Annotated in this window: 723 protein-coding genes, 8 tRNA genes, 2 other RNA genes, 5 pseudogenes and 1 riboswitch (1 of these 739 cut by a window edge); of the genes and pseudogenes, 375 read left to right on the top strand and 363 right to left on the bottom strand. The window is 71.2% G+C overall.

From position 1 onward, the window contains the following. Positions 1–13: 13 nt before the first annotated feature. From WMF46_RS30150 to WMF46_RS30190, 9 genes are all read right to left on the bottom strand, one after another. Positions 14–85, bottom strand: a tRNA-Arg gene (locus tag WMF46_RS30150). A 184-nt stretch (positions 86–269) separates the two neighbouring features. Continuing rightward, positions 270–1,949 carry a TROVE domain-containing protein gene (locus WMF46_RS30155; protein WP_437980371.1) on the bottom strand — a complete coding sequence of 560 codons (1,680 nt, stop codon included), beginning with the start codon at positions 1,947–1,949 and terminating at the stop codon, positions 270–272. 99 nt (positions 1,950–2,048) lie between these two features. Next, positions 2,049–2,123 (bottom strand) — tRNA-His (locus tag WMF46_RS30160). Between the two features lie 12 nt (positions 2,124–2,135). Continuing rightward, positions 2,136–2,208: transfer RNA gene (locus WMF46_RS30165), tRNA-Pro, on the bottom strand. 99 nt (positions 2,209–2,307) lie between these two features. Beyond that, a tRNA-Asn gene (locus WMF46_RS30170) sits at positions 2,308–2,379 on the bottom strand. Between the two features lie 93 nt (positions 2,380–2,472). After that, positions 2,473–2,546 (bottom strand) — tRNA-Lys (locus WMF46_RS30175). 441 nt (positions 2,547–2,987) lie between these two features. Next, the gene (locus tag WMF46_RS30180; RefSeq protein WP_437980372.1) at positions 2,988–3,164 is read right to left on the bottom strand and encodes a hypothetical protein; all 177 of its coding nucleotides are present in this window, start codon (positions 3,162–3,164) and stop codon (positions 2,988–2,990) included. Positions 3,165–3,468: 304 nt separating this feature from the next. Then, entirely contained in the window at positions 3,469–4,701 is a 1,233-nt protein-coding gene (locus WMF46_RS30185) for a tetratricopeptide repeat protein (protein WP_437980373.1), read from the bottom strand. Positions 4,702–4,849: 148 nt separating this feature from the next. Further along, positions 4,850–5,917, bottom strand: a complete 1,068-nt coding sequence (locus WMF46_RS30190; RefSeq protein WP_437980374.1) for a protoporphyrinogen/coproporphyrinogen oxidase — start codon at positions 5,915–5,917, stop codon at positions 4,850–4,852. 196 nt (positions 5,918–6,113) lie between these two features. Here WMF46_RS30190 and WMF46_RS30195 point away from each other — a divergent pair, with 196 nt between their 5' ends. Then, the gene (locus WMF46_RS30195) at positions 6,114–7,832 is read left to right on the top strand and encodes an NAD-dependent malic enzyme (RefSeq protein ID WP_437987951.1); all 1,719 of its coding nucleotides are present in this window, start codon (positions 6,114–6,116) and stop codon (positions 7,830–7,832) included. A gap of 49 nt (positions 7,833–7,881) precedes the next feature. Here WMF46_RS30195 and WMF46_RS30200 read toward each other — a convergent pair whose 3' ends face one another. The 3 genes from WMF46_RS30200 to WMF46_RS30210 form a co-directional block, all read right to left on the bottom strand. After that, a complete protein-coding gene (locus WMF46_RS30200) occupies positions 7,882–8,295 on the bottom strand; it encodes a hypothetical protein (protein WP_437293542.1) in 414 nt (137 codons plus the stop codon). Between the two features lie 153 nt (positions 8,296–8,448). Continuing rightward, positions 8,449–9,927 (bottom strand): hypothetical protein, encoded by a 1,479-nt coding sequence (locus WMF46_RS30205; RefSeq protein ID WP_437980375.1) that lies wholly within the window; start codon positions 9,925–9,927, stop codon positions 8,449–8,451. Positions 9,928–10,141: 214 nt separating this feature from the next. Further along, positions 10,142–11,803: a Ppx/GppA phosphatase family protein gene (locus WMF46_RS30210; RefSeq protein WP_437542516.1), complete on the bottom strand. Its 1,662-nt coding sequence runs from the start codon at positions 11,801–11,803 to the stop codon at positions 10,142–10,144. 50 nt (positions 11,804–11,853) lie between these two features. On the opposite strand from WMF46_RS30210, the gene WMF46_RS30215 reads away from it, so the two are divergent. The 8 genes from WMF46_RS30215 to WMF46_RS30250 all read left to right on the top strand — a co-directional run bounded on the left by WMF46_RS30215 (position 11,854) and on the right by WMF46_RS30250 (position 20,698). Beyond that, complete coding sequence (locus WMF46_RS30215; RefSeq protein WP_437980376.1) at positions 11,854–12,468, top strand: hypothetical protein; 615 nt, start codon at positions 11,854–11,856, stop codon at positions 12,466–12,468. Then, positions 12,465–12,731 carry a hypothetical protein gene (locus tag WMF46_RS30220; protein WP_437542520.1) on the top strand — a complete coding sequence of 89 codons (267 nt, stop codon included), beginning with the start codon at positions 12,465–12,467 and terminating at the stop codon, positions 12,729–12,731. Before WMF46_RS30215 ends, WMF46_RS30220 begins: the two co-directional genes overlap by 4 nt. A 40-nt stretch (positions 12,732–12,771) precedes the next feature. Beyond that, the gene (locus WMF46_RS30225) at positions 12,772–12,948 is read left to right on the top strand and encodes a hypothetical protein (protein ID WP_437542522.1); all 177 of its coding nucleotides are present in this window, start codon (positions 12,772–12,774) and stop codon (positions 12,946–12,948) included. Between the two features lie 421 nt (positions 12,949–13,369). Further along, positions 13,370–15,739 (top strand): hypothetical protein, encoded by a 2,370-nt coding sequence (locus WMF46_RS30230; protein ID WP_437980377.1) that lies wholly within the window; start codon positions 13,370–13,372, stop codon positions 15,737–15,739. A gap of 177 nt (positions 15,740–15,916) precedes the next feature. Then, a complete protein-coding gene (locus WMF46_RS30235) occupies positions 15,917–17,983 on the top strand; it encodes a toxin-antitoxin system YwqK family antitoxin (protein ID WP_437980378.1) in 2,067 nt (688 codons plus the stop codon). A gap of 245 nt (positions 17,984–18,228) precedes the next feature. Beyond that, on the top strand, positions 18,229–19,638 hold the full coding sequence (locus tag WMF46_RS30240; RefSeq protein ID WP_437980379.1) for a rhodanese-like domain-containing protein: 1,410 nt from the start codon (positions 18,229–18,231) through the stop codon (positions 19,636–19,638). Then, a complete protein-coding gene (locus WMF46_RS30245) occupies positions 19,635–20,159 on the top strand; it encodes a YeeE/YedE thiosulfate transporter family protein (RefSeq protein ID WP_437980380.1) in 525 nt (174 codons plus the stop codon). The genes WMF46_RS30240 and WMF46_RS30245 overlap by 4 nt, the downstream gene beginning before the upstream one ends. After that, complete coding sequence (locus WMF46_RS30250) at positions 20,156–20,698, top strand: DUF6691 family protein (protein ID WP_437542530.1); 543 nt, start codon at positions 20,156–20,158, stop codon at positions 20,696–20,698. The genes WMF46_RS30245 and WMF46_RS30250 overlap by 4 nt, the downstream gene beginning before the upstream one ends. A 22-nt stretch (positions 20,699–20,720) precedes the next feature. Here the strand turns inward: WMF46_RS30250 and WMF46_RS30255 are convergent, their stop codons facing one another. Next, the gene (locus tag WMF46_RS30255) at positions 20,721–21,665 is read right to left on the bottom strand and encodes a hypothetical protein (protein ID WP_437980381.1); all 945 of its coding nucleotides are present in this window, start codon (positions 21,663–21,665) and stop codon (positions 20,721–20,723) included. 342 nt (positions 21,666–22,007) lie between these two features. After that, complete coding sequence (locus tag WMF46_RS30260) at positions 22,008–23,063, bottom strand: class I SAM-dependent methyltransferase (RefSeq protein WP_437980382.1); 1,056 nt, start codon at positions 23,061–23,063, stop codon at positions 22,008–22,010. 38 nt (positions 23,064–23,101) lie between these two features. Here WMF46_RS30260 and WMF46_RS30265 point away from each other — a divergent pair, with 38 nt between their 5' ends. The 3 genes from WMF46_RS30265 (at position 23,102) to WMF46_RS30275 (ending at position 25,900) form a co-directional block, all read left to right on the top strand. After that, positions 23,102–23,632, top strand: a complete 531-nt coding sequence (locus tag WMF46_RS30265; RefSeq protein ID WP_437980383.1) for an Lrp/AsnC family transcriptional regulator — start codon at positions 23,102–23,104, stop codon at positions 23,630–23,632. Next, on the top strand, positions 23,629–24,630 hold the full coding sequence (locus WMF46_RS30270; RefSeq protein ID WP_437980384.1) for an N-acetyltransferase family protein: 1,002 nt from the start codon (positions 23,629–23,631) through the stop codon (positions 24,628–24,630). The genes WMF46_RS30265 and WMF46_RS30270 overlap by 4 nt, the downstream gene beginning before the upstream one ends. A gap of 202 nt (positions 24,631–24,832) precedes the next feature. Continuing rightward, positions 24,833–25,900, top strand: coding sequence for a lipase family protein (locus WMF46_RS30275; protein WP_437980385.1), 1,068 nt, complete (start codon positions 24,833–24,835; stop codon positions 25,898–25,900). Here the strand turns inward: WMF46_RS30275 and WMF46_RS30280 are convergent. The 3 genes and pseudogenes from WMF46_RS30280 to WMF46_RS30290 form a co-directional block, all read right to left on the bottom strand. Further along, positions 25,875–26,039, bottom strand: a pseudogene (locus tag WMF46_RS30280) (GMC oxidoreductase); the annotation flags it as partial. The gene WMF46_RS30275 and the pseudogene WMF46_RS30280 sit on opposite strands and share 26 nt — an antisense overlap. A gap of 107 nt (positions 26,040–26,146) precedes the next feature. After that, positions 26,147–27,526, bottom strand: coding sequence for a hypothetical protein (locus WMF46_RS30285; protein WP_437980386.1), 1,380 nt, complete (start codon positions 27,524–27,526; stop codon positions 26,147–26,149). Positions 27,527–27,627: 101 nt separating this feature from the next. Next, complete coding sequence (locus WMF46_RS30290; RefSeq protein ID WP_437980387.1) at positions 27,628–28,212, bottom strand: GMC oxidoreductase; 585 nt, start codon at positions 28,210–28,212, stop codon at positions 27,628–27,630. 193 nt (positions 28,213–28,405) lie between these two features. Between WMF46_RS30290 and WMF46_RS30295 the strand changes: the two genes are divergently transcribed. The 3 genes from WMF46_RS30295 to WMF46_RS30305 all read left to right on the top strand — a co-directional run bounded on the left by WMF46_RS30295 (position 28,406) and on the right by WMF46_RS30305 (position 31,715). Beyond that, positions 28,406–28,906, top strand: coding sequence for an SRPBCC family protein (locus WMF46_RS30295; protein WP_437980388.1), 501 nt, complete (start codon positions 28,406–28,408; stop codon positions 28,904–28,906). A gap of 2 nt (positions 28,907–28,908) precedes the next feature. Continuing rightward, a complete protein-coding gene (locus WMF46_RS30300; RefSeq protein ID WP_437980389.1) occupies positions 28,909–29,997 on the top strand; it encodes a hypothetical protein in 1,089 nt (362 codons plus the stop codon). Between the two features lie 110 nt (positions 29,998–30,107). Next, positions 30,108–31,715: a GMC oxidoreductase gene (locus WMF46_RS30305; RefSeq protein WP_437980390.1), complete on the top strand. Its 1,608-nt coding sequence runs from the start codon at positions 30,108–30,110 to the stop codon at positions 31,713–31,715. A 141-nt stretch (positions 31,716–31,856) separates the two neighbouring features. On the opposite strand, the gene WMF46_RS30310 is transcribed toward WMF46_RS30305, so the two are convergent. Then, the gene (locus WMF46_RS30310) at positions 31,857–33,344 is read right to left on the bottom strand and encodes an NADH:flavin oxidoreductase (protein WP_437980391.1); all 1,488 of its coding nucleotides are present in this window, start codon (positions 33,342–33,344) and stop codon (positions 31,857–31,859) included. Positions 33,345–33,503: 159 nt separating this feature from the next. Between WMF46_RS30310 and WMF46_RS30315 the strand changes: the two genes are divergently transcribed. From WMF46_RS30315 to WMF46_RS30335, 5 genes are all read left to right on the top strand, one after another. Further along, entirely contained in the window at positions 33,504–34,820 is a 1,317-nt protein-coding gene (locus WMF46_RS30315; RefSeq protein ID WP_437980392.1) for a cytochrome P450, read from the top strand. A 19-nt stretch (positions 34,821–34,839) separates the two neighbouring features. Next, the gene (locus WMF46_RS30320) at positions 34,840–36,708 is read left to right on the top strand and encodes a peroxidase family protein (protein WP_437980393.1); all 1,869 of its coding nucleotides are present in this window, start codon (positions 34,840–34,842) and stop codon (positions 36,706–36,708) included. Between the two features lie 31 nt (positions 36,709–36,739). Next, complete coding sequence (locus WMF46_RS30325; protein ID WP_437980394.1) at positions 36,740–38,239, top strand: cytochrome c; 1,500 nt, start codon at positions 36,740–36,742, stop codon at positions 38,237–38,239. A gap of 28 nt (positions 38,240–38,267) precedes the next feature. Beyond that, positions 38,268–38,714: a hypothetical protein gene (locus WMF46_RS30330; protein ID WP_437980395.1), complete on the top strand. Its 447-nt coding sequence runs from the start codon at positions 38,268–38,270 to the stop codon at positions 38,712–38,714. 70 nt (positions 38,715–38,784) lie between these two features. After that, positions 38,785–40,035, top strand: a complete 1,251-nt coding sequence (locus tag WMF46_RS30335; RefSeq protein ID WP_437980396.1) for a lipase family protein — start codon at positions 38,785–38,787, stop codon at positions 40,033–40,035. A 48-nt stretch (positions 40,036–40,083) separates the two neighbouring features. Here WMF46_RS30335 and WMF46_RS30340 read toward each other — a convergent pair whose 3' ends face one another. Together WMF46_RS30340 and WMF46_RS30345 are read right to left on the bottom strand one after the other, a co-directional pair. Continuing rightward, positions 40,084–41,703 (bottom strand): ABC-F family ATP-binding cassette domain-containing protein, encoded by a 1,620-nt coding sequence (locus tag WMF46_RS30340; protein ID WP_437903035.1) that lies wholly within the window; start codon positions 41,701–41,703, stop codon positions 40,084–40,086. Positions 41,704–41,784: 81 nt separating this feature from the next. Beyond that, positions 41,785–42,432, bottom strand: coding sequence for an FmdE family protein (locus WMF46_RS30345; RefSeq protein WP_437980397.1), 648 nt, complete (start codon positions 42,430–42,432; stop codon positions 41,785–41,787). A 333-nt stretch (positions 42,433–42,765) separates the two neighbouring features. Here WMF46_RS30345 and WMF46_RS30350 point away from each other — a divergent pair, with 333 nt between their 5' ends. The 9 genes from WMF46_RS30350 (at position 42,766) to WMF46_RS30390 (ending at position 56,055) form a co-directional block, all read left to right on the top strand. After that, the gene (locus tag WMF46_RS30350; RefSeq protein ID WP_437980398.1) at positions 42,766–44,379 is read left to right on the top strand and encodes a protein kinase domain-containing protein; all 1,614 of its coding nucleotides are present in this window, start codon (positions 42,766–42,768) and stop codon (positions 44,377–44,379) included. Positions 44,380–44,389: 10 nt separating this feature from the next. Continuing rightward, a complete protein-coding gene (locus WMF46_RS30355) occupies positions 44,390–45,373 on the top strand; it encodes a tetratricopeptide repeat protein (RefSeq protein ID WP_437980399.1) in 984 nt (327 codons plus the stop codon). Positions 45,374–45,414: 41 nt separating this feature from the next. Then, on the top strand, positions 45,415–47,049 hold the full coding sequence (locus tag WMF46_RS30360) for a hypothetical protein (protein ID WP_437980400.1): 1,635 nt from the start codon (positions 45,415–45,417) through the stop codon (positions 47,047–47,049). A gap of 241 nt (positions 47,050–47,290) precedes the next feature. Continuing rightward, positions 47,291–48,955, top strand: a complete 1,665-nt coding sequence (locus WMF46_RS30365; protein WP_437980401.1) for a hypothetical protein — start codon at positions 47,291–47,293, stop codon at positions 48,953–48,955. Between the two features lie 140 nt (positions 48,956–49,095). Then, complete coding sequence (locus WMF46_RS30370; RefSeq protein WP_437980402.1) at positions 49,096–49,872, top strand: hypothetical protein; 777 nt, start codon at positions 49,096–49,098, stop codon at positions 49,870–49,872. 88 nt (positions 49,873–49,960) lie between these two features. Beyond that, complete coding sequence (locus WMF46_RS30375; protein WP_437980403.1) at positions 49,961–51,631, top strand: hypothetical protein; 1,671 nt, start codon at positions 49,961–49,963, stop codon at positions 51,629–51,631. Between the two features lie 73 nt (positions 51,632–51,704). Beyond that, positions 51,705–52,319 (top strand): TetR/AcrR family transcriptional regulator, encoded by a 615-nt coding sequence (locus tag WMF46_RS30380; RefSeq protein ID WP_437980404.1) that lies wholly within the window; start codon positions 51,705–51,707, stop codon positions 52,317–52,319. Continuing rightward, complete coding sequence (locus tag WMF46_RS30385) at positions 52,313–54,046, top strand: ABC transporter ATP-binding protein (protein ID WP_437980405.1); 1,734 nt, start codon at positions 52,313–52,315, stop codon at positions 54,044–54,046. Before WMF46_RS30380 ends, WMF46_RS30385 begins: the two co-directional genes overlap by 7 nt. After that, a complete protein-coding gene (locus WMF46_RS30390; RefSeq protein ID WP_437980406.1) occupies positions 54,043–56,055 on the top strand; it encodes an ABC transporter ATP-binding protein in 2,013 nt (670 codons plus the stop codon). Before WMF46_RS30385 ends, WMF46_RS30390 begins: the two co-directional genes overlap by 4 nt. On the opposite strand, the gene WMF46_RS30395 is transcribed toward WMF46_RS30390, so the two are convergent. Then, the gene (locus WMF46_RS30395; protein WP_012238274.1) at positions 56,045–56,452 is read right to left on the bottom strand and encodes a RidA family protein; all 408 of its coding nucleotides are present in this window, start codon (positions 56,450–56,452) and stop codon (positions 56,045–56,047) included. The two genes, WMF46_RS30390 and WMF46_RS30395, sit on opposite strands and share 11 nt — an antisense overlap. 134 nt (positions 56,453–56,586) lie before the next feature. Between WMF46_RS30395 and WMF46_RS30400 the strand changes: the two genes are divergently transcribed. Beyond that, positions 56,587–57,528, top strand: coding sequence for a LysR family transcriptional regulator (locus tag WMF46_RS30400; RefSeq protein WP_437980407.1), 942 nt, complete (start codon positions 56,587–56,589; stop codon positions 57,526–57,528). Positions 57,529–57,561: 33 nt separating this feature from the next. On the opposite strand, the gene WMF46_RS30405 is transcribed toward WMF46_RS30400, so the two are convergent. The 3 genes from WMF46_RS30405 to WMF46_RS30415 form a co-directional block, all read right to left on the bottom strand. Then, positions 57,562–58,731, bottom strand: coding sequence for a pyridoxal phosphate-dependent aminotransferase (locus WMF46_RS30405; protein WP_437980408.1), 1,170 nt, complete (start codon positions 58,729–58,731; stop codon positions 57,562–57,564). Between the two features lie 177 nt (positions 58,732–58,908). Beyond that, on the bottom strand, positions 58,909–60,963 hold the full coding sequence (locus tag WMF46_RS30410) for a sodium-translocating pyrophosphatase (protein WP_437980409.1): 2,055 nt from the start codon (positions 60,961–60,963) through the stop codon (positions 58,909–58,911). Between the two features lie 299 nt (positions 60,964–61,262). After that, entirely contained in the window at positions 61,263–61,685 is a 423-nt protein-coding gene (locus WMF46_RS30415) for a DUF1810 domain-containing protein (RefSeq protein ID WP_437980410.1), read from the bottom strand. Positions 61,686–61,940: 255 nt separating this feature from the next. Here WMF46_RS30415 and WMF46_RS30420 point away from each other — a divergent pair, with 255 nt between their 5' ends. After that, entirely contained in the window at positions 61,941–63,530 is a 1,590-nt protein-coding gene (locus WMF46_RS30420) for a DUF1552 domain-containing protein (protein WP_437980411.1), read from the top strand. 14 nt (positions 63,531–63,544) lie between these two features. On the opposite strand, the gene WMF46_RS30425 is transcribed toward WMF46_RS30420, so the two are convergent. Further along, positions 63,545–64,225, bottom strand: coding sequence for a hypothetical protein (locus WMF46_RS30425; protein WP_437980412.1), 681 nt, complete (start codon positions 64,223–64,225; stop codon positions 63,545–63,547). 492 nt (positions 64,226–64,717) lie between these two features. Between WMF46_RS30425 and WMF46_RS30430 the strand changes: the two genes are divergently transcribed. Together WMF46_RS30430 and WMF46_RS30435 are read left to right on the top strand one after the other, a co-directional pair. Beyond that, positions 64,718–65,827, top strand: a complete 1,110-nt coding sequence (locus WMF46_RS30430; protein WP_437980413.1) for a hypothetical protein — start codon at positions 64,718–64,720, stop codon at positions 65,825–65,827. Between the two features lie 681 nt (positions 65,828–66,508). Continuing rightward, on the top strand, positions 66,509–67,819 hold the full coding sequence (locus WMF46_RS30435; RefSeq protein ID WP_437980414.1) for a hypothetical protein: 1,311 nt from the start codon (positions 66,509–66,511) through the stop codon (positions 67,817–67,819). Positions 67,820–67,885: 66 nt separating this feature from the next. On the opposite strand, the gene WMF46_RS30440 is transcribed toward WMF46_RS30435, so the two are convergent. Continuing rightward, positions 67,886–69,385 (bottom strand): DUF5050 domain-containing protein, encoded by a 1,500-nt coding sequence (locus WMF46_RS30440; protein ID WP_437980415.1) that lies wholly within the window; start codon positions 69,383–69,385, stop codon positions 67,886–67,888. Between the two features lie 686 nt (positions 69,386–70,071). Here WMF46_RS30440 and WMF46_RS30445 point away from each other — a divergent pair. The 5 genes from WMF46_RS30445 to WMF46_RS30465 all read left to right on the top strand — a co-directional run bounded on the left by WMF46_RS30445 (position 70,072) and on the right by WMF46_RS30465 (position 74,407). Next, positions 70,072–70,929 (top strand): hypothetical protein, encoded by an 858-nt coding sequence (locus WMF46_RS30445; protein ID WP_437980416.1) that lies wholly within the window; start codon positions 70,072–70,074, stop codon positions 70,927–70,929. Between the two features lie 46 nt (positions 70,930–70,975). Next, positions 70,976–71,734 (top strand): hypothetical protein, encoded by a 759-nt coding sequence (locus tag WMF46_RS30450; RefSeq protein ID WP_437980417.1) that lies wholly within the window; start codon positions 70,976–70,978, stop codon positions 71,732–71,734. Positions 71,735–72,427: 693 nt separating this feature from the next. Then, complete coding sequence (locus WMF46_RS30455) at positions 72,428–73,180, top strand: DNA/RNA non-specific endonuclease (RefSeq protein WP_437980418.1); 753 nt, start codon at positions 72,428–72,430, stop codon at positions 73,178–73,180. A 409-nt stretch (positions 73,181–73,589) separates the two neighbouring features. Beyond that, positions 73,590–74,096, top strand: coding sequence for a phosphatase domain-containing putative toxin (locus WMF46_RS30460; protein ID WP_437980419.1), 507 nt, complete (start codon positions 73,590–73,592; stop codon positions 74,094–74,096). Between the two features lie 17 nt (positions 74,097–74,113). Next, positions 74,114–74,407 carry a hypothetical protein gene (locus tag WMF46_RS30465; RefSeq protein ID WP_437980420.1) on the top strand — a complete coding sequence of 98 codons (294 nt, stop codon included), beginning with the start codon at positions 74,114–74,116 and terminating at the stop codon, positions 74,405–74,407. Positions 74,408–74,458: 51 nt separating this feature from the next. Here the strand turns inward: WMF46_RS30465 and WMF46_RS30470 are convergent, their stop codons facing one another. The 4 genes from WMF46_RS30470 to WMF46_RS30485 form a co-directional block, all read right to left on the bottom strand. After that, complete coding sequence (locus tag WMF46_RS30470; RefSeq protein ID WP_437980421.1) at positions 74,459–75,451, bottom strand: DUF6414 family protein; 993 nt, start codon at positions 75,449–75,451, stop codon at positions 74,459–74,461. After that, on the bottom strand, positions 75,452–75,742 hold the full coding sequence (locus WMF46_RS30475) for a hypothetical protein (RefSeq protein ID WP_437980422.1): 291 nt from the start codon (positions 75,740–75,742) through the stop codon (positions 75,452–75,454). Next, positions 75,732–76,439, bottom strand: coding sequence for a hypothetical protein (locus tag WMF46_RS30480; protein WP_437980423.1), 708 nt, complete (start codon positions 76,437–76,439; stop codon positions 75,732–75,734). The genes WMF46_RS30475 and WMF46_RS30480 overlap by 11 nt, the downstream gene beginning before the upstream one ends. A 197-nt stretch (positions 76,440–76,636) precedes the next feature. Then, complete coding sequence (locus tag WMF46_RS30485; protein ID WP_437980424.1) at positions 76,637–76,897, bottom strand: hypothetical protein; 261 nt, start codon at positions 76,895–76,897, stop codon at positions 76,637–76,639. Between the two features lie 1,053 nt (positions 76,898–77,950). Between WMF46_RS30485 and WMF46_RS30490 the strand changes: the two genes are divergently transcribed. Continuing rightward, positions 77,951–79,081 carry an IS1 family transposase gene (locus WMF46_RS30490; RefSeq protein WP_437980425.1) on the top strand — a complete coding sequence of 377 codons (1,131 nt, stop codon included), beginning with the start codon at positions 77,951–77,953 and terminating at the stop codon, positions 79,079–79,081. Between the two features lie 1,002 nt (positions 79,082–80,083). Beyond that, positions 80,084–80,632: an RNA polymerase sigma factor gene (locus WMF46_RS30495; RefSeq protein WP_437980426.1), complete on the top strand. Its 549-nt coding sequence runs from the start codon at positions 80,084–80,086 to the stop codon at positions 80,630–80,632. Between the two features lie 135 nt (positions 80,633–80,767). Here WMF46_RS30495 and WMF46_RS30500 read toward each other — a convergent pair whose 3' ends face one another. From WMF46_RS30500 to WMF46_RS30510, 3 genes are all read right to left on the bottom strand, one after another. Then, positions 80,768–81,001, bottom strand: a complete 234-nt coding sequence (locus WMF46_RS30500) for a hypothetical protein (RefSeq protein WP_437980427.1) — start codon at positions 80,999–81,001, stop codon at positions 80,768–80,770. Positions 81,002–81,310: 309 nt separating this feature from the next. After that, complete coding sequence (locus tag WMF46_RS30505) at positions 81,311–81,934, bottom strand: hypothetical protein (protein WP_437980428.1); 624 nt, start codon at positions 81,932–81,934, stop codon at positions 81,311–81,313. A gap of 36 nt (positions 81,935–81,970) precedes the next feature. Next, positions 81,971–82,129 (bottom strand): hypothetical protein, encoded by a 159-nt coding sequence (locus WMF46_RS30510; protein WP_437980429.1) that lies wholly within the window; start codon positions 82,127–82,129, stop codon positions 81,971–81,973. A gap of 68 nt (positions 82,130–82,197) precedes the next feature. Between WMF46_RS30510 and WMF46_RS30515 the strand changes: the two genes are divergently transcribed. Together WMF46_RS30515 and WMF46_RS30520 are read left to right on the top strand one after the other, a co-directional pair. Continuing rightward, positions 82,198–82,377 carry a hypothetical protein gene (locus WMF46_RS30515; RefSeq protein WP_437980430.1) on the top strand — a complete coding sequence of 60 codons (180 nt, stop codon included), beginning with the start codon at positions 82,198–82,200 and terminating at the stop codon, positions 82,375–82,377. Between the two features lie 487 nt (positions 82,378–82,864). Continuing rightward, on the top strand, positions 82,865–83,338 hold the full coding sequence (locus tag WMF46_RS30520; RefSeq protein WP_437980431.1) for a hypothetical protein: 474 nt from the start codon (positions 82,865–82,867) through the stop codon (positions 83,336–83,338). Positions 83,339–83,734: 396 nt separating this feature from the next. Here the strand turns inward: WMF46_RS30520 and WMF46_RS30525 are convergent, their stop codons facing one another. Continuing rightward, the gene (locus tag WMF46_RS30525; protein ID WP_437980432.1) at positions 83,735–85,372 is read right to left on the bottom strand and encodes a glucose-6-phosphate isomerase; all 1,638 of its coding nucleotides are present in this window, start codon (positions 85,370–85,372) and stop codon (positions 83,735–83,737) included. A gap of 144 nt (positions 85,373–85,516) precedes the next feature. Between WMF46_RS30525 and WMF46_RS30530 the strand changes: the two genes are divergently transcribed. From WMF46_RS30530 to WMF46_RS30540, 3 genes are all read left to right on the top strand, one after another. Beyond that, positions 85,517–88,456: a 2-oxoglutarate dehydrogenase E1 component gene (locus WMF46_RS30530; protein WP_437980433.1), complete on the top strand. Its 2,940-nt coding sequence runs from the start codon at positions 85,517–85,519 to the stop codon at positions 88,454–88,456. Beyond that, positions 88,453–88,923, top strand: coding sequence for a PaaI family thioesterase (locus WMF46_RS30535; protein ID WP_437980434.1), 471 nt, complete (start codon positions 88,453–88,455; stop codon positions 88,921–88,923). The genes WMF46_RS30530 and WMF46_RS30535 overlap by 4 nt, the downstream gene beginning before the upstream one ends. A gap of 94 nt (positions 88,924–89,017) precedes the next feature. Continuing rightward, the gene (locus WMF46_RS30540; protein WP_437708801.1) at positions 89,018–89,377 is read left to right on the top strand and encodes an S-adenosylmethionine decarboxylase family protein; all 360 of its coding nucleotides are present in this window, start codon (positions 89,018–89,020) and stop codon (positions 89,375–89,377) included. A gap of 95 nt (positions 89,378–89,472) precedes the next feature. On the opposite strand, the gene WMF46_RS30545 is transcribed toward WMF46_RS30540, so the two are convergent. Beyond that, positions 89,473–90,897, bottom strand: coding sequence for a peptide MFS transporter (locus WMF46_RS30545; protein ID WP_437980435.1), 1,425 nt, complete (start codon positions 90,895–90,897; stop codon positions 89,473–89,475). A gap of 481 nt (positions 90,898–91,378) precedes the next feature. Here WMF46_RS30545 and WMF46_RS30550 point away from each other — a divergent pair, with 481 nt between their 5' ends. Together WMF46_RS30550 and WMF46_RS30555 are read left to right on the top strand one after the other, a co-directional pair. Further along, entirely contained in the window at positions 91,379–92,512 is a 1,134-nt protein-coding gene (locus tag WMF46_RS30550; protein ID WP_437980436.1) for a hypothetical protein, read from the top strand. Between the two features lie 245 nt (positions 92,513–92,757). Next, complete coding sequence (locus tag WMF46_RS30555; RefSeq protein ID WP_437980437.1) at positions 92,758–94,194, top strand: proteinase inhibitor; 1,437 nt, start codon at positions 92,758–92,760, stop codon at positions 94,192–94,194. A gap of 46 nt (positions 94,195–94,240) precedes the next feature. On the opposite strand, the gene WMF46_RS30560 is transcribed toward WMF46_RS30555, so the two are convergent. The 3 genes from WMF46_RS30560 to WMF46_RS30570 all read right to left on the bottom strand — a co-directional run bounded on the left by WMF46_RS30560 (position 94,241) and on the right by WMF46_RS30570 (position 99,005). Then, positions 94,241–96,001 carry a CotH kinase family protein gene (locus tag WMF46_RS30560; RefSeq protein WP_437980438.1) on the bottom strand — a complete coding sequence of 587 codons (1,761 nt, stop codon included), beginning with the start codon at positions 95,999–96,001 and terminating at the stop codon, positions 94,241–94,243. Positions 96,002–96,354: 353 nt separating this feature from the next. Further along, positions 96,355–97,851 (bottom strand): hypothetical protein, encoded by a 1,497-nt coding sequence (locus WMF46_RS30565; RefSeq protein WP_437980439.1) that lies wholly within the window; start codon positions 97,849–97,851, stop codon positions 96,355–96,357. 8 nt (positions 97,852–97,859) lie between these two features. Beyond that, complete coding sequence (locus WMF46_RS30570; RefSeq protein WP_437980440.1) at positions 97,860–99,005, bottom strand: multiheme c-type cytochrome; 1,146 nt, start codon at positions 99,003–99,005, stop codon at positions 97,860–97,862. 116 nt (positions 99,006–99,121) lie between these two features. On the opposite strand from WMF46_RS30570, the gene WMF46_RS30575 reads away from it, so the two are divergent. Next, a complete protein-coding gene (locus WMF46_RS30575) occupies positions 99,122–99,613 on the top strand; it encodes a DUF6368 family protein (protein WP_437980441.1) in 492 nt (163 codons plus the stop codon). A 42-nt stretch (positions 99,614–99,655) separates the two neighbouring features. Here the strand turns inward: WMF46_RS30575 and WMF46_RS30580 are convergent, their stop codons facing one another. The 7 genes from WMF46_RS30580 to WMF46_RS30610 form a co-directional block, all read right to left on the bottom strand. Continuing rightward, positions 99,656–100,513 (bottom strand): class I SAM-dependent methyltransferase, encoded by an 858-nt coding sequence (locus tag WMF46_RS30580; RefSeq protein WP_437987952.1) that lies wholly within the window; start codon positions 100,511–100,513, stop codon positions 99,656–99,658. A 197-nt stretch (positions 100,514–100,710) separates the two neighbouring features. Beyond that, positions 100,711–101,022, bottom strand: coding sequence for a hypothetical protein (locus WMF46_RS30585; protein WP_437980442.1), 312 nt, complete (start codon positions 101,020–101,022; stop codon positions 100,711–100,713). Positions 101,023–101,154: 132 nt separating this feature from the next. Then, positions 101,155–101,970 (bottom strand): hypothetical protein, encoded by an 816-nt coding sequence (locus WMF46_RS30590; protein ID WP_437980443.1) that lies wholly within the window; start codon positions 101,968–101,970, stop codon positions 101,155–101,157. Positions 101,971–102,109: 139 nt separating this feature from the next. Next, entirely contained in the window at positions 102,110–102,751 is a 642-nt protein-coding gene (locus WMF46_RS30595; RefSeq protein WP_437980444.1) for a hypothetical protein, read from the bottom strand. Positions 102,752–102,793: 42 nt separating this feature from the next. After that, the gene (locus WMF46_RS30600) at positions 102,794–103,318 is read right to left on the bottom strand and encodes an alpha-ketoglutarate-dependent dioxygenase AlkB (RefSeq protein WP_437980445.1); all 525 of its coding nucleotides are present in this window, start codon (positions 103,316–103,318) and stop codon (positions 102,794–102,796) included. A gap of 558 nt (positions 103,319–103,876) precedes the next feature. Then, the gene (locus tag WMF46_RS30605) at positions 103,877–104,377 is read right to left on the bottom strand and encodes a hypothetical protein (RefSeq protein ID WP_437980446.1); all 501 of its coding nucleotides are present in this window, start codon (positions 104,375–104,377) and stop codon (positions 103,877–103,879) included. 155 nt (positions 104,378–104,532) lie between these two features. Continuing rightward, positions 104,533–105,690, bottom strand: coding sequence for a toll/interleukin-1 receptor domain-containing protein (locus WMF46_RS30610; protein ID WP_437980447.1), 1,158 nt, complete (start codon positions 105,688–105,690; stop codon positions 104,533–104,535). 844 nt (positions 105,691–106,534) lie between these two features. On the opposite strand from WMF46_RS30610, the gene WMF46_RS30615 reads away from it, so the two are divergent. Continuing rightward, positions 106,535–106,855 (top strand): ArsR/SmtB family transcription factor, encoded by a 321-nt coding sequence (locus WMF46_RS30615; RefSeq protein ID WP_437275476.1) that lies wholly within the window; start codon positions 106,535–106,537, stop codon positions 106,853–106,855. Next, a complete protein-coding gene (locus tag WMF46_RS30620) occupies positions 106,852–107,625 on the top strand; it encodes an SRPBCC domain-containing protein (protein ID WP_437980448.1) in 774 nt (257 codons plus the stop codon). The genes WMF46_RS30615 and WMF46_RS30620 overlap by 4 nt, the downstream gene beginning before the upstream one ends. Positions 107,626–107,727: 102 nt before the next feature. Here the strand turns inward: WMF46_RS30620 and WMF46_RS30625 are convergent, their stop codons facing one another. The 4 genes from WMF46_RS30625 to WMF46_RS30640 all read right to left on the bottom strand — a co-directional run bounded on the left by WMF46_RS30625 (position 107,728) and on the right by WMF46_RS30640 (position 111,427). After that, the gene (locus tag WMF46_RS30625) at positions 107,728–108,258 is read right to left on the bottom strand and encodes a hypothetical protein (protein WP_437980449.1); all 531 of its coding nucleotides are present in this window, start codon (positions 108,256–108,258) and stop codon (positions 107,728–107,730) included. Positions 108,259–108,301: 43 nt separating this feature from the next. After that, the gene (locus WMF46_RS30630) at positions 108,302–108,880 is read right to left on the bottom strand and encodes a DUF6000 family protein (protein WP_437980450.1); all 579 of its coding nucleotides are present in this window, start codon (positions 108,878–108,880) and stop codon (positions 108,302–108,304) included. Between the two features lie 169 nt (positions 108,881–109,049). Further along, entirely contained in the window at positions 109,050–110,906 is a 1,857-nt protein-coding gene (locus WMF46_RS30635) for a hypothetical protein (RefSeq protein ID WP_437980451.1), read from the bottom strand. 182 nt (positions 110,907–111,088) lie between these two features. Next, positions 111,089–111,427 carry a phage integrase N-terminal SAM-like domain-containing protein gene (locus WMF46_RS30640; protein WP_437980452.1) on the bottom strand — a complete coding sequence of 113 codons (339 nt, stop codon included), beginning with the start codon at positions 111,425–111,427 and terminating at the stop codon, positions 111,089–111,091. Positions 111,428–111,497: 70 nt separating this feature from the next. Between WMF46_RS30640 and WMF46_RS30645 the strand changes: the two genes are divergently transcribed. The 6 genes from WMF46_RS30645 to tpx all read left to right on the top strand — a co-directional run bounded on the left by WMF46_RS30645 (position 111,498) and on the right by tpx (position 117,928). Further along, complete coding sequence (locus WMF46_RS30645; RefSeq protein ID WP_437980453.1) at positions 111,498–112,037, top strand: tetratricopeptide repeat protein; 540 nt, start codon at positions 111,498–111,500, stop codon at positions 112,035–112,037. A gap of 156 nt (positions 112,038–112,193) precedes the next feature. Further along, the gene (locus tag WMF46_RS30650) at positions 112,194–113,558 is read left to right on the top strand and encodes an endo-1,4-beta-glucanase (RefSeq protein WP_437980454.1); all 1,365 of its coding nucleotides are present in this window, start codon (positions 112,194–112,196) and stop codon (positions 113,556–113,558) included. 353 nt (positions 113,559–113,911) lie between these two features. Then, the gene (locus tag WMF46_RS30655) at positions 113,912–115,201 is read left to right on the top strand and encodes a hypothetical protein (RefSeq protein ID WP_437980455.1); all 1,290 of its coding nucleotides are present in this window, start codon (positions 113,912–113,914) and stop codon (positions 115,199–115,201) included. Positions 115,202–115,307: 106 nt separating this feature from the next. Next, positions 115,308–116,603: an SGNH/GDSL hydrolase family protein gene (locus WMF46_RS30660; RefSeq protein ID WP_437980456.1), complete on the top strand. Its 1,296-nt coding sequence runs from the start codon at positions 115,308–115,310 to the stop codon at positions 116,601–116,603. A gap of 263 nt (positions 116,604–116,866) precedes the next feature. Then, positions 116,867–117,238: a hypothetical protein gene (locus WMF46_RS30665; protein ID WP_437980457.1), complete on the top strand. Its 372-nt coding sequence runs from the start codon at positions 116,867–116,869 to the stop codon at positions 117,236–117,238. Positions 117,239–117,433: 195 nt separating this feature from the next. Next, the gene (tpx, locus tag WMF46_RS30670) at positions 117,434–117,928 is read left to right on the top strand and encodes a thiol peroxidase (protein WP_437323736.1); all 495 of its coding nucleotides are present in this window, start codon (positions 117,434–117,436) and stop codon (positions 117,926–117,928) included. 73 nt (positions 117,929–118,001) lie between these two features. On the opposite strand, the gene WMF46_RS30675 is transcribed toward tpx, so the two are convergent. Next, on the bottom strand, positions 118,002–119,471 hold the full coding sequence (locus WMF46_RS30675) for a cytochrome P450 (RefSeq protein WP_437980458.1): 1,470 nt from the start codon (positions 119,469–119,471) through the stop codon (positions 118,002–118,004). 139 nt (positions 119,472–119,610) lie between these two features. Between WMF46_RS30675 and WMF46_RS30680 the strand changes: the two genes are divergently transcribed. Then, the gene (locus tag WMF46_RS30680) at positions 119,611–120,489 is read left to right on the top strand and encodes a 1-acyl-sn-glycerol-3-phosphate acyltransferase (protein ID WP_437980459.1); all 879 of its coding nucleotides are present in this window, start codon (positions 119,611–119,613) and stop codon (positions 120,487–120,489) included. Positions 120,490–120,540: 51 nt separating this feature from the next. Here WMF46_RS30680 and WMF46_RS30685 read toward each other — a convergent pair whose 3' ends face one another. The 4 genes from WMF46_RS30685 to WMF46_RS30700 form a co-directional block, all read right to left on the bottom strand. Beyond that, positions 120,541–121,584 carry a glycosyltransferase family 4 protein gene (locus WMF46_RS30685; protein ID WP_437980460.1) on the bottom strand — a complete coding sequence of 348 codons (1,044 nt, stop codon included), beginning with the start codon at positions 121,582–121,584 and terminating at the stop codon, positions 120,541–120,543. Positions 121,585–121,658: 74 nt separating this feature from the next. Further along, a complete protein-coding gene (locus WMF46_RS30690; RefSeq protein ID WP_437293635.1) occupies positions 121,659–122,057 on the bottom strand; it encodes a 6-pyruvoyl trahydropterin synthase family protein in 399 nt (132 codons plus the stop codon). A 22-nt stretch (positions 122,058–122,079) separates the two neighbouring features. Further along, a complete protein-coding gene (locus tag WMF46_RS30695) occupies positions 122,080–123,048 on the bottom strand; it encodes a zinc-binding dehydrogenase (RefSeq protein ID WP_437980461.1) in 969 nt (322 codons plus the stop codon). Between the two features lie 91 nt (positions 123,049–123,139). Then, positions 123,140–123,829, bottom strand: a complete 690-nt coding sequence (locus WMF46_RS30700) for a RibD family protein (protein ID WP_437980462.1) — start codon at positions 123,827–123,829, stop codon at positions 123,140–123,142. A 513-nt stretch (positions 123,830–124,342) separates the two neighbouring features. Here WMF46_RS30700 and WMF46_RS30705 point away from each other — a divergent pair. Both WMF46_RS30705 and WMF46_RS30710 read left to right on the top strand, forming a co-directional pair. Next, positions 124,343–125,419, top strand: coding sequence for a GH12 family glycosyl hydrolase domain-containing protein (locus WMF46_RS30705; protein WP_437980463.1), 1,077 nt, complete (start codon positions 124,343–124,345; stop codon positions 125,417–125,419). A 58-nt stretch (positions 125,420–125,477) separates the two neighbouring features. Next, positions 125,478–126,167 (top strand): hypothetical protein, encoded by a 690-nt coding sequence (locus tag WMF46_RS30710; RefSeq protein ID WP_437980464.1) that lies wholly within the window; start codon positions 125,478–125,480, stop codon positions 126,165–126,167. Positions 126,168–126,217: 50 nt separating this feature from the next. Here the strand turns inward: WMF46_RS30710 and WMF46_RS30715 are convergent, their stop codons facing one another. Beyond that, positions 126,218–127,129, bottom strand: coding sequence for a glutathione S-transferase family protein (locus WMF46_RS30715; protein ID WP_437980465.1), 912 nt, complete (start codon positions 127,127–127,129; stop codon positions 126,218–126,220). A gap of 334 nt (positions 127,130–127,463) precedes the next feature. On the opposite strand from WMF46_RS30715, the gene WMF46_RS30720 reads away from it, so the two are divergent. The 4 genes from WMF46_RS30720 to WMF46_RS30735 all read left to right on the top strand — a co-directional run bounded on the left by WMF46_RS30720 (position 127,464) and on the right by WMF46_RS30735 (position 131,970). Continuing rightward, positions 127,464–129,110: a long-chain fatty acid--CoA ligase gene (locus WMF46_RS30720; protein WP_437980466.1), complete on the top strand. Its 1,647-nt coding sequence runs from the start codon at positions 127,464–127,466 to the stop codon at positions 129,108–129,110. Between the two features lie 65 nt (positions 129,111–129,175). Beyond that, complete coding sequence (locus WMF46_RS30725; protein WP_437542618.1) at positions 129,176–129,637, top strand: PaaI family thioesterase; 462 nt, start codon at positions 129,176–129,178, stop codon at positions 129,635–129,637. A gap of 165 nt (positions 129,638–129,802) precedes the next feature. Beyond that, entirely contained in the window at positions 129,803–130,843 is a 1,041-nt protein-coding gene (locus WMF46_RS30730) for a 1-aminocyclopropane-1-carboxylate deaminase/D-cysteine desulfhydrase (protein WP_437980467.1), read from the top strand. 269 nt (positions 130,844–131,112) lie between these two features. After that, the gene (locus WMF46_RS30735; protein WP_437980468.1) at positions 131,113–131,970 is read left to right on the top strand and encodes a fibro-slime domain-containing protein; all 858 of its coding nucleotides are present in this window, start codon (positions 131,113–131,115) and stop codon (positions 131,968–131,970) included. A 113-nt stretch (positions 131,971–132,083) separates the two neighbouring features. Here WMF46_RS30735 and WMF46_RS30740 read toward each other — a convergent pair whose 3' ends face one another. Both WMF46_RS30740 and WMF46_RS30745 read right to left on the bottom strand, forming a co-directional pair. Then, positions 132,084–134,375, bottom strand: a complete 2,292-nt coding sequence (locus tag WMF46_RS30740; protein ID WP_437980469.1) for a M20/M25/M40 family metallo-hydrolase — start codon at positions 134,373–134,375, stop codon at positions 132,084–132,086. Between the two features lie 15 nt (positions 134,376–134,390). Next, complete coding sequence (locus WMF46_RS30745; RefSeq protein ID WP_437980470.1) at positions 134,391–136,658, bottom strand: hypothetical protein; 2,268 nt, start codon at positions 136,656–136,658, stop codon at positions 134,391–134,393. 347 nt (positions 136,659–137,005) lie between these two features. Here WMF46_RS30745 and WMF46_RS30750 point away from each other — a divergent pair, with 347 nt between their 5' ends. Next, positions 137,006–137,287 (top strand): hypothetical protein, encoded by a 282-nt coding sequence (locus WMF46_RS30750; RefSeq protein WP_437980471.1) that lies wholly within the window; start codon positions 137,006–137,008, stop codon positions 137,285–137,287. A 34-nt stretch (positions 137,288–137,321) separates the two neighbouring features. Here the strand turns inward: WMF46_RS30750 and WMF46_RS30755 are convergent, their stop codons facing one another. Both WMF46_RS30755 and yedA read right to left on the bottom strand, forming a co-directional pair. After that, a complete protein-coding gene (locus tag WMF46_RS30755) occupies positions 137,322–138,407 on the bottom strand; it encodes an SMP-30/gluconolactonase/LRE family protein (RefSeq protein ID WP_437980472.1) in 1,086 nt (361 codons plus the stop codon). A 154-nt stretch (positions 138,408–138,561) separates the two neighbouring features. After that, positions 138,562–139,746 carry a drug/metabolite exporter YedA gene (gene yedA / locus WMF46_RS30760; RefSeq protein ID WP_437980473.1) on the bottom strand — a complete coding sequence of 395 codons (1,185 nt, stop codon included), beginning with the start codon at positions 139,744–139,746 and terminating at the stop codon, positions 138,562–138,564. Positions 139,747–139,900: 154 nt separating this feature from the next. Here yedA and WMF46_RS30765 point away from each other — a divergent pair, with 154 nt between their 5' ends. The 5 genes from WMF46_RS30765 to WMF46_RS30785 all read left to right on the top strand — a co-directional run bounded on the left by WMF46_RS30765 (position 139,901) and on the right by WMF46_RS30785 (position 146,752). Next, a complete protein-coding gene (locus tag WMF46_RS30765; protein ID WP_437980474.1) occupies positions 139,901–141,355 on the top strand; it encodes a PLP-dependent aminotransferase family protein in 1,455 nt (484 codons plus the stop codon). A gap of 112 nt (positions 141,356–141,467) precedes the next feature. Beyond that, positions 141,468–143,264 (top strand): hypothetical protein, encoded by a 1,797-nt coding sequence (locus WMF46_RS30770; RefSeq protein ID WP_437980475.1) that lies wholly within the window; start codon positions 141,468–141,470, stop codon positions 143,262–143,264. Between the two features lie 96 nt (positions 143,265–143,360). Continuing rightward, a complete protein-coding gene (locus WMF46_RS30775; protein ID WP_437293652.1) occupies positions 143,361–143,807 on the top strand; it encodes an Rrf2 family transcriptional regulator in 447 nt (148 codons plus the stop codon). Positions 143,808–144,031: 224 nt separating this feature from the next. Beyond that, the gene (gene trxA / locus WMF46_RS30780) at positions 144,032–144,355 is read left to right on the top strand and encodes a thioredoxin (RefSeq protein WP_437542633.1); all 324 of its coding nucleotides are present in this window, start codon (positions 144,032–144,034) and stop codon (positions 144,353–144,355) included. 423 nt (positions 144,356–144,778) lie between these two features. Then, positions 144,779–146,752, top strand: a complete 1,974-nt coding sequence (locus tag WMF46_RS30785; protein WP_437980476.1) for a serine/threonine protein kinase — start codon at positions 144,779–144,781, stop codon at positions 146,750–146,752. Positions 146,753–146,759: 7 nt separating this feature from the next. Here WMF46_RS30785 and WMF46_RS30790 read toward each other — a convergent pair whose 3' ends face one another. The 9 genes from WMF46_RS30790 to WMF46_RS30830 all read right to left on the bottom strand — a co-directional run bounded on the left by WMF46_RS30790 (position 146,760) and on the right by WMF46_RS30830 (position 154,697). After that, complete coding sequence (locus WMF46_RS30790; RefSeq protein WP_437980477.1) at positions 146,760–148,121, bottom strand: hypothetical protein; 1,362 nt, start codon at positions 148,119–148,121, stop codon at positions 146,760–146,762. 52 nt (positions 148,122–148,173) lie between these two features. Beyond that, positions 148,174–149,919: a sulfate adenylyltransferase gene (gene sat, locus WMF46_RS30795; protein ID WP_437980478.1), complete on the bottom strand. Its 1,746-nt coding sequence runs from the start codon at positions 149,917–149,919 to the stop codon at positions 148,174–148,176. Between the two features lie 129 nt (positions 149,920–150,048). Beyond that, positions 150,049–150,621 (bottom strand): Mov34/MPN/PAD-1 family protein, encoded by a 573-nt coding sequence (locus WMF46_RS30800; protein ID WP_437980479.1) that lies wholly within the window; start codon positions 150,619–150,621, stop codon positions 150,049–150,051. Next, on the bottom strand, positions 150,615–151,565 hold the full coding sequence (locus tag WMF46_RS30805; protein ID WP_437980480.1) for a PLP-dependent cysteine synthase family protein: 951 nt from the start codon (positions 151,563–151,565) through the stop codon (positions 150,615–150,617). The genes WMF46_RS30800 and WMF46_RS30805 overlap by 7 nt, the downstream gene beginning before the upstream one ends. Further along, entirely contained in the window at positions 151,562–151,912 is a 351-nt protein-coding gene (locus WMF46_RS30810) for a thiamine biosynthesis protein ThiF (protein ID WP_012238382.1), read from the bottom strand. Before WMF46_RS30810 ends, WMF46_RS30805 begins: the two co-directional genes overlap by 4 nt. Before the next feature lies 1 nt (position 151,913). Further along, positions 151,914–152,192, bottom strand: a complete 279-nt coding sequence (locus WMF46_RS30815) for a MoaD/ThiS family protein (protein ID WP_437303463.1) — start codon at positions 152,190–152,192, stop codon at positions 151,914–151,916. After that, entirely contained in the window at positions 152,185–153,150 is a 966-nt protein-coding gene (locus tag WMF46_RS30820) for a HesA/MoeB/ThiF family protein (protein WP_437980481.1), read from the bottom strand. The genes WMF46_RS30815 and WMF46_RS30820 overlap by 8 nt, the downstream gene beginning before the upstream one ends. Beyond that, a complete protein-coding gene (gene cysK, locus WMF46_RS30825) occupies positions 153,147–154,208 on the bottom strand; it encodes a cysteine synthase A (RefSeq protein WP_437980482.1) in 1,062 nt (353 codons plus the stop codon). The genes WMF46_RS30820 and cysK overlap by 4 nt, the downstream gene beginning before the upstream one ends. A 9-nt stretch (positions 154,209–154,217) precedes the next feature. After that, entirely contained in the window at positions 154,218–154,697 is a 480-nt protein-coding gene (locus WMF46_RS30830) for an RrF2 family transcriptional regulator (RefSeq protein ID WP_437542645.1), read from the bottom strand. A gap of 297 nt (positions 154,698–154,994) precedes the next feature. Between WMF46_RS30830 and WMF46_RS30835 the strand changes: the two genes are divergently transcribed. Both WMF46_RS30835 and WMF46_RS30840 read left to right on the top strand, forming a co-directional pair. Then, entirely contained in the window at positions 154,995–156,683 is a 1,689-nt protein-coding gene (locus tag WMF46_RS30835) for an acyl-CoA dehydrogenase family protein (RefSeq protein ID WP_437980483.1), read from the top strand. A gap of 516 nt (positions 156,684–157,199) precedes the next feature. After that, positions 157,200–158,006, top strand: a complete 807-nt coding sequence (locus WMF46_RS30840) for a helix-turn-helix domain-containing protein (RefSeq protein WP_437980484.1) — start codon at positions 157,200–157,202, stop codon at positions 158,004–158,006. Between the two features lie 66 nt (positions 158,007–158,072). On the opposite strand, the gene WMF46_RS30845 is transcribed toward WMF46_RS30840, so the two are convergent. The 10 genes from WMF46_RS30845 to WMF46_RS30890 all read right to left on the bottom strand — a co-directional run bounded on the left by WMF46_RS30845 (position 158,073) and on the right by WMF46_RS30890 (position 170,127). Continuing rightward, complete coding sequence (locus WMF46_RS30845; protein ID WP_437980485.1) at positions 158,073–159,878, bottom strand: hypothetical protein; 1,806 nt, start codon at positions 159,876–159,878, stop codon at positions 158,073–158,075. Between the two features lie 73 nt (positions 159,879–159,951). Then, on the bottom strand, positions 159,952–161,397 hold the full coding sequence (locus WMF46_RS30850; RefSeq protein ID WP_437980486.1) for a hypothetical protein: 1,446 nt from the start codon (positions 161,395–161,397) through the stop codon (positions 159,952–159,954). Next, on the bottom strand, positions 161,394–163,613 hold the full coding sequence (locus WMF46_RS30855; protein WP_437980487.1) for a bifunctional metallophosphatase/5'-nucleotidase: 2,220 nt from the start codon (positions 163,611–163,613) through the stop codon (positions 161,394–161,396). The genes WMF46_RS30850 and WMF46_RS30855 overlap by 4 nt, the downstream gene beginning before the upstream one ends. After that, positions 163,610–165,580: a phosphoenolpyruvate--protein phosphotransferase gene (gene ptsP, locus WMF46_RS30860; protein ID WP_437980488.1), complete on the bottom strand. Its 1,971-nt coding sequence runs from the start codon at positions 165,578–165,580 to the stop codon at positions 163,610–163,612. Before ptsP ends, WMF46_RS30855 begins: the two co-directional genes overlap by 4 nt. Beyond that, positions 165,577–165,861 (bottom strand): HPr family phosphocarrier protein, encoded by a 285-nt coding sequence (locus WMF46_RS30865; protein ID WP_437542653.1) that lies wholly within the window; start codon positions 165,859–165,861, stop codon positions 165,577–165,579. Before WMF46_RS30865 ends, ptsP begins: the two co-directional genes overlap by 4 nt. Further along, entirely contained in the window at positions 165,858–166,919 is a 1,062-nt protein-coding gene (gene rapZ / locus WMF46_RS30870) for an RNase adapter RapZ (RefSeq protein ID WP_437542654.1), read from the bottom strand. Before rapZ ends, WMF46_RS30865 begins: the two co-directional genes overlap by 4 nt. Continuing rightward, positions 166,916–168,214, bottom strand: coding sequence for an HPr(Ser) kinase/phosphatase (gene hprK / locus WMF46_RS30875; protein WP_437542655.1), 1,299 nt, complete (start codon positions 168,212–168,214; stop codon positions 166,916–166,918). The genes rapZ and hprK overlap by 4 nt, the downstream gene beginning before the upstream one ends. Continuing rightward, positions 168,211–168,690: a PTS sugar transporter subunit IIA gene (locus tag WMF46_RS30880; RefSeq protein ID WP_437980489.1), complete on the bottom strand. Its 480-nt coding sequence runs from the start codon at positions 168,688–168,690 to the stop codon at positions 168,211–168,213. Before WMF46_RS30880 ends, hprK begins: the two co-directional genes overlap by 4 nt. Positions 168,691–169,132: 442 nt before the next feature. Further along, positions 169,133–169,501, bottom strand: coding sequence for a ribosome hibernation-promoting factor, HPF/YfiA family (gene hpf, locus WMF46_RS30885; protein WP_012238397.1), 369 nt, complete (start codon positions 169,499–169,501; stop codon positions 169,133–169,135). 281 nt (positions 169,502–169,782) lie between these two features. Next, positions 169,783–170,127, bottom strand: a complete 345-nt coding sequence (locus WMF46_RS30890) for a sigma-70 domain-containing protein (RefSeq protein WP_437542657.1) — start codon at positions 170,125–170,127, stop codon at positions 169,783–169,785. A 360-nt stretch (positions 170,128–170,487) separates the two neighbouring features. On the opposite strand from WMF46_RS30890, the gene WMF46_RS30895 reads away from it, so the two are divergent. Next, on the top strand, positions 170,488–171,354 hold the full coding sequence (locus tag WMF46_RS30895) for an oxygenase MpaB family protein (protein WP_437542658.1): 867 nt from the start codon (positions 170,488–170,490) through the stop codon (positions 171,352–171,354). Positions 171,355–171,507: 153 nt separating this feature from the next. On the opposite strand, the gene WMF46_RS30900 is transcribed toward WMF46_RS30895, so the two are convergent. Next, positions 171,508–172,566: a serine/threonine-protein kinase gene (locus WMF46_RS30900; protein ID WP_437980490.1), complete on the bottom strand. Its 1,059-nt coding sequence runs from the start codon at positions 172,564–172,566 to the stop codon at positions 171,508–171,510. A 165-nt stretch (positions 172,567–172,731) separates the two neighbouring features. Here WMF46_RS30900 and WMF46_RS30905 point away from each other — a divergent pair, with 165 nt between their 5' ends. After that, positions 172,732–173,763 carry an isocitrate/isopropylmalate dehydrogenase family protein gene (locus WMF46_RS30905; protein ID WP_437980491.1) on the top strand — a complete coding sequence of 344 codons (1,032 nt, stop codon included), beginning with the start codon at positions 172,732–172,734 and terminating at the stop codon, positions 173,761–173,763. A gap of 65 nt (positions 173,764–173,828) precedes the next feature. On the opposite strand, the gene WMF46_RS30910 is transcribed toward WMF46_RS30905, so the two are convergent. From WMF46_RS30910 to WMF46_RS30920, 3 genes are all read right to left on the bottom strand, one after another. Next, entirely contained in the window at positions 173,829–175,589 is a 1,761-nt protein-coding gene (locus WMF46_RS30910) for an ATP-binding protein (RefSeq protein ID WP_437980492.1), read from the bottom strand. 115 nt (positions 175,590–175,704) lie between these two features. Further along, positions 175,705–176,151 carry a gamma-glutamylcyclotransferase family protein gene (locus WMF46_RS30915; protein WP_437980493.1) on the bottom strand — a complete coding sequence of 149 codons (447 nt, stop codon included), beginning with the start codon at positions 176,149–176,151 and terminating at the stop codon, positions 175,705–175,707. 818 nt (positions 176,152–176,969) lie between these two features. Beyond that, positions 176,970–177,707 (bottom strand): DUF2378 family protein, encoded by a 738-nt coding sequence (locus WMF46_RS30920; protein WP_437980494.1) that lies wholly within the window; start codon positions 177,705–177,707, stop codon positions 176,970–176,972. Positions 177,708–178,220: 513 nt separating this feature from the next. Between WMF46_RS30920 and WMF46_RS30925 the strand changes: the two genes are divergently transcribed. The 3 genes from WMF46_RS30925 to WMF46_RS30935 all read left to right on the top strand — a co-directional run bounded on the left by WMF46_RS30925 (position 178,221) and on the right by WMF46_RS30935 (position 179,864). Continuing rightward, positions 178,221–178,475: a hypothetical protein gene (locus WMF46_RS30925; RefSeq protein ID WP_437980495.1), complete on the top strand. Its 255-nt coding sequence runs from the start codon at positions 178,221–178,223 to the stop codon at positions 178,473–178,475. A gap of 67 nt (positions 178,476–178,542) precedes the next feature. Next, positions 178,543–178,938, top strand: a complete 396-nt coding sequence (locus WMF46_RS30930) for a VOC family protein (protein ID WP_437980496.1) — start codon at positions 178,543–178,545, stop codon at positions 178,936–178,938. A gap of 188 nt (positions 178,939–179,126) precedes the next feature. After that, a complete protein-coding gene (locus WMF46_RS30935; protein ID WP_437980497.1) occupies positions 179,127–179,864 on the top strand; it encodes a M15 family metallopeptidase in 738 nt (245 codons plus the stop codon). A 16-nt stretch (positions 179,865–179,880) separates the two neighbouring features. Here WMF46_RS30935 and WMF46_RS30940 read toward each other — a convergent pair whose 3' ends face one another. Both WMF46_RS30940 and WMF46_RS30945 read right to left on the bottom strand, forming a co-directional pair. Then, a complete protein-coding gene (locus tag WMF46_RS30940; RefSeq protein ID WP_012238407.1) occupies positions 179,881–180,369 on the bottom strand; it encodes an acyl-CoA thioesterase in 489 nt (162 codons plus the stop codon). Positions 180,370–180,425: 56 nt separating this feature from the next. After that, a complete protein-coding gene (locus WMF46_RS30945) occupies positions 180,426–183,272 on the bottom strand; it encodes an ATP-binding protein (RefSeq protein WP_437980498.1) in 2,847 nt (948 codons plus the stop codon). 42 nt (positions 183,273–183,314) lie between these two features. On the opposite strand from WMF46_RS30945, the gene WMF46_RS30950 reads away from it, so the two are divergent. Continuing rightward, positions 183,315–184,490 carry a hypothetical protein gene (locus tag WMF46_RS30950; RefSeq protein WP_437980499.1) on the top strand — a complete coding sequence of 392 codons (1,176 nt, stop codon included), beginning with the start codon at positions 183,315–183,317 and terminating at the stop codon, positions 184,488–184,490. Between the two features lie 16 nt (positions 184,491–184,506). Here WMF46_RS30950 and WMF46_RS30955 read toward each other — a convergent pair whose 3' ends face one another. Both WMF46_RS30955 and WMF46_RS30960 read right to left on the bottom strand, forming a co-directional pair. Then, positions 184,507–185,133 (bottom strand): hypothetical protein, encoded by a 627-nt coding sequence (locus WMF46_RS30955; protein WP_437980500.1) that lies wholly within the window; start codon positions 185,131–185,133, stop codon positions 184,507–184,509. Positions 185,134–185,283: 150 nt separating this feature from the next. Further along, positions 185,284–186,606, bottom strand: coding sequence for a penicillin-insensitive murein endopeptidase (locus WMF46_RS30960; RefSeq protein ID WP_437980501.1), 1,323 nt, complete (start codon positions 186,604–186,606; stop codon positions 185,284–185,286). A 351-nt stretch (positions 186,607–186,957) separates the two neighbouring features. Between WMF46_RS30960 and WMF46_RS30965 the strand changes: the two genes are divergently transcribed. The 6 genes from WMF46_RS30965 to glmM all read left to right on the top strand — a co-directional run bounded on the left by WMF46_RS30965 (position 186,958) and on the right by glmM (position 193,421). Next, the gene (locus tag WMF46_RS30965; RefSeq protein WP_437980502.1) at positions 186,958–187,716 is read left to right on the top strand and encodes a CoA transferase subunit A; all 759 of its coding nucleotides are present in this window, start codon (positions 186,958–186,960) and stop codon (positions 187,714–187,716) included. Positions 187,717–187,739: 23 nt separating this feature from the next. Next, a complete protein-coding gene (locus tag WMF46_RS30970; RefSeq protein ID WP_012238413.1) occupies positions 187,740–188,405 on the top strand; it encodes a CoA transferase subunit B in 666 nt (221 codons plus the stop codon). A gap of 10 nt (positions 188,406–188,415) precedes the next feature. Next, complete coding sequence (accD, locus tag WMF46_RS30975) at positions 188,416–189,273, top strand: acetyl-CoA carboxylase, carboxyltransferase subunit beta (protein ID WP_437980503.1); 858 nt, start codon at positions 188,416–188,418, stop codon at positions 189,271–189,273. Beyond that, positions 189,270–190,592: a bifunctional folylpolyglutamate synthase/dihydrofolate synthase gene (locus tag WMF46_RS30980; protein ID WP_437980504.1), complete on the top strand. Its 1,323-nt coding sequence runs from the start codon at positions 189,270–189,272 to the stop codon at positions 190,590–190,592. Before accD ends, WMF46_RS30980 begins: the two co-directional genes overlap by 4 nt. 85 nt (positions 190,593–190,677) lie before the next feature. Then, positions 190,678–191,730, top strand: a complete 1,053-nt coding sequence (locus tag WMF46_RS30985) for an SDR family NAD(P)-dependent oxidoreductase (RefSeq protein WP_437980505.1) — start codon at positions 190,678–190,680, stop codon at positions 191,728–191,730. Between the two features lie 248 nt (positions 191,731–191,978). Next, a complete protein-coding gene (glmM, locus tag WMF46_RS30990; protein WP_437980506.1) occupies positions 191,979–193,421 on the top strand; it encodes a phosphoglucosamine mutase in 1,443 nt (480 codons plus the stop codon). Positions 193,422–193,623: 202 nt separating this feature from the next. Here glmM and WMF46_RS30995 read toward each other — a convergent pair whose 3' ends face one another. Together WMF46_RS30995 and WMF46_RS31000 are read right to left on the bottom strand one after the other, a co-directional pair. Next, positions 193,624–194,631 carry an ABC transporter ATP-binding protein gene (locus WMF46_RS30995; RefSeq protein WP_437980507.1) on the bottom strand — a complete coding sequence of 336 codons (1,008 nt, stop codon included), beginning with the start codon at positions 194,629–194,631 and terminating at the stop codon, positions 193,624–193,626. Continuing rightward, entirely contained in the window at positions 194,628–196,055 is a 1,428-nt protein-coding gene (locus WMF46_RS31000) for a sigma-54-dependent transcriptional regulator (RefSeq protein ID WP_437980508.1), read from the bottom strand. Before WMF46_RS31000 ends, WMF46_RS30995 begins: the two co-directional genes overlap by 4 nt. Before the next feature lie 350 nt (positions 196,056–196,405). Here WMF46_RS31000 and WMF46_RS31005 point away from each other — a divergent pair, with 350 nt between their 5' ends. The 4 genes from WMF46_RS31005 (at position 196,406) to aat (ending at position 202,066) form a co-directional block, all read left to right on the top strand. Then, positions 196,406–199,378: a carboxypeptidase regulatory-like domain-containing protein gene (locus tag WMF46_RS31005; RefSeq protein ID WP_437980509.1), complete on the top strand. Its 2,973-nt coding sequence runs from the start codon at positions 196,406–196,408 to the stop codon at positions 199,376–199,378. An 86-nt stretch (positions 199,379–199,464) separates the two neighbouring features. Beyond that, positions 199,465–200,226 (top strand): hypothetical protein, encoded by a 762-nt coding sequence (locus tag WMF46_RS31010; protein WP_437980510.1) that lies wholly within the window; start codon positions 199,465–199,467, stop codon positions 200,224–200,226. Positions 200,227–200,280: 54 nt separating this feature from the next. Further along, positions 200,281–201,282, top strand: coding sequence for a glycosyltransferase (locus tag WMF46_RS31015; protein ID WP_437980511.1), 1,002 nt, complete (start codon positions 200,281–200,283; stop codon positions 201,280–201,282). Positions 201,283–201,343: 61 nt separating this feature from the next. Further along, on the top strand, positions 201,344–202,066 hold the full coding sequence (aat, locus tag WMF46_RS31020; protein WP_437980512.1) for a leucyl/phenylalanyl-tRNA--protein transferase: 723 nt from the start codon (positions 201,344–201,346) through the stop codon (positions 202,064–202,066). A 39-nt stretch (positions 202,067–202,105) separates the two neighbouring features. Here the strand turns inward: aat and rbfA are convergent, their stop codons facing one another. From rbfA to WMF46_RS31055, 7 genes are all read right to left on the bottom strand, one after another. Then, entirely contained in the window at positions 202,106–202,477 is a 372-nt protein-coding gene (gene rbfA / locus WMF46_RS31025) for a 30S ribosome-binding factor RbfA (RefSeq protein WP_437293698.1), read from the bottom strand. Next, positions 202,474–202,869, bottom strand: a complete 396-nt coding sequence (locus WMF46_RS31030; protein WP_437542711.1) for a DUF503 domain-containing protein — start codon at positions 202,867–202,869, stop codon at positions 202,474–202,476. Before WMF46_RS31030 ends, rbfA begins: the two co-directional genes overlap by 4 nt. A gap of 10 nt (positions 202,870–202,879) precedes the next feature. Continuing rightward, positions 202,880–205,966, bottom strand: a complete 3,087-nt coding sequence (gene infB, locus WMF46_RS31035) for a translation initiation factor IF-2 (protein ID WP_437980513.1) — start codon at positions 205,964–205,966, stop codon at positions 202,880–202,882. A 15-nt stretch (positions 205,967–205,981) separates the two neighbouring features. Further along, positions 205,982–207,121, bottom strand: a complete 1,140-nt coding sequence (locus WMF46_RS31040; RefSeq protein ID WP_437980514.1) for a YlxR family protein — start codon at positions 207,119–207,121, stop codon at positions 205,982–205,984. 39 nt (positions 207,122–207,160) lie between these two features. Then, the gene (gene nusA / locus WMF46_RS31045) at positions 207,161–208,786 is read right to left on the bottom strand and encodes a transcription termination factor NusA (protein ID WP_437980515.1); all 1,626 of its coding nucleotides are present in this window, start codon (positions 208,784–208,786) and stop codon (positions 207,161–207,163) included. A 48-nt stretch (positions 208,787–208,834) separates the two neighbouring features. Further along, complete coding sequence (gene rimP, locus WMF46_RS31050) at positions 208,835–209,461, bottom strand: ribosome maturation factor RimP (protein ID WP_437980516.1); 627 nt, start codon at positions 209,459–209,461, stop codon at positions 208,835–208,837. 334 nt (positions 209,462–209,795) lie between these two features. Beyond that, positions 209,796–210,980: a phosphoglycerate dehydrogenase gene (locus WMF46_RS31055; RefSeq protein WP_437980517.1), complete on the bottom strand. Its 1,185-nt coding sequence runs from the start codon at positions 210,978–210,980 to the stop codon at positions 209,796–209,798. 61 nt (positions 210,981–211,041) lie between these two features. Between WMF46_RS31055 and WMF46_RS31060 the strand changes: the two genes are divergently transcribed. Beyond that, entirely contained in the window at positions 211,042–212,073 is a 1,032-nt protein-coding gene (locus tag WMF46_RS31060; RefSeq protein WP_437980518.1) for an FG-GAP repeat domain-containing protein, read from the top strand. On the opposite strand, the gene WMF46_RS31065 is transcribed toward WMF46_RS31060, so the two are convergent. From WMF46_RS31065 to WMF46_RS31075, 3 genes are read right to left on the bottom strand one after another with little or no spacing between them, the layout of a single operon-like run. Then, complete coding sequence (locus tag WMF46_RS31065; RefSeq protein WP_437980519.1) at positions 212,030–213,877, bottom strand: hypothetical protein; 1,848 nt, start codon at positions 213,875–213,877, stop codon at positions 212,030–212,032. The two genes, WMF46_RS31060 and WMF46_RS31065, sit on opposite strands and share 44 nt — an antisense overlap. Positions 213,878–213,889: 12 nt before the next feature. Next, on the bottom strand, positions 213,890–214,534 hold the full coding sequence (locus WMF46_RS31070) for a hypothetical protein (protein ID WP_437542725.1): 645 nt from the start codon (positions 214,532–214,534) through the stop codon (positions 213,890–213,892). A 15-nt stretch (positions 214,535–214,549) separates the two neighbouring features. Next, the gene (locus WMF46_RS31075) at positions 214,550–216,235 is read right to left on the bottom strand and encodes a protein kinase domain-containing protein (protein ID WP_437542728.1); all 1,686 of its coding nucleotides are present in this window, start codon (positions 216,233–216,235) and stop codon (positions 214,550–214,552) included. A 981-nt stretch (positions 216,236–217,216) separates the two neighbouring features. Here WMF46_RS31075 and WMF46_RS31080 point away from each other — a divergent pair. The 4 genes from WMF46_RS31080 (at position 217,217) to WMF46_RS31095 (ending at position 227,215) form a co-directional block, all read left to right on the top strand. Next, the gene (locus WMF46_RS31080) at positions 217,217–219,004 is read left to right on the top strand and encodes a protein kinase domain-containing protein (RefSeq protein WP_437980520.1); all 1,788 of its coding nucleotides are present in this window, start codon (positions 217,217–217,219) and stop codon (positions 219,002–219,004) included. Between the two features lie 237 nt (positions 219,005–219,241). After that, complete coding sequence (locus WMF46_RS31085) at positions 219,242–221,881, top strand: TonB-dependent receptor domain-containing protein (protein ID WP_437980521.1); 2,640 nt, start codon at positions 219,242–219,244, stop codon at positions 221,879–221,881. Positions 221,882–221,913: 32 nt separating this feature from the next. Continuing rightward, positions 221,914–223,440: a hypothetical protein gene (locus WMF46_RS31090; protein ID WP_437980522.1), complete on the top strand. Its 1,527-nt coding sequence runs from the start codon at positions 221,914–221,916 to the stop codon at positions 223,438–223,440. A gap of 139 nt (positions 223,441–223,579) precedes the next feature. Beyond that, a complete protein-coding gene (locus tag WMF46_RS31095) occupies positions 223,580–227,215 on the top strand; it encodes a S8 family serine peptidase (protein WP_437980523.1) in 3,636 nt (1,211 codons plus the stop codon). Positions 227,216–227,256: 41 nt separating this feature from the next. Here the strand turns inward: WMF46_RS31095 and WMF46_RS31100 are convergent, their stop codons facing one another. Then, positions 227,257–229,650, bottom strand: a complete 2,394-nt coding sequence (locus WMF46_RS31100; RefSeq protein ID WP_437980524.1) for a protein kinase domain-containing protein — start codon at positions 229,648–229,650, stop codon at positions 227,257–227,259. A 227-nt stretch (positions 229,651–229,877) separates the two neighbouring features. On the opposite strand from WMF46_RS31100, the gene WMF46_RS31105 reads away from it, so the two are divergent. After that, the gene (locus tag WMF46_RS31105; RefSeq protein WP_437980525.1) at positions 229,878–232,586 is read left to right on the top strand and encodes a vWA domain-containing protein; all 2,709 of its coding nucleotides are present in this window, start codon (positions 229,878–229,880) and stop codon (positions 232,584–232,586) included. A gap of 76 nt (positions 232,587–232,662) precedes the next feature. Here WMF46_RS31105 and WMF46_RS31110 read toward each other — a convergent pair whose 3' ends face one another. Next, positions 232,663–232,986: a hypothetical protein gene (locus WMF46_RS31110; RefSeq protein ID WP_437980526.1), complete on the bottom strand. Its 324-nt coding sequence runs from the start codon at positions 232,984–232,986 to the stop codon at positions 232,663–232,665. 140 nt (positions 232,987–233,126) lie between these two features. Here WMF46_RS31110 and WMF46_RS31115 point away from each other — a divergent pair, with 140 nt between their 5' ends. Beyond that, positions 233,127–233,915, top strand: a complete 789-nt coding sequence (locus tag WMF46_RS31115) for a high-affinity nickel-transport family protein (RefSeq protein ID WP_437980527.1) — start codon at positions 233,127–233,129, stop codon at positions 233,913–233,915. A gap of 52 nt (positions 233,916–233,967) precedes the next feature. On the opposite strand, the gene WMF46_RS31120 is transcribed toward WMF46_RS31115, so the two are convergent. The 5 genes from WMF46_RS31120 to WMF46_RS31140 are packed head-to-tail and all read right to left on the bottom strand — an operon-like array spanning position 233,968 to position 238,809. Continuing rightward, the gene (locus tag WMF46_RS31120; protein WP_437980528.1) at positions 233,968–234,726 is read right to left on the bottom strand and encodes a response regulator; all 759 of its coding nucleotides are present in this window, start codon (positions 234,724–234,726) and stop codon (positions 233,968–233,970) included. A gap of 4 nt (positions 234,727–234,730) precedes the next feature. After that, on the bottom strand, positions 234,731–235,861 hold the full coding sequence (locus tag WMF46_RS31125; protein WP_437980529.1) for a sensor histidine kinase: 1,131 nt from the start codon (positions 235,859–235,861) through the stop codon (positions 234,731–234,733). Beyond that, entirely contained in the window at positions 235,861–236,382 is a 522-nt protein-coding gene (locus WMF46_RS31130; protein WP_437980530.1) for a Rab family GTPase, read from the bottom strand. Before WMF46_RS31130 ends, WMF46_RS31125 begins: the two co-directional genes overlap by 1 nt. Positions 236,383–236,385: 3 nt before the next feature. Next, positions 236,386–238,164 (bottom strand): OmpA family protein, encoded by a 1,779-nt coding sequence (locus tag WMF46_RS31135; RefSeq protein ID WP_437980531.1) that lies wholly within the window; start codon positions 238,162–238,164, stop codon positions 236,386–236,388. Between the two features lie 54 nt (positions 238,165–238,218). Next, positions 238,219–238,809 carry a hypothetical protein gene (locus WMF46_RS31140; RefSeq protein ID WP_437980532.1) on the bottom strand — a complete coding sequence of 197 codons (591 nt, stop codon included), beginning with the start codon at positions 238,807–238,809 and terminating at the stop codon, positions 238,219–238,221. 312 nt (positions 238,810–239,121) lie between these two features. On the opposite strand from WMF46_RS31140, the gene WMF46_RS31145 reads away from it, so the two are divergent. Then, the gene (locus tag WMF46_RS31145; RefSeq protein WP_437980533.1) at positions 239,122–240,078 is read left to right on the top strand and encodes a hypothetical protein; all 957 of its coding nucleotides are present in this window, start codon (positions 239,122–239,124) and stop codon (positions 240,076–240,078) included. Positions 240,079–240,122: 44 nt separating this feature from the next. On the opposite strand, the gene WMF46_RS31150 is transcribed toward WMF46_RS31145, so the two are convergent. From WMF46_RS31150 to WMF46_RS31160, 3 genes are read right to left on the bottom strand one after another with little or no spacing between them, the layout of a single operon-like run. Further along, positions 240,123–240,818 (bottom strand): hypothetical protein, encoded by a 696-nt coding sequence (locus tag WMF46_RS31150; protein WP_437980534.1) that lies wholly within the window; start codon positions 240,816–240,818, stop codon positions 240,123–240,125. Further along, entirely contained in the window at positions 240,815–242,062 is a 1,248-nt protein-coding gene (locus WMF46_RS31155; protein ID WP_437980535.1) for an MbnH family di-heme enzyme, read from the bottom strand. Before WMF46_RS31155 ends, WMF46_RS31150 begins: the two co-directional genes overlap by 4 nt. 5 nt (positions 242,063–242,067) lie before the next feature. Continuing rightward, positions 242,068–242,988 carry an MbnP family copper-binding protein gene (locus WMF46_RS31160; RefSeq protein WP_437980536.1) on the bottom strand — a complete coding sequence of 307 codons (921 nt, stop codon included), beginning with the start codon at positions 242,986–242,988 and terminating at the stop codon, positions 242,068–242,070. Positions 242,989–243,275: 287 nt separating this feature from the next. Here WMF46_RS31160 and WMF46_RS31165 point away from each other — a divergent pair, with 287 nt between their 5' ends. The 3 genes from WMF46_RS31165 to WMF46_RS31175 are packed head-to-tail and all read left to right on the top strand — an operon-like array spanning position 243,276 to position 247,239. Next, entirely contained in the window at positions 243,276–245,498 is a 2,223-nt protein-coding gene (locus WMF46_RS31165; RefSeq protein ID WP_437980537.1) for a TonB-dependent receptor, read from the top strand. A gap of 8 nt (positions 245,499–245,506) precedes the next feature. Then, complete coding sequence (locus tag WMF46_RS31170) at positions 245,507–246,373, top strand: hypothetical protein (RefSeq protein ID WP_437980538.1); 867 nt, start codon at positions 245,507–245,509, stop codon at positions 246,371–246,373. Between the two features lie 2 nt (positions 246,374–246,375). Beyond that, positions 246,376–247,239, top strand: coding sequence for a hypothetical protein (locus WMF46_RS31175; protein ID WP_437980539.1), 864 nt, complete (start codon positions 246,376–246,378; stop codon positions 247,237–247,239). Positions 247,240–247,269: 30 nt separating this feature from the next. On the opposite strand, the gene WMF46_RS31180 is transcribed toward WMF46_RS31175, so the two are convergent. The 7 genes from WMF46_RS31180 to WMF46_RS31210 all read right to left on the bottom strand — a co-directional run bounded on the left by WMF46_RS31180 (position 247,270) and on the right by WMF46_RS31210 (position 256,627). Continuing rightward, the gene (locus WMF46_RS31180) at positions 247,270–249,039 is read right to left on the bottom strand and encodes a serine/threonine-protein kinase (protein WP_437980540.1); all 1,770 of its coding nucleotides are present in this window, start codon (positions 249,037–249,039) and stop codon (positions 247,270–247,272) included. Positions 249,040–249,123: 84 nt separating this feature from the next. Further along, entirely contained in the window at positions 249,124–250,374 is a 1,251-nt protein-coding gene (locus WMF46_RS31185; RefSeq protein WP_437980541.1) for an NAD(P)/FAD-dependent oxidoreductase, read from the bottom strand. Between the two features lie 49 nt (positions 250,375–250,423). Next, complete coding sequence (locus tag WMF46_RS31190) at positions 250,424–251,188, bottom strand: class I SAM-dependent methyltransferase (RefSeq protein WP_437980542.1); 765 nt, start codon at positions 251,186–251,188, stop codon at positions 250,424–250,426. Positions 251,189–251,268: 80 nt separating this feature from the next. Next, positions 251,269–252,294: a dipeptidase gene (locus tag WMF46_RS31195; RefSeq protein ID WP_437980543.1), complete on the bottom strand. Its 1,026-nt coding sequence runs from the start codon at positions 252,292–252,294 to the stop codon at positions 251,269–251,271. 54 nt (positions 252,295–252,348) lie between these two features. Beyond that, a complete protein-coding gene (gene sugE / locus WMF46_RS31200; RefSeq protein ID WP_012238459.1) occupies positions 252,349–252,666 on the bottom strand; it encodes a quaternary ammonium compound efflux SMR transporter SugE in 318 nt (105 codons plus the stop codon). Positions 252,667–252,687: 21 nt separating this feature from the next. After that, a riboswitch (guanidine-III (ykkC-III) riboswitch) is annotated at positions 252,688–252,756 on the bottom strand. Between the two features lie 171 nt (positions 252,757–252,927). Then, positions 252,928–254,370 carry a pectate lyase family protein gene (locus WMF46_RS31205; RefSeq protein WP_437980544.1) on the bottom strand — a complete coding sequence of 481 codons (1,443 nt, stop codon included), beginning with the start codon at positions 254,368–254,370 and terminating at the stop codon, positions 252,928–252,930. 607 nt (positions 254,371–254,977) lie between these two features. Continuing rightward, positions 254,978–256,627 carry a sigma 54-interacting transcriptional regulator gene (locus WMF46_RS31210; RefSeq protein ID WP_437980545.1) on the bottom strand — a complete coding sequence of 550 codons (1,650 nt, stop codon included), beginning with the start codon at positions 256,625–256,627 and terminating at the stop codon, positions 254,978–254,980. A 197-nt stretch (positions 256,628–256,824) separates the two neighbouring features. Between WMF46_RS31210 and WMF46_RS31215 the strand changes: the two genes are divergently transcribed. The 5 genes from WMF46_RS31215 to WMF46_RS31235 all read left to right on the top strand — a co-directional run bounded on the left by WMF46_RS31215 (position 256,825) and on the right by WMF46_RS31235 (position 268,039). Continuing rightward, positions 256,825–258,765: a protein kinase domain-containing protein gene (locus WMF46_RS31215; RefSeq protein WP_437980546.1), complete on the top strand. Its 1,941-nt coding sequence runs from the start codon at positions 256,825–256,827 to the stop codon at positions 258,763–258,765. A gap of 445 nt (positions 258,766–259,210) precedes the next feature. Next, positions 259,211–259,747 (top strand): hypothetical protein, encoded by a 537-nt coding sequence (locus tag WMF46_RS31220; protein WP_437980547.1) that lies wholly within the window; start codon positions 259,211–259,213, stop codon positions 259,745–259,747. An 89-nt stretch (positions 259,748–259,836) separates the two neighbouring features. Then, a complete protein-coding gene (locus WMF46_RS31225) occupies positions 259,837–260,922 on the top strand; it encodes a hypothetical protein (RefSeq protein ID WP_437980548.1) in 1,086 nt (361 codons plus the stop codon). Positions 260,923–260,959: 37 nt separating this feature from the next. After that, positions 260,960–262,567 carry a hypothetical protein gene (locus tag WMF46_RS31230; RefSeq protein WP_437980549.1) on the top strand — a complete coding sequence of 536 codons (1,608 nt, stop codon included), beginning with the start codon at positions 260,960–260,962 and terminating at the stop codon, positions 262,565–262,567. Between the two features lie 21 nt (positions 262,568–262,588). Beyond that, positions 262,589–268,039, top strand: coding sequence for an AAA family ATPase (locus tag WMF46_RS31235; protein ID WP_437980550.1), 5,451 nt, complete (start codon positions 262,589–262,591; stop codon positions 268,037–268,039). 70 nt (positions 268,040–268,109) lie between these two features. On the opposite strand, the gene WMF46_RS31240 is transcribed toward WMF46_RS31235, so the two are convergent. Next, entirely contained in the window at positions 268,110–268,847 is a 738-nt protein-coding gene (locus WMF46_RS31240) for a pyridoxine 5'-phosphate synthase (protein ID WP_437542805.1), read from the bottom strand. 199 nt (positions 268,848–269,046) lie between these two features. After that, positions 269,047–269,376 (bottom strand): SPW repeat domain-containing protein, encoded by a 330-nt coding sequence (locus WMF46_RS31245; protein WP_437293756.1) that lies wholly within the window; start codon positions 269,374–269,376, stop codon positions 269,047–269,049. A gap of 311 nt (positions 269,377–269,687) precedes the next feature. On the opposite strand from WMF46_RS31245, the gene WMF46_RS31250 reads away from it, so the two are divergent. Further along, positions 269,688–270,797: a THUMP domain-containing class I SAM-dependent RNA methyltransferase gene (locus WMF46_RS31250; protein ID WP_437980551.1), complete on the top strand. Its 1,110-nt coding sequence runs from the start codon at positions 269,688–269,690 to the stop codon at positions 270,795–270,797. Positions 270,798–270,959: 162 nt separating this feature from the next. On the opposite strand, the gene WMF46_RS31255 is transcribed toward WMF46_RS31250, so the two are convergent. Continuing rightward, a complete protein-coding gene (locus tag WMF46_RS31255; RefSeq protein ID WP_437980552.1) occupies positions 270,960–273,047 on the bottom strand; it encodes a serine/threonine-protein kinase in 2,088 nt (695 codons plus the stop codon). 503 nt (positions 273,048–273,550) lie between these two features. On the opposite strand from WMF46_RS31255, the gene WMF46_RS31260 reads away from it, so the two are divergent. The 3 genes from WMF46_RS31260 (at position 273,551) to WMF46_RS31270 (ending at position 280,781) form a co-directional block, all read left to right on the top strand. Beyond that, complete coding sequence (locus tag WMF46_RS31260) at positions 273,551–278,566, top strand: zinc-dependent metalloprotease (RefSeq protein WP_437980553.1); 5,016 nt, start codon at positions 273,551–273,553, stop codon at positions 278,564–278,566. 224 nt (positions 278,567–278,790) lie between these two features. Beyond that, positions 278,791–279,381 (top strand): N-acetyltransferase family protein, encoded by a 591-nt coding sequence (locus WMF46_RS31265; protein WP_437980554.1) that lies wholly within the window; start codon positions 278,791–278,793, stop codon positions 279,379–279,381. Positions 279,382–279,581: 200 nt separating this feature from the next. After that, positions 279,582–280,781 carry an MFS transporter gene (locus WMF46_RS31270; protein WP_437980555.1) on the top strand — a complete coding sequence of 400 codons (1,200 nt, stop codon included), beginning with the start codon at positions 279,582–279,584 and terminating at the stop codon, positions 280,779–280,781. 8 nt (positions 280,782–280,789) lie between these two features. Here the strand turns inward: WMF46_RS31270 and WMF46_RS31275 are convergent, their stop codons facing one another. After that, a complete protein-coding gene (locus WMF46_RS31275) occupies positions 280,790–282,010 on the bottom strand; it encodes a M14 family metallopeptidase (protein ID WP_437980556.1) in 1,221 nt (406 codons plus the stop codon). 108 nt (positions 282,011–282,118) lie between these two features. Between WMF46_RS31275 and WMF46_RS31280 the strand changes: the two genes are divergently transcribed. Beyond that, positions 282,119–282,658, top strand: coding sequence for a hypothetical protein (locus WMF46_RS31280; protein ID WP_437980557.1), 540 nt, complete (start codon positions 282,119–282,121; stop codon positions 282,656–282,658). Positions 282,659–282,761: 103 nt separating this feature from the next. Then, on the top strand, positions 282,762–285,206 hold the full coding sequence (locus WMF46_RS31285; protein WP_437980558.1) for a fused MFS/spermidine synthase: 2,445 nt from the start codon (positions 282,762–282,764) through the stop codon (positions 285,204–285,206). A 6-nt stretch (positions 285,207–285,212) separates the two neighbouring features. Here WMF46_RS31285 and WMF46_RS31290 read toward each other — a convergent pair whose 3' ends face one another. After that, on the bottom strand, positions 285,213–286,037 hold the full coding sequence (locus WMF46_RS31290) for an OmpA family protein (RefSeq protein WP_437980559.1): 825 nt from the start codon (positions 286,035–286,037) through the stop codon (positions 285,213–285,215). Positions 286,038–286,137: 100 nt separating this feature from the next. On the opposite strand from WMF46_RS31290, the gene larE reads away from it, so the two are divergent. Beyond that, positions 286,138–286,998 carry an ATP-dependent sacrificial sulfur transferase LarE gene (gene larE, locus WMF46_RS31295; protein WP_437980560.1) on the top strand — a complete coding sequence of 287 codons (861 nt, stop codon included), beginning with the start codon at positions 286,138–286,140 and terminating at the stop codon, positions 286,996–286,998. Positions 286,999–287,017: 19 nt separating this feature from the next. On the opposite strand, the gene WMF46_RS31300 is transcribed toward larE, so the two are convergent. The 3 genes from WMF46_RS31300 to WMF46_RS31310 all read right to left on the bottom strand — a co-directional run bounded on the left by WMF46_RS31300 (position 287,018) and on the right by WMF46_RS31310 (position 290,875). After that, positions 287,018–287,863 carry a pyruvate, water dikinase regulatory protein gene (locus tag WMF46_RS31300; RefSeq protein ID WP_437980561.1) on the bottom strand — a complete coding sequence of 282 codons (846 nt, stop codon included), beginning with the start codon at positions 287,861–287,863 and terminating at the stop codon, positions 287,018–287,020. Between the two features lie 101 nt (positions 287,864–287,964). Then, positions 287,965–289,065: a molecular chaperone DnaJ gene (gene dnaJ / locus WMF46_RS31305; protein ID WP_437542829.1), complete on the bottom strand. Its 1,101-nt coding sequence runs from the start codon at positions 289,063–289,065 to the stop codon at positions 287,965–287,967. A 40-nt stretch (positions 289,066–289,105) separates the two neighbouring features. After that, entirely contained in the window at positions 289,106–290,875 is a 1,770-nt protein-coding gene (locus WMF46_RS31310; RefSeq protein ID WP_437980562.1) for a class I adenylate-forming enzyme family protein, read from the bottom strand. A gap of 59 nt (positions 290,876–290,934) precedes the next feature. Between WMF46_RS31310 and WMF46_RS31315 the strand changes: the two genes are divergently transcribed. From WMF46_RS31315 to WMF46_RS31325, 3 genes are all read left to right on the top strand, one after another. Then, on the top strand, positions 290,935–291,339 hold the full coding sequence (locus WMF46_RS31315) for a PilZ domain-containing protein (RefSeq protein WP_437980563.1): 405 nt from the start codon (positions 290,935–290,937) through the stop codon (positions 291,337–291,339). Positions 291,340–291,387: 48 nt separating this feature from the next. After that, positions 291,388–293,631 carry a hypothetical protein gene (locus WMF46_RS31320; RefSeq protein ID WP_437980564.1) on the top strand — a complete coding sequence of 748 codons (2,244 nt, stop codon included), beginning with the start codon at positions 291,388–291,390 and terminating at the stop codon, positions 293,629–293,631. Between the two features lie 159 nt (positions 293,632–293,790). After that, a complete protein-coding gene (locus WMF46_RS31325; protein WP_437542838.1) occupies positions 293,791–294,354 on the top strand; it encodes a hemerythrin domain-containing protein in 564 nt (187 codons plus the stop codon). 61 nt (positions 294,355–294,415) lie between these two features. On the opposite strand, the gene WMF46_RS31330 is transcribed toward WMF46_RS31325, so the two are convergent. Next, complete coding sequence (locus WMF46_RS31330; RefSeq protein ID WP_437980565.1) at positions 294,416–295,597, bottom strand: hypothetical protein; 1,182 nt, start codon at positions 295,595–295,597, stop codon at positions 294,416–294,418. Between the two features lie 74 nt (positions 295,598–295,671). Between WMF46_RS31330 and WMF46_RS31335 the strand changes: the two genes are divergently transcribed. After that, positions 295,672–295,977, top strand: coding sequence for a PilZ domain-containing protein (locus tag WMF46_RS31335; RefSeq protein WP_012238486.1), 306 nt, complete (start codon positions 295,672–295,674; stop codon positions 295,975–295,977). An 8-nt stretch (positions 295,978–295,985) separates the two neighbouring features. On the opposite strand, the gene WMF46_RS31340 is transcribed toward WMF46_RS31335, so the two are convergent. The 3 genes from WMF46_RS31340 to WMF46_RS31350 all read right to left on the bottom strand — a co-directional run bounded on the left by WMF46_RS31340 (position 295,986) and on the right by WMF46_RS31350 (position 298,973). Continuing rightward, a complete protein-coding gene (locus tag WMF46_RS31340) occupies positions 295,986–297,260 on the bottom strand; it encodes a FecR domain-containing protein (protein ID WP_437980566.1) in 1,275 nt (424 codons plus the stop codon). Beyond that, positions 297,257–298,231, bottom strand: a complete 975-nt coding sequence (locus WMF46_RS31345) for an RNA polymerase sigma factor (protein ID WP_437980567.1) — start codon at positions 298,229–298,231, stop codon at positions 297,257–297,259. The genes WMF46_RS31340 and WMF46_RS31345 overlap by 4 nt, the downstream gene beginning before the upstream one ends. 304 nt (positions 298,232–298,535) lie before the next feature. Beyond that, the gene (locus tag WMF46_RS31350) at positions 298,536–298,973 is read right to left on the bottom strand and encodes a hypothetical protein (RefSeq protein ID WP_437980568.1); all 438 of its coding nucleotides are present in this window, start codon (positions 298,971–298,973) and stop codon (positions 298,536–298,538) included. Between the two features lie 44 nt (positions 298,974–299,017). Between WMF46_RS31350 and WMF46_RS31355 the strand changes: the two genes are divergently transcribed. Together WMF46_RS31355 and WMF46_RS31360 are read left to right on the top strand one after the other, a co-directional pair. Continuing rightward, positions 299,018–299,869: a purine-nucleoside phosphorylase gene (locus WMF46_RS31355; RefSeq protein ID WP_437980569.1), complete on the top strand. Its 852-nt coding sequence runs from the start codon at positions 299,018–299,020 to the stop codon at positions 299,867–299,869. Beyond that, positions 299,866–300,330 (top strand): cytidine deaminase, encoded by a 465-nt coding sequence (locus WMF46_RS31360; protein ID WP_437980570.1) that lies wholly within the window; start codon positions 299,866–299,868, stop codon positions 300,328–300,330. The genes WMF46_RS31355 and WMF46_RS31360 overlap by 4 nt, the downstream gene beginning before the upstream one ends. Positions 300,331–300,364: 34 nt before the next feature. On the opposite strand, the gene WMF46_RS31365 is transcribed toward WMF46_RS31360, so the two are convergent. Further along, positions 300,365–303,655, bottom strand: a complete 3,291-nt coding sequence (locus WMF46_RS31365) for a response regulator (protein WP_437980571.1) — start codon at positions 303,653–303,655, stop codon at positions 300,365–300,367. Between the two features lie 231 nt (positions 303,656–303,886). Next, positions 303,887–305,011 carry a 6-phosphofructokinase gene (locus WMF46_RS31370; RefSeq protein ID WP_437980572.1) on the bottom strand — a complete coding sequence of 375 codons (1,125 nt, stop codon included), beginning with the start codon at positions 305,009–305,011 and terminating at the stop codon, positions 303,887–303,889. A 330-nt stretch (positions 305,012–305,341) separates the two neighbouring features. On the opposite strand from WMF46_RS31370, the gene WMF46_RS31375 reads away from it, so the two are divergent. Beyond that, complete coding sequence (locus WMF46_RS31375; RefSeq protein WP_437980573.1) at positions 305,342–306,571, top strand: lysylphosphatidylglycerol synthase transmembrane domain-containing protein; 1,230 nt, start codon at positions 305,342–305,344, stop codon at positions 306,569–306,571. Positions 306,572–306,648: 77 nt separating this feature from the next. Here the strand turns inward: WMF46_RS31375 and WMF46_RS31380 are convergent, their stop codons facing one another. Further along, positions 306,649–308,196, bottom strand: a complete 1,548-nt coding sequence (locus WMF46_RS31380; RefSeq protein ID WP_437980574.1) for a Do family serine endopeptidase — start codon at positions 308,194–308,196, stop codon at positions 306,649–306,651. A 197-nt stretch (positions 308,197–308,393) separates the two neighbouring features. On the opposite strand from WMF46_RS31380, the gene proC reads away from it, so the two are divergent. Both proC and rnpB read left to right on the top strand, forming a co-directional pair. Further along, the gene (proC, locus tag WMF46_RS31385) at positions 308,394–309,251 is read left to right on the top strand and encodes a pyrroline-5-carboxylate reductase (RefSeq protein WP_437903252.1); all 858 of its coding nucleotides are present in this window, start codon (positions 308,394–308,396) and stop codon (positions 309,249–309,251) included. Between the two features lie 192 nt (positions 309,252–309,443). Further along, an RNA gene (gene rnpB / locus WMF46_RS31390) (RNase P RNA component class A) lies at positions 309,444–309,908 on the top strand. Between the two features lie 66 nt (positions 309,909–309,974). Here the strand turns inward: rnpB and WMF46_RS31395 are convergent. Next, positions 309,975–310,826: a sigma-70 family RNA polymerase sigma factor gene (locus tag WMF46_RS31395; protein WP_437980575.1), complete on the bottom strand. Its 852-nt coding sequence runs from the start codon at positions 310,824–310,826 to the stop codon at positions 309,975–309,977. A gap of 456 nt (positions 310,827–311,282) precedes the next feature. After that, entirely contained in the window at positions 311,283–311,606 is a 324-nt protein-coding gene (erpA, locus tag WMF46_RS31400; protein ID WP_437980576.1) for an iron-sulfur cluster insertion protein ErpA, read from the bottom strand. A gap of 436 nt (positions 311,607–312,042) precedes the next feature. On the opposite strand from erpA, the gene metH reads away from it, so the two are divergent. Continuing rightward, a complete protein-coding gene (gene metH, locus WMF46_RS31405) occupies positions 312,043–315,831 on the top strand; it encodes a methionine synthase (protein ID WP_437980577.1) in 3,789 nt (1,262 codons plus the stop codon). A 117-nt stretch (positions 315,832–315,948) separates the two neighbouring features. Beyond that, positions 315,949–316,755: a class I SAM-dependent methyltransferase gene (locus WMF46_RS31410; protein WP_437980578.1), complete on the top strand. Its 807-nt coding sequence runs from the start codon at positions 315,949–315,951 to the stop codon at positions 316,753–316,755. A gap of 85 nt (positions 316,756–316,840) precedes the next feature. Here WMF46_RS31410 and WMF46_RS31415 read toward each other — a convergent pair whose 3' ends face one another. Continuing rightward, on the bottom strand, positions 316,841–317,665 hold the full coding sequence (locus WMF46_RS31415) for a DUF3025 domain-containing protein (RefSeq protein WP_437980579.1): 825 nt from the start codon (positions 317,663–317,665) through the stop codon (positions 316,841–316,843). 355 nt (positions 317,666–318,020) lie between these two features. Between WMF46_RS31415 and WMF46_RS31420 the strand changes: the two genes are divergently transcribed. The 3 genes from WMF46_RS31420 (at position 318,021) to WMF46_RS31430 (ending at position 321,884) form a co-directional block, all read left to right on the top strand. Then, positions 318,021–318,902 carry an MBL fold metallo-hydrolase gene (locus tag WMF46_RS31420; RefSeq protein ID WP_437980580.1) on the top strand — a complete coding sequence of 294 codons (882 nt, stop codon included), beginning with the start codon at positions 318,021–318,023 and terminating at the stop codon, positions 318,900–318,902. Positions 318,903–318,996: 94 nt separating this feature from the next. Continuing rightward, the gene (gene allB / locus WMF46_RS31425; protein WP_437542870.1) at positions 318,997–320,352 is read left to right on the top strand and encodes an allantoinase AllB; all 1,356 of its coding nucleotides are present in this window, start codon (positions 318,997–318,999) and stop codon (positions 320,350–320,352) included. Continuing rightward, complete coding sequence (locus WMF46_RS31430; RefSeq protein ID WP_437980581.1) at positions 320,331–321,884, top strand: allantoicase; 1,554 nt, start codon at positions 320,331–320,333, stop codon at positions 321,882–321,884. The genes allB and WMF46_RS31430 overlap by 22 nt, the downstream gene beginning before the upstream one ends. Positions 321,885–321,981: 97 nt before the next feature. Here WMF46_RS31430 and WMF46_RS31435 read toward each other — a convergent pair whose 3' ends face one another. The 4 genes from WMF46_RS31435 to WMF46_RS31450 form a co-directional block, all read right to left on the bottom strand. Beyond that, entirely contained in the window at positions 321,982–322,419 is a 438-nt protein-coding gene (locus WMF46_RS31435) for a CHRD domain-containing protein (RefSeq protein WP_437542875.1), read from the bottom strand. Between the two features lie 594 nt (positions 322,420–323,013). Further along, positions 323,014–324,261: a formylglycine-generating enzyme family protein gene (locus tag WMF46_RS31440; RefSeq protein ID WP_437980582.1), complete on the bottom strand. Its 1,248-nt coding sequence runs from the start codon at positions 324,259–324,261 to the stop codon at positions 323,014–323,016. A gap of 241 nt (positions 324,262–324,502) precedes the next feature. After that, complete coding sequence (uraH, locus tag WMF46_RS31445) at positions 324,503–324,844, bottom strand: hydroxyisourate hydrolase (RefSeq protein ID WP_012238509.1); 342 nt, start codon at positions 324,842–324,844, stop codon at positions 324,503–324,505. Positions 324,845–324,900: 56 nt separating this feature from the next. After that, the gene (locus WMF46_RS31450) at positions 324,901–326,334 is read right to left on the bottom strand and encodes a DUF6986 family protein (RefSeq protein WP_437980583.1); all 1,434 of its coding nucleotides are present in this window, start codon (positions 326,332–326,334) and stop codon (positions 324,901–324,903) included. Positions 326,335–326,554: 220 nt separating this feature from the next. On the opposite strand from WMF46_RS31450, the gene WMF46_RS31455 reads away from it, so the two are divergent. Then, complete coding sequence (locus WMF46_RS31455; protein WP_437980584.1) at positions 326,555–328,807, top strand: alkaline phosphatase D family protein; 2,253 nt, start codon at positions 326,555–326,557, stop codon at positions 328,805–328,807. Between the two features lie 91 nt (positions 328,808–328,898). On the opposite strand, the gene WMF46_RS31460 is transcribed toward WMF46_RS31455, so the two are convergent. Both WMF46_RS31460 and WMF46_RS31465 read right to left on the bottom strand, forming a co-directional pair. Continuing rightward, a complete protein-coding gene (locus tag WMF46_RS31460; RefSeq protein ID WP_437980585.1) occupies positions 328,899–330,164 on the bottom strand; it encodes a hypothetical protein in 1,266 nt (421 codons plus the stop codon). Continuing rightward, positions 330,161–332,143 (bottom strand): hypothetical protein, encoded by a 1,983-nt coding sequence (locus tag WMF46_RS31465; protein ID WP_437980586.1) that lies wholly within the window; start codon positions 332,141–332,143, stop codon positions 330,161–330,163. The genes WMF46_RS31460 and WMF46_RS31465 overlap by 4 nt, the downstream gene beginning before the upstream one ends. A 191-nt stretch (positions 332,144–332,334) precedes the next feature. Here WMF46_RS31465 and hisF point away from each other — a divergent pair, with 191 nt between their 5' ends. The 6 genes from hisF (at position 332,335) to WMF46_RS31495 (ending at position 341,384) form a co-directional block, all read left to right on the top strand. Next, entirely contained in the window at positions 332,335–333,147 is an 813-nt protein-coding gene (hisF, locus tag WMF46_RS31470; RefSeq protein ID WP_437851199.1) for an imidazole glycerol phosphate synthase subunit HisF, read from the top strand. Next, the gene (locus WMF46_RS31475; protein WP_437980587.1) at positions 333,144–335,732 is read left to right on the top strand and encodes a hypothetical protein; all 2,589 of its coding nucleotides are present in this window, start codon (positions 333,144–333,146) and stop codon (positions 335,730–335,732) included. Before hisF ends, WMF46_RS31475 begins: the two co-directional genes overlap by 4 nt. A gap of 33 nt (positions 335,733–335,765) precedes the next feature. Next, positions 335,766–336,149 (top strand): TerB family tellurite resistance protein, encoded by a 384-nt coding sequence (locus WMF46_RS31480; protein ID WP_437980588.1) that lies wholly within the window; start codon positions 335,766–335,768, stop codon positions 336,147–336,149. Between the two features lie 435 nt (positions 336,150–336,584). Beyond that, on the top strand, positions 336,585–338,282 hold the full coding sequence (locus WMF46_RS31485) for a hypothetical protein (RefSeq protein WP_437980589.1): 1,698 nt from the start codon (positions 336,585–336,587) through the stop codon (positions 338,280–338,282). A 179-nt stretch (positions 338,283–338,461) separates the two neighbouring features. After that, a complete protein-coding gene (locus tag WMF46_RS31490) occupies positions 338,462–339,919 on the top strand; it encodes an imelysin family protein (protein WP_437980590.1) in 1,458 nt (485 codons plus the stop codon). After that, a complete protein-coding gene (locus WMF46_RS31495; protein WP_437980591.1) occupies positions 339,906–341,384 on the top strand; it encodes an HTTM domain-containing protein in 1,479 nt (492 codons plus the stop codon). The genes WMF46_RS31490 and WMF46_RS31495 overlap by 14 nt, the downstream gene beginning before the upstream one ends. A 42-nt stretch (positions 341,385–341,426) precedes the next feature. Here the strand turns inward: WMF46_RS31495 and WMF46_RS31500 are convergent, their stop codons facing one another. Further along, positions 341,427–343,562, bottom strand: a complete 2,136-nt coding sequence (locus WMF46_RS31500) for a TonB-dependent receptor family protein (RefSeq protein ID WP_437980592.1) — start codon at positions 343,560–343,562, stop codon at positions 341,427–341,429. Between the two features lie 753 nt (positions 343,563–344,315). On the opposite strand from WMF46_RS31500, the gene WMF46_RS31505 reads away from it, so the two are divergent. Next, positions 344,316–344,519 carry a hypothetical protein gene (locus WMF46_RS31505; RefSeq protein WP_437740285.1) on the top strand — a complete coding sequence of 68 codons (204 nt, stop codon included), beginning with the start codon at positions 344,316–344,318 and terminating at the stop codon, positions 344,517–344,519. Here the strand turns inward: WMF46_RS31505 and WMF46_RS31510 are convergent, their stop codons facing one another. The 5 genes from WMF46_RS31510 to WMF46_RS31530 form a co-directional block, all read right to left on the bottom strand. Then, on the bottom strand, positions 344,520–345,425 hold the full coding sequence (locus tag WMF46_RS31510) for an FAD binding domain-containing protein (RefSeq protein WP_437980593.1): 906 nt from the start codon (positions 345,423–345,425) through the stop codon (positions 344,520–344,522). Continuing rightward, positions 345,422–345,904, bottom strand: coding sequence for a (2Fe-2S)-binding protein (locus WMF46_RS31515; RefSeq protein WP_437980594.1), 483 nt, complete (start codon positions 345,902–345,904; stop codon positions 345,422–345,424). The genes WMF46_RS31510 and WMF46_RS31515 overlap by 4 nt, the downstream gene beginning before the upstream one ends. Beyond that, the gene (locus WMF46_RS31520; protein WP_437980595.1) at positions 345,901–348,195 is read right to left on the bottom strand and encodes a xanthine dehydrogenase family protein molybdopterin-binding subunit; all 2,295 of its coding nucleotides are present in this window, start codon (positions 348,193–348,195) and stop codon (positions 345,901–345,903) included. Before WMF46_RS31520 ends, WMF46_RS31515 begins: the two co-directional genes overlap by 4 nt. Before the next feature lie 101 nt (positions 348,196–348,296). Beyond that, positions 348,297–348,935 carry a nucleotidyltransferase family protein gene (locus WMF46_RS31525; RefSeq protein WP_437980596.1) on the bottom strand — a complete coding sequence of 213 codons (639 nt, stop codon included), beginning with the start codon at positions 348,933–348,935 and terminating at the stop codon, positions 348,297–348,299. After that, positions 348,932–349,876: an XdhC family protein gene (locus tag WMF46_RS31530; RefSeq protein ID WP_437980597.1), complete on the bottom strand. Its 945-nt coding sequence runs from the start codon at positions 349,874–349,876 to the stop codon at positions 348,932–348,934. The genes WMF46_RS31525 and WMF46_RS31530 overlap by 4 nt, the downstream gene beginning before the upstream one ends. A gap of 189 nt (positions 349,877–350,065) precedes the next feature. Here WMF46_RS31530 and WMF46_RS31535 point away from each other — a divergent pair, with 189 nt between their 5' ends. Beyond that, the gene (locus WMF46_RS31535; RefSeq protein WP_437980598.1) at positions 350,066–351,982 is read left to right on the top strand and encodes a HEAT repeat domain-containing protein; all 1,917 of its coding nucleotides are present in this window, start codon (positions 350,066–350,068) and stop codon (positions 351,980–351,982) included. Between the two features lie 1,712 nt (positions 351,983–353,694). On the opposite strand, the gene WMF46_RS31540 is transcribed toward WMF46_RS31535, so the two are convergent. From WMF46_RS31540 to WMF46_RS31590, 11 genes are all read right to left on the bottom strand, one after another. Then, positions 353,695–355,008 carry a hemolysin family protein gene (locus WMF46_RS31540; RefSeq protein WP_437980599.1) on the bottom strand — a complete coding sequence of 438 codons (1,314 nt, stop codon included), beginning with the start codon at positions 355,006–355,008 and terminating at the stop codon, positions 353,695–353,697. A gap of 63 nt (positions 355,009–355,071) precedes the next feature. Continuing rightward, entirely contained in the window at positions 355,072–356,403 is a 1,332-nt protein-coding gene (locus tag WMF46_RS31545; protein WP_437980600.1) for a glutamate--cysteine ligase, read from the bottom strand. Between the two features lie 73 nt (positions 356,404–356,476). Further along, entirely contained in the window at positions 356,477–357,526 is a 1,050-nt protein-coding gene (locus tag WMF46_RS31550; protein ID WP_437980601.1) for a homocysteine S-methyltransferase family protein, read from the bottom strand. Between the two features lie 117 nt (positions 357,527–357,643). Further along, entirely contained in the window at positions 357,644–360,466 is a 2,823-nt protein-coding gene (locus tag WMF46_RS31555; RefSeq protein WP_437980602.1) for a VWA domain-containing protein, read from the bottom strand. Continuing rightward, a complete protein-coding gene (locus tag WMF46_RS31560) occupies positions 360,463–362,370 on the bottom strand; it encodes a vWA domain-containing protein (RefSeq protein WP_437980603.1) in 1,908 nt (635 codons plus the stop codon). The genes WMF46_RS31555 and WMF46_RS31560 overlap by 4 nt, the downstream gene beginning before the upstream one ends. Positions 362,371–362,372: 2 nt before the next feature. Then, the gene (locus WMF46_RS31565; protein WP_437542928.1) at positions 362,373–363,326 is read right to left on the bottom strand and encodes a DUF58 domain-containing protein; all 954 of its coding nucleotides are present in this window, start codon (positions 363,324–363,326) and stop codon (positions 362,373–362,375) included. A gap of 18 nt (positions 363,327–363,344) precedes the next feature. After that, complete coding sequence (locus WMF46_RS31570) at positions 363,345–364,349, bottom strand: AAA family ATPase (RefSeq protein WP_437980604.1); 1,005 nt, start codon at positions 364,347–364,349, stop codon at positions 363,345–363,347. A gap of 72 nt (positions 364,350–364,421) precedes the next feature. Next, positions 364,422–366,362 carry a hypothetical protein gene (locus WMF46_RS31575; RefSeq protein WP_437980605.1) on the bottom strand — a complete coding sequence of 647 codons (1,941 nt, stop codon included), beginning with the start codon at positions 366,360–366,362 and terminating at the stop codon, positions 364,422–364,424. Positions 366,363–366,697: 335 nt separating this feature from the next. Continuing rightward, a complete protein-coding gene (locus WMF46_RS31580) occupies positions 366,698–367,558 on the bottom strand; it encodes a response regulator transcription factor (protein WP_437980606.1) in 861 nt (286 codons plus the stop codon). A gap of 185 nt (positions 367,559–367,743) precedes the next feature. Continuing rightward, the gene (locus tag WMF46_RS31585) at positions 367,744–368,409 is read right to left on the bottom strand and encodes a hypothetical protein (protein WP_437980607.1); all 666 of its coding nucleotides are present in this window, start codon (positions 368,407–368,409) and stop codon (positions 367,744–367,746) included. After that, a complete protein-coding gene (locus WMF46_RS31590; RefSeq protein ID WP_437765560.1) occupies positions 368,409–369,014 on the bottom strand; it encodes a hypothetical protein in 606 nt (201 codons plus the stop codon). Before WMF46_RS31590 ends, WMF46_RS31585 begins: the two co-directional genes overlap by 1 nt. 453 nt (positions 369,015–369,467) lie before the next feature. Here WMF46_RS31590 and groES point away from each other — a divergent pair, with 453 nt between their 5' ends. From groES to WMF46_RS31605, 3 genes are all read left to right on the top strand, one after another. Continuing rightward, on the top strand, positions 369,468–369,758 hold the full coding sequence (gene groES / locus WMF46_RS31595; protein WP_012238539.1) for a co-chaperone GroES: 291 nt from the start codon (positions 369,468–369,470) through the stop codon (positions 369,756–369,758). A gap of 33 nt (positions 369,759–369,791) precedes the next feature. After that, the gene (groL, locus tag WMF46_RS31600; protein ID WP_437980608.1) at positions 369,792–371,420 is read left to right on the top strand and encodes a chaperonin GroEL; all 1,629 of its coding nucleotides are present in this window, start codon (positions 369,792–369,794) and stop codon (positions 371,418–371,420) included. 128 nt (positions 371,421–371,548) lie between these two features. After that, on the top strand, positions 371,549–372,082 hold the full coding sequence (locus WMF46_RS31605) for a GNAT family N-acetyltransferase (protein WP_437542945.1): 534 nt from the start codon (positions 371,549–371,551) through the stop codon (positions 372,080–372,082). Between the two features lie 45 nt (positions 372,083–372,127). Here WMF46_RS31605 and WMF46_RS31610 read toward each other — a convergent pair whose 3' ends face one another. Further along, a complete protein-coding gene (locus WMF46_RS31610; RefSeq protein ID WP_437973597.1) occupies positions 372,128–372,655 on the bottom strand; it encodes a TrmH family RNA methyltransferase in 528 nt (175 codons plus the stop codon). A gap of 15 nt (positions 372,656–372,670) precedes the next feature. Then, positions 372,671–373,510, bottom strand: a complete 840-nt coding sequence (locus WMF46_RS31615; RefSeq protein ID WP_437980609.1) for a PDZ domain-containing protein — start codon at positions 373,508–373,510, stop codon at positions 372,671–372,673. 64 nt (positions 373,511–373,574) lie between these two features. Between WMF46_RS31615 and asnS the strand changes: the two genes are divergently transcribed. From asnS to WMF46_RS31635, 4 genes are all read left to right on the top strand, one after another. Continuing rightward, positions 373,575–374,915 (top strand): asparagine--tRNA ligase, encoded by a 1,341-nt coding sequence (asnS, locus tag WMF46_RS31620; protein ID WP_437973599.1) that lies wholly within the window; start codon positions 373,575–373,577, stop codon positions 374,913–374,915. 563 nt (positions 374,916–375,478) lie between these two features. Continuing rightward, positions 375,479–376,216, top strand: a complete 738-nt coding sequence (locus WMF46_RS31625; RefSeq protein ID WP_437980610.1) for a class II glutamine amidotransferase — start codon at positions 375,479–375,481, stop codon at positions 376,214–376,216. 100 nt (positions 376,217–376,316) lie between these two features. Further along, complete coding sequence (locus tag WMF46_RS31630) at positions 376,317–376,943, top strand: hypothetical protein (protein ID WP_437980611.1); 627 nt, start codon at positions 376,317–376,319, stop codon at positions 376,941–376,943. Positions 376,944–376,984: 41 nt separating this feature from the next. Further along, positions 376,985–377,899 (top strand): patatin-like phospholipase family protein, encoded by a 915-nt coding sequence (locus tag WMF46_RS31635; RefSeq protein WP_437740306.1) that lies wholly within the window; start codon positions 376,985–376,987, stop codon positions 377,897–377,899. Positions 377,900–377,961: 62 nt separating this feature from the next. Here the strand turns inward: WMF46_RS31635 and WMF46_RS31640 are convergent, their stop codons facing one another. From WMF46_RS31640 to WMF46_RS31660, 5 genes are all read right to left on the bottom strand, one after another. After that, complete coding sequence (locus WMF46_RS31640; protein WP_437709102.1) at positions 377,962–378,447, bottom strand: hypothetical protein; 486 nt, start codon at positions 378,445–378,447, stop codon at positions 377,962–377,964. Between the two features lie 121 nt (positions 378,448–378,568). Further along, on the bottom strand, positions 378,569–380,479 hold the full coding sequence (locus WMF46_RS31645) for a beta-ketoacyl synthase N-terminal-like domain-containing protein (protein ID WP_437980612.1): 1,911 nt from the start codon (positions 380,477–380,479) through the stop codon (positions 378,569–378,571). Then, a complete protein-coding gene (locus tag WMF46_RS31650; protein WP_437980613.1) occupies positions 380,476–381,390 on the bottom strand; it encodes a hypothetical protein in 915 nt (304 codons plus the stop codon). Before WMF46_RS31650 ends, WMF46_RS31645 begins: the two co-directional genes overlap by 4 nt. Further along, the gene (locus tag WMF46_RS31655; protein WP_437980614.1) at positions 381,387–383,699 is read right to left on the bottom strand and encodes a beta-ketoacyl synthase N-terminal-like domain-containing protein; all 2,313 of its coding nucleotides are present in this window, start codon (positions 383,697–383,699) and stop codon (positions 381,387–381,389) included. Before WMF46_RS31655 ends, WMF46_RS31650 begins: the two co-directional genes overlap by 4 nt. Positions 383,700–383,724: 25 nt before the next feature. Next, on the bottom strand, positions 383,725–383,991 hold the full coding sequence (locus WMF46_RS31660) for a phosphopantetheine-binding protein (protein WP_044969499.1): 267 nt from the start codon (positions 383,989–383,991) through the stop codon (positions 383,725–383,727). An 84-nt stretch (positions 383,992–384,075) separates the two neighbouring features. Here WMF46_RS31660 and WMF46_RS31665 point away from each other — a divergent pair, with 84 nt between their 5' ends. Both WMF46_RS31665 and WMF46_RS31670 read left to right on the top strand, forming a co-directional pair. Further along, positions 384,076–384,867 (top strand): enoyl-CoA hydratase/isomerase family protein, encoded by a 792-nt coding sequence (locus WMF46_RS31665; RefSeq protein WP_437903292.1) that lies wholly within the window; start codon positions 384,076–384,078, stop codon positions 384,865–384,867. A 239-nt stretch (positions 384,868–385,106) separates the two neighbouring features. Further along, positions 385,107–385,901: an RNA polymerase sigma factor gene (locus WMF46_RS31670; RefSeq protein ID WP_437980615.1), complete on the top strand. Its 795-nt coding sequence runs from the start codon at positions 385,107–385,109 to the stop codon at positions 385,899–385,901. Between the two features lie 60 nt (positions 385,902–385,961). On the opposite strand, the gene WMF46_RS31675 is transcribed toward WMF46_RS31670, so the two are convergent. Further along, a complete protein-coding gene (locus tag WMF46_RS31675) occupies positions 385,962–387,515 on the bottom strand; it encodes a flavohemoglobin expression-modulating QEGLA motif protein (RefSeq protein WP_437980616.1) in 1,554 nt (517 codons plus the stop codon). 130 nt (positions 387,516–387,645) lie between these two features. Between WMF46_RS31675 and WMF46_RS31680 the strand changes: the two genes are divergently transcribed. Continuing rightward, positions 387,646–388,680, top strand: coding sequence for an AAA family ATPase (locus tag WMF46_RS31680; RefSeq protein WP_437980617.1), 1,035 nt, complete (start codon positions 387,646–387,648; stop codon positions 388,678–388,680). A gap of 24 nt (positions 388,681–388,704) precedes the next feature. On the opposite strand, the gene sixA is transcribed toward WMF46_RS31680, so the two are convergent. Both sixA and WMF46_RS31690 read right to left on the bottom strand, forming a co-directional pair. Then, positions 388,705–389,232: a phosphohistidine phosphatase SixA gene (sixA, locus tag WMF46_RS31685; protein WP_437980618.1), complete on the bottom strand. Its 528-nt coding sequence runs from the start codon at positions 389,230–389,232 to the stop codon at positions 388,705–388,707. 80 nt (positions 389,233–389,312) lie between these two features. Continuing rightward, positions 389,313–391,193 (bottom strand): MopE-related protein, encoded by a 1,881-nt coding sequence (locus WMF46_RS31690; RefSeq protein WP_437980619.1) that lies wholly within the window; start codon positions 391,191–391,193, stop codon positions 389,313–389,315. An 804-nt stretch (positions 391,194–391,997) separates the two neighbouring features. Here WMF46_RS31690 and WMF46_RS31695 point away from each other — a divergent pair. Further along, complete coding sequence (locus WMF46_RS31695) at positions 391,998–392,558, top strand: SMI1/KNR4 family protein (RefSeq protein WP_437542978.1); 561 nt, start codon at positions 391,998–392,000, stop codon at positions 392,556–392,558. A gap of 65 nt (positions 392,559–392,623) precedes the next feature. Next, on the top strand, positions 392,624–393,682 hold the full coding sequence (locus WMF46_RS31700) for an RluA family pseudouridine synthase (protein WP_437980620.1): 1,059 nt from the start codon (positions 392,624–392,626) through the stop codon (positions 393,680–393,682). On the opposite strand, the gene WMF46_RS31705 is transcribed toward WMF46_RS31700, so the two are convergent. From WMF46_RS31705 to WMF46_RS31715, 3 genes are all read right to left on the bottom strand, one after another. Further along, on the bottom strand, positions 393,663–393,926 hold the full coding sequence (locus WMF46_RS31705; RefSeq protein ID WP_437542982.1) for a hypothetical protein: 264 nt from the start codon (positions 393,924–393,926) through the stop codon (positions 393,663–393,665). The genes WMF46_RS31700 and WMF46_RS31705 overlap by 20 nt on opposite strands. A gap of 84 nt (positions 393,927–394,010) precedes the next feature. Continuing rightward, positions 394,011–395,552 carry a hypothetical protein gene (locus WMF46_RS31710; protein WP_437980621.1) on the bottom strand — a complete coding sequence of 514 codons (1,542 nt, stop codon included), beginning with the start codon at positions 395,550–395,552 and terminating at the stop codon, positions 394,011–394,013. Next, on the bottom strand, positions 395,549–396,208 hold the full coding sequence (locus tag WMF46_RS31715; protein WP_437980622.1) for a Maf family protein: 660 nt from the start codon (positions 396,206–396,208) through the stop codon (positions 395,549–395,551). Before WMF46_RS31715 ends, WMF46_RS31710 begins: the two co-directional genes overlap by 4 nt. A gap of 186 nt (positions 396,209–396,394) precedes the next feature. On the opposite strand from WMF46_RS31715, the gene WMF46_RS31720 reads away from it, so the two are divergent. Both WMF46_RS31720 and WMF46_RS31725 read left to right on the top strand, forming a co-directional pair. Further along, positions 396,395–398,416, top strand: a complete 2,022-nt coding sequence (locus tag WMF46_RS31720) for an OmpA family protein (RefSeq protein WP_437980623.1) — start codon at positions 396,395–396,397, stop codon at positions 398,414–398,416. Next, positions 398,413–399,312 (top strand): PPC domain-containing DNA-binding protein, encoded by a 900-nt coding sequence (locus WMF46_RS31725; RefSeq protein WP_437980624.1) that lies wholly within the window; start codon positions 398,413–398,415, stop codon positions 399,310–399,312. Before WMF46_RS31720 ends, WMF46_RS31725 begins: the two co-directional genes overlap by 4 nt. A 50-nt stretch (positions 399,313–399,362) precedes the next feature. Here the strand turns inward: WMF46_RS31725 and WMF46_RS31730 are convergent, their stop codons facing one another. The 10 genes from WMF46_RS31730 to WMF46_RS31775 form a co-directional block, all read right to left on the bottom strand. Then, positions 399,363–399,956: a polysaccharide biosynthesis/export family protein gene (locus WMF46_RS31730; RefSeq protein ID WP_437980625.1), complete on the bottom strand. Its 594-nt coding sequence runs from the start codon at positions 399,954–399,956 to the stop codon at positions 399,363–399,365. Continuing rightward, complete coding sequence (locus WMF46_RS31735; RefSeq protein ID WP_437980626.1) at positions 399,956–401,284, bottom strand: hypothetical protein; 1,329 nt, start codon at positions 401,282–401,284, stop codon at positions 399,956–399,958. Before WMF46_RS31735 ends, WMF46_RS31730 begins: the two co-directional genes overlap by 1 nt. A gap of 95 nt (positions 401,285–401,379) precedes the next feature. Beyond that, on the bottom strand, positions 401,380–401,955 hold the full coding sequence (locus WMF46_RS31740) for a hypothetical protein (RefSeq protein WP_012238568.1): 576 nt from the start codon (positions 401,953–401,955) through the stop codon (positions 401,380–401,382). A 212-nt stretch (positions 401,956–402,167) separates the two neighbouring features. Next, positions 402,168–403,616, bottom strand: a complete 1,449-nt coding sequence (locus WMF46_RS31745) for an AgmX/PglI C-terminal domain-containing protein (RefSeq protein ID WP_437980627.1) — start codon at positions 403,614–403,616, stop codon at positions 402,168–402,170. Positions 403,617–403,805: 189 nt separating this feature from the next. Next, on the bottom strand, positions 403,806–404,417 hold the full coding sequence (locus WMF46_RS31750; RefSeq protein WP_437980628.1) for a hypothetical protein: 612 nt from the start codon (positions 404,415–404,417) through the stop codon (positions 403,806–403,808). 9 nt (positions 404,418–404,426) lie between these two features. Next, positions 404,427–404,675 (bottom strand): hypothetical protein, encoded by a 249-nt coding sequence (locus tag WMF46_RS31755; protein WP_012238571.1) that lies wholly within the window; start codon positions 404,673–404,675, stop codon positions 404,427–404,429. 14 nt (positions 404,676–404,689) lie between these two features. Beyond that, positions 404,690–406,042, bottom strand: a complete 1,353-nt coding sequence (locus tag WMF46_RS31760; protein WP_437980629.1) for a tetratricopeptide repeat protein — start codon at positions 406,040–406,042, stop codon at positions 404,690–404,692. Next, on the bottom strand, positions 406,039–410,421 hold the full coding sequence (locus tag WMF46_RS31765) for a tetratricopeptide repeat protein (RefSeq protein ID WP_437980630.1): 4,383 nt from the start codon (positions 410,419–410,421) through the stop codon (positions 406,039–406,041). The genes WMF46_RS31760 and WMF46_RS31765 overlap by 4 nt, the downstream gene beginning before the upstream one ends. Before the next feature lie 17 nt (positions 410,422–410,438). After that, positions 410,439–412,847, bottom strand: a complete 2,409-nt coding sequence (locus WMF46_RS31770; RefSeq protein WP_437980631.1) for a tetratricopeptide repeat protein — start codon at positions 412,845–412,847, stop codon at positions 410,439–410,441. A 26-nt stretch (positions 412,848–412,873) separates the two neighbouring features. Continuing rightward, complete coding sequence (locus WMF46_RS31775; protein WP_272094878.1) at positions 412,874–413,440, bottom strand: hypothetical protein; 567 nt, start codon at positions 413,438–413,440, stop codon at positions 412,874–412,876. Positions 413,441–414,217: 777 nt separating this feature from the next. On the opposite strand from WMF46_RS31775, the gene WMF46_RS31780 reads away from it, so the two are divergent. Continuing rightward, on the top strand, positions 414,218–414,838 hold the full coding sequence (locus WMF46_RS31780) for an RNA polymerase sigma factor (protein ID WP_012238576.1): 621 nt from the start codon (positions 414,218–414,220) through the stop codon (positions 414,836–414,838). Positions 414,839–414,857: 19 nt separating this feature from the next. Further along, the gene (locus WMF46_RS31785; protein ID WP_437980632.1) at positions 414,858–415,856 is read left to right on the top strand and encodes a zf-HC2 domain-containing protein; all 999 of its coding nucleotides are present in this window, start codon (positions 414,858–414,860) and stop codon (positions 415,854–415,856) included. A gap of 88 nt (positions 415,857–415,944) precedes the next feature. Here the strand turns inward: WMF46_RS31785 and WMF46_RS31790 are convergent, their stop codons facing one another. After that, positions 415,945–416,427: a TIGR02266 family protein gene (locus WMF46_RS31790; protein WP_437980633.1), complete on the bottom strand. Its 483-nt coding sequence runs from the start codon at positions 416,425–416,427 to the stop codon at positions 415,945–415,947. A gap of 129 nt (positions 416,428–416,556) precedes the next feature. Further along, the gene (locus WMF46_RS31795) at positions 416,557–419,139 is read right to left on the bottom strand and encodes a glycosyltransferase family 39 protein (protein WP_437980634.1); all 2,583 of its coding nucleotides are present in this window, start codon (positions 419,137–419,139) and stop codon (positions 416,557–416,559) included. Between the two features lie 234 nt (positions 419,140–419,373). Here WMF46_RS31795 and era point away from each other — a divergent pair, with 234 nt between their 5' ends. Together era and der are read left to right on the top strand one after the other, a co-directional pair. Continuing rightward, positions 419,374–420,897, top strand: coding sequence for a GTPase Era (era, locus tag WMF46_RS31800; RefSeq protein WP_437980635.1), 1,524 nt, complete (start codon positions 419,374–419,376; stop codon positions 420,895–420,897). Continuing rightward, the gene (gene der, locus WMF46_RS31805; protein WP_437980636.1) at positions 420,894–422,669 is read left to right on the top strand and encodes a ribosome biogenesis GTPase Der; all 1,776 of its coding nucleotides are present in this window, start codon (positions 420,894–420,896) and stop codon (positions 422,667–422,669) included. Before era ends, der begins: the two co-directional genes overlap by 4 nt. 81 nt (positions 422,670–422,750) lie before the next feature. On the opposite strand, the gene WMF46_RS31810 is transcribed toward der, so the two are convergent. Continuing rightward, complete coding sequence (locus tag WMF46_RS31810; RefSeq protein WP_437980637.1) at positions 422,751–423,977, bottom strand: ArsA family ATPase; 1,227 nt, start codon at positions 423,975–423,977, stop codon at positions 422,751–422,753. 170 nt (positions 423,978–424,147) lie between these two features. Beyond that, positions 424,148–424,675: a hypothetical protein gene (locus tag WMF46_RS31815; protein WP_437980638.1), complete on the bottom strand. Its 528-nt coding sequence runs from the start codon at positions 424,673–424,675 to the stop codon at positions 424,148–424,150. Positions 424,676–424,746: 71 nt separating this feature from the next. On the opposite strand from WMF46_RS31815, the gene WMF46_RS31820 reads away from it, so the two are divergent. The 3 genes from WMF46_RS31820 (at position 424,747) to WMF46_RS31830 (ending at position 428,392) form a co-directional block, all read left to right on the top strand. Continuing rightward, positions 424,747–425,481 (top strand): tyrosine-protein phosphatase, encoded by a 735-nt coding sequence (locus tag WMF46_RS31820; RefSeq protein ID WP_437740336.1) that lies wholly within the window; start codon positions 424,747–424,749, stop codon positions 425,479–425,481. Between the two features lie 73 nt (positions 425,482–425,554). Next, positions 425,555–426,169 carry a TetR/AcrR family transcriptional regulator gene (locus tag WMF46_RS31825; protein ID WP_437980639.1) on the top strand — a complete coding sequence of 205 codons (615 nt, stop codon included), beginning with the start codon at positions 425,555–425,557 and terminating at the stop codon, positions 426,167–426,169. Positions 426,170–426,271: 102 nt separating this feature from the next. Then, positions 426,272–428,392, top strand: coding sequence for an ATP-binding domain-containing protein (locus WMF46_RS31830; RefSeq protein WP_437980640.1), 2,121 nt, complete (start codon positions 426,272–426,274; stop codon positions 428,390–428,392). 16 nt (positions 428,393–428,408) lie between these two features. Here WMF46_RS31830 and WMF46_RS31835 read toward each other — a convergent pair whose 3' ends face one another. Next, on the bottom strand, positions 428,409–429,713 hold the full coding sequence (locus WMF46_RS31835) for a serine/threonine-protein kinase (RefSeq protein WP_437980641.1): 1,305 nt from the start codon (positions 429,711–429,713) through the stop codon (positions 428,409–428,411). Between the two features lie 292 nt (positions 429,714–430,005). On the opposite strand from WMF46_RS31835, the gene recA reads away from it, so the two are divergent. The 4 genes from recA (at position 430,006) to WMF46_RS31855 (ending at position 434,028) form a co-directional block, all read left to right on the top strand. Then, on the top strand, positions 430,006–431,184 hold the full coding sequence (gene recA, locus WMF46_RS31840; RefSeq protein ID WP_437980642.1) for a recombinase RecA: 1,179 nt from the start codon (positions 430,006–430,008) through the stop codon (positions 431,182–431,184). Positions 431,185–431,204: 20 nt separating this feature from the next. Beyond that, positions 431,205–431,714, top strand: a complete 510-nt coding sequence (locus WMF46_RS31845) for a SixA phosphatase family protein (RefSeq protein WP_437980643.1) — start codon at positions 431,205–431,207, stop codon at positions 431,712–431,714. Positions 431,715–432,128: 414 nt separating this feature from the next. Beyond that, on the top strand, positions 432,129–432,869 hold the full coding sequence (locus WMF46_RS31850) for a hypothetical protein (protein WP_437980644.1): 741 nt from the start codon (positions 432,129–432,131) through the stop codon (positions 432,867–432,869). 187 nt (positions 432,870–433,056) lie between these two features. Next, the gene (locus WMF46_RS31855) at positions 433,057–434,028 is read left to right on the top strand and encodes an HDIG domain-containing metalloprotein (RefSeq protein WP_437980645.1); all 972 of its coding nucleotides are present in this window, start codon (positions 433,057–433,059) and stop codon (positions 434,026–434,028) included. 175 nt (positions 434,029–434,203) lie between these two features. On the opposite strand, the gene WMF46_RS31860 is transcribed toward WMF46_RS31855, so the two are convergent. After that, positions 434,204–434,938 carry a hypothetical protein gene (locus WMF46_RS31860; protein WP_437980646.1) on the bottom strand — a complete coding sequence of 245 codons (735 nt, stop codon included), beginning with the start codon at positions 434,936–434,938 and terminating at the stop codon, positions 434,204–434,206. Between the two features lie 140 nt (positions 434,939–435,078). Here WMF46_RS31860 and WMF46_RS31865 point away from each other — a divergent pair, with 140 nt between their 5' ends. The 7 genes from WMF46_RS31865 to WMF46_RS31895 all read left to right on the top strand — a co-directional run bounded on the left by WMF46_RS31865 (position 435,079) and on the right by WMF46_RS31895 (position 441,436). After that, the gene (locus WMF46_RS31865; RefSeq protein WP_437980647.1) at positions 435,079–436,527 is read left to right on the top strand and encodes a hypothetical protein; all 1,449 of its coding nucleotides are present in this window, start codon (positions 435,079–435,081) and stop codon (positions 436,525–436,527) included. Positions 436,528–436,628: 101 nt separating this feature from the next. Then, positions 436,629–437,837 carry a serine/threonine protein kinase gene (locus WMF46_RS31870; protein ID WP_437980648.1) on the top strand — a complete coding sequence of 403 codons (1,209 nt, stop codon included), beginning with the start codon at positions 436,629–436,631 and terminating at the stop codon, positions 437,835–437,837. A 120-nt stretch (positions 437,838–437,957) separates the two neighbouring features. After that, entirely contained in the window at positions 437,958–438,425 is a 468-nt protein-coding gene (locus tag WMF46_RS31875) for a peroxiredoxin (RefSeq protein WP_437980649.1), read from the top strand. Positions 438,426–438,699: 274 nt separating this feature from the next. Continuing rightward, positions 438,700–439,080 carry a hypothetical protein gene (locus WMF46_RS31880; RefSeq protein ID WP_437980650.1) on the top strand — a complete coding sequence of 127 codons (381 nt, stop codon included), beginning with the start codon at positions 438,700–438,702 and terminating at the stop codon, positions 439,078–439,080. Between the two features lie 69 nt (positions 439,081–439,149). Next, positions 439,150–439,521, top strand: coding sequence for a hypothetical protein (locus WMF46_RS31885; RefSeq protein ID WP_437980651.1), 372 nt, complete (start codon positions 439,150–439,152; stop codon positions 439,519–439,521). A gap of 134 nt (positions 439,522–439,655) precedes the next feature. After that, positions 439,656–440,471 carry a metallophosphoesterase family protein gene (locus WMF46_RS31890; RefSeq protein ID WP_437980652.1) on the top strand — a complete coding sequence of 272 codons (816 nt, stop codon included), beginning with the start codon at positions 439,656–439,658 and terminating at the stop codon, positions 440,469–440,471. A 143-nt stretch (positions 440,472–440,614) separates the two neighbouring features. Continuing rightward, positions 440,615–441,436: an alpha/beta hydrolase gene (locus WMF46_RS31895; protein WP_437980653.1), complete on the top strand. Its 822-nt coding sequence runs from the start codon at positions 440,615–440,617 to the stop codon at positions 441,434–441,436. Positions 441,437–441,463: 27 nt separating this feature from the next. Here WMF46_RS31895 and WMF46_RS31900 read toward each other — a convergent pair whose 3' ends face one another. Continuing rightward, entirely contained in the window at positions 441,464–442,213 is a 750-nt protein-coding gene (locus WMF46_RS31900; RefSeq protein ID WP_437903334.1) for a metallophosphoesterase family protein, read from the bottom strand. Next, positions 442,210–443,214, bottom strand: coding sequence for a hypothetical protein (locus tag WMF46_RS31905; RefSeq protein ID WP_437980654.1), 1,005 nt, complete (start codon positions 443,212–443,214; stop codon positions 442,210–442,212). Before WMF46_RS31905 ends, WMF46_RS31900 begins: the two co-directional genes overlap by 4 nt. A gap of 267 nt (positions 443,215–443,481) precedes the next feature. Here WMF46_RS31905 and WMF46_RS31910 point away from each other — a divergent pair, with 267 nt between their 5' ends. The 3 genes from WMF46_RS31910 to WMF46_RS31920 all read left to right on the top strand — a co-directional run bounded on the left by WMF46_RS31910 (position 443,482) and on the right by WMF46_RS31920 (position 446,291). Further along, positions 443,482–444,888, top strand: a complete 1,407-nt coding sequence (locus tag WMF46_RS31910; RefSeq protein WP_437980655.1) for an NAD-dependent succinate-semialdehyde dehydrogenase — start codon at positions 443,482–443,484, stop codon at positions 444,886–444,888. A gap of 134 nt (positions 444,889–445,022) precedes the next feature. Beyond that, entirely contained in the window at positions 445,023–445,805 is a 783-nt protein-coding gene (locus WMF46_RS31915; RefSeq protein WP_437980656.1) for a dienelactone hydrolase family protein, read from the top strand. Positions 445,806–445,937: 132 nt separating this feature from the next. Further along, the gene (locus tag WMF46_RS31920) at positions 445,938–446,291 is read left to right on the top strand and encodes a DUF1801 domain-containing protein (RefSeq protein ID WP_437980657.1); all 354 of its coding nucleotides are present in this window, start codon (positions 445,938–445,940) and stop codon (positions 446,289–446,291) included. A 42-nt stretch (positions 446,292–446,333) separates the two neighbouring features. Here WMF46_RS31920 and WMF46_RS31925 read toward each other — a convergent pair whose 3' ends face one another. Further along, complete coding sequence (locus tag WMF46_RS31925) at positions 446,334–448,799, bottom strand: substrate-binding domain-containing protein (RefSeq protein ID WP_437980658.1); 2,466 nt, start codon at positions 448,797–448,799, stop codon at positions 446,334–446,336. Between the two features lie 140 nt (positions 448,800–448,939). On the opposite strand from WMF46_RS31925, the gene WMF46_RS31930 reads away from it, so the two are divergent. From WMF46_RS31930 to WMF46_RS31945, 4 genes are read left to right on the top strand one after another with little or no spacing between them, the layout of a single operon-like run. Then, positions 448,940–449,917, top strand: coding sequence for a fumarylacetoacetate hydrolase family protein (locus WMF46_RS31930; protein WP_437980659.1), 978 nt, complete (start codon positions 448,940–448,942; stop codon positions 449,915–449,917). Continuing rightward, positions 449,914–450,579, top strand: coding sequence for a maleylacetoacetate isomerase (gene maiA / locus WMF46_RS31935; protein ID WP_437980660.1), 666 nt, complete (start codon positions 449,914–449,916; stop codon positions 450,577–450,579). The genes WMF46_RS31930 and maiA overlap by 4 nt, the downstream gene beginning before the upstream one ends. Positions 450,580–450,617: 38 nt before the next feature. Continuing rightward, positions 450,618–451,766: a 4-hydroxyphenylpyruvate dioxygenase family protein gene (locus WMF46_RS31940; RefSeq protein WP_437980661.1), complete on the top strand. Its 1,149-nt coding sequence runs from the start codon at positions 450,618–450,620 to the stop codon at positions 451,764–451,766. Further along, entirely contained in the window at positions 451,766–452,926 is a 1,161-nt protein-coding gene (locus tag WMF46_RS31945) for a homogentisate 1,2-dioxygenase (protein ID WP_437979725.1), read from the top strand. Before WMF46_RS31940 ends, WMF46_RS31945 begins: the two co-directional genes overlap by 1 nt. A gap of 26 nt (positions 452,927–452,952) precedes the next feature. Here WMF46_RS31945 and WMF46_RS31950 read toward each other — a convergent pair whose 3' ends face one another. From WMF46_RS31950 to WMF46_RS31965, 4 genes are all read right to left on the bottom strand, one after another. Next, the gene (locus WMF46_RS31950) at positions 452,953–453,528 is read right to left on the bottom strand and encodes a hypothetical protein (RefSeq protein WP_437980662.1); all 576 of its coding nucleotides are present in this window, start codon (positions 453,526–453,528) and stop codon (positions 452,953–452,955) included. 25 nt (positions 453,529–453,553) lie between these two features. Further along, positions 453,554–454,657 (bottom strand): deoxyhypusine synthase family protein, encoded by a 1,104-nt coding sequence (locus WMF46_RS31955; RefSeq protein ID WP_437980663.1) that lies wholly within the window; start codon positions 454,655–454,657, stop codon positions 453,554–453,556. 69 nt (positions 454,658–454,726) lie between these two features. Next, positions 454,727–457,909, bottom strand: a complete 3,183-nt coding sequence (locus tag WMF46_RS31960) for a hypothetical protein (protein ID WP_437980664.1) — start codon at positions 457,907–457,909, stop codon at positions 454,727–454,729. 177 nt (positions 457,910–458,086) lie between these two features. Continuing rightward, on the bottom strand, positions 458,087–459,160 hold the full coding sequence (locus tag WMF46_RS31965) for a DUF72 domain-containing protein (protein WP_437980665.1): 1,074 nt from the start codon (positions 459,158–459,160) through the stop codon (positions 458,087–458,089). 337 nt (positions 459,161–459,497) lie between these two features. On the opposite strand from WMF46_RS31965, the gene WMF46_RS31970 reads away from it, so the two are divergent. Continuing rightward, positions 459,498–459,899, top strand: coding sequence for a hypothetical protein (locus WMF46_RS31970; protein ID WP_437543124.1), 402 nt, complete (start codon positions 459,498–459,500; stop codon positions 459,897–459,899). A gap of 74 nt (positions 459,900–459,973) precedes the next feature. Here the strand turns inward: WMF46_RS31970 and WMF46_RS31975 are convergent, their stop codons facing one another. From WMF46_RS31975 to WMF46_RS31985, 3 genes are all read right to left on the bottom strand, one after another. Further along, entirely contained in the window at positions 459,974–460,159 is a 186-nt protein-coding gene (locus WMF46_RS31975) for a hypothetical protein (protein ID WP_437980666.1), read from the bottom strand. Between the two features lie 108 nt (positions 460,160–460,267). Then, positions 460,268–460,678, bottom strand: a complete 411-nt coding sequence (locus tag WMF46_RS31980) for an RNA recognition motif domain-containing protein (RefSeq protein WP_437980667.1) — start codon at positions 460,676–460,678, stop codon at positions 460,268–460,270. A gap of 368 nt (positions 460,679–461,046) precedes the next feature. Next, a complete protein-coding gene (locus WMF46_RS31985) occupies positions 461,047–461,970 on the bottom strand; it encodes an undecaprenyl-diphosphate phosphatase (protein WP_437980668.1) in 924 nt (307 codons plus the stop codon). Between the two features lie 1,205 nt (positions 461,971–463,175). Between WMF46_RS31985 and WMF46_RS31990 the strand changes: the two genes are divergently transcribed. Beyond that, positions 463,176–463,718, top strand: a complete 543-nt coding sequence (locus WMF46_RS31990; RefSeq protein WP_437987953.1) for a response regulator — start codon at positions 463,176–463,178, stop codon at positions 463,716–463,718. 51 nt (positions 463,719–463,769) lie between these two features. Here WMF46_RS31990 and WMF46_RS31995 read toward each other — a convergent pair whose 3' ends face one another. The 7 genes and pseudogenes from WMF46_RS31995 to WMF46_RS32025 form a co-directional block, all read right to left on the bottom strand. Then, positions 463,770–464,264 (bottom strand): VOC family protein, encoded by a 495-nt coding sequence (locus WMF46_RS31995; protein ID WP_437980669.1) that lies wholly within the window; start codon positions 464,262–464,264, stop codon positions 463,770–463,772. A gap of 98 nt (positions 464,265–464,362) precedes the next feature. Next, on the bottom strand, positions 464,363–465,259 hold the full coding sequence (locus WMF46_RS32000; RefSeq protein ID WP_437980670.1) for a helix-turn-helix domain-containing protein: 897 nt from the start codon (positions 465,257–465,259) through the stop codon (positions 464,363–464,365). A 156-nt stretch (positions 465,260–465,415) separates the two neighbouring features. Then, positions 465,416–466,537, bottom strand: coding sequence for an ADP-ribosylglycohydrolase family protein (locus WMF46_RS32005; RefSeq protein WP_437980671.1), 1,122 nt, complete (start codon positions 466,535–466,537; stop codon positions 465,416–465,418). Positions 466,538–466,733: 196 nt separating this feature from the next. Then, a pseudogene (locus WMF46_RS32010) lies at positions 466,734–466,823 on the bottom strand (MYXO-CTERM sorting domain-containing protein); the annotation flags it as partial. Positions 466,824–466,841: 18 nt separating this feature from the next. Continuing rightward, on the bottom strand, positions 466,842–467,357 hold the full coding sequence (locus WMF46_RS32015; protein ID WP_437980672.1) for a hypothetical protein: 516 nt from the start codon (positions 467,355–467,357) through the stop codon (positions 466,842–466,844). A gap of 260 nt (positions 467,358–467,617) precedes the next feature. After that, positions 467,618–468,316 carry a hypothetical protein gene (locus WMF46_RS32020; RefSeq protein WP_437980673.1) on the bottom strand — a complete coding sequence of 233 codons (699 nt, stop codon included), beginning with the start codon at positions 468,314–468,316 and terminating at the stop codon, positions 467,618–467,620. Between the two features lie 249 nt (positions 468,317–468,565). Continuing rightward, entirely contained in the window at positions 468,566–470,164 is a 1,599-nt protein-coding gene (locus WMF46_RS32025) for an amidase (RefSeq protein WP_437980674.1), read from the bottom strand. Between the two features lie 1,364 nt (positions 470,165–471,528). Between WMF46_RS32025 and WMF46_RS32030 the strand changes: the two genes are divergently transcribed. Further along, positions 471,529–475,473 (top strand): serine/threonine-protein kinase, encoded by a 3,945-nt coding sequence (locus WMF46_RS32030; protein WP_437980675.1) that lies wholly within the window; start codon positions 471,529–471,531, stop codon positions 475,471–475,473. 37 nt (positions 475,474–475,510) lie between these two features. Here WMF46_RS32030 and WMF46_RS32035 read toward each other — a convergent pair whose 3' ends face one another. Next, on the bottom strand, positions 475,511–476,629 hold the full coding sequence (locus WMF46_RS32035) for a sterol desaturase family protein (RefSeq protein ID WP_437980676.1): 1,119 nt from the start codon (positions 476,627–476,629) through the stop codon (positions 475,511–475,513). A gap of 677 nt (positions 476,630–477,306) precedes the next feature. Between WMF46_RS32035 and WMF46_RS32040 the strand changes: the two genes are divergently transcribed. The 8 genes from WMF46_RS32040 (at position 477,307) to WMF46_RS32075 (ending at position 487,734) form a co-directional block, all read left to right on the top strand. Then, entirely contained in the window at positions 477,307–478,656 is a 1,350-nt protein-coding gene (locus WMF46_RS32040) for a glycoside hydrolase 5 family protein (protein WP_437980677.1), read from the top strand. A 77-nt stretch (positions 478,657–478,733) separates the two neighbouring features. Continuing rightward, positions 478,734–479,825: a D-xylose ABC transporter substrate-binding protein gene (gene xylF / locus WMF46_RS32045; protein WP_437709243.1), complete on the top strand. Its 1,092-nt coding sequence runs from the start codon at positions 478,734–478,736 to the stop codon at positions 479,823–479,825. 463 nt (positions 479,826–480,288) lie between these two features. Beyond that, positions 480,289–482,166 (top strand): multicopper oxidase family protein, encoded by a 1,878-nt coding sequence (locus WMF46_RS32050; RefSeq protein ID WP_437987954.1) that lies wholly within the window; start codon positions 480,289–480,291, stop codon positions 482,164–482,166. Positions 482,167–482,412: 246 nt separating this feature from the next. Beyond that, positions 482,413–483,528 (top strand): phosphotransferase, encoded by a 1,116-nt coding sequence (locus WMF46_RS32055; RefSeq protein ID WP_437980678.1) that lies wholly within the window; start codon positions 482,413–482,415, stop codon positions 483,526–483,528. Beyond that, positions 483,525–484,055: an adenylyl-sulfate kinase gene (locus WMF46_RS32060; RefSeq protein ID WP_437980679.1), complete on the top strand. Its 531-nt coding sequence runs from the start codon at positions 483,525–483,527 to the stop codon at positions 484,053–484,055. The genes WMF46_RS32055 and WMF46_RS32060 overlap by 4 nt, the downstream gene beginning before the upstream one ends. After that, positions 484,052–485,671 carry a protoglobin domain-containing protein gene (locus WMF46_RS32065; RefSeq protein WP_437980680.1) on the top strand — a complete coding sequence of 540 codons (1,620 nt, stop codon included), beginning with the start codon at positions 484,052–484,054 and terminating at the stop codon, positions 485,669–485,671. The genes WMF46_RS32060 and WMF46_RS32065 overlap by 4 nt, the downstream gene beginning before the upstream one ends. 75 nt (positions 485,672–485,746) lie before the next feature. Further along, positions 485,747–486,187, top strand: a complete 441-nt coding sequence (locus tag WMF46_RS32070; protein ID WP_437973663.1) for a response regulator — start codon at positions 485,747–485,749, stop codon at positions 486,185–486,187. Positions 486,188–486,342: 155 nt separating this feature from the next. Then, a complete protein-coding gene (locus WMF46_RS32075) occupies positions 486,343–487,734 on the top strand; it encodes a sigma-54-dependent transcriptional regulator (RefSeq protein WP_437980681.1) in 1,392 nt (463 codons plus the stop codon). Positions 487,735–487,880: 146 nt separating this feature from the next. Here WMF46_RS32075 and WMF46_RS32080 read toward each other — a convergent pair whose 3' ends face one another. From WMF46_RS32080 to WMF46_RS32090, 3 genes are all read right to left on the bottom strand, one after another. Then, complete coding sequence (locus WMF46_RS32080; RefSeq protein WP_437980682.1) at positions 487,881–488,999, bottom strand: branched-chain amino acid aminotransferase; 1,119 nt, start codon at positions 488,997–488,999, stop codon at positions 487,881–487,883. 175 nt (positions 489,000–489,174) lie between these two features. Beyond that, the gene (locus WMF46_RS32085; RefSeq protein WP_437980683.1) at positions 489,175–489,828 is read right to left on the bottom strand and encodes an MBL fold metallo-hydrolase; all 654 of its coding nucleotides are present in this window, start codon (positions 489,826–489,828) and stop codon (positions 489,175–489,177) included. Positions 489,829–490,004: 176 nt separating this feature from the next. After that, the gene (locus WMF46_RS32090) at positions 490,005–491,294 is read right to left on the bottom strand and encodes a hypothetical protein (protein ID WP_437980684.1); all 1,290 of its coding nucleotides are present in this window, start codon (positions 491,292–491,294) and stop codon (positions 490,005–490,007) included. 849 nt (positions 491,295–492,143) lie between these two features. Here WMF46_RS32090 and WMF46_RS32095 point away from each other — a divergent pair. After that, the gene (locus WMF46_RS32095; RefSeq protein WP_437980685.1) at positions 492,144–493,232 is read left to right on the top strand and encodes a serine/threonine-protein kinase; all 1,089 of its coding nucleotides are present in this window, start codon (positions 492,144–492,146) and stop codon (positions 493,230–493,232) included. Between the two features lie 40 nt (positions 493,233–493,272). Here the strand turns inward: WMF46_RS32095 and WMF46_RS32100 are convergent, their stop codons facing one another. Next, the gene (locus WMF46_RS32100; protein ID WP_437980686.1) at positions 493,273–495,153 is read right to left on the bottom strand and encodes an amidohydrolase family protein; all 1,881 of its coding nucleotides are present in this window, start codon (positions 495,151–495,153) and stop codon (positions 493,273–493,275) included. Positions 495,154–496,308: 1,155 nt separating this feature from the next. On the opposite strand from WMF46_RS32100, the gene WMF46_RS32105 reads away from it, so the two are divergent. The 6 genes from WMF46_RS32105 (at position 496,309) to WMF46_RS32130 (ending at position 504,212) form a co-directional block, all read left to right on the top strand. Next, positions 496,309–498,456: a TOMM precursor leader peptide-binding protein gene (locus WMF46_RS32105; RefSeq protein WP_437980687.1), complete on the top strand. Its 2,148-nt coding sequence runs from the start codon at positions 496,309–496,311 to the stop codon at positions 498,454–498,456. 11 nt (positions 498,457–498,467) lie between these two features. Then, positions 498,468–499,241, top strand: coding sequence for a SagB/ThcOx family dehydrogenase (locus WMF46_RS32110; RefSeq protein WP_437980688.1), 774 nt, complete (start codon positions 498,468–498,470; stop codon positions 499,239–499,241). A gap of 31 nt (positions 499,242–499,272) precedes the next feature. Continuing rightward, positions 499,273–500,310, top strand: coding sequence for a TOMM precursor leader peptide-binding protein (locus WMF46_RS32115; RefSeq protein WP_437980689.1), 1,038 nt, complete (start codon positions 499,273–499,275; stop codon positions 500,308–500,310). A gap of 132 nt (positions 500,311–500,442) precedes the next feature. Then, positions 500,443–500,646 carry a hypothetical protein gene (locus tag WMF46_RS32120; RefSeq protein WP_437980690.1) on the top strand — a complete coding sequence of 68 codons (204 nt, stop codon included), beginning with the start codon at positions 500,443–500,445 and terminating at the stop codon, positions 500,644–500,646. Between the two features lie 1,033 nt (positions 500,647–501,679). Then, positions 501,680–503,194, top strand: a complete 1,515-nt coding sequence (locus tag WMF46_RS32125; RefSeq protein WP_437980691.1) for a protein kinase domain-containing protein — start codon at positions 501,680–501,682, stop codon at positions 503,192–503,194. Beyond that, positions 503,172–504,212 (top strand): hypothetical protein, encoded by a 1,041-nt coding sequence (locus tag WMF46_RS32130; RefSeq protein WP_437980692.1) that lies wholly within the window; start codon positions 503,172–503,174, stop codon positions 504,210–504,212. Before WMF46_RS32125 ends, WMF46_RS32130 begins: the two co-directional genes overlap by 23 nt. 99 nt (positions 504,213–504,311) lie before the next feature. Here the strand turns inward: WMF46_RS32130 and WMF46_RS32135 are convergent, their stop codons facing one another. After that, positions 504,312–505,778, bottom strand: a complete 1,467-nt coding sequence (locus WMF46_RS32135) for an OmpA family protein (protein ID WP_437980693.1) — start codon at positions 505,776–505,778, stop codon at positions 504,312–504,314. A gap of 20 nt (positions 505,779–505,798) precedes the next feature. Beyond that, a complete protein-coding gene (locus WMF46_RS32140) occupies positions 505,799–507,061 on the bottom strand; it encodes a hypothetical protein (RefSeq protein WP_437980694.1) in 1,263 nt (420 codons plus the stop codon). A 530-nt stretch (positions 507,062–507,591) separates the two neighbouring features. On the opposite strand from WMF46_RS32140, the gene WMF46_RS32145 reads away from it, so the two are divergent. Next, the gene (locus WMF46_RS32145; RefSeq protein ID WP_437980695.1) at positions 507,592–510,093 is read left to right on the top strand and encodes a M1 family aminopeptidase; all 2,502 of its coding nucleotides are present in this window, start codon (positions 507,592–507,594) and stop codon (positions 510,091–510,093) included. A gap of 107 nt (positions 510,094–510,200) precedes the next feature. After that, positions 510,201–510,815, top strand: coding sequence for a hypothetical protein (locus WMF46_RS32150; RefSeq protein ID WP_437980696.1), 615 nt, complete (start codon positions 510,201–510,203; stop codon positions 510,813–510,815). Positions 510,816–510,925: 110 nt separating this feature from the next. Here WMF46_RS32150 and WMF46_RS32155 read toward each other — a convergent pair whose 3' ends face one another. Both WMF46_RS32155 and WMF46_RS32160 read right to left on the bottom strand, forming a co-directional pair. Further along, positions 510,926–512,410: an IS4 family transposase gene (locus WMF46_RS32155; RefSeq protein WP_437980697.1), complete on the bottom strand. Its 1,485-nt coding sequence runs from the start codon at positions 512,408–512,410 to the stop codon at positions 510,926–510,928. Positions 512,411–512,555: 145 nt separating this feature from the next. Beyond that, positions 512,556–513,218 carry a hypothetical protein gene (locus WMF46_RS32160; protein ID WP_437980698.1) on the bottom strand — a complete coding sequence of 221 codons (663 nt, stop codon included), beginning with the start codon at positions 513,216–513,218 and terminating at the stop codon, positions 512,556–512,558. 128 nt (positions 513,219–513,346) lie between these two features. On the opposite strand from WMF46_RS32160, the gene WMF46_RS32165 reads away from it, so the two are divergent. The 3 genes from WMF46_RS32165 to WMF46_RS32175 all read left to right on the top strand — a co-directional run bounded on the left by WMF46_RS32165 (position 513,347) and on the right by WMF46_RS32175 (position 516,669). Then, positions 513,347–514,525, top strand: a complete 1,179-nt coding sequence (locus tag WMF46_RS32165) for a hypothetical protein (RefSeq protein ID WP_437980699.1) — start codon at positions 513,347–513,349, stop codon at positions 514,523–514,525. Positions 514,526–514,661: 136 nt separating this feature from the next. Further along, on the top strand, positions 514,662–515,804 hold the full coding sequence (locus WMF46_RS32170; protein ID WP_437980700.1) for a hypothetical protein: 1,143 nt from the start codon (positions 514,662–514,664) through the stop codon (positions 515,802–515,804). A gap of 376 nt (positions 515,805–516,180) precedes the next feature. Further along, the gene (locus WMF46_RS32175) at positions 516,181–516,669 is read left to right on the top strand and encodes a hypothetical protein (RefSeq protein WP_437543209.1); all 489 of its coding nucleotides are present in this window, start codon (positions 516,181–516,183) and stop codon (positions 516,667–516,669) included. A gap of 36 nt (positions 516,670–516,705) precedes the next feature. Here the strand turns inward: WMF46_RS32175 and gndA are convergent, their stop codons facing one another. Beyond that, positions 516,706–518,238, bottom strand: a complete 1,533-nt coding sequence (gndA, locus tag WMF46_RS32180; RefSeq protein WP_437980701.1) for an NADP-dependent phosphogluconate dehydrogenase — start codon at positions 518,236–518,238, stop codon at positions 516,706–516,708. A 218-nt stretch (positions 518,239–518,456) separates the two neighbouring features. On the opposite strand from gndA, the gene WMF46_RS32185 reads away from it, so the two are divergent. The 4 genes from WMF46_RS32185 (at position 518,457) to WMF46_RS32200 (ending at position 524,555) form a co-directional block, all read left to right on the top strand. Further along, positions 518,457–520,508, top strand: a complete 2,052-nt coding sequence (locus WMF46_RS32185; protein WP_437980702.1) for a hypothetical protein — start codon at positions 518,457–518,459, stop codon at positions 520,506–520,508. A gap of 371 nt (positions 520,509–520,879) precedes the next feature. Further along, positions 520,880–522,358 carry a serine/threonine protein kinase gene (locus tag WMF46_RS32190; RefSeq protein ID WP_437980703.1) on the top strand — a complete coding sequence of 493 codons (1,479 nt, stop codon included), beginning with the start codon at positions 520,880–520,882 and terminating at the stop codon, positions 522,356–522,358. Positions 522,359–522,454: 96 nt separating this feature from the next. Continuing rightward, the gene (locus WMF46_RS32195) at positions 522,455–523,534 is read left to right on the top strand and encodes a hypothetical protein (protein WP_437980704.1); all 1,080 of its coding nucleotides are present in this window, start codon (positions 522,455–522,457) and stop codon (positions 523,532–523,534) included. Between the two features lie 301 nt (positions 523,535–523,835). Then, positions 523,836–524,555 (top strand): hypothetical protein, encoded by a 720-nt coding sequence (locus WMF46_RS32200; protein ID WP_437980705.1) that lies wholly within the window; start codon positions 523,836–523,838, stop codon positions 524,553–524,555. A 3-nt stretch (positions 524,556–524,558) separates the two neighbouring features. Here the strand turns inward: WMF46_RS32200 and WMF46_RS32205 are convergent, their stop codons facing one another. Continuing rightward, positions 524,559–524,915 carry a Spx/MgsR family RNA polymerase-binding regulatory protein gene (locus WMF46_RS32205; protein WP_437980706.1) on the bottom strand — a complete coding sequence of 119 codons (357 nt, stop codon included), beginning with the start codon at positions 524,913–524,915 and terminating at the stop codon, positions 524,559–524,561. A 271-nt stretch (positions 524,916–525,186) separates the two neighbouring features. Between WMF46_RS32205 and abc-f the strand changes: the two genes are divergently transcribed. The 4 genes from abc-f to WMF46_RS32225 all read left to right on the top strand — a co-directional run bounded on the left by abc-f (position 525,187) and on the right by WMF46_RS32225 (position 530,318). Continuing rightward, entirely contained in the window at positions 525,187–526,809 is a 1,623-nt protein-coding gene (abc-f, locus tag WMF46_RS32210; protein ID WP_437980707.1) for a ribosomal protection-like ABC-F family protein, read from the top strand. Between the two features lie 147 nt (positions 526,810–526,956). After that, positions 526,957–529,527, top strand: a complete 2,571-nt coding sequence (locus WMF46_RS32215) for an ATP-binding protein (protein ID WP_437980708.1) — start codon at positions 526,957–526,959, stop codon at positions 529,525–529,527. A 91-nt stretch (positions 529,528–529,618) separates the two neighbouring features. Further along, positions 529,619–529,891 (top strand): hypothetical protein, encoded by a 273-nt coding sequence (locus WMF46_RS32220; protein WP_437980709.1) that lies wholly within the window; start codon positions 529,619–529,621, stop codon positions 529,889–529,891. A 205-nt stretch (positions 529,892–530,096) separates the two neighbouring features. Further along, positions 530,097–530,318 (top strand): hypothetical protein, encoded by a 222-nt coding sequence (locus WMF46_RS32225; RefSeq protein WP_437903396.1) that lies wholly within the window; start codon positions 530,097–530,099, stop codon positions 530,316–530,318. Here the strand turns inward: WMF46_RS32225 and WMF46_RS32230 are convergent. Together WMF46_RS32230 and WMF46_RS32235 are read right to left on the bottom strand one after the other, a co-directional pair. Beyond that, entirely contained in the window at positions 530,276–530,659 is a 384-nt protein-coding gene (locus tag WMF46_RS32230) for a hypothetical protein (protein WP_437980710.1), read from the bottom strand. The genes WMF46_RS32225 and WMF46_RS32230 overlap by 43 nt on opposite strands. A 164-nt stretch (positions 530,660–530,823) precedes the next feature. After that, positions 530,824–531,459, bottom strand: a complete 636-nt coding sequence (locus tag WMF46_RS32235; protein ID WP_437903398.1) for a hypothetical protein — start codon at positions 531,457–531,459, stop codon at positions 530,824–530,826. Between the two features lie 329 nt (positions 531,460–531,788). Here WMF46_RS32235 and WMF46_RS32240 point away from each other — a divergent pair, with 329 nt between their 5' ends. The 7 genes from WMF46_RS32240 to WMF46_RS32270 all read left to right on the top strand — a co-directional run bounded on the left by WMF46_RS32240 (position 531,789) and on the right by WMF46_RS32270 (position 537,928). Then, a complete protein-coding gene (locus tag WMF46_RS32240; protein WP_437980711.1) occupies positions 531,789–532,628 on the top strand; it encodes a hypothetical protein in 840 nt (279 codons plus the stop codon). A gap of 175 nt (positions 532,629–532,803) precedes the next feature. After that, positions 532,804–533,223 (top strand): hypothetical protein, encoded by a 420-nt coding sequence (locus WMF46_RS32245; RefSeq protein WP_437980712.1) that lies wholly within the window; start codon positions 532,804–532,806, stop codon positions 533,221–533,223. 31 nt (positions 533,224–533,254) lie between these two features. Next, positions 533,255–534,136, top strand: coding sequence for a DUF692 domain-containing protein (locus tag WMF46_RS32250; RefSeq protein ID WP_437980713.1), 882 nt, complete (start codon positions 533,255–533,257; stop codon positions 534,134–534,136). Next, entirely contained in the window at positions 534,133–535,128 is a 996-nt protein-coding gene (locus WMF46_RS32255) for an HvfC/BufC N-terminal domain-containing protein (protein ID WP_437980714.1), read from the top strand. Before WMF46_RS32250 ends, WMF46_RS32255 begins: the two co-directional genes overlap by 4 nt. A 38-nt stretch (positions 535,129–535,166) precedes the next feature. Further along, positions 535,167–535,808, top strand: a complete 642-nt coding sequence (locus tag WMF46_RS32260) for an RNA polymerase sigma factor (RefSeq protein WP_437980715.1) — start codon at positions 535,167–535,169, stop codon at positions 535,806–535,808. Next, positions 535,798–536,478 carry an NrsF family protein gene (locus WMF46_RS32265; protein ID WP_437980716.1) on the top strand — a complete coding sequence of 227 codons (681 nt, stop codon included), beginning with the start codon at positions 535,798–535,800 and terminating at the stop codon, positions 536,476–536,478. The genes WMF46_RS32260 and WMF46_RS32265 overlap by 11 nt, the downstream gene beginning before the upstream one ends. 160 nt (positions 536,479–536,638) lie before the next feature. Next, positions 536,639–537,928, top strand: a complete 1,290-nt coding sequence (locus WMF46_RS32270; protein WP_437980717.1) for a lactonase family protein — start codon at positions 536,639–536,641, stop codon at positions 537,926–537,928. Positions 537,929–538,050: 122 nt separating this feature from the next. On the opposite strand, the pseudogene WMF46_RS32275 reads toward WMF46_RS32270, so the two are convergent. The 3 genes and pseudogenes from WMF46_RS32275 to WMF46_RS32285 all read right to left on the bottom strand — a co-directional run. Continuing rightward, positions 538,051–538,350: pseudogene (locus WMF46_RS32275) on the bottom strand (STAS domain-containing protein); the annotation flags it as partial. 485 nt (positions 538,351–538,835) lie between these two features. Beyond that, positions 538,836–539,555: a 16S rRNA (guanine(527)-N(7))-methyltransferase RsmG gene (gene rsmG, locus WMF46_RS32280; RefSeq protein ID WP_437980718.1), complete on the bottom strand. Its 720-nt coding sequence runs from the start codon at positions 539,553–539,555 to the stop codon at positions 538,836–538,838. A gap of 98 nt (positions 539,556–539,653) precedes the next feature. Next, positions 539,654–540,112 carry a VOC family protein gene (locus WMF46_RS32285; protein ID WP_437980719.1) on the bottom strand — a complete coding sequence of 153 codons (459 nt, stop codon included), beginning with the start codon at positions 540,110–540,112 and terminating at the stop codon, positions 539,654–539,656. Between the two features lie 259 nt (positions 540,113–540,371). On the opposite strand from WMF46_RS32285, the gene WMF46_RS32290 reads away from it, so the two are divergent. From WMF46_RS32290 to WMF46_RS32300, 3 genes are all read left to right on the top strand, one after another. Next, a complete protein-coding gene (locus tag WMF46_RS32290) occupies positions 540,372–540,749 on the top strand; it encodes an ArsR/SmtB family transcription factor (RefSeq protein ID WP_437980720.1) in 378 nt (125 codons plus the stop codon). Continuing rightward, positions 540,746–541,249: an SRPBCC family protein gene (locus tag WMF46_RS32295; protein ID WP_437293963.1), complete on the top strand. Its 504-nt coding sequence runs from the start codon at positions 540,746–540,748 to the stop codon at positions 541,247–541,249. Before WMF46_RS32290 ends, WMF46_RS32295 begins: the two co-directional genes overlap by 4 nt. A gap of 137 nt (positions 541,250–541,386) precedes the next feature. Further along, positions 541,387–542,337: an epimerase gene (locus tag WMF46_RS32300; protein WP_437980721.1), complete on the top strand. Its 951-nt coding sequence runs from the start codon at positions 541,387–541,389 to the stop codon at positions 542,335–542,337. Between the two features lie 93 nt (positions 542,338–542,430). Here WMF46_RS32300 and WMF46_RS32305 read toward each other — a convergent pair whose 3' ends face one another. Continuing rightward, positions 542,431–543,456 carry an SMP-30/gluconolactonase/LRE family protein gene (locus WMF46_RS32305; RefSeq protein WP_437980722.1) on the bottom strand — a complete coding sequence of 342 codons (1,026 nt, stop codon included), beginning with the start codon at positions 543,454–543,456 and terminating at the stop codon, positions 542,431–542,433. 267 nt (positions 543,457–543,723) lie between these two features. Here WMF46_RS32305 and WMF46_RS32310 point away from each other — a divergent pair, with 267 nt between their 5' ends. Further along, on the top strand, positions 543,724–544,101 hold the full coding sequence (locus WMF46_RS32310) for a hypothetical protein (protein ID WP_437980723.1): 378 nt from the start codon (positions 543,724–543,726) through the stop codon (positions 544,099–544,101). Positions 544,102–544,131: 30 nt separating this feature from the next. On the opposite strand, the gene WMF46_RS32315 is transcribed toward WMF46_RS32310, so the two are convergent. Further along, positions 544,132–545,574, bottom strand: a complete 1,443-nt coding sequence (locus WMF46_RS32315; RefSeq protein ID WP_437980724.1) for a porin — start codon at positions 545,572–545,574, stop codon at positions 544,132–544,134. A 502-nt stretch (positions 545,575–546,076) separates the two neighbouring features. Between WMF46_RS32315 and WMF46_RS32320 the strand changes: the two genes are divergently transcribed. Together WMF46_RS32320 and WMF46_RS32325 are read left to right on the top strand one after the other, a co-directional pair. Beyond that, the gene (locus WMF46_RS32320) at positions 546,077–548,278 is read left to right on the top strand and encodes an SUMF1/EgtB/PvdO family nonheme iron enzyme (protein WP_437980725.1); all 2,202 of its coding nucleotides are present in this window, start codon (positions 546,077–546,079) and stop codon (positions 548,276–548,278) included. A 2-nt stretch (positions 548,279–548,280) separates the two neighbouring features. Then, positions 548,281–549,789: a hypothetical protein gene (locus WMF46_RS32325; protein ID WP_437980726.1), complete on the top strand. Its 1,509-nt coding sequence runs from the start codon at positions 548,281–548,283 to the stop codon at positions 549,787–549,789. Positions 549,790–549,949: 160 nt separating this feature from the next. On the opposite strand, the gene WMF46_RS32330 is transcribed toward WMF46_RS32325, so the two are convergent. Further along, the gene (locus WMF46_RS32330; protein ID WP_437980727.1) at positions 549,950–550,528 is read right to left on the bottom strand and encodes a thioredoxin family protein; all 579 of its coding nucleotides are present in this window, start codon (positions 550,526–550,528) and stop codon (positions 549,950–549,952) included. A gap of 199 nt (positions 550,529–550,727) precedes the next feature. Beyond that, on the bottom strand, positions 550,728–551,954 hold the full coding sequence (locus WMF46_RS32335; RefSeq protein WP_437980728.1) for a glycosyl hydrolase family 18 protein: 1,227 nt from the start codon (positions 551,952–551,954) through the stop codon (positions 550,728–550,730). A gap of 385 nt (positions 551,955–552,339) precedes the next feature. Here WMF46_RS32335 and WMF46_RS32340 point away from each other — a divergent pair, with 385 nt between their 5' ends. Next, complete coding sequence (locus WMF46_RS32340) at positions 552,340–554,196, top strand: HEAT repeat domain-containing protein (RefSeq protein ID WP_437980729.1); 1,857 nt, start codon at positions 552,340–552,342, stop codon at positions 554,194–554,196. 627 nt (positions 554,197–554,823) lie between these two features. Here the strand turns inward: WMF46_RS32340 and WMF46_RS32345 are convergent. Continuing rightward, positions 554,824–555,741 carry a TIGR01777 family oxidoreductase gene (locus WMF46_RS32345; RefSeq protein WP_437980730.1) on the bottom strand — a complete coding sequence of 306 codons (918 nt, stop codon included), beginning with the start codon at positions 555,739–555,741 and terminating at the stop codon, positions 554,824–554,826. A gap of 128 nt (positions 555,742–555,869) precedes the next feature. On the opposite strand from WMF46_RS32345, the gene WMF46_RS32350 reads away from it, so the two are divergent. Continuing rightward, entirely contained in the window at positions 555,870–556,964 is a 1,095-nt protein-coding gene (locus WMF46_RS32350) for a hypothetical protein (RefSeq protein WP_437543288.1), read from the top strand. A gap of 78 nt (positions 556,965–557,042) precedes the next feature. Here the strand turns inward: WMF46_RS32350 and WMF46_RS32355 are convergent, their stop codons facing one another. After that, positions 557,043–557,816, bottom strand: coding sequence for an acyl-CoA desaturase (locus WMF46_RS32355; protein WP_437543291.1), 774 nt, complete (start codon positions 557,814–557,816; stop codon positions 557,043–557,045). A gap of 169 nt (positions 557,817–557,985) precedes the next feature. On the opposite strand from WMF46_RS32355, the gene WMF46_RS32360 reads away from it, so the two are divergent. Next, positions 557,986–558,762, top strand: coding sequence for an NTP transferase domain-containing protein (locus WMF46_RS32360; protein ID WP_437980731.1), 777 nt, complete (start codon positions 557,986–557,988; stop codon positions 558,760–558,762). A 14-nt stretch (positions 558,763–558,776) separates the two neighbouring features. On the opposite strand, the gene WMF46_RS32365 is transcribed toward WMF46_RS32360, so the two are convergent. Further along, positions 558,777–559,766: a D-cysteine desulfhydrase family protein gene (locus WMF46_RS32365; protein ID WP_437980732.1), complete on the bottom strand. Its 990-nt coding sequence runs from the start codon at positions 559,764–559,766 to the stop codon at positions 558,777–558,779. A 142-nt stretch (positions 559,767–559,908) separates the two neighbouring features. Continuing rightward, a complete protein-coding gene (locus WMF46_RS32370) occupies positions 559,909–561,708 on the bottom strand; it encodes a hypothetical protein (RefSeq protein ID WP_437980733.1) in 1,800 nt (599 codons plus the stop codon). 237 nt (positions 561,709–561,945) lie between these two features. Here WMF46_RS32370 and hutH point away from each other — a divergent pair, with 237 nt between their 5' ends. Then, positions 561,946–563,490, top strand: coding sequence for a histidine ammonia-lyase (gene hutH / locus WMF46_RS32375; protein WP_437980734.1), 1,545 nt, complete (start codon positions 561,946–561,948; stop codon positions 563,488–563,490). A 107-nt stretch (positions 563,491–563,597) separates the two neighbouring features. Next, the gene (locus WMF46_RS32380; protein ID WP_231864341.1) at positions 563,598–563,945 is read left to right on the top strand and encodes a hypothetical protein; all 348 of its coding nucleotides are present in this window, start codon (positions 563,598–563,600) and stop codon (positions 563,943–563,945) included. 222 nt (positions 563,946–564,167) lie between these two features. Here WMF46_RS32380 and WMF46_RS32385 read toward each other — a convergent pair whose 3' ends face one another. The 3 genes and pseudogenes from WMF46_RS32385 to WMF46_RS32395 form a co-directional block, all read right to left on the bottom strand. Next, positions 564,168–564,368, bottom strand: coding sequence for a hypothetical protein (locus WMF46_RS32385; protein ID WP_272095040.1), 201 nt, complete (start codon positions 564,366–564,368; stop codon positions 564,168–564,170). 191 nt (positions 564,369–564,559) lie between these two features. Next, positions 564,560–564,642 (bottom strand) — tRNA-Leu (locus WMF46_RS32390). Between the two features lie 205 nt (positions 564,643–564,847). Next, positions 564,848–565,984: pseudogene (locus WMF46_RS32395) on the bottom strand (tyrosine-type recombinase/integrase); the annotation flags it as partial. Positions 565,985–566,595: 611 nt separating this feature from the next. Here WMF46_RS32395 and WMF46_RS32400 point away from each other — a divergent pair. Together WMF46_RS32400 and WMF46_RS32405 are read left to right on the top strand one after the other, a co-directional pair. Beyond that, positions 566,596–567,393, top strand: coding sequence for a phosphorylase family protein (locus WMF46_RS32400; RefSeq protein WP_437980735.1), 798 nt, complete (start codon positions 566,596–566,598; stop codon positions 567,391–567,393). An 89-nt stretch (positions 567,394–567,482) separates the two neighbouring features. Further along, complete coding sequence (locus tag WMF46_RS32405; RefSeq protein WP_437980736.1) at positions 567,483–570,782, top strand: hypothetical protein; 3,300 nt, start codon at positions 567,483–567,485, stop codon at positions 570,780–570,782. A 200-nt stretch (positions 570,783–570,982) separates the two neighbouring features. Here WMF46_RS32405 and WMF46_RS32410 read toward each other — a convergent pair whose 3' ends face one another. Beyond that, positions 570,983–571,246 carry a hypothetical protein gene (locus WMF46_RS32410; RefSeq protein ID WP_437980737.1) on the bottom strand — a complete coding sequence of 88 codons (264 nt, stop codon included), beginning with the start codon at positions 571,244–571,246 and terminating at the stop codon, positions 570,983–570,985. 671 nt (positions 571,247–571,917) lie between these two features. Here WMF46_RS32410 and WMF46_RS32415 point away from each other — a divergent pair. After that, positions 571,918–572,118 carry a hypothetical protein gene (locus WMF46_RS32415; protein ID WP_437980738.1) on the top strand — a complete coding sequence of 67 codons (201 nt, stop codon included), beginning with the start codon at positions 571,918–571,920 and terminating at the stop codon, positions 572,116–572,118. A 201-nt stretch (positions 572,119–572,319) separates the two neighbouring features. On the opposite strand, the gene WMF46_RS32420 is transcribed toward WMF46_RS32415, so the two are convergent. Next, positions 572,320–572,784 carry a hypothetical protein gene (locus WMF46_RS32420; RefSeq protein WP_437980739.1) on the bottom strand — a complete coding sequence of 155 codons (465 nt, stop codon included), beginning with the start codon at positions 572,782–572,784 and terminating at the stop codon, positions 572,320–572,322. A gap of 637 nt (positions 572,785–573,421) precedes the next feature. On the opposite strand from WMF46_RS32420, the gene WMF46_RS32425 reads away from it, so the two are divergent. Further along, a complete protein-coding gene (locus WMF46_RS32425; RefSeq protein WP_437980740.1) occupies positions 573,422–575,533 on the top strand; it encodes a type VI secretion system Vgr family protein in 2,112 nt (703 codons plus the stop codon). Between the two features lie 155 nt (positions 575,534–575,688). Further along, positions 575,689–576,132 (top strand): DcrB-related protein, encoded by a 444-nt coding sequence (locus tag WMF46_RS32430; RefSeq protein ID WP_437980741.1) that lies wholly within the window; start codon positions 575,689–575,691, stop codon positions 576,130–576,132. Between the two features lie 75 nt (positions 576,133–576,207). Here WMF46_RS32430 and WMF46_RS32435 read toward each other — a convergent pair whose 3' ends face one another. After that, positions 576,208–577,521, bottom strand: a complete 1,314-nt coding sequence (locus WMF46_RS32435) for a hypothetical protein (protein WP_437980742.1) — start codon at positions 577,519–577,521, stop codon at positions 576,208–576,210. A gap of 286 nt (positions 577,522–577,807) precedes the next feature. On the opposite strand from WMF46_RS32435, the gene WMF46_RS32440 reads away from it, so the two are divergent. Next, positions 577,808–579,883, top strand: coding sequence for a protein kinase domain-containing protein (locus tag WMF46_RS32440; protein WP_437980743.1), 2,076 nt, complete (start codon positions 577,808–577,810; stop codon positions 579,881–579,883). A gap of 287 nt (positions 579,884–580,170) precedes the next feature. Here the strand turns inward: WMF46_RS32440 and WMF46_RS32445 are convergent, their stop codons facing one another. Further along, on the bottom strand, positions 580,171–580,596 hold the full coding sequence (locus tag WMF46_RS32445; protein ID WP_437980744.1) for a hypothetical protein: 426 nt from the start codon (positions 580,594–580,596) through the stop codon (positions 580,171–580,173). On the opposite strand from WMF46_RS32445, the gene WMF46_RS32450 reads away from it, so the two are divergent. From WMF46_RS32450 to WMF46_RS32465, 4 genes are all read left to right on the top strand, one after another. Beyond that, positions 580,580–581,653: a PEGA domain-containing protein gene (locus tag WMF46_RS32450; RefSeq protein ID WP_437980745.1), complete on the top strand. Its 1,074-nt coding sequence runs from the start codon at positions 580,580–580,582 to the stop codon at positions 581,651–581,653. The genes WMF46_RS32445 and WMF46_RS32450 overlap by 17 nt on opposite strands. Before the next feature lie 49 nt (positions 581,654–581,702). After that, positions 581,703–583,292, top strand: a complete 1,590-nt coding sequence (locus tag WMF46_RS32455; RefSeq protein ID WP_437980746.1) for a PGRS family protein — start codon at positions 581,703–581,705, stop codon at positions 583,290–583,292. A gap of 111 nt (positions 583,293–583,403) precedes the next feature. Beyond that, positions 583,404–584,645: a PAAR domain-containing protein gene (locus WMF46_RS32460; RefSeq protein WP_437980747.1), complete on the top strand. Its 1,242-nt coding sequence runs from the start codon at positions 583,404–583,406 to the stop codon at positions 584,643–584,645. Between the two features lie 37 nt (positions 584,646–584,682). Further along, positions 584,683–585,384: a hypothetical protein gene (locus WMF46_RS32465; protein WP_437980748.1), complete on the top strand. Its 702-nt coding sequence runs from the start codon at positions 584,683–584,685 to the stop codon at positions 585,382–585,384. A gap of 253 nt (positions 585,385–585,637) precedes the next feature. On the opposite strand, the gene WMF46_RS32470 is transcribed toward WMF46_RS32465, so the two are convergent. The 4 genes from WMF46_RS32470 to WMF46_RS32485 all read right to left on the bottom strand — a co-directional run bounded on the left by WMF46_RS32470 (position 585,638) and on the right by WMF46_RS32485 (position 590,962). Then, on the bottom strand, positions 585,638–586,621 hold the full coding sequence (locus WMF46_RS32470; protein WP_437980749.1) for a hypothetical protein: 984 nt from the start codon (positions 586,619–586,621) through the stop codon (positions 585,638–585,640). 109 nt (positions 586,622–586,730) lie between these two features. After that, entirely contained in the window at positions 586,731–588,281 is a 1,551-nt protein-coding gene (locus tag WMF46_RS32475) for a hypothetical protein (protein ID WP_437980750.1), read from the bottom strand. Between the two features lie 36 nt (positions 588,282–588,317). Next, positions 588,318–589,910, bottom strand: a complete 1,593-nt coding sequence (locus WMF46_RS32480; RefSeq protein WP_437980751.1) for a hypothetical protein — start codon at positions 589,908–589,910, stop codon at positions 588,318–588,320. 59 nt (positions 589,911–589,969) lie between these two features. After that, positions 589,970–590,962 carry a hypothetical protein gene (locus WMF46_RS32485; RefSeq protein WP_437980752.1) on the bottom strand — a complete coding sequence of 331 codons (993 nt, stop codon included), beginning with the start codon at positions 590,960–590,962 and terminating at the stop codon, positions 589,970–589,972. Positions 590,963–591,304: 342 nt separating this feature from the next. Between WMF46_RS32485 and WMF46_RS32490 the strand changes: the two genes are divergently transcribed. The 6 genes from WMF46_RS32490 to WMF46_RS32515 all read left to right on the top strand — a co-directional run bounded on the left by WMF46_RS32490 (position 591,305) and on the right by WMF46_RS32515 (position 603,210). Continuing rightward, on the top strand, positions 591,305–592,378 hold the full coding sequence (locus WMF46_RS32490) for an RNA polymerase sigma factor (RefSeq protein WP_437980753.1): 1,074 nt from the start codon (positions 591,305–591,307) through the stop codon (positions 592,376–592,378). A gap of 117 nt (positions 592,379–592,495) precedes the next feature. Next, complete coding sequence (locus WMF46_RS32495) at positions 592,496–593,398, top strand: helix-turn-helix transcriptional regulator (protein WP_437980754.1); 903 nt, start codon at positions 592,496–592,498, stop codon at positions 593,396–593,398. Between the two features lie 157 nt (positions 593,399–593,555). Continuing rightward, positions 593,556–594,119, top strand: coding sequence for a sigma-70 family RNA polymerase sigma factor (locus tag WMF46_RS32500; protein WP_437980755.1), 564 nt, complete (start codon positions 593,556–593,558; stop codon positions 594,117–594,119). A gap of 1,240 nt (positions 594,120–595,359) precedes the next feature. Continuing rightward, the gene (locus WMF46_RS32505; RefSeq protein WP_437980756.1) at positions 595,360–598,023 is read left to right on the top strand and encodes a hypothetical protein; all 2,664 of its coding nucleotides are present in this window, start codon (positions 595,360–595,362) and stop codon (positions 598,021–598,023) included. Next, entirely contained in the window at positions 598,013–601,264 is a 3,252-nt protein-coding gene (locus WMF46_RS32510) for an AAA family ATPase (protein ID WP_437980757.1), read from the top strand. Before WMF46_RS32505 ends, WMF46_RS32510 begins: the two co-directional genes overlap by 11 nt. After that, entirely contained in the window at positions 601,261–603,210 is a 1,950-nt protein-coding gene (locus tag WMF46_RS32515; RefSeq protein ID WP_437980758.1) for a hypothetical protein, read from the top strand. Before WMF46_RS32510 ends, WMF46_RS32515 begins: the two co-directional genes overlap by 4 nt. A 1,029-nt stretch (positions 603,211–604,239) precedes the next feature. Here the strand turns inward: WMF46_RS32515 and WMF46_RS32520 are convergent. The 3 genes from WMF46_RS32520 to WMF46_RS32530 all read right to left on the bottom strand — a co-directional run bounded on the left by WMF46_RS32520 (position 604,240) and on the right by WMF46_RS32530 (position 607,512). Next, positions 604,240–604,389, bottom strand: a complete 150-nt coding sequence (locus WMF46_RS32520) for a hypothetical protein (RefSeq protein ID WP_437980759.1) — start codon at positions 604,387–604,389, stop codon at positions 604,240–604,242. A gap of 96 nt (positions 604,390–604,485) precedes the next feature. Then, positions 604,486–606,243, bottom strand: coding sequence for a tyrosine-type recombinase/integrase (locus WMF46_RS32525; protein WP_437980760.1), 1,758 nt, complete (start codon positions 606,241–606,243; stop codon positions 604,486–604,488). 552 nt (positions 606,244–606,795) lie between these two features. Next, positions 606,796–607,512 (bottom strand): hypothetical protein, encoded by a 717-nt coding sequence (locus WMF46_RS32530; RefSeq protein ID WP_437980761.1) that lies wholly within the window; start codon positions 607,510–607,512, stop codon positions 606,796–606,798. A gap of 330 nt (positions 607,513–607,842) precedes the next feature. Here WMF46_RS32530 and tnpA point away from each other — a divergent pair, with 330 nt between their 5' ends. Then, positions 607,843–608,325 carry an IS66 family insertion sequence element accessory protein TnpA gene (gene tnpA, locus WMF46_RS32535; RefSeq protein WP_437987955.1) on the top strand — a complete coding sequence of 161 codons (483 nt, stop codon included), beginning with the start codon at positions 607,843–607,845 and terminating at the stop codon, positions 608,323–608,325. Positions 608,326–608,393: 68 nt separating this feature from the next. Here tnpA and WMF46_RS32540 read toward each other — a convergent pair whose 3' ends face one another. Next, a complete protein-coding gene (locus WMF46_RS32540; RefSeq protein WP_437980762.1) occupies positions 608,394–608,750 on the bottom strand; it encodes a hypothetical protein in 357 nt (118 codons plus the stop codon). Positions 608,751–609,113: 363 nt separating this feature from the next. Then, positions 609,114–610,028 carry a LysR substrate-binding domain-containing protein gene (locus tag WMF46_RS32545; protein ID WP_437980763.1) on the bottom strand — a complete coding sequence of 305 codons (915 nt, stop codon included), beginning with the start codon at positions 610,026–610,028 and terminating at the stop codon, positions 609,114–609,116. Positions 610,029–610,116: 88 nt separating this feature from the next. Here WMF46_RS32545 and WMF46_RS32550 point away from each other — a divergent pair, with 88 nt between their 5' ends. After that, positions 610,117–611,208 carry a peroxiredoxin-like family protein gene (locus WMF46_RS32550; RefSeq protein WP_437980764.1) on the top strand — a complete coding sequence of 364 codons (1,092 nt, stop codon included), beginning with the start codon at positions 610,117–610,119 and terminating at the stop codon, positions 611,206–611,208. A gap of 333 nt (positions 611,209–611,541) precedes the next feature. On the opposite strand, the gene WMF46_RS32555 is transcribed toward WMF46_RS32550, so the two are convergent. Next, entirely contained in the window at positions 611,542–612,567 is a 1,026-nt protein-coding gene (locus WMF46_RS32555) for a hypothetical protein (RefSeq protein WP_437980765.1), read from the bottom strand. 2,636 nt (positions 612,568–615,203) lie between these two features. On the opposite strand from WMF46_RS32555, the gene WMF46_RS32560 reads away from it, so the two are divergent. Next, complete coding sequence (locus WMF46_RS32560) at positions 615,204–615,563, top strand: DUF1566 domain-containing protein (RefSeq protein ID WP_437980766.1); 360 nt, start codon at positions 615,204–615,206, stop codon at positions 615,561–615,563. A 271-nt stretch (positions 615,564–615,834) separates the two neighbouring features. Here WMF46_RS32560 and WMF46_RS32565 read toward each other — a convergent pair whose 3' ends face one another. The 4 genes from WMF46_RS32565 to WMF46_RS32580 form a co-directional block, all read right to left on the bottom strand. Further along, positions 615,835–616,539 (bottom strand): DUF4230 domain-containing protein, encoded by a 705-nt coding sequence (locus tag WMF46_RS32565; RefSeq protein WP_437709429.1) that lies wholly within the window; start codon positions 616,537–616,539, stop codon positions 615,835–615,837. 203 nt (positions 616,540–616,742) lie between these two features. Beyond that, complete coding sequence (locus WMF46_RS32570) at positions 616,743–618,059, bottom strand: hypothetical protein (protein WP_437980767.1); 1,317 nt, start codon at positions 618,057–618,059, stop codon at positions 616,743–616,745. A gap of 122 nt (positions 618,060–618,181) precedes the next feature. After that, entirely contained in the window at positions 618,182–620,512 is a 2,331-nt protein-coding gene (locus WMF46_RS32575; RefSeq protein WP_437980768.1) for a transglycosylase SLT domain-containing protein, read from the bottom strand. Positions 620,513–620,633: 121 nt separating this feature from the next. Continuing rightward, positions 620,634–621,638 (bottom strand): hypothetical protein, encoded by a 1,005-nt coding sequence (locus WMF46_RS32580; protein WP_437980769.1) that lies wholly within the window; start codon positions 621,636–621,638, stop codon positions 620,634–620,636. A 108-nt stretch (positions 621,639–621,746) separates the two neighbouring features. Here WMF46_RS32580 and WMF46_RS32585 point away from each other — a divergent pair, with 108 nt between their 5' ends. Then, entirely contained in the window at positions 621,747–622,847 is a 1,101-nt protein-coding gene (locus WMF46_RS32585) for a hypothetical protein (RefSeq protein WP_437980770.1), read from the top strand. An 80-nt stretch (positions 622,848–622,927) separates the two neighbouring features. On the opposite strand, the gene WMF46_RS32590 is transcribed toward WMF46_RS32585, so the two are convergent. Then, positions 622,928–624,376 (bottom strand): MXAN_5187 C-terminal domain-containing protein, encoded by a 1,449-nt coding sequence (locus tag WMF46_RS32590; RefSeq protein ID WP_437543327.1) that lies wholly within the window; start codon positions 624,374–624,376, stop codon positions 622,928–622,930. An 81-nt stretch (positions 624,377–624,457) separates the two neighbouring features. Here WMF46_RS32590 and WMF46_RS32595 point away from each other — a divergent pair, with 81 nt between their 5' ends. The 3 genes from WMF46_RS32595 (at position 624,458) to WMF46_RS32605 (ending at position 627,780) form a co-directional block, all read left to right on the top strand. Beyond that, positions 624,458–625,558 (top strand): histone deacetylase family protein, encoded by a 1,101-nt coding sequence (locus WMF46_RS32595; RefSeq protein WP_437980771.1) that lies wholly within the window; start codon positions 624,458–624,460, stop codon positions 625,556–625,558. Positions 625,559–625,813: 255 nt separating this feature from the next. Beyond that, positions 625,814–625,889: transfer RNA gene (locus WMF46_RS32600), tRNA-His, on the top strand. Between the two features lie 508 nt (positions 625,890–626,397). Further along, positions 626,398–627,780, top strand: coding sequence for a hypothetical protein (locus WMF46_RS32605; RefSeq protein WP_437980772.1), 1,383 nt, complete (start codon positions 626,398–626,400; stop codon positions 627,778–627,780). 84 nt (positions 627,781–627,864) lie between these two features. Here the strand turns inward: WMF46_RS32605 and WMF46_RS32610 are convergent, their stop codons facing one another. Beyond that, positions 627,865–628,146 carry a hypothetical protein gene (locus WMF46_RS32610; RefSeq protein ID WP_437709444.1) on the bottom strand — a complete coding sequence of 94 codons (282 nt, stop codon included), beginning with the start codon at positions 628,144–628,146 and terminating at the stop codon, positions 627,865–627,867. Positions 628,147–628,511: 365 nt separating this feature from the next. Here WMF46_RS32610 and WMF46_RS32615 point away from each other — a divergent pair, with 365 nt between their 5' ends. Beyond that, positions 628,512–629,015 carry a response regulator gene (locus WMF46_RS32615; RefSeq protein WP_437294032.1) on the top strand — a complete coding sequence of 168 codons (504 nt, stop codon included), beginning with the start codon at positions 628,512–628,514 and terminating at the stop codon, positions 629,013–629,015. Positions 629,016–629,170: 155 nt separating this feature from the next. Then, positions 629,171–629,605 (top strand): YqaA family protein, encoded by a 435-nt coding sequence (locus WMF46_RS32620; RefSeq protein WP_437294033.1) that lies wholly within the window; start codon positions 629,171–629,173, stop codon positions 629,603–629,605. A 17-nt stretch (positions 629,606–629,622) separates the two neighbouring features. Here the strand turns inward: WMF46_RS32620 and WMF46_RS32625 are convergent, their stop codons facing one another. Next, a complete protein-coding gene (locus tag WMF46_RS32625) occupies positions 629,623–630,288 on the bottom strand; it encodes a hypothetical protein (RefSeq protein ID WP_437980773.1) in 666 nt (221 codons plus the stop codon). A 165-nt stretch (positions 630,289–630,453) separates the two neighbouring features. Between WMF46_RS32625 and WMF46_RS32630 the strand changes: the two genes are divergently transcribed. The 4 genes from WMF46_RS32630 to WMF46_RS32645 all read left to right on the top strand — a co-directional run bounded on the left by WMF46_RS32630 (position 630,454) and on the right by WMF46_RS32645 (position 634,181). Further along, positions 630,454–631,365, top strand: a complete 912-nt coding sequence (locus WMF46_RS32630; protein WP_437980774.1) for a hypothetical protein — start codon at positions 630,454–630,456, stop codon at positions 631,363–631,365. Between the two features lie 19 nt (positions 631,366–631,384). Next, entirely contained in the window at positions 631,385–632,269 is an 885-nt protein-coding gene (locus WMF46_RS32635; RefSeq protein ID WP_437980775.1) for a protein kinase domain-containing protein, read from the top strand. Between the two features lie 62 nt (positions 632,270–632,331). Continuing rightward, positions 632,332–633,522, top strand: coding sequence for a cystathionine gamma-synthase (locus tag WMF46_RS32640; RefSeq protein WP_437980776.1), 1,191 nt, complete (start codon positions 632,332–632,334; stop codon positions 633,520–633,522). 98 nt (positions 633,523–633,620) lie between these two features. Next, entirely contained in the window at positions 633,621–634,181 is a 561-nt protein-coding gene (locus WMF46_RS32645) for a hypothetical protein (protein WP_437980777.1), read from the top strand. 47 nt (positions 634,182–634,228) lie between these two features. On the opposite strand, the gene WMF46_RS32650 is transcribed toward WMF46_RS32645, so the two are convergent. Both WMF46_RS32650 and frr read right to left on the bottom strand, forming a co-directional pair. Further along, positions 634,229–635,092 carry a Stp1/IreP family PP2C-type Ser/Thr phosphatase gene (locus WMF46_RS32650; protein ID WP_437980778.1) on the bottom strand — a complete coding sequence of 288 codons (864 nt, stop codon included), beginning with the start codon at positions 635,090–635,092 and terminating at the stop codon, positions 634,229–634,231. 616 nt (positions 635,093–635,708) lie between these two features. Continuing rightward, entirely contained in the window at positions 635,709–636,266 is a 558-nt protein-coding gene (frr, locus tag WMF46_RS32655) for a ribosome recycling factor (protein WP_437980779.1), read from the bottom strand. A 263-nt stretch (positions 636,267–636,529) separates the two neighbouring features. On the opposite strand from frr, the gene WMF46_RS32660 reads away from it, so the two are divergent. The 5 genes from WMF46_RS32660 (at position 636,530) to WMF46_RS32680 (ending at position 642,392) form a co-directional block, all read left to right on the top strand. Next, positions 636,530–638,014: a sigma-54-dependent transcriptional regulator gene (locus tag WMF46_RS32660; RefSeq protein ID WP_437980780.1), complete on the top strand. Its 1,485-nt coding sequence runs from the start codon at positions 636,530–636,532 to the stop codon at positions 638,012–638,014. 45 nt (positions 638,015–638,059) lie between these two features. Next, positions 638,060–638,533 carry a peroxiredoxin gene (locus WMF46_RS32665; protein ID WP_437543356.1) on the top strand — a complete coding sequence of 158 codons (474 nt, stop codon included), beginning with the start codon at positions 638,060–638,062 and terminating at the stop codon, positions 638,531–638,533. A gap of 5 nt (positions 638,534–638,538) precedes the next feature. Then, positions 638,539–639,198, top strand: a complete 660-nt coding sequence (locus WMF46_RS32670; protein WP_437980781.1) for a DNA-3-methyladenine glycosylase — start codon at positions 638,539–638,541, stop codon at positions 639,196–639,198. A gap of 67 nt (positions 639,199–639,265) precedes the next feature. Next, a complete protein-coding gene (locus tag WMF46_RS32675; protein WP_437980782.1) occupies positions 639,266–640,459 on the top strand; it encodes a hypothetical protein in 1,194 nt (397 codons plus the stop codon). A gap of 58 nt (positions 640,460–640,517) precedes the next feature. After that, positions 640,518–642,392: a DUF885 domain-containing protein gene (locus WMF46_RS32680; RefSeq protein WP_437980783.1), complete on the top strand. Its 1,875-nt coding sequence runs from the start codon at positions 640,518–640,520 to the stop codon at positions 642,390–642,392. Positions 642,393–642,435: 43 nt separating this feature from the next. Here the strand turns inward: WMF46_RS32680 and WMF46_RS32685 are convergent, their stop codons facing one another. From WMF46_RS32685 to WMF46_RS32700, 4 genes are all read right to left on the bottom strand, one after another. Beyond that, a complete protein-coding gene (locus tag WMF46_RS32685) occupies positions 642,436–644,028 on the bottom strand; it encodes a peptide chain release factor 3 (RefSeq protein ID WP_437980784.1) in 1,593 nt (530 codons plus the stop codon). 399 nt (positions 644,029–644,427) lie between these two features. After that, positions 644,428–645,078 (bottom strand): hypothetical protein, encoded by a 651-nt coding sequence (locus WMF46_RS32690; RefSeq protein WP_437980785.1) that lies wholly within the window; start codon positions 645,076–645,078, stop codon positions 644,428–644,430. A 185-nt stretch (positions 645,079–645,263) separates the two neighbouring features. Further along, the gene (locus WMF46_RS32695) at positions 645,264–647,093 is read right to left on the bottom strand and encodes an NAD(P)/FAD-dependent oxidoreductase (RefSeq protein ID WP_437980786.1); all 1,830 of its coding nucleotides are present in this window, start codon (positions 647,091–647,093) and stop codon (positions 645,264–645,266) included. 11 nt (positions 647,094–647,104) lie between these two features. After that, a complete protein-coding gene (locus WMF46_RS32700; protein ID WP_437980787.1) occupies positions 647,105–648,442 on the bottom strand; it encodes a wax ester/triacylglycerol synthase domain-containing protein in 1,338 nt (445 codons plus the stop codon). A gap of 179 nt (positions 648,443–648,621) precedes the next feature. On the opposite strand from WMF46_RS32700, the gene WMF46_RS32705 reads away from it, so the two are divergent. Beyond that, positions 648,622–649,560, top strand: coding sequence for a LysR family transcriptional regulator (locus WMF46_RS32705; protein WP_437980788.1), 939 nt, complete (start codon positions 648,622–648,624; stop codon positions 649,558–649,560). Positions 649,561–649,601: 41 nt separating this feature from the next. On the opposite strand, the gene WMF46_RS32710 is transcribed toward WMF46_RS32705, so the two are convergent. The 5 genes from WMF46_RS32710 to pilM all read right to left on the bottom strand — a co-directional run bounded on the left by WMF46_RS32710 (position 649,602) and on the right by pilM (position 654,999). Then, positions 649,602–651,860: a type IV pilus secretin PilQ gene (locus WMF46_RS32710; protein WP_437987956.1), complete on the bottom strand. Its 2,259-nt coding sequence runs from the start codon at positions 651,858–651,860 to the stop codon at positions 649,602–649,604. A gap of 154 nt (positions 651,861–652,014) precedes the next feature. After that, positions 652,015–652,662 carry a pilus assembly protein PilP gene (locus WMF46_RS32715; RefSeq protein ID WP_437980789.1) on the bottom strand — a complete coding sequence of 216 codons (648 nt, stop codon included), beginning with the start codon at positions 652,660–652,662 and terminating at the stop codon, positions 652,015–652,017. Further along, positions 652,659–653,297 carry a type 4a pilus biogenesis protein PilO gene (locus WMF46_RS32720; RefSeq protein ID WP_437543374.1) on the bottom strand — a complete coding sequence of 213 codons (639 nt, stop codon included), beginning with the start codon at positions 653,295–653,297 and terminating at the stop codon, positions 652,659–652,661. Before WMF46_RS32720 ends, WMF46_RS32715 begins: the two co-directional genes overlap by 4 nt. Then, positions 653,297–653,941: a PilN domain-containing protein gene (locus WMF46_RS32725; protein ID WP_437980790.1), complete on the bottom strand. Its 645-nt coding sequence runs from the start codon at positions 653,939–653,941 to the stop codon at positions 653,297–653,299. Before WMF46_RS32725 ends, WMF46_RS32720 begins: the two co-directional genes overlap by 1 nt. Next, entirely contained in the window at positions 653,938–654,999 is a 1,062-nt protein-coding gene (gene pilM, locus WMF46_RS32730) for a type IV pilus assembly protein PilM (protein WP_012238809.1), read from the bottom strand. Before pilM ends, WMF46_RS32725 begins: the two co-directional genes overlap by 4 nt. 293 nt (positions 655,000–655,292) lie before the next feature. On the opposite strand from pilM, the gene WMF46_RS32735 reads away from it, so the two are divergent. After that, on the top strand, positions 655,293–656,474 hold the full coding sequence (locus WMF46_RS32735) for a DUF882 domain-containing protein (RefSeq protein WP_437980791.1): 1,182 nt from the start codon (positions 655,293–655,295) through the stop codon (positions 656,472–656,474). A gap of 152 nt (positions 656,475–656,626) precedes the next feature. Continuing rightward, a complete protein-coding gene (locus tag WMF46_RS32740) occupies positions 656,627–657,592 on the top strand; it encodes a sigma-70 family RNA polymerase sigma factor (RefSeq protein ID WP_437980792.1) in 966 nt (321 codons plus the stop codon). Positions 657,593–657,605: 13 nt separating this feature from the next. Here the strand turns inward: WMF46_RS32740 and WMF46_RS32745 are convergent, their stop codons facing one another. Together WMF46_RS32745 and WMF46_RS32750 are read right to left on the bottom strand one after the other, a co-directional pair. Continuing rightward, positions 657,606–660,344 carry a hypothetical protein gene (locus WMF46_RS32745; protein ID WP_437980793.1) on the bottom strand — a complete coding sequence of 913 codons (2,739 nt, stop codon included), beginning with the start codon at positions 660,342–660,344 and terminating at the stop codon, positions 657,606–657,608. Next, positions 660,341–661,723, bottom strand: coding sequence for a 3-keto-5-aminohexanoate cleavage protein (locus tag WMF46_RS32750; RefSeq protein WP_437980794.1), 1,383 nt, complete (start codon positions 661,721–661,723; stop codon positions 660,341–660,343). The genes WMF46_RS32745 and WMF46_RS32750 overlap by 4 nt, the downstream gene beginning before the upstream one ends. Before the next feature lie 58 nt (positions 661,724–661,781). Here WMF46_RS32750 and uppS point away from each other — a divergent pair, with 58 nt between their 5' ends. The 3 genes from uppS (at position 661,782) to WMF46_RS32765 (ending at position 665,036) form a co-directional block, all read left to right on the top strand. Continuing rightward, positions 661,782–662,633, top strand: coding sequence for a polyprenyl diphosphate synthase (uppS, locus tag WMF46_RS32755; RefSeq protein ID WP_437980795.1), 852 nt, complete (start codon positions 661,782–661,784; stop codon positions 662,631–662,633). 32 nt (positions 662,634–662,665) lie between these two features. Further along, a complete protein-coding gene (locus tag WMF46_RS32760) occupies positions 662,666–663,457 on the top strand; it encodes a phosphatidate cytidylyltransferase (RefSeq protein WP_437980796.1) in 792 nt (263 codons plus the stop codon). A 253-nt stretch (positions 663,458–663,710) separates the two neighbouring features. Next, entirely contained in the window at positions 663,711–665,036 is a 1,326-nt protein-coding gene (locus WMF46_RS32765; protein ID WP_437903511.1) for a Glu/Leu/Phe/Val family dehydrogenase, read from the top strand. A 52-nt stretch (positions 665,037–665,088) separates the two neighbouring features. Here the strand turns inward: WMF46_RS32765 and ygfZ are convergent, their stop codons facing one another. The 3 genes from ygfZ to WMF46_RS32780 all read right to left on the bottom strand — a co-directional run bounded on the left by ygfZ (position 665,089) and on the right by WMF46_RS32780 (position 667,390). Further along, on the bottom strand, positions 665,089–666,087 hold the full coding sequence (gene ygfZ / locus WMF46_RS32770; RefSeq protein WP_437980797.1) for a CAF17-like 4Fe-4S cluster assembly/insertion protein YgfZ: 999 nt from the start codon (positions 666,085–666,087) through the stop codon (positions 665,089–665,091). 61 nt (positions 666,088–666,148) lie between these two features. After that, complete coding sequence (locus WMF46_RS32775; RefSeq protein WP_437980798.1) at positions 666,149–666,700, bottom strand: hypothetical protein; 552 nt, start codon at positions 666,698–666,700, stop codon at positions 666,149–666,151. Positions 666,701–666,811: 111 nt separating this feature from the next. After that, complete coding sequence (locus WMF46_RS32780) at positions 666,812–667,390, bottom strand: hypothetical protein (RefSeq protein ID WP_437543391.1); 579 nt, start codon at positions 667,388–667,390, stop codon at positions 666,812–666,814. 311 nt (positions 667,391–667,701) lie between these two features. Here WMF46_RS32780 and WMF46_RS32785 point away from each other — a divergent pair, with 311 nt between their 5' ends. From WMF46_RS32785 to WMF46_RS32795, 3 genes are read left to right on the top strand one after another with little or no spacing between them, the layout of a single operon-like run. Continuing rightward, the gene (locus tag WMF46_RS32785; protein ID WP_437980799.1) at positions 667,702–669,048 is read left to right on the top strand and encodes a vitamin K epoxide reductase family protein; all 1,347 of its coding nucleotides are present in this window, start codon (positions 667,702–667,704) and stop codon (positions 669,046–669,048) included. Positions 669,049–669,055: 7 nt separating this feature from the next. Next, positions 669,056–669,754 carry a hypothetical protein gene (locus WMF46_RS32790; protein ID WP_437543395.1) on the top strand — a complete coding sequence of 233 codons (699 nt, stop codon included), beginning with the start codon at positions 669,056–669,058 and terminating at the stop codon, positions 669,752–669,754. Beyond that, positions 669,751–670,464, top strand: a complete 714-nt coding sequence (locus tag WMF46_RS32795) for a thioredoxin-like domain-containing protein (RefSeq protein WP_437980800.1) — start codon at positions 669,751–669,753, stop codon at positions 670,462–670,464. The genes WMF46_RS32790 and WMF46_RS32795 overlap by 4 nt, the downstream gene beginning before the upstream one ends. 99 nt (positions 670,465–670,563) lie before the next feature. On the opposite strand, the gene WMF46_RS32800 is transcribed toward WMF46_RS32795, so the two are convergent. Next, entirely contained in the window at positions 670,564–671,511 is a 948-nt protein-coding gene (locus WMF46_RS32800) for a hypothetical protein (RefSeq protein WP_437980801.1), read from the bottom strand. Between the two features lie 269 nt (positions 671,512–671,780). Next, positions 671,781–672,197, bottom strand: coding sequence for a GNAT family N-acetyltransferase (locus WMF46_RS32805; protein ID WP_437980802.1), 417 nt, complete (start codon positions 672,195–672,197; stop codon positions 671,781–671,783). On the opposite strand from WMF46_RS32805, the gene WMF46_RS32810 reads away from it, so the two are divergent. Continuing rightward, complete coding sequence (locus WMF46_RS32810) at positions 672,092–673,399, top strand: MopE-related protein (RefSeq protein ID WP_437980803.1); 1,308 nt, start codon at positions 672,092–672,094, stop codon at positions 673,397–673,399. The two genes, WMF46_RS32805 and WMF46_RS32810, sit on opposite strands and share 106 nt — an antisense overlap. Here WMF46_RS32810 and WMF46_RS32815 read toward each other — a convergent pair. Together WMF46_RS32815 and WMF46_RS32820 are read right to left on the bottom strand one after the other, a co-directional pair. Next, on the bottom strand, positions 673,364–673,891 hold the full coding sequence (locus WMF46_RS32815) for a methylated-DNA--[protein]-cysteine S-methyltransferase (protein ID WP_437980804.1): 528 nt from the start codon (positions 673,889–673,891) through the stop codon (positions 673,364–673,366). The genes WMF46_RS32810 and WMF46_RS32815 overlap by 36 nt on opposite strands. Beyond that, complete coding sequence (locus tag WMF46_RS32820) at positions 673,872–675,401, bottom strand: AlkA N-terminal domain-containing protein (RefSeq protein ID WP_437980805.1); 1,530 nt, start codon at positions 675,399–675,401, stop codon at positions 673,872–673,874. The genes WMF46_RS32815 and WMF46_RS32820 overlap by 20 nt, the downstream gene beginning before the upstream one ends. Positions 675,402–675,730: 329 nt before the next feature. On the opposite strand from WMF46_RS32820, the gene WMF46_RS32825 reads away from it, so the two are divergent. After that, positions 675,731–676,780: a Glu/Leu/Phe/Val dehydrogenase dimerization domain-containing protein gene (locus tag WMF46_RS32825; protein WP_437980806.1), complete on the top strand. Its 1,050-nt coding sequence runs from the start codon at positions 675,731–675,733 to the stop codon at positions 676,778–676,780. A 3-nt stretch (positions 676,781–676,783) separates the two neighbouring features. On the opposite strand, the gene WMF46_RS32830 is transcribed toward WMF46_RS32825, so the two are convergent. The 3 genes from WMF46_RS32830 to WMF46_RS32840 form a co-directional block, all read right to left on the bottom strand. After that, the gene (locus WMF46_RS32830) at positions 676,784–678,526 is read right to left on the bottom strand and encodes a carbon starvation CstA family protein (RefSeq protein ID WP_437980807.1); all 1,743 of its coding nucleotides are present in this window, start codon (positions 678,524–678,526) and stop codon (positions 676,784–676,786) included. A 157-nt stretch (positions 678,527–678,683) separates the two neighbouring features. Beyond that, the gene (locus WMF46_RS32835; RefSeq protein WP_437543411.1) at positions 678,684–679,487 is read right to left on the bottom strand and encodes an SDR family NAD(P)-dependent oxidoreductase; all 804 of its coding nucleotides are present in this window, start codon (positions 679,485–679,487) and stop codon (positions 678,684–678,686) included. Between the two features lie 82 nt (positions 679,488–679,569). Beyond that, entirely contained in the window at positions 679,570–680,127 is a 558-nt protein-coding gene (locus WMF46_RS32840; protein WP_437709516.1) for a DJ-1 family glyoxalase III, read from the bottom strand. Positions 680,128–680,315: 188 nt separating this feature from the next. Between WMF46_RS32840 and WMF46_RS32845 the strand changes: the two genes are divergently transcribed. Next, the gene (locus WMF46_RS32845; RefSeq protein ID WP_437980808.1) at positions 680,316–682,799 is read left to right on the top strand and encodes an SUMF1/EgtB/PvdO family nonheme iron enzyme; all 2,484 of its coding nucleotides are present in this window, start codon (positions 680,316–680,318) and stop codon (positions 682,797–682,799) included. A gap of 320 nt (positions 682,800–683,119) precedes the next feature. On the opposite strand, the gene WMF46_RS32850 is transcribed toward WMF46_RS32845, so the two are convergent. From WMF46_RS32850 to WMF46_RS32860, 3 genes are all read right to left on the bottom strand, one after another. Beyond that, positions 683,120–684,265: a hypothetical protein gene (locus WMF46_RS32850; protein WP_437980809.1), complete on the bottom strand. Its 1,146-nt coding sequence runs from the start codon at positions 684,263–684,265 to the stop codon at positions 683,120–683,122. Between the two features lie 533 nt (positions 684,266–684,798). After that, positions 684,799–685,092 (bottom strand): hypothetical protein, encoded by a 294-nt coding sequence (locus WMF46_RS32855; protein WP_437980810.1) that lies wholly within the window; start codon positions 685,090–685,092, stop codon positions 684,799–684,801. Positions 685,093–685,377: 285 nt separating this feature from the next. Next, positions 685,378–686,760 carry a thrombospondin type 3 repeat-containing protein gene (locus tag WMF46_RS32860; RefSeq protein ID WP_437980811.1) on the bottom strand — a complete coding sequence of 461 codons (1,383 nt, stop codon included), beginning with the start codon at positions 686,758–686,760 and terminating at the stop codon, positions 685,378–685,380. Positions 686,761–687,268: 508 nt separating this feature from the next. Here WMF46_RS32860 and WMF46_RS32865 point away from each other — a divergent pair. The 5 genes from WMF46_RS32865 to WMF46_RS32885 all read left to right on the top strand — a co-directional run bounded on the left by WMF46_RS32865 (position 687,269) and on the right by WMF46_RS32885 (position 691,562). Beyond that, positions 687,269–688,357 carry a hypothetical protein gene (locus WMF46_RS32865; protein WP_437980812.1) on the top strand — a complete coding sequence of 363 codons (1,089 nt, stop codon included), beginning with the start codon at positions 687,269–687,271 and terminating at the stop codon, positions 688,355–688,357. Positions 688,358–688,528: 171 nt separating this feature from the next. Beyond that, entirely contained in the window at positions 688,529–688,852 is a 324-nt protein-coding gene (locus tag WMF46_RS32870; RefSeq protein WP_437980813.1) for a hypothetical protein, read from the top strand. Between the two features lie 243 nt (positions 688,853–689,095). Continuing rightward, positions 689,096–689,464, top strand: coding sequence for a hypothetical protein (locus tag WMF46_RS32875; RefSeq protein ID WP_437980814.1), 369 nt, complete (start codon positions 689,096–689,098; stop codon positions 689,462–689,464). A gap of 150 nt (positions 689,465–689,614) precedes the next feature. After that, the gene (locus tag WMF46_RS32880; protein WP_437980815.1) at positions 689,615–690,589 is read left to right on the top strand and encodes an NAD(P)-dependent alcohol dehydrogenase; all 975 of its coding nucleotides are present in this window, start codon (positions 689,615–689,617) and stop codon (positions 690,587–690,589) included. 13 nt (positions 690,590–690,602) lie between these two features. Continuing rightward, on the top strand, positions 690,603–691,562 hold the full coding sequence (locus WMF46_RS32885; RefSeq protein WP_437980816.1) for a helix-turn-helix domain-containing protein: 960 nt from the start codon (positions 690,603–690,605) through the stop codon (positions 691,560–691,562). A 43-nt stretch (positions 691,563–691,605) separates the two neighbouring features. Here WMF46_RS32885 and WMF46_RS32890 read toward each other — a convergent pair whose 3' ends face one another. Then, positions 691,606–693,045, bottom strand: coding sequence for a family 43 glycosylhydrolase (locus tag WMF46_RS32890; RefSeq protein WP_437980817.1), 1,440 nt, complete (start codon positions 693,043–693,045; stop codon positions 691,606–691,608). Positions 693,046–693,287: 242 nt separating this feature from the next. Here WMF46_RS32890 and WMF46_RS32895 point away from each other — a divergent pair, with 242 nt between their 5' ends. Both WMF46_RS32895 and WMF46_RS32900 read left to right on the top strand, forming a co-directional pair. Further along, complete coding sequence (locus WMF46_RS32895) at positions 693,288–693,509, top strand: helix-hairpin-helix domain-containing protein (RefSeq protein ID WP_437980818.1); 222 nt, start codon at positions 693,288–693,290, stop codon at positions 693,507–693,509. Between the two features lie 57 nt (positions 693,510–693,566). After that, positions 693,567–694,889: an ADP-ribosylation family protein gene (locus tag WMF46_RS32900; protein ID WP_437980819.1), complete on the top strand. Its 1,323-nt coding sequence runs from the start codon at positions 693,567–693,569 to the stop codon at positions 694,887–694,889. A gap of 127 nt (positions 694,890–695,016) precedes the next feature. Here WMF46_RS32900 and WMF46_RS32905 read toward each other — a convergent pair whose 3' ends face one another. Then, on the bottom strand, positions 695,017–695,682 hold the full coding sequence (locus tag WMF46_RS32905) for a hypothetical protein (protein ID WP_437980820.1): 666 nt from the start codon (positions 695,680–695,682) through the stop codon (positions 695,017–695,019). A 189-nt stretch (positions 695,683–695,871) separates the two neighbouring features. Continuing rightward, a complete protein-coding gene (locus WMF46_RS32910) occupies positions 695,872–696,180 on the bottom strand; it encodes a hypothetical protein (protein ID WP_437987957.1) in 309 nt (102 codons plus the stop codon). 294 nt (positions 696,181–696,474) lie between these two features. On the opposite strand from WMF46_RS32910, the gene WMF46_RS32915 reads away from it, so the two are divergent. Further along, complete coding sequence (locus WMF46_RS32915) at positions 696,475–696,942, top strand: hypothetical protein (RefSeq protein ID WP_437980821.1); 468 nt, start codon at positions 696,475–696,477, stop codon at positions 696,940–696,942. A 128-nt stretch (positions 696,943–697,070) separates the two neighbouring features. Next, positions 697,071–697,436, top strand: coding sequence for a hypothetical protein (locus WMF46_RS32920; protein ID WP_437980822.1), 366 nt, complete (start codon positions 697,071–697,073; stop codon positions 697,434–697,436). Positions 697,437–697,505: 69 nt separating this feature from the next. Here WMF46_RS32920 and WMF46_RS32925 read toward each other — a convergent pair whose 3' ends face one another. Beyond that, positions 697,506–698,153, bottom strand: coding sequence for a YkgJ family cysteine cluster protein (locus WMF46_RS32925; RefSeq protein WP_437543465.1), 648 nt, complete (start codon positions 698,151–698,153; stop codon positions 697,506–697,508). Positions 698,154–698,233: 80 nt separating this feature from the next. Between WMF46_RS32925 and WMF46_RS32930 the strand changes: the two genes are divergently transcribed. Next, on the top strand, positions 698,234–698,962 hold the full coding sequence (locus tag WMF46_RS32930; protein ID WP_437980823.1) for a glutamine amidotransferase: 729 nt from the start codon (positions 698,234–698,236) through the stop codon (positions 698,960–698,962). 53 nt (positions 698,963–699,015) lie between these two features. On the opposite strand, the gene WMF46_RS32935 is transcribed toward WMF46_RS32930, so the two are convergent. Next, positions 699,016–699,723: a TetR/AcrR family transcriptional regulator gene (locus tag WMF46_RS32935; RefSeq protein WP_012238857.1), complete on the bottom strand. Its 708-nt coding sequence runs from the start codon at positions 699,721–699,723 to the stop codon at positions 699,016–699,018. A 344-nt stretch (positions 699,724–700,067) separates the two neighbouring features. On the opposite strand from WMF46_RS32935, the gene WMF46_RS32940 reads away from it, so the two are divergent. The 4 genes from WMF46_RS32940 to WMF46_RS32955 all read left to right on the top strand — a co-directional run bounded on the left by WMF46_RS32940 (position 700,068) and on the right by WMF46_RS32955 (position 708,080). Further along, positions 700,068–703,676, top strand: a complete 3,609-nt coding sequence (locus tag WMF46_RS32940; RefSeq protein WP_437980824.1) for a BadF/BadG/BcrA/BcrD ATPase family protein — start codon at positions 700,068–700,070, stop codon at positions 703,674–703,676. A gap of 71 nt (positions 703,677–703,747) precedes the next feature. Next, the gene (locus WMF46_RS32945) at positions 703,748–705,703 is read left to right on the top strand and encodes a 2-hydroxyglutaryl-CoA dehydratase (protein ID WP_437980825.1); all 1,956 of its coding nucleotides are present in this window, start codon (positions 703,748–703,750) and stop codon (positions 705,701–705,703) included. Between the two features lie 157 nt (positions 705,704–705,860). Next, a complete protein-coding gene (locus tag WMF46_RS32950; protein WP_437973775.1) occupies positions 705,861–707,138 on the top strand; it encodes an aminotransferase class I/II-fold pyridoxal phosphate-dependent enzyme in 1,278 nt (425 codons plus the stop codon). A gap of 99 nt (positions 707,139–707,237) precedes the next feature. Further along, positions 707,238–708,080: an SHOCT domain-containing protein gene (locus WMF46_RS32955; RefSeq protein WP_437980826.1), complete on the top strand. Its 843-nt coding sequence runs from the start codon at positions 707,238–707,240 to the stop codon at positions 708,078–708,080. Between the two features lie 84 nt (positions 708,081–708,164). On the opposite strand, the gene WMF46_RS32960 is transcribed toward WMF46_RS32955, so the two are convergent. From WMF46_RS32960 to WMF46_RS32975, 4 genes are all read right to left on the bottom strand, one after another. Then, positions 708,165–708,551 (bottom strand): VOC family protein, encoded by a 387-nt coding sequence (locus WMF46_RS32960; protein ID WP_437987958.1) that lies wholly within the window; start codon positions 708,549–708,551, stop codon positions 708,165–708,167. Positions 708,552–708,794: 243 nt separating this feature from the next. After that, complete coding sequence (locus WMF46_RS32965) at positions 708,795–709,358, bottom strand: TlpA family protein disulfide reductase (RefSeq protein ID WP_437903549.1); 564 nt, start codon at positions 709,356–709,358, stop codon at positions 708,795–708,797. Continuing rightward, positions 709,355–710,077 (bottom strand): hypothetical protein, encoded by a 723-nt coding sequence (locus tag WMF46_RS32970; RefSeq protein ID WP_437980827.1) that lies wholly within the window; start codon positions 710,075–710,077, stop codon positions 709,355–709,357. Before WMF46_RS32970 ends, WMF46_RS32965 begins: the two co-directional genes overlap by 4 nt. 7 nt (positions 710,078–710,084) lie before the next feature. After that, complete coding sequence (locus tag WMF46_RS32975) at positions 710,085–710,294, bottom strand: DUF4911 domain-containing protein (RefSeq protein WP_437980828.1); 210 nt, start codon at positions 710,292–710,294, stop codon at positions 710,085–710,087. Positions 710,295–710,792: 498 nt separating this feature from the next. Here WMF46_RS32975 and WMF46_RS32980 point away from each other — a divergent pair, with 498 nt between their 5' ends. Continuing rightward, complete coding sequence (locus WMF46_RS32980; protein WP_437980829.1) at positions 710,793–712,493, top strand: hypothetical protein; 1,701 nt, start codon at positions 710,793–710,795, stop codon at positions 712,491–712,493. Between the two features lie 80 nt (positions 712,494–712,573). Here the strand turns inward: WMF46_RS32980 and WMF46_RS32985 are convergent, their stop codons facing one another. From WMF46_RS32985 to WMF46_RS33010, 6 genes are all read right to left on the bottom strand, one after another. After that, the gene (locus WMF46_RS32985) at positions 712,574–713,854 is read right to left on the bottom strand and encodes an aspartate kinase (RefSeq protein WP_437973777.1); all 1,281 of its coding nucleotides are present in this window, start codon (positions 713,852–713,854) and stop codon (positions 712,574–712,576) included. A gap of 110 nt (positions 713,855–713,964) precedes the next feature. After that, positions 713,965–716,505: a tetratricopeptide repeat protein gene (locus tag WMF46_RS32990; RefSeq protein ID WP_437980830.1), complete on the bottom strand. Its 2,541-nt coding sequence runs from the start codon at positions 716,503–716,505 to the stop codon at positions 713,965–713,967. A gap of 78 nt (positions 716,506–716,583) precedes the next feature. After that, the gene (locus WMF46_RS32995; RefSeq protein ID WP_437980831.1) at positions 716,584–717,177 is read right to left on the bottom strand and encodes an MlaC/ttg2D family ABC transporter substrate-binding protein; all 594 of its coding nucleotides are present in this window, start codon (positions 717,175–717,177) and stop codon (positions 716,584–716,586) included. A 365-nt stretch (positions 717,178–717,542) separates the two neighbouring features. Further along, positions 717,543–719,000, bottom strand: coding sequence for a sensor histidine kinase (locus WMF46_RS33000; RefSeq protein WP_437980832.1), 1,458 nt, complete (start codon positions 718,998–719,000; stop codon positions 717,543–717,545). After that, a complete protein-coding gene (locus tag WMF46_RS33005) occupies positions 719,000–720,217 on the bottom strand; it encodes a type II secretion system F family protein (RefSeq protein WP_437980833.1) in 1,218 nt (405 codons plus the stop codon). Before WMF46_RS33005 ends, WMF46_RS33000 begins: the two co-directional genes overlap by 1 nt. A 553-nt stretch (positions 720,218–720,770) precedes the next feature. Beyond that, positions 720,771–721,646: a protein-L-isoaspartate O-methyltransferase family protein gene (locus tag WMF46_RS33010; RefSeq protein WP_437980834.1), complete on the bottom strand. Its 876-nt coding sequence runs from the start codon at positions 721,644–721,646 to the stop codon at positions 720,771–720,773. Positions 721,647–721,786: 140 nt separating this feature from the next. Between WMF46_RS33010 and WMF46_RS33015 the strand changes: the two genes are divergently transcribed. The 3 genes from WMF46_RS33015 (at position 721,787) to WMF46_RS33025 (ending at position 725,381) form a co-directional block, all read left to right on the top strand. After that, on the top strand, positions 721,787–722,929 hold the full coding sequence (locus tag WMF46_RS33015; protein ID WP_437980835.1) for a serine hydrolase domain-containing protein: 1,143 nt from the start codon (positions 721,787–721,789) through the stop codon (positions 722,927–722,929). A 76-nt stretch (positions 722,930–723,005) separates the two neighbouring features. Continuing rightward, on the top strand, positions 723,006–724,850 hold the full coding sequence (locus WMF46_RS33020) for an AarF/UbiB family protein (RefSeq protein WP_437980836.1): 1,845 nt from the start codon (positions 723,006–723,008) through the stop codon (positions 724,848–724,850). A gap of 9 nt (positions 724,851–724,859) precedes the next feature. Next, positions 724,860–725,381: a hypothetical protein gene (locus tag WMF46_RS33025; protein WP_437980837.1), complete on the top strand. Its 522-nt coding sequence runs from the start codon at positions 724,860–724,862 to the stop codon at positions 725,379–725,381. Positions 725,382–725,383: 2 nt separating this feature from the next. Here the strand turns inward: WMF46_RS33025 and WMF46_RS33030 are convergent, their stop codons facing one another. Beyond that, positions 725,384–727,975, bottom strand: coding sequence for a protein kinase domain-containing protein (locus WMF46_RS33030; protein WP_437980838.1), 2,592 nt, complete (start codon positions 727,973–727,975; stop codon positions 725,384–725,386). Positions 727,976–728,134: 159 nt separating this feature from the next. Between WMF46_RS33030 and WMF46_RS33035 the strand changes: the two genes are divergently transcribed. The 5 genes from WMF46_RS33035 (at position 728,135) to WMF46_RS33055 (ending at position 733,660) form a co-directional block, all read left to right on the top strand. Next, positions 728,135–728,830 (top strand): TIGR00266 family protein, encoded by a 696-nt coding sequence (locus WMF46_RS33035; protein ID WP_437980839.1) that lies wholly within the window; start codon positions 728,135–728,137, stop codon positions 728,828–728,830. 20 nt (positions 728,831–728,850) lie between these two features. Beyond that, positions 728,851–729,519 (top strand): TIGR00266 family protein, encoded by a 669-nt coding sequence (locus WMF46_RS33040; protein WP_437543513.1) that lies wholly within the window; start codon positions 728,851–728,853, stop codon positions 729,517–729,519. 15 nt (positions 729,520–729,534) lie between these two features. Then, positions 729,535–730,221 (top strand): TIGR00266 family protein, encoded by a 687-nt coding sequence (locus tag WMF46_RS33045; protein ID WP_437903562.1) that lies wholly within the window; start codon positions 729,535–729,537, stop codon positions 730,219–730,221. 306 nt (positions 730,222–730,527) lie between these two features. Then, the gene (locus tag WMF46_RS33050; RefSeq protein WP_437980840.1) at positions 730,528–732,039 is read left to right on the top strand and encodes an FHA domain-containing protein; all 1,512 of its coding nucleotides are present in this window, start codon (positions 730,528–730,530) and stop codon (positions 732,037–732,039) included. A 172-nt stretch (positions 732,040–732,211) separates the two neighbouring features. After that, positions 732,212–733,660 carry a GDSL-type esterase/lipase family protein gene (locus tag WMF46_RS33055; RefSeq protein ID WP_437980841.1) on the top strand — a complete coding sequence of 483 codons (1,449 nt, stop codon included), beginning with the start codon at positions 732,212–732,214 and terminating at the stop codon, positions 733,658–733,660. 3 nt (positions 733,661–733,663) lie between these two features. On the opposite strand, the gene WMF46_RS33060 is transcribed toward WMF46_RS33055, so the two are convergent. Next, a complete protein-coding gene (locus tag WMF46_RS33060) occupies positions 733,664–735,280 on the bottom strand; it encodes an NTP/NDP exchange transporter (protein WP_437980842.1) in 1,617 nt (538 codons plus the stop codon). Positions 735,281–735,524: 244 nt separating this feature from the next. On the opposite strand from WMF46_RS33060, the gene WMF46_RS33065 reads away from it, so the two are divergent. Further along, positions 735,525–737,051, top strand: a complete 1,527-nt coding sequence (locus WMF46_RS33065; protein ID WP_437980843.1) for a BamA/TamA family outer membrane protein — start codon at positions 735,525–735,527, stop codon at positions 737,049–737,051. Positions 737,052–737,220: 169 nt separating this feature from the next. Here the strand turns inward: WMF46_RS33065 and WMF46_RS33070 are convergent, their stop codons facing one another. Continuing rightward, on the bottom strand, positions 737,221–738,996 hold the full coding sequence (locus WMF46_RS33070; RefSeq protein WP_437980844.1) for a hypothetical protein: 1,776 nt from the start codon (positions 738,994–738,996) through the stop codon (positions 737,221–737,223). A gap of 116 nt (positions 738,997–739,112) precedes the next feature. Then, complete coding sequence (locus WMF46_RS33075) at positions 739,113–740,213, bottom strand: esterase/lipase family protein (protein WP_437980845.1); 1,101 nt, start codon at positions 740,211–740,213, stop codon at positions 739,113–739,115. A gap of 334 nt (positions 740,214–740,547) precedes the next feature. Between WMF46_RS33075 and WMF46_RS33080 the strand changes: the two genes are divergently transcribed. Next, a complete protein-coding gene (locus WMF46_RS33080; protein ID WP_437980846.1) occupies positions 740,548–741,330 on the top strand; it encodes a hypothetical protein in 783 nt (260 codons plus the stop codon). An 89-nt stretch (positions 741,331–741,419) separates the two neighbouring features. Here the strand turns inward: WMF46_RS33080 and WMF46_RS33085 are convergent, their stop codons facing one another. Beyond that, a complete protein-coding gene (locus tag WMF46_RS33085) occupies positions 741,420–741,710 on the bottom strand; it encodes an oxidative damage protection protein (protein ID WP_437793035.1) in 291 nt (96 codons plus the stop codon). Between the two features lie 347 nt (positions 741,711–742,057). Here WMF46_RS33085 and ssrA point away from each other — a divergent pair. Continuing rightward, positions 742,058–742,402: a transfer-messenger RNA gene (ssrA, locus tag WMF46_RS33090) on the top strand. Positions 742,403–742,526: 124 nt separating this feature from the next. On the opposite strand, the pseudogene WMF46_RS33095 reads toward ssrA, so the two are convergent. The 9 genes and pseudogenes from WMF46_RS33095 to WMF46_RS33135 form a co-directional block, all read right to left on the bottom strand. After that, positions 742,527–743,606: pseudogene (locus WMF46_RS33095) on the bottom strand (tyrosine-type recombinase/integrase); the annotation flags it as partial. A gap of 36 nt (positions 743,607–743,642) precedes the next feature. Further along, positions 743,643–744,344: a helix-turn-helix domain-containing protein gene (locus WMF46_RS33100; RefSeq protein WP_437980847.1), complete on the bottom strand. Its 702-nt coding sequence runs from the start codon at positions 744,342–744,344 to the stop codon at positions 743,643–743,645. Continuing rightward, positions 744,341–745,045: a recombinase family protein gene (locus WMF46_RS33105; protein WP_437980848.1), complete on the bottom strand. Its 705-nt coding sequence runs from the start codon at positions 745,043–745,045 to the stop codon at positions 744,341–744,343. The genes WMF46_RS33100 and WMF46_RS33105 overlap by 4 nt, the downstream gene beginning before the upstream one ends. A 31-nt stretch (positions 745,046–745,076) precedes the next feature. Then, a complete protein-coding gene (locus tag WMF46_RS33110) occupies positions 745,077–745,625 on the bottom strand; it encodes a crossover junction endodeoxyribonuclease RuvC (protein ID WP_437980849.1) in 549 nt (182 codons plus the stop codon). Between the two features lie 1,248 nt (positions 745,626–746,873). Next, positions 746,874–747,284 (bottom strand): hypothetical protein, encoded by a 411-nt coding sequence (locus WMF46_RS33115; RefSeq protein ID WP_437980850.1) that lies wholly within the window; start codon positions 747,282–747,284, stop codon positions 746,874–746,876. Continuing rightward, positions 747,281–747,490 carry a ribbon-helix-helix domain-containing protein gene (locus WMF46_RS33120; RefSeq protein ID WP_437980851.1) on the bottom strand — a complete coding sequence of 70 codons (210 nt, stop codon included), beginning with the start codon at positions 747,488–747,490 and terminating at the stop codon, positions 747,281–747,283. Before WMF46_RS33120 ends, WMF46_RS33115 begins: the two co-directional genes overlap by 4 nt. Positions 747,491–747,578: 88 nt before the next feature. Continuing rightward, positions 747,579–748,346, bottom strand: a complete 768-nt coding sequence (locus tag WMF46_RS33125) for a hypothetical protein (RefSeq protein ID WP_437980852.1) — start codon at positions 748,344–748,346, stop codon at positions 747,579–747,581. A gap of 201 nt (positions 748,347–748,547) precedes the next feature. After that, positions 748,548–748,847, bottom strand: coding sequence for a hypothetical protein (locus WMF46_RS33130; RefSeq protein ID WP_437980853.1), 300 nt, complete (start codon positions 748,845–748,847; stop codon positions 748,548–748,550). After that, positions 748,838–749,410, bottom strand: a complete 573-nt coding sequence (locus WMF46_RS33135; protein ID WP_437980854.1) for an RNA polymerase sigma factor — start codon at positions 749,408–749,410, stop codon at positions 748,838–748,840. The genes WMF46_RS33130 and WMF46_RS33135 overlap by 10 nt, the downstream gene beginning before the upstream one ends. Before the next feature lie 508 nt (positions 749,411–749,918). Between WMF46_RS33135 and WMF46_RS33140 the strand changes: the two genes are divergently transcribed. Next, positions 749,919–750,959: a hypothetical protein gene (locus WMF46_RS33140; protein ID WP_437980855.1), complete on the top strand. Its 1,041-nt coding sequence runs from the start codon at positions 749,919–749,921 to the stop codon at positions 750,957–750,959. A gap of 624 nt (positions 750,960–751,583) precedes the next feature. Here the strand turns inward: WMF46_RS33140 and WMF46_RS33145 are convergent. Next, complete coding sequence (locus tag WMF46_RS33145; protein ID WP_437980856.1) at positions 751,584–751,751, bottom strand: hypothetical protein; 168 nt, start codon at positions 751,749–751,751, stop codon at positions 751,584–751,586. A 650-nt stretch (positions 751,752–752,401) separates the two neighbouring features. On the opposite strand from WMF46_RS33145, the gene WMF46_RS33150 reads away from it, so the two are divergent. From WMF46_RS33150 to WMF46_RS33160, 3 genes are all read left to right on the top strand, one after another. Continuing rightward, complete coding sequence (locus WMF46_RS33150) at positions 752,402–752,794, top strand: hypothetical protein (RefSeq protein WP_437980857.1); 393 nt, start codon at positions 752,402–752,404, stop codon at positions 752,792–752,794. A gap of 36 nt (positions 752,795–752,830) precedes the next feature. Further along, the gene (locus tag WMF46_RS33155) at positions 752,831–754,219 is read left to right on the top strand and encodes an IS1380 family transposase (RefSeq protein WP_437980858.1); all 1,389 of its coding nucleotides are present in this window, start codon (positions 752,831–752,833) and stop codon (positions 754,217–754,219) included. A gap of 202 nt (positions 754,220–754,421) precedes the next feature. Further along, positions 754,422–754,763, top strand: coding sequence for a hypothetical protein (locus WMF46_RS33160; RefSeq protein ID WP_437980859.1), 342 nt, complete (start codon positions 754,422–754,424; stop codon positions 754,761–754,763). Positions 754,764–755,464: 701 nt separating this feature from the next. Here the strand turns inward: WMF46_RS33160 and WMF46_RS33165 are convergent. Next, positions 755,465–756,091 carry a hypothetical protein gene (locus WMF46_RS33165; protein ID WP_437980860.1) on the bottom strand — a complete coding sequence of 209 codons (627 nt, stop codon included), beginning with the start codon at positions 756,089–756,091 and terminating at the stop codon, positions 755,465–755,467. Between the two features lie 622 nt (positions 756,092–756,713). Here WMF46_RS33165 and WMF46_RS33170 point away from each other — a divergent pair. Next, positions 756,714–758,072 (top strand): hypothetical protein, encoded by a 1,359-nt coding sequence (locus WMF46_RS33170; protein ID WP_437980861.1) that lies wholly within the window; start codon positions 756,714–756,716, stop codon positions 758,070–758,072. A gap of 550 nt (positions 758,073–758,622) precedes the next feature. Then, positions 758,623–758,754 carry a hypothetical protein gene (locus WMF46_RS33175; RefSeq protein ID WP_437980862.1) on the top strand — a complete coding sequence of 44 codons (132 nt, stop codon included), beginning with the start codon at positions 758,623–758,625 and terminating at the stop codon, positions 758,752–758,754. Positions 758,755–758,790: 36 nt separating this feature from the next. Here WMF46_RS33175 and WMF46_RS33180 read toward each other — a convergent pair whose 3' ends face one another. Beyond that, positions 758,791–759,783, bottom strand: a complete 993-nt coding sequence (locus tag WMF46_RS33180) for a GlxA family transcriptional regulator (protein WP_437980863.1) — start codon at positions 759,781–759,783, stop codon at positions 758,791–758,793. Between the two features lie 302 nt (positions 759,784–760,085). Here WMF46_RS33180 and WMF46_RS33185 point away from each other — a divergent pair, with 302 nt between their 5' ends. The 3 genes from WMF46_RS33185 (at position 760,086) to WMF46_RS33195 (ending at position 761,942) form a co-directional block, all read left to right on the top strand. Further along, a complete protein-coding gene (locus tag WMF46_RS33185) occupies positions 760,086–760,454 on the top strand; it encodes a hypothetical protein (protein ID WP_437980864.1) in 369 nt (122 codons plus the stop codon). After that, the gene (locus tag WMF46_RS33190; protein ID WP_437980865.1) at positions 760,451–760,765 is read left to right on the top strand and encodes a DUF3817 domain-containing protein; all 315 of its coding nucleotides are present in this window, start codon (positions 760,451–760,453) and stop codon (positions 760,763–760,765) included. Before WMF46_RS33185 ends, WMF46_RS33190 begins: the two co-directional genes overlap by 4 nt. A 298-nt stretch (positions 760,766–761,063) precedes the next feature. Continuing rightward, on the top strand, positions 761,064–761,942 hold the full coding sequence (locus tag WMF46_RS33195; RefSeq protein ID WP_437980866.1) for a hypothetical protein: 879 nt from the start codon (positions 761,064–761,066) through the stop codon (positions 761,940–761,942). Positions 761,943–762,007: 65 nt separating this feature from the next. Here the strand turns inward: WMF46_RS33195 and WMF46_RS33200 are convergent, their stop codons facing one another. The 3 genes from WMF46_RS33200 to WMF46_RS33210 all read right to left on the bottom strand — a co-directional run bounded on the left by WMF46_RS33200 (position 762,008) and on the right by WMF46_RS33210 (position 764,492). Further along, positions 762,008–762,412, bottom strand: coding sequence for a RidA family protein (locus tag WMF46_RS33200; RefSeq protein WP_437980867.1), 405 nt, complete (start codon positions 762,410–762,412; stop codon positions 762,008–762,010). A gap of 210 nt (positions 762,413–762,622) precedes the next feature. Beyond that, the gene (locus WMF46_RS33205) at positions 762,623–763,453 is read right to left on the bottom strand and encodes an SDR family oxidoreductase (RefSeq protein WP_437980868.1); all 831 of its coding nucleotides are present in this window, start codon (positions 763,451–763,453) and stop codon (positions 762,623–762,625) included. 412 nt (positions 763,454–763,865) lie between these two features. After that, the gene (locus tag WMF46_RS33210; protein WP_437980869.1) at positions 763,866–764,492 is read right to left on the bottom strand and encodes an acyl-CoA-like ligand-binding transcription factor; all 627 of its coding nucleotides are present in this window, start codon (positions 764,490–764,492) and stop codon (positions 763,866–763,868) included. Between the two features lie 189 nt (positions 764,493–764,681). Here WMF46_RS33210 and WMF46_RS33215 point away from each other — a divergent pair, with 189 nt between their 5' ends. From WMF46_RS33215 to WMF46_RS33250, 8 genes are all read left to right on the top strand, one after another. After that, complete coding sequence (locus WMF46_RS33215) at positions 764,682–765,908, top strand: serine hydrolase domain-containing protein (protein ID WP_437980870.1); 1,227 nt, start codon at positions 764,682–764,684, stop codon at positions 765,906–765,908. Between the two features lie 129 nt (positions 765,909–766,037). Then, positions 766,038–766,439: a VOC family protein gene (locus WMF46_RS33220; protein ID WP_437980871.1), complete on the top strand. Its 402-nt coding sequence runs from the start codon at positions 766,038–766,040 to the stop codon at positions 766,437–766,439. Positions 766,440–766,605: 166 nt separating this feature from the next. Continuing rightward, positions 766,606–766,935: an ArsR/SmtB family transcription factor gene (locus WMF46_RS33225; RefSeq protein WP_437740608.1), complete on the top strand. Its 330-nt coding sequence runs from the start codon at positions 766,606–766,608 to the stop codon at positions 766,933–766,935. Then, positions 766,932–767,372 (top strand): SRPBCC family protein, encoded by a 441-nt coding sequence (locus tag WMF46_RS33230; RefSeq protein WP_437980872.1) that lies wholly within the window; start codon positions 766,932–766,934, stop codon positions 767,370–767,372. The genes WMF46_RS33225 and WMF46_RS33230 overlap by 4 nt, the downstream gene beginning before the upstream one ends. After that, on the top strand, positions 767,369–767,788 hold the full coding sequence (locus WMF46_RS33235) for a DoxX family protein (protein ID WP_437980873.1): 420 nt from the start codon (positions 767,369–767,371) through the stop codon (positions 767,786–767,788). Before WMF46_RS33230 ends, WMF46_RS33235 begins: the two co-directional genes overlap by 4 nt. A gap of 8 nt (positions 767,789–767,796) precedes the next feature. Beyond that, positions 767,797–770,214 (top strand): ATP-binding cassette domain-containing protein, encoded by a 2,418-nt coding sequence (locus WMF46_RS33240; RefSeq protein ID WP_437980874.1) that lies wholly within the window; start codon positions 767,797–767,799, stop codon positions 770,212–770,214. 47 nt (positions 770,215–770,261) lie between these two features. Beyond that, positions 770,262–770,744: a hypothetical protein gene (locus WMF46_RS33245; RefSeq protein WP_437980875.1), complete on the top strand. Its 483-nt coding sequence runs from the start codon at positions 770,262–770,264 to the stop codon at positions 770,742–770,744. Positions 770,745–770,747: 3 nt separating this feature from the next. Beyond that, positions 770,748–771,392 carry a hypothetical protein gene (locus WMF46_RS33250; RefSeq protein ID WP_437980876.1) on the top strand — a complete coding sequence of 215 codons (645 nt, stop codon included), beginning with the start codon at positions 770,748–770,750 and terminating at the stop codon, positions 771,390–771,392. Between the two features lie 99 nt (positions 771,393–771,491). Here the strand turns inward: WMF46_RS33250 and WMF46_RS33255 are convergent, their stop codons facing one another. Continuing rightward, on the bottom strand, positions 771,492–773,801 hold the full coding sequence (locus WMF46_RS33255; RefSeq protein ID WP_437980877.1) for a hypothetical protein: 2,310 nt from the start codon (positions 773,799–773,801) through the stop codon (positions 771,492–771,494). A gap of 167 nt (positions 773,802–773,968) precedes the next feature. Further along, entirely contained in the window at positions 773,969–774,340 is a 372-nt protein-coding gene (locus WMF46_RS33260; RefSeq protein WP_437980878.1) for a 6-pyruvoyl trahydropterin synthase family protein, read from the bottom strand. Positions 774,341–775,036: 696 nt separating this feature from the next. Between WMF46_RS33260 and WMF46_RS33265 the strand changes: the two genes are divergently transcribed. Together WMF46_RS33265 and WMF46_RS33270 are read left to right on the top strand one after the other, a co-directional pair. Beyond that, on the top strand, positions 775,037–775,333 hold the full coding sequence (locus WMF46_RS33265) for a hypothetical protein (RefSeq protein WP_437980879.1): 297 nt from the start codon (positions 775,037–775,039) through the stop codon (positions 775,331–775,333). 30 nt (positions 775,334–775,363) lie between these two features. Next, positions 775,364–776,428 (top strand): peptidase dimerization domain-containing protein, encoded by a 1,065-nt coding sequence (locus WMF46_RS33270; protein WP_437980880.1) that lies wholly within the window; start codon positions 775,364–775,366, stop codon positions 776,426–776,428. Between the two features lie 130 nt (positions 776,429–776,558). Here the strand turns inward: WMF46_RS33270 and WMF46_RS33275 are convergent, their stop codons facing one another. The 4 genes from WMF46_RS33275 to WMF46_RS33290 form a co-directional block, all read right to left on the bottom strand. After that, positions 776,559–777,347: an ATP-grasp domain-containing protein gene (locus WMF46_RS33275; RefSeq protein WP_437980881.1), complete on the bottom strand. Its 789-nt coding sequence runs from the start codon at positions 777,345–777,347 to the stop codon at positions 776,559–776,561. A gap of 75 nt (positions 777,348–777,422) precedes the next feature. Then, positions 777,423–778,442, bottom strand: coding sequence for an STAS domain-containing protein (locus WMF46_RS33280; RefSeq protein ID WP_437980882.1), 1,020 nt, complete (start codon positions 778,440–778,442; stop codon positions 777,423–777,425). 369 nt (positions 778,443–778,811) lie between these two features. Continuing rightward, positions 778,812–780,065, bottom strand: a complete 1,254-nt coding sequence (locus WMF46_RS33285; protein WP_437980883.1) for a hypothetical protein — start codon at positions 780,063–780,065, stop codon at positions 778,812–778,814. A gap of 54 nt (positions 780,066–780,119) precedes the next feature. Beyond that, positions 780,120–781,292: a cytochrome P450 gene (locus WMF46_RS33290; protein ID WP_437980884.1), complete on the bottom strand. Its 1,173-nt coding sequence runs from the start codon at positions 781,290–781,292 to the stop codon at positions 780,120–780,122. Between the two features lie 151 nt (positions 781,293–781,443). Here WMF46_RS33290 and WMF46_RS33295 point away from each other — a divergent pair, with 151 nt between their 5' ends. Together WMF46_RS33295 and WMF46_RS33300 are read left to right on the top strand one after the other, a co-directional pair. Continuing rightward, complete coding sequence (locus WMF46_RS33295; protein ID WP_437980885.1) at positions 781,444–783,069, top strand: sigma 54-interacting transcriptional regulator; 1,626 nt, start codon at positions 781,444–781,446, stop codon at positions 783,067–783,069. 245 nt (positions 783,070–783,314) lie between these two features. Next, positions 783,315–783,389: transfer RNA gene (locus WMF46_RS33300), tRNA-Gly, on the top strand. A gap of 59 nt (positions 783,390–783,448) precedes the next feature. Here the strand turns inward: WMF46_RS33300 and WMF46_RS33305 are convergent. The 6 genes from WMF46_RS33305 to WMF46_RS33330 form a co-directional block, all read right to left on the bottom strand. Then, positions 783,449–784,468 carry a DUF2891 domain-containing protein gene (locus tag WMF46_RS33305; RefSeq protein ID WP_437980886.1) on the bottom strand — a complete coding sequence of 340 codons (1,020 nt, stop codon included), beginning with the start codon at positions 784,466–784,468 and terminating at the stop codon, positions 783,449–783,451. A gap of 12 nt (positions 784,469–784,480) precedes the next feature. Continuing rightward, positions 784,481–785,437 (bottom strand): DUF979 domain-containing protein, encoded by a 957-nt coding sequence (locus tag WMF46_RS33310; protein WP_437980887.1) that lies wholly within the window; start codon positions 785,435–785,437, stop codon positions 784,481–784,483. Next, positions 785,434–786,126: a DUF969 domain-containing protein gene (locus tag WMF46_RS33315; protein WP_437980888.1), complete on the bottom strand. Its 693-nt coding sequence runs from the start codon at positions 786,124–786,126 to the stop codon at positions 785,434–785,436. Before WMF46_RS33315 ends, WMF46_RS33310 begins: the two co-directional genes overlap by 4 nt. Before the next feature lie 175 nt (positions 786,127–786,301). Further along, on the bottom strand, positions 786,302–788,563 hold the full coding sequence (locus tag WMF46_RS33320; RefSeq protein ID WP_437980889.1) for a molybdopterin cofactor-binding domain-containing protein: 2,262 nt from the start codon (positions 788,561–788,563) through the stop codon (positions 786,302–786,304). A gap of 2 nt (positions 788,564–788,565) precedes the next feature. Continuing rightward, positions 788,566–789,024 (bottom strand): (2Fe-2S)-binding protein, encoded by a 459-nt coding sequence (locus WMF46_RS33325; protein WP_437294175.1) that lies wholly within the window; start codon positions 789,022–789,024, stop codon positions 788,566–788,568. Continuing rightward, the gene (locus tag WMF46_RS33330) at positions 789,021–789,671 is read right to left on the bottom strand and encodes an Isoquinoline 1-oxidoreductase subunit (protein ID WP_437709716.1); all 651 of its coding nucleotides are present in this window, start codon (positions 789,669–789,671) and stop codon (positions 789,021–789,023) included. The genes WMF46_RS33325 and WMF46_RS33330 overlap by 4 nt, the downstream gene beginning before the upstream one ends. A 448-nt stretch (positions 789,672–790,119) precedes the next feature. On the opposite strand from WMF46_RS33330, the gene WMF46_RS33335 reads away from it, so the two are divergent. Genes WMF46_RS33335 through WMF46_RS33345 form a run of 3 tightly spaced genes read left to right on the top strand, consistent with a single transcriptional unit; the run spans position 790,120 to position 793,202 of the window. Continuing rightward, positions 790,120–791,577 carry a serine/threonine-protein kinase gene (locus tag WMF46_RS33335; RefSeq protein ID WP_437980890.1) on the top strand — a complete coding sequence of 486 codons (1,458 nt, stop codon included), beginning with the start codon at positions 790,120–790,122 and terminating at the stop codon, positions 791,575–791,577. 15 nt (positions 791,578–791,592) lie between these two features. Next, complete coding sequence (locus tag WMF46_RS33340; RefSeq protein WP_437980891.1) at positions 791,593–792,528, top strand: PEGA domain-containing protein; 936 nt, start codon at positions 791,593–791,595, stop codon at positions 792,526–792,528. Further along, positions 792,525–793,202, top strand: coding sequence for a hypothetical protein (locus tag WMF46_RS33345; RefSeq protein WP_437980892.1), 678 nt, complete (start codon positions 792,525–792,527; stop codon positions 793,200–793,202). The genes WMF46_RS33340 and WMF46_RS33345 overlap by 4 nt, the downstream gene beginning before the upstream one ends. Here the strand turns inward: WMF46_RS33345 and WMF46_RS33350 are convergent. Further along, positions 793,199–793,669: a hypothetical protein gene (locus WMF46_RS33350; protein WP_437980893.1), complete on the bottom strand. Its 471-nt coding sequence runs from the start codon at positions 793,667–793,669 to the stop codon at positions 793,199–793,201. The two genes, WMF46_RS33345 and WMF46_RS33350, sit on opposite strands and share 4 nt — an antisense overlap. Positions 793,670–793,806: 137 nt before the next feature. Here WMF46_RS33350 and WMF46_RS33355 point away from each other — a divergent pair, with 137 nt between their 5' ends. The 3 genes from WMF46_RS33355 to WMF46_RS33365 all read left to right on the top strand — a co-directional run bounded on the left by WMF46_RS33355 (position 793,807) and on the right by WMF46_RS33365 (position 798,367). After that, positions 793,807–794,571 carry a hypothetical protein gene (locus WMF46_RS33355; RefSeq protein ID WP_437980894.1) on the top strand — a complete coding sequence of 255 codons (765 nt, stop codon included), beginning with the start codon at positions 793,807–793,809 and terminating at the stop codon, positions 794,569–794,571. A 341-nt stretch (positions 794,572–794,912) separates the two neighbouring features. Continuing rightward, positions 794,913–796,202 (top strand): TIR domain-containing protein, encoded by a 1,290-nt coding sequence (locus tag WMF46_RS33360; protein ID WP_437980895.1) that lies wholly within the window; start codon positions 794,913–794,915, stop codon positions 796,200–796,202. Next, positions 796,199–798,367, top strand: a complete 2,169-nt coding sequence (locus WMF46_RS33365; RefSeq protein ID WP_437980896.1) for a protein kinase domain-containing protein — start codon at positions 796,199–796,201, stop codon at positions 798,365–798,367. Before WMF46_RS33360 ends, WMF46_RS33365 begins: the two co-directional genes overlap by 4 nt. A 254-nt stretch (positions 798,368–798,621) precedes the next feature. Here WMF46_RS33365 and WMF46_RS33370 read toward each other — a convergent pair whose 3' ends face one another. Further along, entirely contained in the window at positions 798,622–799,848 is a 1,227-nt protein-coding gene (locus WMF46_RS33370; protein ID WP_437980897.1) for a DNRLRE domain-containing protein, read from the bottom strand. Between the two features lie 649 nt (positions 799,849–800,497). Here WMF46_RS33370 and WMF46_RS33375 point away from each other — a divergent pair. Further along, the gene (locus WMF46_RS33375; protein ID WP_437980898.1) at positions 800,498–803,233 is read left to right on the top strand and encodes a kelch repeat-containing protein; all 2,736 of its coding nucleotides are present in this window, start codon (positions 800,498–800,500) and stop codon (positions 803,231–803,233) included. A 467-nt stretch (positions 803,234–803,700) separates the two neighbouring features. Next, positions 803,701–803,859 (top strand): hypothetical protein, encoded by a 159-nt coding sequence (locus tag WMF46_RS33380; protein WP_437980899.1) that lies wholly within the window; start codon positions 803,701–803,703, stop codon positions 803,857–803,859. 260 nt (positions 803,860–804,119) lie between these two features. Here the strand turns inward: WMF46_RS33380 and WMF46_RS33385 are convergent, their stop codons facing one another. Beyond that, on the bottom strand, positions 804,120–804,692 hold the full coding sequence (locus WMF46_RS33385; RefSeq protein ID WP_437980900.1) for a CAP domain-containing protein: 573 nt from the start codon (positions 804,690–804,692) through the stop codon (positions 804,120–804,122). 175 nt (positions 804,693–804,867) lie between these two features. On the opposite strand from WMF46_RS33385, the gene WMF46_RS33390 reads away from it, so the two are divergent. The 11 genes from WMF46_RS33390 to WMF46_RS33440 all read left to right on the top strand — a co-directional run bounded on the left by WMF46_RS33390 (position 804,868) and on the right by WMF46_RS33440 (position 815,309). Next, a complete protein-coding gene (locus WMF46_RS33390) occupies positions 804,868–805,284 on the top strand; it encodes a hypothetical protein (RefSeq protein WP_437980901.1) in 417 nt (138 codons plus the stop codon). 115 nt (positions 805,285–805,399) lie between these two features. Next, positions 805,400–805,546: a hypothetical protein gene (locus tag WMF46_RS33395; RefSeq protein ID WP_437980902.1), complete on the top strand. Its 147-nt coding sequence runs from the start codon at positions 805,400–805,402 to the stop codon at positions 805,544–805,546. Positions 805,547–805,870: 324 nt separating this feature from the next. Then, complete coding sequence (locus WMF46_RS33400) at positions 805,871–807,337, top strand: hypothetical protein (protein ID WP_437980903.1); 1,467 nt, start codon at positions 805,871–805,873, stop codon at positions 807,335–807,337. An 11-nt stretch (positions 807,338–807,348) separates the two neighbouring features. Further along, entirely contained in the window at positions 807,349–808,002 is a 654-nt protein-coding gene (locus tag WMF46_RS33405; protein WP_437980904.1) for a hypothetical protein, read from the top strand. A 39-nt stretch (positions 808,003–808,041) separates the two neighbouring features. Beyond that, positions 808,042–808,275 (top strand): hypothetical protein, encoded by a 234-nt coding sequence (locus tag WMF46_RS33410; protein ID WP_437980905.1) that lies wholly within the window; start codon positions 808,042–808,044, stop codon positions 808,273–808,275. A gap of 428 nt (positions 808,276–808,703) precedes the next feature. Continuing rightward, the gene (locus tag WMF46_RS33415) at positions 808,704–809,720 is read left to right on the top strand and encodes a GlxA family transcriptional regulator (protein ID WP_437980906.1); all 1,017 of its coding nucleotides are present in this window, start codon (positions 808,704–808,706) and stop codon (positions 809,718–809,720) included. Positions 809,721–809,823: 103 nt separating this feature from the next. Next, positions 809,824–811,644, top strand: a complete 1,821-nt coding sequence (locus WMF46_RS33420) for an enoyl-CoA hydratase-related protein (RefSeq protein ID WP_437980907.1) — start codon at positions 809,824–809,826, stop codon at positions 811,642–811,644. A gap of 303 nt (positions 811,645–811,947) precedes the next feature. Next, positions 811,948–812,112, top strand: coding sequence for a hypothetical protein (locus tag WMF46_RS33425; RefSeq protein WP_437980908.1), 165 nt, complete (start codon positions 811,948–811,950; stop codon positions 812,110–812,112). A 97-nt stretch (positions 812,113–812,209) separates the two neighbouring features. Continuing rightward, on the top strand, positions 812,210–813,049 hold the full coding sequence (locus tag WMF46_RS33430) for a HEAT repeat domain-containing protein (protein ID WP_437980909.1): 840 nt from the start codon (positions 812,210–812,212) through the stop codon (positions 813,047–813,049). A 5-nt stretch (positions 813,050–813,054) separates the two neighbouring features. After that, positions 813,055–813,945 (top strand): transposase, encoded by an 891-nt coding sequence (locus tag WMF46_RS33435; RefSeq protein ID WP_437980910.1) that lies wholly within the window; start codon positions 813,055–813,057, stop codon positions 813,943–813,945. Between the two features lie 290 nt (positions 813,946–814,235). Continuing rightward, complete coding sequence (locus tag WMF46_RS33440; RefSeq protein WP_437980911.1) at positions 814,236–815,309, top strand: ferritin-like domain-containing protein; 1,074 nt, start codon at positions 814,236–814,238, stop codon at positions 815,307–815,309. Positions 815,310–815,559: 250 nt separating this feature from the next. On the opposite strand, the gene WMF46_RS33445 is transcribed toward WMF46_RS33440, so the two are convergent. Beyond that, positions 815,560–816,165, bottom strand: coding sequence for a hypothetical protein (locus WMF46_RS33445; RefSeq protein WP_437980912.1), 606 nt, complete (start codon positions 816,163–816,165; stop codon positions 815,560–815,562). A gap of 255 nt (positions 816,166–816,420) precedes the next feature. Then, positions 816,421–817,404: an AraC family transcriptional regulator gene (locus WMF46_RS33450; RefSeq protein WP_437980913.1), complete on the bottom strand. Its 984-nt coding sequence runs from the start codon at positions 817,402–817,404 to the stop codon at positions 816,421–816,423. Positions 817,405–817,542: 138 nt separating this feature from the next. On the opposite strand from WMF46_RS33450, the gene WMF46_RS33455 reads away from it, so the two are divergent. Beyond that, positions 817,543–818,310 carry an SDR family oxidoreductase gene (locus WMF46_RS33455; RefSeq protein ID WP_437980914.1) on the top strand — a complete coding sequence of 256 codons (768 nt, stop codon included), beginning with the start codon at positions 817,543–817,545 and terminating at the stop codon, positions 818,308–818,310. Positions 818,311–818,560: 250 nt separating this feature from the next. Next, positions 818,561–819,766, top strand: a complete 1,206-nt coding sequence (locus WMF46_RS33460; RefSeq protein WP_437980915.1) for a hypothetical protein — start codon at positions 818,561–818,563, stop codon at positions 819,764–819,766. Positions 819,767–820,046: 280 nt separating this feature from the next. On the opposite strand, the gene WMF46_RS33465 is transcribed toward WMF46_RS33460, so the two are convergent. Further along, complete coding sequence (locus WMF46_RS33465; protein ID WP_437980916.1) at positions 820,047–820,778, bottom strand: hypothetical protein; 732 nt, start codon at positions 820,776–820,778, stop codon at positions 820,047–820,049. A gap of 726 nt (positions 820,779–821,504) precedes the next feature. Here WMF46_RS33465 and WMF46_RS33470 point away from each other — a divergent pair. The 4 genes from WMF46_RS33470 to WMF46_RS33485 all read left to right on the top strand — a co-directional run bounded on the left by WMF46_RS33470 (position 821,505) and on the right by WMF46_RS33485 (position 826,125). Next, entirely contained in the window at positions 821,505–822,527 is a 1,023-nt protein-coding gene (locus tag WMF46_RS33470; protein WP_437980917.1) for an alpha/beta hydrolase family protein, read from the top strand. A 652-nt stretch (positions 822,528–823,179) separates the two neighbouring features. After that, complete coding sequence (locus tag WMF46_RS33475; RefSeq protein WP_437903633.1) at positions 823,180–823,437, top strand: hypothetical protein; 258 nt, start codon at positions 823,180–823,182, stop codon at positions 823,435–823,437. After that, positions 823,434–823,676: a type II toxin-antitoxin system RelE family toxin gene (locus WMF46_RS33480; RefSeq protein WP_437793134.1), complete on the top strand. Its 243-nt coding sequence runs from the start codon at positions 823,434–823,436 to the stop codon at positions 823,674–823,676. The genes WMF46_RS33475 and WMF46_RS33480 overlap by 4 nt, the downstream gene beginning before the upstream one ends. Before the next feature lie 247 nt (positions 823,677–823,923). After that, entirely contained in the window at positions 823,924–826,125 is a 2,202-nt protein-coding gene (locus tag WMF46_RS33485; RefSeq protein ID WP_437980918.1) for a hypothetical protein, read from the top strand. A 115-nt stretch (positions 826,126–826,240) separates the two neighbouring features. Here the strand turns inward: WMF46_RS33485 and WMF46_RS33490 are convergent, their stop codons facing one another. Further along, the gene (locus tag WMF46_RS33490) at positions 826,241–828,316 is read right to left on the bottom strand and encodes a CARDB domain-containing protein (protein ID WP_437980919.1); all 2,076 of its coding nucleotides are present in this window, start codon (positions 828,314–828,316) and stop codon (positions 826,241–826,243) included. Between the two features lie 122 nt (positions 828,317–828,438). Between WMF46_RS33490 and WMF46_RS33495 the strand changes: the two genes are divergently transcribed. The 4 genes from WMF46_RS33495 to WMF46_RS33510 all read left to right on the top strand — a co-directional run bounded on the left by WMF46_RS33495 (position 828,439) and on the right by WMF46_RS33510 (position 831,345). After that, positions 828,439–828,786 carry a hypothetical protein gene (locus tag WMF46_RS33495; protein ID WP_437980920.1) on the top strand — a complete coding sequence of 116 codons (348 nt, stop codon included), beginning with the start codon at positions 828,439–828,441 and terminating at the stop codon, positions 828,784–828,786. A gap of 30 nt (positions 828,787–828,816) precedes the next feature. Next, the gene (locus tag WMF46_RS33500; protein ID WP_437980921.1) at positions 828,817–828,942 is read left to right on the top strand and encodes a hypothetical protein; all 126 of its coding nucleotides are present in this window, start codon (positions 828,817–828,819) and stop codon (positions 828,940–828,942) included. 790 nt (positions 828,943–829,732) lie between these two features. Continuing rightward, the gene (locus WMF46_RS33505) at positions 829,733–830,236 is read left to right on the top strand and encodes an SRPBCC family protein (RefSeq protein ID WP_437980922.1); all 504 of its coding nucleotides are present in this window, start codon (positions 829,733–829,735) and stop codon (positions 830,234–830,236) included. Positions 830,237–830,424: 188 nt separating this feature from the next. After that, on the top strand, positions 830,425–831,345 hold the full coding sequence (locus tag WMF46_RS33510) for an alpha/beta hydrolase (RefSeq protein ID WP_437980923.1): 921 nt from the start codon (positions 830,425–830,427) through the stop codon (positions 831,343–831,345). Here the strand turns inward: WMF46_RS33510 and WMF46_RS33515 are convergent. Continuing rightward, on the bottom strand, positions 831,315–832,133 hold the full coding sequence (locus tag WMF46_RS33515) for a hypothetical protein (RefSeq protein ID WP_437980924.1): 819 nt from the start codon (positions 832,131–832,133) through the stop codon (positions 831,315–831,317). The two genes, WMF46_RS33510 and WMF46_RS33515, sit on opposite strands and share 31 nt — an antisense overlap. A gap of 715 nt (positions 832,134–832,848) precedes the next feature. Here WMF46_RS33515 and WMF46_RS33520 point away from each other — a divergent pair. Then, a complete protein-coding gene (locus WMF46_RS33520; RefSeq protein ID WP_437980925.1) occupies positions 832,849–834,675 on the top strand; it encodes a glycoside hydrolase family 28 protein in 1,827 nt (608 codons plus the stop codon). A gap of 215 nt (positions 834,676–834,890) precedes the next feature. Here the strand turns inward: WMF46_RS33520 and WMF46_RS33525 are convergent, their stop codons facing one another. Further along, on the bottom strand, positions 834,891–837,035 hold the full coding sequence (locus WMF46_RS33525; RefSeq protein ID WP_437980926.1) for a choice-of-anchor Q domain-containing protein: 2,145 nt from the start codon (positions 837,033–837,035) through the stop codon (positions 834,891–834,893). A gap of 498 nt (positions 837,036–837,533) precedes the next feature. Between WMF46_RS33525 and WMF46_RS33530 the strand changes: the two genes are divergently transcribed. Then, positions 837,534–838,841, top strand: coding sequence for an LLM class flavin-dependent oxidoreductase (locus tag WMF46_RS33530; RefSeq protein ID WP_437987959.1), 1,308 nt, complete (start codon positions 837,534–837,536; stop codon positions 838,839–838,841). A gap of 146 nt (positions 838,842–838,987) precedes the next feature. On the opposite strand, the gene WMF46_RS33535 is transcribed toward WMF46_RS33530, so the two are convergent. The 4 genes from WMF46_RS33535 to WMF46_RS33550 form a co-directional block, all read right to left on the bottom strand. Continuing rightward, positions 838,988–840,556, bottom strand: coding sequence for a hypothetical protein (locus tag WMF46_RS33535; protein WP_437980927.1), 1,569 nt, complete (start codon positions 840,554–840,556; stop codon positions 838,988–838,990). Between the two features lie 218 nt (positions 840,557–840,774). Beyond that, complete coding sequence (locus WMF46_RS33540; protein WP_437980928.1) at positions 840,775–842,391, bottom strand: hypothetical protein; 1,617 nt, start codon at positions 842,389–842,391, stop codon at positions 840,775–840,777. 73 nt (positions 842,392–842,464) lie between these two features. Continuing rightward, complete coding sequence (locus WMF46_RS33545; RefSeq protein WP_437980929.1) at positions 842,465–843,529, bottom strand: DUF1566 domain-containing protein; 1,065 nt, start codon at positions 843,527–843,529, stop codon at positions 842,465–842,467. A 387-nt stretch (positions 843,530–843,916) separates the two neighbouring features. Continuing rightward, complete coding sequence (locus WMF46_RS33550) at positions 843,917–844,879, bottom strand: NAD(P)H-binding protein (protein ID WP_437980930.1); 963 nt, start codon at positions 844,877–844,879, stop codon at positions 843,917–843,919. A gap of 85 nt (positions 844,880–844,964) precedes the next feature. Between WMF46_RS33550 and WMF46_RS33555 the strand changes: the two genes are divergently transcribed. The 4 genes from WMF46_RS33555 (at position 844,965) to WMF46_RS33570 (ending at position 855,484) form a co-directional block, all read left to right on the top strand. Continuing rightward, entirely contained in the window at positions 844,965–845,882 is a 918-nt protein-coding gene (locus WMF46_RS33555; protein ID WP_437980931.1) for a LysR family transcriptional regulator, read from the top strand. A 57-nt stretch (positions 845,883–845,939) separates the two neighbouring features. Continuing rightward, positions 845,940–849,722, top strand: a complete 3,783-nt coding sequence (gene hrpA / locus WMF46_RS33560) for an ATP-dependent RNA helicase HrpA (protein WP_437980932.1) — start codon at positions 845,940–845,942, stop codon at positions 849,720–849,722. Between the two features lie 114 nt (positions 849,723–849,836). Further along, positions 849,837–853,694, top strand: coding sequence for a serine/threonine-protein kinase (locus WMF46_RS33565; RefSeq protein WP_437980933.1), 3,858 nt, complete (start codon positions 849,837–849,839; stop codon positions 853,692–853,694). A gap of 176 nt (positions 853,695–853,870) precedes the next feature. Then, positions 853,871–855,484, top strand: a complete 1,614-nt coding sequence (locus WMF46_RS33570) for an SUMF1/EgtB/PvdO family nonheme iron enzyme (protein ID WP_437980934.1) — start codon at positions 853,871–853,873, stop codon at positions 855,482–855,484. 138 nt (positions 855,485–855,622) lie between these two features. Here the strand turns inward: WMF46_RS33570 and WMF46_RS33575 are convergent, their stop codons facing one another. Further along, positions 855,623–856,918 carry a hypothetical protein gene (locus WMF46_RS33575; protein WP_437980935.1) on the bottom strand — a complete coding sequence of 432 codons (1,296 nt, stop codon included), beginning with the start codon at positions 856,916–856,918 and terminating at the stop codon, positions 855,623–855,625. Between the two features lie 407 nt (positions 856,919–857,325). Here WMF46_RS33575 and WMF46_RS33580 point away from each other — a divergent pair, with 407 nt between their 5' ends. After that, entirely contained in the window at positions 857,326–858,549 is a 1,224-nt protein-coding gene (locus WMF46_RS33580) for a hydroxymethylglutaryl-CoA synthase family protein (RefSeq protein ID WP_437980936.1), read from the top strand. A gap of 21 nt (positions 858,550–858,570) precedes the next feature. On the opposite strand, the gene WMF46_RS33585 is transcribed toward WMF46_RS33580, so the two are convergent. Next, positions 858,571–859,005, bottom strand: coding sequence for a hypothetical protein (locus WMF46_RS33585; RefSeq protein ID WP_437980937.1), 435 nt, complete (start codon positions 859,003–859,005; stop codon positions 858,571–858,573). A 391-nt stretch (positions 859,006–859,396) separates the two neighbouring features. On the opposite strand from WMF46_RS33585, the gene WMF46_RS33590 reads away from it, so the two are divergent. Beyond that, complete coding sequence (locus tag WMF46_RS33590; protein ID WP_437987960.1) at positions 859,397–863,014, top strand: DNRLRE domain-containing protein; 3,618 nt, start codon at positions 859,397–859,399, stop codon at positions 863,012–863,014. A gap of 67 nt (positions 863,015–863,081) precedes the next feature. Here WMF46_RS33590 and preA read toward each other — a convergent pair whose 3' ends face one another. The 5 genes from preA to WMF46_RS33615 form a co-directional block, all read right to left on the bottom strand. Continuing rightward, positions 863,082–864,470 (bottom strand): NAD-dependent dihydropyrimidine dehydrogenase subunit PreA, encoded by a 1,389-nt coding sequence (gene preA / locus WMF46_RS33595; RefSeq protein WP_437980938.1) that lies wholly within the window; start codon positions 864,468–864,470, stop codon positions 863,082–863,084. A 3-nt stretch (positions 864,471–864,473) separates the two neighbouring features. Then, positions 864,474–865,883 (bottom strand): FAD-dependent oxidoreductase, encoded by a 1,410-nt coding sequence (locus WMF46_RS33600; protein ID WP_437980939.1) that lies wholly within the window; start codon positions 865,881–865,883, stop codon positions 864,474–864,476. A gap of 40 nt (positions 865,884–865,923) precedes the next feature. Next, on the bottom strand, positions 865,924–867,327 hold the full coding sequence (gene hydA / locus WMF46_RS33605) for a dihydropyrimidinase (protein WP_437543740.1): 1,404 nt from the start codon (positions 867,325–867,327) through the stop codon (positions 865,924–865,926). A 76-nt stretch (positions 867,328–867,403) separates the two neighbouring features. Next, the gene (locus WMF46_RS33610) at positions 867,404–868,276 is read right to left on the bottom strand and encodes a nitrilase-related carbon-nitrogen hydrolase (protein ID WP_437709781.1); all 873 of its coding nucleotides are present in this window, start codon (positions 868,274–868,276) and stop codon (positions 867,404–867,406) included. Beyond that, positions 868,276–869,724, bottom strand: coding sequence for a CoA-acylating methylmalonate-semialdehyde dehydrogenase (locus tag WMF46_RS33615; RefSeq protein WP_437980940.1), 1,449 nt, complete (start codon positions 869,722–869,724; stop codon positions 868,276–868,278). The genes WMF46_RS33610 and WMF46_RS33615 overlap by 1 nt, the downstream gene beginning before the upstream one ends. A 627-nt stretch (positions 869,725–870,351) precedes the next feature. Between WMF46_RS33615 and WMF46_RS33620 the strand changes: the two genes are divergently transcribed. Further along, on the top strand, positions 870,352–870,780 hold the full coding sequence (locus WMF46_RS33620; protein WP_437980941.1) for a hypothetical protein: 429 nt from the start codon (positions 870,352–870,354) through the stop codon (positions 870,778–870,780). Between the two features lie 84 nt (positions 870,781–870,864). Next, a complete protein-coding gene (locus WMF46_RS33625) occupies positions 870,865–873,171 on the top strand; it encodes an Rv1355c family protein (protein WP_437980942.1) in 2,307 nt (768 codons plus the stop codon). 55 nt (positions 873,172–873,226) lie between these two features. Here the strand turns inward: WMF46_RS33625 and WMF46_RS33630 are convergent, their stop codons facing one another. Then, a complete protein-coding gene (locus WMF46_RS33630) occupies positions 873,227–873,607 on the bottom strand; it encodes an STAS/SEC14 domain-containing protein (RefSeq protein ID WP_437543750.1) in 381 nt (126 codons plus the stop codon). A gap of 76 nt (positions 873,608–873,683) precedes the next feature. Further along, positions 873,684–875,825, bottom strand: coding sequence for a hypothetical protein (locus tag WMF46_RS33635; RefSeq protein ID WP_437980943.1), 2,142 nt, complete (start codon positions 875,823–875,825; stop codon positions 873,684–873,686). 435 nt (positions 875,826–876,260) lie between these two features. On the opposite strand from WMF46_RS33635, the gene WMF46_RS33640 reads away from it, so the two are divergent. Both WMF46_RS33640 and WMF46_RS33645 read left to right on the top strand, forming a co-directional pair. Continuing rightward, positions 876,261–877,055 carry a TerC family protein gene (locus WMF46_RS33640; protein WP_437980944.1) on the top strand — a complete coding sequence of 265 codons (795 nt, stop codon included), beginning with the start codon at positions 876,261–876,263 and terminating at the stop codon, positions 877,053–877,055. Between the two features lie 170 nt (positions 877,056–877,225). After that, positions 877,226–877,693, top strand: coding sequence for a response regulator (locus WMF46_RS33645; RefSeq protein WP_437980945.1), 468 nt, complete (start codon positions 877,226–877,228; stop codon positions 877,691–877,693). A gap of 121 nt (positions 877,694–877,814) precedes the next feature. Here WMF46_RS33645 and WMF46_RS33650 read toward each other — a convergent pair whose 3' ends face one another. Next, on the bottom strand, positions 877,815–879,953 hold the full coding sequence (locus WMF46_RS33650; RefSeq protein WP_437980946.1) for a S9 family peptidase: 2,139 nt from the start codon (positions 879,951–879,953) through the stop codon (positions 877,815–877,817). 118 nt (positions 879,954–880,071) lie between these two features. Here WMF46_RS33650 and WMF46_RS33655 point away from each other — a divergent pair, with 118 nt between their 5' ends. From WMF46_RS33655 to WMF46_RS33680, 6 genes are all read left to right on the top strand, one after another. Beyond that, positions 880,072–881,598 (top strand): deoxyribodipyrimidine photolyase, encoded by a 1,527-nt coding sequence (locus tag WMF46_RS33655; protein ID WP_437980947.1) that lies wholly within the window; start codon positions 880,072–880,074, stop codon positions 881,596–881,598. A 219-nt stretch (positions 881,599–881,817) separates the two neighbouring features. Next, positions 881,818–882,510 carry a VTT domain-containing protein gene (locus tag WMF46_RS33660; RefSeq protein ID WP_437987961.1) on the top strand — a complete coding sequence of 231 codons (693 nt, stop codon included), beginning with the start codon at positions 881,818–881,820 and terminating at the stop codon, positions 882,508–882,510. Between the two features lie 142 nt (positions 882,511–882,652). Then, entirely contained in the window at positions 882,653–884,242 is a 1,590-nt protein-coding gene (locus WMF46_RS33665; RefSeq protein WP_437980948.1) for a serine/threonine-protein kinase, read from the top strand. Positions 884,243–884,265: 23 nt separating this feature from the next. Continuing rightward, the gene (locus WMF46_RS33670; protein ID WP_437543764.1) at positions 884,266–885,240 is read left to right on the top strand and encodes a tetratricopeptide repeat protein; all 975 of its coding nucleotides are present in this window, start codon (positions 884,266–884,268) and stop codon (positions 885,238–885,240) included. 197 nt (positions 885,241–885,437) lie between these two features. Then, positions 885,438–885,863, top strand: a complete 426-nt coding sequence (locus WMF46_RS33675; protein WP_437980949.1) for a YciI family protein — start codon at positions 885,438–885,440, stop codon at positions 885,861–885,863. A 74-nt stretch (positions 885,864–885,937) separates the two neighbouring features. Next, the gene (locus WMF46_RS33680) at positions 885,938–887,221 is read left to right on the top strand and encodes an RNA polymerase sigma factor (protein WP_437980950.1); all 1,284 of its coding nucleotides are present in this window, start codon (positions 885,938–885,940) and stop codon (positions 887,219–887,221) included. Between the two features lie 108 nt (positions 887,222–887,329). Here the strand turns inward: WMF46_RS33680 and WMF46_RS33685 are convergent, their stop codons facing one another. Continuing rightward, the gene (locus WMF46_RS33685) at positions 887,330–888,145 is read right to left on the bottom strand and encodes a Uma2 family endonuclease (protein WP_437980951.1); all 816 of its coding nucleotides are present in this window, start codon (positions 888,143–888,145) and stop codon (positions 887,330–887,332) included. A 107-nt stretch (positions 888,146–888,252) separates the two neighbouring features. Then, positions 888,253–889,584 carry an aminotransferase family protein gene (locus WMF46_RS33690; RefSeq protein ID WP_012239035.1) on the bottom strand — a complete coding sequence of 444 codons (1,332 nt, stop codon included), beginning with the start codon at positions 889,582–889,584 and terminating at the stop codon, positions 888,253–888,255. 319 nt (positions 889,585–889,903) lie between these two features. On the opposite strand from WMF46_RS33690, the gene WMF46_RS33695 reads away from it, so the two are divergent. Further along, a complete protein-coding gene (locus tag WMF46_RS33695; RefSeq protein ID WP_437980952.1) occupies positions 889,904–890,254 on the top strand; it encodes an ArsR/SmtB family transcription factor in 351 nt (116 codons plus the stop codon). 109 nt (positions 890,255–890,363) lie between these two features. On the opposite strand, the gene WMF46_RS33700 is transcribed toward WMF46_RS33695, so the two are convergent. After that, complete coding sequence (locus WMF46_RS33700; protein ID WP_437980953.1) at positions 890,364–890,840, bottom strand: MarR family winged helix-turn-helix transcriptional regulator; 477 nt, start codon at positions 890,838–890,840, stop codon at positions 890,364–890,366. Between the two features lie 396 nt (positions 890,841–891,236). Here WMF46_RS33700 and WMF46_RS33705 point away from each other — a divergent pair, with 396 nt between their 5' ends. Together WMF46_RS33705 and WMF46_RS33710 are read left to right on the top strand one after the other, a co-directional pair. Then, positions 891,237–891,614, top strand: coding sequence for a Nif11 family protein (locus WMF46_RS33705; RefSeq protein WP_437980954.1), 378 nt, complete (start codon positions 891,237–891,239; stop codon positions 891,612–891,614). Positions 891,615–891,710: 96 nt separating this feature from the next. Continuing rightward, positions 891,711–893,042: a cytochrome P450 gene (locus WMF46_RS33710; RefSeq protein WP_437980955.1), complete on the top strand. Its 1,332-nt coding sequence runs from the start codon at positions 891,711–891,713 to the stop codon at positions 893,040–893,042. 54 nt (positions 893,043–893,096) lie between these two features. Here WMF46_RS33710 and WMF46_RS33715 read toward each other — a convergent pair whose 3' ends face one another. Together WMF46_RS33715 and WMF46_RS33720 are read right to left on the bottom strand one after the other, a co-directional pair. Continuing rightward, the gene (locus WMF46_RS33715) at positions 893,097–894,530 is read right to left on the bottom strand and encodes a cytochrome P450 (RefSeq protein WP_437980956.1); all 1,434 of its coding nucleotides are present in this window, start codon (positions 894,528–894,530) and stop codon (positions 893,097–893,099) included. 164 nt (positions 894,531–894,694) lie between these two features. Next, positions 894,695–895,306, bottom strand: coding sequence for a hypothetical protein (locus WMF46_RS33720; RefSeq protein WP_437980957.1), 612 nt, complete (start codon positions 895,304–895,306; stop codon positions 894,695–894,697). Between the two features lie 334 nt (positions 895,307–895,640). Here WMF46_RS33720 and WMF46_RS33725 point away from each other — a divergent pair, with 334 nt between their 5' ends. Then, positions 895,641–896,639 (top strand): hypothetical protein, encoded by a 999-nt coding sequence (locus WMF46_RS33725; protein ID WP_437980958.1) that lies wholly within the window; start codon positions 895,641–895,643, stop codon positions 896,637–896,639. Positions 896,640–896,664: 25 nt separating this feature from the next. Here the strand turns inward: WMF46_RS33725 and WMF46_RS33730 are convergent, their stop codons facing one another. Next, entirely contained in the window at positions 896,665–896,997 is a 333-nt protein-coding gene (locus tag WMF46_RS33730) for a transcriptional regulator (protein WP_437324296.1), read from the bottom strand. A 233-nt stretch (positions 896,998–897,230) separates the two neighbouring features. On the opposite strand from WMF46_RS33730, the gene WMF46_RS33735 reads away from it, so the two are divergent. Both WMF46_RS33735 and WMF46_RS33740 read left to right on the top strand, forming a co-directional pair. Next, complete coding sequence (locus WMF46_RS33735; RefSeq protein ID WP_437980959.1) at positions 897,231–899,783, top strand: alpha/beta fold hydrolase; 2,553 nt, start codon at positions 897,231–897,233, stop codon at positions 899,781–899,783. 638 nt (positions 899,784–900,421) lie between these two features. After that, positions 900,422–901,882 (top strand): hypothetical protein, encoded by a 1,461-nt coding sequence (locus WMF46_RS33740; protein ID WP_437980960.1) that lies wholly within the window; start codon positions 900,422–900,424, stop codon positions 901,880–901,882. 50 nt (positions 901,883–901,932) lie between these two features. Here WMF46_RS33740 and WMF46_RS33745 read toward each other — a convergent pair whose 3' ends face one another. Then, the gene (locus WMF46_RS33745) at positions 901,933–902,715 is read right to left on the bottom strand and encodes a class I SAM-dependent methyltransferase (protein ID WP_437980961.1); all 783 of its coding nucleotides are present in this window, start codon (positions 902,713–902,715) and stop codon (positions 901,933–901,935) included. 76 nt (positions 902,716–902,791) lie between these two features. On the opposite strand from WMF46_RS33745, the gene WMF46_RS33750 reads away from it, so the two are divergent. Continuing rightward, on the top strand, positions 902,792–903,628 hold the full coding sequence (locus WMF46_RS33750; RefSeq protein ID WP_437980962.1) for an AraC family transcriptional regulator: 837 nt from the start codon (positions 902,792–902,794) through the stop codon (positions 903,626–903,628). A 78-nt stretch (positions 903,629–903,706) separates the two neighbouring features. Here WMF46_RS33750 and WMF46_RS33755 read toward each other — a convergent pair whose 3' ends face one another. Then, entirely contained in the window at positions 903,707–904,588 is an 882-nt protein-coding gene (locus WMF46_RS33755; RefSeq protein WP_437980963.1) for an OmpA family protein, read from the bottom strand. A 302-nt stretch (positions 904,589–904,890) separates the two neighbouring features. On the opposite strand from WMF46_RS33755, the gene WMF46_RS33760 reads away from it, so the two are divergent. Further along, positions 904,891–905,907: an isocitrate/isopropylmalate dehydrogenase family protein gene (locus tag WMF46_RS33760; protein WP_437980964.1), complete on the top strand. Its 1,017-nt coding sequence runs from the start codon at positions 904,891–904,893 to the stop codon at positions 905,905–905,907. 25 nt (positions 905,908–905,932) lie between these two features. Then, positions 905,933–906,769 (top strand): hypothetical protein, encoded by an 837-nt coding sequence (locus WMF46_RS33765; protein ID WP_437980965.1) that lies wholly within the window; start codon positions 905,933–905,935, stop codon positions 906,767–906,769. Between the two features lie 31 nt (positions 906,770–906,800). On the opposite strand, the gene WMF46_RS33770 is transcribed toward WMF46_RS33765, so the two are convergent. The 6 genes from WMF46_RS33770 to WMF46_RS33795 all read right to left on the bottom strand — a co-directional run bounded on the left by WMF46_RS33770 (position 906,801) and on the right by WMF46_RS33795 (position 913,025). Continuing rightward, positions 906,801–907,511, bottom strand: a complete 711-nt coding sequence (locus tag WMF46_RS33770) for a hypothetical protein (protein WP_437980966.1) — start codon at positions 907,509–907,511, stop codon at positions 906,801–906,803. Then, the gene (locus WMF46_RS33775; protein ID WP_437980967.1) at positions 907,508–908,287 is read right to left on the bottom strand and encodes a Smr/MutS family protein; all 780 of its coding nucleotides are present in this window, start codon (positions 908,285–908,287) and stop codon (positions 907,508–907,510) included. The genes WMF46_RS33770 and WMF46_RS33775 overlap by 4 nt, the downstream gene beginning before the upstream one ends. Further along, positions 908,280–908,657, bottom strand: coding sequence for a hypothetical protein (locus WMF46_RS33780; protein ID WP_437912358.1), 378 nt, complete (start codon positions 908,655–908,657; stop codon positions 908,280–908,282). The genes WMF46_RS33775 and WMF46_RS33780 overlap by 8 nt, the downstream gene beginning before the upstream one ends. 922 nt (positions 908,658–909,579) lie before the next feature. After that, positions 909,580–910,788 carry a serine hydrolase domain-containing protein gene (locus WMF46_RS33785; protein WP_437980968.1) on the bottom strand — a complete coding sequence of 403 codons (1,209 nt, stop codon included), beginning with the start codon at positions 910,786–910,788 and terminating at the stop codon, positions 909,580–909,582. A gap of 176 nt (positions 910,789–910,964) precedes the next feature. Then, positions 910,965–911,537, bottom strand: a complete 573-nt coding sequence (locus WMF46_RS33790) for an NUDIX hydrolase (RefSeq protein ID WP_437980969.1) — start codon at positions 911,535–911,537, stop codon at positions 910,965–910,967. Between the two features lie 12 nt (positions 911,538–911,549). After that, positions 911,550–913,025: a DUF882 domain-containing protein gene (locus WMF46_RS33795; RefSeq protein WP_437980970.1), complete on the bottom strand. Its 1,476-nt coding sequence runs from the start codon at positions 913,023–913,025 to the stop codon at positions 911,550–911,552. A gap of 773 nt (positions 913,026–913,798) precedes the next feature. On the opposite strand from WMF46_RS33795, the gene WMF46_RS33800 reads away from it, so the two are divergent. The 4 genes from WMF46_RS33800 (at position 913,799) to WMF46_RS33815 (ending at position 916,468) form a co-directional block, all read left to right on the top strand. Further along, entirely contained in the window at positions 913,799–914,482 is a 684-nt protein-coding gene (locus WMF46_RS33800) for a hypothetical protein (RefSeq protein WP_437980971.1), read from the top strand. Next, positions 914,479–914,952 (top strand): hypothetical protein, encoded by a 474-nt coding sequence (locus tag WMF46_RS33805; RefSeq protein WP_437980972.1) that lies wholly within the window; start codon positions 914,479–914,481, stop codon positions 914,950–914,952. Before WMF46_RS33800 ends, WMF46_RS33805 begins: the two co-directional genes overlap by 4 nt. Before the next feature lie 2 nt (positions 914,953–914,954). After that, positions 914,955–915,407, top strand: coding sequence for a D-aminoacyl-tRNA deacylase (dtd, locus tag WMF46_RS33810; protein WP_437980973.1), 453 nt, complete (start codon positions 914,955–914,957; stop codon positions 915,405–915,407). A gap of 68 nt (positions 915,408–915,475) precedes the next feature. Next, entirely contained in the window at positions 915,476–916,468 is a 993-nt protein-coding gene (locus WMF46_RS33815) for a ketopantoate reductase family protein (RefSeq protein WP_437980974.1), read from the top strand. Positions 916,469–916,523: 55 nt separating this feature from the next. Here the strand turns inward: WMF46_RS33815 and pdxA are convergent, their stop codons facing one another. From pdxA to WMF46_RS33830, 3 genes are all read right to left on the bottom strand, one after another. Further along, positions 916,524–917,627 carry a 4-hydroxythreonine-4-phosphate dehydrogenase PdxA gene (pdxA, locus tag WMF46_RS33820; protein WP_437903686.1) on the bottom strand — a complete coding sequence of 368 codons (1,104 nt, stop codon included), beginning with the start codon at positions 917,625–917,627 and terminating at the stop codon, positions 916,524–916,526. Next, on the bottom strand, positions 917,624–918,472 hold the full coding sequence (locus WMF46_RS33825; RefSeq protein ID WP_437980975.1) for a winged helix-turn-helix domain-containing protein: 849 nt from the start codon (positions 918,470–918,472) through the stop codon (positions 917,624–917,626). The genes pdxA and WMF46_RS33825 overlap by 4 nt, the downstream gene beginning before the upstream one ends. Positions 918,473–918,675: 203 nt before the next feature. Further along, the gene (locus tag WMF46_RS33830) at positions 918,676–920,121 is read right to left on the bottom strand and encodes a TldD/PmbA family protein (RefSeq protein WP_437294273.1); all 1,446 of its coding nucleotides are present in this window, start codon (positions 920,119–920,121) and stop codon (positions 918,676–918,678) included. Positions 920,122–920,748: 627 nt separating this feature from the next. Between WMF46_RS33830 and WMF46_RS33835 the strand changes: the two genes are divergently transcribed. Further along, positions 920,749–922,746: the 5' portion of a tetratricopeptide repeat protein gene (locus tag WMF46_RS33835; protein WP_437980976.1), read on the top strand. It continues 774 nt past the right edge of the window; 1,998 of the gene's 2,772 nt are visible here — the first part of the coding sequence; the start codon lies at positions 920,749–920,751; its stop codon lies off the right edge, out of view.

The raw sequence follows: 922,746 nt of genomic DNA on the forward strand, positions 1-922,746 counted from the left end.
GAGGAGATCCCGGCGCCCCCGGCGGGACTCGAACCCGCATCGACCGGCTTCGTAGGCCGGCCCCTATCCATTCGGGCTCGGGGGCTTTTGCAGAGAGCGGGACGCTGGAGTCGAACCACGAGAACTGTCCCTCCGAGGCCCGGGAGATCCCGGGCAAAGGGTGAAGGACAGGTGCCATCCATCATGGCGGCGCCCCGCAAAAGGAGGGCGCTCGTGAGGCGCCCTCGTCGGACGGACGGGCCGGCGGAGCCCGTCCGTCACGCTGCCTGTCACGAGACACCCCGGGTGAAATCCGCCATCACCTGGGGGGCCGCCCCGTCGAACCCCACGACATCGAGCATGCCGGGGTCCGTGGGATCGGCGATCGAGAAGCCGGTCGACGTCATGCCGACGACGATCAGCCGGGCCGGTCGGCCCATCGCCTGCCTGTATTCCCTGAGCGCCTGGAACGGGTGAACGCCGCCCGCCCAGGTCTCGTTGTCCGTGTAGATGACGAACGCGTCGACCTCTACCCGGTTCCGCTTCGCCCAGACCATCGGCAACGCGCAGTCGGTGCCGCCGAAGGGCAGGCCATTCACCGCGCGCAGCACGTCGTCGAGGCGCTGCTCCGGCGATATCGACAGCGGCATGAAGCCGGAGACGCCTCCGCCCCACTTGCCGCCGTACCCGCCCGACGCCGCCGAGAAGCCGACGACGCCGTACTCGCGCTCGATCCTCGCCGTCGCCATGGCCATGGCTGCGCTCGCCACGCGCGGCGTCAAGCCAGGGACGCCGGCGATGGAGCCGCTGGTCATGGACCCGGAGATGTCGAGCGCCAGGAGGTGCTTCTTCCCCGTCGGCTCGACCGCCCGGAACGCGAGGTAGAACGCCTCGTTCAGCGCGTCGACGACCTCGCGGACCGGGGTCCACGAGAGCGCGTTGGCGCGCCGGCGAGCGCGCTCGCCTTGGCCCTGCTCATAGACCTTGAGGGCCGAGAGCACGGCGATGGGGTGGACCCTGGCCGCGCGCAGGCGCTCGGCGTCGGTGAGCTGTCGCGCCACCCTGCGGGACGCGTCGCTCATCGGCGAGAGCAGGCCGATCGCGGTCATCTTCCCCAGGTTCCGGAGGAGCGCTGTCTGAGGCATGTGCTCGAGCAGCGCCTCCCAGACCGCGGGGTCGTTCTTCCACTCGGTCAGGAGCATCTCGTGCGTGAAGCGATGCTGCCTGATCAGCGCGGTGACCTGCTTGCGGTTCGTCGCCGCGCGGAGCGACTCGAACGCGCGCACCGCGTCCGGCAGATCGGTCATGGGCAGCGCCTTGCCGCGCGCCGACTCCTTGCCGAGCGCCTCGATCCCGCCGACGATCCAGCGGTAAAGGGCGTCGTGCTGCGGGGTCGGCGCGACCGGGTGCGCGAGCCTCAGGAGATCGCGGTGGCTGAAGCCGTCGCGCTGCTGGTACTTCATCGCCTGGTACGCGACCCTGTCGACGGGCTTGCCGTTGTACCAGGCGGCGACGGCGGACCGGAGCCCGCGCCCCCACTTGCGGAACCCCCGCACATCGCGGACGAAGTGGAAGAGATCCGTCCCCGTGCGGCACACCTCGGGCAAGGCCGCGAGGGCGGCCTGCCGGGTCTCGAGCTTCGCGTCGGCGGCGGCGATCGCGAGCGCGAAGATCGCGGGCGCGTTCTTCGGTGCTCGCCCCGAGCCGCTGATGTCGACGATGCGCTGCACGGCGCGGGGCCCGTCCGCGGCGAGGCACGCCTCGACGGCGCGGGCGTTCTCCACCGTGAGCTTCCGCTCGGTCGCGTAGTAGGTCCCCCCCTCGGCGCCGAGGATCAGCCAGCGGTCGAGCCTCGCCCACTCGTCGAGGGCGAAGGCGAAGCCGCCGGCGCTGTTCTTCGCCTGATCGGCGCGGGCCTTCTGCCGCTGCGGGGTGACCAGCGCGGCGAAGTGCTTCAGATAATCGGCCATCACACCACCTCCGGCCCGGGCCCCCGGGCAATAGAGGACGGATAAAAGAGCGTGCTCGGGTTGATCTCCCAAAGATAACCGAGCCCGTTCGACCCGTCCTGGGTGGGCGTACGGGGATCGAACCCGCCTACGCAGGGTCACAACCTGCCCTCTTCACCAGAAGAGAAACACCCACGCAAACCATCGTCGGGATGGCCGGAATCGAACCGGCGGATCTCCTCACCCCAGATGAGGCGCCTTTCCACTAGGCTACATCCCGCAGCGCCCGCTCGAACGAGGCGCCGACGCGCCCCCGGCGGGCGGCGAGCCGGCGCCTCGCGTGAGCGAAACGGGCCTGCCTCCCGCGATGGGGGCGCGGCTCCGGCGGGAGGAATCGAACCTCCAACCACCCGCTTAACAGGCGGGCGCTCTACCATTGAGCTACACCGGAACATGGAGGCGCAATGCGCCTCCACTTCATCATCCTGGATTGTCACAGATCAGGTGTCCCCGACGCCGGCGCGGCTGCGCCGGCGAGGACAGGTGGACCCGAGAGGAATCGAACCTCCAACCGTCCGCTTAAGAGGCGGCTGCTCTATCCAGCTGAGCTACGGGTCCGCGCGGAGGGCACACCTCCGCATGGCCTGCCGTGTCAGCAAGCCAAACCACGTCGACCATTCCGCGTAAGCATTACCCGGCGCCGTGAACGCGCGCCGCGGCGCTCATCCTCGAATCGAATGCTCCCAACGCATTCTATGCCGCGCCTCCTTTCTCCGGGCGCAACTCCCCCACCCCAGCGCGCGACGACGTCGCGCGCCGCGCGCAAGACAACTCATCTCCTCGACTCGCCGGCAGCCGGCGATCCACAGCAGGCCGACAGCCCACAGCAGATCGAAAGCCCACCGGCAGGCCGATAGTCCACGGCAGATCGAAAGCCCACGAGCCGGCCGATAGCCGCAACGAGCCGACAGCCCACAAGCCCCCAGAACGCCGAAGGCCGCCTGGGTTTCCCGAGGCGGCCTTCGCGAACGTCGTCGATCGACGCGTGCTTAGCTGCCTCTAGGCGCTATTCTCCGGGTTACCGAGCTTCCGCGACGGACGGAGGCTGCAAGGGTAGCCTGGATTATGCGCCCAATGTTCACCACCCAGCAGGCGATCCCATGCCATGGCCGCATCGGGCGTTCCCGACTTGGACAGGATGGTGACGATCTGCAGGTTGTCGCGGCGGCTGAACATGGCGAATCCTCGTGTTCGGATTAAGTACTCCCCTTGGACGGGCTGCGCAACAGAAAAGTTCCTCGAGTCGATTCTTTTTTCGGCGCCTTCAACGCCTTCAACGCCTTCAACATTGGCGCGCTCCCTCGGCGCTCGCCGGTCCGAGTGCGGTCGGTGCAATGGAAGAACCGCGCCATCTTCCCTTTGCCGGCGCCCGCCCTGGACCTGATATGCCGAGGGCGTCACGCACGACCCGTGACGACGCTCAGGCACCCTGAGCCAGGGGCGACAGCAGCAGGCGACCGCGCGCAGCGCACCTCGTGGCCTATTTCGTGCTGACGTTGTCGCCGATGCTGGCGCTGGCGCCGAGCCGAACTCGCTCGTCGCAGCCGCCGCCAGAGACGACCAGCTGACCGCCCTGCACTTTCACGACGGCTTCGCCCCCATCCGGCCAGCGCAGCGCCACGATCGCCCGGCCGGTGCGCGCGTCATAGAACGTCCGCTCGCGGTAGCTCGCGCCGTCCCGACAGCGCATCTCGCCATCGACCTCTCCGTCGTAGACCGCGCCAGCGCCGTTGAAGGAGCTCTCCAGCACGAGCAGATCCCCCTCGACCGAGCCGCTCACGCTGCGTGTCCCATGGCAGTGCGCGGGCCAGCCCCCCGAATGACCGCCGTTCACGACCAGGAACCCGTCCGGCTTGCGGGGGAAGACCACATGGTTGCTGTGGTGCACGTACATCATGTAGTCGCGAGGGAAGACCCACGGCGGACCGCCGGTGCACGGGCTGTCTGCCCACCTCGAGTCGGGCCTGCACAGGCGCTCTCGCGCCGCGGCCTCGCTCGTCGCCTCGCCGGGCGCCTGCTCGGCGGTGCCGATCCGCGCGAGGAGCTCGGTCCACCCCTTCACGAACTCGGCGCCCTCGAGGTCGGCCTTGCGGACCTCCACGGTGCACGTCGATCTGCCGGCGAGCTTGCCGCGCGTCGCCGCCGAGGGCTTGAGCAGGTGCGCGTTGGCATAAGCGACCCGGGCCTCCTCGGCGTCGCCCGCCCTGTCGCGCAGGAGCCCGAGGTTGAACCAGATCTGGGAGCGCAGCTCGGGATCGCCCGCCCCCGCGAGCGCCGCGTCGAAATCGTTGTCCGCCGCCTCGCTGTCGCCCGCGGTCAGGTGCGCGAAGCCTCGCTCCGCGAGCGCCCGCGCGTCGCTCGGGTCCGCGGCGATCGCCTCGGAGAACGCCTGGATGGCCGCGTTGAAGTCCCGCTTCTTGGTCGCGAGCCGGCCTCTGGCCAGCGCGGCCTTGTACGTGGCGAGGGCCTGCTTCTCCTTCTCGGTGAGCGGGCGCGCGCTCGGCGCGGGCAACGCCGACGGCGCCGGCGGCGCAGCGCTGCTCGCCGACGCGACGGGGGCAGGTGAGCTCGCCGCGACGGGCGGCGCGCTCTCGGCGGTCGGTCGCGGCGGCTGGTCACGGCAGCCCGCGGCGACGCACGCCGCGATGAAGCCGAGCGCGAGGCGCCTCTCGATTTCGCGCGTGCGGTGACAGCCGGTGATGTCGGTGGTCATGGTGCCCATCCTCGCCCGTCCGGGTCGAGCCTGTCACCGCGGATCGACGCCGGCAGGCCGCGCTCCTCGCGCCCGAGTCGGCGTAGCCTGCGAGCTTTCGGGAGGACGGGTCGCCTCTTGTGCGTGGGCACCGGAGCGCGACGGCGCTCTACAGGGCCCCGACGCGCTCCGCGGCCGCCTCGGCGGAGCGGACGGCGGCGTCGATCCCGGAGCCGTGGAACGCCGATCCGGCGAGGAGCACGCCGCTGCCGGCGAGCGCCTGCTCGACCTCTCTGACCCGCGCCGCGTGCGCAGGAGTGGAGACCGGGAGCGCGCTCGACCAGCGCGAGACCCACGCGCGCTCGGAGGGCCCGTGCACGCGCAGCACGCGCGCGAGCGAGGCCTCGGCGCGCGCCGTCCAGGCGTCGTCGCCCATCTGCTCGAGGTCCGCCGGATCGGGGCGGAAGAAGAGGCGAAGCGTGACGTGGCCGGCGGGGGCGCGCTCGGCGAACTTCGAGGTCGTGAACGTGCACGCGCGGAAGCCGTGCGCCTGGTGCCCCGCGGCGACGACGAAGCCGGTGCCGTCGAGCGGGTGCTCGATCGCGGCGCGCGGGTACGCCAGCGAGACGGTCACGCTGGAGAGCGTCTCGGCGTCGCGGAGCGCCCGCCCCGCCTCACCGAGCAGCGCGGCCGCGCCGGCGGCGTGGGTGGCGAGGACGACCGCGTCGGCGTCGATCTCGGCCCCTCCGGCGAGCGCGAGGCGGAAGCCGCCGACCACCTTCGCGAGCGAGGCGACCGCCGTGGAGGTGCGCACCTCGACGCGCCCGGCGATCGCGAGCGCGAGCGTCTCGGTCAGCTGCGCCATCCCGAGGCGGAAGGTCCGGATCCCCTTGCCGAGCTCGTCGCGCGGCACCTGGAAGCCGAGGAACTCCGCCGCCTCGCCCGGCGCGAGCTCCCGCAGCGCGACGCCGTCGAAGCCGAACGACCGGTGCGTCTCCTGACCGACGAGATCGCCGGCAATACCGAGCGCGCTCGCCAGCCCAGGGACGGCCTCGCTCCGCGCGATGAACCCCTCGGCGCCCAGCTCGACGACGAAGCCCGAGGCCCGCTCCGTCCAGAGCTGTCCGCCGACCCGCGGAGCCGCCTCGACGAGCGTCACCTGATCGCCCGCCATCGCTCGCCGGAACGCAACGATGCACCCGGCCAGACCGCCTCCAATGACGGCAATGCGTCGCATCGCGCCTCTATACCACGGGGCGATAACAATGTGAGAAGCACTGCATCCGGCGAGCAGGATCCGCCCGGGCTCGCCCGCCGGCGATACCCCTGTGAGAAACACTCCATTCACCGACCGGGAACAACCCGAGTTCGCCCGCTTGCGAGCTCAAGGAATGCTCGCCGGCGCGCGCGCGTCGGTCTACGATGCCTCCATGGTGAGGATCTCAAAGTATTTCGACGTCAAGAGAGACGCCTATGGCCGCGAGTACATGGAGGTGTACTTCGACGGAATCGCCCTCCTCAGGCTCGTCATGACCAACAAGGGGACGGCCTTCACGCCGGAAGAGCGCGTGAACCTCGGGCTCGACGGGCTGCTCCCGCCGCAGGTCAACACCATGGAACAGCAGCTCGCCCGCGTCTATGGCGGGTTTCGCCGCGAGCCGACGCCGATCGCCAAGTATCAGTATCTGCGGGCGCTCCAGGAGCGCAACGAGATCCTCTACTATGCGCTGCTCAATCGCCACCTGGGCGAGATGCTGCCCATCGTCTACACACCGACCGTGGGCGAGGCCGTGCAGCAGTTCAACTTCCTCTATCAGAGCGCGCGCGGCGTCTCGTTCTCTCCCGTAAACATCGATCGCGCCCAGCGCGTGCTCGCGAGCTTCCCGTGGGAGGACGTGCGCATGATCGTGGCGACCGACTCCTCCGCGATCCTCGGCATCGGCGACCAGGGTTACGGCGGGCTCGCCATCCCGATCGGCAAGCTCGCGCTCTACACCGCGGGCGGCGGCGTGAGCCCGTTCCACACGATGCCCGTGGTCCTCGACGTGGGGACCGACCGGGCCGATCTCATCGAGGACCCGTTCTACCTCGGTGTTCGCCAGCGCCGCCTGCGCGGCGACGCCTACTTCGACTTCTTCGACAGGTTCGTCGACGCCGTGAAGAGCAGCTGCCCCCGCGCCGTCATCCAGTGGGAGGACCTCTCCAAGGAGGCAGCCTTCTCCGTGCTGGATCGGTACCGGAAGGTGATCCCCTCCTTCAACGACGATATCCAGGGGACAGGGGCGGTCACCCTCGCGGGCGTGGTCGCCGCGTGCAGGCTGCGCGGCGAGCGGCTCAGGGATCAATCGGTGGTCATCCACGGCGCGGGCGCGGGCGGCGTCGGCGTCGCCTGGGCCATCTGCCAGGGGATGCTCCGCGACGGGCTCACCGAGGACGAGGCGCTCGCCCGCATCTTCGTCCTCGACTCCAAGGGCCTCCTCGCGAAGGACCGCCCGATGGAGGAGTACAAGCGCAAGTTCGCGCAGGATCCGGGGAAGATCGCCGCATGGAAGAAGGCCGGGGCCGTGCCGACGCTGCTCGAGACCCTCGAGAACACGCGCGCGACCGTGCTCCTCGGGCTGTCCGGGCAGCCGCGCTCGTTCAGCGAGCCCGTGATCAAGGCGATGGCCGCCAACACCCCGCGGCCGGTCATCTTCGCCCTCTCGAACCCGACGAGCGCCTGCGAGGCGCTCCCCGAGGAGATCCTCGCCCTGACCGAGGGCCGCGCGCTCGTCGCGACCGGCAGCCCGTTCCCGCCCGTGGAGGTCGACGGCAAGACCATCCCCATCGGCCAGGGGAACAACGCCTTCATCTTCCCGGGGCTCGGGTTCGGCTCCATCCTGTCCGACGCGCGCGAGATCACGGACGGCATGGTGCTCGCGGCGGCGTATGCGCTCGTCGACTACACGGCGGAGAAGCACCTCGACAAGGGGCTCATCTACCCGCCCGTGGAGGAGCTCCAGGAGGTCTCCACGCGCGTCGCCATCGCGGTCATCCGGGCGGCGTTCGAGGACGGCGTCGCGAGGAGCAAGAAGGTCGACCCCGGGAACGTCGAGGCCTATGTGAAGGCGCGGTTCTGGCAGCCGAAGTACCTGCCGTTCGTCCGCGGCTAGCGCCTGGCGCGGCGGGGCGCCCGCGGCGCGCGCCGCGGGCGGCGCCACCTCAGCCGAGCTGGGACAGGAACTTCCGGAGCTGCTGCGCCTCCACCATCGTCATCACCGGGACGAGCCACGCCTCGAGCGAGGTGGTGTCGCGAAACGCCTTTCGGCTCGAGTTATGCGCGTCCCGGATGAGGCGCTCGACCTGGAGCCCCAGGATCGCGTTCGACACCGGCAGCAGGTAGGCCGTCCGGTGCACCGTGGCGTTCTGGACCCGCATCATCTCCAGGAACTTCTCCGCGCTCTCGGGCGCGAGCACGTCGACCTGGAGCAGCTCGATGCAGACAACGGCGCCGTGCCGGTTCTGGGTCACGACGCCCTGGATCCGGGCGATGCACGCGTCGACCTCGCCAGTCGGGAGCGGTGATGCGAGCCTCACCTCGATGAGACGACCGGCCCTGTTGTCAACGGAGTACATGAGCGAAATTCACCCTAACGTAGACGTCCAGACCAGAGCGCGTCAATGAACGGCGCTCCCGTGCGGTGCGGCTCCGTACGCGTGCACACGCCATCGACGGTTTTTGTCAGCGCCCTCATCAAGCACCACAGAAAAAACCGTCTGCGACGGCGCTCACGCGTCGGACGAGAAGATCACCTTCCCGGCGCGCGCTTCTTCCTCGGAGGCCGCCTCCCGCTCGGCCTCGAGGGCCTTCGCCTCGGTCTCCAGATCGGGAAAGCGGTACCGGATCCCCTCGCCTGCCTCGAGGTCGACGTCGCCCCCGAGGGCGACCACCTCGCGGGTGATCTCCTCTGAGCGCGGCGGCTCCCCCGCCGCCTCCTGCCACGCCCGCTGGAGCACCGCCTCCGTGATCGGCTCCCGGCCCTGCCGCGCGCCGACGCGGGTAAGGATGGCCCGAAGCACGGCCCGCCGGCCGTTCCGCCGGGCGAGCCTCCGCTGCTTCAGCGGGCGCAGGAGCGCCCGGCCGAGCGGCAGCGCGAAGAGCGCGAGCGAGAAGACGAGCGGCACCACCCCGAGCGCGACCGCCGTCCCCGTGGCGGGCAGCTCCGCCATCGGGACGCCCCGCGCCAGGAGCCCGAGGTTGTCCAGCGTCAGGTGGGCCCCGAGCGCGTAGAGGCTCATCAGCAGGTTGAACCCGTTGAGCGCCACGATGAGCGCGTTCATCCCCGGCCCGTTCCCGGTCAGCGGAGGCAGCTCCTCGCGCTCCGCCCAGACCGGCGCGGGCGCCCGCGCCGGCGCCTCCGCGGCCGTCCGCCGGATCGCCTCGAACCGGTAGACGATGCCCCCCTCCTCCGACACATCGACCGTGCCGTCGTAGTCGAGCATCAGCCGCGCCATCCGCGGATCCGCCTCGTCGCGCGAGAGCCCCGTCACGCGCATCACGTCGGCGAGCCCGATCCGGCCCCGCTGCGCGCGGATCTCGGCCAGGATGAGCTTTTCGGCCTCGAGCGGATCGCGCGGCGCCGGCGTCGGGCCGAAGAAGAACCGGTTCACCTTCTCGTAGAAGGGCGTCTCGTCGCGTCGCTGCCCGAACGCCCCGCGGTGGCCATGCGACGAGGACCACGCCGGCTCGGCCGTCCACACGAACGGCGAGAACGGGTGGAACGTCCAGAAGATCGCGTCGAGGACCAGCCGAAAGAGGAAGTAGCCGGCGAACGATCCGGGGACGCCGTCGTGATTGCGCGAGTCGCTGCTCGATCGGGCGAACAGCTGGGCGATCAGGATCCCGACGAAGATCACCACGTACGCGATCAGCACGATCGCGATCCACGCCCGCACGACGAAGCGGGCCACGCCGGCGGCGGCCCGGAGGACGGCCTGGAGCGCGCGCGTGAGGCGCGTGCGGGTCTCCCACGGCTTGGTGAAGCCGTACGGGAAGCGGAAGAGCAGCTCACCTTCGGACGTCGCCTTGAGGTGCCCCCGGTGCTCGCTGACGAGCAGGTGCAGGCCGCTCTCCGCGTCGCGCAGCGGCAGGCCGCTCTTCGCCGACGCGTCGGCGAGCGTCAGATCGCCCGTGTGCCCGCGCAGGGCGGACCTCAGGACGCCGGCGGCGCGGCGGGCCTCCATCAGCTTCGGAGATTTCAGCGTCAACGGTCGCTCGCCCCTGTTCCACGGCGGCGCAGCCGCGCCCGTCGGTACGGCATCGCCGCGCTCGTCCACGGGGGCAGGACCTCCCCCTTGCCGAGCTTCATGGTGGCCCGCAGGGCTCCACGCAAAGGCCACGGCGCCTTTTTCGGGCGTCGACCCCGCCAGCGCGCGCAGCGGAGCCTCGCGTCAGCCGCCGCGAGCGCGGCGGTGCCTCGCGTCATCCGCCCGCGCTCGCGGCCGGAGGCGGGCGCGATCTCGGCGTGGCGTCGACCATCCGCACCTCCAGGCCGAGCGCGTCGCGCAGCATCCCCGCCTTCGCGACGACCGTCCACTCCTCGAGCGCCCGGTCCTCCGCGCCCTGCACCTCGATCACCAGCGTGTCGCCCTCGATGCGGCCGCTCACCTCCGCGACCTTGGCCCGGTGCTCGCGATCGAGCGCGTCGGCGATGCGGAGGATCGACGCCATGGACTTCACCTTGGCGCGCGCGTCGCGCGAGAGCGCGCGGAAGTTGTCGTGATCCATGCTGGGCGGAGACTTCCTGTGGTAGCGCGCGATGTTCGCCACGATCGCGCGCTCCTCCGGGGTCAGGCCCATGAGGTCGCTGTGGGCGATGACGTAATAGCTGTGCTTGTGGTGCCCCTCGTAGCGGACGAAGTCGCCGATGTCGTGGAGCAGGGCCGCCGCGCGCAGGAGGATCCGGTCGCGCTGGCCGAGGCGATGGCGCGGCGCGAGGTCGTCGAACAGCCGCTCGGCGAAGCGGGCCACGAGCGCGCCGTGCTTCTCGTCGAAGTGGTAGCGGCGGCCGAGCCGGACGCAGGCGTCGCTGACCGCGGCGGCCTCTCCGCGGAAGTCGGGGCCGAGGAAGTGGGCGTGGGCGAGATCGACGAGCACGCCCTCCTTGAGCCCGACCCCGGGAGCGACGATGACCCGCTGCGCGAACGCCCGGGCGATGCGGCCCAGGATCGTCGCCGCGGGGACGATGGTGTCGGCGCGGTCCGGGCGCAGGCCGTAGATCTGCGCGCGCTCCTCGGGCGTCTTCGACGCCATCTCGTCGAGCAGGCGGGACATCGCGCCGACGTCGATCGCCCGCCCCTCCGCGGACCCGGCCGGCGCGGGGCAGAGATCCGCGAGCGTCTCGATGTTGCCGCCCGTGCCGACGAGCAGATCGATCCCCGAGCCCGACCCCTCGCCGAGCAGTTCCACGATCTCGCGCGTGGCCTCGACCATGACGCGATCGACGTACTCCTCGACGAGCCGCCGGTGCCCCGCGTCGACCGGGCGGCGATCCTCGAGGAAGGCCTCGACCATCCGCACCGTCCCCACGGGGAGCGAGCGCGAGAAGACGGCCCCGCGGCCGCGGAGCAGCGTGAGCTCGGTGGAGCCGCCGCCGATGTCGACGAGGAGCGCGGTCCGCTCGCCGAGCGCGACGCGCTCGCGGACGGCGAGCTGGACGAGGCGCGCCTCCTCGATCCCCTCGATGACCTCGATGTGGACGCCGGCCTCCCGCGCGGCGCGCTCGACGAAGAGGTCGCCGTTCTGGGCCTCGCGCGCGGCGCTCGTCGCCACCGCGCGGTAGCGGTCGACCTTGGCCGCATCCATCGCCGTGCGGAAGCGCCGGAGCGCCTCGCAGGCGGCGCCGATGACCCCCGACTCGAGCCGGCCCTTCGTGAACACGTCGTGCCCGAGACGCACCGAGGCGCGATCCGCATGGACATCGCGGAACGGGTGGAAGCGCGGCGCGTCGGGCGCGCCGGTCGCGGCCCCGGCGAGCGCCGGATCCCGGCCGGCCCCGAACGCCCCGAGCGCCGGAGGATCGACGTCGACGATGCGAAGCCGGATGGCGTTGGATCCGATGTCGATCGCAGCGAGCCGCGCCATGTCGGGAGAAGTAGCGAAGCTCCGGGCGGTTGGCTACTCTCATGCCGCTCATGTCGAGGAAGCTTCATCAAGGCTCGGGGGCTCCCCATCTAGGCCCCCTTCCGCATCGGCCTTCAGCGCTCGCGCCCGGGCAGGCTCGGGACGCGCGCCGTCTCCTCGGCGGCGCGCGAGGGGCGGCGCGCCTCGCGCTGGGGATCGCGACCGCGGCGCTCGCGCTGGCGGCGTGCAGCGGCGGCGAGGCGCGCGCGCCGAACCCGCTGCGCGCCCTCGACGAGCGCAGGGCGATCGAGGTGATCCGCCGCGCGATGGCGCACGAGGGCGCGCAGCCGGCGCGCGGGCGCGAGGTCGAGCTGACCAGCGGGCAGAAGGTGCGCGTCGATGTCGGCGTGCAGAGCCGCTCGTACGGCGTCGTCTACGTGACCGAGGAGGACGCCCAGGCGCTCGGCGCCGCGATCCCGCCGCCGAACGGCCGGGACGAGAAGCTGCGCGTCGTCCGCGGCGGGCCGGACGGGGCCATTCGCCTCGTGCTCCTCTACCAGCAGAACTACCTCTACGACGACCTCGTCGGCGAGTCGCACGAGCGCACGACGATCACCGCCGAGCGCGAGCTCACGCGCGACGTGCAGGACTTCATCACCTACGCGCGGACGCAGAAGTTCCAGTGAGCGCGCGCGAGGAGGGCGGGCCGGCGCGCCGCCGGGGGCACAGGAGAGAGCGAGACGCCGAGGAGCGCGCGCGACGCGCGCTCGGCGGCGGGGGGTTGCTCCTCGTCGCCGGGCTCGCGCTGGTCGGCGTCGGGCCGTCGGACGCGGGCATGGGGCTGACGGTGCTCGCGCTCCTGGTGCTCATCTACGGCATCCACAGCTTCGGCCGGCTGGGGACGGAGCGGGACGGACGGAGCGAGCAGGCGCGGGCTCCGTCGCGTTGAGGCTTGCGGAGCGGGGCGCGTTCGAGCAGCATCCGCCGCCATGCAACGCCCTACGCGCCAGCACCAGCACCTCACCCTCAAGGTCACCCAGAAGCAGGAGCGGAGCACCCAGAGCTCCCGGAAGCCCGGCCGCAAGCACAAGCGCTGGAGCAAGTTCCTCGCGCAGTACGCGCCGCTCGTCGCCGGCGCCGAGACGGCCGCCTCCGCCGAGAGCTGAGCTCCCGCCACCGGCCGAGGACGCCCTGGCGCCCGGTCTTCACGATTCCTTTATACACATAATTTTTCAATAACATCGCATGCCGGCGCAGGCCGCTTCCGCTTCCGACGAGGCGGCGGCGCCTCCGCCCGCGATGGCGGCTGTGCCGCCCGTGCCGTGACGGCGGCGCCTCCGCCCGCGATGGCGGCTGTGCCGCCACTGTGCGACGCGGCCGCCGCGCCGCGCTCTCTCCATGGTCCGTGGATTTTCGTGATGGGGTCGCGCTCATCTCGCCACGTAGCCAAGAGAACACCCCCTCTCGGCGTCTGATACGCGATAGCCAGGCGGCCTGTCACCCAGTCCGCGCGAGACGGGCGCGCCGGCTCCGCGCGCGCATGGCGCGCGAAAGGGCCCACTCCATCTCTCGCGCAAGGAAGGATCCATGCTCACTCGTCCTCCGTCCCGCGCTGCCCGCGCGGCAGCGTCGCTTTTGTGCTCCCTCGTCGTCGGCGGCACATCACTCCTTCCGGGGTGCCTGAGCCGCCCGATAGCCCATCAGGACACGCGCACGACTGGCACTGTCGTCGAGCGGCTCCCGCGGCGCGTCGACAAGATCGATCTCCTCCTGACCATCGACAACTCGTCGTCGATGAAGGACAAGCAGGACATCCTCGCGCTGGCCGTTCCCGACCTCGTGAGGCGCCTTGTCGACCCCCGGTGCATCGATCCGCTGAACCCCCTGGATTCGTCCCCGCCGAGGGAGGACGGCCGCTGCCCGAGCGGCAAGGAGCGCGAGTTCGAGCCCGTCGTCGACATCCACATCGGGATCATCAGCACGAGCCTCGGCAGCCACGGCGCGGACTCGTGCCCCACGGGACCGCTCGTCTTCAACAACGACAAGGGACACCTCATCGCCCGGAGCGACAGGGACGACCACAACGACGCAGACAACGACCCGCCGACCTACCAGAACATGGGGTTCCTCGCCTGGGATCCAGAGCAGAAGCTCAGCCCCGCGGGCGAGCCGATCCTCGACGACGGCGCGGGGCGCGGCCTGGTGCCGACGCTGACGAACATGGTCCGAGGGGTGGCCGACAACGGCTGCGGCTTCGAGTCGCAGCTGGAGAGCTGGTACCGCTTCCTCGTGGACCCCGCGCCCTACGAGACCCTCGAGGTGGTGAACGGCAAGGCGGAGCGGCGCGGCGTGGACAAGAAGCTCCTGGATCAGCGTAAGGCGTTCCTGCGGCCGGACTCGCTCCTCGCGATCGTCATGCTGTCGGACGAGAACGACTGTTCCATCAAGGAGGGAGGGAACGCCTTCTGGGTCGCGAGGCAGAAGGACGACGACGGCGACGTTTTTCGGATGTTCGCGCCGCGCAGGGAGTGCGCGGAGAAGGGCATGGACGACCCGTGCTGCAAGTCCTGCGGGTCGGACAGGGGCGAGTGCCCGCTGGACGAGGAGACCTGCGGACCGGATGGACAGCCCAAGACGCTCTCCCCGAACGAGGACCCGCACAACCTGCGCTGCTTCGACCAGAAGCGCCGGTTCGGCATCGATCTGCTCTACCCGATCGACCGCTACACGGACGCGCTCACGCTGGCGCGGATCCAGGATCACCAGGGCAATCTCGTCGACAACCCGCTCTTCTCGGATCTCGACCCGGAGGACGAGAACAGCGCGGTCCGTCCGCCGGAGTACGTGTTCTTCGCGGGCCTCGTGGGCGTCCCGTGGCAGGACATCGCGCGCCAGGACGAGGCCGGTCAGCCCGATCTCCGGGAAGGCAGGGACCAGGACGGCAACCGCGTCGGCGGCTTCAAGAGCGCCAAGGAGCTGAGCGCTCCGAACGCGAGCTTCGCGAGCACCTGGGACATCATCCTCGGAGATCCCAAGTCGCGCCGGAGCCCCGGCGATCCCCACATGATCGAGTCGCCGCTCCCCCGCGATGGCGAGAACCCGATCACCGGGACGCGCATCGCCGGCCCGGACTCGCCGGACGACGCCAACACAATCAACGGCCATGAATGGAACCCCAACCCGGGTTTCGGCGACCTCCAGTACGCTTGCACGTTTCGGTTGCTCGAGCCCGTGACGGGCGATGACTGCAAGAGCACTGAAGACCGAAACAGCCCCCTGTGCAAGGACAACCCCGACGGCACCGACAGCAACCTCCAGGTCAGCGCGAAGGCCTATCCGGGCCTGCGGCAGCTCGAGCTCATCCGGAACCTCGGGGAGCAGGGAATCGTCGGCTCCGTGTGCCCGGCGCAGCTCGAGTTCCCGGAAGAGGCTCGGCTCGACTTCGGCTATCGGCCGGCGATCGGCGCGATCGTCGATCGCCTGAAGACGAAGCTCGGCGGGCAGTGCCTGCCCCGCGCGCTCCAGCCGAACGAGAGCGGACAGGTCAGCTGCCTCGTCCTCGAGGCGCGGAGCACAGCCGAGGGGAAGTGCGGCTGCGACGGGCTCCCGGCGCGGCGGGAGGTGCTCCAGGAGAACCTCGCCGCGAAGCGCATGGTGCTCGACGATCCGGTGGCGGCGGTGAACGGCTGGAACTGCGTCTGCGAGGTCGAGCAGCTGAAAACGCCGGACGAGCTCGCGGCGTGCCAGAACACGGTGCCTCCTGCGCCTGTCGAGGTCGGCGGCGAGAAGGTGCACGGGTGGTGTTATGTCGACCCGCGGCTCGGCCTCGGCCGAGACGAAGTCGTCGCCAAGTGCCCGTCCACAGAGCGCCGCCAGGTCCGGTTCACCGGCGACGGCGCAGCCCTGGACGGCGCGACGCAGTTCGTCATCTGCACCGGCGACACCGCCAACCAGTAGCGCGGCGCAAACTGCAGCGATCCGCCGCGCTGGCCGCGGTAGTGGAGAGGAGCGAGCTTCCGTGGTTCGGAGCGGCGCTCAGGCAGGCGCCGCTCGCCCCGAACCCGCGCTTCGTGGATCTTTGCAATCAGCGCGAAGGGCCGCCTTCTCGGCGCGAAAGCCGATAGACTGCGATGCGTGGACTCCACGGCACACCACGGCGCGGAGCGGCCTCCGTCGATTCCTCCTTCAGCCAGGTACGACCCCGAGCACGGCACGTTCGAGCTCGTGGAGACCGACGCCGAAGGCCGTCGCTCGGGCGAGTGCCACGTCTACCGCGCGAGCGACGGCTCGTTGCTCTCGCGCTGCTCCTACGCGGGCGGGGTGAAGGACGGACCGTTCACCTCGTTCCACCCGAACGGTCAACCCGCGCAGCGCGGGCGCTACCGGGGCGGCGAGCTCGACGGCGAGGTGGTTGTGTACGGCAGCGACGCCCCGACGGAGCTCAGGTTACGACCGTGCTGTGTGCCGCCCGGCGCCTGGGAGCTGCGAACGCGCTATCGACACGGGAGCATCCTGCGCCAGGTGTTTCACGACCGCGACGGGTACCCGATCTCCTCGGACGGCTCCCGCTGGCCCGACCAGCCCGCCGGCGTCGCCGGAGAGGCCGACTACGACCACGGCGCGCAACGATGGCTGGTCCGCGAGGAGGACGAAGCCTCGGCCTCGCTCATCGACCGTTACTTCACGCGCGACGGCAAGCCCTCTCAGGAAATCGAGGTTCGCGCTGGCGCGCGTGTTCGCGAGCTCCGGTACGACGCGCTGGGCCGCCCTTCCGAGGAGCGGCACTTCGATCCCCAGGGACGCTTCCACGGCCCGTCCGTCCGCTGGTTTCCCGATCCGGACACGAGCCCTTACCTCGACCGGCGCGTGCGCGAGGAGCGCGGCCAGTATGCGCACGGTCACCCGGTCGGAGCGTTCACGGGGCTCGACGCGGACGGGGCGCCGGTGGTTCGACGCGAGCTCGGCGCGGCCCTCGACGAGGCGAGCCTCGGCGCGTCGCCCGCGCTCGCCGAAGACCTCGCGGCGTGGGACGCCGAGCGCGTCTGGGCCCTCGCGCGAGAGCTCTTGCAGGACGGCCGCGCGCGCGAGGCCTGCTGCGCCGCGGCCCGCGCGGCGGCCCGCGGGGGCGAGCGCGAGAGGCTCGCCGAGTTCCTGCGCGGCGCGACGCTGCAGGCGAGACCCGAGGTCGTGGAGCAACGCGGGCGAGCGCTGCTCGAGGCGTCCGACGCGACCGCGCTCGGCGTCCTGGACGAGCTCTTGCTCGGCGCCGAGCCGAGCGCGGCGTACCGCACGCTCGCCGCCGTCTTCCGGGGCTCGCGCCGCGTTGCGCTCTCGCTCGTCGAGGCGGCGCTGCTGCTCGTGCCCGAGCGCCGCTCGACCTGCATCACGCGCGCGCTCCTGCGGCTCGAGCTCGGCGACACGCGCGGGGTGCTCGAGGACGCCGACCGCGTCGAGGCCGAGGCCCCCGCCGTGGCCGAGCACCTCAGGACCTTCGTGCGGCTGCTGTACCCGGAGTTTGCTTTCTGGCCGGCGCGCCAGGCCATCGATCCGGTGCCCGGCGACGCATCGGCCACGGTCGAGCTCGATCAGCCGATCGAGCAGGTTCGGCAGAAGATCCAGCTCTACGCCACCCGCCTCCTGCGCCTGCGCGAGGCCGTGCAGCGCGGCCTGCCGGGCACGGAGCCCTGTCCGTGGCTCCCGCCCGACCTGTCGCACCTCCTGCCGGACGGGCCGGTGGAGCTCACGCGGACAGAGGCGACCTTGACCGAGGAGACCGAGAATGGCGTCGAGACCGTCGAGCTCACCGTGGACGAGGCGCTCGACCCAGGAGCCCTGCCGGTCTCTCTCCTGATGCGGAGGGCCCGAGCCGAGTGGGCCGCCCTCTGCTGGCTTTGCTGGTCGGCCGGCCTCGACAAGGTCGCGTTGCCGGAGCGCATCGCGCACCGGCCCGACTTCACGGCGGCGGTCAACATGTCGCTCACCCGCTGGTTCCGCGCGCGCGACCAGCTGCAGACCGGCGGGCTCGTCAGCCGGGCGCGCGGCGTGCCGGGCTTCCTCTGGGAAGGGCACGACATCGGCGAGCTCGACCCCACGCTCGCGGGCATCGCGGCCGACGAGTACTTCGAGATGCGCTGCCTCTTCGTGTGGCTCATGTTCCGGGAGAACCTCTCCCCGTTCCAGAGCGATATCCGCGCGGCGTGAGCGCCGCTTCAGGACGGCTCCGGCTTCTTCCGGCGATGGGAGGCAGCCGTCGCGGACGAGGCGGGCAGACGCCCGCGCTGTCGCTCGCCCCTCGTGACGCACCATCTCGCCACAGCCGACAGGTCGAGGCGTGGCGGTCCTGCGCGCGACGGGTGATCCCTTGAGCTCGCGCGTCGCGCCGATCGCTCGCAGCGGTCGGTCTGGCGCCTCGCTTGCATCCGCTCCCGCGCATGCATCTACACCGGATGAAGACTCCAGGTCTCGCTCACATCGCCTACCTGCTCGGCAACGAGGGCGAGGCGATCGTGGTGGACCCGCGGAGGGACATCGACGAGGTCCTCGCGGCGGCCCGAGAGAGGGACCTCGTGATCAAGTTCATCCTCGAGACGCACCGCCACGAGGACTTCGTCATGGGATCTGCCGCTCTCGCGAAGGCGACGGGCGCGAAGATCGTGAGCGGAGATCATCCGCTCTTCGGACAGAGCGACATCCGTATGCGGGACGGCGAGGAGCTCGACCTGATCGGGCTGCGCGTCCGCGCGCTCCATACGCCGGGACACACGCCGGAGAGCACCTGCTATGCCGTGTTCCTCGCGGACGCGCCCGGGCGCGCCTTTGGCATCTTCACCGGCGACACGCTGTTCATCGGGGAGACGGGCCGGACCGACCTGCCCGACCGCGAGAAGACCAGCGACAACGCGCGCCTCCTCTTCGCCTCGGTGCACGAGAAGCTCCTCCCGCTCGGGGATCAGGCGCTCGTCTGGCCCGCCCACGGCTCCGGCTCGGTCTGCGGAGGCAACATCGCGGAGCGCGATGATTCCACGCTCGGCCTCGAGCGCGCCTACAATCCCGTCTTCATGAGGTCGGCCGACGACTTCGTCCGCGCCAAGGTCGAGGAGCGCATCCCGCGCCCACCCTATTTCAGCTTGATGGAGAGGCTGAACCTCGAAGGGGGCAAGCCGCTCTCCGTGAAGCCCGGCGAAGTGCCGTTCCTGCCGCCAAACAAGTTCGCGTCGGAATCCAGGCAGGGGCTGGTGCTCGACGCGCGCGACCCCGAGGCGTTCGCGTCGGGCCACCTGCCCGGCTCGCTGAACCTCTGGTTCGCTGGGCTCCCGGTGTTCGGCGGGTGGGTCGCGGACGAGACGACCCGGGTGTACCTGGTCGTCTCGCGCGTCGCGGACGTGGAGGCGGCGGTCCTGCACCTCGCGCGCGTCGGCGTCGATCACGTCTCCGGCGTGCTCGCCGGAGGGTTCGACGCATGGCGGGACGCGGGCATGCCCATCGAGAAGACGGGCACGATGACCCCGCGCGAGCTCCACGACGCGGGCGATGCCGTCGCCGTGCTCGACGTCCGCGATGATCAGGAGTTCGAGGCGGAGGGGCACATCGAAGGCGCGCGGCACATGTACGTGGGATATCTCGACGAGCACTTCGAGAAGATCCAGCCCGCGCTGCCGCGTCATCGCCGCATCGCGCTCGTCTGCAGCGTCGGGCATCGCGCTGGGCTCGCGACGAGCATCCTCCGTCGCCGCGGCTTCACGGAGGTCGCCAATGTCCTCGGCGGGATGACGGCGTGGGAGAAGCTCGGTTTGCCGAAGAAGCAGGGCCCCGAGCGCACGATCACCACCCTGGATATCGAAGGAGCGCGACGATGAGCTCGCAGGGAAGCGCGCGCTGGGCACCGGAGATCGCCGGGCTCGCGATCGGAGCGCTGGAGGCGTTCGCGATGGGGACCGCGAAGCGGCCTCTCGGCGTGACGTCCGCGTTCGAGACGGGGGCGAGCGCGCTGGCGCGCCGGCTCGCGCCGCAGGCCAGCCGGGTGAACGAGTTCGTGGCCAAGCGGGAGACGACGCCGAAGATCGACTGGGAGGTGCTGCTCGCCCCGGGCATCGTCCTTGGCGCGTTCCTGGCCTCGCGCGCCTCGGGCACGCGAGGATCCACGCTGCCGGACGCCTGGCGGGCGCGGTTCGGGGAGAGCCGCGGAAAGCGCTACGCCGCCGCGTTTTGCGGTGGCGCCCTGATGATGTTCGGCGCGCGGCTCGGCAAAGGATGCACCAGCGGGCACGGCATCAGCGGCACGATGCAGCTCGCCGCGGCGAGCCTCGCGTTCGACGTCGCGATGGGCGTGAGCGCCGCCTTGACGGCGAAGCTCCTGTTTCGAGGAGGCGCGCGATGAAGCGGGATCCGCTCGGAAGGCTGGTGCTCGGCCTCGCGACCGGGACCGCGTTCGGCGCCTTTCTCCAGCGAGGAGGGGCCTCGGATGCCGACCTCATCATCAAGCAGCTCCTGCTGCGCGACAGCAGCATTGCGCGGATCATGTCGACCGCGGCGGCCGCCGGCTCGCTCGGCACGCACGGCCTGCGCGCGGCCGGCGCGACCGAGCTCGACGTGAAGCCGTTCCAGGTACGTTCGGTGATCCTGGGCGGTGTGGCCTTCGGCGCTGGGATGGCGCTCCTCGGTTATTGCCCCGGCACGACCCTCGCCGCCGTCGGCGAAGGCCGGCGCGACGCGATGTTCGGGCTGCTCGGGATGGTCGCTGGAGCGCTCGCCTTCATCCGCGTGTACCCGCACATCAAGGAGGTGGTCGAGGAGACGGACCTCGGCAAGGTCACCCTCCCTTCGGCGACGAAGACGTCCCCTTGGCCCTGGGTGGCCGGCCTCGCCGGGCTCGCGGGCGCGGCGGCGCTCGTCAGCCGCGTGCGGGCGGCGCGATGAATTTGAACGCAACGAGGACGCGTCATTCGAGGGTCATCACCGCGGTCTCGCCCCCGATGTCCAGGCGCGAAAGAAAAGATTCTATGGCCTCCATGGACAGGGGGCCCCCCCTCACCGCCAACGCGGATTCACGAACGCTGGTGAGCGCCGGGAGCCAGTCGAAGCCCGTGAGCTGACCCGAGCTCAGGAGTCTGAGCTCACCCACCTCCGCGAGGGCGTCGAACCCATCGAGGCCCGGGCTTTCCAGCAGATGCATCTGAAAATTCGCGCCGACGCGGCGCAGGTTCCGCAGCGCGGTGAAGTCGTCCGTGTGGTTGCGGAAGAGGGTCAGCGAGCCGTCGATGTGGACGAGGGAGGAGAGCGGCTCCAAGACGCCTGCCGTCGTGTCGCTCAGGTGGATCGAGCCCCGGAAGCGGGTGCATCCGGCCACGCTCGTGTAGGGCCCGATCACCAGATCGTCCGGCTGGCCACACACGACCGCCTCGGCATCGGGGTCCGGCGGCTCTTTAGGAACGGCGTTCGTGAGGGACACCAGCGCGCCGCTGCGCACGCGCGACGTCGCGAAGGACTCCAGCGCTTCAGCGGTCAGATCCGCGTTGCGCCGAGCGATCATGGAGGCGCCGATCTCCGCGAGAGCAGGAAGCCACGAGAAGTCGGCGAAGCCGCTCTGGTAGAGCCACAGCCCGGAGACGTACTGGAGCGACTCCAGGCCGCGCAAGGCCTCCGGCGCCGCCATGACCAGCAACCGACCTTCGATCCGCGTCAGGTTGGACAGGGGTCCGAGATCCTCAGGAGGCGAATAGAGCAGCAAGGACCCCGTTATTTCCCTGAGATCCGTGAGCGCGTCGATCGCCTCGGGCCCGTCCAGGCCCAGCAGATGAAGCGTGCCGAGGAAGCGCGTACAGCCACGCAAGCGCTCCAGCTCGGGCGCGGGCCCGGTCGCCTCGTCAAGGACGTTCGCGCCCACCACGATCACCTCCCCCGCCGTCCCGCAGTCACGCCCCTCGGGGGATCCCCCTTGCCCGCCGCCGGATGGCTCAGCGCTCCCCGAGCCGCCGCTGCCAGCGGTCGCGCCTCCCCCGCCGCCCGCGACGGCGCTCGAAGCTCCCGTGGAAGCGCCGCCTGTCGCTCCGCTCGGGCGGTCGGGGGCGGTGCCACAGGCCGCAGCACCGAGGAGCAGCAATCCCGCCGTACCGCTCAGCCCGCGCCCCGGCATGTGCCTTTCGCCTCTTCCCCTCGCATGGTCGCTCGATTCTAGCAGAGCTCTCACCCGCGAGGCACGCTGGACTGAAGCGGCGCCGGCGGGGGGCTAGTTGCCTGCCGTGTGGGCGATCGCGAAGATGAGGTTGCGCTCGAGCCGGATGCCCTTCGGCGTGCGGAACGCCTCGAGCTCCTTCGCGAGCCGCGCTCGCGCCTCCCGCTTCTCCTCGGGGGTCAGGTGCGAGAGGTGGTTGCCGAACGAGCTCGACCCGCTGTGCCTCAAGATCTCGTCGACGTCGGCGGCGTGGTCGACGAAGGTGAGGATCTCCACCGTGTCGGCGATGAAGCCGGCGCGCTCCAGCAGCCCTCGAACCTCGTCGACCGTCAGCTTGTGCGGGCGATTGCCCTCCGCGTCTCTCCCGAGCTCGGCCAGCACCTTGCGCTGGATCGGCTCGAGCTGGTGCGGCTTCTCCCGCGATCCCGTGCTGAATCCGAGCTTGCCGCCGGGCTTCAACACGCGCGCCGCCTCGGCGATGGCGCGCTCCTTCTGGGCTTCGTTCAGCCAGTGAAGGACGCTGTTCAGGTACACGACGTCAAAGCTCTTCGAGGAGAAGGCGGAGAGGTCCTCGGCGCGGCCGACCGCGGTCGCGAGGTTCGCGCGGGCCTTCTGCCGGGCGATGTCGACGCGGAGCGGCAGGGGATCGATGGCCGTCACGCTGCCCTCGGGGCCGACGATCTCTGCCACGTGAGCGGCGAGCCGGCCGGTGCCCGCGCCAACGTCGAGCACACGCTGGCCGCGCCGCACGCCCAGCGTTTCGATGAGGAGCTTGCCGTGGTTGAACTGCCGGTCGCTGCCGTGCTCGTAGGCCTGGGCGAGCTCGGGGGTGTCGAGAGAGAGGCTGATGGTGGTCATGCTGGCCGCCCGAGCAGGGCCCGTGCCGACGCCCGGCGCCGCGCCGGCAGGGCCCGCGCGCCGGAGCGCCGCGCCGCCGGCGAGGACCCGGGCGCGGCAGATCGCGCTCGTCGCTGCCCGCGGGCCAGCAGCGATGCTGCTCTGGTGCTGCGCCACGAGCAGCGTGGCCGCGCGGCGGAAGGCGGTGGGCAGGGACGGCGGCGGGAGCGACGCGCCGGCGCATGGAGACCCATGACTTGAATTTCGAAACAATTTTATCAATGATACATTCACTTCCAATGACAACAACGATGGATGCCATCGATCTGAAAGCGATCCACCTCCTCTCCCGCGACGCCCGCCGGTCGTGGGCCGACCTCGGGGAGGCGGTCGGCCTCTCCGCGCCCGCCGTGGCCGAGCGGGTGCGGCGGCTCGAGGAGCGCGGCGTCATCACGGGGTGGGAGGCGCGCCTGGACGCCCGGGCCGTGGGCGCCGGGCTCACGGCCTTCATCTCGGTCTCGATCGCGAACCGGCGCGGTCGCGGCGAGTTCCTGCGCGCCGTCGAGCGCGCGGCCGAGATCCAGGAGTGCCACCACGTCGCCGGCGACGAGGACTACCTGCTCAAGGTGCGCTGCCGCGACACCGAGGCGCTCGAGCGCCTGCTCACGCAGGAGCTCAAGGCCCACGACGGCGTGGTGCGCACGCGCACGACGATCGTCCTGTCCACCGCCAAGGAGACAGCGGTCCCGCCCCTGCCGCTGCCGTCCGACGAGGCGCGCGACGGCGAAGCGCGCCCCCGCAAGGCGCCCGGCCGCGGAGCCGCCCGGAAGGAGGCGCCGTGAGCGGCGCCGACGGACTGCCGCCCTTCGGCGATCGTGGCGAACGCCGCGAACACCGCGAACGTCAGATCGACGAGCGCGACCTCGCGGCGCTCGCCGCCGCCATCGAGGACGCCGCGATCGAGCAGCGCGACTTCTCGCACGCGCGCCACCTGCTCCTCGCCCTGCACTACGTGCGCGCCCACGGGCCCGAGGGGGCGATCGCGCGCATGCGCTCCGCCCTGCAGGCGTTCAACGCGCGGCACCCGCCGACCAACGGTTACCACGAGACGATCACGGTCGCCTGGCTCACGCTCGTCGCCCGCCACGCCGCCGAGCACCGAGGCGCCGCCGTCCACGACCTCGCGGAGGGCCTCCTCGACCGCCACCGCAGCAGCAAGGCGCTCTTCGCCCATTACTCTCGCGCGCGGCTGCTCTCGGACGACGCCCGCGCCGCGTTCGTCGCGCCCGACCTCGCGCCGCTCCCGGCGCCAGGCGACGGCGTGCGCATCCGCCTGGCGACCGAGGCCGATCTCGCGGCGATCGAGGAGATCTATGCGTTCTACGTCGAGCGCTCGACCTGCACCTTCGCCACCACCGTCCCGACCCCGGCGGAGCGCCGCGCCTGGCTCGCCGCGCACGGCCCCCAGCACCCCGCCACCGTGGCCGTCGAGGGTGACGGGGCCGTGGTCGGCTGGGGCTCGCTCTCCCTGTGGAACCCGCGCGAGGCCTACGCCCGCTCCGTCGAGAACTCGGTCTACGTGCGCGACGGCCTCCACCGGCGGGGGCTCGGGCGCCGCCTCCTCGCCGATCTCGTGAGCCGCGCGATCTCGCTCGGCCACCGGACGATCATCGCGCAGATCGCCGGAGACCAGGCGGCGAGCGTCGCGCTGCACCGCGCGCTCGGGTTCGAGGACGCCGGGCTGCTCCGCGACGTAGGGCACAAGTTCGACCGCTGGCTCGACGTGATCCTGATGCAGCGTGCGATTCCTTACTCTGCAAGCGACAGCCAGCAGCCGTGAGGTAACTCACGCGCCCGCGATCCCCCTCGACGACCCCGAATTGCGTCGGCTGAACGCGCACGGAAACGCACCCACCGTCATCGAACCGATCGCCTCGGGATTCAACACATCGCGGGCTCGCGCGGCGAGGCCGGCTCGGGTCGTCCGGAGCAAATGGCACCGTGGCGCCGCACCCACCGAGCGCAGAAAGCGGCAGCACAGCATGTTCGTCACCAACGTTGAGCGCCGAGAGGAGCGCAAAGGGCCCCCTGCCGGCGGGAGGGCCCTCGACCTGCTGGGCAAGATGGAGCGGAACGAGCGGGAGTACGACGAGACGATCGCCTATGCCCTCGCGCTCGCGTCGGCGTGGTCGTACGCCGACCCGCAGGCGCTCCATGACGTCATGAACAGCCTCGGGTTCGAGAACCGGTGCTACGCCGTCACGCTGAGCAACGATGCCGTCTCGGCGCGCACGAGCGCATCGCTCCTCCAGCACGTCGATGGCTCTGCGGCGATCCTGTGTTTCCGCGGCACAGAGCCGGCGAGCACGGGCGCTCGGCTGGCCGACACCGGCGTGGAGCCGGCTCGGCTCCACGCGTGGAAGGCCGTGCAGGGCGGCGTCCACAGCGGCCGCGAGCCGATGGCGCGCTACATCGCCTGCCGTCTGAAGAGGGCGATGAACGGGCAATCGATCGTCGACGAGAAGGGCGAGCTCGTCTCGGTGGACGCCCCCGCATGCTCCGACGCGACCGGCGAGCCCCTCGAGCACCGCCTGAAGGCGCTCTACATCACAGGACACGGCCTGGGTGGCGCGCTGGCGGCCCTCGCTGCAGCGATGATCTTCGAGGACAAGGAGCACGAGGGCATCAGGGACGTGGTGCGTGGCGTCTACACGTACGGGCAGCCGCGCATCGGAAACGAGATCTTCGCCCGGAGATGTCAGGACACTTACGGACGCCTGCTGTTCCGCCACATCCATGCCAACGACCTCGTGCCGATGTTCCCTCCGCCGTCGATCGGGACGTTCGAACAGTTCGGTCACGAGCTCCGATCGAGCGCGGCGGGCTGGGTGTTCTCGGAGCAGCCCGCGCGGCGTGCCGACACGGCGCCCTTCGGCTCCACGGTGGACGTCCTGGCCTGGGTCAAGCAGCGGCTCCCCCTGGTCCGCCGACTGCAGCGGCCGTTCTCGTCGGACGAGCACGCCCCGCACAGGTACGTGAGCGTCTCCCAGCGATCGTTGCGTCTGCGCCGTTCGGAGCTCGGCCTCAGCCTCGGGCGTCTGCGAGGATGACGTCGGCGGCCTTCTTGGCGATCATGAATACCGCGCTGAGGATGAAGAACCCCGGGATCCGCGGGAAGACCGGCGCGTCCACGACGCGCAGGCCTCGCGCCCCGTCGACCCGGAGGTCGCTGGTGAGGACGCTGCTCTGCGGCTGACCTGCCGCGCCGTCACCCGCTCTCGAGACCGGCTCCGCTACCCGACCGAATACGCGAAGACGAGCGAGGATGGTCATCTCTCTTCAACGCATTCGGCGCTCTAGTGCTGATCTCCCCACGTCTCCTGGTGCTGCGCCTGACGGCGATAGAGAGACGGATCGAAGTATTTGTCATAGAACTCCAGTTCCAGGTGCGAGAACTGCAGCCAGACGCCGGGCAAGTGCAAGGCATTGGTGTGCGCGGGAAAGCGGCCGTAGGTGTCGTAGATGTAGTTGCAGATCTCCTTCGCGTACGCCACGGCCTCGGGCTTGGGACGCCGGTTCGCCATTTTCAGGAACGCATCGCCGTACTCGGCCTTTTTGTAGGCGCGGTCGAAGATCGAGTTGTCGCCGTAGGTGCCGGCCGGGCCGTACTTCTCCTCGATGACCTGATCCACCGCGGCGTCCATCGACTTCACGTACGGCGGCGTCAGCGACTCGAGCACGCCGTCGATCCCGATCGGGTTGTCGAGCGGCGCCGGCAGCGGCGGCCACCGCCGCCAGGTCTTCGGCTTCTGCATCCGGAACTCGATCCCGAACTTTCCCTTCGCCGGGTCGCGCTCGAACAGGTACGGCGCCTCCACAGCGGCGTGGATCCAGGCGCCAAGCCCCATTCCCTGGGCGATCAGCATCAGGTTCTGCAGCTGGAAGAACGTCTCGTAGTCGGTGCGCAGCTCGCCCGCGTAGCCGATCGACACCGGGAACTCGGAGTTCAGCCAGTCGCCGCGGCCGCGCCTGGCGCCGCCGATGATCTGATACGGGATGTTCGGGACGACGCCGAGCCGGCTCGCGAGCCACGCGCCCCAGTCGAGCAGCGTCCGCGGACGGAAGCGCTGCCAGTCGTCCACGAACAGCGGACGTTGGCCATCCTCCTCGGATAAGAGGCTGATGATCACGTTGATGAACTGGCGCGTGAGGTCGACGATCGGCAGCAGGATCGTCGTCCCGGGACGATTGGAGATCTGGCGATTCCAGATGAAGTAGTACGGCCAGCGGCGCGGAAAATCGAGCCGCTCCTTGTAGAGCCGATGCTTCATCTTCGCGGCGGTTCCGATCCAGTCCGACTCGGACCAGTCTTCCCACCGCGGCGGTAGCCCCTTCAGCGACTCGAGCCCCTCGCGATTTCGCAGGTGCTTGACGAGGAACGTACCCTCGTCGTTGATCAGGAAGAACGACACGGCATGCGCGTTGTCAATGCTGCTGGCCGAGCGCGCGATGATGTTGATCAGCGGCGCCGAGAACCGCTCGCTCCCGTCGTCGTTCCTCGCCGGCACGTCGTGCATCGTCGTCGTCCCGGTCAACCCGGTGCAGACGATCAGCACGGCTTCCTCGACCGGCGAGAGCGGTGCCGGCTTGTTCTGGCTGGTGTAGCTGATCGGACCGGACTGGATCGACACGCCGCGCGCCACGCGCCGCGTGCGCCGCTCGAAGATGGCGGACATCAACGGATAGGTGAAAAGCTCGCGCAATCCCCGATGAGACGAGGCGCGGGTATCCCTCTGGTCGTGATCTGCGGCCATGATGCCCTCTCTGTTACGCTATGTCAGCGGCGATGCGCTCCGCGAGCACTGCGATCGTGCGCGAAGGATTCTCGGACCGTCGGCGTCGGTACGATGGCGCCGTCCGCGACGATTGGATTGGGGTAACCAGACGTCCACCCGAGGTGATCGACGATGTCAGTCTCGGGCGATGAGCCCATGACGCAGCCGCCGAGCGGATGCAGGGTCCGGAGGTCCTTCAACGGCCTCCACAGTGAATTCGGCAGCGACCGCCCGCCAGTCCTTTCGGTCAGGCTCTTGTGCATCGCCTGCGTGGCGTCGAAGATACCCTCGGAATTCTCGACGGGCCACTTCAAGTCGAATGTTGATTCGATTGGCGCGCGCCTGGACATCGAAATGCCCGGAAGCAACAGGACGGAGAACACCGCAGAGCTGGCCCTGGCCACATTGCACGTCAGAACGACATCGCTGTTCGACGCTTCGAAAGGGTTGGTGTTGTTGGCGACCAGGTTATGCGTGACCCGGACGTTCTCGAACGTCGCGACCCAGATGCCGCCATCGTTAGCGCCCGTGGCCTTGCTCAGCGCGACGAGCCCGACTACCCTGCTGCCTGCCTGAATGGCGCGCAAATCCCCTGGGCCTCGACAATGCCCTCGAGGGCTTCTGTCCACATTACGACAAGAACATGCCCGAGGCGGCTGACGCGCTGCTGGACGATACGTATGGGAAGGGCAGCCCCTACGACGGCGAAGTGCAGCGTCATTGACCGCCAGCATAGCCCTCGGCATACCCGCCCGCCTTCAACCCAAGAGGGAATTACTGATGTCAACCGTCTCCTCCATCGTATCGTCTCGAATCGCGGTGCCGAGGGCACCCCTGTTCGCCTGGCTCGTCCCCGGGGTGTTCGACACGGAGCTTCACACCGTGCTGCGCGCGGGGTACGGCTTTCCCGGCGCAGAGTGGACCTCCGGCACCACTGGACCGTGGGATGTGCCTGGTTCGTACCGGACAATCCACCTGACGGACGGCAGCACCGTACGCGAAGAGGTGGTAGCTGCCGATGCGCCAGACTATTTCTCGTACGCAGTAACCAACTTCACGAATCCCATCCTCCGCTGGCTAGTGAAGGAGGCGCGAGGGCAATGGTGGTTCACGGACGACGGCGCCGGCACCAAAGTGAAATGGCTTTATGAGTTCGAGGGCACGTCCGCCCTGGCGACGCTCCTCCTCACTCCCGCGATCAAGGTCCTCTATAACTGGTACATGGTCGCGGGGGTGCAACGGATCAAGAAACGCGCTCAAAACGAGCTACGGGGGAAGTAATCATGAGCAGGTGGAATTTCGACCTGAGTGCCTTGCGCGGGCCGCAAGGGATGAGCGACGAGGACCTCGCCTACTGCGGCTCCAGATATGCAGATGTCCGAGACGCCCTGTACGAGAATCCATATCGCAAAGGCCGAAGCGGCGAGGCCCCCGGCCCCCTGCCGATGTTCAAGTCGACCATCCGCAACGCGTGGTCAGGCGCCTTCTCTGCTCACGCCGATCTCATGAAGCAAGCCGCGGGGCGCGCGGTCGACTCGAGGGCGGACCTTCGCTGGGGACCCGACGGCAAGGGCTTCCGCAGGATAGTAGCGCCCAATGCCATCTGTCTCCTTGGAGTATGGGAGATCACGGAGGAGAGCCAGTACAGCGGCTACTTCAAGCAAGGCGCCAAGGGATTGATCATCGGACGATACTCATCGGATGGCAATGAGACGCGCCGTGGGCAACGACGCTCATTGAGCCTCGCCGGAAAGATTTATCCGACGATGGACCCGAACCACGCGGCTCCGCTCATTCCCGCCAGCTTCATGTCCCAGGAAGACCTTGGGGGCATGCACACCGACTTCATCAACGACGCGATGCTCCGAAACGCGCCCAACGTGACCGCATGCCGGCGCGGGATCTACCTCCTCATCCTGGCTCGCGCTGGTCTGGTCTTTACGCTCGTGGACAAGGTGCCGGACGCTCGCCAGCTCCATGAAATCGCCGAGCTCGGCAAGCCCGAGGGCGAGCGCACGAGGTGCCCCGAGCACATGCTGCTCAAGATGGCGCCTCGGCAGGCCCGGATACAGGGCAAAAACCTGGATTTCCGAGATGAGATTTACGCTCACATCTTCGAGCCGGGAGCCTCGGAGCCCACTGGCTCGATCGTGTTCGACATCAGCGTGTCCGACTGCGGCGTGAACATAGGCATACCGGGATTCCGGCGCGTGAAGGTCACCAACTGGCATCGTATCGGTCGGATTACGTTCACGGAGGCCGTCGCCTCATACAATGCCGATCATGTCGTGCATTTCCATCACCCGGGTTGGCGCACCAACCGGAACGACGCATCGACCGCCATCCGCTCGGGCGGGAGGCGGATCCGGTAGTCGTAACTCGCAACTCAGCGCGATCGACCCGGCGGAGCGCTCTGCATGACGAGCGACCGTAGAGCTGACGCACCGTCCAGGTGAAAGGCCCCTCGCGAGGAGCGTGCCTCATGGGTGTTCAATTCGACGTCATCGTTATCGGGAGCGGCTTCGGGGGCGCCATCACGGCGGCTCGGTTGGCAGAGGGAGGTGCCCGCGTTCTCGTCCTCGAACGGGGCAGGCGCTGGACCGCAAATCAGCACCCGCGCGGGCCGACCGACGCCTGGCTCTATCGGAAAAATTCCCCAGCGAAGCACAACGGCTGGCTCGACCTGCGCTTCTTCCCGCGCATGATCGTCGCGCAGGGCGCCGGAGTAGGAGGCGGATCCCTGTGTTACTCGGCTGTCCTCCTGGAGGCTCGACCCGAGCTGTTCGACGCCGGGTGGCCGCCGGAGATCACCTACAAGGAGCTGCGACCGTACTATGCGAAGGTACGGGACATGCTCAGCGTGCAGCCGATCCCGAGCCGACAGCTCACAGCGCGCGCGCGCCTGCTTCGGAAAGCGGCCGCGAAGCTCGGCCATGGCGACCGCTTCACCAGCGTGCCGCTGGGGATCACGTTCGACGAAGACTGGAATCATGGCCTCTACGACCCGCTCGGCCATCAGCATTCGAAGTCGTTCATCAATCAGCAGGGCGAGCGGCAGGGTACATGTGTCCATCTCGGCAACTGCGACATCGGCTGCGACGTTCGGGCGAAGAATACGCTCGACCTCAACTACATCCCTCTCGCGGAGCGCCACGGGGCCGAAGTGCGACCGTTGCACATCGCGCGCCGCATCGAGCCGGATGGCAGCGGCTACCGCGTGTCCTTCGATCGCGTCGACCGTGAGCGCCTGATTTCTGGCAGCGTGCGCGCGGAGATGGTCGTCCTGGCAGCGGGCTCGCTCGGCACCACGGAGCTCTTGCTGCGCTGCCGCGACGAGCACCGCACCCTGCCGAACATCAGCCGACGGCTCGGGAAACATTGGAGCCCGAACGCCAACTTCCTGACTCCTGCCTTTTACCCGGATGGCGACCAGGTGAAGCAGGGCATCGGCCCCACCATCACGTCAGGGCTGGAGTTCATGGACGGCAGCGTGAACGGGCAGCACTTTTACGTCCAAGACGACGGATTCCCGAATATGCTGTTAAACGCAATGCGCGCCACGCTGGCATCACCCGCGTTGCGGCCGTTGGCATGGCTGCTCGAGCGACAGCTCGCGCGCGGTCTAGACGAGGTGAATCCGACCCGCGACCTGATGCTCTGGTTGGGCCAGGGCATCGACGCCGCCGACGGCGAGCTGCGCCTGGGCCCTCGCTTCGCGAAGCCGTGGGAACAGGACATCGACCTCAAGTGGCGCGTCGACGAGTCGAGAGAGCTGGCCGACACGATCCTGGAGATGCATAGACGGCTGTCCGAGGCGACTGGCGGCCAGCTCTATGTGCCCCTGTTCTGGCGACTCGTCCGGGGCATGGTCTCGGTGCATCCGCTGGGAGGTTGTGGCATGGGCCGCAGCCGCACCGAGGGCGTGGTCGACCATGCGGGGAGGGTGTTCGGCTACAAGAACCTGGTCGTCGCGGATGGCGCGATTCTCCCCGGGGCCACCGGACGCAACCCTTCAATGACGATTGGCGCCCTGAGCGAGCGCATTGCCGCTTTGATGCTGCGCGATCCAGGCGCCGGCGCGGAGCGCTGAAGCTGGCTGCGGAGTGAAGGCAGCTGCTCCGACTACCCCGCGCGCGACGACCAGAAGACGTGAGGCGCCGCACACCCGCGGCCGCCAGGGTGGGAGCCGCCGCGGCCGTGCGCCGCGCTGACGATGGGCGGTCGTTCCGGATCAGCGCAGGCGCCCGCGGTCCACGGGCACGCGACTGGGCACCCGGAGCGGAACAGGCGGCGCCCCGGGGGGCTCGGAGGCGACGAGCCCGGCGAAGGGCGGCGGCCCCGAGACATAGGGAGATGGATAGAAGACCGACATGACCTCCTCCATCATCCTGATGTAATCGCCGTCGTAACGGCTGAGCTCGTAGCAACCCAGCGGGTTCTCCGTCACGTTCAGGAGACACTTGTTGCAATAGGTGCAAGGCCTGGGCGCGGCGTCGAGGCCGCGCTCGAACATCCTGACGAGATCGTTGTTGGCGATGAGCGGCCTGGCGATGCTGACCGCGTCGGCAGCCCCGCCGCGGATGACATCGGCGATGACCGAGGCCGTCTGGAAGCCGCCGGTGACGATGACCGGGACCTTCACGTGGCGCTTGATGATCCGCGCGTCCTCGGTGTTGATGCCCTCGACCTTGGCGCCCGCCCGGCGGAACCAGAAGTAGCGAAACAGCGGGCGCAGGAGCCGGTACCGGAACAGGAGGTAGTTGCGCCCGGTGTGGACGCCGCTCGACAGGAGCCCGTCATACCACCGGCGGGCCTCGTCCATCGGAAAGTCGCCCGCTGGGTTGCGCGGATGGGGGAACATGCTCCCGGACGAGACGTGGATGGCATCGACCCCCGCCTCCTCGAGCATCTGGCAGATCGCGACGGAGTCCTCGATCGTATTCCCTTTCTTCTCGAAGGGCACGACGTCGTTGTAGTCGTTCGCGCTGATCTTGGCCTGCACGTGGAAGTCGTCGCCCACCGCGCCGCGGATCGCCCGGATGATCTCGACGAGGAACCGCGCCCGGTTCTCGACCGACCCTCCGTACTCGTCCTTCCGATCGTTGATGCCGGAGCTCAGGAACTGGTGGATGAGGTAGCCGTTCGCGCTGTGCGTCTCCACCCCGTCGAGCCCCGCCGCCTTCGCGCGCCTCGCCCCGTCGGCGAAGCACTGGACCGTGTACTTGATCTCCTCCCTCGTCATGGACCGGCAGAGAAACCCGTGGAACGGCTCGGTCTCGCTGGTCGAGCTCTGCGCCCGGAACGCGAGGTTCTCGACGCCGCCGATGTCCTGCTGACGGCCCGAGTGGCTCAGCTGGAGGATGTACCTGCAATCGTGGCGGTGGATCCGCTCGCCCAGCGCAGCCCAGAAGGGGATCGTCCCATCGTGGTTGATCATGGCGTAGTTCGGGAGGATTCGGCCGCGGGTGTGGACCGGCACGAACGACGAGATGATCGCTCCGACCCCACCGGCGGCGAATTTCTCTTCCCAGTTGATCCGGACATAGGTCCCGGAACCGTCGTAGTTGTCGAAGCGGCCCGAGATGCTCGATCGGAATATGCGGTTCTTGACGGTGATTTTGGGGAGCTTGAGCTCACGGAAGATGACGTCACCCGCGCCCCCTCGACCTGCGGGCTCGCCGGCCTTTTGGGCGGTTTTCTCACAATATCTCCTGGGCATAGGCTCTCCAGTGGACGGTCGCAATCGTCCAGACTCTTGGACACCAGCGCAAGACTGGAGCGCCCTTGCGCGCCCCGCCGGGCCAAGTAGATATAGCCGCCGGAGGGGCACATGCCATCTCACGCGCTCCGGGGCGGCACGCAGAGGATGATTCCTGATTTGTCGTCCGCTGATGCCCTGGTCTATAATCTCGGTTACCTCGTTCCGTATCTACTGCAGGGCGTCTTCACCGACCGGCGGCCGTGGGTGCACTTCTGGCTCGCGGTCCACCGCGATCCCGGGGCCGTCGGTTTCCTGGGGCGGATGCGGGACAAGCATCGGAGCGGCATCTTTTGGGTCCGCCTGGGTCTCCGCAGATCGCTCATCGTCCTCGATCGTGAGGACGTTCACCGGGTGCTCGAGCTTTCCCCCGACGTCTATCAGGGCGGGAGCTTCAAGCGCGAGGGGATGCGGCTCTTCCAGCCGAACGCCGTCACCATCTCGCGCGGCGAGGCGTGGCGGGAGCGGCGCTGGTTCAACGAAGTCGTGCTCGACTTCCACCGTTCAAAGCACCGTTACGCGGAGCAGTTCATCTCGGTCGTTCGAGACGAAGTCGCGATCGCGGCCCGCCCGGGCGGCTCGCTGTGCTCCTGGGATGGTTACGATCGTCTCTTCGAGACGATCACACGGAGGATCGTCTTCGGCGCTGCCGCGCGGGACGACGCGGAGGTGACCGGCCTGCTCAAGCGGATGCTGCGCGAAGCCAACCAGCTGATCAAGCCGAGGCGCTCGAGGTACTATGACCGCTTTTATGCCCGCGTCCAAGCCTACCTCGACGCCGCCGAGCCGGGCAGCCTGGCCGCGCTCTGCGGACAGGTGCCTGCGACAGAGCTGACCAAGGTCGAGAACCAGGTCCCGCACTGGCTGTTCGCGATGTGGCAGACGCTGGGCACGAACGTGGTCCGGGCGCTGGCCTTGATCGCCGCACACCCCGACGCCGAGCGCGAGGTGCGACGCGAGATGGCCGCGGTCGATCTCGCCACCGCCGAGGGGATCGACCGGCTCGCGTACCTCGAAGGATGCGTGCAAGAGGCCATGCGGCTCTGGCCGACGACGCCGCTGCTCTTCCGCGAGACGACGACCGCCGATGTCCTCGGAGGCGTCGAGATCCCCGCGAGGACGCCGGTCCTGATCCCGAACGGCTTCAACCACCGGGATCGCGAGCGGGTCGCCACGGCCGACACGTTCTCTCCGCGTTCGTGGATCGACGGCGCAGAGCACCCGCTGTTCCATCACCTGGGCGGCGGAGCCCAGGTGTGCGCGGGAAGACCCCTCGCCCTGTTCCTCGCCAAGGCGGTCCTCGCGGCGCTGCTCAGCGGCCGCCGCTTCCGCCTCGTCCGGCCGGACCTGCGGCGGTCACAGCGCGTTCCTTACACGTTCAACCATTTCCGGGTCCGCTTCGATGTCTCACCGGACGAGACCCGGAGTGACCGCTGACACCGTGCAAAGGATCCCTATGAAACGCCGGCTCATGACGCGCGCCTTCGAGGGCGCATTCTCGCTGCTCAACAGGCTCGTCCCGTGGCACCGCCTGCCGCCCAGCCTCGGCACGCTCAACCTCCTGGCCTACAGGAACAAGCTCCGGCGGGAGAACCTCCACGATACGAACGACGCCCCGCAGGGCAAATCGGAGCGCACAGCCGCGCCGCCTCGCCCTGAGGCGCTGATCCAGCGGACGCCCGACGGCTCCTACAACGATCTCGACAAGCCAGCCATGGGCTGCACCGGGACGCGGTTCGGCCGGAACGTGCCGCTCAAGTACACGTACCCGGAGCCGGAAGACAAGATCATGGAGCCGAGCCCGAGGATCGTCAGCAGCCGGCTGCTCGCTCGGCGAGAGTTCGTCCCGGCGACATCGCTGAACCTGCTCGCGGCGGCGTGGATCCAGCTGATGACGCGCGACTGGTTCAACCACGGCACGCCGGTGAAAGGCGACGAGCTCCGCGTCCCGCTCGACAAGGAGCGCGGCGACGACTGGTACGAGGATCCGATGCTGATCCGGCGGACGCCGCCGGACAACACGCGGCTGCCGGACACGGCGGATCGCCCGCCGACGTACCTCAACCACAGCTCGCACTGGTGGGACGCTTCGATGTTCTACGGCTCGAGCGAGGAGGAGCTCGCGAAGCTGATCGACGACAGGGACGGGGCCGAAGGCAAGCTGAAGCTGGACCTCGTCGAGGGCCATCTGATCGGATCCATCCCCGCGCAGATGCGGAAGCTGGCGGAGGTGTCCAATCAGTGGTGGATCGGCCTCAGCCTCATTCACACGTTGTTCGTGAAGGAGCACAACGCCATCGTGGATCACCTCCGGCGGCACTACCCGGAGTGGAGCGCGGCTCGCCTCTTCCACACCGCCCGCCTCGTCAACGTGGCGCTGATCGCCAAGATCCACACCGTCGAATGGACGACCGCCATCCTGGGGCACCCCACGCTGGACATCGCCATGAACGCGAACTGGTGGGGTTTCGCGGGCGAACGCCTCACGCGCGCCCTCGGCCGCGGGCGCCCCGTCGGCCCCCGGCGCGGCAGCGAGGTGTTGAACGGCATCATCGGCTCCCAGAAGGTGCACCACACGGCGCCCTACGCGATGACCGAGGAGTTCGTCTCGGTCTATCGGATGCATCCGCTGATGCCCGACGCGATCCAGCTGTTCCGCGCCGGCACCGGCGGCCTGGAGCGGAGCGTCGCGCTGCCCGACGTCTCCGGTCAGCAAACGGTGTCCGCCTTCAACGGCGATCTGTCGATGACCGACCTCCTCTACTCGTTCGGCATCGCCCACCCGGGCGCGGTGGTCCTGCACAATTACCCCGCTTTCCTTCGCAACCTCCAGCGCGACGACCAGTCCAGGATCGACCTCGCGGCGATCGACGTGATGCGCGACCGCGAGCGCGGCGTGCCGCGGTACAACCAGTTCCGCCGCCTCCTGCACCTCGATCCGGTGAAGTCGTTCGAGGAGATCACGAGCAACAAGGAGTGGGCCCGCGAGCTTCGCGAGGTGTACGGCGACGTCGAGCGCGTCGACCTGATGGTCGGGATGTTCGCGGAGGATTTCCCGGCGGGCTTCGGGTTCAGCGACACGGCGTTCCGCGTCTTCATCCTGATGGCGTCGCGAAGGCTGAAGAGCGATCGGTTCTTCACGACGGACTACAACGAGAGCGTCTACAGCCGCGAGGGCCTCGACTGGATCGACAACAACACCATGTCGAGCGTCCTCCTGCGCCACAATCCCGATCTCGCGCCGATGCTTCGCCAGGTCGAGAACGCGTTCGCGCCCTGGGCGCGCGTCGATGCGCCGGGGGCGCCCGGCGCAGGGTCGAAATAGCGGAGCGACGGCCATGCCGGGGAGGGTATTCATGAAGACAGCTCAGCACGCGGGCGCGCCTTCTCACGAGGGCCGCCGGAGGTGGCGTCGCCTCCAGTACGGGATCGCGGGTGCAGCCTCCCTCCTCGGGGTGGCTCTCCTCCTCTCCTATCGGTACTCGCCGAACCGCCCGGTGGAGTACGAGGCGATCGAGGATCACTTCAAATATGGCTCGATCGGCGGCGACACCGAGAGCGGCTTGCCGCTGCGCGTGGTGGAGATCCTCCCCCGGTTGTTCCGCGAGCACATGCCCCCGGGGCCGCCGGACTACACGGCGTTCGGCTTCATCCAGGAGCCGGGCCACGTGATGCCGATCGGGTTCTCCGTGCGCAGGCGGGGGATCGACCTGGTCGGCCTCAACTGCGCGGTGTGCCACGTCGGCTCCGTGCGGGCGGCTCCGGACGCTGCCCCCGTCCGCTACCTCGCGATGCCGGCCAACACGGTCGACCTGGAGGCGTACTTCGACTTTCTCTCGCGGTGCGCCGAGGACCCCCGGTTCACGCCGGACCGCGTGCTCGCGGAGCTGGAGAAGGACGGCGCGCTGTTCCCGATCGAGCGCTCCCTCTATCGCACGGCCGTCGAGCGGATGAAGGCGGGCCTCGCCTTCCGGCAGCGGACGTTGGCCGGCTTCAGGTTCCCGGACCACCCCCGCTTCGGGCCGGGCCGCGTCGACACGTTCAATCCCTACAAGTCGGGCCCGTTTGCCGCCTATTACCAGGATGGCATTCCCGACGAGGAGCGGATCGGCACCGTCGATTTCCCTTCCGTGTGGAACCAGAAGATGCGCGAGGGCATGCACCTGCACTGGGACGGGAACAACACCTCGGTCAGCGAGCGCAACGTGAGCGCCGCGTTCGGCGCCGGCGCCACCCGTGAGGACGTGGATCTACCGAGGATCATGCGCATCAAGCTGTGGCTCGACCAGCTGCCGGCGTCGGCATTCCCCTTCGAGGGCAGCGCCGACCGGGCCATGCTCCAGCGCGGAGAGGCGTTGTTCGAAGGGCGGTGCGCGAGCTGCCACGCGCCCTCCGGGGCGTACGTGGGGGAGGTCGTGCCGATCGAGGAGATCGGCACCGACGAGCACCGATTGAACTCTTACACGACAAAGCTCCAGCAGATCCAGCGCGCCTACGGGGAGGGCTACGACTGGGAGTTCAAGCACTTCCGGAAGACCAACGGCTACGCCAACCAGCCGCTCGACGGCGTCTGGGCGAGGGCGCCCTACCTGCACAACGGCTCTGTCCCGACGCTGTGGGACCTGCTCACGCCGGCCGAGCGCCGGCCCACACGCTTCTACCGGGGCCACGAGGTGTACGACCCCGCCCGGGTCGGTTTCCGGACGGATATCCGCGAGATCGAGGGCAGGCCGGCGTTCCTGTTCGATACGCGGCTCCCCGGCAACAGCAACAAAGGGCACACCGGAGAGCGCTACGGGACGGAGCTGAGCGACGGCGACAAGTCGGCGCTGATCGAATACCTCAAGACGCTTTAGGCCGCCGCCACCCCGGGGGGACACCACCATGACATCGCGAATCGACAACCGTTATGCGAAGGCCTTCCAGGCCGTCGTCGCGCTCGGCATCCTCATCAACGTCGCCATGGCCATTCCATCCATCATCTCGCCGCGGTGGACGCTCGCTGCGCTGTCGTTGCCGCCGATCCTGTCGTTCAAGGCGGATGTGTGGATGCGCTACGCCGGCGCGCTGCTCCTCGCCCTCTCGATCATGTACGTCCCGGCCGCCGTGAACCCGTCTCGCCACCGCTTCAACGCCTCCGTCGCGGTGATCGCGCAGCTCGGCTTCGGGCTGTTCTGGTTCTGGCTGGTGACGTTCGCCGACTACCAAGCGGCCTACCTCGGGCTCGCCTATGTCGGCGGCTCGCTCGGCGCAATCCAGGCGCTCCTCTACGTCGCGTTCCTGCGTCGAGAGTACCTTCGGCCAGGAACGCACGCGCCGGGAGCGGGGTGAGCAGCCCGAGTCCGGCGCCCGGATTGCACGGAGAGAAGGCTCGGGTCTACGAGGACGAGGAAGGTGCAGCATGAGAATCTCGATCGCACGTTCACCAGCGCCGGGGCTGTTGCGTCCACCTGGAGAGGAACAGCGTCGCGCTGCCCTCGCGAGGGCGCAGGGCAGCGCTGTCACCCAGGGCGGAGAGGGCGAGCCGGGTAGGCTGGCAGGCAGGACCACGGAAGAGACGTTCAAGATCGAGTCGGCCACCGGCCCCGGGCGCGAGCCGCCGAAGGGCGTCATCGACCAGATGGTGAACGTGGAAGAGGGGGTATACGACCGGGATACCGCGTACATCCTCGCGGCCGCGTCGGCGTGGACGTATTCGGACGCCGATGCGCTCGGGAGGATGCTCACACGCCGTGGCATCGCCAACGAATGTGTCTCCGTCGAGTTCAAGAACGACGCGCTGTTCGTGGACTCCACCGCCTACGTCGTCCAGAGCCACGATCGCCGGCTGGCGATCCTGTGCTTCAGCGGCACGGAGCCGCGCAACCACATCGATTGGCTGACGGACGCGAGCGTCAGGGCGGACACGTTTCCCTCCGTGGGGAACGTGCACGGCGGCTTCTACCGCGCCACGGCGGCGCTGTGGCCCGTCATGAGGGATCTGCTCCTGGCCGCCGCGAGCGGCGCGTCGGTCTGCCGGGCGCTGGAGGCCGACCAGGCGCTGCGCAGCTGCCCGCTGCGGGGCTCGCTGGACAGGGGCGCCGAGCAGCGCCCCGCGGAGGATGGCCCGCGGAGCGGCGATCCTCCGCCTCTGACCGAGGAAGGCGACGCGCCCGCCGGTCAGCTGGAGGCGCTCTACATCACCGGCCACAGCCTGGGCGGAGCGCTGGCCGTGCTCGCCGCCGCGCTCATCTACTCGGAGAGGCAGCTCGCCGGGCTCCGGCCGCTGCTGAAGGGGGTGTACACCTACGGCCAGCCAATGGTCGGCGGGCCTACGTTTGCCAGACACTTCGGCGAAAAGTTCGGGAAGAAGCTCTTCCGGCACATCTACGGGAACGACATCGTTCCGCGCCTGCCGCCGATAACGACCGGAAGGTTCGCGCATTTCGGCCAGGAGTACGCGTCGACGAGCGCGGGCTGGGCAGAGCAGGAGCGGCCCGTGACCCAGGCGATCAAGATGAGTTTGTGCACGGCCATCGGCCTCCTCGCCTGGGTCAGAGATCAGCTGCCCGGCCTGAGCTGGCTGCGCCTGCCGGTCTCCTGGGGTGACCACGCGCCGCTCTACTACCTGCGCACCTCGCAAGCCGCCCACCCGGGCTCGGAGTTCGAGTGAGGGGGCCGGCAGCCACGAGGCGCCACGCCTTCGCCGCCGAGCGCGAGGCTACGAGGCCCTGGCGTTCTTCAGCGCTTCGGGGTTCCCCGGCCCCTCGAGGTACTCGTCGTACGTGCCGTTGAAGATGCGCGGATCCTTCGACGACAGATCGAGCACGCGGGTGCCGAGCTTGCCCACGAAGTGCCGATCGTGGCTCGTCACGACGACCGTCCCCTTGTACTCGACGAGCGCCTGGAGGAGCGCGTCGATGCTCTCGACGTCGAGGTGGTTCGTCGGCTCGTCGAGCACGACGATGTTGTTCTTCACCAGGATGAGCTTCGCGAGGAACAGGCGCGCCGCCTCGCCGCCGGAGAGGTTCTCCGTCTTCTTGAGCCCGGCCTCGCCGCTGAAGAGCAGCTTCCCGAGCACCGAGCGCACATGCTCCTTCGGGGCGGACGGGTCGAAGCGGTACAGCCAGTCGTAGGCCGTGAACCCCGCCTCGATCGCCTCGTGGTGATCCTGCGCGAAATAGCCGACGTTCGTGTCGTGGCCCCACGTGACGGCCCCGGCGTCCGGCGTGTACTCGCCGACGAGGAGCTTGAGCAGCGTCGACTTGCCGATGCCGCTCGGCCCGATGACCGCGAGCTTGTCGCCGCGGTTCAGGTTGAAATCGAGCTTCTGGATCACGCGCTTATCGCCGAAGCCCTTGGAGAGGCCCTCGACGCGCAGCACGTCGCGGCCGGAGGGCTTCTCGATCTCGAACTTGATGTACGGGCGCACGACGCTCGAGCGCCGCACCTGGATGCCCGCCTCGAGCTTCTCGATCTCCTTCACGCGCGACTGCGCCTGGCTCGACCGGCTCGCGCTCGCGCCGAAGCGGGCCACGAAGTCCTTGAGCTCGGCGATCTTCTTCTTCTTCTGCGCGGCGTCGGCCTCCGACTGGCGCTTGCCGGTCGTCTTCTGCTCGATGAAGTCGTCGTAGTCGCCCGTGTAGAGCGTGACCGTCTGGTAGTCGACGTCGGCGACGTGCGTCGCGATCGCGTTCATGAAGTGCCGGTCGTGGCTGACGACGAGGAGCGTGCCGCGGAAGGTGTCGGTCAGGTACGACTCGAGCCAGCGGATCGAGTCGAGGTCGAGGTGGTTCGTCGGCTCGTCGAGGAGCAGGACGTCCGCGCCCCCGAAGAGCGTCTGGGCGATGAGGACGCGGAGTTTGTACCCGCCCGCGAGCGTGCTCACCGTGCTCGTGTGCCGGGCGGTCGCGATCCCGAGCCCCTCGAGCATCTCGGCGGCGCGCGACTCGGCGGTGTAGCCGTCCTCCTCGCCGATCGTCCCCTCGAGCTCGGCCAGCCGCATGCCGACCTCATCGGTCATCTCGACCTCGTACAGCCGATCGCGCTCCTGCATCGCGTCCCAGAGCGCCCGGTTCCCCATCAGGACCGTGTCGAGGATGCGGGAGGACTCGTAGGCGAAATGGTCCTGCTTGAGCACCCCGACGCGGAGCTGCCTCGGGATCTCGACCGAGCCCTGATCCGACTCCTCCTCGCCGGAGATGACCTTGAGGAGCGTCGATTTCCCCGCTCCGTTCGCGCCGACGAGCACGTAGCGCTTGCCGGGGTCGAAGCGCATCGTGACGTTCTCGAAGAGAATTTTGGGACCGTACCGCTTGGTGAGCTTTTCGAGCGTGATCATCTCAGCGGCGCCGGGAGTAGCACGTGTGCGCCTGCGGTTCCGGTGAATTCCGGAGGCAGCGCGCCCCCCGGGGCAGGCGCGTCACCTCGGCGCGCCGGGCGGCGGGCTGGCGACGCGCGCCGGCGCTTCCTCGAACACCTCGGCGTCTGGCAAGGAGAGGACCTCCCTGCCGGCCGATTCCAGCTTCTCTCTCGGCACGTCGCGGAAGCGCGCGCGGAAGGCCGCAGACGGGCGGAGGGTCACGGCCTGCCCGGTCGACCTGCGCCTGTACGTTGTCTCCACGCCGTCCTCGCTCGCCTCGATCAGGCTGAGATTCAGCTTCCCGAGGCTGGCCCCCGTCGCGGCGGCGGCGCCGTCGGCGATGCAGGAGAACTGCACGTTCCGCGGGCTGTGGTGGATCACCTCGAGGTCGAAGCTCCTCGCGGGCAGCCCGAGCCTCGCGAGCGCAAAGCGCCCCATGCGGTAGCCGGCGACGGCCCACGGCCCGGCCCCGCCGTGGATCGCGGCGACGGCGCGGAGCTCGTCGTCCGGGGCCTCCGCGGCAGGCCGGCCCTGCGCGGGCGGGTGGCCGTGGTGGTGGGCCGCGTGCCGGTGCCCGCGGCCCTGATGGGCAGTCGCATGCGGCCGGCCGGCGGTCTCCTGCGCCCGGCCCTCGGGCGGATGGGCGCCCGCGCCGCCGCACCGGATCGAGGAAATGGCGGCGAGGAGGATCAACGCCGCTTGGCTCATCGTTCTGCGCATGCTCGCTCGATCCCCTGGGAGGGCGGCGAAGTGTCCCCGTTCGCGCGCGACGTCAAGGGCGTCGGGCCCCGCGCCGGGCCCCGCGCCGGGCCCCGCGCCGCTGCCCGCGACGCCCGGGATCCGCCCGATCCGGCGAGCGCGCGGGCGTACCCTGGACGGTTTCACGCACCGCGGCGTCAGACCGGGGTAACATGCGCCCGTCATGCCTCGCGCGCCCGCCAGCCGTCCCCGTCGCTCCAGCCGCGCCGGCCTCGCTGGCTCCGCTGGCCTCGCCGGCGAGGCGACGACCCACGTGGCCCGCGCCGGGGGTGATGCTCGCCGATGACCCGCGTCCACCCTGAAGGCTTCCGGCCCGAAGCGCTCGTAGGCCAGGTCCTGCGCGGCAAGTGGCGGCTGGAGCGCCTGCTGGGCTTCGGCGGGATGGCCATGGTCTACGCGGCCACGCACCGCAACGGGATGCGCGGCGCGGTGAAGATCCTCCGCCGCGAGCTGTCCGAGGACGAGGAGGCGCGCTCGCGCTTCCTGCGCGAGGGCTACGTCGCCAACCGCGTCGAGCACCCGGGCATCGTCCGGGTGCTCGACGACGACGTCACCGACGACGGCTCCGTGTTCCTGGTGATGGAGCTGCTCGAGGGCGAGACCGTCGAGGCGCGCCGCGCGCGCGAGCCGGGCGGCGTGCTCGGCGCGAACGAGGTGCTCGCCATCGCCGACGACCTGCTCGACGTGCTCGCCGTCGCGCACGAGCGCGGGATCGTGCACCGCGACCTCAAGCCGGACAACCTGTTCCTCACGCGCCACGGGCAGCTGAAGGTGCTCGACTTCGGCATCGCGCGGCTGCGCGAGCTCTCCTCCCCGGCGAACGCCTCCACGCGCGCCGGCACGCTGATGGGGACGCCGCAGTTCATGCCGCCGGAGCAGGCGCGGGGGCAGTGGGACAGGGTCGACCCGCGCAGCGATCTGTGGGCCGTCGGGAGCACGATGTACCAGCTCCTCTCGGGGCGGTACGTGCACGAGGCCGAGACGCTCCCGCTGCTGCTCCTCGCGGCGATGACGCAGCCGGCGCCGCCGGTGGGCAGCGTCCTGCCGGCCCTGCCCCCGCCGATCGCCGGCGTGATGGACGTGGCGCTCGCGTTCGACCCCGACCGCCGCTGGCCGAACGCCCGCGCGATGCAGCGCGCGCTCCGCCAGGCGCGGGGCGGCGCGGCGCTCGAGCTGGCCCCGGGCGCGCCCCCGGATCCCGGGCGCGCGCCCCTGCACTCGGAGCACGGGCGCGGGCACCCGCACTCGGATCCTCCCGGACGCCCGTCGGCGCAGGCGCGAGGTCCCGGGAGCGGGCCGCGCGGCACGGAGTTCGCCGCGGCGGGCACGGCGAGCGGCGTCGCGGCCGGCGGCGGCGCGGCCAGCACCGGCACGGTCTCGCCGGTCGTGGAGCGCTCGGCCAGCGCGGAGCGCTCCGCGCCGCGCGCGGCGGCCACGGGCGCGCTCCTCGCCGGCGCCGGCATGATGGCCGTGGGTGCCCTGGTCGCGCTCGTGTTGTGGCAGCGCGCGGGCGAAAGGGGCGCGGAGGATCCGTCGCACGGCTCCACGGTGGAGGCCGAGCCGCGCCCCTCCGCGGGCGCCGAGGCGGCGACGGCGCCGCCCGACAGCGCAGGCTCTCCCGGGGCCGGCGTGCAGCCGGCGCCGTCCGGCGATGCGGTCCCCGCGATCGCGCCGTCCGCGCCTGCGAGCACGCCGGCGCCCGAGGCCGCGACCGCGCTCACCGGCGCCGCGAGCGCGTCCGTGCACGCGGCGAGCGCGAGCGCGAGCGCGTCCGCGCCGAGGCCCGCCGCCGGGGGCAGGGCGCGATCCCCCGCGACCGCGACGAAGGCGCCCGCCGCCACGACGCCGGCCCCCGCGCCGACGCCGGCGGAGGACCCGTACAACCGGAGACGTTGAGGCCGCACGGATGCGTAGATCGAGCTCGCGTAGACGATTCCCGGCGGAGGTGCTCGCCCTGGGAGGAGCCGTGCTCCTCGCCTGCCCCGACGCCTCCGCGCAGGGGCGCGATCCTGCGGCCGCGGAGGCGCTGTTCGACGCCGGCAGGGCGGCGCTGCAGGCGAAGGACTACGACGCCGCGTGCCCGAAATTCCGGGAGAGCTACGAGCTCGATCCGGCGCCCGGGGCGCTGCTCAACCTCGGCGACTGCGAGGAGAAGCGCGGCAGGGTCGCGACCGCGTGGTCGATCTTCCGGCAGCTCGCGCGCGATCTGCCCGCGAACGACGACCGCCGCCCCATCGCCCAGTCGCGCGCGGCGGCGCTCGAGGCCCGCGTGTCGAGGCTCACGATCCGGCTCGCGCCGGGGGCGCCCGCGGACACGGCGGTGCAGCGCGCGGGGGTCCCGGTCGGCGCGGGCTCGCTGGGCTCGCCGTTGCCGGTGGACCCGGGCGAGGTCCAGGTGACGGCGGCGGCGCCGGGCCGGAAGCAGAAGATCTTCACGGTGCAGCTCGCGGAGGGCGCGCAGGTCGAGCTGCTCGTGGCGCCGGAGGAGGCCGCGGCCGCCGAGGGCGCGGGGCCTGCGCTCCCCCCGAAGACCGCCCCGCAGGAGGCGGGGGGCTCGCCCCGGCGGACGGCCGGCTGGATCAGCGCCGGCGTCGGCGCGGTCGGGATCGGCGTCGGCGCCGTGTTCGGCGCGCGCGCGATCGGGAAGAAGGGCGACGCCGAGGCGTACTGCGACGAGGACAACGTCTGCCTGGATCAGGGGATCAAGCTGCAGAAGCAGGGCGTGACCGCGGGGACGATCTCGACGGTCGCGTTCCTCGTCGGGGCGGCGGCGCTGGGCACGGGCGCGGTGCTCGTCTTCACGGCGCCCTCCTCGGGGCAAGGATCGCCGGCGCCCCGGGCTACGATCGGCGTGGTGCCGGGAGGCGCGGTGGCGACCGTCGTCTTTTGACGGGAGCTGCGCGGCGTCGCCGCGAGGGAGGGGCCCGGGTGGTGAAGCGCGATCAGAAGAGCGTTCGAGCCGTGTTCTCCGCCGTCCTGCTCGTCGCCGCGGGCGTGGGGGGTTGCAACGCGCTCATCGGCCTCGAGGTCGGCCATCTGGACGCCTCGACGGGCGGCACGGGCGGCACGGGCGGCACGGGCGGCGCGGGCACGGGCACGGGCGGAGGGGCCGAGGGCGGCGGTGGCAGCGGCGGCGCCGGCACAGGCGGCAGCGGCGGAGGCAACGGCGGCGGCGCTGGCATGGGCGGCAGCGCCGGCGGCGGCGGCGAGGCGCCGTTCTGCGGCGAGGATCGCAAGGACGCCATCCGCGGGCCGCAGGCGCGCTGGGGCACGACCGTCGGGCTCGACGTCACCGATGTCGCGGCGCACGGCGACGGGGTGACGGCCATCGTCAACGAGAAGGGCACGATCTCCGTCGCGCGGTGGGCGCGCGGCGGCACCCGCGATGCCGGGTATGGGCTGACGGCGACCGATCTGCTGGAAGGCGACATCAAGGCCACGCACCTCTCCATCGGCCAGGGGCTCGCCTATGTGGCCGGGTGGTCGGACAGCGGCCCCCAGCTGCCCGGCGGGTCCACCACCGGGTGCGTCCTCAGCGGGCTCGCGCGCTCTCACCCGAGCTTCCTCGCTGCGCTCGACGAGAAGGGCCAGTGCCGGTGGGCGTGGTCGCCGGACGGCGGCGCCACCTCCACCCCGCTCGGCCTCGCGGCGGCGCCCGGCGCGGTGGTGATCGCCGCCTCGGTGAAGGGGCCGAGCGTGAACGACGGCGCGTGCACCCTCGCCATGGGCGGCGCGGAGACGTCCGTGGGGGTGGCCGCGCTCGATCCGGCGGCAGGCAATTGCCTGTGGGGGATGCCCATCGGCCCGTCGCCGGCCGTGACCGTGGGAGAGCTCCTCGTCGACGAGGCGCGCGGCGAGGTGCTGGCGGTCGGCCGCTACGAGGGCGAGGAGGGCTATGTCGTCGGGGGAGCGCTGCTCCCTCCCTCGCAGGATCGCGATGTGTTCGTGGCGCGCTTCGCGCTGACCGAGGGATCGCTCAAGGACATCGACGCGTTCCCCCTCCCCGGGCATCAGGAGGTGGACCAGCGCGGGGCCGCGCTGCTCCCGGACGGCGACGTCGTGATCGTCGGCTCCTATGCCGGCTCGCTCGATTTCGGCGAGGGCTGCCCCCCGGCGCCCGAAGAGGACGCGCCGAACATGGAGAACTTCTTCGTCATGCGCGTCGCCGGCCCGTCCGTGGTCTGGGGCCGCGGGTTCGGCGACGCGGGGCACCGGCAGTGGGTCGCCAGCGTGGCGGCGGCGCCCGATGGGCTGATCTACGTGACGGGGAACTACCAGGGCGAGATCGACCTCGGGAACGCCGGGAAGCTCGTCGCTCCCGCGACGGACGCCGATCCGATGGTCGGGTTTCTGATCGTGCTCGACGCCCGCGGCAACGTCGTCTCCGCCTCCGAGCTGAAGGGGACGGGCGACGCTTACGTGTGGGCCGCCGCGCCCGGCCCGGCGCCTGGCGACGCCCTCTATCTCGGCGGGGAGCTGGGCAGCACCCTCGATATCGGGCGCGACCCGCCGCTCACCGACGCGATGGGGCGCGGGTTCGTCGCCGAGCTCCCGGGCGTGCGGTGATCCCCGCGGTCCGGCGCGCCGGGCCGTGAGCGCTCGACGCCCCGCCCCCCGCATCGGCCGCTGCGACCGGATCGCCGCGGCCCGCGCTCCGGCCGACGGCGGAGAGCGCGCCTTTCGGTGAGGGACGCGCCGGAACCCTCTCGACTCCTGGAGCGACGCTCGCCATGAAGTCGATGGTGGCGAGCAAGGCGAGAGCTCTCGCTGGCGGCCGCGGCGGCGCCGCGCCACCAGGAGACGGGAGATGAAGCGCTATCTCAGGAGCACTCGACCCATGTTCTGCGCCGGGCTGCTCATCACCGCGGCCGCGGGGGGCTGCAACGCGATCATCGGGCTCGAGGTCGGCGAGCTCGACGCCTCGGCGGGCGGCGCGGGCGCGACCGCTTCGAGCGTGTCGGCCGGCGGCGCAGGAGGTGAAGGCGGTCGCGGCGAGGGCGGCGCAGGCGAGGGCGGCGCAGGCGAGGGCGGCGCAGGCCAGGGCGGCGCAGGCGAGGGCGGCGCAGGCGAGGGCGGCGCAGGCGGCGGGAACGAGGCGCTCTGCAGCTCCGCCCGCGAGGGGGCCGTCCGGACACCGGCGGGAGAGTGGGGCACGCTGTCCGGCCTGGCGGTCGTCGGCCTCGCGGCGCGAGACGGCGAGGTGACGGCCCTGCTCAAGGAGAGCCGGGCGCTCCCCAGCGAGCCCACCAAGACCAGGACGGGGTTCTCGGTCGCGAGGTGGAGCCCGTCCGGGGTCCGCGAGAGCGCGTACGGGATGACGACCGGCGACATGCTCGGCAGCGTCTCGGCCGAGCACCTGGCCGTCGCCTCGGACCTCGCTTATGTGGCCGGCTGGTCGGAGGCTCCCCTCACCTTGATCGCGTCGGGCGGCAGGTGCACCGCCAGCGCGAGCGCGGACACCGGTCGCGCGCCGAGCTTCCTGCTGGCGCTCGACGAGCTGGGCAAGTGCAGGTGGGCCTGGAGCGTGGACGCCGAGTCCAACGCCTACCCGCTCGGGCTCGCGGCGACGACCGACCGGGTCGCCTTCGCCGTCTCGCGATCACGGGCGACGAGCGTGACCACCGACGATTGCGTCCTCGGGGCCGCCGACCAGCGCGGGGTCACGGATCTCGTGACCTTCAACGCGGGCGGCAAGTGCCGGTGGAGCCGCGCGCTCGGATCCTCCGCGGCCGTGCACGTCGCGGAGGTCATCGCCGCGCCGCAGGCCGGCGAGGTGCTCGTCGTCGGCGACTACGATGCGCCGGACGGGCCGCTCGACATCCAGGGGAGAACGCTCCCCCGCGCGTCGGATCGCGACCTGTTCGTGGCGCGCTTCCGGCTCGATGACGGCGCCCTGACGGGCCTCATCCCGCTCACCGCCGCTGGGAGCCAGGCGGCGGCACGGCACGGGTCCGCGCTGCTCCCGGGCGGCGACATCGTGGTCGCCGGGACCTACACAGGGCCGTCCTTCAGCTTCGAAGACGACTGTCCGCTCCTTCCTCCTACGGGAGACACGGAGAACTCGTTCGTCGCGCGCGTCTCGAAGGAGGGAGTGGTCTGGAGCCGCGGCTTCGGCGACGAGAAGCGAGATCAGATGGTCGTCAGCCTGGCGGTGGACGGAGCAGGCGCGATCTACATGGCAGGGACGCTCGAGGGCGAGATCGCCCTGGGGAACGGCGAGACCCTCACGGCCGGGACGGACGAATTGCAGAGCTTTCTGATCGTGCTCAATCCCAGCGGCAACGTCCTCTCGGCGACCGCGTTCGCGGGCACAGGCACCGTGGGCGTGTGGGCGGTCGCGCCGGGCGCGACGATCGGCGATCCCTTCACCATCGGCGGTGAGCTGACGGAGACGTTCTCTCTCGTCCCCAGCGACCATCCCAGCGCGCCGCCGGGCGAAGGGTTCATCGCCCGGGTGAAGGGGTTGCCGTGAGCGCCGCGCGCGGACGCCAGCGCACCACGCGAGCAGTCCATGACATTTCCGCACGACGACACGCAGCCTGCGACCGGACCGCAGCGGCGCGCATTCCAGCCCGGGTTGACGAAGGGGGGACTGGCAGCTTCCATGAGAGGATGCGCTCGCTTCACCGCCTCTTCTGTTTCTGCCTGGCCCTCCCTGCCGGACTCAGCTGTGGATTCCCCGACGCCACCTTCACGGAACGCTCCAGCACGGGCGTGGGCGGCGCGAGCGGCACGACGGACTCGGCGAGCTCCGCGGCCGCGTCCTCGGGCGCGGTGGGCCCCGGGGGCGGCGCGGAGGCCTCCAGCACCGGCGGGAACGGCGACGGCGCGACGGGCTCCGGCGGCGGTGCACCGGGCGCCGGCGGCGGCTCCGCGGGCTCCGGCGGCGGCTCGACGACCTCCAGCGCGAGCGCCGGCCCGGCGACCTCCGGCGCCGGCGGCGGCTCGACGACCTCCAGCACGAGCGCCGGCCCGGCGACCTCCGGCGCCGGCGGCGGCTCGACGACCTCCAGCACGAGCGCTGGCCCGGCGACCTCCAGCTCCAGCGGTGGCACCGTCGACTGCGACGCCGACGAGGACGGCTATCTGTCGATCGCGTGCGAGGGCGGCGACGACTGCAACGACGACAACCCCTCGGTCCACCCCAACCAGCCCAGCACCTTCTACGACTCGCCGATCCCTCCGGGACGCAGCTTCGATTACGACTGCAGCGGCAAGGAGGAGACGGAGTTCGCCTCCGTCAAATGCACGGGCCTGCTCGTCTGTGCCGCGACGAGCAACGTGTTTCTGAGCGACGTCCCGTGTGGAAGCCGGGGCCCGTTCGGCTCCTGCGACCTCACCTGCAAGTCGACAATCACCTTTCCCAGTTACGTCAGGGAATGCCATTGAGCCCGCGCTGCCCCGGTGGCGGGTCGAGGATGCCACGCAACGGAGAGCCGACCCGATGAGACCCGAACCTCGTGCCATCCGATCCGTCGTGTCGTGCGCCTTCCTGCTCGCCGCGACGGCGGGGGGCTGCAACGCGCTCATCGGGCTGGAGGTCGGTGAGCTGGATTCGTCTCAGTCCGGCGCGGAGGCGACCTCGGCCTCCTCCTCGGGAGGCCCTGGCACCGGAGGCTCGGGCGCCGGTGGTGCGGGCACCGGTGGTGCAGGGGGCGGCGACGGCGGCGGAGGCAGCGGCGGCGACGGCGGCGGTGCAGGCAGCGGCGGCGACGGCGGCGGTGCAGGCAGCGGCGGCGATGGCGGGGGCGGCGGGGGCAGCGGCGGCGGGGGCAGCGGCGGCGGGGGTCCGCTGTGCAGCGACGCCGAGGGGACCCTCGTCGAGCCGTCGGCCAGCTGGGGAGCGACGCTCGGCTTCGACGTCGGCGACCTCGCGGCGTCGGACGGCGCGCTGACGGCGGTCATCACGGAGGTCCTCGACAGCGGGGCGTTCCGCTTCTCAGTCGCGAAGTGGACCTCCGGCGGGGCAAACGATTCCCGGTACGGGCTGTCGGCGAACAATGTCTGGGGCTTGCACCTGGCTGCGGGCGACGGCGCCACCTACGTGGCCGGGGAGGCCGCGGGGGCGACCAACCTCCCCGGCGGGCTGCTCGACGCGTGCCGCGTCGGCCCTGCGCTGGTCGCCACCAGCTACACGACGAGCTTCGTCGCGGCGCTCGACGCGAACGGCCGTTGCGGGTGGGCGTGGAGCGTCGACGCGCAGCACAACACCACGGCGCGCGCCATGGCGGCGAGCTCCGAGGCGGTCGTCTTCGCCGTCGACGTGACGGACGCCGGCCGGAGCTTCGGCCCGTGCGAGCTGAAGAGCGTCCCGGCGGAGTCGGCGCTGCTCGCCGCGCTCTACCCGGCGGACGGCGCGTGCAAGTGGCAACACCGCCTCGGGCCGCGGGCGGCCGTGACCGTCAAGGCGCTCCCCGTCAACCCGAAGGCGGGCGGCAACGTCGTGACCGTCGTGGGCGACTACGAGTCGATCGGCGGAGCGGTCACGTTCGGTGGGCAGACCCCCTTCGCCTCGGAGCAGCGCGACGTCTTCGTCGCGCGCTACACGGCGATCGACGGCGCTCTGGTGGACTTGACCACGCTGAACCTCGAGGGAGATCAGCAGGTGGCGCAGCACGGCGCCGCGCTGCTCCCGGGCGGCGACGTCGTGATCGCCGGCTCGTACCGCGGGGTCGTCGACTTCGGCGGCGGCTGCCCCGCGTTGCCCGACGCGGGGGACACGGAGAGCTTCTTCGTCGCGCGCGTCTCGAGGAAGGGCGTCGTGTGGAGCCGCGGGTTCGGCGACGACAAGGAGAGCCAGGTCGCGGCCGGCGTGGCGGTGGACGGCGCTGGCGCGATCTACGTCACCGGGGAGTTCACGGGCACGATCCCGCTGGGGAGCGCCGGGAGCCTCACGACGTCCCAGAAGCGGGCAGGGTTTCTGATGCGGCTCGACGCGCAGGGCAACCTGATCTCCGCAACCAAGGTCGAAGGCGCCGGCACCGTCGCCCTCCGCGTCGTCGCGGTGGACGGGGCGCTGGGCGGGCCCGTCTACGTCGCCGGCGCCGTGACGGGTGCGCTCCGCCTCGACGGCCTCGCCGCGCCGCTCGGGAGCGAGAGCGATAACGAGTCCCGCGGGTTCATCGCGAGGCTCTCCGGCGCGCGCTGATCCGGGGCCTTCAGACCGAGTGAGTGAGTGCTCACTCTTGACGAGTGAGCGCTCACTCCGGTACACGGGACGCATGGCACCCCCAAGCCGGCGAGCTCCTCCCCTGCGTCCGGAGGAGCGTCGCGCGAGCATCATCGCGGCGACGATCCCGCTGCTGCGCCTGTACGGCCGCGACGTGACGACGGCGCAGATCGCGATGGCCGCCGGTACCGCGGAAGGGACGCTGTTCCGCGTGTTCCCCGACAAGGAGTCGCTGATCCAGGCCGCGATCGCGACCCTGTTCGATCCGGCGCCGACGCTGCGAGAGCTGGAGCGCATCGATCTCGCGGCGCCGCTGCGCGAGCGCCTGATCCAGGCGGTCGAGGTCCTGCAGCGCCGCGTCGAGGGCATCTGGCAGCTGATCTCGATGCTCGGCATGACGATGCCGCCTCCCATGCGCCCCGGGTCCGAGTGCGCCCAGGCGCCGCGCCACGATGAGCAGGTTCACGTGCAGCTCGAGCGCCTGTTCGAGGCGTCGCGCGACGAGCTGCACTGCGATCCGGCGTATGCCGCGCGGCTCGTCCGCATGATGACGTTCGCGGGCACCCACCCGCGGATCACCGACGGCATGCCCCTGACCGCCGCGGAGGTCGTGGAGGTCCTGCTCGACGGGATCCGCCGCCGCTCCGAGGAGGAGGAGCCTTGCTGAGGCAGCTGTTGCGCCGTTTCCTGCGCCCACAGGCGCGCTTGCTCGCGCTCGTCGTCGCGCTCCAGCTCGTGGCGACGCTCGCTTCGCTGTACCTGCCGAGCCTGAACGCCGACATCATCGATCAGGGCATCGCGCTCGGTGACACGCCGCGGATCCTGGAGCTCGGCGCGATCATGCTCGCGATCACCGGCGTCCAGATCGTGTGTTCGGTCGCCGCGAACTACGCCGGCGCGCGCGTCGCGATGAGCTTCGGTCGCGACCTGCGCGCGGCGGTGTTCCACCGCGTCGGCGAGTTCTCCGCGCGCGAGCTGTCGCGGTTCGGGGCGCCGTCGCTCATCACGCGCACGACCAACGACGTCCAGCAGGTGCAGACGGTGGTGATGATGGGCTGTACGATGCTCGTCCTCTCGCCGATCATGTGCGTCGGCGGCATCGTGATGGCGCTGCGCGAGGACGGGTCGCTCGCCTGGCTGCTCGCGATCGCGGTGCCGCTGCTCGCGGGCGCCGTCGTCGCGATCATGTCGCGGATGGTGCCGCAGTTCCGGCGGATGCAGCCCCTCATCGACACCGTGAACCGCGTGCTGCGCGAGCAGATCACCGGCGTGCGCGTGATCCGCGCCTTCGTGCGCGAGCGCGCCGAGGCGGCGCGCTTCGAGCACGCGAACGGCGACCTCACCGAGACCGCGCTGCGCATCGGGCGCCTGCAAGCGCTGATGTTCCCGACCGTGATGTTCGTCTTCAACGCTTCGAGCGTCGCCGTCCTGTGGTTCGGCGCGCACCAGATCGCGGACGGCACGCTCGCGATCGGCTCGATGACGGCGTTCCTCGCCTACCTGGTGCAGATCCTGATGGCCGTGATGATGGTGACGTTCGTGGCCGTCATGCTGCCGCGGGCGGCCGCGTGCGCGGAGCGCATCGTCGAGGTGCTGGACACCGAGCCGTCCGTGCGCGCTCCCGACCAGCCCGTGACGCTCGTCGAGCCGGCCGGCCTCGTCGAGCTGCGAGACGTCGAGTACCGCTACCCGGGCGCCGAGCTGCCCGTCCTGCGCGGCATCTCGTTCGTGGCGCGCCCCGGGCAGGTCACCGCGATCATCGGCAGCACCGGCTCGGGCAAGACCACGCTGCTCGACCTGATCGCGCGGCTCATCGATCCGACGAGGGGCGAGGTCCGGCTCGACGGCGTCGACGCGCGCATGCTCGCCCTCGACGCGGTGTGGTCGTGCATCGGGCTCGTCCCGCAGCGAGCCTTCCTGTTCTCCGGCACGGTGGCCTCGAACCTGCGCTACGGCGACCCCGCGGCGACCGACGAGCAGCTCTGGGCGGCGCTCGCCGCCGCGCAAGCGCGCGACTTCGTCGAGGCGATGCCGCGGAAGCTCGACACGCCGATCGGGCAGGGCGGCACGAACGTCTCCGGCGGCCAGCGCCAGCGGCTGTCGATCGCCCGCGCCCTGCTGCGCCGGCCGCGCGTGTTCCTGTTCGACGACGCCTTCTCCGCGCTCGACGTCGCGACCGAGGCCCGGCTGCGGGCCGCGCTCGCCGAGCGCACGCGCGCCGCCACGGTGATCCTCGTCGCGCAGCGCGTGTCGAGCATCGTCGACGCGGACCAGATCCTCGTGCTCGACGACGGCGAGATCGTCGGCCAGGGCAAGCACGGCGAGCTGCTCGCGTCGTGCCCGACGTACGCCGAGATCGTGGCCTCGCAGCGCGACGCGGCGGTGGCCGCATGAGCGCGCGTCACGCTGGTCCCCCGCCCGCCGCTCCCGCGGGGGCGCGCTCCCCGATCCTGCCGCGCGGCCCCTTCGGCATGGGCGCCGCGCCGCCGCAGAAGGCGAAGCAGTTCGCCCCCTCCGCGCGGCGCCTCCTCGGCCGCCTCGCCCCCGAGCGCGCGCGCCTCGTCGTCGTGCTCGCTTGCTCGCTGCTCAGCGTGGGGCTCGGCCTGGCCGGTCCGAAGCTGCTCGGCCGCGCGACGGACATCATCTTCTCCGGCGTGATGGGCGCTCGCCTCCCGGCGGCCGCCACGAAGGCCGAGGCCGTCGCGGAGCTCCAGCGCTCCGGCCAGGCGCGGCTCGCCGAGCTCGTGGGCCACATGGACGTCGTTCCCGGCCGCGGCATCCAGCTCCGCGAGCTCGCCGAGCTGCTCCTGCTCGTGATGGCGCTCTACGCCGGCGCGTCGCTGTTCGCCTGGCTGCAGGGCTACCTGCTCAACGACGTCGTGCAGAACACCGTGCGACAGCTCCGCGCCGAGGCGCAGGACAAGCTCGCCCGCTTGCCGCTCGCCTACTTCGACGGCCGCCCGCACGGCGAGCTCTTGAGCCGCGTCACGAACGACATCGACAACGTCGCGCAGGGCCTGCAGCAGACGCTGACGCAGATCATGAACGGCGCGCTGACGCTCCTCGGCATCATCGTCATGCTCGTCGTGATCTCGCCGGTGCTCGCGGTGATCACGCTCTTCACCGTGCCGCTCTCGGTGCTCACGACCGCGGCGGTCGCGAAGCGCGCGCAGGCGAAATTCGCCGCGCAGTGGGCGCAGGTCGGCGTGCTCAACGGCCAGATCGAGGAGGCGTTCACCGGCCACGCGCTCGTCAACGTGCTCGGGCGGCGCCGCGACGTCGAGGCGCGCTTCCAGTCCACGAACCAGGAGCTGTTCGAGACCAGCTTCCGCGCGCAGTTCATGTCCAGCACCATCATGCCGGCGGTCAATTTCGTCGGGAACCTGACCTACGTCGCGATCGCCGTCATCGGCGGCCTTCGCGTCGCGTCGGGCGCGATGCTGCTCGGCAGCGTGCAAGCGTTCATCCAGTACTCGCGCCAGTTCTCTCAGCAGCTCGGCCAGCTCGCGTCCGTCACGAGCGTCCTGCAATCGGGTGTTGCCTCCGCAGAGCGGGTGTTCGAGCTGCTCGACGAACAGGGCCAGTCACCCGACGCCACCCCGCCCGCGGCCCTGCCGAAGGTGAGCGGCGAGGTCCGGTTCGAGCACGTCACGTTCCGCTACAAGCCCGACGAGCCCCTCATCGAGGACCTCGACCTCACGATCCTGCCAGGCCAGACGGTCGCGATCGTCGGCCCGACCGGCGCCGGCAAGACCACGCTCGTGAACCTCTTGATGCGGTTTTACGAGCTCGACGGCGGTCGGATCCTGATCGACGGCGTCGATATCGCGCGCTTGCCGCGCCACGAGCTGCGCGCGAGGCTCGGTATCGTGCTGCAGGATACATGGCTGTTCTCGGGCACGATCCGTGACAATATCGCGTTCGGCAACGCGGCCGCGACCGAGGCCGACATCCAGGAGGCCGCGCGCGCGGCGCACGTCGACCGCTTCGTGCGCGCACTGCCCGCCGGTTACGATACGGTGATCAACGAGGACTCGGGCAACCTGAGCGCCGGCGAGAAGCAGCTCATCACGATCGCCCGCGCGTTCCTCGCGAACCCGGCGATCCTGATCCTCGACGAGGCGACCTCCTCGGTCGACACCCGGACCGAGGTGCTCGTCCAGCGCGCGATGGCCGCCTTGCGGGCCCAGCGCACGAGCTTCGTCATCGCGCATCGCCTCTCGACGATCCGCGACGCCGACATGCTCCTCGTGATGAACGCGGGCCGCATCGTCGAGCGCGGCACGCACGCGGAGCTCCTCGCCGCGGGCGGAGACTACCATGCGTTGTACCAGACCCAGCTCGCTGGCAACGGGGGGAGCGGCGTGAAGCTCGGGGGCCACTCTGCCGCGCTCAGTCGATGACCGCGGTGGCCTCGACCTCGACCAGGTGCTCGGGGTCGGAGAGCGCGCTGACGCCCAGCAGCGTCCCCGGCGGGACCGGGGTGACTCCCAGCTTCGCGGCCGCCCGACCGATCCCCTCCAGCAGCAGGGGCATCTTGTCGGGAGTCCAGCCCACGGCGTAGATGGTCAGCTTCGCAACGTCGTTGAAGGAGCCTCCAACCCCGGCCAGGGCGGTGGCGACGTTGAGGTAGCACTGCTCGACCTGAGCGGCGAAGTCGCCCCTTCCGATCGTCCTCCCATCGGCATCCCAGGCGACCTGACCTGCGATGAACACGAGCTTCGACCCGGTGGCGATCGACACCTGTCGGTACGCCTCGATCTTCGGCAACCCGCTGGGGTTCACCAGGGTGATGGCCATGCTGTCTCCTCCGTCCTCTCCCTGCGCGCAGGGCGGCATGCCCGGCCGCGCGCTGGTTAGATGCGCCCTCCCCGCCGCGACCGGTAGGCCCACGGCGCGAAACGAGCCGATCAGCGCTGCTATACAATCGCACCATGAACCGCGCGACGGACCGCTTCGAGGGTCTGACCGTCTTCCTCACCGTGGCGAGGCACCGGAGCTTCCGCGCCGCCGCCGCGGAGCTCGGCGTGACCACGGGCGCCGTGAGCCAGGCGATCCGCGCCCTCGAGCGCCGCGTCGGGCTCCCGCTCCTCTCGCGCACGACGCGCCGCGTGGGGCTCACCGAGGCCGGCGAGCGGCTGCACGAGCGCCTCGCGCCCGCGGCCGGTGAGATCAGCGCCGCGCTCGAGGCGCTCGACGAGCTCCGCGGCCAGCCCGCGGGGCTGCTCCGCCTCACCGTCGCCCGGACCGCCGTGCCCTTCGTGATCGAGCCGGTGCTCCCGCGCTTCCGCCGCGCTTACCCCGACGTGGCCGTCGAGATCTCGGTGGACGACGCCCTGGTCGATCTCGCCGGGACCGGCTTCGACGCCGGCGTGCGGCTCGGCGAGGACCTCGCCCAGGACATGACCGCCGTGCGCCTCACGCCGGATCTCCGCTGGCTCGTTGTCGGCGCGCCGGCGTACTTCGCCGCCCACGGCCGCCCGGAGGAGCCCGAAGATCTGCTCGCCCACACGTGCATCCGGTACCGATTCCAGAGCGCCGCGCTCTATCGCTGGGAGTTCGTGCGCGATCACCGCGAGATCACCGTGCAGGCCCCCGGCACGCTCACGGTGAACGACGCCGATCTGGCGGTGTCCCTCGCGCGCGATGGGCTCGGGCTCGCGTACATGTTCGATCTGGCCGTCGCCGAGGATCTGGCGAGCGGTGCGCTCGCGACGGCGCTCGAGCGCCATGCGCCGACGGGCCCCGGGTTCTTCCTCTACTTCCCCGCCCGCGCGCAGGCGCAGGCGAAGCTGCGCGCGTTCATCGACACGGCGCTCGCCGTACTCATGCCAGAGGGCCGGCGGAAGCCGAAGGAGACGCGCGCCGCCTCGTGAGCTCCCCGGGCGCCTCCAGCGGCCACCCGCCGGTCACTGCGCACGCTGGCGCTGCCAGGCGACGATCCGCGTCACCGCCTCGTCGACCTGCTCGACCGGGGCCGCGAAGGACAGCCGGACGTACCGCGCGCCGCCGACGCCATCGAAGTCCGTGCCCGGCGTGAGCGCCACGCCCGTGTCGGCGAGCAGCCGCTCGCACCACGCCACCGAGTCGTCCGTGCCGACGTCGGCATACAGGTAGAAGGCGCCGTCGGGCGGGGCGACCTTCCAGCCGAGCTCGGGCAGCCGCCGCAGCAGCAGGTCGCGCGCCGCCGCGTAGCCCTCCACCAGCCGGTCCGCCTCGGCGTACACCTCCGGGGTCAGGGCCGCGAGCGCCGCGTGCTGCGCCAGGGCGGGCGGGCACAGCGCGAGGTTCCCCGCCAGCGCGTCGACCGTCGGGACGAGCTCCGGCGGCAGCACGAGCCACCCCAGGCGCCAGCCCGTCATGGCCCAGTACTTCGAGAAGCTCGACACGACGACGGCGCCCGCGTCGACGTGGCGCGCCGCCGTCGCCTGGCGCCCGGCCCACGGGCCGTACGTGAGGCCGTGATAGATCTCGTCGCTCACCAGCCGGACGCCATGCTCCGCGCACCAGCGCGCCATCGCGTCGAGCTCCGCGGCGTCGACCATCGTCCCCGTCGGGTTCGCCGGGCTCGCCAGGATCACGCCGTCGAGCTTTCCACCGTCGCACGCGGCCCTGAGCTGCGACGTCGTCAGCTGGAAGCGGCTCTCCGGGCCGCACGGCAGCTCGACCACCTCGACCCCGAGGGAGCGAAGGATGTTCCGGTACGCCGGGTAGCCCGGGCGAGCGAGCGCCACGCGGTCACCCGCCTCGAACGCCGCGAGGAACGCGAGCAGGAACCCGCCCGACGACCCCGTGGTGAGGGCGACGCGCGACGGGTCGAGGTCCACGCCGTACCAGCGGCCGTAGTGCTCCGCGAGCGCGCGGCGCAGCGCCGGGATGCCGAGCGCCTCTGTGTAACCGAGGTCGCCCTCCGCGAGGAGCGCGGCCGCCCGCGCGCGCACGGCGGCGGGCGCCCCTGAGCCCGGCTGGCCCGCGCACAGGCTGATGACCGGCTCACCCGCCGCGCGCCGCGCGTTGGCGGCGGCGAGCACCTCCATGACCGCGAACGGCGGCACCTGCGAGCGGCGGCTGATCCTCACCCGGCCATCCTTCTCCCCCGCCGAAGACAGGCCATTTACAGCACGAAAGCTCCGCTGTCAGCAGAGGAAATCCGATGGCTGAGGCAGGACGAGAGCCGTGCGTGAAGCCACAAAAGCGAGAACGCGGCCGGTGAGGGCCGCGTTCTCTCTCGTTGCTCGCCGCGACGGTGCGTCCGCTCAGGCGATGAGCGGGGCGATGAGGAGCGACACGACGCCCATCACCTTGATGAGGATCGAGATGCCGGGGCCCGACGTGTCCTTGAAGGGATCACCCACGGTGTCGCCGACGACGGCGGCCTTGTGGGCGTCGGAGCCCTTCGCGTGGCCGTCGAGGCCGCCCTTCTCGATGTGCTTCTTGGCGTTGTCCCAGGCGCCGCCGCCGTTCGCCATCATCAGCGAGAGCACCGCGCCGACGACGAGCGCGCCGGCCAGCGTGCCCGCGAGGACCTCGGGGCCGGCCACGAAGCCGACGACGACCGGCGCGAGCACCGCGATGGCGCCGGGCGCGATCATCTCGCGGATGGCGGCCGACGTGGCGATGTCGACGATGACCTTCGGCTGCGGCTCGACGCCCGGCTTGCCCTCGAGCAGGCCGGGGATCTCGCGGAACTGACGGCGGATCTCCTCGACGATCGCGCCGGCAGCGCGGCCGACGGCGGTCATCGTGAGCGCGCCGACGAGGCACGGGAGGAGCGCGCCGAAGAGCATCCCCATGAGGACCTTGGCGTCCGTCAGATAGAGCACCAGCTCCGGCAGGCCCTTCGCGCGGCGGACCGCGTCGACCTCCATGTTGAAGGCGGCGAACAGCGCGACGACGGTGAGCACCGCCGAGCCGATCGCGAAGCCCTTGCCGACGGCCGCGGTGGTGTTGCCGACCGCGTCGAGCTCGTCGGTGATCGCGCGGACCTCCTTGCCGAGGCCGGCCATCTCGGAGATGCCGCCGCCGTTGTCGGCGATCGGGCCGTACGCGTCGACGGTCATGACGATCGCGGTGCCAGCGAGCATGCCGACCGCGGCGAGCGCGATGCCGTAGAGGCCGAGGTAGTGGTTCGAGATCCAGCCCACGGCGACGAGGGTCATCAGGGGGATCGCGACGCTCTCGAGGCCGACCGCGATGCCGCGGATGACGTTGGTGCCGGGGCCGGTGAGCGAGCTCTGGGCCACCTTGTGGATGGGGCCCATCGACGTGTAGTAGTCGGTCACGAGGCCGACGATGGCGCCGCCCGCGGCGCCGGCCGCGAGGGTGATGACGGCGCCGGAGCTGAAGCCGAGCCCCGGCAGGATGCCGGCCGCCGCGAGCACGACGAGGAACGGCGGGACGATGAGCGCGAGGCGCAGCACCCGGGCCGGCGGCAGGTTCTTGAGCGCGCGCGTGATGAAGATGCCGACGACCGAGACCGCGAGGCCGATCGTCGCGAGGAGCAGCGGCAGCGACACGGCCATCGCGCGGAGCGCCTGCTCGCTCATCGACGGCGCGAGCTGCTGCAGCTTGGCGATCGGCAGCGTGAGGCCGAGCGCGATCGCGGCGACGACCGCGGCCACGTAGCTCTCGTAGATGTCGGCGCCCATGCCCGCGATGTCGCCGACGTTGTCCCCGACGTTATCGGCGATGACGCCCGGGTTGCGGGGGTCGTCCTCGGGGATGTTCGCCTCGACCTTGCCGACGATGTCGGCGCCGACGTCGGCAGCCTTCGTGTAGATGCCGCCGCCGATGCGGGCGAAGAGCGCGATCGAGCTCGCGCCGACGGCGAACGAGTGGACGATCGTCGCGAGGTGCTCGTTGTTGCGGAACAGGGCATAGATGCCGCCCAGGCCGATGAGGCCGAGCCCCGCCACGCAGAGGCCCATGACGGCGCCGCCGTCGAGCGCGGTGACGAGCGCGGTGGGCTTGCCGTGCGCGCGCGCGGCCTCGGCCGTGCGAACGTTGGCGTACGTCGCGGCCTTCATGCCGAAGAAGCCGGCGATGAGCGACAGGAACGCGCCGACGGCGAAGGCGCCCGCGGACAGGAGCCCGAGCGTCGCGGCCAGGAGCGCAAAGACGACGACGGCGTAGACGGCGAGCACCTTGTACTCGCGCGCGAGGAAGGCCATCGCCCCCTCGCGGACGTGGCGCGCGATGCGCGCCATCGTCTCGTTGCCTTCAGGGGCCTTCTTGACACGCACGTAGAAGGAGCGTGCGACCATGAGCGCGACGGCGCCCGTTAAGAGCGACTGGTACGACAATGCATCCACGGGTGATGGTCCTCTCGCCCGCCCCCGGCCGGAGCGAGCGCCGGCTCACTCGTCCGTCCACGACGGCGGATCAAGTGGGAAATTGCGTTGCCTCGGTTCAGGCGGCCGCCCAGGGCGAAATCTTGAGCTGGCGCCAGGGGACGTGGCGTCCGCAACGTCGGTCGTGCTGGTCCCCGCGCGAGCCGACAGCGACCGTGACATCGGAATGTTCCAGGCAAGGACGGCGCGCGACGCGAACGGCGCGTCGACGATCCACCCACGGGGAGGCGATCCAGCGGCGCGTCCGGCGGCGGCCGGCGCTACTCGAGCAGCGCGAGCGTCCGCGGATCGAGCTCGCCGCCGCAGTACTTGTCGAGCGCCGCGAGGAACGCCCCCTCGCCGGGGGCCGCGCGGGAGAACAGGGTCATCGACGAGCAAAACTTCATGTCATCGGGGCTATCGAAGATGTCGACCAGCGAGCGCCCCTCGATCTGGTTCACGAGGCGAGTGCACTCCAGCAGTCTCGGACCGAGCGTCGGGTGCTGCAGATACGCCTCGGCTTCTCCCTTCGAAGCGATGCCGAACCTCTGCGCCATGGCGCTGTGGCCCAGGCCCTTCAGCTGCGGAAAAATGAACCACATCCAGTGGCTGGTCTTCTCTCCTCTGCGCAGCTCGGCCAGGACGCGGGCATAGACCGGAGCTTGCGCGTCCACGAATCGTTTCAGGTCGTACGGATCGGGCATGGGCGCTCCTCGACCGCCAGAGTAGCATTCGATCGGTCCGCTCGACACCGGCGTTCCACTCGTGTTGCCACTATGCCGCATGGCTGTGCCGCGCGGGCAAAATCTCCGTTTGATGCATCTCGCGCATGGAGCTCTACTTGGCGAGGGGAGCATGCGAGCCTCACGGCAGCGCTCGCACATCGGGACGACGACGTTCCTCACCACGAGGCGATTCGCGGTCCCACTCCGTTCAGCACCCGACAAGGAAATCCGCCCATGGCGAAGACTCTGACCCGAAGATTGTTCCTCCGAGGCCTGGGTGGAGCTGTCGTTGCTGCGCCGTTCTTGAGCTCCATCGCAGGGCGCACCGCGAAGGCGGAGCCGGCCGGCGCCGGGGCCCCGAAGCGGCTGATCGTGTTCTTCACGCACTATGGCTGCCTGACGAACCGGTGGTTCCCGGAGAAGGCCCATGGCCCCCTGACCGCCGCCGATTACGAGGCGACGACGCTCAAGCACCTCGCCCCCTTCGCGTCCAAGCTCCTCGTGCCCCGCGGCATCCGTGCGATGAACGAGTGGAGCTTCGAGCGAACCCACGGCCAGGACGAAGATCCCCACGGCCAGGTCATGGGCTCGTATTTCACCTGTCACCCGGTGACGCCCCAGAGCCCCAGGTTCGACGCCAAACCAACCGGCCGATCGCTCGACCACATCTGCGCGGATCAGGTCAACCCCGGCGGCGCGGCTCCCCTCGTGATGCACATCGGCGGGGTGAGATCGGACGGCAAATCGAATTTCTCGTACTCCGCGCCCGAGGAGGTGTTCCCGGGCATCGGGTCTCCGACAGCGATCTTCAACAACCTGACGAACCTCTTCGATCGCGGGTCCATGTCGCCCGATACGTACAAGGTGGCCCGCGGCAAGAGCGTCATCGACGTCGTGCGAGACGATCTGGCGACCCTCCAGCGGTTCGACATGAGCCGGTCGGACAGGCGAAAGCTCTCCGATTGGATGGATCTCCTCCACGAGACGTCGGGCGCGGTCACGGCCCAGTGCAGCGAGGCCACCGCGACGGCGCTCGGCCTGACGAGCCAGTCCGTGCAGGCGTCGCAAGGCGGCATCACCCGCGACCTGTCGAGGTCGACGAACGTCATGATGGACCTCGCGGTCCTCTCGGCCCTCTGCGACCAGAACCGCGTCATCTTCATGAAGTTCCCCGGGACCACGGTCTTCAAGTGGGACGGCATCGATCACACGATAGAGTCCCATGGCCTCTCCCACCGGATCGGCAACGCCAGCATGGGCGGGACGTGCGTCCCCGGGGTGCTCGAGATGCTCCATGAAATCGACGACTGGTATGCGAAGAAGTTCGCCTACCTCGTCGGTCGGCTCGACAGCCTGGAGGAGGGCGACGTGAAGCTCCTCGACAACACCGCGACCGTCTGGTTCCAGGAATGCTCGGACGGCAACAGCCACAACCTCAACAACCTTCCGATCCTCCAGGCGGGGAGCTGTGGAGGCTACTTCAAGGTGGGTCAGGCCGTGAACGTGGAAGGCGGCAAGGCGGACCTGACCCGCGGCAACAGCGAGGGAGCCTGCAGCGCCGGCCAGACGGAACTCGCCTTCAGCGAAGTGGACTCCACCGGGACCCCGCCGGACATCGCCACGCAGCCGATCAACAAATACTTCTGCGGCTTGATGAACGCCATCGGCGTGAAGGCCGGTCCGGACGGCTTCCCGGCGGTCGGTGGCACGCACGAGGTGACTCACTTCGGAAAGTACGATGACACCGCGCTCTTCGCCGACGAGAGCAATCCGGCGGCCATCAAGGACCCGGGGGAATTCAAGGCGCTTCGCGCGAACAGCTGAGCGTCGCGCGCGGGTTACAGGCCCGTGTGCGTCCCCGTGACCCAGACGGTCGCGTGGGAGGCGTCGGGCTGCGTGGCCCAGGTGCGGACGCGGTACTTGCTCGTGGCGACCTGCTGCGCGGTCCCGTAGTTCTCGTGGAAGTAGACGAACGCCGGCGTCGAGCAGTGCCCGCGGCCGGTCAGCGGGTTGTCCCAGAGCCACGTGCCCGCCTGCTCCTTGTATGTGAGCTGCACGAACTGGCTCGTGGCCGCATCCCAGCGCTGCACGCGCGTGGCCATCTTGGTGTTCGCGCAGTCGCTCATCGCCTGCGACGCGTCGCTCCACGAGGTGGACGAGGAGCCCCAGAAGGTAGGCTGCACGTCGAAGCGGTATGTCTCCGGCGTCTGGTGCTGGTAATAGCCGGGCACGGGGAAATCCACGATCGTCGTCGCTCGATCCTGCCCGATGTCCGGACAGATGCCGTCGATCCACTGGTAGGCGCGGACGTAGGTCTCGGTTGCTCCGACCGTGGTGAGCTGCGGGGTGGTGAAATTCGGGTCGGTCCCCATCGCGCAGGGGTCAGGGTTTCCTCCGAGCGCCTCGGCGCTCTCCGCCGTGTCTTCCTCGTCGAAGCTGCCGTCATCGGCCACAACGCAGCCCGTGACCATCGAGAAGGTGATGAGACCGAGACCGAGATGATACGCAGCAATCTTCATGGTATGACTCCCCTTGGTATGCCGGCCTCTCGGGCCGCGCCCGCCCCCGCCCCCGCCCCCGCCCCCGCCCCCGCCCCCGCCCCCAGCCAGAGAGCAGGGAGCGTGCCTGCGACGATCCCCTGAGCGCTCCTGTGCCCTCGATGGTCTCGCAGCGCAGAATCGCGATGCAGATCGTGGGGCAGACCGCCGCTCGACCCGTCGATGGAGGCGGCAGCCTCCTCCATCGGCAGGGCGATGGAGGCTCGCGCCTCCACCTCGACCCGCGAGCTGCTTGAAGCCCGCGAGCTGAAGCCGCCCCCCGGAGCGCGCGACGCGGCCGTCGTGGCGTCCACCAGGCGCACAAATATCGCGCGCGAAGCGACGGAGCATGCGCCGCGGGCTGGCCGCTTGCGCGGGCGGCGGACGCGAAGATGCTCACTCCTTGAATCGCGGCCAGCGCTCGACGATCGGTCGTGCATGCGGAGCACGGAGCACCTGGGTATCCTTTGTGTCATGGCGCTCGAACGGAGGGCGGCGCGGCTCGTGGCAGTGGGCGCCACGATGCTCGCCATGGGCTGCAGCGGGAAGTGGACGACGCAGGAGAGCGACGCAGAAACAGCAGGCGGCGCGGGCGGGAGCGAGGGCACGGCGCAGGGCAGCGATCCGGGGAGCGCGGCGGCCTGCGCGACCGGGGAGGCGCGCTGCAACGCGGGCGGCCTGCGCGAGACGTGCACGAGCGGCGGCGGCTGGAGCGTCTCGGATTTCGTGTGCGCGCGAAACATCGCGGTCGACGACGACGTTGGCAGCTATTGTGTGACGAAGACCGACGGCAGCTATCGTTGCTGGGGCGACGATCCGGGCGGCGCGCTTCCCGCCGAGCGCTACCGGCGTGTCCAGCTCACGCGACAGGGGCTGATCGGGCTCACCGACGACGGTCGGCTGCTCGCCGCCGAGACGCTCCTGCCAGACGGGCTGCCCCCTGTCGCGTCCTTTCGGGCGACGAACATGTGGGGCGACCAGGGCGTGTGCTCGCTGTTCGTGGACGGGTCGTTCGCGGTGCTGCTGGATCGCCTACAAGAGAACCTCCCGGAGCACCCGGACAAGGTGGTGGAGTTCGAGGGCCCGTTCACGCAAGCGCTCTGCGCCTGGGAGGGGCTGGTCGCCGGCGTGCGCCCGGATGGCAGCCTGTGGCAGTTCCATGGCATGGAGACGATCCCCGGTGAGTTCACCCAGGTGGCGTTCAGCAACCGCATCGTCTGCGGGCTCACGAAGGCCGGCGGCATCCAGTGCTTCGAGCCGACCATCAGTTGCGGCAACACCACCAGCACGCACTGCGCCGGGCCCGAGTATCCCGAGTTTTCGGGCGGGCCGTACCGTTCCATCACCGCCACTGGCGGAGCGGTGTGCGCGATCGACGCCGAGGGGGCCCTCACGTGCAGGCGCTACGATGGCGCCGACATGCCGATCGACGCCGGGCGCTTCACGTTCATCGAAGGCGGGTACGACCTCCTTTGCGGCGTGCGCACCGACGGCTCGGGCGCCTGTTTCCGCCACGGTGGCTGGAACCTTGGTGAGGTCGGTCCGTTCGTGCCCGTCGAGCCGGCGCTCGATCCAGGCTGGTGAGCGCCAGGGCCGCGATCGTCGCAGCGAGTCGCAGGCGCGGCGGCGGCGTCAAGACATGAGCGCCGTCGAGCTCGGCGAGCGCGGCCGTGGCCCTTCGCCGTTCGCGGACCGCGGCGGGCGGATTTTCAGCCACCTACGTCTGCAGCCGCTCGGCGCCCGTGGCGCCTCTCTCTGGACGGGCGTGCGTTCAGGTGGACGGCGGACTCGCAATGCCAGGCAATCATGGAGTTGAAATGATCGAGATGATGGCAACATGGATCGCTCCACGGGAGACCATGGCCTGCACGCCCCATGGCTCGCAGGTCGTCATGGTCGAGCAAAGAGCGCGCATTTCGAGGCGCGCTGGAGGAGATCATGCCTCACGTCTCGACGATTCTCAGGAACAGCAGGATGCATGCCGCCATGGTGATGACATCCGCCATGGTCGGTTGCGCCGCGCCCCCTGAAAGCAAGCAGGGGAGCCCCGAGCCCGACGGAACAGCGGCGTCCGCGAGCGCGCTCCGGGCGAATGACAGGCACCCACGGCACGGTCACGGTCACGGTCACGGTCACGGCGCAGCGAGCTGCAATGATCACAACCCATGCACCCTGGACGCACGCGTCAGGGGGGCATGCGTCCATGCGCCCGCGCCGTATGGACCGCCGCCGTCGCGGGGGCGAAATCGCTGCGGCGAGGGCGAGGTGTGCAACGGACACGGCGCCTGCGGGGAGCCGGGCACGCCGCTCTGGAGCGTGAGCTTTCCCGGCGAAGCGTCGTTCGGGAGCATCAACGCCGACGGGGCCAGCAATGTCCTCCTCACTGGCCAGCTCAGCGGTACGGCCGATCTCGGCGGAGGCCCGCTCACGAGCGCGGGGCAGCGCGACGTGCTGATCGCGAAGCTCGATCCGGACGGCGGGCTCGCCTGGGCGAGGCGCTACGGCGGCCCTGGGGACGAGTTCGGCGCGAAGATCGCCGCGCTCTCCGACGGGAGCCTTGTGAACGCGGGAGGTTATGTCGACTCGCTGGATGTCGGCTGGGGGCCGATCCTCAGCGCCGGGCTGAGCGACATCTACGTCATGAAGACGGACCCGGCAGGGGACCCCGTGTGGGTCCGCCATTTCGGCGATCCGGCCTATCAAGACGTCTATGGCCTGTCGGTCGACGGCGAGGACAACGTGGTCGTCCTCGGCTCGTTCGAGGGGACTGTCGACTTCGGCGCGGGGCCGGTGAGCAGCGCGGGCGCGCAGGACATCTTCCTGTTCAAGCTGGATCCGGAGGGCAACACCCTCTGGAGCAAGGGCGTCGGGAGCGACTCCAGCGACGGGTCGGTCGCCCTCACGACGGACCCGATGGGCAACGTGCTCTTCGGAGGATCCGTGGGCACCGGCGCGGATCTGGGCGACGGGCCGCTCCCGGGCCCTCGACTCTTCGTCGCTAAGCTGGATCCCGCGGGCAACCACCTCTGGAGCAGGACGTTCGGAGACACGTCCGGCTTCATCCAGGACGTCGAGGCGGACCCGGCGGGCAACGTGGTCGTGGCCGGGCAGACGGGCACCCCCATCGACCTCGGCACGGGGCCGATCATCAACGAGGGCTACCAGGTCGCGTTCCTCGCGAAGCTCGACGCGGCCGGGAACACCGTCTGGAGCAGGGGCTTCAGCGCGCCGGAGAGCCTTGTCGTCATCACCTCGATCGACGTCGACAGCCAGGCGAACGTTGTCGCCTCCGGGGTGCTCGTCGCCGACGTCTCGGCGACGCTCGATTTCGATGGGATCCCCTTCCCGTCAGGGCACAACCCGTCGAGCTACAGCGCGCGCACGTTCCTTGTGAAGTTCGACGCCGGCGGGCACGTGCTGTGGGTCGAGGGGTTCGACACGGAGCGGCCCTTCAGCATCGTCGTCGATCCGCTCGATCGCGTGCTGGCCACAGCGACGTTCACGGGCACCCTCGACCTCGGCTCCGGCCCGCTGACAGGGGACGAGGACGTCTTCGTCGCGGCGTTCGGCCCCTGACCCACGGCGACCACGAGGGCGAGCCACACGGGCGCGCCCTCGCGGTCACCGCCGGGACACGGACGATCAAGGAGCGAGGTAGGACGCGACTTGCCCCTGGTAGCGGTAGTCGCCGGCGTTGGACCAGAACACGCCCTGCCCCTCCGGGGCGATGACACGCCAGGGGACGGGCTGTTCGAACGCCAGCAGGACGGTCCTGTTGCTCTCGAGACCGTGCGCGTTGACGCTGCGGTTCCCGCGCATGTCCGTCGAGAACAGCGTCGCGCCCCGGAGGGCCAGCCCCGCCATCGAGCCCCCCCTGTAGATCAAGGTCTTCTGTCCTCCGGCGATGGGCGCCTTGAACACGCCGCCATCGCCGGCGTTGGCCCAGTAGACGAACGCCGCGTCCACCGCGATCCCGGCCGGCTCGGCCTCGTTGTCGGCGATGACGGTCACCTCCCCGCCCGCCTTCGCCACCTTGTAGACCTTGTGGGTCGCCGCGCCGCCGGTCCAGTAGAGGTTCTGCGCGTCCTGCGCGAGGTACGCGGGCCTCCCGGCGCCGGACGCGAGGACGACCGGCTCGCCGCCGCCGAGCGGCATCGTGTAGATGTTTTCGCCATCGCCGTCGCCGAAGTAGATGGCCGACGCGTCGCCGATGACGCTCACGACATAGCCGATCTGGGCCAGCGTCTCCACCTCCAGGGTCGCCTTGTCGACGCGCCGGAGCGCCGAGGGGATCACCGGGTCATCATCGCCGCCGCTCGCCCAGTACACGTGCGAGTCGTTGACCCACAGCGCCTTGGGATCGGGATCGGCGGGGATCATCGCCTCTGCCTCGGCGGTGCCCAGCCTCACCCGGTAGATGAATCCGTCGTTGTTGTCCCCGGTCGCGACCTCCTCGGTGCCGCCGCTCGCGAAGTAGAGGAAGGACTCGTCGGCGGCCAGCGCGCTCGGGTAGCGGTGCAGGCTCGCCATCGGGGTCGCCAGGATCATGCCTGGATAGATCCTCGAGAGGCGGTCGGTCTCCGTGACGACGTTGCTCCTCGAGACGTCGTGCCGCGCGAGCGGCGCGAAATCGTCCGAGCCCTCCTGCGCGGTGAAGCCATAGGCGCCGAGGACCGCGCTTTCGCCCAGCTCCGCCCTGAGCTCGACGGTGATCGGGAGCGTGAGCGTGATCGGCCTCTCGAACGTCAGGCCCTCCGGGCCGAGGACGTACATGGGCCCCACCGCGCCCTCGGGGGCCTCGTCGATGCGCTCGATGGTGATCACCGTGTTCTCGTTCACCGCGCCCGGCGGCACCTCGATGGTGAAGCCGTCGTCCGCTGTGAAGGTCCCGCCCTGCGCGTCGACGGAGAACTGCTCGCCGGCCCCTGGCTGCGCGCCGGTCCCTGACGTGGCGCCGCCGCCGGTATCGCCGCCGCTCGCATCGCCGCTGCCGGTGGTGCCGCTGCCCGCACCGCCGCCGGTAGCGCCGCTGCCCGTATCGCCGCCGCCCGTGGCGCGATTGCCCTTGTCCGTCCCTCCGCACGACGCGCTGCTCAGCGCGGCAGCCGCGCACGCCAACACCACGAATGAGGTCCTTGTCATCGTTTCGCTCCTCCGCTGGCGGTCGTCGCCGCCATGTCCTGGAAGGCCATGGTTCTGCCGAGCTCGCCATGGAGGCGGCCGCGACATCACCCTTGATCAGACAACAGCGTAGCGCCCGATGGGGCGGTGGCGAGCTGAGCCAGAGCAGGTGAGAGACATACGGTCTTTACCTGTCAGGGTTATCCCAGGCGTCCACTCGCCATGACCCTTACGCATCGTGGTTGTCCCAGGGGTCCACTCGCTACGGTCCTTACCTGTCAGGGTTGTCCCAGGTGCACGGCTCGACCGCGCGTCGCCGGCGGCTCATGACTCGTGGCGGCGGGGCGACGGCGCCGCGCGGGCGCGCAGACAACGCTCTGCGAGGGCGGGTATCGCGCTGGTGAGCGAGGGGCGCGCGGGCGCCGTCGGCGTTCGGGGAGCGGCAGCCCAGCATGCGCGGAGGGGCGGGGCATCGCCGGCTTCGCGACGACGAGCGCCTCCTCCGGCGTGCAGCGCATGGCCGAGGGGTGGCCCATCGTGCGGCCGGAGCGAGCGACCGGCTCGCCAGCGTCGGCGCTCCCAGCGCGGCGCCCGCCCGCACTGTGCGGGCGGATTGAGTTCGTGAACGGTCTGCGTATCCTGGCCTCGCTGCACCGAAGCCACCCGCAGTTCCTTGGAGTCGTCGCGCGAGCGCGACGGGAGCCAGCATGCCGATCGGGCAAACGAAAGGGAGTACCGTACCGCTGCGCCGCGACGCTGCGCCGCGCGTTCGCTGCGTGCAGGCCGCCGCGGTGCTCGCCGCGCTGCTCGGGCTCGCCGCGCCGGCGGCCGCGCAGGCGCAGGCCGCGCCGCCGAAACCGGCGCGCGGCGACGGGGCGAGGCCCGCCACGCCAGGCACGACGCCCGCGGCAGCGGGTGCCCCGATCGCTCCTGCGCCCGCCCCTGTCGCTCCGGCGGCCGCCCCTGTCGCTCCTGCGCCCGCCCCTGTCGCTCCGGTGCCCGCCCCTGTCGCTCCGGCGCCCGCCCCTGTCGCTCCGGCGCCCGCCCCGATCGCTCCGGCGGGCGGCGCGCTGGTGCCCATCCCGCAGGGTTACTACCTGCCGGTGCCGCCGCTCCCGCCGTGGGCCAACCCACGGACCATCGAGTACGAAGAGGGGGACCCGATCCCGCGCGGCTACGCGCTCCGGACCAGGGCGGACCGCAAGCTCGCCACGGCGGGGCTGCTGACGTTCGGCATCCCGTACGCGCTCAGTTTCACGGTCGCAGGCATCGCGTCGTTCGACGACGACGATTTCGACGAGTTCGGGCCGCTGCTCATCCCGTTCGCCGGCCCGATGATCGCGATCGGGACCCTGGAAGCGGAGGGCGCGGGCATCTTCTGGCTCACGATGGACGCCGTGACCCAGGTGGGCGGGCTCATCCTGTACGCCGCCGGTCTCGCGAACGAGGACGTCTACCTCGAGCGCCAGTTCACGGTGAGCTCACGCGACCCTGGGCACGCTGCGTCCCGCTGGCCCGAGGTCTCGATCGGCGGGTCCTCCGCCAGCCTCCGATGGAGATTCTGAGCTGGTGCCCCTGCGCCGACAGCCCTCACCCCGAAGGGAGACGCACGTGACCGCGATCCGCACCGCCCTCTCGATCGCCGCGCTGTTTGGCCCGCTCGCGCTCGCAGCGCCGGCTGCGGCGGAGAGCGACGCCCCCCCGTCCGCGCAGAGCGCGGCGCCGTCTGGCTACGCGCCGTCCCCTGCCGGCGCGCCGCCCGGCTATGCGCCACCCGGCTACGCGCCGCCCGGCTATGCGCCGCCCGGCCATGCGCCGCCCGGCTATGCGCCGCCCGGCTACGCGCCGCCGCCCGGATACGCGGCGCCGCCTGACCACGTGCCGCCCGGCTACGTGCCGTATGCGCCGTCCGTCATCCTCGGCATGCCGCGAACGTTGACCTTCACGGAAGGCGGGATCCGGCCGGCGGGCTATCGCGTCGAGACGCAGATGAACCGCCGGCTGGTGATCGCGGGGTCGATCGTCCTCGCCAGCGCCTGGGCGCTCTCGGCGCTGACGGCGGGGAGCATCCTCAGCGAGGGAGGCAGCGACGCTGTCAGCTACTCGCCGATGCTCGTGCCCGTGGGCGGCCCGTTCATCACGCTCGGCACGGGCGAGGAGGTCGACGTCGACCGCGACGACGGCCGGCTCGCCGCCGCCCTCCTCCTCTTCGACGGGGCCACGCAGGTGACCGGCTTCGTGCTGCTCGTCGCGGGCCTCGTCGGCAACCAGCGGGTCTGGGTGCGCGACGACATCCCGCGCAAGGCGTCGGTCCAGGTCCCCGAGCTCACCGTCGGCCCGACAGGCGCGACCCTGCGCGTGAGCTTCTGAGGATCCCGCTCGCGTGAGCTAGCGAAACGGGCGCTCTGCTGTTCCCCAGCCGCGCTCGTCGCGACAGATTGCCCCTCCCCCACCGTTGGTCCCCAACGCCGTCGTGGTCGTGGTTGTGGACGCGGTCGTGGTCGTCAACGGCTCGTTCGTGAACGTGAACGTGCCTCGGCCGCTCTCATTTCCCACGATTCACCTCGCTCAGCGCCATCTTCGTGGGCAACTTCGACGCAATCCGGAACTCAGTTGCGCAAAATCGAACGGAGAAGGCGACAATCGTCGACCAAGGGTTCGGCAGAACGTTCACGTCCACGGTCGTGTCGTCGACGACCACGACCACGTTCACGACTACGACGGTGACCGATGGTGGGGGGCGAGCCTCGTGCGCTGAGCCCTCAACCGCCTGGCGAAGGGAGGTTTTGTTCGGCGCCACAAATCTGTCCAAGTGACCTTGGCGGGTGCGCGTTCGCGACAAGTCCACACCTATCGCCCATTTCGAGAGTCCTGACGCCCCCGAACACGAGCGACGCTCAACATTCCCGAAACGCGAACTCAATCAAATCGTATCGGCATAGAATCCTGCCCTTCTCTTAACGTGGCCTGCTCCCGCGATGCCGGGCACGCAGCGACCTGGCTGTCACCAGGTCGAGCGACAGCCGCTCTGGCAGCTACGCGGGCCTGGAAGGGAGTAGGACCATGAAGGCGATGTCTGCGTTGCTTTGTGCGAGCTTCCTTGCTCTGGTCGGGTGCGCGGCCGAGCCGATCGGCGACGGAGAGCCGCTGGACACTCTCGAGCGAGATTTCGGCGGCCCCGATGGCGTGATGGACCTCTTCGAGAGCGGCAGCGAGGAAGAGATCCGCGCCACGCTCGACGAGTACGGGATCGGCTATGCGGTTCAGGAGCTCATCAGCGACTGCCCGCAGTACTTCCCTTCGGGCGACCGCAACGTGTGGCATTCCTTCGATGGGGAGTTCTATTACATCGACGGCTCTGGCCGGCCCTACAGGGCATACGCCTATCTTCCGCCGATCGTCGCCGCTCCTCGCAAGGACACCTGTCAGGGGAATGTGGGGCGCTGGGCAGACGCCGAGAATCCGTCCAACGACTACGATGGCGGCCACATGATCGGCTCGCAGCTCGGCGGATGGGGAGGACGGGCGAACCTCGTGCCCCAGGACGCGAACTTCAACCGCGGCAACTGGGTGGCGCTGGAGAACAAGATGGCCACCTGCGGCTCGCTGCCCAGCGGACGAATGCGCTACTACATCGGCGCGAACTACCCGAACAGCAGCGCGCTCATCCCGAACAACATGACCATGGAGATCTCCAACCGCTCCACCGGGAGCAGCGTCTCCATGTCGTTCACGAACACGGACGGAGGCGGCTCGAACGGCACCTCGGAGAAGAACCGCGGGGTGTCGTGGCTCAGCGGCCAGGGCTGTAACTAGACCCTGCGTCGCCCGCGCTGCGGTGGGGCCGACCGTGCACGGGCATGCATCGGCGCCCGCGTCGCGCACATCGCCGCCACGCCTGCGCAGTGGTCCGAGCGGCCTTCGAAAGCGCGTCGCACGTCAAGGCCGACCGGGGCCCATTGCTCAAACTCAAAATGGAGCACTGCCCGGCGTTCCGCAACCCTGTCTCGGGGACCAGCCGGGAGCAGGGCGCTTTGCAAGTCCCCTGCAAGATAGCACGAAACGCCTTGATTTTCGGGGTTTCGGTGTAGCCACGACAACGGATGGCCAGCGTGCGCGATTTCAGCCTGTTCGACGGCTCTTTCGCGCCGTCGCCGGAGGCCGCCGGCTGATGAAGTGGCAGGTTCCGGCTCCGCTCGGCATGCTAGAGTTCATCTGCTGATCCATGCACGTCGACTACATGCCCCCTGCAATGACCGGCCTCGTCGCGGGCATCGGGATGATGGCGGCGCCGGGGCGAGGCCGGCCGCTGGTCGAGGATCTCGACGAACTCCGTCATCTCCACGGCGCCAGCCTTTTCGTCTCGCTGGTCAGCGAGCACGAACTCGAGCTTCTGGGGATCCAGGATCTGTCCCAGCGTGCGATGGAACGGGGCAATGTCGTCCTGCGCTGGCCTTTCGGCGACTTCTCGGTACCGTCCGACATCGCGGCCCTTCATGCGCCGGTCGATCGGATCCTCCACACGGCCGCGCGGGGGCGCGCCGCGATCATCCACTGTTGGGCCGGACTGGGCAGGACGGGACTCGTCGCGGCAGCTTGCTTGGTCAAGCATGGGCTCGCGCCGGTCGACGCGATCGCCGCCGTGAGGCGTTGCCGCCCTGGGGCCATTGAGAACAGCGATCAGGAAGAGGCGATTGCTGACTTCGCGCGCTCTCTCGGTCGGAGCATCTGACCCGACATGCCCGCAACGTGCAGGAGATGGTCGCCGCCGGGCAGATCGAGCAGGTGCGCGCCTACTGCTTGAGCGACGTCGCCCAGACCGCGGCGCTCTTCCTGCGGACCCAGCTCCTTCGCGGGGAACTCGCTCCGGGTGCGTACATCGCGGCCATGGAGGCGCTCATCGCCGCGATCGAGCGCGAGCGGCGCCTCGCGCCGCTCCTTTCGAGGATAGATCACAAGCGGTTGTTGACAGTTGAGGTCACCGGTGCTGACCGGCGGGCGCGTATCTTCCGTACAGCGGTGACAGCGAAACCTTCTCAATAAGATGCGCATTTGAGCCTTCCGTCCTTCACTGCGGAAGGCGTAAGGACGCGCTCAGGCCGTTGGTTCCAGAGGAACTCTTCGAAAAACCGCGAGAGGTGCTAAAAAAACCGAAGATGTATCGGATCCAGCCATTAACATACGGCGCACCTTGAGACCAACCATTTGAGCTTGCCGGAAGGCTGTTCTCGGAGCATCGACGGTAGCCGTTGGGATCCGCTCTCCACCAACAGCCTTGGCGGCCCAGGATTCCTCCTGGGAGAGGTAAAGCTCATCACTCCAGCCGAGGCGACAGACCGTGCCGACGATGGTGAACTGGGCGTGTGTTCTTGCGCCATACCGGTCGAGCATAAAGTTGGCACTGGCACGCAAATGCGAAGTATCGAGAAATGCTCGCACCAGCGCGCCAGATCCATTGGAGGGCACGCCCGATATCACGCCACACTCAACAGATGACTTAAAGAAGCTTTCTACCATCTGCGACATTAGCTTAAATTGTTCGACCTGAGTACTGATCGCTGTCGCCTTTTCAGTTGCTTCAAGACGCAACTTCTTAACCTCTTCGTCCACGGCGCGGTGGTCCCTCGCGTCATCCTCCTTCATCTTCTCGAGTGAGGCCGCCTTGTTGAGCAAGGGCACAATGTTAACCCTAGTCTGAAGATCGATATATGTGGCTGCGTCATCAAGCAGCTTCTTGATCGCACCAAAATCGTCGAAGAAGAATGCTCCGGTGGCACTGACGAGTGTGCCAGACTGGAGCGCTCGTTCTGCTACCGAACGAACGTTGCTCGGTGAGATTGCAACGATAAACGGCTCAACGCTCGTCAAGAATGTTGAGAAGCGGTCATCCAAAACACCGATTTCCGTCGTTTCCTGGGAGCCTTCGGCTCGCTGCCCCCAGTTCGCAAGACGCTCCGCATCATGCGCTTGCTTACCATCAACGGCTTGTGCGGTCGTCTGAACCGTACGCCTCTGGAGGTCGCCCGCCTTCTGCGATGCGAGCGACCTTAGCCATGGTTCGTCGAGGTAAAGAAGATCGTAGAGCATTCAGTCCTTTTGTCCGCTAGTCTTAGTTCGAGCTTGCTCGATTGCTTTCCGTACACGGATGTCGATTGCGTCGTACTCCGCTTGGGCCTTTTTAAGCTCGTCTAGCCGGCGCTGCGCTTCTTTTAGGTCCTCCGTTCGCGCACGTGGTAGCTCTTCTTGGAGAAAGCGGAGCAGTGGTTCGTCACGGCGGCGTTGCTCCTGACGCACCCGCCGGATGAGAGCGCCGGTAGCAATCCCGGCAAACAGCGACGCTGCGAGTGAAACCAGGAGAACGATCGCATCAAGAGTCATGGGACTCTCCTTGTGCGGTCACGACGCTCGTCTCAGCGTAGCGCATCCCGGCTCCCAGGAAGAGCTGAACCCATGCGAATGCGAACTGAACCCACTGAACAATAGTTTGGGTGGTAGCCGGGATCCGCTGTACATGCTGATCGAGATAATACAACGCCAGGAGAAGAAGGCTCAGGCCAGCAACGATCCCGCTCCCAACGACCACCACGGAGAGCACCTCCCGTACCTTCAAGGAAGCGTGCGACCTGAGCAGAAAATATTTCTGGACGGCGGTCAGTCCCATGACCAACGTGAAGAACGGCAACTCGGAATTCCACAGTATCGGCTGAGAAGGCGGACTGGACGGATCCGCAAGCCCGCGGAAGAGCAGGGACAGCCCGAACGGCGCCAGCGGGAGCAGGACGTTGGTGACCCCCCAATGGACCCATGCCACCCACATGGGTGGTATGATACACTTGACGACCGCGAACTCCAAGCGGGAGCGGGATCCAACGGCTGGATCCCATCCGTGGCGCCTGATGCACGCTCTTTCGACTTTCACCACCGTCTGCTGCTGGATGTCGAAGGTGCGTACCGTTCGGATCACGGCGCCGAAACCGTTCCTCGCGTGGTGGCGCGTGCGGACGACCCAGTAGCGGCCCCGCGCGACGGGCTCCGTGCTCTCGAGGTGGTCGTAGCTGTCGGGGTCGTGGAGCACCCCCCCAGGCACATCATCACGGGCACGCAGCCTTGGCTCCCGCCGCATACCGGCTTCGGCCGCGTAGTAGCTCCTGGGTATGGGCCTTCACCTGCGCCTCCTGCTGCTCCGCGTCAAGGCGGTCGAGCTGCGGCTGGAGCTGCTTCCGCCGGCTGGAGCTTCTTCCGTTGCTCGGTGACCTGGTTCGTCAACTCGATCTAGCCCGGCGTCCGCTCGACACTCGTCCCCTTGAAGCTGTCGAGGATCTGTTCCGCGGCGGTGAGCTCGCCATCCACTTGGTCTGACAACGAGACCTTAGCCTTGTTCACCGCGAGGCCGAGCGTCGCGCGTCCGTCATCAGACGCTTCCGGGAACGTCGCGAGCGCGTCGCGTTCTCGCTCAGCTGCACGCCCCTGTGCGACGCGCTCTTTGTAGGCCGTCTCTTGCGTCTCCATGGACCGAGCAAGCGCGGTGAGCATGGCAGTGGCGTCGGGTTCGCAGACTTGCGAGCCTGGAGGAGAGCCGCGCGTACCGCATTGATGCTCTCGCCGCGCTGTGCGCCTTCGCCTCGCGTTGTACCTCGCCGTGGGTACCGGTGGTCGATCTCCTTTCGAACGGACGAAGCTGCCGAGCAGGGACCCGACGACCACAATCCCGACCCCGACGGTGCTCACCTCGGGTGCTGGGCGGTAAAGATCGACGAGCTTGCGCGTGATCGGGGCGCTGACGGAACCCACATTCCCGCCGCCATCGCGCCGGCCAGGCCAGGCGCGACCGCCGCGAGGATGACGGCTGCGTCCGTCGACGCCTGGCTGGCTCGAACGACGAGCAGAAAGAGGAGGGCCGCGAGCGCCTGCGGGAGCTATGGGAACCGCCTCGAGCGTGCAGGCGAGCCTACAGGGGCATGAGGATGCTAGATGGGCGGCTGCTGGGGCGTGATCCGCATCACGCTCCGCTGTAGCGGATTCCGCGATCGCGGAGCGCTCGTAGCGTGGTCGCCGCGTGGGCACCCGTGGAGGAGCCCGACGAGCTTCACCAGCGGATTATAGGCCGCATCCGCGAGATCGCCGCCGAGCGGAAGATCCCATCACGCACCTGCTGGACCGCGCTGCGGTGTCGCGCGCCCTCTTCTGGGACGTCCTCGCTGGGAAGCAGTCGCCGCCCTGCAGTGCTGGGCCGCATCGCCAAGGTGCTGGACGTGGACGCCTCGGAGTTCTTCGTCAGGAAGCAGTAGCCGGAACGCCGATCTCAGCCGCGGCATCGGGACGACCGCCGCGGACACGCTCCTACTCGAGCGTTGTCAAGGAGCTCGGGCCCGAACCGCATCGCCCCAGCTATGACAGAGCATGTCATAGCCACAGCGGTCCCAGCCTCGAAATCAGGAGAGTGCGACTTAATCTGAAGCCACTCAGCAAAGCGCCCTGTCGTCGACTGGTCCTCGACGAGAGGGCTGCGAAACGCCAAGTGGTGGCCCACCAAGCGCCCATCGCAGAGCGCAATATGGGCCCGCGCCTGGAGAAAGGCAAGTGGCCGTGGCGAACATGCTCCCCCGCGAGCGGCAGCTTGCCGTGCTCGCAGCCCTGATCGACGGCAATAGTGAACGTGCTACAGAGCGGATGACCGGTGTTCAACAGAAGACGATTGGCCGCTTCGCGCTCCGCATCGGCAAGGCTGCACAGAGTTTACACAACACCATGGCACACGATCTGTCATGTTCACTTATAGAGAGCGACGAGGTTTGGACCTTCGTAAAAGAGAAGCAAGCGCGCGTCACGGCCGAGGAAAACGCGGCCGGTCTTGGCGAGGCGTACACCTTCACCGCGCTGGCGATGCCGAGTCGCTACGTCGTGACGTGGTACGTCGGGAAGCGCGACGAGGTGAGCGCAGGCACGTTCATCGCAGACCTGCGCGCGCGGCTCGTCGTCATGCCGTCGCTCACCTCCGACGGCTTCCCCGCCTACCCCGGATCCGTCGGCAGCAGCTTCGGTCCTGGTGTCGATTTTGCGCAGGTGATAAAACACTTCACGCGGAACGGTCGTCGCGACGACGATCACCGCTATGAGCCGCCACGCAACCCATTTCGCACCAAACGCGTGGTGTTCGGTGCTCCGAACATTGACGTCGCGACAACCGCGCACGTCGAGCGCAACAACGGTACTATGCGGCACCACATCGGGCGGATGCGTCGACTCTGCTACGCCTTCAGCAAGAACGTGGAGCACCACAAGTCGGCCGTTTCGCTTGCCTACACGTATTTTAACCTATGCCACATCGTGAAGACGACGCGCGTCACGCCAGCAATGAGCGTTGGCGTGGCGAACCACGTCTGGGAGCTGCCGGAGCTGCTCGAAGCGCTGCTCTCTGTCCCCGAGACAGCGGCGCCGAACCGAAAGCCGCTCGCGCCACGCAAGCCCGAGGGCACCGCGCGCGAGTTGCCCGGCGGGCGAGGCTTCTTGCGCGTGGTCCAGGGCGGCGCCGCACCGAGCCCGCCGTCGGCGCCTGCGCCTCCGCCGTCGCCGCCGAAGCCCGCTGCGCCGTCGTCGGCTGCGCCCGACGCGGTCCGGCCTGCCGGACCACCCGGTCAGCTCGATCTTCTTACATGGCGCCCGCGCCCACGCGTACCCGTTCAGCTTCCGCTCTTCGGCGAGCTGGAGCCCGAGTAGCATGGCTGCATGGAAGCTTCGACGAAGCGGCGCAACGGCAGGACCTCATGGGTCGAACAAGGTCTCACATCCACGGTACGTGGAGCCATCGTGACCGATAATCGAATCGCCTTCGACGTGAACTGTGAGGATTACGATTATACGGTCGCACTCGAGCCAGCTCCCGCGGGAGAGCCATGGTGGCGGGGTGGTTGGAGGTGTCGGGACGGCTCGCATGGGCCCGTCCAAGCCAAACTCTACAGGGCCAGTGATGGCGGATTCGTGCTGGTCGGAATTTGGAAGGAGGACGGGGACGACCTCTACTGGTTCACCGAATTGTCGTGAGCGTCTGGCCGCCACATGGCCCCACCAGCGCACGGTCCGGCTCTACCCCGCAAGCAGAGTGCGGTCATTTGGCGGTGCACAGACTGCGGTCATTTGCAAGCGACTGCGGTACTTACCGCACCACCCTCCGCGACGCCCCCGCCCATGTCGCAACATGCCCGCCGCCTGCTCCACCGGTGGTGCCCTAGTTTGGCTTCCGCTGCCCTAGTTTGACCCAGGACCTTCGACGAGCGGCTAAGTTCGGCCGGACGTAAGTGCAGCCCGCGGCGATTGCCGTCGCCCGGGCTGCGTGGCTGACACCTCACACGTAGCGCGAGGTCCCGACATGCTGACCGTAGTCCGTTCGTCCTCGGACGAGCAAGAAGGCGAACGTGCGCCCAAGCGCCAACGCCGAACCGCCTCCTGTCTCTCACTCACGCCTACCCAGCGCAAGCGCCTCCGGGCGGCGCTGAAGAACCTACGCGCGGCGTACGGGTCGTGGTCCTGCCTCGCCGAGGTCATGGGCGTCTCCGTCGCGTGCGTCGAGGCCATCGCCGGTGGACGCGACGCTGGCTCGCCCGGGACCGTGCAGCGCGCCGCGAGGGCGGCAGGCGTCACCGTGGAGCAGCTGCGCGGTGGGCTCGCCGCAGCGGACCGCTGCCCAACGTGCGGGAGGAGCGGGTAAAGCCCCGGCGGAAGGTGGCGAAGAGCCAGCCGGCCGCGAAGCATCCCAGGAAGCGACCGAGCATCGAGGCGAGCCTTGCCGAGCGCTCGACCATCATGGCGGTCATCGTCGCCAGCGGCGTGCCCGCTCGCGATCGCGCCGATGTCTTCCAGAACGTCGTCATGGGCGCGTGGAGCTCGATCAAGCGAGGCCTCTACCGCCCGGCGCCCTGGGACGAGCCACGCAAGGCCCTGCGCGGCTACCTCTATGCGGTCGCCAGGCACCTCTCCATGCATCACATCAACAGCGCGTACGTGCGCCGCGCCGTCCTGACCGAGCAGCCCTTTGGCCTGCTCCGCGAGCCCGTCGGGCCCGATCTGGAGGCGCAGGTCGCCGCTCGCGAGGTGCTGGACGCCATGGGCGAGCTTCCGCCATGGCAGTTGGAGGCGCTGCTCTCGGTCGACTCGCCAGAGTCGCTCGTCCAGTACGCCAAGCGGCGCCGGATGAACCCGAGCACCGCAGCGTCCAGGCTGCGGATCGCCCGCGAGGCGTTGACGCTGCGGCTCAAGCGCTGGCGGCGGTGAGCGGTCGGGCCAAACGGAGGCGCACGCCCGGCGAGACACGAAACGAAGCCGCCGTCCTGGCGCAGACAGCCGAGGACGGCGGCGGGTAAAGCGCCAGCGGTGGTGTGCCCACCGCTGGCGCAGCGACTTGCCCGGCTAGAAGATGCCGAGACCACCCCCGCCGTTGAACATGCTCCCCCTGCCACGCGGAGCGTGAACAACTACTGCCCCCTCTGGCTCCGGGAGCTTCACGGGCTCGATCCCGTGCTCGGCCGCGATGCGGTTGGCTTCTTCCTGAGTGGCCGCGAAGCCGGCCTTCTTGTGCTCTTCCCAGGCCTTGTAGAACGCAGACCGGCGCTCGGCCGGGCTCTTTTCACTGGTGCTGCGCATGGCGTGCCTATCCTCGCCCGAAGGCGATACGTATCCACGCCAGCCCGCTTGACCCTCGTACCTGCACATGTCACATGTGCCCCGTTCGGGTACCAATCGAACGGTCGGTCTAGCGGACCGGCTACGAGCAGCGTCGTCCACGAGACCACCCCGTGGATCGCTGCTCGTTTTTTTTGGATGTCAATTAGCCGATTCCAGTTCGGCTATAATCATGTGTTACCTGTGGGTGTCTGTCGCGCAAGCGGAATCAGTACTGAACCGAACAGTACTGATCTATTCTACGCCGGCTCAGGTGAGCGCATGTGCGTCTCACGTGTCGAACAACGATAGCTGCACCATCCTGCGCGGCCCTGGCGCTGGCGGCGGATCTGGCGGCGGCGGGGGCTCCGGCTCGACGGGAGCCGCTGCGGGCGCCTCGGGCGGCGGCTGCGGAGCAGCGGGCGCTGACGGAGCGGAGCCGCCCGGGAGCACGCGGAGCCAGCCACGGCCGGCGGGGAGCTCGCGAGCGGTGCCCTCCGGCTTCGGGATGGCGAGCGGCTGCGGCTCCGGCTTCTCGCCTGCGGGCTCTGCCAGCGCGGCGTCCATGAGCATCTCCAGCGTCCACACGGTGTCCGTGATGCCCGCTGCCATCGCCGGGGTGATCCGCATATTCCGCGGGATGTGGCAGAGGTTCACGTACGTGTAGTGCAGCGCGATCGCGGCGCGGTGCCGCGTGAGCTTCTTCGAGAACGCGAGCGTCCTGCGCCGGAGCCGCGCGTTCCACTGCCGCGCGGTGAGATTGCTGCGCTCTATCGCGTAGTTCGTCGCCTTCGCTGGGTCCGGCATCCCGAAGACGGCGCGCTTCTGGATGAAGTCGACGCCGCGCTCGACCGCGAACTTCTCCGAGGTGCCGGGCTTGCCAGGGCGCGCGCTGAAGTTCTTGACCATCTGCATGTACGGCACGGCGCGCCCGAAGTTCGCCGCGATCGGCTACGCGTAGAGGCCGAGCCCGTCGGTGGTGATCTGCGGCATGACCGCGAGCCGCGCGCGCACGTCTTCGACGAGAGCATCGGCGCTCTCCTGGTCGCGCTTCCCGACATGCCACGCGATGACGAGCTTGCTGGTGCGACACAGGGCGCCCAGGTCCACTGCTCCCCGCTGGTCGCTGCATCGTGCTTCTTGGGGTCGACGTGAGCCTGCCGACGACCGCACCACGAATGCTGCTCGTCGAGATCTACGAGCGCGCACGTCAGATCGCGCACCAGCCGGTCATGGAGCCGCGCGCAGCCCTCGCCGATGGCCTGCCCGAAGCGGCCGATGGTGTCCTGATGGACGCCGGTCATGCGCGACGCGGCGCGGATGCTGGTGCCGTTCACGAGCGCGGCGAGCACCTCTAGCCGCCGCTCCGCCGGGAGCACGTTCGCCATGGGCTTGCACCTCTCCGGACGCGTGCCCATGATCGCAACGCGACGTGCGACTGGTGGGCCACCATCCGGCGTTCCGCAGCCCCGCTTCGGGTACCAGCCGAGGCGGGGCGCCTTTGCCTATGCAAGTGAGTATAGCCTCTGTTTCCCGCGTCTCCAGCGTGGTAGGACCGCGGCTGTCATAGCCGCTGTCGCGGATCCAGCGCGAAGCAAGGGCTTTCATGCACAGTCAAGGGGAACGGTGGCGCCGTGTGACACGGCCTGTCCCAGGGACGGCCAGACGCCCTGGTAAGCCATCTGGCTGGCGGCCGCAGGGGCAGATGGTGGGCAGCGGCGCTGGGCGCGATGCTAGCTGCCTGAGGTGCATACCGAGGGGTGATCGTAGTGGCCTGGGGGTAGCCGCCTTGCCTGACGTGCGACGACCCCTACAGCAGCGCATTGCCCATGGTAGGCTCCGCGCATGGCCACAACCAAAACCTACATACCTCGCATCGGCTCAGATCCAGCGTACATTACCGCCATTGGTCAGGCCTTCTACAATTTCACTTACCTTGAATGGAACATTATTTGGCTGGTGGCCAAATTAAAAAGTGGTTATTTCGGCGAAATCGAGACCGCGAATCCTCCGAAGACCGCCGGCACAATCCGCAGGGATCTCGCGAGTGAGGCCATGGCATCAAATAAGATCGATGCTCCGACGCGAGCGAAACTCGTAGCGCTTGCGAAGCGGTTCGATCAGGCAACGCGGCAACGAAATCTGCTCCTACACGCGCATCCGTTTACGGACCAGGATGGGAACCAGCTTCTAGGCGGGCTTTCACACGGGACACGCCAAACATGGACCATTGATGACGTGCTGGGCGTAGCGGAGGAGTTCGAGGTGGTAGCTCGTGAGGCAAGTGCCATACTGCATCAAGACCTGAAAAGTCTATGAATTTCCCACGATTGGCGCCTCGCGGTGGACTTCCAGGCGCGAGGCAGTGGACTGGTGTTGCATATTGCACACACGCGGGCGTCCGGTGCGCTACCACGTGTGCCGGATTCGTCACGCTGCCAAGGTATGAGCTTGGCGTCTGTCCTAATTAGGACACCACCGCTCCACCAGGCACCCGCCCATATCGCGACATGCCCGCCGCCTGCTCCGCGACGCCCCCGCCCATGTCGCGACATGCCCGCCGCCCTCCCGCGCAGGCCGTCAACAGCGCGCCCCGGGACGCGCGCCCCCTCCCCTCCCGACCAGCCTGCCCTCGTCAGCCTCGCCGAGCAGCGCCGCGCGGCGCGCGCGCCGCCGGGCCAGGCCGGCGTCGCTCCGCGCCGCGCGCGCGCCCCCTCAGCGCGCCAGACGGTAGATCGCGTCGAACGGCGAGCCGCCCTGCGGAACCTCCCGCGCGACGCCGCGCTCCGGGTTCGCCGCCAGGTGGCGCAGGATCCAGAAGACCGTTTCTACGTCGTCCGCGCCCGCCGCCTTCGCGACCTCGGCGAGCGACTGCGCGCGGCCCGCGCTCGCGCCGAGCGCCGCGAGCACCTTGGCCTGCAGGTCGAGCACCTCCTGCGCGGCCTTCTTGCCGGCCTCGACGCCGGGCTGGTGGTACGCGTTGATGCCCACGAGCGACGCGTACAGGCCCACCGCGCGCTCGTAGAGCGCGATCAGCATGCCGACGGCGCGCGCGTCGACCGCGTCGATCGTGAGCGTGATCGACTCGCGCCCGCTCTCGGTCAGCGCCTTGCGCGTCCCCTGGAGGAAGCCGTCGAGGTAGTCGCCGGTCGTGACGCCGGGGTCGACCTCGAGCACGCCGCGCGACGGCGCGCGATCCCGCAGCACCTCGATGAACGTGACGAAGAAGTTGTCGAGCCCGTCACGGAGCTGCTGCACGTACGCGTGCTGATCCGTCGAGCCCTTGTTGCCGTACACGGCGATGCCCTGGAAGACCTCCTTGCCCTGCCGATCCAGCCGCTTGCCGAGCGACTCCATCACGAGCTGCTGGAGGTAGCGCGAGAAGAGCTCGAGCCTGTCCTTGTACGGCAAGAGCACCATGTCCTTCCGGCCCGCGCCGCCCGTCGCCGAGTACCAGGCGAGCGCGAGCAGCGCCGCGGGGTTCCGGGGAACCTCCTTCGAGCGCGTGACCTCGTCCGTCTCGCGCGCGCCCTGCAGCATCTCGACGATCGACAGCCCCTGGAGCGCCGCGGGCAGCAGGCCGACCGCCGACAGCTCGCTCGTGCGACCGCCGACCCAGTCCCACATCGGGAAGCGGGCCAGGAAGCCGTGCTTCGTCGCGTACCGGTCGAGCTCGCTGCCCTCCCCCGTCACCGCGACCGCGTGCGCGCCGAGCGAGAGGCCGAGCCGACGGTACGCCGCCTCGAGCTCGAGCATCCCGTTGCGCGTCTCCTTCGTCCCGCCCGACTTGGAGATGATCACCGCGAGCGTCGCGCCGAGATCGTCCCCGATGGCGTCCAGCGTGCGATCGATCCCGTCAGGATCCGTGTTGTCGAAGAAATGGATCTGCATCCGATCGGCCGGCGTCCCCAGCGCCGAGGCGACGAACTGAGGCCCGAGCGCCGAGCCGCCGATCCCGACGACGAGCACCCTGCTGAAGCGGGCCGCCCGCTCCGGCCGGACCCGCGCCGCGTGCACGTCCGCAGCGAAGCTCAGGATCCGCGCGTTCGTCTCCTCGATCGCCGCGCGCAGCGCCGCCTCGGGCGCCAGCTCCGGCGCGCGCAGCCAGTAGTGACCGACCCGGCGGCCCTCGTCGGGATTCGCGAGGCTCCCGCCCTCGAGCGCCGCCATCTCCGCGAGCGCCGCCTGAATCCGCGGTTCCATCGTGGTAAAAAAGTCGCTCCCGAAGCGGATCCGGCTCACGTCCAGCCAGAGGCCGAGGCTGGGCTCGTGGAAGAGGTGGTCCCGGAAGCGATCGAAGGGGAGGACGGCGGGCGCCGGTCCTCGACCCGGGGTTCTGCGGTCTTGATCCATGGCCCCCCTTCTACCGCTTCTCCCTACCGTTTCTCCAGGCGGTCGAACCCCTTGCCCGGACGATGTTCCGCCCCACGAGGCGAAGTCATCGGAAATCGACTCTAGCGTGCCGGCCCGACACGCGTTATTTGCACGCCGACCACGATGCAGCTTGATTTCGGAATCAATGCAGGGCTCGTCGAGGAGCTCTATGCCCAGTACCTCGAGAACCCGGAGTCGGTAGACCCCGGCTGGCGCTCGTTCTTCGAGGGAAAGAACGGCGGAGCGACGCCGAGCAGGCTGCCCGCTCCGGCGGCGACGCCTACGATCCCGCACCAGGTGCTGCGGCCCGGAAACGGGCACGGCTACGGGAACGGGAATGGCAAGACGAACACGAACGGCGAGGCCGCGAAGACGCTGGAGGCCGCGTTCGCGCGGACGCTCAGCGAGCACCCGAGCTCGCCCGAGTCCTCGCGCGATCTCAAGGTGCTCGCGGAGGCCGCGATCAAGGCGCGCGTCTACGCCCTCGTGAACGCCTACCGCGTGCGCGGCCACCTCTTCGCGCACGTCGACCCGCTCGGCCTGCCGCCCGCCACGCCGCCCGAGCTCGACCTCACGAACTTCGGGCTCCGGGTCGAGGACCTCGAGCTGCCCTTCCCGACGACCGACCTCGCCGGCGTGCCGCCCGTCCTCACGCTGCGCGAGATCATCCGCCGGCTCGAGGAGACGTACTGTCGCTCGATCGGCGTCGAGTTCACGTTCATCGAGGAGCCCGAGGCGCGCCAGTGGCTCCAGCAGCAGATGGAGTCGACGCGCAACCGGCTCACGCTCGACCGCCAGAAGCAGCTCCGGATCCTCACGAAGCTCTCCGACGCCGAGATCTTCGAGCAGTTCATCCACAAGTCCTACGAGGCGGGGACGAAGCGCTTCTCGCTCGAGGGCGCCGAGAGCCTCATCCCGCTGCTCGACCTCATCATCGAGCGCGCGGGGGCGCACGAGGTCGACGAGATCGTGGTCGGCATGGCGCACCGCGGCCGGCTGAACGTCCTCGCGAACATCATGGATAAGAGCCTGCGCGAGATCTTCGCGGCCTTCGAGGACAAGAACGCGGAGCGCCACCTCGGCAGCGGCGACGTCAAGTACCACCTCGGCTACTCGACCGATCGCACGCTCGAGAACGGGCGCAACGTCCACCTCACGCTCACGTTCAACCCGAGCCACCTCGAGTTCGTGAACCCCGTCGTGCAGGGGCGCGTCCGCGCGAAGCAGGACCGTCGCCTCGCCGACGGCACGACCGACGCGCGCCGCCGCGTGATGCCGCTGCTCATCCACGGCGACGCGGCGTTCATCGGGCAGGGCGTCGTCGCCGAGACGCTCAACATGATGAACCTGCCGGGCTACACGACGGCCGGCACGGTCCACGTCATCGTGAACAACCAGGTCGGGTTCACGACCGATCCGATGGAAGGGCGCTCGACCCGCTACGCGTCCGACATCACCCGGATGCTGAAGGTCCCGGTGTTCCACGTGAACGGCGAGGACCCGGAGGCGGTCGCCCACGTCGCGCAGCTCGCGATCGACTACCGCACCCGCTTCGGCTCCGACGTGATCATCGACATGTACTGCTACCGGCGGTACGGCCACAACGAGGGCGACGAGCCGCGCTACACGCAGCCGCGGATGTACGCCGCGATCGACAAGAAGCCGACGGTCCGGCAGGTGTACGTCCGGCGCCTCATGGAGCTCGGGCAGGTCACCGAGGAGAAGGCCGACGAGATCGTCGTGCGGCGCCGCGAGGCGCTCGCCGCCGCGCTCGACGAGGTGAAGCAGAAGGGCTTCGCGCCGGTGCTGTACTCGATGGGCGGCGTGTGGTCGCACTACCGCGGCGGCGCCGACAACGCGACGCCGGAGGTGCCGACGAGCGTGCCGGCCGAGAAGCTCATCGCGCTGTCGGAGAAGCTCCTCGAGCTGCCCGAGGGCTTCAAGGCGCACCCGAAGGTGCTGCCGACGCTCCAGCAGCGGCACGACAAGCTCGTCGCCGGCGAGCCGTTCGACTGGGGCACGGGCGAGATGCTCGCCTACGCGTCGCTGCTCGCCGAGAAGACGCCGGTGCGGCTCTCCGGTCAGGACGTGCAGCGCGGCACCTTCAGCCACCGGCACGCGGTGCTGCGCGACGTCGAGACGAGCGCGCGCTACGCGCCGCTGTCGCGCGTGGCCGAGGGGCCGGCGCGCTTCGAGGCCTACAACAGCCCGCTCAGCGAGGCGGGCGTGCTCGGCTTCGACTTCGGCTACAGCCTCGACTACCCGGACGGGCTCGTCATCTGGGAGGCGCAGTTCGGCGACTTCCTGAACGGCGCGCAGGTCATCGTCGATCAGTTCCTCACGTCGAGCGAGGACAAGTGGCACCGGCTGAGCGGCATCGTGCTCCTCCTGCCGCACGGCTACGAGGGTCAGGGGCCGGAGCACTCGAGCGCGCGCATCGAGCGCTGCCTGCAGAACAGCGCCGAGGACAACATCCAGGTGTGCAACCTGACGACGCCGGCGCAGCTGTTCCACGTGCTGCGGCGGCAGGTGCACAGGCCGTGGCGCAAGCCGCTCATCATCGCGACGCCGAAGAGCCTGCTGCGCGTCCCGGCGACGTCGAAGGGCCCGCACCGGCCCGTGTCGACGATCAAGGATCTCTCCGAGGGCCAGTTCCAGCGCGTGCTGGCCGACACGAGCGGGGTCGATCCGGCGGACGTGAAGCGGGTGCTGCTCTGCTCGGGCAAGGTCTACTACGACCTCGCGCTGGCGCGGGAGACGCGCGGGCTCAAGGACGTGGCGATCCTGCGGCTGGAGCAGCTGGCCCCGCTGAACGAGGAGATCGTGAACGCGCTCGCGCCCTACAAGGACGGCACGCCGCTCGTGTGGGTGCAGGAGGAGCCGCGCAACTACGGCGCCTGGTACTACATCCTCGCGGTGCTCCGGCAGCGCATCGGCGACCGGCTGCCGCTCTCGTGCGTGAGCCGCGCGCCGAGCGCGAGCCCGGCGACCGGCTCGCGCGCGAGCCACCTCCTCGAGCAGAAGATGCTGATGGACGAGGCGTTCGTCGGGGGCACCCGGTGAGCGGCGACGCGGCGAGCCTGCAGGACAGGTACTCGCCGCAGGGCCGCTGCTTCGGCTGCGGGCCGGCGAACGACAGGGGGCTCCGGCTGAAGAGCCGCGTCGAGGGCGACGCGGTGGTCTGCGACTTCACGCCGGAGCCGCACCACGAGGCGTTCCCCGGGATGCTCAACGGCGGCATCATCGGGGCGCTGCTCGACTGCCACTCCAACTGGACCGCGGCGTACCACCTGATGAAGGCGCGGGGGGCCGACGCGCCGCCGTGCACGGTGACGGCGGACTTCCACGTGAAGCTGAAGAAGCCGACGCCGCTCGGCGGCCCGGTGCACCTGCGGGCGCATGTCGCCGAGGCGGAGGGCGACCGCGTCGTGGTCGAGGCGACCCTGGAGGCGGGCGGGCGGGTCACGGCGACGTGCCGCGGGACGTTCGTGGCGGTGAAGGAAGGGCATCCGGCCTTCCACCGCTGGTAGGCGCGGCCCTTCCCTTTCCGGCGCCGCGGCGCCCGGCCTCGGCTACGCTACGCAGCCTGCGCGGCGCTGACCGCCGCGCGCGCCTGCTTGATCGATGCAGCTGTTCATCGCGCTCGCACTCTTCGAGGGCTGCCCCTTCGACTTCCTGAACAGCCCGGCCGCGCTGCGCGGCGCGCTGGAGGCGGCGGTCGCCGCGGGGCCGTTCACGCTGCTCGAGATGGCGGTGGTCCCGTTCTCTCCGCAAGGGATCACCGCGTGCGCCGTCGTCGGCGAATCGCACGTCGCCCTGCACTCCTGGCCCGAGTCGGGGCGGCTCTTCGTCGACGTCGCCTCGTGCAGCACGCTGGAGAGCGTCCGCCGCGCCGTGGCCGCCATCGGGAGCGCGCTGCCCGAGGGGCGGCTCGCGACCCTCGACGAGCGCATCGTCGACCCCGGCGGCGCGCGAGCGCCCTGACGCGGCGCCGCGCCCCGCTGGGCGGGCAGGGGCGCCCTGACGCGGCGCCGCGCCCCCGTGGAGAGGGCGCGCGGCCGCGCCGGGCGCGGTGTGGATCAGTGCTGGCCGAGCACGCGGCGGAGCGGCTTGTTGAACGCGAACATCGCGGCGCCCGCGCTCAGGCCGAGGAGGGTGAGCATCAGGAAGAACATGTCCTTCGACCAGCGCTCGTAGAAGATGCCGATGTAGCCGCTCAGCGTGTTGCCGAGGAAGCTCGAGACGAACCACATGCCCATCATCATCGACACGATCCGCACCGGCGAGACCTTGGTCACGAGCGACAGGCCGATGGGCGACAGGTAGAGCTCGCCGATCGTGAGCAGCAGCGTGCAGAAGACCGGCCAGAACAGGCTGCCCTTGCCGCCGCCGACGGCCTGCGCGCCGAGGATCATCACGATGAACGACAGCCCGAGGATGGTGCAGCCCAGGGCCATCTTCGAGACGCTCGTCGGCTCGGTGCCCCGCTTCGCCTGCCAGCGCCAGAAGATGTCGAGCAGGGGGGCGAACAGGATGATGCAGAGCGGGTTCACCGACTGGAACCACGTCGACGGGATCTGGAAGCCGAGGACGATGGGCCACACCGTCTTCTCGTCGGCCCAGCTCTGCATCGTGTTGCCCTGCTGCTCGTAGACCGCCCAGAAGACGACGTTGAGGGCGCAGAGCGCCACGAGCGCGCCGACGCGCTGCCACTCGTCGCCGGAGAGCGGCTGCTTCTGCTCGCCGGCGCCCTCCGCCGTCTTCATCAGGTTGTCCTTGGCGAGGTACTTCTGCCCCGCCAGGTAGACGACGAGCCCAAGGCACATCCCGACGCCCGCGGCGGCGAAGCCGTAGTGCCAGCCGTAGACGGCGGCCAGGGTGCCGCACACGAAGTTGCAGATGAAGGCGCCGAGGTTGATGCCCATGTAGAAGATGGTGAAGGCGCCGTCGCGGCGCGGATCACCCTTCGGATACAGGCTGCCGACCTGGGTCGAGATGTTGGGCTTGAACGCGCCGTTGCCGAGGATGAGCAGGAGCAGCGCGATGAAGAACGAGTTCTCGAACGCCATCACGAAGTGTCCGATGGCCATCAAGACGCCGCCGATCACCACCGTCTTGCGCTGCCCCCACACCTTGTCGGCGAGGATGCCGCCGAAGAACGGCGTGAGGTACACGAGGCCCGTGTACAGCCCGTAGAGCATGGACGCCTGCTCGCCGGGCGCGCTCGGGAGGAGTCCCTTGATGAACTCCCAGGCGAACACCGTGGTCGGATCACCAGGGACGAGATCGCATGGCGTCGCGTGCTGCCGGCACCCCTGGTAGGCCTCTCGCGCTGTGACGAACAGGAAGTTCGCCATATACAGCTTGAGGAGGCCGCGCATGCCGTAATAGGAAAAGCGCTCCCACATCTCCGCGAAGAAGAGGATCACGAGCCCCGGCGGGTGCTTGAAGCGCCTCTCGAAAGCGGTGACGGGGAGGGCCGGCTCGATTGCTTGCTCGCTCAATGCTGTCTTCTCCACGAGCTGGGACCACGCTGCGTGGTGGTCGGGCGATGCGGGGGATCGTGGGGCGCGCTGCCCCTCGGCACGGGGATGCTAGACCATCCGCGACGACCACGTCACCCCCTTGTTGCGCACAGCGTCGAGCCGGGTGAACAGGGTGTCCACGTAGGCGGCCCTTCGGCCACGGGCGGAGGACAGGTGGGCGGGGCGCTCCGGTCGGCGCTGCGATAGGCGAAGCGGCCGTGGGCCGGCGAGCGGCCGCTGCCGCTGGCGGAGCGAGCGCCGGTGGTGGCGGACCCGCCTCCGCGCCGACGCCGCCGGCCGCCGCGGATGGACCGCATCAGCCCGCGCCGTCCTCGGTTGTGCCGGGAGCGTCCCCTTCGCCGCGGGCTCCGCCCTGGCCGCGCGAGGGCGCCCTCCCTCTGAAGGCGAGATCCACAGTCGAGGCTTCCGGTGAGAGGCTGTCGGCCGCAGATGCTTTGTGATGCAACATCCCAAAACTCGCTATGTCCCGAGGGACAGCGCACGTTCGACGGGTCTCCTTTGGATTCTGCTTCTCCCTGCCTGCGCGGGCGTCGAGCCGTCGCCGCCGGAGGCGTGCTCTCCTGGCGAGGAGCGCTTTCGCGGGCGGTGCGTCCAGCCCGCCGCCCGCTACGAGCCTGAAGAGCGGGTTGACCGGGACAACGTCGTCGCCTTCGGCGCCGAGCTCACCCGGCTCGCGCTGCCGGAGCCGCCGCGCAGCGGCTTCAGGATCATCGCGCCGCCGCGGCTCATGGCGCCCGGCGAGGAGGCGACCTTCTGCGTGTCATGGCCTTTCCCCGCGATCGAGAGCACGACCGTCCACGCGGCGCGCGTCTACGCGACGGCCGGGCTGCATCACAGCAACGTGATCGCCAAGCCGGTCAATCCATCGTTCGGGCCGAACCCTTACCCGGGCTGCCATCCTGGCGCCGACGATCCCTTCGGTACGCTGCCGGCGGCCATCCCGGACGTGCTCTTCGCGAGCTCCACGCAGGTCGTCGGCGAGGAGACGCTCGTCTTCCCGGAGGGGATGGGCTTCACCCTCGATACGTCCCGCGAGATCGCGACGAGCATCCACCTGCTCAACACGTCGCCCGAGCCCGCGGTCGTCGAGATCGCCTACGACTTCTTCACCATGCCTCTCTCGGAGCGGACGGAAGAGCTCGCGCCGTTCGTCTTGAGCGTCAACGACTTCCTCGTCCCGCCGCGCGCCACGCGGACCATCGGCACGACGTGCTCGACGTTCGGCGGGAACATCGTCTCTCTGATGCCGCACACGCACCGTTACGCCGATGCCTTCGACGTCGACGTCCTCCGCGCGGACGGGGGCGAGGCGCGCGTGTACGAGGGCGGGGCGTTCGATCTGGAGAGCGACATCGAGGTCTACCGGCCGGCGCTCGCGCTCGGCGAAGGCGACTCCCTCCGGTACGCGTGCAGGTTCCGGAACACGTCGGACCACGATCTCACGTTCGGCTACGGGGACAACGAGATGTGCATGCTGTTCGGGTACATGTACCCGCCCGACAAGCAGCTGGCGGGGATCTCGCTGCGCGACGGGGAGCCGTGCATCTCGCTCGGCCTCGGCGCGCTCCGGTGAGGAGCTTCGTCGCCGCCTGATCCCCGCGCGGGCGCGGGCGAACGCCCCTGGACACGCCTCCGCCTCCTCCAAGCGAATGGCGCCATGAGCAAGAACGTATTCTTGCATACATACTTCTCACAAAAAGATTGGACGACAGTTGAACAACCATGAACAAACGGTATACAGACGGACGCTCGCCGGGAAAATTAGTGAGATAGATCACAATCAACGTCGTCCGAGAGCGACGTTCAGGAGATTCGACCGTGAAGCAAGAGCTCCTCCGTTCACCGCACGTTTCACCGCACGTGATGCTGGGCGCAGCGCTCCTCGTCTCGGCCCTGGGAGGGCTGGGCGCCTGCCAGGGGACCGAGGAAGACGCCGCATCGGGGGCTCCAGAGGCCGCTGGGTCGCCCGGTCGTTGCGTCTATACGAGCGCCTTCAGCCAGGCCGAGGAGTGCCGTGAGTACACGGGCGCGGGCTGGACCGCCGAGGCCGCGGAGGCCGACTGCAAGGCGCTCCAGGGCTCCACCTTCACCAGCGGCGAGAGCTGCGTCTATCCAGAGACGCTCGGCCGATGCGTGCTCGGCGGCGGGACCGGCGACGAGTACAGCCTCGTCCTCCCCGGCGGCGACACGAGCCAGTGCGCCTCGACCCAGCGCGGCTGCGAGATGTTCGGCGGCGGCCGGTTCGAGCCCGACGCCTGCGAGGGCGCGGCCGAGGAGCCCGGCGGCGGCGTGGGCACGGGCGGCGCCGTCTTCCAGTGGCCCGAGCAGGTCTGCGTCGACCCGATGGCCGGCGAGCCGGCAGGGCAGAGCGGCGGGAAGGTCTGCACGTTCGGCGCGATCTCGGGCTGCACCGAGCCCGGGCGCCTCTTCACCGACTACGCGTCGTGCGAGCCGGTCCTCACGCAGCGCCCGTACTGGCCGGCGCCCCCCTCGGACTACAAGACGCCGAGCGACGATCCACGGCTGTCCGATCCAGAATGGCTCGGCGAGCTCGCCTGGGTCACGGAGCAGACCGAGGCGTGCGGGTGCGTGTGCTGCCACTCGGAGAAGGCCGCGCCGGCCGCGGGGCCGTCGAACTGGTACATCGAGGCCGGACCGGTCTGGACCGACAGCTTCTATCCAACGGGCCTCGCGCTGGCGGCCGGCTGGGTCTCCTCGGCGGCGCTCGGCGCGTACCCGCCGGACCAGAACAACGGCTTCTCCCGTGACGTCAGCGGACTGCCCTCCACGGATCCGGCGCGCATGGTCGCGTTCTTCGAGGGCGAGCTCCTCCGCCGCGGATTCACGAAGGAGGATTTCGCCGACGAGACCCCGTTCGGCGGGCCGCTCCATGAACAGAGCCTCTACGTGCCAGGCGACTGCGCGGCGGGGGAAGGCGTGGACGCCGCGGGCAAGATCACGTGGAGCGGCGGCGACGCCCGGTACGTCTACGTCCTGTCGGCGAACGCCGAGAACCCGGGCACTCCGCCCAACCTCGATCTGCCCGAGGGGACGATCTGGCGGCTCGACGTTCCCTCGAGCGCCGCGCCCGTCAAGAGTGGGATCACCTACGGCGAGGTCCCGCCGGGCACGAAGCAGGGCTATCCCGCCGAGGGGAGCCCCGAGGAGCTCGTCCCGGGCACGAAATACTACCTGTACGTCTGGGAAGACGTCGCCATCCCGATCACGCGGTGCCTGTTCGAGGCTTCGCCCTGAGAGGGAGCTCCACGGCGGAGCCCCCTCCCTCGGGGTTCAGCCGGCGTCAGTCCGCTGCTTTACCGCCGGCGCCGCCCGCTCCGACAGGCGCTTCGCCGCCACCCGCTCCGGCGCCTGCTTCGCCGCCGCCCGCTCCGACGGGCGCTTCGCCACCGCCCGCTCCGACGCCGGCGTCTCCGCCGCCCGCTCCGACGCCGCCGCCGCACTCCTTGGGATAGTCGCAGTAGCCGCCGCAATCGACCAGGGGAGGAACGCAGAAGCCGCACTCCTGGGGAAAGCCGCAGTAGCCGCCGCAATCGATCTGGGGAGGCATGCAGAGCTGCGGCTGCTCGCGGTTCCGCTCCAGCTCCACCGGCAGGACCTCGAGCTGCTGGGTGAGCCAGGCGTCCAGCTCCTCGTATCGCTGCTCGTCGCCCCCGCGGAGCATGCCCTCGTCCGACAGCTGCTCGTAGAGACCCTTCAGCACCGCGTTCGGGTCCAGCGCCGCGAACTCCTCGATCACCTCCTCGCACGCCGCGATCGTGTCGGCCCAGCAGGCCGGCTCGCTCTGGCACCCGCGCGCCAGCGTGTTCGTGCCGGCCAGGGGCACCACCGGATACCAACTCTGCCCCAGGCTGATGTCGACCGAGTACGGCAGGTACTGGAAAAGACCATCGGCGCGCTCGACCAGCACGACGTTGTTGCTGTTGTGGAGCGCGTCGTCCCCGGTGGCGAGCACCCACGACAGGCACTGGAACCGGTGGAACGCCGGCCAGTCGATCCAGCCCTCGAGCGCGGCCTTGAAGCCCTCGCCAGGGGGCGTCGCGGCGATCAGCTCCTCGAGCTCCTTCGCGCGGGTGTTGTCACACTCCTTGAGCTGGCAGTTCTCTGGATCGTCGAAGGCGCTCCCGCCGAACGGCACCATGTCGATGGGGAGCGGGATCCCGCCGCCCCCCGGGACCTCGACGGCGAAGTCTCCGGCGAACTCCCACATGTTGGCGCAGCCGCCGCCGAACTTGCTCTCGAGGCGGGTGCAGAACGCCTTCTTGTAGCGCTCGACCACGATGTAGGGGATCGCCACCTCCGCGCCCCAGACGTTGCTCGACAACCAGGCGTAGTTGGTCAGGGGAGCCGGATAATCGAGGCGGGCATAGAGATCGAGCGTGAGGCGCTCGCGGAAGATGCTGCCGACCTGGCCGTTGTTGAAGCGCACGTGCTCGAAGCCGCCGAGCCGTTGCTTCTCGACGAACTCGTCGGCGTCGATGTTGAGGTTGGGGATGGTGCGCTTCGTCCAGGGCCGCTGCGTCGACTGGCCCGCGACCCCCACCTGGACCTTGCCGTAGTCGGCCGTCTTGCCCTCGGCGCCGGCCGTCGTCACCCACAGATGATCGGCGAAGGTCGTGTCCTCCCCGGTCGGTGAGTAGATGTCCCCGAATGCGTCCCTCTTGATGGGGCCCCCGATGCCGCCGATCCCTTCGTTCATGACCTCGAGCTGCTCTTCCGAGACGGCGAACCAGTAGCGGTTGCCGACGGTGCCGAAGACGTCGAGCGCGTGCTCGGCCACCTGGGTGTCCACGACCGGCGCTCCCGGGTATGGCTCGGGCGCGCCGCCGGCGCCCCCGCCACCACCGGCGCCGCCAGCGCCGCCAGCGCCGCCAGCGCCGCCCTCCCCGTTCGTGTAGTAGTAGTTGTAGATGTTGTCCGGCTTGTCAGCGCACCCCGCCGAGATGACGGCAGACGGGAGGGCAAGCAGGGCAAACAGCGAGAGGACTCGCGTGCGGGACGACCATGATCGAGCAGAGGAAGACGACGGCAGCTGATTGGACATGAAGCGCAACCTTTCCGCTGCACGCCCATTGCAAAGAACGTACCGTTCACGGCAAAATTGTAGCGCGTCGGTGTCGGTGCCCTGGAGACAGGTCGGCCCTTGCGGGTCCGGCGGGTTTGTCGAGGAGCTCGCGCCGTCCGTGCCGCGGTGCGTGGACGCGGCGCCGGAGCCCCTCATGACACGAGGGTCAGAGGCTGGCACACCTGTCGAGGAGCTTCGTCCTTGTGTGCCAACGCCGCAACGCAGCGTCGATCCATCGGGGCGAGGATCGCACCGGCGCTCCCACCGCACGCCGGCGATCGCTCCGGGTATCCTGATCCAGCCGGTCGAGCGCGCGTCGCGCGCTCTCCGCCTCACCGCGCCTTCTTCGCCTTCGTCGCGGGCAGCGCGCGCGAGCTCGGCCGATACATCCCCGTCGTCGCGTCGTAGCGCCACGTGATCTCCACGGCGCGCGGCACCTCGCCCTCGGCGTCCTGGCGCCACGGCGTACCGCGGATCCCGAAGCGGTCGAAGCGCGTTGAATGGAACTCCTCGACGTCCTTGGCCCACGGACCGTTGTCCGCGGCCCCTTCCAGGAGCTCGGTGTACTCGCCGCTCGGCTTGATGGCGATGACCCGCCAGTCCGCGCTCTCGGCCCAGATGTCCGTCGACGTGTACTGATCGTAAAAGAACATGTGAAGCTCCTTGTTGCGCCTCACGATGCCCGTCGGCGCGCCGTAGCTCTGGATGGTGTCGACGATCTCGCCTTTGCGCAGGATGGCGAGGGCAGGCCGCCGCAGGAAGAGCTCGCCGATCTCGACGTCCCCTATCGCGGATATCGGGCTGTAGAGTCCCTGGCGCGTGGGCTCCAGCGCGGTACCGTCCGAGCCCCGCGCATAGCCGATGACCTCGAGCTCGAGCGGATCTCCCGGCTGGTACGACATGGGGACAGGGCCGATCGGCTCCGGCGCCTGGAACGCCAGGGCGCGGAGGTTTGCGAAGGGCTCGTAGCTCACCGGCTCCGGGATCTCCCGCCAGACCCACTCCTCGTCCGCCGGCGCCGGCGGGCGCGGCGCGTCCGCCGCCCGCGCGAAGAGCCGGATGCTGTCGATGGGCGCCGACGAGGCGCGGGGCAGCGCGGAGGTCGGCAGCGTGGCCTCGATGGTGAGCCTCCCGTCGCCGGCCTTCACCGCCGCCTTCGCGCCCTCGATCGGGCGTCCCTTCCCGTCCTCGCCGATCCCCGAGAGGCCGCCGCGATCCAGCCGGAAGAACCGCACGAAGCGCGCCTCGTAGCCGGCGATGAACGCGTCATGCCGGGCCAGCGTTTCCTGGCAGGCCTTCTGCACGTCGGCCGGGAGCGGCTCGCCGCCCATGTCGGCCTCGCAGTTGAGCGGCATCACCCCGCCCCCGCGCTGGAAATAGCCGATGGGCGGCAGCTCCGGCGCGCCGAAGCCGAGGCCCAGCCAGATCCCGTCCCGTGATCCCTCGTCGAGCTCCGCCGCGAGGGTGACGCCCGCGCTGGAGAGCACCAGGGCGACGTGCGAAGGCGCATCCATCGCGCTGGTCGAGGGCGGCGGAAGCGCGCTCTCCCCTCGCGCGGGCCGCGCAGGACGTGGTGGCGGCGGCGGGACCAGCGAGCCCCACTCCGCCACGTCGCCGTCGAGCACGAACCCTCCAGGCACGCGCGCCTGGGTCTTCACGCTGACGAGCGGCGAAGGCCCGGGCGCGGCCGCCGGGGGCGTGGCCACGACGGGGGGCTTCGGCAGCACGGCGATCTCGGCGCGCGCCGTCGCGGGAGGCGGCGCGGGCCGGCAAGCAGCAGCGAAGAAAGGCGCAAGCAGCAGGAGGGCGGGAAGGCGACGGGTTCGCATGGCGGAGCTCATGGTACCGGAGCGGGCGCTGGTCGGCCGATGATGAGCGGGCGCGCGCCCAGCGTGCCCGCGGCGAGGACCACCTCGTCCGCGGCCGGGTCGACGCCGAAGGCCGCGCCCATCGCGGCGCCCATGCGCTGATAGACCACCTCCCAGCGCACCGCGAACCCGTCGATGGCGGCCGGGAACACGAGCCGCAGGACACGCGGCGCGCCCGAGGCGGGAAGGCGCGTATCACCGGCCGGGACGCGCTCGATGCCTCCTTCGACCGGGCGCACGGAGAACCTTCGCTCGAGGAACACAGGCGCGGCGGCGGCCACGATGGCGCCCTTCGTATCGACGGCCGAGGCGCGGACCTCGAGCCGGCGGAACATATCGCCCGTGGGGACGGCGTGCCCCGCCGCGACCACGCGCGCGCTCACCTCGATGGCGTTCGCGCCGCTCCGCGACGCGCTGGCGTCGATCGCGGAACGAAGGACGGCCGGATCCCCGACCACGGCGAAGCGATGATCGCGGTGCGGTCTCCCGGCGATGCCCTGAACGAGCTGCATGTGGCAATCGCGGCAGGGTCGCTCCGCGAAGCGCCCGGAGCGGTGCTCGGCCACGGTGTCCTGCATGGGCACGCCGGGCGCTCGCGGAAAATCGAACTGATGGCAGCGGGCGCAGCCCTCGTCGGTCGAGAGCCGCGCGTCGCCGCGGACCGCGTGCGCGCCGCCGCGCGCGACCCGGCCGCGCGCGGAGACGACCTCGCCGGCCACGAGATGGCAGGTGACGCACCCCACGCCCACCGCTTGCGCGTCCGCGCCGGGGTGGTGGGCCGGATCGGCCTCGGGCGCATGGCAGCCACGGCAGAAGGGCAGCGGCTCGATCGCGTAGGACCTCTGGAAGACGCGATCCGTGAACGCCTGCCGGTGCAGCGAGGCGCGCCACTCGGCCGCGATGTCCTCGTGGCAGGCCTCGCAACGCTGGTTCTCGATGCGCGCCGAGAAGCCCTGCGGTCTCCCCTGCGGCGCGGGTCCCGGCAGCGGCGGCAGCGCATCGCCGCGCACGCCGGCCGCGGGCGCGAACAGCAGCGCGGCCAGCGCCACGACGGCGGCGCCCGCGACACGAGGTGTCCTCCGTTCACCGGAGGCCGTCCGACGCCACCTGCCCATGTCCGCTCAGGATAGCACTCCTCAGGACGACGGACGAAGTCTCGAAGCTCGGCGGATGCGACGCCTCGGTGGACCGCCATGGATCGAGAGCGTACGCTCGAGGAATGGCCGGTCCAGTGGCGTCCGTGTTGCTGCCGTCGAAGATGAGCGTGGAGCGAGTCGCCGCGCTTCGAAGTGGAATCTCGCGCATCGCCGACGATGTTCAGGGGGACGACTTCTGGGTTGACCAACGCCCGTTCATTCTGACCGTTGGGCCCGAATATCCTGAGGCGATATCCGAGATCCTCGATGCGGGCCTCCCGGAGGTGCTCGGATGGTCGCCAGAAGACGTCGTTTCATTCGCCGCGATGTGCAACGACGACCAGGACCATCGGTTGCTTGCCAGGTTGTGCATCGACCTGGCCGAGGCGGAAGGTGGAATCATCGATTTCGGTGGGCAGCTAGCGTTCGGTCTACAGCTGGACGGCCTTCAGGACGACAAGCCTGTCAGGGTCGAGAATCCAGGTGGAGTCACGGGCGTGCTGTTCGTGACGGCGCGCTCCCACTACGGAGACGTGGCGCTCGCGCGCTCCTGGCTACGGCACGCGAGCTTCCGCATGGTGAAGTAGATGCAACTCGGATCGGTCCAACGATTGGCTAGACCGCTTGATTCAGGTCGTCGCCACGAGCAATTCCTCTGAATTGTTCGGCGGACGAAGGCCATCCGTCCTGCCCGCGAAGTAGCGCTCTGCAAGCGCAGCGGCCGATACGTGCTGGACCTCTCTGAAGCCGGCATCTCGAGCCAGCGTCAGCATCTCTGCCGGGGTGAAGAAGCTGATGAAGGGCGTGCCGTTGGCTCTGGCCCCCGCTGCCGCTCGCTCGATCCCGGGACGCACCTCCGGGTCCGCCAGCTCGATCGGAAGCATGAACGACATGGCGAGCGTGGAGCCCGGAGCGAGCGCCGCGACCTGGCGCAGCGTCGCCGCGATCGCGTCCGTGGTCAGGTACATGCTGACACCGGTGGACGCCACGACCGCCGGCCGCCCCGAGTCGAAGCCCGAGGCCGCCAGCCGCTCCCACCACGCGTCTCCTGCCTCGAAGTCGACCGGCACGAGCCGCAGGAACGATGGGACGCCGAGGCCGAGGTCGAGGAGGCGCTGGCGCTTCCACGCCTGGGGGCTGGGCCGATCGATCTCGAACACGAACAGGCGGGAGGCAAGCTCCGGCCGACGCTGGGCGAAGGTGTCGAGGCCCGCTCCGAGGATGACATACTGCCCGACGCCACGGGCGGCCTGTTCCGCGACGAGATCTTCGACGAAGCGGGCGCGAGCCAGGATGGAGGCGCGGAAGGGCCGCGTGAACGGGCTCATGTCCGGACGGCTGCGCCAGCCGTCGTCCGGAGCCGCCAGCTTCAACCCGACGTCGTCTTCGAACACGTGCGGCGGCGCATCGGCTTCCACGTGCAGCGCACGCCACAAGGCGACCCGAACCGCCGTGTCGTCCGGAGCCGCCGCTTGTTCATCCTGCATGACGTACTCTCTCCTGGTTTCTGATTGTTGGCGGCCGAACGAGATGGAATCGGGCGGAGCTTCTACGTTTGCCCCGCGCCGCTCCGTGCGATCGGCCACAGTCCGCGTAGGATTCAGGCTTGCTATCGGGCTATACGGCGAAATCGTGTTCCATCGTCAGCTCCCCTTCGTCGACGACAATGGCGAGCGCCGTCTCATCAGCCGAAGTCAACTTCACAGGAAGTTGGGTCCAACGCGTGCAGCGCCCGAAGCACGCCGTCGATCCTCTCGACCATAAAAGCGTCGTTCGCCGCCGCCCACGCCCGCAAAATCTCGAGCTCCGCGACGATGTCCGGGAGATCGTCGGGGGAAACCGTGGAGAGCGCCCCGTCGTGGAAGTGCGAGACGTATCGCAGGCCGAGATGAGCGCACGCGGGCAGCCAGCGGCGCTTGAAGTAGTCGCTCGTGGCGATGGGCACGACGTCGTAGGCGCCGCTGTGGTGGTGCTTGATGCCCAGCGAGACCGTCATGCTCCTCGTTCGCGCAACGGTACGCAGATCCTCGCCGCCGCGCAACGCCCCCCACCCGGCCCGCCGAACGGGCGGACCTGCCGCGGACGGGCAGAGCCCGACCATCGGCAGCAGCCATGAATCAGGCTCAGCCTATTCCTTCCCCAGCAGCAGATCGATCACCCAGCAGCCGCGGACGTGCGGCCCGTCGCCACGGCAGTGGCCGAGCACGTCGGCATCCTCGCACCCGGCCTCCAGCAGGGCGTCGGCCAGGATCGGCATCGGCCCGAAAACGCGGCTCTCGTACATCTGCCGGGCCAGCCCGACGGCCGTCGAGGTCCGCCAGCGCGGGTCGAATGCCACCGCGCGGAACGGGTTGCCAAAGATGTCGCGGAGCACGTCGGCCTGGGCGTGCTCTTCCGCGGCGCTGCTGGCGGTGAATGAAGCATCCTCAGACGCGGCGCCAGGATTGGCAATGGCAGCAGCTGCCAGAGGCGCGTTGGACGAGGCGTAGTACGCCGCCTTCGGAGCCTGTGGTCGAACCACCTGAAAGCTCAGGGCCAGCGCGTCGTGCGTCGGCTGGAGCGAGATACGTTCGGCCCCATGGGATGCCCGCCACCTCCCCTCCAGAGAGTCGAGCGCCTGCCGGACCAGAGCCTCGGCTGTCTGGAGCTCCTCCAGCGTGGCCAGGCCATCGGCGTGACGGCTCGCTGTTTCCACTGCCGTCTCTGCGAGCTCCTCGGGGAGCAGGGCGCGCACGCGGTAATAACATTCACAGGCGAACAGCCGCATCTTGCGGTCGCTCCCCCTGCACGCCGGAAACGTCTTGATGTCCACGACCCGCAGCTCTTTCGGACCGAGTCCGAGCAGGAAGCGGAGCATGGGGTTGGTCCGAGTACACACCAGCCATTCCGTCTCGGTCATCTGGCAACCTCCGTCCAGCATCTTCCCCGACGCGACGACGAGCATCCCTCGCACTCCGCGGACCAATGAGCTCGTCGCGCGTGATGGAGTATGGCTTCAAGGGCGGCATAGGGGGCAGTCTGGCTCCAGGTGGGCGACGCAGGTCTCGCTGACGGCTGGCCGGCTCTGGGAAGGACTCGCGAGACTATCCGGTGGCTTCCCGCGGCGCTGGATGCCCTGTGGCCGCGAGCGCCGCAGCTGCCGCGAGCTTGTGGATAGCCTGCCAAGGCGGCCCGATCGATCGACCCATCGCGTGCAGAAGATCGCTCACGTCGCCGCGGCCGAGCGCCGTTGCAGCGTCGCGAAGCACGTGCTCGCGGTCGTACCAGTGCACGGACCAGCCGCGCGCCTCGGCTGCGGCCGCGAGGGCCTGGCGATACATGACGGAGTCGGCGACGGTCTGCGCGCGATTGTCGGCGATCCGCTCCTCGGTCGTCGGCGGGAGCTCGGGGCACACGCGGATCGCGATGCGCGCGATCGGCACGGGCACCGCCGCGGCCAGCGCCTCGAGGCCCTCGCGCGCGCCGCGCGCGGCGGACGCTCGCACGCGCTCGACGAGCGCCACGGCGTCGGCGAGCGAGAGCGCTCGCGCTCCCGGCGTGTTGAGGTAGCGGCCCACCGCCCACGACCCTTCGTGGTGATGCGGGTGCGTCGGCAAGCCGTCGGTCAGGTCGATGCGCCGGCGATCGAGGAGCTCGCCGCCGGGCGCGACGGTGACGAGCACCGCCGAGTTGCCGTGCTCGGCGACGCCGACGGTCGCGGTTCGCTGCGTTCGTCCTCTCGCCACGTCGTCCTCCTTCGGGGGCGCGCCCCGGCGGCAACCGCCATTTCAACGAGATAGGAATCGGAATGTGAGGCTGATCCGCGGGCCCGCGGCCTCGACAGCGAGGACGGCATGCTGCCAGCCCTCCTGAACGCTGGCGCGCATGATCAGGAGCGAGCCGGGCGCCAGGGCCATGTCGTGCGTCTCGTCCCGGCGAAGGCTCCGGCGGAAGGTGAGGACGCGACGTGCGCCCAGCGACAGGATCGAGGTCGTCGTTCCAGCGACGACACCGCCGCTGGAGTCCGTGTGAAAGCCCATCTTCGCCATCCCGTCGGCATAGAAGTTGGCGAGGCAGTTGTTGATCGGATGCCCCACCACGCCGGCGAGGCGGGCCGCGACGTCCTGCACGAAGGGCGGCATCTCGCAGTCCGGGTAAGAGATGCCTGAGTAGTTGTACGCCACCCCGCACGAGGCGGTTCGACGTGAATGCATCCGGTCGTCCCACGAGAGATTCCGCCCCGCCATGTCGAACGTGGCCGCTGGATCCGCGACGAATCCCTCCAGGTACTGAACGTCCAGGTCTTCCGGCATGAGTCGCTGCGATCGATAGAGTACAGGACTGGTCCCCGTCCGTCCAACGGCCTTCGGCTCGCGGCGGCGCTGCCCAGAGCCGTCTGGTCGGTCCAGTCGGACGAGCCGAGGACGGCGTCGAAGAAGCTCGTGGCCGCGCGTTCGCGCCCTTTGCGATGGACACGTGCAGGTTTGCGCCGGTCAGGTCCGCCCCCATCAGGGATCGCCGCCGCGTCCTCCGGCTGCATCGGCGCCGGCGAAGGTTGCTCCAGCGAGACCCAGCCCAGCGTGCGGCGGATCACGGCCCCGCTCAGGGTCGCGCCCGCGATCTTGCTGCCCCACACCCGAGCGCCGGAGGGATGGACGCCGGCCATCCCCGCGTACCGCAGATCGGCGCCGGGTAGGTCGGCACCGGCTCCTCGTCGAACGCCGTGGCCTCGATGCCGGAAGACTAGCGCGGCCGCGCGCCGCGTGGGCCAGCATCAGCGCCGACGTCGGAGATGCAAATGCGTTCCAGCAGCCGTCCGAGTCTTGGCAGTCGTCTCGCGCCAGATTGGGTCCTCCCGTCTACGCGAAGATTCATTGGCGCACCTGCCCGAGCTCCTCGCGCGGCTCAAGGACATCGAACTCGAACCACCTCTGCTGCAGTGCCTCACGAAAAGCAGGAATCGACAACCAGAGACGGTCTGGACCGAACTCGCACGGCAATGCTCGAAGTCGGTCAGCAAGCCAGGCGCGCTTCAGGCTCGGGTTCCGCTGGCGCGGCGGCCCGTCTGTCACCAGGTGGAGCAGGAGCTCGATGGTGCGGCCCTGATCGTTGACCTTGTTGATGCGCAAGCGCACGAGATCCGGAGAGAAACCGTGCTCGTGCCCCCAGAAGCAGTCGTCGAGCGACAATGCCGAGCCCATGACGCTGAGACGACCGTCGGTCTTGTCTACGATCACACCACAAGAACCAACATACCCGACCCCAAAGAACCAATACCCGCCACGATCAATGACCGTGCGATCAGACCAAACTGCCCCGAACTGCTCCGCATAGATCTGGACGACTTGGTGTGCTTGTTCCAGTGTCATCATGGGCCCTCTACTGCTGCAGCGCACGCCGCCGAACGCCTCACGGGTCTGCAGCCACGCGTGGCGCGGGCGGCAGCGGCCGGTCGTCGGGAGGAGGCTTCGCTTTGAGCATGCTCTTCGAGACGTCAGGAAGGTGAGCGCTCGCGCGGAAGCGCAGGTCAGCTCATTGGTGATATGGTGACGAGATTTCGTATGCCCTCAGCGACGTCGAGCCATGCGTCGTCCGGATCGGTCCAGCGAGTTATGGGACATCCATTTTTGGGCAGGGGCTGCAGTTTCGCGAAAGGGGCTTCTCTCCATAGGCAGGGCTTGAGAATAACTGACACAACGACAGCGCGCCCATCGTCGTGGCGCTTCAGCGCACGGGTCATCTCCACCTCCCAACAATAGTCGGACGCCAGAAAGTCAGCGCTCACAAGAAGCAGAATAATTTCCGCTTCGTCGAGATGCCTGTCGATCTCGTTGCCCCAATCTGCGCCAGCCGGAATGCGTCGGGCGTGCCAGGGCTCGATGAAGCCTTTGCGCCAAAGCACCTTTATATGGGCCTCAAGGCGCTCATGCGCGCTCGCATCGGCATGCGAGTAGCTGAAGAATAGACGACACTTGGAGCTGCGCGTCGGCGGCTCTTTTCGTCCAGCGTCCAGGGGCGGCGTGTCGCGGTTCGCGGCGCGCGCGGCATGGTCGGACCTGGCCGTGATGGCGTCGGCCGAGGCAGCGAACCCGAGGCGAGCAACTTCTCGGGCCATGGCCGTGAATGCTACACGGATCTCTGCGTTGGCGCGTTCGTCGAATCGACTCTGGCACTCGTCGCAGAGGGCACCTATGGCCATCGATCGGCGCAGGTCATATTTACTGATCTTCTGGTCCAAGAAACAGTCGCGCGTCTCCTCATGGTTCTTCAGGTTCGGCGCCATAAAGCTCAGCGCGTACCGAGTCAGGTAATAAACGAAGTAGCTCCGAACGCTTGGCGCGAACCGGTCCGCGTCGTGCCGCGTGACTACCGCTAACCCTGCAGACGAAGCGGTGGCCCCGAAGAGATTACGGAGCCTCTTGGTTCGAAGCGGCGCGTTGACAAATGCTATGATATGTGGCCTATTCCCCCTCGCCTCTTTCCGATAGGAACGCATCAGGGCAAACACATCAGCAGCTAGGCAATCGTCATCTTTGCACACATGAGGCTTTCCCCAGTTCTTGAGCCTCGGTGGGGGGAGTTCGAAAAGGAACTCGGACTGGACGGCATTCAGCGCTGCGGCGGCGCCCTGTATCTCTGCATCAAGGTCGCATCCAACGCTCAAGAGCTCAATCCGGTAGGTCACGGCTGCTTGTCTCCACTCTCCCTTGCGTAGACATCAAGTGCCTGCTCGCGTCGGTCTCGCGCGTAAACGCAGCATTCCTGGCATCCGCACCAGGAACCACGCCTGCGGCGCGAGCAGCCCGCGTGGCGCCTCCAGATCAGTCGCTTTGTGCCCTTCCCCATGAAAGTCTCACGGATCGGCTCCGCGCCGCAAGGCCCAAATGCTGTCCAGCCCCCTGGGGTAGACCTGTCTAACATCGGCGACACTCGCCGCCTTGCCGGGGGACGGGAAGGGGGAATGTCATAGGCGGCTTCCAGCAGGTGCGTGGCGCAGGAGTGATGCAGGGTGTGGCAGCTCGCGCGCCTCGACAGATCGGCGACGGGGACGTCTTCTCGCACCGCCCGATCGAGCACCGTCTCGTGCAGAAGATGCCGCCGGAGCTGACCTGTCGCGGTAGCGGCTGGGCGCGCGCCGCGCCGCGTGCGCCTCCGCGACGACTTCTGACCTGCCGGCCGTCGCGGACCGCCGCGGCGCGAGGCGCGGCCGGCACCAGGCGCCTGTTTGGCGATCGGCACAAGACAGCCCGCTAGAAGACCGATCACATCGATCGAGCGAGAAGTGAACCGCCAGGGCGCCAGGGACGCCAAGAAAACCACACAAATCTTGGCGTCTTATGGCGCCTTGGCGGTTCGAATTCTGCTCTCTTCTGGCGGTTTCAACCCGCTTGTCGCTCTAGGCGAGCTGGTGCCGAAGCAGGGGGTCAGCTCTGCCGATGTCACGCAGGACACGACCGGCACCCGGGGGCTCTTCGACGCGCTTGACAAGGTCAGGCCACCGCGATACTGGTAACCCACTGGTTACCTATATGGCTCCCGCGAAGGCCGACATCGATGTGTTTTTTGTCATCGCCGATCCAACCCGTCGCGCGATCCTCGATCGTTTGCGCGCGGGTCCTGCCCCGGTGAACGAGATCGCGGCCGACTTCTCTCAGAGCCGCCCCGCGATCTCGAAGCACCTGCGCGTGCTCAAGGCATCGCGGCTGGTGACCGAGGAGAAGGTCGGGCGCGAGCGGCTCTACACGCTGCGACCCGCGCCGCTGCAGAAGGCGATGGCATGGCTCGAGGGCTACCGCGCGTTCTGGGGTCGCAATCTCGAGTCGCTGAAGCGTTACCTGGAGGATACATGACAGCCAAGAGCATCCGAGCCCGTTCGATCGCCGATGTCGCGCAAGGGACGATCCTCGCTCGCATCGAGATCGACGCGCCGCCGGAGCGCGTCTTCCGCGCGCTGACGACCGACGAGCTGACGAAGTGGTGGGGTTCTGCGGAGCTGTATCGCACGACCGCCTTCACGATCGACCTTCGCGCCGGAGGGGCCTGGCGGACCGATGGCGTGGGGGCAGACGGCAAGCCGTTCCATGTCGGCGGCAGGGTTCTCGAACTCGATCCGCCGCGAAGGCTCGTCCAGACATGGGAACCGTCATGGGATGCGGACGCGCCCCCAACGACGGTCTCCTATCTCCTCGACGCCATCGAGACGGGTACGCGCCTCACGGTCCGACACGCTGGATTCGGCGCTCGTGTGGCGTCGTGCGAGAGCCACGCGGCAGGTTGGGAGCGTGTCCTGGGTTGGCTCACGAACCACGTCGCGCCGCAACCGGAGCCGCGCTTCTTTCTCTGTCGGCTGCTCCCGTCGCGCGCGACCTTCATGCAGGACATGACGGCGGATGAGCGCGCGGTCATGCAGGCGCACGGCAAATACTGGCGCGGCAAGCTCGCCGAGGGCCACGTGATCGCCTTCGGACCCGTCGCCGACCCGGCGGGCGGATGGGGCGTCGGCATCGTTGCCGTCCGCGACGAAGCCGAGCTCCGTACATTCCAGAGCGAAGATCCCGCGATCAAGTCCAACATTGGGCTGCGGTACGAGACGCTGCCCATGCTCACGGCCGTGTACTGACGGCTGATGCGATGGCGGGCCCCGGCCGCGCGCTTCGGGCGCGCGCCGTGTCACGGTTCCCGGTAGCTCTCGTGCTCCCACGCGAAGTGACGCCGGAGGTCCTTAGCTGCGCACGAGGACAGTCCTGTCGGGTGGGCCCAGGTCTGGCCTATTCTGGTTGTGGGAGTCCGACCAGCACAGGGGTTCTCCGGTGTCCGACAAGACATACCTCTGGTGCCAGAAGCCTGCTTTCACCCATTCGTGACGTTCGATAGGCCGCAGGATCTCGCGTTCCATCCAGTCGGCAGCAGCGGTCGCGAGCGCCACGGGCGACCCATCTTTGACCACGATCACGCGCGGATTCTCCTCGTCCAGGTCTGTAGCGGCTTGCTTTGTCTCATCCTCTCCAATCACAACTCGTGATTCGTGAAAATCGACCCGGAGCGTTCGGAGGACGTGCCCGTCCGCGGAGACGTCGAGCACCAGCACAACGAACCGTTCAGCCGTGCCGAGGAGATCGTCGCTGGTTACGCCCAAGTTGCGCCACGCCAAGGCCCGGCGCGACATCTCTGTGATGAAGGCGCGCTCCGCATCGGTGCGGCGCTCGTCCAAGGCGAGCCAAAGGTCTTGTTCGCAGATCTCCGTCTGATTCATTTGCCGGGTGCCTCGTGGCGGCGGCCAAACACACGCGCGCGCATCAGCTGACCTCGCTGGCGCCGAGGTCGTCCAGGAAGGCCATGGCACGCGCTACCCGCTCCACGCCGCGTCCTGGATCCAAGGCACCCAACTCCCGGCCGTGCTCGGATACTCTCCAGAGCTCAGGAGCCTTCAGAAAGGGCGCCGCGCGATTCGCGGCCAGGCGAGCGTCGAGCCATGCCAGTGATCCCACAGCCCACTCTTGATCGTACTCGCGATCACCGACCGGCAAGTACGACTGGAGATAGAGCGCCAGCGCATCGGATGCAGGGTGATCCTCGTAGCGCGCGGTCGCGACAGCGAAGCCCTGTCCCGCATAGCAGGTCGCGCTGGCGAGCAGTCTCTCGCCGATCACGCCTCGAAACGCGGCGAGCCGACGGGCCGCGATGATCCATGCCGCCGTCAGCTGCTCGCGCCATGATCCGTTGAGCCAGTAACCAAGCTCGCGATCGGGGAGAGACGTCGCCGCATCCAGGAACTGCTGCGCGAACGCATGCCGCTGCTCCGGCGGCTCGTCGAGGAAATTCGCGTGCAGAAGGCGCAGGCAGAGTGGTGATCCGTACCTTGACCAAGCGTTCATTGGGAAAGTCCGGCTAACGCCTTGGGCTTCTGCCGCCGTTGGGGGCGCGCTGCGCGCGCCCCCAACGGTCGGTCAGCAAGCCCTTGTTGGGCGGCTGCCGACGGGCATCGGAGAGCAACCCAGAGATGGATCGCCCACGACTGTCTCGGTCGGACTGTCGAAGGCGCTCTCATTTGTTGGCCGTCCGCGCGCGCATTCGACTCACCAGCACGGCGTCCGTTCGTGAGAACGCGTTTAGCGCGAGCACCTGATCGCGAAATTTGCCCGCCGAATCCGACGCAAAAGCGCTCTTGAGTACCCACACTGCGAAAGGAAGGAATCCCAGGGCCATCCCCACCGCCGGTGCTCCCGCCGCCGCCGCGGCAACGGACCCCAGCCCTCCGAGAGCCCCGAGGGCTCTGAGTACATCGAATCGGCTCTGATGTTGGTCCTTTGCGTCATATCTCCTGACGCGGTCGAGTAGCTCCGCGGTCGCGGCTCTCCTGAAGTCGGCATCCAGATTCGCGCCTGCAATACCGAACGCCACATCGCGAAGTCGATCAATATCATCTCCAGCAAAGGCACGGGCGAGGTCGATCACGGGGGCGTCATTATCGAGTCCGAGAAGATCCTCCACTACAGGCTCTACCTCGCCCAACTTCGTGTCGACAGGTCCAGCTCGCGTTCCGGTGTAGAGGCTTGCGCACAGCTCGGTTGCCGTCTGCGCACTATACCCTGGCCCCTCAGCGGGAAACACGACCGCGCTGAGTGCCCCACCAAATGCTACCGACAATCCGGCGCTGGTAAGCTCAATTAACAAGTCGCGCCCGTGCGCAGCCACAATATCAGCAGCAAGTCTGCCTGGTCCGAAGTAGAGCGCAGCGTTCGCGCCGCATCGGTTCCACGTCACCTCTGCAAAGCTGGCGCGTTGTCGATCTGCGAGAACTGCATCGAAGAACTTCCGCTCCAAGGGATCAGCAATTTGCTGGGCCTGTTTCCGCAGAGCCGCCAGGAAAGCGGCCCTTTGGGCGACGTCCAGCGTCGAGGTGAGGCCCGTCCGCGCACGATGATCGACGATCGTCGCGGCGGCGAGGGATCGGCTCAGCAAGATCCCATTCGGGGACTGTTCTGCCAGCGCAGCGAGCAACGTCGAATCGTACGTAGAGTATTCGCCATGAAAGACAACTTGAACTCGGCCGAGGCTGACGAGCTCAAGAAACTCCGACTTCGTGATGGCGAGATTGCCGAGCCACTGGTCCTGGAGGTTTTCTGGTGGCGCGAGCAGCACCACACGCCGGAAGATGGGGAGGTACGTGCGAACATTTCTTGGCCACACCGCGTCGACCAAACAACTCGTTCCCAACGCAAATGATTTCGGCAGAATATCCTTGTGCGAGATGGTATCGGAAGTGAAGACCTCGTGGCGACGCTCCAGCCAAAACTGCTCGTCGCGTTCGATGGCCCATCGCGCTTCCTTCGAAAATCCAGCTGGAAGGCCCTTGCTGGAAACTAGCGTGAACGTCGTCGACCGTACTGGAGCCGATAGCTCGCCAACACGGACGCAAAAGTCTGCGCCCGGACGGACCTTCTCGAAGGCGCACAGGAGCACTTGTCGCTCATCCGAACTCAGCGGTCGCATTGCGGTAATTACGAACAGACCGGCTTCGCCATTGGTGAGCCGGATATCGGGGAACTCTGGTGGCAGTGCGAGGGCCAGGTCATGAAATAGGTCTGCCATGGTCCCCGTATCGCCCACGCCTTCGATTACTTCTTCAGTTGTGCGGGGTGAAACCGGAACCGCCCCCTCAGGAGGCGCGGACACTACCCTGATGTCGAGTGTTGCGTGTGCAACTTCAGCGATGGTTTTATGAATCGCGTGCCATTCGTCCGGGGAAAGTCGCGGAACGTCTCGGCTAACAATGAAGAAGGTCAGATCGTGCTCCCATAGCCCATCAATGGCTATGGACGATTCCGCTATTCGGAAGCGGTCGTACGCGGCTCGCGCGTATCCAATCTGGTGATGATGCAATTCTCTTGAGATGGCCATGGATATTCACGCTCCGAGCAAAAATATCACGCTGCAGCGGTGTCGCCAACCACAGGCGCGCATCGTTCAGAAGATCCGTGCCCTGAGTACGAATCGAAAGGTGCCACGAAACGCGAGGCAGACAAACCAGTCCGCCCAACTATCAATCGATTGGCCAACCGAAGCCGTTAGATCAGCTCTGTCTAGCTCGTCGCTTTTTGTGCCTCCCTCACGAGAAATTTCACGTATCGGCAGCTGCGCTGCAAGGCCCAAATGCTGTCCAGCGCCGCAGGGTAGACCTGTCCAACACCGTCGACAGCACCGCGGCGAGGCGCGCGGGGCGCTTCGCTCGGGTGAAATCGACGTGCTGCGCGAGGGGGGAGCGCGACGACGTGGGTGTAGAGGAAGTGGATGGCGGCGGGGGCCTGGCTCTGCGTCGAGGCGCTGGCGTGCTGGCCGGTTACCAGTCGCGTGAGGAACACCTCGACGTGGGCCGGCCCGAGGTCGCGCGAACGGCGACGGCCATCGCACCTGGACGGCACTCCTCTTCCTTCGCTCTCGGCTCGCTCCGATCGCTACCGCCGGCCGCTCCTCCGCGCTACGTTCGCCGCCGTGGACGCCCCCCGACCGTCCGGCGCTCGCCGCGCGCTGATCATCGGCCTCCCCGTCGCCGCGCTCGCCGCGGCGGCCTTCCTCTTCGTGGATCGCGACGAGCGCCCCGCGCCGAACGCGCGCCCGCCGAGCGCCGAGCCCCGCGTGGCTCGCGAGCCGCAGCGCCGCGACGAGGCGCCCGTCGTCCCCCCCGCTCCCCCGCCGGCCGCTGCCACCGTGAGCGCCGCAGCACAGGAGTCGGAGCCGGCGCCGGACACCGACCCCGAGGCCAGCATCATCGACCGCATGCGCGCCGCCTTGACGACCAACCCCGAGGAGGTGCTCCGGCTCGACGACGAGGCGTCGCGCGACTTCGGCGACAGCCCCCGCGCCGCCGAGCGCGGCCTGCTCCGCGTGCGGGCGCTCGTGCGCCTGGACCGGATCGGCCAGGCCCGCAGCCTCGCGGAAGACCTCATCGAGCGCTACCCGGACGATCCCTCGGCGAAGAGTGCGGCCGCGTACATGGGGATCCACCCGAGACCGCGCGGGCCGTCCAGGTAAGCGGCGATACCGCGGGTGCCCTTCGAAGCTCACGTGATCTTCGTCAGGGCCGCTGCGACCACGATCTTGTAGCAAGAGCAGAACGTTGCGCGGTGAGTCACTGAACCGATTAAGAGTTCGGGCTGGTCCGGCGCGCGTTTCTGGTGATAATCGGGCATGCGCAACTGGCTTCTTCTTGTCGGGGTTCTCCAGCTCTCCGTGGCTGGGTTCGGCTGTGGCGACGGATTGGACGGCGGCGGCGAGGGCGGCGCCGGCGGCGAAGCGGGGGACAGCGGCCCCAGCAACTCCTCGGGCGCCGGCGCACCTGCGAGCTCCGGCGCGGGCGCCGGCTCATCCACCGGCTCCGGCGCGGGCGCCGGCTCATCCACGGGCTCCAGCACAGGCGCCGGCGAGCCCTCCGGCGGGCCCGCGGGTACGGGCAGCGGCGATCCCGTGGCCGGCAGCAGCACAAGCAGCGGGGGAGAGCCCAGCGAATGCGCCGGCGCCGACGAGGACGAATGTCCGTTCGAGGCAGGGGTCGAGATCGCCTGCCGCCTTCGCTTCATGTACGGCGTGAACTACGCCTGGCGCGACTTCGGCGCCGATTTCGGCGGTCAGTCCAAGTGGAGCCAGGCGGGCATCTCGGGCAAGAAGAGCCAGGTGCTCGCCGACCTGCAGGACATGCGCGCCCACGGCGTGGACGTGGTCCGCTGGTGGATCTACCCCCGCTTCTACGGGGACCAGATCAACTTCGACGGACAGGGCAACCCGACCGGTCTCGGCGGCACCTCGACGCAGGACATCCTGGCGGCGCTCGAGCTCGCGGACCAGGCGCAGGTCAACGTGATGTTCACGCTGTTCTCCTTCGATGGCTTCCACAAGACATCGTACAATCCGCCGAACGGCCTGTCGGTCGCGAGCATGGGGCCCCTCGTCGCGGACGCCGGCCGGCGCGCCAAGCTCATCGAGAACGTCGTCCGCCCCATCGCTCGGACGGTGGCGTCGAGCCCGCACCGCGACCGGATGCTGGCCTGGGACGTCATCAACGAGCCCGAGTGGGCGATGACCGGGCCGAGCCTCTACGGCGGCGACCCGGCGTTCGAGGGGGACTCCAGCAAGTTCGATCTCGTCACACACCAGCAGATGGAGGCGCTCGCCAAGGAATCGGCCGCCGTGCTGAGGGGAGAGACCGGCGCGCCCGTGAGCGTCGGCAGCGCCGCCATCAAGTGGGGTCAGGCGTGGACACGCTCGGACGTCGACTTTTACCAGGTTCACATGTACGGCTGGGTCAACGATTACTTCCCGTACAACAAGCCCCTCTCCGAGTACGGCCTCACGGACAAGCCGGTCGTCATGGGGGAGTTCCCGATCAACATGGCAGAGATGGACGTGGGCTACGACAAGTTCGTGGGCGACCTCTACAACATGGGGTATGCGGGCGCGCTCTCGTGGTCGATCACCGATCGGAACTTCCCGTGGTCGTCCAGCAAGACCGCCGTGAAGGCGTTCGCCGATCAGCACCCCTGCGAGACGCGCCACTGAGCGCCGGGTGAGCGCCGCTGCACGCGGCGCTCATCTTCCTTGCTTCCCTGCTTCCCTGCTTCCCTGCCCCGGATCCGAACTGGGCCGCTGAGCCGGCCCGGCGAGCTCGTCCTCGATGACACGAGCCACGCCTGCGTGACAGCTTGCCCCAGCGTGTGGCGCATTGCCACGCGGCAGCGCGATCCGGCCGCGAGGCCGTCTGTCGGGGCGTCGGCGCTCCTCTCCCCTCGACAGGGTTTCAACTGGGCACGTCGGTTGCTGAACAGGTGGAAACGGGTGGGCCCGCTGCTCACGGAGGTGACCGCCTTCGTGAGGCTCCAGATCTGTTCACCAGCACCCAGAGGGAGAGCGAGATGGCACGAGATCGCTACGAGGGCCGGGATTTCCGTGACGAGGGGCCGCGCGACGACTGGCGTCCCCGGGACGAGCGGTGGCGCGCGCCGCGGGACGACGATCAGCGCGGATTCCGCGGTCACGAGGCGGAGCGCGACGCGTTCGAGCGAGGGTCGTACAGCCGCGGCAACTACGCGAACCAGAGCGGCGGCAGCCGGCAGGCAGAGCTGGGCCAGCTGCCGCGGCCGTACGATCAGCAAGGGCGGGGAGACGGCAGAGACCCGTGGAGGGCGGGCGGCCAGCACGCACAGGACGACCGCGGCGGCTCCGAGAGGCGCTGGCAGGAGCAGGGTGGCGCCGGCGCGCGCGGCTACCGCCAGCCCGAGGAGCGCCGCGCCTACGGACAGGACAGCTCCTCGTGGGAGCGGCTCGGCGGGCGTGACGATCACTTCAGCGGGCGGGGCGCCGAGGACGAGCGAAGAGGGTTCGGCTCCGTGCAGCGAGGGCGCGACGAGAACCGCGGCTGGCGCGACGAGAACCGCGGCTGGCGCGACGAGAACCGCGGCTGGCGCGACGAGAACCGCGGCTGGCGCGACGAGAACCGCGGCTGGCGCGACGAGAACCGCGGCTACTACGGCCGCGACGCGGGCCGCGGCTCCTCCGGACCGGACGAGGACCAGGGCCGCGGCGCCTACGGGCGCCACGACCACGGCCGCGACGAGGAGAGCCAGAGCCGACACTACCAGGGCAAAGAGCACGGGCGAGACGACGACCAGGGCCGCGGCCATGCGCGAGACGACTATCAGGGCCGCGGCTATGCGCGAGACGACTACCAGGGCCGCGAGCGCTACCAGGGCCGCGACTACGGGCGAGACGATTACCAGGACCGCGAGCGCTACCAGGGCCGTGGCTACACACGAGGCGACCACCAGGGCCGCGAGGATCAGTATCGTAGCCACGGCTACGGGCGCGGCGAGGACCAGGATCGATATCGAGGCGGCGACGAGAGAAACGCCCCTGGCCACCAGGACGGCCGAGGCGACCACGGTCGCGGCTACCAGGGCCGCGGCGAGGAACGCGAGGGCCGCGGCCGCAGCGAGGAACGCAGCGGATACGGCGACATCTACAATCGCCCGGAGCGCCGGCCCGGGTTCGGCCGCTTCATGGGCGACGAGCTCCCGCAGGGGTACTCGACCCGCGTCCACGAGCGCGACGACGTGCGCGCCTCGCAAGGCCAGGGCCACGAGCGCTCCCCCGCCGAGGACAGCGGGCGCTCCAGGTACCAGAGCCAGGACCGGACCTGGAACTGAGATCAACCGATCTCCGCAGCTCGACGCCCGCGCTGCGGTGTCTGCCCCTGCGCGCAGGAGGAGATTCGAGTTGTCCGCGCCACGGACCTAGAGCATCCTCGCGCGCATGAAACGACAAGCTTACTCCAATCTCCCGAGGCTCGCTTCCATCTGCTGCATCGCCTGGTCGGCGCTGGCCGGCTGCGGTGACGACGACTCGAATGCAACAACTGGAACGACGGGCTCGGGCGGCGGCTCACCCACCTCGAGCAGCGCCTCCGGCACGGGCGGCGACGGCGGCACGGGCGGCGGAGGCGGCGACGGCGGCGGAGGCGCGGAGCCCGGCACGACCTCGTCGAGCACGAGCGGCGCGGGCGGCGAAGATCCCTCCGGCGACACCATCCGCTTCATCGGGCGCTTCGATACGACGAACGCCGAGGGCCCCCGCTTCTCCTGGGCCGGCAGCGCGATCGTCACGCGGTTCTCGGGGACGTCGATCGGCGTCCGCTTCAACGACGAGTCGACCGCGGCAGAATCCAACTTCTTCCAGGTGGTGATCGACGGCGAGGCGAAGGGCGTCCTCAAGGTCAACAGCGAGGAGGATCTCTACACGGTCGCAGAAGGGCTGCCCGACGGCGAGCACGACCTCGTGCTCCACCGCCGCACCGAGCCGCTGGTCGGCGTGTCGCAGTTCCTCGAGTTCGTCCCGGAGCAGGGCGAGGCGCTCCTGCCGGTCCCGGCGGCGCCCGCGCGCCGGATCGAGGTGATCGGCGACTCGATCTCCGCCGGCTACGGCGTCGATGGCGCCAACGAGACTTGCCCGTTCACGAGCGCTACGGAGAACAACTACCTCGCCTACAGCGCCCTGACAGGCCGGCTCGTCGGGGCCGACACCACGATCGTCGCCTGGTCCGGCAGAGGCGTGTACCGGAACTACGACGGTGAAGTCGCGCCCACGATGCCCGAGATCTACGGCCGGACGATCGCCGACGAGGAGCAGCCCGCATGGGACTTCTCGTCCTGGGTGCCGCAGGTCGTGGTCATCAACCTGGGCACGAACGACTTCAGCATCAACGTCCCGGGCGACGCCCAGTTCCGCGCGCCGTTCACCGATGCCTACGCGGGCCTCGTCGAGACGGTCAGGACGAACTATCCGGACGCGTTCATCTTCTGCACCATCGGGCCCATGCTGAGCGACTCGTACCCGGAAGGCGCCCAGGCGCTCACCAGGGCGCGCTCCTACATCGGCCAGGTGGTGGAGGACCGGAACGACAGCGGCGACGACAAGGTGCGCGTCCTCGAGTTCCCTGCGCAGGACGGCGCGGCGAACGGGCTCGGCTGCGACTATCACCCGAGCGTCAAGACGAACGCGCTCATGGCCCAGCAGCTCGCGGAGGCCATCCGCGAAGAGCTCGACTGGTGAGGGCGGCGCGGGGCCGGGGCATCGTGCCACCGGCCCATAGCGACCGCTGTGGCACGACGCACCACGCATCCTAGGCCCAGCGCAGCGCCCACCTCGCAGGGAGCGAGCGTCGGTCCCATCCGCTCGCCGTGGCGCGCGCGGATCGGCCATCCAGCGTCATGGTACACGCGGTGCATCTCTCGCCATCAGAACAGCGGAAGGGCGGCGACGCCGAGAGCGCGTGAGAGCGCGTGAGAGCGCGCCGCCGAGCGAGGAGATCATCCATGCAGACCAAGCGAGACAGCTCCCTGCGGGCCATGGGCAGGAACCACAGCCATGATTTCATGGAGGCGGCGCGCAGGAGCGCCGGTCGCGCGGAGAGCCGAGATGCGTTCATCCCAGACCCGGGCGACGGCCCCACGGAGGTGGTCGACGAGCTCGCCGAGCAGATCGCCGAGCAGTACGTCGCCTCGGCGACTTCGGGCAGGGGCGACACCACCGAAGATTACGAAGACAGGGTGGAGCCAGAGGAGATCGGGGGCCCCTTCGTCATCACGACGGAAGCACAGGAGATCGGGTACAGCAGGGACTCCACGAACCCCGATGACGGCGAGGTCGAGCCGTTTCCGCTGGTCCATCGCTCGCCGCTCCGCTGAGCGCGCGTTCCTCCGCGCGCGGGCGATCGACGCTCGCACCGCTCGCCCGGGCAAGACCGCCCGGCCAGCGCGCTGCGCCCGCACGCCAGACGAGCGGAGCTCCGGCCGAGGCGGTCTGGCTGGTTCTGCTTGGCGTCCGCCCTCGGCGCGCCTACGAGAGGCGCTGCTGCACAGAGCACAGAGGAGGATGCGACCATGGCTCAGACCAAGTTCAAGGGAAGCCCCATCCACACCGCCGGCGAGCTGCCGTCCGTCGGCGCGACCGCCCCCGACTTCACGCTGGTGAAGACCGACCTCTCCGAGCGCAAGCTCTCGTCGTACTCCGGCAAGAAGATCCTCAACATCTTCCCGAGCGTCGACACCCCGGTCTGCGCGAGATCCGTGCGCACGTTCCACGAGCGCGCCGAGAAGCTCCCGGGCGTGACGGTGCTCAACATCTCGGCGGACCTGCCGTTCGCGCACACCCGCTTCTGCGCGTCCGAGGGCATCTCGAACGCGGAAGGCCTGTCGACGTTCCGGGGAGATTTCGGCCAGAAGTACGGCGTCACGCTCGTCGACGGGCCGCTCGCCGGCCTGCTCGCGCGCTCGGTCCTCGTGCTCGACGAGCAGAACAAGGTGCTCCACGTCGAGCTCGTCCCGGAGATCGCGCAGGAGCCCGATTACGACGCGGCCCTCGCCAAGGTGCAGTGAGCCGGAGCGCCGGCGCCTGGCCGCCACGCGCGCGAGCGCCTCTTGAGGCCCCGCGCGCGAGCGCCTCGTGATCTCACGCGCTCGCGCGCCTCGTGAACCGGATGCGCAGCCCCTCCGGCTGCATCGCGAACGCCATCCGCTCCCGCACCGGCGCGGTGTGATCCGCGAGGTGCACAGTGAAGCTCCGGAGCACCATGCCGACCGTCACCGCGCACTCCAGGAGCGCCATCGCGCGCCCCGGGCAGACGCGCGGCCCGCCGCCGAACGCGAGCGCCATCCTCGGCTCGTGGGGTAGCGTCGACGGCGCGCCCCCGAGCCAGCGCTCGGGGCGAAACGACTCCGGATCGCCGAAATACTCGGGTTTCCTCCCCGTCGCGCGCGTGAGCGCCACGACGCCGGCGCCGGCGGGCACGGCCACGTCGCCCACCGCGGTGTCGTGGTTCGCCTCGAGGAAGAGCAGCGGCGCGGCGGAGCGCAGGCGCAGCGTCTCCTGCGTGACGGCGGCCGTGTACTCGAGGCGCTTGCACTGCTCCAGCGTCGGGATCAGGCCGCCGCCGAGCACGCGATCGACCTCCTCGCGGGCGCGCGCCTGCACGTCGGGGCGCGAGCCCAGGTAATAGAGGATCCACGCGAGGGTGTTCGCGGTGGTGTCCTCGCCCGCGAGCAGCATCGTGAGCACGTTCGCGTAGACCTCGGCGTCCGAGAGGCGCGCCCTCGGGTCCTCGCCGTCCCGCGCGGCGATCATGAGCTCCAGCAGCGTCCGCGGGCGCTCGGGCCGGTCCGCGCCGCCCTCGATCTCGCGCCGCGCGGCGGTCACGAGCTCGAGGATGAGCCGCTTCACCGCGACCAGGGCGCGGTCGTAGGCGCGGTCGGCGGGCAGGCCCAGGTAGCGCCAGTAGGGCAGCGGCGCGAGCATCCGCCGGTTCAATCCGAGGAACACGCGCTGGAGGTGCTCCTGGAGCGCGTCCGCCCCGCGCTCGAGCGTGTTGAGATCGCGGCCGAAGGCGACCGACGAGGTGACGTCGACCGAGTAGCGCATGAGATCGCCGAGCACGTCGCGGGCGGCGCGCTCGTCGGCCGCCCGCGCCCAGAGCTCGCGCAGCCGGCCCGTGATGTCGCGGATGCTCGGGAAGAAGCCCTCGACGTGCCTTGGATGGAACGTCGGGTGGATGAGCTGCCGCTGCTTCCGCCACGCGTCGCCGTCCGCGGAGAACAGGCCGACCATGTCCGCCTCGCGCGACACGGCCTCGATGGCGCGCACCCGCCGGAACACCGCGGGGCGGCGCTGGAGCACGTCGCGCACGAGCTCGCCGTCCACGACGACGAGGACCGGCTGCCGGCCCATCCGCACGACGAACAGGTCTCCATGGGCGCGCCACCACCGCTCGAACTCGAGGTGCCAGCGGTCGGGGTGGAGCGCGAGCAGATTGCCAAGCACAGGCAAGCCCGGCGGCCCCGGGAGATCCGCGAGCGTCCGCCGGGGGCGCGCGGCCGCGTCGCCGCGGCCGATCGCGTCCTCCATGGCAGGGAGCTTGGCGTTCATGCCCCCTTCATACAGAGGCGGCGCGCCCCGACGCAAACCCGACAGGCGACAGAGGACGCGCCCCATCGCGCTGGACGATGTCGGGGGGGCGGAGCGCCGGCGCTGGCGAGGTGGCGTCGACACGGAGTAAGACGCGGACATGACGGAGCCGCTGGAGCGACAGCTCGCGAACCTGTCCGGCGCGGAGATGGTGGCGGCGCTCGGCCTCGGCGGGGCGCCGGCGTGGGTGCGCCGGGCCGGGCGCGCGGCCTTCGCCGTCCCTTCGTGGCCGCTCGGGCGCGTGCTCGCGCGCTTCGATCGGCGCACCGGCGAGGCGGGGCTCCACGTCGCGGCGCGGGAGGCGCTCGCCGGCTTCGGGGCGCGCTGGACGGCCGACGCGGCGCCGCCGTCGCGCGGGGCGCTGCTCGTCGTGTCCAACCACCCCGGCGCCTACGACGCGCTCGCGCTCATGGCGGCGCTCGGCCGGGAAGACCTCATGATCGTCGCGGCCGACCGGCGGTTCCTGCGGGCGCTGCCCCACGTGAGCCGGCGGCTGCTCTTCGTGCCGATCGACGAGGGCGGCGCGATCGCCCTCGCCGCGCGGTCGGCCGGCGTGCGCCGCGCGCTGCGGCACCTGCGCCGCGGGGGCGCGCTGCTGCACTTCCCCGCGGGGCGCATCGAGGCGGATCCGGCGTTCGCGGGCCAGGGCGACGCGCTGCTCGCGGAGTGGCATCCGAGCGCCGGCGCGCTGCTGCGCGCGGCCGCGGCGGCGGGGGGGCGCGCCGCCGTGGCGATCGTCTCGGGGGTGCACTCGACGCGGGCGAAGCGGCTGGCCATCACGCGGTGGGCCGAGCGCCGCGGGATCACGACGCTGGCGCCGCTCCTGCAGGCGGCGCTGCCGGGCTTCGACGACGTCGAGGTGCGGGTCCGCCTGGGCGAGGCGCGGGACGCGGCGGAGGTAGCGCGCGGGGCCCCCGACGACGCGGCGCTCACGCGGCGGCTGAAGGACGAGGCGGCGGCGCTGCTCGCGGGGGCGTGACGGCCCGGCGCCCCGGCGCGGCGCGATCCTGCCCGCTCCTCGCCGAGCCGGTCATCCACGCGCCACGCGCGCGAGCGCCGCGCGCACCGCGGCCGCGGTGCCGTCCCAGGTGGGCAGCGCCGCGGCCCGGACGGCCGCCGCGCGGCTCATGCTCGCCCGGAGAGCGCCATCCTCGAGGAAGCGGGCGAGCACCGGGGCGGGGCCATCGACGTCGTCCCAGAGCAGCGCCTCCGCGCCGTCCTGGACCGCCTCCGCGATCGCGCCGGCGCGGGCGGCGAGCACCGGAACGCCGGCCCGGACCGCCTCCGTGAGCACCATGCCGTAGCCCTCCAGCGACGAGGGCAGGACGAGCGCGTCCGCCGCCGCGAGCTCGGCCGCGAGCGCCTCGTCCCCGAGCACGCCGGGCGCCGAGACGCGCGCCCGCAGGAACGCGGAGCCGGCGATCGCGCGGCGCACCCGCCCGGCGTAGGCCGGGTCGCGCGCCGCGTCCCCGATGAGCACGAGCGTGGCATGCGCGCTCCCGACCCGCTCGAACGCCGCGAGGAGCTCCAGCAGCCGCTTGCGCGGGATGAAGCTCCCCACGAACAGGAGCCGCAGCGGGCCGCCGTCCCGCCGGGCGCGGGAAAGCAAGGGGAGCCGGTCCGCGCCCGGCGTCGCCACGTCGACCCGGGCGAGCCCGAGCTCGCGCCGGAGCCGCGCCGCGGTCGTCGCGCTCGTCGCGAGGTGCGCGTCGCACAGGCGGATCACCGCCGCCTCCGCGAGCGAGAGCGCCGCGCGCCGCGGGCCGGGCGGGAGCTCCCACGCGCTCAGGTGGTGCACGAGGAGCGCGCGCGCGATCCGCCGCGGCAGCGCCGCGAACGCCGGCACGAGCTCCCGGAAGCAGAGCTCGTCGCCGACCACCACGGCGGGGTCGATCCGGGCGAGGCGCCGCGCGAGGGCGAGGCCGGCGAGCGCCCGCGACCGCGGCGCCGGATCGAGGGACACGACCTCCACGGCGTCGCCCCGGGCGCGCAGCCGCTCGACGACGAGCCGATCGTAGATGTAGCCGCCCGTTGTCTGGTCGAGGGCGCCGTAGACGATCCAGGCGATGCGCATGGGTCAGGGGAGCGGCCCGGCCTGATAGCCGCCCTCGCGGCGCGCGGCAACGAGCCGCGCCGCGGTGGCCGGCGCTACAGGTCGCGCTCGAAGCCCGCGTACGCCGACGGCGACTCTCGGACGAGCACCCTCAGCGTCGATCCCGGGAGCGGCGCCTCTCCCGCGGGCAGCCTCGCGATCTCCTCGGCGAGGAGCCCGGCCACGTGCTCGGCCACGCGCTCGGTCGTGGAGGTGCGCCCGGGGAAGGCCGGGTGCTCGTCGAGGTTCGTGTAATCGATCGTGTCGAGCACCCGGCGCAGCGACGCGTGCAGCGCGCCGATGTCCATGACCACGTGGTGCGGGCCGAGCGCCTTCGCGCGGATCTCGATCTCGACGGAGTACGTCGCGCCGTGCATCCGGGTCGCCGGGCCGAAGAACGGATCGGAGAAGCTGTGCGCGATCATCACGTGATCGCTGACGCCGAGGAGGAACATGGCGGTGGCGGGCCTCTGACTTCTAGGGTGCCTCTCGCGTAGCCGATCGTGCGCCGTACCGGAAGACCGTCTGCAGCCGCGCCCCGGGCTCGGCCGCGAGCTCTGCGTACACGGACGGCGCCGCGTCGAGCGGGACGGACGGGTCCAGCAGCGCGTCGAGCGCCGGGTCTTCGAGGAGGGCGCGGACGAGCGCGAAGCGCCGCGCGTGGTCCCAGCGGGGCGCGCGCTCCGGCGGGATCGTCGAGACCTGGCTCGCCCGCAGGCGCAGGCGCCGGCGATGGAACTCGGCGCCGAGCGCGACCGGGCTCGTCCGCGCCCCGTAGAACGACGCGACCGTCACCGTCGCCTCGCGCGCCGCGTGCGCGATCGCGCGGTCGAGCTCCTCCGGATGGCCGGTCGCGGCGATCACGGCGTCCGCGTCGCTGCGCGGCCGGTCGTCCTCGGGCCGGAGCGCCGCGGCGGCGCCGAGCGCGAGGCCGACCTGGCGCCGCCGCTCGCTCGGCTCGACGAGCCGGACCACGGCCCCGGCGCGCCGCGCGAGCGCCACGATGAGCAGCCCGACGACCCCGCCGCCGAGCACCACCACATCGTCTCCGAGCCCCACCCCCGCGTCCCACACGCACGTGATCGCCGTCTCGAGGTTCGCGGCCAGCACCGCGCGCTCGGCCGGGATCGAGCGTGGCAGGCCGCGCGCCGCGCCCGGCCCGAGCAGGTGGAGATCGCCGTGGGGCGCGAGCGCGAAGACGCGGTCGCCCGGCCCGAGCGCCGCGCCCTCGCCGCGGGCGACGACCTCGCCGACCCACGCGTAGCCGTAGCGGCGCGGGTAGGTCGGCGCGCCTTCAGCGTCGGGCGCGTCGAGCGACGGGTCGAACGGCGTCGGCCCCTCGCCGCGGAAGAGCAGCAGCTCCGTCCCCTGGCTCACGCCCGACGCGAGCGCGCGCGCCACGACCTCGCCGGGCCCGGGCGCGCGCGGCGGGGCCCCCGGACGCACCTCGACGAGCCCTGGCCGGACGAACCAGAGCTCCCGGGCGAGCGGCGGGGCGGCGTCGCTCGGCGTGACGGCCCCGGGCGGCGCGGGCGCGTCAGTCGGGATAACGCACCTCCCCTCGCAGCAGCACGTTGCCCCCGAGGAGCTCGACCGCCGGCTCGCGCAGGTCGATCGCCGATGCGAGCGGCGCCTCTCCCAGCGCGCCGACCGCGGGGATCGCCGTGTCGCCGAGGAAGCGCGGCGCGATCTCGACCTCCGCGCGGTCGGCGAGGCGCGCGCGCAGGAACGAGGTGAGCACGGCGCCGCCCCCCTCGACGAGCAGCCGCCGCACGCCGCGCGCGTGGAGCTCGGCCAGCGCGTGCGGCAGCGAGACGAGGCCGCTGTCGTCCGCGGGCACGACGATCACCTCTGCGCCGCGCTCCTCGAGCCACGCCTGCGCCGCGCGCGGCGCGCGCCCCGCCGCGCCGAAGACGACCACGCGCCCGCCGGCCGGCTGCCCGCTGCCGGGCGGCTGCAGCAGGCGCGCCCCTTCCGGCACGCCGAGGGCGCTCGCCAGCACCACGCGCATCGGCTGGCGCCCCTCGCACCCGCGCAGGGTCAGCCGCGGATCGTCGATCACGACGGTGCGGATCCCCACGAGCACCGCGTCGTGCTCCGCGCGCGCCCGGTGGGCGCACACCATCCCGGCGGGCGTGCTGAGCATGACGCGCTGGTCCCGGGCCGCGATCCGGCCGTCCAGCGTCTGGGCGAAGTGGAGCGTGACCCGCGGGCGCGGCAGGCTCATGGCGCGCTCGCGGGTGCGCGTCCGGCGCGAGCGAACGCGCGGGGGAGAGGGGACTTTGCCGCCGTCCCGAGCCGACAGTGGAGCCTCCGGGGCACGACGGCACTCTAGACCAGAACTCGGGAACCGGGGAGGAGCACGCGCACTCGATCACCCAGTTCCACGCTTTCCAGGAACGCACTCATCTCCGCGCCCAACAGCCTCATCCGTCATCGAGCGACTCGAAGCATCGATGAAGATCAGCGAGACACGGTTCGATCGTCTCTCTGGCGACTCCGACCCTCGATGGGCGCAAAGACGATGTCGCGCGGCGCTCCCACGCGAACGCGCAAAGCACCGAGGTCGCCGGAGCGACGTCAAGTCCACGAAGCGCGTGACGCGGCGCACGCCACATTTTTCGAGTCGCGTGGTGACGCCATCGCTGTTGCTGCAATTGTTCAAGTCACGCGCTGCTTTTTTGCGAACGGCGGTGCCGCGCACCGCTGTGCACCTGTGTGCAGGTGTATGTTGCGCGCCATGCGCGCTTCTACCTTGGCTGAATCTCTTGCACTTCTCACGCTGACGACGGCTCTCGCCGTCGGCTGCTCTGGATCTTCTGACGCTGACGACGGAGACCCCGGCGCTGCGGCGAGCTCCGGCGGGCTACCGAGCGCGAGCGCCTCGACGGGCGACGCCGCGAGTGGCAGCGGCGGCTCGACCTCGGGAAGCACCGGGGTCACCAGCGGCGCCGGCGTCACCAGCGGCGCCGGCGGCGCGGGCAGCACCGGCAGCACCACAGCGGGAACGGGCGGCGGCGCGGCGGCAGGGACCGGGGGTAGCGGCGACTCGAGCAGCACCACGGCGGGAACCGGCGGCACCTCGAACCCGGGCTCCGAGCTCGGCAACGGCGCCATGGAGGGCTCCGGCAAATCGAGCGAGCGGTACGAAACGGGCCTCGTCTCGCGCGACGGCACGCCGTACGTGCTCATCACCAACGGCTGGGGCCCCGGCTTCGGCAACCACACCGTCTCGTGGGAAGGCACCTCGTTCACGGTGGAGAGCATGAGCGGCTCGGCCGGCTCGATGGGTCAGCCCGCCTCGTACCCGACCGTATTTTGCGGTCGCTACTCGGTGAGGGAGGTGCCTGACTGCGGCTTGCCGGCGCCGAGCAGCTCCATCAAGAGCCTGCGCACCGGCTGGCGCTGGGAGAAAAATGGCAACGAGGGCCAGTACAACGCCGCGTTCGACATCTGGATGGGCAACGGCACGCAGCTCCAGGGCTATCTCATGGTGTGGCTGCGCGATCCGACGCGCTTTCAGCCTGCCGGGCAGCCGAACAGCGCGCACCAGGGCATCGAGGTCGCGAACGTCCCCGGCAAGTGGAACATCTGGAACGGCATGGTGAACGGCCTGCCGATCGTGAACTGGGTGCGTGCCGAGGGGCAAGACAGCTACGAGATCGAGTTCGATGTGATGGACTTCGTGCGCGACGCGCAGACGCGCGGCATCAGCGTGCCCGGCAACACGGTCAACGCGGTCGCCGTCGGGTTCGAGATCTGGGAAGGCCCCATCACGAACCTGAAGAGCCTCGACTTCTACGTCGACGTGAACTGAGTGAACTGAGCGCCACCGCTCGCTTGCCGCGCAGGCCCAGGCGCCCTATCGCGCGGTGATGCCGATCAGCTGGACGGATCTCTCCTCGCGCTGCGAGCGCGCTGGCCTCCCGCTCCGCGGCGGCTTCCACCCGCGCGAGGGCGACGGCGTGCCGGCGGCAGGCGACCTCCCCGCGGGGACGCTCATCCTGCTCGGCAACGCCGGCCCGTCGATGTGGCGCGCGTTCTCGCGCGCCCGCAAGGACGCCCCCGATCTCGCGCTCGACGACTGGACCGCCGCGGTCGTCTCCCCGCTCGCGGCGGAGCTCGGCGCGACGGCCCTGTTTCCCTTCACCGGCCCTCCCTACTGGCCGTTCCAGCGCTGGGCGCAGCAGGCCGAGGCGCTGTCCCCGTCGCCCCTCGCCATCCTCATCCACCCGCGATTCGGCCTCTGGCACGGGTACCGCGCCGCCCTCGTGTTCGCGGAGCGGCTGTCGCTCCCGCCGCGCGAGGACCTGGCGAGCCCCTGCGTCTCGTGCGCCGGCCAGCCCTGCCTGAGCGCCTGCCCCGTGTCCGCGTTCTCCCCTGGCAGCTACGATGTCGCCGCGTGCGTCGGCCACCTCGACGCCGGCCCAGGCGCAACGTGCATGACCGGAGGGTGCCTGTCGCGCCGCGCCTGCCCGATCGGCCAGGAGCACATCTATCCCGACGAGCAGCGCGAGTTCCACATGCGCGCGTTCCGGCGCGCGATGTCGAGCACGGGCGGCTAGCGAGGACCGCGGCGGCGCGCAGAGCGCGCTGGCCGGGCGCACGGCGCGGCTCACTGCTTCCTGATGCGATATCCGGCGCGCGGGAAGTGCACCGCGATCTCCCCCACGTCCGGATCGCTGCGTCGTATCGTGATCTCGGCGGACGAGAGCCGCGCGACCACACCCCGGGTCTCCTCTCGACCGTAATCGTCAGCCGTGATCGTCACGGCGTCTCCCGGCGACAGGCCCTCTCCGGTCGCGGTCTCCCCGCCGGCGACGTCGGCCGGCTCGGACGCGCGGGCCGCCGCGAGCGCCTCGGCGGCGGTCATCGCTCGGACGTCGCCGGGGCCGAACGCCTCGATGCGCGCGAACCACCCCGCGAGCGCGGGCCGCGCCTCGATCGCGGCGGACAGCCTGGCGCTCCGGTTCAGGAACCAGACCGGGTGAAAGCACGCCGCGTCCGCGATCGAGAACGCGTCGCCCAGCAGGAAAGGCCGGCCACGGAGCTGGCGCTCCAGCCGATCGAGCGACAGCAGCGCCTGGCTCAGGGCGTGCGGCGCCGCCTGGAAGATCGCGTCCTTGCTGAGCGCCGGCGACATCGCCGCGCGATCGACCAGGATGCCGGGCGGCAGGACAGGGAATATCTCCACGACCACCGGCGGCACGGCCTGCGACATCAACCGATGATCCGCCCAGTCCTCGATCAGCTCGACAAGCCCGGCCTGGCCCGGCGGGACGCAGGAAGGCTCCGGTCGTATCTGCTCCAGGCGCCGCGCGATGCAGGCCGTGTCACAATAGATGTCCGCGCCGATCTGCAAGACCGGGATCCGCCGATATCCCCCCGTGAGCGGGGTCAGCTCCGGCTTCGGCGCCATCATCGGTTGCTCGACCGATCTCCACGCGATCTTCTTGTACGCGAGGATCCGGCGGATCTTCTCCGCGAAGAGCGATAACGGATAGTTGTGCAGGATGAGCTCAGCCATGGACGACCTCGTGCGCTGGCGACCTCTTCGGGTCGGCGTTCGCTGTCGAATCTAATGAGGGCGGCGCGCGCCGCTCTTGGAGGATCTTGCGATCCCCCGCCCCCTCTCGAGAGCTCCGGGGCTCCGGATCAGGCCGCCGGCGCGGAGCCAGGCGCTGCTCGCCCGGGCGCCGCGCGCCCCGCATCTCCCGCGCGCGCCGCATTCCCTGCGCGGCGCCGCCCGCGAGCCGCTAGCCTCCGTTTCGGGGGGCGGCGCCGCGGTCTCGCGGCGCCCTTGAAGCGCCCTCCTGACTCGACGGATCCCGCGCCTCGCGCGGGACGAGGAGGCACCGCCCATGCTCGCCGGCCGCATGATGGATTACCCGCTCACGTTGACCCACTTCCTCGACCGGGCGCGGACGTACCACGCGCGCTGCGAGATCGTGACCCAGAACCCGGACAGGACCGTCTCCCGCTCCACGTATGCCGATCTCCACCGCCGCGCGTCGAAGCTCGCGCACGCGCTCACGCGGCTCGGCGTCCGCGCGGGCGATCGCGTCGCGACGCTCTGCTGGAACCACGCCCGGCACCTGGAGCTCTACCTTGGCGTCCCGGCCATGGGCGCGGTCCTCCACACCCTGAACCTGCGCCTCCACCCGAGCGAGCTCGGGTACATCGCCTCCCACGCCGAGGACAAGGTCGTCGTCGTCGACCGCTCGCTCCTCCCGCTCTTCCGCAAGTTCGCGCCGGAGGTCCGCAGCATCCAGCGCGTCCTTGTCCTCGACGACGACGGGCCCGTGGATCCGGCGGCGGGCGACGGGCTCGACTACGAGGCGCTGCTCGCGCCCGAGCCGGATCACTTCGACTTCCCGAGCCTGGATGAGCGCGCCGCCGCCATGCTCTGTTACACGTCGGGGACGACCGGCAACCCCAAGGGCGTGGCCTACAGCCACCGCTCGATCGTGCTCCACACGCTGGTCTCCTGCATGCACGACGCGCTCGGCTTCCGCGATCGCGACATCGTCCTTCCGGTGGTGCCCATGTTCCACGCGATGGCCTGGGGGCTGCCGTACGCGGCGATCGCGACCGGCGCGCGCGTCGTGCTCCCCGGCCCGCACCTCGACGCCGCTTCGCTGCTCGATCTCATGGCCAGGGAGCGCGTCACGTTCGCCGCGGGCGTCCCCACGATCTGGCTCGGGATCCTCGCGCTCCTCGACGAGCACCCGAAGCGCTGGGATCTCTCGTCGATGCGCGCCATGGTGATCGGCGGCTCGGCGGCGCCCCCCGCGCTCATCGAGGGCTTCCGCGCGCGCCACGGGCTCGTGGTCCTCCACGCCTGGGGGATGACCGAGACCAACCCGCTCGGCACCGTCGCCCACGTCCGGAGCAGCCTTGGCCGCCTCCATGAGGACCCGGCCGCCTCGCTGCAGACGCGCGCGTCGCAGGGCTACCCGGTCCCGTTCATCGATCAGCGCCACGTCGACGCGAACGACCGGCCGCTGCCCTGGGACGGCAGGACGATGGGCGAGCTCGAGGTGCGGGGCCCCTGGGTCGCCTCGTCGTACTTCGGCGGCGAGGGCGAGGACCGCTTCACGAAGGACGGCTGGTTCAAGACCGGCGACGTCGTGACGATCGACGGCGAGGGCTACATGCGCATCGCGGATCGAACGAAGGACGTGATCAAATCGGGCGGCGAGTGGATCAGCTCGGTCGCGCTGGAGAACGCGCTCATGAGCCACCCGGCCGTCCTGGAGGCCGCGGTGTTCGCGGCGCGCCACCCCCTCTGGGGCGAGCGCCCGCTCGCCGCGATCGTCCTGCGGCAGGGCCAGAGCGCCTCGAAGGAGCAGCTCCACGCCCTCCTCGAGCCGCGCTTCGCGAAGTTCTGGCTCCCGGACGAGTACCTCTTCCTCGAGCGGATCCCGCGCACCTCGACCGGCAAGTTCCTCAAATCGAAGCTGCGCGAGGAGTTCGCCGATCTCCTGGAGAAGAAGGCATCCGGATGACGCGCTGACGCGCCCGGGGAGAAATCGCCGGAAGCTCCCGGCAAAGCGTGTACTACGCTGCCGCCATGGCCGAAGGGGAACCCGAGGATTTCGCCGCCGCGCTGAACGCCGCGGCCATCGACGGCTGGATCAGCGCCATGGGTCTCCGGCTGATCCGCGCCACGCGCGACGAGGTGGAGGCCGAGCTCGACATCGGGCCGCAGCACCGGCAGGCCTATGGCATCGTCCACGGCGGCGTCCACGCGGGCATCGTGGAGACGCTGGCGTCGATCGGCGCCGCGCTCCATGCCCTGCCGGACGGCCGCTCGGTCGTCGGGCTCGAGAACCACACGAGCTTCCTGCGCGCGGTCCGGTCGGGGCGGCTTCGCGCCACCGCGCGCCCGCTCGACCGCGGGCGGCGCACCCAGGTCTGGGAAGGCTCGGTCTACGACGAGGAGGGCCGGCTCTGCGCCTCGGGGCGCGTGCGCCTGCTCGTCCTGGAGCCGGACGCGACGCTCGCGGGGCAGCGCGCCGGCACCCCCGGGTGATCGAAGGCCGCGCGAGCGCCTGACCGCCAGCTCCCCCTGACCCCTGATTGCCCGCTCGCCGGCTCGCCCGACCCCCTGATTGCCCGCTCGCCCGATTGCCCGCTCGCCCGAGCGCCTTACACCCTTCGCGAGGTGCCCCCGTTGCGCGACGCAGCCGCCCTTCGGATGATCGACCATATTCCCCGGCTCGGCTGGGTCGACGCGCCCTCGCCGGTCACGGCGCTGCCGCGGCTCGCCTCCGCGCTCGGCGTCGAGTTCCTCGGCGTCAAGCGAGACGACCTCTGCGAGCCCCTCCACGGCGGGATGAAGATGCGGAAGCTCGACTACGTGCTCGCCGCGCCGCCCTTCTCGACCGCGGCGGCGTGGTCCGCGGCGGGCGGCATCGGATCGGGCAACGTGGCGGCGCTCGTCGCCGCGGCGCAGCGGCTCGGCCGGAGGGTGCACGCGCACCTCTTCTGGACCGACCTCTCCAGGGGCGTGCTCGACAACCTCGCGTTCACCGCCTCGGGCCCGGCCTCGATCCGCTTCTACCCGTCGCGCGTCGAGCTCGCGCTCGCGCGCCCGTCGCTCTTCCTGCCGCTCCGCGCCCGGGACGACGACGGCGCGGCGATCGTGCCGCTCGGCGCCACGTCGGCGCTCGGCATGCTGGGCGCGGCGCGCGCGGCGCTCGAGCTCGGCGCGCAGATCCGGGCCGGCGAGCTCCCCGAGCCCGCGCGCGTCTACGTGCCGCTCGGCTCCGGCGGCACCGCCGCCGGGCTCGCCGTCGGGCTCGCGCTCGGCGGCCTGCGCTCGCGGGTCGTGGCCGTCGCAGTCGTCGAGCGCCTCTTCGCCTCGCGCTTCCGCCTCCGCGCCCTCACCGCCGAGCTCCGCGCCGCGCTCGCGCGGCGGGGCGTCGCGCCCGTGCCCCCCGCGGCGCCGATCGACGTCGTGCACGGCTACCTGGGCCGCGGGTATGGATCGCCCACGCACGCGTCGCTCGCCGCCTGCGACGCCCTCGCCGCCGAGGGGATCTCGCTGGAGCCGGTCTACACCGGCAAGGCCATGGCCGCGCTCATGGCGCACGCGCGGGAGCGCCGGCTCGGCCCGGTGCTGTTCTGGCAAACCGCGCGGCGCGAGCCCCTGCCCCGGCACGACGGTTTTTGCGAGCGGCTCCCGGCCGCGCTGTCGCGGCGCCTCGGCGCCCACTGCGGCGGCGGATCTCGATAAACGACCTACATCTCGGCGCCTCCCCGGCGCTCGTGCGCTGTCGCTCGGCTGCACTTTTCCCCACTCCGGCCTCGTGCTGCCAGCGCACGGCGGCAATTTTCTGGATCGCACCGCCATTGCGACGAGATAGAATGGCTGTCTCGCTTGCGCCCTCGGCGACCGCCCATCCCGGCGCTCGTAACGCCGCGGCCCGCGCGCAAAACATGCGCAAACCTCGCACAACGGACGCGCAGACCACGCGCGATATCCCCCACAGAAGGAGTCTTCACATGCTTAGGCCGCTACAATCGAACTGGTGTGCTCCGCTCGCAATCATGCTGGTGTTGGCCGGGGTCGCGTGTGGGGGCGGCACCGATGGATCGAGCGACTCCAGCAACAGCGCCGGCGCGGGGTACGGCTCGGGCACGGGCGGCAGCGACTTCGGGTCCGGCGTGTCGGCGGGCGCGGGCAACGGGAACGGCAGCAGCGGCAGCGGCGACGGGTGCAACGCGAGCCTCACGGGCATCGTGCGCGACTTCCGCGCCTACGAAGACGGCGAGGGGCACCCTGACTTCGAGACGTTCACGGGCCAGGGCCTGAAAGGCATCGTCGAGCGCGAGCTGGGCCCGGATCAGAAGCCCGTCTATGCGCATGACGGCGGTACCGCGCACACGACCGGGCCCGAGGAGTTCAACCAGTGGTACCGCGACGTCGACGGCGTGAACATGCCGATCCAGTTCACGATCACGCCCGTCGTCGGCGCGGACGGCATTGCCACCTACGAGAACCGGGCCTTCTTCCCCATCGACGAGCAGGGCTTCGGGAACGAGGGGAGGCAGCATAACTTCCACTTCACGTTCGAGCTCCACATGACGTTCGTGTACAACGGCGGCGAGGAGTTCAGGTTCTCCGGCGACGACGATCTCTGGGTGTTCATCAACAACCGGCTCGCCATCGATCTGGGCGGCCTCCACGGCCCGCAGAACGATAGGCTCGACCTCGACGCGATGGCGAACGAGCTGGGGATCACGCCCGGGCAGGAGTACGCGCTCGACTTCTTCCACGCCGAGCGGCACACGAGCGAATCGAACTTCACCATCCAGTCGACGCTCGCGTTCACGAACTGCGAACCCATCTTTGTCGACTGATCCGCTCGACTGATCCGCTCGACTGATCCGCTCGACTGATCCGCTCGACTGATCCCGCTCCACCTCTCCTGCCCAGCGAGGGCGGCGGGCCCGCTTCCGCGAGCCCGCCGGGGCTAAGGCTGGAACGACCCGCTGACGAACGTCGAATCGGCGAGGCGGTACGGCACGCCCATGATCTCCCCGGGCCGCGGCCCGCGCACGAGCTCGCGCGGGAGCTCGTAGGTCTGGTCCATCAGCCGGATCTCGATCGGCCCGGAGTCCTCGACCTCCAGCGACCACTCGATACCTCCCGGCGGCAAACCCATGTAGGTGAACCCCCAGCGGACATCGCGCTTCGCGTCGGCCGCGCGCCCCCGCTCCTCCACGCCCTTTCCATCCACCTCGGCGCGGATCACCCGGTTCGGGGACGTCACCTCGGCGAACAGCCAGGGGGCTCCCCGGGATGAGGCGACGCGGAGCCGGAGCGCCCGCACGCCGTCGCGCCGGACGTCGCCGAGCACCGTGAGCGACGGCGCCGGCAGGGCGAGGGCCGGCGCCTCGCCCTGGCGCGTCACGCGCACGAACGGCACGGCGAACGAGGGCGCCTGCCCGCGCTCGTCCGGGAAGTACGCGGCGGTCCACGGGTCGAGGTCTCGGTCGGCCGAGAGCCAGTGGGCCTTCCCGGCGGCGGCGTCGACCGCGTAGGCGAGGCTCGCCGGTCGGGGCCGCGCCTCGGTGAAGCCCGTGGTGGCGCAGGCGACGAGGAGCGCCGCGAGGCCGGAGACGCCGAACGCGAGCGAGAGCCGCGTCGAGCGGCCGCCGCCGAGCAGCTCGGCGTGCGGCAGGAAGAGCCCGAAGACGAGCGCGACGGCGAGGGCCGGCACCGCCGCCTTCGGCAGGCCCAGCGCGACGAAGAACAGGTACGGGCCGGGCACGGCGAGCGCGACCGCCGGCACAGCGGTCGCGACGAGGACCGCGGCGTCCGCGAGCGTGGGCGGGGCGTCGCCGCGCCGGATCGTCACCGCCGCGAGCCCGAGCAGGGCGAACGCGAGCGGCCAGGCGAAGTAGAAGCTCGCGCCCGGCATGAGCAGGCTGGCCGCGGCGAGGAGCAACAGCCACAGGAGCAGCGCGCCGAGGGCGAGCTCGCAGGCGCCGAGGCGCCGCCGGAAGAACCGGTAGCCCGCCGCGGAGGCCGCGAGCGCGGCGAGCGCGAGCGCGAGCCGGTACGCGGGCGCGTTGTACGGCTCGAACGGCATCACCCGGAGGGCCGGATGCACGCTGCGGAGGATCCACGCGAGCCCGCCCACGGCCGCGGCGACGCCGAGGAGCAGCGCCAGGAAGGCGAGGAGCCCCGCGGCGATCCTGCCCGGCGAAGCGGCCCGCCGCCGCATCGCGTGGAGCACCACGCCCGCGAACAGGCAGGTGACCAGCGCGGCGATCGGGAGCGTCCAGCCGATCGGGTGCGAGACGAGGTGGGCGCCCCACGTGTTGAAGTACACCGCGTCTCCGCGCCCGGGATCCCGCAGGTCGAGCGCGCCGAAGCGCCGCGCGAGCGAGAGCGCGTAGTCGCCGGCGTGCTGCACGCTCCGGAGGTCGAGGTTGGCCACGGTGTCGGACGGGGCGTGGTAGTGCGCGGCGTCGTCGGTGAAAGCGAAGTTCAGCCCGGGGATCCCGGCCCGCTTGAAGACGCTGAGATCGGTGCTGTGGCCCATGCGCCGCGCGACCTCGGGGAAGAGCGACGACGCCACCGGGTAGGCCGCGGCGCTGGCGAGCTCGCGGACGGGGAAGGCGTCGCCGGGCCCGGTGTCGAACATCGCGACCACGCCGCCGGCCCCGCGGGCGTCGAAGTTGAGCGCGATCCCCACCTCGCCGCGCAGCGGGTGCTCGTCCATGAACGCCTTGCCGCCGAGGACGCCTCCCTCCTCCGCGTCGGTGAACAGGAGCAGCACGTCGTTGCGCAGCGGGGGGCCGCTCTTCAGGGCGCGCAGCGCCTCCAGGAGCGCCGCCACCCCGCTGCCGTCGTCGGCGGCGCCCGGGCTGCCGGGGACCGAGTCGTAGTGCGCGACGAGCGCGACCGCCCGGGTGCTGTCCGCGCCCGGCAGCCGCGCCACGATGTTCTCGACGTGCGCCGCGTCGTACGGCAGGCCCCACTGCCGGCTGAGGACCGAGGCGCGCTGGACCTCGGGCTGCACGCCGAGCTTCGAGAGCTCCGCGAGCAGGTAGTCGCGCGCCCGCCGGTGGCCCGCCGAGCCGGTGGGGCGCGGCTCGGCCGCGATCTGCGCGAGGTGCGCCCTGGCCCGCTCGGCCGAGAACACCTCGGGCGGCGCGCTCGCCGGGACGACGTCCGGAGGGCTCAGCTGTGCGATGCGGATCGCGACCAGGGCGACCAGCGCGAGGGCCGCGGCGAGGCGAGGAGACCACGCCATGACGGTCGGTCGGCCTCAGCGCGCAGGCGCCGGAGGCTCCCCCTGGGCGTCGTCCTCGGGCCTGCGCGCGAGGCGCGCGGCCGCACCCCGGTAGAGCGCCGTGAGCGGCGCGCGGTGCGCGGCGAGGAGCACCGTCACCCCGGCCAGCCACAGCAGCACGAGCGGCACGAGCGCCGAGGAGGTCGTGTAGACGAGCACGGGGCGGAAGGCGCGCTCGCGCGTGACGAGCTCGCGGCGCGCTCGAACGGCCCGCTCGTAGTCCGGGAGCGACAGCGCGACCGGCGTCACCCCCTCCAGCACCGCGCCTCCAGGGGCGAGCGCGCCGCCGCCCTTGGCAAGATCGTCGTCCTTGGCCCTGCGCACGGCGGCGGGCGCCGGCGCCGCCGACTCGCTGTACGTGGAGTCCCAGCGCTCCGCCCTGTAGCTCCTCGCCGAGACGGCGAGGAGCCCGACCAGGAGCGCCAGGCCGCCCAGGCAGAGCAGCACCACCATCGCGGCGGCGCGGCCACGGCCTCCGAGGAGCCGCCCCGCGAGCCACGCCGCCACGGCCGTCGCGATGCCGACCAGCAGCGCCACGAACGTCGCGGGCGCCAGGAACCACAGGCCCGCCATGAGCAGCCCGCCCAGCGCGCGCAGCGCGCGCACCCGCCCGCGGCTCGCCGCCCCGCCGGGGCGGACGGCGATCCACGCGGCCACGAAGCCGACCGCCACCGCGAACGCGTCGCCTGCGTCCGCGAACCACACCGGCCGGTCGCCGCCGAGCAGCGCGAGCGGCACCACGCGATCGGGCAGCCCGACCGTCAGCGCCACCTCGCTCGCGGTGAGCGGGTAGCTCGGCATCGGCAGCTCCAGGGTTCCTCCGAGCGAGTGCACCGCCGCCTGCGCCAGCGACTGCACCTGGATCGTGTGGCTCCCCGTCTGCAGCGGCACGAGGACCTCCTCCGCGGCCTTGCCCTGGTGCATGATCCGCTGCGCCTTCCCGTCGGCGGCGAGGTAGATCGGCCGCCCGCCCGGCGCGTAGGTCAGGTAATCGATGCCGTTGTTCTCGTAGGTGAGCGCGTCGTCGGCGACGAGGTCTCCGCGCTCGGTCAGGACCAGGGTGCGGCGGTGGTCGCGCACCACCGCGGCGAGGACCTCGACCCCCGAGAGCGGCTCGACGGCGACCTCGACGCGCTGCCCTCGCTGCACGAGCAGGAGCCGCGACGTCGCCTGGGTCCGCGGGATCGGCGACTCGGCGGCGTCGACCTGGCGCGCGTCGCCCTTCACGGTGAGGCGGTGCTCCGCGTCGGACTCGAACAGCCACCACTCGTAGGCGGAGCGCGGATCGGGCGAGAACGCCCCGACCTTCGGGAGCGTGCCCGAGATCTTCATCTCCGCGGCGCGGCCCGAGGTGGGCAGCACGAGCTCGCCGCCCTCGACCCGGAAGCCGCTCACGCCCGCGACGTCGAGCACCTTCTCCCCGAACGCGAGCGGCAGGCGCACGACGCCGAGGTCGCTGCCCGACCGCATGACGAGCCGGTACTCGAAGCCGATCTCCCGGCCGACCCGCACCGCGCGCGACAGCTGGAACACCGTGGGGCCCGCGCTCGCGCCCGCTTCGCCCCCCGCGCCGCCGTCGGGGGTGAAGTGGAGCGTCGCCTCGCGGAGCCCCGAGAGCCGCGCGCCCTCGGCGACGGTGCCGCCGGTGATGTCGGCCTCGAACGTGTTGAGCGGGCCGGCGACCAGGAGCGTGAGGTCGCCCTCGAGCCACAGGCTGCCCCGGAGCACGAAGCGGCGCGCGGCCGTCCAGAGGTAGTAGTGGTCGTCCTCGAAGCTGATCGGCGCGGCCTCGCGGCGCGACGCGGGCCGTCCATCGTCGAGCGTGGCCTCGATGCGGAGGTGCGCCGGCGGCCCGAAGAGCGGCACGGCCACGGGGCGGTCCGTGAGCACGCCGCCCGAGAGCTCGAACTGGAGCGGCCCCTCGCCCACCGCGCCCGTGATGCGCAGCCGATCGAGCGCGTAACAGCGCTCCTCGCAGCCCCCGGAGCCGCCGCGCTGGTCGACCCAGCGAGAGAGCATCTCGAGCTGTCCAGCCCACGAATCCGGCGGAGGCCCGTGCGCCTGCGCCTGCGCCGCGGCGCCCTTCGCCGCGGGCGTCGCTGGCGCCGCGCCCGCGGCAGGCGCCGCCGTCGGCGCGTCAGGCGCCTGCCCCATCGAGAGCGACGGAACGACGAGCAGCGACAGCACCACGAGAAGCCACAACAGCGTTGGTGGCGTGGCCTTGTTCCAGCGCGCGAGCGACATAGGGTGACTCCCTTCCTTGACCTGCCGAGCGAACGCGATGGCCGCCGCAGCGTCCTCATCAAACAACCTAGGGAAAAACGACGGCAACAAAATCGACATGAGGCCTTGACAGTTAACGCGTCGCGTCGCAGTGTCGTGGCGTCGCGATTGTGCCTCCGACGAAGCCACAAGGTGGCTCTGTTCGCGGGCACGGCCGTGCGGCGGGGCTCCCCTCGCTCCAGTGCACATCGCGTCTTGCGAGCCCGCGACAGCGGGCGACGCGCGGGGCACGGGGGTCAACGCTGGATTCATCATTTCTGTACGCCCGCGGTCGTCGCGGGGGGACACACCGAAGTGGGAGGCAGACCATGAGTGAGACCCAGAGCATCACGGAGCCGAAGGCCGAGAACAGCGTGAACGGGAGCGCCGGGCCCGCGCCGGCGGCGGACGCCGGCGGCGCGGCGCCGGTCAAGCCGCCGTTCGTCGAGACGCTGCGCGAGCTGGGCACCTCCTGGGCAGGGGTGGCCATCGGTTACGGGCGGATCGCGCTCGAGGGCGCCGCGCGCGCCCTCGAACGATCCGCGGGGAAGCTCGGCGAGCTTCAAGAGAAGCTCAAGAAGGGCGAAGTGGCAGCGGAAGGCGCCCGCTGAGCGCCCCCTCCAGCGCGCCGCCGAGGAGCGCCCATCATGGCGCTTCTGGCGGCGCCGGGACCGGCGCGCCGGCGATGCCGACGGCAACAGCATAGATCGAGCCGGCTGCGCCTCCGACGTAAAGGGTCCTCGCATCGAACCCCGGGCCCGCGCCGAACTGCGCATTGGCCACCCCGGTCGGGAAGCGCGCCAGCAGTTCGGCCTCCCCCAGAGCGGCGCCGCCCGCGTCGAGCCTCACACGATAGAGCTTCCGGTTCTCGTTATCGACCGTGTAGAGGTGACCACACGTATCGAGGACGAGTCCGTCGAGCACGGACGAGGCGACCGTGACCACGAGCGAGGGAGGTTCGCCAGGGTTGTTCAGGTCGATCTTGCGGATCTCGCCGGCAGTGGAGTTGGTGTAAAAAACCGCCCATCGCGCCGGGTCGAAGACGATTCCGTTCGGCTCGCTCACCTCGGGGGCGCCGCTCGCGATCTCGTCGATCGTGGCATCGGGGTTGAGGCGAATCACCCGGCCGCCCGCGAGGTCGGTCGCCCAGACGTTGCCCAGCGCGTCCGGAGCGAGGCCGTTCGGGTCCGTGAGGCCTGTCACGTAGTCGTCGACCATTCCGGTCGCCGAGATCTGGACGACGGCGCCCTGGTCCGGCAGCGCCGCCACGAGGGTCCCGTCGGGCCGGTACCGGAGCCCGGGCACGGGGCCGGGCAGAGACGCGAAGTTCGAGGTCCGGCCCGTGGCGTCGAAGCGAACGAGGTTCGGCCCTTGCTTGGCGACGAGGTAGCCGCGCCCGTCGAACGCGAAGTCCTCGCTGCCGCTGAACACGGCCGTGACCAGCGCCGGCTCGAAGGGCCCGGACACGAGCGCCGCGCACTCGGCGCTCGGCCCTGCGCCCGCGCCCGCGCCGACTGCCGCCCCGCCGCCTTCTCCGGCGCCCACCGCCGCGCCGCCGCCCTCCCCGGTGCCCGTGGCCGCGCCGCCGCCGCCGCCGCCTTCGCCGGCGCCCGCGCCCGACGTCGCGCTCGCCCCGCTGCTCGACGCAGCGCCGACGTGGCCGCCGCTGCACGCCGACGGCGCTCCGAACAGGAGCAGCGCCCAGCCGAGCAGCCGGTACCCTCTCTTCATCTACCTCGCCTCCTCGCTGCGCACACTACACGCCGCCCCCCGCATTGCCTACGGTCGACGGCGCGCGCCCGAGGCGCGAAGGCGGCCGGCGCGACGCGCCGTCGGAGCGGGGTGGGGTGGGGGTGGCCCGCGAGCGCAGCGCAGCGCAGCGCGCCTAGCGCCGCGAGACGATGACGACGCCGGCGCCGACGATGGCCGCCGCGGCCCAGGTCGTCGCGGAGGCCCGCTCGCCGCCGAGCAGGACGCCGAGCGCGATGGCGACGATCGGGTTCACGTACGCGTAGCTCGTCGCGATCGCCGGGCGCGTGCTCCGGAGCAGGTACGTGTACGCGCTGAGGGCCACGATCGATCCGAACACCGCCAGATAGGCGAGCGCGAGGAGCGACCGCGATGAGGGCGCCGCCGCGAGGTGCTCGCCCGAGAGCGCGCTCACCGCGAGCATCACCGCGCCGCCCGCGAGCATCTCCGCCGCGACCGCCATCGGCCCTTCCGGGAGCGGCAGCGAGCGGCTGTACAGCGAGCCGAGCGCCCACGACACGGGGGCCAGCAAGATGAGCAGGGCCCCGGCGTGCGCCGCGTGGAGATCGCCGCCGAGGTGGAGCAGCGCCGCGCCCGCGAACCCGACGAGGAGCCCGATCCACTCGCGCCGGGAGACCTCCGGGGCGCCGGCGGGCGCGCCGCCGGCAGGGCCCCGGCCTCGCGCGGTGGCGAAGAGCGCCAGCCAGAGCGGCATCGTGGACACCACGACCGCGGCGACGCCCGAGCTCACCCACTGCTGCGAGACGACGACGAACCCGTTGCCGAAGACGAGCAGCAGCACCCCGACCCGCGCCGCCCCGCCCCACTGCCGCAGCGTCGGCCGCGGGGCGCCGCGCAGCCGGAGCACGCCGTAGAGCAGCGCGCCCGCCGTCATGAAGCGCGTCCCGGCCAGCAAGAAGGGCGGCATCGTCTCGAGCGCGACCGAGACCGCCAGGTACGTCGAGCCCCAGATCACGTACAGCGCGAGGAGCGAGAGCAGCACCAGCCAGCTCCCCCGCGCCTTCGCCAGCGCCGCGCGCACCGTCTTCCCTGCCTCGCCTCTCGCCACCGCGATCTGCGCCGGCTCGAGCGCCTCCACCACGAGGAGCCCGCGCCCCTCGCCCCCATAGCTGGAGCCGGCCTCCAGGACCACGTCCTCCGGCTCCCCCTCGCGGGTGATCCAGACCGCGCCGGCGGTACAGCTCAGGAGCAGCGGGCCGCCCCGCAGGCGGTGCGTCCACAGGCGACCCTTCCCGAGCTCGATCCGCGACGGCTCCCGGAGGCGCGATGGCGGCTCCGAAACAAGTGAGGTCAATTTCATGCCCCGAAGGGTGGGGCCAAGCGAGCGACCGGTACAGAGGCAGTCGCTTGGTAATTGAGGCCGGTACAGTTTCTGGAACAGGCGACTGTGCTGGTCCTCACGCTCGGCAGCTGTACCGGTACCGCAGGGCCCGCCCGGCTGTACACTTCGTCTCGTGCAGGTGCAGGCGCCCATCGAAGCGGAGGACGAGGCCCACCTCTACGACCGCGTCGCCGCGCACATCGCGGATCTGATCGCGCGCGGCGCGCTGCGGCCGGGCGACCGGATCCCGTCGGTGCGGCGGCTCAGCCGGCAGCAGGGGGTCAGCGTCGCGACGGTGCTGCAGGCGTACATGCAGCTCGAGAACCGCGGGCTCATCGAGGCGCGCCCGCAGTCGGGGCACTACGTCCGCGCCCGCCGGGGCACGGCGCTGCCCGAGCCCCGCGCCGCGCGCCCCTGCACGACCGCCACGCGGGTCAGCGTGAAGAGCCTCGTCTCCAAGGTCTACCGGGCGTGCCGGGACCCGCACATCGTCCCGTTCGGCGCGGCGTGCCCGAGCCCGGAGCTCCTGCCGACCGACAAGCTGAACCGGATCCTCAGCGCGATCGCGCGGAGCGCGGGCGGCGCCGGCGTCTCGTACGATCCGCCGCCCGGCCTCCCGGCGTTGCGGCGGCAGATCGCCCGGCGCTCGGTCGAGTCGGGCGTCGCACTCTCCCCCGACGACATCGTGACGACGGTCGGCGCCATGGAGGCGCTCCACCTCTGCCTGCGCGCGGTCGCCCGCCGGGGCGACACGGTCGCGCTGGAGTCGCCGGCGTACTACGGGCTCCTCCAGCTCATCGAGAGCCTCGGCATCAAGGCGATCGAGGTCCCGTCGCACCCCCGCACCGGCATGGACCTCGACGTCCTCGAGGAGATGCTGGGCCGCCACCGCATCAAGGCGTGCCTCGCGATCCCGAACTTCAACAACCCCCTCGGCAGCGCCATGCCCGACGAGGCGAAGGAGCGCCTCGTCGCGATGCTCGCGCGCCGCGAGGTGCCGCTCATCGAGGACGACATCTACGGCGACCTGCACTTCGGCGACGTCCGCCCCCGCCCCGCCAAGGCGTTCGACAAGAAGGGCCTCGTGATGCTCTGCTCGTCGTTCACGAAGACGGTGGCGCCGGGCTACCGGGTCGGCTGGACGGCGCCCGGCCGCTTCCTCGACGAGGTCGAGCAGCTCAAGTTCGCGCAGAGCGTGGCGACCGCGACGCTGCCGCAGATGGCGATCGCCGAGTTCCTCGAGATCGGCGGGTACGACCACCACCTGCGGACGCTCCGGCGCCGGCTCGCCGCCCAGGTCGCGCGCATGAGCGAGGCGATCGCCGAGCACTTCCCGCCCGGCACCCGCGTCTCGCGCCCCGCCGGCGGCTTCGTGCTCTGGGTCGAGCTGCCGCCCGGCACGAGCGCGCTCGACGTGCACGAGCGCGCGCTCGAGCACGGCATCAGCGTCGCACCGGGGCCGATCTTCTCGGCCAAGCACCGCTTCTCGAACTACATCCGGGTGAACTGCGGCTACCCGTTCACGGAGCTCAGCGAGCACGCAGTCCGGACGCTCGGACGGATCTGCGCCGAGACCGCCGAGGGATGACGCGGTGGACGGCCGTGGCCCCGGCGGTGGCCGGCGCGCCCTGGATGCCGTACCCGCGCTGAAGTAGAACCCCCCCTCTCGATCGAGCGCCCGCCCCGACGAGCCCACGCCCTTGCGCCCCCGACATCCCGCGTCCCTTCTTTCGCCCGCGTCCCCGCCGACGCCCGCGCTGCGGCCTGCGCTCCCGATCCTGCCTGCGCACCGCAACTCCGAGCCCGCCCGCGCTGCTGCGCCATCGCCCGCCCGCGCGGCGTGGGCGCTCGCGGCCTCGCTCGCCGTCCTGCCCGCCTGCGGCGCCGGGGCGATCGCCTCGCCGGGCACGCGAGCGCCGGAGACGCTGCGCGCGCTGCCGGATCGCATCGACGGCAGCACCCTCCTCGGCGGGGACGCGCAGCGCGCAGCGCAGGCGGGCGCGAGCGCGCTCCGGGTGATCGGCGCGGACATGGCGTCCGACGGCGATCGGCTCGGCGCCTTCGTCGAGGTGCCCGCCGGCGAGTGCATGCTCGCGATGGCGCGGGTCTCGCCGACGATCAGCGACGTCGACCTGTTCGCCTTCGAGGACGACGGCAGCGCCTTCTCGACGGACGAGGCGGCCGACGCGCGCGCCTCCATCCTCGTCTGCCCGCCGCACCCGCGGAGGCTCTATGTCATGGCGCGCGTCATGTCGGGCGCCGGGGCGGTGAGCGTCGGCGTGCAGAGCGTCCCGGTCAAGGCGGCCGACGCCGTCGCGCGCGCCGTCGGCGCGCGCGGCAGGTCCGGCGACGAGAGCGGGCGCCTCGAGTCGTGGCCCGGCCTGGAGGCGAAGATCAGGGCGCGCCGCGCCGCGGTCGGCGCGCGCTGGGACGACGTCCGGCGCGTCGCGCTGCCCGTCGGATCGAGGACCGCGAGCCGGATCGGCGCCCCCCTCGACGGCGGCCGCTGCCTCGACGTGCTCGTCTCCCCGAGCGACGAGGTCGCCTCGCTCGAGGTGGTCGCGGAGGACGAGACCGGCAGGGTCGTCGCGCGCGCGCGCGAGCGGGGCCAGGATCGCTCGCTGCTCCTCTGCTCGCCGGTCTCCGTCGAGCTCTCGATCGCGATCCGCTCGCGCGGCACGCAGGGCCTCGTGGCCGTGGTCGTGAGCCGCTCGCAGCCGGGCGCCGAGGCGGAGATCTCCGGCGCCACGCCGATCGAGCGCGTGACCGAGGGCCGCGACCTCGCCGAGGCGCGGGCGGACCACGCCCGCGCGCTCGCCGGCCGGGGCTACGGCGCGCCGCGCGTATCGACCGGGGCCGCGCGGCTCGGCAGCCGGACGACGCTGCCGATCGAGCTGCCGGCCGGCTGCGCGCGGATCGACGTGCTGGCCGGCAAGCCGCTCGCCGACGTGCTCGCGGAGCTCTGGAGCGAGGGCCACGCCCTCCTCGGCCGCGCCCGGGGCGGCGCGCGCGCGACGCTCTTCACCTGCGGACGCGGCGGCCCCGCCCGCGTCGACGTCGAGTCGATGGCGCAGCCTGGCCCGTTCGCCGTGGAGGTCCGCAAGGAGCCGGAGGCCCCGCCGGCGCTCGTCGCCCATCCGATCGCCGCCGCGAGGCTGCTCGGGCGCATGAGCGCCGCCGGCCCCGCCGACGCCGCGGGGGCGGCCGGCGCGCAGGCGGTGGGGCTCGACGCCGCGCGCCTCAAGATCCTCCCGCTCCCGATCCCGGCCAACACGTGCGCCGAGGTGATCGCGGCGCTCGACGCCGACGGCGCGGGCGTCGATCTGCGGCTCGTCGACACCTCGACGGGCGAGAGCTCGCTCGCCAGGGCGCGGCACGTCGTGTCCGACAGCCGCTGCGCCGGCCCGGCGGCCGTCCCCGCGTCGATCGAGCTGCGCCTCGCGGACGGCAAGGGAGACGCCCTCGTGCTGATCCGCACCTCGCCCAGGTCGCGCTGAGCGAGCAGCGAGGCACGAGCGCGAACGCTCGACCGCCCGCCGCGCCTTGACAGCGGAACCCCCCGAGCCCTCAGATAACGGCCGAGGGGTCGTTCGATGTCCTCCGGTCGCTTCGCCATCGCCACGCACGCCCTCGCGCTGCTCGCCCAGTCCGACGAGAGCTGCGCGAGCGACGCGCTGTCGGCGAGCATCAACACGAACCCGGCCTTCCTGCGGCGCATCCTCGCGCGGCTGTCGCAGGCCGGGCTCATCGAGGCGCGGGAGGGCCGCTCGGGCGGCTATCGCCTGGCGAGGCCGGCCAAGAAGATCCGGCTGAGCGAGGTGTACGCCGCCGTCGAGCCGGAAGGCGCCATCGCGCCGAGCCCGTGCGAGCCCAACGCGAGGTGCCCGATCGGGTCGGGGATCCAGCGGGCGTTCGATGAGGTCGCCGAGGCGGCCAACGCAGGGCTACTGCGCGGCCTCGCGCAGAAGACCGTCGCGGACATCGCGCTCCGGGCGCAGCACCTCGGCCGCCCGGCGCCTGCGCCGGTCAAGGCCGGCTGATCGCGGAGGCGCCTGGCCGCGCGGCGACGCCGCGCCCGGCCTCCTGCCAGGGACACACGCGAGGCCGCCATCCCTGCGGGCGGCCGAGCCGCTCCCCTGGCAGAAACTGAAACCGTGCATATAACAGTTGGAGCGAGCGGGGCTGTCGAGGATCGGGCCGGCATCGGGCCGGCGCGTCGCAGCCAGGGCCCGCTCAATCCAGAGAAAACCGAAAGGACAGCGCCATGGGCAGCAGCCATGTCATCGAAGTCAACGACCTGAATTTCGCGCAGGAGGTCCTGCAGACGGACACGCCGGTGCTCGTGGACTTCTCGGCATCCTGGTGCGCCCCCTGCAAGCGGCTCGCGCCGATCGTCGATGAGATCGCGGCCGAGACCGCCGGCCAGGTCAAGGTGGTCAAGCTCGACGTCGACGCGTCGCCCGAGGCCGCGCAGCGCTTCGGCATCCGCGGCCTGCCGACGGTTGTCGCCTTCCAGAAGGGCGAGCCCATCGGGCGTCACGTCGGCCTCACGAACAAGAAGACGCTGCTCGCGCTCCTCGGACGCTGACCGAGCTGAACGCATCGAGCGCGCCGAGCACCTCGAGCGCATCGAGCCTCCGCCGGCGATCGCCCGCGCCGTGACGTGCCCCACACATCGCGCCCCCTGCGCGACGCAGACGCCACCACAGCGCTCGCCAGGACCGCTGAAAACCCGACACCGACCTGCATTTCGTGAGCGGCTCCCGCCTTCACCCCGACCGCACGGGATGTGCGCGGTGCTCCGCCGTCGCATTGCGCGTCGGCCGTCTTCTACGGACGCAGCATCCCGTTGACATGACCACCCGATACGAGATTTTCTCGTCCGAGGAAGCCCAGCACTCCGCAACGCCGCTCGCTGCCGTCCGTCGAGGCGGTCGAGGGTCGCCACGCGGAGCCCTGCCGGTGTGGGTATTTCTGGCACGGCGCGACCGAGCCTGGCTTCCCGGACGCCATGGCCCTGTTCGACGACGACTTCGAGACGCTCGAGCAGCTCCCCGAGATGCGAAAATCTCGCGGGAAGGGCGGAGATTCGCACGGCCAGAGCCCCACCCCCGTGAGCCTCGGCCGCGCCCGCGCGGAGCTCGCGGATCTGTCGAGCGATGGCCCCCGCTACGAGATGCGGTCGCTGCTCGGCGTCGGGGGGATGGGCGAGGTCCACTTCTGCAGGGACCGCCGCATCGGCCGCGACGTGGCCATGAAGGTCATCCGCGCCGAGCACCAGGGCGACACGACGCTGCGCCACCGGTTCCTCCGCGAGGCCCGGGTGCAGGGCCAGCTCGAGCACCCGTCGATCGTGCCGGTCTACGACCTCGGCGTGGACAACAAGGGCTCGGCGTACTTCACGATGAAGCGCCTCCGGGGCCTCACGCTGGCGAGGATCTTGAACGAGCTCCGCGAGGGCGACCCGACGGCGCTCCAGAGCTTCTCGCGCCGCAGGCTGCTCACCGCCTTCTCATCGGTCTGCATCGCCGTCGACTTCGCGCACTCGCGCGGCGTGCTCCACCGCGACCTCAAGCCCGCCAACATCATGCTCGGCGACTTCGGCGAGGTGTACCTGCTCGACTGGGGCGTCGCGAAGCTCATCGACACGCCGCTCCAGACGATCGACATGGGCGAAGATCCCATGAGCACGCGGACCATCCCGGGCGACGTGCTCGGGACCCTCGGGTACATGTCGCCGGAGCAGGCGCAGGGGTGCGTCGACACGCTCGACGTGCGCAGCGACATCTACTCGCTCGGCGCGATCCTCTTCGAGCTCCTCACGCTCAAGCCGCTGCACCCGAAGAAGGACCGCACCGAGATGCTCGACTCGCTCATCCACGGCGCCGACGCGCGGGCGTCGGTGCGCGCGCCCGAGCGCGAGGTGCCGCCGGAGCTCGACGCGATCTGCGTGACGGCGACGCGGCGCGAGCCCTCCGAGCGCTACCCGTCCGCCCGCGCGCTCTACGAGGCGGTCGAGCGGTTCCTCGACGGCGACAAGGACGTGGAGCTCCGCCGCGACCTCGCGGCGCGGCACGCGGGGCTGGCCGAGGAGCGCGTGACGGAGGCGCTCGCCGGCGGCAAGGAAGCCGAGGGCGCGCGGAAGGCGCTGCTCAGCGAGGTCGGCCAGGCGCTCGCCTTCGATCCGTCCAACGAGCGCGCCCTGGAGACGCTCCGGCGCGTCCTGACCGAGCCGCCGCGCGAGATGCCGGCGGAGGTGCTCGCCGACCTGGACGCGGCCGCGGCGGCGCGGCACCGGCTGCAGCTGCGCGCGGGCATGCGCGCCGAGCTGCTCGCGACGGCGATCGCGACGCTGGTCGCCGCGGTCTGGCTGGGCATCCGGGAGTGGCAGGTCTTCGCCTTCATCCTGGGCTTCACCGCCCTGGCGGCGCTGATGAAGTTCCTCGCCGCGCGCGTCGTCCACCGCCCGTCCGCGGAGTGGTACGCCTACGCCGGCTTCGTCTTCAACGTGCTCAGCTTCCTGTGCATCGGGCGCGGCTTCGGCCCGCTGCTCTTCATGCCGATGCTGCTCGTCATCCTCACGTACGGCAACTCGTTCACGTACCGGACGGCCTACCGCGTCGCCGTCGTCGTGACCAGCTGCATCGCGGTGCTGGCCGCCGCGTGGATCGAGTACTCGGGCGTCCTGCCCCGCTCGTACGAGTTCGCGGGCGGCGCGATGGTCATCCTGCCCCAGGCCGTCGAGCACTCGAAGATCGCGACGATGACGGCGCTGACGCTGACGACCCTGTTCATGCTGGTCGTGCCGGCGTTCATGATGGGCCAGCACCAGCACGCGCTGCGCGCCGCGGAGCGACGCGCGTTCCTGCAGGCCTGGCAGCTCCGCCAGCTGCTGCCGGAGCGGGCCCAGCCCGGCGCCGCGGCCAGCCCAGGCCCGGAGCAGGCCCCGCGCCGCCGCCCGAGGCGCCCCCACGCCGCGGAGTGAGCGGGGGTCAGTCCATCGGCCAGACCGCGACGACCCAGACCGGCGAGCCGCCGCGCGCGGACACGCGGAGCGCGGCGCTCTCCTCGATCTCGGAGCAGAACGCCACGCCGGCGCTCTCGCCGTTCTCGCCGGCGTCGTCGCGCCCGGCGCGGTCGCCGAGCTCGACGGAGATCCGGAGCGCGCGCAGCTCGCCCCGGGCCAGCGCCGCCGCCGCGAAGTAGCAGCGGCCCGGCTCGACCTGGACCGGGACGAGCGTGTCGCCCTGCGCGCCGATCGCCTCGGCGATCGCCTGCGCGCGCGGCGCGGGCGCGTGGCGGCGGCGCAGCGCGGCGGCCAGGTTGCCCCGGGCGCGCGCGCCGAAGTGCCCCGGCACGAACGCGGACATCGGCCACTGCGCGTCGGACAGCACGACCTTCACCGGCCCCGCGGCCCCGAGGAAAGGCACCTCGACGACCCCCTGCTCGCCGAGACAGAAATCGAGCCGCGCGTCGGGCGCGTCGGATCTGTCGCGATCGAGCAGCCTGCCCGTGGTCCCCTCGCGCGCCTCGGCGTCGAGGTCGGTCGCGCGGCGCAACGTGGCGCTCGGGACCTCGGCCATCAGGTCGAGGCGGTGGCAGCCCTCGGGGAGCTTGACCGAGAACTGCCCCGTCCCGATCGACGAGGCGCGCATGTCGGTCGGAGCGACGCGCGGCGCCCCTTCCGCGAGCGCGCGCCGCGCGGCCCGCGCGACCCGGGCGTCGAGCGGCCCCGGCTCGGAGGGCCGCCCGGGGTCGCCGCGGGGCGCGACGGGCCCGGAAGCGCGCTCCGGCAGGATGGCCTCGACGCGCTCCAGCGGCCCGCTCGACGCGGCGACGACGACATCGAACGCGCTGCGCGTCGACAGCACCTCGATCGCCACGCGGCGCAGCCCCTCGCGCTCGGCCCCGCACCGCGTGATGGCCGCGACCCCGGCGATGCTCTGGACGCGACGGTCGTCCTCGGGCTCCGCGCCGCGCAGCTGTTGGATGAGGCCCTCGAGGGCGGGGACGCCGCCCGACGGCCCCTCGGGAGAGAGCGTGAACTCCGCCGTGCGCGGCGCGAGGAACGCGGCGGTGAGACACTCGTCCGCCGCCGCGCCGGCCGCGCCAGCCACGCGGGCCGGGCCGGCGGGCGGATCGACCGCCACGACCCGGGCGCGGCCGTGCTCGAGGAAGATGGGGGGGAGGCGCGCGACGCGCGCGCCGGAGAGCGACCACATCCGCGCGACGCGCGCGGCGTCGTCGCTGAGATCCGCGCGCGCCGGCGTCCCCGCGGAGACGCCGGCGAGCGCGGCGAGGAGCGAGAGGGCCGCCGCGCGCGCGGCGCGCGCCACGCGCGCGACGTCTGACACCGCGCGGCCCCGCTCGGCGGCGCCGACCGCCGCGGCCCTCAGGCGCCCGAGGCTACGACGAGCTGCGCATCGACTCGATGAGGATGCGCGCGACCTCCGGACGGGAGAACTCCGGCGGCGGCAGCTCGCCGCGCTGGAGCAGCTCGCGCACCTTCGTCCCGGACAGGTTGACCTGCGTCGACGCGTCGCCAGGCGCCGTCTTCGCCGTGGCCATCGCGCCGACCACCGTCGAGTAGAACGCGTTCTCGAAGTTGAGCGTGGTGATGCCGAGCTCTCCGGGGCTGAAGGCATTGAAGATCTCCTGCGCGTCGTACGTGCCGTAGTAGCTGCCGACGCCGGCGTGATCGCGCCCCACGATGAAGTGGGAGCAGCCGTAGTTCTTGCGCGCCAGCGCGTGGAAGATCGCCTCGCGCGGCCCCGCGTAGCGCATCGCCGCCGGGTAGATCGAGAGGAGCACGCGGTCCTTCACATAGTACTTCGCGATGAGCTCCTCGTAGCAACGCATCCGCACGTCCGCCGGGATGTCGTCCGACTTGGTCGCGCCGACGAGCGGGTGGATCATCAGGCCGTCGCAGATCTCCAGCGCCATCTTGGTGATGAACTCGTGCGCCCTGTGGATCGGGTTCCGCGTCTGGAACCCGACGATACGGCGCCAGCCCTTCTCGGCGAAGTACGCCCGCGTCGTCGCCGGGCTCCGGTCGTACGCCGGGAACGCCGAGTCGACGGGCCGCTCCAGCACGCGGATCTCGCCGCCGACGTACACGGGGCCCGTGCTCATCAGGTACGCGACGCCCGGGTGCTTCGTCTCGGTCGTCCGGAACACCTCCTGCGCCTCGATCTCCTTGTTCGGCCGCCACTTGTCGCTCAGCTCGATGACCGCGACGATGCGGCCGTCGCGCGCGCGGAGCGCCGCCTCGGAGCCCACGCGGAGCGCCTCGGCCGCCTGCTCGGAGACGGCGAGCGTGATCGGCATCGACCACGGCAGGCCGCTCTCGAGCCGCATCTCGCGCACGACGCGCAGGTAGTCCTTCGAGTTCATGAAGCCGCGCAGCGGGGAGAACGCCCCGATCGCGATCATCTCGACGTCGCTCTCGGTCCGCTCGTCGAGCTCGATGACCGGCAGCCCCTTCGCCCGCTCCGCGAGCGACGCCTTCGCCGCGCCCTCGACCCACCGGTTCACGAGCTCGCCGCCGTGCGGCGCGATCAGCCCGCGCGCGCCGCCCGCGGCCGCCCCTGCGGCGGCCGCGCCGGACACGGCGACCGCGGCGCCGCGGCGCGGGACGTAGCCGAGCTCCTCGAGCTTGGCGAGGATCTTGGCGAGGCTCTCCTCCTTCGTCTCCTTGCCGGTGTCGACGAGCACCTCGGGGCTCTCGGGCGCCTCGTACGGATCGTCGATGCCCGTGAAGTTCTTGATCTCGCCCGCGAGCGCCTTCTTGTAGAGCCCCTTCGCGTCGCGCTCGGCGAGCACGGGGATCTCGCAGGAGCAGAACACCTCGACGAAGTGGGGGATCTGGGCCCGCTGCTCGTCACGGATCGCCTTGTAAGGGCTGATGGCGGCCGTCATCGCACACGCGCCCGACCGGGCGATGAGCTTCGCCACGTATCCGATTCGCCGGATGTTCGTATCGCGGTCCTCCTTCGAGAACCCGAGGCCCTTCGAGAGGTTGGTGCGCACCTCGTCGCCGTCGAGCACCTCCACGTGGACGGAGCGGGCGCGGAGCTCGGCCGAGAGCATCGCCGCGAGCGTGCTCTTGCCGGCGCCGCTCAAACCGGTGAACCAGACAACAAAACCTGACATTTAGGCAACTCCTTCGATAATGAAGTGACGACTACGGACTCGGCCTCTCCGGGCCTCGGATGCAGATCCCTCAGCGAGCGGATGAGGGCTGGGCGAGAGCGCGTCGACGCGCGCCCCGGCGCGATGATCTCAATCGACGACGGAGAACGTCGACGCGACGAACGCGGCGCCGTCCCACACGAAGAGGCGGTGCTCGGCGATGCGGGGCGCCTCCTCCGGGCGCCCTTCGCCGGAGCCGCCGCGCACGCTGGTGACGAGGAACGCGAGCGGGAACGCCGGCCCGGGCCCCATCACGATCTGGCCCCCTTCGTCGGCCGGCGGCTCGCCGCCGCTCATCATGGCGGCGTCCGTCGGGCTGAAGTAGGCGCCGGCGTCGAGGTGCGAGTGATAGAGCACCTTCACCGGGCGCCCCGCCGAGGCGCCCTTCTCGACAGCGTCGGAGAAGCGCTTGCCGTTGAAATCGAAGAACGTGCGCGCCGTCCGGAAGTACCGCTCCGGATCGATGGCGTGAAGCTTGTTCGCGATGTTGTCCATCCGGACGTGCTCGTCGCAGAGCAGCGGCTCGGCCGCGGGCCCCTTCAGGTAGCCGCAGGCCTCCTCGTCGCGCGCGTAGCCCGCGAGCGCCTCATCCTCGACCGCCTTGAGCACGCTCGCCTTGAGGACGACCCCACCGGCGGTCCACGGCTGTGGAGACATCACCATACGTAACGCTTCTCCCATTTCATGGGCGCAAAATAGCGGTCGCCCCGGTCGGGGACAATCGCCACGACGCACCCCCCTTGCTGTTCGCGGTGCAGGCGCTTCGCGATCTCGAAGGCCGCGAAGACGGCCGCGCCGCCCGAGTGCCCCACGTGCAGCGCCTCCTCGCGCGCGAGGCGATCGGACATGTCCCAGCCGTCCTCCGTCGCGATGCGCATCGTCTCGTGGTACGCGCCCTCGTCGTGGATGGCGGGCACGAGCGAGCTCGGCAGGTGCTTGAGCCCCTCCAGCCCGTGGAGCGCCTCCGTGGGCTCCACGGCGACGCAGCGGATCGGGCGGTGGTGCTCGCGCAGCCGCCGGCTCGTCCCGACGATGGTGCCGCTGGTGCCGATGCCGGCCACGAAGTGCGTGATCCTGTCGCCGACGGCCTCCAGGATCTCGCGCGCCGTGCCGTGGTAGTGGGCGAGCGGGTTGTCCTCGTTCGAGTACTGATCCGGGTAGAAGTACCGCTCCGGATCCTTCTCGACCAGCGAGCGCACGAGGCGGATCGCGCCGTCGGAGCCCTCCATCGGGTCGCTGAAGATGAGCTCCGTGCCGAACGCGCGCGCGATGTCCTTGCGCGCCTTCGACACGTTCGACGGCATGACGAGCGCCACCTTGAAGCCCATCGCCGCGCCGAAGAGCGAGTAGGCGACCCCGGTGTTGCCGCTCGTCGAGTCGATGAGCGTCTTCTGGCTGGTGAGGCGCCCATCGGCGGCGGCGCGGGTCATCATCCGCAGCGCGGCGCGATCCTTCACCGAGCCGCCGGGGTTCGCGAACTCGAGCTTGGCGTAGACCTCGACCGACGGCGTGTCGCGGCCGACGCGCGAGAGGCGCAAGAGCGGCGTGTCGCCCACGGCGTCGACGACCGACCCCAGGCGGCGGGAGCGGGCGAGCGAGTGCCTCATGACGGGTCGACCTCCCCCGCGCTCCCCTGCCCCGCGCTCCCCGCGGCGCTGCCCAGCGCCAGCGCGGCGCGCATCTCGGCGAGGGCCGCGCGCGCGCCGGCGAGCACGGCGCGCGCGGCGGGCGAGGCGACGAGGTCCGCGGGCGCGAGCGCGGCGAGGTCGATCGCGCCGTCCGCGAGCGCGCCGAAGCCGGCGCCGCGCGCGTAGCGCTCCGCCACCTCGTGCGCGAGCGGCGGCGCGTCGCTGCCGCCGCCGAGCACGCGCGCCGTCGCCGCCCCGAGCCTCGCCTGTCCCTCTGGACCGATCTCCGCGAGCAACACCTGGCGGAGATAGCGCGGGTCGTCCACCTCAGCCCCCGGCGATCGCGGGCACGATTGCCACCTGGTCACCGCCCTTCACGGGCGTCTTCAGCCCGTCGAGGAAGCGGATGTCCTCGTCGCCTACGAAGATGTTCACGAAGCGCCGCACGCCCTTGTCGTCGAGGAGTCGGTCGCGGATGCCGGGGTAGCTCTTCTCGAGGTTCTCGATCAGCTCGCCGACGGTGCCGCCGGCGGCTTTGACCTCGTCCTGCCCTCCGGTGAGCGTGCGGAGCGGGGTCGGGATGCGGACGGTCGCGGTGTCAGCCATGGTCTTGCTCTCCAGTCTTGAGGTGGGTCGAGGATCCGCTCTCGCGGTCGTTTTCAGCGTCAACGTGGGTCGGGGATCCGCCTTCGCGGTCCCCTTCAACGTGGGTCGGGGATCCGCCTTCGCGGTCCCCTTCAACGTGGGTCGGGGATCCGCCTTCGCGGTCCCCTTCAACGTGGGTCGGGGATCCGCCTTCGCGGTCCTTTTCAGCAGGGGTCGAGGATCCGCTCGCGGCAGCGCACGCGACGACGTAGCGGGACGCGTCGATCGTCGCGATCGCGGCGCGCGATCCGCACAGGTCGCAGGCGGGCCGCGCGGAGACAGGGACGCTGCGCAGCGTGTCCGTGAGGCCGTCGTACGTCGCGATCCGGCCGAAGATCGACGCGTCGCCCGCGAGGATCGCCAGCGCGCGATCCGCCGCGATCGCGCCGGCCACGCCGCACACCGGGCCAGCCACCCCGGCCGTGGCGCAATCCGGCGCGTCCCCGGTCGGCAGGTCCTCGAACAGGCAGCGGTAGCAGGGCGCCCCCTCCCCCGCGACCGCCATCACCGTCGCGCGCCAGCGGATCGCGGCGGCATGGACCACCGGCGTCCTCGTGAGGCGGCACACGTCGGCGATCAGGAACCGCGACGCGAAGTTGTCGGTCGCGTCGACCACCAAGGAGACGCCCGGCATCAACCCCGCCGCCGCGCTCGGCGTGAAGCGGCCGTAACGACGATCGACGCGGAGCCCGGGGAAGCGGCTGCGCAGCGCCTCCGCGAACGCATCGAGCTTCGGCCGCCCGACGTCGTCGCCGTCGAACAGGATCTGACGATGCAGGTTCGTCAGCTCGACCTGGTCGTCGTCCGCGACCCGGAGCTCCCGAACCCCGGCGGCGGCGAGCGCGAGCGCGGCCGGCGCGGCGATCCCCCCCGCCCCGACGACGAGGACGCACCCCCGGATCGCCTCGCCGCCGCTCATCGGAAATACTCGTCCAGGCTGAAGTAGCGCTCGCCGGTGTCGCAGAGGACGGTCACCACGTTGGCGTCGGGGCCGAGCTCGCGGGCGACGTCGAGCGCGACGCGCACCGCCGCGCCGGCGCTGATGCCGACGAGCAGCCCCTCCTGCCGGGCCAGCGCCACCTTCGTCTCGTACGCGGCGCGATCGCTGACCGTCCGCACCTCGTCCACCACGCCCGGATCGTAATTCGCGGGGACGAACCCGGCGGCGAGCCCCTGGATCTTGGTGGGCCCGCGCTCGCCGCGCGAGATCGTCGCGCACGACTCGGGCTCGACAGCGATGACGCGCGTCGCCGCGCGCACCCGCTTGAGCACCCGCCCGACGCCGCTCACCGACCCGCCCGTCCCCACGCCGGCGACGAAGGCGTCGATCGTCAGCGACTGCCGGGGACCGGGCCGCCCCGGCGCGTCGAGGCCGGCCATCGCGTGCAGGATCTCCCGCGCGGTCGTCTCCGCGTGGACGCGCGGGTTGTCGGGGTTGTCGAACTGGCTGAGGATGAGCGCCCCCGGGATGTCCGCCGCGAGCTCGCGCGCCCGCGCGATGGCCCCCTCCATCTGCGCCTCGGGCTCGGTCAGGACGACCTCCGCGCCGTAGGCCTCGAGCAGCTGGCGCCGCTCCAGGCTCATGCTCGCCGGCATCGTCAGGATGCAGCGGTACCCCTTCGCCGCGCACACGATCGCGAGCCCGATCCCTGTGTTCCCCGACGTGGGCTCGATGACCACGCCGCCCGCGCCGAGCAGCCCGCGCGCCTCGGCGCCCTCGATCATCGCCAGGCAGATCCGGTCCTTCAGCGAGCCGCCCGGGTTGTGCTGCTCGGCCTTCCCGAAGACGCGCCCCCGGGGCGTCGCCGCGTCGACGCGGCGGATCTCGAAGAGCGGCGTGTCGCCCACGAGGTCGAGGAGGCTGTCGACGACGCGCGGGTGCGACGGGAGCGGCGGGAGCTGCGCTGCGCCGTCCGCGGGTTCCGCGGGTGGGCGGGGGGCGCCGGTGGAGTGTGCGGATCGTTCGGGGCTGCTCATGGTGTCGGCTCAGATCACGTAGGTCGAGCGCTCCGGCCGCCCCTTGCGGTGCACGCCGAGCTCGACGCCGCGCTCGCAGACGTCGGCGATCGACACCGAGTCGAAGCAGCGCTCGATGGCGAGCGCCAGATCGTGGAACACGGCCGTGGGCGGGTCGAGCGGCGAGCCCCCCGGCCGGCCGTCGTCATCCGGCGCGATCACGGCGACTGGCCCCTCCAGGGCGCGGACGACGTCGCCCAGGCTGATCTCGCTCGCGGGCCGCGCCAGGTGATAGCCGCCGCGCGGCCCCCGCTTCGAGCTGATGAGCCCGGCCTTCTTCAGGTCCTGGAAGATCTGCTCCAGGAAGCGCGCCGGGATGAGCTCCCGCTCGGAGATCTCGCGGATCTGGGTCGGCCGCCCGTCGTTGTGGAATGCGATATCGAACAATGCGCGCACACCGTAGCGACCCTTGTTCGAGAGCTTCACCGCCAGCCATATGCATTGGTACATCGGAGAAGTCAAGAACTGCACATTCAGCGACTTCCGCTTCTTTCCGTGCGACACAGCACCCGAACAGCCCACAAAAACCGGGCGTCGCGGCGAAATTACCAGCAGAGGTTCACCGTTCGCCGCGTCGGCGCGACGCAGCCTCCGGCTTCCTGTTGAACCGGGTGGGACGGGTTCAGTAGCTTCGAGCTCTATCGAGGCTGCGAGTCGCCGCGCGTGCCCGGAGGGGCGCGCGGAACGTGATCGGCGCGCGGGCGTCGCACGGTTCGGGTTGCGGCGCACCAACCTAGGAGTCGGCCGGTGGCTTTCTATCAAGACCCCCCCACACTCGGGAACCAGTACGACGATGACCGCGTGCTGCGGTCCTACCTCGCGAGGGCCCTGCCGCGCGAGGTGGCCGCGTCGATAACGCCTTCGCTGCGGGAGATGGGCGAGCTCGCCGGCGGCCGCCTGTACCAGCTGCAGCTCGCCGATCGCGCGAACGAGCCGAAGCTCACGTCGTGGGACGCCTGGGGCAGGCGCATCGACCACGTCGAGGTGACCGAGCTCTGGAAGGAGGCGGCCCGGATCGCGTGCGAGCGCGGGGTCGTCGCCACGGCCTACGAGCGGGCGCACGGCGCGTTCTCGCGCGTCCATCAGTTCGCGCTGGCGTACCTCTTCGACGCGTCGAGCGACGTGTACACGTGCCCGCTCGCGATGACCGACGGCGCAGCGCGGACGCTCCTCGCGAGCGAGAACCGCGCGCTCATCGACCGCGCGGTGCCCCGGCTCACAAGCCGCGACCCCGCCGCCGCGTGGACCTCGGGCCAGTGGATGACCGAGCGCACCGGCGGCTCGGACGTGGGGCGGAGCGAGACGGCGGCGCGCCTCGGCCCCGACGGGGCCTACCGGCTGCACGGGACGAAGTGGTTCGCCTCGTCGACAACGTCGGAGATGGCGCTCACGCTCGCGCGCCCCGAGGGCAACCCGGAGGGCAGCCGCGGGCTCGCGCTCTTCTACGTGGAGCTCGCGGGCGAGGCGGGGCGCCGCGAGGGCGTGCTGATCAACCGGCTGAAGGACAAGCTCGGCACCCGCAAGGTGCCGACCGCCGAGCTCACGCTCGACGGCGTCCTCGCCACGCCGGTGGCGGGCCTGTCGAACGGCGTCCGGGCGATCGCGCCGATGCTCAACGTGACGCGCACCTGGAACGCGATCGGCGCCATCGCCGGGATGCGCCGGGGGCTCGCGCTGGCGCGCTCGTACGCCCAGAGCCGAGTCCAGTTCGGCACGACGCTGGCGGAGAAGCCGCTGCACATGGACACGCTCGCCGAGCTCCAGGCCGAGTTCGAGGGCGCCTTCCACCTGACCTTCCGCGCGATCGAGCTGCTCGGGCGCGAGGAGACGGGCTCGCTCACCGACTCGGAGGCGAAGCTGCTGCGGCTGATCATCCCGCTCGCGAAGCTCACGACCGCCAAGCAGGCGGTGTCGGTGCTGAGCGAGGTGCTCGAGGCGTTCGGCGGGGCCGGCTACGTCGAGGACACGGGGCTGCCGCGCCTGCTCCGGGACGCGCAGGTCCTCACGATCTGGGAGGGCACGACGAACGTGCTCGCCCTCGACGCGCTGCGGGTGATCCTGAAGGACGGCTCGCTCGACATCCTCGCGGCCGAGGTCGCGCGCCTCCTGACCGGCGTCGTCGAGCCGAAGCTCGCCGACGCCGAGACGTCCGCGTCGCGCGCGGTGTCCCACGCCCGCGCGTGGATCAAGGAGATGGCCGCCGCCGACCGCCCCGGCCTCGAGGCGGGCGCCCGCCGGGTCGCGATCACCCTGGGCCGGGCGCTGCAGCTCGCCCTGCTGGTGCGACACGCCGCGTGGGCCATGGACCGCGAGCGAAGCCGGACCGCGCTGGCCGCCGCCATCCAGTTCGAGCGCAACGGCGTCGACTGCATCCGGGACCACGATCGCGACACGATCGAGGCCCTCGCCGAGACGCGACAGCGGCCCGACACCTGAACAAAAGGTGGGGCTCACCCACTGAACAGATCCCTCCGGCAACCCGGGCGCGGCGACGGTGCGAGGCGGGCGTGGCGCTGCGATCTGCGCCCCGTCCGCGACCCTCGACGATATTTCCGTGGTCGCGCCTCGTTCTGATCATACAGAATTAATGTTTGATTTCGGAAGGTTGTGGACGCACGGCCGTCCTGGAAGCGGACGGCATTTGTCCTAGCGGCGTGCAAAGGCACTAGACGGGACAACCTGAACGGGCTTACAGTAATGCGTAGCTGCGGCGCTGAACGCGTGCCCGACGCGGGCGACGTGCGGGCGGGCTCGTCCATCGAGGCGGGCTCCGCCGGCGCGGCGTCCCCGGTGGGGTGAGATCCGCCTGCGCGCGCCTCCGGCGCGTGCGTGGGACTTCGTCCGCCTCCTGGACGGATGGATCGGGCTCGCGTGGGCCCGGGCACGCGTGCGGCGCGCGGCGTGGGCGAGCGCACACGACGAGCTGCGAGCTGCGAGCTGCGAAGAGGCGAGATGAAGACGCAATACACGCTGCTGTCCGGCGAGACGGTCGAGTTCCCGACGCCGGCGGGCGAGCTGGGCGCCTTTCTGTCCCGGGTCCTGGCGGCGGCCAGGGATCCGTCGGTGTCCGATGCAGAGCTGCTCGATCTCGTGCTCGGCCCGGAGAACCCGTTGCTGGACACCACCGCCGTCGCGGGCCGGAGCGTCGCGACCGCCGACGTGTACCGCGACCCGGCCTTCCACGTGATGCTCGACTGCGTGGCGCGGAAGCGGCTGCCGCCCGATTCAGCGGTCGTCACGCCGCGGACGCGGTTCACGATGACGGTGCCGGACGCCGCGCACCAGCTCGGCATCTCCGAGAGCGCGGTGCGCCAGGCGATCTACGCGGGGCGGCTGCGCGCGAGCAAGGAAGGGGGCACCTACTACCTCGATCCGCAGTCGGTGGCGGGCTACCGGGTGAGCAAGCGGGGGCCGCGGCGCCAGGACCAGATGGCGAAGGGACCGCCCGGGGCCACGCTCGACGCGCGCATCGGCTCGGGGCCGGACGCGAGCTTCCGGGTGAAGCACAGCCGCGACGACTTCGAGCTGTCGGAGAAGCGCGGCCCCGAGTGGACGGGGATGATCCCGGCGGGGTGGCGGCGGATCGCGGTGCTCGGGACGTCGAAGGACCGCTCGCGCTACTGGGAGATCGAGCCCGCCGAGGGCGAGAGCGTGCTGCACTTCGAGGGCTTCTACCTGCGCGGCGGCTTCCGCATCGTGGAGACCGTGAGCACGTCGCCGCGGGCTGTGGCGGCGTTCAAGGACTTCCAGCCGCGATGAGCGCGGGCGAGCGCGCGTCGCGGGCGCGCGGTGAGCGCGCGGTGAGCGCGCGGCGCGGTCGCCGGATCAGAAGCGGGCCTGGAAGGTCGTGCCGAGGCCGAAGAAGTCGGGGTTCACGAAGGTGCGCAGGGCCACGGTGCCCTCGGAGGGATCGCGCTCCATGAACGTGCCGTTGTTGTCACGCACATATTGAGCCCACGCGACGGCCGAGAGGATTTTGCTGATATCCCACTTGAGGCTCGCGCGGAGCTGGAAGATCGGGACGGCGGAGGTGTTGAAGGGGAGGATCGACACATTGCCCTGCTCTCGGACGACGGACGTGCGCGCGATCACCGCGCTCATGGCGTCGATGGACATCGTCCTGAACGCGGCGGGGAACTGCAGGCCCACGCCGAGGCCGGGCGTGAGCCGCGCGGACGCGAGGTGGTAATCGGCCGCGAGCGCGAAGAACAGCTCGTCGGCCGTCGAGGTCTGGGCGGTCTTCGGGATCGTCTGGAAGGGGATGAAGCTCGGCTGGTTGCGCAGCACGAACGGCAGGTCGCGGTAGACGCCCGTGACGCTCGCGCGCGCGTATCCGGACTTGACGACCGCCTGGAGGGCGCCGGCGCGTGCCGGCTGGTGCGTGGTGGCGCCGGCAGATTCGAAGTCCTTGAGGTTCTGAAAGAGGTTCGTCGCCTCGAGGATCACCGCCCATGTCGTCTTGCCCGGCGCGTACGCCTCGGGCTTGAAGAGGATCTGCGGCTTGTTGGGATCGTTGCGATAGAGGAGGAACTCGATCGACTGCGGGATGGGCTCGTCCCTGGCGTGCGCGACGATCCGGGCCGAGGCGCCGTAGGTGTAGACCGGGTCGCCGGCGACGTCGGGCAAGTCGAAGCGGCCCTGCTGGAAGTAGCCGGCGCCTAGGTCGACGTGAACGCAGGGGTGGAGATCGGCTTCCCCGCCAAGGAGAAATCCGTAGTTGGTCTGAGCGATCCGGACCTCCTCGGTCTCGCTCGTGCCGGGGGTGAGCACCTTCTGGACCTGGGTGAGGCTCGCGATCTTGAACCCCGCGTACACGCTGAACCGGTCGGCATCGAGCTGGACCTTCGCGCCGGGCGCGGGTCCGATGATGCGCGGGAAGATGGACTGGTTGATGGAGGCGTTCGTCCCGCCCCACGAGATCTCGTAGAGGTAGCCGAGACGAAACCGGTCCGTGTCGATGGGCCAGAGCGTGACACCGACGCCGGTCTTCCCCTCTGCCCTGCCGCCTATGTGATAGAAGGCGCGAATGAACGATCCGGCGTCGTAAAACGCCTGATTGAGGTTGTTGTTGTTCCTGGACAGCGCGGCGAGATCGATGCGTAGGATCAGCGAAGCCTCGGTGTCCAGCCGCGCGATGAACCCCGGCATCCTCTTGTAGAGCGCGAGGTGCGTCAGGTTCTCGCGCCCGCTGAAGCGGGAGTTGAGGTTGTCGAAGAAGAGCCGGTATTGCTTCCGATCGCCGACGCTGAGGTTGGGCGAGAGCGGCTGCGCCTGGCCCGTGTCGTGGAGCAGGTCGTCGTCGCCGAGCGTCCATGTGAGGCGCGTGTCCATCGCGTCCCCCGCGCGGACGGGCGGCTCGGTGGCCGCTGGGGGGAGGTAGGGTTCGAGCCGCGAGAGGGTGGGGACGACGGGCGCGGGCGCGGGCTGCGAGATCGGAGGCGGCGCGTCGGGCGCCGGGGCCGGCGCGGCCTGGTCCGAGCCTGGCGCGTCGGGCGCCGGGGGCGGCGCGGCCTGGTCCGAGCTCGGCGCCGCCGGCGCTGGCGGCGGCTGCGGCTGGCCTAGCGCCGGCGGCGCGAGCGTGAACAGCAAGGCCGCGGAGGCAGCAGGGGCGAGGAGCGCGCTTCGGTGCATGGCGGGCGGTGGCTTTCCTGGGCCTGGGTGAACCGGCGGGCGCGGCGCGGCCGCGGCGGAGGCGAGGAGGTGGCTAGTTGGTCTCCGCGTCGTCGTCGTCGAGGCTGCGCGTCCGGACGCAGGCCTCCTTCGAGGGCTTCGTGGCGGGCGCGCAGCCGGGCGCCCCGCAGACGAGGTCGTCCGGACAGCGGGCTTCGATCGTCCAGTTCAGCGAGCCGCCCGAGAAATTCCGGAGCGTGCCAGTCACCGCGTCGATCACCTCGCCCCGGTGCGACGGCGGATCGAAGGCGCTCACCGTGCCCGTCTGGATCTGGATCCTGCTCGACCCGTCCGTGATCTTGTAGTTGCCGCGCGCGGAGTAGCTCGTCCACTCGCTGCACTCGGGGTCGTCCGAGCACGCGTTCGCGCAGCTCCGCTCGGCCTGGCTCTCGAAATCGACCTGCCCGTCGCCGTTCAGATCGCAGTTCGACTGCTCCGCGGCGAAGACGTTGTCCCTCGCGGGCCTCGGACCGAAGCGCTCGCCGATGTGGAACCCCTCGACGCGCACGAGCCCGCTCTCGAGGCGCTCCATGGCCAGGGCTCCGGCGATCGTCGGCCCGTCGAGCGCCGTCGGCTCCGGGACCAGGCACTCCGCTCCTCCCTGCGCGCGCGTGATCTCGTACGAGGGGAACGAGAGCTGGGTGAAGCCGAAGAACTCGTCGACGGTGCCCGCGAGGTACTCGAGCCGATCGCAGACACGCAGGCTGGCAGGTGTGTTGAAATTGTACGCGAAGAGGTGGTTGAAGCCGCTGCCCTGGCCGGCCAGATCGGTGACGTAAAAGCCGTCGCTCGAGACACGCGTGACGACGACCTGCTGGGGAGCCGCGGTGTCGATCCGTATCGCTTCGGACGGGTAGGGCGTCGCCGAGCCGCCGCCCTGCACGTCGGCGATGCGCGGCAAGGCGTAGGCGACCGGCTTCGATACGCCGGCGCTGAAGGAGCCGCCCTCCTCGGTGTCGTCGTCCGCGAAGGCGCACCCGGGATCGGCGGGGAAATCGACGAGCACGTCGCCCGGCGCGTCGTCGTTGACGCCGTTGGCGCACGCGGGGCGGTCGCCCCGGGACGCGGGCCGGTAGCCGAGGTCCTCGACCCACAGCCGGACGGGCCCGTAGACAGCCGTCACGTGGGCGATCCCCTCGGCCACGCCGTCCCGCAGGCGGATGTTGCGGCCGACCGCGACGCCCTCGTCGTCCGCCTCGACGTCGAGCACAGCCCCGGGATCGACGCTCAGCCTGACCATGGCGTCGAAGGGGGTCCGGCGGCCGGCAGCGTCGCGCGCCTCGATCCTGAACGACCAGGTGTCCACCGCGTCGCCGCGGTTGGCCGGCAGCGGCGCCTCCGCAGAGGGGGGCGCTTCCCCGTTCACCTTCACGACCTGGACCCAGAAGCTCGAGACGCCCGGGGGCGGCCCGCCGTCGCTGCCGCACCCGGCGAGCGCGGCGGCCGCGAGCGCCGCTCGGCGCCTCGCCCGCGGCGTCACTGGCCCACCATCCGCAAGCGGCCGTCGGAGAAGTTGCCGAGCCGCCGGTCGACGCACGCCAGGTACTTGCACTGCTCGCCCGCGGCGCTGCACGGGGCGAGCGCGCTCTCGCACCGCTCCCGCACCCAGTCGGTCGGCGCCTCGGCGCAGACGTCGCGCTGGTAGGCGGCGACGTCATCGCGGCAGCGCGCGAGCACACAAGCGCCCCGGGAGCACGGCGCCTCGCCGGTCTTGCACGCCCGCCCCTCGACCACCGACTCGGGGCACGCGCAGACGAAGCCCTCGCCCACGCCCACGCAATCGGCGTCCCGCTGGCACGACGCGAGCTCGCCGCGCTCGTCCGCGCCGCACGGGCTGCCCGCGCGGATGGCGTCGATCAGCGCGTCGCGCTGCTGCACCTGGGTGTCGAGCTGCGTCGTGTTGCGCTGGAGCACGCGGAACCCGCTGCCGCCCTGGGCGAGGTAGCTCGACGTCGCCAGCTCGTAGGTCGCGATCGGATCGAGCGGCTGCCAGCAGCGCCTCGCCTCGACGTCGCAGCTGCCCTCCTCGCCGCCCGGACAGTCGGCGTCGCCGTTCGGGCACGCGATCGCCGGCTGGCGCGCGCCGATGTACACGTGGGTCGCGACGCCGGACGCGGCGCCGTCGGCCGAGCGCGCGGCGCAGTCGATGACGACCCGCGCGCCCGCGATCTGCGCCTGCGAGACGCACCCGCGGCCGCTCGATCGGCGCGCCACGAAGTCGAAGAGCTCCTGCACCTCGAGGCCGGAGAGCTGCATCTTCGAGATCGAGTTGTCGAAGGGGAAGACGTTGAACATCTGCTCGACCGTCACCGGGCCGGGCACGAGGTCGGCGCGGATGCCCGTCGTGTTCGTGAGCGCGAAATCGGTCTGGATGCCGAGGCGCAGCCACATCGCCCCGGCGATGAGGTTGCCCAGCGGCGAGTCGCCGCCGCTCGCCGAGGCGCGGCGGGCGCCGCCCGGCGCGTAGCCGACCAGGAGATCGAGGTTCGCGAGCGCGTCGAGCCCCTGCGCGTACGGCTCGAGCGCCGAGGCGACGATCGGATCGGCGGGCACGCCCTCGGTCACCGGGAAGAGCTCGTACCGGTCCGAGAGCACCTCGAAGCCGTTCAGCGGGTCGTAGCCGCCGCCGAGCTCGGAGGCGTCCCTGGACAGCACGAGATCGAGCCGCCCGACGAACTTCGCGAACGCGCCGGAGTGCGCGAGCAGCACGTCGCGCGGCGCGCAGTAACGCCGGCGCTTCGCGCCCTGCCCGGGCGAGCGCTCGTCGTTCAGGAGGATGTAGTGGCGCTGCTCCTCCTCGTCGTAGTACCGCGAGCAGTCGCGGACGCGCTTCGGCGGCTGGAGGACGATGTGGTTGTGCCCGCCGAGCACGACGTCGATGCCCGTCGTGGTCTCGATCATCCGCTCGTCGCCGTCGAGGCCGAGGTGGGTGACGAAGACGATGACGTCCACCGTGGGGCGGAGCAGGTCGACGTAGAACTGGGCGACCTCGGTCGTGTTCAGCGGGGTGACGCCCAGCCGGTTCGGCGTCTCGAAGATCGACGTCAGGCTGGAGAGGTTGCCCATCCCGACGACGCCGACCTTGAGGCCCTCGAGGTCGAAGACCGTGAACGGCTGGAGGATGGCGCCGAGCGGAGAGGCGCCGGGCTGCGCGGGGTCCTCGAGCTGGTAGTTCGCCGCGAGGACGGGGAAGCCGGCGTTCTGCTGGAGCTGGATACCGAGGTTCAGCGCGCCGCGGTCGAACTCGTGGTTGGCGACGATCATGGCGTCGACGCCCATGGCGCCGAGGGCGCGGATCTCCGCCTCTCCCGAGTAGAAATTGAAGATCGGCGCCCCCTGGAAGCAGTCGCCACCGTCGAGGTGAAGCGCGCGCGACGACCGGGCGCGCTCGCGCCCGAGGAGATGGGACATGCGCGCGGCGCCGCCGACGTTCGCGATCGAGGCCGCCGCGCCGAGGCCGAGCCCCGCGTCCACCTGGCCGAGCTGCAGGTTGTACGGGAAGAGCCGCGAGTGGATGTCCGACGTGTGGAGCAGCGTCAGGTGCACCTGCCCGACGAGCCGCGTCGGCGGCGCCTCCTCCTCGCAGCCCGCCGCGCACAGGCCGAGCGCCACCGCGCAGACGGCCAGCGCGCGCGCCACCCCGGACGCGACCGGCACCGCAGGCGTCGGCCCCACCGCACCCAGCGCGCCGCTCACCGCGTGGCGCGCTCTCCCGTGAGCAGGTCGTAGAGGTCCGGCGCGAACGAGGCGGCGACGCAGCACTCGACCTCCTCCGCCGTCGCGCAGGCGAGCGCCTCCGCCGCGACCGCCTCGGCCTCGGCGACCGTCACGCGCCGGAGCGTCTCCTTGATCTCCGGGATCGCCGCCGCCTCCATCGAGAAGTCGCGGAGGCCGAGGCCAAGCAGCAGCAGGGCGGCGAGCGGATCGCTCGCCATCGCGCCGCAGAGGGAGACCGGCCTGCCGAAGTCCTGGCCTGCCTGGATCACCTTCGTGATCAGCCGCAGGATCGACGGATCGAACGGCGAGGCCAGGTAGGCGAGCGAGCGGCTGGTCCGGTCGACCGCGAGCGCATACTGGATCAGATCGTTCGTCCCGAGGCTCAGGAACGCGGCCTCGCGCGCGAAATGGTCGACCATGATCGCCGCCGAGGGCACCTCGATCATCACGCCGAGCGGGATCTCGTCGGCGCACGCCTGGCCGCGGGCGCGCACCTGCTCCTGCGCGCGGCGCAGCAGCGCGCGCACCTGCCGGAGCTCGCCGAGGCCCGCGACCATGGGGATCATGATCCGCACGTCGCCGTAGGCGGAGGCGCGCACCATGGCGCGGAGGTGCTCGAGGAAGACGTCGGGGCGAGAGAGCGCGAGCCGGACCGCGCGGAGGCCGAGCATCGGGTTCATCTCGGGCGGCACCTGGAACGTGGAGACGAACTTGTCGCCGCCGATGTCGAACGTGCGCAGCGTGACCGGCTTCGGGCGGAGCGCCTCGACGACGGCGCGGAAGATCTCGAACTGCTGGTCCTCCGAGGGCGGGGACGTGCGGTCGATGTAGAGGAACTCGGTCCGGTAGAGGCCGATGCCGTCGGCGCCCTGGTCGCGCGCGAGGATCGCCTCGGCCGGGAGCTCGACGTTCGCCCGGAGCGACACCTTGACGCCGTCCTTCGACTGGGCGGCCCGGTGCCTGGACTCCGAGAGCTCCTTGCCGAGCGCGACGTAGCGCTCGGCGCGGGCGCGCGCGTCCGCGAGCTCGGCCGGGCCGGGGCGAACGACGACCGTGCCGCGCAGCCCGTCGATCACCACGAGGTCGCCCGTGATCACGCGCTGCAGGACGTCGCTGACGCCGACCACGGCCGGGATCTCCAGCGCGCGCGCCATGATGGAGGTGTGGCTCGTGCGGGTGCCGACCTCGGTGACGAAGCCGACGACCGGCTCGTCGACCATCGCCGCGGTGTCGGCCGGCGACAGGTCGTGCGCGATGAGGATCGTCGGCCCGGAGAAGCGCGGGAGCGCCGCGCCGAACGTCGCCGGCATGGCGATCGAGTTCTGCAGCTCGATCAGGCTGCGCGTGGAGAGCGGCGAGGTGTCGCGCGAGGACGGCGGCTCCTGGGGCGGGAGGCTGAACGCGCGCACGAGGCGCTCGCCGACGAACAGGACGTCGTGGCTGCGCTCGCGCAGGTACGGGTCGTCGAGCGCGGCGAAGCGGCCGGCGATCGCCTCGCACGCGGTCGCCACCGCCCACTCGGCGCAGCGGCGCTCCTCGGTGACCTGGCGCTTCACGGCGTCGGCGAGCGCCTCGTCGCCGAGCATCAGCAGGTAGGCTTCGAGGATCGACGCCTCGGCGCGGTGATCGCCGATGCGCTTCGCCATGTCGCGCAGCTCGTCCTGCGCGCGCTCGACCGCGGCCTCGAAGCGCTCGAGCTCCGCCGCGATCTCGCTGGAGCCGACGCGGCGGCGCGGGTGGTTCGTCCGGTGCCCGCCCATCACGACGGCCGCGCCGATGGCGACCCCGGGGGACCCGGCGATGCCCCGCAGCGTCTCCGTCCGGGCGCCGGGCGGCATTGAGTCGACCCGGGCGCCGGGCGCCGCCGAGCCGCTCCGGACGGCGTCCGCCGGGGCGAGATGCTCGTCCGGGGCGTCCGACGAGAGCGCGCTCGGGCCGCGCGTCACTCGTGCTCTCCGAAGCGCCCGGCGATCAGCTCGCCGATGGCGGAGACGGCGTCGGCCGCCTGATCGCCCGTCGCGCTCACCTCGATCTGGGTGCCCATCGACCCGCAGAGCAGGAGCACGCCCATCACGCTCTTCGCGTTGGCCGACTGCCCGTCCGGCCCGGTCAGCGAGATCTCGCAGTCGTAACGCCCCGCGAGCTGCACGAGCTTCGTCGCGGCGCGCGCGTGGAGCCCGCGCACATTGATGATGGTGAATCGTCTCGTTACCGCCTCGGTCGTCACCGCTCGCCCCCCGTCACGCTCGTGTCCGACGCCGGGCGAGGCTCCGACGGGGCCGCTCCCGGCTGCGCCAGCCGGAGATCCACGCCGGGCGCCCCGGCCATGCCCTCTCCCACCCCCGAGGGTACACCACTCGTGCTCACCCGGGCGACGTCCCGGTGCACGACCGTGATGGGCAGCCCCGTCTTCCGCCGCAGGCTGTCGCTCAGCGCGTTGGTGAGCACGACGGAGCGGTGCCGGCCGCCGGTGCATCCGATGCCGACGGTGAGGTAGCTCTTTCCTTCGCTGGCGTAGCGCGGCATGCAGAACGAGAGGAGCTGCTCTGTCCTGCAGATGAACTCGAGGGCATCCGGGTTCTTCAGGATGTACTCCCGCACCGGCTCGTCGTTCCCCGTGAGCTCGCGGAGGCCGTGGACGAAATACGGGTTGTCGAGGAAGCGGACGTCGAAGAGCAGATCGGCGTCGAGCGGGATGCCGTACTTGTAACCGAACGAGACGAACCGGGTGGACATCCGGGGCACCTCGACCTTCGCGGGGCGCAGCCGCTCGATGACGACGCGGCGCAGGTCGTGCGTCGACAGCCGGGTCGTGTCGAGCTCGATGGTCGCCCTGGCCCGCAGCGACGCGAGCCGCTCGCGCTCCAGGAGGACGCCGTCGAGCATCGCGATGGCGCCGCTGCCGCCGGTCGTCAGCGGGTGCGGGCGCCGCGTCTCGCTGAAGCGCCGGAGCAGCGTCTCGTCCGAGGCGTCGAGGAAGAGGATCACCACGTCCCGTCCGGTCCGTATCGAGTCGAGCGCCGCCGTGGCGCCCGCCAGGAAGGAGCCCACCCGGACGTCGATGCCGAGCCCGATCCGGGTGATCCCGCCCGCCTCGCACGCCTCGACCGCCGGCTGCACGAGCGACGTGGGCAGGTTGTCCACGCAGAAGAAGCCGAGGTCCTCCAGGGCGTGGAGCGCCGTCGACTTGCCCGCGCCGGAGAGGCCCGTGACGACGACGACGCGCCCCGGCGCGCCGTCGGGCCCGTGCAGGCCGTGCTGCTGCTGATCGCCTCCGTTGCTCACCCTCGCCTCCTCGGCCGCGGCAGGCTCACGGACGACTCCGTGGGGCTGAACCCGGAGCTCGGGCGATCGGGGGGCGGCCTGCCCCGATCCACGGGCGGCCGGAAGGCGCTGCTCGGGGGGTTCGGCGCGTCCACGCCGCGGCCGGGCGGCGGCGGCGGCCGCGGCGGGCCGGGCGGCGGGGCGCTCCGCGAGGCGCCTTCCTCCGCGAGCCTCGCCGGCGGCGGGATCGACGACTCCTCCGGCGAGCGCTCGCGGAGCAGCTCGCCCTCGACGTTGCCGAAGAACTCGCGGGCCGCGTGGAACCCGGCGTTCTTCAGGAGCTCGTTGCGGGCGGCGACCTCCAGGATCGACGCCATGTCGCGGCCCGGGCGCACCGGGATGACGAGCTCCCGGATCTTCACGCCGAGGATGGTGTGGTACCGCTCGTCCAGCCCGAGCCGATCGTACTCGGTGTCCTTCGACCACTCGACAAGCTTCACCACGACGTCGATCCGCTTGCGCTCGCGGATCGACGTGACGCCGAAGAGGTCCTTCACGTTGAGGATGCCGAGGCCACGCACCTCGAGGTGGTACCGGAGGAGCTCCGCCGGGGCGCCGAAGACCATGCCGGGAGGGCGGTAATCGCACTCCACGGCGTCGTCGGCCACGAGCCGGTGGCCGCGCATCACGAGATCGAGCGCGCACTCGCTCTTGCCGATCGCGCTCGACCCCATGAGAAGAAGGCCCACGCCGAAGACGTCGACGAGCACGCCGTGCAGCCGCAGGCGCGGCGCCAGGCGATCGTCGAGCAGCGCGTGCAGCGCGGTGATCGTGGCGCTCGACCGCACCGCCGAGACGAGGAGCGGAGTCCCTGTCTCCTCGGCGCACTGCGCGAGCTCCGGCACAGGGACGAACCCGATGCCGGAGCCGTTCGCCTCGAACGGCTGGTCGCCCTGCGTGAGGATGACGCAGCACAGGCCGAGCTCGAAGAAGCCGCGCAGCGACAGGAGCCGGTCCTCGCGGGAGAGCTTGTGGAGGAACGAGAGCTCGGTCTGCCCGAGGATCTGCACCCGCGTCGGGACGATGCCGTGGAAGTGGCCGACGAGCGCGAGCCCGGACTTCTGGATGCGGGTGTTCATGATGGGCCGGTCGAGGCCCGCGGCGCCGGCGATGAGCGTGAGGTCGATGCCGAGCCCCTCGTCGGCCATCAGGCTCCGCACTGCGATGGCGGGGCGGTCCGCCCGGCCACCGCGGATCGAGGGGGGCATCCGGCCGCCCCCTTCCCCTTCCTGTCCGCCGCTGCGCGGGCCGCTCATGACACCGACCTCCCTTCCTCGGCGGTGATGAGCTCGAACGCCGCGCGCCCGGTCGAGGCGCCGAGCAGCCGCCGCCTGAACGTCTCGTCCCGCAGCAGGCGGGAGATGCGCGCCAGCGTCTTGAGGTGCTCGCCCGTGGCGCGCTTCGGCCCGATCACGGCGACGAGGATGGACACCGGCGCCCCGTCGATCGCGTCGAAGTCGATCGGCTTCGGGCAGATCAGGACCGCGCCGATCAGCCGGTCGACGCCCTCCATCGCGCCGTGGGGGATGGCCACGCCGCTCCCGACGCCGGTGGACTGCAGGCGCTCGCGCTCGCCGAGCACCCGCTCGATGTCATCGGCCTTGACCCCCGGCTGTCCTGCCGTGAGCAGGGCGGCGAGCCGGCGGAGCGCGTCCGTCTTGGAGCGGACGACCCCCTCCTGCTCGCTGGCGACGGATACCTGGTGCGCAGTCAAGATGTCGCGGACTTGCATGCTGATTTCGGCGCTCGGGCGAGGTGAGAGGGCTCAGGAACGGCGCACGTGGCACGGTCGGCGCGGCGCTCGGCCAGGGCCAAGCGAGCCGATGTGGCCATCGTACCCTGGGGACTTCGGGTGCGCGACTCAAGGACGCTATCGCGGCGAGCGGCCCCGGAGGGAGCGTTCTTCGCGCTCTTCGCGCCGCGATCGCTGGGCGACCGCCGCGCCGCTCCAGGCAGGCCCCCCGGCAGGTCGGGCATGCGCAGGGGTGAGCTGATGGAGACGAGCGCCCTTCGCCGCCGCGCTCGCCGCGGCGACGCGCGCGGCGACTCACGCGGAGGGAGCGCGCCGCCTCGCCCGCGAGCGGCGGCTCACAGGATGGGAGCGCGCCGCGCCGGCGGGCGCGGCGGCCCTCGCTCCGGTTCGCGCGTCGCGCATCGGCGACGCGCGCGGCGGCTCACGATCGGGTGCGTCCCGTCGCGGCCACCGCCTCGCGCTCCACCTCGACGGCGTACTCGCCGGCGCTCGTGCCGCCGCGCTTCCGCGCGATGGTGTGACCCTTCCCATCCCGGATCTGCCGCTCGAGCTTGTCGTGGACCATGTCGATCGACGCGTACATGTCCTCACCCCGCTCGGTCGCATGGAAGGCTAGACTGCCGGAGGAGAGGCGAACGTCGGCGACGTGCGTCAGACCCTCGACGGAGAGGGTGACCTGCGCCGTCATCGCCTGCCTAAGGAACTTCTGGAGCTTGGCCACCTTCTCATGAGCGTAATTCTTCACGGCGTCGGTACCCACCATATGGCGGAACGTGATCGTGATGTTCATCGGGTCCAGCCTTCCTTCCCTGATGCGTAGATGAAACAATCGACTACGGCTACAGAGCACCCCTCCATCTGCATCGTAACACTGATGTAGAGCTCTGGTCTGCACTCAACGGCGCAGCGCTCTCGTTTTGTTTGGCGTCGTTCCGCTTCTGCGTGTCTTGCCGCGGGTTGCCGCGTCCTGCGCCAGCCTGCCGCAGCTTGCCACCTCTCGCGCACCTCGTCGTGCCTGCGCGTCACCGTGGTTTGCCGCGCTGCGTCCTGCGCGGCCAGCGCTCCTCCTCTTCAACAAGCCTTGGCACGCCCCGCTTGTTCCAGCGCCCGGCGCACCGTGTGCGGGGCGTGGCCCGAGGTCAGCGCGATCTCGCCGATCGTGGGTGTGCGCCCGAGCTCGGCCGCGAGCCGCCTCGCGCTCGCGACGACGGCGCGGAGCACCTCGACATCGCCCCGATCGAGCGGCTCGGCGACGCGGAGGCCCTCGGACTCGAGCCGGTCGATGATGTACTCGACCTCCTCGTACGAGACCGCCCGGCGGTCGACGACTTCGGCGATGTCGTTGAGGTCCACCCGACCGGTCGACCGATGGCGTGTAAGGAGCTCCTGGATCATGTCGTCGATGACAGGCGGCACGGCGCTAGCGTGCCACCTTCGCGCAGGCCGCGCACGCGCCCGCGCGGGCGAAAGCGGGCCCGAGAGCCGAGCGCGAGACCGAGCTGATCGAGCGCCCCGGCGCCGCGCTCCCGGCCCTCCCCCGCGGCCCTCCCCGCGGCCTCGCCGCGCGGAGCCTGGCCAGCCGGCTCGCCCGGCGCGGGCCCGCCGCCGCATCACACCTCCTCATCACGGCGCGCCACGGTGGACCGCACCTCACCTCGTGTCGCCACGCTCGCCACGATGGACGTCTTCATCTGTTCAGCGATGTTTCCGCCAGGATGGGCGATGCATGATAGAAATGGACGCGTCATCGGGCGGATACACATCAGGAGATCTTCCATGCGCTGGGCCCCTCCCGAATCGCGATCGCGCTATGCGATCCGCGACCATATCGAAGCAAACCTGGATCCGGTCAAGGATCATCAGGAGATCGCATTTCTCTCGACGTGCTATGATTTCCCGTGGGACACGCAGCACGCCCTCGAGCTCGCGCTGTTCCGTGTCTTCGGGATCGCCAAGGGCACACCTCTCCTGGTGCAGACAGGGGAGTTCCTCCAGCGCACCCAGAAGCGCTACGACGACACCGTCCTCATCCTCTCCGAGATGCTGGAGAACGGATACGACAGCGAGCGCGGCCGGGCGGCGCTGCGGCGCATGAACCGGCAGCACGGGCGTTACGCCATCCCGAACGACGAGTACCTGTACACGCTGTCCACGTTCATCTTCGAGCCCATCCGCTGGAACGAGCGCTTCGCATGGCGCGCGCTGCTCGAGAAGGAGAAGCTCGCGGCCTACCATTACTGGAAGCAGGTCGGGACGCTGATGAACATCAAGGATATCCCGCCGAGCTACGAGGCGTTCGAGCGGTTCAACCTCGATTACGAGGCGGAGCACCTGCGGTTCTCGGAGGACAACCGGAAGCTCGCCGTCGCGACGCGGGACCTCGTGCTGGGCTGGGCGCTGCCGAGAGCGCTATGGCCGCTCGGGGCGCCGGTCCTCCATGCGATGATCGATGATCGCATGCTCGACGCCGTCGGGCTGCCGCGGCCTCCGCCCGGGCTGCGCAACCTCGTGCAGGCGGCGCTCCGCGCGCGCGGCCCGCTCTTGCGGGCCATGCCGCGCCGGCGCTCGCCGCGCCTGCTCACTCAGCTGAGGAACCGCACGTACCCGGACGGCTACCGTATCGAGGATCTCGGCGCGCGGTGACCAGCGCGGCTCCACGGGCCGGCGAGCCCAGCCGCCGCGCCGGGCGAGCGGCTGCCTGCTGGCTCAAGGCTGCCTGCCGGCTCAAGGCTGCCTGCTGGCTCAAGGCTGCCTGCCAGTTCAAGGCTGCCTGCCGGCTCAGGGCTGCCTGCCGGCTCAGGGCAGCTGGCGCCGCAGGAACTTGAGCGCCTCCCGGGCAGCGCGGTTCACCGGCTCGTAGGCGTCCGGGGTCGTCCTGAGCGGGGCGCCGATCGGCTCGCCGGGGCGGACGCCGAGGATGCGCTCGACGTCCTCCAGGAGCGATTGCATCGAGTCATAGCGGTTCCCGGGGGCCTTGCGGAGCGCGGTGGCGACCAGCGCCTCGATCCGCCGATCGATGCCGGGCCGGATCGAGCTGAGCCGGGGGGCCGGCGTGCAGGCGTGCTGGGCGACGACCACCACGTCGTCTGGCGAGGAGAACGGCAGCTGGCCGGCGAGCATGCGGAACATGGTGACGCCGAGGGCATAGATGTCGGTGCGGCCGTCGATGGGATCGGCGAGTGCCTGCTCCGGGGCCATGTAGGGGACCGTGCCCAGCACGAGACCGGCGGCGGTGGTGGGGCCCGTCTTCAGCTTCGCAAAGCCGAAATCCATCATCTTGAGCACGCGCGGGCCGCCCTGGGAGCGGACGAGGAACAGGTTGTCCGGCTTCACGTCGCGGTGGATGACGCCGGCCGCGTGCGCCGAGGCGAGCGCCGACGCCGCCTGCCGTATCAGCGGGAGCGCGACGGCCTCGCTCACGGCCACCTCGCGGCGGAGCAGGACGCCGAGCGACTCGCCGGTGAGCAGCTCGAGCACGATGAACGGGGACCCGTCCTTGCGCTCGCCCGCGTCGAGGACCCGGATGATGTTGGGGTGCCCGAGCTCGGCCGCCGCCTCGAGCTCGCGGAGGAACCGCTCGCGCTGGCCCCGATCGGCGGCGAAGCTGCGGTTCAGGATCTTGATCGCGACCTGCTCCTTCGTGCGGCTGTCCGCCGCGAGGTACACGCGCGACATGCCGCCGGCGCCGATGAAGCCCTGGATCACATAGCGATCCTCGAGGATGGCGCCGAACTGCCGCGTCGGCTGCGCCGGCGGCGGCGCGGCCGACAGCGACTGGACGAGGCGCGCGCCGTCGTCGGGGCAGAAGCCGTACGAGCGATCGGTGTACGCGCGGTGGCAGCGCGGGCAAATCATGGGACCCGGGTCATGATGGCGGCGGGGGCGGGGATCCTCAAGGGACTTGCGGGCGGGCGGCGCGCGGCGCCGCTCCCGGCGAGGTGGATCGCGGCGCGCACCTCGGCTATGCGTGCGCCTTTCCTCGTCGACGCGACGATTCACCCCGAGATCGAGAGACAGCCCGTGACCTCACAGAAGCACCCTGCGACCCTCATCCCCGGCGACGGCATCGGCCCCGAGATCGTGGACGCGACGCTGCGCGCCCTGGACGCGCTCGGCGCGCCTTTTGAATGGGAGACGTGCGTGGCCGGCATGGCCGGCGTCAAGGACGCGGGCGACCCGCTGCCGCGGGCCACGCTCGACAGCATCCACCGCACGCAGCTCGCGCTCAAGGGGCCGCTCGAGACGCCGATCGGCGGCGGGTACCGCTCGTCGAACGTGCGCCTGCGGCAGGAGTTCAAGCTGTTCGCCAACGTGCGCCCAGCGCGGACGCTGATCCCGGGCGGCCGTTACGAGAACATCGACATCGTGCTCGTGCGCGAGAACCTCGAGGGCCTCTACGTCGGCTTCGAGCACTACATCCCGATCGGCAGCGACGAGCACGCGGTGGCGATCGGCTCCGGCGTGAACACCCGGGTCGGCTCGCGCCGCATCGCCGAGTTCGCGTACGACTACGCAGAGAAGAACGGCCGCAAGAAGGTCACCATCGTCCACAAGGCGAACATCATGAAGGCGCTCACGGGCATCTTCCTGGAGACGTCGCGCGAGGTGAGCAAGGGCTACGAGGGCCGCGTGGCGACCGACGAGCGGATCGTGGACGCGTGCGCGATGCAGCTCGTGCTGAACCCGTGGCAGTTCGACGTCATCGTCACGACGAACCTCTTCGGGGACATCCTCTCGGACGAGATCGCGGGGCTCATCGGCGGCCTCGGCATGGCGCCGGGCGCGAACATCGGCCAGCACGCCGCGATCTTCGAGGCGGTGCACGGCTCGGCGCCGGACATCGCGGGCAAGGGCGTGGCGAACCCGATCGCGCTCATGCTCGCCGCCGCGCTGATGCTCGACCACGTGGGCCACCGGGAGCTCGCCGGCCGCCTGCGCGCCGCGATCGACGGGACGCTGAACCTGGACGGGGTCCGCACCCGCGATCTCGGCGGCAAGGCGGACACGAAGACGCTCACCGACGCCATCGTGGCGCGCATCAAGAACGGCTGAGCGGCGACGTCATCACGGCTGTTCTCGCGCCTTCGCCGCGACGCAGCCCGCGATGACCCGCGGGGTCAGCCGCCGCGCGAGAGCGGGAGCGTGAAGTGGAAGGACGTCGTCTCGTCCGGCTCGCTCTGCGCCCAGATCCTGCCTCCGTGCGCCTCGACGATGCCCTTGCAGATGTAGAGCCCGAGGCCCGTGCCGGGCGGGCGGCTCCGGGATTGATCCGACGAGAGCCGCTGGAAGCGCTGGAACAGCCTCGGCAGCTCGTCCGGGGAGATCCCGGGCCCGCGGTTCTCGATGGCGATCTCGAGCTCGGCGTCGCGGAGAGAGAGCGTCACGCGGATCGGCGCGTCGGGGTCGCCGTACTTGGCGGCGTTGAGAAGGAGGTTTCCGAGCACCTGGTCCATGCGCGCCGCGTCCGCGTGGACGGGCGGCACGTCGTCGTCGGCGGTGAGCACGACGGCGTGCTCCGGCCGCTCCGCAGCTGCGAGCTCGACGGCGGCGTGGAGGAGGGCGCGCAGATCGGTCGGCCGCCGATCGAGGGAGAAGCGCCGCGCCTCGAGCTTGGAGGCGTCGAGCAGGTCCTCGGTCATCCGCTCGAGCCGCTGGACGCTGGCAAGGATCTTCCCGCTCCACGCCTGGATTCCGGCGTCTCCGGATCGGCGCGACAGCATGCCCGCGCACGCGGCGATCGCGGTGAGCGGCTGCTTGAGATCGTGCGCCACGATGGAGAGCCATTCCTCGCGGAGCCGCTCGCGCTCCATGAAATGGGTGATGTCTTCGTAGCTGGCGATGGCGCCCAGGATCACCCCCTGGTCGTCGCGGATGGGGCCTGCGCTCACCACGACGGGGATGTTGGTCCCGTCGGGCCTCTTGAGATACAGCTCGGCGCAGATCGTCCCCTCGCCGCGCGCCGCGCGGACGAGGGGCATCTCGTGGTGCGAGAGCGGCCGTCCGGTCGGCTCGCACAGGCGCGCGTGCTGGGCAGCCCCGAACGTCATGAGGGGGTGCGGGCCGGCGCAGAGCTGCTCGCAGCGGCGGCTCGCGACGAGCGAGCGTCTTCCGCGTTCGTCGAAGACGGCGATGGCAACGGGGAAGTCCTCGATGATGCTGCGCAGCCACTGCTGCTCCGCCGCGAGCCGGTCCTCTGCCTCCCGGCGCGCGGTCTGGGCGTCCCGGAGGAGGGCCTCGGCGCGCTGCTCCGCCGGCGAGCTCGCGCCGCCAGCGTCGTCGGGCCCGCGGTGGTGGAGCTCGGTTCGCTTGTCGCCCTCGCGCTCGGCGGACCCGAGCGCGAGGGCGAAGAGGGCGCCGAGCGCCTGGACGCGCGGGATGAGCTCGTGCGGGGTCGGGCTGCGTTCGCCGAAGGCGCAGGTGAGGACGCCCAGCGGCCGCCCGGCGCCGAGCAGGGGTGCGGCCAGCACCCAGCACGGCCTCAGGCACGCGTCGAGGGCGCGGACGTCGGCGAGGCGCTCGATGATCGCCGCGTCCGCCGCGGTGTGCTCGATGCGGCAGCTCTCTGCGGCGCGCAGGACGAGGGACGGGGTGCTCGTGAGATCGTCGAGCGCGCCGGCGAGCGCGCCGGGCAGGCCGGAAGAGGCGAGCAGGCGGACGTGGAGCGCCCCCTCGGCCGGCGAGCGCGCCCCGTGGAGGAGCGCGATGTCGGCGCCGAGCAGCCGGACCGCCTGCTGGACGATGGTGGTGTGGATCTGCTGCGGGTCGAGCGTCCCGGCGAGCGCGGCGCACGCCTCGACGACCGCCTCCGCCAGCTGGGCCGCGGGAGCGAGCTCTCCGTTCGCGGCGGAGAGCTGGTCGTTCGCCGAGATCGTCGTCACGCGTCCCTCGAAGCCTTGGCCTAGCACCTGCTGGGGGAGGTGCCGCTCGAGCGGATGGGGTGACGTACCGGTCGAACGGAACGGCCGAGCGGGCGGGGGCTCGCGCGTGTGGCTCTCATCGGGGGGGCGGGTCGAAGCGGCGCTTCGCCCAGCTCACGAGCGGGCTGTTGTCCCGGGCCCGCACGGCGCCGGGCGCGCCACGGCGCTTCCGCCAGTCGCCCTCGCGGACGCGCCGGCACCCGGCCGCCTGCTCCATCGAGAGGAGGTATGCCTGGGCTTCCCGCCCGCCGGCGAGGCGGATGGGGGCTCGCTGGTGCAAGATCGGGTGTCCCCGGTGGACGTCGAGCGCGGCGAGCGCGGCCGGTGCGATGGCGTAGAGCTCGCCGGTCACGGCGACGAGCCCGCCTTGGACGAGAGCGCCGGTCGTGCCCAGATCGACGAGCGCGTACTCGGGGGTCGTGGTCGCCTCTCCGAGCGGGCGAGCCGTCGCGAGCCATTCGTGCTGCTCCTCGCCCTTCATGAGGTTGTCGTAAACGAAGAGCACCATCTCATGGGTCGTCATTGGCGTGGTCCTCGGGACGGGCTCTGCGGCCCGGCTCCGACGCTCGCAAAGCGAGGGCGCGAGCGCAAGGCTGCTCGGAGCGACGCCGGCGAGGCCGTGGCGAAACTGTAGCCCCAGAGGAATGTTGCACCTGCGCACCTCTGGAGAGCTGCGGTTCTTGTGGAGGATCCTTCAATTCCAAGGCGCATCCACCACTGCCGACAGTGCCCCATGCTCGCTTGACGCTCGCGTTCGTAATAATTCGAGCGCGATTATGCGCAGCAGCCCGACATTTCTCCTGTCCAGCGCGAATGCCGCATTCATCCAGCCGAGCATTCACCTTCTCGGGAGGCGACCTCGCTTCATCAACAGCGATTCTCGATCAACTCGTGTTGAAACGATGTTCTTTATGGTCGCCGATTTCGTTGAGGCGGCCGCAAGCCGACTCCGCTCGTCGCGATTCGATAGATCTTGAATTGCCCGCCCTGATGCACCGGCCTTACCGCAAGCACGCTCGGAAGACGCGCATCGACGTCGGGGCCGCTCCGCCCCCGGATCCCCCTCCCCCCACCACCGTAGCGCCGGCGGGAGGGTCCACGCGGCGGGGGCGGGTGGGCGCGTCGAGCACCGACCGAGGTGCCATAAGGTCGCAGGGAGCTCCACGTCTCAGGCGCGCCTTGTGTGGCGCGCAACATAACGTCCCAGCAGGCATGGCCCGAAGGGAGACATGCCGGGTGGTGTTCTCAGCGCAAGCGCCTCGGCCCCTGTCTTGGCGGATGGCCGAGCGCCCACCCGCCCCCGCCGCGTGGACCCTCCCGCCGACGCGGGCCTCTCGCGGGCTACCAGCTAACCAGGAACTGAAGCGTCTCCGCCCCCCGCACCTCGACCGAGATGGTCGGCTTGGCGCCGTACCCCATGACGAGCGCCTCGAAGTTCCCCAGCGGGTACTCCAGCGTACCGCGGTGGCAGCTGATGTCGATCTGCACCTCCGACGGCCCCAGCTGCCGCGCCCTGGCCAGCGGCCCCTTCACGAGCGCGCCCAGGCTGCCCGTGTAGCGCATCAGCGCGGCGCCCGGATCGGTCGCCAGGTGCATCGTGATCCGGCCGAGCGCGCTTTCCCTGAAGGCCCCGACCTGCTGCCGCGCGAGGCGACGGTAGCCCTCCCGCGAGCTCCGGTTCGGGTGCGAGAGCCGCGCAGCCGCGTCGTAGAGGCGCAAGAAGTCGCGCGTCGGATAGTCCGAGAACGGCAGGTAGAGCCCACCCCTCGGCGGGCTCGACAACGTCGACACCACCTGCGCGAAACGCTCCCCGAGCGTCGCGGCCAGCGCGTTGAAGAACATCCCCTTCATCGCGTAGGACTCGGGGACCCCCGCCACCACGGCGTCGATGTCGATGTTGCCGAGGAGCGGATCGGAAGGACGCACCTCGAACGAAGCTCCGTTCGGCCCGACAAGCAGCCCCTCTGTGGACGGTGCGCTCGGCGGCGCGACGCTTCGGGGCACGGCGCGCATGACACCGCTCTTGGGGATCGGCGTCTCGTTCGCTTGCCGGCGCTGGTCGCTGCGGACCTCTTTCATAGGGAGCTCGCCGCAAAAAAAAGACTCAACACAAAGGCCGCTTGCGGCAACCACCGCAGCGAAGGGCACGCGATCCACCTAGCAACGGCCATGCCGACCGCTCAATGAACGAGTCACCGCGTGAACACGGGGTTCATGCCAGATTTCCCTTGCATGGATGAAACGCTGGTTCAGCGGTGCAACCGCGCGGAGATGACCGGGACGGGGTTCATCTCCGCTCAGGCCGGCCCACGCGTCTGCGGCGGCACACACCCGCCAGCGTCCCAAGCCCAAGGAACACCGCGTCAACGCGCCGTGAGGCCCGCGTCAAGTTGCCTCGAGGCTCGCCTCGATGTGCCTTGAAGTTCGCGTCACTAGGCCCCAAGACGCGCCGTGAGGCGTCGCGTTGACGCACCGGGAGTGCCGAGCTGGCGGAGCCTCGCTCGCGCCTCGGACGCTCCTCGGCCCTGAAGGACCGTCGAGCGGCGGCGGTTTCACGCGAGCACCGGCGAGCATCGCGTACGCCTGCCCACGATGAATTTGGTGGGCGACGAGGTGGGCCTGCGCGCTCGCCACGCGCTCGACCCGGACGTGATACGCGTGCAGAAGCCGCACTTCGCCGCGCAGAAGCCGCACCTCGCCGCGCAGAAGCCGCACTTCGGCGTCGAGCATGGGGAGCCTCTGGTTCGACCGGGCGTCGTGCTCTGCCATCGTTCGAAGCGTGGAGAGGGGGTTCATGCGCGAGAGCTCCGCGCCTCGCTCGCGCCGTCCATCGAGCGAGCCTGCTGACCTGACGCTGTCAGCAGCGCCGCCCTAGGATGCCGGCGCGTGGGGCAGGACCCCCGAGGAGGACCTCATGAACACAGGACTGGGTGGCGTGATCGTCTATGTGCCCGACGCGGTGGAAGCCGCGGCGTTCTACGAGCGCGCGTTCGGCTTCGAGCGCAGCTTCGTCTCCAGCGGCAACGACTACTGCGAGCTGAAGGGCAGGGTGCCGCTCGGGTTCGTGCAGGAGGACTTCGCCCAGAAGGGCCTCCCGGAGCTCGCGAAGAACAGGCCAGGCGAGCGCCCCGCCGGGTTCGAGATCATCGTCACCAGCGAGGACGTCGACGCGGCGTTCGCGCGCGCCGTGAAGGCCGGCGCAGCCCCCGTGTCGGAACCCCACGACAAGCCGTGGGGCCAGCGCGTCTCCTACGTGCGCGACCTGAACGGTGTCCTCGTGGAGATTTGCTCGCCGTGGACCTCTCCATGAGCTCGCCGCAGCTCACCTCATGAGCTCGCCGCAGCTCACCCCATGAGCCGACACCGACCGTGCGATCGCGAGCGACGCGGCGCGCCGCCCGCCGCGAGAATGCGCTCGTGCCCCTGACGGTGCTTCTCCTGACAGGCTTTTACGGCAAGTCCTTGCCGCGCCTGACGCGGCCTGCTTAACCTCCGGCCGTGAACGCGAACGGACGGACACGGGTGCACCTGCTCGTCGCAGCAGCGATCGCCCTGCTCGCGGCCGGCCCCTCGGGGCTCGGCGGCGGGCCCGTCGCAGAGGCCAAGGAGCCGGCCCGGGGAAAGAAGGCGAAGAGCTACGAGTGCCGCGTCCAGAGCCCGCAGAAGTTCCTGAAGCGGCGCACCTTCGTCCAGAAGGGGATGCTCAACCCGAAGAAGCACGCCAAGGCGGTCCGCTACCTCGCCGAGCACTACGGCCACGTCGAGACCGAGGAGACGCGGCGCCACAACTCCGAGAGCGCCCACTCCCAGGCGACGAACGTGCAGTTCATGGGCCTCCCGCTCTCCGTCCACGAGAAGATCGCGCCCGCGCTCCACTGCGTCGAGAAGCGGATCCGCTCGACGTGCACCCGCAAGTCCCGCCGCTACACGCCGCGCGCGGTCGGCGGGTTCCGCACGGCGAACAGCTACCGCGGCGCCGAGATCTCGAACCACCTCTTCGGCATCGCCATCGACATCGATCCCGACCGGAACCCGTGCTGCGGCTGCGTCGACCCGTGGCCCACGAGCCCGCTGTGCCAGGAGAAGAAGCGCTCTGCCTACGAGCGCACGGCCCTGTCCCGCTGCTGGATCAAGGCGTTCGAGCGCTACGGCTTCGACTGGCTCGGCCACGACGACCTCGAGGACACGATGCACTTCGAGTTCCTCGGGGATCCCGACCGGCTCAAGAAGAAGTAGCGCGCGGCGTTCACGATCACGCGCCGCGGCCGCCCCCGCGCCGCGAGAGCCGCCGCGCGCGCCGCTCCGCCGCGGCCTCGGCGAGGCGGCGATCGTCGTCCGTCTCGAGGAGGATCGGCGGCACCGAGGTCGGCCTGAGCGACGCGTCGACGGCCACGAACGTCACGAAGGCCGTGACCATGGGCCAGATGGCGCCCGTCATCGCGTCCTCCCCCTCGACCGACACCAGGATCTCGAGCGACGTGCGGAAGGTCGCCGTCACCCGCGCGGCCAGACGGACGACCTGACCGACCTTGATCCCATGATCGAACGAGAGGTCGTCGATGCCTGCGGTGACGACCGCGCTGCCGGTGTGCCGCTGCGCGCAGATGGCAGCGCACAGGTCGATCCACGCGAGCACCTGCCCGCCGAAGATCGAGCCGAGCGCGTTCGTGTGCGTCGGCAGGACGTACTCGGTCATCGTCGTGACCGACTCGGAGACGCGCTTCTCGTGCGGGGCCTTCACCCGGCATGCGTATCACGGGCGCCCCCCCGCGCCAGAGCACGCCGGCCCGCCCGGCCTCAGCTGGAGGTCGAGGCCCTGCCCGGGGTCGGGAACGACGGCTCTTCGGGGGCCGGCGAGCGGCCAGGGCTCGCGCTGACCGACGACTTCGTGGGGACCGACTGGCCCGGCGGGCCCGTCGGGAGCGTGGGCTCGTCCTCCAGGCGCACCGACGTGACCTTCAGCCGCGCGAAGATCGCCTCGGCCTTCTCGTTCATCGCCACCGCCTCGCGCCGCGCCGCCATGTTCGCCACGAAGCTGCGATCGGTCGTCAGGAACCGCGCGTAGGCCTGGAACGTGCGCGCGAGCTCGAGCTCGTTCCCCGTCTCCTCGAAGATGCTCACCGAGCGCGCGAAATAGGCGCGCGCGCTCTTCGTGTGCGCGCTGCCCCAGCCGCCCGCCGCCGTGATCTCGCCGAGCGTCCGGAGCGCGATGCCGAGGTGCACCTTGCTCCGGACCGAGGCGAACAGGTCCACCGCCCGGCTGATCGAGTCGCGCGCCTTCTCCAGATCGCCCCGGAGCATGTAGGCCTTCCCGAGGGCGCGCCGCGCCTCGGCCAGGCCGAGCCGGTCGCCGAGCTCGTCGCAGAGCTCCTCGGCCTGCTGCAGCACGCGCACCGCCTCGTCGGGATCGCCGCTCCGGTAGAGCGTCCCGCCGATGTTCGTCAGGATCAGCGCCGTCCGGTTGCGATCGCCGACCTGCCGCGCCACCTCCAGCGCCTCCTCGAAGAGCTCGAGGGCGTGGCGGTGATCGCGCTGGTCCTGCGCGATCATGCCGAGGTTGTTCAGGCTCATCACGACGCCGAGCAGGTCCGAGATCTCGCGCCGGATCGCGAGCGACCGCTCGAACGTGTTGAGCGCCTGCTTGAACTCGCCCGAGTCCTGCAGGGCGAGGCCGAGGTTGTTCAGCGACAGCGCGATCGAGCGGCGATCCCCCATCCGCTCGCGGCGGGCGAGCGCGTCGCGCAGCCATTTCAGCGCCTCCTGGTACTCGCCCCGGAGCCAGTGCAGCTTGCCGATGTCGTCGATCGTCGAGGCGATCCCCCGCTCGTCCCGCGCGCCCTCGAAGAGGCGGAGCGCGGTCGTGAGGTGCTTGCCGGCCTCGTCGAGCGAGCCGCTGTCGCGGTAGAGCCGCCCGATGCGGTTGTGCGCGGCCCCGCCCTTGCGCCGGTTGTCGAGCCGGTAGGCGAGCGTCAGCATCTCGCGGAACGCGGCGAGCGCGTCGTCGATGCGCCCGGCGAGCTGGAGGACGTCGCCGTAGTCGTGGAGCGCGTCGATGCGCCGCGCGACGTGCGCGTCGCCGAGCAGCGAGAGCCCGCGCGCGTAGTACTCCGCCGCCTTCGCGTTCGAGTAGCGCCCGCGCGCCACGTCCCCGGCGTCGAGCAGCGAGAGCCCCGCCCGCACCGCGTCGCCGATGCGCTCGCGGTGCGTCGCGAGCTCGGCGAGGAGCTCCTCGCTCGCGCGCACCGCCACCTGCTGCTCCAGCCACTCGGCGATCGCGTGGTGGTACCGCCGCTGGGCCGCGGCGCTCATCCGCTTCTGGAGCGCCTCGCGCTCCTTGGCGTGCACGAACACGTACTCGTCCGAGCCGGCGAAGCTCGACTCGCTCTGCTTGCGCAGGTAGCCGCGGTCGCACAGCGAGCGCAGCGCGGCGTTGATCCGGTCGAGATCCTTGTCGCTCTGCTCCTCCCCCCACAGGTCGGGGGCCTGGCTGCCGGCCCTGCCGAGGACGAACAGCGCGCCGCTCCAGAACACCGGGCCGATCGTCGCGGCCTGCTCGAGCAGCTGCCGGCCGTCGTGATCGAGCGCGGCGAGGCGGACGTTCACGGCGTCCTCGACCGTCATCGGCAGGCGCGCCGTCGACAGCTTCCCGAGGTGCACGCGCCAGCGCGGCCCGCCCGCGGAGTCGGGCGAGAGCTCCTCGATCACGCCCTGCTCGTGGCAGATGCGGACCATCTGCTCGAGCAGCGCCGGGTTGCCGTTCGCGAAGGAGCAGGCCGCCTCGACGAGCTCCGACGGCACGCCCGGCTGGGACTGCGGCTCGGCGCGCCGAACATCGTCGACGACGTCGGTGATGACGACATCGTCGCTCCCGCGCGGCGCGCAGGGCGCGAGCAGCGCCCTCGCCATCTCCGCCGCGGCGGCCTCGCCGAGCGGCGTGAGCTCGAGGAGCGCGTGGCGCCGGTCGCCGACCTTGCCCCAGTCTTCCTGGCGGGTGAGCAGCTCCGGGCGGGCGGCGCAGACGATCAGGACCGGGCCTGTGAGGTACTCGATGAGGTAGCGCAGGAGCGCGAGGGAGTCGTCGTGGGCCGCGTGGAGGTCCTCGAAGATGAGGCACAGGGGGCCGTGGACGGCGTCCGCCTCGAGGAACGCCTTCAGGACGGCGCGACGGATGAGGTCGGCCTGCGCAGGATCGTCCTGCACCGCGCGGGTGAGCGGGCTGTCGCCGAACGCGAGCCCGATGAACTGGCCGAGGAAGTAGATGACGTCGCCGACCTTGCGGTCGCCCATCACGTGCGCGACCTGCGAGCGGACCTCGGCGCGGGCCGCGTCCTTGTCCATGCCGTCGGAGAGGCCGAAGCGGGCGCGCAGGAGCCGGGTGAAGACGCCGTACGCGGACGCCATGTCGCCGGTGCTGCCCGAGGTGACGCGCAGCGCGGCGGAGCCCTGGCGCCGCCGCTCGAGGAGCTCGCGCACGAGCCTGCTCTTGCCGATGCCCGGCGGGCCGACGAGCGTCACGGTCCGCGTGGAGCGCTCCCGCTCGACCGCGTCGAGCGCGCGGGCCAGGGCGGACAGCTCCGCCTCGCGCCCGATCAGCGGCGCGAGGGCGGGCGGCGCCGCGCCAATTGCACTGTCCTCTCGGCTCATCTCCTGGCCTCCACGTCCCCGGGTGCCGCAGCGCCGGACACGATGTCCGGAGCCTATACCAGGTTCGGCTTCGGTGGCGTGTGCGGTAAGCTGCCGAGCGTGGACGGCGAGGGCACGGGGACGTCGGGGAGCACGGCGCGCAGCGCCGCGGAGATCCGCGGACGCATCACGGCATGCTTCAGCCTGGTCGAGCTGCGCCGCTTCGCGGAGGAGCTCGGTGTGCCGGACATCCCCTGGGAGCGGGGGATCCAGGGAGCGGCGTACGAGCTCGTCCGCCGCTTCGAGCAGCGGCGCGAGCTCGGGCCGCTCGTCGAGCGCCTCCGCGCGGCGAGGCCGCTCGTGGAGTGGCCCGACACGCCGACGGTGCCGTCCGCCGCGTCGAGCGAGCCGGCGCACACCGACATTCCCCGGCCGGCGCCGCTGCCGAACCTCTCGCCGATGGTGGCCCCATCACCTCCCCTGGAGGTCGCGACGCTGGCGCCGCCGTCGATCACGCCTACCCCGCGGACGCCGAACGTCACCGCGCCGCAGCCCGCGAATGCGCGGCCGCCCGGCGCCGCGGGGCCGGCGCAGCTCCCGGCCGGCTCTCCGCGCGCCGGCGCGCCGGCGCGCCGGCCGCGCCGCATCGACCCGCGGCTCGCGCTCGCCGCCCTGGGGCTCGTGGCGGTGAGCCTCATCGTGGCCTTCCTCATCGGCAGGGCGTCGAGCGCGCCGGGTGACGACGCGGCGCGCGGGAGCGCCACGTCCGCGAGCGCCGCGCAGAAGGGCGCCCCACCGCCAGCGGCGCGGCCGGACGGGGTCGCGTCACGCGCTTCCGCCGCGATCGATCACAGGATCGAGAGCCTGGCGCGGGCGTGCGAGATCCCGCCCGGCTCGGCGGAGGACGTGATGCGCCGCGCCTTCGAGCGCTGCGGGCCGTCGCCCGCCTCGGCGGGGCACCGGACGACGCCGGCGCAGCGGAGCGATCCGCCTGCCGCGCAGGCGCCGGGCGCGCTGCCGGCGTCTCCAGGGGCGGGGCCCCGTGCGGCGGCCGCGACCGGCCTTGCGCCCGCCGGCGGCAACGCCGGGTGCGTGGGGGCGTGCGAGCGACGCCACCAGGCGTGCAGGGCGACGCAGTGCGGTAAAGAGCCCACGCAGAGCACTCAGTACCAGCGTTACCAGGGCTGCCTGTCGGATTGCCTCGAGCAGGCGTCCAAGTGCCGCCTCGGCTGCCTCTGAGCCTCAGGGCGACGCGTCAGAGCGACGGCCGGCTGCGGCGCATCACGTTGACCGTGACGGTCGGCTCGTGCTCGGGGCAGCCGGTGCGACCGGACTGGCTCGGGTCGAAGTCGATGCGAAAGCAGGTCTTGCAGACGCAGAGATAGGCGTCGTGGAACTCGCGGAAGTTGAGGATGTCCGCGGCGAAGAGGCTGAGGACGATGTCGCTGAGCAGGTCTTCCTCGCGCGGGCACGGCTCCCACGGCCCGAGGCCTGCGGCGCGTAGGACGCGCCCGCTGTCGATGGCCGCTGCGAGGAAGCGATCGTCCGCGGCGGGCGGCATGAAGGCGCGAAGCGAGGCGAGCACCCGGAGCCGCGCCGCGTCGACGAGCTGCTCGATCTCGGACGCATCCGGGGCCGCCGGGGCCTGATGGCCGAGCGCCACCTGCTTGGAGAAGCCCTCGGTCACGTAGGCCGGTCGCTGCATCCTCCCGGCTGCCACGAGGTGCTTCTCGAACCAGATGGCGAGCGCCGCCGCGCTCCGGGGAGGCCTGCCGACAAACGTGAGCGCCGCGAGCAGCGCGCGGCGCTCGTGATCGCTGGCGACGAGCGATGCCGCGGACGGCAGCGTGGGAATCGAGGTGTGGGAGTCCTCTTGCGGCATGAACGCCCCTTTGCTCCGCGCCAGTCTGCCCGAGGTCTTCTCTCGGGGTCCAGGCGCGACGGCGCCCCGGTCGGAGATTGCGGAACTTCCTGCAATGCGTCGCGTTACCGGCTCTTTGCCGCTTGTGTAGTAAACGGCGCGAGGCGGATCTCAGTCCGTGATCTTGAGCGCTCCGCTGTCGTCGAGCGCGCCGCTCGCGTCGGCGCCGTCCGAATCTGCCTCGATCTCCGCCTCGGACGCAGCGGGACGCAGGAACGACAGATCGAGGCCGCCCATGGGCTGCTGCGCCGCCGCGCGCGTGGCGGCGAGCGGCAGCGCCTCGGCGTTCGCAGCGGCGTGCGGGGCGGCGCGGCGCGCTTCCCGTTCAGGTCGCTTGTCGTCGCGGCGCGAGGGCTGCGCTGGGTCGCGCCGGCCGGCGCCGGGCTCGCGGGGCCGCTCCGGCGCGGGCGCCGCGGCGGCCTTCGGCCGGCGCGCGGCCTCCGCGCGCGCGGACGGCGGCGGTGTCCGGAGCGCCCTGTCCGTCTTCCTCGCGATGCGCGCGCGGGCGCGGGAAGGGGCGTTCTTCGCGAGCTCGACGCAGCTGCCGCGCATGGCCGCGGGGCAGGAGATGCGCACGTGCATGTGGTCGTCGTGCGCCTCGGCGCCCGTGGGCTGCATCATCGCGAGCTGCGCGCGGACGAGCAGCGCGCGGGAGACGCCGATCCGCTTGGCGTGGGCGATCAGCGCGGACCGGAGCGGATCGGCGATGAAGATGTGGCTCACGCGGGCGCGAGGATCGGTGAGCAGGTGCTGGACGAGCAGCCAGTTGCGCGGCAGGTCGAAGCGCGCCCCGGGCACGTTGGTCGAGGCGAGCCGGGCGTCGAACCGGAGGAAGATCGGCGCGTGGACCTGCTTTCCGCGCGCGTCGAGCGCGTAGAAGCCGAGGTCGACGTCGCGGCCGCTCTCGTGGGAGTTGTGGCGGTGGACCTCTCCGCCGCGCTGGCGCGACAGGTCGCCGACGTCGAGCACGGCGCCCGGGAAGCGCTTGGCCACGCCGCGCGCCGCGCGCTCGATCATGCCGACGAGCGCCGGTAGCCCCCAGCGGACGTCGGCGCCGGCGTAGGCGGGCACGACGCGGATGTCCTTGCGCGAGGTGTCGAGCCGCACGCCGCCCTCGAGGCGCCCTTCGTTGGGATGGCCGACCGACGAGGCGGGCGCCTGGGGCGCGGCCTTCTCCCTGGCCGGCCCCGACGATCGCGGGCCCGCGTCGCCGGCGCGAGGGCGGTGGCCCTTGCTGTCGTCCTTCGCGCGCCGCGCGCGCGGCGCGCGCTTCGTCGCCCCGCGCGCCTTGGCGGCAGCGGCGTCCCGCGGCTTTGCTTCCGCGGTGGGGCGCGCGTGTGATCGCGCCGGCGCATCCGGCGCCGCGGCGGCTGTCTGGGAGCCGGACAGGGAGAGCGCCAGGATCGTGAACAGCACGGAGAGCGGTCGAGGCACACCGGTGCGTTACGGGGTTTCAGCGGGCCGGGCCAAGAAGCCGGCGCCGCCTGGCCGCGCCCTCCGAGGGCCGCTCCCGAGACCTGCGCCGAGCGTGCGCCGAATGTGCGCTGGCAAGTGCGGTGAACGAGCGCTGGCGGACGCCACGCGCGCCTCATGCACCCCGGACACACGCGAGGTTCCCGTGGCCCGCCGGACGCGCGGCTGAGAAGCGCGGATCACGTCGTGACGCCGCGCCGCGGCCGGCGTCGCCCGGCCCCTGTGCCGCGCTGCGGCGCCGGCGCCACGGCATGTCGCGGCGGCAGCGGAGGCTTTTGCCTCGCGGCCAGTTGGGCTACCTCTCGGTCGGCCATGGACAAGGTCTACAAGAGCGCGCTGGACGCCGTGAGGGACATCCCTGGCGGCGCCACGATCCTCTCGGGCGGCTTCGGCCTCTGCGGCATCCCGGAGAACTGCATCGCGGCGCTCCGGCAGCTCGGCACGAAGGATCTCGTGGTCGTGTCCAACAACTGCGGAGTCGACGCCTTCGGCCTCGGGATCCTCCTTCAGAACCGGCAGATCCGGAAGATGATCTCGTCGTACGTCGGCGAGAACAAGGAGTTCGAGCGCCAGTACCTGAGCGGCGAGCTCGAGGTCGAGCTGACGCCGCAGGGCACGCTGGCCGAGCGCATCCGCGCCGGAGGCGCCGGGATCCCTGCGTTCTACACGCCGACCGGGGCGGGCACGGCCATCAGCGAGGGCGGGCTGCCCGTGCTCTATGGCCCGGACGGCGCGGTGAAGAGGTACTCCGAGAAGAAGGAAGTGCGCCAGTTCGACGGCCGCGACTACGTGCTCGAGCCCGCCATCCGCGGCGACTACGCGCTCGTGAAGGCCTGGAAGGGCGACCGTTTCGGCAACCTCGTCTACCGCCACACCGCCATGAACTTCAACCCGATGATGGCGATGGCCGCGAAGGTGACGATCGCCGAGGTGGAGGAGCTCGTCGACGTCGGCTCGCTCGACCCGGACCACATCCACACGCCCGGGATCTTCGTGCACCGGATCTTCCAGGGCGAGCGCTTCGAGAAGCGGATCGAGCGGCGGACGGTGCGCAAGGCGCCGGCCGCCTAGGCGGCGCGGGGACAGGGGACACGATGGGACTCACGCGGGAACAGATCGCGCAGCGCGCCGCGCTGGAGCTCAAGGACGGCTACTACGTCAACCTCGGCATCGGGATGCCGACGCTCGTCGCCAACTACATCCCCGCGGGGATCGAGGTGGTGCTCCAGAGCGAGAACGGGCTGCTCGGCATCGGCCCCTACCCGATCGAGGGCGCGGAGGACCCGGATCTCATCAACGCCGGCAAGGAGACCGTGACGATGCTCGCCGGCTCCGCGATCTTCTCGAGCGCCGAGTCGTTCGCGCAGATCCGGGGCGGCCACATCGATCTCGCGATCCTCGGGGCCATGGAGGTCTCCGAGAAGGGCGATCTCGCCAACTGGATGATCCCCGGCAAGATGGTGAAGGGGATGGGCGGGGCGATGGATCTCGTTGTGAGCGCGAAGCGCGTCGTCGTGATCATGGATCACGCGGCGAAGAACGGCGCGCCGAAGATCCTGAACGAGTGCGCGCTGCCCCTCACCGGGCGGGGCGTCGTCCACCGGATCATCACCGATCTCGCCGTGCTCGATGTGACGCCCGAGGGGCTCGTGCTGCGCGAGCTCGCGCCCGGCGTGAGCGCCCGAGAGGTGCAGGAGAAGACACAACCAACGCTCCGGGTCCCCTCCGACGTGAACGAGATGGACCTGCGGAGCGCCTGAGGGCTCGCCGATGACCTGGCCTGAAAAGACCCTGCCGACGACCGACGCGAGCGAGAAGCGCTCGCTGGGAGCGGGCGTGTTCCGTCGCTGCGACGGCTGCTCGCACACGCACGACGCCGCCGAGCTCGCGCGCACCTTCGAGGTGTGCTCGCAGTGCGGCCACCACCACAAGCTCGACGCCGACGGGTGGCGGAGGCTCCTGCTCGACGACGGCGAGCTCGCCGCGTGGGACGAGCACCTCGCCCCGAACGACCCGCTCCGGTTCAGCGACGGCAAGAGCTACCGGGACCGCGTCGCGGCGCTCCACAAGAAGGGCCGCGCGAAGGAGGCGATCGAGATCGGCCGCGGCAGGCTGGGCGGCCGCGACATCGCCTACGGCGCGTTCGTCTTCGCCTTCATGGGCGGGAGCATGGGCTCGGTCGTCGGCGAGAAGATCACCCGCCTGTTCGAGCGCGCGACGCGCGAGGAGCTCCCGGTGGTGCTCCTCCAGGCGTCGGGCGGCGCGCGGATGCAGGAGGGCATCCTCTCGCTGATGCAGATGGCGAAGAGCGTGTCCGCGCTCGAGCGGTACCGCAAGGCGCGGCTGCCGTTCCTGTCGGTGCTGCTCCACCCGACGACGGGCGGCGTCGCGGCGAGCTTCGCCTTCCTGGGCGACGCGAACATCGCCGAGCCCAAGGCGCTCATCGGCTTCGCCGGCCCGCGGGTCATCGAGAACACGATCCGGCAGACGCTGCCGGCGGGCTTCCAGCGGTCCGAGTTCCTGCTCGACCACGGGATGGTCGACGCCATCGTCCCGCGCCCCGAGATGAAGGCGTACATCGGGACGCTGCTCCAGCACCTCACGGCCAGCCGCCGGGCGCGGCGATGACCTCGGCGGCGCCGCGGCTGCCCGCGCTGCTCGAGGCGCTCGGGCAGCGGGCGCCGCGGGGGATGGAGCTCGGGCTCGGCCGGGTCCGCGAGGCGCTCTCCGCGCTCGGCGATCCCCACGAAGGCCTCCCGGCGGTGCACGTCGCCGGCACGAACGGCAAGGGCAGCGTGTGCGCGATGGTCGAGTCGATCGCGCGCGAGGCCGGGCTCCGGACCGGCCTGTACACGTCGCCGCACCTGTCTCGCTTCGCCGAGCGCATCCGCGTCGGGGGAGAGATGATCGGCGACGCGGCGCTCGAGCGCGCGCTCGCCGCCGCGCTCGAGCGTGTCCCCTCGCCGCTCACGTTCTTCGAGGCGCTGACGGTCGCCGCGTTCGTGGCCTTCCGCGAGGCGGACGTCGACCTCGCGATCCTCGAGGTGGGCCTCGGCGGGCGGCTCGACGCCACGAACGTGATCTCGGCGCCGCTCTGCACGGCGATCACGTCGATCGCGCTCGACCACCAGGCCGTGCTCGGCCCGACGCTGACGGACATCGCCCGGGAGAAGGCGGGCATCCTCAAGGCGGGCGCGCCCGCGGTGCTCGGCCCCCTCGATCCGGAGGCCGACGCCGCGATCGAGGCGACAGCGCTGGCGATCGGCGCCGGGCCTCGCCTCCGCGTCGCGCCGGCGGAGCGCGGCGGGAGCGCGGGCGAGATCGCGGTGGGGCGCGGCGGGCGCGGGGCGGGCGCGGCGCGCGTCGCCGGGCCGGGGCGCCGCGAGATCGAGGTGGAGCTCGGCCTCCGCGGCGCGCACCAGGCCGAGAACGCCGGCGTGGCGTGCGGCATCGCGTGGCAGCTCGCCGGGCGGTGGCCCGAGGTCGAGCGGGCGCTCGCGGGTGGGCTCGCCGCGGCCCGCTGGCCCGGTCGCCTGGAGCGGATCGACGCGGGCGGCGCCCATGTCCTGCTCGACTGTGCGCACAACCCGCACGGCGCGCAGGCGCTCGCGGCGTGGCTCGACGAGGAGGGTCCGGGGGCGGCGCTCACCACGCTCGTGTTCGGGGCGATGGCCGACAAGGGGTGGGGCGAAATGCTACAGGTGCTCGCGCCACGAGCGCACCGTCGGCTCTATGTGACGCCGAAGGGCCGCGCGGCCGCGCCGCTCGATGCGCTGCGCGGGGTCGCGCCGGGCGAGGCGATCGGCGATCCGCGCGCCGCGGTGGCGCGCGCGATCGAGGCCGCCGCGCCGGGCGGGCTGGTGGTCGTGGCCGGCTCGATCTACCTGGTCGGCGAGGTGCGCTCGGCGCTGCTCGGCATCGTGGCGGATCCGGTCGTCACGCTCTGAAGCGGGCGCGAGCGGCGCGCTGTGCAGGCGCGTCGCTGCCCGCCGGCGCGCGGCGGGTGGCACGCGCGATGCCGTCCTCCGCGGCATGGCGTTCAGAAAGCGGCGTTCTCCGGTGCTCTTCTCTGCGGCGGCCCTCGTGGCGGCCGCGCTCGCGCGGACGGCGTTCCGCGCGCTTCGGCGGCTCGATCTGCGCGGCCGGGTCGTGGTCATCACGGGCGGCTCTCGCGGCCTGGGGCTGCTGCTGGCCGAGGAGTTCGGCCGGCACGGCGCCCGGGTGGCGATCGCCGGCCGCGACGCGGAGGCGCTCTACCGGGCGGAGCAGCGGCTGCAGGCGCTCGGCATCGAGGTGCACGCGGCGGCGTGCGATCTCGGCGACCGCGCCGCGGCCGAGGCGTTCATCGACGGCGTGGCGAGGGCGTTCGGTCGGATCGACGTGCTCGTCAACAACGCCGGCGTGATCCAGGTGGCGCCCATGCAGGACCTCCGGGTGGAGGAGCTCGACGAGGCGATGCGCTCGAACTTCTGGAGCGCGGTCCACGCGACGCTGCGCGCGCTGCCGCACCTGAGTCGGCATGGGCGCGCGGCGCGCATCGTGAACGTGGTGTCCATCGGCGGGCGCGTCGCCGTGCCGCACCTGCTCGGGTACAACGCGTCGAAGTTCGCGATGATGGGCTTCTCGGAGAGCGTGCAGGCGGAGCTCACGCACGGCGGCGCGAGGGGCCCGCGCGTCACGACGGTGATCCCGGGGCCGATGCGCACGGGGTCGATCTACAACGCTGCGTTCGGCGGCAGCCCGCAGCACGAGTTCGGCTGGTTCGGCCTGGTCTCGTCGCTCCCGATCGCGACGATCGACGCGCGGCGCGCGGCGCGGCGGGTGGTGGCGGCGGCGCGCGAGGGGCGCACCGAGGTGAAGCTCGGGCTGTCGTCGCACCTGCTGAGCTGGGCGCACGGCATCGCGCCGCAGGCGACGGTGAGGCTGATGGGCCTCATCAACGCGCTCCTTCCGCCGCCAGGCGGCGGCGAGGGCACGACGAAGGGCCGAGACCTGCGCACGCCGGCGCAGGGATCCGTCTTGCTGCGCCTGAGCAACGAGGCAGCTCGGCGCAACAACGAGGCGCCGCCGGCAGCGGCGCGGTAACGACTGTGCTGCAAAAGCGGCGCAGTAGCGACCGCGCTGTAAACACGGTTCAGTAGCGACCGCGCTGTAAACACGGCGCGGTTGCTACTGCGCTGCAAAACGGCGCACACGCGGCGCGATAGCGGCCACGCCACAAAGCGGCGCGATGTAGGCCGCGTCAATGTCGCCGCGGCGGCGATTGGCCGTAGGCCGTCTTGGCAAAGGTTGCTAAGGGTGGTCTCCTCAGCCCCACACCACAGAGAGGGACCGTGCCGAAGCACACCAAGAAGGATCCTAGGGAGGGCGCTCCGTCGGCGACGGGCGAACCGCAGAAGCAGGCCGCAGGCCGCAAGCTCTTCGGCACCGACGGGGTGCGCGGCGTGGCGAACCAGCCGCCGATGACGCCCGAGATGGCGCTGCGGCTCGGGCGCGCGATCGCGTTCGTCGCGAGCCACGGGAAGTCGCGGCAGGTGCGGGTGGTGATCGGGAAGGACACGCGCCTGTCCGGCTACATGCTCGAGACCGCGATCGCGTCCGGCGTGTGCGCCATGGGCGGGCGCGTGATGCTGAGCGGGCCGATCCCCACGCCGGCGGTCGCGCAGCTCACGCAGAGCATGCGGGCCGACGCCGGGGTCGTGATCAGCGCGAGCCACAACCCGTATCAGGACAACGGCATCAAGATCTTCGGGCCCGACGGCTACAAGCTGCCCGACACCGCGGAGGAGGAGATCGAGCGGCTCATGGAGAGCCACGAGCTCGACGAGGCGCGGGTGGTCGGGGCGGGGATCGGCAGCGCGGTGAAGCTCGACGACGCGCGCGGGCGGTACGTCGTGTTCTGCAAGAACACGTTCCCCACGGCGCTCTCGCTGGACGGCGTGAAGATCGTCGTCGACGCGGCGCACGGGGCGGCGTACCGCGTGGCGCCCTCGGTGTTCACCGAGCTCGGCGCGAACGTGACGGCGCTCGGCGTGAAGCCGAACGGCCGCAACATCAACCGCGAGACCGGCGCCCTGCACCCGGAGCACGTGAAGGCCGAGGTGCTCAAGCGCGGCGCGGCCATCGGCGTCGCGCTCGACGGCGACGCGGACCGGGTGATCATGGTCGACGAGCGCGGCGAGGTCGTGGACGGCGACGCGATCATGGCGCTCTGCGCGCTCCGGATGCTGCGCACCGGCAAGCTGCCGCGGAACACGATCGTGACGACGGTGATGTCGAACCTCGGGCTCGAGCGGGCGCTCAAGGCCCAGAGCGGGCACGTCGTCCGCACGGCGGTCGGGGATCGCTACGTCGTCGAGGCGATGCGGAACGGCGGCTACTCGTTCGGCGGCGAGCAGTCGGGGCACCTCATCTTCCTGGACCACGCGACGACGGGCGACGGCATCGTGGCGGCGCTGCAGGTGCTCGCCATCATGATGGAGGAGGACAAGCCGCTGAGCGAGCTCGCCTCGAAGGCGATGCAGCGGGTGCCGCAGGTCCTGGAGAACGCGACGTTCGCGACGCGGCTGCCGCTCGACAGCATGCAGCGGACGCGGGTCACCGTGGATCGCATCGAGAAGACGCTGGGCGACAAGGGGCGGATCCTCGTGCGCTGGAGCGGGACGGAGCCGAAGCTCCGCGTCATGGTCGAGGGCGAGGACGCGTCGACCATCGGGGCGTACGCGCTCGAGATCATCGAAGCGGCCAAGCAGGACGTCGCTGGGGCATCGGCGTAGCTCGTAGCCAGGGCTGCCCGGCCCCCGGAGAGGGTGTCCTCTGCGCGGGGTGGGGGCCCCGCCGAACTCGGCGCACCCATGGATCATCCGGCGATGCCGGATGATCCATGGGTGCGCCTCAAACATCGGCCCATCCCCCACCCCGCGCAGAGGACACCCTCTCCGGGGGCCTACCGCTGTCTTGGGGACAAGCCGGCGCTGGCTACAGCGCGCGGCGCATGAAGAGGTCTTCTAGCGTCTCGCGGCGCGGCGCGACCTCGACGACCTGCGCGCCCGCCGCGAGAGACGCCCGCAACGCCTCGCGCACGCGCGCCTCGCCCTCCACGTCGACCACGACGACGTCGCCCCGGCGCGTGGTCGCGAAGCCCTTCGCGACGAGATCGGCGAGGAGGCCTTCGCTCGCCCCCGCCAGGGTGACCTCGGTGCGCAGCACGTCGCCCCGCAGCAGCTGGCGGATCGCGCCGCTCACGACCACCTGGCCCTCGCGCAAGATCGCCACGCGATCGCACATCGCCTCGACGTCGCTCAGGATGTGCGTCGAGAAGAAGATCGTCCGGCCCTGGTCGCGCTCGGCGAAGATGAGATCGCGCACCTCCTTGCGGCCGACCGGATCGAGGCCGCTCATCGGCTCGTCCAGGATCAGCATCTCCGGATCGGCGACCAGCGCGGCCGCCAGCCCCGTGCGCTGCAGCATCCCCTTCGACAGCCGGCGCACCTGCCGATCCGCCGCGTACGCGATCTTCACCTGATCGAGCACCTCCATCGCCCGCTTGCGCAGCGCAGCGCCGCGCATCCCGGAGAGGCGACCGCAGAGCTCCACGAACTCGCGCGGGGTGAGGTAGGGGTAGACGTACGGGTTCTCCGGCAGAAAGCCGATCTTCCGGCGCGCCTCGGGCGACGGCACGCGCGCGCCGAACAGGTACGCCTCGCCGCCGGTCGGGGCGATGAGGCCCGTCAGCATCTTGATCGTCGTCGTCTTGCCGGCCCCGTTCGGCCCGAGAAAGCCGAAGATCTCGCCGCGCCGGACGTCGAAGCTCACCCCCTTGACCGCCTCGACCGCCCTCCGGCGCAAGAAGCCCACCTGGAACGTCTTCAGGAGGCCGCGGACGTCGATCAGCAGCTCGCCCTCCGGCGCCCCTTCCTCGACGGAGCTGGCCGGCGCGGCACCCCGGTCGCGCGGCTCGACGATGCGCTCGGCTGCGTTGCTCATGCGCCCTCCTCCCCCTCGGGGCTCTCGCCCGGCGAGCCGTCTGCCGGCCGCGCCCGGCCGCGCGCGTTGGCCGCGCTGTACTCGTGCAGCTTGTACTGGATCTTGCGCGGGCTGATCCCGAGGATCGTCGCGGCCTTCGAGGTCGAGCCCTTGCACGCCTCGAGCGTGCGCAGGATCGCGTAGCGCTCCAGGTCGTAGATGGTGCTCCCGGGGACGCGCGGCATCGCGTCGACGGACTCGGCCGGCTCGGACGACATCTGCGCGGGCAGGTGCCGGAGCTCGATGCGCGCGCCGTCGCAGAGCACCGCGGCCCGCTCGATCGCGTTCTCCAGCTCGCGCACGTTGCCGGGGAACGAGTAGGACGTCAGCGCCGACAGCGCCTCGTCGGTGAAGCCCTCGATGCGCTTGCCGTTCTCCTGCGCGTAGCGGCCGAGGAAGAACGTCGCGAGCTCGGGGATGTCGCTCCGGCGCTCGCGGAGCGGCGGGATCTCCAGGGTGACGACGTTGAGCCGGTAATAGAGGTCCTCGCGGAACACCCCCTCGGCGATGCGCTGGCGCAGATCACGGTTCGACGCGGCGAGGATCCGCACGTCGATCTTGAGCGTCTCGTTGCCGCCCACCCGCTCGAACGTCCGCTCCTGCAGGAAGCGCAGGAGCTTCACCTGCGTGGCGAGCGGGATCTCGCTCACCTCGTCCAGGAACAGGGTGCCGCCGCTCGCCTGCTCGAAGCGGCCCTCGCGGCGGCCGACGGCGCCGGTGAAGGCGCCGCGCTCGTGGCCGAACAGCTCGCTCTCGAGGAGCGACTCGCTCAGCGCGGCGCAGTTCAGCCGGACGAGCGGCGCCTTCGCCCGCGGGCTGGCGCGGTGGATCATCTCGGCGATGAGCTCCTTGCCCGTGCCCGTCTCGCCCACGATCAGCACGCTCGCGCGGCTCGGCGCCACCTGCTCGACCAGCCGGAGGACCTTCGCCATGCTCGGGTGGCTCGCGATCACGTGCCCGAACGCGTTGCGCTCGCGCAGCCGCTCGCGCAGCCGCGAGTTCTCCTGGAGGAGCCGCGCCCGCTCCACCGCGCGCTCGACCACGACCGCGAGCACCGAGAAATCGAGCGGCTTCGTCAGGTAGTTGTACGCGCCCTTCTTCACCGCCTCGACCGCGCTCGAGATGGTGCCGAACGCGGTCATGACGACGAAGGTCGCGTCCGGCAGCGCGAGCTGCGCCTTCTCCATCATCCGGATGCCGTCGAGCCCAGGCATCTTCAGATCGGTCAGGACCACGTCGGGCGCGAACTCCTCGAGCTTGCCGAGCGCCTTGAAGCCGTCGGCCGCGGTCTCGGTCGTGTACCCCTCCTCGCGGAGGATCTCCGAGAGCGCCGCGCGCGCGTTGGCCTCGTCGTCGACGATCAGGATGCGCCCGCGGGATGCCATGGTGATGGCTTTCCTAGCATGCGCGTCCGCGGAATTGGACGGCTGCTCGGCCCCGGCCGAGCGGCGGCGGGGACCGCGGGCGCTCTGGTCGAGCACGTTTGCGACCGAGGCGCCGGCGCGGCGGCGCGGCGGCGCGGCGCCGTGCCTCGCGCAGAGAAGGCCGAAGGGCTCCGCATCACCGCGCGGGGATGCCGTACTTATCGAGCCGTGCGGCGCGCCTGTCGCGGAGCTGCTGCCAGCGAAAACCGCTGTTTCACGCGCCGCCCGGAGTGATACAACGGGCCGCGCGCGAGGTCTCCACCGTCCCGATTGGCGGGCGTTTCCTTGTTCGATCTCGCGGGTGAGGCTCGATGCATACGCTTCGGAAGGTGTTTGCCGACAGGCCCCGGCGCGCTGCGCTCACGGCGCTGCCGCTCGTCGGCTCGCTCACGCTCGCGGGCGCTGCCGAGGCGCAGCAGCCGCAGCCGCCCTTCGGACCTCAGCCGATCCCAGGCCAGCCCGCGCAGCCGCCCGGCGCTTTCGGGCCCGAGCAACCTCCCGTGCAACCCGGCCCCTTCGGGCCGCAGCCAGGTCAGCCCGGCCCCTTCGGGCCGCAGCCAGGTCAGCCCGGCTCCTTCGGGCCGCAGCCAGGTCAGCCCGGCCCCTTCGGGCCGCAGCCCGGTCAGCCCGGCCCCTTCGGGCCGCAGCCCGGTCAGCCCGGCCCCTTCGGGCCGCAGCCGGGCTTTCCGGGCGACGCTCCGCCGCAGTTCGGGCCGCAGCCGGGCCAACCGCCGCCGGACGGGAGCGTCTCTTTCGGCGCGCAGGCGTCGGTCGGTGATCAGGGCCTCCAGGCCAGCGCGACGGCGCCGACATCCACCGCGTGGGACGAGGAGGAGCGGGCGCTCTCCCTCACCGCGCAGCCGAACCTGTGGGGCTCGACCGGCCTCCTCAGGACGTCGTACGCAGGCTCGGGTGCGCCGGGCACCTTCCGGGTGTCGTTCCTGCTCGACTGGTTCTCCACGAGCGGCTTCCTCTGCGATCCGGCGGAGTCGACGCTCGCCGGTCACCCGATCACGTGCGGTCCTGACGCGAAGGAGGACTCGGCGAGCCACGTCGGAGCGTTCTTCGCGCTGAACGCGACCCCCCTGCCCTTCCTCGAGGGGTACGCGTCGATCCGCACGTTCGCGAACGCGAACGATCAGGGTCGCCCGCGGCTGCTGCAGGTGCTCGGCGACACGACGTTCGGCGTGAAGGCGTTCACCCCCACGAAGATCGGCAAGCCGTTCTCCTTCGGCGGCGAGGCGCAGCTGCTCCTGCTCAACGGGACCGGCGAAGTCGGCCTCGCCGGCGGCGGCACGAGCGCGGTCTTCCGCGGGCTCGCGTCGCTCGATCTGCGCAAGCCGCAGGGCAAGGGGTTCCCGCTGCGGGTGAACGTGAACCTCGGCTACAAGCTCGACAACTCCGGCGTCCTCGTGGAGGAGGTCGAGAAGGCGCGCGCGAAGGCGTTCACGGACGATCGCGAGCGGCAGCCGATCTCGCGGATCGAGCGGTTCGGGCTCGGCATCAACCGCGTCGACTTCTTCCAGACCCACCTCGGCGTCGAGGTGCCGCTGCCGAAGGTGCAGCCTTACCTGGAGTACACCCTCGACATCCCGGTGAACCGGCAGGGTTACGAGTGCCACACGAAGACCGTGTCGCGCGGCGACGTCTGCCTCGGGCTCGACGACTTCGCGTCTCCTGACCCGCAGAACCAGGGCGGACCGGGTTATGCCGCAGCGCCGTCGCGGCTGTCGCTCGGCGTGCGGGTGACGCCGTTCGAGAAGGCGTTCCGCGGGCTCTCCGGGCACGCGGCGTTCGACCTCGGCCTTTCGGCGACCTCCGTGTTCATCGAGGAGGTCGCGCCTCAGGCGCCGTGGACGCTCTATCTCGGGATTGGCTATGCGTACGACACGAAGCAGAAGGAGCCGCCGCCGGCCCCCGCGCCGCAGATCATCAAGGAGCCGCCGCAGCTCGTGCCGGCGCCGCAGACCTTCGCGCGCGGCTTCGTGCACGAGCAGAACAAGCCCGGCGGGGCGGTGGCGGACGCCATCGTGACGATCGAGGGCGCGGCTCAGCCGCCGTACGCGACAGGGCCGGACGGCCGCTTCCTCACACGGCACCTCGATCCGGGGACGTACACCTTCAACATACGGGCGAACGGGTACAAACCCGGCACCTGCCAGGCGACGATCCTCCCTGGCGGGGCAGCGCCGGGGCAACCCGGGGCGTTCGGCCCGCAGCCCGGCGCCTTCGGTCCGCAGCCCGGACAGCCTGGGCCCTTCGGTCCGCAGCCCGGGCAGCCCGGCGCCTTCGGTCCGCAGCCTGGGCCTTTCGGTCCGCAACCCGGGCAGCCCGGCGCCTTCGGTCCGCAACTCGGACAGCCTGGGCCTTTCGGTCCGCAGCCCGGGCAGCCCGGCGCCTTCGGTCCGCAACCCGGGCAGCCTGGGCCTTTCGGTCCGCAGCCCGGACAGCCTGGGCCCTTCGGTCCGCAACCCGGGCAGCCCGGTGCCTTCGGTCCGCAGCCCGGACAGCCTGGGCCTTTCGGTCCGCAGCCCGGGCAGCCGGGTCCCTTCGGTCCGCAGCCGGGAGGGCCTGGCGTTGCGCCGAGCCCGACGCAGCCGCAGGGGCCGACGTTCGTGGACGTCGACTGCTCGCTCGAGGCGCTGCCCAAGACGGGCAACATCGTCGGGACGGTGAAGGACGCGGAGAGCGGGGACGCGGTCGCTGGCGCGACGATCCGGCTGGTCGACGCTGCGGGCCGTGAGCAGACGGCGACGGCCGACGGCAGCGGCGCCTTCCGTTTCCCCGACCTGCCGGCCGGCGCGGTGACGCTCAAGGTCGAGGCGCAGGGCTACATGAACCACGTCAACCAGGCCGACGTCCGGACGAGCGAGGACACGCGCGCCGCCCTCACGGTGAACAAGCGGCCGAAGATCTCGCTCGTGAAGGTGCTGGGCAACGAGATCAAGATCTCGCGGCAGATCCACTTCGAGACCGACTCGGCGAAGATCCTCGGCGACTCGAACGCGCTGATGGAGGAGATCGCGGACGTGCTCCAGCGTAATCCGAACATCCGCAAGGTCGAGATCCAGGGGCACACCGACAACACGGGCGGGCGTGAGCACAACCAGACGCTCAGCGAGGCCCGGGCGAACGCGGTGCGCGCCTGGCTGATCCGGACCGGCGTCGACGGCTCGCGGCTGCTCGCGAAGGGCTATGGCCAGGACCGCCCCGTCGCGCCGAACGTCACGCCCGCGAACAAGGCCAAGAACAGGCGCGTTCAGTTCATCATCGTGGAGAAGTGAGCCAGGTCCGCCGCCGGGCGGGCCCCGCATCCGGCCGCGCCTCGGCGTCGCTTGTCGGCGCCGGGGCGCTGCGATAGGGCACGCGCATGATCAAGCAGGTCATCGCGACCGCGCTGGTTGTGGTGGCGGGTTGCGCGGCGCCCACCCCGGCGCCCGATGCCCGGCCAGCCGAGAGCGCCCGGCCCTCCTCGGTCGGCGCCGCGCCAACAGCGGCAGCAGCGACGGCAAGCGCCAGCGCGGCTGAGGTGGCGTCAGCGCCTCGCCCGGAGGACGCAAGCGCGCCGGAGCCTCCGCAGGACGGGGGCGATCGCGCGGCCGCCGACGCGCCCGCGGCCGGTACGTCGTCCGGCCCAGGAGCGGCGCCCAGCGCAGGCGCCGACCCCAGCGCCGCGACCTCCGCCCGCGCGGACAACAAGATCCTGCCGGCGCTCGAGAGCGAGGAGCTCACGGCGCGCGCCAGGGCGTTGTTCGACGCCATCGTGAAGAAGGAGCCGGCGCTGGCCGAGCCCTTCTGGTTCCCCAAGGAGCCGTTCATCCCGCTCAAGGACGTGAAGGACCCCGGCAAGTACTGGGACAACCTCCACGCCGCTTACGTGAACGACGTGAAGTCGATGCATCGGAAGCGCAAGAGCTGGGAGGGGGCGCGGTTCGTCGGCTTCGTGGTGGGCTCCAGGCCGAAGTGGGTGCCTCCGGGGGACGAGGTCAACAAGATCGGTTATTACCGCTCCTTTCACGGCAAGCTGAAGTACGAGATCGACGGGAAGCCGGCGAGCCTGGACGTCCACACGATCATCTCGTGGCAGGGCCGCTGGTACATCACGCACCTCGGCGACTTCAAGAAGCGCTAGGCGTCCGCGCCCGTTCTTGTGGACGCTGCGCGGGCGCGCCGCCATGGTCTCCGCGTGGCGCCGCTCGTCTCCGTCTTGCTCCCGTACCGGCAGGCGGAAGCGACGATCGAGGAGGCGCTGGAGAGCGTGCTCGCCGAGCGCGCGGTCGACCTGGAGGTGGTCGCCGTGGACGACGGGTCGACGGACGGCGGCCCTGCCAGGGTCGCGCGCATCGCGCAGCGCGATCGCCGCGTCCTCCAGGTCGCGACGGGCGGTGTGGGGATCGCGCAGGCGCTCTCGCGCGCGGCGGAGGCAGCGCGCGGCGAGCTCCTCGCCCGCATGGATGGCGACGACATCTCGGTCGGCGAGCGGCTCGCGCGACAAGCGGAGACGCTCCTCCGGGATCCGCGGCTCGGCGTCGTCGGGGCCCGCGTCGAGGCGTTCGCTGCCGGGCCGATCGGCGAGGGCATGCTGCGCTACGTCGACTGGCTGAACTCGATCGTCACCCCGGAGGACCACGCGCGCGAGATGTTCGTGGAGTCCCCGCTGTGCCACCCGTCGGTGATGCTGCGACGGAGCGCGCTGGAGCAGGTGGGCGGGTTCCGGGAGGTCCCGTGGGCGGAGGACTACGACCTGTGGCTGCGCCTCGACGCCGCGGGCGCGCGGATGGCGAAGCTCCCGGAGCTCGGCCTGCGCTGGCGGCACCGCGAGGGGCGCGCCACCTTCGCCGATCCGCGGTACGCGATCGCGCGGTTCCTCGAGGCAAAGGCGCACTACCTCGCGAGGAAGCTGGGCCCAGCGCGCCCGGTGGCCGTGTGGGGCGCGGGCAAGACAGGCCGGCGGCTGGCGAGGGCGCTCGCCCGGAACGGCGTGGCGCCCGCGCGGTTCGTGGACATCGATCCGCGCAAGATCGGCCGGATCGCGCAGGGCGCGCCGATCGTCGACCCGTCGCGGCTGGAGCGCGGCGCAGAGACCCTCGTCGTCGCCGTGGGGGCGCGGGGGGCGCGCGCGCTCATCCGCGGCCACCTCGCGGCGCGCGGCTTCGTCGAGGGCTCCGACTACGTGTGCGCCTCCTGAGCGCGCGCCAGGCGACGCTTTGCAACCGCGCGGTCTTTTGGGAGGATTCGATCCCACAGCGATGCGGGTCCCGGTGCTCACGAGCAAAGTCGACTTCCCTCCGCCAGAGCGCGCGACCCCGGAGGGGATCGTGGCCGTGGGCGGCGAGGCCTCGCCGGAGCGGCTGCTGGCCGGCTACCGTCGGGGCATCTTCCCCTGGCCTCACGAGGGGCTGCCGCTGCTCTGGTTCTCCCCGGATCCGCGCTTCGTCCTGCCGCCGCGCGAGGCGCACGTCCCGCACTCGCTGCGCAAGCGGGTGCGCCGGGGCGAGATCGAGGTGCGGACCGACACGGCGTTCGAGCGGGTCATGCAGGCCTGCAGCGCCGCCCCGCGCCCTGGGCAGAACGGCACGTGGATCACCGAGGAGCTCATCGCCGGCTACACGGCGCTGCACGCCGCCGGGGTCGCGCACAGCATCGAGGCGTGGTCGAACGGCGAGCTCGTCGGCGGCCTCTACGGCGTGTCGCTGGGGCGGATGTTCTTCGGCGAGTCGATGTTCGCGCGCGCGCCCGACGCCTCGAAGGTCGCGTTCGCGACGCTCCTCGGGAACCTCGTCGCCTGGGATTTCGCGCTGGTGGACTGCCAGGTGTACACGGACCACCTGGAGCGATTCGGCGCCGTGGAGTGGCCGCGGCGCGAGTTCCTCAGCGCGCTGAAGGCGGCGCTCGACGCCCCGACGAAGAGGGGACCGTGGCGCTTCGACCTCGATCCCCCGCAGGCGATCGAGCGGCTCATCTCGCGTTGATCGCGCCCGAGCTCCGGCCGCGCGCCGCTCGACCCCGCGCTAGCGCTCGCCGCCCGAGCCGTCCTTGATCTCTCGGAGCAGCTCCTCGATCCGCCGCTCGGCGTCGGGACCCTCGTCGTAAAAGAAGCGCAGCGTAGGCACCACGCGCAGCCCCATCGTGCGGGCGACGTCCCTGCGCAGCCGGCCCGACGCCGCCTCTAGCCCCTTGAGCAGGGCGCGGCGCGCCGCGGCGTCCTCCGCGCCGAACTCGTGGCGCACGTGGACCTTCGCGCTCTGCAGGTCGTCGGTGATCTCCACGCGCGACACGAGCACGCCGGCGATCCGCGGGTCACGCAGATCCCGGAGAAGGTTGGACAGGTCCTCACGGAGCCGCTCGGCGACCCGCGTCGCCCGCTTCACCACGCCGCTCATTCGTCGTCCTCTGCGTCCTCGAACATGTCCGAGGACGCTCCCAGATCTCCATCGTCACGGCCGAGCGCTTGCTCGATGCCGCCCTGCACCCCAGCGCCTCCATCGCCGAACGGCACGATCTCGGTCGCCCGATCCGTGAGGACGGCGTGCGGCAGCGACCCCGCCATCGCGGCCACGTCCGCGAGGACCTTGTCGCACATGACCGACGAGTTCGAGACGACCGCGACGCCGAGCGTCGCCCGCCTTGGATCGTCGAGCACGCCGACCTCGGCGATCGAAACGCGCATCCGGCCCTGCGCCCGCTCCTTCAAGGAGCGCACCACGCTGCGCTTGTCCTTGAGGGAGCGGGCCCCGACGATGTCGAGACGGAGACGGAGTACACCCACGAACATCGGATGAGGCTCAGAGCTTCGTCTTGACCTCTTCGATCTCGAAGCTCTCGATGATGTCGCGCTCCTTGATGTCCGAGTAGCCCTCGAGCGAGATACCGCACTCGAACCCCTCGACCACCTCTTTCACGTCATCCTTGAACCGGCGCAACCCGGACAGGCGACCCGTCCAGACCACGGCGTTGTCCCGGATGAGGCGCGCCTCGCCGGTGCGCTTGACCGAGCCGTTGATGGCCATGCAGCCGGCGACCGTGCCCGCCTTCGTGATCTTGAAGACCTGGCGGACCTCGGCGCGGCCGAGGACCTTCTCCACCTTGGTCGCGGGGAGGAGCCCCTCCATCGCGCTTCGGATGTCGTCGACGGCGTTGTAGATGATGTTGTAGAGCCGGATCTCGACGCCTTCGTTCTCGGCCAGAGCGCCCGCCTTGCCGGCCGGCCTGACGTTGAAGCCGACGATGATCGCCTTCGACGCGACCGCCAGGTTGACGTCGCCCTCGGTGATGCCACCGACGGCGCCGTTCACGATCGTGACCTTCACCTTCTGGGTCGAGAGCTTCGCCAGCGCGTGGACGATCGCCTCGACCGAGCCCTGCACGTCGCCCTTGATGATCAGCTTGAGCTCGAGCTGATCGGCCTCCTGCAGGTTCTTCGTGATGGACTCGAGCGAGACGCGCGAATCCTGCGGGATGAGCGTCTTCGACGCCTTCTTGCGGCGGGTCTCGGCGATCTCCTCCGCGGTCTTCCCGTCCTTGACGGCGTGGACGGGATCGCCCGCGCTCGGCACCTCGTTGAGGCCGAGGACCTCGACGGGCGTCGCGGGGCCGGCCTCGGCGACGGAGCGCCCGAGCTCGTCGGTCATCGCCCGGACCTTGCCCCACGCGGCGCCGGCCAGGAGGATGTCGCCCGTGCGGAGCGTGCCGTCCTGGACCATGACGCGCGCGACCGGGCCGCGGCCACGATCGAGCAGCGCCTCGATGACGGTGCCGCTGGCGCGCTTCTTCGGGTTGGCGCGGAGGTCCTGGACCTCGGCGAGGAGCAGGACCGACTCGAGGAGCTGGTCGATGCCCTGCCCCATCTTCGCCGACACGCTGCAGAACATCGTCTCGCCGCCCCACTCCTCGGGCTGCAACCCGAGCGCGGCGAGGTCGCGCTTGATCTTGTCGGCGTCGGCGCCCGGCTTGTCGATCTTGTTCACCGCGACGAGGATCGGCACCTTCGCGGCCTGGGCGTGCGAGATCGCCTCCTTGGTCTGAGGCATCACGCCGTCGTCGGCCGCGACCACCAGGATCACGATGTCGGTGAGCGAGGCGCCGCGGGCGCGCATCGCCGTGAACGCCTCGTGGCCCGGCGTGTCGAGGAACGCGATCGTGCCGCGCGGCGTCTCGACGCGGTAAGCGCCGATGTGCTGGGTGATCCCGCCGGCCTCTCCCTCGGCGACCGTGGCCTTCCTGATCCTGTCGAGGAGCGAGGTCTTGCCGTGGTCGACGTGGCCCATGACGGTGACGATGGGCGGCCGGATCTCGACCTCCTCGTCGGTGTCGGCCCCGGCCTGCATGGCCGCGCTCAGCGTGTCCTGCTCGCTTACGGCCACGTCCTCGACGCTCCAGCCGAACTCGCTGGCGAGGATCTTCGCGGTTTCGGCGTCGAGCGTGCTGTTGATGTTCACGCCCGTCATGCCCATCGACAGGAGCCGCATGAGCACGTCCGTCGCCTTCAGGCTCATCTTCGCGGCGAGCTGCTGAAGCGTGACCTGCTCCTCGATCTTGATGACCTTCTTGTGCGAGGACATCTCCTGCGTGGAGACCTGGACCGGCTTGCGCGGGAGCCCGCCGCCCGGGCGCTGCCGCCCGAACATCCCCGGGCGAGTGTTCCGACCGCCCATGGGCCGGCCGCCCGGACCGAAGCTGGGACCGCCAGGGCGCGCTTGCTGGGCGTTGGCGCGCGGATCGTAGGTCGTGCGGCGCGCCGGCGGTGTGCCGGTGCGTGCAGCCGGCATCGTGACGCCGGGGCGCCCCTGCCAGACCTCGATGCCGGTCTTCGGCGGAGAGGACGGGCGACGCGGCGCCTGTCCCGGCGCGCCGGCCGGCTCTTCCGGCTTGGCCGCGGGCACCGGCGCAGGTGGCGTGGTCGGCCGAGCGCCCGGGCGGGCGGCCGGAGCTGCCCGCTGCGGCGCGGGCGGCGGCGACGTCGGCCGCGACGCCCCCTGTGCTGGAGCCGAGGGCGCGGCTTGCGGCCGGTTCGGCGTCTGCGCCGCGGCTGCTGCGGCAGGCGCAGGCGCTGCGGCAGGCGCAGACGCTGCGGCAGGCGCAGGCGCTGCGGCAGGCGCAGACGCTGCGGCAGGCGCAGGGATCGGCGCGGGCGCAGCCGCCTGCGCGGGGGCGGCAGCTGGCGCCTCGGGCGCAGCCGCAGCGGGGGCGGGCGCCGGCGCGGCGGCGGTGGCAGGCGGCGCCGCGACAGGCGGCGCAGGCTTCGGCTCGGGCGAGGTCACCTTCGTCTCCTCCGCGGCCGCGGACGCCGCGGCAGGCGCGGTTGCTGCGGGAGCGGGAGCCGCCGGGGGCGGCGGCGCAAGGGGCGCAGCCGCAACAGGCGGCATCGCCGGGGCAGGCGCATTGGGCGCGGGTGCGGGAGCAGGCTCGCGCGGGCTCACGGCGACGACCGGCTCGGGGGCCGGCGCCGAGGGCGCTGCGACGGGCGCTGCGGGCGGCGCAACGGGGCGACGGGACGGCGCTTCTTCCTGAGCTGCGCGCTCGGGCGGTGACGAAGCCAGAGCGGGCTCAGCCGCAGGCCGAGAGGGCGCAGGCTCCGGAGCAGCGCGAACGGGCGCCTCCAACAGGTCAGGCCCGCGGCCTGGCGAGGACGGCTCCGGCTCGGCCCCGGGCCGTGCGCGGCGCTTGACGACCGTGGGGCGGATCCTCTCCTCCACCACCTCAGGCGACTTTTGCCGCTCGAGGTGCCGCTTCACCCGCTCGACGACGTCGGACTCGACGGCGCTCATGTGATTGCGCACGTCGCCTATACCCATGGACTGGAAGAGCGCGACCAGCGTCTTCTGGTCCATGTTCAGCTGCTTGGCGACCTCGTAGACCCGGACTTTGCTCATGCACCTCGCTCCACGTTAACCAATCCGCCTCACCCATCCGCGCGGGCGACGATTTGCGGCCACTCTGTCCACCGTCGAGGCGCGTCCGGTAGGACCGGACACCGCCGCCCTGCCCCCGACCGCGCCGCCTCCCCCCACGCCCGGCGCAGTAGCAAGAAGCCGACCGGACCCACTCTCCGGCACCCGCCGCTCGTCGCGGCTGGTAAGCGCGCCCTCCAGGCTGCCGGGTCTTCCCCCGACATCCTCGGACACCGAGAGAACCCCGGCCCCGGAGTTCTCGAGCTCCACGCCCGAGGTCCCCGGCCCGCGGCGACGCGAGAGGCCAGCATGGCCAGGCGGCGCCTTCCGTTGCTCGGGGCTCCCACCCTCTTCCGATCGGGCGGCCGCGCTGCGCGAAGGCCGCCCCCTGCGACCGGCGCCGCGGCGCCCGCCCTCCGCGGCTTCCTCGCCCCGCTCGACGCGCGCGCACGTGTCCACGACGTGCGCGGCGTTCGCGATGGCAGCGGCGATCGACGCCGCAGAGATCGCCATCACGGCCACGCCGCGCTCGCGCGGGCCGCCCGCCAGGGCGCCGAGCCCCTGCTTGCTGCCCCACGCGACGGCGCGCCCTTCGGCGACGGCCCGCCGGACCTCCGGCAGATCCGCGCCTTCCGCGGCGTCGCACGCGACCAGGACGAGCGCGGCCTCACCGCGCACACACGACCCAACGACCGCATCGACGCCGATCGCAGCGCTCTGGGAGCGGACGGCGGCACGGACGAGCCCGTGGAGCCGGCGCTCGGTAGCCCCTCGGATCGCCCGCGCCAGCGAGACGGTCGTGAGCGGTTCGACGCCCCGCGCCAGATCGCCGGCGCCCTCGGCGCCTCCTCCAGCGGCCCCCACGATCGCGTGGACACGTCCCTTCGCGGCGCGGGCGAGCCCCCGGGCGACCGCCGCCGAGAGGCAGCCCTGCTGCGGGTGGACGTGTGCGCCCCGCCCGAACCCGCCATCGCCGGGATCGACCGCGACCACACCGCCGGGACCAAGGATGAGCCGGACGAGCGGACGAGCGCCGCGGACGTCGTCGACGCCGACGCGCTCCCCGCAGCCGACGCACGTGCGCACTCGCCCCTTCTCGAAGGGCTCACGCTCACCCGCGTCGCTCTGTCTGCTCACTGCTGATCCCATCCTCGGCCCTCTGCTTCTCCTCGCAGCCTACGCGTGCCTTACTTCTGCGGCGCGACGAACGTCCGCCCGCGCCGCATCGAGCACCTTCTGCTCGCTTTCAACGAAATCCCGCGCCCCCTGCTTGATGGCGCGCGCCTTCTTGATGCCGAGGCCGGTGCGGATCGCCAGCCGATCCTCGTCCTCCCGCAGCACGTCCTCGACGCTGCGGTAACCGGCCTCCTCGAGCAACAGCACCGTCCGATCGCCGACGCCACGGATGAACATCAGCCGCTCGCGGTCGGTGAGCGGCTCGGTGCGCGAGCTCGCGGAGCGGATGCGCTCCTGCCGCAGCCGCTCCATCGTCGTGTCCGCCTGCGACTTGATGCGATCGGCGGCCTCGACGCCGCCGAGACCCGGGATGGCCGCGAGCTCCTCGACCGAGGCCTCGCTGACCTCCTCGAGCGCGCGGAAGCCGAGCCGGTACATGGACTTGGCGATCTGCTCCGTCACCACGTCCATCTGCTGCAAGGCGGAGATCGCCTCTTCTTCCATCTGCTTGAACTTGGTCTCGCTGATGATGTCGAGCTTCCAGTTCGTCAGCTGCGCGGCGAGCCGCACGTTCTGGCCCTTGCGCCCGATCGCGAGCGACAGCTTCTCGTCCGGCACCACGAGCTCCATGCGCCCGTCGGCCTCGTCGACGATCACCTTGTGCACCTCGGCCGGCTGGATCGCGGCGATGACGTAGCGCGCCGGATCCCGATCGAACGGCACGATGTCGATCTTCTCGCCGCGGAGCTCCTGGACGACCGCCTGCACGCGCGAGCCCTTCATGCCCACGCACGCGCCCACCGGATCGACGTCCGCGTCGCGGCTGGTCACCGCGATCTTCGAGCGGGCGCCCGGCTCCCGGGCGACCGACACGATCCGCACGATGCCCTCATAGATCTCGGGGACCTCGGCCTCGAAGAGCTTCTCGACGAGCCGGGGATCGGAGCGAGAGAGGATGACCTGCGGGCCGCGGGCCTCGCGATCGATGTCCTTCACATACGCCACGATGCGGTCCCCGGGCCGGTACGTCTCGCGCGGCGTCTGCTCGCGGAACGTGAGCACGCCCTCGGTGCGGCCGATGTCGACGATGATGTTGTTGCCCTTCTCGAACCGCCGCACGATGCCGCGGATGAGCTCGCCCTTGCGATCCTTGTACTCGTTGAAGATGAGATCGCGCTCGGCGTCACGCACGCGCTGCAGCAGGACCTGCTTAGCCGTCTGCGCGGCGATGCGCCCGAAGGTCGTGCGGCCGTGCTTGAGCTTCAGGATGTCGCCGTATTCCTTGTCCTGATCGCGCGCCTTCTCCGCGTCCTCGGGCCGCCAGAAGACCTGGAAGCCGAGCTCCTCGCCCAGGGTCGCGTCCAGCTTCAGCTTGTCCACGTCAGTGATGGAGATCTCGCGCTCCGGCTCCGTCACGGCCTCGACCACGGTCATGTACTGGAAGAGGTCGATCTGCCCGGTGTCCTCGTTGAAGCGCGCCTCGAGCTCGCGGGTGGGGCCGAAGACGCTCTGCGCGGCCTTCAAGATCGCGGCCTCGATCGTCTCGACGAGGATCTTCTTGTCGATCCCCTTCTCCTTCGCGACCTGATCGAGGATGCTGCCGAGGCTCGTCTCCGAGGTCGGCATCGCTGCCATCGTTGCCATGACGTCCCTGTCTCCTGATCTTTCTTCTCTCTACTTGCGCTTCTCGGAGCCGCGCTCGCTCCGCTTTGAGCCCGACCGCGGAGCCGCCTCCGCGAGCTGCTTCTTCTGCCCCGACTCCTTAGCCGGCTCCTTGCCCTGCCGCTGCCCCTTCTTGGGCTTCGCCGTGAGCTCGAAGACGAGGCGCGCCTCCACGACATCCGCGAACGGGACCGCGATCCGCTTGCCGTCGACCAGCACCGCGACCTGCCCCTCCGGAGCCTCCAGGAGCTCGCCCCGGAGCAACCGCTGACCGTCCGGCGCGGGGCGCGCCAGCTTCACCTTCGCTGTCCTACCGAGGAAACGAGCGAACTCGGCCGCTGTACGCAGCCGCCGGTCGAGGCCAGGCGAGCTGACCTCGAGGTTGTAATGGTTGGGTATGAGATCCTCGACGTCGAGGACCGATGAGACGTCGCGCGACACGTCTGCGCAGTCTTCGAGCGTGACCCCGCCGCCCGCGTCGTCCGCCCCCTCGCGCTCGATCGTGACCCGCAGCGTCCAGCCCGCCCGCTCCGTGATCCACTCCAGATCGACGAGCGTGATCCCATGCGAGGCGAGCACCGGCGCGACGGTGTCGCGAACGCGCTCGAGATCGAACACGGCTCTGGTCGGAGGCTCCATGGGTTGCTGCATGTGAGAGACGTCACTTTCGGCGGATCCAGGTCCTCCCAGCGCGATCGGCCCCGAGCGAGGGTGCCCGGTGCCTCTGCGCCAAAAAAAAAGAGCCGATTCCCCGAACTGGGAACCCGGCTCGCGGATCCGCCTAGTTGTCGGCGGACAACCTAGTCGAATGCGGGCCTTCATGCAAGGGGGGATACGGGCAAACCGCCCCTGCACGGCCGGAGATCTCCCGCCGGTTCCTCCTCGCGTCCTCGCGACCGCCAGCGGCGCGTAAGCGCTGAAGCGCTCCCCGCCGCGCGGCAGTCGCGCGACGCGCCCCCCGGGTGCGTCAGCGTTATGCCAGATTCGGCAGCGCGACGATATCGACGTGCAGGACCTCCTCGAACGCCGCGATTTCCTTCAGACAGGCCTCGCTCGGCCGGCCGGAGACGCGCATCTTCGTGCAGGTCGCAGTGGCCCCCTCGAAGACGGTGTTTGAAATCTCCTCGATGTTGATCCCGTGGCGTTTCATGACGCTGAGGGTGTTCGCGAGGACGCCGACCTTGTCCATCATCCGGACGACGACCGCGTAGCGGGCGGGCGACGTGGCGCAGATGTTGACCACGTTGGGCAGCTCCTCCTCCGTCATGAAGGCACGGATGATCCGGGCCGTCTCCAGGGCGACCGCGCGCTGGGCCTGCTCCGTCTGCGCGCCGACGTGCGGGGTGCCGTAGACGAGCCCTCGCGCGAGGAGGTGCGACTCGAACGGCGCCGAGCTCTTGTCAGGCTCGGTGGCGAACACGTCAAGGCCGACCCGCAGCCCCTTGCGCGGGATGAGCTCCTCGAGCGCGGCGTAGTCCATCACCTCGGGGCGCGCGGCGTTCACGACGATGGCGCCGTCGGGGAGCGCCTCGAGGACGCTCCGGCTGACGATGCCGCGCGTCTGCGGGGTGGCCGTCAGGTGGACGGTGAAGATGTCAGAGCGGGCAGCCAGATCCTCCAAGGTCCGCGCATAGCTGACGTCCAGCTTGGCGGCGCGGCCCGGCGTCAACGAGCGCGACCAGGCGTGCGGCTCGAGCCCGAACGCGCGGGCGCGCAGGAGCACCTCACGGCCGATCGCGCCGAGCCCCGCGATGCCGATCCGCCGACCGAACAGGCCACGCGCCACCGAGTACTTCGCCTTCTCCCAGCGGCCGGCCCGGAGCTCGGACGTCGCATCGATCAGGCGGCGGTCCAGCGCGAGGATGAACGCCATCGTCAGCTCTGCCACCGCGGTCGCGTTCTTGCCGGGACAGTTCGCCACGTAAACGCCGCGCGCGCTCGCGGCCGCGACGTCGATCGTCCCCACGCCGACCCCTGCCCTCACGATCAGGTTGAGCTGCCGCCCGGACGCGATCGCCTTCGCCGTGACCTCCGTGGAACGAACGACGAGAATGCCGATCCCGTCGAGGGCCGCTGGCAGCGTGTCTCTGGTGAGCTCCGGCCGGGACTCGATCTCGATCCCGAGCACCTTGAGCTCTTCCAGAGCCGAAAGGTCCATTTTGTCGGCTACTAGCAGGCGCATGCGGACGGGAACCGTAACAGAAAAGCTCTCACTGACGATGGGCGTTCTGCGCCTCGTCTGCGTCGTCTGCGTCAGTTGCGCCAGCTCATGCGCCAGCGATCATCAGGTTTCTCCCTGGGGCGCAGCGGGCAGACCGACGCTCGGCGCGTTCGTCGCGCGCCCGGACCTCGACGCTCGGCTGCACGCCATCGACGTGGAGGCCGCCGAGCTCGGGCTGAAGCTCGAGGTCGAGCTCCGCGGCGCGCTACGGCGCGGCGGCGAGGTGGTGGTGCGCGGCTACAGCGGGACCGACGCGCTCGGGCGCCGCACCTCGGCGGTCCGCGTGGCGACGCCGCACGGCGTGGTCATCGCCGCGGGGCCCCTCGACAGCGGGCGCGTGGACCGCAGACAGGCGACCCAGCTGATACCGTCGCTCCTCCCCGGCCACGAGCCGGAGGCGACGGAGCAGCTCGGGGTGTTCCGCTCCGGGACCGATCTCAACCGAGACGGCGCTCCGGACGTCGTGCTCAGAAACGAGGGAGGCGAGCTGGAGATCTGGACCGTGCAGCCGCTCGGCGCGGCCCGGTACGCCGTCGAGCTCGCGGCGCCGCCGCGGTTCGCGCTCGACGTCGACCGGGATGGCATCCTGGAGTTCGCCGGCCGGATCCCGCTGGACGAGGGGGATCCCATCGCGCCGGATCTCCTCGACGTCGCGGGGTTCGAGGGAGATCGCTACACGCACCGCGGCAGCGTCGCTCGGGCGTTCCATCTGAAGCGCGCGGAAGGCCTCGGCGCGGAGGAGGCGGGCCAGGGCAAGCGGCAGGAGCCGCCGAAGGACGACGCCGCGCGCCTGCGGGGAGCGCTCGAGCGGGCCTGGCACGCGGTGCTCGCGGGCAGGCCGGCGGCCGAGACGCTCGCGACGCTCGACCGAGAGCCGGTGACGCCCGCGCTCCGAGGCGCGTTCTCGGCGCACCGCGCGCGCGTCGCGGACACGATCGCGGCGGCCGCGAGCGGTCCACCGGCGCCGCCCGGCGTCGGCGGTGTCCCTACTCGTCCGCAGGGAGCATCGGAAACGCCTGCTCGAAGGTGACGAGGATGTCGCCGGGGAGCGCGTCAGGCTCCTTGTAGCCGCGCGTCAGCGGCACCCCCCAGTCGGCGCGCATGACGACGCGGCTGAGCTGCGGGAAGAGGGCCCGTACCCCGAAGCCAGCCGACTGCTTGAGGCGCAGATCGTCGAAGCCGTCGAAGGCGTCGCCGGCGTCGAAGAAGGCCGCGCCCGCGACCTGGCACGACCAGATCTCGAGGGGCCGCGTGCGGAGCTCCAGGTTCGCAGAGAGCACGTCCTCGCCGATGAACGCCGCCGTCGGGTACCCGCGGAGCCGTGTGTCGCCGCCGAGGACCAGCTTCCTGTTGAGGTAGTTCCTGTACCGGTCGAACAGGCGCACGTCGAACACGAGCCGCCCGACGCCGAAGCTCGGCGTGTGAACCCGCGCGCGCGCCTCGATGGAGGCGTCGAAGATCTGCGAGCCGTCGAGCTCGGTGACGGTCTCGACCACGGCGCGCGCGAGGCCGTCGCCGAGCGCGACGGTGTACGCGGCCGCCGCGGAGATCCCGAGGAAGCTCCGGCTGGAGTTGAGCGCGGTCGTGACCGGATAGATCAGGATCGCGAGCTCGTGCCCCAGCCGGTAGTCCTCCTGCAGCGCGAGCGTGTTGAAGTCGAGGACGCGCAAGAAGCGGGTCGAGTACGTCGCGTACTTGAACGTCGGCGCGACGCGGGTGTCGCTCACCGGCATCACGCGCTCCTCGAACTCGGCGATCGCGGCAGGAGCGAGGCCCCCGGGCGCGTCGAGGCGATAGACCTTGCGGCTCGCCTCGATGCCCACCGAGACGTCGTGCTTCACGGCCGAGGACCTCGACGCGCCTCCACCGAAGCTGCGCGTGACGGCGTAGCTGCCCACCATGAGATCGCTCCTGTAGCGGTACGGGACGCGATCGTCCCCCGGCGTGGCCTCCGCGTCGAAGGTGGCGAGCTTCGTGCCGATGAAGCGGCGGGTCACCTCGTCGCGCCAGGAGATCTCGAGTTCCCAGGCCCACTCCGCCTGCGTGGCGTAGAGCGGCTGCCCGTAGATGAACTCGCCGCTCGAGCCCTCGAGCTTGCCGGTCTCCCGGTCGGTGATCGCGTTCGCCTGCGTCCGCAGCCGCACGTGGCTGCCCCCGATGCGCGGCATCGCGTAGGTGACCCCGAGCGAGAGCGCGCCGGGATCGAGCGCGAGCTGCGCCGCGACGGCGTGGTGGACGCCGAGCAGGTTCTGCTCGCTGGGCTGCAGGAACAGGTACTCGAGCTGCCCGCCGGCGATGCGGTAGTCCGAGTTGAGGCGCAGGCTCCAGACGTCCTTGGTGACGACGGCGACCCGCACCCGATCCGGAGCGCCGCCTCGCACGGCGAAGACGAGGACGAGCGACAGCTGGCTCAGGTCGCGCAGGTTGCGCGCCGACTCGTCGGCGAGCGCCCGCTCGTAAGGGCGCCCGACCGCGAGCAGCACCTCACGCCGGATGACGTACGGCCGCGAGAGGGCGTGGAACCAGTTCAGGAAGGCCGGCGCAGGATCGCGGTCCTCGATCACCTCGAGCGGGACCACGTCGATCCCCTCGACGATCTTGCCCTCGGGGGCAGGATCGAGCGTCGCGCCGAGGCGCGACAGGACACGCTCGATGGTGGCGCTCTCGTAGCTCGAATAGCCCTCGCTCCGAGCCGGCGCGGCGGTCGCCGCCGGCCCCCCCTGCTTCCCGGCGGTCGCTGCCGTCCCGCCCTGCTGGGCTTGCGCCTCGATCGCAAGGAGCGCCCCGAAGGCCAGGAGCGCGAAGCGCACCAGGACGATCGATGCGCTACGCACGGGCCGCTCGCCTCAGAAGGACTCGTTGGAAGGGTACGTCGCCATGACGTTGATCTTGTACTTCACGTACTGGTGCGGGATCGTCCCCCAGTCGGGCGTCGGCATGGCCCGCTTCACGCAGCGGAGCAGCTCCTTCGTCTTCGCGCGGCTCACCGTCGTCGACTTGCCCACGTAGAGGTTGGTCCGCTTGCGCCGGAAGTCCATCTCGAGGACGAAGCTCACCGTGACGCTCGCCTTGCCGGAAGGGGCGCACTGGACGTTGTCGCGGATCGCGCGCGACAGGCCATCCTCGAAGAACGTGACGTGATCGCAGCGCTCGGGCGGGGTGGTGCCCGGGCCGGGGTTCTCGCACTTGATCGTTGTGAACGGCGAGAGCGTGACGCCCGCCGACAGCTCGGCGCCCGCGTCGGCGAGCGCGCCCGCGTCCCAGGCGTAGGCGCCGGCGTCAGCCGTCGCGGCGTCCGCGGAGGGGATCGACTCGGGCTTCGGGCGCCGCCACAGGTAGAGCGGCACCGCCACCACGATGAGGCCCGCGACGAGCGCGATGATGATCTGGAGCCGCACGGGGCGCTCGCTGCCGCCGCGACCGAGGTAGCGGTACGGCGAGGGCTGAGACGGCGGACTCGAGGTGGACGGGAACGGAGGCCGGCTGTTCATCGGACGCGCTCAGGCTCAATCGATGAGCGTCCGCGCAGGGCGCCCAGGCTCGCCCTTCACCAGCGTCGCGCCGAGCTCGAGCGTCTCCGGGAGCATCCCCTGAACCTGCGCGACCACCTGCTCGACCACGTGACGGGCCTCGTCGATGCTCGGACCCACGATCGAGACCACGAACTTGAGCGGACCCGTCCGGCCCGCGACGGCCGGCGTGAGGCTGAGCAGGAGCATCTCGGTCAGATCGATCACCCGCTGCGCCGCCTTCCGCAGGGCGAGCATCTCCAGGATGGTCGGGCGCTCGCTGACCTGGCGGTTCGGCCCGCGCAGCTCATACCGCGCGACCTGCATCGGCACCTCGGCCCAGTCGGCGAACAGGCCGTCCTCGTCGATCGCCTTCATCAGGTGCTCGCGCACGAGCAGGCCGGTGAGGCCGTCGCGCTTCGCGAGGTACTGCTTCGCGCGCCGGTGCTGCGGCGAGTCCGGGCCGAACGTCACGAGCTTCATCCGGCACTCGCCGACCTGCACCTCGCCGCCGTGCAGCAGCGAGACCTGCGACTTGCGCTCGTAGTTGAAGTCCGCGTAGCTGCCGTTCGTGCTGCCCTGGTCCTCGATGAACCACGACCCCGTCTGCCACTTCAGGATCGCGTGCGCCCCCGAGACGGTCGCCTCGGGCACGCAGAGGCTCTGATCGCTGCGACGGCCGAGCGCGAGCTTCGTGTCGTGCAGCGGCAGCAGGGAGCCCACGATCTCGGGCGCGTTCGTCGCGTACGTCACGAGCAGCGACTGCGCCCCGGGGGTGAAGTTCAGCTTGAGCGCGCCGCCCGGCGGCGGTCCCGGATCGAGGCGCTCGCGCGGCAGCTGGATCGGGCTCGTCGTGAGCTGCGACGGGTTGAAGAAGCGCATGTGCCGCGCCTGCGGCCGCATCGACGGGTCCTCGTTGAGGCCGCGGAAGATCTGCCGCACCTCGTCGATCGACAGGCCCGCCGGCACGTCGAACATGATCTGCTGCTTCATCGTCTTGAGCCGCGGCTTGTAGCCGGGCTCCGGGACGCGGCAGGTCCACATCTCCCAGAGGGTCAAGGCCATGGCGTACACGTCGTCCTCGGGGCTCGCGCCGCCGTTGCGCAGCCGCTCGGGAGACATGTAGTTCGGCGTGCCGCCGTCGGGCGGGGCGCCAGGGCGGCGCGCCGAGGCGCGCGCGCGCTCCTGGGCGAAGCCGAAGTCGAGGATCACCGCGCGGCCCTCGGAGACCATCACGTTGCCCGGCTTCAGATCGCCGTGCACGAGGCCCTGCGCGTGGATGGCCGCGAGCCCGTTGCAGACCTCGCTCGCGATCTTGCGGAACTCGTCCGCCGAGTAGCCGCCCTGGGCCTTGCGCTTGCGAATGTGCGTGTGGAGCGTCTGCCCGGGGATCTGCTCCATCACGAGGATGGGGCCCCACGGGCTCGGCGCGAGGTCGTGCACGCGACAGACGTTCGGGTGGCCCACCGAGCGCGCGAGGAGGAGCTCCTGGCGGAGCGCCTCGTCGTCGCCTGGCATGCGCGACTCTTCGCGGACCACCTTGAGGGCCACGGTCTGCTGCGTCGAGCGATCGAAGGCCAGGAAGACCTCGCCCATGCCGCCCTTACCGAGGCTCTGACGGATGTCGTAACGGTCATTGATGACCGTTCCGGCAGTGATGGGAGGAGGGGGTGTCTTGGTCACGGCCCGCGGTGGATAAAAGGAGCGCGAACCGGAGCGTGCCCGACACCGGCTGCGGCGCACAGCGTCGTCCATCTGAACGTCGAGCGCAACGGTCGTTCGGAGGGAGAGGCCAAACCCAGCGCGGCGGCGGCCGCCTCCCCGCTGATTTGGGCCGAGATCGCTCCTCCGAACGTCCCGGCCGCCGGGATCTCTTGACGATGACGGCTGATTTGTTTACGCGGCTCGGCCAGACCGGCGCGACCGCCGCACGCGCGCCGGCGCGGGCGTGACGTGCGCCGGGCCAGCGAGCCGTTGAAGCCACGTCCCATCCACCGGACGGGCGAGAAGAGTGGCTCCTCCGCGATGGCCTGGGGACGGCCCAGCGGACCGATGTTCGTCCGGGACGATGCAGACGATGCAGACGATGCAGAGGACGCGAAGGAAATCGTCCGACTGACGCCGTCCGAGGGCGTGAACGGGAGCGGCGACGGCGGTCGCGTTCGCGCCGACAGCGCCCTGGCTCCGCTCATGGGCCTCTCGATCGCAGACACGTCGCTCTCCCTCTCTCTTCACCGACGACGCGAACCGCATCTGGATCGGCGGCCTCGCGCGGAACGCGGCTTCCGGCTCATGGTCGCGGTCCGCCGCAGATCGACACCCTTCAACCCGCACGCCGCGCAGCGCTCCGCGACGGAGCGATCCGCCCGCGAACCGCGCAGACCGAGGCGATGCGCAGGCCGTGCAAACGTCCCGCTCCTGCGCGCGATCCGTCTACGTTCCTCACCCCACAGCGACGCGCCGGGGTCACCCACGTTCAGCCTCGCGCGGCTCGCCATGCCTCACCGACCGTACGGACGGCAGCGCACCACACTCCGCGCATTTCCTGCTTGTATCGTGGCACTGCAGATTGACACCTCAGAGTCGCCTCAGTCACACTGCTCCCGAGGCGGCTGCTGTGTGTCCAATCTTCACCTCCTCCCGCTGCCCGAGGAGAGGCGCGACATGCCTGATAGCCGACAGCGAGAGGTAACCGGCAGCTCGAAGGTCTCGAGGGCTGCCGCGACAGACCCGCTGCTGGGGCGTGTCATCAACGGCCGCTTCAAGATCGTCAGCGTCATCGCCCGCGGCGGCATGGGGAAGGTGTACAGGGCCGAGCAGGCGCCGCTCGGCCGCATCTGCGCGCTCAAGGTGCTGAGCCCCAAGTACGACGGCGACCACGATCCCGAGTTCCACAGGCGCTTCTTCCTCGAAGCGTCGATCGCGGCGAAGCTCACGCACCCGAACACGGTCACCGTGTTCGACTACGGCCAGAGCGACGACGATATCTACTACATCGCGATGGAGTACATCGAGGGGAAGACCCTGCACCGCGTGCTCCGCGAGGAAGGACCGTTCTCCGAGGCGCGCGCGGCCCACATCGCGCGCCAGATCTGCCGGTCGCTCCGCGAGGCGCACGGGCTCGGCGTCGTGCACCGCGACCTCAAGCCGGGCAACGTCCTGCTCGTCGATCACGAGGACGAGCACGACCACGTGAAGGTGCTCGATTTCGGGCTCGTCAAGGACACCCAGAGCGGCGAGGACCTGACCCAACAAGGCCTGTTCATGGGCTCGCCCAAGTACATGGCGCCCGAGCAGATCACCGGCAGCGATGTCTCGGCGCGCACCGATATCTACGCGCTCGGCGTGATGATGTACGAGATGCTGTCGGGCCAGGTGCCCTTCGACAAGGGCGCGGGCGTCGGGACGCTCATGTCGCACGTCCACGACCAGATCCCGCCGATGCAGGCCCACAACCCGCAGCTCTCCATCTCGCAGACGATGGAGGGGATCGTCTATCGCTGCCTGGAAAAAGACCCGGCGCACCGCTTCTCGTCGATGAACGAGCTCGTCACCGCGCTCAAGTTCACCGCAGGTGGCATCTCCACGCGAGACACGGGCGAGAACCCGCCCATGCTGTCCGGCACGACGGGCTACCGCGCGTCGCTGCCCTCGTATCCGTCGGCCACGCCGTACCCGTCGGCGCCCTCGTATCCGTCGGCGACGCCGTACCCATCGGCGCCCTCGCGTCCGTCGGCCACGCCGTACCCATCGGCCGCTCCGCTCTCGACGACGAGCGATTTTCCGGGCCTCTCCACGCCGTACTCGTCGCCCCCCGCGAGCTCACCCGCCACCTATACAGGCCCCCTCGCCACGGACAGCGCCCTCAAGCCGCCGGCGGCGCCCGTCTTCGTCCCCCCGTCGATCACCGACGCGATGGGGTCGCGCCCTGCGCCGCCCGCGGAGGGGCTCTCCTCCGCCCAGACCGGCGCGAGCCCAGGTCGAAAGGTCATCCCCTGGGCGCTCACCGCCGTCCTCGCGGTCGGGGTCGGCGTCGCCGCCGCCCTGCTGGCGCGCGTGCCGGCCGCCCACACGAGCGCGGCGGCGCGCGAGCAGGGCGCGGTGAGCCCTCCTCCGCCCGCAGCGACGGCCCCGGCAGCGCAGGCGCCCGCGGCGCGCGGGCTGCACATCGAGAGCACGCCGCCCGGCGCGGCCGTCAGGGAAGGCAACAAGGAGCTCTGCGCGGAGACGCCGTGCGAGATCGTCTGGCGAGGGGCCGCGGCCGCGCTCGCCCTGGAGCACGAGCTCGTGTTCGAGAAGCCGGGCTACAAGCCCGCCACGGTGCGCGTCTCCGGCGCCGAGGAGAAGGTGCGCGCGAAGCTCGACCCGGCCGCGATCGCGACGCCGGCGACCCCGAGCAAACCCAGGGCGAACCTCCAGAAGCCCGAGCCGTACAAGAGCAACCCCTACTGACGAGGGCGCGGACGCGCCCCGGCCGCTCTTCTGGTAGAGTCGCCGCGCTTTCGCGGCTGCGACCTCTTACCACGGCCGCAGCGGCTTCGCGTTCGCGCGAGGAGCTCACCGGACGCTCCTCACGCGGACCCGTCGATGAAGTGTTGGGTGTGATGTGGGGAGCAGCGCCGTCAGCGCTCCCGAGCTCTCGCCGGGATCGCCGTCGCTCCCCGGCCCCGCTGAGAACAGGGCGAACGCATGTCGTCTTCCGATTCCTGCTCGCACCGCCGCCGCGACGACGTCGCGGCGCTCGACCCGACCGACGACGCCCACGCAGCGCGGCCGCGCCGCGGGGCGGCGCTCCGGCGGAAGCTCCTCGCCTGCGCCGTCGCCTTCGGCGCGCTGACCGCCGCGCGCGGCGCGCTCGCCGACGCCCGCACCGAGGCGCGCCTCCACTTCCGGGCAGGCATGGATCTCATCGCCCAGAAGCAGTTCGACGAGGGCATCCGGCAGCTCCTGAAGGCCAACGAGATCCTCCCGCACCCGAACGTCACCTTCAACATCGCGCGCGCGCACGCCGAGGCCGGCCACATCGAGCAGGCGCTCGCCGCCTACCGGGAGTACATCGCGAGCGATCCCGCGGACCGGGAGCAAGTGACGCGGATCGTGGAGCAGCTGGAGCAGCGCCTCGCCGCGCAGCGCGCCGTGGCGATCCCCGAGCCGAAGCAGCCGCCGGCGCCCGCGCCGCAGCAGCCGGCGCCGCAGCAGCCCACCCCAGGCGAGGCGCCCGCCCCGCCGCCCCCCGCCGGGGAGCCCGCCGCGCAGGGCGCTCCCGCGACGGCCGCGACGAAGGCGCCAGGGCCGGGATCGAAGGCGGCCCCCGGCGACGCCGCGAGGATCGTGGGCGCGGCCCGGACCGAGGACGTCTACCAGGAGACGGTCGTCACCGCCTCGCGCGGCGCCCAGAGCCCGCTCGACTCCCCGAACTCGACGACCATCGTGACCCGGCAGGACATCCGGCTCTCCGGGATCACGCGCATCCCCGAGCTGCTCCGGCGCGTCGCCGGCATGGACGTCATGCAAATCACGGGCGGCGACGAGAACGTGTCGATGCGCGGCTTCAACAGCCGCCTCGCCAACAAGATCCTCGTCCTCGTGAACGGGCGCACGGTCAAGAACGACGTGCTCGGCTCGACCTTCTGGGAGGCGCTCTCGATCGACGTGGATCAGATCGAGCGCATCGAGGTGGTGCGCGGCCCGGGCTCCGCGCTCTACGGCGCCGACGCGTTCGCCGGCATCGTCAACATCATCACGATCGAGCCCGGCGTCGGGAAGAGCGGCTTCCGCGCGGGCTACGGGGATCACCGGCAGGGCTACGCCTCGGTGTGGGCCTCCGCGCGCGAGGGCGATTTCGCGTACCGCCTCTCCGCGGGCTACACCCGCTACCCCCGGTGGTCGCGCGAGGTCGCGCACGACCGCATCGACCTCGAGACGAGCGGCCAGAGCCAGGATCTCGGCGCGCAGAACGTCCGCATCGACCTCCGGACCTCGCAGCGGCTCGGGCCGCAGCGCGAGCTCACGGTGGGCGCCGGCTACGCCCGGAGCGAGCTCGACATCTACGGCATCGGCCCCTTCAACGACTACAACCTGGAGGTCGCCAACGCGGACGTCGCGGTCGCGTACCGCAGCGAGAACGTCAACGCGCGGACGTACTACTCGAACCTCGACGGGTACTCGCTGCTCAACGCCGCCTACCTCGGGCACACCCTGTTCGCAGGGCGGCCGCAGCAGCACGTCGTGAACGCCGAGCTCGAGTTCGTGAAGACGCTCCGCGCGCCCAGCCCCGTCGTGCACGACTTCCACATCGGCCTCGGCTACCGGCTCAAGGCGACGTCGTGGAGCTACCTCGAGGACGACATGCCGCTCGAGCACCAGGGCTCGGTGTTCCTCCAGGACTCGATGAAGCTCGGCGAGCGCGTCACGGTGGTCGCGTCCGGGAGGCTCGACTACGTGCCCTACCTGGAGCGGCTCATCCCGTCGCCGCGCGGCTCCGTCATCGTCAAGCCGACCGAGCGCCAGGCGATCCGCCTCTCCGGCTCGACGGCGTTCCGCTCGCCCACGTCGCTCGAAGCCTACGTCGACCTGCCCATCCAGCTCGCGCTGCCCGGCCTCGAGCTCCTCTCGACCTCGAGGACGCCGGGCAGCTCCGAGCGCCCCATCGACCCCGAGCAGATCATCACCGCCGAGGCGAGCTACCTGAACCAGCAGAGCGATTACTTCGAGTTCGAGGTCACCGCGTATTACAACCGCGTGAGCGATCTCATCGTGCTCGCCGAGCCGCAGCGCACGACCCTCTCGCAGCGCGCCCACGGGTCCGGGGGGCTGAACCCGGAGACCGGGAGATACACCTCCGGATTCGGCGGCTTCGAGAACCAGAGCGACGTCTACCACGTCTTCGGCGGCGAGCTCGGCGGCCGCGTCTACCCCATCGAGGGGCTCGACATCTTCGCCAACTACGCGCTCAACCGCTCGGTGCACCAGCGCCCGGACGGGCGCGACGCGCTCGAGGACGCGCGCACCAGCCGGCACAAGGTGAACGCAGGGGTCCAGGTCCGCACGCCGATCGGCGTCGACGGCGAGGTCACGCTTCACTACCAGTCCTCGCAGGTGTGGGCAGAGCAGGTCCCGACGGGGACGGTCATCGCCACGAAACAGTACGAGCTGCCCGCGTACACGCTGCTCAACGCGCGCGTCGGCTACCGCTTCCTGGACCGCGCCGAGATCTCCGCGACCGTGTTCAACGCGCTCGACGGGCTCGGCGACAACGCGCTGCAGATGCACCCGTTCGGCAACCGCATCGGCCGGCGCTTCATGGGATTCTTCAGCTACTCGCTCTAGTCCTCGCTCTCGCGCTCGCTCTAGCCACCGCCATGCTCCGACCCAGCCCCCGCACCGGTCTCCTCCTGCTCGGCGCACTCCTCGCGGCCCTCCCGGGCTGCGACGACGTGGAGGTCTTCGTCCCGCTGCCGGACCTGAGCGGCCCCGCCGGGGTGCTCGACGGCACGGTGACGTACGCCGGACCCCGGCCCTGCACGAAGGACGGCCACGTCGTCGGCGCCGCGATCGTGCTCGGCTTCGACACGCGCCTGCTGCCGCCGCCCGAGGGGCTCGGCACCTCGGCCGCGAGCATCGACGTGATCCCCGGCGACGAGCTCTTCGGAGGCCTGGGCGCCGCGCTCGATCGCTCCGAGGACGGCGCGCTCCACTGCCCCGAGCCGGACGAGCCGCCCGTCACCGTGAGCGTCCCCTGGAGACTTTCGCCCCTGGCCGCCGGCACCTACCAGGTCCGCGGGTTTTACGACCACGACGGCAATTTTGACCCCACTTTCAGCATCGCCAACCTGCCGACCCGGGGCGACGTGGCCGGCGGCGCGATCGAGAACGCGACCGAGGTGCTCGAGGGCGCCGCCCCGCGGTACCGCGCGATCACGATCGCCGCCCCCATCCCCGAGACGGGCACGCGCGTCAGCGGCATCGCCGTCACCCTCGGCCTCCCGCTCCCGCTGGAGCGGCCGCTCTTCCACGTCGCCGAGGTGCTCGCGCCGGCGTCCGGCGTCACGCAGAGCCCGAGCGAGGTGGTCATGGCCTCGGACTTCCAGCTGGAGACGTTCAGCCCGGCCAACCCCGCCGGCACCGAGGCGTCGCTGCTGCGCCTGCGGCTCGCCGCGGGGGTGCCGGACAGCGAGGTCGCGCGCGCGGCGAAGCCCCCGCTCTCGCTACCGGTGGGCGGCGAGCCCGCGCCGACCCTCATCTACGCGCGGCAGGACGTGAACGGCGACGGGGCGATCGACGGCGACGATCATGTCCCCGACTCGGCCCTGATCCCGGCGCTCTTCCCGATCTCGGTGTTCGCGAAGCAGGACGACAAGGAGCCGCTGACCAGCCAGGCCGCGCCCGCTGTGCTCCTCCAGGGGCTCACGATCTACGACGATCTCGTGACCACGGCCACGCTCGGCCCGGAGCCGCTGAACGAGCCGCGAGACAGCGCGCTCATCGGCGTCCGGCCCGCCGCGCTGTGCATGCACCCGACCGAGCCGGAGCGTGGGGGCGTGCTCGTGCTCAGCCACAAGACCGACAAGGAAGGCAACGACATCATCGCGGAGCGGGACGTGGCCAAGGTCGAGGAGGCGCTGAGTCGGCAGTTCGGGCGCACCATCAAGGTCGCGTTCGGATGCCTGCCCGAGGGGAGCTACGCGCTCAACCTCATCTATGGCACCGGTCAGGCCTGGACCGTGCCCAACGAGGCCGGCGTGTGCGCGCCGTCGGAGGCCGAGACGGCCGACGTCTGCGGCGCGCGGCCGCGCCTCGCGTCGCAGAGCGTCGTGCTGCGCATCGGCCCGCCGGAGGACAGCGCGTACTGCGCCGAGCACCCGACGCCGGCGGCCTGCGCGCGGTAAACGCCGCGGCGTTGCGGCGGCGTCGGGTCGCGCGCGGCGTGAAGGCCGCCGCGATCCGGGCCCGGGCGCGGTGAAAGCGCCGGTTTCTTGCTGGAGTGGCGGTTGCCTCGCGCGTGCGAACCGATGGTAGGGTCTCGGCATGCGCTGCACTTGCTTTCCCTCGCTTGCTCTTCTGGGGGCGCTCGGCGGCGCCGCGGCGGGCGCGCTCGTTCCATCCGACGCGTCCGGCGGCTGGCCGCCGCCCGTGTTGGCCAGCGCAGCGGACATGGCCGAGCCCGAGCACTGGCCGAACGACCCGGACTACGGCACGTCGGTCACGCAGAGCGGACAGTGGGGCTTCTACTCGTTCATCCCGGCCCCGAGCGGGTACGTCCGGCCGGAGGAGTCCGCCGCCGGCATGGCGATCGATCTCGCCTGGCGCTTCACCCAGGGGGACCCGCGCGTCAGGATCGCCGTCGCCGACTCCGGGATCTTCTGGGGAGAGGGGGATCTCCTGGAGAAGGTGTGGCTCAACCAGGGCGAGCTCGCGGCCCACAAGCCGCGGCACGCGGACGGCGCGGCGTGCGGCGGCGACGGCGCGCTCGAGGGCTTCGACTGCAACGGCGATGGGGTCCTCTCCGTCGCGGACTACAGGGACACGCCGGAGCTCACGCCCGCGGCGTCGGAGGGGCGGCCGCAGGGCGATCGGAACGGGAACGGCCAGCTCGACGCCGGCGACCTCATCCTCCACTTCTCGGACGGGAGCGACGACGATCGGAACGGCTACGTCGACGACATCGCGGGCTGGGACTTCTTCAAGAACGACAACGATCCGTTCGACGACGCCCGCAACGGCCACGGCACCGAGGGCGCGAAGACGTCGGCCGCGCAGACGAACAACCAGCTGGGCGGGGCGGGCGTGTGCCCGCAGTGCAGGTTCATCCCGCTGCGCGTCGGCGAGAGCCACGTCGCCGACGCGCAGGACCTCGCGAAGGCGCTCCTCTACGCGGCCGACAGCCGGGCCAACGTCGTGCAGTGCCCGGTGACCGCTGTCGACAACACCGGCTTCGTCCAGGCGGCGCTCGACTACGCCCACGCCCAGGGGACGCTCGTCGTCGCGTCGATGGGCAACGCGGGCTCGCGCCACCACAGCGTGCCCGCGACGAGCAACCACGCGCTGCCCGTGAGCGCCGTCCGCCACGACGGCCAGAGCGTCGCGACGTCGACCACGTTCGTCGACGCGTCGCCGTGCTCGAGCTTCGGCGGCAACAACGTGCTCGCCGTGTCGAGCCCCGGGTGCGCCAGCGACGCGACCGCCGAGTTCGCCGGCGTCGCGGGGCTGCTCTACGCCGTCGCCCTCGACCGCGGCGTGTCCCTGTCCCCGGGGGAGGTGCAGGGCCTGCTCGTCGCGACCGCCGACGACATCGCCGTGCCGGAGTCGCAGGAGCCCGGGTCGCTGTACCGCTTCTCGCAGGCGGGGTTCGATCAGCGGTTCGGCCACGGCCGCGTCAACGCGAACCGCGCCGTGGAGTCGCTCCGCGAGGGGCGCGTGCCGCCCGCCGTCGACATCACGTCGCCGCGGTGGTTCGAGGTCGTCTACAAGGATCAGGTCCAGGGCCCGGTGCCGATCGAGGGCACCATCTCCGCGAAGCGGGCGATGGCGTACGACTACTGGGTCGAGTGGGCGGCAGGCGCGCAGCCGCTCGCGGCGGATTTCAAGGTGATCCACAAGGAGACGAACGTCGCGCCGACGGTCGTCACCGGCGCCGAGGGCCCGATCGCCTCGCTCGACGTGCGCACGATCGACACGTCCCACCTCCGCGACCCCGATAGCCCCCACGGCGAGGACGATCGCGCGATCACGGTGCGCGTCCGAGCGAGCGCCCACTACGCCACCGGCAAGGTGGAGAGCGAGGCGCGGCGCACGGTCCACGTCGACAGCGATCCGACGCTGGTCCAGGGCTTCCCCGTCCGCGTCGGCGACAGCGTCGAGGGCAGCCCGAAGATGGCCGACATCGACGGCGACGGCGTCCTCGAGCTCGTTTACCCGACGGCCGGCGGCGCGCTGCACGTGCTGAAGGTGACGCCGAAGGGGCCGCAGCCGCTGCCGGGGTTCCCGTACATGACCCGCCCCACCGACGGCCTGCTCAATCCGCCGGCGTCCCCGGCCATGCCCGCTTACATCGGCGCTCCAGCGTACAGCAAGGTGGATAGGAAGCTCGGCCGCGAGCCGATCCTGAGCGCGCCCGCCATCGCGGACCTCGACGGCGACGGCACGCAGGAGATCGCGATCTCCACCTGGCCGGGCACGATCTACGTCATCGGCGCGGACGGTTCCGTCCGGCGGGGGTGGCCGAACCGCCTGCCCGAGATCCCCTCCTGCCCCCTCGATCCCGGGGCTCCGGCGAGCGCGCCGTGCATGTCGGCGGCCGCGCGGATCGCGCGTGGGGCCTTCGCCTCGCCGGTCCTCGCGGATCTCGACGGCGACGGGCGGCTCGACGTGATCCAGGCGGCGTTCGACGGCACGGTCCACGCGTTCGACGGGGACGGCAGCGCGCTGCGCGGCTTTCCCGTCGAGGTGCACTACGCGGGTCCGCTCGCCGAGGAGCCGGCGCGGAGCCGCCTCCTCGCGACGCCCGCCGTGGCCGACTTCAACGGCGACGCGCTGCCGGATCTGCTTGTCGCGTCGAGCGAGCGGCTCGGCGAGGACGGCGAGGCCGGGGCGGTCTACGTGATCGATGGGCGGGGCACGACCGCGCCCTCCGGGCCCGTGCTCGCGGGGTGGCCCATCACGGTGCCGTCGCTCTCGTTCGAGCCGCTCGCCGCCGAGGGGATCTCGGCCTCGGGCGTCGTCGGGCGGTTCGACGGCGCGCTGGCGGGCGTCGTCCAGGGCAACGGCGCGCCGCCGCTCGTCCTCCCGGCCTCACCCGGCGAGCAGCGCGAGCTCCTGGCGACGCCGGCGGGCGCGCTGCCGCGGGCGAGCGGCGGCTCGCAGGCCGGGCTCGACCCGACGTTCGGGCCCCTCTCGCCCGCCGCCGGCGCCCGGACGATGATCCCGCTGCTGTCGCAACCCGCGCTCGGCGACATCGATCAGGACGGCACCCCCGACGTCATCGCCGCGGGCGCCTCGGAGGCGGCCGCGCTCGCCCTCGCGGGCGCGCAGGGGGCGACGCAGCCGGGGCCTCACCTGCTCGCCGTCTGGAGCGGCAGGTCGGGCGCGATGCTGCCTCGCGCCCCGTTCGTGCTCGAGGACTACGCGATCTCGGGCAGCCAGGCGGTCGTCGATCTGAACGGCGACGACTACCCCGAGGTGCTGAGCGGATCGAGCGGCTACTTCCTCCACGCCTTCGACGGGTGCGGCCGGGAGCCGCGCGGGTTCCCGAAGTTCACCGGCCAGTCGATCACCACGACGCCCGCCGTGGGCGACCTCGACGGCGACGGCACGCTGGAGATCGCCGTGGGCACGCGCGACGGCTGGCTCTTCGCCTGGCACACCGAGGCAACGACGGGCGCGCTCATCGCCTGGGAGAGCCTCCATCACGACAACCAGAACACGGGCAACCTCGACACGCCGCTCAGGCAAGGGGCCGCGCGGACGGCGCCGCGGCCGCTCACGGTGGACCTGTGTGAAGGCCCGCAGCAGGCCCCGCTCATCCTCCAGCTGGGCGGAGGCTGCGCGTGCGAGGCCGCGGGCGCCGAGCCGCGGCGCGGGTCCGGCGCTCGCGGCGCGGGCGCGGCGCTGGGCGCGGCGCTGGTCGGGGCGATGGCGCTGTGGGGGAGGCGGCGGAGGGCGTAGGCCGTGAAGGAGCCGCGCAGCGCCGCGCGGATCCGCGTCGCTCAGCGCCAGCCGACCTGCAGCACGCACGCCCCCGCGCCGCCGCCCCCGCAGCGCAGCTCGAGGAGGCGCACCGTGGACCCTGACGTTGCGAGCAGCGCCCGCAGGAAGCCGCTCACGTAGCGGCACATCACCGGCGCGAGCCCGTCGGGCAGCCAGAGATCGACCTTGGCGCTGTGGGTCGACGTGCGCTCGACCTGGACCCGCCCCCACGCGTGGAACCGGCGGAGCAGCGGCCCCGCCACCTCCAGCAGCGCCTCCGGTGTCCGCGCGACCTGGAGCCTGCGCAACATCTCGGGGAGCGCCGCGCTCGCGAGCGCGCCGCCGGCCGCCTCCACGCTCCCGGTGGCCTCGCCGCCGAGCGCGCGCAGGTAGGCCACGAGGGGCGCCACCGGGTAGAGCGCGGCGTCGTCGGTCGCCGCGACGAGGGCGTCGCGGTCCGCCGGATCGAGGCCGCTCCACACGCGCGCCTCGCCCCCTTCGCCGAGCCGCCGCGCCGCCTCGGCCCTGCAGAGCCGGAAGGCCAGGCCGCGGCTCAGCGGCGCGCCGTCGTGCGGCGCCGGGATCGGGGCCTGCATGTGCTCGCCTGGGAGGAGCGGGCTCGAGAGGAGCGCGGCCGCGAGCGCGTCGGCGAAGGCGACCGGCGAGGCGATGCGCCGGGACGGCTCCGGCTCGAGCGCCCGCGCGAAGAGGGCGTCCACGCTCGGGGAGAGCCCCGGCCGCGCGCGCGAGGGGGGCGTGATCTCCCCGCGCTGCTGCATGGCGACGATGCCGTAGGCGCCCGCGGCCTCGAACGGGGCCCTGCCCGTCAGCATGGCGTAGGTGACCGCCGCGAGGGCGTAGGTGTCGAGCGCCGGCTGCGGGTCGGCCGCCCCGGGGATCAGCTGCTCCGGCGCCGCAAAGCCGCGCGTCCCGCCGACGAGGTGGGGCCGCTCGCTGCCCAGCCGGGCCCCGAGCCCGAAGTCGATGAGCACCGCCCGCTCGATCCGCGTGTCGAGCAGGATGTTGCCCGGCTTGACGTCCGCGTGCACGTACCCCTCGGCGTGCATGCTCGCGAGCGCGCCCGCGATCTGGCGGACGACGGAGAGCACCTGGTGGAGGGGCATGAACCCGCCCTGCGGCGCGCGGTCGACGATGTGGCGGTGGATCGTCTCTCCCTCGACGTACTCGAGGAGGAGGTACATGCGCGCGCCGTCGAGCCGCCCCCAGCCGTACAGCTGGACGATGCTCGGGTGCCTCAGCCGCACGAGCGCCTCGGCCTCGCGGAGCAGCGCGCTGTCGTCCGGCTCCGTGACCACCTTGAGCGCGACGAGCTGGCCGAGGAGCTTCTCGCGCGCCAGGTAGACCTGCGACTGGCCGCCCTCGCCCAGGATCGCGGTGATCCAGTACTTGTCGTCCACGAGATCGCCGGGGGCGAGCCGCACGGGAAGCTCGTTCGCGTCGCCCCGGGCGAGCGGCGCCTCGGCGCTCTCCGGCGCAGGCCGCGACGTGGGCCGCTCGTTCGACTCGGTCACGTGGGGCAAGAGGCCGGAGCGCCGCGCGAGCTGCTCGCTCACCAGCCTGGCCGCGAGCTGGAGGGTCGCGATGCTCCCCGCGTCGAACTCCCGGGGCTCGCCGGACACCGCGCACACGCTCCCGACGGCCCCGACCCCCTCGAGCACGACGGGGAACCCCGCGTACGCGCGGACCAGGTTCATGGCCACGAGCGGGTTCTCGGACAGCACGGGGTGCGCCTGGGCGTCCTCGACGATGAGCGGGGCGTTGTCGCGCGCGACGTGCTGGCAGAAGGACCACGAGCGCAGCGTCCCTCCGGCGATCGACAGGTCGCGGGGGAGGCCGGTCGCGCCGATGAAGATCTGCCGCGACGAGTCGATGATCGTCACGACGCTGGCCGACGTGCCCACGCCCCGCGCGACGAGCTCGGCGACGACGACGAGCTCAGGGTCGGGCGTCGTGCTGCGCAGGCCTCGCCGCTCGAGCTCGGCGTCGCGCGCGGGGTCGTCCAGGGGGTCGGCGGCGCCGCCCGCCGCAGGGTGGCTCAGGGTGGGACCGCCGCCCGGCGACGGGAGCAGCGCCCCGAGGAGCGCCTCCGCGGTGACCGGCTTGTGGACGACCGCCGCGACCTGCTCGTAGCCACGGATCCGATGGAGGAAGCCGCGGAACCGCGACGTGACGATGAGCCGCGCGGGCGGCGGCGTCCGATCGCCCGCGCGGACCCAGCCCTCGACCGCGGCGCGGTCCAGATCCGCGACGATGGCATCGGCGGCCGCGCACTCCTCGGGCGTGGGACGCGCGCCGGGGGGCGCGCAGACGGACCATCCGGCCGCACGCAACACCTCGGCCATGTAGTCGCGCTCCGTGGCGATGGGCTCCAGCAGGAGGACATTGCGCGTCATCGAACGGCGAGAGTACCTCGCCCGGGAGGGGAGGAGCACAGGCGCTGCCGCGGCGCGTGAGGTTCGAGCCCCGGAACCTCCCCGCGCCGCCGCTGTCATTCCGCAGGCACGACGGACAGCCGGCCAGCGCGGCCGAGCGCCCGCCTGAAGGACGCGGATCCGCGCGTCCTCCGCGCGGTTCCAGGGGACGTGAGCGCGCCGCTCCGCGCGGCGCACAGGGGAGATCTATGCCCAGCGCGAACACGACGGACGCCGGGGATGGCGGCGCCGCCACCGATCCGAACCTCACCGCCGCGAGGCAGCCCGACGCGGCGAGCACCGGCGAGGCCGAAGGGCCGGTGCGCTCCGTGGAGATCGTCATCTCCTGGGGCACGACCGTGCTCTTCGTCCAGCACCTGACGCCGCCGCGCGCGTTCGACGTCGGTGAGGGGCGCGACGACGGTCGCCCGTGCGACTGCTTCCTCCCCGAGCGCGCGCTCGGCGCGCGCCGCGCGCCGCTCCTCGAGGTCGACGGCGCCGGGCGCGTCGGCTTCGTCCTGCCGGGCGCCGCGACGGGGACGCTCGCGCTCACCCCCGGCGGCGCGCCGCTGTCCGCGGCCGCGGCGCGGGAGCTGCACGCCGGCGCGGCGCGCGCGGCGATCCCCGGGGCCACGCTCGTGCCCCTGCCCGCGCAAGGGCGCGTGGACGTCGAGATCGCGGGCGTGCGGATCCAGATCCGCGCCGATGCCACCGCGGGCGAGCGCGTGCGCCGCTCGCTCGTGAACCGGAAGAGCCTCGCCCTCCACGCCGTCTCCGCGGCCCTGCACCTCGGGCTCCTCGGCGCCCTCGCTCGCTGGGCGCCGCCCCTCGTCGACCCGTCCACGGGCATGAGCGCGGATCGGATCGCGCTCGTGCAGCAGTACCTCACGTCCGCCGACGAGCGCGAGCTGCGCGCGGCGATCGAGCGCGAGGGCGAGCCCGCCGCCGACGCGAAGGAGGGCGGCGCAGGGACGCGAGCCAAGGGTGAGGAAGGGTCGATGGGCCACCCCTCCGCGTCAGGCGCGCTGGCGACGGGGAACAGGTGGGGGGTCAAGGGCCCGAGCGACAGCCCCGATCCCCACGTGGCGCGGCAGCAGGCGCTGCGCGACTCGGCCGAGTTCGGGATGATCGGGCTGCTCAACGCCGGGGGCGGCGGCGATCCGGGCGCCCCCACGGCGCCGTGGGGGCTCGACGGCGCGGCGTCGTCCGCAGGCGGCGCGGGCCTCCCCCTCGCCGGCTACGGGGGCCTCGCCGGCGAGAGCGCGCCGCTCGGGCTCGGATCCATCGGGACGATCGGGCACGGCGCGGGCGCCGGGTCGGGCCAGGGGTTCGGGAGCGGCCACGGGCGAGCCGGCGCCTCCTCGCCGCCCGCCTCGGCGCGGAGCGCGGCCGCCTACGCTCCGGAGCCCGAGGTCGCCCTCGATCCGAACGGCCGCTTCGCCACCACGTACCGGCCCGGGGGCGGCCACCTCGCCGCGTTCGAGGCCGCCCTCGCGCGCGGCGTCGTGCCCGCGGCGGAGCGCGAGCTCGTCGGCGACGTCGCCGCCCGCTACGCCCCGGAGGTGCCGCTCGCCCCCGACAAGGCGCTCGGCCTGCGCGCCGACCTGGAGCGCGCCGCGCTCGGCCCGGGCGGCGGCGCCTTCCACCTGCGCCTCGCGCTCCGCTCCGCGGCGGCGGCGGCGGCGGCGCGGCCGCACCTCTCGGTGCACCTCGTCCTCGACACGAGCGGCTCGATGGCCGGCGCGCCGATCGACAGCGCCCGCCGCGCCGCGCAGGCGCTCGTCGATCGGCTCGCGCCGGCCGACGACTTCTCGCTCACCGCCTTCTCCAGCGACGCCGAGGTGGTGATCGAGGACGGCCCCGTCGGCCCGCGCCGCGCGGCGATCCGCCGCGCCATCGAGGGGCTCCGCGAGGGCGGCGGCACCAACATCGGCGCGGGGCTCTCGCTGGGCTACGCGCAGGCGAGCCGGCCGGGCATCCCCGAGGACGCCGTGCGCGTGGTGCTGCTCGTCTCCGACGGCCGGGCGACGAGCGGCCTCACCCACAGCGAGCGCCTGGCGTGGCTCGCGCTCGACGCCTTCCAGCGCGGCATCCAGACGAGCGCGCTCGGGCTCGGCGACGACTTCGACGGCCAGCTCATGAGCTCGATCGCGAGCGACGGGGCCGGCGGCTACTACTACCTGCGCCACCCGGAGCAGATCGCGCCCGCGCTGTCGACCGAGCTCGACAAGCGCCTTGACCCGGTCGCGACCGCGGTCGAGGTGCGCGTACGGCTGAAGGCGGGCGTCGATCTGCTCCGCGCCTACGGTTCGCGCCGGCTGGACGGCGCCGAGGCCTCCCGCGTCCGCGCCCAGGAGATCGCGGCCGACGTCGCCGCCCAGTCGCGGGACCGGATCGCGGCCGACCGACGCGACGACGCCGAGGGCGGCGTGCGCTTCTTCATGCCCGTGTTCGCCCGCGATGATCGGCACGCGCTGCTGCTCAAGCTGAGCGTCGGCCCCGGCGCGGGGAAGCGAACTATCGCGACCGTCGAGCTGAAGTACAAAGATCGGCTCTCCAGGAAGAACGTGATCGAGGAGATCCCCATCGAGGTGCGCTATGCGGACAGCGACGCCGCCAGCGCGGCGTCCGTCGACGCGTCGATGACGCGCACGCTTCAGGGCTTCGCCGCGGGCGAGTCGCTCGCGGAGGCCGCTGCCCGCGTGGCGCGCGGCGATCGCGCCGGCGCCGCCGCGCTCCTCTCCGAGCGCGAGGGCATCCTGCACGAGGCCGCGACCCGGCTGAACGAACCGCTGTTCCTGGAGGATGCGGCGCGCCTGTCGCGCCTCCGCGCGCACATGGGCGCAGAGCAGGGCCTCGGCGATCCGCTCGTGCTCGCGATGTTGCTGGAGACGGCGGGGCGATCCCGCCTGCGCTGACGCGCAATCGCAGCGCGCACACGGGCGGAGGCGTCGCCCAGGTGGTAGGCTGAGCGCGGCCATGACAGACAGAGTCTCATCGACCGGACGCGCTGCGCTGCGAGAGTCGCTGCTCCAGTTCTCCGCTTTCGCCGACGCGCTCGAGTCCCGATCCATGCGCGAGGCCATCGATGCCTGCATCACCGTCCTGGACGCTCCAGGTCCGCTTGACAAGCGTGACCTCGCCCCATGGCTCAAGGTCGTCCACGAGCGCGCGGCCGATGTCTTTCGACGGGGTATCCGTCAGACCACGGGTGTGCTGCGCCAGCAGATGATGCACGGCCTGAAGCAGGCTGAAGAAGACGCTGTCTGGATGCAGCACGCCATCGACGCGCTCAGTCGAGACCGCGCGAACTGACATGCTGAGCTGAAACAGCGCTCGTCGCCCCCGCGCAGACAGCGGCTCGATGCGACAGGCCGAAGCGAGCCGGCCGGAGGCGGGAGCAGGCGGGCCGCGCACAGCGTGACACGACGCGCGCCGTCCGTGCTACGAGAGGGGACATGTTCGCCTCGGCGTTTCCGCTGCTGCTCCTCGGCTTCTCTCTCGGGATGCGCCACGCCACCGACGCGGACCATGTGATCGCGGTGGCGACCGTCGTGAGCCGGGTGCGGAGCCTCGGGACGGCGCTGCTGATCGGCGCGATGTGGGGCGTCGGCCACACGCTCACGCTGATGGTGATCGGCGGCGGCATCCTGCTCTTCGGGCTCGTGGTGCCGCCGCACGTCGGCCTGGCCATGGAGCTCTCGGTCGCCCTGATGCTGATCGGCCTCGGGGTGTACCACCTGGCGCGGCTCTACCGGGCGGTCCGGCGGGGCGAGCCGCCGGCGCCCGATGTCGCTCCGGTCAAGCACGCCGCGCAGGTTGCGCAGGTTGCGCCTGTCGCGCATGTTGCTCACCACGACGGCCACCGGCACGACCTCGGCTGGGCGGACCGCGTGTTCGGCGTTTCGCGCGTCTATGCGAGCCTCCGGCCGCTGCTCATCGGCGTGGTCCACGGCCTCGCGGGCTCGGCCGCGGTGGCGCTCCTCGTGCTCACCACGGTGCGCGACCCACGGTGGGGCATCGGCTACATCGCGCTGTTCGGCGTGGGCACGATCGCCGGGATGACGCTCATCACCGGGGTGCTCGCGCTGCCGTTCGCCTACGCGCGCGCTCGCACCAGCGGGATACACCACGCCTTCGGCGCCGTCGCCAGCCTCCTCAGCGTGGCATTCGGCCTGTTCCTGGCCTACGACATCAGCTTCGGTTCCGGGCTGTTCACCGCGGACCCGCGGTGGACGCCAGGCTGACGGCGCCCGGGCGGCGCGCGCTCGCGCGCGCCGAAGGAGCGACGCTCGGCGCTCACCGGCTCGCGGTCGACCAGGCGCGCTCGGCCTCGCGCGGCGACGCCGGCGCGAGGTGCGCGTCGATCTGGGTCATGAGCCAGTCGAGGAACTCGTCCTTCAGGATCGTCTGCGCCACGTGCAGATCGGTCCAGACGGGCGCGCGCGCGGCCGCCCGGTCGCTCGTCTGCACCACGACCGGGATCGTGCAGAACCTCGCGTCGTCGCGCATCGCGCGGATGAACTCCACCCCGTTCATGACGGGCATGTGGACGTCCACGATGGCCAGCGCCACGGGCTCGCGCGCGAGCAGCTCCAGGGCGTCGCGCCCGTTCTCGGCCTCGAGCACGCTGAAGCGCGGCTCGAGGATCAGCCGGTAGCACTCCCGGATGTCCGCGTCGTCGTCCACGACGAGGATGGTTACCCCCTCGATGGCGCCGAGCACGCGCTCGACGGCGGCGCGGAGCTCCCCCGCGGTGACGGGTTTGCGCACGTAGCCGGCGACCCCTCGCAAGATCGCCTCTGCCGGCTTGTTCACGACGGAGACGAGCATCACGGGCACCCGCTCGCGCGACTGCACAAGCCGGTTGAAGGCGAAGCCATCCATCTCGGGCATCAGGAAGTCCGCCAGGACGAGATCCGGCGTCCACGTCCGGAGGAGCTCCAGCGCCGCGCTCCCGCCGCGCACGGTCCGGACGTCGTACGCCGCGCCTTGCAGCGCCTCGGCCATCCACGCGAGCGTCCCCGAGTCATCGTCGACCAGCAAGAGCTTGGCCATGGCATCACTCCCCTTGCGCCCCGGCGCCACCCGACTCGCCGACACGCCGCAGCCGGAGCCAGAACCTCGCCCCACCTTCCGGCCGCGCCTCGTACCCGATCGCCCCGCCCCACCGCTCCACCGCGATCCGGGCGCCGTAGAGCCCGAGGCCGCTGCCCGCGCCAGGGTCGTGGCCGTGCGCGAATTTCTGGAACAGGCGCGGCGCGATGGCAGGGGAGACGCCAGGCCCATCGTCCTCCACCGTCACGCGAGCCCACCGGGGCTCATCGTGCACTGCGACGCGCACCGACCTGCGCGGAGGCGTGAACCGGAGCGCGTTCTCGACGAGGTTGGAGACCACGCGCGCGAGCCTGCGCTCCTCACCGACGACGGCGCACGGCCGCGCGCAGCCGATCTCCGGCGGCGCCTCCAGGCACACCCCCCGGCTGCGCGCCATGGGCAGGAGCGCCTCGACGACCCGAGCGACGGTGCCGCACACGTCGACCACCGCGGCGAGGTCGCCGCTGGAGGCGTCGGACGCCATGCCCTCGGCGGTGAACACGTCGAGGATCTCCCGGATCAGCTCGCGCTGCCGCAGGGCGGCCTTCAGCGCCACCGCGGCGAGCGCGCCGCTCTTCTCCGGCAGCGGCTGCTCTCCCAGCAGGGACAGCGCGCCGAGGAGGCTGTTCAGCGGGCCGGAGAGGTCGTGAACGATGCAGTGGACGAGGACATCCTTCCGCTCGACCTCGCGCGACAGCGCCTCGTGGACGAGGCGAAGCTCGCGCGCCCGCTGGAGGACGCGGCGGCGCTCCTGGAACAGCGCGTCGTTCCGGGTGATCACGAGCAGCCGCGACGAGCCGACGCGGAGCGCCGTCGCCTCGAGGTGAAGCGCCTCGTCGCCGATCATCTGCGTCCAGAAGTCGGATTGCACGCTCGGCGCGCCTTCCGCGGACCAGGCCCGCTCCGCCTCGGGGAGGAACACCTCCAGAAAGGGCAGCGCGCGATCGATCGGGAGCGGCGAGTCGCGCCACGGCGGCGCGAACCCGAGCCCTCGGAACCACGGCGGCGGCTCGCCGCGGATGACGAAGGTCCCGTCGTGCAAACGCTCGAGGACGAGCTTGTCCAGCGCCGCGAGGAGCCACGTGTCCACGTCCATCAACCCCGCAACGAAGGCGCTTCGCTCGCCAGCATGGCGCGCGCCAGCGCGTTGAACGCGCCTTCGACCCCGGCGCCGGTCTTGGCGCTCGTCCTCGTGATCCAGAGGCCCGCCCTCCTCAGCCTGGCCTCGGTGGCGTCGTCGATGTCCCACGCCGCGGTGAGATCGGCCTTGTTCAGGACGACGACGGCCGGGACCTCTCCGACGATCGTCCGCGCGGCGGTGTAGAGGCGGAGCCCGGTCTCCGCCGTGAGGCGCCGCGTGCCGTCGATGACGAGGAGCCAGCCCGCGGAGCCGCGCAGGTACGACGTCTGGACGGCCTGGAACTCGTCCTCTCCGCTCAGGTCCCAGAGGATGAGGTCGAGCTCGCGCTCATCGCACCTCACGCGCCGTGCCTCGATCGTCACGCCGATGGTCGTCCGGTAGGACTCGGAGAAGATGCTGCGCACGAAGCGGGCGACGAGGCTTGTCTTGCCGACCCCCGTCGCGCCCAGCACGCAGACCTTGCGTTTCTCCGCCATGACTCAGTCCTTGCTCTCCGCGTGCAGGTCCACAAGGAAGATCACGCTGCGCGCGCGGCGCTCGTCCGCGTCGGCGAGGCACTCGGCCCGCGCGGCTCCCCCGGCGCAGGACGGGGGCACGACCTCGCGCCGCGTTCCCCCGCCGCTCGCTCGCAGGCGATCGGCCGGGATCCCCCGCGCGACGAGCTCGGCCGCGACGTGCTCCGCGCGGGCCTGGCTGAGCGCTCGGTTCGACGCCTCCGATCCGACGGGATCCGCATAGCCGATCTCGCGGATCTCGGCGGTCATGCCGGCCTCGCGCGCGCGGGCGATCAGCCGCTCGACAGCGGCCGCGACCTCGTCGAGGCGCGCGGCCTGCTCGCCGGAGAGCCGCGCGGCGCCGCGGCGGAAGAGGAGCTCCATCGCCTCGAGGGATCGCGCCGCCGCGCGCGCGCGGTCGATCGACTCCTGCGCCGTCAGGCCCTCGCCGTCGAACCCCGAGACGCCAGGGAGCACCGCCGCCGACCAGCGCGCGCGCTCGATCCAGCGCTGGGGCGCGACCCCGCTGGCCGCGACGGCGCCGCCGCGCAGCGCCAGGGTGACCCCGGGCGGCGGCTCCAGAGCGCTCGCCACCCGGCGCTCGACGATCTGCGGGTGGAGCGAGTAGAAGGGCTCGAAGCGCAGGATGACCTCCTGGCGCAAAGGGCCGCCGCGCTCGAGCACGGCCCTCGGGTCCGCGGCGAGCGGATCGCGGAGGCCCGTGAAGACGACCTGGCCGGCGCGCCGCTCCGCCGCGGTGACCAGCAGGCCGGGCTCGCGCCGCAGCGCCTCGCCCCAGCCGTCGACGCGGCGCCGATCCTCCCGCGAGGCGCGCACCGAGAAGACGACCGCGGCCGCGACGACCGCGGCCAGCAGGGCGGCCGCCATCGACACGGCCCGAGCTCGGCGCGGGATCGGCTGGCGCTGCTGCTGGAGGCAGCGCGAGAGCAGCTCGCGGGCGCCCGAGAACGGCGTCCGATCGCCGCGGAAGCCGGCGAGCTCACCGCCGTACGAGAGGTGGACGCGCTCCAGCGTCTCGCACAGGACGAGCCCGTACGCGGGCGGCGCCACGCCGCGCACGATGGACACGAGGAGCGCCGACGGGCCGTGCTCGACCCACCCTGTCAGATCGCCCACGCGGAAGCGCTCCAGCCGCGCGTCGGTCCGGAACGCGTCGTGGGCGAACGCGTCGATGGCGGTGAGCATCGCCGTGACCTGGTCGGGATCCCTGTAGGGGATCTCGTCGGCGCTGAGGTGCTCGAGGACGAGCCCCGTCCCTCGGTGGACGAGGAAGAGCTGCTCGGTCCGGTAGACCATGGAGCGGAGCAGCACCACCTCCGCGAAGGGACGCCCCGTGCGGCGCGCCTCGACGCGCCAGCGCATGCTCCGCCAGGACAGGCCGAGGGCGGCCGCCTCGTTGAGGCGCTGGATCATCGCCCGGAGAGCGCAGCGCACGGCCTTGCGGATGGCCGGCCCCATGGCGGGGGAGATCGCGTCCGCGAACGACCCCGGGTCCTGGCGCACGCGCTCCTGGATCGCGCTCGAGATGAGCGGCTCCAGCGCCCACGAGAGCGCCTCACCCTTCTTGCGGCTCTCGATCACCGCCTCGGGCAGCGCCCCCGCGACCATCTCGACCATGGACTGGTCCAGCCGCTCCTCGATCCGCTGGATCCGGTGCTGCTCAGGGCCCACGAGCAGGGGGCGGAGGTCTTCGAGCGTCTTTCTCGGCGGAGGCGCCTCGCGGCGCGCTCTCGGCTCTCGCATCGTTCTTCTCCGGACCGCCGCGCCCGCTCCGCTGGGCGGAGCGGCGCGGCCGCCTCACGCTGCCTCGTCCGAGCGGCGCTCCGCCTTCTGGTAACGCTCCGACTCCGCGGCCGCCTCGCGCGCCGGCGCGTCCGGCGCGAGCGCTTCGGCGCCGTCGGCCCACGCGGCGGCCAGCTCGCGCTCGAGCATCGCGCTCAGCTCGCTCCGCGTACGCCGCGTCTCGTCGACGAACGCCTTGGACTGGTCGAGGATCTGCTGCCGGAGCTCGCGCTGCGTGCGCGCCACGAGCTCCTCCAGCCGCTGGACCCGCTGCGCGATCAGCTCGATCGCCTCCCGCGACTCGCGCGCGACGCTGCCGAGCGCGCCGTCGGCGGCCGCGCGCTGGGCCTCGATCGACGCGCCGAGCGCCTCGATCTCCCTGCGCATGTGCGCCTCCAGCATGTCCAGACGCCGCCACGCTTCACTCCGCAGCTCCTCCGCCTGGGCGGCGACCTGAGCGTCGGTGTGCGAGAGCCGGCGAGCGAACTCGCGGAACTGGGCGCCGCACAGGATGTCGCGCACCTGCTCCAGGCTGTTGGTGATCGCGGACTCTGCGTGTCCTGCGGTGGCTTCGTGCTCCGCCCGCCCGCTCGTCCTCATGGTCATGATCAAAGCCCCCTCTCCGTGCGTGCCGCGCGTGTCGGGCTCGGCGAGCCGAGCTCGCTCGTCATCGCGCTCCCGTATCGCTTCGTCGCGCTCGCGACGCCTCACCGAGCTCGCTCCCCCAGGTTTTCTCTTCCGTCTGGACACGATGCCCCTCGCTCATCACGTCACGCGATGCGCAACATGGGTCAGCACCCTGGGCGCGGGTAGCCCTCGGAAGGCCGCGGGGGCGGCCGCGGCTCGGCCGGGGAGCCGCTCGGCTGCTCCGAGGCGCCGCGCTGAACAGGAGCTCTCGGAGCCCGGTAAGATGCTGCCATGCGAAATCCGCGAACCTCCCTGGTGGCCGCGGCCTTCCTCGCGGCCTGCGGCGCTCCGGCCGGCGGCGCTCCTTCCGCGAGCGCTCCTTCCGCGAGCGCCGCCGCTTCGGGTTCCGGCTCGCCCCCGGCCGCCCCGCCGCCGCCGCCCCCGCAGGCCGCCGCCCCCGCAGCCGCGGCCTCCCCGGCGCCGGCGCCCTGCGGCGCGCTGGGCTGCCTCGCCTTCGATACGCCGGCCCAGGCCTTCGCCCACGTCCTGGAGAGCGGCCCGCGCGTGCTCGCGGTGGGCGAGGCGCACGCACAGCGAGGCGCGGAGGGCGTCCCCTCGACGACCCGACGCTTCACGGAGCTCTTCCTGCCGGCGCTCGCCGGCCGCGCCTCCGATCTGATCATCGAGCTCTGGGCCGTGGACCCGCGCTGCAAGAAGGAGCAGGTCGCGCGGGTCGAGGCGGAGCAGCGGACGGTCACGCAAGGACAGGCGGCGCAGAACCAGAACGAGTTCCTCGCGCTCGGCCACGCGGCGAAGCGGCTCGGCATCCGGCCCCACCAGCTCACGCCCTCCTGCCAGGACTACGACGCCATCGTGCGCGCGGGGCCGGACGCGGTGACGGCCATGCTCGAGAGGATCGCGCGCCTGACGGCCGCCGAGGCGAAGGCGCTGCTCGGCCGCGAGGACGCCGCGGGAAAGATGGTGATCGCCTACGGCGGGGCGCTGCACAACGACGTCGCCCCGCGCCCTGGGCGCGAGCGCTGGAGCTTCGGACCGGAGCTCTCCGCGATCACCGCCGGGAAGTACGTGGAGCTCGATCTCATCGTCCGCGAGTTCATCAAGGAGTCGGAGTCCTGGCGGGCGCTGCCGTGGTATCCCCATTTCGACAGGGAGGAGCACCCAGACAAGGCGGTGCTCTTCAACCCCGCGCCGGGCTCGTACACGCTCATCTTCCCGCGCTCGTCCTGAGCCGGCACCGCCGCGCCGAGCGCCGCGCGCGCCGCGCGGCGGCTTCAGGGCAGGATGGTGAACGTGACCGGCGCGCCCGTGAAGGGACCGCCGCCCTGCACGATGCGGTTGTTCTCGAACAGCGCGCTGGTCACGCTGACCGTGATCGGCGCACCGGCAGCGCGGAGCTTGTCCCAGGCCGCCGCGTCCGGCGTGTAGCTCAGCTTGGTCGTGAACACCCGGAGCAGCAGCTCGCGCTCCGCCGTCGTGAAGACCAGGAAGTAAGCGCGCCCGTTGATGGGCGTCCCGTGAGCCCAGGCGGCGCGCGCCGGCCCAAGGAGCGCCCCGAGCTCCGCGACGATCGACGCCCCCGGCGCGGCGAGCTCCCGCGCCCCCGGCGCCGCGGCAGCCGCCAGCCGCAGCTCCGGCGCGGCCCGAGGCGCCGTCCGCTGCGCCGCGCCCGCGACGTGGAAGGTCAGCTCCGGCGCGGCGTCGCCGGGGAGCATCGCGCCGTCCTCGGGCGCGTCGAACACCGTGCCCTGCGAGGGCTCGTCCTTCGGCTCCACGGCGAGCAGCGCCTCCAGGGCCTCGTCGGTCGCGCCGCCCTCGAAGATGACGTCGGCCAGGCTCGGGTCGGTCGACGTCCCGCTCGACGTGTGGTCGTGGCTGTGACCACACGCCCCGGTGTACATCGCGGCCGACGCGAGCGCCGCCAGCGCGGGCACGAGGAGCGCCCGGCTCAGGAAAGGCCTTCGGCTCACGGCGCCTCCGCCCAGGGATCCGCGAAGCGCGGGTCCTTCAGAAACTCGTCGTCCGTCAGGGTTTGCAAGAAGGCGATCACGTCCGCTCTCTCCTCTTCTGTGAGATCGAACCCGCTGATGAGCTCGCTCTTGAACTTGTTCTCGTTGCCCACACCGGCGTTGGGGAGGCCAGCCTCGATCGTGCGCCCTCCGGCGGCGTAGTGGTCGAGCACCCCCTCGAGCGTCTCGATGCTGCCGTCATGCATGTACGGCGCCGTGACGGCGATGTTCCGCAGCGTGGGCGCGCGGAACCGGCCCATGTCCGCCTCTTTGTGGGAGATCTCGTAGACTCCCCCGTTGCCCTCCGGGTAAGCGCCGTTCCCGTCGATGTTGTAGAGCCCCGTGTTGTGGAACATCACCTCCGTGAAGGTGGTGCCATCGTGCTCCACCGAGTCCGACAGGTTGAAGCCGCCGTGGCAATGGAAGCACTCCAGCTTCTCGGAGAAGAAGAGATCCATCCCCCGCAGCGCCGCGTCGGACATCCCGGAGGGGTCGCCGCCATAACGGTAACGGTCGTAGGGCGCGCGGTAGGAGAGCAGCGACCGCTCGAACGCGGCGATCGCCTTCGTGATGTTCGCGAGGCGGATGGGCTCGTCGTCGCCAGGGAACGCCTCGGGAAAGAGGTCCTGGTACAGCGGCTCGCCCTGGAGCCGCTCCAGGAGCTCGTCCTCCATGCCGGCGAGCCCGAGCTCGACCGGCGTCTCGCCGAACATGGGGAGGAGCGCTTGCTCCTCGAGCGCTTCGATGAGCGGATTCGCCCAGGTCAGCGTCGTGAGGTAAGCGACGTTGGCCAGGCTCATCGAGCTGCGCGAGTGCAGCTGGCCGGTCGAGCCCTCGGCGTTCGCGAGGTGGTCGGTGAACGCGAGCTCCTGGCGATGGCACGAGCCGCACGAGTACGTGCCGTTGCCGGACAGGCGCACGTCGTAGAACAGCCGCCTGCCGAGCTCGACCTTCACCGACGACATCGGGTTGTCCTCGGGGACCTTGGGCACCGGAAAGCCCGTCGGCAGCCCCCACGCATAGGCGCCCGCGCCGCCTCCCCCATCGCCACCGCCGCCCTGGCCGCCGGCGCCCTCCCCCGTCGATCCGCCTGGGCCTTGCGGCCCATCGTCGTCACCGCAGGCACAGCAGAGGGCCGCGAGCGCGGCGAGGGCAGAGGAGATCGCCGAGCGGCGGAGGGCGGTCATCGAAGCGAACATCGCCATGGCGCCTAGTCTATCCTGAAGAACGACTGCTGATCGGGGCGCGGTGAGCCGTCGGCGCTGTCGATGCCGAGATGGGTGAAGAGCGGCAGACACTCGGAATCCGACGGATCCGACATACAGCCGGGGATGTCGTCGGCGCTCGCCGACAGGTCGCTGTCCGCGACGAGCGCCGCATAGTCGACGAGCACCTTCGTCGTCAGCGGGTCGATGCCCTCGAAGACGATCTCGGCGACATTGGGGCGATCGCAGGCGGCCACCCCGCCGTCCGCGCCGGGCATGCAGCCAGTGCTCCCGATGTGCACGAGGAACGGCGTGTCGTCCGCCGTGGAGACGCTGTCGAGGCGCAGGAACTTGTACCCGTCGTTCCAGCTCCAGAACAGCCCCGTCAGGTTGAGCGGCGACGGCGCGCTCGACGCGTCGCCGTGGTTCAGGTCGAACGGGACGCCCAGCTTGAACGACAGCCCGTCGTAGTCCCCGGCCGGGACCGTCCCGCGCACCACGCCGTTCGTCTCCTCCGTCCCGTTGGCGCAGGTGCCCGATCGGTCCTCGAAATCGAGGAGCACGACGTCCTGGTACTGCCACAGCTCGTCCTGTTCGAGCGAGAGCGGCACCTCCTCGCCGTCCGCGCGGCGCAGGCGCACGTCGTGGATGTAGAGGCGGAAATCGTTCAGCCCCACGTCCGTCGAGGCGCTGCCGACAGCGTACGTCTCGCTGCAGGAGAACACCTCGTCGCGGACGCGGCCTTCGAACTGCAGCGCGACAGCGATCGCCTCAGCCCCGCCGCTCCCCCCGCCGCCACCGACGCCCGTCGAGGTCGACGCGCCGTCGATAGGGTTCACCCCCTCATCGTCGCCGCACGCCATGAGCGCGAGCACCGCCCCGACCAGCGGGAACCAGAGCCGTGATGCACGAAGACCGGATTCCATGAGCGTCCTCCCGAGGAACGATGCGCGCCACGATAGGCCGCGTCGCCCCTCGCCCGAATGCGACATGTTGTCGCTATCGCGATCCGCCCGAGAGCGCGAGTCGATCCAGCGTCGAAAGAGGGCTCGCGGACGGCCCCGGAGCAGCCTTCGGCGGCCAGCAGACAGCGACGCCGCCGACGACCGCACGACCGCACGACCGCGCTCGCCGCCTGCGACGTCGACCAAACCGCCGGCGCGCCCGCCGAGCGAGCGTGCGCGTCCGCATGATAACACGAACTGATAAAATCGTGCTACTGGCCAGCCCACCTGTGATCCGCTCCCTGAGCACGGCGTTCCCGCTGCTTCTTGTCATCGCGTCCGTCGCGCCTGCGCGCGCCGGCGACGGTGCCGCACCTGCACGTGCCGGCGACGGCGCCGCGCCTCCCCCCGCAGCCGGGGCGACAACGTCGGCGGGCGGCGATGCCTCGGGCGGCGCCGGCGCAGCGGCGCCCGCCTCCGGCGCGGCGGGCGCCGCTGCGCCCGCGTCCGACGCCGCGCCCATCACGGTCGTGGTGCAGGGCGCGGCGCCGCCGCGCAGCGCCTCCGAGTCGGTGCGCGGGCAGGCCGAGATCCGGGCGGCGCCCCACCGGACGGCGAGCGACGTGCTGCAGCTCGTGCCGGGCGTGTTCACCTCCCAGCACAGCGGCGAGTGCAAGGCGCACCAGATCTTCTTCCGCGGCTTCGACGCGGTCCATGGGCAGGACCTCGAGATCTGGGTCGCGGGCGCGCCGGTCAACGAGGTCTCCAACGTCCACGGCCAGGGCTATACCGACCTCCATTTCGTGATGCCGGAGGTGATCGGCGAGCTCCGCGCGCAGCCGGGATCGTACGACCCGCGCCAGGGCGACTTCGCGGTCGCCGGGACGATGCGCTTCGATCTCGCCTACGGCGAGCCGGGGATCACCGCCACCGCCTCCGCGGGCTCGTTCGGCGCGCGCCGGCTCTTCCTCGCTTACCACCCCGAGAACGCGGACGACGCCACGTTCGCGGCCTTCGAGGCGTACGGGACCGACGGCTTCGGGCCCGCCCGCGCCGCCGGCCGGGCCTCGCTCGTCGCGCAGGCCGTCTACCGGCCGCTCGCCGGCGTCTCCGCGCGGGTGATGGCGTCGGCGTTCGCCTCCCGCTGCGGCTCCGCCGGCGTCCTGCGCCTCTGCGACATCGAGTCGGGCAAGGTCGACCGCTTCGCCTCGTACGATCCCGATCAGGGCGGTGACTCGTCGCGCGCGCAGCTCGTCGTCGATCTGCGCGGCTCGGGCGACGGCGCCGCCCGCGGGGAGGGCCTCTCGCTCACGCCGTTCGTCGTGCTGCGCGCGCTCCGGCTGCGCTCGAACTTCACCGGCTACCTGGCGGACCCTACGAACGGCGACGCCACCCAGCAGCTCAACGAGGCGATCACGGCGGGCGCCACCGCGTCGTACCGGCTCACCTTCCCGCTGCTCTCCGACCGCGACACGTTCGAGGCGGGCGTCGTCGCGCGCACCGACTGGATCGAGCAGTCGCAGCGGCGCCTCGCGGCCGTCGACGACAGGCCGACCGCCACGCTCGTCGACGCGAAGATCCGCGCGACCGACATCGCCGGCTACCTCGACGCGTCGATCCGGCCGGCGCGGCGGATCACGCTGCGCGGCGGGCTGCGCGCCGACGGCCTCGCGTACCAGGTCGTCGACAATGTCGGCCAGGGGGCGCAGGCGCGCAGCGCGCAGGGCGTCCACGTAGGCGGCAAGGGCACGGTCGACGTGGCGCTGTTCCCCGGGCTCCGCGCGCTCGCCAGCGTGGGCCAGGGGTTCCGCTCGCCCCAGGCGCGCAGCCTCGGCGACGGCGAGCGGACCCCCTTCACGCGGGTGCTCTCCGCCGAGGCCGGGCTCCGCTACGCCGACGAGCTCGTGCGGGCGTCGGCGGCGCTGTTCCACACGCGCCTCAGCGAGGATCTCGTCTTCGACGAGGCGACCGCCCGCAACGAGCCCGTGCCCGCCACGGCCCGCACCGGCGTGGCCCTCGACGCGGTGGCGCACCCGGCGCCGTGGCTCGTGTCGAGCGTCGGCCTGACGTACACCCGGGCCGCCTTCACCGCCTCCGGCGGGCGCTACGCGGCGGGCGATCTCCTCCCCTTCGTGCCCCAGGTCGTCGCCCGCGCCGATCTCGCGGTGACGCCGCGCCTCGGCGCGCTCTTCGGCAGGCGCCTCGAGGCCCGCGCCGGCGCTGGCGTGACGCTGCTCCACGGCCGCCCCCTGCCGTATGGAGAGGTCGGCCACGACGCGCTCGTCACCGACGTGACGGCGCACATCCGCTACCACCGCATCGAGTTCGGGCTCGACGTCTACAACCTCCTCGACGCGGCGTGGTTCGACGGCGAGTTCGTCTACCCCTCGAGCTTCACCCGCGGCGCGGCGCCCGACCTGCTCCCCGCGCGGCACGTGACGGTCGGCGCCCCGCGCAGCTTCCTCGCTTCGCTCTCCCTCTACATCGGCTGAGGACCTCGATGACATCCACCACCGCACAGCCCCTGTCCCGCCGGCGCGCCGCCCTCGCCGCGGCGCTCGCCGCGAGCGCGCTCGCCGCCGGGTGCGGCGCCGGAGGCGACGACGCGACCTCCGGCAAGCGCCTGACGCTCGCGACGCAGATCGCGCCCGACGCGGCGTCGGTCGCGCCGTTCACGAACGCGCTCGGCTGGACCATCACGCTGTCGAAGGCGCACCTGGCGATCGGGTCGCTCCACTACTTCGAGGGCGCCCCGTTCACGGCGCGGCGGCCCTCGCCTGGAGGCGCCCCCTCGCTGCTGGAGCGGCTCGCCCGGTGGGCCGTGCCCGAGGCGCACGCGCACCCGGGCCACTACCAGGCCGGCGAGGCGAGGGGCCAGATGACGCAGCCGACGTCGGTCGACCTGCTGCTGGGGACGACGGCGCTCGCGGACGCGGACGCCGTGAGCGGCGTCGCGCGATCCGCGCGCTTCACGTTCGGCGCGCCGCCCTCGGGCCCGCTCGCCGCGGCGCTCGACGGGCACGTCGTCGCCGTCGAGGGCCGCGCCGAGAAGGGGGAGCTCGCGCGGGTGTTCCGCGCGCGCGCGCTGGTCGCCGACGTCCTCGACGACGCGACCGGCGAGCCGTCGGTGGAGGGGTGCGTGTTCGAGGAGGTCTTCCTCGACGGGCCCGGCGTCGTCACGCTCGTCGTGAAGCCGGCGGTCTGGCTCGATCAGGTCGACTTCGAGGCCGTCGCCGCGAGCGACGACGGCGCGCCGGTCGACCTCGAGCCCGAGAGCCAGGCCCAGCGCGGCTTCACGCGGGGCCTCAAGAAGGGGACGGCCTACGCGCTCTCGTTCGCGCCCGGCTCCCCGGAGGAGAAGGAATGACGATGAGGACCACGAAAGGACTGTGGGTGGCGGCGGCGCTCGCTGCGGCGGCGCTCGCCGGCTGCGGCGAAGGCGAGCTTGGGGCCGGGAGCGTGGCGTTCTCGACGTGGGGAGAGGACTACATCGAGCAGGAGATCCCGGCCGCCGATCTCGCGGACGGCTGGAGCATCCAGTACGAGAAGTTCCTGTTCGTCGTCCGGAACGTCACCATCGCCGATCGCGAGGGGAACGTCGGAGCGCGCATGCAGGGCTCGATCCTGTTCGACCACACGAAGGCCGGCGCGAAGCCGGTGGTGACCTTCGACGACCTCGAGGCGAAACCCTGGGAGGCCGTCTCCTACGAGATCGGCCCGGTGGACGCGGACACCGCGCTCGAGGGCGCGACGGAGGAGGACAAGGCGCTCATGCTCGCGGCGGGAGCGTCCGTGCACATCGAGGCGATCGCGCGGAAGAGCGACGGCGGCGGCGAGGTCGAGAAGCGCCTCGACTGGACCTTCTCGCTCGCGACGCGCTACGCCGACTGCAAGGGCGACAAGGCCGGCAAGGAGACCGAGGGCGTCCTCGTCACGAACGGCGGCACCGACGACGTGGAGCTCACCATCCACGGCGATCACTTCTTCTACGACGACCTCCAGGCCGCGACCGCCGCGCGCCGGTTCGCGCCCATCGCCGCCGCGGACGCCGACGACGACGGGGCCGTCACCCTGGAGGAGCTCGCCGCGGTGCGCCTCGTCGAGATCGAGGAGGGCACCTACGGGACGGGCAGCGCCGGAGACATCAATGATCTCGGGGCGTTCGTCGCGGCGCTCTCGCGCACGATCGGGCACTACCGCGGCGAGGGCGAGTGCGTCTCCGTCGACCCGTGACGGGGCCGGCCGCGGGCTCGCCCGCGGCGATCACTCGATCCCGACCGCCGTCGTGACGTCCTGGAGCTCGCCCCCGTCGAACGCCGGGACCCGCGCGGAGCCGAGCAGCATCTGCACGCAGCTCCCGGCCGGGGTCATCGCGACCTGCGGCTCGATCGCGATGCGCTGCACGGCGCCCGCGGGGTGGAAGAACACCCGCGCCGTCACCGCCTTCGGCCCCGCCTTGCCCTTGCAGTGGATCCGCGCGGTCGCGCCCTTCGCTTGCAGCGCCGCGTGGGCCGCGCCGCGATCGAACGGCCTCGCCGCGCTCGGCTGCGCCGCCGCGACCGCCGTCGCCGCCGGCGCGGTGCCTTCGCGCGTGGGGCGCGGGGACCTCGGCGCGGGCGCCGGCGCCGGAGCGTCGCGAGGGCCAGGCGACGGCCGCCGCTCGCCCGCGCCGCTCGTGTCGTTCGCGTCGCCCGCCAGCGCCGGCGAGCGCGCGTCACCGCCGCGGCCCGGGCTGACCACCGTCGGGTGCGCCGGGACCGGCAGGCGCTGCACCTGGCGGACGTCGCTCTGCGCGCGGCCGGCGTAAAAGGCGATCGCCGCCATCGCGAAGCCGCCGGCCAGGCCGCACGCGAGGAGCAGCGGCCCCCGCCGCGCGGGCCTGGGAGGGGCCTCCGGCGGCGCGCTGCTCGCCAGGACGGGCGCGGGCGTCACCGGGGGGCGCGCGCTGACGGGCGACGACGATGCGCCCGCGCCGGCGGGCGACGACGGCGCGCGCCGCGCGTCCGAGGCCATCTCGGTCGGTCCGGTCATCGACAGGCCCGAGGCGGGCCCCGCCGAGGTGAGCGCCGCCGCGGCGCTGAACGGCGCCACCGAGATCGCGCCGCCGGCGGCGCGCACGCTGCGCGGGTCGAGCGGATCGACGAAGAGCGCCGGGCCGAGCGCGTCGAAGGCCTCCTGCGCCGTCTGGAAGCGCTGCGACGGCTCCCGCGCGACGCAGCGCGCGAACCAGGCGTCGAACGGGTGCACGATACAGCCGGCGCGCCCGAGCGCGGTCGCGCGCACCGACGCCGGGTCGATCGGCTCGAAGAGGATCTCGCGGAGCAGCACCGGCATCGCGGTGCCCATCGGGTCGTTCGCGGCGCGCCAGTACATGCGCCCGGTGAGCAAGGCGAACGCGATCAGCCCGAGCGCCCACACGTCGGTCGCCGGCGAGATCTGCCCGCGCGGGTCGGACTGCTCGGGCGCCATCCAGAGGGGCGTTCCGAGCGACGCGGTCGCCATCGTGCTCGCCTCCGCTGCGATCTTCGCGATGCCGAAGTCGAGGACCTTGACCGACCAGCGCGCCGTCGCGCTCTGCGTCTTCGCGAGGAACACGTTCTGCGGCTTCATGTCCCGGTGGACCACGCCCGCCCGGTGGGCGGCGCCGAGCGCGTGGCAGACCTGCCGGAAGATCTCGTGCACGTCCTGCGCCGAGAGCAGCCCGCTGCGCCTCATCCGCTGCGAGAGGTCCTCCCCCTCGAGCAGCTCCATCGCGAGCCAGGGCACGCCGCTGGCCGCGTCCACGCCGGCGCCGATCACCTGCACGACGTGATCGCTCTCCACCAGCGCGCCGACGCGCGCCTCCTGCTCGAAGCGCTCACGCAGCCGGGCGTCCGCGCAGAGCTGCGGGTGCATGAGCTTGAGGGCCCGCAGCTTGCCAGTGCTCGCCTGCTCGGCGATGTACACGGCGCCCATGCCCCCGGCGCTGAGGGGCCGAACGATCCGGAACTCTCCGAAGAGCATCCCGACCGCCGGCTGGAACGGCGCGACCATGGCGGGCGATGCTAGCATGGTGGCCGTCGTGGGGGTGTCGGGGCTCACGTGCGCGCGCGGCACGCGGCACGCCTCGCTGCCTCGTCAGGCGTGCGCGCCGTCGGCGCTGCCCGCGCTGCGCGCCCGCGGCGGGAGCGACGCGACGAGGCGCTCGATCCCGATCCGGCCCGCGACGAGCGCGCCCGTCGCCGCGGCGCGGAGCGCGTCGCCCGCCGGCTGGGCTCTGCCGGCGAAGTGCCGGACGCCGAAGCGCAGGAACGACGGCTCGCCGAGGAGGTAACGCTCGACGCGCTCCCGCGGCGCGCCGTAGAAGGCGCGCATCACCCGGCGCCGGAAGCGCAGGTCGAGGCCCAGCAGCGATCGCTCGACGCGCCGGCCCCAGTCGTGGAACCCGAGATCGCGGGCGTCGAGCTTCTCGGCGAGGTACTCGCCCGCGAGGGCCCCGTACGCGATCGCCTGGGCGATCCCCTCGCCCAGCATCGGATCGATGCCCGCGGCCTCGCCGACGAGCAGGGCGGTGGGCCGCGCGATCACGGCCCGCCGGTCGAGGCCTCGCTCGGCGAAGCGCTTTCGCCGGTAGCGGTCCGGGTCGAGGCCGAGCGCCTCGAGCCTGCTCCGGAGCACGCGCTCGGCGTCGGGCGCGGGGCGCGCCGCGCCGAGCGCGCCCTCGTGCAGCACGTAGGCCCCCCGGCAGACGAGCTCGCGCCCGTCGACGATCGTGGGGAAGTCCCACAGATAGCCGGCGAACGAGCGGTCCCGCATCTCGAAGTGCAGGAGGTCGCGCGCCCGGTCCCCCGCGACGGGCTCGGTGTCGACCTCGACGGCCTGCGCGCGCAGCCTGCCGAACGGCAGCCCCATCGCGCGGCGAACGACGCTGCCGACGCCGTCCGCGCCGACGACGACGCGGCCGTCGAACGCCCCGGCCGAGCTCTCGACGCGGGCGCCGTCCTCGCTCAGCGCGGCGCCGGTCACCCGCGCCCCCTCCACGATCCGGACGCCCCGCGCCCGCGCGGCGAGCGCGAGCGCGCGATCGAACTCGGCGCGCCGGACGACGCGGCCGATGTTGCCCTCGCGGAGCGCGACCTCGCCGGCCTGGAAGGCCGCGCTGATGCCGTGCACCACGACCGAGGGCACGTCGATCGTCACCCCGATCGACGAGAGCGCCCTGTCCGCTCGCTCGCCGAGGCCGCCTGCGCAGGACTTGTCCCGCGGGTAGCGCTCCTTTTCGAGCACCACGATCCGGTCGGCGAGGGCCGGGCGATGGTGGGCGAGGAAGAGCGCCGTGCTCACGCCCGCCGGCCCGCCTCCGACGATCACGACTTCATGCGCCGCCATGCGGGGGCCGCTCTAGCACGGCGCCCCCGTCGGCGGGCTCGCCGGACGCTCACCGCCGCTCGTACAGGGGCACCAGCGTCCGGTAGGGGAAGAGGTACAGGCTCTTGCCCGCGAGGTCCGGGTGGCTCGCGGCCAGCTCGCGGACCTCGTTCAGGACCGCATAACGCTCCTGCAGGGGAAGCGCCGAGATGTAGCTGATCGACGCGACGCGCTCGAGGAGCCCATCGAGGTCGAGCTCCTGCGTATGGGTGAACTCGTGCTCTCCGAGCGGCGCGAAGAGGCGGGAGTCGGAGAACGTCCGGCGCCAGGCGCCGAACCTGTGTATCGGAGCATCCCGGCCGTGGCGGTCGAGGATGTGGGAGATGCGGGCGACCCAGTCGACGCGCTCGTCGCGCAGGTTGAAGAGCAGGGAGAGGCGCCCTCTCGGCCGGAGCACGCGGTGGATCTCGGCGAGCGCGAGATCACCGTGAAACCAGTGGAACGACTGCGCGGCGACCGCGGCGTCGACCGATGTCTCGGGCAAGGGGATGGCCTCAGCGACCCCATCGAGCGGGATGGCGGACGGGACCATCTGGCCCAGCTTGCGGCGCATCCCCTCGACCGGCTCGAGCGCGAGCAGCCGCGCGCCCGTGGGCACCAGGAGGCGCGTGAGCTTGCCGGTGCCGGCGCCGAGATCGAGCACCGTGCTCGTCGCGTCGATGCGGAGCGTGTCGCGCAGGAGCTCGATCGCGCCGCGCGGGTAGTCCGGGCGCCCCTTCTCGTAAGCATCCGCTGCAGTCGCGTAGCCCTGTGCAGCGAGGCGATGGAGAGTCATGGCCTGCATCCGCTCCGAGTTAAGGAGGATCTCGCGCAGCGCCGGAGGGACCACCCACCCCGACGGCCCGTCGAGAGAGGCTACGCAACCGGGAGCCGCGTTGGAAGCGGGTTGTCGCTCAAAATGCGCATCACGTTCTCTCGAAGCACCTTGGCGATCACACGCTCGCTCAAGCCAGCTCGCAGCAGCGCATCCGTCAAGAGCGGAAGATGGGCCGCATCACGCAGCTCACGAGTGGGAATGATGAAACCGTCCCAATCGGATCCGAGCGCTGGCGTGTCCTCGCCGGCAACGTTGATGATGTGCACGAGGTGCTTGACGACGGGCGCGAGCCCGTTTCCGCCGAGATAGAGCGGACAGAAGATGATCCCGGCGCACCCGCCGCGATCGGCGAGCGCGCGGAGCTGATCGTCATCGATGTTGCGCCAGTGATCGAACGCGCCGGCGATACCCGTGTGGCTGACCATGGGTGGGCGGCGAGCGAGCGCGCATGCGTCGAGGAAGCCTGCCCGGTTGATGTGCGCGAGATCGACGATGACGCCGAGGTCCTCGGCGAGGCGCACGACGTCGCGGCCGAAGGCGGTGAGGCCTTCACCATCCCTGCGGCCGCTGCCGTAGGCGGGATAACACGCCTCGTTGGCGCTGAAGTGGCAGAGCCCGAGGTAGCGCACGCCGCGCCGCGCGAAGCGAGCGAGGGTGTCGAGGTCGCCTTCGAGCGCGTGCGCCCCCTCGACGCCGAGCAGCGCCGCGACGGCGCCGCGGGCCTTCGCCGCCTCGATGTCCTCGGCCGTGAGCGCCTTCACGAGGCGGCCGGGCCGCGCGCGGACGGCCTGCTCCAGCAGATCGATCTGCTCCTCGACGACGGCGGCGAGCCCGCGCCGCTGCCCGATGGGCAGCGAGACCAGCCCGAAGAACTGCGCGCCGACGCCGCCCTCGCGGAGCCGCGGGACGTCGACGTGCCCGCCGAGGGCCGCGAGCGGCAGCGGCGGCTCGTGCCGCTCCTGCAGATCGTAACCGACCCAGCGCGCCCACATGAGGCTGTCGGCGTGGAGATCGATGGCGGGGTACTGCGCGTGCAGGGCGCGGGCTTCGGGTGTTCCGTGCATGGAGGGAAGGCTAGTCGACCCGAGGCGGCCGGTCGCGCGCCGGGCGACGAGGGCTCAGGGGCTCGCCAGCTTGAGGCCGAGGATGGACACAACGAGCAGCGCGAGGAAGCCGAGCCTCGCGGCCGTGGCGGGCTCGCCGAACAGGAGGATGCCCGCGATCGCCGCCCCGAACGCGCCGATGCCGACCCAGACGGCGTACGCCGTGCCGATGGGCAAGGTCCGCGAGGCGATCTCGAGGAGCGCGATGCTCGTGATGATCGCGCCGACCGTGAGCGCCGTTGGCAACGGGCGCGTGAAGCCGTGTGTGTATTTGAGACCGATAGCCCAGCAGACCTCGAGCAGACCTGCCAGGAGCAACGCCAGCCAGGACATGACGACTCTCCTCGTGATGCGGCTGCGTCGTCTTATCCTGACCGGGTACGGCGCGTCTCGTCCGGGGCGCTCTGTCTGAAGGAGCGCCGCGGGGAACCTAGCAGCGGCGACGGCCTGCGCAACAGGCAGCCAGCCGGCGCCGCGCCGCGTCGCGAGGCCGCGCCGTCGCCGCCGCTCCCGCTCCGCTGCGCGGGGCGCCGCGGTATGGGTGGACCACGCCGCGGCCCCTCGATCGCGCTCTCCTGGAGCTCGCTACTCGATCTACTCCTCGATTTGCTCCTCGATTCCCCCCTCGTCCGGGAGCATCGAGAAGCTGCCCCCCGCCTGGCGGATCAGCGCGGCGGCGAGCTCGTTGATGTACTCCTCGATCGCGGTGTATCCGGACGGCATCACCTTGGTGTGGTCGCTCGCGTTCGATGAGCTGAGGCCGTGCGCCCTCTCCCACGCGTCCGCCATGCCGTCGCGGTCGGCGTCCGCGGGGGCCGTCCCCGGGCTGAGCCCGTCCATCAGGTTGCTCACGTAGCGGGCGCCCCACGAGCCGTCGCGGCGCTCCATGTTCTTGAAGACGCCCTTCGTCACCACGTCGCGCGGCAGCGAGCCCGCCTGCGCGACGACGAGCCGAGCCGCGTCCTGCGCGCGTTGCGTCGTCACCGGGATGTACCCCGGGACATCCCGCGTGAAATTGAACTGCGTCGCCGAGCGGTACGACTCGGCCTTGTTGAGCTTGCTGAAGCTCGGGTGGAGGTACGGCTGCTTCCAGGGGTTCTCGACGGTGCCCGTGAACTTCCCGGGATCGTCGATGTAGTTGTCGCCGAGGAAGTACTTGAGCCCCGCGCCGGCGCTGCCGTCGAAGTAGAACGGGATCAGCTGATCGCTCGGCCCCTTGATGTAGGTGTTGCCCACGATGTTGAACTGACCGCTCGCCCGGTTGTGGTGCACGAAGCCGTGCCTCACGTTGTAGGCCACGTTGTTGCGGATGTCGGCCGGGCCGTTCGCGACCGCGGGGCAACGCGCCTTGTGATGGGCGAACAGGTTGTGGTGGAGCGTGATCCGGTGGCCATCAGGGCCGTTGATGAGACCGTAATTATGCATCCCCTCTGGATGCCCCGTGGTCGCCGACGATTCGATGGTGGACCACTGGACCGTGACGTCATCTGCCTCATAGAGGTCCACGGTCTCGTCGACGCCCCAGGCGATCGACATGTGATCGAGCATCACCTTCGAGTTCCGCGAGATCTGCGTCGCGTCGAACTGCTCTCCGGCCGAGCCGTCGTGCACGGGCCGGACTCGCAAGAACCGTGCAATGATGTTGTTGACCGCGGTGGAGTACCTGGCGGTCAAGCGACCGCGGATGGTGATGCCCGCGCCGGGCGCCGTCTGGCCCGCGATCGTCACGTCGCCGTTCCGGATGACGACATCCCCTTCGATCACGCCGCTCACGTCGAAGACGATGATACGAGGCCCGCTCGCGTCGAGGGCCGCCTGGAGGCTCCCTGACCCGCTCGTGCGCAGGTTGGTGACCTTGATGACGCGCCCGCCGCGCCCGCCGGTCGCGACGGCGCCAAAGCCCTCTGCCCCCGGAAACGACGGGAGCGCGCTGGCTGGAGCCGATATCGCCGTGAGCGCAGAGACCGCGGCGACCGCGCAACCGAAGCGGCGGAGCCCCTGTGCGCCGATGGAAGAGCAAGTAGGAAGGAATGCCATGTGTCTCGTTCCCCTTTCGTACGTATCAGGCGCCGAACAAGACCGGATCGAACAAGGAAGCCCAGGGTGGGCGCGGCGCTGGGCGCGACGATGTGCCCTGATGAAGCAGGGCGACGCGGCGCAGCGACGCGATGGGCCCGCCCTCGGCTGCCTGGCGCAGGAGGTCTTGAGCGGCGCTCTTAACCGCAAGCCGTACTGTGATGACCCTACAGGACTCGATTCACCGATGGCAATCATCAATTGCCAATCTGTGCGACAGGGCACATCAAAATCGATCTGAAAATTCCATATCGCCAGATGAAGCGATGCTGGTTATCCTGCACGAGCAGCGCACGAGCGGGCTCATGACATCGCGAGACGCGCTCGCCCGCCGGGCGCGCCGAGGAGGGGAATCGTTCGACGCTCGCCCATCGGCGTCGAGGTCGAGCGCGATGCGCTCCCTGAGGTGCAGAGATCCCACGTGAAGAGCCGAACGAACGAGACACCGAGGCGCCGGCGATTGACCGGCTCGAACCCCGGCCTCACGTCTCTTTCACGTCTCTTTCACGTCTCCCTTGGCGCGCTGACCGTCTCTCGATCCGGCCTTCTTGCTCCGGCGCCGGGTCGACTATGCCAGACGCAACTCACGGATCCTGCGCTGAAGCGCCCGCTTGGAGACCATGAGGCGCTCCACCATCGCGTCGATGTGTCCACCGCACTCCGCGTAGCAGCGGGCCACCTCGTCCGGCGCGAGATGGCTCGCCTGGCGGACCTGCGGGCAGCTCTCCACGAGCGCATAGAGCGACGTCCGCGAGACCCCGAGCTGCTCGGCGGCGGCCTTGAAATCCCACCGGCTCCGGCGGAGCGCGTCGATCAGCTCCTCTTCCCGCACGTCGGAGGGCTTGCGCCAGCCCGAACCCGAGCTCGCCCGCGCCGCCGTGGCGCTCTCCGGCCGCGCCGATCTCGCCGCAGCCGCGCGATCGCCGTCGGCGTGGCTCCGCTGCTCCGGGGCTGCCCGCTGGAGCAGGTGATCGAGCGCCGGCGCCCCCTCCAGGCGCGCCGCGCCCTGGCTCCCCACGACCAGCTGCCGCGCCACGTTCCGGAGCTGACGGATGTTCCCCGGCCAGTCGTACCGCGCGAGCCGGGCCACCACGGACGCCGGCAACCACGGGGCGCCGTCGGGCCGCGGCGCGTCGAGCCGATGCGCATCACCCGAGGCCGCCAGCTCCTCGCGCAGGAAGTGGAGGAGCAGGCGCCCGAGATCGTCTCGGCGATCGCGGAGCGGAGGGAGCGAGATCTCGTAACCGGCCAGGCGGTGGAGCAGCGGAGCGCGAAAAGCCCCCTCGGCCACCTTGGCCTCCAGATCGGCGTCCGTGGCGGTGATCAGCCGAATGCGCGTCTTCTTCGGGTGCTGGGCGCCCACCGCCTGGATCTCGCCCGTCTCGAGGGCCCTGAGGAGCATCGCCTGCACGTCGGGCGGCGCTTCGCCGATCTCGTCGAGGAACAGCGTCCCTCCCTCGGCCGACCCGAAGTAACCGGGACGGCCGCGCAGGGCGCCGGTATACGATCCGCGCTCGGCGCCGAAGAGCTCCGCGGCCGCCAGCAACGGAGGGATCGCCGCCATGTTGACGGCCACGAAGGGCTGATTGCGCCGGCTGCCGGCCTGGTGGATCGCCCTCGCGGCGAGCTCCTTTCCCGTGCCCGTCTCGCCGCGGAGGAGCACCGCAGCTCCGAGGTCGGCGACGCGGCGGATATGCCACCGCGTCCGCTCCAGAAGGTCGCTATCGCCAACCAGGCCGAGGCGCTCCCCCGGCTCGCGCGGGGACGGATCGACCATGTGGAGCAGAAGGACGACGCGACTGGCGAGCTCGATAACGACCCCCCGCGTCACCTCGCCGAGCGAGAAATCGCGGCTCCCCTCCAGCGGGGCGCCGTCGACCGCGACGTGAGAGCCGCGCTCCGCCGCGTCCAGCCGGATCCGGTCGTCGGGCAGCGCGATGATGCGCAGGGGTTTGCGGCTCAGGTGGGTATCCCCGAGCGGCGCATCGCCGATCGCACCCGGTGGACCGAAGTACGGCTCCATGCGCGACAGCGCGACCGCATCGCGAAGCGCGAGGTCTGCGAGGACGGCGCGCTCACCGATGCGCTCGAGACGAGGATGGTAGAGGATGGACAGGGACGGAGCGAGGCGTGGGCATGCCCGCCGTGAGGGGCTCGTGTCGGGGTGCAGCGTCGTCGCGTTCGCGATCGTGGTGAGCCCTGTTCGCTCGGTCACCATGGGGTGGGAGGATACGCGCCCACCGAAAAGACTTGCAAGCTCAGCGGAGCCGGCGTTCGGTCCCTCCACGCGCCTCCACGCAATGCGCGACGCGCACATTCGAGCACACCGAGGCGCTTTGGCGCCGTCGTCGCCTGGGCGCGGACACCGTAACGCCAGTTGACACGATGTGCGCTCACGCGTAGTAGTTTTCCTTTGTGAAGGGCCAAACGGTCGGCGGGAGATACGCGCTCCGGCGTGAGATCGGCCGCGGCGGCATGGGCATCGTCTGGGAGGCCTTCGATCAGATGCTCCGCCGGCCGGTGGCGCTGAAGCGGATGATGCCCGAGAACGTCGTCTCCTTCGACGCAAGGCGCAGCTTCGAGCAGGAGGCGACGACCGTCGCCCGTCTCCGTAACGAGCACATCGTCCAAGTCCACGACTACGGAATCGATGAGGGTTCTCCCTATATCGTCATGGAGCTGCTCGAGGGCGAAGACCTCGAGAGCCGGCTCCGCCGCACGCGCCAGCTCCCGGCGGCGGCCGTGCTGTCATTGCTCCGGCAGCTCAGCTCGGGCCTCGAGGCAGCGAGCGCTGCAGGCATTGTCCACTGTGATCTCAAGCCCGCGAACATCTTCCTCGCCCGGGGTGCGTCCGGCGAGTCCGTGAAGATCCTCGATTTCGGGGTGGGGTGGCGGCTGTTCGATGCGCGTGACTGGAGCGGTACGCGCATCGGAACCCCCGCGTACATGAGCCCGGAGCAGGTCCGCGGCGCCGTTCCCCACCCCCTGGCCGACCTCTGGTCGCTCGGCGTCATCGCGTACCGCGCGCTCACTGGCCACTTTCCGTTCTCGACAGACAACCTGCCAGGGCTCATCGTCAGCATCTGCACCGATCCGTTCCCGCCGCCCTCGTCGCTCGACGCCGCCTTGCTCCCCGGGTTCGATCGATTCTTCGAGCGCGCCCTGGCAAAGGACCGGACCCGGAGATTCCAGTCGTCCCGCGAGCTCATCACGGCGTTCGCCGCGGTGTGCGACGCGGGGAGCAAGCCCGCCAAGATCCTCATCGTCGATGACGAGCCCGACATGCAGCTCCTGCTGAAGATGCATTTTCGGCAGAACAAGAAGGGCTCCGCCTACGAGCTCATCTTCGCCGACAACGGCCAGCACGCCCTCGAGGAGCTCCGGCGACACCCGGACATCGATGTCGTCGTCACCGACATCAACATGCCCGTCATGGACGGGCTCACCCTGCTCGAGCACATCCCTGAGGTGAACCCGCTCGCGAGGACGGTGATCGTGTCCGCGTACGGCGACATGACCAACATCCGTCGCGCCATGAACCGGGGGGCGTTCGACTTCCTCTTCAAGCCGCTCGATTTCGTCGACCTCGAGACCACGCTGGAGAAGTCCCTCCGCTCCGCGGAGCAGCAGCGACAGAAAGCCCAGGCGAACGAGGAGAACGACATCCTGCGGAAGTTCACGAACTCGGCCCTGGTGGAGCGGCTCCGGGCGCTCGGGCCCGCGGGCGCAGCCGCGAGCGAGGCGCTGGAGGCGACCGTCGCGTTCGTCGATGTCTTCCGGTTCACCCGAGTGGCGCAAGAGAGGCCGCCCGCCGAGGCCACGCGGCTGCTCAACGCCAACTTCGAGGTGATCGTCCCGGAGCTCCTGGCGCAGGGAGGCATCGTGGACAAATTCGTGGGAGACGCCGTCATGGCGGTGTTCCACGGGCCGGAGCACCTCGACCGGGCGCTCTCGGCGTGTGTCGCCGTACGCGAGCAGCTCGAGACGGTCGCCCGGCGTACGGGGAACGATTCGCCTTACGCTCACGGGGTATGCGCGGGCGTCTCGACCGGCAGCGTCCTGGCGGCGGAGGTCGGCTCGCACGCGTGCGCCCGGCTCGGCTACACGGTGCTCGGGGAGGCCGTGAACGCCGCCTCCCACCTCGCGCGCGCAGCGCTGTCCGGGGAGATCCTCGTCGACGAGGCGGTCTGCCGGGCCGCCCGGCAGGAGTTCAAGTTCGAGAGCGCCGGCGCGCGGAGCATCTGGCCCAGGGCCGAATCGACGACCGTCTACAGGGTGGCGGGGCGCGACGTGGCGCGGCCGCTGCTCGAGGGGGAGCAGACGATCCAGATCTCCCTGGAGCCCAGGCCGGCGTAGGCGCCGCGCCGACATCATCTCGGCCGGCAGGGCGCCGCACGGCGCCGACATGTCCGCCGGCACGGCACCGGCACGGCGCCGAGACCTCGGCCGGCACGGCCGCCGACACGTCGGCCGACACGTCGGCCGACAGTTTGCCGCACGCGCTCGACGGAACGCCCGCGGCCGCCGTCCCATCCCGGTCTGGAAACGCGCGCATCCCCTCATGTCGGCCGTGCGGCGGACATGCACGCACGGCTGGTACGCGCCGTGCACTTCCTATTCGCAGACGGTTCGGTTCCATCCCGAACCTCTCTTGACCGGATCGAGCGGCTCGGAGCAGGCGGCTCTTTCCAGCGAGCGACGGCCCCGGAGAGCTCGCAAAGCACGCGATTCACCGGACCGCGCGCGCCTGCTGCGACGCGCGAAGTGCCCTTCAAAACCAGCACGCGAGGGAATAACGACGATGACCACAGAGACAACGACATATCCGCACGGCGTCCTGTCATTGCTCTATCACCTGAGGTACACGGGCCTCAGCGTGAACCCGGACAAGAACAAGGTGCTGAAAGACTTTCACTTGAGCGCGACCGAGAAGAAGGTGTTCAGCAAGTGCGGCGACATGGGGCACCCCGACGACGGCTGCATCGCGAACGTCCTCTACCTCACGAAGGATGAGGTCAACGGGAGACTCTTCAAGATCACGAGCAACGAGGCGCCCGCCCCGTCGACGGGCGGCGTGGTACGCAGGTCGGGTCTCCTGTCCTTTCTTTATCATCTGGTGCACACCGCGGAGGTCTACAATCGCTTCCACCCCGACGATGAAGCGCACAAGAACGAATCCAGAAGCTCGCTGATGAGCGAGTTCGAGCTGAGCGACCGGCAGAAGAAGAAGCTCGACAACCACATCGCAAGGGGCCCGACCGACGACGGTTCGCTCGAGGCCCTGCTGGATCTCGCCGTTCCCGAGCTCAACGGCGACGCCTGGTACAAGGCCTGGTGAGCGGGTAGCCTCGGGCGCTGCTCGAAGGCCGACCGCGGCAGTCGGTGGTCATCACGCGGGCACGGCCCGGCAGGACGAGAGGTCGCTGCATGATCGTTCGGTCGATGGAGAAGACGCTGGAGCTCGTCGAGCCTCATGTCCCGCCGACGCTCGTGTCACCGCGAGATTGGCGCGCCTTCAGCCGCTGCGCCCCGGCCCTGCTGGACGCCGCATCGGTCCTGACCCTCGAATGTCATCTGGGGGCGACCGCTGCGCGGATCGATTTTCTTGCCTGTATCCTGGCGGAAGGGAGAGAGAGCCTCGCGTCTCGGCTCCCGCGCTCGCGCCGCGAAGGTCCGGTCGCCCCCGGCGGCCTTCCGCCGGCGGAAGGCGTCGATCCGCTCCGGGGCCCTCCGGGGCGTCTCCTCGCCGCGTGGACCACGCCCGGCACCCTCCTGTTCGAGCAGGTTCCCCTGCTCTGGTTCGAGTTCGATCAGCCGGCCGCGCGTCGTGATCCGGTCGCGCCGTCCGTGCTCCTCTGCCTGGATCCGAGGCCCCTCACGAACCTGGAGGCCCCGGAGGCAGAGCGCGACTTCAGCCCGAGCGGCCGGCTCCGGCTCGTCGAGGCGGCCCTCTCCGTGCTCCTCGATGGGCCAGTCCCGGCGGCGACCCAGGCCGCGCTGCTCCGCTGCTTCGCCCTGTTGCCGGACGGCGGCCACGTCGTTCATCTGTCCGTCATGAGCGCCAGGCAGCCTGCGACGCTCAAGCTCAACGTCTCGCTGCCGCGCGACCGGCTCATCGACTACCTGCTCGGGGTGGCTTGGCCGGGCAACCCCGGTGAGGTGGAGGAGCTGCTGGAAACGCTGCGCGCCGAGGACGAGCGCGTGACGATCGACGTCACCATCGGAGACAGCGTCGCTCCTCGGCTCGGGATCGAGCTCTTCGATCTCGCGACCCGGAAGCTGGACCCGGGCCGGAGCGCGACGCTCGAGCGGCTCTCGTCGCTCGGCCTCTGCACGCCCTCGCAGCGCGACGCGCTCGCCGCATGGCCCGGCTCCTCGCGCGAGCGCTGCCGGGAGGGCGAATGGCCGTCCCGCGTGCGCCGCTGGATCGACCTGAAGATCGTCCTCGGCCCGGATCGAGCTCTGTCGGCCAAAGCCTATCTTGGTGTCTTACGTTGCTTCTCCCTCGCCTGAGAACCGACACACACGCTGTATTCTGGAGCGTCGCACCATGAAACGCCCTTCGTCCTCCATCTACAGATCGATCCTGATGATCCTGGCGGGCACGGCACACCTGTCGTGCACCGCGACAGCCCACCAGCAGAGGCCCTCTCCCCCGCCCTCCCCTCTCAAGAACACTGGCGCGTCCTCGCCGGTTGACGACGAGACATGCCGGACGGAGCTGTGGAGCAAGTTCCCGAGCTTCACCGACAAGCTGTGCTCGGCCCTCCCCCGAGACATCGATCCCGAGCTGCAAAAAAGAACCATAGGGAGGGGGAAATACGCAGAAGGCAACCGTCTATACGACATCCTGGCGTGGCAGTCCTTCATCGCGATGGCATGGCCGGTGACCGAGGACGGCCGCGCGCGGCCTAGCCTCGCGGATGATGGCGCCCATGGGTGGGACACCTGGAAGACCAGTTACGACATCTTCAAGGTGGACGGCGGCCCACCCGATGCCTGGAACCCTGCCGAGCAGCAGGCCAAGCGGAGCGCTCCGGACGCGAGCGTCCCGATAGACATCTCCCGTACGCTACAGGACGACAGACAGGCCGATTCGTTCATCCTCTGGGACCAGAACGGTAACAAGGTGTATTACGAGGTGCTGTACAGCGAGCGTTTGTTCGAGTTCCTCAACAACAACAAGCTGTACAACGTCGATGGCCAGATCGCCTACAGCAACGAACACTGCGCCACCCCCGGGGAAGACTGCACCAACCCCGACGCGCCCTGGGGCAACCCCGTAAAGAAGGATCAGACGCCCTCGATCGCGCTCAAGCTCGCGTGGAAGCTGCTGGACGAGAGCGAGAGTCACCTCGAGGGGCGCTTCATCCTCCGGAAGGCGTACGTCCGCACGGGCCCACGCCCGTCGCTGCGGACGTTCGGTCTCGTGGGCGCGAATGTCATGATCAAGACGCTCTCGGCCAAGAAGCAATGGGTCTGGGCTGCGTTCGAGCACATCGACAACGTCGATGTCAACCCGCTCGAGACGCACAATGGCAAGCCGCTCAAGCCCCCGTTCAACAATCCGGATTGCCCGCTGTGCCCCGTCAATGAGCCGCCGGAGAAGGGCGTCTGGCCGCCCTCGAAGGGTCCGTGGATCGGCCGCACGCAGGTGCACCGGCAGCAGCCGATCCCGGAGGACACAGCCGCCCTGAACAGCCAGGTCCAGGCGCAGCTCAAGAAGAACCGCTCTGCCCTGCAGTTCTACGAGCTCGTCGGCACGCAGTGGCCGACGGACGGCGGGGGCGAACCGTCACCGTCGGACAAGCTCCCCGATGCCATCGCGAACGAGTCCGGCGGCCGGCCGTACCGATCTTACCTCGTGAACACTGTCCTGGAGACCTACATGCAGAAAGGCAACACGGTCGCTGCCGAGGTGAACGGCGCGCTGCGCCCCGAAACGACCCGGATATTCCACACGTCGAGCTGCATGGGCTGCCACTCCGGCGCGAGGATCGCCAGGGGAAGGCCGCAGGATAAAATCACGTGGGGAGAGCGCGGCAGCGGTGATTTCTTGTGGAGCTTTGCGACGAAGGCCGCCAAGGCGGGCGCCGGGCAGGCCTCTGGAACGACGAGCGCGGCCGCGGCCGGCGCTCAGCCGAAGCAGCCGAAGTAGCTGCACGCGAAGGGCGAGTTCATGCTGATCCTCCCGGGCTACGATGTGACCGCGACCGTCGTCGAAGAGGCGCGGACTGCCACCTATCGGGCCATCCGATCCGCCGACGGGCAGCCAGCGCTGCTCAAGGCGCTCCACGTCGCTTACCCGACCCTGCTCGACATCACGCGCATCAAGCACGAGCACCAGCTCGCCCAGATGCTCGACAGCCCGTACATCCTGAAGGTCCAGCGGCTGGAGAAGCACCAGGGCGTGCCGGTGCTCGTCCTCGAGGATTTCGCGGGTGAGCCGCTGCACTCCGCCATCCCTGCCGAAGGGCTGGACATCGAGCTGCTCCTCCGCGTCGCGATCCAGCTCTGCCGAGCGCTCGAAGCGTTGAATGAACGGGAGATCACCCACAAGAACATCCATCCGGGGAGCATCCTGTTCGACCGGGAGACCGGCCGCGCCAAGCTCACGGATTTCAGCATCGCTTCCCGGCTGCCTCGCGAGAGCCAGACGATCGAGAGCGTCGCCCGGATCGAGGGGCCCCTGGCCTGCATGTCACCCGAGCAGACCGGCCGGATGAACCGGGCCCTGGACCATCGCACGGATTTCTACTCGCTCGGGGCGACGCTGTACCAGATGCTCACCGGCCGGCCGCCGTTCCTGGCCACCGATCTGCTCGAGCTCGTGCACTGCCACATCGCCCGGCGGCCGACGCCGCCGGAGGAGCTGCGGCCGGGAGCGCCTGCCCCGCTGTCGAGCGTCGTCATGCGCCTCTTGGCCAAGGCGGCCGAGGACCGTTACCAGAGCGCGCGCGGGCTGCGCATCGACCTCGAGACCTGCCTCGCCGAGTGGAGCTCCGCCGGCGAGATAGCGCCGTTTCCGACAGGCAGGCAGGATCGCTCGGAGAGGCTGCAGTTCCCGCAGAAGCTCTACGGGCGCGACGCGGAGGTCGCCGCCCTCACGGGCGCCTTCGAGCGCGTCGCCCGAGGCGCCACCGAGATCGTGCTCGTCCATGGCTATTCCGGCGTCGGCAAATCGACGCTGGTCAACGAGCTCCACAGGCTCGTCGTCGGCCAGACCGGCAGCTTCCTCTCCGGCAAGTTCGATCAGTTCAATCGGGGTCTACCCTACAGCTCCCTCATCGAGGCGTTCCGGCAGAGCATCCGCCAGATGCTCACCGAGGACGAGGAGCGGCTCTCTGTCTGGAGGACGCGGCTCGGACGCGCGCTGGGCCCCAACGGCCAGATCATCGTCGATGTGATCCCGGAGCTCGAGCTGGTCCTCGGCCAGCAGCCGGCCGTGCCCCAGCTCGGCCCAGCGGAGTCTCAGAACCGGTTTCGTCAGGTCTTCCAGAGCTTCATTCAGGCCTTCGCCCGGAGGGAGCACCTCCTCGTGCTCTTCCTCGACGACCTGCAGTGGGCCGACGCAGCGTCCCTGGATCTGCTCCGGTACCTGAGCGACAACCCGGCCGGCGGCTACCTGCTGCTGATCGGCGCGTACCGAGACAACGAGGTCACGGACTGCCACCCGCTGGGCCGCGCGTTCGAGCGCCTCCAGGTGGAGGCGACGAGGGTCACCCACCTCGCGCTGGCGCCGCTCTCCCAGGACGATCTCACGGGGTGGCTCGTCGACGTCCTCTCGTGCACGAAAGAGCGCGCGGGGCCGCTCGCGTCGCTCCTGGCCAGCAAGACCCACGGCAATCCGTTCTTCGTCATGGAGTTCTTGAAGACGCTCCATCAAGAGCGGCTGCTCGTGTTCGACCCGGCGCTCTCCGACGAGCGCGGCGTGGGCGCGTGGCGCTGGGACATGGATCAGCTCAGGTCCGTCGGGGTCACGGACAACGTGGTCGACCTCCTGGTCGGCAAGCTGCAGAGGCTCCCGCTCGCGGCGCAGAGCGCGGTGAAGCTTGCGGCCTGCGTCGGGAGCCGCTTCGACTCGAACATCCTGTCCATCGTGTTCGAGCGCTCGCCGCGGGAGACGGCCGACGCCTTGTGGGAGGCCGTGCAAGCGGGCCTCATCCTGCCCACGGATCAGTCGTACAAGCTGCTCCTCGGCGCCGAGCCGGGAGATCCCTTCGATGAGTCGCTGGAGGAGCTCGCCGTCCCGTACGAGTTCCTGCACGACCGCGTGCAGCAGGCAGCCTATTCGCTCATCCCCGACCAGGACCGGAAGAAGACCCACCTCGACATCGGCCGCCTCCTCCGGCGGCGCCTCCCGGCCGAGCGCGTCGCGGAGCGGCTCTTCGAGGTGGTCAATCACCTGAACGCCGGCGCCGAGGTGGTGCGCGACACGACGGAGCGCCAGGAGATCGCGCAGCTCGATCTCACCGCCGGTCGCAGGGCAAAGGCGTCCGCTGCCTACGAACCGGCGCTGCGCTACCTCGCCGCTGGCACCGAGCTCGTCGGGGCGGAGGGGTGGAGTCGCTGTCATGAGCTGACGTTCGCGCTGCACCTCGAGAGGGCCGAGTGCGACTATCTCATGACCCGCTTCGCGGACGCCGACGAGAGGTTCGCGCTCCTGCTCCGCAACGCCCGCGCCGACGACGAGCGGGTCGCCGTGCATACCGCCCGTGTGACGCAGCTCCTGCACCTGCGCCAGTACGAGCAGGCCGTGGAGACCGGCTTGCTCGCGCTGCAGCTGCTCGGCATACGGCTGTCGTCCAAGCCGCACATGGGTGAGGTGCTGCTCGAGCTCGCCCAGGTTCGATGGAAGCTTCGGGGCAGGCAGATCAGCGAGCTCAGCGAGCTGCCGGACCGCATGACGCCGGAGATCCGGGCGGCGATGGGCCTGCTCATCACCCTCTGGTTCCCTGCCTACCTGCTGCAGCGCGAGCAGCTCATCGGGCTCATCATCCTCAAGCTCGTGCAGCTGTCGCTCACCTACGGCAACACCGAGGCCTCCTCGTTCGCGTTCGCCTGCTTCGGCATGTTCAACAGCTCGGTGCTCCGCGATCCCAAGACGGGCGCGGCGTACGGCAAGCTCGCCCTGGTCCTGGCGCGCAAGTTCAATGATCCATCGGTGACGTGCAGGACGCTCTTCGTCATCGCGAGCTTCCTGGAGGTGTTCTCGTCCCACCTGCGCGAGGCGCTCGATCTGCTCACGGAGGCGATCCAGTGCGCCGTCGACTCCGGCAACCTGGTGCAGGCATCGTACTGCATGTGCCTGAACGTCTACTGGACCTCTCTGGTCGACACCCCGATCGCCGAGGTCGCCGCGCAGGCTCGCCGGTATCTCGAGTTCGGACGACGGACCGACGCCCAGAAGGTGGTCCAGTGCATGCAGATCACCCTGCGCTGGACGCGAGAGCTACAGGACGCCGACCCCTCCGCGCTGCGCTCGAACGAGCACTCGCTCGAGCCGGACGCGTACGTCACCGACGACATGGAGCGCGCGCAGCACCTGCTGCTGGCGCTCCAGATCGGCTACCTGTTCGAGCGTTATGACGAGGTGGTGGAGATCGCGTCGCGGCTCGAGGCCTACAAGGACATGCTGGACCCGAGCTCGGCGTTCGTTCCGCACCACGCGTTCTACCGGGCGCTCGCGGCGCTCTCGCTGGTTCCGGACGCGGACGGCGTGGACAGGCGCCGCCTGCGCGGCGCGATCGACAAGGCAAAGCGGATCTTGCACAAGTGGGCCGAGCACAGCGCGGTGAACGCCCGCCACAAGCTTGCGCTGGTGCTGGCCGAGGAGGCGCGCGTGGAGGGCCGATCCAGGCAGGCGGCGAGGCTCTACGACGACGCGATCTCCGCGGCGCGGAAGAGCGAGCACCTCCACGAGGTGGCTTTGGCGTGCGAGCGCGCGGCGCTGTTCCATCTGAGCAGGGGCAAACCGCAGCTGGCCGGCTCGTACCTCCAGGAGGCGCGCGGCTGTTATCTCACCTGGGGCGCGCACACCAAGGTCCGCGCGCTCGACGAGCAGTATCCCGTGCTCCTCATGCGGTCGTCTCCGGCGCAGGTCAAGCATCAGAGCGGCACCGCCGTGACGGCGTCGCCGACGCCCCAGGATCTCGACTTGACCACGGTCGTCAAGGCGTCCCAGGTGCTCTCCAGCGAGATCATGCTCGGTCGGCTCCTGGACAGGATCATGCAGATCATGCTGGAGAACGCAGGCGCAGAGAAGGGAGTCCTGCTCATCAAGGAAGACGGCCACCTCGTGATCGAGGCCAAGGGCACGATCGCGTCCGGCGAGGTCACCGTGCTGCAGTCGATCCCGATGGATCAGAGCCCGGATCTCCCGCACGCGCTGGTGAACTACGTCGCCAGGACGCGGGAGAGCGTCGTGCTGCGCGACGCGGCGCGGGATGAGCGGCTGGTCAGCGACCCCTACGTCGTGCGTTGCCAGCCGAGGTCGGTGCTCTGCGCCCCGCTCGTTCATCAGGGGCAGCTCGTCGGTGTGCTGTATCTCGAGAACAACCTCATCACCGACACCTTCACCTCGGATCGGCTGAAGGTGCTCCGCCTGCTCTCGTCGCAGGTCGCGATCTCGATCGAGAACGCGCGGCTCTACAACGATCTCGAGCGGAAGGTCGACGAGCGGACCGAGGAGCTCAAGCGCAAGAACATCGCGCTGGCGTCGACGCTCGAGCACCTCCAGCAGACCCAGCAGCAGCTGATCCAGGCGGAGAAGATGGCGTCGCTCGGCAACCTCACCGCGGGAGTCGCTCACGAGCTCAAGAACCCGCTCAATTTCGTCAACAACTTCGCTGAGCTGTCCGTTCGATTCGCGGATGAGCTCGTCAGCCTCTCGACCGAGCTCCCTCTCGACGACCCGCACAGCGGCGAGGTCATCGCGAAGATCAGGGAGGTGCTCCCGATGCTGAGGATCAACGCGAACAAGATCGCGGAGCACGGCAAGCGCGCGAACGCCATCGTGAACAACATGCTGCTGCACTCCCGTGTCCTGTCGGGCGTCCGAGAGTCGGTGAATTTGAACGCGCTGGTCGAGAAGTCGGTCGAGCTCGCGATGGTCGGCAAGCTCGCCGCGGCGCCCGCCCTGGACGTGGTGGTCGAGAAGGAGTTCGACGCTTCGCTCCCGCCGGTCGAGGTGATGGATCAGGAGCTCGCTCGCGTGATCATCAACCTGGTCAACAACGCGCTCTACTCCGTGGGTGAGCGGGCGCGGGCGGAGAGGGGCGCCGCGGCGGAGCCACCTCGCATCCGGGTGTCGACGCGCCGGGTCGGGTCGATCGCCGAGATCCGGGTCTGGGACAACGGCACCGGGATACCGGAGCCCATCCGTGAGAGGATCTTCGACCCATTCTTCACGACCAAGCCCAACGGGCAGGGCACCGGGCTAGGGCTCTCCATCTGCTATGAGATCGTGCGTCACGGCCATGGAGGCGTGATCCGCCTTGGGAACACCGAGAAGGGGCGCCACGCGGAGTTCATCGTGGAGCTGCCGGTACGTGGCCCCGCGTCCCGCCCATCCGCGGCCATGCCGCTGGATGACGTCGCGGTCGATCCGCTGAGCAAACACCGGAGCTGACGAGGGCTGGCGCCGCCGGCGGCGCGATCGCGGCGGGCGCGCTCGGCCGGCGCGCTCGGCCGGGCCGCCGCTACGGAGCCGGCGCGGGGCGCGCCTCGACCGCCGCGAGGTAGTCGCGCACGGACTGCTTCATCCCGACCTCGAGCGCGTGCGCCACGAGGTGGTGACCGATCGACACCTCTTGAATCTGCGGCGCCTCTCTCACGAGCGGCGCGAGGTTCTCCACGGTGAGGTCGTGCCCCGCGTTGATCCCGACCCCGGCCGCCACGGCGGCCCTCACGGTCGCGACGATCTTGTCGAGCTCCGCGCGGTGTTCGCCGCGATCGAACGCCTGCGCGTAAGGACCCGTGTAGATCTCGATGCGATCGGCCCCGATCTCCGCGACCACGGGCACCACCGCCGGGTCGGCCTCGACGAAGAGGCTTGTCCGGATCCCCTCCTCCTTGAGCCGCTTCACCACGGGCTGGAGGACGAAGCGCCATTTCGCGACGTCCCAGCCGCGATGCGAGGTGAGCTCGCCCGGCGTGACCGGGACCAGCGTGCACTGCGTCGGCCTGAGCTCGAGCGTGAGGTCCAGGAACTCCTCGCGGAGATCACCCTCGAAGTTCGTCTCCACCGTGGTGATGTGGCGAGTCACCGCCCGCGCGTCGTCCGGCGTAATATGCCGCCGGTCCGCCCTCGGATGGATGGTGATGCCGTGGGCTCCGTAGTCCACGATCTTCCGGGCGAAGGAGAGGACATTCGGGGCGTCGTGTCCCCGCGAGTTCCGCAGGAGCGCGATCTTGTTCACGTTGACGCTGAGCTTCATGGGACATCCTCTCGCCGGCTCGTGCGCGGCGCTCGCGACGCCGCTATACACGATCGACGCCGCGAGGCGAACACGGCGCGCAGCCTGGAGCGCAGCCGGGAGCGCGCCCCGAGCGCGCAGCCGGGGGAGCGCCGTTGACGCTCCCGGGCCGGCCCTCCGGCCGCGGCGGCGCTCCCCGCGCGGCGCGGCCGTTCGGCGCCTATACGCGCCGCGCGGCCCGCGAGCCCCGCACCGCGACGTCGGTCGCGAGGAGCGACACGACGAGGATGCCGACGGCGACGAGCGCGTTGTTCCACACCGTCGCCATCAGCAGCGCCGGTATCGTCCAGGCGCTGACGAAGAGCCACACCGCCAGGATCGCGGTGGCGTAACGCGCCCTGGGCGCCCAGAGCGCGATCAGGGCGAAGACGACGCACAGCGCGCCCACCACCCAGGTGTTGGTGAACTCGTCCCGGCCGTGGCGCCAGAGGAACGCGGAGATCAAGAGCCAGATCCCGAGCGCGATGTTGATGCCACGCAAAGCCGCCATCCGATGCTCCATGGGCCTCCCTCCCTCGCGGATCGCCGTGCCGGCGCCTCCGCCGCGCGACGCCCTGGCTCCCTCGCTCTGCCCGCTCGCCGCGGGCGTCCTGCCCCGAGCCACCTCGGCCCGCCGACCGCGGAGCCCGCTCACCCCACCTGCCGAGCGCGGGCGTCCCTGCGCCCGGTCCACACACCCGAGAGCCCAGCGAACGCCGTGCGAATCCAGTGCCACGCGCCTCGCCCTGGGAGCGGCCGCGCGGCCAGAGGCCCCGTTCATGAGGGCCGCCGCGCGGCGGTTCGGCTAGAAGCCCCGTCGCCATGGACTTCTTCGCGACCGCCGCCAAAGGAACCGAGCCCGCCCTCCGCGACGAGCTCCGCGAGCACCGGTTCCGCGACGTCCGCGCGGATCGCGGCGGCGTCCACTTCTCCGGCGCGCCGGACGAGGGCTTCCGCGCGTGCATCGAGCTCCGCACCGCCGTGCGCGTGCTCGTCGAGCTCGCCTCGTTCGACGCGCCCAGCGGGGACGCGCTCTACGAGGGCGTCTCGCGCGTCGACTGGGCCCCTTACCTGAGCCCGGTCCACACGCTCGCCGTCCGCGCCTCCTGCCGCTCGAGCGCGCTGACCCACACCCAGTTCATCGCGCAGCGGACCAAGGACGCCATCGTCGACCAGATCCGGCGCCGCGTCGGCGCACGCCCGTCGGTCGACCTCGACGACCCGGATCTCGCCCTCTTCCTCCACCTGGTCCGCGACCGCGCGACGCTCTACGCCGACCTCGGCGGCGCCTCTCTCCACCGCCGCGGCTACCGCACGCACATCGGCGGCGCGCCGCTCAAGGAGACGCTCGCCGCCGCGCTGCTCCGCCTCTCCGGCTGGGACCGCGCCCGCCCGTTCATCGACCCGATGTGCGGCGCCGGCACCATCGCCCTCGAGGCCGCGCTCTGGGCGCGGGACATCGCCCCCGGCCTGCGCGCGCAGCGCTTCGGCTTCGAGCGGTGGGCGTGCCACGATCAGGCCGCCGCGCGGCGCACGACCGAGCTCCGCGACGCCGCCCGCGCGCGGATCCGGCCCGAGGGCCCCGCGATCGTCGCCGCCGACATCGACCCCCGCGCCGCCGAGATCACCCGCGGCAACGCCCGGATGGCCGGCGTGCAGATCGAGGTCCGCTGTCAGTCCATCACCGCGCTCGCCCCGACCGCGCCGCCGGGCCACGTCCTGACCAACCCGCCGTACGGCGAGCGCCTGCCGGGGACGCTGGCCCTCTACCGCGACATGGCGGCGGCGCTGTCGCGGCTCGAGGGCCATCGCGTCGCCATCCTCGCCGGCACCGAGGACATCGAGCACGCCATGCGTCGGAGGCCGGAGCGGTCACTCGTCGTGTTCAACGGCCCGATCGAGTGCCGGCTGCTGACGTACGACATCCCCTGAAGCGGCGCGCGGCGTCGGAGAGGGTGCGCCGCGCGAGAGGGCGCGTGCGAGACGTGCGAGACGTGCGAGACGTGCGAGACGTGCGAGACGTGCGAGACGTGCGAGACGTGCGAGACGTGCGAGACGTGCGAGACGTGCGAGACGTGCGAGACGTGCGAGACGTCAGGAGAACAGGCGCATCACAAGGAACATCGCCAGCGCCGTCAGGAGCATCCCGGCGACGAAGCCGATGATGAGCCCCCGCTTGCCGGCGAGCCAGCTCGGCTCCCGCGCCTGCGGAGGCGCCGGCGCAGCCGCGGGCGGCGCCTGGGACACGACGACGTGATCGGGCATCGTCGCGCGGCGCTCCAGCACCGTGCGCTGCTCCGCGATGGTCGCGGCGAGCTCGAACGGCAGCGACGCCGCCGGAGCTGCCGGCGAGGCGCTGTCGGCCGCGGCCGGCGCTCTCCGCACGACCGCCGCGGAGTCCCCGACGGTCTCTGCGCTCGCCGCGCCGAACCCAATTGCCCCGAACCCCTGCGGGCTCGCCGCCTGGAGCTCGCCGGGCGTCACCGTGGGCATCTGGCTCTCGGCCGGGGGGTGGGACGAGACCAGCCGGAGCGTGTTGGCGGCGCGCGGCGATCTCCTGTCCCACGCCGCCGCCGCCCCCCCGTCGAGCGGGCTCTGCGGCGTCGCCGGGACCGGCACGGAATCGACGCGCACAAGGCCGACCTCGGCCCGCTTCTCGGGCGTGCCCAGCCCGAAGTCCTCGGCGGAGCGGAGCGTCGCCTTCACCTCGCGGCCAGGAGGCGTGATGTCGAGCTCGTCGCCCTCGTCATAGGCCGCCGTGTGGACTCGCACCTTCGCCGGACCGAGGAGCTCGTCGCGACGGACCATGGTGAGCGTGCTGTCGTCGTCCCCGCTCGCGTCGTCGTCCGCGCCCGGCTCGGCCAGGCCGTTCCCCGAGAGCAGCGCCTCGCTGGGGCCGTGGGACCAGGACGGAAGCTGCAGCGAGATCTCCGGCACCGACTCCCCCGCCCAGCGCTGCGGCTCGGCCCCCGCCCCCGGCGCGACCGCCTGAGGATCGAGCGTCTGCGGGAGCTCCGAGGGCGGCGGCGCGTGGTGAAGCACGACCGGCGGCGGACGCGCGACATCGGCGCCAGTTCCCCCGCCGGCCCCCCCGGAGACGAGCGTCCGGGCCGACTCGATCGAGAGCTCCGCCCTCGGCGCCTGGCCGGAGATCGGCGCCGACGTCGAGCTCGGCAGCGACGTCAACGGCGGGAGCGACATCGGCCCCCGCTGCAGCGACGCGTCCCGCGAGAACAGCGAGCTCGGCTGCCGGCGCGAGATCGGCCCGAGCCCCACGGCCGTGTCGGGCAGCTCGGCCAGCAGGCAGTGCAGCGTGTACCCGAGCTCGCGCGCCGTCTGGTACCTGTCCGCCGGCTCCTTGGCGAGCGCCTTCACGATCAGCGCCTCGAGGCGCGGGTGGATCCCGGGCGCGCAGCTGCTCGGCGCCGGCACCGGCGCATGGATGTGGAGCGTCGCCGTGTGGAGCGGCGTCTCGCCCTCGAACGGCAGCCGCCCCGTGACGAGCTGGAACAGGAGGACCCCGCAGGTGTACAGGTCGGCCCGCTGATCCACCGGCAGCAGCCCGCACTGCTCCGGAGCCATGTAGGCCGGCGTGCCGACGAACGTGCCCGCGCGCGTCACGACGGACAGCGGGTCGGCGAGGAGCTCGGGCTCCTCGCCAAACGAGCCGGTGTCGAGGATCTTGGCGATCCCGAAATCGAGCACCTTCACCCGCTCGCCGTAAGGGTGCATGGGATCGGGGACCACCATGACGTTCTCGGGCTTCAGATCGCGGTGCACGACGCCCATCTCGTGGGCGACCGCGAGCGCCTCGCACACCTCCGAGAGGATGCGGACCGCCCGCGCCTGACCGATCGCGCCGTGGCGCTCGAGGAGGACGTAGAGGTCGTCCCCCGAGAGCAGCTCCATCACGATGTAGCTGAGGGCGCCCTCGACCCCGTACTCGAAGATCTTGACGGAGTTCGGGTGCTTCACCCGCGCCGCGGCCTTCGCCTCGCGCTGGAAGCGCCGGATGAACGCGCGGTCCCCGGTGAACTCCGGGTTCATGATCTTGATCGCCACCCGGCGGGGCTCGGCGTCGCGCTCGGCGATGAAGACGCTGGCCATGCCGCCCTCGCCGAGGAAGCGGGTGATCGTGAACCGCCCGGCCACCTTGCGGCCGAGGAGCGCCTCATGCCTCATGCGCCCGGCACCTGCCGGCGTCTGCCCCGCTCGCCCGCTTCCGGGCGGCCGCACCGCATTCCCGCCCCAGGGCGGCCGTGCCCCTCGCGCAGGAGAGCGCTGCGCCCATGGCTGTCCGCGCGCCCGCGCGACCCGCGCGTCCGATGCGAGGGAGAGTGCACGCGGCGACCATACCAAAGAACTCGACAGCCGACGACTTGTCAGCCCCCGGCGGCGCGCGGTCGCGCCGCGCGCCGTCGACCGTCCCGAGCACCGCTCCGGGCCGCCGTCACCCCGGAGACGGGCGCCGGTCGCAAGCTCGTCCGGCAACAGTTAACTCTTTAACGCCGCCCCTGATGCGCATGTGCGACAGGTGCTTAACTTATCGAAAGAGCTCGCGTTCGAGCGTCGGCGAGCGTTGGCAACATTCTTGCCTTGGGGGGACTACCTCGCGCTGCACCCTGTGCGCCGTGAAGGGTCAGCTTGTGCGTCGATCTCGACAGGCAGCTTCCGGAGGATCGTTGATGAATCGAATTTTTAGGCGTGCGGTGCTCCTCGGCACCGTCGCGCTGACCGTCGTGGGGGCGGGCTGCGCCGAGGAGCGGCCGTCCATCAGAAGGGTGCAGAGCGATGCGCTCGCCAAGTCCTTCTTCGTTGGAAAGGACATCAAAGACATCGTCGATGACCCCGAGTTCTACATGCGGGGTACGGTCGTCGACGTCGGGTACGGCGCCGCCCAAGATGGCCTCTTCACGTCGACCTACGCCCAGCCCGTCTCCCGGATCAAGTGGGAGGTCACCGAGCGCCAGCTCAACGCCCGGCTCGCCTACGAGCGCATCGAGGGGACGGACGGCAAGGGCAACAACCACAACGGGCTCACCGAGAAGACGACGAACGACGGCCAGATCGTCGCGAGCTACGCGATCGAGTCGCATTTCGACATCGTGCGCGACTACAACCCGTCGACCGGCGAGGAGTCGAACGTCATCGTCGAGAACACGAGCGACCGGCTCTGGTACGAGCGCGAGTACTTCCGCGTCGACTGGTCCCGCAACCTCGCCACCGACGCCTACAACTTCGACACGCTGTCGCAGATCGGCATCTACGGAGGTGTCGAGTACGAGCCGCTCGCCTATTACGTCAGCGATCCCGCCTCCGCCGACGCCCCGCGGTTCGACAGCGAGAACGGCTACTTCGACGTCACGACGAAGGCGTTCGCCACGCCCGTCCTGCTCGACCTCTCGAGCCTCGGCTGGGGCATCGAGAAGTTCCCTGCCTGCATGCTCCCGGGCGACTTCGCCGGCGGCACCGACCCGTACGGCAACTGCAACCCGGTCGAGATCACGATCCGGCAGTCGTTCAAGAAGGTGGTCGACACCGACTACGAGCCGGTCGACTTCGACGGCGTGAGGTTCCAGGCGTTCGGCATCTTCACCGCCGAGTCCCGCTACGGCTACGAGCGCAACTACGGCATTGTGGACAACCAGTGGCGGCGCTTCGCGTCCCGCTACAACCTCTGGAAGCGCAGCCACTTCTACGAGAACCCCGAGACGATGGAGGGCGCGGTCGCGTGCGCGACCCGGGAGACGGCCCCGGGCGGCGACGTGAAGGCCGATCCGAACCTCGACGAGAACAAGGACGGCACCGCGGACGTGTGCGCGGCGGCCGGCGCGGGCTCGCAGTGCGACGTGTACAAGCAGAAGTGCACGCTGCCTTACGTGGAGCGCGAGGCCGTCGTCATCCCCTGGTACGTCGGCGGCAGCACGTCGGAGGACATCTTCGAGGCGACCGAGTGGGCCGCCGAGGAGTGGGATCTCGCGATGAAGACCGCGATCCAGACCTCGCGCCTCGTCGAGTGCCGGAAGACGGGCGGCCAGGACTGCGACGCGAAGTTCCCGATGTGGAAGGGCCAGCAGGACGACATCGACGAGGCCGTCGCGCTCTCGCGCGCGCTGAACGCGTGCCGTCGCGAGCAGGGCTGGGACGCGTCGATCTGCGACGACCAGGCCAAGCAGGCCGTGGAGCAGCTCTCTCAGCGGCGCGGCGGCGACCAGGCGACGCTCGCGCTCGGCAGCGTCGTCACGCAGCCTTCGGTGATCGTGCTCTGCCACAACCCCGTCGTGGAGGGCGATCACCCCGCCTGCGGCGACACGAGCGTTCCCCTCGAGGAGCGCGTCGCCCCGCGGCTCGGCGATCTCCGCTACAACAGCGTGCTCATCGTCGACAAGCCGCAGAAGCCGTCGCCCTGGGGCATCATGGCCGACGCGGACGACCCGCTCACCGGCGAGAAGGTGGCCGCCAGCATCAACATCTGGAGCCACGTCACCGACTCCGCGGCGCAGCAGCTGGTCGACATCGTCCGCTACATCAACGGCGAGATCCCGACCTCCGAGATCACGGACGGCAATTACATCCGCGACTGGGCCCAGGCGAGCCGCATCTCCGGCGGCGGCCAGGGGCCCACGATGACGAAGCGCGAGGTCACGTCGCGGCTCGCGAGCGCCACGAAGCTCGACCCCGAGGCGTACGAGAGCCTCGTCGCGCAGGGCGTCTCCCCCCAGTTCAAGGCGCTCATCGATCCGATGAAGGCGAAGGTCGCCGACATCGCGGTGCGGGGCGACATCCCCTCCCCGCAGCAGGCGGTCGTGGGCGCCCGCATGAAGGCCGCCCGGGGCAGCCTCGCCGAGTCGGAGCTCATGAACCCGGCGATGCTGAAGCGCGCGGGCATCCCCGCCGGCCTGCCCATCGAGGGCCCGCTCGCCGACGCGGCGTCGCCGTTCGCGATGAACAACCCGAAGCTGCACTCGCAGCTCCGCCACTTGCACGACAACGCGCTCGCCGAGCGCGGCGCCTGCATCCTGCACGAGGCCCCCGAGGCCACGGCGATGACGGGCCTCGCGGAGGCGCTCCGCGAGAAGTTCCCCGTCGGCGGCGACGAGACGTCCGACGAGAAGCGGGGGCGCTACGAGAAGATGTTCAAGTACCTCCAGCGCCGCTACCACTACGCGGTCATCGCGCACGAGATGGGGCACTCCATCGGCCTCCGGCACAACTTCGTGAGCAGCTACGCCTCGCTCTTCTTCCGGCCCCAGTACTGGCAGCTCAGGACGAAGAACGGGAAGGTCAAGGCGGCGTGCGCCGGTGAGGCGGGCGAGAGCCCGGAGGAGTGCGTCGGCCCTCGCTACTTCGACGCGATCACGGACGAAGAGCAGAAGAACATGATCTGGATGTTCCAGCACTCCACGGTCATGGACTACCCGGGCGACGTCTCGCAGGACCTGGTCGGCCTGGGCGTGTACGACTTCGCCGCCGCGCGCTTCTTCTACGGCGACACGGTGAGCGTCTACGACAACGGCGACCGCAACTACCTCGCCGGCGGCAGGGTCGGCGGCGGGATCCTCGCCGCGACGGACAACTTCGGCGGGCTGGCCGGCATCAAGTACGGCATGTTCGCGAAGGGCAACGCCACGAACGCGCCCAGCGTCAACGACTTCCACTACTCCCAGCTGCAAGCGCAGTACGAGGTCATCCGCGACTGCTACGACGTGGAGGCGACCCCGCCCGCGACGTGGAACGAGCAGCTCGACGGCAAGTGGCACACGCTCCTCGACGGCGGCATCGTCAAGGTCGGCGAGGAGACGAAGCGCTGCCGCCAGCAGCCGGTCGACTACGTCGGCTGGAAGCAGCTGCGCATGCCGCAGGAGAACGAGACCGCGCTCGGCGCCTTCCGCGGCGGTCCGGCGGTCGACGCCCAGAACCGCGTCCGCGTGCCGTACGGGTTCGCGACGGACAACTGGGCCGACACCGGCAACGTCTCGGTCTTCCGTCACGACAACGGCGCCGACCCGTACGAGCAGCTGATGTTCCTGATCACCTCCCAGGAGAACAGGCACATCTTCGACAACTTCCGGCGCAACCTCACGACGTTCAACGTCCGCGCCGCGGCGGATCGATCCTACGGACGCTACAACGAGAAGATGCTCGGCATCGCCGGCGGCATCGGGTTCTACGGGACGATCTACCAGGATCTCGCGACGAACCAGGGCCTGTCGTTCGACACGCTGTGGCCGCTCCTCATCGAAGGCGGCCTCCAGGAGAACGTCGTGGCCGCGACGGTGGCGTTCGATCACTTCACGAGGCAGCTCGCCCGCCCGGAGGAAGGGCCGCACTACCTGCGCGATCCCCTGTTCAACGACCCGGTCCTCCGCTCGAACCTCGACGGCGACGACTACGGCGCCGGCGAGGACTTCGGCTCCTTCGGCGGCACGACCAACAGCCCGGTGCTGGTCCAGATCCCGAACGGCTCGACCGGTTACATGAAGGACGTCGGCTTCGGTGGTCACCCGCTCGAGAACAGGAACTCGGAGAACAACGGCGACTTCAACAACGACTACCCGTTCAACGCGGGCAGCTACTACGACAAGATCCACACGGCCATCCTGCTCTCCGAGTCGGAGGACCGGTTCGTGAGCCAGTCCCGCCGCGACTTCTACGACGCCCGCTTCCGCGCGGTCGGCATGGCCGACGTGCTGCCCGAGGGCTACCGCCGCGTGCTCGCCAACGCGCTCACCGGTGACCGCTCGCTCCTCGCGCCTCGCCTCGAGGCCGACAACGACGGCTTCCCGGTGCTCGACGAGCAGAGCAAGGATCCCAACCCGCTGGCGAAGGAGTTCCCGGCGCGCCCGATGGGCTGGGTCAGCTGGTGGCCGAACGAGGGGCCGAAGGTCTGCTTCCCGACCGACGGGAAGAACCTTTGCACGAACTACACCGGCGGCGACTTCGACCCGGCCGTCGTGGACCGGACCATCGCGGTCGATCCGCAGATCGGCTGGGAGGTGCAGAAGTTCCTGATCGCGTGGACGCTCGCGAACATCCCCGCGAACGGCAAGACGAACTGGCTCGACATGATGCGCGTCTACCGGCTCGGCAGCGACGCGGACCCGGGCTTCGAGCAGCGCATCGAGTGGCAGGACCCGACGTCCGGGCAGATCTACTACGCCCGCACGTACGGCATGGAGTGCCTCTTCGGGGCCGGCAAGAACAGGGCGGCCTGCGAGGGCTCCGGCGGCAGGTGGGTTCAGAAGGGCATCGCGGCCCGCGTGATCGAGTACGCCAACGCCCTCACCGTGAAGAGCTACCAGCTCGACACGCAGAAGTACGTCGGCCAACTGGAGCCCGACCAACTGCCACCGGACGGCAGCATCGCCAGCGTCCCCGGGGATCCCGCGTACGTCGCCGAGTACGGACCCGGCTTCAACAAGTACGGTCGCCCGATGATCACGTACCACCCGGACGGCGCCGCGATCATCATCCCGGATCCGGCGATCAAGGACGTGCCCGCGGTCGGCCCGCTCAAGGAGGTGCCGGCGTGCGATCAGAACATCAACGAGAACTGCACCCAGCTCACCATCTACAAGAACCACTACGCGTACGAGCTGAAGGGCTATAAATCGGTGCCCGACTACCTGCTCAAGATGATGGTGCAGCTCGAGCTCGCCGACCCGGAACAGCTGGGCCTGTACCTCGACGGCGACGACTGATCCGCGCCTCTCCGCGCCGGGGGCCCTGCGCCGGGGCCCCGCCCTCCTCTCTCCCTCTCCCCCCTCCCCATCCCTGCGATCTGAACGCGCGCCGGCCCCGGCCCTGCCCGGCGGGCCGCGCCGGCCGTCCCGATCCCTCGGGCCGAGCCCGCCCTGCTGCCGTTGAAGGTCGCGCGGGCGCCAGGGCGGCACTACGCTCGCCGTGGCGCTGCGCGCGCCGCGGCATGATCCCTTCCCCCGCCCTCCACGCCATCGCCCCGGCCCAGCGCTCGGACGCGCGGGCCTTTGCGGCCTACCTCATCGAGCACGTGGCCGAGTCCGGCCGGCGCGGCGTGCCCCACTTCGCCGTCGCGACGTCGCTCAGCCCCGACGAGGTCGAGCACGGCGCGCGCGACCGCTGGGGCAAGGGGCTCGACGAGCCGCTCTGGGGGCGGGCCTGGCTGCTCCGGTCGAGCGAGCCGCGGGCGCGCATCATCGGGCACATCGAGCTCCGCGGCGGCCGCGTCTGGTCCGAGGGCCACCGCGCCGTCGTCGCGATGGGCATCCTCGGCCCCCACACCGGGCAGGGCCACGGCCGGCGCCTGCTCGAGACCGCTATCGCGTGGGCCCGCGCCGAGGCGGGCCTCGAGTACCTCGACCTCGGCGTCTTCGCCAACAACGAGCGCGCCAGGCGGCTCTACGCGGGGATGGGGTTCGTCCCGATCGGCACCCGGGAGGACGCGTTCCGGGTCGACGGCGCCATCCTGGATGACATCCAGATGACCCTCGCGCTCCGCTCTCCCGACCCGCGCGCGGTCGCCCCGTCGGAGCGCTGAGCCGCGGCGCGGGTGTCCCCGGGTCCGCCCGCGGCCCGACCCGTGCCCCGCACGAGCGCTGGGCGCGCGCTGGAGGGTACCCGCCGCGGCGCAGATGCGTCATGAGGACACCGCCGTCCAGGCGCCCGTCCGGAGGCCCGGCCATCGCCGGCCCGGTCGCCGGCGGCCGTCACCGCAGTCCATCGCCACCGAAAGCCACCATGCTCCGCTCGCCGCTCCTGCCGATCTTCCTTACCGTCTTCGTCGACGTCCTCGGCCTCACGCTCGTCCTCCCCCTCCTCCCGTTCTACGCACAGCACTTCGGCGCCAGCGAGCTCGTGGTCGGCGTGCTCGCGGCGAGCTACGCGGTCTGTCAGCTCGTCTCCGGGCCGATCCTCGGCCGGATCTCGGACCGGGTGGGCCGCAAACCGACGCTGCTCGCGAGCCAGGCCGGCACGTTCCTCGGGTTCCTGGTGCTCGGCTCGGCGAGCTCGCTCTGGATGCTGTTCCTCGGGAGGATCATCGACGGGCTCACGGCCGGGAACCTGACGATCGCGCAGGCGTACATCAGCGACGTGACCCGGCCCGAGGAGCGCACCAAGGCGTTCGGCCTGATCGGCATCGCCTTCGGCTCCGGGTTCCTGCTCGGCCCGGCCATCACGGGGGAGCTCGCGAGCCGCTTCGGCTACGGCGCGCCGGCGTACGGCGCGGCGGCGCTTTCGCTCCTGTCGGTCCTCCTCACGGCCACGCTGCTCCCGGCGAAGCCGCCCTTGCCGGCGGCCCAGGACGGGGCGACCTCCGCGGCCGCCCGGCCGGCGTCGCTCGGCCGCGGGGACGCCTTCCGCCGCTACTTCGACCGGCCGCTCCCGCGCCGCCGGCTGCTCGAGTTCTTCGCCTTCTCCCTCTCCTTCTCGACGCTCATCGGCGGCCTGGCGCTCTTCCTCGAGCGGCGCTTCGCGTTCGGCGTCAAGGAGACGGGCTACCTCTACGCCTTCTCCGGGCTCATCGGCGGCAGCATCCAGGGCGGCCTGATCGGCCGGCTGGCGAAGCGGTACGGCGAGGAGCGGCTCGCGCTGATCGGCTTCGCCACGATGGTGGTCGGCTACGGCCTGCTCGGCGTCGCGTACACCCTGCCCGTGCTGCTCGCGCTCGTGGGGCTCGCGGCGTTCGGCGCGGCGGTGGTGCGGCCGGCCGTCACCACGCTCCTCACGAAGAGCGTCGGCCGCGACGAGCAGGGCGCGGCGCTCGGCGTGAGCCAGTCGCTGGCGAGCATCTCGCAGATCATCGGCCCCATCGGCGCCGGCTGGCTGATCGAGCACCGGGCGCTCGCGGCGTACGGCCTGATGGCGGCCACCTTCGCCGCCCTCGGCGTCCTCCTCGGCCTGCAAAAGATCCCCGTCAGCGAGCCGATCGAGCTCTGACCGCCGCTCTAGGCACGCGCGCCCTTCACGAAGGGCAGCAGGGCGTCGACGAGCGGCGGCGTGGCGTCGTCGAGGCGCCGGGGGTTGTGCCAGGCGAACGGCTCGATGAGGCGCGACGGCCGGAGGCCGAGCTTGCCGCGCGAGCACTCCACGAGGAGCGACAGCGCCCCGTGGCGATCATGGAGCCAGTCGATCTCCAGGCCCGCCTTGCGGACGCCCCAGGCGAAGCGGACGTAGGACATGGCGCGGTACGGCCTGCGGTCCGCGGCGCGCGCGACGCGCAGCGCGAAGGCGTGGTGCTCGGCGGCGTCGGCCACGGGCCAGAGGCTGTGCGCCGGCGGGTACAGCACGGCGCCTCCCGCGCTGTGCAGCGACAAGGCGCGGTCGATCCGGCGCGACGACAGCGCGTGCGCGATGGCCTCCACCTCCGGCTCGCTGGCGGGGCGGCTGCCGGGCGAGAAGAGGAGCCCGATGAAGCGCTGGATGAGGCCGCGCTCGTACCATCCCGCGTCGAAGTTCCGGTTCAGGTCGACGCCCCGGGCATTGCCGCGCACGTACCGGTGTCGCCCGGCGCGGAGGTTCATCTCGACGCGGAGGAGCCCATCCGGGTTCACGATCGGGACGGCGAGGATCGACCGGCCGCCGAGGTCCTGGGTCGCGAGGCGATCGAGCAGCGCGAGGTGGGCCTCGATGCCGATCCACTCGAGGGGGTGGATCCCGGACAGGATCACCGTCGTCCGCACGCGCTCGCGCGACCCGGCTCCCGTCGAGGGGCGGAGGCTGGCGCGCTCGGCGCGCTCGGCCAGCGGAGCGAGGGCGGCGTCGCTCGGCGCCGGGTCGTCCGCGCCGCCCGGCGCGCGGCTGCCATCGGCATCCGGCGTGCCATCAAGCGGACGGAGCGAGACGCCGTTGGCAGCGCGCTGTCCTCCCTGGGCGCTCGGCGCCAGGAGGCCCGCGGCTTGCTTCTCGCCGCGCGCACCGGCCAGGCTGGCTGCGCCGAGGTGAACGGCGAGCAGCGGCTCGCCCCGGATCGAGCGCCCGATCAGCGTGACCTGCGCCCCGCGGTCGGCGAGCCGCTCGATCGCCTCCAGGAGCTCGCCGTACCCGCGGTAGGGACCGAGCCCGCGGCGAGCGAGCAGACGGGAGAGCGGCGCGCGTCGGTGTACAAAGAGGGCCGCCCTCAGGGCGGCCCGGCCTTTCTCTTCCGAGGCCTGATCGGACTTCGGCATGCAGGGCTCACCTTTACCCTAGATGGCACGAACTATAGACCACCGGCCGCGCGTTCGTGCGATCCGGACCAGGTCAAACCAGGGATTACCGTGGCAGCGGGCGCGCATATGGAATTCGACGGCAGTGGGTGGGCGGAAGGACGTATCGAGCTGCTGCCTCCGAGCCAGGGGTGGTCGCTGCTGTCGCCGGAGCCCGAGGCGCGGATCGACGAGCACCGCTGGGCACATCAGGCGCGCGTCTTCTTCGGAGCGGAGCTCACGCTCGTGCAGAAGAAGGCGTATCCGTCGGGGACCACGCCGATGGCCGACGCCGTCGAGGTGGACATCGCGCGCGCCTCCTCGACGCCGCGCGCGCCGAGCCGCGTGCTCGTCATGACGGTGCCGCTGGATCGCGCGCCGCTCGTGCGCGCGGCGGCCGCGGCGGGGGTGCGGGCGATCGGCGGGCGCGGGTTCGACGCGCTGCTCGCGCGGGCGCGGCGGGTCTGGCAGGTGCGAGAGCCGGCGATCGCCGGCGACGACGCGCGAGCGCCCCTGGTCGTCACCGCGGTGCTCGCGGCGGTGCTGCTCGCGCCCGTGGTGCCGCCCGGCGAAGAGACGATCTTCGGGGTGAAGGGGGCCAGAGAGCGGCTGCAGCGGCTCGGCTGGTGACGGGGCGGCGCGTCGCGCCCGCCCTCGGCCGCCTGCCGACGGATGTCGTCCTCGGCGCTCTGAGGTGCCTGCTCGTCGGGCGCCTGTACTAGCGTGCGCGCCCGTGCGCTCCCGCTTCCCGCTCGTGGCCGCCCTGTTCTTCGTCTCTGGCGCGACCGGCCTCCTCTACGAGGTCGCCTTCTCCAAGCTGCTCGCCTACGTCTTCGGCGCCACCGCGTATGCCGTGAGCACGGTCCTCGCCGCCTTCATGGGCGGCCTCGCCCTCGGCGCGCACCTCGGCGGCCGCCACGCCGCGTCAGCGCGCCGCCCGCTCGTCGTCTACGGCGCGCTCGAGGTGATCGTCGGCGCGATCTGCGCCGTCTCGCCGTTCCTGTTCGAGGCGCTGACCTCGGCCTACGTCGCCGTCGCCCGCGGCGCGCCCGACTCGCTCGCGCTGCTCACCGCCGCGCGCGCCGCGCTGACCGCCCTCGTGGTCGTCGTCCCCACGGTCGCGATGGGCGCCACGCTCCCGGTGCTCTCGCGCATCCTCCGCGCCGGCGCCGCACCGGACGGCGGCGCGCCCCCCGCCGAGCACGACGCCGCGCGCCGCCTCGCCTCGCTTTACGCCATCAACACGGCGGGCGGCGCGGCCGGCGCGCTCTCCGGCGCCTACGTGGTCCTCCCGCACCTCGGCATCCGAGGCGCGCTCTGGTCCGCGGCGATCGCCAACCTCGTCCTTGGCGTCGTCGCGATCTCCGCCGGGCTGCGCGGCCCGGCGCCTGCTGCCCCCGCCCCCGGCGCGCGCTCCCCCGAGGCCCCCGACGCGCGCTCCCCCGAGGCCCCCGACGCGCGCTCCCCCGAGGCCCGCACCGCGGACGCTCCGCTCCCCGCGGCCGCCGGCCAGGCCGAGCCGCCGTTCCTGCTCCTGCTCGCGTTCGCGTCGGGCTTCCTGGTCTTCGCCGCCGAGGTGGTCCAGACGCACCTGCTCGCGCTGCTCATCGGCAACAGCGCCTACGCCTTCGGGCTGATGCTCGCCGTCTTCCTCGTCTGCCTCGCGGCCGGCGCGGCGCGCTCGCCTGCCCTCGCGCGCCGCCACGGCGAGGGCGCGCTCTCCCGGGGGCTCGCCGCCGCCGCGCTCTCGCTCGCCGCCACCGTCCCGCTCTGGGACCAGCTCCCGCGGCTCTTCGCCTTCGCGGGCAAGCACGTCGACGGGTGGGCCGGCCGCGAGGCGTGCCGCGCGCTCGCCGCCCTCGCGATCCTCGCGCTGCCCACGCTGTGCATGGGCACCACCTTCCCCCTGCTCCTCGCGCGCGCCGCCGCGCACGCGGACGTCGCCGCGCGCGTCGGCAGGCTGACCTCCGCGAACACCCTGGGCACGATCGCCGGATCCATCGTCACCGGTTACCTCATCCTGCCCGCGCTCGGCTCCGAGCGCGCGCTCCTGACGATCGCGCTCGCCTTCGCCCTCACGGCCGTCCTCGCCGCCGCGCGCGCCGGGGCGGAGCTCCCCCGCGCCCTCGCGCTGGCCGCGGCGGCGGGGGCGCTCGCCGTGCTCGCGCCCCGCTGGGACATGGCCCGCCTCACGAGCGGCGCGAACGTCTATTTCGCCATGGGGCCGCGCCCCGAGCGCATCGACTTCGTGCGCGAGGACGTGCACGGCGGCGTCACCACGGTCGCGCACCTCGCCAGCGTCACGACCATGTACACGAACGGCAAGTTCCAGGGCGACGACGGCCCCGAGATGACGGCGCAGCGGCGGTTCGCGCACTTCCCCTCGCTCTTCCTCCGCGACACGCGCGCCGCGCTCGTCATCGGCCTGGGCACCGGCACGACGACCGGCACCATCGCGGCCTACCCCTTCGAGCGCATCGACGTCGCCGAGATCTCGCCCGCGATCGTCGAGGCGTCTCGGCGCTTCTTCGCCGGCCCGAGCCTCCGCGCGCTCGACGATCCCCGCGTCCGCCTCTCGCTCAACGACGGCAGGAACGAGCTGCTCGTCGCCGCCCCGGGCCGCTACGATCTCATCGCCATCGAGCTCACCAGCGTCTGGTTCGCGGGCGCCGCGAGCCTCTACAGCCACGAGTTCTACGAGCTCGCCCGGTCCCGGCTCACCGAGGGCGGCGTCCTGCAGCAGTGGGTGCAGCTCCACCACATCCGGCGGCGCGAGCTCGCCGTGGTGGTGAGGACGATGCGCAGCGCGTTCCCGCACGTCGCGCTGTTCGTGGGCGGCGCGCAGGGCATCCTCGTCGCGAGCGGCGCGCCGCTCGTCGCCTCGGAGGCGCGCCTCGCCGGGCTCGACGCGCGCCCGTCGCTCCAGGCGACGCTCGCCGGCGCGCGGCTCGAGGACCTCCTCGACGCCCTCGTCACCTCGGGCGACGATCTCGACCGCCTCATCGCCGACGCGGCCGAGGACGGCGGCCCGATCCTGTCCACGGACGACAACCTCTACCTCGAGTACGCCACGCCGAAGGGGAACGTGCTCCCGTACGGCGCGTCGCTCGACGCGACGCTCGCGCTCCTCGAGCGTTACCGGACGCGGGCGCCGCGCGCGCGGCACCTCGCGCCCTGAGGTCGCTCAGCCCCCGCCCGCGGGCGCCGCGCCGCCGCCGTCACGTGGCGGCGCGCTCTCCTTGGCCGGCGCGCTCGGCGCGGGGGGCTCGCCCTCCTGCGCATCCGACGTGGCCCGCGGCTTGACCTGCACCGGCTTGATCTCGTCGCCCGTCGCCACGAAGCCCTTGCGGGGCGGGGGCGCCTTGAGCTGCGCGGCCTGCTCCGCGCGCTGCTTGCGCTGCTCGAGGCTCAGCACCTCCAGCGCCAGGCCGCCCCTGTACGGATCCTGCCCCAGGAAGGGGCGCCCGTTCACCTCGGCCACGTGGAACTCGACCCGGCGGTTCTCGCTGCGGCCTGCCGCCATCTCGTTCGGCCCGAGCGGGCGCGACTCGCCGAAGCCCACGGCGATCAACCGGTCGCTCTCGACCTCGTGATCGACCAGCCAGTCGGCGACCGCGAGGGCGCGCCGGGCGCTGAGCGCCTGGTTGTGCTCCTCGCTCGACTGCGCGTCCGTGTGCCCCTCGATCCGCAGCCGCGTCACCTCGGGGTGCTCCTTGATGAACTGGAGCAGCGTCTCCAGCGTCTTCTCGCTGCCCGGCCGGATCGTCGCCTTGCTCGTGTCGAAGACGATCTTGCCCTCGATGTAGACCTGGCTCTCCCCGCCCTGCTCCGACCAGGCCTTCTCCGGGTACCATCGCGGGAGCGCCTGCTGCTCCTCGGCGCGCGGCAGCTCCCGCGGCGGCAGCCGGTTGTCGCTGCACCCCTGGCCAGCGAACGCGGCGGGCGCGAGCGCCGCCGCGAGCGCGAACGGCAGGGAGGTGCGGGCGGCCTGCTTCCTCTTCGGGTCCATGTCGCCCTGCAGCGTGTCAGAACCGGCGCTCGGACCGCAAGTAACCTGGCGGACGCCGGGCCGACCGGCGCGGAACGCGGCTTATGGTAAGAGGATCGCCATGTCCGCGCTGTCGCCCACGCCCGAGGGCTCGCCCATCGATCCCAAGCTCGCCGGGCTGCGCGCCCGGCTCCGGGAGCTCGGATCGGTCCTCGTCTGCTACTCCGGCGGGGTCGACAGCGCCTTCGTCCTCGCGGTCGCGCACCAGGAGCTCGGACCGAGGGCCGTCGGGATGACCGCGGTCTCGCCGAGCCTCGCGCCGGCCGAGAAGGAAGAGGCCACCTCGATCGCCCGGCTGATCGGCGCCGACCACCGGCTCGTCGAGTCGTCCGAGATCGACGATCCGCGCTACGTCGCGAACAACCCGGATCGCTGCTTCCACTGCAAGAGCGAGCTCTACCGGATCGCCGCGCGAAAGCGGTCCGAGTGGGCGCTCGCGGCGATCGTCAACGGCACCAACACCGACGACCTCGGCGACTACCGCCCCGGGCTGGAGGCGGCGCGGGAGGCGGGCGTGCTGAGCCCCCTCGTCGAGCTCGGCTTCAGCAAGGCCGACGTGCGCGCCGGCGCGGCGCGCGTCGGCCTGCCCATCTGGGACAAGCCGGCCGCGGCCTGCCTCTCCAGCCGGATCCCTTACGGGACCAGCGTCACGCGCGAGCGGCTCACGCAGATCGGCGGCTTCGAGGCGGCGCTGCGCGGCCTCGGCTTCCGCCAGGTCCGCGTCCGCTACCACGACGACCTCGCGCGCATCGAGCTCGACGCGGGCGAGCTCGCGCGCGCCGCCGAGCCGCCGGTGCGCGCCGAGATCGTGGCCGCCGGCAAGCGGCACGGCTTCCGGTACGTGACGCTCGATCTCGGCGGGTACAGGACCGGAAGCCACAACGAGGTCCTCGTCGGCCGCGCCCTCAAGATCGTGAGCTGAGCTCGCTGGAGCCGCGGCCTCACACGAGCGAGGAGCGCACGACCTTGGCGCGCTCGTCGCGCTCCTTCAGGTGCTCGAGGATGATCACCGCCGTCTCCTCGATGGCGCGCTTGGTGACGTCGACCACCGGCCACTCCGGGTGCGCGGCGAAGAGGCGGTTCGCGAAGTCGAGCTCCTGCCGGACGTGCTCGCGCATCGCGTAGTTGGTCTCGGAGGGCATCCCGAGCTGGCGCAGCCGCGCCTGCCGGATCTCGCAGAGCTGATCGAGCCCGATGGTCAGCCCGACGACCCGATCCTGGTGGGCCTCCATCAGCTCGAGCGGCGGCGGGACGCCGAGCACCAGGGGCAGGTTCGCGACCTTGAGGCCGCGCTGCGCGAGCAGCGTCGACAGCGGCGTCTTCGACGTGCGCGAGACGCCGACGAGGACGATGTCGGCCCTCTTGAAGTTCCGCGGCTCCTTCCCGTCGTCGCTCTTCACCGCGAACTCCACCGCCTCGATGCGCCGGAAGTACTCCTCGCTCAGCGGGAGCATCGCGCTCGGCAGGTTGATCGGCTCCCGGTCGAGGAAGGTGCCGAGCCGCACGATGAGCGAGCCGATCAGATCGATCGCCTCGATGTTCAGCTCGGCGGTGGACGCATGCAGGAACTCGCGCAGCTCGGGGCTCACCACGGTGAACACGACGAGCGCGCCCTCCCGGGCCGCGCGCTCGAGCACCGGCCGCGCGACCTCCGGCGTGCGCACCCGGGTGTGGAGGCGGATCTGCACCCCCGCGTCCGGGTACTGGAGGAGCGCGGCGCGCACGGCCTTCTCCGCCGTCTCTCCGGTGGAGTCGCTCAAGACGTCGATGAACTTCGCCTTGTCCATGTCCGATCCCTCCGTCGCCATTTCGGCTCAGGCGCTCGAGGCAGGGCTCGTGCCTCGGCGTTCAGCAGAGCGCGGAGGATCGCGCGCGGCCGCGCGCCAGGTCAACCAAACAGCCCCTTCAGCTTCTCCATGAACGTGGCCTGCTGAGGCTGCACGTTCTCGCCGAGATCCTTCGCCAGCTGCGCGATGAGCTCCCGCTGCGTCGCGGTGAGCTGCGTCGGCACCTCGACGCTCACCTCGACGAGCTGGTCGCCGCGCCCGCCCACGACGCGGCGTGGTATGCCCTTGCCCTTGATCCGGAGCACCGCGCCGGGCTGCGTGCCCGGGGGGATGCGGAGCCGGCCCTTCCCCTCCAGGGTCGGGATCTCCAGCTCGCCGCCGAGCGCCGCGCGCGCGAACGAGATCGGCACGGAGCACACCACATCGTCGCCGACGCGGCGGAAGAGCTCGTGCGGCGAGACGCGGATGGTGAGCTCCAGATCGCCCGGCCCCCGGTCGGAGCGGACGGCGTTGCCGCCGCGCTCCACGAGCCGGGTCGCGCCGTTCTCCACGCCCGGAGGGATCGTCACCTCGATGGTCTTCTGCTTCGCCGCGAGGCCGGCGCCGCGGCACGTCCGGCACGGGTCGGTCACGATGCGCCCCGTGCCGCGGCACCGCCCGCAGGGGCGCTCGATCGCGATGGGGAACATCCCCTGCTGCATCCGGACGCGGCCGCGGCCCGAGCACGCCGAGCAGCGCTCGGTCGACGCGCCCGGCGCGGAGCCCGAGCCGGCGCAGTCGCCGCACGGCTCGACGCGATCGTAGGCGATCTCCTTCGTGCAGCCGAACGCCGCCTCCTCGAAGGTGATCCGCACCTCCTTCTGCAGCGTCCCGCGGTCGCCGACCCGGATGCCCAGGGCGCCGAGGAGATCGCCGAAGATGGCGTCGAGGTTGAGGTCCTGCATGTCGAAGGGCACGCCCGGGACCCCCGAGCCGGCGGAGGCGCCGACGGCGGCGGGGCCGAACCGATCGAACGCCGCGCGCTTCTGCGGATCGCTCAGGATCTGGTACGCCGCGTTCAGCTCCTTGAAGCGGACGTGCGCGCCCTGATCCCCGGGGTTCTTGTCGGGATGGTGCTGGCCGGCGAGCCGCCGGAAGGCGCTCTTGATTTCATCCTGCGTCGAGGAACGCTCGACGCCCAATACTTCGTACGGATCCCGCACGACGTGCGAAATAGCATCGATCGCCCTCCCGGGACAGCGGCTACCGGGCCGCCGAATCCGCTGATTTCCCTTCGGGCCCGGCGAGTTCGCGCTTCATCACCTTGCCCGTCGGGTTGCGCGGCAGCGCGTCGACGAAGACGACCTCGCGCGGGACCTTCGGGCCCGCGAGCCGCGCGCGGCAGTGCGCCCGGATGTCGCCCTCGCTCGCGGTCGCGCCGGGGCGCAGCGCGACGACCGCGCGCACGCGCTCCCCGAAGGCGCGGTCCGGGACGCCCACCACCGCGGCCTCGGCGATCGCCGGGTGGTCGTGGAGGACCGACTCCACCTCGGCGGGGTACACGTTCACGCCCCCGGAGATGATGAGCTCCCGCTTGCGGCCCTCGAGGTGGTAGCAGCCGCGCGCGTCGCGGCGGGCGAGGTCGCCGACCGAGAAGTAGCCGTCGCGCGTCGACTCGCGCGTGGCGCCTGGGTCCCTGTGGTAGCCGGAGACCAGCAACGAGCTCCTCACGTAAAGCTCGCCCACCTCGCCGTCCTGGCACGGCGTCCCGTCCTCGCGCAGGAGCAGCAGCTCGCTGCCGGCGACGGGGCGCCCGATGGTGCCCGGCGAGGCGCGCAGATCCCCGGGGCCCGCGATCGTCACGATGCCCGTCTCGGTCGCGCCGTAGAAGTTGAAGAGCCGGTCGCCGAACGCCGCCATCACCTCCGCCGCGAGCGCCGGCGAGAGCGGCGCGCCGCCCACGAAGATCGCGGTGAGCGACGACGTATCGTAGGCGCTGAGCCGCGCCTCGCCGAGCTCGAGGACGCGGTGGAGCATCGTCGGGACGACCGCCGTGGTGGTCACGCGGTACCGCTGGATCGCCTCGAGGAAGAGCTCGGGCTGGAACTCCGGGAGGATGACGATCGTGGCGCCGACGATGAGCGACAGGTTGACGAAGCCGAGCGCCGTGAGGTGGTAGAGCGGGCACACGGCGAGGTGCACGTCCCCCGCGCGCATCGGGGTCGCGCCGATGGCCCCGAGCGCCGGCAGGACGATGCCGCCGCCGAAGCCGCGCACCGCGCCCTTCGGCTTGCCGGTGGTGCCGGACGTGTACATCACCACCGCGGCGCGCTCGCTCCGATCCGGCGAGGCGCCCCGCTCGGCGGCGAGATCGTCGAACGCGGCGAGGAGGTCGTCGAGGTGCGAGAAGCCCGGGACGCGCTCGCCGATCGCGATCATCTCCTCGGGCGGGATCCCCTCGAGCCGCGGCGCGGCCTCGCGGATCACGCCGGCGATGTCGGAGTCGAACAGGAGCAGGCGCGCCCCGGAGTGGCCGGCGAGGTAGGCGAGCTCCGCGGGGGTCGATCGCCACGAGGCCGCCACCACGGACGCGCCGACGCGGGCCAGCGCGACCTGGCACATCAGGAACTCGGGGCGGTTCTTGAGCGCGAGCAGCACGGTGACGCCCGGGCCGACGCCGCGCCGGTCGAGCGCGGAGCCCAGCCGATCGATGGCCTCGTTCAGCGCGAAGAAGGAGTAGACCCGATCCTCGGCCGGGGGCCCCGGGCCTCGCTCCGCGGCGCGGGGCGCGAGGCTCGCGAGGCCCAGCGGCTCGATCAGCGCGATCCGGTGCGGGCTGTTCTCGGCGTGGAAACGGAACAAGAGCGACGGGTTCGCCTTGCCTCTCGCGAGCTCGCGCGCGAGCACCTTGAGCCCCGGCCAACGCAGCGCGGCGAGCAGCCCCGCCTGCGTCACTGCCCGCCCGGCGGCGAGCGCCGCGTCGATCGTGCCTCGCCCGCTCGCCAGCGCGGACCTGACCCCTCCGAGTCGCATGGCCGGCGACTTTACTCTGGCCCGCATTGGCCCGCATGCGCCGTGGTAGGGTGGGTCCCGTGACGGAAGCTGACCGCCGCTCAGCCCAGCGCGCCGCGATCGAGCTGAGCGTAGAGTACAAACGGCTCAACACGTTCTTCGCCGACTACACCCGAAACATCTCGAAAGGCGGGACGTTCATCCGGACGGATCGCCCGCTCGCGATCGGCACCGAGTTCGTGTTCGCCCTCTCGATCCGGAACCTGGCCGAGCCGCTCCGCCTTCGCGGGCGGGTGAAGTGGATCGTCACGACCGCCGAGGCGACGGAGTCGGCTCCGGCGGGGATGGGGATCGAGTTCCAGTACACGAGCGACGCGGAGCGCGCCGCCACCGAGGCGGTGGTCGAGCAGCTGATGATGAGCGAGCTCGGCGAGACGCTCGCCTCCAAGCTGCTCGGCCGCAAGCTCGGCGACGGCCCGCGGTAGCGCCTCCGAGGGGTGCGCTCACGCTCCCCCCGTGTACACTGGCTCGCAATGTCGCTGCCGCCCCTGTTCCCTCGGCGCCGTCTCGCTCGGGGTCTCGCCGCGCTTGCCCTCGCGCTCTCTCCCGTCGCCTGCGGGGCCTCTGGTTCGCCGGGGGCGAAGGGGCCGCCAGGGGCCGAGGGCCGCGTCGCTGCCGTCGAGGTCCGCGACGCCGATTTCTCGGCCAGCCTGTTCTCCATCGTGCGCGACGGCAAGCAGAGCCCGCAGCGCACGGGCCTGCTCATCGGCGTCGTCCGCAGGCAGCTCGCGCACGCCGCCGGGCGCTTCAACGCAGGGCAGCCCGACCGGGCGGTCGAGAGCGTCCTGGGCGGGCTGGCCCTCGTCCGTCCCGGCGAGGGGCGCGCCGAGATGATCGACGCCGTGGGCGAGCGCGCCATCGCGGGCGCGATCGAGCGGCTCAGCCCGCGCGGCGACGAGGGGCGGGTGCGGGCCCTCATGGAGCTCCGCTCCGCCGCGCTGCCGAGCGGGAGCCGGGCCCGCGCCGAGAGCGACGAGCACCTCGCCGCGCTCGAGCAGTGGATGAAGGAGACGCGCACCGGCGGGCCGCTCGAGCAGCTCGGCGCGGATCAGCGCGCGGCCGTCTCGCGCGCCCTCGTCGACGGCCGCGCGGAGTCGATCCAGCGCGCGGCCGCCGCCACCGTGGCGTGGATCGATCGGGCGATCGAGTTCAACATCGAGTACCGGCAGGGCGGCGCGAGGCCGGAGCGCGAGGAGGCGGTCGAGGCGGCGCGCGCGCTCGAGTCGGGCGGCGCGAGCCTGGCGGCGCTGTTCCTCCGCTTCGGGGACGCGAAGGGCGCGATCGATCAGATCGACCGCACGAGCGTGCGCCGGGTGATCCCGCCCGGCCTGTACCAGCGGCTCAAGGCCGCCGCCTCCGACGACGACGCGGTCTCGTGGCAGGCGCTCGCCGCCGCCTTCGCGCAGCACGAGGCGCAGGAGCGCGACGCCGAGACCGGGATGCGGCAGGATCTGCTCGACGGGGCGATCTGGGGCGCGGCCCTCGAGGCCTACCGCCGCGACCCGCTGAACTACGACAGCGCCACGCTCCTCTCCCAGGTGATGATCCGCCTCGGCATGTCCGAGGCGACGCCGCTCGTGATCGCCGGCGCGCTCGGCGACCGGCCGAGCCCGGGCGCGCTCGGAGCCGCGCTCGGGCTCGTGCTGAGCGCGCTCTCGGAGGAGGCGTCAAACGACGATTTCGAGGCGGCCCGGCGCACCTACAACGCGGCGGGGCCGCTGCTCGTGCTCGCCGATCGGGCGGCGCGCGGCGGCGGCGCGCTCGATCCGTCGGGCGCCCGCGTCCGTTCTCTCATGGCGTCGCTCGAGCTGCGCGCCGGCAACCTCGTGGCCGCGCTGCCGCTGCTCCGCGCGGCGACGGCGGCCGAGCCGACGGTCAACGGGCTCACGGTGCTCGCGATGGCCGAGCGGCAGGCCGGCGAGCCCCAGGCGGCGCTCGAGGACGTGCGGCGGGCGCTGGGAGCGCCGGACGCGCGCAGCGCGCCGCTCGAGATCATCCAGGCGCACCTGCTCGCCTTCGAGCTCCACCGCGACGCTGGCACGCAGGACCGGGCGAAGGAGTCGCTCGACGCCGCGCTCGCCGCCGCGCTCGACACCCGGCAGCGCGCCCGGGATCCCGGCGCCAAGGCGCGGACGGAGCGGCTGCTCGGGCGCATCCTCGACGGCTATGGCGACGAGAAGGGCGCGACCCGGGCGTACGATCGGGCGTTCGCCCTGGTGGCGGCCGAGGCGCCGCAGCTCGGCGCCACGATGCTCGACGCCGTGGGGCGCGCGCTCGTCGAGCGCGATCTCCCCGCCGCGCGGCGGGCGCTGAAGCGCGGCCTCGAGGCGAACGTGGACGAGGACGATCTCATCTACGGCGGGCTCTGGGTCCTTCTGCTGGAGCGCGCCCTCGGCGTCGCGACCGACGGCACCGCGGGTCGCGCGCTGGACAGCGCGACGAGCCGCGCGTCCTGGACGGGAAAGCTCGCGGCCTGGGCGAACGGTGGGCTCAGCGACGCGGATCTCGGCAGGCTCGCCCGGAGCGCGGCGCAGCGGGTGGAGGCGCAATTTTACACCGCAATGGCCAGGAAGGCGGCGGGTGATGCCGGCGCGGACGAGCGGCTCCGCGCGGTGTCGAAGAGCCCCGTGATCGACCTGCTCGAGGTGCACCTCGCGCGCGAGATGCTGGCGCCCGCGCTGCACCTCGATCTGCCCCGCAACGCGGGCCTTCCGTAGAACGCGCCAGCGATCCCGCGCGGGATGACCGGCGCCGGATGTGCGATACGGTCTCCGCTGGTCAGGTGGCGAGTTGGTCGGATGACCAGCGCGCGCGAATAGCGCGCGGAAGGAATAAAGGGCTTCCACGCGTGCGCCTTGTCGTTCGATCATCGATGAATGTCCGATGACCGGATCGATCCGCTCGAGAAGCTCGCCGCCGCTCACCGGAGCCTGGAAGAGAACCTGAACGATCTCGCGCGCGCCGCGCGCGCGCTCAGCGATCCCCGCGGGCGCGCCGCCGCGCTCGAGGGTCTCTCCAGCGTGGTGGCCTACTTCGAGCGGTCGATGAGCCGGCATCGCGAGGACGAGGAGCGCTCGCTGTACCCGCGGCTCGCGGTGCTCGAGGCGATCGCGCCGACCCTCGATCGCCTCCGGCAGGAGCACAAGGCGCAACAGCGCGCGATCGACGCGCTGCGCGCCGCGATCGAAAGAGACGGCGGCCCCGAGGCCGTGGAGACGATCCCCCAGCTCATCGAGGACCTGCGCGCTGCGCACCAGCGCCATGTGGAGAGCGAGGAGCAGGAGGTATTTCCGGCCGCTCGCCGGTTCCTGCAGGCCTCGGCCAAGCAGGGGATCTGGAACGAGATGGAGACGCGCCGAGGGCGCGGCGGGCAAGGCAACCCGGCCAAGGGCATCAGCGGGCGCCCATACCGCCCCGGCGGGATGCGCAGGGGCCCGTAGGCCTGCCCCGGGGGATGCGCCGCGGGCGCGATCGTTCGGCGCGGCCGACGGGAGACCGCTCCTAGAATTGCTCCTCGCGCGCGCGCTCGAGCGCGGCGCGCAGGTAGTTCTGTGCTCGAAGCGTGTGCGCCCCGTCGGGGTGCTGGTCCAGGTGGCTGCGGAACGCCTCCGCCGATTGCATGAAGCTCCCCAGCCGATAGAGGCTGACGCCGCGGGCGAGGTGCCTGGGATAGGAGGGGTCGAGCGCGGCGAGCTCGTCGATCTTCTTCAGGCGATACTGCTCCTCGGCGCGCCGCGCCTCCGCAGCGCGGAGCGCCGCCGCGGGTGCGCGCGGCCCCGACCCACCCGCCTGCGCAAGGCGCGCCGCCGTCTCCTCGTCGGGAGGAGCCGGGAGGGTCTGCGCGCTCCTCGCGGCGGCGAGCGGGCGCGCGAGCAAGAACTTGAACAGCGCGCGCTCCTCGTCGAGCGCCGGGGCGAACGGATCTCGCTGGACGCCGACGATGGCGCTCCAGCGCTTCTTGAAGAGCACACCGAGCACGACGCCATCCATGGCGACGCGGCGGGCCCCCTCCCCGCCGCCGCGCTGCGCCGCGTCCCCCTGCCCCAGCCAGGCGTTTCGGCGGAGCAGCCCGAGGAAGTCGCCGCCGAGCTCACGGAGCTCGTCGGACTCCTCGCCGGTCGCCTCGAAGCGGCGCACCTCGCGGACGAACGCCCTCAGCTGGTAGGCGCGCAGCCGGAGCACCGCCTCGTCCCCCTGGGCGAGCGCGCGGCCCACGGCGTCGGTCACGCGCGCGCGCGCGGCAAGGAGCTCGGCCTCGGTGTGATCCGCGTCGGCGTCCACGAGCCCGAACGCGCGGATGGCGGAGCCGAGCTCGCGCACCTCGGCGTCGAGCCCGAGCTCCTCGGCCTCGCGAGCGCGGGTGATGTCCGCGTCTCGCACGCGCGCGAGGGATCGCGCGTCCGCGAGCGGCAGCGGCAGCTCGGCCGGCTCGACCGACCGCGGCACAGCGAGGATCGCCGCGGAGCCCGCGATGAACACGGCCACGAGCCCCGGCTCCCAGCCCTCGAGGTGCCGCTTCCAGCCGCGGCGCGCCCCCGCGTCGGCCCTCGTGGACGACGCGACCGCGACCGCGGGGGTGCTGCTACCGCTGCTGTTCGATCGGCTCGAGCGGCTCGAGCGGCTCGAAGAAGAACTCGAGCGCGGCTCCCGGCGCTTGACAGCGACGCTCTCGGCTCGCGACATTGATCGTCTCCTCTGCGCTCCAGAATACCCCACGCGGCGCCGCCTCGGCGCCGCGCAGCTAGCCAGCGAGGAACGTGCGAGATCACCGGAAGCACCCGCGCAAGCAAATCGAGCTCTCGATCGCGTTCCGGATCGGTGACGGCCCGCGCGTCGACGCGATATGCCGCGACCTCAGCCTCGGCGGGATGTTCATCGAGACGAGCTCGCCGGCTCCCTTCGGCGCGACCGTCGAGGTGCTGCTGTCCCTGCAAGGCCTGAAGCAGGTCGCCGTGATCCCGTCGGTGGTGCGATGGACCACCCCTGAGGGGATGGGGGTACAGTTCGGCATGATGGGCGCGCGAGAAACCTACGCGCTCACGCAGCTCCTCGGCTCCCTCTAGAGCGGCGGTCAGTCGTCGATGGTCAGGGGGATGTCGAGCTGCCTCGATCCTCCCGCGAAGCGCCCTCGGTAGAGGCCCTCGGCGCAAGCCTGCAGCGCCGGCCGGAGCGGCGGGTTGAAGCGCAGGGCGGCGACGCTGCCGTCGGGGCGCACGGAGACGCGCAGCGTCGAGACGATCGATCGGCGGACCGAGGACCTGCCGCTCGCGCTCTCCCGCGCGAAGCAGCTCGACAGCAGCGACTGCACGGAGGCCGGCGTGAGCGCGGGCGGGCCAGACGCCTCCTGCGCCTCCGGGATCGGCGGCGCGGCGGCGGGCGGGGGCTCGGTCGTCAGCGGCGACAGCAGCGCAGTCGGCTCGGCGACCGCAGGGGCGGCGGGCTCCTCCGCGCGAGCCACGACCGCCGGGGCCAGAGCGGCTCCGCCCGGCGGACGCGCGCCGACGGCCGGCTGGGGCGGAGCGGGTGCAGGCGCCGGCTCCGGCAACGCGACCGCGGCGGCGCCTTCCTGCGGCGCGGGGCGATCGAGGAGGCGCGCCTCGCGGCCGCCGTCGAGCGAGAAGGTGCCGCGCGACGGGCCAACAAGGAGGTGGGCGGTGGTCGCGCCGCGGTACGCCGCAGGGCCGACCGCGACGGTGCCGTGCTCCACGTCGACCTCCACGCGGCCCTCCAGCCGGGTCACGGTGAACAGCGTGCCGTGCACCGCGACGCGGGTGCCGTCCACCTCGACGGCGAACGCCTCGACGAGCCCCTCCTCGGGCGCGCGCGTGACGACGTCGGCGCGCACCGAGCCCCGCTCGAGCGAGATCACGTGGCCGACCCCTGCCGCGCCCACGGCGCGCACGACGGCGCGGCTGTCCGGCAGGAGCGTCCAGCGCACCGAGCCGACATCGACGAAAGAGACCGCGTGGTCCGCGGCCTCGACCGAGTCGCCAGGCCGCAGGGCGCGGAAGTCCAGGTCGCCGGACGCCCGGTCGCCGCCGGCTGCCACGGGGACCTCGGCGAGATCGCGGGCGCGCGGCGGCGTCGACGTCGCCGTGACGGGCGGGGCGGAGCGCCCGGCCGCGAGGACCGCGAACGCGATGGCCGCCGCCGCCGCCGCGAACCCGAGCGCGCGCCCGAGCGGCGAGCGCTGCGGCGGCGCGGCGCGGCGGACCGGAGCGGCCCGCTCGATCCGCGCGAACAGCTCGCGCTCGATGGTCTCCCAGCGCGGCTCGGGCGGCTGCTCGGCGCGGAGCAACCGCTCCATGTGCTCGCGTGCCCGGTCGTAATGCTTTGCGCCGCTCATGCGTCCTCCGCGTCGACAGCCGATGGATCCGCCGCGGGGTATCCCACGGCGGCGCCCCCCACGGAAACGCGCGTGCGCGCCGCTGCCGGCCCGGCGCCATCTGCCTTGTCCGCGCCGCCCTCGGCCAGCTCGGCGGCGAGCTGGGCGAGCGCAGGCTCGGCGCGCATCATCGCCTCGATCTCGCGGCGCGCATAGAACAGGCGCGTCCGCACCGTCAGGACCGGCGCGCCGACGATCTCCGCGATCTCGGTCGGCGGGAGCCCCTCGAGCTCGTGCAGGACGTAGACGACCCGCTTCTTCTCGGGGAGGCGCTCCAGCACCCGCCGAAAAGCGTCGATCCTGCGAGCGCGAGCAGCGTCCTCGTCCGGGAGCATGCCGCGGTCCACCTCGATGTCGGCGCCGAGCTCGCCCACGAACACCGGCCGGCAACGCGCGGCGCGCCGCGCCATCAGCACGGCGTTGACCGTCACCCGGTGGAGCCACGTCGTGAACTTCGATTGCCCCCGGAAGTCACCCAGGCTCCGGTGCACCTGGATGAACACCTCCTGGATGACGTCCTCGACGTCGGCGGTCGGCCCGAGCATCCTGAAGACGAGGCGCGCGACGTCGCGGCGGTAGCGGCGGAAGATCTCCGCGAACGCCGTCGGGTCGCCGCTCTGGAAGCGGCGGATCCACTCGCCCACGTCGTCGGGCTCGGTCACCTGCGGAAGCCTACCCGCCCCCTCGGCGCTCATGGAGCTCGACGGAGAGACGAGGAGCGCCGGACGACGAGAGCGGTCACCGCCCGCGAACGCGACGTCGAGCGGCGCGTGGGCGTCTCTGGCAGCGCACTCGGGCAGGTCGTCGCCACGGCCGTCCGGCGCAGCCGCGTCAGCAGGGAAGAACGACCGCGAGAGGTGCGCCCACAGCGCCCCCGTCTCGACCGCCACGGTATGCACGGAGAACTCTGGTGCGCCGAGCCGCCGGATCATTCATGGCGCCGCACGGCTGCTCTCCCAGAGCGGCGGTTACGCCGAACGCAGAAAAGTTGTTCCTTGAGCCACATTGGCGCGACCTTCCGGCGCATGATCTTCATCGCCGTATCGCTGACCGTGGCCCTCGTCGCCGCCGACCTGCTCGATCTGGGCTCCCGCCGCCGCGATCGCGTCTAGCGAGCGCCTACAGACCCTGACAAAAAGGGGCCCGGCTGGAGCCCGCGCCGGCCTCAGGCCGACGCGCGCTCCAGCCGGGCGAGTCGAGGAGATCGCGGTGCCGCCCGGGTCGTCCCCGTCGGCTTCAGCCCGCGGCCTCGGCCCCCGCCGCGCCGCCCTTCTTGGGCAGCTCGAAGAGCGCCGACAGCTCGACCTTCTCCTGCTTCTTCTGCTCGAGGAGCCGGTTGACCGCGCGAAGCACGCGCGTCTTCGCGGGGCCGCTGATCGGCTTGCCCTGAAGCGCGGCGCTCAGCGTGCGGTCGGTCACGGGACGACCGCTGCGCGGCTTCTTGGCGCTGGCCGCCTCCTTCTTCTTGGCAGCGTCCTCGCTGCCACGCGCCAGCCGCTTGGTCAGGCGAATCGCCCGATCCTCCGGCTGCAGCCGTTCGATCTTCACCGACGCCGCGATGAGGCGGCGGGGGTCGATCTTCTTTTCCTTCAAGAAATCTTCGATCTTGGTAGCCATCGTCGTCACTTGCCCCGAAAGGGCGGCGACCCTATCACGCGCGGCGCCGCCGTGCATCTGCGACGTTTACCCCCTGCGCCGCGCTGGGGTAGCTTGTCGGGGTGACCTTCCTCCCTGAGCTCGACGAAGCCGCGCGCGTCATTCGCCAACGAATTCCAGCGCCTCCGCGCGTCGGTGTGGTGCTGGGATCAGGGCTCGGCGGCTGGGGCGACGAGCTCGCCGACCTCGTGAAGGTGCCCTACGCGGACATCCCCGGCATGCCCCGGCCGGCCGTCGCCGGGCACCCCGGCTTCCTCTGCGCCGGCCGCGTCGGGGACGTGCAGGTCGCCTGCCTGCAGGGGCGCGCGCATTTTTACGAGGGGCACCCGCTGGCGAAGGTGGTGTTCGGCGTGCGGGTGCTCGCCCGGCTCGGCTGTCGCGCCGTGCTCCTGACCAACGCGGCCGGCGGCATCAACCCGGGGTTCGCCGCCGGCGATCTCATGCTGCTCACCGATCACCTGAACCTGATGGGAGCGAACCCGCTGGTCGGGCCGAACGACGAGGCGCTCGGCAAGCGCTTCCCCGACATGACCTACGCGCACGATCCCAGGCTGATCGAGCTCGCGAAGACGGCGGCGAGCGACGCGGGCGTCGCCCTGCGCGAGGGGGTCTACGCCGCGCTGCTCGGGCCGACGTACGAGACGCCCGCCGAGATCCGGATGCTGCGCGCGCTCGGGGCCGATGCGGTCGGGATGAGCACGGTCCCGGAGATCATCGCGCTCAGGCACATGGGCGTGCCGGCCGCGGCCATCTCGTGCGTCACGAACCTCGCCGCGGGGCTGACCAAGCGCGAGCTCGACCACAAGGAGGTCGAGGAGACCGCGCGGGAGGCGCGCGCCCGGTTCACGGCGCTGCTCTCGGCGTGGGTCCGCCGCGTCGGCGCCGACGTCGCGGCCGGGAGCACGGCGTCGTGAGCCCCCCTCCGCGCGACGCCGGCGACGCGCTCGCCTCGGCTGAAGCGGCGCAGGTGATCGACTGGGACGCGCTCGACCACGCCGCCGTCGCCGTCCGGACGCGGGCGCACGCGCCGTACTCCAGCTACCGGGTGGGCGCGGCGATCCTCGTGCGATCCGGCCGCGTGTTCACCGGCTGCAACGTCGAGAACGCCTCGTACGGGCTCACCATCTGCGCAGAGCGCTCCGCCATCGTGCAGATGGTCGCGGCCGGCGAGCGCGATCCGATCGCGCTCACCGTCGCCACCAGCGGGCCCGTGCTCGGCAGCCCGTGCGGGATGTGCAGGCAAACCCTCGCCGAGTTCGCCGTCGATTTCCCGATCCGCCTCATCGCCGCCGAGGCCGACGGCGTGGCGCCGCGGACCACCTCGCTGTCGGCGCTGCTCCCCGAGGCGTTCGGGGCGGCCGCGCTCTCGCGCTGATCGCCCCGAGCGCCCTCCAGGGAGCGCCGAGGGCTCACTCGATCGAGAGCGCCTCGGCTTGGTCGATCTGCGACAGCGCCGCGGCGAGCGCCTCCCGCGCGCGCTCGAGCGAGACGCGGTCCTCACCCCACTTCGAGCGCGCCTTCTGCAGGCGGGCGCGCTCGACGGCCAGCTGCTCGGTGAGCTGCTCGCCGTGCCCCCGCAGGGTGTCGCGCTCCTCGGTCCGCTGCGAGAGCTGAGCGCCGAGCTCGCTCCCACGCCGCTCGGCCTCGGCGAGCTGGCCCTGGAGCGCCTCGATGGAGCGCGCTCGCTCGGCGAGCTCGCCCAGCAGGCGCTCGCGCTCCCCGGCGGCCGCGGAGAGCTCGCCCGCGCGCTGCTCCAGCTGCCGATCGAGCTCCTGCGTCCGGGCCTCGAGGTCCGCGATCTGGTTGCGCGCTTGCCCGAGCTCCGTGGAGAGCCCGCGGGCGACCTCGTCCAGCTCGCGCCGCTGCGCCGCCCAGGCGGCCTCCCGCTCGGCGGTCTCGGCCTGGTGCGCCGCGCGCGTGTCGGCGAGCGCCTGCGCGTGCGCGGCCTCGAGCTGCGCCTGCCGCTCGGCGGCGCGCTCCTCGAGCTCGGCCACCCGCTTCGCGTGGGCCTGCTCGGCGTCGCGTACGGCCTGCTCGCGCTCCTCGATGAGCTCGCGCTCCCGCGCCGCGAGCTGCGTTGCGAAGCTCTCGCGCGCGGCCGCGAGCGCCCGCGCGTGCTCCTCCGTCTGCTGCGCGATCGCCTGCGCATGCTCCTCGGCCTGCCCCTCGAGGGCGCGCGCGTGCTCGGTCTGGAGGCGTTGAAGCGCGCCCGCGTGCTCGCGATCCCGCCGTCCGATCTCGTCCGCGTGCTCGCTCCGGAGCCCCTCGATGGCGCTCGCGTGCTCGCTCCGGAGCCCCTCGATGGCGCTCGCGTGCTCGCCCCGCACCGACTCCAGCGCGGACGCGTGCTCGCCCCGCACCGACTCCAGCGCGGACGCGTGCGCGGCCTGCTGCTTCTCGAGCGCGGCGGCGTGCTCGTCGCGCGCCCCCTGGAGCGTGGCGGCGTGCTCCGCCTGGGCGCGCTCCAGGGCGGCGTCGTGCTCGCTCCGCGCCGTGTCCAGCGCAGCGGCGTGCTCCCGGTCGCGCCGCTCCGTCGCGGCTTCGTGCTCGCGCCGCAGCGCCTCGACGGCGGCCTCGTGCTCGCGCCTCGACGCGTCGAGCGCCCCGGCGTGCTCGGCCCGCAGCCCCTCCATGGCGGCGGCGTACTCGGCTTTCGCCCCCTCCGCCGCCGCAGCATGCTCGGCCCGGAGGCGGTCCAGCGCCGTGGCGTGCTCGCCGGTCAGCTTCTCGATCGCGCCGGCGTGCTCGCCGGTCAGCTTCTCGATGGCGCTGGCGTGCTCGCCGGTCAGCTTCTCGATGGCGGCGCGGTGCTCGGCGGCCTGCTGCTCGCGCCGGGCGGCGTGCTCGGCGTTGAGCCGCTCCACCTCCGCCCGGTGCTCCGCGGCCGCCTGCTCGAAGCGCTCGCGCTCCGCCTGCGCGCTCTCCTCGAGCTCGCGCTGCGCCGAGGCCTCGACGGCGGCGATCGCTTGCGTCTTCTCGTCCGCCGCCGCGCGCAGCGCCTCCGTGTGCGCCGCCTCCGCGTCCATCAGCGCCTGCCGGGCCGACGAGAGATCGGCGTCGCGGGCCGCGATCTGCCCCTGCAGCTTCTCCGCGCGCGCCTTGAAGTCTTCCGCGCGCTTCGCGGCGAGCTCCTTGTCCGCGCGGAGCGACGCGACCTGTCCGTCGAGGTCCTCGCTCGCGCGCTCGAGCTCCAGGATCCTGTCGACCTGATCGGCCTTCTCCCGCTCGAGCGACAGCGACTGATCCCGGAGCTCCAGCAGCTCCTTGTCCTTGCGCGACATCTGGTCGCGGAGCGCGAGGATCTCTTTGTCCTTCTTGTTCAGCGCCTCGCGCAGATCCAGGAACTCGCGGCTCGACACCCCGCCGGGCCTGGAGCCGGCGCCGCCGGACGCGAGCTTCACCTTGAGCTCGTCGAGCTCGCGCCGCAGGCGGGCCGCCTCCTGGCTGCCGTCGTTCGTCGAGGAGAGCTCGCCCTCGAGGCGGAGCGAGGTCGCGCGCGCGGCCGCGACTTCCTTGGTGAGGCGGACGATCTCTCCCTTGGACCTGTCCAGCTCGCCACGCAGACGCTCGATCTCGGCCGCGTCGGCGTCGGAGCGAGGCGGCGCGGGCGGCGCAGGGGTCAGCCGCCCGCGCTCGGAGATCGGAGCCCGGTACGCGGCCCCGCGCTCGGAGATCGGAGCCCGGTACGCAGCCCCGCGCTCGGAGACCGGAGCCCGGTACGCGGCCACCGGCGACGAGCTCACGGGCGGCGGCGCCGAGGCCGGCACCGGCGTCTTCGTGGGCGCCAGCGTCCGAGACGACGGCGCGACCGAGGGCCTGACGTCGGTGCGCTCCTCCTCCTCGTCGCGGATCAGCCGGGTGAACGCGCCGCCGATGAACTCCTCGATGTCCTCGTCCGACTTGCGGGCGTCCGACCGCGCCGCGGCGCCCTGCGGGGGCCTCGGCGGAGCTGACGCCCGGGCGCGATCCTGCGCAGCGGCGGCAGGAGGCGCCGACGGTACGGCAGACGGTGTGGCGGCAGACGGCGGCGCCGCGGACATCGGCCTCGGCGCGGCAGGCGGCGCCGCGGACGGCGGCCTCGGCGCGGGGGGCGGCGGCACCGCGGACGGCGTGGCGGCGGCAGGCGGCGGCGGCGCCGCGGACGGCGGCCTCGGCACTGGCGGCGGAATCGACGGCGCAACGGCGGGCGGAGGCGCGACGCTCCCGGGCGTGCCGTCCGAGCCCACAGCGGCCGTGATGATCGTGGGATCACCGGAGTCCTCGTCGATGTCGGCCTCGAGCACCTCGGCCTCGTCGATCATGATCGGATCGGCCTCCGCGTCGTCCCCGTCGATCGGGACGTAGTTGCGGATGTGCTCGAGGAGCTCGCCGAACGCGATCGGCTTGTGGATGTAGTCCTCTGCGCGCGTCCTGAGCTTGCGGTGCTGCTCGAACGTCTCTTCGCTCGACTCGCTCGACATGATGACGAGCGGTACGTCCTTGAGCTGCACGTCCTTCTTGAGCTTGTTGCAGACCGAGAAGCCGTTCATGCGCGGCAGCTCGATCGACAGCAGGATGAGGTCGGGGCGCTCGGCCGCGGCCGCCTGCAGGCCGACGTTGCCGTCATCGACCACCTGAACGGTGCAGCCGAGGCGGCCCAATTCCGTGCGGAGCTCCCCGGCAAACGCCGGATCGCTCTCAAATACGAGGACTTTCGTCATGTTCCGGGGTGTGCGCGGGTTCGGAGGGGAAACCAAGATATCGGCCCCCTTCAACGAGTGTCAAACACGAGGCTGGCAGCGCAGCTCAGATCGCGCGGCCGCCGTCCGCTTGCCAATCCTGCCGACGTCGCGACGAGCGGAAATCGCCCGGCCCGGGGGCGATACCGCACAATCCCACCATGGCTCTTGCCGAGGAGCAGGGAGACAGCGGAAGACCCGCGCGCTCGCCGATCAGGGCGCGACGAAGTGGCCGGGCGCCTCGTCTCCGAAGCACAGGCCCATCTCACGGGCCGTGACGACCGTGTCCGAGTCGAGCGGCACCGTCTTCGTCTTGCCGGCGACGTCCTCGAGGGGGACGAGCTCGATCCGGTTCGAGCGCAGCGCCACCATCCCGCTGCCGCAGTCCTCGACGAGGCAGCGCGCCGCGGCCGCGCCGAAGCGGAGGGCGAGCAAGCGATCCGCCGTCGTGGGTCCGCCGCCCCGCTGGAGGTGGCCGAGCACCATCGAGCGCGCTTCCTTGCCGGTGCGGGCCGCGAGCTCCTTGGCCACGCGCTCGGCCACGCCCCCGAGCACGGCGATGCGGCGGAACGCGTCGCCCGCGTCCTTGATGATCAGCTCACCGCCTTGCGCGTACGCCCCCTCGGCCGCCACGACGATGGAGAAGCGGCGCCCGCGCGACTCCCGCAGGCGGATCTTCTCGGCGATCGCCTCGAACCGGAACGGGATCTCCGGCATCAGGATGACGTCGGCTCCACCGGCGATCCCGGCGTTGAGCGCGATCCAGCCCGCGTTCCGCCCCATCACCTCCACGACCATGATCCGCTCGTGCGCCTCGGTCGTGGTGTGGAGCCGGTCGAGCGCCTCGGTCGCGATGGAGACCGCCGTGTCGAAGCCGAACGTGAGGTCCGTGCAGCAGACGTCGTTGTCGATCGTCTTCGGCACGCCGATGACGAGGGGCAGCCCGCGCTGGAGCAGCAGGTGCGCGATCCGCATGGATCCGTCTCCGCCCACCGAGATGAGCGCGTCGAACCCCTCCGCGCGGAACCGCCGCACGAGATCCTCGGATCGATCCCGGGGGACGAGCCCGTGCTCGCCAGGCGTCGGGTAGTGGAACGGATCGCCGCGGTTCGCGGTGCCCAGGATGGTGCCCCCGAGGTGCGCGATGCCCCGGACCCGCTCGCGATCCAGGCGGATGAGCCCGTCCGGAGCGTCGTCGAGCAACCCGCGGTACCCTTGCCGGATCCCCCACACCTCCCAGCCACGCTCGAGCGCGCCGAGCGTGGCCGCGCGGATCACCGCGTTGAGCCCCGGCGCGTCACCCCCGCCTGTACTGATAGCGATCTTTCGTGCCGCCATGACGCTCGCAGCATCGCGAGCCGCCCCCGGCGACGCAATAGACATCTCCTCGACCTGGCCTCGAAAGGCACGCATGCGCGTGGCGATTCGACGGAACGACGGCGGCGGACGGCGGCGAACGCGGCGCGCTGGACGAGCCCGGGGAACGAACGCGGCGAGCGAGGAGCGCCTGCGCGAAGCGGCCTTCGCACCCGGCGCGCATGCGCCGTGTGGTCGGGGCCGCCACGGGAAGGGTGTCGATCTGGGACGAGCGCAGGCATGACGGCCGCGAGCGCCGGCGACAGGGTATAGGGGCGTGCGCATGCGATCACCCCGGCTGCGTGCCCCTGTATGAACCGCGCCACCCTGATCCGAGGCATCCAGGTCATCGTCACGCTCACGCTCGCGTCGTTCGCTTACGTCCTCTACAGCGAGATCCACGACAAGCAGGCGAGCCTCGCCGCCGCGTTCGCGCACGTGCGCCCGGGCTGGCTGCTCGTCGGCGCCGTGCTGGCGCTGCAAGAGGGCGTGTTCGGAGGCCTCAGGATCTGGACCCTCGGGCGCGTCCTCTGGCCCGAGCTCCGCGTCCGTACCGCGGTGACCTCGGAGTTCGTGCTGATGTTCTGCGCCGGGGTGACCCCCGGACAGGCCGGCGCGGCGCCGTCGCAGGCCGCCGTGCTCGTGCACGGCGGCATGCGGCTCGTCGACGTGGCCACGGCGGAGCTGCTCACCGCCTCGTGCACGATCACCTTCTTCCTCCTGTCCGCCGTGGTCATCTTCGTGCTGCAGCAGGGCGGGATGCTGGTCGTGCCGGCGGGCCCGCAGATCGAGTGGCTGCTCTTCTTCACCGTCGCGATGTTCGGCTCGGCCCTCGTCGCGCTCATCGCCGCGGCGGCGTACCCGCCCCTCCTCAAGGGGATCGTCCGCGCGCTGTCGGTGCCGCTCGGGAAGCTCCTGCGCGCCGCCCTGCTGGGCGCCCGGCGCGTGCCCCGGCTGCGGGCCCGCGCCGAGGCCGCGCTCGCCGCCCCCGGCGCCACGACCGCGCGCCTGCTGCTGGGCGTGGACGAGTTCCACCACGGCTTCCGCATCTACATGCGCCGCGGCAAGCGCGCCTACGCCGCCGCGCTGCTGCTCACGTTCGGCTTCTTCTGCTCGCGGTTCGCCGTCGCCTACTTCATCCTGCTCGGGCTCGGCATTCCGACCTCGCCCTCGACGTTCGTCTCGGTAGGCCCGCCGATCGTGCAGGTCGTCCTGATCCAGACGCTGCTCAACTTCGCGCTCTACATGACCCCCACGCCCGGCGCGAGCGGCGTCGCCGAGCTCGGCTCGAACGCGCTCATGTCGCCCTGGGTCCACGGCGCGTTCGTGGTGCCGTACGTCGTCCTCTGGCGGGTGCTCACCCTGTTCCTCTGCATGTTCGTCGGGGGGGTCTACGTCTTCCGCTACCTCGGCACCGACGTGCTCGAGGAGCGCGTGAAGCAGACGGAGGCGGAGAAGCGCGCGCTCGCGGAGGCGGCGCGCGCCGCGAAGGCGCCGCTGGGTGGAGAGGACACCACCGACCGGCAGCAAGGCGTGGGGTGACGCGGGAATGGGGTGGCGCGGGAATGGGGTGACGCGGTCAGCGCGGCTGGCTCGCGCCAGCCGCGCCCGGCGCAGGATCAGCGCGCGGAGATAGGCACGGCCGCGAACTGGACGAGCTTCCCGCGCCGCACCTTGAGGAGGGCGACGGACCCGTCCTTGAGCTTGGCGATGGCCGCCCGGAGGCCGGCGACATCCTTCACCGGGGCGCCGTTCACCTCGAGGATCACGTCGCCCACCTCGATCTCCTGGACGTTGCTGCCCGAGGCGAATCCGTCGACCCGCACGCCGCCGCCCGGGGCCTCGGAGACCTGGATGCCGAGCTTCTCGGCGCTCAGCTGGCGCTCGGGCCGGGCGCCCTGGCTCGGCCGCGCGCGGCCCGCCGCGTCGCCCTCCTCGTCCTGGAGCGCGTCCAGCTTGGCCACGACCTGCTGCTGCTTCTGGGCGCGCACCAGCGTCACCGCGATCTCCGAGCCGGGCGCGTTGCGCGCCACGTTGCGCCGCAGCTCCTCGGCGTGGTGGATGGGGACGCCGTTCACGTTCACGATCACGTCGCCCGGCTTGATGCCGGCGCGCGCGGCCGCGCCGCCCGGCTCGACCTCGGCGACGAGCGCGCCCCGAGGCCCGTCGAGCTGGAGCGCCGCGGCGAGATCGCGCGTGACGGGCTGGAACAGGAGGCCGAGCTTGCCGCGCTCGACGAAGCCCTTCTCGCGGAGCTGCGGGAGCACGTCCTTCAGCGCGTCGATCGGGATCGCGAAGCCGATCCCGTTCGCGCCCGCCCGGATCGCGGTGTTGATGCCCACGACCTCGCCCCGCCAGTTGAACAGCGGGCCGCCGCTGTTGCCCGGGTTGATCGACGCGTCGGTCTGGATGAAGTCGTCGTACGGCCCCGCGCCGATCGCGCGCGCCTTCGCGCTGACGATGCCGAGCGTGACCGTGTGGCCGAGCCCGAAGGGGTTGCCGACCGCGAGCACGTGCTCGCCGACCCGCAGCTGCTCGCTCGCCCCGAGCGGCGCCACAGGCAGGCCGCTCGCGCCCTTCAGGCGGAGGAGCGCGAGATCGAGCTTGGGATCGCGGCCGACGACCTCGGCCTCGAACTCCCGCTCGTCGGCGAGCCGCACGCGGACGCCGGAGGCGTCGTGGATGACGTGCTCGTTCGTCACGACGTAGCCGCTCGGGTCGATGATGAAGCCGGTCCCGAGCGCCGTCTGCGTCGGCTGCTGGCCCCGCGGGTTGAGCCGTCCGCCGCCCTGCGGACCGAAGAAGAACTGGAATGGGTCGAGCCCCTCGGGCCCCTTGACCTCATGTGTCGTCGTGATGTTGACGACCATCGGCTTCACCCGGTCTGACAGGGCGGCGACATCGAAGGTGGCCGGCACCGGCGCCGTCGCCGGCGGGAGCGTCACGGTCGCGACCGGCGGCGCCGCGGCCTGCGGCGAGGCGGCGGCCTGGGTGGAAGGAGGCGTGGCGTGGGCCTGTTGACCGCAACCGCCGATGGCCAGCGCCGCCGCCGTGAGCAGCGCGAGGGCCGAAGCGCGAGGGCGATAGGAAACCGCTTGAATCATGAAATCTCCGTCGAGCAGTCGAAGGGTCCTGCGATCGACGAACATGGGACCGACTGCGTTCATTCCGCCGCACCAAGAACGCCGCAGCCTCGACTGACAAGAGCGCTCTCCTCGGCCCGCGCGTGCGGGCGCCGCGCCTGCCTGCCCGTCCATGACGGCACGCGCGGCACGCGCGGCACGAAGCCACGCGGCGGTGTTCGTCGAGATTTGAGCCGCGCGCTCGGCAAGGCTGCTAGGGTGCGCGCTCCTGGAGGCGAGCGATGGCGAGCGATGAGGGCCTGCTGCGAGGGCGCAAGATCGGGTTTCTTGGCGGCGGAAACATGGCGGAGGCGCTCATCCGCGGCCTCGTCCAGGGGGGCGCCGTGGGCGCGGAGCAGATCCGCGCGAGCGATCTCAAGAGCGAGCGGCTCTCCTTTCTCCGCGGGCGCTACGGCATCGAGACCACCGAGGACAACGAGGCGCTCTGCCAGTGGGCCGACGTCCTCGTCATCGCGGTCAAGCCGCAGATCGTCGATCGCATCCTCGCCCCCATCTCGTCGGGGCTCGGCCGCTCGGACGTCGTGATCTCGGTGGCGGCCGGCGTGCCGATCGACGCGATCGAGGCGCGCCTGCCCGAGGGAGCGCGCGTCATCCGCAGCATGCCGAACACCGCGGCGATCGCGCTCGCCGGCGCCACGGCGATCGCCGCCGGGAGTCACGCCACGAGCGAGGACGTCGAGATCGCGCGGACCCTGTTCCAGGCGGTCGGCCGCGTCGTCGTGCTCGACGAGTCGCTGCTCGACGCGGTGACCGGCCTGTCGGGCAGCGGCCCCGCCTACGTCATGCTGATGATCGAGGCGCTCGCGGACGGCGGCGTGAAGGTCGGCCTCGGCCGGGACGCGGCGCTGCTGCTCGCGGCGCAGACGGTGTACGGCGCCGCCAAGCTCCAGCTCGAGACCGGCGAGCACCCCGGCCGCCTGAAGGACATGGTGACGAGCCCCGGCGGCACGGCCATCGCGGGGCTCCACACGCTGGAGGCAGGCGGCCTCCGCCGCACCTTGATCGACGCGGTCGAGGTGGCGTCCAACCGCTCGGCCGAGCTGGGCGCCCAGATGGCGCAGAAGCTCCGCCGCACCTGAGCCTGACAAGGAGCGGGCCTGTCCCCGACTGCTGACCACGAGCTGGGGAGCAGCCGCGCCACGCGCAGTGTCACCGCCGGAGCTTGGCCTTGAAAGTACAGGGCACGAGGCTCCATGGCATGCAGTCGCGCCGCTCGTTCTCCGACCTCAGGTGTTGGCGTTCGGCCGGCTCTTGACTATGTTCGCCGCGTCGCAGCGGGACAGGCGATCGCCGGCGGACGGGGAAACCCGGCCGCGGGAGGAAAGTCCGAGCTCCGCAGGGCAGGGTGCCGGGTAACGCCCGGTGAGAGCGATCTCGAGGAAAGTGCAACAGAGAACAGACCGCCGCGCCGCGCGCTTCGCGAGGGCAACGAGCCTCCAGCCCGGATGGGCTGGGCTCCGAGCCTCCGCGGGCTCGCCGCGCGGCAAGGGTGAAACGGCGGGGTAAGAGCCCACCGCGCCCTTGGCAACAAGGGCGGCACGGCAAACCCCACCTGGAGCAAGGCCGCGTAGGGAGGCGTCCGCGACGGCGACAGCCGCCGCGGCAAGGGCTGCCCGCCCCAGGCCTCCGGGTTGGCTGCTTGAGGCGCGCGGCGACGCGCGTCCTAGAGGAATGATCGCCGGCGCGAAGGGGGCGACTCCCCGCGCAACAGAACTCGGCTTACGTCTCCTGCGACCACGAAGCTCCGCCCCGGCGGGGCTTCGTGCTTTTGTGCTCGCCCGCCGCTCACCTGTGGCAAGTCGCTACGCCGCCAGCGGCTGGAGGCGGTCGCGCAGCTTCTTCTTGGCGCGCGCCTCGAGCTGCCGAGCCCGCTCGCGCGACACGCCCAGGCGACGCCCGATCTCGGCGAGCGACAGCTCCTCCTCGGGATCCGCCATCATCCGGGTCTCGACGATGTACCGCTCGCGCGGGTCGAGGTTCTCCACCGCCTGCGTCAGCCGCTCTCGGAGCAGGGCCCCCTCCTCCGCGCGCGAGAAGCGCTCCTCCTGGTCCTGATCGTCCGCGGGCAGCGTGTCGACCAGCGACCGGGCGCCGTCCTCGAACACCTTCGTGTCGAGCGAGACGTCCCGGGCCTCCAGCCGGTGAGCCATCTCCAGCACCTTCTCCGCGGGTGCGCCGAACTTCTCGGCCAGAAGCCGATCCCCCTCCTCCCCCTCGCCCACGAGGCCCGCGATGCGCGCCCGCTCCCGCCGCAACCGGAAGAACATCTTCGAGCGGAGCGGGCCCGAGCCCACGCCGACCAGGCTCCAGGAGTGGATGACGTGGTTCAGGATGTACGCCCGGATCCAGTAGGCCGCGTAGGTCACGAAGCGGTTTCCGCGGTCCGGGTCATACTTGCGGATCGCGTGGACGATCCCGAAGTTCCCCTCGGCGATGAGGTCGGCGAGCGGGATCCCGTAACGCCGGTAGCTGATCGCTATCGAGACAACATGCCTCAGGTTTGCGAGCGCGAGCGCGGCTGCAGCCTGCTCGTCGCCCTGGTCCCGCCACCGTCGAGCGAGCTCGACTTCTTCCTCGCGCGACAGCTCCGGGATCTGCCGAACATGCGTGATGTAGCGCGAAACCGCGCTGGCCTGATCTCGGGACGTTTGCACAGGGTTTCCTTCGAGGTCCGAAGACCCCGGTTCGGTTGTTGAGGCCGGCCGACGCCGGACCCCGTCTCCTGCTGTCAAGGTCGGCCGGGGCCGGACCTCGATCGCGTTGATCGCTTCGCCGGCACTTGCCGCCGACGTGGTTGGTTCGAGATTCCGAAGAGAGCAGCCCACCCAGGCTGCGATGCAGCTGGCATGCCGCCCCGGGCGGGCAGCTTGTACACCATGGCTGCGAAGCGCTGGCGCACGCGCCTCAGGCGCGCCCGAGCGAGGCACGAGCCAAACCGAAGGCGCTAGAGAGTCAGGAGGGCCGCGATGCTCCGGGCAGACGCGCTCACGCGGCCCGTGTGCATCTCGCGTAGGCCGCCCGGGAGACGGGCGGCGCGAGCCAGGACGGAAGCGGCACCCGCGAAGAGGGCGGGCGCCCGATCAGACGAAATCTGACGGAAACGAACGGAATCAGACGGAGAACGAGGAGCCGCAGCCGCAGGTGCTCTTCACCGACGGGTTGCTGAACTTGAAGCCCGAGCCGTGGAGGCCTTCCACGTAATCAATCTCCGTGCCGTCCAGGTACTGGAAGCTGAGCGGGTCGATGAAGAGCTTGATGCCCCTGTCCTCGAACTCCTCGTCGAACTCCGTCGGCTTGTCCTCGAAGTACAGGTCGTACGAGAAGCCGGCGCACCCGCCGCCCACGACGCGCAGGCGCAACCCCTGCCCCAGCAGCTCCTCCGCTGTCGCGATCTCCATCACCTTCTCGGCTGCCTTCTCTGTGATCGTGATCATCCTGGAATCTCCTCTGCGTGCTTTGTCGGCGGGGGACGGCAGGTCCTGTCTCTAACGGGGCGCTCGCCCCGCCGGAAGGCGAACCGTGCGGTGAGCCCGGCCGGCCGTGCCCTGGGGTGGGGTGCTCAGGGCTCGCCAAAGATACGCACCTTCAGCGATGTCCGCCAGTGCCTCAGCCGGAGCGGCGTCAGGCGGCGCCCTGGCCGACCGTTCGTCCAGGGATGACCACCTGCGCGCGGTGCGCCCCGCCCGTGCGCCCACCTCTGCGCCCAGACGCGATCGCCCGGTCGCTCATCCGGCAGCGTCGGAACGTAGCATTGTTCACAGATGAGTCCGCGGCCAGGACGGCCGCCATCGCCCGCGCGCAGCCGACGCTTGACGCCGGCTGCTGGGACCGACAAGTATCAATCCGTCAATCCGGATTAGGAGATACAACTTGCTCGATCTCAGCGCCACCACCGACGGAAGCGAACGCCCCGCGCGCCTCGAGGAGATCCTCGAACACCGGATCCTGTGCCTCGACGGCGCGATGGGCACGATGATCCAGCGCTACCGCCTGGGCGAGGCCGACTACCGCGGCGATCGCTTCCGCGATCATGCGATCGACCTCAAGGGCAACAGCGATCTCCTCGTGCTGACGCGGCCGGACGTCATCTCCGAGATCCACGGAGCGTACCTCGACGCCGGCGCCGACATCATCGAGACGAACACCTTCACGGGCACCTCGATCGCCCAGGCCGACTACCGGCTCGAGTCGCTCGCCTACGAGATCAACCTGACCGCGGCCCAGATCGCCAGGAAGGCGGCCGACGCGTGGACGGCGCGCACGCCCGGCAAGCCGCGCTTCGTCGCGGGCGCGATCGGGCCGACGCCGAAGACGCTGTCGATCTCGCCGAGCGTGAGCGACCCGTCGTTCCGCGCCGTCGGCTTCGACGAGCTGCGGCGGGCGTTCGCGGAGCAGGTGCGCGGGCTCGTCGACGGGGGGGTCGACGTGATCCTCGCGGAGACGTTCCTCGACACGCTGAACATGAAGGCGTGCCTCGTCGCGATGGAGGAGGTCTTCGCGGAGAAGGGGCGGCGCCTGCCGATCCTGCTCAGCGTGACGATCACGGACAGGAGCGGCAGGACGCTCTCCGGCCAGACGATCGACGCCTTCTGGACGAGCGTGGAGCACGCGAGCCCGCTCAGCGTCGGCCTCAACTGCGCCCTCGGCGCGAGCGACATGCGGCCGTACCTCGTGGATCTCGCGAAGCTCGCCCGGGCGCGGGTGAGCTGCTACCCGAACGCGGGCCTCCCCAACGCGTTCGGCGAGTACGACGAGCTCCCGGAGACGACGTCGCGGCTGCTCGCGGAGTTCGCGGAGAGCGGGCTCGTGAACATCGTCGGCGGCTGCTGCGGGACGACGCCGGATCACATCCGCGCGATCGCCCGGGCGACGGCGGAGCTCCGGCCGCGGCCCGTGCCCGCGGGGCGCGACGGCTTCGGGCGCTTCGCCGGCCTGGAGACGCTCGTCATCCGGCCCGACACGAACTTCCTGATGATCGGCGAGCGGACGAACGTGACCGGCTCGGCCCGGTTCATGGAGCTCATCAAGAAGGGCGACTTCACGACCGCGCTGGAGGTGGCGCTCGATCAGGTGCGCGGCGGGGCGAACCTCCTCGACGTGAACATGGACGAGGGCATGCTCGACTCCGAGCAGGCGATGACGACCTTCCTGAACCTCATCGCCACCGAGCCCGAGATCGCCCGCATCCCGATCATGGTCGACAGCTCGAGGTGGTCGGTCATCGAGGCGGGGCTCAAGTGCATCCAGGGCAAGGGGATCGTCAACTCGATAAGCCTCAAGGAGGGGCCGGAAGACTTCCTCGAGAAGGCGCGCGCCGTGCGGCGCTACGGGGCGGGGGTCGTGGTGATGGCCTTCGACGAGATCGGCCAGGCCGAGACGGTGGAGCGCAAGGTCGCGATCTGCCAGCGCGCGTACAGGCTGCTCACCGAGGAGGCGGGCTTCGATCCGCAGGACATCGTCTTCGACCCGAACATCCTCGCGATCGCGACCGGCATCGAGGAGCACGGCGATTTCGCGAAGAGCTTCATCGAGGCGACGCGGATCATCAAGGCGACCTGCCCGGGGGCGCGCGTGAGCGGCGGCGTGTCGAACCTGTCGTTCTCGTTCCGCGGGAACAACGTCGTCCGCGAGGCGATGCACTCGGCCTTCCTGTTCCACGCGATCCGGGCCGGGATGGACATGGGCATCGTGAACGCGGGGCAGCTCGCGGTCTACGAGGACATCCCGAGGGACCTGATCGAGCGGGTGGAGGACGTCCTCTTCAACCGGCGCCCGGACGCGACCGAGCGGCTCGTCGAGCTCGCCGAGCAGGTGAAGGGCAAGGGCAAGAAGAAGGAGCTCGACCTCGCCTGGCGCGACGGCCCGGTCGAGGAGCGGCTCTCGCACGCGCTCGTGAGGGGGCTCGTCGACTTCATCGAGGCGGACGTGGAGGAGGCGCGGAGGAAGTACGAGAGGCCGCTCTCCATCATCGAGGGGCCGCTGATGGACGGGATGAAGATCGTCGGCGAGCTGTTCGGCGCCGGGAAGATGTTCCTGCCGCAGGTGGTGAAGAGTGCCCGCGTGATGAAGCGCGCCGTCGCGTACCTCCTGCCGTTCATGGAGGACGAGAAGGCCGCCGGGGGCTCGTCGTCGCAGGGGAAGGTCGTGATGGCGACCGTGAAGGGCGACGTGCACGACATCGGCAAGAACATCGTGGGCGTGGTGCTCGGGTGCAACAACTACGAGGTGATCGACCTCGGCGTGATGGTGCACCAGGACAGGATCCTGGAGGCGGCGCTCCGCGAGAAGGCCGACATGATCGGGCTGAGCGGCCTCATCACGCCGTCGCTCGACGAGATGGTCAGCGTGGCGCGCGAGATGGAGCGGCGCGGAATCCGGCTGCCGCTGCTCATCGGCGGGGCGACGACGAGCCGGCAGCACACGGCGGTGAAGATCGCGCCGGAGTTCAGCGGGACGGTGGTACACGTGCTCGACGCGTCGCGGGCGGTGGGCGTGGTGTCGAGCCTGCTCGATCGGGCGAACCGGCAGGCGTTCGACGCGCAGAACCGGGAGGAGCAGGCCAAGCTGCGCGAGCTCTTCGCGAGGAAGCGGGCGAAGCCGCTCGTGACGCTCGCCGCGGCGGACGGGGGGCGGCTCGAGATCGCGTGGCGGCCCGAGGACATCGCGAGGCCGTCGTTCACGGGGCGCCGCGTGGTGGAGGTGCCGCTCGCGGAGGTCGCGAGGTACATCGACTGGACGTTCTTCTTCACCGCGTGGGAGCTCAGGGGGCCGTTCCCGCAGATCCTGGAGCACCCGCAGTACGGCGAGGCGGCGCGGGAGCTGTTCGATCACGCGCAGAAGGTGCTGCGGCGGATCATCGAGGGCCGCCTGCTCGAGGCGCGGGGCGTCTATGGCTTCTGGCCGGCGAGCGGGGAGCAGCGGGACATCGTGCTCTACGCGGACGAGACGAGGGAGCGGGAGCTCGTCCGGTTCAACATGCTGCGCCAGCAGCAGGTGAAGGGGCGGGGCGGCGCCGAGGAGGACGGAGACGGCGGCGACAAGGCCGCGGGCGGGGTGAGGCCGCACCTGTCGCTGGCCGACTTCGTGGCGCCGCGGGAGCGCGGGCTCGCCGATCACGTCGGCGCGTTCGCGGTGACGGCCGGGCTCGGGCTCGACGAGATCGTGCGCGCGTACGAGAAGGACAGGGACGACTACAGCGCGATCATCGCGAAGGCGCTGGCGGACCGGCTCGCGGAGGCGTTCGCCGAGCTGCTCCACGAGCGCGCGCGCAAGGACTGGGGGTACGGCGCGGGAGAGGCGCTGACGAGCGAGGAGCTCATCGAGGAGAAGTACCGGGGGATCCGGCCGGCGTTCGGGTACCCGGCGTGCCCGGATCACACCGAGAAGCGCAAGCTGTTCGCGCTGCTCGACGCGCCGTCGGTCGGCATCGAGCTGACGGAGAGCTGCGCGATGACGCCGGCGGCGAGCGTCAGCGGCATCTACCTGGCGCACCCGAAGGCGCGGTATTTCATGGTGGGGCGCCTCGGCAGGGATCAGGTCGCGGACTACGCGAAGCGCAAGGGGATGACGGTCGAGGAAGTGGAACGGTGGCTGTCGCCGAACCTGGGGTATGACCCGAAGGCGGCTGTCGAGGGGGAGAGCGCCGTCGTGGCGGCTTGACGACGGGCGGAAGCGGCGATGAGCCCAGCGGGGCACGTTCCAGCAGAGGGACGGCGTCCGAGCGCGGCAGCGATCCGACGCAGACCGCGCGACGAACGTTGTGATAACAAGTTCCCCATGTCCGAAGCCGACTGGTTTGCGCTGAACCGCGCTGCCTGGAACGCGCGCACCCGCGTGCACCTGGCCTCGAAATTTTACGATCTGGACTCGTTTCGGGCCGGCGCGAGCTCTCTCAAGCCGATCGAGCTCGAGCAGGTCGGCGATGTGCGTGGAAGGTCGCTGCTCCACCTGCAATGCCATTTCGGGCAGGACACGCTCTCCTGGGCGCGGCTGGGCGCCCGCGTCACCGGGCTGGACCTCTCCGACGAGGCCGTCACGGCGGCGCGAGCGCTGGCGCAGGAGCTCTCGGTGGACGCGCGCTTCGTCGAGGCCAACGTCTACGACGCCCCCGAGGCCCTCGGCGGCGAGACGTTCGATATCGTCTTCACCTCGTACGGCGTCCTCGGGTGGCTCCCGGACATGACGCGCTGGGCGCGCACGGCCGCAGCGTGCCTGAAGCCCGGGGGCGTCCTGCACCTCGTCGAGTTCCACCCCCTCGTGTGGACCTTCGACAATGCATTCGAGCAGATCGCCTATGCCTACGATGGTCACGGGGAGCCGATCGTCACCGAGGAGACAGGCACGTACGCCGACAGGAGCGCGCCCGTGACGCTGAAAGAGGTCGGCTTCAACCACGGGATCGGGACGGTTGTGTCGTCGCTCCTCGACGCGGGCCTCACGCTGGAGCGCCTGCGCGAGCTCGACTGGTCCCCCTACGACATCTTTCCGGACATGGTGGAAGGACCGCCAGGGCAGTTCCGCATGAAGAAGTTCGGGCGCCGACTGCCGCTCGTCTATGCTCTCGCGGCGCGACGGCGCGTCTGAGAGCGGGGCGAGCCCCACGCACGCTCAGGGGGTCGCCGTCCTCCGGCCGCGGCGGTCACTTGGCATCACTTGCCGTCACTTGCCGTCACGGGCACAGGACGCGCTCGTCCAGGGGGAGGCGCGGGCTGCGCTCCGGGCGCGCGAAGCTGTCGGGCGACCGCAGCACGTCGCCGAGGCGCGCGTCGGCCAGCGCCACGAGCGCGGCAGGCGCGGCGGGCAGCGGTCCGCCGCACGGGATGGGCTGCACCATCGCGTAGACCATCGGACCGCGCTGGAGGAGGCTCTCGTACAGCGCGTGGCCGAAGACGAGCGCCGCGGCCTCGCCCCGCTGCACGGCGTCCCGCACCTCGCCGGCGCAGCGCTCCAGATCGGAGGCGTCGCCGAGGAGGGGCGCCTCGCGCGCGTTGTTGTAGAGCAGCAGGAGCCCGCCCTCGTCGAGGAGCGCGAGCCCGTCCAGCTCGCGCGTGCGCGCCGGGGGGAGCGCCTCCGCGCCGGGATGGAGGCGCGCGGCGATCGCCCGGTGCTGGCGCGCGTGGAGCTCCGCCTTCGCGCGCGGGAAGGCGGCCCACACCAGCATGTTGAGGAAGTCGTGCCAGTTGCTCGGGCGCGTGGGCACGCAGCCCTCGACGTGGATGCGCGCGTCGTAGAGCGCCGAGGGGTCGACGGGCCCGCGCCGCCCGCGCCGGCGAGGCCGCGGTTTTTGCTCCGCAAAGCGCACGGGGAACCCCTCGCCGAGCGCCCGGTTGTAGTCCTCGACCGGCGGCCAGCCGCCGCACCCCGCGAACGCCTCGGCCAGGGGGCGGATCGGCCAGTAGAGCCGGCTCTTCTCGTAGAAGAGCGGCTCCCAGGGAACGGGGGTGCTCCCTGGCGCGCCGCTCGGGTGCGGCGCAGCTCGGCCGGCGGCGCTCACGCGGCGCAGCGTAGGAGCAGCGCGGCGAGAGCTCAAGCCGCGCGCAAGGCGGCGCCGGGACGCGCGGATCGCGAGGCGGCGGCCACGCGCCGGGACCCGGGCCGCCGGCCGCCCGGCAGGCCCGCGGTGGACCGAGCGCACGGAGCTGGACAGCAGGGCGCCGGTGTCCCGAGACTCCCTGTCTCAACTCACCCAGTTTCCCTGGATATCCATGCTCGCCCTCGTGCAGCCATCACGCAACGAGAGCTCGCGCCAAGCCTGGAGTGATGGCCGAGTGATGGCCGTTCGCCACGGACGTCGCCGCAGCGGATCTGCCCCCACGTCCGCCGCCCGCGTGTCATCCTGAGATAACGAGATGGCTCGCCTCGAGGACCGCCTGCCAGAGAACGCCCCCGGCGATTACTTCGTCGACCGGTCGTGCATCGACTGCGACGTATGCCGCCAGCTCGCCCCCTCGGTGTTCGCTCGCGCGCCCGCCGTCGAGCAGAGCATCGTCGCTCGCCAGCCCGCGACGCCGGACGAGCACCTCCGCGCGGCCATGGCGCTGGTGTCGTGTCCGACCGCCTCCATCGGCACCTCCGCACCGGCGGCGGGGATGGCCGCCGCGACCTTCTCCTTCCCCGAGCCGATCGACGAGGATGTCCATTATTGCGGCTATACCTCGTCGTCCTCCTTTGGCGCGGCGAGCTACCTCATCGTGCGACCCGAGGGCAACGTGCTCGTCGACTCGCCCCGCGCGGCCAGGCCGCTCACGAAGCGCATCCGCGAGCTCGGCGGCGTCCGGACCCTGGTGCTCACCCACCGCGACGACGTCGCCGATCACCGGATCTTCCGCGACAACTTCGGGTGCGATCGCGTGATCCACGCGGACGACATCGACGACGGAACAGCGCTCGCCGAGGTGAAGATCAAGGGGCTCGACCCCGTGGCCCTCGCGCCCGATCTCACGTTGATCCCCGTCCCGGGCCACACGCGGGGCAGCGTCGCGCTCCTCTTCCGGGACCGGTACCTCTTCACCGGGGACCATCTCTTTTTCTCCGGCGAGCTCGGGCGACTCGACGCGTCGCGCGACGTCTGCTGGTATTCCTGGGCGGAGCAGATCCGCTCGATGGAGCGCCTCCTCCAGCACAGGTTCACGTGGGTCCTGCCCGGGCACCACCGCCGGTACCGCGCTCCCTCCGAGGACGCCATGCACGCCGAGCTCGCCGAGCTCATCGATCGCATGAAGATGGCGTGACACGCGCACAGGCCCATGCGCGTTAACGTGCGCGCGCGCTTCGGCGAGCGGCCCGCCTCGGTCCGCCGGGCGCCGTGGTACGATCGCGTCCCTGATGACGCCGGACCTCATCGTTCGCGGGTTGCGGGTGGTCACCGGGGGCGCCGTGCGGCCGGCCTCGGTGCACATCCAGGGCGGCACCATCGTCTCCGTCGCCGGTTACGACGAGCTGCCGGAGGGCTGCCCCGTCGTGGACGCTCGGGGCGCGGTGGTGATGCCCGGGCTGGTCGATGCGCACGTGCACATCAACGAGCCCGGGCGGACCGAATGGGAGGGCTTCGAGACGGCGACGCGCGCCGCGGCCGCGGGCGGCGTCACCTCGCTCGTCGACATGCCCCTCAACAGCATCCCGCCGACGACCACGGTCGCGCACCTCGAGAAGAAGGCGCGCGCAGCGGAGGGCCGGTGCCTCGTCGACGTGGGCTTCTGGGGCGGCGCCGTCCCGGGCAACGCGGGAGAGCTGGTCCCGCTGCTCGAGGCCGGCGCGCTCGGATTCAAGTGCTTCATGGTCGACTCGGGCGTGGCGGAGTTCGGCCACGTCGCCGAGGCGGACCTCAGGGCCGCGCTCGAGGTGCTCGCGGGCACGGGGGCGCCGCTGCTCGTCCACGCCGAGCTCCCCGGCCCCATCGACGCGGCGCGCGCGGCGATCGCCGGCCTGGATCCGCGGACGTACGCGGCCTACCTGCGCTCGCGCCCGCGGGAGGCGGAGGACCAGGCGATCGCCCTGCTCGCGTCGCTCTGCCAGGCGACGGGCGCGGCGGCGCACGTGGTCCACCTCTCGTCGGCCACGGCGCTCGACATCCTGCGGCGGGCGCGCGACGGCGGCGCCGCGCTGTCCGCCGAGACGACGCCGCACTACCTGCACTTCGCCGCCGAGGAGATCCCGGACGGCGCGACGCCCTTCAAGTGCGCTCCGCCGATCCGGGAGCGGCAGAACCGCGAGGAGCTCTGGGCCGCGCTCGCGGGAGGCCTCATCGATTTCGTCGTCTCCGATCACTCCCCGTGCACCCCCGAGCTCAAGCGGCTCGAAGCCGGCGACTTCGACGCCGCCTGGGGCGGGATCTCGAGCCTGCAGCTCGGCCTGTCGATCGTCTGGACCGACGCCCGACGCCGGGGCATCCCGCTCGAGCGGCTCGCCGACTGGCTGTGCCGCGGGCCCGCGAGGCTCGCCGGATTGCGCCGCAAGGGGGAGATCGCGCGCGGGTTCGACGCCGATCTTGTGCTCTGGGATCCCGACGCGAGCTTCCGGGTCGAGCCGCCGACCCTCCAGCACCGGCACAAGGTGACGCCGTACGCCGGGGAGGAGCTCCACGGCGTCGTGGAGGCCACGTACCTTCGCGGCGAGAAGGTCCATGAGCGCGGGAGCTTCCCCGCGGAGGCGAGAGGGCGATGGCTGAAGCGAGAGGGGTGACGGGGCCGGCGTTCGCGGAGGCGCTCGATCTGGCCTCGGAGCGCCTGGGCGGCGCGGTGCTCGCGGCGAACGACGAGTTCTTCGCGCCGAAGGAGAACCTGCTCAAGGCAGGGAAAGCGGTGTTCCTCGAGCACGAGTACACCGATCGCGGGAAGTGGATGGATGGCTGGGAGACGCGCAGGCGCCGGACTCCCGGGTTCGACTGGTGCCTCGTCCGGCTGGGGCTGCCAGGGATCCTCCGCGGGGTCATCGTGGATACGGCGTTCTTCCGGGGCAATTACCCCGAGCACTGCTCCATCGAGGCGTGCGCGGCGCGGCCCGACGCGCGGGTCGAGGACTTGCTCGACCCACGGACGCACTGGGTCGAGATCCTGCCGCGCTCGCCGCTGGCCGGCGACTCGCAGAACGCGTTCGAGCTGAGCAGCTCTTCGCGGTTCACGCACCTCCGCCTGAACATCTACCCGGATGGCGGCGTGGCGCGGCTCCGGGTGCACGGCGACGCCCTCCCCGACGTCCGCCGGCAGGGCCGCCCGGGCGCGGAGATCGATCTCGCGGCCGCGGAGAACGGCGGGCGCGTGCTCTCGTGCAGCGACATGTTCTTCGGGGTGCGCCACAACCTCATCATGCCCGGCCGGGCGGCGAACATGGGAGACGGCTGGGAGACGCGGCGCCGGAGGGGGCCCGGGTACGACTGGGCGCTCGTGGCGCTCGCGGCTCAGGGCGAGATCGCGCGGATCGAGGTCGACACGAACCACTTCAAGGGCAATTACCCCGACAGCTGCATGATCGAGGGGATCGACGCGGCGGGGCGCTCCGCGGCGGAGCTCGCCGGCGCGGGCGAGTGGCGGGAGATCGTGCCGCGGACGAAGCTCCAGGCGCACACGCGTCATCTCTTCGAGGAAGAGCTCCGCGCGACGGGGCCGTTCACGCATGTGCGCCTGAACATCTATCCTGACGGCGGCGTGAGCCGGCTCCGCATCTTCGGCAACGCGACCCGGAGCGGGGCGGCCGAGCAGCGGCTCCGCTGGCTCAACGCGCTCACGGAGCCGGAGGCCGAGGCGGAGCTCCGCGTGGCGTGCGGCTCGTCGGCGTGGGCGTCGCAGATGGCGGCGGCGCGGCCGTTCCGCGACGAGGAGCACCTCTCCGCGGCGGCGGCGCAGGCCTTTGCGCGGCTCGCGCCGGAGGACTGGCTCGAGGCGTTCCGCGCGCACCCCCGCATCGGAGAGACCAGGCCGCAGGCGGAGACCGCGGAGGCGAGCGCGACGGCGAGGCGCTTCTCCAGCCAGGAACAGGCGGGGATGAGCGCCGCGGCGGTGGATACGCGGGAGGCGCTCGCGCGCTTGAACCGCACCTATGACGAGAAGTTCGGGTTCATCTACATCGTCTGCGCCACCGGGAAGAGCGCGGACGAGATGCTGGAGGCGCTGCGCGCGCGGATCGAGCACACGCCGGAGCAGGAGCTGCCCATCGCCGCGGACGAGCAGCGGAAGATCACGGCGATCCGGCTGAAGAAGCTCCTGTGGGGCGGATAGAGCCCCGGGGCGCGGCCCCCGAGGAGGGAGCGCGCCGGGCGAGGAGAACGCCGGCACATCGGGTGTCCGGGCGATCGGGTGTCCGAGCGTGGGGCGCTCAGCGCGAGAGCTGGCCTCGCAGCGCGCCGTCGGGGAAATCGGCGGTGCGCACGGCGACATAATACCTCTCTGGATCACCGAGCAATGCGCTCAGATCGTCGCGGGCCGCGCTCACGCAGCCGCTGGAGCTGCCGCCGGTCGGCGGCATCAGCGTGATGATCCCGCGGCCCGCGCGGCCGGCGGAGCCCTCGTGGATGCGCGCCGCGGTCGCCGGCGCGATGCCGGCCACCGCGAGATCGAAGCAGACCTCGCCGCGGTCGAGATCGAGCGTGACGCGCGCCGTGCCGCTCCCCTTCGGGTCGCCGGGGCCGGGCACTTCGTCTTGCCCGGTGAGCGCCGCCGTGAGCGAGCGGACCGGGCGCTCAGGCAACGCCGCGCGCGCCAGCGCCGTCGCGAGGAGGACGGCGCCCAGCGCGAGCATCGTGAGGTGTTGCATGTCTCCCTCCTGCACATCACGGCGATGTGCGATTCGAGGGCGCCACGAAGAGCAAAGGCGACGCCGCCCGCGCGCCGCGAGCCGCCCCGCACGTCGGTCGATCGCGGGGGCGGCGAAGAGGCCGCGACGGACACGGCGATTCGCTCCGATCGCCGAGGCGCGCCGGAGAGAGACAGAGGCGGACAGCGGACCCGGATCGGCACACGGCGCCGGGAATCGGCGTCGCCTGCGCGAGGTGGCAAGGCGGCCGGTGCTCCACACGGGCGGACAGGCCGCGGGCGCGGCCAGAGCAGCGGTGGAGGCACCCGCATGAGCACGCCCGGTCCGTCGCGGGCGGGGGCTCAGGGTTGACGACGAGTCCGCCTTCTGCCAGGAGACGGACGCGCGCGAGGCGCGCGGAGAGCACGGCGGAGGCACACGATGAGCACAGAGATCTCGAAGACCGACAACGACGACTGGACCATGCCCAAGCTCATCGCGCTCGCGTTCACGACGCTCCTCGTGGCCTTCTCGGTCATCTACCTCATCTCTCCCTGAACGGCGCCCGCTCGCCCGTTCCCCGGCGCGCGCCGGCCCCAAGAAGGGCGGCGTGCGCTACAGCTTCCTTGCGCAGCGCACGCCGAGCGCGTCCGTCGTATCGGTCGGGTCCCAGCCGGTCCGCAAGCGAGCGGAGAGGTCCTCCGGTCTAGGCTGCCACCAGCTGCCGCCACGGATCACCCGCGCGGAGCCGCGCTCGACGTTCGCGCAATCACGGCACGGCTCGGGGTACGTCCCCTCGAAGTCCAGGGTCCACTCCCACACGTTCCCCGCGAGGTCGGCCTGCCCCCACCGGCCATCACCCCTCGGCGATCTCGATCCGACGACGGCGCTGCCCGTCATGTCGAACACGGCGTAGGTCGAGTTCGGAAACGCGTTGCCCCACGGATACGCCCGCTGCTCGCTCCCGCCAGCCGACGCGTATTCCCACTCCGCCTCTGTCGGGAGCCGCCCGCCGTCCCAGGCGCAGAAGGCGAAGGCGACGAACCAGCTCACGCAGCTGATCGGCTTGAGCTCGTTCCCGCCCGCGTCGTCAGTCCACGAGTGCAATCCCGGGTTGCACTTCAAGTCATCCCTCAGCGCCGCCTGGCTCGCGGGCAGACGGGAGTCCCACGCGGCGTCCCAGCCGCTCCGCAGGATCGCCGGGTGAGCTCCAGCGCCGGCCGCGGGTCGGCTCGCGGGATACGCCTCGACGAACTTGCGGAACCGTCCGACGGTGACCTCGTAGCGATCCAGGCGCAGGTCGCTCACCTCCGCCGGATAGGCCGCGTCGTCGCTCCGCTCGTACCGGCCGGCCGGAACGCGCGGGCTCGCGCAGCAGGGCTGGTTCCGATCCGGCCCGCAGGCCTCGCCCGCCCCGGTCTCGCCCAGGCGGCAGCTCTGCGGCAGGATGCACCGGCCCGCGCCGCACCACCCAGCGCAACCGGCAAGACCCCACCGCCCGTCGCTGCCGCACACCTCGATGCGATCGCCGGCGCACCGCGCCTCGTCGGGAGAGCACTCGACAGGGGTCCCCCCGCCCCCGCCTGCATCACCGCCGCCGCCAGCCGCTGCGCCGCCGGCCTCACCGCCACCCGTCGCCCCACCACCCGTTGCCCCACCACCCGCCGCGCCACCGCCGGTCGCTCCGCTGCCGGTCGCACCGCCGCCGGTCGCGCCGCCCCCCGTCGCGCTGCTGCCAGCCCCGCCGCCACCGACCGCCGTGCCCGGCCCACCACCTGCTCCGCCGCCGGCGGCGCCAGCGCCGCCGTCGCCATCGACGAAGCTCCGCACCCTCTGCTCGCAGCCCGGCCCGAGCGCGGCCATCGCGACGGCCAGCCAGCCAGCACCGCGCCGGCGATCCCGAGCTTCACCCGAACGAATCCGTAGAGCGCCCACAGTTCACCTTCACAGTCGCCCACCGACGGGCACCCGCCATCGTATCATGTGGGACACCTGCTTCACCCCGCCCGACCGCCGACCTCGCTGCGCCTCCGGGCGCACCACGGACGGCAGGCGCACGCGTCGCGCTCGCCGCGCGGGACGGCGCTCTCGCGCGGATGCGCGCTCAGCTGCCTCGGTACGTGGTGTAGCCGTGAGGGCTGAGCAGCAGCGGGACGTGATGGTGCTGCGCCGGGTCCCGGATCTCGAAGAGGATCGACACCGTGGGATAGAAGCTCTCGCACCCGAGCGCCGCGTAATAGGCGCCTGTGTGGAAGGTGAGGCGGTAGCGGCCCTGGAGGGGCCGTTCGCCGGGCGGCAGCAGCCCCTTCTGCCGGCCGTCGCCGTCGGTCGTGCCCCGTCCGACCTCCCGGTAGCCGCCGTCGTCGCCGACCTCCAGCACCACCAGCACGCCGCTCGCCGGGCAGCCCCGTGACGTGTCCAGCACGTGCGTCGTGATCGCGCTCATCGGTCCTCCTCGTCGCTCGGGCCCTCTGCGAACCGGGCCATTCCGGTGCTCTCCTATCACGCGCTCCGGCGCGCCACGATGGCTTGAAAGGATCGGCCCCTGAGCTCGTCCGGCGTGAGGCCGGTCCTCTCCGCCGCCTCGCCCTCCGTCATCGCCCCCGCCCCGATCGCGCGCAGGAAGAAGCCCAGGAGCCCCTGCCCCGTCGCGGCGTCGTCGAACACCGTCCCGGCGACGGTCGCCTGGGCGGCCCGCTCGACGAAGCTCCGCAGCCGCGCGGCGGCCGCGTCGACGCCCTCCAGGAAGAACGCGTACGTGGCGGCGTAGCGGACCGGCAGCTCCGCGGGGTGGAGGTCCCAGCCCTGGTAGTAGCCGCTCTCGAGCGCGCCGCGAACCTGCCCGTACTTCAGCCGCCACGCGCCCACGACCGCGCGACGGTTCTCCTCGCTCTGCTGCGGCGTGAGCGGCGCGCCGCCGGGGCGCGCGCGGTGCGGGCCGACGGGCAGGAGGTTGCTCGCGCCGTCGGACAGCCAGAGCCCCGAGCCGGCCAGCGCGACCTGCATCACGTGCCGCGCGAAGTCGCACGCCGGGTGGGCGAGGCGCTGATGGGCGGCCGTGATCTCGCAGCTCGCCGTGTAGTCATAGGCCCCGAAGTGCGCCGCCACGCACCGCCCGCGGGCCGCCTCGACCAGCCCGGGCAGCGCGATCTCCCCGCGCGGGCCGATGATCGACGCCGGCGTCTCGACCATCAGCTCGATCCGGATCGAGCCGGCCGGAAGCCGCAGCGCGCCCTCGAGCGCGTCGAGGGCGTCGGCCAGGGCGGCGACCTGCTCGGGCGCGACCACCTTCGGCAGCGTCACCGCGAAGGCGGGCGGGAGCGCGCCGCCCGAGGCGGCGATGAGCGCCGAGAAGAACACGTCGAGCGTCCTCAGGCTCCGCTCGGCGCACCCGTCGCCGAGCGGCTTGATCCTGATCCCGAGGAACGGAGGCAGGCTGCTCGCCGCCATGCCGAGGGCGACCTCGCGCGCGGCGGCGGCGGCGTGCGCGTCCTCCTCGTTTCCGGGGCGCACGCCGTAACCATCCTCGAAATCGATGCGCAGGTCCTCCACGGGCTCGCGGCGGAGCTTGTCGAGCACGCGCGCGTGCACCGCGTGCGCGAGCCGCGCAGCCCCGGAGGCGCCCTCGGCCGCGCCTCCGCCCGCCTCGATCGCGGCGGCGAGCGCGAGGGCGTCGGCGCGCCCCTCCGGGAGCCCCTCGGCCCCCGGCAGGCCGATCGCCCGCGCGAAGGAGGCGAAGTCGGGCGCGTGCTCGTCGACGGCGCGGAGGGCCACCGCCCCGAGCTTCCGGGCCGTGTCGGCCTTGAACAGGTGGGCGCCGCCGTAGACGGTGTGGACCGGCTGGCGCGCGCCCGTGCGGTCGAAGACAGAACGCCCGCTGCGGAGGCGCGAGAGCGCGCCGCGCAGCGCTTCGGAGGAGAGGCTCGTCTGGAACATGGTGTGCCTTCAGCGGGTGGGGCGCACACGAGATGCCGCCTGACTCGGCACGTCAAGTGGCGCTCGCGCTCCTCGCGAGGAGGCGCCATGATGCGACCCGCGCCGCTCGAGCGAGCGCGAGGAGCGCCGCGCGCGGCGGCGCTGGCGAGGGCGGCGGCACCGGCGCCGCCGTTGCGCGCGCAGCGCTCGGGGTGTATCCGTCGTTGGAGGACTTGAATCGATGATGAGACGCCGAGACTTTCTTCGCGCGACGCTGGTGACCGCTGGTTCGGTGGTCGTGCCGACTGCATGCTCCGATGATGGGGACGCCATCGGCACATGCGACGTGCACGAGGATGAGGGGTTCTTCCCGCAGTCGGTGGCCTCCGGCGATCCGCGGCACGATAGCGTCGTGCTGTGGACCCGGCTCATCGATAGCAAGCAGCCGCAGTCGGATCTCAACCTGGCGCTCGTGGTCGCGCTCGACGAGGGGTTCACGCAGCTCGTGGTGCTCACACCGAGCTCCGACAACGTGGCCACGGTCGGGTCGGGCAGCACGCAGCTCCGCGTGACCGCCCGGGCGGACTTCGATCACTGCGTCAAGGTCAAGGTGAGCGGCCTGAGCCCCGGCACCACGTACTACTACCGCTTCTACTACATGACAGGAGAAGGCTGCGTCAGCTCGCGCGTCGGGCGGACGCGGACGGCGCCCGCGCAGGACGCGGATGTGCCGGTGCGCTTCGCCTTCGTGTCCGGCCAGGACTACATCGGTCGCTACTACAACGCTTATGTGGCCCTGGCGAAAGAGGAGCTCGACTTCGTCGTCCACCTCGGGGGCTACATCCACGAGACGACCGGGAACCCGAGCCTCCAGGCCCCCCCGGGGCAGCGCGGTATCTCCTTCTCCGACGTGGACGGCGCCATCGCCTTCCAGCCGGTGGAGGGCGCGGCCTACCACGCCGCCAAGTCGCTTAGCAATTACCGGGAGCTCTACAAGACGTACCGGTCCGACCGGGCGCTGCAGCGGGTACACGAGCTCTTTCCCATGATCGCAGTCTGGGGCGATCACGAGTTCTCCGACGATGGCCACGGCGCGACGGCGGCCTATCTGGACGGCCGACAGCCGGAGACGGACGACTACCGGCGCAAGGCGGCGAACCAGGCCTGGTTCGAGTACATGCCGGCCGAATACCCGAATGATCCGAAGGGCGACGACTTCCGTTACGACAGAGCGGTCGCGTACCCGGACGATATCACCATCTACCGGGACTTCCCGTTCGGGAAGCACGTCCACCTCGTGATGACGGATCTCCGCTCTTACCGCGCGGATCACCTGATCCCGGAGGACGCCTTCCCGGGGAAGGTCATCGCGCGGAAGGTGGACATCGAGGCCGAGTTCGACGCGGCAGAGCTCGAGGCGTTGGCCCCCTACAGGAGCCACTACATCGAGGACATCGACGCGTTGCAGAAATACAAGGACGCGCTGGAGATCGCCGCTCCCCTGTTCGGCTTTGACCCGCGCCTCGGGTTCGCTCACAACGAGTCGCCGCGCCCCATCAGCGCCAGCGTCGTCAACGAGATCGTCGCGAAGCTGAACGAGCAGAGGCCCGAGACCGACCCTGTGCCCCTCTTCAGCGCAACCGAGATGAGCTTCATGGACGTCGGGTTCGCCTACGTCGATCTCGGAAAGACGGACTATTACAGCGCGTTCGGATCGCGTTACTTAGTCGTCAAGGAATCCTTCGACCCGATCTCGAGGATCGCTCTCAAGCCCGACGAGGCGCGCGGGGTCGTCATGGGAGAAGCGCAGAGAGCCTGGTTCCAGAAGACGATGGAGGAGTCCCGGAGCACCTGGAAGGTATGGGGGAACGAATACCCCCTTTCACAGCTCGTCCTCGCCCACACAACGCAACCCGCGGAGCCCGAGCAGGAGCTCACCCGGCACTTCTACCTGAGCTGTGACGGCTGGGACGGCTTCCGCAAGGAACGGGACGAGCTCATCAAGATGCTCACCACGATCGAGGGCAACGTGGTGTCGATCACCGGCGATCTCGGCGCCTTCCTCGCGGGGACGGCCGCCGTGGAGGGCGCCACGGCCAAGGTCGTGGAGTTCGGCGGCGCCGCGATCTCGTCGGCCACGTGCCGCTCGGTGCTGACGAAGCGGCTGGCGAGCCATCCGACGCTGAAAGGCGTCCTGGAGGAGGAGGCGTTCGACATCGACGACAGCATGCAGAAGGCCAATCCGTACCTCGCCTTCAGCAACGCCACGAGCAACGGGTTCTGTATCGTCGAGGCGAATGCCGACGAGTTCGTCGTGAGCATGCACATGATCCCCGAAGACGCGCTCGCCGCCCCCCTGTACGACGAGACCGGCGGGGCGGCGCTCGACGAACAGATCACGATCGCGCGGTACAAGACGAGGGTGGCCGAGTCCGAGCTGTACGTGGACGACGAGGGCACCTGGAAGCAGTGGATCCCGCGCACCCCAAGCTAGGACGCAGGATCGATCGACCGAGCTGGGCGGCCAGCGCTGCCGACCAGCTCGGCCGTCGGCACACGGCGCTGGGCGCGAGCGACGGCTGGCGCTAGCGCGCCAGCATCACCACGGTGCCGTCGCGACAGGCGATCGCCATCCGCTCCTCGCCGGCAGGGATGACGGCGACCGGCGCGGAGCAGACGCGCTCGGCCGCGATGGAGACATTGCCGTCCGCCTCGACGACGCCCGCGCGTCCGCCCGCGCGCACGAAGCCGACGCGGCCGGTGCGATCGATCACCACCGGTGGGCTCGGCTTCGCGTCCACCGGGCCGAAGAAGCCGGAGAGCCCGGCGTCGGCGGGTGGGGACCCCGGAGGCCTGTCGATCGCGACCCGGAACGCCAGGTCGCCCGACGCGTTGACCCCGAGGAGCAGGCCGGTCGTGGACAGGACCACGGCCAAGCCCCCGGCGCCGATGGCGGGCGGCCCGTCGAGCGCGCTGAAGGCCGCGCCGGCGCGGACCCCGGCCGTCCCTGTCGGCAGATCCAGCGCGACCAGGCGGCGGGCGTCGACGACCGCGAGCAGCGTGCGGGCGTCGGCGAGGGCCGCGCCGCGGCGAGGCACGCCGCCGAGGGAACCGAGCCGCCTCGGCGCGCCGGGCGGACGCCAGGTCAGCACCGCGCCCGACTCGGTGGTCACGAGCGTGCCTTCAGGGCCCGCGAGCAAGGCGCCCGTCGCGCGATCCGCGATCTCGGCGCGGGCGCGCACGGTCCCGTCCGCGGCGAGCTCGACAAGGGAGCGCCCCAGGGCCGCCACGAGCCCGCCGTCGTCGAGCGCGAGGGGCGTCACGTCGGCGTCGCGCCCCCGGAGGCCGAGGGGGACGGCGAAGCGCACGCTCCCCGCAGGCGTGAGCCCGACGGCGACGCCGGACGAGGTGATCAGCGCGAGGGTGCCGTCGCTCGTGAGCACGGCGGGCGCGAGCGGCGCGCTGTCGCCGATGCGCACGCGCCAGCGCTCCCGGCCGTCCGCGCCGAGCTTGACGACCTCGGGGACCGTCAGCGTGAGGAGGAGATCGCCCGCGGCGTCCACGAGCGGCGCGGCGTCGATCCCGCCGCGGAGCTGCTTTCGCCACGCCTCGCGCGCCGGGAAGGGCAGCCGCGCGGCGGAGCGGCCCGTGCGGCGCGCGTCGAGCCGCTCGCTCGGGGCGAAGCCGCGGGGCGCGCCGACCACGATCGTGTGCGGCCGGCTCGTGTCGACGGCGTCGGCGAAGGCGAGCGGCGCCGCGGCGGAGAGCAGGAGCGCGGCCGCGGCGAGGCCCGCCGTCCGGGCGCGACGCGGCCTTCGCGGGCTGGGCGGCGTGGTGCGCGCGGCGCTCATCGGCCGCCCTTCACGGTGAACTCGACCTGCACCTCGGGGATCTCGGCGCCGCCCGGCGCGACGAACGGCGGCGCGACGCTGCCGTAGGCGGTGAGGATGTCCCCGCGCTGGGCGGGGTTGTCGGCGCCATGGACGAGGCGGACCTTGCACGCCTCCGGAGAGCGCGGCGCGGCGCCCGCGCTCGCGGCGCCCTCCTTGCAGCCGGACGCGGGCGGGATCGAGAGCAGGATCAGCGTCGCGTATCCCTGCCGGCGCACCTCGAGGACCTCGCCGGTCAGCGCGATCGGCTTGCCGATGGGGTCCTTCCCGCCGGCGGCGAGCTCGGCGTACCCGATCGGGCCGCGGCCGGCGAACTCCTTCGCGGCGGTGTCGAGCCGGTCGACGCGGCGCACCGCGAGCTTCGCGATGCGCGGCGCCATCCCCTGCATCTTCGCGCGCACCTCGAACTGGGTCGCGCCCACGGACGAGACGTTCATCACGTGCGCGAAGGTGCCGTCGGGGCGGACCGCGATCGGGTGCGCGCCGGCGAAGATCTGCGCGCCGCGGGCCGTGCGCCCGGCGAGCACGAAGCTCTCCTTGTCGATGACCACGCTCGGGCCGGGCGACTCGATGGTGAGCGGGACGATGCCGACCGCGACGCTCACCATGCCCTCCTCGCGCGGGCCGTCGGGCGGCGTGACGGTGTACGGCACCTGCCGGGTGAGCGTCTTCGTCTCGTCCGAGGGCCCCGCGACCGCGTCGGTGACGTCGATCGACTCGATGGCCCGGCCGCTCGTGAGCGCGACCTCCTTGCCGTCGAGGAGCACCTGCGTGCCCTTGCTCGCCTCGACAACGACCTGGATCGAGGGCCGCTCCCCTTGCAGCGTGCCGAGGTCGGGCCGGATCCGGTAGGCGACGTGGATGGAGACGCCGACCGTCTCGTCGCGTCCGCTGCCGGGGCGGTCGATGGCGACCTTCATCCGGTTTTCGCCGACGGAGAGCGGACTCGCGAGCGGGATCTGCGCGACGCGGCCGGCGGTGGTCGCGCGTCCCTCGCCGATGGAGACCGCGGTGCCGTCAGGACAGCTGTCGCACCGGAGCTCGATGACCTCGCGGCCCCCGGCGTCGGCGCGGGCGCGCGCAGTCACCGGGGGCGCGCTCGGCCAGAGGAGCGCGAACAGGACCGCGCCGAGCGCGAGCACGCCGCCAGCGACGACGACGGCGACGGCCCGGCGCGACGTGCGCGGGCGCCTCTCGACCTTCGGCGGCGGGAGCCGCTGCTTCAGGCGATGGGGGCGCATGAGCGCCGGGTTCTGCAGCGGAGGGGCGCGGAAGCGCGCCGGCGCGATCGTGGCGCCGAGCTCGCCGGCCGGCTGGTAGCGCGCGTCGAGCTCGGGATTGGGCTCGGGGTCGGCCGGGGCGCCGGGCGCGAGCGGCGCGATGCCCGGCCGGGCGACGCCGACCAGCGTCCGCGACACGGCGGGCAGCGGCACCGGAGCGCGCGGCGCCCCGAGGCCCGGGCCGATCGGCACGGTGTGGTCGAGGCGCAGCTCGCCCGGCGCCGCGTGGAGCGGTGAGGCCGGCGCTGCATGGAGCGGCGCGGCCGGCGCTGCGTGCGCATCGAGGCGCGCTCCCGGGGCCACGGCTGCCGGGGTCCCTACGACGAGCGTGCCCCCGGCCAGGCGCGGATCGGCCTGCGCTTGCGCCGGTGCCGCCCCGAAGATCGCGGCGGGCATGCCGACGATGGTGCGCGAGGCGGCGGCCGGCCCGCCGGCCATGGGCGGCAGCGCGGCCTGGCCGGGGCCCGCGCCGCCCGGCACGGCGGGGGCGGACGGCGTCTGTCGGAGCAGGTCGGGGAGCGTGACGCCGACCATGGTGCGGGCCGCGGGCTTCATGCCGTAGTAGCCGGCCGCTCCGCCCGGCGGCGCGAGCGCGGCGCCGCAGTGCGGGCACGCGATCGAGCCCTCGGGTCCGGGTCTCCCGCAGTGCGGGCAATGCATGGCGCCATGGTAGCGAGGAACCGCGGCGCGGTCAGGCTCCGGGCGCTGCGGCCGGCGCGCGGCGCCTCCCCGGCGGCCGGAAATGCCGGCAAAACGTGCGAGAGGCGCGCGAGGACGCCCCCCGCGGCGCCGGAGCGGGCGCACAGCGCAACAGTTGGCCCTGGCGTGGCAGGTAGGCTAACGCGGGACGTATGCTCGCGAAGCGCATCATCCCGTGCCTCGACGTCAAGGACGGCCGCGTCGTGAAGGGCGTCCGCTTTGTGGGGCTGCGGGACGCCGGTGATCCGGTCGAGGCCGCCCGCCGTTACGACGCCGAGGGCGCGGACGAGATCACGTTCCTCGACATCACCGCGTCGCACGAGAAGCGCGGCATCATCCTCGACGTCGTGGCGCGCACGGCGGAGGTGTTGTTCACGCCGCTGACGGTCGGAGGCGGCGTCAAATCCGAGCAGGACATCAAGGCGCTCCTCGACGCGGGTGCGGACAAGGTCGCGATCAACACGGCCGCCGTCAACGATCCGGACCTCGTGCGGCGCGCCGCGGACCGCTGGGGTGCACAGGCGATCGTCGTGGCGATCGACGCGCGCCGGATCGCGGATCCCTCGCGCGTGGCCTGGACGGTGGTGACCCACGGCGGCCGCCGGGACACGGGGCGCGACGCGGTCGCGTGGGCCGAGGAGATCGCGCGGGCGGGCGCGGGCGAGCTGCTCGTCACGAGCATGGACCGCGACGGCACGCGGGACGGCTACGACCTCCTGCTGACCGCCGCCATCGCGCGGGCCGTGCCGGTCCCGGTGATCGCCTCGGGCGGCGTCGGGACGCTGGATCACCTGCGCGCCGGCCTCGTCGAGGGCGGCGCCGACGCCGCGCTCGCCGCGTCGATCTTCCACGACGCCGAGTACACGATCGGCGAAGCGAAGGCGTACCTCGAGGCGGCGGGGGTGCCGGTCAGGCCGGCGCGCGCGGGCGGGCCGGGCGACGCGGCGGGCCGGGGGCGCTCGTGAGCGCTTGCGTCACCCTGGAGGAGGTCGTCGCGGCGGCGCACGCGCGGAGCGCCTCGCTGGTGCCGGAGACCTCGGGTTACCTCGCGCTCGCCGTCAGCGACGCGACGTCGCGCCTCCCCCTCAGGCTCGACGATCGCGCGGTGCTGCTCACGACCGAGGGCACCGTCACGGTGCGCACGCGCGGCGAGGCGGTGGCGCCGGCCGAGGCGGCGCGGCTGCTGCGCGACCTGCTCGCCCGGCTCCTCGCCGTGTCCGCCGGCAGCATGCCCAACCTCACGGCGACGGCGCGCCCGCGCCCCGCGCACGAGCAGGACCCGGAAGCGGTCGCGCGGGAGCTCGAGGCCGCGCTGATCCCGGTGAACCGCAACGCCGCCCGGCGGGCGCTGGCGCGGCTCGCCCGTGAGACGCTGCGCGCCAAGGAGGCCGGCCGGCTGAGGCGCCCGCGCCCGGAGGTCCAGGCGAAGCCTGCGGCGCCGGAAGCGGACGAGATGCGGCCGCCGCCGCAAGCGGAGCACGCGCGGCGCGATGCGACCGCCGCTGCCCCGCGCAGCGACGCGCCTGCTGCCCCGCGCAGCGACGCGCCTGCTGCCCCGCGCAGCGACTCCCCCGCTGTCCCGCTCCCGAATCCCATCGTGGAGCTCACGCTCAGCCCCGGCCCGGTCGCACCTGCGGTCGTGGAGCTCACGCTCAGCCCCGGGCTCGTCGCGTGTGCCATCGCCGGGGTGGCGCACCCGGCGCCTGCGAGCGCAGGCGATGCTGCCGGGGCGGTAGCTGTCGAGCCGTGTCCCGAGAACCCATCGGCGCCTGCGCACGCCAGCGAGCAGGTCGAGGTGCTGCCAGAGCCCACCCCGACCGTCGTGCAGGCGGTGGTTGAGCTCCATGAGGCCGCAGCGCCGGCCGAGATCCCGGCCATCCCGGAGCTCATCGAGCCTGCTCGGACGATCGCGCCGGTGGCGCCGCTCGCGCGCGCGGCGGCGGAGATCGCTCCTGAAGAAGCGTGGCCCATGCCCGCGCCATCGCTCGTCGTCTGCGGCCCCTCTGCCGGCAGCGAAGCGCTCACGAGCCCCGAGGGGATCGAGGTGCTCCTCGTCGACTTTTCCCCGGCTCCTCCCGGCGTCGCGCTGTCTTCCCGGGAGCCGACACCGACCCAGTCGATCCTCGTCGAGTTCTCCCCGGATCCCGCCGCCGTCGCGCCGCTCTCGCAGGAGCCGACGCCGACCGTGGCCACGGCCGTCTGGGAGGAGAGAGAGGCGGCCGACGGGGCCGAGCTCTCCCCCGTGGCAGACGCACCTGCCAGCGTGACCGAGGTCCCGGAGTCCATCGAGACGTCGCGCGCGCCTGCCATCCATTTCGTGGCGGCGGACGCGGCGCTCCAGGTCACACCGGCCTATGGCGCCTGGCCGCTCGTCCGTCGGGCGGACCTCGCCGTGTCCGCGGTTCCTCGATCGGCCGTCGCGCCGTTCGACGAGACGCCAGCGGCGCGTCACACGCTGCCCTGGCCCCTTCCGGCGCAGCGCAACGACGACGCTCCGGTTGCGCCGCTCCCAACGGCTCCGGCCGCGCCGATCGAGGCCTTGCTCGCGGCGGCGGCCGACGGTCCGGAAACCGCGCATGCCGGCACGCCCCCCGCGGACGCAGCTCCCGAGGAACTGCCCGCTGAAGCAGCAGCTCCCGAGGAACCGCGCGCCGCTCTGGCTCCCGAGCTGCCGCCCGCGGACATAGCTCCCGAGCTGCCGCCTGCTGTTCTCGCTCCCGAGGAACTGCCCGTGGACGCAGCAGCTCCCGAGCTGCCGCTCGCTGCTCTCGCTCCCGAGGAACTGCCCGCTGACGCAGCTCCCGAGCTGCCGCCTGCTGTTCTCGCTCCCGAGGAACTGCCCGCAGACGCAGCAGCTCCCGAGCTGCCGCCCGCCGATCTCGCTCCCGAGGAACCGCCCGCGGACGCGGCTCCCGAGCTGCCGCCCGCTGACCTCGCGCCCGCGGATGCAGCATCAGCGCAGCCTCCCGCCGACGCAGAGCCGGAAGAGACGCCGCGCCCGGCGGAGCTCGGTCCCATCGATGCGATCGTGTGGAACGCCTCGCGGCGATCCCGGAGCGCGCGCCCTCCCGCGGACGGCGTCGGTGCAGGCGCTTCCCGGGTCGACGAGCTCGTCGCGCGCTTCGTCGCGCAGTCCGAGCACAGCGCGCAGCGCCGCGCGGCGCGCAGCATGAAGGCGCTCGCTGGCCTTGACCTCACCCGCACGCCGCCGCCGGTCGCTGCTGTCTACGACACCTCCGCGCGCGCCATCCCCGGCGCGCGCCCGCCGCTCGCCGGGGCGCTGCGCCCCGTTGCATCCGAGCTCCCCACGCCCGGATCCGCTCCGGTCACCCCGATGGACGACGGCAGGAGGCCGCCTGTGCCGCTGGTGGCCCCGCGCCGGCGAGGTCTGTCCTTGTGGCTTGCGCTCCTCGCGCTCGCCCTGCTCTGCGCCGGGCTCGCTGGAACGCTGCGGCCGGAGGTCTTCGCCTCGCTGACGGAGCCGCTCGCACGGGGAGCGCTCCAGATCGTCCCGCGCGCCGAGGCGAGGGCGCCCTCCCCTCACGATTGACGTTGCCCCGGGGGAGCGACGACACTCGTCGCCATGCAAGAGCAGAGCATGGCGATCGTGAAGTCGCTCGTGAGCGTGGCGTGGGCGGACGGCGAGTTCCACGAGGCCGAACGCGAGATGGTGGAGGGGCTGATCGCGGCGTTCGAGGCGAACGAGGACCAGGCGAAGGAGATCCGCGCCTACGCCTCCCAGCGAAGGACCCTGGACGACGTGCCGCTCGGCGAGCTCGGCGGCGACGACCGCCGCGCGCTGCTGCAGCACGCCGTGCTGCTCACGTTCGTCGACGGCGAGCAGCATGACGCGGAGAAGCAGTACATCGCCGCGCTGAGCAAGAAGCTCGAGCTTGCCGAGCCGGAGTCCGCGGAGATCATCCAGGCGGCCGAGGCCCGCGCCCGCCGCCTCCTGACCTTGCTCTGACGCAGCCTGCGCGGCGCCCGACCGCCGCTGGCCCGGCCGCCACCGGGACTCCCGCTGCGACCGCTGCCGGCCGCCCTCGCCGGCCGACCGGCCGCGATCCTCCGTGCGCCGCAAGGAAACCGACCCTCCAGGCGAAGTCGCTCGGCCGCTGCGCGCCGCGCGGTCATGGATCGCCGAGCAGGCTGCCCGCGCGCGAGGTGCCCCAGACAGCGTCGCGCGGCGCAATGCGGGCATCGTCAAAGGCGCGTCACACGCCGCGCCTCCCCCACCTACCGCACCATCTCCACACATTCACCCCCAGGCGGCATTTCCAGCAAGGAAAGGCCTTGGCGGGATAGCGACAGCAGAATCTCTTGACAGCGTGGACGTCATGCAAGACGATATCCAACAAAGATAACGACTTTCATTTTCATGTTCATAAAGGGATTGCCGACCATGCCTGTGAAGAGAACCTGGTTGTCCGCGCAGCGGACCGTGCTCGCGACGTTCGGACTTTCCTGGTGCGTGCTGCTCGGCGGAGTGGCCGCGTGCGGAGACGACTCCGGCGACTCGGCGAACTCCGGGGGCGGCGGCGCTGGCGGCGCTCCCTCGACGAGCAGCAGCGGCGGCGGCGGCGCCGGCGAGGGCGGCGGCACCGGCGGCGGCACCGGCGGCGGCGACACAGGCGGCGGCGGCGCCGGCGAGGGCGGCGGTACCGGCGGCGGCGACACAGGCGGCGGCGGCGCCGGCGAGGGCGGCGGCACCGGCGGCAGCGACACAGGCGGCGGCGGCGCCGGTGAGGGCGGCGGCACCGGCGGCAGCGACACAGGCGGCGGCGGCGCCGGCGAGGGCGGCGGCACCGGCGGCGGCGACACAGGCGAGGAGCCTTGGTCGACCGGATTCGCAGGGGTCGTGGCGCTCGACGAAGCCACGGACGACCGCTTCTGGGCCGTCGCGTTCGACGCCGAGTCCAGAGCTTACGCTGCCGGGCACGTGGCCGTGGCGGGCGACACGTACATGGCGGTGGCGCGCTTCAAGACCGATGGCTCGTTCGACACGACCTTCGGCGCGAACGGGGTCGCGAGGGTCAACGTGGTCGCAGGCAAGACCACGGAGACCGCGCGCGGCATCGTCCTGCAGTCGGACGGGAAGATCGTGCTCGCCGGCCAGGTCGAGCACGACCCGAGCGCCACGCCGTCGGACGCGGATCTCGCGGTCGTGCGGTTCAACGCCGACGGCACGCTGGATACGACCTTCGGCACCGAGGGCATCGCCATCCACGATCTCGGCGCCGGCGAGGGCAACACGGGCGATCTGCTCTGGGGCGTCGACCGCGACGCGAGCGATCGGCTGGTCCTCTTCGCCAGCAGGAAGGCGGCGGCTCGCGCCGATCGGGATCGCGCGATCGTGCGGCTCACCGCGAACGGCGCCCTGGACACCACGTTCGCGACGGAGGGCGTCCACACGCTCGACGTCGACGGGCTGAACCTGGGCGACAACCCGCGCAACGGGTTCGTGCAGGCCGACGGCAAGATCTTCTCTTCCGGCTACACGAGCGTGGGCGGCAGGAACCAGATCGTGCTGCTGCGGCTCAACGCGGACGGCACCCCCGACACGACCTTCTCGTCGGACGGCGTCGTGAGGCTCGCGCCGTTCCCGCTCGGCATGGCCGAGGCCTACGGCGCGGCCCGCCAGTCGGACGGCAAGTACGTGACCACCGGCTACGGGCGCTCCGAGGAGAGCGGGGCCGTGGATCTCGTGTCCTTCCGCGTCACGGCCACGGGCGGATTCGACCCCTCCTGGGGCGTGGGCGGCGGCGTCCTGCTCGACGTGGCCGGCGACAACGACCGCGGGCGCAACCTCCTCGCCCTGCCCGACGATCGCGTCGTGATGGTCGGGAGCGCCACCCCCACGACGGGCAACGTCGACGGGATGATCGCCCTGTTCGACAAGAACGGCGCCCTGGACACGCGCTTCGATCCGAACGGATACCGGCGCTACAGCTTCGATCGCCCCGATGACTCGCTCTTCGGCGTCGCGCTGTCGCCGAACGGCGCGTGGCTCGCGGCCGCCGGGTACCGGTCCGACAGCGACGGTCCCGAGGACGACGACGCGACGCTGGTCCTGCTGCCGGTCCCGGCGCAGAGGGACTGACGCTCACACGACCGACGCGCGCCGGGAGGCGCCCCCCGCCGCGCCGTGCTGACAGGCGGGGGAGCGCTCCCTCCGTGTTGACGGGCAGGGTACGACGGATGATTCTCGCGCGAAACGAGCTCGGGGCCGCCGCGACGCCGGCGGGGCCCGGGCGAGCGCCCGTATCTCGGAGAGGCTGCATGAACAGCGTGAGGCCGACAATGAACCGCGCCCGGAGCGAGAGGGCGGGCCGCCGCCTCTCGACAGCGCTCCTGCTGTCGCTCGTCGGCGTCGCCGCGGCCGCCGGGTGCCGCAAGCCGCCCCCGGACGAGGTGGTCTATACGGGCCAGGGCGCGGGGCCCGGCGTCGCGCAGCCGCCGGGCAGCGGCGGGTCTGCGCCCGTGCCTTCGACCGGGAGCGGCGCAACGAGCACCACGGCGGCCTCCTCCACGATCGCCACGACCGCTGGCGCGGGGGGCGCCGGGAGCGCCAGCGGCGCGGGGGGCGCGGGGGGCGGCGAGCCGGTCCCCGGCGACGTGTGCCCCCCGGTCCCCGTCGCGGAAGGCCCCTTCAGCAAGGCCAAGCTGATCACCGCAGCGGCGGACTGCGCGCTGAACCGCGCCTGCGAGTTCGAGGCGCAGGCGCGCGCGCTGCACGGGAGCGCCGCGGCCCTCGCCCGCGGCCCGGGCGAGCCGAGCGCCGCCGCCGCGCGCGGCGCCTGGCTCGCCGCCATGGCGGTCTGGCAGGAGGTGGAGCTCTTCCGCTTCGGCCCCGCGGCGAGCTCCACGCAGCCCGGAGGACAGGACCTCCGGGATCAGATCTACTCCTGGCCCCTCGTGAGCCGGTGCAAGATCGAGGAGCAGATCGTGAGCCGCGCCTATGCGCAGCCGAGCTTCTCCTCGTCGCTCATCAACGGGCGCGGCCTCGCGGCGCTCGAGTACCTCGCCTTCTACGGCGGCGGCGACAACGCCTGCTCGCAGTACTCGCCGATCAACGCGAACCGCACCTGGGCGGCGCTCGCCGCGGGAGAGCTCGCGCAGCGCAAGGCCGATTACGCGGCGGCGGCGGCGGCGGACGTGCTCGCCCAGGCGGGCGCGCTCGCGCGCGCATGGGCGCCCGAGGCGGGGAGCTTCCGGGAAAAGCTCACCCAGGCCGGCCAGGGGAGCCCCGTCTTCGCGACCGAGCAGGACGCGCTCAACGCGGTGAGCGACGCGATGTTTTATGTCGAGAAGGAGCTGAAGGACTGGAAGCTCGGGCGCCCGCTCGGCTTCACCGAGGACTGCGTCACGCCCACCTGCCCGGAGGCGCTCGAGTCCCGCTTCGCCCTGGCCTCGGCGGCGCACATCCGGGCCAACCTGCGCGGCTTCCGGCGCCTGTTCCAGGGCTGCGGCGAGGGCGGCGAGGGCGTCGGGTTCGACGACTGGCTGCGCGCGGTCGACTCCGCCGATCTCGCCGATCGCATGCTGGCGGCGCTGTCGGGAGCCCAGTCGGCAGTCGACGCGCTCGACCAGCCGCTGGAGCAGGCGCTCTCGACCGACCGGGCGAAGGTCGAGTCGGTCTACACCGCCGTGAAGGCCCTGACGGACCTGCTCAAGACGGAGTTCGTCGGCGCGCTGAACCTCGAGCTGCCCCAGTCGTCGGAAGGTGACAACGACTGAGCCCCCTGGCCGCGCGGGCCCCCTGGGGCTCGCGGCGGCGTGGTCGCGCGCGGCCGCGGCGCTGCATCGAGCGCTGTTTCGCCCGATCGACATCGCCTGGCTCGCGGCGTTCCGCGCCCTGTTCGGGCTCACGATGTGCGTGAGCATGGCGCGCTTCATCGCGTATGGGTGGATCGACGAGTTCTTCGTCAAGCCGGGCTTTCACTTCAAGTACTGGGGCCTCGCGTGGGTCGAGCCGCTCTCGCCGGCCGGGATGCACGCCCTGTTCTGGGCGCTCGCGGCGCTCGCCCTGGCGCTCGCCCTCGGCTTCCTGTTCCGCGTCACGGCGCCCCTGTTCGTCGTCGGCTTCACCTACCTGCAGGTCATCGACGTCACGACGTACCTCAACCACTACTACCTCGCGAGCCTGCTAGGCCTCCTGCTCGCGGCGTCGCCGGCGCACCGCGCCTGGTCCATCGACGCGCTGCTCTCGCGGCGCAGCGAGCGCTCCGTCTCCGCTGCGTGGCTCTACCTGCTGCGCTTCCAGGTCGGCGTCGTGTACACGTTCGCGGGGCTCGCCAAGGCCCACGCCGACTGGCTCCTGCACGCGCAGCCGCTCCGCATCTGGCTCGGCTCGCGCACGGACATGCCGGTCCTCGGCCCGCTCTTCACGCACCCGTGGGCCGCGCCGCTCATGAGCTGGGCGGGCTTCCTGTTCGACACCAGCATCGTCTGGCTGCTCCTCTGCCGGAGGCTCCGCCCCTTCGCGTACGCCGCGGTGATCCTGTTCCACGTCGTCACGCGCGCGCTGTTTCCGATCGGGATGTTCCCGGTGATCATGGTCCTCTCCGCGCTCGTGTTCTTCCCCCCGGAGTGGCCCCGGCGGGTCCTCTCCCGGCTCCGAGCGCGCGCGCTCCCCGCCCGCGGCGGCGCCGGCGCGCCGCACGCGCCGCAAGCGCCTACAGACGAACCTGCCCTCCCCCCGGCTGCGCCGCCCTCGCGATCGCTGCGCGCCCTCGGGCTCGCGCTGGGCGCCGCGTACTGCGCTGTTCAGCTCGCGATGCCGCTCCGTTTCCTGGCGTACGACGGCAACGTGCGCTGGCACGAGCAGGGGATGCGCTTCTCCTGGCGCGTGATGGTGCGCGAGAAGAACGGGAGCGTCACCTTCATCGTCCGCAGCAGGCAGACCGGCCGGACATGGCATGTGAGCCCGCGGGAGTACCTGACGCGCCTGCAGGAGCGCGAGATGGCGGGCCAGCCCGATCTCATCCTGCAGCTCTCCCATCACATCCGCGAGGACTTCGAGCGCCGCGGCCGCGGGCCGGTGGAGGTGCGCGCCGACGCCCTCGTCTCGCTCAACGGCCGCCGCATCGCGCGCCTCATCGATCCCGGCGTCGATCTCGCCGTGGTCAGCGACGGCCTGGGCCCGGCGCCCTACATCCTTCCAGCTCCAGAGGGTCCTCCCCCCCACATCCGCCCCCTCTGATCGACGCGCGCGTCCCCGTCGGGCTCCACGCGCGATTCCACGTCAGAACGACGCCTTGGCCCCGATCTGGATCCAGCGCGGCGCGTTCGGCCGCGCGCCGAAGGGCCGGCGCGACACGATGTACTGGGAGCCGAGGAGGTTCCGCGCGTTCGCGTAGAGCACGAGCGGCCCGACGACACGCACCTTGGCGCTCGCGTCGAAGAGGAGCTGCTCGTCGGTGGCGAGCGCCCGGGACATGGGCTCGCTGCCGGCCTTCTCCCGCATGGCCGATACGTAGGTGGCGCCCACGACGACGCCGGCGCGCTCGTGCTCGACCCCGACCGAGAGGCTCGCCTGGTGCCGCGGGACATAGGGCATCTCGTCTCCCTTCACGACGCGGCCGAAGATGGGGTCGTCCGAGGCGAAGCTCGAGAGGAACTCGGTCCGGGTGAGCGTGTAGGCCGCGTTGATCGGCAGCTTGAGCTGGCCGAGCGGGACCTCGTGCTCCGCATACGCCTCGATTCCGTAGATCCGGGCCTCGCCCGCGTCGTACTGGCGATCGAGATCCGCGTCGAGACAGCCGCTGGAGAGCGTGCAGACATCCGTGATGTTCGAGTAATCGTTGAAGTAGCCGATGATCTCCGCGCGCAGCGGCCCGTCGGCGAAGCGAGCGCCGCCCTCGTAGTTCACGCTGAGCTCGGGCTCGACGTGCTCGTCGCTCCCCGGGGCCGGGGGGCTGAATCCTCGGTAGGCCCCGGCCAGGAGGCCGAGCGCCTCGGTGAGCGCAAGGTAGGCGCCGGCGCCGGGCAGGAGCGCCTGCGCGAGCCGCGTTTGCTCGCTCCCGGCCGCGCGATCCACGAGGGCGGAGCGCATGAGCTCGATCCGGACGCCGGGCGTCACCGTGAGCGCTCTCCAGGTGATCGCGTCGCTCGCGTGGAGCGCGACCGCCTCGGTCCATGCCTCGTTGAACTGGGTCACGACGGTCGGTCCGCCGTCCGGCACGAGCGCGCCGCCGAGCACGAGGAACCCGTTCTCGCTGTGGCGGCGCTCGACCCGATCGTGGTGCAGGCGCAGGCCGTACTCGACGCGGTGCGAGATGGGCCCCGTGGCGACGTTCCAGCGGACGCGGGTCTCGACGCCTTGCGCGACGAAGTCGCGCTCGTTGGGGCCGATGAGCAGCGCCTCGCCCGGGGTCGAGCTGTCGAGCTGCCCGGTCAGCACGGCGTAGTACACAGCGTTCTGCGGCGTGTCCGGGGCGGCGAGCACGTCGAACAGGTTGGCCCCGCGGAAGCCGTTCACCTTGCGCCACACGCGCGAGAAGTCGTTCCGGTACACGGTCGTCGTCACCGACAGGTCGCGCGACGGCTCGAGCACGTGGGTCACGGCGACCGCGGTGCGGTGGTTGCGCATGCGGTCGAGCGCGGTCACCCCGTAACGGCGGAGCGGGTTCTCCTCGAAGTCCCCGTCCGTGATGCCGAGGTACGTCTCGTTGGAGAGCTCTTCCGAGTAGGTGAGCTTGAGGCGGAGCTCGTTCTTGATGCGGGCGGCCGGGTCGACGAGGTAACTGCCCTTGACCATCACCTCGTTGCGGTAAAACCCTGTGTCCGCCCCGCTCGGGAGCTCCTTGAAGCCGTCGCTCCGCAGGTGCACGCCCTCGACGAGGAAGTCCATCTGCCCGTCGCTCGTCCCGAGATAGGCGTGCGCCTTGCCGTAGCCGTACTGGCCCAGCGCGAGATCGAGCGCGCCCGACGCGAGCGACGGGGCGGAGCGGGTGACGAGATCCACGGTGCCACCCACGGTCTGGGGGCCATAGGCGATGGCCCCTGGCCCCTTGATCACGCGCACGTTCGACATGCGGGTGATGAGCGGGAAGTAATAAGCGGCTGGCGCGGAGTACGGCGCAGGAGAGATGGGGACGCCATCCTCCATGAGCGTCACCTTCTTGCTGCGATCAGGGTTGACGCCGCGAACACCGATGTTCGGCCGCAGGCCCAGCCCGTCTTCACCCCTCACGTACACGCCGGGAACGCTGACCAGCACGGCGTGGGGATCGTCGTGCTCGAAGCGCTCGAGCTGGCGGCTCTTGATCACATGAGCCGAGCCTGCGGTCCGCGTCACGCGCGTGCCCGCGACCGTCACCTCCACCGGCGCATCGCCGGCTGGCGCTGCCTGCGCCGGTGCAGCGCCTTCATGGTTCACCGCCGGCGCGCCGCCGGAGGGTGCCGACGGCGCACCGCCGGGAGCAGCCGCCGGCGCTGGCGCAGCAGCATCCTGGTCCCCCGCCGGCGCATCGCCGGGAGGTGCCGCCGGCGCATCGCCGGGAGGCGCTGCCGGCGCCGGTGCAGGTGCGTCCCGGTCCGCCGCCGGCGCTCCCGTGCCCGGAGGCGCTCCAGGCATCGCTGGATCCCCCGGGGCCTCCGCGCTCGGTTCAGGAGACTGCGCATGAGCGACCCCGGCCACGGTGATCAGAAGCACGGGAACAGCGAGCCCGAGACGGGCCCGGAAGGGACGGGTCTGCGTTGACATGTAATATATATTACTAATCCACCGAATCGCACCGCTTCGCGAGCTCGGTGGGCTCACGGCGTGTCGAACTCGCGGTCATCAGGGGACTACTACAAATGAAAGTCAACATCGAGTAGCCCTTGAACAGCGCAGGCCGACGTGCGCTCACGCGAGACGGCAGCGCAGACGACAGGGAGCGTGCACCGCCGTCCGCGCGGCCACAGAAGGTCTCCGCCGGTCCGAGAGAGGCCGCCTCGTTCTCAGGCGCAGGAGCGCGTTCGGAATGGAGGAGGACGGGCGTCTCGTCGACGACACGCCTCCGATGGGCTGCCCGTCAGGGCCGAGGCTTCCACGCGATGTTGCCGCGCCGTCGCAACCACGTCGCCCCTTCAGCGCATCTTCCCGCCCCTCGGACCGCCCCGGAGCGTTCGTCGTCGAGGAGTGCTCATGAATTACGACATCGGCATGATCTGCCCAGCTTGCGGCTGCGTCACCATCTTCCAGGCCGGCACCACCACCCCGCGGCGATGCGCGCGCTGCCACGACATGGACGCGGAACCTCCGCTCCCGCCGCCAGCGTACGAGCGGCCGACATTCCCCGGCGGGCGCAGCCGGAGGCCCGAGGCCGCGCAGCTCGACTGGATGGAATGATCAGACCGGCGCGCCGAGCTGCCGAAGGAGCTCCCGCACCACCCCGCAAGCGCAGTGCTCCCGGTAGGCGCGCGTCGAGCGCACGTCGTCGATGGGCGAGATGTCCTGCGCGACCGCCGCGTCGATCTCCGCCGCGGTGAGCTCGGCGAGCGGACGGGACATGCAGAGCGCGCGCACGCTCGGCAGGAGCGCCGTCGTCGGCGCGACCGACGCCATCCCCAGCCCGAGCCGCGCGGCGCGCCCGGATCGCACCTCGGCCACACCCGCGAGCGCGACCTTCGAGATCGCCTGCGCCCGTCGCGCGCCGATCTTCCGCCAGTACCAGGGCGACCCGGGCGCCGGCAACGCGATCTCCACGGCGACGATCACCTCGTCCGGCGCGCGCGACGTGCGCTTGTAGCCCGTCTGCAGGGCGCTCATCGGGATGCGCCGCTCCCCGCGGACGCTCTGCACCACGACGGTCGCGTCGTAGGCGGCGAGCGCGGCGACGCCGTCGGCGGCCGGCGACGCCGTGGCCAGGTTGCCGCCGAGCGTGCCGCGCGCCTGGATCTGCACCGCGCCCACGTCGCGGCTCATCCGCGCGAGGAGCGGCGCCCGCGCGGCGATCGCGTCGCTCCGGAGCATCTCCAGGTACGTCGTCGCGGCGCCGACCCGGAGCGTGTCGCCGGAGAGCGAGACGCCTCGCAGCTCCGAGAGCCGGGACACGTCGACGACGAGCGGCGCCGCAGGGCTCCCGACCGCGACCTGGAGCGGAGGCCTGAGCTCCTGCTCGACGACCCAGTCGGTGCCGCCGGCCAGGAGCGTGACCGGCGCGCCGAGCGCGGCCCGCTCCGCCACGATCTCGCACAGCGGACCGAGCCCGGCGACGCGCCGCATCTCGAACAGGCGCAGATCGGCGAGGCTCACGGCGCCGCCCCTCCCCCGCCGCGGCGCAGCGCGGCGGCTGCGCGGACGCTCTCGACGATCCGCTGGTACCCGGTGCAGCGGCACAGGTTGCCAGCGAGCGCCTCGCGCACCTCGAGCTCCGACGGATCCGGCCTCCGCGCGAGCAGCGCCTCCGCCGAGAGCAGCATGCCCGGCGTGCAGATCCCGCACTGCGCGCCCCCCTCCTCGACGAAGCAGCGCTGCAGCGGCGACAGGTGTCCGGCGCAGGCGAGGCCCTCGACCGTCGTCACGTGCCGCCCCTCGCACTGCCCGATCGCGACGAGGCATGCGTTCACGGGGTCGCCGTCGAGCAGCACCGTGCACGCGCCGCACTCGCCCTCCGCGCACCCCTCCTTCGTGCCTGTGAGCCCGAGCGGCCCCCGGAGCGCGTCGAGCAGCCGCGAGAGCGGCGGCAGATCGACCTCGCGCGGCGAGCCGTTGACGACGAGCGATACCTTCATAGACGCTCCCCTCTCCCCGCCCAAGGTCCCCGCGCCGCCTCGAGCAGGCGCTCCGGCGTGAGCGGCAGCGCGCACGCGGCGATCCCCGTCGCGTGCTCGACCGCCGCGGCCACGGCGGGCGCGCCGCCATCCATCGGCATCTCGCCGATGCCCTTGGCCCCGCCGCCTGGACCGAACGGGAACGGCTCCTCGACAAGCACGACATGGAACGGCGGCGCGTCGAGCGACGTCGGGATGATGTAGTTGGTCATCCGCGGGTTCTTGATCTTGCCGCCCTGCCAGACGATCTCCTCGGAGAGCGCCCAGCCGATCGCCTGGAGGCTACCGCCCTCGATCTGCCCCTTGCACATCACCGGGTGGATCGCCTTGCCCACGTCGGTGGCCGACCAGAAGTCGACGACCGTCACCTCGAAGGTGTCGAGGTCCACCTCGACCTCGGCCACGTCGCACGCCCAGCCGAAGCACGGGTACGCGTCTCCCTTGTACGCCTCGTCGTCCCAGCGCACGTAGCCCGGCGGCTCGTACTGCTTGAGCGACGTCACCTGGCCCTCGCGCGCCAGCAGCCGATCGGCCGCCTCCTCGAAGCTCAGCGCCGCCGGCGCCGACGCCTGCTCCGCGCGCACGCGGCTCGCCAGCTCCCGCGCTGCGGCCTCGACGATCGAGCCGACCACCATCACCGTACGCGACGCCACCGTGGGGCCCGAGTCGGGCACCGTCGTCGTGCACGGCACCGCGAACTCGACCCGATCGAGCGGCAGCCCCGCCGCGCCCGCGGCGATCTGTCGGAACACCGTCTCCGTCCCCTGGCCGATGTCCGTCGACGCCGTGCGGATGCGGAGCCGCCCGCCGGGCGCGAGATCCAGCGCGACCTTTCCCTTGTAGTAGCGCTCCCCCGACCCGGTGAAGCCCGCGCCGTGCATGAACACAGAGAGCCCGATCCCGCGCGCCACGCGCCCGCGGACGACCGGCCCGGCCGCGCGCTTCTGCCGGTAACCGCTCGCCGCGATCGCCCGCGTGATGCACTCCTCGCCCGCGACGCTGACGCGGAGCACCTGCCCCGTCGCTGTCGAGTCGCCGGGGCGAAGCACGTTCTTCGCCTTCAGATCGAGCGGATCGCAGCCGAGCTCCCGCGCGACGCGGTCGAGGTGCCGCTCGATCGCCCAGATCGTCTGCGGCGCGCCGAAGCCGCGGAAGGCGCCGTTCGGCGGCGTGTTCGTGGCCACGGCGGTCGCCTCGATCCACACGTCGTCCCAGCGGTAGGCGCCCGCGGCGTGGAGGGCGCCGCGCGACAGGACCACCTGCGTCAGCGTCGCGTACGCGCCGCCGTCCATGAGGATCCGGATCTTCAGCGCGCGCAGCGCGCCGTCGCGATCGCTGCCGCTCGTGATCTCGCAGGACGCCGGGTGGCGCTTCGTCGTCGCCTCGATGTCCTCCGTCCGGTCGTAGATCATGCGCACCGGGCGGCCGCTCTTCTTCGCGAGCAGCGCCGCGTGGAGCGCGATGATCGACGGGTACTCCTCCTTGCCCCCGAAGCCGCCCCCCGTCACCGACTGGGTGATGTGGATCCGATCGGGAGGGAGCCCGAACGCCTTCAGGAACGCCTTGTGGACGTAGAACGGGCACTGGATCGAGCCCGTCGCGTGCGCGCCGGCCTCGTCCCACCAGGCGATGACCCCCTGCGGCTCGATGTAGAGCTGCTCCTGGTGGTGCGAGGCGTACGTCCCGGTGACGACCACCTCGCAGCGCGCGAGCGCCGCGTCGATCGCGGCCTCGCTCGCCTCGCCGCGCTCCCGCGCGGCGTCGGCGCGCCCGTTCGTGATGAGGTACCGCTTGATGACGTTGTCCGTGCCCCAGATGATCTCCCCGCCGCCCTGCGCGGCGCGCGCGTCGAGCACCGGCGGCAGCGGATCGATGTCGAGCGCGACGGCCTGGACCGCCCGCGCGAGCTTCAGCCGGTCGGCGCAGCCGAGCAGGACGATCGGCTCGTAGGCGTGGTTCACCTTTCCGGTCGCGAGGATCGGCTGATCGTCCAGGATCAGCGCGACCACGTTGACCGGGACATCCTCGGCGAGCACGACGGTGACGTCGCTCCAGTCGAACGCGGGGTCGAGCCGCACTCCCCGCAAAATCCCGCGAGGCACGGGGCTCCGCACGGTGCGCCCGAAGATCTCCCCCGGCATCGCCGGGATGTCGTCGACGTAGCGCGACGCCCCCGTGACCTTGGGAGGGCCGTCCGTACGGGGCACGCTGCTCCCCACGGTGCTCGCTGACGCTGGAGGGCTCGTCGCCATTCGTATGCTCCTCCTCACCGACGATAGCCCGGTCCCCGGGGACGCGTCGACCCGAGCGCGCCGCGGCGTGACCCGCGCAGGGGGACGATCGCCGGCCGCCTTCAGGCGAGAAAGCGCGGCGGGCCCCCGAGCACGCGGAGCACGTCGACCGGCACATTCAGGTCGTGCAGCACCCCTGGATCGTCCACCTCCTCGTCGACGCACCTGTCGCCGAGCGCCCTCAGGTGATCCCGGAGCGGCGGTGGATCGGCCTCCAGGTAGCGCTGGAGCGCCTCGGTGCGCAGCACCACCGGGTGCCCGCCTCGGCCGAGGTGCCGCGGCCGCACCGCGAGCGGCGGCGTCGCCAGGGAGGCGCCCGCCTCGAGACGGGCGAGCAGCCGCGCCACCGTCGCGGCGCGCGCGGGCGGCACGTCGACCGGCGTCACGATGACGGCGTCGGCGTCGCCGATGCGCGGCGCGGCAACGGCCAGCGAGCCCGCCGGCCCGAGGTCGTCCGGCGCGGACCACGAGACCAGGTCGATGCCCGGCTGCACATGGGCCAGCAGCGCGTGAAAGACGGAGCTGCGCACCACCACGAGCACCCGCGCGCTCTCGGCCGAGAGGCGAGCCTCCGCGTGCGCGATCGCCAGCGGCCGCTCGGCCCCGCCCTTCGTCGATGACGGCCAGGCCAGGAGCGCCTTCGGCCCCCCGAGCCGCTTGCCCGCACCCGCGGCGAGCACGATCGTGGTCACTCGATTCATCCAGCCTGCTCCTCTCCGGCGGACGTCGTGCCGGCCGATGACCATCGAGCGCGCTGCCGCCCCGCGCGCCACGCGACGAGCTCCGCGGCCAGGGCGACGCCGATCTCGGCCGGCGTGCGCGCCCCGATGTCGAGGCCGACCGGCATGCGCACCCGCGCGACGTCGCCCTGCGGCACCCCCTTCGCCTCGAGCCGCGCGCGCGTTCGCGCGGCCTTCGCGCGGCTCCCGACGCCGCCCACGTACCCGAAGCCGCGCGCGAGCGCCCACGAGAGCGCCTCCTGATCGAGGGCGTGGTCGTGCGTCATCACGAGCGCCGCCGCCTCGCCGAGCTCCCTCGGCAGGCCCGTCAGCACCTCCGGGTCGTCGTGCTCGGCGAGCACGAGCCGCACCTGCTCCCCGGGCGCCGGCGCGAGATCCCGCGGCGCGTCGTCATACGCCGACGGCGCGCGGACGAGCGGCGCCGCCGCCGGCACGCGGGCGGGGTCGGCGGCGGCGGCGCGCGTATCGCAGAGGGTCACGCGGAAGCCCAGCGACGCGAGGAGCGGCGCGGCGAACGCGCCCACGTGCCCGGCGCCGATCACGAGGACGTGCACAGCGGGCAGCATCGGCTCGATGAGCACCTCGACCGAGCCGCCGCAGCACATGCCCAGCGTCGGGCCGAGGCGGAACGTCTCGAGCTTCGGCGTGCTGGCGAGCTCGTCGAGCGCGCGCCCCATGATGCCGAGCGCCGCCCGCTCGACGGCGCCGCCGCCGATCGTGCCGATCGCGGTGAGATCGTCGAAGAGGCAGAGCTTCTGCCCCGGCGTCGACGGCGCCGAGCCGTGCCGCGCCACCACCGAGGCGAGCACCACCCGCCGCCCCGCCTCGAGCGCGTCCAGGGCCGCCCGAAGCACGTCGTGCGGGAACGCCGTCCTGGGGATGACCTGGCTCAGATCCGGCATGATTGAGACTCTAGCGACCCGGCGACCGAAAACGAGAGCGCCGAGAGCCCCGGCGCCGAAAGAGCTTGCTGGAACGCCGCGCTTGTCGCGAAAGTCGAGCGCGCTCGGAGAGCGGCGCAGGCGTCCCCCGAGATCCAGGCCCGCTGTGACCGCCGGGATCCAATCAAAAACGCGGAGTTACAAGCCACGATGACCCCCCCCGCCACGCTCGACCCCGACCTCCAGCGCGCCCTCTCCGATCCGGGCTTCACGCCGGGCCGCCGCCACTTCGCCGCCCTGATGGATCTGCTCGAGACGGCCGATGAGCCCGCCGAGCTGGCGGAGCGGGCGCTGCGACGCGCCGGCGCTGCGGCGCTGCCCGCCGCGCTCGAGCGCGCGGCCGGCGCGCCGCCCGCGCTGCGCGCGCCGCTCACCCGGCTCGTCGGCAAGCTGATGGCCGCGGGGTCGCTCGATCCGGAGGTCTCGGAGCGGGCGCGCGACTACCTGCTCGCCTGCCTCGGCGACGACGATCGCCGCACGCGCCGCATGGCGGCGGTGGCGCTCGGCAAGCCGCACGCGGCGGACGCCGGGCGGGCGCTCGTCGAGCAGGCGCTCGCCGAGGCGGCGCGCAGCGAGCGCTCGCCCGACGTCCGCCGCGCGCTGATCGACGCGCTCGGCAAGGTCGGCGGCGGCGCCGCGCTCGAGGCGCTGGCCGAGCTCGACGGCGACGACATCGCCGGCGTGCGCGCGCGCGCCGAGCTCCTGGCCAGGAGGACCCTCACGCGCGGCGAGCTGTCCGAGATCGCCGGCGATCGCGCGCCGGAGCGCCCCGTCCGGGTGGCGGTGCGCTGCCGGCGCGGGCTCGAGGCGATCCTCGCCGAGGAGCTCGCGGCGCTCGACGCGGACTCTCCCGGCGGGGCGCTCGTCCCCGAGCTCCGGAGCGATCCGTGCGGCGGCGCGCGGGTCGAGGCGGTGCTGAGCGGCCGCCTCGACGTCCTGTTCGGGGCGCGCACGATGCTGTCGTTCGCGTTCCCGCTGCCGCTGCGGAAGCTCGACCAGGGCGCCGACCTCGCCGCGGCGGTCGCGGAGCGGCTGCTCTCGCGGGAGGCGCGCGAGATCCTGCGCCGCTTCACCCAGGGCGCGATCCGCTACCGCATCGACTGGGCCGGCGGCGGCAAGCGCCGGGCAGCGGTGTTCCGCGCCGCGGCCGCCGTGGAGGCGGAGGCCCCGGAGCTCGTGAACGATCCGACCCAGAGCACGTGGGACGTTGTCGTCTACGAGGGCGCGGGCCGTGTCCGGATCGAGCTCGCGCCGCGCCTGCCCGACCCACGGTTCGCGTATCGCCGGGGCGACGTGCCCGCGGCGTCGCACCCGACGATCGCGGCCGCGCTCGCGCGCATCGCCGGGGCGCGCGGCGACGACGTAGTCTGGGATCCGTTCGTCGGCTCGGGCCTCGAGCTCTGCGAGCGCGCCCTGCTCGGACCGTACCGGCGGCTCGTGGGCTCGGATCGCGATCCTCGAGCCCTGCAGATCGCGCGCGAGAACCTCGACGCCGCAGGCGCGCGGGGCGCGGAGCTCCTCCAGCGCGACGCGGGCGGCGCGCCGCCCCCGGGCGAGGCGCCCACGCTGATCCTGACGAACCCGCCCCTCGGGCGGCGCGTCGAGCGCACGGGAGATCTCGACGCCATGCTCGATCGCTTCGTCGAGGGCGCCGCGCGCGCGCTCGCGCCGGGCGGCAGGATGGTGTGGATCTCGCCGTTCCCCGAGCGGACCGAGGCCGTCGCGCGCCGCTCAGGCCTGCGGCCCGAGACGCTCCTGCGCGTGGACATGGGCGGCTTCGACGCGCAGATCCAGAGCTTCCACAAGGAGGCGCTCCGGCCGCGAGCGGGCCACGATCGGCGCGACGGCCAGCGCGGGGACCGGCTCGACCACCCCCCTGCCGGGCGCGGTGGGCGCGGCCCCCAGCAGGCCGAGCTGCGCGGCGAACAGCATCGCCCCCCCCGCCAGGAGCAGCGCAACCACCACCGCGATGATGATCCCGAGCCGCCCCGAGCGGTCAGGCGGCGCGTCGGTGATCAGGCCGAGACCGTCGGCCGCGCCGAGGGGCGACGGCACCGGCGCGGCTGAGCCCTGCGCTGCGCGCTGAGCGGGCGCCGCGCTCTGCTGCGCGGCGACGGCGCCGTGCGTGGCCGCCGAGGCTTGCTGCGATGGGCTGAGCGCGCCGGCTGCGCCGGAGGTCGGCCCGAGGAGCGCTCCGCCCCCCGCGTCGGCCCTCGTGGACGACGCGGCCGCGGGCGCCCCCGCGGCTCGTTCGAGCGGCGCCGCAGCGGAGCGACCTGTCGCCGCATCAGCGAGCGCCTGGGGCGCGCCGAGCGTCGGCGTCGCGTCGACCAGGGGCGGCACGACCGGCGTGGGAGCTTCCCGCGTCCGCGTGGGGACGTCGTCGTCATCGTCATCGTCGCGGTCGTCGACGACCGTGGGCGCATCGAGCGTGGGCTCGTCGAGCATGTCCCCGTCGAGATCGCCGAGGAAAGGTAGCTCGCCGCTCCGGGGCTGAGGTCTCGCGACAGCTTCGGGCTCTGCGTCCGGGCGCTCTCGCCCCGGGAACGCCGGCGCCGGCGCTGCGACAGCGGGCGGCTCTCGAGGCCCTCCAGCCGCCGGCGCCGCGCCTGGCGCGGGCCGCCCCGCGTCGGGCGCGCGGTGCGCGGCGGGCGCCGCTCCTCCGGAGCGCGCGGGCGCTGCGGCCGCTGGCCCGCGGAGGTTCAGGGGCGTCGCCTCCCGCATGGCCATCCGGGGCTCCGAGCCCTCACGGGCGTCGCCGGACGTCTGGGTCACCGGGACCGCCCCCACGCCCGGAACGCGCGCTCGCGCGACCGGGGCGCGCCCTTGCGTGGCCGGGGCCACGGCGGGCGCCCTGGGGATCGGGGCGGCGCCCGGCCTGAGGGCCGACGCGCCGGGTTGCGCCGCCGGAGGCCGCGCGCGCTCGGCCGGGAGGGGCGGCGCCGGTTGCCCAGCCGCCACTGCCGCCGCGCGCTGCGCGATAGCCTCGTCGAGCTGGCTCGAGCTGAACGGCGAGACCCGCATCAGCGTGCGCACCTCGTCGTCGTCCTCGTCGTTCGTCGCGTCCTCGTCGTCGAGCGGGAGCAGCGTGCGCACCGCGGGATCGGGGTGCCATTCCTCGAGCGCGCGCCGGAACGCGGCGGCGTTCGTCGTGCGCGCGGAGCGATCGCGCTGGAACGCATCGTCGAGGACCCGCTGGAGATCGTCGTCGCCCACGTCGAAGACGGCGAGCGGCGCCGGTGAGGAGCTCGAGATCCGTTGCCGCGTCTCGGCGTCGCTCCCGCCGCCGAAGGCGCTCGCCCCGGTCAGCACCTCGTAGAGCGTCGCCGCGATGGCCCACACGTCGTCGCCGGCCGAGAGCGTCCCGCCCCCCACCCGCTCGGGCGACTGGTACGCGATGCGGCTCGGCGTCTGGCGCAGGTCGGCCAGGATCGCCTTCGACGTGCGATCGACAGCGGTCGTGAGCACGCACTCCGGCGAGATGGCGCCGTGCGCGACGCCGAGGGCGTGAAGCGCCTCGATCCGCTTCGCAAGACGAATGGCCCAGCCGACGGCATCGAGCTCGTTCAGCGGGCCATCGCGCAAGATCCGAGTTGCAAGCGTTTCCACTTACGAAGCCAGGGTAGTACCGGTCCGCCGAAGTTTGTACCTGGATCCGCGCGCCGTTCGTCCACGGGGCGATCGATTCCAGGGTGCGCGCCTCGCCGCGTACGCTCGGAGGCGGCGCCCCTGACGGACGGCGCTGGCGCGCGGATCCGCGGCGCGGGGAGCCGCGCTCGTCATGACCGCTCGCCCCCGGCCGCGTCGGTCGGGACGATGCGGACGCGCCGTACCCGCCGGCCGGCGACATCCATTGCCACGAGCGTGTAGCCCTCGCACTCGACGCGCTCGCCCGCCTCGGGTGGGTGCTCGAGCCGGCCGAGCATGTAGCCGCCGACCGTCTCGACGGTCTTCACCTCGGGCAGCAGCACGATGTGCGCGTCGCGCTCCAGGTCCGTCAGCAGGACGCGGCCGTCGACGTCGACGATGCCGCCGCCGCGGCGGTGGATGGGCGGCACCTCCTCGTCGTTCTCGTCGCGGATCTCCCCGACGATCTCCTCGATGAGGTCTTCCATCGTCACGAGCCCCATGAACTCGCCCGAGGCCGACGTGATGATCGCCACCGGCACCTGGCGCGCCTGCATCTCGAGGCGGAGGCGCTCGACCGAGGTGTTCTCGCGCGCGAAGATCGGCTTGCGGAGCAGCTCGGCGACGCGCGCCGCGCGGCGGCGGTGGCTCAGGACGTCGAACAGGTCGCGCAGGTGCAGGTAGCCGAGCACGTTCTTGCCCTGCTCGTCGAGCACCGGGTACCGGGAGTACCCGGCGTCGGCCACGATCCGCACCGCCTCGTCGATCGTCATGTTCGCGCGCAGGGTCGCCGCGTCGGAGCGGAGCGACATCACGTGCCTCGCCGTGCGGCGGCGCAGGTCGAAGATGCGCACGAGCATGCTGCGCAGCGCCGGATCGAGCCCCGCGGGGCTCTTCGTCAAGAGCAGCCGGAGCTCCTCCGACGTGTGCGCGATCTCCTCCTCGCCCACAGGCCGGAGCCCGAAGAGGCGGACGAACCCGTTCGCCATCGAGTTGAGCACCCAGATGACCGGCCACATCAGGACGAAGAACCCGTGCAGCGGCCTCGCCGCCCATAACGTAACTTTCTCGGTCCGCTGGATCGCGAGCGACTTCGGCGCGAGCTCCCCGATCACGGTGTGGAGCGCCGTGATCAGGATGAACGAGATGCCGATGGCGATGGCGTGCGCGCCGACCCCCGACCAGGCGTCGAGCGGCGCGAGCAACGGCTCGATGAGGTGGGCGATGGCCGGCTCGCCGATCCAGCCGAGCCCGAGGGACGCGAGCGTGATGCCCAGCTGGTTGGCGGACAGGTACGCGTCGAGCCGCTGCGACATCTGGAGCGCGAGCCGGGCCCGCGCGTCCCCCTCGCGCACGAGCTGCTCCAGCCGCGTCGGCCGCATCTTGACGATGGCGAACTCGGACGCGACGAAGAACGCGTTGAGGAGCACCAGGAGCAAGGTGCCCAGGAGGTAGACGAACGTCATGCCGGTCGACGTCCTCCCCCCGGCGCGCCCGCCGCCCCGCGCCTCCTCGGCGACGAGCCGCGGCTAGATCCTCGCACGTTCGAGGATCTTGCTTCGCAGGTCCGGGTCGTCGTTGCGGAGTCCATCGACCAGAGCATCGGCCGGGGATTGCCCCTTGGCGATGAGCGCGCTGAGCCGATCGAGGTGGACGCGCTCGTCCTTGCCGTTCTTGTTCAGGCGCGCGCGCCGCCCGAGGCCGCCCGAGGCGATCGAGACGAGCCGCTCGGCCAGCGCCGCGAGCGGCTTGCCCCGGAACGTGGCGCGGAGCGCGCGCTCGGCGATCTTCGGGCGCACGTCCTCGAGCTCGTCGAACCTGAAGCTCTCGGACAGGGCGTCGGCCTCATCGAGCGCGCGCGCGTCGTAGAGGATGCCCGCCCAGAGCGCCGGGAGCGCGCAGACGAGGTTGGCCGGCAGCGAGTCTGCGCCGCGGACCTCGAGGGTCCGCTTCAGCCTGACCTCCGGGAAGAGGGTGTTGATGTGCATCTCCCAGTCGCCGCGGGTGGCCCGGTGCCCCTGGAAGCCGTGCTCCAGGAAGTCGCGGAAGGTCTGCCCCGTGTTCTCGATCACCTCGCCGTCGCGCTTGATGAGGAACATCGGCGCGTCGACCGCCCACGCGACGTAGTCCGAGAAGCGGCGCCCGCGCTCGAGCACGTTGCGGATCAGCCCCTGCCGCGCGGCGTCGACGTCGAGCCAGACCTTGGCGCGGTAGCTCCGCCCGCCGAACAGCGCCCCCTCGTAGAACGGGGAGTTCGCGAACATCGCTGTCACGAGCGGGGAGAGCCGGAGCGACACGCGGAGCGCGCGCATCGCCGCCTCCTCGCTGGCGTAGTCGAAGTTCGCCTGCACGGTGGCGGTGCGGCGCATCATGTCGAGGCCGTGCGCGCCGCGCGTCGGCAGGTAGCGCCGCATGATCGCGTAGCGCGCCTTGGGCACCCAGGAGAGATCGGCTTGCGACGCGAACGGGTGAAACCCGATGCCAAGCCAGGTCAGCTTGAGCTCCGCGGAGATGTCGCGCAGCTCCGCGAGGTGCCCGCTCATCTCCATACAGATCTGGTGGATGTTCTCGAGGGGCGCTCCGGACAGCTCGAGCTGCCCGCCTGGCTCGAGCGTCACCGAGGCGCCAGCCCGGGCGAGCGCGATCAGCGGACCGCCGGGGGTCTCGTGCTCGGGTGTCCACCCGTGCCGCTCGACGAGCGCCTGGAGGATGTTGAGTACGCTCCGCTCGCCCTCGTACGGGATGGCAGCGCCCGTCCTGGCGTCGACCCCGAACTTCTCCGCCTCGGCGCCGATCCGGTGAAGGGCCTCGGGCTTCGTGGCTTCGTGAAAGGGAAACAGCAGATCATCGAACGTCTCCAACGGTTGAGACTTCGACTCACTCCCGTGGCTTGCATCGGCCATCATCACGTTTCCGGTTGGGTTTCGTTCTCGCTTAGAGCGCGCGCCTGAGAAGGGGCGCGCGCTGCGTCGTACGGAGCATCTTCGCGAGCGCGCCCAGGTGCGCCAGCGTTGTCCCCGTCCCTCCCCCGAGCATTCGCGCGCCCGCCTCGATGAGCCGCGCCGCCGACGCCGCCCAAGCATCGCAGATCTCGGCAGGCGCGATGCGGTCGGCACCGTCCGCCTGCATAGATTCCGCGCCGAGCAGCACGCCGACCTGAACCTCATGCGCGACGCCCTCGAGGCGCCGGAGCACGTTGAGCCCGAGCTCGACCGACGGCACCTCGAAGAGCAACGCGTCCGCGCCGCCGTCGAGGGCCGAGCGGGCGACCTCCTCAAAGCCTTCGCCATCGGCGGTGCGCCCTGCGCCGTCGAGCTCCACGAGCGCCCACGTCGCCAGCTGCGTCGTGCTGGCGCTGACCACCGCCGCGCGGCGCGCGAGCCGCGCGACCGTGGGGCCGACGCACGCTGCCTGGGCTGGATCGAAGCCGCACGCGACGAGGATCTCGCAGCCGGCCGCCGCCAGCCTGGCCGCATGGACGGCGTAATCCTCCGCGATCCGGTCGGCCATGGGCGCGGCAGCAGTGTGGCCCAGGATACCCGCCACCGCCACGCGGCGCGCGGCCGCGCCCGCCGCCTCTGTGGCGAGCTCGACCGCGGTTCCGGTCAGCGCGGCGGCGCGGAACGCCATGCCGATGGGCGCCAGGGCGCGCGTCGTCGTCGCGGACGTGAGCGCCCGTACCACGTCGATCCCCAGCGCGATCTCCTGCTCGTGCAGCTCAGCGATCGCCCGCGGCGACTCGCGGAGCAGCCGGCCGAGGGCGGTGTTGGAGGACACAGCGGTGCCTCGTCCACGGAGCGAAGCGAGCGGATCGCCGCTGATGATGAGCGGACGACCCACGGGAGGCCGAGAGGTGGAGGCCTCGAGCGCATTCACGTCCTTCGCTGCTTTCCAGGGCTCCTCTACCACCGGTCTATAAGGGGAAACTAGCCCAAGACGGCCCTTCCGCGTCGCGAAATGGTGCAGGCCAGCGGTCTGGAGCACAGCGTTCCACGCAGCGGAGTCGGGGACAACCTGACGGACGCGCACCGGCGCTCGGCGCGGCGCCGGGGAGGAACGGGGGATCGGCCGTCATGAGGGGTTCCGCGTTGCCATGAGCCGTCATGTGGCCGGGAGGCGCCGGCCCCCTACCCCTCGGCCCCGGCGCGCGACGAACTTCCGGTCGAAGAGCCGCACCCGGCGGACGAACAGATCGAGCAGGAATACGACCATCGCAGCGTAGATGAACTGCTGCCAGAGCTCCTCGTGGAACGTCACCTTCTCCCCTGCCGGGTCGAAGATGGCCGCCACCCCGTTCGGATCGACCGCCCCGCCGGTCGACGTCGCGGCCTTCTCGAGGATCGCGAGCTCGGGCTCGAAGCTCGCGTACTCGCGCGGGTACGGGTTCGAGACGTGGCCGTAGCTGACGGCGACAGGCCGGAGCGAGCCGTCCTCGGCCTCGCGCAGGTGCTCCGCCCGCAAGAGGAACGAGCCGTACCGATCCAGCGCAAGCGCCGTCTCGTAGCGCCCCGGCGCGGTCTGACGCATGTCGACGACCCGCGTCGCGCCGCCCGGCTCGGGCCCGATGAGGGTGAGCCGGGAGGTCAGGTTGTTCTCGAACCGGTCGTCCGCCCCGAACGCGTCGACGGACGCGCGCAGCTCTCCGTCGACGATCTCGGCCTTCATGTCGAGCTCGCGCCGGTGCTTCTGGCGCATGTGCTCGTGGACGAGCTGCCCCCAGAATTTCTCGAAGCCTGGCCACCTCAGCCACTCGACGGCCCAGCGCGCCTTGACGTCGGTCGTCCAGGCCAGCGTCCACCCGAGGCCGACGCGCCAGCGCGCGAGGATCGGCTCCTCGGTGTCGCTCGTGAGCAGCTCCTGGGCTGGCGGCGGCTTCAGCTTGGTCGAGACGTAGCCGTGCAGGTTGGGCGCCGTGCGGACGTCGACGCCGCGGAGGAACGCCGCGTCGCCGACCTGGGTCACCGGAAACCACTCCTCGACGGCGGCGGCGCGCGCCACCATCTCGGTCTCCTTGGTGAAGATCCGCGGCAGGTTGTTCGGATCCGGGACCGCGTGGAAGCGCCCCCCGCCCACGTCGGCGATCATCTTGAGCAGCTGCTCGTCGAGGTCGTTCCCGAGGCCCACCGTGGTCACGGTGATCGACTCGGCGATCATGGCGGACACGAGGTCCCGGATGCCGCCCGTCGACGCCTTGCCGTCCGTGAGGAGGATGACGTGCTTCTTGCGCGCCTGCGTGACGGTCATGTCCTGGTAGGCGGCGTCGAGCGCGGAGAAGATCTCGGTCCCGCCGCCCGGCTGGATGCGCGCGATCTCGCCCGCGATCCGCGAGCGGTTGCGCGCGGGCTGCATCTTCACGTAGCGCGTCGGCGCCGAGTCGAACGCGATCACCTCGATCAGATCGTCCGACGACAGCACCCCCGCGGTCGCCTTCGCCGCGGCCTTGGCCATCTCGAGGGGCAGCCCGGTCATCGATCCCGAGCGATCCATGACGAGCGCCATCGCGACGCTCGGCATGTCCTTCTTTCGCTCGTTGTCCATCCGAACGGGCAGGATCCGCTCGATGGTGGTGCGGTACCAGCCGCCGAGGCCGTACCCCGACTCGCCGCCGGCGAAGAGGAACCCCCCGCCGAGATCCCGCACGTAGCTCTCGATGATCTCCTGCCCCTGCAGGCTGAGCGCTTCCTTCGGGGTATCGGACACGATCAGGAAGTCGTAGCGCTCCATCTCCTTGAGGGAGCCGGGGAAGCCTGCCGGCGGCCTGACGTCGACGTCGAACTGCTGCGCGGTGAGCGCGCTCGAGAGCGGGCCGGCGTGCTGCGGCGTCCCCTCGACGTAGAGCACCGACGGGCGCCCAGGCACGTCGATGGTGGTCGCGTACCGGTTGTTCTCCTTGAACTTATCGTCCGCGATCTGGTCGAGCTCGAGCGCGTAGGTCACCTGCCCCGCGATGCGCACGACGCTCTTGAACACGACGTCGTTCGGCCCTGCTTTGAGCTCGAGGTCCCGGATGCCCTCGAGGCCGTTCAGCGCCTCCCCCTGGAAGAGCCGCGCGCGCGCCTTGGTGGCGCGGCTGGCGTAGATGTCGGCGTGGATCTCGAACGTCTCCCCGACCTTGACCCGGTCGGGCATCCTGAGCTCTCGCACCGCGACCTCGGGCGGCGCGGGCCGCCGGTACGGGATGGAGAACAGCCGCACCCCGACGTCGCGCGCCCGGTTGGCCTCGGCGAGCACGTCGCCGTCCGTCTGCACGCCGTCCGACATCAGCACGGCGCGCTTGAGGTAGCCGGGCGGATACAGCCCGTACGCGAGCTGCAGCGCGGCCTGGAGGTTCGAGCCCGCGCCGAGATCGCCGCGCTGCCCGTTCGCGTCGACGTGGCGGCCGATGAGCGGCGCGCGCCGCTCCTCCTCGCGACCGGCCGCCTCGCCGGCCGCGCGCTCGGCGAGCCGCGGCCGCCGCGCGAAGGTGATCACCTTGATGACGCCGTCCTCGGGCTTCTCGGCGAACGCCTTGTCGAGCGTCGCCCGCGCGTCGTCGAGCGCCTCGTCCGTGACCGACTCGGAGACGTCGATGAGGTAGATGGTGGCGACCTTCTCCGTGGTCGCGGACCTCGCGAGCCGCGACAGCCCGAGCGCGATCAGCGCGACGAACGCGACCCGCAGCAGCACCGAGAGCACGCGCTGCGGCAGGGGAAGGTCGGCGAGGGATCCCGCGAGCACCCCGACGAACCAGGGCGCGAGCAGGATCGCGCCGAGCATCTTCGGGTTGAGGAGCTCGTACTTCACCCCCTCGCGCACCCACGTCAGCGTCGGATCCGGATGCAGGAGGACATACCTCCGGTACGCCCAGAACAGGATCCCGCCGAGGGCGGCGCATGTGATGGCCCACGCGGCGATGCGCAGCCAGCGACCACGGAACGCGCTCACACCGTCACCCTCCTGTGGTACGTGAACCACTCGATCGCGGTCACCAGGAGCACCGCCGCGAGCAGGTAGACCCAGAGCTCACGGCGAACGCCGATCTTGAACTCGCTCACCGCGCCCGCGCCGCGGCCGTCGACCTTGAGCTCGACGGCCGGGGTGATCGCGCTCTCCTCCGGGGCCGAGAGGTTCGCGGCGAACATGCTCTCCTCCTGCGCGCCCGCGGCGCCGACGCGCAGCGTGTAGAAGCCGGCGTGCTGCCCGAGGAACACGGCGCGCCCCTCCTGGACGGGGACCGCGCGCGTCGTCCCGTCGGGCTGCTCCAGGCTGGCCACCTCCGCGGACGAGGACGCCGGGATGTGCCAGACGGAGCCCGTGCGGAACGAGGAGATGTAGCTCGTGTCCTCCTCGACGAAGTTGTTGATCGCGTTGAGCAGGAAGAGCGGCCAGGCGATGCGGAGCGGGAAATCGCTCTCGCGCACGTCGAAGCCGAGCGCGACGAATTTCACGCCGCTGCGCCGCCCCTCGAGCAGCAGCGGGCCCTTGTGGCTCCGGCCGACGACCCTGTCTTCCTTGTTGCCCTTGAGCACGCGGGCGCGCGCGACGTTCACGTCGCTGAGCGCCGTGTAGCGCAGGAGCGGGTGCTTCGCGTCGAGCTCGTCGAAGCCCAGGCGGTAGTTCGGGTCGTCATCGAGGACCTCCTTGCCCACCTCGAACGGGACGCTGGTCCCGGTCGGGTTGAGGTAGAGCAGGCTCCCGCTCCCCGGCGCGACGCTCGGCGCCACGCCGTCGAAGATGGTCACGTCGAACGACGAGGCCGCCGGGTACCGCTGCGGATCGACGAAGGTCACGTCGAGGTACTCGTCGAGGAGCAGCGCCGCCTCGAGGAACATGTTCCCCGCGGAGACGACCTGGACGCGCGCGCGGCGCCGCTCGGGGAGGAGCGCGTAGGCGCGGTTGTCCGCTGGGAGGTCGTCCGAGCTGCCGTCGGCCAGCGCGAGCTTGGCCTCGAGCGTCTTCGACGCGCCGGAGAGGTTCGGGTAGAAGCGGGGCAGCTTCTCCTTGGGCTTGAGCCGGATGCGCGTCAGATCCGTCAGCTGGCCGTCGCCGAGCAGCGACAGCTCGAGATCGAGGGGCTCGTCGCTCGTGTTGGTGACCTCGAGCATCACCTCGTAGCGGCTCTTGTCGAGCGGGTAGCGCCGCACCGAGAACTCGGTGATGGCGGCGTTCCTCGATCCCTTGCCGATCGGCAGGTACGAGAGCTTGATGTCGCCGAGGCGCACCTGTCCGCCGGCGTCGGTCGGCTCGCCGAGCGCGCCGTCGCTCACGACGATGACCTCCGGCGACGGGAGCCCGCTCAGGGTGTCGCTCGCGAAGCGGAGCGCGCGCGCGAAGTCGGCGGTGGCGTCGGTCGGCCTCACCGCCGCGACGGCCGCCTCGAGCTCCGAGATCTCTCCGGTGAGCGTCGACAGGGGCGTGATGGCCGCGTCCATCTGGGCCAGCAGCATGCGATCGCTGCCGGAGAGGCCGCGGACCATCTTCCTGACCTCTTCCTTCGCGAGCTCGATGCGCGAGGGCGCGACGTCGATGGCCTGCATGCTCGCGCTCGCGTCGATGAGGACGACGATGTTGCGCCCCTCGACGAGGTTCGCCTGCGGGCGCGGATCCCCCAGCGCGAGCAGGAGCAGCGCGAGGAGCGCGAGCTGCAGCAGCAGCGACAGGAGCCGCTTCAGCTGCGAGAACAGGCTCGTCGCCTCCTTGTCCCGGAGGATGCGCTCCCAGATCCTCGAGAAGGGGACCGCGACGGGCCGCCGGCGCAGCTTGAGGATGTAGAAGACGACGACCACGGCCCCGGCGAGGGCGCCGATCTGGAGCAGTGTCTGCAGCGGAACGCCGGTGAAGTGCAGCATCGCTACCGGAGGAAGCCGCCTCTGCGGAACACGCGAAGGATCAGCTCATCGAAGGGGACGGACACGTCCGCGCGGAAGTAGCTCACCTGCCGCGACGTGCAGAAGCGGCGGATCTCGTCGAGGTACTGCTCGTAGGCCTCGGCGTAGCGCTCGAGCACCTTGGGGGTCACCGTGACCTCGCGCTCGTCGCCGGTCTCGCAGTCGTAGACGCGCACGTCCCCGCGCAGCGCAGGCCGGGCCTCGCGCGCGTCGACGACGTGGAGCACGAACGGCTCGAACCGGTTGTACCGGAGGACGTTGATGCCGCGCTCGAAGCCCGCCGGATCGTAGAGATCGCTGAGGATCACGGCGAGGCCGCGCCGCTTGTGCTGCGCCACGAAGGTCTTCATCGCCTCGCCGAGGTCGGTCGGGCCCTCGGCGCGCGCCTGCCCGAGGAAGCGGAAGATCCTGAAGATGCGCGCCTTGCCGCGGGTCGACTGCATGCGCCCGCTGATCTCGTCGGTCGCGGTGACGATCGCGATGCGGTCGAGGTTGGCGAGCCCCACGTACGCCAGCGCTGCAGCGAGGCGCTTTGCGTGCCGCAGCTTCTCGCCGTCGCCGAACGCCATCGACGCCGAGGTGTCGACGATGAAGTAGATCGAGAGATCTTCCTCCTCCTCGTAGAGCCGGATGAGGAGCCGGTCGAAGCGCTGGTACGCGGCCCAGTCGAGGTACCGGAAATCGTCGCCGGGCGCGTAGTCGCGGTGGTCGGCGAACTCGACCCCGGAGCCGGTCTTCTTGGTCCGCCGCTCCGCGCGCATCGCGCCCGAGAAGACGCGGCGGCTCACCATCGCGAGATAGTCGAGCTTGCGCTGGAACTCGTCGTCGAAGAGCTCCTCGTCGGGGGCGCTCGCGGAGAGCGCGGAGATGCGGCGCAGCGGCGCGGCGGCCCTCTTGAACGCGTCGAAGAGCCCCATGCTACCTTCGACGGCGCCTCATTTGCTCTCCGGAAGGTGCTTGAGGATCGCCTGCAGCACCTCGTCGGTCTTCACGCCCTCCGCCTCGCCCTCGAAGTTGAGCAGCACGCGGTGCCGGAGGGCGGGGAGCGCGCACGCGCGCACGTCGTCGACCGACGCCGCGAACCGCCCCTCGAAGAGGGCGCGGATCTTCGCGGCGAGCAGCAGCGCCTGCGCCCCGCGCGGCGACCCGCCGAACTTCACGAACCGCTTCACCTCGTCGAGGCTGCCTCCCTCGGCGGGGTGGGTGGCCTGGAGGAGCCGCACCGCGTAGTCCTGGACGTGCTTCGCCACGGGCACCTCGCGGACGAGCCGCTGCATGGCGATGATCCGCTCCTTGTTCAGGACCGGCCGCACCTCGATCGCGTCGGTGCCGGTCGTCCGCTCGAGGATCGAGTTCAGCTCGTCGCGGCTGGGGAACGGCACGTGCAGCTTGAAGAAGAACCGATCGAGCTGCGCCTCGGGCAGCGGGTACGTCCCCTCGCTCTCGAGGGGGTTCTGCGTCGCCAGGACGAAGAACGGCTCTTCCAGCGTGTAGCTCTGCCGCGAGACCGTGACCCGGTGCTCCTGCATGGCCTCGAGGAGCGCGCTCTGCGTCTTCGGCGTGGCCCGGTTGATCTCGTCGGCGAGGACGATGTTCGCGAAGATCGGCCCCTTGCGGAACGAGAACGACCGCTGCCCGCCCGCGTTCTCATCGATGACCGTGGTGCCGATGATGTCCGCGGGCATCATGTCGGGCGTGAACTGGAGGCGCGAGAACTGGAGGTCGAGCGCCTCGGCCATGGTGCGGACGAGCATCGTCTTGCCGAGCCCCGGCACGCCCTCGAGCAGCGCGTGCGAGCCCGCGAGCATGCACGTGAGCACACCGTCGACCACCTCGCGGTTGCCGACGATGACCTTCCCCACCTCCTCGCGCAGCTCTCCGATGCTCGCGCGGAACTCGTCCACCTCGGCCCGCGCTGCTTCCTTCGTCTTCTCAGCCATGACTTCCTGCTTCGCGCCCGCTGCCGCGGAGCGCCTGTAGAGGCGCGGTCGCGTTCGAGCCGCCGGCTCGACTCACTCGCGCGGCCTGATGAGCTGGAAATACCGGTTCACGTAGAACCGGTATCCATCAGGGATCTGATCCTTGTTGATCTGCTGCTCTGCGACCGTGTGATAGTCGGTGAAGACCTTCTTGTAGCCGGTCCCCTTGAAGCCCCGCTCGGCGGCGCTGAGGATCACCTCGCTGTTCGAGGGCCCTTGCTGCGTGTCGAGCCCCTGCGCCTGGACGTCCTGGGTCCCCATCTTCGGGTCGGTGCGCTTGCCCGCGACCTCGCCGCCGCGGCCGGAGCCGACGCCGTCACCCCCGGGCTGGTTGCCGCCGTTGCTATTGCCCTGGCCGCTCCCGGCGCCCTCCTGCCCCTGCCCCTGCCCGCCGCCGGGCATCAGGATCTTCTTGCCGCCGGGCCCGATCACCAGCTCCTGCCCCTGGCCTTGCCCGCCCTTGCCCTGACCGCCCTGGCCTTGCTGGCCCTCCTGCCCTTCCTGCTCGCCGTCGCCCTGCCCCTGTTGGCCCTGCCCCTGCTGCTCCTCGCCGCCGCCCTGGCTGCCGCGCGCGCGCTTTCCGAAGCGGAGCATCCTGGCCATCCGCTGCTTGCCCCCCTGCCCTTGCTGGCGCACGAGCTCCCGGAGCTCCTCGAGCCGCTGGCGCAGCTCTTCCTTCTCCTGCTCGGACATCTCCTCCTGCTGCATCCGGTTGATGTCCTCGGCCGCCTGCTCGAGATCGTCCGCTGACATCCCGAGGTCGCGCATCAGATCCTCGGCGGCCTTGGCGAGCTCGCGATCGAGCCGGTCGAGCTGGCGCCCGGTCCGCTCCTTCTGCTCGGCCTCGCGGTCGAGCCGCTCCAGCTCCCGCTCCTTCTTCTTGAGCAGCCTCTCCTGCTCGGATCTCTGCTGATCGTTCGCGGAGGCCTTCTGCTTCTGCTTGAGGAGCTGCTCGCGCGCCTCGGCGCGCTTCTCGTTGATCGCGGCGAGGGCCTCCTTGCGGCGCGACGCCGCCTCGGAGAGCGCCTTGCGCAGCCGCTCGATCTCGGCCTTGTCGAACTTCTGCTTCTTGTCGCGGAGCTTCTCGGCGAGCTCCTTCAGGTCCTTCTTCGCCTTCTCGAGATCCTTCTTCTCGAGGGACTCCCCCACGCCCTTCGCCAGGTCGCTCTTCTTGAGGTCGAGCCCCGTCTCCTTCAGCGCCTCTTCGAGCGCCTTCAGGTCGGCCTCCGCGCCCTTGAGGAGCTCTCGCTCGAGCGCCTCCATGCGGCGGAACGCCTCGGTGCGATCGAGGCGCTTGTTGGCGATGTCCTCGATGAGCTGGTTGAACCGCTCGACCGCGGACTTCATCTCCGGGCTCTGGTCCTGCCGATCGAGCGCCTTGGCCGCGTCCTTGAAGAGCTCGATGTCGTCGGGCGACATGGTGAGCGCGTCGATGGTCGCCGCGACGGGCGCCTGCTTCCGCGGGGTGCGCACCTCCAGCAGCGCCACCGCGAGCACGCCGAGGCCCACCGCGGCGGAGGTCCAGAGCTCGCGAGGGAGCGCGAGCGGCGCGGCGCCGGCGGGGCGCAGCCCTGCGGCGTGCTCGCAGGCGTCGTCGATCGCCGCCTCCATCAGGGGGGTGCGCTGCGCTGCGGGCAGCGCGTCGAAGGCGAGCGCGATCGTCAGCCGGTCGTGGAGGCCGTGGTGCCGATCGAGGGCGATGGTGCCGGCGCGGGGAGGCAAGCGGCGCAGCATCGCCACGACGAGGGTGGCCAGCACGAGCAGCCCCGCGCCGAGGAGGAGCTGGCGCGCGCGCGGCTCGCCGAGGTACGCCGGGAGCGCCTTGTGCACCGCGAGCGTCCCGGCGGCGAGCGCGAGCGCGAGGGTCAGCGCGCTCGGCAGCGCGCGCAGCGCGCGCCCGAACCGCAGCCTCAGCTCAACCGTGAGCGCGGCGCTGCGAATGCGGTCCAGTTGCTTCGTGCGAGAGTCGCTCACGGTGCTCAGCGCTCCGGGCGCCCCCCGCGGGGGCCCTCGAAGGGGAAACGTCGCAGCATTGTACCTGCTGACGGGTCAGGCGCCCGAAAGTTCCTGGGAGGCTGCGCGCGACGTACGTGGGAATGACGCGCGGCGAGCCCTGATGATTCCCGTGCGGGGCAGCCTCTGCGCTCAGCGCTCAGCAGGCATGGATGCGCGCTGCCGGTGGTGGGTGGGGGTCTTCCCTCCGAACGCTGATCGGACGGCTCCTCTGCGCCCAGCTCGGCGGCGGCACCCGTACGTTGCGTGCGAACAAGGTGACGGGCCGCTGCGCACGGCGCCCGCCTGGGATGGGATCACTTCATCGACTTCTTCTTGGACGCCGCCTTCGTGGCGGACGGCCTCTTCGCCGCGACCGGCTTCTTCGCCACCTTGGCGGCCGGCTTCTTCGTCGCGACCGGCTCCTTCGCCGCCTTGGCGGCCGGCTTCTTCGTCGCGACCGGCTCCTTCGCCGCCTTGGCGGCCGGCTTCTTCGCCACCTTGGCGACCGGCTTCTTCGCAGCCTTGGCGGCCGGCTTCTTCACCGCCTTGGCGGCCGGCTTCTTCGCCACCGCCGGCTTCTTCGCAGCCTTGGTGACCGGCTTCTTCGTCGCGGCCGACCGCTTCGCAGCCGCACTGCTCGCGGTGACGCCGTTTGCCGCCGACTTCTTCGCCCCCGTCGCCCGCTCTCTGGAAGACGGCTGCGCCGCGGCTTCACGCTCTTCGCCAACCGCGCTCGTCTGACCCCTGGCGCCGTTCGCATCAGGGACCTGCTTCGCATAACGCGCGAGCGTCTCGCGCACCCGCGCGTCCAGATCCGTGAAATCGAACGGCTTGTTCAACCAGGCGTCCGCGGCGAAGAGCGGCGAGGTCATCTCGTTCAGGTTCTCGCCGATCCCGGTGAGCATGATGACGCCGGTGTTCGCGAACGGCCGTCCGTCGGACGTGTCGCTCTTCAGCCGCTTGCAGATCTCCCAGCCGCTCATGCCGGGCATCATCACGTCCAGGATCACCAGATCCGGCTGGTGTTCACGCGCGAGCTCCCAGGCGCCATCGCCCTCGGAAGCCTCGATCACAAAGAACCCTAGGTTCCTCAGGTGACGCGCAACGAGGCTCAACATCGCCGGTTCGTCTTCGGCCACCAGCACACGGGGCGGCATCGTGCTCGCGGAAGGCATCGTGGATGCGGATGAGAGTACGTGCGCGCGAACCGGTCAAGAGAGAACGAGAGCGCGCGGCCGCGGCGAGCGCTCTTCGCCGTCGCCGCCCGTCGCCGCCCGTCGCCGCCCGTCGCCGCCCGTCGCCGCCCGTCGCCGCCCGCCGCCGCCCTCCCGAGCGACCCCGAGCGCCCGGGAGGACGCGCTCACGCGGCGCGCGCGAGGGCGATCTTTTCCGTCTGCCCCGCCGCATAGAAGCGTCGCAGCGCCGCCAGCAGCTCGGCATGACGCCCGTGGCGGGCAAACTCGGCCTCGAGTCGGCCCGCGAACCGCGCTGCCAGATCGTTCGCGATCCGGTAGCGATCGCCTGTCTCCGTGCCCGGGGGATCCATGAAGGTGACCCGCTCGAAGAGATGGGCGCGGATCCGCGCGGCGCGCTCGGGCTCGAAGCGCCCCGCCCCCGGTGGGGCCGCCTCGTGGCGGCGCCGGAGCGGCGGGCCTGGCGGCTCGACCTCGTCAGCCAGATCGCCATAAACAAGCAGCACGTATTTGTCGACCTCGGCCTGGAGCTCGAGCTCGAGCTGGGTCGCCGGCAGCTCCCTGCGGGCCCGCTCGGCCACATAGAGGAAGTGGCTCACGCCCTCGACGATCTGGCAGATCTCGTCGAACGTCCGCTCTCGCCCTCGCGTGATCGCCCGGCGGGGCAGGTGCAGCGCGATCTCGATATCCCCGTCGGCGTGCCGGATCAGCAGCGCTTCGCGTGCGCTGCCGTCCGTCAGCTGGATGAAATCGTCGACCGCCGGCGCGTCATCGAGCGCATAGGTGCGCGCCAGGTGCTCCTGGATCCGGGACGGGAAGGTCGCCCCCCGCATCAGTTGAGCCCGCCCGTACCACGGCTCGGCACGAGCCCTCGTGCCCCGAGCTCATCCGCGAGGCGGCTCGATCCCGTACGAACCCAGCGCTCGTACAGCCGGAGCACCGAGCGCTCGTCCCGAGCCCCCGACGCGAGCGTACCGTCGGCCACATCGTTCAGGACGCTCACGAACCGCTCGAATTTCTCGGCCATCTCCGAAAGAACATCGGGCCCCTGGCCGACGCGCGCATTGAGGCGCAGCATAGCGGCCGCATGGTGGTAGGCGGTCGACCCGACCCCGACCACGTAGCCGCGATCGACCCCCTTCAGCTCGATGTGGCCGCCGAAGAAACCGACCACGTAGAGGACGCTGTCTCCCAGGTTACGCAGCCGCTGGAAACGCTCGGCTCCGGAGGCTTCCAGCGCGTCGCGCAGAAGAAAGGTCAGGGGCTGGTTGAAGGCAGACTCGGCATGCTCGTCCGGGTGAGCAAAAGCACAGAGCAGACCGACGAGGTAACTCGACGCCGCCTCGGTGGCGGCGACGTTCCGAACTCGGAGCGCCTCGTCCACAACCTCCTGGAAATAGCGGGTCATGCTCGGGGAGAGAGAGATCGCTTGGCTCACAGCGGCACCTCACTTGTGCGGGTGCCCTGGATACCGACGTAACCCGGGCCACCGCGCGCTCAGGTCAACCAGACACGTCCTGGCGGCCTCCCTCGGGCTGGAGACCGTGAGGGCATCGCGTCACTGTGCTGCCGCAGCTTTGCCCTCATAAGCGTATTTTAGCCGAGAGGCTCCGCCGAGCCCAGCCTTGAGCGGCGCGCCTTCCCCTGCGATCTCCAGGACTTACAGCCACCTCTGCGACTGGCTGCCAGCGCGCAAAGTGCCGGCCTGGGGCCACTCTTGACACCCTCCAGGGGGTGGCTATCTTCCGCGCGCTCGCTAGCACTCGCCACAGGTGAGTGCTAGCAAAGTGCCCAGACTGCAATCGTAGGGGGCCTTCCGGCGCGCTCATTCGCGCCGGCTGGGTCTCGCCGTTCGTGGGACGCGGCGCTCGTCCCCGGAGGACTTGCAAAGATGAAGATTCGACCGCTCCAGGACCGCGTGATCGTTCAGCGCGTGAAGGAAGAAGAGAAGACCAAGGGAGGTCTCTACATTCCGGACACCGCGAAAGAGAAGCCGATCGAGGGGACCGTCGTCGCCGTCGGCAACGGCAAGGTCGCCGAGGACGGTACCGTGCGGAAGCTCGACGTCAAGGAGGGCGATCGCGTCCTCTTCGGCAAGTACTCGGGCACCGAGGTCAAGATCGACGGCGAGGAGCACCTCATCCTCCGCGAGGACGACATCCTCGGCGTGATCGAGAAGTGACGCGGGCGACAGAAGGAACTTAGGAGAGACACCATGGCAGCCAAGGAAATCATCTACAACGAGTCCGCCCGCAGCATGATCCTCGCGGGGGTCAACGCCCTCGCCGACGCGGTCAAGGTCACCCTCGGCCCGAAGGGGCGCAACGTCGTCATCGAGAAGAGCTTCGGCTCGCCGACGGTCACCAAGGACGGCGTCACGGTCGCCAAGGAGATCGAGCTCGAGAACCGCTTCGAGAACATGGGCGCCCAGATGGTCCGCGAGGTCGCCTCGAAGACGAGCGACATCGCCGGCGACGGGACGACCACCGCGACGGTGCTCGCCCAGGCGATCTACCGCGAGGGCTCCAAGCTCGTCGCGGCCGGGCACAACCCGATGGAGATCAAGCGCGGCATCGACAAGGCGGTCGAGGCGATCGTGGGGCACCTCCACAGCTCGGCCAAGCAGACCAAGGACGCGAAGGAGATCGCGCAGGTCGGCACGATCAGCGCGAACGGCGACGAGACGATCGGCAAGCTCCTCGCCGACGCGATGGAGAAGGTCGGCAAGGAGGGCGTGATCACGGTCGAGGAGGCCAAGAGCGCCGACACGACCCTCGACGTGGTCGAGGGCATGCAGTTCGACCGCGGCTACCTCTCGCCGTACTTCGTGACCGATCCCGAGGCCATGAAGGCGAACCTCGAGGACTGCTACATCCTCATCTCGGAGAAGAAGATCTCCAACATGAAGGACCTGCTCCCGGTGCTCGAGGCGATCGCCAAGAGCCAGAAGCAGCTCCTCATCATCGCCGAGGACGTCGAGGGCGAGGCGCTCGCGACCCTCGTCGTGAACAAGCTCCGCGGCACGCTGCACTGCGCGGCCGTCAAGGCGCCGGGCTTCGGTGATCGCCGCAAGGAGATGCTGAAGGACATCGCCACCCTGACGGACGGCCAGGTGATCGCGGAGGAGCTCGGCCTCAAGCTCGAGAACGTCACGATCAGCGATCTCGGCCGCGCCAAGACCGTCATCATCGACAAGGACAACACCACGATCGTCGGCGGCCAGGGCAAGAAGGACAAGATCAAGGCCCGGCAGCAGGAGATCCGCGCTCAGATCGAGAACACGACGAGCGACTACGACCGCGAGAAGCTCCAGGAGCGGCTCGCGAAGCTCGTGGGCGGCGTCGCGGTCGTCAAGGTCGGCGCTGCGACCGAGACGGAGATGAAGGAGAAGAAGGCCCGCGTCGAGGACGCGCTCCACGCGACCCGCGCGGCCGTCGAGGAGGGCATCGTCCCGGGCGGCGGCGTGGCGCTCATCCGCGCGCAGAGCTCGCTCGAGAAGCTCAAGGTCAACGACGAGCAGCGGTTCGGCGTGAACATCATCCGCCGCGCCATCGAGGAGCCCCTCCGCCAGATCTCGGCCAACGCCGGGGAAGAGGGCTCGATCGTCGTGCAGAAGGTGCGCGACGGCAAGGACTCGTACGGCTACAACGCCGCGTCGGGCGACTACGGCAACCTGCTCGAGATGGGCGTCATCGATCCGGTCAAGGTCGTCCGGTCGGCGCTCCAGAACGCGGCCAGCGTCGCCAGCCTGATGCTCACCACCGAGGCGCTCATCGCTGAGCGGCCGAAGGAGGAGAAGGCGGCGGCTGGTGGCGGCCACGCGGGCCACGGCCACGACTTCTGATCGCGACGCGCCGCGCTGACCGCTAAGCCCGGCGGGCGAGGGCCGGCTTCCTCCTCAGGAAGTCGGCCCTTCGCCATTTCGACTTCCGGCGGGCCGCGGCGCATGATCTGATCCGGCGCAGGTTCGCCATGAGCACCCTGACTACCGAGCGCCTGGCGCTCACCCCGGTCTCGCTGCCCCTGCTCGAGGCGGTCATCCGCGGAGATCGCGCCGAGGCCGAGGCCCTGTCCGGCGCGCGCTTCCCTGGCGCCTGGCCCGGGCGCGCGCTCGTCGAGCGCGCCTTCAGCTCGCCGCTCGACCGGCTGCGCGACGATCCAGAGGCGTTCCTGTGGGGCACGCGGCTGATGGTGACGCGCGGGCAGGAGGAGCGCGTCGTCGTCGGCAGCGTGGTGCTGAACGGCCGGCCCGACGCGACCGGCACGGTGGAGATCGGCTACGGCGTCGAGGGCAAGTCCCAGGGCCAAGGCTACGCGACGGAGGGGTCGCGCGCCGTCCTGCACTGGACGATGCAGCAGCCGGGCGTGAGGCGCGTCATCGCGACCACGCCGGCCTGGCACCGCGCGTCGCTCCGGGTGATCGAGAAGCTCGGGATGCGCCCTGCTGGAACGCTCGATCACGACCTCCTGGGCGAGCTCCTCGTCTTCGAGCGCTACCCCGAGTAGCGCCCCTCCGTCCACGGAGGGGGCCCGCGCGGCGGCGTGAGCCGCTCACCCTCCTGCGCCGCTCACGCCGCCGCGCGGGTCGCGCCGCCGGGCCCACTCGCACAGGGTCATGCCCGCCGCGATCGCCACGGGGTACGAGTGGTTGATCCCGTACATGGGGATCGCGATCACGTCCTCGCACGCGTCGAGCAGCGCCTGCGGCAGCCCGTCATCCTCGCTGCCGAAGAGGAACACGAGCCCGCGGGGGAACGGCGCCTCCCAGAGGGTGCGCCGCGCGTGATCGCGCTCCACGCCGATGAGCGGGCGGCCGCGCGCCGCTTCGAGGAAGCTCGCCTCGTCGGGGCACTCGACGATGGTCTCGTACTTCTGCATGCCCATCGAAGCGCGCTCGTAGTAGGGCTCGGTCCCGATCAGGAAGATCTCCCGCACCAGGAACGAGTGCGCGACGCGGATGATGGCGCCGATGTTGAACGGGTTCTTCGCGCGGCAGACGGCGATGGAGAAATCGTTCCGCAAGGGGGCGAGCTCTTCGCGGATCTCCCGGGTGGTGAGCCCGAAGGGCGGGATCTTCACGGCGCGCTGGCTCCCCTACTCGGCGGCGAAGCGATCGAACAGCGGATAGATGGGCCCCTCGTGGACCCTGATCCGCTCGGTCGTGCCCGTGGCGTGCTTGACCAGGAGCAGGAGCCCTGCGCGCGGCACGGCGTCGAGCGCGCCCCGGATCGCCGCGACGGACATGCGCCGCACTGGCTGCCCGGCGATCTCCAGCACCTCGTCGTCCTTGCGGAGCCCGGCGCGCTCAGCAGGCCCGCCCTCCATGGTCCGCGAGATGAATGCGGAGCCGGAATGCAGCTGGTACCAGAGGCCGAGGCCGAGCTTGGCGTGCGCCGGCTGGAACGCGAGCGTGAGCGAGCCGCCCGCGTCGAGCTCGACGTCGATCTCGCCTGCGGCTCGGTGCATATCGCTCGGACGGCCGATGTCGCGCACCCCGATCGGCTTGTCGATGAGCGGATCCGCTTCCCAGACCTCCACCCGGAGCCGGTCCTCGGGCAAGATCTCGAAGTTTCCGCTGGGTCCTTCGGGCCAGGTCGGCTCGAGCGTGTTCGCTTGCTCCGCCGTCCGAAAGATCTCCGCGCCGTTGACGAAGACGCGGACATAGGGGTCCGGGAGGTCGCCGGCGCCGGAATCCCAGGCGCGGCCGTCCCGAGTGCGCTCCGGGATTCTCGCCCGGACGACCCGCAGCCATCGGACGTTCTCGGGCGGCGGAGGATGCAGCTCCTGATCTGAAGCAGGCTCGTGCAGGCGGGTCGAAAGCTCGGGATAGAGCGCCGAGCAGCCGCCCGCGGCGAGCGGCGTGCCACCTGCAGCGAGCAGCAGGATGAACGCGGGCAAGCAGAGCGATAGCGCGCGATGCCGTTGGAGGACCAAGATGGCGCCATTTTTGGCCGGAGCCGGCGTCAGCCGCAACTAAACCGTGCTATTTCGGGCGCCCATGCAGGATCAGCCCGTCATTGCTACCAGCGACCTCAGCGCGCACGTCGGCAGCACTGTCGTGCTCCGCGGATGGCTCTACAACAAGCGATCGAGCGGCAAGCTCCACTTCCTCGAGCTGCGCGACGGCTTCGGCACCGTCCAGTGCGTGATGGCGAAGAGCGACGTCGGCGACGAGGTCTTCGCGGCCGCCGACAAGGTCACCCAGGAGAGCGTGATCGATGTCGTCGGCGAGGTGAAGGCGCACCCGAAGCGCGCCGGGGTCTACGAGATCGCCGCGTCCGGCTTCCGCGTGCTCGGCCCCACCGCCGGCGAGTACCCGATCTCCCCGAAGGAGCACGGGACCGACTTCCTCATGGATCACCGCCACCTCTGGCTGCGATCGAAGCGGCAGCACGCGATCTTGCGCGTTCGTCACACCATCATCCAGGCCATCCGCGACTTCTTCGACGGGCGCGGGTTCACGCTCGTCGATGCGCCCGTCTTCACGCCGAACGCGTGCGAGGGGACGAGCACGCTGTTCCAGACCGATTACCACGGCGAGAAGGCGTACCTCACCCAGTCGGGGCAGCTCTACATGGAGGCAGCAGCGGCCGCGTTCGGGAAGGCGTACTGCTTCGGGCCGACGTTCCGCGCGGAAAAGTCGAAGACCCGCCGCCACCTGGCCGAGTTCTGGATGGTCGAGCCCGAGGTGGCGTTCATGGACCTCGCGGGCGACATGGACCTCGCGGAAGACTTCCTCTGCTTCATCGTCGAGCGGGTCCTCGAGCGGCGCCGCCCCGAGCTCGCGGTGCTCGAGCGCGACGTCGGGAAGCTCGAGTCCGTCAAGAAGCCGTTCCCGCGCATCCGCTACGACGAGGCCGTCGCCATCCTGAACGAGGCGCGCGCGGAGAAACGCAAAATGGCCGGAGAGGCCGAAATTCCTGATTTTCCCTGGGGAGAGGACCTCGGCGGCGAGGACGAGACGATCATCTCCGGCCGGTACGATCGCCCCGTCATGATTCACCGCTATCCGGCTCAGGTGAAGGCCTTCTACATGAAGCGCGATCCGACGGACGACCGGCTCGCGCTCTGCGTCGATGTCCTGGCGCCGGAAGGTTATGGAGAGGTGATCGGGGGCGGGCAGCGCGAGGATGATCTCGCCACCCTCGAGCGGGCAATCGAGGCGCATCGGCTGCCCCCCGAGGCGTTCGGCTGGTACCTGGATCTGCGCCGGTATGGCACCTTCCCGCATGCGGGCTTCGGGCTCGGCGTCGAGCGGAGCGTCGCCTGGATCTGCGGTCTACCGCACGTGCGCGAGACGATCCCGTTCCCGCGCATGCTGAATCGGCTCTCGCCTTAGTGCTGCGCGTCAGAGATCCTGCCGGAAATTCGGGGCGCCGCTTGGCAGCGCCTCGTTCACGGCGCGATGCGCCACAGCGCCGACGCGGCGGGCCGATGCGTGGAAGCGTGAAAGCGTGGGAGCAGGCGAGGCTAGCCGCTCCTCGCGCGCACCCACGCATCGGAATCGCGACGCTGTGCGAGGAGCGTGAGTAAGAGGTAACGCGATCGGCAAGCCCACGCGACGCGCGACAACGGCGGGCAGTGTGGTCAGGCCGTGCCCGCGCCCCGCCTCGCCGCTGGGGATCCGTTTTTGCTCCGCTTGCAGGGCGACTCTGTCGTATCAAGAAAGCATAGGGCGCAACCCGCGACCCACGCTCACTCGGCCGACCGACGGAGCCACCCCTGCTTGCAGATGAGGGAGCGCTCTACCGGCGAGCCGGACCCTGCCCCCGCCTCCCCGACCCAACTCGCGAGGACAAAGCTATGGCTCGTCTCGTCGGCTTTATCGGTAACCGTCCGGATCTCGGCGCGCGTGCGATCGAGCTCGAAGAACGTGCCCTCACGGTTCGCCGAAGGGAGGGCGTGATCCCTGGCTGGGGGGTCGGCTTCTACCAGGGAGGAGAGATTCTTCTCAAGCGCCGGCCGATCGATGATCGACCGGAGATCAGCCTGGCCGACATGACCAAGGACGTGCGCGCCGACATCCTCGTGGCGCATGTCCGGGCTGCGACCGTCGGCAGCCTGCGTACCGAGAACACGCACCCGTTCCGTTATCGGCAGTGGCTGTTCGCCCACACGGGCACGGTCGAAGGGTTCGCCCGCCTGCGGAACCAGCTGAGCGACTCGTTGCCGCAGTTTCTCCAGCGCGACGTTCGCGGCGAGACGGACAGCGAGCTCCTCTTCCACCTGTTCCTGTCCTTCCTCCACGACAGCGGCCAGCTCGATCGACCCAACGTGGACGCGGCGAGCGCGCGGACGGCCCTCCGGTCCTCCATCGCGCTCGTGGACCGGCTCTGCGCGGAGGAAGGGGCGGGGCCGAGCGCGATGAACATCGTGGTCACGAACCCCGAGTACCTGCTCGCCGCCCACGGCGGCACGTCGATGGCGTACCGCATCTACCAGGGCAACGAGGACATGGAGCGGCTCCTCAGCGACGGCGGGTTGGGCCGAATGCGCATGCCCGACTATGCCGCGAGCCGGTTGACGCTCGTCGCGTCGGACTTCGATGACGACCAGGCCCTCGCGGGGTGGACCCACGTCGGCGAGCGTGCGATCGTGACGTTCACCCGCGCCGATGCTCCCGCGATCGAGCCGATCTGAACGCCCGGAGGGCCCGCAGGAGGCCAGGGGCCATGCGCCGCCGGCCGGCGCTCCGGACGCCTCTCGGCCGTCGCGAGCGTGTCCATCGCTGCTCGTCGCCGTGATCACGGGCGGGTCGCTCCTGGGGTGCAGCCGCGGAGGACCGGCCTCCTTTCCCACCGCCGCCGAGCTCTCTGACGAGCGCCGCCGCCCCGACGGCGTGGCGCTCGATCCGGCGAGCACCCCGCCGCAACCGACGAACCAGGCAGACGTCGAGGACAGCGTCGTGACCCTCCGGACGCCTCTCGGCATCGGCGCCGCGCTGGAGGTCGTGGACGAGTTCTTCCGGCGGGTGGTCGCCGAGGACAGCGAAGCCTTGAGCGAGCTGCTGACGCGCGATGCCCTCGCGATCCACACAGGCTCGGGCGGATCGGGGCAGCCGCCGAGCGCCGGGCTCTGGTGGGAGCAGCGGTTCCGGCGACTCGAGTACGGAAAGCTCGCCGGAGAGCCGGTCTATCGGGAGTCGGAGCTCCAGATCTTCCGGGCCGAGGACGCGCTCGCGACGCCGCACCACCCCGCGATCCAGCCCGAGACGCTCGATGACCAGGACGTCGTTATTCGCGTGCCGATCGCGACCGCGCGGGTCGCCACGGATCGCCTGCTCGGCGACGAGATCGTCGTCTGGCTGCGCCGCGACGGCCCGCGATTCAGGATCTATCGGCTGCTCGAGGACTTCCAGTTACAGTAGGCTTTGCGCTTGTGCCATATCTCCGACAAGATCGGGGCTCGATGAGCCGCCTCAAGATCGCTTTCGTGGGCTCCGGGGGAGCGGCGCGAGGCCTTGCGCACCTCGGCGTGCTGAAGGCTTGCGAGGAGCTGGGCATCCATCCAGAGATCTACGTGGGCGCGGGGGCGGGCGCGCTGGTCAGCGCGACGTACGGGCAAGACATCCCGCTCGATGTGCTGCTCGACGCCTACCGCCTCCCCTGGAGACGACGTCACCGCGGGCCTCGCCTCCACGTGTCGAGCTTCTTCGGAGCTCCCGCCCTGCGCGATCTGCTCGACCCGGGATACCTCTGCTCGGGGGTGTTCTCGATCGACAGGCTCGAGCGCTACGTGCGCCGGACGCTGCCGATCAACGACTTCCGGCAGCTGCCGCACGCCGTCTACGTGACGGCGGTGGACGTGGACAGCGCCAAGCGCGTCGTGTTCGGCCCCGGCTACGATGAGGCCACGCCGATCAGCCAGGCGGTGGCCGCCAGCTGCTGCGTGCCCGGCCTGTTCCGGCCCTACCGCATCAACGGCCGCTATCACCTGAGCGGCGAGGTGATCCGGACGCTCTCCGCCGACGTGGCCGTGAATGCCGGCGCGAACATCGTGATCATCTCCAACATCTACCGTCCCGAGGAGCGCGACGAGTCGCAGCGCTCGATCGCGAGGAGCGGCGCGCCCAGCGTCGTCCGGCAGTCGCTCAGCATCCTTCTGGCCGAGAAGGAGCGCCGCGGCGTCGAGCTCCTCTCCAAGCTCTACCCGAACGTCACCTTCCTGGACGTGGCGCCCGCGATCGGCCGGTACAGCTACATGAACCGGTTCGCCGCCAAGCCGCTCGTCCTGCGCGGCTACCGCACTGCGCTCCGCATACTCGCCGCCGCGAAGGAGAAGGGCGTGTTCGATGCCCCCTCCTCGAAGAGCGCTCTAAACTAGAGCGGAGCTACCGCCGCACGCCCTGGCGTACGTCGACCGCGCCGTCGCGCAGCGACCGAGCGCTACATCCCCGCGACGATGCGGTACCCGTCCTGGTACTCCACCAGCTCCAGCCGGTTGTCGTCGACCTTGCGGCGCCACTCTTCGCCCTTGCCCCCCGGGATGCGGTAGCTCGCGCTGAAGGTGTAGTCGACGTAGATGACGTCATCGCCCTTGAGGACGCGCCGGTAGCGGATCTCGTAGCGGATGGCGCGAGCGTCCTGGAACTTGCCGGCGAGGTACGCGCGCAGGCCAGCGTAATCGAGGTCGTCCGCCGCATCGATGTTGCCGCCGTCCTCGTAGTACTTGGGCGACGCGAGCTTGAGCAGCTCGCCCACGTTCTTGCTCTCCACCGCGTTGCGATACTTCTCGCAGAACGAGATGATCTTGCGGTTGTCGTCGTTGTCCTCCACGTCTGTGTTCGGGATGTAGTGGGTCGCGCACCCGGCGAGGACGGCCGAAGCAACGACGAGGAGCGAAGCGACAGCTTTTGTTTGGCGGCAGAACATACGCGGGCAGGACAACGCTCGGGGGAAGCAGCTGATTCCAGCTGGGAACCTTGCCAGATCGAGGCGCGGATCGGCAAGCGAAGCGATCACGACCACCAAGGATGACGGGGACGGGCAGCCGCTACGCGTGCTCCTCGAGCCACCGGAGCAGGGCGAGATGGCCAACCGGCCCCTCGTGGTCGACAGGCAGGTCCGGATCGACCTTGCGCAGGCGCTCTTCGTCGCCGGGATCCGCCTGCAGGAGGAGCGCGACCGCGCCGCTGGCGAGCGCGCGGTGCTGGGCGCCGGTGAGGCCGAGCAGCTCGCGCGCGACCGGGCCCGCGTCGTCGGCCGCGAGGACGACCATGCGGTCGGCGTCCGAGGACGCGACGAGCTCGGCCGCGGCGCGGAGCGCCTCCTGCGCGCCGCCGAGCCCGGCGCCGACCGCGAAGCTCGGCCCGGTGAGCTGGTACGCGATGGCGCACTCGCCCGCGATCGCGTTCGGCGACGTCGCAGGGAAGAGGCGCGGCTCGACGAAGCGGGCTCCGCGGGCGCGGCGGCGGGCGTCGTACACATCGTTGGTGTCGATCGTGGCGAGCGCGTGGCCCGCGACGATGCCGGCCCCCCGCAAGCGATCGGCGCCGACGATGGCGGCGAGGGCTGCCACCGCGGTCAGCCCGAGCCGGCACAGCGCGTCGAGGCGCGCGAGGCGGTCGCGCGCGATGCCTGTCGCCTCGGCGAGGCGCCCGAGATCGGAGACCGTCACGTGCGCGTGCGCGCGGAGAACCACGCCGCGCGGGCGCCGCGGGCGCCGCCCGCTGGCGGAGGACGTGAGCAAGAGGGCGGCGTTGGCGCCGCCGAACGCTGCCGAGAGCTTGAGCGCCGAAGAGAGCGGGCGGGGCTCGGCGCGCTCGAGCAGGTGAGCCGGCGCGTCGGGGTCGAGCTCGCCTTCGGAGGCCGCCGGTGGAGCGATGGACGCCTGGAGGGCGGCTGCTGCGGCGAGCGCCTCGAGCACGCCCGCGGCCCCGAGCGTGTGCCCTATCTGAGCCTTGAACGGGTGGACCACCGGCGGAGGCGCATCCGCGCCCGGCAGCGCGTCCGAGCCCTCCACGGCGCCGCGCGGCGAGAGCAGCGCGGCGATCGCGCGCGACTCCATCGCGTCGTTGTAAGGCGTCGCCGTGGCGTGGGCGCTGATCAGACCGACGCGCGAGGCAGGCCACCCGGCGTCGGCGAGCGCCGCGGCGCCGGCGCGCGCGAGCCCCGAGCCGGTTCGATCCGGGGCGGTGATGTGCACCGCGTCCGTGGAGGCGCCGAAGCCGGCGACGCGGACGATCACCGGGGCGCCGCGGAGACGGTCCTCGCGGACGAGGGCGACGACGGCGGCGCCCTCGCCGAGCGCCATGCCGTCACGGCCGACCCGAAACGGGCGCGACCTGGACGCCGTCGTCGCGCGGAGCGCCTCGAAGCCGGCGGCGACGAAGATGCTGAGGGCGTCGTAGCCACCGGCGAGCACGAGATCGCAGGCGTCGCGATCGAGCCAGCGGAGACCGAGGCCCATGGCCAGGGTGCTCGCCGCGCACGCCGCGAGCAGGTGCGTGCGCAGCGGGGTCCGCTCGAGCCCGAACGCCGCGAGCGCGTCGTTGAACGGCGCGAAATACGTCGCGCGCGAGGCCAGCGCGGCGAGCGATCCGGCGTCGGCGCCCTCGGCGCGGGCGGCGAAGAACCGCTCCGCGGTGAGCATGCCGCCGCTGGAGGTGCCGAGGGCGATGCCGATGCGCTCGCCACGAAAGCCCGGACGCACGCCCTCCAGCGCCGCGAGCGTCTGTGAGAGCGCCGCCTTCAGCAGGTCCGTGGCGCGATCGGCGCCTGGAGCGACGCCGAGCTCCGCCGGCGCGCGCGCGGCGAAGGGCCGCAGCAGGCCGGCGCGAGCCAGCTCCGCGTCGCGCGCGATCGCGACAGGCGCAGGCTCGCCAGCCCGAGGGACGCGGTAGGCGAGAGGGCCGAGGCCGAGCGCCGAGACAGCGCCCGAGGCGATGACGCAGGCGTCGCTCATGAGCCGCCCCCCGGCCGGAGCGCGTCGGGATCGGCGAACGCGCGCGGATCCGGCGCGCGATCCCGCTCCTCGGCCTCGCAGATCACCGTGATGAGCAGCCCGGTCGAGGCCTGCGCGTAACGGACGTTGCCGCAGCCCATGCCCTCGGCGATCACGACCTCCTCGTCGAGCCGGCGCCGGCGGGCGCCCTCCGCCGTCGACCACGTGGTGCGGCGCGCGCCGATCACGCCTCGGTCGTTGACCCGCAGATCGATCACGGCGTCGCCGTCGCGCAGGACGAAGGAATCCGTGCTCTCGGCGCGCGAGTACCAGAGCAGCGTCCCCGCCGCCGGGTGGAGCATCCACCAGCGCAGGAAATCTACCGGCAGACCGCGGCGCGCAGCCCGCGGCGTCGAGGCGTCGCCGCGCCTCAGCAGATCGAGCGCGGGAACGGCGAAACGGAAGCGATCGCCGCGGGCCCACAGGTCGAGCGCGGTGGTGCCGCCCGGGCCGAGGAGGATCATCCGCAGCGCGCCCTCGGGCTCGAGGATGTCGCTCCCCGCCGCGCGTGCTCGCCCTTCGATCGCCGGCGGGGCGACCGCGATCGCGCCGCGCGCCTCGAGCACGTGGCCTGTGCGCGGCTCCCGCAATGCCAGGCGGACGCGGAGCGTGCGCGGGCCAGCCCCCTCGACCTCGCGGCGGAGAGCTGCGAGGCGCTCGCGCCCCTCTCGCCACGCGGAGGGGTCGAGCCGCGCGGCGGACGTGCCCGCCGAGGGGCCAGGCAGGAGGCGCGCTAGCTCGGCGTCGAGCGCGCCGCCGCGCCGCGGGGCGCTCGCGGCGCAGGCAGGGAGGCTCGCGAGCAAGAGCAGGAGGCGCCCGGCGCTGACGAGGCGCCGCGCACGGCGGCGGGGAGCGGGCGGCGACGTCGTCACGCGTCGCCGGGAGCGACCAGCAGGATGGCGTATCCCCGGTCGGGTGCGCCGCCCACGACGAGCACGCTCGCGAGGTCGCGGCTGGCGAGCGCAGCGACCGCCGCAGCAGCGGCGAACCCGCCGGCGCCCTCGTGATCACCTGAGCGCGACGCGAGCGTGGAGCGCCGCACCTCGGCCCACGGTGAGCCCTGCAGGCAGGCGAGGAGGCGCTCCTCCTCCCGTCCGACGAACACGGCGGCTGGCGACGGGACGGTGGCCTGCGCTCGCAGGGCGACCTCTCCCGGAGCGCCGAGGCGCGCCGGCGCGGGCGCTCCCGCGAGCATCCCCACCCCGTCACCCCGCCAGGAGTTCCACCAGGACACCACCGCCACCGGGCGCGCCCCTCGCTCACGCACACGCGCGGCGCTCTCGAAGAGCAGCACGGCAGCGCCCTCGCTGCGGACACCGCTGCTGACGACCTGCGAGCAGATCGGACCGAGGCACCGCTCGATCATCGGGCTCGTCTCCTCGACGCTGCCCGCGGCGAGCGCCTCCCCCTCCCCGGCCGTGATGAGCTCGATGGCCGTGACCATGGCCGCCTCCGCGGTGGCTCCGAGATCGGCCATCGCGAACACCGGGCCACGGAGGCCCAGGTAGATGGAGGCATGCCCGACCGGCGACGAGGGGACCAGGTTCGGAAAATCGGCGGGGCTCGCGTACTTCGCGCCCTTGTCGTAGATGCGCCGCATGTAGGCGGTCGAGGCGTCGACGCTGCCAAAGGACGCGCCGACGATGGCGCCGGGCAGGGTGCGGCTCGGCGCGGCGTCGGCCGCTGGATCGCCCGCGCCGGCCTCGGCCTGGACCGCGCCACCGAGCCCGGCCTCCGAGAGGGCCGTGAGGATCGCGGCCGTCGTCAGCCGGCCAGCGCGGTCGAGCCGCCTCGCCCGCGCGAGATCGAGGTGCGCGGCCGCGTTGAAGGGGATGGCCCCTTCCGCTGGCGGAGGGCCAGGCTCGAGATACGCGGCGCCGCCGCGGGACGCGAGGACGCCGAGCGGGCCGATCGTCGCGGCCGCCGTCACGACGACCGAGCGCCGCCGGGGCGCGCTGCCGGCGTCGAGCGGCGGTGGAAAACGGCCTGGCTGCGCGAGCACGAGCACGCTGTCCGTGCCGCCGAAGCCGAAGGAGTTCGACATCGCCGACCGGATCGGCGCCTCGCGCGCCTCCTTCAGGTGCACGAGCTGGCAGTCCGGATCGACCTCTTCGAGGCCGCGGGTCGGGGGCATCACGCCGCGCGCGATGGCGAGGGCGGTGATCGCGGCCTCGACCGCGCCCGCTGCGCCGAGCGTGTGCCCGATCTGCCCCTTCGATGAGGAGACGGCGATGCGGTTCACCTCGGGGCCGAGGCAGGCGCGCAGGGCGGCGCTCTCCATGACGTCGTTCAGCGGCGTCGCGGTGCCGTGCGCGTTGACGTAATCGAGATCCGAGGGCGTGAGCGCCGCGCACCGGAGAGCGTCGCGCATGACGCGCGCGGCGGTGCGCCCCTCGCGCTCGGGGTTGGTGATGTGATGCGCCTCGGCGCCGGTCGCCCATCCGCGGAGCTCGACGATCGGCTCCGCCCCGCGCGCGCGCGCGGCGTCCTCGGACTCGAGGAGCAGGAACGCCGCCGCTTCGCCGAGGTTCAGACCGGCGCGCCGCCGATCGAACGGGCGGCACGGCTCCGGATCGACGGCCGCGAGCGCGCCGAAGCCGGTGTACGTCAGCCGGCACAGGCCGTCGGCGCCCCCCGCGAGCACGCGGGTGGAGAGGCCGGCGCGGAGCCAGGCCGCGCCCAGCAACACGGCGTTCGCGCCGCTCGAGCAGGCGCTGCAGACGCTCCTCACCCGACGGAACGGACCGACGGCGGCGCGGACGTGGTCGGCCGTCGAGGAGAGGGGATGCGAGAGCATCCGCTTCAGGGGGGCGATCGCGCTGGGGTCGTGCGACAGCCAGGCGAGCAAGTCCTCCGTCTCGAACATCCCGGCTGTCGTCCCGCCGACCACCAGGTCGACTGGAACGGCCCTCGGGTCGATGCCCGCGTGTCCGAGCGCCTCGCGGGCCGAGAGCACGGCCATCGCGTCGGTTCGAGACCACCCTTCCGCCTCGCCCGGCGGCGCGACCTCCTCGGGGGAGAGATCGCGGACCTCCGCGGCGATGCGCCCGCGCGTCCCGGGGATCTCGAACAAGGAGAGCGGCGCGAAGGCCCGTTCTCCTGCGATGAGCCGGTCCATCGTCTCGCTCGCCCCGCGCGCCAGGGGCGAGACGACCCCGATGCCCGTCACCCAGATGCGCACGCCCGAACGGCTCTCTGCGGCGCGTTCACGCCGCCGCGGTCGACTTGACGATGTGGGCCACGAGCGCGTCCACCGATGCGAAGATCGGCCTCGCTTCGTCGCCCTCCGGGATGCGGACGCCGAAGCGCTCCTCCACGCTCATGGCGAGCTGGAGCGCGTCCAGCGAATCGAGGCCCAGCCCCGCGCCGAACAGCGGCGCGGCGTCGTCGATGTCGGCCGGCGTCTTCCCCTCGAGGTTCAGCTCCTCGACCATGAGTTCTTTTAACTTCTGCCGCACGTCCTGCGCGTTCATGAGCACGTCCCAGCGGGGTAGCACAATTCCGCGCCTTTCCACCAGGGGGCAGCGCTTTTTCTGACGGTTTGGTAAAGAGCGCCCATGGCCCTCGTCGACTACGCCACCTCTGCAGGCGTCGCGCTGCTCACGCTCAATGATCCGCCCGTCAACGGCTACACCCACGAGATGATGAAGGACCTCGACGCGGCCATCCTCGAGGCCCGCTTCGACAACGATGTCCATGTCATCGTCATCACCGGGCACGGCGAAAAGTTCTTCTGCGCAGGAGCGAACATCAACATGCTCCGCGAGTCGGATCCGACGTTCAAATACTACTTCTGTCTCCACGCGAACGAGACGTTGAGCCGCCTCGAGCACACGCCGAAGCTCTGCATCGCCGCGCTGAACGGCCACACGGTAGGCGGTGGTCTCGAGATCGCGATGGCCTGTGACCTCCGCATCGCCCGCAAAGGCGCCGGCAAGGTCGGCCTACCCGAGGTCACGCTGGGCGTCCTTCCAGGCACCGGAGGCACCCAGCGCCTGGCCAGGCTCATCGGCAAGTCACGGGCGATCCAGCTGATGTGCGAGGGGCAGACGTTCGATTTCGAGACAGCGCTCGCGGTTGGCCTGATCAATGACGTCTGGGAGACGGCCTCCCATGACGAGTTCATGGACCGGATCCTCGCGTACAGCCACACGTTCACGCTGCCGGACCGCGCGGCGCTGGCGGTCGGGCGCATCAAGCGCGCCGTTCAGACGGGCTTCGAGGTAGGGCTCGAACAGGGGCTCGCCCTCGAACGAGAGCTCCAGGCCGAGCTGTTCACGTCGGAGGACGCCAGCGAGGGGCTCGCTGCGTACATGGAGAAGCGTAAGCCGGTGTTCCAAGGCAAATGAGCGCACGCCGCGGCCAGTGCGCGCACGCCGCACGTCGCGCAATGCGCTGCCTCGCCGTTCTTCTCCGTGGGCAGTCGGATCAGGTTGACGCCGCCTCGAATGTAATAAAAATTACTTATTGCTGGTAACCTCGGAGGGTTGGACGATTTTCAAATCAGAGGGGGCTGCTGCACGTAAGTTCAGGCATGCAACAGCTTGTTGAGCATGGGCCCCTTCTGGAGCGGCCCAGCTTCGAGACCGTGTACACCGTCGGGCTGTCATTCCTCCGACAAGCGCTCCGCTGGCTCGGGGTGGCAGAGCGCGACGTCGACGACGTCCTCCAAGACGTCATGATCGCTGCGTATCACGCGCTAGATCGCTTCGATCCGAGGCGCTGCTCAGATGAGGCGCGCACCAGACATCCCCCCTGCGGCCACGCCTCAAGCCAGGAACGCGGGGCGCCACAAACGGCGAGCCCGCTCGGCGAGCCCCTCAGGCGCTGGCTGTTCGGCATCGCCTGGCGACAGGTCGGCCACTATCGCGAGCGCGCCCACCGCCGCAGAGAGATCGCGGTCGGCGCCGGGGCCAGCTGGCCGTTCGAGCCCGCCGACCCCGGCTTGACCTCGGAACAGCTGCTCGCACGCGAGCAAAGCGGCCAGCTCGTCGGCAGGCTGCTCGGCGGGATCGACGCCGAGCGACGCGTGGTCTTGATCATGCACGATCTGCTCGATGTGACGACCGCCGACATCGCGCGCGACCTGGACGTGAAGGAGAACACGGTGCGCAACCGCCTCCGGCTGGCCCGCGAAGACTTCCGGGTGGCGGTGAAGCGCATGAACGCCGAGGACCGACGCGCACTCCACGATCCGCTGAGCCTCCAGGTCGCCGAGCGCTCCCGCGGGGCGGACGAAGAGTCGCTCATGAGCACCGCCAGGCTCATCCCCGAGGTGCCGGACGCTACCCGGCGCAGGATCTGGCTCGCCGTCACGCGCGCGATCGCCGAGGCGCACGCTGCGGGCCCGAGCGCCAAGGCTTGCGCCGCGCCAGCTCCGTAGGCGACCGCCGCACGCACCGAAAGGAGGCCAACGGAACCGAGGGCCCGGGGTCGGCCGCTCTCAGCGCTCCAGCATCCTGCCGTAGTGCTCGGCGAGCGCCGTCCCTCCCAGGCGGGAGAAGAAGGAGGAATAGCATATCCAGATCGCCAGCCCGTTCATGTCGTCGAAGATCGGCGGGAGATACGGAGGCGGGCGGATGATCCCGTCCGTCACGTGCGCGTGGAGGACAGGGACGTCCTCGTGCGCGACCTTCCCCACGAACAAGAATGGAATCAGCATCGCCCGATCGTGCTGAATGGCCGCGCGCATGAAGGCGTAGTTGAGGACGATCCCCTTACAGTAGCAGGCGTCCTTCGTGAACGGCGCCCCTCCCGCAAGCACGCCGCCGCGGAAGACGCGCCTGGCATTCTGGAAGCACTCGTCTTCTTCGTAACCTTCGGTGCGGTACCACTCGAACACGTCGAGGAACGACGCCCCGTCCTCCGCCTTGTCCACCGCGAGGATGCGGTCGTTCAGCTTCTTCGCGCGACGCGGAGTGCTCCTGAAGGTGAGGATCTCCACCAGAACGGCGAGCCCTTCCTGCACCGCCGTGGTGCGCGGAGGCCCCTTCGCGAGCCAGCGCGCCACCGGCTGAGCTTGCCCGTTCAAGCTGGTCGCCACGTGCACCCACCCCTCGTGCGCCTCGAGGATGTCGACATCGCTCTTGGAGAACATCGCGCCGCTCCGGATCTTCACGTAGTCGCTGCCGGCGGCGGCGTCCGCGAGGAGCGAGTCGTCCACCTGCACGCGGATCGACGCGCCGCCGAAGAAGCGGTCGAAGCGGGCGTTCAGATCGAGCGCCGCCATCTCCGCCGTGATCTCCCGCGGCTGCGACGGGCCGAGACGCTCACCGCCGATCGCCGTCAGGAGGTCGTAGAGCACGAACCCCATGTCCCGCACGCTCGTCTTTCCGTCTGGCAGCTTGTCCTTCGGGGATCCGTAGAGCTCGCGGGACAGCGCGTAGAACGCCTTCGTTCCCCGCCCGATGAGCATGCTCACGACCTTCCGGTACTCGTCCGCCGTCGCGCGGAGGATCTGCCCGAGCCGATCGCGCTTGCCGAGCTCCCGCTCGGCGTCGCGCAGGATCTCCTCGAGCTCGCGCTGCTTGGCCTCCGGGTCGAACCCCAGATCGTCCGAGTAGGCGACCTGCGGCAGCTCGCGCTGCTTCGAGCGGACAAATTGCTCTTCGACGTCCGCCTCCCAGCGGAGCGCCTGGAGGATGCGGATCGGCCGCTGCGCATCGAGCACGCGCTGGGCCAGCGTCGCGAGGATCTCCTTGTAGGAACGCCACGGCCCCGCGACCGGCGGGAGCGGCGCGTGCGGGATCGGTCCGTCGTGCAAGCTCAGGGACTCGAGCGGCGCCGACGGCGCTTCACCGCTCTCCGCGCCGCCTTGCCCAGGGCCGCCCTGGCCGCCCTGGCCGCCGGTCGCGGCCGCTCCCGCGCCGTCCTCCGCCGCGCCAGCGCTGCCGCTGCTCGGCTCGTCCGCCGGCTGGCTCACCTCGAGCTCGCGCTGCGCCTCCACGTCCGCCGCGTGCGCCCCTCTCCTCTCCCGGGCCTCAGAGCTCTGCGCCATTGCGATCGATTGCTAACACCGGCTCACCTGTCCGAGCAAACCTCCACGGGCCAGGACAAGCGCCGCGGGGAGAGCCGGCTTCGCCGGGTCCTTGTCGGCATCGCGGCCTCGGGGTACGAGCCCTGCCCGTATGAGCGATCCCGAGCACAGGAATGACGCCGAGACGACCGCCGAGGAGGAATCGACCGCCCTCTCGGATGCCGCGCTCCTCGAGCGCACAGCGGAGGGGGCCAGGCGGCTCCGCTCGGCGATCGCGGCGGCGGTTGTAGGGCAGGACGATGTCGTCGAGGCGATGCTGATCACGCTCGCCGCGCGTGGGCATGCGCTGCTCGTCGGCGTCCCGGGGCTCGCCAAGACCCTGCTCGTGTCGTCGCTCGCGAGGGCGCTCGACCTCAGCTTTGGGCGCGTCCAGTTCACGCCTGACCTGCTGCCCGCCGACATCACGGGGACCGACGTGCTGCACGAGCAGCACGGGTCGCGGAGCCTGCGCTTCCAGCCCGGCCCCATCTTCCACAACCTCGTCCTCGCGGACGAGGTGAACCGGACGCCCCCGAAGACGCAGGCCGCCCTGCTCGAGGCGATGCAGGAGCGCAAGGTGACCGTCGGGACCACCACGCACGCCCTCCCCGACCCGTTCCAGGTGTTCGCGACGCGAAACCCGATCGAGCAGGAAGGAACCTACCCGCTGCCAGAGGCGCAGCTCGATCGCTTCTTGCTGGAGATTCACGTCACCTACCCGAGCGAGGCCGAGGAGCGCGAGGTGGCGCGACGGACGACCTCGGGGAAGCCGCCGGCGATCGCGGCGGTGCTCAAGGCGAGAGAGGTGCTGGCGATCGGGCGCCTCGTCCCGAGGATCCCGGTGACCGACGAGGCCGTGGATCTCGCGGTGCGCCTCGCCAGGGCGACGCGGCCGGGGGCGGAGCGCGCAGCGCAGGAGGTCCGGGACTACGTGCGATACGGCGCGGGGCCGCGCGGGAGCCAGGCGCTGGTGATCGCCGCCAAGGCGCGCGCTGCGCTCCGCGGCGAAGCAGCCGCAGACGTGGACGACGTGAGGGCGCTGCTGATCCCGGCGCTGCGGCACCGGCTCGTGCTGTCGTACCGCGCCGAGGCGGACGGCGTCCGCGACGTCGACGTGCTGAGCGCCGTGGAGAGATCGGTGCGCTGAGCGGCGCCGCGGCGCGGACGCCCATCACCGGGCGCGAGGCGCCTGTTGCTGCGCTTCCTTCACCGGCGTGACCGCCTTCATGGCCTTCAGATCGAGCGCGAAGCGCAGCGTCCCCGGCCCGCGCCCGTCCCAGCTCACCGCGACGACGCCGCTCTTCTTCAGGCTCAGGCCGGCCCAGCCGCCGTCGCCGAGCAGCGACGTCACAAGCGCCGACAACGAAGGCTCGTGCCCCACCAGCGCCAGCGGCTGAGCCCCCTGGTGCTGCGAGAGCCGGCGAAGGATCTCGGCCGTGTCGCGCGAGGGAGAGAGCTCGGCCACCACCGACACCTCGTCGGTCAGCCCGGCGGCCTCGGCGATGATCTCCGCGGTCTGCACCGCGCGCACGAGGGGGCTCGTCCAGATCATCCCAGGACAGCGGTCCTTCTGCTTCGCGAGCCATTTGGCGACGCGCCGGGTCAGCTTGCGCCCCTTGCCCGTCAACCAGCGACCTGCGTCGCCGAGGTCCGGCGCGTCATCCACGGCATGGCCATGGCGGATGATCAGGATCTCCATGACCTGACCTTAGCTTGGACGAGCGCCAGCCGGGGAGCGCCGTCCGCGCGAAAGGGGCGGCGGCGCCACCTCGACGCCCCTCAGAACTCGCACTGATGGGTCGCATCGTTGCAGTGCGAGCCCGGCGCCACGAAGGGACAGATGCTCCCGCGGAAGTTCTCGCACGGGAAACCGCACGTGAATGAAGTGTGCGTGTAGCAGATCTGCCCCTCGTCACAATCGGCATCGGAGGCGCATCGGCAGTTGAAATCGTCAGGGAACCCGTTCCCGTTTTCATCAAGGCCGTTGCAGCACTCCGTCACGTAGACGTCGCTCGCGCTGCAGTCCTCGTCCGCGCAGTCCAGCGCGCCGTCGCAGTCGTTGTCGATCCCGTCGGTGCACGCGCCGGTCCCGAACTCGGGGCCAGGCGCGGCGCCGTTCGCGCAGCTCCGGCATGAGCCGAAGGTGGCGCAGCCGGGATCAGCGCAGTCGACGTAGTGATCGCCGTCGTTGTCGATGTCGTCGTCACAGATCTCGCGCGGGTTCGGGACGATCTCGACGTTGAGCACGAAGGGGCCCTCGTTCGGTCCGCTCGCGGGATCGATCGTGAAGCCGTCGAGGAAGACGAAATAGGTGCCGGGGTACAGGATGCCGAAATCGAGCAGGGAGGCCCGCGACCCGCCGCTGTCGTCGTCGCAGCCGATCTCCCGGCCGGAGCTGCAGACGCCCGTGCGGACGTAGAGCGCCGTGTCGAAGGCCGACCCGCGCGAGTCGACGTGCACGCGCGACGGCGCGGTGAGCACGAAGAAGAAGACCGCCTCGCCGGCGTCGCCGCCGCACTCACCCCGGGTCTCGCTCACGTGCCCGGTGGTGTCCCCCGTGTACGTGCCAGTCCCGGGGATGCGCTTCGGCGACAGGCAGTTGGCCTGCTCGAGCACGCACACGGGGCTGCTCGCGCAGTCCGGATCCTGGCAGTCGACCAGGGCGTCGCCGTCGTCGTCGACGTCGTTGTTGCACCGCTCGGGCGTCGGCTCGCAGTTCGGCGCGAAGGCGCAGGCGCTGTCCGCGCAGTCGACGCGCTCATCGCAGTTGTTGTCGACGCCGTCGTCGCAGATCTCCGGCACGCAGCGCCGGCAGGCCGGCGCGGAGACGCACTGCGGATCCGCGCAGTCGACGCGCCCGTCGCAGTCGTTGTCGGCGCCGTCCTCGCACCGCTCCGGCGAGCCGGGCGGCTCGCACGCGCAAGGGAAGAGGCCGCGGCAGTCGGGATCGCCGCAGTCGACAAGGAGATCGCAGTCGTCATCCTCGCGGTTGTCGCAGCGCTCGCGCTGGGCGCTGCAGGCGCAGAGCGGCTCGGAGCCGCAGTCGGCGTCGTCGCAGTCGAAGGCGAGATCGCAGTCGTCATCGGCGCCGTTGCCGCACTTCCCGGCCTCCGAGGTGGAGCAGCCGCAGGCCGGCGTCCCCGAGCAGTCCGCGTCGAAGCAGTCGACGATCGTGTCGCAGTCGTCGTCGGCGCCGTTCTGACAGCGCTCGCCGGCAGGGCTCGGGGTACAGCCGCAGATCTCCCCCGCAGCGCAGGCGGGATCGAAGCAGTCGCTGACGCCGTTGCAGTCGTTGTCCGCGGCGTCCGTGCAGATCTCCGGCGCGCCCGGGAAGACGGACGGGTTGAGGTCGTTGCAGTCGCTCCCGCCGCAGAACGTCGGGCCGACGCCGTCCCGATCGTCGTCGCGGGGGCGATGGTCGCAGCGCCCGTCTGCGCAGTCGTCGCTCGTGCAGTCGTCGCCGTCGTCACAGTCCGTGGGGCCGCCGCACGCGTCGAAGCCTCCGACGCCCTCGCCTCCGTTCGATGAGGTCGACATGCTGCCGCTCGCCGCGCCACCAAAGCCTCCCCCTCCAGCGCTGGCGTTCGAGAGGTCGGGGAGGCTCGTCCGGCCGCACGCTCCCGCCAGGACACCGAGCGCCGCCCATGCGCCGAGCGCCATGAGGTACCGTCGAATCCGGGAAGGCCGCGGAAGCGCCCCCTCGACCCACGCTGAAGAGCCCGGCTTCATCTCTCACCCTCTCGCACCGGCCGCACGGTGCCCGCGCTTCGGTCCACTTTACAACCCCGAGTTTCCAGGAAAGCAAGTTTTGGTCCGTTGGCGCTGGCCGGTCGGCAAGGCGTTGGTCTGGAGCGCGCTGCCTCGCTCTGCGCGGCCGGCCCGAGCAGCTGCGAGGGCTGCTCACGAGCTGGCCTGCACGCCGAGCCGGCCAGCTCGCGCCACGGGATCAGTTGCGGGTCGGAGCATCCGCGTGTAACGAGGGCCGGTGGGCGCGCAGCTCCAGATCGAGTACGAGCGGCCGCCTCCTGGCCTTCAGCGCGGGCGTTACCCTGCGCCACAATGGGTCATCCTGGGGATCGGCGCCGCGGTGGTGCTCATCGCAGCCGCCGTCCTGATCTGGCGAGCGCGGCGCGCCTTCAGCGCACGCGGGAGAGGCGGACCCCGCTCCTCGAGACGAGGGTGACGGGAAACGGGAAACCAGGCGAGCACTTCAGGGGGAGGAGGAATGATCGACCGCGGTGCGATCGCGGGTTGACACCGAGCGGACCGGACCGGTAGGCACCATAGAGGGATGCGCACCCGGTCGGCCGATGTAGAGAGCCGACCGAGCGCGCGACGAGCCTGCAACAGCCGGGGCCCAGAGACGCGCCCCAGTGAGGCCCTTTGGGTCCTGAAGAACACCGCGCAACCGCGGCCCGTGGATACATGGCACCGATCGAACGTGGCGTTGAGCTTGTGCATCGCGTGATCGCGCAACTGAAGAAGCGCCCTTCCAGCCATACCGCCGAGGGAGCGAGTCAGGCGGCGCTCGATGCGCTCGAGTCGAGGCTGATGGTCGAGCTGCCGCCCACGATGCGGGCGTTCCTCGAGTTCGATTTCAGGCTCGATAGCCTGGGCCCGCGGTTCAAGGGGCGGCATCGCTTCGGCCAGGATCCGTCGGCGCCTCGACCGAAGCTCACCTCGGTTCGCAAGCTGGCCGAGGCGAAGACCGACCTCGGCTGGACCGAATCGCGGCTCCGGGCCAAGGTCGTGAGGCTGCCCAACCTCCCCGGTCAGCCGTGGAACGCGCTCTACCTCGGGGAGGCCAGGCGAGACGGCGAGCTCGTCATCCTCGGCCTCGACAACGAGGACACGAACGTCCGGGTCTTCCCGCGCTACACCGCGTTCGACCTGTACCTTGCCGAGCAGTGCGGCCTCATCAAGCTGCGCGAGTCGCAGCGGCTCGAGGACCTCGAGTCGCACGTGGCGCTCAACCCCGAGCTCGGGTCCGCCGAAGAGGACGACGAGGGCGACACGGAGTATTGATCGCACGGCCGCGACGCCCTCACCCCGGCGCCGCTCGGCCGTGGACGACGTCGGTGACGAACGCGATGGCTGCCGGTGCAGGAGCGCTCCACTTCCGGTTCCGGGTGGACGACGGCGACCCTCGTGACCGGCTCGACAAGCTCGTCGTCCACCTGCTCGACCGCGCCGGCCATGCGGCCTCTCGCGCGGCGGTGCAGCGGTGGATCGCCGCCGGCCGGGTCCTCGTCGATGGGGAGCCCGCGCGCGCGTCGGTGGCGGTGCGCGCAAGCGCGCTGGTCGAGGTCCACCCCGAAGAGCCGTCGCCCTCGCCCACCGCGGCCGATCCCGACGTGGCCATCCCGGTGGTGTACGAGGATGAGCACCTGCTCGTCATCGACAAACCTGCCGGGCTCGTCGTGCATCCGGCCCGCGGCCACGAGTCCGGCACGCTGGTCAACGGGCTGCTCGCCCTGCCCGGGTTCGCCCTGGCGCCTGCCGATCCGCGCGATCCCATGGGCCATGTCCGCCCGGGGATCGTGCACAGGCTCGACCGAGGGACGAGCGGCCTGCTCGTCGTGGCGAAGGACGAGCCCACCCGCGAGGCGCTGAAAGATCGGTTCGCCAGGCACGCGATCGAGCGCGAGTACGCCGCGATCGTCGCCGGCGAGGCGCGAGACGCCACCTACGACACGCTCCACGGCCGGCACCCGACCGACAGGCTCCGGTTCACGTCGTGGATCCGCGGCGGCGCCGGCGCCCCCAGCTCCGGAGCCGGCGCGCCCGGTTCACGCGTCGCCATGCCACGCCGCGCCGTGACGCACGTCCGCGTGATCGAGAGGCTCGGCGACGCGGCGACCGTCGTCGCGTGCTCGCTGGAGACGGGCCGCACCCACCAGATCCGGGTGCACCTCGCCGAGCGCGGCAGCACACCCGTCCTCGGAGACCCCCTCTACGGCAAGCCGCCGAAGAAGCCGGCGGTACGGGCGATCGCGGAGGAGCTGGGCCGGCAAGCCCTCCACGCGCGCGTGCTCGGGTTCATCCACCCCGCCACGCAAAAGCCCGTCCGCTGGGAGAGCGCGCTGCCAGCGGACATGCGCAAGGCGCTCGACCAGCTGCGGGCGCTCGCTACCAGATCTTCGATTTGATGTGGCCCTTGGACTTGATGAGGATGTCGACGAGGGCGCGGTCGTAGAAGTTCTTCTGGTAGAGGTCCGGCGCGACGCGGCTCTTGTAGAGGGCGCGCCCTTCCTCGATCTCTTCGGACAAGACCGTGAAGAGGTCATCCTGCTGGATGCCCTGCACGATCTTCTCCTCGTTGTAGAGCGAGAGATCGCTCGCGATGGCGCGCGCGAGGCGGCGCGCCGCCTCTTCCGTTTCAATCAAGGGCATCCGTCTCTCCTCCAGGTTCGCCAGTCGGGGGCACGCGCTCCCGAGCCGACGGGGGCCTAGGATGCAGCAGCCCAGGCGGCGCTGTCAAAGTAGCTCGTCGTCCGACGACCCGACCTCGCATCCGGGCGGCGGCGCGAGGGGCGCGGCGGGCATGTGGGCGGTCGCGCGGGGCGCGCCGGCGGCAGGCCGATCCGCTTCCTGGCGCGCCGCGGCGAGGGCGGCTAGCCCCGAGAGGAGCGGGAACGCGACCAGCGCGTAACGCCCGGCACCGAAGAACACGGCGTGCGTCGCCGCGGTCGCAGCGAGGACGGCGAGCGCGGCGCCTACGAGCACCGGCGCCCGGAGGAGCGCGCGGCCCTTGAGCAGCGCGAGGCCGAGGAGCGCGAGGTAGCCAACCCATGCATGGATGTGCAGCGCGGCGACGACCCCCAGCGCGAACAGCGCGAGCCGAGCGATGTCGAGCGCGCGGTGCGCGAGCGAGGGACGGCGAGCTGCGCCGGGCGCCTGCGCGGGCCTGCGCGCCGCCCACACGAGCGCGGCGAGGAGGACGACGCGCTCGAAGACGGTCTCGACGGCGCCGAGCGCGACCTTGCCGGCCTCGCTGAACGCCGACGGGTTCGAGGCGTGGAGGTACCACCCGGCCGCGCCGCAGTAGTCGAACGTCGCCGCGAGCTTCCTGGGCACGAGCCCGAGCCATTCGCCCGGGTGCTCCGCGATGTACCGACGCGCCTCGCGGCCGAAGCAGGCGTCCTTGCCGGCTTCGTCGAAGACCTCGCGGCACGCCTCGGGGACCTGGACCGGCGCCCACGCGCCGGTGGACGCGGGATCCGCTCCGATGAGGAGATTCCATCCGCCGTTCACGCTCACCAGGGCGCACTGGTTCATCCGCAGGCAGTTGCGCGCGGTCCAGGGCGCGCACACGAGGAGCGCCGCGATGACGGTCAGCAGGACGGGCGCCGCGCGCGCGGCGAACGGGGGGAGGAGCCGGGGACCGCCCGCAGGCGGAGAGCCCGAGAGGGCGAGGCCGGCGAACAGGGGCGCGAGCAGGAGCGCCTGCGGGCGGACGAGGGTGGCGGCGCCGATGAGCAGCCCGATGACGGCGAACGGGGCCAGCGCGGGGCGGCGTTCGCGCGCCCTCGCGGACGCCCACGCCGCGCAGGCGACGAGCGAACCGGTGACGCCCTCGGTCATGAGCGCCGGGGTGTACGCCACGAGCCCGGGGTGGAGGGCGACGAGCCCGCCGGAGAGCGCCGGCACGGCGCGCGAGTGCGGCGCGGCGCGGGCCGCCAGGCGATGGACGGCGAGCGCCGCGAGCGCGCCGAGCACGGCGTTCAGCAGCATCGCGACGGCGGGGTGCGCGCCGAGCAGCGCGTACAGCGCGCCGACCGCGCCCGGATAGCCCACCGGGTAGTGCGCGGCGTACGTGACGACGCCGTCCGGCCATAGCCACGTGTAGCCGAGCCCCGCCGCGATCCGCTCGGCGATGCGCTGGTAGTACGCCCCGTCGGCGGTGGGCGGGAAGCGCCCGGCCGCCCAGGCGACCATGGCGAGCCGCGCGGCGAGGGCGAGCGCGAAGATCGCGCCCGCGTCGCGCCGACGCGCGACGACCGAGGCGCCGTCGCTCATGACGAGCGCGCGAGCGACAGCGGGAAGCGCGCAAGCAAGCCGGTGGCCCGCAGCGCAGCGACGACCTCGCACGCGGGCAGACCGACGACGTTCGAATAGGAGCCGTCGATGCGCGCGACGGCGAAGGCGCCGATGCCCTGAATCGCGTAGGCGCCTGCCTTGTCGAGCCCCTCGCCGGTCGCCGCGTACGACGCCACCTCGCCGTCGTCGAGCTCGCGGAAGCGCACCCGCGTCACGACCGTCTCGGCGTGGAGCGCCTCGGCGAGGCCCGGGGCGGATGCCGTCGCGACGTCGGCCCGATCGCCGCCGGCGACCGCGAACCTCGTCCAGACCTGGTGCTCGCGGCCCGAGAGGGCGCGGAGCATGGCGCGCGCGTCGACCTCGTCCCGCGGCTTGCCGAGGATGGAATCGCCGAGGATGACCGACGTGTCGGCGACGAGGATCGCGCCCGCCCCGGCCGCCTGGCGCAGGCGCCGCGCGGCCGCGAGCTTCGCCAGCGTGACGCGCTCCAGGTAGGCAGCGGCGTCCTCGCCGGCGCGCCCCGCCTCGTCGACCTCGGCTGCCGCGACGCGGAGAGGCAGGCCGAGCGTGGTCAGGATCTCTCGCCGGCGCGGCGAGCCGGAGCCGAGCAGGAGCGGGTGTGAGTCGTCGATCATGGTCGTGCGGACGCCGGCGGCGCCGGCCCCGGCCGGGCGTGGTCCTAGCACGGCGCCAGCGCGACCGCGGAGCACGACGCAATCCGACGCAAACCGACGCAAACCCGAGCCTCGGACGCCAGCGGATCGCGACGCGTCGATTGCTCTTTTGACTCTCCCCCCGGCAGTAGTAGAGGGTCGGGCGCGATGCGCGCCAACCGGAGGGAGCCTGCACGATCGAGCCTCCCGCTGCTGGTGGCGTCCGGGGTCTTCATGGCGGCCCTCCTTCCGGCGCCGGTGCGCGCGGACGAGTGCGCGCCGGCCAGCGGGCTGTCGGGCTGTATCGACGCCGACAACCTCTGGCCTCACGCAGGCGGCGGCCCTTTCTTCGCCGTGGGGAGCACAGGGACGGCTCCGAGCGCGAAGGCCTCGTTCGGCCTCGTGGCGAGCTACCTGTCGCGGCCAGTGGGCCTGCGCACCGCCTCGCCCGACCCCGAGGGGACGGTCATCCATGCGCTGGACAACATGGTCGACGCGACCTTCCTGGCGTCGTTCGGGCTCACCGATCGCCTCGAGGTCACGGTCGCCGCTCCCGTCACCCTGTACCAGGACGGGGCAGGCTTCTCCGACGTCCTCGGCACCGACACGGAGCTCCAGCGCAGCGTGATGCGCGACGCTCGCCTGGGCGCCGCGCTCGCGATCTTGCCGCCGGCCCAGCGAGGTCCGCTCGATGGCTTCTCGCTGGCAGCGCGCCTCGATCTGGGCGTGCCGACCGGCGACGGGTCGGTGTTCGCCAGCGCCGGGACCGTGACGCTCGCGCCGAGCGTCACCGCAGCGTACCGGCTCGGCAGGCTCCTGCTCGCGACCGAGGTCGGGGCCCGGCTCCGTGGCTCGAGCACGCTGATCGACGCCGAGGTCGGCCCACAGCTCCTCGGCGCCCTCGGCGCCTCGGTCGACGTGCTCCCGGACCGCTGGCTCACGGCGTCCGCGGAGGCGTTCGCCCTCTACACGCTCGCCGAGCAGCCCGCCGGAGCCCCGGCGCTGGTGCCGGCGGAGTGGATCCTCTCGGCCACGAGCGCCCCGCTGCTCGCAGGCGACGTCTCGCTGTCCGCGGGCGGCGGCGGCGCCATCCCGTTCGCCTCCGGCGGCGCGCTCACCGCGCCGCGCTTCCGGTTCAACGTGGGGCTCCGCTACGCGCCGACGGGGCGCGATGCAGACGCCGACGGCGTCCTCGATCGCGACGACGAGTGCCCGCTCGTCGCGGAGGATCGCGACGGCTTTCGGGACGGCGACGGATGCCCCGATCCCGACAACGACGGCGATCGGATCCCCGACGGTCGCGACAGGTGCCGGGACGAGCCCGAGACGATCGACGGCTTCCAGGACGGCGACGGCTGCCCGGATGCAGACGACGACAGCGACGGCGTCCCGGACGACGCCGACGCCTGCCGGAACGCCGCCGAGGACCGCGACGGCTTCCAGGACAGCGACGGATGCCCCGATCCCGACAACGACGGCGACGGGATCCTGGATGCGCGCGACACGTGCCCCATGGGCGCGGAGGACGTCGACGGCTTCAAGGACGACGACGGCTGCCCGGATCCGGACAACGACATCGACCATGTCCCGGACGCCAGCGACAAGTGCCCGGGCGACGCCGAGGATCGCGACGGCTTCCAGGACGACGACGGCTGCCCCGAGCGCGACAACGACGAGGACGGCGTGGCCGATGCGGCCGACGCATGCCCCATGACAGCCGAGACGATCGACGGCACGAACGACGCCGACGGCTGCCCTGAGCCGGCCGGCAGGTCCTTGCCGCGGTGGTCCGGCGATCAGGTCGTCCTCGACGGCCTGGCCCGCTTCCCGGCGGCGAGCGCCCGCGTGCCGCCAGCCCTCGCGGCGCAGCTCGCCATGATCGCTCAGCTCGCGCGCGGGCGCATGCCCCTCGACATCGTCATCGTGGAGGCCTACGCCGATCGTCAGGGCGATCAGTCCGCGCGCGCCATCGAGCTCGCGGGCGCGCGCGCGAGCGCCGTCAAGGAGCTCCTTGCAACCGCGGGCTTGCCGGCGGACCGGATCACGGCCGCCGCTGGCGACCCATCAGCCAAGCGCGCGCCTGGCGCGCCCCAGATCGAGGTGACGGCGACCCGCGCTCGGCGCTCCGAAGGAGCCCCGGGTGCTTCGGGCGCAGTCCCCTCGACGACCGGAGAGAAGAAACAGCGATGAATGTCCTCGAGGCACGCCGTGCCCGCCATTTGATCATCCGCCTCGACCGGGGCGAGGAGCTCCCCGCTGCGCTGGTGCGTGCCCTCGATGAGGTAGAGGCGCGCGCCGGCTGGATCGAAGGGGTAGGCTCGCTGGAGAAGGCCGAAGTGGCGCTGTTCGATCAAGCTTCCCGCACCTACGCGAAGACGCGCGTCCTCGACGGCCCATGCGACGTGGTGGCGCTCTCGGGGAACATCGCGCTCCAGCAGGGAGAGACCTCGCTTCGGCTGTCGGCCACGCTCGCCCGCGAGTCCGGCGTCGGTCTCCAGCTCGCCGCCGGCGAGCTCGTGTGGGCGCGCGTCTACGGGCTCGAGCTCCGCGTCACGGCGTTCGACGATCTGCCCCTGGTGCGGGTGTTCGACGATCGAACGGGCGCGATGCAGCTCGCAACCCAGTCGTCCGCCCTCCCCGCGCTCGCGGGCGAACCGCCCCGCCTGGCGCCGCCGGTGCACGCCGCGGAGCTGCCGCGCGCGGCGCCTCCGCACGCCGCGGAACCGCCGCGCGCGACGCCTCCGGCCCCCGCCGCGGAGCCGCCGCGCGCGACGCCTCCGGCGCCCGCCGTGGAACCGCCGCGCGCGGCCTCACCGGGCTCCGTGGAGCTCGCCGCCGCGCCGCTGCCGCAGCGCCCGACCCGTCCTCGCCAGGAGGACGAGCACTATCCGGAAGTGGGCGACAGCGTGACCCACTTTCACTTCGGCGACTGCACCGTGATCAGCTCGGACGGCGAGCGGATCCGCCTCCGCCAGGAGCGCGACGGCCGCGTGCGCGAGGTCTCGCTGACGATGCTCCGCATCGAGCCTCCCACCGTCGACGCGGCGACAGGCAGGAAGCAGTTCCGCCTCGCGCGGAAGAACTGAGAGCGCCCGCGCCACCTCGGTCGAGAGGTGGCAGGCGGGCGCCTCGGCGCTCAGAAGACGCGCTGGGCGATGTGGATCGAGTCCCCTGCCTGGAGCGGCACATCGGGGATCTTGTTGTCGATGATGTCCTCGACCGAGACCGTGGCAAACACGGTCTTGCCCTGAGACTTCCTGCGGATCGTGACCCGATCCTTGTCCGCGATGCTGTTGAACCCCCCCGCCATCGAGATGGCGCGGAGCAGCGTCATGCCGGGCTGGAGTGGCAGGGATCCGGGTTTCTGCACCTCGCCGAGCACCTCGACCCGCTTCGAGTTGTACTCTTTGATGCTCACGCTCACGCTGGGATCGGTGAGGACCTGCCCCTCCATGAGCTTCGCGCGCACGAGCTCCGCGACCTCCTGGGGCTCGAGGCCCGACACCTTGAGCCGCTTCACATAGGGGACGTCGACGGTGCCATCCGGCGCGACGGTGAACGTCGAGGGCAGCTTGTCTTCTCCGACGATGCGGAGCTCGAACACGTCGCCGACCCCGATGGTCGTCGCCTCCACCGGCGCGGGCAGGTTCGCTGGCTGGGGCGTTCGCGATGAGCACGCAGCGAGCGCCAGCGTGAGCACGGCGGCGGTCCACCGACCAGCACGCCGCATCACATGAACCAGCGCACGCCCAGGTACGCTTCGAACTGCTGCCATCCGAGGTAGTTCGGCGTCGTCTCGCCGGCAGGCGTCAGCGATGTGCTGCTGATGTTGTTGCCGTAACGCAGCGTCGAGTTGATGCCCAGCGAGTCCCCTATCCGGTACTCGCCGAACAGGGACGCGTCGACGCGGACGTCTGTCCAGGGATCCGCAGATGTGGAGGCGGCCCCGTTCCCCGGAATCGCGGGATACACGTGGGCAGCCACTCCGCCGTCGGCGATCAGCAGAAAGCGTCCGCCGAAGAAGTAGGTGAGCTTGAGGTAACCGCGATCGCGCTCGTAGTAGGTCGAGAGATAGCTGTCGTGAAAATCGCGCGTGAAGCCGGCCGACAGCGACGACAGCGCGAGCGTCGCCGCCTCGGGATCGGCCGACGGGTTCGGCGTCAGGTACCACTTCAGCTCGAGCTGACCGATGACGCTGTCGAAGTCGTGCACCTCGTCCTGGGTGTCTGACGTGTAGAAGCTCGCGCCCCAGCCGGCCATCGCGAGGAGGCCAAACGACGATGTCACGAGGCCGTTGATGCCGAGCTGGGCGCGCAGCGGATGAGAGGAGAGCTGGGCGGCGGGGTTCGGGTAATTCACGAACCCGAGCGACGCGTCGTAGATGAGCGCGGTGCGGGGCAAGAAGCGCCAGCGACCCCGCGTCCGGATCGTCTGGTGCAGGTTCGTCAGGCTGTCGAACTCGTCGACCTCGAAGAACGTGCCCAGGAAGCGATAGCCTAGCCGCCAGTCGAGCAGCCCCCCGCCCGGCGTCCACACGAGCTCTGCCCCCGCGTCGGCGTGGACGCGCCGAAAGCTCTGGTTGGAAATCCCGAGATCCGAAGAGGCGATGGTCCGGCCGAGCGACGCATCGAGGATCCCGGACCAGGGGCGCCGGGGCAGGATCGTCAGCTTGGCGTCGAGCAGGCCGCCGATGTTCCGCTGCTCACTCAGCCGGTCCTTCCCTACCTCGCTGCCGGACACAGGGAAGAACTCTTCATAGGTCGCGGCGATGCCGGCGCGAAACTCGACGTCTGGCGGCGGCGCGTCGGGCGTCACCTCGTAGCGCTGCTGGCTCAGCGTCGAGAGCGAAAACGACGGCGTGATACGGAGCCGCAACGAACCAACAGGCCCGAGATCATCGAGGCCTGCATAGTCGTTTTCGTCTCTGCGGAAGAAGTTGGAGTCATAGCCGAACTCCGCAGCGACTCCAGGATGCAGCTCGAGATCGCCGGTGCGTATCCCGATGCCCTCGGTGTAGCGCCGATCCTTGAGCCACGGCTGATCCTGCGCCAGGACCAACGCCGGGGACAGAGTGAGTGTGACTGCGGCAGCGGCTATGGTTTCACGAAGTTTCATCGCCTATTGGGCAGTGGCAATCCGAGAGAGGCGGTCGCCTACCGAAAACAGCTACTGCACGCAGGCGGCTCGATGATGATCTGGCTGACGGGATACTCGGAAGGATCGTCCTTGGGGAGGTTCGGATCGATCGTCGCCGTCACGGCGCTATCGCCGATAAAGCCCGCTTCCTGTCCGATGCACTGGTTGGCCTCGGCCGTCAGCTGCTCGGTCCGCTGCCGCAGCACCGTCAGGATCGTGAACTCATGGTTGGAGAGATCGACGTCACGCCGATTCACGGCGAGCTCCAGGCCCTGCCGCCGCTCGCGGGCGGAGCGGATGGCGACATCGATCTGATTCAGCTTGTCGTCAAGACAGAGCGTCTTCACGACGTCGCGTTGCGACCGGGCCGTCTCCAGCTGGCGACGAACCGACGTGCGGGCTCCGTCCATCCGGGCGAGGTAGGTCTCGCTCTGCGCGAGCTGCTCTGCGGGCGAGAGCGTCACCTGCCGCGCGAGGCCGGCGGAGGCGTCCGGCGGAGGCGCCGTCTGCGCCTGCGCAGCGGCGATCCCGTGGCCGACCACGACCGAGATCAGCGCCACAGCGGCGAAGCCAGGGATCTGTTCACGCTTCATCGAAGCCTCCGGAAGTCAGACCCGCGCAGTATAGGTGCGGGCAGACGTAATTGTCAAAACGCAATGAACATGCCGAGCAGCCAGCAGCGCGCGTCCGTCGGGAGCCCCCGTACGGCGCTCTGCCCGTTCGATGCGCGACGCCAGCACGCCATTCACGTGCAAGCGAGGAGAGGGAATTGCGTCTTGTTCACGGACCCGGAAAGCATCGGGGGCTATTGGCTCACGAAAGTGACAGGAATCACAACCGTCGCGCCGCCGCCCTCGGGCGGCGCGAACTGCGCGCTCTGGACGCGCGCGACGACGCACGAGACCACCGTGCCGGACAGCCCGCCGCCGCCGGAGGGGGTCGCCGAGAGCACCTCGCCGTTGGGGCCGATCTTCGCGGTGATCCGGACCGACCCCTTCATGCTCGGGTCCTCTTGAAGACCTTTGTTGTAGCAACGACGGAAGCCGGCGGTCATCCCGGCCACGACGGAGGGCGCGTTCGAGACGCTCCCGCCGGAGACCGCGGCGCCGCCGACCTGGGCGTTGCCCACCGGCCCCTTGACCGTCTGTGCCGAGCCGGCCGTCGCAGGGCCGCTGGTCCCGGTGTTGCCAATCGTGGCGAGGCCGCCGCCGCCGGCCGCGCCAGGTCGCACGGTGCCACCCCCGGCGCCGCCCATGTTCAATCCCGCCACGCCGCCCTTGCCGACGCCGGCCCCCGAGGCGGCAGCGTTTTCGAGCAAGCCGGTGGGCACGTCGCCCGAGCTCAGGACGCTGGCGGTCGCGTTCCCGCTCGAGTTGAGCGCGCCCAGCATCTGCATGTCGAGCTGCGCGAGCTCGTTGGTGAGCGCCGACGCGCGGGCGTCGTTCATCCCGCCAGAACCCTTCCCCGGGCTGGCAGCCGCCGCGCCCTTGTTCCCACCGCCAGCAGCCTTCGGCGCTTCGGCAGCAGGCGCCGCTGTCGCGGCCGGCGTCTCGGCGTCCTCCTTCGGCGGCAGCTCCACCGGCGGCGGGGGCAGCTGCTTCACGGACTCGAGCAGCTGCGCGACGTCGAGCTCGTCGTCGACCACCGGGTCCATCCAGTCGGAGTAGATCGACCCCACGGCGCCGAAGTGGAACAGGAACGAGAACGCGGCGATGATCGTGGTCGTCCAGTCGATGTCGTTCGCGATCCCCGACCGCACCGAGACGGGCAGCTGCGGCTTGGGCTGCACCGGCGGCGGCGCGACGAACTGGAAGAGGAACGTCGTCTCCCCCACGACGAGCTTGCCGCGCGCATCCTCGCTGAGCTGGACCTGGTAGGCCTGGACATTGCCGACCGCCACGCGCTTGGCCGACGACTTGAGCCCGGAGAGCTCGGAGACGCCGCCCTTGAAGGCGACCCGACCGGTCATCCCGTCCAGGAAATTGAGGAAGTACTCGCCCCCCACGAGCTCGAACACCCGAAAATTCGGCGGGATGCTCTTGCTCGGGATGACGAACATGCTCTTTTCGCTGGGGCCGATGGTGACGTGGGTGCGCTGCTTGATGACGCGCTCCTCGATCACCTTTCCCCCCTGAACCAGGCCGATCCTGAGCACCTTCGGGCCGGTCACCGGTGCGACCGCCCGCATGACCGCGGTCATCTGCCCGGGCTGCCCGGGGCGCGACGGGGTGGGGTGCGGGGGCTGCTGGGTCATTCCAAAGGACTCCGGGCGAGGGGGAACGAAGCGGGCGCCGATCGCGATCGCGCGCGGCTCACGGAGCCGCGCCCCGGGGCCCGGCAGGCCCCGGGCCCGGATCCGCGAGCGACGCGCCGCGCAGCGGAGGGCACCATAATTTGCGAGGGTACACGGACAGCTCGGGGCGGTCCAGGAGAGCGCGCGGCGTCACCGGGGCGCCCGGCGAGCGCGTCGAGGTGATCCGGAAGGGCGCCCGGGGCCCTCGACGCCATGGAGGGTATCGGCGCCATCGAGCGGTTCCAGGGCGACCCGCACGAGCGCGTCGATCGCCTCGCGCCCTCGCGCGGCAGCGGCGCGGCCGGCCCGCCCAGCCGCCGCGGATGCGATCGCGCCGGCGCCCCCCGCGCCCAGGACGAGCGCGATGACCGAGGGCCCGGCCTGCGCGAGGTACGAGAGCGTGGCCAGGAGCAGCGCGGCGAGCGCCGACAGGCGCGCCGCCGCGCGCGGCCACCCCGCGCCGGCGTCGAGCCGCTGCTCGATCTCGGCGAGGAGCTCGTTCGCCGCCGCGATCTTCGCGCGCGGGTCGGCGGCGGCCATGACCTCGAGCGCGAGGCGGCGCTCCCAGCTCTCCGGCGGCGATCGCCTCGCGAGCTCCGCCAGCCGCGCCTCGCCGGGCAGCGCGCGGAGCGAGCGCGCGAGTGACATCAGGTCGCCGCCGGTCGCGCGCGCGACCTGCGCGGGGTGCTTCCACGAGATCGCGGCGCAGGCGGCGCTCGACGCGATCGACAGCGCGCTCAAGAGCACGGCGACGGCGGACACACCGGCCGCCTAGAACGGCTCCTTGAAGATCGCCTGCTCGATGCGGTCGAGGAACGGCTGACGCAGCTCGGCGAGCGTGAGCTTCGGCTGGATCCGGCTGACGTCGACGGCCGCGATGGGCTTCTGGATGCGGCCCGTGATCGTCACCTCCGCGAGCGTGATGACCCCGCGCTGCTTGCCCTTCTCCTGCGCGCTCGCCGGCGCGCCGTGGCCGAGGATCGCGAGCAGGACCGAACCCAGCGCAAGTGCCTTGTACATGCTCATGGTCTCCCTCACGTGTCGGTCGCGGCGTCGGCGACGCCTCCATCCGGCGCGGCGGCAGGAGGAGGAGCCGCGGGCTGAGCCGCGGCGGCAGCCGCGTTCAGCTCCCCTTCCTTGAGCTTGGCGCGGTTCAGGAGCTCCTCCGAGTCGTCGCGCTGGCCCTTGTTGCGCAGCTCCTGGAACCTCGTCAGCGATTTGATCGCCTCCGCCACCTGCTGCTTCGGCGTCATCCCAGGGACGGCCGGGGCGAACAGGTAGAGCAGGCCGAGGTCGTAGTGGACCTGAGCCAGGTTCGGGTCGCGGGCGAGCACCCAGTCGAACTCGCGCTTCGCGTCGGCGTAGCGCTCGAGCAGGCGGTACGCGTCCCCGAGGTTGAGGTGCGCGGCGACGTGCTCGGAATCGAATCGGACGGCGCCCTCGAGGAGCGGCAGCGCCTCCTGCGCGTTGCCCGCCTCGAGCAGGTAGGTCGCGAGCTGCACCCGCGCCTCGACGAGATCGGGGCGGCGCGTCACCGCCTTGCGGAACTCCTCCAGCGCCGCGGCGCGCTGCCCCTGCTCCCGGTAAATCAGGCCGCGGAGCAGCAGCGCCTCGGCGTTGTCCCTGTCGCGCGGCGGGTTCTCGTTGACCGGCTCGAACCCGTCGAGGATCGCCTGGAGCGCGTACAGCGCGAGATCGAGGCGCCGGTTCCTGTAGTGATCGCGGGCGATGATCACCATCGCCGGCCGGTAGTCGGGGTTGATCTTCAGCGCCTCCTGCGCGATCCGCTGGGCAGAGCCGGTATCCCGCTGGAGCGACTTCACCTCCGCGAGCGTCGCCGCGACGGCCGCCGACTTCGGCATCTGGCCGCGCTTCTCGCTCAGGAGCCGCTCGGCCTCGCCGAGCTGGTTCTTCCTGGCGAGGAGCATCGCGTACGCGATGATGGCGGGCTCGTAGTCCGGCACGAGCGTGAAGGCCTGGCGGTAGCTCGCGCCGGCGCCCGCGTCGCGGAGCCGCTCCTGCACCACGCCGAGCGAATAGAAGGCCTGGTGCGCGCGCGGATCGGCCTGCGTCGCCTGCCCGAACTGGGCCCTCGCGTTGACGAGATCGCCGGTCGCGAACGCCTGCAGGCCGCTTTGGTAGAACGCCGCCGCCCGGGCGTTCATGGCCGGCGCAGCCGTCTGGGCGGGCAGATCGTAGGGGCGCGCCGAGCTCGGCACGTCGTTCATGCCGTACGGCGCCTGGACGGGCGCGGTCGCGGCGGGCCCCGCTGGAACCGTGGGCACCTTGGGCGGCGGCGTCGCCTCCTCGCCGCAGGACGCGAGGGCGAACGGCGACATGACCGCGAGCAGGCTGGCGATGAGGGTGACAGGGAGGCGGCGCATCATGGGACGACCGGCAGGGGCAGGGGGAGGCCGTCGGGCGCGAGCGGCGGGGTCATGCCCGGCCGCGTCCGGAGGAAGAGGCCATCCTTGTACTCGAACGGGCGCTTCGTCTCGGGATCGATGACCCCCTGGCTCCACTCGCGGAGCTTGGCGTCGCCGAGGATGTCCGTGAAGAACGCGAGCCGCTGGATCGCGAGGTCGACCGCTGGATTCCGGACCTTCCACGCCTTCGCCCAGACGACGGACTCGACGTAGAACTTGACCATCGCCTTGTCGGCATCGTTGAGGAGCCGCTCGCGCGCCGCGCGCCACTGCTCGCGCCGGTTCTGCCGGAGCGCGTCGGCCGTCTCCTGGAGATCCTCGCGATCGCTCGTCTCGGCGAGCTTGAGCAGCTTCTCTTCCTTGTCCGTGTACAGCCTCAGCCCCGGCGGGCGGGCGTTGTAGAGGCCGGTGCGGCAGGAGTCGTAGAGCGAGCCCTGACGCGCGCGCGCGGCCACCGACCACGGGCGCGACTCGTAGGCGGTGATGACCTCCTGGAGCTCCTTCCAGTACCTGTCGTTGGCCTTGGTGATATCCGCCTCGAAGGCCCGCTTCACCTGATCGATGACCCCCTCGTAGCGGTGATGGCCGGTGTCGTAGTCGAACTCGGCCTTGATGCGATCGTCGATGGCCTTGTAGGCGCACTCCGCCGCCATGTCGGCCTGCACCGAGCCGAGGGCCTTCACCTTGTCGCCGGTCGCCGAGCTCCGGAAGGACGTGAACGCCGTCATGGTGTTCTTGCACCAGTCCCGCGCCTTCGGATCGCCGCCGGCGGCGCGCATCTTGGATGCATGGTACGCCGCCTGGACGACATACCCGCTCGCGGCCGGGTTGTTCTTGTTGGCAGCGTAATAGGCCTCCATCGACTGCGTGGCCTTGGTCCGGGCGGCGCGGTTCGGTCCCTCGTCGGCCCCGCGCTCGTCCCAGGCCTTCAGGTCCGCCGAGGCGACGAGGAAATCGATGTCGGCCTTCTGCTCGGGGGGCGGGTTCAGGCTCATGAAGGTGGCGCGCGAGGCGGTCATCTTGTCGCGCTCCCCGATGTTCGCGTAGAGCAGCACCGAGTTCCTGGCGGCGTCCCGGCGCGCCGCCTGCTCGAACCGGCCGTTGCGAGCGATGGTGTCGTAGGTCTCGGCCGCGCTGCGGTAGTTGAAGAAGAGGACGTACGCGGCGGAGAGCGCGTCGTAGGCCTGCTTCAGGTACTTCACCCGCTCGGCGTAGCGCTTCGGATCGGGGTTCTTCGGAGGGTTCGCGCCCGGATCGCCCTTCTCGAGCTTCGACAGGTTCTCCTCGCTGCCGTACTCCTTGATGAACAGGGAGTACATCGCGATGGCCTGGTCGTAGTCGCCCACCTGCTTGTAGCAGTAAGCGCCGTTCATGGCGGCCTCCGGCGCCTCGTCGCGGGCCGGCGCCTTCTCGAGCGCGACCTTGTAGAGCGCCGCGGCCTCGCGCCAGGCGGCGACGCGCGCGGGGCCGTCCGGCATCTTCTCGGCCTTCTCGAAGGCCCGGGCGGCGTCGATGTAATAGCCGCGAGAGATCGTCGGCCGGGCGATGTCGCCCTCCTTCAGCTTCTGCTCCTCGCTGACGGCGCAGCTCCGCGTGAGCGCCGCCTCGGCGAGCTTGCGGCTCTGCTCGACGTTGTTCTCGAGGTTCGACATCGTCGTGAGCCGCTCCCACGCCTTGTAGCCGAACTCCGTCTTGCCGCACTGCGCCTCGTAGATGGGCTCCATCCGCTTGCGCGCCTCGGCGAACTGGCCGTAGAGGAAGTAGTAGTCGGCCGCCTGGAACGCGTAGAGGTCGATGTTCTTCGGGGCGTCGAGCGCGGGAGGGACCCGCTGGATGTACTCGTCCCGCGCGGTGACGGCCGCCTGGACCTGGGGGGGCAGCGGCTCGGCGACGACGCGCTGCTGGTCGCCCTCGCCGACGATCTTGACCTTCTCGCGCGGCTCGATGCCCTCGGCGCCGCTCGTTCGCTGGAAGAGCTTGTGTCGATCCAGGAGCGCCTGGTGGGCGGTGTCGACGACCATGTACGCCGCGGGCTGCAGGTACTTGTCGTCCTCGTTGGAGTCCCGCACGCCGACCGCCGAGCTCCTCGCCTGCTCGATCTCGTGCGTCGCTGGCGAGCGATCCATCGCCACCGTGATGACCACGACCATGTGGTGCGCGTCGGCGAGCCAGTACCGGCTCTCGTACGCGTCCGGGGCGTTCTCGTCCTGAGCCAGGTAGCCGGCCCAGCCCTGCGCGGCGAGGCGGTACTCGCCGAGCGCCCGCTCGAAGATCGGGTCGCGCGTCTCCTTGTCGCCGACCGTCAGCGCCTGCTGCACGAGCGCGCTTCCGGCGTTGGTGTGATCGGCGGCAGCACGGCGCAGCCCGCCCCGCACGAGCCGCTCTGCAGTCTGGATCGCCTCGGGATCGTCCTTGTTCGCTTCGACCCACGGGGTCGTCCCGACGTACTGGGCGAGCTTCGTGCGCGCCTCGAGCGCCTTCGCCGAGTTCATCGCCCGCTCGGCCGTCCCCTCGCGCGACTGCGAGGTGAGCGTGTCGTAGATGTCCGCGATCTGGTTCTGGATCACGGGCGCGTCGCGGTGCATCGGCCACTTCTTGAGGAGGATCTCGCTCACCTCGATCGTGTTCCGATACTGATTGAGCTCCTTGAACTCCAGCGCGAGCGCCTTGTAGATCTCGACCGTCCACTTCTGATCCTGCGGGATCAGCTTGGGATCCTGGACGCGCTCGATGGCGATCCGCATCTTCTGCTCGGCCATGCGCGGGTCGGTCTCGACGTCGAGGACGTCGTTCCGCGGGACGTAGGGCTCGTCCGGTCCGGGGCCGACGAAGTCGAGGTACGTGAGCGAGCCGGCGATGTAGGTGTACGCCTCCGCGCGGAAATCGGCGCCAGGATCGCCCGTCAGCTTCTCCTGTTCGTCGGTGTAGCGGAGCAGCTCGATGAACTGGCGTACCGAGGTCTCGTAACGCTGCTGCTTGAAGTACGTCCAGGCGAGCTTGTACATCGCGACGCCGTGGACAGGGGGCTTCTTGTACTTGATGGACTGCCGGTACGCCGACTCCGCCCTGTTGTAGTTGAACGGGCCGCCGGCGCGGTCGATCTCGTTGAAATGGTAGTCGCCGATCTGCCACCAGACCTCGGCGATGTAGCGGGGCTCCGCGCCGAGCGCCGTCTTCTGCGGGATCGGCTGGCAGTCGTCCGGATACGGATCGACGTACGCCGTCTCGTCCTCGGTGACGGGCGCCCGCCCCCGCGCGCCCTTGCGCGTGCCCTGGAGCGCCCGGCCGCCCGGCGTGGACCCGATGGGCGTCGGGTGGCGCGCCTCCCAGCCGGTCCAGTAATCGTTGTCGTGGTCCTGCGGGAGCTTGCCGACGGTGTCACGCGTCGGATCCTTCGGGTCGACTTCGACCGGATAGGGATACTTGGTGTGGCACACGAGCGAGCGCCACACCTGCTGCGCCTCGGGGAACCGGACCGAATCGTTCAGCGCATGGCCGAGGTAGTAATAGATCCCGGCGAGCTCGCGGTACTGAGGGAACTCGCGGATGACGCGCTTGTAGAGCGCGATGGCCGGGAGCAGCGCGACGCTGAGATCCTCGCTCGCGTCAGTGTCGGTGCGCGCGCGCTCCTCGTAGAGCGCGGCCAGGCGGAACATCGCGTCGGGCGTGTTCTCGGGGTGGGCGTTGGGGCCGCTGTAGCGCTCGACGAACACCTCGAGCCTGCGGATCGCCTCTTCTCGGGCGTCGCGGAGCCCCTTCCTCTCGATCTCGATCTCGCGGTCCAGCGACGAGAGGATGCGGCGGCGCCGGTCCTCGTAGTGGTGCTGCACGATGCGGGTGATGGCGCTCCGGTAGTCGCGCGCCGCCTTCTCGTAGGCGGCCGCCTCCTTCTCGAGCGCGGCGAGCGCCGCCAGCTGAGCCGGCGTCGGAGGAGGAGGCGGCGGCGCCTGCTTGCGCCCGACCGACATCGGCGGCGCGAAGGGTTGCACCGCCGGCGCGGCCGGCGCCGTGGCGCCAGGCGGGGTCGGCGCAGCCGCGGCGCCACCAGGCGCAGACGCGGTCGGCGCAGCGGCGGCGCCAGGCGCAGGCGGGGTCGGCGCAGGCGTGGTCGGCGCGGCCGCGGGGACGGCAGACGCCGCCGGCGCTGGCTGGCCACCCGGCTGGGAGAGCGCGAGCGGCGCGACCGCAAGCACAAGGGCAAGGCTGGCAAACCCGAGCGCGCCGCGCGGGCGACGGCGCCCCGTTCGCACAGCGCCGAGCGGCGCGCGCGCGACCCCCGGTCCGAGGATCTGCGCCCCTGCCCCTCTTCGCGGCGCGCCAGAGATCTGCGGCGCGCTCACGCCACCACGCTCCTTGCTCACTTCTCGTCCTCCGGATCGCCGCTGTCGTCGAGGACCTCGTTGAGCTCCTCCTTGAGGACCCGATCCTCTCGGGCGCGCTCGACCTGCAGGCTGCGAACGCGCGTCATCTGCTCCTCGCGGACCTCCCACGCCTCCTCGGTGATGCCGACGTCGGCGCGCAGGATGATGTTCTTCAGCCGGTCGCGGACGAGGCCGAAGTTTCGCATCGCGACCTCGCCGACGACGAGGCGCGCCTCCCGGTCGAGCCCATCGAGCTGCACCGAGTAGTGAACGACGTTCGCCGTCTCCCGGCCGACGATCTGCCGGAGCCCCGAGGACTTCTGGGCGACCTCCCCCTCGATGTCGCGGAGCGCCGCCTCGACCCTCGCGTCCGCCGCGTCGCCGGCCCGGAGCACCGGCGTGATGCGCTGCGCGTACGCCGCGAGCTCCGCACCGCCGGCGCCCGCCGCGGCCAGCTCCACCTCGCGCGTCAACGCGTCGCGGTGGGCCTTGCGCACCTGCGCGTCCTCGATGAAGCGCTGATCCCCGAAGCCGACCTGGACCCGGCCCGCGCTGACCTGCTTGCGGAGCACGTCGGCCTGCTGGCGGTAGAGCGCGAGGTCGCGCTCGTTCTGGGCGAGCTCGATCTCGAACCGGGCGATGCTCGCGGGATCCCGCACGACGCCGGCGTGCGGGCCATCGCGAAGGAGCCGCCTGAGGCCGTTGACCGTCGCCTGCAGCGAGTCCATCTGCAGCGTGAGCTGCTGCAGGCGCTGCGACTGGGTGTTCCACTGCTTGAGCGCCTGCGCCTCGCGATCCTGGAAGTCGGCGTCCGTGACGGGCACCCGCGCGAGGCGCTTCTCCAGCGCCCTACGCCTCGCGCGCGCGCCGCCGATCTCGCCCGAGAGCGAGTCGTCCTCCACGTCATCCATGCCCTGGCCGAGCGCGAGGCGCGCCAGCGCGACCCGGTTGAGCAGCGCGAGCGCCTTCTCCTCGCCGGCCTTGAGCTCCGGGAACGCGCGCACCCGGTTGGGCGAGCTGAGCACGGCGTTCAGCTTCTCGATGAGCTCGTTCGACTGCTTGATCAGCTCGCGGCAGTGGTTGATGTCGTCGATCACCGCGAACGCAGCCGGGCCGTCCTCGGCCTCGCGCGCCCATTGCACCGCCAGCGGCGGGAGCGAGGTGGTCGTGTCGAGCGCCTCGATCTGCTCCTGGCTCAGCTTGTCGTAGTAGACCGCGGGATCGCTCGTCGAGCCGAGGAACGCGTCCACGCGCGCGCGCATCGGGTCGTAGGTGGCGCGGACGCCCTCGTACACCTTCAGCGCCTTCTCGAAGCGGCCCGCGCGCAGCATCAGGTCGCCGCGGAGCAGCGAGCCGTCCGCGATGTTCTGGCTGTCCGGCTCGGCGATCGCGAGGATCTCGAGCGACCGCTGGGCGCGATCCACGTCGCCCAGGCGGACATACACCCACGCGAGCTCGTAGAGCATCGTCCCGAACTCGGGCGAGACGCGGTCGATGTGGCCGTAGGCCTGCACGGCCTGGGACCACTGGTCGGCCTCGTAGAAGAGCCGCCCGATCGCGAGCCACGCGAGGTCGATGACGCGCCGGTGCTCCGAGGTGTCGGCCGGCAGCTGCGTCACCTTCTGGAACAGATCGATCGCGGCGACGTAGCGGGTCTTGGGCACCGCCGGCGGCGCCTCGCCCTCCTTGAGCGGCTCGGGCGGGGGCGTCGCCTCCTTCACCGCGATCAGCCCGAGCAGGTACCTCGCCTGGTGGAAGTACTCGCTCTGCGGGTCGACCCCGCCGAGCGAAGCCTTCGCGCCGCCGAAGTCCTTCTTCACGTAGAGGCCCTTGCCGCGCGCGTATGCGAGGGCGCTCCCCGCCGTGGAGGCCGGGACGCTGTTCATCGACGCGAAGATGGCGTCGAGCGCGTCGTAGTCCTTGATCCGGAGGCAGATGTCCACGAGCCGGCCGAGCGCCTTCGCCTGGTAGGGGGCGAAGCGCGGCTCGGCGCCGCTCGCGACGATCCGCTGGAAGACCCGGCGGGCCGAGAGGTACTGCTTCGAGCGGAAGTACGTCTCCCCGAGCAGCGTGAGCGCGTCCGGGAACGCCGTCGGATGGTCGGGGTACTTCTCGACCACCTGGTTCAGCACGTTCGCCGCCCGCTCGTAATCCCTGGAGCCCATGAGGAGCTGGGCATCCGCGATGCGCTGGGCCGGCGTGCGCTGCTCGCCGCGGGACTTGTGGATCGCAGCCTGGATGGCGCCCAGCCCGGAGGTGACGCTGCCGATCTGCTGCGAGGCGCTCGTGTAGGCGCGCTCAGCGTCCAGGGCCCACGCTTCGGCGGGGGCCGCGGTCGTCGCCGCGCCGAGCGCGAGCACGCCAAGCAAGGCAGGGAGTACCCGCGATCCGGTGTCCCAGGTCATGGTGGCTTGTCCTAACGAGCTCGAAGCTACTTCCCACCCGCGGCGGCGGACGGCTGCCCGGGAGCATCCGAGAGGCCGCTCACGATCTTCTCGACGAAGCGGACGGCTGGCCGCTCTTCGAGCGGGGTCGTGACGCCGCCCTTCTCGAACGCGACCGCCTGAAGGTTGATCGTCTTGCCCTCGACCGCCGTGAAGGAATGGCTGGAGCGCACCTCGAAGCGGTAGCCCCGGAGGTAGGAGAACACCCCGTAGCCGTTGCCCTGCAGGTTCACGAGCACCTGGAGCGTGTGATCCCCCGGCGGAACGGAGCCGTTGAAGATCGGGATCTCCGTCTGCTCGGCAAGGGCGCCCGACTGATCGGTCTTGTTGTACTGGACGGCGCCATCCAGGACGATCAGCACGCGCGTGACGCGGAACGCGGACGACAGCTCGTTGTTGAATCGGATTGAGGCGCGCGAGCCGGCGCCGCCGCCGGAGAGGATCGTGTCGCTGAGGAGCGAGAGCCGCGTGTGGCTGCGGCGGATCTGCTCCTTGAGCTCGTCGATGCGCTGCTCCAGATCGCGCAGCCGCACCGCATAGGTAGGACCATCCATCGCCGGAGCGGCGGCCGCGCCGGCAGCCGGCGTGCTCGTCGGGGCAGGAGGCGCCGCCGGGGCGGCCGTCGCGCCGGCAGCGGGGGCGACCGTCGCGGCAGGCGCCGCCGCCCCCGCAGCCGGTGCGACCGTCGCGGAAGCAGGCGCAGGAGCCGCTTTCGCTCCGTTGACAGGCGCAGCGGGGACAGCCGGTGCTGTGGAGGCCGCCGGCGCCACAGAGGCGGCGGGAGCGGGAGCAGCGGCCTTGCCCGCCGCGCCGCCCGGGGCCTGCGCGAAGGCGGGCATCGACATCAAGAACGAGGCTCCCACCCCCACTGCCAGCATCCTGATAAGTCGCATCGAAAGGTAACCTCGTGGTTGAACCCTCGTCAGCAGAGGGGGGCGACCTCACGCCCGGTGCCGGGGAGTCTAGTGGCGGCAGGCTTCCGAGCGCAACGACCTGGACACCTGCCTCCTCCTCCGGCGAGAACGTCACGCGACCGCGACCGGCTCCCCCCGCCGGCGGCGCGCGGCGCGACCGGCGGCGCGCGGCGCGCGTAAAGGTCCGCGCACGCCCGTCCCCCTGCCCTTCCCCGGCCGCGGGCGCTGCGGGCGAAGGGGGCTCGCTCGCTCGGGGGCGGATCCGCTAAGGTGCGCTTGTGTCAGGGGAAGGAGTGCTCCTCAGATCTTCGAGCCGCGCCGCGCGTCCGATCCGACGCCGCGGCCGCCGCCGCGAACACCCCGCCACCCGGGCCGCCGAAGGAGCGCCGCAGAGGCTCGGCCGCTCCGGGAGCTAGGATGGTCCCGATTTCTCGAGAGGAGGTCACGGACGAAGCCCTGATGATGCGCTTCCAGGGCGGCGACCGCGCGGCGTTCGCCGGGCTCGTCCGGCGGCACAAAACGTCCATCTACAACTTCATCCTGCGACAGGTCCGCGGGCCTGCGATCGCCGAGGATCTGGTGCAGGATGTGTTCGTGAAGATCGTGCAGAGCGCCTCCGACTTCAAGCACGAGGCCAGGTTCACCACCTGGGCGTTCGCCATCGCGCGCAACGTCTGCATCGATCACCTGCGCAAGATGTCGCTCCGGCGCCACCCGTCGCTCGACCAGGGCTCCGGGGAGGGCGGCGACGGCCCGACGCTCGGCGAACGGACCGCGGACCCGGCGCCCCAGGCGGCGGTGGACCGGGTCGCGATCGGGACCGAGATGGGGCAGCGCATCGTCCGCGCCGTCGAGGGTCTCCCGCACGAGCAGCGGGAGGTCTTCCTGCTCCGGGAGATCGGGCACGTGCCCTTCAAGGACATCGCCCACATCGTGGGGGTGCCCGAGAACACGGTGAAGAGCCGGATGCGCTACGCACTGGAGCGGCTCCAGGAGGCCCTCTCGGAGTACGAGGATTACGCGAGGGCGCTGCGCTAGCGCTCCGGAAGAGCTGTCTATGGACTGCGAGAAGTTCGACCAGCACGTGATGGACGCGCTCTACGACGAGCTCGACGAGCTGACGTATGCGGCCATGAAGCGGCACATGGACGGCTGCGCCCGGTGCGCGTCGGCGTTCGCGGGGCTGCGCGCGGCCCGCGACGTCGGCGCCTTGCCCTTCGAGGAGCCGAGCGAGGAGCTCGAGGCGCGGATCCTCGACGCCGTCGAGGTCGCGCAGAAGAAGACGCCGTTCCGGCGCAAGGCGCTCCGCGCGCTGGCCTGGGCCGGCAGCCACGCGATGCGGCCGCAGCTGGCGATGGCCGCGCTGTTCGTGCTCGTCATCGGATCGAGCCTGCTGCTGCTGCGGCCGAAGACGGGCGTGGCGCCGGTGCGGGTCACCGAGTGGGGCCAGCCCGCGTCGTCGGATCAGCACGAGGCGCCCCGCAGCGCCACGCCTGCCCCCGCGGCCGTCGCGATGGAGGAAGGCGACGGCCGGCGCTCGGCCGAAGCCAAGGCGAACGAGGCGCCCAGGGCGGAGGCGGCGAAGGAGAAGAGCGCGCGTGCGTCCGCGTCTGCATCCCCGGACGACGGCGCGAGCGCCGCGCTCCACGAGGCGCAAGCGCTGCAACGCAAGTCGGGCTGCGCGGCCGCCGTCGGCAAGCTCGACGAGGTCGGCGCGCAGCACCCGGGCACGCCGTCCGCGCACGCCGCAATGTGGGAGGCGGCCCGGTGCTACCAGGCCTCCGGCGACACAGCGAAGGCGCGCGAGCTGCTGCTTGCGCTGCGCTCCGCGAAGGGCTACGGCGACCGCGCCGAGCAGCAGCTCGCGGACCTCGAGGCGAACGCCGCCGGCGCGCAGGCGCAGAACTCGGTGCCGGCGACCGCCGCCCCCGCCGCTGCGGCGCGGCGCGCCGCGGCCAAGGCGGCGATGCCCGCGGCGCCGCCGCGCGACGCCGAGGAGAAAGGTGCAGCGGGCCCCTCGCAGGCGGCGCCCGCCGACACCGCGATCTCTCGCTGACGGATCGCGGGCGCCAGCGCGGCCCGCGCCTCCGCCATCCCCGGCGCCGCGGCTCGACCTCACCGCGCGCGCCGCGGCGGCGCCAGCGTCAATTCGATTTCACCGGCGCGTCGCGGATGTAGGCGATCGTCCTGATCGTGCCGACGATGCGCTCGCGATCGTCCGGCGTGAGATCGACGAAGCGGATCCCCATGCCCGGGTTCGGGTTGTCGTGGAGGGGGCGCACCTCGTTGATCCACTGCACCGTCCCCTCGAGCACGTACGAGCCGTCGACCCCCGGCGGCGAGAAGCGGAGCGTGAGCCGCGTGCCGATCGAGAGAGGCTGCGTCGTGCGGACGAAGATGCCCATCTCCGAGATGTTGGTGATGGACGCGTAGAGGAACGTGTCATCGGTCTCGCAGTCCACGAGCCAGGTGACGTCGAGGCGCTCGGACGAGCGCCGGTCGAGCGAATCCGGGGCGGGGGCCTCGTGCTCGGCGTCCTCGCCGTAGGCGCCGGCTTGCGCGGAGGACGGCGGCGTACCACCCGGCGGGTCGGGCGGATGGTTCGAGTCCCCACGGCCCCCGGTCATGAGTCTGCGACTAGCCGCTTTCCGCACGCGCGTCGAGGGCGCTCGACGAGGAGAAGCACGCGTGCGTCGCCGGGCCGCGCAAGACGAGCCGCGCAGCGCGGCATGCGTCGGGAACCCTACGAGGGCAGCTCACCGCACGCGGATGACGCCGCCGCGGATGCGGTCCTCGTGCTCCGGCCCGCGCGTCACCTGAAGGCGCGTCTCACCGGCGAAGAGGCCGAAGTAGAGCGTATAGTCGCCCGGGGTGAAGTTGGGCTCGAGCTGGAGCTCGTGGTCGTCCACGACGACGTCGCCCGGCTGCCACAGGCTCAGCGGGTAGCGCCCCTCGATCACGGGATGGTCGCCGTTGTATCGACGCTGGAACCCGTCGATGTGAACGAACATCTTCCAGTTGCCGGTGATCGGCCGGTGGACCCGGAAGTACGTCCGCAGGTGGTAGCTCTTCTGAGGGACGACGCTCGAGACCTTCCGGCCGTCGTCGTCGGTGAGCTCCCAGCCGAGCACCTCCAGCTGATCCTCGAGCATCACGTCGAGCGGGTTCTCGGGAGCGGCGGGCTCGTCGAGGACGATACGGCCGAGCCAGCTCTCGTTCGGCCTGCCCCCGAGCTCGTTCGACGCAAGGAGGATCTGGCTGGAGCGGCCGTCGAGGACGGGCAGGTTGCGCTGGTAGCGCTTGCGAAAGAGGCTGTTCAACCGGGGCAGATCGTCGGACTTCACGACGAGCCAGCGGCGAGCGGCGGGAACGACCGGAGCGGCGACGCCGTCCACCGAGCTCCCCGCGGCTGTGAGCCAGTCGAACGCCTGCAGGACATCGGTGAACGAGGTGACCTCGCCGCCCTGGTAATAGGCCGCCGTGCGGCTCCGGACGCCGAGCGTCGCGAGCGGCTCGCCGGGCTTGCGAAGGGTCTCGTAGGACGCGAAGACCTCCTTCGGCGAGAGCTGGGCCGCGAGCGCCGGATAGTACCAGAAGCTCAGCGCGAAGCCGGCGACGAGGCCGGCGAGCGGCGTGCCGACGGCGCGCGGGAGGGAGGCGCGCGCGACGGCGTGGCGGAACGCGTCGCGCACCACGAGGAGCAGCACGGGGCTCGCCGCCATCAGCATGGGCAGCGCCCACCAGGCGTTCATCCCGTACGCGGCGAGGTGGTTCGGCATCCTCGCCACGGTGCCCCACCCGATGCGCTTGCCGACGAAGAGCATCGCGCCGACGCCGACGAGCGCCGCCTCGATGACGATCAGCAGGAAGAGCAGGTTCCCGTTCCAGATGCGAGCGAGCTCCGCGGCGCCGGCGTGCATCTCGTCGAGGACGCGCCGCGCCCATGCGCGGAAGCTGCGATCGAGCTCGCGGGGCTGCTCTTCGAACCAGGTGAGCGCGACGAGGCCGGCGAACGCGAGCAGGACGAAGCGCATCGCCGAGGCCGCTTCGCCCTCGAAGCTCTTCGGGAAGACGGGCTTGTCGACCGAGAAGACGCTGAGCGCCCTGTCCGGTGAGGTGACGAGATCGCGGTAAAGGACGAAGGCGAGCACGGCGCAGCCGACGGCGAGCGCTCGCGAGGAGGGGGCGCCGCGCTCGAGATCGCGGATGGCGAGCGCGGCGATGGCGGCGAGGAGCGCGGGGCCGCTGAACGGGAGCGCCCCGGCGTGCGGCGCGAGGACCGCGAAGGCGCCGTAGGCGAGCGCAGACGTGACGATCAGGGCGATCCGGACGCCGGCCTCGCGATCGAGGAGAGGGGCGGCGACCTCGCCCGCTCGGTCCGCGGCGGGGGCTCGGAAGAGCCGGCCGACGGCGAACGGCAGGAAGGCGCTCCATGGAAAGAGGGCGTGGCCGAGCTGGCGCAGCGTGAGATCGAACGTGGACTCGACGGGCGGCTTCTTGAGGAGCGCCACGCCGAGGGCGCGAGGGAGCGGCTCGCCGGCGCTCGAGCTCGCGAGCACGAGGGCGCCCTGCGCCGCCGCCGCGACGCCGAGCACCAGCGCGGCGGCGCCCACGAGGTCGCCCAGCGTGGGCCCCCGGCCATCCGGCGCGGGCCAGGCGCCGGACGTCCGGAGCAGGAGCCAGGTCAGGCCGGCGCCGAGCGCGGGGACGGCGACCCCGATCAGCAAGCCGCGGCTGAGGTATCCGGCCACGACGCCGAGGATCCCCACGGTGAGCCACGCGGCCGACGCGAGCAGGGCGCCGCGCTGCGCCCCTCGCCCGCCCTCGAGCAGCGCGCCGGTCAGCCCGCAGAACGCCATCGTGAGCGCGGCCATCGTGACGATGTCGCCGAGCAGGGTGCGCGCCTGCATCACGTAGAGCGGCATCGTCACGAGCACCGCGACCCCGTACAGGCCGGCCCTTCGATCGACGAGGCGGGCGAGGAACTCGTAGAGCACGAGCGCGCCGGCGAGCCCCCACAGCGCGAGCGGGAGGCGCCCGGCCCAGTCGTGCAGCCCGAACACGCGGAAGCCGAGCGCCATCGAGGTGAACCCGAGCTCTCCCATGCCGAGGTCGGTCAGGGTCGGCAGCTGCCCGGGAGCGTCCGGGAGATCCACGCCACGCGCGCCGAAGACGTGGATAGCGATGCGGCGGGCCAGGTCGGCACGGTCGAGCTCGTAGGGGTCCCAGATGCCGCTCTTGCCGATGAGCGGCAGCAGCGTGAGGGCCGCGAGCGCGAGGGCCGCGAGCCTCGCGAGGCCGGCGCGCCCGCTCCCGGCGGCCGCGCGGCCGCCGTCCATGGCCGGCGCGTCACCGATCTCAGCCGAGCGCGCCTCGAGAGGGGGCACCTCGGCGCGGGGTAGGGCTCCGCTCGCGTGCGGGTCGGGGGCGGCGGGCGGGGCTCCGCGCTGTGGGTCCCCTCGGTGGACGCTCGACATGCAGGGCATCCCCTTACCGCCTTCGCGCGCGCGTGACCACGGATCGTGGGGAAGCGTTTGTAGCGCCCCTGGGCGTCTGCTATCGCGCGCGGCGTGGTGAAAGCCCGTCCCCAGAGCGCGCCCCAGGGCGCGAAAGCGCGCCCGCAGGCGCCGAAGCCCGCCTCGGCTTCCCGCGTCCCCCGTCCTCCTGCCAAGAAAGACAGCCCAGGCAGCCGCCGGGGAGCGCAATCCAGCGAAGCCCCCCGGGCGAGCGACGCGGCGATCCCGCGAGGTCGCCCTCCCCGGCGCGAAAATCAGGCGCACGCCGACGACAAACCGCGACGCGCGAGCGAGCAGGGCGGCGCGACGCGCGCTGCGGAGCCGAGCAAGGAGAAGGAGCGGCGGGCCGGCGCGACGCGCGCTGCAGAGCCGGGCAAGGAGAAGGAGCGGCGGGCCGGCACGGCGCGCGCCGCCGAGCGGGGCGAGGGGGAGAAGACGGCCAAGCAGAGGGGCTCCGCGGCGCGCTCCTCCGGCGCGGCCCGCGGCCGGGCAGGGCGCGGGCCCCGCGCGGGAGGCGGCGACGAGGGGCGACGGCTCCCGGACGGGAGGCCCGCCGGCCGAGGCGCCGCGCAGCAGCAGCGCAGGAAGGCGGCCGAGCCGAGGCGGACGGAGGAGACCGACGCCGCGTTGCCGAAACGATCCGGGCGCGTGGCGCTGGTCGGGCGCCCCAACGTGGGCAAATCGACGCTGCTGAACGCGGCGCTCGGCCATCCGCTCGCGATCGTCTCGCCGACGCCTCAGACGACGCGCGACGCGATCCTCGGGGTCGTGCACCACGGCCCGGCGGAGATCGCGCTGCTCGACACGCCCGGCCTGCACCGGCCGCGCACGGAGCTCGGGCGCGTGATGAACCAGGCGGCGCGCGAGGCGGCGCGGGGCGCCGACGTGATCGTGTTCGTGACCGAAGCGCCGGATCCCGCGCGCCTGCCGCGGCGCGTGAAGGAGGGGGAGGACGGCCCGCCGCTCGCGCCGCACCCGAGCGATCTGACGTTGCTCGCGGACCTGGGGAGCGACGCGCCGGTGGTGTTCGTGCTCAACAAGGTCGACCGGATGCGGGACAAGGCGCTGCTCTTGCCGCTCCTCGACGCGTTCGCCAAGCTCCGGGAGTTCGCGGCGATCGTCCCCATCTCGGCGCTGCGCGAGGACGGCGTCCAGCGCGTGCTCGACGAGGTGGCGAAGCTCTGTCCCGAGGGGGACTGGGGCTTCGCGCCCGATGAGCTCACCGACAGGCCGACGCGCTTCTTCGCCGCCGAGTACGTGCGCGAGCAGATCCTGCGCGCGACGAAGGCCGAGGTGCCCCACGCGAGCGCCGTGCAGATCGAGCGCTACGTCGAGCCGACAGGCGAGGGCGCGCTGCACATCGACGCGACCATCCACGTGGAGCGGCCCGGGCAGAAGAAGATCCTGATCGGCGCCGGCGCGGAGCAGCTGAAGCGCATCGGCACGGAGGCTCGGCTCCGGATAGAGGAGCTCGTCGGCCGGCAGGTGAACCTCAAGCTCTGGGTCCGGGTGACGCCAGAGTGGCGTGAGTCGCGAGAGCGGCTGGACGAGCTCGGTTACAACAAGGGAGAGACCTCGTGAGCGCGGCAAAGCCAGCCCTATCCAGATCGAACAAGCGCAGCCAGGGAGCCGCCGGAGGCGGGCGGACGGCGAAGAAGGGCGACGCCCTTGAGAAGAAGAGGGGCGGCGTCGCTCCCAGGAAGGGCGCTGCCGCCTCCGGGAAGGGCGCTGCCGCTCCCGGAAAGAGCGCAGCGGCCCCCGGCAAGAGCGCTGCTGCTCGCGGAAAGAGCGCGGCGGCCCCCGGCAAGGGCGCTGCTGCTCGCGGAAAGAGCGCGGCGGCCCCCGTCAAGAGCGCCGCCGGATCGAAGAAGGGCAGCAGATCAGGCCCGAGCAAGGGCCGTGCTCTCGCCGAGCCGATCGGCCACGAGGCGGCTCAGGACAGGGAGGATCTCGCGGCGGACCTGGCCGAGGAGGTCATCGCGGCCGCCGAGGACGCCGCGGCCGATGCGCCTGCGCCGCCCCCGTCGGCCGGGATCGTGGCGCTGGTCGGGCGGCCCAACACCGGCAAGAGCACGCTGTTCAACCGGCTGATCGGCAAGCGCGTCGCGATCGTGCACGACGAGCCCGGGGTGACCCGCGATCGCCACTACGGCGACGTCACCTCGCGGGGACGGCGCTTCACGCTCGTCGACACGGGCGGGTTCGACCCCGAGAGCGATGATCCCATGCGGCAGGGGATCAAGCGGCAGATCGACCTCGCCATCGCCGAGGCCGACGTCATCGTGTGCGTTCTCGACGCCGTGACGCCGGTCACGCCGTCGGAGCACGCCGAGCTCGGCCTGCTGCGCCGCGCGGGCAAGCCCGTGATCTACGTCGCCAACAAGGCGGACTCGCCGAAGGCCGAGGTGGAGGCGGCGGAGCTGTACCGCCTCGGGATGGATCGGCTCATCCCGATCAGCGCCCTCCATGGCCGCGGCATCTCGGATCTGGAGATGGCCATCGAGGCGGCGCTCCCCAAGGAGCCCCCGGCGCCCGAGGAGTCGGCCGCGGGGGCGCTCCGCATCGCCATCATCGGGCGGCCCAACGCGGGGAAGTCGTCGCTCGTCAACCGCATCGCGGGCGAGGAGCGCATGCTGGTCGACGCGACGCCCGGCACGACGCGCGATCCGATCGACACGCTGGCCGAGCGCGACGGGAAGCGGTTCTTGCTGATCGACACGGCCGGCATCCGGCGCAAGGCGAAGGTGACGAAGGAGGACAGCGCCGTCGAGGCGGTCAGCGTGATCCACGCGATCCGCGCCATGGAGCGGGCGGAGGTCGTGCTCCTGCTCTGCGACGCGGCCGAGGGCGTGGCCGAGCAGGACGCGAAGATCCTCGGCCTCGCGGTCGATCGCGGGTGCGGCGTCGTGATCGGCCTCAACAAGATCGATCTCCTCGATCGCAAGGCGCTCGCCAAGGCGGAGCAGGACGCCCGCGACAAGCTCTCGTTCGTGCCGTGGGCGCCGATCGCGCACGTGAGCGCGCGCAGCGGGCGCGGCGTGGCGAAGCTCATCGAGAGCGTGGCCCAGGTGGCCGACGCCTACCGGAAGCGCGTGCCCACCGGGGAGCTCAACCGCTTCTTCGAGCAGATCCTGCTCACGCACCCGCCGCCGACGCACGGCGGGCGCGCGCCCCGCCTGTTCTTCGTCACGCAGGCCGAGACGTCGCCGCCGCTGTTCGTCGTCGTCGCGAGCGATCCCGACAAGCTCCACTTCAGCTACCGGCGCTACGTGGCGAACCAGCTCCGGCAGGCGTTCGGGCTGGAGGGCGTGCCGGTCCGCGTGAAGTACAAGGAGCGCAGGCGGCGGGGGTAGGACGGGGGCAGCCCAGCTGCCTCCTCCAGACCGCTCCGAGTCACCCCAGGGCAGCCAGAAGAACCGACGAGCTGCCCCTGGCTACCCCGCCGCCCCGGGCAGCGGCGCCAGCACGTCGGCGATCCTCGCGAGCCCGGCCACGTCGTGGATGTCGTACGGGAACGCCGGGACGTCGACGCGGACGCTGCCGGCGCTCTGCTCGTCTTCGAGCGCCGCCTCGAGGGCGATCAGGTTCAGCTGATCGAGCTTGCCCATGCGGCTCTCGTCCTTGGCGGCCTGAAGCAGGCGCGCCGCGGCGCCGGAGGCGAGCGCAAGGCTGCTCCCGTCGAGCGCGGCGGCGATCTCGCCGACGCCGGGGAGCGCGCCGTACACCGGGTGGACGCGGTTCACGACGAACGCGTCGCGATGCATCTGCTGCTCGCGCAGGCGATCGGCGAAGTACAGCACCTCGCGCACGCAGAGCGGATCGGGCGTCGTGACGAGCACGTAGGCCACGTCGGGGCCGCGGAGCGCCGACGCCACCGCGTCCGCCCGCTGCTTCCAGCCGCCGAAGACCGCGTTCATCTCGCTGATGAACCCCGCGATCTGCTCGAGGAAGCCGCTGCCGGTCAGCTTGCCGATGCCCCGCAGCACCGCGGCGGTCGAGCGCGCCAGCAGGTTGAGCGAGAGCTTGCCGGAGCTCTGGAAGGCCTGCACGAACCACCGCGTCGCCGCGCCGTCGATGGCGCCGACGAGGCGCTCCGGCGCGTCGAGGAAATCCAGCGCGTTCGCCGTGGGCGGCGTGTCGAGCAGGACGAGGTCGTAGCTCGGGTCGCTCCTGACGGCGTAGAGCTTCTCCATCGCCATGTACTCCTGCGTGCCCGCGAGCGACGTGGAGATGTACTTGTAGAGGACGTTGCCCAGGATCCGGTCGCGCTGCTCGGGCGTGGGGGCGAGCGACGAGACGAGGCCGTCGAAGGTCGACTTCGTGTCGAGCATCATGACGGTCATCGAGCCGGGCACGTCGACCCCCGCCCTGGCGAAGCGGGCGGGCTCGATCGTCTGCGCCTCCGTCGTCATCTCCTCGAGCCCGAGGCTCTGGGATAACCGGCGCGCCGGATCGATCGTCAGGCAAAGGACGCGCTTGCCGCGGCGGGCAGCGGCCAGGCCGAGCGCTGCAGTCGTGGTCGTCTTGCCGACGCCGCCGCAGCCGACGCAGAGGATCACCCTGCGGGAGGCGAGCAACGGGGCCAGACCGGCGTGGTCTGCCTGAAAGGACGCGTCGGCGGCGGGCGGGCTGTTCCTAGGGGGTGCGAGCGAGCCGGGCATTGCGCGCGACCTGAGGCCGCGGCCCCTTGTAGCACGAACCGGGGGGGCGCGAGCGCCCGGCCTGCCGTGTCGCGAGCGGCCAGCTGCAGCGCAGCGACCGCTCAGCCTGCGGCGCAGCGACCGCTCAGCCTGCGGCGCAGCGACCGCTCAGCCTGCGGCGGCGCGGCCGCTCAGGCGGCGCGGAGGATGCGCAAGCACCCCGCAGCGGCCCGGGCAATGGAGGCGCCACGCTCCGCCGTGCCGCCACGGCCGCAGAGCAGCACCTCGCCGCCTGACACCGAGAGGCTCTGGACCTCGACGTCGGCGGTGAGCGTGGCGATGCGCGAGCCGACCGCCGCGCTCTGCACCGCCTCCGGGTTGGCGAGGAGGGGGGCGTAAGCGGCGAGCTCCTCACACGCCGGCCACGCGCCCGCCCCGGCGACGAGGCAGCCGCTGTCGTCCACGAGGACCACGACGTCCAGGTTCGCCTCGGCGCGGGTCGTCGAGAGCTGGTAGTGCAGCGCGGTGACCGGATCCTCGCTGCGGCGGCGCCGCCGCTCGGAGGTGGGGATCCCCTCATCCAGGGCCGCTGTGCCCTGCTCGACCGAGGGCGCGCCGGGATCGACCGGGCGCTCTGCGCGGCCTCCCGGCCTGCCGCCAGCGCAGCCGTCCGACGCGAGCTGAGGCACAAGCTGCTGGTTCGATAACGAGAGCGACACGAACACCTCCTCGACGCGAAGGATGGTCGCAGCGCACGCGGGCGGCCAACTTTGCTAAGTTCGGAGCGACGATGCGCGGCTTCATCGATCTGCACTCCCACTGGGTCGCCGGCGTCGACGACGGCGCCCGCACCGTCGAGGAGAGCCTCGCCCTCCTCACCGCGCTCCGCGGCGCCGGGTTCGACACCGTCGTGGCGACCCCGCACATGCGCCCCGGGATGTTCGACAACACCCGGCAGGGCCTCCAGGCCGCCTACGACGCGACCTGCGCCGCGCTGCGGGCCGCGGCCGGCGCGCGCGACCTGCCCGCGCTCGATCTCTCGTCGGAGCACTTCTTCGACGACATCGTCTTCCAGCGCCTCCTCGACGGCAGCGCCCTCCCCTTCCCCGGCGGCCGCGCCGCGCTCGTCGAGTTCCCGACCCGGAGCTTCCCCGCCCGGGCCGCGGAGCGGATCTTCGATCTCAGCCGCCGCAAGCTCCGCCCCGTCATCGCCCACCCGGAGCGCTACGAGCCCGTCTTCGACGACATCTCCTCGCTCGATCCGCTGCTCGACGCGGGCGCGGTGCTCCTCCTCGACGTCGCGGCGCTCACCGGCAAGTACGGGCGCACCCCCCGCCGGGCCGCCGAGCAGCTGCTCGAGGCCGGCTACTACTACGCCGCGTGCAGCGACGCCCACGCCGCAAAGGACGTCCCCGACGTGCGCGACGGCATCAAGGCCCTCTTCGCCAGGGTCGGCGAGGAGGAGGCGAGCTTCATGCTCATCAACGGCCCGCGCGCGATCCTCGAAGGCACCGTCGACCCCTGAGGCCGTGAACCACCCGCTCGCTTGACGGGCCGCCGTCCATCGCTATAAGCGAACGGCACGTTCACTATTCACCATGGCGCAGTACCTCAAAGACGACGTCCAGGAGAGCATCACCTCCGCCGCGCTGACGATCTTCGCGCGGAAGGGGTACGAGAGCGCGACCATGGCCGAGATCGCCCGGGCGGCCGGCGTCTCGACGGGCAACATCTACCGGTACTTCGCGAACAAGGACGCGCTCTTCTACGGGATCGTCGACGACGGCTTCGCCCGCGCCTTCACGATCCTGCTGCGCCGCCGCGTGAAGGCGCTCGACGGCGTGGAGGACGTCCGGGCGCTCCCGCCGACGGCCGCCTACCACCTGATCTCCGAGGAGCTCCTCCGCTTCTGCATCGAGAACAGGCTGCGCGTCGTGATCCTCCTGGGGCGGGCCGGCGGCTCCAGGTACGAGCGGTTCTCCGAGGAGACCGTCGAACGCCTCATCGCGCTGGCGATCGAGCACTTCCGCGCCCTCGACCCATGCCTCTCGGTGACCGAGGCGATGCGGTTCAACCTGGACCAGATCTACAAGGGCTTCGTCAGGACGACGGTGAACGCCCTCGCCCGCTTCGAGGACGAGGACGCCATCCGGGAAGCGGTCCACGGTTACTCGAAGTACCACCTTGCCGGACTCAGGAGCTTCTTCGCGTAACCTTCGCTACGCCTCGCCTCGCCTCAAAAGTGAACGAATCATTCATCATTCACCCATCGAGCTCGACCCCTCGCGGAGGCGAGGGGCGCAAGGAGGCCCATCATGCTGGAGAGCACGCTTGATCTGCCCGTCGAGGCGCGCGCCGTCCTCGAGGAAGAGGCCACGCTCCTCGAGCGCGTGCGCGCCGCGCTGAACAGGGCGCAGGAGCGCGCCGCGCGCGCCTTCGGGCGCGCGCCGCGCGAGCTCAGGTCCGTCGCGGCGCTCCGGGAGCTCCGCGACGAGGCCGCCGCGGCCTCGGCCGACGATCTGCCGGCGGTGCTCCTCGAGATGAGCGTGCGGCAGCGCCTTATCGAGCAGGAGCCCAGGGAGGCGCTGCCCGACCCGCTCTGCCCGTACCTCGCCCACCTCCGGGTCGACGAGGGCAAAGGGGCGAAGGACTACCTGCTCGGCCACGCGACGTTCCTGGATCCGTCGGCCGACGTGCGCATCCTCGACTGGCGCGTCGCGCCGGTGGCGCAGATCTTCTACCGGTACCGCGAGGGCGACGAGTACGAGGAGGCCTTCCCGGGGCGCGTGGCCGAGGGCGTGGTGAAGGCGCGCCGCATCGTCGTCGTGGAGCGCGGCGCCCTCACCCGGATCGTGGGCGACGGCCTCGTCCTGACGCGGCGAGGCGACGGGCGATGGACCCTCGCGGAGCGCGCGGCGCTCGCCATGCAGCCGGGCGGCGCGGGCACGGCCGCCCGCCCCGGGAGCCTCGGCGTCGGCGCCGGCGCCACGGACCACGCGAAGGCCGCGGAGGTCACCGCCCTGCTCGACGCCGACCAGTACGCCGCCGTGTGCGCGCCCCCCGAGCAGCCGCTCCTCGTGCTCGGCAGCGCCGGGAGCGGAAAGACGACCGTGGCGCTGCACCGCCTCGCCCGGATCGCCGCGCTCGATCCGGCGAGGTGCCCGCTCTCGGCCATGAACGTCGTCGTCCCCGAGGAGGGCCTCGCGCGCCTGTCGCGCCGCCTGCTCTCGCCGCTCGGCGCGGGGGAAGCCCAGGTGAAGACGCTCGACGCCTGGTCGTCGGCGACCGCGCGTGAGGTCTTCGGCAAGCCGATCGCCCTGTGCGACGATCCCCCGGCGCTCGTCTCCAGCCTCAAGCGCCACCCGGCGCTCTACGGTGCGCTGCGCGAGCGATTCGCCAGGCTCGCCCCGGCGAACACGACGCTCCCGCGGCTGCGCCGCCGCCTCGCCGACGTCTTCACGGATCGAGGGTTCCTCGAGGGCGTCGTCGCCGCCTCGGGCGGGGACCTCCCCAGGAGCGCGGTCGAGGAGACCGTCCGGCACACCCTGCTGCAGATCGCCGAGCCGCTCGACCGGCAGCTCGCCTCGATCACCGTGGCCTCGATGAAGCGGGCGCTCGACGGCCGCGCCATCGCGGAAGGGACGCCGGACGAGCTCGCGGGGACGCTCGACATCGACGATCTGCCGATCCTGCTCTTCCTTCGCGCCGCTCGCCGCGGCCTGGACGGGGCGGGGTGGTCGCACCTCGTGCTCGACGAGGCCGAGGACTTCTCGCTGTTCGAGCTGTTCGTCCTGGGGAAGCTCCTTGGCGAGACGCGCAGCGTCACGCTCGCCGGCGACGAGGCGCAGCAGACCTCCTCGAGCTTCGCCGGGTGGGAGGCGGCGCGAGCCGCGCTCGGCGTGGGCGACGCGGCGACCTGCCGCCTCGCGGTGTCGTACCGGTGCCCGCAGCCGGTGACGGAGCTCGCGCGGCGGCTCCTCGGCGAGCTCGCGCCCGAGGCGCCCGCGCGCGCGGCCCGGGACGGCGCGCCGGTCGGCCTCTTCCGCTTCCCGAGCGAGGCGCAGGCGCAGCTGTTCCTCGCCGGCGCGCTCCGCGACCTCGTCGGGCGGGAGCCCCGCGCCTCGGTGGCCGTCATCGCGCGGGACGCGGGCGCCGCGCGGGAGCTCCACGCGCTGATCGCGGAGCTGCCGGAGGCGAGGCTCGTGCTGGAGGGCGCGTTCTCGTTCGAGCCGGGCATCGACGTCACCGACGTGGACAGCGCGAAGGGGCTCGAGTTCGACTACGTCGTCGTGCCCGACGCGACCGCGGCGGCGTACCCGATGAACCACGAGGCCCGCCGGCGGCTCCACGTCGCGGTGACGCGGACGTCGCACCAGCTCTGGCTCATCTCCGGAGCCGCGTGGTCGCCGCTCCTCGGCGACGTGGTGGCGAGCTGACGCTCGCCGCGGCGCCCTAGGGGCGCGGCCCGGCCGGCGCGGAGACGGCGGCGGGAGGGAGCGGGCTGTCCCTCACCGCCGCGGTCCCGGCGAGCGCGACCCCGAGGACGGCGGCCCCGAACACCAGCAGCGCCTGCAGCCAGCGCCGCGGGGCGGGCCGAGGCTCCACCTCGTCGACGGCCGAGCGATCCCCGGGATCGAGCGACTCGAGCGCGGCGCGCAGCTGCTGCGTGCGGAGGTGGGACGCGTCGCCCAGGATCTGTCCGAGCCAGCCGGCGACGAGCGCGTCGTTGCCCGGGTTCGCGGCGCCCGGGATCGCCTCCTCGAGCGCGCGCATGAGCTTCGCGGCCGTCGCCGTGCGCGCGGTGGGCGACTTGGCGAGCGCCTCGGAGACGAGGCGATCGAGCGCAGGGGGGATCGGCTCGGGCGGCGGCGGCGCGCTCAGGCGCTCCGCGAACCCGCGCCGGGACGGGACCGCCCGCGACGACAGCGGCGCGGCAGGCCGCTCGCTCGCGATGTGGGTCATCGTGCTCTCGCTGTCGTCGGCCTGGAAGGGATGAGCGCCCGACAGGAGCTCGTAGAGGAGCACCCCCACCCCGAAGAGATCGGACCGCCGATCGCACGGCTGCCCCCGGATGTGCTCCGGCGCCATGTACGGCGCGCTGCTCCGGAACAGGAACGCGCCCCCCTCGCCGCCCGCCGCGCCCACCGTCAAAGCGCGCCCGCCGTCGCCGCGCAGCGCCTGCGGCCGTCGCTCGGACATCCGCCCTTCCTCGAGCTTCGCGATGCCGAAATCGACCATGCGGACGAGCCCCTCGGACGTGATGAGGACGTTGTCCGGCGAGACGTCGTAGTGCAGGAGCTCCCGGGGGTTGCCGCCCTCGTCCCGCAGCTCGTGCGCGGCGTCGAGGGCCGCGCAGATCTGGTAGGCGAGCCTCGCCGCGACCAGCACCGGCGCCGGTCGCCCGCGCGCGGCGCGCAGCACCGACGAGAGCGGCTCCCCGCTCACCCACTCCATGACATAGAAGAACGTGCCGTCCGTCTCGCCCAGATCCACGACGGGCACCACGTTCGGGTGCCTGATGCGCGCGGCCAGCGCGGCTTCGTCGAGGAATGTCCGGACAGCGTCGGGATCGGGCGAGAGCTCCGGGCGAAGCACCTTGATCGCGAAGAGCCGCTGAAACCCGTGCTCCCGCCTCAGCCGCGCCGCCCAGACCTCGCCCACGTCGCCTGCGGCCACCCGCAGGACGAGCTCGTACCGGCCCAGGGAAAACCCCGGGAAATAGCGCCCCCCGCCCCCCACGCGGAAGATGTGGCCCACAGTTGAAGAGCCCGCCAGTGCTCCCGGTGTGCGACGATCACGATTGTTGCCCTGGTTGTGAGACTCGACCTCAACCAGGAACCGCTTCCGACCGCGACATCACCGCCCTCCGGAGCGCCTGCCGGGCCAGCCCGCTGCTCGGACGTTTTCGGTCCTATCCGGGGTGCGGGGGTCTTGCTTCCTGAACAACCGGACAGTAAAGCTGCCGGAAACTGTTGCCCTGCGCGTCGTGGGTCCACCTCCGCGGTCCCCCGCCGTCGCCCCCCTCCTATCGCTCCCTCCCGAGGTACGCATGAGTGACGAGAAGAACACCAAGCAGAAGTCTGCCGCCCTCGAGCTCGCGATCGCCAGCGTCGAGAAGGAGTACGGCAAGGGGGCGATCATGCGCCTCAAGGACGGGCAGACGCTGCACGACGAGGTCGCGGCCGTGGCGACCGGCTCGCTCGGCCTGGACATCGCCCTCGGCATCGGCGGCTACCCGCGCGGCCGCATCGTCGAGGTCTACGGGCCGGAGTCGAGCGGCAAGACGACCCTCACCCTCCACGCCATCGCGGCCGTCCAGCGGGCGGGCGGGACGGCGGCGTTCATCGACGCCGAGCACGCCCTCGACGTGAACTACGCCAAGAAGCTCGGCGTGAAGACCGACGAGCTGCTCATCTCCCAGCCCGACTACGGCGAGCAGGCGCTCGAGATCGCCGACATGCTGGTCCGCTCGAACGCCGTCGACATCATCGTCGTCGACTCGGTCGCCGCGCTCGTCCCCAAGGCCGAGATCGAGGGCGACATGGGCGACAGCCACGTCGGCCTCCAGGCCCGGCTGATGAGCCAGGCGCTCCGCAAGCTGACCGGCACGACCTCGCGCTCGCAGTGCCTGCTGATGTTCATCAACCAGATCCGGATGAAGATCGGCGTCATGTTCGGCAGCCCCGAGACGACGAGCGGCGGCAACGCCCTCAAGTTCTACGCCTCGGTCCGGCTCGACATCCGCCGCATCGGCGCCATCAAGGAGGCCGCCGCGGGCGGCAAGGAGCCGGCGGTCGTCGGCAACCGGACCCGCGTCAAGGTCGTGAAGAACAAGATGGCTCCCCCGTTCCGCGAGGTGGAGTTCGACATCCTGTACGGCCAGGGCATCAGCCACAGCGGCGACGTCATCGACCTCGCGACCGAGGCGAGCATCATCGAGAAGAGCGGCTCCTGGTTCTCGTTCCAGGGCGAGCGCATCGGTCAGGGCCGGGAGAACGCCCGCACCTACCTCGAGCAGCACCCGGCGGTGCTCGACAAGATCGAGTCGATGGTCCTCGCGAAGCACGGCATCTCGCGCGTCGGCGGGGCCGCCCCGACGAACGGCGCCGCGAGCCCCGGCCCGAAGGGCGGAGCGGCAGCGGCCGAGGCCCCCGCGCAGGCGAAGGGTCGCGGCGAGGCAGCCGCGTCCGGCCAGGACGCCCGCCGTCCCCCGGGCAAGACGAACTGACGCCGGCTGCCATCGACGCCATGCACCTCTACGTGATGCGGCACGGCCCGGCGGAGGAGCGGGCGACCAGCGGGCGCGACGCGGACCGGAGGCTCACCCCCGAGGGCCGCGAGCGCGTGGCGCGGGTCTCGCTCGAGCTCCACCGCCTCCGGGGCGGCGCCCCGCTGCCGCTGGTGCTCGCGAGCCCCCTCGCGCGCGCGAGAGAGACCGCCGAGATCGCGGCGCCGATCTGCGGCGCGCCGGAGGTCGAGCTCCGGGACGAGCTCGCGCTCGACGCCGGGCTCCCGAGTTCGCTGGTCGCCGCGCTCGCCCGAGGCGGCGCCGACGCGCTGCTCGTCGGGCACCAGCCGAACGTGGAGCACCTCATCCGTACGCTCGTCGACACGCCCGGCCGGGGCGCGACAGCGCTGCTCCCCGCCGGCTTCTGTACTGCCCTGGTCGTCGCCCTCGATCCGGAGCCTTCCCAGCGCGCGCAGGGCCGCTGGCGCATGACGCAGATCCTCGATCCCCGGGCGCTCACCTCGCGATGAGCGAGGCGCTGCGCACGCGCCGTGTCATGGCGAGAGAGAGCAGGAGCAGAAGACGCGCGTCCGAGGCGGAAGGCGGCCCGACAGGCGCAGGCGCGCGCGACCTTCACTACAAACACATGAATTTGCAGAGGAAATCCAGATCACCGGCGAGCGGCGGCCGGGGCGCCCTCCCTCTCCCTCCGGAGGGTCCGGCCACCCGCTTACGTAGTCACAAATCCGAATGATTTCGATGTTCTCGGCCGCTCGCTTGACAAGGATCCCACCCGAGAATACGCCCAAATAAGGAGGATTGAGATGGCGGGACAGATGGCCTTCCCCTTCGCTCAACCCCCTCCAGGCCGTCTGTCGCGCAGCGGTGGGAAGGGCGCGGCGCGTACTTCTCTGCTGCCGCGTGTCGCCCGGGCGGTCGTCCGGGTGCCGGACCCCCGTCATCATCCGATCGACATCGATCTGCCGCCGGGTCAGCCGCACATCTACGTGCACGAGGGGGCGCGCCAGGCGCTCATCCGGCGGCTGGAGCTGGCCCAGAAGCGGCCGGTCCTCCTCTCGGTGACCGACAACTACCGGCAGATGATCTCCTCCTCGCTCCGGGAGGGCATCCTGCAGGCGCGCGTCCACCACATGTTCCTGGATGCGCCGGCGGTCGTGCAGGAGGCGCTCGTCCGGTACGTCGTGAGGCAGGACCGGGCCGCCTCGCTCGTGGTCGGCCAGTACATCGACGAGAACGGCCACCGCATCCGGGCGAGCCGGCCGGTGAGCACGCCGCTCTCGACGCAGGGGCGGACGCACGACCTGCTGATCCTGTTCCAGAAGCTGAACCACGGGTACTTCGGCGGCGGGGTCGACGCGCTGATCACCTGGGGCAAGCGGACCAAGGCCCGGAAGCCGCGGCGCACCATCAAGCTCGGGAGCTACTCGGCGGTCGAGCGGCTGATCCGCATCCACCCGGTGCTCGACCGGCCCTGGGTCCCCCGCTACTTCATCTGTTACGTCATCTACCACGAGATGCTCCACCACGTGATGCCGGCGAGCCACGGCAACGGGCGCCGGATGCTCCATCCGCCCCAGTTCCTCGCCCGCGAGCGGCTCTTCCGCGACTACGAGCGCTCCCTCGCCTGGGAGCAGGACCACGTGGGGCGGCTCCTCCGCACCTGACGCATCCATCGCCTGCGGACGCACGTCATCCGGCGGCGTGTCGAGCGACGAACGCGACCAACGCGACCAACGCGACGAACCATTGCGCGAAGGTGCGGCTGGCTCTAAACCGGCGAACCCCCGTTCGGGCCGCGCCAGCCGGCGCCCCGTGGGCGACCCCGTAACCTCGAAAGTGTGGAAGGCCAGCGTGCAGGAGATTCTCACCCAGGAAGCGAGCCCCAAGCGGGCGATGGAGGCCCTCGAGTGGGCCGTCCAGCGAGCAGAGAAGGCGGAGGCCGAGCAGCCCGAAGCGGGCGCCGAGCCACGCGCCTCGTCCAGGGTGATCTCCGGGCGGCCCGCCGACTTCAAGGCCGCGGCCGCCGCCTACCTGCCCGATGTCCGCAAGCTGCTCGACCGGGTCATGATGAGCGACGACGCCGAGGCCGGGCTCGACGCCCTGCTCGAGTCGGGCGCCCTCGCCGCGATGCTGCCCGAGGTCGAGGCGATGGTGGGCTTCGGCGACGGGGAGTGGCGCCACAAGGACGTCTGGAAGCACACGAAGCAGGTGGTGCGTCAGGCCGTCCCGAGGCTCGAGGTCCGCTGGGCGGCCCTGCTCCACGACATCGGCAAGACGAGGACGCGCTCCATCTCGCCGACGGGCGAGGTCCATTTCTTCGGTCACGCCGAGGTCGGCGCGCGCATGTTCGACAAGATCGACCGGCGGCTGCCGCTCTTCACGAAGGAGGATGCGCTGAGGAACAGCATCCGCTTCCTGATCCTGCACCACCTCCGGGCGAGCCAGTACGACGCGTCGTGGACCGACAGCGCGGTGCGCCGGTTCGCCAAGGAGATGGGCGGCTGCCTGAAGGACGTGCTCGACCTGTCGCGGGCGGACATCACCACGAAGCGGCCCGAGAAGAAGCGGAAGGGGCTGAAGCAGATCAGCGAGCTCGCCGAGCGGGTGCTCCAGGTCCAGGCGGAGGACGCGGTGGTGCCGCCGCTGCCGAGCGGCATCGGCGACGCCCTCATGCATGCGTTCGGGCTGCCGCCGTCGCGGCGGGTCGGCGAGATCAAGCGCGCGCTGGAGGAGGCGGTCGAGGCGGGCGAGGTGGCGTCGCACCAGGAGGCGGACGTCTACATCGCGTTCCTCCGGGAGCACGCGGCGCGATTCGGGATCTGAGGGCGTAGCGCAGAGGGGCCCGGGACCGCCATGTTCGTCGCGCTAGAGAGCAGGCGCTGAGCGGTCGCCCGCACAGGAGACGGGTCCAGATCGGCGTCTTCGGAGCGGAAGCGCACTCCAGTGCGCTGAGCACCGAAGACGCCGAGATGGGCCCGTATCCGAAGCGGGCGACCGCTCAGCGAAGGGGGGCGGTGCAGGTGATGCAGCGCTGGGGGACGCCTTCCTTGTGGTAGTGCTCGCCGCAACGGCCGCAGAGACGAGCGTCGGCCTCGAAGGCGATCAGCTTGTCGGTCGCCTTGCAGCGGAGGCCGGCGACCTGCGGCGGCTCCAGCGGGCGCACCTCGCCGGCGGCATCGTCGGGCGGAGGCAGCGCGCCTTCCTTGATGTCCGCCGCTCGCGCGGGGATACGCACCCTCGCCTCGGCCAGCACGCGCGCGGCCGCCGGGAGGTGCGCTCGCAGCGGGATGGCGATCGCCGTGCCGCTGCCCTGGACCGTGAGCGCGGTCTCCGTGAGCAACAGGCCCGTGACATCGTGCCAGCCGATGCGCTCGATCTCGCCAGGTCCGCTCTCCAGCCCCACCCCGGCATCACCGACACGAAGCGCCTTCATCGACCACTGACCGAAGAGCCCCACCGCCGCCCCGAGGAGCAAGGCGCCGAGGAGCAGGTACGTGGCCGCCGGGTGCGCGCCCGCGTCCTCGCCCCGGAACCACTGGCCATAAACCCCCGCCCCGGCCAGCAGCGCCGCGACGGACATGCCGAGCATCGTGAGGCCGAGCTCGAGCGACGCCTTCGGCTCGAAGCGTCGCTCGCTCCGCGGATCGGTCCGCTGCCGCAACACGACCTCACCGCCCTGCCCCGTGGTCCCCGAACCCTTGCGCTTGCGCTTCACCGGTCTGTCGCCTGCCATCGGCGGCTTCCTATCGGAGGAGACGCCCGGACGCAAAGGGGCTCAGCCGAGGCCAGCGCTCCGCGCGAGCAGCCAGACCGGAGCCGCCCCCCGCCCGCGCGGCAAGGACGGAGAGGTATGCTGGGACAGTGATGCTCTCGATGCCCAACGCAGCGACGTACGTCCTGCCCGCGCTGGGCATCGGGCTCGCAGCCCTCGCCATCCTGGGGCCAGGCTCGCCACGCATGGCCACCGGCGTGCGGGTGTGGGGGGCGCCCGTCGCCGGAAGCGAGGCGCTGGCGCTCCGCGTCGAAGGGGTGCGCCGCCTCCACGGCGCCGACGATCCGGCGGCCATCCCGCAGATCGAGGTGAGCGCCACGTCCGCAGGGTCGCCGCTCGAACGATGGACCGGCTCGCTCGGCAAGGACGGCATCGGCGAGGCGCTGCTGCGCGCGCCAGCGGGGCTGCGGGAGCCGGTGACCGCGCGGATCGCGCTGGGCGGCGACACGCTCCTGGAGCGGCAGCTCCCGCTGCTGCCGCCGCTCCCAGCGGCGCACGCGACCGCGCTGCCAGGCGCGGCGCACGCGACCGCGCTGCCAGGCGCGGCGCACGCGACCGCGCTGCCAGGCGCGGCGCACGGGGAGCTCCGGCTGCAGGTCACGGCGGCGCGGGGAGCCCTGGCAGCTCCGTTCCCGGAGCGGGTGCGGGTCGCGATGGAGACGCGAGACGGAACGCCCGCGGCAGGGGCTCGCCTCGAGGCGAGCGCCGTCGGGGCAGAGATCGAGGGGCACGGCAGCGATCCGGCACAGATCACGGCCGATGCGCGCGGCGCCGCGGAGCTCACGCTCAAGCCGCTGGCGCACACCGTCGAGCTCACGCTCCGCGCGACCCACCCGGGGAGCGCACCGCCAGGGACACGGATCGCGAGCGGCACCTGGGAAGGGAAGCTGCCCGTGATCCCAGGAGCCATCTGGCTCGATCCGGGCGGTCTCGATCGCGAACGGCCCGAGCTCCGGTTGATCTCCCCGACGCCGAGGCCACGCGCCTACGTCTCGATCGGAGGTGCGCGCGGCCGTGCGGTCGGGACGATCGTCCCGCTCGCGGCGGACGGAGCGGGCTTCTTCTCGGGGAGGGTGACGCTCCCGGACAGCGCCGCGCCCGGGGAGGCGGACTGGGCCGTTGTCGCGAGCGACCCCTACGAGCGGGGCGCAGGCACGGTGGCGTGGCCGATCACGTCCGCGGCGGCGTCCGCCTCGCCGCGGCGCGTGGAGCTGCTCGCGGATGGGATGCCGGCGGCCGAGGCGCGCGAGCGGGCCCGCGCCTCGCATGCGCGGCGCGCTGGCCTCGGGGTCCTCGCCGCCTCCGCGGTGGCGCAGGTGCTGCTGCTCGCGCTGCGATCCAGGACCGCGCGGCGCCGCCTGGAGGCGCACGTCGCCGCCGCCTCGGGCGGCGACGGCAAAGACGGCGCCCATGGTGCGCCGCTGTCCAGGGAGGATCGCGACCGGCTGCTCGCCGCCGTGCGGGCGGAGCCGCTGCTGTCGGCGTTCGCCCTCGCCGCGCTCGTCGGGCTCTCCTTCGCGACGGTCGCGGCGCTCGCCACGTTCCGATGACCCAAGGGCGCGTGCCGCCTCGTGGATTTGATCCGCGGCGGGCCCCGAGCCGCTAGACTGGACGGCCAGGCGGCACGGGGCGGGAGGACGACAGACAGGGCATGTCCGAGCAGCAGCGGTACCGGGTCATCAAGCGCCTCGCCTCCGGAGGCATGGCGGAGGTCTTCGTCGCCGAGAGCGCGGGGATCGAAGGGTTCAAGAAGCAGGTCGCGATCAAGCGCGTCCTGCCGCAGCTCAGCAAAAAAGAGCAGTTCATCGCGATGTTCCTCGATGAGGCGCGCCTCTCGGCGCACCTCTCGCACTCGAACGTCGTGTCGGTGTTCGACATCGGCGTCGGCGACGGCACCTACTTCATCGTCATGGAGTACGTGGACGGCGCCGACCTGAGGGCCCTCCTCGATCACCAGAAGAAGGTCGGCCGGCCGATGGCCGTCGAGGTGGCCGCCTTCATGGCCGCGAAGATGTGCCAGGGCCTCGCCTACGCGCACGATCTCGCGACCGGGGACGGCAAGCCGCTCCAGATCGTGCACCGGGACATCACGCCGGCCAACGTGCTCATCACCCGCTACGGCGAGGTGAAGATCGTGGACTTCGGGCTCGCGAAGGCGTCGAGCCAGCTCGCCGAGAGCGACGCGGGCATCATCAAGGGGAAGTTCGGCTACCTGGCGCCCGAGACGGTGCTCGAGCAAGGCGTCGACCAGCGCGTCGACATCTTCGCGCTCGGGATCATCCTCTGGGAGATGCTCGCCGGGCGCCGGTTGTTCCTCGGCGACTCCGACTACATCACGGTGCGGCTGGTGCGCGACGCGGTGATCCCCTCGCTCCAGCAGATCAACAGCGATGTGCCGCGCGAGCTGGAGCAGATCATCCGCCGCGCGCTCGCCCGCGACCCGGCGGCCCGCTACCTGTCGGCGCGCGAGCTCGGGCGCGACCTGACCCGCTTCCTCTACCGCTACGGCCGCCCGGTGAGCGAGGACGACGTCGCCTCGCTCGTGGAGCGCGCCAAGGGCGGGCCGGCGCGAGCGATCGACGGGACGCAGAAGATCGCCGAGCTCATCGACATGATGCTCCTCGAGTTCAAGTCGCTCACGAAGGAGCCGACCGCCGGCGGCAGCGGCCTGAGCCTGCTGCCCACCCTGGAGGGCGCCGCGATCCTGACGCACGGGAACGAGCACCCGAGCTCGCCGCCCCCGCGCAGCGAGGGGCCGCTCGGGGGGCTCGCCGACGAGCTGGAAGGCCCGGACTCGCTCCACCAGGACGAGTCCTCGTCCTCGGTGACGGCCTGGTTCCGGGGGCTCATTCCGCGCTAGATCCCTTCGCGGACAGCGACGTGACGTCCACGCCGCCGCGCTGTCCCATCCGTTCCATCCCATGACCCGTCACTGGCCAGGAGGAGCCCTCCTCCGGCCCACAGCAAAGGCAAAGAGAAGATGAGCGTCGAGATTGGAAAGCCGTTTCCGCGCTTCGCCGTGCCGAACCAGGACGGCAAGACCGTGAAGCTCGAGGATTTCGCGGGCAAATGGCTCGTCCTCTACGTCTATCCGAAGGACGACACGCCGGGATGCACGATCCAGGGCAAGTCGTTCACGGCCTCCAAGGCCGATTTCGACGACGCCAACATCGCCGTGGTCGGCGTCAGCGAGGACGACGTCACGTCGCACAAGAGCTTCTGCGACAAGTTCTCCTTCACCATCGATCTGCTCGCCGACACGCGCCACGAGCTGCTCAAGGCCGCGGGCGTCGGGCAGAGCGAGTGGAAAGGCACCCTGTACTGGGACCGGACGACATTCGTCATCGATCCGTCGGGCGTGCTGCGAAAGACCTACCTGAAGGTGAAGCCCGACGGGCACGAGCAGGCCCTCCTCAAGGACATCGCGGAGCTCAAGGCCCAGGCCTGAACGCCGCGACCGCCTGCGAGGGCAGGGCGCACGGAGGAGGGCGCTCCACCTGCGCAAAAACCTGCTCACGCTGGATTTGCTGGCATGTCGCCCCTACCCTGTCGCCCTTGTGGCACCACGCCCTCCTTTCGCTCCCGATCGAATCGTATCGCTCACGATCCTCGCGGCGATCGCCGCGGCGGCGATCGCGAGCGCTTCCGTGGTGGGCGCCTGTAAAGGCGCCGGGGGCGGCGGGTCCGTCGGCTCGAGTACGGGCGACGCCAGCGGCTGTCCGATGGGGCCAAGACAGGCGCTGTTCACGATCACCGTGCGCGCGAGAGGCGCCACCGTCCCACCGGACACCACCATTCACATCGCGTGGAGCGCCGCGGACGAGCCGATCTTCGTCCTGAGCGATCCGACCACCTGGAAGACGCTCGACGAGGCCAACCTGGTGTGCGCCGTCGATCGCGCGCAGCCTCCTCCCGAAGCGCTGGAGACGCTCGTCTGCGAGCTGTGGACGGCCGGGGTGACGTGGGTGAAGATCTCGGGGACAGGCTACGACGACTTCGAGCAGACGCTCACGCCCGTCATGAACGACGAGTGCGAGAGCTTCCTGCCCCAGAACGTCGATATCGAGCTCGTCCCGGCGGTGGACGGGGGCACGGGCGAGTAGCCGGAGGGCGGCGCACCGGGGCGATGTGATCGCTGCCAAGCCCAGGCGCGCTCTCCTGTCGAAGGCAGCATGCGCCCCAATCCCCTCATTCCCCTGCTCTTTCCGGCCTTCCTCTCCGCTTGCGGCTCAGCTCCCGAGGCGAAGGCCCCGGCCCCCGGCGGGCAGACGTTCCCCGAGGCGGTCGCGATGATGTGCGACGTCGACAGGAGAGCCGGGCTCGACCCGGAGGCGGATCCGATCAGCGTCGGGCAGATGCGGTCGGCGTGGATCGGAGAGCACGTGGAGAGCCCCGATGGAATCGAGCTCCGCACGATGCTCAGCGTGAAAGGGGCCGCAGAGCAGGGCGCGATGCTGCGCGAAGAGGCCAAGAAAGCAGGACTCGCGCGCTGCGCGCTCGCGGACTCGCTGGAGGCGGACGGGACAGGCGGGCTATCGCCGTGACGCCATGAATGCACAGGAGCAGCAGCTGCGCCCAGCCCTCCCGGCGGGGCGCAGCTGGCCGGAACGTGCGACGGGGGATGGGAGATCGCGCCACCTCGCTGGCTCCCCCTCGCCTGCCCGCCTATCCTGATCTCATGGCCGCGCCGACCCCGCTCCGCCTCGCCTGGGCGACCGACGTCCACCTCAACTTCCTCTCCCGCGAGGACCTCGCCGCCTTCTGCTCCACCCTCGCCGCCACCGCCTCCGATGCCGTCCTCTTCACCGGCGACATCGCGGAAGCCACGAGCCTCCGCCCCCTCCTCGAGACCGTCGCCCAGGCCATCGAGCGCCCGCTCTACTTCGTCCTCGGCAACCACGATTTCTACCGCGGGAGCATCGCCGCCGTGCGCACGATGGCCGCCGAGCTCTCGGTCACCTCCCCGTGGCTCAGGTGGCTCCCGTCGATCCCCCACGTCGAGCTCGGCCCGGACACCGCCCTCGTCGGCCACGACGGCTGGGCCGACGCCCGCCTCGGCGATTACGAGAGATCGCCCGTCTCGCTCAACGATTACGTGCTCATCCAGGAGCTCACCTCCCTCGACCGGCACCGCCGGAGAGAGGCCCTCCACCGCCTCGGCGACGAGGCCGCGGAATACCTGCGACGCATCCTGCCCGTGGCCCTCGAGCGGTACCGGCGCGTCATCGTCGCGACACACGTCCCCCCCTTCAAGGAGGCCTGCTGGCACGAAGGCCAGATCTCCAACGACGACTGGCTCCCCCATTTCACCTGCAAGGCCACAGGCGAGGTGCTCCGCGAGGCCGCCCTGCGGTACCCGGAGCGGCGGATCGAAGTGCTCTGCGGCCATACGCACGGCGCCGGCGTGGCGGAGATCCTCCCGAACCTCGTTGTGCGCACCGGCGGCGCCGAATACTACGAGCCCGCGGTGCAAGGCGTCATCACGACCGCGTAGGCCACCATCGCGCCGCGCACCCCGGCTCCCCACCGGGTCACCACCCTCGCGCTCGCGGGCATCCATCCCAGGTACCCACTTACTCCGGCACAACGTATCCTGCGCGTCCACGACCTCCGCCGAACTCGGCAGAATGGTGAGCCATGCCGACGAACGACCCCGACAGCCAGCTCGACGAGTTCCTTCGCGCGCTCGACGCAAACCCTCGCGCCGCCGACGTCTTCTATCCCAGGCAGGTGAACACGAGCCCGCCCGCCGGCGCGACGGACTACGACATCCCCGTCGCCCCCGGGGTGACGCTCGGCGCGCGCTGGCACCTGTCCGACCCACGGAATCCGACCGTGCTCGCGTTCCACGGCAATGGCGAGACCGTCCCCGACTACGACGACATCGCCGAGGGCTGGCATGACATCGGGCTCAACCTCTTCATGGTCGATTACCGCGGCTATGGCTGGAGCGGCGGGCAGCCGACGCTGCGCTCGCTCCGGGAAGATCCCGTGAAGGTCTCCGAGTTCTTCGAGCGCGAGCTCGCCGAGACGAGCCGCGCCGCAGGCCTCGAAGAGCCGCCGAAGCCGGTGCTCTTCGGCCGCTCGCTCGGCAGCTCCCCGGCGTCACGGATCGCCGCGCACCGCGGCGACGCGTACCGCGCGCTCCTCCTCGAGAGCGGGTTCAGCGACGTGCGGCAACTGCTCGCCCTCTTCGAGATCGACCTCGGCGATCTGCGCGACGAGGCGCACCGCAATTTCTCGAACCCGGAGCTCCTGAGGAACGTCCAGATCCCGGTCCTCGTCCTGCACGGCGCGCGCGACAGGCTGCTCCCGCCGGACCACGCCCGCGAGAACCACGCGGCCGTCCCCCACGAGAGGAAAGCCCTGCACCTCATCGACGGCGCCGGGCACAACGATATCCTCCTCTTCGCGTCCGCCTATTTCGGAGCGATACGGGCATTCCTGCAGAAGCACTGAGCGAAAGCACCGATCGGCGCTCGCCCGCTACACCTCAAAGAGCAGAAACGGCTTGCCGGTGAGCTTCCTGAGCAGCGGCATCGCCACGTTGTAGACCGGAGTCCCGTTCGACGTGTGCCCCTCGAGCGCCCCGTGGTGCGCGTGGCCGTGGAAGACCACGTCGGCGCCGTACAGATCGATCGGCGCGGCAAGGCGGCTCGTCCCAAGGAACGGCCTTATCTCCACGTTCTCGCCGACGGTCGTCTCGAGGATCGGCGTGTAATGCATGATCACGATCTTCTTCTCGCTGTCGAGCTGGGACAGCGCCGCCTCGAGCTTCAGCGCCTCGGTCACGGCCTCCTGCACGAACGCCTTGAGCGGGCCCTCGCCGAACGCCTGCAGCGTCGCGCTCCCGAACCCGCCCATGAAGCCCTTCACGCCGGCAACCCCGATGTCGTCGCGCAAGATCAGGTGATCGCCGTCGAGCACCTCGACGCCCGCGTCGCCCAGGAGCTTCGCGATCTCGGCGCCCGCCCCCCGGTCGAGATCGTGGTTGCCGAGCACGGCGGCGCACGGCATCGAGAGCCCGGCGAGCGCGTCGGCCAGCACCTTCGCCTCCTCGGGATGGCCGCGATCGGTGAGATCGCCGCACAGCACGAGCAGCTCCGCCTCCGCGTTCACCGCCTTCACGAGCTCGCGCATCCTGGCGCCGTGCTCCGGCCGGCAGTGCAGATCCGAGGACGCCGCGATGCGGCGCTTGCCCGGCTCCCCGTTCCCTCCGGCGACGGCGGCGCTCATGATCCCGGCTTGCGGACCCGCGCCGCCTCGACCTCCACCCCCGGCCCCTCCGCGCCGCCCGGAGCCCCGTCACGGCCCGGCTTCCCCTTGCCGACGCGAGGCCGCCCCGCCGCAGACCGCTGGCGCTTCCTGCACAGCGCCCCCCGCGCCGCCTCGGGCGCGGACGCAGCGGGCCCCACGTCGAGCCCGAGCTTCTCGTAGTCGTGCACGTACTGCTGCCTGCTGATCAGGTTGCCCCGGCATACCCGGAGCGGCGCGTCGCCGGCCCGCGTCTGCTCCAGCGTACGCCGGCAGAGCTCGTCGATGATCCACTCGGGCACCCGGCTCCGCGCGCCCGGATAGACGAAGCGGTACAGCGTCAGGTGCGCGAACAGGACCTCCCAGTAGGGACCGAACCGGGCGAGGAGCCTCTCCCAGTCCATCTCGTCCCCACACGCGTAGATGAGGTGGTTCACGTCGGCGCCGTCGTACCGCTCCCGCTCGTCCACGAACGCCTTCGTGAAGATGATCTCCTCGACCGGCGCGATCAGGCAAGAGTGCCCCAGGATCGTGGCCGGACGCGCGTGCTCGAACCAGCCGCCATCCACCACGGCCAGGCCGTTGCTCGACGAGAAGATGAGATCGATGAATCGGTCGCCCGCGTAGGCCTTCCCGATCCACCGCGGATCGATGAGCTCCGTCTCGAAGCCGGCCCGCTCCAGCGCCCTGAACGCCGCCGGCACCTCGCGCTCGTCCAGCATCACGTCGAGATCCTTCGTGTCCCGGAAAATGCCCGTGTACGCGAAGAAGGCATACGCCCCCGCCACCATGAACGGCACGCCGGCGCAGAGGAGGGCGTCCATCGCCCTCACCCTCACCTCCAGCTCGCCCGCGCGAGAGAGCTGGCCGGCGGGGTCGTCGAAGGCCGGAGGAGCGAGCGCCGCGCGCTCGCCGGCGCGCGTCGCCCGGGCTGAAAGCGCGTGCTCCGCGTCGCCTGCGACAGGGGATCCGCTGCGGACCATCCCCCTCTGCGTAATGAACAGGACGTGCGATGGCGACCCCCCTCCCCCCTCACGCGCCCGGAACATGCGTGGACGGCGTGGACCGCGTGGACCACGTCGGAAGACGCAGGAACGACGCGAACGAAGGAAGAGAAGCGGGCTCGTCCTCGCTGACCATTGCACGACGTGGCGGGTCTGGCTCAAGCTCGCCTGCCGGGACCGCTCGGCACACCCCGAGCTGGCTGGCGACGAGCCGCGGCCCCCGACGCTCGAAGAGGAGGCACATCCGTGAACACCGCCATCGCGACGATCAATCCAGCGACCGGAGAGACGATCGAGACGTTCGAACCTCTCTCCTCAGCGGCGCTGGAGCAGAAGGTGGCGCGCGCGCACGCCGCGTTCCGCAGCTTCCGGCAGACCCAGGTCGCCGAGCGGGCCCAGAAGCTGCGCCGGGCAGCCGACATCCTGGACGGCGAGAAGGAGCAGCTCGGGCAGCTCATGACGCTCGAGATGGGGAAGACCATCGGCTCCGCCATCGCCGAGGCCCAGAAGTGCGCGACCGCGTGCCGCTACTACGCCGACAACGCCGAGCGCCTGCTCGCCCCCGAAGAGGTCGCCACCGACGCGGGCAAGAGCTACGTGGCCTTCCACCCGCTCGGCGTGGTGCTCGCGATCATGCCGTGGAACTTCCCGTTCTGGCAGGTCTTCCGCTTCGCCGCGCCGGCGCTCGTCGCCGGCAACGTCGGCCTCCTCAAGCACGCCTCGAACGTCCCCCGCTGCGCGCTCGCGATCGAGGACATCCTCCGCCGGGCCGGCTTCCCGGAAGGGGTCTTCCAGGCGCTGCTCGCCGGGACCGACGTCGTGCCGCGCCTCCTCGCCGACCCGCGCATCGCGGCCGCGACGCTCACCGGCAGCGAGAACGCGGGGCGCAGCGTCGGCGCCCACGCCGGCAAGCACCTCAAGAAGGTGGTGCTCGAGCTCGGCGGCAGCGATCCGTTCATCGTCCTGCCGAGCGCCGACCTCAACGCCGCCGTGGGGACCGCGATCCGGGCGCGCATCATCAACAACGGCCAGTCCTGCATCGCGGCGAAGCGCTTCATCGTGCACGAGTCGATCGCGCCCGAGTTCGAGCAGCGCTTCGTCGCGACCATGCGGCGCCTGCGGGTCGGTGATCCGATGGATCCGTCGGTCGACGTCGGGCCGCTCGCCACGCCGCAGATCGCCGCGGAGCTCGAGGAGCAGGTGCGGGCGTCGGTGGCCGCGGGCGCGCTCCTCCTCACCGGAGGCAAGCGGCTGAGGGGGCCGGGCAACTACTTCCCGCCGACCGTGCTCACCGACGTCCAGCGCCCCTCCCCCGCCGCCGACGACGAGCTCTTCGGCCCGGTCGCGGCGGTCTTCCGCGTCACCGACATCGACGAGGCCATCCACATGGCGAACTCCACCCGGTTCGGCCTCGGGGCGAGCGCATGGACCCGCGACGCCGACGAGCGCGAGCGGCTCATCAACGAGCTCGATGCCGGCCAGGTGTTCATCAACGGGATGGTCGTGTCCGACCCCCGGCTGCCGTTCGGCGGCATCAAGATGTCCGGCTACGGCCGCGAGCTCTCCTCGTACGGCCTGCGCGAGTTCGTGAACGTCAAGACCGTCTGGATCGCCAAGGACGAACGGCCGAGGGGCCTGCCTGCATCCGAGTGATCCAAGGAGCGGAGCGACCGAAGGACGGCGTGATCGAGCGGTGATCGAGCGACCGAGCGCTCGCCGGGTGAGCCGCTCGCCAGCCGTCCGGCCGCCGCTTCCCCGGCGTCGTGCGAAGGGCGATGATGGCGGTCATGTCGCTCCCCGGCTTCACCGAGACGCAGTTCTCCCACGACGGCGTGGCGCGGGTGGTCTACCGCCGCGGCGCGGGCCCGGGCGTCGTCGTCATGCACGAGATCCCGGGCATCACCCCGTCGGTCGCGGCGTTCGCCGAGCGCGTGGCGGACGCCGGCTTCACCGTCTTCGTGCCCCACCTCTTCGGGACGCCCGGCAAGCTGGACACGCCCCTCTACATCGTCGAGCAGCTGGGCCGCGCCTGCATCAGCCGCGAGTTCCACGTGCTCGCGTCCAGGCAGGCGAGCCCGATCACCGACTGGCTGCGCGCGCTCTGCCGCGACGTCCACGCGGAGCTCGGGGGCAAGGGCGTCGGCGCGATCGGCATGTGCCTGACGGGCAACTTCGCGCTCGCGCTGATGGTCGACCCCGCCATCGCGGCGCCCGTGCTGAGCCAGCCGTCGCTGCCCTTCCCGCTCTCGCGCGAGCGCCGCGCCGGGCTCCACCTCTCCGACGACGGCCTCCGCGCCGTCAAGGAGCGCGTCGCCGCCGGTACCCCGGTGCTCGGGCTCCGCTTCACCCACGATCCGATGTGCCCGAAGGAGCGGTTCGACCACCTCCGGGCCGAGCTCGGCGACGGCTTCGAGAGGATCGAGATCGACTCGTCCCCGGGCAACCCCCATGGGATCCCGCGCACCGCCCACTCGGTCCTGACGCGCGATCTGGTCGACCGCGAGGGCCACCCGACGCGCGAGGCGCTCTCGCGCGTCCTCGCCTTCTTCCGCGAGCGACTGCACCCCTGACCGCCCGCGACGAAAGCCGCGCCCGAGCCGGAACGTCGCGCGACGTCGCGCGACCTCACGCGACGAGGCACAGCCGGTTGCGTCCCCGTGAACGTCGACTTACTGTCATTGATTGTGTCGGACGATCCGGCCGTGGCCGCTCTGCTGAGCGAGTACCCCCCTGCAGCGCAACAGCTGACCTTGCGCGTGCGCAAGCTGCTCCTGCGCATCATTCCCGACGTCCACGAGCACGTCTATCCAGGCTGGCGGCTCGTCAGCTTCCGGATGGGCGGCGGCGACCAACACAAGATCTGCTGGCTCGCCCCGCAGCGCTTCGGCGTGACCCTCGGCTTCGAGCGCGGCGCCGAGCTGCCGGATCCGAGCGGCCTGCTCACCGGCGAGGCCAAGCAGGCCAGGAACCTCCATATCCGCTCTGCCAAGGACGTGGACGTCGCCGCGATCGCCACGCTGGTCGCGGCCGCCGTCGCGCTCCACCAGAGCCGGTGAGGATGGCGCGGAGCGCCGCTGCGCGACGGCCGCGCCCGCGGCTCAGCGGCGCCCGTGGACGACCCGCCCGCCCGTCTTGCCGAGCGCGTACGAGAACCCGAGCTCCAGCGTGGAGCGGGTGACGATCGCCCCGAGATCGAGCCCCTGCTCCACCATGAGCCGCGCGGCCTCGGGCGAGATCCCGACGAGCACCACCTCGGCCCCGAGCAGCCCGGCGGCGCGCGCCGCCTGCGCGAGGTGGTTCGCCGCGCTCGCGTCGACCACCGCCATGCCGGTGACGTCGATGATCACGACGCGCGCCTGGTGCTCGGAGATCTCCTTCAGCATCGCCTCGATGAAGCGGCCGGAGCGGTGCGTGTCCAGCGCGCCCACGATCGGCATGACGAGGACGCCGCGCGCGATCGGCACCACCGGGCTCGACATCGCGGCGATCGTCTCGAGGAGCGCCTCCTGGCGGCTGCTCAGCGACTCGAGCGCCCTCGTCCGCTCCTTGATCCGCGACAGGAGCCGCGCGTTCTCGATCACGACGGCGGCCACCGCGGCCACGCGCTCGATGAGCGCCAGGTCGGTCGCCGAGCACGCGTCGGGCTGCGGGCTGGCCAGGACGAGGACCCCGAGGACCGCCTCCCGGGAGAGCAGCGGCACGCCGACCAGCGTGCGCGCGCCGCGCCGGCGCGCCTCGGCGACGTCGCCGAAGCGCTGGTGCTCGCCCGACGCGGTGTCGATGACGAGCGAGCTGCACGAGCGCATCACCTGGCCCACCAGCGAGTCGTCCGCGACGGGCGCGCGCTCGTCGTCGACGAGGCTCTCGCGCTGGGCCATGCCGATCACCAGGAAATTCAGCGGGCGCTCGTGACGCCCCGCGCCCAGCCTGCGGTTCACGATCCTGCGGGCGGAGCTCGACGCGAGGTGATCCGAGAGGGCGCTCGAGAAGGGCGTCCGCTCGAGGGTCACGAGGTCGACCCCCGTGTCGATGCAGCGCGACGCCGGCAGGTCCGCGACGGCCTCCGCGACGCCCCGCGTGGCCATCTCGTAGAGCGCCTGCACGCCGCGGTACCCCATGTCGTACTCGCGCTGCACCACCGCCGCGTGGATCACGCCGTCCTGGAGCATCGCGACCGTGGCGGTGACGAGATCGAAGGCGACCACCTTGAGTTCGCCGGACCGCCCGAGCTTCATCGACGCCTGCCCCAGGCTGGGGCCGTTCTCGCTGCACACACCCAGAGCGCCGGCGAGGCCGGGGTTCGAACGCACCGCGTCCACGGCGAGCGCGATCGCGCGCTCCACGTCGAACTGGTTCTCCGAGAGCGAGCCCACGCGGACCGCCGAGCCGGCGATCGCCTCGCGGAAGCCCTCGATGCGCCCCTGGGCGTTCGGCACGGCGAAGGACTCCGCCTGGATGGTGATCTCGCCTCCCTGCGGCAAGAACCGCAGCATCGCCTCGCCTGCGATCTTCCCGGCGGCCCGGTTGTCGGTCCCGACGTAGAGCAACGACCGGCTGCCCGGGGCGGCCGGCGTGTCGATCGTGATGACCGGGATGCCCGCCGCCATCGCGCGGCCGATGGCCGGCTCGAGCGCCACGGGGTCGATGGGCGCGATCGCGATCCCGCCCACCCGCCGGCGGATCCCTTCCTCGAGGAGCGCCTCCTGAGCCGCGGCGCCGGCGGACATGACGCTCCTGAACTCGACCCCGACCCGGAGATCGCGCCCCGCCGCCAGCGCGCCGTCCCGCAGGTTGTTCCAGTACGCCGTCAGCGGCCGGCGGGGAGCCTTGTAGACGCGGATCATCGGCTGGCCTGGCGCGCGGCTCGCGTCGTACGCTCCGCGCCACCCATCGGCGACGCGCCCCTCGCCCCCGGCATCCTCCAGGATGGCGAGGTCGATCGCGCTCCAGCGCGGGCCGGTCTGGACGCTCCGGATCCCGTCCGCGAGCGTCTCGATGAGCTCGAGGGGATCGACCGACTCGGCGACGGAGCTCAGCACCTCCTCGAGCAGGCGCAGCTCCTGGGCGCTCTGCGCCTTCTCCTCGAAGAGGCCGCGCCGCTCGAGCGCGGCGCCCACGCTCACCGCGACCGACTCCACGAGCGCGCGGCGCGGGCCCGAGAGCGGCGCCGCGTCCGGCTGCTCCAGGGCGAGGTAGGCGCCCGGCGCGCCGAACATGGGCACCGCGATGACGTGGACGTGGACGCCGTCGGGCAGCCAGCCAGGCGCTTCCGCGAGCTCGGGCAGGTGCGCCCGGTACCACGCGGTCGCGGGGACGAGGCACGGGCCGTGCGCCGCCTCGGGCGCCGCGGCGGGGCCGAACGGAGCCGACGCGCTGAGCGCCCCGCCGTCGGACGGCATGTTCACCCGGCCCGGCAGGAGCCCGTCGAGCCCGACGATCGCCCTGTACGAGAGGCGCCGGCCGGTGCGTATCAGCAGGCTCCCGCGCCGCGCGCCCGGGAGGCCCTCCATGGCTCGCCGCACAAGGTCGTGGAGAGTCGAGAAAACGTCCAGTCCGGTGGTCATGCAGATCCGTTCAGCCGCTCGCTCGCTCGCTCGCTGCGCATCGCGCGTGCGGGCGCATCCCGTAGCAGGCGTGAGCGGGCTCGTGCTTGTCAAGCAGAGACGATGGGACCACCGTAGGACCACGAGGAGCTCGCACCCGCATGAAGCTCGCCTCTCTCCGCGGCCCCGGCCGCGACGGCACGCTCGTCGTCGTCCGCCGCGACGGCCGCGCCTACGCGCCTGCAGGCGAGGCCTTGCCCACGCTCCAGGCCGCGCTCGACGACTGGGAGCGCGCCGAGCCCGCGCTCCGGCGCATCGCAGCCGACGTCGAGCTCGGCGAGGCGGCCGTGACGCCGCTGGTCGCGGAAGAGCTCGCTGCGCCGCTTCCGCGCGCCTACGAGTGGATCGACGGCTCGGCGTACATCCACCACATCGTGCTCGTGCGCAAGGCGCGCGGCGCCGAGCCTCCCGAGACGCTGACGACCGATCCGCTTGTGTACCAGGGCGGCTCCGGCGTCCTCCTCGGCCCGACCGACGACATCGTCCTGCACGACGAGGCCTGGGGCCTCGATTTCGAGGCCGAGGTCTGCGCTGTCCTCGGCGACACCCCGCAGGGCACGCGCCGCGAAGAGGCCCACCGGCACATCCGCCTCTTCCTGCTGGCCAACGACGTGACGCTGCGCAACCTCGTGCCCGCCGAGCTCGCGAAGGGGTTCGGGTTCTTCTGCTCCAAGCCCGCCACCGCGTTCTCGCCGTTCGCGATCACGCCCGACGAGCTCGGCGACGCGCTCCGCGACGGGCGCGTCCACCTGCGGCTCCGCTCGACCTACAACGGCGCGCTCATCGGTGATCCCGAGGCCGGCGCGGAGATGCACTTCTCGTTCTTCGAGCTCATCGAGCACATCGCCAGGACGCGCAGCTTCACGGCGGGGACGCTCCTCGGCAGCGGCACCGTCTCCAACGAGGACCCGGCGCGCGGCGTGTCTTGCCTCGCCGAGCGGCGCATGCTCGAGATCCTCTCGGACGGGGCGGCCAGGACGCCGTTCATGAAGCCAGGAGACACGATCATGATCGAGATGCTGAATCGCGCGGGAGAGAGCCTGTTCGGGCGCATCGCGCAGCGGGTGGTGGCCAGATGAGCGCCGCCGTGAAGGGGCTCGCGCTCTACGGCTACTGGCGCAGCTCGTGCAGCTGGCGCGTGCGCATCGCGCTGGCCCACAAGGGCATCGAGCACGCGTACCGGCCGGTGAACCTCGTCCGGGACGGCGGCGAGCAGCTCCGCGACGAGTACCGGGCCAAGAACCCGATGGCGCAGGTGCCCCTGCTCGAGTTCGAGCAGGGCGGCGCCGTCCGGCGTGTGTCCCAGTCGGTGGCCATCATCGAGCTGCTCGAGGACCTCTTCCCCGCGCCGCCGCTCCTGCCCGCGGATCCGTACCTGCGCGCCAGGGCGCGGCAGCTCGTGGAGACGATCAACTCCGGCACGCAGCCGATGCAGAACACCGCCACGCTGAAGTACGTGAGGGACGAGCTCGGCGGCGACGAGAAGGCCTTCGGCCGGCGCTTCATCGCCTCGGGCCTCGCCGCGTTCCAGGCGGCGGCGAGCGAGCTCTCCGGGCGGTTCTGCGTCGGCGACGAGGTCACCGTGGCGGACGTGTTCCTCGTGCCCCAGCTCTACAACGCGCGGCGCTACGAGGTCGACCTCGCGCCGCTCTCGACCCTCACGCGCATCGAGGCCGCGTGCATGGAGCTGCCCGCGTTCCAGGCCGCCCACGCCGACCGCCAGGTCGACGCGGTCGCCTAGCTCGCCCCTGCGTTACCCCCTCGCGACGGAGGACCCGGATGACCAAGGTGGAGTCGATCGGCATCAAGCGGGTGGAGGCGCTGCACTACTACGTGCGCGAACTGGAGCGGAGCCGCAGGTTCTACACGGAGAAGCTCGATTTCCAGGAGATCGCCGCGAGCTCGCCGGAGCTCACGGCGGCGGCGGCGCAGCGCTCGGTCGTCTTCCAGGCCGGCGAGTGCGTCGTCGTCTGCTCGCAGCCGATCGGCGAGGGCGGGCGGGCGTGGCGCTACCTGCGCAAGCACCCCGACGGGGTGGGCACGGTCATCTTCGAGGTGGAGGACATCGACCGCGCCTTCCGCCTGCTCGACGGCCGCGGGGGCACGCCGATCGACGAGATCCACCGGGCGACGGACGAGGGCGGCGCGTTCGCCTCGTTCTCGATCACGACGCCGTTCGGCGACACCACCTTCCGCTTCGTGGAGCGGCGCGGCTACCGGGCGCTGTTCCCCGGCTGCGTGGCCTACGACGCGCCGCGCGGCGGCGCGAACCGCTTCGGGATCACCCGGTTCGATCACGTCACCTCGAACTTCCAGACGATGGCGCCCGCCCTGCTCTGGATGGAGCACGTGCTGGGGCTCGAGCCGTTCTGGCAGATCGCGTTCCACACGAACGACGTCACGAAGGACGCCGATCACGGCTCGGGACTGCGCTCGGCCGTGATGTGGGACCCGGCCTCGGGCGTGAAGTTCGCGAACAACGAGCCTTACCGGCCGCACTTCAAGAGCTCGCAGATCAACGTCTTCAACGAGGAGCACCGCGGCGACGGCGTGCAGCACGTGGCGCTCGCCGTGGAGGACATCCTCGCCGCCGTGCGCGCGATGCGCGGCCGGGGCGTGGAGTTCATGCCGACCCCGGCCGCCTATTACGACATGCTGCCCGAGCGCCTGCAGCGGCTCGGCATCGGGCAGATCGACGAGGACGTGGCGGCGCTGCGCGAGCTCGAGGTGCTCGTCGACGGCGACGGCGCGAGGTCGTACCTCCTCCAGATCTTCCTTAAGGAGTCGTCGGGCACGCACCGCGATCCGGACGCCGGGCCGTTCTTCTTCGAGCTCATCCAGCGCAAGGGGGACCGCGGCTTCGGCGCCGGCAATTTCCGGGCGCTGTTCGAGAGCATCGAGCGGCAGCAGAAGGCGGGGCACGGCTGATGCTCGATCGCGTCGTCGCCGGGATCGTCCCGCCCAAGCACCACATCGCCCTGCGGAGCGAGGCGGGGGAGCTCCGCTACGAGGAGTGCCTGACGCGGGCGGGCTTCGACGGCCCCTACACGATCGCCTACCACGAGCGCCGGCCGCACGAGCACCGGCTCGCGGAGGCCGCGCACGGCTTCGCGCTGCCGGTCGCCGCGCCGGCGCGCCCGCTGGCGAAGCGGCACTACCGGTCGCAGGATCTGCCGCGGCGGGGCGGGCCCGCCGTCGACTGCCGCGTGCCGCTGCTCTTCAACGACGACGTGGTGATCGGGCTCGCCCAGCCGGACGCGGCCGATCCGGTGTACTTCGCGAACGCGGACGCCGACGAGCTGTTCTTCGTCTTCCACGGGGGCGGCGTGCTGCGCACGATGCTCGGCGATCTCCGCTTCGAGCAGGACGACTACGTCGTCATCCCGAAGGGGCTCTTCTACCGCTTCCTCCCGGACGCCGCGCCCCAGCGGTGGCTCTGGATCGAGGGCGCGGACATCCACCTCCCGCGCAAGTGGCGCAACGAGGTCGGCCAGCTGCGCATGGACGCGCCGTACTCGCACCGTGATTTCCGGCGGCCCACGTTCGTCGGCCCCCTCGACGAGGGCATCCGCGCGCTCGTCGTGAAGCGCGGCGGCGCCTTCCACGGCTTCACCCTCGAGCGCTCGCCGCTCGACGTCGTCGGCTGGGACGGGGCGGTGTACCCGTTCGCGTTCCCGATCCAGCGCTTCCAGGCGCGCGTCGGGCTCGTGCACCTGCCTCCGGACTGGCACGGGACGTTCGCCGCGCGCGGCGCCCTCGTCTGCAGCTTCGTGCCGCGTCCGACCGACTTCCACCCGGAGGCGATCCCCTGCCCGTACCCCCACGCGTCGGTCGATTGCGACGAGTTCCTGTTCTACTGCCGCGGCAACTTCACCTCGCGCCGCGGCGTCGGCCCCGGCAGCATCTCGCACCATCCGGCCGGCGTCCCGCACGGGCCGCACCCAGGCGCGTACGAGGCGAGCCTCGGGGCCCGCGAGACGAGCGAGCTCGCGGTCATGCTCGACACGATCCGCCCGCTCTCGGCCACCGCCGCCGCGCTCGCGGTGGAGGACCCGGGCTACCAGGACAGCTTCATCGCGGGCCCCTAGCGGGATCGGGCGACGGGAGGCTTCCCTCAGGGCCCTCCGCGAGGGGGCTCAGAGCCCTGGGGAGTGTTGAAGCAGGCGGTCGTGCACTCGTTGAAGCGCTGCGACTCCTCGAAATCGATCCCGTTCAGCCCATTGCAGGACATGCCGAGGATGCAGCGGGCGTTGCACACGATCGACCCGACGCAGTCGTCGGGGTTGGTCGAGAACGGGAATCCCAGCCCGCACCCCATGAAGACGTCGTTGGCGTCCTCGCAGACGGTGCGGAAGATGGAGATGCCGCAGCCACGGAGGCTATCTCGCTGGCCGTCGCAGCTGTCGAACACGTAATTCTCGTCCTTGCATTCGAGCTCCTCCTCGACGCACGTCACGTAGTCGTCGAAGGAGCCGGTGCAGCTCGCCTTCATCGCGGCCGCCCGCGCGGTCTCCGCCTTGCCGACGCACTCGAGGTACCTCGCCTCGCTGCAGCCGGAGCAGTCGCAGATGAGATCGCAGGCGCGCTCCTCGGGCGAGGGGCAGCCAGCGGACACGAGCGCGCCGCCGGCGGCGGCCAGGGAGAGGAGCACCCAGTGGGTGCGCGGCGAGCGACGCTTGGGGGCGAGCACGGTGACCTCCTCGCCCTACTTTATTTCATTTCGGCATCTTGCCGAGCCGCTCGAGCAGCGCGCGCACAAGGAGCGGCCACGCGACCGTGGCGTCCGCGTACACCTCGGCGAAGCGCCCGCCCTCCTGCGGCGGGGTGAACTTCCCCCAGCTCACGCCCTCGGAGTACGTGCAGCCGGACAGGCCGCCCCAGTGGACGGGCTCGGGGCAGATGCGGACGCCGTACTGGAACCGCGGGTGATCGACCTCGATGTCCAGGCGATCGCCGACGATGTCGTAGAACGGCGCGACCTGCTGGGCCCAGTTGCGCGGCACGCCGCCGCCGATGGTGAAGATTCCGAGGCGCTTCTTCTTGCGGACCAGGCGGGCGTAGCTCAGCAGATCGAGGAACGGATTGTACGGCGGCGGCACGGCCTCGCGCCACACGTCGAAGCCCGGCTTGTCGCCGTGCTGCGCCTTCACCTTGCGCAGCATCCACGTCGCCACGTCGAGGCCCATCTCGCTGTCGGTGAAGGCCGGCACATAGACGGGCACGTCGCGGAGGTACGCGCTCCGGAGCACGCCCGGCGAGTCGCCCATCTCCGCCAGCGCCTTGCCGAGCTGGCGGCAGATGATCTCGCTCGACCAGGGAGAGCCGGGGTCCAGCTTGTCGAGCTCCTTCCGGACGAAGACCTCGATCGCGTTGAGGTTCTTCTCCATCTCGAGCGTGTCGTAGACGCGGTTGTACCCCTTCTCGAAGTACGTCTCGTCGGAGATGCCCGGGTTCGCCTTGTAATGGGTCAGGCCGACCGCCTCGCTCAGCCCGTGCGCCATGAGCGCCCCCGTGCTGATGATGCAGTCGATCATGCCGGCCTCGATCATCCTGACGATGACGACGCCCATCTTGGCGACCGTCATCGCGCCGGAGAACGTCGCCACGACGAGGCAGTCCTCGTCGCGCACCATCGCCTCGAGCACGTCGCACGCCTCGCCGAGCGCGCGGCCGCTGAACGCGGTCCTGCTCATCGCGCGGAGCAGATCGTCGAACGAGTCAATCTTCAGCGGGTCGAGCGCGGCGAGCGGGACGAGCTGATCTTCGACGCCGTCGCCGAGCTGGCGGTGCGAGGAACGAGGGTGCTTCGGAGAGGACATAGGGCGCGAACATATACCCGCGCGGAGGGTGGGCCGTCGAGCGCGAAGCTCCCCGCGAGAGGGGCAAACTCAGGGCCGGACGGGCAGCGAGCACGCGAGGCGGCGCGCGGATCTCGCCGCTGGTCTGCCCGCTGCCGTGCCCTCCGTTCCGCCGAATTTGCCGGCGCCTTGGCCGATCCCGCGATCGCCGCCTTCGGCGCGCTGGGCCGCGAGATCGGCGCGAACGAACGCGAGCGGGCCAGCGCTGGGCTGGCCGTCGGTCCGCCGCTCCAGATCCATCAGCGCGGCGATCTTCGCCACGCAAACGTCACGACCTGACACACGGACGTCATAGACAGCCGTGCTCGCGGGCGCGCGGCGGCCATCGATCGTCGCGAACGCGCTCGCCCGATCGAGCAGGAAGCGCGCGCCGGGCGGGCGCGCGGCGCACGCCGGCATGCGGGTGAGCTCGGTGCGGACATTCGGGACGATCTCCCAGCCGTCGAGCGGCAAGAGCGGCGGGGCCTTCGCTGTCGCACCTTGCGCCGTCGTCGCGGCAGGCGGCATCGGCACCGTCCGGCCGAGCGTCAGGCCGTGGAAGCTGAGCAAGAGCGGCACGCCGGCGCTCGTCGGCTGCCCCAGCGCGGGCTCGCCGAGGTTCGCGAGCGAGGCGATCGGCCGCGGGGCCTCGCCGGAGGACCACGCGACGAGCGACGCCCCGCGGAGCCACGCGACGGGGCCATCCGGCGCCTCGCTGAAGGCGACCTCCGCCTCGGGCATCAGCTCCAGCGGCACCTCGGCGACCTCGGCGCCACGGCCCGGCCTCACCTGGATCAGCACGTCGCGGCCCGAGACGCGCACGCCGAACAGGATCCGGCCGCCGGACGCCGCGAACCGGGCGAGGATCGCGTCCCGGCCGACGCCCTCGGGCGCCGGGCCCGTCCACGAGCGGACCCTGGCCTGGAGCTCGGTCGGGTCGAGCCAGCGCAGCGTCCACGTCGCCCGCGGCGCAGCGGAGGCGCCGCGCGCCTGGAGATCGGCGCCGGTGCCTCTGGCAGCGGCGCCGTCGGGCGAGCGCACCTCGAGCGCGGCGACGGTGGAGAGCTGGCCCCAGCGCCTGTCGCTCACCGACGAGACGCGCCGCAGGCCGTCCGGTCCGGGCTTCACGTCGCGGGCGAGCAGCGCGAGCGCCTCCTGGGCGCTGCGCGGCGGCGGCACGCCCGCCGGCGAGAGCGGCGGCCCCGGCTGTGTCGTGCAGGCGAGCGCGCGCTCCGGCAGCGCAGGAGCCGGCGGCGGGCGGAGCGGCAGGAGCGGCGCGGCCCCGAGCGCGGGACCGCCGGACGGCGCTCCCTGCGCGGGCAGCGGCGGCCCCCAGCCGACGCGGAGGTGGGTCGAGATCCTCAGGCCGGCCTCGTTCACGGCCAGCATCCCGGGCTCGGCGAGCAGGTCGCCACTCTGGGCGATCTCCGCCGCGGCCTGGGGTGGGACCTCGATGGGCGACCACGTGCGGCCGGCGTCATCCGACGCGAGCACCTTCCCTTCCCCGACGGCGATCCCGCGGCCGGCGTGGACCACGGCGTGCGCGGCCCCGGCGAGGCGAGCCCGCGAGGCCTCGCCGCCGGGGGAAAGGACGACGGCGATCAGCTCTCCGGCCTCGTCGGCCACCACGAACGACAGGGCGCCGTCCTGCCCCTCCTCGATCGGGCTGATCACGTTGACGTCGTCGCCCCGCAGCCAGCCGAGCGGGAGCAGCGGAGCCTCCCTGCCGCCGGCGTCGATCACCGCGACATGGGCGCCGGGCGAGGCGCCCTCGCGGCCGTCGCCGCGCGGCGCGGGCTCGTCGTGGGGCGCGACGTCGCTGTCCCAGAGCCCGCGCAGGATCGCGATCCGGCCGTCGGCGAGGGCGCCGGCGCCGCGCCAGCGGACGTCCGTGCCCGGGCGGACCGTGCTCCACCGGCCGCTCGGCTGCCGCACGCACACGCTGCCCTCGTCCTCCGCGTCGCACGGCGCGAGCAGCAGGGCGCCGCCGCTCGGGGACACGCGGAGCTCGGCCTCGCCGCTCCGCACGAGGACGGGGGGCTCGCTGCCGAGAGGGCGGTCGGGCTTGACCTGGAGCACGCCGAACGGATCGTGGCGGCCGTCCGTCCCGCCCTCGCCGAGCGCGCAGGCCACCCACGCCGCTCGCCCCGCGCGGCCGACGCCGCAGACGTTCAGCCAGTCGCCGCGTCCGAAGGGGGCGACCTCGTGGAGCGCGCCGGTGGTGAGATCCACGCGGGCGAGGACGCCGTGGCTCGCCGTGATCGCGGCGGACGTCCACACCGCGCCGCTCGAGATCGCCGCCTCGAGCGGGTGGCGCCCCGTCGCGCGGATCCAGCGGAGCAGGGGCGCGCCTGGGCCGGGCTCGGGCGCGTCGTTGGCGGGCGCGGGCGCGGGCCCGAGCCGCGCCTCGGCGACCAGGATCCGCGCCTCGCGCTGCCCGGACGACGAGGCCCTGCCCTGCGTCACGGCGATCAGCTCGCCGTCGCGCAGACGGACGTCGGCGACGCGGAGCAGCGCGGCAGGGTCGGCGCCCTCTCCGTCGCCGCCCGGCGCCGGCGCGACGGGGCGCCACGACGCGCCGCCGTCGGCCGTGACCGCGAGCCCTGCCGCCTCGAAGAGCCCGGCGCCGTGCCGCGCGTCGCGGAACGCGAGGGCGCGCAGCGGAAGGGCGGGCAAGCCCGGCAGCGTGCGCGGCTGTCCCGTCTCGATGTCGAGGAAGATCGGGGAGTCGGCGATGGCGTCCCAGACGGCGACGACGGCGGGCCCGCCGCCGATGCGCTGGAGGTCCGCCTCGGACCGGGCGAGGACCGCGGGCGCGCCGAGCGGGTCATCGAACCGGTAGACACCGTGGACGCCGCGCCCGACGAGCCGCGGGCCGGTCGCGGACGGAACCAGCACGAGCTCGATCAGGGGCTCGGGGCACGCCGCGGTCTCCGGCCGTGCCGCGCCGTCGGCCCCGACGAGGACGCGCTGGCCGCCGACGAGCGCGAGCGTGCCGCCGGCGACCCGGGGCCCGATCGCGGTCGCCCCGCTCGCGTCGACCCAGCGGGCGGGCACGGGGGCGGGCGCCGGGGGGCGCGCCGCCGCGGGCGCGCCGCGCTCTTGCGGCGCGGGTCGGGGCGGCGCGCCGCCGCAGCGGGCGAGCGCGAGCGCAGCGAGGAGCGCGGCCGCGCGCCGCGACCTGCGCGGTGGCGCTGCGAGGCGGGGGGCGCCCGCCGCTCTGGACTGCATCATCAGGGCTGAGACTACCGTGATTCGCTGGCCGACGCGGCGCCGTGACGGGCCGCAGGCAGCGCCGTGCGGCCGGCGTGCGCCCGCCAGAGGTGCGGTGTCCATGGCGGTACACGGAGGCCGCAGCGGCACACGGAGGCAGCGCCCGCGACAGGGACGCAGCGACCGCGACAGCGAGGCTCAGTGGACGGCCGAGCCTGCCGGGACCGGGGCGCTCTCGTCTGCCAGCGCGGCTGCCCTGCGGGCGAGGAGGGCCATGAGCCCCCTGGCGCCGACCACGGCATGGTCGGACACGCAGTTGTTGAAGATCGCGTGCACCTGCTCTGCCTCCTGGGAGAGCCGCGCGACGGTCTCCGCCCAGGGAGCGAGCTCCACGGGATCGTAGACGTACCTGAACTTCTCGTTCACGCCGACGGGCGCGTCCCAGGTCTCCTCGCGCCGACCGTGGAAGCGCACCACGGCGAGGCGAGGATCGGCGACGAGGGCGGTGGGAGGCATGCTGTTGTCCTTGCCCTGCGGCTCATCGACGATGACATAGAATGCGCCGAGATCTCGGAGGAGGTCCGCGACGCGCTCGATGCGTCCGGGCATGCCCCATGACCCGTGCCGGAGCTCGACGGCGAACGGGAGCCCATCCATGCGCCGCCGGCAATCCTCGATCACACGCACGTTGCCGCGCGTCGCCGTGAACCACGGAGGGAACTGGAAGAGCACATACCCCAGCTTGCCCGCCTGGCGCAGCGGATCGAGCGCCAGCCGGAAGCGCTCCCAGAGCGCGTCTCTGACCTCGGCCGGCAGGTCTGCCGGGTAGAGGCGCCGCCGGTCGAAGAGCGAGGCTGGCAGCGCGCCCTGGACGTCCGGGGGGAGGCGGGCGGGCTCCACGGGGTGCTGGGTGAGCGGCGCGAACGCCTTCATGTTGAACACGAAATCCGGCGGAGTCCGCTCGACCCACTGCGCCACCATCCCTGGACCCGGGAGGGCGTAATAGCTCGAGTTGACCTCGACCAGGGGGAACTGGGAGGCGTAGAACTTCAGCCGTTGTGCCGGGCTCGACACGCCCTTCGGGTAGAATCGATGGCTCTTCACCAGGGTCGGGTCCGTCCACCCGGCGGTCCCGGCGAGGGCATTGCCGATGCGGGCGGGCACAGGCGCGCACGCCGCGAGCGCCGCGGCGCGCGCGAGCCGCTGCTCCTGCTGGAGTGGAGCCTCCTCTGAAGGCGACCGCGGCGGGTCGCGCAGGGCTTCTTCGTGCATATCGGGAGCAACCTAAGGCCTCTTTCCGGCGATGGAACCGCGCGCCCGGAGATACGGCGGCAGGTGCTCATTGCATCTCACGAAGGTCCTCTCTCCAGTCGTGCGCATACGCTGGTCGTGCGCGTACGCTCCCGCTCGCTCGACGAGCTCCCGGATTGCCAGATCCTGATCCAGGCGGTCTTCCGTCACGCTCTTTCTCCGTGGTTGAAGCCGCGAATGCAGAGCGCCGACAGCGTGGAGAGCCCAGATTGTGCATGCACCGACCGGTCGCCTGCGCTATACTGAATAGGGGCCAGGGGGATTGATATATTCCTGCCCGGCAAGACAGAGGTGATCGATGTACTCAGCGAATCGTCGCCGGAATATCGAGCGGGAGGAGCGCATGCTGCTCCGCGAGAAGCGGGAGCATGCGGCCGGCAAGCTCCTTCAAAAGGTGCCGCAGCTCACGAGCCTGAACCTGGAAATTCGAGAGAGCCGGCCCAATTCGTCCACGAATGACACGCAGTACATCCGTCGCGTCGTTGTCGAGCATGCGCATGCGCTGTTCGAAATGCCGTGCTCGTACTCTTCCTGTGACAACGGTGGCTACGACGTGACGCAGGAGATCCTGAGCGGCCTCGCTTCGCGCACGGCGCGGTTCGAGGGGGAATGCGCCTGTCGAGGGAGCTGTGGTGCCGAGTGCTGCTCCCGGGTCCTCCGCTACGTCGCCACGGCCACGTACCGTGGCCCCGAGGCGTAGGGCGGGCGCCTATCGCCCGGGACGGCGTACGCCGCGAGCGGCGGCCGGGGCGCTGTCCGCGCCTCGGCTCGCGCTCACTCGGTGATGGGAGGCTGTGGCCCCGGGACGATCCCTGCGATGTCCGGATCCTCCCCCGGTGCCCCGCCGTCATCGGGGCCCTTTTCCTTGCGGCGCGCGAGTCGGTTCGCGTCTTTCTCGCGCTGCTTTTCCTGCCGGGCGCGTTCTTTTTGCCGCTTCATTGCTGCCTGTTTCTGCTGCATAGGGAGCCAGGCCTTTCCGCGCCTCCGGGCGGCGCGTTCATCAGCACCTCGCGGTGCGTCCTGAAGGCGCAGGCGCGGCGCACGAGCGGCGCCGCGCCACGCCCGCGATCAGTACCGGTCGCCGCGGCCGCCGCGGCCGCCGGAGCCACCGCGACCGCCACGGCCACCACCACCGCCGCCGCCGAAGCCCCCACCGCCGCCGCCGAAGCCCCCACCGCCGCCGCCGCCGCCGAAGCCGCCACCACCACCGCCGCCACCGAAGCCGCGCGCCGGGCGCTCCTGCGCTTCGTTCACCTTGAGCGCGCGGCCATCGAGGACCGCGCCGTTCAGCTGCGAGATCGCGCTGTTCGCGGCCTGGGCCGAGCCCATGGTCACGAACGCGAAGCCGCGCGGCTGCCCGGTCTCGCGGTCGGTCGGCATCGCGATCTCACGGACCTCGCCGGCTGCGGCGAACGCGGACTCGAGGGTCTCGCGGGTGGTGCTGAACGAAAGGTTTCCTACGTAGAGACGATTTCCCATGCCATCCTGCTTTTTTTTACGGCTTTCTGGTGCGCCACTGCGGCGCTCTCGGCCTGCCATCCGACGAAGCCGTACGGATCGAACGGAGACGTGCCGCGCGGAACTCCCGCGCGGTCACACGGTGCGTCGTCCAGTCGTCCGAGCGAGCTGCAGGCTCCCTCACGAGAGGGAAACAGGAAAGCGTCGTATCGAGGGCCAGGGACGTTCGTGAGAAGAAGCATCCTAGCCCGATGCGCCGTCGTTCGCAAGCGGACCGTCCGTGGTCGAGACCACCGCGCGTCGCCACCGCGCGCCTCGCGCCGGCGCGCCAGTTCGCGCCAGCTCCAGGCGGCCTCCTGCTCGCCTCGCCGCGCCAGCTGGCTGTACGCTCACGGGGGGCTCGGGTGATCGCCGGTACGGGCGAGGCCGTATACTGCGGCCGCGACGTCCCCCCGCGGCGCGGGTGAGGCCGAAGCGGCGCCGGCCTCGGCGGGGGCGGAGCGGCTCGCGATCCAGAGCCAGAGGACGAGGGCGCCGAGCGCGACGCGGTACCAGCCGAACGGCGCGAGGCCGTAACGCTTCAGGTAGCGCAGGAAGACCGCGATCACGAGCAGGGCGACGGCGAACGAGACGGCGAGCCCGACCACGAGCGCCACGATCCCGCCGGGGGCGTCGAGCAAGGCGCGGCCGTTCTTGACGAGATCGAAGACGGTCGCGGCGCCGAGCGTGGGGATGGCGAGGAGGAACGAGAACTCGGCGGCCGCGGCGGTGCTAAGGCCGGAGAGCTGCCCGCCGACGATGGTGGTCATCGAGCGCGACGCGCCGGGCCAGAGCGAGAAGCACTGCGCGAAGCCGATCGCGAGCGCGCGCTGGAGCGTGACGTCCTCGACGCGCGGAGCGCCCTGCTCCGGCCGGCGGCGGCGGACCAACTCGACGCCGATCATGAGGAAGCCGCCGACGATGAGCGCGGCCGCGACGGGCCCCGGGCCGAACAGGTGCGCCTTGATGGCCTTGTGGAAGAGCAGGCCGAGCACGGCGGCGGGGAGAAACGCGAACGCGAGGGCGAGCGCGAGGCGGAGGCTGTCCGGATCCCGCCGGACCATGCCGCGCACGGTGGTCGAGAGGCGCTCGCGGAAATAGACGACGACGGCGAGCACCGCGCCGAGCTGGATCACGATATCGAGCGTCTTCGCCGCCTCGCTCTGGTGACCTAGCCACGCGCCGAGCAGGATGAGATGACCGGTGGACGAGACGGGAAGGAACTCGGTCAGCCCCTCGAGGACCCCGAGCAGGACGGCATCGAACCAGAACATTGCGCCGAGTCTACCCTCACGCGGGCCAGAGGTGCGCGAGAGCGCGCACGGGATCGGGCTGCGTGGCGGGATCGCGGCGCGGGCGCGGCGACGCGACGGAGCGCGACGGCCGTCGGCGCGAGATCCCGTGGAGGCTGGGCCCTCCGAACGCCGCGCCGCCAGCCACGCGGGCGCTCGGCGCCAGGGCGCTGTCCGCGGGGGGCACGCTCGACCGCCTGCGGGGGCACGCTCGACCGCGAGGCGCGTCGCCCGCGCGGAGACGATCTCGCCGGCGATGGCCGCGCAAGGCGCGAAGACCCGCGCGTCCCGGAGCCGCGCGCCGCCGCGGTGTTCGCGGCCGCGCGTGGAGGGCGCGGGAGAAAGGGTCGTAGTCGGTGCTGCCCTGGGCCAAGGAGCGAGAGGGCCCCAGCACAGCGGTAATCGCCGCAGCCCTCGCCCTCCTCGCGCAGGAGCCGTCTCACGAGCCAGCGCTCGGCGGACGCAACAGTAGCGTTGGAGGCACCTGCCCGTCGCTGCCGCAGTTCGCCCGGCGGCTCGACGCGGTCGCTCGCACGGACCGACGCAAGCTGCAAAGCACGAAAACGCCAGATCCACACGAACAGCGCAGCTGGGACAGGGGAAGTCCCGACAGGAACAGGGAAGCCCCGATCAGCTCGTAAGTGCCGGCCGTGCGCAGAAGAGAAGAAGGGCATCGCAAGTACCGAACCTCACACAATAGCCATGTGAAGGTTCGAACAAGTTGCAGTTGTTTCCGCCGTGCATCGCGACCGTGACCCGAGGCGCGCGCCCGCAGCCGCACTGAACTGGGCCGTTCGCGTTGCACCTCGACGTCCCAAGTGCCTGCACGACACCATCCAAGCAGGTCGAACGGAACTCGAGATCTTCGTGCTGGCCTGTCGAGAGAGCATGTTGCGCGGTTGACTCGAAGAAACATCGTCGTGTACACCTCGATGGAAGAGGCCGTCGGCGCCGGGGGGTGCCGCCGTGCAGGCCATCGACACCACGCAAGCGCGCTCGCGCACTTCCGCGGCACAGCGGCAGGAGATGCGGGCCCGCGATCGTCGCAGGGAGGCAGCACTGTGTCATCGATCGTAAGAGCCCATCGCACCTCTTCGCAGGGTCAGCACAGGGACGCCACGATCTCGTCTTCCCGACGAAAGTATTGCGTCCTAGTCGTCGACGACGACGAAAGGGCCCTGAGGTCCATTTCTGCAGTCCTCTCCGGGGACGTCGACGTCGTGGAATGTACGTCGGCGGAGCAGGCGCTCGTGTTGCTCGAAACCAGGGAATTTCACCTGGTCTGCTCCGACGTGGTGATGCCTGGAATGAAAGGGGACGAGCTGCTCCGGAGGGTGGCGAACATGCCCGTGTACACGAGCTGTCTCCTCATCACCGGCGCCGAGGAGTACACGCGCTCGAAGGAGGCCGTGTATCACCACGTCCTGCTCAAGCCGTTCAATCCGGCCCGGCTCACGGCGCTCGTCCTTCAGCTGGCGCGCCTCACCGAGATGAAGCGCTCGGTCCACTCGATGGCGGACTCGCTCACGCCGACGGACGCCGGGAGCGACCTCGTGTCGTGCGGCTGGCCCGACGCCGGCATGGCGCCGGAGTCATCGCACGCGCCGAGATCCACGAGGCTGGAGGCCTGCGTGACGTGCGGCGCCACCCCGCACGATCTGCCGCACGAGCCGGAGCCGGCGAGGGCCGCCGCGTCCGCGCTCCGCGCCCGGAAGCGATGGGCCCGGTGAGCCTGCGGCCGCGCCGCCCCGCGGGCGGCGGCGCGGCCGTCGCGGCGCGGGTCAGGCGCCGCTCGGGCCCTGCTCCTCCCACCACCTCGCCATGCGCACCTGCATCTCATCGACCGAGACGTCCTCGATGACGGCCGACAGGATCCACTGGTGCCCGAACGGGTCCTCGATCCTGCCCTCTCGCCGGCCGTAGAACTGGTCCGCGATCGGGTAGATGATCTTGGCCCCCGCCTCGACGGCGCGCGCGGCGACCGCGTCGGGGTCCTCGACGTTCAGCGTGAGGACGATCGGTGAGCCGCCGAGCGCCTTCGGGCCGCGCGCGTTCCACTGGGGGGCCTCGTCGGCGATGCTGATGACGGAGTCGCCGATCACGAGCTCGGCGCAGACGATGGCGCCGCCGAGCTTCGGGTCGGCGAGGCGCAGCTTCTCGGTGGCGCCGAACGCCTTCTTGTAGAACGCGATGGCGTCGGGCGCGCCGGCGACGACGACGTGCGGCACGACGGCGTGGTACGGGGGCGGGGCGATAGGGTGCGGTCGCTGGGTCATGAGCGAAGGATGCCCACGCGGCCGGACCGGGTATTGTAAAAACATGCCGGCCTGCCGATCCGGTCGAGCCGACAGCGCCGGCTCGCCATCGCCGGTGGTCAGCCGTCGAGCGGGACATGGTTCCGCTCGCGGCGCCTGGTCACGTACTCGGTGGGCGTGAGGCCGGCGAACGCGCGGAAGTCGTGGATGAAGTGCGCCTGGTCGTAATAGCCGCACGCGGCCGCGACGCCCGCCCAGGAGACGCGCTCGCCGCGCTCGATCGCGGAGACCGCCTGCTGGAAGCGCTGCACACGGCAATAACGCTTCGGGGTGAGGCCGACCCGCTCGGTGAAGCTCCGGATGAACCGCTTCGAGCTCATCCCGAGCTGCCCTGTCACGTCAGCCACGGTCCACGCGCGGGACAGGTCGGCGAACGCGGCGAGCGCGAAATCGACCGAGGGATCGCGCTCGAGCGGCGCGCGCGGGCGGAGGAGCCGCGACGCGAGGGCGGACTCGAGCGCGCGGAGCCTTTCTTCGGGCGTCTTCGCCTCGAGCACGCGCTCGCGGACGAGGGCGGCCTCGCGCCCCCACAGCGCGTCGAGCGAGACGTGGGCGCCGCCGAGCGCGGCGGCGTCCGGGCCGAAGAAGGGGGCCGCGCCGCCCGGGGAGAGCTCCGCGCCCACGATCGCGCGCTGCTCCGCCGTGTCGATCGCGAAGTGCTTGGCGTGGGCGCCGCAGACGGCGATGCCGGAGAGGCGGTGGCAACGGGCGGCGCCGCCATCGGCAGCGCCGCCATCGGCAGCGCCGTGCTCGGCAGCGCCGTGCTCGGCAGCGCCGTGCTCGGCAGCGCCATCGTACCAGCGCAGCTCGTCCTCGGCGAGGTTGATGAGGAGGCTCATGGCGCCGCTGGGGAGCACGCGCTCCAAGAGGTCGGGGAGCTCGGGGGCGGCGTAGTACCAGAGCAAGCGGACGAAGCGGCCGAGGGGGGGAGGCGGGGTGTACGTAACGAAGCGCATGGGGCAGCCTGCGGAGGCAGCATGCCATGGCCGAGGACGCGCGGCGCGCAAAGGCCGCTCCGATCGAGCCGTTCCGCGGTCGAGCAGACGCCCCGCTCCGTCGAGCCAGCGCGCGAACGGCATCGGGAACGGTCCCGTGGAGGGGGCGCTCGGAGCTCAGTAAGGCGGCAGCATCCTCCGGAATCCGTGGCCCAGCGCCAGCGCCAGGAAGACCAGGTTGCGCAACGGCAATACCGGCCAGAAGAGGCCGAGAGGCCCTTCCGCTCGGGCGGTTCGCTCCTCCCCCGCCGCGGCGCCCTCGTCGTGCTCGCCCCGGAAACGCCGCGCGAGCCGCGCGCCGAGCCGCCGCATCCACGCGATCGATCGCGGGAAATCGGCGATGCCGTCGAGCCACGCGCCAGGGATCCCGCGCGCCCCCAGCGTCGCGCCCGCGAGGCCGCCGACGATCGCGCCCGTGCTGTCGGCGTCGCCGCCGAGCAGGATCACGTCCTCCACCGCGCGGCGGAAATCTCCCGGGTGCGCGAGCCAGCAGAACAGGGCCGCTGGAACGGTGTCCACGATGAAGCCGCTCACGCCCTGATGGAGGCCTATCGCCGCGGCGAAGTCCTCCGCCGAGGCGCGCCGGCCGAGCAGCTCCGCCGCGCGGTCGAGCCTGCGGCGGAGCTCCTCGTCCGCGACACGCTCGCGGAGCAGCGCGAGCAGCTCGGCCGGACTCACCTGCTCGGGCGTGCGCACCGCGGCATACGCGGCCGCGAGCGCGATGATCCGCGCGCCCTCCTCGGCGCGCGGATCGGTGTGCGTGAGGCGCGTGGACGCGCGCACCATGGAATCGATGCGCGAAGGCGTGAGCGCGAGGGCCGCGCCCAGGATCGGCGCGCGCATCGCGGCGCCGTTGCCCGCGGAGAAGACGCCGCTCCGCTCCGGAGAGAACCCGAGCCACAGCTTGAGGATCGCCCGCAAGGTGGCGTAACCGACGCCCGCCGGCAGCGAGGCGAGCCAGCCGCGGAGCTGCCACGCGAGCGCGCGCGAGAACCGCGCCGCGTCCCCCGGCGCGGCCAGGAGCGCCTGGGCCGTCATGCACGCGTGCTCGGCGTCGTCGCTGATCATCCCGCGGCCGAGCACGAAGCGGTGCTCGATCGGCGACGCGCCGAAGAGGCGCGCGGCGCGGCGGCGCGACAGGCCCTCTCTGGGCAGGCCGAGCGCGTCGCCGACCGCCGTCCCAAGGAGGACGCCGGCGAGGCGGTCCTCGCGATCGATAGGTATCGTCTCGATGGCCATGCGAGCACGCGTTTCACGTTCCGTGCCCGGAGAGAGCAGCGGAGATCCGCGCTTTCGCCTGCCCTGGCCGGGGCAGCGGCTTGCCAGGATGGCAGTTCCTCGACAGGCGGATCGACACCGTGTCGCGAGAGCCGCGGTAACCCGCTCCGGAACCAGGCCCTTCTCGACGTCTTCGGCGCTCAGCGCGCGTGGCTGGCTACGCCCGCCGGCGCCGCCGCGCGAGCGCGAGGCCCGCGAGCGCGGCGAACGCAGCGGCGCCTCCGCCCGGGCCCGCCGAACCGCCAGCGCTGCATCCGGCCGCCGCCTAACGCTTGCCCTCGTTGAGGAACACCACCTCGCCAGAATCGCTGATGCCGTCGTGGCCGACGCGGAGCTTCTGCTGATCGAGCTGGCTCGAGGTCTCGAAGGAGCTGAGCTGGTGCAGCTCGCCGTCAGGGGTCCGAAGCCACACCTGGTTCACGTCCCCGTCGCTCCTCAGGAACCCGGCGTGCCCCGCGTACAGGAGCAACCCCGCGGGGTCGCCCGCGATCGAGTCGCCGAGAGCCACCTCTTCGCCATCCGCCGTGTACAGGAAGCTCGAGCTCGTGCTCCCGTCCGACCACCGGCCAGCGACGTTCGTCCCGTCGGTGATGGGCCGCTCCAGGTTGCCAGGGTGGTCTCCGAGGGTGCCCATGAGCAGATGGCGGATGAACGGCTCTTCGTGCGTCGCGTAATAGATGTCACCGGTGGCCGCGATGTGCTCCTGGGCCAGCGCAGCCGCGGCCGTGAGCGACAGGAGCGATGCGGCGGCGATGCCGATCAGCGTACGACAATCGCGCATGGGACCTCCAGTTGATGAACACTTGGATGCTGCCCCGTGGCGCCGTGCTCACGGCATCCCTCGCCAGGGGCAGCGCGCGCGGCTCCTTGGAGCAACGCGAGCGCGAACGGAAGCGGCTTCGCCCCCCCGCTCGCACGCTGTCATCGGATCACCCCGGTCACTCGAGCGCTCGGGCCTGCCAGCTCCAATGTGCTCCGAGCACCGACGGCGAGCTCAGCGAAGCGGCCATCGCCGAGCCCGCCCCCCAGGACGCCTGCGCCTCAGGGGCAGCGCGGAGCTGTGTACTCGCCGCTGGGATCGGTTTCCCAGAGCGAGCCCACGCTGAGACGGAAGCGCACTTCGGCCTCGTCGATGGAGAGGATCTCGAGCGTGCCCGGTCCAAACGACCCACCGCCCCACGGGCAGTCGTCCGGCTGCGGAGAGTAGGGCTCGCCCGTCTCGCTCATGTGGCTATAACTGACGAGCGCTGGATCCTCGAGATCGTAGACGCCGACCTGCTGGTAGGCGCTGGGCAGCACGATGCTCAGCGCCCAGTGCCCGCCGCAGGTGAGATGCGTGGTCGGGGAGCCGCACGAGACACCGAGATCCGATGCACGAAGGAAGAGGTCATTGGGATCGAGCGCCGGGCCGCCGCCGCCCGACCCGCTGCTGCCTCCGACGTCACCCTGGCTCTCCCAGTACCGGTCCCAGAGCACCTCCATCTGAGCCCGCGTCAAGGCGACAGCCGGCAACGCATCACCTGGCTCAGCGTCGCCCCCGGAGCTGCCGCTGCCCGCAGTGTCGATCGAGCCGCTCTCGACCGGCGGATTGGCGGGGTCGTTCGAACCGCTGTCGCCCGACGGATCGGCGGGGTCGTTCGCCCCGCCGTCGTTCACCGCGCCCTCGATGAAGCTCACGTCACAGGCGGCCAGCAGGAGGGGCGCCAGGATCAACAGCATGGAAGCGTTCTTCGTCGTCATGGCGTCCACCATTGCACGACCAGCGCCAACCTCATGGCAGACGAAAACCACGGCCAAACGACGGTGCAACACGCAACCTGTGCCGCGGGTGTGCCAGCGTGCGCCTGGACGCCCTGGCACCGTCCTCCGGTTGTGCCGCCAGATCCCTGGCGTCCCTGGGGGGGCATCGTCACCACGATGAGGGCTGAGCGACCGCGCACGCGCTCGTCCGTCGCACCCCCGGCAGCGCCGGGGGTGCGAGGCGCGAGCTCACCACGAGGTCAGCTGAGCTTCGATCCTGTGTTGAGTCGCCTGCTCGTAATCGTAGGCGAACCCCAGCAGCTCAGCCTCGCTCCAGTGAGGGCCGACGAAGATCAGGCTGAAGGGAGCTCCGTCGCTGTATTGACCAGCGGGCACGACCACCCCGGGCAAGCCCGCGATGTTGATCGCGGACTCCGTCGTCGCGGGATAGGTGTCCGAGCCGGCCAGCTCCGGCACAGTGTCATAGGTCTGCGGAAACGCGAGGCCGTCCAGATCGTGCGTCGCCATCACGGAATTGAAGACGTTCACGTACTGGTCCCGCAGGGCCCAGAAGCCCGACAGATCGGGCGCGTCCTCGGGGAAGAGCAGCGAGGCGGCCAGCACGGGGAGCTCGTCGACGTACCAGGACAGCGGCCCGCCGACGGGATCGAACGGAGATATCCCCGTGAAGACCGCCAGTCCGTCGATCGAGCCGACGACGGTCCCGCCGATCTTGACCCCCTTGAGGTAGCGCTGGAAGTCGTAGGCCACAGACTCCGTCCCTCGCATGTCATAGGGCTCATTGGGCAAGGCCAGATTGGCGAAGCCGCTCCCGGCGAAGGGATCTTCGACGACGATCGCGCCTTCGTCCTCCAGCTCCTCGATCGTTTGCTCGTACAGCGCTTGCGTCTCGGGAGACAGGCCGCCGTTGCGCCACCCTGAGCCGTACAGGCCGATTCGCTTTCCGCAGAGGGCGGTCTTGCTCAGCTGGCTCGTGTAGCCCCCCACGGGCAGGTGTCCATTGGACAGGCTCGTCTTGGGGTCCTCCGGGGAGTAGCCCGCGAGGATATCCATCACCATGGCGGCGTCGCGGACAGTCCGCGCGATGGGGCCCACCACGTCCCTCGTGCTGCCGGCCAGGGGCACGACGCCGGCCGTGGGGACGAGGGCGAACGTCGGCTTGATGCCGACGAGGCTCTGCGCGGCCGCAGGGTTCTGGATGGATCCCCCCGTCTCCTCCGCGAGGCCAAGCACGGCGAAGTTGCCGGCCACCGCCGTGGCTGTGCCGCTGCTGCTCGCCCCGGGCACCAGGGTCGGGTCCACGGCGTTGTAGGTGGGCCCCGCCCAGCTGCTGTTCGCTCGGGTGCCGTCGTCGCTGAAGGCCGGGATGTTCGTCTTCCCGAGGATGATGGCCCCGGCGGCGATCAACCGATCGACGACGACGGAGTTCTTGATGGGGAGCAGATCGACACCGCCGGCGACCTGCGAGCTGAGCGGAGCCCAGCCCGCCGTCGACGGCAAGCCGACGTGATCCATCGACTCCTTGATGACAACAGGGATCCCGGCCAGGGGGCCGAGGGCCACGCCGTTCCTGCGCTTCCTGTCGATCTCGCGCGCCTGCGCGACGGCGTTCGGGTTGAACGAGGTGAACGCGTTGTAAGACGACTCGTACTGCGCGATCCTCGAGAGATAGGCGTTCGTCAGCGCCTCCGCCGTGTAACGGCGCATCAGGTACGCCCACTGCACCTTCGAGATCGTGAGCTCAGATACGTCGATAGCGGGGGCGCCAACGGAGGCGGTCGCACCATAGGTGGTGCTGGGAGCCCCTGCGGCAATACCAACGAACATGGCTGCTGCCAAGGCAGCGCCAGATAGAATGTTCTTGTTCACGATGGACTGCTCCCTCTCACTTCAGGACATCGACCCTATGCCGGATGGACCTCCGCCGTCGGGTGCCGATTCGAAACCTCGAGCTCGGATCACACGAGCACAGCGGACCAGAGCTCGACGAGGCATGGAATCGTCGAGCTCCGTTCGATCAAGGCCATGTGATGGCGCCCGTCGCCGAGGACGAGTCGCCATACCGTGACAATGACAACACCAACCCGTCCAGCGAACCAACTGGCTCGCACCATCTCGACGGTTCGTCGAGAGCCAATTTAGTTAGGATGTACAGCGGCCTTGAGCAGAAGATTCTTCGTGGCTTTTTACCAGCCAAGCAGGTGACACAGAGACAGAAGAAGCGCGCCTTGAATGCGGTTGCTCTCCTACAAAGATGAAGAATATGCGAGAGCTAGGCGCATCATACTTCATGTAAGATATAGCAAGTCGGGGTTCGGTGGCAAGTTGATGTTCGAATTTTTTGAATAGTTTGGGATTGTCGCTGCCTCCCTCGTGCTCCATGTCTAGCTCTGGCCGCGCTAGCCGCGCTGGCCCCTGCATCGCGGCTTGCTGGCACGCACCGTGCAGCGTGCCCCCGACGGGGCGGCGCATCGCCGGCAGCGACGGAGCAGCCTTGTGACCGGTTGTCATCGTCATGGCCCAAACCGCTCGGGGCGCGAGCTGGTATCGCCGGGGGCGACGTCGGTCCCGTCCATCGGGCACGGGGCGTTGCCCGTCGACCAGCGGCCCAGCGATGCGCAGAGGGGCACGCTCGTCGAGGTGGCCGCTGCCCGGGGCGGGCCCGCGTCGTTCAAGGCGCTTCGGCCAGCCGACGATCAGCGGAGGCCTGCCCCGGGGTGGGAGAGCATTCTTTGGAACCATGTGTTCCGCTCCCCCTGGAAAGCGACACCCAATCAACAGCTCACGCACCCATCGAAGGGGCCTCCTTATAAATACTCCACAGCCTGCGGACGCTCGTCCACGTCGGCCCGGCTTCGCCCCGGCGGGGCGACGCTGCAGAGCCAAGCGCCGCGCCGCGCGCCGGCACACGTCGTCCCCCCATGTCAGAGAAGTCGTCACCCGATCTGAGCCGCTTACGGAGGATCAGAACACCGGTCTCGAGGAACAGAGACAGGGCTCGAGGGGAGACAGGACTCAGAATCCGTCACAAGAAATCGCCCAATGGCTCCTCGCCCCTGCTGGACGGACGGCGGTGAGGCTGGCCACGGACACGGGGGCGACGCTCCGCGCCTCCCCGCACGTCGACCTCGGCGGCCAGCCCCGGCGCTCGCCGTGGACTTTCACGGCCCAGGACGCCGATACTCGAGGGGATGCAACCAGGGGAAGTGCTCGGAGGCCGCTTCGAGATCGTGGGCCGGGCGTGCGCCGGCGGCATGGGGGCGGTCTTCCAGGCGGTCGATCGGCGCTCGGGCGAGGTCGTTGCCGTCAAGGTGTGCCTCGACGACCAGAAATCCGGCGACGAATCGCGCCTCTCTCGCGAGTCCAGGGTGCTCGCAGAGCTCTCCTGCCCAGGTATCGTGCGCTACGTCGCGCACGGGCTCGGCGCCTCGGGCGCGCCGTGGCTCGCCATGGAGTGGCTCGATGGCGAGGATCTCGAGCAGCGGCTCCAGCGCCGGGTGCTCACCGTGGACGAGGCGATCGCGCTCATGGTGGGCGCCGCCGCCGCGCTCGCGGCGGTCCACGCGCGCGGCGTCGTTCACCGCGATCTCAAGCCGAGCAACCTGTTCCTGGTGAACGGCGACGCCGCGCGCGTGAAGCTGCTCGACTTCGGCATCGCCGGGATCCCCGACGCCACGCGGCTCACGCGGACGGGCGCCTTCGTCGGGACCCCGGCGTACATGGCGCCAGAGCAGGCCCGGAGCGGGCAGGACGTCGATACGCGCGCCGACGTCTTCGCGCTCGGCTGCGTGCTGTTCGAGTGCCTCACCGGCCAGCCGGCCTTCTGCGGGGCTCACCTGATGGCCGTCCTCGCCAAGATCCTCCTCGACGAGGTGCCGCGGATAAGCTCCCTCTGCCCCGGCGTCCCCCCCGCCCTCGACGCGCTCTGCGCCCGGATGCTCGCCAAGAACCCGGACGACCGCCCCCGCGACGGCGCGGAGATCGCCGCGGCGCTCGAGGCCATGGGCGTCTCCCCGCTGGCGCGCGCGCCGTCGGAGCCGCCGCCTTCGAACCTGCGCCGCCAGTCCTCGCTGACCCACAAGGAGCGGCGGGTGCTCTCGGTGGCGCTGATGGGGCCCGGGCCGCGGCTCGCCGCTTCCCCCGGGCGGGCCGACTCCGAGACGGTGGTCGCCGTCGTGTCGCCGGAGCTGCGCCGGGAGATCGAGGCGCTCGGCGCGTGCCTGGAGCTCCTGGCGGACGGGTCGATCCTGGTGATCCTCCTGGGAGCGGGCGTGGCGACGGATCAGGCCGCGCAGGCGGCCCGCTGCGCGCTCCTGCTCCGCGCCGCCGGCGGGGACCGGCCGGTGGTCCTCACGACCGGCCGCGTGGAGGTCACGGGCGGCCGGCCCGTCGGCGACGTGATCGACCGCGCCGTCCGGATGCTGGCGCAGCCCACGGCGGCGCTCCCGGGCGCGCCGGCGGCGGGACGCGGGACGCCCATCGCCATCGACGAGGTGACCGCCGCGCTGCTCGACGCCCGCTTCGAGGTCGTCGAGACCGAGGCGGGCCTGTGGCTCCGGGGAGAGGAGCCGCTCGCCCGCGGCGCGCGCCTGCTCCTCGGCAAGCCCACGGCCTGCGTCGGGCGCGACTGGGAGGTGGCCACCCTCGAGGCCCTCCTCGCCGGGTGCATCGAGGAGTCGCGGGCGCGCGCCGTGCTCGTCACCGCGCCGGCGGGGCTCGGCAAGTCGCGCCTCGCCTACGAGATCATCCGCCGCGTCCGGCAGCGCGACGAGCCCGTCGCTGTCTGGATCGGCCGCGGCGACCCGCTCCGCAAGGGCGCCCCGTTCGGGATGCTGCGGCAGGCCCTCCAGGGCGCGTGCGGGATCCGCGACCGAGAGCCGATCGAGGCGCGCCGGGAGAAGCTGCTCGCGCGGGTGACCGAGCGCGTCCGCGCGGCCGACGCGCGGCGCGTGGCGGAGTTCCTCGGCGAGCTCCTGGGCGCGCCGTTCCCCGACGAGGACAGCGCGCCCCTCCGCGCCGCCCGCAAGGACGCCCCGCTGATGGGCGATCAGATGCGCAGGGCCTGGCTCGATTTCGCCTCGGCCGCGTGCGCCGCGCAGCCGCTCCTCCTCGTGCTGGAGGACCTGCACTGGGGCGACCTGCCCACCGTCCAGTTCATCAACGACGCCCTGCGCCGGCTCGTGGACCAGCCCCTCCTGGTGCTCGCCCTGGCGCGCCCGGAGGTGTACACGCTGTTCCCAGGGCTCTGGGCCCACAGGGATCTCCAGGAGCTCCGGCTCAAGGAGCTGAGCTCCCGGGCGGGCGCGCGGCTCGTGCGGCACGCCCTCGGCGACGGGGTGAGCGCCGAGACCGTGGCGCAGCTCGTGGCGCAGGCCGACGGCAACGCGTTTTACCTGGAGGAGCTCATCCGGGCGACGTCCGAGGGGAACCAGGGCGCGCTCCCGGAGACCGTGCTGGCGATGGTGCAATCCCGGCTGGAGCGCCTCGACAGCGCGGCGCGGCAGGTGCTGCGCGCGGCGAGCATCTTCGGGCGGGTGTTCTGGCGGGGCGCGGTGGAGGCGCTGCTCGGCGGTCCCGGCGGCCTCTCCGGGCTCGCGGATCACCTCGATCGCCTCGAGCGGCTGGAATGGATCGGCGCGCGCGACGAGGCGAGGTTCGAGGGAGAGCGGGAGCTCGTCTTCCGCCACGCGCTCGTGCGCGAGGCGGCGTACGGGATGCTCACCGACCAGGATCGCGCGCTCGGCCACCGGCTCGCCGGCGAGTGGCTCCAGCGCGCGGCCGAGCCCTCGGCCGCGGTGATCGCGGAGCACTTCGATCGGGGCGGCGAGCCGCTGCGCGCCGCCGCGTTCTATCATCAGGCCGCGGCGCAGGCGCTCGCCGCGAACGACCTCGTCGTGGTGCTCTCGTGGACCGGGCGCGCCATCGAGCTCGGCATCAGCGGCGAGGCGCGCGGCGAGGTCCTCCTGCACCGGGCCGAGGCGCACCACTGGCGCGGCGAGCTCGTCGAGGCCGCGCGCTGGGCGACCATGGCGGTGGAGGAGCTGCCCCGGCGCAGCGCGCCCTGGTTCGCCGCCGTGCGCGAGGCCGCGGTCGTGCTGGCCCGGCTGGGGCAGCACGACCGCCTCGCCAGCCTCAGCGGCGATCTCGCGGACGCCTGGACGGGAGAGGGCGCGACGGGCCCGCTCCTGGCGGCGTCGGCGGGGACGGCGCTCTACCTGACGATCAGCGGCCTCTACGCGCACGCCACGCCGCTCCAGGCGCTCATCGACGCCGCGGCCGAGCGCTTCTGCGACGACCCGGCCGTGAGCGGCGTCGTCCTCCGCGAGCGCGCCTGGCGCGAGCTGTACGCGGGCCGGCACGGCTCGGGCCGGGCGCTGCTCGCGCGCTCGGTCGCCTCCCACGAGCGCGCGGGGAACCTGCGCCTGGCGTGCTTCTGCCGGCTCGATCTCGGCTTCCAGGAGCACCAGCTCGGCGCGTACGCCGAGGCGGAGACCATCCTGCGCGGCGCGCTCGCGGACGCCGAGCGCATGGGCCTCGACGGCTGCATGGCGGTCGCGTGGAGCACCCTCGGCGCGCCCCTCTGCCGCCTGGGCGCGCTGGACGAGGCGCGCGAGGCCCTGATGAAGGCCATCGCGTTCCTGGAGGCGCAGGGGGATCGCCGGCTCGCGGGCGCGTCGCGCACCTACCTCGCCGGGTGCTTGATGCGCGCGGGCGACCTCGCCGGCGCCGAGGCCGAGGCCCGGCGCGCCGTGGCGCAGCTGGAGAGGATAGGTCCGCTCGTCGTGCTGGCGCGGGCGACGCTTTCGGCCGTCCTGCTCGCGCGCGGCGAGACCTCCGAGGCGCTCGTCGAGGCGCGCGCGGCGGTCGCGTTGCTCGATCGGCTGGGCATGGTCGAGGAGGGCGAGGCGTTCACCCGCCTGGTCCACGCCGAGGCGCTGTTCGCGGCGGGCGACCACCCGGCGGCCCGGACCGCCATCGCGCACGCCCGGACGAGGCTCCTCGATGCCGCCGCCCAGCTCGACGATGCCGCGCGGCGCGAGCAGTTCCTCCAGCGCGTCGAGGAGAACGCGCGCACGCTCGAGCTGGCGCGCGCGTGGGTCGACGAGGCGGGCTCCACGGGACGACGAGGGGTCTAGCGTCTGTCGCTCTTCACGACGGAGGTACACAGGCGGCTCACGCCGGCGAGATCGGCAGTTCCTTCGGAGAGCTCGCGGCCGCCGCGCCCTGCGCCGGCGCCGGCAGGGTCTGCCCGTCGAGCAACGCTCCGACCGCCGCGAGCGCCGCGAGGAGGACGGCCGCCCCCGCCCACAGCGGGCCCGCGGCCATGTTCGGCGACGCGTAGAGGAACGCGATCGCGCCGAGCAGCGCCGCGAGGAAGAGCGCCGCGGCGAGCGCGCGCGCCCGGCGGGGGCGCGCCACGTCGTGAAGGACGTAATCCGGGTCGGTGCGCAGCGGGCCCTCGTCGAGCGAAGTCGCGGTGGACCGCCACTCCGGCGGCCGGAACCAGACAAGCAGCTTGCCGGAGAGGCGCGGCTCCGCCGCCGCCATGCGCGCGAGCCTCCGCCACGGGTCGACGTTGGCGCGCAGCGCGCTGAAGCTGGCCAGCGGCTGGACGACACCGTACCGCGGGGGCGCCCCCTCGGCGCGGAAGGTGCCGAACAGCCGATCCCAGACGATGAGCACGCCGCCGTGGTTCCTGTCGAGATACGCGGCGTCGACGCCGTGGTGCACGCGGTGATGAGATGGCGTGTTCAGCACCCACTCCAGCGGACCGAGGCGTCCCACGAGCCGCGTGTGAATCCAGAACTGATAGAGGACGTTCAGCGTATACGTCGTGACGACCATCCCCGTGGGGAAGCCGAGCACGGCGAGCGGCCAGAAGAACGGCCAGTACAAGGCCCGCTGGAGCCAGCTCTGGCGCAGCGCGACCGAGAGGTTGTAGTCCTCGCTCTGGTGGTGGACCGCGTGCGCGGCCCACATGAAGTTCACCCGATGGCTCGCGCGGTGCGCCCAGTAGTAGCAGAAGTCGACAGCGACGAAGCAGGCCGCCCAGCTCCACAACGCGCCCTCCGGCAGCCGCGCGAGCGCGGCGCGCTCGAAGAGGAAGAGATAGACGAGGACTCCGCCGCTCACGACGGAGACGATGACCTGCTGCCCGACCCCGCACGAGAGGTTGGCGAGCGCGTCGGAGAAGCGGTAGTCGCGGCGCCCGCGGCGGCGACAGAGCCAGAGCTCGACGCCGATGAGCGCGAAGAAGGCCGGCACCGCGAACAGGATCAAGCTCGGCGACATCCCCTGTCCTCCATGGAGCCGCCGCGCGGCGGATCGGCTCGCGTCCGCCCAGTCTAGCCTGGAACCCCGCCGGCACGCCCGGAGACGCACCACGCGAGAGGCGCCGCGCCAGCCGGCCTCTTCCCTGTTGACGCTGAACCGTTTAAGTGGTCTGCCACGAGCCACGCCGGCGCGCGAGCGACCACCCGGAGCGGAGATTTGTATCGTCGCGGATCAGGGGAGCTCACCGCCGCCGCCGGCGATGCCACCCCGCGACGGTGGCGCAGCAGCTCGGCAGATCCCTGCGAACCGGACGCGCGCTCCGGGCGGCAGGGCTCAGCGATCCGTGAGGAACGACACTCGAACCACATAAGGAACCGACCATGAAGAAGACCGTCTTGCTCGCTTTGGGTTTGCTCTCCCTCGCCGCGTGCTCCTCCTCCGACCCTGCGGACCCCGTGCCCTCCGGCGGCACGGGCGGGTCCGGCAACACCGGCGGCGGCGGAAGCGGCGCCACCGGCGGAAGCGACGCCACCGGCGGCGGCGGAAGCGGCGCGACCGGAGGAAGCGACGCCACCGGCGGCGGCGGGGACGGAACCGGCGGCGGCCAGGCGCTCGACTGCGCCCAGCAACCGGAAAAGTGCTACGTCCGCGCCGAAGGTAGTAAGCTCACGCTCGACGGGAAACCGTACAGGTATATGGGCACGAACTTCTGGTCGGCTCCCTACATCAGCCGCGAGCGCCTGCGCACCGAGCTCGACATCCTCGAGGCCCACGGCGCCCTGAACCTCAGGATCATGGCGCTCAGCGAGGGCGACATCCCCGCGGCGCAGCAGAACGATCAGAAGTACGGCCCACAACGGATCTTTCCGGCATCATCCGACAAGCCGTGCGCCGATGCGCAGCTCGAGGCGTTCGCCGACAACCTGGTGACGGTGCTCGACGAGATGCACAGCCGCGGGATGAAGGCGGTGATGACCCTGAACGACTTCTGGCACTGGTCCGGCGGTATGCCCCAGTACATGAAGTGGGCGCACGAGCAGCCGACCCTCTCCTGCGGAGAGGACTTCAGCGCGTACCAGGTCGGCCTGACCCACCCCACGACGGGCGCTGCCCTGCTCGCGGCGGACCACCACGTGCCGTTCACCGGCTCGATCCGGTTCCAGGAGGGCACAGGCCAGGACTGCCAGGCCGTGGCCATCGGCGAGTGGGCCATCCCTCACTCGGGCACGCTCGATCCGAACACGAACCCGTGGCCCGACCAGATGGATCTCTCGTCGCTGTTCTTCTGCAACAAGAAGGCCCAGGAGTTCTACTTCAGCCGGGCCAAGGTCCTGATCGAGAAGCTCAAGGCCCATCCGGGGATCATGGCGTGGCAGCTCGGGAACGAGCCGCGATCGTTCAAGGGCTGGGGCCCGCTCTTCAAGCTCTGGGTCGAGAGGAACGCGAAGTTCATCAAGGACATCGACCCGAACCACCTCGTCTCCATCGGCTCGGAGGGCGACCTGTCCTATAACTGGGGCGACTACGCCAACAGCGATTACAGGGCGTTCCACGACGTGCCCGGCGTCGATTACCTCACCTTCCACGTGTGGCCCGAGAACTGGGAGTGGTACGACCCGTCGCTGCCGATGGACAGCGCCGCCGACAAGGGGCTCTTGGCCGCCATCACCAAGAGCAACGGGTACATCGACGCGCAGCTCGCGCACGCCAGGGCGCTGGACAAGCCGATCGTCGTGGAGGAGTTCGGGCTCGCCCGGGACGACAAGTCCGAGCCGGTCTCGTCGCCCGTCGCCAAGCGGAACGAGTATTACGCTTCCATGTTCGACGCCGTCGTCGAGAACCCGGAGCTCGCCGGCGTCAACTTCTGGGCCTGGGCCGGGATCGGGAGGCCGTCGGACGACGGCAACGACTACTGGCTCCTCGGCAACGACTACATCGGCGATCCGCCCCATGAGCTCCAGGGGTGGTACTCGGTGTACGATGACGACACGGAAACCCTGAATCTTATCATGAGCTACGCCGACCAGCTCAACTCGACGCAGTAGCGCCGGCGGCCATAACACAGCCACTTTCCCATTCATCTCACGCGGAGGTCACCTTGATTCGTCGCTCCACCTTTCTCATGGCGTTGTTCTCGCTCGCGTTCTCGGCCGGTTGCTCGAAGCCGGAGGCGGAAGGCGGCGCAAGCGCGAACAAGCCCGAGGCAACAGCCGCCAAGGGTGCGGAAACCAAGGGTCCGGAGAAGAAGAAAGACAAGATCACGATCGGCTTCTCCATGGATACCCTCAAGGAGGAGCGGTGGCAGCGCGACCGCGACCTGTTCAAGGCGAAGGCCGAGACGCTCGGCGCCCAGGTGCTCGTGCAGTCCGCGAACAGCGACGACGCCCTCCAGAACTCGCAGGCGGAGAACCTGCTCACGCAGGGCGTCGACGTGCTCGTTGTCGTGCCCCACAACGCCAAGACGACGGCCACCATCGTCGAGTCGGCGCACAAGCAGGGCGTGCCCGTCATCGCGTACGACCGGCTGATCCTCGACTCCGACGTGGACCTTTACGTGTCCTTCGACAACGTCAAGGTGGGCGAGCTCCAGGCCGAGGCCCTCGTGAAGAAGTTCCCGAAGGGGAACTACATCCTCATCGGCGGCTCCCCGACCGACAACAACGCGAAGCTCTTCCGCGAAGGGCAGATGAACATCCTGAAGCCGCTCATCGACAAGGGCGACATCAAGACGGTGGCGGACCAGTGGGCCAAGGACTGGCAGCCGGTCGAGGGGCTCAAGATCACCGAGAACGCCCTCACCAAGAACAACAACAACGTCACGGCGGTCGTCGCGTCGAACGACGGGCTCGCGGGCGCGGCCGTCCAGGCCCTCGGCGAGCAGAAGCTCGCCGGCAAGGTCGGCGTCTCGGGCCAGGACGCCGAGCTCGCCGCCTGCCAGCGGATCGCGGCCGGCACCCAGAGCATGACCGTCTACAAGCCGCTCAAGCTGCTCGCCGAGAAGGCCGCCGAACTCGCCGTCAAGCTGGCGAAGAAGGAGCCCGTCGGCGAGAAGACGCAGACGGTCAACAACGGCAAGAAGGACGTCCAGAGCGTGCTCATCACGCCGGTCGCCGTGGACAAGGACAACCTCGCCGCGACGGTGATCGCGGACGGCTTCCACAAGGTCGAGGACGTCTACAAGGACCTCCCCAAGGACCAGTGGCCGGCCAAGTAGGCCCCTAGCTGGACATCCAGGGCCCGGCGAGCGCCCTGGCCGCCGCGAGGCGACCAGCCGCCGGGTCAGGTCCGCCCCTCCCCCCTCTGCGCCCGTCTCGACGGCCGCGATCCTCAATGAGGCTCTTCGCCCGGAGAGCCCCCCGCACGCAACATCCCCTCTCGACCACGACCCGTCGGCGGCGCATCGTCCGAGGCAACCCCGCTCCGAACGGCGGAACGCCGCGCGTCGCCGGGGGCCTTGCGATCATGGTGATCCTCCGTGATCCAGGGGCTCCTCGAATCCGGTGCTTCCTGCGTGGACCGGAGCTGTGCGCTGGTCATGATGCTGCGCCCTCGCAGCGCCGCGCGAGGCAAGGAGACGCGATGTCCTCCATGAAGCGACGAGAGCCACGGAAGCACGGTCCGACCGCGACGGGGTCACGGCGCTCCGGCGAGGTGACGTGATGAGGGCGGCCGTGTCCATGTGTCCGGCCGTCCCGGGCTCGGCCCCGACCCTCTCCGGCGCCGCCATCCCCAGGTACACGCGCCCGTTGCTCATCCCGGAGGTCATGCCCATGGCCACGGGGCTCGGCGCGGGCAGCGCGGGCAGCGATGCCTACGAGATCGCCGTCCGGCAGATCGAGCAGCACATCCTGCCACCCGAGCTGGGTTTGCCCCCGACGACCGTCTGGAGCTACGGCTCCGTCCATCACCCGGAGACGTTCGCCTATCCGGCGTTCACCGTCGAGGCGAGGTACCGCAGGCCGGTGCGGGTGAAGTGGATCAACGATCTCAGGGACCCTGAGACCGGCCGCTTCCTCCCTCATTTGCTCCCCGTCGACCCGACCCTGCACTGGGCCAACCCGCCCGGCGGGGCGCAGGGCCGAGACAGCCGGCCCGCCTTCCCTGGCGATTGCCCGCCAGGACCGTACCGGGGCCCGGTGCCAATCGTCACGCACCTCCACGGGATGGCCAGGATGGGGCAAGAGAACGACGGGTATCCCGAGGCCTGGTATCTCCCCGCGGCGACCGACATCCCCGAGGGGTACGCGGCGACGGGCACCTTCTACGACTACTACCAGCGCACGTCGCCGCTCGGGGGCCTGTGGGAGCCGGGCGCGGCCGTGTTCCAGTACCCGAACGACCAGCGGGCCGCGACGCTCTGGTACCACGACCACACGCTCGGCATCACCCGGCTCAACCTCTACGCGGGGCCGGCCGGCTTCTACCTGCTCCGCGGCGGGCCGGACGATCTGCCGCAGGGCGTGCTGCCCGGACCAGCCCCGCGAACGGGAGACCGCCCAGGAGCGAGGGTGTACGAGATCCCGCTCTTGATCCAGGACCGCTCCTTCAACGACGACGGGTCGCTCTTCTATCCGGCGTCGCGCGGGCTCGCCCCCGAGCTCGCGGACACGTACATCCCGAAGGGCGATATCCCGCCGATCTGGGTCCCGGAGTTCTTCGGCGACGTCCTCGTCGTCAACGGCCAGGCGTGGCCCTATCTCGAGGTCGAGCAGCGGCGGTACCGCTTCCGCATCCTGAACGGCAGCGCCTCGCGGTTCTTGATCCTGAAGATGGATAAAGGCCTCCCGTTCTGGCAGATCGGCTCGGACGGCGGATTCCTCCCCTCCCCCGTGGAGCGCGGGACCCTTTTGCTCGCTCCGGCCGAGCGCGCGGACGTGATCGTGGATTTCAGCGGGGTCCGCGCCGGCGCCGAGCTCGTCCTCCTCAACCTCGGTCCGGACGCGCCGTTCACCGGCGGCCCGCAGACCGCCGCCGATCCGGCGACGACAGGGCAGGTGATGCAGCTCCGCGTCGTGCCGTCGAGCGGCGCGGACTCGAGCACACCACCGCACCGGCTCGAGCTGCCGCGGCTCGCCCCCCTCGGAGACGCGGCGCTCGTGCGCCAGGTGTCCCTGAACGACCTGAGCTCCGCGCTCCGGCCCGACGCCGGCCTGAGCGTGGCCGCGCTGGGCACGCTGGAGCCTCCTCCGGGCTCCCGCGCGGCGAGGCCGCTCTTCTGGCACGATCCCATCACCGAGAACCCGGCCCTGGGATCGACCGAGGTGTGGGAGATCTACAACTTCACCGTGGACGCGCACCCGATCCACGTCCACGAGGTCCACTTCGCGATCGTCGATCGCCAGCCGTTCGACGGCGCCCCGCGCCCGCCGGAGGCCGGGGAGGAGGGCCGCAAGGACACCGTCGTCGCGCTGCCGTTCGAGATCACGCGCATCAAGATGGTGTTCGAGAGCCCTGGCCGGTTCGTGTGGCACTGCCACATCCTCGAGCATGAAGACAACGAGATGATGCGGCCTTACCAGATCGGTCCCACGCCGCCCGGGATCCCGACTCGCTGATCCCGCCCCGCCTCACGCCGCGCGACGTCGCGCGGCCCCGCGCACGCCTCGCGCGGCGGCGCAGGTCCTGCGAGCGCCCGGCCCGGTCCCGGTGCGTGCCCGCGCTCATCAGCCCGCCGAAGGCCCCGCGAGCTCCAGGATCCGACCCGCTCCCCGAGGTGCTTCTGGAGCAGGCTCGTCAGCTATGCGGCGTGCTTCTTGCTGCGCGCATCCTCACTCGAGCACGTCGCCACATCCGAGGAGACCATGAGCGCCCCGTCGGTCCTGCCTGAATTCGATCCCGCACGCCCGGTCCGCGAGCTCATCGATGCAGCGTTTCCTGAGGCGCGCGTCGAGGAGATCACCCTCCTCGGACCCGACAACCCCTCGGATCACGACCAGACCGAGAAGGCCGCCGGCTACGGCGTACCCCGCCGGATCACGGTGGTGAGGACCGATGGCTCCAGGCAGAAGCTTGTCCTGCACACGTCGACGGCGGACGCGTTCGGCCACGACAGGCGGGCGGATCGCGCGGCGGAGGCGCTGCTCGCCTTCGACACCTTCGGGTCGATCCCGGCGCACGTCGAGGTCGTGGACGTCGGCTCGCTGACGCGCGACGGTCACTTCCTGTCCCTGCGGGATGCGGGCGAGTTCTATCTCCTGACCACGTACGCGGAGGGAGACGTCTACGCCGCGGATCTGCGCCGGATCGCGAAGGAGCGGCGCGCGGGCCCCGAGGATTTCGCGCGCTGCGAGGCGCTCGCCAGGTACCTCATCGCCCTCCACGGCGCGAAGGGCGCGCAGCCGGGCAGCTACCGCCGCGCGGCGCGCGATCTCGTGGGCCACGGTGAAGGCATCTTCGGCATCATCGACGGCTATCCGGACGACGTGCCCGGCGCGCCGCCCGAGCGGCTCCAGGCCATCGAGCGGCGCTGCGTGGCGTGGCGATGGAAGCTCCGCGGCCGGGATCATCGGCTGGCCCGCACGCACGGCGATTTCCACCCGTTCAACATCGTGTTCGACGAGGCGTCGCGCCTCACGCTGCTCGACACGAGCCGCGGGTCCCAGGGCGATCCCGCGGACGACGTCACCTGCCTCGCCATCAATTACGTCTTCTTCGCGCTGGACTCGCCTGGCGCGTGGGAGGGCGGCTTCCGCGCGCTGTGGCAGCGGCTCTGGGAGGTCTACCTCGGCTCGGGCGGCTCCGCGGGGCTGCTCGACGTGGCGGCGCCGTTCCTCGCGTGGCGCGCGCTCGTGCTGGCCAACCCCGGGTGGTACCCCGCGGTCACGGCGCGGGCGAGGGACGCGCTGCTCTCGTTCGTGGAGCGCGCCCTCGACGCCCCGCGCTTCGATCCGGACGACGCCGAGGGGCTCTTCGCGTGAGCGGCGGGGTCGTCTGGATCACGGGGCTCCCGTCGTCGGGTAAATCCACGCTGGCCGCGCGGGCGCACCGGGCGCTGCTCGGCGAGGGGCGGGCGAGCTGCCTCCTCGACGGGGACGAGATGCGCGACGCCCTGGTCCCGCGGCCCGGCTACGACCCGCGCGCTCGCGACGATTTCTACGAGACGCTCGCGCGCCTCGCGGCGCTGCTCGCGCGCCAGGGGCCGATCGTGATCGTCGCGGCGACGGCGCACCGCCGCGCCTACCGGGAGCGCGCCCGCGCGCTCGCGCCGCGGCTCATCGAGGTCTACGTGGACGTCGCGCCGGCGACCTGCAGGGAGCGCGACCCGAAGGGGCTCTACCACGCGGCCGGCGCCGGGGAGGTCGGCGCGCTCCCGGGCGCCGGCGTCGACTACGAAGCGCCGCTCGCGCCGGAGCTCGTCGCGCGCGGCGGCGAGGACGAGGCGGCGCTCGCGGCGCTGATCGAGCGCGCGAGATCCTGGTCCGCCTCGGCGGGGGCGGGGCCGTGATAAACACGGTCACCGTGCCCGCGCAGGAGACGCTCTTCGACGAGATCAAGCGGTACGTCCGCTTCAGCGAGCAGGACGAGCGCTGGCTCGCCGTGCTCCGCGCGCACGCGGAGCCGCACTTCCCCCGCATCGCCGACGAGTTCTACGATCGCATCCGCGAGCACGAGGGCGCGCACGACGTCTTCACCGGCGAGGAGCAGGTGGAGCGGCTCAAGCGATCGCTCGTCCGCTGGATGACGCGCATCTGCACGGGGCCCTACGACGGCGCGTACTTCGACGAGAGCGCGAAGATCGGGCGGATCCACGTCCGGGTGGGCCTCCCCCAGCGGTACATGTTCACGGCGATGACGCTCATCCGGCTCGCGTTCCACGAGATCGCCCAGGGCGCGCTCGGCGCGGAGGTGATCCCGGTCAGGGCGGCGGTGAGCAAGGTGCTCGATCTCGAGCTCGCCATCATGCTCGAGACGTACCGCGACGACTTCCTCGCGCGCGCGCAGCGCGCCGAGCGCCTGGACCGCGAGGAGGTCGGCCGCACGCTCGCGCGCACGGAGCACCGGTACAAGAGCGCGGTCGAGCTGGCCCGCGTCCTCGTCGTGGGCCTCGACGCGCACGCGATCGTGCGGCTCTTCAACCGGGAGGCGGAGCGGATCACGGGGCTCGCGCGCGAGGACGTGCTCGGGGTGCCGTTCGTCGAGGCGCTCCTCCCCGAGGAGATCCGCGCGGATCACGGCGCGCTCGTGGAGGACGTCGCCGCGGGCCGCCGCCCCAGCGTCGATCTGCTGGAGAGCATCGTGCGCACGCGCGCCGGCAAGATCCGCGATCTGCGCTGGCAGCTCGCGTACGCCCCTTCCGCGGCCGACGACGAGGTGGTGCTGTTCGCGATCGGGCAGGACACGACCGACGAGAACGCGCTCGCCGCGCGCGTGCGCCAGAGCGAGAAGCTCGCCGCGGTGGGGACCCTCGCGGCGGGCCTGGCGCACGAGATCAGGAACCCGCTGAACGGCGCGCAGCTCCACGTGACCTTCCTCGAGCGGGGGCTCGCGCGCGCCGGCCTGAAGGACCCGGACACGCTGGAGGCGATCCAGGTCGTCCGCGACGAGATCCGCCGCCTCTCGGCGCTCGTCAGCGAGTTCCTGGACTTCGCCCGGCCGCAGCCGCTGTACCTCCGGCCGACGCCCGTCGTCCCGCTCTGCGAGCGGGCGGCGCGCGTCGCGGCGTCGTCGGACGGCGCCGGCGCGCAGGCCGCGGTGAAGGTCGACTTGCCCTCGACCGACATCGTGCTCGACCTCGATCCGGCGAAGATCGAGCAGGTCCTCTTGAACCTGCTCCGCAACGCGATCGAGGCGGTGGACGCGTCCGGAGGCGGCACGGTCACCCTCCGCGCGCGGCGGCAGCCGCGCCACGCCGTCGTCGAGGTGGAGGACGACGGCCCCGGGATCGCGAGCCCGGACGCGCCGATCTTCGATCCGTTCTTCTCGACGAAGCCGAACGGCACCGGGCTCGGGCTGGCGATCGCTCACCGCATCGTCACCGATCACGAGGGGACCATCGAGTTCCAGAGCCGCCCGGGGAAGACGCTCTTCCGCGTGACGCTCCCGCTGCGCCGCTCCGGCTGACCTCCGCCGCTCTCCTGGCTGGCCGCGCGCGGCGGCGGCCCGAGGGCTGGCACGCAACTTGGTAGAGATCCGGGCGTGGAACCGCGCAGCACCGAACAACCGCTGATCCTGCTCGTGGACGACGACGTGCAGAGCGCTCGCCTCCTCGAGCGCCTGCTCGAAGAGGACGGCTTCCGGGTGGAGCTGGCCACGAACGGCGCGCTCGCCATCGCGCGGCTGTCCCGCCGTCCGATCCCGGACATCCTGGTGACCGATTTCCGGATGCCCCACGCCGATGGAATCGCGGTCGCGCGCTACGCGAGATCGCTCCGGCCGGATCTCCCGCTGTTCTTCTTCACCGGGTATCCCGACCTCGTGGCGCGCCTCGGGCGAGGGCTGGAGCCCGCGGCGGTTGTGCACACGAAGCCGATCGACTACATCGCCCTGAGCGACGAGCTCCGCGCCACCGCGGACGCGGCGCTCGCCGACGCCTCGCGCGCCACGCGGCCGAGCTCCCCCTTCCCTCCCGCGGCCTGAGCAGGGGGCGCGCAGGCCCGGCGAACGGCTTGCGCCCACGTGCAACGGCTGCGGCGCCCGTCGCCTGCCCCGGCGCGGCCCTCCCGCCGGCCCCCTGCCGCCGCCGAACGAGTGTCGCAGCGCCTCGCGGACACGGTATGTTCGGAAGGAACGATATGAACGCTGAGAAGAGGCAGAGCTCGAGGGTGCTCGTCGTGGACGACGAGGCGAGCGCGCGCTCGGGGCTGGAGAAGCTGCTGCGCCAGGAGGGTTATACCGTCGACGCGGCGGCGGACGGCGTCGAGGCGATCGAGGTCGCGGCGGAGCGGCCGCCGGACGTCGTCATCACCGATCTGAAGATGCCGAGGATGGATGGGGTGACGCTGCTCGGGAAGCTGCGCGAGCAGGATCCGGCGCTGCCGGTGATCGTCGTCACCGCGTTCGGGGACGTGACCTCGGCGGTGCTGGCGATGCGCGCGGGGGCCGAGGATTACCTGACGAAGCCGGTCGACTTCGACGCGCTCCTCCTCACGCTGGAGCGCGCCCTCGAGCGGAGCGCGCTCCGGGTCGAGGCGGAGAACCTCCGCCGGCAGCTGCGAGAGCGCCAGGGCGAGGGCGTGGAGGGGCTCATCGGGACGAGCCCGGCGATGCAGAGGGTCTACCGGATGGCCCGGCAGGTGGCGGGCGCGCGGGCGACGGTGCTCATCACCGGCGAGAGCGGCACGGGCAAGGGCGAGCTCGCGCGCGCGATCCACGCGAAGGGCTCGCGCGCCAAAGGGCCCTTCGTGACCCTGCACTGCGCGGCGCTCGCGGAGTCCCTGCTCGAGAGCGAGCTGTTCGGCCACGAGCGCGGCGCGTTCACGGGCGCCGACAAGCGCCGCATCGGGCGGTTCGAGCAGGCGCACGGCGGGACGCTCTTCCTCGACGAGGTCGGCGAGATCGCCCCCTCGACGCAGGTGAAGCTGCTCCGCGTCCTCCAGGAGAGGACGTTCGAGCGCGTCGGCGGGAACGACTCCGTGACCGTCGACGTGCGGCTCATCGCGGCCACGAACCGCGATCTCGCGGCGGCGGTGCAGGAGGGCCACTTCCGGGAGGACCTCTACTACCGGCTCAACGTCGTCCACATCGACATGCCGCCGCTGCGCATCCGCGACACCGACGTGCTGCTCCTGGCGAATCACTTCCTGCGCCGGTTCGCGGCGGAGAACCACCGCAAGATCGAGGGGTTCACCGACGAGGCCCGGGCGAAGCTCATCGCGCACCGGTGGCCGGGGAACGTGCGGGAGCTCGAGAACGCGATCGAGCGGGCGGTCGTCCTGTGCGACGACGCGCGCATCGACGCGGAGCACCTCCCCATCGACGCGGCGCCGGTCGCCAAGGGGGCCCTGCGGATCCCGGGCGCCACCATGGCGGAGATAGAGCGCTATGCCATCCTGTCGACGCTCGAGGCGACGAACGGCTCGACGACGCGCGCGGCCGAGCTCCTGGACATCAGCATACGCACCATCCAGTACCGCCTGCACGAATATGGCCTGACGGCGAAGTCCAAGCGCCCGCCGGCGGCGTAGTAGTCTCCGCCCACCTCTGCACCATGCAGAGCAGAGCGGCGGTCTCCCGCACAGGAGACGGGCCCAGATCGGCGTTTTCGGCGCGCAAGCGCACTCCGGTGCGCTGAGCACCGAAAACGCCGAGGTGGGCCCGTATCCGAAGCGGCTCAGACCACGTCGTGCATCCAGCCGTGGCGATCGGGGGCGAGGCCGTGCTGGATGTCGAGCAGCGCCTCGCGGAAGCGCGCCGCCACGGGGCCCGTCTCGTTGTTGTGGATGGAGAAGGTCCCCTCGCGGGACTTCACGGCGCCGATGGGCGTGATGACCGCGGCCGTCCCGCACGCGAACGCCTCGGTCATGCGGCCCTCGCGCACCGCCGCGCGCCACTCGTCGAAGGTGACCCTGCGCTCCTCCGCGGCATACCCGAAATCCCGGGCGAGCTGGATGATGCTGTCGCGGGTGATGCCCGGCAGGAGCGTGCCTGTCAGCTCGGGGGTCACGATCACGGGGCGCCCCCGCTCCTCGTAGACGAAGAAGATGTTCATTCCCCCCATCTCCTCGACGACGCTGCGCTGGACGGCGTCGAGCCAGACCACCTGCGCGCAGCCCTCGGCCGCGGCGTTCATCTGCGCGAGCAGGCTCGCGGCGTAGTTGCCCGCGAACTTGGCCGCGCCCGTGCCGCCCGGCGCCGCGCGGACGAAATCCTCCGAGATCCAGACCGTCACCGGCTTGACGCCCTGAGGGAAATACGCGGCCGCAGGCGACGCGATCACCAGGAAATCGTAGTCGCGCGACGCCCTCACCCCGAGCGCCACCTCGGTGGCGAACATCAACGGTCGGATATACAGGCTCTCACCCACGGGCGAGGGGACCCATGCGCGATCCTGGCGGATCAGGGCGTCGACCGCGCCGACGAACAGATCAACCGGCATCTCCGGCATCGCCAGCCGGCGGGCAGAGCTATTGAAGCGGCGCGCGTTCGACTCCGGCCGGAACGTCTTGATGCGGCCGTCCGGCTGCCGATAGGCCTTGAAGCCCTCGAAGATCGCCTGACCGTAATGCAGCACCATCGCCGCAGGATCGAGCGTGATCGGCGCGTACGGCCGGATCTGCCCCCGGAGCCAGCCCCTGTCCGCCGCGTACGGGATCACGACCATGTGCTCCGTGAACACGCGCCCGAAGCCAGGGTTCTGCATGCGCTGCGCGCGCTCCGCGTCGCCGAGGGGATGCGGCGTGGCTAGGATCTCGAGATCAACCTTCGTGGCAGGCGCGCTTTCGGTGCTCATCGTGCTCGACTTCCGCGGCGGACAGCGGTCGACCCGGCTCGGGTGGGCCGACGCGCGTCATCGTCGCGCGGCATTTTTCGAAAGAATCCTGACGGGATGCAAGCACTTTCTCGCGAGAAAGCACCGCGGCGACGTGGATAAGCGGGCGCGCAAGCGAGCGCGAGCGGGCGGCGCGTCACGACCGCAAAAAGGGATTTCTGTCGCGCTCCTCGCCGATCGTCGTGGAGGGGCCGTGTCCGGTAACGACCCGGGTCGACGGATCGAGCGTGAGCAGCTTGCCCCGGATGGATGAGACGATCGCCTGCGAGTCGCCACCCCACAGATCGGTCCGGCCGATGCTGCGCCGGAACAGGGTGTCCCCCGTGAACGCGACGGCGCCCGTCTCCGCGAGCACCAGGAACGAGACGCTGCCCGGCGTGTGCCCCGGCGTGTGGAGCACGTGCAGATCGAGCCCGCCCGCCTTCACGACCGCGCCGTCGTTCAGGTCGCCGTCGACCTCGCACCGCTCCGGCAAGCCAATGCCGAGCATCGCCGCCTGGACGGGGAGCATGTCGTAGAGGAAGCGGTCGGCCTCGTGAATGCGGGCCGCGGCGCCGGACCAGCGCTGGAGTGGCGCCGTGGCGCCCACGTGATCGATATGGGTGTGCGTGTGCACGATGGCCGCGACCTTCGCCCCGGCCTGCTCGACGCGCGCGCGGATCTTGTCGAAATCGCCCCCGGGGTCGATGACCACGGCGCCCTTGCTCACGGGGTCGACGAGGATCGAGCAGTTGCACCCCAGCGGACCGACGGAGAACGTCTCGAGCAGCACAGGGCGAGCTTGTAGCACGCGGAGCCCCGACCTCCACGCGCGACATCGTCGGCGATGCGGCGCCGCGAGCTCCGATCGAGCACCGCCCGGAGCGCGCGGCGCTGCGGCGCCGCGGCGCTGAAGGACGCGCGGAGACGTCGGCTCCTCGCGGACCTCGGGTGCTCGATCCCGCGCGCGCTTGCCGCCCGCGACCGCTACTTCGGGGCGCTCACGAGGGTGCCGTTCGTTCCGAGTCCGTTGGTCCAGTAGACGCGGGTCGCGTCGAGGGCGATGCCGTAGGGCGACGGCTCGCCGGCCGCCACGGCCCCGATGATGCCGTTCGGCAGCATCCTCATGACGTTCGGTGAGGTGGGGTCCGTCCAGTAAACGCCCGTCGCGTCGGCGGCGATGCCCCTCGGGTTCCCCAGGCCGCTCGCGATCACCGTCGGCTCTCCGCCGGTCTTGGCCACCCGCATCACGTTGCCGGTCCTGCTTGTCGTCCAGTAGACGTGCGTCGCATCGACGGCGATCTCGCGCACCTCGCCTTGATCGGCCGCCAGCGTGGTGAACGGGCCTTCGCCCGTGGAGCCCTTGGGCGCGGACATCACCATGCCGCGCTCGTCGCGCACGGTCCAGTAGACGTGCGTCGCGTCGACCGCGAGGGCGTGCGTCGTCCCGCCCCCGTCCGAGATGACGGTGAACGGCCCGTTGCCGCTCGAGTCCTTCCGCGCGCGGACCACGGAGCCGCCGTCCTCGCGGTTGGTCCAGTAGACGAACTCCTCGTCGATCGCGATGCCGAACGGATCGGGCTGCCCTGCGGCGATCGCGACCGGCGCCTCCTGGCCGCCGACCCGCGCCCTCATCACCTGACCGTCGCTCTCGCCGGCCACGCCCTGGTTGGCCCAGAAGACGTGGGTGGCGTCGGCCTTGATATCGGCCGGCTGGACCTGCGCGGTGGCGATGTTGATCGCGACGGCTTCGCCCTGCGTCCACTGCCTGACCACGCCCTGCTCCCCGTTGGTCCAGAACACGACGCCGTTGGCGACGGCGAGGTACAGCGGATCCCGCTGGCCCGAGATGTGGATCGAGGTGCGGATGCACGTGCCGTCCCGGCAGGTGCCATCGCAGTCGACGGGGCAAGTGCCGCAATGGAGGGCGTCGTTCGTCACGTTGACCTCACAGCTGTTCTCGGCATCCGCGTCGCAATCGACGTAAACGTCCCCGCAGACCGGCGGCTCGTCGATGATGGGCCCCACGCCCCCGCTCCCGCCGCTCCCCGCGGTCGCTCCGCCCACGCCCGGCTCGCCCCCGGTGCCCTGGCCGCCCACGCCCGCCGCGCCTCCCGTGCCCGGCGCGCCGCCCTCGCCTCCTCCCGCAGAAGCCGTGGTCCCCGGACCGGACCCGCCGGTGACGAAGAGGTTCGACGCCTCAGGCGTGGAGCAAGCTGCTACGGCGAGTCCGGAAACGAGCCCGAGGAGAACGGTGCGACGCATTGTGCTGTGCATGGAAACCTCCACCCATACAGGCTACACGAGCCTGTCGAAAAAACGCATCTGTGAACTTGATGTGTTTTCAACCCTAATTCGTCCGCGCACGACCGGGCACGCCTCGTGCGGATCCGGAGGCGGATGACGCCGATGCGGCGGGCGAGGGCGCTCGTGGCAGGACAGCAGGCTCGACCCCGGCGCGCACGGGTGTGCGGGCGCGCTGGCTCGGCCGCCCCGCGCGGGCGCGCGCGGCAGGAGCTCCGGCAATGTCGCTGGATCTACCGACAAGTGGTCGCGCTCCGCCGGCGACGGGCGAGCGCCGCCCAGCGCGCAACGGGCTCTCGCCACGTCGGGGCCGCGGCCGCGACTCCGCACCTCGCGCGGCCGGCGCTCCCGTCGCGCGGCCGTGAGGCACAGGCGATGAGGGGTCTCCGCACGCCCCGGCCGGAGACACGATGAGGCAGCGCCATCAGCGCAGGAGACGGAGCAGCCCGGCGACTCACGATCACGGCGGAGCGGTGGAATCTCGAGAGAGCGCGCGCGGCCGCGGCGGTGGGCGCGATCTCCCGAAGGCCGCTCGGGAGGCCTGGCTCACGCGCGCTTCGTGAGCTCCAGCCTCGGCGCCGCCCGCCCGCTCCCTCACGAGCGCCTCGCCCCCGCGCCCAACCGGGAAGATGGCGCTGGGCGCGCAGGGGCGCTACCCTCCGGACGCCGCGTGTGTGAACGTACGATGTCATCCAGGGTGGATCCGCTGTTCCGCCGCGTGGCGCGCGGTGACGGGGGAGCGCGCGGCGCGGCTGTGCGAGCCCTGCGCTGCGGCCTCGTCGACGACGCCGCGCGCGAGGCTCGGCCTGGAGGCGCGAGCGCATGAGCGGGTCCGTGTTCATCGCGGGAGGCCAGGCGAGCTCCGCGGCGCGAGAGCGCGCGATGACGTTCGTCGGGCGCACGCTCGTGCACCGCTATCGCCTCGAGGAGCTCGTCGCGATGGGCGGCATCGCCGCCGTCTTCAGGGCAAAGAAGCTCGCGACCGGGGAGGACGTGGCCGTCAAGGTGCTCCACCCGGACGCCGAGGAGCTGCCGGAGCTCATCGAGCGCTTCGAGCGCGAGGCGCTCGCCGGTCGCCACATCTTCCACCCCAACGTCGCGGCGGTCTACGAGATCAACCAGCTCGACGACGGCGCGTGGTTCATGGTGATGGAGTTCATCCGCGGCATCACGCTGCGGAAGCTCATCGACCAGGGCCCCGTCCCGCCGCTGCGCGCGGCGAACATCGCGCGCCAGCTCGCGAGCGCGCTCAACGCGGCGCACGACTTCGGGATCGTGCACAGGGACGTGAAGCCGCTCAACGTCATGGTCCTCGACGGGCCGGAGGAGCGCGTCCTGCTCATCGACTTCGGCCTCGCCAAGGTGCCGATCGAGCAGTTTTCCATCACCGACGACGGCTCGCGCCGCTCGCTGACGAACGCCGGCGTGCTGCTCGGCACGGTGGCGTACATGGCGCCCGAGGCGGCGCTCGGCATGCGCTCCGTCGACCGGCGGGCCGACCTCTACGCGCTCGGGGTCATCCTCTACGAGATGCTCGCGGGCAAGCACCCCTTCACGGCGGTCGAGCCGTCGGCGCTGTTCGCGCAGCACCGCTCGGCCGTGCCGCCGCCGATCGCCGAGCGCTCCCCCGGCGTCGTCGTCCCGCCCGCGCTGGAGGCGGTCGTGATGCGCCTGCTCGCCAAGGACCCGGACGACCGCTTCCCCCACGCGCGCGCCGTGCTCGTGGCGCTCGACGCCGCCGTCCAGAAGATGAGCGCGCCCGACAGCGGCATCGCCATCGCCGCCCCGTCCAGCCTCCGGGCCGCGGCCAGCTTCATCGAGCGGCGGACGTCGCGGGCCGTGATCGCCGGCGCGGGCGTCGCGTTCTTCGCGATCGGGAGCGTGATCGCCTGGCTGCTCGCGTCGCGCTGAGCGCGCGCGGCGTCATCGCGCGCGCCCGGCATCGTCGCGCTCAGCGGCGCCCGGCCGGCTCGCAGGTTCCCACGGGGAGCCCCGCGAACGCGGTGTGATCGACGCACCGCTCGCCGCCCGGGCACGGCGCGCCGCGCTCACCGCGCGGATCGCAGAGCGCTCTGCAGGTGTTCGAGGGGTCGCACACGCTCCCGGGCGCGCACGTAAACGACGCGTCGCACGGCTGCCCGTCCGAGCCCGCGCCCGCGTACCAGCACGACGTCGAGCCGTTGCCCCAGAACACGCAGGCAGCGCCGTTGTCGCAATCTTGCGCGAAGAGATCGCAGCCGTCGCCGCCGATGCAGGCCCCCCTTGTGAACGAGCCGCTGTCGAGGAAACACGCGCTCCCCGGCGCGCAGTCCGAGGCGGCGCTGCAGGTCGCGGCGCAGACCTGGGCCGGGTTGCACGACTGCGCGGGCGCGCACTCCGACGCGGCGAGGCACGTCTCGCCGGGGCCGGCGCCCGTCCTGGGCTCCCGCGCGAGGCCCGTCTTGCGCGGCAACGCGAGCGCCTCGCGATCGAGGAGGACGCCCGACTTGTAGACGCGCGACACGCGCTCGAGCGCGCGGACGTCGGCGAGCGGATCGCCGTCGACCACGAGCACGTCCGCGAGCGCCCCTCGCTCGAGGCGCCCGAGATCGGGCCGCCCGAGCACGTCCGCTGCGCGGCGCGTGGCGGCGGCGAGCGCCTCGAGGGGCGGCATCCCCACCTCGACGAGGAGCGCGACCTCCCGGCGCAGGCTCAGCCCGTGAAAGACGCCCGGATTGCCGGCGTCGGAGCCGGCGGCGATGGTGACCCCGGCCTGGTAGCAGGTCACGAGGTTCGCGATCGCATGGTCGCGCCGCCGCTTCACGAGCTCCAGGAACTGCGCCGTCCTGAGCTCCGCGAGCAAGGAGGGATCGCGCAGGGCAGCGATCACGCCGGCCGGCACGTCGTCGGTGAGGGCGGGGTCGTCGAGCTCGGTGAGCGCTCCGTGGGCCGTGCGGTACAAGCCATCCTCCACCGCGAGCGTGGGGACGACAACGGCCCCGGCAGCGGCCATCCTCCGCGCGAGCTCTGGCGAGATCCGGTCCTCGTCCGGGATGTGCGCGAAGAGCGTCACGCCGCTGTCGAGCGCGGCCTCGATGTCGGCTGCCTCCGTCGCGTGGGCGATGACCCGGACGTCCGCGGCCGCCGCGGCCTCCTGGATGGCCACCACGGACGGGCGCGTCAGGCGCGGGAGCTGCTCCGATCCTCCCCCCTCGAGCACGATCTTGATGAAATCGGGGGCCCTCGGGAGGAGCGCCTCGAAGGCCCCGTCGACGTCGGCGGGAGAGTCGATGAAGACGCAGAAATCGCCGGGCGGGCTGCCGTTACGACACGGGTGCCCTCCCGTCGGCGTGAGCAGCGGCCCGGCGGCGAAGAGCTGCGGCGCGAGGATGTCGCCGGCGTTGATGCGCGATCGCTGCTCGAAGATGACCTGCTGGGATGAGCCGAGATCGAGGTACGAGGTGACGCCCGCCCGGAGCATCGCCTTCGTGTGATCCTCGAGGTGGAGGTCGCCGTCGTGGTAAGCATAGGGCCCAGCGACGCTCAGCGAGTGGACGTGGAGATCGATGAGCCCGGGGAGGACCGTCTTCCCGGTGATGTCCACGACCTCGCCACCCCCGGCATCGAGGTCGCGGTGCTCGACATCACCGAAGACGACCTGCTTCACCCTGTCGCCCTCGATCACCACCGTTGCCCTGGCCGCGCGCGAGCCGTCGAACACCGTGCCGCCCTTCAGCACGGTGCAACCCGCACACCCCACCTCGGTCGCGCTGAACGTCGAGGGGCTCTCCGTGACGCCGCATCCTGCGAGCCACGTTGACGCGGCAAGGACACACAAAGCGAGACGACTCATCGCCAATCCGAGCGAAGTACGACGCATGACACTCCGTTATTGATGGGCGCCTGCAGCACCCGAGAATCGGCGGACCGGGTACCGGAGACATCGCGAAAAAGCAATCGAATGAGGCGACGCGCACAGGACCGTGCACGCGCGCCCGCAGCGTGCCGTGTTATCCAGGATTGTTCGCCTCGAGCAGAGTGACGCGTTCGAGACGCTTCGTCCCCGACGTTCCATTTCGGCTCTCCGGCCCGAGCGGGTGGCCGCGCGAGGTCACAGGCGAGCTTGACAAAATGGCCTATCCCGGAAGCGCACCCGCTCGAGCACACGGCAGGAGCGCAGGAATGTACTCTCGATGGTGTTCCCGCCTTATCGGCTCCTCCGGCGGCGTTCACGGCCACCCGGGATAGCCGCCCTCCGTGGGACGGACGAGAGAATGGAGCCCGCGGACAGCCCCTTTGGCGGCCGTCTCTCTCGCTGTTCGCGGCTCGGGTCTCCCTGGATGACAGGGAGTCAATTCAAGCTTCCGTCATCCCGCGACGAGCCATCATATTGACGAAGACCCTTTGCGCACCTCACTTACTCGTGGGAGGCTCTGCGATGAGTGATTCAAACAACAGGGATAGTGATCCGAAGGTTCTGGATCTGACGGTGAACGAGCTCCGCAACGCCATCGACGATTTGTCGGGCAAGCTGGAGGATTTGGAAGCAACGAATGCAACAAGCCGCAATTGCAGCGGCTGTAGCTGTAGCTGTAGCTGTAGCTGTAGCTGTAGCTGTAGCTGTAGCTGTAGCTGTAGCTGTAGCTGTAGCTGTAGCTGTAGCTGTAGCTGTAGCTGTAGCTGTAGTTGCCGGTGCGGCGGCGGATGCCGGTGCGGCGGCGGATGCCGGTGCGGCGGCGGATGCCGGTGCGGCGGCGGATGCCGGTGCGGCGGCAGGTGTAGCTAGCCCGGAGGCCGGCGAGGCGGCGCGATAGAGCTCCGGAGGAAGACGAGGAGCGCGAGAGATCGAGAAGGGCACCTTCCCGTCTTCCCGGACTCGCCACGAGGGTCTTCTGTCCTTTGCTTGTCGGGGCACCATTCCCCGAGCACCGAATTGGACCTCTTTACCGAAGGTACAGGGCGGCGCCGGTCGAGGCGGCGCCGCGCTGCCCTTTCCTGGAGATCTCGCGTGGCCATTCAACTGCCCAGCTCAGCGACCACCGCTCCCTCGCTCGAGGGGACCGCCCCGCCTGCGCCGACGGAAGCGCACGAGAAGCTCGCGCGATCGCGAGTCCTCGTGATCGGGCTCGAACCGTGGGGCGCCGTCGCGGCGATCGAGCTCGCGTCTCTGGGCGTCGGCGCGCTCCACGTCCTCGACGACAGGGAGGTCACGGCGGACGATCTCGGCCCCTTCGCCGAGGCGGATCTCGGAAAGGATCGCGCGCGCTCGCTCTCCCTCGCGCTGGCGCGGATCGCCCCCGGCTGCGCGGTCACGCCCGGGACGCTGCTCGCCGCCGCCGATCGCCCGATCGTCCAGGAGGACACCGGCTGGGACCTGATCCTCGCCTGCGTCTCGGGCGATGATCTCCTCGTCCTTCAGGGCGTCGCCCGCTTCGCTCACGCGGCCTCGGTCCTGTCGCTCAGCGCGCACCTCGAGGGGCTCGACGCGGTGATCGGCCCGGCTGTCGTGCCGGGCGAGACCGCGTGCTGGAACTGCTGCCGTCTCCGGAGGCTCGCGACCAGCGCTCAGCCAGAGGCGGATCACGCGCTGCAGGCGTCGCTCCTCGCCGTGCGCCCTGGGCGCCGCGCGCGCACCTACCTCGCGCCGATGCCGGTGTTCCTGGGTCACGCCGTCGCGCTCGCGGCCCTCGATCTGCTCGTGAACCGAGCCGCGTCGCGGCTCGCGGGCCATTTCATGGTCCAGAACCTGGTCGACCCGGAGGTGTCGCTCCACGCCGTCCTGCAAATGCCCTGGTGTCCGGTCTGCGGCGGCGCCGCCGCGGCCCGGAGCTCGGGGAGCGCGGCCCGGGGCCCGCGCGCGCGCCTCAACGACGCGGGCGACCCCGCGGCGCTCCGGCGGATGCTCGCCGGCATCGTCGACGCGCGGGCGGGCATCGTCCAGCGCCTCATGCTGGACGCGACGAGCCCGGCGCTCTCCCCCGAGGCGCCCATCACGGCCACGGCGATCCTCAGCAACACCACCAACGGCTCACCGCACGCTCACCGCTCGCATGAACCGCAGGTCGGCACCGGAAAGGGCATCACGGCCGTCGAGGCCCTGATCAGGGCGACCGGCGAGGCGGTCGAGCGCTACTCTGCCGGGATCTTCAACCGAAAGGAGCTCCTTCGCTCCTCGGTCGCCGGGATGAAAGACGACTTCATCGCTCCGGAGCAGCTCTGTCTCTACAGCGAGGAGCAGTACGCTGAGCCCGGGTTCCCCTTCGCGCCGGTCGATCCGACCGCGCCCATCGACTGGGCCCTCGGACGCTGGATGGACACCCGTGCGCCCGTGTACGTGCCGGCGCTCCCGACCTACTACGACTACTGCACAGGGCACGACGCCCACTTCTGCCAGGTGACCTCGAACGGGCTCGCCGCCGGCGCGACGCTCGAGAGCGCGTCGATGGCGGCCGCGCTCGAGCTCATCGAGCGCGACACGTTCATGATCTCGTGGCTCGCTCGCCGGCCGGCGCGGCGTGTCTTGCCCGACGACTCGGTCGACCCCGAGGTGCACGAGATCGCCCGCCAGCTCGAGGAGCGCGGCGCCCGGATCGAGCTGTATCTCCTCGACGCGGGCGTCGCGGTCCCCGTTGTGATGTGCGTGGGTTACGGCGACGGCAAGCGCTGGCCCGGCGCGGTGGTCTCGCTCTCCGCCCACCTGAACCCCCTCACCGCGATCAGGAAAGCCATCCTGGAGCAGGGCCAGATAGGCAATTACATCTTCCGCCTCATGACGGGCGAGAAGGTCGCCATCCCCGAGCGGCCGGAGGACGTGCGCACGCTCGAGGATCACGCGGTCTACTACCTGCCTCCGAGCCGCGCCGCATCCTTCGCCTTCCTCCGCGACGGAGGCACGGTGACCGCCGCCGAGCTCGAGGAGCCCGAGGAGATCTCGCCGTCCGAGCTCACCCGGCGCGTGAAGGCCGCGGGGCTGCGCATCGCGATCGTGGACGTGACGTCGCCCGACCTCGCGGCGACCCCCTTCCGCGTCGCCCGGGCCCTCGGGCCCGATTTCCAGCAGATCCATTTCGGCCATGAGCTCGCGCGGCTCGGCAACCCGCGTCTCCGCTCGATGGCCCCCCACGGCATCAACCCTGACCCCCACCCGATGGCCTGAGAGAGGACACCATGGCAAGGAGCAAAGAGGCGGATGTCGCGCGGCTCTATCACCTCCAGTCGTTCCACGTGAGGTCGCGGCCGCTGGAGCCGCCGTTCGATCGGGATCTCCACCCGCTGCGCTTCCGCACCTACGCAGGCGCGACGCGCACGCCGCTGCCCGGACGCGATTTCGCGATCGACGCCCCGCTCGGCGCGGTGCTGGAGCGGCGGCGGTCGCACCGCGAGTTCGCCCTCAGGCCCATGCCCGTGGAGACGCTCGGGCGGCTCCTTCACGCGAGCTACGGTGTCCGCGGCACGCGAAAGATCGACGAGGAGTGGAGCTGCGATCGCCCCGCGCCCTCGGCCGGCGGCCGGTACCCGCTCGAGATCTACGTGGCGACGCAGGCCGTCGAGGGGATCCCGGACGGCGTGTACCACTACGACGCACGCGCGCACGAGCTCGAGCTCCGCCGGGAAGGCCTCGCGCACGCCGCGCTCGCGGATCTGACCCTGGGCCAGGACATGATCATGAACACCAATGTCGTGGTCATCATCACGGCGGTCCCGTTCCGCACGATGTGTAAATACGGCCAGCGCGGATATCGCTTCCTGTGGCTGGACGCAGGGCACCTCGGCCAGAACCTCTATCTCGTGGCGACGGCGATGGACCTCGGCCCGGTGGCGATCGGCGGATTTTACGACGAGGAGCTCAAAGGCTTCCTGGCGCTCCCGGCCGAGGAGGACACCATGTACGTCGTCTGCGTCGGTCAGCCCGCGCCGGCCGAGGGCCGGAACGGGCCTTAGCGTGCCTGAACCAGAAGCGTCGGAGAGCACCATGCCCAGCATTCGACTCAGCCGCTCGGCCAGCATCACGCCCACCGACGTGGGCGTCATCCTCCGCTCCGATCTCGGCACCTTCCAGCTCACCGGCCTGGACGTGAGCGCGTTCGTCGAGCGGATGGTGCCGCTGCTCGACGGATCGCGCGACCGGGAGGCGCTCGTCGAGGCGCTCGCGGACTACTCGCGGCACAGCGTGACGGCGTTCCTCGACCTGCTCGAGGCGCGCGGGCTGGTCGAGCCGGTGCCCGAGCAGGCGCCGTCCGCCGACGGCGAGCGCCTCCACGGGCAGCGCGCGTTCCTCCGCAAGTGGTCCTCTGCCCCGGAGCAGGCGGCGCAGCGGATCGCGAACGCGCGCGTGCTCGTGGTGGGCCTCGAGCCCTGGGGGGCCTCGGCCGCCCTGGCGCTCGCGGGGGCGGGCATCTCGGCGCTCCGCCTGATCGACGGCAGCGCCGTCGGCCCGCGCGACGTCTCGGTGGTCCGGGCGCGCGGCGAGGCGGCGCTCGGCGCGCCCCGCCGCGGCGCCGTGGCCGCGCTGATCCGCGAGCACGCGCCGCTCTGCCGGGTGGACGAGAGCTCCTCCGGCGCGCTGGAGGGGAGCGACCTCCTCTCGCCGGAGGAGCGCCCTCACCTCCTCGTCGCGGCGGTGCGCGGCGACGACGCGGAGCTCCTGGAGCGCGTCGCGCGGTTCGGCCATCGCGCGCGGATCGCCTCGCTCTTCTCGCACCTCGCGGGGACGACGGCCGTCCTCGGCCCCCTCGTGTTCCCGGGGAAGACGGCGTGCCGGGTCTGCGCGACGGCCGAGGCGCTCAACCCCTCGCCCGCGGCGCGCTCCCTGGCCGAGCCCGCGCCGCACGCCGGCACGATGGGGCAGCTGCTCGGCCATCTCGTGGCGATGGAGGCCCTCAAGGTGCTCTCGGCATACACGCCTTCGAGGCTCGGGGGCCGGTTCCTGATCCAGGACCTCGCGAGGCTCGAGACATCGCACCATACGCTGGTGAGGCTGCCCTGGTGCAAGGTATGCGGCGAGGGATGACGCGGGGGCGGAGGTGCTCCAGCCTGCGGCCGTGAAGAGGGCTCCCCTCCCAGCCGCCTCCCGATGTGCGCGAAGAGCGTCACGCCCGCGCCAAGCGCCGCCTCGATGTCAGCGGTCTGCGCGGTGTGAGCGATGACGCGGATGGACGCGGACTCGGCGGCGTCCTTGATGGCGGCCATGGATGCGCTCGTCAGGTGCGGGAGCGACCTCGATCTCCCCGACTCGAGGACGATCTTGATGACGTCAGGGGCCCTCGGGAGGAGCTCCTCCATGGCGTCGCCGACATCGGCGGGAGCGTCGATGAAGACGCAGAAATCGCCGGACGGGCTGCCGTGATAGCAGCGCGGCGGATGCGCCCGCGCAGCGTGCCGGGTTATCCAGGGTTGTTCGCCTCAATCAGGGTGAAGCAAACGAGGCTTTTCGCGCGGACGTCCTCGTGGCTCTCAGGATCGCGCGGGACGCCGCTCCAGGTCGCAGGTGAGCGTGACAAAGGCGCCGATCCAGGCGCGGCGGGCCCTGCACGACGGCCCGGCGATCTCGCGCCTCCTGCGCCGGGGAGCATATTAGATCTTCCGTTGCTCGATCATGATCCATCGAGTTGACGAAGATGCCACACGCACCCACTTACTCATGGGAGGCTCTGCCATGAGTGATTCGAGCAACGCGAATAATCCGCCGAAGGATCTGGATGTGTCGATAAGCGAAATTCGCAGCGCCATCGATGATTTATCGAGCAGGCTGGAGGCACTGGAAGCATCGAATCCAGCCGCCGTCAGCTCTAGCTGCAGCGGGTGCGGCGGCGGGTGCGGCGGCGGGTGCGGCGGCGGGTGCGGCGGCGGGTGTCGCTGCGGCGGCGGGTGTCGCTGCGGCGGCGGGTGCGGCGGCGGGTGTCGCTGCGGCGGCGGATGCCGGTGCGGCGGCGGATGCCGGTGCGGCGGCGGATGCCGGTGCAGCTGATCTTGCCCTGCAGCGGGTGAGTCGAGCGAGGGTCCCTCCGGGGAGGCGGGAAGAACCGGGCTTTCGAGGCCACGCCTGCCGCCACGGTACACCTCGATACCGCGCTGCGCGCTCGCACGGCGAGCGCCCGCGAGGGGCCCCTCGCCGCGCATCGCTCTTCTCGAAGGGAGCATCGAACCCATGTCCGAAGACACCGCGCTGAGATAGAGACGCCGCGGCCGCGGGCCTCGGTCCCGTGGCACCCATCCGCCGCCGGCGACGGGCGCGCTCGACGCCGCGCTTCGGCTGCTCTAGCCTGCGGCCGTGAAGAGGGTTCGCCTCGAAGCCATTACCTCGTGGGTGCCCGCCGACGCGGCCCACGGCGAGTCCGTCCTCTGCCACGCGGTCGTCGCCAGAGTGCGGCAGTGATGTCATGATCGGTCGAACCCTCGACGACCGCTACACGATGCTCCGGCTGCTCGGCCAGGGCGGGATGGGCGCCGTCTACGAGGCCCGGCACGCGGGCACCGGCCGCCGCGTCGCGGTGAAGGTCATCCTCGGCCAGGCCGCGGACGACGAGCTCGTCCGCCGCTTCCAGCGCGAGGCGCGCGCGGTCGGCGCGGTCGAGTCGGAGCACATCGCGCAGGTGTTCGACACCGGGCGCGACCGCGAGACCGGCGCGCCGTACATCGCGATGGAGTTCCTCGAGGGCGAGGACGTGCAGGCCCTCATCGAGCGGCTCGGCCCGCTCCCGGTCGATCTCGCGCTCCGCATCGGGCTGCAGGCGTGCCTGGGGCTCGAGCGCGCGCACGAGGCCGGCATCGTCCACCGCGACATCAAGCCGGCCAACCTGTTCCTCGCGAAAAAGCAGGGCGGCCAGCGCGTGATCAAGGTGCTCGACTTCGGCGTCGCCAAGGTGACGGACAACAGCCTCGGCAACGGCGGGATGACGAAGAGCGGCGCGCTCCTCGGCTCTCCCCTCTACATGTCGCCCGAGCAGGCGCGCGGCAACGGCGCCATCGACGCGCGCTCGGACGTCTGGTCGCTCGGCGTCAGCCTGTACCACGCCCTCTCGGGCCATCGGCCCAACGAGCACCTGACCGGCCTCGGAGAGCTCGTCCTGGCCATCTGCACGACCCCGGTGCGCTGGCTCCAGGAGATCGCGCCCTGGGTGCCGCCGGAGGTCGCCCGCGTTGTGCACCGGGCGCTTGTGATCGATCCGTCGGGCCGCACCGCGAGCGCCGGCGAGCTCGCGGCGGCGCTGCGCGCGTTCCTGCCCGGCGGCGAGGCGATCGTCGAGGCGATGCTCGTGCCGCTCGACGCCGCCACGCGCGCGTCGCGCGCGTCGTTCGGCGCCATCTCGGCCCCCCTGCACGCCTCGAGCGCGCCGTTCGGCGCTGCGCTGACCCCGCCGCGCGGGTCGGCCGCGCCCTTCGAGGCCGCGGGGCGCCCGTCGGGCGGGCAATCCGGACCGTATGCGCTGTCGGCCACGGCGCCCGCCACGAGCGTGCGGCTGTCGAACCGCCCCGAGCGTCCGGCGTCGCGCCCACCCGTCGCCCTGATCGCCGGCGGCGTGCTGGCCGCCGCGCTCGCGGGCGGGGCGGGCGTCTACCTGGCGGTGCGCAGCGCGCCGCCGGCCGCGCCCGCGCCCTCGGCCGAGCCGGCGCCGCCTGCGCGCGCCGAGGCCGAGCCGCCTCCGTCCGCCGGCGCCGAGGCCAGGCCGACGCCGTCCGCCAGCGCCGAGCCGCCGCGCGCCGACACGCCCGCGGATCCGCCGGCCGCGGCCTCGTCGATGCCCGCGGCGCTGCCCTCCGCTGCGACGACCGCCCGCGCCGCCGCGTCGGCGCCGGCGAGCGGCGTCGCTCGACCGCCCGCGCCGAGGCCGTCCGCGCCCAGGCCGCCCCAAAGGCCTCCGAGGAATGACGATGACGAGACATCGAGGAAATAGCCGCCGCGTCGCGTGGTGTGTCGCCGCGCTCCTGTCGCTCTCCGCGGGTGTCGCCCGCGCGGAACCGTCCGCGGATCAGGCGGCCGCGGCCGAGGCGCTCTTCCGCGAGGGGCGCGATCTCGTCGCGCAGGGCAAGCTCGCCGAGGCGTGCCCCAAGTTCGCGGCGAGCCAGCGGCTGGACCCGGGCTATGGCACCCAGTGGAACCTGGCGGACTGCCTCGAGCGGCTCGGCCGCAGCGCGAGCGCCTGGGCGGCGTTCCGCGAGGCGGCGGACATGGCGAGCCGGGCCGGCCAGGCGGACCGCGAGGCGAAGGCGACCCGCCGCGCGGCCGATCTGGAGAAGAAACTCGAGCGCCTCGCGATCACGGTGGCCACGCCGGCGGACGGCCTCGTCGTGAGGCGCAACGGCGCGGTCCTCGACGCCGGCGCGTGGGGCGCGCCGCTCCCGGTCGATCCGGGCAAGCACCGCGTCGAGGCGACCGCGCCCGGCAAGAGGCCGTTCTCGGTCGAGGCGCAGACCGCCGGCCCCGGCCAGGTCGTCACCGTGGAGGTCCCGCCGCTCGAGGACGACCCCGCGGCGACCACGGCGACCCTGCCGCCCGGCGGGCAGCCCGGGCCGCTCGCCGCGCCGCTCCAGCCGGCCGCGGGCGGCGACGGGGACGGCGGCGCGGACACCCGCCGCACCCTCGCCTTCGTGGCAGGCGGCGTCGGCGTCGCCGGCGTCGTGACCGGCTCGATCTTCGGGCTCCTCGCCAGCTCGCGCTGGAACGAGGCGCAGGACGATCACTGCCGGACCGAGACGCTCTGCGACGCCCGCGGCGTGGCGCTTGTCGAGGACGCCAAGAGCGCCGCGAAGCTGTCCACCGCCGGCTTCATCGTCGGCGGGGTCGGGCTCGCGGCCGGCGTCGCGCTGTTCGTGACGTCGCTCGGCGACACGGAGCCCGCGGCGGCGCGGATCGTTGTCGCGCCTGCCGTCGGCACGACCGGCGGCGGGCTGGCGATCCACGGCCGCTTCTGACGCCCGGCAGCGCCCAGCGCCACGGCGGCGGCCGGCCCCGCTGCGGGCCAGCCGCGGTGCCCGGGAGGGCGCGACGCGCCGCTCCCGGGCGAGCGTGCCTCACTCGTCGATCACGAACTCCACGCGGCGGTTCTTCGCCAGGCTCGCCGGGTCGGTGCCCTCGGCCACCGGCTTGTCCGACCCGAAGCCCTCGGCCGTGAGCCGGCCCGGGCTGACGCCCTTCTGGATCAGGTACTTCCGGACCGCCTCGGCGCGCTGCTCGCTCAGCTCCTGGTTCAGCTCGGGCGTGCCGGTCTCGTCGGTGTGCCCCTCCACCCGCAGCCGCTCGATCTCGGGGTTCGCCTTCATGACGAGCGCCACCTGATCCAGGGTCCTGTACGAGTCCGGCTCGAGCTCGGCCGAGCCGGTCCGGAAGCGGATGGTGTCCCGGATCACAAACTCGCCCTTCTCGTACGCGACCCGCGGCTCACCCTCGTCGGGGCAGCCGTCGTCGTCCTCGACGCCGTTGATCGTCTCCTTCTCGTCCGGGCACTCGTCGTCCGCGTTCGGCACGCCGTCGTGATCGTCGTCGGCGTCCTCCTCGGGGCAGCCGTCGCTGTCGTAGTCGGCGTCACGATCCTCCGGGACGTCGGGGCACTGGTCGCGCTCGTCGTCGACGCCGTCGTGGTCCCTGTCGTGCGAGGTCGGCGTGTACTTCACGCCCGCGAACACGCGGAAGATCGGCACGCCGTAGCCGGCCAGCGCGCCGATCCCCGGGCCCGCTGTGATCTCCCACTCCTCGCTCGGGTTGATCTTCACGTAGCCGAGCGCCTCGAGCGGCGTCTCCTCCTCGTTCAGGTCGTCCGCGGCGATGCCGATGCCGCCGTTCGCCTCGGCGCCGATCTCGACCTTCCCGTCGATGCCGCCGAAGCGGTAGCCGAGCGCCGCGGCGTACGTCAGCTCGCTCGCCGCCTCGACGTTCTCGTACGTCGTCCCCTCGCGGATCGCGACGCCCGCGTTGACGCCGAACCTGAGGCCGGGCGCGAACCGGTGATCGAGCACGATGCGCGGCCAGAAGACGACGTTTCGCGCGCCGCCCGCGAAATCTCCTGTGTGCGTCGGGACGCGCAGCTCGGCCACGAGGCCGAGGCCGATGGAGTCGCGGTCGTCGAGCAGGCGCAGCTTCGGCACGAGCCGGATGTCGCCGAGGCCCGCGAACGACGGAGAGCCCTCGCCCGACTGCGCGAGGAAGAACGGGATGTCGAGGCCGAGCGCGAACGGCTCGGCGATCGTGACCGACGCCATGAGATCGGCGCCCAGGCGGCCGCTCACGATCTGGCTGCGCACCTCGCCGTCTCCCGTCGCGACGATCAGCGGGTTGCGGGCGTAGTTCAGGAACAGCCCGAACGCCCATGGATCGCCGGGCTCGCGGACGCCAGAGCCCTCCGTGACGACGAAGGCGTCGTGGGTGACGGCCGGCTTGAAGCGCTCGACGTCGATGTCCGTGCTCTGCGCCGACGCGGGCGTCGCGGCGGCGAGGACCGCGCAGGCAGCGCAGGTGATGGCGGCGAGGATCGGTGCGCGCATGGATCTCCTCTTCATCGGCTTCATCGGCCCGCTCCGGGTCCGCGGCGCGGGCGCCTCCGCAACCGGAGCGCGAGCCCGCCGGCGGCGAGCAGCGACAGGGCTCCCCCTCCGTACGGCGCGGGCCCCGCCGCGCAGGCGCAGGCGCCGCCCTGGACCGCATCACCCGGCAGGAGATCTGGTTCGCCCGGGCCGCCCGCGCCGCTCGACGCCCCGCCGTCGACGCAGCGCCCGGTCGGCGCGCAGCGCAGGTCCGCGCCGCACTCGGACGCGCTTGGCGAGCACGGGCCGCACTGCCCGCTGACACACACGAGGTCGCCGCACTGGGCGTTCGACGTGCAGGTGTCCCCGGGCGTGGGGACGCACCGGTGGTCCGCGGAGCAGTCCTCGTCCGCGTCGCAGTCGACATCGTCGACGCACGACACCGGCAGGATGCAGTCGCCGTCCACGCAGATGCCCCTGCCGGCGCAGTCCGCGTCGCGCGTGCAGCCGGAGGGCGGGACGATCACGTCGGGCACGCGGTCGCCGTCCGCATCGCCGGCCACGCACGGCGCGGAGAGGCCGATGTCGAGATCGCCCGGCCCGAGCGCCGCGGCGTCGTTCACCGACCGGAAGTACAGGTTCGCCTCGCACGCCACGCCGACGCCCACGAGGTCGAGCGCGATGGATGCCTGCGCGTACCCCCGCGTCGGGTCGTTGATCAGCAGGGGGTCGAGGTCCGTCCCTGCCTCGGTCGCGACCTGCGCGCCCGTCACGTCGACGGGCTCGTACCGCCCCGACGCCCCAGCGAAGGACCAGACCCTCACGAGCGTGCCGTCGCCCTTCACGCCGAGCACGACCTCGTAGCCGCCCGGCGACTCGTCGTTCGTGAACCGGTCGTCGATCCCCGCCGTCGCGGCGGTGCCGCCGGTCTGCCGGTTCCTGTCGGTGTCGATGAACACGAAGAGCGTCGCCTCCCCGCTGATCGCGGCCGTCTCCGACACATACCCGCGCACCCAGAACCGCCCGTCGGCGGCGACCGCGTACGCGGAGCGGAAGTCGATCGATCGCTCCGGCGTGTCGAAGGTCTCGCCGTCGCCCGCGACGTCCTCGTCGCCGTAGGGCCACCGCGGCTCCCCGGTCCTGTCGATCGCGACGATCTCGTCGAGCAGCGGCGTCGTCCGCCCGCCCGTCCACGTCTGAGCGGACGAGCTCCTCGGAACGAGCGCGACGCCGAGCGCCGCGCCGACAGCCAGCGGCGCGACCCACGAGCGCCCCCGCGCGCACCCATCTTTGTGTTGTGCCATGGCGGGGAGCATCCTCGCACAGGTCGCCGCAACCCTTACAAATGAAAGGCGATTCGCGCCCAGAGTGCGCAAGGGTGCGCGCCTGCAATACCATGCATCCACACCTCCGTTCGCGCGCGAGCGGGGAGCGGGAGAGGCGCTCCCCGTCGATGCGATGTCGATGCGCTCACCCTCCTTGCCGATTGGGCAGCTGATCATCGCTCCTTCTCCCTCCCCGCGCGCATGAGCGAAGCGCGGAGAGCACGGTAGAGCACGGCAGAGGGCGATCGCGCGCGCCCGAGGCGCGGCCTCCACGCGCGGCGCCCCGGAGCGTCGAGCGACCGTGACGCGGGCGACCGAGCGCCCCTTCTTTTCATCACCGAGCGGCTCGCCGGGGCCTCCGGCGCGATCACATGGCTTGGCCACGCGCCCGGGTTCTGTAACTGTCCCGCGGTCAGTTACGCGTCGCTGCGCCGCCGTGGGCTCGGGGGGTCCGAGCGCTGGCGCCTGGCCTCGCGAGATGAATCCCTCTTCCGATCGAAGGAACCGCGATGCACTGCACACTCCAGAAACACCGCCCCGGAGCGCTCCGCGTGGCTTGCCTGCTGCTCGGGTCGCTCGCCGCCGCGTGCTCGGACGAGGGCCCGGCGCCGCTCGAGGGGAGCGCGTTCGACGTCGAGCGTTACGACCTCCGGGGCGAGTTCGACTGGGAGCGGAGCCGCCTCGTGGCGACGCTGGGCCTCACGCTGTCGCTCACCGGAGACGGCCCGAGGGCGGTGGTCCTCGACAGCGCCGTCGCCGAGGTGAAGGAGGTCCGGCGGAAGGGCGGCGGGGCGCTCCCGCACGCGCTCGATCCGCAGCGCCAGGCGCTCGCGATCGACCTCTCGAGCGAGCCCGAGGCGATGAGCGGCGCGCCGATCGCGCTCGAGATCGACTACGAGGCGCTCTCCGGCGACGCCCTCCGCGCGGTGCCGGCGCGCATGGGCGATCCGGTCGCCGTGCGCGCCGTCTACACGGTGTCGGAGCCGCTCGGCGCGTCGCGGTGGATGCCGTGCCACAACGCGCCCTCGGACCGGGCCATCTTCTCGATCGCCATGCGCGTCGACGGCGGCGAGGCGCTGATCGCCAACGGCGATCTCGTCGGCGACGAGGATCTCGGTGCGTCGGGCCACCTCGTCCGGTACGAGACCGCCTACTCGCTGCCGCCCTACCTCATGGCGTTCGCGATCGGCGACTTCGAGGTCGAGCGCGGGACGAAGGGCGATCTCCCCATCGCGGTCTGGCATCGCCGCGGGTTGCCGGGCGATCACGGCAGGATGGTGGACGAGCTCGCGCGCGCCATCGGCCGCTTCGAGGAGCTGCTCGTGCCGTACCCCTTCGAGAAGTACGCGCTCGTGCTCCTGCCGGACTTCTCGGTGGGCGGGATCGAGCACGCGAGCATCAGCTTCCAGCGCGAGGAGCGGAGCACGCAGCCCGCGCTCGCCTCGGATCTCCTGCTCACGACGCACGAGCTCTCGCACCAGTGGTTCGGCGACCTCGTGACGGTGGAGAGCTGGGACGACCTCTGGATCAAGGAGGGCATGGCGACGCTGCTCGAGCAGGAGGGCGTCCGCGTCTACACGGACGAGAGCGGCGCGGGGACGCTGAACGGCGACGAGCTCGGCCCCCGGGACGGCGACGCCGTCCGCGATCCGTCGCTCGCGCCGGGCGAGAAGTACACGAGCGGCCCCTACGGCCGCGCCGCCTGGCTGCTCACCCAGATCCGCAGCCTCGCCGGCGAGGAGGCGTTCTGGTCGGCGCTCCGCGGGGTGCTCGAGGAGCGCCGGTTCGGGACCATCGGCACGGACGCGTTCCTCGACGCCTTCGCGCCGGCGCTCGGCCCGGAGGCGGCTGCGCGCGCGCGGCGCGCGGTCGTCGCCAAGGCGCTCCCGTGGCTCACGGTCGACCCCGCGCCCTCCGGCGGGGCGTTCGTGACGGTGCACGACCCGGAGGGCGCGCTCGTCGCGCCCCTGGAGCTCGCGTGGGTGGCCGGCGACGGCCCGACCCGCGTGCAGACGCTCGCGCCCGGCGAGCGCGTCGAGGTCGCGCCCGCGCGCCCGGGCGAGCTCCTCGTCGTGGATCCCCAGGACCGCCACCCCGAGTGGGCCTTCCTGACCACCGATCGCGATCTCGAGGCCTACGCCGCGACGCTCGCTCCGCGCCGCGTCCCCGCGGACCGCGAGGGCGTCTCGCGCTTCCTCGACGTGGGCGGCGCGCACCAGCTCGCCGCGCTCCAGGACGGCCTGCCCGAGGGGCTCGCGCCCGAGGAGTTCGAGGCGTTCGTCGAGGGCCTCGACGGCGAGGCGGCCCGGGCGGTATCGCTCGCCGCGGCGTGCGACGTCGCGTGCGCGCCGGGCCTCGACGCCGACGTCCGCGGCGCGTGGTCGAGCGTGCTCACCGGCCTCTTCGCTGGAGCGCCTTACAGCTACGGCCTCGACTACGTGGGAAGCTACGCGTCGTGCGGCGCCGTCGTGTCCCCCGAAGCGCTGTTCGCCGAGGACTGGTCCGCGCTCGAGACCGGGCTCGCCTCGGGCGGCGTCTCCGACGTGCGGCTCCAGTACCTGTCCAAGTTCAAGCTGCCGCCCGAGGCGGCGCTCCGCACGTGGGGCAGGGTCGCGCAGATGGCGAGCTCGGTGCGCGCGCGCGTGCTCGCGATCCGGCACCTCGCGACGTACGTGGATGGGCTCGACCCGGCTGCCCTCTCGGTCTTTCGCGCCTTCTTCGCCGGCGTGCTCGGCGCGACCGATGTCTCCGACGTCCTCGCCGCGGATCTCCGCGCCGTGGTGGCCTCCGCCGCGCCCACGGCGGCCGGCAACCAGGGAGCGCTGGACGGCCTCGCCCGGGTGCTCCGCTCGCCCGCGGCCCGCTCGGCCCACCCCGCCGCCGTCTGCGCGGCGTTCGCGCTGACGAGGGGTGACGAGCAGGCTTTCCGCCGCTTCGCCGCGGGGCTTGAGGGCGCCGACGTGACGGACACCACCTCCGATCTGCTGCGCTCTCCCGTCAATTGCCTCTGACGCTCGCTCGTCGCGACATCCCATCTCGCATCTCCCGCCGCCGGCCTCGCTCCAGGGCGAGGCCGGCCCTCTGCGCCGCAGCCGAACGCTGCTATGCTCCGCTGCCCATGTCGGAGCTCGTCCAACTTCTTCGCCAGAACGCCCCGATAGCTCGCATCGCCGAGCACCTCGATGGCCTGACGCACGAGGAGCGCCGCAGCGCCCTGTCGACCACGACGCGCGCGGATCAGCGGGCGCTCTATGCCGCCGCGAGCCACGCTCTCCCGATCACGCTCGACTTCTTCGTCCCGGACGGCACCCCGCGCCGCGTGGCGGTTCATCACGAGGGCAGGAACAGCCTTCCTCTCCCGCCCACATTCCGCTTCTTCGAGAAGCGTTTTGCCTTGCCCGAGGACGGCAGCGCTCGGCTCTTCGGTTACAACGAGGGGCTCACGCGTCCCTGGGTTGGCCCGGGCTTCTTCGTCGCGGTCCCGACGGCCGGCAATCCTGCGTGGGAGGAGCGTGGCGCCATCGTGATCGACTACTTCCAGGTCCCTGACGGCCCCGTACCCGACGGCTGGCCCCGGGTCGTCCCCAACAGCAAAGGACTCCAGTTCTTCGTCTACAACGGAACCCGTGATTTCATGCGCCGGGTCTCGAAGGACGTGTCCATCGGCGCGGCGTTCAAGGGCGAGCGCTCGCTCGACCATTACTTCACGCTCTGCCGCTCGCCGTCCGCGTAGCCGTCACCAATGTGAACGTGAACGTGAACGTTTACGTGGTCGTGGTCGTGGTCGTGGTCGTCAACGATAGGTCGTGAACGACCACGACCACGACCACGTCTGAGGATTGATCACATTTCCCCCTTAGTTTTCGCTGTGTTGGCGAGGGCGGCGTTCCAGCCCGTCTCCAGCATGAGCAAGGTTTGCATTCCGCGCGCAAGCGTCAGCCAGCCGGGGGGGCCGTTGCGCTTGAGATGTCCACCAAGACCGGCAACGGCGTAGAGCGCATCGACTACCGTGGCCCCCTGAGCCGGCAGCTTCTTGGGCTGGTGCTGGTGCAGCAGCTTCAGCTGCGTGGGGTTCAGGGCTCGTTCCGCGGGCGCGTTGGGCTCAAGGCGTGACAGAGAGCGCAGCAGCAGCATCTGCCACGCGATCGGGGCGAACAGCGCCATCGCGTTCGTCAGGCTCCGGAAGCTCTCGAGCTGGCGCGTCTCGAGGGCGCAGCCGGTCTTGAGCGCCTTGAAGAACTCCTCGATGAGCCACCGTGCCCGGTAATGGTCGACGATCGCTGCGATCTGGTCGGGCGTGTCGACGGGCTCGTTGGTCACCAGCACCCACGCGACCGGCTCTTCGCCCGCTGGCGTGTCGATCTCCTGCACCAGCACGACGTTGACCGCGAGCTCTTCGGCCAGCTCGGGCAGGTAGTAGGGACGGCGCAGCGCCACGCGCCGAGCGCCGACGCCCAGCGTGGCGCTCCGCTCCGAGCGCGCGGGGTGCGCGCGCTTGCTCGCAGGTACCGGTCCGGCGCGGCGTTGGGTGAGCACAACCTCGCGACTGAGCCGGATCGGCAGCTCGACCAGCGCCTCGCTCAGCCGCAGCGGAGCGCTGTCGTCGAGCGATTCCTCTTCGTCCTCGGCCAGCTCCGACACGTTCCGATCGCGCGCCATGCGCACGACGAAGCGGTGGCCCTGCTCGACCATGGCGCACAGAAGCGGGTAGGCGTCGGCCTCGCGGTCCATGACGTGCAGCAGCGACGTGCGGTCGCCCACGGCCTGCTCGGCCGCCTCTACCTGCCGCAGCCAGCGCGTCGACTCCTTGTCGGTCACGCGCGCATAGTCGCTGCCCGTCCTGTTCTTCTTGCGTGGGCTCTTGGAGAGGGCGGAGGCTTTGCGGGCCCAGCAGGCAAGGCCCAGCAATCCGAGCGGCTGGTTGATCGCGTCGGTGGCCACGGCGAGCGTCGCGTGCGCCAAAAAGCCCTGGGTGTCCTTGCCGTTGAGCGGACCGAGCCCTTTGCGTGCTCCGTCGCCGTCGAAGGCGACCGCGGTGGTGTCATGCACCGCGCGAACCGTGTCGTGACCGGCCATGCGCTCGAGGGTCTGCTCGCTGTGGGCTTGCACCAGCGCACCATACGACACGCGCTTGTTGCCAAGGAGCCGGTAGAAGCCCTCCAGCTCTGCCTCTGTCTTCAGCGAGTCCGGGAAGCTCTCGCCCGGCGCGACGCTCAGCCGTGCCACCACAGCCCGGACCCGCTGATGCAGGCGCGCATCGCCCAGCTGCACCGTCTCGAACTCGCGAACGATCGAAGGCGTCGTTTCCGGCACATCGGGATTTCCCATGACATTTCAGACGCTTGGCGCGTCCGAAACGGATCAAAAAATGTGCGGGATCCTCAGACGACCACGTAAACGACCACGACCACGACCACGTAAACGTTCGGAGGTAGGAGAACGCGGCGCGAAGCGTGGTGAACGCCTACGCCCCCTAGTTTGGCTGGGGCCCCCCTCCCAGCCGCGACAGCATCCCCTTTCGCAGGAGCCCCACCTTGTTCCGCATCGCGGTCACCTGTTGCCGCATCCCGTCCGCCTGCTCCGCGAGGTCGACGATCCCCGCGGCCGTCGCCGCCTGGGCGAGGGCGCGCGCGTCGTCGGCGAGGCGCCCCATTCTCCCTTCCACCTCGTCCATCGCCGCCACCACCTCGTGGATCTGCTCCGGCGTCGTCGCCTCCCGCTGACGCGCCGCGGTCTCCTGCACCAGCTGGTTGATGCTCCGCCCCTCCTCCCCCAGCGCCGCGAAGCGCTGGAACAGCTCCCCGAGCTGCTCCGCCCGCCGCTTGATCTCCTCGCCGCGCGCCGCGAGCGCCGTGGCGGTCGCCTCGTGGCGATCCCGCGCCGCCGCGATCGCCGCGATGAGCGACCCGAGCGCCATGCTCACGCGCTGCTGCGCCTCGGCCGCCTCGGTCGTCGACTTCGCCGCGCGCTCGATCCCCTTGCGGGTGTCGAGGGAAAGCCGCCGCGCCGACTCCGCGAGCTCCTCGAAGCGGACGAGCTCGCGCTCGAGCGCATGCGCCGCTTCCGCGAGCTCGCCTCCGCCCTTGCCGTGATCGTCCTTCCCGCCCCCGCGACCGTTCTTCTCGCGCTTGTTCACGTCACACTCCCTGCGCTGCCTGTCCCACCTCCTGGGAGGGCCCCGCCGTTTCGCCTGCTGGCGATGTTCGGACCGGTGTACTGTATCAAAACGGCGGCTCGTACGTCGGACGCACCTCGGAGGAACGAATGCGAAGCGCGTGGCTCGTCCTCGTCGGAGTTCATGCCCTGCTGGGCTGCGGAGCTGCGCCGCGGAGAGAGCCGGCCGCCGACGCCGACCCCACGCACGCCGGGGTCGCCGCCCCGCGCGCCGTCCCGGAGGGCTCGACCCGCGAGGCGCGCGCCGCCCTGCGCTCGCCCGAGGAGAAGGAGCGCGCCGCCCTGCGCCCGCCCAGGAGCACGCGCGCCCGCGACACCGCGCCCGAGGCCCCCAAGCCGCGCGCCCCGATCCCGCTGTCCGACAAGGCGAGCACGCCTGTCCGCTCCGCCGGGAACAACAGCCCGCCCGCCCGCTCGCCCGTGAAGGAGCGCGCCCCGATCTCCCGCCCCACCCCCATCTCCCTCCCCGGGAAAGGCGACGCCGCGCGCTCGATCGAGGCCGACTGCAAGGCGCTCGGCCCGGAGGTCCAGAAAGCCTCGAGGATGATCGAGGTGCTCCGGCAATCCGACCTGAACACGCCGCCCGACGTGCTCGGGAGGATCGCGGATCGGCTCGACCTCTGGGCCCGCGCGGCCGCGGTCCAGGCCTCCGATCCGGAGCTCGCCCAGGGCGCCAAGGACCTCCGGGAGAGCTTCGCCCGGACCGGCGCCGCGGCCCGCAAGCTCCAGGCGTCGCTCGGCGCTCACGACCGCAAGAAGGCCGGTGTCGCCCGCGCCGGCCTGGAGAGGGAGCTCGACCAGGACGCCAAGGCCGTGAGGGGCATTGCCGCCCGTTGCAAGAGCAACCCCTATGACCCGATGAAGGGCAAAGCCCATATCCCGCCTCACGTCGTGCGGAGCGTCGTCCAGGAGCGCTTCGGCGAGATGCGCGCTTGCTTTGAAAAGGGCCTTCGCCAGAACCCCAAGCTCCAAGGGCGCCTGCCCGTACACCTCGTCGTCGATGGCGAAGGGAAGGTCACCTACGCGGGTGACGCCGACCGCCCGCCCGAGGACGCGCCGCTCCTCATTGCGCTGCCCTCGCCCGGCGCGACGCCGCCGTCGTCGCCCGCTCCCCCGCTCCGCGACGCCAAGGTCGTCGGCTGCGTGCTCGAGGTCTTCCGCGGCCTCCGATTCCCCTCCGCCGCAGACCGCAAGAGCGTTGCGACGGTGGTCTATCCCGTCGTCTTCGGTGTGGACGACAACCGCTCTCCAGCGACCTCCTCCAGGTGACGCACAGCGCAATCGCGGCAGCGAGGCGCTGGCCCCTTGCCGTCCGGGCGAGGCCGACGCCAAGCACGCTCAGCCTCACTTGCGCCACTTGCAAAGTTATTTCCTTCTCAGGGGCCTGAGGGTAAGCATTCCGCCGATGAAGCTCTCGCTCACCGAGCTCCAGGACATCCGCCGCACGCTCGCGGCGCGCATCGTCTTCGGCCTCTCCACGCCCGGCACCGAGATCGCCGCGCTCCCTGCCTATCTCGCGCCGCCGCCGGGAGGGATGATGGGCCGCGCCGTGGTGGTCGACGCCGGCGGCACGAACCTGCGCGCCGCCATCGTGGAGCTCTTACCGGGCGGCGAGTCGCGCATCGTCGCCGGGCCCGTGCCTGCGAAGTTCCCGGGCGGGCCGGAGATCACGGGCGACGCCTTCTTCGACGTGCAGGCGGAGCTGGTCGAGCGCCTGGGCGCCGTGCACGGCTTGCCGGTGGGGTACTGCTTCTCGTATCCGTCGGAGACACTGCCGTCGCTCGACGCGCGGCTGCTCCGCTGGACCAAGGGCGTCCAGGTCGCCGGGGTCGAGGGCACCAGCGTGGGCGAGCGGCTCGGCCGGGCGCTCGGCGCGCGGAGGCTCCGGCCCGGTCCGGTCCGGGTGCTGAACGACACGGTGGCGAGCCTGCTCGGGGGTGCCTTCGCGCACGGCGGGTCGCAGCCCGCGGCGTTCATCGGGCTCATCGTGGGGACGGGGACCAACATGGCCACGTTCCTCCCCGCCGGCCGGATCCCGAAGCTCAAGACGGGTCACTTCGTCGCGCCGATGGCGGTCAACCTCGAGAACGGAAACTTCAACCCTCCGCACCTCCAGCCGTTCGACGCGGAGCTCGACGCGACCTCGGAGAACCCCGGCGCGCAGCGGTTCGAGAAGGCGGTGTCGGGCGCCTACCTGCCCCGGCTCTTCGGGCGGCTGTGCCCGGGCCATGCCCCGCTGACGAGCTCCGCGGATCTCGTGCGGCTCCGCGACGAGGGCGCCGACGAGGAGCGGCGGGTGGCTGGCGACCTGCTCCAGCGCTCGGCCGACCTCGTGGCGGCGGGGCTCGCGGCCGTCACCGACGTGCTCGACAGCCCTCCTGGGGTCGGCATCCTGGCGGAGGGCAGCCTCTTCTGGGGCGATCCCCGCTATGCGCCGCGGGTGCAGGAGACGCTGCGCGCCCTCGTCGGCTCCCAGGTCGAGCCCCGGATCGCCCGGCTCGAGCATGTCAACCTCATCGGGTCGGCCTGCGCCGCGCTGTTCGCCTGAACGGCCGCGCGCCGCTTCCCCTCGCCGCTCGCTGCGCCGCGGGGGAGGCGCCGGGCCTTTGGGCGCGCGAGCTGCTCGGCCAGGGGGGAGCACAGGGATGCCCGGGGATCTTCGCCATCGCCTGCCTTCGCGGGACCGGTCGAGCGCGGCCACGCCCGCGTCCGCCTGGCTGTGCGGCGTCCCCGTCGGTGGTCCGAGGCGGCAGGATCACACATTTCTGGCCGAATCCGTTTTTTGCGACCACCATGACGCAGCGTCGACCCCATGGGAGGAGCTCGTCCGGTGATGTGTGAAACAACAGCGCGCTTCGGCTCGACCGGACCGGTCGGGCGGGTGGAGCGCTTCCGGTCGTCGCGGGCGGGCCCCGGTGGCCGGAATGGCTATTGTCTTTAGAGAGATGCTCCCGTCGAACCGCAGACTCGCGTTCCGCAGGCAGCCTCACCTGCTCGACGACACCGGGAGCGTCGGCGTGTGGATCACGCAGCCGGCGGGCATGGTCGTCCAGCTCTTGCGGGAGACGGTGGCGACCGGTGAGGCCGCGCGGTTCATCTCGGTCGACGCGTACCAGAAGCTCGTGGGCGTCATGCGCCCGGGGGAGCGGGCGTTCTTCATCTACGACATGGCGCTCATGGTGCGGTACGAGAGCGAGGCGCGCGTGATCCTGACCCAGTGGGGTCTCAACGTGCGCGACAAGATCGAGCACATCGTCGTCCGCCCGCCCCCGGAGATGAACAAGCTCGGGCGCATGGGGATCCAGACGATCGGGGCGGCGATGAGCCTGGCGGGGGTGCAGCTCGACATCGTGGACGACATCGAGCCGTTCCTGCGCGAGCAGAACCTGCGGCCGCGGATCAGCCTCACCTGAGGGTCGGACGCCGGTTGCGGACGGCGGCCGCGGGCGTCAGTGCCCGCCGCCGGTGCCCTTGATGTCCAGCTGAGGACGGGAGGGGTGCGGCCAGTCGAGGTGGAAGAACTTGCCGCGCGGCTGATCCGTGCGCTCGTAGGTGTGCGCCCCGAAGTAGTCTCGCTGCGCCTGCAGGAGATTTGCAGGCAGGTGGGCCGCACGGTACCCGTCGTAATACGACAGGGCCGACATGAACGCAGGCGCCCAGACGCCGTTCTGCGCTGCGATCGACACCACCTTGCGCCAGTTCCCCTGCCCCTGCTTGATCTGATCGTTGAAGTACGGATCGAGCAGCAGGTTCGTCAGGCCAGGATTGCGCGTGTACGCCTCCGTGATCTTCTGGAGGAAGCGGGCGCGGATGATGCAGCCGCCGCGCCAGATGCTCGCGATCGTGCCGAAATCAAGCGTCCACTTGTACTCCGCCTGCGCCGCCGCCATGAGCTGGAAGCCCTGCGCATAGGCGCAGATCTTCGAGCAATACAGCGCGTCGCGGATCGCCGTGATCGTCCCCTGCCGGTCCGCGACCGGGGTCGGGGTCGGGCCAGAGAGCTGCTTCGAGGCCTCGACGCGCTCGTCCTTCAGCGCAGAGAGGCAACGGGCGAACACCGCCTCCGCAATGGCGTTCGCAGGGATGCCCATGTCGAGCGCGTTGCTGCTCGTCCACTTGCCCGTGCCCTTCTGCCCCGCCGTGTCGAGGACGAAATCGACGAACGGCTTGTCCTTCTGGACAGGGTCCTTCTGCTGGAGGATATCGGCGGTGATCTGGATGAGGTACGAGTCGAGATCTCCGCTGTTCCACTCGGAGAAGACCCGGGACATCTCGTCCTTCGACATCCCGAGCAGCCCGTCGAGGAGCGTGTACGCCTCGCAGATGAGCTGCATGTCGATGTACTCGATGCCGTTGTGGACCATCTTCACGTAATGGCCCGCGCCGTTCGGCCCGATGTACGCCGTGCAAGGGACCCCGCCCTCCACCGGCTTGCCGGGGGACGCGCCCTCGATCGGCTTGCCGGTCGCCGGATCGACCTTGGCGGCGATCGCGCGCCAGATCGGCTCCAGGTGCTGCCAGGACGCGGGATCGCCGCCGGGCATCAGCGAGGGGCCGAAGCGCGCCCCCACCTCGCCGCCGGAGACGCCCGAGCCGAAGAACTTGCACTGCTTCGCGTACTCCTGCTCCCGGCGGATCGTGTCGGTCCAGAGCGAGTTGCCCAGATCGACGACGATATCGTCCGGCTCGACGCCCGCCTCGATGAGCTGCTTGACCACCATGTCCACCGGCGGACCGGCCTTGACCAGGATCACCGCCTTGCGCGGCTTCTTCAGCGCGCGGACGAAGTCCTTCAGCGTCTCGCAGCAGACCAGGCCGCCGGGCGTGCTCGGGTTCCTCGCGACGAAGTCCTTCGCGACCTGCACCGTGCGGTTGTACACGGCCACCTTGAACCCGTGGTCGGCCATGTTGAGCGCGACGTTCTCGCCCATGACGGCCAGCCCGATCATGCCGATGTCGCAGCTGGATGTGGCATCATTCATCCCGGTTCTTCTCCTTCACACGTGGCTCTTTCGCCGCCAGCGACCGCAGTGCTGCGCGGCCAGGACGACGGGTCAGCAAGCCGCGAGCCGCGAATCGCAGGCCGCAGGCCCGCGCGCCGTCGATCTCGCTGGGTCGGCTGGGAGCCACGGGCGCGCATTCTGAGCAGGCCGGCGGCGCGGCGTCCAGTGCGCTCGCACGCCGTGGTAGACTCTCGCCGATGCGACCGGGCCCGGCGCTCGCAGGCCTCCTGCTCCTCGCCTCCGCAGCGGCCTCGGCCTGCGGGCCAACCACGTACAACGCCCGCGCCGCCCGCGCCTTCGCGAACGAGGACGCCCGCCGCGCCATCATCGACGATCGCGCCGCGGATCTGGAGCGAGCGGCCTGGCTCGCCGACGAGGTCCTCTCGAGCACCCCGTACTCCCCGGGTGACGCGTGGATCGCGGCGCTCCGCCTCGACGACGTCGAGGCGGAGCGGCTCCGCGCGCGCCTCGAGGAGACGCCCCCCTACGACGGAGAGCACGAGGTCCCGCTCGCCAAGCTCTACCGCGCGAAGCTCGACGAGGCGCTCGCCCGCGCGGCGGCGCGCGGTGAGCGCGGCGCGCCGCCCGCGTTCGCGCGCCTCTTCGACGCGCTCGCGGCGCTCGCGGCGCCGTCGGGCGAGGCGAGCGCCGCGAGCCGCCTGCCGGCCGCGTGGCAGGCGCTCGCCGAGCACGCGCGGGCGCTCGCCGCCGAGGAGCGGAGCGTCGAGCGGCTCTCGGCCGGAAGGCCCCTCGGCGCCCCCGATACGCCCGAGATCGCCGCCGCGAAGGCGAGGGCCGCCGCGCGGCGGCGGGCGCTCGCCGGAGCGCATCGGGACGTCGCTCTCGCCGCCGCCGCGCTCCGCGCGGCGAGCGCGGGGCAGGAGCCCGCCCGGACGATCGCGCGCGACGCCCTCCAGGTGCTGTCGTTCGTCCTGCGAATGCACATCGAGGCGCTCGCGGTGGCGCCGTACGTCGTGAAGCAGGCCCGGCGGGTGGCGCGGGACGAGCCCGGCTACAGGGCCGCCGTGGCGCGCGCGGAGGCGATCTCCAGGGTGCTCGAGGAGCAGCGCGCGGCGCTCTCCGCCTGCGCCGAGGCGCTCTCCGCGCCGGCGCGGACGCCGCTCGAGGACACGGCGGGCTTCGAGGCGCAGGAGGGCTTTCTCGAGCAGGGCCGGGCGATCAGCCTCGACGCCGTCCACCTGAAGCTGAAGGGCGACGTCGAGCTCCTGTTCTTCCACCAGCTCGCGAGCGCGGGCTCCTCCGGCGGCGTCAACGATTACCGGGGCAGGACGCGGCGGCTCGCCTACGACGTCGATCCGGTGTTCATGGTCGGCGGCCGGGCGCTGCTCACGTACGACTTCGACCACGCGCGCGACGCCGCGCGGCTCAACGCCGGCTTCAAGACCGACCGGTTGTTCTCGTCGGGCGGCGACATCCAGTACGACGGCTCGCTCGGCAGGCTCCTCGGGCTGAACGGCTTCGCGAGCGACGTCTTCGACATCGGCGCCGACCTCGCCGGCGTGAGCACGAGCCTCAAGATCGCGCGGTTCACCGCCGGGAACGTGACCGAGCTCGCCGTAGATCCGGCGACCGACCGCGACGCCGGCGCCGTCGCCAGCGCGCCCTTCCAGCTCTTGCTCCGCCAGATCGACGTCGGCTTCGACCTGACGAAGCTCTTCCCGGAGGCCGCGGACGACCTCTACCTCGAGGAGCTGCTCGCGGGCTTCAGGTACATGGACTACAAGCTCCCGCGCATCTTCTATGCGCTCCGCGAGCGGGACCCGGGCGAGGGCGACGTCTACGTCTTCGAGCGGCAAAGCCCCGCCCAGAGCGTGACGTCGCGGTTCTACCAGGGCGGCTTCAGCGTGCGGATGGGCAACGGCGAGTGGCCGCGGCTCGCGCCGTTCGGCGATCTCGGCCTCTACGGCGGCGCCGGCCCGGTGCGCTACGCCTTCTCCGCGGATCCCGCGGTCCCCGGCGCCCCGCGCGAGGTCGACGAGGCGACGATGATCGCGCTCTCCGGCAACGTGTCGGTGGGGCTCCGGCTCCGCTTGACTTCGTACCTCAGCCGGCTCCGCCTGCTCACCGAGCTGTCCTACAACGTGGAGGCGATCGGCCAGGGTATCCTATCGAGTATCCACGCGACCAGACGCGGAGACGAGACGATCTACACGATCGGTCGCAAGCTCGATATCGGCGGGTTCGACGTGTTCCACGGGCCCCGGCTGCTGGCGGTGCTCGTGCTCTGACGGGACAGGCGGCGCCCACGCTCCGCCGGTGCATCTGACGATGTCGATGTGTCTGTCGTGAAAAACGATCAGAACGGACGGGCGCCACATCACCGCTGAAGAGCCCCGTAAGCCACGGAATCACGGGATCTTCTCGCGACGACGAGCGACCACGAGCGACCACGAGCGACAACCGTCGGTGCTCCGCGCGAGCGGCGCCAATCAGCGCAGGGCGCTTACCTGTTGCCTGGTGCGCGCAGATGTAACGAACGCGCCCTACATCGGGAGTTCCATGTGGGGAGTCTTACGGCCTACAAGTTTGTAAGGTCTGCAAGTTAACGAGTGCGGTCGTCCGACCAGGTGGTGTAACCTCGTTCGACGCGGGTGAGACTATGTCGCTGAACTTCAACGAGGGGATGCTGTTCGCTGGTAGGTACCGCGTCGTGCGCAGCATCGCGACGGGTGCGATGGGGGCGGTCTACGAGGTCGTCCACGTCGAGACGGATCGGCGGCGGGCGCTCAAGGTCATGCACCCCCACCTCGCCGAGAACCCCGAGTTCCACGCGCGGTTCAAGCTCGAGGCGCGCATCGCCGCGCGCATAGCGACCGAGCACATCGTCGAGGTGTTCGACGCCGGGATCGACCTGGACACCGGCATGCCGTTCCTCGTGATGGAGCTGCTCCGCGGCGAGGAGCTCAGCAAGCGCATCCGCCGCGGCGGGCGCCTGCCGCCGGAGAACGCCATCGCCTACCTGCGCCAGACCGCGCACGCCCTGGACAAAACGCATGCGGCCGGCGTGGTCCACCGCGATCTGAAGCCAGCGAACCTCTTCCTCGCGGCGAGCGACGACGACGACGAGATCCGGATCAAGGTGCTCGACTTCGGCATCGCCAAGCTGGTCGCCGAGACGGCGGTCGAAGGGGCGAACACCGCCGCCCTCGGGACGCCGCTCTACATGGCGCCCGAGCAGTTCAGCGGCGAGACGATCACGCGGGCGGTCGATCTCTTCGCGCTCGGCATGATCGCGTACACGACCCTCGTCGGCAAGGCCTACTGGCTGAACGACATGCGCGAGTACAGTAACTCGCTCGCGTTCGCGGTGATCGCGATGCACGGCCCGCAGGAGCCCGCGTCCGCGCGCGCGGAGACGGAGGGGGTGAAGCTGCCCCCCGGCTTCGACGCGTGGTTCGCGAAGGCGACGGCGCGCGAGCCCGAGGCGCGCTTCCCGACCGCTTCGTCCGCGGTGGAGGCGCTCGCCGAGGTCTTCGACATCGCTCCCATGACGATCAGGTCGTCGCGCCTCCTCGGGCTGGAGACGCCGATCCCGCGGATGAGCCAGCTGAACCAGGGGCCCGCGTCGTCGATGCCGGTGGCCGCGCAGTCGTCCACGGGCGTGGAGACCAGGGTCGGCACCGGAACCGGCACGGCCGCGGCGCCGCGGAGCCGATCCGCGCTCGCCGTCGCGGCCATCGCCCTGGTCGGCGGCAGCGCCATCGCCTTCGCCGCGTTCAGCAAGGGCCGGTCTCCGGCCCCCGGCCCCACCGAGCACGCGCAGGCGACCCAGGCTGCGGCCGTCGCGCCCCCCTCCACGCTCCCCTCCACGCCGCCCGAGGCCGCCCCGGGCGCCGGCCGCCCCGAGGCGGCCGGCACGCCCAGGTCGACCGATCTCGCGGCGCCAGCGAGCCCGGCCGCCGCGCCGCCCGCGGACGGCGGCCTGGCCATCGCTCCCGAAGTGCTGGCGGGCTCAAAGGCCTCGCCGGCGCCGCGCACCCCGGCGCCGCCGCCCGGCGCCTGGCGCAAGATCGCGCCGACCGCCTCCCCCTCAGCGAACGCGCCGAAGCCCCGGGAGTCGCTCTACGGGGCAGACTGAGCGCGGCCCCACAACGCGCTGATTTTTTGCCTGGGGCGGTCCCAAAGGAGGTATCTCCTGTTACCTCCGATGCGAACCTTCTGGCCCGGGTCCGTTTTGAGCGGACTACTGTGCATTGCTATCGCCGCGCCGGCGAACGCGCAGCCCGACGCCGTGGCCGTGGCCGAGTCGCTCTTCAACCGCGGCCTCGCGGACATGCTGGCGGGGAAGTTCCAGACCGGCTGCCCTGCCCTCACCGAGAGCTACCGGCTCGATCCTCGCGCAGGGCGGCTGTTCACGCTCGCCGAGTGCGAGGCCAAGTGGGGGCGCACCGCGACCGCGGTCGCGCGCTACAATGACTTCCTTTCGTTCTACTCCCGCCTGTCCGAGTCCGAGCAGCTCAAGCAGTACGATCGCTACAAGCTCGTGCTCGAGCAGCGCGACGCGCTCGTGCCGCTCGTACCACAGCTCACGCTGTCGCTGCCGGCCGACGCGCCCGCTGGGACGCTGGTGCAGCGCGATGGCATCACGCTGGAGGGGCCTTCGCTCGGGATCGCGCTCCCCGTCAACCCGGGCGAGCACGTCGTGACGACGAAGGCGCCGGGCGGGCCCACGCACGAGGTGCGGTTCACGATCGAGAAGTCGGAGCAGAAGACGATCGAGCTCGAGGTGAAGCTCCCCGAGGCGCCGCCGCCCGCGCAACCGGCGGATCAGCCGCCCCAGCAATCCGCCTTGCCGCCGTCGCAGCGCGACGAGGGCGCGTCGCGGACGCCGGCGCCGACCGGGACCAGCGGCCGGCGCGTGCTGACGTACGTGACGGGCGGGCTCGCCTTGGGCGGGCTCATCGCCGGGGGCGTGACGGGAGCGATGGCGCTCAGCGAGAACCGCCTCGCGGAGGAAGACTGCGACGACGTCGGCTCCGGCAGGGCGGTATGCAAGACCGCCGAAGGGCAGGCCGCTGGAAAGCGCGCGAAGGACCTTGGGCTCGTGAGCACGATCGGCTTCGGCGCCGGGGCGGCGCTGGCCGGGACGGCGCTCGTGCTCTTCCTGACGGAGCCCTCCTCGTCCGGTTCGCAGGCCAGCGCGACCACCGGCGCGCAGGCCAGCGCCGCGCCCTACCACCGAGCAGGCGCGGTGAGCTGGTCGCTGCTCGCGGGACCGACCGGCGGCGGCGTCGTGGTGCGCAGCCAGTGGTGAACCAGCCCGCGCCTGTCGCCGCCTTCGCCCGCGCACGGTAGCGCGGTGCACACGCACGTCGGCGCGGCGCGCGCGGCAATGTGGCGCCGCACGCGCCACGACGGCGCGGCAATGTGGCGCACGCGCTCACGCCGCCTCGAAGCCGCGTTGCGATGCGACGTCCAAGGGAAATCCACGATCGCCGCGCCGCGCACCGTCGGAACCTTGCGCCTCGTCGTGGGGCGCGGCCGAGCGTAGTATCCCATGGAAAACTACAGGCCGACGCGCCCTTGCGGGTGAGGCGGTGAGGAAAGGGCAACTCATGATCACGAAGACCACGATGGCCATGTTGGGGGTCGCAGCCTCCGGTCTGCTCGCAGGCTGCACGGAGACGCTCGACTCGCAGCAGATCAAGACCGGAGGGATCTCGGCGACCCTGGAGGCGATCGCCGAGAGCGCGTCGTCGACGACCCTGCGGGCCACCCTCAAGGCCGGTGGCGACGAGAGCAACACGTACGTCATCCTGAGCGCGGGAGATCGGATCTCGGCGACCGTGGACGGCGAGGCGGTCGCGATGTCCGCCGAGAGCGATGGGGTCTACGAGGCCGCCGTCGACGTCGGCGCAGGAGGCACCGAGATCAAGGTGCTGCTGGACCGCGACGACGAGGGCGACGACGACGCGACGAACAACGTGGGGACGCTCCCCGATCCGTTCGACCTCGAGGCGCTGCCCAGAGAGCCAGTCCCGCGCGGCGAGGACCTCACGATCACCTGGGCGCCGAGCGCGTCCGGGGACGACATGGTGATCGACGTGAAGGGCGACTGCATCTTCTCCAAGACGTTCGATGTGGGGGGCGACACGGGGACGTACACCATCGACGCGGGCCAGCTGGAGGCGACCAGCTCACAGGAAGCCGAGAGCTGCGACGTGGACGTCGTGATCCGCCGCTCGCGCAACGGCACGACGGACAACAACCTCGACCCGGAGAGCTCGTTCGAGCTGAGCCAGGTCCGGGGAGGCCGCTTCACCTCGGCCCCCTGAGGCTCAACCGAACAGCGCGGCGTAGTCGTCCTCGCGGAAGCCCACGAGCACCCGGCTTCCCTTCACCAGCACAGGCCGCTTCACGAGCTTCCCGTCCTCGGTGAGCCACCGCGTGACGTCGTCGTCGCTCGCGGCGTCCACCCGCGCCTTGCCGAGCGCGCGGTAGCTCTGCCCGCTCGTGTTGAGCCACCGGCGCACCGAGAGCCCGCTCGCCGGGACCCACCGGGCGAGCTCTGCGGCCGTCGGCGGCTCATCGACGATGGGGCGCACGGCGACGTCGATGCCGCGCTCGCCGAGCCACTTCAGCGCTCGCTTGCAGGTGCTGCAGCCGGCATAAGAGAGGATCTGGACCTTGCTCATGCCGCGCCTTCTGCCCCCTCGACCGCGCGACATCAAGCGCGGATGATCGCGAAAAAGGAGATGGAAAGCGCGCGCATAGCAGGAGAGAAAAAAAAGGGCTCCTGGGCAATGCGCCCGGAATGCGCCCGGAGACGGGCAATGCACCGATTGACCGCGGGCGGTTCATGGCGCGCGCCGGCGCCGGCGGCGGCGGACGAAATGCCGCATCGCGCGACGGGCCGTCTGGTATAGGGGGCGCGGAAAGGAGCCGCCCCCAGCGGCAGCGCCCCTCGTGATCCGTCTCGATTCCATCAGCAAGCAGCACGGCAAGCAGATCCTCTTCCTCGAGGCCTCCGCGGCGGTGAACCGCGGCGAGAAGGTCGGCCTGGTGGGGCCCAACGGCTCGGGCAAGACGACCATCTTCCGGATGATCACCAAGGAGGAGGCGCCCGACGGCGGCCAGGTCGCCATCGATCGCGGCGTCACCGTCGGCTACTTCAGCCAGGACGTCGGCGAGATGAAGGGCAGGAGCGCCGTCGCCGAGACCATGGACGGCGCCGGCCCGGTCTCCGACGTCGCCGCGGAGCTCCGCGAGCTCGAGGCCGCTCTCGCCGACCCCGAGCGGATGGATGAGATGGAGAGCTTGATCGAGCGCTTCGGGCAGGCCCAGGCCCGCTACGAAGAGCTCGGCGGCTACGCGCTCGACGCCAAGGCGCGCGAGATCCTCGCCGGGCTCGGCTTCAGCCAGACCGTGATGGACGGCGACGTGGGCGCCCTCTCGGGCGGGTGGAAGATGCGCGTCGCGCTCGCCCGCATCCTCCTCATGAGGCCCGACGCGCTCCTGCTCGACGAGCCGACCAACCACCTCGACATCGAGTCGATCATCTGGCTCGAAGGGTACCTGAAGCAGTACGCCGGGGCGCTCGTCATGACCTCGCACGACCGAGAGTTCATGAACCGCATCGTCACCAAGATCATCGAGATCGACGGCGGCGAGCTCACCAGCTACTCCGGCAACTACGAGTTCTACGAGCAGCAGCGCGCCATCAACGAGCAGCAGGCCGAGGCGCAGTACGAGCGCCAGCAGGCGATGCTCGCGAAGGAGATGCGCTTCATCGAGCGCTTCAAGGCCCAGGCCGCCAAGGCGGCGCAGGTCCAGTCGCGCGTGAAGAAGCTGGAGAAGATCGACAAGGTCGAGCCGCCGAAGCGCAGGAGGACGATCCGCTTCGAGTTCAAGCCCGCGCCGCGCTCGGGCGACGACGTGGCGCGGCTCAGCGGGGTGAAGAAGTCGTACGGAGGGCGCTCCATCTACGACGGATTCGACCTCCTGATCCGCCGCCGCGAGCGCTGGTGTGTGATGGGCGTCAACGGCGCCGGCAAATCCACCCTCCTCAAGCTCGTCGCGGGGACCTCCGCCCCGGACGCAGGCGGGGTGAACGTCGGCGCGAGCGTGAAGCTGGGGTATTTCGCGCAGCACGCGATGGAGCTCCTCGACCCGACCCGCTCCGTCTGGGAGTCCATCGTGGCGAGCTTCCCCCAGGCCTCGATCGGCTCGCTCCGCACGCTCGCCGGCGCGTTCGGCTTCTCGGGCGACGACATCGACAAGCCCTGTCGCATCCTGTCCGGCGGGGAGAAGGCGCGCCTCGTGCTCGCGATCATGCTCTATGATCCGCCGAACTTCCTCGTGCTCGACGAGCCGACGAACCACCTCGACATGGCGACCAAGGAGATGCTCGTCGCGGCGCTCGCCTCGTTCGAGGGCACCATGCTGTTCGTCTCGCACGATCGCCGCTTCCTCGCCGCGCTGTCCAACCGCGTCCTGGAGCTCCTGCCCGACGGGCCGCGCGTGTATGGCGGGGGATACCTGGAGTATGTCGCCCAGAGCGGACACGAGGCGCCAGGCATCCGGAGCTGATCCGCGCCGGCGTGGCGCTCGCGGCGTGTGGCGCGTGGTGTGCGGCCCGCGCGGCGAGCAAGCTCCGCCCGGGAGCGGCGCTCTCTCGTCGATTTCGTCGATTCGAGTCTGCGCTAGGTGAACACGCGCTCAAGGATTCGCGCTATCGTGAGGTCCCCGATGGATCTGCTCGGTAGACCGAACCCAAAGCGGCTCTCCGACTTCATCCAGCGCCACCACGACGCGCTCCTGGATGCCTGGAAGTACCGAGTCCAGGCGCTCAGCCCGGCGCGGCGGCTGCCGGCGCCGAGGCCGACCGATCACCTGCCGGACATCCTCGCCTACATCGCCGAGGGCACGCGCAGCGCGGGCACGGCGGCCGCGATCGACCGGAAGCACCGGGGGCTCCCTGGGCTCCACGCGTTGAGCCGGCTCGCCCACGGGTACGATCTCGCCGACGTCGTGATGGAGTACGCGGCGCTCCGCGCCGTGATCCTGGAGCTCTGGGAGCGGGACGGCGGCGGGGACGGGGGGCGTGAGGTCATCCAGCTGAACGGGACGATCGACGAGGCGATCGCTGACGCGGTGTCCCGTTACCAGGCGGCGCGCGTGCGCCTGCTCCAGGCGCTCGACGCCATCTCGACGGCCGCGCTCGGCAGCAGCGATCTGGACACCTTCCTGAAGGCGCTCGTCCGCGCCACCCGGGAGGCGGCGGCCGCAGTGGACGTGGCGATCGTCCTGCTCGGGGACGGGGACGCCCTCGATGTCCACGCGACCGCGGGCATCGACGACGGGCCGCTGCCCGGGCCCCCGCTCGAGGCGACGCGGGAGTTCGCCCGCGCGGTCCTCGCGCTGCGCGGGCCCACGTCGCTCGACGCCGCGGCCGGCGGCTTGCCCGTGACCGCGCGGGAAATCCGGGCGAGGGGGCTGCGCGCCGTCTACGGCGTGCCGCTGATCCACGAGGGGCACTCCATCGGCGTCGCGATCCTCGGCTCCCGCAACGCCGAGGAGTTCTCCGAGGACGACGCGCTGATGCTGCGCACGATGACCAGCCGGGCGACCGGCATCATCGTGCAGGCGCAGCTCGTCGCGAAGGAGCGCGCGGCGCGGCGCCAGGCGGACGACGCCCGCGCCCTGCTCGCGACCGTTGTCGAGCAGATGCCGGCGGGGCTCGTCATCGCCGAGCCACCGACGGGGCGCGTCCTCCTCTCGAACCCCCAGGCCGGGACGATCTTCGGGCTGCCGCTCCTGGAGATCAGCGGCATCGATGGATACGCCGTCTGCCGGGGCTTCGACCCTCGGTCGGGCAAGCCGTACGAGGCCCGGGATTGGCCTCTCGCGCGGACGATCACGACCGGCGAGGTCGTGATCGACGAGGAGATCGACATCGTCCGCGACGACGGCGCGCGGGGGCGGATCCTCGTGCGCTCGGCGCCGGTCCGGGATCCGGTCGGGCGCGTGATGGCGGCCGTCGTGACCTTCTTCGACATCACGGAGCGGACGCGCGCCGAGCAGGGGGAGCGCTTCCTGGCCGCCGCGAGCGCCGCCCTCAGCGACACCCTCGACTTCCAGGGCACGCTCGACCGGGTGGGGCACCTGACGGTCCCCGAGCTGGCAGACTGGTGCGTCATCCAGACGCTCCCGGACCTCGAGCAGTCGCGCGGGATCACGGTGACCCACACGCGCCCGGAGGAGCTCCAGAGGGCGCGGGCGCTCTTCCGCGAGCAGGACCCCCCGCCGCCGCTGACGGCGCTGCTGGAGCGCGCCCTCTGCAGCGAGCGCCCGGAGCTCATCGGGGATCTGTCGCACCCGCTGATCGCCTCGCTCGACGAGAACGGCGCCTTCCGCCGGTTCGCCCGGGCGCTCGGGATCACGTCGGCCCTGGTGGTCCCGATGGTCGCGCGGGGCCGCACCTTCGGCTGCATCACGCTGGCGACGGCGGGGTCCGGCCGGGTCTACGACGAGGCGGACCTCGCGGTGGCGCACGACCTGGCGCAGCGGGCGGCGCTCGCGGCGGACAACGCCCGCCTGTACGAGGCGGCGCAGCGCGCGATCGAGCTCCGGGACAACGTGCTCGCCACGGTGTCCCACGACCTCAGGAACCCGCTGAGCGCGATCCTCACGGCGGCCGCCGTGATGACGAAGCGCGCGGCGGCGCGGGGAGAGAAGGGCGACACGAAGGCGATCCAGGCGATCCAGCGCTCGGCGCACCGGATGGATCGGCTGCTCCACGACCTGCTCGACTTCGCGAGCCTGCGCGCCGGCCGGCTGGCGCTGCGCCGGCAGCCGCAGGATCCGCGGGAGATCGGCAGGGAGGCGGTGGAGACGTTCGAGTCGCAGGCCCAGGAGAAGGGGATCCTGCTAGGGGTCGTGGCGGCCGACGACGTCCCGCTCGTCACGTGTGATCGCGATCGGGTGCTCCAGGTGCTCACCAACCTCCTGAGCAACGCGCTCCAGGTGACGGGCGCCCAGGGGGCGATCACGCTGCGGTGCGAGCGCGGGGAGGAGCACGTCGTCTTCTCGGTGGCCGACACGGGGCCGGGGATCCCGGAGAACGAGCTGCCCCACCTCTTCGAGCGGTTCTGGCGCGGCCAGCGGAACGGCTACAAGGGCACAGGGCTCGGGCTGGCCATCGCCCGGGAGCTCGTGGCGGCGCACGGGGGGACGATCCACGTGGAGAGCCGCGTGGGCGTGGGGACGACGTTCAGGTTCACGATCCCCGTCCTCGACGAGGGGTGAGCCGGGGCGGCGGGCAGACGGGACAGCCGCCGCAGGGGAGGAGTGGACGATCGAGCACGCCGGTCCCAGGAGCCCTCGGGAAGGAGGAGACATGGGAGTCGATACGACGCACGATCCGCCGGGCGACCCGCGCCTCGCGCGCGAGGTCAGCGAAGAGAAGCGGCCTCTCCCAGAGGCGGACGTCCCGGGCGTCCGCGGGCCGATCACGCCGTCTGGCGAGCTCGAGGACACGCCGCCCGACGAGGTCGATAGCTGGGGCAGCGAAGGCGGCGCCGGCTCCTACGCGGGGGGGCCGATCATCTCGACGACAGCTCCCGGCGCGGAGGGTGCGCCGCGCGCCGGTTCAGCGGGGAAGCATCGCTGAGCCGCCCGGCCGGCGGGCGCGACGCCAGGGCGACCGGTGAGCGCGCTGCGGACCGGACAGCGAGGAGAAATCGAGTCGACCCGTGATAATTTCTGACGGCTACCGCAAGGCATCTTGTCACTGGCGATCGCGGTGACAGGGCCCTTGGCGAGCCGCTTCGTCAACGGCAGAATGGGCGCCCTCGATCGCGCGAGGAGGAGAGCCCATGTCCAGACGTCGACGGATCAACACCAGCGACATGCCCCGCTCGGGGAACGTGATCCACGTGAGCGCGAGGCAGATGTGGGAGCTCGCGTGGGTGCGGAAGCTGGGTCTCGAGGACATCGAGTGGGACCCGGCGCACTCCTGCGAACACTGCTCGAGCGACGCCCCCCGGCCGCCACCTCACGGCAGCTGCGCGGACCTGGGCGCGCACCGCTGCATGTAGGCCGGCTCGGGGCAGCCGTCGTGCGTCAGGATCTCGCCGTCCAGGCACTTCACGAGCGCCGCCCGGATGTCGAGGCACCTCCCCCGCCCCGCGTCCACACATCGATGCTCCGTGGTGGTCCCGTTGGCGCAGCCGTCGAGCTGGCCCTCGGGGCACTCGAGGAGCGGCCCGGTCGAACAGTCGTTCTCCCGCCGCTCGCCCGCCGCCGCCGTCGACGTCCCCTGGGTCGCCGGCTGCTTGCTGGAGCAAGCCGCGCTCGAGACGAGCGCGAGCCCCGTGAAGAAGAGCCCCGTGAAGAAGAGGCTCAGGCCCCGACGGGGCCAGTCGCTGCGCGTGTTCATTCCGTCGTTCTCCGTGGATGAAGCCCGGTCGCGGAACCCCGAAGGCGGGTCGCCGCCCGAGCGGGCGGCAGCGTACTCCACTCCACGTCCACGGGACGACAGGGTCCCGGCCCACGCTCGCCTCGTCCCGCAGGCGCGGCGCAGGTCAAGACCCCATGGCCAGGTCAAAACGCGCCGCCGCCGTGCGCGAGCAGCGCCCACGTGTCGCCGCCCGTCGGGCTCGTCGCGCCGCCGAGGCTCAGGTCGTCGAAGAACGCAGGACGGAAGTTGAACCGAGCGCCCAGCTTGACGTTGCGCGTGACGAGCCGCTCCACGCCCGCGGTGAGCGGCACCGACAGCGCAAACGCGTCGCCGCCGCGGCCCGCCCAGCCCACGTAGCCCACGCCCCCGACCACGAACGGCTGCACGACCGCCTCGTCAGCGCGCAGGATGTTGTAGCGCAGACCCGCGTCGAGCGAGGTCATCACGAGTGACTTCCCCACGATGGCGCGCTCGTTCACCGAGCCTGTGTAGTTGGCCTCGACGGCCACGCGCGGCGACATGCTCCCGGTCACCCGAACGTTCCAGCTCGGCCCGACGCCCGCCGCGCCGCCCAGGAAGCCCAGGACGCCAAGGCCGCCCTCCACCGCGACAGTGGGCTCCGGGATGCGCCGGATGAGCGGTTGATCCGCCGGAGGGAGGTTGCCTGTCGGCCGGACCTGCTGATCCCGGCCCGCCGCGCCCTGCGCCTCCGCCGCGCCGGCGAGCGCCATCATTCCGGCGGCGGTCATGGCGGCCGCCGCGAGTCGTCGCGTGCTCATTGCAGTTGTCTCCGGTTGGCTCGTTCCGTCTTCGACGACCGCCTCGTGCACACCGCAGGCCACACGCGGCTGTGCAGCCCAGGCCCCGCGCGCTCCGCCTTGCGCCGCGCAGCCGGCCGCCGCCGAAACCGCGGCGCCACCGAAACCACGGCCCCGCTCGCACGTATCTCGGACGTGGAGCTCATGGAAACGAGACGCCGAGCAGGCGGGCGAGCGAGGAAGGTGACCCCGATCTCCCTTCCCGAGCGCCGGCCTTCCTGTTCAAGTGGAGACCGCCGCGCGCCCTCGCGCGCGGGCGCGCAACAACCCGAGAGAGCCTGGAGGCGAGCTTGAAGACGATCCGGACAAGGACCTTGCTCCTCCTCGCGCTCGCGGCCGCCGGCCTGGGCGCGGCCGCGTGCCAGGGGGAGCAGCCGAGCCTCGCGCCCGCCGCGACCGAGCTGAAGGCGCCGGAGCCGAAGGCGCCCGCCGCGGCGGCCTTCGCGATCGACCGCGCGGGCAGCAAGGTCGAGCTCGTGATGGATGCGCCCCAGGAGAAGATCCGGGGGCGGATCGCGGGCGCCGCCGCGGGGACGCTCCAGGTCGACCCCGCCGACATCACGAGGACGACGGGCCTCATCACGGTCGACCTCTCCACGATCGAGCTCTTCCAGACCGCCGTGGGCGACGACGGCAAGCCCGGCGAGGAGAAGAAGAGCGACCTGCAGAACCAGCACGCGCGCACCTGGCTCGAGATCTCGAAGGACACGCCCGACGACGTCCGCGCGAAGAACGAGAAGGCCCAGTTCGCGATCCGGTCGATCTCGACCTCCGGCGAGAAGGACCTCTCGAAGCTGTCCGGCGCGGAGCGGACGGTGACCCTCACGGCGTCGGGCGACCTGCTGCTGCACCAGCGGCAGTCCCCGAGGACCGTGGAGCTCATCGCCACGTTCAGGTACGAGGGCGAGAGGCCCGCGAGCGTCACCGTGAAGACGGCGAAGCCGTTCCCGGTGGGGCTCGCCGAGCACGACGTCCGCCCGCGCGAGGCGTTCGGCAAGCTCGCCCAGAAGACGCTCGAGGTGCTCTCGCCCAAGGTCGCCAAGGAGGCGATGGTGACGCTCGAGCTGACCGCGACCGCCGGCGCGGCCCCCACGGCGCCGGCGGCGGCAGCGGACGGCGGCGCGCGGTGAGCGCGGCGCGCCGCCCGAACGTGGGCCGTTGCGGCGACGCAGCGGCTCTGAGATGACACGGCGGTCCGGAAGCCGCCGGAAGCCGGATGACGCCTCGCCCGCCGGAGGGCGCAGCCCGTCGAGACGACAACGGTGGGCGCAGGCCCGTCGAGACGAGAACCAGAGGAGCCACACGATGCTGTCGAAGAAGAGCATTTACGAGACCCTCGCCGCGCTGAGCGCCGGCGCCATGGTGATGAGCGGCTGCGCCGGCGCGCAGGCGCCGGTCAACGCGAGCGAGGTCCCCGCAGAGCAGACCGCCCCGGCCGAGCCCGCGCCGGCGCCCGCGCCGGCCGAGGCCGCCACCGGCGACGCCGCCGCGGGCGCCAACGTCCCCGCCGCCCCGGCCGAGCCCGCGCCGCCGGGCGACGCGCAGTCCGCCGCGACCTCGCCGCAGGTCGCCCCCACGGCCACCCCGGCGGCCACGGCCGCGCCGCCCGCGCCGCCCACCGCGGCCCCGGCCACCGGCGCCCCGGCCAAGCCCGCCGCCAAGAAGACGGGCGCCGCCGCGAAGAAGCCCGGCCACGCGGGCTGCGGCCAGGGCACCTGCGGCTGATCGCGGCCTCCCGCGCCCTCCCCGTACCCCCATGACCGGCAGCGCGCTCACCGGTGTCGGCCTCGGGCTCCGATGGGAGTTCCTCGACGAGGTGCTCGCGGCGCTCGACGCGCCCGATCACGGCGCGCGCGACGCGGCGCTGCCCGTCCCCTTCTTCGAGCTCTCCCCCGAGAACTACATGCGGCGCGGCGGCTACTTCACCGCCGCGATCGAGCGCGTCCGGGAGCACCGCCCGATCCTGACGCACGGGCTCACCCTGTCCGTCGGCGGGCTCGATCCGCTCGACGCCGGCTACCTGCGCGCGCTCGGGGGGTTCCTGGAGCGGCTCGATCCCCCCTTCCACAGCGACCACCTCTGCTTCTCCGGGGTCGACGGCGCGTTCCTCCACGACCTGCTGCCGCTCCCGCACACGTCCGCGGCCGCCGCCCACGCCGCGGCCCGCATCCGCGAGGCGGAGGAGCGGCTCGAGCGCCCGATGGCGATCGAGAACATCACCTACTACCTGGTCCCGGGCCGCGCCTCGCTCGACGAGGCCGACTTCCTCGTCGAGGTGCTCGAGCGCGCCGGCTGCCGGCTCCTGCTCGACGTGAACAACGTCTACGTCAACGCCCGGAACCACGGCTTCGACCCGATCGCGTTCCTGGAGAAGATCCCTCCCGAGCGCGTGGCCGCGATGCACGTTGCAGGGCACGAATGGCGCGACGACGCGGAGGTCCTCGTCGACACGCACGGCGCGCCGGCCATCGCCCCGGTGCTCGACCTGCTCGCCCGCGCGGTCGCGCGGACCGGGCCGGTGCCGGTCGTGCTCGAGCGGGACAACGACGTGCCGCCGCTCGGCGCGCTGCTCGCCGAGCTCGCCGAGGTCGACGCGGCGTACCGGCGCGGGCTCGCCGCGCGGGAGGCGCGGGCGTGAGCGCGGCGGGCGAGATGGGCGAGATGGGCGAGGCGCGCGAGGCGCGCGAGGCGCGCGAGGCGCGCGAGGCGCGCGAGGCGCGCGAGACCGGCGAGACCGGCGAGACGTCGAACACGCCGCCGCCGGAGCTCGCGGCGCTGGAGCGGGCGCTCCAGCGGAGCGTGACCGCGCCGGACGGCGAGGCGATCGCGGCCGATCCCCGCGCGTGGCTCGCCCGCGCCGGGCTCGAGGGGCCGGACCTCGAGGCGATGGCAGCGCTCCCGCCGAAGCGGCTGCTGCTCTACCGGAGCCTCATCCGCCGCGGGCTGACGGGCGCGATCCGCGCCGGGATCCCGCGGACCGCGGCGCGGCTCGGCGCGCGGTTCGAGGCGGACGTGGCGCGCTTCATCGAGGCGGAGCCGCCCCGGTCGCGCTACCTCCGCGACGTCGCGTTCGAGTTCGTGGGCTTCGCGGCGCCGCGCTGGGCCGGGGATGCGGAGGTCCCCGCGTACCTCGCGGATCTCGCGCGCCACGAGCTGGCCGCCTTCGCGGCGGCGTGCGCCGAGCAGGACGAGGAGGCCGGCGCGGGCGGGGCGTCAGGGCCGCTCGGCGACGAGGCGCCGGCAACACCGGGCAACGAGGCGCCGGGGCCCCTGGGCGACGCGCTGTCGCTCGACCGGGGGGCGCGCTTCCAGCAGGCCGCGGCGCTCGTGCGCTACGAGCACGCGGTCCACAGGCTGCAGGGCGACGCGTCGGCGCGCGACGTGCCGGCCCGCGAGCCCACCCGCCTGCTCGTGTACCGCGACGCCGCGCACGACGTGCGCTTCCTCGAGCTCACGCCGCTCGCGGCCGAGATCCTGGGCCGCCTCCTCGCGGGCGCCGCGCTCGGGGAGGCCGTGGTCGCGGGCTGCGCCGCGCAGGGGCACCCGGTCGACGGGCCGGTGCTGGAGAGCACCGCGGCCCTGCTGAGCGATCTTGCCGAGCGCGGGGCGCTCCTCGGGCCGTCGCGATGATCGCCGGGGCGCAGACGGTGTATGCCGTCAGGACCTCCATGGATGAGCTCGCCCTGAACGAAGCGATGGACCGGTACGCGTGCGGCGACGCGCGCGCGTTTCCGGAGCTGCACCGCGCGCTCGCGGCGCGCCTCCTCGCGTACCTCGCCCGCATGAGCGGCTCGGAGACGCTCGCGGGCGACCTGACGCAGGAGACGTTCCTGCGGATGCACCGCGCCCGATCGAGCTTCGCCCGCGGCGGCGCCGTCGCGCCGTGGGCCTACGCCATCGCGCGCAACGTCTACCTGGATCACGCGCGCGCCCAGAAGCACCGCGGCACCGAGCGCCTGCCGAGCGATCCGGGCGCGGAGCCGCCGGACGCGCGCGGCGCGGACGCCGAGGCGGTCGCGATCGCCTCCGAGACGGCGCGGGCGGTGGAGCGGACGCTGGCGGGCCTGCCGGCCTCGCAGCGCGAGGCGTTCATCCTGATCCGGTACGAGGGGCTGAGCGTGCAGGACGCCGCGGCGATCCTGGGGACGACCGCGAGCGCGGTGAAGCTCCGCGCGTTCCGCGCCTACGAGGCGCTGCGGGCGGCGCTCGACGATCTCAAGCGGCGGCCCGAGGCGGAACCAGGAGGCGCGGAACAGCGCCGCCGGAGCAAGGGCCAGGGGAGCGTCCGGGGAGGTGCCAATGTCGAATGAGCGCGACTTGCTGAGCGGGCTGAAGGACATCCCCGATCCCGCGGCCCACCTCGCCGCCCGCCCGCCGCCGGCCCGGGTCGACGCGCCGGCCGAGCCGTCGCCGACGCGCCCGGCGCGCGAGCGCCTCGTCGTGGGCGCGATCCTGGCGGGGCTCGCGTGGATCCTGCTCCAGACGTGGGTGGAGGGCTTCCGCGACGACCTCGGATCGCCCCGGGTCGCCCTCCCGCTCGTCCTCCTGGCGGCGCTCTCCGGCCTCGGCCTGCTGCTCGCGCTCTTGCCGCGCGCCCGGGGCCTGCCGGCCAGCGTGCGGGCGCTCCAGGCGCTCGTCGCCGCGGTGGCGGTCGGGTTCCTGGCCGCGGCGGTCCTCACGTCGCGTGGGGACGACGTGCTGGCGCCCCTGAGCGTGCACCTCGAGTGCAGCGCGGTCGCGCTCGGCATGGCGCTCGTGCCGTTCGCGCTGGCGGCGCTCGTGCTGCGCCGCTCGTTCCTCTCGGCCCCGGCGTGGCGGGGCGCCACGATCGGGGCCCTGTGCGGGCTCGGGGCGGCGATCGGCATCCACGCGCACTGCTCGCTCGACGAGGTCGTCCACGTCGCCTTCGCCCACGGCGTGCCCATCGCGGCCGGCGCGCTCCTCGGCGCCGCCGCCGGGGCGCTGCGCGGGCGAGCCTGAGGCGCCGCGCCGCGTCGCGCGTCCTCCCCGGCCATCGATCGCTGCGAGGCGGCGCGACCGCCGCGGACCTGCCGCAGCGCGCCGCGAAGGGGAGCGCGCCGTGCCGCTTGCGCCGCGGCGCTGGCCAGGTCTAACGCAGGAAGCAGGAGAAACCAGGTCGATGCAGCGCGCGCTCCTCTTTCTGGCGGCGGGACTGTGGCTCGGATGCGGCAGCTCCGGCGCCGGAGCCGCGAACAACGGCGCCACGACGGGCGTGACCACCGGCGGCGGTGACGGCGCGAACCAGGGCGTCGGCAGCACGAGCGTCGGCAGCACGAGCGCCAGCAGCACGAGCGGCGGCGGCGCGGGCGGCAGCGGCGGCGCGGGCGGCAACGGCGCGGGCGGCGGCAGCTCGCAGGCCGAACGCGCGTTCATGGTCTATGTCGGTGGTCACGAGGGGCTCTTCGTCTTCCGCCTGGACGGCGCCGACGGCGCGCTCTCGGCCGTGCAGGGCCCGCTCGACGCCGAGATGAACCCGACCTTCCTCGCCGTCGACCCCGCGCACCAGCGCCTCTTCGCGGCGAACGAGCTGAACGAGGTGGACGGGGAGCTGTCGGGCGCGGTCAGCGCGTTCCGGATCGATCCCCAGGGCGGGACGCTCGAGCTCATCAACAGGGCGTCCTCGAAGGGCGCGGGCCCCGCCCACCTGTCCACGGATCGCTCCGGGCGCTTCGTCCTCGTCGCCAACTACGCCGGCGGGACGGCGGCGGTGCTCCCCGTGGGCCAGGACGGCGCGCTCGGCCAGGCGGCCTTCGACGTGGCCTTCGGTCGCCGGACGAGGTCGCACCACGCCATGACCGATCCGGCGAACCGGTTCGCGTTCGTCACCAACCTCGGGCTCGACGAGATAGCGCAGCTCACCTTCGACGCGGACACGGGCCAGATGGAGCCGAATGACCCGCCAGCCCTCTCGCTCCCCGAGGACACGACGCCTAGACACCTCGAGTTCCACCCGAACGGCCGGTTCGCGTACGTGATCAACGAGTCTTCCGGTTCGATCACCCCCCTGAGCTACGATGCGTCGCGCGGGACGTTCACCGCCATGGCCACCGTGTCGACCTTGCCCGACGGCGTGAGCGCCGAAGGAAACTTCTCCGCCGAGGTCCAGGTGTCCCCGTCGGGCAAGTTCGTGTACGGGTCGAACCGCGGCCACGACAGCATCGCCATCTTCGCGGTCGATCCCGAGCGGGGCACGCTCACGCCCGCCGGCCATGCCTCGACGCAAGGCATGACGCCTCGCCATTTCCAGATCTCTCCGACAGGCGATCTGATGCTCGTCGCGAACCAGGATTCAAGCAACATCGTCGCGTTTCGCGTGGACGAGGCGACGGGCGCCCTCGAGCCGACAGGCCGTGTCACCGAGGTCCCCGAGCCCACCTATGTCGGGATCGTGGCCCTGCCGGACCAGTGACCACCGGGGCGCCCTCTCCCGCGCCCCTGTGACGGATCGCCACGCCGCCGAGCGGCGCCTCTCCAGCTCTTCGGGAAACCTCTTCGATCCGGCTCGGGGGGCTGGCGGGCTGAGGCCTGGCTTCAGCCGTGATGGCTGCCCGCGCGCTTGAGCAGCTGCTTGCAGCGCTCGGACAGGTGCACCACGCGCAGGTGCTTGCCGGCCTTGGCGTAGCGTCCGCGCAGGGTCTTCAGCGCGGCGATGGCCGAGTAGTCGACGAAGCTCAGGTGGCGGCAGTCCAGCGTCACCTGGGGCGGGTCGTCGACGGCGTCGAACAGGTCGAGGAAGGGCGTGGTGGAGGCGAAGAACAGGGTGCCGTGCAGACGATAGAGCTTGCTGCCGTCCGCCTCCAGGCGCTCGTCGGCGTAGAGCTCGCGGGCGCGCGGAGCGGTGCCAGCCTGGATCCGCCGAGGCTCATTCCGGCGCTGGGTTCGGATGCGTCTGCCTGCGTCGGAACGACGCTGAGCACGAGGGCGAACCTCGTCGCCGGCGGGATCGGCCGGCCTGCCGTCCTCATCGTCGGATCCCTCGTCTTCCGCAGCACGCGAGCGACGCGGCCGACGCGGACCATTGTTCTGATGAATGGACTGGTCGTCAAACTGAAGCGAGGCGAAACACAACAATGGATGTGGGCCGTACCCGCCCGGAGACGAAGCTGTCGCAGCCGCGGTCGGATCCGTTCGCCGGGGTCTCGTGACGGAGCTCGAGCCGCTGTGATGCGGACAAGAAGGGCAAGCTGGAGCCGAAGACGACCCTGGCGGATCTGGTGCGCAGTCGAGCTCGCGTTCGGCGAGACGTCCGAGGCGCTCGTCAAGGGCCTGTAGCGGGGCTGTGGGCGCTCGGCGGGGGGAAGGAACCCCGCCGTGGCTCACCGCCCGAGATGGCGCTTCGGCTCCTCCCCCGACTTCCGCAGCATCACGATCTTCCCCGTCGGCGTCGCCACGGTCTTCACGAAGGCGGCCCGCTGTCGCCCGAGGACCCAGCTCGCCTCGGCGAGCTCCTCCTCGGCGCGCTGGCCCTTCACCAGCAGCACGATCCCGTTGGGCCGCACGAAGGGCACCGTCAGGGGGACCAGCATGACAAGGCGCCCCACCGCGCGCGCCGTCACCGCGTCGAACGCGCCTTGGAGATCGCCCTTGCCGAGCTGCTCGGCGCGCTCGGCGCGCACCGACACGTTGGTGAGGCCGAGGCCCGCGGCCACCGCGACGAGGAACGAAGCCTTCTTCTGCGTCGCCTCCACCAGCGTCACCTTGAGATCGGGCCGAGCGATGGCGACCGGAAGGCCGGGGAGGCCCCCGCCCGAGCCGATGTCGGCGAGGCGCGCCCCCTCGCTCAGCTCCTCCAGCAGGGGCAGGAGCGTGAGCGAATCGAGGATGTGTTTCTCCCAGACCTCGACCGGATCCGTGATCGAGGTGAGGTTCATCAGCTCGTTCATCGCGAGCAGGCGCGCGAGGTAATCGCCGAGCCTGGCGATCGTCGCGGCGTCGAGGGTGACGCCGATCGCCGCGAGGCGCTCCGCGAAGCCCTCCGGAGGCGTGAGCGGAGCGGGAGCCGGCAGCGGGAGAGGAGCGCGTTCGTCAGGGAGCATGGACGTCCGCGCACCCTAGCAAGCTCTCCCTCGTGAAGCGCCGCAATTCTCGCGCTCGCCCTCCCCGCCCGCTCCGGGGCCGCCCTTGTGGCGGGTCGCTACGCCGCCGAGAGGCGCCTCTGCAGCTCTTCGGGAGAGACGTCCTCGATCCGGCTCGCGAAGGACCAGCGATGGCCGAACGGATCGCGGAGCCAGGCCGTCCGGTCTCCGAACGGCTTGTCCTGCGGCGGGCGATCGATGGTCGCGCCTGCCGCCGCGGCCTGAGCGACGAGCGCGTCCACGTCCTCCACGTAGACGACGACGGCCGGGCTGCTGCCTCCCAGCGTCTCGGGGCTGATGGCGCCGAGCTCGGGATACTCGTCCGACAGGAAGAACCGAGCTCGACCGATGGACAGCTCGGCGTGGCCGATCCGCCCGTCGGGCATCGGGATGCGCGAGTCCTCGCGCGCGCCGAACGCGCGCTTGTAGAACTCGATGGCTTCCGCGGCGCTCCGCGCGCTCAGGTAGGGGAAGCACGTCTGACCTTCCGGGACGGGGTGGACCTTGCTCTTCGTCATCGTCGCGCTCCTTCGTGCTCGTCTTGGATCATGGCCTTTCCCGGGGGAACGGCGGGAGTTGCCTTGACGATCGAGCGGCGCTCCTCGCGCGCCCGTGCGCCAGGAGGAAGGCAGGCCTCTCCTGGCGCGCGTCGCCTCGGCGATCCGGGTTGGCGCTCATCCTGGAGCATCGCGCCGACCGCGTATTGGACGAAATTCACCTGCGCGCTCGGCCGTGCGGCTTGACGAACGCGTAACACATCCGTTACACATCACGCCGATGGACGCCGTTGCCCAGGCGCTGGCGGATCCGATCCGGCGGGAGATCCTGCGGATGCTGCGCGATCGCACCGCCACGGCGGGCGCGATCGCCGGCGCGTTTCCGGTCAGCCGCCCGGCGGTCAGCCGTCACCTGCGCGTGCTGCGCGAGGCGGGCCTGGTGCGCGACGTCCAGTGCGGTCGCGAGCGCGAGTACCGCCTCGATCTCGGTGCGCTCGCCGAGCTCGAGGCGTTCTTGCGCGAGTTGCACGCAGCGAGCCCGTGGCACCGCCGGTTCGACGCGCTCGAGACCGAGGTGCAGCGCGTCGGCCGGCAGCGGCGCATGGCGACCGCATCCTCGTCTCACAACGAAGCGAAACGAAGGAAGGAGACCGCATGAGCCCCCGACCCACAGGCCGCGTCCGGAGCACGGCGACAGGCGCCGATCTCGTCATCACGCGCAGCTTTCGCGCCCCCATCGAGGATGTCTGGCAGAGCGTCACCGCCTCCGAGAGCACGGCGCGCTGGATCGGCCCGTGGGAGGGCGAAGCGGGGCCCGGCAAGACGGTGCGCCTTCAGATGGCGTTCGAGCAGGGGGCGCCATGGTGTGACTTCTCGATCGACACGTGCGAGCCGCCGCATCGCCTTGCGCTCTCGGCCAAGGACGATCACGGCGAGTGGCGGCTCGAGCTGTCGCTCGCGGCGAAGGGTGAGATCACCGAGCTTACCTTCATCCAGCGCCTCGCCGATCCAGCGCTCGCCGGCGATGTCGGGCCGGGCTGGGAGTACTACCTCGACATGCTCGTCGCCTCCAGGCTCGGCGAGCCGCTGCCCAGCTTCGCCGACTACTATCCGGCGCAGCGCGACTATTACCTGGGCGACGCGCGCACGCAGGCGTAGCGCGTACTCAGGCGTAGCGCGCGCGGGCGCTCGGCAGAAGTGATCATGATTTCCCCATCTCCTTCGCGGCGCTCCAGCCCTGGACGAGGAGAAGGAGCGGGCTGTGCATTCGCGGCAGCCCGGGATAGGCTCGCGGCATGAAGATCGTCCTTCCGGGTGGGAGCGGACAGGTAGGTCAGATCCTTGCGCGCGCCTTCGCGGCCGACGGACACGAGGTGATCGTCCTGTGCCGCAGCGCGAGCGTGCCCGCAGGGCGGGTCGTGCCGTGGGATGGACGCACGCTCGGTCCCTGGGCGCGCGAGCTCGACGGCGCCGACGTGGTGTTCAACCTCGCTGGCCGCAGCGTGAACTGCCGTTACACGGACGAGAACCTCCGCGCGATGAGGAGCTCTCGTGTGGACTCGACGCGCGCCGTCGGCGAGGCGATCGCCGCCGCCTCACAGCCGCCGCGCGTATGGCTGCAGATGAGCACGGCCACGATCTACGCGCACCGCCACGACGCGCCCAACGACGAGGCGACCGGGCTCCTCGGCGGCGACGAGCCGGACGTCCCCTCGACTTGGCGCAACAGCGTCGAGATCGCCCGAGCGTGGGAGCAGGCGCTGGACGAGGCCAAGACGCCGCGCACGCGCAAGATCGCGATCCGCGCATCCATGGTGATGAGCCCTGATCGCGGCGGCATCTTCGACGTGCTGCTCGGGCTCACCCGGCGGGGCCTCGGCGGTCCGGCCGGCGGAGGGCAGCAGTTCGTGTCGTGGATCCACGATCGCGACTTCGTGCGAGCGACGAGGTTCTTGATCGAGCGGGACGACATCTCCGGGCCGGTCAACCTCGCCTCGCCGGGGCCGCTCCCCTACCGCGATTTCATGCGCGCGCTGCGCGAGGCCTGGGGTATCGGCTTCGGGTTGCCCGCGACGAAATGGATGCTGGAGGTCGGCGCGCTCGTGATGCGCACGGACACCGAGCTCGTGTTGAAGAGCCGGCGCGTCGTCCCGGGACGCCTGCGCGAGGCCGGGTTCACGTTCGCCTTCACCGAGTGGTCGGCGGCGGCGCGCGACCTCGTGGCGCGATGGCGCGCCAAGAGCTGAGGAGGTGAACAGCCCGGCGCCCGCGAGGCATCAGCCGTCCATCGCCGCATCGAGGCGGCCTTCCTCCGTCGCGAGGGGTCTTTCGTCCGCGGATCACCTCAGCTCGTAGACGTCGACCGTGTCCACCATCACATGGGGGACGAGGACGCGTCCACGCTTCGTGTCGTAACCGATGTCCGCGGGCGTCTTCTGCTCGGGAATCGCGACCTCGAAGGTCCCGCCGAGCTTCCCGCGAAGCACCGCCGACGCTTCGTGGCTGGTCACGAGGAGCGAGTCCCCGAGGGAGATCAGGCCGTCGAGGCGGCCGCCGGGCGCCGTGGTGGTCACGTCCTGCCTGGCGCCCTTCTCATCGAGGCGGAAGACCTCGGGAGCGCCGCTCGAGCAGACCACGAGTCCCTTGTCGGACCATGCGAGGCCGTTCGGCATGTGCAGGTCGGTGGTCTTCAGCAGCGCCCTGGCCTTGCCCTTCTCGATGACGTACATGGCATCGCTCGACGTCGCCTCGAGGCTTCCGGTCGCGGTGATCTTGAAGCCGGAGTCGGACACGTAGACCTTGCCGTCCGGAGCCGCAGCGACGTCGTTCAGCAACGTCGTACCGGGGATGGAGATCTCCCCCTTCGGCGCCCCGGTCTTGAGATCGAACATCCGGACGGTCGTGAGGTCGGCGATGTAGAGCACGCCCTTCGCGATCGCCGAGCCTGTCGGCGCGTCGAGCCTGACCTTGGCCTTGCCGCCCTCGATCCACTTTAGATTCGTCACCTGACCGTCGGGCGAGAGGACGGAGATGAAGCCGTTGTTGTCCTTGTCGTCCGGATTGCCGTTGATGTTCGACACGAGGTACCGGTCGTTGTCCGCGTCGTAGAGCACACTCTCCGGCTTGGCGAAGCCGGTGTACCTTGCGACAGGGCTCGGCGCGGCAAGCCTGGGCGGCTCCGGCGCCGCCGTGGACGCCGCGGGAGGAGCCGGAGCCGCAGGCGGGGGTTCGACGCTGTTCGTCGCGACGGGCGCGGCGGAAGCGGAGGCCGCCGGCGCCAGCGCGGGCGGCGGGGTCTCCCCGCCGCAGGAAACCATCGCGGCCGCAGCGGCGATGGACGTGAAAATGCCACGAGATCGTTCCACGAGAAGACCTCCGGGCGGCGAATTTACCACAGCGCCGAGCGCTTGCGGCGCAGCGTCGATCCATGAGACTCTCCGTGGGAAAGTTCATAAAAGGCGACGATCTGGACAGACCTGGGCCGCCGGCTCCGGTTGACCACTCGACTGATGGTTAGGCCTCATGAGTACCACGAGAGAAAAGGCACGGTCGTATGCGGTCGCTGCGCACGGGGACCAGCAGTACGGCGACCGTCCGTACTCCTTTCACCTGGATGCAGTGGCGGCGACCGCATGAGCAGAGAGAGAAAGGTTCTGGAGCCGGAGGTCGAACAGAAGCTGGTCGCCGCGTGGCCTTCCGAGGAAGCCCGCGCTGCGGCGCGCGCCGAGCTCAGCCGCTACGGCGTCGAATCGTACGAGCGGGAGACCGCGCGCGTCCGTCTGGCGATCATCAAGCTCAGCGGAGACGCCCTCGGGGAGCTTCGCCGGATGACCGACGCCGCGAAGGGCGACTACCGCGATGTCTTGATGTGGGCCGAGTCCCCGGAGGAGGCAAAGGCACTCTGGGCAGTGAATCCGGACCTCACCGACGAACAACGCCATGAGCTCGAGGCCATCAGGGGTCGCGACCGAGCGCAGATGGACGCCTGGCGAGGGAAGTCTGAGAAGTGATCATGATTTCCCCCTGGCCGCGCGTCGCCTTCAGAACGTGGCGTCGAGCTGGAGGCGACCGACGTGGCGGGCGTCGGCGGTGTCCTTGCCGAAGATGTAGAAATAGTCGCCCTGGATCTTCAGGGCATACCCGTTCACGTAGTAATTGAGCCCGCCGCCGACCTGCTTTCCCTGCGTGTCGACGAGGTCGACGAGCTTCGGATCGGTGCCGCGCTCCGCGAAGATCTGGTCCCAGCGCGCGGCGACCTCGACCCGCTCGGTCAGCAGGAAGCCCGACTGGACGAAGTAGCCGTAACCCGACCGGGTCCACTCCCGCACGGGCGCGCCGTCGACCTCGCCCTCGAAGGAATCCCGCTCGGCGTGGCGCACCACGGCCTCGGCCGAGAGCGAGAAGCCGGCATATTTGAAGACGAGATCCGCCGCGCCGTGCAGGTAGTCGGCCGCGCCGTGCGCGAGCGTCGTGCCATAGGTGCTGTTCTGGCGGTTGGTCTGGTGGTTGTAGGCGCCCGCGACGCCCACCGCGAGCCGGGGCTTCGCCTCGCGAGAGAGGTCGCCCTCCTGGTCGTCGTCGAACGCGCCGAACGGGCGGACCGCGAGCCGCGCCACCGCGAGCGGGCCGTGCTTCTGACCGCCGAAGCGATTGCGCCCCTCGCCGCCGCCCACGAAGAGGTTGTACGACAGCTTGCCTCCCAGGCCGAAGAGATCGGGTGATGAGAGCATCAGCCCGACGTCGCGATCGAGCGTGAACTCGCGGACGGCGATCTGGCGATCGACCAGCTGCAGGGTGAACTCGCGCGTGGTCCGCGCCCGGTCGAACGGGACGAAGAACTGGCCGACACGCACGTTGAGATCGCGGATCCCGGTGTACTCGACGAAGGCGTCGAAGACGGGAGAGGGGCTGTCCTTCTCGAAGTCGTTGCCGCCGAAGGCGAGCTGCACGGTGTACTTGAGATCGGGCGAGAGGACATGGCCGCTCGTCGTGAGGCGCACCGTCTTCACGTTGATCTCGTTCGTGTCGTCCTCTCCCGTGTGCGTGATGGTCTCGCGGAGCTGCACGCGGGCACGGATCGTGGACGAGAACTTGTCGTCCGCCGTCTTGACGGTGAAGCCCTTTCCAGGAGCCGCCGTCACCTTGACGCCGCTGCCCTTGTCCTTCGCCGCGCTGGCCCGCTCCTCGGCGGCCGCCTTGCGCTCGGCCTCGAGGCGCTCGATCAGCGCGCGCTGCTGCTGCTCGAGCTCCGCGACCCGGCGGCTCAGCGGCTCGACGCCGGCCGCCGCCCCGGTCTCCTGGGGCGCTGGGGCCGGAAGCGGCGCCGGGGCCTGGGGCGGCGCCGGGGCCTGGGGCGGCGCCGGAGCCTGGGGCGGCGCCGCGGGCTGCTGAGCGGACGCCTGGGAGGGGAGCGCGGCGGCGACGAGCCAGAGCGCCGCTGCCGCGCGGACCGTGTGCGACTTCTTTCCGTTGATCGATTTCAAGCGCGTTGTTCCTCGGATCAAACCAGCTGCTGACGACGCACGACGCACGGCGCACGACCCTCGACGAGCGGGGCGCACGGCCGGCACCAGCCGCCGGCGCGAAGGCGCACCACGCCCTCGCAGGCGGCGGACCATCGCTCCCCGGCCTGCGCTCCGCGTCCCACGCACGACGCGCAGACGAGAGGCCGCCGTCAGGAGCACCCGGCTGGGCAGCAGCGACGCCAGCAGGGAACCACCGAATGTGTCATCCAATATAACGGACGAAGATCTCTGTCAAGAGATGGATCGCGCCCACAAGGATCCCTGAATGCGGGCTCGCTCACCATCCAACGGGCCTTGGAACATCCGCCATATCGGACACCCGGAGCGGGCGGCGCCTCCGGATCGGGGAGGGCGCCGGATCGCGCGAAAGGGTTCCAACCGACCGCGAGGCAACTAAGATGGCCCCGACGCACGCACGAGGCGCTCCGATCGGGGCCCCGCCGCGGTGCGTAGGGATCTCATGAGCCAGAACCCGGACCGCAGCGATCCGCTCAACATCGCCGGCAGCCTGATCGCCGACAAGTACAGGATCGATCACGCCGTGGGCGAAGGCGGCTTCAGCGTCGTCTACAGGGCCGAGCACGTCATCTGGAAGCAGCCCGTCGCCGTCAAGTGCTTCACCCTCCTCGCGGGCGCGCCGGCCGAGCAGCGGGAGCAGCTGCTCCAGGCGTTCATCCAGGAGGGCAAGCTCATGACCGAGCTGTCCAGCCGCTCGGCCGCGATCGTCCAGGCCCGCGACATCGGCACGTTCAACGCGCCGGACGGACAGTGGCTGCCCTACATGGTCCTCGAGTGGCTCGACGGCAGGCCGCTCGATCGGGTCCTCTACGACGAGACGACCGACGGCGCGCCAGCGCGCGACCTGCGCGCGACGATGGCGCTGCTCGAGTCGGCCGCGATCGCGCTCGATCTCGTGCACTCGCGGAACATCGCGCACCGCGACATCAAGCCGGCGAACCTGTTCGTCGTCGGCCAGCCGCGCGACGCCTCGACGTTCGTGAAGGTGCTCGATTTCGGCATCGCCAAGGTGATGGCCGATCACGCGGCGGCGGCGACGGCGCTCGCCCACACGGGCAAGGACATCACCGCGTTCACGCCGAGCTACGGCGCCCCCGAGCAGTTCAGCCGGACCCACGGCGCGACCGGGCCCTGGACCGACGTCTTCGCGATGGCGCTCATCATGATCGAGGTGATGCTCGGCGGAGCGCCGGCGCTGCAAGGCGACGACTACCTCCAGCTCGCGGTCGCGAGCCGCGATCCGTCGCGCCGGCCGACCCCGCGGACGCTCGGCCTCACGGTCAGCGACGAGGTCGAGGCGGTCTTCGCGAAGGCGCTCGCCGTCGCGCCGGCGGACCGCTTCCCCACCATGGGCCGCTTCTGGGCGGCGCTGCACCGGGCGGTCTTCCCCGAGGACCCGGCCTGGGCGCTCTCCACGGGCGGCGGCTCGCTCGCGCCCCCGCCCGGCGCGCCGTCGCCCCGCGCGTCGGCGCCGCGGCTCCCGTCCTCGCCGCGGATCTCGCTGCAGGCGCAGACCGCGCCGACGATGGCGGCGCCCTCCACGGCCCCGGGGCCGCCGCCCGCGCTGACGTCGCAGCCGGTCTCCGTGGCCGGCTCGAGCGCCGCGAGCGACGTGGCGGCGCCGAGGTCGAAGGGCCCGCTGCTCTTCGGCGGCGTCGCGCTCGCGCTCGCGGCCGGCGGCGCGATCACCTGGAGCCTGCTGCGCTCCGCGCCGCCTGAGGAAGAGGCGTCGCGGAGCGCGCCGGTCGCCACCGCGTCCGCCACCGCGGCGGCGCCGACGGCGAGCGCCACGGCCGCGGCGGCCGCGCTCCCCGAGCGGCGGACCGAGTGCCCTGCAGGGATGGTGCTCGTCCCGGGCGGCAAGTTCTTCATGGGCTCCGACGAGCCGGAGTTCAAGCTGTGGCAGCCCGCGCACAAGGTGACGATCGACACGTTCTGCATCGACGTCCACGAGGTGACCGCGGGCGACTACATGGCGTGCTCGGACAAGGGAGAGTGCAAGCGGCCCCCGGTCGCGCCTGACTTCCCGAACACGGACGGGTCGCCCGCGGCCGCGCACCAGAAGACGCTGACGGCCCTCGCCGAGCAGTGCACCTTCGGCAAGCCCGAGCTCGCGAAGCACCCGATCAACTGCTTGCCGTGGAGCCTCGCGAACGCCTACTGCCAGGTCCACGGCAAGCGCCTGCCGACCGAGGCGGAGTGGGAGTACGCGGCGCGCGGCTCCGACGGGCGCAAATTCCCCTGGGGCGACAAGGCCGGCGACCAGACCTTCATGAACGCGTGCGGCACCGAGTGCACGGCGTGGGAGAAGGCGCGCGGGCTCAAGCCGAGCGAGCGCATGTACGAGGCCGACGACGGCTTCTCCGGCACGGCGCCGGTCGGCTCGTTCCCGAACGGCAAGACGAGGTTCGGGGCCGACGACGTGGTCGGCAACGTGTGGGAGTGGACCGCGGACTGGTTCGAGACCTACAAGGACGAGGAGCAGGTGAACCCGAAGGGGGCGCCGGCCGGCGATCGCAAGGCGATCCGGGGCGGCGCCTACAACGGCGGCTTCGCGCTCTGGCTCAACCCGGCGTTCCGCTACCACCAGCTCGCGACGGCGAGCGCGCCGGGCATCGGCTTCCGCTGCGCCGCGCGCCTGTAGCCGTGCCGGTCCCCACGTCGCAGCTCGCGAACCCCTCCATCGCCGGCCCGCTCGGCACGCTGGCGTTCTCGCAGGTGCGCCCGCTGAGCTCGTCGCTCGCGCTGCGCGCGATCCGGTGGCACCAGAGCCTGGAGCGGCTCGGGGTGGTCCTGCCGTTCGCGCTGGTGCACGACGCGGGCCTGCTCTTCTCGACGCCGCGCGAGCAGCTGGAGCTCGGCCCGCGCTGCGACGCGAGGGAGCTCGCGGGCCGGCTCCGGGACGCGGAGCGCATCGTGGAGGGGTACCGGGCGGTGCTCCGGGAGCTCGCCGAGAGCGAGGCCGCGCGATGCGCGGCGCAGCTCCGGATGAGCGACGACCTGGTCACGGTCGTGCTGTCGCGCCTCTTCGGCGCGGTCGCGGCGCGGACCCACACGTCGCCGGCCTACCGCGCGATGCTCCCCGCGGACGCGGCGCTCTTCGAGGGGATCGAGCCCCAGCTCCGCGGGCTGTTCCTGTCGGCGCGGCGCGAGTTCGAGCAGCGGGCGCTGGAGGCGCTCGACGTCTCCCGGCTGTACGTGCTCACGATGTCGGACGCGCTCGACATCGAGACGCTGCGCCTGTTCGGCATGCTGGGCTCGGAGGCGTCGGCCGGGGCGCTCGCCCAGGTCGATCTGCTCGCGGCGCTCTCGTCGCCCGAGGCGAACGACATCGTGAATTTCTCGCTGGAGATCCTGCCGAGCGTGCTCGAGACGAAGACGCGCCCGGCCGCGGGCACGACGGCGGCGCACGGCTACTCGGGGCTGGGCACGCGCGGGTCGATCGACAGCATGGTGCTGACGGAGCTCGCGTGGGACGACATGGAGCTGGCGCGCCGCATCGCGGACAACGAGGTTCTGTATTTCGCGCGCGAGCAGAGCCGGGACGAGCAGCGGCGCATCCACTACCTGCTCATCGACGCGTCGGCGTCGATGCGCGGCGATCGCCAGACATTCGCCCGGGGGATGGCGATCGCGACGGGCAAGCGGCTGTTGCTGGAGGGCGAGGACGTGGCGTTCCGCTTCTTCGACGCGCGGCTGTACGAGCTCTACCGGGCGAAGAACGGGCAGCTGCCGACGGCGCACCTCCTGTCCTTCAAGGGGGAGCGGGGCAGGAACCCGGCGCGCGTGTTCGCGGAGCTCGCTACAGATCTGGATCTGACGCGGCACCACGACCCGCGCACGCCGGTGGTGCACCTCTTCACGCATGCGGCGCTCTACATCCCGCGGGAGATGGTGCAGGCGGTGCAGAGCCACGCGCACATCTCGGCGGTGTTCATGCTGCCATCCGGGGGGGAGCTGGACCTCGACTACCTGGATCTGCTGGACGCGCACTGGGTGGTGGACCACGCGACGGTGGCGAGCGGGGCGGCTCGGGCTAGCGCGGCCAAGGCGATCCTTGGGGAGAAGGACCGGCAGGACCGGCAAGACCGGCCCGAGGAGGGAGGTTCTGCCGCACGGCGCCTGGGGGCCCCGCCGAACTCGCACGTGGCCTGAGCCTTGCCCGCTGGGCAAGGCTCAGGCCACGTGCTCAAACATCGGCCCATCCCCCAGGCGCCGTGCGGCAGAACCTCCCTCCTCGGGCCTACGGGGATGGATGGGGGGCGGAATCGACAGGGGCTGGGGGCGATGCGGGGTGGGAGGGGGAGAAGGAGATTCAGCCGTGGTACGCCGGCGCATTGCCGGGCTTCCACTTGATGTTGCAACCGATGCTCGGGCGCTGGTCCGAGGGGACGGGCGCCGAGGAGAGCACCGCGTCGATGGCGGCGCGGAGATCGCGGCCAGTCACGGGGACGTCGTTGCCAGGGCGGCTGTCGTCGAGCTGACCACGATAGACCAGCCGACGATCGGGGCCGAAGAGGTAGAAGTCCGGCGTGCACGCGGCACGGTAAGCCCTGGCGACCAGCTGCGCCTCGTCGAGGAGGTAAGGGAACGTGTAGCCGACCTCGCGCGCCTCTCTGCCCATCGCCTCGGCGTTGTCCGCCGGATACGCGACGATATCGTTCGAGTTGATGGCCACGATGGCCACGTCGTCTGCACCATAATCGCGCCTCAGCCGGGCGAGCTCGTGGCGGATGTGCTTGACGAACGGACAATGATTGCAAATGAACATCACGAGGAGCGCCCGCTGCCTTTTGAAATCCGACAGCGCGACCTGCTTTCCTGTGAAGTCGGGCAGCCTGAAGTCGGGCGCCGGGGTGCCCAGCTCAAGCATCGTGGACGGGGTGCGTGCCATGACAGGATTCTCCTCTCGCTGTGACGGCGCGCACCCTACCACGCCGCGGCCCTCGCCGCTGAACACCGCCCCCGCCTTCGCGGCCGCGGCGGCCGTCCTCTGGCTCGCGCTCCCCTGCCCTCTCCAGCGCCGAGGCGCCTCCCTCGAGGTCTGAGCACCTGTCCCGGCAGGGGGCCAAGGCGGCCGCAGGGCGCGGCGATCACCTCGGGAAGTGGCGCTCGATCATCGAGAAGAACGCCGCCCCGCCCGGCTCGCCGCCGATGCTCCAGTACGTCACCCCGCCGAGCCCACCCCGCTCGGCGACGACGACCTTCTCCTCGAGCGACGCGAGGTCCTCGAAGAAGAGGCGCTCACCGCTCGCGAGGAGCCGGTTCGGCGATCTCCCCGCCGCGAGCCGCCCGCCCTCGTCGTCCGGGCAAAAGCTCATGTGCTCGGTGCTCGTCTCGTAGCCGTCGCCCGCGAGCTCCAGGCACTTGCTGAGCGGCTCGCACCCCACCACGGCACCCCCGCTTCCCGGCGCCTCCGGCCCGAGGAGTCCGTAGTTCGGCAGCCCGAAGATGAACTTCTCGCGGCGCGCGCCGCCGTCAAGCGACCCGATGTACGAGACGGTCTCCTGTAGCCAACCGAGCGGCGCGACCGGGCCCACGTGCGCTCCGCCGTGCCAGTGGTAATCGTAGCTCATCACGTGCACGTGATCCGCCGAGGCGCTCAGCGCCTCGTAGTCGAATACGCCGTTCGCGGACGCGACCGCCGGCACCGCGAGCGAGAGCTCCTTTCCGTGCGCGTGAAGGGCGCGCGCGAGCTCGTCGATGAACGCCGAGAAGGCAGCCCGCTCGGCCCGGACGGTCTCGCCCGGCCCGAGGACGGACGAGAGATGCTCGTAATCGATGTCGATCCCGTCGTAACCGTTCTCCATCACGAGCCCGACGATGCCCTCCACATGCCTCGCCCGGAGCGCAGGATCGTGGATCATGGCGTGCACCGCGACGACATCGGGCCGGTCAATGGCCGCGATGAGGGGGATGAGCCGGGTCCGCGCGCCGCCGGCCGTCGTGCGGTCGAGGACGCGCCGGTCGTGAAAGCCGGCGAACGGGGCCTCCCGGCCGCGCGGGTGGTTCTCGAACGTGGTCGGCGAGGCGACGCGCCACCACTTCGGGTGCACGGCGTCGAACGCCCCGGCGTGGGCCGCGAAGGTGTCGTATCCGAGCTCCGTCGACTCGGGATCTCCAAGGAACTCGTGCAGCCACCCGCAGAAGCGGTGATCGCCCGGCGCCTCCTCCCCCGGCGCGCGCGTCGCCTGGCTCGCGCGCTGCGCGCCGGGCGCGGCCGACGCGGAGAGCTCGGCGCTCCCCACCTCGTCGAGCAACGGCGCGCGCTCGCCCGCGCCACCGCAAGAGATGGAGAACGCGGCAGAGCAGGAGAGCATCAGAGTCTGGTGAAACAGCTTCATATCGGCCGCGCTCTAGCAGCCCGCCGCCGCATCGACAGCCCGGTTCTCACGCTTCCGCGGGCTGCCTCACGCCGAGCCGGCGATGCGCCGTTTGACGGCTACTCCATCCCCGCGCCCCTAAGGAATCCCCTTATTTTGCAGCCCTTTTCAGCGGAAGAATTGAACAGGGAGGCGGGGAGACAGGGAGTAATTTGAAAATTTCCCTCCCCGCCTCCCCGTCTCCCTGTGAATTTTCCGAAGAATTCGAGGGGATGCCTCGAGCCCTCGCCGCGCCCTCGCGCCTCGCTCCGCCGGCGGCCGGGCCAGCGACGTCGTCCGCCGCTCCCTCGGCCAGGGCCGGTGTACTACGCTCGCTCCCGGCATGACCCAAGGCGTCCGCCCCCTGCACGAGCTCCGCGACGAGGCCCGCTCCGCGCTGGCCAGGAGCGATCTCACGCGCGCGCGCGACGCGCTCTTCAGCGCCCTCCAGCACACCATCGCCCGCGAGGAGGAGTACGTCGCCATGACGGACGAGCTCCGCGACGTGCTGGTCCGGCTGGGCGACGCGCGGAGCGCGCTCACCGTCTCCTGGTACGGCGGCAACGAGCAGAGCCAGCGCCCGCTCATCGCCAAGGTCCCGCCCATCGACCGCGCGCGCACCGTGCTCGCCTGGGCCGAGCGCGAGCAGGACCCCGAGCGGCAGAAGCGGCTCTACGGCCGCGCCGCCGACGAGTACGAGGCCGCCGGCCTCGTCGCGCAGGCCGCCATCGCCCGCGAGCGCGGCCAGGACTTCGCCCGCGCCCGCGCCCTCTGGTCGCGCCTCGCCCAGCTGCTCTCCTCGTCGGGCAGCGACCTCTACGCCGCCGGCCTCGCCCGCTTCAACCTCGCCCGCACCTCGCTCCGCACGGGCGACGCCGCGGCGGCGCGCGAGGCCGTCTTCGCCTCCGTCCACCTGCTCGAGGAGGCCGCCGACAGGTACGAGACCATCGGCCAGCGCGAGCGCGCCTTCGACTGCTACCAGGTCCTCATCGCCGTCGGGCGCGAGAGCCGCGCCTTCGAGCACGTCCTCGAGGGCTACGTGAACGTCATCCGCATCCTGCGCGAGGACCACCTGCGCTACTACGCGCTCCAGTCCTACGAGGAGGCCGTCGCCGCGGCCGAGAAGCAGGGCGAGATCTCCGCCGCCGCCACGCTCGCCCGCGAGATGGCCGCGTACGCCCGGAAAGAGGGGCTCGCCGCCGTCGCCAACTTCGCCGTGCTCACGCAGGCCCGCCTCTGGCAAGAGGTGTCCGCCGTCTCGCAGAAGCGCGCCGCCCCGCCCGAGATCGCCGAGAACGCGCTGCTCGCCGCCGTGATCGCGCTCGGCGAGGCGGGGCAGTACAGCAAGGTGGGCGGCGTCTACCGCGCGCTCACGCAGCTGCCGCTCGAGGAGACCCGGAAGAAGCACTACGCCCGCGCCGGCCGCCGCTACGTGAACGCGCAGGACCTGCCGATCGACGCCGCGCCGCTGCCCGCGCACCTCCGCCACGAGCTCGGCTTCCCCGACGTCTGGCACATCGACCTCGTCGAGTGGGAGCAGGCCGGCAGCGCCGCCCAGGCGTGCGGCGACATCGTGCTCGACCCGGCGCAGTGGTCCGAGGTCACCCGCCGCCGCGCCATGCTCGCCCGGCTCACCGCGCTCGCCGTCGAGGGCGCGACGCCCGAGGCCACCCCGGCGCAGCAGCTCATCAGCCTCGCGGAGCAGCTCGCGACGGTCGAGCTCTACACGATCCTCTCGCCGCTCGAGCGCCTGTTCCGCCGCGCCGAGCCGAAGATCCGGGTGGCCGTCGTCCGCGCGCTCTCCCACTTCCTCTACAAGCGCACGTTCATCACCATCCGCGACGCGCTCGTGGATCCCGACCCCACCGTGGTCCACGAGGCCGCCCGCGCGCTGGAAGAGCTCCGCTTCGCCCACGCCTTCGATCCGCTCGCCCGCATCTACCGCGAGTCGCAGGCCGCCGCCGTGCGCGCCAGCGCCGTGCGGGCGATCGCGAAGATCGACACCCTCGAGGCCGGCGAGATGCTCCTCGGCATCCTCCAGCACGAGGGCGCCGAGGAGCGCGCCGTGGCCGTCGAGGCGCTCAAGCGCGTGCGCGGCATGAAGTTCGTGGAGCTCGCCCGCGGCTCGCTCTCCGAGCTGACAGGCTCCGCGCAGGCGGTGGTGCGAGAGATCCTCCAGAGTCGTGGCCTCAGCCCCTGAGCGCGCCTGCACGACCACGCGCCTGCACGACCGCGCGCCCGCCGGCCGCGCCGGGGCTCCACGACGAACCACAACGGCACAGCGCGGGGGTGATCCGCTGTCCGGGCAGCGAGCGCAGACTGCGCCTGGCTCCTCCCCTCTCTCACGCACCAGAAACCGCGCCTCGGACGAGCCTCAGACGAGGAGGACCAGTAACCCCGCGATTGTGCGCTGCGGCAAGGGGATTCCCCTAACGAGTTTGGTTCTCGCAGCGCTTCTGGAGGGTGCACGTCGACATCCAGTCGGGATACCCTGCACGCGCCAATCCAACTCATCCCGAGAGATTCTCGGAGCGCGATGACGTAAGCATGGAAGCGGACGGAGCGCTTGGGGGAGCGCTGGGAAACCGCCGTCCGGGCTCCCGATGGTGCGCTGCTCGACACAGGTCGACTTCTCAGCGCGCCACCGGCGGCTCTTGTCTCGTGTAGGCAGCAGCTGGGCGCCGTACCGCGGCGCCCAGCTGCCCGCCTCCAGCGCGCGCCGATCCGACGGCGGCCGGAGCGCGGCCGCGCCCTGGCGCAGGGCGGCGAGAGCTCGACCCGCGGGCGCTCAGCTGCGGAGGATCGACCTCGACCCGCGGGCGGGCGCTCAGCTGCGGAGGATCGACTCGAGCGCGGGCAGGATGCGGGCGTAGCGGAACTTGTATCCGAGCTCTTCCGCCCGCCTGGGATAGACGCGCTGCCCGGTGGTGACGATCTCGGCCGCGTCGCCCATCCCCAGCTTCACCACGGCCTCGGGCACGCGGAGCCACGACGGCCGGTGGAGCACCGCGCCGATCGCCTGCGCGACCTCGTCGCCGGTCTGCGCGTTCGGCGCGGTCATGTTGAAGGGGCCGCGCACCGCGTCGTTGTCCAGGGCGAGCAGGGTCATCCCCACGACGTCGTCGCGGTGGATCCACGAGATGACCTGCTTGCCGTCGCCGACGGGCCCGCCAAGGAAGAACCGGAAGGGGGCGATCATCTTGTCGAGCGCGCCGCCGCCCTCGCCGATCACGACGCCGATACGCAGCTGCACCGAGCGGACGCCGTGCTGCTCCTCGACGGCGCGGGCCGCCTCTTCCCAGCGGACGACGACGTCGGCGAGGAAGCCCTCGCCGGGCGCCGCGTCCTCGTCGAGCACCTTGTCGCCCGGCTGCGGGCCGTAGTAGCCCACGGCGGACGCGCAGAGGAACGCGCTCGGCTTGCGCTTGGCCTTGCCGATCGCCTCGCCCATGAGGCGGGTCGTGTCGACGCGGCTCCTCAGGATCTCGCGCCGCGCCTCCTCGGTCCACCGCTTGACGATGGTCTCGCCCGCGAGGTGGATGACCGCGTCCACGCCGTCGACCTCCTCGAACCACGGCCCCGGGGCGTCCGAGCTCCACGACACGACGCGCGCCCCGGGCAGCGCCGCCTGCGTCCGCGCCACGTCGCGCGTCAGCACCGTCACCCGATCACCCCGCGCGAGCAGATCCTTCACGAGACCGCGCCCGATAAACCCGCTGCCGCCAGTGACAAGAACCGTCTTCACGCGATCTATCTATCACGGCTCGGACGGAGGCGGGGCTTCCCTTCGAGCGCCGCTCCGGGAGCGCTCGGACGGCCTGCAGCTGTCCAGTCGTGACGCCGAGCGCTGGAGACGGTAAGACGCGGGACGTGATGGATGACCTAGAGACCTTCAAGAAGCTTCCTCTCGGCGGCCTCGATCGCCGCTCGCTCGTGGGCTCGCTGGCCGAGCACGGCGCGCGCGTGGCGACCGAGCAGCTCGCGGCGCACCGCGCCCGAATCAGCCCGGCGGGCGCGCGCATCGCCCCGGACACGGCGGTGCTGATCCTGGGCGGCTCGAACGGCATGACCCGGGCGCTCGCCCTGCAGCTGCTCTTCGGGGAGCGGGCCGCGGTCTTCGCCGTGCACTTCGACAGCGAGAAGATGCAGATCGGCCCGCACCACGTGAAGGCGATCTCGGACGCGGCGGCGGCCGAGGGGCTCACCGCGCGCTTCTGGAACAACGACGCCACGAGGCCGCAGGTGATCGACGAGGTCGTCGCCGCGCTGAAGGAGCGGTATCGGGCGGTGCACCTCGTGAACGGCATCGCGGCCGGCGCGATGAAGCGGTACGCCGAGCACGGGCCGACGAAGGTGAAGGACCTCGACGTCGCGTTCGATCCGGTGCTCCAGATCCCTGATTTCTCGCGCGCGGAGAACATCCGCAAGCTCGGCCTCGTCGAGGTGGACGTCGCGAACGACGCCGACATCGAGCGGACCAACAAGTTCATGGGCACGTCGTCGCTCCTGTGGGTCGAGCCGCTCGCCGCGGCGGGGCTCATCGCGAAGGGCGAGAGCGTGGTCTCCTTCTGCGACTACGACTACCCGAGCGACGATCCGGTCTACGCGATGGGCCCGCTCGCCGGCGCGAAGATCCTCCAGCGCAAGACGATGGCGGAGATCCGGGAGCGGTTCGGGGCGAAGACGGCGCGCATCTGCTACCCGGCCCTGGCCACGACGGCGCTCGGGGCGATCCCCGGCGGGCTGCTGATGTACGGGCTCAGCACCCAGATCTTGAAGGAGCGCGGGCAGTTCAAGGACGTCATCGATCTCGCGGGCGAGACGATGGAGATCTGGCGTCCGAGCTGGGACGGGAGCGATCTGCGGGTGGACGCGGCCTACCAGGCGTGTCTGCCGGAGTTCAACAAGCGCAAGGAGCAGATCGGCCCGAAGGACGTCCCCGGCGCGTTCCGGCAGCTGTTCGAGTGAGCCGTTGCGCGCGGGGCCTCGGCTCCGCGCGCCGCGCTCCACGGCCGGCCGCGCTGCACGCGCGGCCGGCGGACCGCTCTAGCCTTCAGCCCGCGCGACCTCGGGCTCGAGCCGGGCGACTTGGACCTTGTCGGACAGGCGGATGATCCCCACCCAGGCAAGCACGCGGATGACCTGATACGCCGGGTCGATCTCGAACCATCGCACCGCGAAGTTCGGGCTCATCGCGTACTTGTGGTGGTTGTTCTGGAAGAGCTCGCCGAGCGTCACGAAGTCGAGGACCAGCGTGTTGCGGGAGTCGTCGTCGCTGTTGAAGTTGCGGTAGCCGTAGCGGTGGCCGCACCAGTTCACGATCGCCCCGTGCAGCGGGCCCATGGTCCAGTGGAGCGGGAGGAACAGGAACTGCCACCAGTGCGAGGCGAAGGCCACGTAGAAGAGCACGTAGCCGGTGCCCCACGCGAGCCGGCCGATCCACGCATTGCCGATGCGATCGAGCGCGGGCCACTCGGGGTAGCCGCCGAGGAAGCGCGGCTCCACGTCGGCCGTGCCGTCGTAGATCGCGTCGTAGCGGTGCGCGGTGTCCAGCATCATCCGGACGACATTCGAGTAGTACCGCGGCGAGTGCGGATCCTTCGGCGTGTCGCTGTACGCGTGGTGCATGCGGTGCAAGATCGCGTAAACCCAGGGCACGAGGTACGACGAGCCCTGCGTGAGGTACGTGAGGAAGTGGAAAATCCGCTCCCATGGCTTCGACATCGTGAACATCCGATGCGAGGCGTACCGGTGCAGGAAGAAGGTCTGGAAAAAGACCGAGAGCGTAGAGTGGGCGATGAGAACGATCGCGATCTCCATGTTCGCGTCCTAACCCGGTGACGCGCGGCAGGGGGTCAGCTCACGGTCACGATTCCGTAACGGGCGCCGGGTCCGCGCGGCCTCGGGTCGCTCTATCTTCGCGAGATTCCCCGTGATTCTCTGTGATTGTCCGTGATTGATCGAGTCCGTTCATGGTAACAGCGGTGTCGTGAAGGCCGTGATCATCGGGGCGGGCCGGGGCAGCCGGCTGCGCCATCTGACCGAAGAGCTGCCGAAGACGCTGGTCCCGATCCTTGGGCGCCCGATGCTCGACGGCATCCTCGAGGCGCTCGCCGCGGGCGGCTTCCGGCGGTCGGATATCGTGTTCGTCTGCGGCTACAAGGCCGACGTCATCCGGGCCGCCTACCCGGATCTGACGTACGTCGAGAACCGCGACTGGGAGCAGAACAACATCCTTCTCTCGCTCCTCTGCGCGCGCGAGCACCTCGAGGGCGGCTTCGTCTCGACGTACGCCGACATCGTTTACCGGCCCGAGATCGTCGCGGGGCTGGTCGGCTCTCCGCACGACATCGCGCTCGCCTGCGACACGGACTGGCGGCGCCGCTACGTGGGCCGCTCGCAGCACCCCGAGACCGACGCCGAGAAGCTCCGCGCCGGCGGCGCCGGGGGGGATCGCGTCCTCCAGATCTCGCGCCGCATTCCTCCGGAGTCCGCGACCGGCGAGTTCATCGGGGTGATGAAGCTCTCGGCGCGGGGCGCCGGGCAGTTCCTGGCCGCCTTCGACGCCGCGCGCGACGCCTTCTCGGAGCGGCCGGAGTTCCGCGAGGGCCGCACGTTCCAGCGGGCCTACCTCATCGATCTGCTCCAGCACATGATCGAGTCCGGCGCCGACCTCCACAAGCTCGACACCCACGGCGGCTACATGGAGATCGACACCCTGGAAGACGCGTCGATGGCCGACGCGTGGTGGCGCGGCGCGCCCTGAAGCTCTGATCTGTTCTAGAACGCGTCGGCGAAGGTCGCGCCCTGGGCGAGGAGGCCGGGGAGACCGCCGGTGTGCAGGAACAGCACCCGCTTGCCCGAGAGCTCGCCTCGCTCGGCCAGATCCCAGAGCCCGGAGAACGCCTTGCCCGTGTACACGGGGTCGAGGACGAGACCCGACAGCCGCGCCACCTGGAGGATCCGCGCTCGCTGCTCCGGCGTGGACACCCCGTAGGCAGGGCCCTTCGCCGAGTCGTCGATCACGAGGTGGGCGGGCGAGCCGAGGCGCGGATCGAGCGCGCGCGCGTCGTCCATGATCCCGACCACGATCCGCGCGAACGTCGCCCTGTCCTCGCAGACCGCCATCGAGCGCACCTCGCCGGCGACCTCGTAGCGGGCCGCGCCGAGCGCCGTGCCCGCCGCCGTCCCGCCCGAGCCGCACGCGTGCACGATGACGTCGAACGGCTTGCCCCCCGCGAGGCCGAGATCGAGCTGCTTCCGGATCTCCTCCATCGCGCGCACGTAGCCGAGCGCGCCGAGGCCGTTCGAGCCGCCCTCGGGGATCACGTACGGCCGGCCGCCCGCCGCGCGGATCTCGGCGGCCGCCTCGGCCATCAGGGCGCCGCGGTCCCTGTACGCCTCGGGCGAGATCAGCCGGATCTCCGCGCCGGCGAGCCGGTCGAGCAGCACGTTGCCCTCGAGCGGCGCGGCCGCCGTCGGATCGCTCGTGCGCAGGAACAGCACCGAGCGCAGGCCGAGCGAGGCGCTCACCAGCGCGGTCGCGCGCGCGTGGTTCGACTGGAGGCCGCCGCAGGTGATCACGCAGCCTGCGCGCTCCTCCCGCGCGGCGGCGAGCAGGTACTCGAGCTTGCGGATCTTGTTGCCGGCCTCCGCGCCCGCCGTCATGTCGTCGCGCTTCACGTAGAGGTCGACGCCGAGCGCCTCGGCGAGCCGCTGCGGGCGCTGGATCGGTGTCGGAAGGTGGCTCAGCGCGAGTCGTTTGCGCATCGTTTCTCCCTCTGTCTGCCAGGGGCGCCCGCTGCTGCGCGCGGGCGGGCGGCCCTCGCAACCGCCCTCTAGCACCCTGGGCGGCCCTCGTCTGCTGTGTCCCGCGCGAGCTCGACCGAGGGCCCGGCGCGCCCTGGCCAGCTCAGTGGATCACGCCCAGCTTGAGCGTGAGCAGGTACTGATCGGGGAGCTCGGCGCCCGCGGCGTCGTCGAAGGCGCCGCCCGGGAACAGGACCCCGGCCTCGGTGCCGAACTGGAGGGTGACGAGCCTGCCCATCGCGATGCGCGCGTCGACGCCGAGGTCCAGCTCGACGCCGAGATCGCGGCGGCGGCTGTCGCCGCCGTCGTAGTTGGCCAGGCTGCCGCCCGCCCGCGGGGCGCCGTAAGGATCGACCAGATCCGAGGTCGCCTCGGCGATGACCGCGCCCGCCTTGAGGTCGAGCCAGCGCGCCGGCCGCACGAGGATGCGCGGGTTCACGTAGGCGGCGCCGGGCACGCCGCCCTTGGACGGCAGCGACCTGATGCCCGGCTCGGGGGACGCTGCGAAGAGCTCCCGCTCGGCGATCGTGGCGGCGCGCGCGGTCTTCCAGGCGAGGACCTCGTCGAACAGGAGGAGCCCAACGTTGTGGCTCGGGTCGAAGGTGAAGCGCCGCGAGACGCCGTCCGTCGGGTCGTCGTCGCCCGAGGCGTAGCCGGCCTCGATCTCGGTGACGACGCGCCCCCACCGCCCGGCTGGCCGCCCCCCGCGGCCCGCGACGTGCACCGCGCCGAGCGTCGCCGCGCCGCCGACCGAGCGCACCACCACGGGCGAGCGCCCGAACCCGCGGCCGGAAGGCGGCGGGGGCCCGCTCGGGGCGAACGACGCCGACCCGAGGATCACCGCGGCCTCGAGCTCGCCGTAGATGTGGGCGCCGCCGCCCGGCACCGGCGCGTTGAATTTGCCAGCCACGTCGAGGATGCCGGCCGTGAGCACCTCGTTGAACCGGGCCGCGCTCGTCTTCGCGCGGCGCTCGCGCGCCTGCCGCCGCATGGCGCCGTAGATCCCGATCTCGCCGTGCCGCTCTCGCCAGAGCGCGGACACGACCGCCTGGACGGCGCGATCGCCCTCGCCTTCGTCCTGCCCCTCGACGTCGTTTCCGAGCAGGTCGGCCGCGTTGTCCTCGAACACGAGGTCGGCCGCGACGGTCACGTGGAGCGGCCCGCCCTTCCCCATCGGCGTGGCCGCGAAGAGGACGCGTTCCATGAGCGATCCGCGCTCGTAGTCGCCGAAGACGCTCGCGCGCTCGCCGTCGTTGACGACGAGCCCCATCCCCCAGTGCGCGCTCTGCTGGCCCACCCGGACGACGCCGAGCGCCCACGGCAGCTCCAGGTAGAGGGTGCGCGGGTGCACCTCGTACCACGCGAGGGCGGCGCGCGCGTCGCGCACCTGCTCGACGTCACGCGTGGTGTCCCCGGCGATGAGCCCCCGGACGACGTCGATCTGCGCCACGATCGAGGCCTTGTCCTTGAAGTGGAAGCGCGGAGAGAGGCGCAGCCAGTGGGCGATGTACTGGCTCTGCCCGAGCGTCGCCGCGCCCGGAGCCGACAGGGGCGGCGCCCGGAGCGGCAGATCGCTCATGGCGCGGTAGCGGAGCTGGTACTCGCCCTGCAGCGAGAACGTCGACCGGGTGGGATCCGGCGGGGGCGGCGGCTTGCGGCCGGTGTCGAGCACGAGCCGCTCCTCGAAGTCGTCGACGGCCGGAGCGGCCGGAGCGGCCGAAGCGGCCGGCGCGGCCGGCGCGGCTGGCGGAGAGCCTTGCCCGGAGCTCGCTCCTTCGACGGGCTGAACGGCGCTCGGCGAGCCGTGCCCGGCGCTCACTCCTTCGACGGGCTGAGCGCCGCTCGGCGAGGCGAGCGCGACAGCAAACGCAAGGGGGGCGAGGGGGACAAAGGTGAAGCGCATCGGAAGCAAGCAGCCGCTCACCAGCGCCCGGCCGGGAACGCGCGCCCGAAGGATAGGCGGATCGATCCCCGCGGGGCACTGGATTCTTCCGCCAACGGCGAGCAGCTGGCTTTTCGCGGGGCATCCGCCGCTCTAGCGTGCGCCTTCGTGACCCTTTCCACGCCGAGCGCCGCCGCTGGTTCTCCTTCTTCGCCGCCTTCGTCACCTCCGTCAGATCCGTCAGATCCGTCACGTCCGTTGCTCCTCGGCCGATCGCTCTCGCTCGCGGATCTCGAGCAGGTCGCGCGGCGCGGTCGTCCGGTGGCGATCTGCGCCGAGGCGCGCGAGCGGGCGGCGGCCTCGCGCCGGGCGATCGACGCGATCGCGGCGGCGGGCGACGCTGCGCCGGCGGTGTACGGGATCAACACCGGCTTCGGCGCGCTCGCGGAGACGCGCATCGCGGATCACGACATCCGGGCGCTCCAGCGCAACCTCGTGCGGAGCCACGCCTGCGGGGTCGGGCCGGAGCTCGGCGAGGCCGAGGTGCGCGCCATGATCATCCTGCGCGCCCAGGTGATCGCGCTGGGGCACTCGGGGGTGCGCACGGAGGTGCTCGATCTGCTCGCCGCCCTGCTCGAGCGCCGCGTGAGCCCGCGCATCCCGGCGCAGGGGTCGGTCGGCGCGTCGGGCGATCTGGCGCCGCTCGCGCACCTCGCGCTGACGCTCATCGGCGAGGGCGAAGCGCGCTTCGAGGGGCAGCTCCTGCCGAGCGCGGTGGCGCTCGCGAAGGCCGGCCTCGCGCCGATCGAGCTCGCGGCGAAGGAGGGGCTCGCGCTGATCAACGGGACCCAGTACATGACCGCGCTCGGCGCGCTGGCGCTGCGGGACGCGGCCGCGCTCTGCACGGTCGCGGACATCGCCGGCGCGGTGAGCCTCGAGGCGCTGATGGGCTCGAAGCGCCCGTTCGACGAGCGGCTGATGCGCGTCCGCCCGCACCCGGGCCAGGCCGGCACGGCCGGCAACCTGCGCGCGCTGCTCGGGGGCAGCGAGATCATGCAGAGCCACGCGGACTGCCCCAGGGTGCAGGACGCCTACTCGCTCCGCTGCATGCCCCAGGTCCACGGCGCGACGCGCGACGCGGTCGCCTGGGCCGCGGAGGTGCTGACCCGCGAGGTCAACAGCGTCACGGACAACCCCACGGTGTTCCTCGGGGATGGGGCGGATGGCGGCGCCGAGCTGATCTCGGGCGGCAACTTCCACGGGCAGCCGGTCGCGCTCGCCCTGGATCTCGCCGCGATGGCGGCGGCGGAGCTCGCGAACATCAGCGAGCGGCGGGTCGAGCAGCTGGTCAACCCCGCGCTCTCGACAGGGCTCACGCCGTTCCTGGCGCCGCACAGCGGGCTGCACTCGGGGTTCATGATCGCCCAGGTGGCGAGCGCCTCGCTGGTGAGCGAGAACAAGGTGCTCTGCCACCCGGCGAGCGTCGACTCCATCCCGTCGAGCGCCGGCCGCGAGGACCACGTGAGCATGGGCAGCATCAGCGCCCGAAAGCTCGCGCAGGTGATCGAGAACGTCCGGAGCTCGCTGGCGATCGAGCTCATCACGGCGGCCCAGGGCGTGGACCAGCGGCTCCCGCTCCGCCCCAGCGCGGGCGTCGCCGCCGCCCACGCCGCCATCCGCCGCGTGGTGCCCGGGCTCACCGAGGACCGCCCCCTCTACCGCGACATCGCGGCGGCCGCGGAGCTCATCCAGAGCGGTGCGCTCATCGCCGCCGTCGAGGAGGCGGTGGGGCCGCTCAACTGATTATTTCTGTTACTAAAGTTACATCCGAGACGATTTAGAGGAAATCTTACGCTAGATAAGGGAATGCGATCGGTCCATCGCGAGGCGAGTTGCTGTACATTGGCTCAGTGCCGATTCCGGTCAGCGTCCCGCCGTTTCCCTTCGATGCCGTGCGGGATCTGCTCGGGGTGGTGCGGACGATCTACGCGGCGGCGAAGGAGGGGGGGTCGTCGCGGGAGGAGCTCGCTCGCATCGCGCAGGTGGGCAAGGAGCTGAGCCGGGCGCTGGATCTGGCCGGGTCGCCCCAGCAGGGGGCGTCGGGGCTGTCGGCGGCGTGGAAAGTGGCGGACAGGGCGATGCTCCAGGTGAACGACCTGGTGGATCCGCTCACACCGGCGGCGCCGCTCCTGATGGCGGCACGGAGCCGGGTGACCGGGAGCCGGCTGACCCTGAGGAGCAAGCCGCAGGGGCGGTAGGCGGCTGGGGAGGCGGTGGCCGCGGGGCGGTGGCCGCCGGGAGTTGGGGGGGCGACGGGAGGCCGCTGGGGGGCGATAGGCCGCTAGGGGCCGCCTTCGAGAAGGATCAACCCCCCGAAGCGCGATTCTCCGATCGGTGCGGAGAACTGCCGTCTTGCCAGGAGCGGGAGAGGGACAGTGTCGGCCAGCGTCCTTCGGTGGCCTACTGTAGGGCTGGAATCGTCAGCTGCGACCGAAGAACCTGCGGCCACGCGACCGCTCGGCGTCGCGCCGGATGCCCTGCATCACCACGCGGATGAGCTCACGGTTGTAGGCGCGCCTGTCGTGGCGCTTGTGCTCGGGCAGCTTGACGCCCAGAGCGTGCGCGAGACGTTCTACGTTCTCTACCTTCGCCTCACGCAAACAGTCGATGTCCAGATCCATGGAGTGGCGCTCCCATTACTCGAATCCACTCGGCTTGTCGAGCCCAGAGGACACGAGCGTGGCCGCGCGCCGCGTCCCATCGGGTTCCCGCCGGACCATGGCAAGCTCCCATCAGACCGTGACGGGCATGCGGCGTCCCGGGCACGTCAGCGCCACGAGGCGCGCCCGCTCGGCGCGTCGCACGTAGGAGGTAGCCCCGCCCGGACTCGAACCGGGACGCCCGCGAGGGCCGCGGATTTTAAATCCACCGCGTCTGCCATTTCGCCACGGGGCCAAGTAGTTGATATTAGTTCTATTTTTCGTCTAGTCGTCCCACCACCGCCCTTATCCGTGCCGTTTCCCGTGCCTTTTCCCCCGAGCTCGGGGATCGCCTCGGCGAGGGAAGCTAGCTCGCCGAGGCCCAGCTCTGCAAACGTCCTGGCCGCCCGGCGATACCTCTGGATCATGACGGAGCTCCGGTGCCCGGTTCGGTCGGCGACCCAGGTCTCGCTCCGGCCATTCGCGAGGGCGACAGTGATGAAGGTTGAGCGCGTGTCGTGGGCGCGCACCTGCTGACGCTCGTCGGAGTCCTCGAAGAGCTCCGGGCGATCGATGCCAGCAAGCTGGAGGTGAGCTCGGAACCGCTCGGCCGCGTGCTCGACGCTGAAGCGCTCGCCGTCCTCGTTGATGAACAGCGGAGCAGAGGGAGCCGGGTTGCCGCGCAGCGCGAGCCATGCGTGCAGCGCTGGAGCCACGCCGGGGGAGAGCGCCCAAGCGCGCGGGTCATTCGTCTTGTTCTTCTCGAGGCGCAGCGCACCGCGATCGAGGTCAATGTCCTGCACCTGTAGGCGCGCCGCCTCGCTGATGCGGGGGCCCTCGCGGCTCAGGAACCCCCAGAGGACGCGCCAGCACAGCGGTATCGCGGTGCAAGCCAGCAGCCGCGCATCCTCGTCAGGGTAGAGGCACGCCTTCGCCTTCGCAGGGCCGAGTTTCGGGAGGAAGCCGCGGGGCAGCGGGTTCGTCGCGAGGAGACGGCAAGGGAAGACGGCCATTGCCATGAGCCGGTGCAGGAGCTGCGCGATGTGACGGCGAGAAGCGGGCGACATCGCCGGGAGCGCGCGCATGACGCGCTCCGCGTCATCGAGTGTGAAAGCAGCGACGGGGACACGACCGGCGATCGGGTACACGTGGCGGTCGAGCCGGTAGACGTCCTGGTCCACGCTGCGCTTCGTCTTGACGTGATCGGGGTACATGCGCGCGAGCTCGCCCGAGGTCCAGAGCTCGCCGAACTGCTGGAGGGTGACCTGCTTCGGTACCGAGCTGCCGCCAGAGACGACCTTCGCTTGTGTGCCGCCTTTGCAGACGACCTCGACCGCCTCGACGACGTCGCGGAGGGCCCTGCCCTCGCGTACGGCCGCACGCTCCAGCAGCGCGACGATCGCGTCACGCGTGACGTTGCGCGAGGCGCGCAGCCGGGCGGCCAGGTCTGCGATGAGCTCCTTGCGCTGCTCGGCTTGCTCCTCGGTCAGCTTCGGATCGAGGGCGAAGCTCTCGCGGTCGTTGTCGCCGACGAGGACGCGGACGTAGAGTCTTCCCCAGGCGTTGCGGAACAGCGTGCCGGTAGGCGAGCGGGGCATGGCGCCCTTCTTCTACCGCAATCTGCGGTCGCGCTCACGCCTGAGGTGGCCCGCCGGTATGTGGACAGCAGGAGGCCGACGACTTGGAGCATCACCGCCACGCGGCGATCGTGCTCGGGTCGCCCTGCAGTCGCCCTGGTCCATATGCGGTGGGCAGTGGTGAAGGACGCGCCAGCCCGCTTTGGCAGGGACAGGGGCTCGTCAACGAGCGGATCTCGAAGACCGCGTACCGCGTGGTCCGGGCAAAGGCTCGCCCCAACATCTGCACCGCGGAGAGGCCCAGCATGCTCTCGATGGGTACACTAAGCTCCGATGGATCCGGGCTGCCCGGGCCCAGCCGGCTATGCCTATCGCCGCACCCTATGAGCCGCAAGGGGGGTGCGGCGCAGGGCGGGGATGGTAGCCGAGCGGCCACCGCGAGCACCAGCGCTCGCGGCGGGGGATGTCGATGTGGCCCTGATCGTGAACGAGGCGATCGGCAAGCTGCTCAGCGCCTCCGGACCGGAGCCGGCCGGGGCGTGTTCGGATAGCAGCGGGCGAGACGCGCGAGGCGCGGCAAGATGCGGCCGGTCTTTCTGTCCCGCCGACAACGGTGTAGCCTCGGGGGGCACATGCCTGCCCCCACAGATACCCCAATCGACTTCGCCATCCTGACCGCCATCGAGGTCGAGAGGAAGGCGGTCTGCACAGCCTTCAGTCTAACTGAAAAGGATCGGGTCAAGAAGGACGGCCGGGTCTACTGGCGGGGCAAGCTACCTCTCCCGGACGGCGACGCCTATGAGGTGGTGGTCGCCCAGCCGGCAGACATGGGCAACATAGAGGCCGCCCTCCTTGCGTCGGATGTGATCAAGCACTGGCAGCCGAGCGCAGCGCTCCTTGTCGGGATCGCGGCGTCCACGGACAAGGACGTCAAACTCGGCGATGTGGTCGTCGGCCGAACCGTCTACTACTATGAGCATGGGAAGGTCACCCCAGACGGCACCAAGCCGCAACCGGAGATGATCAACGCCGACTCCGTACTCCTGAACCACGTGGTCGCCCTGCCGGACTGGGAGGGGAAGCTGCCGGCTGCTCGACCCGACGGCAGGGCCGACGCGCCGCAGGTCCATCGAGGCGTCATCGCCTCCGGTGAGAAGGTCATCGCCTCCGCCGCTACTCGCGACGAGATTGCTAACAGCCACCGGAAAATCATCGCTCTGGAAATGGAGGGCTACGGCTTCAGCCGGGCCGTCTGGCAAAGCTTTGAGCGGGTCCGGCACCTGGACATTCGGGGCATCTGCGACGACGGGAGCGAGACGAAGGACGACCGCTGGCACAAGTACGCGGCCGCCGCGGCGGCCAGCTTTGCGCGGCACTTCTTGTCGGATCGACCTGTAGAGCCAAGAAGCAAGGCAGCGAACCGCCCTTAGTCAGCCCAGGGGAAGCCTCCGCCCGACCCCTGGGCACACTGGATCAACAGGGCGAAGTCGGTACGTCCGAGGTGGCTCGCGCCGCGAGCATGGTACTCACTGGCATTGGTGAGTCCCTCCTCGCCGCGTTAGGCCAGAAACTTGGCGCCGAGGCCTCGTCGCCCGGCGGGCGTTTTCGTCCCTACGAAGAGTCGCCGTCGCTCGAGCGGCCGGAGGTCGTGGAGCATCTCTCCCGGCGGCAGGCTGTCGTGAGCGCGCTTGCGACGTCCCTCTCGAAGATGACATGGTTGGCCATGTTCGGCCAGATTGGCATCGGCAAGACGCACCTTGCTGCGCTTCTAACCGACGATTATGGACGGTGCAACGCTTGGATTCGACTGAGAGACACAACGGAGGCTAAGGCTATTCTCCGTTTAATGGCTGCGCTCCACCACATCACCGGCGAGGCGGAGGGAACCTCTCTCAACCCAGCGCGAGCCGCTGTCGCCATTGGCAGAGGTGGGCTAATGGTAATCGACGACATTCCCCACTTCAGCGCGCGCTCTACCTTCTGGGAGCATCTCGTTGCGCTTGGCCGAGAGTTCAACGCTGTCGGCGCGAAGATGGTCACGACCAGTAACTACAAGATCCCAGTCACTGCGTGGGAACGTATGGGGGACGGACGGCTCACGGAGTTTCAGTGCCCGCTCTTCATGCCGACCGAGATCGCAGAGGTGATTAAGACATTTGGGGCGCCATCCGAATTTCTCTCAGAGGACATCGTTTCCCTTCTTGCAGCGCTTTCCCATGGACATCCGCTACTCGTTTCAGCACTCGCCAGATACTTGCGCCAGCATTGCTGGACGCTGAAGACAGATGTAATTTCCAGCCTTCTCGCCGGCGATCACTCGACCGACATCGGCCGGGAGGTTCTTGAGCGTTTGATTGAAAGCACTGAGAATGCAGAGTCCCGCGATCTGCTCTATCGCCTAATGCTAACCACGGGATCGTTCGATTTTGAGCATGTGCGCGCAGTGGCGGATGTGCCGAAGCGGATCGATCGACCTCGAGAGAGGTTGGCACCGCTGCTCGACTCTTGGATCCAAGCAGATGGCCGATCTCGATATGTGCTCTCCCCACTACTAACAACACTCCCGGGACCGGATCTTGCGCCCGACACTGAGCGTGCATGCCATCTTGCCCTAGCCGAGTTGATTCGCCGTCAGCCGAGCGTCGGTCCATACGATGTCTCAGACATGGTTCGCCACTACACGGCCGCCGGTGATGCGGGAAAGGCGCTTACAATGCTAGCCTTCGGGCTGAACCATCTCCTCGCCGGAAGTACCGATACACCAGACGGTGGAATGATGGCCTTATGGGCTACACGACCTTTGCCCGAGCAGGCCGACATAGAGCTACGCGTCCATGTTCGAGCATTGCAGGCTGCGGTCGTACTCAAGCGGGGACAGGACGCGGCGCTGCTACTAAAGGATTTGGATTCGTTATCTGGACAGCTAGGCGCCGCCTCATGGGTTCACCTAGCCGTCGCAGCGACAATCCCAACCACGCTCTTCGCCTCAGAACCGAGCCGAGCAGTTGACTACTACATTGCAGGTCTCACCGCAGCCCGAACTTCAGTTGTGCCCGAGGGTGTTTCGCGCGAGATCGAAAAGTTAATGATTCCACTCGCACTAAACGTTCGAACAAGCCAACAAATGCATTATTGGCTTACTGCCATTGACCACATGGATGGCATCCAGCAGGAACGATTATTTACCGACACCAATTTGAGTGACGTCTGTTCCTTGATGATGGAGCGCATCGGGCGACATGAAATGGATAAGCCGGCAGACCAGCAGGACTGGAAGACTGTCGATGCCGCTCTCATGAACGCCGTACATGTCGGCCTGCGCTATGCGGCGAACTCTCTTTGGGTCGAGGCAGTGCGAGCGAGGACTGTCGTTCTTGGAGAATACCTGAAGCAGGTTGACGGGGCGAAAGCCTTGGGCGATGAGGCACTTGCAGGAGTTAGCGACGCACGAAGCCGCTTTCGTCTGAACGAGGCGGTTGGCCGACAGTTGCTGTACGCGGGGCGGTTGACTGAGGCTAGGTTGTACCTGGAGAAGGCCGCAGAGGAGCCTACCATGGCAGAGTCGCCACTGATGATATTGGCGCTCCAGAACGCATCCTGGGCAGCCGGCAAGGATGCCCCGGAGCTTGCGCTAAGGTTCTCAGACCGCGCTGTTAAACTCATCCAGCAAATCGCCGCCGATCAAGAGACCGAAGTGCTGAAGGCCATTGGAGAGCTAGCCGTCGCACGGTGGCTCGCGGGCGAGCGCCAGAGCGCCGTTGAGGCGCTCGAAGAGGGTGCCACGCTGTTCTTCGACCATGAAGATAAATCGCCGGAGTGGCGCCGCGTAGCGCTCCTTTTCGGGCGCGCGGCCCTTTTCATTGCCCGGGGCATCAGCGGTGGCACGGCACCGTCGGGATCTCAGGCGCCTGACACTCCGACAGTCGGCCGAGGGATGTTTCATACGTGGCAACCCGATCCCAATCTGGTTCTCAACGAGCAATATCGTGCGTTAGTCGCGCTACAACTATCTGCAGCTATGGCTGCTATGGATCGCGCACCGGCGGCCGTGCGATGGGCCGAAACTGCACTTCGCTTGGGCAAGGGCACCATTCTGATGCTCGCGCCGTTTACGCACCCGCTTCTTATTGCCAATCGAGTGGAGCTGGACAATTTCGCAGAGGCGCTCCAAATTGCCGCGGAGTTGGCGAGTGCTATGACAAGCAATCCACATGTCGTCAGCACCGTTAGTCGGCAAGATTTTATTGTGTTGTATGGGATGATTCCCATCGCAGCTCGTTTGGTTTTCCTGAGTGCCGCGGATCACGCTAGGGCAGTGAACGCGGCGAAAGCGGCCATTGTAGCGCTCAGGAACGCAGCTACCACCCTCGGGCCAGCAGCCAGCGAAGTTGCAGACTACATCGACGCAACGTTTTTCTCAGCGATGCCCTGGCACAAGCTATTGCAGCAAAAGGCCACTGTACCCGACAAGGAAGGGTTTGTGGCAATCACCCGCTACATATATGCTACCGGCTGCGCTGACATTACGCCGAGTCAGAGCACATCAGTTTGGCTCGCATTTGTGGTCGCGTTAGCGAAGAACATAAGTGGAATTAGGCCAATCTGGGCACACTTCGTCGCGTCAATGGGCGGCTATTGGCGTGCCGTATTTGATCGTGCCAGGTTCCAGTTCTTGTCTCCCGCCCTGACTGCGGCGGATCTCGAAGCAGCAGAGACCCTACCTCTGGAGCGGCGGGCACAAGCGATTCTACGAACCATCGCAATGGGCTTACGTGTAGCGCCGCCCGCCACCGAGGTGCAAGCATGGCTTCGCGGGTAGGCGTTAGCAGGAGGGCGCGAGGTCATGCGGGAATCGGACCCGAAGCAGGGCCTCGCTGCCAGCGCGGTACAGACCGATCTTTGTATGCGTGAGGCACGCCAGTTCGGATCTGCTGTGGCTCCTCGAAGCGGCCAGTTCCAAAGCGCCGCAAATTTATAGCACCGTCATCGCGTTCGATGGCAGTCATTCGGCGCGCTCGATCAATGGGAGGTCCTGTTCCGAACGTGCAGCTTCGCCCAGGCGGTGATCTGCTCCGCTTCCTGGGGGGCGAAGCCCCACCTTGCACGGGGCATCTCGACGAGCTTCCGGCAAGGAGAGAGCTCCGCCCCGAGGCGCCTTCGGATCGTCCGCATGGAGTACCCGGCCCGACGCGCCACCTCTTCGAGCCTGACGAGCTCTGGCTTCGGCCCGAGGCGGGTCCTCTCCCGGAGGACCTCGACCTGTTCGGCGGTGAACACCCGCATTCTGCGGCTCCTCTGCCGAGGGACCGGCTCGAAGAGTTGGCCCCTCGATGGATGTTGACGCTCAGGCTGCCTTATGCTCCGCAGAGCAGGCTCATTGATGATCATCGCGAGCGTGCGCGGTTTGGTGCAGGACTCGCGACGGCCATCGCTCGGTGTCGACGTTCACGATGGTTGCTGCTCGATTTCGCAGGCTGGTTGCTGGCTAGCGCAGTGGTGAGGGACGCCAGTGACGTCGTTGATGGTACGCCATCGCGAGCGCGAGCGCGAGCGCTCCCCGTCACAGCCGCGATGGACGGCCGGCCCATCCCGGGGCTAAAGAGGCCGGAGTGCCTAGGATGATGCGTCAATGGTGCCCGCGCTGGGGGCCGTGCTGGCCGAGACGATCCCCCCGCAGCTCGAGGCGACCCGCGTGGCCTCGGGCGGCCTCCGGCTCTTGGCGCGCTGCCCCGGATGCTCCACGTGGGCGGCCGCGCTCTACCTCGATGCGCCGGGCTTGCGCTGCCGCCGCTGCGCCAGGCTCGTCTCCCCTTCGGACACGGCAACGTCCCGAGAAGCGTGTCTTCGAGCAGTCGCTTGCCTGCCGGACGAGGGCACAGGCCGCGCTCGGCGCCGGGCTGGGCCCGCGGGAGCCTATCCCGCAACAACCGCGGGGCGTACGCTTCTCGACATGGGTGCGCCGTCTCGACGAGCTTCACGAAGCGGACGCCACGGTGAAAGCCGTGCTCGCCGCGCTTGTCAACCGGCTCGTCACCCATTCCGGAGCACTCGGTCAGAAGGCCGGCCTCCCCGCGTCGCCGATCGCCCACACCCGAGTCGCCTTCGAGGTCGCCTTCGAGAGAGAGAGCCGGCAATCTCACGGAACCACGCGCTGAGAAGCGTCCGGAGACCTCGAGCGTGGAAGTGGTCACCTCCACCTGAACCGCACGCTCCGCTGGCGCGCAAGCTCGCGAACCACAGGCGGCCCAGCATGAAGCGCCCAGCATCAGGAGCCGGAAGACCGGCGCTGTCGTGGCTGCCCCCGGTCAGCCATACGCGCCCGCGCGAGGGCGTTGGCAGCACCAAGTGGACCCGCTTTACTTCGGCGGCAGCCTGCCATACTTCGCGCCTCCGGAAGGTGCGCTCGCTCGACCGGCCCGCGGCTGCCGGACCGGTTCAAGGCCGACAGCGGCCAGCACCGCAGCAACCCCCGTCCGCTCGTCCTCCGCCGCGGCTCGGCGCGGTGCCGGGTCACCGGCCAGCGCCTGGAGGTAGGTGATGAACGCCTCGCGCTGGACGAGGCGCAGCTTGCCGAGCCTCGTGACCGGCAGCGGGAAGCCCAGCCTGCGGATCGTGTCGAGGAAGACGCGTGCCGGGATGCCCGTGACCGATTCGACGTTCTTCTGCGAGAGCATCTCCGGCTGCGGCGCTGTAAGCGTGAGCCCGTCCAGCGGGATCGCGAGCGTCGCCGTTGCCGTCGTCGTCGCGGGCGGGGCGTGCCCCCTACGGCGGCCCAAGCCGCCGGCGGGCACCTCCGGGAATGTCGTCTCGACCACGCGCATGCCGTTGTCCGCCCGACGAAGAGCAAGGGGTGCCGGCACACGGGCGAGAACCGCTCGTGTCATGCTGTACCTCCATCCGTGTTGGGTTCACGAGCAATCGTGACTGACGCTGCCGGAAGGAGCACGAAACGGTAATTCTGCGTCGCCGGTAACTCGCCACGGATTACCAGGAGTCCCGCCTGAAATAAATCCCCTGTCGCATCGCGAGGTTGTGTGTTCTTGGAAGCGCCGCTGAGGGGCCGAAAAAGGGGCGTTGCGAAGGGCTCGATTTGGTAATTTCGCGCGCGCCGTCAGCGCCGCACCTGGCGGCGACTCGGCGGGGGGCGCCAAGGTAGGCACGTCGCGCAGAACGCCACCAGCGCCCGCGCGCGTCGAGCCGCTCTGCCAGCAGCAGCAGTTCACCGTGACGCGTCCGTGCTTCCGGTGACGTCGAGCGAGAGGTGGGCGCTTGGCCGCTCCGTCGTTCGCTCACCCGCTCCTCGGGAGCGCGATCGCCAAGGCGCTGCTCCACGGATACGCCTGCCGTCTGCACGGCGCGCTGCACGGCCGCGGGCGCGCCTCTCGGGGCACGCCCGCACCGCAGATCCCGGCAATTTGCCGAGCTCGTGGCGCGGGCTCTATCCTCGTTGCAGCGATCATGCCGAACCTCGCCCTCTCGTTCGCGTCGAAGGAAGCGTCGCTCTCCGTGCGCCGCTTTTCGGTCCAGGAGCGGATGTCATCGCTCTTCGAGGTCTCCGTCCTGGCTGTCTCCGGGCGTGACGATCTCGATCTTGACGGCCTCGTCGGCAAGGCCGCCGCTTTCAAGGTCGAGTCCGGGACTGTGCACCCCCTCTCGCCAGCGCGGGTCTGGGCCGGCCTGTGCGCCGACATGGAGCAGGTGAAGGCCGAGTCGACGGGGCTGTCCACCTACCAGCTGCGCATCGTGCCCTGGCTGTTTCGCACGACGTTGCGGAGCAACAGCCGCATCTTTCAGCACCTCACGATCCCGGAGATCGTGCTCCGCATCCTGGGCGAGTGGGAGATCCAGCCGGCGGTCCTGCTCGGGGCGAAATATCCGACGTACGAGTACCGCGTTCAGTACGGCGAGACCGACTTCGCTTTCCTGAGCCGCTTGCTCGAAGAGGCGGGCATCTCCTACTACTTCGCGCACGACGCGGAGAACGAGGGCGAGGGAACCGCGCTCAGCCGGCTCATCCTGAGCGATGCGCCTCAGAACGACGAAGCCCGCCGAGGGCCTCCGATCCCTTACGCCGACAACCCGAACGAGGCCGCCAGGCGCGAGTTCGTGACCGAGGTGGTCGTACGCCACGAGGTTCGGCCCGCTCGTGTCACCCTCCGCGATGTCGACTTCCGGACCCGGCCTGATGTGCGGCTCGTCGCCGACGCCGAGATGGGCGCCGGCGACGAGCTACGCTACGAACAGTTTCCTGCCCATCCGGCGGCGTTCGTCGTCGAGGGGGGCAAGGGCGGCGAATCGCCGGTCGCGGACGACCGAGGTATCGCGCGGGTCGATCTCGCGGAGGCGAAGGCGCTGGCGGCGAGGAGCCTGGAGCGCGAGCGGAGCGGCCGGCGGTCCGTCCGGTTCCGCACGAACGTGCTCGACCTCGCTCCCGGCACCGTCTTCTCGATAACGCATCATCCGCGCGAAGAGCTCGCGCGTGACCGGGGGTTGCTCGTCGTTGCCTCGACCTTCGAGGGCGATCACGACGGCGAATGGACCACGCGAGGCGATGCGGTGTTCACGAGCGAGCCGTACCGGCCTGCGTCGCAGACGGCGAAGCCATGTGTCGCCGGCGTGCAGAGCGCGATCGTGGTCGGTCCTCCGGGCGAAGAGATCCACACCGACGAGTTCGGTCGTGTGCGCGTGCAGTTCCCCTGGGACCGCGAGGGTCGCTCCGACGACACGAGTTCGTGCTGGATACGCGTGAGTCAGGGATGGGCTGGCGGCGGGTATGGGATGATGGTGATCCCCCGCGTTGGCCAGGAGGTCTTGGTCGAGTTCTGCCATGGCGATCCCGATCGGCCGGTGATCGTAGGGCGCCTCTATAACAGCACGATGCGCGTGCCCTATTCGCTGCCCGCCGAGAAAACCAAGAGCGGCTGGAAAAGCGCCTCGTCCCCCGGTCCGGACGGGTACAACGAGCTCTCGTTCGATGACGCCAAGGGGCGCGAGGTCCTCCACCTCCACGCGCAGCGCGACTATACCGAGGTGATCCGGCGCGATCAGCGCTCGACCGTGCTTGGGAACCGCTCGGCCAGCGTGACTGACGGCGACGCGGTGACCGTCGGGGGCAGCCAGAGCACGAGCATCGGGAAGAGCCACAGCCAGACGATCGGCGAACACCAGACGAGCACCGTTGGCAAAGGCCGCACATCGATCGTCGGGACATCGGATGCGCTCGATGCCGGCGAGAGCCAGAGCGTCACGGTCGGCGGCGGCGTCGGGTACACCATTACCAAGGATCAAACCGTCCACATCACGAACGGCGTCGCGTCGATCCGGATCACGCCTTCCGGCATCTTCATCGATGCGCAGGGTGACCTCGAGATCTCGGCAGGTGGCGTGCTCAAGCTCTCCGGCAAGGAGGTGCAGATCGACGGCACGCCGAACGTGTTCATCAACAGCACGGGGGCGAAGGCGCCTTCGGTGGCCACGATCGGCGAGGCCAGGGAGCCGGGACGTCCCGGCAGCAGCGCGCCAGCCGGCAAGGGCGAAGGCAACAGCGGGGCGCAGGGGCCGCGAGGATGAGGCGCACCGTGCCGCGCCTCGCCCGGCACGGTGCAGCGGCGCGGCGGTTGCGCAGGTAGCGCCTTGACGCCGGAACGGGCGCGGTGCTTTCAAAGCGAGCGCCGCGCGCTCAGCGCGGCGCTTCATACCAGCGACGCCAGCGGGGAGCCCGAGACATGCCGCGTTACGAGAACTCCGACGTGTCCTTCGACGTACCGCGCGACTGGGAGGACCGCTCGATCGTCGCCTTCGCGGCTTCGCCCGAGCCGGGCCAGGCCTCGACGGCCAGCGTGGTGATGACGCGCGACGCGCTCGCGGCGGGCGAGGATCTCCGTAAGTACGGCGACCGGCAGCTCATGGAGCTGGCCAAGCGGCTCGAAGGGTTCCAGCTGCTCGCGCGGCACGAGCGCGCAGTCGGCGACCGGCCAGGACTGGAGCTGCGCTTCGCGTGGCGCGGCCAGAGCGGGCCGCTCGAGCAGCGGCTCCTGTTCGTGGCAGGGCGCCGGCCGACGGTGCTGAGCTTCACGGCGACACTTCCGAGGGACGAGGTCGAACGGCTCGACCCGATGTTCGACCGAATTTTCGCGAGCGTCAGGATCGCGGGCTCGCCCGAGGGCTGACGTCTCGCCTTACCCGTCGAGATCCCTGCGGAAGCGAGTGCCATCAAGGAGGCCCATGGCTGAGCAGAGGCCAGCTCACAGCCTGCCGCCCTGGATCTCCTCCAACGAGGCGATCCTGCCGAGCGCGAACGCCTTGAGGGCAACCCGGCTGCTTTCGGCTTGGTCCTGCCTGAGGTGCGCCTCCGCGACGAGGCGCACGCGCAGCCTGGGCAGCATCGGCAGCCAGGGCGCGAGGCGCTTCGGCAGGTACACCGGCAGCGCATCCTGTCCGCCCGCCCCGAGCAGCGCGCGGATCCAGGTGTCGCCCAGCACGGTGCGGGTCTGGTACCGCCGCTGCTCGAGCAGGAGCCGCTCCGCCTGTGTCTCGATGCGCGCGGCGGCCAGCGGACGGCTTGGCAGCGGAAGGCGCTCCTTGATCTGCTGCGTCAAGCTGACGGCCGCGCCGGTCGCTCCCTCGGGGTAGGGCGAGCTCAGGAGCTCGCTGGCCAGGTCCACCGCCTCCTTCAGGCTCCTGTCCGCGCCCGCGAGCGGGGCGACCACGGCGAGAGTCGCCTTGAGCGCCTCGATCTCGTCGAAGACGAACCGGAGCTCGCCCTCCACGAGCACGAGCGGCGGCGTGAAGCGGCCCTTTTCGCTGATGGAGGCAAGGATGGCTTGCGGCACGCCGCTCGGCTCGATCCGTGTGCCGTGGGTGAGCAGGCCGGCGAGGTGGTGGTGATCTTTGGGAGAACCCGCATCGCCAGCCGGCAGGTCGTGGCGCGGATCGAGCGCCTCGAAGTCGAGATCGAGGATCACGTCGCTCCACGAAGCGCGGATGCGCGGAAGCGCCTTCGCCTCGAACCAGAGGAGCTCGACGATCTCGGCGGGCGGCTCGGTCGAGGGCTTCCGTGCCGGCGGCGGCGACCGCAGCTCGGACGCGGCGATCTCCGCATGGCGCGCCAGAACCGGTGTCGCGTTGCGGCCCGTGCGCTCGACAACCTCGGCGAGCTGCCCGACCGTGAGCGCCGGCATCGTGACGCGCCTGGTCCACGGGCTCGCGTCCTCCGGGGCCGGAGCGAGGGCGTCGCGCGTCGGTACAGGCGGCGGAGACGGAGGCAGCGGCTCGGTCAAGCAGGCCGCCAAGGTTGCCGTCGGGAGCGCGAGCGGCAGAGGCAGCGGCGCCATGACCGCGATCGGTACCGCGTGGATCTCAGGGGCGACAGGCTCGTGGAACGCCGGCGTTGGCGTCAACCGGCTCACGCGCGGAGCGCCATTCGGCCCGCGCTCCGCCGCCGCCCACGGCAGTACCGGCGCCTGGGAGAGCAGTTCGAGGCTGACCGGCTCGATCTCCTCGGTCTGCGCGACCTGTGCGACCGGCGGCGGGTCGCGATGACCGGACTCAGGGGGCATGACCGGCTCGATTTAACAGGAAGCTTGCCTTGCGGACGAGGGGGTCAGGTGCCGACTTGGGGCCAGCGCTTTTGTGGTGACACCATCGCGCCCTATCGGCGTTTATTCTCACCCGCTGCGCTGCGGGCTCGCGGAACGCTGCCGGCGCTCCGCCCCCTGACTCCGACAGGTTCCCCTTGACGCACAAGCTCATCAGTGGGCATGGCGCGGTGCGCTGGCCCAGCGGGGCGGATGACCGTGCTGACCTGGACCGGCATCGTGCGCTGCAAGCAGGCAGGGGACCCGAATGGAGCGCCGTGACGATCGGCTCGAAGAGAGCGGCCGCTGCCACAAATACCGCCTGGTGAAGCTCATTGCCGAGGGCGGAATGGGGCGCGTCTACGAGGCGGTGGACGAGTACCTCGACCGGACCGTCGCGCTCAAGGTCGTCCGGCCAGAACGGATGAGCGACGCCGACTTCCTCCGCGGGCACCGCAAGGAAGCGCGCGTGCTCGCCGACCTCAACCACCCGAACATCGTGCGCCTCTACGACGCGGGGGTCACCAACGACGGTGTCATGTACATCGCAATGGAGCACGTCGACGGCGTCTCGCTGCGCCAGATGCTCCACGCGATGCGCCGGTTCGATGTGCGCACCGCGCTCTCGATCGCAATCCAGGTGATGGACGCGATCCGGGTGGCGCACGAGGGCGGCATCGTGCACCGCGACCTCAAGCCCGAGAACGTTCTCGTCATGCAGAGCGGCCTGGTCAAGGTCGTCGACTTCGGCCTGGCGCGGCGAGTCGGAGGCCCTGCGTCGAGCGACGTGTTCTCGGACCTCGGCACGGTGCACTACATGTCGCCCGAGCAGGCGCTCCGGCGGCCGGTCGGGCGTCCCGCGGACATCTACGCTGCTGGGTTGATCCTGTACGAGATGCTCGCCGGCAAGCACGCGTTCGCCGAAAAAACTGGTGAGCTACCGCCGCGGAACGAGGTCTGGGCGAACCAGGTGCACGCCGTGCCGGCGCCGCTCGCCGAGGCGATCCCTGAGATCGCCCCGAGGCGCTTGAGCGATTTCGTGGCGCGCATGCTGGCAAAGTCCCCGGACGAGCGGCCCAGCGCGAACGAGGCATTCGACGCGCTCACGAGGGAGTTCGACGGCTCCTCTGCGCAGGCTCCGCAGGCCGAGGGATCCCTCGTGCTTGACCCGAAGGGGCGCGCCTCGATCCCGTTGCTGCGCCTGATCCCGGCGGCGGAGGCCGTCCACCTCGCGACGGCGCCGCTAGACGCAGGGTACCGGCCGCCCGGGGCAGTGCTCCCGTTCCGGCCGCCAGCCCGGTCCTCCGCGGAGCGGCCCGGGCCGGAGCCGCTCACGGCGGGCGCGGCTGCGAGCGGAGCAGCGCCGGATGCCGGGGCGGCTCGGGGCTCGCGCTGGCTCACGACGGAGCGGATGCCGTCCGCGCCGCCGAGACTGCCGGGGACGGCGCCGAGCAAGCCGCCTGGCGATGGGCCCCCGGTGCCACTCACGTCGGGGCCGACGTCGCCGTTGCCTGCTGCGAAGAGCGAGGTCGCGCCGATCGAGATGGCCACCGCTGCATCGGCGAGATGGAGCGAGGCCGCACTAGGCGGCGAGGCAGTGGGCAGATCGTCGGACGCCGTAGCGCCAGTGATCGAGGCGACGCCGGCCGTGCTGCCTGTGCAACCCGTGCGCGAGGCCGCGCCGGAAGGCAGGCGTTCGTCGCCGTGGGAGTACGGCACAGCGGATGCGCCGAGCCAGGCGGCGGCCGAGACGCGGCGTAAGCGTCGTATCGGTCTCGTGACGGGCGCGTGCGCGCTGTCTTGCACGCTCGCTGCGTTGTGGATCGTCCCTCGACGGACACCATCGGTAGAAGCGTCGCACGATGGCGCCATGGTCTCCCCTTCAGGCATCGAGGATGCACCGCCATCGCTGATAGGCTCGCATGCGTCGAGCGGCGCGCCGTCGTCGGTGGGCTCACCTGCGCCGGTCGACGGAGCGCACCGCCCAGCGCCCCAGCCGGCTCCCGCGGTTCCGGAGCCCGCCGCGCCACGGCCGGTGGCGCTCGACGCGGCTCCTCGCGCCACCACATCATCACTGGCCGCGCCGGCGGTGCTGCGCGGCGCCGGTCCGGCTGCTGCCCCTCCTTCCGCGGCGCAGGCAGGGACAACGCCGCGCAGCGCCGCATCGAAGGTGAAGCCGACGAAGGCGCCGAGCGCGGCGAGGGCGCCACAGACGAACGATACGTGGGCGGAAGAAGAGGAGAAGCTCATGAGGGAGAAGCCTCATTTCAAGCCGGCGCCGCGTATCTCGCCCCCTGCGCCATCAGCGCCGCGCCGCACGCCGACGCCGCGCCGCCCGTTTTAGAGAAGGTCCGACGGAATGAGCGACGAGGATCTGAAGAAGTACCTGCCCACCGAGGAGACGTTCCGCCGCGTCGCGGATCGAGCCGCCTCGGACGAGAACATGAGGCGGGCGCTTGCGCGCGTGAAGGAGGCGCCGCCGGTCGTCGCGGATCGGCTCGGGCCCGCCGCACGCGCCGCGCACGCGCGCCCCGCGGTGCATCGGAAGGAGCCCAGGCGGCCGAGTCGATGGCGTCTCCTCGGGTGGATCGCCGGCGCCGCCGCCGCGGTCACCGCGCCTGCGCTGCTTATCTACTGGCTGTTCGTGCCGCGCGACGCACCGTCCGGCCCCGTCGAGGCCACCGCCACACCGGCACCCGCGGTGCCGCTTCTGTCGTCGAGCGCGCCTGCGCCTGGGGCGCCGCTCGTGTCACCGAGCGCGCCGGCACCAACGCCGGTGACGGAGACTCCCCGCGTGCCTGCCGAGAGCAGCGCCGCGAGCAGCGCCACCGCGGTGACGGTTCCGCCTGCGCTGTCATCCGCTGCGCCAACCCCGAACGGCGCTGCGTCGACGATCGCGCGCCGCGTGCCGGCGCGCGGCGCGAACACCGTTGCAGCACCCAGTGATCCAGGGCAGAGGATGCCGCCGCCGCGGGCGTCCGCGGCGGCGCCGGCGACATCGATGCCAGGGCCCTTCGCGGGGCCGCCGAGGTACTGAACGATGCTTCGAGAGTCCATCGCACGGATCGCGGTCGCCATCACGCTCGTCACGGCCGCGCCGGCGGTCGCGCTGGCAGCGCCGGGAGGCGCGCAGGACGACGTGATGACCGAGAAGGTGCGCGAGCTGCACAAAGAAGGGAACGCGCACTACGCGCGCGGCGACTACGAGCGGGCGCGCGTGGCGTACCTCGCGGCGTGGGCGCTGCAAAGGCGCCTGCAGATCGCGGGCAACCTCGCCGAGGCCGAGATGAAGCTCGGGCGCTTCCGCGACGCGGCCCACCACCTTGCCCACTACCTGCGCGAGGCACCGAAGGAGCAACCGCCGCCGCCCGCGGCGGAGATGAAGGCGGCCGAGGCGCTGTTTGCGGCGGCGAGCGCGCAGGTAGGCACGCTGTCGATTGCGGCCTCCGAGAACGGCGCCGAGATCCTGGTCGACGGCGAGGTGGTGGGGGTCGCGCCGCTTTCGGCTCCGGTGTTCGTGGAGCCCGGAATGCACACGGTGTCGGCGCGGCGCGGCCAACGCTTCGCAACGCGCGATGTGCAAGTCGACAAGGGCGGTGCGGCGTCGGTGGAGGTGGTGCTCGAGGAAGGGAGCCTGAACATGTCGACGACGCCGCCGCGTGCGGAGCCACCGGCCAGCGCAGCGCCGAAGCCGCCGACGAGCACGGCGCCGGAGCGGCCGGCGGGCGGTGCGCGGGTGCCGGTGGTGCCGGTGGTGATCGGCGGAGCGCTCGGGGTGGTGGGCCTCGGCGTGGGCTTGGGATTCACGCTGGCGGCGAACGCGAAGGCAGCGGATGTCGACGGGCCGCTGCGCGTTGGCGACGGCGATCGGTCGGTTTGCTACCGGAGCCAGAGCGCGGCATGCGCGAAGCTCGGCGACGCGGTGGACGATCTGGACGCGTTCACGACCACCGCGGTCGTCGGGTACGTGGTGGGGGGCGCGGCGATCGCAGCGACGGCGGGGTACGTGCTGTGGTCGAGGTCCGCGGGGGACAGCCATGGCAAGGCGCAGGTGATGGCAGCGCCATGGCTTGCGCCCGGAGGCGGAGGGGTCGGCGTAGCGGGGCGCTTCTGACGTGGCGGAACGACGTAAGGGTGAAGCGTTGGAGGCGGTGAGGGAGCCTATGCGAAGCAGGCCGAAGGCGAGGGGCTGGCAGGTCGCTGTGGCGAGCGCGGCGCTCGGCATGGCGGCGGCAGGGAGCAGCCTGGCGGGGGGATGCAGCTCGCCTTGCGAGCGGTCACAGACCTGCCCGCCGGAGGCGTCGGGCGCGACCGAGGGCGGCGGAGCGCCGTCGAGGTGCGTGCCGAGCGAGAGCGGGGCGCCGGTCGACGACGCGTGCGGGGTGTTCGTGACGGCGGGCGGCAACGACGGCGCGGAGGGGACGAAGGCGTCGCCGCTGGGAACGTTGGGGGCGGCGATCGCTCGGGCGCGGGAGAACGAGACGGCGCGAGTATATGCGTGCGCCGAGACATTCGAGGTCGAGGCGCCGGTGGAGATGCCGGCGGGGGTGACGTTCTACGGCGGGCTCGACTGCGCGCGCGGCTGGGCCTACGCGGGAGCGCCCGACGGCGTGAGGACGACGCTGACCGCGATCGAGGGCGTGATCCCGCTGGTGGTGCGGGGCGGCGAGGGCGTGGCGCGGATCGAGAATGCGGCCATCGTCGCGCGGAGCATCGACGCGAGCGATCCGGAGAAGCGCGGGCTGTCGTCGATCGCCGCCGTGGCGGAGGGGGTCGCGGTGGAGCTGGTGCGCTGCGCACTCGAGGCAGGCGACGCGGCGCCGGGGCAAGACGGCACGGCGCACGCGGAGGCGGCGCAGCGAGGGGGTGACGGGAGCGCGGGGAACGTGGCGTGCTCGGCGGAGATCGTCGTGCCGGCGAATGCTCCGGTGAATGCGTGCGGTGCGCCGGATGATCCGAGTGATGATTCGTTCGGCGGTGTGGGAGGTGTGGGGCTCCAGAGCAGTGGCGGCCCGGGCGGTCCCGGTAGTCCGGGGGACGGGATGAACGGCGGCGCCGGCGAGATCGCTGCGGCGTGCATGCCCGGAACCGCAGGCGACAACGGCAGCGACGGCGCGCCCGGCGCCGGCGCGCGCGGCGGTGGTGAGATCGCCGCGAGCGGCTACACGGGCGTCGCGGGCAGCGACGGCGCGCCCGGGACCACCGCGCGGGGCGGCGGCGGCGGAGGCGGCGCCAAGGGTGGTACCGCCGCGGGCCAGTGCTCGGCCGGCTCGGCGGGAGGCGCCAGCGGCGGCTCCGGCGGTGCGGGCGGCTGCGGTGGCTCCGGCGGAAGGGGCGGCGGCGCGGGCGGGTCGAGCATCGCGCTGCTGAGCCTCGATGCGACGCTCCTGTTGCAAGACGTGACGATCGTTACGGGACGCGGCGGGGACGGCGGCGCGGGCGGTCCTGGTCAGGACGGCGGCATGGCGGGCGCGGGTGGCCCTGGCGGCGGTGTGCCGGACGGCGCCACGGCGCTGCAGCCAGGCTGCGCCGGAGGCCCGGGCGGCACCGGCGGGCGTGGCGGCACCGGAGGTGGCGGGCTCGGCGGACACGCGCTCGGGATCGCGCACGTCGGCGCGGCGCCGCCGGCAGACGGCGTCACGTTCGCGGTGGGCCAGGCCGGCGCGGGCGGCGTCGGCGCGGACGCGGAGCACAGCGGCGCGCCGGGGAGGAAGGCCGACGCGATGGCGTTCGCGCAGAGCGAGAGGCGCTGAGCGCGCGTGGCTGAAGGCTGAGCGGAGCAGACGGCGAGGCTCGCGGTGACGGCGCTCGAAGCGGCTCGGCTCGGAGATTCGATCGGGCACAGTAGCGCGTGGTCGGGTCTGTTGACCGGCGCCGTCGTGGGCGTCGCGATGGCGGCGACGGTCGTGGCCGTCGTGGGCACCGGCGGCGTGGCCGCGGTGTTCATCGGGGCGGGCATCGCGGCGGCGGGCGCGGGCGGCGGGCTCGCGGGCGCGTACATCGGCGAGCTCATTCCTGGCGACATCAAGGGCACGGTGGCCACGGGCTCGCCCGATACATTCTTCGGCAGGGAGCGCCGCAGCGCTGTGCGCGCCGGGCTCGACATCGTCGCGTGCGCCGACCACGGCGTGGTGCGCGTCGCGCAGGGCAGCGCGACGACGTTCGTCAACGGCAAGCCGCTGGCGCGCAGCAGCGAGAAGATCGAGTGCGGCGCGATCCTGCGCGAGGGGATCGCGACCGTGATCATCGGCGGCGACACGGCGCTGGCGCCGGGCATGGCGGTGGCGGACGAAGTGCCGCCGTGGGTGAAGACGACGCTCACGGTGGTGATGTGGGGCGGCGCGATCGTGGCGACCGGTGGCGCCGCCGCCGCGGTGGGCTGGGGCGCTGCGCTCGCCGGGTTCGGCGGCTCGGTCGCAGGCGGCGCGGGGCTCGGCTGGGCCGGCGGCAAGGTCGGCCGGCACTATGGCGGCGAGCTCGGCGCGCGCATCGGCGAGGTGATCGGCGGGACGGTCGGGAGCGTGGCCGGCGGCATGATCGGCGGGCTGCTAGGCTCGCGCCTGGGCCAGCAGCCAGCGCCGCGTCGGCGCGGCTACCCGGGGCCGTCGGAGAGGAGCGATGCGGCGATGGACAGGGTGTTCAGCGCCATGGAGCAGGCGGGCGTCGGCAAGAAAAAGGCGGTCGGGGTGGTCGTCGACCGCGACGGGAACGTGACCGTCGCCGTATCTGGGAAACCGCCGCAGACACAGAAGATCTACGATCGCATCCGCCCACATTTGCCGCCTGACTACAAACTCGCTGGACCATCGCAGGTTCCGCTCGAGCCTGTGCCGCGTCCGGACGGGACATCATTTCGAGGAGGCGCCGATTGTGTCGAGCCCAAATTGAGTCCGAGCCTACGGCAGGATCCCGAGGGGATGACCGTGCGACGGTGGGGCAACCCCACCAAAAATGACCAATTTACCGAAGCCGGCAGCCGTGACATCAATCCGTGTGAGAGCTGCGTGTACAACGAAAATCTCGTCGCCAATGAACCACGTGCACCGGCGCCTCCTCCACCGATCGCCCCGCCGCTCGTGATCCCATCTCCGACTGAAGCCCAATAGACGGCGGCCCGTTGACCACCACCGGAAGCATAGCGCCATGAGAAGCTACATCGAGTACGCCAGCAGATTCGACCCGGCCATGTCCTCGCGCATCCGCGGCGCCACGCAGGACGAAATGAGAAGACTCGAATTGGTGTCCGGGCATCCTCTCCCGCCCGACCACCGCGATTTCCTCGCCTTGATGGGACATGGGGACGACGGGATCATCAGCGACGATGAGCTGAGCACGGACGTCTCCGATATCATCTCCTTCTACGAGGAGAACGTCGCAAGGGGCGAAGACAGTGTTCCAGACGACTGCATCCTATTCGGCGTCGACGGCGTCATCGTCGAGCAGGTATTTCTTGAGCGTGAACCACCAGGGCGCGTCTTCTTCAGCTCTGACGGTCAAAAGGATGGCTTGTGGGCCGGGTCATTGGAGAAGCTCCTCTGCAAGCACGCGTACATGCGGTACCGGCCTAGGCAGCTGCAATACTCCGCGACCTACACAACGGCAAACCCCAGGCCTTCGCTCGATGCTGTTCGTGCCGAGGCGCTTCGAATGGGATTTGCCACTCAATGGTTTTCTGACGCAATCACGTTCTGTGGCGAGAGATCCGGAATTGTTATAATCGTCAATCAGTTTGAGCGCCAAGGTCTGTTGTTGCGCGTCGCCGCGTCGAGCCCTGAACCGTTGTACGCGCTAGTTGAGCGCATCGCCGAAGCTGCTGCTGTCGACCTCAAAATTTTTCCTGAGTGACACAAGTCGTGCTGATCGATGTCGCAGCGAGGGCACCATGCTCTACTTGGAGCTGCTCGGTTCGATGTGGTGCATGACATTGCTCTACGCATCGCGGAGGCTACTGGGGTGTCGCTGAAGCTGGCCACCCGAGCCCGGACCTGAACGTGGCCGCGGCGCCACGGAAGAAGCAAAGCAGTAGCACAAATGGAAGCACTCCGAGCAAACGGAACCGCACTGTCCTGCGCGGTCTGATAATCGGACTCCTCGTCCGTCATATCGAAGCCCGCCAGAGGATCGAAGCGTATCCCGTCCGGCTAGGGACAACCGGGTACGGATTGTCCGACGCTCGGCTCAGCGTCACAAAGCAAAGACCGGAAGGACTGAATTTGAGTTCGGAGACGTTTGGGATCACGTCGGAGATGGGCTCTCGTGACTCGAAGCCCCAGAGCTGAACGCCGAGCTCGGCCACCGCGGCGAACAAGCCAGTTTCACCGCCGTGCTCCAAGGCAAGAACCTCTCCGGCCTGCACGGGACGGGTGTCGACTCGATGAGGCGGATCGAGCTCCCACCATTCGATCCGATCCGGATGGCGGTATGCCGCGACGAGTCGTTCCCCTGTGGCGTCGATGGCGATGCCCACGACGTCGTCATCCCACTGCGTGGGGTCGAGCGCGCCCGCGGACCAAGTTCGGGGATTGTCCATGTCCTGCAGGTCCGACCAGCGAAGTTTCCCGGTGGTCGGTTCGAGACCAAGCAGCCATGGCTCCCGCGGATGCCATGCGCAGATGTTCGCGTCTCCTTGCATTTTGTACCAGCGCCACGAGCCCGTATCGAAGACGACCACACTATCGGCACAGACCACGAGCCGAGATGCGTCGGGAGAGAACGCTATGCGAGGGTAATACTGGCCCCAGCCATACGACACCAGCCGTGGGCCGCCCTCGCCGTGCAGCGGGCATGCGAGGAGGACCATGTCGTGCGTGTTGACCGCGGCCACTCCGGCCTCGCGCGAGACCGCCAGCCGCGGATACCCGCCGCTCGCCGGGCTCGCCACCGCCGTACCGAGCGCACGCGATACAGGGCCCAAAATCTGGTCAGCAGCAAACACCAGCTCGGCCTTTTGTATCCGCGGTTCCACCGCAACACGCCACAGCTCGGCCGACGGCGTGGTCACGAGAAGGGTATCCTCGTCCCAGAACGCCACGTCCACCGCATCTACCTCGAAGGACAGCGCTCGCACGCGCTCGATCTTCATCGTCGGCGCTCCTCCGCCCGCCCAACGGCTGGGGCTGCTAGGTAAGGCTCGGAGGGTTCTCCCTCGACGGTGGCGGCCTCATAAATATGCGGATTCATGCGCGCTGCTCCTACTCAGGGAAGCGAAGCGTTTTAACGGCGATGCCATCTTCTCCCGATGTCGTACTGCTGTCATTGTTCCAGCTGATGCCGCCCTTGCCCGGCGGTCCAATCTCGAAGGTGACCCCCTCCAGCGTGAGCTGGTCCTCTTCGCGGTAGGCGATGCCGATCGAGTCGCCGCCGCGTCCCGGGCCGCCGAAACCGCCCTCGCCACCGTAGCCGCCCGACCCCCCGCCACACGACCAGGTGCCGTCCCCGACGGCGCCCCCCGGCGCTCCTCGGCCGCCTGGTCCACCGCGCTCCGGCGGGCCGCCGTCGCCCCCCGGTCCCCCGCCGCGCGCCGTGATCAAGCTGTCGCGCACGGTGAGCTTCGCCGCGTGGAGCGCGACGATCCCGATGCTCGGGTGCCCGTTCGCGCCCCCTCGTCCGCCTCGTCCGCCGCAGCCGCCGGCGCCTCCGGAGCCGCCGCCGGCGCCTCCCTTGGAGGCCACGCCGCACACGGCGAGCCCACCGCGACGGCCGCCGCCTCCGCCGCCACCTTGACCGGGCATGCCCCTGCCGCCCTCGCCTGCCGTGTCGCCTTCCCACCCCGTCTCGCTGATACGCCCGATGCCCTCGCCGCCCGCCCCCACCGTGCCCAGGGCTCCGGAACTCCCGGGAGACCCGCCATGGCAGCCCATGTTTTCCCGGTCCGCATGACCGCCGCGCCCTGAGTTCGTGGGGTCCGGCGTCGGGGCCGGGGCGCCGGCTTCGCCATCCTCGGCGCCGTCGGGCAGCCCATCGCCGCCCTTGCCGCCGGTGCTCGGCGCGCCGCCCTCACAGGGGTTCACCACCGCCGGACCCCCGGCGACGGTGGCGGCGGTGCACGCGTCCCCGCCGTACAGCCCGTCGGGCCCGGTCGCTGCTCGGTTCGGCCAGGGCCACTCCTCGCCATCAGGGCCACTCGGTCCGTAGTCGGCCAGAATCTCGCTCCGGACGATCTCGACGGCCGTGCCCGTCTCGATGAGCATCGAGATCGGCCCTTCCCCGTCCAGGAACATGTCGGCGAGCGTCGATACGCCGTCCGCGGCCCCCGTATCGCTCGGGCTCGCCGGTTCGACGAACACCAGCGGACCGGCGTAGTGCGTGCTTGCGCTGTCCAGTGTGGATACCTTCCTGCTGTCGTCGCGGCCCCAGTGCCGACAGTGGAAGCCTCCCAGGAGATCGACGCCAGAAGGTAATCGAACGTACTGGTGGAAGTTATCGTTGCAAATGAACACGCGCCCTCGTCCGGTGCGCGCCATGTTGATGGCGCGCTGAACGGAGAACACAGGTTTCGCCTTCGTTCCGGGGTTGCTGTCGTCGCCGAGCCCGTAGAACCCGGCGACGAACACGCCGCAACCATCGTCGAGGATATCGGCGGCGATATGCTCCAGGCAGACCGCTTCCGGCGGCTCATCGCCTTGGCACGAGGCGCCATCGCAGGGCTGTCCGCCAGCGTCGCCTGGACCGGGAGCAGTCCCGCAGCCGATCGCCCACGGTGACAACATGAGGGAGAGCGCTGCAACGGTCGTCTTTCTCATCCGAGTCTCCTGTCGTGGTCGCCGGCACAGGGCGTTTCATTGCGGCGGCTCCGGGGCGGGGGCATCGAACCGATACCAAAACTCGGAGCGTCCTGGAGCTCCCTGGCTCCTCTCGTCCGCCGAGGCTGCGTTGCCGGCGAGCCCGCCCTCGCCGCCGCTGCCTTGGGTGACGATCGCATCCGAGGCAAGTGTCACAGTGGCGGCTATCGACGCAATCCCGAACGAGTGGCCGCCGAGGCCGCCACCGGCATCGCCCCCACGGCCACCGTCGCCCCCATACCCACCACTGCACGCGTCCCACATCTCGGTTCCACTCAAGCCTTTGCCCGGCCAACCGCCATGTTCCCCGGCGCCGCCCGGTTGGCCCGTTCCGCCGACCCCACCGCGGCCCCCATTGCCCGCGACGACCTCGCTGTCCTCGACGGTGAGGACGCTCCCCTGCAGGGCAACAATCCCAACGCTCGCGCCACCGTAGCCGCCGCCCTTGCCTTCCAAGCCACCGCAGCCGCCGCCGCCCCCGGAGCCACCGGCCGCGCCGCCCTGCGGCTGACCTGCGCGACAGGCCACCATGGGACCGCGCGCCTTGCTGCCGCCTCCGCCGCCCCCGCCCTGGCCGACGCCACCCTTCTTTCCGTCGTCACCCCGAACGCCGATCCAACCGTCGAAATCGAGGTAACCTACGCCAACCGCGCCGGCAGCACGACCACCGTCGTCACCCTTGGCTCCGTCTTCACCCGGCCTGCATCTCTCACTCGCCGCACCGGCCCCTCCAAGGCCTTTGCCTTCGGGATTGTCCGCGGGGACTGGCAATCCTGACGTCCCATCGCCGCCTCCATCGATCCTACCATGGCCACCAGTTCCCCCCGTCGACTTGATGCCATCGCCACAATCGGTCACTTCCGGTAGGGCTCCCCTCACGACATCCGCCGTGCAGGCGTTCGCGCCGTCGTTGCCCATAGCACCGTTGTTCGCACGGTACGCGGGCGCGTCCTCTCCCGCTTCCCCGTCCTTGCCGTCGTCGGCCTGAACCTCGCTCGAACGCACGATCGCCCTGGCGCCGGAGCTCAAGATCACCGCGATCGACGACTTGCCATCCCTCGCGGAGGCATGAGCTGCCACGACGCGCACGCCGAAGATCATAGAGGTGGCGTCCGTCGCGTCCTCCTCTGCCGCGAGAACGCGCAGCGGGATGCCTGCCGGCGGCGCGATGGTGGTCAACTGATTGGGCCCTCCGAACGCCCCCCGGTAAGACCAATCGCCGCCATCGCAGAGGCGCCCGCCCCAGAGATCGACGCCCGAGGGCAGCGTGATCGCTTCCTCGAACTCCCCGCCGCACGCGTACACGCGCCGGGTCGGCGTCTCGCCGTTGCCTCGCCCGGTCGCGGCGAGCCCGACGGCGTGCTGCAGGGTCTTCACCGGCGCGCCCTTCGTGCCGAGATCGCTGTCGTCGCCGCTCTCGCTGACGAACACCCCGCACTGGTCGAGTGCCGGCCCGGTCTCGGGCTGCCCCTCGCACGGTCCGGGCGGCGGCTCCGGATCGGCGGCGCACGCATACACCTCCCAGCAGGCATCGGTGTAGGTACACGCCGTCAGCGTGCTTGCGCTCAACGCCCAGAGCGCGAGCACCACGAGGGACGTCCCGATGCACCGGCCTTCCTGTGAACGCGTCTCTACGGCTCCCGGTCTCCTCACCACAGCCCCTCGATCCTCACGCCCATCCCTTGCCCAATCGCAGCGGGCGAGACGTGGATCTGCTCCTGAGCCGGCGTGCGTCCCAGGAAGGAGAAGTCCGTGAGGAAGGACGCGACGGTTGCCGCCCCGATGACGCCACCCGCGATGACCAAGGCTGTGCCCACGGCTCCGGAGAGGTTGCGCTCGTCTCTCAGGCGGAGCAGGTCAGCGCACGCAGAGTGTCGTGGCGCTTGCCAGCACATGGACGAGCTCGTCGAGGGGTCTCTGTTCAGCCCGTCACGCCGCTCGCTCAGGTCGCCGTCAAGCCTGCTGGCCCGGATCATCAGGACGCTGCCTGCCGAAGCAGTCGCCGTCGTGACGACGATCCCCGCGATACGCAGTGTCCCAGGCCACGAAGCCCACGGGCTGCGGGCCTGCGTCCGAACAGCGGGCGTAGCGCTCGGCACCCGGGGTGCTCCCTTCGGTGCGGCGGCCGCCACCTCCCTGGTGCTGCTTGAGGAACGCGACAACTGCATCGACATTTGGTGCTGTTTTCCCGGCACGGCTGTGAACACCTGGAAAGACTCCTCGCGTCCAGGCGCTTGCGCCCGCACCATGTGTTCTCCGGAGTCGAAGAACAGCTTGTGAGTCCGCGCGGTCCTGCCTACGAGCTTGCCATCGACAACCACCTCGGCGTCCGGCGGATCGACCGCGAGCAAGAGCGTCGCGACGTGCTTCGTTGCCTTCCGCAACCCTTCCTCGAAGCGCAGCTGGAGCCCCACAGAAAGCGCCTCGCGCTGCTCAAGGCTCCATGCGAGGTGCTCGGCCGCGTCGCGGTACTTGCTCAACGCAAGCGCGCAGAGCCCGAGCTCCCCGGCAATCTCCGCGCGCTCTTGCTCCGTGTTCGTCGCTGGCACCATTGCCTCCAGGGCTGCCTTATAGGCGTCATAGGCGTCGCTCCACCTTGCCTCTGCACGAGCTCTCTTCCCGGCGCGTACAAGGTCCTTCACTGTCGAACTATCGCTTCGTCGTGGCGTCGCATGGATGCCCTGAGCGCTGGCCGGGCTCGCAAGGCCGGTGGCGGCTCCAAGCAAACAAATCGACAGTGAAAGTGGAACGCAACGCATATGGCGAGGGTACATACGCCATCTTCGCCGCGTCAACCCTCAGAAATTCCCGTCAAAGGACCTTTGGCCGAGAAAGAGCAGACCGACACTGCAATGCATCGGCGAGTTCCGTCGCGACGGTCTATAGAGCCACAGCACGCGCACACACACTCACATTATCTTACAAAATTTAACCGCCTGTGCATTTTCCTGAACCCGGCAGGGCAGCTCAGGTGTGCTACCGCCGTGGCCAAGCCATCGGACCGCACCACCAGCTTCGACCTCCTCCGGCGCCTGGCGATCCGTCGCGGTGTCCCGGCGCGCGACGCGGAGGACGTTGCGCAAGAGGCACTGCTGCGGGGCCTGGAAGCGGGTCGGCGGATCGAACCGGGAGGGGATCCGGCGCCCTACCACGTCACGATCGCCCTCAACCAGGCGCGCAATCGTGTGCGCGACGCGGTCCGCCGAGGCGAGGTTCTGACGTCCTTCGACGAACGGGAGCCCCATGGAGGGTGCCCCACGCCGGAAGACCTGCTCCGCCTGCGGCAGCGGGCAGAGCTCCTGCGGCGCCTGATCGCGCAGGTCGACCCCGAGTACCGCGACCTCCTCATCCGGCACGATCTCGAGGAGACGCCGCTTGTGGAGATCGCGGCCGAGCTCGGGCTCAACGTCAACACGGTGAAGACGCAATACCGGCGCGCGCGCGAGGAATTGGACGCGCAGAAACGACGGAGGGACGCGCAGCAGGATTCTCACGGCTGGGACAAGGACGCATGCGTGCCGGTGGCGCTTGCCTTCGGGCTCCGCGATCGCACGTCGTGGGCGGCCACGCTGCGCCGCTTGTGGGTGAGAATCTTCGTGCAGGGTGCGTTCGTCGTTCTGGCGGGCGCGCTCGTCTCCGCGGTGCCGCGCGTGCCCAGCCCGGAATCGTGGCTGCGGCCAGCGGCGGTCCACTCGCCTGAAACCGCGTCCGCCGCCCAGGACGTCGCGACGCCCGCCGTACCAGACGGCGCCGCCATCGCGGCGCATGCGATCTCATGGTCGGCGGGACATGGCAACGCGGACGCCGCGTTCGTAGTGAGCAGCGCGCCGGCCTCCGCGGTGACGACAGTTCCCCGTCCCGCCTCGTCGGGGAGCGCCGTGCGCCCGTCCGCCAGGGAGCGAGCGAGGAACCTGGTCAATCAGGCCCGGAGGGCCATCGAGGCCAACACCGTCCTCGGTTACCTCGAGGCACGCCGGCTGCTTGAGGCCCACGCGCAGGAGTTTTCGCGAGGGGAATTCGCTGCGGAGCGCGAAGCGCTACTCAAGCAGATTCGTTGAACCGTCGGCCGTCCACTCACAGCTAACAGGCGATAACTCCGGTGGTGTCTTCGACAGCACAAGGCCGAGATCCGTCTTGCATCGGGCAAGGATGCCCACGTCCGGGAGGAGGAACACATGGTGGAAGTGCTGGGTGTGATGTGGCTCATCTCGCCGATCGTTCTCGCGATGATGGCCTGTGTTGCGATCGGGTTCGCGGTGACCGCGCGCGAAGCGCTGGGCCGCGAGCGAGGGCTCCGCGAGGCACGCGAGCAGGCGCATGAGGATGATGAGCTGGCCCTCACCGAAGCGAAGGAAAGGGCAGAGCGGGAGCTGGAGCGACACCGGCGCCTGCTGGACTGCCATGTGGACGCGGTCGTCGCGGCGACGACAGGAGCGCGCGCGCGCCCCGTTCCATGGCCAGGCGGGGTCCTCGAATCGTTCTGTGCAACGATCCCCTCGTGGCAGCGAAAGCTGGCCGAGAGCACCGGGCTAGAACGACTGGAGCTGGAACGGCTGCTGAGCAGCGATCACCCGATGACGCCGGGCCTCGCGCGGCAGCTGGAAGCCTTCACGGGCACGCCTGCGCGCTACTGGGAGCGCCTATGGCGTCTGCACGATGACTACCGGACGGACGCGGAGGATACGGTGGTGATCCAGCTCGGTGAGCCCACCAGCAAGCGCGAACGCCCGGCGCGTGCGGCGGCGTCCTCAGCGTCAAGCCCGACGTCGACGAGTCCGGGCGCGATTCCCCCGCGTGCGCCTGATGTTCCCCCGCCTGTGGTACCGCCTTCCGATCAGGCTGCCAAGAGCTCACGGGCCAAGCTCCCGGCGCCCCCTCCGCCGCGACTTCGCGCACCGCTCCCTGCTCGCACGATGTCGGGAGCTGAGTTCGCGTGTCGCGCTGCCGCGCTGACGAGCTTTCCGGTACAGCGCGACGACGGCGGCTCCAGCCTGGCACGAGGCTCCGATTGGGAGGAGGTCGAGCGATCCCCATTGAACACGACGCTTCCAGGCGTAGGTAGTCATGAACATGTATAAACCTGAGTCGTGCTCGGGGCTCCGGAGCGTGGCGCCGCGCTCGAGCTGATCTTGGCTGGGGTGTCGCATGTCTGCTTCGGCTGAGTCGGCCGCAGTCGACTCTACGGCATCAGCGGCTCGTTATCATAGAACGGGAGATTCCCAGGGGGATGAGGCCATGTATCATCTGCCGAATGATGGCGAGCGCGCCGCTGCGCACACCCGCTTGTTCTGCCCGATGCTGGTTCGTGCCGTGCTGCGCTGGTTGGAGCGGCTGGGGGTCCCACGGTGCCATCGTGGCGACGTCGCAGGCCAAGTCTGGGTGAACGCCTGCGAGAGCTGGCCAAGGTTCGATCCGAAGCGCGGCAGACCTGAACGCTGGTTGAACGCGATCGCCGTACACGTTGCCGCGCGCTACCACGAGCGTGCACGGCATCGCAGGGAGGAGCTGGTCGATGTGATCGAGGTGCTCGATCCAGCGCCGGACGCTGCTGCTATGATGGAGTCCGACAACATCAGGGCCGGCACCCTCGACGCGGTGAACGAGCTTGATCCTGATCTGCGATTTGTTCTCGTGGCACACGACCTGAACGGGCTCTCGATGGCCCAGATTGCCCAAGACGTTGGGGTGCCTCTCTCTACGATCTATAAGCGGCGCACAAGGGCCATCGGCGCGCTGCGCGACATCATCGGGCTTCGGATAACCATAGAAGACCTCGCCCGGAGAGTGGAACCGCAATGAACATCAAAAGCCTGGTTGTTCACCTTCGGCGCAACTTGGACGACCACGAGGCCGCGCGAACGGCTGGACGAGCTGCTGCCCGACCCCTCCGCGAAATCGTCGCGCGCTGCTCCGACCGCCGGCGACGCCGACGCGACCTGAACAACGCGAGCCTCGGTCGGCGACGCTGGCAGAGGCCGCCTCGCCGGGCCCCCTTTCAGGACCGCCCGTGCCGCGCGGCATCGAGGACCGACACCGCCGCGCGCTCAGCATCGTCGACCCCGGCGAGAGCCGCAAGGGGCCATGCCCATGGTGATGGCCGGGTGGTTACAGTGCGAGGTTCCTGCCGGCGAGGTCGGCACGCGCGGAGGCTCCGCATGTGCCGGAGGCGCCGGCTACGGTGCGCGTCGCCGCGTCGGCCACGGTGCGTGTCGCCGCGCCAGCCACGCGCGAGTAGGCCGCGCCGCCGGCGCCGCTGCCCATCGCGCCGTAGGCCGCAACGGCTCGTGCACCCAGGCGTACGCCCGCGCCGGCCGCGCCACCGGCACCTCCGCTGGCGCCGCAGGCCGCAGCGGCTCGTGCGCCCGGGCGTACGCCCGCGCCGGCCGCGCCACCGGCACCTCCGCTCGCACCGCCGCCCGCGGCCGCGCCGATGCCGCGGCGCGGCGACGCGGCGCCTCCCGCGATCACCACCGCGCAGCAGCCGGGCACGCCGGAGCCCCTGAGCGCAGCGCTGCCCGCGGCCACGGGGCTGGCGCTGCTGTGCAACGCGCGTCCGCCGCGCCGGGTCGTCTGCTGTGCACCGAGGCGCGCAGGCGCGGCGCCGCGCGTCGCGCCACCGACTCTCCTCCTGATCCAGCGATCTCGCCGGCCACCGCGCGCTTCCCGCGCGCTCTCTCGACGAGCCTGACGGGCCCGAGTCGCTCGGGGGGAGGAAAGAGCAAAACAATTGGAGGATGTCAAGGGCGAGCCGCCATGCTCACTCAGGTGCCAGAAGGTTCCTCAGGCGCTCCGCCTCCCTCCTAGAAAAGTGATGCTATATCAACAGCTTATCCATGCGTCGAAGGCGCCGCGTTCACTCCACAGCCTGCGGGTAACCCGTCGCCGCCGCTGTGCCCAGATCCATGGGGATGTGTTAAGATACGCCCATGCCACGAGACCGCACATCCCAGCTGCGGCGGCGGGTGGAGCAGCTTCCTGGTACACCCTGGGCGCCGCCGCGATGCACTAGGACGGGCCTAGACTGCGCTGGAGAACGCTGTTGAAGACCACGGCGACAGCCTCGGAAGAAAAGCGCGCGCTCCTGGCGAACGTCGCAGCCCGGGATCGCCGCCTGGCCGAAACACTCGCACATCTCGCCCCTGAGCACTTGATCCACATCCTGGCGAACGCGAGCGCGCATGCGCGCAGCGCTGTCATCGAGCACTCCCACTTGGGAGCACGCTGGAAGCGGCGGCGCCTGCAGCCGATCGACAACGCGCTGGGGGCAATCGTCGTCGATGTGCAGCGCCAGATGCCCGCGCGCTCGGGGCGACCGCCGTTCATCGCCTCGAGGCTCCTCGAGAGCTGGTGGGGTCGCTGTGCCCTCCGTCACTTCGGCTCCACGTCACTACCGATCAGCCTCGATTCCATCCGGATGGAAATGCGGCTGTGGCGCGTGATGCGCTTTCTGAAACAAGGCGATCCGGCGACCCAGGAGAGCATCCGCCAGCGGGCCGGGGAGTTGAAGGGATCTTCGGCTCTCCTCGACCGACTCTTCGCTCAGCTGCTGCTGGATGATGATACCTCATCGGAGGAAGCTACCGCCGATAGCCAGGCGCAGCACGTCACGGCGCTGCCGATGCTGGCAGGTGCCGGAGCGATCGAGGCAACTGCGATGGGCGCACCGAGCACGCCGGAGGAGCAGGAAGCGCACCTCGACCTGAACGCGAACAACGGGTCCCCGAGTGCAACCTCGATGCCAACCCAGGAACAAGAAGCCGGCGTCACGCCCCAGGCCCCTCAAGCCTCGCCAGTCGACCGCGGTCCGAGCGAGCCAGCGCCGGCTGCGTCATCGTCGCCGCCGCTGGAAGCAGCCCACGCCAGCCCGGGGGGGGCCGGAGCGGCCCCGAGCCAGCCCCCCTCCGACAGCCTCGCCCGCCTTCACGGCGCGTTGGCGCGGTACCGCGAGACGAAGTCGTCCTGCGCCTCTCTTCTGGAGCATGGCAGGCATGAAGCACTCGCTGCGGCTGCCCTGATCGCGGCGCAGGCACGCCACCACGTCCTCGCGCGGCTCGCGGACATTGAGCACGAACTCGCGCCGTACGACCTTCGGCTACCTGCGTTCCAGGAATCACAGATCGCGACGGAGGCAGACGTCCAGGATACCGTGGACCAGGTTGCCGCGCTGCTCCGGGAAGCCACGGCCATCGAGGCACGCAGGCTCGAGAAGGAGGTTGCCAGGTTCCGTGCCGAGTTCGATGGGCTGGGTCTCGACCCTCCACCCGAGCTCACCGCGATCACCTCTCGCGAAGCCCTCGCGCAATTCAGCGCTGCATGGAGCGAGCTCCTGGTGGAGGAGAGGGCCTTCCGCGAGGTCCTCTCGGAGCCGGAGGCAACCCCGCGCGCGCTCGGCGCGATCCCACCCCACTCCAGGCTACGCGTCTACAGCCGCATCGCGTCTGTGCGTGCCTCAAGGGCGCAGGCGGCTGCATTGCGGTGCCTGTGCCTTGATGAGCCCGCGGTGGCGGCTGCGCCGACCGCGGCTCTGCAGCTATCGTGTCAGCTTGCTGGCCTGCTGCTCGACGAGGGCGTGCCCGTGCCCTTGGAGGCCTGGCAGACGATCGCCCGGCTCAGCCCGGGTGACGTGGTGGACACGCTGGCGAACACCGGGCTTCTGGATCGCGTCGGCAGAGCACCGGAGTTGCTGGTCAACGACACGGAGCTGCAGCAGATCCTGTCGACACACCGTGTACGCCTCCCGGCCGGGCTCCGCCGCGCCCTCGAACGCCTGGAGATGGCCACCCTTCCGCCCGAGCAGCAGGTCCGGCGGCTGGCGGCGCTGGCGCTCGAGCCGGACGCCGACGACTGGAATCTCGAGGCCCTTGTCAACCAGCTGGTCCAGGCAGGACAATTCCGTGAAGCACTGCTCCTGGCGGTGCTGCTGGTGCGCCTCGGCCGCACGATCGCGCCGACGGGTCCAGTCAAGCGCGCCTTGCTCCTCGTCCTCATCGAATCGGCGGCTGACCGAGCCTCCGTTGATATCGCGCGGGTGCTGATCGACGACGGGCTGTGGCTGACACACTCCAACGACGACCTCGTCGTCCTCCTGTACCTCGCCGCCCGGACAGGAACCCGTGAGTGGTACGACATGGCACGCTATACGCGTCAAGCCGCATTCGAGTCGGCCTCTCTCATCCGACCCGCGTTGGTCCATCACCTCGAGTCCGAGATACTCACGGATTCGCAGCCGGAGGAGCATACCGCGCGGCGCGACCAGCTCGCGCAGGCGCGACAGGCGCTCGCCGACTGGGATCACGACATCCAGAAGAGGTCCTGCTACTCCGGCTGGGACTTCTACGCAACCAAGTATCAGGTGGTGTTCCGGGCCCGCCTCACGGAGGCGATGTCACGGATCGAGGATCGCCAGCCCGTCCAGCTGCTCTCCGCCGAGGAGCTCTTGAAGGAGGCTTCGCAGGGGCTGCCGGTGGTCGAGGGCGACGGCCGCAAAGCCATGCTCCAGTACTTGGAGAAGCAGATTGACAGGCTGAAGGTGATATCCGGCGTCATCCAGTATATCGACAGAGGATCCACCCTCCGGGAGGCGCTCGGCGCGATCGGGCGTCGCGCCCGGGAGACGCTCTCGCAGGAGGCCGCTCACAGCCGCGAAAACCTGGTGCTGTCCCGCGTCTACCAGCGCGTCATCGAGGCGATCGATGGACCGTGACATCCTTGAACTGCTCACACCGGAGGACACCTGCACGCTGGCGGGGCTCGATCCCTGGCTGTTCCGCCCGCGGGAGCCCGAGCGGGACGAGGGATGGCTCCTGGGCCTGCTTGAGGTGCTCGCCGGCCAGCGGACGTGGGAAGGCCTCATCACGACGGCCCTGGTGGCCTCGCGCGACGCAGAGGCGCTGCGGTACGCGGCGCGCGCCGAGGCGAACGGCGTGTCATTGACGGAGCCCATGCGCGAGTGGCTCGACAGCCGCTGGCGGGCACTGCACCTGACGCACAGGAGAGCCATCGACGCGGCGCACGACCTGCTTGCCCAGGTCAACCCGCACGCCCCCATGGCGCTCGCGATGGCCGGCGAGGTCCAGCAGGAGATCGAGGGACTGCAGATACCGGGTCTCCGCCCGCCCACGCTGGAAGATCTCGATCGCGCGCTGAAGGCCGAAAGCCGGCTGCAGGCGCTGCAGGAGGATCTCAAGATCCTGGTCGGTGAGTCTGACGCGGAAGCACGGCAGAACCGCGACGAGGTGAGAGTGTTCGGGCAGAGCGCCCTGGATCGGCTGTTCAAGGTGCTCATGGCGCAGGAGCGCGCCTCACGGGCGCCTGAGGCGCAGCTGTTCCGGGCGCTCCCCGACCTCATCCTCTGCAATAAGACCGAGGTCCTCAAGCGCATCGCGGATCCCGGCGTCCCCCTGGACGATCTTGCGTTGCAAGTGGAGGCGGCTGCGTACCTTCCGACCGCCGTGCCGCCTCTCTCGCACCGCAGCCCTGGCGCGCGGCGCAAGCAAGCGCCCCAGGCGGCAGTGCCCGCCGAGATCGCGCTATCGGCCACCTCCGCTGCGTACGTCAAGGTCATCAAGTCCACTGGGAGGGGGATCGAGAGCGCGAAGGACCTTCAGCAGCTGACGAGCCGGATCCGCGCGGTGCCGGATCTGGACGATGCCGCCTCGATGTGGCTGAGCGTCTGCGGCGTCACCGCGGACCGGAGCCTATCGCTGCTCGCGCTGGGGCAAGGGCTGCTCGCCGCCGGCTGCAGCAAGCTCGAGCAGCGCAACTACCGGCTGGCGATCGAGCTCTTGCGCGACGCCCTGCTGGGCCTCGCCGAGAGCAGGCACGACGCGGCCGAAGACGCGCTGGAGCGGGCCGTGTTCTCGCTCATCGCCGCGAAGACATGGCCCAAGTACCTCGCGGTATCGACCGGTGAGCGGTCCCGGCGCCGCATCCAGGACTGGCTCGAGCGGCCGGATCCCATGCTCCGCTGGATCCAGGAGAACGGGCACATCGATTCGATCGCGAACATCTGGGCGGATCTGGATCCTGGCCCCGCCCCCGATCGGCTCCTCGACATCATCCAGGCGCATTTCGAGGCTTCCGGTGAATTTCTCCGCGCCTGCGCGGCGGCAGCGATCTCGGCCTTCCGGCTGAAGGCAAACACGAACCGATCCATCGAGCAGGTGCGCTCCTTGCTCGCCGGGGCTCGGCCTTCCGACGAACTCCTCCGCGCGCTCGACACGCTCGCCAACGAGCTGCCGGACGCCATTAAGGCGAAGTCGAGCACGGCTGCGCGCAGCATGGTAAAGGCGCAGCTTCAGATCATCCGCAGCGAGCTCGACGGCTCACCCAGGGACAGCTCCACGCCGGTCGACGAGATCGCGGAGCACCTCCCCGCCACGATCGAGCGACTCCTCGGGGATCTTCCGGCGATGGATCCGGATGCGTCGATCCTTCCCCTGGTAAAGGTCATATACCCCAGGGAGCGCAGCTCCGGGATCGATCTCCCTCTCCTCGTCAGCAATAAGGGCGCGGCCCCTGTCGAGGACCTCGCCATCTCGGTCTCGGGCCCCGATTGGGGTGATCTCGGCATCAGCATGGGCGGCCAGCCGCAAGCCGAGCAGTTCATCGGCACGCTCGATCCTGACACCAGCGAGCAGGTCACGTTCCCCTTGGACGTCCCGGCCGAGCTGGTGAACCGGATCACCGAGTTCAAGGTCAGTACGGTCCTCCAGAGCGGCAGGAAGATCGTCCGCGACAGGGAGTTTTCGGTCGCCATCCGCCCGCGCGACCGGCGCAGCTCATACAGCCCCTTCAGCGCCGGCAGCGCGGTCACCGGCGCCCAGTTCATCGGCAGGATGAAAGAGCTGAACCGGCTCGTGGGCGCCTTGACGGGCGATCAGCCGGTGACGCCGCTCGTGGTCGGGATACGGCGCATCGGCAAGACAAGCCTGCTTAAGAAGATGATGGAGAGTCCGGAGATTGAGCGCCGATACCTGTCGGTATACTGGAGCGTTGATGATCGCCCTGACTCCGACTCGACGGTGCAGTTCTTCATCGATCTGTGCAAGAAGGTCGTCGATCAGCTCCCGAAGGAGGCGCGCGCCCAGCTTCCCTTCAGCCGGGATGAGTTTCGACGCGAGCCTTACTCTGCGTTCGAGGCGTTCACTGACTCGCTGGGCCGATTGGGGCTACACAGGAACGTGCTCCTCGTCATCGACGAGTTTGACAGGCTGCTCCAGCTCGTCCGAAAGAGCACCGAGCAGCAGGCCGGTGATCGGGCGTCCCAACCTCACGAGGTCTTTCAGCCGCAGGTGCTCGCCGCACTCCGCAAGGTCATCATGAAGGACGGCCCGCTCCGGATGGTCTTCGCGGGGCTCCCGAGCATCTTGAGCGCCCACTATGAAGACCGGCTCTTCGGGACTCTCGATGCGATCGAACTCCGCGAGTTCTCCGAGGAGGAGGCCGCGACCGTGATCGACGAGGCCAGGGACGTCTTCACGGTCACGCCTCAGGCGCGGGAGAAAATACTCTCCGCGACCGGGCTACAACCCTATCTGTTGCAGCTCCTCTGCCATCACCTCTTCAGCCGGATGGTGTTCTCCGGACGGGACCTCGTCGCTCCGCTTGACGTTGATCACATCATCGAGGAGGACCTGCTGCCTCACGAGAGCTACTTCGCCGACTATGTCCGTTTGGTAGGTGACTACGACTATATCCTGCGGGCCGTCGCGATCGCGCAGCGCGAGGTGATCCAGCGTCGGAAGTACGTCTCCATCAACGAGATCGTGCGGGTGCTCCAGCAGCAAGGGTATAATGTCTCCGCCCAGCAAGCCAGGGACGCGCTGCAGACGCTCCACACGGCCGGTCGCCCCCTGGTGGTGCGCGCGCCCAATGACATGACCCGCTTCCGCTTGGTCATCGGCCTGCTGGGCGACTACCTCATCCGCATGGGGAGAGCATGAGCGGCACCGATAGTGATGCGGCGCTGGAGGTGCTCTCGCGACTCTCGGTCAGGGATCGGATGACCGAGTTCTGTTACTTTGTCGGTCGCCAGCAGACGATACACAGCCTGATCGGCTGCGCCATGGGTCCCAGCAAGCGCAGCGCCGTGTGGATACACGGCCCACGGCGCCTGGGCAAGTCCTCGCTCGCGGCGCGCCTCGCCAGCATCGCGGAGACCAACGGCACGCTCGTCGTGTGGGTCGACGCGGGCGACATCGCCTCCAACGATTTCGAAGGGCTGCTGGATCGCACAGCTGCTCGCGCATCCAGGCATATCGAGCTGGAGGAGGAATCCCCCAGGGAGAGGTTTGAGTCGCTTGCAGCCAGGAGCAGCGATCAACCTGTTCTGGTTGTCTTTGACGAGTTTGATCACATAGCGTCCAACCTCGACACGCCTAGGCAGGCGTTCCTAAGGAGGCTGAAGTCCGAGAACGATCTCTTCTGCTACATCTTCGTGACGCGCCTGGACCCAGCGCTGATCATGGAGGAGGTTCCAGATCACAACTCGCGGCTCTCCGCGATATGCAACCACCACCGGATCAAGCCGATCGCAGAGGCTGATGTACACGAGCTGTGCAGGCGGGTCGGCAACGACCTGAGGATCCCGGAGGCCACCGCGTGGGCCAGGCTCATCTTCCAGGCTGTTGGCGGTTACTCCTATGCTGTGACCTGGCTCGTGAAGGAGATCTCGGTGGAGGCGCAGGATCGAGCGCTGGACGCCGAGGCTGTCCGTGAGATCGTGGAGAGCCGCCGACGAGAGGTCGATGCTGACCTGCGATACTACTGGGGCGATCTGCGGTCTGGAACGCGATCCCTGCTCCTGCACGGCAGCGCAGATCGGGCGGGGGCGCTCTACAGCGAAGATGCGCGCGCCGATGGCTACCTCGCGGACAAGCAGGTCATCCGACCGGCGTGGCTGGTCGAGGTCGGGAAGGACGTCGGGCTCGCTCCCCGCGAGAGCTTCCCCACTGCGCACCGGGCCGCGACCGCCCCCGTCGAGCACATCCAGCGGCTGATTCATGCCATCAACAGCCACCTCGAGCGCCGCGGGCTTCCTCCCGGCTTCGAGCTCCCTGGCGAGAAGCTCCGGTACTTCCTGTTCACCCGCGCGGACGTCTCGATAACAGTCCTAGCCACCGCCGTGGAGCACCTGTGCCGGATCATGATCGACGGTTCGCGCAGCATCGACGGGCGGTGCTGGCGTCTTCCTACCGCGCTGGCCGAGGTGCTCGAGCAGAGCGAGTCCTACCGCGCGCTCCTCTTGCTGCGCGGCGCCCTCGCCGGCTCCGGGGCAGCCCCGCGCCCGGGGCCCAAGGGGGGTGAAGAGGAGGTCCGCGAGGTTTACGCGCGGCTCTCGGGGGTCAGCTCGCCGAGCACGCGCGAGCACTGGGGCGCCCTGCTGCGAGGGCTGCTCGACCGCATCATCGCCACCCTAGAGGCCATGGAGAGGATCTCGCGCGACGGCCAGCTTCGTGGCCCCGTGCGGATCGCGTACCAGTGCGCGGACGCTGACTGGGACCTGCTCGAGGAGCTCGATAGACACCTCGCGGAGCTGAAGCGCGACGGCCACGTCGAGGTCATGCACGAGCGTCAGTTCCAGCCCGGAGCGAACCGCGAAGAGGAACGCGAGCGCCAGGCGCAGCGCGCAGAGCTGATACTCGTCCTGTTGAGCGCCAGCTACCTCAGCTCCGACTCGTACGACTGGCTATTGAACAAGGAGCGCTCCATCATCATGATCCTAATCCGTGCGATCGAGAGTGGTGCGCCAAGCTTGCGGAAGCACCAAATGCTGCCCAGGAACAGAACCCCGGTCAGCTCACGGGAGAACCGGGACGAGGCATGGTCGGAGATCGTGGGGGAGCTGCGCAGCGTGATCGCAGGGATGCGAAAGCTCGAGGGCGTGTAAGACCATTCGGCAAGGCAGCCAATCGCCACACTCAGGCCATGATCCGCCGCGCCCCCGAGGCGTCGCCGGGCTCGGCGGCGATGTCCAGCCCGGCGAGCGCCGTGGCCGTGGCGAACACGCCCTCCTCGGCGCTCGACTGCGCCCACGCGGACAGATCGAGCAGGCTCCCGCCGGCCGGCCACCCATCCGACGCGATGAGGATCCCGCCCGAGGCTGGCGAGATGTTCAGTCAGATCAACGCGGCGGACTTAGATCGGACCGGAGCTCGACGCGGGTCTGGAGAGCCACGTCACATCATCCATACCTTGAAGGGGTTGTCCTTCAGCGGCGCCCTGGGACTGATCCAATCCGGAGCCTCTTTGAGATCCACCACCCCGGCGCTGTGGTGGATCTACGGCGGCGCTTTCGTGATCCACCGAGCGCGGCGCGCACATGGATCTCGACCGCGACAGGCTGGTCATACCCCGCACCTTTCTGCGAGGTTTGCACTGACCAATCAGTCGCAGTTGGGCGGCCGAGACCCCGAGGCGCCACCACGTCTCCGGCGAGACGGCGCTCCCACTCGCCTCGGGGTCGAGGGCGCAACCGCGCGGCGCACAGGCGTTCTCAGCGAGACAGCGGTCCTGCCGCGCGGCGTGGCGTTCGTCCACTCGCTCAGGTTGCCACGTGGCAACCGCCGCGCGCCCTGCTGCGGCGCTCTCGCGAGATCCACCTTGTTCGGCGGGTCGTCGTGGACGGTGCACGCAGCATGCCGGGTTCGCGGCGCGCGCCCCAAGTGGATCACGAAAGCGCCGCAGGCGGCGCCCTCAGGTGGCGGCGCGGTGGATCAGCTGGGCGCCGCGGGGTGGATCAGAGGGAGGGCGCCGCTGAAGGGTTGTCCTCGCGCTGGCTGGGGATGAAGCCGAGCGAGTACCGTGAGCGCAGCGCGATCGCGGGTGGAATCGACGGCATCCACATGAGCGACCCGGTGGCACATCCTTGGTTCCGGAGCCGCTGCACCGAGGCCGAGGTGGAGGTGCACGCCCGAACTCATGCGCTGTTCCCAATGGCTTCGTCGACGAGCGTCTCGATTCCCTTCGCGGCCATCGCCCGAAGAAAGGCGAGCGCATCTGCGGCGACACGGTGTCGCTCCGGCGCGTGCTGGTCCAGCACGTCGGCGCTGGGGGACTGGAACGTCATCCGGTGTCCATCGGAGAGAGCACTCCGCACCCGCTCGAGCGGCATCGAGCACAAGGAGGTAGGAGCGGAGAAGGCGAGGCAGCGCCGCGCCGAACATCATCGTCCCCTCCGCTCGCGCTCGCGGGCGAGGTCGAGGACGTCGGCCGCAGCCTCGCCCTGCCATGGCATCGACGCTCCGAGCAGCCGTCCGATCGCCTCGTGCGCGACCCGCGCCGTCTCTACATCGCCGGCTACAATGGCCGCCCGCAGCCCCTCCCCGAGCTGGGCAAGCAGCGTCGCCCTAACCGACGCCCCCCTCACCCCCACCCCCTCCCCGCAGCGCTCTCCCCCCGCCCCGCTCCCCCCGATCGAATCGCCACGCGCCCCCTCCGAATCGTCACACCCCCGCTCCAACCGCGTCGATCCGTCGCCACCCCCCTCCGATTTCCCCGGCAATTTCGCCGGTTCGCCCCCGTTCCCCCGCCCCAGAGCGCCTTTTAAATCCACCGCGTCTGCCATTTCGCCACGGGGCCAAGATGTTGATATTACTTTGATTTTTACTTTTGGGAGCCCACGCTCGCCTTCGTCTGTGCCGTTTCCTGTGCCGTTTCCGGCGAGCTCGGGGATCGCCTGGGCGAGGGAAGCTAGCTCGCCAAGGCCCAGCTCTGCAAACGTCCTGGCGGCTCGGCGGGATCTCTGGATCATCACGCTCGATCGATGGCCGGTTCTCTCGGCCCCCCAGGTCTCGCTGCGGCCGTTCGCCAGGGCGACTGTGATGAACGTTGAGCGCGTGTCGTGGGCGCGGACCTGCTGACGCGCGTCAGAGTCCTCGAAGAGCTCTGGACGGTCGATACCGGCGAGTTGGAGATGGGAGCGAAGTCGCTCGGCGGCGTGCTCGACGCTGAAGCGTTCGCCGTCTTCGATGACGAAGAGCGGGGCGGATGGTGATGGGTCGCCGCGGAGCGCGAGCCAGGCGCGCAGCGCCTGTGGCACGCCGGGCGAGAGTGCCCATGCGCGTGGGTCGTTCGTCTTGTTCTTCTCGAGGCGCAGCGCACCGCGATCGAGGTCGACGTCCTGCACCTGGAGGCGCGCCGCTTCGCTGATACGCGGGCCCTCGCGGTTCAGGAAGCCCCAGAGGACGCGCCGGCACAGCGGGATCGCGGTGCTGGCAAGCAGGCGCGCGTCCTCGTCGGGGTAGAGACAGGCTTTCACCTTCGCGGGGCCGAGCTTCGGGAGGAAGCCGCGGGGGAGCGGGTTCGTCGCGAGGAGACGGCACGGGAAGACGGCCATCGCCATGAGCCGGTGGAGAAGCTGCGCGATGTGGCGACGCGACGCGGGGGACATCGGCGGGAGCGCACGCATGACACGCTCGGCGTCGTCAAGCGTGAAGGCCGCGACGGGGACGTGGCCGGCGATCGGGTAGATGTGGCGGTCGAAGCGGTAGACGTCCTGCTCCACGCTGCGCTTTGGCTTGACGTGGTCGGGGTACATGCGAGCGAGCTCGCCCGAGGTCCAGAGCTGGCCGAACTGCTGGATGCTGACCTGCTTCGGCACCGAGCTGCCGCCGGGGATGACCTTCGCTTGTGCGCCGCCCTTGCAGATGACGTCGACCGCCGCGATGACGTCGCGTAGCGCCCTGCCCTCGTGTACCGCCGCACGCTCTAGGAGCGCGACGATCGCGTCGCGCGTGGCGTTGCCCGAGGCGCGCAGCCGCACGGCCAGGTCGGCGACGAGCTCCTTGCGCTGCTCGGCCTGCTCCTCGGTCAGCTTGGGGTCGAGAGGGATGCTCTCCCGGTCGTTATCGCCGACGAGGACGCGGACGTAGAGCCGCCCAGCGTCGTTGCGGAAGAGCGAGCCGGTGGGCTTGCGGGACATGGTGCCCCATGTTCTACCGCGATTCGCGGCCGCGCTCATGCCTGGGGCAGCCCGCCGGCATGAGGGCCATCAGGCCTACCACACGGAACCCCGGCCGTGCTCGGCGTCATTCATTGCGCGCTCTGCAACCGGAAGGAGGCGTCCTGCATCGCATTGAGTCAGCCGAGGAACGCCACACGCGCGACGAACCACAGCTTCCAGACGCATCCCTGGGAGCAGGAAGCCGGGCTCACGGACAGTTTGGCGGAGGCGGAGCTATCCGGAGGCCGATGGGATAGCGAGGGTGTAGAGGCGCAGGGCATCCGGGTTAGCGTTGGCGAGGGCGGTGACTGAGGCGACGATTGTAGATGACCATTACGATCCGCAGACTCTGGCCATGATCTCGCCGCCGGCTGAAGGGCTCGCGTCTGAGTCCGGATCGTCACCGTTTCAAGCGCGGCGCGCGGCCTTGTTTCTCTAACCGCTCGTCGTCGCCCCATGAGTCAGCGTCGCTGTCAAGCACGTATGGCATCCTCCTCACCCAGCCTCCGCCTGACGCGCCAAGGTCCACGCTCAGATCCAGAGCTCTGCGAAGGTGTCCTCGTTCATTCGCATGCCCTGGATCCGGCCGTAGTCGATTGGCTGCCTCCGCTCGATGAACCACGGCAGCTCCAGTTCCGGCCAGTCCTGCGGCGTGTCGGGGCCCCGGGTGTGAAGCTGCGCGCGCTGCGCATAAACTTCATGATCAAAATCGGCCGCCTGCGGAACATCGCCTTGGTGCATGTGGCGCGTCGGAAAAAAGAGGCGGTTATAACGGCTCCTGAAGCGGAACGCGAAGGGGTGAAGTCTGTGTTCGCCGGGGGCAAACTGGTAGACCACGAAGGCGTGATCGGGATAATATGCGCCCATCATCTCGACGACGGGCGGCCTCCGCCACGGCATAAACCGTGAGGCGCCCAGCGCGAAGCGCCTGCTCAGCTTCGTAAAGTGGTGAATGTCCGGCACGATCGAGGCCTCGAACGAGCCTACCCGTACCACGGCGAGCTCGCGCGGTGGCGACAGGGTGACGCCGCCCCTTACCATGCCCTGGGAGATCTCGTCGAGGTGGGTGAAGAACCTAGGGTACGCCGAGAGGTCGATCAGCTCGATCGCGTCCGCAGTCCCCGGCTTCAGCGGAATGGGCAGGACCATGGCGTTCTTGACCCTGGTCCTGACCGAAGCCGAGTAGACCAAGACCTGCCAATCGCCCGACATCGAGGCGAAGATGCGCGTGCCTCCAACGTTCTCCACGGGGGCTGCAAACATGCACATAGTAGGTGTCTAGCACACCGGTCAGGGCACGCGGGGGGCGCCGTGTTGCTCCGCCGGGCCGCGGAGCTCGACGCCACCGGCCGGCCGGCGGCGAGACCCGCCTGGGAGAAACTCCCTGTCGCATCGCGGGGTTGAGTGTTCTGGAAAGCGCCGCTGAGGGGCTGAAATGGGGGTTGCAAAGGGCTCGATTGGGTAATTTCGCGCGCTGTCGGCGCCGCGCCCGGAGGCGACACGGACGGGACGCCAAGGTAGGCACGTCGCGCAGAACGCGACCAGCGCCCGCGCGCGTCGAGCCGCGCCGGAGGCGTGATGGACGAGAGCAGACGCATCTGGCGCGACCGGGTGGCGCGCTGGCACAAGAGCGGGCAGTCCGCCCGCGTGTTCGCGGAGCTGGAGGGGGTTAACGCAGGCACGCTCGACTCCTGGAGCCGCCGGCTGGGGATGAAGCGGAGCGGGTACCGGCGGCGCTCGGAGAAGGCGACTCTGCCCGCGTTGCTGCCTGTGGTGGTCGCCCCGTCGAGCGCTACAGCGTGCTCGTCGGGCACGGCGCTGGAGATCGTGTTCCCGGACGGGGCGGTCGTGCGCGTGCCACCGACGTTCGATGAGGATACGCTGACGCGTCGTTCGCGCACTCGGAGGTGTGCGATGATCCCGGGACGCGTCGCGATCTACGTCGCCACCGAGCCGCTCGACTTGCGCCGCCCGCCTCGGGATCTCTCCGCTGCCTGCCTCCGCGGCGCGCTTTTTACTGCGTGGTGGAGACGGATGGAGTCCTCCCCAACGAGGAGTTGATAGACGCGCTTGCGACGATTCGCGTGCTCCTTGAGCCGCCGATGACTCCACGGGGCATTGCTGCTCATTCAGCAGGGGAACGTGAGGCATTGCCACAAGGCTGTTCCCGTCTCCGGATTCAGCGCGCAGGTGCAGCGCACGGAGGTGCAGCCGGGCGCCTTGGGGCACTCGAGGCCGACGTGGTCCGGACACGCCGTGCCGTCCAGCATGAGCAGCTCCTCGCTGTCCGTGGGGCACACGAGGGGCTGACACGCGGCCGGCGTCGTGCAGGACCACGCGCCGCCCTGGCAATGACAGACCGGGCCGCAGTCCGAGTACCCGCCGCAGGTCATCCCCTCCGTGTCGCAGCACGCGCCGTCCGGCGGCGGCACCGTAGGCCCGCGGAGCTCGAGCGGCTGGAAGGTCACGGCGTCGAAGCAACCCACGGCGCTGCCACTGCACGTACACGTGGCCTTGGGCGCCTCGCACTGAACCGTCGTCGCGCATAGTTCGCCGGAATCGCTCCATGGCGTACACGCGCCGCCCGCGCTGCCGGAACCACCCGCCGCGCCCGCGCCGCCCGCCGCGCCCGCGCCGTCGGAGCCGCCCGCTGCGCCAGCGCCGCTTGTCGTTTCACTGCTGAGGTTCGAGGATCCGCAGGCCGCTGAAACACTCAACGCAAGGAGAAGGAGCCAGGAGCGCATGCCCCTATCGTAGCAAGCGTAGCGTTCCTCTCCGAATGCAGCGTGCGCTGCTACCCAGACGACCCAGGTCGCCGAACCGCGCTCACCGCTCACCTGGTCGCCGGGTCATCGCGTAGAGCGCCGCTTCGCCGCGCCGTCGGGCGAGAGGGCGCGGCGGAGGTGATCGGTGAAGGCGCGCACCTTCGGCAGGACGTGGCGGGTCGAGAGCGATACGACCGAGATCGCGACCGCATCGCACGCGGTGTCCGGGAGCACTTCGACGAGCTTCCGCGCCTTGCCCGCGCGCGCCAGCATGAAGTCGCAGAGCCACGCGAGGCCGGCGCCCTCGATCGCCAGCTCGATCAGCGCCTCGCCGTCGTCGACGACGATGCGCCGCGTGGGCGCGATCTCGCGCACCTTCACGCCGTCGCGGAGGCGCCACGGGATGAGCCGGCCGTGCAGCGCGTACCCGAGGCGCACGTGGCGCTCGAGGTCATCGACCGTACGAGGCCGGCCGTGCTCGCGCAGGTAGCCGGGGGCGCCGCAGACGAGCATCCGAGAGCGGCCGACCGGGCGTGCGATCAGACCCGAGTCCGACAGCGTGCCCAGCCGTACCGCGACGTCGATCCGCTCCGACGCGAGATCGGCCGGGTCGTCGCGCAGCACGAGCTCGACGTCGACGTCGGGGTAGCGCTCGGCGAAGCGCGCGAGCACCGGCACGATCACGTGACGACCGATCACCGTCGGCGCCTCCACGCGGAGGAGCCCGGCCGGTCGATCGCGCAGACCCGAGGTGGCGCGCTGCGCGTCGTCGAGCTCGCGCAGCGCGGCGCGGGCGCGCTCGAAGAACGCGCGCCCTTCGTCGGATAGCGTCACCGCGCGCGTGGTGCGGTGGAAGAGCCGCACGCCGACCTCGCCCTCGAGCTGCGTGATGCGGCGGCTGACCGCGGACGGCGTGACGCGCAGCCGGCGCGCGGCGAGCGTGAAGCTCCCGAGCTCCGCGGCCTCGACGAACGCTTCGATCGCTGCGAGCCGGTCCATGTCGCACCTCGATTGATGCGTATCATGCACGAAAGTTGTTCGCCTTCGGCGATGGTTTGCGCCGCGCGCACGAGCCACGGTGCTCTGCATGAGCACCGTGAACGTCGACGCCACCTCTCCCGGCCCGCGCGCCCGGGCGGTCACCATCGGAGCGATCACGACGCTCGTCGCGACCGCGATCCACCACGTCTACGGCGGCGTTCGGTACGCGACGCCGTGGCGCCTCCACGGCGCCGCCGTCGCGCTCGCGCTCTGCGTCCCCATCGCGCTGGCGTACGCGGGGTACCGGCGGAGCCCGGGCACGCGCGCCGGCCGCATCTCCGGGGGCTCGCTCGCGGCGCTCGCCCTCGCGTTCCCGGTGACGTCGATCGGGCTCTTCGAGGGCGCATACAACCACCTCGCGAAGAACGTCCTCTTCTTCGCGGGCGCGCCTCGCGACCTGCTCCTCCGGATGTTCCCGCCGCCCACCTACGAGCTCCCCAGCGATGCCTTCTTCGAGCTCACCGGCGTCGGGCAGATCGTCCCCGCGGCGATCACCGCGATCGCGGCCCTCGGCCTGATCGGCGACCTGCGCCGCCGTGTCACGAGGCTCGCGCCCGGGGCCGTGCTCGGTGCGCGCGAGCTCGTGGGCGTCCACGGCGAGCGGATCCGCATCCCCGATCCCACGCGGATCGTGCACCTCCAGCTCCGTCGCTTCGCGGGCTGTCCGGTGTGCAACCTCCACCTCCGCTCGATCACCGTCCGTCACGACGAGATCGCAGCAGCCGGGATCCGCGAGGTGGTCGTGTTCCACTCGAGCGCCGACGAGCTCCGGCTCCACGCCGACGGGCTCCCCTTCGCGGTGGTGCCCGATCCCGAGAAGCGGCTGTACGCGGAGCTCGGCGCCGAGCCGTCGCTCCTCTCGGTGTTCGATCCGCGCGTGTGGCCCACCATCGTCCACTCGGTGGCACGGAGCGCGATCGCGATCCTGCGCGGACGCGAGCGGCCGCCCGCGCTGATCCCGACCGGCGGTCGCTTCGGGCTCCCGGCCGACTTCCTCGTCGCGCCCGACGGCTGCGTGCTCGCGAGCAAGTACGGCGAGCACGCGGGCGATCAGTGGTCGGTCGACGAGGTCCTCGCGCTGACGCGTGCGCCTGCGGTGCCGAGCGTGCGCGCGGCCGCCGAGGTGTGCGCGCGGTGATGGATCACCCGAGGGCTCGGCCAAAGACAACCTCGACGGTCTGCTCGAAATCATAGCCAGGAAGACGAGCCGCTCCCGCCCCTCATCGTCCCAGCCCTCGATCCGTACCGCAGTTTGCAGGTTGAACCCATCGACCTCCGCCACGAGCGGTCCCCACCGCTTCGCCTCGAACCTGGCCTCGCCGGCGCCGTCCCCCCCGGACGTGACGGCGGCTATTCGGCTTCGGCGAAGCGTCTCGTGGGCCTCGCCGCTCGGCCCCCTAGCTGACCACTTGGTTGACGAACACTCAACCTGAGGGGCGTTCCGTTGTCAGCGGACGGCGCAGACTGGCCATCACAACCGAGCTAGCCGTCCATCATCGAGCACCACCCATGGAGATGACGTCGAATACGCCTCGGTCCCGGCAATCGGCAGGCTTGGTGCATCCGCGAGCCGCTCGAGTCCTTCTCGGAGCTTCATGCCACGATCGGTGAGCCGATAGACCAGCGATAGCATCGGGTAGCCATCAGCCGGCTTCGGTCCCGTCGCCCGCTCTACAACCGCACTCGAATCGTGATCTGCCCATTGCTCCAGTCGGCGTGGTAGGAACAGATCGCCCGTGCAGTCGAGGAACTCCCACAACTCGGCGCCTAATTGCGACTTCTGGCCGCACACGGCCAACGGAGTCTGCCACGCCGTCGACAGAAGAGCCAAGATGAGCTCGTCGAATCGACTGAGGCGTATGGCCCCTCTCGTGCTCCTTCTTGGAAAGAAGGAAGAGAGAAGCGCCCACAAGGGAGCGAGCTCTGGGAACCCCTTGACGCCACGTGTGCACCTTTCGATGAAAGGCAATGGATTCGTATCGACGTACCTCTCCCAGAGGCGGACGGCACGATCGTAGCGTTCCCGTGGCCAGGGGCGCGCCTTGTCGAGGCGCTCCAGAAGAACCTCGTCAGGATGATCAGACACCGATGCGGAGCAGTCGAACGGAGGCAGCGGCTCCTCGGGGATCCTTGAGCGGTGCACTGGATCAAAATCGACGACAAAGACATTGTGATGCGCGACACCTAGGTGACGCAACCAGCTACAGGACCTCCAGAGGTTAACTCGCTCGTGGAGACTCGATGACACCCACAGGATAACGGGCAGATCCCAGCGGATATCCGATGAATAGAGCCGATCCCACTGTTCGGACGAAGACCACCATGCCTGACGCGCCCGGGCATGCTCCATGGCATCCATTCGACTCGGTCCGACAATAAGGCAGTCGGATGCACGCACCGCACTGGTCGCACCGAGTCGTGTCAGGCGCTCTGTTGTCGGCGTATCGAAGGCGACATGCGTTGCGCCCCGAATAGACTTCTGGATCGTCGCGTTCATTCAAACCCACACCGACAGCACTCGTCGTACGTGTATCGCTTTTTGAGCTGACAATCGCGCCGACAGATTGCGCAAAGAGATTTGCCGTCATCGATAATGCGGTTGCATGGATAGCCTTTGTCCTGGCAGTCGACGTACATGTCTGTGCATGACCTATCTGGAGTGCAACCAGCCATCTCTTCAGTGGCACCGCTCCCCACGTCGCCACCGTTCCCGAACCAGTCCCCCGTAGCTGCTGACCCCGGTGGGTATGGTTCTCCGGCCCCGGTGCCTTCCGTCCCCCTAAGATAGCACTCGCCCACGTCGTAGTTGCATGCCCACACCGTGAGACCGAGAGGAATAAGAACAGGGATCGCCTTCAATTTCAGCCTGTGGTGCATGCTCCCCCTCCAGATTTTTCCAGATGCGTGTGGGGAGGGGCGGCGTCAACTGTGATTCAGGGCATGGATTGCGCCCTGCGGCTACGGCTTGTCAATCCTCGCCCCGGTCCGGAGCCGAGCTCGAGCTGAGCGCAGCGGGTTGCACATCGTCGCGGCCGAGCTCGGCGCGGACCATCGGAGGTCGAGGCGCACGTCGGCGCGGCCTTGAGCCTTGAGCCTGCTCGGTGCGTTGTGACGCCCGGGGCGGGAGGTCTCGAGCGTGAGCGCGGCGCAGCCTCCACGGCGGGGTGCGGACGTCGAGGCGGACGGACATCGGCGAGCGCGGCGCGATCTCCGTCCACCTGGTCGAGTTCGGGCGCGTCGCCAGCGACGAGCAGCACGAACGCGAGTTCGGTGCAGCCCCCCTGGCGGGGCCCGGCGGTCGAAGCGGACGCCGACGACGGCTGGCGACGAGGAGCGCGGGCGCGAGCGCTGCATGGCCCTTCGCCGCGGCGGTGCGGCAGTCCGGGACGCGTCGACCCCAGAGCATGGGGATCTGCTCGCCGAATTTCTCTTTGACGCACACGTCATGCCCAGAAAGATCGTGCGCGCTCTCATATCGCCTGTCCCGACTCGGCCAGGGCTCCCACCATGTCCATGCGCTTACTCGGCAAGATCGGCTTGCTCTACGTCGGTGCGCTCGTCGTGGTTCCGGCACCGGCCCAGGCATTCGAGTTCAACGGCGGCGTGAGCGTGGGCGGGATCCAGATCGGGACCGAACCCAGGCTTGCCGTGAGCCCCTTCGCCGGATGGCTCTGGCGCAGCGAGGGGGACCTCCGGCTCGAAAGTCCACAACATGCTCAGCATCGTTCCAGGCGCAGGGATCGGGGTCTACGATCGAACGGCGGTCACTCTTGGGTATGCCACGAAGACAACCACCGTCAGCCTCGGTCCGTCCCTTGCGATCTACTCGATGCCGGTGTGTGGTGCCGTGCTCTGTGATCGCGTGGTGGGGGTTGCTCCAGGCGGCCGCGCCCAGTCCGATTGGTACTTCGCCGGGCCCTTAGGCGTGTCCACCAGCGTGGGTGTGGGTCGCCGTGGCCTTGCTTGTGCTCGTCGGCATGGGCGCCGCGCTCGGCTTCCGGCGCCGTCGCTGACGCGGTAGGCCGGGTGCCCCTCGCAAGGGGGCGTCGCTCGCTTGGGGCGGCGCCGGGCGGAGGAGCTGCCGCGGGGTCGAGCTGGACGCCGGCGAGGTCGGGGCCCTCGCCATCCACCTGGTCGAGGTCGGGGCCCTCGCCGGCGAGTTCCGCGAGCGAGATCTCGGCGCCGCGGCCTGGAGTCGTGCTCCTGGAGGTCCGCGCGGCTTGTATCACGCCCGCGGCGCCGTCGTAGAGCTCCAGGCACGCGACCGTCGGCGCCCTCGCACCCCTGCCCTGTTCACGTCGGACGAGAAGTAGCTGCGCAGGCCTCGGATCCCTCCGGGGCACGACCCGTCGAGTTCGTGCGCGACATGCTCGCCGTCGAGGAGGTCGTCGAGGCCGAACTGGACATGGACGCCGTAGCGCTCGCCTCGGCCCCTCCGGCCCCGCCCGCTTCATGCGCTCGCAGCCGACGCAACCGGCGGCGCCCCCCGCCGATCCTCTGCCGAGGACCGCGGACGAGCTCCGCGACCTCATCCCCGAGGGCGAGGGCGCGGCTCAGGGTGCTGCCGAGCGATGCGACGACGGCGGCCCGTGGCGATGGGCTGGTCGGCGCGGCTCGTCGAGGCGCAGGGCTTCAGGGTGGGGCCGCTTGAGCCTGATTTCGAGGACGTGTGATCCGCCATCCGGCATCACACCCCTCGGAATCCCGGCGAACGTGATGAACGCAACGGTTCAAACGCTGCGCTTCTTTCGCCATCGAAACCGGCGACCATCTCCATGACACTGTCGCTGCTCCCACGGCGCGCTCGGCCGAGCAGCTCCAGGGCCGCAACGCCATCGCGTTCGCGGATGCGCCTCGACCCTGCTCCGGGCTGCTACTGTCCTCTCATGCCTTCCGCACGTCGCCCTGCTGCTGAGATCGTCCGCATGGTGCCACCGCGCGACCGCGCGCTGCTGCTTCGGTTCGGCCTCGACCTGAACAATCCAACGGACGCGAAGCTCTTCGTTGAGGGCGTCCGGGCCGCCGAGGACGCCATCGCCGCGCAGCAGCGTTGGGAGCGCGCAGCGCTCAGCCCCTCGAACCGCGCGCGAGCGCGTCCCTAGCAATGGCCAGGCGAAGACAGAGTAGCTGACATTGCTCAAGCGCCGCGCGGAATGCTCCACTGCGCGTCTTGCACAGCAGCCGTATGAGACGCGCAGCGGCGTCGGCCACCGGGGCGTGGCGGTCGATGCCATGATGTCAATCGATGATCGGCGGGCCGGACCGGCGCTCGATCTCGAGGCCTTCCCGACGACGCCGTCCGACGTCTTCTGGTCGTCGACGCCATCCATCGGCAGTGCGGAGAAGGCCGTCCTCGTCAACTTCGCGAACGGCGCATCGCAGGACCACACGGTCCGCCATCGGCGGCTCGTGCGGTGCGTCCGGTCCGATGCATCACCGGAGCTGTTAGCGCGGCTCACGCCAGGCCGGACTTGGCCGCCACTGTCCCCGTAGCAACAGTCCGCGTGCCATCGCTCCAGCGGCTCCTTCGCAAGTCCAGAACCATCGCACGCTCTCCGGCGGCCAGGAGACGCTCGCCGTACCTGACGATCGTCGACGCGCCCTACCCCGGCAGGCTGCTCATGGCCTCGAGATCACGCGGAGCGCTCTCGGGGAGCTGCTCCTCGCCTCACTCGCGCGAAGCGCCGCCACGCTCGACGGCCCCACGACAGGCGCACACGGCTCTCCCGCGGCGTGACGGCGCGAGCCGTGCGCCCGCCCCGCGTCAGCCCCCGCCGCCGCCGACCTCGCGCCAGCGGATCTCCACCCGCTTCGCGCCGAGCTGCGTCGCGAGCGCCGTGATCTGCCGCTCGGCCTGCGCCTTCGCGCGCGCCATCACGTTCCCCTCGAGGGCGGCCTTCTCGATCGCCGCCGTCGCCTCCTTCCGGGCCCGCCCCTCCAGCTGCTCGTTGCGCCGCGCGAGCAGGCTCGTCGACCGCGTGTAGACGTACGTCTCATCCTCATCGAGGCGGGTCGAGAAGACCTCGGGCGCCGGCAGCGTGAGCCGCGCGACCCCGGTCTCCGGATCCATCGCGATGTCGCCCTCGCCGATCCGCGCGAGATCGACGCCGATCGTGACGTGGCCGACCGCGACGAGCAGGAGGGCGTCGGTGGCCTGCACCAGACCGAACAGGCGGTTCTGCCGGTCGGCCAGATCCACGACCTTCTCGACGTGCACCTCCGTGGTCTCGAGCCGCGACAGGTCGCGGATCGCGATGACGAGCGCAGGAGACGGCCGCGCGACCACGACGCTCGAGGGCGCGGGCGCGGGACCGCCGAGGCGCGGCGCCACCACGAGCGCGCCGAACCCGACCGACGCGAAGAGCGCCACGACGAGCAGCGCGATCCGCGCGGCGCGGCCTGCCTGCGCGCGGGGGCGCGGCGCGTGAACTGCGGCCGAAGCGTAGGGGTCCTGGAGCGGGCCTTCCATCGGGGGGTCTACCTTGGAGGACCACGGGCGCGCAGCAGGCGCCCGCGGAGGCTCGGCTGGACACCGACCCGAGGAGCCGCGCGTCCTCCACAGAGAGTACCCAGAACTGGAAGGCCCGAGGGCGAGAAGAATCGATCAGCCCGCTCGCCCGCTCGCCCGCCCACCCGCGTGGCGCGCCAGCGGCTATAACGCCGCGACCCCCCTCACGCCGCGCGCGCCGCAGACCGCGGCGGCGCCACCACCTGCTCCGCCCCTGAAGACGAGAGCGCCTGCTCGAGCATCCAGTCGTCGACGTCGCCCTCGGCCGCATGCTCCAGGGCGAGCCGCACGTCTCGGTTCGCGCAGCCCTCGGCCGCGATCCGCAGCCGCTCCTCGGTCTGGCCGTCGCGCGAGCCCGCGAGCGCGAGCGCGGCCCCGATGCGGAGCTCGGCCGGCGCGCCGCCGTCCTCGAGCACCGTGAACGCCTGCTCCCGCGTGAGCTTCGCCGTCCGGTAGTCGGCGCCGGCCTCGCCCACGAGGCGGCGCAGCGCCGCCCGCCAGGCGGGCGCAGGCAGGCCGCGGCGCCCGAGGAGCGCCATCGCGCGCCCCGCCTCGTGGGCGCCTCGCCCGCTCCGCTCCCGCAGCAGCGCGAGCAGGTGCTCGCGGCGCCGCTCGGCGAGCACCATGCTGAGCCCCGTCTCGCTGGGATCACGCAGCAGCTGCGGCGGCACGAGGGTCAGCGAGAGCTCCTCGCCCCCGGCGAGCGCGAGCTCGACCCCGAGCGCCGTCTCCTCGACCCGCTCGATGCTGGCGAAGGAGATGAAGCGCTCGCCGGCGTCGTCCCGGAGCGAGAGCCCGTCGCTGCCCGCCACCAGCACGCGGCGCGCAGAGCCCTCCCTGAGCAGCGCCGCCAGCACCCACGCCGAGGCGCCCGTGACGACGCCGAGCGAGAGCGCCACGTCGAAATCGAGCACCGACCAGCAGAGCAGCGACATGAGCGCCGCGACCCCGACGAACAGGCGGCGCCGCGGCAGCGACGGCGCGTCGTCGTAGAGCCGCGCGCTCCACGTGCCCCGCGCCCGCCCGGCGGCGATCACGCCGAGCAGCCGCTCCGCGTCGACCGGATCGTCGACGCGCACCCGGATGACATCGCCGTCGTCGGTCTTCAAGGCGACCTCGCCGCCGGAGCTCGAGAGCCGCGCGCGCGTGAGCGAGAGGAGCGGGAACGCGCGCCGATCGCCAGGGCGCTCGATCCACAGCGCGTTGCTCACCCGGACGACCGCCGCGCCGGACGAGCCCACCGCCGCCCAGAGCCAGGCGATCGGCGTGTAGAGCAGGCACGCCAGGCAGAGCAGCGCGAGCAATGACCCGAGCAGCGCGAAAGGCACCATGACGGCCGCCACGATCGGGCCCGCGATCGGCTCCACGAGCGACGCGATGGAGAAGACGACGAGGAGCCACGCCAGCGCCGACGAGAGCAGCCGGCCGATGGATCGAGCGTCGGCGTAGGGCTGGATGAGGACCCCACACCGCTTGAACACGCCGTCACTTCCAGCGGTCCCTGCCACCCCATCACGGTGAAGGCCCCCGCCTGCGACTTCAAGCGCACAGCGCAATTTCAACGCAGGAGGAACCGCTGCGCTGCCGTCCCCGGCGACCGCGCTCAGTACGCGTCCGCCGGCGCGCGCGCGTCCGCGGGGAGCGTGAGCGGGAGCATCTCCACGGCCGCGTCCCCGCCGGCCAGCCACTGATACCGCGCCAGGTTCGAGAGGACGCGGCCCACATAGGTGCGCGTCTCTTCGTAGGGGATCCGCGCCACCCACACGTCGGTGTCCCGGTCGATGCCCCCACCGAGCCAGTGCGACACGGCCTTCGGACCGGCGTTGTACGCCGCCGTCGCGAGCGGCAGGCTGCCCTCGAACGTCCGGAGCAGCTTGCCGATGTAGAAGCCGCCGAGGCGCAGGTTGAGCGGCGCGCTCTTGAGCTGCCCGAGGTCGAAGCCGAGCGACAGCTCGCTCGCAGCCTTCTGGGCCGTCGACGGCATGAGCTGCATCAGCCCGACCGCGCTCGCGGGGCTCACCACGACAGGATCGAACGCGCTCTCCTGGCGCATCAGCGCGTGAACGAGGCCCCTCGGCAGCCCGTGCTGCGCCTCGAGCGCGCGCACCTCGCCAGCGTACGGCTCCGGATACACGCACTCCCACGTCCAGCGATCGGCCTGCGAGGGCGCGCGCTGGAGCGCCGCGGCGGAGACCGCCTGCGTGCCCACGCGGTAGCGGCGCTTCGCGGGCGAGAGCATGCCGTACATCCGGCAGAGCGCCTCGCTCTCCTGCCCCCCATAGGCCGCGGTCGCCTCGCGCTCGTTCTCGGCGAGGTAGCTCTCCGCGTCGCCGTCGAGCCCCATCGACGCGAGCAGCGCCGCGGCGGGCGGCAGCTTGACCTCGACCGCACGGGCGTCCCCGAGAGACGCCGGGATAAGCAGCGGCGGCGTGGGCGCGCCCACCGCCGCGAGGCGCGAGCGCGAGAGCAGCGCGCCCCACGAGAGCGGCTGCTCCCGCATCACCTGCGTCCAGAGCCGCACCGCGCCGTCACGGTCGCCGCCGCGCAGCGCCGCGAGCCCGGCGAGCTCGCGCAGCCGCGCCGCGTCGGCCGGCTTCGCGTCGCGCGCGAGCAGCTCCAGCGGCCGCCGCACGCGCGCGGCGCCGCCCGTGGACAGCGTCGCGAGCGCCCGCTCGTAGACAGCGTCGTCGCGCCGATCGCTCCGCGGATAGGCGTCGATGAACCGGCCGTACTGCGCGACGGCCTCCGCGTAGCGCCCGACCTGCATGAGGAGCCGCGCGGCGAGCAGGCTCGAGAGCTCACCCCAGCGGGTCTTCCGGAACCTGCGCGCGACAGCGAGGTGCCGCTCGATCGCCTCCGCCTCGCGCCGGAGCCGCGAGAGCGAGCGCGCCGCGAGGTGCAGCTGCTCGGCCTGGCGCGCCGACGGCGCGGCGGCGACCTTGAGGAACGCCGCGGCCGCGGCCTCGTAGTCACGAGCCTGGTAGAGCGCCGTGGCCCTGCGGTGGTGGAGCTCCGACGCCGGCACGCCCGACATCTTGTCGAGCTCGGCGATCGCCTCCGCCGCGCTGCCCCCGGCGACCATGGCGTCGACCTTCTGGAGCCGCTCCTCCTGCGAGAGCTGCCCCGGCAAGGCGGCGAGGAGCGCCGCGGCCTCGCGCCCGTCGGGCGACGACGGCGCGCTCTTCACGATCCACCGGAGGTCGGCCTGCGCGAGCGCCGCCGCGGCGGCCTTCTCCCCCGGGCGCTCGGCGGCGTCGCGCACGCCGAGCTGGACGCGCGCCCGCGCCATCCGCGCCGCGGCCTCGTCGCGCGACCTGCGCGCGCGCTGCGCCGCGGCCACGGCCCGATCGGCGAGCGCGCGAGCCTGCTTGAGATCGCCGCCCTTCATGGTGGCCAGCGCGGCGCGCGCGAGGCCGGTCGCGCTGCCCGAGCGCTCGAAGTACGCCGCCGCCTCGAGGAACGGCCCCGCCACGAACGCCGCCTCCGCCCGGTAGCGCGCCACCTCGCGGGAGAGGAGCGGCAGCCCCTGCTCCAGGCCATGCAGCAGCTCCACCGCCTTGCCGTGATCCCCGAGCTCGAACGCGACGCGCGCCCGCGCGTACTTCATCGACGGCAGCGCGCGCTGCTCCATGGGCAGGGCGTCGAACCGCTCCGCCGCCTCGGCCCAGCGCTCGAGCCGCACCGACTCGACCCAGGCGCCGTCCACCATGGGCGGCGCGGGCAGCGCGAGGGCGAGACCCGCGGGCGGCACGAGGGCGAGACCCGCGGGCGGCGCCGCGGACGGCGCGGCGCGCGCGGTGCTCTGCGACGGGGGCGGCCCGGCCGCGTGGTGCTCCGCGCACGCGGCGAGCGAGAGGCCGAGGACCCACGCGACGGCCAGCCGGCTGCGCGCTCCCCTTGAAGACGGCTTCGGTGGCGACGGAGCCCGTTTCATAGCCGATCCGGCGCGTTGGACGACCCGCCGGCAGCGCGCCGTGAGGACGGAGCGCCGCGGAACGACGGCCTCCGCGCGCAGGCCGCTCGAACCGCAGCGCACGCGCTGCCGACCCCTTTAGCTAGCAAGCTTGGCCGCCAGGTCGCAAACAAAGTGTCGGGCCCGACGCGATCCACCGCTTCCCGATCTCCACGTCCTCCTCGAACAGGAAGGCCGCGACCTCGTCGAGCGACCCAGCGCGGTTCGGCGGCGCACCCAGACGGAGCGCGGCGGCCTTGCCGAACGCGGCGACCACCGGGTGCGGCGAGCTCGCGAGCCCCAGGAGCTCGGGTACGAGCTCCACCGCCCCGAACGCGCCCGCGAGGATCGCCGCCAGCGGCCGCGGATCGGCGGGGCAGTCGTAGCTCCACGACAGCGCCGAGCGCAGCGCCGCGATCGTCTCGGGCGCCGCCGCGCGCGCCGCCGCCGTGCGGTAGCCGCCCACCGGCAGCGCGAGCTGCGCGTCGCCGCGGCTCGTCGCGCAGATGCCGTCCGCCGCTTGCAGCAGCGCCGCGGCGATCGGCTCGGTCACGCCGTCGCCGAGCACCGTCAGCCCCTCGATGTCGGCGGCGACGGGCCGCGACGCCTCTTGCGCATACCCGTCGAGGTTGGCGAGGAGCCGCTCCAGGTCCACCGCGCCCGCGGCGCGGCCCGCCAGCACCTCGCGCTCGGTGTGCACCGTCACGAGGCTCGACACGATGGCCGGCGTCCCGCCGCGCATCGTGTGCGACACGTCCACGTTCACCTGCTTGACAGCGGGCCACCGCAGCACCCGCGGCTCCGTGTCCGGGTCGACGACGATCCCCCAGGGCACGACGGCCATCGTCACCTCGCGCGCGCCGCGCTGGATCGGGGGGCGGTGATCGGCGCGGACCAGCGCGAGCAGGCCGAGCGCGCTCCCCATCGCGATGAGCCCCAGCGAGAGCGCGTGGCTCCCGGCGCTCCAGACGGCCGCGGAGGCGCCCGCCAGCCCCGCGGTCCCGGCCGCGGCGAGCGCGCCGGTCGAGCCGGGCTCCGGGTGGAGCCACACGTAGCGGAAATCCGGCGGAGGCAGCTTGCGCAGCACGGTGACGACCCCGGACGACAAATCTAGGCTGCCGCGCCACCACGCGCCACCGGGTGCGCCGGAGCGCCCGCGCGCACCACGCCGATCGCGGCGTTCCACGCGCGCTGCGCGGTGGTAGCTTCGCGGGCGGTGCTGCTCTCCCGCGTCCGCCTCGTCCATCTCGGCCCGTTCGAGGACCTCTCGCTCTCGCTCGAGGACGCCGCCGGCGCGCCGCGCCGGCTCGTGGTCCTCTTCGGCGGCGACGGCGTGGGCAAGACATCGATCCTGTCGGCGATCGCGTCGACCCGGCCCGGGTACGCGGTCGCGCAGCCGAGGCCGCGCGGAGACGACGGCTCGCAGCCGCTCGTCGTCGCCCACTGGATGCTCGGCACGGACGACCCGGCGCGCGCGCACCCGCTGCGGGTCACGAGCCCGAACGCGCGCCTCGACGAGCCCGAGGACGCGGCGATCTTGCGGCGGAGGGAGCAGTCGCTGTTCGAGCGGCGCGCGGCCGAGGGGGGCTTCGTCCTGGTCGCGCTCTCGGGGGCGCGCTGGTTCTCCCGCAGCGCGATCGTGCTGACGACGCCCGAGCGCAGCATCCTCCGCTACGACGTGCGCGCGGCCGCGAGCTTCGACGACGCGACGCGCACCGACCTCACCCGCGAGACGAAGCAGGTGCTCTCGTTCGTCCCGATCGCGGCGGCGCTCGCGCGCGACGGCCGGAAGAGCCGGCCGGAAGCGCTCTCCGACGCGCAGTCGGACGCCCGGCCGGGCGCCCAGGCAGAGCGGCTCGGCGCGCTCGATCGCGCGCTCAAGGAGGTGCTCGAGGCGCTGCTCGACGGCCACGGCGTGACGTACGCCGGCGTCGACCCGCTCCGGCTCGAGCCGATCTTCGAGCGCGCGGACGGCCAGCGCGTCGACTTCGACGATCTCGGGCGGAGCGCGCGGCACACCGTCGCGTTCGGCGCGCTCGCGCTCCGCGCGCTCGCGTCCGCGCTCCCGAGCGGCGATCCGCGCCTCGCCGAGGGCGTCGTGCTGATCGACGACATCGAGGCGCAGCAGCCGGTGCACCGCCAGCGATCGCTCGCCGCGCGCCTGCGCGCCGCGCTGCCCAACGTGCAGTGGATCGTCACGACCTCATCGCCGGCGATCGCGCTCGGCTGCGAGCTCTCCGACGTGATCGCGCTCCGCCGCGAGCCCTCGTCGGGGCGCGTCGAGCTGCACGAGGGCCCGGACGCCGTGCTGCACTGAAACACGCGGCGCGGCGCGGCGCGCGCGTCAGGCGAGCGGCGCCGCGCCTCCCTCCGCTCCCGGCTCGTGCGCCGCGCGCGTCAGGCGAGCGGCACGGCGAGGAGCACGACCTCCTTGCCGCGGACCTCGATCTTGTAGCGCATGGGCTTTCCGTGCTTCCGCCCGAGCTCCTGCTCGCTCGCCTTGAGGCGGGCGACGAACGCGTCGCGGGTGATGTGGTCCACCGGATCGCCGAGCGACTTCTTCGCGGCGATGTACTCGGCGAAGATGCGCGCGTAGTAGGCGTCCTCGGGCTCCTCGAGGAGCGCCTTCGCGTCGGCCGGGATCTCCCCCGCGGACAGCGCGGCCATCCGCTCGTCGACCTCGAGGGCGTCCCGGAAGGACGCCGACGTCGGCGCGCGCGACGGGCGCCCCTCGGCGTCGGTCTCGTCCTCCTGCACCCCGAGCAGCTGGTTCAGGAGCGAGTTCAGGCGGAACACGAGCCCGCCGAGCTCGGCGTGCTCGATCTGGAACCGGAGGTCGGTCCGGCCGTTCATGATCGCGAGCAGGCCGTCCTCGATCTCGGAGACCGGCTGCGAGATGTACGCGTCCAGGAAATACGCGGCGATCACGACGAGCACGAGCCCGAGCGCGGTGACGCCGAGGAGCGGCCAGAGCAGCGCGCTCGCGAGCCCCGGCGTCCGGAGCTGCGCGATGCTGAGCAGCACCGCCCGACGCCCGTCGCCGTAGCCGTCGAGCGCGTGCCCGACGGCGCTGTACTCGCCGGACAGCCCGCCGATGTCGACCGTCTGGCCGGAGCGCAGCGCCTTCAGGGCGCCGTCCTTCGCCGGCGACGCCGTGAGCGCCGCGACCAGCTGCGGGGAAGCGTCGCGCGATTTCGCCACCACGTCGAGGCCGTCGCCCGACTGCATCGCGACGACGAGCACGCGCCCGCTCGTGCGCTCGCTCGCGTTGGTCAGCCGCTCGTCGTTCAGCGCGGTGCCCACCGCGACGGCGCCGATGATCTGCCCGGCGTCGCTGCGGATGGGCGCGTAGGACGCGAGCAGCTGCTCGTTGCGCGCCCGGCTGACCCACACGTCCGAGCCGGTCACCCCCTGCTCGATGGCGAGCTTCAGCGACGGGTAGACGGCGCCGAGGTTGTCTCCGCGCATGAGCGCGGAGGCGTTCCGCCCGAGCACCACGCCCTTGGTGTCCACCAGGACCACGAGGGAGGGCGGGGTCCTGGCCAGCTCGGGCGAGGCGACGACCGCCTCCCGGATGGCGTTGGCGGCGCTGGTGGCCGCCTCGGCGCGGGCCGGGGCGGTGCCGGCGTTGAACGGCTCGCGCAGCTTCGGGTCGCTCGCGTGGGAGTCGAGCCACCGCTCCAGCACGAGGCCGTCCACCTGGAGCTGCGCCATGGCGGCCGCGAGCGCGCGCGGCGCCTCGCCGGGGCGCCCCATCTCCGCGAGGGAGGCGCGCGTGAGGGCGTAGAAAAGCCCTCCGACCATGAGGACAATCACGGCGAAGACTGCGATGATCTTTCCGCGCATCCTGCGTCTCCACTCCTTCTTTCCGGGGCTCAGGGCAAGCTACCATCCGCTGCGGCGCTGCTACAACTCTCCACCCAGCTCATGGTGCACTTGAATCAGCCGCACTCCGAAGCCCCGCGCCTCTACGTCGTCGACGACGCGCTGTTCGAGCAACATCGCTCGCGAGGCGCGCACCCTGAGCGCCCCGAGCGCCTCGAAGCCGCCCGCCGCGCCATCGAGCGCTGCGCCGCGGCCGGCCTCTCGCTGGAGCACGTGGCGTCGCGCGACGCCACCGAGGAAGAGCTCGCCCGGGTGCACGCCCCGCGGTACCTGGAGTCGCTCGGCCGGCTCAGCGGCCACTATGCGGCGCTCGACCCCGACACGTACGTGGTCCCGCGCTCGGTCGAGGCGGCGAGGCGCGGCGCGGGCGCCGCGGTGGCGCTTGTCGACGCGGTGCTCGCCGGCCCCGGCCGGCTCGGGGTCGCGCTGCTCCGTCCGCCCGGCCACCACGCCACGCGCGAGGCCGGCATGGGCTTCTGTCTCCTGAACAACGTCGCCGTGGCGGCGCGGGCGGCGCTGAGCAGCGGGCTCTCGCGGGTCGCGGTTGTCGACTTCGACGTGCACCACGGCAACGGCACGCAGGACATCTTCTGGGACGATCCGCGGGTGCTGTTCTGCTCGCTCCACCAGTGGCCATTCTATCCCGGCACCGGCGCCGCCAACGAGCTCGGCGGAGGCGACGGCGCCGGTTACACCGTGAACGTGCCGCTGTCCGACGGCGCGACGGACGCGGTCTACGAGGCTGCGTTCGACGAGCTCCTCCTTCCGGTGCTCGACGAGTATGCGCCCGAGCTGATCCTGGTCTCGGCCGGGTTCGACGCGCACGAGCGCGATCCGATGGCGGCGATGAAGCTGTCGCGCGCCGCGTACGCGGCGATGGGCCGCCGGCTCGCGGCGATGGCGACCGCGAAGGCGGGGGGGCGGCTCGCCATCTTCCTGGAGGGCGGCTACGACCTGACCGCGCTCGAGAGCTCGCTCACGGCGGCGCTGCTCGCGGCGTCCGGCTGCGAGGCAGCAGACGACCCGGCCGGAGCGTCGGTGCCGCCGGCGCCGCCCGGGCAGCGCGCGCCGATCTCGACCCGCCACCGCGCGGACCTGGACCGGGCCCGCCGGACCGCGCTGCGCCGGTGGACGACGCTCTGAGCGAAGCGACCGGCGGCGCGCGCCGGGAAACCGGGGCCGAGGCGTGAACGGGGCCGCCGGGTCCTCTGCCTGGAGGAGGCCGGCGCCTCCTTAGACTGGAGGAGGCCGGCGCCTCCTTAGAGGAGGGTCAGGGCGGGAAGCCGGGGCGGGGATGCGGGGATCGAAGAGCGACACGCGGTGCGTTTCCCTGATTGCACTCTGCGCGGAGCTGAGTATTCTGCCAGGCCTTCGCAGCCCAACGGGCCGCGAAGAACGGTGGGTATAGCTCAGTTGGTAGAGCACTGGATTGTGGCTCCAGTTGTCGCGGGTTCGAATCCCGTTACTCACCCCAGGTAGAACAGCCCGAAATCGTTGGCGAAAGCGGCGACCCGACGGCTGGACGGGTGGACGAAGCCGGGGGGGCTTGGGTCCGCTGGCGAGGGCTGCCGGCTACCTTGCCCAGAGCACGGCGAGCTCGATTTCGATGGCGTCGAAGGGCTCGACCCGGACGCGGGCGGCGTCGCGGTGGACGACCGCGGGCCCCCGGCGGCGATCCGCGCCGAGCACGTACACCTCCTGCGTCCGCTGGATGGGGTCGGCTAGCCCATGGGCGAAGCCTGCCCGGGGCGCGCGGCGACGCAAGGCGGTGAGGAGCAGGGACGAGCGCGCCCGCACACCAAGCCATGGACGAGCTCGCGCGGCGTCGCGAATCGCTCGCTTCGATAAGCGCCCTTCGCGCCTCGGAGCTATCGATTCATGGATATCCATCCACCGCAGTGAGCGGTTACCCATTCTCCCGGAGACAGCAAGTCTCATTTTTGTAACCGACTCGCCACAATACCCGCGTAGCGTCCGCGCGCATGAAGACCACTCTCCCCGGGAGCCGCGCGTCGACGGCGCGCCTCATCTCCGCTGCTTTCATCGCGATCAGCGCACCTCAGCTCGCGGCGTGCGCCGTGGATTCGAGCGATGCCGCGGATCCTACCGAGTTGCCGGCCCCCGGCGCCGTCGATGTCGTCCGCCCGCTCACGCTCTCGGAGCGCGCTCGTGTGCCCGAGAAGGAGCCGGGGTTCGTCGCCGCGGCGCTCGGGGACCACGAGCTCGTCATCACCCATGACGGCAGCATGACGCCCTTCGCGGCGGGCGACGTGCTCGGCGGCACGCAGGGAGGCGGCTACCTCGCCCGCGTCGTGAGCGTACGCGCGATCGACGCGACGCGGGTGGCGCTCGCGACGACGCCCGCTCCTCTGACGGAGTTCATCACCGAGGGCCATTTCCACGTCCACTACGACGCGCGCGAGTACGCGCGCGCCATCGACGATCACCTCGCGCGCACCCGCGAGCTCGGCGTGGAGGACGGCGAGCAGATCGCGAGCGCGGCGGAGGCCCTGAAGATCTCGTCCGGCGCCTCCATGAAGCTCCTCGATCTCTCCTCGGCCTCGCTCCCCGCGTCGTGCGGGGTCACCGCGCACGGGACGGCGGCGCTCGACGTCACGGCCGAGCTCTCGCCGGCGCTCGATCTCGAGGTCCACATCGGCCCGAGGGGCAAGCTCAACCCGGTGCCGGAGCTGAAGCAGCTCCGCCTCGTCGCGTCGGGCCAGCTCGACGTGAGCGCCAGGCTCCAGGGCACCGGCACGGTCACGGGGAGCTGCTCGGTCGATCTCCTGGAGCTCGCCGGGGGCGTCCCGAGCTTGCCGCTGCCGACGCTGACCTTCTGGGTGGGCCCCGTCCCCGTCGTCGTCACGACGGACGTCGTACCGAGGGCGAAGGCGGATCTGGGGCTGTCCTTCACGGCCGCCGAGGTGGACGCCGTGGCGCAGGCAACCGCCGAGATCGAGGCCGGGGTCGACTACAGGAACGGCACGTGGAGCACGATCTGGGAGCCCTCCGGCTCGGCCTCGGGCTCGGCCTCCATCGGCGCGCCCGGCCCGATCACGGCGTCCGGCAAGGTGAGCGCCGGCGCGGAGCTCCGGGCGCGCCTGTACGGCATCGTCGGCCCGAACGTCGGAGTCCAGGCGTACGCGCGCGTCACGGCGGAGACCGCGCCGCCCTACTGCTCGTACGACGCGCGGGTCGACGGCGGCGTGCGGGCTTACGCCGAGGCGGTGGCAGGCGTGTCGGTCGGCCCGCTGGATCTGACGCTCAAGCGCCTCGAGCTCGTCGATCTCGAGCTCCTGCGCTTCGACGGACCGCGCGCCTCGGGCCCGCTCCGCGACGCGCCCGAGTGCGACGCGGAGCCCTGATCGCGCCGCCCCTCATCGCGCCGCCCCTCATCGCGCGCGGGAGGCGAGGCGCCCCCGCCTCCCGCGCGCGGGCTTGGACGCCGCTCAAGGGTCCGCGCACGCGACGTAATCACAGGACGCCTCGTTCACGCACTCCTCGGTTCGCTCCACGAGGTCATTCCCCTCGAGGCCGAGGCACGCGGTCTCGCAGCTGGTCTTGCTCGGCGGCGGAGCGTCGTTCTCCTCCGCGCAGAGGATGCGGTGCTTGCAGAGCTCGCTGCATGCGTTCAGGATCTCTTCGTCTTTGCACCCCGCGGCCCCCGCGGCAAAGAGGCCGAGAACGGCGGCGATGACGAGCGGGATCGATCGGAGTTCTGCGTTCTTCATGGGCAGCTCACCTCGGTTGTGGAACGGCGACTCTCCCCGGCGAGCGACCCGCTGCCGACCGGCAGCCCGCGTCAGCGCACGAGAAGAAGGCGAGCGCGCGACCCGGCACGGTAGCAGCGCTTTGCAGAAGGCCAGCGCGCCTCACCACGAGGCCACGCCTCCGCGCAGAGCATAGACGAATCCCTGGCCGCCGCCCACCGCGCGGCGGCAGCGGGAACGGAGATGACGAAGATGACGCGAAGACCTCGGCCCCGCGCCGACGTCATCTCCGTTCCCGCTGCCGCACCCCCGCGCTGGCTCGATGCGCCGGGCGTGGTACATTGCGTCATCGCGCGTCCTGACGCGCCCTCCACGATCGACGACGAATGCCCTCCAAGGAATCCGACACCCTGCTCGAAGCCGATCCAGCCGAGCGACCGGATCGCGAGAAGCCCGAGTCCACGCGGCTCCCTCTCGTGCTCCTGGTCGACGGGGACAGGAGCATCTGGCAGCCGCTCGGCGCCCTCCTCTCGAAGCGATATCGCCTCGTCGTATGCTCCTCGGCCGTGGACGGGGTCGCCGCCTTCACCGAGGACACGTGCGCGGTGATCGTCGATGTGCGGATGTCAGGGCTCGAGGGATTCTGGGTCTGCGACCAGATCCGCAAGGTGCAGCCGGAAGTGCCCGTGATCTTCTATTCGGCTCATCACGACGAGAAGGACTCGTTCGAGGTCATCAACGCGCACCGGCCCTTCGCCTATGTCGACAAGCACGGCGCGGAGCAAAAGCTCCTCGACGCCCTCGAGAAGGCGACGCGGATATTTCAAAGCACCCTCCGCAGCAGGCGGATCATCGAGCGGCTGCAGCGCCGCCGGCTGGAGGCGGTCTGACGCCTCCGCAGGGCGAGCCGCGCCCGCGCGGCGATCGGCGAGATCTGTGGCGCACGCTCGTCCAGCTGGCGCTCAGCCTGTCCGCGCTCTTCGCGGGGATCGCGCTCGCGGCGCACCTCGCCCGCGAGCAGCTCGACGCGCTCGGCCGCGGGTTCGTGGACCGCTTCGGCCTCGCCGGGATGTTCGTCGGCACCTTCCTCGCCGACGCGTTCTCGTTCCCGATCCCGCCGCAGTTCTACATGCTGACCGCGATCACCTCGGGTGGCTCGCAGGTCGCGCCCCTGATCGCCATCTCGACCGCCTCGCTCGTCGGCGGCTGCACGGGTTACCGCCTCGCCGGCCGCCTCGCGCGGATCCGCCTCTTCGCGGCGCGCATCGAGCGGACGCGACCCAGGATAGACCGGCTCTTCGAGCGTTACGGCTACTGGGCGATCGCGATCGGGAGCATCTCGCCGATCCCCTTCTCGATGCTCTGCTACCTGTCCGGGCTGTACCGGATCCCGCTGCGCTACTTCTTGACCATGGTGCTGTTCCGGGTGCCCCGGCTCCTTCTCTTCTACGCGCTCATCCGGGCGGGATGGAGCCAGTGAAGCCGGCGGCGTGAGCGCTACCTGGGGCTGTCCGTCTCCTCGGGCGACGGGTTCACCCTGACGCGCTCGAGGATCTGGTCGACCATGCCGAGATCGATCCCGGAACGCTGCTCCACGACGTTCCTGGAGAACAGCCGAGTCGCCTCCTTCGCGAGCTCCTCGTCCGGAAGGAACGGCCGCGCGGGCGACCGCGGCGCCGGCAGGCCGATCTCCTTCTCGAGCTCGGAGATCGCCCGGATCATCTCCTGGTAGCAGGCGGAGGCGATCTGCACGGCGAACGGGAACACCTGGACGTTGCCACGGCCGGCGCGCACGGCGTGCAGCGTCGCGGCGGCCTGCTCGGCGAACTGGCGACTCCCGTACGCGTTGGCCATCTGCGCGTACATCGCGATGGACTCCTGGTCCGCCGCGAGGTCCTCCTCCTTCGTCCGCGGCGCTCCGGACAGGGGCACCGACGACCACCGCACGATCATCCGCGCGTAGTCGTCGAGCGCGCGCCGCTGGAGCGCCAGTCGCTCCAAGAGCGCTTCTCGCCGCTGTCTCTGGAGCTCCGCCTTCTCCTCGTGCTCGGCCCGCCGCTCCGCGCTGAGATCCGCCGATCTCCGCGCCAGGTAAGCGCCGATGAAGAGGGCGACGCCGTTGCTGACGGCGATGAAGAGCATCTCCAAGATCTTGGGATCCATGCCGGTGCCCACGACTTCTATCACGTTCGCGCTGAACGCAGTGAGTTGCCGCAGATTGCGGAGAAAAGTTGGCCGCCGCCCTCCTCGCGTGCAGGTGCGCCGTCATCCCACAGGCGGCCGTGGCCGCGCTCGGAGCCGCGCGGGCAGGCGTGATAGGATGTCCGCATGACCGGTTCACTCGACGCCGGGGCCGGCCCGCACCTGGATGGTCTCGCGGGCCCGCTGCGCGAGGCGCTGGAGAGGAGCCTCGCCGACCGGCTCGCGCGCTGCCCCGGGGCGGAGCTCAACCTGGACAACGCGTTCTGGGGCGCCCCCGAGCCGCGCGACCTCGGCGAGGCGCTCACCCGGTTCGGGCCGACGTGCGTCAACGTCGTTGTGCGCATCTTCGAGCGTATCCGCGGCATCGACCCGACGCTCGGCCTGTGGACGCAGATCAGGTATCTGCGCAACGTCTGGTGCGGCGGGAGCGCCGGATTCAAAGTGGTCTACGTGGAGCCGGCGGCCATGCGCGAGCGCCTCGACCGCCACTTCGCGGGAGCGGGCGGCCGCCGCGTGGCGCGCGACACGATCCTCGGGGGGATCGAGCACCAGCGGGGCGCGCTGCTCGGCTCGCTCCCGGCGAGCATGGCGGAGCTCTTCCGGGGCGGCGAGCCGCTCGACGCGGACAGCTGGCGCGAGGTGCACCGGCCGGATCAGGAGGCGGTCCACCTCTGCGTCGGCAAGCACGAACCGCGGCCGCCGGAGCTCGACGACATTCACCTCGACTGGAGATCGCCGGTGGTGGGCGTCGACGAGGAGCGCCGCCGCTGCCGGTACGGGCTCCTCATCGGCGTGGTCCACTGGGTGCAGGCGCGATTCGGGGTCGGCAAGCCGGTGTTTCCGTTCCAGAGCATCGATGACAGGGTCGCCGCCCTGGCCGGGCGCCGCGAGGCACCGGCGCGCTGGGCCGAGTTTGCGGCGCGCTGGCGCGACGCGCGGTGGCCGCTCGCCCTGCGCGGCGGCGCCGGCGCAGAGGAGGCGCAGGCGTGGCTTCGCGCGTGCGACGAGCTCGTCGCTGCGCAGCGCGCGGACGCGTGAGAGGCCACAGGCGGCCGGCATGCCCTACCCCGCTCCCGACGGCACCCAGCTGATCGAGCACCTCGGCGCCGGCGCCACGTTCGACGTCGCGCTGGTGCGGCTCGGAGGCCCGCCGCCCGGCCCCACGCTTGTGTGCAAGCGCCTCGTCCCCGGCGTCCTCCACGAGCACGCGGGGCGGGCCGCCATGGTCCGCGAGGCAAAGGTCCTCTCCCTCGTTCGCCACCCCGCCCTGCCCGCGCTCGCGCGCGTCGGCGCCGATGGCCACGGCCCATTCCTCCTCGAGAGCCGGCGCGAGGGCACCTCCCTCCGCGACATGCTCGACGGATGGCGCGGCCGCGGCCGACCGCCGCCCGCGTCGCTCATCACCCACGTCGTCAGGACCGCGATCGAGACGCTCGCCGAGCTCCAGGAGATCGAGGACGCCGGAGGCCCGATCCGCTTCGTTCACGGCGATCTCGGCCCTGATCACGTGCTGCTGGGTCCGCTCGGTGACATCGGCCTCGTCGACCTCGGCGCCGCGCGGTTCCGCGGCATGGATCCGGACCTCGAGACCGCCGATCGGGGCACGGTTCCCTTCGTTGCCCCCGAGATCGCCCGCGGCGAATCCCCGCCGACCCAGCGCGGCGACGTCTACTCCATGGCGGCGACCCTCGTCTCCTTCGCCACCGGCGCGAGCCTCACGCGCGCGCGCGAGCACGCAGCGGCGCTCGTCGAGATCAGCGAATCTGGCCTCTGCCTCGACCCGCTCTCCGTCACGGACGCGCTCTCGCCGGGGCAGCGCCGAGCGCTCGCTCGCGCGCTCGATCGCGATCCGGAGCGCCGCGTCGGGACGGCGCGGGCGCTGCTCGACGCGTTCGACGCGGCCGCTCCGCGGGCCGAGGGCGGCGCAGAGTCAGCGCGCTGACTCGGCCCTCCTGCGCGCCAAAACCGTGGACGCACGCGGCCCATGAGATAAGTCTCGCCCGCATGAAGCCCCACCTAGGTCACGACAAGCTCGGCCTCGACACGCTCGCGATCCACGCCGGACAGCCGCCGGATCCGACGAGCGGCGCGGTCATGACGCCGATCGTCCTCTCGAGCACCTTCGCTCAGGAGCGGCCGGGCCACCACAAGGGGTTCGAGTACTCCCGCAGCGGCAACCCCACCCGCAAGGCGCTCGAGGAGTGCATCGCCGCGCTCGAGGGGGGGCGCCATGGCTTCGCCTTCGGCAGCGGCTCCGCGGCGACCGCCACCCTGCTCCACACGCTCCGTCCCGGAGATCACGTGCTCTCGGGCGATGACGTCTACGGCGGCACCTTCCGGCTCTTCGACAAGGTCATGCGGCCGATGGGCCTCGCCTCGACCTCGGTCGACATGAGCGACCTCGACGTCGTCCGCAAGGCCCTCACCCCGGCCACGCGGATGATCTGGATCGAGACCCCGACGAACCCGATGCTCAAGATCTTCGACATCGCAGGGCTCGCCGAGATCGCGCGCGCGCACGGGGCGCTGCTCGTCGTCGACAACACCTTCGCCACGCCGGTGCTCCAGCGGCCGCTCGACCTCGGCGCTCACGTCGTGGCGCACTCGACAACGAAGTACCTGAACGGGCACTCGGACGTCGTCAGCGGCGCGCTCGTCACGTCTGAGGACGCGCTCGCCGAGCGGGTCGGGTTCCTGCAGAACGCGATCGGCGCCGTCCCGAGCCCGTTCGATTGCTACCTCGTGCTCCGCGGGATCAAGACGCTCGGCGTGCGCGTGCGCCAGCAGTGCGCGTCGGCCGCGCTCATCGCCGGGAGGCTCGCCGGGCACCCCGCCGTCCAGGCGGTGCACTACCCCGGCCTCCCCACGCACGCCGGCCACGCGCTCGCCGCGCGGCAGATGCGCGCGCCCGGGGCGATGATCTCGTTCGTGGTGCGCGGCGGCCTCCCCGTCGCCTCCAGGTTCCTCGAGCGGCTCGCGATCTTCGCCTGCGCCGAGAGCCTCGGCGGCGTCGAGTCGCTCGCCGAGCACCCCGCCCTCATGACCCACGCCTCCGTGCCCGCCGCGGCGCGGGAGGCGCTCGGCATCGCCGACGGCCTCCTCCGGCTCTCGGTGGGCCTGGAGGCCACCGAGGACCTCTGGAACGACGTCGCCCAGGCGCTGGACGACGCGCACGCGCGCGCGACGGGCACGTAAGCGCGCGCGGCGGCGCGGGCGGCGTTTGATCGCGGACCCCCGAGTACGATAGAAGCGAGGAGCGGCCTCGGGGCCGCCACCTACCACCGGAGCTTTCCATGCGTCTCGCTCGCCTCAGCTTCGTGCCCGTGCTCGGCCTCCTCCCCCTCCTCGGCCTCGGCTGCAGCGGCGCGGAGCCGCCGACCCCGCGCGGCGCATACAAGATGAACTTCGCCGACCCGGGCATCGACTGCTCCCAACCGGGGCATATTGCGACCCTTGGCAACGTGACCGATATCCAGAAGGTCCAGCTGGTCACCGACGGCGAGGACGGCGCCACGGTCGAGTGCTCCGTGTCCGGCTCCGGCACTTTCTCCGTCTCGGCGGTGGCCAAGAACCCCGCCGATTTGTCGGAGATCCAGGTCAAGATCGACGCCATCTCCCCCGCGGCGACCCAGGACGCGCCGGCCACCGGCGACATCAGCTTCTCCTCCGCGAAGACGGCAGAGCAGACCTTCTACTCCGATAAGGCGACCCCGTGTAAGTTCTGGTTCGAGGGCAAGCAGGGGGTCGACGCGGGCAAGATCTGGGTCGGCTTCGAGTGCCCGGCGATGCTGAACGAAGGCGAGATATGCCAGATGAGGCTGGGCGTCCTGGCCTTCGACAGCTGCGGAGGCTGAGCCGCGCTGGCAGCTGACAGGCGGGCGCGCGGGGGACGCCCCGCGCGTCAGCTCTTCTCGGAGCGCGAGGCCGACACCGCCGGGACCGTCGACCGATCGCCGATGCTGACCTGCTGCGAGTCGGCGGGCGGGCCGATCGTCGCGCTGTGCGGGAGCTCGGCCTCGTCCTGCTCGTCGATCCGGATCACGAGCGCCGTGATGTTGTCCTCTCCGCCGTTCTCGTTCGCCTTGGCGATGAGGCGGCGGCACATCTCCCGGACCTCCTCGGTCGAGCTCACGATGTGGAGGATCTGGTCGTCCGAGAGCATCCCGCTCAGGCCGTCGGAGCAGAGCAGGTAGACATCGCCGGGCTGCGGCTCATCGCTGAGCAGATCCACGGAGACGCTGTCGTGCATCCCGAGCGCGCGGGTGATGACGTTGCGCGGAAGCTCGGCCCGCTGCTCCTCGGTGAGCTCGGGCATCGCCATGATGTAGTCGTTGAACAGCGAGTGATCACGCGTCAGCTGGCTGATGGAGCCCTTGCGGACGCGGTACGCGCGGCTGTCGCCGACGTGGCCGACGTAGATCCGGTTCTTCTTCTTCGAGAAGAGCGCCCCCACGACCGTCGTGCCCATCCCGGCGCAGTCGCGCGACCGGATGCTGCGCTCGAAGATCTGGCGGTTCGCGACCCGGATGCCCGCCTGGAGCCGGTTCTCCTCCTCCGACAGGCTGGTGTCGAAGTGGAATGGCCAGGTGGCGTCCTCCCGCGACGTGGACCGGAAGAAGTCCGCGATCGACTCGGTCGCCAGCTTGCTGGCTACGTCCCCCGCGCGGTGGCCCCCCATGCCGTCCGCGACGATGAACAGATCATACTCCGACAGGACGGCGTAGCTGTCCTCGTTGTGGTCGCGTTGGAGACCAACGTCCGTCATTCCTGAAGCGATCGCTCGCATAACCTCGGGAATCCTTGAGACGGCTCCGGGCCTTCGGCTTCGAACACCAACCATTTCACGCTAGCGAAAACCTGTCAAGCAGGGCCTCTCGCCCCCTAATGGGCGTCTTCCGAGTCTTCGCGCGTCTTCTCACGTCTTCTCGCGTCTTCTCGCGTCTTCTCGCGTCTTCTCACGCCGTCGCACGTCACGCCTTCGCACGCCCAACCGCCGACCTTCCCGATCCTACCGACTCCGACCGGGGGGACCGCAAGCCTCTTTTTCACTTCTTCGCTTCACGGGACGGTTCATTGTGAGCTGGGCTGGTCCCGGGCACGCCTCGCCCCGTGGCGATCGGACGCAAGCGCCGGCGCGGGTACGGCCGCGGGTCGCGCGAGGGCAGGACAACAAGGCTGCGAAGCGTCGCCAGGCCGGGCCGGGCTCGGCGCGCGCGGCGTCACGACACGCTGGGGCGCTGCGCGGCAGGCGATGTCGCGCGTCGCCGCCGCGCCGCCCTCCTCGAAGGGCCCGGCCCCATCGCGGGCCGCGGAGGGGGCGACCGCACGGCGCTCCAGTCTGCCAAGCTCGGTCGCCGACGCCCGCCCAGCCGAGGGCCCGCTCACACGTCCAGGATGTCCTTTTCCTTGCCGGCGATCACCGTGTCGACCTGCTTCGTCCCCTCGGCCACCACGTCGTCGACCTTCTTCTTGGCCCGGTCGGCCTCGTCGCCGCTGACGTCGCCGTCCTTCTCGAGCGAGTCGATCATCTCGTTCGCGTCCCGGCGGTGCTTCCGGATGGCGACTTTGGCGTCCTCTCCGTTCTTCTTCGTCAGCTTCACCATCTCCCTGCGCCGCTCCTCCGTCAGCGGCGGGATCGGGAGTCGGATGAGATCCGCGTCCACCTGGGGATTCAGGCCGAGATCGCTCTCCCGGATCGCCTTCTCGACCGCTTTCACCTGGTTCTTCTCCCAGGGCTTGACGCTGATGAGCCGCGGCTCCGGCACGGACACCGTGGCCATCTGCACGATCGGCGTCGGCACGCCGTAGTAGTCGACGCGGATGCCGTCGAGCATGGCCGCGTTCGCGCGCCCGGTGCGCACCTTCGCCAGGTCTCGCCGGAGAGCTTCGATGGCCTTCTCGATCCCTTCGCGCAGCTCCTTGATGACGTCCTCGAGCATGATCCGGCTTCCTCCGTGTGGGGCTCGCCCAGCCCGCCCTCTTCGCGGGCGGGGGCGGAGCTTACCGCGTATTTCCGGGCCGGCGGAGAAATCGATCCGCCCGACCTCGCCGGCGTCGCGGTCGGAAGAGCGCTCGCCTCCGCCTGGGCGCATGCGGACGCGCACGCGCCCGAGCGCCGCCGCGCCGTCCCCCCGCCCAGCGCGCCACCTCCACTGTCGCGATCGTGCCGAGCTGTAGTAACTCTGGGAGGCAGGGCGACCCGATGCGCGATCTGGACTGGAACAGCTTCGACGTCCTCGTCGTCGACGACGAGCAGGACAACCTCGACGCGTTCCGGTTCGCCTTCAGGAAATCGTTCAAGATCCATTATGCGCTGGGCGGCGCCGAGGCCCTCTCGCTCCTCGATCGCCTCGATCCCGCGGTGATCGTGGCAGACCAGCGAATGCCGGGGATGAGCGGTATCGAGTTCCTCAAGCAGGCGAAGGAGCGGCGGCCTGACGCGGCGGCCGTGCTGCTCACCGCCTACGCGGACATGACGGTGCTCATCGACGCGGTCAACTCGGGCGCGGTCGACCGGTACGTCCAGAAGCCCTGGAACTCGAAGGAGCTCGCCGTCATCCTCCGGCAGGCGATCGCCGGGGTCGCCACCCTCCGGGAGAACCGGCGGCTGCGCGAGCAGCTCGCGCAGTACGCGGGCTACCTCGAGCGCGAGCAGCGGGACCCGATCGATTTCGGCGAGATCGCCGGCGAGAGCGAGGCCATGCGCGAGGTCGCCGCCCGGATCGGCGAGGTGGCGAAGGCGGCGACGCACGTGCTGATCGAGGGCGAGGAAGGGGCGGAGAAGGAGGTCGTCGCCCGGGCGATCCACGTGGGCTCCCCGCGGGAAGAGCAGCCGTTCGTCAAGGTGACCTGCGCCGCGTTCCGGGGCGACACGCTCGAGCGCGAGCTGTTCGGCTGGCGGCGAGGCGCCTTCGACGGCGCGTTCGCCGAGCGCGCAGGCCGGCTCGAGCTCGCCCACCGGGGGACGATCTACCTCGACGAGCCGGCGCCGCTCACGCCCTCGCTCCAGGCGAGGCTGCTCCGCGTGCTCACCGACGGCGAGGTCGAGCGGCTCGGGTCGACGGAGACCACGCGCGTCGACGTGCGCGTCGTGCTGTCGCTCACGCCCGGCATCGACGAGGCCTGGGAGCGCGCGGGCGTGCTGCCCGAGCTCGTCTCCCGGCTCTCGGTGTTCCCGCTCCGGCTGCCCCCGCTCCGGGAGCGGCGCGAGGACATCCGCGCGCTCGCCGAGCACTTCCTGCGCAAGGTCGCGCGGCGCAACGCGCGCGCGGCCACCGCGCTGTCGGAGGAGGCCATCGCGAAGCTCGCGGCGTACACGTGGCCGGGGAACACGCGGGAGCTGGAGAACGTGGTCGAGCGCGCCGCCATCCTGTCGCGCGGCGACGTGATCCTGCCCGAGCACCTCGCGTTCACGGCGCGCGCTCAGCCGGCCGAACCGCCCGCGCGCGCGCCCAGGGCCGCCGCGCCGGCGGAGCCGGAGGCGGACCCGGCCGGAAGAGAGCCCGCCGCGCCGGCGTGCGCGCGCCCAAGGCTCGACCTGAGCTCCCAGCTCGATGACATCGAGCGGCGGGAGCTCCTCGCCGCCCTGGAGCGCTGCGGGGGGAACAAGGCGGAGGTCGCGCGGCAGTTCGGCATGCAGCGCACGACCCTCTATTACAGGCTGAAGCGGCTCGGAATCGAAGGTTGAAGCCACGGTCGACGCCGGGGGCGACTTGCGGCAGATTGCGTCGGCATGCTGAAGGTCGGCGAGCGCGCGCCGGAGATCGACACGCTGGCCATCGACGGCCAGCGCTTCGTGCTGTCGGCGCAGGGTGGGCTCTGCACGGTCGTGTACTTCTTCCCGAAGGCCTTCACGCCCGACTGCACCGTCGAGGCCCAGCTCTTCCGCGACAACCACGCCGAGATCGCGCTCGCGGGCGCCAGCATCGTCGGCGTGAGCACCGACGACCACAGGACGCAGTGCCGGTTCGCCGAGGCGCAGAAGGTCCCTTACCCGATGATCGCCGACCGCGATCGCAGCGTGTGCCGCGCCTACGGCGTCCTCTGGCCGCTCATCGGCCTCGCCCGGCGGATCACCTACGTCGTCACGCCCGCCCTGGAGATCGCGGCGGTCTTCCACCACGAGTTCCAGGCCAGGAAGCACCGCGACGACGTGCTCTCGTTCATCGACAAGCGCTTCCGGGCGGCGCGCCCCCCCGCGGGGTGAGCGCGGTGCCCGCCGTGCGTCCCGCAACCGAGCCCCGCGCGCCCAGCGAAGGCGCCGCGCTCCTCGAAGGAGCGGCGCCGCTGCCGCGTGACTTCTACGCTCGCCCCGCGCTCGTCGTCGCGCGGGCGTGCATCGGCAAGGTGCTCGTCCACACGACGCCCGAGGGCACCGCCGCCGGACGCATCGTCGAGACCGAGGCGTACCGCGGCCCGGAAGACCTCGCCGCGCACAGCGCGGGCGGGCGAAGGACCGTGCGGACGGAGGTCATGTTTGGCCCGGCGGGCTATGCCTATGTGTTCCAGCTCTACGGCATGCACTGGGCGTTCAACATCGTCGTGGCCTCGGAGGGAGAGCCGCACGCTGTCCTCATCCGCGCCATCGAGCCGATGATCGGCCTCCCGCTCATGAGCCGCCGGCGGGGCGTCGCGCCTGGGCGGATCGAGCTCACCAACGGGCCGGGGAAGCTGTGCAAGGCGCTGGGGCTCGACCGCTCCGCGTACGGGGTGGATGTCTGCGGAGCGCAGCTCTCGCTGCTGCCCGGCGCTGCTGGGCCCATCGGCAGGTCGCCTCGCATCAACGTCGACTATGCAGGTGCGTGGGCGAAGAAGCCGTGGCGATTCTACGAACGAGGCAATCGCTATGTCTCCGTTCCGCCTCGCCATTGAGCGGGCGTGAGGGCGCGAGCGCTCGAAGCGCTCGCGCCCGGGCCCAGGATCGCGCGACAATGAGCTCATGGGATTCTGGCCTTTCGGGGGGCGTGAACCTGCCAACGTCGAGAGCGCGTCGCAGGTTGTCACGGCGGGCACGCATCGGGAGACCCTGCGGGGAAAGTTAACGCTCTATTTCAAGGAGCCGCAGACGCGGAGCGCCGCGGACAGGGCCGCGGAGCGGTGCGCGCAGATCGCCGGAGACCTGCTGCGCGAGACCGCAGAGCACGAGGCGCTCCTCGGCAAGGAGGCGGAGCTCGCCGCGGCCATCGCGGCCCGCGCGCCGCGCGGCCTCCCGGGGCTCCGCGCGATCGAGCTCGCGTCGCTGCACGTCGTGACCGAGCGCACCACGCAGTCGCGGCGCGGCGAACCGACGCTGCCCGTCCAGGATCCCACGCGGATCGCGGGCGCGCGCACGCCATCGAACAAGCCCTCGCCGGGCGGCGCGAGCCGGGCCACCGGCGTGCCGCCGGCCAGCAGCCGCGCCTTGGCGCTGGCTCCCGGCGCGCCGCCGACCGTCGGTCGCGGCGCGCCGTCGAGCATCCCGCCGCCCATCAGCGTGCGCTCGCCGCCGAGCTCCGGCGCGCAACGCGCCCGCGCCGCCGGAGCGGGCGCCGCGCGGGCGTCGAGCCCGGGGCTCATCGGGTCGCCCCCCACCGTGATCGCGGCCGCGCTCGCGCCGCTCCTGCGCGACGCGTCCACGCGGCTGCTCCTCGGATGCCTGCGGGCGCACGATCTGATCATCGTGCGCCGCGTCGCGATCGATCCTGGCGCCGCCGATCAGCTGGCCGCGCTGCTGCCCGTCTCCGACGCGCCGCCGGGTGAGTTCGAGGCGAGCCGGGCCGCCGAGCTCTCCCGCTGGCACACGGTGCTCGGCTCGCCCGTGATCAGCCAGCTGCGCGCGGAGTCGTGCGCGATCAGCGCGCAGAAGGCCCGGGTCGCGCTGGGCGCCGCGAACATCGCGGCGGGCGTCGCGGGGGAGCTGATCGACGCGCTCTGCCGCACCGCCTTCCCGGGCCTCGCGCTGTCGAGCGCCCACATCGATCGCTACGCGGAGCAGGATCTGAACGAGCTGGCGGCCGAGAGCGTGGCGCGCATCCTCCGGCACCCGAACTCGAAGCCGCTCCGCCTCGCGCTCGGCCCGATGCTCGACGCGGTGCACGGCGACGTGGACGGCATCTCCCGCCTCGCGAAGGCCTCGCTCGGCAGCGCGCACTGAGGCCGATGCCACCGCTCAGCGCGTTCCCTTCTCGGCGAGCTGGCGCTAGGACGCGCAGGTGCGACACCATGATCTCTCCCATGAGCTCTCTTTCTCCCGCAGATCGCCCCGCGGCCACCTCTCCCTGCTCGTGGCGCTGCTCTGCGCGTGCGGGCCGGCCGAGCGCGCCGCGCCGCCCCCGCAACCCCTCGCGAAGGCGGCCGTGGTGAGCCCGGCCGACGCTCGATCCGGCGCGGAGGCCGGCGCGGAGGCCGGCGCAGACGCCGGCGCCGAGCAGGCGCTCGCGGCCTTGTCGGCGCGCGTGCTCGAGGAGTACCTGCGCGACGAGCCGGTCCGCGCCACCGAGGCGGGGGACCACCGGTACGACGCCGTGTGGCCGGACGTCACCGAGCAGGGCGAGGCCGCGCGCCGGCGCACGATCGAGGCGGCGCTGGCCGAGCTCGGGGCGCTGCCCGCGGCGCGCCTCGGCGTCCAGAGCCGCGTCGACGCGGCGATGATCGAGAACCAGCTGCGCTCCTGGCTGTTCGCGATCGACGAGCTCCGCGAGGCGACGTGGAGCCCGATGGTGTACACGGGCCTCGTCGGCGACGGGCTCGATCCCCTGATCACGAGGAGCTTCGCGCCGCTCGAGGAGCGCCTGCGGAGCCTCGGGGGTCGCCTCTCGGGCATCCCCGCGCTCGTGCGCGCCGCGGAGCAGCGCCTCACGGCGGCGCCGCCGCGCATCCACACCGAGACGGCGATCGCGCAGAACAAGGGGCTCATCGCGCTCTGCAAGTCCGAGCTCCCGGCGCTGTTCGCGTCGGCCCCGGCGCAGCAGGCCGAGCTCGACGCGGCCGCGAGGGCGGCGGCGGCGGCGCTCGAGGGCTTCCAGGCGTTCCTCGAGAAGGACCTGCTCCCGAGGAGCAACGGCGACTTCCGGCTGGGCCGCGCGCGCTTCGAGAAGAAGCTCCGGTTCACGCTGGACGACGCGGCCATCGACGTCGACGGCGTGGTCGCGAGCGCCCGCGCCCTGCTCGCGGCGACGCACGCCGAGATGCTCGAGACCTCGAGGGAGCTCTGGCCGACGCTCTTCGGGAAGCAGCCCTTCCCGAGGGTCGAGGCGCAGGACGAGAAGATGGCCGCGATCAGGAAGGTGCTCGACGCGCTCGCGGCCGATCACCCGACGAACGCGACCATCGTGAAGGCGTCCGAGGAGCTCCTCGCGGAGGCGACCGACTTCGTCCGCGCGCGCAACCTCGTGCGCATCCCGGAGGAGCCCTGCCGGGTGATCGAGATGCCCGAGTACCGCCGCGGCGTCGCGATCGCCTACTGCGACGCGTCCGGCCCGCTCGAGGCGAAGCAGGAGACGTTCTTCGCGATCGCGCCGACGCCGAAGGACTGGCCGAAGGCGCGCGTGGACTCGTTCTACCGCGAGTACAACTCGAGCATGCTCGCCGACCTCACCGTCCACGAGGCGATGCCGGGCCACTTCCTGCAGCTCATGCACAACAACAAGTTCCCCTCGAAGCTCCGCGCGGTCTTCTCGAGCGGGCCGTTCGTCGAGGGGTGGGCGGTCTACACCGAGTGGCTGATGGCGCACCACGGCTTCGGCGGCCCGAAGGTGCGGATGCAGCGCCAGAAGATGGTGCTGCGCATGTCGGTGAACGCCCTCCTCGACCACGGGGTGCACGCGGGCGCGATGGGCGAGGAGGAGGCGCTCTCGCTCATGACGAAGGACGCCTTCCAGGAGGAAGGCGAGGCCGTCGGCAAGTGGCGGCGCGCCCGGCTCACGAGCGCGCAGCTCACCACGTACTTCCACGGCTTCACCGAGATGATGCGCCTGCGCGCCGAGCACGAGCGCAAGCCGGGCTTCACCGAGCGCGCCTACCACGACCGCCTGCTCAGCCACGGCTCGCCGTCCGTGCGGCACCTCCCCGCGCTGCTCGCGGAGTAGCAGCAACGCCGCGCGCGGCGGGAGGGCCGCGCGCGGCGGGAGATCAGACCGGGGAGATCGAGCCGCCGAGCTCGACGAAGCGGGCCTTGGGGAACGCCTTCTGGCAGGCCTCGAGCTGCCAGTCGCCCTTGAAGAGCACGACCGAGTTCCCGTGCACGTCGAGGGCGCCGTAGCCGTAGAGGTTCGACTCGAGCTCGGCGAGGGGCACCGGCTCGCCCTCGACCCAGCGGGCCAGGCTGAACGAGAGCCGCTCGATCCGGGCGTCGACGCCGTACTCGGCCGCGAGGCGGTGCTTCACGACGTCGAACTGGAGCTCGCCCACGACCCCCAGGATGGCCTCGCCCTCCCGCCCCTCGGGCGGCCGGAAGAGCTGGACCGAGCCCTCCTGCGCGAGCTGCTCGAGCCCCTTCTTGAGCTGCTTGCGCTTCATGGGATCGATCATGACGACGCGGGCGAACTGCTCCGGCGGGAACTGCGGCAGCGCGGCGTACTTCACGGGCGAGCCGCTGCAGAGCGAGTCGCCGATGAGGAAGAGCCCCGGGTCGAAGACGCCGATGATGTCGCCCGCGAAGCCGTCCTCCACGAGCGTGCGCTCCTGGGCCATGAACTGCACCGGGTTGGTGAGCCGGATGTCGCGGCCGAGGCGCACGTGGTGCACCTTCATGCCGCGCTCGTAGCGGCCGGAGCAGACGCGGAGGAACGCGATCCTGTCGCGGTGGGCCCGGTCCATGTTCGCCTGGATCTTGAAGACGAACGCGGTGAAGCGGTCGTCGTCCGGGGCGATGGGGCCCTTGTCGCTGCCGCGCGGCGCGGGCGGGGGCATGAGCTCGATGAACGCGTCCAGGAACTGCGGCAGGCCGAAGTTGGTGATGGCGCTGCCGAAGAACATGGGCGTGACCTCGCCGCGGGCGAGCTTGTCGCGATCGAGCGCGTCGCCGGCGGCGTCGATGAGCTCGATGTCCTCGCGCAGCTGGCGGGCGCCCTCCTCGTCGAGCACCTCGACGAGCTCGGGCGCGTCGAGCGACACGACCTCCATCGGGGCGATCTCGGCGCCGTGCGCGACGAGCTCGAAGAGGAAGACCTGCTTGCGCTCGCGGTGATAGACGCCGCGGAACTTGCCGCCCACCGAGATGGGCCAGGTGACCGGGTAGACGCCGATGCCGAGGACCTCCTCGACCTCGCCGATCAGCTCGAACGGGTCGCGCCCGGGGCGGTCGAGCTTGTTGACGAAGGTGAAGATGGGCATCTGCCGGAGCTTGCAGACGCGGAAGAGCTTCTTCGTCTGCGTCTCGACGCCCTTCGCGCAGTCGAGGATCATGATGGCGGCGTCGGTCGCCATCAGCGCACGGTAGGTGTCCTCGCTGAAGTCGGCGTGGCCGGGGGTGTCGACCAGGCTCAGGAGCCGGCCCTTGTACGGGAACTGGAGAACGCTGGTGGAGATGGAGATGCCGCGCTCGCGCTCCATCTCCATCCAGTCGCTGACGGCGTGGGCGCGCGCCTTCTTGGCCTTCACGGCGCCGGCGAGCTGGATGGCGCCTCCGTAAAGCAAGAGCTTCTCGGTTAGGGTGGTCTTGCCAGCGTCGGGGTGGGAGATGATCGCGAACGTCTTTCGACGGGCGATCTCGCGGGTGAGCATCGGGTCGGGCACAGCGGCGCGGCAGGATAGAGTCCGTGGGGGCTGCGTCAACCCAAGGGGCGACGGAGCCAGGACGGGCGGGGACGGAGCCAGGGCGGGCGGGGGTGGCGCGCGAGCGGGCGGCGGGGGTCCCCCCACGAACTCGGGCCTTTTGGGGGGCTGGTGCCGGGCTGGACGGGGGACTCGGTCTGAGAGGGAGGCGCGGAGGGGCGGGCCGGCCCTCGGGTTCGTGGGGCCCACCCCCGCCGCCCGCTCGCGCACCACCCCCGCCCGCCCTGGCTCTTTGTAAGGTGAGCTTTGGAAGAGGCGGGGGCGGGCGCTGGGGGTCGTGATCCCAGCGGGACGCCTCGGGTCGGGCCTTTGTAAGGGGCCGTTATTTCTGGGCGCGGAGGGAGGCCGTTATTTCTGGGCGCGGAGGGAGAGGGAGACGGTGACGCCTACGGGGTCGGCGCTGGGCGTGCCGATGGGCTTGTTCTTGAGGAGCTGACGGATGCAGCGCTGCGCGTCGGGGGTGACGCCACGTGAGTCGAGGATCTCGACACCCTCGGCGCGGCCGCGCACCCGGACTAGGAACTGGACCTTGATGCTGCCCGACACGCCAGAGAGGCCGCCGTGGTCGGCGACACACTTCGCCAGGTCGGGAGCGACCTTTTCGAGCCGCTTGGCCACGTTCGGGACGTCGCCGTTCATGAACTCGGGCTCCTTGATCTCCACGAGAGGGAGCGGGGCCGACACGATCGATGCGTCGGGCACGCCGCCGTCGATGGGGCCGGCGTCGCCGGGAACACCGCCGTCAGGCGGGGGGGCACCGCCATCGGGAGGGGGCGGCTCGGGCTGCGGCGACGGCGGGAGCCAGCCGGCATCCGCCTCGCCCGGCTCAAGGCAACGCACGAAGCCACGGTGCGGATCCTCCAGCGCGCCGTGCGGACAGCGCGGAGCGCCGCCCCCGTCAGGCGCCGCCGCCGTGATCCACCCCTGCTCCGGCGGCTCCTGCCGCGGCGGCGCGCCACCCTCGGCGACCGCGCCGACGCAAGCGCCGACAGCGCCCATCGACAGCGCCACAGAGATCGCCCACTGACCCAGACGCCCACCTGCTGCTCTCCACCGCATCGGCCGCTGTGATACTGCGGAACGGGCGCGGGTACAGGAGAAACCGCGGGGAGTTTGTCGAGGCAGCCGCTAGGCGCTCGACACCGGCGGCGACGGCCGCGGTCCCTGAGCCCGCGAAAGCGGGCTCAGAGGGCGATGTGAGCGAGCGATCCCGCCGAGGCGTCCCAGAGCGCCCGCGCCCGGGACAGGGCGTCCTCATGCGCCTTGGTCCCCTCGGCAGGCCCTGTCACGGAGATCACGCCGCTCGCGCCGAGCTCGATCCGCTCGATGCCTGCGGCCGGGAGCTCTTCGCGGAGCTCCTTCGTCATCCGCTCGCCGATGCGCTGGAGGAGGCGCGCTAGCCGCTCAGGCGTGATGTCCCGGAACACGAGCACCTGCGGGAGAGGGAGCTCCGAGACGAGGCGAGCGCGGTCGGAGAGGCCCTGCTCTCCGAGCCGCCTCTCGACGAGCGCCGCGAACACGCTCCCGTACGCCCGGTCGACCTGCTCCCGCCGGAAGCGCTCGTCGATGGCCGGTCCGAGCCGCGTCTCCAGCTGCGCGACGCCGTTCAGCCCGTTGGCAAAGCGCCCCTCGTTCTGCGCGAAGTACTCCCCTCGCGCGCGCAGGTCGCTCGCCAGCGACGCGAAGTGCTCGCCCATCGTCGAGAGGGCGCGCAGCACGAGATCGGTGAACTTGAGCTCCTCCCGGATCCAACCCACGTCCGTCACCCGGTCGGCCATGAACGGCCAGACGACGAGGTTGTAGTAGTTGTTGAAGTCGAGGAGGTACTTCAGCCGATAGAGCTCGAAGCTGCCGAACACCGGATACATGCGCTCATAGAGCCGGAGCGTGCTGTCGTACTTGAACCGGTAGTACGCGTCGTAGGCCGCGACCTTCTCCTCGAACCCGGCGCGGTCGCCGCGGACGTCGGAGAGGATCATCTGCGTGATGAACTCGTTCGCGGTCGCGATGAAATCGGAGCCGGGGCTGTAGAAGGGATCGGTGAACGCGCCGGCCTCGCCGGTGACGGCGTAACGGTCGGTCGAGAAGTACTGCTCCGCGTGGTACGGCAGGTGGGCATAGCTCTGGAAATCCTCGAGCTCCGCCCCCTCGAGCAGCTCGCGCGCGGCGCGGTGGGCGCCCAGGAAGCGCTCGAACTCCGCGCGCGTGCGCGGCCCGGGCAGCGCCCCGGCCGGCACGTTGCCCGCGCCGATCCGGTCCTTGTCGAACACGACGCCCACGCTCATCAGGTCGCCCGCGAGCGGGATGAACCAGATCCAGTACCCGTCGTACATGAAGTGGTTCGTCGACAGGTGGCGCGACGTGTACCGCGCGCGCGACCGCCACGCCGCGTCGGTGACCCCATCGAGCCCCGCGACGCCGCGGTAACGCCCCCACGCGGCCGCCGTGTTGAGCCGCGCCTCCTTGTGCACCTTCACGCCGAGCTTGCGGAAGAGCACGTGCCGCCGACCGGAGGCGTCGCACACCCAGCGGCAGGCGACCTCGCGCCGCTCGCCGCCCTGCTCGTAGACGACCGTGTGCCGCCCGCGCCCGTCGATCGCGACGTCGACCACCTTGGCGCCGAGCTCGACCTCGGCGCCCGCGGCGCGGTTCATGGTCACGAGATCGCGCTCCAGCCGCGCGCGCTCGAGCTGGAAGCTCGGGTGGAACGGCATGTGGTCGGAGCCGATCTCGCTCATCCGGGGCAGCGGGAGATCCTTGTCCGGAGAGTCGAAGAAGAAGCGGAGCCCGTTCTTGGGCAGCTGGTGCTGGTAGAGGTACGTGCCGAGGTTCAGCCGGCGAACCATGTAGTTCGCCGCGACCTCCACCGTGCTCTCGCCGACCTTGTAATCCTCCATCGCCTCGGCGGCCTCGAGCACGAGGACCCCGAGGTCGGGGCACGCGAGGCGGAGCTGCCGCGCGAGGAAGCCGCCGGCGATGCCGCTGCCGATGATGACGATATCGAACGTGCGCATGACGAGAGCCCTTATACCGCGCCCCCGCCCGGCGGCGCGGGCTCTCCGAGCAGCTCGGCGCGGAGCGCGCCCGGCATCGCCTCCGCCTCGTCCGGGCGGAGCAGCCCGTCGCCGTGGATGATCGACGCCGAGAGGCGACCGCCGAAGCGGCTGAAGATCACCTGGAAGCCCGGCGGCGCGACGACCGCGGGCAGCGGGTACGCCGAGCGCACCGGGAGCCCCGCGAACCGCTCCACCGTCACCGCGCCGGGGTTCGAGACGATCAGCGAGGCGAGCTCACCCTGGAAGGGCTGGTCCCCCAGCCAGCGGTAGATCGGGCCGGGGAGCCAGCGGGCCAGATCGAGCGCGGCGATCATGGCGAGATCGAGCCTGTCGCGCACCACGGCGCGCTGCTGCTCGGCGAGGCGGGCCACCGCGCGCGCGTCGTCGTGGAGCTCGTCGCGGCCGAGCGAGAGCAGGGCCATCGTGAGGTGATTGCCGAAGAGCCGCCGCGCCCCCCCCTTGGGGTCGAGCGAGAGGGGCAGCGGGATCACATGGTGCGGCGGGGCGAAGCCGCGGCCCGCGAGCGCCCGGTCGGCGAGCCGCGTCGCCGCGATCAGCATGAGGCTCGTCTCGGCGAGCCGCGCGCGCTGGCGCACCCGGAGATCGAAGGCGCGGGTCTCCGCCGCCGAGAGCGTGAGCCGGAGGACGCGGGAGGCCGAAGGCCGCACCCCAGGACAGGCGCGCGCGAGCGACAGGATGGGCGCGCGGCCGAGCGACAGCACGTGGGCCTTGTACGCGCGCGCCAGCGCGACCCGCTCGTCGCGGTCCATGGCAGCCAGCAGGCGCTCCGGCGCGTCATGCCGCTCCTGCCGCGGCGGCGGGTCGTCGGGCGCGTCGCCGCTCCCGGAGCCCAGCCAGGCAGCGAGCCGATCCGCGCCCCTGCCATCCGTCAGCGCATGGTGGTGGCGGAGCACGACCGTATCGCCGTCGCCCACGTCGCGCACGACGTCGAGCGCCCACGGCCGCTCCGCAGAGGTCCGGTCCGCGAGCAACGCCTCGAGGCGCGCCGCGCGCTCGCGCTCGCCCGCCACCTCGTGGAGGCGCAGCCCGGGCGCGCGCCGGTGGTGATCGACGACCCAGCGGGGCCGCCCCGCCCGCCCGAGCACGCTGTTGTCCAGCCGGAACCGGAGCTCGGGGAGCGCCCGGGTCGCGCGCTCGAGCCGCACCGCGAGCCGCGCCAGATCGAGGCGACCGTCGAGCTCGATCACGAACAGGCAGTGGTTGCCCGCCTGGCCGCGCGATCGCATGGCGCGATCGTTCATGAGATGGAAGAAGTCGATCCCCCCGAGCAGAACGGGCGATGTCATGGTCTCCGCGAGGCACCGCCGATCAGGGGGGAGCCGCGGGCGACCCTAGCAGCCGCGCAGGCCGCACGACAGCGCCCGCAGGCGCGGGATCACGCATCCTCGCCACGCACGCCGCGCGCCTGCGCAAGAAAACGAAAGTATCCACGGTATGGATACATGGCTCGTCGTATATTCTCGGAGTGAATCTTTCGGCGATCGACGTCAACCTGGTGATCGCGCTCGACGCCTTGCTGCAGGAGCGCAGTGTGACGCTCGCGGCCCGCCGGGTGGGCCTCAGCCAGCCCGCCATGAGCCACGCGCTGACGCGGCTGCGTGAGCTCTTCTCCGACCCGCTGCTCATCCGGGTCGGCCGGCAGATGGCGCTCACCTCGCGCGCCGAGGCGATGACGCCGCAGGTCGCCGCGATCGTCCACGATCTCGCGGGCCTCTTCGGCGAGACGACGCCGGCGTTCGACCCGGCGACGAGCGATCGCACCTTCCGGATCGCCGCCACGGAGTACGTGGAGCTCGTCCTCTTGCCGCGGCTCAACGCGGCGCTCGCGCAGGGCGGACCGAGGCTCGCGCTCCACCTGCTCCCGCTCGACGGCCGCGCCGTCGACGCGCTCCGGAGCGGCGAGATCGATCTCGCGATCGGCGTCTTCCCGCAGGAGAGCCTCCCCTCCGACCTGCGCCGCGCGCCCCTCTTCGACGATCGCTTCGCGGGGCTCGCGCGCATGAGCCACCCCACGGCGCGCGGGCAGGTCGATCTCCAGACCTACGCGGCCCTCCCGCACGTCGTCGTCCCCAGGCGCGGCGCCCACGACGGGGTCGCGGACGATCTGATCGCGGCGCGCGGGATCGCGCGCCATGAGGCCATGACGGTGCCGCACGTGCTCCTCGTGCCGCACGCCATCACCGCGTCGGATCTCGTGGCCACCGTGGCCACGCGCCTGGGCAGAGCGTTCTCCAGCCTGGTGCCGCTCCGCACCTTCGACCTGCCGTTCGAGCTGCCGCCCATCGAGATCGCGATGGCGTGGAACAGCCGGACCGAGGGCGATCCCGCGCGGGCGTGGCTGCGCGGCGTCGTGACGGACACCGCCCCGAGCCCGCGGGAGGCGGCCCGGCGCAAGCGCGCGTGAGGGGGTTCAGGGCGCGGCGAGGCGCGCCGCGCCCGGGGGGGCTACCGGCCGAGCGCCTCGGCGCGGTTCACGATGCGCGGCGTGAGGAAGATGACGAGCTCGTTCCGGACGTCGCTCGCGCGGCGCCGCTGGAAGAGGAGGCCGAGGACCGGGATGTCCCCGAAGAACGGCACCTGATCGAGGTTCCGGCCGGTGTTGCGGGTGAAGATCCCGCCGATCACCGCCGTGTGCCCGTCCATGATCAGGAGGTCGGTCTCCGCCTCGCGCTTCAGGATGGTCGGGTCGCCGCGGGCCGACGTCTGGTTGAAGTCGGGCTCGTCGCGGTTGATCTTCACGTGCATCGCGACGCTGCCGTCCGACGTGACGTGCGGCTTGACGAGCAGCTGGAGCTTGGCCTCCTGGAAGGTCGTCTGCACGCCCTGGGCGCTGATCTGCGAGAACGGGATCAGCGTCCCCTGGCTGATCCGCGCCTCCCGGTTGTCGAGCGTGAGGATGCGCGGGCTCGACACGACCCGCAGCATGCCGCTCGCCTCGGCCGCGGAGAGCCGGACGCCGAGGTTGACGGTGTTGTTGATCGAGCCGAGCGTGAAGCCGAGCGCGCCGCCCTGCCCGGCGCCGACGATGGCCGGCAGGTTCACCGCGAAGTTCGGGTTCGAGACCGTGCTCGAGAACGGCGAGAGGCCGCCGGTCGGGCTGTTCGAGTCGGTCGCGCCGCCGGCGATGCCGATCGCCGAGGGGAAGACGAGCCCCGTCGGGTTGCCGGTCGCCGCGCTGAACGTCCCGTCGCCGCCCCACTGGATGCCGATGTCGCGCACGTAGCGGCTCGTCGCCTCCACCACGCGCGCCTCGATCAGCACCTGCGGCGTCTGCGTGTCGAGCGAGCGGACGAGCTCCTCGATCTGGTTCAGGTTCCCGGCGACGTCGCGCGCGATGAGCACGTTGGTCCGCTCGTCGACCGCCAGCGAGCCGCGCGGCGAGAGCATGTCCTTCGAGCGATCCTGGAGGTCCTTCGCGTCCGCGTAGTTGATCGGGATGAGCCGCGTCTCGAGCGGCGCGAGCTGGAGCTCGCTCTTGCGCCGCGCGATCGCGAGCTCCCGCTCCTTGTTGAGATCGGCGATCGGGGCGACGCGGATCATGTTGCCCTGCCGGACCACGCCGAGGCCCTTGGCCTGGAGCACCGTCTCGAGCGCCTGGTCCCACGGGACGTTGCGCATCCGGATGGTGACCGTCCCGGTCACGTTGTCGGCGGTCACGATGTTGACCCGCCCCACGTCGGAGATCAGCCGGAGGACGTTGTGGATGTCGGCGTCCTTCAGGTCGAGGTCGATGCGCCGCCCCGTGAACCGCCGCTGCTGCCCGGCGATCGTGGGCATGAACGCGCCGGCCTGGTCGGGCTCGACGAGCGACTCCTGGCTGCTCGCCGCGCCCTCGAACGAGGTCTCCACCTTCGGCGCCCCGTCGTCGAGGACCGCCTCGCGCGCCACCGTGCGGGTCCGCCTCGCCGCGCCGCCGTCGGCGGCGATCCCCGAGAGCGCCGTCGGCAGCGCGCCCTTCGCGACGCTCAGCACGAGCGCGTTGCCCTCGCGCGCGACCACGCCCGAGGCGCCCTCGGCCTGCTCGACCTCGACGACGACCCTGGAGCCGTCGCTGTTGCGCCGGTACGTCGAGATGGCCCGCACCGGGCCGCCGAAGGCGCCGACGTCGAGCTTGCGCTGGAGGGCGTCGGGGAGCCGGACGCCGCTGAGCTCGATGACGCGGCGCCCCCCCTTGCCGGCCGACTCGCGGTAGCCCGGGATCGACGAGAGCTCGATGACGACCCGATCGAGCGTCGCCTGGTGCTCGAAGCGCACGTCGGTGATCGCCGCCAGCTCGCGCTCCGGCGCCGCCGCCGCGGGGCCGGCCGGGGCCCGCGCCGCCATGGGCGCCGTCGCGTCGGCGGCGGCGAGCTCGATCACGAGCGCGCCCTGCTCGGCGCGGATCCGGTAGGCAGCCGGGCGCGCGAGCTGCACGAGCACCCGCGTCGTCCGCTGGGCCGCCTTGCCGAACCCCTGCGTCATCACCCCGGCCACGATCGCGTTGCCGCTCGTGATCGCGCCGGAAGCCCCGCCTGCCTCGGCGCCCTCGAGGTCGATGAGGAGCCGCTTGCCGCCGTCCGCGACCCGCGCCGAGAAGCGCGGCTCGCCGGTCGTCGCGACCACGATCTCGGCCTTGCCCTCGTCCGGTGCCGTGAGCCTGACGTCGCTGACCTTGATCGGGGCGGCGGCGTCTGCGTCTCCCGCAGGAGCGCCGAGGATCAACATCACCCCGAGTGCCGCAGCACGGCGAAGCGCGCCCCGCCTCGGGCGATAGTCTCGATTGCTCTTCATTGCACTCCCGCTTCGCGGTGACGCGAGATCTGCGTCACGCTGCCGGGAGGCTACTTCGGGTGCCCGGCGCGGGCCCAATTCGTGGCGGTCACGGGCCGCCGAGGGCCGCCTCGCCCTCCTCGCCGAGCGGCCTCAGCGCGATCACGCGCGTGGTCGGCGGGATCTCCGGGTGCGACGGGTCCTCGCGGATGAAGACGACGTCCGAGTCGCGGATCCGATCGATGCGCCAGTTCACGGCCACGTCGACGCCCGTGGGGCCGCCCGCATGGACGATCTCGGCCTTGCCGACGAAATCGCCCACCTTCACCACCCACCCGAGCCCCGTGGGATCGGTGAGCAGCGCGCGGGCGGGCGCGCGCGAGACGACGCCGACCAGCCTGAGCTCGTCGAGAGCGAAGCGATCCACGAGGACCTGGCGCTGGATCGTCACCCGACCCCGGGCCTGCGTCGCGAACAGCGACTCGAAGCTCCGGAACGGGTCGCGGCTCCGGTCGCTCTCGGAGAAGTCGGCCTCCTGGAACTCCCGGAGCGGCAGCGGCGGCAGCTCTGGCGCGCCGGCGTCCGCGGCCGCGGACGCGGCGCCGGCCGCGCGCGGCGGCGAGGCGGAGGCCTGCGCCCCGGGCGGGCGTGGCTGGGTGGAGGAGGTCAGCGGCTCTTCGTCCTCGCACCCCGCGAGCGCGAGGGCCGCGGCGGTGGTCGCCCCGAGGGCGAGCAGCATCATCCGACCGGCCTTCACCGGACACCTCCGCCGCTGCGCCGCTTCACGCCGCTCGTCGCGGTCTCCCCGGCGCGCACGGCGCGGAACGCGGTCGCGAGGCACTCCACCTTGACCTCCACGTCGCTCCCCACGACCTTCGGCTCCTTGATCTCGACCTCCTCGAGGTTGATGATGCGATCGAGCTGCCCCACGCCGTGGAAGAACTTCGCCACCTGGTGGAACTTGCCGGAGAGCGTGAGCTGCATCGGCACCTTGGAGAAGAACTCCTGCGGGATCTCCTCGGTGGGGCTCCATGACGTCAGGTTGACGCCGGAGACGGTCGCGACGCCCTGGATGGCCGAGAGGAAGGCCGGCGTCTCGGACTCGTCCGGGAGGATCTTCTTCTGCTCGCGGCTCATCTGCTCGCGGCGGGTCTTCTCGTCGAGGTCCTTCTGGTAGGCGGCCTTGGACGCCTGCGCCTTGGTGAGCTCCGCCTGGAGCACCCCCTGCTTCTGCACGGCGCCCTCGATCTGCGAGTCGACGTCGGCGTAGAAGCCGACGAAGTACAGGATGCCGACGAGCGCCGCGAAGAGCGCGCCGACGCCGAGCTTGGCGAGCGGCGGCAGCCGGTCGAGCGCCGAGCCGGCCTGCACGGGCATGGGCTTCGTGGCCATCAGTACCTCACCTTCAGCTGCAGCGCGAACGAGACGAGCTCGAGCCGCGACTCCTTCTCGTTCTCCTTCTTCCCCGGGAGCAGCTGCACGTCGTAGAAGTACGAGGACAGCTTCAGCCGCTGGGCGAGCTCGTAGACGTCGGTGCCGTCCCGCGCGAGCCCCTCGACGCGCACGGTCCGCTCGGACTCGACGTAGCTCGTGAGCCACAGCCGGCGGCTGTCCCAGGACGGGTTGTAGACGGCGAGCGGGTTCTCCTTGCGGAGCTGCGCGAGCTTGTCCGGATCGGCGGTCGGCCCCTTGCCGTTCGTCAGCAGCTGCGCGAGCTCGAGGAGCACCGCGGTCGGCCCGCTGCGCGCGGCCTGGAGCTTCGCGATCGCGTCCTCGCGCGCGCGCAGCACCTCGAGCGCCTTCTTGATCTCCTCGTGGTTCGCCACGAGCGTGCGGATGTCCTGGATCTGGCTCTGCAGCAGCGAGTTCTTCCGGTTCTGCTCGTCGAGCTCCTCCACCTTCGTCTGGTGGAAGAGGAAGAGCCCGACGATCTCGAGGATCACGACGCCGAGCGTGACGAGCAGCCACCGCTGGCTCGCCTGGGGCGCGGCCCCGCGCGTGCCGCGCCGCTGCGGGAGAAGGTTGACGCGAATCACGAGCGCTTCTCCCGGTCCTTGCGCATCGCCAGCCCGAGCGAGACGCAGAACTGCGCCGCCCGGAGCCGGAGCAGCTCCTGGTTGACTTCCTTCGCTTCCACGGTGATGCGCTCCATCGGCTGGATCAGCTCGACGGCCACCCGGGCGCGCCGCCCGATCGCGGCGGGCAGCGCCGGCAGGTTGGACGAGCCGCCGGTCAGGTAGATGCGGTGCATGTCGCCCTCACCGCTCGTCGCCAGGAAGAAGTCGAGCGAGCGCTGGATCTCCCCCGCGATCGAGTCGCACACCTGCTCGATGGTCTCGATGACCTGCGCGGGCACGCCGCCCGGCCCCGAGGTCACGCTGGCGCACTTGAACTCCTCGGCCTGCTCGAAGCTGATGCCGAGCTTCCGCTGGATCTGCTCGGTGATGTAGTTGCCGCCGTTGCCGATGTCGCGGGTGAACGCGCTCGCGCCGCGCGACACGATGTTGATCGACGCGAGGCTCGCGCCGACGTTGATGATGGCGAACGTCTGGTCCGGCGGGATGCCGCGGTTCACCTCGAACAGGTTCTGGACGGTGAACGCGTCGATGTCGACCACCATGGGCTTGAGCTTCGCCGTCCTGGCGATCTGGGTGTAGTCGTTGATCTCGTCGCGCTTCGCGGCGACGAGCAGGAGGTCCATCTGCCCGGCCTCGGGGCGCCGGCGCAGCACCTCGTAGTCGACGTGGACGTCCTTGATGTCGAAGGGGATGTGCTGCTCGGCCTCCCACTGGATCTGCTCGTCCAGCTCGGCGGCGGTCATGAGCGGCACCGTGATCTTGCGGATGATGACCGCCTGGCCGCTGATGCTGAGCGCGATCTCGCGCTGGCGGATCTTGGCCTCGGAGAAGGCCCGGCCGAGCGCCTCGACGATGGCCTGCGCGTTCATGACGTGGCCATCGACGATGGCCTGCGGCGCGAGCGGCGCGTAACCGAGCCGCACGAGGCCATAACCCCTGCGGCCTTCCTTGATCTGAGCGATCTTGATCGCGCTCGATCCGATATCGACCCCGATCAAGTTCTTGCCTTCCGACATCCCGTCCGTCCTGCTCCGCGCCCGCCGTGGTGAAGCAAGGGAAGCCCGGGCTGCGTTGCCCGGCTCCCGGGCGCCCGATCCCCTGTGATCGCCTCTGGTCGCTTCTGGCGAAGCTTCGCACCACCGACGATCGCTGGGCAAAAAACCGCTTTACGCTCGCCTCCCGCCCGCCTATCGAAGTTCGATATGCGGTGCGGCGCCGCCGGTCGTGCCGGCGAGCGCGCGCCAGCCCAGGGTAGCACCGTCCGGGGCTCGGTCGTCGGGCACGGATGACGTCAGGTCAGAGTCCCCTCATGCATCCGGAGTTCTCCCGTTTCTGCGGCATCGGCCCCCGCGCCGGGGCCGCGATGGAGCCCACCTCTTCGTCATCGCTGCCATCGCGACCATCGCGGCTGCGATGTGCGCTCGCCGCCCTCGCGGCGGCCTTTCTCCTGAGCGCCGCGCCCGGCACGGCGGTCGCCGAGGACGGCCAGCACACGGTCTACGCCGGCCAGACGCTCGGCAAGATCGCGAAGCGGTACCGCATCACGGTCGACGCGCTCCGCGAGGCGAACGGGCTCAAGCCTGGCCAGCGGATCCATCCGGGCCTCGTCCTCGTGATCCCGGAGCGGGGTGAGCCCGGCGCGCGCGCGCGCTCCACGCGCGCCGCGCCCGGCCGGACCGCCGCGCTGCGCGACGAGCGGGAGCGGAGCCGCGGCGCGAGCGCGAAGGAGCGCGACGCCGAGGCCCGTCCCCCGGGGAAGGGGTCGGCGAAGAGGGACGCGGCGATGCCGCCCAACAAGCGCTATGTGCAGCGACCCAAGCGCCCCGGATGGGTCCGCCTGGTTCGAGGCGCCGAGCGGCTGGACGTCCAGCTGCTCACGCCGAAGGGGCGGCTCGTGCCCAAGGCCCTCCCCAAGCTCAGCCGGCTGATGCGCGCGTCCCCCACCGCCTCGATTCCCATCGATCCGCGGCTCGCCACGCTGATTGGCATGGTGAGCGACCACTTCGGCGGCAGGCCCCTCCGCGTCGTCAGCGGTTATCGCCCCTACTCACCCACCCAGTACACCCCGCACTCCAACCACAACCACGGTCGCGCCGTCGATTTCATGGTCGAGGGCGTGCCCAACACCGTGGTCCGCGATTTCTGCCGAGGTTTCCGCAACGCAGGTGTCGGATATTATCCCAACTCTACGTTCGTTCACCTGGACGTCAGATCAGATAAAGTGTACTGGGTGGATTACTCGGGGCCTGGAGAGGCGCCGCGCTACGAGGGAGCGAAGGGTTCTGTCGCGGCCGATGAAGCGGCGCGCGATGTCCCCGTGTCCGCAGAAGAAGAGGTATATGGGTCAGGCGAGCCCCGTGCCCCTCAGCCGCAACCCATGAATACTACAGGGACAAACTCGGAACCGGTGCGCAGCGGCAGCGAGAGGGAGAAGGTCCTGGGGTCAGGTTCACCCACCCCTGCTCCTGAAACCTCGCCTGCGAAAAGGTGAGCTGTCCCGCCCGCTGGCTATAATCCACACACTGAACATCCGCACCAGACACAATTGCACGGCTCTGCCTTGCACGCTGCGAGAGTTGTGGCACCAATCCACCTCACGTGCAGCAATCGACCCGACTGCAGCGGGAGGGGCTCGCTCCTCCCATGTCGCTCTCCGCGTGCTGTGACGGGGGCGGGTTCGTCCAGCCGGTCGCCTTTGGCGCGACGTGTCCGGTCGTTCCGTGTGAGCACGCGCTGATCGAGGGGCCTTCTGCGCTCGGCCTCGATGGATCGCCGAGCGTCGCGGTGCAGGCGCCGGGGGCGTCGCTCTCCCGCGAGGTTTGGGAGTCCGCGGAGGCCGCGTCAAGGTGCGCGCACGAAATTTGGGAATCCGTGGAGGTCACGTCGGCCTGCACCTACGAGGGTCCGTGGCAGCTGTTGGAGCCAAACGGCGAGCCGGACATCGAGCCGGACGGCGGCCCGTGTAGCCCGCCGCGCTGTACCGAGGCGGCCTGCACGGGCGGGCCGCGCGACCACGAGCCGACGTGCGCGCCGCTCCGCCCGGAGGTGCTGCAGGGGTACTTTCCGCTCGTCCGCAAGCTGGTGCGGCAGGTGTCGCGCCACCTGCCGCCCAACGTGCAGCGCGACGACCTGCTCAGCGCAGGGATGCTCGGGCTCGTCGACTCGCTCCGCAAGAACGGCGGGAGCGACGGCGAGACGTTCGCCGGCTACGCGAAGCTCCGGATCCGCGGCGCGATCGTCGATGAGCTCCGCGCGCAGGACTGGCTCTCGCGGCGAGCGCGCGAGGCGGTCGAGGCGGAAGCCGCCAGCAGGGCCAGCGGCGCGACGGTCTTCGTGAGCCTGAGCGAAGTGACCCCGACCGAGGAGTCGGTGCACATGTCCGGCGAAGACGACCCGATCGAGGCGATCTCGGCGCAGGCGACCCGGCGGGCGCTGTCCTTCGCGATCGCGCAGCTCCCGGAGCGGGAGCGGCGCGTGATCGGCATGTACTACTTCGAAGGGGCGAAGCTGAAGGACATCGGCGCAGAGCTCGGGATCGGCGAGCCGCGCGTCTCGCAGCTGCACACGCGCGCGCTCGGCATGCTGCGAGGCATGCTGTCGCACGCCTGACCGCCGCCCGCGCTCAGGGGGTGATCCGGCGCGCCCGGCCGGGCATCGCGACGCCGACCGCGAAGAGCGCTGTCTCCTCGTAGGCTTGCTGGAGGGCGGGGTCCCCGGACGCCCGGTGGACGAACGCGTTGCGGTGCGCGCCGCGATCGAGCGCGACAACGCGGGCGCAGCCGAGGTCGAGCAGCGCCTCGGTCGTCGCCTCGTCGCTGTCGAAGGTGGTCGTGGCCACGAGCAGCGTGCCGTCGTCGAGCACGCAGGCGGCGCTGCGCCGGCGCATGGTCCCGATCTCGCGCGCCTCCGGCCGCAGCCTGCCGTCGTCGGCGGTGAGCGGCAGCTCGGTCGCGTCCGCGCCCGGCGCGAGCGGGGCGCCGCCCGCCGGGCGGATCTCGACGCGGCCCTTCTGGACCAGCAGCAAGCCTCCCTCGCCGCGGAAGCGAAGGCCGACGGTGCCGCCCACGGCGAGCCCGCGCGGGCCCCGCCGCCGGCCGGTGCCGACGCCGATCGCCGCGAGGACCTGCCGCCGCTCGTCGGCCGGCACCTCGGCGTCGAGCTTCGGCGCGCTCCGCGGCGAGATCTCGCGCGAGCCGGCGCGGAGTCGGAACAGGAACCGGTCCGGAGCGAAGGCATGGACGCGGACCTGCGCGCCGAGGTGCACGGTGTCGGCGGCGTACACGGCCGGGCTCCACGCCGGGGGCGGCTGCACGCCGCCGTCCGCGGCCCAGCCCACGCTCTCGCCCGGCAGCGACAGGTCCGGCGCCGGGGGAGCGTCCGTCCAGCGCGACTCGAAGAAGAGAAAGGGGCGCGGCGACACGGCCTCGGCGTGCTCCGGCGGCGCGATCGACATCGCGGGCGAGAGGCGCTCGGCGGTCAGGATGCCGTCCTGCTGGGGGCTCAGGAAGGCGACGCCGAGGGGGTCCGGCGCCCTGCCCAGCGAGACGCCGGCGAGGCACCCGGCGCGCTCGAGCGCCGCCCGGAGCGCGGCCGCGTCGAGGGCGCCGCCCCACGCGTGGACCACGAAGCCGCGGTCGGTCATGCACAGCGCCGCGCGCTCGACAACGAGGTCGTCGCCGTCGCCGGACGAGAGCGTCGCGCTGGCGGGGGCGCGCTCCGCGGGAGGGCCGGCGAGGATGGCGAGCGGGGCCGCGGCGCCCCCGGCCTCGAAGAGCGAAGGGCCCTGCCAGAGCGCCCAGGGGAAGCGCGCGGATCCCTCCGCGCGGGGCGCGCCGGGGCTCGCGGCCGCCGGGCGCTGCCAGAGCGCCCAGGGGACGCGCTCGACGTCCCCGCCGGACGGCCACGCGCCGAAGTATGGCCGGCCCGAGAGGTCGACCCCGAGCGTCGCCGCGCCGTCGCGCGGGGGCACGAGCGCGCGGCCGCCGACGACCATGCCGAGCGCCTCCGTCCCCGCGTGGGGCGCGCCCGGCGCGCGCGTGGAGGCGCCGAGGCCGATGGCGCCGCGGAGCGTCGGCGCGTGGGGGAGCTGCCCCGTGCCGCGCGGGCCGACGGTCGGCCTGGGGGCCTCGTACCCCGCCTGCAAGGTGAACCTGATGTGCCGCGTGTCGATCGCGAGCAGGTGGACGCGCAGCTCTGGCCGCCGCGGATCGGGCCGGAGCATCGTCGCGGCGAACGGGCTGGAGGGGCGCTGCGGATCCTCCTCGATGCCGGGGAGCGGGCGCGGGAGCGAGGGAGCCACCAGCTCCCAGGCGCCCTCCCCCGGGAGCGGGGGATCGACCGCCGGCGCGACCGGCGGCGGCGGCCAGAGCGAAGGCCACCCCTCCGGCGCGGGCTCGGCAGACGCGGGGCCGCGGGTCACGTACGCGGCGGCCGGCGCGGCGCGCAGCCTCGCCGCCGCGCGATCCGCGGCGAGCGCGAGCCGCTCGACCGCGGCCGCCGCCGTCGGACCGAGCAGGCGCTCGGCGGACGGCCCGGCGAGCTCGCCGATCGAGGGCACGCGGCGCGGGAGGTGGTGCGCGCGGGCGACGAACGGATCACGCCCGCCCGTGTCGACCTCGCCGGTGCCGGCGTTGAGCGCCGCCGGGACCGCCTCCGGCCCGAGCGCCATCACCAGGCCCTCGTCCACGAGGTCGAGCCGCGCAGACGCGGGCGGGTTGTCGAACGAGATCTCGGTGCGCGACGCGCCGTCCACGCTCCCGGTCTCGAGCCAGCCGTCGATCGCCGCGCGGAGCCGCTCGCCGACGGGCCGCGCTCCCGCGCGCCCATCGCCGCCCAGATCGAGCTGCGTGATCCCCTGCACGACGCCGACGGCGGTGGTGGTCACCGCGACGCGGCTGCCGCGGGCGACGAGGCCGCGATCGTCGCCGAGGGGCGTCCCGGTCAGGTTGCGCACGCCGTCCAGGCTCACCGGCCGGCCGGAGCGGGTGAGCCGCACGCGCGCCCGGTACAGGTCGGCGGCGCCGCGCCCGTCAGGCGCGCGCTCCGCATCGGGCGCGCGCTCCGCGTCGGCCCCACGCTCCGCGGCGCCCGGACCCGGGACGCCCGCGACACCGAGGAACAGCACCCGGCGGCCGAGGAGCGCGTCGGAGAAGAACCCGCCGCGCTCCTCCCAGACAAAGTCGTCCGGGTCGACGGCGCCGCCGATCGCCTCCCCGAGCATCCCGGCGATGGCGTCCGCGGTCCGCGCTGGCGGGGGCGGGGTCGAGAGCCGCGAGACGACCCCGAGAAGAGCGACGCCGAGCGCGATCGGGAGCCGACCGCGCAGGTGATCGATCCACGGCGAGAGCGGTCGGTCCGTCATCCCTGCGCGCGCGCGCTCCCTCCGGAGGCCGCGCCGGCCTGAGCCGCCGCGGCGCGCGGGCGGATCCCGAGGAGCTGGCGCGCGCGGTCCGGCTCGACCACCTCGCGGCCGACGCTCCGCGCGAAGGCGGCGGCGCGCGCGACGAGCGGGGCGCTCCCCTCGGCGAGCACACCCTTGTCCAGGTAGATGTTGTCCTCCAGCCCGACCCGCGCGTGCCCGCCGAGCTGCATGGCGAGCTCGGTCATCGGGCGCTGGTGGCGGCCGACGGCGGCGACGCCCCAGGTGGCGCCTTGGGGGATCTGGGTGATCATGAACCGGAGCACGTCCTCGCGCGCCGCGATGCCGCCGGGCACCCCCAGGACGAACTGGAAGTGGAGCGGCTCCGCAAGGAGCCCCTCGGCGAAAAGGCTGAGCGCCTCATGGATATGGCCGACCTCATAGCACTCGAGCTCGGCGACGCTCCCCCCGGCGCGGATGCGGGCCGCCATGTCCCGGATGAGGGGCCGGGTGTTGTCGAAGATCCCGTCGCCGAAGTTGATCGTGCCGCAGTTCAGGGTGGCCATCTCGGGGCTGCAGAGCAGCGGCTGGGCGCGCTCGTCGACGCCCATTCCAACGGCGCCCCCGGTCGACGTCTGGACGATGACGTCCGTCTTCTCGTTGATCGCGGCGATCGCCTCGGCGAACAGCGCGCGCGACTGGCTCGGCGACCCGTCCGGGTTCCTGACGTGCAGGTGGACCACCGAGGCGCCCGCGTCACGGCAGCGGGCGGCCTCGTCGGCGAGCTCGCGCGCCGTGATGGGGAGGTGCGGCGTCTGCGCCCGGGTCGTCTCCGCGCCGACGATCGCGGCCGTCAGGATGAGGGCGCTCTGCGGCGGCGTGACCAGGATCCGGGGGGGCGGCGTGATGATCGGCCGCGGCTCCGGGAGCTGCGCGTGGTCCGGGGGCGGCGCCGACAGCGCCGGCAGGACGAGGCGCGGCCGACGCTGGAGCTCCTTCGGGACGACACAGGTGCCGAGCGCCCGGGAGACGATGACCGGCTCGGCCAGCGCGTCGGCCGCCGAGGGCGCCACCCCGGCTTCGCGGACGCTGGCGACGACCTTGCGCGCCTCGAACGCCATCGTGCGCGACGTGGCGCCGACCTTGGTGACCACCCCGGTCGCCTCGATGAAATCGCCTGCTCGGACCGGGGCGAGGAACTCGACCGCCTCGTACGCACGGAAGAGCCCCTCGTCGCCGTCGAGACGGATCAGGAGCTCGGTTGCGACGTCGCCGAAGAGCGCGAGAATACGCGCTCCATCGCACAGCTCGCCCGCGTAATGTGCGTCGTGCGCGCCCATCCTGACGCGCAGCGTGACCGTGAGACCAACCCCTGTGCTCATGGGCGTGAAGACTCAACAGTCGACAGTCGGTAGTCAACAGAGGAAACTGCCCCCGCCGATGAACCTCGTAGAAGCCAGAAATCTCCCGCGCCACGTCGGAATCATCATGGATGGCAACGGTCGCTGGGCGGAGCTGCGCGGCGAGCCCCGCGAGGCCGGACACAAGGCCGGCAGCGCCGCCGTGCGGCGGATCGTGCGCGTCTGCCGGAGGCTCGGCGTCGAGGCGCTGACGCTGTACGCGTTCAGCGAGCAGAACTGGGCGCGGCCTCGGAACGAGGTCGACGCGCTGATGGGGCTGCTTCGCGAGTACCTGATGAGCGAGCGCTGCGAGATCCTCGAGAACGACATCCGCCTGGTCGCGATCGGCGACATCAGCCGGCTCCCCGAGGCCGTGCGCGACGTGCTCGACCCGCTCCGGAAGGCGTCCGCGACGAACCGCCAGATGACGCTCGCGCTGGCGCTGTCCTACGGCGCGCGCGAGGAGATCGCCGCCGCGGCGCGTGAGCTCGCGATGGAGGCGGTCGCCGGCAGGCTGGATCCGGAGTCGATCGACGGGGCGCTGCTCGCCGCGCGGCTGCCGAGCCTGAGCGTCGGCGAGCCGGATCTCATCATCCGCACCGGCGGCGAGCAGCGGCTCTCCAACTTCCTGCTCTACGGGGCCGCGTACGCCGAGCTGTCGTTCACCGAGCGGCTGTGGCCCGACTTCACCGAGGACGACCTGTTCGCCGCCATCGCGGCCTACCAGCGGCGCGACAGCGCGGCGCCGCCCGCGCACGACGCGGAGGGCGGCGCCGGGGGCGAGCCGGCCAGCGCGCGGGGCGCGCTCGACGCGGAGCGGCCGTGGCGCGCGCGCGAGATCGCCGCGCCCGCCTCGCACGGGTCCCACGACGGCTCACGGACGGGGGTCTGAGATTGGCTGCTTCCAACCTCACGATGCGGGTCATGACCGCGCTCGTGGCCGCTCCCCTGCTCCTCTCGCTGCTCTACCTCGGCCCGAGCTGGGGCTGGGCGGCGCTCGTCGCGGTCGCCGCCGCCATCGGCGCGCTCGAGCTCTTCGCGATGACGCACGCGGACGACCGCGTCGCGCGGGCCATCGGCGTCGCGCTCACCCTCGCCGTCCTCGGCGTGATCTGGCGGTTCAGCGGCTCGCCGGGCGCGCTCCTCGCGCTGATCTTCCTGCTCCCGTTCGTCGCGATGCTCATCACGCTGGTGCGCCTCGGCGAGATGCGCACCGCGGCGCTGCGCGTGCTGGCGATGACCTTCGGCCCGCTCTACGTGGGGGGCGGGCTCGGCGCGCTGGCGCTCCTCCGCCGCGACGGGGGCGCCGACGGCCCCTCGTTCGTCGTGCTGGCGATGCTTCTCTCCTGGTTCTCCGACACCGGCGCCTATTTCGCCGGCCGCTTCCTCGGCCGGCGCAAGCTCTACGAGGCCGTGAGCCCGAAGAAGACCGTCGAGGGCGCGCTGGGCGGCCTGCTCTTCGCCGTGATCGGCGCGCTCCTTGCTCATTTTTGGTTCCTCCGGTCGCTGCCGCTCGTGGACGCGCTCGCGCTCGCGATCGTCGCGGGCGGCCTCGGTCAGGCGGGAGACCTCGGGGAGTCCCTGTTCAAGCGCTCCTTCGGGATCAAGGACTCTGGCGGGATCGTGCCCGGCCACGGCGGCATCCTCGACCGCGTCGATGCCCTGCTCGTGACCGGGACCATCACGTATCTGTATGTCCTGTGGTTGAGGCCGTGAACGGCGTCGCGCGCGGTGCGCCGTGCGCCGTGCCTCGTCCAAAGACCGCGCATCCATCGATGCGCGACACCCACATCGCACGCACGCGCCGCAGCCTCGCCCCCGACGCGGCTCTCCCGCCGTCAACGCGGCGCCTCCTCGCACACTGGCAGCCTGACGCATCGCCCCGCCCGTCCGGAACCGCGATGACGCATCGCATGGTTGCGCCCGACGTTGAACGGAAGGGCTCAGCGCACTAGAAAGTTACATAGCCATGGAAGAACAGCTCAGTACCAAGACCACGACTTCGCCTGTGAGCGTCCCTGCTGCTCCGAGCCACAGGCACAAATACGAGTTCTTCAAAGTCGTCCAGGGTTATCTCGACGAGGCTGCCCGACTGATCGAGCTGCCGGGTTACATCACCACGATCCTGAGCCAGCCGAAGAACGAGATCATCGTCAATTTCCCTGTACGGATGGATGACGGCAGCATCCGGCTCTTCAAGGGTTACAGGATCCAGCACAACAACCTCCTCGGGCCGTTCAAGGGGGGCATTCGATACCACGAGACGGTATCGCTCGATGACCTCAAGGCGCTGGCCGCGATGATGACGTGGAAGTGCGCGCTCATGAACCTGCCGCTCGGCGGCGGAAAAGGGGGGATCAAGTTCAACCCGAACGAGGTGTCGCGCGCCGAGCTCCAGCGCATCACCCGCCGCTTCTTCCATGCGCTCGGCGGAAACATCGGCCCGGAGACGGACATCCCGGCTCCCGACATGGGCACCGACGCAAAGACCATGGCCTGGGCCATGGACACGTACATGAACACCGTTGGCCAGCTCTTCAAGCAGGCGGTGAAGGGCGTCGTGACGGGCAAGCCGGTGGCGTCCGGCGGCACGTACGGTCGCGAGAAGGCGACGGGCCAGGGCGTCGTCCACTGCATCACCGAGTGGGCCGAGGACAACGACGTGAACCTCGGCGGCTCGACGCTGCTCGTGCAGGGCTTCGGCAACGTCGGCTCACACACGGCCGTGCTGCTGTCGAAGCTCGGCGCCTCGACCGTCGCTGTCGGCGATCACACCGGGTATCTCTACAATCCGGAAGGGTTCAATCCGCACAAGCTGCAGGACTACGTGAAGAAGAACCGCTCGATCGCGGGCTACCCTGCCGGCAAGCCGATCAGCCGAGAGGAGTTCTTCCGGCTCAAGGCGGACATCTTCATCCCGGCGGCCCTGGAGAACCAGGTCGGCGTGGAGGAGGCGAGCTGGCTGCAGGTCCGCCTCGTGGCCGAGGGCGCGAACGGGCCGTGCACCCCTGAGGGGGAGAAGATCCTCCTGGAGCGCGGTATCCATATCCTGCCCGACGTCCTCGCCAACTCGGGCGGCGTCACGGTGAGCTACTACGAGTGGGTGCAGAACAAGCGCTCGGAGACATGGACGCTCGAGGAGGTCGACTCCCGGCTCGAGAAGGCGATGAAGCGGGCCTACCGCGAGGTGACCGAGATGGCCCGGCAGAAGAAGTGCACGCTGCGCCTCGCCGCCTATGCCGTGGCGCTGCAGCGGCTCGCGGCGGTGTATGGAGAGCGCGAGATCTTCCCCTGAGATCGCTTGTCCGCGCTCCTCCGGCCCGCCGTCCGTCCGCGACGGCGGAGCGCTAGACCTTGGCCCGACCCGGCCCGTCCCCCGCCCTCGGCGCGCGCGTGATCTCGGCCGCCCGGCCGGCGACCCGGAGTGCGGCGCCCTGGACGGCGTGTTTGTATTTGACGTAGCCGAGCGCGAGCAGCCCTGTCCCGCGCGGATCCTCGACCTGGCTCGTGACGGCGCCGACGGCCGCGCCGTCGGGCAGCGCGATCTCCGCGCCCGCGGGCACGCCGCCCTCCCCCTCGACGGCGAGCTGCACGAGCCGCTTCTTGGCGTGGCCGCGCGCCTGGAGCATGAACACAGTCTCCTGCCCCAGGTAGCACCCCTTGCTGAACGAGACGGCGCGCTCCTCGATCGAGGCCTCCTGCGGGAAGTTCTGGTCGTCGAAGTCGACCCCGAACCGCGGGACGTTGTTCTCGACCCGGAGCACCTCCCACGCCGCCGCCGTCACCGGCAGGACCGCGCAGGCCTCGCCCTCGGCGAGGAGCGCCTCGAGGACGGCGCCCTCGGCCTGCCGGGGCGCCACGAGCAGCGCGCCCCCGAGGCCGGTCCAGTCGACGATCGCGGCCTCGGCGCCGGCCGCGCGCCCGGCCGCCGCGAGCTCGGCGGACCGCGGGCCGTGGACGAAGACCCAGGCGTGCTCGCCGGAGGCGTCCTGGACCTCGGCGTCCTCCATGATGAGGTGGCGGTCGAAGAGCTCGCGGAGCTGCTCGACGCGCTCCCGCAGCGCGCCGACGTAGATGCGATCGGCCGCGATCACGATCCACACCTCGGCGAAGATCTTCCCGGTCTTCCCCACGTTGAGCCCGTACGCGCCGCCCGCGGGAGGCGCGGCCTTCACTCCGACAGGCAGCGGCTTCTGCGGCGCGAGATCGCAGGTGACCAGGCCGTTCAACCAGGTCTGCCGGTCCGAGCCGGTGACGATCAGCGTCCCGAGCTCGGGCATGGCCTGCACGAGCGCCCCTTCGCGGAGCGCGCGCCGCCGCTCTTCCAGTCCGTGAGCGTTGCTCATCGAGGCCGGATCGTGGAGGAGGGAGCCCGCGCCGTCGAGGGGCGGCCCGAACTTTCAGCGCTCAGGGATCGACCTCGGCGACGAGCTCCGGGAACTGAGCCGACTTGTGGACGCCCGGCGGGACGATCGCCGCGTCGACGTGGCCGACGAGGCGGCGGAGCGCGTCGACGTCGGCCGAGAGCACCTCGGCGACGACGGTGAGCGCCCTCGGGAGCGACGCGACGGCCTCGATCACCGCCTCCGCCGACGCGCACCGGACCAGGACCACGCGCGCGCCGACCTTCGCGGCGGCCTCGGCCCCCTCCTTGCTCTCCGCCAGCGCGAGCGGGAGCATGCGCATCGTCCTCGCCCCCTTCGCGAGGCGGTCCCAGTCGTCGAGCGGCAGCGTCGCGTCGATGCAGACCCCGTCCGCCCCGTGGTAGCGCGCCGCGAGGGCGCCGTCGCGATCGCTCACCCGCGACAGGCAGAGCGACGGCACCGTCCTCGTCGCCCGCGCGGCCCCCTGCATGGCGGGCCCTGCCTCGGCGAACGCGAGCGCGGAGATGTTGAGCTCATGCAGCCGCGCCGCATCCTCCGCGGGCGCCTCCGAGCCGACGAGCCCGACAAGAGCCATGTTCTTCCTGCGGGTGGAGATCACCTGGAGAAGATCGCGTGTGGACGGGACGATCGATCCTGCATCGAAATCCTGCATGGGGAGGGCCGGTAGACGAGACGAACGCGCGGGTCAAGCGAGGGATCGCTCCGGGTCCTCGAGCGCGGGTCGGGAATCCGTGGCTGGAACGTCCTGCACGCGCATCCACACGGCGGTCTGATCGCCCTCGTAGCAGACGCTGCCTTCGTGACGGAACTCGAACGAATAGCGGATCATGTGCCGCTTGACGCCGAGCCGGGAGCGCGTCGCCACGCACGTCGCCTCGATGGGCGCGCCCGGCTGGACCAGCTTGCGAAAGACCACCCGGTGAATGTTGGTGCCATAACCGATCCAGCCCTCGCGGTGGCGCAACCCGAGCAGGTGGTAGGCGTGCACGAAGCCGAGCATCCCCGTCGCGTGCACCATGATGGCGCCAGCGACGTGGCGCGGGTGCAGCAGCGGGTGCGCCCGCTGCGCGTCGACGAGCGGCATCGGCCTGTCGGTCGGCATGCGACAGCGCACGAGGCCCTTCTCGGCGTCCACCTCGAGGAGCTCGTCGAAGAAGAGCACCGAGGGGTCGTAAGGGAGGTCCGCGAGGAACTCGGCATCGAACGGACCGAGCTTCACAGGAAGGGGCGCGCCGCTCGCCGCGCCGGGTGCAGAGGTCGTCATCGGTTGGCTCTGGGATCCCGAATCCCCCCGGGCCGGCTCCTAGCAGCGGCCGATCGCGTGGGCAACGCCGACCAGCGCCTCGCGCCTCGCGCCTCGCGCCTCGCGCCGCGAGGCGCTGGGCCGGCGGGCTCGGCAAAGCCTGCCGGCGGGCTCAGCGCCTCGCGGTCGCGACGCGCGTGGCGCGGGGCGACCGCTCCCTGGGCCGCGCGGCGCGAGGCGCGAGGCGCGTGCGTCATCGCGGGCGGGCGACGCCCGCGCGCACAGACGTCCTTATTTGACGCGTTGCCCGACGTCGCGTAATCCACTCGGCCATGTCAGGCAGTCGTGGACCTCGCGGGCCTGCGGCGCTCGCGCTCAGCGGGTCGCTCCTGGGACTCGCGTTCAGCGCCTCATCGACCTTCGATTACATCCGGCACCTCGACCGGCAGGTCCACGATCTGCACTGCAGCTTCGTCCCGGGCCTCGGCGCGCAGGCGGGCGCCGACACCGCGTGCCGCGTGGCCATGTACAGCCCCTACTCCGCACTGTTCCGCGAGAGCTTCTGGGGCGGTATCCCCATCTCGCTGTTCGCCCTGGGGGCGTTCGCGTTCTTCGCGGCGTTCGCGCTCTATGTGCTGCTCTCGGCCCAGCACGCGCCGCGGCGCGCGGCGCACTTCCTGTTCGTCGCGGGCCTCACGCCGCTCGCCGTGTCGCTCCTGATGGCGACCATCTCGGCGGTGCGCCTCGGGGTGTTCTGCAAGACGTGCGTCGGCATGTACATCTCGTCGGCGCTGCTCGCGGCCGGCGGCGTCTGGGCGTTCCTCGAGGACCGCAGGGCGGCCCGCGCCGCGGCCTGGTCCAGCGCGGCGCCGCGCGCGCCCTCGTCGGCAGGCGCGGCCGGGGTGGGGCCCACCGTGCCCGGGGCGCCCCTCGGGGTCGACGGGCCGGGCGGGGCCGCCGCAGCGCCCGCCGCCCCCCCGCGCCGCGTGGGCTCGCTGCTGCTCCTGCCGGGGTGGCTCGTCGCGCTCGCCGTGTGCACGGTGACGCCGGCGCTGCTCTACGCGAGCGCGCTGCCGAGCTACGCGAGCTACATGACCGGCTGCGGCAAGCTGGAGAAGCCGACCGAGCCGAGCGGGGCGCTGCTCCACGTGACGCGCCCGGGCGCGGTGCAGCCGGCGACCCTCTTCGTCGATCCGCTCTGCCCGACCTGCAAGGCGTTCCACCAGCGGCTCGTGTCCGAGGGGGTGTGGGAGAAGCTCGACGCGACGGTGGTGCTCTTCCCGCTGGACAGCGAGTGCAACTGGATGCTCGACCGGCCGGTGCACCCGGGCGCGTGCCTCCTCTCGAAGGCCATCCTGTGCAGCGATCACCGGGCGATGGATGTGCTCGAGTGGGCCTACGAGAACCAGGAGACGCTGCTCGAGGGCGCGAAGGCGGGCGCGGGCATCGCCAACGTGCAGGCGGCGATCCGGCAGCGCTGGCCGGGGCTCGACGCATGCATGGACTCGAAGGAGACGGCGCTGCGGCTGAACCGTATGCTCCGCTACATCGTGGACAACAAGCTCCCTGTCTCGACGCCGCAGATGTTCCTGGGCACGACGCGGCTCTGCGACGAAGATACGGACATCGGGATGTCGTACGCGATAAGGCAGCTCGCGCCGGCGCTCCGGACGAAGTGAGGAGATCATGAGAGGCGCAGGGATCATCGGGATCGTGGCCGGGTGCGCGCTTCTTGTCGCGTCCGGGGTGACGGTGCACAGCGAGGTGCAGGCCGCGTCGCAGCGCCTGAAGACGGGTGTGGCCGCGGCGGTGAAGCCGGCCGTGGCCATCGCCAACGACGCCGAGGCGCCGTATTGCACGCCCGCGTTCAAGACGGTGCTGCAGCGGGTGCTCAACGCGTGCGGCCTGGTCGGGGCGGAGGCGCGGCGCGGGTGCCAGCCGGCCGACGTGAAGACGCTCGCGTCGATCAGCGACGACGACTTCAACGCGCTCTTCACGCCGCTGAGGCAGCGGGGCGGGGTCGTGATGTTCGACGACGCCTCGGAGAAGCTCGACGACGACGGCAAGAAGATGATCGAGGAGATGTGGCTCGATCGGCGCGGCGCCCGCTATTTCTTCATCGTCGCTCGCGCGTCGAAGACGGGTGGGCCGGAGTTCAACCGGACGCTGTCGCACAAGCGCGCGAACAGCGCGTTCTTCGACATCTCCGACAAGTTCAAGGAGCAGGACCTGGACAAGAAGGTCGGGATGCTGTGGCTCGGGAACGAGTTCGCGCAGCTCGGCGCGGAATACTGCCAATGGAACGTCTCGCGCAAGAACAAGGCATGCACGGCGGAGGCCATCAACCGGAGCGCGTTCGTCTCGTGGGTGGACTGTCAGCTGTGAGCCCCGCAAGGAGGAGCGGCGCCCTCCGGAGCGCCTTCGTGGCCCTCGCCCTGGCCGCGGGGCTCGCGGGCGGGTGCGACACGGACAAGGCCGATCTGCCGCCGCCCCCGACGCCCGGCCAGGGGCGGAGCAACGCGGTGACGGCGCCGGGGGCCGCGGCGCCCGCGAGCGCCAAGGCGCCGGCGAGCGCCACGGCGGAGGCGGCGCCGGCCGCGCCGCGGCTCCTGTGCGCGGGGCAGTCTCCGCGGCCTGCGCCCTCGTCGGGCGGGCTCACGGCGGTCGCCGCCGGCGGCGCGGAGAAGCTGCCGGCGAACATCGGGTTCGGCGTCGGCAAGTGGGTGTGGGTGAACTTCTGGGCGGCGTGGTGCAAGCCGTGCCTGGAGGAGATGCCGCGGCTGCTCGGGTGGCAGCAGAAGCTGCGGGCGGCCGGCGTGCTCGTCGACCTGGCGTTCATCTCGATCGACGACGACGAGCGGCAGCTGTCGCGGTTCCTCGAGGCGCAGCCGGGCACCGGGGTGCGCGCCTCGTACTGGCTGCCCGACGGGCCCCAGCGGGCCGCGTGGCTGCGGGCGCTCGGCGTGAAGGAGACGACCGAGCTGCCGATCCACGCGCTCGCTGCGCCGAGCGGGCAAGTGACGTGCGTGATCCAGGGGGCCGTCGAGGACAGCGACTATCCGACGCTCGCGGCGCTGCTCGGCGGGAAGAAGTAGCCCTCAGCCGCTCTCCCGCCACCTGACGGACCCGCCGGACCTTGTCCAGCTGGGCCAGGCGCTGGGCTGCTCCCCCTTCCACCGCGGGCGCGCCAGGGATCACTCGGCGATGTGGGTCAGCCGCGAGCCTTCTACCGGCATGAACTCGTTGATCTTCATCGGCTCCACGCCGGTCGTGAACTCGTACGGACCCACGATATGAATCACCTCTACGCTGGAGCCACCGCCTTCGCCGCCCGCGCCGCCCGCGCCGCTCGTGCTGCTGCTCGAACTGCTCGTGCTGCCGCCGACGCCGTGGACGCCGCCTGCGCCCCCGGCGCCGGCCTCACCCCAGGCGCCCCCCTCGCCGCCTGCACCGCCCTCGCCGCGCTCGCTGCTCGGGCGCCCGGCGCCCCGCTGGGCGCTCGGACCTCCGGCGCCAGGAGCCGGTCTCGTGACGGTGATGGAGTCGACGTGGATGACGGTCGGGTTGGCCCAGGGCCCCGTGTTGCCCGCAGCGCTCATAAGTCCGAGCATCTTCGCGGTGGTGCGGTTGAAGGTGGGATTGCCCGGGGCCAAGGTGTCGACGTCGATCACGATATCCTTCCACTCGCCCAGGTCGGCGAGCGGATTCCAGGCATACCCGATCGGCGCATACACCAGCTCCGGCCCGTTTTGCACGAAGGCCTGCACGCCGCCGTTGGAGCCGGCCTGGGTCTTCACGCGAAACGTGACGGTGGCGCCGGTCAGGTCGACCGTCTGGTCCCAAACGATGATGAACTGCGTCCATTGCCCCGCCCTCGTCAGCGGCACGGAGAGCCGCGCGCAACCAGGGCAATGCTCGGCCGGGCCGGCAACGCCTCCACCCGCGCCATCGCTGCCGCCCTCGCCGGCACTGCCGCCGGCAGCCCCCGCGCCGCTCGCGCTCACCCAGCCCGACGACGTGCTGGGGGGGAAAGGGAACCCCCCTCCAACATCGTCGCTGTCCGAGCCAATTTGAGTGCAACCCGGCATGGCGAACGCGCCGATCAACAACCCGACCACCGCCGAAGAACGCACGGTTCTCATCCTGACCCCTCCTCGATTCATTCCGCGAGGCACCGCGGCCGATGCCGCCGTTCGCCTTCAGCGGATCCCACCTCGCCCGAGCTCCCCCGAACCAACCCCCGCACACGACGAGGCTATCGTGGACAGATGGCCTCCTCAACAGCCCGGGCGGGCAAATCCGTCACCAGGGCTCAACGCGTTTGTCGTTTATCGACACTGGTTCTGCTGAAAGCGCGGCAGCCACACAAGACCACCCGTGGGGTCGACCGGAGCGCCGCGCGGCAGCTACATCAGATCACCTGCCGAGCTGTTCGAGAGCGCGCCGGGAGCAGCCGGCCAGGGATGCTGGCAGAGCCCTTCTCGCCCACGCGCCGCGCGCCGCAGGCCTCGTAAAACCGCGCGGCGCTCGGATCGCCCTGGATCACGAGGACGCGGTACCCGCGTCGCCGCGCTTCGTCGCGCGCGTGCGCCAGGAGCGCGCGGCCATGACCGCGCCCGATCGCCTGCGGCTCGACGCGGCGCTCCTCGAGGCGCGCCGTCGCAAAGCGGCGCTCGGCTTGTGTGGAGGTCGCGGCCGAACCTATCGTCGTAAGAGCGCCTCGTGAAAACCTCTCTGCTGACACGCCGTACCGCCTTTCTCTTTCGTCTGTCCTCGCTGGTTGCGTCGGCGGCCCTCCTCTTCGCGAGCTGCAAGGGCAGCGCCCCACAGCAAGGGTCAGGCGATCCCTGCGAGAGCGCGCAGGACTGCGCGGACGGCGTCCCCTGTACGGTCGATCGCTGCGTCGGCGGTCGGTGCGAGTCGGAGGCGGACGACGCCCGCTGTCCGAGCGGGCGCTGTGATCGGGCGAGGGGCGCCTGCGTCAACGACAAGGCGTGCGCGTCGCCGGCCGACTGCGCAGACGCGGATCCGTGCACCCAGGAAGAGCGCTGCAACGAGTCGCTCCGGCAGTGCGTCTTCGAGGGGCTGGACGGCGACGGGGACGACGCGCTGCCCGTGATCTGCGGCGGCGCCGACTGCGACGATGACGATCCGCGCAACGCCCCGACGCTCGCCGAGCTGTGCGACGGCGCCGACAACAACTGCAACGGCACGGCCGACGAGGGCGAGGACAGCGCCCTCTGCGGCGCCGACGATGCGCGCTGCGTGAGCGGGCGGTGCGAGTGCCCGGCCGGGCAGGGGTACTGTCCGCTGGAGGGCTCCTCGGGGTTTCACTGCATCGACGTTCAGTCCGACCCGAAGAACTGCGGCGCCTGCGGGGCGTCGTGCCCCGCAGGCACGACCTGCGAGGGCGGGCAGTGCACGTGCCCGGGGGGCCTCACGCTGTGCGGGTCCGGGTGCGCGGACCTCTCCACGGACCGGAACCATTGCGGCGCCTGCGGCACCGCCTGCGACGACGGGGAGAACTGCACCGACGGCAAGTGCGCGTCGTGCGGCAGTCTCGACGAGCCTTGTTGCGATGGCGTGCTCTGCGAGGACCGGTTCACCGAGTGCGGGCGAAGCGGCACGTGCGTCCCGGCGGCGTGCTCGGAGCCGTTCGAAGCGTTGCCGGTCACGCTCCTACCGCGGTGCACGGCCGAGACGCGGACGTGCGTCGAGACGTGCGAGGGGGACGGGTGCCTTCTCGATTGCCTCGAAGCGGACACCACACCCCCCCGCTCGTTCGCCGGCCAATCCTTCACCTGCCTCGACTGCATCAGCCACCAGATCGAGGCCTGCGGGGCGCGGACGATGTGCCGGGAGACCCAGGCGGCGATGTACTGCTGCATCGAGGAGCGCTGCGGCGGGACCGTCGACAGCAGGTGCGAGTCCCGCTGCTCGTTTGAGTTCGACGAGCACAGCAGCTGCCTCGCCTTGATGGGTTGCGTTTACATCCTAGAGGCGGAGCAGCCGCTCTCCTGCTTCCCCTGAGGCGCCCTCGTGCGCGAGCAGCCACCGCTTCCTCTCCAGGCCGCCGGCATACCCCGTGAGCTCTCCGCCGGCCCCGATGACCCGGTGGCACGGGATGATCAGACAGACAGGATTCCGGCCGTTCGCCAGGCCGACCGCGCGGGACGCCGACGGTTGACCTAGCGACGCCGCGACCTCCCCGTAAGCGCGCGTCGCGCCGGGAGGGATGCGCCGGACCTCCGCCCACACGCGGCGCTGGAAGGCGGTGCCGCCGGGCTCGACGGGGATGTCGGAGAGCGCGGCGAGATCGCCGCACAGATAGGCTTTCATCCGGCTGGAGAAGCCGCCGGGATCGGCGGCGCCGTGGAGCGCGACGGCGCCATACCGCGCCTCCAGCGAGCCGCGGAGGCGCTGCGCGTGATCCGCGAAATCGAGCGCGTGAATCGCGCCGCCCCCGGCGGCCAAGAGGATGACCCCGACGGGCGACTCCACCTCATCCAGCGAGAGATCCATTCGATACCTCCGTCTCTGCGGGCCGCGCGCCCTGCGCGTCCGCCGTCCACAACAGCACCGCGGCGTAGGCGCGCCACGGGCGCCACGCCTCCGCCATGGCCGCGAGATCCGCGCCGGAGACGCCGCCGAGCGCGCGCCGCAGGCCGAGATCCGTGGCCGGGAACGCGTCCGGCTCGCGCAGCGCGCGCATCGCGATGTAGTGCGCGGTCCACGCGCCGACGCCCGGGACCGCGCAGAGCGCGCGCACCGTCTCCTCCAGGCCGCGCGAGGCGTCGAGCGCGACCTCGCCGGAGGCCACGCGCGCCGCGAGCGCCGTGATCGTCGCGGCGCGGGCGCGCGGCAGGCCGAGGTCCGTCAGATCGGCCGCGGCGAGCGCCTCGGGCGCAGGGAAGACGAAGCGGAGCCCCTCGGCGCCCTCGGGCAGGCCGCCGCGGACCGCGAGCGGCTCGCCGTGCCGCTCGACAAGGCGGCCCGCGAGCTGCGTCGCGGCGCGGACGCTCACCTGCTGGCCCAGGATCGCCCGCACCGCGAGCTCGAAGCCGTCCCACGCGCCCGGCACGCGCACGCCCGGCATCGCCAGGACCCGCGGGGCGAGCCGCGGATCGGCCCCGAGGTGCGCGGCGATCGCGTCGGGATCGGCGCCGAGGTCGAAGAGCCGCCGCAGCCGCTCCGCGCAGTGGATGAGCCCCTCGGTGCCGGGCAGCCGCAGCCGCGCGAGGAGGTACGGCTCGCCGGGCGCCGCGCGCACCTCGACGACGCCGTGCCCGCCGGCGACGCGCACCGTGCGGCGGTAGGCGCCGGGGCCCGCCGACTCCACGCCGGGGATCGCGCGCGCCCCGAGGAAGCCCGCGAGCGCGCCCCAGTCGAGCGGCGGCCGGAACGGGAGGCGGAGCGCGATGTCCGGCGCGCCGCCCTCCCTTCCCCTGGCCTCCCCACCCCCACCCCGCTTCGCTACGGCCTTTCGCAGCTCGCGCGGCGAGCGCTCGTAGGCGGCGCGGATCGCGTCGTTGAAGCGGCGGACGCTGGAGAAGCCCGACGAGAGCGCCACCTCGGTCATGGAGAGCGCTGTCTCGTCGAGGAGCTTCTTCGCGAAGAGCAGGCGCCGCGTCTGCGCGACCGCGAGCGGGGAGGCGCCGACGTGCCGCAGGAAGAGCCGCCTCAGGTGGCGCTCCCCCACGCCGAGCCGCGCCGCGAGCGCCGGGGCGTCCGCGTCGTCGAGCGCGCCCTCCGCGATGAGCCGGAGCGCCCGCGAGACGAGGGCCGACGTGCCCAGCCAGGCGGGCGTCCCGGGCGAGGCCTCGGGGCGGCAGCGCAGGCACGGGCGGTAGCCGGCCTCCTGCGCGGCGGCCGCCGAGGGGAAGAACACGCAGCGCTCCCGCTTCGGCGTGCGCGCGGGGCAGATGGGGCGGCAGTAAATGCCCGTCGAGCGCACGCCCGTGAAGAAGCGACCGTCGAAGCGACGGTCGCGGGTCTCGAGCGCTCGGTAGCACGCGTCCTCGTCGATCCGCATGCAGGGCGTCGTAGCGCGGGTGCCGCCGCGGCTCTGGCGCTTTTCGGACCTGTGAGGGCGGACGGGTCCGGCCGCCCTGATCGCCCCACCAGGGATCCGGAGAGAATTCAACGCAAAGGCGCAAAGGCGCGAAGGCGCAAAAAGAACAAATTATCGTGCATTTTTGCGTCTTTGCGCCTTTGCGCCTTTGCGTTCAACCTCTCGCCGCTTGCGAGGCAGATCCCTGGCAGGGTTTTTGACCCGCAGTATTGGCTGCCGGGCCGCTGCGCGGGACGCCCCTGAGCGCGCCGGCCCAGGGGGTCGCCGCGGAATGGTACGCTCGGCGCGGCATGAAGAGCGTGTTCGACACCCTTGCCGCCATGGGGCACGAGCAGGTGCTGTTCTGCGCGGACGAGCCCGCGGGCTACCGCGCGATCATCGCGATCCACAGCACAGCGCTGGGCCCGGCGCTCGGCGGGACGCGGCTCCTCGGGTACGCGAGCGACGAGGAGGCGCTCGTGGACGCGCTGCGCCTGTCGCGCGGCATGACCTACAAGAACGCGCTCGCCGGGATGGACGTCGGGGGCGGCAAGGCGGTCATCCTCCGCGGCGGCGCGGAGCCGCTCGAGCGGGAGCGGCTGTTCCGCGCGCACGGGCGCTTCATCGAGGGCCTCGGCGGCAGGTTCATCACGGGCGAGGACGTGGGCACCACCCCCGCGGACATGGAGCTCATCCGGCGCGAGACGCGCCACGTGAAGGGCCTCGCCGGCGAGGGCGGTGACCCTTCGCCGTGGACCGCGCGGGGCGTGCTCCGCGCGATCCAGGCCGCGGCCCGCCACCGGTGGGGCAGCGACGAGCTCGCGGGCCGGACCGTGGCGCTCCAGGGCTGCGGCAGCGTCGGCGGCCGGCTCGCGGCGGAGCTCCACCGGCTGGGCGCGCGGCTGCTCGTCGCCGACGTCGACCCGGATCGCGCCCGCCACGTCGCCGCCGAGCTCGGCGCCACGATCGTGCCGCCGGACGCGATCGCCTCGGTCCAGGCCGACGTCTTCGCCCCGTGCGCGCTCGGCGGCGTCCTCGACGACCGCGCCGTGCAGGAGCTGACGGCCGAGATCGTCGCGGGCGCGGCCAACAACCAGCTCCTCGATCCGCGCCACGGCGACGCGCTGGCCGCGCGCGGCGTCCTCTACATCCCCGATGTCGTGGCCAACGCAGGCGGCGTGCTGAGCGGCGGCGCGGATCTCTTCGGCTGGTCCCGCGCCGAGGTCCACCGGCGCGTCCAGGCGATCTACGACACGGTCCTCAGGGTCCTCGAGATCGCGGCGAGCGACGGCGTTTCGCCGCAGCTCGCCGCCGAGCGGCTGGCCGAGGCGCGCCTGCGGGAGCGCGCCGCGGCGGGGTGATCGCTACCGCGTCACGGCCCCGGGCGCCGGCTCGGCGGGCGGGCCGTTCTTCAGCGCCTTCGCCGCCTCGACCATCAGCGACACCGCGAGCCCGAGCAGCGCGAGCCCCACGACCCCGTTCAACGTCGTTGCGTTCAGCGCGAGCCCCTCGGTCCGCACGGCAGCGAACGCATTCCGCACCTGGAGGATGAGGGCCCACACCGTGATCGCCATGACGAACACCATCGGGATCGCGGTGTACCAGATGCGCCGCTTCTCGCGGTGCAGCCAGACGGTGACCGAGAGGAGCGTCAGCGCCGCGAGCAGCTGGTTGCTCGTGCCGAACAGCGTCCAGAAGTCGAGGTACGCGGGCCGCACGCCGGGCGCGGGCGGGCGCGCGGTCATGATGAACAGCGTGGGCGGCGCCAGCGAGATCGCGGTCGCGGCCGCGGACACCACGCGCCCCTTCCAGTTGAAGAGCTCCTGGAGGATGTAGCGGCTGAGGCGCGTCGAGACGTCGAGCGTGTCGAACACGAAGGTGGAGAACGCCATGGCGCCGAACGTCGCGGCGAACAGGAAGTGCTCCTTGCCGATGATGACGGTGAGGAACTTGCCGATCCCGTCGCCGTAGATCTTGCCCGGCCCGCCCAGCTTCGTCCCCTGCGCCACGATGACGAGCGTCGCGAGCGCGATCAGCGCGACGAACGCCTCGGCCAGCATCGCGCCGTAGCCCACCGGGTGGGTGTGCGTCTCCTTCGAGATCTGCTTCGACGTCGTCCCCGAGCAGACGAGCCCGTGGAAGCCGGAGCAGGCGCCGCAGGCGATGGTGACGAACAGGAACGGGAAGAGCATGCCGGTCGCGCCGCCGGCGTTGAACGTGGTGAACGCGGGCTGCCGCAGCTCGAACTCCCCCGGGTAACGGAGGTTTCCAAAGAAGATCCCGATCACGCCGACCGCGAGCGCGATGTAGAGGACGAACCCGCCCAGGTAGCCGCGCGGCTGGAGGAGCAGCCAGACCGGCAGGAGCGAGGCGATGAGGCAGTAGACGAGGATGATGAGGCCGAACGCGCGCTGCGGGTTGTCGAGCGGCAGGACGAACGCTGTCGAGATCTTCGTGCCGAGCCAGACGACGCCGAGCGTCGCGGGCACGAAGATCAGCGTGGTGAGCCAGAGCGGCGGCTTGAGGTACCGCTCGACGACGCCCATGACGATGGAGAGGCCGAGGTAAGCGGCGCTCGCCGCGGCGACGGCGCCACCGGGGTTGAACTGGAACGAGCCGCCCTCGAACTCCTCGGTCTTGCCGACGAAGGTGCTCGCCGTGATGTCCGTGAAGGCGACGATCACGTAGGACAGCGCGAGCCAGATGAAGATCATCATCGACAGCCAGGCGCGCCGGCCGATGTGCCGCTTCGCGATCTCGGCGACGCTCTCCGCCTCGTGGCGGACGCTCGCGATGAGCGCGGAGAAGTCGTGCACCGCGCCGATGAACACGACGCCGATGGCGATCCAGAGGATGCACGGGAGCCACCCGAACGCCTGGCCGGCGAGGATGGGGCCGGCGATCGGCCCGGCGGCGGCGATGGCGCTGAAGTGCTGCCCGAAGAGGTAGAACGGCTTCGTGGGGACGTAGTCCTCGCCGTCGTTCACCCTCACCGCGGGCGTCACGGCGCCGTCGTCGAGCGCGTAGTTGCGCGCGACGATCCGCCCGTAGAAGCGGTAGCCAAGGCACAGCACGACGATGACGGTCAGGGCGAGCAGCGGCAGCACGCGGCGGAGTATAAGGCCATCCGCGGGCGACAGTGATCCGGCAAACGAAGGGGAAGGGCGGCGGTGGGTCGCCGGACGGGCGCAGGCCCCCGCCCATCACGGCGCCAGAGCCCGAGGGTGCCGGTCCGGAGGAGCCCCCCTCGGAGACGCGCGGCTCTCAGAGGCTGGCGTTCATCGTGTCCCAGTAGCTGTGCAGGCCGTGGAGGTTGTTCCCGCCGTCGACGAACACCGTATCGCCGGTGATCCAGCGCGCCTCCTCGCTGCAGAGGAACGAGACCACGGGCGCCACGTCGGTCGTCTCCCCGATCCGCCCGAGCGGCGTGCGCTCGAGGAACCTCTGGGCGCTGAGCCCCGCCGTGAATCCGATGCCGTCGACGAGCGGCGTCCGGATGAGCCCCGGCGCCACCACGTTCACCCGGATGCCGTGGCGCCCGAGCTCGGACGCGGCCACCTTGGTGAGCTGCGCGAGGGCCGCCTTGGAGGCGCAGTAATGCGACATGCCGTCGGTCGCCAGCACCTGGTTGATGGAGCTGATGTTGACGAAGGCGCCCGGCTGTTTCGCGGCGATGAGGCCGCGGGCGACCGCCTTCATGAAGAGGAAGGGGCCCTTCAGGTTGATGTCGAGGACGCGGTCGAAATCCTCCTCCGGCAGGTCCGTCAGGAGCGCGAGCGTGGCGATCCCCGCGTTGTTCACGAGGATCCCCGGCAATCCGAACGCCGACGTCGCCGCCTCGACGGCGCGCGACACGTCTTCGGCGCGGGACGCGTCGCCCAGGAAGGGCAGCGCGCGCGCCGGCCCGTCGGCCGCGCGGTTCAGCTCCTCGGCCGCCGCCTCGACCTTCGCCGCCGTCCGGCCGAAGAGCAGCACGTTGCTGCCGCGACTCATGAGATCTTTCGCGATCTCGAGACCGATCCCCTGACCACCGCCGGTGACAATCGCGCTCTTGGAAACAAGCTTCATCTCGACCTCCCTGAATACGGAAAGAAACTCCAACGGCCTTGATTGCCTAGAGGAACTCCGGCCGGCCGAGCGCCGATCTCGCTCAGGCCGGCAGCATCATCGGCGCGCGCACCTTCGCGGCGATCTCCTCGCCCCGGAGCCGCGCGACGAGCGCGAGCGCGAACGCCATCGCGGTGCCCGGCCCCTGGCTCGTGACGAGCAGCCCGTCCTCGACGACCGGGCTCGCGAGGAGCTCGCCGTGCGCCGACACCACGTCGTTCACGGACGGGTGGCACGCCATCCTGCGGCCCTGGAAGAGCCCGTGCGCCGCGAGCGCGATCGGCGCGGCGCAGATCGCCGCGACGACCCGGCCCGCCTGCGCCTGCGCATGAAGGCGCTCCCCGACGGCCGGCGAGCTGGCCAGCCGGTCGGCCCCGCCCTTGCCGCCCGGGAGGACCACCACGTCGAAGTCGCCCGTCACGGCCGAGAGATCCGCGTCCGGCACGAGGCGCACGCCTCGGCTGCAGCGCACCGGGCCGGGGCCATCGAGCCCGGCGAGGACGACCTCGACCTCGGCGCGGCGCAGGACATCGACGATGATCGTCGTTTCCATCTCCTCGGCTCCCTCGGCAAGGATCACGAGCGCTCGCGGCGTCTTCATCAGCGCCGGCATGGGGCCGCAGGCCGCCGGATGCAAGCCGGACGCACACAGGACGCTGGCGGGCGCAAGCCGGACGCAGGCTGAGCGAGCGTATGCGAGCAGATCAAGGATCAAGCCGCGCGAGCTTGCGGGGGCGAGCGGCGCGGAAGCCCCTTTGCCTGGGCACGGCGACGCGCTAGGAGCGGGGCATGGCGGAGCCGTCCGACGATCCGTTTGGCCTCTCGGGGCAGACCATCGAGGGGAAGTACCGCGTCGCCGCCGTCATCGGCGACGGCGGGTTCGGCGTCGTCTACCGGGGGATGCACGAGGGCTTCGGCGAGCTCATCGCGATCAAGTGCCTGAAGCTGCCGGCCTCGCTCGACGCCGCGGAGCGCGACGCGCTGCTCGAGACGCTGCGGGGCGAGGGGCGGATCCTGCACCGGCTGTCGCGGGCCACCTCGGGCATCGTGCAGGCGCTCGACGTCGGCGCGTTCACCACCCAGGCCGGCGTGTGGGTGCCTTACCTGGTGCTGGAGTGGCTGGAGGGCCAGACGCTCGGGCAATACCTCCGGGAGCGGCGCGAGCGGGGCGAGGCCGGCATGTCGATCGCCGAGGCGATCCAGCTGCTCACCCCGGCCGCGCGCGCGCTCGCCGTCGCGCACGCGCACAAGGTCGCGCACCGGGACGTGAAGCCGGCGAACCTGTTCCTCACCCAGGTCGGGGGGGCACGGACGCTGAAGGTGCTCGATTTCGGCATCGCCAAGGTGCTGTCCGATCACCCGACGTTCACCGAGGCGCTCGCCGCGACCCGGCAGGGGCCGAGCGCGTTCACGCCGCGCTACGGCGCGCCCGAGCAGTTCAACAAGGCCCGCGGCGCGACGGGCCCGTGGACCGACGTGTTCGCGCTCGGGCTCATCTTCGTCGAGCTCGTGAGCGGCAGGCGCGCGCTCGAGGGGGACGACCCCACGCAGCTCTACGTCGCGTCGGCCGATCCGGCGGTGCGCCCGACGCTGCGCGCGCGCGGGCTCCCGGACGCGCCCGAGGCGATCGAGCGCGTGCTCGACAAGGCGCTCGCGATCGAGCCCAAGCACCGCTTCACGAGCGCAGGCGAGTTCTGGGACGCGCTCTCGGCCGCGGCGCACGGCGAGCGCGCGGGGTCCTTCGCGGGTCGCGGCGGCTCCTCCGCGGAGCACGCGGCGGGGCAGTCGACCGCGGAGTACGCGGCCGCGCAGGGGCTCGGCGTGGCCGTCGGGCCGAGCGAGCCGACGATGCTCGCCGACGCGCACGCGCCCGCCCCGGCGCGGCCTGCCATCGTCAAGGTGAGCCACGGCGGGAGCGGGCCGCAGGCCGCTGGCGCGAGCGGGCCGCAGGCCGCCGGCGCGACGGGCGGCGCGGCGCCTCGGGCGAGAGACGGGGGCGGCGCGCCGGCGACGGGGGGCTCCAGGACCGCGCAGGTCGAGGACTCCATGATCGAGACGGTCGCGCCCGCCAGCCCCCCTGCGGCCGGCGCGGCTCCGCACCCCGGCGCGGCCCCGCACCCCCAGGCCGCGGCGGGCGGACCACCGCACGCCGCGCCGCCGGTCGCAGCGCCGCCGCAGCGCCGCAGCGCCGCGCGCGCGGCGCTTCCCTGGTTCGTGGCGGCGCTCGTGCTCGGCGGCGCCGGCGCGACGGCGTACGTCCTGACGCGGGCGCCCGACAAGAAGCCGGCGAAGGCGCCGGCCGCGCGCGCCACCGCGACGTCGTCCGCCGGGCGCGCCGCGACGACCGCGGCGGGCGTGCCGGCGCCCGCCAGCGCCGCGCCGACCGCGAGCGCCTCGGGCGCGGCGCCTTCCGCCGAGCCCGCCGCGCCCGCGGCGCCGCCGGCGGACATGGTCTTCATCGGCCCCATCTCGACCACGATCGGCGCCGCGGGCGAGGCGCGCCAGGTGACGCTCACCCGCGGGTTCTACATCGATCGCAACGAGGTGACCGTCCGCGCCTACCGGGCCTGCATGCAGCAGCGCATGTGCTCCACGGCGGATCACGTCTCGCTGACGCCCGAGCTCCTGCCCGGCGCGAAGGCGCCGGTGGCGCCCGAGGAGCAGCGGGAGGTCGAGCTCTGGACGCGGCGCTGCAACGAGCCCCGCGGCGCGACCGGGCACCCGATCAACTGCGTCGACTACTCCCAGGCCGAGAGCTACTGCCGCTTCCGCGGCCGGCGGCTGCCCACCGAGGCGGAGTGGGAGGTCGCCGCGCGCGGCGCGGCCGGCCGGGCCTTCGTCTGGGGCGACGACGCGCCGGCCTGCGAGCGCGCCTGCTACGATCGCAACGAGGGCTGCCTCGCGCGCGGCGCCGACGTCTCGACCTGCGCGTCCGGCGTCCACCCGAGCGATCGCACCCCGGAGGGCGTCTACGATCTCGCCGGCAACGTGTCCGAGTGGGTGTCGGACGGCCTCGTCTTCCCGCCGCCCGGCGGCGAGAACCCGCAGGGCGACCCGTCCTTCCCGCTCAAGGTCGTGCGCGGCGGCAGCTTCCTGGACGGCCCCGAGAAGCTCTCCGCCACGTACCGCACCGCCGCGGCACCTGTCACCGCGCACGCCTGGATCGGCTTCCGCTGCGCCATGGACGCGCCGGCGCAGGAGGGCGCCGCCGCACAGCCGCCCGCCCCCGCGCCGCAGGCTGCGCCGGCCGATCAGGGAGCGGCGGCGCCCTGAGCTGCAGCGCCGCGCCCCGCTCCTCCGACGTGGCATGGCCGGCTCCGGTGCAGTGCGTCGACGGATCACCGAGCCGACAGGGCTCGGGCGGGTCGTTTCGATCGAAGAGCTACTACTTCGCCCAGAGGACCGAGAGGTCGAGCTCGATCGCCTCGAAGGGGGCGACTGCACCGTGGCCGAACGGCAACCCCGCGGCGCAACGAGCTACAGCCTGCAAGTTCACCGAGGCTGCTGACGAATCTCCGAAGAGAATTCACCGCCCGTGCTGGGCGCCGCCCCCATCGCCTGCGGGCCGGAGCAGGCCCCCCCCGCCCAGCAGCTCACAGGATGATGAACTTGTCGTCCGTGTACACGAGGACGAAGCGCGTGTCCGTCGGCGCGCCGCTGGCATCGAAGCAGGCGACGTTGACGTTCGTGTTCGACTCGGTGCCGGACCAGCCGACGACCTTGCAGTACTCCGGTCCGGTGCCGTACGCCGTGATCTGCACGTTCGAGCCCGACGCCGACATGCCGGGCAGGCTGACGGAGTAGCGGCCTGCGGACGTGCGCCCTGCGGTGATGTCGGCCTCCACCTCGCCCAGGTCCCCTGCGATGTAGCCTTCCTGATAGGAGAGGCTCGGCGTGTACGCCGCCGATGTGGCGTTGTTCGCCCAGGCGTAGCTGTAGGAGAGCCCGCCGTTCACCTGCCTCGAACGCGCGAAGTTGAGGGTGAACTGGCTATCCGACGGGGCGCCCGAGCTGTCGAAGCAGCGCACGCGGACCACCGCGTCGTCTCCGGATTGCGCCCAGCTGCCGACCTTGCAGTGATCGCTGCCCGGGCCGTAGGCCGTCACCTCGACCGTCGCGCCGCCCGCGGTCTGCCCCGGCAGGGTCACCGCATAGTAGCCCACCCCCTCGCGAGCGATCGTGTTGTTCACGCCGCTCGAGTTGAACTGGTACGTCGCGGTGGGCGTGTACGCCGACGCCGTCGGGTTGTTCGCCCAGACGTACGCCTCGTCCGATGATCCGGTGCCCGACTTGTGGACATAGGCGACGCTGAACAGGGTGTCGACCGGCGCGCCGCCCGCGGTGAAGCAGTTGACATGAACATCCACGTCATCGCCGCTCCTTACCCAGGAATTGACCTTGCAGCGCTCGGCGCCCGCGCCGTAGGCCGTGACCTGGACATGACCGCCCGGCGCCGCGCCCACGTCCGGAAACCGCACGCGATACTGGCCCGCACCGAGCTGCGTGACGGTGTTGTTCACGCCCTGCCCGAAGACGTCTCCGGAGGAGCTCCGCGAGTAGCTCGAGCTCGCGGTGAACGAGCCCGTCGCCTGGTGCGCCCACGCATACGCCCACGCACGGGACACGAACGCTTGCTGGGCGTCGCCCACCTCGCCCTCCTCGGCCTCGTACGCCACGGCGCAACCTGCGCCCATGATGCCGACGACGAGAGATCCCAGCAGCAGTGCCTTGCTCTTCATGACATGCTTCCTTTCGACGAGTTCGATGTTGGATAACGGCCATCGCCGCCCCGGCGCGACCGCGACAAGGTGATGACAAGGCGATTGCAACGCACATGCCGCGCGCGGCCACCCGGCGCGTGCAGCGATGGCGCTGCCTCCTGTTCCGGGGGCGAGACGCCGGATCGGGCGCGTTCAGGCCGTGATCGCGACACGCCGGCCGCGACCGGCGACCGGATTGCTGCGCGTCGCCGTCACGCGCTCATGACACCCTCGCTGTCACGCTCCCATGACAGGCGTCATTTCCGCGTGTCAGCGCGAGGGGGCCAGCGAGGAGCGCGCCGCTCAGGGGATCTCAGGGCGATCGCCGGGCGCCGGGCTCACGATCGCGCCGTCGGGTGAGCGATCTGGAACGTCGGTCGACTCGCCGGGCGCGGTGAGGAAGCCATTGCGGTCCGGCGGGCGGCTCGCGTCCGCTGCGCAGGCCGCCGAGGCGGGTCCCTCGGGACGCCAGCTGTCGAGGTCCTTCCGGAAGATTCGCTGTCAGCTTGGAGTCAGCGCTTGATCTGGGCGTCGGGCCAGAGCCCGAGGATCTCTTGCAACTGCTGCTCGGGACCGAACTCCTCCCAGACGATCCCGTTGCAATCCCGCGTCTCGGAGAAGGCGCTGGCGGCGTCGTCCTCCCAGCCCAGATGACGCAACGCCGGAGCTTCGCCCGCGGGGATCTGACGGATGGAGAAGTTCACCGTGTCGGTGCGCCAGAGCGCGTACTGGTCAGGCACGATCACGTGCGGCTGGGCCGCCAGGCGCTGCGTGTAATCCGCAATGGAGTCCTCCAGTGAACGCACGCCCAGAGCGATATGAATTCTTCGCATCTACGACCTTTCGCACAGCGCCAACGCGATGAGACACACCATGACGGAGCGCTGCGCAGACTGATACCATGGATCAGACAAGGACACCAGCCTCGGCGTGCGAGCCCGGCGGACGCGGACCATCTCGTTGATGCGCTGTTAGATCAGCGCCGCGATCCCGAGTCCGGTACAGCCCACCGAACAAGGGACGATGGCTTCCGGGCGCTCGAGCGCGAGCACGAGCGCCCATGGTGGGAGAGCGCCGGGCGCGGCAGCGCCTCAGGGCCGGTGGCCGCTGAGGTCGAAGGTCGCCTCCGAGTAGAACTCGAAGGAGCCCGACATCGTGCTCTCCTCGAATGTCGTCCCGCGGAGCTCGTAGGTCACCGTGAGCGGCACGGCGGAGCAGAGCGGGGCGGAGAGGTAGTTGAAGCGATCATCGCGGTAGTTCGCGGGCCGGTCCATCACGAGGAGCGCCTCCGTCTCGAGGGTGCCGATCGTCGACCCGCGCTCGGCGACGATCACCAGCGGCCCCAGCGTCTCGAAGCGGAAGTGGGCGGAGTGGTCGCCGCTGTTGTAGTCGGTCTTCTCGATGATGAGGAAGCCCTCCGGCACCATGTGATAGCGGATCGTCGAGCCCTCGACCTCGACCCAGCCGAGGCTCATCCGACCCTGGGAGGTGCTCCCGGCGCCGCCATCCCACGCGCCGCCATCGCTCAGCTGGTACTCCGCGTGGATGCCCATGATCGGCATCGACGTCGCCGAGGCGCTCTCGCCGTAGTGCCGGCCGAAGATCGCCGTGTCGATGGTCTCGGGGCTCGGGGGGCTGGCAGGGTTCGGCCAGCTCGTGTCGTGCTCGGGATCGACGACCCCGACGGCCAGGCATGCCCCGCCGCGCTCGTCGATGCCCAGGTCGCAGGCGTCGCCGATCCGATTGCCGTTCACGTCGAGCTGGTCCGGGTTCACGTCGAACGGGCAGTTATCCTCCAGGTCGGCCACGCCGTCGCCGTCGTCGTCCTCGTCGCACGCGTCTCCGAGGGCATCGGCGTCGAAGTCCGCCAGGTCCGCGTTCGCCACGTGGGGGCAGTTGTCCAGCGTGTTGGACACCCCGTCGCCGTCGACGTCGTCGTCACAGGCGTCGCCCCTGCCGTCTCCATCCATGTCGGCCTGGGCGGCGTTGGAGACCCACAGGCAGCTGTCCGACGCGTCCACGGCGCCGTCGTCGTCGTCATCGTCGTCGCAGGCGTCGCCGTACAGGTCAAGGTCGAAGTCCGCCTGGTCGGCGTTGCCGACCGCGACGCAGTTGTCGACCGCGTTGGGCACGCCGTCGTCGTCGAGGTCGTCATCGCAGGCGTCGCCGAGCCCGTCCCCATCGACGTCGCTCTGATCGTGGTTCGTGGCCTCGGGGCAGTTGTCGATGTCGTCGTCGTATCCGTCGCCGTCGCGGTCCGTGTCGCTCGGGTCGGGCGCGCCGCCGCCGCTGCCGCCATCTCCGTCATCGTCGCTGCCGCCCTGAGCACCGGCGCCGCCGCTGCCGCCGGCTCCGCCGCTGCCGCCGGCTCCGCCGTCACCGCCGCCGTCGCTCCCGCCCTGCACGGGACCGATGCACGCAGCGAGCGAAGAGCACAGCAGCACACACGTCGCGATGTGGTTCCAACGCATCATCCATCTCCTCAAGCCATGCCTGGATTCAAGGACTCGCTGGCAGCCGCATGAGATCCGCCACGAGGACGAGCTGGCTCCGGTATTCGCTGACATCCGGGCCGTCACCGTGGTCGCTGGTGCAGGCGGCGAGGGCAAGCGGTAGCCATCGTCGTCGCTGCTCGGCTCCCACGGCTCGCGAGGATCGGCGCGCATCCCGTCGCTGTCCACCACACCGCAAGAGTCCAACTCGCCGGCGTCCCGGCATCGCCGACGCCGGCCGCCCCCGGGCTCGCGAACGCCGGGAGCGCCCTCACCGGTCGGGGACGGAAACCCGTGGACGCGGACCTCGGACCAACGCTTCGAGGACGGCGGCGCGATCCGACGGGCGTCGGGCCCGCTCGCCGCCGGATCGAGCGAGCGAGCCGATCTCACCGGCGTGGTGCTCAGCCAGCGTCAATGCAGCAGGATTGACCTTGCGGACGCCAGGTTCCTATGATGCCTGGCCCCTGAAATTTCAGGAGGGCCATCAATGACATTCATCACGCTGGCACATTCCTCGCGCAACCGCCCGCCTCTTTACATTCGGCCCCTCGCCATCGAATTTCTACTACAAGAGGAGAAGGGAACGCTCCTCAATGAACTTCATGGACGACGCTACCTGGAAAGTCGCCCGATCGAATCCTTATTGAGCGCCATCCAAGGGGATGACCCATTCACAAAAGTTCCATTCTCAAAGAACTCGAACCACGCATGGGGATATATTCGCCTCAGCGCAATTGAGTACATCACGAACATCAACGACGCAGCGACGGTCCACACGTCAAGCGGCCGAGATTACATGGTCGCAGAGCCGCCGAGCGAGTTCATGGCCAGGTTTCCCAACGAGACGTTCGATTGCATGCACAGCAACGGAGGACAAGCCATTTACTTTCGTCGCGAGCGATTGCTCGGAGCGTCTCCCCTCGAAAATTCGTCCACCTATGCTTACACCTTCGACAGCCGGGAGAGCGTGCACAGCGACCAGATCGAGCCGAACTGGACAATGGACATGACAGTCGCTCAGGTCAAATACGGTCGAGCATTTTTTCGGGCGAGCCGGATAAAAGGCTTTCGGACGGACCGAAGCGGAACCATTGAACTACACGGCGCAGTCAAGCTTGCAGGCCTACCGGCCGAGGCTGTGCTGAAAGCATGCCCGATCGCGCATCCGGTGTCTTTCGCGCAATGCGCCGCCGGACAAGGCGGATCGGAACATAGATACGATTGGGTGCTGGATCGGGACACGATCCATGCGATTGTCCCGAGAAATCCGGGATTAGGCCTGGACACCCACATCGGTACCCCATTTTCAGGCCTCGACACGGTCGATCCGATCGACAAACTCATGGCTCAGCTTGATTTAACGTCATTCATTCGACTGACTCGCAATTCGGACGGACGCGGCACGAACGTTCCATCAGACTACAACAGCCAGCATCCGTGGGCCTACTATCGTCCGGAATCTATTCTGACCATGGAAGCGAGAGGCCATGGAACAGCAATCACAACGAGCACCCATTCGCATGTCGTCGATGAAACACCGGAGGAAGTTCTAGGTTCATTCAATCAGTTCTGGTGAGCGCCGAAGCGCTCGATCCCCTCCGAAATGTGTCCGCTCGCCTGGCACGGCCAGACGTCTGGCCGGGATCGCCGCCGAGCAGCCCACGGGCTCGCGGTGGAACGCCCTACCCCAGGCCGAAGCTCGCCTCGATCGGGTCGAACTCCGCGAAGTCGTCGCTGTTGGCAGGTCGTGGCGGTGCAGCGCTGGGCGGCGCCGCACATCAGCGCGCACCTCGTGGACCAGCTCCGCCTCGACGACCTGTATGTGGGGCTCTGGACGCGCGCCCGCGACAAGCAGCGTTCGCTGGAGGAGGCCGGGCTCGCCGACCCCGATCTGGCCACGGCGCCGCTGTCCCGAGAGGGGCTCCTCCAATGGTACGTCGAGAGGCGCGGCGACGGCTTTGTGCCGCGGGACCTCTCGGAGGCCGCGCTCCAGGCCGGGTTCCGCGACGAGCCGATGTTCCTGCGCGCGCTGCTCCGCGAGTACCATTATGTCCGGCTACGCGAGCGCTAGAACGCCGATCAATCACGTTGAAACACGGAGAATTTTCACAGGGAGGCGGGGAGGCGGGGAGGAAGAAAAAAAATTGAATTTCTCCCTCTTGCCGTCTCTCGCTCCCCGCCTCCCTGTGATTTTTTGTTCTTTCTCGTGGTTTCAACCCGTTTGTCGCTCCAGGATCCGTCGATCGCGAGCGGCAAACATCCTGACGGCCTCCGCTCGGCGGCGTGGACGGGCTGCCCCAGGAGGACCTGAGTCATGGCGGAACGACAAGCAGCAGAGTTGCTCTCCGTGGATGCGGATGCCGCAGCGCCGGTATCCGACGCGCGCCCGCGGGCGCTCGACGGCAAGGAGCACGTGCCAGGCACGCTCTTTCGCGGCGCGGACGGCGAGCTTTACTTCATCCCGGATCATCGACTCCCGCTCTTCCGCGTCTTCGACACATCGAGGGGCCGGGTCGAGCCGCTGCTGGCCGAGGAGCCGAGCAAGCCCGCAGAGGACCGCTCGTCCGCCCGGCTGAAGGCGGTTTACACGACCATCGAGATCCACGACCCCAGGAACGTCGACGGCTCGCCCGCAGAGACGGACGGCATCATCTCCGCGTCGGTGCGCCCCGAGACCGACTGACAGGCCCGCCGCCGGGCGGTTCGGGCGTGGCGCATCGCCCCGTGAGATCCCGCGCCGGCGCGCCCGCGCCGAGCACATCCCGGAAAGAGATCCATCTTTCCCGGATCCGATGCTTTCGGGCACCCTCGCAGCGTCCTTAGTCTGCTCCTTATGCAGATGAAGGCAGCCGTCTACGAGCGATACGGTTCTCCCTCGGTCCTCGAGCTGCGCGAGATGCCCGCGCCGGAGCCGCGGGACGATCAGGTGCGGATCCGGGTGCACGCGACAACGGCGACGGCGGCGTGCCAGATGATGCGGCGAGGCGACACGGTCATGGCGCGGGTCGTGCTCGGCTTCTTCCGGCCGCGGCGGCGCTTCCGGGTGCTCGGGATCGAGGTCGCCGGCACCGTGGAGCGCGTCGGCCGGCGCGTCACGCGGTTCCGCCCCGGCGATCGCGTGTTCGGCTTCACCGGGTTCGGGTCCGGCGGATACGCGCAGTACGTGTGCCTGTCCGAGGACGCGTCGATCGCGCACGCCCCCGCCGGCCTGAGCCACGAAGAAGCGTGCTCGCTCGTCGACGGACCGACCACCGCGCTCTACTTCCTCCGCGACCGGGCGCGGCTCCGGACCGCCGAGCGGATCGCGATCGTCGGCGCGTCCGGGAGCATCGGCACGGCGGCCGTCCAGGTCGCGCGGCACCTCGGCGCGGAGGTGACGGCGGTCTGCAGCGGGCGAAACGCCGAGCTCGTGCGTTCGCTCGGCGCGCACCACGTCGTCGATTACACGCGAGACGACTACGCGGCGCGCGCCGACGCGTTCGACGTCGTGTTCGACACGGTCGGCGCGAGCTCGTTCGCGCGCGCGCGGCGCTGCCTCTCGCGCGGAGGCCGATACCTGATCACGGTCGGGGGCGCCGAGCTCTACCTGCGGGACGCATGGAGCCGGATCTTCGGGAGCAGGAAGCTCGTCTTCGGGATGTCCGTCGACAAGAAGACCGCGCTCCCCGAGGTCTCGGAGCTCGTCGCGCGCGGCGCGCTCCGGCCGGTCATCGACCGGCGCTACGCGCTCGAGGCCGTCGCGGATGCGCACAGGTACGTCGAGACGGGGCGCAAGCGGGGCAACGTTGTGATCGAGGTAGGCGCGTGATACCCCGATTCGCGTGGGCACACGCGACGCGCTGAGGCTCGAGTCGATCGAGCAGATCCACGGGCTCATCGGGCGCCCGCCGCCCGCGCATCCGCTGGTCTCCGTGATCGCCGCGTCATGGCAGGAGCCGCTGCGCATCGAGATCCCGATCATCGGGCGCCCCATCGAGTCCGGGCTCTACGTGATGAGCCTGAAGCGCGGTGACGAATGCCACGCCGAGTTCGGGCGACAGGTGCACGACGGGCAGGCGGGCATCATCGTCTTCGCGTCGCCGGGCCAGGTGATCACGCCGATCGGCGGCGAGAGCGAGCTCGCCCACGAGGGTGAGGGCTGGACCGTCGTCTTCCACCCCGACGTGCTGCGCGACACGCCGCTCTCGGACGCGATGCACCAGTACCGGTTCTTCGGCTACGCGATGCACGAGGCGCTCCATCTCACACGGCCGGAGCGAGAGACGTTCACGGGCCTCGTCCGGCAGATCGAGCGCGAGTCCTCGGTCCCTCCCGACGCGTTCGCGCCGGACGTGCTCTCGGCGCAGCTCCAGCTCCTCTTCACGTACTGCCAGCGCGCGTACGCGCGCCAGATCGAGGTCCGAGCGCGGGCGGGCGGCGTGGCGGAGCGACTCGACCGTCACCTCGACGCGTGCTTCGCGTCGGCCGCGCAGGTCGAAGGCGGGCTCCCCACGGTTCGATCCTGCGCGCGCGCGCTCGGGTACTCGCCCGACTACCTGAGTGATCTCCTCCGCGCGGAGACGGGAATGAGCGCGCGCGACCACATCCACCGAGCCCTCATCGAGGCCGCCAAGGCGCGGCTCCTCGCGTCGGACGCGAGCGCGAGCGCGGTGGCCTACGCGCTCGGATTCGAGCACCCGCAGCACTTCTCGAAGCTCTTCCGGCAGAGGACCGGACAGTCGCCCGGCGAGTGGAGACGTGCGGCGAAGGGGCCGAATACGCGCCGCGAGACCTCGGCGTGATCTCACGCGCCGCACACGTAGCAGGCGGTCACCTCCGGTCACCTCAACCTGGGTCGGGTCGCGCCGCCGGCCAGACCGACGTGTCCAGCGAGACGACGCCGCCCTCGAAGTGGATCGGCGCGGCAAGCAGCGCCCGAAACGCCTTGTACCCTGCCACCCCGGGGCGGAAGGCGTGCAGGAACACGTGGTGGCGCCCGTCGGGGCCTACGGCCACGGACGGGTGCCCTGGCCCCCACCATTCTTCACTGGAGCTCAGGAAGACCTCCGACGACTTGCGGTATGGGCCCGTGGGGGCGTCCGCCACAGCCGCGCCGATGCCGTAGTGCGCGGTCGAGAAGTCGTTGCCGGCGTAAAGCAGATAATAGCGCCCGCCCTCCTGGGTGATCCAGACGCCCTCGATGAGGTGCGCTTCCCAGGGCTGGTCGTTCTCGAGGATGACGGCGGGCTCCCCCTCCAGCCTGCGGCCGTCCGCCGACAGCCGCTGAGCGTAGATGCGGGTCCTGAGCGCCCGCGATATCCCGGCGATCTCCTCCGCCTCCGCGCCGCACGCCCGCGCCCGCAGCTCCTCCAGCCTCCCCGCGAACCCCGCGAAGTCCGCGGTCGCCGCCTCGATCAGCGGCTGCAAGATGAAGAATTGCTCCATGGGCTCGAGGGTCGCCACCCACGGCCACAGCGTCAGCACCAGGACCGCGGTGCGCTGGTCTTTGCGGGCCACGAACAGCTCGCGCACCACGGCGGGCTCCCGGTGAAGCAAGGCGGCCAGCTGGCGGGGCCACACGCCGTTGTCATCCTTTTTCCAGACCAGCCAGGGCGTGCCGTGGGCGTCCACGAGGAGGTGGGCGTCGATCACATCCCCGGTGACGATCGGCGCGTGTTCCGCCTCGAACGGGCCGTCCGGGCTCGCGCCTCGGGCGAGGCCGATCGCGAGCGAGCGGTCGTGCATGCGGGCCGTGAAGCAGAGCCAGATTTCGTTCCGGACCCGGTGCATCTCCGGCGCCCAGAAGTCCGCCTGGTTGCGGCCGGTGAGCGTCCAGGCCGGCGCGCGCCCCTCCGGGAAGACGAAGCCGGTCAGCCGCCAGGTCGTCAGGTCGTTCGAGGCCAGGATGGGAAAGGCGTTCGGCGCGTCGTTCGAGGTCACGAGCAAGCGCCACGCGCGCTCGCCCACCCGCACCACACACGGGTCGCCATAGCCGTAGAGGATCTCCGGCGCGATGGCCTCGGTCAGCAGGGGCCGCAGCGGCGCCCCGCCCTTCCGCGGCGGCGGCGGGGTGCGGGCGAGCGGCGTGCGGGTCCCGAGGTCGCGCGCCAGCGCCTCGAAGAGGTCGAGGTAGTCCGGCTGCTCCACCCGGGCGAGCTCATAACGCCGCGTGTCCTGCCCCGGCTCGGTCACCAGGAAGCTGCGCGGCCCTCGGCGGTGGACGGTGACTCCGAAGGTGAACGGTGCGCCAGGCGGCGTCTGCAGGACGATGGCGTCGGCGTTCATGCGACGGGCTCCTCGAGGACTGCCATGCTCGGCAACAGGGACCTGCGTCCGGTCGCGCCGCCGTCCGCCGGAGGCTCGCCGGGCACGGCACGGCCCCGGCCGCTGCTACCCCGGCCCGGGAATGCTGCGATGTTGTACCACGGTCGCTGTCCTCGACATGCTGTACGTGTTCATGACGCTGGGGCTCGCCGGCGAGGCTGAGCGCCAGCGACCCAGGCGACAACCGACATGGAACAAGGCGCATGCCGAGCAGAACGAAAGAAAGACAAGAATCGTCACTTCCGAAGGGCATCGGAAAGCCGGCGCTGCGGGCGCTCGCTTCGGCCGGCGTCTCTCGCCTGGACCAGGTCGCTCGGCTCACGGAAGCCCAGCTCATGGCGCTTCATGGCGTGGGCCCCAAGGCGATCAGGGTCATCAAGGCTGCCCTCGAAGCAGAAGGAAAGTCTCTTGCCAAAGACGCGTAGCCCTCGTCGTCGAGGCGCCGCATCCCGCGCGCGCCTTCGCGTAGGATGGAGAACGGCATGAGCAACCCGGAGATCGAGGCAGCGCTCGCGCTCGCGCGCGAGCGCTGGGAGAAGATGTTCCCCGTCGAGGACGAGGGCGCCAGGCTCGCGAGCTGGGACCCGCCGCGCTTCGCGCCGGGGCTCGGCCTCGTCGCGGAGTTCAGCCTCTTCGAGGCGCGCACGAACCGAGGGCCGTCCGGCGAGCTGATCGTCGTGCCGCTCGCGCGGATGGGCGAGCCCGCGGCGGCGCTCGACGAGCTCGCCGCGACGCTCGAGGGGCTCAGGTCTCGCGGCCTCGCCTCGCAGCTCGACGCGCCGCTCGAGGCGACGGTGGGCCTCGCGCCGGCGCGCTACAGCGAGGACATGTTCGCGACCGACGAGCTCGGGGCGCGCCGCCGCGCCGAGGCGCTCGCGTCGATGAACGCCCGCTTCGAGGCCGTGGCCGCACGAATGAACGAGGTCTATGGCCTGCGGCTGCCGCGCTACCTCGCGACCTTCGCGGCGTTCTGGCGCAGCCTCGACGAGACGGAGCGGCAGGGGATGAGCGACCTCGGGCGCTCGCCGGGCGGGATCATGATCTGGTTCGAGGACGGCGGGCTCGAGCGGAAGACGCGCGACGGGCTCGACCCGCGGCTCGAGTGCCGGTTCCGCGCCGACCCGCCCGAGCTGGTCACCGTGATGTGGGGCGACACCGACGGGCTGCACCATGGCCTGTGGTACGACGACCCCGCGGATCCGCCGACGTGCATCGCGCACAATTACGCCCGCGACTCCGCGGAGACCTGGAGAGACAGCGAGCCCACGCCGCTCGCGGTGCTCGCTGCCCGCGCGCGCGAGCGCATCTCGGGCCCTTACGAGGAGGAGCCGGCCCCGCTGCAGGTGTACGCCGCGCTCGCCGCCATGAAATGGTTCGAGGAGGCCGACCGCGAGGCCCTCGCCGAGGATCCGCCCGCGCAACGCTGGCTCGATGCGGACCGCATCCCGACCCTGGGCACGTTCGGGCCCGCGCTGCCGCCCGGCGCCGGGAGCATCCGCGTGGGCTCGCCCGAGGAGCGCGTGAAGGCGTGGAAGACGCAGCCGCCGCGCGTGCAGACGTGGATCGAGTCGGCGAAGCGCGATTGCGCCGAGGGGCGGCCCGCGGCGGCGCTGACGTTCGGGCTCGACCTGCACTGGCTCGATAAGGAGGAGTACCGCGGCGCCGCGCTCGAGCTGCTGGTGATGGGATACGAGAAGCTCGGGCGGCGCGCGCACGCGGAGACCGTGAAGGTGCATTATGCGCACCGCGATCTCCGGAGCGTGGGGGTGTTCCTGCGGCCAGGCGAGGAGGACGGCGGACCTTAGCGCGGTGAGCGGCTCAGAAGCCGTTCAAGCCGCACAGATGACCTGGAGACCCGGCTCTGGACCCACGAGCACGGGTCGGTGCTGCCGACGTCGGCGTACAGGCACCCTGACGCGATGACGCTCGCCCTCAGCCGAGCGCCCCTCCGCCATCGACGACGCTCGCGTGCAGCCCCCGCGCGGGGGCGCGCAGCGCGGGATCGTCGCCCGAGAGCTGGGGCAGCATCGCGACGAACGCCCACTCCTGCACGCCCGAGTCGTCGAACGTCAGGTGAACGCGGTCGCCGTCGCGCTCGAACGTGATGATGAACAGCGCACCGTCGAGCACGGCGTCGTCCGACGTCATCGCGAACTGCTCCTCGAAATCCTCCTCGACGAGGAACTCGCCCGACGCCGCCGCCCGAGCCTGCGGATCGTCCACGCGCACCACCAGCTGCGGCAGGTCGGTGCAGCGCACCGCGCCGAGCCCGCGCAGCAGCACCGCACGCAGCCACGCGCCGCCGAGATCGAAGCCGCCGCCCCAGAAGAACACAAGGCGATCGACGCTGAGCACGTTCGCCTCGTCGTTGAACAGGCCCTTGAGAAGGAACCGCGACGCTGCGTCGCCCGGCCACGGCACGCCGTGCCGCCGGCCGAACTCGACAAGCGGCGCGGGCACGGCGCCCTCGCTCCACGGCGCGTCGGCGGTCTTCTCGTAGGTGACGTAGTCCGCGACGAGCCGCCGCAGCTCCGCCGCGGCCTGCTCCGCCGCGGCGACCGTCGAGAACTCCGCTGCCTGCATCACGACGTGGCTCATGCGTGCAGCGTATACGACTCCGCGGGGCGACGACGGGGAAGCCGTCGATTCAGGCGAAGACCATCACGAAAGGGAAGGATTGTGATGAAGCAGGGACCGGAGACCCCTGATTCCACTCGCGACGAGCACGGGTACCCCGAGTGGGCTTCGATGCCGGCGAGGTGACGCCGAGCTACGCCACGATCGGATCTACCGACAGAACGGCTCTGCTCTCGTGCCGGCACAAGCGGAGTCCTGGCGGGTGCGCCCCGCGTCGCGCGCGCGGTACTCGGCGATCATCTCCTTCGTCACGTCGTGATCATAACAGAGAGGCGCGGTGCCTCCCGGCCGCGAGTAAGCGCTGCGCTTGCCGCATTGTCTGCCCGCTCGATCGGTATCGTAAGGACACGGGCAGCTCCCGCTGTACGCCGCTCGTGACTCGGCGATGAGAGCCTTCCGGATCGCGGCGTCCGTCTTCGGCGCATCTGCCCTGGCCGAGGACGCCGCGAACATCGCCATTCCAACGACGAGCCAGTACCCAAGCCGCATCACCTGGCATCGTACCGACCCTCCGCAACCTCACAACATGTTCTTTCGTTCATGTGCCCCCGTGTGTTCTCATTTCTCATCGGTCGAGCGGCTCCCTCGCGCGGCCGTCACCGCGCGCGCCGTCACCAGGTTCGCGTAGAATCGAGCGAAGTGAGCAGATCGTCGACGTCACGGGGACCTCTCATCGACGCACCGCAGCGGTCGCTCACCCAGGCGGGTGAGCAGCACCCGCTGCGCGCGAGCTGTCAGGTCGTCGAGGCGACGGTGGATGTCGCGGTGGGCTATTGGAGCTCCCTGGCCGCCGCGGTCTGGATGAAGACGACCCACCCGCACCACGCCGCCTCCCTGAAGGCGGCGATCCTGGGGGCGCAGGCCAGCTCCCCGTCCCGCAAGGTGTGGCTGCTGCAGATCGTGACCCCTGAAGCCATCGTACCCGACACGCGCAGCCGCAGCGCGCTCGCCGGGATGTTGGGTTCGGTGGATGGCATCGTGTCCCACTCGGCGGTGATTCACATCGGGTCGGGCTTTCGCGCGTCCCTCGTGCGCAGCATCGTCACGGGGCTCAACGCCCTGGGACGCCAGCAGTTTCCACATCGTGTCTTCGCCAGCCTCGAGGAAGGCGTCGCCTGGCTGGCCACCCACGGCCTGCCGGACCGGGCGGCCGCCCATCACGACCTCTCGGCGTTCTATGAGGCCGCGGTGGCGGGCCAGCTCACGAGCGTTCGGACGTGAGCGCCCTGCCCAGGGCATCGTGGCCTCGAGCCTCGCGTTCCCGCGCGTCCTCGGCGCCACCTCCGCGACCGATAGAGAAGCTTCTCCTCGTCTTGACGGGCGCGCCGCGACCAGGGATCCTCGCCGGCATGCGTCTCGCCGCGTTCGGGGTGATCCTGTTGCTCGTGGGCAACGCGCACGCCGAGTCGACGGCGCCAGCGCCCGCCGTCGACACCACCCGGCGCGACGTGGGCACCGGCCTCTCCGTGGGCGGACTTGTCCTCGGCTCCGTCGGAGCAGGCATGTTCTTCCTCACCCGACCGAGCGGCGACGATTCCTGCGGTTGCGCGTCTCGCGCATGGGTCTTTCCCACCGTGCTCATGAGCGTCGGAGGCGCGATGACCCTCACGGGTGTACCGCTCTGGATCACGGGTCAGATGAAGCTCGATCGCGCCACGACCCAGGCCGAGCTGCGGCTCGGCCCGCTCGGCGGAAGCGTCCGGCTCCTGTTCTGAAGGCGTGCGACGCTCGCCCCGCCGCACCCCGCCGTCACGTGACCACGGGCCCCGCGGCGAGCCCGCCGCTCACGGCTCCGCGGGCGCCCCGTCCCGTATCCCGAGCGTCTCCTCGCGCGCCGACAGGCACGCCTCGCTCCCCACGACGAACGCGCGGCAGTTGTCCGGCCTGATCTCGTAGATGGCGCAGCGCAGGTCCTCGCAGAGGTGCTGGCACCGCCCGCTCGCCGCGAAGCGCAGCGTGATCTTGCCGTCCCGCGCCCGCCGCACGTAGGCGCGCCCCGTGAGGTCGCCGCGCCCGGCGCCCCGGAAGCGCGCGAGGTCCACCTCGTCGAGCAGCACGTTGGCGTCGTGGCAGCAGGCGCCACACGCCAGGCAGTCGAGCGCCACCTCGCGGATCGCCCCCGGGTGCGTGCTGTCGCGCTCGCACCAGTCGAGGACCGAGCCCTCGTACTGCCGCTTCACCCGCGCCGTCGCGAGCCCCTTGGCCGGCCCCTCGCCCACGCGCCGAAAGCGCTGCTGCTCGATCGACAGGAGCGACCACAGCCCGAGCTCCGTGAGCTTCCCGTCCTCGCCGATGGAGAGCAGGAGGTCGACCCGCTCGTCCGGCAGCACGATGGCCGCGTGCCCGCCGGCCCTCACGTGCGCAGCTGCGCGGCTCAGGAAACGCGGGCGAAACCGGCGCCAGACGGGGCGAGACACGACGTATGCGGACATCGGGGCGCATCTTCGCGCCCCGGCCCCGCGCTGCCAAGCCCCGCCCTCGCCCGGCGGCGGCCCTGCGCTATGTTGGAAGGGTGCGACATCGCAAGAAGATCGTCATCGTGAAGACCGGTGAGCCCGTCCCCCCGGTCCTCGAGCGACGCGGCCAGTTCGCCGACCTGATCGAGCAGACGATCGGCGCCGGCTGGAGCGGCGGATACACCACCGTCGACGCCCGCACGGACGAGCTCCCCGCGCCCGGCGCCCCCGAGACCGCCGCCTTCGTCGTCACCGGCTCGTCGGCCAACGTCCCCCACCGCGAGCCCTGGATGCTCCGCTGCGAGGGGTGGCTGCGCGGCGTCGTGCACGCCGGCACCCCGACGTTCGGCATCTGCTTCGGCCACCAGATCCTCGCCCAGGCCCTCGGCGGCGAGGTCGTCCGCAACCCGCGCGGCCGCGAGATCGGCAGGATCCGCGTCCAGCGCCGCGCCGACGACCCCCTCTTCGACGGCCTGCCGTCGAGCTTCGAGACACACGCGACCCACGTCGACACGGTCGGCACGCTGCCCGAGGGCGCCACGAGCCTCGCGTTCACCGAGCTCGACGACCACCAGGTCATCCGCTTCACGAGCACGTGCTACGGCGTGCAGTTCCACCCCGAGATGGACCACGACGTCATCGCCGGCTACATCGCGTGGCGGAGCGAGATCCTGCAGGCCGAGGGCCGCGACGTCCCCGCGCTCCTCGCCCCCATCGCGCCGGATCAGCTCGGCACACGGACGCTGCACAATTTCATCCGGCACGTGGTCGTGCGCGGCGCCTGATCCCTACGCCGCCGGCCTGACCTGGGTAGTCCCCGCCCTGACTGACGCGCCGGTCAGTCGCCCCTCGACCTGGCCCGCCGGCCGCGCGACGGGCTCACCCGCTCCGGCGCCTCGCCGGGGGCGTCCCCTGTCGCGGGCGCGGCGCGCTCGCCCTCCGGGCCCCGCGCCGCGAGCCCGGCCGCGGGGTCCATCCGGAGGTAGCCGCGCCGCAGGAAATCGTGGAGCGCCGTCACGATCCGCTCGCGAGGGCGGGCCTGCTCCTCGAGGGCGTTCTCGAACAGCACCTCCTTCAGCGCGCCGATCGTGAACGTCGCGTAGAGCTCGGTGTCCCCCGGCTCGATGACGCCGAGCCGCTGCCCCTCCGCGAGGCTCTGCTGCAGCAGGAGCTTCACCTCCTGGCGGAACGCCCGCAGCTCCTTGACGAACGCCGGGTCGAGCCCGGCCGCGTGCGACAGGAGGATGCTCGTCAGCGCCGGATCGTCGAGCAGGACGGCCACGATCGCGCGGATGTTGTGCTTGACCTGCGCCTCGACGTCCGCCGACGGGTCCACGCGCAGGATGGCGCCGCCGAGCCGCGAGAAGAGGCCGCGCACGAGCTCGCCGAACACCGAGCGCTTGTCGGGGAAGTAGAGGTAGAACGTCCCCTTCGCGACCTTCGCGAGCGCGACGATGTCGTCGACCTTCGCCTCGTGATACCCCTTCTCGGAAAACACGGTTCGCGCGGCGCGGAGGAGCGCCTGGCGGCGCTCGGCCTTGTCCATGGGCCGGTCGCTTTACCATCACCGGCCCGCCATCTGGGGACCGATGTCTCCCCTCCGGCGTCGAGCAGGCCCGCCGCCTGAAAAGATCCGGAAAGTTCGCGGCACAGCGCACGAGACGCGGACGCGGGGGGGGGCACCACGCGCCATCAGACGCAACCGAGCGTGGCGTCGGAACCTTGCACCCTGGACGCAGCGATGGCCCGAGATGCCCGGAGAACGGCGTCGCGCGGCGACCAAGACGCATCGGATTGCTTGATTTCCAGGACATCCCGTTGTAGCCATCACGACTGACCAGCCAGTCAGTCGGACGCTGGGGACCGGCGACGGCGGTGGGAGGAGCCCCGATGGGAAGGCAGATCCAGGAACCGGTCGTGGTCGGCATCGACGTCGGCTCGACGACGGTGAAGGCCGTCGTGCTCGATCCGCAGACGCTCGAGATTCTCTGGAGCGACTACCAGCGGCATCAGACCAAGCAGCCGGAGAAGGTGCTCGAGCTCCTCGAGACCATCGAGGCATCGTTCCCCGCGTCGCCGAGGGACAGCTGGCGGGTGTTCATGACGGGCTCCGGCGCGGCGCCCCTCTGCGCTGGCCTGGGCGCGAAGTTCGTCCAGGAGGTCAACGCGGTCACGCTCGCTGTCGAGAACCTGCACCCGGACGTGGGCAGCGTCATCGAGCTCGGCGGGCAGGACGCCAAGATCATCATCTTCCAGCGGGACGCGAAGACGGGCGACAAGACCGCCGCGCCGTCGATGAACGACAAGTGCGCCTCCGGCACGGGCGCCACCATCGACAAGTGCATGATCAAGGTGGGCCTCCCGCCGACGGAGGTGGTGAAGATCCACTTCGACGACTCGAAGCTCCACCACGTCGCGGCGAAGTGCGGCGTCTTCGCCGAGACGGACATCGTGAACCTCGTGAAGAGCGGCATCCCCTCGACGGAGATCCTCTGCTCTCTCGCCGACGCGATCGTCCTCCAGAACCTGTCGGTGCTGACGCGCGGCTCGACGCTGAAGCACAAGGTGATCCTGCTCGGCGGCCCCAACACCTACCTCCCCTTCCTCCAGGAGTGCTGGCGCAAGCGGATCCCCGAGACCTGGGACGAGCGCGGCTACGACTGGCCGAAGGACCAGCCGGTCGAGGAGACGATCTTCGTCCCGGAGAACGCGCAGTACTACGCGGCGTTCGGCGCGTGCGTCTACGGGCTCAAGGAGGCGCCCGAGGTCGGCCTCTACGCCGGCAAGTCGGGGCTCATCGAGTACATGACGAACGGCAGGAAGGCCCGGCTCGGCGAGAGCGCGGGCCCGCCGCTCGTGAAGACCCGGGACGAGGTCGACGAGTTCCGGAAGCTCTACAGCATCCCGAGGTTCACGCCGATGAAGCTCGCGCCCGGCCAGGTGGTGCGCGGGGTCATCGGCCTCGACGGCGGCTCCACCTCGTCGAAGGCGGTGCTCATCGACGAGGACGGGAACATCGTCTGCAAGGCCTACCAGCTCTCCAAGGGCAACCCGATCCAGGACGCGAAGGAGCTGCTCGCCCAGCTCCGGCAGTACGTGCTCGATGAGGGCGCGACGCTCGAGGTGCTCGGCTTCGGCGGCACCGGGTACGCGGCCGACGTGCTCCAGGAGTGCATGCGGGCCGACGTCAACATCGTCGAGACCGTCGCCCACATGATGAGCGCGGTGAAGTTCTTCGGCGACGTCGACGTCATCTGCGATATCGGCGGACAGGACATCAAGGTCCTGTTCATGAAGAACGGCGATATCGCGAACTTCCGCCTCTCCAACTCGTGCTCTGCGGGCAACGGCATGTTGCTCCAGGCGATGGCCGACCAGTTCGGCCTGAAGGTGACCGAGTACGCCGACACGGCGTTCGGCGCCGAGCTCGCCCCGAAGTTCAGCTACGGCTGCGCCGTCTTCCTCGACACGGACCGCGTGAACTTCCAGAAGGAGGGCTTCTCGAAGGAGGAGCTGCTCGCCGGGCTCGCCCAGGTGCTGCCGAAGAACGTGTGGCAGTACGTCGTGCAGATCCCGCGGCTCGCGGCGCTCGGCACGCGCTACGTGCTGCAGGGCGGCACGCAGTACAACCTCGCGGCGGTCAAGGCGCAGGTCGATTACATCAAGGAGCGCGTCCCCGGCGCCGAGGTGTTCGTCCACCCGCACACGGGCGAGGCCGGCGCGCTCGGCGCCGCGTTCGAGACGCTCCGGGTCGTGAAGCGCAAGGGCCGGTCGACGTTCATCGGGATCGACGCGGCGATCGCCCTCGAATACACGACGAAGAACGACGAGGAGACGGTCTGCCACTTCTGCCCGAACGAGTGCAAGCGGACCTTCATCGACACGAAGCGGCCTGACGGGACGACGAGCCGCTACATCTCGGGCTTCTCGTGCGAGAAGGGCACCGTCGAGAGCGAGCAGGCGATGCTCGCGCTCGTCGCCGAGCGGAAGAAGATCGCGAAGCAGTTCCCGAACCTCGTCGACTACGAGTCGAAGCTCGCCTTCCGGCACTTCTACGGCACGGCGCCGCTCCCGGAGGAAGGCGCGCCGGTGAAGGACACGGTCGTCAAGAAGGGCTTCCTCGGCATCCGCCGGGTGGAGACGACGCGCCCGTTCCGGCGGAGCGGCATCGAGGTGCGGGAGCGCCTCCGCCGCGTCCGCATCGGCATCCCGCGCGTCCTCAACATCTACTCGACCGGCCCGTATTACCGCGCCTACTTCGAGGCGCTCGGCATCCCCAAGCAGAACGTCGTCTTCAGCGACGCGACGAGCGAGGAGATGTGGGTCGAGGGCGGCAAGTACGGCTCCATCGATCCGTGCTTCCCGTCCAAGGTGGCGCAGGCCCACGTCCACAACCTGCTCTTCCACCACCACAGCGACGAGAAGAAGCTCAATTACATCTTCTTCCCCATCCTCACCCATGTGCCGAGCTTCGGCGAAGGGGTGATGGACAAGACGAGCTGCCCCATCGTCGCGGGCGTGCCGGACGTCATGAAGGCGGCCTTCACGAAGGAGGTCGACTTCTTCAAGACGCGCGGGATCGAGTACCTCGACCCCGCGCTCACGTTCTCCGAGATGACGCTGACGGCGCGCCGGATGTTCGAGACCTGGGGCCCGCGGCTCGGCATCACCGAGGACGAGAGCGATCACGCGCACCGCGAGGGGATGCGGGCGCTCTCGCAGTTCGAGCACGACCTCCAGGACAAGGGGCGGGCGATCCTCGAGACGGTCGAGTCCGAGAACCGGGTGGCCATCCTGATGATCGGGCGGCCGTACCACTCCGACCCGGGCCTGAACCACGGCATCCCGGAGGAGTTCCAGGTGCTCGGCTATCCGATCCTCTCGGTGCGGTCCATCCCGCGCGACATGGAGTACCTGGCCCGGTACTTCAAGGACGAGATCGCGATCGGCCAGCACCCGCTCGACATCAACGACGTCTGGCCGGAGAACTACTCGGCCAACAGCGCGCAGAAGGTCTGGGCGGCCAAGTTCGCCGCCCGCCACCCGAACGTCGTCCTGCTCGATCTCTCGAGCTTCAAGTGCGGCCACGACGCGCCGACGTACGGGATCATCGACAGCATCGTGAGCTCGAGCGCGACGCCGTACGCGGCGCTGCACGACATCGACGCCAACAAGCCGGGCGGCTCGATCAAGATCCGCGTGAAGACCTACGCGCACAGCCTCAAGCTGCACGAGGAGGCGCTCGAGGACGCGGCGAAGAAGAAGGCGCAGCTGGTCCAGCGCATCGAGGAGAAGCGGCTCGAGCTGCTCCAGCTGAAGCGCGACCAGCAGGCGGCGCGCAAGATCACGGATCCCGCGCTCGAGCGGGAGATCGCCGCGCTCGCCGAGAAGGTCCGGAGCTACGTCGCGCCGGTCTCGCCGCCCGAGACGCCGAAGACGGGCCTCGTGCAGCTCAAGAAGAAGCAGTCCGACGGGACCGTCGTCCCCCTGGAAGCCTGAACCACGTCGAAGGTCGAGGGGGGGACGGCGGGGCCGCCCCTTCCAGCATCCAAGCGAAGGGAAGCCACGCCATGCAACATACGAGCACGACGAGCACGACCACCACGCAGAAGACGCGCCTTCCTCTGGTGGGCGAGGCGCGATCCAACAAGACCGACGTCGACATCGAGGCGGAGCTCAGGGCCTTCGAGGAGGCCGAGCGGGAGCGGCTCGGGCTCAAGGCCGAGCGGCGCCAGTGGGTCGACAACATGCTCAAGCCGAAGATGACGAAGAAGGAGCGCGAGAGCGTGACGCTCCTCATCAGCGGCCTCACCGCCGCGCAGGACTTCCTGTGCGAGGGCGCGCTGAAGGGCCTCGGCTACAACGTCCACTACTTCGGGATGAGCGACAACGCGGGCCTGCAGACGGGCAAGGAGTTCGGCAACCGCGGCCAGTGCAACCCGACGTACTTCACGGTCGGCGGCCTCGTGAAATACCTCATCGACCTGCGCGACAAGCAGGGGATGTCGACCGAGGACATCATCAAGAACTACGTCTTCCTGACGGCGGGCGCGTGCGGGCCCTGTCGGTTCGGCATGTACGTGACCGAGTACAGGAAGGCGCTCCGCGACGCCGGCTTCGACGGCTTCCGGGTCATGCTCTTCCAGCAGACCGGCGGGCTCTCGCAGGCGACGGGCGACGATGTCGGGCTCGAGATGAACCCCGCGTTCTTCATCGCGATCATCAAGGCCATCGTCTGCGGCGACACGCTGAACGCGCTCGGCTACCGGATCCGGCCTTACGAGGTCGAGCCGGGCGCGACGAACCGCGCGATGGAGAGCGCGAAGCGCATCCTCTACAAGGCGCTTTTCGAGCAGACGAACGTGTTCAAGGCGCTCTACGAGGCGCGCAAGGAGTTCGAGGGCGTCCAGGTGGACAAGCTCCGGCCCAAGGCGAAGACGTCGATCATCGGCGAGTTCTGGGCGATGACGACCGAGGGCGACGGCAACTACGCCCTGCAGAAGTTCCTCGAGAGCGAGGGCGGCGAGAACGACATCCAGCTCACGACGGCGTGGCTGCTCTACAACATCTGGGAGTGCGCCCGAGACACCCGCGAGCGGCGCGACCTGCGCGGCGCCGACGAGGGCAATTACGGCCTCGCCAGCCTGGACGAGTTCGGGGTGGCGAAGCGCCTCGCGACGATGCGCCTCGCCGAGGGCGCGCTGCGCGTCGGCTTCCAGGCGTTCGCGCTGCCGCTCGGCCTGCTCGACTACCACCTTCCGGACATGGAGCTCGTGGCGGAGGTGGCGAAGGACTATTACTCGAACGACCTCCGCGGCGGCGAGGGGCACATGGAGGTCGGCAAGCTCATCGTGAACGCCGTGAAGTCGAAGGCGCACGTGACGGTGAGCGTGAAGCCGTTCGGCTGCATGCCCTCGTCGGGCGTCTCCGACGGCGTCCAGTCGCTGATCACGTCGCGCTACCCCGGGACGATCTTCTGCGCGGTGGAGACGAGCGGCGACGGCGCGACGAACTTCTACTCGCGCATCCAGATGTACATGTTCAAGGCGCGCATCCTGGCCGAGCAGGAGCTCACCCGCGCCTACGAGGAGGCGGGCGTCACGGAGGCCGAGGTGCGCGCGTTCCTCGCGAGGAACCCGAAGTACGCGAGCCCGCTCCACCACCCGCCGCACCGCGTCGCCGGCTCGGCCGCCAACCTGGTCTACGAGGTGGCGCCGCTCATCAAGCAGACGGCCGCCGAGCGCGCCGTGGGCAAGGCCAAGGCGGCGGCGGGCGCGCTCCGCGACGCCGTGATGGCCGCCCCGGCCAAGGCGAAGGCGGCCACGGAGTTCCTCACGGATCCGGAGACGCTCGCCCGGGCCCGCGAGGACGTCGCGCTGATCCGCGATATCGTCGGCGGCAAGGCCGCGGAGCGGTTCAGCCCGCTGGTCAAGCGCCTGGCCGGCAAGGCGTACTTCGAGAACAACCCCGAGGTGCGCCATGTGAGCCACGGGGCGAACAGCGTGGAGCCCATCGCCGCGGAGTGAGGCGGACGAGGCGGACGCCGCCGGGCGAGCTGCGCCCGGCGGCCCCCTCGGCCTCGCCGTGCCTCTCCGCGCTCGGCGCGCTGCGCCGCGCCGCCCCGCCCGCCGCGCGCCGTCCGGCCGCGACGCACGCGCGAAATTCTGCTAGATATCGCGCGCCATGACCGAACTGCGCTCGTTGTCTCCCGATGCTCTTGCCTCGCTCACCCGTGAGCTCGAGGCGCGTTTTGCTGCCTTTGAAGCCCGCGGCCTCAAGCTCGACATGACGCGCGGCAAGCCGTCGTCCGAGCAGCTCGATCTCGCGAACGGCATGCTCGCGCTGCCCGGCGCGGGCGACCTCATCGCCTCGGACGGCTCGGATACCCGCAACTACGGCGGCCTCGACGGCCTGCCCGAGATGAAGGCCATTTTCGCCGAGATGCTCGAGGTCCCCTCGGAGCAGGTCATCGTCGGCGGGAACAGCAGCCTGACGATGATGCACGACGCGGTGGTCCGCGCGCTCGTCCACGGCGTGCCCGACGGCAGCGGCCCCTGGCTGAAGCAGCCCAAGGTGAAGTTCCTGTGCCCGAGCCCCGGCTACGATCGTCACTTCGCGATCTGCGAGCACCACGGCATCGAGATGATCACGGTCGACCTGCGCGACGACGGGCCGGACATGGATCAGGTCGAGAAGCTCGTCGCCGAGGACGCGGCCATCAAGGGCATGTGGAGCGTGCCGAAGTACTCCAACCCCACGGGCACCACGTACAGCCCCGAGGTCGTGCGCCGGCTCGCGGCCATGAAGACGGCGGCCCCCGACTTCCGCCTCTTCTGGGACAACGCCTACGCGGTCCACGACCTCTACGCCGAGGGCGACCCGCTCGCGAACATCGTGCCGGCGTGCCAGTCCGCGGGCCACCCCAACCGGCCGATCGTCTTCGCCTCCACGTCGAAGATCTCGTTCGCCGGCAGCGGCGTCGCCGCCATGGCGTCGAGCCCCGCGAACGTGGCGGACGCGAAGAAGCACCTCGGCATCCAGACCATCGGTCCGGACAAGGTGAACCAGCTGCGGCACGTGCGGTTCTACAAGGATTACAAGGGATTGCTGAGCCACATGCAGCGGCACGCCGAGCTCATGCGGCCCAAGTTCGAGGCGGTGACGACCACGTTCGAGCGCGAGCTCGGCGGCAAGGGCATCGCCACCTGGACCTCGCCGCGCGGCGGCTACTTCGTCAGCCTCGACACCCTCGACGGCTGTGCGAAGGAGGTGGTGCGCCTGGCCAACAAGGCGGGCGTGAAGCTGACCGGCGCCGGCGCGACGTACCCGTACGGCCGCGATCCTCGCGACCGCAACATCCGGGTCGCGCCCTCGATGCCGCCGCTGGATCAGATCCGCGTCGCGATGGACGTCGTCGCGGTCTGTGTCCAGCTCGCGAGCGTCCGCAAGCTCGCTGGCTGATCGCCGTCATCGCGGTCATCACCGTCATCGTCGCTCGCCCGCATTGCGATCGACGCACCGCAGTGCAAGGGTGGGCGCTTCCTCCCGGAGCGCCTCACCATGCAGCAACTCACCCTCGAAGGTCAGCAGAGAGTTTCCGACCTGTCACAGCGCTATTTCGTCAGCACCGACGCGGTGATGACGCTGTTGCAGGCGCTCGTGAACGGCCATGGAACGATGGCGCAGTTCTACCACCCCGAGCTGGGCGGCGGAGGGCAGTGGATGCAGGGCGGCATGACCATGGTCGGGGACATGTTCAACAACGGTCTCAAGGCCAAGGTGGACGGCCTGTGCTCCGAGCTGTCCAGCCTGCTGGCCAGCCAGCCTTTCGTTCCAGCGCCCCCTAGCTATCCATCGCAGGGCGGTCAGCAGCAGCAGCAGGGTGGCAGTGGAGGTTTTGGGGGATCGCCGGTCAGCCTGTTCGTCCCGGGGTCGGGAGGGGGCTCGGGCAGCTGGTGGCCCGGGGAGCTCGGCGTGCCGAGCTCCAGCGGATCGCAAAACAACGTCCGATATGCCTACTTCCCCGGCGCGCGGCGCCTGGCCGTCGAGGTCAACGGGCGCGTCAGCGTCTATGACACGCTCGATCATCAGATCGGCGGTGTGTCGCAGCAGCAAGGGTCGGGGGCGTCCGTGACGTTCACCAGCCAGTACGGCGTGGTGAGCGTGCTGAGCTTGCCAATCATCTCCGGCGACCTTGCCGCGAAGCAGGCGCCGATCGCCCCGCCCGCTCCGGCGCAAGCGGCCGCGCCGGCGCAGGCGGACGCCGCCCTCCCCCGCCCTGCTCCGGCGCAGGAAGGGGATGTCTTCGCCGCCATCGAGCGACTCGCCGATCTGCGGCAAAAGGGGTTCATCACCGAGCAGGAGTTCGCGGCGAAGAAGACAGAGCTCCTCGGCAGGCTCTGAGCACGAGGCAAGGACGGTCGCCGAGGGCGAGGAGGAGCGGGCGGCGAGCGCCGGAGAGGAGCGCTCGCCTTGCTCCGTCAGCCGTCACCCGCCGTGACAGACCGCTTCGATGTTGTGCCCATCAGGATCACGCACGAACGCGCCGTAGTAGCCCGGGTGGTACTGCGGCCGTAGCCCCGGCGGACCGTTGTCGACGCCTCCAGCAGCGAGCGCGGCCCGGTAAAACGCATCGACGTCGGCCCGCGTCTTCGCGACGAAGGCGACATGCAAGCCGCCCTGAAGCGGGGTTCCCGTGCCGATCCAGAAGTCCGGCTTCCCCTCAGGCCCCAGGCCGGCGTGGGTGCCCGCCCCCCCGGTCATCTCCGGCGTGAGCTCCATCACGAGCCCGTAGCCAAGGGGGGCCAGGGCCGCCAGATAGAAGGCCTTGCTCCGCTCATAATCCGAGACTGGAAAACCGATGTGGTCGATCATCATGCGCGCCATCATCGCCCAGACAGACGCGCGCCAGCTGAAGAAAAGGACTGCGCCTCTCCTCGCAGCGAGGCGCACCAGGCACGGCTGTGCACAGCATTCCTATGGGCGACACGGAATTGCCATCTTCAGCAGGAACTCGGCACTGCGCGCCAGGGCGGCTCGCGCGCCAAACGCACCATCCGTCCACACGCAGGCTTCTGCCCGGCGCCGCGGTGTTCGGCGGGCGGCGCGCTGCCTTGCCTACCGCGCGGGCCGCGCGCTCGCGCGCTCGAGGCCGCGGAGGACCTCCTCGAGCGCTTCCTGGGTGATGAGACCGACGTGCCGGAAGACCTCCCGGCCCCCTGCGTCGAGGACGACGACGCTCGGCACATGGTGCAGCCCGGCGAAGGGCCCCTCTCCGGCGATCGTCGGGGCGTCCGCGAGCGCCACCGGGTACGGGAGCTTGAGCGCCGCGACGAAGGCCTCGACGAGCGGCCGGTTCTCGCTCGCCTCGAGGACCAGGAGCGCCGCGTTGACGCGCGGCGTGTGATCGCGGAACAGCCCCGCGAGGAACCGCGCCTCCGCCTGAGACGCCACATCGTAGGTCGCGACGAAGCCGATCACGCTGAACCTGCCCGAGAGCGACCCGGTCGAGAGCTCGCGGCCGTCGAGGGTCTCGTACGAGAAGCTCCGCACCGGGCCGGGCGCCGGCGCCGCCGCGGCGACCGGCGGCCCCGCCGCTGGCTCCCGGACGGCGTCGCCGCCCCCACCGCAGCCGATCGCGAGCAGCAAGAGCGGCGTGCAGACCGGCGCGAGCGGCTTCATGGCAGCGGATCACCCTCCAGGTGGGCGTCGAAGAGATCAGCGCAGAGCTGCAGCGAGGGTGGGAGCTCGGCGCCCTTGCGCCGCTGCGCCAGGACGGCATGGCACAGCTCCTCGATGACCAGCTTGATCGGCGTGGCCTCGAGCTGCGCGCCGTCGAGCAGGATCCCCGGACCCGGGGCGTCCTCCGCGCGGACGATGGGATCGTGCCGCGCCCAGGCGATGCCATCCTCGGGGAGATAGCGACACCAGAGCACCCGCACGAAGCGCAAGTAGAGCGGCGTCACCAGCGCCACCACGCGATCGCCCCCGGCGGCGACGCCGCGCAGCGCGAAGCCGCCCGCCGGGCGCGGTGCGTGCTCCCCCCCCTCGATCGCGACCTCGATCCGCTCGCGGCGCCCGGCGTCGCTCTCGACCGACAGGAGCGGCGCATAGATCGCCACCGCGGGCACCTGCAGCTTGGGCGCGTCTTCCGCGAGGACGTCGAGCCACGCCTCGCGCGCCTCGGGGCCGAGCTCCCCGTACACGTGGGCCGCGGCGATGGCCGCCTCGGCGTCGGTCGCGAGCGCGGCGAGCCACTCCCGCCAGGCAGCGAGGATGCGCGGGTCGAGCAGCGCGCCGGACGACGCGGGCAGGCCCTGCGCCGCGCCGTCCGGCGCGGCGGCGTCCAGCGAGGGCTCCTGGGTGAGATCGGCCGAGCTCGGGTCGCGGCGCTCCGTCATGCCACCCTCAGCGCAGCGCGTCGCGGCGACGCGCCCCGACGTCGCGCTCCAGATCGCGCACGAGCTCGGCGAACTCGTCGCCTCGTCCGAGCGGCGCCGCGAGCGTGAGCTCTCCGCCGCGATCCGCGAACAGGAGCGCGACGCCGTCGCTCGCCTCGACGATGCTCTTCACGAACACGACGTCCGCTGGATGGACCAGGACGTGTTGCACCAGCATCCCGGCGCTCGCATCCGCGATCGAGAGGGGGCCGCGCGCAGGCCCGAGCTGCCCCGCTGCCCCCGAGGGCTGTCCGCCGGCCGGAGACGCGGACGCGACTCGCCTGGAATTGCTGTCGTTCCGGCCCATGGACGGCGGAGCTAAGCACCGCTCGCCGGAGGGATCCAGCGGGCACACCCGGCGGGGATGGCCAGCCCCCTCGCCGCGTCAAGAGGCCGCGTCCCTCCCTCGATCCGCGGGCCCCGCGGCGTTCTCGCGCCCGCCAAAGCGGCGCGAGATCGTCGGGCCGCTCACCTTCACCCTTCTTGATTCGCACGGGCGGCTCGCCGGCGGCGTCGTCGGGAGGCGACAGGCCGCGGGCCCGAACAAGACGAGAGCCGACGGGAGCCGACGAGAGCCACCGCCGCGAGCCGGGGCAGGCGGGCTCTGGGGCCCACGGAGCGCTCGGGGATCGCCGCGCGGGGCGAAAGCGCCGCGAGGGGCGCTACACTCCCGCCGATGTCAGCCTCACGAGCCTGCAGCGAGCGAATGGAGGAGCGCCGCGAGACGTGCCCGGCGCCGCAGCCGAAGACCGCCGTCGATGACGACGAGCGCGAGCACGACGAGCACGACGAGAACGACGGCAAGCTGATCGACCTGCCGCCGCTCGGGCACGACGAGGAAGAAGGGGGCGACGAGGGCTTCGACGACCTCCTGCAGACGCTCGACGACGCGGAGCAGGGGCTCGACGACGCGAACGCGAGCGACCTCGAGATCGGCGTCGAGCTCGCCGTGGACGACGGCGGGACCGGGGAGGACGAGCCCGCGGAAGAAGGCGTCGACGTCGGGGCGCTTCACGAGGGGATCGCGGAGGCCGACGCGAGCACGTGGCTGTCCGATGAGGCCGTCGAGCAGAGCGACGCCGAGCAGGACGATCTCGACGATCACGGCGGGGCGCACGGCGACGACGGCGGCGCGGAAGGGACGGGAGAGGACCCGGCGGACGACGTGGACGAGGGGGAGCTGCCGGCGCTCGACGCGGACCAGGAGGGCGCCTACGAGGGCGAAGATCTGCTCGCAGAGCTGCCCGATCTCCCCGACGACCAGGCCCCCGTCTGGGACGCGCTGCCCTGGGTCGTCGTCGAGGACGCGGGCGCCGCCGTCCCGTGCAGCACGCTCGCGGTGGCCGGCGGCTACGTCGTCGCGGGCAGCGCCGGCGCAGAGCCCGGGCTGACGAGCGAGCCCGCCGCGCGATCGGGAGGTCGCCCGCGCCGCGCGGAGCGTGCTGGCGGCGAGCGCGGGGCCGTGCTCGTCGTCGACGCGGGGGCGCTCTCCGCGCGCCGCGCCGGCGTCGACACGTCGGCGTCCTCGATCGCGCTGTCGGACAGCGCGATCCTCATCGCCACGCGCCGCGGCAACCTGCTGCTGAGCGACGACCGGGGGAAGAGCGCGAGCACGCTCGGCGCGTGGGGCTCGGGCGGCGCGCCGGTGACGCTCGCGACGACGCCGGGGCGCCTGTGGGTGCTGGCCGGCAAGACGCTGTGGTCGCCCGCGGCCGGCGCGGTCGTCTCGCCGCCGGAGACCGGCTCCGCCGTGGCCGCGGGCTCGCCCCGCCGCGACGGCGCGCCGACTCCGTCGAAGGGCGCGCTCTCCCTGTCGCCCGGGCCCGCGCTGCGGGACGGCGTGCTCCGGATGAGCGCGAGCGAGGGGGTGATCGTCGCGCTCACGAGCGCGGCCGAAGGACCGCAGCTCGAGCGGCTCCGCGGCGACGACGAAGGCTCGCCGGTCGTGCCGCTGTCGGGTGCGGCGCGGCGCGCGGCCGAGGCCGACGACTGCAGGCTCGCAGCGGCGGCCGGCGGGCGCTCGATCGCGATCTCCGGCGCCGGGCTCCTCTGCGTGTCGCGCAACGGCGGCGAGACCTTCCGCGTGCTGGAGGGGCTCGCGGTGGTCGTCGCCCTCGCCTTCGCCGGCGACCACAAGGCGTCGCCGCTGCTCGCGCTCGTCGCGCGCGAGGGCGAGCGCCGGGCGCAGCTGGTCCACGTGCCGTCGAACGCCGCCCCGACGCTCGTCGCCGAGCTCGGTGCGACGCCCCCCGGCGCCCCCGAGGAGGAGGCCGCGTCGATCGGACCGGCGGCGATCGCCTGGGACGCGTCGCGCGAGGTCGTGTGGGTCGCGTGCTGGGCGGGGCTCGTCGCGCTCACGCGACAGAGAAAGCACTGACGGTCGTCCTCCGCCTCGCGGGCGGCGCGCGAGCGCCGGCTCGCCGCGCTCGCACATCGCTCGCCTCGCGAGCGGCGCGCTCAGCCGCCGACGAACGACGCGTGCAGCAGGCGCTGCGCGGCCGCGACGTCCGCGGCGTCGACGAGGGCGCCTAGGCGCAGGGGGCCCGCGATCGTGAACCGAGGCGCGATGCCGGCGCGCGCGAGGACCTCCACGAAGCGCGCGAGCGGCTCCGCCGTCGCGGAGAGCCCGTCGCCGACGACGCTGACCGCCGCGAGCCCCTCGACGAGCTCGAGCGACGGCAGCAGCGCGGCGAGCTTTCGCCTGGCCCCCTGCCACTCGGGCACGTTGAGGAGGGGGATCACGAACGCGCCGCCGCCGTGACCGAAGGAGAGATCCCGGAAGCCCAGCCCGAGCTCGCCCGCCGCGCGGAGGACCTCGTCGAGCCGGAGCCCGCCGTCAGCCCGCGCGAGGACGACGTTGCCCTCGGCGACGATCGCGCGCGCCGCGAGCGCCGGAGGCGCCGAGCCCGGCGCGAACCGGCGCACCACCGTCTCCCGCGCGCCGGGGCCGGCGTCGAACGTCGACCGCGCGACCAGGGCCACGCCGGAGCGCCGCGCCCACTCGACCGCCTGGGCGCAGACGACCTTCGCGCCGCACTCGGCCATCTCCTGGAGGACCGCGCAGTCGAGCTCGGGCAGGTGACGGGCGTCCGGGACGACCCGCGGGTCGGCCGAGTACACGCCGTCGACGTCGCTGTAGATCTCGCAGCGCTCGGCACCCAGCGCCGCCGCGAGCGCCACGGCCGTGGTGTCGGAGCCCCCGCGACCGAGCGTCGTGATCTCGCGGCGGTAGCTCATCCCCTGGTAGCCGGCGACGATCACGATGCGGCCGCGCGCGAGCTCGTCCTCGATGCGGAACGGGCGGACCTCGATGATGCGCGCGTCGAAATGGCGATCGTTCGTGAGGATGCCGGACTGGGAGCCCGTGAACGAGATCGCCTCGAAGCCCCGGGCCTGGATGGCGATCGAGAGGAGCGCCATCGACACGCGCTCGCCGGTCGAGAGCAGCATGTCGAGCTCGCGCCGGGGAGGATCCGCGGCCGCGCTCGCCGCCTGCCGGGCGAGCGCGAGCAGGCCGTCGGTGGTCTTGCCCATCGCGCTGACCACGACGACGACGTCGTTGCCGGCGCGCTTCGCGGCGACGACGCGCTCGGCGACCTTGCCGATCCTGTCGACGTCGGCGACCGATGAGCCGCCATACTTCTGCACGATGATCGGACGGCCCGCCTTCGCGGGCGAGGCGCCAGGCTCGCACGGCGAGCCCTCCTGCTGGGCGCGGTTCGACGGCTGCTCGGCCATGCTGCACCTCCAAGCGCTGCGCGCGCTGCGCAAGAGCTCGGGCTATCACGGGCGCGGCGCGTGGGCCAAGCGCGCGCCTCCGCCGCGAGGCGCGGGCCGCGAGGAAGCGCTCAGGCGAGCTCGCTCTGGAGCAGCATCTCGTAGAGCTCCGCCTCGGAGTCGCGCCCCTCGGCCCGCGCCCGAGCAGCGAGCCGCGCGAGCACGTCGCGCCGCCGCGGCGCGACCTCCAGGCGGACGGCGTCGTCCCCCTCCTCCATCCGCGCCGAGAGCAGGGCGAGGAGATCGAGATCGCGACCGAGCCGCTCGAGCACGTCGGCGAGCGCCATCGCCACTCCCTGGTCGGCGGGATCGGCGCGGAGCCGATCGGCCAGCCGCTCGGCCAGGAGCTCGTCGTCGACGCCGAACGCGCGGGCCAGCGGCACCTGCCCCTCCGCCAGCGTGACGCTGCTGGGGATGGGCGCCGTGAGGTCGGTCGACGTGTCGGACCCATCGAGCGTGGGCATCTCGTCGATGGTCCCGGGGTCGATCGGCGCGGCCTTGGGCGGGGAGGCCGGCGCGCGGGGGACAGGGGGAGGCTTGCTCGGCGCCGGAGCGATCACCACCGGCTCGGGCGGGACCGTGCGCCGGCGCGGGGCGGCGACGTGGACCTCGATCCGCTGCTCGGCGCGGGGCCGCTGGACCGGGCCGGGCGGCGCCGCCGGGGCAGGCGCGACCGGCGGCGCGATCTCGCCCGAGACGCGGCGGAACGCGGCGGTGATGCCCGGATCGCGCGGCCGGAGGCGCAGCGCGAGGCCTAGCTGTCGCTGCGCCGCGAGGAGATCCCCCCGGGTTCGCTCCTCGATCTCGGCGGCCTCGGCGAGCAGGGCCGCGACGGCGGCGGCGCCGTCGCCGAACGGCGCTCCCCTCGCGCGAGCGGTGCCCGCGTCGTCGGCGCGGCCCTGGAGGGCGAGCTCCACCGCGTCGCGCAGCCGCCCGAGCGCGACCGACGCTCCCCCGAGATCGCCGAGCCCGGCGCACCAGCGGCCCTCGAGCAGCCGCGCCTCCAGCGCCTCCGGCACGCCGGGCGGGACGCTCCGCACGCGCGCGATCGCCGCCGGGAGATCCCCCGCGATCTCCGCGAGGCCGCGGCCGAGCTCGAGATCGAGCGCGCACGCGGGCGCGCCGCTGCGCGCGGCGAGAGCGCGCGCCCGGGCGAGGAGGTCGAGCGCGCGCCTCCCCTCCCCCGCCGCCCGCAGCGAGCGCGCGAGGCCCGCGACCACGTCGGGGCTCTCCGGCGCGTAGCGGAGCGCCCGCTCGAAGAGCACCCGCGCGTCGGCGACGTCGCCCCGCGCGAGGAACGCCTCCGCGGCCCGGCGAGACACGGCGTGGCGCGCCTCGGCGCCGCGCGCGGAGGCCTCGAGGTGCTCGGCGTCCGCGAGCGCGCCGCGCACGTCGGCGACGTCGAGCCGCGCGTGGAATCGCGCCCACCGCAGCGCCTCGATCCCGGGCGCGCGCGCCACGCCGAGGTTCAGCGCGTCGAGGCGCACGTCGACGGCGTCCGCGAGCGCCGCCGCGCGCAGCCACGCGAGCGCGGCGAGCGGGCCGTAAGGCTCCGCGTGCGCGGCGCGCGCGAGCGCGGAGAACGCGCCGTCATGATCGCCGACCGCCTCGAGGAGCGCGCCGCCGAGGAGGCCGGCGTCCACGGCGGGCATGGCGTCGACGACGGTCGAGAGCGCCCCCTCGGCGCGCTCGCCGATCACGAGGTCGAGCCAGGCGAGGCGCGAGGAGATCTCGGGGTGCCGCGGGGCGCGCTCCAGCGCGGCGAGGTAGGCGCGCCGCGCCTCGTCGAGCCCGCCCGCGAACGCGAGCTCGTCGGCGGCGCCCGCGAGCTCGGACGCCTCGAGCGCCCTGAGCGCGCGGTCGCCCAGCGCGGGAGGCGCCGCGCCGAGCGCGCCTTCGGCGCGGAAGCGGCCCGCCTCCGCGGTGACCACGGCCCACTGCACCCCCTCCACCGCGGGCGCCCTCGCGCCCGCCGCGGGCAGGAGCAGGCGGACGATCCGCTCGACCGCGGCGTCCAGAACGATCGCGCCCTCGACGAGGCGCCCGTGCGTACCCGCCATCATCGAGAGCGCCTGCAGCGCGAGCGCGTGCGGCGGGGCGGCGAGGCCGATGCCGCGGGCGCGCTCCGGCAGGAGCCTGAGCGCGCGCTCCCCCGGGGCCACGGCGACGTCGAACGCGAGCGCCGTCTCGCCGGATCGCAGCGCGACGAGCGCGCCGTCCTCGATGGGCGCGATGATGAGCTGCGGCGCGCCGTCGCCGAGGAGGCCGCGGAGCCGCGGCGCGGCCCAGCCGGCGAGCTCCGTCCCCTGCGCCTCGACGGAGAGCCGGACGAGCTGGCCACGCCGGTGCCGGAAGCGCGCCACGCCGCCGGAGAGGTCGACGGGGAACCGGATCCCGGCGAGCCGCACCACGAGCTCGGTGACGCGGAGCGGACCGAGCGCGAACGGCTCCCCGAGCTCGATGGCGAGCGCGCCCTTGCTGACGGCGAGCCGGAGGACGGGACGGTCGTCGGGCGGGCGCGGGGCCGCGCCGCCGCCGGGCGCGAGCGCGCGGATCGACGGCGCAAGGCCCAGCGCGCGCGCCGGCCGGCCGCGCCTCTGTCCAGCAGCCATACCCGCCAAGGGTATCAACCCGGCGGCATTTCAGGCGAGTTCACGGCGATCGCGCCGGACGAGGCGCGGCGGGGCGGGTCAGACGTCGCCCTTGGCGAGCTTGTCCTTCATTTTCTGGATGAGCGCCGGGAACCCATCCTTCTTGATGATCTTCGTGAACTGGGCGCGGTAGCTCCCCACCAGGCTGACGCCCTCGGTGACGATGTCCTGCACGCGCCAGACGCCGCCCTTCTCGGAGAGCTTGAAGGCGATCTCGACCGGCTCCTCGCGCGCGTCCGTCTTGGAGACGGCCTTGGTCTTGACCGTCATGACGCCGCCGCTGTTGGTCTCGCTGAGGTACTCGACGTTGAAGTTGAGCGTCTTCTTCAGGTTGCGCTCGTAGGCCTTGCGCACGAGCTGCTTGAGGAGATCGCTGAACTGCTGCTTCTCGGCGTCGGTCCGCGCGGCCCACTCGCTGCCCAGCGAGGCCTCCGCCAGCGCCGAGTAATCGAGCATCTCGTCGAAGACCGCGCCCACCTTCTTCTGGTTCTCGCCTCCCCCCTTCTTCAGGAGGTCGAACAGGGCCGTCTGCTTGGCCTTGACGACGTCCGTCGCCGTCCCGGCGCTGGCGAGGCCCACCGGGCCGAGCGTGAGCGCGAGCAGCGAGAACGCCGCCGCGAAGAGATGGTTCATCCTGCGTGTCACGTATGGTTCTCCTTCTGTGCCTGCGGGCAGCGAGCGCGCCTCGGGAGGCTTCTACTGCTCACCTTGGTCCTACGCAAACGGCCTGCCAGGTCGGACGCAGGGCCCGGCGGCCCGGCGACGTCCCGCCCCTGCTCTCCATGAACACCGCGAAAAGAGACAGCAATCCGGCTGCACTGGCCCGCTCCCCAGGGGCAGACGACCGCCTCGGCGGCCTATTCACGCGCTGCGGCGGGCTCGGCCGCAATCTCTCGGCTGGGCGCCCGGAGAAGCTCGTTCGCGGCGCAGCGGGGCGTGAACGGAGCGCCACGCGTCCGATGTGACGATGCATCGACCGCGGCCGCGTGGGCTCCGCGTCAGCCCGCCGGGCGCGATCGTGGGGAGAGCTCCGCGGCCACGGCGAGGCGCTCCGCGCCGCCGGACTCCGGCGGCCGGTCCGGGACCCTCACCCGGAACGCGGTGCCCTCGCCCTCGCGGCTGTCCACCTCGATCGCGAAGCCGTGATCGTCGAGGATCCGCTTCACCACGGCCAGGCCGATGCCCATGCCGTGCGTGCGCGTCGTGAAGAACGCGTCGAAGAGGCGATCGCGGGCGCCCGCGGGGATGCCTCGCCCCTGGTCGCGGATCTCCAGGAGCCAGGCGCTCGGGTCGCGCCAGAGGCGCACGGTCACGACGGCGCCCGCGGAGCTCGCCTGGATCGCGTTCCGCACGAGGTTCCAGACGACCTGGCGCATCTGGGCCGCGTCGGCGGTCACCGGCGCGGATGGCGGCCCATCGAAGCGCACCTCGACGTCACTGCCGCGGCCCGAGCGCCCCGCGAGCACGACGACGTCGCGGGCCGTCGCCGAGAGGTCCACGCCCTCGAGCGTGGGCACCCGCGGGCGCGACAGATCGAGCATGTCGCCCACGAGGTCGTTCAGGCGCGCGGTCTCGCGCTCGATGATCTCGCAGAGCTTGCGGTCCTCGTCGGAGAGCGTCCCGCCCGTGCGGAGGAGCTCGATGGACCCCGCGATCGAGCCGAGCGGGTTCCTTATCTCGTGGGCCAGCCCCGCGGCGAGGCGGCCCAGCGCCGCGAGCCGCTCGGCCTGCTCCGCCCGCGCGGTGGCCTGCACGAGCCGGCCGCCCGTCGCGCGCAGCCGCTCCGCCAGGTAGCTCGCGAGCAGCGTGACCACCACGATCGCGAGCAGGTTGACGAACATGGGGTACCGCAGCTCGCCCCACTGCGTCGCGTACGCCCCGGCGGGCTGATCCGGCGGCACCCCGAGGAGGTGCAGCCCGAGCGCCGCGCACAGAACGAGGTACGCCGCCGCCCCCGACGCCGCGGCGACGATGGCGCCGGGGAGCCCGAGGAGGATCGCCCCCGTGAGGCAGGTGAGGCCGTAGAGCGACGTCGCGCCGCTCGAGGCCCCGCCGGTGATGTACACGAGCGCGGTCCAGGTGATCTGATCGGTCACGAGCTGCGCCCGCGCGATCGCCCGGAGGGCGCGGTTCATGCGCAGGAACACGGCGTAGATGCCGGAGACGCCGTACGCGGCGGCGACCGTGACCAGCGCGACGTTGCTGGAGAAGCTCCCGGGGGTGAAGCCGCCGAGGTACACCGCCGCGGTCACGACGAGGAAGACGGTGAGCACCGCGAGGCGCAGCGCGATGAGCCAGGTGAGCCGGCTCGCGAGCGGCGCCTCGGCGCCGCCGGGAGCGCCGGACGGGAGCGCCGGCGCCGAGGCGCGGGGGTCGCGCGACGGCGCGGCCTCGACGTGATCTCGCGGCGCCCCGGCCTCGCCGCCCGGGCTCGCCGGGGAGGCCGCAGGCGACATCACTCCGCCTTGATCTTGCCGGCGAGATCGAAGATCGGCAGGTACATCGAGATGAGCACGACGCCCACCATGCCGCCGACGACGACCATGAGGAGCGGCTCGAGCAGCGACGTCAGCGCGGCGACGGCGACGTCGACCTCCTCTTCATAGAAGTCGGCGATCTTGTTGAGCATCGTGTCGAGGGCGCCGGTCTGCTCGCCGACCGCGACCATCTGCACGACCATGCCAGGGAAGACCTGCATCTCGCCGAGCGGCTCGGCCATGTTCTTCCCTTCGGAGATCTTCTGGCGGGAGTACATGAGGCCCTCCTCCACGACGACGTTGCCGGCCGTCTTCGCGACGATGTCGAGCGCGTCGAGGATCGGCACGCCGGAGCCGAGCAGCGTGCCGAGCGTGCGCGAGAACCGCGCGACGGCGATCTTCTGCATGACCGGGCCGATGATGGGGAGCCTGAGGATGAGGCGGTGCACCATCCGCTTGCCGGACGGCGAGCGGTAGAAGTAGGTCGCGCCGAAGACCGCGGCCGCGGTCAGGACCACGATGAGCGGGAGGTAGGTGACGAACGTCTTCGAGACGGCGATGACGATCTTCGTGAGCTGCGGGAGCGCGTCCTTCGCGCCGAACTCCGCGAACATCGTCTCGAAGGACGGGATGACGAACGACATCAGCACGACCATGACGACGACCATGATCACGATGACGGCGATCGGGTACGCGAGCGCGCCCCGCACCTGGCGCGCGAGCTTCACGCGCTTCTCGATGTAGATCGCGAGCCGGTTCAGGATGCTGTCGAGGATGCCGCCCACCTCGCCGGCCTGGACGAGGTTGACGAACAGGTCGTCGAAGATCTTCGGGTGGCGCCGGAGCGCGTCGCTGAACGTGGCGCCCTGCTCGACCGTGTTCTTGATGTCCTTCAGCGCCGCCTGGAAGACCTTGTTCGGCTCCTGGTTCGCCAGGATCTCGAGGCACTGGACCAGCGGGAGGCCCGCGTCGATCATCGTCGCGAACTGGCGGATGAACTTGACGAGGTCCTTCGGCTCGACGCCCGAGCCGAAGCTCAGGCTGAGGCTGAGCTGCGCCCCCTTCTTCTTGACGCGGGTGGGGTTGAGCTGCTGAGCGCGGAGGCGGTTCTGCACCGCCGCCTCGTTCTCGGCCTCCATGGTGCCCTTCCGGATCTCTCCGGTGCGGCCGCGCGCCTCCCAAACGAACTCCGCCATAGTGCTCCCGGTCTTCTCCCTGATCCACGACGGGCCTAGCCGACGCGCAGGGGCGGCCCCGCCTTGGGGAGGCCAGGATAAAGTTCCAGGCGGTCCAGGGTCAAAGACGGTGGCGCGTTCTCTGATCCGGCAGGGGGGGCGGTGGGGGGCGGTGCGATGGAACGGGGGACGGGGGACGGGGAAGGAAGAGAGGGAGAGGGCGCCGCGCCGAGCAGCACGCGCCGGCGGGGGTCTCCGCGCGGCGGGGGCGGGTGGGCGCTCGGCCATCCGCCAAGACCGGAGCGAGAGAGCTTGCGCTGAGAACACCGCCCGGCATGTCTCCCTTCGGGCCATGCCACCTGGAACGTTTCGTCGCGCGCCACACAAGGCGCGCCTGAGACGCCGCGCCCCCTGACACCGGATGGTACCTCGGTCGGTGCTCGCCGCGCCCACCCGCCCCCGCCGCGCGGAGACCCCCACCGGCGCTCACCGCGATCCCAGCCCGACGGGGCGTCTGGTCCGGATGGGGTCAACACCGGACGGCGAAGGCGTCGGTGCGTGGCCGCTGCGAGAGCTAGCCGCGCCCGCGCTCCGCCACGTAACGGACCGCGCCGTGCACCTCGCGGAGGAGCGCGCCCTGCCGGCGCTCGACACGCACGAGCTCCTGGTGGCCCTCCCACGCGCCGACCGGCGCGACAAGGACGCCACCGTCGCTCAGCTGCGCCTCGAGCGCCGTGGGAGGCTCGGTCAGCGCGTACGTCACCGCGACCTTCCAGGGCCGCTCCGACGACGACGTCCGCTCGCCCGCGAGCACACGCTCGGCGAGCGAGCGCCCGTCGCCGCACAGCAACGTGACGCCCGCGCCCTCGTCGAACGGCGCGGCGGCGCTGGCCGCGAGCGCCTCGTCGCCCTCCTGGCGATCCGGCCGCGCGCCGAGCAACCGCGCCGCGCGCGCGTGCAGCACGGGGTCGATCTCGATCGAGGCGACGTGCCCGGTCGGGCCGACGATGCGCCGCGCGAGCGCCGCCCCGTAACCGGTGCCCGTGCCGAGCTCGAGCAGGCGATCACCCGGACCGAGATCGAGCAGGCTGTACGTGAGCAGGTACGCGTGCGGCGCGCTCACCGTCGCGTGACCCGCGCGGTCGAGCGGCAGCGGCGTGTCGTCCGCCGACGCGGCGAGATCCTCCGGCAGGACGAAGCGCTCGCGCGGCACGAGCAGGATCGCGTCCAGGTAGTGGGCGAGGAACTCGAAGCGGCGCGCGAGCTCGGCCACGAGCGGCGCCCGCGCGACGCGGCCGGCCTCGGCGAGCTCGACGTCGGACGCGATGGCCGCGTCGAGCCGCTCGGGGACCGGCTCCCAGCGATCGGGCCGGCGATCGTCGTACCTCGCCGCCAGTGCGGCGAGCGGCGCGACGGCGGCGCGTATTTCGGTGCCCACGGGAGAAGCCACGGGGAGATCCTGAAGCAGGACCGCCGGTGCGGCTCGCTCTTTCAGGGAACGCGTCGCGATTGTCCACGCGTCGCCCGGCTCATCCGTCCGGCCGCCAGAGCTCGTTTGACACGGGCGCCCCGCCCTCCTCATCCTCGGCCATGACCCCCGTCGATCTCACGCCGATCGCAGCGCTCGCGATCGAAGCGCACCGCGCCGCGCCCTGCGCTTGCGTCGCCGCAGCCGTGCGCACGCGAGACAACGTCCGGTACGGAGCGGGCGCCGCTGGACGGCTGTGGCAGGAAGACAGCCCGCCGGCCGGCGCCCGCGGCGCGACGCCGGCCGCGGCGACGGGCGACGCGATCTTCGATCTGGCGTCGGTGACGAAGCCGTTCACCGCGCTCGCGTTGGCCCGGCTCGCCCGCGCCGGCAAGCTGAGGTTCGACGAGCCGCTCGGGCAGGTGCTGCCGGAGCTCACCGGCACACGATCGGCGCGCGTGCCGATCGAGCTGCTCGCCGCCCACCGCGCCGGGCTCGAGGCGCACCGCCCGCTCCATCCGCCCGGCGACGACGCGCCGATCGATCCCCTCGGCGCGCTGCTCGACTGCGCGAACGGGCGCCGCGCGGAGTGCGAGGGAGATCCGCCCGCCGGCGGGTTCCCGCCGGTGTACAGCGACCTCGGGTACCTGCTGCTCGGCGCCGCGGTCGCGCGGCGCGGCGAGGCCGAGCTCGACGAGGTCGTCGCGCGGGAGGTGACAGGCCCGCTCGGGCTCGCGGTCGCGCCGGTCCGCGCGCTCCGGCGGCGCGATCCGCGGTTCGACGAGCGCGTCGTCCCCACCGAGGACGTCGCGTTCCGCGGGGGCGTGCTCCGCGGCGCGGTGCACGACGACAACGCCTGGACCATCGCGCGCGACGGGATGGCCGGGCACGCGGGCCTCTTCGGCGACGCCATGTCCGTGGCGCGGCTCGGGGTCGCGCTGCTCGAGGCGCTCGCGGGCGAGCGCCCGGAGTGGCTCTCGCGCGACGAGGTAGAGCGGCTGATCGCGCCGCGCCCGGGCGGGTCGCTGCGCGCCGGGTTCGACGGCAGGAGCGGCGAGAGGCCGAGCTCCGGCGCGCGCTTCGGCCCGCAGACCTTCGGCCACCTCGGCTTCACCGGGACGAGCCTCTGGATCGATCCGGAAGCGGAGCTCGTCGGCGTGCTGCTCACGAACCGCGTCCACCCGACGCGCGCCTCCGACGCGATCCGTCGCGCGCGGCCCGCCGTCTATGACGCGATCGCGGAGGCCATGGCGCGGGCGCGATGACGCGAGGGCGGATGTGGCGCGCCGCATCGCTCCCGCGTTTTCGCGGGCCGGCGCGGAGCGATGCTAGGCTGCCGCGGTGTCACACGGCGCCGTCCCCGAAGAGCTGGGCCCGTCCTCCGGGCTGGTTCGCTCGCCCGCAGAGCCGCCGCGCGCGCCCGACGCGGGCGACGCGCCGAGGCCTCCCGACGCGGGCCACGCCCCGCCGCCCGGATCCGCCAGGGCGCCGCGGCGCGCGCACAGCCCCGCCGCGAGGCCCAGCTCGCTCCGCCAGAACGCCGCGCAGAGCGGCCGCTTCGTCCGCGCGTACCTGACGACGTTCACGGTCATCGCGAGCTACCTCTGGTTCTTCTTCCTCCGCCGCCTCTTCGGGGAGACGTGGGCGAACAACCGCGTGGACGAGGTCCACGCGAAGAACGCCCGCCGCATCGAGCGCACGATCGTCGAGCTCCAGGGCCTCTTCATCAAGGTCGGCCAGATGCTCAGCATCATGGCGAACTTCCTCCCCGCGACCCTGCGCGCGGGGCTCGAGGGGCTCCAGGACCAGGTGCCGCCCCGCCCCTACGAGGAGATCGAGGCGCGCATCGCCGAGGAGCTCGGGCGCCCCATCGGCGAGGTCTTCGCCCGCTTCCACAGGGAGCCGCTCGCGAGCGCGTCGCTCGGCCAGGTGCACGAGGCGTGGCTCATGGACGGCACGCGCGTGGCCGTGAAGGTGCAGCACCGCGACATCGACGAGATCGTCCGCCTCGACCTGCGCACCATCCGCCGCATCATGGCGATCGTCGCGCAGTTCGTCCCCGTGCAGGGGCTCGACGCCTACTACCACCAGGTCCGCTCGATGATCCTGGAGGAGCTCGACTTCGTGCGCGAGGCCAGGAACATCGTGCGCATCGCCGACAACTTCGCGAAGCAGCCGCAGGTCCGGTTCCCCCGGCCCATCGAGGCCTACTGCACGCGCCGGGTGATGACGACGACGTTCGTCGAGGGCATCAAGGTGGGCGACGTCGCGGCGCTCGACGCGCACGGCGTCGATCGCAAGGCGCTCGCCCGGCAGATCGTGCAGGTCTTCTGCCAGCAGATCTTCATCGACGGCGTCTACCACGCGGATCCGCACCCGGGGAACATGCTGGTCGGGCCGGGCGGGGAGCTCATCCTGCTCGACTTCGGCGCGGTCGCCGAGCTCTCCCAGGAGATGCGCGAGGGCATCCCCGAGTTCCTCGAGGCCGTGATCCGCCGCGACACGGAGGGGATCATCAAGGCGCTGCGCAAGATGCGCTTCTTCTCGCGGCGGGACGCCGTCGACGTCAGCGAGAAGGTCGTCGAGTTCTTCCACCAGCGCTTCCAGGACGAGGTGAAGCTCGAGTCGTTCAACCTGAAGGACATCAAGCTCGACCCGCAGAAGGGCATCGAGAGCCTGATCGACCTCCGGCGCATGAACATCGGGCTGAAGGAGCTCTCCGGCGCGTTCCACGTGCCGCGCGACTTCGTGCTGCTCGAGCGCACCCTCCTCCTCTTGACCGGCGTCTGCACGCAGCTCGATCCGGACCTGAACCCGATGGACGTCGTGCGCCCCTACCTGCAGGACTTCGTCCTCGGCAGCCGCGACTGGGCCCAGATCGCCCTCGAGGCGGCGAAGGACATGGGGATCAAGGCGCTGACGATCCCGGACGACCTGCGCAAGTACCTCACGCGCGCCAACCGCGGCGAGGCCGAGGTGAAGATCCGCGGCCTCGCGCAGGCCGCGTCGCTCGTCTATACGGGGGTGCGCCAGCTCGTCTACGCGGCGCTCGCGATCGCCGCCGGCTTCGCGGGGCTCCAGCTGCACCTGGCTGGCCAGGCGGCGCTCGCGCGCTATTGCCTCTACGGCGCCGCTGCGGCCGGCGCGCTGCTCGCAGGGAGCCTCCTGTTCACGAACCGAGGGTGACGACACGCCATGAGCTCGATCGATCTGTCCCAGTACGAGGCCGACGTCGCGGCCGCCGAGGCCGAGGTGACGCGGATCAGGGAGGCGAACGCGGAGCTCGCCGAAAAGTACCGCGGCGTTCCCGCGGAGGACGCGCGCGAGATCCTCCGCCGCGGCGCCGCGGCGCTCGCCGCCGCGCGCGAGCGCTGCGATGCGGCGCGCGTCGCGCTGAAGCTCGCGCAGACGACCGGCTCGCCGCACGGGCTGCTCGCGAAGGACGGCGTCATCGCGGGCTCGGTGGCCGTCGCCATCCCCGCCGGCTCGTCGAGCGGCGAGCGGGCCCGCCTCGTCGACGAGGCGCTCTCGGCCGAGCTCACCGGCGCCGCGCGCGACCTCGGCGTGGTGCTCGCCGCGCCCGCCGAGCGCTACACGCGGGAGCGCCCCGGGCGCGACGCGGAGGGGCGCACCATCCTGGAGGTGTCCGGGCACGTGGAGGGCGATCTGCTGATGCCCGCCGTCTCCAAGGCGGCCAAGAACGCGCGCAGGAGCTGAGCTCAGCCCCGGAACGCGGCGATGATCGCCGCGGCCCGCTCCTCGACGCGCGCGAGGAGCGGAGCGAAGCGCGCGTCCGCGCGCGCGCGGTCGAGCACCGTGCAGCGCTGCATCCAGAAGGCGTCGAAGAGCCCCGCGTCCACCGCGCCGGCGAGCACGCGGAAGAGCGCGTCGTCGTCGCCGAGGAAGGCGAGGATCTCGGCGTACATCTGGAAGAAGAGCGGGCGCAGCCGGCTGCCCGGCTCGGAGCTGTCCGCCTTCGCGCTCAGGAACGCCCGCTGCTCGTCCGAGAGCCGCGACGTCGCGAGCACGTCGCGGTAGATGCGCGCGTACTGGATCGGGATGGTCTCCATCGCGAGCGGCAGATCGTCGATGGGGAACGCGGCGCCGCGCCACAGCCCGAAGCGGGCGCGCATCACCGCCTTGTGAAAGCGGCTCGACGGGTCCTCCGCCGGCAGGTCGAGCAGCACGCCGGCCGCCGGCCAGTCGCCGAGCAGCGCGCGGCCGCGCGCCAGCTCCCAGCGCGGGAACGGCTCGCTCGGATCGAGCGCCAGCGCCGTGTCGAGCCGGAACATCGCCTCGTCGACGAGCCCCGCCTCGAGGAGGATGCGGCCGAGCAGCTCGTGCGCCTTGGCCAGGCTCGGCGCGCACTGGAGCGCCTTGCGCAGCGCCGGGACGGCGCCGACCGGATCGCCCGCGCTGAAGCGGACCGTGGCGAGGGCCACCCACGGCTCGCCGAGCGCGGGGGCCAGCGCGATCGCCCGCTCGGCGGCCTGCTGCGCCTTCGCGAACTGCGCCGCGCCTTCTCCCCGCGCCCCCATCAGCCGCGCGAAGGCGATCGCGTAGCCGGACAGGATGCTCGGATCGTTCGGGGAGAACGACAGCGCCTCCTCGAACAGCGCCACGGCCGGCGCGGCGTCCCCGTACCAGAGGCGCCGCATCTGGTGGCGCGCGCGAAGGTACAGGTCGATCGCGCGCGGGTCGCTCGGCGACTCGCGCTCGCGGCTGGCGGCGTCGACGGTGAGCGCCGCGGCGATCGCGCCCGCCGCGTCGTCGCTCACCGTGAGCAGCGCCTCGGGCGAGCTGTCGAACCGCTTCGCCCAGAGCTGGAACCCGTCCTCGACGCCGATGACGCGCACGGTGACGCGCACGCCGCCAGGCGGCATGCGCGACGCCGGCCGCGAGTACGGCGCGGGGGGCTGCGAGCGCGGCCCATCCGGCGCATAGCCGCCGCCGCCGCCGGTGCGGCGGATCGATCCCTCGACGACGACCTGCACGCCGAGCTCGCGACCGACATCCCGGGGATCGCGGCCGTCGAGCCGCACCCGGGAGACCGCTGCGCGCGGCCGGACCTTGAGGCCGGCGGTCATCGACAGGGTGTCGGTGAGGTCCTCGGTGAAGCCGTCGGCGAGGTACTCGTCGTCCGGCGCGCCGACGTTGCGGAACGGGAGCACGGCGACCGTCTTCAGCGACGACGTCGGCGTCGGCGCGGGCGTGAGCACGGGCGCGGGCGCCGCCAGCGTGGGCGAGTTGAGCCGCCGCTGCGGCGCCGTCACCGCCTCGACCGGCGACGCGGCGACCCGGGTCGGGTTCTGCTCGATCGGCTGCGGCGCCGTCGGCGCGGCCGTGGCGGAGGACGCGGCGATGGCGGACACGAGCGACTGCGCCGGCTGCGGCGCGATCGACAGGCGCGAGCGCGCGAGCAGGAGCGCGCGGTGGGCCTCGGCCGCGCTGGCGTAGCGGTCCTCACGGCGGATCGCCATGCACCTCAGGACGACGTCCGCGACGGCGAGGGGCACGTCCGGACGGACGGAGCGCGGGTCGGGCGGCGGGGACTTGAGCCTCGACATGGCGGCCGCGATCGCGCCGGCGCCCGGCCACGCGCGCCGGTGGGTGAGGCACTCGAAGAGGATCATGCCGAGCGCGTAGATGTCGGTGCGGGCGTCGAGGTCGGGCTCGCCGGTCAGCTGCTCCGGCGACATGTACGCGGGGGAGCCGAGCACGAAGCCCTGCGACTCGGCGGCGCTCGGCCCGGACGAGGTGCGCGCGATGCCGAAATCGGTGATGACGACGCGCCCGTTCCTGTCGACGAGGACGTTCTCGGGCTTGAGGTCGCGGTGCACGATCCCCGCCGCGTGCGCGGCGCCGAGCCCGTCGCAGAGCGAGCAGCCGATGCCGATGGCCTGCTGCGACGGCATCGGGCCCGTCCGCGCGAGAACGCTGTGCAGCGACTCGCCCTCGACGCACTCCATCGTGAGGAACTTCTCGCCGTCGTGATCGCCGAAGTCGAACGTCCGCGCCACGTTCCTGTGCGTGACGCGGCGCGCGAGCTTCACCTCTTGCCGGAAGCGCTCGAGCATGCCGGCGGAGTCAGCGAGATCACGGCGGAGCATCTTGAGGGCGACCACCTCGTCGAGCTCCACGTCGCGGACGCGGTACACGCTGCCCATGCCCCCGGTGCCGAGCAGGCCGAGGATCTCGTAGCGCCCGGCGATGCGCTGAGGCGCCGCGACGAAGCCAGATCCATGGCTCGGCTCGCTGCGCGGCTCGGTGCGGGGCGTCGGCTCGGAGGCCGTCAGTCGCCTGTCGCTCACGCGTTCAGTCTACCCATGCTGAAGGGGAGAAGTCAGCGCGAGCGAACCACCGGACAGAAAACATGAAATTCGCCGCGTCCTGCTCACCTCGACATACCTTCTTCCCGCTTCCGCTCCTGGCGTCGCTCCGTTATATGTACGCGCTCCGCGGGTGGACGAATGCAGCATCGCACCAAGCATGAGCCGTCGTCCTCTCTGCTGGAGGTGAGCCTCGATCCGGGCGAGGCGCTGCTCGCCGAGGCGGGCGCGATGGTCGCGCGGTCGCCGAGCCTGCGGACGGAGGTCCGGCTCAACGCGGGCCGCGGGGCCGGGCTCCTCGGGCGGCTCAAGGCGTTCTTCGTCGCGCTGCTCCGGAAGCTCGCGGGGGGCGAGACGTTCTTCGTGAACCGGATCGAGGCGCCGGAGGGCGGGTGGGTGTGGCTCGCCCCGCCGCTCAGCGGCGGCATCCAGCACGTCCGCCTCCAGGGAGAGACGGTGCTCTTCGGCGCGGGCTCGTACCTCGCGAGCGCGGGCGACGTCGACGTCAAGGTGCGCTGGGGTGGGCTGCGCGCCATCCTCGCGCGGGAGGGCGTCTTCTTCATCGAGGCCTCCGGCGTCGGTGATCTCTGGATCACGAGCTACGGGGCGATCGAGGAGCTCGCCTGCGACGGCTCGCTCGTCGTGGACAGCGGGCACCTCGTCGGGTTCGACGCGTCGCTCGCGCTCAAGATCAGGAGCCCTGGCGGCGGGCTCATGGGCTTCATGGTCTCTGGCGAAGGCGTTGTGTGCGAGCTCTCGGGCCGCGGCCGGGTGCTGATCCAGTCGCGCAGCGCCGGCGCGCTCGTGGGGTGGCTCGCGCCGCTGCTCCCGCCCTGAGGGAGCGGCGGAGACGTCCGATGCAGGTGAATCTCCTCTACCGTCCCTCCCAGGCCCTCGCGCAGTGCTGGCTCGACCCGGGCGAGCGCGTGTTCGCCGAGAGCGGCGCGCTCGTGGGCATGTCGACGAACGTGCGCGTGGAGACGCAGTCGGGCGGCATCATGTCGGGCTTGAAGCGGATGCTGGCCGGAGAGTCCTTCTACAGGAACGCGTTCGCCGCGGAGGGCGGGCGCGGAGAGGTGCTGTTCGCGACACCGCTGTCCGGGGACATGGCCGTGCTGGAGGTGGGTGACCGGCAATGGTGCGTCCAGAGCAGCGCCTATGTCGCGTCCAGCCCCGATGTCGAGGTGAGGACGCGCTCGTCCGGCCTGCGCGGCTTCTTCTCGGGGGCCGGGCTCTTCGCGCTGGAGACGGCGGGGCAGGGGCAGATGATCATCGGCGCGTTCGGCGCGCTCGAGGAGCTCGAGGTGAGAGGCCACGTCGTCGTCGACACGGGGCACATCGCAGCGTGGGAGTCGACGCTCGCCTGCCGGATCGGCAAGAGCACGTCGACGTGGCTCGGCACGTGGCTCTCGGGCGAGGGCCTCGTCTGCCACGTCGAGGGGAACGGCAGCCTGTGGGTCCAGTCGCGCAACGCCGGCAGGTACGGCGCGGCGATCGGCGCGCGGCTCGCCCCGCGGCAGCCCTAGAGATCGGGGGACGGCGTGCGCGACGAGATCCGAGGCAACCCCGAGTTCGGCGTGCTCCACGTGACCTTCGAGCACGCCGGCGAGCAGATCGTCGCGGAGAGCGGCGCGATGGTCGCGCGCGACGCGGCCATCGACATGAAGACCAGCCTGCAGGGCGGGCTCGCCAGCGCGCTCAAGCGCAGGATGACGGCCGGAGAGAGCCTCTTCCAGAGCACCTTCACGGCGACGGCGCCCATGCAGTCGATGCGGCTCGCGCCGGCCCCCGAGGGCTCGATCGAGCGCCTCGTGCTGCGCTCGGGCATGGAGGTGTTCCTCCAGTCGGGCGCCTATCTCGCCTCCACGCCCGGCATCACGCTCGACACGACGTGGCAGGGGGCCAAGGGCTTCTTCGCCGGCGGCCTGTCGCTGCTCCGGGCGTATGGCGAGGGGCTGATCTGGTTCTCGAGCTACGGCGGTATCCACGCGATCGACGTCGGTCGCCAGCACGAGGGCTATCTCTGCGACAACACCCATCTGCTCGCGTTTACCGAGGGCCTGAGGTACCAGGTGCGCAAGCTGTCGGGCCTGAAGGGCCTGTTCCTGTCCGGCGAGGGGCTCGTCTGCGAGTTCCAGGGGCACGGGAGGCTCTGGCTGCAGACCCGGAACCCGGGAGCGCTCTCGGCGTTCCTCCATCCGTTCCGGCCCGTGGGCGGCGGCCACTAGCTCCGCCCGCCGGAGGTCCGGCCTGGCCTTCCGGGATCGCCGCGCCGGCGGGCGGCCTGCCCGGCCCGCCCGGTGCTTGCCCGGCGCGCGCGACGATCCGAGACGCGCTCGTGGATTTCGGCGCTGGCGACGGCGCGGTCCCGGCCGTCCGCCACGGGCCGGCGCGCCGTCATTGCCTTCCCGGAGGCGGACTCGCTAAAGTAGTCCCGCCTCGCTGAGGAGGCTCGTACGGCGACCGGTGGGTGCCACGGATCCACAGGGGCTCGCGGGGCGAGCCTGGCCCCGCCCGAGTACCCCGAACCCGCTATGTGGAAGCTGACGATCGAGGATGACGAGGGGAAACAGACGGGGCTCCCCCTCGCCCATGAGGAGTACGCGCTCGGACGCGGAGAGTCGAACTCGATCCGGCTGACCGATCGCAACGTCTCGCGCACCCACGCCACGCTGGCCAAGAACGGCCAGGGCTGGGTCATCCGGGATCTCGACAGCTACAACGGCACGTACGTCAACGGCGGGCGGGTCAACGGCGAGCAGCACCTGCGCCACGGCGACCTCGTGCAGCTCGGCGACTACCGCATCGAGATCGTCGATGAGGCGCTCTCGTCCGCCGTGACGAGCCCGACGCCGCCGCCGGGCAGCCGCAGCACGGCGCACCTGCCGCTCCACACCCGCCCGAACCGGCTCGTCATGGTCGTCGGCCCGACCCCCGGCGCGGAGTTCCCGCTCGACGGCGAGCGCTTCACGATCGGGCGCTCCGAGGACGCGACCATCTCGATCAACCACAGCTCCGTGAGCCGCCTGCACGCCGAGCTCATCAGCCTCGGCAGCGGCCGCTACGAGGTCGTCGACAAGCAGAGCGCGAACGGCGTGCGCATCAACGGCGTCGAGCTCAAGCGGGGCCTGCTCGAGGCGGGCGACGCGCTCGAGCTCGGCGACGTCCGCCTCCGCTTCGTCGCTGCTGGCAAGATCTTTCGCGCGGGGCCGGACGGCGGGCCTGGCGTGGCGCCGGGCGCCTACGGGAGCGTGGCCCCCTCCGCGCAGTCGTCCCGCTCGCTCGGCGGGGCGAGCAAGGCGATGGGGCTCCTGCTCGCGGTCGCCTTGATCGTCGTCATCGCCGTGATCGTGGCCACGCGCGCCCGGTCGCACGGGTCCACGACGCCCGAGCCGGACGTGAGGCCCGTGGTGGCGGCGCAGGCGGGCGACGACGCGCAGATCCTCGACGCGGCGCAGGAGCACTTCCGCGCGGGGAACATCGACGCCGCGCACCGGAAGCTGCAGGAGATCGCCGAGACGTCGCCGGTCCGGGAGACGCCGCGCTTCAAGGAGATCGAGGAGCGCTGGGCGGAGGGGATGTTCCGGCAGGTCGAGCAGGCCGGGACCAAGGCGGACAAGCTCGCGCTGCTCAACGAGATCGCGAAGACGACGGGCGTCCCGACGAAGCTGCGCGCGCGGGTGGCCGAGATGCGGCGGCAGGTCGACCCCGAGGCGCCGCCCGAGCCGGAGCCGGTGCCGCAGCACGTCGGCTCGCCGGCGCCCTGGCTGCCGCAACCCGCGCCTGCGCCCGCGCCCGCGCCATCGGCTTCGGCTTCTGCCTCGGCGCCGGCGCCTTCGGCCTCGGGCGCCGCGCCGGCGAGCTCTGGCCTCGACTCGAGCTCGTACCCCGCGCAGCGGCGGGCGCTCGAGCCGAAGGTCTGGAACGGGAAGGCGTCGGCCAGCGAGATCAAGCTGCTGCGCGCGATCTGCATCCACCAGGGCGACGCGGTCTGCCGCGACAAGGCGACGGCGGCCCTGGACAAGCAGGAGAAGAAGGGCCCGTAGCCGCCGCTTCCATCCTTCTTTCCCACGTGCGTCGATGACCTCCAGGAGCAGCACCAGGGCTCACGAGCCGGCCGTCCACGCGCCGGATGCGCGCGAGGCCCACGTCCACGAGGCGCCCCCGCCGGGCGGGCGTGATGTGCGTCCGGCTGCGCGCGACGGAGGCTCCGTGACCGTGAGCTCGCCGGCGCGGAACGGGCTCGCCTCGCCGGCTGCCCGGGCGATGGCGACGCTCGCCCTGCTCGTGCTCGTCCCCTACGCGCACCCGAGCCTGTCGCGGCTGCGGGTGCTCACGCCGCTGCCCGAGGGGGAGGGGCTCGTCGTGGTCCCGGCGCCGGCGCCGGTGGCGTCGGTCGGCGAGACGACGCTCGTCACCGAGACCACCGAGCAGGCCGAGCTGCGCCAGCCCGAGGAGGTCGCGCTGCCGGCCGCGGCCGCCGAGCTCATGCCGGCGGCGGTCGCCTCCGAGGGCAAGCCGCCGCGGCCGATCGAGGACCCGAGCGGCAAGGCGATGACGCCGTTCTTCCGCGCGCTCGCGGCGGTGGAGCGCAAGGCGCCGCAGTCGATCGCGCGCATCACCTACTTCGGCGACTCCATCGTGGCGAGCGACTTCGTGACGGCGACGCTGCGGCGCAAGCTGCAGAAGCGGTTCGGGGACGCCGGCCACGGGTTCATGCTGATGGCGAACGCCTGGCCCGGATATTTCCACAATGACGTTGTCCGCTTCGCCGGCCCAGGCTGGCAGGTGAGCCGTGTGGTGGGCCCGTTCGCCAAGGATGGGCTCTACGGGATCGGCGGCGTGTCGTTCCGCTCGCAGGGCGCGGGGGTGTTCTCGCGCTTCGCCACCGCGGAGTCCGGGACCTACGGGCGCGCGGTCTCGCGGTTCGCCGTCGATTACCTGAAGCACCCCGAGGGCGGGCGGATGGAGATCAAGATCGACGGCGAGAGCCGCGAGATGATCGACACGCGGGCCGACGCGGCCAGCTCGGCGATCGCGACCTACGAGGTCCCGGACGGGCCGCACGGCATCGAGGTGCGGGCGCACGGCCCGGGGGTGCGGGCGTTCGGCGTCTGGATGGAGCGGGACACGCCGGGGGTGGTGCTCGACGCCATCGGCATCCAGGGCTGCCGTATCCGCTTCCTCGACAAGAGCGACGACGCCCATTTCGCCGAGCAGCTGCGCGCGCGGAGCCCGTCCTTGACGGTGTTCCACTACGGCATGAACGAGAGCGAGGACGGCGAGCTGTTCCCGCTCGATCAATACGAGTCGACGATGAAGGCGGTGCTCGAGCAGGTGACCGCGGCGCTGCCCGGGTCGTCGTGCCTGCTCGTGGGCCCGATGGACCGCGCCGACAAGAAGGGCGAGGTGTACCGGAGCCGCCCGGTGATCCCGAAGCTCGCGGCGATCCAGCGCAGGGTGGCCGGGCAGGTCGGCTGCGGCTACTTCGACACCTTCGGCGCGATGGGCGGCTCGGGCTCGATGGGGATCTGGGTCCAGCGCGGGCTCGGCGGCGCCGATCTCGCGCACCCGTCGGGCGCGGGGGCCGAGGTCATCGGCCGCTGGCTGTACCTGGCCTTGATGGACGCTTACGAGGGCTGGAAGGCGAACGCCGCGCGGCCCTGAGGCTTACGCGGCCTCGCGATCGTCGGACTTCGATGCCGCCGGCTCGTCCGCGGCGCGCCGCCTGTGCTCCCGGGCGATGCCGGCCACGACGCCGAGCCACACGAGCCCGAGGGCGATATTGGCCATCGCGAAGTGGCGTGTGGAGAGCGCGAGCACCTGGCCGGCGATCACCCCCACGGCGGCGAGCACGTCGCCCGCGCGGACGACGAAGGTGTCGATGGCCGCCTTGGCGCTGTACTTGGCGTCGCGGCCGACCGGGAGGAAGAGCGCCTGCCGCGCTGTGTTCTGGATGGAGTAATCGGCGCTGTTCTCCGCGATCTTCGCGATGCGCACGACGGCGAGCGCCGGCAGGACGGCGAGGGACGCGTAGCCGAGCAGCGCGATGGCCGGGAGGATGAACAGGGCGAATCGCACGCCGAGGTACTTGAAGATGCGGGAGACGAAGAAGAGCTGCAGGACGACGCCGAACGTGTTGACCCAGTAAAAGAAATCCCCCTTGAAGGTCCCGATGATCGCGCCGAGCGCCGCCTTTTTCCCCTTCTCGGTGCGCGGGTGGACGAGCCCCGCCTCGGCGCCCTCGACGATCTTGCCGCCTGCCTCGACGTCGAACGCGCCGCCCTCGACGGCGGCGATCTTCCCTTCGAGCAGGCGCGACGCCTGCGGATCGACGAGGTAGACAGGCGCGCCCGCCGCGAGCGGCGCGCCCGGGGCCGCGCCGGCGGGGGCCGCGTCCGGCGCGCCGCGCTGCTCGCTCCCCGGGTCGAGCGCGCTCGTGGCGGACTCGATCAGGGTGCGATCGAGGATGTACTCGCCTGTCGAGTTCACCCAGTTGAGGACGAGCGTCAGGCCGGCGATGAGGAGCAGATAGCGGTCGCCCGCGATGATCTTGAAGCCGCCCGCCGCGCCCCCGGGCGGCGCGTCGGCCTTGTCCGCGGCGCCCTTCGAGCCCGCGAGGTCGTCGCGGTGGACGAGGTAGGTGAGCCCCAGGCAGGCGAGCAGCACGCCCGCCGCGAGGAGCATCATGTTGTAGGGGCCGATCGGCACGTAGACGCGCTTCGCGATCTGCGCGCCGAACATGGCGCCGAGCGAGCTCCCGATGCCGACGATGGCGAAGAGCCGCTTGCCCTGCTCGGGCGTGTAAACATCGTTGGCGAAGGACCAGAACTGCGCGATCACGGTGAGGTTGAAGCAGCCCACCCACAGATAGAAGGGCACCCCGAGGGGGACGCCGAGGCGCGCGAGGAGGAAGAAGAGGACGAGGTTCGCGGCGAAGAAGAGCGTGAGCGCCGTGGTGAGCTGCATGCGCCCGAAGCGCCTTGCCAGGGCGCCATAGGCGCGGACCACGCCCACGAGGAGGAGCGCCTGGCCCGCCGCCGCGTAGGCCTTCACCTCGGGGCCGTCGAGGTCGAGCCGCCGCCCGCCGATCTCGATCCCGCCGCCCGCGAGGATCAGCGGCTCGCGGACCACCTTGAGGAGGTAATAGCCCGTGAGCAGGAGGAACACGTTCAGCGTGAGGACGAGGACGCTGAAGACCTCGCGCGGCTTCACCTCGGCGAAGATCGCAAGGAGCCTTTGAAGCACGCCCCGGGCCCGTGTCTCGTTCTCGCCTGTGCTCGCCACCCGCCGCTCCATGCCCGGAAAACCGCCGTTCTGGCGGCACCGGCACAGGACCGATGCCGAGCGCGGGAGGCTATCGAGCCTGGTCCCGGCCGGCAACCTCCCTCTCGCGTGTGAACCGCCGCACCCGCCGCGCCGTCGCGTGGACGTTCGACAGGCGCGCGCCGCGCAGACAGGCGTCTCTCGGGTCGGGAACTCCGCTATGCTCCCGCGCCGCGACGTGTTTCCGTGCGAGAGGCGAGGCGGATTGGGCACCAACGAGAAGGGACCGACGCGCGCGCTCGGCCCGGCCTTTCGGCGGCGCGCGGCCGCGCTCGCGAGCTGCGCCGCGCTGTCGCTGTGCGCCGAGGCACAGGCCGCGCCTCCGGCGGGGGGCGCCGCGCCGCCGCCCGTGGTCCCGGGGGCGCCGCCGGCGGCGCCTCGCACATCGGCAGAGCCTGCTACGCCGGCCGCTCCTCGCGCGCCGGCAGAGCCTGCCAGGCCGCCACATCCTCCTGCCGCGGCGCCGCTGGCGCCCGGCGCGAAGCGCCCTGTGCCGGACTACGACGGTCGCCCGGACGAGGCGACGAGCGCCGGCGACGCGCTGCTCTGGGTGCCGCGCGTCGTGTTCTTCCCTGCTTACCTCGCCAGCGAGTACCTGGTCCGGCGGCCGCTCGGCGTTCTCACCATCGCGGCGGAGCAGGGCGAGTGGATCAAGGAGCTCAAGGACATCTTCACCTTCGGGCCGAACAACAACATCGGCATCGTCCCGACGGCGCTCATCGACTTCGGCTTTCGCGCGAGCGTCGGCGTTTACTTCTTCTATGATGACCTGTTCGTCCCCGGCAACGAGCTCCGGGTCCACGCCGCGACCGGCGGGGTCGACTGGTGGAGGCTCACGGTCGCCGACCGGATCCCCCTCGGCGGGCGCGCTCACCTGAAGCTCCGCGGCGAGGCGGACACCCGGCCTGACTGGCTGTTTTCTGGGATCGGTCCCAGCTCGCTGGAGCGCGACTGGGCCCGCTACAGAGCCCGCAGCGTCGAGGGGACCGCGACGCTCCACGCCGATTTTGGCGCGTTCAGCTTCGTCGAGGCGACCACCGGCGCGAAGACCGTCGACTTCCACGACATCTGCTGCAAGCCGACGGTCGGCTTCCGGGTCGCGCGCGGCCGTTATCCGATGCCCCCGTCGTACGACACCGGATATACGGCCTACCGGATCGGGGGCCGCGCCGGCCTCGACTCGCGCCTGCCGCGCCCGGCGCGGGGCCACGGCGTCCGGCTGGAGCTGTCCGGAGAGCACGCCGTCGACCTGGAGCGGCCGCTGGAGAGCCGGTGGCTCCGCTACGGCGGCTCGCTGGGCGGGTTCGTCGATCTCACCGGCCACGATCGCATCGTGAGCCTCGTCCTCTCGGCGGCGTTCGCGGACCCGCTCGGCGCCGCGGAGGTCCCCTTCACCGAGCTCGCCGAGCTCGGCGGCGACGCGCCGATGCGGGGCTTCCGCGAAGGGCGCCTCCGCGGGCGGAGCGCCGCCGCGGCGACGCTCGAGTACCGCTATCCGGTCTGGGCGTTCGTCGACGGCACGGCGCAGGTCGCCGCAGGCAACGTGTTCGGCGAGCACCTCCGCGATTTCGATCTCGACCTGCTCCGCATGTCGTTCGTGCTCGGCCTGCGCACGAGCGGCGAGCGAGACCACTCCATCGATGTCCTGATCGGCTCGGCCACGGAGACCTTCGAGCAGGGGGCCGGCCTGCAGGAGCTGCGGTTCATGGTCGGCGCCACCCACGGCTTTTGATCGAGCGGCGGCGAATGTCCGGCGGGAACCTGAAGCATCCCCTCGAACTTTCGGGGAAATTCACAGGGAGGCGGGGAGACGGGGAGTAAAATCCCCAAAATCTCCCCGTCTCCCCGCCTCCCTGTTCAATTTCTCTTTAAAAATGAGAGCAATTGTCAGGGTGAGGACCTCAGTTGGGCGGCTCGGCGTCGTCGGGGCGCTCGATGCCGACGAGCTTGTAGCCGCGGCGCGGGCCGAGGTCGTAGAGGTGGGCGCGCAGCGGACCGGGCGCTTGCCCGTTCAGGACATCGATGATGGCGTAGCGCGAGGGCGCGTCGTCGGGCGCGCCGCCGTCCGCGGCGATGTGGGGGAGCGAGAGGCACACGCGGCCGTCCGGCGAGGGGCGCACGACAGGCCGGGCACGCAGCGCGAGCGACTCGCCGGCGTACATCGCGGCCTCGTAGCGGAGGTCTTGCGGGCGCGCGACGCCGGTGCGCCGCGCGAGATCGACGCCGCACAGCGCCGCCGGCGAGGCCAGGGCGACGTCGGCGAGGGGCGACAGGCGCGTCAGGTACCGCGCCATGATCGCGCGCTGCCGCGAGAGGAGCTTGCCGATCAGGAACGCGGTGTGCCGCGGCGCCGTGAAGTCGCCGGTCTTCACGGCGGCCTCGATGAGCTCCGGCGTGAAGCGCGCGAGCGTCCGGGCGGCCCAGGCGCCGTCGAGTTCGGTCATCCGCCCGAAGGCCGGGTTGGGGTAGCCGCCGCGCCAGGCCTCCGGCCGGAAATCGCGATCGCTGAAGAAGCCGAAGATGTCGCCCTGCGGATCGTGGCTCGCCCGGTCCCAGGGCCGCTCGGGGATGCCGAGCGTCACGAAGTCGAGGAGCGCGTACTCGACGTCGAAGTAGAAGGCGTGGCCGAGGCGCTTCGAGATCTCCTCCCACTCCCACTCGCTGCCGAAGCAGTCGCCGAGATCGATGGTGTAGTGGCGCACGTGGCCCGGCGACGCGTCCTTGTCCTTCGGGTCCTCGGCGAGCCAGACATCCATCGAGTTCTGCTCGCGCGAGTCGAAGTGGTTGAGCCAGGCGGCGAGCAGGCGCCCCCCGCGCAGGTCGCGCCGGTCCTCGTGCGGGATGACGTCGTTCGGATCGTCCTCCCGGGTCCCCTCGTACCTGAACGGGCCCATGGCGCGGCCCGGGAGCCAGCGCGAGGCGACCATGCGGACCCGGTCGCCGCGCTTCGAGGCCTTGGCGAGCACGCCGTCGAGCGCCGCCTGATCGAAGGGCCTGGCGACACCGCTGTTGTCGGTCACGGTGAGCCCGGGCGACAGCTTCAGGATCGACGGCTTCAGGTAGACAACGCTGTCGCACGGCGCCCAGAAGCCGGCGGCGTGGTAGAGGCGCGCCGCGATGGCGGTCGCGCCGGTGGCCCGCTCGGGCTGATCCGAGGGGTCGGCCTTGAGCATGAACTTGCCGACGCCCTCGACCTTGACCCGGAAGCCGGGGTTCGCGCCGTTCGGCTTGCCCATGTCGATGACCCAGGACCCGTCCGGCGCCTCGGGATCCAGCGTCTTGTCGCCGCACGGCCCGCGCACCAGCTCCTCGGCGGAGAGCGGCCGCTTGCCGAGCCGGTTCGTGAACCAGCTGGAGTCCGGCACCTCGTCGACGCTGTTCACGTTGGCCGCCTCGCCCCCTGGATCCACGGCGAAGAACCGCGACACCGGGCGGAAGACGAGGTTGTCGGCGGCGTCCCACGCGAACGAGGACTCATAGGACGCGGGCGAGCAGAGGCGGTGCTGCGGATCGTCGCTGGGGGCCTCTGGATCGGGCCGGCAGGGCAGCGAGACGGGGCTCAGGTCGGCGTCGCGCCAGACCGGATCGCGCAGGGGGAACCGGCGCACGTCGCCGCTGCACGCCGCGCTGAGCAGGGCGAGCAGCGGAAGAGCGCGGGTGAGCGGCGCCTTGAGCATCGGCGGGTGATGGTAGTGGAGAGGGCGCCGCTCGGGGCGGTTTTCGGCGAATCGAGCGCGGGTGAGCGCGGGCGAGCGCAGGTGCGCGCGGACGAGCGCGGACGATGGCGGGCTCGTCAGAAGCCTTCTTGCCGGAGCCGCGCGATCACGGAGCGGTAGAAGTCGATATAGAGCCAGGGGTTCCCGTCGCCCGGACTCTGTCCGAAGAGCTGGCCTATCTCGTCGAAATGGTCGGCCGGGATACACCCCCAGAAGTCCCCCCAGCGCGCGTCCCGCGCGCGCACCAGGCCGTCGTTCGGGAACGACTCGCCGATGCCGCCGTCGAGCAGGGTCTCGGTCAGCGACAGCAGCGGGTGGACCGGATCGAGGCCGTCGTCGAACTGCGCGACGAAGGGCGCGGGGGTGAGCGTCGTGCAGTCCCTGCCGCCGCGCGCGCGGTTCGTCCGCCCGCCGAAGGAGGCATAGAACACCCCGGGGGAATCGGTGAACCTCGCGTTGAACTCCGCGATGCCGGGCGTCGAGAACTGCTCGAGCGCCGCGAAGACGCTCGTCTCGTTGCCTATCTGATCGTAGAGCGGCGCGCCGATCGCGTTGATGAGATCGTCCAGGATGTCCTGCAGGCGCTCGTGGGCGACGAGCTCGAGCGCCACGTCGGCGACCTTCGAGCCCAGGTGGGGTGTGGCGACGGTGACGATGGAGGCGACGAGATCGGGCCTGTCGTGCGCGACAACGCGCGCGTCGAGCCCCCCCTGCGAGTGGGCGATGATGTTCACCTTCTCGTGGCCTGTCGCGTCCAGGATCTGCTCGATCCGCGCGAGCAGCTGCGCGCCGCGGACCTCGGAGCTGTTGAACGGGTCGACGGCGGGCGTGAAGATCGTCTCGCCGCTCTCGGCGAGGGTCTCTTTGAGGTTGTAGAAGTAGCTGACGTATCCCGCGCCCGCGAAGTCCTCGAATCCGAAGAAGCCGTGAGCGAGCACGATGGGATACGGCGGCCCGAGCTTCCCTGACGGCCAGCCGCCGCCGACTTCGCCCGGGTCGTCCGACAAGCCCGATGAGCCCGATGAGCTCGCCCAGCCGCCCGAGGCGGAGCCGCCGCCCGCGCCCGTGAGCACGTCGCCGGTGCTCGCCGGCGGATCGAACTGCTCCCCGGCCGCGCTGCAGCCCGCGAGGAGAACACACGAGGCGACCATCACCCACCCTCCCAGAGCAGCGGACACTCGCCGTCGCCTTCGACGAGCCCCCGTGTGAGACTTGCACTTACGCGAACCGCCAACACACGATGATGAGAATGCCGACGAAGAAAGATCCAGCACGACCACCTCCTGCCGGAATCAGCTCAGACTCTGCTGATGGGATGCTGATGTCAAGCGCTGTCGGAAATTTGAACCATTCGTGATCTGCAGCGCATTGCGTCGCGGGCGGCGTTGCGAGCAGCGGCCGGCTTCCTGCAATTCGCCACGGATTTTGACGCCGTGCTGGCGCATTGCGTCGCGGGGCGACGTTGTTTTTTCCATGCGGAGGGGCGGGCTGGCTCCGGTAGGTTCGTGGGCCATGCGATCTGTCCAGAGCTCGTTTGCGCTTGTCCTGGTGGGTGCCCTGACCGCTTGCGGTGGCGCGGCGCCTCCTCCGTCGGAGCCGGATCGTGCGGAGGCCGAGGTGGCTGCTGCGGCGCCGGCCGCGAAGGAGGGTGAGGCGGCGGAGGGTGAAGGTGGGAAGAAGGAGGAGGACGCGGCGGGGGAAGCGTCACGGCAGATCCCGACGACGTGCGAGCAGCGGGGCAACGAGTGTTTGCCGCCGGTGGCGTTCGTGAAGCGGCTCTGCAGCGGGTTCCATCCGGACGTGGCGCTGACCCTGTTCGCGAAGGGGTCGCCGTTCACGCGCGGGTACCTGACGCGGGACACCGAGGCGGTGAACGCCTCTGGCGGGTCGTCCTCGAACGACAAGCTGGTCTTCGATGAGGAGGTGCTGATCCTCTATCACCGGGAGCCGGAGACCGGGGGCATGGTCGTGAGCGGCGCCGGGGGCGGCTACGAGGTCCTGCGATGGGACGGGACGTGCGCCACGCTGATGGCGGAGGAGGTCCGGCAGCACGTGCCGCCGAAGCCGAAGTTCGCGGCGATCCCGTGGAAGAGCCTCGATCAGAAGACGCGCGACGCGTTCCTGGCCGACGAGAAGACGGGCAAGCTCATCATCGAGCGGAAGAGAGAGTGCAAGGGCGCGACGATGGGGGCGGTCACCGCGAAGTGCGAGAAGGTCGACAAGCAGATGGCGACGGCGCTGATCGAGTACGTGCGCAACGGCGGAGCGCTGCCGGCTCCGGGTCCGCTGCCCTGAGGGGCGGCGGGGGGGCGGGGCGCTTCCGGATGGGGTGGGTGGGAGCGCCGCCGGGCCGATGAGCGACGGGGGACCGCGATCGCGGTCGGCTACTCCGGCTTGTCCTTGGGCGCCACGTAGTCGGGCGGGAGCTGCGCGGCCTCGTTCCCGCCGGTGAAGAAGTACTTGTCGAGCTCGGTCATCCAGATCCGCTGGCCGGCCTCGGAGATGAGGTCGAGGCGGTACTCGTTGATGAGCATCTTCGAGTGCTCGAGCCACAGCCGCCACGCCTCCTTCGAGACGTTGTCGAAAATCCGCTTGCCCAGCTCGCCCTTCAGCGGCGGCTTCTCCAGCCCCTCCGCCTCACGGCCGAGCTTCACGCACTGGACCATCCTCGCCATAAGTTGCCCGACTCCTTTTCCTTTTCGCGGGCTTCTTAGCCGAGCCGCGAGGAGCCGTCGAGAGCGCGAGGCGTGCCGGCGAGGTCAGCGGGCGGCCGAGCAGAGAGGGGCCCGACCGGAGCGGGCGGACGAGCGGCGGCAGCAGGTTGAGGCAGAGGGCGGAGGGCAAGGCTGACGGAAGCGCCTGGAGGCAGCGGCAGGCAGGAAAGCCGGGAGGATCGGACCAACGGGCCCCGACCGACGCACGGCGCCGTCCGCAACGGCGTCAGCGACGGAACGATCTGGCGCCGAGGGGTTGACGCCAGCGCGGTTTCTAGCAATATTCGGTCCGTCTGAACGAACCACGAGGGGGCGATCGGCTTCGACGTGGGGACTGAAGGTCTGTCTGCGTGCTGGCGGCTCCTGCTCCGCCTATCAAGCGGGACGTTACAAGTGCGAACGACAACGCATACGCTGTCGCGGCCTAATAACCGCTAAGCCATCCGAGGAGAAGGTCGTCCTAGTACTCTAAGGGTGTCAACCACAGGGCTGGGTCGCGTGAGGACGCCCTCGATAACGCGGCCGAGATTCAGTGAGGGATAGGTCGTAGCCGAATCTACGAACGCCGTCGCCGGCGCATGGCGACTACGCACGTGAACGAAGGTAGACTGGATGCCTTGCGGACCCGGGTTCGATTCCCGGCGCCTCCACCATGATTCCGCGCACTTGCGCGCTTTCCGGACGATTCCCAGACGAAACACCACCCTCCCACAGCGAGAGAGGTAGCCGCGGAAAGACGTCGCCGAACCCCGCGCGGACGGCTTCGGCCTCGCGGATGTAGCCCTGCGTCGTCTGGAAACCGGCATGGCCAGCGCGCTGCATGATCTTGAGCGGGTCGTCCCCCCGGATGGCAAGCCAGGTGATGCCGGTGGCGCGGAGGTCGTGCCAGGTCATGTTCTTCCGCGTCGCGTCCGCCGCGAAGAGCTCGGACCGGTCCAGCCGCGCCGCGGTCATGAGCCCGCGCAGGGCGCGTGCCAGGTGGCGATCGTCGGGGAGCCGGATGATGCGGCCCCGGCCGCCTGACTCGGCGTGCATGGCGCGTAGGAGGGGCATCAAGGCCGGCTCGATGGTGAAGCGGCGGGTGTTGCCCGTCTTGGTCGATTTGGCGCCGCCCTCGCGGTCCAAGCTGCGATGCACGTGGACGATGCCGCGCTCGAGATCGATGTCGTCCCACGTCAGGGCGCGGAGCTCGCTCGCCCGCACATAGAGGTAGGTCGCGAGCGCCACGGCGCGGCGCCACTCGATCGAGATGTTCGGGCTCGACACGAGCGGCAGGAACTCCGACGGGTAGAGATACGCCTTCGCCTTCTTGATGCCCCGGTCTGGCCCGCGCACGTCCGCGGCCGGATTGCTGACAAGGACGCGCAGCGAGAGCGTCTTGGCGTTGCAGGCGTCATCGAACAGCTTGGAAACGAGCCCCCAGGTGTTCACCGCGGTTTTCCACGACTGCTCGCCGGCTCGCACCGAGTTGTCCAGGTGTTCGACGAACGCCTCGACATCACGCCGCGCCACGGCGGTTATCGGCTTGTCGCCCAACTGAGGAAACAGCCACTTCCGCAGACGTCCGCGGTCGCCCGCCGCAGACGTCAGACCCCGCTCTTCTCGCACCGCGGTCCAGCGCTCGACCCACGCGGCCACGGTCTCACCCGCGGGAGCCGCTGCGGTGCGGCCCCGCCGCGGCTTCGTGGCGCCCGTGGCGCGGGCGGTCTCCGAGAGGCGCTTGGCGCGGTCGCGGGCGCGAGCCTCGGAGTAGCCGGCAGGGAAGCAGAACCACTGCCGCGAGCCATCCTCCAAGGTGATGCGCGCGTCCCAGTGATCGCGGTGGCGTTGAAGCGTTCCGGTGCGAGGTCGGGGCATGCGTCGGTGTCTCCGTCAGGGCGCGGCAGGCGCGGTCTACTTCTGCTTCGCCTCCCACGCGCGCAGGGCGTGGGCGAGGGCTGCCACCTTCTCGGGGGGCAACGGCGGCTTCGTGGCGTTCTGCGTGTGAAAGCGGCTGATCTGGGACCGCTCGACACCGGAGAGCTTCGCCAGCTGGGCTTGGGTAAGGCCCCGCTCGAAACAGCGGGCCATGAGCTCGCGGACGTCGCTCTCGTTGCTCTCGCGAGCGGGAGAGCGCGCGGGCGGAGCCGCGGGCGCGGGGTCTGCGGCAGGCTGGCGCAGCGTCGAGATCAAGCCCTTGATGACCGACGACCGCGACACCTTGTCCGCGAGGCCGGGCGGCGCGATGGCGCGCTGGCGCTCGACCTCTGCATCCACGGTCTCGACCTCTCCCGGGGTGAGTCGGACGTGGACCATGACACCGGCGACGGTGCTGCGGTCTTCCTTCGGGGGGCGGCCCATGCGTGCCATGCTCTTGATCCTTTCCTTCACGGCTTCGTCGACCTCTCGACGCTCTTCTCCGGAGACGATGCGAACGATCGCGCAGAACCGCGGCCAGGGCTGCGCGAGCGCCCACGCGCGGAAAGCGCCGGGCGGGTCCGCGTGCTTCAGGATCTTCTGGCAGAGCTCGCGGGTCGCCGGGTCGGGGTTCGGCTCGGCCAGGGCATGCCGAACCGCTGCGCTACCCCATATCTTGCACGCGATGGAGAAACTCACTCTCTCGACCTCGCGAGCACCTTTCGCACGGTTTCAGCCGCCCAGCTACCGCCCCGCTTCGTCCGATACCCCTCGTCGGTCAGGGTCGCGGCGATCTCGCGCAGCGAGAGGCCATCGGCGCGGAGCGCCAGGATCCGATCCACGGTCGCAGCTTCATCCTGCACGCGGGCGATGATGCGCCGGCCGTCCGCATCGGCCTCCCCGGTGTGAACCCACCCGAGCGCCGCCCCGCCGAGCCGCACGCCATCGGCGCGGAGCTGGGCCAGCGCATCGCGCGTGCGCTCGGCGGTCGCTTCGCGCTCCCACTGCGAGACCGACGCGAGGACGTTCAGCACGAGGCGCCCCGCGGCAGAGCGCGTGTCGATCGAATCGGCGACCGACAGGAGCGAGAAGCGATCGGCGAAGCACCGGGCGATCAACGTGTCGAGATCGCGCACGCTGCGCGTGAGCCGATCGAGCTTCACCACGAGCAGGGCGGACGCCTGGCCAGCGTCGAGCATGCCGAGCGCACGTTGCAGGCCGGGGCGGTCGAGCGTCTTGGCGCTGACGCCGGGGTCTTCGATGATGTCCACGAGGTCGAGATCCATGGCCGTCGCGTAGGCTTCGAGCTTCGCCCGCTGCGCCGCGAGGCTCACGCCGCCGTCCGCCTGATGTTCGGTCGAGACCCGCACGTAACCGATCGCCCTCGTCCGCTCGCCCATATGTACATTATGTATCTCAACATGTATTCGGTCAAGGGGGATTGCGATCGAGCTCCGCCGACATCACCCACGACTGCGACGCGGGCGCGGGCACCTCCTCGCGGATCGTGCTCCACGCGACCGCGGCGGCGTCGCGTGCATGCTCGCTGGACCGGGCGGGCCAGCCGGCGACCCGCGCGCGGATGGCGGCGGCGAGCGCGGCGTCACCTGCCCTGGCGCATCCCAGGGCCGAGCGCACCGCCTGGAGCGTCGCGGTGCGCACGATGAGCCCACGCGCCGCCGCGAGGCCGGCAAGCTCGGCTCCGACCCACGAGGCGCCACAGAGCTCGCTGGCCATGGCAGGACCGAACCGCGGGCGGGGGAAGACCCGGACGACGCGCTCGACGGCGACCAGCGCGGGGCGGTAGCGCGAGAGCAGCGCCCCCGCGGCCGCGCGCAGGGCCTCGAGTCCGGGATCGCCCGCGAGGTCGACAGGGAGCACGCCGGAGCCCACGTGCCGCGCCCCGCGCGCGTCCGCGCCGAGCGCCGCCCATCCCACGCGGGCAGCGCCAGGGTCGAACCCGAGCACGATGGTGTCCATCGGGAAAGCCTCACGTCCCCCCGCACGCGGCATGCCGGCCCGCGCTGATTTACTCGTGGGTAAATCAGCGCGGGCCGGCATGCCGCGTGCGGGGGACGTCGGAAGAACAATGTCCTATCTGCGTCCTGTCAAGATATTTCTGCTCCCGCTCACGGTGCCGGTGGGCTGCCTTTCGGCACTTGATCGAGCACCATCGCGCGTGACGCCGCTTGTTTGCAGGTATCTTCCGTCCGCACCGGGCACACAAGGAAGCCGCTTCCTCCGGGCGAGGGGACGCTTTCTGCGCGGGTGCGCTTCCGTCGGGTTGCTGCCGTCTGAGAAACTCGAGAACGCTCTTCCAAGGGGCATCGAAGCGCCCTGACGCGAATACATCGATGTCGAGGCGACGGAAGCCGTGCTGGATGGGCCAGGGCTTGAACGCGTAGCGGAGTATCTTTGCCACTTCAGGCACAAGCGTAAGAGAGGATCCCTGAAGGTGCTCGCTCCAGCCCGTCACGTCTGTAAGCGTGCATAACGCCTCCCGTGCGCCTGTCCCGCGGCACCAAGCGCCGCGCATCTCCGCGGGGGCGCCGGTCAAGATGAGTCCGTGTAGATGCGCCGCTCCCCTCTTCCCCTTGCCCTGGTCGACCACGAGCACAGCCCCCTCCCCCGGGCGTGCTGCGATGTAGGCAACGAATGCCGCCGCGTGGTCCCGCACATCCCGTCCAGAGGGAGCCGTGAGGGACGCGCTGACAAGGGCAAGAGACTGCCCGCGACATGCGAGGATGCTCGGCCGGAGGTACGCGAGCAGCACCCACGGAGCATCGCCATTGTCGGCGTTTTCTGGGAAGTGCAGCGCGGGAGCGGTGCCATCGATCGCAGAGAGAGGGAAGCAGAGAGGGCTATCAAGTAAGGCGGCTGAGGGGTCGTGACCCGCACCCAGGCGTCCAGAGCCGGCGGATCGATGCGACGGGTGTAGCACCCAGGGCTCCGCAAGAACCCGCGGATCTCGCGCGCCGAGTGCTGCAAGCTCGCGCTCCTCTTGTCCTGATGGGCCTGGCGGCAAAGCGTCCCCGCTGCCGCCGAAAGCGTCCCCGCTGCCGCCGAAAGCGTCCCCGCTGCCGCCGAAAGCGTCCCCGCTGCCGCCGAAAGCGTCCCCGCTGCCGCCGAAAGCGTCCCCGCTGCCGCCGAAAGCGTCCCCGCTGCCGCCGAAAGCGTCCCCGGGGGCGCTCAGACGGCTCTCTCTGGCTGCGCTTGCCACGCCGCACCTCAACATCCGCGGGAGCGTTTCCGGTGCCGCACAGTTGGGGAGTCGTTCGCCGGCGGGAACCGCATACCCGCCCTTTGGAGAAGGGCGCGATCGTCGTCCACGTCGTCTACGACCCTGCGTTCACGAGGCACAGCCTTCCGGCTCTCGACCCAGGTAGCGACGTCGGTCCAGAGCGCCGCGACTTCGCGCCCGCGTTTGAACGTGTGGAAGTGCCCGCGACGATGGGCGTTCAGAAACGCCCGAGCGGAACCGAGGGGGTTCGACTTCGCGGTCGCGTAGTGCGGCGTCGGCTGCGCCACGGCGCGGCCTGTCTCTACAGCATCTGCCTGCGCGCGCAGCGTGCGGGCCTGCACGTCGAGTGCATCAGCCTGCACGCGCAGCAGCGTCGCGACATCCACCGCGACTTTCACGGCGTACGCTCCGGTGCCCGCTGAGCGTGCTCGATCTGCGCCAGCCGGATTCGGATGCCCTGCTCTGCGATCCTGGACTGCGGGATGCCCGTCGCCTCCGACAGCGCGCGGAGCCGCTCGCGCAGATCGACCGGGATCGTCAGGTTCGAGGGGCGGCGCCGGGGCCGCCCCTGCCGACCAGATTGCTTTTGCGCGTTGTTCTTCATCTGCACGCATCAAGCCGCACGGCCGGGCGACGAGCAAGCCGCTACATAACGCACCCCCTCGTGCGTTATGACCTGCGCCCCCGGCCGGCTAGGCCCGACGTCGCCGGCGCGCCCGAGACGCCCGCATGCGTTCCGGCGCGTCGAGCGCGTTGTGCGGGTCGATCCCGGCGACCTTGAACGCCTGCCTCGCGACCTCTTCGACGTCGCTCCCTGGATCGATGCCATCCGGTCCGAAGTGCTCGGCAAGCCGTTCAACAAGAGCCGAGACCTGCTGTTCACAATCGGCCTGTGAGCGCCGGTGGTGAAGAAGTGCCTTCGCAATAAAGGGATAGGAGGGGATCTGAATCCTACGCCCATCGCTGGTCAGGGCATGACCGGGCGTTCGGATGGCGCCCAGCACGAGCTCCCGACGCGTAGGCTTCCGCTGATTCTTGTACCGCCATACCGCCTTGACCATGGCTTGAAGCAAGCCTTTTGCATGGCGCGCCCCACCATCCTGGCCATGACGCGCGATATCTCCGTGCGCCCGTTCCAGCGCGGTTAGGATCTGGCTCATCTCAGGATAGGGGTAGCCCGGGTCAGCCGCCTGGATAAAAATTCGAAGTCCCATGCTGTAGGCTCGGAGCGCAAGGTGCGCCGCGGAAGGACTGCCGATCGATGTCGTGAGGACGGCGAGCATCTCTCCGAAGGCTTCCGGCGAAAGCTGAGCCGACGGCGGCTCGGCCTCGGGCGGCTGAGGAGCCGCTCCCTTCTTTCGTTGGCGTGTGGGAGCGGCCCTGCTCGCCTTGCTGCCGTTGCTCTTCGCCGCCTTGTCTTTACCTGCGCCCGTGCCTACCCTTTTTGAAGCCACAGTCACCTCGTGCGTGATTGTCTGCGGCCGGGAGGCTCCACCCTCGCCGGCCGCATCCTTTCGAGCCTACAGCACGCGGGAGCGATGTCAGGGCCGCACGTCCGGGGAGCGATCGAGCTCCCCGGTTCCGTCGGCGGTGGCGGGGCTGAGACCGGCGGGCCGCGAGCCGCGCTTCCGCCGGGCGTGCGTCCCCGGAGGGGCGGCCGTCTACTTCTCGCGGCGCACGAAGAACCGCTCGATGGCGTCGAGCACCTGCAAGGCGCCGCGCGCTTCCCAGGCGAGCTCTCGGCCGGCGCGCGTCTTCGCGTTGAGGTGCGCGTCGAGCACGGCGGCCCAGAGCTTGTCGCGGTTCCAGGGGCGGACGGGGAACGGCAGGAGCGCCAGCGCTGCCTCGGCGATGCTGCTCAGGTCGGCCTCGGTCAGCACGACCTCCGTCAGGATCGGGGTGGGCGGCTTCGGTAGCTTCTTGCGGGCGCGCCGCCGCTTGGCTCGGCTGATCATCGGCATCGGCGCCACCTCCGGAGCTTCATGGCCAGGGCCTTCCGGGCGATGCGCAGGCGGCTCGCCGCGGTGCTCGGGTTCATCCCGCGCCGCCGGGCGTACGCGACGAGCGACAGCGGGTCGTCCATCGATAGGAACGCCTCCAGCTGCCATGGTGGGAGCTCCGTCATGGCGTCGAGCACTTCGCGCGCGGCGACCTGCGCCTCCAAGCTGGGCCCAGTCGGCTCAGGAAGCCAGCCGAGCGGCTGCGCGCTCAGGACCACGCGCCGCACGTACGCGCTCTTGAGATGGTGCCCCACCTTGCGCCAAGAGACTCCGTAGAGCCAACCGCGGAGCGCCTTGCGCGGCTCGGCCTTCGGGTCCGGCCTGTACATGCCGCGCTTCACCGAACGCCAGGCGTTCAGCAGGATCTCCTGGGCGACATCCTGGCGGTCGCGCGCGGGCACGCCGCTGGCGACGATGACCGCCATGATGACCGAGCGCTCGGCCATGATCGCCTCGATCGTCGGTCGCTTCCGGGGATGTCGCGCGGCAGGCGGGCGCTTGGCCCCCTTCCGCGGGCGCTTCACCTGCTCCTCCTACGCGTCTTGAAGGGGATTCGCGGGCCGGCGGGCTCTTCAGCGGCACAGGAAGCGGACGGGCGAGGAGCCCGTCCTGAAGGCGGATCGGTTCCTTGGCCCGTCGAAGGGCGTAAGTATACAACGGACATGTCGGACCTCGTTGCTCGGGGTTCGGCCACGCCGCCCGGGGTGTTACCAGCACCCGCGGGCGGCACTTTGCTTGCCCGGCGAGCTTACGTGGTCAGCATGAGAATGGCAATCGATACCCATGCTCGACGATGAATGGATCGCACCGTCCGGGTTTCTGACAACGAGACGTTCGTCTCGTTGTCAACGACCATGCCATAGCGTCGGAGCGGTCAAGCCAGAGGTCACCGAGAGCGACCGGCTGCATCTCACCCGACAGACACAAGCTCCATTTGGCAACACAAGCCAAAGTCGACAGTTCATGCGCTGATAGCGCCTCGCCCCATCTTCGGACGCAACCGCTTCTTCAGGGATTCTACAGGGTGCACCGATGACCGGTTCCAGCCGAAAAACTATATACAACCTTGAATTTCCCCCGTGGATCTACCAGCTAAACATCGGCCCATATCACTTTAAAAGGGCCGAGAACTACAAAGAAGAACTCTCTCGGCTTCAGCACATCGTTGCGGGGCAAGCGGAATTCAGAATCAGCCCGAACGCAGGCGCCAACGCCGTTACGGCGTACGTCGAGGGGCCAGCCAATGAAAAATCCGTCATCTTCTCCGACAGTCGGAACAAGACAGGGCTTGATGACGTCCTCCTGCTGCTGTCTATATTCACCAGGAGAGATGTATTTACCCTCGATCCAAACGCCGATCATCCACTGATTGAGGATCCTCGCATGTACGCCCGGGGAGGCATCTTAAGATGCTCCATCCCGTACAAGAGAGCCGGAGACGGAAGCCATGGGGACATCGGCCTAGAGGAAGAACTCAACCGGATCGTCGCCTTGACGAAGGACCCAGCATGGCAGCAACGATACGAGAACGGGCACTTCCTATTTCTCGCGCGAGAGGCGTTCAAGCGTCAATCGATCGAGAGCTCGTTCACGCAATGCTGGACTATCTGGGAACACCTCTTTGGGGTGCTAAACAAAGCGTGGATGTCGCCCGAGACAATAAGGAGCCTCTACGCAAGGGAGAAGATTGCGCACATCCTAAGCGTCTTCGCGATCAGGGCAGAGATTGATCAGAAAGCACGTGCCAGGATCGAGGCGTTAGCCGAAGTCAGGAATCGGCTAATTCACCATGGTAGGCTCCCGGCGCGCGAAGGGGCACATGATGAAGCCGAGCTGTTTTGCCAAATCACGGAATTCGTAGTTGCGAAGGCACTGGGACTCTACCCATCAAACCTGTTCAACACTGTCGAGAGTTTCGAAAATTTCATTCAGAACGAGCGGCCACCGGCAAAGCCGCAGCCCGGCGCAAAGCCGCAGAAGAGCCAACAGCCACAGAAAAAGGCGCAGGAGAGCCAGCGCCCGGAGAGCCAGGCGGGCCAGAAGCGCGGCAGTAAAAAACCAAGTGGCACCTGAAGCCATGCGAGGTTGATCCCCCATCGCGCGCAACTCATATCGTCCACTACCCGCCCCGGCGGGTACGCTCGACGGCGAGGTCGATGCCCCCCGCGTCGGCCCCTGGCGCGCCGAGCAGGCGCCCGATGGTCTCGTGCGCGATCCGCGCGGCCTCGACGTCGCCCGTCGCGAGCGCGGGCCAGCCGGAGCTACCCGCCGCGCCGGGTGCGCTCGGCGGCGAGGTCGATGACGCCGCCCGCGTCGGCCCCTGGCGCGCCGAGCAGGCGCCCGATGGTCTCGTGCGCGATCCGCGCGGCCTCGACGTCGCCCGTCGCGAGCGCGGGCCAGCCGGAGCTACCCGCCGCGCCGGGTGCGCTCGGCGGCGAGGTCGATGACGCCGCCCGCGTCGGCCCCTGGCGCGCCGAGCAGGCGCCCGATGGTCTCGTGCGCGATCCGCGCGGCCTCGACGTCGCCCGTCGCGAGCGCGGGCCAGCCGGAGCTACCCGCCGCGCCGGGTGCGCTCGGCGGCGAGGTCGATGACGCCGCCCGCGTCGGCCCCTGGCGCGCCGAGCAGGCGCCCGATGGTCTCGTGCGCGATCCGCGCGGCCTCGACGTCGCCCGTCGCGAGCGCGGGCCCAGCCGGGGCTACCCGCCGCGCCGGGCGCGCTCGGCCGCGAGGTCGATGACGCCGCCCGCGTCGGCCCCTGGCGCGCCGAGCAGGCGCCCGATGGTCTCGTGGGCGATGCGCGCCGCCTCGACGTCACCCGCGGCGAGCGCCGCCCGCATGCCGTCCGCGAGCTGGCGGAGCAGCACCGTCCGCGGGTCCTCCGGTTTCGTCCGGGATTCGTCCGGCTCACGAGGTTTCGCGCACTTAGCCGCCGTCGTCGGCACGCTTGCCGCTCCCGTCGCATGCGGAAACCTACGCGATCCCTGCGGATCCCTACCCTCAGCAGGCGTTTCGATTCCCGGCGCCTCCACTAAAAAGACACGGTGAGAACCGTGTCTTTTTTCTTTTGTGGGGCCTGCGTGTGACCTGATAAATTTTGGCAACCCTGGATTTGGGGCAAGCCTGGCGCAGGCTAAACCACCGGAGCGGGCGCGGCAGGTGGCCCCAGGATACGGGGCTCCACGGAACTCCACGGCGGGCACCCGGGCGGAGGAGCCGACTCCGGGTCAGAGTCTGCGTGCTGGCGCAGCCCGGAGCCGAGCAGGCGAACGGGCGCCATTGCATGGGGAGACAGGCGGAGGGTGGGATCCCTGCCCTGCCGGTCGGCCCGCCGGACCGTGACGGCGACCCCCCTGCCGAGCGCATGCCCCTCTTGACACGGGACGGTATCTCCGCTGGCCTCGCAGATCGGGATGGCCATGGGGGTAGCTGGAGCGGCAGCGAGGACCAGAGAGATACCGCCGAACGCGCGGATGCTAGTCGGGCGCGGACCCGTTCAAGTTAGGCAGGGAAGCAAATGGGCAAGGAAACGCTGGCATCGGACATAGAGCAGGGCGGTGCTCTGCTCGCAGTCATCGAACCCACAACGGGTGGGCTCGCGTCCACCATCGGAAGCGTCCTCGGGAAGGCGTTCCAAGCCGCCGAACGACGAAAGCAGATCTGGTGGCGCTACGTCGTCGAGAACAAGACGGATGAGGAGTTCGAACGAACACTCGAATATGAACTCAACGAAGAGCACGGAAACGTAATATTGGAGGGGTTACGCGCTGCCCTGTCCACTGTTGACAGTGCCGCACTCGCGCCGCTTGGTCGGCTCACGCGGGCCTACCTGCTGACTAAACGTGGATTTCGCGCCTACGAAACCGATCCGAGGCGTGAGAAATCCGCCGTCGTAAACGGAAGTCCTTGAAAGAAAGGCTCGGCGTGGCGACCCGTCCGGGTTGCTATGACCAAACGAAGGCACACGCCGAGCACCTCCAAGGTGCGTCGACGCGAGCTCGGGTTCAAGAGGAAAGGCGACGGACGGCACCAAGAGCGAATCCGGCGGCCAGACCCTCGCAGCATTCACGTCGAGCCCACGGAGAAGAACCTGACGGGCGTCGCAGGGCTCGCCCCGTTCGGCGCCTTCATCCGCGAGCTCGGCATCGACGCGGCCCTGAGCCGCTGGTTCTCCCGGCTGAAGACCGGCCGCACGGTCATCTACCCGATGGCTGCGCAGATGCGCCTGCTGATGGACAGCGCGCTCGCCGGCGAGGAGCGCGTCTTCGGCATCGAGGCGCTCGCCGTCGATCCGCTCTTCGTGCGTCTCGCCGGCGGCGTCGTCCCGAGCATCGACACCGTCTACCGGGACCTGTGCCGGTTCGATGAGGAGGCGCTCGAAGCGCTGCACAGCATGGTCGTCGACCACGGGCTCGCCCTCGTTGCTCGCCGAAAGCACCGTTTCGTGCACATCGACGTCGACACGACCGTGGAGCCGCTCTTCGGGATGCAAGAGGGGGCACTTCCGGGCCCGAACCCACGCTACCGTGGCCGGCCGAGCTATCATCCGATCCTGGCGCGCATCGCCGAGGTCGAGGCCATTGTCGGGGCCAAGCTGCGACCGGGCGACACGAGCTTCGGCGAGGCCGATGTGCCCTTCGTCGAGGAGTGCATCGACCGGGCGCGCGCCGCAGCGCCGAGCGCGGCCATCTACGTGCGGATCGACGGCGCGGGGGATTGCAGCGCCTTGATGCACGCCGTCGCCACGAAGGAATGCTTTTTCCTGACCAAGGCGCGGATGAGCCCTGATCTGGTCGGCAGGGTCGCGTACGCCACCGGATGGCGTACCATCGACCGGGATGCCGACGGTCGTCCTCGACGGCAGGTGACCGAGGTCCCCTTCCGGCGCAGCGGTTGGCCGAATGGAGTCCGCGTGATCGCCGTACGCACACGCGATCGGGAGAACGGCAAGCAGATCTACCTCTGGGAGGGCCTCGACTACACGGTGCAGGTCTTCTTGACCAACGAGCCGGTCGAAGCGCCGGAAGACGTCGCGGCGCGGTATGACCTGCGCGCGGGCATCGAGCCACTCATCGGCGATCTCAAGCACGGATGGGGATGCGGTCGCGTGCCGAGCCATAGCTTCAACGCCAATCATGCCGCGCTGCTGCTGAAGTTGCTGACCGCCAACCTGATGCGCCGGTATGTCCTCGACCATGTTCCGCACCTCGCGACCTGGCGAACGCCGTGGTTGCGGCGCGCGCTGATCCTCGTCCCTGGAAGGTTGGCCCGCTCGAGTCGGTGCACGAAGCTGCACGTGCCGGAGCGCTCGCAGCTCGCTCGCCGGCTCAATTGAGCCCAGAACCAGCCGAAATCATGGTGGGGGGTAAGGGGGGCGTGTGCCTTTGCGCCGCGCTGAGCGCACCCGATTGTAATCGACGTCGCATTCGTCGGCGGAACGCCACTCGCGCGTCGCCGTCGGCCCACTCGTGCCCCGTAGGCGCGAAATCCACGCTAAAACTGGCGCAAGAGATCGTTTCTTTCGCAGCTGCACACGCATGCTCTGCGATATCAGCGCTGACGAAATCGAACAGATCCGAAAGGTCGTAGTTTGGTCCTTGAACGTCGTCGCCCGAGATGAGTTTCACTTGGTGCAGCGCGGCAACTTTCTATGCGTGGTCAAGGACGAGCATCAGAACGAAAAGGAAGATAAAGCTGGCATCCACACAACAATCGAACTAGATGCATCGCGCGCACTCGATCTATTTGCGGAATATGGACTACTGCGTCCAACGACGGCGATGTACTTCGGAGGCACTCCGGCGAACATCATCGCAACTCGAGTCGTCTTTTTAAAGCTCCGCTATATACTTACTGGCAACGACGACGCAGGTGAGTAGGTACTCTGGTACGAGGCGATCAGAGCGACGAGGCGGGTGGCCTCGGGGAGTTCGATCTCCCCCGCGCGTATCAGGTCTTTACAACATGCTCTCCGCCCTGATCCTGACCGCCGTCCCTGACCCTATCATCGAATTCGCCTTCGATGACGAGGATCCTCCTCGTCGCGAGCTAGCAGGGCCCCGGGTCTTCGGTGCTGATCGAGATCCGGGAGGCGTGATGCCTCGCGGCAGGCGGGATCCGGGAGCCCTACGTACAACCATAGCGGAACGCCACCAAGAGCCGCGCGGCAACAGCTGACCGAGGTTGGGGCCGACGGCGCTTCATGCAGCGCTTACAGCACTGTCTCCCTCGCGGCGGTCACGACCTCCGTCTGCCTCCTCGTCCGGGTCCTCGCCCGGACGGCCCAGCTGAACCGCCGCATCGACGCCGTGGAGGAGCAAGTCCGCCACCTAGAGGCTGAGTTCGCGAAGACACGGGCTCGTCTCCGCCTTCCCTCCCGCAGGTGACCCCTTCCCCCCACCTGGGTCACCGAAATCCACCCCATCCCGCCCAGCCTGAGGAGCCTGCCGAGCTCCTCGGGGAGCCCCCCACTCCACAAAAAACGGACGCAAAAGCTGCCGAGCACGTACGGCTGGCTGGAGGTAGTGAAGCACTCCCGCGACATCAGCAGAGTCCAATCGCTAACCCCTGCCGAGCACGATCAAGGATTGAAGATGTCCTGAGCCTTCTTCTTCTTTGCCTCGGCGCATTTGCTGTTATCTGCCCGAATTTTATTGTTTTCCACCGAAACCATCACACGAGACTTAAAGGGATCCTCACTCGAACCTATTCCACGCTGAGAGTAGACAACACTAACACTCGCCTCTACCCAGGGGACAATTTTCCCGAATAGCCACTCAGCATACCAATAATCTCTACCCGCACCATGCTTATAACTATTCGGAGCACCACCAATCTGCCCCTCGACAGACTTTTCTAATTCGTAGAACTTAGACTGATCGGAGTCTTTTAGATGGACTGCAAAATACCATATCACTGGAGCAACGCCGCATTCAGCAACACCAACTCTTAAATAGTAGAACCCAGATTTGTGCACAAGGCTATACACCGATCGCAAGTCATCATCAGAAACCTTGTCGTAAACGCTGTAATCTCGATCATTTAGGATTTTTGCAGCCGGCATCCCGGGCTTGTAGCCCTTTATCGCAATCAGGTTCCCTATTGGGTTGGACTTCTCGGGCTCGGCCATGCTCTTTGCAGGCCACCCAAACACTATGAGACACACGGTCAACAGCACTACTGAGACAAATTTGCTTCCCTTCATCATTGCCCTCATTCCGTCGACACTATCAGCATCTTGCGTAAAGGCATTAGAGGCCGAAGACTAACACGACTCAGAAGGCGAGCGAAACCACGGAGAAGAGGACAGCGTCGCTCAATTGCACACATGAACGGACATACTGCTAGCACGTTCATGTGTTTGCACCCCCTGACGCCTATCAACGCCTACCGCCGCTATCAAGGGAGCGATTCGACCGTGGCTCTTGGTCGGCCTCGCTTCCCCAGCGACCTTGCCACCGTCCTGCCCCTTTGGGTCGACGGCGAGACCGTCCCAGCCGGACGCGACAGTGTGGGCGTAGCCTTCGAGATGCGTGGTCTTCACGTGCGACATGGACGGATCTCCTGGCGGTTAGGATTTGCTTCTGGCTGATGGTCGACCCAGGAGGGCTTCCAGTTGCGTCCCCTCCGACGCCCGGCTGGCTTGATCCCCCGCCGGAGGTGAGCGTAGCCTCGACCTGCACGCCTCCATGACCACGCAGCCTCCTACCGATGGGTCCGTCGACGTCGCCATCGTGATCGAGCGGAAGGCTAGATGTGCCGCCTTTCGCGTAACCTGGCCGCGGGGTATGCGAGGGGCCTTCATAGGATAAACATTCCTCGGGTGATATATGGTTATCTGTTCTCAATACCGTATCGGCGTCGGAGTCGCAGCAACGTTCGCATTGCAGACGGCTGGATGTTGGTCCTCTGTTGAGCATGTTTCGCACTCACGCAACGTCGGCCTGCTGCCATATATACGAGTTGAGCGCGGCAGCGCAGAGACGACCGATTTCAAGCTAAGCTCGGCGCCCGCAACCAGCATCATTGCATTGCATGTGGAACGATTCACAGAATGCACAACTACGACGATTGGGCGATACCAGACTGTTCGCACCGATCAATGGATCGGAGAAAACATCACTCGATCTATCATTGCAGGGTCCGCTGGAGTTTTGGCAGGGGGAGGATACGCAGCGATCGCGCTGGATGACAAAGACCATGTCGAAAAGAATACAGGACCTATTATCGTGGGCGGTGTTGCTGCTGCGGCAGGGTTAATCTTGCTTACCCGAGGAATCTATCATGCATCGATCGAAGGAACCGAGAGAAGCACGTCGAACGTGCAGCAAGGTCGGACTATCGTCGCGAGGAACGCGTTCTGTGATCGTGGACCCGTAGCAGGTGAAGAGTTTACGCTCATGCTAGAAACAAACGGAGGCGCACGATCTGTTCCACTGGGAGCAACAAATCAGAATGGGCGACTTGAGTTAGACATTCAAGCTACACTAGCGAATGAATTTGCCAATTGGCCGAACACGGAACAGCTTGTGTCTCAAAACGCAACGATTGTTTATGCCAATGACAATTCGAAGGTTGTCAGCGCACTCGACTTGGCTAAGTATCCGGCGTCCGCGTACGCCCAGCATGTTAAATTTACTCTGAGTGCTCCACAAAGGAGACAAGCGGAGGAGCTAGCCCGGATTCGTCAAGAGGAACTCGCATCGCTGCGGGCCGACGAGGCATCGTTCTTGAACAAGGGCCTATTGATAAAGTCAAGGATCGTTCGGCGCGTGGACGACACTCGTCATTGCGTAAATATCTTAGGTCGCGTTCCGTGTGAAGCGGTGGGCGCCGAGCGTCGAGGAGATGTAGAGGTGACGCACGCTGGTTCCGTAACTATAACGAACCAGTCAAATGATGACATTATTGGTCTCGTACGATTATTCGACCCCGAGCAGCGCATATTTGAGGCTTACGGGCGAACGATCGAGCTTGAGCCAAGAACCACCAAGACGATTGACGTTTCTAATACGGCGTGGCGATATTACAACGCAAATGCAGAGAGCATGTACTATTTACGGGTTCTCGTGTCCGTGATTTCGCGCAGAGGAATTGATTGCACTGTAAAAGAAGGAAGCACAAAGAGCGAGTCATTAGGTAGATACGAATTTGTTGAGGGAGAAAAGACAGGCAAGGTCCGGGAGTAGTTCGCGTGTCCACGCCCAAATTAAGGACTGTTGCAAGAGTAGTTACACAACTTCGTCACGAGTGGTTCACCGGGAACCCACCGCTGGCAGCCAAGACCGCCGCCCGTATTCTCCACGATCCCAAACCGCACGGACAGGGGTTGATGGCGGCCACCAGGATCGGTGTTGACGCTCAGGCTGGCTGATGGTCCACCGAGCAGGCCGCTTGATGGCCATCGCGGGCGGGCGCGGTTGGGGTCAAGGAGAGCGATGGCCATCGCTCGGACGGGCGCCGCAGGGCGGCTCGCCATGGCCATCATCGTTCGTGGCCGTCGGCGCCGGCAAGGTGTTCCCTTCGCTAGCGCCGAGGGGGGCGCCCGTCGTGTCGGTCGGTGTCGGCTACCGTCCGTACCCAGGTCGCCGAATATCCGTTCGGCAGAGCGCATCCTGACGTCGAGCAGGCCAGGGACATAGGCTTGCCGTGCGATGCGAGAGCGACGGCAGGGCACCGGCAATGGCGGCGATACCGGACTGACGGATCCCGAGGCGACGCCAGCGAAGCACGGGACCGGTGACGCTGGTGCGGGTACCGCCCATCGTGATCACGCGGATCGCGCCGATCGTGCCGCCGGGAGACGCGACGATCTTAGGGGTGAAGGGGGCGAGAGAGCGGCTGCAGCGGCTCGGGTGGAAGGGCGCCTGACCGGGAGGGCGCGGGGCGCCTCGCCCGATCCAGCGCTCAAGAAGCGCTCGACTTCACGCTCGCCCCCCGGCGTCCGTTCGCCTTGATCGGCGCGGCGCGGAAGGCGCGGCGGTACGCCTGCGGGCTCGTGGTCACGAGCCGCTGGAAGTGCTCGCGAAAGGCGGTCGGCGAGCCGAACCCGACCCTCGCCGCGATCGACTCCACCGAGTGCCCCGTCGTTTCGAGCAGCTGCTGCGCGCGGCGCACGCGGGCCCGGAGCAGCCATTGGAGCGGCGTGGTGCCGGTCTGCTCGCGGAAGCGGCGGCTCAGCGTGCGCACGCTGAGGGCCGCGCGCCGCGCGATGTCCTCGAGCGTGAGCGGCTTGTCGAGGCTCTCCTCGATCCACCGCAGCAGCGGCTCGAGCGACGAGCCGTCCGGCGCGGGCGGCTCGTGGAGGATGAACTGCGACTGCCCCCCGTCACGCTCGAGCGGCATCACCGAGAGCCGCGCTGTATCCGCGGCCACGGCCGAGCCGTAGTCGAGCCGCACCATGTGGAGGCAGAGGTCGAGCGCCGCCGCGGCGCCCGCCGATGTCAGAAACTGCCCCTCATCCACGTAGAGCACCTTGGGGTCGACGCGAATGGCCGGGTGGCGGCGCGCGAGCTCGTCCGTCGCGAGCCAGTGGGTCGTGGCGCGGCGCCCGTCGAGCAGCCCGGTCGCGGCGAGGATGAACGCCCCGGTGCAGATGGAGGCGACGCGGGCGCCCGAGGCCGCCGCGGCGCGGACCGCGTGCAAGAGCGCCTCCGGGACCACGACGCTCGCCTCGGCGACGCCCGGAAGGATGATGGTGTCCGCTCGCGTCAGCTCGTCGAGGCCGCAGCGCACCCGGAGATCGAACGCTCCGGCGCTCACCTCGCGCGTCACCCCGCAAACACGGACTTGATACCCGGCCCGACCCCCGGGCAGCCGGACACGCCCGAACACCTCGCAGGGCGTCGACAGGTCGAAGGGGACGACCCCGTCCATCGCGACCACAGCCACGGCATGCATGGCTGAAAGATGCTTGATCATCCACTTCATGCCAACGGTTTTATGATCCGGCGCGGGTCCGGGACGTCGGGCTGGCCAGAAGTCGTCGAAGATTGGCACGAACGCCCCTCGCGGTACCGTCCCGGCGGTGCCATATCCCGGCCGTGCCAACTGCCGAGCGATGACGGCTCGATGCCACTGGCATCCGTGTCATCCCCTCGTTTGCGAGCCCCTCCGACCGTCTCACGTCTAAGAGCCGTCGTGGTCATCCCGAGAAGGCGAACCGTGAAGAGCGCCTCGCGCCGCGCCATGGAGCCCCCCGCATGCCCGCCTACCAGATTCTACGGTTGATCAAGTTCTTGGGCGTCATCCTGTACGCGGGCGGCCTCATTGGCAGCTTCGTCGCCACGGTGCACGCCGATCGCAAGCGCGCCGTCCACGCCGTGGCCTCTCCAGGGCTGGTCGTCACGTGGATCGCGGGATACCTGATGACCACGCAGCTGCAGATTCCTTTGATGGAGCTCTGGGTCATCGCAGGGCTCGTCCTGTCGCTGGTCTCGCAGCTCGCCCTCGTTCACAGCGTCGCGCGCGGCCGGCGCACGCTCGGCGCGTTCGTCTCGACCTTTGCCCCTCTCTTCGTGGTGCTGCTGATGATGGTCTTTCGGCCCACCTGGTCTGACGTCCGATCATGAGCGCGCTTCGCACCCTGCGCGTCGTCGGCTTCCTGGAAGGGCTGTCGTTCCTGGTCCTCCTCACCGTCGCGATGCCGCTCAAGTACATCTTCGGCCTGCCGATCGCGGTCCGGATCGCCGGCAGCGCCCACGGGCTCTTCTTTCTCCTCTTCGTCTCCGCGCTGTTTCGCGCGGCCACCGAGCGCGACTGGCCGCGTCGCCGTTCACTCATGGCGCTCCTCGCGTCGCTCGTACCGGGCGGGACCTTCGCGCTGGATCGGAGGTTGAAGCGCGAGATCGAGGGCGACGCGGGGACCGCGCCCCATGGCTGACGCCACGGCATCGGGCCTTTTGACGATGGCTGCGCGCGGCGAGCGGCCGCCGCGGCCTGCGCGTCGGCGCCGAGTCGCCCGCCGCGAGCGCGCGCCCAGCCGGGGCTAGCGGCCGCGCCGGGTGCGCTCGGCGGCAAGGTTGATGACGCCGGCCGCATCGTGAGCGGCCGGGGTGTGGCGCCCCGTTCACGCATCGCGCCTCGCGCTGCGATTTGGACGGAAAATCCGCATGGATCGGGGAGGTACGAGCTTTGCTCTTACCGCCGTTATGAGGCACTGCTTTCGTTCGCTGGTTCTCGTGGGGGCTCCTTTCATCTTCGTCGCGGGCTGCGGCGGATCGGACGGCGACACGTTCGCCGAGCCCACCGAGGCGCCGGCAACCCCGTCGACTCCGGCGGAGGTAGACACCACCTATGAACAGATCGGGCGCGGCTGCGGCGACGACGGCTCCCTCGTTCGCTCGCTGGCGCACGTCCCCGCGCTCACCACCAACAACCTCTGGATCGCCCCAGACAACGACGCCGCCGGCCTGGCCGCGTCCAAGGACGACAATGGCTGGGGAGAGAGCGTGGGCGTCTACGAGCTCGGGTTCGAGTCGACCGGGGACAACATGGAGAGCCACTCCGCCGAGCAGGCCGCACGATGCGACGCGGTCAGCGAGATCTTCGACCCCATCGGGGACGGCGCGCGGCACCGCTTCCTCAACGTCCTCGTCTACGCCGGCGATCACCCGCACGCCGACGCGATGCCCGCCGAGGGTCTCCCCGCCACGGTCGAGGCGCCGGTCCGCCTGAAGGGTTATCTGGACGTGGCCACGGGCACGCGCGAGGAGGTCGAAGACGGCGTCGTGTACCGGGACGCGCAGCACCAGTACCTGCCCATCTACGTTCGCTGCGACGAGCCCATGAAAATCACCTATGAGGAGCGCCTGTTTTCGCGCGAGGAGGCCGAGGCGCTGAAGATCGACACCCGCATCTGTCGCTCCGTCGCCGAGGACGGCTACGGCTGCCTCTCCGAGCGCCCGCTGCCGATCGAGGGTGCGTGCACGTTCGTGGCGGCCGACGCGAAGTACGTGACGACGAGCGGCGAAGAGCACAACATATCGCTCGGTGGCCGCATCGAGCGCGGCGAACAACTCAGCTACAAGATCACGGTCGACCGCTTCGCCTTCCACTGAACGAGGGTCCTTTGTCTGCGAGGCAAAGACGCGCACCGGGGCCGTCGATGCCGGCCGCCGCTGGATCAACCAGGGAGCGCGGCGGTCAGGTCCAGCTCGACCAGCTGACCGGTGAAGCCGAGCGAAGCGACCCCGAGCAGGGTGCTGGCCGTACCGAAGGCCGGGCCGAGCGCCGAGTCGTTCAGTCGCTGCCACACCGCGCCCAGCACCTGGTCGTCGTCGCTGACCACGTAAATCACCGAGCGCACCACGTCGGCGGGCTGCGCCCCGGCCGCCTTCAGGACGGTCAGCGCGTTCGCTGCCACCTGGTCGGCCTGCGCGAGGTAGTCGCCCGCGCCGACAACGTTGCCGTCGAGGTCGAGTGGGCACTGGCCGGCGAGGAAGGCCAGCCGACCGGCCTCGACGATCGTGACGTGGTGATAACCGGGAGTTTGGTGGACGTCGGGCGGGTTGATCTTCACCAGGCGCATTGAGAGGGAAGGAAAAGCAAAGCAATTCGAGGATGTCAACGGCCGTGCGCGCTATTGGCTGTGAAGGCGCACGAGGAGCTCAGGGTAACCGATCACGCAGGTTCCACGTCGAGCCCCAGATCGCCGAGCGGCATACGCGGCCGCGGCGAGGAGGAGAAGGCCGCCGAGGACGGCGGCAGCGCGTCTCGGAGGCGATGCATCTCGCGCGACCTACGACGCTGACCCGAGCCCGAGCGTCTGCTGGATCATCGCTTCGATGGCCTCGAACGGCTGCGCGCGGCGAGCTGCCGCCACGGCCTGCGCGTCGGCGCCGACGGGTTGCTGGAACGGCGTCTCCGGTTCGTGCACCGCGCGCCAGATGGCCTCGATGACGAGACTTTCGTCCGGCGCCGGCGCGGCCTTCTGGAACGAGCTCATCGCCGACGCGAAGGCGTCCATGTGGGCCTGGTAAGGAGAGCCGAAGTGCCGCGCCGATCCCAGAGCCTTGCGCAAGATCTCCGTCGTTGGAAAGGCGCCGGGCTCCACGACCCGCACGCGGACGCCGAACGGCTTGGTTTCATGGTAGAGGGCTTCGGACATGCCCACGAGCGCAAATTTGGTCGCGGCGTAGATGCCATCCCCCGGCAATCCGAGGAAACCGGCGACTGAAGACACATTGACGATCACCCCCTGTCTTCGGGCGCGCATCGAGGGCAGCACCGCCCTGCTCATCCGCAGCGGACCGAAGAAGTTCGTCTCGAACATGCGATATGCCTGGGCGTCCGACGTCTCCTCGACCGTGGCGTGCAGGAAGATCGCCGCGTTGTTGACCAGCGCGTCGAGCGGGCCTGCCGCCAGCACCTGGGTGACACCGCGCTCGACTGCCACGTCGTCGGTGACATCGATCACGACCGGCGTCACGCCGAGCTCCCTCAATACGCCGACGGTTCTTCCGCTCAAGTCACGCACGCCGGCGAACACCTCGTCCCCACGAGCTCGGAACGTCTTGGCGGCCTCGAAGCCAAACCCGCTGCTGCACCCGGTAATCAATACCCTTGCCATAGGATTCCTTTCTCATCGTGACCGGCATTGTCCAGCCAGCCGCCGACGGTCTGACACCCCTCGAAGCTGAATCAGAAGCAAGCCCGCGCCGCCGCGCCCCAGATGCCATGGAGGGTCTCATGCGCTGGCGTCGCGCGATGGTGAGCGTCCGCCGCCACGTCTGACGTGGCCGCCTTGGCGAAGCGGTTCGGCAAGGTCGATCCAAACGGAAGCTGTAGAGGCGCGCTGAGCACCTCTCGGATCGCAGGATCGTGGAGCGATCAAGCACCGGAACGCGGCGGGGAGCAGCTACCCAGGGACAATAGCCTCTCAGTGGCACTTGTCAAGAAGGCGCGTTTCTTCTCGCGAGCGCTCCTCGCGGGCCGACGAACCGGGGGGGGCGCGCCTCAGGAGGAGACGACCGAGCCGGCGCTCATTGAGGCGAGGAGCCGCTCCCACCGCGGCCGAACTCGCGCGCGAGCGTCTGGAAGGCCTCGTCCACGAGCTCTGGCAGGTCCTCGGTGGCTCCGCGCGCGATCCACGCGTCCATCGCGGATTGCACGACCGCCATCGCGCAGCTCGCCAGCACGCGCGGCGCGAGATCATGCCGCGCGTCCAGGCCCATGCGCTCGGCCAGCGGCTCGCAGATCTCCTCCCCGCAGTGTCCCAGCCGCTCGCGCTGCCTCGCGCGGATCGCCGGCGTCCGCGCGACGAACTGCTGGATCAGGGCGAAGCGGGGCAGATCCCCCTCGTGGAACTTCACGATCGTCTTGACGGCGTTCCGCAGCGCCACGACGGGCGGCTCGCTCCGCGGGCGCGCCCGCACCGCCTCGCGCGCCGCCTCGATGAACTGGTCCATCCACGCGATCACGAGGTCTTCCTTCGACTCGAAGTAGCGGAAGAACGTCCTCCGCGAGACCTCGACCACCCCGAGCACGTCATCGAGGGTCGTCTGCTCGTAGCCGTTCTTCAGGAAGAGCTCGATCGCGGTCTCGATGATCTGCGCGCGCGTGCGCTCCTTCTTGCGTTCCCTGAGCCCCGAGGGGCCGGCCTCCTTCATGCGGGCCAAGGTACCACGCACACGCCTCGGGTGCTCCTCCCTGAAGGCCGCGGAGCGTCGCGACCGTAGTCGCGGGAATACGGAGGTTGGCCGCGGAGCCTCGCCGTCTACATGCTATAACCCGCCGCCAGGCCCTGCGACGCAGCTGATCGCGACGTTGACCGGACATGGAGTGAATCGAGGGGACGAATGAACGGAGGAGACCAGAGCGCGAGGGCCGTCGGAGCGATCGTAGACTCTGGCGCGCTCGCCAACGCAGCAATGATGGTCTGGCGCGACGGCGAGGTGGTTCAGCGCGCGTCTGTTGGGTGGCGAGACCTGGAGGCCAAGCTGCCCCTCGAGCATGACAGCCTGTTCCGCATCGCGTCGATGACGAAGCCGATCACCTCGACGGCGGCGCTCATGCTGTTCGAGGAGGGGCGCTTCGCGCTGACCGATCCGATCGCTCGCTGGGCACCGGAGTTCAGCGACATGCGCGTCCTGCGCTCTCCCACGGGCCCGCTCGACGAGACCGACCCGGCAGAACGACTGATCACCTTCGAGGATCTGCTGACGCACCGCTCGGGACTGACCTACGGGGCTTTACAACGTGGACCCATCGCGGAGGCCTATGGGGAGGCGCTGGGAGGCGATATCGACAGCCACGTGGCGCCCGACGACTGGATCACGCGGCTGGCTGCCTTGCCGTTGCTCGACCAGCCGGGGGCCACCCTTCACTATGGTCACTCGACCGATCTCCTCGGGTTGCTCATTGCGCGCATCGAGGACGCGCCGCTCGGCGACGTGCTCAAGCGCCGGATCTTCGATCCGCTGGGCATGGCCGACACCAGCTTCATCGTGCCACGTGAGAAGCGGAACCGGCGGGTCAAGAACTACGGGTTCGATGGTTCGGGCCGCCTCTACGCGCGCCTCACCTGTCCAGGCGACTCGACGGTTCCTGAACGGCCTGATGACATGGACTATGTCTCCGGCGGCCAGGGGCTCTGGTCGACGCTGGACGACTATCTCGCGTTCGCGCGCATCTTCCTGGGAGCAGGCGCCGTGGATGGCGTGCGTATCTTGCGGCCCGAAACTCTCGTCTTGATGACCTCCAACCGCCTCACGGAGCAGCAGCGCGCCACGGCTGAAGTGGGAGGCATGCCGCTCTTCCGGGGCGGTCACGGGTTCGGGATGGGCGTCGCCGTGGTGCTCGATCCGAAGAAGGCCGAGCCCACGGTGTGTGGGGGCCGCGAGGGCGCGGTCGGTTGGCCAGGCGGCTTCGGAGGCTGGTGGCGCGCGGACGCCGACGACGACTCGGTGCTGATCTTTCTGGCACATAACATGGTCGAGCGGGACCAGCTCAGCAGAGGCATCGGCCTGGGAGTCTACGAAGCCATCACCCGGTTCCAGGCCCTGGCGCCGGCCGACGACCGCTGACGACCTCGCTCGGCGAGCGGCGCCAGGCCGCGCCCCTGGAGCTGCCGGAGCAGGGCGCGAAGATTTTTTTCGAGCGACCGATGAGTTCTCCGCGGGCGGGGGGTCCATGAGCAAAAGGAGGACAAATTCATGTCCCACAAGCTCTTCGTCAGCCTGCCCATCAAGAACCTCGATCGCACCGTGGCGTTCTTCAAGGCCCTCGGCTTCACGTTCAACCCGAAGGTCACGGGCGAGCAGGCCGCCTGCATGCTCATCGGCGAGCACGCCTACGCGATGCTGCTCGTCGAGCCGTTCTTCAAGACGTTCACCAAGAAGGAGATCTGCGACACCGCGACGCACGTGGAGGGGGCCTTCGGGCTCTCGTGCGAGAGCCGTGCCGAGGTGGACGCGATGGTGGCGAAGGTGCTCGCCGGCGGCGGCAAGGAGGCGGGGCCGCCGGAGGACCACGGGTTCATGTACACCCGGAGCTTCGAGGACCTCGACGGGCACCACTGGGAGGTGGTGTGGATGGATCCGAAGGCCGGGGAGTAAGCCGCACGGATCTCGGCGGAGGAGAAGACACTCCCCGCGTTCATGCGCCCCTCCACGTACCAGGAGAGCTGGCTGCTTCGCAGGACCATGCCTCGCTGCTCCGACGCGCCCAGCCAGCGCGATCCGCGCGCTTGACAATCAATAAGCCGCGGCTTATAAGTCGTGGATGCAGAGCGCGGCCGTGGTCGAAGACAAGATCTTCCAGGCGCTGGCAGACCCCAGCCGCCGGGCGATCTTCGAGTCGCTCACGCGCGGCGAAGCGGCCGTGAAGGACCTCACGGCGCGCTTCGACATCTCGCAGCCGGCGATCTCGCAGCACCTCGCCACGTTGAAGGACGCCGGCCTCGTGAGCGGCCGGCGCGAGGGGCGCTGTGTCTACTACCGGGTGGAGCCGCGCGGACTGAAGCCGCTCGTCGACTGGATCACGCACTACCGCGCCTTCTGGACAGAGCGCGTCGATCGCCTCGAACAACTGCTGGAGAAAATGGACGAATGAACCCCACCGACACGACCGCAGAATCGCAGACCGAATCCATTTCGTTCGAGTTCGATCTGAAGCACTCGCCGGAGAAGGTGTGGCGCGCGCTCACCGAACCGGCGCTGCTCGCGGAGTGGCTCCTGCCCACCATCGGCCTCCAGCTCGAGCCGGGGGCGGCGTTCACGCTCAAGACGCAGCCGTACCCCGGCTGGGACGGCACCGTGAATTGCCGGTTCGTCGAGATCGAGGCACGTCGGAAGCTCAGCTACACGTGGAGCGTCCCCTTCCTGGAGACCGTCGTGACCTTCACGCTCACGCCCACGGCGTCGGGCACGCGCCTGTCCCTCGTGCAGTCGGGCTTCAAGCCGGACCAGAAGCAGAACTTCGGCGGCGCGCGCTACGGCTGGAAGATGATGGGCGGGAAGCTCGTCGACCTGCTCGAGAGGGTCTCATGAGCCGGGCGAGGCTCGTGGCCTACTGGGTGACCACAGGCCTGGTCGTGTCGTCCATGGTCTCGGGCGGCGTGGCCCACGTCCTCCACGCGCCGGCGAGCGTCGACGGCTTCGTGCGCCTCGGCTATCCGCTGCACTTCGTCACGCTCCTCGGCATCTGGAAGCTCCTCGGCGCGCTCGCGCTGCTGGCGCCGAGATTCCCGCGCTTGAAGGAGTGGGCGTATGCGGGCCTCGTGTTCGACCTCACCGGCGCCGCCTTCGCCTGGGCCGCCGTCGGCGCCAGCGACTCGATGAGCAACGCTGGCCACATCATCGCGCCGCTCGTGGTCCTCGCGCTTGCGGTGACGTCGTGGGCGCTGCGACCGGACTCGCGCAAAATGCCGGAACCCCTTCACAGACCGTCGGTGTTGATGACATGATCGCGAACATGGCCTCCTCCAAGCAGCACGCCGCAGACAGACAGCACGCCGCAGACAGCCACGATCTGATCCGCGTCCAGGGCGCCCGGGAAAACAACCTCAAGGACGTCAGCGTCGAGATCCCCAAGCGGCGACTTACGGTGTTCACCGGCGTCTCGGGATCGGGCAAGTCGTCGCTGGTGTTCGGCACCATCGCGGCGGAGTCGCAGCGGCTGATCAACGAGACCTACAGCGCGTTCGTGCAGGGGTTCATGCCGACGCTCGCCCGGCCCGAGGTCGACGTGCTGGAAGGGCTGACGACCGCGATCATCGTCGACCAGGAGCGGATGGGCGCCAACTCCCGCTCGACGGTCGGCACCGCGACCGACGCCAACGCGATGCTGCGGGTGCTGTGGAGCCGCCTCGGCAAGCCGCACATCGGCTCGTCCAACGCCTTCTCCTTCAACGTCCCGTCGGTCCGCGGGGTCGGGGCGATCTCGATCGAGAAGGCCGGCGGGAAGAAGACCGAGAAGCGCGAGTTCGTGGTCAACGGAGGCATGTGCCCGAAATGCGAGGGCATGGGATCGGTCTCCGACTTCGACCTGTCCCAGCTCTACGATGACAGCAAGTCGCTCAACGAGGGTGCGCTCACCATCCCCGGGTACTCGATGGATGGATGGTACGGGCGCATCTTCAACGGCTGCGGCTTCTTCGACGCGAACAAGCCGATCCGCAAGTTCACGAAGAAGGAGCTCCACGACCTGCTCCACAAGGAGCCGACCAAGATCAAGGTCGAAGGCATCAACCTGACCTACGAAGGGCTGATCCCGAAGATCCAGAAGTCGATGCTGTCCAAGGACGTCGACGCGATGCAGCCCCACATCCGGGCGTTCGTGGAGCGCGCGATCAAGTTCTCCACCTGCCCCGAGTGCGGCGGCACGCGGCTCAGCGAGGCTGCCCGGTCCTCGAAGATCAAGGGGATCAACATCGCCGACGCCTGCGCGATGCAGATCAACGACCTGGCCAGGTGGGTGCGCGATCTGAACGAGCCGTCCGTCAAGCCGCTGCTGGCGACGCTGCGGCACACGCTCGACTCGTTCGTCGAGATCGGGCTGGGCTACCTCAGCCTCGACCGGCCGTCGGGCACGCTGTCGGGCGGCGAGGCGCAGCGCACCAAGATGATTGGCCACCTCGGGTCGTCGCTCACCGACGTCACCTACGTCTTCGACGAGCCGACGGTGGGGCTGCACCCCCACGACATCCAGCGGATGAACGAGCTTCTGCTGCGGCTGCGCGACAAGGGCAATACCGTCCTCGTGGTCGAGCACAAGCCGGAGACGATCGCGATCGCCGACCATGTCGTCGACCTGGGCCCGGGCGCCGGCACCTCCGGCGGCGAGGTGGTCTTCACGGGCACCGTCGACGGGCTGCGGGCGAGCGGCACGCTCACCGGGCGTCACCTGAGCGACCGGGTCTCCCTGAAGCGGTCGGTGCGGAAGCCGTCGGGAGTGATGAAGGTGCGCGGCGCCCGCGCGCACAACCTGAAGAACGTCGACGTCGACATCCCGCTCGGCGTGCTGGTGGTGGTGACCGGCGTGGCGGGGTCGGGCAAGAGCTCGCTGATCCACGGCTCGGTGTCTGGCCGTGATGGGGTGGTGTCGGTCGACCAGACCCCGATCCGTGGCTCGCGGCGGAGCAACCCGGCGACGTACACCGATCTGCTGGAGCCGATCCGCAAGGCGTTCGCGAAGGCCAATGGCGTGAAGCCAGCGCTGTTCAGCGCCAACTCCGAGGGGGCCTGTCCGACCTGCAACGGCGCCGGGGTGATCTACACCGACCTGGCGATGATGGCCGGCGTCACCACGGTGTGCGAGGACTGCGAGGGCCGGAGGTTCCAGGCGTCTGTCCTGGAGTACCGCCTCGGCAAGCTCAACATCGCCGAGGTGCTCGATCTGTCGGTCGCAGAGGCGGTCGGCTTCTTCGGCGCTGGCAAGGCGCATACGCCGGCCGCGCACGCGATCCTGCAGCGCATGGCCGACGTGGGGCTCGGTTACCTGCGGCTCGGCCAGCCGCTCACCACGCTGTCGGGTGGCGAGCGGCAGCGGCTCAAGCTCGCGACAAACATGGGCGCCGACGGCGGCGTCTACGTGCTCGACGAGCCGACAACCGGGCTGCACCTGGCCGACCTCGAGCAGCTGCTCGGGCTGCTGGACCGGCTCGTCGACTCCGGCAAGTCGGTCATCGTGATCGAGCACCACCAGGCGGTGATGGCGCACGCCGACTGGATCATCGACCTCGGGCCGGGCGCGGGCCACGACGGCGGGCGGATCGTGTTCGAAGGCACCCCGGCCGACCTGGTGGCCGCGAAGTCGACGCTGACCGGCGAGCACCTGGCGGCGTTCGTCGGAAGCCAGCCGAAGGCTGCCGCGTCTCGCCAAGCTCGCTGAGCAAACCCGCGTTTTCCCGTGGGAGCTTGACGTGCTACAATGCGTGCATGTCGTTCGCTCCGGACATTCTGGTCACCTCCCGCGACGGAACGAGCCGCTCGCTCGTCGTCGAGGTGAAGCTGTCGATCCGCGATCTCCAGACGTCGGAACAACAGCTCAAGGCGTACATGGTGCGCCATGGCTACGCTACCGGGATGATCGTCACGCCGGACGCAGTGCGCATCTACCGCGATACGTTTGCGAGCTACGAGGAAGGATCGGTGGAGCTGGTCGGGGCGTTCTCGACGGCGGGCGTCTTCGAAGCCGGCGTGGCGTCGACAATTCGCGCGATTGAAGAGCCAGGACTGCGCGGGGTTCAGTTCGAGGACGAAGTCCAGCGCTGGCTGGAAGGGCTCACGAATCCATCCAATCTGGCCGCCTTGGCGCCAGATTTGCGTGAGGCCGTCGAGGATCACGTGGTGCCCGCTCTGGAGCAAGGAGAGGTGCGTGCGGCTGGGCCGCGTGCGAGCATGAGGCGCACCGGCACCTGAACGATGCGGCACGTCTTCGTCGAGACCAACTGGGTCGTGGACTATGCCGCGCCTGCGCATCACAAGAAAAAGGCAGCGGTTGATCTCCTCAACCGTGCTGCCGCGGGAGAGCTCGAGCTTCATCTTCCGTCCATTTGCCTGAACGAGGCACGTCGTCCAATCCAGGAGCTCAAGCCTCGGCACGAAGCAGATGCCATTCGCCAGTTTCTGCGCTGGGGCAAGGCGAACGGAAAGATCTCGATCGACGAGGAGGCCACGGCGTTACGGGTGCTCAGCATGTTCGAGAGCAGAGTGAAAGAGGAGCTCAAGCAGCTCGATACGATGCTCACGTCGCTGCGCAAGCACCCAGGGCTCGACGTCTTCGCGCTCGACGACGCCATGCTGGAGCGCGCGATCGAGCTGAGCGGCGGCGAGCTCGAGTTCGTCAAGCCGTTCGACCAGGCGATCCTGGCTGCGGTACTGGTGCGGGCCGAGAGGCTGAAGGCCGCTGGGGCAACAGATCTTTCATTCTGCGAGCTCGACGGGGATCTCCAGCCGTGGGGGAAGAACGGCTTTTCCAAACCAGCATTGACGAAGCTCTACGACGCCGCCGGGATCTGGGTATACGGTGACTTCGATCTTGCTGCGCCAGTGCGCCCCGCGAGCTAGCCAGCGCCTCCGGGCAAGCTCCCGGAACGGCGCACTCCGACGGGATCATCGACGTCGGGCCGGGCGATACGAGCGCGCCGGCCGGGAGCGCGGTGGTTCTCATCCGGCGGACCGCGCCGAGAGCCGCATGCGCCACTCGGCCCAGGCGCGCACCTCCGGCAGCGGATCCGCCGCCAGTCGGGCAACGGCCTCGGCGGGCACCGCAGCGTTGAGCGGCGCGGCGCGGCGCACGTCGGGCTCGGGATCGCGCGCGAGCTCTTCGAGCAGCTCCGGCGGCGCGGCCGCGTTCCACAGCACCGCGCGGCGGACCCAGCGCTCGGGATCGCGCGCGAGCCGTCGCAGGCCCTCCGCAGGCGAGCGCGGGTTGGCCGCGGCGCCGGCGCGCACGTCGTCGTCCTCGTCACGGGAGAGGCGCTCCCAGCTCTCGGCCGACAGCTCGGCACGCTCGGCCGCCGCGGCGCGCACCATCCCCAGCACGTCGCGCGAGAGCCGCTCGATGATGTCGAGCGGCGCGGCGGCGAGGCCGGCGATCCGGCTCCGCGTGTAGCCGTAATCGTCGCGGCTGAGGACCTCGAGCAGATCGCCGGGGAGCCAGGGGTGGAGCGCCATCTCGTACCCTCCGAGCCGATACTGCTCCTCGATGTGCGGGGCGAGGAGCGGCGTCGGGAACGAAGGGTGGGAGTAGACCCCGTATCGTTGCGCCTCGTCGATGGAGGCGTCGAGCGGCAACGGCGGCCCGGAGACACGGCCCGTGTAGCGCCAGCGCCCGAACGCCTCGTGCTTGCCCTCCGGCGCCTGGTAATGAGGGTGCAGCTCGAGAATGGCCCGATCCTCGGGGGGTAGCGCCGCCGCGTAGCACAGGGCGTAGATGACCGACGACGAGGGATCGGCGGTGAGCCGCGCGAGCAGGCCGGGCGGCGCGTTCGGGTGCTCCGCGACCATCACGCGCACGTCTTTCTTCGGATCGCCGGCGAGCTTCTCCAGCAGCGAGGCCTGGAGATCGGGCCGCGCCGCCACCGCCATGCGCACCGCGGCGTCGGCGTCGCGCGCGAGGGCAGCGACGTCCGCGGGATCGAGCGCGGGGGCGAGGGCCACCGCGTGACGCACCACCGGCGATCGGTGCGCGGCGAGAGAGCGGCGCAGATCGGGATCGAGCGCCGGGTGACGGGCCGCCGCGCGGACCAGCCAGAGGGCGAGCGGCGCGTCGATCTCGCGATCCAGGGTGGCGAGCGACGCGAGCGCCCCCGGAGCGGCGCGCGGATGAAGGGCGATGGCCTCCGCTTCGAGGAGAGCGCGCTCGAGTTCCTCCACGCTGTGCAGCGAGCGCGCAGCGCGGCCGAGCAGCCGGCTCAACGTCTCCGTCGACGAGGACGGGTGTCGGGCCACAGCGCGGCGTACGGCATCGGCGGGATCGTCGGCGAGCGCGGCCAGCACGTCGCCTGCGGTCGCGGGGTTCTGCGCCACGTGTTCGCGGACCTCGGCGACCGGGTAGCGCGCCGCGCGCTCCAGGTCCTCGCGCCGCTCGCTTGCGGCGTCCGCGAAGGCCTGGCGATGGACGACACGCCGGAGCTCATCGACCAGGGGATGATGGCGCTCCACGGCCTCGGCCTCGGCGAGCCGCCGCGCGGCCTCCTCGTCCCGCCCCAGGAACACATCGACCAGCCCGCGCGCCGCGAGCGTGTGCGCCTTCGCGCCCGGCGCGACGACCCGCTCGTGCGCGACGAGCGCCTGCCGTTCGGCATCTGCGAGGGCCTGCCCCGCGAGCGCCCGGCGCGCGTGATCGACAATCGCGGACGCGAGCGACATGTCCAGCCAGCCCATGTACCAGCCGCGGAACGAGAGCCCGGTCGGCCCCATCTCTGCATCGCCCTCGGCCGCCGTGAAGTCGCTCCACACCTGGCCGGCCAGATCCCCGGTCACGACGAGGAAATCGAAGTAGCCACAGCCCTTGTCGGAGAGGTAGAGACAGCCGTCGTACGGGTTGTCGCCGGCGGGGATGGGCAGCGGGTTCGGGCGCCCCTCGGCGTCGAGCACCGCCCAGCGCTCGCGAAGCCGGAAGGGCTTGTCCATCTCCGCAGGTCGGCTGAGCGGCGGGCGCCCGCCCGTGCCGGCGGAGACGCGATGGCCGTCGACCGAGGTGATCACGACCTCCACCCGCGGCAGGGCGTCCGGCGTCCAGGCGTCGAGAGGGGCCAGGCCGTAGTCCGGGCCCGCGCCGCCGTCGGCGATGTGAAGGACGAAGTCGCGGTACTCGTCGGGCAAGCGGATCCGGTGCGCGGCCTCGAAGGCGCTGACCTGATCGGTTGAGGCCGGTGGGCGGAGCTCGAGCGACTCGCGCTGTTCTTCGGGGGTGAGCGTGCGCAGCGCGGCGAACTTGGCGCGAGCGTCGGAGATCCAGGTCGACTCCATGGCGCCCACGGTGGCCCGGCGCGCGCGAGGGGTCAACGGATGTGCCGAGCGCCGTGAGACGTCACGCCGAGAACCGCGACACAATTCTTTCGGGAGTGGCTGCCCGCGGCGAGTTCATCGGCGGCGTGTTCGCTGGCCATCCCTGCAAAGACCTGAGACGGGCCCGACTAGGGTTTGTACGTAAACCGGGCGCGGATCGCATCGTCGCGCAGGAGGGTCACGCAGTCGAGGCGTACGCCCGGCGGCAGCCGCGGCGCGAGCTTGCGATAAAGGACCTCGGCCATGCGCTCACTCGAGCTGTTGAGGTCCGCAAACTCGGGCAGATGGTTCAGCGTCTTGCCATCGAACGACGTGATAGCGTCGGCGAGCAACCGATCGAGCTCGTTGAAGTCCATGACCCCGCCGATCGCGTCGAGCCGTTCCGCCGACACCTGGGCGTGGACCCGCCACCTGTGGCAGTGCAGCGGCTCGTACTTGCCGTCGTGCAGCCGCAGCGCGTGGGCGACATGCAGGAGGCGCTCGATCGTGAGCTCGTACATCTCGGTCTCCTCGGTTGGGCGCCCCCCCGGGCGCGATCAGCTCCTGACGCCCGCCAGCACCTCGGCCACGCGCGCGACCGCGAGGGACACGTCCCCTCGCTGGTGACGATCATAGCGCCGGGGCAAGAGATCCGCTGGCCCGGCGGAAGCCTCAGCCGGCGAACCTCGCAGCAGCCCAGCCATCTTCGCGACCGCAGTCGCCTCCACGAACGGCACAGCCGCCCGCGTGATCAGCTCATCCGTCTCCGGCGGTGCCATGTCCGGCGTACCCGCCCGGAACGGCCGGTTCCGGCGCGTGCTCCATGGCGAGCAGGATCGCCCGCAAGCTGCGAAGTTCATGCGGGCCCTTTGCATGGACAAATTGTTGATACAGCGTCCCTTTGAGGGAGGAAGCGGGTCGCGGAAGGAAACCGTCCCTCGTGCTGGATCTCGCCTACCCCGCTGCCTCACGGCGGGCGGCATGGCCATGGCGGAGCGGCGATGGCGTGGATCCGCTCGCCTGCGCAACTCCACCGGATTAAGGATCCTGCGTGCCGCACGTGATCCGCCTTCACGCTGACGAGCGCCGAATCCGGGCCGAGATCCCATCCCGCGGGATTTCGCTCGAGGAGGAAGCCACCGTCGCTGTCATCTATCGGCGGCCGCGTCGCGGTTACCCTCCCGTCGCCGTACTCGCGGTGGGCCGCAACGCGCTTCGTGCTGCAGGGCGTGCCCGACCAGGATGCCTCGCACGACGCGCTGGTGCGCGAGCTCAGGCCGTACTTCGGCGCGTCGACCACGCTCGGTGGGGCTCCCCTGCGGGTGCGTCGCCCGCGAGGCCTCGCCGATCTGCGGATCATCCATCTCGCGCAACCCGCGGCGATCTTCGCGGCCGGCGCGCTGCCCATCGCGCTTCACCCCAGGCTCTCGCTCACCGGCAAGGGTGTGACCGTGCTGGGAGCGATACTCGCCTTCTGGCTAGTGTCCTGGTACCGAAAATTCCGGTACGACTGAGGGGGAGCCAGCGCGCATCGTTTGGTCTGATTGGAGGTCGACGTGGAACTACTCGAGAATTTGCTGTGGCTGTGCAGGATCCCCTCGCCTACCGGTGAGGAGCGCAACCTGGCCGACGAGCTCGCTCAACGTCTCGCGGCGCTCCCCTCGGCTTCACCGCCACGCCGCTACGGAGACTCTCTCGTGGCGCCGCTGACGCGCGGGTCGGGAGGCCCCAAGATTCTACTCGTCGGGCAGCTCGACGTGGCGAACGCAGGGCAACGAGGCGAAGCGCGGACGGAGAACAACCGCGCGCTCGGCGCGGGAGCCGCAGAGAAGAGCGGCCTCTGCCTGATGCTCGATCTGGCCGAGCGCCGGCCGCAGGTACACGCCGATATCACCCTCGTGTTTCACGCGCGCGGCGCGTGCGGCTTCGACGCGAGCGAGCTCAGGGTGGTCATGAAGCAGGATACCGAGCTCCGGGGGGCCGACTTCGCCCTGGTGCTCAAGCCCACGGACAACAAGCTTCAGCTCGGCTCGGGAGGCTCCACGCACGCGACGCTGGCGTTTGCAGGCCGCACGGGGCACAGCGGGCTGCCCGGGGCCGGCGTGAACGCGATTCACAAGTTCGCGCGCGTGCTCTCTCAGCTGGCCGCGTTCGAGCCCGTACCCGACGTCGTCGACGGCCTCACCTGGTACGAGATGATGAACGCCACCTCGGCGCACGGGGGCCGCTCCGGCAGCGTCGTGCCAGACCACCTGGAAGTGAACGTGCACCACACGTACGGTCCGAGCACCAGCTCCCATACCTCGCAAGAGCGGCTGATGGCGCTCGTGGACCGCGTGGGGGCCGTCCGGTTCGAGGAGCTCTCCCGTCCGGCGCCGCCGAACCGGAACCACGCGCTCATCGCGGCTCTCGAACAAAGCGGCGTTCAAGGCGTCGAGGCCCGGCAAACCTGGTCGGAAGTCGCAAGCTTCACGACGCTCGGGATCCCGGCGGCGAATTTCGGACCGGGCGCGGAGCGGACGATGCACGCTCTGAACGAGGTGACGGAGCTTTCGGAGCTCGCGCGGGCGCAAACCATCCTCGATCAGTGGTTCGCCAAGATGGCGTGACTTCTGTTGGCATCTTCAGAGAAAAATTGAACAGGGAGGCGGGGAGACGGGGAGATTCATGGGACTTCACTCCCCGTCTCCCCGCCTCCCTGTGAATTTCCCGAAAATTCGAAGGGATACTTCAGATCCCTCACCCGACGCGCCGCAGCCAGCGCTGTTCTGCCTCCGAGACGATCCTGCGTGGCACGGTTGCCCGCTGCAGCACGGGCAGCACCCTTGCCGGGTCGCACCCACAAATCCCCGAGGCCCAGGCGGGATTCGCCTCGACGACGCCCCAGCCCCGCCCTGCCATGCGCCCGACGTCCACGACCACCGCGGGCGGGAGCTCCACGTCAGCGTCGGTGAGCACCGCGCGGATGGACGCGGACGCCGCCTCGACCTCCGCTGAATCCGCCTCCCAGTCGCCCGCCGCGTTGCGCGCGATCTCCCCGCCGCGGATGTAGGGCGAGAGCGCCGCCACCTCGCGCTCCAGCACGAAGCATCGGAACTCCACCTCGAACACCACAGGCTCGCTCACGAGGACAGGCAGATCCAGCGGCAGCCGCGGGTCCGGATCCATCGCAGCGCCGTCCGCGTACACGCGCGCGGGGAACAGCTTCTCATCCGTTGGCTTGATGAACGCAGGCTCACGGAGCGCCAGCGCATCCTCGAGGGTCGTGAGGCGCACGCTGCGAAGGCGATGGCGCTGGGGCAGGCGGGGCAGCCAGTCGGCGGTCGGTTCGAGCAGCGCGACCTCGAGGTCGTCCATGATGGCGTCGGCGAGAATGGTCTCGCCGTAGAGCACGGGGTCGCGCGCCGCGAGGCCCTCGGGGCAGCGGAACGAGCGGATGCGCTCGATGTCCCAGCCGGCCGCGAGGGCAGCGGCGAACAGCGCGTTCGAGTCAGGGCTATAGCGCTGCGAGAGGACGAGCGTCGGCACGCGCTCGGATGTAGCACGATCCCCGGCAGCGCGAGGCTCGAACGCCCGCCGTCGCTCCTCCGCGCCGGCTGAACTTCAGCGCTCTCGCGGCTCACCGCGGCGCGCGGGATCCCGCCTCTGGGCGCCGGCGGCGACGGCGCCAGCGGCGCCTATCGTTCGATCGCCGTTGCGGCTGGACAACAAGCGCCGAAGCCCGTCCTGGAGACTCGTGACGATGGGGACACCATCGAAGCCCAGATCGCAGTCGATCAGCAATCTCGCCATGACCGGCGAGATGCCCGCGATGGCGCACCGCGCCCCGAGCAACGAGGAAGCGCGCACCGTGTCGCGGAGGTGGCGAGCCCCTTCCGCGTCCATGAAAGGCACGCCGGTGACGTCGATGATCAGATGCTCCGCCTGCGTGTCCACGATCGCCTGCAGCAGCACGTCGAGGATACGGGCGGCGCGCTCGGCGTCGATCTGGCCGATGAGCGGCAGCGCGAGGATGCCGTCCCAGAGCCTGAGCACGGGCGTGGACAGCGCGGCAATGGCGCGCTGCTGCTCCTCGCTCACGCGGAGCTGCTCCTCGAGCCGCTGGGTCCGCTCGGCGATCGCGGCCTCGAGCTGCTCCGTCTGGATCCGCAGCTCGTCCTCGGACCGCTTGAGCTCGCCGACGTCCACGTGAATCTGCAGCACTTCGGCCACGTTGCCCTCAGCGTCGCTGATGGGATGGAGCGAGGAGGCGACCCAGCGGGCCACTCCCTTCTGGAGCGTGTCTGCCTGGACCGGATCGTAGCGAATGGTGGGCAACGCCGTGGCCTCGCCCCGCCAGAACGCCTGCTCGACGAGGGGCATCGACCCATTGGCGGACACCTGCTCGTCCTTCAGCAAGCGCCACCCGGCGACATCCCGGAGGCTCAAGCTCCAGAGCTGCTCCCACCGGCGATTCACCTCGAGCACGCGGCTCTCGCCATCGTAGATCATCATGCTCACGATGCCCCCGTCGAGCAGGGCCTTGTAGCGGCGCGCGGGGATCTCCAGCTCGGCAACGCGCCGGCGCAGCGCATCGATCTCACGCTCGAGCTCGGTGATCGTCGGAGTTGTCTTCTGTTCCATGTTCTTTCGGTCCGCGCGCTCCGTGACGAGCATCCTCCCCGGAAAAGACGGCCGCGGTGTGGGCTGGGTCGCGTCCGACGAGCGCGGCGCGGGCGCGTTGATGACATGATGGCCCACGCCGACAGGAGGCGCGCTGCGTTCTATCTCCGGTCGCGGCGGGCTTCAACCCGACGGACGTCTGTTGGATGAGGAGCTCACTTGCATCGCTGATCACGAGGGCGCGGCGAATCCAGCTGTCGAGCTCGGTGAGATCCGGCCAGGTTCCCGGGTTCGTCACACCATGGGATTGCCGAGGATGCCTCAACCCGCGTCGGGTTGTCGGTTGTCGCATCAACCCGGGTCGGGTTCACAGGCCCGATCGGGTCCGGCTCAGGGCGACCCCTGCTTGGCGCACGGGTCCGCCGCCGCGGCCGCGCTGCGGCCCTCCCAGAGGCGAGCGAGCGGGCTCCTCGAGCCGACCGCGCCCGCGGCGGCGAGCGCCGCCCACGTCAGGATGGGGCCATCGCCCTCGAGCACGCGCAGCGGCGGCGGATACCCGGTCGCGGCGAGCTTCAGCCCGCCGGGCGTCGGCAGGAGGAGCAGATCCGGGTTGTCGAGGCTCACGCGCTCCCGCAGCAGCTCGAGCACGGTCGCGTCGCCGTCGGCAAACGACGCGAGGCAGCGCTCCAGCAAGGGCCGCAGCGCCTTCTTCGACGCGGCGGACCGGTCGAGCAGCTGGGTCACGGGCGCGCCCGTATGCGCGTCGAGCACCTGCCAGCGCTCGGGCCCTGGATCCCAGGGGTGCGTGCCGCCCTCGTACCGCATCGCATCGTGGGAGCGGACCGCGAGCAGCCCCTTCTCGTTGAGGGAGATCTCGAAGGTGCGCGATGCGGCCATTCGCTCGCCCGCCTTGCACGCGCGCAAACTCGCCTCGTCTCCCGGCCCGAACACCCACGTGCCGCTCTCGAGCGCGCGGTTGAGGGCCGCCTCGCTCGTCGCCGTCGCGGCGCCGAAGATCTCAGGCCAGGCGAGCTCCTCGCTGCACGCCTCGCCAGGCTCGAAGGGGATCCCGATCCCGTCGGACGGGCCATCGGGGTTCGGCCGCGGCGGGAAGCGGCGCGCCCTCTTCTTCGTGGCCACGAGCAGCACATCGCGCGCGCCGACCGAGGCGAGGTCGAACGGCAGCGAGGCGCCCCGCGGGCTCGTCCACGTCCCGATGAGGTGGCCGTCGGCCCGGCAGGTGCCCGCGAACTCGCCCGTCGGACGCGCCGGATCGCCCTCGACAAGCGCGAGCTCGCCGGCGTCGGTGACAGACCCGGCCAGCGGGATGTCGACGCCGACATGGGCATAGAAATAGCGGCCCCACACGGTCCCTCCGTCGCGCTCGAGCCGCGCAAAGACCTCGAGCTTCGGCCCGATCGTGCCGTGGAAGCCGCGCTCCAGCGCACAGGCGCTCTGCGGCGCCGGCGCGGCGCTCGCGGCAGGCGCCGGCGCGACGCCCACGGCGCGCGCCGACGGAGACGGCGCCGCGGAGGCCGCCGCCTTGGCCACGGCGGGCGCAGCGCCCGCGACAGGCGAGGGCGCGGCCGCAGGGCCGCACGCCGGCAGAGCGAAGACCAGCGGCAGGAACGCTCGATATCGCATGGACAGCCATTGTGCAGAACAGGACCTGACAAATCCCCTCAATTTGTTCGTATCTCAGGCCGGCCTGAAGCGGAGCGGGAGCGACACGGGGCCACGCACGGTGAGCGTGCGGTTGTAGGGGATCTCGCCCGGCGCGCGGGTCACCTCGCCGATCCTCGGGAGCAGCACTTCGAGCGCGACCTTCGCCTCCATCCGGGCCAGCGCCGCGCCAAGGCAGAAGTGCGCGCCGTGCCCGAAGGTCAGGCTCGGCTGCCCGCGGTGCAGATCGAACCGATCGGGCTCCGTGAAGCGCTGCTCGTCGCGGTTCGCCGAGCCGACCAGGGCCAGCACGAGCGAGCCCGCGGGGATCGTCACGCCGGCCAGCGCGACGTCCGACGTCGTGAGCCGGGGGACGGACTGGGTCGGGCCGTCATAACGCATCATCTCCTCGATGAACCTCGGGATGAGCTGCGGCGAGGCGCGCAGCCGCTCGAGCTCCGCGGGGCGCTCCGCGAGCAGGAGCATCGAGCTGCCGAGGAAGTGGGTCGTTGTCTCGAGGCCGCCGCCAAGGATGCTGACGAGCAGATCGATGATCTCGCGGTCGCCGAGGAGCTCGCCGGCTCGGGCGAGCTCGCTCACGAGGTCGTCGGAGGGCGATCGCCTGCGGGCCGCGATGACGTCGGCCATGTACCGGTCGAGCTCCGTGATCGTGGCGCGGACGCGGGCGGCGTGCTCGGCGCTCGCCGGCTCGGGCGTCACGGACAGGAGATCGTCCATCCACCGCTTGAAGTGCGGCTCGAGCGCGTGATCCAGGCCGAGCAGCTCGCTGATCACGAACGCCGGCAGCGGCGCCGCGGCCGCGGCGATGAAGTCGACCTCGCCGTCGAGGCGGCCCGCGAGCCGCTCGCACAGATCGCGGGCCCGCTGCTCGATGCGCGCGATCGCCGGCGCCCCGAACGCCCGGCTCACCAGGCCGCGGAGCCGCGCGTGATCCGGGCCCTCCATGGCCAGGATCGAGCTCGCGAGCGGGTTGTGCCCCACCCACGCCGGCTGCCATGCGGCCCGGAACCCCTGGGACGAGAACCGCTCCGGGCTCCGGAGGACCGTCGCGACATCGGCGTACCGGCTCACAGCCCACATGCCGCCAGGATCCACCTGGCAGACCGGCGCCTCACGGCGCATCGCCGCGTACGGCGTATAAGGATCCGCCCGGAAGGCGGGTGTCATGATGTCCACGCGCTCGCTCATGCGAAGAGACCTCCCGCGATGGCCCCGAGCACACGCCGGGCCCGCGCGGGCGAGGCCGTTTCAACGGGAGATCCGCGGCGCGTCCGTGGCGCCTCGCGAGCCCGCCGGTCAGGGTGACCGGTCACGCCTGTCACCTTGATAAGGTCGTCCCATGCGCGCAGCCGATCTCGACATCCGGAAGCTGCTCGACATCGACGCGCGCGGCGGCGTCGTCCGCTTCGCCGGGGAGCGCGCGGTCATCCTCGACGCCGGGGCGCTCGGGACGCTGCGCGAGGAGCTCGTCCGGCTCGCGGGGTACGCGGGGGCGCGCGCCGTGCTCACGCGCTTCGGCGTCGAGCACGGGGCCCGGATGGCGGCGGCGATGGTGTCCCGGCTCCCCTGGGACAGCGAGGCCGAGCTGCACGGCGCGGGGGCCCTGCTCCACACGCTGCAGGGCTTCATCCGGCTCGCCCCCGGGGACACGACGCCCCTCGCCTCGCGCGGCGCCACGCTGCTCTCGTCGTACGAGGCCGAACAGCACCTGCTGCACCTCGGCCGCGCGGACGAGCCGGTCTGCTGGATGCTCGCCGGCATCGCGAGCGGCTACATGACCCGGGCGACGGGCGAGGCGGTCTACGTCATCGAGGATCGGTGCATCGCCCGGGGCGACGACGTCTGCCACTTCCAGGGCCGGACGCGCGCCGCGTGGGGCGGCGCGCTCGAGGAGCACCTGCCGTTCTTCCGCGAGAGCGTGCTCGACCCGTCGCTCCGCGAGGCCGCGCCGCCGCGGAGGGCGATGGGGCGGGCGCTCGACGCGAAGGCGAGCGCCCTGCCCTTGGCGGCGCCGCGAGGCGAGCCGCCGACCCCGCTCGTCGCGGAGAGCCAGGCGATGCAGCGGGCGCTCGACCGCGCGCGGCGGGTCGCGCCGGTGGACTCGACGATCCTGCTCACGGGCGAGAGCGGCGCCGGGAAAGAGCGGGTGGCGCGGCTCATCCACGGCGCGTCGGCGCGCGCCGCGGGCCCGTTCGTCGCGGTCAACTGCGCGGCGATCACCGAGACGCTGCTGGAGAGCGAGCTCTTCGGGCACGCGCGCGGCTCGTTCACCGGCGCGACCCACGACCGCGCCGGTCTGTTCGAGGCGGCCCGCGGGGGCACGCTGCTGCTCGACGAGGTCGGCGAGGCCCCGCCCGGGGTGCAGGCGAAGCTCCTCCGCGCTCTCCAGGAGCGGCAGGTGCGCCGCGTCGGCGAGAACGCGAGCCGCCCCGTCGACGCCCGGATCCTCGCGGCGACGAACCGCGATCTCGCGGCCGACGCCGCGGCGGGCCGCTTCCGGCGGGATCTCTACTACCGGCTGCGGGTCATCGAGATCCACCTGCCGCCGCTCCGCGAGCGCCGGGAGGACGTCCTGCCGCTCGCGCGGGCGCTGCTCGCGGCGGCGGCACGCCGGCTCGATCGGCCTGTCGCGGGCTTCACGCCGGAGGCCGAGGGCGCGCTGGAGCGCCACGGGTGGCCCGGCAACGTGCGCGAGCTGGAGAACGCCGTGGAGCACGCGGTCGCCCTGGCGCGGGACGGCGTCGCCGATCTGGAGGACCTGCCGGACGACGTCCGCGGCGCCGCGCCGGCCGGCGGCGGGGGCGAGGAGCCGGCCGCGCGGACGCTGGAGGGCGTCGAGCGGCGAGCGATCCTCGCGGCGCTCGAGCGGCACGGCGGCAACCAGGCCCGCGCCGCCGCGGAGCTCGGGATCGGCGCGTCGACGCTCTACCGGAAGCTCAGGAGGTACGCCCGCGACGCGGGGTAGAGAGGCGCCATGTGTCGACGACGGGCGGGCCCCGCCGGTGCCGGAACCCGGAAAACCATGGGGCCCAGCTCTCCGTTCCTGAGAAGCTGCACGACCAGCACATCGGTGCTTGACTAGGGCGACGTCGGTTGGTACTCCTCCGCGCCCATCGACGGAAACGACCTCCTCGGAGGTCCCGGCGCGCTCAGCCTCATCGCTGTCCACGCCGCACGAGAGTGGTTTCCTGAGCGCTGGAATCGCCGTTTGCGGGAGTAACTCAGTGGTAGAGTGCAACCTTGCCAAGGTTGACGTCGCGGGTTCAAATCCCGTCTCCCGCTCCACGACATAGACGCTGCAACACCGGCCGCCGCTGAGCACCGCTCCGCGGCCCCGTGGCGCGTCAATCGACGCCCTCGCCCAGCGCGAGGAGGGCGAAGCTCGCCAGCCAGTGCTCGCCCATGTAATCGCCCGCGACGTGCGGCAGGCTGGCGTCGAGGTGCCGCTCCGCCGCGTCGAGGGCGCGGGCGCGGACCGCGTCCCCTTCGGGCAGCGCCGCGGCGAGCGAGCGCCAGCACCAGGCGCGGCTCAGGTTGAGCCCGTCGAGGTGGGCGATCTTGCCGTCGCTGCGGTCGCTGACCGTCGCGGGCTCGAACAGGGTCGCCGGCTCGCCGCGCGCCGCCCGCGGCAGGAACCGCGCGAACCAGCCGCGGAACTCCGGTCCGGGCAGGGCCCGGCGCATGCACTCGGCCTCCATGAGGGCGGGCGAGAGGAAATCGTCCTGCGAGGGCTCCCACGCCTGGCAGTCCGCGTCGCGGCCGTACCAGGCGCGCGCGGCCTCGGCGCAGCGCAGCGACAGCCGCTCATCGCCCTTCACGGCGGCGTACTCCTGCGCGAGCGCGAGCGCGAAGGCGCTGTTCGTGTGCGCGCCGGCGCGGACCGGATACGTGGCCCTGGGCAGGTACTCGAGGAGCCGGCCGGCGAACGCGTCGCCGAGCGGGGCCAGCGCGGCCGCCCAGCGCCGCCCCTCCTCGGTCTCGTACCGCGAGAGCTCGGCCGCCAGCATCAGCAGCCACGCCCACCCATACGGCCTCTCGAAGCCGCGGCTCGACGGCCGCTGCAGATAGGCCAGCTCGCCGGCGACCTTCTCGCCCGTGAGCTGCGCTTCGAGCAGCCCGCGGACCGGCGCGGCGCCGGGCACACCAGGGAAGAGGCGGTGGATCCGCGCGAGGAGCCAGTGGCCATGAACGCACGAGTGCCAGTCGAAGCTGCCGTGGAAGATGGGGTGAAGGTCGCGCGGGCCCTTCACGTCCTCGGGGCCGGCCATGACGTGATCGAGCTTGTTCGGATACTCCCTCGTCACGTGCCCGAGCGCGATGGCGGCGAGACGCGAGGCGATGTCCGGTGTCAGGGCGTGTGTCATGCGATGGCGACCTCAGCGCCGGAAGGCGAGCAGGTACATGAGGAGCGTGTTCCCGATCAGCAAGAGCAGCGCGGTGGGGAGCTGGACCTTGATCACGCCGTCGCGATCCGGCAATCCGAGGAGGGCCGCTGGGACGATGTTGAAGTTCGCGGCCATGGGGGTCATCAGCGTCCCGCAGAAGCCGGACAGCATACCGATGGCGCTCATGATCGCCGGGTCGCCGCCGAGCCGGCGCACGATCAGGGGGAGCCCCACGGCCGCGGTCATGACGGGAAACGCCGCGAAGGCGTTCCCCATGATCACCGTGAACATCGCCATGCCCACGGTATAGGCGGCCACCGCGGCGAGGCGGCCGCCGCTCGGGAGCGCGCTCCCGGCCAGCTCGCCGACCACGTCCCCCACGCCCGCGACCGCGAACACGACCCCGAGCGCGGCCAGCAGCTGGGGCAAGATCGCCGCCCAGCCCACGATGTCGAGCAGGCGCCGGCCTTCCTGCAAGGGCGCGAGCAGGGGCGGACGCAACCAGGCCACGGAGACCACGAGCGCCAGCACCACGCCGAGGGCGAGCGAGATCAGCGTCGCCTGCTTCGGGTCGAGCAAGTGCGCGCCGCGGATCTCGACCCGCTTGAGGACCAGCGCGCCCAGGAGGGCGGTCGCCGGGATGATCAGCGCCGGGACGAAGAGGAGGTCGCCGCGCCGCTCGGCGCTGGCGCGCCGCTCCTCGGGTGTCGTGGTGGCGGGGCGCCCCTGGCCCAGGCCCCGGACGCCCGCGAGGAGCACGAGCGAGATCACGAGCACCCCGTTGCCGAGATCCCCGAGGCGCGAGCCGAAGAGGAAGCTCATCGCCAGGAGACCCCAGAACAGGGTGTTCTTCCATCGCCTCGAGTTCTCGCGGTCGACCGCGCTCAGGACGGCCGACGCCGCGAAGAACAGCCCTCCCACGACGTAGACGACATCGAGCGTGATCATTCGGCCGCCTTCCCCGCGTCCGCGCGGGCGAGGTCGCGGTGGAGCCGCCGGTCGAGCAGGAGGAGCCGAGTCCCGTGGATCAGGAGCGCCAGGACCGCCGTGGGGATGGCCCAGACCGACAGCTGGAGCGGCTCCACGAAGATGCCGTTCTGCTCGAGGAACGCCTTGATCAGCAGGATGGACGCGATGGCGAGGAAGATGTCCTCTCCGAAGAACAGCGCCACGTTGTCGGCCGCCGCCGCCGAGGCGCGGATCAGCCAGCGCGTCCTGTCCGGCAGCGGTCCATACCGGTTCTCCGCCACCGCCTCGGCCATGGGCGCGATCAGCGGCCGGACCATCTGCGCGTGGCCGCCGAGCGAGGTCAGGCCGAGCGCCGCGCTGAGCTGCCGCACAACGAAGTACACGAGCAGGATGCGCCCGGTCGTGGCCGTCTTCACCCGCGAGATCAGCGCGCGCGCCCGCTCCTGGAGGCCCGAGCGCTCGAGGAGGCCGATGACCGGCAGGACGAGCCAGACAAGGCTCACATAACGGTTGTCGTTGAACGCCTTGCCCAGGACGGAGATCCCCTCGACGAGGCCCATCCCAGCGGAGAGGCTGGTCACGATGGCGGCCGCCGCGACGACCAGGAGCGGATGGATCCGGGCCACGAAGCCGACGACCACGACCACGACCCCGAGGAACGTGAGCATGCTGCTTACCCTCGTGTCCGCGGGCGACGCCGCAAGCCGTCGACGGCACGGTCCACGGCCGCTCGTGCGCGACCAAGGCCCCCGGCGGCTGCCGTCGCCAATTTCAGCTTTTCAATCCATCCGGGCCGCTCGCGGCGGCCTCCTGTCGCTCACCCCTCCGCGCGTCCTGCCCTCATCACAGCCCCAGGCGCCGCAGCGGGAGCTCCCGGGCGCGCGTCTTCGTCAAGGCGAACACCGCGTTGGCGATCGCGGGCGCCACCGGCGGCACCCCGGGCTCCCCGACGCCCCCGGGCGGGGCGTCGCTCTTCACGATCTCCACGTGGATCCGCGCCGGCACCTCCGGGCTCCGCACCACCGGGTAGTCGCGGAAGTTCGTCTGCTCGACCGCGCCGCCCTTCATCGTGATGGCGCCGTGGAGCGCGATGCTCATCCCGAAGACCACCGCGCCTTCCATCTGCGCGCGCACGCGGTCCAGGTTGATGACCGTGCCGGGGTCCGCGACGAGCCACACCTCGTCGACCTTCACCTTGCCGAGCGCGTCCTTCGAGACCGCGGCGACGACCGCCACGTACGTGAGGAAGCTCCGGTGGGCGGCGAGGCCCAGCGCGCGGCCCGCCTTGCGCGCGGCGTCCCACCCCGAGAGCTCCGTCACCCGCTCGATGACGTGCCGGAGGCGGCCGACGTCGACCGGGTGCTGCTCGATCGAGGCCCCGTAGTTCGGGACCTTGTCGACCCCCAGCTCGGCGGGCGTCGCCTTCCGGGCAGGGCCGAGCACCTCGAGCAGCACCTCGCGCGGATCCGCCTGCCGCGCGTGCGCGATCTCGTCGATGAAGCTCTGCACCGCGAAGGCGTGGAAGATGTTGCAGACCGACCGGAGCCACCCGATCCGGACGTGCGCCGGCGCGTCGCACGCCTCGGCGCGGACGTTCGGGGCCGCGAGCGCGAGATCGAGCACGCCGAGGCCGAGCTCGTTGTCGCTCGGGGTCTTCACCTTCGCGTCGAACGTCGACGGGATCGGCGGGAACGCCGTCCGGTGCAGCCACGCCGTCACCTTGCCGCCCGCGTCGAGCCCCGCCGTGAGGTGCTGCGCGCTGACGCTGTGGAAGTAGCCGCTCTGCACGTCGTCCTCGCGGGTCCACTGCACGCGCACCGGCGCGCCCAGCTCGCGCGCGAGCAGCGCAGCCTCGGCCACGTAGTCCGGCTTGGACTTCCGGCCGAAGCCGCCGCCGAGGAGCGTCACGTGCACGGTGACCTTGCCCTCGTCGACGCCGAGCGCCCGCGCCACCTCGGTCCGCGCCGCCTGCGGGTTCTGCGTCGGCGCCCACACCTCGCAGCCGCCCGCGTCGACCTTCGCCACCGCCGAGGGCGGCTCCATGGCCACATGCGCGAGGTGAGGCACGTAGTACTCGGCCTCGACCGTGCGCGCCGCGGCCTTGAGCGCCCCGTCGACATCGCCGACCTTCCGCACGACCTTGCCCGGCGCGCGCACCGCGCGCGAGAGCGCCTCGCGGTAGCTCGCCGAGTCGTACGACGCGTTCTCGCCGTGATCCCATGTGATCTGCAGCGCCGCGCGGCCGCGCATCGCGGCCCACGTCGTGTCCGCCACGACCGCCACGCCCCCGAGCGGCTGGAACCCCACCCCGGCGCCCTTCGGCGCCGGCAGCTCCACGAGCTTCTTCACGCCCGGGACCGCCAGCGCGCGGGCCCCGTCGTACCGCACGACCTTGCCCCCCACGACCGGCGGGTGCGCGATGACCGCGGTGAGCATGCCGGGCAGGCGCACGTCCGCGCCGAACAGGGCCGCGCCCGTGACGATGGCAGGGCCGTCGAGCAGCGGGAGCGGGCCGCCGACGCGCTTGAGCTCCGAGGCGGGGCGGAGCGCGACCGTCTCCGCGTCGGGCACCGGGAGCTTCGCCGCGTCGGCCACGAGCTCGCGGAAGTCCAGCGAGCGCTTCGACTTCGCGTGGTGGACCGCGTGCTGCTGGGCGACGCACTCCGCGGCGGGGACGCGCCACTTCCTGGCCGCGGCCGCGACGAGCATCGCGCGCGCTGTCGCGCCGACGCGCCGCATCGGCTCGTAGCCGCCGCGCACGCTGCGCGAGCCGTCGGTGTTCTGATCGCCGTAGGCCTTGTCGCCGTCGGCTTGCACGATCTTGACCCGCGCCATGTCCGCGCCGAGCTCGTCGGCGACGAGGACCGGCAGCGAGCTGCGGATCCCCTGCCCCATCTCGGACCGGTGGGAGACGATCGACACCGTCCCGTCGGGCGCGATGTGGAGGAACACCCCGGTCCGGAGCCCGGGCTCCGCCTTGGGGACGCTGGGCGTAGGCTGCGCGGGCGGAGCGGCCTCGGCGACCCCGAGCGCGAGCCCGCCCACCGCGAGCCCGAGCCCCGCGAGGAAGGAGCGGCGGAGGAGGACGACGCGTTGCTGTTCCATCTTCACTCCGTGGGAAGGCCGGCGGCCTTGCGGACCGCCGCGCGGATGCGCGTGTACGTGCCGCACCGGCAGATGTTGCCGGCGAGCGACCTGTCGATGTCGTCGTTCGAGGGCCGCGGGTTCTTCCGCAGGAGCGCGGCCGCGCTCATGATCTGCCCCGCCTGGCAGAAGCCGCACTGCGGGACGCCGAGCTCCACCCACGCGCGCTGCAGCGGGTGATCGCCGGTGGGGCTGAGCCCCTCGATCGTCGTCACCGAGCCGCCCGCGGCGCGCTTCACCGGCGTCACGCAGGCGCGCACCGTCTCGCCGTCGAGGTGCACGACGCACGCCCCGCAGAGCGCCTGGCCGCAGCCGTACTTCGTCCCCGTGAGGCCGAGCACGTCGCGCAGCACCCAGAGGAGCGGCATGTCCGGATCCACGTCGAGCTTCTGCTCCGCGCCGTTCACCTTCAGGATGATCATGGTCGGGACTCCTCGGGCGGGCACGCCGCGCCCGCCTTCACCCACGCGTCGACGAGCGCGCCGAAGGCCGCCTGCGAGCCGGGCGCCTTCGTGCGGCCGTGGCCGGGCGCCCACCCCCACGCCACGAGCTCGTCGCGGTTGGAGTGCTCGACGATCTGCGCGAGCGTCTTCTTGCCGTTGCGCGCCGGATCCTTGATCTGCGCGCAGATCGCCGCCGGCGACCGCCCGAGCCACGCCATCTCCGCCGGCGCGAGGTGCCAGCCCGGCGCCCCGGGGACGCGGGCGAGCTCGAGGTTCTGCGCCTGATGGCACGACGTGCACTCCATCGCCGCCACCCCGCGATCGTTCGGACCGCGCTCGGCCGGCGGGCTGTGGCGCTCGCCGGCGTCGCCCTGGCGCGGGACGCCATCATGAGGGTGGCAGTTCACGCAGCGCGGGTGGAGCAGCACCTTGCTCGCCTCCAGGAAGAGCGAGGCCGCGCGCGCGTCGTCGTCCCGGATCGCCGCGAACGCCTCCGGACTGCGGAGCTCGCCCGGAGCGACGGGCGGAAGAACGACCGGCCTGGGCGCCTCCGCGGGACGCGAGTCGCACGCCGCGGCGAGGAGGCCGACGCCAGCCAGCAGGGACCAGAGGAGGAGAGGCTGCATCGCCCGGCCTACCCTGGTGACCCGGCGCGCGGACGACAAGCCCCGATTCGATCTGCGCCCACGGGGCGTCTCCCGTCGCGTCCACCGACAGCGAAGCCCGCGTTACGTCACGGTTTCCGGCGACAGGGCGGCGCGTGGAGCGCGCGATGACGGCGGCCGTGAAACGTCCGTGAGCCGGTGTCGACAGCGCGCGCAGCGCAGCCGCTGCCGCGCCTGTAGCGAACTGTCACGAGGGCGCTGCGCAGCGCGGCTCCACGCCACGACGCGACACCCCGACGCCGGCGCATGTCCTCGCAACCCCTCCGCCGGAGCGATGGCTCGCGGCGTGCAAGCCAGCTCCGGCATGAGCAAGACGCTAGGAATAGGCGAGGCCACCCAGCCATCGCCCTGCCTGATCGCCCCAGCTGAGGCAGGCTGCCACACCGCGTCGAGCTCGGAGCGCGGGCCGATGCCCGGAATGCACGTGGGCTCCCAGCTCCGGCTCATCCGCGCGCTCGGCCAGGGAGGGATGGGGAGCGTCTGGCTCGCCGAGCACGTCGCGCTCAGGACCCATGTCGCGGTGAAGTTCCTTCGCGACATGTACATGGACCACCCGCTGGCCGTCGTGCGCCTCCACCGGGAGGCCGAGGCCGCGGCCCGCATCCAGAGCCCGCACGTGGTGCGCGTGTTCGATGTGAGCTTCACCGACCAGGGGGTCCCCTACATCGTGATGGAGCACCTCGAAGGGCAGACGCTGCAAGATCTGGTGGAGCGCCGCCGGCGGCTCTCGCTCGAGGAGACCGTGTCCATCCTCCGCCAGCTCTGCGCCGCGCTGGCCAGGGCGCACGAGGCCGGGATCGTTCACCGCGACATCAAGCCCGAGAACATCTTCCTCGTGGAGGGCGAGGGGGAGCCCTTCGTGAAGGTGCTCGACTTCGGCATCGCCAAGAACACCCTCGACGAGGCCGAGCGGCTCACCGTCACGGGCGCCATCCTGGGGACGCCGCACTTCATGTCGCCCGAGCAGATGGCGGGCGGCGCGCGGGTCGGACCGCACAGCGATCTCTGGGCCCTCGGCGTCGTGGCCTACTTCTGCTTGACCGGGCAGATCCCCTTCGGCGGCGCCACCGTCGCCGCGGTGGCCGTGGCGATCGACCGCGGGCCGCCCCCGCCGCCGTCCCGGCTCGCCCCGGATGTGCCGCCCGCGATCGACGCCTGGGTCCTCTCGCTGCTCGAGCCCGACCCGGCGCGCCGCGCCCGGAGCGCCCGCGCCGTCCTCGAGGCGCTGGACACCGCCGTCGCCGCCCCGTGCGCCGCGCGGCCCGTCCAGACCCAGCTCATGCCCCCGCGCGACGCCCTCGGCTCGGGCGAAGGCTTCTCGTCTCTCGTGACCACGCTCCTGCCGTTCGGCACGCTGGGCGTGGGCGTGAGCTCGCCCCGGCAGCGGGCGCGGACGCGCACCTGGGCCCTGGCCGCGGGCGCCGTGATGGGCCTCAGCACCCTGGCGTGGGCGGGGGCATCCGGTGTCACCCGGACCGCGCCGGCCGCGCAGACCGCGTCGCTCGCGATGATGGCCGGCGGAGCGCCCGGGCGCGCCGCCCCCGCCGCCGTCGAATCCGCGGCCCAGTGCGAGACGAGGGGCCCGCTGCCTGAGGTGCGGGCCGCGGCCACGGCGCCGCAGGTCGAGGCGCGAGCGGCGGCCACGGCGCAGGACGACGCCAGGCCGCACCAGGCCGAGGCACGGGCTGCGGCCACGACGCAGCCTGCGGCCACGGCGCAGCCTGCGACCCGGGCGACCGCCGACGCCAGGGTGACGGCCGTGTCTGGCGCCCCGAGCGCCCTGCCGGCGGCGCTCGCCGCGCCGACCGCAACGCCGGTCAAGACGGTCGCGACGCGCACGCGCTGGCGCCGCGATCTCGGCTTCTGACAGGAGAGGAGACCCATGCGCCCCCGGCCCAGCACGCTGCTGATGATCACCAGCCTGATCCTCGCGTCGCCGCCGGCGCTCGCCGGCGACGCGGCGGACACCGCCGGCGACGCCGCCGACGAGAAGGCGCGGCGCGACGCCCGGGAGCTCGTGTACCTGGGCGACGAGCTCTTCATCCTGAGGAGGTACGCGGAGGCGCTCCGCGCCTACCAGCGCGCCGAGCAGCTCGTCCGCGTGCCCTCGACCTCCATCGAGGTGGCGAAGGCGCTCGCCGCGATCGGCCGGCTCAGCGAGGCGCGCGAGCTCGCGTCCACGATCGCCTCGTCGCGCGCGCTCCCCGGGGAGCCCTGGCCGTTCATGCAGGCGCGGCGCCGCGCCGACGCCCTGCGCGACGAGCTCGACGACCGCATCCCCCGGCTGAAGGTGCGGCTCGTGCCGAGCCCCGCCGGGGCCAAGCTCCGGATCGACGGCCAGGAGGTGAAGGCCTCCTCGGAGGGGGCCCTGATCGATCCCGGCAACCACTGGGTCGAGATCGAGGCCGACGGCTACGTCGGCGCCCGGCAGCGGGTCTACGTCCCGGAGCGGGAGATCACGGCGCTCGACGTCGCCCTCACCCCGGAGCCCCGCCCGGACGGCGTCTCGCCGTGGGCCATCGGCGGGTTCGTGGCCTCGGGCGCCGGGCTGGCGGTGGGGCTCGGCGTGGGCGCGGCCTACCTGAGCGCGAGGAGCGACCTCGCCGAGGCGTGCCGGCAGGGCGCCTCGGGTTGCTCCGAAGATGCGCGAGGCGACGCGAACGCCCTGGGTTGGGTCTCGAACGTGGGGTTCGGCCTCGCTATCGCCGGCGCGGCCGTCGGCGGCATCAGCCTCGGCCTGGAGCGCTCGAAGACCCCGGCCTCGAGCGTCACCTGGGCGGTTGGTCCGGGCTACATCAGCATGCGGGGGACGCTGTGAGGGCGCGTCGCGCTGCCGCCTGCGCGTTCGCCGCGTGGCTCGCCGGGTGTCAGGTCGTCGCCCCGCTGCCCGACGCCGAGGACGGCGCCACCTCGGCCGAGGGCGACGGCATCGACAGCGGCGCCGCCGCGGGCGACGCCGGCGACGGGAGCCCGGAGAGCTGGGTTCCGCCCACGCAGGAGGCTGGCCCGTGCGAGATCGCCGCGTGCTCGGCGCACTGCGCCCGGTCGATGGATCTCTGCGAGCTCACGCCGCAGTACCCGTCGGTCGAGGCGTGCTGCACCGTCTGCGAGGCGATGCCGTCGCCCGAGGGGTATGCCGGGTGCCGCGCGGCGGAGACCGGCGATCCCGCCGGCTGCACCGCGGCCGGGCCGCTCGGCCCGGAGGGCGACGCCGGGTGCGTCGGGCGGTGCGAGGCGATGTGCACGCTCTACGCGGCCATATGCCCGATCGAGCTCGCGGACATCGCGGCCTGCGAGGCCCTCTGCGCGGCCTTGCCGGCGCCGGAGGTGTTCAACGCGTGCGGCCCGCTCACGGTCGAGGGGTCGCTCGGGTGCAGCACGCAGCAGATCTACGTCGCGCTCGGCGCGGTCGACAAGAAGGCGCGCGACAAGGTGTGCCGCGACATCCTGGAAGGCCGCTGCCCTCCCCCGGCGTGCGCGGCCGGCGACTAGCTCGATCCCGCCTCGCGAGCGGCACCGCAAGCGGGGGAGTCTGCCTGCTCTCCGCCGGTGCGTTCGCCTGGGCTGCCGATCCTTGGGAGCGAGAAGCGCTCGCCGCGGAGGCGGGCGGCGATGTCGGTAGGCGCCGTGCCGTCCGGTGCGGCGCCGGGCACCGCGGGCGCCGCCGTGCCGTTCAGCGCAGCAGGTGCCGCCGTGCCGTTCGGCGCTGCGGGGGTCGCAGCGCCGGGCGCCGCCGGTGCAGCCGGCGCCTCGTCGCCCGGGGCGGCGACGGTGTCGCTGTGCGCCGTCGCGCGGCCAGTGCGGCCCTTGTAGAGAGAGGGGGCGATCGTATCGGCGTCCTCCTCGTCCCAGCGCAGGTACGCGACGGCGCGGCGGGTCTGGTCGTAGGCGTGGACGAGCAGCGAGAACGCCCGCGCCCTCCTGTCCGCGGCCTCGGTCGGCCCGGGGCTGTCGCTCAAGCGCGCCTTTGCCGACGGGACCGTCGCGGTCGATGTGGACCCGCTCTCGCTCCTGTGCCGGCTCGCGGCCAGCGTCCCGCCGCCGCGGTTTCACACGGCAAGTACGCGGGGGTGCTCGCGTCTGCTAGCCGCCCACGTTGGCGCGCAAGCTGATCGGACCGCGCCCTGCGAAGCCGCAACAGCCCGCGAAGGCGGACGACGAGCCCGCTCCCAGACGCAAGCGGGGCGGCTACCGGCCGTGGGCCGAGCTTCTGCGCCGCACGCTTGCGCTCGATTTCCTCGAGTGCCCGGCCTGCAAGGGCAGGATGAAGCTCGTCGCCATGATCACCGAACCGAGCAACATCGCCCGCTTCCTCACCGCGCTCGGTGAGCCGACCGACGATCTAGGCCGCTCACCCAACCAAGGGCCGCCGTACTGGAAGAGCACCGTCCTGCGCCGCAAGGCGCTCAGGGACGCCGCGCAGCTGCAAGAACATCCCGGGCCAGACCAACGCCCGGAGGGCGATGTGTGCCCGCGGCACCCCGATGCGCCCCTTGGCGCGCTCTGCGACGCGCGGGGCCCGCCACTTCGGTTCACAGCGCCACACTTCTTCGCGCAGCGATCCGCCTTCTTTTACCTGCGCGCCCCGGGTCGTTCACGCCGCGATCCATCGGCTGCTCGGGCTGCCGGTGCCACCGGAGGCGTGAGCAAGCTTTGGCCGACGATCGGGCCCAACGCTCGCGTAGACTCGCCCCCGGAGTCTTGCCGCTCGCGAGCGCCCGCGCGCTCTGCGGAGCTCGCCCACGCTGATGTGCGCGCGCCAAGACGCACCGGAAGCTTTCGGAATAGCCTTGCCGGCAAGCGGCAGCCCTATGCCAGGGAGGCAAACGCGAAGGCGCGCGCGGCTTCTTCGGCCGCCTGACGCGGACTGGAGCGGTCCGGGATGTGCTGTGGCGAGAGGTTCTCCTCGCACAGGTGGATCGCTCCTTTCCTGCGCCCCCCGCTGTCGCGCGGCGATCCGGGGCGCGGGCCGGACGGCTCGGATGCCAGGGTGCGTGACATCTCCGAAGTGTACACCCCACAGACCCTGGCTATATTTATCGGCGCGCCGCCCCACCTCGCCATGCCCGGCTTGAGCCCGGCGGGGCCGCTCTTCTCGCGCGCTGCGCCGGGGACGGCCGCCACCACGCTCCTGCCACGGCGGGCCGGCGGGAGGTCGTGTATACTGCAGCACCGTCCCCCGCACCGCCTCGGCGAAACGCCATGCCGCCCCCTATCGACGTCTTCTTCTCCTACTCGCATAAGGACGAGTCGCTGCGAGATGAGCTCGAAGCGCATCTCGCAGCGCTGATGCGACGCGGAGAGATCAGGGGCTGGCATCACCGGAAGATCGAAGCCGGCGACGACGCCCAGGCCGCGATCAACGAACACGTCGATGCCGCGCACGTGATCCTGCTCCTCGTCAGCGCTGATTTCCTCGCGTCCGACGATTGCCACGAGCTCGTGGTGAAGCGCGCGCTCGCGCGACGGCGCGCTGGAGAAGCGGAGGTCATCCCGATCATCGTGCGCGAGTGCGCCTGGCAAGAGGCCCCCTTCGCTGCGCTCGCAGCGCTCCCGCGGAATGGCAAGGCCGTGACGAGCTGGCAGGTACGGGATGAGGCATGGAAGGACATTGTCCTCGGCCTCCAGGCAGCGCTGCGACATGGCCCCCGCCGCGAGCGGCCGCCGGTGACGTCGGAGGGTGCGAGCCCGGCCGCACCGCTGCGGGTCGCTCCGAAGCTCGGCGATGACGAGCTCGAACCCCCGCGGGACAACCCTTTCCAGAAGCGTGGCGCCCTCAGCCCCGAGAAGCGCTCCTATGTCGAGCGTACCTGCGATCATGAGCTCGGGTCCGCGCTGGATCGATACCCGCTCATCGTGATCAACGGCGCCTACGGGATGGGCAAATCCAGCCTCCTCGTGCGTACCCGCGAGCAGCTGAGGCGAAGCAGGAACACGTGCCATCTCGATCTACAGGCGTTTCGAACCGACGACGTCAACGCGTTCTACAAGCGCTTCTTCGAGCTGATTCAACGCCAGATCGGCAAGGCCAACGACTGGATGGGCCTCGCTGACGTGGCCACCCGGCGGCCCATCGCCCTCCTGCTCGACGAGCTAGGCCACCTCACGCCGGACGTCGCCCGGCTGTTCGTCCCGTCGCTCCACCACCTGGCGATGATGGACGAGCAGAGCGTGCGCGTGGTCGTCTGCCTTCCTTGTTCCATCGATGAGTTCCTCGCCGCACGTGGGCTCGACAACCCGAAGCACCAGGACGGATGGCTCGCGATCCAGGTGGTGCCGCTCTCGGACGCAGAGATAGACAGGCTGCTCTCGTTATTGCCGCTGCCCGCGCAGAGGGTGGCGCGAGCGCACCGGAGTGAGATCATCCGCATATCGAACCGCCACCCGAGAGCGGTGCAGTGCATCTGCCATGAGCTATTCGAGGCCGCGCAAGCCGGGCTCCCCTCCGAGGCGCTTCTGGCGCGGCTCGGCGACAAGAGGTGCTACGGATGACTTCCGGGATCCCTTACCGCGCGGCAGGCACCTTCAGCGGCAAATCGTACGTTGAACGGCGCGCCGATCGCGAGCTCAGAAAGGAAATCGAAGACAACCAGAGATACCCGTACCTCGTGGCGCCGCGGCAGAGCGGCAAATCGAGCCTTATCGTGCGCACGATGAGCGCCCTCGATCCGAACGTGTTCCGGTGCGCGTTCGTCGATCTCTCGCCGTTCCCTATCGACGACTACGACGCGTTTTGGCGCCGCTTCCTGGGCGCGGTCGCCCGCAGCGCGCAACTCGCCAGCGACAACATCGACTCGGACTACCCGGAGGACACCTTCCTTCACTGGTTGTCGACGTTCCCGGAGCGGCTCGTCCTGTTCGTAGATGAAATCGACGTCCTGATCGACGCCCGCTATAAGGAGCAATTCTTCAGCCAGATCCGATCCCTCTTCAACCAGCGTGCTGTCGAGGAGCGGCTCAATCGGCTTCAGATCGTGCTGTCAGGGGCAGCGCACCCGTCTCGCCTCATCGAGGATGAGCTTCGCTCTCCCTTCAACGTCGGCATCGAAGTCGAGCTCGACGATCTGTCCCCGGCGCAGGTCAAGCAGCTCTCGCTGCACCTCTCGGAGTCGGGCACAGCCACCGACGGATTGGTGCACGCGAGGCTCTACAGGCACACGGGAGGTTCCGTCTATCTTTGCCAGCTCGTGCTCGAGCAGCTGTGGAGCACGGCCGTGACCGCGAGCTCACGGATCGGCGCAGCCGATGTCGACGCGGCGGTCGATGCCATCGTGCATGGCGCGCCCCGGAACGTCCATTTCAAGAGCATGTATGACACGGTCGTCAAAAACGCTCTATTGCTCTCGGATTTCCGGCGCCTCTGCACCCGGGAAGCAGTCGATGAGCGAGGGCGACAGGAGCTCGCGCTCGTGGGCATCGGCCGCGGCGTCAAGCCGTTCCGGAATGATATCTATCGGCGGGTCTTCGGGACGGGTGGCCCGTTCGATCTGACGCCATCCCGTCATGTTCACGAGGAGGACGCACCGGTAGACTACGATTACTGGCCCCTGTCGCGCGCCGAACGAGAATCCTTCATGACGCTGGAAGCCGAGCTGCTGGAGGCGGAGCCGGCCCCCCGCGTCGCCCCGGACGCGCCGCTGACGCCATTCACACCGAAGTATGCCAATGAGGAGATCCGCTCCCTGAGCGTGCGCCTCGAAGCGGCGCGGAACCGGAAGCGATCGCTCCAGGAGGCTGGGGTGATCACCGTGGCGGTGGAGCAGGAGATCCTCTTCCTGCGCCGACAGCTCAGGGAGGGCAGCCAGCTTCAAGCTGGCGATAGTCTCGGGGATGGACGTTATCTGCTGCTCGAGTCCCTCGGAAGCGGCGGGTTCGGGCGCGTGTGGAGGGCTCTCGATCGCGACAGGAACGAACAGGTCGCGATCAAGGTGCTTCACAGCCACCTGGGTGGAGACGCGATCCGGCTCGAGAGATTCTTTCGCGGGGCGCGGATCATGGCGGAGCTCGTGCACGAAGCGGTGGTGCGCGTCGTCGAGACACACGGCAACGATGGTGGCTTCCATTACTTTGTGATGGCTTTCGCCACCGGGGGTGACTTCCGGCGGGCAGTGCTGGAGAAGCGAATCGTCGGGGGGGCGGTGCTGCCGGTCGTCCTGAAGGTCGGAGAGGCGCTGGCGAAGGCACACGCACAGGGGTATGTGCACCGCGACGTCAAGCCTGCGAACATCTTGCTGGACGAGTCGGGATCGCCGCGGCTCACCGATTTCGATCTGGTGAGCGGCGCGGACACGACGGGCGGGACGCGGACCGGGGCTCTGGGGACGTTCATCTATGCGGCCCCTGAGCTGCTGCACCGGCCGCAGGACGCGGATGCGCGCGCCGACGTGTACGGCCTCGCGATGTCGGCGGTGTTCGGACTTTGTGGGGAAGAGCTGCCGCTCGACGTGCTGCGCAACACGGAGGAGTGGATCGAGCGGCTCTCGTGCTCGGCGGCCGTCAAACACGTGCTCAAGCGGGCGCTCGAGTGGAGGTCGGACGGCCGATTCCGCGATGCAGCTGCGTTCTCGGACGCGCTCCGGGCCGCGTGGCTAGCGTCGGCGGAGGTCCCTGCGGACCATGCGCCGGATGCGGCGCGTGGAGCGGCGGCGGCGCGATAGGGATCGCATCGCTCGCCGGACGCGACGGCCAAGCGGCGCTCGACCCTTCGTGGCGATCGCGGACAGCGCGTTGGTCTCGGCGGTGAGGGCGTTGCGCTCGCGGAGCGGGGCGAGGGTGTCGCGCTTGACGGCCTGCTGCGCGCCGGGATCGAGCATGTAGATCGTGCCGCGGTGGCCCGACCCGAGTGCGATGATCCACCAGTCGCATTCCGCCGCGCAGGAGCCGAGCCCGCTCCCAGACGCAAGCGGGGCGGCTACCGGCCGTGGGCCGGGCTTCTGCGCCGCACGTTGGCGCTCGATGTCCTCGAGTGCCCGGCCTGCAAGGGCAGGATGAAGCTCGTCGCTATGCTCACCGAGCCGAGCAACATCGCCCGCTTCCTCACCGCGCTCGGTGAGCCGACCGACGTTCCAGGCCGCTCACCCAGCGTCGACGCGGCGGCCGCCGTACTGGGGGTTCGGGGCGCAGGGCGCCGCAGGCGACCCGGAGCCCCGAGCGGTTGAAGAGCACCGTCCTGCGCCGAAAGGCGCTCGGGGACGCCCCATAGCCGCCAGAACATCCCGGGCCAGACCAACGCCCGGAGGGCGACGTATGCCCGCGGCACCCCGATGCGCCCCTTGGCGCGCTCTGCGCCGCGCGGGGCCCGCTCTTTCGACCCATGAACGAGGCGTCGCGACGCGCGCGGTCCCGCCACTTCGGTTCGCCGCGCAACACTTCTTCGCGCAGCGATCCGGCTTCGTTTACCTACGCGCATCGTGCTCGGGTCGCCGTCGTCGGTGGCAATCGGCGTGCGGAGGATCCCGAGCGTCGGATGGCACGTGTCGGTCGTGCACGCGTCACCGTCGTCGAGGGTGCCTGTGCAGGTCGACCTGGTCGTGTAGCAGACCTCGAGGCTCGGCCGCTCGGCGAGCTGGGGCTCTTCGCTGCTCCGGAAGCTCGTGGTGAGGACCGGCGCCTCCTCCAGCAGCACGCCGTGGTTCGGAACGCTGCTCGCAAGCCACGCCGCGGTGAGCGAGGTCAGGTCGGCCGTGCGGAACCCGGCGCCGGGCAGCGACTGGAACGATGACGCGATCGCCGCATCGAAGGCGGTGCCGTTCCCGAGGCTCTGCCAGGTCGCCGTTGCCTCGGTCCACGGCGAGGTGATCCGGTGGAGATTGATGGTGCTGGAGGTGGTGTCGTCCCGGTAGATCTGGCGAAGGCGCAGCGTCGCGGCTGTGACGTTCGCCCCGGTAGGCACCGGGGAGAGGTCGAATCGGAGCACGGCGTGACGTACGCCGAACCCGGCCAAGGTGCCCGTGCGGAAGAGCACGGTGTTGTCGGCCCAGGTCGGCATCATCTCCCAGATGGTGACGTCTTCTACGGCGCCGGCCGTGCCGCGCTGGATCGTGACGCAGGTCGGGTCCTCTTCGCCCGCTGCAAGCTTCGCGGTTCCGTGCAGCTCCTCCTCCGGAGCCCCCGAGCTGCAGGCGCCGCCGGCGGCCATCGCGAGGAGAAGGAGGCTGCTCGTGGACAGCCAGTAGCTCCGCCGGCCCAGGCATCGGCGCCCGGATAGGCTCAGAGATCGAATGAGTGGATGTTCATGCCTACGCATCAAGAGCTCCCTTGAACGAAGCTCTGCAGAAGCATGAGCAGCCCAGCACCGATCGGCCCTCAGGGCCTCGCGTACCAAGGGGCGTGCGGCTGCCCGCTCGCCGTTTCACCCACTCAGCGCGGAGTTGTGCGCCACAGCAGGGGGCAGACTCAGTCGAAGTGGGTTCAATGTTTGCACTGCGGTCAGGGGTTCACCCTGACTTCCTAGGGGTGAACGAAAATCGTCACGCTGCGACCGTGACATGTCACGTGACATGTCACGGTCGCAGCGTGACGCCGCCCTCCACGGGGCGGAGGAAGCGGGTGATGGTCTCGAGGTTCGTCGCTTCGGCGCCGGGCATGCTCGCCTCCGCAAAACCCAAACTGGATTGCGCAACTTCGGCGGCCATCGCGGAGCGGGGCGGGCGGGAGGTGACGGCGCTTCTCCGCGGACATCGGGCTGGTACGTCCCCTGCAAGCGGCACACGGATACACGCGTGCGCTTACGCGCACCCACGAGGCGTTCCGTCTCGCGGAGCCGCTGGCTCAAGAGGAGATCCGTGATGCGTTTTCAATCCCCATTCCAACGCTGGCTATTCATCTTATCGGCCTGGCTCTTCGGCGGAGCGCTCTCGGCCGGCGGCGCCGGCTGCGCGCTCGGCCCCGAGCCGCCTTCAAGCGACGACCTGCGGCTCCAGTTCCCCGAGCAAGCGCCCGAGGTGCTCCAGGCCAGCGAGGGCTTCGTCGCGGTCGAGGGCGGCTTCGCGCTCGCCTCGACCGGTGACCTGACGCGTGAGCTCGACCTGCAGGCAGCCTTCGCGCGCCGCGGCGGGCTGCACGCGGCGCTGCCGGCGCGCGGCGAGGGCGAGATCCGGTTTCACCTGCCCGGCGGGTTCGAGGCGCGCGTGCGCGAGCTCGACGCCGACGGCGAGGGCGAGATCGTCGAGCGGGCGGTGGCGTATCCGCGCAAGGGCGGCACGTCGTTCTGGTCGGCGATCGACGAGGGCTACGAGGAGTGGCTGCTGCTGGAGGCGGGCGCGGCGCGCGCGGACGCGCCCGCGGCGGCGTGGGAGGTCGAGGGCGCGACGCTGCGGCAGCAGGGCGACGCGGTCGAGGTGGTCGACGAGGCGGGCGCGGCGCGGCTGCGCGTGACGGCACCGGCGGCGTACGCGCGCGGCGGTCGGCCGATCGCGGCGCGCCTGGAGGTGCGTGGGGCAACGATCGAGCTGTGGGCGGACGCGGGGGGCGAGCCGGCGCTGGTCGACCCGATCTGGGCGCCGGCGGCCACGATGAGCACGACGCGCAGCGCGCACACCGCGACGCTGCTCCAGAACGGCAAGGTGCTTGTCGTGGGCGGCTACAACGGCGCCGTGCTGGCGAGCGCGGAGCTGTACGACCCGATCGCCAACAGCTGGTCATCGGTCGGGTCGCTGACCACGGCCCGCCGCTCTCACACGGCGACGCGGCTGAACAACGGCAAGGTGCTCATCGCGGGCGGCAGCAACGCCACCAACGTGCCCATCGCGAGCGCCCAGCTCTACGACCCGAACACGAACACCTGGTCGTCGGCCGGGTCGCTGGTCGCGGCCCGGTTCGGGCACGCCGCGACGCCGCTCGACAACGGCAAGGTGCTCTTCACCGGCGGCATCGGCGCCAGCTCCACGCTGTCGAGCGCCGAACTCTACGATCCCGGGTCCAACAGCTGGTCGTCGGCCGCGCCCCTGGCCACGGCCCGCCACGGGCACACGGCGACGTCGCTCGCGGGCGGCAAGGTGCTCGTCGCGGGCGGACGCAACGGCAGTACCTACCTGACGAGCGCCGAGCTCTACGACCCGAACAGCAACACGTGGTCGTCGACGGGGTCGCTGGGCACGGCCCGCTACCGTCACACAGCGACGCGGCTCAGCAGCGGCAAGGTGCTCGTGGTGGGCGGCTACCACCCGACATCCCATGAGCTGTCGAGCGCCGAGCTCTACGACCCGGCGACGCTCGGCTGGACCGCGGCCGCGCCGATGGCCACCCCCCGCAGCTCCCACGCGGCGACGCTGCTCGACGACGGCAAGGTGCTCGTCACGGGCGGAGACACCGCGGCCACCACGGCGACGAGCAGCGCCCAGGCCTACGACCCGGCGACCAACACCTGGATCGGGGTCAAGCAGATGGGGAGCGCGCGCACCCAGCACACCGCGACGCTGCTGGACAACAAGAAGGTGCTCGTCACGGGAGGTCTCAAGTATGGATCCATCTCCACCGAGTACCTGGCGGGCGTCGAGCTCTACGACCACAACGCCGAGAAATGGAAGTACGCGGCGCCGAACATCGGGCGCCACACGCAAGGCGCCGCGGTGCTGCTTCAGGACGGCAGGGTGCTCATGACGGGCGGATGGGAGAATACTACCGGCAACTTTGTGGCCACCGCCGAGCTGTACAATCCGACGAACGACACATGGACATCCGCCGCCAGCATGGCGTCGGTCCGAACGATTCACACGGCGACGCTGCTCGGGAACGGCAAGGTGCTCGTCGTGGGGCACTGGGACGCCAATGCTGGGCTGGCCGCCGCCGAGCTTTACAATCCCGCCACCAACACATGGTCGTCGGTGGGATCCACGAGCGTTTTTCTCGCCCGTGCCGGTCACACCGCGACGCTGCTCCAGAACGGCAAGGTGCTGGTCGCCGGGGGAGCGGATTTCCAATCCAACAACGGGCTGGCGAGCACCGCGCTCTTCGACCCGGCGACCAACACCTGGTCGCTAGCCGCGTCCATGTCCAGTATCCGTTCCGGTCACACCGCGACGCTGCTCCAGAACGGCAAGGTGCTGGTCACCGGAGGTCGCGGCAGCAGCACGTACCTCAAAACCGCCGAGATTTACGACCCGACAGCCGGTACATGGTCGTCCGCGGGCCAGATGAGCGAGGCACGCACGGCCCATTCCGCCACGCTGCTCAACAACGGCGACGTGCTGATCGTCGGAGGGTACGCGAGCGGCTATCCGTCGATCTCCGAGATCTATCACACAGGGACGAATACCTGGTTAACCGGTCCCACGACCACTCCCCGCGCCGAGCTGGCCGCGACGCGGCTCAACGACGGCAGGGTGCTGGTCTCGGGGGGGTACAGCGGTAGCGGCGACCTCCCGAGCGCTGACATCTACAATCCGGTATCGAACACCTGGGCCGCGACGGGGCCGATGAACGAGATCCGTACCCACCACGACAACTCGATGCTCCTGCTCGCGGACGGCAGGGTGATCGTCATGGGCTACTTCCAACCGAGCGTCGAGATCTACACCCCCTGACCCCCGCGAAGCCGTCGCGCCCGCGCGCCGCCCGGACGCGCTGCTCCGCGGAGGAGCGCTTCGTCCCGGACTCCACCTCTGCCCATCATCGGCAGAGGTCCGGGGTCGCCCCCGGCGGGCGCGGCTCACCACGGCTCGAAGCAGCTGTACTCGCGCTGCGACGCGATGCGGCCGCCGCGCAGCTCGATGAAGAAGGCGACGTGCGCGCGCATGTCGTCGCCCGGGGCGAGCGCGCCATAAGGCACCGCCAGGGTGCCGCGGGGGTGCTCGCGTCTGCTAGCCGCCCACGTTGGCGCGCAAGCTGATCGGACCGCGCCCTGCGAAGCCGCAACAGCCCGCGAAGGCGGACGACGAGCCCGCTCCCAGACGCAAGCGGGGCGGCTACCGGGCGGCCGACGACCCGCGCCGAGCTTCTGCGCCGCACGTTTGCGCTCGATGTCCTCGAGTGCCCGGCCTGCAAGGGCAGGATGAAGCTCGTCGCCATGATCACCGAGCCGAGCAACATCGCCCGCTTCCTCACCGCGCTCGGTGAGTCGACCGACGTTCCAGGCCGCTCACCCAACCGAGGGCCGCCGTACTGGAAGAGCACCGTCCTGCGCCGCAAAGCGCTCGGGGACGCCCCATAGCCGCCAGAACATCCCGGGCCAGACCAACTCCCGGAGGGCGACGTGTGCCTGCGGCACTCCGATGCGCCCCTTTGCACGCTCTGCGCCGCGCGGGGCCCACTCTTTCGACCCATGAACGACGCGTCGCGACGCTCGCGGTCCCGCCCCTTCGGTTCGCCGCGCCACACTTCTTCACGCAGCGATCCGGCTTCTTTTACCTACGCGCGGGCGGCTCAGGGCGGGCGCGACGCGGGCGGCTCAGGGCGCGCTGCGCGCTCGGCTCAGTAGGGGCGCTGGCCGACGAAGTTGCCGGGAGGATCGTAAGTGCACACCCAGAACTGCCAGGCGCTGACTCCTTCGAACGGTGAGCCGTCCGCACAGCTGGCGATCCCGCAGCCGAGCCGCAGGGAGTCGGCCCAGACCACCTGGGTGTAATGGCCGCACGTGGCGGCGCTGCAGGCGTTGCTCGCGAGGTCGTAGCTGACCGCCTCGCTGCTCCACGAGCCGACGACATCCTCGGGGGTGGGTGAGGCGCCGCTCGACGTCGCGAAGAGGTTCTCTCCGTAGCCGTTCGCGCTGTGGCGGAACACACACTTGTCGGCATGGGCCTGAGCCACCGCGGCAAGCTCGGACGACCACGAGAGCGGGGGCAGCGGCTGCTCGGCGGGCGGGTCGACCGCGGCGCGCGCCGCGTTGTGGGCCGCGGTCATCCCGACCATCCGGGGCGGCTCGTCGTCGCCCTGGCCGCTCGCCGGGGCGTCGGCGTCGTCGGACGAGCTGCCGCACCCGGCAGCGAGGGCGAGCATCAGGCAGAACAGCGCGAACCCGTGGAGGCGTGAGCCGAGCGTATTCACGGAACCATTGTCCTACAGCCCGGCCGCGCGCCGCAACAATTCATTCGATGATGGGCCATGTCAACGCACGACAGGCCTTGTACCGAGAAGCCCTACAGCCGTGTCGACGGCGGCGTCCGGGCATGGCGCCGGACCTCGAGTGACGCTCGGGGCGCACCGTGATATGGAGCGATCCATGAAGTTCCCGCTCATGTTCGGCACCCGCGAGCGGGTGGAGCGATCGGGGGAGAAGTTCCGGGGCGGGTGTCCGCAGTGCGGGACCGCCGGGGTCTTCTACCGGGCGAAGAAGACGTTCAACGTGAGCCTGTTCGTCGCCGTCTCGCTATGGGACAGCGCCGAGGACGTCGTCCAGTGCGGCGCGTGCCTGACGGCGTTCGACCCGGCCGACGTCCCGCCGCTCCCGGAGGAGCCGAAGGCCTCGCTCACCGAGCGCGTCGCGCGAGCGATCGGTATCGACCATGAGAAGCCCGCACCGACCGCCCCTCCGGAGAAGCCGTCCCCGAGCTCCGCCCGGGAGCTCCCGTCGAGGGACGTGGACGCCGAGATCGACGCGGAGCTCGCGGCGATGAAGAGGCGCGTGGGGAAGAAGTAGGAACAAGGGGCTACTCCAAGACGGCGTGGTACCGCTCGCTCGGCGTGACGATGACGTGGGCCGAACGAGACACCCAGCTCGAAGCGCGGGGCGGGGGCCCCGACGAAGAAACATCATGGCCAAGCCGCGCAAGGACCCCCCTTCCTCGGAGATCACCCCGGAGGCGCTCCACCGGGGACGCCCCGCCTTCCTCAAGAATGCGGGGCTGGTCCTGGGAACGTCGGCCGCGCCGCGCGGGGACCTGACGGCCCCGGGTCGATAGAACCGAGGCGAGATCGTCGTGGACCCAGTGGATCGCCGTCTCGCCCGCCTCGGCATCGTCAGGTAAATCGCCACGACCCGCGCTCCGCGACGAAACGTCGTCGGGCGAGGCGCGTAATGAACTCGAACAAGGCGCAGGCGGCCCACGAGCGCCGCTGCCGGCCATCCGGCGTCGGACGTATCAGCACGTCCTGCGCATGCATCAAGAAGGATCTCGCGGCATCCGACTTACCCGTCCGATGCTCAGCCATTCATCCGTCATGTTCATCCAACCACAGAACCGAAAGCGAGAACAATGGGCACGACAACACAAATAATCCAGGTCGTGGGACCTACGGTCAACACCGGCCTGGCGGTCTCCGCCGGCGACGCCTTGAGGTTCGAATGCGTCGGGTTTATCGATCAAGGCACACGATTTCTTCACCAAATCCAGGTGGACGGCGACGGCCGGCGGCAGAACGGCGGATTGGAGGACGACAGGCGGCCCGACGCTGGCTATCCTTTGCCAGATGGCGTCCGTTATGCCCTTATCGGCGGGATTGTCGATGGGTTCGGAACCCGGATCGCCACCTTTCATATCGGGAAGGTTGCGAGCATGCGCGCCCCCGCGACCGGAACCCTTGTGTTGGGCGCCAACGATGACGTGCCTGGCGATAACACCCCTGTGCGCGGCCACCCTCAGACACCGTGGCGGGTGAGCATCGATCGCACCGTCCCGGACCCTCCGCCGCCGCCCGGGACGCCTGGTCTGCGCATCGACGACATCCAGATCGTTCAGGTCGCGACGCCATCCGGTGGCGACCGCGTGCTGGTGGGCGGCAAGACCACCGTGGTAAGGGCGTTCCTTAGCATACGGAATCCGTTGCCGCCGGGGACTGTCGTCGATGGGTTCGTCGAGGTCGGCCTCGTCGGGGGCGCCGGCGTCCGGTTCAACGCGCTCAACCCGACGGGGCGCATCGACGGAGTGCAGGTTCCGCTGTTCGGCACGGCCGTCGACCCCAGCAAGACGTCGGCGTCGCTGAACTTCGAGGTGCTCGGTTCAGCCCTCCCGGTCGACATCGAGCGCTCCCACTACGTCTTCAAGGTGACGGTCTTCATCAGGAACCTCACAGAGCAGGACGGCTTCTTCCACACAGACCAAGTCTCGGCCGGGTTCGCTCGGGGCCGGCCCATCCTGTTTCGTTTGTTGAGGATCCAGACCCCGGTCGACACGGGCAGGTTCGGCACATCGATCGATCCGACACCCTTCTTGAGCAACCTGTCCGCGCTGGGCATGGAGGCGCGGTTGCCTGTGCCCGATGGGTCGGTCTTCGTGGCCCCGACGAGACCCGCGACGATCACCCTGGAGATCGACGTAGGCGGGGACGGAAGCGGCTACGGCGAGATGGTGGCTCGAATCAACTTCATCCGATTGTTCGCCGGGATCCAGCCCGAGCTGATCCTCGGCGAGACCGTCGTCGGCGTGGTCGCTCCCAGCATGTCGGCGGTTCCTGGCGGCAGAACGGTCGGCATCAGGTCCTTGTCGACGATCATCGTCGGCCTCTACCCGAGCGCCGACACGATCGCCGTACACGAGATTGGTCACATTTACGGGCTGAGGCACGCCAGCGGCTGCCTGTCACCGGACAACGTCGATCCGTCGCTGCCTCAGAGGTCAGGAGCCCCCGGCTGGTCGCCGCTCACGCACCAGGTGGTCGCCAAGGGCAAGCCGGCGATCATGAGCTACTGCGGGGACACGTGGCCGACGGCGGAAGAGTACGTCCGCGTCTATCGAAGCCTGATCGAGAGCTAGGAGCACGACCCATGAAAACACTGATCTTGAGCGGAATTCTCGAAGACAACGGGGCGCTCCAGCTCCACGTCCCCTTTGCCGCAGACGTGCGGCCGCACCCCAGCTCGAACGCGACCGGCGATGACGTGGTGGAGGTCGAGCTGCTCGACGACAACGATGTGGTGCTGATCAAGACCTTGGTCGACGCCAAGGTCGTCTGCTCCACGCCCGCCGGACCGGCGTCACCATCGCCGGTGCAGCGGCTGATCAGCGGCGCGGTCGCCAGGCCTGACGGGACTGCGGGCCTGCGGTTACGCTGGCGCGACCGCGTGATCCACGAGGCGCATGCCCCTGCCGGCCGTCCGGTGGTTCGCCTCACCTGGACGCCGCCTGCTGACGGCGTGATATCCGGCGCACAGCGCGTGACGTGGGACGCGTCTCATCCGGACAACGTCGCGATGCACTTTCTCGTGCTCACCGAGAGCCCCGACGGCACCCGTGATGCCGTCGCTTCGGTGCTGGCGCGCCAGGGCGAGCTCGACGCCGCGAGCAAGATCGAGCTCAACGCCGACCATTTCCCGCCGGAAGCCGTTTCCCTGGTGCTGATCGCCAGCGATGGTTTTCATCAGACGAGCGACAAGAGCGCGCCGTTCACTGTGAGCAGGAGCGACCCGGGGCAGCCATGAGGGGCCCAGGGAGACCCCGCAGTCGCGCGCCTGGTCCGGGTGGACAACGGGGTCTTCACCGAGCTCGCGGTCAACACGAGCTACGTGCCGCCGCAGAACGCATGGATGACGGTGCGGGTCGAGCGCGAGGGGACGACGCACCGGATCAAGGTCAACGATCAGGTGGTGCTGGCAGCGCCGAACGAGGCGACGTACGCGTGGGGTTCGGTCGCCCTGTTCTCGTGGGCGATGAGCGACGTGCGCTTCGACGACGTGACGATCACGACCCTTTGACGCCATCCTGAGACGCCTGGGCGGCGCGGGGCGCGGACTCGCGCCGCCACAGCAGGATCGCGGTCGCCAGCGAACCCAGCATCGCCGAGCTCCGTTGCCGTCACCTGTTGGGACCGGTCATTCGCTGGATCATCTTGGCTCGAAATGCTGCTGAATGCGGTCGTCGCATGCGGACTCCAACTCCGCCCTATCCAGGTCCTTCTACCCTTGCTGGATCCAGGAAAGCGACAACCACCCTGACCCCCAGGGATCGCCCGGCGCGCGGCCTCTTTCAGGTGCGGCTACCGCCCGCGTCGGTCAGGCAGGACAAGAGCGCGCGATACGAATCCCGGCGCCGAGGCTGGTCGTTGGCAGAGAAGGTGGGATCTTTGACGTTGCCGACAGGCTCAAGCCGCCGCACCATCGAATCCCAGTCCGAGGAGGTGGCCGTGACCGACATCACCCCGACGACCTCACCGAGAACCCGCCACATTGCCATGCTGGCCTTCCCCGACTGCCAGATCCTGGATGTGTGCGGTCCACTGGAGGTGTTCTCCTTCCTCAACTGCTGGCTCCACCTCACCTACAGTCCCGATTGGACGGCGTACCGATTTTCGGTGATCGCCGAGCGGGCGGGACCCATCAGGACCATGTCAGGGCTCCAGATCATTGCGGACCATGACCTGGCCGATGTGGGGGACGACATCGACACCTTGCTGGTGACGGGCGGCATCGGGGTCGACCGGGCCCGCGCCAATCCGGTCCTGGTGGATTGGGTCCGGAGCATGGACCAGCGGGTGCGGCGGATCGGCTCGGTCTGCACCGGCGCCTTTCTGCTGGCCGAGGCCGGGCTGCTGAACGGCTGCCGCGCCACCACCCACTGGCACTGGTGCCAGCAACTGGCAGAGGAATACCCGGACATCCGGGTGGAACCTGATCGTCTCGCCATCCGTGACGGCTCCCGCTACAGCTCGGGTGGCGTCACGGCGGGCATGGACCTCGCCCTCTGCATGATCGAGGAGGATTTCGGGCCGGAGGCGACCGCCATGGTGGGGCGCTGGCTGCTGGTCTTCCCCAACCGACCCGGTGGGCAGTCCCAGTTCAACGTGGCCCTGCACAACAGCTCCAGCGCCCGGCGAGATTTCCGGGAGCTGCAGACCTGGATCGACGCCCATCCCGAGGCCAACCTGCGCGTAGACGCCCTGGCGCGGCGCATGCACATGAGCCCCCGCAATTTCGCTCGCCTGTTCGAGCGCGAAGTGAGGCTCACCCCCGCCAGGTTCGTCGAGCAGAGCCGCCTGGAGAAGGCCAGGGCATGGCTTGAAAATAGTCTGTCGCCGGTGGAGATGATCGCGGAAAAGTGTGGATTTGGTGGCGCAGAAGCGATGCGTCGCTGTTTTCAGAGGAACTTCAAGGTGAGCCCCCTGGTCTACCGGTCGCGTTTCAAAAGGGGGAGTGTTCTGTGATCCGATCCTCCGGTCATGCGGCAACGGGTAGACTCCCGTCATTCCGACGGTACTTTCCATGGCAATAGATCCTGTTGAAGCCCATCAACCGTCCGGAGCCACCATGCGACTACTATTGCTATCCAGCAGCTTCAACAGCCTGACCCAGCAGGCGTACGTGCTCTTCAAGGATCGCCATCAGGTGGGTGTTGCCGCGGCGACGACCGCGGGAGCGATGCGCGAAGTGGTCGCGCAGTTCAGGCCCGATCTGATTCTCTGCCCCATGCTGGCCCATGTCATTCCGCGTGACATCTGGAGCCGAACGCCCTGCCTGATCGTCCACCCGGGCATCGTCGGCGACCGTGGTCCCCATTCCCTGGACTGGGCCATTTACAACGGGGAAACCGCGTGGGGCGTGACCGTCGTGGAGGCCGTCGAGCACATGGATTCCGGCCCCATCTGGGCCACCTACCGCTGCGCCATGCGCGAGTGCGGCAAGAGCAGCCTGTATCGGGACGAGATCACCCGCTGCGCGGTGAAGGCCATGGAGGTGGCGGTGCAGCGCTTCGAGGGCCGGATCTTCGTGCCGGCGCCCCTGGAGTACTCGCGGGCCGAGCCCCTGGGCCAGTTCCGGCCTGTGCTGAAGCAGGCCCAGCGCCGCGTCGACTGGGAGTCGGACCGGGTGGCGGACATCCTCCGCAAGGTGCGGACCGGGGACGGCGCACCGGGGGTGCTGGACGAGATCGCCGGCCAGGAGGTCTATCTCTTCGGTGCCCACGAGGAGAGCGCGCTGGTGGGCAAGCCGGGGGACATCATCGCCCAGCGCCATGGCGCCGTCTGCCGGGCAGCGGTGGACGGGGCCGTGTGGATTTCCCACCTGAAGCCGAAGGACGGTCCGGAGGAGCGGCGGTTCAAGCTGCCTGCGGCCATGGTGCTGGGTCCCGATGCGATGCAGGAGGTGCCGGAGCTGCCGCTCTTCATCGACGCCCTCACCCGGGGCAAGACGTTCCGCGACATCTGGTACGAGGAGAAGAGCAACGTCGGCTACGTGAATTTCCGTTTCTACAACGGCGCCATGGGCACCGACCACTGCCGGCGCCTGGAGCAGGCTGTATTGTTCGCCCGCCGCCGCCCCACCCGGGTCATCGTCCTGCAGGGCGGGCGGGATTTCTGGTCCAACGGCATCCACCTCAACCTGATCGAGGCCGCCGCCGACCCGGCCCAGGAGACCTGGAACAACATCAATGCCATGGATGACCTCTGCAAGGCCATCCTGACTGCATCCGACCAGATCGTGATCGCCGCCATGTACGGCAGCGCCGGGGCCGGCGGGGTGATGATGGCCCTGGCCGCCGACCGGGTGCTCGCCCGCGACGGCATCGTCCTCAACCCGCATTACAAAGGCATGGGGGGGCTCTACGGTTCCGAATACTGGACCTATTCCCTGCCGAAGCGGGTGGGCTTGGCCAAGGCCGTGGAGCTCACCGAGCGCTGCCTGCCGCTCGGCATCCGCGAGGCCAGGGCGATCGGCCTCGTGGATGACATCATCGTGCAGGACGACCTGGGCGGCAGCCATTTCTCCCAGTTCCGCGAGCAGATCGGCCGCATCGCCGAGCAGCTGGCCAGCAGCGGCCATCATCACGCCTGGCTGGAGGGCAAGCGGGCCGAACGGGCCGCCGACGAGCGGCGGAAACCGCTGGCGGCTTACCGGGAAGAGGAGCTGGCGGAGATGCGCCGGAGTATCTGGGGCGAGGCCCCGGCCTACCACCTGGCCCGCAGCGCTTTCGTCCGGAAAGTACCCAAGGTCGGCCTGCTGAAATGCGTGACGAACCTGGATGCGGCCTGCGGCAACGCCCATTGCGCCGAGGCGCCCGGGCTGGGCCGTAGCCGCCGTTCCTTCGCGTCCATCGGCTGGGAAGCCGTTGCCCTCGCCGCGACACCGTGATGGGCTCGCGCCCGTGAGCGAAGGACCCCACGCTCGCCCGGCGGATGAAGACCTGTCGGCGCGCGAGGCGTAGGCGCGCGCCTACACCTGTGGGCGCGCGCCTACAGGGGCGGGCGCGCGCCGCGCGGAAAGCGCCGCCGCGAGGAGGACGGCAGCGCCGGCGATCTGCGAGTTCCGCCGCCCGGCACCGGCGCTGTGCGCCCGGCACGGGCGCTGCAAGAGAGAACCGCGAAGAGCCGCGAAGGGCCGCGAAGAACCGCGACACCATGATCTTGCGGCAATGACCATGAAAGGGATCACGTGATGGAGGTGAACATGATCGACAACGGCACGCCTGCTAGGGATGATATCGCGCTCCTCGTCGAGGACCTCGAGGAAGAGGTGGGGTTGCCCGTCCAGGGGACGCACGTGGGCGGTCCGCCCTGCGGGCTCATCTTTGCCCTCGCTTTTCTCTACGCGCATAGCTGAGAAATTCCCGCCACGGGCCGAGGCACGAACGCCAACCTAACCTTCGCTTCGCGCCTCGGCCGCGCGGCGAATAGAAGCCGCGCACGTCCGGTGGGCCATGCACCTAGGCAAGCTGAAATCCATCCGCTCTCACAACATCGACGACTACCGGGATCCTTTCGAGCGCCTGCTCGCGTCGGATGAGCTCGAACAGCTCGTGGCGAGGTGGCTGACCCGCGCCCTGGCGGGTGAAGCGGAGATATTCGACCCGGGTACCATCGCCAGCGGTTCGCAGATCATCCTGTACAAGGATGACTGGATCAACATGGGTTTCCGGTATGTACCCGCGCAAGCGGCGATCGAGAGCTCCGGACAGCCCGAGTTTCCCTATCTGATGTCGACTCCGACGCACCTCCTGGTCGGCGTGCTCGGGGGGGCAATGCTGATCGACCTCTACGAGGTCCGTCAACTGGAGCGAAAGGATGTCCTCGACCGGTCCGCGCGGCTCGAGCGGCGCGGCGCGCGCGTCTTTGCCTCGGGAAGCTACTTCGAGCAGCGACCGACGCAGGACGTGCTCGACGTGCGCGAGGTAACGACCGGCGTCGTGCTCGTGGAGTTCGCGCTGCGCGCCCAGGACCCGTTGGTATGGCATTTCGACAGGACGACGATGCTCGCCTGCAACGTTTCGTCGTCCGATGTGCACGCGACGCGGCAGCAGTTCTGTGCGGCGATCCTGCGCCGGCTGTGCGGCGCCGGCGCGGCGCCCGATCTGCGATGGATGGCTGTGCGCTCGCCGTCGCATTTCGTCCGCTGGACCGCGCTCAAGCACCTCATCGAGGTGGATCTGGTCGAAGCGCTCCCGGTGCTCCGAGCCACGACGGACGATCCGCATCCGCACGTGCGGAGCGCCGCGCTGCGTACTCTCGAAAACCTGACCCGCGCTGGGCGCATGGAGTAATCGCGATGGCGATCACGTGGAACATCGACACGAATCAGGCGATCGATCTCGCCGCGCTCATCGCGCACCTCGACGAAAAGGGACCCGGCGTGTTCGCCGTCGACCTGGACGCCACCGCGGCGATGCTCCGCCGCCTCAGCAACAACCGGTCGTTCCTCGCCGAGCACGTACGAGCGGTGATGCACGCGAACGAGTCGTTCGGGGGGTCGAACCAGTACAGCTCTCAAGCATTCATGCTGCATCGTTCTACGTACTACTCCTTGCGCGCGGTGGTCTGGGAGCCGGCGCGCGGCCGCGTCGGTGAGGAGCTCTTTGCCTACGAGTTCGCCCACGACCACGATTTCAGCTTCTTCACCGTGGGCTACTTGGGTCCAGGCTATCGGACACGCGTCTACGAGTACGACCATGATGCGATCATCGGTCTGCCCGAAGAGCCGGTCGAGCTCCGCTTCCTCGAGGATACGGTGCTGTCGCCGGGCAAGGTGATGATGTTCCGTCGCAGCGCTGACGTCCACATTCAGCTCCCTCCCGAGGCGTTCAGCATCTCCGTCAATATCCTACAGAACACGGCCGCTTGGGGCGCGAGGCCTCGTCAATATCAGTTCGACGCCGGCGCCGAACGCATCAAGGCGCGCCTCAACAGCGACGGATCGGAGCTGCTGTTGAAGCTCGGGGCGGTGCTCGGCGGCAGGTGCTTGCCGCTGGTCGCGGCCGCCGCGCGCTCCGGAACGGAGGTGTCGCGGGCAGTCGCCATCGAGTCGCTCGCCCGACACGAAAGCCGGGAGTGGCTCGCCGTCGGTCAGGATGATGCGAGCGCCTTCGTTCGTGAGACGACGCGCCGGATCGCGCGCGAGCTCTCGGGCAGCCCGACTCTCCCCCGCTCGCCTTCGGGCTGACGCCTCCGGGGGGCTGATGCTGCAGCTCCGGGTCGCCTCCAGCGCGAGTATGCCGACCCGCCATTCCGGCAGGCAGCCAGCTGTGCCGTCTGGCGCTCTGCGGGTGGCTCACCAGGCACCGTCCCCGCGGGGCTTGACACGGGCGAAGGTTCTGCGGTTTCCTATCCGCACGACAAGATCGTCAGCTGCAACTACGGCTATCGCCACAGTGAGACGCAATGCGCCAAGGGCACTTGCCTCGACCATCCGGACGTCATGGCCGCGACCTGCGAGCTTCCTTGAGGTGAACCATGTCCAATCACGCCCGCTTTTCCCTCGTCGCCCTGATCGCAGCGCTCGTTCCCGGGTGCCTCGACACGGGCGACTGCGACAACCAGCCTGCGCGTGGTGAGAGCGAAAAGGACGTCACCCTGGCGGAGCTGCGCGCTTCCCTCGGCGAAGACGGCACGCTCGAGCCTTCCGAGTGCGAGCGGCTCTGCACCGAGGCCTTTCGTTCCGAGAATTTCATCGTGAAGGGCGTGCACGACTGCGCCGTCGTCGACCCGCTCCCGCAAGCGGGCGCGGGCGGCGCCGCGGGTTCCGCAGCCGAAGAGAGCGTGACCATCCGCTGCGACATGACCATCGTGTACCCGTGTGAAGGAAGGCGTCACGCGAATTGGACCCACGGTGCGCGCGGAGGCGGGCGAGACGCGCTCGGTGCGTGGCTCGCCCGTGCCGCTTCCGCGGAGCAGGGCAGTGTGCACAGCTTCCTCGCGCTCCGCGAGGAGCTCGAAGCCTTCGGGGCGCCGAACCAGCTCTCCGAGCGGGCCCTCGACGCGGCTGCCGAGGAGGTGCGCCATGCCCGAATGATGCGGATCTTGGCGCACCGCCGCGGCGGCAGTCCGGTGGACATCCCCATCGAGGCTCGAGCACGAGGCCGCTCGCTCCTCGAATTCGCTATCGAGAATGCGACGGAGGGATGCGTATTCGAAGCGTTCGCGGCGCTCGTCGCCGTCCACCAAGCCGTGCACGCGAGCGACGAGGACGTGCGCCACGTCATGTACGAAATTGCGCGCGACGAGGCGCATCACGGGCAGTTGGCTTGGGACATCCATGCCTGGTGCGCGTCGCAGCTCACGAAGGACGAGCTCCGTCGGGTAAGGCGCGCCATGCGCCGCGCCTTACGTGAGCTCTTGATGCAGAGTGCGCACGAACGCGGGGAGGCTCTCTTCGCCGATGTTCTCGGGCTTCCCTCACCCGTCGTCGCAGTGCAGCTCGCGCACGCGCTCGCGCGCGAGGCGCTCTCAGCGCTTGGCCAAGGACGCGCAGACCAATCCGCCCATGGGGACGCGCTCCGCGGTCAACCTGGCCTTCTCCTCGAATGAGCGCCGCTCGCTCTCGGGAGACTCGCAAGGGTCCTCTTCGCCCGTCTCGACGTCACGCAGGACGACCTCGTATTGCTCCTTGTGAGTCTCTTCGCGTTCACAGCCGACGCATCGCGGGCCGTGGCGTTCTCGGGCAGGGGCTTGCGCGCTCTGCCCCGCCGCACGACGGCGGAGCGCCATCAGGTGGCCTTATGAGGCTGCAAACTGGCAGGGATGAGCGGTTTGGTCGGCGTCGCCCCGCTCGCCGCGCTCAACCGAGCGACTGCAAGATCGAGCTGAATCCGTGCTGGCCGTGGCGGCTGCCCTGCGGGGACAGCCACGCTTCGTAGGTGTCGCCGCTCGGCGAACGGAGCTGGATGAACTCGAGGCTCACGAGAGGGTTGAAGGGGTTGCCGGGGCGGGGGCCGATGTCCTGGCCGGGATATGTCGCGTCTTGGTTGAAGGCGCGGGTGCCCTGATCGAGGGCGGCGAGGTGCTTGTAGTTGCCGCGTTTGCCGAAGTCGCTGTACTCGCGAGAGACGAGGACGCGGCCGCGGTTGGTGAGGCCGACGTGAACGTTGGGAACGTAGGTGGAGACGCCGATCACGGCGGCAGATGCGGCGTTGAGGACTCCGCCAGCGATGCGGCGGGCCGTGCCGGCGGGCGCCTGGTACTCGACTCCGCTCCAGTTGCCGATGATGCGCTCGCCGGGCTGGAGCTCGTAATACTGGGCGTAGAAGTCGCTGAATTTTTGCTCGATCTCCTCCGGGCTCATGTTGGCGGCCTCGGCCATGGCCTTCTTGCGGACGTACATCGAGTACGCGAAAGCGGCCGCCATGAACACGAGCGGGATCAAGTAATACACTTGCATGACCATCTTCTCCTAGAGAACCCACGCTCCACGCTGGAGCCACCGAAGGCGATGGTTACGCGGCGGCGCACGCCAGGTCAAGGGGGCGCGCTTCGAGTGTTCAACCAGCCGCGACTCTTCATTAGCAAGCCATGCTCACGCGCTGGCTGACATACAACACCTTACGCGCGCGCACCGCTCCGCCAAGCGATAGGGCTTCTTTCACTTGCCCAGCAAGAGGGCTTTTTTTCACTTACGCGCTCGAGCGCTGGTACTACGCCTTCAAGCACGGAGGGCTCGACGCCCTCCGTCCGAAGCCGCGCTCTGATCGCTTGGCTTGAGGCGCCGCCGCCACGCGCCGGGGGCCACGCCGGCCCACTGCCGGAACGCGTGACTGAACGAGGCCTCGGACGAGTAGCCAGTGAGGCGCGAGACCTTCGCGAGCGGCGCGCCCTCGCGGAGGAGAACCGCAGCCTTCTGCATGCGGAGCCGCGTGAGGTAGCCGAGCGGCGGCTCGCCGACGAGCGCGGTGAAGCGCGCCGCGAAGACCGAGCGCGAGAGGCCCACTTCCTTCGCGAGCGAGGCCACCGTCCACGGCTCCTCGGCGCGCCGGTGCATCGCGCCGAGCGCCGCGGCGGTGCTCGGATCGCGGAGCGCGCCGAGGAAGCCGCCGCCGTCCTCGGGCAAGCGCGCGAGGTACGCGCGGAGGATCTGGATGAACATGACGTCCGCCATCCGGAGGAGGACGATCTCGGACCCGGGCCGGTTCGTCTCGATCTCGCGCGTGATGAACTGGATGTTCTCGAGGAACGACGGCACCGCCTGCTCCGTGTCGGGAGTCATCCGGATGAGCGGTGGCAGGGTCGCGAGGATCGGTGTCGCGAGCGGATCGTCGAGTACGAAGCCGCCCGTGATGAAGGTCGTCTCCGGGCCTTTCGTGCCGAGGTCGATGTGGATGACGTCATGGGTCGGGTTGGGGGCGCATCGCACGAGCTCGGCGAAGCTCCGGGGGGGGCTCCGCGGATGGTCGCGCAGCGCATGGGCGTGGCCGAGCGGAAGTACCGCGAGATCGCCGCCGGAGAGCGCGACGCGCGGCTCGTCCGTCTTGTCGACGCTGAGCCAGGCGCTGCCGCGCACCACGTAGTGGAACCGGATGCAGCTCTTGACCACCGGCAGGGCGACGCCCCAAGGCGCGCGCCCGACGGTGGAGACCCAGCGCGTCCGCTGCAGACGAACCGGGGCAAGCACCGCGCTCAAGGCATCCATCGCTCGACAGCGTAATGGGCGCGGGCCGCGGTGTCCAAGCCGTGCGGACGATCTCGAAACTTTCCCAGACGACTTCGCATGGTTCGTGCGGATCGCGAGCCGTATGAAGGACGCGTCGTTCTCGACGAAAGGAACATCATGTCCAGCAAGCTCGATCTCTCGAACGAGTTCATCGGTCGCCGTGCCCTCGTCACCGGAGGCTCGCGCGGCATCGGCGCGGCGATCGCGCAGCGCCTTCTCGATGCCGGCGCCAAGGTCGTGGTCGCCGCGCGCTCGCGCAGCGACGTCACACCCTCGGCGGCGACGTTCATCTCAGGCGACGTCCGCACGAGCGAAGGGGTGAAGGCGATCGCCGCGGAGGCGCTCGCGGCCCTCGGCGGCCTCGACATCCTCGTGAACAACGCGGGCGGGTCGCGCGGGTTTCTGGGAGGCTCCCCGACGATCCCCGACGAGGAGTGGCAAGACACCCTCGCGCTCAACCTCCTCTCCGCGGTTCGCCTCACGAACGCGGTCCTGCCGGCGCTCCGCGCCTCGAAGGCCGCCGCGGTCGTGAACATCTCGTCGACGGCAGCGACGATTCCGTACGGCCCGTTCGCGCATTACTGCGCCGCGAAGGCGGCGCTCGACACCTACTCGCGCACGCTCGCCGTGGAGCTCGCGTCGAGCGGCGTCCGCGTGAACGTCGTGACGCCGGGGCCGGTGGCGACACCGAGCGCCGACGAGCTGCGGAAGACGTTCACCGACGGGATGGGCATTCCGGCCGACGCGTTTGTCCAGCAGGTGCCGCTCGGACGCCTCGGCACCACCGACGACGTCGTGGAGGTCGTCACGCTCCTCGCGTCGGATCGCGGGAAGTGGCTGACCGGCGGGAACTACCGCGTCGACGGCGGAATGACGGCGCGCTGACAGTCTGACGGTCAGGCCTTCATCGGGCTGCCGACCTCGTCGGCCGCGCGGAAGCCATTCAGCGGGGACACGGTTGAGCGTCAACCGACGGGTCCTTCGCGGCGTTCACAGCGGCGCGCAGCGACCTCTCAGCCGGCGATGCCGCCCATCTCGGCGGCGCTGTTACCTGTTCAACCCCTATTCAACAAGAAGAACGCATGGCCCGACCTTCTGCCTGCATGCCCAGCACACCTCTCTCTCCGAGGACGCCATGAAGAACGATGGTTGCAATCTCCAATCCGGGATCTTGTCGCTGGCTCTAGCAGCAGTCGCCGTACTGTCTCTCGTCGCCTGTGGTGAGACGGATGAGAGCACAGCCGAGCCAGCGCTCGACGAAGTGGGCGTGGCCTACCAGGGGCTGAGCTCCCATTGGGGCTGGGCCCACGCGGACCACACGAACCCCTATACGAACCGCTGCGTGAACGATGCCGCCAGCAGCATCAACGCGCTCTACAACCCGAACTATGTCATGGCCTACCGCAGCGGCAGTGACGCCTGCAGCACGTATGCGCCCACGACGGGCACCGGGCTCATTCACCACCAGGGCATCCAACGGCTCGCGCGTGACTACAACTATCTCCTGGTGACGACCTCGGTTCAGGGGGACGCACGCCCGGGCTTCGAGGTCGTGCGCCTCGGATCGCTGAGCAACAACCCGTGGCTGCTGGGTCGGAATGCCTCTCCCTCCCGGCTCCCGTCCTGCAGCGACGCGATCGTGCACTACCAGTCCGACGACTCAGGGATGCCGTACGATCACTCGGGCGGCCTTCAGGTGAACGGCGAGTACGTCATCGTGCCTTTCGAAAAGAACGACGATCAGGCGACGGCGGGCTTTCGCATCGCCAGGCTGTCGAATCCCTTGAACCCCCAGTGGAGCCCGCTGGTCTTGCGAACGCGAGGTCAGACGGTCAATGCGGGAGCGGTGAGCCTCACGCTGCTCTCCTCTGGCCGCTACCTCGCGTTCGTCTTTGGCCACAACTCGGACGACGTCGAGGTGTTCGTGTCCTCGGAGGCGGCAATGCCCTATTTCGGCAGCTCGAGCTCCACCTGGATATCTCAGGCGAGCGTCTCAACGCCCTTTGGCGGCGCGGAATACCAGGGCTTGCAGCTCGTGACCCAGTGCGACGGGCAGCTCTTTGTCGCTGGCACGCACAGGAACAAATGGTTTGACGAGGACTGGGTCGACCTGTGGCGTGTGGACCTCAGCGCGACCTTCGTGCCTGGCTTCACCGAGGTGGCCAGCCGACACATGTCCTGCAGCAGCGCGGCTACGGGCAACAAGCGCTACTGCGCCTTCGATGCAGGGGCCGGGATCTATGTGGATCCCGACGGCGAGATCCTGCTTTATGGGGTGGAGCACTACAACGACGCCTACCCGGGCACGACACGCGCGGTCAAGGTGCGCGAGTTTCCGTAGACCCTGCGCTAAGGCCTGCCCTTACAACGCCGATCAGCTACGATCGCCGCGCCACACTTCTTCGCGCAGCGATCCGGCTTCTTTTACCTAAGCGCCACGTCCCGCGCGAGGTGCGCCTGGTCGTGGTCGCCGAACCGCTGGGCGAGCTCTCCTCGAGGCGCTCGGCCAGCCGGGCGTGCTCCCTGGGGAGCAGATAGCGCGCCGAGATCACGCGACCGGTCGGCTCGTCCATGGGCACGCCGAAGGACCGCCGTCCCCGTAGGGGCGATCTCACGAGCGCTCAGGCGCCTGCGAGGAGCCCCGGGCATTTCAGTTTGACGGCCGCGCACGCCGCGGGTTGCGGCGAGAAGTCATCGATGGACGACGCACACGTGATCGCCTCGAAGGCGTCGCCCGTGGCGATCATGCAGGCCTTGAGCTCCGCGACGGTGGCGGTGCACCCCACGAAGCCGGCCGTCTCGCACGAGCCGGCCGGCTCGGGCGCCTCCGGAGCGCGGATGCAATCCGCCCTGGCGGTCTCGCAGTCCGTTCCATCCACGACGCTGGCGAGCACCCCGGTGAGGTCGCACAGGTCCTCCTTCGAGAGATCGAGTGCCCCGGTGACGTCGTCGCACACCTGCTGGGCCTCTGCGGCCGTCAGCTCGCCGAGCTGCTCGCCGTCGAGAGCATCCCCGCCGCCGGTGTCGGTCCCGCCGCCGGTGTCGGTCCCGCCGCCAGTGTCGGTCCCGCCGCCGGTGTCGGTCCCGCCGCCAGTGTCGGTCCCGCCGCCGGTGCCGGTCCCGCCGCCGGCGCCGGTCCCGCCACCGGTGTCGCTTCCGCCGCCGGTATCGGTCCCGCCACCGGTCTCGCTTCCGCCGCCGGTGTCGCTTCCGCCGCCGGTGTCGCTTCCGCCGCCGGCATCGGTCCCGCCGCCAGTGTTGTCGTCGGCTTTGCCCCCATGGCTCCCCTCGCCATCGCCGCATGCCACGAGCGAGAACGAGAGGCCGGCCATCAACAATCCAAGAAGCTTCATCCGTATCATCGGGCCCCCATCAACGAGAATGTTCACCTGCGTGTCCACGCGGCGCTCGAGGACGGCTCCTCCGAAGGATGCGAGCGGAGCTGCATCGCCGATCGGGCAGGCGCGCAATGCATGAACCTACCACAAACAGGATTGAATTCTCCTTCCCTCCTCGGCAATTTGGTCGCGCTGGCCGGCCAGGGCCGGCGGGGACGGGCGCATCGTCGATGCGTTCGGTCTGGGACGACGCAATGGCGTCTCCAGCGCTCCACGCCATTCGGCCGGTGCGGATGCAGCCCGTCCTCGTACAGGACGGATACCGGAGGGCAAGCCTCGCACCTCGGGACCAGCCCTCTCCGATGTACAGACTCGCCAGCATGTGGATGACAAGGAAAGGCTTTGATGAACCCCCGCTCCGCTCGTCCGCCTGGCTTTTTCCCGTTACGCTATCCTCGTGGTTCCATGAACGAGGTGTCGCGACGCGCGCGGTCCCGCCACTTCGGTTCGCCGCGCCACACTTCTTCGCGCAGCGCTCCGGCTTCTTTTACCTACGCGCTATCCTCGCTCAAACCGGGGAGGGACGACTTTCACCTTTTCTCTTTCGTCTTCCACTCGGCATCACGAAGCCTTCGAGCGCCCGGGACGGAGCCGCGCGTGTGGGCACAGGTGCGTCCACATCGCGCCTCATCCGAGGGGCTTTCACGAACTACCATGGTTGATATAGATCATGGCTTGGACATGCCACTCATCACGCGCCCTCGGCTTCGACCCATCATCGCGCTCGCGCCGCTCACGGCGCTCACGGCGCTCGCCTGCCAGGAGGTGCCGCGCGCTGCCCCAGGAGCTCGCGGGCCCACCGCGCCAGCTGGCACCGAGCCGGCGCCGGCCGCGCCGATCGCGGCGGAGACCGCCGGGCCGGCGCCGGAGCCCGCGCCGCTGCCCCCGGTCTCCCCAGGGCTCGAGCTGCAGGACGAGCCTTATGCAGAGGCGCGCGCGAAGTTCAAGACCAAGCTCATCTCCACGGATCCGGCACCTCAGAGCTACCAGAACGTCCCGCCGCCCCCGGGCGCGCGCGAGATATCGTATCTCTCCGGCGGCCTCAAGCTCAAGGCATGGGTCAGTGAGCCCCCGGCCGACGGACGCCGCCTGCCCGCGGTCCTGTTCCTGCATGGTGGGTTCGCCTTCGCCCTCGATGACTGGGAGATGGCAGAGCCCTATCGAGACGCGGGCTTCGTCGTCCTCATGCCCATGCTCCGAGGAGAGAACGGCCTCCCCGGCGGGTTCTCGATGTTCTTCCACGAGGTCGACGACGTGCTCGCCGCCGCCGACGCCCTGGCCAAGCTGCCCTATGTGCAACCCGATCGCCTCCATGTCGCAGGCCATAGCGTGGGAGGGACACTCACCCTCCTCGCAGCGATGGGATCCGACCGGTTTCGCGCCGCCGCGTCGTTCTCCGGGTCGCCCAACCAGATCGACTGGTCCTCGGGTCACACCAGGCTCATTCCTTTCAGCCCGTACGACATACGGGAGTTCCAGATCCGCTCGCCGGTTGCCTATGCGACGAGCTTTCGGTGCCCGGTGCGGCTGTACCACGGGCTGTCCGGCGGGGAGCGCTTCTTCGGCCCCGCGAGCCAGCGGCTCGCCCTCCTGGCGCAGCGCAGCGGGCTCGACGTCAAGGTGGTGCCGGTCGCAGGGGATCATTTCACCTCCGTCCCGGAGGCGATGAGGCAAAGCATCGAGTTCTTTCGCGAGCAGCAGTGACCGCCGCCGTGATCGGTCCGCGCCCTGCGCGCCTCGTGCGCGGGCAAGGCGGACGTTGACACCGCCCGGCGCAGGCGCGTGGATTCGGCGGTGGACCCCTCGCCGCTGCCGTCCTCCCGGCCGAGCGCGCCGCGCACCGATCCGGACAGGGCCCCGGCCGAGCAGCCCCCGCTGACGCTCGCCACGCTGGTCGCGTCCCAGGGGCCCGCGTCCGTCGCCCCCGGCGGGGCCGACGGCCCCGCGTCGACCGCCGGCCCCCCGTCCACCGCCCGCCCCGCCTCGGCCGTCGCGGCGGCCTGGCAGTGCCCCGGGGGCGCCCCGACTGCGACTTCGGCGCGGGAGGCTCGGAAGCTGCTGGCGACCTGCGCCGGGCGCGGGGCTGGTCGTCCTGGGCGGCGATGAGCGGAGGCCGCGCGCGAACTGCCGTCCGAGATGTGATGCCCTCCGCGCCGGCCTGGACCTCGACGACACAGCGGACGCGGAGCTCTTCGTCATGGGTCATGGGCGTCCGCGCGGCCGACGCGTCCATCGCCGAGCAGGAGCGCCGGGAGCGGGATCGGCGCCGCTGACGCCGCGCATTGCCGTCAGCGGTCTACAATGTCCACATCCTGCGCCGTCGATCTGACGAGGGGCCCGTAGTAGCATCTCAGGCATGAGCCCCCGACGAGACAGCGCCGCGCCTGCTCGGCAGCCGGTCATCCCCGAGAACGACCCGGTGTGGCAGGCCGTTCTGCGCGCGCCGATCGATGACGAGCCGCTGACGGAGGAGGAGCGCGCGGCGATGGAGGCTGGGGCGGACGGCCAGGGGATCCCGCACGAGGTGGTCACGGCTGAGCTCCGGCGGCGGGCAGAAGCCGAAGGCGCTGGGGCGGAGTTCGACGAGCTGATGCGCGCGCGCCTGCGTCGATGAGCTGGGAGGTCGAGTGGATGCCGTCGGGCATCATCTCGCTTCAGCGGATCCACTGGCGTGACGGTGAACGCATCGACGCGGCCGTGCAGCGCTTCGCTACGACCGGCGAGGGCGACGTCCGCCGCGTCCCCGCTGACCATGCCGGTGTCATGAGATTGCGCGTCGGGCGGTATCGCGTCCTCACCACGCTCGACCCCTGGGACGGCGTGATGCGCGTCTGGTGGGTGTACAGCCTGTAACTGGCACCGCCAGGACGCCGGCGTCCGGGAGGTCATCCCCCAGGATGCCATCGCGATCGCGCCTCCGTGGCGCGCCGCGGGGCTCGGAGAGCGCGGGCTCGGTCGATCCAGAAATCGACCGAGCCCGTGTCGGGTCTTCCTCTCCGTTTACGGAAAAGGGTTGAGGCGCGTGGAGCGAGGGGCATCGGCGCCCCCACCGCCCGCGCGTCCGACCTCACCCTGCAACGAATGTTCTGGGAGGACCCCCATGCGACAATTCACCTTTCTGGCTCGCCTCTCTCCCCTGGCCCTCACCCTCCTGGCCGTCACGGGCTGCGGGGACCTTGCCCCGGAGACCCAGGCGGATCCTTTCATGGACCACGAGCCGGGCGCCGAGGAGCCCAGCGACCCGGCCGCGAAGCCCGCCGATGTCACGACGGGCCCTGTCGTCGCGCTCACGTCCATTCAACGCGAAAAGGCCCCTCTGCTCGCGGAGCTCATGGACGGCGCCCCTTCGAGGTTCCGGGCGGACCTCATCGCGGATCCGAGCCCCGCGAGCCGCCTGGCAGAGGCGTCCGCCGTGCTCATCGACGCCGAGGCCGCGAGCGCCGACGACATCCGCTCCTACGCGTCCGTGCTCCGGGCAGCGCGCCTCGCGGGGGTGCCTGTGATCCTCGAGAACGCGCGCGACGCCGAGAAGGTCGCGCTGGCGCTGGGCATCGGGATGTCCGCGCAAGTCGTCTACGCGGCGCCCAGCCCAGGCGGCCAGCGCTTCGACGTGCGCGTCTTTGGCGACGTCACCGGCGAGGAGACCGAGGAACACAGCTCGGTGCGCTTGCCGGCTTCCGCGAAGGCGAGGTACGCCCGGATGACCGCGGACGAGCGGGCCGAGCTCGGAAAGAAGCTCGAAAGGAGCGAGGCCGAGCTCGACGCGCTGTTCGACGCGGCGCCCGAGGCCGAGCCCATCACCATCGACGCAAAGCCCCGGATCGCCTCGAGGTCCGAGGTCGCGCAGACGGCGTTGCCTGCCCGGGGCGAGCTCCTCGCCGAGATCAAGGGCCTGCTCGCGGACCACAAGGCCCACGCGCTCGCCCAGCTCGTGACCGAGCCTCTGCCCGAGGGCACCTACCGCTCGTACAACGTGACGTCCCCCTCCATCACCTGGGAGTGCGGCGGCGACGGCCAGCGCTCCGTCATCGACCGCAACTTCACGGTGACGCTCCTCGCGTCCAACGCGCCGGAGGGCAAATACGTCGTCTTCGCGGGCAATGGCACCCAGTACAACCCCGGCGGGCTCAAGTGGAACTCGGGGAACAACCGAGGCTACTTCCAGGAGACCCTCCAGCACTCGATTCGTCCCCTGTCGGGGGGGCTCTCGCCCTACGCCCACAGGCCCCACTCGGCCAACGAGTCCTCGACGTTCACCACGTCGAACGGGTTCTCGGTTGGCGGGGGCGTGGGCGTCGATGGGCCGTCCACGAGCTTCAGCTTCGATGTGAGCGAGCAGGCCTCTCAGTCCTTGAACGACTTCGACGTGATCGATTTCTCCTCGGGTTCGATCTTCGGCTGGCAATACAAGCTGGCCTCGGTGAGCGGGCATTCTTACAAGAAATGGGAGGACCTCCACAACGACACGTGGGGCGGCCTCTACGGCCTGCCCAACCTCGCCAAGAGCACGCTCACGGAGGAATACGAGGGTATCTACTCGGCGAGCCTCCAGGATCAGTCGCTTTACCCGGTGGAGAACGTCAACCTGCAGTCGGTGCGGCACACCTGGGTCTCCCACGATTACGTCCTCTGGGAGGAGATCAAGACCACCTCATGCGGGAAGGCGGCCGGCTCCGTCGTCACCGTGGACCTGAGCTCGGTCAACGTGGCCAAGCTGGGCACCATCCCCTTCAGAGAGACGTTCGATCAAGGCGTCGCGCCGAGCGTCTGGACCGCGATCAACGAGGGCATCACCGGCAGCTCGTCGAACTGGCGGGGGGCAGGCGGCGCGGCGACCGAGACGGGCAGCGCGTTCGATTACCCCCAGACCGCGGCCGACGGAGCTGTCGACATGCGCGGGACCTACCTCGTCGCGCCCCGCACGGCCTTCGGGCAGGGAGCGCTCTCGGCGAAGATCTACGCGGGCGACCCCGACGGCTTCGGCCTCATGTACGCCATCAACGACACCGGCTCGAGCTACTACCGGGTGATGTTCGACGCGAGCTTGAGCGTCGCGCGCCTGGTCCGGGTGGACAACGGCGTCTTCACCGAGCTCGCGGTCAACACGAGCTATGTGCCGCCGCAGAACGCATGGATGACGGTGCGGGTCGAGCGCGAGGGGACGACGCACCGGATCAAGGTCAATGGTCAGGTGGTGCTGGCGGTGCCGAGCGAGGTGACGTACGCGTGGGGTTCGGTCGCCCTGTTCTCGTGGGCGATGAGCGACGTGCGCTTCGACGACGTGACGATCACGACCCTTTGACGCGATCCTGAGACACGGTCTCGTCCATGAGCACGGCGAGGCCCCGGTGCAGGAGCGTCGAGCTTCTTTCACCTGCGCGCCGGCATCGCGAAGCTTCGCGCGCTGATCGAGCGCGTCACGGAGCGTGTTCGTCGACTGAGCCGACGGCGCTGCCCTGCTTCCGCAGCGCGACGCGGAGCTCGTGCCGGCCGAGCGCCGTGCGCCCGCGCCAGTACTCGAGGTTGAAGTCCGTCGCCTCGATGAACCCGTATCCCACCCGGTCGCCCGACTGCACGCGGACGATGGCGACCCCGTTCGAGTGGTTGTTCGTGTGGGTGATGCCCCCGGTCGCAGAGAACGGGCACCTGCCGAGCAGCACCTTGCCCGCCGCGTCGGCGGTCAAGCTCATGTCCGCCGTGTTGTCGTAGACCTTCGCGTACCACCCCTCCCCGGGCCCGGCGCGGTAGATCCTGACGCTCGCGCCCGGCAGCGCGGCGCCGCTCGCGTCCCTCACCGTGAGCTCGTTCTGCGCCGGCAGGTCGTTCAGGTAGGCGCCGAGGTTCCCCGGTGCATTGTAGTTGCCGAGCGTGGCGCGGTGACCGCGGATCAGGTTCAGCGCCACCGCGCTGTGGCGGTCGACCGTCGGCCCATTGCCGTTCATCAGCCCGGTGTACGGCGTGTAGCGGACCGCATCGCGCCAGCTGTTCACGTACGGCATGTACGGTGTGCCCACGATGGGGGCGCCGTTCTCGAGGATGTCTATCCGGTTACCCGCCGAGACGTGGACGTTGAACCCGTAGACGTCGACGAGGTAACGCGCGTGGCCGAGCTCGTGGAGCAGCGACGCCTCGTAGTAGAACGGGTTGCTCGAGCTCCGCGTCGCGTGGTCCCCGTAGAACGTCCCGATCGATGCGTCGTTCGGGAACCCCCATTGCAGGTCGACCGTCCGGTCATTCAGGTTCGGGTTGTTGGTCGGGTACCCTCCCGCGAGCGGCAGGGCGTCGTCGGGGACGACGACGACCTTGTCGAGCCGGATCCGGTCCAGCACGCCGCTCGGCGCCTCGGGGTAGATCGACGCGGCGAACATCTCGTTCCACATCCGCACCTGGCGCTGAGCCCAGTCCTCCCACGAGTTCGAGCCGGCCCCGAGCTCGCGCTGGTGGTCGTCGAAGTAGTCGTGGACGCTCTGCTCCACCCAGAGCCCGACGCTGATCGCGTCGGAGTCGACGGCGATCCGGTTGTTGAGCTCGTGCGTCTCGCTCACCGCGTCGTCGGGGTCGATCGAGAACGCGATCTCGCGCCGCGAGGACGTCCAGGTCCAGGGGAGATCGACGGTGGCCGCGCCGTTGGCCGGCACATTCACCGTGCCTGTCGCGGCGACCGCCCCGTTGATCGACCAGCGGTACGGGACGGCGGTCGCCGCCGCGCTCGACCGGTTGCGGACGTGGGCCCTCCAGGTCACGGACGACCCCGCCGTGGGCCACCCCTCGACCGCGGGGTTCGCGCTGCCCCAGACGTAGTCGAGCGCCGGCGCGCGGCTGATCCAGCCGGCGATGAGGTCCTGCGTGGCGCGCGCCCCGGCGGCGAGCGGCGTCCCGTCGAGCAGCACCACCGGCGCGTCCGCCGTGGTGCCTTGCCGGAGGACGACGCGGTCCAGCCCGAGGACGGGCGCCGACGCGTTGATCTCGACCCACCCGATCGAGCGATGGTTCAGCGCGTCCGTCTCCGTCGCGCCGGTCCAGCCCGGGTCATTCGACGCGTTCCACCACCCCTTCGCGGGGATCGTCCTCGTGAACGATGCCAGGGAGCCGGACCCATCGACCCTCCGGATCCGGACCGTGATCGTCACCGGGTAGGCGCTCGGGTTGTTGACGACGGCCGAGCTCCACTGGGTCACGCCGGCGCTGGCGGGCCAGTTCTTGAGATAGAGCGAGCTGAAGAGGCTGTTCTCCGTCGCCTGGACGAGCGGCTCCTCGTCGAGCAGCGCGACGGGCACACTCGGCGCGCTCCCGTCGCGGAGGATGACCCTGTTGGTCCCGAACACAGGGCTGCTCGCGTGGATCTCCACCCAGCCGATGGATCGGCCCGGCGTGCTGTCCGGGATGCCGTTCCAGCCCGGGTCGCCGTAGGCGTTCCACGCCCCCATCGCCGGGATCGTCCTCGTGAACGACCCGAGATCGGGCCCGCCGTCGGTCCGGTGCACGGTGACCACGACGTCCGTCGGCGTCGGGCTCGGGTTGTTGACGACGAGGTTCGACCACTGGGTCAGCGTCCCTGTCGCGGGGACGTTCCTCAGGAAGAAGCTCCCGGCAAAGGTCGGTCGACGTCGAGGGCGTGAACGCCAGGTCGTCGAGGAGGAACAGGGGCGCGTCGTACGTGGCGCCCGTCCGCAGGGAGATCCGGTTGCTCGCGACGACGGGCTGGTCAGACGTCACCTCGACCCACCCGTACGCTCCGGTGTTCGCGGCGTCGGTGTTCGGGATCGCGAGCCAGCCGGCGTCGCCGTACGAGCCCCACGCCCCCGTGCCCGGCACGGTGCGCGAGAGCGTCGCGAGCACGCCGCTCCCGTCATTCCTGTGGACCTTGACCGTGATGTGGGCGGGCACGGGTCCTGGGTTGACGACGTGGATGTTGGACCACTGGGTCTTGTTGCCCGACGCGGGCCAGTTCTTCAGGAAGTAGCTCGACAGCAGACGGGTCGACGGGCTCTTGATGAACGGCTCGTCCTCGAAGAGGCGCGCGGGCGCGTCGTACGTGCTCCCGTCGCGGATGGTGATCCGGTGCGAAGCGACGACGGGCGCGCTGGACTGTAGCTCGATCCACCCGACGGAGCGGTGACTCGCCGGGTCGCTCTCGGCGATGCCGTTCCAGGCGGGGTCGCCGTACGTGTTGTACGTCGCGAAGCCCGCGATCGTCTTCGAGACGACGCCGAGGAGCGGGCCTCCGTCGGTCGGGTGGACCATGAGCGTCACCGAGACTGGCTGCGCGCTCGGGTTGACGATGACGACGTTCGACCACTGGGTACGTCCGTCGGTCGTGGGCCAGTTCTTGACGTACACCGGGGAATGCTGGCGCTCGCCCGCATCGACGGCCGGCTGCGCCACCGACGCGAGCGGCTCCTCGTCCTCCGGGGCGACGCAGCCAGACGCGGCCACGGCCGCCAAGGTGATGCTCACGAGGGCGAGAGGGGAAATGAGTCTCAAGGGATGCCTCCTGTCTCTGCGTTCGTCGCTGAGCGCAGCCACCGCGGGGGCGCCGCCGCCCTTGCCGGACGGCGGGGCCGCGGCGCTGCGGCAACGCTGGCCAGTGCGCCTGAGCAGACGCTGTGCCACCGGGCTGAACGCCCCGCTCGACAGCGCTCCTACGCCCTCGCCCCGCGCTCGCTCCGGTCGCAGGTCGACGGTGACACAGCAAGCCTTGCGCAAGGCGCTCCGGGGAGACAGCAAGCCTTGCCTCGTCAGCAAGTCTTGCTGACTTCATGGCCAGCCCGCTCCAGGCCGCGGCGGTGACGACCCGGAACCCGGGCGCGGTCTCGTCAGCCGGCGGCGAGATCGCGTCCGGAACCCGCGGATCGTGATGGCCGTCTACAGGCCTTCCCTCGCAGCGCGGGAGGCCCTATGACGGCGGCATGATCGAGGGGATCGGCGAGGCGGTCATCCAGCGACCGCCGGAAGCCATCATCGACTTCGTGACGGACCTCCATCGGTACAAGCTCGCCGACTGGAAGATCGGCCGCGTCCTCGGCATGCGCCGCGAGGGCGACCGCATCTGGATGCGCCACGACGGCAAGCTGCGCGGCCTCCCGGGGCCGCCGGTGACGCTCGAGATGACGATCCTTGGCCGCCACGCGGTTCGCTATCGCAGCCTGCGCTCGTTCCCCGCTTGCCTGTTCCTCACCTTCGAGGGCGGCTTCGATCTCGACGAGACCGCCGTGGGCACCCGCGTGGTGCATACCGAGCGCTTCCGCTTCTTCGCGCCGTGGCGCTGGGTGATGGATCCGTTCCTGCGTGAATGGCTGGCGAGGGACGTGCGCGAGGAGATGGGGCGGCTGAAGACGCTGATCGAGGCAGAGCCCCTCGCGCGCCCGGCGCAGCGCGCTTTCCCGATGAACGATGCGAAACCCGCTCCCTGACCGCAGCTTGGCGCGCTCTGCGCCGCGCGGGGCCCGTATGGAGCACTTCACGCGTAAGTTGGTCATTGCCCATGAACGAACCCCGCCCATGGAGCCCAGCAGCGCAGTCGAAACTGCGGACGAACGGAAGAGGCCGCGCGTCGAGCTGCGCGCGGCGTCGCTCCCGCGATCGGAGTACTGTTGTACCGATGCGCCACCCGCCGGCCGATCCTCTTCGCTTGCGCCTGCTCCTCTCCATCGGCGTGGTCCTCCTGGCGGGGCCTGGGTGCAGCCGCGAGCCGGCGCCGGCGCCCCCAGCGGGGTCGGCGGCCGCGCGTCCGTCGTCGGAGACGCCGTCAGCGGGGCCGGTCGCGCCTCCGCCGCCCGCGGGAGCGCCGGGGAGCACCACCCGGGGCGAGATCGCGGGCGTGCGCTACCTCGAGCACATGACGGGCGGGGCGCGACCCGACGAGCGGGTGCCCATGATCGTCGCGCTGCACCCCATGGGCGGGGACCCCGCGGACTTCCTCCAGCTGCTCCGGCGCTACCGCCGCCGCGCACGGCTCATCCTCCCGTACGGCCACCCGAGCGGCGGGATGTACATCTGGTACGACTCCGTCGGCGACGACGTCGCCGCCCCCCTCGTCACGCGGGAAGCCGATCGGATCGCCGCCGCGCTCGCCGCCCTGGTAGCCGCCCGCCCCACTGTCGGCAATCCCCTCGTCACCGGCTTCTCGCAGGGCGGCATCATGACCTTCGCCCTGGCGGTCACCCACCCCGAGGCGCTGGCGGCCGCCTTCCCCATCAGCGGTCTGCTCCCGCCGTCGCTCTACACGTCGGCGGCGCTGAGCTCGGGGCCGCGCCCGGTGACGCTTCCGCCGGTCACGGCCTTCCACGGCGCCTCCGACCTGGCGGTGCCGACCCGAGGCGCGCGCGACTCGATCGCCGAGCTGCGGCGCGCCGGGTACACCGCGGAGCTGCGCGAGTACGTCGGGGTCGAGCACGACACCTCCGACGAGGAAGTGGGCGAGATCTTGGAGCGGATCGGGCGGGCCGCCGACGGCCTCGCGGACGCGGGCGCCTCGCGAGCGACGCCGGCTCACGGGGCCTCGGAGAACGCAAGCCAGTAGGCGAACTCGTGGCCCGGCTCCGCGTACTCGAACGAGCGGAGATTGCGGAACGTGTAATCCCCCGCGTGCGCGCCTGTGATGTGGATCGAGGCTTCCTCGCCGGCGTTCAATGTCACGGAGGACGGGCTCGCGTCCGCCATCGAGAACCGCAGGGCATAGACCGGGTTGCCGGCCTCGGTCGAGAAGCAGACGTCAAGGCGCTCCACGGTGAAGGGGTCGAACGCGGCGGTGAGCGCGTTGGGCCCGCCGGTGACGAAGCGCTCGTGCGCCGCCAGCCACACGCGGTCGTCCGTGGCCACCGGGTTCGAGAGGCCGCGCCATTCGGAGAGATTCTCGACGGTAAGGTGCATCGCGGTGTAGTCGTCGTAGTCGCCGTAGCCGCTCCGCTCGCGCTGGGCCTGGAAGTCGAACCGCACGAAGGCGCCCTCCGGGACGAGCACGTCGGGCAACCCACTTGCGGCGAGCGTCAGCGTGGTGAGCGCCTGGTCGCAATCCGCGTCGGGAGCGCATGAGTCGATGGTGATCTCGCCCGGTGCGGAGGAGACGATCCGCCCCTCGATCGAGCGCTGCGTCGGAGGGTCGCCCGCCTCGCCGGCCGGATCCTCGGAAGAGAAGGTGGTGCCATCCGCCGCGGACAGCGACCACGTGATCCGGTCCATCGCGGGAATCGAGCACTCGGCGGCGCCGCCGCCACCACCCGCGCCGCCGTCGATGACCTCGGAAGCGGTGCAGCCGGCGAGGAGAGAGAGCGAGAGCATGCCCAGAAGAAGGTCGTGTTGAATTGACATGACCTGCAACGTGGCAACCGTTGTGCCGCCCGAGAGCTCCCTCCCTCGCCGCGGATGGCGCCGTATTTCAGCCATGAGCAAGGACTACCGCCGGTCTGTGCCATGGTGTGTCGTGGCACAATTTGCCCCTCGGCCTGGCCCCTGTGGCCGCCGGGCCGCCGGGCGCAGCGGAGTTGCACCGGGCGCACACCTTCCGCCGCGCCGGCTTTCGACCTCTCGGGGACCTGCGATATCAACTCCTCGCGGAACCCGGGCGGACAGGGCAGTTACACAGGCAACGTCCTCCTGTCCCGGACCGGGGACACGTACCGCATCGCCTGGATCATCACGAAGGAATCCGGCTACGAGGGGATGGCGCTGCTCGACGACGTGGCCGGGGGTAAGTCTGCCCTGAGGCGCGTGCGCCGGCCGTCACGACGCGCCGCGAACCGCGACGGCGGCGGTTTGGACGAGCTCAATAGGGTACAGCTATACGGTAGGATGCCTTCCGCTTGGTGCTACGTCGCGGTAGTCCCAGGCGTTTCAGGCGTGGAAGACCTGCCTCATCGCATAAGGCCCCTCCTGCCAACAAATTCATACAGTCGGACTGCACGAGTCGGGAACGGCCATGTGAACGTTGACAGTTCGGAACGCGTTTGCTTGTCCTATCCGTTTGCGTCACTGCAACATTGACGCGCGAGCACCAAGGTGGCCGCTGCGGTTTGGAGGAGCAAAGATGAACCTTTCTAACATCTGGGTGATGGGCCTCGCCGTGGGCGTCTCGTTGGCTTTCGGAGCAGCCTGTTCCGGAACCGGCGATGACGGCGGAGGCGAAACGAGCAGCGGCGGCACGGTCATTCCTCCAGGTGCGGGCGGCGGCACAGCCGGCGGAGGAGCGGGCACCGGCGGAGGAGCGGGCACCGGCGGAGGAGCGGGCACCGGCGGAGGTCAGGTCAGCGGCAATGGCGCAGGCGGAAGCGGCAGTGCAAGCAACACGGGCGGCAGCGCCGCGGAGGGTGGGGCTACCTCGGGTTCGGGCGGTGAGACGGGCGAAGGCTCCGGCGGGGCCGCGCCCATCGATTGCGATTCCGACGGGGCAGTGATGACCTACCCTACCCTCCCCGGCGCCTCCGAGAGCCCGCTCTATACGGTGACGGCCAACGGGGCGGCGCAGTTCGTCGAAAAGATGACCAAGTTTGGCCAGGAGATGCAGGTGCACTACGCCCACTTCGGCGTGGCGAGCGGCTGCAAGGCGACCGTCGCCGTTACGGTGAACGGAGGCTTCAATTCCTACACCTTGAGCCCGAAGAGCCGAATGCTGTCGGCGACCAAGAACGGTGACACGCTCACCTTCGACAGCGGGCCCAACTACTTGATTCTGCAGATCGCCTCCAAGGAATTGCTGTTCGTCCTCATTGACGACCAGGAGGTCGATCCGCCGGAATTGGGCGATGCCGACGTGAAGAACCTCGCAGACTACGACGTGGACAACACGGGCGCTGCGCTCGTCACCTCCAAGGTGCAGTCCGCCATCGACGCCGCCTCCGGAGCCACGCAGAACGTCCTGTACGTGCCTCCCGGACGCTACAAGACCGGGGAATTGTGGCTGAAGAGCAACATGACATTGTATCTGGCGGCCGGCGCCATCCTGGACGGCTCGACCAGCACGGGCGACTACAATGGCACGGGCGCACCGGCCGTCGAAAACACCTCCCACGGCGTGGTTCACATGAACAAGGTGAGCAACACGAAGATCCTCGGCCGGGGAGTGATCGACGGCAATGGTTCGAGGATCCGTGGCACCAACAACGACACACCCTCTTTCAAGATCAACACCCTCCGGATCGACGACAGCACGGACGTGCTGGTCGACGGCATCGTCGTGCGCGATCCAGTCTTCTGGAACACGCTGATCTTCGACAGCGACAAGGTGACCATTCAGAACTTCAAGGTGATCAATCGCCGTCCCACCACGACAGCCTACAACCAGACCGACGGAGTGGACTTCGACTGCTCCACGAACGGCAAGCTCTACAATGCCTTCATCTACAGCGGTGATGACAGCATGTCGCCGAAGCGCGAGCAAGAAGGCAAGCTGGACACCAAGGCCATCACCTATGAGAAGGTGGTTGCCTACAGCAACTCAGCGGCGACGAAGATCGGAACCAAGACCTACGGTCAGGTGATCGAGGATATCACCTTCAAGGACATCGATGTCGTCAAGGCCGGCCGGGCCCTCGGGATCAACGCGGACGACACCGCTGTCATCCAGAACATCACCTGGCAGGACGTCAGGGTCGAGACGGTCGACGGCAGGATCATCGACTTCGAAGAAGATGCAACGGCGACCTGGCGCAACGCTCCCAACCGGGCCACGGTCAAGGAAGTGTTCATCAACAATGTTGCCTCCGCCGTGAACAAGGAGATCTACATTCACGGCAAGTCGAGCACCGTGAACATCAATGGGATTCACTTCGACAATTTCACCATCCAGGGCAACAAGGTCACGAGTCGAAACGGCTGGAACGTGAACCAGTACGTGTCCAACATCACGTTCAAGTGAAGGAACGCCGAAAGTCTGGTCCTTGCCTCCGACCTGCGTGAGGGCGCCAAGGATCGTCGACCCCGCCCATGACCGCGAAGCCGACCGCGCCGTCAACGCCGCCGGCGCCCACGCCGCCCAGGTGACGAAGCGAACCCGTCAGATCTTGTCGGGGCACTCGATGTGACAGATCCGCAGCGCGTTCGTCAGCGACTGCTCGACCGCCTTGCGCGGCTTCAGCGCTCGTCGGCGCCGATGTCGATGCGCGCGCCGCTCGTCCGCGCGCCGCCGTCGATGTCGGTGGCGCCGCTCCGGCTGCCCAGATCGATGCCAGCGTCGACGGCAGGCGAGCCGCTGGTCAGGTGGAGGTCCGACGGGGGACCGACGAGGAGCGGGTCGACGAACCTCGCGTGCGGGTCGGAGAAGGCGCCCGCCGAGCTGCGGCTCGCGCCGAAGAAGATGTTGTTGTCGACGGTCACGTTCCTGTTGTTGCTGCCGCTGCTCACGTAGTCGTTGCCCGACGTGGCGCGGAGGATGTTGTTCTGGATGAGCACGCCGTTCGCGTTGTTCTGGAGGATGATCTCGCCGCCGGCGCCCTGGTAGAGCGTGTTGCTCAGCACCGCGATGTCCGCCGCGTTGCCCCTGCTCGTGTCGTAGCCGCCGATCATGATGTTGCCCTGGTAGCTCCGCGACACGAAGTTGTTCCGCACGGTGATGTTGCTGGTGGTCTTGCCCGCGTGCTCGCTGGCGATCTCGATGCCGATGTCGCTCGAGTCCACCTTGTTTCGCTCGATGACGATGTCCTTGCCGCCGTCGACGTAGATGCCGTCAGCCGACCGCTCGCCGTCGTACGCGGGGTTTCCGGCCGAGGAGATGTTGTAGACGATGTTGTCCACGCACACGCCGTCTCTCGCCTGGTCCGAGCCCGAGGGGCCCGTGCCCTCGAAGCCGATGAAGTCGATGCCGATGTTGTCGTTGTCGTGGACCGTGTTGCGCGAGACGACGAACTTGGTGACGTTGCCGTTGAGGACCATCGCCTCGCTCGAGCCGAGCTTGCAGTCCCGGATCTCGTTCCCGTCGATGAGGAGGTCGGTCATCGGCGTCGCGGACGTCCCGTAGAAGGCGATGCCGTGGGCGTCCTGGGAGCTCTCGATGTGGTGCACGAGGTTGTTGCGGATCTCGAGGAAGCTCGAGCTGCCGCTCACGCTGATGCCCATCGGCGTGTCGCCGCTGCCCTTGAAGTTCTGCACCGTCATGCCGGTGACCTTGATGTAATTCTTGCTGGAGATGTCGATGCCGACGCCGCTCTTGCCGGTCCCGTCGAGGATCGCGCCGGCCTCGCCCTCGAGGGTGATGCAGCCGGCTGCAGCGGTGCCGCCCCTCGTGAAGGAGACCTTCTCGTTGTAGGTGCCCGCCTTGACGACGACGGTGTCGCCTGCGGCCGCCGCGTTGAGGCCGGCCTGGATCGTCCTGTGGTCGCCGCCCGATGGAGCGACGGTGATGGTCCTGCCGATCGAGCGATTGCCGCACGCCCCGGCCACCGGGCTTGGGGGGTTGGGGTCGGGGTCGGAGGTGGAGCCGGCGTCGCCGCACACGCCAGGCGACCCGCCACCGCCGCACGTCTGGGTGCCAGAGCACGTTCCACAGCTCGCCACGGTGCGGGGGTCGCCGCAGCTGTCATTGGCGGAGAGCGGGCCGCAGCTCCTGGCGAGCCGCGAGCAGAGCTGCGCGTCGGTCTCGGGGACGCACTCGGGCGGCGGCGCGCTGGTGAGGGTGGCGTTGAGGACCAGCAGGTCGACGTCGGACGCGTCGGCGGTGCTCGTGGTTCCATAGCGGATCTTGAGCTTGCCGCCCGACACGAACCGAGCGTGCGGGGACGGGAGCGCGATGGTGGCGGCGCTCCAGGCCCAGGACGAAGCGAACGCGTTGTCGCCGATCTTGACCCAGGTGCTGGTGCTGTAGTCCCAGGCGTCGAAGGTCCAGAGCATATCGGCCTTCGCGGGTCCTCGGTAGTTCACCGACAGGCTGAGCGCCGAGACGTCGGCGTCCGAGGCGCCGGCCGGCAATGCGTACTCGCACTGAGCCTGGCTGCCGGGGTTGAACTCGACATACTTGCTCCACGTATCGGCCGCGCCGCTCAGATCTTTCGTCGCCAGGGCCTGAGCGCCCTGGCCTCCGGTGGACCCCTTGAGGACGGTCAGCTTCGAGCAGGTCATCGTCGCGCTCGAGGCGAGCCCGGCGCCGAGCGTGTCGGCGTCGGACTCATCGGGTCCGCCTTGCGTCGCGCACGCGGGAAAGAGCCCGACGGCGAGCAGCAGGGCGCCGGGCGGAGCGTACCGATGCATCGTGGGAGTCATCCGGTTCTTGCGCGATCGGTTCATGGGTCGTGGTCCTCGTTGTTTGGCTCATGACGCTGGAGTCGCGTACACGACGCGTGCACCAGGCGCTTCGACGCGAGGACATTGCAAGCAGGCGGCCATGACGCTCATCGTGGGGGAACCACGAGGCGATCACCTCGATGGCGCGATTCGATGGCTGGAGCGATCACGCGATCTTGCGCAGCGATCGTACGGTTGCGCATCGTTCGGACAGCCGTCGGTTCGCGAGGCATCGGGGGGGCGAGCAGGGGTTTAGCACGAGCGAATAAGGCCGGTGGTAGTGGATTTCCGCCGGCAACCTGGGTCGGGTCGCCGACCGCAACCTGGGTCAGGCCGCTGGGCCGCCGCCGGTCGGCCAACCCCGGCCGGGTCTCCATCCGCCCTAGCGTCGAAGCGTCCGTTATAGTAGACACTCCACATGACGGCGAAACGCTCGGAGTGGCCGCTCGCGCGGCTCGGGGTTCAACGGTGGTCGCACGCACCCTGAAGCTGGGCGCGTTCATGCGCCCGGTCAGCATTCACACCGGCGCCTGGCGCTACCCAGGGGCCTACCCGGACGCGAACTTCAACTTCGCGCACCTCAAGCGCTTCGCGCAACGCCTGGAGCAGGCTCGCTTCGACGCGTTCTTCATGGCCGATCACCTGGCCGTGTTGAACATGCCGCTCAACGCCCTCGTGCGCAGCCATACGGTCACGTCGTTCGAGCCGTTCACGCTGCTCTCCGCGCTCGCCGGCGCCACCGAGCACATCGGCCTGGTGGCGACCGCGTCGACAACGTTCGATCAGCCGTTCCACGTGGCCCGGCGCTTTGCGTCCCTCGATCACCTGAGCGGCGGGCGCGCCGGCTGGAACATCGTCACCACCGCGAACCCGGACGCAGCCCTGAACTTCGGGCTCACCGAGCACGTCGAGCACGACGAGCGCTACCGGCGCGCGCGCGAGTTCTTCGACGTGGTCACCGGGCTCTGGGACAGCTTCGCCGACGATGCGTTCGTGCGCGACGTCGAGGCCGGGATCTACCTCGACGCGGCGCGCCTGCACGTCCTGGATCACCGGGGCAAGCACTACTCGGTGCGCGGTCCCCTGAACATCGCGCGCCCGGTCCAGGGCTGGCCGGTGATCGTGCAGGCGGGCGCCTCGGAAGCAGGCCGGCAGCTCGCGGCCGAGACCGCAGAGGTCGTGTTCGCGGCGCAATCCACGCTGGAAGGCGCGCGCCGCTTCTACGCCGACGTCAAGGGCAGGCTGGAGCGCCTGGGGCGGCACCCCGACACACTCAAGATCTTGCCGGGCGCGCTTGTCGTCGTGGGGGACACCGTCCAGGAGGCGCAGGAGAAGCGCGCGCGGCTCGACAGCCTCGTGCACTTCGACAGCAGCATCGCCTCGCTCTCGATCGCGCTCGGCTGCGACGCATCGCGGTTCGATCCGGACGCGCCGCTCCCCGAGATCCCGCCCACGAACGCCGGCCAGAGCGGGCGCGAACGCGCGATCGAGCTGGCGCGTCGAGAAGGGCTGACGGTGCGGCAGCTCGCGCAGCGCCTCGGCGGCTTCGGGGGGCTCGCGTTCGTCGGCACGCCCGGGACCATCGCGGACCAGATGGAAGAGTGGCTGGTCCAGAACGGCTGCGACGGCTTCAACATCATGTTCCCCTACTTGCCGGGCGGCCTCGACGATTTCGTCGATCGCGTCGTCCCCGAGCTCCAGCGCCGGGGCCTGTTCCGGCGTGAGTACGAAGGGCGAACGCTGCGCGAGAACCTGGGGCTCGCGCGGCCCCCCAACCGATTCTTCCCGACCCCCGCCGCGGCGCGCTGAGCGCTGAGCGCTGAGCGCTGCCGGGGCGCCCGTCAGCTCGCACCACCGGGACGCCGGCGTCCGGGAGGTCATCCCCCAGGATGCCACCGCGATCGAGCCTCCGATGTTTCGTCCCCGATTCCAGCCATGCGCCGGCGGCGTGACGCTCAGTCGTCCGCGCCCCTGCCGCGCAGCACGCGGGCGAAGAGCGATCGCAGCGTCCCTATCCCGAGGAGGCGGACGAAGCCGAGCGTCCCGGCCACCGCCGAGAGGACGAGGAGCCACAGCGGCCCATGGAAGAGGCACGCTCTCCAGAGTGGCCATGCCCCCGGCATCGCGAGCCGCGCGAGCTCGAAATCGAAGGCGGGCAGCGTCTCCCGCTGAAAGATCCCGATCACCAGGCCGACCGGCGTGAGCACCAGCGTCAAGAACGCGAGCACCTGGTTCAGGAGATCCGCCCGCCGGTCCGAGAGGTACTCGTCGATCTCGGTGATCTCCGCCTTCACCTCGTCGAAGAGACCCCCGATGTCGAGCGCCGCGCGCAGGCCGCAGTAGAACCGATCGTGCCGCTCCTCCGAGCTGATGTGGCCGACGCTGAACCTCGCGGTGTACTGGAGCAGCGACAGCCGCATCCGACCGAAGACGCGCGCGTCGGGGCGGCTCGAGAGGCGGGCGCACTGGCTCGACAGGTTCAAGAGGAAGAGCCGCTCGTGCTCGACCAGGATCCATTTGTACACATATCGTTCGAGCACGGCCATGTCGAACTGCCCGAGCTGTCCTGGCGGGTCGAGCGGCCAGAGCAGCCATGTCACCCCGATGGGCGAGAACAGACAGAGCTCCCGCGCGGAGGGCTCCCACATCGCCTTGTGCCCCTCGATGCAGCAGTCCTCCTGCGAGGGCTCGATCGGCTGATCGCTGCCGTGCGAGAGCCGCAGGCGGTAGCGATCCGCCGGGCCCGGCATCGCCTCCGTGAAGAGGACGTTCACCGCCATGGGGTTTGGCCAGCTGCCGATCGGCGCCTCGACGGGCAGGCCTGGCACGAGCAGCGTGAGCCAGTCCCGCAGCGTCGTGCCCTTGATCGCGGCCTTCTCCGCCATGGCGACGAGCGGGTGGGGCCGCGTCTCGCCGTCTCGCCCCGCCTTCCGCCGGGGCATGCGCTCCGGCAAGAGGTGGTTGTACCCCCGCCGCACGACCGCCGTGTAGAAGTCCTGGAACGCGCCCAGCGTGAGCGTCGTCGGGCGCACGCCGAGCACCACGAAGACATGGCCTGTCTCGATCACGTAGAGCCGCGGTGGGACCACGACCTTGAACGGCATGCCCGGATCTATGCCCCTCTCGGACGGCTTCTTCTTGACCGGAGCCCTCGATTCGTCCCCGTCCGCTTCATCCGCGGAGGCAGGCGCGGCGGCCCTCCGCGGCTTCGGCGGGCGCTCGAAGACCCAGCGCGCGCGTGGGTCGAACAGGTTGCCGAGCGTGGCTGTGGGCTCGTAAGCGCGGAGGAGGCGACCGCCCTGCACCTGGACGTTCAGGTGCGGGAGCAGCGTGGGATCGTCGATGCGCTTCGGGCGAAAGTTGCCTTCTGCGAGGAGTCGGCGCTCGAACGCCTCGAGATCGAAGGCGCCCTGCTCGCTGTCGGGGTGCCGGTAGGAGACGATGAGGAACAACGTCGACCGCTGTCCGATGGGAGCCTCGCCGGCGGTGAGGGGCGCCTCGTCGAGCGGCTCAGCGGGGAGCATGGCCCTTCGCCAGGACACGGCGCATCGCGCCGGATCCCGCCGGACGCCCCTCGCGATCGGGCACACCGATCCACGCGCGGCAGGCGGAAGATGGAACCGCGCGCGGGGTTCGGGCGCACGTGGACATGAAAGCCTTCATTCGAGGCGAATACTACGTGCAGTTCGCCTGCGGAGCACAGATTTCGGCTGGCCGACGTGTTCTACCACAGGCCCCTCCCTCACCGCTCGAGCCGACGTCCGAGCAGCGCACACCCCTCTCTGCCCTCGCCGCGTCCCGGTGAGCAGGTTCTACCTCCCGCGGCGCGCAGGAGATATCCTGCGTCGCATGCCTTCCCCTCCTCGTGCACCTGCTTCTCCTTGCTGCCCAGGATCAGACGCTCCCGCACCTCTGGTGCTAGTGAGCGCAGCAAGGATTCACCCGCTTGTAGCGCCAGGGGTGCGCTCAGCAATTCGACCGCCTTCTGCTCGACTTCTGGGGGAAGCACACCGCAATGTGCCACCACCCCCTGAATTGCCGCAGCGACGTGGCTGGACGTGGAGTTACGCTCATTGCACCTCACGATGCCGTCGACGAGAAGACGACAAGCCCCTTGTTCCTTCTTGATCGCCGCAGCTGCCAGCCGGCAAGCCAAATCGTGAACATTGGCGTGCTCCTCTCGAGTCCGAAACAGATGCGCAATCGCGTGCAGATCTGAAAGTACGCAATGAACGAGCTCCTTGGCGCTGCCCTCCTGCGCGATCGCGTCAGCCACGGTGGTGACTGGCAGCTCGCCGAGAGCCATGCGTCGGACGACGGCGCCCAGATGCGCTTCCCATCGCAGACCATTCACCTCTATTGAAACGGGTCTGTAGCGAAAGCCCTGGCCTCTGAGAAAACCAACGAGTTCATGGCGCCCAATCCCAAGCTTCAAGTAGACGTCCCCAGGAATTTGTTGCGTCTTGGTCAAGACCTTCTTCTCTGCGTCGCTGAGCTCAGCCAAGACCGGACCGCAAGGGAAACGTTCCGCTGGCACGAGGAACGTGAGAGAGAATGCCGAATACTGTGCGCGCGCGGACTGGTCGGAAGTCAGCAAACGGAGAGCGAACGAGGCGGGCTCTACTGTCCTCGCAACTTCGAGCAGGTCATAAGCGACGTCCCTGGTGGACAGTCGACGCTTGCCGTACGCCAGACCCCATCCCTCCGGAAAGGCATCGGGGCGTTCAACGAAATCGAGTAGAGCGTCGAGCGTGTCTGGATCGAGCATCTGCCCGGACAGGGTCAACGCGCCGATGTTGAACAGCTGAGCCAATCGCTGTTCCGGGTTTCCTGCAGCGGTGGCCGGAAGCACGAGCAGATCCGAAGCATGAACACCCAGTGATCTGTGGCGGCTCAAGAACAATCGCAGGATTGCGGTAGCGGTAGAGTCCGGGTCATGCGCGATGACGTGCGCGACCTCATCAGCATGATCCCGCCGCACATTCTTTGTGGCGTTGAGCGCGAGCGCCGCCACCGTGCGACCCTCTGGCTCACCACCGCGCATGAATGGAATGATCTGATCCGCCTCGAGCCGCCAATCTTCAGGCTCTCGAGGTCGATCGGTGGCTTCGTCGATCGGACAAAACAGAAAGAGACCAGACGCGATGCCCAGCCGAACGTACGTTGCCAAGTAGACCCCGCGAAGCGGATCTCGCGCAGCGCGAGCGCAATCGAGCAGGACCCGCGAAGCTTCACTCAGCACGTCGGGGTGAGTTTCGATTTCGTCGAAGAAGGGGCTTCTCGCAATGACTTCCCATGCAGCGTCACAGCTGCCTGCTGCCCTGAGACGGAGCTTCAGCTCACGCGCGAGCGGGTCCATCGTTTCATCTACCTTCCACAGGCGAACCAGGGTCAGGTTGCCCCAACCACGGGGTCGCCGCCTGCGTTATGCGCTACGGCCGCGAGCGGACGCAGAGGACGTGCAGCGTGCTCTCCAGGGTAACACTTGCCGTGAACGCGGTCGCCTCGGCGGTACCGGTGGCAAAGTCGAGCATCCAAGCCGAATTCGAGTCGGTGGCCTCGAGCGACGAGGTCCAGAAGGTGATATGCCCGGATACCGCTGCTGGAAAGCTGGGAAAGGCGCTTTGGTCGATCCATGGACCATTTGGCTTTGAGTCGAAGATGAGAGTATGCAGCTCCTTCAAACTGGGAACTCGAAAACCACCGCCATCCAGTTGCAACCCTGCACACATCGAAGCGGCATCAGCGTAAGTTTTCTTGCTCGTTGCTCGCGTCCAGGTGAGGCCGGTGCCCAAGTCCCTCGCCAAGTCAGGTGTGAGCTCGTAGCGACTGCCGTCGCTGTCGGGGACCCCTCCCCCGCGAACGCACCGCACCCTGCCCGGGCCCGCGCTGGTGGGCGATCGCACACGAAGGCCTCCATCACTGCCAAGGCGAAAGAGCCGCTCAGGGTTTCCCGACCAAAGTACAAATTCACCGTCTATATCCGAAAAGGCCCCTGGGTCGAAGGAGGGAGGCTTTCTCTGTAGATCGAGCAAACTGACCCCTTCAATACGGGTGGGCAGTCGCCAATCACAGTGCCCGCCCAGGATGAGCTCAGCGCAGTATTCCGCAGCATGCTCATCTGTGAGTGAAACCGGCGCTGGTTGCCGCTGCCAGTCGAGTCCGGTGATCTCGTCGTGGGTGACCTCCTCGTCCACCCGATATTGAACGGAGTGGTCTTCCCCGGTCGAACCGGGCATCGGCCACCGCGCCATCTGGAAGAGAGCAGGATCGGAGGAGGAGCAGTTCTCGGTGCCGTCGTTCTTGGTGCCGTCGTTCTTGGTGCCGTCGTTCTTGGTGCCGTCGTTCTCGGTGCCGTCGTTCTCGGTGCCGTCGTTCTCGGTGCCGTCGTTCTCGGTGCCGTCAGGGCTCTCGGGTGAGGTCGGATCCTGGTCGGTACTGCAATTCTCCCCGCAGATCTTCGGCGAACTCGCCTCAGACGAGTTGTCACAGCCCACGATAGTGAACCCCAAGAAAAGGAAAGGGGCGAAAATCGACCGCCCCTGCCCTCGCCTTCTTTTCTTCTCATCAACGGATCGCATCAAGGTAGATTGAACCATTGGAAGGCGCATCCAAGTAGAAATCGACGCCGATTTCTCTGGCGGATAGCAAGAGCAAACGCGTTCCGCAAAGTCAAGACTCCCGGAGCCGTTCCTGACTCGTGCAGTCCGGCTGTACGAGCTCATCGACAGGGCGGGCCTTCTGCGATCAGGCAGGCCTTCCACTCGTGGCCAGACAACCATGCGCTGAAGCACAGAGAGCTGAAGATCACAGGGGGAGCGTGGGCTGACTTCGAGCTCTTCTCGGTTCGCTGAGTCCAGCCACCTCGGCTGGGATCGCGTGGGTCAGCTCAGGGCCGGGGTGAGCTTGGCCAGCTGTGCAACGCCCTCCTGGAGCGTGATCGCCCGCGTGCCGAAGCGTCCGGTGTAACTCGAGTCGTCCACGAGGTAAGGTTGTTCCCATTGTGGCAGCATCTCCACGATGCCGCCCGCCGACCTGGAGAACAGGCCTGCCACGCGCAAGAACCAGCGTCTGGCCACGATCGGGCGCACCGCCACGTGCATGGCATGGGCCACCGCTTGCACGAGCTCGCGCTGGCTCACGTGGATGACCGGCGCATGAAACACCCTGCCCTCCACGTCGTCGCCCGCGAACGCCAGCTTGATAAGGCCGTTCACCACGTCGTCGCGGTGCGTGAAGGCGTGCGGCGCGTCGGGGTCGCCGATCAGCATCGGGCGCTTCCCGTTCTTGAGCCCGCGCAGCCCATCGCGCGTGAGCAGGGCGCTGGTGAGATCGGGCCCCCAGAAGTCGCTGGCGCGGAAGATCACCGCGCGCAAGGTGCCCGCGCGCTGCGCTGCCGTGTACAGGTCGGCTATCTGCATGCGGATCTTACCTTTCTCGGTCTCGGCCGCATGGCGCGTGTCGGGCGAGAGCGGGCCCTCGCGCAAGGTGTACAGGTAGAGCGCGTCGAGCAGCACCAGGCGCACACCGGCGCGGCTCGCCCCCTCGATCAGGCCACGATGGAGCGGAGGCAAGGTCTCGGCCCAGACGTCGGCGTCATAGGTGGCGGGATTGACCGCGGCGATCATGGCGCGCGCACCACGCGCGATCTCCGCGAGCGCCTCGCCATCGCGAGCGTCGACCGAACGGTGCTCCACGCCCATGGGCATGGAAGCGGGCTTCGTGCGGCTGCACCACGTGACCCGGTGGCCGTCTGCGGCCAGTTGCTCCACCAGGGGCGTGCCGATCTGGCCAGCGCCGACGACCACGACGTGCTTGGGGCTTTCCGTTTCGCTGCGCTTCGACATGGGAACCTCTCCTCGGTCCTCAACATGCCCTGCTCTCGACCATGCCGAAAATCGATTGTCGGCCTATCATGTATGCTTACAAAGCATGGATGCCCCCGTCGACCTCTTGCCCGCCCTGCTCGCCCTGCTCGAGACCGAGAGCGTCACGCTGGCCGCTCGCCGCATGCGCGTGGGCCAGCCCGCCATGAGTCGCACGCTCGAAAAGCTGCGCCAGGCCACGGGCGACGAGCTGCTCGTGCGCACGGGCAGAAAGCTCGTGCGCACCCAGCGGGCCAGCGAGATCTTGCCCGAGGTGCGTTCGCTCCTGGCGGGCGCCCAGCGCGTGCTCGGTCCACCCAGCGCGTTCGTTCCGCGCACGGCCCAGGGCGTGGTCACGTTCGCGTTCGGCGACGACATGCAGGCCGTCTTGGCGAGCCATTTGCTCGAACGCATGCGCGCGGCGGCGCCCGGGCTCGACATCCGCGTGCGTCCGCTGGTGCTCGAGAGCGCGCACGAGGCCGTGCGCGGCGTGGTCGATCTGGCGGTGCTGCCCGACCTGCGGGGGCAGGTTCGCATTCCCATGCTCGACGAGCTGGTGATGAGCGTGCAGTACACGCGCCGCTTCGTCACGGTCACACGCAAGCGTCAGAAGCTCACACTCGAAGCGTTCCTCGCGGCCGAGCACGCGCTGGTGTCGCCAGGCGGCGAAGAGGGCGGCCACGTGGACGACGCGCTGCGCGCCATGGGCAAGCGCCGGCGCGTGGCGGTGACGGTGCCGAGCTTTCAGGCAGCCATCACGCTCGTGCGTGCGTCGGATCTGGTCGCCACGCTGCCCGACGACATCGTGCGGGTGCTCGCTCCCAGTCTGCACCGCCAGGCCTGTCCCGTGAGCACGCCCGAGCTGCCCATGTGCGTGGTCTGGGCCCGGCGCTTCAACCAGGACGCGCGTCACCGCTGGCTGCGCGAGCTGGTGAGCGAGGTGGTGCGCGAACTCGGCCGCGGCTTTCCCGGGCGCGCGGAGTGACGAGCGAGCGGCTTCGGACGGCGCCCCGCGGCGGGAGGTGCTACCCCCTCGCGCACCGTGAGCTCCCGTGTTCCGCAAGAGCAGCCCCCCGCGCCGCCCGCCCCCGGCGGCCGGGCCTCGTCCCCGCCCGCGTCCGGGAGGAGCCCGGTCCGCTTTCCCGAGGAGCTGCCCATCTCGGCGCGGGTGCACGACATCGCCCGGGCCATCGAGGCGCACCAGGTCGTGATCGTCGCGGGCGAGACCGGCTCGGGCAAGACCACGCAGCTCCCCAAGATCTGCCTGGCCATGGGCCGCGGCCTCTCCGCCCGGATCGGCGTCACGCAGCCGCGCCGTATCGCCGCCACCAGCGTCGCGGCCCGCGTCGCCAAGGAGCTCAACGTCGAGCTCGGCAAGGAGGTCGGCTACAAGATCCGCTTCTCGGACAGGACGAGCCCGGCCACCTACGTCAAGTACATGACCGACGGCATCGTCCTCGCCGAGATCCAGGGCGATCCGCGGCTCTCGGGCTACGACACGCTCATCATCGACGAGGCCCACGAGCGCAGCCTCAACATCGATTTCCTGCTCGGCTACCTCAAGCGCCTGCTGCCGAGGCGCCCGGATCTCCGCGTCATCGTCAGCTCCGCGACGCTCGAGACCGACCGGTTCGCGGCCTACTTCGACGGCGCTCCGGTCATCGAGGTCTCCGGCCGCACGTACCCGGTGGAGGTCATCCACCGCCGCCCGGAGAGCGGAGAGGCCGAGGTCGCCGACGCCGTCGCCGCCACGGTCGAGGAGATCACCTCGATCGATCCGCGCGGGGACATCCTCGTCTTCCTCCCCGGAGAGCGGGAGATCCACGACACCATGGCCGAGCTCACGCGCCACGGCCTGCCGCACACAACGCTGCTGCCGCTCTACGGGCGGCTCCCTCAGGGCGACCAGCAGCGCGTGTTCCAGTCCTTGCCGGGGCGGCGGATCGTGCTCGCGACCAACGTCGCGGAGACGTCGCTCACCATCCCGGGCATCGTGTACGTCATCGACTCCGGGCTCGCCCGCGTCAACCGCTACAGCCCGCGCACGGGCGTCACCCAGCTCCAGATCGAGGCCATATCCCGCGCGAGCGCCGATCAGCGCAAGGGGCGCGCGGGCCGCGTGCAGAGCGGCGTGTGCTTCCGGCTCTACGACGAGCAGGACGACCGGTCGCGGCCCGCGTACACCGATCCGGAGATCCTGCGCGTCGGCCTCTCGGGCGTCATCCTCCAGATGAAGGCGCTCGGGCTCGGCGCCATCGAGGATTTCCCCTTCCTCGACGCGCCGTCGAAGCGCGCCGTGGACGAGGGCTACAGGGTCCTCGAGGAGCTCGGCGCGCTCGACGACGCGAGCGAGCTCACGGACACCGGCAGGAAGCTCGCGCGGCTGCCGCTCGACCCGCGGCTCGGCCGGATGGTCCTGGGCGGCGAGAGCGAGGGCGCGCTCGCCGAGGTGCTGATCATCGCCGCGGCGCTCGGCGTGCAAGATCCGCGGGAGCGGCCGCTCGCCGCCCAGAAGCAGGCCGACGACGCGCACAGGAAGTTCAAGGACGAGGCCTCCGATTTCGTGGGGCTCCTGAAGCTGTGGAGCTTCTACCAGGACGCGCAGGGCCGGCTGACCCAGAACCAGCTCAGGAAGGCCTGCCGCGACCATTTCGTCTCGTACCTCCGCATGCGCGAGTGGGCCGACGTGCACCGGCAGATCAGCCGGATCACGAAGGAGATGGGGTTCTCGCCGAACGACGCGCCCGCGAAGGGCGACGCCATCCACCGCGCGCTCCTGCCCGGCCTGCTCAGCCGCATCGGCATGTGGAACCAGGAGAACAAGGTGTACCTGGGCGCCCGGCAGACGCGCTTCCAGCTCCACCCGTCGTCGGGCCTCGCGAAGAAGCCGCCCGCGTGGATCATGGCCGCCGAGCTGGTCGAGACGTCGCAGCTCTTCGCCCGGATGGTGGCGGCCCTCGATCCCGCGTGGATCGAGGCCGCGGCCGGGCCGCTCTGCAAGCGCAGCCACAGCGACCCGCACTGGGCCGCGAAGCCGGCGGCCGTGATGGCCCGGGAGCAGGTGACGCTGTACGGGCTGCCGATCGCGCGGGATCGACGGGTCGACTTCGGGGCGATCGACCCGAAGTCCGCGCGCCAGATCTTCCTCGTCCACGCGCTGGTCCGGCAGGAGTACGCGACGCGCGCGCCGTTCATGGACGCGAACCGGCAGCTCTTCGAGGAGGTCAGCCGGCTGCGCGACAAGGCGAGGAGGAGCGAGATGCTGGCCGACGAGCACGCGCTCGAGCTCTTCTTCGACCGGCGCGTCCCCGAGGGCGTCTACAACGGCAAGACGTTCGAGGCGTGGCGGAAGGAGGCCGAGGCGGAGGACCCGCGGGCGCTCCACCTGGCGCTCGCCGACGTCCTGCTCGACGAGGCCGCGGAGCTCACGCCCGAGCGCTTCCCCGATTCGCTCGACCTCTACGGCGCCGCCGTGCCGCTCTCCTACCGCTTCGATCCGGGCGAGGACGACGACGGCATCTCCCTCTCGCTGCCGCTCGTGCTCCTGCCGCAGGCCGATCCCGACGAGCTCGAGTGGATGATCCCCGGGTGGCACGCCGAGAAGATCGCGCAGCTGCTCGAGTCGCTGCCGAAGTCGCTCCGCAAGGCGCTCGTCCCGCTCGCCCCGCTCCGCGAGGTCGCCCGGGAGATCGCGGCGGAGCTACGGCCGTTCCAGGGGCCGCTGCGGGCCGTCCTCGCGCGCGCGGTCGAGGACCGCACCGCCGAGCGCGTGCCCGAAGGCGCGTTCCGGCCCCAGGATCTGCCGCCGTACCTGCGCTTCTATTTCCGCGTGCTCGACGAGGACGGCCGGGTGATCGGCGAGGGGCGCGAGCTCCGGGAGCTCAAGGAGCGGCTGTCGGGCCGGGCGCGCGAGGCCTGGGCGAGGGTCGGCAAGGCGGGCCTGGAGCGGGACGGGCTCACGTCGTTCAGCGTCGAGGCGCTGCCCGAGCGCGTCCAGGTCGACGCCGGGCGCCACAAGGTGTTCGGCTACCCGGCGCTCGTCGACGGGGAGACGTCCGTGTCGGTGCGCGTGCTCGCCTCGAGGGCCGCGGCGGCCGAGGCGACGCGCGCCGGGCTGCGGCGGCTCCTCTTGCTGCAGCTCGGGGGCAAGATGAGCCAGCTCGAGCAGCCGCTGCGGAGCGCCGTGGCGGTGAGCGGCCTCGGCGCCAAGGTGGCCCCGGGCGAGCCAGGCCTCGCCCGGCAGATCGCGCTGCGCGCGCTCGACGAGGCGTTCCAGCTCGGCGATCCCGGCGCCTTTCCGAGGACGAAGGCCGCGTTCCAGGCGCGCCTCGACAAGGGCCGCGCGTCGCTGCAGGGCGTGCTCGGGAAGCTCGCGGGGCTGGCGCGGGAGATCGGCGTCGAGCTCGACCGCGTGCAGGCGATGCTCCGGTCGATGACGGGCAAGCCGGGCGCGCCCCGGCCGGCGCTCGACGACGTGCGCACGCAGGTCGACTTCCTGCTGCCGGTCGGGCTCTTCTCGCGCGCCCCGGTCGACCGGCTCGCGCACCTGCCCCGGTACCTGCGCGCCGCGCAGATCCGGCTCGAGCGGCTGCCCAACGGGCCGCAGAAGGACCAGAGCAAGGCCGCGCAGGTGCTGCCGTTCTGGCAGGACTACCTCAAGCACCAGCAGGGGCTGCGCGACAAGGGCGTGCCCGCGGAAGAGCTGGAGTCGTTCCGCTGGCTGATCGAGGAGCTCAGGGTGTCGCTCTTCGCGCCCGAGCTGAAGGCGGCGGTCCCGGTCTCGCCGCAGCGGCTCACGGAGCAGTGGAAGCGGCTGCTCGGATAGCGGCGTACGCCCGCTTGCCGTGACGCGCCCGCTCCAATGAGCGCTGGACGCAGCGCTCACCCCGCTGGCAGGCTGCCCGCCGGCGAGGCGCCTCGTCCGGGTCCTCGGTGAGCGATGCAGGCAGGTGACATCATCGACGGCCGGTTCTGCATCGAGCACCTCGCGGCCTCGGGCGGGATGGGGGCCGTCTACCGGGCCCGCGATCAGGAGACCGGCGAGCCGGTCGCGATCAAGCTCCTGACCACCGAGAGCGCCCAGCACCTCGTCCGCTTCGAGCGCGAGGCCCACATGCTCGCGGCCGCCCGGGTGCCCGGCGTCGTGCGCTACGTCGCGCACGGCGCCACCTCGTGGGGACAGCCGTTCCTCGCGATGCAGTGGCTCGACGGCGAGACGCTCTCCGACCGGCTCACCCGCCAGGGCCTCACCCTCGAGGAGACCCTCGAGCTTGGCCTCCACGTCGCGAGGGCGCTCGGCGCCATCCACAGGCTCGGCCTCGTCCACCGCGACCTGAAGCCGAGCAACCTGCTGCTCGAGGGCGGCTCGCTCGAGCGCGTGCACCTCATCGATTTCGGCCTCGCCCGCGCCGTGACCGACGAGCCGCTCACGGCCGCCGGCCTCGTCCTGGGCACGCCCGGATACATGGCCCCCGAGCAGGCGCGCGGCGAGATCAGCGTCGACACCCGCGCCGACGTGTTCGCCCTCGGCTGCATCCTCTACCGCTGCCTCACCGGCCGCGCCGCCTTCCAGGGCAACGCCGGGCTCGCCGTGCTGATGAAGGTCCTCCTCGAGGAGCCGCCCCGCGCGCGCGACCTCCGGCCCGGCACCCCCGCCGCGCTCGACGATCTCGTCGCCCGCATGCTGGCGAAATCCCCGCTGGATCGGCCGGCCGACGGCGGCGCCGTGGCGGCCGAGCTCGCCACGATCGGCGCGCCCGAGAGCAGCGTCGGCGGGCCCCGATCGTTCCCGCCGCGCGCTGTGGAGCTCACGACCGGCGAGCGACGCGTGACCTGCCTCGTGGTCACCCGCGAGCGCGCTATTAACGGGAGCGCCGCGGCGGAGCCGCGCCAGGCAGAGCTCTGGCAGCTGCACGACGTGGCCGAGCAGTACCGCGGCGAGCTCGAGCTCCTCGAGGGCCGCTCGCCGCTCATCGTGCTGTCCGGCGCGGGCGCGCCGACCGACCTCGCGGCGCGGGCCGCCCGGTGCGCGCTCGCGCTGCAGGAGCTGCTCGGCGGCGCGCCCGTCGCGCTCGCGACCGGCCGGGCGGAGCTCTCGGCGCGCGTGCCCGTCGGCGAGCTCATCGACCGCGCCTTCCAGATGCTCGCCGCCCACGACGACCGCGCCCTCCCCGCCGGCGTCCGCATCGACGAGGTGACCGCGGGCCTCATCGGCATGCGGTTCGACGTCACCGAGGACGCCGCGGGCCGCGTCCTGCACGGGGCGCGCGACGAGCGGACCGCGCAGCTGCTCGGCAAGCCGACCACCTACGTGGGCCGCGAGCGCGAGCTCGCCATGCTCGTGGCCGAGGTCGATCGCTGCATCGACGAGGGCGCCGCGGGCGCGGTGCTCGTGACGGCCGAGGCCGGGATGGGCAAGTCGCGCCTGCGAAAGGAGCTCATCCGCAAGCTCCGCGAGCGGGGCGACAGGATCGATGTCTGGATCGGCCAGGGCGACCCCATGGGCGCCGGCGCGGCCTTCGGCCTGCTCGCGAGCGCGCTCCGGGACGCCCTCGGCGTCGCCGACGGCGAGCCCCTGGAGGCGCGGCAGCGCAAGGTCCGGAGCCGCGTGGAGCACTACGGGGGCACCGACGCGCCCCGCGTCGCGGCCTTCCTCGGGGAGCTCGTCGGCGCGCCGTTCCCCGACGAGCACGACGTGCAGCTCCGGCTCGCGCGGCGCGACGCCGTGCTGATGGGCGACCAGCTCCGCCACGCCTGGGAGGGCTTCCTCCGGGCGGCGTGCCGCGCGGGGCCCGTGCTCCTCGTGCTCGAGGATCTCCAGTGGGGCGACCTCCCCACCGTCACGATGGTCGACGAGGCGCTGCGCCAGCTCAAGGACATGCCGCTGCTCGTGCTGGCGCTGGGGCGGCCCGACGTGCGCCGGCTCTTCCCGAAGCTCTGGGAGGGCCGGCTGGCCCACGAGCTCCACCTCACGCCGCTCCCGCGCCGCGCGAGCGAGCGGCTCGTGCGCGAGGCGCTGGGCGCGCACGCGCGGCACGACCTCGTGGGGAGGCTCGTCGAGCGCGCCGACGGCAACGCGTTCTTCCTCGAGGAGCAGATCCGCGCGGCCGCCGAGGGCAACAGCGAGGGCCAGCCGGAGACGGTGGTGGCCATGGTGCAGGCGCGGCTGGAGACGCTCGACGCCGAGGCGCGGCGGCTCCTCCGGGCGGCGAGCATCTTCGGCGAGACGTTCAGGTCGAGCGCGGTCGCCGCGCTCCTCGGGAGCGCCGACATCGCGCAGGTCCTCGCGGAGCTGCTCCGGCGCGAGGTGATCGTGCGGCGGGGCGAGGGGCGGCCGCGGGACGACGCGGAGTACTGCTTCCGCCACGCGCTCGTCCGCGAGGCCGCCTACGGCATGCTGACGGCGCGCGACCTCCGCATCGGCCACGCGCTCGCGGGCAGCTTCCTCGAGGCGGCCGGCGAGGGTGATCCGAGGGCGCTCGCCGAGCACTTCGAGCGCGGCGAGGAGCCCGAGAAGGCCGCCGAGTGGTACCTGCGCGCCGCCGACAAAGCGCTCCGCGGCAACGACCTCGCCGAGGCGATCGCCTGCGCCGAGCGCGGCATCGCCTGCAGGCCGGATCCCGCCGCGGTGGGCGCGCTCCGCCTTGTCGAGGCCGAGGCGCTGCTCTGGCGCGGCGAGCCGGCCCTCGCGGAGCAGCGCGGGATCGAGGCGACGCGGCACCTCGTGCCGGGCTCCGTGGCGTGGTTCTCGGCGTTCACGCAGCTCGCCGGGGCGGGGCACAAGCAGGGCCACTACGAGCGCGTCGAGCGCTGGATGATGGTCGTCCTCGGCACGGAGCCGCTCGACGGCGCGCGCATCGCGAGGAACGCCTGCCTGCTCGAGGGGGCGATCGTGCTCCTGCTCGGCGGCCGCTACGCGTGCGTCGACGCGCTGATCGACGCGGTCGAGCGCGCGACGGAGGACGCGTCGGCCGCGGATCTCATGATCGAGGCGAAGCTCCTCTACCTGCACGGGCTCCTCCGGCAGCACAACGGCGATCCGAGCGCCTGCATCGCGAGCATGGGCGCGGCGCTCGCCGCGTTCGAGGACATCGGCGATCGCCGCGAGGCGTGCCGGGCGCGGCTCAACATGGGCCTCTGCTACGTCCAGTTCGGGTACTTCGAGGCGGCGGCGGGGGTGCTGCGCGCCGGGCTCGAGGAGGCGGAGCGGATGGCGCTCGACGACCGGGTCCCGAACGCGCTGCAGAACCTCGGCCTCGCGCTGGCCCACGCGGGCGAGGTCGACGCGGCGAGGGCGGCCCTGCGGAGCTCGATCGAGGCGCTCGAGCGCCGCGGCGACCGGCGGCGGGAGTGCGAGAGCCGGCTCCAGCTCGCGCGCGTCCTGCTCCTCGCGGGCGAGCCCGCGCTCGCCGAGGCGGAGTCGCAGGCGGCCGAGGCGCTCGCGCGGGGGGTGCCGGAGCGGCTCCCCGCGGCCATCGCGGCGCGCGCGCGCGCGCTGCTCGATCTCGGGCGCGCCGGCGAGGCGCTCGCCGCGACGACGGAGGCCCTGTCCCTGCTCGAGTCGGGCCGCCGCGACGAGGAGGGCCCGCTTGTGCGCCTGGTCCACGCCGAGGCGCTGGCCGCGACGGGCCAGATGGCCGAGGCCAAGGGCGCCATCGCCCTGGCCCGCAACGGCCTGCTCGTGCGGGCCGGGAGGATCGGCGATCCTGTCTGGCGCGAGCGCTTCTTGCGCGATGTCCCCGACAACGCGCGGATCCTGGAGCTCGCGCAAGGCTGGCTCGACGGACACGCGCCCTGAAGCGTCAGCCGCGCTGGGGCGAGAGCGAGAGGCCATCACGGCGTCCGGGGGAGCCCACAGGGCGGTGATTCCGGCCGTCGGGCGGGAGCATCTTTTTGTCGCCCGGGACAGGAGACGTCGCAAGTAAGCTGAGGCTCTACCTCTGACCTTGTGTTCGAACACAGGGAGGCAGCTCCATGCTCAGGTCGTCCGTCGTTCTGATTCCCCTCGTGGCCCTCGCCGTGTCTGTCTCGTGCAGCAGCGAAGACAGATACCGGCCTCCCACGACGGGGGACCTGCCCTCGGGCGGCGTCACGACCAGCGGCGGACAGGGCGGCGGCGCCGGCGGGCAGGGCGGCGGCGCCGGCGGGCAGGGCGGCACCGGCGGGCAGGGCGGCGCCGGCGGACAGGGCGGCACCGGCGGGCAGGGCGGCGCCGGCGGACAGGGCGGCGCCGGCGGACAAGGCGGCGCCGACATGCCGAGCTGTTCCAACGGCGTGAAGGACAGCAACGAGGCGGACGTCGACTGCGGCGGCGCCTGCGCAACGCCGTGCCGGGTCGATCAGGCGTGCGCGGAGGCGGCCGACTGCTTCTCAGGGCGGTGCGAGGAGGGCGGCGGGGGCAGCGGCGGCGCCGGGCGCGCGTGCGTCGCGGCGCGGTGCGACAACGGCGTGAAGGACGGCGGCGAGACGGACACCGACTGCGGCGGCGGCGCCGCGCCGCGCGGCGGCAACCCGGCGTGCCCGCCGTGCAAGGCCAGCAAGGGCTGCGCGACGCGCTCGGATTGCGAGTCGTCGAGCTGCGTGAACGGCCAGTGTCTGGAGCCGGCCTGCAGCGACGGCGTGAAGAACGGCCAGGAGACCGACGTCGATTGCGGCGGGATCTGCCCCGGCTGCCCGCCTGGCGACGCGTGCTCAAAATCGACCGACTGTATCGAGCTCGTCTGCCACGAGCAGGTCTGCCAGGCCGCGACCTGCAGCGACGGCGTGAAGAACGGCAAGGAGACCGACATCGACTGCGGCGGGATGGAGGGGTGCAGCACCCGGTGCCCGGCGGGGCAGCGTTGCAACACCAACACCGATTGCGCGACGTCGATCTGCAACACCACGAACCGCGTCTGCGCGTGCCCGGCGTGGATGGTGATCTCGCCCGTGAGCGGCGGCGGGAGCTACTGCATCGATCAATACGAGGTGACGAAGCAGGAGTACGATGTCTTCCTCCAGGCGAACCCGGTGCTCGCCGGCATGCCGGCGGAGTGCGCGGGGAACATCTACCGTCCCTCGAGCGGGTGGCCCTACACGGAGGGGCGAGTGCCCGTCACCCACGTCGACTGGTGCGACGCCTACGCGTACTGCTCCTACATGGGCAAACACCTCTGCGGCAAGATCGGCGGAGGCGCGAACTCGCCTGCCGACTTCGCGAGCCCGACGCGGAGCGAGTGGTTCAACGCGTGCTCCGGCCAGGGCGTGAACGAATACCCGTACAGCGATCTCTATAGCAAGGCGACCTGCACGGTGGACGACCCGAGCAGCGAGTTCCTCAAGAAGCCCGTGCCCCCCAACCCCGTCCCGCCGATCTCGCCCTGCGAAGGCGGAATCACGGGCCTCTTTCATATGAGCGGCAACGTGGCGGAGTGGGAGAACTCCTGCGACGCGCAGGGCAACTGCCTCGTCCGCGGCGGCTCGAGGGCCTCGCGGCAGGACGCGGATGACGTCGCGCGCGGCACGCTCAAGGCGGCCAGGTGCGATGCGCTCCTGGACCAGGATCGCCTCACCCCGTCTGCGGACATCGGCTTCCGCTGCTGTCTCTGAGCGTTCGCGCCGGATACGCGCCAGGCGGCCGCCCGGCCGCCGCGCTTGCGGCGGGCCCGCCGGGCGCTCGACGCGCCCCGCGCCGGCCCAAAGCGGGCGGCGGCAGCGCTCACCGGCGCCGCCGCCCGGCCGACAAGCTCACTGCGCCGGTTCGGGATCGCAGCCGTAGAGGACGTCGACCGCCGCCATGCCGTCGTCCTGGACCAGCCGACACGCGTCGGGGCAGAGCGTGATCATGTCGTTCGCGATGTAGAAGGAGCCCGGGGCGCACGCCGCCGCGCTCGCCACCTGGCCGAACGATTGCGGCTCGCTCCCGTCGCCGGGCGTGTACTGGACGACCACGGTCGAGAGGTCGATGATCTCCCCCGGCGGCGAGTCCGGCACCTCGAACTCGCACGCGACCACCGCGCCCGTGATGACGCCCTCCGCGATCGCCTGGAACACCACGTCATACGAGCTCGTCTGGCAGAGCGGGAACCTGAGGCCGCCCGTCCTCTTGCTGAGCGTCTGGTAGCCCGTGCCCGGCGCCACGGCGGTGCCGCACAGCTCCTCGACAACGGCCGCGTCGGGCGCGTAGGCGTCCGTGGGGACCGCGTTCTCGTGGAGCCCGACGATGCTGTGAAAGACGTAGTTGGGCGCCGTCGCGTCGCCGAAGACCGCCGGGTCCAGGCCGAACAGCAGCTCTTCGAAGTCCGTGGCGACGTCCTCCCACTCCTGCCGCGTGTCGTCGATATAGATGTTGCGCTCGAGGTGCGTCGACTGGCAGCCCACATGATCGTCGGTGATCACGGTGATCACCTTGAGCGAGTCCTCGCGCACCCACTCCGACCACCCGGACGGCGCCACCCCGTGCTGGTCGGGCAGGCCGCCGTTGTAGCTCCCGAGGAGCACGCAGAGCGCGTCGTTGCTCCTGATCTCGTGGCTGTAATGGTAGAAGACGGGCGGGTTGTTCCCCGGCGCCTCCGGCACCGGGGCGCAGCTCGCGGTGCTGAGCGGGGCGCCGACGCAGATCGAATCGTCGACCTCCGCCGTGCCGTGCGCGGAGATCATGATGACGCGGTAATCGATGCCGCTCTCGCCGATGATCGAGGCGAAGCTCTCATTGATGTTGTTCTGTACGCTGATGATCTCGTTCGCCATGCTGGGCGAGTTGTCGATGACGAACACGATGTCGACCGGCCGCTTCGTGAGCGTGGCATGGGCGACCGTGGCGACACAGGCCGTATCGGGCGTCACGGGGCCGCTGCCACCCGTGTTGGAGCCGCTGGTGCCGTTGCCGATCATCCCCCCGTCGTCGCCGCCCTCGCCGCCCCCGCCCCCGCTCCCGCCCGCGCCGCCACCCTGGCCGTCGCCTCCACCGACGCTCGCTCCAGCCGTCGCGCCCGCCTCGCCCTCCGCCCCGGAGCTGCAGGAGCACCCTGCGGCGCCGGTCATCACCAGAACACCCAACCCAAGAAGCGGAACCAACATGGTAGACCGGGAGAGCTTCACATGAACCTCGACCGCTAGGGCGCATGAACGCGCTATTTCAGATTGCACAATTGCAACGAGATGTGGTGACGATTTTGACCTGACCGCGATTTTTCTCGGAGGCTGTTCCATGACATGTATCATGGAAGCGTCTTTGTCATTCCACGTGGTGCGCACGGCGAGGCGCGGTGGATGGAGGCGCGGGCACGGTCTGGGGCCACCGGCCACGCGCCACGCGCCACGCTCCACCTAGAGCGCGAAGCGATGGCGCCAGCTGGAACGCGGCGCCGCGGCGCGTCGGGCGCCTCGGCTCCTCGGACGCTCCGCGTGGGCTGGATGGTCTCTGCACAATGCGCCCCTAGGATGCAGGTATGAGCCTACGTCATGACTTTCCTCGCATCGGCATCGATGCGATCGCGCTCGCCGTCCCCCGCCGCTTCGTCGAGCTCGCCGAGCTCGCCGAGGCGCGGGGCATCGCGCCCTCCAAGTACCTGACCGGCCTAGGGACCCGCCGGATGGCGATCGCCGCGCCCGACGAGGATCCGATCACCCTCGGCGCCAACGCGGCCCGCCGGCTGTTCCAGCGGTCGGGCGCGAGCCCCTCGGACATCGGGCTCTGCGTCGTGGGCACCGAGACCGCCGTGGACCACGCGAAGCCGGCGGCCTCCTTCCTCCACGGCCTGCTCGGGCTGCCGAGCGCGTGCCGGGTCTTCGAGGCCAAGCACGCCTGCTTCGGGGGCACCGCGGGCCTCCTCAACGCGGTGGACTGGATCGCCTCGGGCTCGGCCCGCGGCCGCGCCGCGCTCGTCGTTTGCTCGGACGTGGCGCGCTACGCGCTCGGCTCCGCGGGCGAGCCCACCCAGGGCGCCGGCGCCGTGGCGCTGCTCGTGCGCGAGCGGCCGCGCCTCGTCGAGATCGAGGTCGGCCAGACCGGCACGTACGCGCGCGACGTCTACGATTTCTGGCGGCCGCTCCACCACAAGGAGGCGCTCGTCGACGGTCACTACTCGGTGCAGTGCTACCTCGACGCCCTCGCCGGGGCCTACGGCGACTGGCGCCGCGTGGCGGGCGACGGCGATCCCCTCGCGCGCACCTGCTATCACGTCCCCTACGGCAAGATGGCCCGCAAGGCCCACCGCCACCGGCTGGCGCTGGACGGCCTGACCGAGCAGGCCGCCGACGAGAGCTTCGCCGTCGAGGTGGAGCCGTCGCTCGATCTGCCGTCGCGCATCGGCAACATCTACACGGGCTCGCTCTACCTGGCGCTCGCGTCCCTGCTCACCACGGAGGCCCGCGCGCTCGAGGGGCAGCGCGTCGGGCTGTTCAGCTACGGCTCGGGCTGCTGCGCCGAGTTCTTCGCGGGCAGGATCGGGCCGGAGGCCGGGGCGCTCGTGGCCGCCCTAGAGATCGACGCCCCGCTCGACGGGTGCCATCGCGCCTCCGTCGCGGAGTACGAGGCGCTGCGCAACGGCGACGAGGCCGCCGACCGCCGGCCGGCGCCCGAGGGCGCCGAGCGCGGGGGCGCGAGCCTCGACGGTCGGGTGGTGTACCTGGGGCTCGACTCGAGCGAGCGGCGCGTCTACGCGAACGAGTGAGCGCCGGAGCGGGCGGCTCGCTCAGCCGGAGCCGGACGGGGGGGACGTGAGCTCCGAGAGCTTCACGGTGAAGAGCTCCGCCCCGCCGGCCGCGGCGACGACGACCCGCAGCGTGCCGGAGGGGGCCGGTCGCTTCAGGCGCACGGCGACCGCGCGCGTGACCGGCGCGAGCGGCGCGATGCTCTCGGCCATCGCCGAGCGCGCCATCACGCCGACCAGCATCGGCGCGCGCTCGCCCGCGGCCAGGGCGGCGCGGAGCATGCGCTCGGGTTCGAGCGCCGGGTCGCGCTGCTGCAGGCCGATCGCGATGAGATAGCCCGTCGGTTCTCGCAAGGAGAGGAGATAACCCGTCAGCGGCGCGGGGGCGCTGCTGCGGGCCGGGAGGCTCTGCAGCAGGCGCGCGAGCTCCGGGCGGTGTTCGGCGAGCAGCTCGGCCCGCTCATCGTGATCGGACATGCCCGTCCGCCCCTGCTTCGCGTGGGCGTTCGGCGTGAGACCGCGATTCCGCGGGGTGATCGTCGCTGCGTCTTTCGGGACCATGTTCCTCCAGCGAGGGCTCCTGCCCTCCGTGTTGTTTGTTCCGGTCACCGCGCCGCGCGTGTCACGAAATCGGACGCGGCCCCGCGTCGCTCGCAAACGCCGGCCGCGCGGCGACGGCTGCGCCCCTCGTCCATCGCGAGGGCGCGGCCCCCGTCCGCGGCGAGGGCGCGGACCTTGCGATGAGGCGCCGCGAGCTCGCTGTCCTCCGGCGCGGAGCGCTCCGGCGCCCGGTGCGCCTGCGCGGAGGAGCGTCAGCCAGAGGGAGATCCAGCCTATGCGAGGTCGAATGGGGAGGATGGGACAGGTGATGGCCGCAGCCGCCATGGTGGGGGGCTGCGCCTCCACCGAGGCGCCGCGAGACCCCGCGCCGTCGGTGGACGGCGCGCCGGCGGCGCCCGCGGCGCCCGACGCGGCGCTGGGCCCCGCGCGCCTGCGGGCGGCGTACATCGCGGCCGTGCAGGCGTCGGCGCCCGAGAGCTACCGGGTGATCGAGGCGTCCCCGGGCGGGAACAGGGCGAGCCTGCGCGCTCCCAACCCGGCGCACCGGCTCGCGGCCGATTTCAGCGCGTCGGGCGTGCGGATCGCCCCGGAGGGCGAGGCGCGGTGGAGCTTCTCGATGGCCGCCGCCCGGTTCGGCTGCGCGGGCGATCTGCGCGAGGTGCCGCGCGCGGCCCCGACCGCCACGAAGAACCGCGTGGAGCTCCGCCGGCAGGGCGCGTCGCCGGGCGAGGGGCTCGTGGAGTGGTACGTGAACGGGCCGCTCGGGCTGGAGCAGGGCTTCACGGTGCCCGGGGCGCCGCCCTGCCTCGCCCCCGGGGACCAGAACCTCGTCATCGAGCTCGCCCTGGGCGGCGATCTCCGCGCCACGCCGCTCGCCGGCGGCGAGGGGGTCGCGCTGCGCGAGGCGTCCGGCGCGGTGGCGATGCGGTACACGGATCTCCACGCCACCGACGCCGCGGGGCGGACGCTGCCCGCGTGGATGGAGCTCGGCGTCGACGAGCGCACGCTGTCGCTGCGCGTGGACACCGCCGGGGCCGTGTACCCGGTGACGGTGGATCCGCTCGCCGCCTCGGAGCGGACGGCGCTCATCGCGGTCGACGGCTCGACCCCGATCCACCTGAACGGCGACGCGATCGCCATGTCGGGCGACACCGCGATCGTCGGGGCGCCCGGGAGCGCGGCGTACGTGTTCGTGAAGAGCGGCGGCGCCTGGACGCAACAAGCCAGGCTCGTCCCGGGCGACGGGGCCGCGGGCGACGGCTTCGGCGCCTCGGTCGCGATCTCGGCGGACACGGCCGTGGTCGGGGCGCCCTGGGGCGACGGGGGCGCGGGCGCCGCCTACGTGTTCGTGCGGAGCGGGGGCGTGTGGTCCGAGCAGGCCAAGCTCGTCGCGAGCGGCGGGTCGTCGAACCCGGCGGGCGGGGCGGTGGCGGTCGACGGGGACCGGGCCGTCCTCTCCGCCGAGGCGTCGGCCTACGTGTTCTCCCGCAGCGGCGGCGCCTGGAGCGAGGAGGTCGAGCTCGTCGCCCCGGCCGGCGCCAACGCCTGGAGCACGCCGCCCGTCGCGATCGAGGGCGGCACGGTGGTCGTGGGCTCGCCGGGGGACTCGTGGTGGTGGGAAGGCGACGGCGAGGGCGCCGCCTACGTGTTCGACGCGAGCGACTGGGGCGGCGCGCACCGGCTCGCCGCGGACCCGCCCCAGGCGTTCGATCGCTTCGGGAGCTCGGTCGCGATCTCGGGCGGGCGCATCCTCGTGGGCGCGCCGGGCGTCCTCAGCCCGCCGATGCCCTGGTACGAGCTCGGGCGCGGCCTGGCCTACGTGTTCGACCGCGGGGCGAGCGGCTGGCGCCAGGACTCCCGGCTGATCGCGACCGACGGCAGGACGGGGGACGGCCTGGGGAGCGCCGTGGCGCTCTCCGGCAGCATGGCGGTCGCCGGCGCAATCCTGGCCGACCGCTTCGATCAGCCGGACGCGGGCGCGGCGTACGTGTTCTCGCCGGCGGGCGGCGAGTGGATCGAGATCGAGAAGGGCAGGCTCACCGGCGACGGCCCGACCGACGGCGCCTTCGGCAAGGCCGTCGCCGTGTCGGGGAGCTCGGTCATCGCGGGCTCTCCCGCGTATGCGTTCGAGCTCGCGCAGGACAGCGACGGCGACGGGGTGGTCGACGACGACGACAACTGCCCTGCCGCCGCGAACCCGTCGCAGGTGGACGCTGACGCCGACGGGCACGGCGACGCGTGCGACCCGCGGTGCGTGACCTTCCGGCGCGGCCTCGGCGGCGACGTGGCCGACGCGACGCTCTGGCAGGTGTCGCCCACGTGGAACGACGGCGCCAGCACCACGCTCTCGACGGGCACCGGCACGGGCGGCGTCCGGCGGAGCCTCCTCCGGTTCAACCTCGCCGGCGTCCCGGCGAGCGCGGAGATCGCCTCGGCGACGCTGTCGCTGTACCAGACGTACAAGATCGAGAGCAGCACCGTGCGCGTCCACCGGGCCACCGCCGCGTGGACGGAGTCGGGCGTCACGTGGGGCAACTTCGGCGGCGGCGGCCATTTCGATCCTGCGATCGAGGCCTCCTTCGTCACCGGCGGTCCTTCCGGCACCACCGGCTTCCGGAGCGTCGACGTGACCGCGCTCGCGCAGGCCTGGGTGAGCGGCGAGCTCGCCAACCACGGCGTGCTGATCGAGGAGGCCGCGGTGACCCGGAGCACCCTGCGGAGCAGCGAGAGCGCGAGCGCCGCGGAGCGGCCGGCGCTCACGGTCTGCTACCACGACACCTGCGAGGACGGGATCCAGAACGGCGCCGAGTCCGGCGTGGACTGCGGGGGCCCGAGCTGCGCCCCGTGCGCCCCCGGCAGCGTCCTCTGGAGCAAGCGCTTCGTCAACGGCTGGCACGAGTCGATGCGCGCGCGCGCCGTCGCGGTCGACAGCGCGGACAGCGTGATCCTCGGCGGCTACGCCTACGGCACGATCGACTTCGTCGGGCAGGGCGACCCGACGCTCATGGAGATGTTCAACACCAAGCTCCTCGCCAAGCTCGACGCCGCGGGGAACCACGTGTGGGACGAGCGCCCGCTCGGCGGCAGCACCTTCCTGAGCCTCGCCGCGTCGGACACCGGCGAGCTGATCGCGGGCTCGAACTCCGGCCTGCAGCGGTTCACCGCGTCGGGCGATCTCCTCGCGGAGGTCGCTGGCCTCGGCCAGGTCAAGGTCGCCAGCGCCGGCGCGGGCGCCGCGCTCGCCGGCGTCGTCTGGGACACGGTCGATCTCGGCACCGGCCCCCTCGCCGGCGGGCCGGGCAGCGATCTCCTTGTCGCGAAGCTCGGCGCGGCGGGCGCGCCGATCTGGATCAGGACCTTCGAGAGCGACCCGTACGACAGCGACCCTGCGAGCGTCACCGTGGACGGCGCGGGCAATGTCATCGTCCTCGGCCGCTTCTCCGGCGCGCTCGACCTCGGCGGCGGACCGCTGGCGAGCTCGCCGACGGCTCACGGCATGTACCTGGCGAAGTTCGACGCGGCAGGGAATCACGTCTTCAGCCAGGTCGTCTCCGGCACGCCGGATGACGCGGACGTCGCCGCGACCCCATCCGGGGAGCTGATCGTCGCCCTGGGCACGACCGTGACCAAGCTCACCGCCTCGGGCGCGCCCCTGTGGAGCGTCGATACGACGGGCCTCGGCCTGCTCTCCAGCACCTGGGGCATCCCTGCCGTCGCCCTCGACGGCGCTGGCAACGTGTTCGTCAACCCGCCCGGCGCGATCGCGAAGCTCTCGCCGTCGGGCGCCGTGCTGTGGTCGGTCGACCCGATCGGCGACGCGGAACACGGGGACATCTTCGATCTCGCGGTGGACAGCGCCGGCAACGTGATCGGCGTGGGCACGTACGACCGCGGGGACGCGATCGTCATGAAGCTCGCCCCGTAGCCCGGGCAGCGCCCCCGCGCGCTCGCGGTCGTCGCGGGCTCCTGGCCGCCTGGCCAGGAGCCCGGGCTCACGAGCTCCGCGCGCGCGCCGTCGACTCCAGCCCGCCGGGCACGAAGTCCGTCCCCTTCTGGACACGGTCGTTCCACGTCTCGGGGGGCTTGCCTGAAGGCGCCTCCCTCATCGTGATGCACCCCGGCACCGGGCACACAAGCGCGCACAGATTGCAGCCGATGCACTCCTCCTCGTCGACGAACGGGATCCGCGACGGCGCCGCGTCCCCGCTCGGATCCGCCGTCACCGCGCGATCCGGGAGGACCTTCGGGAGGTGGGTGTGGCCCGCTGCGCGCGCCTCCGCCTCCGTCCTCCCCGGCAGGTGGATGCACTGGTGCGCCCCGTCCAGGCAGGCCACGTAACAGAGCTGGCACCCGATGCACTTGTCGGCGCTGATGTCCGCGACGACGCGGTACGAGAGGTCGAGCTCGCCCCACTCCTGGACCTGCGGGATCGCCCTGCCGCGCAGCTCGTTCACCGAGCGCATCCCGTGATCGTCGAGCCAGTCGCTGAGCCCCTCGATCATCTCCTCGACGATGCGGTAGCCGTAATGCATCACCGCGGTGCAGACCTGGACGCTCGTCGCGCCGAGCGCGATGAACTCGGCGGCGTCGCGGGAGTTCGAGATGCCGCCGATGCCGGAGATGGGCAGCCGCCCGACGCCGGGGTGGCGCGCCAGCTGGCTCAGCATGTGGAGCGCGATCGGCTTGACCGCGGGCCCGCAATACCCGCCGTTCGTCGACGCGCCGCCGACCCGCGGGAGCGGGACCATCCGCTCCAGATCGACGCCCATGAGCGACTTGACCGTGTTGATCAGCGAGACGCCGTGCGCCCCGGAGCGGAGCACGGCCTCGCCCGGCTCCAGGATGTCGCCGACGTTGGGCGTGAGCTTCACGATGACCGGCGTCGTCGCGAACTCGACGGCCCAGCGCGCGATCTCCTGGAGGACCGCCGGCTCGTTGCCGACGGCCGAGCCCATGCCGCGCTCGCACATCCCGTGCGGACAGCCGAAGTTGAGCTCGAGCCCGTCCGCGCCCGTGTCCTCGGCCTTGCGGATGATCTCGCGCCACTCGTCCTTCGTCTCGACCATCAGCGAGGCGATGAGCGCGTGGCCCGGGTAACGCCGCTTGATCTCGCGCATCTCCTTGAGGTTCACGTCGAGCGGGCGATCGGTGATGAGCTCGACGTTGTTGAGCCCCATGAGCCGCGTGTTGCCGTAGTCGATGCCGCCGAACCGGCTCGACACGTTGACGATCGGGTTCCCGAGCGTCTTCCAGACGGCGCCGCCCCAGCCGGCGTCGAAGGCGCGCCGGACCTGATCTCCGGTGTTGGTCGGCGGCGCCGAGGCGAGCCAGAACGGGTTCGGGCTCTTGATCCCGGCGAAGTCGATAGAGAGGTCGGCCATCGCTCAGCTCCCTTGCGGTGAGGGCACGGGCGCCGCGCCGCCCGCCCGCGTCGTCATCGCTTCGTGCATCGCGCGCGCGGCGATCTTCGCCTCGGCGACCGCGTTGACGACCTCCTTGCCGCCGTTCACGCAGTCGCCGCCGCTGTACACCTTCGGGTTGCCCGTGCGGTGCGTCGCCGGGTCGACCACCACGCGCCCCCTCGGGTCGAGCACCACCCCCTCGAACGCGAGCGCCACCTGCGTCGCCCGGCTCTGCCCGATCGCGACCGCCACGAGGTCGGCGGGCAGGAGCTCCTCCTCGGCCGGCCCCGGCGCCGGGCCCCGCGCGCCGGTGTCGGCGGGCGCGTCGGCGGGCGCGATCCGCAGCGCGACGACCTTGCCGCCCTCGCGCACCACCTCGACCGGCACCCGGTTCTCGACGAGGCGCGCGCCGGCGACCCGCGCGCCCTCGAGCTCGTGCGCGTAGCCCGACATCTCGGCCTCGGAGCGGCGGTACACGACGGCCACGTCGACCCCGAGCAGCGAAAGCTCGTGGGCGACGTCGAGCGCCGTGTTGCCGCCGCCGATGACGACCGCGCGCCGCACGCCCGCGAGGTCGAGGCCCGGGTCGGCCTTGAGCCGCTCGATGAACGCTGTCGCGCCCACCACGCCGTCGCCGTCCTCCCCGCGGAGGCCGAGGCGCGCGTCGGCGCCCAGGCCGAGCCCCAGGAAGACCGCGTCGTACTCCGCGACCAGGTCGCGCGCGGAGACCTCCCCCGGCCCGGCCGCCTGCGCGACGACCGAGACGCCGGCGCGGAGCTCGACGTCCCCGAGCGACAGGACCCACTCGAGCTCGTGGAGCGCCTCGTGCCCCTTCATCTTGTAGGGCGCGATCCCGAGCGTGTTCAGGCCGCCGGGGATCGCCTTGCGCTCGAAGATCACGGCGCGGTGCCCCTCGAGGGCGAGGTAGCCCGCCGCGGCGATCGACGCGGGCCCCGCGCCCACGAGCGCGACGCTCTTGCCGGTGGGCGGCTTCGCCCGGAAGATCCGCGGATCGCGCGCGAGGGCCGACTCGACAGCGTAGCGCTGGAGGCGGCCGATCGCGATCGGCTCGCGACCCCACCCGTTGTAGACGCAGTCGCCCGCGCAGAGCACCTCGACGGGGCAGGCCTGCCCGCACGACTGGCCGAGCAGGTTGGCCGTCAGGATGGTGCGGGCCGCGCCCTTCACCTGGCCGGCCGCGATCTTCCGGATGAACGTCGGGATATCGATCGCCGTCGGGCACGCCTTGACGCAGGGCGCGTCGACGCAATAGAGGCACCGGTTCGCCTCGGCGATCGCCTCGGCGTCGGTGTAACGCGGGCTCTTGTCCTCGAATCGCTCTTCGATCCGGCCGGACGGGAGGGCTGAGAGGCGTATCGGGGCTCGGGTCATGCTGGCGCTCGCGCGGCTCCTCTCGGGTAGTGAGGGGTGATTAGAAGGCCTGGGCTCCCTGGGTCGGGCCGAGCCGGCGCGGCAGGTAGCGCCCGGCGCCCCGCTCCACGTCGAGCTTGCCGTCCACGCACTGGACCCGGCCGTTGACGATGACGTGCGTCGGCTTCCCCTTCACCTCGAAGCCCTCGAAGATGCTCCGGTCGCACCGGTGATGGTGGGTCTTCGCGGAGATCGTGCTCGTCCCCTTCGGGTCGAAGACCACGAGATCCGCGTCGCCGCCCGGCACGATCGAGCCTTTGCGCGGGTACAGCCCGAAGATCTTGGCCGGCTGCGTCGAGAAGAGATCGACGAAGCGGTGGACGTCGATCCGCCCCGCGAGCACCCCGTAGGTCCAGAGCAGGGCGAGGCGGTTCTCGATGCCGGCGGCGCCGTTCGGGATCCGCGAGAAATCGTCCTTGCCCATGTCCTTCTGGCCGACCTGGTTGAAGGGACAGTGGTCGGTCGCCACGGTCTGGATGAGCCCCGACGAGAGCGCGGCCCACAGCGCGTCCTGGTGGCCCTTCGGCCGGATCGGCGGGCTCATCACGTAGGCCGCCCCCTCGAAGCCGGGCTTCTCGTACACCGAGTCGTCGAGCAGGAGGTACTGCGGGCACGTCTCGGCCATGACCACCTGGCCCCGGCTCCGCGCCTCGGTGACCGCGGCGAGCGCCTCCTTGCAGGTGAGGTGGACGATGTAGATCGGCTCGCCGATCATCCGGGCGAGCATGATCGCGCGCCCCGTCGCCTCGCCCTCGATCGGCGCGGGGCGGCTCTGCGCGTGGTACCGCGGGTGGGTCTTGCCCTCCTTCAGGAGCTTCTTCTGGAGCGCGACGACCGCGTCGCCGTGCTCGGCGTGGACGGTCACGAGCGCGCCGAGGCCCTTGGCGGCCTCCATCACCTGGATGAGCTCCGGATCGTCGACGCCGATGGCCCCGCGGTAGGCCATGAAGGTCTTGAACGACGGGATGCCGTGCTCGCGCGTGCAGACGGCCATCTCCTCGAGGGTGTCGTCTCCGAACCAGGTGACGGCCATGTGAAAGGCGTAATCGGAGACCGCCTTCTTCGCCTTCTCGTTCCACATCGCGAGCCCGTCGAGCAGCGCCTGCCCTCGGGCCGGGATCACGAAATCGATGATCGAGGTCGTGCCCCCGGCGACGCCCGCCGCCGTGCCGGTCTCGAAATCATCGGAGCTCTCCGTCCCCATGAACGGCAGCTCCATGTGCACGTGCGCGTCGACCCCGCCGGGGAAGATGAGCTGCCCCGAGGCGTCGATCACGGTGTCCCCCGCGCGCTCCTTCGACAGCCCCGCGCCGACCGCGGCGATCTTCCCGTCCTCGCAGTAGACGTCGCCGACGAACCGGTCGCTCGCTGTGATGATCTCGCCGTTCTTGATCAGGATGCCCATGTTGCTCCTCCGCGGGTGAGCGCCGGGCGGCGGGTCCCCTCCGGGGGCGGCGCCGCCCTCCCGCCGCCCCGGGCCCTCAGGGCAGCTGTTCCGTGAGCTCGCCGTACGTCTCGGGCCGGCGATCGCGGTAGAACTGCCACGTCCTCCGCACCTCCTCGATCAGGTCGAGGTTCATCTCGGCGACGACGAGCTCGTCCTTGTCCTCGCTCCCCGTCGCGAGGAAGCTGCCCCGCGGGTCGCAGAAGTAGCTCGTCCCGTAGAACTTGCCGATGTTCCACGGCGCCTCGGTGCCGACGCGGTTCGAGGCGGCGATGAAGTAGCCGTTGGCCACGGCGTGCGCCGGCTGCTCGAGCTTCCAGAGGTACTGGGAGAGCCCGGCGACCGTCGCCGAGGGGTTCCACACGATCTCGGCGCCGTTCAGGCCGAGCAGCCGCGCCCCCTCCGGGAAGTGGCGATCATAGCAGATGTAGACGCCGATCCGCGCATACCGCGTCTGGAACGTGGGATAGCCGAGGTTCCCCGGCTTGAAGAAGAACTTCTCCCAGAACCCGTTCGTGTGCGGGATGTGCGTCTTCCGGTACTTGCCGAGGTACGTGCCGTCGGCGTCGACCACGGCGGCCGTGTTGTAGTAGACGCCCGCCATCTCCCGCTCGTAGATCGGGATGATCATCACCATCTTGTACTTCTTGGCGTACGCCGCGAGCCGCTCGACCGTCGGGCCGGGGACGGGCTCGGCCACATCGCACCATTTCGCGTCCTGCGAAGGACAGAAGTAAGGTGTGTTGAAGACCTCCTGCAAACAGAGGATCTGCACACCCCTCTTCCCCGCCTCGTCGATGAACGACAGGTGCTTCTCGAACATCGCGTCCCGGATGGCCATGACGGAGGCGCCGTCGTCGGCGATCGGGGTGGAGCACTGGATCAGCCCGCCAAGTACGTTCCGTGCCATCAGAACCACCTCGTGATGACGATCTTGCGCTCCGTGTAGAAGTCGATGGCCGTCGGGCCGTGCGCCTTCAGATCGCCGAAGAAGCTGCCCTTCTGGCCGCCGAAGGGGAAGAAGGCCATGGGCGCCGCGACGCCGATGTTCACGCCGACCATCCCGGCAGACGCGCGGTGCTGGAACTCGCGCGCCGCGCGGCCGCTCGACGTGTAGATCGACGCCGCATTGCCGTACTCGCTCCGGTTCGCGATCGCGATCGCCTCGTCGAGGTCGTTCGCGCGCATCAGGCACGCGACCGGCCCGAAGATCTCCTCGGTCGCGATCACCATCCCTGGCCGCACGTCGTCGAAGACCGTGGGCCCCACCCAGTTGCCGTCCGGATACCCCTCGACCCTGGCGTCCCGGCCGTCGAGGAGCAGCGTCGCCCCCTCCGCCACGCCCTGGTTGATGTACGAGAGCACCCGGTCCCTGTGCGCCGCCGAGATCACCGGGCCCATGGTCACGCCCGGCTTCGATCCGTCGCCCAGCACGATCCCCTTCGCGTGGCGCACCAGCCCGTCGCGCACGGCCTCGTAGGTGTCGCCGACGCACACGACGACGCTGCCGGCCAGGCATCGCTGGCCGGAGCAGCCGTAGATGGACTCGGCCACGTTGGCGACCGTCATCTGCCGCTCGGCGTCCGGCATCACGACGAGGAAGTTCTTCGCCCCGCCGAGCGCCTGGACCCGCTTGCCCGCCTCCGCGGCGCTCTTGTACACGTGGCGCGCGACCGCCGACGAGCCGACGAACGACACGCCCGCGATGTCCCTGTGCGCGCAGAAGGCGTTCACGACATCGCGGCCGCCGTGGACCAGGTTCACGACGCCGGGCGGCAGCCCGGCCTGCTCGATCAGCTCGAAGATGCGCTGCTGCGAGAGCGGGACCTGCTCCGACGGCTTGAGCACGAACGTGTTCCCCGTCGCGATCGCGTACGGCAAGAACCAGAGCGGCACCATCGGGGGGAAGTTGAACGGCGTGATCGCGGCGAAGACGCCGAGCGGCTGGCGGATCGTGTGGCAGTCGATCCGGGACGCGACGTCCTCGAGGGCCTGCCCCATCAGGAGGGCCGGGATGCCGGCCGCGTGCTCGACGTTCTCGATGCCGCGACCGAAATCGTTCCGGGCCTCGGCCAGCGTCTTGCCGTGCTCGGAGGTGCAGATCGCCGCGATCTCGTCGCGATGGGCGTCGAAGATCTCGCGCAGCTTGAAGAGGTAGCGCGCCCGCTGCACCGGCGGCGTCGCGCTCCAGCCGGGGAACGCCGCCTGCGCGGCCTTCACCGCCGCGTCGACGTCGGCCGCCGTCGAGAGGGGCACCTCCGCAAGAGATTCCCCGGTCGCCGGGTTCTTCACCTCGAGGCGCGTCGCCCCCGAGGCTCGAGACCAGGCTCCGCCGACGAAGTTTTCCAGCACACGCATCGTGAAAAACCTTTCCCCCCGGCGAGGTCGTCACTCGGCAGCCCCGACCAACAGGCCGGGCGCCGCCCTGGCCGCTGGGCATCACAGCCCACCGATCGAGCGCTACATGCGGTGGGGGCCATCCGTCAAGCCTCGGTGCGACGCGGCGCGCGCCGCACCCCCTGCGGAAGATCCCCAGCGCACATCCCGTAGTATAGACCACAGAGCAGCTGGCGGCCCACCGTGCAACTGCCCAGCAGCACGTCATGAAATACTTTGGAAATAACTCGGGTATGCCCTGGCTGGGCCGCGCGAACGACGCGAGCGACGCGAGCGAGAGGACCATGCCGCTCGAGCGACTCCATCCGCCGCGATGCCCCACGTCGAGCCGGCCCGGCGCGACTCCCTCGCGACCGCGCGCGCCGCGCGGGAGTCGCGCCGAAGCGCGACGCGGCCCGTCCACCGGAGCACCGCATCGAAAGTGGCTCCCGGTCGTTGCTCCGTCGATCGAACCGTCCTAGGTGCACCCGCATGGACCTCGCGGATCCTTGCCCGGTGGCCAGGCGCACGACTATCCCAGGGGATGGCTGTGCGCGCTGGCGGCTCGGCGGTGCGCAGACGTAAGATCGGTGCGCGCTCGGTGAGACGATGACGAAACCCAGCATGCTGTTCGACACGACGGAGCACGTGCTCATCGCCGTCCACGGCAGGGAACCGCCGACCGACGAGGAATGGGAAGGGTATATGCAGGCGGCGGGCAGTCTCCCGCCCGCCTGCACGAAGACTCTCGTGGTGACCGCCGGGGGGGGACCCAACGCGAAGCAGCGGGCATCCATCAACGACTACGTCAGCAAGACCGCGCTCACGGTGGCGATCTGCACGGACGCGCTTCTCGTCCGGCAGATCGGGACTGCGCTCAGCTGGTTCAACCCGCGGGTCAAGGCGTTCCGGGGCAGCGACGTCGTGGCCGCGCTGCGCTATCTGGAGATCACCGGGCCTGAGGCCGCCGAGGTGCAACACAAGGTCACGAAGATGAGACTCGAGATCGAGGGCCGGCCGTCCCGCGCGCCGCGCTGACCCGGGGGCCGCCGGGGAGATCGTGGCGACGCCTGGGGCGCGGGGGTGGTAGGAGGGTGGCAGGAGGGGGACCGGACCACCGCGATGAACACGACCCGCTGGCAGCAGCTCATCTCCTCGCGAGAGGCGCGAGAGGCCCCGAACGGCGCGTGGCGCCCCCGCTTCTTCCGCCCGGCGCGCGAGGACGACGCGGAGGAGCTCGGCCGCCTGCTCCACGACGACGCCCGGATCGAGATCTTCGACACGATCGACCGGCAGCTCGCCGATCTCGTGAAGACCCGCCACCCCCGGGAGCGCCTCGGTGAGCGGGACGTCGCGCGGCTCGTGGGAGAGCGCCTGAACGGCGCCCCCATCGAGGCCTATGGAGTCTGGGTCTACTATCCGTGGTCGCACCGCCTCGTGCACCTGCTCGATGAGGCCGAGTTCGTCGAGCTGCGGACCGACCGGAACAAGCACAAGATCAGCGGCGAGGAGCAGGCGGCGCTCGCCCGCCGGCGCATCGGCGTCGTCGGCCTCTCGGTGGGGCAGTCCGTGGCGATGACCATCGCGCTCGAGCGGGGCGCCGGCGAGCTGCGCATCGCGGACTTCGACCACCTCGATCTCTCGAACCTGAACCGGATCCGGACCGGCGCGCACAACCTCGACCTGCCGAAGGTCGTCGCCACGGCGCGCGAGATCGCCGAGCTCGATCCGTTCCTCCACGTGACGTGCTTCCCCGAGGGGGTCACGGCGGACAATATCGAGCGCTTCCTGCTCGACGGGGGCAAGCTCGATGTCCTCGTGGACGAGTGCGACAGCCTCGATATCAAGCTCCTGCTCCGCACGAGCGCGCGCGCCCACCGCATACCGGTCGTGATGGAGACGAGCGACCGGGGGCTCATCGACGTCGAGCGCTTCGATCTGGAGGGCGATCGGCCGATCCTCCACGGGCTCGTCGGCGATCTCACGCCCGAGCGCGTCCGCGGCCTGTCGACCGAGGACAAGGTGCCTTATGTCATGCAGATCATCGGGCAAGACGCGATCTCGCTCCGGCTCCGCGCGTCGCTCGTCGAGGTGCAGCAGTCGGTGAGCACATGGCCTCAGCTCGGGTCGGCGGTCGTCCACGGCGGGGCGGCGGCCGCGGACACGGCGCGCCGGATCGCCCTCGGGGAGCCGGTGCGGTCAGGCCGGTATTATGTCGACCTGGAGGAGCTCATCAGCGGCCCCGAGGGGGAGCCCGCCGCCGCGGGCGCGCCGCGCGCCCCGGGCCCTGCCCTCGCCGCGGCGGCGGGCCCACTCCCGGCCGCCGAGGCCGGCGCCGTCGCGCTCGACCCGGCGCGGCTGCGGCGGCTCGTCGCGGCGGGCGTGGCGGCGCCCTCGGGCGGCAACTGCCAGCCCTGGCTCTGGGTCCACGAGGGCCGTCGCCTCGGGCTGTTCCACGACCGGGCGCGCTCCGAGTCGCTCGCCGACTTCCAGGGCACGGGCGGCGTGGTCGCGCTCGGCGCGGCCGCCGAGAACGTCGTCCTCGCCGCGCACCGCGAGGGGCTCGGCGTGCGCGTCTCGCCGTTCCCGCGCGAGGGCGACGAGGACCTGGCCGCCACGTTCGCGTTCTTCGGCGCGCCGCCCCCCGGCGCCGAGGAGCACGCCATGGATGGCCTCGCGGACGCCATCGGGCTCCGGCACACGAACCGGCGCCCTGGCCAGCGGGCGCCGCTCGCGGAGGAGCACCGCGCCACCCTCCGCGCCGCTGTCGAGTCCATCCCCGGGGCGCGCCTCGGGCTGCTCGAGGCGCCGGCGGAGCTCGACGAGATCGGCGCCCTCATCGGCGCCGGCGACCGGCTCCGGATGCTCGCCAGGCAGACCCACGCCGACATGATGAGGGAGGTCCGCTGGACCGAGGCGGAGGCCGAGGCGCGCCGGGACGGGCTGTTCGTCGGCACGCTCGAGCTCTCGCCGACCGATCTCGCGGGGTTCAAGATCTGCCGGGACTACCGCGCCCTGGAGCTCGTGCGGCGCTGGGGCGGCGGCCGGGGGCTCGAGAGGATGGCGCAGAAGGCGATCCGCTGCGCGGCGGCCGTCGGGCTGATCACCCTGCCGCGGGCCCGGCTCACCGACTATTTCCAGGGCGGCCGGGCGGTCGAGCGCGCGTGGCTCACCGCGACGCAGCTGGGCATCGCGGTCTACCCGATGACGACGTTGCCCTACCTGTTCGCGCGGCTGATCCGGGGCCGCGGCGAGGGGCTCGACGCGGAGACCGCGGAGGCCGCGGCCGGGCTCCGGGAGCGCTATCTCCGGCTGTTCGACGTCACCGACGCGACGGCGGAGGTCCTGCTCTTCCGCCTGTCGCTCGCGGGCCCCGTGTCGGCGCGTTCCCTCCGCCGCCCCGTCGACGACGTGCTCGTCGTGCGCTGACCCGGCGCCGCGGGCGGCCTGCGCGGCGCCGCCGCGGCCCGCGCAGCGCCGGCCCTCACGGCGTCGGGCGATCGCCGAAGAGCCAGCCGCGCGCGGCTGCCTCGTCCTTGAAGACCCGCACGAGCTGCGCGGTCCCCGCCTCACGGGCGATCCGGCTCGCCTGCAGCGCCGCGAGATCGCTTTGCACGAGCTCGGCGGCCCTGATCACCCCCATCGCGGTCGAGGTCGCCGCGATGTCGCGGAGGAGCTCCGTCGCCTCCTCGGAGGCGATGGAAAAGCCGCGGAAGTCCACGAGGACGCGGATCCTCCGGCCATAGAGCGAGCCGAGGGCCTTCTTGTACTCCGCGGCGTACGCCTGCGCCTCCTCCGTGCGCACGACGCCTTGCAACGTGACCTCGATGAGCGCGTTGATGAGGTCGATCTTGAGCTGGTACATGCCGCCTCACCTGGAGAACCGAGAGCGAGACTGAGACCGAGAGACCATAGCGTCGCGCCGCCGCTGATCCAGGCCGTTATCGCGGCTTCGGCTCGGTGAGCCGGTAGATATGCTCCACGAACTCCGGGACGAGCTCCCTGGCGACGATCCACAGCCGTCCTTCGCCGAGGTCGTGCAAGCCGGCAGGACCATCGAACGTCAGCTTGCCGCGCTCACCGAAGTAGATGAACGACTTCCTGTCGTGGCTGCGGAACCAGCCGCACGCCGCGTCGAGCAGCGGGCCGAGCGCGGCGTCTCCGCCGGGGCGCATCGGGAAGATGCGGATCGAGTCGAGGAGGCGGAAGAGGTTCGTGCCGAGCTCGCCGAGCTCGAGGACCGCGACCGCCAGCGGCTCGCCGTGCTGGCGCGCCACGAGGAGCACGCGCTCCCGCTCCAGGCCCGCGCTGCGCCAGCGCTCGACGCAGGGCCCCATCCCGAGCCTGCCGGGCACGAGATCGAGCGCCTCCGCGTACATGCGCGGCGACGTCGCGCACAGGAGGCCGAGCAGCGCCGCCTGCTCCCCGGGGGTCGGCTCGCCGATCTCGATCGGCCCGCCGGCGTCGCGCGGCGCGCGCGGCGCGGCGCGCGCGTCCACCCCCATGAGGCGGAACGGCAGCGACAGGACGTGGCCCGTCTCGTGGCGCGCGCGGGCGAACTCGAACAGCGATCGCTCGTTCCACGCGACGTGCGCCTCCGCGTAGGCGATGATCCAGCGGCACTCCGGGTCGGCCATCGCGTGCTCGAAGCAGCGAGTGAACATGTCGCGGAGCACCTGCCGGGAGCTCAGGTTCGACGCGGACTTTGGCCGCTTCGCGAGCTGATGAATCATCCACGTGCTGTGGTATGGCTTCATGATCGAGAAATTGCCCTCGATCCCGTGCTCGGACAGACACGCCACGTTGTACAGGAGGTGCGGCACCGCCGCGGCCTTCTGCGCCATGGTCAGGAAGCTCGGCTTGATGGCGTCGAAGTGCTCCGGCCGCCGCCCGGAGAGGTTGAAATAGCCGGACGAGTCGAAGAGATCCCAGAGCTCCGCCTGCCACGCGGTCCCCCCGTAGGTCGTCGCGTGCAGGATGCGGGACACGAGCCTGAGCCAGCGCCGCTCGTCCTCGCGCCGCGCGGCGGTCACGTGCACGCTGCAGAGCTGGGTGTCCGCGCCCTCCACGACCGACACCGACCGCACCTCGCCCCGCAGGTGGACGACGCCGTCGTCGCCGTCGGGGAGCTCCAGCGAGAGCTTGTGCCTGGGGAGCAGCGGCGGGTGTCCCCTCGTCAGCGCCATCCGCAGGCCCGAGAAGGACACGTCGACCACCTCGGCCTCGATCGGCGGGATGTGAAGCCACTCGGGGTGCAGGAAGCGCGCGGTGAGATCGGCCTCGACGCCCCGCTGCAGCAGGCTCTTGCGGAGGCGCTCCACGCGCGCCGGCAGCGCGGAGACGAGCTCGCCCGGGCGCACCTCGTCCGCGCGGACGTTGAAGCGAAAGACGGAGTTCTGCCCGGCGATCTCGACCGCGGCGTCCTCGCTCCAGCCCTTGATGCCGAACCACGTGACCGTCCCGGCCCCCACCTCGCCGAGCATCACGCAGAGGGGCGGCGCGCTCTCGGCGGCGCGGCGGACGACGCCCTTCCTCCGCAGCAGGAAGCCGAGGATGTTGCGCACCCTCCTGGGGTCGTCGATGACTTCGCGCACGTGCCCCGCGTCCGCGGCCGAGGGCCTGAACAGGCTCGCCGCGGCCGCCTTGGCCGTGCCCGCGTCGACGAGGGCGCGCAGCACGTCGCGGATCTGCCCCGCCGCGCGGGAGGGGGTTCCGTCCTCGAACGACAGCCCGATGAGCGGCCCCCGCAGGCCCATCGACTGGAGCACCAGCACGGCGGAGAGCGGACCGATCTCGACGTCGCCGGCGTACAGGCGCACCCGGACGACGCTGCCGAAAGGGAACGAGGTCCGATAGTCGGGCTCGATCCAGGCGCCCATCGAGCCGAGCAGGACGATCGGGTAGCTCAGGTCGCGCCCCTCGATGCGCAGCCAGGCAGCGCCGCCGTCCAGCCAGCACGCCTCCGGCACCCTGACCGCCGGATCTCCCCCGAGGAGCGCCCGATCCAGAGGCCCCCCGTCAGCGCTGCCGCCGGCGGCCCAGCGCGCGTCCTGCCCGAAGCCGACCTTCGGAACCACGGTCACGCGGTCGCCCCCTCTGTCGCGAGGCCACGCGTTCCAGGTGAGGAACAGGCAACGAGGCTGCTCCGCCAACATGGCGAGGAATCACGGCGCTGTTCGGCGAGCTCGCCAACACCCCGCAGGAGCTCACCTGGAAGCCGGGAAGGAGGCAGATCCACTTGCGCGTACTTCCAGATCCTCTGTACCGGATGTCAACATCCCGCGTCAAGCGCCGCCCGTGCCGCGCGCGCCGACGTGTGTCGCCGCCGTCGGTGCCATCGACGCCCATCGACGCCATCAACACCGTTGACGTACTTTGCGTTCACGCATCCGTCGTAATCGCCGTCGCCCCGCGCCCTGAACACGGGAGCAAGATCGCCCAGGATCCACCGGAGAGCGGGGCGATGGTCCGGACGTGGCGGGCGGTCACGGCTGTCCATGCTACAAAGCGCCACCCCGATGCCTGACATGAGCCCCTTCCTGCACGCCGACGGCTGGATCACGCTGGCGACCCTCAGCGCGCTGGAGATCGTGCTTGGAATCGACAACATCGTCTTCCTCTCCATCATGACGGCGAAGCTGCCGCTGGAGCAGCAGCCCATCGCCCGCCGCATCGGCCTCGTGCTCGCCCTCGGGATGCGGCTGCTCCTCCTGCTCGCGATCTCATGGGTGATGGGACTCAAGGCTACCCTGTTCAGCCTGCTCGGACACGACTTCAGCGGGCGTGATCTGATCCTGCTGGCTGGCGGTGTGTTCTTGATTGGCAAGGCGACCCACGAGATGTTCGATAAACTCGAGGTCGACGATCCCAAGGAAGATCAGCCGAAGGCGAAGGCGTCCTTCCCCTCCGTCATCGCGCAGATCGTGCTGCTCGACATCGTCTTTTCGCTCGACTCGGTCATCACCGCCGTCGGCATGGCGCAGCACATCTCGATCATGATGGTGGCCATGTTCATCGCGGTGGGCGTGATGCTCGTCTTCGCCGGGAGCATCGGCGCGTTCATCCAGCGCCACCCGAGCATGAAGATCCTCGCGCTGAGCTTCCTGCTCCTCATCGGCGTGGTGCTCATGGCCGACGGCATGGGCCAGCACATCAGCAAGGGGTATATCTACTTCGCGATGGCCTTCTCGCTCGGCGTCGAGCTCATCAACATGCGCCTCCGGGTGCGCCAGCGGCCCGTCCAGCTGCGCACGAGGATGGGGAGCTCTCCGGACCTCTCGCCGGCGCACGAGCAGGCTCCGCCGCGGAGCTGAGCCCCACGCCGGGATCTCCGCGGAAGAGCCGGAGAGGCGGCGGAGGCCGGGGCGCTTGGAGCGAGCACCGGGAGAGCCTGTAAACAATTCGCACAGAGGTGGTCTACGAGGGTCGACGGCGAGAGCGGCCGGTCCCAGAAGTGACACCGGGGTTCTCCACCGAGGTGAGCGTGAGCGACGAGCGAGACGACCAAGGAGACTCAGAGCGAGGAAGGCAGCGGCGCATCGTGGTCGTCGACGACGACGACGCGATCGTCGAGACGCTGGCGGAGGTGCTGCTGGCGGAAGGGTATGAGGTCGAGGGGTACACCGACCCCCTCGAAGCCCTGGAGCGGCTGCGCTCCCAGGCGCCGCCCGACGCCATCGTCATCGACTGCGTGATGCCGTTCCTGGACGGGCCGCGCCTCATAGAGACGCTCGCGGCCGAGGGGAGATCGGCGCCGGTCGTGCTCGTGACCGCGCTCAGCGATCCCGGCTTCTGCATCGATCCGAACCACCCGGACGCGACGCGGATCATCAACAAGCCGTTCGACCTGGAGCAGCTGCTGGAGACGCTCGACGACCTCACGAGCGCGCCCCCGGTGAGCGAGCCAGAGGCGCGGCGGCGCACGCGGACCGCGTCGACGCAGCGGACGTAGCGGCGCCGGACGCCCGCAGGCTGGGGGCGCCCGGACCACGGCGGGCCGCCGCGCGGCGCCGCGCTCCGCCACGGCGGGCCGCCGCGCGGGCGCGCCTGCCCGCCGTGGCGGAGCGGCGCGCTCAGGGCCGGGGGAGCGCCGCGGAGAGCCCGTGGACGGCCTCGGCGCCCACGGGGACGGTGACGCTCGACTTCTTGAAGTCGCCGCCGACCGGCTCGTAGGAGCCGTCGAGGCACTGCGCGAGGAACGTCTCCGCGATCGCGTTGAACGACATGGAGTTCTCCGGGCGGGCGAAGCCGTGGCCCTCGTCGGGGTACAGCACGTACGTGACCGGGATCCCCTTGCTCGTCATCGCCTTGACGATCTGATCGCTCTCGGCCTGCTTCACGCGCGGGTCGTTGGCGCCCTGGCCGATGAGGAGGGGCCGCTTGATCTGGTCCGCGCGGTAGAGCGGCGAGCGCGTGCGCAGGAGATCGCGGCCGTCCTCGGTGCGGGGGTCGCCGACCCGCTTCGCGAAGAGCTCGAGCATCGGCGCCCAGTAGGGCGGGATGGACTGGAGCAGGGTCACGAGGTTCGACGGGCCGACGATGTCGACGCCGCAGGCGAAGGTCTCCGGCGTGAAGGTCAGCCCGACGAGCGTCGCGTAGCCGCCGTAGCTGCCGCCCATGATCGCCACGCGAGCCCTGTCGGCGATGCCCTGCGCGACGGACCACTCCACGGCGTCGAGCAGGTCGTTGTGCATCTTGCCCGCCCACTCGAGGTCGCCCGCGTTGACGAACCTCTTCCCGAAGCCCGTCGAGCCCCGGAAGTTGACGCTCAGCACGGCGTAGCCGCGGTTCGCGAGCCACTGGTGCATCGGATCGAGGCGGAAGGAGCTGCGCGCCCAGGGGCCGCCGTGGACGAGGAGCACCATCGAGAGCGGCCTGTCCGGCTTGCCGTCGCCGTCGGGGTCGGCGGCGCGCGGCAGCGACAGGTAGCTCACGAGCTCGAGGCCGTCGCGCGCCTTGATGACCACGGGCCGCATCTTCACGAGCGGCTGCGACTCGAGCGCGGCGCGGTTCGTGAAGAGGAACGTCGCCTTCTTCGCGTCACGGTCGTAGAGGTAGTATCGGACGGGGCCGTCCGACACGGTGTATCCGACGGTCCAGCGTTTGTCGTCGAGCGACCGGCTCAGCACGTCGAGCTCGCCGTCGGCGACCGCGCGGAGGGCGTCGAGATCCGGCTGGATGCTCTTGTCGAGCACCTGCCAGCGCTTGCGCTCGCGCTCGGAGGCCGCCGCCTGGACCTTGCCCGTCTTCGGGTGGACGATCACGTCGCTGACATCGGCCTTCGCGTCCTCGGCGAGCACGGCGGGCTTCGCCTTCCGCAGATCGAGGGTGACGAGCGCGGAGGTGTCGCGGCCGCGGCTGTCCCGGAAATAGAGCGTCTTGCCGGCCGCGTCGAAGCCGATCGCCTCGCTCGTCACGGCGTCCTCGGGCCCGAACGCGACGAAGGGCTTCGGCTCCTTGCCGGTGAGATCGAGGAACTCCTGGCCTCCGTCGCGCGTCATCCGCGACGCGAGCCGCGCCTTGAAGTCATGGTCGGTGACGAACCCGACGAATCCGTCGTTCTGCCGCACGAGCTTGCGCTCGCCGGTGCGCACGTCGACGCGGTAGAGGTCGTGGACCTTCTTGTCCCGATCGTTCATGCCGATCAGGATCTCGTTCGGGATCTTGGGGCTCATCCCCTCGAACATCGCGGCGATGCCCTCGAAGGGGGTGAGGTCCTTGATCTGCCCGGTCTTGAGCTCGACGGCGTAGATGTGCCAGTTCTCGTCGCCGGCCTTGTCCTGGCGATAGAGGACGTAGTCGTTCGCGTAGGGGAACAGGAAGGTGCGCACCCCGCGGCTCTGCTCCTTCGTGACCGGCTTGGCCGACGCGGGCGCCTGGGCCGGGCCGACCCACACGTTGAGCACGCCCTCGGAGGGGGCGAGGAACCCGAGCCGCTTGCCGTCCGGGCTGATCTGGGGGGACATGCGATCCGGGTTGCCGAAGAGCATGCGCCGCGGCATGAGCGTCGCGTCGGCGCGCGGCCCGGCCTTCGTCGGCGCGGCCGGGGCTGCGGCCGCCGGGGCCGCGGCCGCCGGGGCTGCCGGCGCTGCCGGCGCCGGCGCGGCGGCCTGTCGGGGCGGCGCCGGGGCGGGCGCCGGAGCGCCGCCGCAGGCGAGCGGCGCGAGGACGGGCAGCAGCAACAGCGATCGGAGCGTGTGGGGCAGGTTCATGGTTCACCTGAGCGCGGAGCCACCGGCGGCACTCCGTATGCGCCGCGCCCGCGCGCCGAGGGTCATACCCAGATCCCGGAGGCCGGTCTACGTCCGTGGAGGAGGTTGAGGTAAAGAGATGATCTCGAGCAGCGTCCCCGAGCTCCGGCTCCGCACCCGCAACGCCATGCCTGTCCGCGAGGGCGGCGACTACGTCCTTTACTGGATGATCGCGAGTCGCCGGACACGGTACAATTTCGGTCTGGAGCGCGCGATCGCCTGGTCCATGGCGCTCGATCGACCGCTCGTCGTGCTCGAGGCGCTGCGGTGCGGCTACCGCTGGGCGAGCGACAGGATCCATCGCTTCGTGATCGACGGCATGGCCGACAACGCGCGCCGCCTCGCGGCGGCCGGCGTCGCGCATCACCCCTACGTCGAGCCCGCCGAGGGGGCCGGCAAGGGCCTGCTCGGCGCGCTCGCGGCGCGGGCGTGCGTGGTGGTCACGGACGACTACCCCTGCTTTTTCCTCCCGCGCATGGTCGCCTCGGCGGCGCGGCAGGCGCCGGTTCGCCTCGAGCAGGTGGACTCGAACGGCCTCTTGCCGATGCGCGCGGCCGATCGGGTGTTCACGACCGCGCGCTCGTTCCGCATCTTCTGGCAGCGGGTGATCGGCGAGCACCTCGGCGCGCAGCCGGCGGCCGATCCGCTGAAGCGGGCGAAGCTCCGGCCTGCGGCTCCCCTCCCCCGCGCGATCGCGCGCAGGTGGCCGGCGGCCTCGCCCGCGCTCCTCGGGGGCGACCCTGCGGCGCTCTCCGCGCTCCCCATCGATCACACCGTCCCGCCGGCGCCCTGCCGGGGCGGCCCGGAGGCGGCTGGCAAGGCGCTCGCGCGCTTCGTCGCGGACCGGCTGCCGCGCTACCTAGAAGAGCGCGATCACCCCGACGCCGGCGCGACGAGCGGCCTGTCGCCGTACCTGCACTTCGGCCACCTCGCGGCGCACGAGGTCTTCGCGGCCGTCGCCCGGCGCGAGGGCTTCCGCGTCGAGCGGCTCGGCCGCCCCGGGGACGGCGTGAAGCGGCCGAGCGGCAGCCGCGAGGGGTTCTGGGGGATGAGCGCCTCCGCCGAGGCGTTCCTCGAGCAGCTCGTCACCTGGCGGGAGCTCGGGTTCAACGCCTTCGCGCTCGGGGCGAGCGAGGGAGACGGGCCGCGCCCCTCGTGGAAGCGCGATCCGACCGAGTACGAGTCGCTGCCGGACTGGGCGCTCGCCACGCTCGAGAAGCACGCGCGCGACAGGCGCCCGCGCGTCTACCCGATCGAGGCGCTGGCGGCGGGGGCGACCTACGACCGGATCTGGAACGCGTCGCAGATCGAGCTCCTCCGCGAGGGGCGAATGCACAATTACCTCCGGATGCTCTGGGGCAAGAAGATCCTGGAGTGGTCGCGGACGCCGCGCGAGGCGCTCGAGATCATGATCGAGCTCAACGACCGGTATGCGCTCGACGGCCGCGACCCGAACTCGACCTCGGGCATCTTCTGGGTGCTCGGCCGCTACGATCGGGCCTGGGGTCCAGAGCGGGAGATCTTCGGCACGATACGTTACATGTCGTCCGACAACACGGCCCGGAAGCTGCACCTCAAGGAGTATCTGGCGCGCTATACGCCGTAGCGCGCGCGGCCACCGGCGGCGCGGGCGGCGCGCCCGGGGGAGCTCGCCCTCGGGGTTCCGGGAGGCGCGGCCCGGGGGCTCACCCGCGGGGGTAGACCGGCGGGGCAGCCAGCGATGCAGGGCGACTCACCGCCGGCGGCGCCCGTGTGAACGGCGGCGGTGGACGCCGGCGGCGCGCTGGCGGCCGGGGCGCACGCGGGGTTCGACGCGGCCGCCGAGGTGAGCTATCGAGCGGCCGTGGATCTCCTCCGTGAATTTTTCAGCAGGCTGAGGGAGCTCGAGTCGCTGCTCCAGTGGGGCGGCTACCCCGTCCTGATGATCATCATCTTTGCCGAGACGGGGCTGCTCATCGGGTTCTTCCTGCCCGGGGACTCGCTGCTCGTCACCGCCGGGGTGCTGGTCAACGCGGGGCTCATCAACCCGCTCGGGTTACCGAACTTCCAGAACCTGCTCCTGATGAACGTCACGCTGATGGCGATGGCGATCATCGGCGACGCGGTGGGCTTCTCGATCGGGCGGCGCGCCGGCCCGAAGATCTTCACGCGCGAGCAGTCGCTCCTGTTCCGCAAGGATCACCTGATCGCGACGCAGAAGTTCTACGAGAAGCACGGCGGCAAGACGATCATCCTCGCGCGCTTCATGCCGTTCGCCCGGACGTTCGCGCCGGTCGTGGCGGGCGTGGGGCAGATGCAGTACCGGCGCTTCGCCATGTTCAACATCGTGGGCGGCGTGCTCTGGGTCTTCTCGATGACCTTCCTCGGCTACTTCCTTGGCAAGGTCTTCGACGCCAAGCAGATCGAGCGGGTCGTCTACCTGATCATCTTCGTCTCCGTGGCGCCGGTCCTCTTCGGGGCGATCAAGCACAGGCTCCAGCAGAAGAAGGACGCCGCGCGGATCGAGGCCGAGCCGTAGGCGCTCTCCGGCGGACGTCGCGAGCGGATCGCGTCGAGTACGTCATCGCGCAAGCCTCCCGGGTCGGGCGCTCGCGAGCGGCCACCGAGGCCGCCCGCCCCTTGTACTCCGCGCCACCTCCCCGCTACGCTCTCCTCTCACCATGGCGCATCAGCCCGCCGTCCCCTCCGGCGTCCCCGTTCCCGGCGACGTCCTCGCGGGCAAGTACCGCATCGAGCGCGTCCTCGGCGCGGGGGGCATGGGCGTGGTCTTCGCGGGCTGGGACGTCGTCCTGGAGCGCCGCGTCGCCGTCAAGCTCCTCCTCCCCGAGGCCGCCGCGCTCCCCGACGCCGGCGCCCGCTTCCTCCGCGAGGCCCGCGCCGCCGCGGCCCTCGACGGGCAGCACATCGCGCGTGTCCTCGACATGGGCACGCTGGGCACCGGCGCCGCCTACATGGTGCTGGAGTACCTGACCGGCGACGATCTCGGCCAGGTGCTCCAGACCCGCGGCATCCTCCCGCTCGCCGACGCCGCCGACTACGTGCTCCAGGCCTGCGAGGCGATCGCCGAGGCCCACGCGCGCGGCATCATCCACCGCGATCTCAAGCCGAAGAATCTCTTCCTCACCCGCCGCCCCGACGGGACTCCCCTCCTCAAGGTCCTCGACTTCGGCCTGTCGAAGTTCACCGCCACGGGCGACTCTGTCAAAGAGGCGAGCCTGACCGCGACGGGCCTCATCATGGGCTCCATCCATTACATGTCGCCGGAGCAGATTCGCAGCCTGAAATACGCGGATGTGCGCACGGACATCTGGGCTCTCGGCGTGATCCTGTATCGCATGCTCACCGGGCGGCACCCGTTCGAGGGCGACAGCATCACCGCGGTCACGGCGGCCATCATCATGGATGCGCCCACCGCCGTCCTGGCCCTGCGGCCGGACCTGCCGCCCGCCGTCGGGGAGCTCGTGGGCCGGTGCCTTGCGAAGGATCCGGGCGCCCGCGTCCAGAGCGTCGCCGAGATCGGCCGCGTGCTCGCGCCTTTCGGGACGCAGCGCGGGCGGCTCTCGTTCGAGAGCATCGACCGGATCCTGCCGGAGCGTGCTTCCCGCGCCGGGTACCCGCCGGTGGGCGCTCCCCCCGCGGCGCCCGGCGCGCTCGGCGCGTCCTCGCCCGCGTGGCGTGGAGCGCCCGGAGCGGCCGAGGCCGCGACGGCGCCCATGCCGGACCGCCCGGACACGCCGTCGTCGCCCGGGAGCGAGGCGGCGGCGGGCACGGCGCACGCGACGCTGCCGCACGCTTCCTGGGGCAACACGACGCGGACCCGGGCGCCGCGCAACCGCGTGGCGCTGCTGGCAGGCGCCGCCGGCGCGCTCGTCCTGACCGGGATCTTCCTTGCGTGGCGGCTGACGCCGAGCGGGTCCCCGGACAGCGACTCGCCCGTGGCCTCATCGAGCGCCGCGCCCGAGATCGGGCCGGCGTCCCCCGGCGCGGCCGGCGCCCCCGGCGCGGCCGGCGGGGTGACGGCGACCCCCACCGTTGCCGCGATGGAGACCGCGAGCGCTGCGCTCGAGGCCACCGCAGCGCCGGTCGCGAGCGCCTCCCCGGACGCACGAGCGAAGGCAGCGGCATCTTCGACAGCGGCGACACCGCCGGTGAAGGCGAGCGCGAACGCCGTGAGCACGGCCAGACCGACGTCGTCCTCACAGGTCAAGACGCAGATCAAGACCGAGGATCCTTGGAACAAATGGGACTGAGACGAACAAGAGGTACTCGCGCGATGCGGTGCGCCGCCCTGTGCGCCGCCCTCTGCGCGATGAGCCGCTCGGCTTCCGCGCAGCCCAACGATCCGAAGGCCCAGGCACAGGAGCTCTTCGAGCAGGGCCGCGCAGCGGTCGAAGCGCGAGGCTGCGCGCACGCGATTCCGCTCTTCCGCCGCAGCCAGGCCACCTATCCGTCGCGCGGCACGCTGCTCAACCTGGCCCAGTGTGAAGCGGACCTCGGGCGCGTGGCGAGCGCGTGGCAGCACTTCAAGGAGCTGCTCACCCAGCTGACGCCCGGCGATCCCCGTATGGCCATCACCCAGCAGCGCATCCGGGAGCTCGAGCCGCGCGTGCCCAGGCTGGTCATCGAGCTCCCGGCGGGCGCACCGGCGCCGACGGAGCTGCTCCTCGATCAAGCGCCGCTGCCGCAGGCCAGCATCGGCAGCGAGCTCCCGCTCGACCCCGGGAACCATGCCGTCGTCGCGCGATGGCCCGGCGGCCGGCAGACCGACGCGCCCGTGACCCTCGCGGAGGGTGCGCGCAACGTCGTGCGCCTCGATCCGCCGCAGGCCGCCGCGCCGCCTCCGGTCCCCGTACCCGACGCGCCGCAGGACCCCGCGATCTCCTCGGGCCCGCCCCCCACCCCCGCCGCTCCCTCGAGCTTCAAGCGCACGCTCGGCTTCGTCATCGGCGGCGTCGGCGCCGCGGCCGTGGGCGGGAGCCTCATCACGGGCGGGCTCGCGCTCGGCACGAAGGGCGATCTCGAGAAGGAATGCCCGGATCCCTCGCGGTGCAGCGACGACGGCATGTCCCTCAGCTCGCGGGGCCAGACGCTCACCACCACGAGCACCGTGCTCGGCGCCGTCGGCCTCGTCGGCATCGGCGCTGGCCTGGTGCTCCTCCTGACGTCGCCGGAGCAGCGCAGCTCGGTCGCTCTCGCGCCCGCGATCCTGCCCGGCGGCGGCGGCGCGCTTCTGCGCAGCCGCTTCTGAGGGCCCGGAGCGCCCGGCGGGCCGGCCAGGCGCTCCAATCCTCAATATTTTCTTATACTTGACGACATCGTAAAAAAAGATCGCCCGGCGTGTCGATCCCGCGCCCCGCCGTTCGTCGTGACGATGAAGCCACGGTTCGCCCCGGGCAAGAGGCCCTCCGGAGCCCAGCTCCACCAAGGAAGCAAGGAGACACGACCATGCGATTCATCATCCTGATCAAGGCCACCAAGGACAGCGAGGCGGGCGTCATGCCGAGCGAGCAGCTCCTCACCGAGATGGGGAAGTTCAATGAAGAGCTCGTCAAGGCCGGCGTGATGGTCGCGGGTGAGGGGCTCCACCCGAGCGCGAAGGGCGCGCGCATCCGGTTCTCGGGCGACAAGAGGACCGTCATCGACGGGCCCTTCACCGAGACGAAGGAGCTGATCGCGGGCTTCTGGATCTGGGACGTGAAGTCGAAGGAAGAGGCGATCGAGTGGGTGAAGCGCTGTCCCAACCCCATGTACGAGGAGTCCGAGGTCGAGATTCGGCAGGTGCTCACGCCGGACGACTTCGGTCCTGCGCTCACGCCCGAGCTCAGGGAGCAGGAGGAGCGCCTGCGCGCGCAGGGGGCCCAGAAGAAGTAGCCCCGCGCGCCTCGGGGGCTCGCGCCGGCGGCGGGGGCTTGCGCCCGCGGCGGAAGGTGTTCTGATCGGGCGCCGTGACGGCCCCCGAGGTGCATCGCGCCATCCACGCGGTCTTCCGCATCGAGTCGGCCAGGCTCATCGCCGGCCTCGCGCGGATGGTGCGCGACGTCGGCCTCGCCGAGGAGCTCGCGCAGGACGCGCTCGTCACCGCGCTCGAGCGGTGGCCGGAGTCGGGGGTCCCGGAGAAGCCGGGCGCCTGGCTCATGGCCACCGCGAAGCGCCGCGCGATCGACGAGCTCCGCCGGAGCAAGCGGCTCGAGCGCAAGCACGAGGAGCTCGGCCACGAGATCGAGGCCCAGCACGCGCTGGCCGCGCCGGATCTGGACGCCGCGCTCGACGATGACGTCGGCGACGACCTCCTGCGCCTCGTGTTCACGGCCTGCCATCCGGTCCTCTCGACCGAGGCGCAGGTCGCGCTCACGCTCCGCCTGCTCGCAGGGCTGACGACCGAGGAGATCGCGCGCGCGTTCCTCGTCCCGGAGCCGACCGTCGCCCAGCGGATCGTCCGCGCCAAGCGGACCCTCGCCGAGGCGCGCGTCCCCTTCGAGGTCCCCCGCGGGGCCGAGCTCGCGCCCCGCCTCTCGTCGGTGCTCCAGGTCATCTACCTGGTCTTCAACGAGGGCTACTCGGCGACGGCCGGCGGCGACTGGATGCGGCCTGCCCTCTGCGAGGACGCGCTCCGCCTCGGCCGCATCCTGGCCGAGCTCGCGCCGAAGGAGCCGGAGGTCCACGGCCTCGTCGCGCTGATGGAGATCCAGGCGTCGCGCTCCAGGGCGCGGGTCGGACCGTCGGGAGAGCCCATCCTGCTCCTGGCTCAGAACCGCGCGCGCTGGGATCACCTGCTGATCCGCCGCGGCCTCGCGGCGCTCGAGCGCGCCGAGGCGCTCGGCGGCGCGCGCGGCCCCTACGCGCTCCAGGCCGCGATCGCCGCCTGCCACGCGCGCGCGCGCACCGCGGAGGAGACGGACTGGGCGCGCATCGCGGCGCTCTATGCGGCGCTCGCCCAGGTCACGCCGTCGCCCGTCGTCGAGCTGAACCGCGCCGTCGCGCTCTCGATGGCGTTCGGCCCGGCGGCGGGCCTCGCCGTCGTCGACGCGCTGACCTCGGAGCGCTCCCTCGAGAGCTACCACCTCTTGCCGAGCGTGCGCGGCGACCTCCTCGCGAAGCTCGGCCGCCTCGACGAGGCGCGCGCGGAGCTCGAGCGCGCGGCGTCGCTCACGCGCAACGCGCGCGAGCGCGACCTGCTCCTCGCGCGCGCCGCCGCGTGCGCGGGCGGCTCGGCGCCGCCGTCGCGATGATGGCGCTGGGGCCGCCGTCGCGGGGACGCTGGCTCCGCGCCGAGGAGCGCTCCCCGAAGGGCGCGGCCCTCGGCCGCCGTCCCTACGGAGCGGCGGATAGCCGCCAGCTCACCCTCGATCCACGGCCGCCGCGAACACCGCCCCGCTCGCCGCCGTCGCCGCGCTGACGAGCCATCGCTCCAGCGCTGCGGGCTCGCCGCACGCGAGCACCCGCGCCTGCACCGCCTCCGGCACCGCGAGCCCCCGCGCCGAGAGCACCGCGAGGATCGCGCGCGCCTGGGTGCGCGCCTCGACCCACTCGTCCGTGAACCGCGCCGCGTCGCGCTCCTCGAACAGCGCCGCGACCGGCACGGCGCCGAGGCCGTGCTTGCCCAGCTCCGGCAGGAGGGGCACCTCCGCGCCGGGACGGTAGGTGATCGACGCCGTCCCCGGCCGCACGACCTCGAGCTCCCGCCGCTCCGCGTGCGCGATCCACACCCACGGCCACTCGTGCTCCAGGTAGAGCTTCACCTTCTCCTCGAGGTAGCGCCTCGACTGCGTGCCCCGGATCTCCACGGCCAGCAGCGGCGTGCCGCGGTAGGCATCGTTCCGCGGCGACGAGAGATCGCCGACCACCACCACGTCCGGCGCCCGGAGCGACGGCCCTGCCGGGTCGCTGAGATCGCAGTACACGTCGGTCATCACCGTGAAGCCCTCGCGCGCGTGCGTGCGGAAGAGGGCGGCGAGGAGCGCCATCACGATGCCATGGATATCCTTGCTCCCCATCTGCTCGATCAGCTCCCCGCGGTGCAGCTCCCACGGGCTGCCGTCGTAACAGTCGTCGGGCGTGCCCAGACGGCGGCCGGTCGGGCCGAAATCGCGCAGCTCGATCGGCCCCGTGTTCCGGGGCGGACGGGTCGGCAGGCCGTTCGTGCGTGCAGTCATGCCCACGATCCTAGCACGTCGCCGCGCCCCCTCGCCGGGCGCCCTCGCCGCGACCACAGACGTGCTCTTCCGGCGGCCCGTGAAGGGCCGCCTCGCGCTCGAGGTCCTCAGCCCGAGAGCCGCTGATCCGCCACGTCGAGCGCCGCGTCGAGCGCCGCGATCCCCTCGTCGATCTCCGCCTCGCTGATGATGAGCGGCGGCGCCACGAGCAGGTGGCTCACCCACCCCATGAGGGACACCCCGCGCTTCGCCGCCTCGGCGACCACCGCGTCGACCACCAGGGGCCGCCGAGCTGCCTTGTCCTGCGGCACGTTGAACGGCTCCTTGGTCGCGCGGTCCTTCACGAGCTCGACCGCCCAGAACAGGCCGATCCCGCGCACGTCGCCGATCGAGGGGTGCTTCTCCTTGAGGGCGCGGAGCTTCGCGCCCACGACGTCTCCCATCTTCGTCGCGCGGTCGAGGAGGTCCAGCCGGCGATACTCGTCGATCGCGGCGATCACCGGGGCCAGCGTGAGGGGGTGGGCCTCGTAGGTGTGGCCGTGCGCGAACATGTTGTCGTCGAAGTAGTCCGCGATCGCGCGGGAGGTCGCGACGACCCCGAGCGGCGCGGCCGCGTTCGTCACGCCCTTCGCGGTCGTCAGGATGTCCGGCACCACGCCCCAGTGATCGACCGCAAACCACTTTCCGGTCCTGCCCCAGCCGCTCATCACCTCGTCCGCGATGAGGAGCACGCCGCGCTTCCGCGCAACCTCGGCGATCTTCGGCAGGTAGTCGGCCGGCGGGATGAGGACGCCGTTCGTGCCCACGACCGGCTCGACGATCACCGCCGCGACGTTCTCCTCGTGGTCGATCATGTAAGCGAGGTAGTCGGCGCACGCGACGCCGCACTCGGGGTGGCTCCGGCCGAGCGGGCAGCGGTAGCAGTTCACCTCCGGGCCGAACACCACGCCCGGGATCTTGCCGGCCGGCTCGATGAACCAGCGGCGAAAGTCGCCGGTCGCCGCGACCGAGCCCGCGGTCGACCCGTGGTACGACGTGTAGCGCGCGATGATCTTGTGCTTGCCCGTGTAGAGCCGGGCCATCTTGAACGCCGCCTCGTTCGCCTCCGTGCCCGACGTCGCGAAGAAGAACTTGTCGAGCCCCTTCGGCATCACCTCCAGGAGCTTCTGCGCCACCCTGGCCCGGACCTCGCACGTGTGCGCCGGGCTGATGTAGGCGAGCTGCCTCGCCTGCGCGCAGATGGCCTCGATCACGGCCTCGTTCTGGTGGCCGAGGTTCGAGCAGATGAGCTGCGAGGACAGGTCCAGGTAGCGCTTGCCGGACGCGTCCCAGAACGCGCAGCCCTCCGCGCGGGTGACATGGATCGGCTTCCAGCCGCGCTGGGCGCGCCAGGTGCCGTACGTGTGCTTCGTGGTCAGCTCGACGATGTCATCGCTCATGGCAACCTTCGCGGTTCGAGGAGGCGCTCAGCGTAGAGGGTGATCAGACCTCCTCGCACGCGAATTCCCCGGCGCCGCTCGCCCGCTCCCGCGCGCCGCGCCCGCGATTCCGTGCAGCGCGCCCGCGATTCCGCGCGGCGCTTCGCCGTCGCCGCCGCGATGCTCGGACGGATCGAGCGCGTTCGCGGCGCCGCGCGCGATCCCGTCACCAAGGACGGTCGTGATCCGTCCATGAGCGGGCGAGCTCGCCGCCGTGCTGGTCGGTTGACATATTAGGGCTCACTAATATGATGCGGCGCATGGCGCGAGGTGACGTGAGGTGACGAACGCGCGCTCCCCGGACGAGACGTTCCGCGCGCTCGCGGACCCCACGCGGCGCGCGATCCTCGACGCGCTGGCCGGCGGGGAGCGCTCGGTCACCGAGCTGTGCGCGATGTTCGACGTGACCCAGTCGGCGATCTCGCAGCACCTCAGGGTGCTGCGGGACGCCGGGCTCGTCGCGCCCCGCCGGGAGGGGCGCTCGCGGCTCTACCACGTGGAGGCCGCGCCGCTGCGCGCGGTCCATGACTGGGCCGCTCATTACGAGCGATTCTGGGCGAAGAAGCTCGACGTGCTCGGCGCGCTGCACGATCGCGAGGCAGACATCGCGCGCAGAGGGGGCAGATCATGAGACGGCCGGCCACGGCCGTGGTCATCGGGGGGCAGGGGCGACGGCGGCAGCCCCCAGCAGCCGCTTGCTGCTGCCGTCGAGAAGGACACCACGAGGGCGCGTGCGAGCTTCATTTCTCTCTCCTCCTTGTTGATGGAACGGGCGTGTCGTCGATCTCGAGATTGCCGATCATGGCGGCGAGGACACGCCCCGTGGTATCGAGCTCTACGGCCGGGATGCCCCGCGTTGCGCGGCGCTCCACCTCGACCAGCACGTCCTGTACCCAGTCGTACTCCGCGTTCTGAGGCGTGCAGCGCACGCGGAAGGCGCGCGCGTCGCTCTCGTCGGGGGTCCTCTCGACGAGCCCCTTCTTTTCAAGGCGGCCGACGAGGGCCGAGAGCGACGCGGCTGTGATCTGCAGCCGCTCGGCGAGCTCGCGCTGGGTGAGCCCCACGCGCTCTCCGAGCAGCGCGCCGATCAGGCGGAACTCCGCGAGCGTGACCCCCCGCTCGGCGAGGCGCTCCTGAATCAGCTGCAAGGCGGTGCGATCCACGCGAGCGATCCGCGCGAGCAGCAGCGTGGTGAAGACGGTCAGCGTGTCGGGCACCCCAATGGTTAGTAAGACTAACTAACATTATCAAGTGGTATCGCAGGGCCGGCGAGAGCCCCTTCGCCGGGCCGAAGCGTGCGGCGAGGGGGCGGCGCCCGGTCCTCGACATCGCCTCTACTTCCGGTTCCGGTTCCGGTTCCCGTTGCGCGAGCGCCAGCAGGTCGGCGGGCCCCTGGGGCGGTGAGAGAGGCGCCGCTGCGCGAGTTGCGCGAGCGCTCGCGCAACTCGCGCAGCGGCGCGCACAACGGGCCCCTCGAGGGCCGCCATCGCCGGCCATTTCGCCTGCCCGCGGCGCTGGCGCGGGACCTGCTCTGGGAGAGGGAGACGGACCGCGCGCGGCACGCCGCCGCCGCGGTTCCGCGGCCTCAAGGGGCCCGAAGGAGGTCTGCGCACATGACTGGACAACTCACCACGATCGGTGTTTCGACGACGAACCAGGGGACGACGGCAGGACGCGCGCCGAGGAGCGACGCGCGCGCGTTTCTGGCGCAGGTCGAGGTGGACGAGCGCCTCGCGGAGAAGATGGCCGAGGCCGATGGGGATATGACGCGCATCCTCACGATCGCCGCCGAGGCGGGCTGTCCGTGCACCGCGCAGGAGCTCGCGAGGGCGTACGAGGAGCACGTGCGCGCGCAGCCCGGCGCGTCGGCCTATGACTTCGGGTATCCGGTGGTCTATCTCAGCCTCCGCGCGCCTTCGGACCTGAGCCACGCGGCGGTGTACCTGAGCCTTCGCGCCTCTTCGAGCCCCGGCGCCCAGCTGTCTTCCTGAACGACGCCCGCGCGCCCCTGATTGCGGAGCGCCGGCGCCGCTCCCGACGCTATCTCGTATGCAAACCGCGGCTCCACGCTCTCCGGAGAACTGGCCATGATCCGATCCCCCGGTCCGAAAGCGCACCCTCTGCACGGCTCCTGGCCGGAGTTCCGCGCGGATCCCCTCGCCTTCCTGCTCGACGGCACCCTGACGTACGGCGATTTCTTCCGGTTCCGGCTGGGGCTCAAGCAGTGCTTTGCCGTCTCGGATCCGGCCGCGATCCAGAGGGTGTTCTCGGATCGGGAGGGCTTCACGGACAAGACGCCGCCGCACCGGATGCAGGACGCCTATCCGCGAAGCGTCGCCCGCCTCGAGGCGGGTGAGCACATGGAACGCCGGAGGGCGCTCGCACCGGCGTTCCATCGGGAGGCGCTCCTCGCGCGCGCCGAGGGCGCCGCGCGCGTGGTGCGCGAGGCGCTCGCGCGGCTGCGCACAGGCGAGGCGCGCGCGGTGCTGCCGGAGCTCGAGGACGTCGCCCTGCGGAGCGCGTCGATGCTGCTGCTCGGGGAGTCGGGAGAGCATGTCGTGGAGCGCATCGCGACCGAGCTGCCTCGGGTGGAAGCGTGGCTCGGGCACGCTGCAGACGACGAGATGGCCTATGGCCAGGCGAGGGATGCGCTCGCGGCGTCCATCCTGGCGGCGGCAGAGCACCGCAGGGCGGCCGGGAACCGCGGGACGACCGATCTGCTGGATCCGCTCGTGCGCGCTGTGGACGCCGGCCAGATCGACGAACAAGCCCTGATCGACGAGGTCGTGATGATGCTGGTGACGCACGTGCCGACGGCCGCGGCGTCGGCATGGGCGCTCTACGAGCTCGCGCAGCGCCCGGAGGTGCGAAGGCGCCTCGAGGAGGAGCTCGACGCGATCGGCGCGCAGGGGATGGGCGTGCAGGGAGCGGAGGTGGAGCGCGCCTCGATCCTGTCGGCGGTGGTGCAGGAGACCTTGCGGCTGCACCCGCCCGTATGGGTGCTGGCGCGCGAGGCGCGGAGGGAGTTCCGCCATGGGCCGCACGTGGTGAGCGCGGGAGACGAGGTCCTCGTGAGCCCGTATGTCATGCAGCGGCTTCCGCGGTACTGGAAGCGCCCGGAGGAGTTCCTCCCGGAGCGTTTCGAGCCGGGCTCGCCCTGGCACGAGGAGCGCCCGCCTTCGGCGTTCCTTCCCTTCGGGCTCGGCATGCGCAAGTGCATCGGCGAGCGGACCGCCGTGCTGCAGATGAAGCTCATGCTGGCGGCGCTGGTGCGGGAGTTCCGGTTCGACCTGCCCGCAGGGTACGAAGCGGGCGCCGGCGGCCGGCGGGCGCTCGTGCCGCGGGATGGGCTGCCGCTCGTCGTGGAGCGCCGCCGGAGGCCGGATCGGCGTCCCCGCGAGCACGAGCTGACGGGATGAAGGCCAGAGCGCGCGGCCGGCCGGCCGCGCGTAAGGAGACCCGGTGAGCAACGCTCAGGAGAAGCCGATGGGGCACCGCCCTGCCGGCTGCGGCGCGGCGGGCCGGAGCGCGGGCTCCGCCGGGCTGCCCTGGACCGCAGCCGTGCGGCCTTCCGCCCTCGCTCGCTCGCGCTCCCCTTCCAGGATCATCGCCACATCCCCGCTCGGCCCCATGGTGAGCCCGCGGCGCACGTGGTGAATGGGCGCCTGGCTCTCGAGCCGGAGCCGGTATCTCCCGAGGATCGTGCCGAGGGCGACCTTCATCTCGTACATCGCGAACGCCGCGCCCAGGCACCGGCGGGCGCCGCCGCCAAAGGCGATGAACTCGAAGGGTGTGAATTTCCGATCGAGGAACCGCGAAGGGCGGAATCGCTCCGGCGACGGGTAGAGCTCCTCGCGGCCGTGCAGGAGCAGCGGCGAGGCGGCGATCGCCTCGCCGGCCGGGATGGTATAGCCCCTGAGCTGGAACGGCCTTTTCACGACGCGGGCCACGTCCACCACGGGCGGGTGGAGGCGGAGCGCCTCCAGGCACACCGCCTCCAGGTACGGCAGCGACGCGAGCGCGTCCGCCTCGGGCGCGGGACCGAGCGCGTCGAGCTCGTCGAGGAGGCGCGCGAGCACGGCCGGCTCGCGGTGCAGCCAGTACATCGCCCACCCCAGCGACATGGCCGTCGTCTCGTGACCAGCGAACAGGAGCGCCCGGAGCTGGTCCGCGATCTCGACGTCGCTCATGCCCGCGCCGTCGTCGTGGCGGGCGCTCATCATCAGGCCCAGGATGTCCTGCGAAGCGTCCCCCTCCGCGCGCCTCGCCCGGATCTCCTCGAAGAGCAGCGCGTCGAGCGCCCTGGCCGCGCGCTTGTGGCGCGCGTAGGGGCCGAAGCCGGCGAAGTCGCGGCGGAGCGCGGGGATGATCATGAAGCTCGGGCTCAGCGACTCGATGAGCCCGAGCACGGCCTCGCGGGTCCTGCCGACGCGCGACTCGCCCCGCACGCCGAAGACCACGCGGACGATCACGTCGAGCGCGATCGCCTGGGTCGCCGCGAGCATCGAGAACGAGCGGCCCGGCCGCCACCGCGACGCCACGTCCAGGCTGATGTCCGCGATCGCGCCGCCATAACCCCGCATCGCGCCGGCGCTGAACGGCGGGGCGAGCAGCCGCCGATCGCGCCGGTGGCGCGCGCCCGCCGTCACGACCACCGACGAGGTCCCGAAGACCGGCTCCGTCAGCTGGACACCCCAGACATCGAACTCGTCGGGATCGGCCGTGTAGACCGCGCGGATCGCCTCCGGATCGCCCGTGATGGTCAGTATCCCGTTCGGCGACCTCAGGCGAAACGTGGGGCCGTACTCGGCGGCGTAGCGCCTGAAGACGGGCTCGGAGGAGATGAATCCTGCACGAATGGTATCCACAAGGCTCAGCGACTTCGGCCCGGGCGGCAGATTTCCCATCGAGCTGCTCCGTGAGTGAACGAGGGTTGTCGGGATGTCCCCGGCCCGAGAAGACCAGGGCGCCGGGGACATTCGGACACGCGGACCGGCGTTCGGTTCCCTCGGCCCCGGCGGTTCCGTCGATTCCGTCGATTCCGAGAGATCGCCGGCCCGCGCTCAGGGCGTCAGCGCGCCGGCTCCGGCTCGCCCCGCGCGGCCTCGGCGCCAGGCGGACGGACAGCGACCGCGCGGGACAGGAGCAGCGCGCCGGTGAAGAGGTAACCCGACCAGGAACGGAAGACATCGTAGGAGCGGCCCAGCAGCGGAGCGCTCCGAAGAATGTCCCCGATGCGCCACATCTCCTCGTGGCGCGTGATCTCGAAGCTCTCGCCGCCGTCGATCATGCAGAAATCGTAGGTCAGGATCACCCGCACGGGATACGCGCAGCGCGGGAACAGCCGCAGGTACAAGGTGCTGTCGACCAGGGCGCGGCCCGCGTCACGCGGCTCGGAGAGCCGGACGCTCAGCTGAGAGACGTCGAGGTCGAAACGGCCGCCGACGCGAGATCCAGAGAGGCCGACCTGGTACGTCTCGATCCCGCGCACGCGCCGCCATGGATTGACGAACTCGATGCCACGGGCAAGGTAAGGATAGACCTCCTTCTCGAGCGTCACGATCGGAACCTTCGTGTCGTACATGAGGAGCGAGAGGCGTCGGAAGCGCGCCTCCAGGTCGGCGAGCCCGAGGCGCGGCATCGTGGGGATCGTGAACGGGAGGCAGTTCACTTTTGTCGCCATGTCGTGACTCTCCATCCGGATACGCCCCCGCCCGGTGTGAAGCGCCGGTCCGGGCGCGGAGCGATGAAGGCCGAGACGCAATGCATGGGCCGAGGCGGAGCGTGCTGGAGGTGCGAGCTCTGCGGCGCGTCGCTCCGCCCCGCGCGCCGCGTGTGCGCCGCCGCGCAAGGCGCTCGAAAGGCGCTGTTCTCCGCGTGGTTCAGGCAGAGAATCGGCGCGTCCTCGGTGGATTGCCCTGGTCCCTTGGGCGCGCGCGGTTATCTTCCCGCGCCGCTCGGCACGAAGCGCGCCGCGTTTGGCCCTCTCTGCCGGCGGCGAGTCACGAGGAGAAGAAGTGTCACGGGTTGTGGAGCGCGCAGCGAAGACCGCCAGCAATCTCACGGAGCGGCGCAGAGCCGCGGCGCGGCGGGTCGCCGCGTTCATGGCGCTCACCCTCGCCTCGGCGGGGTGCGCCGCGCAGGGAGCGCCGGCGCTCGCCGCGCGCGGCGGCGCGGACCCCGGCGCGAGCGCGGGGGCGCCGGCGCCCGCCGCGCGCCGCGGTGCGGACGGCGCGGACGCCGGCGCGAGCGCGGCGGCAGAGCCGATCTTCCGTGAGGCGGAGTCGCTCGCGGGGCGCTACCGCGTGATCGGCGTGCAGCTCTTCGTGCTCGACCAGGCCGCGGAGGCGGGCGCGGCCGGCGCGCGCGGCGCGGCACGGCGGGCGGCGCTCGAAGCAGAGGCCGCGCGGCTGAGGGCGGGCGTCGCGGCGGCCTACGCCGCGCTCGTCGACGCGCCGGCGCTGCGCGCAGCGGAGCAGCGGCCTCGAGCGCTCCTCGCGCTCGCGCGGGCGCTCCAGGACGGCGGGGACGCGCGCGGCGCCGAGGCGCGGCTGCGCCAGCTCGCCCTCGAGCACCCGGCGTCCGGCGAGGCGGCCGAGGCCTACCTCGCGCTGGCCGACCTGGCGTTCGCCGCGGGGCGCCTCGACGAGGCGGTGAGCGCCTGCGACGCCGCGCTCCGCGGCGCCGCGGGGGCGCCGCTCCGCAAGCGCGCGCTCTACGTGAAGTCGTGGAGCCTGCGGGGCCTCGGCGGCCGAGACGCCACCGACGGGGCCATGAGGGCGCTGCGCGCCATCGTGCAGCTCGGCCCCGCGCGCGCCGGCTCGCTGGAGGCGACGATCGACGAGGCCGCGGAGCGAGAGCTCGTCGAGCTCTACGCGGCGCACGGCGACCTCGCCCAGGCCCGCGCCTTCTTCGCGGGCGCGGGCGAGCGCGCGGGCCCGCGGCTGCTCGGCGAGGTGGAGGCCCGCGCCGCGCGGCGCGGGCGCCCGGAGCCGCCCGATCGACCGGCCCTGTGAGGAGCGCCGCCGCCGCCCGGGAGCCTCACCCTTCGCCCGCGTCGATCCGGAACCGCGGCGCCTCGATGCGCTCCCCCCGGCACGCCGGACAGCGGCTCGGCTTCGCGAGCGACCGCCGCTCGTCGAACGCGTAGCCGCAGCGCAGGCAGCGCGCCGGCGCGACCGAGAGCCGCTCGCCGCGCGCCCGCAACGAGCGCGCGAGGTGCTCGAGGTGCGGCGCCACGTCGCGCTCCCGCATCCCGAGGCGGGTGGAGAGCTCCCACGCGGTCGCCGCTCCCCTGCGGAGCTCCTCCAGAAGCGCCTGCCGCACCGTCTCCGACCGGGGCGCTGGGCTCGGCGGTGGCTTCGGGTCGCTCATCGCTCTCCGCGAGCGTGACACCGCGGCGGCGCCGGTCCAGCGCCGATCGTTCGCGGCTCGCGCGAGCGCGCTCGCGCGCCGGGCTCGCGCCGCGCTCCAGCGCCGCACGGCCACGACAGGCGCACAGGTGCTGCCTCTCACGACGGCGGAGCAGCGCAGCGCGGCACAGACCGCGCGGGCATTGCGCTGCCCACAGCGCGCACGGAGAATGCCGCTCCGGAGAACAGCAGCGCATGATCCCGTGCCCGTCCGACGACGCCCTGGCCACCTGGCTCGCGGGCAACTTCCCGCACGACGACGCGGCGAGCATCCGCGGGCACGTGGCCGGCTGCGACGGCTGCCGCGCGCGGCTCTCGACGCGCCCGAGCGAGAGCGACCTCGGGGCGCCGCTCTTCCTCAACACGATGCACCAGCGCTTCGGCGCGAGCGAGCGGCCGCCGCCGCCGCCCCTCTCCTGGGCGCCGCCCTCGGCCTTCGACGACTACCGCGTGGTGCGGCCGCTCGGCCGCGGGGGCATGGGGCAGGTGTACCTCGCCCACGACGAGGTCCTCGACCGGCCCGTCGCGCTCAAGTTCGTCGCGGCGGACAGCCCGGATCCCAGGACCATCGAGCGGCTGCGCGTCGAGGCCCGCGCGATCGCGCGCCTCCAGCACCCCAACGTCGTCGCCGTCTACCGGATCGGCGAGGTGCGCGGGCGGCCGTACATCGCCTACGAGTTCGTCGAGGGCGAGCCGCTCGAGCTGCTCCCGAAGCCGATCCCGTGGCCCGCCGCGCTGCGCCTCGCGCTCGGCCTCGCCCGCGGGCTCGCCGCGGCGCACCGGCGGGGCGTCCTCCACCGCGACATCAAGCCGGCCAACGTGATGCTCGACGCGAGCGGCGAGGTGAAGCTGCTCGACTTCGGCCTCGCCAAGCTCGCCGACCGGCCCGGCGCCCCCGCCCTCGACGCGGGCCCTCGCGCCGCGCCGAGCTCCGCCGTCGCGCCCGCGCCGTGGGCGCTCGCGGACATGTCCGCCCTGACGACCGCGATCCCGGTGGCGCTCGACGCGGCCTCCACGCTCGGGACCGCGAGCCTGACCGACGGCGGCATGATGATGGGCACGCCGCTCTACCTCGCGCCGGAGCTCTGGGCGGGCACCGCCGGCACGCCCCGCTCCGACGTCTACGCGCTCGGGCTGGTCCTCTACGAGCTGTGCGCGGGCCGGCTGCCTCACGCGGGGCTGGACGTGCACGCGATCGCCAGCTGGGTGACGGCGCGGGCGCTCCCGCCGCTGCGCTCGATCTGCCCCGACGTCCCGGAGATGCTCGCGGCCGTCATCGATCGCTGCGTCCTGCGCGAGCCGGAGGCGCGCTTCGCGTCGGCCGAGGAGGTGCAGGCCGCGCTCGAGGAGACCGAGGCGCTCTGCCGGGCGTTCCAGATCGTCCGCCCCGCGTCGCCCCCCGCGAGCGCGCAGGACGCGGGCGCGGACGTCGTGCGCGCCTCGTTCGAGCGCCTCGCCCCGCGCGCCGAGGCGCTCGTGACGCGCTTCTACGAGCGGCTCTTCGCCCGCGAGCCGGCGCTCCGGGCGCTGTTCCCGCCGGACATGCGCGAGCAGCGGCTCAAGCTCGCCGCGGCGCTGCAGCTCGTCGTCGACAACCTGCGCGCGCCGGACAAGCTGGTCGAGATGCTCGAGGCGCTCGGTCGCCGCCACGCCGCGTACGCCGCGTTGCCCGAGCATTTCGACGCCGTGGGCCGCGCGCTGCTCGAGGCGCTCGAGGAGCTCGAAGGGGACGCGTGGTCGCCCGCCACCGCGCGGGCCTGGGCGGGCGCGTACGCGCAGATCGCCGAGGCGATGCGGCGCGGGCTCGAGGCCGCGCGGGAGGGGGTGGTCTCCTCCACGCGGGCGCCCGCGCGGCTGCACGCGGCGGAGACCCGCCTCGCCACGAGCGCCGACGCGAGCCTGGCCTACAGGATCGCGGGCGCCGGGCCGATCGATCTGGTGCTGGTCCAGGGGTGGGTGACGCACGTGGAGGCCGCGTGGGAGGGCGCGCTCATCTCCCGGTTCTTCGCCGAGCTCGGCGCGTGGGCGCGGCTCATCGTGCTCGACCAGCGCGGCACCGGGATGAGCGAGCGCGAGGGCGCGGGCGCCCCGGCCGAGCAGCAGGCGGAGGATCTGCTGGCGGTGCTGGACGCGGCCGGCGTGGCGCGCGCCGCGCTCCTCGGCGTCGGCGCCGGGTTCGCGCCGTGCGCGCTGCTCGCGGCGGCGCACCCGGCGCGGGCGCGCGCCCTGATCGCGCTCGGGAGCGCGGCGCAGATGTCTGCCTGGCCGGGGTGCCTCTTCGGGCTCGCCGGCGAGGACGCCGAGGAGGCCGAGCGCGCGCTGCGGAGCGGCTGGGGCGAGCCGCTCTTCCTCGATCGCCTGGCCCCGTCCGCGGCGGATGACGGCGCGTTCCGGCGCTTCTGGGCCGCGTACCTGCGCCACGGCGCGAGCCCTGGCGGGGCGGCGCGCATGCTCCGGGCACACGCGGCGGCCGACATCCGCTCCGCGCTGGGCCGGGTGAGCGCCCCGACGCTCGTGCTGCACCGGGCCGGCGATCGGGCCGTCCCGGCGGCGGCCGGGCGCGACCTCGCCGGCCGCATCCACGGCGCGCGCCACGTCGAGCTGCCGGGCGACGATCACCTCCCCTTCGTCGGCGAGTCAGGTCCGCTGCTCGCCGAGCTGCGGGCCTTCCTTGGCGCGGATGCCGGGGGGAGCCCCGTCTCGAGCCTCGTGCCCTCCGCGGCGCTCGGCGCCGCCTCCGGCGGCTGACGCGCTCGGCGCGGGGCCAGGCACGCGGTGCGTCGTCGCCCGGCTCGCGCCGCGGAGCTCTCGTGGACACTCCTGCGCTCGCACGACGAGCCGCGCGGGCCGTCAGACGCGCGCCCGCCTCTCGGACGCTCGCGCTCGCTGCGCTTCCTCGACCCATGTTTGCCCGCGTCACGATGAGCCGATGAGCTCGAGTTCAGCGTGCGGACGTCCGCGTCTCCGGCTTCGCCCGATACGACTTGAGAGTTCTCCTTATCTCGATGTCTCGCCAGAGAGTGCAGAAACATCCTATCTACCTTGCGGTCCTGTGATTCGCCCGCTAGCTTGAATTGATGATGGGATGGTCACGCCCGTTGACCTGCTGTGTCGCTGCCGTGCTTGGCGCATTCGCGAGCGCTTGCTCCGGGACGGAGCAGGGCTCTGCGGGCGCAGGCGGGGCGGGAGGCGACGGCAGCGCCGAGAGCGCGGGTGGCGCGGAGAGCGCGAGCGGCGCCGAAAACGCAGGCGGCGCGGGCGGGGGCGCCGACTGCCCTCCTGGTGAGGAAGGCTGTCCGTGTGGGTCTCTGGGCCAGTGCGACGACGGGCTCCGCTGCGCAGACAGCGTATGTGTTTCGGGGTGTGCCTGCGCCGATGACGACCCGATGGTCGACGGCGACTGCGACTGGCGGGGAGGCCCGGAGGACCCCTCATTCCAGCGCTCGGATACGTGGAGCACCACGGGGGCGGCGCTCGTCTCCCCCGAGGTCGAGGGAAACGGCAACCCCGGGGCCGGCATCATCGGGAGAGACGCGGTGTGCCAGATGGCCGGCTTCTATCAGCGCCTCTCGATGCCGGACCTCGCGTGCGTCGGGCCGCTCCTCCTCACGTTCGCCGCGCGCATCGGCTGCGAGCTCGCGATGGACTGCCTCGGCCCTCCGGGGGTCGGGGTCCGGATCGACGGAGGGATCACCGACCTCGATCTCATGCCCTCTTCGTCCTTTGCCCCGCAACGCGTGTGCCTGGGAGAGCGCGCCTACGGCAGGCCGATCGAGCTGCTCCTCGGGCCCGCCCGGCGTTCTCCCCTGTGCGATGAGGACACCGGACAGGACTTCACGCTGACGTTCGATGACGTCGCCCTTCAGCCGGATGAAATGAACGAGTGCCCGCCGCCTGGCCAGGTGCTGAACGGCGACTTCGAAGCAGGGGCCGCCGGCTGGAAGGCGACCGCCGAGGGCGGCGTCTCCGAGATCGAGCGCGGCCTGGGCCAGGGCGGCGGCAAGGGCGGACATCTCGCCACCACGCTGTTCTGCCAGGTCCCCTCGCTCGAGGGCACGCTCTCGGCGCCCTTGCCGTCCGCCGCGCTGCCGAGCCCGGCGCTCCGCATCTGGAGCCGTGGCAGCCCGGGGGCGATCGTCGACGTGATGCTGAGCACGCACCGGCTGACGGCCCTGACGGGCACGGGCGAGGCGCAGGTCTCGCATGCCTGCTTGCCCCGGTGGGCGCTCGGCATGGCGCACCGCCTCGCGTTCGCCTTCCGGAACCGGCACAGCCAGCCGTGCATGGACGAGAACAAGCGGGATTTCACGGTGGATGATCTCGCCATCGTCTCGGACGACCGCTGCCCCGGGGACGCGCCGCTCTTCGACCCCGGCTTCGAGAACCCCGGCGCCGACGCGGGCCTCTCGCCGACATGGGTCCTCAACGCGGAGGACCCCGCGCGCGGCAGCGCCAGGCTCGCCGTCGACTCAGCGGCCGCGCACGCCGGCGACGTCTCGCTCTCGCTGTCCGTGCGGAAGCCGTGCCGCGAGCCCTCGGCCTCCACCGTGTTCACCGTCCCCGAGCCTCAGGGGACGGCCGGTCCAGCGCTGAAGTTCTGGTACCGCACGAGCCACCTCCTCGCGGCGACCGCCTCCTCGACGCCAGGAGGCGCCCTGGCTGCCAGCGAGCGCTGGACGCAACAGACGCTCTGCCTGGATCCGCGCACGGCGGGCATGCCCCAGCCGATCTCTTTCAAGATAAGAGCCAGCGGCACCTGCGATGCGCCGCTCGACGACGAGGCCTTGCACGTGGACGACGTCGAGGCGACGACCGATCCCTCCTGCCCGGCCGCGGCGCACCCCTGAGCTGCGGAGTCCTGGCGCCTCGAGTCGCCGGGCAGAAGGTGCCTCTCGGCTCAGCCGCGCTTCCGGCCCACCACGATGACGATCGGATAGGCGAAGTGGACCTCGTCCCCCCGGAGCTCTGCGCCCACGCCGAGCGCGTCGACGCCGACGTCGGCGCGGTAGAGGGCCCGGAGCCGGTCCGCTCCGCCGGGCTCCGGGAAGGAGGCCCGGAGCGCGGCCTCGAGCTCCACCTCGAGCCGGTACCGCGTCGTCGTCTCGATCTCCAGCCCCGCCGCGTCGAACAGGGCGCCGAGCTCGCGCTCGGTGAGCGCGCTCGCGTGCGACGGATCGCGGATCTTCTCGGCGGCGTCGTACGCCGCCCGCTTGTCCTCGGCCGGCGCCACGTCGATCACGGCGACTCGCCCGCTCCTCTGGCACACGCGGGCCATCTCGCGCAGCGTCACGAGCGGCTCCAGCAGGTGATGGAAGCTGTAGCGCGTCGTGACCAGGCGATAGCTCTCGTCCGGATAGGGCAGCCGGCTCGCGTCACCGAGCTCCCAGGTGACGTTGGAGAGGCCGAGGCTCGCCTGCCTCTTCCGCGCCTCGTCCAGCATCGCCGGGACGATGTCGAGCCCCCGCACGCTCGCCACGCGCTGGGCCAGCGCGCAGGCGACGATCCCCGGCCCGCAGGCCACGTCCAGGGCCGCGTCGCCCGGCGCCGGGGCGAGCGCGTCGAGCAGCAGCCCCATGGCGGATTCCGCCGAGTGGGCCCGGACCTCGGCGAACGGCCTGGCCTGGCGGGTGAACTGTTCCTGTATCAACGCATCGTGCGCCGCGGGAGTGGCTTGCTTCATGGCGCTCGAGGGTGGACGCGCTCCGGCTTTACGGCTGCCCGCGAACGGACAAAGATCACCGCCGAGAGGCCAAGCCTTGCAAGCCCGCGTCCTGACCCCGACGGAGACCACCGAGCACCTCGCGCGGCTCGGGCTCGATCATGCCGGCGCGCGCGCGTTCTCCTACGAAGACGAGCTGCGGGGAGCCGTGTACGGCTGGCACACCCACGCGCGGCACCAGCTGCTCTGTCCTCTGGCCGGCACGGCGCGCCTCGAGGTCGAGGACGCGTCCTTCCTGCTCCCCCCGCAGCTCGCCGCGCTCATCCCCGCGGGCGAGCGGCACGCCACCACCTGCGGCGACGCGTCCATCGTCTCGATCTATTTCGAGCCCGCCGCGTTCCCTTCTCCCCTCGCGGCGGTGAGGATCTTCGAGATCCCCGCGCTCCTGCGCGAGATGGTGATCTACGCGCGCCGCTGGCCGGTCGCGCGGCGCCCGGACGACGCCGCGGCCAACACGTTCTTCGCGGCGATGGCGGACCTCATCGGCCCGCTCCTCGATCGCGGCGCCACGTACCGGCTGCCCCGCGGCAAGACGCGGCCGGTGCAGCGCGCGATCGAGTGCGCGCTGCGCGACGTCTCCAGCGCCGATCTCCCGCGGGCCGCGGCGTTCGCCGGGGCGACCGAGCGCACGCTGCGGCGGCGGTTCCGCGAGGAGACCGGCGTCACGTGGCGCGGCTTCGTCACGCGCGCGCGCGTGCTCCGGGCGATCGACCTGTTCTCCAGCCCGAGCGCCAGCGTCACGCAGGTCGCGCTGGACGTCGGCTTTCAGAGCCTCGGCGCGTTCGCCGCCGCGTTCCGCGCCGTCACCGGCCAGACGCCGAGCGAGTTTCGCAGGACCGCCCGGCCATCGCCGGGCGGTGGACACAAGAGCTGATCTGAGCCGACCTGACGGCGCGGACGTGATCGCCGAAGAGCGCGCCGCGGGTGGCGGCGCGCGCCGCGAGATTGCGGGTTACTGCGTGATCGCCCGGAGGTCGAGCATCTCTTCGACGCTCGGGACCACGATGAGGTCGCAGCGGCGGTTCTTCTGCCGGCCCTCGTCGGTGTCGTTGGTCGCGACCGGATCGGTGTCCGCGAAGCCCGCCGCGCTCCAGTTCGCGACGGGGAGCGCGCCCCCGCCGCCCTTCACGTCGGCCGGGCTGACGAGGAACACGAGCACCTCGCGGGCGCGCATCAGCGACAGGCCCCAGTTGTCGCGGAACTGGCCGCCCGCGAGCGGCTTGTTGTCCGTGTGGCCGGCGACCTGGTAGTCGCGCTGGAGCAGCGACTTGTCGTTCTTGACGACCGTCGCCACCTTGAGGAGGATCTCCTTGCCCTCCTTCTTCAGCGACTCGCGCCCGGAGTCGAAGAGGACGTCGCCCGGCAGCGAGATGACCATCCGGTTGTTCCGGATGTTCACCGCCAGGCCGAGCTTCGTGAGCTCGTCCAGCTTCTTCTTGAGCGTCTCGAACCGCGCCTTGATCGCCTCCAGCTGGCGGGCGCGGGCCTTGAACTCGGCGAGCGCCTTCTCGCGCTCCTCCAGCGTCGAGCTCAGCTGCGACACCTGCGTGCTCGTCGCCTGGAGGTTCTCGTTCAGCTTGCCGATGTCGACCCCGGCCGCCTCGAGCTGCTTCGTCAGCTCCGCGACCTTCGCCTGGGTCGCCTCGAGCTCCTTCTGCGTCTCGGCGAGGCGGCCCTCCGTGGTCTGGTGCTGGCTCTGAAGGCGGTTGTACTTGTCGAGCTGGGCCTTCCACTCCTCCTCGGAGTAGCCGCACCCCAGCGAGGACGACGCGATCACGGCAGGCAGGAAGGCCGCGAAGGCGGTTCTGCGACCTTTCAAGACACGAGGGTGCATGAGCACGCTCCTTCACTCTAGTTGGTGAACATGGGCTGGGGCCGATGGCTCGGCCCGCGCCCGGTTCCAGGTGACAGCGGCCTGTCAGGCCGTGCGGACGCGTACCCTACCGAGGTCGCGCGCGATTGTAAAAGGCCGTATCGAGCCGCCCGAACCGCCGCCTCGCGCGCCTCTCTCCGTCGCCGCGCCCAGTCACCGCGTCCGCCAGGCGCGGCGCGCTGACGCGGCGCGTGGTTGCGCCATCACAACACCGTCGCGCTTGTCCATTGTTCCCTCCTGCGCACCTGCTAATGGGACGGCCCATGGCCTATCGCATCACGCTGATCCCGGGCGACGGCATCGGCCCGGAGGTGGTGACGGCGACTCAGGATGTGGTCTCAGCCGCCGGCGTCGCTGTCGACTGGGAGATCCATCACGCGGGCATCGAGGTCGCGAAGCTGACGGGCTCGCCGCTCCCCCTCCCCGTGATCGACGCCGTGCGGAAGAACCGGATCGCCCTGAAAGGCCCGGTGACGACGCCGATCGGGGGCGGGTTCCGCTCGGTCAACGTCACGCTCCGGCAGACGCTCGACCTCTACGCGAACGTGCGGCCGATCCGCAGCCTGCCGGGCGTCGAGCCGCGGTTCGACGTCGACATGGTCATCGTGCGCGAGAACACCGAGGGGCTCTACGCCGGGCTCGAGCTCATGATCCTGCCCGGCGTGGCCCAGAGCATCAAGCTCACGACCGAGCGTGGCTCCAGGCGCATCGCGGAGTTCGCCTTCCGGTACGCGAAGAAGCACGGCCGGAGCAAGGTGACGATCGTCCACAAGGCGAACATCATGAAGATCTCCGACGGCCTCGCGCTCGACTGCGCGCGGCGGGTGGCCGTGGGGCACCCCGAGATCCAGCTCGGCGAGATGATCGTCGACGCGGCGGCCATGACGATGGTCCGCGATCCGAACCGGCTCGGCGTGATCGTGACGGAGAACCTCTACGGCGACATCCTCTCGGACCTCGGGGCCGGCCTGGTCGGCGGGCTCGGGATCGTGCCCGGCGCGAACATCGGCGACGACGCGGCGGTCTTCGAGGCGGTGCACGGGTCGGCGCCGGACATCGCGGGCAAGGGCTACGCGAACCCGACGGCGCTCGTGCAGAGCGCCGTGATGATGCTGCGGCACCTCGGCGAGCACGACGCGGGCGATCGGATCGAGCGGGCGCTGACGACGCTCTACCGGGCCGGCCAGGTGCGCACGCGCGACCTCGGCGGCGCCGCGAGCACGAGCGACTTCACCCGGGCGCTCTGCGCGGAGATCGAAAGGCCTCGCGCGGAGGCCTAGCGGAGGGCATCCTGATCCCGCAGACGTGGGATCCGCCTTCACGTGGCTGCTCGAGTGGTGCGCCGAGCTCGTCGGCGCGACGGACGGGGCTGCCGGCGCCGCGGGCGACGACGCGAGGCGCCGGCGGCGGCTGCTGCTCTTCCTCGCGCTCTCGTCGCTCGTCGCGGCGAGCTACTTCCTCAGCGAGATCTGGGGCGTGAAGGGCCTACTCCCGGCCGCCCTGTTCTTCGCGCTCGCGGTGAAGGCGACGCGCGCCGTCCTCGACGCGCGCGCGTCGCTGTGGCGCGCCGCCGCGCTCGACCTCGAGGACCCGGCGCAGCGCCCGCGCGCCGGCGCGGATCCGTGGTTCTCGCCCCCGACGGCGAGGGTCCTGCGCGCGCTGGCCGCCGTGATCGACGCCGCGCGCCGCGAGCGCTACGCGGCCGCGCTGGAGCGGCTCCCGTCGGTCGATCGGGCCGCGCTCCGGCCCGACGAGGCGCGGCTGCTCGAAGCGGCCCGCGCGCTGCTCTCGCTGGGCCTCGGCGACCCGGCGCGCGCGGCGCAGCAGGCGATCGTCGCGCTGCCCACGGGGATCGACGCCATCGACGCGCGGCTCGGCCGCGTGGTGATCGCCGACGCGTGGAAGAGCCCCGCGCGGCTCGAGGCGATCGAGCGCGCGTGGCGGCAGGAGCTCCAGGGCGGCGTGGCGTCCGAGGCGATCGAGCGCCTCCTGTCGCTGTCGCGGCTGCGCTTCGCGCCGCACGCGCTGGAGGCGCTCCAGCCCGTCGAGGCGCGCGCGCTGTCGGCCGAGGCCTGGTCGATCGGCGAGGAGGAGCTCGCCGCGGCGCTCGAATCCCGCGCGCGGAGCGGCGTCTACCGCTGAACCGGCGGCTCGCGGCGGCGGCTCGCGCGGCTCACGGCGGCGGCTCGCGCGGCACGGCGGGCGCGATCTCGCGCAGGAGGCGGAGGCCGCCGAGCGAGATCTCGACCACCGCGGCGAGCCGCTCCGCCACGAGCTGCTCCGCCGAGGGCCCCGCGGCGCGCGTCTCCGCGACGAAGGCGAAGCAGCGCCGGCCGGAGCCGCCGAAGGCGACCGCGAAGCCGTCGATCGGCGCTCCCGGCGGGGTGTCGGCGACGCCTACCGCCACGACCGTGTCGAACCCCTCCGGCACGTCGATCCGGCGCTCGGCGGCGGTGAGGCCCTCGCCGGGGCGCGGCAGGTCGCGCCAGAGCCGCGCGCGCGCCTCGCACGCCGCGCGGCTCGCGCGGCCGTCCTCGCGCCAGGTGCGCACGAGCAGCGACGTCGACGACGCGGCGTGGGTCGCGACGAGCCAGGGGCCCTCGCCGTCCTCGACGCGGAAGCCGCGCGCGTCGGGCAGGGGGAGCCGGAGATCGAAGCGATCCGAGCGGTATTCGCCGAGCTCGCCGTCGCCGAGCGTCGACGCCGCCTGCGCGGGCGGCGCGGGCTTCGGCGGCCCGGGCGGCGCCGCCGGGGTCGGCGTGCACGCGGGTACCAGGGCGAGCAGCGCGGCGGCCGGCGCGAGGGCGCGGCGCGGCGCGCGCGCCTTCGGCTGCGGCCCGTGCCCCGGCGCTCCGGCGGGCTCGGCGCGCGGCTCCGGCCTCATCGCGTGAGCAGGACGAGCAATGCGCCTGCGCCGCCCTCCGCGTCCGGGGCCGTCGCGAAGGCGGCGACGTGGCGGGCGACGCGGCCGTTGCTCAGCCAGGCGGCGATCTCGCCGCGGAGCACGGCGTGGCCGCCGGGCGAGTGGTTGCCCTTGCCGTGGACGATGGCGACGACGCGGTCGCCGTCGCGCTGGCGCTTGCAGACGAACGCCTCGACGGCCTCGCGCGCCGCCTCGAGCCTCAGGCCGTGCAGATCCAGGGTGCCGTCGACGGCGTAGCGGGCGCGGCGGAGCCGCCTGAGCTCGCGCGGATCGACGTCGAGGCGCCGGCCCTCGATGCGCTCGCTGTCGTCCGTGGTCTCGAACTTGATCCCCTCGATGACGAGCGAGCGCATGCGCGAGCGCGCGTCCTCGTCCGGATCGAACGTGATCGTCGGGAGCGCGGCTCGCTCGACGCGGCTGGCGGTGACCGGGATCCGGGTCGCGCGGTCCTCGAGCACGCGGACGCCGGCCATGTAGATGGCGAAGGTCTCGGGGTCGACGGGCCGCGGCGCCTGCTCGGCGCTTGGCCGCGGCGCCGCGCCTGCGCCCGGGGGCGCGGGCGATCTCGTCTTGGGCTTCGCATCGGTCGAGGCCGCCGTCGCCTTGGGCTTCACCTCGGTCGAGGCCGCCGTCGCCTTGGACGAGGCCGCCGTCGCCTTGGGCTTCGCCTCGGGCGCCGGCTTGGCCTTGTTCAGCTGCCGGAGCGTGGAGAACGGCTGATAGAACGCCTCATTCACCTTGCGCGCCGCCGCCTTCGCGGCTCGCTCCGGGCTGGCCGTCGTTCTCGTGTCTCTCTCGCGCTTCGCGCCCTTCGCCATCCCCCAGAACATCGCTCGCTAGGCCGCGGAGTGCAAACCGGACGGCTTCGATGCCGGCGAGCTGCCCGTCCTCGAAGTGCCAGTCGGGGTCGTCGAGGCCGGGGAAGTCGTGCGGGTTGCGGATGTCCTCGGCCGTGAGCGTGGGGATGAGGCGCCTCGCGAGGTCGATGACCTTGGCCCTCTGCGCTCCCTCCATGTCGGCGAGCAGCGCGAAGATGCGGTGGAAGAGCTCGGCGGGCGAGGGGGCGGCGGGCGGGGCGCCTGGGCGGCCCGCGTCGTGAGAGCGCATCGGGCGCAGCATACGCCATCGGGCCGGGCGCGCCGCGCGCCCCGTCGCCGCGCGCGAGGCCGCTCGCGCGCGGAGCTCCGCCGCCTCCCGCGCGTGGCAGCCCGGGCTGCGGCGAGGGGGAGCGGGGCTCCGCCGGCCCCCCGAGCGGCTCGTCAGGCGCGCCGGGCGAGGGCGCATCGTGACCGACGCCCCCGCCCTACGGTTTCCACTCCGCGCGGCGCGAGGAACGGGGACCCACCCGCCCCCGGCGCCGCTCCTGGATCGAGGTCAGCGAGGCTCTCCGAGGCGCATGATCGGCCCGGGGCGGTCCTCTGCCGGCGTTGCCTCTGATCGCCCGGGGTCATGGGGCTGCCCGTATGGATGGAAGTCCCCGTACGGCCTGAAGGGCCTGAACGGCCGGAAGTGCCCATACGGCCTGAAGGGTCTGAACGGCCGGAAATGCCCATATGGCCTGTGCGGCCCGAACGGCCTGAACGGCCTGAAATGCCCATGATATGGGACGTCATCCGGGGGAATCCTGGCGTCGGGGAAGTCCGAGCTCGTCGTTTCCTCGACGAGCACGAGATCTTGAATGGGCGTCGTGCTCCCCGCAGCAGCCATCTGCGCGGCGCCGAGCGCCATTCCGGACAGCGCCAGGCCCCCGAGCGCTTTCACCAGCTTCATCACGGAATCCTTTCGCGATGCGAGCGTCTTGCCGGGCGTCATCCCGTGCGGGCTGCGTCCATGGCGATGCAAGCGTGGGGCCCGTTCGCGGCGGACCGCTTGTGCCACGCACGGCGGCGCGGGCTCCTGATAACCGTGGTTCGGCGTCGCGCGCGCGCCTCGCACGCCGCGGGGCGCCGCGTGTGCGCGCGGCGGACAGCGACCGGCACCGGCCTGCGCGCGTGCGCGTCGATATCGACGCGACGGTCCCCTTCCCGGCTCAGGGCGTGATCAGGACATTCGACAGTTCATCGACGATCCTGCCGACATCGCCGCCGTCGAGATTGACGAGCACGGTGATAGAAGCATCCTTGTCGACCACGTAATAAGACGACGACGTGAAGCCCCAGATACCGCCGTCGTGACCGACCTGGACGCCGAGCGGAGATTCCCGGCGCGACAGCCCGAGGCCGTACCCGGTGACCTCGCCGAGGGGCGCGTCGACCCACGCGGTCATCTCTTCGATCTCGGCGGGGCCGAGCAGCGTGCCGTCGAGCAGCTTGCGGTAGAAGCTCGTGAGGTCGCCCGTGGTCGAGACCAGCGCGCCCGCCGCGCCGGCCGCGGACGCGTCGATCGCGGAGGTCATCTCGACGAGCTCTCCTCGGCTCCGCCCGTAACCGTGCACGAGGCCGGGCAGGGCCTCCTCGGCGCCGTCGAGGTAGGTGTGCGCGAGCCCCGCCGGCTCGAGGACGCGGGCGCGGAGCAGCTCGCCGATGGGCTCTCCCGAGGCCGCTTCGACGATCAGGCCAGCGATGATGTAGTTCGTGTTGGAGTAGGCGAAGCCGCGCCCTGGCTCGAAATACGGCGGCTTCGACGCCGCGAGCTCGATGAGCTCCGCGGGGGTCCACGTGCGCGTCGGATCGTCGAAGGCCTCGGTCCAGAACTCGTCGAGCGCCGTGTAATCGAAGACGCCGCTCGTGTGGTTCAGGATCTGTCGCACAGAGATCTGCTCTCCGCGGGGAACACCGCCGACGTACGCCGAGACGGCGTCGTCGAGCGACAGCCGGCCTTCCGCGCGGAGCATCAGCGCCAGCGTGGAGACGAAGGTCTTCGTGATGCTCCCTGCGCGGAAGAGATCGCCGGGCTGGATGGCCACGTCGGCCGCGGTGTCCGCGACCCCCGCCGCGCCGAGCCAGCTGCACCCGCCGAGGTGCACGGCGGCGGCCGCGCCAGGGAGCCGCTGCGCATCCACGGCCGCGTCGAGCGCACGCTGGAGCTCGACCGAGAGCTCGTCGCAGCCGGCGCCCGGCGTATCGTCTGGGCCGCCGGGTCCAGCGGCGGCGCTCTCGACTCCGACGCTCCCACGGTCCTCGTCGTCCGTGGTGGCCACCATGTCGAGCGGAGCGGGCGAGGAGCTCGTGCACCCCGCGAGCAGGACAACGCCAATACAAGAAGAGAAGAAAGCGGTCGGCCGAAGAACACGGCTCATCAATCGGGTCTCCATGGCTTCGCCGTGAGGTCCATTGCGGCGCTCCGCCGCGCCGCTCCCGATCTCCAGGGGCGGCCCCGCGAAGGACGGCCATCAAGACGCGACGGGTCCGACCGTGTCAACCGGCCCGCAAAGATGCGGGTGCTCTCGCTCACGCAGGACGTCGATAACGCAGCTTATCGCGTGAGTGGGCAGACAGGCCGTTCCCACGAATCACGCGCGACGGCGAGCGCCCGCAGCAAGGTGATCACGGCGATCGAGTGGCTGATCCGGCCGTCCTGCATCGCCGCCCTCACGTCATCTGCGCTCATCACGACCGCTTCCGTGCTCTCGTGCTCGTCGCCCTCGGGCTCGCCGACCCGCCGCGCGCCGCGCGCCAGGTAGAGGAAGCAGCGGTTCGCCTGGAGCGCAGGATTCGGGTGCACCCACCCGAGCGTCTCGAGCGACTCCACGGCATACCCCGTCTCCTCCAGGAGCTCGCGCGGCGCAGCGGCCGCCGGCTCTTCCCCTGGATCGACGAGGCCGCCAGCCGTCTCGATGGTCACCGCGTCGACCCCGTGCCGGTACTGCCGCACCAGGACGAACTGACCTTCATCCGTGATCGCGGCCACCGAGATCCAGTCTGCGAGCTCCAGCGTGAAGGCGGGATAAGACGCGCCCGCAGCGATGACTTCATGGCGATGGATCGCGAGCGGACCGAACGTACCGGCGAGCGCCGAGGCGTGCCGGCGAGGAATCGTGATACCCATCCCGCCTCACTACTACGGCGCGCCTCTCGCCGCCTTCTCCGGCACCGCTCCTGCCTTCTCCGTCACCGCTCCCACCTTCTCCGTCACCGCTCCCACCTTCTCCAGCGTCGTGCTCGCCGTCTCCGGCGGTCCCGCCTTCTCCTGCGTCGTGCTCGCCGTCTCCGGCGGTCCCGCCTTCTCCTGCGTCGTGCTCGCCGTCTCCGGCGGTCCCGCCTTCTCCTGCGTCGTGCTCGCTGTCTCCGGCGCCGCGCTCGCCTTGTTCGGCACAGGGCCCGCCATCTTCTCCGGCGCCGTGCTCGCAGTCCTGTCGCGGCGCTCCCGCCGGAGCACCTCCTCCGCGTCCTCGCCGGGCATCCGCTCGGTCGCCCCTCGCCCTTCGTCCTGCGGTGGCGGCCACGCGGTCACATAACGGGGTGCCTCGCCGGGTCCGGACGCATCGATCCACGAGACGCTCCCCGTCCCTGGCGCGCGCACATCGACGTGCACGAACGAGCTGTTCGGATAGTACCCGCAGCCCGTGTCGGCGAGCGCGCGGCAGGCGACTGCGAGCTCGTCGTTCCGCACCCCGGCGATGCGCAGGTCGAGCGCCCGCCCCGTCTGGTGCAGGCTACCCTGGCTTTGCGGCCGATACCCGCTCACGAGCGACACGAGCCGGCCCGGGTACCGCCGCGCCAGCGCGTCGATGCGGGAGAGCAGCCCGGGATCGAGCAGCCGTACGCCGGGCGCGATCTCCCCTCCCTGCACCCAGCTCGCCCTGCTGCCGGCGGCTCGCGGCCCATCGCCGGCGCGCCGCCCCTTGCGGCTCGCCGCTTCCGGCCTCCGCGCGGGCGCCCCCTCGTCGGACAGGATCGGCCGCGGCGTGCCCCAGGGGCGCGCAAGCAAGGAGAGGGCGCGCCGGGCCTCCTCGCGCGGCTTCCCTTTGCAGTCGACCAGCTCGAGGCGCTCGGGCTCCAGCCCGCTGCGATCCATCGAGAGCACCGGTCCGTGGCATGGCTTCGGAGGCGCCTCCCGCTCCATCCCTTTCTTCGCCCCGCGCCGCTTGCTCTCGGCCGTGCGCGCCGCCCGCCTCTTCTCCTTCTTCCTCTCGCCGCCCGCCTTCTTCTTGGCGACCGCCTTTTTCCCGCCGCCCGCCTTCGCCGAGCCGCCCGCGTTTTCCTCCGCGTCTGCAGCCGCGTGCGGCGCCTTGCTGCGGGCACGGCCCCTCCCCCTCCGGTCCCCCGCCCCGTTCGTCTTCTCGTCACCGGTCGCCGCCGAAGCGCTCTTCACGCGCCGATCGGGCGAGCTCTCCCGCGTCTTCGTTCGCGGAGCTTGCTCCGCGCCTGCGGGGCTCGCCGGCGCACGGTCGCGACGGGTCTGCTCGCTCTCCTCTTCCCCCGATTCCCCGGATCTCTCGGCAGCGGCGTGCGCCCTGGGCAACGGCTCCGCGCAGAGCCGCCCCGCCAGGATCGCCGGCACCACGATGCTCACCAGCACCGAGAGCGCGGCCATGCGAGCACGCCTCAGGCGCGCACGCGGCTCCCCCCTGCGCACAGCTCCCCCTGCGTCCCGCGGCGCCGCGCCTGCACTGCTCACGGATCGAAGGCTCATCATGGAAAGCTCCAGTCGGGTCGGGTGCGAGTGCCATCCGCCAAGGAGGGGATCTCCCAGACATGGCGTCGCCGCCCGTCCGCAGGATGTGGGATTGGGAAGGGCAGTCAGCGGTCCGCTTCTTGAATCGACCTGGGACGAGACCGGCAACCTCGAAACAGCGTCTCCGAGACGCCCCTCGCGGAAGCTCGCAAGCTCGGAAGGCAACCTCGGAAGGGAGACTCGGAAGGCAAGCTCGGAAGGGACCGAACCTGAGGGCAGGAATGGCATGAAGTGCGGAGGGCAGCCCAATTTTCTGCGGCGCTGACCAAAGGCTGTGGTAGGAACCCAGCTGCCTCGCGACTGCGGTCGGGTCGTGAGCGCGGCTCCGGGGTGCATGGGGGCAGAGCCCCTCGTCACGCGGTCCGCGGCCGGGTATCGCCCGGCGCACCACGCACTGCGGCGTGGCCCTACCCTCACGATCAACGCAGCCAGCGTGATCAGCGCGGAGTTAGGCGTCGCGTCCCTTGCGCAACATCGTCCGGGCCATCGCGGATCGCGGGGGAAGCGCCCGGCCCAACACGCACCAGCCTCATTCACCACAACATCGATGCAAGCGGGGCGCCACACGCGGGATGCGGAAGCCGAACCCGGTGGCGCGTCCATGATCGCTCCGAGGTCACCAGGGGCACGACATGCGGCGAATTCGTAGAGACGCAACCAAGGTCTGGCACAATCCCGAGCTCCACACGGCCTATGGCCGTGGTCAGCCGAACAGCGCGGGGCTACCGCGTCCGACGCAGACCGGCGAGGACCGGCGGGCAGCCAATCAACACCGCGCCGCGCTCGAGGCGCTGTTCTCTCCGCGCAAGGAGCCGGAGGCAGAGGACAGCAAGGGCGGGCGCGTCAAGTCCGGACGCGACGCCGCGTCCAAGGCGCCGGGGCGCATCGTCCTCGCGCCGCCTCCGCAGAGCGACCCGAAGGCCGTCGAGCGCCAGCGGCTCCTGTCGAAGCTGCTCTGCGCGTCGGGCCGGCCCAACATCTCCAAGGCCGCGAACGAGTTCCTCCGCGCCGGCCACGCCTTCCCCGCGGAGCAGGACGTGTACCTGCAGCTGCTCGAGCACAGCGACGAGCAGCGCATCCAGGAGGCGATCGACGAGCTCGCGGGCATCCTCGTCGGCGAGCTGCCGAAGCGGCGCGCCGTGCTCGAGTCGCGGCTCCGCCGCATCGAGGAGTTCGCGGAGGAGCCCGCGACGCGCGAGGCCGCCGAGCGGCTGCGCCGCCAGGTGAGCGGCAGGCCCGAGGCCCCGGCCGCGGACGGCGCGGCCCGGCGCGGCGCGGGCGAGGGCGTCTCCGAAGCGAGCGGCGAGGCGGAATGACGCGCGCGGAATTCGAGGCCGAGCTCCGCAAGCTGATCCAGACGTTCGAGACGGGCACCGGCAACGAGCGGTGCGTCGCGTGCGTCTCGTGCGAGCGCTGCGTCGACTGCACGTTCTGCCGCAACTCGAAGGCGCTGCAGCGGTGCCACTACTGCGTCGACACCCAGCGCTCCTCGGACAGCACGCACTGCCGCGGCTGCCGCGATCTCATCGCGTGCAGCCACTGCGTCGCGTCCGAGCGGTGCACGCAGTCGTCGTACCTCGTTCGCTCGATCGACTGCACCGGCTGCACCTACTGCTTCGGCTGCGTGGGCCTCGTGCGGAAGGACTTCCACATCCTCAACCAGCCGTACGATCGCGGCACCTACTTCAAGGTCACGGCCAAGCTGATGCGCGAGCTCGGGCTGAGCGCGGGCACCGGGGCGGAGCCCGCCGCCGCCCCGAGTCGAAGCGCGGCCGCGCAGCGCTAGCGATGCGCGCGGTCGTTCAACGCGCGCTCGACGCGCGCGTCGAGGTCGGAGGCCAGGTGGTCGGCGCGATCGAGCGCGGCCTCGTGGCCTTCGTCGGCGCCGCGAAGGACGATGACGACGCCGACGCTGACCACGTCGCGAGCAAGATCGCGGGCCTCCGCGTGTTCAGCGACGACGCCGGCAAGATGTCGCGGGCGCTCGCGGACGTGCGCGGCGGCGGCGTGCTCGCGATCAGCCAGTTCACGCTGTTCGGGGACGTCCGGCGCGGCCTGAGGCCGAGCTTCGACGGCGCCATGGAGCCCGTGCGCGCCGAGGCGCTGTACGATCGCTTCGTCGCCGCCTTGCGGGCCCGCGGCCTCACGGTGGCCACGGGCCGCTTCCGCGCCGACATGCGCGTGTTCGTCGAGAACGACGGCCCGGTCACCATCCTCATCGATTCGAAGCGGACGTTCTGAGGGATCTGCCGCGATCGGCGGCGACGGCCCCCCTTTTCCCCGAGCGCCGCGCAGGCTACGGGGGAGCCATGCGGGTCACCATCGTGGGCGCGGGGGCGCTCGGGCGGATCTACGGCGTGCGCCTCGCCACCCAGGGAGACGACGTCACGTTCGTGGTCCGGCCCGAGCGCGCCGGCGATGTACGGCCGTTCGTGGTCGAGCAGGTGAACGGCGCCGATCGACGCGACACGCTCGATCGCCCGCGCCTCGCGGCCGAGATCCCGGCCGACGCGGACGTCGTCCTGATCACCGTGCGCTTCGATCAGCTCGTCCCCCGCGCTGACCTCGGCGGCGCCGCGCTGACCTCGGCGGGCGGCAGGTCGGTGGCGGATCTGCTCCGCGGCGTCCCGGCCGCGCCCGCCGTGGTGCTCACGCCGCTCCTGCCCAGGCAGCGCGCCGACCTCGAGGAGGCCGCCCAGCGCCGCATCACCCCCGCGATGCCGGGCGTCTCGGGCTACCTCGACGAGCGCGGCGTGGTCCGCGCCTGGATCACCGAGCTCGCGCCCACGCTCATCGACGAAGAGGGAGGCGCCCCCGCGGAGCGACCGGCGCTCGAGGAGCTCGCGCGCCGCCTCACGAGCGCCGGTGTCCCGGCGCGGCTCGAGCCCGACGTGGGCGCGCAGAACGTGGCCACCACGACCGCGTTCTTCCCGCTGATCGTTGCCATCGACGCGGGCGGCGGGGCGAGCGCCCTCCTCGAGAACGACGGCGTGCTCCGCACCGTGATCGAGGCCACAAGGGAGTCCGTGGCGCTCGCGGACCGGCTGGGCAAGGTGGCCCCGTGGACGAAGCTCCTCCTCCGGTTCATCGGGCCGCTCACGCTGAAGCCGGGCATCGCGCTCGTGCGCCTGCTGGCCCCGGAGTTCTTGCGGTTCCTCGACGTGCATTTCGGCCCCAAGCTCCACGCGCAGCACCTCGCGATGGGCGCCACCGTCCTCGAGATGGGCCGAGAGCGCGGCGTGAGCATGCCGGCGCTCGAGCGGCTGCTCGCGCACCTCGGCGGCCGCCCACGGGCGCGCTGAGCCGCGGCTTCTTGCTGCGCGCGCCGGCGTGCCGCGGCGCCGGCGTGTCGCTGCGTCAGCGCGCGCGCGCGGCCGCGAGCTGCGCCGCGAGCACGATCGCCTCGCGCATGCCGCGCGGGTCGGCGCGCCCCGTTCCCGCGAGATCGTACGCGGTGCCATGGTCGACGCTCGTGCGCACGATCGGCAGGCCGAGCGTGACGTTCACGGCCTCGCCGAAGCCCAGGAGCTTGCTCGGGATCGTCGCCTGGTCGTGGTACATGGCGACGACCCCGTCGAGCGCGCCGCGCGCCGCGAGCCGGAACGCCGTCTCCGCGCCGACGGGCCCGGTCAGCTCCGCCGCGGGGCCCGAGCGCGAAAGCCGACGCGCCGCGAGGCGGATCCCCGGCGTGATCCGCACCTGCTCTTCGTCGCCGAGGAGCCCGCCTTCGCCCGCGTGCGGGTTGAGCGCGGCGACGGCCACGCGCGGCCTCTCGCGGCCGAGATCGCCGAGCAGCCGCGCGAGCCACACCGCGGCGCGCGCCACCTCGCGCGGGCTCACCGCGTCCGGCACCTCGCGCAGCGGCACGTGGGTCGTCACGAGGGCGGTCACGAGCTTGCCCGAGGCGAAGGCCATCGTGACCTCGCGCGCGCGGAGCCGCCGGCCCAGGTGCTCGGTGTGCCCGAGGAAGTCCGCGGACCCCGGCGCGCCGCTCGTGGCGATCGCGTGCTTCGACGCGGGCCCCGTGACCAGCGCCGCCGCGACGCCTTCGCGGACCAGATCCGTCGCCGCGTCGATCCACGCGAGCTGCGCCGCGCCGTCCTCGGCCTCGGGCCGACCGAACGCGCTCGGCCGCGAGAGCCGCGCGCTGCCCGCCCAGAGCCCGATCGTGCCGGGCGCGAGCTCCTCGATGGCGGCGCGCCCATCGACGACGACGAGCCGGCGGGCCGCGACCCGGACGAGCTTCGCTGCCCGCCGGATGATCGCCTCATCGCCGACGAGCACGCAGCGCGCGCCCTCGACGGACGCCGCGCCGGCCACGGCCACCTCGGGGCCCACCCCGCTGGGGCACCCGACGCTGATCGCGACGATCGGTGGCCCGGCGGGGCGCGAGCGACCACCGCCGCGCGCTGCACCGGCGGCGGTCGCCCGCGCCCCGCCGCGGCGAACCGGCGACGTCATCGGGTGATGCGCCGCTCGCGCCCGGACGGCGTGGCGTCGTTCGCCGAGGGCGCCGCTCGCCGGTTGGCTTGCGCGGCCTCCTCCTCGTCGCCCTCGCCCTCGCCCTCGTCCTCGTCGCCTTCGTCGTCGCTGTCCTCGTCCTCGTCCTCGTCGCGCAGCTCTCCGCGCTCGTCGCCCTGGGCCTCCTCGCCGGCCCCGCTCCGCTGGAGCGCCCTGCTCGCATCGCCGCCCTCGGGACCACCGGCGCCGGGGATCGGCGACTCGAGGCGGTACCCGGCGCCGCGCAGCGTGACGAGCGGCAGCGCCGCGCCGAGCTTCGCCCTGAGACGCCTCACGTGGATGTCGACGGTCCGCGCGCCGCCCTCGTACTGGCTGCCCCAGACACGGCGAAGAAGCTCCGTCCGCGACACAACTTTTCCACGGCGCTCGCACACGTACGAGAGCAGCGCGAACTCCTTCGCGGTGAGCGGCACGTGCATGCCGCCGACCGAGACGTCGTGGGCCGCGCGATCGATGACGATCGCGCCCACCTTCACCCGCTCCTCGGTCGCGAACTCGCTGCGGCGCCACTCGACGAGGCGCACGCGCGCGTAGAGCTCGGCGGGCACATACGGCACGAGCAGGAAGTCGTCGAAGCCGCTGGACGGCTCGATCCGCGCGATCTGCGCGACGCTCACGGCGACCAGCGCGCCGACCTCCTCGAGGCGCGGCTCGCGGCGCAGCGCGCGCAGCGCCGCGGCGGCCAGGTCCGGCCTGTCGAGGGCCTCGACGACGATCGCCCGCGCCTTGCTCTCGTCGTCGTGGAAGAGCCGCGGTGGATCATCCCAGAGATCCAGGGTTCGCACGTCAGCGCCCAGCGAGCGCAAGACCGATGCGGCACCCTCGTCGCGCTCCAGATCCGGTCCGTGTCCAACGATGGCTATGAACGAGCGACGCGCCATGAACGCCCCGTATACGGGTGTCACGACGGGCCGGCAAGACGCACCGCGCTAAACCCACCAATACCGCTGCGAGGCTTACCTTCCGCCTGGCGTTCCAGCCTTGAAAATCAGCCGATCCGCGTTCCGCCGACCGTGATGAGATCGATCTTGATTGTGGGGCAGCCAACACCCACGGGGACGCTCTGTCCGTCCTTGCCGCACGTCCAGATGCCGTCGGAGACGGCGACGTCGTGGCCGAGCATGGTGACGCGCCGGAGCACCTCGGGGCCGTTGCCGATGAGGTTCACGCCCTTGAGGGGCGCGGTCAGCTTGCCGTCCTCGATGAGGTAGCTCTCGGTCAGAGAGAACACGAAATCGCCGTTCGAGATGTCGACCTGGCCGCCGCCGAACTTCTTCGCGAAGACGCCTCGCTTCACGGACCTCACGATCTCCTCGGGATCATGCGGGCCCGCGAGCAGGATGGTGTTCGTCATCCTGGGCATCGGCGCGGCGGCGAAGCTCTCGCGCCGCCCGTTGCCGGTCGGCGTGAGCCCGAAGTGCCGGGCCGACAGCCGGTCGTGCATGTACCCGACGAGCTTGCCGTTCTCGATGAGGGTGCTGCGCTCGGGCTCGTGGCCCTCGTCGTCCACGTTGATCGTGCCGCGCGACTGGAGGAGCGTCGCGTCGTCCACCACCGTGCAGAGCGGGCTCGCGACGTCCTTGCCGATCTGGCCCGCGTAGTTGCTGGTCCCCTTGCGGTTGAAGTCCGCCTCGAGCCCGTGCCCCACCGCCTCGTGGAGCAGGATGCCGCTGTCGCCCGGGGCGAGCACGACGTTCATCTCGCCGGCGGGCGCGTCGCGGGCGTCGAGCATCGCGACCGCCTGCCGCGCGGCCTCCTCGGCGTGCCACTCCGGCGACTTGCCCTCGAAGTAGGCCGTCGTCATGCGCCCGCCGCCGCCGCTCGAGCCTTCCTGGCGCTTTCCGCTGCGCTCGGCGAGCGCCCGCACGCCGAAGCGGATGAGCGGCTGGACGTCGTGCGCCATCCGCCCGTCGCTCGTGGCCACGAGGACCTCGCGCACCTCCTCGACGAAGCTCGCCTCCGCCTTGACGATGCTGGGATCGTAGGCGAGCGCCGCGGCGCTCGCGCGCTCGAGCAGCGCGCGCTTCGCGAGCCCGGGGGCGTCGAGCGAGATGCTGGGCAGCTCGTAGCGGGTCGGCAGCTCGCGGCGCCTGAGCTCGATCTTCTCCTTGCCGCCCGAGCCCGTCGCGATCTGCGCCGCCGTCTCGGCCGCGCGCCGCATCGCCTCCCAGGTGAGGTCCTCCGTGTACGCGTACCCGGTCGCGTCTCCTCGCTGGACGCGGACGCCGACCCCCATCGACACCCCACGCGAGGCCGCCTTGAGGATCCCTTCGTCGAAGGTGAACCCGCCTCCGGCGCGGTACTCGAAGAAGAGGTCAGCGTAATCACCTCCCTTGGACAGGGCGACCGAGAGGAGCCGCTCGCAAAGCGCGGCGTCGACGGCGTTTTCCTCTCCAGGAGCGAACGGGGCACGGTAGGCCTGGCTGCGCGACATGGTGCCCAACTCTAGGTCCATTCGCCGGGACGGTCGAGAAACGGCGGCGCTCCGGTGCGCCCTCCCGCCGACGCCCGCGCTCGGCCCCGGCGGCGGCCGAGCTCGCGACCTACCCCCTGCCCTTCATCCGGCGCGGCGCGCAACCATCGCCCGCGCGCGCGGGGTACCCGGGGATCGCGGGGTCGCGCGACCTCCAGCGAGGCGGCCGCGGGTCGCGGAAGATCGCACGAAATGTGCAACAAGGCCGCTCGACTGCTAGGCTTAACGCTGTCTTCGCGGGAATGGCGGCGCTCGCCACCTTCCCCGCGATCTTCGCGAATCCCCGGCCGTTCAGCGCGTTCCTACAGGTAGGGCGCGCTCTTCGACGCGCCTCGACCGGACCGCCCAGCGTCCGACCGGGGCGGGGGCTCGCGGCCACCGCGCCAGGCGGTCGCCGCGTCGCCAGACAGGGCCCCCGGGGGGCCGCACACTGCAAACAAGCACCTTCGCGGTAGCTTCCGGAACTTCCGGTGCCGCGCGCTTGTACGTGGTGGCGGGATTGGCTAGGTGTTTTTTAGGCGAGGTGAGGGATGCCGACGAGGCGCCCGAGCAACGCCTTGCTGCCCTCAGCAGGAGATTCCCATCGCCGTGGCGGTCGATCGCGACAAGGTACTCCAGACCGCGCAGAAGCTTGTCGAGCGGAAGCGCTTCGACAAGGCGATCGCCGAGTACCAGAAGCTGGTCGCAGACGATCCGAAGGACGTCCGCACGCTGCTCAAGATCGGCGACCTCTACCTGAAGACGGAGGAGTACGTCGAGGCGATCACCACCTACGAGCGCGTCGGCCAGTTCTACTCCCTCCAGGGCTTCGCGCTCAAGGCGATCGCCGTTTACAAGCAGATCCGCGAGATCATCCACAAGCACGTCCCGCAGTACGAGGATCGCTTCGGCCACATCGTCCCGCGCCTCGCGGAGATCTACACGCAGCTCGGGCTCACGAGCGACGCGCTCGCCGCCTACGACGAGGTCGCGACGCGCCTGCTCCGCGCGGGGCGCGACCGCGACGCGATCGACATCTTCAAGCGGGTCGTCGACCTCGACCCGAACAACCCCCTCGCCTATCTCCGCCTCGCGGAGGCGCTGATCCGGGTCCGCGACTACGACGCCGCGATCCAGCGCTTCGGGACGGCGGCCGAGCTCCTGCTCAAGCTCGGGCGGCGCGACGACGCGCTGAAGGTGGTCGAGCGCCTGCTGCAGCACCGCCCGGACGCCCGATTCGCCCGCATGGCCGCCGAGATCTACCTCGACCGCGGTGACCCGAGCGACGCGATGTCGGCCCTGACCAAGCTCCAGATCGCGTTCAAGGAGAACCCGCGAGACCTGGAGACGCTCGCGCTCCTCGCCCGGGCCTTCGACCTGCTCGGGCAGCCGGCCAAGGCGATCGAGGTGCAGAAGGAGTCGGCGCGCATCGCCAAGGAGGCCGGGCGGGTCGATCAGTTCACCGCGCTCGTCTCGGCCCTGATCACGCGCGCCCCGAACGACGAGGGTGTGCGCCAGCTCGCCTCCCAGATCGCGCCCTCGTCGAGGAACACGCGCGCGTCGATCGACGTCGAGCTCGAGGAGGATGAGGAAGCGGAGGACGAGGAGGCGGAGGAGCTCGACGTCGAGGACGACGAGCCCGCGTCCGCGCTGCCGATCCCGCTCCGCGCGTCGCAGCCCTCGACGTCGCCGATCGCGAGCCCGAGGCAGCTCGTCGCGCACGCCGAGAGCCTCCGGCGCGACCGGCAGTACGACAAGGCGGTCGCCCTCCTCAAGGGCGGCGTCGCCCGGCTGCCGGCCGCTCGAGAGCTGCGCGAGAAGCTCTGCGATGTCCTGATCGAGGCGGGCGACCAGGACGCCGCCGTCGAGCAGATGCTCGCGTTCGCGCAGCAGCTGGCCAGCGAGGACGCCGTCGACGACGCGGCGAGGCTCCTCGACGAGGTGCTGCTCCTCGATCCCGGCAACGCCCAGGCCACGGAGATGCTCAACCTGCTCGGCTACGCCGTGCCGCAGGAGGAAGAGCTCGCGGAGGAAGACGCCGCCGGGCCGGGAGCCTCGCCGACGGCTGGCGAGAACGACGCGTATGCGTCCGAGGTGCCGAGCCAGGACCTCTACGACCCCGACGCGCCGCTGCCCGCGTACACCCTCGATGAAGACGGCGTCGTCGAGGCGCTCCCCCGGCGGCCCGAGCTCGTCACGCACCTCGACGATCCGTTCGCGAACGAGCCGCCGCTGCCGAGCTTCCCGATCGAGGACGTCGAAGAGGTCGAGGACGTCGAGGAGCTCGAGGCCATCGACGACGAGGAGGAGGAGACGGCGTCGGTCAACCCGAGCCGCGTGCCTGAGCACCCCCTCGCCGTCGCTGCGTCCCAGGCTCCGCCCCCGGCGTCCTCGATACCTCCCCCGCCCGTGCTCGCCGCGCCGCCGCCGGCCCTGTACAGCCCGGTGTCGGGCCGACCTGCGTCGGTCCGGCCGGTGTCGGGCCGCTCCGTGCCGCCGGGCTCCTTGCGGCGCGCGGACGCGCTCGACGAGGACGCGCTCGAGGAGGTCGAGTTCTTCGCGCAGCACGGGATGTTCGACGAGGCGCGGAACATCCTCGAGGAGCAG

Origin of the sequence: Sorangium sp. So ce117 (assembly GCF_051524395.1) — a bacterium.
In the GTDB taxonomy this organism is placed as follows: Bacteria; Myxococcota_A; Polyangia; order Polyangiales; family Polyangiaceae; genus Sorangium; species Sorangium cellulosum_B.

What these genes read in the sequence shown, in the direction of transcription:
- WMF46_RS30155 (WP_437980371.1), bottom strand. Translation starts at nt 1,949, where the DNA reads ATGGCCGATTATCTGAAGCACTTCGCCGCGCTGGTCACCCCGCAGCGG.
- WMF46_RS30180 (WP_437980372.1), bottom strand. Translation starts at nt 3,164, where the DNA reads ATGTTCAGCCGCCGCGACAACCTGCAGATCGTCACCATCCTGTCCAAG.
- WMF46_RS30185 (WP_437980373.1), bottom strand. Translation starts at nt 4,701, where the DNA reads ATGACCACCGACATCACCGGCTGTCACCGCACGCGCGAAATCGAGAGG.
- WMF46_RS30190 (WP_437980374.1), bottom strand. Translation starts at nt 5,917, where the DNA reads ATGCGACGCATTGCCGTCATTGGAGGCGGTCTGGCCGGGTGCATCGTT.
- WMF46_RS30200 (WP_437293542.1), bottom strand. Translation starts at nt 8,295, where the DNA reads ATGTACTCCGTTGACAACAGGGCCGGTCGTCTCATCGAGGTGAGGCTC.
- WMF46_RS30210 (WP_437542516.1), bottom strand. Translation starts at nt 11,803, where the DNA reads ATGGCGCGGCTCGCTGCGATCGACATCGGATCCAACGCCATCCGGCTT.
- WMF46_RS30215 (WP_437980376.1), top strand. Translation starts at nt 11,854, where the DNA reads ATGTCGAGGAAGCTTCATCAAGGCTCGGGGGCTCCCCATCTAGGCCCC.
- WMF46_RS30225 (WP_437542522.1), top strand. Translation starts at nt 12,772, where the DNA reads ATGCAACGCCCTACGCGCCAGCACCAGCACCTCACCCTCAAGGTCACC.
- WMF46_RS30230 (WP_437980377.1), top strand. Translation starts at nt 13,370, where the DNA reads ATGCTCACTCGTCCTCCGTCCCGCGCTGCCCGCGCGGCAGCGTCGCTT.
- WMF46_RS30240 (WP_437980379.1), top strand. Translation starts at nt 18,229, where the DNA reads ATGAAGACTCCAGGTCTCGCTCACATCGCCTACCTGCTCGGCAACGAG.
- WMF46_RS30245 (WP_437980380.1), top strand. Translation starts at nt 19,635, where the DNA reads ATGAGCTCGCAGGGAAGCGCGCGCTGGGCACCGGAGATCGCCGGGCTC.
- WMF46_RS30250 (WP_437542530.1), top strand. Translation starts at nt 20,156, where the DNA reads ATGAAGCGGGATCCGCTCGGAAGGCTGGTGCTCGGCCTCGCGACCGGG.
- WMF46_RS30265 (WP_437980383.1), top strand. Translation starts at nt 23,102, where the DNA reads ATGGATGCCATCGATCTGAAAGCGATCCACCTCCTCTCCCGCGACGCC.
- WMF46_RS30275 (WP_437980385.1), top strand. Translation starts at nt 24,833, where the DNA reads ATGTTCGTCACCAACGTTGAGCGCCGAGAGGAGCGCAAAGGGCCCCCT.
- WMF46_RS30285 (WP_437980386.1), bottom strand. Translation starts at nt 27,526, where the DNA reads ATGTCCGCCATCTTCGAGCGGCGCACGCGGCGCGTGGCGCGCGGCGTG.
- WMF46_RS30295 (WP_437980388.1), top strand. Translation starts at nt 28,406, where the DNA reads ATGTCAACCGTCTCCTCCATCGTATCGTCTCGAATCGCGGTGCCGAGG.
- WMF46_RS30300 (WP_437980389.1), top strand. Translation starts at nt 28,909, where the DNA reads ATGAGCAGGTGGAATTTCGACCTGAGTGCCTTGCGCGGGCCGCAAGGG.
- WMF46_RS30305 (WP_437980390.1), top strand. Translation starts at nt 30,108, where the DNA reads ATGGGTGTTCAATTCGACGTCATCGTTATCGGGAGCGGCTTCGGGGGC.
- WMF46_RS30310 (WP_437980391.1), bottom strand. Translation starts at nt 33,344, where the DNA reads ATGCCCAGGAGATATTGTGAGAAAACCGCCCAAAAGGCCGGCGAGCCC.
- WMF46_RS30320 (WP_437980393.1), top strand. Translation starts at nt 34,840, where the DNA reads ATGAAACGCCGGCTCATGACGCGCGCCTTCGAGGGCGCATTCTCGCTG.
- WMF46_RS30325 (WP_437980394.1), top strand. Translation starts at nt 36,740, where the DNA reads ATGAAGACAGCTCAGCACGCGGGCGCGCCTTCTCACGAGGGCCGCCGG.
- WMF46_RS30330 (WP_437980395.1), top strand. Translation starts at nt 38,268, where the DNA reads ATGACATCGCGAATCGACAACCGTTATGCGAAGGCCTTCCAGGCCGTC.
- WMF46_RS30335 (WP_437980396.1), top strand. Translation starts at nt 38,785, where the DNA reads ATGAGAATCTCGATCGCACGTTCACCAGCGCCGGGGCTGTTGCGTCCA.
- WMF46_RS30340 (WP_437903035.1), bottom strand. Translation starts at nt 41,703, where the DNA reads ATGATCACGCTCGAAAAGCTCACCAAGCGGTACGGTCCCAAAATTCTC.
- WMF46_RS30345 (WP_437980397.1), bottom strand. Translation starts at nt 42,432, where the DNA reads ATGAGCCAAGCGGCGTTGATCCTCCTCGCCGCCATTTCCTCGATCCGG.
- WMF46_RS30350 (WP_437980398.1), top strand. Translation starts at nt 42,766, where the DNA reads ATGACCCGCGTCCACCCTGAAGGCTTCCGGCCCGAAGCGCTCGTAGGC.
- WMF46_RS30355 (WP_437980399.1), top strand. Translation starts at nt 44,390, where the DNA reads ATGCGTAGATCGAGCTCGCGTAGACGATTCCCGGCGGAGGTGCTCGCC.
- WMF46_RS30365 (WP_437980401.1), top strand. Translation starts at nt 47,291, where the DNA reads ATGAAGCGCTATCTCAGGAGCACTCGACCCATGTTCTGCGCCGGGCTG.
- WMF46_RS30370 (WP_437980402.1), top strand. Translation starts at nt 49,096, where the DNA reads ATGCGCTCGCTTCACCGCCTCTTCTGTTTCTGCCTGGCCCTCCCTGCC.
- WMF46_RS30380 (WP_437980404.1), top strand. Translation starts at nt 51,705, where the DNA reads ATGGCACCCCCAAGCCGGCGAGCTCCTCCCCTGCGTCCGGAGGAGCGT.
- WMF46_RS30390 (WP_437980406.1), top strand. Translation starts at nt 54,043, where the DNA reads ATGAGCGCGCGTCACGCTGGTCCCCCGCCCGCCGCTCCCGCGGGGGCG.
- WMF46_RS30395 (WP_012238274.1), bottom strand. Translation starts at nt 56,452, where the DNA reads ATGGCCATCACCCTGGTGAACCCCAGCGGGTTGCCGAAGATCGAGGCG.
- WMF46_RS30400 (WP_437980407.1), top strand. Translation starts at nt 56,587, where the DNA reads ATGAACCGCGCGACGGACCGCTTCGAGGGTCTGACCGTCTTCCTCACC.
- WMF46_RS30415 (WP_437980410.1), bottom strand. Translation starts at nt 61,685, where the DNA reads ATGCCCGATCCGTACGACCTGAAACGATTCGTGGACGCGCAAGCTCCG.
- WMF46_RS30420 (WP_437980411.1), top strand. Translation starts at nt 61,941, where the DNA reads ATGGCGAAGACTCTGACCCGAAGATTGTTCCTCCGAGGCCTGGGTGGA.
- WMF46_RS30425 (WP_437980412.1), bottom strand. Translation starts at nt 64,225, where the DNA reads ATGAAGATTGCTGCGTATCATCTCGGTCTCGGTCTCATCACCTTCTCG.
- WMF46_RS30430 (WP_437980413.1), top strand. Translation starts at nt 64,718, where the DNA reads ATGGCGCTCGAACGGAGGGCGGCGCGGCTCGTGGCAGTGGGCGCCACG.
- WMF46_RS30440 (WP_437980415.1), bottom strand. Translation starts at nt 69,385, where the DNA reads ATGACAAGGACCTCATTCGTGGTGTTGGCGTGCGCGGCTGCCGCGCTG.
- WMF46_RS30445 (WP_437980416.1), top strand. Translation starts at nt 70,072, where the DNA reads ATGCCGATCGGGCAAACGAAAGGGAGTACCGTACCGCTGCGCCGCGAC.
- WMF46_RS30455 (WP_437980418.1), top strand. Translation starts at nt 72,428, where the DNA reads ATGAAGGCGATGTCTGCGTTGCTTTGTGCGAGCTTCCTTGCTCTGGTC.
- WMF46_RS30460 (WP_437980419.1), top strand. Translation starts at nt 73,590, where the DNA reads ATGCACGTCGACTACATGCCCCCTGCAATGACCGGCCTCGTCGCGGGC.
- WMF46_RS30470 (WP_437980421.1), bottom strand. Translation starts at nt 75,451, where the DNA reads ATGCTCTACGATCTTCTTTACCTCGACGAACCATGGCTAAGGTCGCTC.
- WMF46_RS30475 (WP_437980422.1), bottom strand. Translation starts at nt 75,742, where the DNA reads ATGACTCTTGATGCGATCGTTCTCCTGGTTTCACTCGCAGCGTCGCTG.
- WMF46_RS30485 (WP_437980424.1), bottom strand. Translation starts at nt 76,897, where the DNA reads ATGCTCACCGCGCTTGCTCGGTCCATGGAGACGCAAGAGACGGCCTAC.
- WMF46_RS30500 (WP_437980427.1), bottom strand. Translation starts at nt 81,001, where the DNA reads ATGCGCAGCACCAGTGAAAAGAGCCCGGCCGAGCGCCGGTCTGCGTTC.
- WMF46_RS30505 (WP_437980428.1), bottom strand. Translation starts at nt 81,934, where the DNA reads ATGCAGATGGTCAAGAACTTCAGCGCGCGCCCTGGCAAGCCCGGCACC.
- WMF46_RS30515 (WP_437980430.1), top strand. Translation starts at nt 82,198, where the DNA reads ATGCTGCTCGTCGAGATCTACGAGCGCGCACGTCAGATCGCGCACCAG.
- WMF46_RS30520 (WP_437980431.1), top strand. Translation starts at nt 82,865, where the DNA reads ATGGCCACAACCAAAACCTACATACCTCGCATCGGCTCAGATCCAGCG.
- WMF46_RS30525 (WP_437980432.1), bottom strand. Translation starts at nt 85,372, where the DNA reads ATGGATCAAGACCGCAGAACCCCGGGTCGAGGACCGGCGCCCGCCGTC.
- WMF46_RS30530 (WP_437980433.1), top strand. Translation starts at nt 85,517, where the DNA reads ATGCAGCTTGATTTCGGAATCAATGCAGGGCTCGTCGAGGAGCTCTAT.
- WMF46_RS30540 (WP_437708801.1), top strand. Translation starts at nt 89,018, where the DNA reads ATGCAGCTGTTCATCGCGCTCGCACTCTTCGAGGGCTGCCCCTTCGAC.
- WMF46_RS30550 (WP_437980436.1), top strand. Translation starts at nt 91,379, where the DNA reads ATGCAACATCCCAAAACTCGCTATGTCCCGAGGGACAGCGCACGTTCG.
- WMF46_RS30560 (WP_437980438.1), bottom strand. Translation starts at nt 96,001, where the DNA reads ATGTCCAATCAGCTGCCGTCGTCTTCCTCTGCTCGATCATGGTCGTCC.
- WMF46_RS30565 (WP_437980439.1), bottom strand. Translation starts at nt 97,851, where the DNA reads ATGCGAACCCGTCGCCTTCCCGCCCTCCTGCTGCTTGCGCCTTTCTTC.
- WMF46_RS30570 (WP_437980440.1), bottom strand. Translation starts at nt 99,005, where the DNA reads ATGGGCAGGTGGCGTCGGACGGCCTCCGGTGAACGGAGGACACCTCGT.
- WMF46_RS30580 (WP_437987952.1), bottom strand. Translation starts at nt 100,513, where the DNA reads ATGCAGGATGAACAAGCGGCGGCTCCGGACGACACGGCGGTTCGGGTC.
- WMF46_RS30585 (WP_437980442.1), bottom strand. Translation starts at nt 101,022, where the DNA reads ATGACGGTCTCGCTGGGCATCAAGCACCACCACAGCGGCGCCTACGAC.
- WMF46_RS30590 (WP_437980443.1), bottom strand. Translation starts at nt 101,970, where the DNA reads ATGCTCGTCGTCGCGTCGGGGAAGATGCTGGACGGAGGTTGCCAGATG.
- WMF46_RS30600 (WP_437980445.1), bottom strand. Translation starts at nt 103,318, where the DNA reads ATGCCGGAAGACCTGGACGTTCAGTACCTGGAGGGATTCGTCGCGGAT.
- WMF46_RS30605 (WP_437980446.1), bottom strand. Translation starts at nt 104,377, where the DNA reads ATGATGACACTGGAACAAGCACACCAAGTCGTCCAGATCTATGCGGAG.
- WMF46_RS30615 (WP_437275476.1), top strand. Translation starts at nt 106,535, where the DNA reads ATGGCTCCCGCGAAGGCCGACATCGATGTGTTTTTTGTCATCGCCGAT.
- WMF46_RS30620 (WP_437980448.1), top strand. Translation starts at nt 106,852, where the DNA reads ATGACAGCCAAGAGCATCCGAGCCCGTTCGATCGCCGATGTCGCGCAA.
- WMF46_RS30625 (WP_437980449.1), bottom strand. Translation starts at nt 108,258, where the DNA reads ATGAATCAGACGGAGATCTGCGAACAAGACCTTTGGCTCGCCTTGGAC.
- WMF46_RS30630 (WP_437980450.1), bottom strand. Translation starts at nt 108,880, where the DNA reads ATGAACGCTTGGTCAAGGTACGGATCACCACTCTGCCTGCGCCTTCTG.
- WMF46_RS30635 (WP_437980451.1), bottom strand. Translation starts at nt 110,906, where the DNA reads ATGGCCATCTCAAGAGAATTGCATCATCACCAGATTGGATACGCGCGA.
- WMF46_RS30650 (WP_437980454.1), top strand. Translation starts at nt 112,194, where the DNA reads ATGCGCAACTGGCTTCTTCTTGTCGGGGTTCTCCAGCTCTCCGTGGCT.
- WMF46_RS30655 (WP_437980455.1), top strand. Translation starts at nt 113,912, where the DNA reads ATGGCACGAGATCGCTACGAGGGCCGGGATTTCCGTGACGAGGGGCCG.
- WMF46_RS30660 (WP_437980456.1), top strand. Translation starts at nt 115,308, where the DNA reads ATGAAACGACAAGCTTACTCCAATCTCCCGAGGCTCGCTTCCATCTGC.
- WMF46_RS30665 (WP_437980457.1), top strand. Translation starts at nt 116,867, where the DNA reads ATGCAGACCAAGCGAGACAGCTCCCTGCGGGCCATGGGCAGGAACCAC.
- tpx (WP_437323736.1), top strand. Translation starts at nt 117,434, where the DNA reads ATGGCTCAGACCAAGTTCAAGGGAAGCCCCATCCACACCGCCGGCGAG.
- WMF46_RS30675 (WP_437980458.1), bottom strand. Translation starts at nt 119,471, where the DNA reads ATGAACGCCAAGCTCCCTGCCATGGAGGACGCGATCGGCCGCGGCGAC.
- WMF46_RS30680 (WP_437980459.1), top strand. Translation starts at nt 119,611, where the DNA reads ATGACGGAGCCGCTGGAGCGACAGCTCGCGAACCTGTCCGGCGCGGAG.
- WMF46_RS30685 (WP_437980460.1), bottom strand. Translation starts at nt 121,584, where the DNA reads ATGCGCATCGCCTGGATCGTCTACGGCGCCCTCGACCAGACAACGGGC.
- WMF46_RS30690 (WP_437293635.1), bottom strand. Translation starts at nt 122,057, where the DNA reads ATGTTCCTCCTCGGCGTCAGCGATCACGTGATGATCGCGCACAGCTTC.
- WMF46_RS30700 (WP_437980462.1), bottom strand. Translation starts at nt 123,829, where the DNA reads ATGAGCCTGCCGCGCCCGCGGGTCACGCTCCACTTCGCCCAGACGCTG.
- WMF46_RS30705 (WP_437980463.1), top strand. Translation starts at nt 124,343, where the DNA reads ATGCGCGCTTCTACCTTGGCTGAATCTCTTGCACTTCTCACGCTGACG.
- WMF46_RS30710 (WP_437980464.1), top strand. Translation starts at nt 125,478, where the DNA reads ATGCCGATCAGCTGGACGGATCTCTCCTCGCGCTGCGAGCGCGCTGGC.
- WMF46_RS30715 (WP_437980465.1), bottom strand. Translation starts at nt 127,129, where the DNA reads ATGGCTGAGCTCATCCTGCACAACTATCCGTTATCGCTCTTCGCGGAG.
- WMF46_RS30720 (WP_437980466.1), top strand. Translation starts at nt 127,464, where the DNA reads ATGCTCGCCGGCCGCATGATGGATTACCCGCTCACGTTGACCCACTTC.
- WMF46_RS30725 (WP_437542618.1), top strand. Translation starts at nt 129,176, where the DNA reads ATGGCCGAAGGGGAACCCGAGGATTTCGCCGCCGCGCTGAACGCCGCG.
- WMF46_RS30730 (WP_437980467.1), top strand. Translation starts at nt 129,803, where the DNA reads ATGATCGACCATATTCCCCGGCTCGGCTGGGTCGACGCGCCCTCGCCG.
- WMF46_RS30735 (WP_437980468.1), top strand. Translation starts at nt 131,113, where the DNA reads ATGCTTAGGCCGCTACAATCGAACTGGTGTGCTCCGCTCGCAATCATG.
- WMF46_RS30740 (WP_437980469.1), bottom strand. Translation starts at nt 134,375, where the DNA reads ATGGCGTGGTCTCCTCGCCTCGCCGCGGCCCTCGCGCTGGTCGCCCTG.
- WMF46_RS30745 (WP_437980470.1), bottom strand. Translation starts at nt 136,658, where the DNA reads ATGTCGCTCGCGCGCTGGAACAAGGCCACGCCACCAACGCTGTTGTGG.
- WMF46_RS30750 (WP_437980471.1), top strand. Translation starts at nt 137,006, where the DNA reads ATGAGTGAGACCCAGAGCATCACGGAGCCGAAGGCCGAGAACAGCGTG.
- WMF46_RS30755 (WP_437980472.1), bottom strand. Translation starts at nt 138,407, where the DNA reads ATGAAGAGAGGGTACCGGCTGCTCGGCTGGGCGCTGCTCCTGTTCGGA.
- yedA (WP_437980473.1), bottom strand. Translation starts at nt 139,746, where the DNA reads ATGAAATTGACCTCACTTGTTTCGGAGCCGCCATCGCGCCTCCGGGAG.
- WMF46_RS30775 (WP_437293652.1), top strand. Translation starts at nt 143,361, where the DNA reads ATGTCCTCCGGTCGCTTCGCCATCGCCACGCACGCCCTCGCGCTGCTC.
- trxA (WP_437542633.1), top strand. Translation starts at nt 144,032, where the DNA reads ATGGGCAGCAGCCATGTCATCGAAGTCAACGACCTGAATTTCGCGCAG.
- WMF46_RS30785 (WP_437980476.1), top strand. Translation starts at nt 144,779, where the DNA reads ATGGCCCTGTTCGACGACGACTTCGAGACGCTCGAGCAGCTCCCCGAG.
- sat (WP_437980478.1), bottom strand. Translation starts at nt 149,919, where the DNA reads ATGTCAGGTTTTGTTGTCTGGTTCACCGGTTTGAGCGGCGCCGGCAAG.
- WMF46_RS30800 (WP_437980479.1), bottom strand. Translation starts at nt 150,621, where the DNA reads ATGGTGATGTCTCCACAGCCGTGGACCGCCGGTGGGGTCGTCCTCAAG.
- WMF46_RS30805 (WP_437980480.1), bottom strand. Translation starts at nt 151,565, where the DNA reads ATGAGGCACTCGCTCGCCCGCTCCCGCCGCCTGGGGTCGGTCGTCGAC.
- WMF46_RS30815 (WP_437303463.1), bottom strand. Translation starts at nt 152,192, where the DNA reads ATGGCTGACACCGCGACCGTCCGCATCCCGACCCCGCTCCGCACGCTC.
- WMF46_RS30820 (WP_437980481.1), bottom strand. Translation starts at nt 153,150, where the DNA reads ATGAGCGGCGGCGAGGCGATCCGGGGGTGCGTCCTCGTCGTCGGGGCG.
- cysK (WP_437980482.1), bottom strand. Translation starts at nt 154,208, where the DNA reads ATGAGCAGCCCCGAACGATCCGCACACTCCACCGGCGCCCCCCGCCCA.
- WMF46_RS30830 (WP_437542645.1), bottom strand. Translation starts at nt 154,697, where the DNA reads ATGTACCAATGCATATGGCTGGCGGTGAAGCTCTCGAACAAGGGTCGC.
- WMF46_RS30840 (WP_437980484.1), top strand. Translation starts at nt 157,200, where the DNA reads ATGAAGACGCAATACACGCTGCTGTCCGGCGAGACGGTCGAGTTCCCG.
- WMF46_RS30845 (WP_437980485.1), bottom strand. Translation starts at nt 159,878, where the DNA reads ATGCACCGAAGCGCGCTCCTCGCCCCTGCTGCCTCCGCGGCCTTGCTG.
- hprK (WP_437542655.1), bottom strand. Translation starts at nt 168,214, where the DNA reads ATGAGCGGCCCGCGCAGCGGCGGACAGGAAGGGGAAGGGGGCGGCCGG.
- WMF46_RS30880 (WP_437980489.1), bottom strand. Translation starts at nt 168,690, where the DNA reads ATGCAAGTCCGCGACATCTTGACTGCGCACCAGGTATCCGTCGCCAGC.
- hpf (WP_012238397.1), bottom strand. Translation starts at nt 169,501, where the DNA reads ATGAACATCACGATCACGTTCCGCCATATGGTGGGTACCGACGCCGTG.
- WMF46_RS30895 (WP_437542658.1), top strand. Translation starts at nt 170,488, where the DNA reads ATGCGCTGGGCCCCTCCCGAATCGCGATCGCGCTATGCGATCCGCGAC.
- WMF46_RS30900 (WP_437980490.1), bottom strand. Translation starts at nt 172,566, where the DNA reads ATGATTTGCCCGCGCTGCCACCGCGCGTACACCGATCGCTCGTACGGC.
- WMF46_RS30915 (WP_437980493.1), bottom strand. Translation starts at nt 176,151, where the DNA reads ATGACGACCCATGAGATGGTGCTCTTCGTTTACGACAACCTCATGAAG.
- WMF46_RS30920 (WP_437980494.1), bottom strand. Translation starts at nt 177,707, where the DNA reads ATGAAAGAGGTCCGCAGCGACCAGCGCCGGCAAGCGAACGAGACGCCG.
- WMF46_RS30925 (WP_437980495.1), top strand. Translation starts at nt 178,221, where the DNA reads ATGAATTTGGTGGGCGACGAGGTGGGCCTGCGCGCTCGCCACGCGCTC.
- WMF46_RS30930 (WP_437980496.1), top strand. Translation starts at nt 178,543, where the DNA reads ATGAACACAGGACTGGGTGGCGTGATCGTCTATGTGCCCGACGCGGTG.
- WMF46_RS30945 (WP_437980498.1), bottom strand. Translation starts at nt 183,272, where the DNA reads ATGAGCCGAGAGGACAGTGCAATTGGCGCGGCGCCGCCCGCCCTCGCG.
- WMF46_RS30950 (WP_437980499.1), top strand. Translation starts at nt 183,315, where the DNA reads ATGTCCGGAGCCTATACCAGGTTCGGCTTCGGTGGCGTGTGCGGTAAG.
- WMF46_RS30955 (WP_437980500.1), bottom strand. Translation starts at nt 185,133, where the DNA reads ATGCCGCAAGAGGACTCCCACACCTCGATTCCCACGCTGCCGTCCGCG.
- WMF46_RS30965 (WP_437980502.1), top strand. Translation starts at nt 186,958, where the DNA reads ATGGACAAGGTCTACAAGAGCGCGCTGGACGCCGTGAGGGACATCCCT.
- WMF46_RS30970 (WP_012238413.1), top strand. Translation starts at nt 187,740, where the DNA reads ATGGGACTCACGCGGGAACAGATCGCGCAGCGCGCCGCGCTGGAGCTC.
- accD (WP_437980503.1), top strand. Translation starts at nt 188,416, where the DNA reads ATGACCTGGCCTGAAAAGACCCTGCCGACGACCGACGCGAGCGAGAAG.
- WMF46_RS30980 (WP_437980504.1), top strand. Translation starts at nt 189,270, where the DNA reads ATGACCTCGGCGGCGCCGCGGCTGCCCGCGCTGCTCGAGGCGCTCGGG.
- WMF46_RS30985 (WP_437980505.1), top strand. Translation starts at nt 190,678, where the DNA reads ATGGCGTTCAGAAAGCGGCGTTCTCCGGTGCTCTTCTCTGCGGCGGCC.
- WMF46_RS30995 (WP_437980507.1), bottom strand. Translation starts at nt 194,631, where the DNA reads ATGAGCAACGCAGCCGAGCGCATCGTCGAGCCGCGCGACCGGGGTGCC.
- WMF46_RS31000 (WP_437980508.1), bottom strand. Translation starts at nt 196,055, where the DNA reads ATGGCATCCCGCGGGCGCATCCTGATCGTCGACGACGAGGCCAACGCG.
- WMF46_RS31005 (WP_437980509.1), top strand. Translation starts at nt 196,406, where the DNA reads ATGCATACGCTTCGGAAGGTGTTTGCCGACAGGCCCCGGCGCGCTGCG.
- WMF46_RS31010 (WP_437980510.1), top strand. Translation starts at nt 199,465, where the DNA reads ATGATCAAGCAGGTCATCGCGACCGCGCTGGTTGTGGTGGCGGGTTGC.
- aat (WP_437980512.1), top strand. Translation starts at nt 201,344, where the DNA reads ATGCGGGTCCCGGTGCTCACGAGCAAAGTCGACTTCCCTCCGCCAGAG.
- rbfA (WP_437293698.1), bottom strand. Translation starts at nt 202,477, where the DNA reads ATGAGCGGCGTGGTGAAGCGGGCGACGCGGGTCGCCGAGCGGCTCCGT.
- WMF46_RS31030 (WP_437542711.1), bottom strand. Translation starts at nt 202,869, where the DNA reads ATGTTCGTGGGTGTACTCCGTCTCCGTCTCGACATCGTCGGGGCCCGC.
- infB (WP_437980513.1), bottom strand. Translation starts at nt 205,966, where the DNA reads ATGAGCAAAGTCCGGGTCTACGAGGTCGCCAAGCAGCTGAACATGGAC.
- nusA (WP_437980515.1), bottom strand. Translation starts at nt 208,786, where the DNA reads ATGCCGACCTCGGAGACGAGCCTCGGCAGCATCCTCGATCAGGTCGCG.
- rimP (WP_437980516.1), bottom strand. Translation starts at nt 209,461, where the DNA reads ATGGAGCCTCCGACCAGAGCCGTGTTCGATCTCGAGCGCGTTCGCGAC.
- WMF46_RS31055 (WP_437980517.1), bottom strand. Translation starts at nt 210,980, where the DNA reads ATGGACCTTTCGGCTCTGGAAGAGCTCAAGGTGCTCGGGATCGAGATC.
- WMF46_RS31060 (WP_437980518.1), top strand. Translation starts at nt 211,042, where the DNA reads ATGGGCGTTCTGCGCCTCGTCTGCGTCGTCTGCGTCAGTTGCGCCAGC.
- WMF46_RS31070 (WP_437542725.1), bottom strand. Translation starts at nt 214,534, where the DNA reads ATGAACAGCCGGCCTCCGTTCCCGTCCACCTCGAGTCCGCCGTCTCAG.
- WMF46_RS31080 (WP_437980520.1), top strand. Translation starts at nt 217,217, where the DNA reads ATGCCTGATAGCCGACAGCGAGAGGTAACCGGCAGCTCGAAGGTCTCG.
- WMF46_RS31085 (WP_437980521.1), top strand. Translation starts at nt 219,242, where the DNA reads ATGTCGTCTTCCGATTCCTGCTCGCACCGCCGCCGCGACGACGTCGCG.
- WMF46_RS31090 (WP_437980522.1), top strand. Translation starts at nt 221,914, where the DNA reads ATGCTCCGACCCAGCCCCCGCACCGGTCTCCTCCTGCTCGGCGCACTC.
- WMF46_RS31095 (WP_437980523.1), top strand. Translation starts at nt 223,580, where the DNA reads ATGCGCTGCACTTGCTTTCCCTCGCTTGCTCTTCTGGGGGCGCTCGGC.
- WMF46_RS31100 (WP_437980524.1), bottom strand. Translation starts at nt 229,650, where the DNA reads ATGACGCGCAATGTCCTCCTGCTGGAGCCCATCGCCACGGAGCGCGAC.
- WMF46_RS31105 (WP_437980525.1), top strand. Translation starts at nt 229,878, where the DNA reads ATGCCCAGCGCGAACACGACGGACGCCGGGGATGGCGGCGCCGCCACC.
- WMF46_RS31110 (WP_437980526.1), bottom strand. Translation starts at nt 232,986, where the DNA reads ATGTCAGTTCGCGCGGTCTCGACTGAGCGCGTCGATGGCGTGCTGCAT.
- WMF46_RS31115 (WP_437980527.1), top strand. Translation starts at nt 233,127, where the DNA reads ATGTTCGCCTCGGCGTTTCCGCTGCTGCTCCTCGGCTTCTCTCTCGGG.
- WMF46_RS31120 (WP_437980528.1), bottom strand. Translation starts at nt 234,726, where the DNA reads ATGGCCAAGCTCTTGCTGGTCGACGATGACTCGGGGACGCTCGCGTGG.
- WMF46_RS31125 (WP_437980529.1), bottom strand. Translation starts at nt 235,861, where the DNA reads ATGGACGTGGACACGTGGCTCCTCGCGGCGCTGGACAAGCTCGTCCTC.
- WMF46_RS31130 (WP_437980530.1), bottom strand. Translation starts at nt 236,382, where the DNA reads ATGGCGGAGAAACGCAAGGTCTGCGTGCTGGGCGCGACGGGGGTCGGC.
- WMF46_RS31135 (WP_437980531.1), bottom strand. Translation starts at nt 238,164, where the DNA reads ATGCGAGAGCCGAGAGCGCGCCGCGAGGCGCCTCCGCCGAGAAAGACG.
- WMF46_RS31140 (WP_437980532.1), bottom strand. Translation starts at nt 238,809, where the DNA reads ATGACCATGAGGACGAGCGGGCGGGCGGAGCACGAAGCCACCGCAGGA.
- WMF46_RS31145 (WP_437980533.1), top strand. Translation starts at nt 239,122, where the DNA reads ATGCGAAATCCGCGAACCTCCCTGGTGGCCGCGGCCTTCCTCGCGGCC.
- WMF46_RS31155 (WP_437980535.1), bottom strand. Translation starts at nt 242,062, where the DNA reads ATGGCGATGTTCGCTTCGATGACCGCCCTCCGCCGCTCGGCGATCTCC.
- WMF46_RS31160 (WP_437980536.1), bottom strand. Translation starts at nt 242,988, where the DNA reads ATGGAATCCGGTCTTCGTGCATCACGGCTCTGGTTCCCGCTGGTCGGG.
- WMF46_RS31170 (WP_437980538.1), top strand. Translation starts at nt 245,507, where the DNA reads ATGACATCCACCACCGCACAGCCCCTGTCCCGCCGGCGCGCCGCCCTC.
- WMF46_RS31175 (WP_437980539.1), top strand. Translation starts at nt 246,376, where the DNA reads ATGAGGACCACGAAAGGACTGTGGGTGGCGGCGGCGCTCGCTGCGGCG.
- WMF46_RS31180 (WP_437980540.1), bottom strand. Translation starts at nt 249,039, where the DNA reads ATGGTCGCGCCGTTCCAGCCGGCGGTCGGGATGCTCTTCGGAGAGTTC.
- WMF46_RS31185 (WP_437980541.1), bottom strand. Translation starts at nt 250,374, where the DNA reads ATGGCGGCGCATGAAGTCGTGATCGTCGGAGGCGGGCCGGCGGGCGTG.
- WMF46_RS31190 (WP_437980542.1), bottom strand. Translation starts at nt 251,188, where the DNA reads ATGACTCTCCATCGCCTCGCTGCACAGGGCTACGCGACTGCAGCGGAT.
- WMF46_RS31195 (WP_437980543.1), bottom strand. Translation starts at nt 252,294, where the DNA reads ATGCACGGAACACCCGAAGCCCGCGCCCTGCACGCGCAGTACCCCGCC.
- sugE (WP_012238459.1), bottom strand. Translation starts at nt 252,666, where the DNA reads ATGTCCTGGCTGGCGTTGCTCCTGGCAGGTCTGCTCGAGGTCTGCTGG.
- WMF46_RS31205 (WP_437980544.1), bottom strand. Translation starts at nt 254,370, where the DNA reads ATGGCATTCCTTCCTACTTGCTCTTCCATCGGCGCACAGGGGCTCCGC.
- WMF46_RS31210 (WP_437980545.1), bottom strand. Translation starts at nt 256,627, where the DNA reads ATGGTGACCGAGCGAACAGGGCTCACCACGATCGCGAACGCGACGACG.
- WMF46_RS31220 (WP_437980547.1), top strand. Translation starts at nt 259,211, where the DNA reads ATGACCACAGAGACAACGACATATCCGCACGGCGTCCTGTCATTGCTC.
- WMF46_RS31225 (WP_437980548.1), top strand. Translation starts at nt 259,837, where the DNA reads ATGATCGTTCGGTCGATGGAGAAGACGCTGGAGCTCGTCGAGCCTCAT.
- WMF46_RS31230 (WP_437980549.1), top strand. Translation starts at nt 260,960, where the DNA reads ATGAAACGCCCTTCGTCCTCCATCTACAGATCGATCCTGATGATCCTG.
- WMF46_RS31235 (WP_437980550.1), top strand. Translation starts at nt 262,589, where the DNA reads ATGCTGATCCTCCCGGGCTACGATGTGACCGCGACCGTCGTCGAAGAG.
- WMF46_RS31240 (WP_437542805.1), bottom strand. Translation starts at nt 268,847, where the DNA reads ATGAAGCTCAGCGTCAACGTGAACAAGATCGCGCTCCTGCGGAACTCG.
- WMF46_RS31245 (WP_437293756.1), bottom strand. Translation starts at nt 269,376, where the DNA reads ATGGCGGCTTTGCGTGGCATCAACATCGCGCTCGGGATCTGGCTCTTG.
- WMF46_RS31250 (WP_437980551.1), top strand. Translation starts at nt 269,688, where the DNA reads ATGGACTTCTTCGCGACCGCCGCCAAAGGAACCGAGCCCGCCCTCCGC.
- WMF46_RS31255 (WP_437980552.1), bottom strand. Translation starts at nt 273,047, where the DNA reads ATGAGGCATGAGGCGCTCCTCGGCCGCAAGGTGGCCGGGCGGTTCACG.
- WMF46_RS31260 (WP_437980553.1), top strand. Translation starts at nt 273,551, where the DNA reads ATGAATCGAATTTTTAGGCGTGCGGTGCTCCTCGGCACCGTCGCGCTG.
- WMF46_RS31265 (WP_437980554.1), top strand. Translation starts at nt 278,791, where the DNA reads ATGATCCCTTCCCCCGCCCTCCACGCCATCGCCCCGGCCCAGCGCTCG.
- WMF46_RS31270 (WP_437980555.1), top strand. Translation starts at nt 279,582, where the DNA reads ATGCTCCGCTCGCCGCTCCTGCCGATCTTCCTTACCGTCTTCGTCGAC.
- WMF46_RS31275 (WP_437980556.1), bottom strand. Translation starts at nt 282,010, where the DNA reads ATGCCGAAGTCCGATCAGGCCTCGGAAGAGAAAGGCCGGGCCGCCCTG.
- WMF46_RS31280 (WP_437980557.1), top strand. Translation starts at nt 282,119, where the DNA reads ATGGAATTCGACGGCAGTGGGTGGGCGGAAGGACGTATCGAGCTGCTG.
- WMF46_RS31290 (WP_437980559.1), bottom strand. Translation starts at nt 286,037, where the DNA reads ATGGACCCGAAGAGGAAGCAGGCCGCCCGCACCTCCCTGCCGTTCGCG.
- larE (WP_437980560.1), top strand. Translation starts at nt 286,138, where the DNA reads ATGTCCGCGCTGTCGCCCACGCCCGAGGGCTCGCCCATCGATCCCAAG.
- WMF46_RS31300 (WP_437980561.1), bottom strand. Translation starts at nt 287,863, where the DNA reads ATGGACAAGGCGAAGTTCATCGACGTCTTGAGCGACTCCACCGGAGAG.
- WMF46_RS31310 (WP_437980562.1), bottom strand. Translation starts at nt 290,875, where the DNA reads ATGCGACTCGGAGGGGTCAGGTCCGCGCTGGCGAGCGGGCGAGGCACG.
- WMF46_RS31320 (WP_437980564.1), top strand. Translation starts at nt 291,388, where the DNA reads ATGTCGCTGCCGCCCCTGTTCCCTCGGCGCCGTCTCGCTCGGGGTCTC.
- WMF46_RS31325 (WP_437542838.1), top strand. Translation starts at nt 293,791, where the DNA reads ATGTCCGATGACCGGATCGATCCGCTCGAGAAGCTCGCCGCCGCTCAC.
- WMF46_RS31330 (WP_437980565.1), bottom strand. Translation starts at nt 295,597, where the DNA reads ATGTCGCGAGCCGAGAGCGTCGCTGTCAAGCGCCGGGAGCCGCGCTCG.
- WMF46_RS31340 (WP_437980566.1), bottom strand. Translation starts at nt 297,260, where the DNA reads ATGAGCGGCGCAAAGCATTACGACCGGGCACGCGAGCACATGGAGCGG.
- WMF46_RS31345 (WP_437980567.1), bottom strand. Translation starts at nt 298,231, where the DNA reads ATGATCCGGCGGCTCGGCGCACCAGAGTTCTCCGTGCATACCGTGGCG.
- WMF46_RS31350 (WP_437980568.1), bottom strand. Translation starts at nt 298,973, where the DNA reads ATGCACGGCGGCGCCGCGCGTGATAGGGTCGCCGCCCTTTCGGGGCAA.
- WMF46_RS31365 (WP_437980571.1), bottom strand. Translation starts at nt 303,655, where the DNA reads ATGACGAAAGTCCTCGTATTTGAGAGCGATCCGGCGTTTGCCGGGGAG.
- WMF46_RS31370 (WP_437980572.1), bottom strand. Translation starts at nt 305,011, where the DNA reads ATGGCGGCACGAAAGATCGCTATCAGTACAGGCGGGGGTGACGCGCCG.
- WMF46_RS31375 (WP_437980573.1), top strand. Translation starts at nt 305,342, where the DNA reads ATGAACCGCGCCACCCTGATCCGAGGCATCCAGGTCATCGTCACGCTC.
- WMF46_RS31380 (WP_437980574.1), bottom strand. Translation starts at nt 308,196, where the DNA reads ATGAACGCAGTCGGTCCCATGTTCGTCGATCGCAGGACCCTTCGACTG.
- proC (WP_437903252.1), top strand. Translation starts at nt 308,394, where the DNA reads ATGGCGAGCGATGAGGGCCTGCTGCGAGGGCGCAAGATCGGGTTTCTT.
- erpA (WP_437980576.1), bottom strand. Translation starts at nt 311,606, where the DNA reads ATGATCACGATCACAGAGAAGGCAGCCGAGAAGGTGATGGAGATCGCG.
- WMF46_RS31410 (WP_437980578.1), top strand. Translation starts at nt 315,949, where the DNA reads ATGTCCGAAGCCGACTGGTTTGCGCTGAACCGCGCTGCCTGGAACGCG.
- WMF46_RS31420 (WP_437980580.1), top strand. Translation starts at nt 318,021, where the DNA reads ATGGCTCGCCTCGAGGACCGCCTGCCAGAGAACGCCCCCGGCGATTAC.
- allB (WP_437542870.1), top strand. Translation starts at nt 318,997, where the DNA reads ATGACGCCGGACCTCATCGTTCGCGGGTTGCGGGTGGTCACCGGGGGC.
- WMF46_RS31430 (WP_437980581.1), top strand. Translation starts at nt 320,331, where the DNA reads ATGGCTGAAGCGAGAGGGGTGACGGGGCCGGCGTTCGCGGAGGCGCTC.
- WMF46_RS31435 (WP_437542875.1), bottom strand. Translation starts at nt 322,419, where the DNA reads ATGCAACACCTCACGATGCTCGCGCTGGGCGCCGTCCTCCTCGCGACG.
- WMF46_RS31440 (WP_437980582.1), bottom strand. Translation starts at nt 324,261, where the DNA reads ATGGCCGCGCTCGGGCCGGGCTGCGAGCAGAGGGTGCGGAGCTTCGTC.
- uraH (WP_012238509.1), bottom strand. Translation starts at nt 324,844, where the DNA reads ATGAGCGCGATCACGACGCACGTGCTGGACACGTCACGGGGCTGCCCG.
- WMF46_RS31450 (WP_437980583.1), bottom strand. Translation starts at nt 326,334, where the DNA reads ATGTTCCAGACGAGCCTCTCCTCCGAAGCGCTGCGCGGCGCGCTCTCG.
- WMF46_RS31455 (WP_437980584.1), top strand. Translation starts at nt 326,555, where the DNA reads ATGATGAGACGCCGAGACTTTCTTCGCGCGACGCTGGTGACCGCTGGT.
- WMF46_RS31460 (WP_437980585.1), bottom strand. Translation starts at nt 330,164, where the DNA reads ATGAGCGCCGCGCGCACCACGCCGCCCAGCCCGCGAAGGCCGCGTCGC.
- WMF46_RS31465 (WP_437980586.1), bottom strand. Translation starts at nt 332,143, where the DNA reads ATGCATTGCCCGCACTGCGGGAGACCCGGACCCGAGGGCTCGATCGCG.
- hisF (WP_437851199.1), top strand. Translation starts at nt 332,335, where the DNA reads ATGCTCGCGAAGCGCATCATCCCGTGCCTCGACGTCAAGGACGGCCGC.
- WMF46_RS31480 (WP_437980588.1), top strand. Translation starts at nt 335,766, where the DNA reads ATGCAAGAGCAGAGCATGGCGATCGTGAAGTCGCTCGTGAGCGTGGCG.
- WMF46_RS31485 (WP_437980589.1), top strand. Translation starts at nt 336,585, where the DNA reads ATGCCTGTGAAGAGAACCTGGTTGTCCGCGCAGCGGACCGTGCTCGCG.
- WMF46_RS31490 (WP_437980590.1), top strand. Translation starts at nt 338,462, where the DNA reads ATGAACAGCGTGAGGCCGACAATGAACCGCGCCCGGAGCGAGAGGGCG.
- WMF46_RS31505 (WP_437740285.1), top strand. Translation starts at nt 344,316, where the DNA reads ATGAATTACGACATCGGCATGATCTGCCCAGCTTGCGGCTGCGTCACC.
- WMF46_RS31515 (WP_437980594.1), bottom strand. Translation starts at nt 345,904, where the DNA reads ATGAAGGTATCGCTCGTCGTCAACGGCTCGCCGCGCGAGGTCGATCTG.
- WMF46_RS31520 (WP_437980595.1), bottom strand. Translation starts at nt 348,195, where the DNA reads ATGGCGACGAGCCCTCCAGCGTCAGCGAGCACCGTGGGGAGCAGCGTG.
- WMF46_RS31525 (WP_437980596.1), bottom strand. Translation starts at nt 348,935, where the DNA reads ATGAATCGAGTGACCACGATCGTGCTCGCCGCGGGTGCGGGCAAGCGG.
- WMF46_RS31530 (WP_437980597.1), bottom strand. Translation starts at nt 349,876, where the DNA reads ATGCCGGATCTGAGCCAGGTCATCCCCAGGACGGCGTTCCCGCACGAC.
- WMF46_RS31535 (WP_437980598.1), top strand. Translation starts at nt 350,066, where the DNA reads ATGACCCCCCCCGCCACGCTCGACCCCGACCTCCAGCGCGCCCTCTCC.
- WMF46_RS31540 (WP_437980599.1), bottom strand. Translation starts at nt 355,008, where the DNA reads ATGACGTTCGTCTACCTCCTGGGCACCTTGCTCCTGGTGCTCCTCAAC.
- WMF46_RS31560 (WP_437980603.1), bottom strand. Translation starts at nt 362,370, where the DNA reads ATGCTGCACTTCACCGGCGTTCCGCTGCAGACACTGCTCCAGATCGGC.
- WMF46_RS31565 (WP_437542928.1), bottom strand. Translation starts at nt 363,326, where the DNA reads ATGGGGCTCTTCGACGCGTTCAAGAGGGCCGCCGCGCCGCTGCGCCGC.
- WMF46_RS31570 (WP_437980604.1), bottom strand. Translation starts at nt 364,349, where the DNA reads ATGGCTGAGAAGACGAAGGAAGCAGCGCGGGCCGAGGTGGACGAGTTC.
- WMF46_RS31580 (WP_437980606.1), bottom strand. Translation starts at nt 367,558, where the DNA reads ATGCCTTCCGCGAGCACGATGCCGCCCCGTGTGCTGGTGGCCGAAGAC.
- WMF46_RS31585 (WP_437980607.1), bottom strand. Translation starts at nt 368,409, where the DNA reads ATGCGGGGGGCGACCTTCCCGTCCCGGATCCAGGAGCACCTGGCGCGC.
- groES (WP_012238539.1), top strand. Translation starts at nt 369,468, where the DNA reads ATGAAGATTCGACCGCTCCAGGACCGCGTGATCGTTCAGCGCGTGAAG.
- groL (WP_437980608.1), top strand. Translation starts at nt 369,792, where the DNA reads ATGGCAGCCAAGGAAATCATCTACAACGAGTCCGCCCGCAGCATGATC.
- WMF46_RS31605 (WP_437542945.1), top strand. Translation starts at nt 371,549, where the DNA reads ATGAGCACCCTGACTACCGAGCGCCTGGCGCTCACCCCGGTCTCGCTG.
- asnS (WP_437973599.1), top strand. Translation starts at nt 373,575, where the DNA reads ATGCAGGATCAGCCCGTCATTGCTACCAGCGACCTCAGCGCGCACGTC.
- WMF46_RS31635 (WP_437740306.1), top strand. Translation starts at nt 376,985, where the DNA reads ATGAGCCGCCTCAAGATCGCTTTCGTGGGCTCCGGGGGAGCGGCGCGA.
- WMF46_RS31640 (WP_437709102.1), bottom strand. Translation starts at nt 378,447, where the DNA reads ATGTTCTGCCGCCAAACAAAAGCTGTCGCTTCGCTCCTCGTCGTTGCT.
- WMF46_RS31645 (WP_437980612.1), bottom strand. Translation starts at nt 380,479, where the DNA reads ATGAGCGACGCCTGCGTCATCGCCTCGGGCGCTGTCTCGGCGCTCGGC.
- WMF46_RS31660 (WP_044969499.1), bottom strand. Translation starts at nt 383,991, where the DNA reads ATGAACGCGCAGGACGTGCGGCAGAAGTTAAAAGAACTCATGGTCGAG.
- WMF46_RS31665 (WP_437903292.1), top strand. Translation starts at nt 384,076, where the DNA reads ATGGCCCTCGTCGACTACGCCACCTCTGCAGGCGTCGCGCTGCTCACG.
- WMF46_RS31675 (WP_437980616.1), bottom strand. Translation starts at nt 387,515, where the DNA reads ATGGCGCAGAGCTCTGAGGCCCGGGAGAGGAGAGGGGCGCACGCGGCG.
- WMF46_RS31680 (WP_437980617.1), top strand. Translation starts at nt 387,646, where the DNA reads ATGAGCGATCCCGAGCACAGGAATGACGCCGAGACGACCGCCGAGGAG.
- sixA (WP_437980618.1), bottom strand. Translation starts at nt 389,232, where the DNA reads ATGGAGATCCTGATCATCCGCCATGGCCATGCCGTGGATGACGCGCCG.
- WMF46_RS31690 (WP_437980619.1), bottom strand. Translation starts at nt 391,193, where the DNA reads ATGGCGCTCGGCGCATGGGCGGCGCTCGGTGTCCTGGCGGGAGCGTGC.
- WMF46_RS31700 (WP_437980620.1), top strand. Translation starts at nt 392,624, where the DNA reads ATGGCTGCCGGTGCAGGAGCGCTCCACTTCCGGTTCCGGGTGGACGAC.
- WMF46_RS31705 (WP_437542982.1), bottom strand. Translation starts at nt 393,926, where the DNA reads ATGCCCTTGATTGAAACGGAAGAGGCGGCGCGCCGCCTCGCGCGCGCC.
- WMF46_RS31710 (WP_437980621.1), bottom strand. Translation starts at nt 395,552, where the DNA reads ATGAGCGACGGCGCCTCGGTCGTCGCGCGTCGGCGCGACGCGGGCGCG.
- WMF46_RS31715 (WP_437980622.1), bottom strand. Translation starts at nt 396,208, where the DNA reads ATGATCGACGACTCACACCCGCTCCTGCTCGGCTCCGGCTCGCCGCGC.
- WMF46_RS31720 (WP_437980623.1), top strand. Translation starts at nt 396,395, where the DNA reads ATGCGCGCCAACCGGAGGGAGCCTGCACGATCGAGCCTCCCGCTGCTG.
- WMF46_RS31725 (WP_437980624.1), top strand. Translation starts at nt 398,413, where the DNA reads ATGAATGTCCTCGAGGCACGCCGTGCCCGCCATTTGATCATCCGCCTC.
- WMF46_RS31730 (WP_437980625.1), bottom strand. Translation starts at nt 399,956, where the DNA reads ATGCGGCGTGCTGGTCGGTGGACCGCCGCCGTGCTCACGCTGGCGCTC.
- WMF46_RS31740 (WP_012238568.1), bottom strand. Translation starts at nt 401,955, where the DNA reads ATGAAGCGTGAACAGATCCCTGGCTTCGCCGCTGTGGCGCTGATCTCG.
- WMF46_RS31745 (WP_437980627.1), bottom strand. Translation starts at nt 403,616, where the DNA reads ATGACCCAGCAGCCCCCGCACCCCACCCCGTCGCGCCCCGGGCAGCCC.
- WMF46_RS31755 (WP_012238571.1), bottom strand. Translation starts at nt 404,675, where the DNA reads ATGTACAAGGCACTTGCGCTGGGTTCGGTCCTGCTCGCGATCCTCGGC.
- WMF46_RS31760 (WP_437980629.1), bottom strand. Translation starts at nt 406,042, where the DNA reads ATGATGCGCCGCCTCCCTGTCACCCTCATCGCCAGCCTGCTCGCGGTC.
- WMF46_RS31770 (WP_437980631.1), bottom strand. Translation starts at nt 412,847, where the DNA reads ATGACCTGGGACACCGGATCGCGGGTACTCCCTGCCTTGCTTGGCGTG.
- WMF46_RS31775 (WP_272094878.1), bottom strand. Translation starts at nt 413,440, where the DNA reads ATGGATGGTCCTACCTATGCGGTGCGGCTGCGCGATCTGGAGCAGCGC.
- WMF46_RS31780 (WP_012238576.1), top strand. Translation starts at nt 414,218, where the DNA reads ATGGTCCCGATTTCTCGAGAGGAGGTCACGGACGAAGCCCTGATGATG.
- WMF46_RS31785 (WP_437980632.1), top strand. Translation starts at nt 414,858, where the DNA reads ATGGACTGCGAGAAGTTCGACCAGCACGTGATGGACGCGCTCTACGAC.
- WMF46_RS31790 (WP_437980633.1), bottom strand. Translation starts at nt 416,427, where the DNA reads ATGACCGGGGGCCGTGGGGACTCGAACCATCCGCCCGACCCGCCGGGT.
- WMF46_RS31795 (WP_437980634.1), bottom strand. Translation starts at nt 419,139, where the DNA reads ATGGACGGCGGCCGCGCGGCCGCCGGGAGCGGGCGCGCCGGCCTCGCG.
- WMF46_RS31810 (WP_437980637.1), bottom strand. Translation starts at nt 423,977, where the DNA reads ATGCCCGGCTCGCTCGCACCCCCTAGGAACAGCCCGCCCGCCGCCGAC.
- WMF46_RS31820 (WP_437740336.1), top strand. Translation starts at nt 424,747, where the DNA reads ATGCGCGGCTTCATCGATCTGCACTCCCACTGGGTCGCCGGCGTCGAC.
- WMF46_RS31825 (WP_437980639.1), top strand. Translation starts at nt 425,555, where the DNA reads ATGGCGCAGTACCTCAAAGACGACGTCCAGGAGAGCATCACCTCCGCC.
- WMF46_RS31830 (WP_437980640.1), top strand. Translation starts at nt 426,272, where the DNA reads ATGCTGGAGAGCACGCTTGATCTGCCCGTCGAGGCGCGCGCCGTCCTC.
- recA (WP_437980642.1), top strand. Translation starts at nt 430,006, where the DNA reads ATGAGTGACGAGAAGAACACCAAGCAGAAGTCTGCCGCCCTCGAGCTC.
- WMF46_RS31845 (WP_437980643.1), top strand. Translation starts at nt 431,205, where the DNA reads ATGCACCTCTACGTGATGCGGCACGGCCCGGCGGAGGAGCGGGCGACC.
- WMF46_RS31860 (WP_437980646.1), bottom strand. Translation starts at nt 434,938, where the DNA reads ATGGCAGGCGACAGACCGGTGAAGCGCAAGCGCAAGGGTTCGGGGACC.
- WMF46_RS31865 (WP_437980647.1), top strand. Translation starts at nt 435,079, where the DNA reads ATGCCCAACGCAGCGACGTACGTCCTGCCCGCGCTGGGCATCGGGCTC.
- WMF46_RS31870 (WP_437980648.1), top strand. Translation starts at nt 436,629, where the DNA reads ATGTCCGAGCAGCAGCGGTACCGGGTCATCAAGCGCCTCGCCTCCGGA.
- WMF46_RS31875 (WP_437980649.1), top strand. Translation starts at nt 437,958, where the DNA reads ATGAGCGTCGAGATTGGAAAGCCGTTTCCGCGCTTCGCCGTGCCGAAC.
- WMF46_RS31880 (WP_437980650.1), top strand. Translation starts at nt 438,700, where the DNA reads ATGGGGCCAAGACAGGCGCTGTTCACGATCACCGTGCGCGCGAGAGGC.
- WMF46_RS31885 (WP_437980651.1), top strand. Translation starts at nt 439,150, where the DNA reads ATGCGCCCCAATCCCCTCATTCCCCTGCTCTTTCCGGCCTTCCTCTCC.
- WMF46_RS31890 (WP_437980652.1), top strand. Translation starts at nt 439,656, where the DNA reads ATGGCCGCGCCGACCCCGCTCCGCCTCGCCTGGGCGACCGACGTCCAC.
- WMF46_RS31895 (WP_437980653.1), top strand. Translation starts at nt 440,615, where the DNA reads ATGCCGACGAACGACCCCGACAGCCAGCTCGACGAGTTCCTTCGCGCG.
- WMF46_RS31900 (WP_437903334.1), bottom strand. Translation starts at nt 442,213, where the DNA reads ATGAGCGCCGCCGTCGCCGGAGGGAACGGGGAGCCGGGCAAGCGCCGC.
- WMF46_RS31905 (WP_437980654.1), bottom strand. Translation starts at nt 443,214, where the DNA reads ATGGTCCGCAGCGGATCCCCTGTCGCAGGCGACGCGGAGCACGCGCTT.
- WMF46_RS31915 (WP_437980656.1), top strand. Translation starts at nt 445,023, where the DNA reads ATGTCGCTCCCCGGCTTCACCGAGACGCAGTTCTCCCACGACGGCGTG.
- WMF46_RS31925 (WP_437980658.1), bottom strand. Translation starts at nt 448,799, where the DNA reads ATGACCACCGGACTGGACGTTTTCTCGACTCTCCACGACCTTGTGCGG.
- WMF46_RS31930 (WP_437980659.1), top strand. Translation starts at nt 448,940, where the DNA reads ATGAAGCTCGCCTCTCTCCGCGGCCCCGGCCGCGACGGCACGCTCGTC.
- maiA (WP_437980660.1), top strand. Translation starts at nt 449,914, where the DNA reads ATGAGCGCCGCCGTGAAGGGGCTCGCGCTCTACGGCTACTGGCGCAGC.
- WMF46_RS31940 (WP_437980661.1), top strand. Translation starts at nt 450,618, where the DNA reads ATGACCAAGGTGGAGTCGATCGGCATCAAGCGGGTGGAGGCGCTGCAC.
- WMF46_RS31945 (WP_437979725.1), top strand. Translation starts at nt 451,766, where the DNA reads ATGCTCGATCGCGTCGTCGCCGGGATCGTCCCGCCCAAGCACCACATC.
- WMF46_RS31955 (WP_437980663.1), bottom strand. Translation starts at nt 454,657, where the DNA reads ATGTCCTCTCCGAAGCACCCTCGTTCCTCGCACCGCCAGCTCGGCGAC.
- WMF46_RS31960 (WP_437980664.1), bottom strand. Translation starts at nt 457,909, where the DNA reads ATGATGCAGTCCAGAGCGGCGGGCGCCCCCCGCCTCGCAGCGCCACCG.
- WMF46_RS31965 (WP_437980665.1), bottom strand. Translation starts at nt 459,160, where the DNA reads ATGCACGAAGAAGCCCTGCGCGACCCGCCGCGGTCGCCTTCAGAGGAG.
- WMF46_RS31970 (WP_437543124.1), top strand. Translation starts at nt 459,498, where the DNA reads ATGTACTCAGCGAATCGTCGCCGGAATATCGAGCGGGAGGAGCGCATG.
- WMF46_RS31975 (WP_437980666.1), bottom strand. Translation starts at nt 460,159, where the DNA reads ATGCAGCAGAAACAGGCAGCAATGAAGCGGCAAAAAGAACGCGCCCGG.
- WMF46_RS31980 (WP_437980667.1), bottom strand. Translation starts at nt 460,678, where the DNA reads ATGGGAAATCGTCTCTACGTAGGAAACCTTTCGTTCAGCACCACCCGC.
- WMF46_RS31985 (WP_437980668.1), bottom strand. Translation starts at nt 461,970, where the DNA reads ATGTTCTGGTTCGATGCCGTCCTGCTCGGGGTCCTCGAGGGGCTGACC.
- WMF46_RS31995 (WP_437980669.1), bottom strand. Translation starts at nt 464,264, where the DNA reads ATGACCCAGCGACCGCACCCTATCGCCCCGCCCCCGTACCACGCCGTC.
- WMF46_RS32000 (WP_437980670.1), bottom strand. Translation starts at nt 465,259, where the DNA reads ATGCGCTTCGTTACGTACACCCCGCCTCCCCCCCTCGGCCGCTTCGTC.
- WMF46_RS32005 (WP_437980671.1), bottom strand. Translation starts at nt 466,537, where the DNA reads ATGGCCATCGAGACGATACCTATCGATCGCGAGGACCGCCTCGCCGGC.
- WMF46_RS32015 (WP_437980672.1), bottom strand. Translation starts at nt 467,357, where the DNA reads ATGCGCGATTGTCGTACGCTGATCGGCATCGCCGCCGCATCGCTCCTG.
- WMF46_RS32020 (WP_437980673.1), bottom strand. Translation starts at nt 468,316, where the DNA reads ATGACGACGAAGAACGCTTCCATGCTGTTGATCCTGGCGCCCCTCCTG.
- WMF46_RS32025 (WP_437980674.1), bottom strand. Translation starts at nt 470,164, where the DNA reads ATGTTCGTTGGTATTGCCGCAGGGGCTCCCAGCACCACCTATGGTGCG.
- WMF46_RS32030 (WP_437980675.1), top strand. Translation starts at nt 471,529, where the DNA reads ATGCAACCAGGGGAAGTGCTCGGAGGCCGCTTCGAGATCGTGGGCCGG.
- WMF46_RS32035 (WP_437980676.1), bottom strand. Translation starts at nt 476,629, where the DNA reads ATGTCGCCGAGCTTGATCCTGTTCGCGGTGCCGGCCTTCTTCGCGCTC.
- WMF46_RS32040 (WP_437980677.1), top strand. Translation starts at nt 477,307, where the DNA reads ATGGGCACGAACTTCTGGTCGGCTCCCTACATCAGCCGCGAGCGCCTG.
- xylF (WP_437709243.1), top strand. Translation starts at nt 478,734, where the DNA reads ATGGCGTTGTTCTCGCTCGCGTTCTCGGCCGGTTGCTCGAAGCCGGAG.
- WMF46_RS32050 (WP_437987954.1), top strand. Translation starts at nt 480,289, where the DNA reads ATGTGTCCGGCCGTCCCGGGCTCGGCCCCGACCCTCTCCGGCGCCGCC.
- WMF46_RS32055 (WP_437980678.1), top strand. Translation starts at nt 482,413, where the DNA reads ATGAGCGCCCCGTCGGTCCTGCCTGAATTCGATCCCGCACGCCCGGTC.
- WMF46_RS32075 (WP_437980681.1), top strand. Translation starts at nt 486,343, where the DNA reads ATGAACGCTGAGAAGAGGCAGAGCTCGAGGGTGCTCGTCGTGGACGAC.
- WMF46_RS32080 (WP_437980682.1), bottom strand. Translation starts at nt 488,999, where the DNA reads ATGAGCACCGAAAGCGCGCCTGCCACGAAGGTTGATCTCGAGATCCTA.
- WMF46_RS32090 (WP_437980684.1), bottom strand. Translation starts at nt 491,294, where the DNA reads ATGCACAGCACAATGCGTCGCACCGTTCTCCTCGGGCTCGTTTCCGGA.
- WMF46_RS32095 (WP_437980685.1), top strand. Translation starts at nt 492,144, where the DNA reads ATGAGCGGGTCCGTGTTCATCGCGGGAGGCCAGGCGAGCTCCGCGGCG.
- WMF46_RS32100 (WP_437980686.1), bottom strand. Translation starts at nt 495,153, where the DNA reads ATGAGTCGTCTCGCTTTGTGTGTCCTTGCCGCGTCAACGTGGCTCGCA.
- WMF46_RS32110 (WP_437980688.1), top strand. Translation starts at nt 498,468, where the DNA reads ATGGCAAGGAGCAAAGAGGCGGATGTCGCGCGGCTCTATCACCTCCAG.
- WMF46_RS32115 (WP_437980689.1), top strand. Translation starts at nt 499,273, where the DNA reads ATGCCCAGCATTCGACTCAGCCGCTCGGCCAGCATCACGCCCACCGAC.
- WMF46_RS32120 (WP_437980690.1), top strand. Translation starts at nt 500,443, where the DNA reads ATGACGCGGATGGACGCGGACTCGGCGGCGTCCTTGATGGCGGCCATG.
- WMF46_RS32125 (WP_437980691.1), top strand. Translation starts at nt 501,680, where the DNA reads ATGATCGGTCGAACCCTCGACGACCGCTACACGATGCTCCGGCTGCTC.
- WMF46_RS32130 (WP_437980692.1), top strand. Translation starts at nt 503,172, where the DNA reads ATGACGAGACATCGAGGAAATAGCCGCCGCGTCGCGTGGTGTGTCGCC.
- WMF46_RS32135 (WP_437980693.1), bottom strand. Translation starts at nt 505,778, where the DNA reads ATGCGCGCACCGATCCTCGCCGCCATCACCTGCGCTGCCTGCGCGGTC.
- WMF46_RS32140 (WP_437980694.1), bottom strand. Translation starts at nt 507,061, where the DNA reads ATGGCACAACACAAAGATGGGTGCGCGCGGGGGCGCTCGTGGGTCGCG.
- WMF46_RS32145 (WP_437980695.1), top strand. Translation starts at nt 507,592, where the DNA reads ATGCACTGCACACTCCAGAAACACCGCCCCGGAGCGCTCCGCGTGGCT.
- WMF46_RS32150 (WP_437980696.1), top strand. Translation starts at nt 510,201, where the DNA reads ATGTCGGAGCTCGTCCAACTTCTTCGCCAGAACGCCCCGATAGCTCGC.
- WMF46_RS32155 (WP_437980697.1), bottom strand. Translation starts at nt 512,410, where the DNA reads ATGGGAAATCCCGATGTGCCGGAAACGACGCCTTCGATCGTTCGCGAG.
- WMF46_RS32165 (WP_437980699.1), top strand. Translation starts at nt 513,347, where the DNA reads ATGCGAAGCGCGTGGCTCGTCCTCGTCGGAGTTCATGCCCTGCTGGGC.
- WMF46_RS32170 (WP_437980700.1), top strand. Translation starts at nt 514,662, where the DNA reads ATGAAGCTCTCGCTCACCGAGCTCCAGGACATCCGCCGCACGCTCGCG.
- WMF46_RS32175 (WP_437543209.1), top strand. Translation starts at nt 516,181, where the DNA reads ATGGCTATTGTCTTTAGAGAGATGCTCCCGTCGAACCGCAGACTCGCG.
- gndA (WP_437980701.1), bottom strand. Translation starts at nt 518,238, where the DNA reads ATGAATGATGCCACATCCAGCTGCGACATCGGCATGATCGGGCTGGCC.
- WMF46_RS32185 (WP_437980702.1), top strand. Translation starts at nt 518,457, where the DNA reads ATGCGACCGGGCCCGGCGCTCGCAGGCCTCCTGCTCCTCGCCTCCGCA.
- WMF46_RS32190 (WP_437980703.1), top strand. Translation starts at nt 520,880, where the DNA reads ATGTCGCTGAACTTCAACGAGGGGATGCTGTTCGCTGGTAGGTACCGC.
- WMF46_RS32200 (WP_437980705.1), top strand. Translation starts at nt 523,836, where the DNA reads ATGATCACGAAGACCACGATGGCCATGTTGGGGGTCGCAGCCTCCGGT.
- WMF46_RS32205 (WP_437980706.1), bottom strand. Translation starts at nt 524,915, where the DNA reads ATGAGCAAGGTCCAGATCCTCTCTTATGCCGGCTGCAGCACCTGCAAG.
- WMF46_RS32220 (WP_437980709.1), top strand. Translation starts at nt 529,619, where the DNA reads ATGGGAGTCGATACGACGCACGATCCGCCGGGCGACCCGCGCCTCGCG.
- WMF46_RS32225 (WP_437903396.1), top strand. Translation starts at nt 530,097, where the DNA reads ATGTCCAGACGTCGACGGATCAACACCAGCGACATGCCCCGCTCGGGG.
- WMF46_RS32230 (WP_437980710.1), bottom strand. Translation starts at nt 530,659, where the DNA reads ATGAACACGCGCAGCGACTGGCCCCGTCGGGGCCTGAGCCTCTTCTTC.
- WMF46_RS32235 (WP_437903398.1), bottom strand. Translation starts at nt 531,459, where the DNA reads ATGAGCACGCGACGACTCGCGGCGGCCGCCATGACCGCCGCCGGAATG.
- WMF46_RS32245 (WP_437980712.1), top strand. Translation starts at nt 532,804, where the DNA reads ATGCTGTCGAAGAAGAGCATTTACGAGACCCTCGCCGCGCTGAGCGCC.
- WMF46_RS32250 (WP_437980713.1), top strand. Translation starts at nt 533,255, where the DNA reads ATGACCGGCAGCGCGCTCACCGGTGTCGGCCTCGGGCTCCGATGGGAG.
- WMF46_RS32260 (WP_437980715.1), top strand. Translation starts at nt 535,167, where the DNA reads ATGGATGAGCTCGCCCTGAACGAAGCGATGGACCGGTACGCGTGCGGC.
- WMF46_RS32265 (WP_437980716.1), top strand. Translation starts at nt 535,798, where the DNA reads ATGTCGAATGAGCGCGACTTGCTGAGCGGGCTGAAGGACATCCCCGAT.
- WMF46_RS32270 (WP_437980717.1), top strand. Translation starts at nt 536,639, where the DNA reads ATGCAGCGCGCGCTCCTCTTTCTGGCGGCGGGACTGTGGCTCGGATGC.
- rsmG (WP_437980718.1), bottom strand. Translation starts at nt 539,555, where the DNA reads ATGCTCCCTGACGAACGCGCTCCTCTCCCGCTGCCGGCTCCCGCTCCG.
- WMF46_RS32285 (WP_437980719.1), bottom strand. Translation starts at nt 540,112, where the DNA reads ATGACGAAGAGCAAGGTCCACCCCGTCCCGGAAGGTCAGACGTGCTTC.
- WMF46_RS32290 (WP_437980720.1), top strand. Translation starts at nt 540,372, where the DNA reads ATGGACGCCGTTGCCCAGGCGCTGGCGGATCCGATCCGGCGGGAGATC.
- WMF46_RS32295 (WP_437293963.1), top strand. Translation starts at nt 540,746, where the DNA reads ATGAGCCCCCGACCCACAGGCCGCGTCCGGAGCACGGCGACAGGCGCC.
- WMF46_RS32300 (WP_437980721.1), top strand. Translation starts at nt 541,387, where the DNA reads ATGAAGATCGTCCTTCCGGGTGGGAGCGGACAGGTAGGTCAGATCCTT.
- WMF46_RS32310 (WP_437980723.1), top strand. Translation starts at nt 543,724, where the DNA reads ATGAGCAGAGAGAGAAAGGTTCTGGAGCCGGAGGTCGAACAGAAGCTG.
- WMF46_RS32320 (WP_437980725.1), top strand. Translation starts at nt 546,077, where the DNA reads ATGAGCCAGAACCCGGACCGCAGCGATCCGCTCAACATCGCCGGCAGC.
- WMF46_RS32330 (WP_437980727.1), bottom strand. Translation starts at nt 550,528, where the DNA reads ATGGCACGCACCCCGTCCACGATGCTTGAGCTGGGCACCCCGGCGCCC.
- WMF46_RS32335 (WP_437980728.1), bottom strand. Translation starts at nt 551,954, where the DNA reads ATGCTCTCCTGCTCTGCCGCGTTCTCCATCTCTTGCGGTGGCGCGGGC.
- WMF46_RS32340 (WP_437980729.1), top strand. Translation starts at nt 552,340, where the DNA reads ATGACCCAAGGCGTCCGCCCCCTGCACGAGCTCCGCGACGAGGCCCGC.
- WMF46_RS32350 (WP_437543288.1), top strand. Translation starts at nt 555,870, where the DNA reads ATGGATGACCTAGAGACCTTCAAGAAGCTTCCTCTCGGCGGCCTCGAT.
- WMF46_RS32355 (WP_437543291.1), bottom strand. Translation starts at nt 557,816, where the DNA reads ATGGAGATCGCGATCGTTCTCATCGCCCACTCTACGCTCTCGGTCTTT.
- WMF46_RS32365 (WP_437980732.1), bottom strand. Translation starts at nt 559,766, where the DNA reads ATGCGCAAACGACTCGCGCTGAGCCACCTTCCGACACCGATCCAGCGC.
- WMF46_RS32370 (WP_437980733.1), bottom strand. Translation starts at nt 561,708, where the DNA reads ATGCGCTTCACCTTTGTCCCCCTCGCCCCCCTTGCGTTTGCTGTCGCG.
- WMF46_RS32385 (WP_272095040.1), bottom strand. Translation starts at nt 564,368, where the DNA reads ATGGATCTGGACATCGACTGTTTGCGTGAGGCGAAGGTAGAGAACGTA.
- WMF46_RS32400 (WP_437980735.1), top strand. Translation starts at nt 566,596, where the DNA reads ATGCCTGCCCCCACAGATACCCCAATCGACTTCGCCATCCTGACCGCC.
- WMF46_RS32405 (WP_437980736.1), top strand. Translation starts at nt 567,483, where the DNA reads ATGGTACTCACTGGCATTGGTGAGTCCCTCCTCGCCGCGTTAGGCCAG.
- WMF46_RS32410 (WP_437980737.1), bottom strand. Translation starts at nt 571,246, where the DNA reads ATGCGGGTGTTCACCGCCGAACAGGTCGAGGTCCTCCGGGAGAGGACC.
- WMF46_RS32420 (WP_437980739.1), bottom strand. Translation starts at nt 572,784, where the DNA reads ATGCGCGTGGTCGAGACGACATTCCCGGAGGTGCCCGCCGGCGGCTTG.
- WMF46_RS32425 (WP_437980740.1), top strand. Translation starts at nt 573,422, where the DNA reads ATGCCGAACCTCGCCCTCTCGTTCGCGTCGAAGGAAGCGTCGCTCTCC.
- WMF46_RS32430 (WP_437980741.1), top strand. Translation starts at nt 575,689, where the DNA reads ATGCCGCGTTACGAGAACTCCGACGTGTCCTTCGACGTACCGCGCGAC.
- WMF46_RS32435 (WP_437980742.1), bottom strand. Translation starts at nt 577,521, where the DNA reads ATGCCCCCTGAGTCCGGTCATCGCGACCCGCCGCCGGTCGCACAGGTC.
- WMF46_RS32440 (WP_437980743.1), top strand. Translation starts at nt 577,808, where the DNA reads ATGGAGCGCCGTGACGATCGGCTCGAAGAGAGCGGCCGCTGCCACAAA.
- WMF46_RS32450 (WP_437980745.1), top strand. Translation starts at nt 580,580, where the DNA reads ATGCTTCGAGAGTCCATCGCACGGATCGCGGTCGCCATCACGCTCGTC.
- WMF46_RS32445 (WP_437980744.1), bottom strand. Translation starts at nt 580,596, where the DNA reads ATGGACTCTCGAAGCATCGTTCAGTACCTCGGCGGCCCCGCGAAGGGC.
- WMF46_RS32455 (WP_437980746.1), top strand. Translation starts at nt 581,703, where the DNA reads ATGCGAAGCAGGCCGAAGGCGAGGGGCTGGCAGGTCGCTGTGGCGAGC.
- WMF46_RS32465 (WP_437980748.1), top strand. Translation starts at nt 584,683, where the DNA reads ATGAGAAGCTACATCGAGTACGCCAGCAGATTCGACCCGGCCATGTCC.
- WMF46_RS32470 (WP_437980749.1), bottom strand. Translation starts at nt 586,621, where the DNA reads ATGAAGATCGAGCGCGTGCGAGCGCTGTCCTTCGAGGTAGATGCGGTG.
- WMF46_RS32475 (WP_437980750.1), bottom strand. Translation starts at nt 588,281, where the DNA reads ATGAGAAAGACGACCGTTGCAGCGCTCTCCCTCATGTTGTCACCGTGG.
- WMF46_RS32495 (WP_437980754.1), top strand. Translation starts at nt 592,496, where the DNA reads ATGGTGGAAGTGCTGGGTGTGATGTGGCTCATCTCGCCGATCGTTCTC.
- WMF46_RS32500 (WP_437980755.1), top strand. Translation starts at nt 593,556, where the DNA reads ATGTATCATCTGCCGAATGATGGCGAGCGCGCCGCTGCGCACACCCGC.
- WMF46_RS32510 (WP_437980757.1), top strand. Translation starts at nt 598,013, where the DNA reads ATGGACCGTGACATCCTTGAACTGCTCACACCGGAGGACACCTGCACG.
- WMF46_RS32515 (WP_437980758.1), top strand. Translation starts at nt 601,261, where the DNA reads ATGAGCGGCACCGATAGTGATGCGGCGCTGGAGGTGCTCTCGCGACTC.
- WMF46_RS32520 (WP_437980759.1), bottom strand. Translation starts at nt 604,389, where the DNA reads ATGACGTTCCAGTCCCCCAGCGCCGACGTGCTGGACCAGCACGCGCCG.
- WMF46_RS32525 (WP_437980760.1), bottom strand. Translation starts at nt 606,243, where the DNA reads ATGTCCCGCAAGCCCACCGGCTCGCTCTTCCGCAACGACGCTGGGCGG.
- tnpA (WP_437987955.1), top strand. Translation starts at nt 607,843, where the DNA reads ATGGACGAGAGCAGACGCATCTGGCGCGACCGGGTGGCGCGCTGGCAC.
- WMF46_RS32545 (WP_437980763.1), bottom strand. Translation starts at nt 610,028, where the DNA reads ATGGACCGGCTCGCAGCGATCGAAGCGTTCGTCGAGGCCGCGGAGCTC.
- WMF46_RS32550 (WP_437980764.1), top strand. Translation starts at nt 610,117, where the DNA reads ATGAGCACCGTGAACGTCGACGCCACCTCTCCCGGCCCGCGCGCCCGG.
- WMF46_RS32555 (WP_437980765.1), bottom strand. Translation starts at nt 612,567, where the DNA reads ATGAACGCGACGATCCAGAAGTCTATTCGGGGCGCAACGCATGTCGCC.
- WMF46_RS32565 (WP_437709429.1), bottom strand. Translation starts at nt 616,539, where the DNA reads ATGGAAGGCCCGCTCCAGGACCCCTACGCTTCGGCCGCAGTTCACGCG.
- WMF46_RS32575 (WP_437980768.1), bottom strand. Translation starts at nt 620,512, where the DNA reads ATGAAACGGGCTCCGTCGCCACCGAAGCCGTCTTCAAGGGGAGCGCGC.
- WMF46_RS32590 (WP_437543327.1), bottom strand. Translation starts at nt 624,376, where the DNA reads ATGCGCGGAAAGATCATCGCAGTCTTCGCCGTGATTGTCCTCATGGTC.
- WMF46_RS32595 (WP_437980771.1), top strand. Translation starts at nt 624,458, where the DNA reads ATGGTGCACTTGAATCAGCCGCACTCCGAAGCCCCGCGCCTCTACGTC.
- WMF46_RS32605 (WP_437980772.1), top strand. Translation starts at nt 626,398, where the DNA reads ATGAAGACCACTCTCCCCGGGAGCCGCGCGTCGACGGCGCGCCTCATC.
- WMF46_RS32610 (WP_437709444.1), bottom strand. Translation starts at nt 628,146, where the DNA reads ATGAAGAACGCAGAACTCCGATCGATCCCGCTCGTCATCGCCGCCGTT.
- WMF46_RS32615 (WP_437294032.1), top strand. Translation starts at nt 628,512, where the DNA reads ATGCCCTCCAAGGAATCCGACACCCTGCTCGAAGCCGATCCAGCCGAG.
- WMF46_RS32625 (WP_437980773.1), bottom strand. Translation starts at nt 630,288, where the DNA reads ATGGATCCCAAGATCTTGGAGATGCTCTTCATCGCCGTCAGCAACGGC.
- WMF46_RS32630 (WP_437980774.1), top strand. Translation starts at nt 630,454, where the DNA reads ATGACCGGTTCACTCGACGCCGGGGCCGGCCCGCACCTGGATGGTCTC.
- WMF46_RS32635 (WP_437980775.1), top strand. Translation starts at nt 631,385, where the DNA reads ATGCCCTACCCCGCTCCCGACGGCACCCAGCTGATCGAGCACCTCGGC.
- WMF46_RS32640 (WP_437980776.1), top strand. Translation starts at nt 632,332, where the DNA reads ATGAAGCCCCACCTAGGTCACGACAAGCTCGGCCTCGACACGCTCGCG.
- WMF46_RS32645 (WP_437980777.1), top strand. Translation starts at nt 633,621, where the DNA reads ATGCGTCTCGCTCGCCTCAGCTTCGTGCCCGTGCTCGGCCTCCTCCCC.
- WMF46_RS32650 (WP_437980778.1), bottom strand. Translation starts at nt 635,092, where the DNA reads ATGACGGACGTTGGTCTCCAACGCGACCACAACGAGGACAGCTACGCC.
- frr (WP_437980779.1), bottom strand. Translation starts at nt 636,266, where the DNA reads ATGCTCGAGGACGTCATCAAGGAGCTGCGCGAAGGGATCGAGAAGGCC.
- WMF46_RS32660 (WP_437980780.1), top strand. Translation starts at nt 636,530, where the DNA reads ATGCGCGATCTGGACTGGAACAGCTTCGACGTCCTCGTCGTCGACGAC.
- WMF46_RS32665 (WP_437543356.1), top strand. Translation starts at nt 638,060, where the DNA reads ATGCTGAAGGTCGGCGAGCGCGCGCCGGAGATCGACACGCTGGCCATC.
- WMF46_RS32675 (WP_437980782.1), top strand. Translation starts at nt 639,266, where the DNA reads ATGGGATTCTGGCCTTTCGGGGGGCGTGAACCTGCCAACGTCGAGAGC.
- WMF46_RS32685 (WP_437980784.1), bottom strand. Translation starts at nt 644,028, where the DNA reads ATGCTCACCCGCGAGATCGCCCGTCGAAAGACGTTCGCGATCATCTCC.
- WMF46_RS32690 (WP_437980785.1), bottom strand. Translation starts at nt 645,078, where the DNA reads ATGGGCGCTGTCGGCGCTTGCGTCGGCGCGGTCGCCGAGGGTGGCGCG.
- WMF46_RS32695 (WP_437980786.1), bottom strand. Translation starts at nt 647,093, where the DNA reads ATGCGCACGTTCGATATCGTCATCATCGGCAGCGGCATCGCCGGCGGC.
- WMF46_RS32700 (WP_437980787.1), bottom strand. Translation starts at nt 648,442, where the DNA reads ATGACATCGCCCGTTCTGCTCGGGGGGATCGACTTCTTCCATCTCATG.
- WMF46_RS32710 (WP_437987956.1), bottom strand. Translation starts at nt 651,860, where the DNA reads ATGTTGATCCTCGGCGCTCCTGCGGGAGACGCAGACGCCGCCGCCCCG.
- WMF46_RS32720 (WP_437543374.1), bottom strand. Translation starts at nt 653,297, where the DNA reads ATGGCCACGAAGCCCATGCCCGTGCAGGCCGGCTCGGCGCTCGACCGG.
- pilM (WP_012238809.1), bottom strand. Translation starts at nt 654,999, where the DNA reads ATGTCGGAAGGCAAGAACTTGATCGGGGTCGATATCGGATCGAGCGCG.
- WMF46_RS32735 (WP_437980791.1), top strand. Translation starts at nt 655,293, where the DNA reads ATGCATCCGGAGTTCTCCCGTTTCTGCGGCATCGGCCCCCGCGCCGGG.
- WMF46_RS32740 (WP_437980792.1), top strand. Translation starts at nt 656,627, where the DNA reads ATGTCGCTCTCCGCGTGCTGTGACGGGGGCGGGTTCGTCCAGCCGGTC.
- WMF46_RS32745 (WP_437980793.1), bottom strand. Translation starts at nt 660,344, where the DNA reads ATGACGGACCGACCGCTCTCGCCGTGGATCGATCACCTGCGCGGTCGG.
- WMF46_RS32750 (WP_437980794.1), bottom strand. Translation starts at nt 661,723, where the DNA reads ATGAGCACAGGGGTTGGTCTCACGGTCACGCTGCGCGTCAGGATGGGC.
- uppS (WP_437980795.1), top strand. Translation starts at nt 661,782, where the DNA reads ATGAACCTCGTAGAAGCCAGAAATCTCCCGCGCCACGTCGGAATCATC.
- WMF46_RS32760 (WP_437980796.1), top strand. Translation starts at nt 662,666, where the DNA reads ATGACCGCGCTCGTGGCCGCTCCCCTGCTCCTCTCGCTGCTCTACCTC.
- WMF46_RS32765 (WP_437903511.1), top strand. Translation starts at nt 663,711, where the DNA reads ATGGAAGAACAGCTCAGTACCAAGACCACGACTTCGCCTGTGAGCGTC.
- ygfZ (WP_437980797.1), bottom strand. Translation starts at nt 666,087, where the DNA reads ATGAGCAACGCTCACGGACTGGAAGAGCGGCGGCGCGCGCTCCGCGAA.
- WMF46_RS32775 (WP_437980798.1), bottom strand. Translation starts at nt 666,700, where the DNA reads ATGGCTCTTGTCGGGCTCGTCGGCTCGGAGGCGCCCGCGGAGGATGCG.
- WMF46_RS32780 (WP_437543391.1), bottom strand. Translation starts at nt 667,390, where the DNA reads ATGACGACCTCTGCACCCGGCGCGGCGAGCGGCGCGCCCCTTCCTGTG.
- WMF46_RS32785 (WP_437980799.1), top strand. Translation starts at nt 667,702, where the DNA reads ATGTCAGGCAGTCGTGGACCTCGCGGGCCTGCGGCGCTCGCGCTCAGC.
- WMF46_RS32790 (WP_437543395.1), top strand. Translation starts at nt 669,056, where the DNA reads ATGAGAGGCGCAGGGATCATCGGGATCGTGGCCGGGTGCGCGCTTCTT.
- WMF46_RS32800 (WP_437980801.1), bottom strand. Translation starts at nt 671,511, where the DNA reads ATGAGAACCGTGCGTTCTTCGGCGGTGGTCGGGTTGTTGATCGGCGCG.
- WMF46_RS32815 (WP_437980804.1), bottom strand. Translation starts at nt 673,891, where the DNA reads ATGGATCTCTCGCTGGATGAGGTGGAGTCGCCCGTCGGGGTCATCCTC.
- WMF46_RS32820 (WP_437980805.1), bottom strand. Translation starts at nt 675,401, where the DNA reads ATGCGGATCGACGAGGACGCGTGCTACCGAGCGCTCGAGACCCGCGAC.
- WMF46_RS32825 (WP_437980806.1), top strand. Translation starts at nt 675,731, where the DNA reads ATGAAGAGCGTGTTCGACACCCTTGCCGCCATGGGGCACGAGCAGGTG.
- WMF46_RS32835 (WP_437543411.1), bottom strand. Translation starts at nt 679,487, where the DNA reads ATGAAGCTTGTTTCCAAGAGCGCGATTGTCACCGGCGGTGGTCAGGGG.
- WMF46_RS32840 (WP_437709516.1), bottom strand. Translation starts at nt 680,127, where the DNA reads ATGAAGACGCCGCGAGCGCTCGTGATCCTTGCCGAGGGAGCCGAGGAG.
- WMF46_RS32845 (WP_437980808.1), top strand. Translation starts at nt 680,316, where the DNA reads ATGGCGGAGCCGTCCGACGATCCGTTTGGCCTCTCGGGGCAGACCATC.
- WMF46_RS32850 (WP_437980809.1), bottom strand. Translation starts at nt 684,265, where the DNA reads ATGAAGAGCAAGGCACTGCTGCTGGGATCTCTCGTCGTCGGCATCATG.
- WMF46_RS32860 (WP_437980811.1), bottom strand. Translation starts at nt 686,760, where the DNA reads ATGATGCGTTGGAACCACATCGCGACGTGTGTGCTGCTGTGCTCTTCG.
- WMF46_RS32865 (WP_437980812.1), top strand. Translation starts at nt 687,269, where the DNA reads ATGACATTCATCACGCTGGCACATTCCTCGCGCAACCGCCCGCCTCTT.
- WMF46_RS32875 (WP_437980814.1), top strand. Translation starts at nt 689,096, where the DNA reads ATGGCGGAACGACAAGCAGCAGAGTTGCTCTCCGTGGATGCGGATGCC.
- WMF46_RS32880 (WP_437980815.1), top strand. Translation starts at nt 689,615, where the DNA reads ATGCAGATGAAGGCAGCCGTCTACGAGCGATACGGTTCTCCCTCGGTC.
- WMF46_RS32890 (WP_437980817.1), bottom strand. Translation starts at nt 693,045, where the DNA reads ATGAACGCCGACGCCATCGTCCTGCAGACGCCGCCTGGCGCACCGTTC.
- WMF46_RS32895 (WP_437980818.1), top strand. Translation starts at nt 693,288, where the DNA reads ATGCCGAGCAGAACGAAAGAAAGACAAGAATCGTCACTTCCGAAGGGC.
- WMF46_RS32900 (WP_437980819.1), top strand. Translation starts at nt 693,567, where the DNA reads ATGAGCAACCCGGAGATCGAGGCAGCGCTCGCGCTCGCGCGCGAGCGC.
- WMF46_RS32905 (WP_437980820.1), bottom strand. Translation starts at nt 695,682, where the DNA reads ATGAGCCACGTCGTGATGCAGGCAGCGGAGTTCTCGACGGTCGCCGCG.
- WMF46_RS32910 (WP_437987957.1), bottom strand. Translation starts at nt 696,180, where the DNA reads ATGGCGATGTTCGCGGCGTCCTCGGCCAGGGCAGATGCGCCGAAGACG.
- WMF46_RS32920 (WP_437980822.1), top strand. Translation starts at nt 697,071, where the DNA reads ATGCGTCTCGCCGCGTTCGGGGTGATCCTGTTGCTCGTGGGCAACGCG.
- WMF46_RS32925 (WP_437543465.1), bottom strand. Translation starts at nt 698,153, where the DNA reads ATGTCCGCATACGTCGTGTCTCGCCCCGTCTGGCGCCGGTTTCGCCCG.
- WMF46_RS32935 (WP_012238857.1), bottom strand. Translation starts at nt 699,723, where the DNA reads ATGGACAAGGCCGAGCGCCGCCAGGCGCTCCTCCGCGCCGCGCGAACC.
- WMF46_RS32940 (WP_437980824.1), top strand. Translation starts at nt 700,068, where the DNA reads ATGGGAAGGCAGATCCAGGAACCGGTCGTGGTCGGCATCGACGTCGGC.
- WMF46_RS32945 (WP_437980825.1), top strand. Translation starts at nt 703,748, where the DNA reads ATGCAACATACGAGCACGACGAGCACGACCACCACGCAGAAGACGCGC.
- WMF46_RS32950 (WP_437973775.1), top strand. Translation starts at nt 705,861, where the DNA reads ATGACCGAACTGCGCTCGTTGTCTCCCGATGCTCTTGCCTCGCTCACC.
- WMF46_RS32955 (WP_437980826.1), top strand. Translation starts at nt 707,238, where the DNA reads ATGCAGCAACTCACCCTCGAAGGTCAGCAGAGAGTTTCCGACCTGTCA.
- WMF46_RS32960 (WP_437987958.1), bottom strand. Translation starts at nt 708,551, where the DNA reads ATGATCGACCACATCGGTTTTCCAGTCTCGGATTATGAGCGGAGCAAG.
- WMF46_RS32965 (WP_437903549.1), bottom strand. Translation starts at nt 709,358, where the DNA reads ATGAAGCCGCTCGCGCCGGTCTGCACGCCGCTCTTGCTGCTCGCGATC.
- WMF46_RS32970 (WP_437980827.1), bottom strand. Translation starts at nt 710,077, where the DNA reads ATGACGGAGCGCCGCGACCCGAGCTCGGCCGATCTCACCCAGGAGCCC.
- WMF46_RS32975 (WP_437980828.1), bottom strand. Translation starts at nt 710,294, where the DNA reads ATGCTGGTGCAACACGTCCTGGTCCATCCAGCGGACGTCGTGTTCGTG.
- WMF46_RS32980 (WP_437980829.1), top strand. Translation starts at nt 710,793, where the DNA reads ATGTCAGCCTCACGAGCCTGCAGCGAGCGAATGGAGGAGCGCCGCGAG.
- WMF46_RS32985 (WP_437973777.1), bottom strand. Translation starts at nt 713,854, where the DNA reads ATGGCCGAGCAGCCGTCGAACCGCGCCCAGCAGGAGGGCTCGCCGTGC.
- WMF46_RS32990 (WP_437980830.1), bottom strand. Translation starts at nt 716,505, where the DNA reads ATGGCTGCTGGACAGAGGCGCGGCCGGCCGGCGCGCGCGCTGGGCCTT.
- WMF46_RS32995 (WP_437980831.1), bottom strand. Translation starts at nt 717,177, where the DNA reads ATGAACCATCTCTTCGCGGCGGCGTTCTCGCTGCTCGCGCTCACGCTC.
- WMF46_RS33000 (WP_437980832.1), bottom strand. Translation starts at nt 719,000, where the DNA reads ATGTCGCCTGCGGCCTCCCCGGCGAGCCCGGGCGGCGAGGCCGGGGCG.
- WMF46_RS33005 (WP_437980833.1), bottom strand. Translation starts at nt 720,217, where the DNA reads ATGGCGGAGTTCGTTTGGGAGGCGCGCGGCCGCACCGGAGAGATCCGG.
- WMF46_RS33015 (WP_437980835.1), top strand. Translation starts at nt 721,787, where the DNA reads ATGACCCCCGTCGATCTCACGCCGATCGCAGCGCTCGCGATCGAAGCG.
- WMF46_RS33025 (WP_437980837.1), top strand. Translation starts at nt 724,860, where the DNA reads ATGAGCTCGATCGATCTGTCCCAGTACGAGGCCGACGTCGCGGCCGCC.
- WMF46_RS33035 (WP_437980839.1), top strand. Translation starts at nt 728,135, where the DNA reads ATGCAGCATCGCACCAAGCATGAGCCGTCGTCCTCTCTGCTGGAGGTG.
- WMF46_RS33040 (WP_437543513.1), top strand. Translation starts at nt 728,851, where the DNA reads ATGCAGGTGAATCTCCTCTACCGTCCCTCCCAGGCCCTCGCGCAGTGC.
- WMF46_RS33050 (WP_437980840.1), top strand. Translation starts at nt 730,528, where the DNA reads ATGTGGAAGCTGACGATCGAGGATGACGAGGGGAAACAGACGGGGCTC.
- WMF46_RS33070 (WP_437980844.1), bottom strand. Translation starts at nt 738,996, where the DNA reads ATGCTCAAGGCGCCGCTCACCCGCGCTCTTCCGCTGCTCGCCCTGCTC.
- WMF46_RS33080 (WP_437980846.1), top strand. Translation starts at nt 740,548, where the DNA reads ATGCGATCTGTCCAGAGCTCGTTTGCGCTTGTCCTGGTGGGTGCCCTG.
- WMF46_RS33085 (WP_437793035.1), bottom strand. Translation starts at nt 741,710, where the DNA reads ATGGCGAGGATGGTCCAGTGCGTGAAGCTCGGCCGTGAGGCGGAGGGG.
- WMF46_RS33105 (WP_437980848.1), bottom strand. Translation starts at nt 745,045, where the DNA reads ATGGGCGAGCGGACGAGGGCGATCGGTTACGTGCGGGTCTCGACCGAA.
- WMF46_RS33110 (WP_437980849.1), bottom strand. Translation starts at nt 745,625, where the DNA reads ATGGACACCATCGTGCTCGGGTTCGACCCTGGCGCTGCCCGCGTGGGA.
- WMF46_RS33120 (WP_437980851.1), bottom strand. Translation starts at nt 747,490, where the DNA reads ATGAAGAACAACGCGCAAAAGCAATCTGGTCGGCAGGGGCGGCCCCGG.
- WMF46_RS33130 (WP_437980853.1), bottom strand. Translation starts at nt 748,847, where the DNA reads ATGCCGATGATCAGCCGAGCCAAGCGGCGGCGCGCCCGCAAGAAGCTA.
- WMF46_RS33140 (WP_437980855.1), top strand. Translation starts at nt 749,919, where the DNA reads ATGACCGGTTCCAGCCGAAAAACTATATACAACCTTGAATTTCCCCCG.
- WMF46_RS33150 (WP_437980857.1), top strand. Translation starts at nt 752,402, where the DNA reads ATGGGCAAGGAAACGCTGGCATCGGACATAGAGCAGGGCGGTGCTCTG.
- WMF46_RS33155 (WP_437980858.1), top strand. Translation starts at nt 752,831, where the DNA reads ATGACCAAACGAAGGCACACGCCGAGCACCTCCAAGGTGCGTCGACGC.
- WMF46_RS33160 (WP_437980859.1), top strand. Translation starts at nt 754,422, where the DNA reads ATGCTCTGCGATATCAGCGCTGACGAAATCGAACAGATCCGAAAGGTC.
- WMF46_RS33165 (WP_437980860.1), bottom strand. Translation starts at nt 756,091, where the DNA reads ATGATGAAGGGAAGCAAATTTGTCTCAGTAGTGCTGTTGACCGTGTGT.
- WMF46_RS33170 (WP_437980861.1), top strand. Translation starts at nt 756,714, where the DNA reads ATGGTTATCTGTTCTCAATACCGTATCGGCGTCGGAGTCGCAGCAACG.
- WMF46_RS33180 (WP_437980863.1), bottom strand. Translation starts at nt 759,783, where the DNA reads ATGCATGCCGTGGCTGTGGTCGCGATGGACGGGGTCGTCCCCTTCGAC.
- WMF46_RS33185 (WP_437980864.1), top strand. Translation starts at nt 760,086, where the DNA reads ATGCCCGCCTACCAGATTCTACGGTTGATCAAGTTCTTGGGCGTCATC.
- WMF46_RS33190 (WP_437980865.1), top strand. Translation starts at nt 760,451, where the DNA reads ATGAGCGCGCTTCGCACCCTGCGCGTCGTCGGCTTCCTGGAAGGGCTG.
- WMF46_RS33200 (WP_437980867.1), bottom strand. Translation starts at nt 762,412, where the DNA reads ATGCGCCTGGTGAAGATCAACCCGCCCGACGTCCACCAAACTCCCGGT.
- WMF46_RS33205 (WP_437980868.1), bottom strand. Translation starts at nt 763,453, where the DNA reads ATGGCAAGGGTATTGATTACCGGGTGCAGCAGCGGGTTTGGCTTCGAG.
- WMF46_RS33210 (WP_437980869.1), bottom strand. Translation starts at nt 764,492, where the DNA reads ATGAAGGAGGCCGGCCCCTCGGGGCTCAGGGAACGCAAGAAGGAGCGC.
- WMF46_RS33215 (WP_437980870.1), top strand. Translation starts at nt 764,682, where the DNA reads ATGAACGGAGGAGACCAGAGCGCGAGGGCCGTCGGAGCGATCGTAGAC.
- WMF46_RS33220 (WP_437980871.1), top strand. Translation starts at nt 766,038, where the DNA reads ATGTCCCACAAGCTCTTCGTCAGCCTGCCCATCAAGAACCTCGATCGC.
- WMF46_RS33225 (WP_437740608.1), top strand. Translation starts at nt 766,606, where the DNA reads ATGCAGAGCGCGGCCGTGGTCGAAGACAAGATCTTCCAGGCGCTGGCA.
- WMF46_RS33230 (WP_437980872.1), top strand. Translation starts at nt 766,932, where the DNA reads ATGAACCCCACCGACACGACCGCAGAATCGCAGACCGAATCCATTTCG.
- WMF46_RS33235 (WP_437980873.1), top strand. Translation starts at nt 767,369, where the DNA reads ATGAGCCGGGCGAGGCTCGTGGCCTACTGGGTGACCACAGGCCTGGTC.
- WMF46_RS33240 (WP_437980874.1), top strand. Translation starts at nt 767,797, where the DNA reads ATGGCCTCCTCCAAGCAGCACGCCGCAGACAGACAGCACGCCGCAGAC.
- WMF46_RS33245 (WP_437980875.1), top strand. Translation starts at nt 770,262, where the DNA reads ATGTCGTTCGCTCCGGACATTCTGGTCACCTCCCGCGACGGAACGAGC.
- WMF46_RS33250 (WP_437980876.1), top strand. Translation starts at nt 770,748, where the DNA reads ATGCGGCACGTCTTCGTCGAGACCAACTGGGTCGTGGACTATGCCGCG.
- WMF46_RS33255 (WP_437980877.1), bottom strand. Translation starts at nt 773,801, where the DNA reads ATGGAGTCGACCTGGATCTCCGACGCTCGCGCCAAGTTCGCCGCGCTG.
- WMF46_RS33260 (WP_437980878.1), bottom strand. Translation starts at nt 774,340, where the DNA reads ATGTACGAGCTCACGATCGAGCGCCTCCTGCATGTCGCCCACGCGCTG.
- WMF46_RS33280 (WP_437980882.1), bottom strand. Translation starts at nt 778,442, where the DNA reads ATGGAACAGAAGACAACTCCGACGATCACCGAGCTCGAGCGTGAGATC.
- WMF46_RS33285 (WP_437980883.1), bottom strand. Translation starts at nt 780,065, where the DNA reads ATGCGATATCGAGCGTTCCTGCCGCTGGTCTTCGCTCTGCCGGCGTGC.
- WMF46_RS33290 (WP_437980884.1), bottom strand. Translation starts at nt 781,292, where the DNA reads ATGAGCGAGCGCGTGGACATCATGACACCCGCCTTCCGGGCGGATCCT.
- WMF46_RS33295 (WP_437980885.1), top strand. Translation starts at nt 781,444, where the DNA reads ATGCGCGCAGCCGATCTCGACATCCGGAAGCTGCTCGACATCGACGCG.
- WMF46_RS33305 (WP_437980886.1), bottom strand. Translation starts at nt 784,468, where the DNA reads ATGACACACGCCCTGACACCGGACATCGCCTCGCGTCTCGCCGCCATC.
- WMF46_RS33310 (WP_437980887.1), bottom strand. Translation starts at nt 785,437, where the DNA reads ATGATCACGCTCGATGTCGTCTACGTCGTGGGAGGGCTGTTCTTCGCG.
- WMF46_RS33315 (WP_437980888.1), bottom strand. Translation starts at nt 786,126, where the DNA reads ATGCTCACGTTCCTCGGGGTCGTGGTCGTGGTCGTCGGCTTCGTGGCC.
- WMF46_RS33320 (WP_437980889.1), bottom strand. Translation starts at nt 788,563, where the DNA reads ATGGAACAGCAACGCGTCGTCCTCCTCCGCCGCTCCTTCCTCGCGGGG.
- WMF46_RS33325 (WP_437294175.1), bottom strand. Translation starts at nt 789,024, where the DNA reads ATGATCATCCTGAAGGTGAACGGCGCGGAGCAGAAGCTCGACGTGGAT.
- WMF46_RS33330 (WP_437709716.1), bottom strand. Translation starts at nt 789,671, where the DNA reads ATGCAGCCTCTCCTCCTCTGGTCCCTGCTGGCTGGCGTCGGCCTCCTC.
- WMF46_RS33335 (WP_437980890.1), top strand. Translation starts at nt 790,120, where the DNA reads ATGCCCGGAATGCACGTGGGCTCCCAGCTCCGGCTCATCCGCGCGCTC.
- WMF46_RS33340 (WP_437980891.1), top strand. Translation starts at nt 791,593, where the DNA reads ATGCGCCCCCGGCCCAGCACGCTGCTGATGATCACCAGCCTGATCCTC.
- WMF46_RS33360 (WP_437980895.1), top strand. Translation starts at nt 794,913, where the DNA reads ATGCCGCCCCCTATCGACGTCTTCTTCTCCTACTCGCATAAGGACGAG.
- WMF46_RS33365 (WP_437980896.1), top strand. Translation starts at nt 796,199, where the DNA reads ATGACTTCCGGGATCCCTTACCGCGCGGCAGGCACCTTCAGCGGCAAA.
- WMF46_RS33370 (WP_437980897.1), bottom strand. Translation starts at nt 799,848, where the DNA reads ATGGCCGCCGGCGGCGCCTGCAGCTCGGGGGCTCCGGAGGAGGAGCTG.
- WMF46_RS33375 (WP_437980898.1), top strand. Translation starts at nt 800,498, where the DNA reads ATGCGTTTTCAATCCCCATTCCAACGCTGGCTATTCATCTTATCGGCC.
- WMF46_RS33380 (WP_437980899.1), top strand. Translation starts at nt 803,701, where the DNA reads ATGAAGCTCGTCGCCATGATCACCGAGCCGAGCAACATCGCCCGCTTC.
- WMF46_RS33390 (WP_437980901.1), top strand. Translation starts at nt 804,868, where the DNA reads ATGAAGTTCCCGCTCATGTTCGGCACCCGCGAGCGGGTGGAGCGATCG.
- WMF46_RS33395 (WP_437980902.1), top strand. Translation starts at nt 805,400, where the DNA reads ATGGCCAAGCCGCGCAAGGACCCCCCTTCCTCGGAGATCACCCCGGAG.
- WMF46_RS33405 (WP_437980904.1), top strand. Translation starts at nt 807,349, where the DNA reads ATGAAAACACTGATCTTGAGCGGAATTCTCGAAGACAACGGGGCGCTC.
- WMF46_RS33420 (WP_437980907.1), top strand. Translation starts at nt 809,824, where the DNA reads ATGCGACTACTATTGCTATCCAGCAGCTTCAACAGCCTGACCCAGCAG.
- WMF46_RS33425 (WP_437980908.1), top strand. Translation starts at nt 811,948, where the DNA reads ATGGAGGTGAACATGATCGACAACGGCACGCCTGCTAGGGATGATATC.
- WMF46_RS33430 (WP_437980909.1), top strand. Translation starts at nt 812,210, where the DNA reads ATGCACCTAGGCAAGCTGAAATCCATCCGCTCTCACAACATCGACGAC.
- WMF46_RS33435 (WP_437980910.1), top strand. Translation starts at nt 813,055, where the DNA reads ATGGCGATCACGTGGAACATCGACACGAATCAGGCGATCGATCTCGCC.
- WMF46_RS33440 (WP_437980911.1), top strand. Translation starts at nt 814,236, where the DNA reads ATGTCCAATCACGCCCGCTTTTCCCTCGTCGCCCTGATCGCAGCGCTC.
- WMF46_RS33445 (WP_437980912.1), bottom strand. Translation starts at nt 816,165, where the DNA reads ATGGTCATGCAAGTGTATTACTTGATCCCGCTCGTGTTCATGGCGGCC.
- WMF46_RS33450 (WP_437980913.1), bottom strand. Translation starts at nt 817,404, where the DNA reads ATGGATGCCTTGAGCGCGGTGCTTGCCCCGGTTCGTCTGCAGCGGACG.
- WMF46_RS33455 (WP_437980914.1), top strand. Translation starts at nt 817,543, where the DNA reads ATGTCCAGCAAGCTCGATCTCTCGAACGAGTTCATCGGTCGCCGTGCC.
- WMF46_RS33460 (WP_437980915.1), top strand. Translation starts at nt 818,561, where the DNA reads ATGAAGAACGATGGTTGCAATCTCCAATCCGGGATCTTGTCGCTGGCT.
- WMF46_RS33465 (WP_437980916.1), bottom strand. Translation starts at nt 820,778, where the DNA reads ATGAAGCTTCTTGGATTGTTGATGGCCGGCCTCTCGTTCTCGCTCGTG.
- WMF46_RS33470 (WP_437980917.1), top strand. Translation starts at nt 821,505, where the DNA reads ATGCCACTCATCACGCGCCCTCGGCTTCGACCCATCATCGCGCTCGCG.
- WMF46_RS33475 (WP_437903633.1), top strand. Translation starts at nt 823,180, where the DNA reads ATGAGCCCCCGACGAGACAGCGCCGCGCCTGCTCGGCAGCCGGTCATC.
- WMF46_RS33480 (WP_437793134.1), top strand. Translation starts at nt 823,434, where the DNA reads ATGAGCTGGGAGGTCGAGTGGATGCCGTCGGGCATCATCTCGCTTCAG.
- WMF46_RS33485 (WP_437980918.1), top strand. Translation starts at nt 823,924, where the DNA reads ATGCGACAATTCACCTTTCTGGCTCGCCTCTCTCCCCTGGCCCTCACC.
- WMF46_RS33500 (WP_437980921.1), top strand. Translation starts at nt 828,817, where the DNA reads ATGAACGGCTCGTCCTCGAAGAGGCGCGCGGGCGCGTCGTACGTGCTC.
- WMF46_RS33505 (WP_437980922.1), top strand. Translation starts at nt 829,733, where the DNA reads ATGATCGAGGGGATCGGCGAGGCGGTCATCCAGCGACCGCCGGAAGCC.
- WMF46_RS33510 (WP_437980923.1), top strand. Translation starts at nt 830,425, where the DNA reads ATGCGCCACCCGCCGGCCGATCCTCTTCGCTTGCGCCTGCTCCTCTCC.
- WMF46_RS33515 (WP_437980924.1), bottom strand. Translation starts at nt 832,133, where the DNA reads ATGTCAATTCAACACGACCTTCTTCTGGGCATGCTCTCGCTCTCTCTC.
- WMF46_RS33520 (WP_437980925.1), top strand. Translation starts at nt 832,849, where the DNA reads ATGAACCTTTCTAACATCTGGGTGATGGGCCTCGCCGTGGGCGTCTCG.
- WMF46_RS33525 (WP_437980926.1), bottom strand. Translation starts at nt 837,035, where the DNA reads ATGAACCGATCGCGCAAGAACCGGATGACTCCCACGATGCATCGGTAC.
- WMF46_RS33530 (WP_437987959.1), top strand. Translation starts at nt 837,534, where the DNA reads ATGCGCCCGGTCAGCATTCACACCGGCGCCTGGCGCTACCCAGGGGCC.
- WMF46_RS33535 (WP_437980927.1), bottom strand. Translation starts at nt 840,556, where the DNA reads ATGCTCCCCGCTGAGCCGCTCGACGAGGCGCCCCTCACCGCCGGCGAG.
- WMF46_RS33540 (WP_437980928.1), bottom strand. Translation starts at nt 842,391, where the DNA reads ATGGACCCGCTCGCGCGTGAGCTGAAGCTCCGTCTCAGGGCAGCAGGC.
- WMF46_RS33550 (WP_437980930.1), bottom strand. Translation starts at nt 844,879, where the DNA reads ATGTCGAAGCGCAGCGAAACGGAAAGCCCCAAGCACGTCGTGGTCGTC.
- WMF46_RS33555 (WP_437980931.1), top strand. Translation starts at nt 844,965, where the DNA reads ATGGATGCCCCCGTCGACCTCTTGCCCGCCCTGCTCGCCCTGCTCGAG.
- WMF46_RS33565 (WP_437980933.1), top strand. Translation starts at nt 849,837, where the DNA reads ATGCAGGCAGGTGACATCATCGACGGCCGGTTCTGCATCGAGCACCTC.
- WMF46_RS33570 (WP_437980934.1), top strand. Translation starts at nt 853,871, where the DNA reads ATGCTCAGGTCGTCCGTCGTTCTGATTCCCCTCGTGGCCCTCGCCGTG.
- WMF46_RS33575 (WP_437980935.1), bottom strand. Translation starts at nt 856,918, where the DNA reads ATGACCGGCGCCGCAGGGTGCTCCTGCAGCTCCGGGGCGGAGGGCGAG.
- WMF46_RS33580 (WP_437980936.1), top strand. Translation starts at nt 857,326, where the DNA reads ATGAGCCTACGTCATGACTTTCCTCGCATCGGCATCGATGCGATCGCG.
- WMF46_RS33585 (WP_437980937.1), bottom strand. Translation starts at nt 859,005, where the DNA reads ATGTCCGATCACGATGAGCGGGCCGAGCTGCTCGCCGAACACCGCCCG.
- WMF46_RS33590 (WP_437987960.1), top strand. Translation starts at nt 859,397, where the DNA reads ATGGCCGCAGCCGCCATGGTGGGGGGCTGCGCCTCCACCGAGGCGCCG.
- preA (WP_437980938.1), bottom strand. Translation starts at nt 864,470, where the DNA reads ATGGCCGACCTCTCTATCGACTTCGCCGGGATCAAGAGCCCGAACCCG.
- WMF46_RS33600 (WP_437980939.1), bottom strand. Translation starts at nt 865,883, where the DNA reads ATGACCCGAGCCCCGATACGCCTCTCAGCCCTCCCGTCCGGCCGGATC.
- hydA (WP_437543740.1), bottom strand. Translation starts at nt 867,327, where the DNA reads ATGGGCATCCTGATCAAGAACGGCGAGATCATCACAGCGAGCGACCGG.
- WMF46_RS33610 (WP_437709781.1), bottom strand. Translation starts at nt 868,276, where the DNA reads ATGGCACGGAACGTACTTGGCGGGCTGATCCAGTGCTCCACCCCGATC.
- WMF46_RS33615 (WP_437980940.1), bottom strand. Translation starts at nt 869,724, where the DNA reads ATGCGTGTGCTGGAAAACTTCGTCGGCGGAGCCTGGTCTCGAGCCTCG.
- WMF46_RS33620 (WP_437980941.1), top strand. Translation starts at nt 870,352, where the DNA reads ATGACGAAACCCAGCATGCTGTTCGACACGACGGAGCACGTGCTCATC.
- WMF46_RS33625 (WP_437980942.1), top strand. Translation starts at nt 870,865, where the DNA reads ATGAACACGACCCGCTGGCAGCAGCTCATCTCCTCGCGAGAGGCGCGA.
- WMF46_RS33630 (WP_437543750.1), bottom strand. Translation starts at nt 873,607, where the DNA reads ATGTACCAGCTCAAGATCGACCTCATCAACGCGCTCATCGAGGTCACG.
- WMF46_RS33640 (WP_437980944.1), top strand. Translation starts at nt 876,261, where the DNA reads ATGCCTGACATGAGCCCCTTCCTGCACGCCGACGGCTGGATCACGCTG.
- WMF46_RS33650 (WP_437980946.1), bottom strand. Translation starts at nt 879,953, where the DNA reads ATGAACCTGCCCCACACGCTCCGATCGCTGTTGCTGCTGCCCGTCCTC.
- WMF46_RS33655 (WP_437980947.1), top strand. Translation starts at nt 880,072, where the DNA reads ATGATCTCGAGCAGCGTCCCCGAGCTCCGGCTCCGCACCCGCAACGCC.
- WMF46_RS33665 (WP_437980948.1), top strand. Translation starts at nt 882,653, where the DNA reads ATGGCGCATCAGCCCGCCGTCCCCTCCGGCGTCCCCGTTCCCGGCGAC.
- WMF46_RS33670 (WP_437543764.1), top strand. Translation starts at nt 884,266, where the DNA reads ATGCGGTGCGCCGCCCTGTGCGCCGCCCTCTGCGCGATGAGCCGCTCG.
- WMF46_RS33675 (WP_437980949.1), top strand. Translation starts at nt 885,438, where the DNA reads ATGCGATTCATCATCCTGATCAAGGCCACCAAGGACAGCGAGGCGGGC.
- WMF46_RS33685 (WP_437980951.1), bottom strand. Translation starts at nt 888,145, where the DNA reads ATGACTGCACGCACGAACGGCCTGCCGACCCGTCCGCCCCGGAACACG.
- WMF46_RS33690 (WP_012239035.1), bottom strand. Translation starts at nt 889,584, where the DNA reads ATGAGCGATGACATCGTCGAGCTGACCACGAAGCACACGTACGGCACC.
- WMF46_RS33705 (WP_437980954.1), top strand. Translation starts at nt 891,237, where the DNA reads ATGACTGGACAACTCACCACGATCGGTGTTTCGACGACGAACCAGGGG.
- WMF46_RS33710 (WP_437980955.1), top strand. Translation starts at nt 891,711, where the DNA reads ATGATCCGATCCCCCGGTCCGAAAGCGCACCCTCTGCACGGCTCCTGG.
- WMF46_RS33715 (WP_437980956.1), bottom strand. Translation starts at nt 894,530, where the DNA reads ATGGGAAATCTGCCGCCCGGGCCGAAGTCGCTGAGCCTTGTGGATACC.
- WMF46_RS33720 (WP_437980957.1), bottom strand. Translation starts at nt 895,306, where the DNA reads ATGGCGACAAAAGTGAACTGCCTCCCGTTCACGATCCCCACGATGCCG.
- WMF46_RS33730 (WP_437324296.1), bottom strand. Translation starts at nt 896,997, where the DNA reads ATGAGCGACCCGAAGCCACCGCCGAGCCCAGCGCCCCGGTCGGAGACG.
- WMF46_RS33735 (WP_437980959.1), top strand. Translation starts at nt 897,231, where the DNA reads ATGATCCCGTGCCCGTCCGACGACGCCCTGGCCACCTGGCTCGCGGGC.
- WMF46_RS33740 (WP_437980960.1), top strand. Translation starts at nt 900,422, where the DNA reads ATGGTCGACGGCGACTGCGACTGGCGGGGAGGCCCGGAGGACCCCTCA.
- WMF46_RS33745 (WP_437980961.1), bottom strand. Translation starts at nt 902,715, where the DNA reads ATGAAGCAAGCCACTCCCGCGGCGCACGATGCGTTGATACAGGAACAG.
- WMF46_RS33755 (WP_437980963.1), bottom strand. Translation starts at nt 904,588, where the DNA reads ATGCACCCTCGTGTCTTGAAAGGTCGCAGAACCGCCTTCGCGGCCTTC.
- WMF46_RS33760 (WP_437980964.1), top strand. Translation starts at nt 904,891, where the DNA reads ATGGCCTATCGCATCACGCTGATCCCGGGCGACGGCATCGGCCCGGAG.
- WMF46_RS33770 (WP_437980966.1), bottom strand. Translation starts at nt 907,511, where the DNA reads ATGAGGCCGGAGCCGCGCGCCGAGCCCGCCGGAGCGCCGGGGCACGGG.
- WMF46_RS33780 (WP_437912358.1), bottom strand. Translation starts at nt 908,657, where the DNA reads ATGCGCTCTCACGACGCGGGCCGCCCAGGCGCCCCGCCCGCCGCCCCC.
- WMF46_RS33785 (WP_437980968.1), bottom strand. Translation starts at nt 910,788, where the DNA reads ATGAGCCGTGTTCTTCGGCCGACCGCTTTCTTCTCTTCTTGTATTGGC.
- WMF46_RS33790 (WP_437980969.1), bottom strand. Translation starts at nt 911,537, where the DNA reads ATGGGTATCACGATTCCTCGCCGGCACGCCTCGGCGCTCGCCGGTACG.
- WMF46_RS33795 (WP_437980970.1), bottom strand. Translation starts at nt 913,025, where the DNA reads ATGGCCGCGCTCTCGGTGCTGGTGAGCATCGTGGTGCCGGCGATCCTG.
- WMF46_RS33800 (WP_437980971.1), top strand. Translation starts at nt 913,799, where the DNA reads ATGCGGCGAATTCGTAGAGACGCAACCAAGGTCTGGCACAATCCCGAG.
- WMF46_RS33805 (WP_437980972.1), top strand. Translation starts at nt 914,479, where the DNA reads ATGACGCGCGCGGAATTCGAGGCCGAGCTCCGCAAGCTGATCCAGACG.
- dtd (WP_437980973.1), top strand. Translation starts at nt 914,955, where the DNA reads ATGCGCGCGGTCGTTCAACGCGCGCTCGACGCGCGCGTCGAGGTCGGA.
- WMF46_RS33815 (WP_437980974.1), top strand. Translation starts at nt 915,476, where the DNA reads ATGCGGGTCACCATCGTGGGCGCGGGGGCGCTCGGGCGGATCTACGGC.
- pdxA (WP_437903686.1), bottom strand. Translation starts at nt 917,627, where the DNA reads ATGACGTCGCCGGTTCGCCGCGGCGGGGCGCGGGCGACCGCCGCCGGT.
- WMF46_RS33830 (WP_437294273.1), bottom strand. Translation starts at nt 920,121, where the DNA reads ATGTCGCGCAGCCAGGCCTACCGTGCCCCGTTCGCTCCTGGAGAGGAA.